The sequence below is a fragment of the Niallia sp. Kr1 genome (assembly GCF_050389805.1).
GTDB lineage: Bacteria > Bacillota > Bacilli > Bacillales > Cytobacillaceae > Bacillus_BD.
In genome coordinates this window covers 2,637,057-3,559,802 of record NZ_CP130945.1, presented here as the reverse complement: position 1 = coordinate 3,559,802, position 922,746 = coordinate 2,637,057, and the positions used below count along the sequence as shown (strand labels likewise).

Sequence of the window (922,746 nt, the reverse complement as noted above, 5' to 3'; positions counted from 1 at the left end):
TTAAGTTTATGGAAAATAAAGAAACTCATTATGTTCAAGTAGTTGAAGACTATGTTAAAGATTTTACGAATGTAGACATTACTGAAACAATTGATGAATCGATTCAATGAGAAATAAACAGCTTAAATGGAACCTCCTGTGGAAAACATGGGAGGTTTCTTTTTTATAGATTCACATCGACTCGGATTAAATTCTCTTCATTCTTATTAATACCAATATAACGTAACGTTTCGGTAGGTGATTGATGATGAAGGATTTTCATAATAATAGAAACGGCAATTCCTTTTCGGTATGCATGATAGCCAAATGTCTTACGGAGTGTATGTGTCCCAATTCTTCCAGAAATACCCGCTAATTTTGCTGCCTGATTAATAATTCGATAGGCTTGTTGACGTGTAATCGGCAAATTATTTTTTTTAGACTTAAATAAATAGTCGGTGTCAATTAATTCAGAAAAAGCTAAGTAGTTTTCTAAAACCTGTTTAACTTGATGATTTAAATAAAATTCTTGTGTTTCTCCATTTCTTTTATTGGTTAAAATTAAAAAGTCTTTCATTTTTCCATCAGACCATACATCTTCTACTTTTAAATAAAGCAAATCATTTAAACTTATGCCTGTATTGATTCCTAAACTAAAAAGGAGTAAATCCCGATACGATTGCTTTTGCAAAATAAGCTTAATGGCATTGATTTGTTCAATATCCTTTATGGGATCTACATATTCCATTTGGAATATCCTCCTTTTCTTTAATGTAACATAAATACATTTTAACAAACTTTATGTAACATGACAACTTACAAGTTTTAATTTTTTTAAAAAATGGCAGAAATTGAACAAGAAATTTTATAAAAAAAATTTTTTTTGTCATACGGAGTTTTTAAAAGTAGGCAATATCTACAAAATCATTTAAAATATTTGTATATTGAAAAAACAAGGGGATAATGTTTATGGTTAAAGTCGATTTGCAACAAAATGCAGCAATCTTGAGGGGACAGATCGCTGCATTATATGAAATGTTCAGCAAGCATGAAAATAGTCAGAGTGCCCAGCGCGTGAAGGATCTTGCTATCAAACTAGAAAAACAGGAATATGCGATTGCCTTTTGTGGGCATTTTTCTGCTGGGAAATCAAGTATGATTAATACGTTAATGGGAGAGAACATTCTGCCATCGAGTCCTATTCCTACAAGTGCAAATTTAGTCAAAATTAAATCTGGGGATGATTATGCTAAGGTCTTTTTTAAGGAAGATACGCCACATGTTTACCCTGCACCATATGATTTTGAAAAAGTAAAATCGTATTGCAAAGATGGTGATCAAATTCAGTCCATTGAAATTAGTTATTCAAAAACAACAATTCCAAAAGATGTTCTCATTATGGATACTCCAGGAATTGACTCAACTGATGATGCCCATCGAATCGCCACGGAGTCGGCCTTACATTTAGCGGATCTTGTTTTTTATGTAATGGATTATAATCACGTCCAAAGTGAATTGAATTTCTTATTTACAAAGGAACTGACAGAGGCGGGTAAAGAGGTTTATTTAGTAATCAATCAAATTGATAAACACCGGGAAGAGGAGTTAAGTTTTAGAGATTTCCAAAATAGTGTTGTAGATTCCTTCGCTTCTTGGGGTGTTACCCCTGCAAGAAACTTCTATACTTCTTTAAAACAAGAGGATCATCCAAGTAATCAATTTTTATCTTTAAAACAATTTATTCAAGAAAAAATTAACCAACGACTTGAAACTTTACCAGATTCAATCTACCAGTCGCTAACCAAGTTATGTGAAGAACATAGCCATTTTCTAGCAGATCAAGATGAAGTTAAATTACAGGAGTTAAGAACGGTATTAGAGGAGCTTTCTGTAGAAGAGAGAAATAGACTCAATGCTAAAGTTGAAGATTTAAATCAAGAGCTTCACGGAATCCAACTGGAAATGCAACAAACTGAAAAGGAATTATATGAAAGAATTGATACATTATTAGATAGTGCTTATTTAATGCCATTTGAAACCCGTGATTTGGCACAAGCCTATTTAGCCTCAAGACAACCGGATTTTAAAGTTGGATTGCTTTTTGCAAAACAAAAAACGGAACAAGAACGTGATAAACGATTGGATCAATTTTTTATTGATTTTCAAGAAAAGGTTACCTCTCAAATTGATTGGCATATTAGAGAGTTATTCCAAACGTTACTAAAGGAAAATGAACTTCAAGATCAGCAATTGATTGCAGAGATTGGCAAGTTTAAGGTGATGTTTGATAAAGATTTACTTGTTTCTGAAGTTAAGTCAGGAGCCCGTTTAACAGGTGATTATGTGCTAAAGTATACAAATGATGTATCAGAAGCCATTAAAAGAAAGACGAAGGAACAAGTAAGATCGATTCAAGATGCTTATTTTGATTTATTTATGCAAAAGCAAAGTAAACGAATGAACACCATTAAAAGCCAGTTATCTTATTACATGAAATTTTTGCAAGCAGCAAAAGAAATAGAAAAGATGAGAGAAAAGCATGAAACGGTTTCAAATGAAATGAAACAATTACTGTTAGGTCAAATTAATTTTGAGTCTTATCAAGAAAAAGCGAGGGAATTAGCGTCTGAAGAAACTGTAGAAGTGCAAATTGTACATCATGATTTGTCAGTAGATGAGCCAGTAGAACCAATAAAGGAGAGAACCACACCTTCTTTTACTCATGAAGAGAATTCATATAAACATGATGTAAACGAGTTAATCTCTACATTGCGTTATAGTGCCCGTCAGGTTGAAAATGTCCCTGGATTTAAAAAGCTTTCGATAGAGCTAATCCAGAAAGCGGAAAGATTGCAAAATCAATCCTTTACGGTTGCGCTATTTGGTGCATTTAGTGCGGGGAAATCATCTTTTGCTAATGCATTAATTGGAGATCGTCTATTACCTGTTTCACCCAATCCGACTACAGCAGCCATCAATAAAATTATGCCTGTGGATGCCAACCACCCTCATGGAATGGTATTAGTGAAGCTGAAATCCTATGATACCTTAATGGTTGATGTAAACCGTTCTTTAGGGGCTTTTGATCGCAGTGCTGATTCGCTCGAACGTGCAAGTGAATCTGCTGTACAAATTTTATCTACAAATGTTCATGTAGATGCATATGAAAAGACTCATTTAGCCTTTTTGCAAGCTTTTGTAAAAGGAATTTCGGTGTATCAAAGTAGGTTAGGGGAAACGATAAAAACGAATTTAGAAGAGTTTTCTAGTTTTGTAGCAAATGAAGAAAAATCATGCTTAGTTGAATGGATTGAAGTCTATTATGATTGCGATTTAACGCGAAAAGGAATCACTCTTGTTGACACTCCTGGAGCTGATTCTATTAATGCCAGACATACAGGTGTAGCTTTTGAATATATTAAAAACTCTGATGCGATTCTTTTTGTCACGTATTATAATCATGCTTTTTCAAAAGCAGATCGTGAATTTTTAATTCAATTAGGAAGGGTTAAAGATACCTTTGCTCTCGACAAAATGTTCTTTATTGTCAATGCGATCGATTTAGCTAATAATGAGGCCGAAATGCATGCAGTCCTTGACTATGTTGAAGAACAATTAATTACGTACGGAATCCGTAAGCCTCATTTATATCCTGTATCAAGTATGATGGCCTTAAAAGAGAAACTTGCGCAAGTAAGCCCTGTTTCATCTAGAATGCAAACGTTTGAAGAATCATTTTATGCATTTATTGATCACGGCTTACGTGAAATTGCGATGAATTCAGCAAAAGCTGAGTTAGAGAGGATGATGAAACAACTGCAGAGCTTTATTGATTCAGCTGCTGCAGACGAGGAAACAAAAGAGAAAAAGAGAAGTCACTTGATGACTGAAAGGGATCTCGTTCTTGAGTTTATTAAAGACCAAAATGATTCAGTCCTCAAACAACGGCTATCTCAAGAATCTCAAGAGTTGGTCTATTATATTAAACAACGTGTATTCTTGCGTTTTGGGGACTTCTTAAAAGAATCCTTTAACCCAAGTTTGTTGAAGGACGATGGCAGGAACTTAAAGAAGGCTCTGCAAACCGCATTAGATAGCTTTCTAGAAGACTTTGGTTATGATTTTGCTCAGGAATTAAGGGCAACCGCATTACGATTAGAAGCTTTTATCGGTAAATTGAAAGTCGAGGCAGAACGTTCGATGGAAAGCAGTCTAAAAGAATGGAACAAGGAGCTGGTTTTAAGCCCATTAGAAATCGGGAGACTTGAGAGCATTGACTTTGATATCGCGTTTACATCTTTAGAATCATCCTATTTTAAAAAGGCAATGTCCTACTTTAAAAACCCTAAATCATTCTTTGAAAAAAATGAGCGTAAATATTTGGGTGATGAATTAGAGGCTATTCTTCAAGAACCAGCCGATCAATATTTAGCAAAGGGAAAAGGGGAGTTAGTTGAACATTATAGCAGTCAATTGGAAATCGTTTTTCGGGAGTTACAAAAGCATATTTTGACCGAAGTGGAAGAATATTACAAAGGTGCATTAGCATCTATTTCAAATGAATTTCCACTCGATGAATTAAAGACGATCCAACAAAATCTATTAGAGTGTAATAGCTAGAAACCATAGATTACCAAAACAACAGGTGATTCCCACTCCTTTACGGAACTATTAATGTTATAATAATGGTTATGTTAATAGTGAACTTGAGGAGTGAAAATATGGAACTTAAAACTAAACCATCGTTAATGTTGGTTGATGGAATGGCATTATTGTTCAGAGCGTTTTATGCTACAGCCGTTACAGGTCAATTCATGATTAATTCTAACGGGGTTCCGACTAATGCAGTGAACGGATTCGTGAAGCACTTTTTTACGGCGATATCTAGCTTTAGACCTACTCATGTTACCGTTTGTTGGGATATGGGCAGCCAAACATTTCGAAATGAATTATTCCCAGATTATAAGGCCAACCGTGGGGAGGCTCCAGTAGAGTTAATTCCACAATTTGATTTAGTCAAAGAGGTTGTTCAATCTTTCGATGTTCCTAATATTGGTGTTAAAGGCTTTGAAGCGGACGATTGTATTGGTACGATTGCTAAACAAGCCCAGAATGCAGCGAATGTATACATTTTAACTGGTGACCAAGATATTCTTCAGCTAATTGATGAACAAATATCTGTTATTCTGATGAAAAAGGGCTTTGGTAATTATCTTGTTCATAATAATGAAAGTTTTTTCCAAGAAAAAGGGATTTTACCAAATCAAATGATCGATCTTAAAGCTTTTATGGGTGATGCTAGTGATAATTATCCGGGTGTAAAAGGGATTGGTGAAAAAACGGCGTTAAAGCTTCTTCAGCAGTATGAACATGTTGATGGAGTAGTAGCTAATTTAAACCAATTGACAAAATCACAAAGAGCAAAAATCGAAGATGACCTTGAAATGCTATATTTAAGCCGTCAATTAGCTGAGATAAAATGCGATGTCCCTCTTCAGTTTGATTTAGATCAAGCAGCTTTTCAAGTAAATCGGAATAAAGTGCTTGAAAAATTTGATGAAGTGGGGATGAAGGGACTTCAACGCTTTATTGAAGTAGAACAAGAACTTGCATAATAATGAAAAAAACCCAATTTCAATGAGAAATTGGGTTTTTTGAGCATTAGGTAAAAAAGACTAACTGAACGATAAACAGAACAGCGAAAACATATAGAATAGGATGTACTTCTTTCGCCTTGCCACCTACAAGCTTGAGAATGGGATACGTTATAAATCCAACGGCAATTCCCGTTGAAATACTCGCTGTTAAAGGCATCGTTAAAATAACTAAGAAAGCTGGCAATGCCTCATCAAACGCCGACCAATTGATTTTGGCCAGTCCTCCCATCATATAACTTCCTACTATGATTAATGCTGGAGCCGTTATCGCTGAAAGGGATGAAATAGCAGCAACTAACGGCGAGAAAAACATCGCCACTAAGAATAGAATGGCTACCGTTAGAGTAGTCAATCCAGAGCGTCCACCAGCGGCTACTCCTGAAGAAGATTCAATATATGCAGTAGAGGGAGTTGTACCAATAGTTGCCCCAACTGTCGTTGCGAGAGCATCTGCAGTAAGTGCGGCTTTGGCTCTTGGTAATTTCCCGTTTTTCATCAAACCTGCCTGCTCTGTGACGCCAATAATGGTTCCGGTCGTATCAAAAAGAGTTACGAGCAAGAAGGCAAATACAACTCCGTATAATCCATTTGAGAAGACTCCGGTGATGTCTAAATCAAAAAATACAGGTTTGGGTGGAGCAGCGATAATTCCCTCAATTTGTAGCATTCCCATAAAATAACCAATAATCGCTGTCAAAAACATACCAATAAATAAGGCTCCGTTTATTTTGCGAGTTGTCAATATTAAGGTGATAAAAAGACCTATGATCGATAAGGTTGTAACAGGGTTACGTAAATCACCGAAAGCCACGTATGTTTCAGGATTTTGCACCACAATTCCAGACATTTTTAACCCTTGAAACGCAATAAAAAGACCGATTCCAGCTGTAATCCCATACTTTAATGGTGCAGGAATCGATTCGATAATCAATTCACGAAGGTTTGTAAAGGTTAATAATAGAAATAAAAGTCCAGCTAAAAAGACGGTGCCAAATACAACTTGATAAGTGACTCCATGCGTTGCTACAACACTTGCAAAGTATGCATTTACACCCATCCCTGGGGCGATTGCAATCGGATAATTAGCGAATAATGCCATAATCAGTGTGCCAATAACAGCTGCAATAATCGTTGCGATAAAAACTTGATTAAAAGGAACACCTGCAGCTGAAAGAATGGCTGGGTTGACAACAATAATATAGGCCATTGTTAAAAACGTTGTGAAACCAGCAATAATCTCTGTTTTTACATTGGTTCCTAATTTGTTTAAATGAAATAATCGTTCCATATTTCCTCCTTGTTTCTAAAAATAAAAAAATCCTAACTACAAATGGGTAAACTTAATTTCCCCATTCGTAGTTAGGAAATACCGGATCCTAGTAGAAACTCTCAGACCATATTACTGAGATATACGAATATCTGATTAATAATTATACTGTGTCCGTTGATAATAGTATATGAAATATAATTGTTCGTCAATCATAATTGTTCGTTTATTTAGTGGATGTTGGTAAGCTGATGATTAAAAAGAAGAAAAAAATACAATAAAGACGAACGAAGACAAAAGGAAACGTCGTTTTAAGAAAGAAATGCTGAGGGTGTATTTATGGAGATAAAAGTCCCCCAACGCTCATGAAATTGGAGGACAGGTAAAGTCATTTTGTATTTTTCTTCTTTGCTGCATTTTCAAGTTTTGTTTTAGGCTCTTCTGCAAATTCAGCATCTTGACCGTATCCTTGAGGATTGACACCAGGGGCTTTTGTACCACGGTTCTTTGAACTCTTATTACCCATCTCTTTCACCTCCACATGTTAGTATTTCCGCTAAGAATAAATTCACTCTTATTTAGATGCATGAATAAAAAGATTTAATTGATATTTTTTGAAAAAAGGATAGAAATTTGTCGATAAATCTAGTAAGATGGAGAAAGTGAAAAAATAGGGAAGGAATGGAAATGCTTTGAAAACAGTAGCACAGTATATCGACTTTCTAGATAGTAAAGGATTTCATTTGAAAGACGATGCGATTGGTTTTATCCATTTTGGAAAGCAATATACAAATGCATCCGATGAATTAACGAACACGGCGATTGAATTAACGATAAAGGCTCAAAAAGAGTTTGATGGAAGTTTCTATCTTTCATTATTAGAAACGTTAGTAAGAGGTAAAGTTAAAACTCGTGGTGCAGCTATACGCTATGTGAAAGACTATGAACTAATAGCGATCTAGTACTACCCTTATTTGCTCTAATAACATAACGACTTAGCTTCATGCATGATTTATAGAAAAAGAAAAGAAGTTGATACCTTTGGGGAGGTTTTCAACTTCTTTTCTTTTACATTGCACTTTTTTTGCTATCTTTTGGATCCTGTTTGAATCGAAATGATAATCTTTTAACTGGCAACTCAGCAAAGATCATACCTGCAAAAATGAGAACGCAGCCTACGATTGCACTATAGGATAATCGATCATTGGCCCCAATATAACCTGTAATGGCAGCAAAAACTGGCTCCATCGCGAATATTAAGGCCACTCTAGTAGAAGTTGTAAATTTTTGTACAGCTGTTTGGGCTAAAAAGGCGAGGGCTGTAGCAAACACAGATGTAATGAATAATGCCACGATCACTTCATTGTCAAAAATGATGCTAGGCTCCAATGCAAGCTGCCAATCTTCAAACAAAAACGCGCCGATTATAGATAAAATAGTGACCGTTGCAATTTGGACAATCGTTAATAATAAGGTAGGGAATTTTGAACTATATTTACCTGTATAGACAATTTGAAGTGCAAATCCAATTGCACAAATAAACACGAGTCCGTCTCCGACGTTTAGGGAAACGGAGTCGGTCATTGTAAGTAAGTACAGTCCAATCGTTGCGATTAAAATGCCAAGCACGGCTCCTTTGCTTGGTTTATACTTAAATAATATAAAAGATAATAACGGCACTAATACAACGCTTAATCCAGTAATAAATCCTGCCTTGGATGAGGTTGTGAATAATAATCCAAGAGTTTGCGTAGCATAACCGACAAATAACCAAAATCCGATTAATATTCCAGCTATAATCAGTTTGTAACTACATGTTTTTAGCTGGTTACGCTGGAAAATAAGCAACCAGCTTAATAATAAGATGGTCGCAATACTAAATCTAACCGCATTAAAGGTGATTGGTTCCAAAAAGGCAATGGCATTTTGAACGACAACGAAAGTAGTTCCCCAAATGAGAGCAACGAATAATAAAGTAATATCTGCTAGTAAAGATGTCTTGCGCAAAATAATCAACCAAACCTTTCAAATTCTGTTATTTTTACTGTGCACGTTGAATAGCCTTCCTTGCTAATTCATCAGCATTTTTATTTTCACTGCTAGGGATCCATTTTAAAAAGAATAAATCAAATTGTTGACTCAAGGTTAAAGCTTTTTCGAGAAGTGGTTTGTACTGATTGTTTTTTACAAATTCCTTTTCAACAGAGCGGTTAACTAATTCAGAATCCGTTCGAAAAGAAACGATTTTAAATTCGTTTTTAAGGCATATTTCCAGGGCGAGGATAAATGCATGAAATTCAGCTTCATGATTGCTCATAGAAGCCAATGGAATCGAAAACCCTTCAGCCTTCCCGTTTCCTTTTATAAAAATACCTGCACCACTTGGTCCAGGATTTCCTGCGCTTGCACCGTCAAAATACACTTCTATCATGAAGGTCCTCCAGAAGAAATAGAATATTTATGATATTACTAGCATTTAGTCAATGAAAAAAGTATAAACTAAATATCATAATCGTGAAAGTCTTAAATACTAAAAATGAGTGTTACATAAGATTTATTCAAGCGTTTGCTTAGATTTACAATGGAAAGGTGTAGATCAAGATGAAATATAAAATAGAATGGGCCTATAAAATAAAAGGGCAAGATTCGATTAATTTCACTTCTGATTGGATTGATCAAGAAAAGGCTATTTTGGTTGGAGACGATATTGAGAAAACAGGGAAATCGACGGGGTTAACATTTTATGATGAAATGGGGCAGACATGGAATTTAAAAGAAATGAAAAAATTGATTGCTGAAGTGGAAGAGGAACCACATGATGTCATGGTCTATTTTGATGGTGGCTTTTACGCTGAAACGAATCAAGCAGGGTTAGGAATTGTTGTCTATTATAGACAGGGTAAAAAGAAATATCGTTTACGTGCAAATGAGTTAATTGACCAAATGGAAACGAATAATGAGGCAGAATATGCTGCTTTACATTATGCTTTAAATATTTTAGAAGAGATTGGGGTCCACCATGTTCCATGTGATATAAAAGGAGATTCCCAAGTAGTATTAAAACAGCTTGAAGGAGAATGGCCTTGCTATGAAGAAAATTTAAACAAGTGGTTAGATCGAATTGAAGAGAAAATCAAAAAATTAGGTTTGAAACCTAGATATCAGCCTATACCAAGAAATGAAAATAAAGAAGCAGATAAACTTGCCGACCAAGCATTGGAAGGGAAAGCCATACATAGTAAAATGCAATTATTGTAAGCAAATAGCGAGCATTAGGGATGGTGAAAGGATGAATCGAAAGGAAATTTTTCAAGAAATGGAAGCAATCATGGATTATTATTGTCAAGATTGCTTCCTTTATAAAAATAATCGTAAAGAAAACGGAAGAAATTATGCACATAAATTTTGTATCACAAAATGTACGGTAGGGGAAAAAATAAAAGATTATGGAAAAAAACTATTACCATAGAAATAAAGAGGCTACCTTTAAAAAGGTAGCCTCGAAAGTTTCATTTATGATTATGAATAATTACAGTTTAACTACGTTGGAAGCTTGTGGTCCGCGGTTTCCTTCAACGATTTCAAAAGAAACTTCTTGGCCTTCTTCTAAAGATTTGAATCCATCGCCTTGGATTGCTGTGAAGTGTACGAATACATCGTCTCCACCTTCAACTTCGATAAAACCAAAGCCTTTTTCATTGTTAAACCATTTTACTTTACCGTTTTGCATGTTTACTTTTCCTCCTAAGCCTTTCAAGACACATGTGCGTCTAAAAAAATAAATATTATCATTGCACAAAATATAAATAGACCAAAGGTAGTGCTAGTGGAAATATATTCTGTTAAATGATGTCTATAATATACATGAAGAAACGCTTTCAGTCAAGGTTCTAAAAGGGAAAAAGCGGTAAGGAAATTAAGACAAAATTCGTCAAAAATTAAAAAAGCCATTTTACAGAGTCGGAATAATCATATAATTTTTATCATCATCTTTTTTGGACTGCTTCGTGTATAATGGAGGTTGGATCAACTAATACAATCAATGAGGAGTACGGCTATGAAGCTTATTATTGCGGAAAAACCTGACCAAGGGATGACGCTCGCTTCCATTTTTAAAATAAAGAAATTCCAAGGATATTTAGAAATTCTACCAAATGATTTATTTCCGGACGGGGCATATGTGACATGGGCAGTTGGACATGTCTGCCAGCTAGTTGCTCCTGAGAAATATGACTCTGCTTGGAAGAGGTGGTCTCTAGATACGCTGCCGATGATTCCTGATCAATTTCAATATGAAATCTCAAAGGATAAGGCTAAACAATTTGCCATCATAAAAAATCTTATATCAAATCCACAAGTTTCAGAAATTATTCATGCGGGCGATGCTGGAAGAGAAGGAGAGTTAATTGTACGGAATATCATTCGACTAACAAAAGCGCGCCAACCTATGAAAAGACTGTGGATTTCCTCCTTAACCCCCAAATCGATTAAAGAAGGTTTTCAATCTCTATTAAATGAATCCGATACAAGAAACCTTTATTTTGAGGCCTATACAAGGGCATGTGCAGATTGGGTAGTGGGCATGAATGCCTCAAGACTCTACAGCCTGTTACTACAACAAAGGGGTTTTTCAGATGTATTCTCCGTTGGCCGTGTTCAAACGCCTACACTTGCCCTTATTGTGAAAAGAGAACGAGAGATACAAAAATTTGTTTCAGAACCTTTTTGGGAAGTACAAGCAGAGTTTAAAATCGAAGGGAAGAAGTATAAAGGGAAATGGGAGCAAGACGGTGAATCTAGAATAAAGCAAAAGGAATTGGCTGAGAAAATTGCTCAATTTTGTGAACAAAAACCAGCCGAAGTGACAGAAGTATCTGCAGAAAAAAAGGACTACTTACCACCATTATTGTACAATCTATCAGCTCTTCAGGCCGATGCAAACCGAATATTTAAATTTCCACCGAAAAAAACGTTAGATGTGCTACAGAAACTCTATCAAAAGGGGATTGTATCCTATCCAAGGTCGGACTCAAGGTATGTGACAGAGGGTGAAGCGGAGATGTTTCCAGAGATTTTACGGAAGATCTCTGCGATTCCACAATATGGAAATTTCTTCCCGTTGCCAATGGATTCTCTTCAAAAGAACAAACGCTACGTCGATGCTAAAAAAGTAACGGATCACTATGCGATAATCCCTACGGAACAAGTTCCTAATGTTGCGTCATTAAGTGCGGATGAGCAAAAACTTTATGATTTAGTGGTGAAAAGTTTAATTGCAGCCCATTATGATAAATCAATCATTGAATATACAACGGTGACTACAATAGTTGATGGCAGAGCTATGTTTCTTTCAAAAGGAAAGGTTGTTCTGCAGGAAGGGTGGAGAAAAGTAATTCCAGCTTCTGAAAAGGACAAAGATGCTGTTTTACCAAATTTAATCACAGGGGAAACAGGAACCGTCCTAAAAACAACCGTTAAAGAAAGTAAAACGCAACCGCCTAAGCGATATACGGAAGGTCAGTTAATTACATTAATGAAGACGGCTGGAAAGCATATAGAAGATAAAGAGTTGGAGAAAGTATTAATGAAAACAGAGGGCCTTGGGACAGAAGCAACCCGGGCCGGCATCCTTACGATGTTAAAGGATCGAAAATATATTGAAATCAAGAAGAACCTTGTGTACGCCACTGCAAAAGCGCATATTTTAATAGATGCAGTTGGGAATGAACTATTGGCATCTGCGGAAATGACGGCAAAATGGGAACAGCGTTTAAAAGAGATCTCAGAGGGAGCTGCATCACCTAAGGCATTTATGGATAATACCAATAAAATGATTTCTCATCTTATTTCAGTAACGGTTCAAGATTCGGACAAATGGGTATTCGATGAGGAAGTACAAGAATCATTTGTCCCAAGAGAATTTAAGAAGAACACACCTACAAAGCTAGGGACTTGTAAATTATGCGGTGGATCTATCGTTGACAAAGGAAATTTCTACGGATGCTCCAATTATCAAAAAACAGGCTGTCGATTTACTATGTCAAAAAAGATTAAAGGGAAGTCGATTACACAGAAACAAATGAAAAAGCTGCTTAAAGAAGGAGAAACAGATATAATTGAGGGATTCCATGGAAAAGAGGATAAAGAATTTGCGGCAAAAATTAAATGGGATGATAAGGAACAACGAATTCAATTTGTGTTTTCATAACTTTAGAGCCGAAATATATGACAAGTTACATGCAATTTAGGTAAAATAAAAGTGAAATTAAATTTCATGAAATATACATTGTTTAATCGTATAAGATTTTCCTGTTGGAGGCTAAATAATGAGTTCGCTGCTATTAAGAATAGAGCAAAATTTACCTAGATTGTCTGAGGCTGAAAAGAAAATAGGAGAGTATGTCCTAAAGCATTCAGAATTAGTTCCAAATATGACAACAAAGGATTTGTCCAAAAATAGTGGTGTTAGCGAGTCTAGTATTGTTCGATTCTGCAAATCGATAGGAATAGGGAGTTATAAATCATTCAAGCTAGAGTTAGTAAAGGATCTAGCATTAACGGATGTAGATTTAACTGACTTTTCCATTCTTCAAAAAAAAGATGAACCCTACGATTTGTTTCAAAAGGTGACTTATGTTAATAAGTCTGCCATTGAAGCGATCCCAGCTTCTTTAGATCGAAAGGAATTCGAAAATGCAGTAGATACCTTAATAAAAGCCAAGAAAATTATATTTTACGGAGTGGGTGGTTCCTCAACGGCGGCATTTGATGGATATTATAAATTTGCCAAATTAGGGTATCAATGCACAAAAGAACATGATTTCCATTTTCTGTTATCGATGCTCCCTTTTTTAAGCACGACCGATGTTTTTGTCGCAATAAGTATGTCTGGAAAAACGAAAGATGTATTAGAATTGGTAAAAGTGGCTAAAAAGCGTGGTATTAACGTTATTGCCATAACGAATATTGATAAGTCCCCTTTATATAAGGAGGCTGATATTCGTTTATGTACACCGATTGTAGAGCACGATTATCGAGTTGGGAGTATCTCTTCAAAAATGACTCAATTAACCATTATTGATGCTTTGTATTTAAGTGTTTTTCATTATAAAGGTGAAACAATTATTAATCAGTTTCATGATGCAAGGGATGAAGTCATGCGATTACGCAGGTAACAGTACAGTGGAAAATGGTTAAAACAAAGTAATGTGTTTTAACCATTTTTTTGATGAATATGAAATTAAATTTCACGTTTTTTATAAAAAATACTTGATTTTATATTTCTCTATTATAAAATAAAGGTGTGAAAGATAATTTCAAAAGAGGGTGAATACATGCTAGAAAAGTTAACTACAGAATTAAGAAACCCAAATAGCACAGATCTAGATACAAAATCAATAAATGAGATTTTGAACGTAATGAATAACGAGGATAAATCAGTTCCATTAGCAGTTGAACAAGAAATTCAACAAATTGAAAGCGCTGTAAAGTACGCCATTGATTCCTTTTTGCAGGGTGGAAGATTAATCTATATTGGTGCTGGTACAAGCGGAAGACTTGGTATTTTAGATGCATCTGAATGCCCTCCTACATTTGGTGTTGATCCAAAAATGGTACAAGGTATTATGGCGGGAGGTTTGAAAGCGATTACAGATGCAGTTGAAGGAGCTGAAGATGATGAACTTCAGGGAGGTAATGATCTAAAATCCATTTCATTAACGGATAAAGATACGGTTGTTGGAATTGCGGCAAGTGGAAGAACTCCATATGTAATTGGTGCATTACGATATGCAAAAAGCATTGGAGCCAAAACAGTTAGCCTTAGCAATAATAAACATTCTGTTATAGGAGAAATCGCGGATGTGGCGATTGAAGTGGTAACAGGAGCAGAAGTGGTAACGGGATCAACTAGATTAAAAGCTGGAACAGCACAAAAACTAGTGTTAAATATGATTTCGACGACATCCATGATTGGGATGGGGAAAGTTTACGAGAACTTAATGGTAGATGTGCAGCCGACAAATGAAAAATTAGTAGAAAGATCGAAAAAAATCATTATGGAGGCAACAGGGGTTCATTACGAAGCTGCTTCCGATTATTTTGAAAAGGCGAACAGAAAAGTAAAAGTAGCCATTGTCATGATTTTAATGAATTGTGATTATGAAAAGGCAATAGAGAGACTAGAGAAATCAAACGGATTTATTCGCAAAACAAATAAGTAATTGGGAGGGAGTACAATGAAAAAAGAGGAAAAATTAGCTAGAGACATATTAGACCAGATTGGTGGCGGAGAAAATATCCGTTCATTTACCCACTGCATGACAAGAGTTCGTTTAAACCTTAAAAATAATGGAAAGGCGGACGTTAAAACCATTAAAGAGATTGATGGTGTTATAGGGGTAATTGAAGATGATACCTTACAAATTGTTGTAGGACCCGGCACTGTAAATAAAGTGTCTGATCACATTACACGAATAACAGGTGTAAAAATGGGTGAGGTGATCGATGAGAATGAAGACAATATAGCCAAATTAACAAAGGATGGAATTAAAAAGAAAAATAACACTCCTTTAAAAAATGTATTAAGAAAGATTGGTAGTATCTTTATTCCGCTCATTCCGGGATTAGTTGCGTCAGGTATTATTAATGGAAGTGCAGGATTCTTGAAAAATGCTGGTGTAGCCCCAGATCTTGTCTGGATGCAGATTCTTACACTTCTTGGCGGCAGTATCTTTGGTTATTTAGCCCTTGTAGTTGGTTGGAATACAGCGAAGGAATTTGGAGGAACACCGGTTTTAGGTGCAATTGCCGGTATTATTACGATGCACCCTGGTCTAGCGGATATCGTGTTATTTGGCAGTAATTTAGTTCCTGGACGCGGTGGATTAATTGGAGCTATGTTTGCTGCTTGGTTAATGGTTGTATTTGAGAAACAATACAGAAAAATTGTACCAAATGTTGTTGATATTATTATTACTCCTTTATTAACGGTTTTAACGGTAGGACTTTTAACGATTGTAGCAGTTCAACCGTTAGCGGGTTTACTTTCTGACGGAATAACATCTGGAATTCATTGGGTTTTAAGTGTTGGTGGCGGTTTTGCAGGAGCAATTCTTGCGGGATTCTTCTTACCACTTGTTATGGTAGGTCTACACCACGGATTAACACCAATCCATATGGAATTAATTAATTCAGTTGGTTCTACTGCCTTGCTTCCAATTTTAGCAATGGCTGGTGCTGGTCAAGTCGGTGCCTCTATTGCCATTCTTGTCAAAACAAAAAACAAACGTCTTCGTAATTTAATTAAAGGTGGGCTTCCAACAGGATTCTTAGGAATTGGCGAACCATTATTATACGGGGTAACATTACCACTGGGCAAACCTTTCGTTACCGCATGTTTAGGTGCTGCAGTAGGTGGAGCTTTTCAAGCGATTATGAAAACAGCTGCAGGCGGTATTGGGGTTTCTGGGATCCCGTTAATTCCACTAATTGTAGACAATAAATACATTGTCTATTTCTTAGGACTTCTCATCACATACGCAGCAGGATTCCTATTTACTTATCTTTTCGGATTTAAAGATGAAATGGCAGAAAACCTATAAAGTGAAACAAAAGGGGGGATGAACAATCTCCCTTTTGTTATCAAAAAGATGAAAGGAGAGATATATATGTTAGGATTTTCTATTTTTCTCACAAATGCTTTAACAGATAAACAAATACAATATATAGACAAGATGAGTAAATGTGGTTTCAAAAGTATTTTCACATCACTTCATATTCCAGAAGAGGATCCGTCTGTTTATAAAGAACGACTTAAAGAGTTAGGCGGGCTGGCTAAAACATACAACCTAGAATTAATGGCTGATATTTCCCCCAAATCATTAGGTCATTTAGGGTTTAACTGGGAAAATGCTGAAGGGTTGCTTCATTGGGGAGTAACAGGGTTAAGGGTTGATTACGGTGTGTCAGAAAGAACAATTGCCCAATTGTCGCACAAGATGAAGATTGCCCTTAATGCAAGTACATTGACGAAAGAGAGTATCATAAATTTAAAGCAATATGGAATAAATACGGAAATGATAGAAGCCTGGCATAATTATTATCCTCGACCTGAAACAGGTCTTGGTCTAGAAAATTTTAACGAAATAAATAGGTGGTTGAAAGAAGAGGGTCTTTCAATCATGGCTTTTATTCCAGGTGATGGTGAAAAAAGAGGTCCTCTTTATCAAGGATTACCGACATTAGAAGATCATCGGGACCAAACTTCTTTCGCAGCTTACTTAGACCTCCAAGACAATCCCTGGGTTGATAAGGTTTTAATTGGCGACCCCTCTCTTAGTCATAAGTCATTAGAACAATTTCTTTCCTATCAAAATGGGATTTTCCAACTTAGATCATTTTGTTTAACAAAGGATCTTTCATTAAAAGAACAATTCTCGGATGTACAAACCAATCGTCAGGATGAGGCACGCGATGTGATTCGCTCAGCAGAATCAAGATTGTATGGATTACCTGGCAATCATTCTATTTGTGCGAATAACACCGTTGAACGATCTATTGGATCCATCACAATTGATAATGAACAATATGGACGCTACCAAGGAGAAATGCAAATTACAAAAGTCTCTTTAAAAGCTGATGAAAAAGTCAATGTCATCGGAAAAGTAATTGATGAAGATCTACCACTCTTAAACTATATAAAAGGTGGGGATAAATTCCAGATTAAATGGGTGGATGTGCAGTAGATCAAAAGTGGGACATAAAAAAGTACTCCTAGAGACTTGAGGAGTACTTTTATTGCTTACATTTAGTTTTTACGTCTCAATTGGATCGCAAATTTATAACGATCAGCTCGGTAAGTAGATTTTACGAGTTCTACAGGCGTGCCATCTTGTAAAAAAGTATTTCTTTGGATTAGCATAATAGGAGCACCTGGTTTAATTTCCAACATTTTTGCCTCTGTTTCATTTGCAACTGACGATTCAATTGTTTGAGTAGCGTGTTCAATCTTTAAACCCAGTTGTTCTTCCATATAAGCATAAATGGATTGATTCACAATATCTTCTGTGAATCCTTTAATCAAATTAGCAGATATGTAGTTCGTTTCTAATGCCATTGGAACATGATCGGCTAGGCGAATTCTTTTTATTTCATATACAGGACCATACTCACTTATACGGAGCATTTTTGCTATTTGCTCGGTAGCTGGAATAATTTCAAAATGTAAAAGGTGACTTCCAGGTTTTAATCCTCTAGCTGTCATATCCTCTGTGAAACTAGTTAATCCCGGCAAGGTTTGTTCAATTTTGTGTTCAGAAATAAAGGTTCCTTTTCCTCGAATTCGATAGATGTAGCCATCATTTTCAAGTTGGGTTAATGCCTGTCTGACAGTCATTCTACTTATATGGTATTTCTCAGCAAATTCTCTTTCAGAAGGAAGGGCATCGCCTGGTTGTAAATCACCATTAGCGATTTGTTTTTGTATACGTTCTACGATTTGATAATAAATCGGAATAGGAGAGTTTTTCTTTATCATCTATATTCACCCGTTTTTATATTTAAAGATAGCCTATTTAATGAGTAGTATCCTATTAATAAACAGTTCCTTTTCATCATGCAGATTCGTCTGCGATGATTGTAACTTATGGATATTTCCTTAATATACTTTGACATGGTTCATCCTATTTCTCCCTTTGCCTAAAAGCTATTTTTCCACGACAAATGGTCATAGTCACCTTATTATGCTCATCCAACAATACAATATCTGCATCTTTACCGGTTGCAATCGTTCCTTTTCGGTCGATTATATTCAATTGTTTGGCAGGATTCACTGAGGCCATTTCAATAATATCTTCGAGCGTGCAGTCTGTGAAATGTAACATATTTTTTATGCCATCTCCTAGTTTAAGGATGCTTCCTGCAAGTGTTCCCCCCTCTAACAAGGCTTTGCCATCTTTAACCGTTACGGACTGCCCTCCAAGATCGTAAATTCCACTTTTTAAACATTTTGCCCTCATTGCATCTGTAATGAGAATGATTCCGTGTTTTCCTTTTTGTTGAAAAGCTAGCTTGACCATTTCAGGTCGAACATGAACTCCATCCACAATCATCTCTGCCTTAATTTCGTTGTGCAATAAGGCAGCTCCAACAACTCCTGGCTCACGATGGTGTAAACCGCGCATTTGATTAAATAAATGGGTTACCTGATTTGCTCCAGCGTTTATCGCTTCAACCATTTCCTCATAAGTCGCATCAGAATGGCCTACAGAGGCTATAATGCCATTTTCTTTCAGATGTTTTACAAACTCTATACCACCAGGTCGTTCTGGAGCCAATGTCACGACTTTGATGGTGTTTTTGGCTAATGTATTCCAACTTTTAAATTGTTCAATATTTGAATCGATAATAAAATCAGCGGGTTGTGCGCCTGCTCTCACTTTATTCACAAAAGGTCCCTCAAGGTGGATACCAAGAATTTCAGCTTGTCCTGGTTGTTGAGGTTGGCTTATATAATCCCCGGCATTGATAATTGCTTTTTCAATCGCATCGAGGCTTTGAGTGATTGTTGTAGCTAAAAAGCTGGTTGTTCCTTCTTTAGGTAGGGCTAGTGCCATTGTATGTAATGAATCGGTTGTAGCATCCATTACATCAGCGCCATTTACACCATGAATATGGTTATCGATAAAACCAGGAACAGCTTTATAGGTAGTAGCACACTCGATAACCTCATAGTCATCTATATGAGTTAAATGGTCTAAATGACCGTATTCAACTATTTTCTGGTTTTTTATTTTTATATACCCGTTTTTTAGTAGGTGATCTTCAGCATAGATTTGCATTCCTTTTAGCAAAATAGGACTAATTGTATTCATTTAAATCCAACCTTTCTGTTGTTAAGCATATAGTAACACGCATAAAGTATAGTTGTCTAGACCAGTTAATTGTGGTCTAATAGTAGATAGAAAGTATTCTTAATAAAATAAATGAGCTAAAATTAATATGTGGTATAGACAACTAGCCTTTGCTAATGATATTTTGTAACCATATACTTAGTTTTGCTCAAAAGGAGATATAATACTATGTTTGGATTTTTTAAAAAGAAAAATAAAAAAGTAAACCAACCGAATAAAAATACTAGTCAAAGTGGTCCGGATTTTGTTATGCCAATAGATGGAGAAATTATTCCGATTACAGATATTGAAGATCCGGTATTCTCTCAGAAAATGATGGGAGATGGTTTTGGGATCATACCCGAAAATGGGTCAGTTGTTTCACCTGTTGATGGGGAAATTGTCAACGTGTTTCAAACTAAACATGCCATTGGAATAAAATCGAATCAAGGAAGCGAGATTCTTATTCATGTTGGTTTAGATACGGTAAATTTAAAGGGGAAAGGTTTTACTGTACTTGTGACAGATGGAGATAAAGTTAGTAAAGGACAAGAAATCTTAAAGTTTGATTTAGAATTTATTAAGGAAAATGCCCCCTCTTCTGTAGTCCCTGTTGTTTTTACTGACAATACAAAAATTAATTTAATAAGGACAGGTCATACAAAGCAGGGGGAGAGTAATATACTATCTTTTGAATCAAATCAATAGATATCTTGTGGCGTAAATCATCTTGTTTCACTTTCTCTTCTATAGTAATATTTATATATATAGAAGAATTTGGACATAATAAAGCGTTTGTAGAAGTGGAGGGAAACAGGTGCCAACACCAAGTATGGAAGATTATATAGAACAAATCTATATTTTAATTGAACAAAAAGGATACGCAAGAGTATCAGATATTGCGGAAAACTTGTCTGTTCATCCCTCTTCAGTAACTAAAATGGTTCAAAAATTAGATAAAGATAAGTACTTAGTTTACGAAAAATATAGAGGACTATCACTGACCCCAAAGGGAAAGAAAATAGGGCAACGTTTAGTTTATCGACATGAACTATTAGAGCAATTCTTAAGAGTAATTGGAGTAAAAGAAGAGCTGATTTATGAAGATGTAGAAGGCATTGAACATCACCTAAGTTGGGATTCAATTGATCGAATTGTTGATTTAGTACAGTTTTTCGAAGAAGATGAAACTCGTATCGATGAATTAAAAAAGATTCAACAGCGAAATATTGAACAACAGTAATTAGAAATGCGATAAAAAAATCCACCTTTCATTTTGTGATAGGTGGATTTTTTTCTTTGGCTATGTTAAAGGGTGTGTTGATTTTTGACCACTATTGATTTTCGTTCCCTGCACGAAGACTCCTGCTGGAGAAGCGAGGCACAGGTCGCCCGCGGAAAGCGAAGTGACGGGAACGAAAATCAACATTCAAGTTTAACAGAGCCTTTTCTTTAAAAAACAGGAAATTCATTAAAGTTAGAGTGTGAGCTGGGTGAAAGGAATGCACCATGATGTCCTTCTTCAAGTGATACCCCTTGAATCATACCTTCTTCTACCTCTTGGATGGCTTTACGATAAGAAATAACTCTTCCGCCGGATGTTTGAAAACTGATAATATCCCCGAAATGATTTCTTTGCACCGCAATTAACTGTTCGACCATTAAACTCCCTCTTTCATTTGTTCTGTTACTATATTTTAGTCAACATTATCTTGGTTCATTCGAAAAAAACTAAAAAGAGGGGAGTAAAATCATTTCATCATTAATAATTGATCTCTGACCATTTTTTATTGATATCCGTCCTTTTTAAATGTTTAATCACTTTTCTTAATTGTTTTAATGAGTAGAGCCAACCGGAATAGGCCGAATAAATTTCCTTTCCATCTGCAGAAACATATAGAATCGAAGAATAAGGAAAAAATTTTTTTTGGCGAAATCTTAAGTCTTTCCAGATAATAAAATACCCTTTTTTTCTTTTTTCTACAAAAGGAAAGGCAAAGTTTGTGCTTGATAGGAAGTCATGAACGAGTGGATGTTTCGTACTCTTTTTAATTAAATCAGGATATTCTAAAATCTTTGATGAAACATGTTCGACTGTAAAGGCGTTAAGAAAATACGATCCAAATAAAAAGTCTTCTTTTGTCTCGATTAAGATACCCCAATGAAGTGGGGATGTTTTTGGAATGAGTTTGATTCTTGTGGCTTGTTGAAAATGGTTTTTCAATTGTTGTTTAATCCATTGTTGATAGCAGAAACGGAATAAGATATAAATACAAATAATAAGATAGACGATTAAAAATACGATTCCGGTATTAAAAAAGATCGTACAAAAAAATCCCCCTAAATGTAAAATCATGATAAAGGTATCGAATAATGGAATGGTGTCAAAAGAAATCCAAGATTTATTGAAAGGTAAAAGGATTTGAGTTCCGTGGACATTCAATAAATCGGTTAAGACATGGACAATCACTGATATAAATGTCCACCAAAATACATGGAAGAAGGAAATGCTAGGGAAAAAGGCGATGATCGTTAATGAGATGAGAATTGCCCATATAGGTAAAATTGGTAATGAATGTGAATAAGAGCGGTGATTCTTAATATAGCTGCTCTGTCCTTTTAATTTATACAAGATATCAAAATCTGGAGCATTTGAACCAATTACTGTACCAAGTAAAACAGCTTGTGTTAAGACAGGATTTTCGCTGATAACAGGATCGATTTGGGCCAAAGAGGCCAAACCAATCCCCATGATAATATGTGTAGAAGTATCCATTTAGTTTCCCCCTTTTGACATCATTGGTTTTAGACTTTGATGTAAAATATGGTCAATAATGATAGTGGAAGCGTTTGGATAATATAGATTACGAAGGTTAAGTTTCATGTTTGTTGCAATGCTTGGTGTTTCAATGATTTGCTTAGTTATTTTAATGGTTTCAGTTGAAGAGTAAGTAATATAAGCAGCCTGATGTTTTTTGAAATAGTGAGCATTTTCCAATTCCTGACCAGGAATAGGTCGATACAGGATCATCGGAATATGTAAGGCACAAGCCTCTGTGAGAGTAATTCCACCCGGTTTTGTAATTAAACAAGATGAAATAGAAAATAATTCATGGATTTTTTCTACATATGAATACAACCGGAGAGTATTCTGATCGTTCTTTGTTAACGAAAATAATTTAGTATATAAATCTTTATTTTTACCGCAGATAATAATGATTTGAATGTTTTCCATTTCTAGAAGTCCGGTTGCTAATTCTTTTACCCCTTTTAAGACGCCATAAGCACCAGCAAAAATGGTAATGATCGGCTTTGATTCGTCAAGATTATATTTTTGATAAAGTGTAAGGTGATTCACGTCTTTTTCAAAATCTCTTCTTATCGGAATTCCACTAACGGTAATTCTCTTTTCATCTACGCCTAATTGCATCACTGCATTTTTAACTTCATCGCTTGCAACAAAGTAATGGTCAATAAGAGAGTTTATCCAGTAAGGATGAACACAGTAGTCTGTAATGACTGTATAGACGGGTATTGAAAGTCTGCCTTTTTTAACAAGTGCTGGTGCAACATGGATTGGAAAGGTTGTTACGATAAATGAAGGCTTGTATTGTTGAATCAGATGAAGCAATCTTTTTTTTCCTAAGTATTGGGAAAATTGTATGAGCCCTTTATGATTTAGTTTGTTTGTACCATAATAAAACCACTTATAAAATGTTTGCCCGTAAATATAGCTTTTAATTAATAATTGCTGGGTCATTTGACTAAAAGAAGGATAGGATTCTTCAAATAAGTCTGAAATGATAATAGAATATCCCCTTTTATTTAGTTCGTTTGCTAATACCTGTGCTGCTTGCATATGACCGCTGCCGTATTTAGCGGTTAAAATCAAAACAGTTGGTTTTTCATTCACAATCGAGAATCCCCCTTGTGTATGCTAAAGATAAGGTAAAAGCAATATAGACGGATGAATATAAACGATGATTACTTCAATCATAACAATGGAATGTTAGGGGAATATGAAGGGACAAGCAAGTTTTGTAAAGATATATTAAATAAATAAAAAAAAGCTTGGTAGTACCAAGCTGTTCTTAATCCCAATCATATGGCGTGGCTTGATATACATAGTAATTAAGCCAGTTTGAAAAAAGTAAGTGGGCATGTGAGCGCCAACGATTAAGAGGTTGATTTTCTGGATTATCATTTGGAAAATAATTTTCTGGAATCTCTATATCTAACCCTTTATTACAATCACGAGCGTATTCTTCAGCTAATGTTTGAGCTTCATATTCTAGATGTCCAGTTATCATAATCTGCTTACCGCCGTCAGCACACATGATAAATGGTCCAGCTTGAGGTGAAACCGATAGAATTTTAATCTCAGGATGTTTCTCTAATTCTTCCATTGCGACATCTGTATTTCTTGAATGTGGTGCAAGGAATACATCATCAAAACCACGTAATAACTTTTCGGAATGGTCGTTGATGATATGTGAGTATATTCCAGAACACTTTTTAGGGAGTTCAAATTTATTAATATCGAAATGATAATACAATGCGGCTTGAGCACCCCAGCAAATGTGTAGTGTTGAAGTCACATTTGTTTTTGTCCAATTCATAATCGAGACTAACTCGTCCCAATACTCAACTTCTTCGAACGCCATCATTTCAACAGGAGCCCCAGTAATAATCATCCCGTCATATTTCCGATGCTTGATCTCAGAAAAAGTTGTATAAAACTGTTCTAAGTGATGCGCACTGGTCGTTTTCGCTTCATATGTCGCTGTTTTTAAGAATGATATATTTACTTGTAGGGGAGTATTTCCCAATAATCTAAGTATGTGAGTCTCCGTTTTTTCCTTCTCAGGCATTAAATTCAGAATGACAATATTTAATGGACGGATGTCCTGCTGGCTGGCACGCTCTTCATCCATGATAAATATATTTTCTTTTTCAAGTATTTCTCGTGCCGGAAGTAATTTGGGTAGTTTAATAGGCAAAAGAACATCCCCCTTTTCCTTTTTTTCAATAAATCCATTATAATAACCTTTATGAGTTGGTGCAAACGTAATAGTAGATATTTTTCATATTAAAAGAACAGAAGACAAGAAGGAGAGGAATCCATGTTTGATCCAACAGCTTTTGAAAACATTAGAGTCGTGTTAGAAGGAACTTTTTATGATATGGATTTAGCCGGAAACCTCATCATTATAGATCGGAATGACCTTATCAATACAGCAAAGTTATCCCGTACATATGATTTTTCTTTTCGATTAACCGCATCCCAACAGGTTATAGAACCTAAAATAACTTGTAAAGTAACCCTATCGGCAAGTTTAGAAAATCTTGCTGCTGAACTATTGTCAAATCCACTGTTAATGAGAGAAGCAGGATGTGTAATGCAGATTGAATATATGTTCGAATATGAAGAAGACGAATTTACTCTTAAACAAATTGAAAAAATCCTAAGAACTTGGAAAAATACAACGTACAAACAAATGATTACTTATGAGCCATTAAAAAAGAGAAGAAAAATAAAACATCATGAGCTGATTAGCTGTGACCATATTCTTAAAGAAGAAGATATGAACGAGCTGCCAGATATTGCAAATCAAATTATGTCAACTTTGTTACAAATAGAAAAAGTTATAAATCGATAAAATAATTATAAAAAACGGCTTGAGAACAATGTTCTCGGCTTTTTTTATGATATTTTTGTCGAAAACTGTAGTATTTGAAATATAATTGTAATATTTCTATTACACTTCTGACAAATTTCGATGCTATACTTTCAGTTGTGATTGGAAAGAATTAGCAAGTTTTATTTTGCCAGAATCTAATCTTACATAACGAAAACAAAAATACATACATAATTTGTCGAATTTCTATATAGAAAAACATACTTTATTTTACATCGATTGGTTCGACCCACAGAAGCAGGGAGGATAACACATTGAAAAAGAAATTTATTACACTTAGTACAACAGTAATGATCGGGATGGGAAGTCTTTTAACTGTTCCAGCTGTAAAGGCTGATAATATTGATACACAGCGTTCGCAAATTCAACAAAGCATCGAGGCTGCACAAAGCCAATTAAGTGATTTACAAGCAGAACGTGCGAAAATTGAAGCTCAAATCAATAACATTGAGAATGCTATTGGAGAAAACACGGGAAAAATAAATGAAACAAATGAGCAAATGAAAGCTGCACAAGCAGAAGTAGATGCTTTAAATGAGGAAATTGATGCAATTCAAAAACGAATCGACATAAGAAATGATATTTTAAAAGAACGCGCTGTTTCATTCCAAGAAAATGGTGGAAAAATTGCCTATATCGATGTTCTTCTAGGATCTTCAAGTTTTAAGGAATTTATTGAACGTGTTGAAGCTGTTGCAACCATCATGGAAGCAGATACGAGCATGATAAAAGAACACGAAGCCGATCAAGAGAGCATTGAGGAAAAGAAACAATCTGTTACAAGTAAATTATCTGATCTAAACGATTTAAAAGTTGAACTTGAAGGTATGAGCATGCATATTCATGAACAAAAAGCTCAGGCTGAAGGATTAAAACAGGAACTAGTTCAGAGAGCAAATGCTAGTGAAGAAGAAATCGCTAATTTACGAAACAAAGATGAGGAGTTAGCGGCAGAAGCTAGAGCAGCACTTGAAGCTGCAGCAAGTAGTACTGAATCAACAACTGCGGCGACAAAGGAAGAAACTTCTAACAACAATACAGTTACTTCAAAGTCAGACAATGAATCAAAAACGATTGTTCAGACTTCAAATTCAGTAGCTCCTACATCTGGAGGTTTAGCTACCGTTATTAAAGCGGGCTATAAATACATTGGAAATTCTACTTATAAATTTGGGGCAGGAAGAACAGCATCTGATATTGCCAATGGGTACTTTGATTGTTCAGGCTTTGTATCATGGGCATTTAGACAAGGTGGATATAGCATTGGTGCTAGCACATCGGTATTAAGAAATACAGGTACAAAAATTTCAATCAATGAAGCTAGACCTGGTGATTTAGTCTTCTTTGATACGTATAAGAAGGACGGACATGTTGGGATTTATTTAGGCGGAGGTAAGTTTATCGGCTCTCAAAGCTCAACAGGTGTAGCGATTGCTAATATGAATAGTGGATATTATAAGGATACCTTTAATGGGCATGTTAGAAGAGTCGTAAATTAATAGAATGACAAAAAGGGCAGAAGCTATTTCTGCCCTTTTGTTATAGACTTCGAGTAAATCATAATCAATGGTATAATAGGTAAATGTGATAACTTTAACTTCCTTCGGCTGAAATCTCTAACGATTATTATAGGCGAGATGAATGAAACGTTTGTCAATTCAATGGGTGTTCAAATCTAAGCTGAATGAAGTCAAAACTTCCGGCGGATATCTCTGATTTTTTTAGGAAATCCAACGGGAGAATTTGAAAGTAATTTTAATGAATGGAATGGTCTTTATGAAAACAATCTCAATTGAACATGTATCAAAAACATATGGTGAAAAGACGCTATTTCAAGATATTTCCTTTACGATCACTGAAAAGGAGCGGGTTGGCTTAATCGGTGTCAACGGTACAGGTAAATCTTCGCTTTTGAAATTAATAGCAGGGATCGATGTTCCTGATGAAGGGGAGTTGGTTTACGCTAAAGATTATAAGATTTCGTACTTAGCTCAACAGCCTGATCTAAATTCAGAATTTACTATTCTGGAACAAATCTTTGCAGGAGATGCGCCAATCTTTCAATTGCTCCGTGACTATGAAAAAACATTAATGATATTAAACGAGGAGCCCGAGAGTGAGAAGATACAAGAAAAGCTTTTCCAATTGCAAAAAGAAATGGATGCCTTAAATGGTTGGGATGTTAGTACAAATGCAAAAACTATCCTTACGAAGTTAGGTATTGAAGATTTTAATAAAAAAATCGGTTCTCTGTCAGGTGGTCAAAAGAAACGTGTTGCTCTTGCCCAAGTTCTCATACAATCTCCTGATTTGTTGATTTTGGATGAACCGACTAACCATTTAGATTTTGAATCTGTTAAATGGCTAGAAGATTACTTAGGTCGGTATCAAGGAGCTATTTTACTAGTGACGCATGATCGTTATTTCCTTGATCGTGTAACCAACCGAATTTTTGAACTACATGGTGGAAAAATTTACACTTATAAGGGTAATTATGGTGCTTTTCTCGAAGCTAAAGCAATCCGCGAGGAAAATGAAGCTGCAACGATCCTAAAGCAAAAGAATTTATTTAGACGGGAGCTCGAATGGATTAGAAGGGGTGCAAAAGCTCGTTCAACCAAACAAAAGGCAAGGATTCAGCGTTTTGACAAATTAGACGAAGAATTGTCTTCTATCACATCAAACGAAAAATTAGATATCTCATTGAAGGGCAGTCGTCTAGGTAAGCAAGTATTCGAATTGAAAGATGCCACCAAACAATTTCCCGATAAAATGATTATGGAGCATTTTGATTTATTAGTGAAACCTGGAGATCGTATTGGCATTATCGGGAAGAATGGGACGGGTAAATCCACCTTATTAAATATATTAGCTGGTAAAATCCCACTTGATTCAGGAGAAAGAATCATTGGACAGACAGTTAAAATCGCTTATTATACCCAGGAAAGTGAAGATATGGATGAGAATAAGCGAATGATTGAATATTTAAAGGAAACGGCGCAAGTGATTGAAACATCAGATGGAAAAACCATTTCTGCAGCACAAATGCTTGAAAGGTTCTTATTCCCACCCCATACACATGGTACGCCGATTCGAAAACTTTCAGGTGGAGAAAAAAGAAGGTTATATTTGCTAAAGATTTTAATGCTAGAACCAAATGTCTTATTATTAGATGAACCAACAAATGATTTGGATACACAGACACTTACGGTTCTTGAGGATTATTTAGAAGAATTTCCTGGAGTCGTAATTACCGTTTCCCACGATCGCTATTTTTTAGATAAAGTCGTTGGGCAGCTACTTGTATTACAAGGTGATGGAGTGATCCATTCTTATTATGGGAATTATTCTGAGTTTCTTGAGCAAGAAACGAAATCACCAGAAATGAAGAAAGAAGAATTGAAAGAAGAAGTACCACTCAAAGAAAAACCAAAGAAAAAACGAATGTCTTACAATGAACAACGAGAATTTTCAACGATTGAAGATGATATTGCAGCAGTAGAGGATAGATTAGAAGAGGTCAAAGAAGAGATGAATCATATTGGAAGCGACTTTGAAAAGGCGCAAAAATTAATGGAGGAAGAAACCCAGTTAAATGAACGGTTAGAGTATTTAATTGATCGTTGGACGTATTTGACAGAGCTTTCAGAGCAGGGATAACATTCATAATGAAGGAATACAGCAAAGAAGTGCCAGACACTACAGTAGTAATAGTGTCTGGCACCTCTTTATCAAAATCACTATGCTTTAATCAATCACGTTCTAACAGTAAAGCACCTGCAATCCCTGGATTAGTCATTTCATAAGGGTTTAAGATTAGATCGAGTTCCTCCTCTGTTAATACATCGTACAATAGACAAAGCTCCCTAACAGAACGTCCATTTACAATCGCTTCCCTCGCGATTCGAGCAGCAACCTCATAACCAATATGGGGATTTACAGCAGTAATGAGACCTACGCTTTTATCGACAAATTCTTTTAAACGCGCTTCATTGGCTTCAATACTAATTAAGCATCGGTCCGTAAAGGTCTTAAAGGCATTGTTCATGATCGTTATCGATTGATGAAGGTTAAAAACAAGGACCGGACCCATCACATTTAACTCTAATTGTCCAGCTTCAGATGCTAGGCTAATCGTATGATCATTTCCAATGACTTGGAAAGCGACTTGATTGATCATTTCAGGCATAACTGGATTTACTTTCCCAGGCATAATCGAAGAACCAGGCTGTCTTGGGACTAGCGAGATTTCTCCTAAGCCAGCACGAGGCCCAGAAGCCATTAATCGTAAGTCATTGGCAATTTTAGACATGTTCACCATACATATTTTTAAAGCTGAGGAAACTTCTGTATACGCGTCCGTATTTTGTGTAGCATCAACTAAATGATTTGCTTTCTTAAGTGGTAGTTCAGTAATCTCTTCCAAGTATTCAACAACGTATTCAATATACTTAGGGTCTGCATTTAACCCAGTTCCAACTGCGGTTGCGCCCATATTAACTTCGTATAGATTTTCTCGAGTATTCTTAATCCTCTTTATATCTCGCTTCAAAACACGTGCATAAGCTTCAAATTCCTGCCCTAAGCGTATCGGAACCGCATCCTGCAAATGAGTTCTTCCCATTTTTATGACGGAGTCGAATTGGGTAGCTTTTTCATGAAAAGCTTTGTGCATTTCATCCATCGTAACCAACAAAGTATTTAATAAATGTAAAGTTGAAATATGAATGGCTGTAGGAACCGCATCATTGGTCGATTGAGACATATTGACATGTGTGTTTGGACTTAATTTCGTGTATTCTCCTTTTTCGTGACCTAAAATTTCAAGTGCGCGATTGGCAATCACTTCATTAGCGTTCATATTAATAGAAGTTCCAGCCCCGCCTTGGATGGGATCCACAATAAATTGATCATGGAATTTTCCTTCGATGATTTCATTTGCTGCTTGTACAATAGCGAGCCCTAATCCTTCATATAGACCTTTCGTTTTCATATTTGCTAATGATGCAGCTTTTTTGACCATTGCCAACGCTCGAATTAACTCTGAATTTAGCGAATAATGAGTAATAGGGAAGTTTTCGGCAGCACGTAACGTTTGAATTCCATAATAAGCATCATGGGGTATTTCTTTTTCACCTAAGAAGTCCTTTTCGATGCGTTTCTTTACTTGTTTATTTAGTGACAACATGGCTCTCTCCTTTAAGTCAGAAAATTTTAAATATTATAATCTTGCTATTATCCTAACGTAAAAATACTTAAATGGAAAGTTAAAACCTTCGATTAGAGTATAAATTATTTTAGATAGAGAAACTTAATGGAAAAAAGAAGGAATGGGTTATGAAAGAGAAAATTAGTAGAGACAATCTCATCCATTTAATTATTATTGTTGTCGGTTCACTCATGATTAGTGCAGGTTTTAATTTATTTTTTATTCCACATAGCATTCTTAGTAGTGGTCTAAGCGGAATTGCCATTCTGCTAGGTTTAATTACTCCTTTTGATACAGGACTATTAAATTTCGTCCTAAATCTTCCATTACTTATTATTGGGATGTTTAAGTTAGGGAAAAGATTTATTATTTTTACGATTATATCGGTTGTGGTCACTTCTATGGCTTTGTATATCATCCCAGTCATCAAGGTTGCTAGTGATCCTTTATTATCCTCCATTTTTGGAGGGGTCATAGGGGGAGTTGGAGTGGGAATTATTCTAAGAGCTTCTGGGTCCTCTGGGGGATTTGATATCGTGGCTGTATTATTAACGTTGAAAAGAGATATTCCGTTAGGAGCCATTCTGTCAGGGTTAAATGCAGTGGTCGTTATTTTTTCTGGGTTTATTTTTGGTTGGGACTCGGCCTTAAATACATTAATTGGAATCTATGCATCCGGAAAGGTGATCGACACGATCCATACTAGACATATCAAATTAACGCTTATGATTATAACGCAAAAGGGAGATGAGATTCAGAAGAGATTACTTGAAAACTTCTATCGTGGTATTACGATTATGGAAGGTTATGGCGCCTATACTGGGGAGAAGAAGAAAATCTTAATGACCGTTATTACAAGGTATCAATTAACAGACATAAAACAATTAATTAACCAATATGACCCAAAAGCCTTTGTCAATATAACTGAAACAAAAGAAGTCATGGGTTTGTTTGAGCGAAATAGATAGAAAGAAAAAAATTAAAGGAAGAATCAAAGGTGTCAGTATGTTTTTTATGTCATTTTCATGGGTACTGAACACCTTTGTATTCGAATGCACTCCATCCATTTATTCCCATTCTTGATAAACAACAACTCCTCCGCTTAAATCAAGCGTACTATTTTCACCTTTATATAAAAGTTTACCGTCTTCTTCAACAATTAAATTTTCGTATGTATAGATGGTTTTACCAGCAGGAAGTGTAACAATTACCTTTTCTCCTAAGTCAGGATTTGGGGTCTTAACTTGGATTAATGCTTGTGAATAGAAATAAAGTCCAATTAACACAGCAAGTAAAGCGACTAAAATATATAAAGATCCAAATTTATATAATGGTTTCACTTCATGATTATTGTGCTGAATTTGTCCCATTGTTTCCTCCTAATAAATAGAAATTATTTCATTATTACCATATGCTCATGTATTTTCTGTCATGACATATTCCAATAAATATTTGACTAATAGGACAAGGGATAGGATATAAACCTATAAAAAGTGCATTTGCCTATCGCACAGGTGGAGGTAAAAATGAATAGGATATATGGAAAACAGAAAAGGAGGTTTTTTAAAATGTCAGCTGGAGCTTACGGCGGAGGTTTCGCTTTACTTGTTGTGTTGTTTATTTTGTTAATCATTATCGGTGCTTCATGGGGATGGGGCTACGGTTACTAATAGAAAACCACTTAGATAACGGAAAGGGGGTATTTTGATGTACGGATACGGACCTGGATGCTGCGGATATGGTTACGGCGGTGGCTTTGGTTACGGTGGTTTTGCGTTAATCGTAGTATTGTTTATCTTGTTAATCATTGTAGGTGCTGCTTGCTTTAAGTGGTAATCTCATCATTAAAATGAAAGGAGACAGAGATTCTGTCTCCTTTCATTTTTAACTGTTTTTAAAGGATTTGTGAATATTTCTTTTCCAATCTAGAAATTCATTAGTTAATAAAATTTCTTCATGTCGTGGTCTCTTAAATGGGAGGATAAATTCATCCATAATACTTGCTGGTCCTGAAGACAAAAGAACGATCCGATCCGACAGAAAAAGGGCTTCATCAATATTATGGGTGACAAATAGAATCGTCTTACGGTACTCATCCCAAATCGAGAGAAGCCATTTTTGCATGTCTAATCTTGTTAGTTCATCCAATGCTGAAAAAGGTTCATCCAGGCATATAACAGGCTGAGGACTGAGTAAGGCACGAATAAATGATACTCTCTGTTTCATTCCTCCTGAAAGCTGTGATGGATAGGAATGGATATATTCCTTTAAGCCTGCTTTTTCAATCATTTGTACAGCCTTTTCCGTATCTTTATGCCCTTGTAACTCTTGCCCAAGTAGTACATTTTGTAAGATGGTTCTCCAAGGGAGTAGTGATGGAGCTTGAGGCATATAACTGATCGAACCTCTTTGACCATTAATTGTCCTTCCGTTTAGTTCAATCCTCCCTTCATCTGGAGAAATAATGCCTCCAATTAAATGGAATAATGTGCTTTTTCCGCTTCCAGAAGGACCGATGATGGATACAAATTCTCCTTCTTCTACAGTTAAGGACAACCCTTCAATGATTTTTTTGTTTGAAAAAGATTTAGACACGTTTTTTATGGATAATAAGGTCACTTCATATCTTCTCCTTGATGATGCCAGCGAACCGTGATTCTTTCTAATCCTTGGATAATGGCAAATAATAATAAACTAAGAATCATAATGGTAAAAATGGCGACAAACACTCGATCCGTGCGAAAAGAAGATGAGGCGAGGGTCATGTAAACGCCGATTCCTTCCTTTGCACCTAACCATTCAGATATGACCGCTCCCATTACACTGTACGTAGCAGAGATTTTAATGCCTGAGAAGATTGCCGGTAATGCATAGGGAAATTCCAATTTCCAAAATAATTGTTGTTTGTTTGCACCAGCCATGGCTAAATAATGTTTAAGTTCAGCAGGAGTTTGTTTAAATCCATCCAAGGCGGCAACCGTTACTGGGAAAAAGCATACTAATGAGATTACAATAATCTTTGGCAATAAACCAAATCCAAACCAAATGACTAAAAGAGGTGCAAGAACAATGGTTGGAATATTTTGAGATAAAATAAGTAAGGGATAAACAGCTTCTTTTACTTTAGGAAGTAAGTATAAAAAAATGGCGGTGATCAACCCTATACATGTGCCAATGGAAAAACCCGTTAGTGTTAACTTCAAAGTGGAAATAAGGTGGACAAGCAAATCATCCCCATTCACTGTAGCTTCTAAAAAGATTTCGTTTGGAGCAGGGAGAAGCCAGTTAGGTATATCCAATATGATTACCGCTGTTTCCCATAAAATGAACAAAAGAAGGAGAACCAAAAGTGGTCTCCAACTTTTTGATAAAAGTGATTTCATTAGCGATACTTCCCTGTTAAATCTTCCATTTGTATTCCTGCTGGTTGATAAAGGATTTTTACTTGTGTAATGACATTAGAGCTGCCAATTTCAATCATTTTTTCATTCATCTTCGTAATTAAATGTAAAATAGTTGATAACTCTCCTTCTATTGTCGTTTCAAGAGGGTGCACTTCAAATTTCAACCCAGACTCCATAATGAGTTTTATTGCTTCATCTACAAATGGAATGGTGTCTTCACCATTTTTAGTTTTTGGAATAATTTGAACGCTAACTAATGAGTTTGCCATCTTTCTTCACTCCTATTCTGGTAAAAATTCATTTGTGAATGCTTTATTTGCATCCAATTGTTTTTCTAATAAGTTATTTTCATACATCCAATTAGAATAGTTCTCCCAGACTTCTAGTTTTTGTTCGCCCCATCTAGCTGCATCGTCTTGATATCGTGGAGATAGCCATTCTTGGCTCTTTTTCACTAGTTCTGGATCAAGGTCAGGTACAGCCTCAATTAAAATATCAGCAGCCTCAGCTGGCTGATCAATGGCAAATTGATAACCTTTTGTTGTTGCCTTTAAAAAGGCTTTCACGGTATCAGGATTATTTTCAATCATGTCCTCATTGGTTGCCAAAACGGGTGTATAATAATCAAGTTTTTCACTATAATCGGTTAAATAAATCATATTGATATCTTTTCCGCGTAATTTCGCCTCTACACCTGTCCAAGCATAATAGATCCACGCAAAGTCAACATCTCGTTCCACAGCCGTAAAAAAGTCAGTATCACCGATATTGATAATATCGACTTCGTCAGGATTTGCATTTTCTTGTTTCATGAGGGAAGAAATGACGGATTCTTCAATAGGTGACCCCCAACCGCCATATTTTTTTCCCTCAAAGTCCTTTGGCGTTTTAATGTTTTTTTCGCTGAGTGATGCAAAACCAGATGTATTATGCTGAATCACAGCTGCAATTGAAACGATTGGAATGTCTTGAATTCTAGCTTGTGTGATACTTTCTTGATAGCTAACCCCAAACTCTGCTTTTCCCGAAGCGACTAACTGGTCAGCGCCTGCTTCACCTGGCATGATAATATCAACATCAAGACCTTCTTCTTCATAAAAACCTTGGTCCTTTGCAACATATAATCCAGTATGGTTTGTATTTGGAGTCCAGTCCAATACAACCGTAATCTTCTCCAGCTCATTGGATGAAGAACTGTTATTTCTTTCATTGGCTTCGTCATTACCGCAAGCTGATAATAATAGTACGGTAAAAAGGGACAAAAGAGCTTTTTTCATCATAATGACCTCCTCAAAAAATTCATAAAACACAAATAAAGCACCTAGTTAATAACTAGGTGCCCGCATATGAAAACAATTGTTTCTTGTTTAGATATGTTTCCTCCGCCGGTATTAACCAGATCAGGTTCAAGGGTCAGTATCTATTACGGATACTTTCTCAACTAGCTTAACCAGTTCCCCTACATTTCTATTTTATATTTTTTTCTACCTTATTATAACAGATTTCGACAAATTGAAAAGGAATACAATTTTAACCATTGGAAAATATTCCTTAACTGTTAACGATATTTTTTATTGCAAACTCGTTTTGATAGAGATATGATTTTACTTATGAATGAAATTGAACTGTTTAAAGTGAGGAATTTGGATGGAAAATACATTTATAGATCAAGTCAAATCCCGTCGGACATTTGCCATTATATCCCACCCAGACGCTGGGAAGACAACATTGACAGAGAAATTGTTGCTCTTTGGTGGTGCGATACGTGATGCTGGAACGGTAAAAGGAAAAAAAACAGGCAAATACGCCACAAGTGACTGGATGGAAATTGAAAAGCAAAGAGGTATCTCGGTAACATCTAGTGTGATGCAATTCGATTATCATGGGTCACGAATTAATATTTTAGATACCCCTGGACACCAAGATTTTAGTGAAGATACTTACCGGACATTAATGGCAGTTGATAGTGCGGTCATGATTATTGATTCTGCAAAAGGAATTGAAGAACAGACCTTAAAGTTATTTAAAGTCTGCCGCATGAGAGGGATTCCGATATTTACGTTTATTAATAAATTAGATCGTGATGGAAGAATGCCACTAGAGCTATTAGCAGAGTTAGAAGAGGTCATGGGGATTGAGTCATACCCGATGAATTGGCCAATTGGAATGGGGAAAGAGTTTCTTGGGATTTATGATCGTTTTCATAACCGAATCGAACAATTTCGAGTTGAGGACTCTGATCGTTTTTTAGAGTTGAATGAAGAGGGAGAATTGGACGGAGATCATCCTATCAAACAAAATGCATTGTATGATCAAACGTTAGAAGAGGTTCTTCTTTTAAATGAGGCTGGAAATGAGTTTTCTAGAGAAAAAATAGCCGATGGATCTTTAACACCCGTATTTTTTGGAAGTGCTCTAACAAATTTTGGAGTACAAACATTTTTAGAAACCTATTTACAATTTGCTCCATCCCCACAACCTCGAGAATCAACGGCAGGGAAAATTGATCCATTATCTGAAAATTTCTCAGGCTTTATCTTTAAAATTCAAGCGAATATGAACCCAGCTCACCGTGACCGGATCGCTTTCTTACGAATTTGTTCTGGGAAATTTGAAAGAGGGATGAGTGTTAATCTTCCTCGGACAGGGAAACAACTAAAGCTTTCCCAATCAACGCAGTTTATGGCCGATGATCGAAGCACAGTAGATGAAGCGGTTAGCGGAGATATTATTGGCTTATATGACACCGGTACTTATCAAATTGGGGATACATTAACAACAGGAAAAGATCAATTTCAATTTGAAAAATTACCACAGTTTACACCAGAATTATTTGTCCGAGTTACAGCAAAGAATGTAATGAAACAAAAACATTTTCACAAAGGTATCGGGCAGTTAGTACAAGAAGGGGCCATTCAATTATATAAAACGGTAAAAACGGAAGAATATTTACTTGGAGCAGTGGGTCAACTACAGTTTGAAGTGTTTGAACATCGCATGAAAAATGAATATAATGTTGATGTTTTGATGGAAGGTCAAGGTTCTAAAATTGCACGTTGGATTGAAGATGATAAGGTGAATGACCAACTATCCAATTCAAGAAGTCTTCTAGTCACAGATCGCTATAATCAAAAGGTCTTTTTATTTGAAAACGATTTTGCTTTAAGATGGTTTCAAGAGAAAAACCCTGAAGTCAAGTTATTTAATCCGATGGATCAATAAAAAAACAGAGGGAAACCTCTGTTTTTTTATCTTTTATTTACCTGAAAGATGTGCTTGTGCTTGTTGTACCAATCTTTTGGTGATTTCTCCACCAACAGATCCATTTGCACGAGAAACGGTATCTGAACCTAACTGTACGCCAAATTCCTGAGCAATTTCATATTTCACTTGATCAAGATATTGTTCAATGCCAGGAACAAGTAGTTTATTACTGCTTCTAGCCATATTTTTCATCTCCTTAAATCATGCAGAGTAAAATTTCTCTGTACTACTAGTATGGATAGTAGAAAACATTTAATGAATGGAAAGTTATGCGAAATACACTAAAGTTATCTTGAATTTCCTTATATTACTTTCAAAATGAGGATATATTCATTAAGATAGAATTAGTTTAAGAATGAAAGGACGCATCATATGTCAAATACATTCAAAAATGTACTCGATCACATTACACCGTCGAGAGCTATTTTTAGTTTCTATTTTATTGCTGTAACGGTTTCAGTATTGTTATTAAGTCTTCCGGGTGTACATAAAGAAGGTGTAGAGATTTCTTTATTGGATACGATCTTTACTGCAATTAGTTCTGTTAGTGTTACAGGACTAACTGTTATCGATATTTCTCAAACCTATAGTACATTTGGACTTTTTGTCCTTATGTTTGTTTTCCAGTTTGGTGGGATTGGCGTTATGTCACTAGGTACATTTATATGGTTGTTAATGGGGAAAAAAATTGGCTTAAGAGGTAGACAATTGATCATGGTGGATCATAATCAAACAAGTCTTTCTGGGTTAGTTGCATTAATGATTGAAATATTAAAATTGATTTTGATCATTGAAGCGATCGGAGCGATCATTTTGGGTTTCCTTTTCATGGACTATTATCCCGACGTACAGGAAGCTTTCCTACACGGTCTCTTTACTTCAATTAGTGCAACTACAAATGCTGGACTTGATATTACAACAGCTTCGATGAAACCTTATGCGAATGATTATGTTATCCAAATCATTATCATTCTTTTATTAACACTTGGAGCGATCGGTTTTCCTGTATTAATTGAATTAAAAGGGTATTTATTCCATCGAAAACAAATGTCGTTACCATTTAGATTTTCACTATTTACGAAAATTACAACGATTACCTTTGCAGCACTATTAGTTTTTGGAACAGTCATTATTATTTTGCTTGAATTCCAGCATAGTTTTAAAGGGATGGAGTGGCATGAGGGGTTTTTCTATGCTTTTTTCCAATCTGCAACAACAAGAAGTGGTGGATTGTCCACGATGGATGTAAATCTTTTCGCCGAGCCAACATTACTTGTGATTAGCTTCCTTATGTTTATTGGAGCCTCCCCGAGTTCGGTCGGAGGGGGAATTAGGACCACTACTTTTGCTCTAAACATTTTGTTTTTGTATCATTTTGCAAAAGGAAGGAAGGATATTAAAGTTTTTAAAAGAGAAATCCATGGGGATGATGTGAGAAAGGCATTTGCGGTCACGATTCTTGCAATGATTATTTGTTTTGTTGCGATTATTCTCCTATCAATTACTGAAAACCAACCATTATTGGCGATTATATTTGAAGTTTGTTCAGCGTTCGGGACGACCGGCCTATCAATGGGAATTACTACAGACTTAACAACTTTTGGTAAATGGGTAATCATGATACTAATGTTTATTGGTCGAATTGGTCTTGTTTCATTCTTTTTATTGCTTCGCGGAAAAGAAACTGAACTGCATTATCATTATCCAAAAGAAAGAATTATTATCGGTTAAAAGGCTGACGCATGTCAGCCTTTTTAATCTGCATCTTTGCCGGTATTTATCGTGGGGTGCATAAAATGTTTTGTAGTCGGTTGTCTTAAATTTTCCAGTAGTTCTTGGTTTTCAGTTGTATTCCAGCCGATGTCATTAGTTGGATGAACCCATTCACTGCCTGCCATAATAGCTGGGTCGGTTTCATCACTCCAATTTTCTAACGGTGATTCTTTTGATGTGTAATAACTATCTCCAATTGTAACACCGAAGGAATTAATAAAAGGGGGCTTCATCTTAATTGATGTCCCTTTAAAGCTAGGTGCATGAATTTGATGTGGGAGGGTTTCATCAATATCCATTCGTTTTTTCTTTTTCAACGAGTAGACCTCCTTTTAACAGTATTTTTTGCAGTTCTCTTTAAGACTATTTGTTGTAAAAAAAGGAAGATCGATAAGAGAATGAAAAACTTATTCACGCGAAAAATACAGTTGAAAGGGAGGAATGCAAAATGGCAAAACGTAAAGCAGAATTCAATGCAGTAGAAAAATATAGCAAAACACCGAAAAAAAATCTCCAAGAAACAGAGTTTTCAGCTGAGTTTAGTGCCGGTGAAAACCCAATGAAAGGTGCTAATCGTAACTCAAAACAAGGGAGAAAAGGAAGAGGTTTATAATGAGTAAAAAAAAGAATGCGAAGATCAAAAACCAACAAAATACAAATGTTGAATTTGGAATGGAATTTGGAGATATGAACGCAAGCAAACTATATGAAATTCCAGCGATGAATCAAGATAAAGCAAAAAGAAATAAGAAATAAAAAAACAGGCTGTGTAAAAAAATACACAGCCTTAAATCCGTTCATTTTAATGGATCAAGGTAATATCCTTTATTGAAAGAAGCGTAGGCTTTTCACTTTTTGGATTATAATATATAAATAGAAGACATGGTTGTTGTACAATTCTGTTATGCTCTAAGTACTGTTCGATATCAATTGACATTGGTTCAAGCAGTGTATGTTTATATAAATCTTTTTCATCAAGCATTAAACCTTCGATTAATTCTGGATTGCTGAGAATCGCTTGATAGTACTTAGAACGTTCGTTTTTGGTCAGGGTTCCTTCCCACCAAGACTTGCGTGGTTTATAACGTTGGCGGGAAAGATAGTCATATTTCATTAAATCAGTGACAATGTCCAATTGTTTTGTCCCGGAATTAAGCAGAAAAGAATGCAGTCTTTTGAATAGATCCTCTAATTGGTGTCCAATCCTAGACCAACCTTTTTCTTCCCAATAGGTCCCGAAGTCTTGGAAAAAATCAAATGGTGTTGAAAAGACTTCTGTAACCAAATACTCAATTGTATAATCCATTCTATGGTCATTCCAATATTTTTCCAAAACATCTTCTACTTGTTTAATCCGAATAATATCATCAAAGGATAAAACGGAATTTCCTAAAATTTCATAGGGTGGATGATCACTATAAATATACTGATGTTCCTCTGCTCTTAAACGTAAGCCTGTGCCACGGAGCATCTTTAGAAAACCGAGTTGTAACTCTTCAGGTCTAAACGCAAAGACATCGTTAAATGTTTTACGGAATGAATGATAATCTTCTTCAGGCAGCCCCGCAATTAAGTCTAAATGCTGATCAATTTTACGACCTTCTTTTACCAGTGTAACGGTTCGGGCTAGCTTTTCAAAGTTTTGTTTTCTCATAACCAACTCATTCGTATAATCATTTGTAGATTGAACACCGATTTCAAAACGGAATAATCCTGGGGGTGCATCCTCGTTTAAAAATTCGATGACTTCTGGACGCATAATGTCCGCAGTAATTTCAAATTGAAATACGGTACCTGGGACATGTTCATCAATAATAAAACGAAACATTTCCATCGCATAGCTTCGACTAATATTAAAAGTACGATCAACAAATTTAATTGTTTTAGCACCGTTAGCCATCAAATAGCGTATATCCTCTTTAATTTTATCTCGATCAAAATACCGAACACCTACCTCGATAGATGACAAACAAAATTGACAGCTAAAGGGACAACCGCGACTCGTTTCTATGTATGTCACTCTTTTACTTAAATGTGAGAGGTCCTCCTCAAAACGATAAGGGGATGGGAGCTGTCGCAAATCTAATTTATGCATCGGATGGTTGATGATGATCTCACCCTCTTTTCGGAAGGAGATTCCAGGGATTGTAGAAAAATCATGATGATCTTTTAATGCTTGAAGTAATCGTTTAAAGGTTTCTTCCCCTTCACCAATAACAATAAAATCAAATTCGTTCACCTTTGTCATCCATTCTTGAACATCATAGGAAACCTCTGGACCTCCTACTACGATCGTAATAGATGGATTAATTTTTTTGATCGTTTCAATTACTTTGATCGTTTCTTCGATATTCCAAATATAACAGCTAAACCCAATAACATCAGGCTTTTTTTGGAATAAGTCGGTCACGATGTTCAGAATTGGATCTTTTATCGTATACTCAGCTAGTTCTACTTGAAATTCTGGACTAGCATAGGCCTTTAAATAACGAATCGCCAAATTCGTATGAATGTATTTTGCATTTAATGTGGCAGCGATAATTTTCATATTTGATACTCCTTAAATCAAGAATTCTTCCTTCATATTGTATATGAAAGCAACAAAAATAAAAACCCGCTTTAACTTTTAGCGAGTTTTTCAAAGAGCTCTGTTAAACTAAGGGTAAAATTACGTATCAGGAACTTCACTTTTCGCTAAGCAACGCCTGAGCCAGCCTAACACTTCGTGTCTACTGTGTCTTGTAACTCACGCAGGGTGTTAGTTCTATCCACTACATTTAACAGTAGCCCCAAATCAACATTTAACTTCTAAGACAGCCTACTTAAAAAACTTTAATTACTTACCCATTTTCTCCAATAGAATTTCATATATACCCAGATCCTTTTAAAAAGCTCCTTCGTTTTCGATATTCTAAGTTCAATTAATGGTTGAGCAAATGAAGTCACAGTCCTACTTGAAAGAACAAAGGTTAAGATTAATGAAATGGCAGCGAGCAATAATATACTTTCTGCATCATGAAAGTAAGTCTTCATTTCACTAACACGGAATATCCGGATGAAAAATCCATGTAATAAATAAACATAGAGCGAATTTCTACCAAGGTTTGAGAAAAAAGTTTGTTCTTTTGGAACAAGCGCAAAAAAGCTAGCCATCATGATTAGACTTAATGGATAAACCCCAAGCCTGATTAACATAGCGAAAAATGGTTCGACCCCCATTTCGTCATAGGATTTGGAGCCTAATAACCATTCATAGTTTAGATTTGGAAAAAAGTAAAATAAACCAAAAACGGTTAAAAAGATTAGGATTGAGATCATTTTTAACTTGTTTGATAATAATCGATAAAAATGCTCTTTCTTTAAAAAATATCCCAGTAAAAATAGTGGAAAGAAGACAAAGGTTCGACTCAAACTCAAATATCCAGAAACAAAGTCGAAAAAGCCAATCACTAAAGCAATGAGAAATGACAGAGTGAGAGCATGTACACTTTTGAAACGAGCAAACATGTATAACATAACATTCCAGAAAAACAAACTGATTAAGAACCATAATGACCAATGTGGATCAAGCGGGTCGATCGTTAATTCTGGTTTTTGGTACAAGAAATAATAAAAGAAAGAATAAATCGTTTGAAAAAGTAAATAAGGTATAATTAATTTTTTTGCCGTTTTTTTAATATAGCCTTTCTTTTTAAAGCCTTTTGCAAAATAACCTGAGATTAAGATAAAGGCGGGCATATGAAAAGTATAGATCACTTTATAAAGGGAATAGATTAGCTCATTATCATGAATAAAGGTCCGCAAAAAATGTCCAAATACTACTAGAAAGATTAAAATAAATTTAGCGTTGTCAAAAAAATAATCGCGTTGTTTCATAATGCCTCCACAAATGTTGATTTTCCTCCATATCCATAATAGTCAATTTTACAAGAAAGTATGTATGGTAATAGTTGGAATGCGATCACTCTTTTAAAAATTAAACTGTTATACACTTTATAAACATACTGTTGCATAATACTTTAATGGTTGAGATCATTTTAACCTGTAAAGCTGATTTTACCAAATAAAGCAATCAATTGCATATTAAAATAAAATATGTATTGATTTTTATCACAGCATAGTCAAAACCTTTGACCTAGAATGTTATTAAAAATACAAAGAAGTTTTAATCTATTAATAACTTTATAAAGTTTATAAGGATACTTCGTTGCATATTTCTAGGAGGGAGAAGGAAATGTCTATATTACCGAAAAAAAATGACCTAGGTTTTTTTGAAATTCGCCTAGAATCAATTGGGGGATTAGGGGCTAATTTAGCAGGAAAAATGCTAGCAGAAGCAGGAGTTCTAGGGTTGGGTTTGAATGGTTCAAATTTTGCTTCATATGGTTCTGAAAAGAAAGGCTCACCAGTCAAAAGTTTCATTCGATTCTGCGACCAAGGTGTAGAGATTCGTGCCCATAGTCCAATTGAAGAACCTCATGTTGTAGGTGTCTTTCATGAAGCTTTATATAAAACGATTGATGTAGTTAGCGGGTTAGACCCTGAAGGAATTGTTCTCGTTAATTCGATAAGAACCTTTGATGATGTTAAAAACGACTTAAAGCTAGAATATGGAACGCTTGCGATTGTAGACGCTTTAGGAATCGCAGTTGAAGAAAAAACAAAAGTAAACACAGCGATGCTTGGTGCTCTATTTAAAATTTGTGATTTCTTAAATCCTGAAGATATGAGAACAGTCATTAGAAAAACATTTGAAAAGAAATACCCTCATCTAGTAGAGCCAAATATACGCACTTTTGATAGAGGCTATAACGAGGTTCAATTTAAGTCAATTGAAACACCAGAAGATGCTACAAATAAAGCATTCACTCGTCCAAAACCAGCGCTTGGGTATTTAACTCAAGAAATTGGCGGAACAATAAGTGCACAAGGGAATAGTATTTTAAAAGATTTAAGTGGCTCTAGACAAGGATTTTTACCACAGTTTACCCAGGAAGAATGTATTAATTGTGCACAATGTGATAGTGTTTGCCCTGATTATTGCTTTGTTTGGGAAGCGGGAGAAGACAAGAGAGGTCGCAAGCAGATGTTCTTACGAGGAATAGATTATCAATACTGTAAAGGCTGTTTAAAATGTGTAGAAGCGTGCCCAACTACTGCGCTTAAGGATATCCGTGAAACCATTGGGTTTGCTGAAGAAAATCAAGTTAAACATAACTTTCCATTAGTTACAGGAGGGGTAATGTAATCATGGCAATCGTAGAAGAAGAATTACAGACGAAACAAAATGTAGACCAAACGACAACATTTGAATCTGGAAATGAAATGGCAGCGATGGCAGCTGCACAAATCAACTACCATATTATGGGGTATTTCCCAATCACTCCTTCAACAGAGGTCGCACAATATTTGGATCAAATGAAGGCTAGAGGCGAGCATGATATTCAATTAATTGCAGCTGACGGTGAGCATGGTTCAGCAGGTATTTGTTATGGTGCAGCGGCAACTGGAGCACGTGTATTTAACGCAACAAGTGCAAATGGTTTTATGTACATGCTTGAGCAACTACCTGTTCAATCAGGTACAAGATTCCCGATGGTGTTAAACCTTGTTACAAGAGCCATTAGTGGTCCACTTGATATTCGTGGAGATCATTCCGATTTATATTTTGCGCTTAATACTGGCTGGGTAATTTTAACAGCGAAAACACCACAGGCTGTATATGATATGAATATTATGGCATTAAAAATTGCTGAGCATTCAAAAGTTAGACTACCGGTTATCGTGGCTTATGATGGATTCTGGACATCTCATCAAAAACGAAAAGTGAATTATTTCACAGACCGAAAAGTTGTCCAAGAGTTTGTTGGGGAATGTCCAAGAGATTATCACTTTGCAAACGATCCAAAAAATCCTGTGACGATTGGTGCCCACATGGACGGTCCGAACTTAATGAACAATCATTATCAACAGTCTGAGGCGATGTATGCAGCAGGAGAAGTATTCAAAGAAGTTGCAGCAGAGTATGCAAAAATTTCTGGACGTGAATACCCAGTACTTGATTTATATGGCATGGAAGATGCAGAAGTAGCTCTTTTCTTATTAAATTCAGCTGAGGAGTCTGCTAAAGATGTTGTCGATAAGTTAAGAGCACAAGGGATTAAAGCAGGGGTTATTAGTCCAAACATTCTCCGACCTTTCCCAGAAAAGGAAATTCGTGCAGCCTTAAAAAATGTTAAAGGATTATTAGTTGGAGAACGTGCAGATTCATACGGCGCACATGGCCCTAACTTAACTCATGAAATCAAATCTGCTCTTCAATCTGATCGTGAGAATAAAACACTAGTTTTAAGCAGAGTATTTGGTTTAGGTGGAACCGATTTTTATGCAGATGATGCAGAAGCATTTTTCAATGTGGTGATGGATGCAGTAGAAAAGGGTTATGCTGAAAAGCCATTTGACTATTACGGAGTTGTACCAGGCGATCTTGAAAAAACACAAAAGCCTGTGATTGAACCACAACATGGTGATGTATTTAATTCTGGATTAATTCAAGTCACTCAAGATGAAGAAACAAAAAAATTAAAGGTGAAAATCTCACCATTACGTGCACTTACTGAAAAGCCAAAGCGGCTAGCATCAGGCCACGGTGCCTGTCCTGGCTGTGGTATTTTTGGCGGATTGGAAATGTTCTTCAAGGGGATTGAAGGGGATGTAGTTGTTCTTTACCAAACAGGATGTGCGTATGTAACAACAACAGCTTATCCTTATACATCCCATAAGCAAACGATGATCCATAACTTGTTTCAAAATGGGGCAGCAACTCTTTCTGGTACTGTTGAGGCGTTTCTTGAGATGAAAAGCAGAGGCGAAATTGAGGTATCAAATGATGCTACATTTGTAATGATCACAGGTGACGGTGGAATGGATATCGGGATGGGTTCTGCGATAGGTACAGCACTTCGCGGTCATAAGCTAATTATGCTTGAATACGATAATGAAGGTTATATGAATACAGGTTCGCAAATGTCTTATTCCACACCATTTGGTCATATGACAAGTACGTCAAATGTTGGAAAAGCCCAAAAAGGAAAAACATTCCATCATAAAGATACTGCTCAAATTATGGCAGCAACAAATATTCCATACGTCTTTACAGGTACAGAAGCATTTCCACAAGACCTTGTGAAAAAGGCTGCAAAGGCACAATGGTATGCACAAAACGTTGGTCCTGTATATGGTAAAATTTTAATTGCTTGTCCATTAAACTGGAAATCAGATGATCGTTACGGTGAAGTAATCGTTGGGGCAGCAGTTAACTCTTGTTTCTTCCCTCTTTATGAAGTAGAGAAAGGAGAAACAACCATAACGTACGATCCTGAAGCGAAAAAGAAACGGATACCAGTATCAGATTGGTTAAAATATATGGGCAAAACAAAACATTTATTAAAAGAAGAAAATAAAGAGTTACTTGCTACTTTTGAAGCTGAGGTAGAAAGAAGATGGCAAATACTTAAAGCCAAACACGAAAATCCATTGCTTTAAGATCAACATAGAAAAGTCGGGATTCCCTTTGCGGATCTCGACTTTTTACTAAACTATAGGTTAAAAGTTTCTAGTGAACCATTTTAATTCGATTATTTGAGGTGTAATAGATAAAGTTTAATTTATTTTTTTGATGATCAACTTTTGTCGGTTTTCGATGAAAAAAAACTTGATACTGATAGAGTAATTGATCTAGCTCCTGACTGCACTTTACTGTATCGTCATTTGTTAACCCTCTTTTTTGGGCTAAATCAATCATCAACTCTCTTTTTTTTTGAATTTCTACTAAAATGGACTCCCGGTGATCCAACAATAACGTTTCCCCCTGACAATGACCCTTTACTTCATATAACTAGGGCCTTCAATTGAACACTCCCCTTGAAGCATTATGACAATATTTCCAAATAAAGTAAATAGTTTCGCAATTTTAGACAAAAAATTCGATTGAAAAATGTTCGACATTTACAACGGGAATTCGACAAACAGTAAAATATTTATTCGTATCTTTGAGATAGTTTTCGGTCAGAAGGGAGTAGAAATCCTAAAGCCCCTAAAATAGGTAAGAAGCCAGTAAAGGTTAGAGTTGTGAACAAGCCTAGATGATCGGCCATCACACCTAAAATAATCGAGCCGATTGCCCCCATTCCAAAGGCAAGCCCAACTGTTAGTCCTGCCATCGTTCCAATTTTTCCAGGGACCAAATCTTGAGCATAAATAACTGTTACGGAAAAGCTAGACATAAGAATGAATCCAGTTAATAGTAATAAAATAAACGAAATAGATGCAGGTACAAACGGAATCAAGATTGATAAAGGAGCAGATCCAAGAATCGAAACAATGATGATATTTCGCTTGCCAAATTTATCTGCAAGTGGACCTCCAAAAAATGTCCCTAATGCTCCAGCAACTAAAAAGGCGAATAAGAAAACCTGAGCTCTTTGAATGCTGAATTGATATTGTTCAATGGCAAAAAAAGCATAATAGTTTGTAATTCCTGCTACATACCAAGAGCGAGCGAATATTAAAAATAAAATTAAAACAAGAGTCAGGATAATCCCTTTAGAAATTTTGCCTGAATCTTGAGAAGCTGTAACCTTTGAAAAAGGGACTTGCGCATTTAACTCTTTTAATCTTCCAGAGTACCAAAAAGCAATATAAGAAAGGAGCATTACCGCAATCCCAGCTACAACTGAAAACCATGCAGCCCCAATTTGACCGAGGGGGACAAGGATTAATGCTGTAATTAAGGGCGCCAAGGCTTGACCTGAATTACCGCCAACTTGGTATATCGATTGTGCTAAACCTTTTCTAGATCCTGCTGCCATATGTGCTACTCTCGAACCTTCAGGGTGAAAGATGGCCGAGCCTAAGCCAATAAAAAGGACTGAAAGAAGGACAAGACTATAGTTGGGTGCTAATGCTAAACCGATTACTCCTAATAAAGTAGATGTCATTCCAATTGGAAGGGCATAGGGCATAGGTTTTTTATCGGAGAGGGCTCCGATAAAGGGCTGCATAACGGAAGAAACCATGTTTAAAGAAAATGCTATAAACCCTAATTGTGTAAAACTCAACCCCATTGATTTTCCTAAAACAGGAAACATGGCTGGGATGACGGATTGAATGGAATCATTTAATAAATGACAGAATCCCATAATAATTAAAATTTTATAGGTAGTTTGGTTTTGATAGGCTACCTGTTTTTCAGTAATGACTGTTTGTGTCAACGTGTTATCCCCCTGTCATAAGCTTTCGTTAAATAAAGTGTAATATATGGTATAGAACTGATCTTCATCTATTTTACACGAGAGTTGATTTAAAATTCAAAAAATAGGATTTGTTTATCTTCTATTTTAACAGTTATGTTAATTTGGGGTTATTGTTGATCGCAGTGGTGGTCATGAAGACTTGTATGGGAGAAGAGAGATAGGCAAGATGCCTTATGAGGTCGAAGTGTCAAGGTAGTCCAGGCGTAACTGAGCGGAAAGCAAATGGTTTGAATCGGAAAACAACAAAAAATATAACAAAATTATAATAAAAAGAAGCTTCAAGTTCGTTTGACAAGGGTATTTCCATTTTTTATAATAAAAATTTGATTGATGAAAATACTATTTTTATTTATGATAAATAATAGAGATAGCGATAAGCAATTATTATTATGTTAAAGGGTTTGGTAAAAATGATGGAATTCGAACAAAATGAACAATCATTAAAATTATTTATTGTTCTATCACGAGCATATCGCGCGGTAAATGAACATGTAAATAAACGAATACAACGCTATGGTTTAAATCCGACAGAATTTGCTGTTCTAGAATTGTTATACCATAAAGGAGATCAACCTCTTCAGCAGATTGGAGGGAAAATTCTCCTGGCGAGCGGGAGTATGACCTATGTGATTGATAAACTAGAAAAGAAGGAATACATAAGACGTGTTCCGTGTCCTGATGACAGAAGGGTGACCTTTGCTCAAATCACAGATAAGGGAATAAAATTAATACAACAGGTTTTTCCGTCCCATCGCAATGAAATTGACAGGATTATGTCCGTTCTAACAGATGAAGAGAAAGAAACCGCGATTGAACTATTGAAAAGAATTGGCTTATCTATTAAGCAATATTAATAAAAGAACCGCTGTGGAAACAGCGGTTCTTTTATCGGATTTATTTTGTCTTAATAACCACTTGATCATCTTCAAGGTCGGCTAATAAGTTTGCAGATGTTCCGTTTTCTAAGATATAGTCGGCAATTTTATCTTCTAATTGCTCTTGGATGACTCTTCGAAGTGGGCGAGCTCCAAATGTTTGATTATAACCTAAATCCACTAGTTTTTCCTTTGCTTCAATTGAAACCGTTAATGTGTAATGTTGTTCTTGCAAACTCTTATTTAATTCATGAAGCATAAGATCGATAATTTCTAGAAGATGCGTTTTTTCTAATGGGTTAAACTCAATAATGCTGTCAAAACGGTTTAAAAACTCAGGCTTAAAATACTGTCCAAGTGATTGAAGGATATTGGATTCTTTCACAGCATTGCTTCTCTCAAACCCAACCTGTATTTTTCGATCCCCCACACCTGCATTACTTGTCATGATGATCACGGATTCTTTAAAACTTACCGTTCTTCCTTGACTATCCGTTAAGCGTCCATCTTCGAGAATTTGTAGGAACATATGCAGGACGTCAGGGTGAGCTTTTTCAATTTCATCAAGTAAGATAATGCAGTAAGGGTTCCGGCGAACTTTTTCGGTCAACTGCCCCGCTTCCTCATGTCCAACATATCCTGGAGGAGAGCCGATAATTTTTGACACACTATGCTTCTCCATATACTCACTCATATCGAGTCTTACCATGGCATCTTTTGTGCCGAACAATTCTTGTGCTAATGTTCTAGCCAATTCTGTTTTCCCAACTCCTGTTGGTCCAACAAATAGAAAAGAACCAATTGGTCGATGTTTTGACTTTAACCCAGCACGACTGCGGCGTATTGCTTTAGCTACTTTTTCAACCGCCTCATTTTGACCAATTACTTTTGCAGCAAGGTTTTGTTGTAACTCTCTCATTTGAATTTTTTCATCTTGATGTAATTGACCAATTGGAATTCCTGTTTTCTTTTCCAGAATTTCATGAATTAGTTCAACTCCTACAATAGGTCGCTCAGAGGTATCTGAATGATTCAAGGCTTGTTCAAGCTGTTTTTCTTCTTCACGAAGTTTTGCTGCTTTTTCATATTCCTCATTTTTTAAGACAGCTTCCTTTTCGCTCGCGATTTCTTTTAATCTTTTCTCAATTTCATCTGTTGATGTATAGCTTGATGATAGATTCATTTTCGAACCTGCTTCATCAAGTAAATCAATCGCTTTATCAGGTAAGAATCGATCTTGAATATAGCGTTGCGATAATTTAACACATGCTTCTATAGCATCATCAGTGTAGCTTACATGATGGAAGGCTTCATACTTTGATTGAAGTCCTTTCAAAATTTTAACTGTTGCCTCCACTGATGGTTCGGAAACTTGAACGGGCTGGAACCTGCGTTCAAGTGCAGCGTCTTTTTCAATTTTTCGATATTCATTTAAGGTGGTTGCTCCGACTAATTGAAGTTCACCACGAGCAAGTGCAGGTTTGAGAATATTCCCTGCGTCCATTGAGCCTTCGGCAGAACCTGCACCTACAAGTAAGTGTATTTCATCAACAAATAAAATAATATTTTTACGACTTTGTAAATTGTTGATTAATTGTTTCATTCGCTCTTCAAATTGACCACGAATTCCTGTGTTCGCAACTAAAGAGGCAACATCTAATAAATAAACCTGTTTATTTTTTAATTTAGTAGGTACACTGCCTTCTTCTATTTTTAAAGCAAGACCCTCAGCAATCGCTGTTTTTCCTACACCAGGTTCACCAATTAAAACTGGATTATTTTTATTGCGACGGTTTAAAATCTCAATAACTCGTGAAATTTCTTTATCTCTTCCGATGACAGGATCAATAAGTCCCGCCTTTGCCATACTATTTAAATTACGTCCAAATTGATCTAAAAATCCTCCACCATTACCTTGGAATTTTAAATTTGGTTGCTGTGAGTTTGTCCCTTGTTGTTGATTCATTTGCTTGAACAAATCATCTATTGGGAATGAATGCATCCCACCAAATCCACCAAGATTCATACTAGGTCCAAACTTATTCTTTAAATTTTGTTTATTCGATTGGTAGCATGTTTGACATAGATGAAATTGTTTTTCTTGACCATTCAATACGAATCTCATCGTTACATTTGCATTTCTTTGTTGGCAATTTTGACAAAGCATATACATTCCCCTTTCCTTTTTTTTGTTTGACTTTGACCTTGACTATATTTGACCTTTTGTACTTTGATTATACTCTGACCATTTTTGACTTTCAAGTGATTTGTAATAGAAATTTGTGGAAAAACGAGAGATTTTTGTATTTCTTGTTCTATATTAAAGATTTTTAAAGGAAAAAAGCTCGTCTACCTTTGTCCTAATGATCATATAGTGAGTTAGGAGGGGAAAGCAGTTGAAATCAAATTGGAGTTCTGCTTTTCAAATAGCTGCAGTCTATGTAGGAACAGTTGTTGGAGCAGGGTTTGCAACGGGAAGAGAGATCGTTGAATTTTTCTCAAGGTTTGGGTTTATCGGGCTAGTCGGGATGTTAATGGCAGGATATATCTTCATTTTTTTAGGAACGAAAATCATGGTCATATCAGCTGACATTAATGCAAGATCCTATGAGGAATTTAATGAGTATTTATTTGGAAAATCAATTGGGAAAATCATTAATATAGTAACTTTACTGATGCTAATTGGAGTTAGTGCCGTCATGCTTGCAGGGGCAGGGGCAGTATTTCAGGAACAATTAGGGTTGTCAAGAATGATAGGGATAATGTTAACTATCGTCCTTTCGTTTATTGTCATGATTGTTGGGACAAGAGCTTTATTTGCTGTAAATACATTTGTAGTGCCCTTAATGATTGGATTTAGCTTTATTTTATTTTTATTATCAATCCGACAGCCCTATTTCTTAGAGCACGTTTTATATATTCCTTATGTGAAGGACGGCTGGTCTTCTGTTGTTTCACCATTTTCCTATACAGCATTTAATTTATCTCTAGCACAAGCTGTTCTTGTTCCAATTGCTTCTGAAATCAAAGATATTAAAACGATTAGAAGGGGAGGAATGATAGGGGGAGCGGTTTTAACGATTATTCTTTTTGCAAGCCATATGACACTTGTTATGCTCCCCAACTTTTCAGCTTATGAAATACCAATGGCTATTATAATGAAAAACCTAGCCCCAGGGTTATTATGGATTTATGTGCTGATCATTTATGGAGAGATCTTCACTTCAATTATTGGCAATGTATATGGACTTGAGAAACAAATCAAACAATATATTAATATTCCAACGATGTTTATTGTAACTGGCATATTTTCGATTTGCCTTTTACTAAGCCAATTTGATTACAGTCAACTTCTTTCATACTTATATCCGCTATTTGGATATATCAGTTTATTATTTATTGTTCTTTTGTGGATGAAACGAGAAAATAAAAAATGAGGTGTTACTGTTTACACCTCATTTTTTATTCGTATTAATCAACTTGTATATGTTTAGCCATTTGGATAAATGCATCCAGGTGATTATCTTGTTCCTTTGTAGATATCATTAATTTAATCAAATGTTTGTCTTGTGGAATTAAATAAGCAGTGACCAATTCGTTATTTAATTTTGTCTGCATAACGGTTGCGTTCTTGTAAAATTCATCTTCTGGAGGATTTAATGTTTGGACATCTTCATTTACTGCTTGTAACTGTGCAAGCGTATTTTCTTTTTGTTCTTCAAAATTTATATCCCCTGTTAAAATACTAATTCTCATATAATGGGAGCCGTCTTCACTAAAATATACTTGGTCCATCCGAGGTTCTTCAGCCGTTAATACATATGATGGCAGTACATAAAGACCAAATGGTTGATTGTCACTTTTCTTCCACATAGCTGTTTCTTCTATAGATTCTCCGTTACGTGAATATTTTAATTTCATTTCTGTTGGAGGCGAAACCTTTTGATCATCATTATTTTTTTGATCAGGAGCAATATTTTCACCTTCTGTATTAGGTTTTGTGTCGTCTTCTTTTTCTTCTTGGGTTTCTTTTGTTTGTTCTTGTTGAAGTTGTTGGGCTTCATTAGCGGTTTCATCAGTGTCAGTGCTTGTCCCACAAGCGACTAGAAATACGGATAAAATCATGAATGTAAAAAGATATTTTAAAAATCTAGGCATAAAAATTCCTCCTTATAATTGATAATTCACATTATCTTAATGGAAATAAAATAAACAGACAGAAATCAAAAACGACATGGGAAATGATGTTAAGTGTAATATTCTTTTTCCATGCATAAAGAATTCCCCAATAGATTCCCCCTACGAGGGCTGCAACCATATGAATGTAGTAGCCTGAGTATAATTGTACAGATGCGTAGGCTAAGGTTGCAAGGGTAATGGAAAGAGGCAGACTAACTTTGCTTGCTAATTTTTTCTGAATAAAACCTCTCCAAAATATTTCTTCACCAGGAACGATGATGAATAACAATGTTAAATAATGCCAAAAATTCGACGGAGAATAATATTTATATAATGCAGTAATCTCCTTTTTAAATGGCATATGAAAGAAATCAATGATATAATCACCTAGCCAAAAGAGGGTAAACAGAAGAAAACCTGAGAGAACACCATAAATGAAATTTTGAATATAGGATGATTGCGAATCTGCTTTTTCATTAAAAATGGAATAGCTAATTAATATTAACATGGAAGCTGTAAACATATGCCAAAAAATATTTTTATCTTGAAAAGTAAAATATATAAGGATATGGGCAATGATGATGCCGATAACGATTCGTAAGTCAAATCTAGTGTTTTTCACTACTATACTCCTCCATTCCTCCTTATTTTACCAAAAAAAGAAGAATCACGGTAGAAATGGCGAGGAATACTAATGGATTTAATTATTATTACTATTTACCAAATTTATTCTTTCTATGTAATCGGATTATAAAAATTAGAAAAATGCACAGGATAAGCAAGAACGACGATTCTTAAAGGAAGGGGGATTTCTGTATGACTAGATCTAAGAGTCAGAAAGAAAGACAGTGGACTGTTCGAAAACAAGACCAAAATCCTCATGGAAAAGTGAAGTCGCTCAAAGAACTAGCTAATGAGGGGAAAGAATAGAAGAACTTATGCGATACTTGTATAGTAAGGCTATGTAAAAGGTTAATGATGATTTTAAACTCCTGTTGATTGTAGCGGAAGGTACGAAGAACCCTACGGAAAAAGCGAAACAAAATCCCTTAAGACACGAAGATTAAGGTGGCGGGCGTAATCGGCAAGCGAAGTGCCTGAAAAGCAACAACAATCAAGTTTAACAGAGCCTACAGAAAAGGAGTTAGACACCACTAGATAAGACTATGTTCTAAAGTGGTGTCTGACTCCTTATTAAAGTACCTCTTTGACAATTTTATAGTTTTTATGATTGACGACTGTTCGAGCTTCTAAATCTAATTTCATGAAATCTTCCATATACGTAAGGTCAACGATTACAGAGTTTTCGTTTACTTTTTCAACGATTCCTTGTAAGCCATTTCTAAATTCAATTACACTGCCTACCTCAGCTATTTTCAAAAGCCCTCTCTCCTCTGTATTTATATTTTTAATATTTTTTATATTAGTAATATTTTGCACTATATTCCTTTATTCGTAAAGAGTTTTTTGAAACTTTACTACTTATCAAACAACCCTTACTATAAATGTATAGTAAGGAGTGATTTTTATGACAGAGGAAATGGCTATTAACATTTTGGAAAAGCTTAGAAATGGAGAAATGGAAGAATATTTAATTGCGAAGGATGAATTTTTATCTTTCCGCCAAGTCCTAATAAAACAAGAGGATTTTAAGCATTTTCGTGGGATTGCCCAAATAGGTGGAGACGTTCTATATCAATATTTTAAAGAACCAATTAGTTAAAAGAAGGGTGAACGAAAATATTCACCCTTTCTTTTTTTATGCGCGTGCCCAGCAAGCCGTTAATTGCTAGTTGGTGAAAGTCCAACCTGAGTAAGTACCAAGACGCTCAGTAGCTGACAGGCAACTGGTGAAGAAATTCTAAGGTTGAAGCCCTGTGACAAAGTAACTCCCTAGCGGAGTGCGAGCAAACTAACAGGTTGTAACATAAAGTGAATCCTGCCGTCTCGTCAAAAGAACCTACCTACGGTAGCCAAAGAGAAGTCGAGCCTTGGGATAATGGGCGAAGACCATGGAAGGTGTGAAGATCTTGGAATAGCAGCACCGATGAATCTCTCGGGGTATGGGGAGCGACATGTTAGTAAAGTAGTTAGCGGAACTGGGGATACCCTCCTTGTCACTTTCTAACGAAAGTAAAGCAGAAACCTATAAGTGCAAACGAAGTGGTGGATGGATGAGAGGGAGTCGGAGGGGGTCATAGTACCATTAATGACAATGACAACACAACATTGTCTAGGGAAGGACGGCGCAAGCCATTACCCTACTTCGTTCATATGTCAGAAGGAGGTAAGAGTCAGTGAATGTCAGGAAAATGACTAACTACACCAATAAAGTAAAAGCTCAAGAACTCTGGAAGACGTTATATCTTTGTGCCAAGGAATGTCCAACTCGAAGATTTCACGCTTTATATGACAAAATCTATCGTCCTGATATTCTATGGGAGGCATGGCAACGTGTGAAGCGAAAGAAAGGAAGTGGAGGTGTCGATGGACAGACGATTGAACAAATCGTCTTGGAGTACGGGGAAAAGAAATTTATGAACGAGCTCTATTTGGAACTAAAGGAGAAGCGTTATCACCCTAGTCCAGTCCTAAGAACCTATATTCCAAAGGATGATGGAAAGAAACGTCCATTAGGAATTCCAACTATTAAAGATCGGGTCGTACAGATGGCAACGAAAATGGTTATTGAACCAATATTCGAGGCTGACTTTCATGACTGTTCGTTTGGTTTTCGTCCAAAGCGAAATGCCCATCAAGCGATGGCAAAGATAAGAAAAGCCAGTAAGAAATGTTTTTGGGTAGTAGACGTCGATATCCAAGGATATTTCGATAATATTAATCAATACAAGTTGATGAAAATATTAGAACAAAGGATTAGTGATCGACGGGTTTTAAAGCTTGTTCGAAAATGGCTAGAGTCAGGCATAATGGAGGAAGGCAAAATAAGAAATCCAATTACTGGTACACCGCAAGGTGGTGTAATTTCACCTCTTTTAGCTAATATCTACCTAAATACAATGGATATGCTTTGGGAGAAGAAGTTCAAAGACTTGGGTGAACTCATAAGGTATGCGGATGACTTCGTCATTATGTGTAAAACCAAACAACAAGCACTTGAAAGTATAAAGGTCATCCAATCAATAATGAGGAAACTTGACCTTACTATTAATAGAAATAAATCGAGACTAGTTAATCTGTGGAATGACATAGATGGTTTCGATTTTCTAGGATTTCATAATCGGAAGTTTCCAATCAGACGAAAAGGTGGAAACACGTTATATGTCATGTCACATATACCTAAGAGGAATGCGATGAAGAAAATGCGTTCTAAGATTAAAGCCTATACAGAACCAAGGAATAAATTATACTTGGATATCAGAGAGTTAGTAAAAGGGCTAAATAGGAAACTGCAAGGTTTCAAGAATTACTATCTTATCTCGGCTCACGCAAAGAAATGGCTAAATAGAATCGACTGGTATGTATTAGAACGACTTACCTTATTTCATAACAAAAAGAGAAATAATCGTAAGAAACATGGAAATTTAAAGGATGTAAGAAAAGAAGTGAAACATATATTAGTGAAAATTAGCTAGTTAGACGCTGTAAAGCCAAGGAAAGAAGAACGTCGGAAAGCCGTATGAAGGAAAACTTCACGTACGGTTTGATGAGGAGGAGCTGAAAGTAAAAGAGATAGCAAAAGCTATCCCTTTGAAATCAGTTTCTTACTCTACGACTAAGTTATGTCAATATAGTAAAACATGTAAATATATTGAGATGTAAACGGATACCTTACTGAAAATTAGAACTTAATTTATTTATGTATATAAGAATTGTCGTACTATAACGAAAATGATATCCTTTTATAGGATACTGTCGAAAAATAGGAGGGTTTTTGGTATGGTTGAAAAGAATTTTAATGTAATCGCGACTACAGGTATACATGCTCGTCCAGCAACCATGTTGGTACAACTGGCAAGTAAATTTAATTCAGAGATAAGTCTTGAATATAAGGGTAAAAAAGTGAACTTAAAGTCAATTATGGGAGTCATGTCTTTAGGTATAGGTCAAGGTGCTGACATCAAAATAATGGTGGATGGTAAAGACGAAGTTGAAGCACTAAATGCTTTAGAGGAAACATTAATTAAAGAAGGGTTGGCAGAATAAATGACAGTACTAAAAGGAATTGCGGCTTCAAGCGGAATTGCTATAGCAAAAGCATATCGATTAGTAGAACCTGATCTTTCATTTACTAAAAAAGAAATAACTGATATTGAACAAGAAATTAAGCGTTTTAATGACGCCTTAGAAATCTCGAAAACAGAATTAGAAGCAATACGTGAAAAAGCGAATATCGAACTTGGTGCAGATAAGGCAGCTATTTTTGAAGCACATCTATTAATTGCGAATGATCCCGAAATGATATCTCCGATTGAGGATAAAATGAAAACGGAAAAGGTTAATGCGGAACAGGCGCTTTCAGAAGTAACTGACATGTTTATTGCAATGTTTGAACAAATGGATAATGAATATATGCGAGAAAGAGCTGCTGATATTCGAGATGTAAGAAAGCGCATTCTTTCTCATCTATTAGGTGTTAAAATTGTCAATCCAAGTATGATTTCGGAAGAGGCCATTATTGTTGCAGAAGATCTAACCCCTTCTGATACAGCTCAATTAAATCGCAACTATGTAAAAGCGTTTACGACTAATATTGGTGGTAGAACTTCGCATTCAGCAATTATGGCTCGTTCTATGGAAATTCCTGCCGTTGTAGGAACAAAAACAGCAACAAAGGAAATTCAAAATGGTGACATTATCATTGTCGATGGATTAAAAGGTGAAGTTCATATAAACCCTACCGAAGAAATCATCCAACAATATAAGCAAGAACATGCTCAATATGAAGCACAAAAAGCAGAGTGGGCAAAACTATTAAACGAAAAAACCATTTCTGCTGATGGGCATCAAGTGGAATTGGTTGCTAATATTGGCACTCCTAATGATTTAGAAGGCGTAATCAACAACGGTGGTGAGGGTGTTGGTTTATACAGAACTGAATTCCTTTACATGGGAAGAAATGAACTTCCATCAGAAGAAGAGCAATTCGAATCATATAAAGCAGTCCTTGAAGGTTTAAACGGCAAGCCAGTCGTTGTTCGGACCCTTGATATTGGTGGAGATAAAGAACTCCCATACTTAGATTTACCGAAGGAAATGAACCCATTTCTTGGATTCCGTGCGATTCGTCTTTGTCTAGAAGAACAAGACATTTTTAGAACACAACTTCGAGCATTACTTCGTGCAAGCTCATATGGTAACTTAAAAATTATGTTCCCAATGATAGCAAATCTTGATGAATTCCGAGCAGCGAAAGCCATCTTAGAGGAAGAAAAGCAAAAGCTGGTCAGTGAAGGAGTTCAAGTTTCTGATTCAATCGAGATCGGAATTATGGTGGAAATTCCTTCAACAGCAGTAATGGCTGACCAATTTGCAAAAGAAGTTGATTTCTTCAGTATTGGGACTAATGATCTTATTCAATATACAATGGCGGCAGATCGTATGAATGAACGCGTTTCATATCTCTATCAACCATACAGCCCAGCTATTTTACGACTTGTAAAAATGGTCATTGATGCAGCTCATAAAGAAGGTAAATGGGCAGGAATGTGTGGGGAAATGGCTGGAGATGAAACGGCTATTCCACTGTTACTAGGTCTAGGTCTTGATGAATTTTCAATGAGTGCTACTTCTATCTTAAAGGCGCGCTCACAAATCTTACGACTTTCTAAAAAGGAAATGGAAGAGCTGGCCGAGAAAGCCTTACAAATGAGTACAACTTCAGAAGTTATTGATGCAGTAAATGCTAGCATTCAAAAATAAGAAATTTAAAAAACCGGCTGATAATTCAGTCGGTTTTTTAAATTTTGACTGTGTTAAAGCTTCTTTTGAAAAGAGATTCCTGCGGCATAAAAGAAATAGTCGATCGTTGAAACGAAGTCTTAAGGCGGATCAGGTATAGAACAGAGGAAAATGAATTACCTGAAACGGAAATCAACAAGCAAGTTTAACTTATGCCTTAATTTTAATCATGCTTCTGTTTAATGATGTTAGTTATTGGCTAAGGTGTTAAAAGAGGAGTGATGAATTTGAGGTTGAGCAAAAAAATTGTAGTGAGTCTTATGATTTTGATTGTATTACTTGTTGGTTGTTCACAAAATGAACCATCAATCATCAATCGTTATGCCGAAGCCCATTTAAACAATAAAAATGAATTACAGTTTCGTTTCAAAGTAAACGATAAAATATTTACGGACGAAAAAATGTATAAAGTAAAAGTGAAGATTCATGATGAAGAATTAGCTATTGCCTTGGGAGATGATGAGATTATTTATGGCTCTAGAGAAGTGCCTAATGGCAAAACGTTAGACGTTTCAGATGGAAACTTTATTTATATGGAGCCGATTCCACTGTTAATGGATCTCCACGTTTATGAAATTGAAAAGATGATAAAGGATGAAAAAGCAATTTCAGTTGAAATCATTAGTAATGATGAAGTCATTGCAAAAGCATTTTTAACGAATTTTACATCTCAAATTTAATAGTCGATAAATTGGTTTTCTCACTGCCAATCTTGTAGTGTTACAATAATGTTGTAGACGGCTCGAGAGGAGAGAAAAATATGTTGAGTAAAGAAGATACTGTTATCGGATTCATTGGTACGGGAGTGATGGGGAAAAGCATGGCTATGCATTTTCTTCAAGCGGGCTTTTCAGTTATCGCTTATAACCGTACAAAGGAAAAAGCCAACGAATTATTTGAAAAAGGTGCATCGTGGGCATCTACTCCGAAAGAAGTTGCACAACAATCAAATGTGATCATTACAATGGTTGGTTTTCCAAAAGATGTGGAAGAGGTCTATTTTGGGGAACAAGGAATTATTGAACATGCAAAACGAGGATCATATGTTATTGATATGACCACATCGAATCCTACTTTAGCCAAAAAAATATATGATGTGGCCAAAAAAAAGGGGATTTATGCGCTTGATGCTCCCGTTTCAGGTGGCGATATTGGAGCAAAAGAAGCTCGTTTATCCATCATGGTCGGTGGTGATGTAGAAGCATTTCAGAAAATAGAGCCACTCTTTCAGATACTAGGAACAAATACTGTGTATCAAGGAAATGCAGGTGCAGGACAGCATACGAAAATGTGTAATCAAATTGCGATTGCCTCCAATATGATCGGTGTTTGTGAAGCGATTGTTTATGCTGAAAAAGCAGGGCTCGATCCAGAAAAAGTGTTGGAGAGTATTTCGTCTGGAGCAGCAGGGAGTTGGTCGTTATCTAATCTCGCTCCAAGAATGTTAGCAGGAAACTTTGAACCTGGTTTTTATATAAAACATTTTATTAAGGATATGAATATTGCACTCCAAGAAGCAGAAGCAATGGGGATGGATACCCCTGGACTAGCACTAGCGAAAAACATGTATGATCGCCTTGCCCAAAGTGGTGAAGAAAATAGCGGTACTCAAGCATTGTATAAATATTGGAAAGATTAAATCTGTATAAAAAAAAGCCTCCGAAACACACTAGCATTAGAGTAAAGGAGGTTTTTTTATGGCTAAACGTAATAAAAAGAATGATCCACAGCAAAAAAATAAAAAAGGTTTTGATTCAAGCGTCATAGACTCCGAATTTGCCCACGAATTGGGAAGTACGGATACTAACAAAATCCACAAAGATAAAGCAAAGAAAGAGAAAGCCCCAAAAAATGATGGGAAATATAAAGGTGGTTTATAAGTAGGAACGTGCAGGTTTTAAACCTGCACGTTTTTGAGATAGTGGTGGATTCGATTCAAACCTTCTTCTAATAATTCCATTGAACAAGAGAATGAGAGTCTAAAATAGCCTTCCCCGAAATTTGAAAAAGCACTACCAGGTACAACAGCCACTTTTTCCTTTTTCGCTAAATCTACACAAAAATCAAAAGAAGGAATTTGATAAGGGATTTTCACGAAGAAATAAAAGGCTCCATCAGGCTTATGTACTTCAAGACCCATTCTTGTTAAACGATGATACACATAGTTCCTTCGTTCTAAATATTCCTTTTTCATCTTCCATGCATCATTTTTACCATTTGTAAGAGCTTCGATAGCTGCCATTTGCGAGATCGAAGTGGCACAAGAAACATTATATTGATGGACTTTTAAGATATGTTTGACAATATTTTCTGGCGCAAATAAAAATCCAATTCTCCATCCAGTCATTGAATGGGATTTAGATAAGCCATTAATGATAATGGTTTTCTCTTTTATAAAGGTTGCAATGGAAGTATGGAACCTGTCAAAAACTAATTCACTGTAAATTTCATCAGCTAAAATAAAAACCTCTTTTTCTTCAACGAGATTTGCAATATCCTTTAATTCTGCTTCTGTTAAGCTGATTCCTGTTGGATTAGATGGATAAGGCAGTACTATACATCTTGTGGATTCATTTATGTATGGCATGATCATCTCGGCTGTAAATCGAAAGTCATTTTCTCTTATGTCAACATAAATCGGTTTTGCGCCACACATTTTTATGAGCGGTTCATAACCCGGATAAACCGGACCTGGCAAAATTACCTCAGAGCCTTCTTCTAATATCGTGCGAAAAGCGATATCAATTGCTTCACTTGCACCTACGGTTACGATAATTTCTGTTTCTGGCTTATAGTTTAATTTGTATTTTTCTTTTACATACTGACTTGCAGCCTGACGGAGTTTGATATCACCTGCATTATGTGTATAAGAGGTCATATTTGCATCAATGGCCCGCTTACCAGCCTCTTTCACGTGTTCCGGTGTAGGAAAGTCGGGTTGACCAATTGTTAGTGATATCATCCCTTCAGTTTCAGAGACCATATTTGAAAATTTTCGGATACCAGAGATCTCAATTTCCCTTACCCTTTTATTAACTAAATGTTCCATTTACCTTCACCACCTAAATGATTACTTATTTTATCATGTGAAACTTTGTAAAAAAACAGCTTGTTGAAAATAATGGTCTAAAAAAATATCCCTAGCATAATGTTAATTTTGTAAGGTTTGCTTTATCTCTGAAAAAAGAATGGGGGCCAATGATGAACACAACTTTAGAAAATCATTCTAATGAAGGGGCAACACGTTTTGCCGGCTTTTGGATTCGGGTAGGAGCCTATTTAATTGATTCTGTTATTTTGTCTATACCAATATGGATCGTGTCGTCTATTATCTTTTTTCTTTTCCTAGGTACATCGGATATCTTTTATTACATGATGTATGATAGTACTTATATGTATAGCGAGATTAGTGATGCAGAAGTTTTTTCATTCATGGCTTCTTATTATACAGCATTAATCATTACCATTATCCTTAATTTTATTATTGCGGTTGCTTACTTTGCCGGGCTTCATGCATCAAAATGGCAGGCAACCATTGGGAAAAAACTATTAGGATTAAAAGTGACGGATCTAAACGGTAGACGTATTTCATTCTGGAGGGGATTCGGTAGATATGCAGCCATGTCATTTTTATCTGGAATCTTTTTTATTGGATATATTATGGTTGCGTTTACAGAAAAGAAACAAGGGTTACATGATATGATTGCTAGTACAATCGTCAGTAAATAGCTATGACAAAAATGTATCTGGAAATGATTTTCAGATACATTTTTTGTATAAAAAAGAAAAAATGGTCTAACTTTCCTACTCGTTCATGGTATAGTTAAAAGTAATAGAGAAGACTAAAAAACAGGCAGGTTGAAGACTATTGGAAAATAATAAAGGGATATTGCTAGAATCTGGAACAAATGAATTAGAGATTGTTGAGTTTGGAATTGGTAAAAATCATTTTGGGATTAATGTGATTAAAGTACGAGAAATTATTAACCCCGTACCTGTTACAATTGTACCGAATTCCCATCCACATGTTGAGGGGATTATCGAGTTAAGAGGTGAAGTACTTCCGGTTGTGGATGTAGCCAAGGCTATTGGATTCCCTGATTCAGAGACACCTGAAAAAGATAAATTTATTGTAACTGAATTTAATCAGCAAAAAATTGTTTTTCATGTACATAGTGTTTCACAAATTCATCGTATCTCTTGGCAACAAATTGAAAAACCATCCCAGATGTATAAAGGCGCAGAAAGTCAAATCATCGGAGTGATTAAATTAAATGGTCAAATGATTTTCTTACTTGATTTTGAAAAAATTGTGGTGGAGATTAATCCAGAATCTGGTATTAATATGGAGCGTGTTCAAAAATTAGGAAAAAGAGAACGTTCAAACAAGCATTTAGTCGTAGCGGAAGACTCTCCACTTTTACGAAAACTGCTTCATGATACGCTAGAAGAAGCGGGTTATCATTATATAGAATTCTTTGAAAATGGGAATGAGGCTTACCAATATTTAGAGAATATGGTCAATAAAGGGAGCAATATTGAACAAGAGGTGCAATTGGTTATTACCGATATTGAAATGCCGCAAATGGATGGCCATCATTTGACGAAAAAAATTAAAGAGAATAACCATTTATCCAAGCTGCCGGTCATTATTTTCTCCTCTCTTATAACAGATGATTTACGACATAAAGGTCAGATGGTTGGAGCCAATGCCCAAGTGAGTAAACCAGAAATTGAGGAGCTCGTGCGCTTAATCGATCAACACGCCTTGTAAAAACATAAAAAACTTCTATTAGTGGTTTAAGGGAACCATTAATAGAAGTTTTTTTATGTCTAGCTTTAGCACTTCCGTTTTTTCTAATAATAACTTTCCCCGAGTCTTTTAAAGACAGGTTTGTTATATTTTTTTCGGGTTGGTTTTGTTGGGACTTTATTTTGTTCAACTTCAGATAAGCCTGTATATGTTAAGAGAATTTTTTTTGCTTGGTTTAACGAAAGGGTTGCTTTAGGATTACGCACATTCTGATCCAATTTACCAAGGTGAGGTAATTCTTCAAAATCGCTTTTAGAAGGAGGAAGATGGAATGTGTATTTCCCACATTGGATCAATACATCCGACTGCTGCTGACTATATTTTGGATTATTTGAAAAATGTAATCCGATTTTTTTTGCTTTTCCTTCACGAATGAGTTTATGAAGAGCCGAAAATTTAAGTTTATATAAGAATTTAGGGTTAGGAGCAGTTTTCGCATGTCTATTAACAATGAAGATCGCTTGTGAGAGGTTTTCAATTGTTGGTTGTATTTGAGGTTTAGATGTGTCGTCACTATATGAGGACAATGTTAGGACTCCTTTCAATATGTTAAGAAAAAATAGGTGAAAATAATATTTATAGTATGAGTAATCATATTCATTATACCCTTTTTGTTTCTAAAAGAAAATAAGTTCTCAAAAATTAACGAACATTTGAATATAAACTTATCCAATCACACTTTTTACGAATGAAAGTTCATTGAATTGTAACAGAGGTTCCATTAGGAACTTGTCTAGAAAGTTCAAGTACATCTAGATTATACATGCGAATACAACCGTGTGATACATCTTTACCAATAGAGGATGGATTGTTAGTGCCGTGTATTCCATAGCCCGCCTTTGAAAGAGAAAGCCACATGGCTCCATATGGACCCCCAGGGTTCGGTTCGCGATTTACGATGACAAATGACCCTACAGGCGTTTGAGTTAACATTTTTCCAACTGCAATTGGATACCTTTTAACTAATGTTTGATTGCGAAGCAGTTGAAGGGTTCGATTTCCTTTTGAAACAACAATTTTATAAGGGATTGTTCTAGGGTCTGGTAAACCAGGAATTAGAATAGACCAGCCAGCTTGTATCATATTGACATTTGTTATATGGGGATTTGCCACAAGTAATGCCGGAATTGAAACTCGATAATCCCTTGAAATTGAATATAAAGTTTCCCCTGTTTTAATGATGTGTTGCAATGTTATCACTCCATCCATTTTTATAGCAAATTTTTTATGATAAAATAGCCTATGAAAAATGAATGTAACTGCTACTCTTTTTTTGATAACTAAATTGCAAAAGAAAAAAGTATTTGTTCACGGGGATACAGGTATTCCTAAAATAAGGAGTGATGAAGTTGGAACAGGATAAATGGGGGGTCATTGACATTGGGTCAAATACCATTCGGCTTGTTATATATGAAAAAAAACGGGGTGGAAGTTATAAAGAAACGGAGAATATAAAGACAGTAGCGCGGCTCCGTCAGTACTTAGATGACGATAAGGTTTTAATAGATGAAGGAATCAAAAAGCTCATACATATTTTACAAGGGTTTAAAGAAGTTATTCTATATCATCATGTTTCAGTTGTTTATTGTGTAGCAACAGCAACGATTAGACAATCTAAGAATCATCAAGATATACTCTCGATTGTAAAAGAAAAAACTGGATTTGATATTGACATCTATTCTGAAAAAGATGAAGCCTTTACAGGATACTATGCTGTAACGCGTTCAACACCAATCGAATCAGGCGTTACCATTGATATGGGTGGAGGAAGTACAGAGGTTACCTATTTTGAAAACAGAAAATTGATTTATTATCATAGTTTTCCTTTTGGGTCGGTTTCACTGAAGGAACAGTTTATGAAGCAGGAGAAAATGACCGATCAGGAAAAAAAAGAACTTAATGCCTATCTGTTAAACGCATTTAATGAGCTTCCATGGTTAAGGCATATTAATAAGCCGATTATTGCAATCGGGGGAAGTGCCAGAAATATTGCTCAAATTGATCAGAACTTAAAAAAGTACCCGATTGCTGGTATTCACCAATATACAATGAGCTCCTCAGATTTAATGTTAGTCCAAACTTATCTGGGGCAATTCTCGGTTCCACAATTAGAAAAAGTGGAAGGCCTTTCAAATGACCGCGCCGATATTATTATTCCAGCACTAGAAGCATTTGTGAAGTTTTTCGAATATACGAAAGCACCTTTTTTTATGTTCAGTAGAAGGGGGCTTCGAGACGGCATTTCAATGAAGAATAATCAACTGTACAGTGATTTTCCAACAACAGATGAAATTATTTCTTATAGTATTAAAGAATTATTAGTAGATTATGATGTTCATTTGGAACATGCTGAGCACAGGGCATATCTAGCCCAAAACCTCTTTGAACAGTTAACACCTTATTATTCGTTTTATCATAAAGATTTTTATCAAAAAATGGTAATCATTGGAGCCAAACTTTATTATTTAGGAATTTATATTGATGATGACTCAAGTAGTCAGCATACTTTTTATCTGCTTGCCAACCAGTCAATCAATGGATTGTTTCATCAAGATCGGGTAAGACTAGCATTTATTGCTTCTTTTAAAAATAACACGTTGTTAAAACAATATTATACTTCATTCACAGACTGGTTCTCGAAAGAGGAAATGGCAACCATTCGCGTAGTAGGCGCGATTGCAAAACTAGCCTCATCACTAGATTCATCAAAACGCTCGATTATAAAAAATATTTCAGTAACGAGAGCATCAAAAGATGCTTTACAGCTAAATGTTAATTATAGTGGTAATGCTTTTGTTGAGAGATATGAATTAGAAAAGCATCTTCGTCAATTAGAAAAAGCTCTTCGAATATCGATTGTCGTACAGTTTTTACAGGTTAGTTATTAAATTTACAATTTCTTAACAATTTATTAAATATTTTTTTGATATGCTATTATTGTCGAATTATGCTGAAAAAAGGTGTGTTAGTTATGGACAATAACAATAGAGAACAGTTTAATCATCCATCCTATTACAATAATCGTGAATTAAGTTGGCTCGCATTTAATGAACGAGTTCTACAGGAAGCTGTGGATATACGGAATCCATTATTAGAAAGACTCAAATTTTTGGCCATTTTTAGTTCTAATTTAGATGAATTTTTTATGGTGAGGGTGGCTGGATTAAAAGATCAAGTAAAAGTTGGGTTTGATAAACCAGAAAATAAAGCGGGCTTAACGCCAAAACAACAATTAAGGAAAATATCTGAAAAAACTCATGCTTTAGTCCATCTTCAAGATCAAACATTTGCAAAACAAATTCTTCCTAGTCTAAAAGAAGAGGATATTTATTTATTAAATGTTGAGGATTTAACAGAGGATCAAAAGGGATATCTTGAATCCTATTTTGATGAACAAATCTTTCCGGTATTAACACCAATGGCAGTTGATGCCTATCGACCTTTTCCGATGCTTTTGAATAAAAGTATTAATTTAGCTGTTTCCATTGAAGTTGCTGCAACGGACCCAAGAGAAAGACATTTGGCAATTGTTCAAGTACCTTCATTATTAGAAAGGTTTGTTGGGGTACCTTCAAATGATGGAACCGTTTGCTATGTTTTATTAGAAGATGTGATTTGCTATTTTGTGTCGAAATTATTTACAGGATATACGATTCGTTCGGTTACCCAATTTAGAATTACGAGAAATGCGGATTTAGAGATTCATGAAGAAGGAGCAAGGGACCTTCTGAAAGTAATTGAAAAAGAATTAAAAAAGCGTAAATGGGGAGCGGCTGTCCGTCTCGAAATTAAATCTGAAAAGTTAGATAAGCAGATTTTACATTATTTACTTAATGAATTAGAGATTCACGAGGACGATACTTATTATATTTCAGGACCTCTTGATAAAACCTTTTTATTTTCATTTTATAAAGTTTTTGCTAAATCTAGAACAGATCTCGTTTATGAGCCGTTCATTCCAAAACCATCTAAAGAAATTAATCCAGACAAGGATATCTTTGAAAATGCGATTGATCATGATATGTTATTTCATCATCCGTACGAATCCTTTCAACCCATTGTTGATTTTATGTCAGAAGCAGCATGCGACCCGAATGTTTTAGCGATTAAACAAACTTTGTACCGCGTGAGTGGTGATTCTCCGATTATCGAATCTTTAAAAAAGGCTGCGGAGAATGGAAAGCAAGTAACCGTGTTAGTTGAATTAAAGGCAAGGTTTGATGAAGAAAATAATGTACAGTGGGCAAAGGAGCTTGAAAAGGCAGGCTGTCATGTTATATATGGAATGACCCACCTAAAAACGCATAGTAAAATAACGCTGGTCGTTCGTCGGAAAAAAGGTGTAATTGAGCGATTTGTTCATCTTGGTACAGGGAATTATAATGATCAAACTGCAAAAGCATATACCGATTATGGATATATTACCACGAAACGAAAGTTTGGTATTGATGCAACCAACTTTTTTAATTATTTAAGCGGGTATACAGAAAAACCTGAATATCATCATCTTGCTGTAGCTCCTCACGACATTAGAGGTGAACTCATTAAATTAATCGATCAAGAAATCCAGTATCACCAACAATATCAAAATGGGCATATCATAGCAAAGATGAATTCCTTAACAGATAAAAAGTTAATCATGAAATTGTACGAAGCTTCAACTGCAGGTGTCAAAATTGAATTAATTGTTCGTGGAATTTGCTGCTTAAAACCAGGAATTGAAAAGGTAAGTGAAAATATTCGGGTTGTTAGCATTGTCGGAAGATTTCTCGAACATAGTCGAATTTACTTTTTTCATCATAACGGGGAAGAGAAAATCTATTTATCGTCAGCAGATTTAATGACGAGAAATATGGAGAAGCGAGTAGAAATTTTATTCCCAATATTTGAAGGACGATTGAAAAAAAAGTTGAAGAATTTCTTAGCGCTAGAGCTTTCTGATAATGTTAAGGGCAGGGAGCAGGATAGGAATGGCGATTATCATTATGTAGAAAGAAGAGAGACTGAACCGGAAATAGATAGTCAAGGTTGTTTAATTTTAGAGTCTAATTATTATATTGAGGAAGTTGAAGAATAAAAGAATGCGGAGAGGATGTCCAAAGGTCAATTTTAATAATCTTTAAGCTTTAAATAAGATCATTAAAGAACCTTTGAGAATGACAGCCTCTCTTTTAATGTTTTCCTGCAGATAGTGTAAACAGTGTTAATTCAGGTTTTGATAAAAATCGAAAAGGTAGTCTAGTTGTACCAATTCCACGATTCACATATAAAGTTAAAGCATTTTGTACATCTTTTAATTCATAGAATCCTTCATAATATCGTTCACTATAAGGTGGTGTTATTAAAGGGCCGATAAATGGAATTTTTACTTGTCCACCATGGCTGTGTCCGCTAATTTGTAGTTGAATTCCAAAAGGAACCGCCGCGGTTGCTAAGTCTGGCTCGTGAGCTAAAAGGACTTTATAGGATTCTTCAGGAATCCCCGAAACAGCCTCTTTTAAATCTGGTTTACCAAGCATTGCATCGTCAAGACCAACAATATAAATCGAACTGCCGTTTAATAATTGTATTTCTTGGCTATTATTCTGCAATAAAGTAAAGCCACTGTTAATCATAATATCATGGTACAAATCTGTCCCATACCCGCCGTGATCATGATTTCCATAAATTGAAAATTTACCAAATCTAGTTTGGATGTTAGAAAGTATCGGTATAATTTCTTCACTATTTTTATATTTGTTAGGCTCATCCATTAAATCACCTGTGAAAAAAACGACATCTGGATTCAGTTTGTTGATCTTATTTACAATCTTGGCTAATTGATCTAAATGATAATGAAAGCCTAGGTGTGTATCACTAAATTGAACCATTTTAAACTGGTCAAATTCAATTGGAATGTTAGGGTGATATATTTCATACTTATTAATTTCTAGTAATCTCGTTTCTATTTCTTTTGCATAGTAATAACCACCAGCTGAAGCAGCCGTCATAGCAAAAATAGAACCAAAAGTTCTTCTAATAAATGTTCTCCTCGATATTTTCTTTGGCATAGCAAAACCAACCTATCATATTTTAAAAGTCCTTATTATACTATCAAAGGATACAAAAAATTAGAAGATAAATATATGAAGTATTAAAAATTACATCATTTTACTTAGTTGAAGAATGAAAGGCCATTTAATCTTTATGGTATAATTGGGCATAGTGAAGGAGGGTCAAAATGGACGCATTGGACATTATGTCTGATTTAGATCATGTAATTCCATATTTTCAACCGATTTTCAGTGCTGATGAACATCGTATCATTGGCTATGAAATATTAGGAAGGTATCAAGATTCAGAGAAGGTTATTAGTCTTGGTCCTTTTTTTCGTGATCGTAGTATCCCTGATGAATTTCGGATAGAAGTTGATAATGTTGTGCTTAAAAAAGCCATGGAAAAGGCTCTAACGTTGGATAATGATGTACTCCTTTTCATAAATAGAAGTGAGGAGTTGCTTATGAATGATAGCGGGGAAGATTTATTGCAGCTACTGCTTAAATACCAAGAAAAGGGTATTTCCTTGAATCGAATTGTATTAGAAATTTCAAATGAAGACCCTCACCATCAGATTGATCATTTATTAAATTATTATCGAACATTTGGGATAAAAATTGCGATTGATAAAATGAAAAATACAAGCAGTTTATTGGATCGTATAGGCGATTTAAAACCTGATATTGTAAAGGTTGACTTAGTTCCATTAAGGTCAATGAATCCTCCGCAAGCCTTTCATGAAATCCTTTATTCACTATCCCTTTTAGCAAGAAAAATTGGTGCCGCATTATTATTTAAAAATATTGAAATGGTTTATCAGCTTCAATTTGCATGGAAAAATGGTGGGCGTTATTATCAAGGTTACTACCTAGAAGGTCCTTCAGGCCAATTTGTCCCTCGAGATTCATTAAAAAATAAACTAAAAACTGAATTCCATGAATTTATTATATATGAAAAGAGAAAACTAGAAGCCATCGTGACTATTACAGATGAGTTTCAATCAAGGCTTCAGGTAATTCTTAATAAAACACGTAAATATAATGAATATGAGGATTTATTAGGAGCTCTTGCAAAAGATTTAGAAGGAATAGCTTTTAGAATATACATTTGTGATGAAGATGGATTTCAAAAGTCACCTAATTTAATAAAAATGGAAAAAGGGTGGGACATCCAACCAGAGTATATTCAAAAGAACTGGAGTTGGCGTCCTTACTTTTTGGAAAATATTGTTAAAATGAGAAAGGAAAAAAAAGGCATTTTATCCGATTTATATCATGATATTGAAACGGGCGATGCAACTAGGACCTTCTCATTTCCTTTAAATGGGTATGACTATTTATTTATCGATCTTTCCTATGATTTCCTGTATAAACATAATCAATTACTGTAATGGTTCAGCTTTTGATGAATACTAAAGGCGCGTATCGCTAATTTTGTAAAAAAAACTCGATTTTTTTCGACTAATACTTGTACAATTACATGTTTTTCTTTATGCTGATTATGTTAGGAAAATTATCTTGAAACGTATTAAATTAGAATTAATTTTCTGGTTTAGAAGGAGAGCATTTGAGAAACCTAAACATAAGCAGCTTTTGTTGAAAGGAGAGGAAATATGTCACAACTTCAGGGTATCTTAACTCGTTTAAAAAATCTTCAAGAGCAATCAGCAAATGGAGAGCCATCACAACGCTTTTTTGAGGTAAATGGTGAGCGAAAGTGTCAGGTAACGTATCAACCTAAGTCATCCACATTTGAATTGGAAGTGTACTTCGATAAAGAGAAACCAAAGCGGTATCAATTTGATAATATTGATATGATTACAATTGAAATTTTTGATCTAATTCAATAAGCTAATCTACTGACATAAACAAAGGAACCCATTAAGGTTCCTTTTTTATGAAGAAATTTCCACATTTTGATGATGAATAGGGCAGAAAATTCTAAACTGTGCTAAAATAATAGGACATAATTTATTTTCTGAGGTGAATTCATCATGTTAAATCCCGAAAATTTCCTCACCATTGATATGCGTCTGTTAATGATCCCATCCGAGAAGGTTGCGCATGTACAAGTGGGAAATAGCCTTGAGCATGCTTTGTTAGTATTGACAAAAAGCGGTTATAGTGCGATCCCTGTACTCGATCCTCTTTATAAACTTCATGGTCTTATATCAACTCCTATTATTATGGAATCCATACTTGGGTTGGAAAGAATTGAGTATGAAAAATTGGAAACCACTCGGGTTGAGGAAGTCATGAATAAACAAATTCCACATGTGAAAATTGATGCGAATGTACAGGACATGATACAGTTGTTAGTAGATTATCCTTTTCTTTGTGTTGAAAATAATGAAGGATACTTTGAAGGAATTCTTACGAGAAGGGCTATTTTGAATTTAATCAATGAAGTTTTTCATACTAAATAGAATAATAGCTTCCCTGTATCTAGGGGGCTTTGTTTTTTTATAGAGGGATTATTAGGATTAGAAAGGATTATATCAAATGGAAAGTGTATTGCATACAAAACAATCAAAACGGAAAACCAATCGCCCTATTGTCCTCGCTTCAATTATGCTTGCCATGTTCATGGGGGCTATTGAGGGAACGATTGTTTCGACAGCCATGCCTGCGATAGTTGGTGAGTTGGGGGATTTTTCATTATACAGCTGGGTTTTTTCATCTTATTTATTAATGAATACTGTAACCGTTTTAATTTATGGGAAACTGTCAGATTTGTTTGGGCGTAAACCAGTCATTAATTTTGGGATTATCATTTTTTTAATTGGTTCCATTTTGTGTGGGCTAGCACAATCGATGACAGAACTAATTATTTTTCGATTTATTCAAGGATTTGGTGCAGGAGCCATTACCCCTATTGCAACGACGATTGTAGGTGATATTTATACAAAAGAGGAAAGAGCAAAAATACAAGGATACTTATCAAGTGTTTGGGGCATCTCTGCTGTTCTTGGACCTGCTATCGGCGGTTTATTTGTTCAATTTGTTAGTTGGAGATTCGTCTTTTGGGTTAATATCCCACTTGGAATTTTAGCCATGATTGGAATTGGATTTTTCTTACATGAAAACATCGAAAAAAACAAAAAGCCAATCGATTATGGAGGAGCTATTTTAACGACCATTTTTACTTCAATATTAATGTTTGTACTTGTGGAAGGTGGGAATCGTTGGGATTGGTTATCCTTTCAAATAATAGGATTGCTCGTAGTGGCCTTAATTGCTTTCTTTTTATTTTATAAACATGAACAAAAAGCAGTTGAACCGATTATGCCATTTTCAATTTGGAAGGATCGTACAATTTTATTGGCGAATTTGACATCTTTAACGACTGGAATTATGTTAATCGGGATTTCAAGCTTTTTGCCGACATTTGTACAAGGGGTAATGGAAAAATCACCGCTTATTGCAGGTTTTACATTAACAACCATGTCTATTGGTTGGCCCATTGCATCAACGGTAGCAGGTACGTTATTGCTAAAAATTGGCGTGCGGACAACTTCTTTTATTGGTGGAATTGCTCTTATTTTAGGTAGCGTTATGTTTGTTATGTTAACACCTGAAGCTGGACCATTATGGGCTGCAATAGGTTCTTTTATTATTGGACTCGGGATGGGGTTAACAACTACGACCTTTATTGTTTCGATACAAAGTGCTGTTAGTTGGGAGCAGAGAGGGATTGCAACCGCATCAAACTCCTTTATGAGAAACCTCGGGAATACAATAGGTGCAGCATTTCTTGGCGGAGTTTTAAATAGCAGATTGATGAGTTATTTTAATCAATATGGTAATGAGCATACCTCTCATTTAAACGTTGACTCAACAAACCTTCTGTTAAATAAGGAGGAGAGAAATCGATTGTCCGAGGATGTTTTACAAATTCTTCAAGACGGATTAACGCACTCCTTACATACCGTTTATTATGTTGTCCTTTTTCTAGCGATTCTTAGTATGATTCTTATTTGGTTTTTACCAAAAGAACCAAAAAATTCAAGATAAATTACCAATTGAAACTTCTCATACTTCTATTAGAGATTAACAAACTAATGGAAGAAAGGAGTTGAAATAGTCTTGAAAAAAATTTTTAGCTGTATACTTGTATTGATCATGAGCGTAAGTTGGTATTTTCCGACTACAACTAATGCTCAAACTATTTCCATGTTCAAAGAACCACCCTTTGAGTTTTATAAAATTTCAAAGGGGGATACGTTCTGGTTTATTGCAAAAAGATATGGATTAGATTACAAAAGATTAATGGAATTGAATCCAACTGTCGATCCGTATAATATGCAGGTTGGCGGTGTGATTCGCTTAAAATCGACAGCAACCAATGTTTCGTCTTTCGAGGAAGAAGTGGCTCGTTTGGTGAATGCTGAACGTGCTAAGAATGGATTACGCCCGCTTACCCATCGAGCAGATGTTAAGAATGTTGCTGAGAAAAAGGCTATGGATATGATCAATAGTAACTATTTTTCCCATACCAGCCCCAATTACGGAAGTCCTTTTGATATGCTAAAAACGTTCGGTATATCTTATCGATCTGCTGGGGAAAATATTGCAAAAGGTCAAAGGTCGCCTCAAGAAGTAATGAATGCATGGATGAATTCTTCAGGACATAAAGCCAATATTCTGAATGGTCGCTATAATGGCATTGGTGTTGGCTATTATAATGGTGCATGGGTACAATTATTTGTTGAGTCTTAAAACTCAAAACCTGCTATCAATAATAGAGATATATTTCATCTATTGTTGATAGCTTTTTTCTTGTTTTCACTGCTTTTGTTTGTTAAAGTATTAAGGAATCTACTGTATTTGACTATCTTTAATGGAGGGGATGGACTCGGATGAATGCAAACGAAATTATTTCATTTATAGCTAACAGTAAAAAGTCAACACCTATTAAACTATACATAAAAGGTCAATTAGATCAAATCAATTTTGGTCCAAATAGTAAATCATTTATAACAGGAAACAATGGGGTAGTTTTCGGAGAGTGGGATGAAATAAAAGTCGCTCTTGAAGAAAATAAAGAAGTGATCGAAGACTATGTCATTGAAAATGACCGAAGAAATTCCGCTATTCCATTACTAGAAATGAAAAATATTAATGCAAGAATTGAACCTGGCGTGATCATTCGTGACGGAGTGGAGATTGGAAATCAAGCCGTGATCATGATGGGGGCCTCTATTAATATTGGAGCTGTTATTGGTGAAAAAACCATGATTGATATGAATGTGGTCCTCGGAGGAAGAGCAACGGTTGGTAAAAATTGCCATATTGGTGCAGGTTCAGTATTAGCAGGGGTAATTGAACCACCTTCAGCAAAACCGGTGATTGTAGAAGATGATGTCGTCATTGGTGCTAATTGCGTGGTATTAGAAGGTATAACCATTGGAAAGGGTTCAGTTGTTGCGGCAGGTGCAGTTGTAACAAAAGATGTACCTCCATATACGGTAGTAGCTGGAATTCCAGCAAAAGTGATTAAAGAAATTGATGCTAAGACGAAATCAAAAACAGAAATTATGCAGGATCTTCGTCATTTATAATAGAAGCGAGCGTGGACGTATTGTCCACGCTTAACTTGTAAAGAGGTTTAAATTGTTTTAGGAGAAAGAGGGGGAAAGTATGAATTCATTTGTACAGATTCGACGTGAACTTCATCAAATTCCAGAACTAGGATTTAAAGAATTTAAAACTCAAGCTTATTTATTATCTTATATTCACTCATTGCCACAAGAAAGAATCCAAATTAAAAAATGGGAAACGGGCATTTTTGTTAAGGTTAATGGATTGCAGCCCACTAAGATGATCGGTTACCGTGCAGATATTGATGGACTACCAATTGTGGAAGAAACAGAATTACCATTTAAATCTCTACACGAAACAGAAATGCATGCATGTGGACATGATTTTCATATGTCCATTGCGTTAGGTGTCCTTACTCATTTTGTTAATCATCCGATTAAAGACGATCTATTATTTATTTTCCAGCCTGCTGAAGAGGCCCCAGGCGGAGCAGAACCCATGTTGAAATCAGCTGTTATGAAAGAATGGTGGCCGGATATGATCATGGCTTTGCATATAGCACCAGAATATCCGGTCGGAACGATTGCTGTCAAAGAAGGACTTCTATTTGCTAATACATCTGAATTATTTATTGATTTTAAAGGTAAAGGTGGACATGCTGCAAGACCTCATTTGGCAAATGATATGACGGTTGCTGCTTGTACATTTGTTACCCAATTACAGTCAATTGTATCGCGAAATATTGATCCATTAGATAGTGTTGTGATTACAGTGGGAAAAATTGCCAGTGGAACCGTTCAAAATATTATTTCAGAAACGGCAAGATTAGAGGGGACGATACGGACATTTTCTGAGGAGACAATGGAACAAGTACAACAGCGTATCTATGATATGGCAAAAGGAATTGAACTGGGATTCCAATGTGAGGTAAAAGTAGATTTTGGTGCGATGTATCATCAAGTTGTGAATGACTCTGTATTAACGAGGGAATTTATGGAATTTGTCGAGCATCATACGGATATAAATGTTATCGAATGCAAAGAAGCGATGACGGGTGAAGATTTTGGTTTTATGTTGAAAGAAATTCGGGGATTTATGTTTTGGTTGGGAGTTGAATCAGATTATGGATTACATCATGCTAAACTATTACCCAACGAAAAGGCAATTGAGGTTGCGATTAAGATGATAACAAAGTATATTGCATATAAAGGGGACTAACTTTTAAAGTTCTCTATGATTGTTGGAGGGTTTGAACGGTGAAGAAGGAATTTGCAGTAATAGGCTTAGGTCGCTTTGGGGGCAGTATATGCCTCACATTAGCAGAGCAAGGAATCGAAGTAATGGGAATTGATATAGATGAGGATCGAGTAAATGAATTCTCATCTATTGCTTCACATGCAGTTGTTGGCGATACAACGGATGAAAAAGTGTTAAAAAGCATTGGAATTCGGAATTTTGATCATGTCATCGTAGCCATCGGGGATGATATTCAAGCAAGCATTCTTACTACGATTATGTTAAAAGAACTCGGAGTAAAAAAAGTAACCGTCAAAGCACAAAATGATTATCATGAAAAAGTATTGGTAAAAATTGGGGCTGATCATGTAGTTCATCCTGAACGAGATATGGGTAGACGGATTGCAAATAATATCACTTCAAATAGTGTCCTTGATTATTTGGAATTATCTGACGAACATAGTATCGTAGAGATTGTTGCAAGTAGGAAAATTGATGGGAATTCTATTATTGACTTAGACGTAAGGGCAAAATATGGAATTAATATTGTTGCAATTAAAAGACGTGATGAGATTATCGTATCTCCACAGGCAAATGAAACCATTTTTGAAAATGACATTCTAATCGTCATTGGAGCAGATGTAGATATTAATCGTTTTGAAAAAAAAGTATTATCATAAAATGTATAAAAAAAGCACCTTTTGGTGCTTTTTTTATGCTTTCAATATCATACTTCCATAATAATCGGCAGGATCATTGGTCGACGTTTTGTTTTTTCATAAAGGTATGGTTGAAGAGTATCCGTAATTTCATTTTTAATTTCTGACCATTGTGTTGTCTTGCGCTCCATCACTTTGTCTAGATGCTTTGCAATTAAACTTTGAGCGTCATTAATCAAATCGCTTGATTCTCTCATATATACAAATCCTCGTGAAATAATATCTGGACCGGCAGCAATTTTGAATTCTTTCATATTAATGCTTACAACGATTACAACAAGTCCTTCTTCAGATAGTATTCGACGATCACGTAAAACGATATTTCCGATATCGCCGATTCCGTTTCCATCGATATAGACGCTTCCGGATGGAATTTTACCAGCGACTCTGGCTTCATCGGAACCAAGTGCAAGAACTTCACCGTTGTCCATAATAAAGCAGTTTTCGTCCTTTACTCCACAGTCTACCGCAAGTTTCGAATGAGTAACGAGCATACGATATTCACCATGGATGGGCATAAAATACTTCGGTTTAATTAATCGTAACATTAATTTTTGTTCTTCTTGCCCACCATGACCAGAAGTGTGTATATCATTAAGTTTTCCATGAATAACATCAGCGCCCGCACGATACAGCATATTAATGATTCGATTCACACTCGTAGTATTCCCTGGAATTGGTGACGATGAAAAGACTACTGTATCTCCAGGAATAATTTGAATTTGTCTATGTGTGCCGTTTGCAATTCTAGACAATGCGGCCATGGGTTCTCCCTGGCTACCTGTACAAAGAATCGTAACTTGATTTGCCGGAAGGCGATTCACCTGTGCTGCATCAATAAACGTATCTTTTGGTGCATGGATATAACCTAAATCTTGTCCAATTTGAATAGCTGCTTCCATACTTCTACCGAAGACAGCAATTTTTCGATCGTTGGCAACGGCAGCCTCCGTAACCTGTTGTAATCGATGGATATTTGAAGCAAAGGTGGCAAATATAATTCTTCCGTCAACTTTTCTAAAAATATCATGGATTGTATCGCCTACACGTCTCTCTGACATCGTAAAATCTGGAATTTCACTATTGGTACTATCTGATAGTAAGCAAAGCACACCTTCTTTCCCGATCTCAGCCATTTTTGTTAAGTTAGCAGGCTCCCCAACAGGTGTAAAATCAAATTTAAAATCACCTGTATGGACAATTTGACCTGGAGGTGTTTTTACAACGATTCCATAGGAATCAGGAATACTATGGGTTGTTCTAAAAAAGGAAACCGAAGTTTTTCGGAACTTTATCACGTCTTCTTCCTTAATTTCGTGAAAGGTCGTCTGTCTAAGTAATCCATGCTCTTCTAATTTATTTCGGATTAACCCAAGTGCTAGCTTTCCTCCATAAATAGGAACATTGATTTGTCGTAGAAGATAAGGAATTCCACCAATATGGTCTTCATGTCCATGAGTGATGAATAACCCTTTAATTTTATCTACATTTTTGACTAAATAAGAGTAATCCGGTATCACATAATCAATCCCTAATAACTCATCTTCAGGGAATTTTATTCCTGCATCAATAAGGATGATTTCATCTTGGAATTGTACTGCATATGTGTTTTTTCCGATTTCGCCGAGTCCACCTAAGGCAAAAACGGCTGTCTGATCATTTTTTACAAATTTCATATTTATATCTCCAATACTTTAAAATCTTCTTTTTGTTTTTCGAATTCTAAAAAGGCACCTTCGATTGGGCTGATGAATTCGATATTATAAGGAAACTGCGCTAATTTTTTTCTTACCTCACGAACAGATTCACCCTCAATGTATAATGACTTAGTCATTTCACGAACGGGTACTTGTGTTTTTGATTCTTGATAAAAAACTTTAAAAACCATTTTGATCTCTCCTCATTTTTATCTTTATGATGGCTCTGTTAAACGTAGTTGTTGATTTTCGTTTAGGCACTTCGCGTTCCTCTTCGCTCTGCATCAGTCACCCTTCATGACTCCGTTGTCTTGCCTGTTTCGCTTCTGTCGCAGGAGTTTGAGTGCCTTTCACTTCCATCAACAGGAGTCCAAAAATCAACATGAACCTTTAAATTTATTAAAAAAACAAAATTTATCTGTTTTTTATATTTTATTGCCTGATAATGAATGAGCCCTTCTTAAGAGTGAAGGGCTCAAAAAATAATTAGGCCATTGATTTTTTTCGCAACATGTCGTTCCACTGTTTTAAAAGCTTCTTTTTTAGCTTCTTTAACATTTGTGGTCATCTCCTTACTCTCTATTTTAATCATTCCTTGTTCAAAGTAAAGTGAATTCAGGATTTTTCTGCCATTTCTCATTCTTTTTGTTTTTATTATTCGTAGGACTGCCACAATTTATTTACTTATTTTTTAAAAATGCTTGGTAACATGACCCACGAATGAATATCACTTTATTATGGAATTATTAGAGAGAGAAGTTGCCAAAAGATAGATGAAAGTAAAGGATATCATCGTCATATGTCCTTTACTTTTTTGACTTTGTATTATATTGCTATTGCGTTTTCTGGCTTTTCCATCGGATTTTCTGTATTAATGTGATCATAAAACATAATTCCATTTAAATGATCAATCTCATGCTGAAAACAAATGGCTGGAAGTCCTTTTAATCGAATTTTTACTTCCTTTCCTTCAGAATCAAATCCTTTGACGGTAATTCTAGCATATCTTGGAACAAACCCAGGATGTGGATCATCTACTGATAAGCAACCTTCTCCAGAAATTAAGTAAGCTTTTTCTACTGAGTGACTGATAATCCTTGGGTTGATTAGAGAATAACTATATAATTTCCCGCTTTCATCCGTTACGTGTACGGCAATCATTCGTTTTGAAACATTAATTTGAGGTGCAGCTAAACCGATACCGGGACGTAATCCATATCTTTCAGCGATTTCTGGATTTTGACTGTTTTGAACATATTCCATTAATTGATGAAGAATTTGTTTATCCTCATCTGAGGGTGGTAAAGCAACCTCAGATGCCACTTTTCTTAGAACCGGATGTCCGTCGCGTACAATATCATCCATTGTTAACATGTTAAGTAACACTTCCTTTAAACATCATGTAGACCAATTTTATCAAAAAGTAGTGAAAAAGTTAATCTAAATCCATTTATATCATTAATATAGAAAAAAACATTTCTAATTTAAGCTAACAAAACCCCTAATGATTATCATTATTATAAAATAGTATTAATTAAAATCTTTCATATAACACAACAAAAAAAGATATTTTTTTATAGTACAGATAAAATTCAGATAATATAACAGGTTTTGTTAATGTGAAGAATTCGTGAACTTTTTTTGAAATAATTGAGTCATTTTCATTGACTGTGGAGATATTAATCGTTAAGATATACATGTGAATGAAAGGTGTTTCACTTTTTTACAAAATAATAATAATACAGTTTAAGGTGAAATGATCATTTGTGATAAAAAGTAAAATAATAGAGTAACTATAGTGTAATAATAAAATGGAAGAGAAAAGATAGAATGAAATTAAGGTTCTTCCTTAAAAAAATTCATGCTTTAGTTATACATTTTTGGATACTCTATTAAAGACTATTCTAATGACTTGAAAGGGTGATTTGTATGGCATCTAACACGCAAAAATTAACAGTCGATGCAAAGGCTCAAGAAAACGTAATAACAGAACAATTTCAAATGTTACAGATATTAAATGAAGAAGGTCAAATTGTTAATGAATCTGCAATGCCTGATTTAAGTAATGAGCAACTACAAGAATTAATGAGACGAATGGTTTATACACGAATTTTAGACCAACGTTCTATTTCATTAAACAGACAAGGGCGTCTAGGCTTCTATGCTCCAACTGCAGGTCAAGAAGCGTCTCAATTAGCTTCACAATTTGCTTTAGAAAAAGAGGATTTTGTTTTACCAGGATATCGTGATGTTCCTCAAATCGTATGGCACGGATTACCACTATATCAAGCTTTCTTATGGTCAAGAGGTCATTTTGAAGGTGGGCAAATTCCTGAAGGTGTAAATGTATATATTCCGCAAATTATTATCGGTGCGCAATATGTTCAAACTGCTGGTGTGGCACTTGGATTAAAGAAACGCGGTCAAAAAGCCGTTGCCATTACATACACAGGTGATGGTGGTACTTCACAAGGTGATTTCTATGAAGGAATGAACTTTGCAGGCGCATATAAAGCTCCAGCGATCTTTGTGGTGCAAAACAACCAATTTGCTATTTCAACACCTCGTGATAAGCAAACCGCTGCACCAACATTAGCCCAAAAAGCAGTCGCTGCAGGTATCCCAGGGATTTTAGTTGACGGAATGGATCCATTAGCTGTTTATGCGGCAACACGTGAAGCTCGTGAACGTGCTGTAAATGGAGAAGGACCTACTCTAATTGAGACGATGACCTACCGTTATGGCCCACATACAATGGCAGGGGATGACCCAACTCGTTACCGTACAGCAGACCTTGATAACGAATGGGAAAAGAAAGATCCACTTGTTCGTTTCCGTAAATTCTTAGAAGCAAAAGGTTTATGGAGTGAAGAAAAAGAAAATGAAGTAATCGAACAAGCGAAAGAAGAAATTAAAGAGGCAATTAAAAAGGCCGATAGTGCTCCAAAACAAAAAGTAACGGACCTTATCAACATTATGTATGAAGAATTACCACAAAACTTAAAAGAACAAAAAGAAATTTATTTAGCAAAGGAGTCGAAATAAGCCATGGCGCAAATGACAATGATTCAGGCAATCACTGATGCGTTACGCGTTGAATTAAAAAATGATCCAAATGTATTAATATTTGGAGAAGACGTAGGCGTTAACGGTGGCGTATTCCGTGCAACTGAAGGATTACAAAAAGAATTTGGGGAAGATCGTGTTTTTGATACACCACTTGCAGAATCAGGAATTGGTGGTTTAGCATTTGGTTTAAGTTTACAAGGATATCGTCCAGTACCTGAAATTCAATTCTTCGGCTTTGTATTTGAAGTTTTTGATCAAATTGCTGGACAAATGGCTCGTCTACGTTATCGTACTGGCGGAAAAATGAATGCACCTGTAACAATTCGTTCTCCTTTTGGCGGAGGTGTACATACACCTGATATGCACGCTGATAGCTTAGAGGGACTAATGGCTCAAACTCCAGGTGTTAAGGTTGTTATCCCTTCAACTCCATATGATGCAAAGGGATTATTAATTTCAGCAATCCGTGATAATGATCCAGTCGTATTCTTAGAGCATATGAAATTATATCGTTCATTCCGTCAGGATGTTCCTGAAGGTGAATATACAATTCCTCTAGGTAAAGCAGATGTAAAACGTGAAGGAACGGATCTATCGATTATTACGTATGGAGCAATGGTTCACGATTCATTGAAAGCAGCTGAAGAATTAGAAAAAGAAGGTTACTCTGTAGAAGTAATTGATTTACGTACAGTAAGTCCACTTGATATTGAAACAATTATTGCTTCTGTTGAAAAAACAGGTCGCGCAATCGTTGTCCAAGAAGCACAAAAACAAGCAGGAGTTGCAGCGCAAGTGGTAGCTGAAATTAATGATCGTGCAATCCTAAGTCTTGATGCACCAGTGTTACGTGTTGCTGCACCAGATACAGTATTTGCATTCCCACAAGCTGAGTCTGTTTGGTTACCAAATCATAAAGACATCATCGAAACAGCTAAAAAGGTATTAACTTTCTAAACCAATAAGTCAGTATGCCCTGCATATAGTTGATTACTTTTTTGAAAAATAAGAAGACTAGTCTATAAGCAGGGCTAAAACAATGTAATAATATAAATGGGTTATTCATGGCAATAATTCTTTATTACATAGGAAAATTAATTAGGAGGGCTCTTAATGTCATTTCAATTTAAAATGCCTGATATCGGTGAAGGTATTCATGAAGGCGAGATTGTAAAATGGTTTGTAAAACCAGGAGATAAAGTTCAAGAAGACGATGTATTATGTGAAGTTCAAAATGATAAAGCAGTTGTTGAAATTCCATCCCCAGTTGAAGGTACGGTAGAAGAAGTGTTAGTTGGGGAAGGCACTGTTGCAACTGTTGGACAAGTATTAATTAAATTTGATGCTCCAGGATACGAGGATTTAGTATTTAAAGGTGACGAAGCTGAAGAAGAGGCACCTGCTGAAGCGAAAGCAGAAACAGCTCAACCAGAAACTGCGAATGCTGCACCGGCAGCTCAAGCTGAAGTGGATCCAAATCGTCGTATTATCGCTATGCCTTCAGTACGTAAATATGCACGTGAAAAAGGTGTGGATATTCGTCAAGTATCTGGATCTGGAGACAATGGTCGTGTATTAAAGACTGATATTGATGCATTCTTAAACGGTGGAGCCGCAGTTGCTTCAGAAGCTCCTCAAGCTCAAGCACAGGAAGCTACACCAGCTGAAACTACAGCAGCACCAACACCAATTCCAGCTGGTCAATATCCAGAAACTCGTGAAAAAATGAGCGGCATTCGTAAAGCTATTTCTAAAGCAATGGTTAACTCAAAACACACAGCACCTCACGTGACATTAATGGATGAAGTGGATGTTACAAAACTTGTTGCACACCGCAAGAAATTCAAAGAAGTGGCAGCAAATAAAGGTATTAAACTAACTTTCTTACCTTATGTAGTTAAGGCTTTAACAAGTGCTTTACGTGAATTCCCAGCACTTAATACATCACTCGATGATGCGACTCAAGAAATCGTTCATAAGCATTATTACAATATCGGTATCGCTGCAGATACAGATAAAGGTTTATTAGTACCTGTAGTAAAAGATGCAGATCGTAAATCCATTTTCAACATTTCTAATGAAATTAATGAATTAGCTGGAAAAGCCCGTGACGGAAAACTAGCTCCAGATGAAATGAAGGGTGCTTCTTGTACGATTTCAAACATCGGATCTGCAGGTGGCCAATGGTTTACTCCTGTTATTAACCATCCAGAGGTAGCGATCCTTGGAATTGGTCGTATTGCCGAAAAGCCAATTGTAAAAGACGGTGAAATTGTTGCAGCGCCTGTTTTAGCATTATCATTAAGTTTCGATCATCGTATGATAGACGGAGCAACAGGTCAAAACGCATTAAATCACATTAAACGTTTATTAAATGATCCTGAACTATTATTAATGGAGGCGTAAAACATGGTAGTAGGTGATTTCCCAATTGATACAGATACAATCGTTATAGGAGCTGGTCCAGGTGGATATGTAGCAGCTATTCGTGCTGCTCAATTAGGGCAAAAAGTAACGATTGTAGAGAAAGAATATGTTGGTGGTGTTTGTCTTAACGTTGGATGTATTCCATCTAAAGCGTTAATCTCTGCTGGTCATCGATATGAAACAGCAAAGCATTCAGATAAATATGGTATTCATGCTGAAAATGTGACAGTTGATTTTTCTAAAGTTCAAGAATTCAAAGCTGGTGTTGTTCAGAAGTTAACTGGCGGTGTTGAAGGACTATTAAAAGGAAACAAAGTTGATATTGTTCGTGGAGAAGCTTTCTTTGTTGATAGTAACTCATTAAAAGTAATGACAGAAACATCTTCTCAAACGTATAATTTCAAAAATGCAATCATTGCAACAGGTTCACGACCAATTGAACTTCCTACATTTAAATTTTCAAAGCGAGTTTTAAGTTCAACTGGTGCTTTGAATTTACAAGAAGTTCCTGAAAAAATTGTCGTAATCGGCGGTGGAGTTATTGGTATTGAATTAGGTACTGCTTATGCTAACTTTGGTTCACAAGTAACGGTTTTAGAAGGTGCTGATGAAATTTTAGGCGTTGGTTTTGAAAAACAAATGTCAGCATTAGTTAAAAGAACTTTAAAGAGCAAAGGTGCTGAAATTTATACAAAAGCACTTGCTAAAGGTGTAGAAGAAACAGAAAATGGTGTAGTTGTTACTGCTGAAATTAAGGGCGAAGAAAAGAAATTTGAAGCTGATTATGTGTTTGTAATGGTTGGACGTCGTCCAAATACAGATGAAATGGGATTGGAACAGGCCGGCGTTAAAATGAACGAACGCGGAATTATTGAAATTGACAAACAGTGCCGTACAAATGTAAGCAATATTTATGCAATCGGTGATGTTGTCCCAGGACCACAATTAGCTCATAAAGCATCTTATGAGGCGAAAATCGCAGCAGAAGCAATTGCAGGGCAAACTTCTGAAATTGATTACATTGGAATCCCAGCAGTGGTATTCTCTGATCCTGAATTGGCAACAGTTGGATATAATGAAGCTGATGCGAAAAAAGAAGGAATTGAAGTTGTAGCTGCTAAATTCCCATACGCTGCAAATGGTCGTGCGTTATCTCTTGATAGTACAGATGGATTTGTAAAACTAATTACTCGTAAAGAAGATGGCGTATTGATTGGAGCACAAATTGCTGGTGCAAACGCATCTGATATTGTCTCTGAATTAGGTCTTGCTATAGAATCTGGTATGACTGCAGAAGATATTGCATTAACGATTCATGCTCATCCAACACTAGGTGAAATGACAATGGAAGCTGCTGAAGTTGCTCTTGGAGCACCAATTCACGTTTTAAAATAAATAATTTTGCTGCCTATTAGCTTATAATAGGCAGCTTTTTTGTTTCAGTTAAAAAAGAAAAATATCTATGATCTTTTGGACATATATATAATAAAAAGCGCAGTGTTGATTTTATTTTCTGTTGAATTGTAGTGGAAGACCGAGGTTCTCCTGCCTCAGAAGCGAGACCAGTAAGTCACTAGACACGAAATGTCACGATGGCTATGGTGTAGTTGAGAAGCAAACATAGTGCCGTGCCCGTAACGGAACCCCAACGAAGTTATATTGAGTCAATAAAAATACTATTATGGAATTATTGGTGATTGTTCATGAGACTCTATACAGTAATCATTATCCAATTGATGATATGGAGTGGTTTTACTCTAGCGGAATGGCTTTCAAAAAAGGATTTGCTTGTCTATAAAGTCATAATGTTTATGATCTTTTTTAATCTGGCGATTTTGATCGGGAATTACTTTATTCGTTCGACTAAGAAAACGTTTTATACAACAATATCCAGCTTAGGGTTATATGGATTTCTTCATTTTATGTTCTTTCATATTGGTTAAGTAAAAAGGGGAATGTTGATTTTTGATTAAAAGTTATCAATAGGTATGTCAGCGTAGACCTTTCTGATTACAAGAATAAATGAAATTTTTTAGCAGCTTTGTAATAAATTATTGACAAATTTTAGAACATTTGTAAAACTCGTTGCATTATAGTAAACTCTTAAAATATAATTATATTCTAGATAGAATGAAAATTTAGTAAAAAGGGGAGGAGAAAACATGGAACTATTTGAAAAATTATATGAAGAAGAAGAAAACGTAAAAGTTCGTTTTATTGGATTTACTACCGATTTGGCTCGATATGATTTTGGTTTAATCTACACGAACTTATTTTTTGGAAAACCTCTAGTTGTCTGTATGCAAACTGGCCGTTCAGCAATCCTCGACCCAGAAGATCTCCATGATATAGAATATTTAATGACCATATTTAAGATTACTGATTATCAACAAGCAGTTGAATTAGCGGAATTTTTCAATGAAGCATTGCCAATGACTACCCTTCAAACTCAGTATGTATAATAGATAGGACGTTAATCTATTAAAATCACAAAAAGCGTTATCCTATTGGAGATGAACCTCCATTTGGGTAATGCTTTTTTTATTTGGTTGTGTTAAAGGTTGCTTTTGATTTTGATTATTGTGAAGTAGAAGAGCCAAATGCTCTTCTGGGGAATGTGAGATGGGCAAGACAACGTTGAACTATAGTATTAAGGGATTATAGACTTACCTGAGCAAAAAACGAAGTGGGAGTGACTGAAAAGGAAATAAACAAATAAGTTTAACTATTAAACACTCAAAATTTAAGCAACAAACCAAATAGGATGAAAAAACAGTTAGCCGTAGTTATTTAGGAGTGATTCTTCAAATTAAATTTTATCAATGATTTATTGTGCTGATGGACTTATTTTGTCCCAGTTGGCTTTAAATAGTCCAACACATTTAATTTAATGTGTTATACTTTAGTACTTGATTTTTTAATAGTGTTATATTATTATATGATTAAAGAAAAAAGAAAAAGCGCTTTCTTATTAAAGGGAATCTAAGATAAGGGGATGGAAAAAATGGGCACAATCGTATGTCAAGAATGCAATGCAACAATTGATTACTTCGAAGATGAAAAGGTGACTGTGCTTTATTCATCTAAATGCAACTGCAAACGCCACGAGCATAAAAAAGAAGAAAATTAATAGTTAAATTGATAAATGTAAAAGCATGCAACGGCATGCTTTTTTTGTTGATAAAAAAAAGAAGCTGTCGCAAATGACAGCTTCTAAGTTATTTAATCGCTCTATGTTCTTTGATAACACGCAACATTCTAAAGTCAAAATCTTCGGGTCCTTGCACAGGAAGTCCTGCATCGCGATTTTTTTTAATATAAACTAAATTATCTTCTGTAATGATTTCACCTGGGATAAAAATCGGGATTCCAGGTGGATATACCATGATAAATTCTGCAATAATCCTTCCTTCAGATTCATCGAATGGTACAAGCTCTGTTTCAGAATAAAAAGCATCTCTTGGTGATACCGCTAGAATAGGTATCTCAGGTAAAATCACTTTAGAATGAATTTTAGCGGCAAGCGCATGTCTTTCATTAGATAAACGTGATAATGCTTGAATAAACGTATTAGCATCCTCTTCTGAGTCGCCAGGAGTGATTATACAGAGAATATTATATAAATCGGACATCTCAACCTCAATGTTATAATTCTCTCTTAACCATATTTCCACATCAAAGCCAGATAACCCTAGATCCTTTACTGAAATGATTAGTTTTGTTGGATCAAAATCAAAAGCGGCATCTCTTTCAAGGATTTCATCGCCAACACAATACATGTGTTCAATTTGATTGATTCTTTTTCGAATCGAGTTAGCGAGTTCGATCGTACGATCAAGCATTTTTTTTCCGGAAATGACCAATTCTTTCCTCGCTACGTCTAATGATGATAATAATAAATAAGATGTTGATGTGGTTGTCAGCATACTTAATACGGATTGGACTCGTTTATAGGAAACACGATTTCCTTTTACATTCAAAATCGAGCTTTGTGTCATGGAACCGCCTAATTTATGTACACTTGTAGCAGCCATGTCAGCTCCAGCCTGCATTGCAGATAAGGGCAATTCATCATGGAAATGAATATGGACTCCGTGGGCTTCATCAACTAGTACAGGAATATCATAAGAATGTACGATTTCTACAATACTTTTTAAGTCAGCCGCAATCCCAAAGTAAGTAGGATTGATAACAAGTACAGCCTTTGCATCAGGATATTCAACAAGAGCCCGCTTCAGTGATTCCGTTGTAATTCCGTGAGAGATTCCAAGGTGTTCATCAACTTCAGGATGGATAAAAATTGGGATAGCACCTGAGAAAATGATCGCAGACATAACGGATTTATGAACATTCCTAGGAACAATAATTTTATCACCGGGACCACAAACAGACATAATCATAGCCATTATTGCACCGCTTGTCCCTTGAACGGAGAAAAATGTATGATCGGCTCCGAATGCTTCTGCAGCTAAATCTTGCGCCTCTTTAATGATTCCTTTTGGCTGGTGCAAGTCATCAAGTGGTCCAATATTAATTAAGTCGATGGAAAGTGCATTATCGCCAACGAATTCTCTAAATTCTGGAGCCATACCTCTGCCTTTTTTATGTCCAGGTATATGAAATTGAATCGGGTTTTTTTGAGCATGTTTAATTACTCCGCTAAATAGTGGTGTATGAGATTGATTCAATGGAATTAACACCTCTTTTATATAGTTATTCGTTTCAATGAAAAATAAAACAAATGAATTATAGCATTATTGTGCCCAGTTGCCTAGAATAATTTGTGAATAATTAATGTTCATGGTTTAATTACAATAACGAGGTATTCGCAGGTAAAGAAAAATGTAAAGGATGTTTGAAGTGGACTATCAATACCCTATCGATCACGATTGGTCAACAGACGAGATTATTGATGTAATTCATTTTTATGAAAGTATTGAACAAGCATACGAAAGGGGAATAGACAGAGATAAACTCTTACATATCTATAATCGTTTTAAAGAAATTGTACCAAGTAAAGCCCAGGAAAAAACGCTATGTAGAGAGTTTGAGGAGGTTAGTGGATATTCCTCATATCGAGCGATAAAAAAGGCAAGAGAGGCTTCTGGTTCAATTATAAGAATGTAATCGACCCTGAATGCATATATTAGAAAACAAGCTAAAACCTCCTAATCCTGTTTAATGATTAGGAGGTTTGTTCCCAAATTTATCATATTATGTTAAAAAGGGAAGTATTCCCATTTTAACCTGTTTTTACTGGCAGAAAACCTACTAGCCGAGACAATGAGGAAAAAACCAAAAGTAGATAGGTAGAGGGTCAACTCCAATAAAGATTCGAAAAAGATGACATGAACTTAATTATGCCTTCGAGAACGTATGTGGGACCAGCATGCTGCTGGTAACAACTAACTATTCGTGAGGCTGCAGCATGTTAATAACGCGACGTCCTGTCACGGAAAGCCTGATTAAACAATTTTTTTAGGGCTGAAGCCCAAAGAAAAACCTTATCTCAACGTGTGCACTAACCCATCTTGTGCATCGAAAAACTACACTTATAGAAGTTTCACTTTATAGCATTTTATAAAGTGAAGATACGGTGTTAAAAACGGTATCGATTTTATCAAGAAGTTGTTGACCAGATAGTTGAACAGCTTGGTTTCTAGGGATTTGGTATCCACATAGAATTTCAGCTTTTTTCACCGTTTGCAAGCGGACAAACATGTTAGTCAAGTCTTCTATAGATAATTCGTTATGTTTTAGAACTTCTGGTTTCATATGATCAAGTGACCATACAAAATCCTCAGGAATATCATCATAAATCGTATTGATATTTTTTTCTAGTGTCTTGCCAAATTCTAATTTATTAGGTGCTTCGTAAATAATGGCGAACCAGATAAACAGATGGGTTCCCCACAGTCCAATTTGAAAATGGGGTAGCATTTTGTAACCTCTAGGATTATTAGCAAAGGCAACCCAAGTGTCATTTGGCGGGTTAATCGTTCTTCTTGCATGCTTGGCAACATGTGGAAAGATTTCTTCACCTAGCATGGTAGCTAATGTTGGGGCAAAGTGATTTCCAAGAAATTCTAGTTTAGGTCGTACATTAGTTTTTAAGGCCTCCATACGCTGTTCTAAACCATCTATTGAAAAAACATCAAAATCATCATTTGTAAAACCATTAAAAGCCACTTTGAAAACCTCCTTATTTTATTAAATATTTTATCACAATCATATTTAAACAAGAAGAATTATGAATGTCGAATAGATTGATGAATAATGATCAATTTCCTTTCATAGAGGGGTAAGGTGAATAGGCAAATGTGCAAATTTGTTGCAAGAATAGCAATTTAAACATAATATATGATTACAACCACAAAATAGTCAGATTATTTAAAAAGTAGAAAGGGTAACTACTTTGGAAGGGGTGTATCAATTATGAAACAGGTGATGAATTCAATTAAAGGGAAATCAATCGAAAACGAAAGAAAAGCGATTTTAAAAATGGAAATGGATTATGAATTGGCCGTTTTATTTGAGGCAATGGGAGAAAATAATGAAATCAAGAAAACCAAAAGTAAAGAAAAACTTGAGGAGATTAGGCAGGAACTACTAACATTAAAAGCTCTGTAATGGATTAAAGGAGAAACATATCAAAATGAAAATGGTGGGATTTGATTAGAAACGAACTCTGTGAATGGAAAGAGTTCGTTTTTTATTTAGTGCCGTTGGTTTAGAATGATAAATAAGATAAAATATCATGTACAATATATTTGATCATGGAGGTAAGGAAATGGCAAACTGGGAACAAATTGATGCGCATGCAAAAGCTTGGATTAAGGCTGCGGGTTCTATGATAAGGGACTCTTTTACAGAAGAATTAGTGATTCAGACTAAATCGAATCAAAATGACTTAGTAACAGAAATCGACCGTAATACAGAAAGGTTCTTTATTAATAAAATTCGAGAAACCTACCCAGACCATAAAATTTTAGGGGAAGAGGGTCTAGGAGATCAGATAACGTCCACAGATGGAATTGTATGGATTATTGACCCAATAGATGGAACGATGAATTTTGTACATATGCAGAGAAATTTTGCTATTTCAATTGGGATTTTTGAAAATGGGGTTGGGAAAATAGGGCTTGTATATGATGTTGTTCATGATGAATTATACCACGCTTTAAAGGGGCACGGTGTATTCATGAATGATACAGCTCTAAAACCATTGCCTCCTGCAACTGTCTCAAAAGCAATCCTTGGAATAAACCCAATATGGATTATTCCAAATAAAAGAATAGACCCTTCCATTTTAACTCCACTTGTCAAGAGTACTCGAGGAACGAGAAACTATGGTAGTGCCGCACTTGAAATTGCTTATGTTGCTGCTGGTCGATTAGATGGTTATATTTCCCTGCGTTTATCTCCATGGGATTATGCAGCGGGGAAAATACTTGTTGAAGAATTGGGAGGACGCGCTACTGATTTAAGAGGCAAACCATTGGATTTATTGAATCAAACCGCCGTATTCATTTCGAAACCGGGATTGCATGATGAAGTAATGAATCAGTATTTACAAAATGGAGACTGGACTTGACATGTATTTAAAATAACAAGGATTATTCAAAAAAGGGAACTGCTTTTAAACTGTAGTTCTGATAATGTGAAGAAGATGTAAGATACATTAGAAATCAAAGTCAAAAATTAATGGAAATGGTAAAGTAAAACACATGGATAACAGTGTATCCATGTGTTTTACTTGTATGAATTAATCCCGCTAATTTTATTAACTATTTCCGGTCGTTGCAACTTATTTAAGGACATTGAGTACGTCGTTATAATCAATCATTCTATTTTGGAGAGCCTTCGATACTGAGTACGTATTTGCCAACCTTTAGATAAATAGCTGAACCTATGTCCGATAAAATGAGAAATCATAGTGATTGTCGGACAACGGAACATGTGTATCCTGTTAATTACTCCAAAAAATAGTTATTGTATTGGTTACTATTTTTAATAGGCTTAAATTCCGTATTTTGAGTAACAAGGATTATAGGAACTGAACTACTTCCCTTTAAACAGTCTCCTTTTCTTGAAATTTTTTTTTTTGAGAAAATCCGAGCCCCATAGTAAAAAGAAGAATAACGATACTCACCAATCCCCCAATTAAGCTGCCTTCTGCGATCGAAATACTTAATCCAGATAAACAAAGCGTTCCCAAAAAGGCTAAAAGCAAAAAGAAACCCTTTGTCTGTTTAACATTTTTTTCCATGAATAAATTTCCCCTTTTTCTAAAGTTTTGCAATTATAAAAATCCTCTTACCTTTATTTTACAAAAAAAAATTATTAGTTTCTACTGCAATTGTGATATAATATCTCAGTTAAGTGAATGACTATCATGTTCGCTTATAGATGATCATGATTTATATATATTTTTTTGATAAACCTTATTATAAGGCAGGAGGACACTTATTTGAAAAGCAGAGAAGATATTAGAAATATTGCAATTATTGCCCACGTTGACCATGGTAAAACGACATTAGTTGATCAATTGTTAAAACAAGCTGGTACATTCCGTTCAAATGAACATGTAGAAGAACGTGCAATGGATTCAGGTGATATCGAAAGAGAACGAGGAATTACGATTTTAGCAAAAAATACTGCTATCCAATATAAGGATAAAAAAATCAATATTCTTGATACGCCAGGACACGCAGACTTTGGCGGTGAAGTAGAACGGATCATGAAAATGGTTGATGGCGTTCTATTAGTTGTTGATGCTTACGAAGGAACAATGCCACAGACAAGATTCGTATTAAAAAAGGCATTAGAGCAAAACTTAACACCGATCGTTGTCGTAAATAAAATTGACCGTGATTTTGCTCGTCCTGCAGAAGTAGTAGATGAAGTGCTTGACTTATTCATTGAACTTGATGCAAATGAAGATCAACTTGATTTTCCAGTAGTATATGCATCTGGAATTAATGGAACTGCTAGTATCAATCCAGAGAAACAAGATGAAAACATGCAAGTTCTTTATGATATGATTATCGACCATATTCCTGCACCTGTTGATAATCGCGAAGAACCACTTCAATTTCAAGTTGCTCTCTTAGATTATAACGAATTTGTTGGAAGAATTGGGATTGGACGTGTATTCCGCGGAACAATTAAGGTCGGTCAGCAAGTCGCATTAATGAAACTTGATGGAAGTGTGAAATCATTTAGGGTTTCGAAGTTAATGGGATTCTCTGGTTTAAAACGATTGGAAATCCAAGAAGCGTATGCAGGTGACTTAATCGCCGTTTCCGGTATGGAAGACATTAATGTTGGGGAAACGGTTTGTCCGATTGAACATCAAGAGGCATTACCAATTTTACGTATTGATGAGCCTACTTTGCAGATGGAATTTGTTGTGAATAATAGTCCATTTGCTGGTCGTGAAGGTAAATATGTCACTTCTAGAAAAATTGAAGAAAGACTTCGCGAACAACTTCATACAGATGTTAGCTTACGAGTAGAAAACACTGACTCACCAGATGCATGGATTGTTTCTGGTCGTGGGGAGCTACATTTATCAATTTTAATTGAAAATATGCGACGTGAAGGCTATGAACTACAGGTTTCTAAACCAAAAGTCATTGTAAGGGAAATTGACGGTGTTCGTTGTGAACCTGTTGAGCGAGTTCAAATTGATGTTCCTGAAGAACATACTGGAGCCGTTATGGAATCGATGGGTTCACGTAAAGGCGAATTATTAGATATGATTAATAACGGAAATGGGCAAGTTCGTCTTATCTTTAATGTACCAGCAAGAGGGTTAATTGGATATTCAACAGAATTCCTAACGCTAACTCATGGATATGGGATTCTCAACCATACCTTTGATAGTTACCAACCGATGCAGCAAGGACAAGTAGGTGGAAGACGTCAAGGTGTACTTGTTTCAATGGAAAGCGGAAAAGCATCAACATATGGAATTATGCAAGTAGAAGATCGTGGTGTCATTTTCGTTGAACCTGGTACTGAGATTTATGAAGGAATGATCGTAGGAGAACATTCAAGAGAAAACGACCTTGCTGTTAATATAACAAAGATGAAACAACAAACAAACGTTAGGTCTGCCACTAAGGATCAAACGTCAACTATTAAAAAACCGCGTATTTTAACATTAGAGGAATCACTAGAGTATCTTAATGAAGATGAGTATTGTGAAGTAACTCCACAATCCATTCGCTTACGGAAAAAGATTCTTAATAAAAATGAGCGGGAAAAAGCAGCGAAGAAGAAGAAAAGTGCGGAAGTGGAAGCGTAATATCGAAAAAGGGAGACATATAAGATGTTTCCCTTTTTTAATTATGAAAGATGAGTTTTTTAGAAGTTAGATTAATGTCTAGCTCAAGTGGCCACCTCGAGGTCATAAAGGTTTTTTTGTACTTCAGCCTCTTAAAAATTGTTAAAAAACTCTGCATAGCAGGCAAATCAGTCAATAAGAAAACTCTTTATGTGCTCGTCTTGTGCTGGGTGTAATGAATAAGTTCGACTATTCCACTTACTTCACCTAAAGGCTTACCAATAGGAGAGAGTGATCTTTATCGGGGGGAGAAAGGCGCTTACGTATTCCGTTTATAATATTTGAAATAATTAGTCTTTTTGTAGTATAGTAGATTCAAAGGAATAGGGGAGGGACATACAGACAATGGATATTACAGACAGGCTATCTTTTTTTGCGGCTTTATATAAGGTGGATGAAAATTCAGACTTAGGTATGTGGTTGTTGTATATTACTATTTTGCTATTATGTATTCTTGTGTTTAAATTAGGCTTTTCACAAAAATTACCATTGCTTAAATCTGTCATTATATATTTATTTCTCATATTTGGCTGTACGTTTTTAAGTTTTTTAGGTATTTTTCTTCCAATTACAGAAGGATTAGTGGTTGCTGCTATGATTTTGATTATTTACAAAATTCGTCTACATCGACATAAAATGCAATAGAGAATGGGGATGCGGTTATGAGTTCGATACATGATAGTCTGTATAATTGGTTGACGATAAAAGTGGTTTGTGATGCAAGACCTGAAGATACAGCAGCTCTAGAAACGGAGGAAATGTTTCGCGATATTTTAAAGGAAGAACATGAAATCGTGGACATTCATATTACGGTGGATGAAGATTTTTATTATCTATCATATGTATTGAATGATAAGGAAAGTCAAACTCGTTTTCCAAGAGAATTAATTGAGGTTATGTTAAATCAAATAAATGAAAGCCCCGATCGATATAAAATATTTCCGAAGTAAACTAAGAAAAACCCTAAAATTTTAGGGTTTTTTATTACGTGTTAATGCCTAGCTCCCGTGTCTACCCTCCACAAGGTCAAAAGTTTGTCTAGTGTTGGATTCTTAGAACTGGTTATTAGCTATACATTGCGTTCAATTTGTCAAAAACAATAAAGTACGACTTTCGTGCCGGTTGTGTTGTGTAGGCTTAAGGGAGAACAGATATTTCCGCTTTTCATCAATCCCAATCATCTGGTTGTATTTTACTTCGGTATAGGTGAAAGTTTCCAGTTGCTATTCTTTCATTTGTTTTTTCTGTAATTCGATCATTACAGGTTTGACACATATAGGTGTAAATCGGTCTGTTTCGTAACCGTTTTGCTTGGAAAGAATCATTTTCGATGTTCTCTATTTTATCGCAAATCACGCATTTTACTCTCATACTAGCACCTCGGTAGAATTTTCAATTATTATTAATACCAATTTAACAGAGAATATATATAATTGACATATCTAAGTATATTTCGCATAATTTGATATCACTTCTATTATAGTATAACTTATTCTCTGTTTCGAATTTTTTTATTACACTTATAATGATTAAAGGTGGTTAACATTGAAAGGGAGGAGTTTTAATTATATGATAATAATGAAAAGGAGGATTTTTAGATGGCTAATCTGATTGAACCTGAACTAACCGAACCGTTACTACATTCCTTACAATCAGAACAATTTGCACTGTTGTCAACGATTGATCATGAAACGGGAAGCCCGATGGTAAATGCGATTTCGTGGGTTTTCGCGAAAGATCCAAATACGATATTTTTGGCTATTAATAATCGTTCCAGAATTGTTCGAAATATTCAAGGGAATGCACAGGTCGTTCTTAACGTAGTGGCTCTTGAATCTACATATTCTATAATTGGTGAGGCAATTATTAGACAGGAATATGTCGAAGGTATTCCATTAAAACTCGCACTTATCGAATTAAACATAAAAGAAGTAAGAGATGTTATGTTTTATGGCGCAAAAATGACGAACGTTCCTACGTACGATAAGACATATGATTTAGAAGCAGCCAAAAGGCTAGACCAACAAGTTATGGAAGCCTTGAAAAAAGCTTAGTCAATGGACTAAGCTTTTTTTAAATATGGTTCTTATTGTTTATGATGGTTTGATTGTTCTTGTTGTTGCTTATCTAAATTTTGTCGATCGGATTTATTTAATGTCTTTTTTATATCTTCAGTTGGTTCGGACTTTTTAGGGTCCTCAAGGTCGGCTGGTATTTCTGGGATTAAACGTCCAGCAACATCAGATAATTCATTCATAATTCCTTCAATAGGCTCTCCTTTTCTAATGTCCTCTGCGATCTCCCTTAAACGAGCGTTAATATCCGGATCTGCAACGACAATTGCTCTAGCTCCATGGGGATCCTTCTTTAAACTTTCAGCTACTGAATATTTAATTGCTCCAACTTCAGAACGATCAAGATCTGCATTTACATCGATTCCAACAATTGCATAATTACCTAGAACCACACTTGTTGCGTCATTAACCTTTGGTAGGCTAGTGGCTAAATCCGTTAAGTGTTTTGAAATTTGTTGTCCTGTTTTTTTATCTACATGCTGAATCGTACTATTTTTCACGTTAATGGCTTGGTTGTTTTCATTTTGAGCGGTTTGATCATCTTTTCCTGCACAGCCAAATAAGACGAATAAACTAATGAAGAGCATTAGATAAATTTTCATGTTAACCATCTCCTTAACTTTTTCTACACCTGTATTGGCACGGAAGTCCAATATTTCCTTGGAAAATAAAATCATTATTAGATATTGTGCGAAATATCTTCTATCTTTATGCGGGAAAACATATATTTTACCAAAGCTCAAACTAACATTAGTTAGTCTATAAATGAAGGGATGTGACATCCTGAAGAAACTAACTTCATTTAGAAAGCTCTAATCGGAATAATAGTACAACTCTGCGTAAGGAAGACAGTTTTGGGTATTTAGGATTATAAAGAATGATCCAAATCCTCGCTGAATTCCGATAGAGAAGTAAGAAAAAACGCAACATAGCAAATAAAACACATAGGAGCAGGAGGCATCTACTTGAGTAAAATATATGTGTTAGATACTAATGTGTTGTTACAAGATCCATACTCCATTTATTCTTTTGAAGATAATGAAGTCATTATCCCAGCTGTTGTGTTAGAGGAAATTGATTCAAAGAAAAGATATATGGATGAAATAGGAAGAAATGCAAGACAAGTTGCCCGAATGATTGATGGAATGAGGGAAACTGGTAGATTACATGAAGGAATTCCCCTTGAAAATGGTGGGGATATTCGAATTGAATTAAATCATCGTTCCTTTCATCAATTACAAGAAATATTTGTTGAAAAAACAAATGATAATCGAATTTTAGCTGTTGCCAAGAACCTTTCATTAGAGGAAGAAACAAAAGAAAATGGAAAACAAGTTATTTTAGTGAGTAAAGATGCCTTAGTTAGAGTTAAGGCAGATGCGATTGGATTATTATCAGAAGATTTTCTGAGTGATCGAGTCATAGAAAATGATCATATTTACACAGGGTTTTTAAATATATTTATCAGTTCAGAATTTTTGAATCGATTTTATGAAAAAGGAGAGCTTTTATTAGCGGATATAGCAAATCATCCTTTTTATCCAAATCAATTTGTCATATTAAGGGATGCTCTCGGATCTTCATCTTCAGCGATCGGAATGGTTGATCAACAAAGCTTAAAATTAAAGAAATTAGTATTTGATCATGATCACATATGGGGGATAAAGCCTAGGAATGTGCAACAAACGATGGCAGTAGAGCTATTATTGAGAAGTGATATTCCACTTGTAACACTTATAGGAAAAGCGGGTACAGGAAAAACATTATTGGCTTTAGCGGCTGGACTAATGCAAACAGAAGATCTTGGAGACTATAAAAAACTACTGGTTGCGCGCCCGATTGTTCCAGTAGGCAAAGATTTAGGGTATCTTCCGGGTGAAAAGCAAGAAAAATTAAGACCTTGGATGCAACCTATATTTGATAACCTTGAATATTTATTTAATACGAAAAAGCCAGGAGAACTTGAAGCCATATTAGCTGGAATGGGTTCAATTGAGGTTGAGGCATTAACGTATATTCGTGGAAGAAGTATACCTGATCAGTATATTATAATAGATGAGGCACAAAATTTAACAAAACATGAAGTGAAAACCATTTTAACGAGAGTTGGAGAGGGAAGTAAAATCGTTTTAATGGGGGATCCTGAACAAATTGATCATCCCTATCTAGACGCCTATAACAACGGCCTTACATACGTGGTCGAGAAGTTTAAGGATCAAAATATTGCAGGGCATGTTAAATTAGTAAAAGGGGAGCGTTCTGGACTGGCTCAACTTGCTGCAGATTTATTATAGGTCTAAGTTAAAGTTATTTTTGACGATTGTTGACTTGAGTGGAAGGCGTAGCTCTTGTGGAGAAGAAATGTCGTAAACATAAAGTGTCTTAGCTACTTATCTGTACTTGTCTGGAAATCGAAGTGTCTGTAGTGGAATTAAACAACCTAGTTTAAACATATACTTATGATAAAGATAAAAGGAGAAAAAGCAAATGCTTTTTCTCCTTTTAAATATGTTACCTATAAATTTCCAGGGCAACGTCTGTGTGACGAGCATGCTTTTGACCTCAACTAACCATTGGTAGGAGATGAAGCCCTCGTTGAGGTAGTTTCATTTTAATATATTCTAAAACCTTGTATATTTTTAATCGGATGATCCATATTGCTGCCATCTCTAAAATAAACATGAACGGGTCCATCTTCGCTTAAAGGTTTGCCTAGATGTGAAAAACAAAGGATCCAATCTGAAGCTTTTTCGATCGAGAAGTCATACTCTCCATCAAAGGTTTCGATAATAATCGATTTAGTATTCTCTAGTGGTTCCGCGTTTTTTAGAAAAGGCTCAAAGGGAATTCCAAACGTTCCATTTAACAATGTTTCTTTCATAAATGATTTTTTTTTAGTTTTTACTGGTTGTGGAATCGTAGCTCCTTCGATGATTTCCCGATCCCAATGTTCTGAAATTGATTTTGTATAGGCGTCGAGATTATGACCAATAATGGTATCTTCTTTAAAAAAAGTATGTAGTTCGGCTTTACGATCATCAAAGATCCATACACTTGGATCTAAAGTAATTTTAAATTTAACTAGGCCTTTTATTTCAACGATATTTTTCATTAGTTCCTCCTTAAATTTTGCATAACAAGACGATGGTATTAAGAAAAATGATACTATTTTTATTATTGTCATTATTATACAACAGTTTGTTAATAGCTGTCATGAAAAGAGATGTAGTTAGTTGTTTAAACTTGCTTTTTTAAAATATAAAGGATAAAATCTATTAGATAGGATATTTGCTCGATACGGGGGGACGGATCTTGACTTCTGAAACGACTCTTGATTATAAGGAAAGAGCAACTTCATTGTTAAAGGCAGATGCAGAGAAAATTCTTCAGCTTATTAAAGTGCAAATGGATAACCTGACCATGCCTCAGTGTCCACTCTATGAAGATGTATTAGATACCCAAATGTTTGGGCTTTCTCGCGAAATTGATTTTGCAGTGCGACTAGGGCTTATGGATGAAGTTGATGGTAAGAAATTATTGGATGATTTGGAAAAGGAATTACTACTGTTACATCAGTCAGTTCTAAAAAAATAATCTAAAGACTCAAACAATCTTATGTTTTGTTTGAGTTTTTTAATCTCGTCCTTTCATTTCACAATTCAGCTTAAATAAAAATTATATATTGCGTGAATTTTTATAAACTAGTATGATATAAAAAATGCCAATTACAGTTTATAGTTGGATTGGTGGTATCCTATTAGTTTTATAGAATAATGTATTGCGCAGTATTTGAGGGATCAGCAGATGTTAAAAAAAATATTAAAGTCATATGATTATACTATAGTCGTTGTCATGGTTATGTTGATCATCTTTGGTCTTATTATGGTGTACAGTGCGAGTATGGTTTCAGCTGTACAGCGATATGATCTTGAAAGTGATTATTTTTATCAAAGGCAAAAGCTTCATATTATTCTATCCATGTTTGTTTTTATTGTTGTAGCGTTAGTACCTTATAAGATTTTACAAAGTAATAAAATTCTAATTCCTATGGTAGTTCTTTCTCTTGTCGGTTTAGGTGGATTATTTGTCTTTGGGCATGTAGCAGGTAATGCTGAAAGTTGGTACAAAATTGGTGCCTCAAGTCTTCAACCATCGGAATTTGTCAAATTATGTGTTATTATATACTTGTCTGCTGTTTACGCAAAGAAACAATCCTATATTAATGAATTTAATAAAGGGGTTGTTCCCCCACTAGTCTATTTAGTTCTCGTATTGGGTTTTGTTGCCATCCAACCAGACGTTGGGACTGCGGCTATTATCTTACTAATAGCAAGCACAATTATCTTTTCTTCTGGAATGAGTTATCGTAATATCTTCAAGCTTGGTGGCATAGGGCTCATTTTCGCTATACCAATCCTTTTTATCATATCGGACTCCTTGTTTTCTGATGTTCGATTAGGTCGTTTTCTAGCCTTTCAGGATCCATTTGCTGATGAACAAGGGTATGGCTGGCAATTAGCTAACTCTTATATTGCTCTTGGGACTGGCGGGATCAAAGGATTAGGGCTAGGACAAGGTGTACAGAAGTTAGGGTATTTACCTGAATCACATACTGACTTTATTATGGCAGTAATTGCCGAGGAATTAGGGCTATTTGGAGTTGCATTTGTCTTACTTTGTCTTGGGTATCTTGTATTAAGAGGGATTTTTATTGGGATAAAATGTAAAGATCCTTTTGGAAGCTTACTAGCCATTGGAATTTCTTCTATGATTGGAATTCAATCTTTTATTAATTTAGGTGGTATCTCTGGTGTTATTCCTTTAACAGGTGTCCCGTTACCGTTTGTAAGTTATGGTGGTTCATCTTTATTACAGCTATGTATCTCCATGGGGATATTATTCAATATTTCTATGTTTGTGAATTATGAGCAAAATTATAAGGGGAAAGCTGTGAAAAAACAGCCAGAGGCAAAGCCGATTAGTAGAAAAAGGTTTTCCTTACATAAATAAGTGCAGGGATTTATTCCCTCACTTTTTAATATAGGTTTCATTAAATGCATTATATTCAACACAGAGATAACAATATAGGAAGAATTATATTATATTCAATATGTTGTGAGAAAATAATGAAGCCAGAATATCAAAATATATAGTAAAGATGGGGTGTTATATGTGGCGAGACGCATCAATAAAGTATTAGTTGCAAATCGTGGTGAAATCGCAATAAGAGTGTTCAGGGCATGTAACGAATTAAATATTCGCACTGTTGCGATTTATTCTAAAGAAGATTCAGGCTCCTTACATCGATATAAAGCTGATGAAGCTTATCTTGTCGGTGAAGGTAAAAAACCGATTGATGCCTACTTAGACATCGAAGGGATTATTGGAATCGCAAAAAATAGTGATGTAGACGCCATTCATCCTGGATATGGTTTCTTATCAGAAAATATTCAGTTTGCTAGAAGATGTGAGGAAGAAGGCATTATCTTTATTGGTCCTAAATCCCAGCATCTCGATATGTTTGGTGACAAGGTAAAAGCGAGAGAACAAGCGATCCAAGCGAATATCCCAGTTATTCCAGGTAGTGATGGTCCTGTTCAAAGTTTAGAAGAGGTTGAAAACTTTGGTGATCAACATGGATATCCAATCATTATCAAGGCATCTCTAGGCGGCGGTGGCCGTGGAATGAGGATTGTCAATAGTGCGAGTGAAGTTTCTGAAGCCTATAATCGTGCAAAATCAGAAGCTAAAGCTGCATTTGGAAATGATGAAGTTTATGTTGAGAAATATATCAATCGACCAAAGCACATTGAAGTACAGATTCTTGGGGATTCCCAAGGAAATATTGTGCATTTATTTGAAAGAGACTGTTCAATCCAAAGACGACATCAAAAAGTAGTTGAAATTGCACCAAGTGTATCGTTATCAGAACAATTAAGAAAAGATATTAACGAGTCAGCTGTTCATTTAATGAAAAATGTTAATTACCTTAATGCTGGGACAGTAGAATTTTTAGTATCAGGTGATTCATTCTATTTTATCGAAGTAAACCCACGTGTTCAGGTAGAACATACGATTACAGAAATGATTACAGGCATTGATATTGTGCAGACACAAATTCTAATTGCTGAAGGTCATGAATTATTCGGGAAAGAAATTGACATACCACAACAAGATGAAATTCGTATAAGTGGATATGCGATTCAATCTCGTGTTACAACAGAAGATCCTTTAAATAATTTTATGCCGGATACTGGTAGAATCAATGCGTACCGTTCAGGTGGTGGTTTCGGCGTTCGTTTAGATGCAGGAAACGCCTTCCAAGGCTCTGTAATCACGTCTTTCTATGATTCATTACTAGTAAAAGTGACAACACATGCACATACATTTGAACAAGCTGCTTCAAAAATGGAGCGTAACTTAAATGAATTCCGTATTCGTGGAATTAAAACAAATATCCCATTTTTGATTAATGTAATTAGACATGAAAAATTCCGTAAAGGGGAGTATGATACATCATTCATTGATGATACTCCAGAACTATTTATATTCCCACAAAGAAAAGACCGTGGAACAAAGCTCTTGAATTATATTGGAAATGTTACCATTAACGGTTTTCCAGGGATCGAAAAGAAGAAAAGACCTGTTTTTGATAAACCAAGAATTCCGAAGGTTCCTGCAAGTGTAGAATTAAAAAATGGAACAAAGCAAATCTTGGATGCTCAAGGTGCGGATGGTCTTGTTGAGTGGGTTAAAAATCAAAAGCAAGTGTTATTAACCGATACGACTTTCCGTGATGCGCACCAATCACTACTTGCAACAAGGGTTAGAACGAACGATTTTACACAAGTTGCCGACCCAACAGCAAAACTTCTACACGATCTTTTCTCGCTTGAAATGTGGGGTGGAGCAACATTTGATGTTGCCTATCGTTTCTTGAAGGAAGATCCATGGGAGCGTTTAATTACATTAAGAAAACAAATTCCAAATGTGATGTTCCAAATGCTGTTAAGATCCGCGAATGCAGTAGGTTATAAAAACTATCCGGATAATGTGATTCGTGAATTTGTTGAAAAATCAGCTCATGCAGGTATTGACGTTTTCCGTATTTTTGACAGTTTGAACTGGGTAAAAGGAATGGAAGTAGCTATTGATGCGGTCAGACAAACAGGAAAAATTGCTGAAGCTGCTGTATGTTACACAGGTGACATTCTAGATCCATCAAGGGCAAAATACGATATTAACTATTATAAAAACGTCGCAAAAGAACTCGAAGCTCAAGGGGCACATATCTTAGGAATTAAGGATATGGCAGGGTTATTAAAACCTGAAGCAGCTTATCGATTAATTTCAGAATTAAAAGAAACGGTAAATATTCCAATTCACCTTCATACTCATGATACTAGTGGAAACGGTATTTATACTTATGCGAGAGCAATTGAAGCAGGTGTAGATATTGTTGATGTAGCTGTAAGTTCAATGGCTGGAAATACTTCTCAACCAAGTGCAAACAGCTTACATTATGCGCTGCAAGGCTCTGAACGTCAGCCAACTGTAAGTATTAAGGGACTGGAAACTCTTTCACATTATTGGGAAGATACCCGTAAATATTATCAAGATTTTGAATCAGGTATGAATGCTCCATTACCAGAAGTTTATCAGCATGAAATGCCAGGAGGACAATATAGCAACCTTCAACAACAAGCAAAGGCTGTTGGACTTGGGGATGAATGGGATCGAGTAAAAGAAATGTACGCAAGAGTAAACCAAATGTTTGGCGACATTGTTAAAGTAACCCCATCTTCTAAAGTAGTGGGTGACATGGCCCTATTTATGGTCCAAAATAATTTAACAGAAGAAGATGTCCTCACAAAAGGTGAATCACTTGACTTCCCTGACTCAGTTGTTGAATTATTAATGGGGTATCTTGGACAACCACAAGGTGGCTGGCCTGAACAGTTACAAAAAGTTGTCTTAAAAGGAAAAGAACCCATTACAGTTCGTCCTGGTGAGTTACTCGAAGAGGTTGATTTTAAAGCTCTAAGAGATGAATTGTATAATGAATTGGGTAGACAAGTAACTGATTTTGATGTCATTGCTTATGCTTTATATCCAAAAGTATTTTTAGAATACAATAACACAGTACAACAATTCGGCGATGTATCTGTATTGGATACGCCAACTTATTTCTATGGACTTCGCTTAGGTGAAGAAATTGAAGTAGAGATTGAAAAAGGTAAAACCTTGATTGTTAAGCTTGTTTCTATTGGACAACCACGAGCAGACGGCAACAGAGTTATTTACTTTGAATTAAATGGACAACCACGTGAAGTTCTAATTAAAGATGAAAGTATCAAATCAACTGTTGCAACTAAAGTAAAAGGTGATCCTAAAAATCCAAATCACATTTCAGCAACAATGCCTGGAACAGTTGTTAAGGTTATCGTTGAAAAGGGTGAAAAGGTTGAAAAAGGTGATCATTTGATGATCACTGAAGCCATGAAGATGGAAACAACCGTACAAGCACCATTCTCTGGAATTGTAAAGGATATTTATGCGCAAAGCGGAGAAGCTATACAAACGGGTGACTTGTTAATCGAATTAACGAATTAATAAAAAAAGAGATACAGTTTCTGTATCTCTTTTTATTTGCGTGCCCAGCAAGCCGTTAATTGCTAGTTGGTGAAAGTCCAACCTGAGTAAGTACCAAGACGCTCAGTAGCTGACAGGCAACTGGTGAAGAAATTCTAAGGTTGAAGCCCTGTGACAAAGTAACTCCCTAGCGGAGTGCGAGCAAACTAACAGGTTGTAACATAAAGTGAATCCTGCCGTCTCGTCAAAAGAACCTACCTACGGTAGCCAAAGAGAAGTCGAGCCTTGGGATAATGGGCGAAGACCATGGAAGGTGTGAAGATCTTGGAATAGCAGCACCGATGAATCTCTCGGGGTATGGGGAGCGACATGTTAGTAAAGTAGTTAGCGGAACTGGGGATACCCTCCTTGTCACTTTCTAACGAAAGTAAAGCAGAAACCTATAAGTGTAAACGAAGTGGTGGATGGATGAGAGGGAGTCGGAGGGGGTCATAGTACCATTAATGACAATGACAACACAACATTGTCTAGGGAAGGACGGCGCAAGCCATTACCCTACTTCGTTCATATGTCAGAAGGAGGTAAGAGTCAGTGAATGTCAGGAAAATGACTAACTACACCAATAAAGTAAAAGCTCAAGAACTCTGGAAGACGTTATATCTTTGTGCCAAGGAATGTCCAACTCGAAGATTTCACGGTTTATATGACAAAATCTATCGTCCTGATATTCTATGGGAGGCATGGCAACGTGTGAAACGAAAGAAAGGAAGTGGAGGTGTCGATGGACAGACGATTGAACAAATCGTCTTGGAGTACGGGGAAAAGAAATTTATGAACGAGCTCTATTTGGAACTAAAGGAGAAGCGTTATCACCCTAGTCCAGTCCTAAGAACCTATATTCCAAAGGATGATGGAAAGAAACGTCCATTAGGAATTCCAACTATTAAAGATCGGGTCGTACAGATGGCAACGAAAATGGTTATTGAACCAATATTCGAGGCTGACTTTCATGACTGTTCGTTTGGTTTTCGTCCAAAGCGAAATGCCCATCAAGCGATGGCAAAGATAAGAAAAGCCAGTAAGAAATGTTTTTGGGTAGTAGACGTCGATATCCAAGGATATTTCGATAATATTAATCAATACAAGTTGATGAAAATATTAGAACAAAGGATTAGTGATCGACGGGTTTTAGAACCAAGGAATAAATTATACTTGGATATCAGAGAGTTAGTAAAAGGGCTAAATAGGAAACTGCAAGGTTTCAAGAATTACTATCTTATCTCGGCTCACGCAAAGAAATGGCTAAATAGAATCGACTGGTATGTATTAGAACGACTTACCTTATTTCATAACAAAAAGAGAAATAATCGTAAGAAACATGGAAATTTAAAGGATGTAAGAAAAGAAGTGAAACATATATTAGTGAAATTAGCTAGTTAGACGCTGTAAAGCCAAGGAAAGAAGAACGTCGGAAAGCCGTATGAAGGAAAACTTCACGTACGGTTTGATGAGGAGGAGCTGAAAGTAAAAGAGATAGCAAAAGCTATCCCTTTGAAATCAGTTTCTTACTCTACATATCTATTGAGGAGTTGTTGTAGTATTCGACGAATTAAGCACACTTGAATGAATGGAACTTCTAAACACAAGTAGAACAAAATAACTTAAAAGTCCAAAAAGGCAAGATATGAGAAAAGCATGTGCTAGGGCGATGAATAAATTTGCTCTTGAATAGATAATAACTGCTCCAGATAAAACTTGTAGGGAAACGAGAGTAAAAGCAATCATCCATCCTCCATATAACACTTTTTGATGACGATAATGTTTAATAACTAAATAGAGGATATAGCCAATCCAGATGAAGATTAACCCTGCTGCTGCTCTATGACCCATTTGGATCCACTCATACATATTTGTAGGAAGTGCTAGTTGATCATTCGAGCAAAGTGGCCAATCTTTACAAACAAGGCTTGCGTTAACATGCCTTACAAGAGCTCCGGTATAAACAACAATAAAACTGTAGATTGTTACGCCAATAATATGTGTTTTTAATCGTTTATCAACAACCAATTTTTCAGCCTCGAATTTTTTATCAACTTCAAAAATTAGCAGTGTTAATAAAAATACGGTTGAAAAGGATATTAACGAAATGCCGAAATGTACGGCCAATACAAAGTCTGATTGAGGCCAAATCACCGCTGCCGCACCAATTAAGGCTTGTAAAACAAGAAAGAATATTGAATTAAAAGCTAAAAATTTTGTTTCGCGTATATGCCCAATTTTTTTCCATGCCCAGACCGATAGGATGACCACCATTATACCAACTGTACCAGAAACGATACGGTGTGCTAGTTCAATCACTAACTCAGATGAAATCTCCTTTGGGATAAGTTGTCCTTCACATAAAGGCCAGGATCGACCACAACCCATACCGGAGTCTGTTTTTGTTACCAGTGCTCCACCTAATAAAATGAAAAGCATACCAATTGTTGTTAATACTGAAAACCATTTGAGAGAGCGACTCAATCCATTCACCTTCTTAAAGTATGTTCTGAAATTTTGTTATCGTAATAGATTAAAACTATTATAAAATGAATATACGAAATAATAATATAATTGAACTATATGGAATTTTCAAGATTTTAGATATATTTTATAATAAATAATGTGTCGAAACAAATAATTACTATCATTACAGTTAAAAAGGTTGAAACTTAAATCAGAGTTTGTTAGAAATATAGTATAGAGTAATTTAGAGAGAGTCTGTAAAGAAATTTTGCAATTTTCTTTATTATGGCACTAAAGCAACTTCTTTAAAAGCGAAATAACTTCATAGACACACTTTTTTCACATTATTTTCGAAAAAAGTTCACAAAAAGAGTGAAAAGTATGATTTAATATACTGAAGAGATACATAATAATCAGATTTCTAAAAATTCTAACTTTAAAATAGGTTTTTGGTTTCGTAGAATATGTGTATTCTACATAATCAGTGCCTTAAAAGAAGTAACTATCAAATCTTAAGGAGGAAATACAATGTCTGGCTCAAGGCCTGTTTCTGATTCGTTAATATCCAATAATGAAAATATAAATGCCAGTTCTCCTTCAAAAACGTTTTGGAAGGATTTCCTTGCCCTGATTAAAGTAGGAATTGTTAATTCAAATTTAATCACAACTTTTACAGGAATTTGGTTAGCTATTTTTCTTTCGAATCAGAGTTTTTTTGCAGCCCTAGATCTTGTATTTTTAACATTAGTAGGATCAGCACTCATAATGGCGGGTTCTTGTACTTTGAATAATTACATAGATCGAGATATTGATCATTTGATGGAGCGAACGAAAAATCGACCAACTGTAACTGGAAAGATGAATCCTTCAAAGGTTGTAGTTATGGGAGTAGTATTGATCAGTATTGGATTAATTCTTTTAGCACTTACGACTATGACAGCCTTCATTATTGGAATCATCGGTGTATTTTCTTATGTAGTTGTTTATTCAATGTGGTCAAAAAGACAGTATGTTTCCAATACGGTTATTGGCAGCATATCCGGGGCTGTTCCGCCTTTAATTGGATGGGCAGCTATTGATCCTAATCTTGATATAATGGCTTGGATGTTATTTTTAATCATGTTTGCGTGGCAACCTCCACATTTTTATGCGTTGGCAATGAGAAGAGTGGAGGAATATCGAATTGCAGGAATACCAATGTTACCTGTTGTAAAAGGTTTTTCGACAACAAAAAAACATATTTATTTATGGGTCATAGGATTAATGCCTCTTCCGTTTTTTATGTCACAACTAGGAACTCCATTTATTGTTTTAGCAACGATCCTAAATATCGGGTGGATTTTTACTGGAATATATGGAAACAAGTTCAAAGATGATATGAAATGGGCAAGATTAATGTTTGTTTACTCACTACAGTATTTAACCATTATCTTTGTGTCTATGGTCATTTTTACACTACTTTAAAGACGTGCTTTTGCTAACAGGACTGACATTAATTAGAGTGTCACTCATAAAAGGGGGTGGGTGACACTTTTAAAAGTATTAGTAGGAGATTTTTCCTTTAGTTAGAAGATTAAGGGGGAAATTATCTATATTTTTTTGTTTTAATAAATAATAAAAATATTTTGAGAAAGAGGGGTATGGATTCAATATGAAGAGACGTTCAAAGTGGCGCCTATATCCACTATTAGTGGCACTAGCGTTAGTTCTCTCTGGTTGTGGTGAACCTCATATATCTGCATTAAGGCCAGCAGGAGAAGTAGCAAAAAAACAGTTAGATCTGATGCTGTTAAGTACTGCTATTATGGTGGGAGTAATTTTAGTAGTTGTCATCATATTCGTGTATGTTCTTTTTAAATTTAGAAGAAAAGATGACAAAATTCCAAAGCAAGTGGAAGGAAGTCATAAGCTTGAAATTATTTGGACAACGATTCCGATTCTATTGCTAGTAATTCTAGCCGTACCTACAGTAGCTGCTACTTTTAATTTAGCTGATACCGCAGAAATGGATAAAGAAGATTCGGATGCACTAGTTGTTAATGTACGAGCCAATCTATACTGGTGGGAGTTTGAATATCCAAATCAGAAAATTGTCACTAGTCAGGATTTAGTAGTTCCAACCGATGAAAAGGTTTACTTTAATTTAATCGCTTCTGATGTAAAACACTCATTTTGGATTCCTTCAGTTGGTGGGAAAATGGATACAAATACAGAAAATACAAATAAATTCTGGTTAGTATTTAACAGTGAAAAGGCTGAGGAAGCAGGAAATGTTTTCTATGGTAAATGTGCTGAACTTTGTGGACCTTCACACGCCTTAATGGATTTTAAAGTAAAAGCTGTACCAAGAGATGACTTTGATGAATGGGTTGCCGATATGCAATCTGTAACAGAGCCCAAAGAAGCAACAACACCCTTAGCTCAACAAGGACAAGAAATTTATAATAACAGCTGTATTGGTTGTCACGCGGTAACACCATCAAACGCGACTCCAGAGGCAGCTAGAATGGCACCAAATTTGAGTAACTTTGCTGAACGAGAAAATATCGCAGGATTTTTAGAACATAATGAGGATAATTTGAAAAAATGGCTGAAAGATCCTGAAGCGATTAAACCAGGGAATAAAATGACTGGAACGTATGGAAATTTAACTGATGATGAATTGGATGCATTAACAGCGTACTTAATGGAATTAAAAGTCCAAGAGTAATGTGTCTATTGTGTAAAGGGGAGGTAGTAACATTGAGTACCTATGCGGAGAAAAGGGGAATAGGAGCATTTTTATGGGACTATTTAACAACAGTTGACCATAAGAAAATTGCTCACCTTTATTTTGTTGCAGGTGCACTGTTTTTTGTTCTGGGTGGAATTGAAGCAATGATGATTCGTATTCAACTTCTTAAACCCAATAGCGATTTTGTCAGTGCAGGATTTTTTAATGAATTATTAACAATGCATGGAACGACAATGATCTTTTTAGCAGCTACGCCACTGTTGTTTGCTTTTATGAATGCAATTATGCCATTACAAATTGGGGCACGTGATGTGGCTTTTCCGTTTCTAAATGCATTAGGATTTTGGTTATTCCTATTCGGGGGTATCTTTTTAAATCTTTCTTGGTTTTTAGGTGGCGCTCCTGATGCAGGATGGACTTCATATGCATCTTTGTCTCTGGAATCACCGGGACATGGTATTGACTTTTATACTTTAGGGTTACAAATAGCTGGGTTTGGAACGTTAATCTCAGGAATTAACTTTTTAGTAACCATTATTAATATGAGGGCTCCAGGTATGACATTCATGAGGATGCCGTTGTTTACTTGGACAACATTTGTTTCCTCAACATTAATACTATTTGCTTTTACACCACTTGCAATTGGCTTGTTTTTATTAACATTTGACCGGCTGTTTGGAGCCAATTTCTTTAATGTAGCAGGCGGGGGTAATACCATTATATATGAACATATCTTTTGGATTTTTGGTCACCCAGAAGTATATATTTTAATCTTGCCAGCATTTGGAACTTTCTCGGAAATTTTCTCAACCTTCTCAAGAAAGAGACTATTCGGTTATTCTTCAATGGTTTTTGCAACGATGCTAATCGGATTCTTCGGTTTCATGGTATGGGCACACCATATGTATACAACTGGTTTGGGTCCTGTAGCGAATGCCATTTTTGCGGTGGCAACAATGGCAATAGCGGTTCCGACTGGAATAAAAATCTTTAACTGGTTATTTACGATGTGGGGTGGGAGTATTAAATTTACCACGCCGATGTTATGGGCAGTTGCGTTTATTCCTTCCTTTGTAATGGGGGGAGTAACAGGGGTCATGCAAGCGGTAGCGCCTGCAGACTATCAATACCATGATAGTTATTTTATTGTCGCTCACTTTCACTATGTAATCGTTGGAGGAGTCGTTTTTTCACTACTTGCAGGAACGCATTTTTATTGGCCGAAAATGTTCGGAACGATGCTTAGTGAAAAATTGGGGAAAGTTACGTTTTGGTTGTTTTTAATTGGCTTCCATTTAACATTCTTTATACAACATTTCCTTGGTTTAATGGGTATGCCAAGACGTGTGTTTACTTACCTACCAAATCAAGGATGGGAATTAGGTAACTTTATAAGCACGATTGGGGCTTTTCTCATGGCCGTAGCGGTGATCGTGCTAGTGATCAATGTCATTATAACCTCTGTTAAAAATGAACGAGTTGGAAATGATCCATGGGGAGATGGACGTACATTGGAATGGGCACTACCTTCGCCACCTCCATTCTACAATTTCAAACAAACTCCTCTTGTACGAGGATTGGATGCTTATTGGATTGAAAAAATGGAAGGGAAGAAAAGTTTAACGCCAGCTGAACCACTTGGTGATATTCATATGCCTAATTCATCATTTACACCGTTTGTCATCTCACTAGGTTTGTTTATTGCGGCATTTGGAGCTATGTATCAAATTGATTTAACTACTGGTGATGTATGGGCAAATAAAGGGGCTCTAGCTGTATTTATTCTTGGCTTGGTCATTACTTTCGGTGCAATGATCTTCCGTTCAGTTAAAGACGATCATGGGTACCATATTCATAAAGAAGATTTAATAGACGACGATGATAAAGGGGTGAAGGCATAATGGAAATACAAGAGAAATTTACTGTAGAAACATGGCCTGAATCACCTGAAAGACAAACGTTAGAAGGTAAAAATAAGTTTCTTGGTTTTTGGTTGTTTTTAGGTGGGGAGACGGCTTTATTTGCAACTTTGTTTGCGACCTACCTTGCTTTAAAAGATAAAGTACCAAGTTCAGAACATGCACTTGCAAAAGATTTATTTGAAATGCCGCTTGTTTTTGCTACAACGATGATTCTCTTAACAAGTTCATTAACAAGCGTATACGCGATGTATCATATGAAAAACTATAACTTCAAAAAAATGATGATCTGGTTAGGTGTTACAGTTCTATTAGGTGGATCGTTCTTAGCGCTTGAAATTTATGAATTTAATCATTATATTCATGAATACGGGCATACATTTACAAGCAGTGCTTTTGGTTCAGCTTTTTATGCCTTGACTGGATTTCATGGTGCTCACGTTGCTTTTGGGCTTGGATGGATTATAACCTTAATGGTAAGGAATGCAAAACGAGGGCTTAATTTATATAATGCTCCAAAGTTTTACGTAGCAAGTCTTTATTGGCACTTTATTGATGTTGTTTGGGTGTTCATATTTACGGTCGTATATTTAATGGGAATGGTGGGATAATCTGATGGGCAATCACAATACAAATTCAGTTAACCCTAGTGCAAAAGTTGAATATCGTCTTAAGAAGAATGCAGAAGAAATGAAACATCAAGTGATTACATTTGGGTTAATGATCTTCTTAACATTGATGTCATTCCTTGCTGTTGCTTATGATGGTTTCAGCAATTGGTTTACCATACCTTTTATTCTTTTATTGGCTTTGATTCAATGTGCCTATCAATTATATTATTTTATGCATATGAGTCATAAAGGGCATGGAATGGTTGCTACTTTTATGTACGGTGGTGTATTCGTTGCTTTTTTAACTGTACTTGCTTTTGTTACAATTATTTGGTGGTAAAAATGGATAGAAGGAAATCAGTTTAAGCTGGTTTCCTTTTTCCAATATATAATCTCGGAAGCAATTCTTGGATGTTAGACATAAAAAGAGGTGAGAAAAAATGCCACTAGAGATATTTGGATTTAGAGCATTATGGAGTCCATATTTATTTATCACAATTGTTTTGGTTACTTTGGGTTACTTTTTCATGACGACAAAATATAGACATCTATTTAAGGATAGTAAACCCCTCACAAAATCACAAATAAGTTTTTTTATTATCGTTATGGCTGTGTATTATTTAGTTAAAGGCGGACCATTAGATTTAATGGGACATTTAATGTTTTATGCTCATATGATTCAAATGTCTATTTTAATATTTATTATCCCGCCACTTTTAATTATTTCGGTTCCTGAATGGATTTGGAGAACCTTACGGTCAAAATCAGTCTTTAAAACAGTATTTGGATTTTTCTCAAAACCGTTTTTCGCATTAGTCCTTTTTACAGCAACACTTTCTTTGTATCATATCCCTTTTGTTTTTGATGTAGTAAAAACAAATTTCCTATTACATGAAGGATATACAGCCATATTAATGCTATTTGCGCTAATCATGTGGTGGCCGATCGTTAATAAAGTTGAAGCATATGGTAGCCTTACGGGTTTAAAAAAGGTAGCGTATATTTTCGCAAGCGGAGCGTTGATTTTACCTGCTTGTGCATTAATCATTTTCAACGATAATCCAATGTATGCTACTTACTCAAATCCGGAACTTTGGGCGAAATCTTTGGCTTTATGTGTACCTGCATCAACTTTATCATCGTTATCAACTTTAGGTATAAGTGGTCCTGAAATGTTTACATCTCTATCTTTAATTCATGATCAGCAGCTAGGTGGTGTTCTCATGAAGATCATACAAGAAATTGTATATGCCTTTGTTTTATCTCGCGTTTTCTTTGAGTGGTATAAAAGTGAGCAGCAAGTATCAGAGGCAAATAAGACGGATCCCTATTATCCTCAAACAGTAGAATAATATTTAACAATAAAGACTGCTCTATATGTGAAGAGTAGTTTTTTTATATTAAGATTGTGTTAAAGGTTAATGTTGTATTTAAAGATCTGTTACTATTAGTATAAGATAAGACTCCTATGGCACAAAAGAGACTGGGTACAGCAAAATTATCGTAAAAACAAAGTGTTGTGTTAAGGAAATCAACTACCAAGTTTAACAGTCCATTTGTTAAAGGGATTCATTCATTTCCATCATAATATTATATCTAATTTGTGAATAAAGTGTGAATATTATTGAAAAATACAAACTATTAAACTAAAATAATAATAAATAGTGACTGTGAGGGAATCAGCGATGGAAAATTCTTTACCTATATTACCAACGATCAGTACAACATTTATTGTTTTAAGTGCCATTATGGTGGCGATTGGATGGAACTTAATTCGAAAAAGAAAGATTGAATCTCATAAAAAAGCAATGATATGGGCTGCATTATTTGCGGTGATCTTTTTTATTATTTATGCTAGTAGAACCGTATTTATAGGGAATACTTCGTTTGGTGGACCAGATAGTATTAAAATTTATTATACGATTTTCCTGATTTTTCATATTACGTTAGCAACAATTGGTGCGGTTATGGGGATTATAACGCTTTATACTGGATGGAAAAATAATTTAGCAAAGCATCGAAAACTAGGACCAATTACGAGTATTATTTGGTTTTTTACAGCTCCAACTGGAGTAATTGTTTACTTGTTATTATATGTTTTCTATCCCGGTGGAGAAACGACATCCGTAATTAAAGCGATTATTGGCTCTTAATCAATTGAAAACAAAAGGCACAGATTAACCTGTGCCTTTTATTTTTGTTATTTTACTGCTGAGAACTCGTTGATTTGGGATTTTATCGCATTTAGAACGGTTTCACATTCTTTTACTAAATGTTCTGGAAAGTGCTCATCGGATCCGTATTCAACTCCGTGAGGATAATAATGCTTTCCGAGTATCGGTTTTAATAATTGAATGGTTGCGTGATTTGCGCCAATATCACCTTCTGTTGCATAACCCTGTACTCTTAAGTAATAGACGTCTTTTTCAATTTCTAATTTTCGATCATAGGTTACGCGATCGTAATCCCAATGTTCCCCTCTTTCTAAACCGTGTACCTTCATAATATCATCCAATACGTTTAAATTAGCAATAACAGTTTCAAGTTCTGTATTTTCAAATTTCAATTTAATTCCCCCTTTAAAAGATTAAATGTCCTAATAATCATATTTTTCTAAAATTAATTATATCAATTTTAATAATAGTAGAAAAATGGAAAAGTTTCAATCTATTACAAACGAGAAATAAAGTTTTGTATAATTTCACTTTTATTGGTAAATCTTATACATTAGTTAGTTTTTTAAAACAAAATGGTTTAGGTTTAGGAGGTAATGACTGTGAAACGTGTGCGTGAAATTATGACAGATGATGTTGAGAGCTGCTCATTACTAGATAATATGTATGAAGTAGCAGTTAAGATGAAGGAATGGAATGTTGGCGCGATTCCAATTGTTGATGAAGACAAAGTGGTTGGTATGATTACGGACCGTGACATTGCTGTTAGAGGTGTTGCTGAAAAAAATCCAGGTTCCACAAAAGTGGAGAAGATTATGAGTGACAAATTAATCACGGGCAATGCTGATATGTCTACTAGTGATGCTTTAAAGTTAATGGCTGAACATCAAATTCGCCGTTTGCCTATTGTTGAAAACGAGAAGCTTATTGGAATGGTTAGTCTAGGTGATTTTGCCGTTGAGGAATTAACGGATGAGCAAGCAGGAAGAGCACTTTCTGAGATTTCAGAACAAGAAAATTATATTCAATAAAAAGGCGCTTAAAAGTGCCTTTTTATTTTGTGAAAATAAAATAAAAAGATTGAAATCAATCCGATTAAATCTAATGTTATAATAATAGATAGTTATCATCATACAATATTCAATTGCTAGACAGGTGAGAGGAGGTAAGCCACTGAAAGCCTTCATTCGAATTTTTACCATCATTTTGATATTATTTGTAATTGGATTATTGGTTAGTATCTTTGAAAAGGGAAATGAAAAAGTACAAAAAAATCAAATTGATTCAAGAAACCAACTATTTAATATGGCTAATGACCAAGAGAAGGATATCAAATTGGAAGGACTTTTTCAATTAATCGGTAAGACTACAAATGATGTAAAGGATGAATTGGGTGATCCTGACCGGATAGACCCCTCATTATATGAATATAATTGGTGGATTTATAATGATCATCATAAAAAATATGTTCAAGTTGGAATTGAAAAAGATCGGGTTGTAACTCTTTATGTTATGGGAGAAAAGCTAAATATTAAGCCCTTTTATATTGGACAACCCATTTTAGATATTCGTAATTCTTATTTTATCCCGTCTATCCTAGAAATAGAGCATCAAGGTCAAGAGTTTCAATTTGAACTTTCAGAAGAGGATATCAACATTCGCCCGATCATTCAAATTGGTCATATATATGTACAATTATATATGGATAAATATACCGGTACCCTTTCAAGTATTCGAATGATGGATGTTCCTACTTTATTGGACCTTAAACCATTTGATTATCGTGAAGAATATATGGAACCTTCTGTGGAAAGGGTTGAAATAAATGATTCAATAGAAAAAGCACTACAAACTCAAATTTTCGATTTAAGCAATATCTTAAGGGAACGTTATCACGTCAAAACGTTAAAATGGAATGATGAACTTGTAAGCGAAGCCTATGTACGTTTTTCTGAATTGTACGATGATGATTCACAAATATCAACAGATAAAGATCTGGCACTTGAACAAGAGAAGGGTAAGGATCAGACGAATGAACGTCAGCATTTATTATATTTTTCTGAAGGGGAGAATGTAGCGGTCCATGCTCTTGACGCTCCAGCAATTGTAGAAGGTTGGTTTAACAGTAAGGTGCATAGAGAAAATATGTTAAATCAAGAGTTTAAAGAAACTGGTATTGTCCTTTATAAGGATTATCTTATCCAAAAATTCTCTCCTGTAAATGAAGAGAAATCACATAGCTCTTTTTGAATCATTCACAAATTTGGTTCTTCAACATATTGTATGGTAGGCAGTACTTGAGGGCTTACGAGGTGATTTCATGTCAAATCAAAAGATTCATCCATCAGTTGAAGAATTTAAAAAGTTTGTAACCAAACATCCGAAAATTTTAGATGAGGTTAGAAATGGAGATGCGACGTTACAAGAATTGTATGAGGATTGGTACTTGTTAGGAGAAGATGACCCGAGATGGGAAAATTTATTATCAGAACAAAGGGCTGACCAAACAGAAAATGCAAAAACTGATTGGACCAGTAGTATTTTAGAATCTATGAAAAAAATGGATCCAGCTCAAATTCAACATTATATAGGGCATATCAGTCAAGCTCTTCAAACAGTTCAAGGAGTACTAGCCCAATTTCAATCAGGTAATCAGAAACCTTCTGCTACGCCTCAGGAGAAACCTAACAATCCCTTTTTCTTTAGAAAAGATTGATAAAATAGGGAGAGTTTTACGTGAGAAAAGATGTGTATCAGTACTTACAAAAGAATAAAGAATTAATAACCTTTTTACATGAGCAACCGATTTGGTATCGGAAATTAGGAAGAGATCCCAGTCAAATTCAAAATTTAGAAATAGCAGCTCTTCATTATTATCAAAAAACAATTCCACATCAGATTCAAAAATTTTCAAATGGAGTGCAAATGGCCACTATGATGGCCAGTATGTTTAAAATCATGAATGAACAATCGTAGAAAGCCTTCTCTAAATCAGAGAAGGTTTTTTCATATCAAAGGCTAAATTTAAGGATTATGTTGTTTATTACTCTTGTTGATAAAAAAGGATCTGTCTGCAAAGAATAAAAGCAAGTCTACATATAGACAATAAAACACTTTCGTTTAAAGTGTAAGGAGCGGTAGTTAATGATAAAACGATGGATTCCAATTTATTTGTTCATGATTTTAATACTTGTATCGTGTCAAAATGATAAACCAAAACCAGAAACTAATCTTCCCTTTTCTTTCCATGACGTAAAAAATGTTCATGCCGCTAGCTTGGATCAGAAGGATCCGTTTTTTGTTAAGCACCACGTTGCGGGTAGGGATGTTTTTATTGAGTGCATTGTTCATGGGGTTTCTTTTCGAGAGAAAGAAGCAAAAATACTCGTTTATATGGATGGTAGAAAGGCGAAAGAGGTTAAAAAAGCTGCTTTTATATTAAAAGGGTTAGAACCGGGAAAACATCATATCAAGCTCGTGCTAAAAAAAGAAACCTCTGCCAATGCTCCAGCAATTGTTGAATTTGATGTTTTAATTAAATAAAGGAAGAGACGACTAGTAGCCCATCTCGTATATTTTTCATTTTATGATTTTCATGATAAAATATAGTACGGAGGTGGGCAGATGCTTGCTACAATTGAAAGAGTGCTTATCTTAGATAGAGCGGAAGAAATTTCAAAGATGGTTTTGCAATCAGAAATTGCGGAAGAATATTTCCGTTGCATATATAAGGTGAAGAATAATCTGGAAACACAACGAAAGATTCGTGAGTTTATAAAAGTAAAGGAACAGTATGAAGAAGTACAGAGGTTTGGAAAATATCATCCAGATTATAGAGTGGTTATGATAAAAGTTCGTGAACTGAAAAGAGAAATGGACTTAGATGAACATGTAGCAAAATTTAGAATAGCGGAGAATGAATTGCAAAGTTTACTTGATGAAATTAGTGTCATCATTGGTCATTCTGTTTCTGAACAAATTAAAGTTCCGACTGGCAATCCATTTTTTGATAGTTCATCAAATTGTGGTGGTGGATGTGGTTCAGGTGGCAGTTGCGGATGCTCCGCATAACTTTTAGGGATTTCTTCTAAGGAGAAATCCCTATTCTTTTATGATTAATGTCTTTCATATATTGAACACATTTTCAATTTTATGGTAAACTAGAAATAGAATTTTAAGAGGGGAAATGTCATGCTAAGTCAACGACAAGGTTTAATTGTTTGGCTAAATTCCATTAAACAAGCAAAAATGTTAAGAAGATTTGGAAATGTCCATTTTGTTTCAAAAAGGCTTAAATATGCTGTACTATATTGTAACCAGGATGATATTGAGGATTTAATTGTTAAGTTAAAAGCCTTTTCATTTGTAAAAAAGGTCGAGCCTTCCTATAAGCCTTTCCTTAAAATTGAGTATGAAAATTCTAAGCCTGATAAGGCAAAAGAATATGATTATAAGATGGGGATTTAAGGACGATTTACAAGAATCTAATCGAGCACAGTATAATATTGAACTCATATTATACTGTGCTCTTTTTGTAAGGATCGCTTAAAAATAAAAAAAACCCTGCTAAAAGCAGGGTCCTTCCATATCCTTTTTGAGGATTGAAGGTAAAGGGAGAGGAGAAACCGGAGGAAGAACTTATGGGGAAACGTAAGTCTTCTCCGCGGTTGGCAACAACATCCTCGAATGATGTTGTTATTTTTATTATGACCATTTCACGACTTTACTATACACAGAAATAAACTTTTTCTAAAAAGTACATCACTTGCTATCGTTGGCGTTTTATAGTGAATATGGTAGGATAAAGTGAAACTTCCATCAGGGGGGTCTTTCCCACTGATGGTTAGTTGAGTCGATCGGATCTTTACTGGTAGTTGCTCCTTACCATTCTGCTATTATACTTTTTATAAGTATCTAGTGGTAGGGAGTTACTGCCAGTTAAGACGAGATAATATTATTAAATAATGATTAGGCAGTGGTGATACAAGTGAGAGTGGTTTCTGGTAACTATAAAGGTAAAGGGTTAAAAGCAGTCCCAGGGAATTCAACACGTCCAACAACAGATAAGGTAAAGGAAGCTATGTTTAACATGATAGGTCCTTATTTTGAAGGAGGAATCGGTCTAGACTTATTTGCTGGAAGTGGTGGACTTGGAATTGAAGCATTGAGTAGAGGGTTGGATAAAGTTATTTTTGTGGATAGAGATGCAAAAGCTATTCAAACTATTCGCGAAAATGTACATAATTGTGAATTGGAAGACAAAGTGGAAATTTATCGAAATGATGCTGTAAGAGCCATAAAAGCGATAATTAAAAGAAATTTGGAATTTAGCTTCATATTTTTGGATCCTCCCTATAAACAACAAAAGCTAGTTAACTTGTTAGAGATGATCCATGAACATCAATTATTACAACCATCAGGTACTGTCGTTTGTGAACATTCCTCGGATATCGAGTTACCGCAAGAAATCAGAGGTTTTATAAAGATAAAAAGTGAAAAATATGGAGTCATTGCAATATCTATATATACTGAAAGGGAGTAGGGAGTTATGGATAGAATAGCAATTTGCCCGGGGAGTTTTGACCCAATAACAAATGGGCATATGGATATTATTTCAAGGGGATCCAAGATTTTTGATACACTTTATGTGGTGGTTTTACAAAATTCAGCGAAAAGTTCATTTTTTTCTGTTGAGGAAAGGGTACAACTTATAAAAGAGGCAACACAAAAGTTTCCAAATGTTAAAGTTGATGCCTATAGTGGCCTTTTAGTCGATTATGCTAGAAAAGTTGGGGCAACAGTAAACTTAAGAGGTTTGAGGGCTGTATCGGATTTTGAGTATGAAATGCAAATTACATCTATGAATAGATTATTAAATCAAGAGTTAGAAACTTTCTTTATTATGACAAGAAATCAATATTCTTTTTTAAGTTCAAGTATTGTAAAGGAAGTTGCTAAATATGGTGCTGACATTTCAGAACTTGTACCACCTGTTGTTGAAAAGGCATTATGGGAAAAGTTTAAGCAAAAATAATATTTATAGATGGAACAGACGGTGCCAGGTAGTCCAAAAAATGATAAGATGTTACGTTCAATGAGTCTTATCATTTTTTGGAAAACTTGACACCGTTTTTTGTTATAACCGATCAGTATTTTTTGTATCGATCATTCTTTTTGCATATAGAAGTACATAGATAGCTAACATCGAAATAGTAATATAACCACCGAATTCAACTAGTTGGTGTGTAATACTTTTAAAAAATGGTCCCTCCACAAAAGAATAGACAGGTATCGAGTTTGAGGTTTGATCGTTTTCAATGATTCGTTCATACAAAGGAACCCAAAATAAAAAAGTGTAAAAGGCTGCAAAAAAACCTTGCATGATTCTAGCGATGAAAAATGGTTTAAATCCAATGTCTGTTTGTGCCAATATACTTGCTACTTGAGCATGTATACTTAAACCGCCAAAGCCGAGAAGAAGACTGACAATAATAGCTTGTTGCATAAGGGTAGATTCTTGTACACCGCTAACAAGTTGGCTGCCAATTGTCATTTCAAATAACCCGGAAAAAATCGGAATACTTAAGTCCAGCGGGAAGCCGATAAGGTTTAATAGGAGGTCAATTCCCTTTGCCAGAAAAGAAGAAATATGTAGATGGTATAATAGTTTATTAATGACTGAAAATAAAATAATAAATCCTCCAATCATTAATAGGGTCTGAATGGAAGACATGACCGCATCTCCTAATAGCTTACCGATTGGTCGTTCGTCTTTTATTCTTGCTTGATGGAGGGCAGAAAAAGCTTTTCTAAGGGATTGGCGTTCTTTTTTTCTTTCTTTTTTATACTTCTCTTTCCCACCATAAAATCTCATAATCACACCAACTGTCATATTGCCGAGATAATGGGAAACCGCAAGAATTATACCGAGTTTTGGGTTGTTAAAAAATCCTACTGAAATCGCCCCAAAGATAAAAAGGGGGTTAGAAGAGTTTGTGAATGCTACAAGTCGTTCAGCTTCCTTTTTACTAACTTGTCCTTCTTGTCTGAGTCTCGATGTTATTTTGGCTCCAGCAGGATTACCAGAAGCCATCCCCATTGCCCAAGCGAAACCTCCAACACCTGGAACTCGAAAAAAAGGTTTCATCAAGGGTTCTAATAATAGACCAATGAATTTCACAACACCAAAGCCAATTAACAGTTCAGACACAATAAAAAAAGGTAAAAGGGATGGAAAAACAATTTCAAGCCATGTATCTAATCCACGGATAGAGGCAGACACTGATTCTTGAGGAAAGGCAATAATCCCCAATGCTAAAAATGAAGCTGAGAAAGCTAATATGATGGTTTTAATTTTTGAACGAAACACATGTGATCCTCCCTCAAGCTGAAAAAATTGTTTAACTTTATCATGTAATGGTAAAATATTGAAGGTAATCTTCAGACTTGTCCTTTAAAATGTTGTAAAAGGGAAATGAGAAACCTCACTTATATCAATATACTCATAGATTGTCAAAATAGACCATAAGATTAAATAAGGTATTTGTAACAATGACTCTTGCTTAGCTTAAGGTTTACTGGAGATTTTTTTATCCTGTCTTAACTGAACGTAAGACTTCTATCTCAAGAATTACTGAATGTAGGTAGGTAAAGGATGAACTGCCAGTAAAGATCCGAAATGAACACAGACTAAAAATGTTTATGAATACGTCTGTGTGACCAGCATGCTTTATCAATTGAAAAACTTTGGGAGGAGATTTTTTGGAACAGCCCAAAATTGGTTTGGCACTTGGTTCGGGCGGGGCACGTGGCTTTGCTCATTTAGGGGTTATCAAGGTGTTAGTTGAGAACGATATTCCGATACATTATATTGCCGGAAGCAGCATGGGTTCATTGGTTGCTTGTTTTTATGCTAGTGGATTAGATTTTAAGCAGTTATATAAAATATCAACCTCTTTTAAACGTAAATATTTTTTAGATTTTACGGTTCCTAAAATGGGCTTTATTGCTGGCAAGAGGATAAAAGATTTAATCCGATTATTTACAAAAGGAAAACGGTTAGAGGAATTAAAACCACCTGTATCTGTTGTTGCAACCGATTTGAAAACAGGGGAAAAGGTTGTGTTTACAGAGGGTCCTATTGCAGAGGCTGTACGATCGAGTATATCCATTCCAGGGGTTTTTGTTCCAGAAAAAAAGGATGGTCGTTTACTTGTAGACGGAGGAGTCGTTGATCGAGTCCCTGTTTCAGTAGTAAAAGAAATGGGAGCTGACATTGTCATTGCAGTTGATGTATCAAGGGTAAAAACAGATGCTGAGATCACAAATATATATGATGTCATTATGCAAAGTTTAGATATTATGCAAATGGAGTTAGTCGAAAATAGACAAATTGCATCAGATATTATGATTCGACCCTCGGTTGAAACATATAGTGCGAGGGCGTTTACCAATATAGAAGAGATTATATTAATGGGAGAAGAAGAAGCTCAAAAACATATAAAACAAATCCAACTAATCATTGAGGAGTGGAAGGAGCTTCATCATAATGAAAAATAAAAAAAGAATAAGAGTACTGATATTGGCTGCTATATTAATAGTGGCTCCCTCCTTTTATTTTTTACCTTATTATATTTCAAAACCTGGAATTGCTAAGGAACTCGCACCTATTATTGAAGTTGAAGATGGATATGATGAGTCGGGAAGTTTTATGTTGACAACGGTAAGAATGGGAAGAGCCAATATTTATTCATACATACTCGCAAGATTCAACCAGTATCACGAAATTTTTCCAATCGAACAAATAAGAGCAGAGGACGAAACGGAAGAAGAGTATTCGGTAAGACAACTTTATTTAATGGACTCGTCAAAATATAACGCCATTGAGGTGGCCTATAAAAAAGCCGGGTATCCTATCAAATATCAGCATAATGGTGTGTATGTATTAAATGTTGTAAAAGGGATGCCCGCAGAGGATAGGTTGAAACCAGGGGATCGGATCTTTAAAGTAGATGGAAACGAATTTCAATCATCTGCCGAGTTTATGGATTATATTAGTCAAAAAACGGCCGGTGAGCAACTGACCCTAACCGTTGAACGAAATCATAAACTCCATGAAACGAGTTTAAAATTGGATGTTTTTAATGATGAAGAAAATAAAGGGAAAATAGGAATTGGAATTGGCTTAGTTGATGATAAAGAATTGATCGTGGAACCCGATGTAACGGTTAATTCTAAGGAAATTGGAGGTCCGTCTGCAGGGTTTATGTTTTCACTCGAAATTTATAACCAATTGGTAGAAGAAGATTTAACAAGAGGCTATCATATCGCTGGAACAGGTACGATTTCGTCAAATGGGGAAGTAGGAGAAATAGGTGGAATCCAACTAAAAGTGATTGCTGCAGATAAAGCGGGTGCAGAAATTTTTCTTGCGCCAAATCAAAATGGTACAAAGGATTCTAACTATCAAGATGCTTTAAAAACAGCTAAAGACATAAATACAGATATGAAAATTGTCCCGATCGACACGTTTGAAGAGGCTGTTAAGTATTTAGAAAGTCTTGAACCAAAAAAATAAAGAGGATGTCCGAAAAAGCAATAATCACCCTTTGAACACCCTCCTGAAAAGCACTGTTATGGAAATTCGGTATAATCAATGAGTTCGTAACGGAGCTTTTCAGGCGTTATCATCGATAAGAAACTTATTGGACAATCTTTTTTTCTTATTCCTCATAAATCATTTTTCGTGTCATACCACCGTCAACAACTAAATTAATACCTGTAACAAAATCATTTTCTTTTGCTGTTAAATAGAGACATGCTCGTGCTATGTCCTTTGGTTTACCTACACGTTTGGAAAAATGTTGTTGGTGATCACGTGTACTTAATTGTGAATAGTCCCCCGTTTCAATCCAACCGGGAGAAATAGAATTGACGGTAATTTTGTCTGGACTTAACGAAGCCGCGAGAGCATGGGTAAGGGACACAATTCCTCCTTTTGTAGCTGCATATGTTTCTGAATTTGGCTCAGACATAATCGCTCTTGTTGAAGCAATATTGACAATAGAGCCGCCATTTTCATTAGTGCGCATATATTTCGCAGCTTCACGTCCTGCTAAAAAACACTTCTTAAATTTGTGTGAATGACTTCATCCCATTCTTCAACTGAAACTTCATAAGGAGATGTAAATAAAGGTTCGCCTGCATTATTAATTAAAATATCAATCCTTCCATATTTTTCGAAGGCTTTTTCCATTAATGTGATGATGTCTTGTTCTTTTCTAACATCCACCTTAACAAAAAAGGTCTCTCCTCCCTTTAATTGAATTTCCTCCACGGTTTTCTTACCAAGATGTTCCTCTATCTCCGCTCAACTACATTCGCTCTATTTTTCGCAAAAAGAGCCGCCACTCCTATTCCAATTCCTCTTCCTGCTCCCGTGACAATCACGGTTTGAGTTGAAAAATCCTCCATTTTATCCTTCCTTTCATTCGTACAACGCACTCATATTTCGTTTTGCTAGATTTACCATCATTCTAATATAGATTTAACATGATTTTATCCTGTATTAATAATGATAAGGGGGTAATAATATTATTCAAAATTATAGCCACAGCATACTAAAATTGGCTGGCATCGCCAGCCGATTTAGAGCAAAATCAAAAGAATACTAAAGGAAATAGATAAAAACAAGTCGGTTTTCACCAATTTCTTTTTATAGCAAGTCGGAAAACTCCTTTATGTCATGTAAAGGGGCTTTTGTGAATACTCTTGGTTAACGGCAAGCTGTCTTGTATCTTGTGGTAATCCCATTGCATAAATATGTGCTGCTCTTGAATCGATTTCTAATTGAGGAAGATGATAATTGGCTCGTTTTGTTACAAGCGGAACCGGGAAATTTTTCTTGCGTTGATTTAAATAGGTTCTTCCATTTTCAGTCATACCAAGTAATCGGAGATAGGCGACACGCTCTTCATTCATTTCCATTTCTTTTTTTGTCGTATTTGTTAGTATATGTGTTAATGTTCTTTGCAGTCGAGTCCAAGTATAGCGTTTCGTTTTAAGTGCTTCCATAAATTGAGCAAAAGATTCATATTTTTTGATGAGTGATAGGATCCGATTTTCCATACCCTCTTCAATTTCGTAGATTTTTTGTAATTCGAAAGGATTGCTTTGTAGTAAACGAAACTGTAATAAATCCCAATAGTTCTCCCACTGATGAAAAGATCCAAATCGATGTTGATAATCTTTTAACAGAGAATAAGTATGCTGGGGTACATAGGACTGGATTGAAGTTGCGTTCTCAGGTGATGTAAAAAGGGCTTTTCGAATACTTGTGGCACTTGCAATTTTAGAGGAAGTAAATTCCTGATCGTGATACTGGGCGTTTTTCCTCTCAATGGTAACCATCTTTAAATTCTGTTTCTGCTCGATAGCAGATCGAACATATTGGTAGCCGAGAATATTGTTTGGCTGTGAAAGATTAATGAGATTTTTAGTCGGGTCTAATTCTTGATAAGCAAGAGCCATAGCCTTTGGATAGCTATAACCTGCTTTAACGTATTTTTGAATGGCTTCATTATATAACTCTTGGTTAGTTATGAGAAAATCATAGGTACGGTAAAAATCCTCAATTCGCCCAGATTCACTGCCAAAACAAATGGTATCACAGCCTGCGAAGCCTAATAATGAAACTGCTCCATTTGCAAATGTATCTGCTTTTTGAACAGCAAAGGAGTATGGTAATTCAAAGACAAGATCAACACCTCCCCGTAAAGCCATTTCGGTTCTTGTCCATTTGGAGACAAGGGCCGGCTCGCCTCTTTGTAAAAAGTTTCCACTCATCGCAGCAATAACAATATCTGCCCCAGTTATTTCTTTTGCTTTCTGGATATGATAGGCATGTCCGTAGTGAAACGGGTTATATTCAACAACCACACCAACAACTTTCATGAACGTGACTCCTTTGTGAATTAGATGGCTGTGTTAAAAGTGATGTTAATATTAAACTCCTGTTGATTTCGTTTCAGGCATAAAGCCTCTTACAGAAAAAGCGCAATGCCTGAAACGAAATCAACAAGTTTAACAGAGCCGAATAGATAAATAATTATTTTTATCTATTAAAAAATATTTTAGCCAAAATCTTGTTAGTTCACAACTGGATCGGTTAGAATAAGTGTTATGATTAAAATAAAAGGACCTAAAAATTGCTTTTCAAAGATGTCAAATTGGTGTAAAGAAAAAATATTGACAATTATTTCTTTGAAAGCTATAATTACTTTTGTTGCCTTGAGGTGATACGGATGAAATGGACCATTAATCAGTTGCAAAAAAATCGAAACAAGGAACTACAAATTGACGAATATGTGAATGCTGAAGAAATTATGAAAGTAGATCAAAGTATTCGCGCGGTTTCACCGATACATGTGACCGGCCATGCGGATATTGATTCTTCAAAGATTTCTTTTCACTTAAATATTAAGGGGCAGCTCACACTTCCTTGTTCACGTACATTAGTTGATGTTCATTATCCGATTAATGTCGACACAATTGAAACATTCCTTTTGAATGGAACCATCTATGAATCAGGTGAAGAAATACATCAAGTAAAAGGTGATGTAATTGATTTATCTCCCATCATTAACGAAATTTTACTCCTGGAGGTTCCGATGCAAGTGATTGCGGAGGATAGCACTGAAAAAGGTGCTCCTCAATCAGGTAATGATTGGGAAGTGATTCATGAGATGGATAAGAAGAACAAAGTAGATCCGCGACTTGCGGGGCTTGCTAAGTTTTTTGATCAAAATGATCAATCTTCAGATACGTAAGGGGAGATTGATAAGACATGAAAATTGAGTTTTTCAATTGTCTTACAACTCTTTAAGGAGGTGGGAAGAATGGCTGTACCTTTTAGAAGAACTTCAAAAACGGCAAAAAGAAAGCGTCGTACGCATTTTAAATTACAGGTGCCTGGTATGACTGAGTGCCCAAACTGTGGTGAAATGAAGCTTGCACATCGTGTATGTAAAGCTTGTGGAACATACAAAGGTAAAGAAGTAATTAACAACTAATGCAAAAAGAAACAGCACAAGAACTCCAAGTTCTTGTGCTGTTTCTTTTTTTGGGCTCTTTTTTCTCGAATTTGGTTGTTTTTGGAAAAATTGATTTTAATTCGGTGAGGAATACATTCTATCTTTTCTAGTAGAAGCATATGTATGAATAAAAAACACTAGGAGGGACTTTGAATGTCAACTACACGTCAAGATGCTTGGACTCAGGATGAGGATTTGCTTCTAGCAGAAGTTGTACTTAGATATATACGAGAAGGCGGTACGCAGCTTCAAGCATTTGAGGAGGTAGGGAAGAAACTATCAAGAACTGCAGCCGCATGTGGATTTAGATGGAATTCGGCGATCCGTAAACAGTACAAAACGGGAATAGAACTAGCAAAGAAACAAAGAAAAGAAGGTAGGAAAAACACTGAATTTGAAATTAAAAACGCGTTGAACGAGCCAGTAACTTCTGATTCTACTATCGAGGTGGAAACCATAATGTCCTCGTCCCCAAACGAACTAGCTTTTGAAGATATCGTAAATTATTTGAACAAACTTCATGAACAAGCACTTGACGCAAATGGTTATAAAGAAAACTTAGAAATATATCAAGAAAAAGTTTCGCAACTTGAACAAAAAATCAGAGAGATTTCAGAAGAAAATATAAGATTACAAAAAGAGTTTTATACGATGGAAAATGATTATAAGGCTTTAGTGGAAATTATGGAAAGAGCAAGAAAAATGGTGGTCTTGAAAGATGAAGAGTATGCGCAAAAAGTAAGATTTCAAATGGATAAAAACGGAAATTTAGAGAAATTAGATAAATAAAAAATAAGCAGACAGCTGTCTGCTTATTTTTTATCTCTTTTCCTTATTTTGTTGAAACGTGATCTGGAGTCCAAATCAAAGGATTTTCTCCTAGGTCTCGTTCTAAATCATAGTTAACAGAATGAAACCCCATTTTCTCCCAGAAACTTCTTGATTTTACACGAGGATTTGTCTTTATGGGCATTCCGAATTCTTTAGCAAAGTTTACAAGGGCTGTGCCATACCCTAACCCTTGATATTCTGGTAGTACTTCTAGCTTCCATATTTCTAAGTAGTCAACGGGAGGTTCAAAATAACGGTTATATTTTCCGCTAACTTGATATACACTCATTCTGGCAACTAACCTGTCCCCAAAGTAAATTCCATAAAAAGGTGATTCGCTATCATTTTCAATAATATTTGCTTGAAGATCATCGCTCATTGACAATTCTTGAATTCCATATTCTTTAAAACTTTTAAAATCCTCAAGAGTTTTAAAGTTTACCTTTAATTTTACAATCTCTTTTTGAAGATCCCTTTTTGTTTTAACCATGTGAATTCCCCCTTTTTACGTAACTTCCAAAATCAAAAGAGTCAAATTGAAAACGTAAGTTTGTAGTCTTTTTAGATATTTAATAAATCTAAAAATTAATAACTGTTTGTATATTATTATATAACATTTTCATTATAAATGCTTTATTTTCGCATTGGTAAACGGTTGCGAAAAAGTTTGCGCATGTTTTTTCGAAATTCTATACGGTCTAAGGTGGAATTCGTTATAATGAATATGAATGCGTAAAGATAAACAATAGAAGGGATCGATATATATGAAGATTGGCGTCATAGGTGGAGGTGCAATTGGCTTACTATTTTCCTACTATTTAAGTGAAATACATTCCGTTTGTTTATATGTACATTCAGAAGAGCAACTGGAAATCATAAAAGAGAAAGGGATTTTATTAGAAAAAGAGGGTCAAATGAAAAGTAAATCGATTCCCGTGAAAATTTTTTCCGAATGGCATGGTGAGGAGGACGTTACACTTATTGCATTGAAGCAATACCACCTACCAGGCATGATTAGCCGGTTTTCATCCTATAGTTCAAAAAAACATGCCTTTTTATTTTTGCAAAATGGTATGGGCCATTTGAAATATTTTGATAAAATGGATGGAGAAATCTATATAGGAACCGTTGAACATGGAGCGATGAAATTGGACGGTAATCATGTCATTCATACAGGATTAGGGGTAACAAAAATAGCCGCTTTTCGAGAAACAACCGTAAAGTTTCATCATTTTATTAAAAAAATCCAAGACGAATCTTTTCCTTTTGTTGTTGAAGATGATTATGAACAGATGCTTATTCAAAAGTTAGTCGTAAATGCTATAATTAATCCATTAACTGCTATTTTGCAAATTAAAAATGGTGAACTCATACATAATCCCTATTATTTCGAATTAGTAAAAAGGATGTTTACAGAAATTCGAGAAAGTCTCAATTTACAAAATGATGACAAGTATTTTAAACATATCATGGCCGTTTGTGAACAAACCGCACAAAATGATTCATCAATGCTACGAGATTTAAAAGAAAATAGACCCACAGAGATAGACGCAATTCTAGGTTATATTTTGGAGAGAGCCGCAGAAAAGGAAATCAGTACTCCTGTCTTGGAAGTGTTCTATCAGGCAGTAAAGGGAAAAGAATGTAGGGTGGAGGACAATACAACGTGTCAGAAGTTATATCTTCAATAATTGCAACTTTCGTGACTATTCCATTGATAGGGTATATAATCGTTTTTGTAATTAGTAAACTCATTACAAGGCAACATCGTAAATCTGTAAAAATCGCTATAGATGTTACAACGTTATTACTTGTGATCGCTGTCCATTACTTCATCTTAGCGATCTGGGATATCTCATTGTTTTGGGTTATTTTATTATTCATGATCGTGGTTGCGATCGTGTTTGTTTTTACCCATTGGAAATTAAAACATGAAATCCACTTTGCCAAAGTGTTCAAGGGAGTTTGGCGGTTTCATTTTTTGTTTTTTGGATTAGTTTATCTTTTATTACTGGTATATGGTCTGGTCATACGCATAAGTATGGCGGTATCGGTTATGTAATGTATCATTCAAGATGATAAAGTTTGTAACAATAGAAATGATCCTTTTGGATTCATTTAGAAAGGAAGTTTTAAATGGAGATGTTGAATCTCTCGCTACCAGCAACGAATCCATTCGCAACAGGTTATCTTGCTGGGGCATCGGAAATACAAAAGTTTTTTCATTATCAATTTAAAAATCAATCTGATTATCAGAAACGGTTGATTGAATTACAAAATCGCAAATTTATGAGAAGAGAGTTATCTCAGTGTATTGAATTGTTTATGGAACCTTTTCCAACATCTGATGAAGTCAAGGATTCTCTCTTGAAACTAACAGATGATCAAAGTGTAGTCGTAATAGGTGGTCAGCAAGCGGGTATTTTAACAGGACCTCTCTATTCTATACATAAGGTGATTTCTATTATTGCTTTTGCGAAACAGAAAGAAGCCGAATTGAATATTCCTGTTGTTCCTGTTTTCTGGATAGCAGGTGAGGATCATGATTTTCAAGAAGTTAATCATATCTATATGGAAAAAGAAGGTAAAATTCAAAAGGTTACCTATCCTGAAAAAGTACTTGAAAAGAAAATGGTAACGGATATCGAGTTGAATCGGGAACAATGCTATAAATGGGTAGAAGAAATTATTGGAGAACTGGGTGAAACCGACTATACGAATGAACTTCTTCAATTTATGAAAGATTCCATTGAAAGATCCAAGACATTTGTTGATTTTTTTGCAAACATCATTATGGAGTTGTTTAAAAAAGAGGGTCTTCTCATTATCGATTCGGGTTTTTCGGGTTTGAGAAGTTTAGAAAAAGAAATTTTTATTTCTCAAATTGAACAAGCTTCAAAAATAACGGATTCTGTTAAGGTCGTTCAAAAGTCATTGAATGACAATGGATATCAACCATCCATTGATATAAGTGATCAGGCTTCAAATTTATTTTATTATGATGAAGCAAACCAGGAACGGATTTTGCTTGAATTCGAGATAGATGAACAAATGTTTTATGGCAAAAATGGGATGGTTCGTTTAACAAAGGAAGAGTTATTACAAATAGCTACTGAATTCCCAACCAAATTAAGTAATAATGTGGTGACTCGTCCCATAACTCAAGAGTTGTTGTTCCCAACATTAGCCTTTATCGCCGGACCTGGAGAAATTGCCTATTGGGCAGAGTTAAAACAGGCTTTTGAACTTTTTTCAATTAAAATGCCGCCCATTATCCCTAGATTAAACATCACAATAGTAGATCGATCTGTTGGAACAGATTTAGAAGAATTGAATTTATCAATTGAAAATGTTTTAGTGAATGGAATAGAAACGTATGAGAAGGAATTTTTAGAACATGTGAAAGATCAAGAACTAGAACAGTTATTCCAATCTGCGAAGGATGAACTCCTCGCACAGTATCAATTAATTGAGGATAAAATAGACAAAGGCTTAGCACCTCTTTTTAATAAAAACCGAGAAATTATTTTAGATCAAATTCATTTTATGGAACAAAAATCAAATGAAGCCATACGCAATAAACATGAAGTCGTATTAAACAAATATAAAAGGGTGGAGAATAAGCTTTTCCCTTTACACTCTCCACAAGAGAGAATTCTAAATCCGTTGCCATTTTTAAATGCCTATGGAAAGACATTTTTTGCTGAATTAATTCACTTACCGTATGAATTTGATGGGTTGCATAAGGTTCTTAAAATTTAAATAAAAGGATCATTTAATCTGAAGACTTTTCTAGGAAAGGTCTTCTTTTTTTTGCATTTTATTTTAATTCCCTCTAGAGAAGTCTCCAACTTCTAAAAGTGGGGTGATAAATCAAGTTTTTTATCGATTAAGTTGGGCTTCAACTCCCGGCTGAATCAAATTAAAGCCTCCGGGGGATGTCTCGGTTTTTTAAAGGGAGTTTCTCGAGCGACCTATTAGATTGTAACCTTACGCAAATTAGAAGGGAGAATTTGATAGATATTTTTAAGATGTTTTGAAGGATTTTTGAAATGTGGGGAGAATTATAAAAATAATGTGGAGGAAAGTGGAGGGATGTGGTAAAGTAATTTTAGAAAGTGGGGGGTAGCAGGTATGTTCATGGGCGAATATCATCATAATGTTGATACAAAAGGTCGCTTGATTGTGCCTGCAAAATTTCGAGATGATTTAGGGGAATCGTTTGTTTTAACACGAGGCCTTGATCAGTGTTTATTTGGATACCCTATGGACGAATGGAAAATAATTGAAGATAAGCTCAGAAATCTTCCGTTAACGAAAAAAGATGCACGCGCATTTACTCGTTTCTTTTTCTCCGGTGCAACTGAATGTGAAATCGATAAACAAGGACGTATTAATATAGCGGGAACGCTGTTAAACTATGCAAAGATTGAAAAGGAATGTGTAGTTTTAGGAGTTTCTAATCGAATTGAGATTTGGAATAAAGAAATATGGGAAGATTATTTTAATGAATCAGCGGATTCTTTTGCTGATATTGCAGAAAATATGATTGGGTTTGATATTTAATTACTAAAACCCAGAGTCGTTGAAATGAAAAGGTGGACAACAATGTTTAATCATAAAACCGTATTATTAGAGGAAGCTGTTGAAGGTTTAAATATTAAGCCTGATGGGATCTATGTGGATTGTACACTCGGAGGAGCAGGGCACAGTCAATTGATCCTTTCAAAGCTATCAGAAAAAGGGAAGTTATATGCTTTTGACCAAGATAGCATTGCTATTGGGAATGCTGAAGAATTGTTATCTCCTTTCGGTAATAGATTCGAAGCAATCAAAAGTAACTTTCTTTTTATTGAGGAAGAACTAGCAAAAAGAAATATATTTAAAGTTGATGGCATTTTATATGATTTAGGTGTATCATCCCCACAGTTAGACACCCCTGAAAGAGGTTTTAGTTATCATCATGATGCCCCTCTTGATATGCGGATGGATAAGGATGCTAATCTTTCTGCTTATCATGTAGTAAATGAGTGGACTTATGAGAAATTAGTCCGGATATTTTTTCAATATGGTGAAGAAAAATTTTCAAAACAAATTGCAAGAAAAATTGAAACGGCAAGAGCTGAGAAACCAATAGAAACAACTGCTCAGTTAGTAGAACTGATTAAAGAGGCTATTCCTGCGCCTGCTAGAAGAAAAGGCGGACATCCTGCGAAAAGAATTTTTCAGGCAATTCGAATTGCTGTTAATGATGAACTAAAGGTATTTGAACAGTCATTAATTAAAGCGATTCAATTATTGAAACCAAGTGGTCGAATTAGTGTCATTACCTTTCATTCATTGGAAGATCGAATTTGCAAAGTTACTTTTAAAAAAGAAAGTGATAATCCAGATTTACCACATGGATTACCTATTATACCTGAGGAATTCAAACCCAAATTAAAATTAATTACAAGAAAGCCGATTACTCCATCAAGTGATGAATTAGAAAATAACAACCGTGCTAGATCGGCTAAATTACGAATAGCAGAGAAGTGCTAGTTATGGATATAAAAATTGAAATTCTATGATATTATTGGAGGGATAGTTGAATGGCCAATTTAGCACGGCAACTTAGGCAAGAACAGCAACAACAAACAGTTGTAGCTCCTAAAAAGAAGGTTTTACAAAAAAGAGGTTTATCACCAGGAGAGAAAATTATAGGTTTATTGTTTGGAGCAATTGTTTGTATTGGCTCGATCCAAATTATCTCCAATCAGTCAGTCATCTATGAAGTGAATAAAGATATCCAGGTTACCCAAAAAGAGATTCAAACACAACAAAAATCAAACAGTGACTTGTCTATTCAAGTGAGTGAACTAAGTCAATATGATAGAATAAAAGAAAAGGCACGTGCACTAGGACTTCAATTAAATGATCAAAACGTTAAGGTTGTGCAAGATTAATGATTAAAAAGCAGAGAAATATTAATTTAGGAGCAGCGATATTATTTGTAATATTTAGCCTGCTCTTTTTTGTCTTATTTCTTCGTTTCCTTATCATTCAAACAACAGGGGAAGTAAAGGGACAGACGCTAGCGGCTAAGGCGGAACAAATGTATTCAGATACAACAAAGATTGATGCGAAGCGTGGGACAATCTATGATAGAAACGGGGAAGTGATTGCCGAGGATCGCAGCTCCTATAGTTTAATTGCGATCTTGAGTGAAAAAATGTCACCAGATCCCGAAAAACCAAATCATGTCGTCGATCTTGAAAAAACGGCAACAGAATTGGCTAAATATATTGATTTGAAAGAGTCTGAGATCTATGAAATATTGAAAACAGGTAAGGAAAATGAGAGGTTTCAAGTCGAGTTCGGTGCTGCTGGGAGGGATATCTCCTTAACCACGAAAGAGAAGATAGAAGATTTAAAACTCCCCGGTATTTCCTTCACTAGAAGTATGAAACGATTCTATCCAAATGGTGTTTTTGCGTCACACGTTATTGGATATGCGGAAAACCAATTGAATGAGAAGAAGGAAAACGAAACAGTAGGTGCCATGGGGATAGAGAAAAGTCTAAATTCCGTATTAACGGGTAAAGATGGGCACTATCAATTTGAAAGTGACATATGGGGCTATTTACTTCCGAATGGGGAAGAGAAGATTAAACCTGCTCAAAATGGGAAAAGTGTGTATTTAACGATTGACCGAAAGATTCAAATTATCTTAGAAGATGCATTGAATAAAGTAGAAGAAGAATTAAATCCGAAAAAAATGATGGCTATTGTAGCGAATGCTAAAACAGGAGAAATATTGGCAATGGGACAACGCCCCACTTTCAACCCTGAAACAAAAGAGGGCTTAAATGAAAGCTGGTATAACGAATCCATCGAATTGCCTTTTGAACAAGGATCGACTATGAAAATTTTCACGCTTGCTGCGGCTGTTGAAGAAGGGGTTTTCAATCCAAATGAAACATTTGAATCAGGGCAGTATAGAGTAGATTCGAAATCAAAGCCTGTATCAGATCATAATCGTGGAGTGGGCTGGGGAACGATTACCTATTTAGAAGGGATTCAAAGATCTTCGAATGTAGCGTTTACTAAGCTTGCAAATGAAAAAATTGGGTTTGATAGATTTGAAGAATATTTAAAGAAATTTAGATTTGATCAACCTACTGGTATTGATCTTCCTAATGAAAAACCAGGGACTTTAGTCTATAAATATCCACTTGAAAAAGCAACAACGGCTTTTGGACAAGGATCAACAGCTACTCCCATTCAGCTTGTTCAGGCTCTTACCGCAGTTACAAATGATGGCAATATGATGCAAACACATGTCGTTGATAAAATTGTCGATCCTGAAACGGGAAAAACGGTGAAGGATCAAAAACCTGAAGTGATTGGAAAACCTATTTCAGCGGAAACAGCCTCAAAAGTTAGAGATTATCTTGGTACAGTCATAACCGGAGAACATGGAACAGGGAAGAAATACGCAATTGAAGGTTATGAAGTTGCTGGGAAAACGGGTACAGCACAAATTCCTGGTAAGGGAGGCTATTTAAAAGGCCCGACAAACTATGTCTTTTCATTTGTTGGGATGGCACCTAAAGATGATCCTGAATTAATTGTCTATGTAGCGGTTCAACAGCCGGACAGTGACAATTATGCTGATGGGTCGAGGGCCGTTTCAATGATTTTTAATCCAGTCATGAAAAATAGTCTTCAATACCTTCACATTGAACCAACTCATAAAGCGGAAATCACAAAGGTGACAAATCCGAATGTTGAAGGTTTCTCGGTTGAAGAGTCAAAACAGATTTTATCACAACAAGGTCTTGAGGCAATCGTAATTGGTAATGGCTCAAAAGTGACAAATCAATTCCCGCTTAAAGATGAGATTTTAATCCCAGGTGAAAAAGTGATCCTAAAAACCGAAGGGGAATTAGTTGCGCCTGATATGACAGGCTGGTCCTTAAGGGATGTTATGAAAGTAGCGAAAGTAGCGAATATGAAGCTTAATAGTGTTGGAAATGGCTTTGTTGTCAAACAAAATTATCAATCTGGTTCAAAAATGAAAGAGGGAGAATATTTAATTGTTGATTTAGATCAACCTGAAGTGAATCGAGAAGAGAAAAAAGAAGACAATGGAGTGAATCAGGATCAAGAGGGTCGTGACGCCGATCCTAGTGAAGAATCAAACAATGATGAAGGGGTAAATGAATCGGCAGATGTAGAGGATGCAACTGAAGAGGTTAGTCAATTAGAAATGACAGATTAATGCTCCCTCTCATCTGTTCTATTAAAAAATGTACAAGCATATATTGGAACGAGCCATATTTTAAGGAGGTTCGTTCTTTTATGCGTGTTTCAAATGTTACGGTAAGGAAAAGGTTGACGATTGTTTTATTAGTTGGGATCTTTGTCTTTTTTATTATTGATATTCGCCTTGGCTATGTACAGTTTCTTTTAGGAGATGATTTAACCGAGAAGGCAAAGGGCCTATGGAGTCGAAATATTCCATTTGAACCGAAAAGGGGAGAAATCGTTGATCGAAATGGTGTAGCTCTTGCCACAAATATTAGTGCGCCAACCGTATATGTGGTTCCAAGACAAATTAAAAACCCTGGAGAGGCGGCTGAACAGTTAGCAACAGTATTAAACATGTCTACAGAAAAAGCATATGAATACCTAACAAAAAAGACAAGCTCTGTAAAAATTCCTGAGGGTAGAAAAATTTCACATGAAAAAGCGAAGGAAGTAAGAGCATTAGGGATTGAAGGGGTGTATATTGGTGAAGATTCTAAACGCCATTATCCCTTTGGGAATTATCTCTCCCATGTCCTAGGGTTTGCTGGTATTGATAATCAAGGATTAATGGGATTAGAGTTATCTTATGACAAAGAATTGAGCGGAGAAGAAGGCTCGGTTAAATTTTATGCAAATGCCAAAGGTGAGCGAATGAATGATATGGCAGATGATTATGAACCTCCTGTAGACGGTTTGGATTTAAAACTGACAGTGGACTCAAAAATTCAAACAATCATGGAACGGGAGTTTGATAATGCAGTAGCTACATATCAACCAGATGGAATGATAGGGATTGCGATGAATCCTAACACGGGAGAAATTCTAGCTATGTCTAGTAGTCCAAGCTTTGATCCAGCTGATTTCAGACATGTTGATCCCGATATTTACAATCGTAACCTTCCAATTTGGAGTTCATATGAGCCGGGTTCAACCTTTAAGATTATCACGTTAGCTGCTGCGCTCGAGGAAGGGAAAGTAGATCTAGAGAAAGAAAACTTTCACGATCCAGGTTTTGTAAAGGTAGGAGGAGCGAAACTACGATGCTGGAAGAGTGGAGGCCATGGAGCTCAAAGTTTCTTAGAAGTTGTGCAAAATTCTTGTAACCCTGGTTTTGTTGAATTAGGTGAAAGACTTGGAAAAGATACATTGTTTAAATATGTAAAAAACTTTGGTTTCGGTGAGAAAACTGGTATTGACCTACAAGGTGAAGCAAAAGGAATTTTATTTAATCTTGACCGGGTGGGTCCTGTTGAACAGGCGACGACTGCTTTCGGTCAGGGTGTTTCCGTTACTCCTATTCAACAAGTAACAGCTGTATCAGCTGCTATTAATGGGGGAACTCTTTACACACCTTACATTGCAAATGAATTGATTGATCCGACCACGGGTGAAGTGGTGATGAAGAAAAAGCCTGTTGCAAAAAGGCAGGTTATTTCAAAGGAAACTTCAGAAAAAATTAGATATGCCCTAGAAAGTGTTGTTGCCCAAGGAAGTGGGGGGAACGCATTTGTGGATGGATACCGTGTTGGTGGTAAAACTGGAACGGCTCAGAAGGCTCAAGGTGGCCGCTATTTGGAAAATAACCATATCGTATCGTTTATAGGGTTCGCACCTGCTGATGATCCGCAAATTGTTGTATATGTTGCTGTCGATAACCCAAAAGGAACGGTTCAATTTGGTGGTGTCGTTGCAGCCCCCATTGTTGGAAATATTATCAGTGACAGTATGCGAGTTTTAGGTGTGGAACCAAGAAAAGGACAATTAGAAAAAGAATTAAAATGGAATGACCCTGTTATGGTTGAAGTTCCTGACCTTGTTGGAATTACAAAAAGAGAAATTCGAGAGTTAATGGTGAATTTAAAAATTGATTCAAGTGGTGAAGGAGAAGTAGTGGTAAAACAAACGCCAAAAGCTGGAGTTAAATTAAAAGAAGGTTCGACGATAAGGTTATACTTTGGAGATTCAGAACCAACAAATAGTGAATAAAAGAGAAATGGCGGAAATAAAATCAAATATAGACATAAGGGCGGCTCGTTTTTTAAACGCTGCCCTTTATTTTTAGAATGACTTATTTTACGACTTTATTACATATAAAAATGAAAATAGATTAATTGCTATTTATCATGTAAAATAATATAGCTGTACATTTTTATCATTTACCAGCGTATGTTTTATTGAGAGGATGAAAAAATTGAAATTACATACTTTAATCCACTATTTATTACCTTTTATGCCAGTTGATCATCTTGATAATCCTGAAATTACGAGCATTGAAGATAACAGTCAAAACGTTAAACCAGGCTCTTTGTTTATTTGTATAAATGGATATACCGTTGATGGTCATGATTATGCTCAATCAGCGGTGAAGGCAGGGGCTGTTGCGATTATTGCAGAAAGAGAACTACCACTTGATGTTCCTGTTGTGGTTGTTAAGGATTCAAAAAGATCAATGGCTCTGCTAGCAGACTTTTATTATTCGCATCCTACACAGAGTCTCCATTTAATTGGAATTACAGGAACAAATGGAAAAACAACAACCAGTCATTTAATCGAAAAAATCTTTTCGGATCATGGAGAAAAGACAGGATTAATCGGGACGATGTATTCCAAAATTGGAGATCAAATATATGATACAAAAAATACTACACCCGAAAGTTTGATGTTACAAAAAACGTTTAAAAACATGATTGATGAAGAGGTTACAACAGCGGTAATGGAAGTGTCTTCCCATGCCTTAGTTGAAGGAAGGGTCCATGGCTGTGACTATGATGTCGCCGTTTTCACAAACTTGTCTCAAGATCATTTGGATTTTCATAAAACGATGGAAGAGTATGAAGCAGCAAAAGGTTTATTATTTGCGCAGCTTGGAAATGTTTACCATGACCAAAAAACAAAATACGCAGTGCTCAATGCTGACGACAAGGCAAGCAAGAAGTACAAAACGATGACTGCTGCAAGAGTTGTGACATATGGAATTGATCACGATGCCGATTTCAAAGCAATTAATATTAGGATGACAGCAAAGGGTACATCCTTCGAGTTGCAAAGTCCGTTAGGAAATGATCATGTTGAAATGAAATTAATTGGTAAATTTAATGTATATAATGTGTTAGCGAGTATCGCAACAGCTTTCGTATCAAATATATCGTTGCGAGATGCCATTAAAGTAATTGAAGAAACCGAAGGAGTATCGGGTCGATTTGAGGCAGTAAATGCTGGCCAAGATTTTTCTGTTATTGTCGATTATGCTCATACACCTGATAGCCTAGAGAATGTATTAAAAACGATTAGACAATTTGCGAAGAAAAGAATATTTGTTGTCGTCGGATGTGGAGGGGACCGAGATAAAACGAAACGCCCATTAATGGCAAAAATTTCTTGTGAATTAGCAACAGATCCTGTTTTTACTTCTGATAATCCTAGAACAGAGGACCCAGAACAAATTCTTCGTGATATGGAATCAGGTGTAGAGGGGAAAGTTTACCAGAGTATTATCGATCGGAAACAAGCGATTCAATATGTGGTGAATGAAGCAAGTACTGGGGACGTGATCCTAATTGCTGGTAAAGGGCATGAAACCTATCAAATAATCGGAAAAGACATCATTGACTTTGATGATCGTCTAGTTGCAAAAACAGCCATTGAGGAGAGATTTAAAAGATGTTAATTTATATAAATTTGAATGACACAATCGTGATGGGGAGGAGGGACTAACGTGTTAGAACAAGTACTTTTCTTTACAATTCTAATGGGATTTCTTATTACAGTATTATTGTCCCCCATTTTTATCCCTTTTCTAAGAAGATTGAAATTTGGACAAAGCATTCGTGACGAAGGTCCAAAGTCACATCAAAAGAAGACAGGGACACCCACGATGGGTGGAATTATGATTCTCTTTTCCATCATTGTTACAACACTTGTGATGACTGAAAAATTTAGTGAACCAACGATGACAACCTATTTGTTGCTTTTTGTAACGATTGGATTTGGATTACTCGGCTTTTTAGATGATTTTATTAAAGTGGTTATGAAAAGGAATCTTGGATTAACGTCCTTGCAAAAGTTGATTGGACAGATTGTCATTTCAGTCGTCTTTTTTATCGCATTGAGACAACTTGAATTTTCTACAGCGATTGAAATACCATTAATCAATTATTCCATTGATCTCGGGTATTTTTATGCCTTGTTTATTATTTTTTGGTTAGTAGGGTTTTCTAATGCGGTCAATTTAACAGATGGATTAGATGGGCTTGTTTCAGGGACAGCAGCTATAGCATTCGGTGCTTTCGCTGTCCTCGCGTGGAGTCTTTCTCAGTTTGAAGTAGCCATCTTTGCTGTAGCGATTGTTGGTGCTGTACTTGGCTTTTTGGTTTTCAACGCTCATCCTGCAAAAGTATTTATGGGAGATACTGGTTCATTAGCGCTTGGTGGGGCAATTGCCGCAATTGCCATTATGATCAAAGCGGAAATCATCCTTCTTGTGATTGGTGGAGTTTTTGTTATTGAAACATTGTCGGTTATTTTACAGGTTCTAAGTTTTAAAACAACCGGAAAACGTATTTTTCGAATGAGTCCATTACATCACCACTATGAATTATTAGGCTGGAGTGAATGGAAAGTAGTCGTTACTTTTTGGACGGTAGGTTTGTTATTTTCAATCATAGGAATTTATATTGAGGTGTGGTTATAGGTGAAACAGGTTGATATGTATCTCCATAAAAAAGTGTTAGTGTTAGGTTTGGCAAAAAGTGGGGTTGGAGCAGCGCTATTATTACATAAATTGGGTGCATTTGTTACGGTTAATGATTATAAACCATTATCCGAAAATCCAGAAGCACGGGACTTACTAGAGCAAGGGGTAACAGTAATTTGTGGCGAACATCCACTAGAATTATTAGAAGAAGGTTTTGAACTTATTGTAAAGAACCCAGGCATACCCTACCATAACCCAATGGTTCAAAAAGCAATGGAATTAAATATTCCGATCATTACAGAGGTAGAACTTGCCTATCAGGTTTCAGAGGCCCCATTTATTGGGATTACTGGAACAAATGGAAAAACGACTACGACAACCCTTGTTTTTGAAATGTTGAAAGTGGGGAATCAATCCCCTCTTATTGCGGGGAATATCGGAACGGTTGCATCTGAGGTCGCACAAGCTGCGAAGGAGTTTAATCAAATTGTGATTGAACTTTCTTCGTTTCAGTTAATGGGGACGCCTACATTTAGACCGAAAATCGCGATTTTAACAAATATCTATGATGCCCACCTTGATTACCATGGGACAAGATTAGAATACGCAAAAGCAAAGGCGAATATTACAAAAAATCAAACCAGTGAAGATTATTTTATCGTGAACAGTGAACAAGAGGAAGTCATGGAAATCGCTGCGAAATCAAAGGCACAAATCGTTCCGTTTTCGGTTAAACGGGAACTCGTCCAAGGGGTATGTGTAAAGGACGGTTGGATACTGTTTAATGGTGAACGGATTATGAAGGTTGCAGATATTGTATTACCTGGTGCACATAATCTTGAAAATGTTTTGTCAGCGATTGCCGCAGCTAAGTTAACAGGTGTTTCTAATGAAGCAATTTATCAGGTTTTAAACACATTTAAAGGAGTCAAGCATAGACTTCAATTTATTGATGAAATAGATGGAAGACTTTTTTATAATGATTCAAAGGCAACCAATATATTAGCAACGAAGAAGGCGTTAATGGCTTTTGAAAAGCCAACCATTTTACTTGCTGGTGGACTCGATCGTGGCAATGAATTTGATGAGCTAATCCCTTCTTTTAAAAATGTAAAAGCAATCATCACATTTGGACAGACTGCGCCAAAATTGGAAAGAGTGGCAAAAGAAGCAGGAATAAAAATAATTCAGCGTGTCGATAATGTTGAAAAAGCAGCAATTTGTGCCTTCCCTTTATCTGTACCTGGTGATGTGATTCTATTATCTCCAGCATGTGCAAGTTGGGATCAATATAAAACTTTTGAAGAGCGAGGGGACATTTTTGTAGAAACGGTGCATAAGCTTAAGTAAGGGCTTGTCTTAGAGAGTTGTAGTTTGTTATAGGTTAGAAATGATAAGCTTTTGGAGTTAGATGGATGTCTAGCTCCAGCGCCTAGCTCTTAGTGAACGACTTACTAATGATTGTGTCAACATGGATTTGTACTTACGTGCTCATCGTGTTTCCTTTATCTTAAGGGGAGAGTTGATGTCAGTACATCCTGTACAAGACAGTTCATCTGGAGTTGGGCAAGGCGCTTCCGCTGTTCTCTTTACAGGTCAAATAACTTGCATTCCGAGGTGTGGTCTTTTGCCGACTAAAAAAACGACTCCTGATATTATTTTAATGTTATTGACTTTTTTCCTTTTAGCAATTGGTCTTGTTATGGTATATAGTGCCAGTGCCGTTTGGGCCGAATATAAATTTGATGATTCGTTTTTTTTCGCTAAACGTCAATTGCTATTTGCCTGTGTTGGAATCATTGGTATGTTTTTTATTATGAATATTGACTACTGGACATGGAGAACTTGGTCTAAAGTATTAGTTATCATTTGCTTTGTTCTTCTGGTATTAGTCTTAATCCCTGGTATAGGGAATGTTCGGAATGGCTCTAGAAGTTGGATTGGGATCGGAGCGTTTTCAATTCAACCATCTGAATTTATGAAATTAGCGATGATTATTTTTTTGGCACGTTTTTTATCTGAAAACCAAAAACATATAACTTCTTTTAAAAAGGGATTAGTTCCTTCTCTTGGTTTGGTCTTTTTGGCATTTGGAATGATCATGCTCCAACCTGACTTAGGTACAGGAACGGTAATGGTTGGAACCAGTGTTGTTATGATTTTTATCGCAGGGGCAAGAATTAGTCATTTTATGATGTTAGGTTTAATGGGGGTTGCCGGTTTTGTTGCGCTCGTATTATCTGCGCCCTATCGGATCAAACGGATTACATCGTTTCTAGATCCTTGGGAGGATCCACTTGGAAGCGGGTTTCAAATTATACAATCTTTATATGCCATCGGTCCTGGTGGACTATTTGGATTAGGACTTGGTGAAAGTAGACAAAAATTCTTTTACCTACCAGAGCCGCAAACCGATTTCATATTCGCTATTTTGGCAGAAGAATTAGGATTCATTGGTGGATCCTTAATTTTATTATTATTTTCACTGTTATTATGGCGTGGGATTCGGATTGCTTTAGGTGCACCAGATTTATATGGCAGCTTTTTAGCAGTCGGAATTATCGCCATGGTTGCCATTCAAGTAATGATTAATATTGGCGTAGTTACAGGTTTAATGCCTGTTACAGGTATTACATTGCCGTTTTTAAGTTATGGAGGTTCATCCCTAACCTTAATGTTGATGGCAATCGGTGTATTATTAAATATTAGTAGGTATTCACGTTATTAAAGAGTACTACCTAAAAGTGCTGACCAAGCAGGTCAGCATTTTTTATGATGAAAGGATTATTACAATCTTCCGATGGTATCTTTTTAAACTTTAGAATATAGTAGAATAGGGAATGTATGATCAACTTATGTAACATGTAAACCAGAGAGAAAAGAACGTTTAAATTTGTTTTATGAGGTGAAACGATGAATATTATAGTTAGCGGTGGAGGAACGGGGGGCCATATATATCCTGCTTTGGCTCTTATCCGAGAGATACAAAAAGAATCTAAAGATGTTAACTTTTTATATATTGGAACAGAAAAGGGACTTGAAAGTAATCTTGTCGTGAGAGAAGGAATCCCCTTTAAGTCTATACATATAACAGGATTTAAACGAAGTCTGTCGTTTGAAAATGTTAAAACCATTTCTAGATTTATTAGGGGTGTCCGTAAAAGTCGTAAGATATTAAAAGAGTTTGAGGCAGATGTTGTAATTGGTACAGGCGGGTATGTATGCGGTCCTGTCGTTTATGCAGCATCAAAGCTTGGAATTCCGACGATCATACACGAACAAAATAGTGTTCCGGGATTAACCAATAAATTCTTGAGTCGTTATGTGGATCGCATTGCTGTTTGTTTTGAGGAGGCAAAAGCATTTTTTCCTGAAAAAAAAGTTGTGTTAACGGGAAATCCACGGGCCTCAGAAGTATTAAATCAGGATGGTAAAAAGGGAAGGGCATCGGTCGGTTTGAGTGAGCGTCAACCAGTTGTTTTGATTGTCGGGGGTAGCCGAGGTGCAAGACCAATCAATGAAGCCGTCTTGAAGTCTCTTTCTATGCTTGGACAAAAACCGTATCAGATTCTTTATGTAACAGGTGATGTTCATTATGATGAGGTTAAAAAAGAAGTGGATTTAATCGGTAATCCGAAAAATGTAGTGATTAAACCGTTTATTCATAATATGCCCGAAATTCTTGCTGGAGTTGACCTTACAGTTGCCCGTGCAGGTGCTACGACCTTAGCGGAGCTAACATCTTTAGGGATTCCAAGTATTCTAATACCAAGTCCTTATGTGACAAATAACCATCAAGAAAAAAATGCGAGGGCCTTAAGTGATCATCATGCCGCAAAAGTTGTACTAGAACAAGATTTAAGCGGACAAAAACTTGTCGAAGAAATCGATCGAATATTAATGGATCAAGATAAACTGTTAGAGATGAAAAAAGCAGCCAAAAACTTAGGAATCCCAGATGCTGCAGGAAGATTATACAAATTGATGAAGGATTTGGTAAATCAACGATAGTAGCCTATTGATTTCTAACTGCATACACTAATGTTAATTACTAGTTCAGGAGGACATTATGGACAATACAATCAATGAGTTAATGCGGGAACTTAATGAAAATAATGTAGGTATGGTCAAACTAAATGAACCATTAGCCCGTCATACCACAATGAAAATCGGGGGTCCAACTGATTTATTTATAGAACCGTCATCCATTGAAGGTTTAGAAAAAACGATGAAGCTCATTTCAAAAGCCCAAGTTAATTGGCGGGCAATCGGCCGTGGTTCAAACCTATTAGTTTCAGATAAAGGGATTGAAGGGGTTGTTATTAAGCTTGGGAATAGTCTCAATCAAATGAACCTTGATGGCACGGTATTGACAGTTGGTGCAGGATATTCACTTGTTGCTTTAGCCATGCTAATCAGTAGAAAAGGTTTATCTGGACTAGAGTTTGCTAGTGGAATACCAGGTTCTGTAGGGGGGGCCGTGTATATGAATGCTGGTGCCCATGGTTCAGATATCTCCAATATTTTAACGGAAGCCCATATTTTATTTAATGATGGTACGCTTGAATGGTTATCGAATGAAGAAATGGAATTCTCTTATCGAACTTCTGTTTTACAAAAAAAACGACCTGGAATTGTGGTAGAGGCGCGGTTTCAGTTAAAAGAGGGCGATAAAGAGCAAATTGTAGACGTTATGCAAAAAAATAAGGATTATCGAAAAGTAACACAGCCATATGATTCACCTTGTGCGGGCAGTATTTTTAGAAATCCGTTACCACAGTACGCTGGTAAATTAATCCAAGATGCTGGTCTAAAAGGACATAGAATAGGTGGGGCACAAATTTCCGATATGCATGGAAACTTTATTGTTAATGCTGGTAATGCTAAAGCAGAGGATGTTCTTCAGTTAATTCAGTATGTAAAAAAGACAATCTTTGAAAAATATAATGTCCATTTAGAAACCGAAGTAGAAATAATAGGTAAAATATAGGAAAACAATCAATAAAATCCTACTATAATATGCTATAATTAAATATTGATATGAAAATTATCATTAAAATAACGGCATGATTCATCGTGCCGTTGTTTTTGGTCATGGATGAACAGATTTGTCCTCATAGGCAAACTTGTCAGGTTAAAGGTGGTGAAGCATATGGATGAAAAGAAGAATGTTGTTTCAATTGAGGATCGAATTCCAAAATTAAAAGAACAGCGTAGAAAAAAGGCAAATCGCAGATTAATTTTTTTATTACTTTTATTTTTCATTCTAATTGCTTGCATATTATATTTTCAATCCCCATTAAGCCACGTGCAAAACATAACGGTCTCAGGAAATGATGTCTACAAAGATGAAGACATTATTTCAAAGGCTAATTTATCAAGTCGTACTAATATTTGGAAAGTAGAAAATGAAGAGATCGAGAAAAAAATTAGACAATTGGATGAAATTAAAACAGTGGAAGTTAAAAAACAGTTCCCGGCAACGATACATATAGATGTTGAAGAATTACAGCGAATTGCCTACATTTCTTTTGAAAATAAGTATTTACCTGTTTTAGAAGATGGGAATACGCTAAATAAAAATCAAAGTACGGAAATTCCATTAGCAGCGCCCATACTTTTCGACTTTACAGAAGATAAGGCGTTAAAAGAAATGATTAATGCTATTGAACAATTACCAAGAGAAGTGCTAAATTCAATTTCAGAAGTTCATTATGATCCGACAGAATCGGATCCATTTCATATAACCTTATATATGAACGACGGCAATCAAGTAAGTGCAACGATTCGAACTTTTGCAGAAAAAATGGTGCATTATCCGGCGATTGTCAGTCAACTAGAGCCCTATCAAAAAGGGGTTATTAATTTAGAAGTAGGTTCATATTTTAAGGCTTTTGAGCCGAAAGGAGATGAACCTGATGAAGAAACTGGAGAATCCGAAGGAACAGAAGGAACCGAAGGTCAAGAAAACGGTTCGGAGTAAATACATCATTCTAACTCTGGTTTCCGTTGTATTCGGATTTATGATTTCATATTCTTATCAATTTACGGCTCAAAGACAAAGTCATCCAAAATTAACGAGCAGTCAATATGAACGTGATATGGAATTACGAGAAGAATTAATAGAGCAGGAGGAAAAAAATCAATCACTGCAAGAGAAATTAAATGATACACAGAGTCTTTTGTTAGAGATTGAACAAGAACTTTCAGAAGAAGCTGTAACTTTTTCAAACCTTGTGGAAGAAACAGAAAAATATCGAATGTTTTTAGGGAAAGTGAAGGTAAAGGGTAGCGGAGTCCAAGTGATCTTGGACGATGCTGACTATAATCCTCAAAGTCAAAATGCCAATCAATATATTGTTCATGAACACCATATTTTTAAAGTGATAAATGAACTTAATATTTCAGGAGCTAGCGCTATTGCTGTAAATGGACAACGATTATCACATGATTCATATATTCTGTGCAATGGACCTGTGATTGAAATTGATGGGAGACAGCACCCAGCACCATTTGTTATTACAGCTATTGGCGACCCTGAAACCATGACGGCAGCGCTCAATATAGATGGCGGAGTCAAAGATATATTGGTGAATGAAAATGTTCGATTTACAGTGGAGAAAAAGAGTGAGATTGTTATCAATACCAATTTAGAAGGTTAGTGATCACTCGGGTATTGCTAGGAGAATTTAATTTAATGAAAAAAAAACAAATCAGTATGACGGTGATTACATTTACGATGGGTTTGATGTTAGCGGTTCAATACCAGAGTGTGAAAGAACCAGTTATCAGAGATACAAGGGATACTTGGGAATTAAGAGAAGACTTGATTATTGAAAAAGATCGGTATTTAGGATTAATTCGAGAAATACAGTCCATTGAGGAAAAAATCAATCAGTATGAGAGTGAAAGGGTACAAGGAAAAGTGAATGTTTTAAAGGAAACATTAAATGAACTAAAAGTAGAAGCAGGATTAACCGAAATCGTTTCTCCAGGGATCACCATTAACATTGAATATGCGAAAGAAACGATCATGTTAGGAGAAACAATTCGTCCCGTTTCTGCGTATCTTTTACAAAGTCTTATGAATGAATTAAATCAATATGGGGCAAAGCATATTTCCATTAATGAAAATAGGCTTATAAGCACTTCTGTCATACGAGAGATCAATGGAGCCACAACGGTGGATGGTCACCCTATTGACAAAATACCTATTTCCATCAAAGTTGGAGTAGAAGATTTACAAGCAGCGGAAGAACTATATAAACACATGCAAGTATCTAAGTCCTCCAAAGAATTCTTTATGGAAAACTATCGTCTATCAATTTCAAATCCTCAACCACAGATAACGATTCCAGCCTTTAAAGATCCCATCAGAATTCAGAACATGGAGTTAGCAGAGAATTATAAAGGAGGGTAGGTATGTGGCTTCCCATTATTGGTTTAATGATCGGTCTATTTCTTGGATTTTTAACAGATATCAGAATCCCTCCAGAGTACTCTAATTACTTATCCATCGCTGTTTTGGCTGCATTGGATTCTTTAGTTGGGGGTATGCGAGCACATTTGCAAAATGTATACGAAGAAAAGATATTTGTTTCTGGATTTTTCTTTAATATCATTTTAGCTGTAAGTTTAGCTTTTCTAGGTGTTCATCTTGGTGTAGACTTATACTTAGCGGCTGTTTTTGCCTTTGGAGTTAGACTTTTCCAAAATATTGCTGTAATACGAAGAATATTACTGGTGAAATGGTCTGCAAATAAGGAAAAAATGTAAAAAAATCATTTTTTAAAAAGGGAATCAATTAAATTTGACGAATAATTTTAGGATATAAGAAAAAAAGACTAATAAAAAGAATCTATTAGAACGATGGAGATTGAAAATTAGTCGCTAATCAGTCAAATATAATTATTGCTTGTTTTTGACATTTGTTGTTCAATTAGGATTAGTAAAGGGAGGTGCCATAGAATGAACAGCAATGAAATATACGTAAGCCTTGACATCGGTACATCCAGTGTGAAAGTAATCATAGGTGAAATGGTAAACGATGCACTTAATATTATCGGAGTTGGAAATGTTCCGTCTGAAGGATTACGCAAAGGTTCAATTGTGGATATAGATGAAACCGTTCATTCTATTAAGAGAGCAATAGAACAGGCTGAAAGAATGATTGGAATGGAAATTAGGAAAGTGATCGTTGGAATTACAGGAAATCATATCATGCTTCAGCCTTCACACGGAGTTGTAGCCGTAGCAAGTGAAAATAGAGAGATAACAGACGATGATATTTCCAGAGTGATTGAAGCGGCTCAAGTTGTTTCAATCCCCCCTGAAAGAGAAATTATTGATGTTATTCCTAAACAATTTATCGTAGATGGTCTTGATGAGATCCATGACCCAAGAGGGATGATTGGTGTTCGTCTTGAAATGGAAGGGTCTATTATAACAGGTTCAAAAACGATACTACATAATATTTTACGCTGTGTAGAAAAAGCTGGTTTAGATATTTTAGAAATCACCCTACAGCCATTAGCAGCAGGAGCATATGCCTTATCTAAAGACGAAAAGAATCTCGGTGTAGCTCTTGTTGATATTGGCGGGGGATCTACCACAATTGCCTTGTTTGATCAAGGTGAATTGATTTCCACTTCTGTTCTACCGGTTGGAGGAGAGCATATCACGAAGGATATTTCGATTGGTCTTCGTACGACATCAGAAGAAGCTGAGAAAATTAAACTTAAATATGGACATGCTTTTTATGATCATGCTTCAGAAGATATTACTTTTGATGTTTCCATGATTGGGAGTGATCAAAAGCAGTCCTTTAACCAAGTAGAATTAAGTGATATTATCGAAGCTAGGATGGAAGAAATATTTGAGTTAATACTAGCAGAACTACATCGCTTAGGGGTTCATGATGTACCTGGAGGATATGTGCTAACAGGCGGTGTTGCTAATACACCAGGTATCTTAGAGATTGCTCAAATTGTATTGCAGAATAGAGTACGAATTGCGAGTCCTGATTATATTGGAGTAAGAGAGCCGCAGTATACTACAGCAGTGGGTCTTATCAAGTTCGCTTATAAAAATGCTAAAATCCAAGGCAGACAAATGAGTAATGCTACTGTTACCCAAGAGATGAATGAAAAACGACCTGTAAAAGCTAAACAAACTCAAAGTAAACAACCAAAACCAGAAAAGCAGTCAGAGGAAAAAGTTTCATCCAAAATGAAAAAGTTTTTCGGTTACTTTTTTGAGTAAAAGCTGTGTTCTGGTAAAATGTAGCAATCAATTTTATGCAGTGCTATCAGGAATTTCGACGAATTAGGAGGATTTGTCATGCTGGAATTTGAAACAAATTTAGACACATTAGCAACAATAAAGGTAATTGGGGTTGGCGGTGGTGGAAACAATGCGGTCAATCGTATGATAGAGCATGGGGTGCAGGGTGTTGAGTTTATTTCAGTAAACACAGATGCACAGGCGTTAAATCTTTCAAAAGCAGAAGTGAAAATGCAGATCGGTGCTAAGTTAACAAGAGGATTAGGGGCAGGGGCAAATCCTGAGGTAGGAAAAAAAGCAGCCGAAGAAAGTAAAGAACAATTAGAAGAGGCTCTAAAGGGTGCGGATATGGTTTTTGTTACCTGCGGTATGGGAGGAGGAACTGGTACTGGTGCTGCTCCTGTGGTCGCCCAAATTGCAAGAGATTTAGGGGCCTTAACAGTGGGTGTTGTAACAAGACCATTCTCCTTTGAGGGTAGAAAAAGAGCGACACAAGCAACAGGTGGAATTGCTGCAATGAAGGAATCTGTCGATACATTGATTGTGATTCCAAATGATCGACTTCTTGAAATCGTTGATAAAAGCACACCAATGCTTGAAGCATTCCGTGAGGCTGATAATGTTCTACGCCAAGGGGTTCAAGGGATTTCTGACTTAATTGCAGTACCTGGTCTAATCAATCTGGATTTTGCCGATGTAAAAACAATCATGTCCAATAAAGGATCAGCCTTAATGGGAATCGGAGTTGCGACTGGAGAAAACCGTGCAGCAGAAGCAGCGAAAAAGGCAATTTCATCGCCACTTCTAGAAACCTCTATTGATGGTGCACAGGGTGTATTGTTAAATATTACGGGTGGTTCTAATTTAAGTTTGTACGAAGTTCAGGAGGCTGCGGATATTGTAGCGACTGCTTCTGATCAAGAGGTGAATATGATCTTTGGGTCTGTCATTAATGATAATCTCAAGGATGAAATTGTGGTTACGGTTATTGCAACAGGGTTCAGCGAAGAGGTATTGCAGCCAAAACCAACAAGACCTGCACTAGGACAACAACATAAACCTACTACAAATGTACCTAAAAGAGAACCTAAACGTGAAGAAGTAGCTCCACAAGAGCAACCAAGGAACACAGGAGGGCAAGGAGATGACTTCTTAGACGTCCCTACCTTCCTTAGAAATCGGAATAGAAGAAGATAAATAAAAAAAAGAAGCGCAGTCATTTAACTGTGCTTCTTTTTTTTATTTATCTTCTATGCTAACAGACTCCCACCATTTATTGGAAGTATGCTTTATTGACAAAATCCGGTGTGAAAGGTGAAAATTATTGATTTTTTGTGAACAGAAAGTGACACACTTCTGCAGTACAGGTAGGGTATACTCTTTCATAAGCGGATTAACTTCAAACAGTAGTGCGAATTTGAATAAATGATCGTGAGGGGAGCTATTTGGCGATATATCTCGATATTATTTGGTTATTAAATCTTTTATTTGATAGCCTCCTTCTTTATTTAACAGCCCTTGTTCTAAAAAGGGATATACGTATTTGGAGAATCTGTGTGGGTGGTTTCATTGGTTCTATCATTATCTTATTAACGATTACACCGTATCATGCAATTTTTAGTCATCCATTCGTGAAGTTGTTATTCTCCATTTTAATGATTTTAACAGTCTTTGGTTATAAACGTTTTAAATATTTTATAACGGGACTGCTGACTTTTTATTTAACAACATTCTTAATAGGAGGGTCGCTGATTGGGATCCATTATTTTGCTAGATTTGATTATGATCTCACGTCGTCCCTATTTTTAGCTAATATCCAAGGTTTTGGAGATCCGATTAGTTGGTTGTTTGTGGTCATAGGCTTTCCGCTAGCTTGGCATTTTTCTAGAAAGAATTTCGATAGAATTGAAGTAACTAAAATTCAATATGATCAACTGGTCGAAGTAGAACTTGTTCTTGACGGGAAAGTATACTTATTTAAGGGGCTAGTTGATAGCGGAAACCAATTATATGACCCGATTACAAAGTGGCCAGTTATGTTTGTTTCTATTAATAGAATCATTGATGATTTGACAGAAGAATTAAGTATGATAGCCAAAGAAGGAGAAGCTGTCATTATGGGAGAAAAGTCAATTGCAGCCCATTGGGAAAATAAAATAAGGGTGATTCCATATAAAGTGATGGGTCAAGAGCATCAATTAATTATAGCGCTACAACCAGATGATATGCGCATTAAACAAAATAATGAAATAAAAAAGATTGAAAAAGGCTTAATTTCGTTAACAACACAACAGCTTTCTTCTGATGATGCATTTCAATGTATCGTACACCCTAAAATGCTTATCGATGGAAAAACAATTAGTTACAAGCAAGAAACAAGCCAATCAATGGAAATGATGGTTTAACCAAAATTTTTAGAATATGAGGAGGAAAACGATGAAAACACTCAAACTTAAATTATCTTATTACTGGTATAAACTTTTAATGAAACTAGGGTTAAAAACAGACGAAGTTTTTTATATCGGTGGAAGTGAAGCATTACCACCTCCTCTTAATAAAGAAGAAGAGGCCATGTTAATCGAGAAACTGCCTAATGGAGATAAAACAGCTCGGTCCATTTTGATTGAACGGAATTTGAGGCTTGTTGTTTATATTGCTAGGAAGTTTGAAAATACAGGGATAAATATAGAAGATCTAATTAGCATCGGTACAATTGGTTTAATAAAAGCAGTGAACACCTTCAATCCTGAAAAGAAAATTAAGTTAGCTACATATGCATCTCGCTGTATTGAAAATGAAATTTTAATGTATTTAAGGCGGAATAATAAAATTCGTTCTGAAGTTTCATTTGATGAGCCACTGAATATTGATTGGGATGGAAATGAATTACTTCTCTCAGATGTTTTAGGGACAGAGGATGATATTATTACGAAGGATCTTGAGGCAAGCGTAGATAAGAAGCTTTTATTAAAAGCTTTACACCAGTTATCAGATCGGGAGAAACAAATTATGGAGCTTAGATTTGGACTAGGGACAGGTGAGGAAAAGACACAAAAAGATGTAGCAGATATGTTAGGCATATCTCAGTCTTATATTTCACGATTAGAAAAAAGAATTATTAAAAGACTAAAAAAAGAGTTCAATAAAATGGTGTAACTCCATTGGGGATATCGTTGACTTAAAAGATATAACAGGTTCAGAAGCTCCACATTTGAGATTAAGGGATTGGGCTTTTGAGTGAGTAGGGTTTAAACTGAGGTAAAACCACCTAAAAGGGTTGCGATTTTTACGGTAATTTTAATATAGCAAGCTCAAAAAAATAAGGGCGCAACTTCGGCGGGTGAGTTCAATAATAAAAATTTTTTTCTTTTAAAAAAGGGGGAGAATTCTACAGTTTGTGAGGAATTCACCCCCTTTTCGTTTTTTTTCTCATTTTTATAAATGCATATTTTTCCTTGCAGGGGAGATACTGTTTTTTGTACAGCAACTCCTGTAAGGAGGGAAATGGATTGACTCGAAATAAAGTTGAAATTTGCGGTGTTGATACATCAAAACTTCCAGTATTAAAGAACGAAGAAATGAGATTGCTTTTCAAAAAAGTACAGCAAGAAGGAGATCTATCCGCACGTGAACAGCTCGTTAACGGAAACTTACGCCTGGTACTAAGTGTCATCCAACGCTTTAATAACAGGGGAGAGTATGTTGATGATCTATTTCAGGTTGGCTGTATTGGACTTATGAAATCAATTGATAATTTTGATTTAAGTCAAAACGTGAAGTTTTCAACCTATGCGGTCCCAATGATCATTGGAGAAATACGGCGTTACTTACGAGATAATAACCCAATTCGTGTTTCTAGGTCATTACGGGATATTGCATACAAAGCATTACAAGTTCGAGAACGATTAATGAGTAAAACATCACGGGAGCCTACAGCTGAAGAAATTGCAAAAGAACTTGATGTACCACATGAGGAAATCGTTTTTGCGCTTGATGCGATTCAAGACCCTGTTTCTCTTTTTGAACCCATCTATAATGATGGAGGTGATCCAATTTTTGTATTGGACCAATTAAGCGATGAAAAGAATAAAGACATTAATTGGATTGAAGAAATTGCTCTTAAAGAAGGTATGCGGAGATTGAATGACCGAGAAAAATTGATTTTAAGAAAGAGATTTTTTCAAGGGAAAACCCAAATGGAAGTTGCTGAAGAAATTGGTATTTCTCAAGCCCAGGTTTCTCGTTTGGAAAAAGCCGCAATCAAGCAAATGAATAAGAACATTCAAAGTTGAAACTGCCGTCATGGCAGTTTTTTTAATTTTATTCGCTAAAAACCTTGTTTTTATAAAAGGGAGCTTTTTAGTGAATAAAGTTAAGAATACGGTGTTTACCTCGGATTTTTAGGCATTTACCGAGATCACTTGACGACGTTCAGGACGTCTAAGTCATGCGGATGTGGCATTTTGAAATGTGGAAAAATCGGGAGAGTAAATTAGCCAATGCAAATTTGATTATATACTCATTTTTACAACGTTGCTCGACTATACATTTAATAAGGTAAATGATTAGGAGTGGATGTATGGTGAGGATATCTGAATTTCAAATAAAAGATGTTGTAAATGTTGCTGATGGGAAAAAACTTGGGAATATAAGCGATATTGATATCAATCTTCAAACAGGTAAAATCGAGGCGATAATTATTTCAGGTACAGGGAAAATTTTGAGTCTTTTTGGAAAAGAGGAAGAAACGGTCATTCCATGGAAAAATATTTTAAAGATCGGGGAAGATGTGATTTTAGTTAGATTTAATGAGAAGAATGAATTTCACATACAAGAAGAGGAATAGATTCCTTTTTTTACTAGGAAGAGGTACGGTTGTATGATAAAATATTAAAATAGAAAATAAAAGAGGTATTGTGATGGAGCCTTTTGTTTTAGAAGAAAAAGAATTTTTTTCCTTGTCTCAGTGGGTCGGTATGTTTCCGGATTTAACGGTTGGCTTTACGACGAAAAATGGCGGGAAAAGTGATCATGAATTTGACAGTTTAAATATGGGTTTTCATGTAAATGATACAAAAAAGAATGTATGTGAGAATCGAGAAATTTTAGCAAAAAAACTAGATTTTCCTATCCAACATTGGGTAGGTGCCGAGCAAACCCATGAAGTTCAGATTAAAACTATTACTCATTCCGATAAGGGAATGGGTGCAAATACTTATGACTCTGCTTTTAGTAGAACTGATGGTTTTTTCACCTTGGATAAAGGGATTTTACTGACATTATGTTTTGCGGACTGTGTTCCTCTTTATTTTTTGCATCCACAATCAAAAACGATTGGAATTGCTCATGCAGGTTGGAAAGGCACGGTAAATGGAATTGCTCGAGATATGATTCAGAATTTTCAAGTTAAAGAGATGAAGGCAAGTGAGATTTTAGTGGCCATCGGACCTTCAATTTGCGAAAATTGTTATATTGTAGATGACAATGTAATAAATTTAGTTCAAAATAGACTAGAAGGTGTCGAAATACTTCCCTATAATGAAATTAGTGACGGACAGTATCGATTAAATTTAAAGGAATGTAATAAGCAAATTCTATTATTAGCTGGAGTTTTACCGGAAAATATATTGGTAACGAAATTATGTACGAGTTGTCATAAAGATCTTTTTTATTCACATCGTAGAGATCAAGGCAAGACTGGACGTATGATTAGTTTTATAGGCTGGAAGGAGACCAAGCAAAAAAAATGAAAGTAGTTGAAAACCTGCAAGTTATTCAAAAAAAGATTATCGAGGCTTGCAAAAAGGTTAATCGAAATCCAAATGAAGTGAAAATTATAGCTGTTACAAAATACGTGTCCAATGAGCGGGCACAGGAAGCCGTTAATGCAGGCATCCTAGATCTTGGTGAGAATTATGATGAGGGCTTAATTAAGAAATGGGAAGTGTTGCAGGACAAGCCGAAATGGCATTTTATTGGTTCACTACAATCACGGAAAGTCAAAAATATCATAGAAAAAGTCGATTATATTCACTCTCTGGATCGCCTTTCGTTAGCAAAGGAAATTAATAAACGCAGCAAAAGCATAGTTAAATGCTTCGTGCAAGTGAATGTTTCTGGTGAAGAAACCAAGCATGGAATTTCTCCAGATGAATTAATAGGTTTTATCCAATCTTTAGAAGAATATCCAAATATAGAAGTGGTTGGATTAATGACAATGGCACCTTTAACAGATGATGAGTCACTTGTAAGGGACTGTTTTAGAGCATTAAAATCTTTACAAATCAAAGTTCAGCAAATGGAACTAGAGTTTGCTCCATGTAAAGAGTTGTCGATGGGAATGTCAAACGACTATGAAATTGCAATAGAAGAAGGAGCAACAATGATACGCATAGGAACAGCTCTTGTCGGGGAAGAAAAATAGGGGGTTCGTTGAAAATGAGTATTAAATCTAAATTTAAAACATTTTTCTTTTTGGATGATGACTATGCAGAAGTGGACGAAGATCAGTACGAGGAAGAATATCAGCCCCAGCCAGAGAGAAAATCCAAACCTGTACAAAAGCAAAATGTTGTCAGCCTGCAAAGTATTCAACAATCATCTAAAGTAATATTAATCGAACCTCGTGTGTATGCAGAAGCTCAAGATATTGCCGATGAATTAAAAAACCGTAAAGCTGTTGTGGTTAATCTTCAACGGATTGAATACGATCAAGCAAAAAGAATTGTAGATTTCTTAAGTGGTACCGTCTATGCCATAGGTGGAGATATTCAAAAAATTGGAACCGATATTTTTCTTTGTACTCCAGACAATATTGAGGTTTCTGGTACTATATCAGAACTCTTATCAGAAAAGGAATTTGAACATTCGAGGTGGTAATTTTTAATGGGTATTATTATTAGCATTTTGTCAGCAGCGATTTATTATTATTCGTGGGCATTAATTATTTATATATTAATGTCATGGTTTCCAAATGCAAGGAGTTCAGCGATTGGACAGTTTTTAGGGAGAATCTGTGAACCCTATTTAGAACCATTTCGAAAAATTATTCCTTCTCTTGGAATGATTGATATTTCACCAATCGTTGCTTTTTTAGTATTAAACCTAGCGACAGCAGGGTTAAATCAATTAGCATTATGGTTTATTTAAAATAAAACGAAAAGAGCAATAAGGGGCTCAAATAGTAGTCCCTTTTTCTGTTGATAGAAAGCATTTTAAAAAAAAGAATTAAGTTTAGCTCCGGCGCCCTACCCCTTCTTTTTGTCACAAGCTTGTCTAGTGGCGGCTCCTAGTGACGGAAGGATAACTCGAGTACTGCTAAAGGCAAAGAACGCCTTAAGAAGTACTTGTCTAGACATAAGTCCCTAGGCAGTTGCCTATGCATTTCTTTCAATCCGTCAAAAAGATTAAAGAACAATCTTCTTGACGGTTCGTCTTGTGCAGACTTAAGGGTGCGCTTGCGCTTTTCAAAAAAGGTGGAAGGTATGTCTATATATCAGCACTTTCGTCCGGAAGAACGCGGGTTTATTGACCAAGTACTAAATTGGAAAGAATATGTAGAAGAAAGATATGCCCCTAAATTGACGGATTTTTTAGATCCACGGGAACAACAAATTGTTAATTCAATTGTAGGTGGGCAAAATACAAGGATTGCCTTTTTCGGTGGTACAGACGATACGGAGCGCAAGCGTGCATTCCTTTATCCCGATTACTATGAATTGACAGAGGATGATTTTCAAATTACTTTATTTGAAGTCAAGTATCCTAGTAAATTTATCACCTTGACACATCCACAAGTTCTGGGGAGTCTCATGTCAATCGGGATTAAAAGAGAAAAATTTGGTGACATATTGTTATCAGAGCAAAAAATTCAATTTTTTTGTGCTGGTGAAATTGCCGATTATGTCAGACTTGAAGTGAAGTCAATGGGAAAAGCAACAATCGAACTAATTGCACAACCATTATCCCAGGCTATCATTCAAAAAGAACAGTGGGATGAGGTATTAATGACAGTATCCTCATTAAGACTAGATGTGATGATTTCAAATATCTATCAAATTTCAAGGCAAAAGTCACAGACCCTTATCCAGTCAGGATTGGTAAAAGTTAATTGGAAAACCATCGAAAATCCTTCGTTTGAATGCGGTGTAGGGGATACTTTATCTGTTCGAAGGTTCGGGCGTAGTAAAATCCTTTCTTTTGATGGACTTTCCAAAAAAGAAAAGTGGAAGATTTTAATTGGAAAACAAAAATAATCAATTTTTATGCAGGAAAATAAAAGATTTTGTCGAAAAAGTAAAGGTGCAAACTAGAGAAAATACTTGGGAGGTGGCAGTATGCCATTAACGCCATTAGATATACATAATAAGGAATTTAGTAAAGGGTTCCGTGGCTATGACGAAGATGAAGTAAATGAGTTTCTTGACCAAGTAATTAAGGATTATGAAATGGTCATCCGTGAAAAAAAAGAATTAGAAGAGCGCTTGAATGAAATGACTGAGCGTATCGGTCATTTTAATTCAATTGAAGAAACGCTTAATAAATCGATTATAGTTGCCCAAGAAGCAGCTGAAGAGGTAAAGCGGAACGCGCAAAAAGAGGCAAAATTAATTATCAAGGAAGCAGAAAAAAACTCAGACCGTATTGTAAATGAATCACTGTCAAAGGCAAGAAAAATTGCTTTAGAAATTGAAGAACTGAAAAAACAATCAAAAGTATTTAGAACACGTTTTAAGATGTTAATTGAGGCTCAACTAGATTTACTGAATAGCGATGATTGGGATCAACTCTTACAATATGAACTAGATTCAACTGAATTACAATCATTAAAAGAAGAAGATTCCTTAGCTTGACGTTTTTTAAGAAAAGGAATATAATTTTTAACAATTAATGAATATAGGTAATAACAAAGATAGGGACAGTACACTTATCCACTTATATATAGCGAACTAGGGACGGTGAAAGCCTAGTAATAAGAATAAGTTTGGAAGATCACCCTTGAGTTCCTTTGCTGAAATATATATTTAACTTCATTCAGGAGAAATCCTCCTTTTATAAGTGGGATGATTGGCAGAAGGTTTTCTGACTCAGATGGGTTTCAAAAGCCAGATGATTGAAGTTAAATTTCCGATGAGTCTTGTGATTTATTACGTATTTTATCGAGAAATTTCGATAAAGATCTGGCGTAAATTCAACGGGCGAACTTAATTAGTAGGCACAGGCGTTTCATTCACGTTAAGAATGGTTTGAGCGGATAGAAATTATTTTTATCTACAAGGGTGGTACCGCGGGAAAACCTTCTCGTCCCTTTTTGGGATGTGGGGTTTTTTTATTTGTCTTTTTTACTTATAGTAAGAACCAATTTCTAGATGGAGGAATTACGATGGAATATAAAGATACTTTATTAATGCCGAAAACGGAATTTCCGATGAGAGGCAACTTACCTAAGAGAGAACCTGATATTCAAGCAAAATGGGAAGAAATGAATATCTATAAAATGGTACAAGATAGAACAAAAGATCGTCCTATATTTGTATTACACGACGGTCCACCATATGCAAATGGTGATATTCATATGGGACACGCATTAAATAAGATTTTAAAAGATTTTATTGTTCGTTTTAAATCAATGAACGGATACAATTCTCCTTACGTTCCTGGCTGGGATACACATGGACTACCAATTGAACAGGCATTAACCAATAAAGGGGTTAATCGCAAAGAAATGTCAGTTGCAGAATTCAGAAAACTATGTGAGCAATATGCCTATGAACAAATAGAAAACCAACGTACACAATTCAAACGACTTGGGGTTCGTGGTGACTGGGAAAATCCGTATATCACGTTAAAACCTGCATATGAGGCACAACAAATCAAAGTATTTGGAGAAATGGCTAAAAAAGGCTATATCTACAAAGGTAAGAAGCCTGTATACTGGTCCCCGACTAGTGAATCTGCATTAGCTGAGGCTGAAATTGAATATAAAGATAAAAAATCACCGTCCATTTATGTTGCATTTAAGGTAAAAGATGGGAAGGGTGTTTTAGATACTGATGTTCAAATCATCATTTGGACGACAACTCCATGGACGATCCCAGCAAACCTTGGGATCTCTGTACATCCTAACTTAAAATACGTCGTTGTTACTGAAAAAGGACAAAAATATCTCGTTGCGGAAGCCTTGTTAGAATCGGTTCAAAATGAACTTGGCTGGGAAGAAGCAGAAGTTGTTAAGACGATTAATGGTGGAGAATTAGATCGTGTTGTTGCTACACATCCAATTTACGGTCGTGATTCCCTTGTCATGTTAGGTGAGCATGTTACAACTGATGCTGGTACTGGATGTGTACACACTGCACCAGGACATGGGGAAGATGACTTTTATATTGGTCAGAAATATGGCTTGGATGTTCTTTGCCCTGTTGATGATAAAGGGGTAATGACGAATGAAGCACCAGGTTTTGAAGGCATGTTCTATGATAAGGCGAACAAAGCCATTACTGAAAAATTAGAAGAAGTGGGAGCTTTATTAAAGCTTCAATTTATTACCCACTCCTACCCACATGACTGGAGAACGAAAAAACCAATCATTTTCCGTGCAACTGCTCAATGGTTTGCATCTATTAAAGATTTTAGAGAAGATTTGTTAGACGCAGTAAAAGAAACGAAATGGGTTCCGGCATGGGGTGAAACGAGATTATATAATATGGTTCGTGACCGTGGTGACTGGTGTATTTCTAGACAACGTGCATGGGGTGTTCCGATCCCTGTTTTCTATGCTGAAAATGGAGAGCCGATTATTACGGATGAAACCATTAACCATGTTTCAGAATTATTCCGTGAACATGGCTCAAATGTTTGGTTTGAACGCGATGCAAAAGACTTGCTACCAGAAGGATTTTCACATCCTAGCAGTCCAAATGGTAACTTTACAAAAGAAACAGATATTATGGATGTTTGGTTTGATTCAGGATCATCACATCAAGCGGTTTTATTAGAACGTAATGACTTGCAGCGACCTGCAGACCTTTATCTAGAGGGATCCGATCAATATCGTGGTTGGTTTAACTCATCCTTATCAACTGCAGTAGCTGTAACAGGAAAGGCTCCATATAAAGGTGTCTTAAGCCACGGATTTGCTTTAGATGGTGAAGGAAGAAAAATGAGTAAGTCACTAGGAAACGTTGTTATTCCTGCAAAAGTGATGAATCAATATGGCGCTGATATTTTAAGACTTTGGGTTGCATCTGTTGATTATCAGGCGGATGTACGTGTATCAGACGCTATTTTAAAACAAGTGGCAGAAGTATACCGAAAAATCCGAAATACTTTCCGTTTCTTGCTAGGAAACATTTCTGACTTTAACCCTGAAAAAGATGCGGTACGATATGAAGATTTACGCGAAGTCGATCAATTTATGTTAGTAAAATTAAATAAATTGATCGCTCAAGTAAAAGACCATTATGAAAACTATGAGTACGCAAGTATTTATCATGAGGTAAATAACTTCTGTACTCTTGATTTGAGCTCGTTCTATCTTGATTTTGCGAAGGATATTCTTTACATTGAAGCAATAGATCAAAAGGATCGCCGTTGTATCCAAACGGTTTTATATGAAAGCTTGCTTGCATTAACGAAATTAGTTTCACCGATTCTTTCCCATACAGCAGACGAGGTTTGGGACTTTATCCCAGGTGTACAAGAAGAAAGCGTGCAGTTAACAGATATGCCAGAAGTGAAAGATCTTCCAAATTCTCAAGAATTATTGGAAAAATGGTCTAAATTCATGGAATTACGAGATGATGTTTTAAAGGCGCTTGAAGAAGCTCGTAATGAAAAAGTAATTGGTAAATCGTTAACAGCAAAGGTTTCACTCTATGTAAAAGATGACACGAAAAAATTATTAGATACGATTCATGAAAATCTACAACAACTTTTCATCGTTTCTGATTTTGAAGTTGCTGGTTCTTATGCACAGGCTCCAGAGCAAGCCTTAAAATTAGAACATGCGGCAATCGTTGTTTCAAAAGCAGAAGGTGAAACGTGTGAAAGATGTTGGACCGTTACTCCTCACGTTGGTGAAGTAGAAGAACATCCAACACTCTGTAAACGTTGTGCCGAAGTAGTTAAAGAAAACTATAGCCATTTAGCTTAATAAAATCTAGATTTAGAAATGCACAAGTCGTTTTAGTAAACGCTTGTGCATTTTTTTGTCTAGTATCAGCGCCTACACCTTTGAGGTCACAAGCCTGTCTAGTGTCGGCTCCTAGGGACGAAAGGATAAGCCGAGTACTTCTGAAGGCAAAAAACGCCTTAAGAAGTACTCGTCTTGTGCTAGTCGGGGGTGGGCAAGGCGCCTACACTTTCCTTTGTAAAATATTCCACCTTCGTCAATTGTTGTTTACCTTGTCAATTGTTTTAATGTTTTATGAAATAAGAGCGGGGCATGATAAAGGGAAACAAATAGAACGGAGGAATTGATATGGATCCACAGTATTTTGAAATCTATTCTGAACTCCGTACAACGAAACAAGAGTTATTAAAAAAAATCGAAACAGGAAGTTCCCCGCTGGTTCAACCATATATTGAAGCTGAATTACAAGATATTGATACTGCTATAACAAAAATTGAAAACGGTACATTTGGGACATGTGAAGTTTCTGGTGAATTAATACCTGATGAACTCTTGTCCATTGTCCCGACATTAAAATCAATAGATGATTGTAAGACTCTTCAATATTTGATTCATAAATCAATTTGATAAACCACTGTCGTTTTTTAAAGCAATATGCTAAAATGCAAAGGAGTCTTTTTCTATTATTGGAGGGTACCTTTGTGTTGTTTTATTATGTTATTGCAATCCTAATGATTGCTATTGATCAAGTGACAAAATGGTTAGTTGTTAAAAATATGGAATTAGGTGAAAGTATTACGATCATTGAAGATTTTCTTTATTTAACATCCCATCGTAATCGTGGAGCTGCATGGGGAATATTGGAAGGGCAAATGTGGTTCTTCTATATAATTACTATCATCGTGATTGTAGGTATTGTCTTTTACATGCAAAAGTCTAAAGGTGAAGGTGCTTTATTTAAGTGGGCACTCTCATTAATGCTTGGCGGAGCTATTGGGAATTTTATTGATCGCGTGTTACATCAAGAGGTCGTTGATTTTATTCACTCATATCCTTTTGGATACAACTTTCCCATTTTTAATGTTGCTGACTCATCCCTTGTGATTGGTGTGGGATTATTAATTATACATATGTTTCGTGAAGAGAAAAAAGAAAAGAGGAAAATAAATGCAGAAAGTGGAACACACGGTTCTTGATCATGAAACATCCCAGCGAATTGATAAGGTGCTTTCAACCTTAAATTCTGAATGGTCAAGAACACAGGTTCAACAATGGATAAAAGAAGGACAGGTGCTTGTAAATCAACAGCCTGTAAAAACAAATTATAAGTGTAATGTAAATGATCAGATTGAAATATCCATTCCAGATCCAGAAGTACTTGATGTGATTCCAGAAGAAATGGATTTAGATATTTACTATGAGGATTCGGATGTCATAGTTGTTAATAAACCGAAGGGAATGGTTGTTCACCCTGCAGCGGGTCACATGACGGGTACGTTAGTAAATGGATTAATGGCCCACTGTAAAGATTTATCAGGGATCAATGGTGTATTAAGACCAGGTATCGTTCACCGAATTGATAAAGATACGTCAGGATTATTAATGGTAGCGAAAAATGATCATGCCCATGAACATCTTGTTAATCAATTAGTTGAAAAAACTGTGACACGAAAGTATAAGGCCCTTGTTCATGGAAATATCGGTCATGATTATGGAACGATTGATGCACCCATTGGGAGAGATCCAAAAGACCGGCAAAGTATGACCGTTGTAGAAAATGGAAAGCATGCAGTGACTCATTTTCATGTACTCGAGCGTTTTAATGAATATACATTTGTTGAGTGCCGTTTAGAAACGGGAAGAACTCATCAAATACGAGTACATATGAAATATATCGGTTTCCCTTTAGTAGGTGATCCTAAATATGGTCCACGAAAAACATTGGATATTAATGGACAGGCCTTGCATGCTGCTGTTTTGGGGTTTACCCATCCAACAACAAATGAATACTTAGAGTTTGAGGCACCATTACCAGAAGAATATGAAAGACTAGTGACAACGATTAGAAAAAGTCATTGACAAACTAGTATAAGTACCTTATGATTACATTAATTAAATAAGTCCTTTAAATCAGTCCCGTGAGGCTGAGAAGGAAACGGATCGTTAACTACAAATACGTGATATTTGTAAATAACATTAGAACATGCATTCGTATGCCCTCTTGCCTACACGGTAAGAGGGTTTTTTATTTCTCGATAAAAAGCATACTAATAATGAGGAACTAATCATATGAAAGGGTGGTACTACATGCCTCAAAAGGCGATTGTTCTTGATGAACCAGCAATTAGAAGAGCATTAACAAGGATTGCTCATGAAATTATCGAAAAAAATAAAGGAATTGACCATTTACTACTTGTAGGAATTCGTACAAGGGGAATTTATATTGCGAACCGTTTAGCGGAAAGAATAAAGCAAATTGAAGGAAATAATGTCCCAGTTGGCGATTTGGATATCACATTGTATCGTGATGATTTATCTGTTAAAACAGTAAATCAGGAGCCGCTAGTGAAAGGACTGAATATAGAACATAATATTCAAGATAAAACGGTCATACTAGTCGATGATGTTCTCTATACCGGTAGAACAGTCCGCGCTGCATTAGATGCGCTTATCGATATCGGACGACCAAGTGCCATTCAACTCGCAGTGTTAGTTGATAGGGGTCATCGAGAATTACCAATTAGAGCTGATTATGTTGGGAAAAATATTCCAACGTCCAGTTCGGAAAAAATCGTTGTAGAGTTAAGTGAAGTTGATCAGACTGATCAAGTCAGCATTCATGAAAAATAAAAAAGAATTTCATTCTAAAACAATTGGAGGAAAAACATCTTGAGTAATCAACAACCCGTTTTAGACGTTAAAGATATCCCATCGCCATTTCAGTGGCTAACCTTAAGTTTGCAGCACTTATTTGCCATGTTTGGTGCAACAGTGCTAGTACCAGTATTAGTAGGATTAAGTCCTGCTGTTGCGCTTATTTCAAGTGGGATTGCCACCATTCTATTTCTCATCTTTACAAAATGGCAAGTACCAGCTTATCTTGGTTCATCTTTTGCTTTCATAGCACCGATTATTGCAGCAAAAGCATCTGAAGGTGTTGGTGGAGCAATGATTGGGTGCTTCATGATTGGAATAGTCTACATGATTGTGGCCTTTATTATTAAAATATCCGGTTATCAATGGATCATGAAGCTATTGCCACCTATCGTAGTGGGCCCAGTTATCATGGTAATTGGACTTGCGTTAGCGCCAACTGCTGTAGGAATGGCTATGAATAATCCAGCGGGCGAATATGAATTCCTATACTTTTCAGCTGGACTTGTAACATTAATTGCTACAATTATCTTCTCAGTATTTGCTAAAGGATTTTTAAGTCAAATCTCAATTCTAGTAGGAATTATCATTGGGTATATTTATTCTGTTATCATTGGGATTGTCGATTTTACTCCGGTACTGCAAGCAGGGTGGTTCGAGTGGCCAGATTTTGTAGTTCCTTTTGTCGATTATGAAGTGGTCATTTCAACAGATATCCTTTTGTTAATGGTACCCATTTCAATCGTGACAATTTCCGAACATATTGGACACCAACTAGTTTTAAGTAAAGTAGTAGGAAGAGATTATATAAAAGAACCTGGTCTACATCGTTCCATACTGGGGGATGGACTAGGAACTATGATTTCATCTGTAATGGGTGGACCACCTAAAACAACTTATGGAGAAAATATTGGCGTTTTAGCGATTACAAAGGTCTACAGTGTATATATCATTTTGGGAGCGGCAATCCTCGCCCTAATCTTAGGGTTTGTTGGTAAGATAACAGCTTTAATTAATACAATCCCACAACCAGTAATGGGTGGTGTATCGATCCTTTTATTCGGAATTATTGCATCTTCTGGATTACGAATGTTAATAGATAATAAAGTGGACTTTGGCAAGAATCGCAATTTAGCGATTGCTTCTGTTATCTTAGTCTTAGGAATTGGTGGAGCGTTCATCCAGGTTTGGAACATTCAACTTCAGGGAATGGCATTTGCTGCAATTGCTGGTGTGGTCCTGAATTTAGTTCTTCCAGGTAAAGAGAGAATTGAAGAGGATATCTTTGAAACTCATGTAGATTAAATAAGAGGGGGATGGGATCGTGAATCATTTATTGTCAACCACTTTATTGTCAACTGCTGAAATTCAGACAATCTTAAAAGACGCAAATGACTTTTTCTCAGGTAAACAATGGAATCTTAATCAACAAATGTTTATCGCAAATCTATTTTTCGAACCAAGCACGCGTACAAAATCAAGTTTTGAAATGGCCGAAAGAAAACTTGGGTTAGATGTTATTCCATTTGAAGTAGGTACATCAAGTGTTTTAAAAGGTGAAACTTTGTATGATACGGTAAGAACGCTTGAATCAATTGGCGTAAATGCAGTAGTCATTAGACATGAAAAGGATCGTTATTTTGATGAATTAGTAGATAGGGTAGGAATACCTGTTATCAATGCAGGGGATGGTTGTGGGCATCATCCCACACAATCCCTGCTCGATCTATTTACGATTCAACAAGAGTTTGGAAGATTCGAGGGGCTGAAAGTAGCGATCATTGGTGACATCAGACATAGTCGAGTAGCCCGTTCAAATGCCGATGTTTTAACAAGGTTAGGAGCAAAAGTAGTATTTTCAGGACCAAAGGTTTGGTTTGATGAATCGCTTCTTGAAAATGGAACATATGAGGAGATTGATACCGCAATCGAAACATCAGATGTTGTCATGTTACTCCGGATACAACATGAAAGACATGAGTCAAGCGATGACGCTGTTGAAATGAATTACCATCAAGAATTTGGTTTAACCGTTGAGAGAGAGAAAAGAATGAAACAAAAGAGTATCATTATGCACCCGGCTCCTGTTAATCGAAATGTCGAAATAGCGGATGAATTAGTCGAATGCAAAAGATCCAGAATCTTTACACAAATGAGAAACGGTGTATTTGTACGAATGGCGGTAATTAAACGCGCTTTGGAAAACCAAGGAGGGGGTATCAACCATGTCAATACTAATCAAAAATGGTCAATTGCTTATTAATGGAGAATGGAAAAAAGGAGATTTGTTTATTGAGGAGGACACAATAAAAGAAATCGGTGAAAATTTATTCTACCAAGCAGATAAGACCATTGATGCCCAAGGACTTATCGTGGCACCCGGTTTTATTGACCTTCATGTCCATCTTCGTGAACCAGGGGGAGAGAAAAAGGAAACCATTGAAACAGGTACACTTGCTGCAGCAAAGGGAGGATTTACGACTGTTGCTGCGATGCCAAATACCAGACCAGTACCAGATAATAAAGAGCAATTACAATGGGTACAAAATCGGATAAAAGAAACTGCACATACGAAAGTATTGCCTTATGCCTCCATTACGGTTAGAGAAGCAGGGCAAGAATTAACGAACTTCTCAGAATTGAAAGAAGCAGGTGCCTTTGCCTTAACAGATGACGGTGTGGGAGTACAGTCTGCTGGAATGATGTTAGAAGCGATGAAAAAGGCAGCGGATGTGGGACTTTCTATTGTAGCGCATTGTGAAGATAATAGCTTAATTAATAAAGGTTCTGTTCATGAAGGGACGTTTTCTGAAAAACATGAAATTAACGGAATACCTTCTGTATGTGAATCGGTTCAAATCGCAAGAGATGTTTTGCTAGCTGAAGCGGCAAATTGCCATTATCATGTTTGTCATATTAGTACAAAAGAATCTGTACGGACGGTTAGAGATGCAAAACGTGCGGGTATTAACGTAACCGCTGAAGTGACGCCACACCATTTATTATTGTGTGATGAAGATATTCCAGGACTTGATCCAAATTATAAAATGAATCCTCCATTACGTAGTTCTTCTGATCGTGATGCATTAATTCAAGGCGTTTTAGATGGAACGATCGATTTTATTGCTACAGACCATGCGCCGCATACTAGCGAAGAAAAGGCAGAAGGAATGGTGCTAGCTCCATTTGGCATTGTTGGTTTAGAAACAGCATTCCCTCTTTTATATACTCATCTTGTTGAAAAAGATATTTTATCTATTGAAGAATTAATTGATCTTTTAACGAAAAAACCTGCAGAGACATTTGGCTTACATACTGGGAAGCTTGAGGTCGGTTGTGCTGCGGATATCGTTTTACTAGACTTAAACAAAGAAATAAAGATTGATCCGGAGACATTTTTGTCAAAAGGGAGAAACACTCCATTTGCAGGTTGGCAATGTAAAGGTTGGCCAGTTACAACTATTGTTGATGGCAAAATAGCTTGGGAGAAGGGTCGTGATTTAGTATGAAGAAAAAGCTGATCTTAGAGGATGGTACGATTTTTATAGGGGAATCATTTGGCAGTGAAACGGTTTCGACCGGAGAAATTGTTTTTAACACAGGGATGACTGGTTACCAAGAGATTCTATCCGATCCGTCATATTGTGGACAGATTGTAACATTAACTTATCCTTTAATTGGTAACTACGGTATTAATCGCGATGATTTTGAATCAATAAATCCTGCCATTAATGGTTTTATTGTTAAAGAACTTGCTGATTATCCATCGAATTGGCGCAGTCAATATTCAATAGATGAATTTTTTAAGATGAAAAACATCCCAGGGATTTCAGGGATTGACACAAGAAAACTGACAAGAATTATTCGTAATCACGGGACGTTAAAAGGTGCCATTTGTCATATAAATGAAGATGATGCTGAGGTTCTTGAAAGATTAAGAGCAACCGAAATTCGTCATGATCAAGTGAAGCAAGTATCAACAAAAACAGCCTACCCAAGTCCAGGACGTGGAAGACGAATTGTCGTAGTGGACTACGGTATGAAACACGGGATCTTAAGAGAATTAAATCAACGTGGATGTGACATCATTGTAGTACCATACAATACAACAGCTCAGGAAATCCTACAGTTAAGTCCAGATGGAATCATGCTAACAAATGGACCGGGGGACCCGAAAGATGTTCCGGAAGCTACCAATATGATTAAAGAAGTGCTAGGAAAAGTTCCTTTATTTGGTATCTGTTTAGGTCATCAATTATTTGCTCTTGCTTGTGGTGCCGATACAGTAAAAATGAAATTTGGACATAGAGGTTCTAATCATCCGGTTAAAGATTTGGTCACAGGGAAAGTAGCTTTAACTTCCCAAAATCACGGGTTTACAGTTGATGAAAAAACGATTAAAGAAACGCGATTAGAAGTTACACACATCGCCTTAAATGACGGGACAATTGAAGGTTTAAAACATAAAGATTATCCTGCTTTTACCGTACAATACCATCCAGAAGCATCACCAGGACCTGAAGATGCAAACTATTTGTTTCAACAATTCCTTGAAATGATTGAAATGGCTAAAGGGGAGGAAACATCATATGCCAAAGCGTAATGATATTAATAGTATTTTAGTGATCGGATCAGGACCCATTGTCATTGGGCAAGCAGCAGAGTTTGATTACGCAGGAACACAAGCCTGTATTGCCCTTAGAGAAGAAGGCTATAAAGTAATCCTTGTGAACTCTAATCCAGCAACCATCATGACAGACACTGAGATTGCGGATGCTGTATATATCGAGCCCCTAACATTGGAATTTGTCGAAAGAATTATCCGAAAAGAAAGACCTGATGCATTGTTGCCAACATTAGGTGGTCAAACAGGCTTGAACCTTGCCGTGGAATTAGCTAATTCTGGAATTTTAGAAGAATGTGGTGTAGAAATATTAGGAACGAAACTGTCTGCCATTCAAAAGGCTGAAGACCGTGATTTATTCCGCTCACTTATGAAGGAATTAAATGAACCAGTCCCAGAAAGTGAAATCATTCATAACCTTGACGAAGCGAAATCGTTTGTTGAGGAAATTGGCTATCCTGTGATCGTTCGTCCTGCTTTCACACTTGGTGGTACTGGCGGGGGGATTTGTCACAATGAAGAAGAATTAATAGAAATTGTTTCGAGTGGTTTAAAGTACAGTCCTGTCACACAATGCTTACTTGAGAAAAGCATTGCTGGATTTAAAGAAATTGAATACGAAGTAATGAGAGATAGTAATGATAACGCAATTGTTGTTTGTAATATGGAGAATATTGATCCAGTTGGTGTTCATACAGGGGATTCAATTGTAGTGGCACCTAGTCAAACATTAAGTGATCGTGAATATCAGCTACTTCGTAATGCATCATTAAAAATCATTCGAGCTTTAGAAATTGAAGGTGGCTGTAATGTTCAATTAGCACTTGATCCATATAGCTATGATTACTATATTATTGAGGTAAATCCACGTGTTAGCCGTTCATCTGCCCTTGCCTCAAAGGCTACAGGGTATCCAATTGCTAAACTTGCAGCAAAAATTGCTGTTGGTTTAACACTAGATGAAATGATGAATCCTGTAACAGGAAAGACATATGCGAGCTTCGAACCTGCGCTAGACTATATTGTAACCAAAATTCCACGTTGGCCATTCGATAAATTTGAATCTGCTAACCGACTTCTTGGAACGCAAATGAAAGCAACAGGAGAGGTTATGGCCATTGGAAGAACTTTTGAAGAATCACTTTTAAAAGCAATTCGTTCACTTGAAAGCAATGTCTATCACTTCGCGTTACCAAATGCTGAAGAATTTAATGATGAAACGATTGAAAAAAGAATTCGTAAAGCTGGTGATGAAAGATTATTTTACATTGCTGAAGCTTTACGACGTGGTGTGACCATCGAAACGATTCATGAATGGAGTCAAATTGATTTATTCTTCTTATATAAGATGGAAGGCATTGTTAAGTTTGAAAAGGAACTTTCAAGATTCCCATTTGAAAAGGAATGGGCTTTAAAGGCAAAGCAAAAAGGTTTTTCAGACCAGGCAATCGCAAATGTTTGGGATTCAACTGAAAAAGCAATTTATGCTTGGCGTTCAGAAGAAGGAGTTATTCCAACTTATAAAATGGTTGATACATGCGCAGCAGAATTTGAATCAGAAACACCGTATTTTTACGGAACCTATGAAGATGAAAATGAGTCAATTGTTACAGAACGTGAAAGTGTCGTTGTCCTTGGATCAGGTCCAATTCGGATTGGTCAAGGAGTTGAATTCGATTATGCAACTGTACACAGTGTTTGGGCAATTAAAGAGGCTGGATATGAAGCTATTATTGTGAATAATAATCCTGAAACAGTTTCAACTGATTTCAGTATTTCAGATAAATTATACTTCGAACCCCTGACGATTGAAGATGTTATGCATATTATTGATTTAGAAAAGCCGTTAGGTGTAGTCGTTCAGTTTGGAGGGCAAACAGCTATTAATTTAGCAGCCGGATTAGTTGAGCGCGGAGTGAAAATTTTGGGAACATCACTAGAAGATTTAGACCGCTCCGAAGACCGTGATAAGTTCGAGCAAGCCCTAGTGGAGTTAGAAATTCCAATGCCTAAAGGTAAAACAGCCCTATCTGTTGATGAAGCATTAAGGATCGCTGAAGAAATTGGTTATCCGGTTTTGGTTCGACCTTCTTATGTACTGGGCGGCCGAGCAATGGAAATTGTTCAAAAACAAGAGGAACTCCTTCATTATATGAAGAATGCTGTCAAAATTAATCCAGAACATCCCGTTTTAATAGACCGTTATTTAACAGGAAAAGAAATAGAAGTAGATGCTATTTGTGATGGGGTTGACGTTGTGATCCCTGGAATCATGGAACATATTGAACGTGCTGGTGTTCACTCAGGAGACTCAATTGCAGTTTATCCTCCACAAAGCTTAACCCATGAAATTAAACAAACATTAATTACCTACACTGAGAAATTAGCAAAAGGATTGAATATAAAAGGTTTACTTAATATTCAATATGTTGTTAGCAACAATGAAGTATTCGTTCTTGAGGTAAATCCTCGTTCAAGTCGTACGGTTCCATTCTTAAGTAAAATTACGAATGTGCCAATGGCTAACATTGCAACAAAAGTGATTCTAGGTCAATCATTAGCACAGCAGGGATTTTCATCAGGGCTTGTTCCAGAAAAATCAGGCGTGTATGTGAAGGTTCCAGTCTTTTCATTTGCTAAACTTCGAAATGTAGATATTACTTTAGGACCAGAAATGAAATCTACTGGTGAAGTAATGGGTAAGGATATAACGCTTGAAAAGGCATTATATAAAGGTTTAGTGGCAGCTGGATTCCAAATTCAAAATTTTGGTACCGTATTATTAACGATTGCAGATAAAGATAAACAAGAAGCATTAAATCTGGCCAAACGTTTTTCTGCTATTGGTTATCGCTTGATGGCAACAAGTGGAACAGCAGAATACTTACAAAAGGCTGGAATAAAAGTTAGTGTTGTTGATAAAATCGGCACAGACGGTCCGAACCTCTTAGATGTGATTCGAAACGGCGAAGCCCAGTTTGTTGTGAATACATTCTCAAAAGGTAAACAACCTGAACGTGATGGATTCAGAATCCGTCGCGAAGCAGTTGAAAATGGAGTAGCTTGTTTAACATCACTTGATACGGCAGAGGCTATTTTACAAGTAATTGAATCGATGAACTTCTCAGCCGAAGCAATGGGGAAATCGTCTGAAACGAAGGAGGTCGTTTTTTCATGACCGGTAAAGAATTTTGTACCGTCGTTTCACAAAAACAAATTGCAGAGTCCATATATGAGCTCACCTTAAAAGGTGAGCTTGTTAAGCAAATGAATGAACCAGGTCAATTTGTTCATATCAAAGTTTCGAATGGAGTAGATCCTTTATTACGGCGCCCAATTTCAATTGCGAAAATTGACAAAGACAACCAACAATTTACGATGATTTATCGGGCAGAAGGACATGGAACGAAAATTCTATCAACAAAAATGGTGGGGGAACAACTCGATATTTTAGGTCCTCTTGGTCACGGATTTCCAATTAATGAAATAGAAAAAGATGAAACTGCACTATTAGTTGGTGGTGGAATAGGGGTACCCCCTCTATATGAATTATCTCGTCAACTTGTCAAAAAAGGGGTTCGAGTGATTCACGTTTTAGGATTTCAATCCGAGTCAGCTGTATTTTATGAAAGAGAGTTTACACAACTAGGAGAAACCTATATAGCTACTGTAGACGGTTCTTATGGTGTTAAAGGTTTTGTGACAGATGTAATTGAAGAACGTCAGATCAATTTTGATACCCTTTATTCTTGTGGTCCAACCCCCATGCTTAAAGCTTTAGAAACCAATTTCGCAGATAAAAAGGTTTTTCTCTCATTAGAAGAAAGAATGGGATGTGGAATTGGTGCTTGTTTTGCGTGTGTTTGCCATACGGTCAATCAAGAATCTGGCCATACTTATAAAAAGGTTTGCAGTGATGGTCCAGTATTCAGGGCTGGGGAGGTTATACTATGAGTATGCTTGATGTGAAATTACCTGGATTACATTTAAAAAATCCAATCATGCCAGCATCAGGTTGTTTTGGGTTTGGTCGTGAATTTAGCGAGTTCTATGATTTGAGTCAATTAGGAGCAATTATGATTAAAGCTACAACGGTAGAACCACGTTTTGGTAACCCAACTCCAAGAGTAGCTGAAACCTCTGCGGGAATGCTAAATGCCATTGGACTGCAAAATCCAGGTTTAAATAAAGTGATATCAGAAGAACTTCCATGGTTGAGTCAATTTGATGTCCCAATTATTGCGAATGTAGCAGGTACAACAGAAGAAGATTATGTAGAGGTAGCGAAAGAAATTTCGAAAGCACCTAATGTCCATGCACTTGAATTAAATATCTCGTGTCCCAATGTAAAAGAAGGTGGAATAACATTTGGAACCGTTCCGGAAATTGCAAAGAAATTAACGGAAAAAGTAAAAGCTGTATCACAAGTTCCCGTTTATGTAAAACTGTCTCCGAATGTAACAGATATAGTGGAGATGGCTAAGGCGGTTGAAGCAGGTGGAGCAGATGGAATTACAATGATTAATACCCTCATTGGGATGAGAATTAATATAAAAAATGCACAGCCGGTTATTGCGAATAAAACAGGAGGATTATCAGGACCTGCGGTAAAACCTGTTGCTATTCGTATGATCTATGAGGTCAGTCAACACGTTAATATTCCAATTATCGGCATGGGCGGGGTTCAAAATGCAGAAGATGTTATTGAATATTTCTATGCCGGAGCCAGTGCGGTTGCTGTCGGTACTGCGAATTTTGTCGATCCATTTGTGTGTCCATCCATTATTAATGAGCTACCAGACTTGTTAAATACACTTGGATATGACCATATTTCACAATGTACAGGAAGGAGCTGGAAGTAAATGCAAAGTCCAGTGATTGTTGCTCTTGATTTTTCTTCCAAGCATGAAGTTGCAGAGTTCTTACGTCAATTTAAGGAAGAGAAGCTGTTTGTGAAAGTCGGAATGGAAATTTTTTATCAAGAAGGACCCGCCATTATTTCTGAGATTAAGGAAAAAGGACATTCCATATTTTTAGATTTAAAACTACACGATATCCCAAATACGGTAAAAAGTGCCATGAAAGGGTTAGCCAAACTAGGTTGCGATCTAGTTAATGTACATGCTGCAGGTGGACAAGAGATGATGGAAAGTGCCCTTGAAGGCCTCGAAGCCGGAACAACAAGTGGGGGAAAAAGACCCCTTTGTATCGCTGTAACGCAATTAACAAGTACATCTGAAGAACAAATGAAACGCGAACAGCTGATTTCAGTTCCTCTTCAAGAATCAGTGTTACATTATGCCAGCTTAACAAAAAAATCAGGACTAGATGGGGTTGTATGTTCTTCTCATGAAGTTTCTGCTATACGTAAACATCTAGGAAATGAATTTGTAACGGTGACTCCTGGCATTCGCTTAAAAAATGATGCAGTTGGAGATCAGAAACGGGTGGCAACTCCTGAGTTTGCAAAAAAAGTGGGTGTTTCTTATATGGTAGTGGGTCGTTCTATTACTCGATCCAATGACCCGGTAGAAAGTTATCGAAAGTTTATTAAGGCTTGGGAAGGTGTTTTATAATGAAAAGAGAAATCGCAGAAAGTTTATTAGAAATAAAAGCTGTTACACTTCGTCCAAATGATCCATTTACATGGGCATCTGGCATCCAATCACCCATATATTGTGATAACCGTTTGACACTTTCATATCCTGAAATCAGAAAAAAAATAGCATCTGGGCTCTCACAATTGATTACAGAGAAATTTCCGGATGCGCAAGTTGTAGCAGGAACAGCAACAGCGGGGATTCCGCATGCTGCTTGGGTAAGTGATGTGCTAAATGTGCCAATGTGCTATGTTCGTTCTAAAGCAAAGGGACATGGAAAAGGAAACCAAATTGAAGGAAAAGCAGAAAACGGTCAAAAGGTAGTGGTAGTAGAGGATTTAATTTCAACTGGTGGCAGTGTCATCACTGCTGTTCAAGCTCTCCGCGCTGCTGGTTGTGAAGTATTAGGGGTTGTATCGATTTTTACATATGAGCTAGAAAATGGTCGAGAGCAACTAAGGGAAAACGACATTACTGCTTATTCTTTATCTGATTTTTCAACACTTGTTGAGGTTGCTAGTGAAAAAGGTTATATTGAAAATATCGATATGGAAAAATTAATGGAATGGAGAAAGAATCCATCCCAGTGGGGTAAATAATAAAGAGAAGTCTAACATATTTCATGGTGTTAGACTTTTTCTTTTTATATACTTATTTTAAAAGGAGGAGTGGTGATGTCGAAAAAACGTTTAGAAGAAGTAGATCTTTCTAAGAAAGAATCAGACATGAATGAATATGAAACCAAGCTGCGCATTTTGCAATGGCATCTATTACATCTGCAAAATATTTTAAGAGAAAATAAAATGGCAACCATTATTGTGATGGAGGGGTGGGATGCAGCTGGAAAAGGAGGAGTCATAAAAAGAATTACAGAGTATTTAGATCCAAGAGGATTTCAAGTATGGGCAATTTCTGATCCAGAACCTCATGAAAAGAGATATCATTATTTACAACGATTTTGGAGGAAAATTCCACAATATGGGCAAATTACGATTTTTGATCGGTCATGGTATGGTCGAGTACTTGTAGAAAGAATTGAGGGTTTTGCTAAGGAAAACGAATGGTCTCGTGCCTATGATGAGATTAATCAATTTGAAAAGCTTTTGACGAAAGATCATTATATTATGGTCAAATTTTGGCTTCATATTAATAAAAAAGAACAATTAAAACGATTTAAAAAGCGTGTAAAACATCCTTTAAAACGCTGGAAATTAACGGATGAAGATTGGCGCAATCGAGAAAAATGGGAGCAATATGAGGAAGCTGCAGAGGAAATGTTTGCTAAAACCGATTTAAATCATGCGCCATGGCATATTATTCCTAGTAATAATAAAAAGTATGCGCGTTTAAAAACGATCACGATCATGATCGAATCTATTGAACATGAATTAGAAAAGAGGCGTATTTCAGTACCGAGTTATAAAGAAAAATAGAAAAGCACAAAATAAAATTGTTTTTGCACTTTTCTACAGGACTCTTTTGTTTATTTAGATTGTTTTAATTTTAATACGATTTCTTCATCTGGTGTAACATAAACCGTTTGTTGGTTTTCATAAATAACAAACCCTGGTTTTGCACCAGAAGGCTTCTTCACATATCGTACTTTTGTATAGTCAACGGGTACAGAACTTGAATGACGAGCTTTACTATTGTATGAGGCTAAAATAGCTGCTTCTAGGATCGTTTGTTCAGAAGGTTCTTTACTGCGTATGACAACATGAGAACCAGGAATATCCTTCGTATGAAGCCATATGTCGTCACGTGCAGCCAGCTTATTGGTTAAATAATCATTTTGTTTATTATTTTTACCGACAATGACTTCTGTCCCATCTGAGCTATAATAATGATCTAAAGTGGGCTTCGTTGTATGACTCTTCTTCGATTGTCTTTTTTGTTTTTTCCTCAAATACCCTTCTTCGATTAATTCCTGACGAATTTCTTCGACATCTTTTGGTGATGCGGTTTCAATCTGCTGGAGAAGTCCTTCAAAATAATGAACTTCATTTTTGGCCTTTTCAATTTGCTCTTGAATAATTTCTAGAGAATTTTTCGCTTTTTGGTATTTTGTAAAAAGGTTCTGTGCATTTTCTGAAGGTGTTTTTAATGGATTAAGTGGTATTATAATGGTTGAACCTTCCTCATCATAATAGTTCACCACCTCGATTTCTGACATCCCCTTATTAACAGCATAAAGGTTCGCTGTTAATAACTCCCCATATAATTGAAATTTAGATGCTTCCTGTGATTCTTTTAACGTTTCTTCAAGTTTTAAAATCTTTTTTTCGTTTTTTTCCTTTTCATTTATAATGAGCCGTTCAATATCATTTGCTTGTTGTTTAACCCGATCACGTTCAGCTTTTCCAAAGAAAAATCGATCTAACATCTCACTTAAGGTAGGAAAACACTTCGCTTTTTGGGAAACAGACTCAAGTGGAAATAAATAATAGCTTTCCTTCGTGTTATTTTCCATGATAGCAGGCTCATAATCATATGCTTCAATTCGCTTGATGATCGCTAAAAAAGCATCAGGTAACGTATTACGATTGACTAACCCAGCACGATAGGTGATCTCTTTAGCCAACAACGGAGAAACGCCTGCATATTGAGTAACGATCTGTTTATCTAATTTACCGCTATTAAAGTCCAGCCTTTGTAAAAGATCATTTTCGTCTGCTTCAAAGGGAGAAGCTTTATGTTGTTGTGGTGGAAAAATATATGGATGTCCAGGCAGTACAGTTCTGTATGTATTAACCGCAGCTGAAACATGTTTCACACTATCTAGTATGATTTGTTTATCTTGATCCACTAAAATAATATTGCTATGTCGCCCCATGATTTCCACAATAAGTTGTTTATAAGAAATATCCCCAATTTCATTTCTTCCTTTGACCGTAAAAATGAGAATTCTTTCTAAATTTGGCTGGCTAATTTCTTCTAATGCATACCCTTCTAAATGTTTCCGTAACAGCATACAGAACATTGGAGCTTCTGCAGGATTCTCATATTCCTCTTTCGTAATTTGAACCCTCGCATGGTTGGGATGAGCAGAAAGTAATAATTTATGATTCTTTCCATTTGCGCGGATGACAAGAATAATTTCATTCTTGTATGGTTGGTGAACTTTATTAATTCTTCCACCTTTTAAAGAAGAGCTTAGTTCTTTACACATAGCCCTTGTAAATAAGCCGTCAAAAGACATATAAAACATTCCTTTACTTATAATCTATCTTAAATTTACAAGTTGTTTCGGACAAGTGCAACTATCTTAGCATTTTTTCGGACAAGGGTGAATAAGATTTCCATAGAGTTATCTGTAATTTAACTTTATTCAGCGGAAGTTCTCCTTATCTAAGTTTATAAGATGACCGCCAAAAGGTTTTCGGTTTTCTATTTTAGTGGGAGTTCATATTAAGCTGAATGAAGTTAAAGCTCCGGCGAATGCCTCGGATTTTCAAAAGTATTTTATCGAGCAAGCTTGAAGCGGACAGGACGTTCTAGTCAAGCTAGACATGCGGATGTGACGCTTTGAAGCGTGATAAAAATCCGGGCGCATATTCGGCGGGTGAATTTGATAAAAAAGGAAGTGATTGGCGGGATGAAGTACCATGAGATGGACAAGAAAGAGGTAGTAGAAGCCTTAAATACAGACCTCTCGTCAGGGTTAGAAGGTTCAGATGTAAAAAAACGTCTGAAGCAATACGGAAAGAATGAATTGGACGAAGGTGAAAAGCAATCGGCTCTGTTATTGTTTTTTAGCCAGTTCAAAGATTTTATGGTACTTGTTTTATTAGCTGCAACCTTACTGTCCGGTTTTTTAGGAGAGTATATGGATGCAATTGCGATTATCGCAATTGTAGTAATTAACGCTTTTCTAGGATTTTACCAAGAAAGAAGAGCAGAAAAGTCACTACAGGCTTTAAAGGAACTCTCAGCACCACAAGTTCAAGTGCTACGAACTGGACAGTGGATCAAAATTCCATCGAAGGAGATTGTTCCTGGTGATGTATTAAAATTTTCAAGTGGTGACAGAATTGGAGCGGATGTAAGATTAGTAGAAGTAAATAGCCTTGAGATAGAAGAATCCGCACTTACAGGGGAGTCATTGCCCGTTTCTAAAATCTCCGGTTCTTTATCAGGAGAAAATCCTGGGATTGGCGATATGGAAAATATGGCTTTTATGGGTACAATGGTAACAAGAGGAAGCGGAATTGGCGTTGTTGTTGGAACGGGGATGAAAACAGCAATGGGGCAAATTGCTGATTTATTGCAAAATGCCGAATCAATGGAGACTCCTCTACAAAGAAGATTAGAGCAGCTTGGGAAAATTTTAATCGTAACTGCTTTGATATTAACAGCGCTTGTTGTTTTAGTAGGAGTATTACAAGGACATGATCTATATACGATGTTTTTAGCTGGTGTATCCCTTGCAGTTGCCGCAATTCCTGAAGGACTTCCTGCGATTGTAACGGTTGCACTATCACTGGGTGTCCAACGGATGATTAAGCAAAAAGCCATTGTTCGAAAATTACCTGCCGTTGAAACGCTTGGTTGTGCATCTGTTATTTGTTCTGATAAAACGGGTACGATGACCCAAAATGAAATGACTGTCACTCATTTATGGAGTGGGGGACAAACTTGGAATGTAAATGGTGTAGGTTATGAGCCTAAAGGTTCTTTTTATAGAGGGGAACAACCGGTAGAGCTTGAAAAGGAAAAAGCATTACAACAAATGCTTATGTTTGGTTTATTATGTAACCATGCTGATTTGATCCAAAAGAAAAGGGAATATGTGATTGATGGCGATCCGACAGAAGGTGCGTTATTAGTTGCGGCAATGAAAGCAGAATATAGCCGTGAGCAACTGTTGAATGAGTTTAAAATCATCAATGAATTTCCATTTGATTCTACAAGAAAAATGATGACTGTTATTATTCAAGATGGAAACGGTAGACAGTTTGTTGTAACAAAAGGAGCACCAGATGTACTTATCGGTAGAAGTGAAGAGATCCTCTGGCATGACAAAAAACGCAGACTTAATAGCGAAACCACACAAACAGTCCAAAGTGCGATTAATGATTTAGCTTCACAAGCACTAAGAACCATTGCCATTGGCTTTAAGGAAATTCCAGCAGGAACGATCATTTTAGATGAAAAAGAGGCTGAAAAAGGGTTAACGTTTATTGGGTTATTTGGGATGATTGACCCTCCACGTCCGGAAGTGAAACAAGCTGTTAAGGAATGTAAGGAAGCCGGTATCAAAACGGTCATGATCACAGGAGACCATGTTATTACAGCAAAAGCAATTGCGAAGCAGCTCGGCATTCTAACGAATCAATCGAAGGTATTAGATGGTGAAGCACTTTCAAAAATGTCCGTTGAGGAATTAGAAGAAGTCGTTGATGATGTATCTGTATTTGCACGTGTGTCGCCTGAACATAAATTAAAAATTGTAAAAGCCTTGCAAAATAATGGTCATATTGTTGCGATGACAGGTGATGGTGTAAATGATGCTCCAGCCATTAAGGCAGCCGATATTGGGATTGCCATGGGGATAACCGGAACAGACGTAGCGAAAGAAGCTTCAGCTTTAGTGCTACTTGATGATAATTTTGCAACGATAAAAGCAGCGATTAAAGAAGGCAGAAATATATATGAAAATATTCGCAAATTTATTCGTTATCTTTTAGCTTCAAATGTCGGTGAAATTCTCGTTATGTTGTTTGCGATGTTACTAGCATTGCCTTTACCACTCGTGCCGATTCAAATTTTATGGGTGAACTTAGTTACCGATGGTCTGCCAGCAATGGCTCTTGGCTTGGATCAGCCAGAGGGTGATGTCATGAAACGGAAACCAAGAAATCCAAAAGAAGGGGTTTTTGCAAGAGGATTGGGTTGGAAGGTTGTTTCAAGAGGATTTTTAATCGGATTGGTCACTTTATTGGCATTTATCTTTGCCTATAAGAGTAATCCAGAACATCTAGAGTATGCACAAACTGTTGCATTTGCCACTCTAGTATTAGCCCAGTTAATTCATGTGTTTGATTGTCGAAGTGAAAAGTCAATTCTTTCACGTAATCCATTTGGAAATAAATATTTAGTTTGGGCTGTTTTATTATCTTTACTAATGGTTCTAGTCGTGATTTATTATCCACCACTGCAACCAATCTTCCATACGACAGCAATTATACCAAGCGATTGGTTAATGATTATCGGTCTCTCTGCAATTCCAACTTTTTTACTAGCAGGATCATTTTTACTAAGAAAACCAAAGTAAAATATGGTATACTTTCTAAGGTAGTAGAATCCATTCTATTACCTTTTCTTTTTTATCATTGGCTGTGATAAGGTTAATGTTAAGTTGGGACTATTGTTGATTGGTGTGGAAGGTATGAAGACTATTGCAATCGCTCGAGGAAAGGGAATTTCTGAAACGGAAATTATCAAAGTTTAACTGAGCCATATCTTTAATCATAAGAACCATTAAATGAAAATAAACATGGAAAATGTTTCTTGTTTATAGTAATATACAGGAGCAGAATGGATGTGTTATAAATGGTTGTAAGTATGACAGGTTTTGGTAGAAGTAAAATCACAGAAGACTCATTTACTGTTTCGGTGGAAGTAAAGACTGTTAATCACCGTTTTACAGAATTTAACATACGAATGCCTCGTCAATTTAATAAAATTGAAGATAAAATAAAAAAGAAATTAACAACATCAATACATAGAGGAAGAATCGAAGTATTTGTAACAATAGAAGGCGAAGGGATCATCAATCGAAAAGTGCATGTGGATTGGGAACTACTTGATCAATATGTACAATCCATTGAGAAAATCAAACAGAAATATGCTTTAGAACATGGGCTCTCTTTACAAGATTTATTAACCAATGAAGAAATTATTCATTTTGAAGAAGCTGAAACAGGTGATGAAGATCTTGAACGCCTACTATTAGAGGCTGTTGAAGAAGCTTCTCAGTCGGTTAAACAAATGCGTGAAATAGAAGGAAAAGCACTTGAAAATGATATAAGAACCCAATTGAATCGTCTTCAACATCTTGTTGATGAAATAACGAAATTCGCACCAACTGTTGTGAATCTTTATCAAGATCGATTAACAAAACGAATCCATGAGTTTGTTGATGGTCAGATCGATGAAGCAAGAATCCTAACAGAAGTTGCTATTTTTGCTGATAAGGCAGATATAAATGAAGAATTAACAAGATTAAAAAGCCATTTGAAACAATATGAACATATTTTAACGTTACAAGAACCAATTGGTCGAAAGCTTGATTTTCTTCTTCAAGAGATGAATCGTGAGGTTAATACAATTGGATCAAAAGCCAATGACTCTCATATTGCTAAAGAAGTTGTTGAGATGAAAAGTATTCTCGAAAAAATGAAGGAACAAGTCCAAAATATAGAGTAAATAAGCGTTTAGAAAAGAAAAGTACAGGAGAAACTATAATTTTAATATGGGAGGGGCAACATGATCAAGCTGATAAACATTGGATTTGGGAACATCGTTTCGGCAAATCGAATTATCTCCATTGTCAGTCCAGAGTCAGCACCCATTAAACGGATTATTCAAGATGCACGTGATCGAGGATCACTAGTGGATGCAACATATGGAAGAAGAACGCGTGCTGTGATTATTATGGACAGCGAGCATGTCATTTTAAGCGCAGTACAGCCTGAAACTGTTGCACACCGGTTAGACGATCGGGATGAAATAATGGATGAAGGGTAGATGCATCATGCAGGAAAAAGGGATATTAATTGTGTTATCCGGACCTTCTGGAGTTGGCAAAGGAACGGTTAGAAAAGCGATATTTTCACAAGAAAATACATCATTTGAATATTCGATCTCAATGACAACTAGGGCTCCTCGTGCCGGTGAAGTCGATGGGGTAGATTATTTTTTTAAGACAAGAGAAGAATTTGAGAGTTTGATAAAGCAAGGAAAGTTATTAGAGTATGCCGAATTCGTTGGAAATTACTATGGTACACCAGTGGATTATGTTCGAGAAACGTTGGATAAGGGGAAAGATGTCTTTCTCGAAATTGAGGTTCAAGGTGCTCGACAAGTCCGTGAGAAATTCCCGGATGGTCTATTTATTTTTTTAGCTCCCCCAAGTCTTTCAGAACTAAAAAATCGAATTGTAACAAGAGGTACTGAATCAGAAGACATCATTAATAATCGCTTAAATGTAGCAAAAGAAGAAATTGAAATGATGCATTTATATGATTATGTAGTTGAAAACGATGAAATTGAGCATGCAGTCGAAAAAATTAATGCGATTGTCATTGCAGAGCATTGTCGCAGAGAAAGAGTACAACCAAAATACTTAAAAATGCTGGAGGTTAATTAATACCATGTTAGATCCTTCAATTGATTCATTAATGACAAAAATTGATAGTAAATATTCTTTAGTATCGGTTGCCGCTAAACGTGCCCGAAAATTACAATTAAGTGAACCTCCTCTATTAAACAAATATGTATCACATAAAAGTGTAGGAAAAGCGCTTGAGGAGATTAATGCGGATAAGCTGTTCTACCGCCTTGCGGAAAGAACAGATGAAAGTTCGAGATACGAGTAAAAGAGCGTAAAGGGCTGACCTATGTCAGACCCTTTTCTTTTTAATAGGATGGATTACATGAAGGAGGTTTCTTGTGGATGCTTGAGAATAAGAAGATTTTGTTATGTGTGACAGGTGGAATTGCGGTGTATAAGGCAGCAGCATTAACAAGTAAGCTTACCCAAGCTGGTGCTGATGTACGGGTGATATTAAGTGAATCTGCAACGAAATTTGTTGCTCCATTAACTTTTCAAGCTTTATCGCGGAATGATGTCTATACAGATACATTTGATGAAAAGGACTCGAAGAAAATCGCTCATATTGACTTAGCTGATTGGGCTGACTTAATTATAGTGGCACCTGCGACAGCTAATATTATTGGCAAGTTAGCGAATGGGATTGCCGATGATATGATTTCAACAACCTTGCTGGCTGCTACTGCACCTGTGTGGATTGCTCCTGCTATGAATGTACATATGTACAATCATCCAGCGGTAGTCCGAAATATGGAAATTCTTTCTGGATTTGGTCATCGTTTTATTGAACCACAAGAAGGTTATTTGGCTTGTGGGTATGTAGGAAAAGGACGTCTAGAGGAGCCTGAAACGATTGTCGCGAAAGTGATTGAGCATTTTAATGAGACGAGCGGTGAATTCAAAGGTAAAACGATTTTAATAACGGCTGGACCAACTAGGGAGAGAATTGACCCAGTCCGTTATATCACGAATTTTTCATCAGGTAAAATGGGCTATGCAATAGCAGAAGAAGCGTTAAAGGCAGGAGCAAAAGTCATCCTGGTATCGGGTCCAGTTTCGCTGACACCACCAAAAGGAGTAGAATTAGTGAATGTGGAAAGCGCACAGGATATGTATGATGCAGTGCTGAATCGTTTTAATCAGACTGATATTGTGATTAAAGCAGCTGCTGTTGCTGATTATCGCCCTAAATCAGTATCCCATCAAAAGATTAAAAAGCAGTCCGGAGATCAAGTAATCGAATTAGAAAGAACATATGATATCTTGTTTGAATTAGGAAAGAGAAAAAATGAACAATTGCTAATCGGCTTTGCAGCAGAAACGAATAATATGGAAGAATATGCTCGAAAAAAATTAGATAGCAAAAATGCAGATATGATTGTTGCAAATAATATTCAAGAAATTGGAGCGGGCTTTGATGTGGATACCAATATCGTGACGTTCTATAAGAAAAATGGTGAGATCAAAAATTGGCCGAAATTAACTAAAAAGGAAGTAGCAAAAAAAATATTAGAAGAAATTCAAATACTATTAAAGGACCAACATTAATGTCAGTTGCGAAAGTGATTGTTGATGTACCGGCACAACAAACAAACAGACCATTTGACTATCGAATTCCAGCACATTTACAAGATGTAATAAAGCCAGGAATGCGTGTGGTTGTTCCATTTGGTCCAAGAAAGGTACAAGGGTTCGTCATTGATATTGTTGAAAATTCACAGTTTCCAAAACTAAGAGAAATTTACGAGCCGATGGATATTGAGCCAATCTTAAATAAAGAACTTCTAGAATTAGCTGATTGGCTCACAGAACAAACATTATGCTATAAAATAACAGCATTTCAGGTAATGCTTCCACCTGCACTAAAGGCTAAGTATGAAAAGAAATTAAAATTAAAAGATCGCCACCTGCTGAAGAAACTCCCCGAATCCCTTCAAGCCTTTTTTAATGATCGTGATACGATTAGCTGGGAGGAGGTAGTAAAATCAGGAGAGCTATCTCACTTTCAAAAACAAGTGGCAAACGATGTTTTAGAGGTTTTATACATTGTAAAAGAACGGGTTAAAAAGAAGAAAATCAAAATGATAGCTCCTGCGATATCGCGTGTAGAATTAATGAGTAGAAAAGAAGAACTATCTAAACGGAGCAGTAAGCAAATAAGTGTAATGGATTATTTTCTTTCTCATCCGGAACCAATCGAAAGAAAAGAGCTTCTCACCAAACTTGGGATCACAAGCTCTGTGATAAAAGGTCTTATTGATAAAGAGATCCTACATGAAACAATGGAGGAAATTTACCGTGATCCATACGGCGATCGTACATTTAAACAGACGATGCCCCTAGATTTAACAGAAGAACAATCCGCCGCGATACGACCTATTTTGCAGACGATTTCAGAGCAAATACATGAAGTATTTCTTTTATATGGGGTTACTGGGAGTGGAAAAACAGAGATCTATCTTCAGTCGATTCAAAAGGTGCTCCAAGAAGGAAAGGAAGGAATTGTCCTTGTCCCAGAAATCTCCCTTACCCCGCAAATGGTCAATCGTTTTAAAAGTCGATTCGGAGATGAAGTTGCAGTTCTACACAGTGGATTATCAGTTGGAGAAAAATATGATGAATGGCGAAAAATTCAACGGAAAGAAGTTCGTGTTGTTGTCGGTGCGCGTTCAGCTATTTTTGCTCCTTTTGAAAACTTAGGTATTATCATTATTGATGAAGAACACGAAACTAGCTATAAACAAGAAGATAATCCAAGATACCATGCACGTGATGTAGCGATTGAGAGGGCGAAGAATTATCGGTGCCCAGTCATACTTGGCAGTGCCACACCTTCTCTAGAAACCTTTGCACGAGCTAAAAAAGGAGTCTATAAACTACTAACGCTATCGAAACGGATGAATGAACATAACTTGCCAACCGTTGATATCGTTGACATGCGTGAGGAATTAAGGGAAGGGAACCGCTCAATGTTTTCGCGGTTGTTATATGATAAAATCCAAGACCGCTTAGAAAAAAAGGAACAAACTGTTTTATTTTTAAATAAACGCGGTCATTCTTCTTTTGTGATGTGCCGTGATTGTGGATATGTCATACAATGTCCAAATTGTGATATCTCGTTAACCTATCACCGTTTTAGTCAGCAAATGAAGTGTCATTATTGTGGTTTTGAAGCAGTTGTCCCAACCATTTGTCCAGAATGTTCTAGTGAGCATATTCGATACTTTGGTACAGGGACCCAAAAAGTCGAGGAAGAATTAGGGAAAAATTTTCCTGAAGCAAAAGTCATTCGGATGGATGTGGATACGACGTCGAGAAAGGGAGCTCATGAGAAATTGTTAAATGCTTTTCAAGAAGGGAAAGCCGACATTCTCCTTGGGACACAAATGATTGCTAAAGGGCTGGATTTTCCCAATATTACGCTAGTAGGAGTATTATCAGCCGATACGATGCTCCATCTTCCTGACTTTCGTTCTTCTGAAAAAACATTTCAATTATTAACGCAAGTCGCAGGTAGAGCTGGACGGCATGAATTAGCAGGTGAGGTTGTCATTCAAACATATACACCTGAACATTATAGTATTATTCTTGCTGGAGAACAGGATTTTGATGGATTTTATCAACAAGAAATGATGATTAGAAAGATTCATCAATATCCTCCGTTTTATTATTTGGCTTTGGTTACCGTCAGTCATGAAGAACTCATGAAGGTGATTGATGTAACTGAAAAGATCTCCAAATTATTGTCTTCAAGGTTATCTCATGGAGCCCGTATTTTGGGACCTGTAGCTTGTCCGATTCCAAGAATCAATAATAAATATCGATATCAATGTATTGTAAAGTATAAAAGGGAGCCCAAATTAACGGAAACATTAAACATGATCCTGGACCATTATCAGCAAGAAAGTACAAATGGGGGCCTGCAAATTACGATTGATAATAATCCATATCTTCTAATGTAGCGGAAAAAATGGCTGTAATCTTTTAAGGTTAAAAATTATTGGAAAAGCTAATATAAATTGATATTTTTAAAAAGAGAGCAGGGGATGAAGTGGCAGTTAAAAAAATAGTGATGTATCCGGCTGAAATTTTGGAAAAGCCGTGTAAGCCTGTCACCGTTTTTAATCAGAAATTAAAAAAATTATTAAATGATATGTACGATACGATGATTGAATTTGATGGAGTCGGTCTAGCGGCGCCACAAATTGGTATAGACGAACAAATAGCGATTGTCGATATTGATAATGGCTCTGGAGTGATTGATCTAATAAATCCAGAAATTCTTGAAACAAAAGGAGAACAAACAGATGTTGAAGGATGTCTTAGTTTTCCAGGACTTTATGGTGAAGTAACACGTCCCTATTATGTGAAAGTAAAGGCAATGAATCGAAAAGGAAAAACGTATATCATAGAAGCTGAAGATTTTCTTGCTCGTGCGATTCAACATGAAATTGATCATTTACATGGGATCTTATTCACGTCAAAAGTATCAAGATACGTTAAAGAAGAAGAATTACAAGAGGTGGATGAAACGTGATGAAAATTATTTTTATGGGGACCCCTGACTTTTCTGTTCCTATTTTAAGAAGATTAATACAAGATGGGTATGATGTGATAGGTGTCGTTACCCAACCAGATCGACCGGTGGGCAGGAAAAGGACTTTAACCGCACCACCTGTGAAAGTAGAAGCTGAAAAACACGGGATTCCTGTGTTTCAACCAGAAAAAATACGTCAATCACAGGAACTTCAAACCATCTTGGAGTTAAATCCAGACTTAATTGTAACCGCAGCTTTTGGTCAAATTCTACCAAAAGAATTGTTAGAGGCTCCCCAGTTTGGATGTATTAATGTCCATGCCTCTTTGCTACCAGAACTCCGTGGTGGTGCACCTATTCATTACGCAATCATTCAAGGCAAGGAGAAAACGGGAGTTACGATTATGTATATGGCTGAGAAATTGGATGCGGGGGATATTTTAACAAAAGTGGAAGTTCCGATTCTTGAAGATGATAATGTCGGTACGATGCATGATAAGTTGAGCGTAGCAGGCGCAAAACTTTTATCAGAAACGATTCCGGCACTATTAAATGGAGAAATTACACCGATTAAGCAAAAGGAGTCAGAGGCAACTTTTGCCTATAATATTCGACGTGAACAAGAAAAAATTGATTGGACAAATTCAGGAGAATCCATCTATAACCATATTCGTGGCTTAAACCCATGGCCGGTTGCGTATTCTCTTTTGCAAGGTAACGTTATAAAAATTTGGCAAGCAGTTAAAGTACCACTGAACCATACAGAAGTACCTGGTACAATTGTTAAAGTTGAAAAGGATGGTATTATTATCGCAACAGGAAATGATACAGGCATAAAAATAATTGAATTACAACCTTCAGGTAAAAAAAGAATGACAGCCGGGCAGTTTTTAAGTGGGGCAGGATCTCATTTGACTGCAGGAATGGTATTAGGGGAATAAAATGAAAAAAAATGTAAGAGAAACAGCGCTTGATATTTTAGAAATGGTTGATAAAAATCAATCTTATAGTAATTTACTTTTGAATCAATCTATAAAGAAGAATCAATTGAATGAAAAGGATATTGGATTGTTAACTGAATTAACCTACGGAACTATCCAGAGAAAAATGACCCTAGATTTTTATTTATCTCCATTTGTTCGGAAAAACAAAAAAATTGAAACTTGGGTGATTCAATTATTAAGACTAACCCTCTATCAAATGGTGTATTTGGATAAAGTTCCCGATCGTGCAGCGATTTTTGAAGCGGTTGAAATCGCTAAAAAAAGGGGACATAAAGGAATTTCTGGTTTGGTTAATGGAATTTTACGCAGTATTCAAAGAGAAGGTCTTCCTTCGTTCGAATCCATAAAGGATCCGATTCATAGATTGTCGATCCGTACAAGCCATCCCGAATGGCTTGTTAAAAGATGGGTAGATCAATTTGGATATGATGAAACGCTAAAGATGTGTGAGTTGAACTTAACAACCCCTGTTTTGACTGCAAGAGTAAATCTTACAAAAACAACTGTGGAGCAATGTATTCAAGCGCTCACAGATGAGGGATATGACGTTGAGAAGAGCTCTGTTATACCTGAGGCTATTTACTGTTTAAAGGGGAATTTAGCCCATTCTAAAGCTTTTAAGAGCGGGCTATTAACGATTCAAGATGAGAGTTCTATGGCAGTTGCTTTAGCACTTGGTGTTGAAGAAGGCCAGCATATTTTAGATGCCTGTGCTGCTCCTGGTGGCAAGACGACCCATATTGCGGAAAAATTAAACAAGACAGGCTGTGTGTATTCATTAGACTTACATGATCATAAAGTAAAATTAATTAAGGAAAATGCTCAGAGATTAGAACTCTCAAATGTTGAAACCATGACAATGGATAGCCGTCTAGTTCAACAGCATTTTGAGAATGACTCTTTTCATCGGATATTATTGGATGCACCTTGTTCTGGCTTAGGTGTAGTCAGAAGAAAGCCAGATATTAAATATACGAAAAAAGAGGAAGATGTCTTCCAACTCCAAAAAATTCAAAAAACGTTACTAGAATCTGTAGCGCCTTTATTAAAAAAAGATGGTATTCTAGTATATAGTACATGTACAATTGATCCAGAAGAAAATCAACAAGTTATTAATGAATTCCTTAAGGATCATTCAGAGTTTGTGCGAGATATCAGTTTAGGAGAACGGATGCCTTCAAAATTACGCTCCTTCGTAAAAAATGGTGAAGTTCAAATCTTACCACAATATTTTAATTCAGATGGATTTTATATTGCTTGTTTAAGAAAAAATTGATCGGTAAAAGAAGGTGATTGATGGTATGAAAGCCATTTTTATGACAGACAAAGGAAAAGTGAGACAGCATAATGAGGATAATGGCGGCGTTTTCTTAAATCTTGCCCATCAGCGTATTGCCATTGTCGCTGATGGCATGGGAGGACATCGTGCAGGTGATGTCGCTAGCCATCTAACGATTCAGAAATTAAAAGAAAAATGGGAAGAAACAGAGAGGATTAAAACCGCTGAAGAGGCTGAAAATTGGTTTCAAGAACAGATTAAGCTTGTAAACTTGACTGTGTACCAACATGCTCAAAATAATCAAGAGTGTGAGGGAATGGGTACTACCATTGTCGCTGGCATTATTACTGAATCCTTTTCAACGATTGCCCATATAGGTGACAGCCGTTGCTATATTTTCAATGAATCGGGTTTTTCGCAAATTACAGAAGATCATTCTCTTGTAAATGAACTTGTAAAAACCGGACAAATCTCAAAGGAAGATGCTGAGCACCATCCACGGAAAAATGTTTTAACAAGGGCTCTAGGCACAGAGGTTGTGGTTGATTATGATATTAAAACAATCGTATTTGAAGAAAATGATATCCTTTTCCTTTGCTCTGACGGATTATCAAACAAGGTGAATGAAGAAGAAATGGCTCGTACGTTAAAGAGTGAAAAATCAATAGAAGAAAAAGCGTCTACACTCATTGATTTAGCTAATGAGTATGGGGGCGAGGATAATATAACCCTAATCATTGTGGAGTTTAATCGCGATGATACAAATGGTGATGAACAATGATGATTGGGAAACGAATAAGCGACCGCTATAAGATATTAGAAATGATAGGCGGGGGTGGAATGGCAAATGTCTATTTAGCTCATGATATGATACTGGACAGAGATGTAGCGGTCAAAGTATTGCGATTAGACTTTGCAAATAGCGAAGAGTTCATTCGTCGATTCCATCGGGAAGCACAATCAGCCACAAGTCTGGCACATCCAAATATTGTCAGTATTTATGATGTGGGTGAAGAGGATTCCATCTACTATATTGTAATGGAACATGTAAAGGGTCAAACCCTTAAACAATACATACAATTACATTCACCAGTACCCATTGAAAATGCGCTTTCGATTATGAGGCAAATTACATCGGCTATTTCACATGCCCATCAAAATCATATCATTCACCGTGATATCAAACCGCAGAATATATTACTAGATGAAAAAAACAATGTTAAAATAACGGATTTTGGTATTGCCATGGCTTTAAGTGCGACAAGTATCACCCAAACCAATTCTGTTCTTGGCTCTGTTCATTATTTATCACCTGAGCAGGCAAGGGGTGGAGTGGCAAACCATAAATCGGATATCTATTCTCTTGGGATTGTGATGTTTGAATTATTAACGGGAAGATTGCCATTTTCAGGAGAATCAGCTGTTTCCATTGCGTTAATGCATTTACAAACAGAAACTCCATCACTACGCAGATGGAATCCGAACATTCCACAAAGTGTAGAAAATATTGTGTTAAGGGCAACGGCAAAGGATCCTTTTCATCGCTATGAAAGTGTAGAGGAGATGGAAGAAGATATCCGAACTGCACTAGATCCAATTCGTGCTGATGAACCAAAATTTATGATTCCGGTTGATGAGGATGCTACAAAGGCAATCCCTATCATAACCGATGATACGTCTTTTTCTAATTTAGATGAAACCATTGTCCATGCTAATGAAACGACGAAAAAGAATGAACAACCTGTACAACCAGTTCAAAAGAATAAGAGTAAAAAGAAAAGTAAAAAATTGCCAATCATTTTAATTTCTATTTTTAGTGCGTTAGTGCTTTTGATGATAGCGATATTTCTATTTCTGCCTGCCTTGCTTTCGCCAAAGGATATAGAGGTACCAGATGTTGCTGGATTGTCTATAGACCAAGCTGTTTTAAAGCTTGTCACTGCTGGATTTATCATTGGTGAAACAAAGGAAATAAGTGATGAAGAAATTAAAGATGGTGATGTTATAAGAACAGATCCGAAAGCAGGTAGAATGGCAAAAGAAGGTACGGAAATTATTATATATAAAAGTACAGGGAAAGCAAAATTCAAACTTTTAGATTATAAAGGTAGGAATTTCAATGATGTTGTAGCCTCGTTAAACGACAAAGAGTTTAAGGATATTAAGAAAATAGAAATTCACGATGATTCTGTTCCTGGAACCATTCTCGGTCAAAATTACCCGCAAGGAAATGAAGTCGTTCCGGAAGAAACTATCTTGGAATTTGAGGTTAGTAAAGGTCCGGAAAAAATTAAAGTAAAGGATTTGAGTGGTTATACAGCCGCAGGGGTTCAGGCATATGCGGATGATGCTGGACTCATTGCAGATGTTTCGCAAGAAGAGTATCATGAAAGCATTTCAAAAGGCAATGTGATTTCACAGGATCCAAAACCCGGTACGATGGTAGAAAAAGATAGTAAAATCACTGTGATTATTTCAAAAGGAGCAAAAGAGCTACCACCTAAATCAGAAAGGGTGGAGGTCCTTATTCCTTATAATGCTGAACTTGCAGGCGCACCACAAATCGTACACATTTTCGTTGAGGATATGGATCATGATATGGACGAACCATATGATACGTTTGCTATTACACAAAATGAAACAAGAACGATTGATTTAATGATAGCACCTGATACTGTTGCAAGTTATCGAATTATGGTGGGTGATCAAGAGATTGCGTCAGATTCCGTAAGTTATCCGAAAGACGAATGAACTTGAAAATAAAATATAAGGGAGCGTTGCTATGCCTGAAGGCAAAATTGTAAAAGCATTGAGCGGCTTTTATTACGTAATATGTGATGGAAAAATCATTCAATGCCGTAGCAGAGGGGTATTTAGGAAAAATAAAATTACCCCTTTAGTTGGAGATGATGTCGTTTTTCAAGCTGAAAATGACTTGGAGGGCTATGTTCTCCAAGTAAAGGAAAGAAAAAATAGCCTTGTACGGCCTCCTATTGCCAATGTGGATCAAGCGATTCTAGTGTTTTCGGCAACAGAGCCAGAATTTAGTACAGCCCTTTTAGACCGTTTTCTTGTATTAATTGAATATAATTCGATCCAACCCATTATCTGCGTCACAAAAGTGGATTTAATCAATGATATACAAAAACAACAAATTGAAACGATTGCTCTTGATTACAAGAAAGCAGGATACACTGTATTGCTAACTTCATCGGAGACAGAAGAAGGAATCGAGAAATTAGTCCCGTATTTAAATGGTGCTATTTCAGTATTTGCTGGACAATCTGGTGTAGGAAAATCGTCATTGTTAAACGCACTTAGACCTGATCTAGATTTAAAAACAAATGATATTTCCAATCATCTTGGAAGAGGGAAGCATACCACAAGACATGTTGAATTAATTCAAATTGGTGAAGGACTTGTTGCAGACACTCCCGGTTTTAGTTCTTTGGAGTTTACGGAATTAGAAGCAGAGGATCTAAATGAGTGTTTTCCAGAATTTCAAAAACTCAGTGAGGATTGTAAGTTTAGAGGGTGTCTTCATATCTCTGAACCCAAATGTGCTGTGAAAAAGGGTTTAGAGAATGGAGATATTCCTTCCTATCGGTACGAACATTATAAGGATTTCTTAGAAGAAATAAAAAGTAGAAAGCCGAGGTATTAACATGGTTAAAATAGCACCGTCTATTCTTTCAGCGGACTTTTCAAAATTAGGCAGTGAGATTAAAGATGTGGAGCAAGGTGGGGCTGAGCTTATTCACGTAGATGTGATGGATGGACATTTTGTTCCCAATATTACAATAGGTCCACTAGTAGTGGAGAGTATCAGACCGATTACAAAACTTCCACTTGATGTTCACTTAATGATCGAAAATCCTGACCGGTATATTGAAGCTTTTGCAAAAGCGGGTGCAGATTATATAACGGTTCATGTAGAAGCATGTCCTCATCTACATCGGACGATTCAACTGATTAAATCGTTTGGAGTAAGAGCAGGCGTTGTATTAAATCCTGCAACACCAGTTCAATGGATTGAACCTATTATTGAAGAACTTGACATGGTGTTATTAATGTCTGTAAATCCAGGTTTCGGTGGTCAGAAGTTTATTCCATCCGTGTTATCGAAAATTAAGCAAGTACGAGAATTAGCTACAGAAAAAGGGATTAACCTAGAAATTGAGGTTGATGGAGGAGTAAATGAACAGACAGCACGCGCATGTGTTGAAGCAGGGGCAACGGTCTTAGTAGCAGGCTCTGCTGTATACGATCAAGAAGATCGTGGAAAAGCGATATCTGCTTTAAAAGGATAAAATCTCAATAAAAAGAAGTCAGCATTTGATGCGGCTTCTTTTATTTTAGGGAAAGAAAGGGAAGAGTATGATCATACATATTTTGGCAGGAGGCCCTATTGATTTGCTCCCTCATTTAGAAACCTATCATAATGACCAAGTCATTTGGGTTGGGGTAGATCGTGGGGTATATACATTATTATCAAAAAAAATCATCCCAAAAATGGCGTTTGGAGACTTTGATTCTGTTTCAGAAGAAGAATTGCAGGAAATTGAAAAAAAGGTGGAGCGAATAGTTCGACATGTTCCTGAAAAGGATGAAACCGATATGGAGCTGGCGTTAAGTTGGGCATTAAATCAAGAGCCGGAAAAAATTCGAATTTTTGGTGCAACGGGTGGGCGTCTTGATCATATGTTTGGAAATATCCAATTACTTATTCAGGCCATTCAAAGTAAGTTTTTTAAAGACATCGAAATCATTGATCGACAAAATATTATCTTTGTAAAAAAGCCAGGGGCTTATGCAATTGAAAAATTAGATGAAAAAAAATATGTTTCTTTTATCCCCATCTCACATGAAGTCCGGGGTCTTACTCTAAAGGGATTTAAGTATCCATTAACAAATCGTCATATCGAAGTAGGCTCCACACTATGTATAAGTAATGAGATTCTTAACGATTTTGGTACTTTTTCTTTTTCAAATGGCATATTAATGATAATAAGAAGCAGTGATTAATTTGCTTTTCATTTAAAAGTACTTATTTTAATTTTTTGAATAAGATAGAGTGGTCTAGGAAATTTTCGTGGTTAATAGTGACATAGACTTTATTTTGTGCTGTTCGAGGAGGGACAAATAATGAGATTTTATACGATTAAATTACCAAAGTTCTTAGGGGGAATTGTCCGCGCAGTATTGGGATCGATGAAAAAAGATAACTAACCTAGGTAAATAAATGTTAAAAATGCACTCAATTGATGAGTGCATTTTTACTATAAGCCCAGTTACCTTGGTTGTTGGTTTCTGATTCAGGCATTTCGCTTTCCGCTCACTCAACCCCGAGCAACCTTAACACTTCGTGACTTAAGGTGTTTGGCCTGTTTCGTTTTTTTCGCAAAGAGCCTTCGTGCCTTGCACTACAATCAACAGTAATCTAAATCAATATGAAACCGAAAAATACAACAAAAATGACGCCCTATAAGAGCGTCATACATGTTATACTCGTTCAACTTTTCCAGAACGTAGTGCTCTTGCAGAAACCCAAACTCGCTTTGGCTTTCCATCAACAAGAATACGAACTTTTTGAAGGTTTGCACCCCAAGTACGTTTATTTGCGTTCATTGCGTGAGATCGTGCGTTACCTGTAGTTGTCTTTCTTCCAGTTACTACACATTTACGTGGCATTTATTTTCCCTCCTTGCTGCAAAAACTGAAAACTTCTTACAGTTCAGTTACAATGTTTATCAACGCTGGTTGAAGTACCACATTGGTGGTCTACAAACACCAGAGTCTGTTATGTTATAATGTGAAAAACGATTTAGATGGCGTTTTTCGTCCATTAAAATATACCTTAATAATTTATCACACAAAAATGATGAATGCAATAAAAATCGGGTATAGATTAAAATTCACTGGAAGATAATTTTATGAATATTAGCGCATAATAAGAATACCTTTCAAAAAAAGATTCATTATAGTAAAATGTGTTTAGTCAAGGAGCAATTTCCAAAAGGGGGAGTAACTCATGTCCATCGAATTAACTACTACATACGGACAAATCGATATTTCAAATGATGTAATCGCTACAATTGCAGGTGGAGCGGCAGTGGATTGTTATGGAATTGTAGGGATGGCATCTAAAAATCAAATAAAAGATGGGTTAACCGATATATTAAGGAAAGAAAATTTTACTCGTGGTGTCATCGTACGTCAAGAAGACGATCAAGTTCACATTGATATGTATATTATCGTTAGTTACGGAACAAAAATTTCTGAGATCGCCCATAATGTTCAATCGAAAGTAAAGTATACATTGGACAAAACAGTTGGACTTGCCGTTGACACAGTAAATATATTCGTACAAGGTGTTCGTGTAACGAATCCGTGATTGAGGGAGGAAGATTTGTGTCAATAACAGTTTTGGATGGTAACCAGTTTGCCCAAATGGTCATTCAAGGTGCCAATCATTTATCTGCTAATGCAAAATACGTAGATGCACTGAATGTTTTTCCGGTTCCAGATGGAGATACTGGAACGAATATGAATTTATCAATGAGTTCAGGTGCAAAAGAAGTAAAACAACAGACAACAGAACATATAGGAAAAGTCGGCTCGGCACTTTCTAAAGGATTATTAATGGGGGCAAGAGGGAACTCTGGAGTAATTTTATCCCAACTATTTCGTGGTTTTTCTAAAGCGATTGAAAAGAAAGAAGTCATAACGAGTCAAGAATTTGCCCAAGCCTTACAATCGGGCGTTGAAACTGCGTATAAAGCGGTAATGAAACCGGTTGAAGGAACCATACTAACTGTTGCCAAAGATTCAGCTAAGGCAGCAGTTAAAGCAGCTGAAAAAAATGAGGATCTTATTCTTGTTATGAGTGAAGTCGTAAAGGAAGCAAAAGCTTCTTTAAAGCGCACTCCTGATCTGTTACCTGTATTGAAGGAAGTGGGGGTAGTAGATAGCGGTGGTCAAGGGCTTGTTTTTGTTTATGAAGGTTTCTTAGCCCAATTAAATGGAGAAACATTGCCCCAATTAGCGCAAGAATTACCTTCTATGGATGAACTTGTAAATGCTGAACATCATATGAGTGTCCAAAGCCATATGAACACAGAAGATATTGTTTTCGGATACTGTACGGAGTTTATGGTGAATTTACAAGATAAAAAGCGTGCAAAAAAGACCTTTTCAGAAGAAACGTTTCGACAGGATTTAAGCGAATATGGTGACTCTTTATTAGTTATTTCGGATGAAGAAGTAGTAAAAGTTCATATCCACTCTGAACAACCTGGTGAAGTGTTAAATTATGGTCAGCAATATGGCAGCTTAATTAATATGAAAATCGAAAACATGCGCCAGCAACATACGAATATTGTTGGAGAATCACCTGCTATCGAGAACAAGCCTAAGCAACAAAAAGAAAAGCAAGAATATGGGGTTGTAACGGTTTCGATGGGTAGCGGTCTTGCCGAGTTATTCAAGAGTATTGGAGCAGGTTCTGTCATTGAAGGCGGACAAACCATGAATCCGAGTACAGAGGACATTGTTAAAGCAATCAAAGAAGTGAATGCTAAAAAGGTCATTATTCTGCCGAATAATAAAAATATTATTCTGGCTGCAGAGCAAGCGGCAGAATTAAGTGATGAAGAAGTAGTTGTGGTTCCGTCTAAAACCGTCCCACAAGGTATGGTAGCTTTACTGGCTTTTAATCCTAATGCTGATTTAAATGCGAATAAGAAGAATATGACTCAGGCTTTTGAATCTATCAAAACAGGTCAAATTACATTTGCTGTTCGTGATACGACTATTGATGGTCTATCCATTGAAAAAGATGATTTTATGGGAATTTTAGATGGAAAAATCATCGTTAAAAACAAAGACAAAAGAGTCACGGCTAGTGAATTGTTAAAAAGTATGATTGATGAAGATTCTGAGATTGTGACTATTTTGCAAGGTGAAGATGCAACAGAAGATGATGTGGCTACATTAATCAAATTAATTGAAGAACAGTATGAGGATGTTGAAGTAGAAGTGCATAACGGAAATCAACCGTTGTATCCTTTTATTATTTCAGTAGAGTAGGACGCTATCCCTTAAGAAATAGAGATGCAAGGAGGGTTGGCAGCAGCGAGAGGTCCCTTTCGCTTGCGAAAATGAAGTGACAAACTTTTTAAAGCAATCAGTTACGGAAATTAGAGGCATCGGTGAAGAAACGGCTCAAAGTCTTGCTGAAATGAATATTTATCATGTAGAAGATTTATTATTTCATTTGCCATACCGTTATGAAGATTATCGCCTGCGTGATTTGGCGGATGTAAAACATGATGAAAAAATCACGATACAAGGGAAGGTTCATAGTGAACCTTCTCTTACCTATTATGGGAGAAAACGATCTCGTTTGATTCTCCGTTTACTTGTTGATCGTTATTTAATAAGTGTTGTCTTATTTAATCAACCGTACTTAAAGAATAAAATAACGATTAACGAAACGGTTACAGTATCTGGAAAATGGGATGCTCATAGACAAACATTAACGGCTAACGAATTAAAGATAGGTGGAACTTCAAACGCTCAGGATTTTGAACCGGTCTATCCTGTAAAAGGCAATATGACTGTGAAGGGAATCAGACGTTGCATATATCTGGCTTTTAAACAATTCGGTCAACATGTAGAAGAAACGATTCCTATATCATTAAGACAGAAATATAAATTAATAAATAGAAAAGATGCTTTAAGGTTTATACATTATCCTAAAAATGGAGAAGAGTTAAAACAAGCCAGAAGGCGCCTTGTCTATGAAGAGTTTCTTTTATTTCAATTAAAAATGCAGGCGCTTAGAAAAATGGAAAGAGAAAATTCTGCTGGAATCCGGCAAGAGTTTTCTTCAGAAAGGGTAACTGGATTTATTAATCATTTACCTTTTCCCTTAACAAACGCACAAAATCGGGTAGTGAATGAAATTCTTTCGGATTTAGAAAGTCCATATCGAATGAATCGTCTTTTACAAGGGGATGTAGGATCGGGAAAAACGGCAGTAGCTGCTATTTGTTTATTCGCCTCTGTTACTGCCGGATATCAGGGGGCTTTGATGGTGCCAACTGAAATTTTGGCCGGACAGCACGCTGAATCTTTGAGAAATTTATTTGAACCTGTTGGGGTTCGCTGTGAACTATTAACCAGTTCAATAAAAGGGAAACGCCGCAAAGAAATTCTTTCACAGCTAAAATCAGGGGAAATTGATATTTTAATTGGAACCCATGCCTTAATTCAAGATGAAGTTGAGTTTAAACAACTTGGATTAGTGATTACAGATGAACAGCATCGTTTTGGTGTGGAACAGCGCCGAATTCTTCGTGAAAAAGGTGAAAGTCCAGATGTTCTATTTATGACAGCGACTCCTATTCCGCGAACATTAGCGATCACAGCTTTTGGAGAAATGGATGTATCCATTATCGATGAAATGCCCGCTGGTAGAAAAACAATTGAAACGTATTGGGTCAAGCCTGAAATGATGGATCGTGTTCTAGGCTTTATTGAAAAAGAACTGCAAAAATGTCATCAAGCCTATGTCATTTGTCCATTAATTGAGGAATCGGACAAACTTGATGTCCAAAATGCCATAGATGTTCACAGTTCTCTTGTTCACTATTTTCAAGATCGCTTTAAAATTGGTCTTATGCACGGTCGACTTCCAGCAGATGAAAAAGACGAGGTCATGGAGGCATTTAGTGAAAATAAATTTCACGTCCTTGTTTCTACTACTGTTGTGGAAGTCGGAGTTAATGTACCAAATGCGACGCTAATGGTCATTTATGATGCCGAACGCTTTGGTCTATCACAGCTCCACCAATTAAGAGGACGTGTGGGTCGTGGCAGTGAGCAATCCTATTGTATTTTATTAGCTGATCCTAAATCTGAAACAGGTAAAGAAAGAATGAAGATAATGACTGAAACAAATGATGGGTTTGTTCTTAGTGAAAGGGATTTAGAACTGCGTGGACCAGGGGATTTCTTTGGGAAAAAACAAAGCGGTATCCCAGAGTTTAAAATCGCTGACATGGTGCATGATTTTGCGGCATTAGAAACAGCGAGACAGGATGCTACTATTTTAGTAGAATCTTCTTATTTTTGGGAAGCAGAAGAATATACGCCGTTAAGAGATTATTTAACGTCTACGGGTGTACTTAAAGGTGAAAAATTAGATTAATATTTCTAAATTAAAGCAGGTTTGCAAGGAGTGAAACTTTTCAATGAAGGGGGAAAGAAAATATCCTCATATGGAAGTTTCACTTTATTTCTTGCAATCTGCTTTTCTTAATTATATACTACTTTTAGTACCTAGTCTTAGTATCATGGATGGTGTCAAAATGAAAAGAAATAAACGGGAAAGACAAAAGAATTTACAGCAGACTATAAAAGAAAATCCGTTTGTAACCGATGAAGAATTAGCAGAGCAGTTTTCTGTTAGTGTACAAACGATTCGTTTGGATCGTCTTGAGTTATCCATTCCTGAGCTAAGAGAACGAATTAAAAATGTAGCAGAAACAAAGTTTGATAACGAAGTCCGATCCCTTCCCATTGAAGAGGTAATTGGTGAAATTATTGATATTGAATTGGATAAAACAGCCATCTCTATTTTTGATGTAAAAAGTGAGCATGTTTTTAAACGAAATGGCATTGCTCGTGGACATCATTTGTTTGCACAGGCCAATTCTCTAGCTGTTGCTCTTATGGACGAGAAAATAGCCTTAACAGCAAAAGCCAATATCCACTTTATTCAATCTGTTAGGGAAAATGAACGTGTGGTAGCTAAAGCGAGAGTTGTAAAGAATGAACGTGAAACAGGTCGGACCACTGTAGAAGTGAATAGTTATGTGAATCAAGAGCTCGTTTTTAAAGGGAATTTTGAGATGTATCGAACGAAAGAATAAAATAGAAGTCTTAACATAGAAATCCTCGCCAAACCATATTCCAAGGCTTAAACGTGGATGGTGGATAAGGAGTTGTGAACAACAATCATGAGAATTGCAATAGACGCAATGGGTGGAGATCACGCCCCTAAAGAAATTGTTTTAGGTGCAGTAAAGGCGGTAGAAGCCTTTTCTGACCTTGAGGTTGTACTCGTTGGAAATGAAACAAAAATAAAGGAATACATAAAGGATTCCAAAAGAATTGAAATTATTCATACAGATGAGGTAATCCTTGGAACTGATGAGCCTGTGAGAGCAGTACGCAGAAAGAAAAATGCTTCCATGGTTTTGGCTGCAAAAGAAGTGAGTGAAGGAAGAGCAGATGCATGTATTTCAGCAGGAAATACAGGTGCCTTAATGGCTGCTGGCTTATTTATTGTTGGCAGAATTGAAGGGATTGAACGTCCAGCTTTAACTCCAACTTTACCAACCATTGGAGGAGAAGGCTTTGTTTTACTTGATGTTGGAGCCAATGCTGATGCAAAACCAGAACATCTAGTTCAGTATGCATTAATGGGTTCGGTATATAGTGAAAAAGTAAGGGGAATCGATAAACCGCGAGTAGGTTTATTAAATATTGGAACAGAAGAAAAAAAGGGAAATGAACTAACAAAACATACATACGAATTTTTACAAAAAGCAGATATTCACTTTATTGGTAATGTAGAAGCTCGAGATCTGCTTAATGGCGTTGCTGATGTAGTAGTAACAGATGGGTTTACTGGAAATATGGTGTTAAAAACGATCGAAGGTACGGCCATGTCCATTATGAAGATGTTAAAAACTTCTCTTATGTCGAGTATGAAGAGCAAATTAGCGGCAGCGGTACTTAAACCAAATCTATACGGATTAAAAACGAAAATGGATTACTCAGAATATGGTGGCGCTGGACTTTTTGGTTTAAAGGCTCCGGTTATTAAGGCGCATGGTTCATCTGACGCTAATGCAATCTACAATGCCATTAGACAAGCGAAAACAATGGTTGATCATAAAGTAATCGAAAAAATTCAAGAAGCTGTACAAAAATAAATAGAAGATCATGTAGGAGGAAAAAATGGGTAAAGTAGCATTTATCTTTCCAGGGCAAGGTTCGCAAACAGTTGGGATGGGGAGGACATTAGCAGAGTCTTATAAACCATCAGAACAATTTTTTAAAGATGCAGATCAAAAATTAGACTTTCCGCTTTCAAACCTCATTTTTGAAGGTCCGCAAAATGAACTCACTTTAACGAAGAATACTCAACCAGCATTGTTAACAACGAGTATGGCAATACTTGAACATTTTAAACAATCTGGGATAACACCAGACTATGTAGCGGGTCATAGTTTAGGAGAGTACTCTGCTCTTGTGGCTGCAGGTGCTTTTTCGTTTGAAGAAGGCGTATATGCAGTTCGTAAAAGAGGAGAATTTATGGAAAATGCTGTACCAAATGGTGAAGGAGCAATGGCGGCTGTACTAGGACTTGATCGTGACAAACTCACAGAAGTAACGAATGAAGTCACAGAAAGTGGAGATCCTGTTCAATTAGCGAATATTAATTGTCCTGGTCAAATCGTGATTTCTGGAAGTACAAGAGGAGTTGAACTTGCTGGAGTCAAAGCTAAAGAAGCAGGTGCTAAGCGTGTGATTCCCCTTGAAGTAAGCGGACCGTTTCATTCGAAGCTAATGGAACCAGCCGCTGAAAAATTAGCAGAGGTACTGGAAGAAATGACGATTCATCAAGCAAAGGTCCCTGTTATAGCTAATGTTACGGCAACACCAATGACAGAACCAACAGAAATTAAAACGAAGCTAATTCAACAACTTTATTCTCCTGTACAATGGGAAAAAACAGTGGAAAATTTAATTGAGTTAGGTGTAGATACATTTATTGAAATAGGTCCAGGGAAAGTTTTATCAGGACTTGTTAAAAAGGTGAGTCGCTCTGTGAAGACCTATGCTGTATCTGATATTGAAACAAGTGAAGCTGTAATGGAAGCACTAAAGGAGGGAACACGATGAAACTAGTTGGAAAGAAAGCATTGGTAACGGGCGCTTCAAGAGGAATCGGTCGAGAAATCGCCCTTGAATTAGCTAGACAGGGCGCGGATATTGCTGTCAATTACGCTGGAAGTGAAGCGAAAGCTAACGAAGTCGTTGATGAAATTAAAGCGCTAGGAAGAGAAGCATTTACTGTTCAGTGTGATGTTTCAAATAGTGATTCAGTGGCAAATATGATTAAGGAAACCATTGAACAATTTGGTGGACTTGATATTTTAGTGAATAATGCAGGGATTACTCGGGATAATCTTCTTATGCGTATGAAGGAAGACGAATGGGATGCTGTAATAGATACAAATCTAAAAGGCGTTTTTCTTTGTACAAAAGCAGTCACAAGACAAATGATGAAACAAAGAAGCGGACGTATTATTAATATTTCATCTGTTGTTGGTGTTAGCGGGAATCCTGGACAAGCTAATTATGTAGCAGCAAAAGCAGGTGTAATTGGGTTAACAAAAACAAGTGCCAAAGAACTTGCATCAAGAGGGATTACGGTTAACGCTGTAGCTCCTGGATTTATTACTACGGAAATGACTGATACTTTATCGAAAGAAATCCAAGATGAAATGCTAAAAATGATTCCATTAGCTCAATTTGGAGAACCGAAAGATATTGCGAATGCTGTCGTATTTTTAGCTTCTGACGACAGTAAGTATATTACAGGTCAAACCATCAATGTAAATGGTGGAATGGTGATGTAAAAAAGGTTTCACTTTTATATAGAAATCCTCTATAATGACCTGAGGGGAGGTGAACAAACAATGGCAGAAGTATTAGAACGCGTAACAAAGATCATTGTAGACCGTTTAGGTGTTGAAGAATCTGAAGTAAAATTAGAGGCTTCATTCAAAGATGATCTTGGTGCAGATTCCCTAGATGTAGTTGAACTTGTTATGGAACTTGAAGATGAATTCGATATGGAAATCTCTGACGATGATGCTGAAAAGATTGCAACAGTCGGTGATGCTGTAACTTACATACAAGCAAAACTATAATCATTAGATTTAAGAAAAAGCTCCGTTTTTTACGGGGCTTTCTTCAATATATAGATAGAAAATGGAAATGTGAATGAATTAATGGATAAAAGCTTTATAAAGCTTTTGCGTTTTTATCTATTATTACGTAAACTTTTATAAGTAAGTGATATAAATAATAAGGTGGAATTTACGTGCGCAAGTATGGAAAAGAGAAAAAAACCACACGTTCAAATGATAAACAATTCATTGAACTCCAGGAGAAGATCGGAATCTCTTATACGAATATTAAACTTTTGAAACAAGCTTTTACTCATTCATCTTATGTTAATGAGCATAGGCGGAAACCATACGAAGATAATGAAAGGCTTGAATTTCTGGGAGACGCCGTACTTGAATTAACGGTATCGAAATTTCTATATCAAAAATATCCGATGATGAGTGAAGGAGAACTGACAAAATTAAGAGCTGCGATTGTCTGTGAGCCTTCTCTTGTTTCCTTTGCCAATGAATTGGATTTCGGTAAGTATATTTTACTTGGCAAAGGAGAGGAATTAACGGGTGGAAGAACAAGACCTGCTTTATTGGCCGATGTTTTCGAGGCTTTTGTCGGCTCATTATTTTTAGATAAAGGAATTGAAATCGTTTATCAATTTTTAGAAAAAATTGTCTTTCCTAAAGTGGATGCAGGCGTATTCTCATATGTAATGGATTTTAAAAGTCAGTTACAGGAATGGGTTCAGCGTGACAATGCAGGACCGCTTGAATATAAGATTTTAGTTGAAAAAGGACCTGCACATAGTCGAGAATTTGTTTCAGTCGTTTTATTAAATGGAATTGAGATTGGCACTGGAGCGGGTCGCTCTAAAAAGTCAGCAGAACAACATGCCGCTCAAATGGCTCTGGAGAAGCTTAAAACACATTTACATAAACCACTTTCAGAAACGCATCCAGAGTAAGGAGGAACTAAGGTGTTTTTAAAACGATTGGATATAGTAGGCTTCAAATCGTTTGCTGAGCGAATAGCAGTGGATTTTGTTCCAGGTGTTACGGCGGTTGTCGGTCCTAACGGTAGTGGAAAGAGCAATATAACCGATGCTATTCGCTGGGTTTTAGGAGAACAATCTGTAAAGTCACTTCGTGGGTCAAAAATGGAAGATATTATCTTTTCAGGAAGTGATTCCAGAAGAGCTCTTAACTTTGCTGAGGTTACTCTCACATTGAATAATGAGGATGGAGCACTGCCAATTGATTATAATGAGATTAGTGTGACCCGTCGAGTTTTTCGCTCAGGTGATAGTGAATTTTTTATTAATAAAAAGGCATGTAGATTAAAAGACATTATTGATCTTTTTATGGATTCTGGACTTGGTCGGGAAGCTTTTTCCATTATCAGTCAGGGGAAAGTTGAAGAAATTCTTAATAGTAAACCAGAAGATAGACGGACCATATTTGAAGAAGCAGCAGGTGTATTAAAGTATAAAACAAGAAAAAAACAAGCTGAGGGTAAATTAAAAGATACGGAAGAAAATCTAAACCGAGTGAGTGATATTCTTTTTGAATTAGAAAGTCAAATTGAACCATTGAGAATTCAAGCTTCGATGGCAAAAGATTATCTAGCGCAAAAAGAAGAATTGCAACAAGTAGAAGTAGCAGTAACGGTTTATGAAATTGAAGAGCTTCATAAAAAATGGGAAAAACTTACCGAAACCGTTGAAGAATATAAACAAATGGAATTAAAGCAAACAACAGCTCTGCAAGCAAAAGAAGCTGGGTTTGAGCAATTAAGAGATCAAATGACCGCTTTAGATGAATCCATTAATGATTTACAGACGGTACTTCTACAAACGAGTGAAGAATTAGAAAAGCTTGAAGGTCGTAAGGAAGTATTAAAAGAAAGAAAGAAAAATGCCTCACAAAATAGAGAGCAGTTAGAAAGTAATGTTGACGAGCTTTCAACAAAAGTTGCACAGTTACAAGAATACAAAGAAACTCTCGAAAATCAACTTAGTGTTCTAACACAAGAGGCGACTTCTTGTAAAAATCAATTAAAAGAAAAACAAACAAAATTAAATCTGTTAAATGAAAATATTGAACAAAAAATTGAAGATTTAAAGAGTGAATATATTGAGGTTCTTAACAAGCAGGCGGCTTCAAAAAATGAATTAACCTTTATCGAAAAACAGTTAGAGCAATTACAAAAAAGAAATGTTAAGCAAGTGGATGATAATGCAAAATATATTGCTGAGAGAGATGCCATCCAATTAAAAATAGCGGAAATAAAAGAGTCGCTAGAAACGGTTAAGCAGGAAATGAATGCTCATATTGCTTTATACCGTGAAGAAAATCAAAAACTTGAAAACTTAAAGAACTCGTATGATAAACAAGAAAAAAACCTGTATCAGGCTTATCAATATGTTCAACAAACGAAATCTCGTAAGGAAATGCTTGAAGAAATGGAAGAGGGTTTCGCTGGATTTTTCCAAGGGGTAAAAGAAGTATTAAAGAAAAGAGGAAGTGTATTAACGGGGATTGAAGGTGCCATCGCTGAGATCATTTCTGTTCCAAAAGAATACGATGTCGCGATTGAAACGGCATTGGGTGCAAGCATGCAACATATTGTCGTACAGGATGAACAACATGCAAGAGCTGCCATTGGATTTTTAAAACAAAATCGTTATGGACGGGCTACATTTCTGCCCTTAAATGTCATTAAGGGTAGAAAGCTTGCTCAAAACCAGTTAAGAATGATTGAAAGTCATCCATCATTTATCGGAATTGGATCTGATCTAATTTCGTATGACACCAAGTATAATGAGGTTATCACGAATCTTCTTGGAACTGTGGTGATAACGAGTGATTTAAAGGGAGCAAATGAAATGGCGAAGCTCCTTCAATACCGCTGTCGGTTTGTTACCCTTGAAGGTGATCTTGTAAATGCAGGGGGATCAATGACAGGCGGTGCCGTTAAGCAGAATTCGACTTCATTATTATCTAGGAAAACAGAATTGGATGAAGTGAAGGTTAAGCTTGCTGACATGGTTGAAAAAACAGCCAAGCTAGAAGACAAAGTTAAAGAGTTGAAGAATGAGGTAAAGAATAAAGAAGTAGATGTGGAGCAAATTCGTAAAACGGGTGAGGGATTAAGATTAAAAGAACAAAGAATTCAATCTCAGCTTAGAGAAACAGAGCTTCAAGAGAAAAATCTAAATGAGAGATTGTCGGTCTATGATTTAAGCAAAAAAGAATATGAGAATGAGTATGGGAAGAATATGGACCGAAAAGAAGTTGTTAAAGCCTTATTGTTAGAGTACCAGAAAAATATTTTACATCTTGATCATGAAATTCAGCAATTAAGCGAACAAAAAGATCAACAAAATTTATCAAAGGACACCTTGTTGGCTGAAATAAGCGAATTAAAAGTATTAGTAGCCTCTAAAAATCAACAATTAAATCATTTGAAAGAGAGAATGATAGAGGTAAGTAATGATTTAAAGGAAAGTGAAAAGAAACTGAAGTTTTATAAGGAAGACTTACAATTACTGACCTCAGAGATGTCTGAGAATTCTTCAGGTGAAATTCAATTAGAAAAAGCAGCACATGAGAAATTACATGATAAAAATGAAACGATCTCCCTAATTGCATCAAGGCGTGAAGAGAGACTACAGTTGCAAGGGAAACATGATGATCTTGATTTAGAGATTAAAGAATTGAAACGTCAAATAAAAGGTTTAACAGGCGTTATGAAGGACGAAGAGGTTCGTTTGAATCGATTAGATGTAGAGTTAGATAACAAACTGGCCCATTTGAGTGAGGAATATTTATTATCCTTTGAGGCAGCAAAAGAAGAATTTCCTCTTAGCCTTCCAATCGATGAGGCAAAGAAAAAAGTGAAATTAATTAAGCTAGCTTTGGATGAATTAGGGAATGTCAACATAGGTGCAATCGATGAGTATGAGCGCGTTTCTGAACGTTACGAATTTTTACTAGAGCAGAAAAATGACTTAGTTGAGGCAAAGGATACTTTGTTCCAAGTAATTGATGAAATGGATGAAGAAATGAAGAAAAGATTCCAGCAAACGTTTGAAGGGGTCCGTTTTCATTTCGAATCTGTGTTTAAAGAATTATTTGGTGGTGGAAGAGCTGATTTACGTTTAACAAATCCAGATGATTTATTAAACACAGGTATTGACATAGTTGCACAGCCACCTGGAAAAAAACTGCAAAATTTAGGCTTATTATCAGGCGGAGAGAGAGCTTTAACTGCCATTGCCCTTTTATTCTCAATTTTAAAAATCCGACCCGTACCATTTTGTATTCTAGACGAAGTCGAGGCAGCGCTTGATGAAGCCAACGTATATCGTTTCAGCCAATATTTGAAAAGTTATAGTAAAGAGACGCAATTTATTGTGATCACCCATAGAAAAGGGACAATGGAGGAAGCGGATGTACTATATGGTGTAACCATGCAGGAATCTGGAGTTTCCAAACTTGTTTCAGTACGCCTTGAGGATACTCATGAATTAATGGCTCAGTAGCCTAAGGGACGAACCATTTATTGATAGGAAGTGATGATATGAGCTTTTTTAAGAAGTTAACAGAAAAATTCACCAAACAAACGGAAAGTGTAACAGAGAAATTTAAAGAGGGTTTAACAAAAACGAGAAATAATTTTTCCGAAAAAGTAAATGACCTCGTTTCTCGGTATCGGAAAGTGGATGAAGAATTCTTCGAGGAACTAGAAGAAATTTTAATTCAGGCTGATGTTGGTTTTGACACAGTCATGAACTTAATAGACGAACTGAAAAAAGAGGTTAAGAGAAAAAATATCCAAGATCCTAAAGATGTTCAAGATACGATTATCGAGAAATTGGTTGAGATTTATCAAAATGGAGAAAATGAGTCAACACAATTAAATATCCAAGAAAATGGACTCACCGTTATTTTATTTGTCGGTGTGAACGGGGTAGGTAAGACGACGACTATCGGGAAATTGGGTCATCAATTTAAATCAGAAGGTAAGAAGGTATTGATGGCAGCAGGTGATACATTTAGAGCAGGTGCTATTGAACAACTTGAGGTTTGGGGAGAAAGAGTTGGAGTAGATGTCATTAAACAATCAGCCGGTTCTGATCCTGCTGCAGTTATGTATGATGCCATTCAGGCTGCTAAATCAAGAAATGCAGATATACTCTTATGTGATACGGCTGGGCGTTTGCAAAATAAGGTTAATTTAATGAAGGAATTAGAAAAAGTGAAGCGTGTCATTGAACGAGAAATCCCTGGTGCTCCTCATGAGGTACTCCTTGTTCTTGATGCGACGACAGGGCAAAATGCGATGATTCAAGCAAAAACCTTTAAAGAAGCTACAAATGTATCAGGTATTGTCTTAACAAAGTTAGATGGAACAGCCAAAGGGGGAATCGTCCTAGCGATTAGAAATGAACTGGACATCCCCGTTAAGTTTGTTGGTCTAGGGGAAAAAATGGATGACTTACAATCCTTTGATGCCGAGAAATACGTTTACGGATTATTTGTTGGAATAGCAGAACCAGAGTAATCCTGTCTAACTAGTGATCCTAGCCACTCGGGGTCATAAGCTGTGACGGTGAGAAGGTAAAGAGCAACCTTCCCGCCATCTCATCTTATGCCTGTGGGACTTGCACAGGATGTGCAGACATCGACGTTCGCCACAGGACGTGGCGGTCTTTAGTCGATGCTCCTTTATTAAGGCGCTTCCGCTTTTCTGTTTGTCTAGCTGCGGTGGCTAGCCCCTCGGGGTCATAAGCTGTGACGGTGAGAATGTAAAGAGCAACCTTCCCCCCATCCCATCTTATGCCTGTCGGACTTGCACAGGATGTGCAGACATCGGCGTTCGCCACAGGACATGGCGGCCTTTAGTCGATGTTCCTTTACTAAGCCACCTACGCTTTTCAATGAGTAAAGTAAATTTTCTTGACAATAATGGGGGCTTTGTGTAGACTATTGGTTGTTAAGGTTTTTTACTTAACATAGGGGGAATGGCGATGCTCGAGAAAACAACGAGAATGAATTATTTATATGATTTTTATCAATCGTTGTTAACACCAAAGCAGCGCAGTTACATGGCACTTTACTATTTAGAAGATTATTCATTAGGTGAGATTGCCGAAGAGTACGATGTAAGTCGCCAAGCTGTATATGATAATATTAAACGGACTGAATCCATGCTTGAAGAATATGAGAAAAAGCTTTTATTATTTGAAAAGTTCCAAGAAAGAAGTAAGCTTGTTGAAGGAATGAAAGAGCTTTTACAAGAAGACTCACCATCTCTTCAAAAAATGTCTGAATTGGTTACAAAGCTTGCTAAATTAGAATATTAGGAGGCGGCATGCATGGCATTTGAAGGTTTAGCCGACCGACTTCAGAGTACAATCCAAAAAATCCGTGGTAAGGGTAAGGTAACGGAAGCTGACGTTAAAGAAATGATGCGTGAAGTTCGCCTTGCTTTACTTGAAGCAGACGTGAATTTCAAAGTTGTTAAAGAATTTGTAAAAAAAGTCAGCGAACGCTCTGTTGGACAAGAAGTGATGAAAAGCTTAACTCCAGGACAGCAAGTCATTAAAGTTGTTAAGGAAGAATTAACGCAATTAATGGGTGGAGAGCAGAGTAAGATTGCTGTAGCCACAAGACCACCAACGGTTATTATGATGGTTGGTCTACAGGGTGCGGGAAAAACAACGACTACTGGAAAACTGGCAAACTTATTACGTAAGAAATATAACCGTAATCCTATGCTTGTAGCAGCTGATATTTATCGTCCAGCGGCCATTAAACAGCTTGAAACATTAGGTAAGCAACTCAGTATGCCTGTATTTTCCCTAGGGGATCAGGTAAGCCCAGTCGAGATTGCCAAACAAGCCATTGAAAAAGCAAAAGAAGATCATCATGATTATGTGTTAATTGATACAGCGGGAAGACTGCATGTTGATGAAGACTTGATGGATGAGCTTAAACAAATAAAAGAGTTAACAAGTCCACATGAGATTTTCTTAGTGGTTGATGCCATGACAGGTCAAGATGCTGTCAATGTGGCTGCATCCTTTAATGAACAGCTTGGTTTGACTGGAGTTGTCTTAACTAAACTTGATGGGGATACCCGTGGTGGAGCAGCCTTATCGATTCGTTCTGTAACGAATACACCAATTAAATTTATTGGTCTTGGGGAGAAAATGGATGCAATTGAACCGTTCCACCCAGAAAGAATGGCATCTCGTATTTTAGGGATGGGAGATGTTCTAACTCTAATTGAAAAAGCACAGGCTAATGTAGATGAAGAAAAGGCACGTGAGCTTGAGCAAAAAATGCGCACTGCTTCGTTTACATTTGATGATTTCCTTGAACAACTTGGACAGGTTCGAAATATGGGACCGCTTGATGAGTTGTTAAAAATGATGCCTGGCGCTAATAAAATTAAGGGCTTAAATAATCTTCAAGTAGATGAAAAACAAATTTCTCATGTCGAAGCGATCATTAAATCCATGACAAAAGAAGAAAAAGTTCGACCTGAAATCATCAATGCAAGCAGGCGCAAACGAATTGCTAAAGGGAGTGGGACTTCTGTACAGGAAGTAAACCGTTTACTAAAGCAGTTTGATGACATGAAAAAAATGATGAAACAAATGACTGGAATGGGTCAAAAAGGTAAGAAAAAAGGTGGGTTTAAGCTACCATTTAATCCATTTTAACTCCCATGAAGGAAGTTAACGTCTTTGGCAGATGCTGTAGATTTTTAAAGATATTAATTGCGCTAGATCGATAAAAATCTAGGTGCAAATTTGCCGAGGAAAACTTGATTTAATGAAGTATTTTACACTGACAAGAAAAAATACTTTACAAACATAAAAACAATTGATAATATAATATCTTGTGTGAAACTATTCGGAGGTGCTGATTAATTATGGCAGTAAAAATTAGATTAAAACGTATGGGAGCAAAAAAAACTCCTTTCTATCGTATTGTAGTAGCAGATTCTCGTTCTGCTCGTGATGGACGCTTTATTGAAACAGTTGGAACTTACAATCCAGTTGCTCAACCGGCAGAAGTTAAAATTGATGAAGAGATCGCTCTAAAATGGTTACAAAATGGTGCAAAACCATCTGATACAGTTCGTAACCTTTTCTCTAATCAAGGAATTATGGAGAAATTCCATAACCTAAAAAACGGTAAGTAATCGTATCAGCTATGAAAGAACTTATTGAAACGATTGTTAAACCTCTTGTTGATTTTCCAGATGATGTACAAGTTACGGTCCAAGAAGAGGAAACCCGAATTACCTATCAACTCTCTGTTAACAAAAGTGATATGGGAAAAGTGATTGGTAAGCAGGGGCGTGTTGCAAAAGCCATTCGTACAGTTGTGTATGCGGCTGCGAGCACATCCCTAAAGAAAAAGGCGTACTTGGAAATTAAGGAGTAGCAAGAATAGAACAAGCGCAAAGCCATTTAAAGGTGTTTGCGCTTTTTCTATATGTTCATACTGAAAGAGCAGGTGATCTTTAAATGAAATTATTACAATCTGTTTCAATTTTGCGCGTATTAACAGAAAAAAGCAAACAGGATCTTCAAGATAAATATCATACCGAAAAAAGTCAATTACATAAAGAATGCGAGCAATTACAATTTCAAATGAAGAAACTTGAAAAAACGAAAAACTTTCAGCAGGAATCTTTGGTAAAATCATTTAATAAAGAAATTGAAACGAGACTTCATAAAATACAACAAATTGAGTTTCAACTGGAACAATTACATATGCTACCTTTAGGTAGTGAAATAAAGGAACAAGAAATGCAGGGTCTAATTGATGTACATGAAGGAGATCACTGGAGTAATATTTCCAATGAACGAGCTATAGTCATCAAAGATGATACCATCATTGAAATTAGATAGGGGTGAACAGATATGGAAAAGTGGTTTAATGTTGGCAAAATTGTTAATACACATGGAATCAAAGGAGAAGTAAGAGTGATTTCACGTACAGACTTTCCACATGAAAGATATAAAAAAGGAAACGTCTTGTACATTTTTCTCCCAAACTCAACTCAACCGTTAGAGGTTAAGGTTCAATCACACCGTACCCATAAAAACTTTGATTTATTGACATTTGAAGGGTATAACAATATTAATCAAGTGGAAGGGTTTAGAGATGGGATTCTAAAGGTCCCTGAAAGTCAATTATCAGATCTTCCAGAGAACGAATTTTATTTCCACGAAATCATTGGTTGTACCGTGATCACGGATCAGGGCGAGGAGATCGGTAAAGTGAAAGAAATATTAACGCCTGGAGCAAATGATGTTTGGGTGGTAAAAGGTAAAGGTGGTAAAGAGCAGCTTATCCCTTATATTGTGGATGTTGTAAAGGATATTAATATTTCCGAGAAAAAAATTATCATTACACCAATTGAGGGATTATTATCATGATGAAAATTGATGTTTTGACTATATTTCCAGAGATGTTCTCGGGTGTATTAGGTCATTCTATTTTAAAAAGAGCAGAAGAAACAGGTGCTGTTGCCTACAATATTGTCAACTTTCGTGATTACGCAGATAACAAACATCAAACAGTTGATGATTATCCATATGGTGGCGGAGCAGGTATGGTATTAAAACCACAACCGATTTTTGATGCAGTGAATGACTTAACGCAAAAATCTTCTTCTAAGCCAAAAGTCGTCTTACTATGTCCTCAAGGGGAACGTTATGATCAGAAAAAAGCAGAGGAGCTATCAAATTCGGAGCATCTTATTTTTATTTGCGGTCATTATGAAGGTTATGATGAACGGATCCGAGAGCATATTGTCACAGAAGAAATCTCGATTGGTGATTTTGTTTTAACAGGTGGAGAATTAGGAGCGATGGTTATCATTGACAGTGTCGTTCGATTGTTACCCGGCGTTTTAGGAAATGAACAGTCACATATAAAAGATTCATTTAGTACAGGTCTATTAGAACATCCCCATTATACCCGTCCAGCTGATTTTAGAGGAATGAAGGTTCCGGAGGTATTAATGTCAGGGAACCATCGTCTTATTGAAGAATGGAGAGGGAAAGAATCCTTAAAAAGAACTTATCTAAGACGCCCGGATTTATTAAAGGATTTTGAGTTAAATGATCAGCAGAAAAAATGGTTAGAGGAAATAAAACAAGAGCTGTGAAATTGTCACCATGTATGTAAAAATATTTTATTCTAGAAGGGTACCAGCTATTGTTTTTCGTTCTAAATTATGCTATTATACATTTTGTGACTTGAACCAGTAGTGGTTTCTGTCCTATAACGATGTTCCGCTGCAGTTTGCAAATTTTTTGCAAGAGCATCTGTTGGAAGGAGTTGAAAACGATGCATAAATTAATAGAAGAAATCACAAAAGAACAACTTCGTACTGATATTCCTCCATTCCGTCCTGGTGACACTGTACGTGTACACGTAAAGGTTGTTGAAGGAACTCGTGAGCGTATTCAGGTATACGAAGGAGTTGTGATTAAGCGTCGTGGTGGTGGAATTAGCGAAACATTTACAGTTCGCAAAATTTCTTACGGTGTAGGCGTTGAGCGTACATTCCCAGTCCACACACCAAAAATTGCGAAGCTTGAAGTTATTCGTCGCGGTAAAGTCCGTCGTGCTAAACTTTATTATCTACGTAATTTACGTGGTAAAAAAGCTCGTATTAAAGAGATCCGATAATCAAAATCATGGAAGTGCTGCTTTAGAAATGTTGACATACTCCTTTTTGGGGAATGTCAACATAGCACATCCTGTAATTGATAAGGACCTTGTGAAAAAAAACATTTCATACATATACGTGATGCGAAATGAAAGGAGCTTGTCTTACAACAAGCTCCTTTCATTATTTTAATTATCTCAAAAATAATGTAAAATAACTTATAGTGTATTTTATTATATATAATTGTTGCGTTTATTTTTGTAATATAATTTACCAGAGAATGGTGGGAGAGTCGTTAATGAAGAAAAAAAATGAACTCTGGGAATGGATCAAAGCACTCGTCGTTGCAGTTGTTCTTGCTGCTGTTATTCGTTATTTCTTTTTTGCACCCATCGTAGTGGATGGTTTGTCGATGTTCCCGACACTTCATGACCAAGATCGAATGATAGTAAATAAATTTAGTTATACGATTGGTGAACCAGACAGATTTGATATTATTGTTTTTCATGCACCCGAAAATAAGGATTATATAAAACGTATTATAGGGTTACCAGGGGATGAAATAGAATATAAAAATGATACGTTATATGTGAATGGCGAGCCCTATGAGGAGCCCTACTTAGAACACCTGAAAAATGATCCAACATTAGATGGTCCATTAACAGAACCCTTTACATTGATGGAAAAAATCGGACAGGCTACGGTTCCAGAAGGAGAACTCTTCGTTATGGGAGACAATCGTCGCTATAGCAAAGACTCGAGACATATTGGCACCGTTCCAATGGAAGAAGTACTTGGCAAAACTAGTATCATATACTGGCCATTGGAAGATGTGGGCTTAGTAAAGTAGAAAGACAGGAGGAATCATTTTGACGATACAATGGTTTCCAGGACATATGGCAAAGGCAAGAAGACAGGTAACTGAAAAGTTAAAGCTAATCGATATTATTTTTGAATTAGTGGATGCGAGAATCCCGCTGTCTTCTCGAAACCCAATGATTGATGAAATTATTCAGCACAAACCAAGAATTATCCTATTAAATAAAGCGGATATGGCTGATAAACAGATTACAAAAGAATGGATTGAATATTTTCAGGAAAAGGGATTAAAAGCATTGGCGATTAATTCTAAGACTGGTTCTGGAATGAGAGAAATTGTTTCAGCAGCACAGGAAATTTTAACAGAAAAATTTGATCGGATGAAAGCGAAAGGGGTTAAACCGAGAGCGATTCGGGCAATGATTGTCGGAATTCCAAATGTTGGTAAATCAACGTTGATCAACAGATTAGCAAAAAAAAATATTGCAAAAACAGGGAATACTCCTGGAGTTACAAAGGCACAGCAATGGATTAAAGTAGGAAAAGAACTAGAGCTCTTAGACACGCCAGGAATTTTATGGCCTAAGTTTGAGGATCAAGAAGTTGGATTAAAGCTTGCGTTAACGGGTGCTATTAAGGATGCTATATTAAATCTTGAAGATGTTGCCATTTACGGTTTAAAGTTTCTTGAACAGAACTATCCAGATCGTTTAAAGGAGCATTACAATGTGGAAGCAGGAAAATCTCAGGAAATTGTAGAAATATTTGATGCGATCGGTAAGAAGAAAGGATGCTTTATTGGTAATAGTGGAGTTGACTATGATAAAGTGACCGATTTAATTATAAGAGAGCTTCGAAATGAAAAATTGGGGCCTATCTCCCTTGAACGGCCAGAATGAATTTTGATAGAAGAGGATAGGAGTTTTAACATTGCGACTGACGATCAAGCAAATTGAAGAACAATTATTGAAAATAGATAATCCGAAACATGAACTTTTTCGAACCTTAATGACGGATAATCGTAAAGGGGTACAAACGATCCTTAAAAGATGGAAGAGCGAACAAGAAAAACAGCAACTGCTACAAGATAAGTTTATGAAAATGCTAAGTTATGAACGACAGTACAGACAAGAAGGATACCAACTTATCGCGGGTATTGATGAAGTTGGTCGAGGTCCTTTAGCAGGACCTGTTGTATCAGCTGCCGTTATTCTTCCTGAGGATGTTTTTTTACCAGGTATCGATGATTCGAAAAAGTTAACAGAAAAAATGCGTGAACTTATGTATAAAGAAATTAAAGATGAGGCTATTTCAATTGGAATTGGAATCATTGATAATGACGAAATTGATCGCGTCAATATCTATAATGCCACGAAGAAAGCAATGTTAATGGCGATCGGGCAATTAAATCCAAAACCGGATTTCCTTTTAATTGATGCAGTTAAACTAGATACTCCTTATCCATCCCAATCAATCATTAAAGGAGATGCTCTTTCGGTATCAATTTCTGCAGCTTCAATCATAGCTAAAGTAACACGGGATCGATTATTAAAAGAATATGATAGAAAATATCCTGGTTACGGGTTTGCAAATAATGCAGGATATGGTACAAAGGAACACCTAGATGGACTTAAGCGACAAGGGATCACCCCCATTCATCGAAAGACATTTGCTCCTATTAAAGAATACATAGATGAATAAGGATGAAAACAAATGATGAATATGATCACTCTGTTAACGGGTTTAAATAGAGAGAATGGTTTACACGCACCTAGAACAACTTTTCAACCAGGGCAAATTCTAAATGGTAAAATAATTAAACTTTTCCCAAATAATATTGCCTCTCTGAATATAGGATCACAAAAAGTAGTAGCCCAATTAGAAGCTTCTTTAGACGTTCAACAACGCTACTGGTTTCAGGTTCAACCTGGAAACGGTCATATAAAACTAAAAGTTATCGCTAGAGGTGTGATGGATGCTCCTAGCTCACAGGCTGAGATTTCAATTCTTTCTTTAATGGAGTCCCTATCAATCCCTAATAAAGGTACAAGGTTAGAAGTGCTGAAGTATTTTTTGAAGGAGCAGCTGCCAATCAATAAAGAAGTGATCGAGAAAAGTGCAGAGTTATTAAAAACTGTAAAGGCACAGCAAAATGGATTTGATGCAATCAAGTTACTTTTGCAAAAACAATTGCCCTTAACATTAGAAACGGTTAACGCGATGGTAGCGGTTTTGGACGAAGCTTCATTAAGTAAAACGATTGAAAATGTAATAGCATTATTACAAAAAGAACCCCCTTCTGATACGAGAGCAAAACTAGCTCTTTTATTAAAAGAATACGTTCATTCTACGCACAAAATCGAGCAAGAAATGTTAGTGTTCAAGGCAGGCAAACAGGACGTAACACCAGGTTTGGTTCAAACTTCATCGATCGCAGAAGGATTGGTCAAATTAATTCATCGTATGGGTTACAGTTATGAAAATAGTCTACTCCAACTTCTCCACAACGATAAAAAAAATCCTGATACCATGAAACCTTTATTAATGAATTTATTGAAAGAAATAGGAGCAGAACCACTGAAAACAGCAGTAGAGAAACTTCTAAATAAATTAACGGGTGTTCAGCTATTAAGCCATGAATTAAGCCCTATGCAACACCAAGTAGTACAAATACCACTGTTCTTCCAAAATCAAAATCTTGATTTAACGGTGCAATGGAGCGGAAAAAAAACGGACAATGATGAGATCGATCCGGACTATTGTAGAATTGTTTTTTTCTTAGAACTAGCTAATCTAGGGGACACCCTAATCGACATGAATGTACAGAATCGAATTGTGTCTTTAACGGTAATGAATAATAATGAAGAATTAAAATCAATTGCCCAGCCTCTTATTCCTCTATTAAAAGAGAGTTTACATTCCGTTCATTATACGTTATCAACTGTACATTTTAATCCCTTCATACATTCACATAAGAAACCTTCCATCAACATGATGGCTGGTAGTGCTTATTCTGGAGTTGATTTGCGAATATGAGTAAGGAAATGAGCCATAAAAGAGCAGCTGTTGCATTGAATTATGATGAACAAGAAATGACTTCTCCAACTGTCATAGCCAAAGGAAAAGGTGAAATAGCCAAAAAAATTGTCGAGCAAGCAAAAGCAAGTGGAATCCCTATACAAGAAGATCCAACACTCGTTGAGTTACTAAGCGAATTGAATATCAATCAACAAATTCCGGAAGATCTTTATAAGGTGGTTGCGGAGGTCTTTGCGTTTATTTATCGCCTTGATCAAAAACAAATGGTAGATAATAAAGAACTGCATAAAAATTAATTCTTCCTTATAATAGCAAGCAACTAATAGAAAAATGCTATATAAGGATATCAACAAAAAATGTAAGCGATTGCAAATAAACTTAATTTTTGAATATTTTAAAAAGAAAGGGATTTTTGAATCATTATAGTGGACAAGTGACTTTTTTATAAGATAAAATGAAAGCGCAGTATATTTCTACTAAAGGTAATAATACCAATTTTCAGAAAAAACTAGTAAACAACTAAATACTGCTATCTTTAAATAGTTTAATAGGAGGATGGGGAATGAATATTCATGAGTACCAAGGTAAAGAGATCCTCAGACAATACGGGGTAACAGTTCCAAAAGGTAAGGTTGCTTTCACAGTTGAAGAAGCTGTTGAAGCGGCAAAAGAATTAGGAACTGAGGTTTGTGTAGTTAAAGCACAAATTCACGCTGGTGGACGAGGAAAAGCAGGTGGTGTTAAAGTAGCTAAAAATTTAGATGAAGTTCGTACATATGCGAGTGAAATTCTTGGCAAGACACTTGTAACACACCAAACAGGACCAGAAGGAAAAGAAGTAAAACGTCTTCTGATTGAAGAAGGCTGTGATATTAAGAAAGAATATTATGTTGGACTTGTATTAGATCGTGCAACTTCTCGCGTAGTCTTAATGGCATCTGAAGAAGGTGGAACAGAAATAGAAGAAGTAGCAGCAGAAACACCTGAGAAAATTTTCAAAGAGGAAATTGATCCAGTTGTTGGGTTAATGCCGTATCAAGCACGTAGAATTGCTTTTAACATTAATATTCCACATGATTTAGTCAATCAAGCGGTTAAATTCATGATGGGACTATATCAAGCTTATATTGAAAAGGATTGTTCCATTGCTGAAATTAACCCACTAGTTGTAACGGGTGATGGGAAAGTAATGGCATTGGATGCTAAGTTAAATTTTGATTCAAATGCTTTATACAGACAAAAGGATGTAGTAGCCTATCGTGACCTTGAGGAAGAGGATCCGAAAGAAATCGAAGCTTCTAAGTATGATTTAAGCTATATTTCCCTTGATGGAAATATCGGTTGTATGGTAAATGGTGCGGGTCTTGCTATGTCTACGATGGACATTATCAAGCATTACGGTGGAGATCCAGCCAACTTCTTAGATGTTGGTGGTGGCGCAACCGCAGAAAAGGTAACAGAAGCATTCAAGATTATCCTTTCTGATGAAAATGTAAAAGGGATTTTTGTGAATATCTTTGGTGGAATTATGAAATGTGACGTGATTGCAGAAGGTGTTATAGAGGCTGCAAAACAAATTGGCTTACAAGTTCCTCTTGTTGTCCGTTTAGAAGGAACGAATGTTGACTTAGGTAAAAAGATCTTAAATGAATCTGGGTTAAATATCGTAGCAGCAGAATCAATGGCTGATGGAGCCCAAAAAATCGTTTCGCTAGTTAAATAGGAAAGGAGAATCATTGTGAGCGTATTTATAAATAAAGACACAAAAGTAATTGTCCAAGGAATCACTGGTTCCACGGCTCTTTTTCATACAAAACAAATGCTTGAATATGGTACAAAAATTGTCGGAGGAACATCTCCTGGAAAAGGCGGTCAAGAGGCAGCGGGAGTACCAGTTTTTAATACCGTAAAGGACGCAGTTGATGCAACGGGTGCAGTTGCTTCTGTTATTTATGTACCTGCTCCATTCGCTGCAGATGCTATTATTGAAGCGGTTGATGCTGAACTGGATTTAGTTATTTGTATTACAGAGCATATACCAGTCTTAGATATGGTAAAAGTGAAGCGTTATATGGAAGGAAAGAAAACTCGTCTCGTTGGTCCAAACTGCCCAGGAGTCATTACTGCGGATGAGTGTAAAATTGGTATTATGCCTGGTTATATTCATAAAAAAGGTCATGTTGGTGTTGTATCCCGTTCTGGAACATTAACTTATGAAGCTGTGCATCAATTAACACAAGCTGGTATCGGTCAAACAACAGCTGTTGGTATTGGTGGAGATCCTGTAAACGGTACAAACTTCATTGATGTTTTGAAAGCATTTAATGAAGATCCTGAAACAGAAGCTGTTATTATGATTGGTGAGATCGGTGGAACAGCTGAAGAGGAAGCTGCACTTTGGGTGAAAGAAAATATGACGAAGCCAGTTGTTGGCTTTATTGGTGGACGCACGGCTCCTCCAGGAAAACGTATGGGTCATGCAGGTGCAATTATTTCTGGTGGAAAAGGCACTGCTGATGAAAAAATTCGTGTGATGAACGAGTGTGGAATTAAAGTAGCAGATACTCCGTCAGTTATGGGCGAAACATTAATTTCTGTACTTAGAGAAAAAGGGTTATACGAAAAGTGTAAAACACATTAATACGGTAATTGACTTGGAAAGCCTCTCTTTCTAGAGAGGCTTATTTCCCATGTTTTTGTGTTAATTCATTATATTAAAATAAGGCTGTATGAAAGGTTTCCTGTTGATTTTGGACTACTATTGACTATAGTGGAAGACGCGAAGCCACCTGAGGAGAAGGTGTGACAGGCAATGCATAGTAAGTTTCAATGTGGTTGGGCATAGCTGAATGGAAAGTAAAATGCCTAAAATGGATCTTAACAATAGTTTAACAGGGTCAAATATAAATGATGTGTGGAAATTGTTAAAACGGAGGAATTAGTATGAAAGATTTTAAAAAAAGGCTCGTACATCTTCATCATTGTAGAGGAGTAGGTTGGAACCAAATCTATACGATTCTCAAAAAAGATCCACAATTAAAGTACCTCTATCAAATGAAACAAATTGACTTTACTTCGTCACAAACTTCCTCAAAAAATACTCTAACCGATTTATATTCACAAAATATCATGAATAATATCCTGCAATATGAACGCTTAGACATTAAGACCACCACTATTTTTGATCCCGATTATCCGCCAATTTTACGGGAAACATATAAGCCACCATGGGTTATTTATTCGCGAGGAAATTTTAATATGTTACATAGGGAAAGATTACTTGCTGTCGTGGGCTCTAGACTTGCAACAAATTATGGGAAAAACGCAATTGAGTTATTATTTCCTTCATTAATAAGGCAAAAGTATGTTATTGTTAGTGGATTAGCAATAGGCGTCGATGCATACGCTCATGCAACGACCATAAAATTAAAAGGTGAAACCATCGGTGTGATAGCTGGGGGATTCAATCATTTATACCCAAAAGAAAATATTCCTTTAGCTCAAGAAATGATGAAGAATCATCTTGTTATATCCGAGTATCCGCCGAATACGAGGCCGGAAAAATGGCATTTTCCTATGCGTAATCGGATTATAGCAGGGATCAGTCATGGGACATTAGTTGTAGAGGCTAAAAAGAGTAGTGGTTCGCTTATTACAGCTAACTATGCCGTACAGGAAGGACGAGATGTTTTTTCTATTCCAGGTCCCATTTCAAGCCCTTTTTCAATTGGAACAAATGAATTGATACAACAAGGTGCAAAATTAGTACAAACTTCTCAAGATATAATTGAGGAGCTTTCATACCCTGAAAAAAGATAACATTCCATGACATGTACTATTTCGCCTAGAAAATCGTTTTTTAACCAATATTTTTTAAGTTATAAAATAAAAAGGTTGAAATTATTTACAAACTGTTATACATTTTGCAACAGAAACAGAATTTATTCTTGGCTATATTTTCCATAGAAATGGGTTGAAAACGTTTGCGAGATATGTAGTTAAAATTGCTACTAAATATTTACGAAAGTATAAGTTTTTTAATTTAGATGGATGTCTAGCTCCAGCGCCTAGCTCCTAGTAGACTTCCTGTTTCTTCCTTAACGATTGTTAACATTGATTCGTATATATGTACTCATAATGTTTCTTGATCTAAAGGGAGAGCATGGACTAAGAGCCACCACAATTTATGGTAAACGACGATGTCTGCACAACCTGTGCAAATCAGTCCAAACGGACTAGGCGAGGCGCTTCCACTTTTCAAATTATTTGACAGATATATTCAAAATAGATAATAATAATGAGTATTTTAAGATAACTGTAAAATAAGAGAATAAATATAAGTGGATAGAATCCCTCTTAGAGGAGGACTTTAGAATGGCAGATTTTCTTGTAATCGTTGAGTCACCTGCAAAGGCGAAAACGATTGAGAAGTATTTAGGAAAAAAATATAAAGTGAAGGCTTCCATGGGGCATATAAGAGATTTACCAAAAAGTCAAATGGGAGTTGATGTAGAAAAACACTTTGAACCCAAATATATTACCATTAGAGGTAAGGGACCTATTTTAAAAGATTTAAAAACAGCAGCAAAAAAAGCTAAAAAAATCTATCTTGCAGCCGACCCCGATCGTGAAGGGGAAGCAATTGCTTGGCATTTGGCAAATAGTTTAAATGTTGACGTTGATTCGGATTGTCGAGTTGTTTTTAACGAAATTACAAAAGACGCGATAAAAGATTCATTTAAGAATCCTCGACCGATTAATATGAATTTGGTCGATGCCCAACAAGCTAGAAGAGTTTTAGATCGTTTGGTTGGGTATAATATTAGCCCTTTATTATGGAAAAAGATAAAAAAAGGGTTAAGTGCTGGGCGTGTACAATCAGTAGCTGTTCGATTAATTATTGATCGAGAAAGAGAAATTGAAAATTTTGTTCCGGAAGAATATTGGACGATCATAGGCGAATTTTTAAGAGGAATGGAAGGATTTGAAGCTTCATTCTTTGAGTTAGATCAGAAAAAAGTTGCACTTTCCAAAAAAGAAGATGTTGATGATGTTTTAAAAAAATTAGACGGAAATTCTTTTGTCGTTGAAACGGTTAGTAAAAAAGAACGCCGTAGAAATCCAGCATTGCCGTTCACAACTTCATCTCTGCAACAAGAAGCGGCCAGAAAATTAAACTTCCGAGCTAAAAAAACAATGATGCTTGCTCAGCAGCTTTATGAAGGTATTGAATTAGGTAAGGAAGGTACGGTTGGTCTAATAACCTATATGAGAACAGATTCAACTCGTATTTCAGATGTGGCAAAGGAAGAGGCGGCTGACTATATAAGAAGTACCTATGGCGCGGAATATTTGCAAAGTAATGACCGGAAGGAAAAGAAAAGTGCAAATGCTCAAGATGCCCACGAAGCCATTAGACCTACAAGTACTATGCGTGAACCAAGTAGTTTAAAAGAATTTTTGTCACGTGACCAATTACGTCTTTATAAATTAATTTGGGAACGTTTTGTTGCCAGCCAAATGGCAGCAGCTGTTATGGATACAATGACGGTTGATCTTAAAAATGGTCCAGTAATATTCAGGGCAAATGGCTCCAAAGTTAAATTTTCTGGGTTTATGAAAGTGTATGTAGAAGGAACAGACGATCCAGTAGAAGAGAAAAAAGACCGTCAATTACCAGACCTAGTAGTGGGAGATAAAGTTATCACAAAGCAAATTGATCCGAAACAACATTTTACGCAGCCACCTCCACGTTATACGGAAGCAAGGCTAGTAAAGACATTGGAAGAACTGGGAATTGGTCGTCCCTCTACCTTTGCTCCAACATTGGATACAATTCAAAAGAGAGGCTATGTGGCTCTTGAAAATAAGCGCTTCATTCCAACAGAACTAGGAGAAATTGTCACTGAAGGAATACGTGAGTTCTTCCCTGAAATACTTGATGTTGAGTTTACTGCGAAAATGGAAGAAGGCTTAGATCATGTAGAAGAAGGTCAAATAAACTGGATTGAAATCATCGATGAATTTTATCAAGGTTTTGAAAAAAGACTTGAAAAAGCGGAAAAAGAAATGCAACATATTGAAATCAAAGATGAGCCAGCGGGTGAAGATTGTGAGCAATGTGGCAGTCCGATGGTATTTAAAATGGGGAGATACGGTAAATTCATGGCATGTAGTAATTTTCCTGATTGTCGGAACACGAAAGCGATTGTAAAAGAAATCGGTGTAAAGTGTCCGAAATGTCAAGAGGGAAATCTAATAGAGCGGAAATCGAAAAAACGCCGAATTTTTTACGGCTGTGATCGCTATCCTGAATGCGACTTTCTGTCTTGGGATAAACCTTTACCTCGTAACTGTCCTAAGTGTGAAGCAATATTGGTTGAAAAGAAACTTAAAAAAGGTGTTCAAGTTCAATGTGTGGAATGCGATTATAAAGAAGAACCGCAGAGTTAACAAAAGGGTGAGTTATGTACTCACCCTTTTGATATTCGGTTTATAACTTTTTTGAAAATTTCGTTAATAATTTGCTTTTACCTATTTTTATATGCTACTCTTAAGTCAATATTGGATTTCATTCATATATAATGTGAATTATTTATGAAATTTATAAAAAAAGTATTTACAAAAACTTATAAATTGTTCACAATATACAATTGGGTTTAAAAATGGCATTGGGCATTTGATTGTTCAAAAATGAACAAGGGATTGGTTGTATGAATACTAGAAAATGAACATTATAAGGTATTAATACATTTTATTTCAGGGAAAATAGTAGGTAAGTCGTTATTATAAATGTTTTTACATTCTATAAAATATTTTTGAATCTTAAACTGATTTCAATCGTAAATTAGAAATGTAAGTATACATAAGAAATTCTTCGTTTTTATTATCATACTTGAAGGAGGCAAACTGATGTCAGGTTTTCATGCAACTACTATATTTGCCATTCAGCATAATGGTCGGTGTGCAATGGCAGGAGATGGTCAAGTTACAATGGGAAATGCAGTTGTGATGAAACACACAGCAAAAAAAGTAAGAAAATTGTTTAATGGTAAAGTGTTGGCGGGATTTGCCGGTTCAGTTGCTGATGCTTTTACATTATTTGAACTGTTCGAAAGTAAACTTGAAGAATATAACGGCAACCTACAACGAGCCTCAGTAGAATTAGCGAAACTATGGCGTAGTGATAAAGTTTTACGAAAATTAGAGGCGATGCTAATTGTGATGAATGACACTGATTTATTACTTGTGTCTGGAACAGGTGAAGTAATTGAACCGGATGATGGCATTTTAGCGATTGGTTCTGGCGGTAACTATGCATTGTCAGCTGGAAGGGCATTGAAAAAACATGCTGGTGAACAATTATCTGCAAAAGAAATTGCGAAGGCATCACTTGAAATAGCAGCTGAAATCTGTGTTTATACAAACCACAATATCATTGTTGAAGAATTATAAAGAAAGGGGAGTTGTCATATATGGGAATGAGTTTAAATTTAACGCCACGTCAAATTGTTGAAAGACTTGATCAATATATTATCGGACAAAAAGAGGCAAAAAAAGCAGTTGCAGTTGCTCTTCGAAATCGTTATCGCCGCAGTTTGTTAGATGAAAATATACGAGATGAAATCAGTCCTAAAAATATCTTGATGATCGGTCCTACTGGAGTAGGTAAAACGGAAATTGCTAGACGTATTGCTAAATTAGTCAATGCCCCATTTGTCAAAGTCGAAGCAACGAAATTTACAGAAGTCGGCTATGTTGGACGGGATGTCGAGTCGATGGTAAGAGATCTAGTTGAAACTTCAATTAGACTTGTAAGAGAAGAGAGAATGCTACAAGTAAAAGATCGTGCTGAGAAAAATGCGAATCAACGTTTAGTTGAATTATTAGTCCCAACAAACAAGAAAAATTCAACGATGAAAAACCCACTTGAAATGTTCTTTGGTGGTAATAATCAAGAAAGTGAAAATAATAATGAAGCTGAAGAACTTAGTATACAAGAGAAAAGAAGAGCAGTTAAGAGACAATTGGATGAAGGTGAACTTGAAAACGAAACCGTTACGGTTGAGGTAGAGGAACAACAACCTTCCATGTTTGATATGTTACAGGGATCTGGTATGGAACAAATGGGGATTAACATGCAAGACGCATTGGGAAGTCTTATTCCAAAGCGACGTAAAAAACGTAAACTATCAGTCCGTGATGCTCGTAAAGTGTTAACTGGGGAAGAAGCACAAAAACTTATTGATATGGATGAAGTAACCCAAGAAGCCATAAATCGTGCAGAGCAAGCTGGAATTATTTTTATTGACGAAATTGATAAAATTGCTAGTAAAAATAATGGCGGTGGATCTTCAGCAGATGTTTCGCGTGAAGGGGTTCAACGCGATATCCTGCCGATTGTGGAAGGATCAACTGTTATGACGAAATACGGCTCAGTTAAAACGGACCATGTTTTATTTATCGCTGCGGGAGCTTTTCATATAGCTAAGCCATCGGATTTAATTCCAGAGTTGCAAGGGCGCTTCCCTATTCGTGTTGAGTTAACGAAGCTAACAACAGAAGATTTCATAAAAATATTGATTGAACCTGATAATGCATTAATTAAACAATATCAAGCATTATTGGCTACAGAAGGTATACAAATTGAATTTTCTGACGAAGCTATAAATAAAATTGCTCAAGTTGCATACGAGGTTAACCAAAATACAGATAATATCGGTGCAAGACGCTTGCATACTATATTAGAAAAATTACTTGAAGATTTATCCTTCGAAGCTCCAGATATAACAATGGAAACCGTATCGATTACACCAACCTATGTTGAGGATAAGTTAGGGGCAATTTCACGTAATAAAGATTTGAGTCGTTTTATACTGTAGGTTTACCCCGATGAAATGGTAGTAATGAAACAAAAAATACAGAAAAGATTACTTTTGTGGTTTTAGTAATAGGAGGAAATAGTAAATGGATTTATTAACGAAATCAAGAAAGATTAATGCGATGCTTCAAAAGGCTGCTGGGAAGTCTGTAAACTTTAAAGAAATGGCAGATACATTATCTGAAGTTATCGAAGCCAATATTTATGTTGTGAGTCGTAGAGGGAAATTATTAGGGTTTTCAGTACAACAACAAATTGAGAATGAACGTATGAAAAAGATGCTTGAGGAACGTCAATTCCCAGAAGAGTATACAAATAGCTTATTTAATATAAGTGAAACAACGGCAAACCTTGATATGGAAAGTCGCTATACTGTTTTTCCAGTTGAAAATAAGGAACTTTTCAAAAATGGATTAACAACAATTGTTCCAATTATTGGTGGAGGTGACCGTTTAGGAACATTGATCTTGTCTAGAATGGAAGAGGAATTCCATGATGATGATCTAATTCTAGCTGAATACGGTGCTACTGTTGTTGGGATGGAAATTCTTCATGAGAAGTCAGGAGAAATTGAAGAAGAAGCACGTAGCAAAGCAGTTGTACAAATGGCGATCAGCTCATTATCGTATAGTGAGTTAGAAGCGATTGAACATATTTTTGAAGAACTAAATGGTACAGAAGGGTTATTAGTTGCTTCTAAAATAGCTGACCGTGTAGGTATTACACGCTCTGTTATTGTTAACGCCCTAAGAAAGTTAGAGAGTGCAGGGGTCATTGAATCTCGTTCGCTTGGTATGAAAGGAACCTATATTAAAGTATTAAATGATAAATTTTTATTAGAATTAGATAAATTAAAAACAAATTAATCTGATGTAAAAATAAGTTTTAAATCGTCCAATAGTATATTGGACGATTTTTTATTATGGGTAAAAAATGTATAAGCCTTTTCCGTTAGAACTGCTCGTGAACTTCCTTGCTTCATCCGCAACGATTACGTCGACACCGATTTGAGCTCTATTTTGCTCAATTGGCTTCTTTAATCTGGAAGGGAAGAACGTCAACGTCAATGTCTGCACAACCTGCGAATGTTAGTCCATACGGAGCTGGCAAGGTGTTTATTCTTTCCTAATTTTGAACAAATTTCGACAATTTTGAAATGTGACCTTTCATACAGGACTTTAATCATTGATATTGTTAAAATATTATTCAAATAAGTTAAATAGCATTAGAAATGAACAGGGTACTGTTTGGGAATATCGGAACTATTACCTAAAATTGGGCCCTTTTTCATAAGAAAATTTACAAGTCTATCATAGACTTATCTTATTAATTTCTTTACAATAAAACATGTATATCGACAAATATCTACATTTTTTAATATTTTCTTTGAAACGAAATAGAGGTGTTAGTATGAGTTTATTTTCAGGTGCGATTTCGACATTGAGTCATGCGTTAAATTATTCAGCAACAAAACAAAAAGTGATCTCACAAAATATTGCGAATGTAGATACCCCGAACTATAAAGCAAAAGAGGTTAGTTTTAGAGCAGCATATGATCAGGCTTTAAACGGATCGTTAGGAATGACTAAAACAGACCCAAAACATATTGATGTAAATCGTAAAACAAATGTATCTTATACTGTTTTACATAAAAACCCATTCAATTATCATGAGTCAGGTAATAGTGTGGATATTGATAAGGAAATGACTTCCTTGGCAACTAATCAAATTTACTATAATGCTTTAATCGAAAGAGTAAGCGGGAAATTTTCCTCCCTGCAAAATGTGATTAGAGGTGGAAAGTAAAATGTCTATGTTTCATAGTATGAATATCACGTCGTCTGCCTTAACAGCACAACGATTAAGAATGGACGTTATTTCTTCTAATATGGCAAACGCAGATACAACTCGTGCCAATTTGGTAGATGGAGAATGGGAGCCGTATAGACGAAAAAGGGTTGTAATGGAACCAAAAGAGAACTCCTTCTCTACTTATCTAGAAAGTGCAATGGGTGGTGATCAAAACAGTGTTGGAAATGGTGTTAAAGTAACGAAAATTGAGGCAGATGACACTCCTTTTCAATTAGTTTATGATCCAGATCATCCTGATGCAGATGATGAAGGTTTTGTGAGAATGCCAAACGTTGATCCGCTTCGGGAAATGGTTGATCTTATGAGTGCTACAAGATCTTATGAAGCAAATGTAACGGTATTAAATGCATCGAAAAATATGTTAATGAAAGCATTGGAAATTGGAAAATAGAGAGGAGTGTAATGGTTGAGCAATATATCGTTTAACCCATCGATCAACCCATTAAATAACCCAAACACGACAGCTACCAAAGCAACACCTTTTGAAGCACAGAAGAGTTTCTCTTCTTTCTTAAAAGATTCGCTAAATAAAGTGAATGAAACGCAAATTAAATCAGACCAATTAACAGAAAAAATGGCGTTAGGTCAAGACGTTGATTTACATCAAGTTATGATCGCTTCTCAAAAAGCCAGTATCACAATGCAATTAACATTAGAAATTAGAAATAAGGCAGTAGAAGCTTATCAAGAAATGATGAGAATGCAAGTTTAATAGGGTGATATACAAAGTTTGGCCAATATACCAGGGGGATCATAAATGAATGAGTCGCTACAAAAATTTATAAATCCGCTTAAAGAGTACTGGTTAAATCGTTCAAAAAAACAACGAATTATCATGATTAGTACGATCGTGCTCATTTTACTAGTTGCTGGGCTTATTACTTTTTCTATGACAAAGACTAATTTGGTCCCTTTATATAGTAATTTAACACCGTCAGAAACCGGTTCTATAAAAGAGAGCCTTGATTCAAGAGGGATAAAATCGGAAATTGCTGATGGTGGAACCACTATTAAGGTTCCTGAAGAGTTAGCTGATACATTAAAAGTAGAGCTTGCAGCAGAAGGACTCCCACAATCGGGCAGTATTGATTATTCATTTTTTAGTCAAAATGCCGGTATGGGGACAACGGAAAATGAGTTTAATGTAATGAAACTTGATGCCATGCAAACCGAGTTGGCAAATTTAATAAAAGGAATAGAAGGAATCAATGATGCAAAGGTGATGATCACGATTCCCGAAACTGGAATATTTGTTTCTGATACTGCAAGTGAGGCATCTGCATCGATTGTTCTTAACACAAAACCAGGATATAAATTTGAACAAAGCCAAATACAGGCCTTGTACCAATTAGTATCAAAAAGTATTCCGAACCTACCTACTGATAATATCGTCATCATGAACCAGAACTTTGAGTATTTTGATTTAAAAAATGAAAATAATTTTTCCGGTTCAGTTTTTGCTAATCAACAGGAGATTAAAAAAGAAATTGAACGTGATTTACAAAGACAAGTTCAAAGTATGTTAGGAACGTTGATCGGTCACGATAAAGTTGTTGTTTCTGTTACAGCTGATGTTGATTTTAGTCAAGAAAATCGCGAAGAAAATCTAGTAACTCCTGTCGATGAGGAAAACATGGAGGGTATTGCGATTAGTGCTCAAAAAATCACAGAGACTTATACGGGTACAGACAATGGGACAGGGGGACCACCGCCAGCAGAAGACCCGGCAGATCCACTTGGCACTCAATATTTAGAAGGCAATACTGGCAACGGAGATTATGAGAAATCGAATGATACGATTAATTATGAAGTTAATAGAATTAGAAAAGAAATAATCGAAAGTCCATATAAAATTAGAGATTTAGGTATTCAAGTGATGGTTGAACCGCCGGATGTGGAAAATATCAATTCATTGCCACAGGAACGAGTGGATGATATTACCAATATGCTGGCAACCATTGTTAGGACATCTATTGATAAGGATGAAAATCCTGCGCTTACGGACGATGCCATCGCACAAAAAATTGCTGTTTCTGTTCAACCTTTTGAAGGAAAAATGACATTTGATGAGCCTGCAACTCCAATAATTCCTTGGTGGATTTATCTCATCGGCGGAATTCTTGTGCTTGCACTTGTTGTGTTGATCTTCTTATTTGTACGAGCTAGACGGAAACAAGATGATGACTTCGAGGACATGGTAGAAGATTATCAGCCGCCTGTTGAAGTTCCTGATGTAAATAACACCGTTGATACAGAAGATACATTAAGAAGAAAACAATTAGAGAAAATGGCAAAAGAAAAGCCTGATGAATTTGCCAAACTATTAAGATCATGGATGGCTGAGGATTAAAGGGGGATCAGTAATGGCCAAGAAGGATCAAAAGGGATTGACCGGAAAACAAAAAGCGGCCATTCTATTAATTTCTTTAGGTCCAGATGTTTCGGCATCTATTTATAAACATCTAAATGAAGAAGAAATTGAAAAACTTACATTGGAAATTTCAGGTGTAAAAAAAGTAGATAGTTCTGCAAAAGAAGAAGTGGTAGAGGAGTTTCACCAAATAGCACTTGCTCAGGACTATATTACTCAGGGCGGGATTGGTTATGCAAAAACAGTCTTAGAAAAGGCGTTAGGAGAAGAGCAAGCTACGGTTATCTTAAATCGTCTTACCTCTTCCCTACAAGTTCGTCCTTTTGATTTCGCTAGAAAAGCGGACCCTGCTCAAATATTAAATTTTATTCAAAATGAGCATCCTCAAACTATTGCTTTAATTTTATCTTATTTAGATTCTCAGCAAGCGGGGCAAATTTTGTCAGAATTGCCCCAGGAGATGCAAGCAGATATTGCAAAAAGAATTGCAATCATGGATCGAACTTCACCAGAAATCATTAATGAAGTAGAACAAATTTTGGAACGTAAATTGTCCACTACAGTTACACAGGATTACACGCAAACTGGTGGAGTTGAAGCGGTTGTTGAAGTATTAAATGGTGTGGATCGTACAACAGAAAGAACGATTTTAGATGCCCTTGAAATACAAGATCCAGAACTTGCTGAGGAAATTAAAAAGAGAATGTTTGTATTTGAAGATATTGTTACACTTGATAACCGATCCATCCAACGGATTATTCGCGAATGTGAAAATGAAGATTTATTACTGTCTTTAAAAGTATCTAGTGATGAAGTGAAAGAAATTGTCTTTAAAAATATGTCCTCTCGTATGGTTGAAACATTTAAAGAAGAAATGGAATATATGGGTCCTGTTCGCTTACGTGATGTGGAAGAAGCTCAATCTCGGATCGTTGCGATAATTCGGCGCTTAGAAGATGCCGGGGAAATTGTGATTGCCCGTGGTGGAGGAGATGATATTATTGTCTAGGCTCATTAAATCTCAAATGACTTATCCAGTCGAAACTGCCAAAAAGGTCATTTCAATAAAAAAGTTTCAGACCTCTTTTGAACCAGAGTGTCAACAAGATGAAATCAATCCCACTCCTATTGAATTAATAGAAGAAGCAAAAATAGAAGCTAAAAAAATCGTTCGCGATGCAAGAATACAACAAGAGAAGGTCTTAGCAGCTATACAACAGGAGAAGGTATTATGGGAACAAGAAAAGGTTGCTTTAATAAACCAAGCGAAGGAAGAAGGCTACCAAGCTGGATGGCAAGAGGGAGAAAGACAGGGGTTTGATCAATATACTTCACAAATTAATGAAGCTAAAAAGGTGATTGACTCAGCGAAAAAAGATTATGTTACTTATTTAGAATCCTCTGAAAAAACGATATTAGAATTATCGCTAGCGATTGCAAGTAAAGTGATAGCAACGAAAATAGAGGGTGATCAAAATTATTTTTTCTCCCTTGTGAAAAAAGCCATTAAAGAAGTAAAACAATTAGCTGATGTGCAAATCCTTGTACACCCTACTAACTATGAATTCATTGTTTCGAGAAAAAATGATCTTTTAGCTCTGTTTACGAATAATACGAATCTATTGATCTATCCTGATAGTGATTTGACAGAAGGTAGTTGTTTAATTGAATCAGCATACGGACGGATTGATGCAAGCATCGATATCCAACTATCAGAAATAAAGAAAGCTTTAACAGAATGTTTAGATGGTGTTTCTTCATGAAAGCTGCCACTTTAATTGAATCGTTAGGAACGCTAGATGCCTTCAAGCGTTATGGTCGTGTTAAACAGGTGGTCGGAATAATGATTGAATCCCAAGGACCTGAAAGTTCTATAGGTGATGTCTGTTTGATTCATGTTCAACAACGAAATAAAAAAGTGATTAAGGCTGAAGTCGTTGGTTTTAAAGGTGAAAATGTAATTCTAATGCCTTATACATCTGTAAATGAAATTGCCCCAGGTAGTTTTGTGGAAGCAACACTGAAACCCTTAGAAATTAAAGTTGGACCCGCTCTTATAGGGAATGTGGTCGATTCGCTAGGAAATTCATTAGATGGTTACTCGTTACCAAAAGGCTTGCAGTCGGTACCAACAGATCAAGATCCACCGAATCCAATGAAACGTCCACCGATTAGAGAACCGATTGAGGTGGGCGTAAGAATGATTGATAGTCTCCTTACAGTGGGGAATGGTCAACGTGTCGGTATTTTTGCAGGAAGTGGTGTTGGAAAAAGTACATTACTAGGAATGATTGCTCGGAATACAACAGCTGATTTGAATGTGATTGCCTTAATTGGTGAACGAGGTCGTGAAGTACGCGAATTTATTGAGAAAGATCTTGGTCCAGAAGGGTTAAAGCGATCGATCGTTGTCGTTGCGACATCCGATCAACCTGCATTAATGAGAATTAAAGGGGCTTTAACAGCCACTTCAATTGCTGAATATTTTCGTGACCAAGGATTAAACGTCATGCTGATGATGGACTCCGTCACACGGGTAGCGATGGCACAACGCGAAATTGGACTTGCAACAGGTGAGCCTCCTACAACGAAAGGATATACACCATCTGTTTTTGCTTTACTTCCTAGATTGTTAGAACGAACAGGAACAAATGAACTTGGATCCATTACCGCTTTTTATACAGTATTAGTTGATGGGGATGATATGAATGAGCCTATCGCAGATACGGTCCGCGGAATATTGGACGGACATTTTGTTTTGGATCGTAATTTAGCGAATAAAGGGCAATATCCTGCCATTAATGTGTTAAAAAGTGTTAGCCGTGTAATGAACAATATATCAGAAATGGAACATATCAAACATGCTGAACGTCTTAGAGAATTATTAAGTACTTATTATCACTCAGAGGATTTGATAAATATTGGTGCTTACAAAAAAGGGTCAAATAAAGACATTGATGAAGCCATTCATAAATATCCTCAAATCATTTCATTTTTAAAGCAAAGAACAAATGAAAAATCGACCATGCAACAAAGTATCAATTCTTTAAAGCAATTAGTCGGAAAAGGTGAATAGGATTATGGTTTATCATTTTAAACTTGAAAAAATAATGAAATTAAAAGAACGAGAAAAAGATGAGGCTCAATCCGTTTACAATGATTCAGTAAAAAAATTTGAAGAGGCAGCTGAAAAATTGTATCAAACCCTTAAAAAGAAAGAAGATTTAGAAATTTATCAAAGTTCGAAACTTGAACAGGGCCTACCTGTACAGGAGATTAGGCACCATCAAAGCTTTATAGTAAATTTACAAAAAACCATTGATCATTATCAAAAAATTGTGATGAACGCAAGAAATCAGATGCTTTTTTACCAAGAAAAACTGATGAATAAAAATATAGAAGTAAAAAAGTATGAGATTTTAAAAGAAAAAGATAAACTTGTTTATTTAGAGGAAATGAAACAAATGGAAGCTAAACAAATGGATGATATTTCGATTCAACAATATATGCATCGTGGAAGTTAGGTGCTCGATATGGAAGAAGAATTATTAAACGAAAATAACGGAAAAAAATATAATAAGTTTCAATGGTTTTTTGGGGTCATCGTTATACCCACTTTTTTTGCTCTCATCGTTGCATCAATTGTAGCCTCGTTTGCTGGTGTGGATGTGTGGGGAAAAGCAATAGAATTGGGTGAAAAACTCCCATTCATCTCTACAAGTGCAGAAAAGTCTGATAAACAAATGATCGAGGATTTGGAAAAAAACATATCAGAGCTTAAGAGTGAAGTTGAATTAAAGGAAGCAACCATCACGGAGTTAGAAACAGAGATTGATCGTAAAGATAAAGAAATTCAATCATTAACTCTTGAAAAGGAGCAATTAGAGTTTCAAATAGATGATCTCTTAAACGCAGAGAATGGTGAATCAAAATCGTTCAAAGAAATAGTCAATACGTTTGAAAGTATGTCAGCAAAAAAGGCTGCTCCGATTATTACCTCGATGGAGGACAGTGAGGCAACAAAGATCTTATCAAGCCTAAAACCGGATACAATTGCTGGATTGCTAGAAAATATGACTCCTGAAGAGGCTGCTAAATATACAGCAAACTTGCTGTTGATTAGTGGTTTGGATTCAATTGAATAGTATTAGAAATTGAAAGGGGGTGAAGCAATGAGAATGGAGGGAATCGATTTTGCGACTCAGACTTTACCAAAACAAAAAATAGAAAATCATGAATCAAAGATACCTTTTTCAACCGTGATTTCTAGTTTATTCTTGAATGGTGAAAACGTGGAAAATAGCAAAGTTGATGCCAAAATATTGAATGACGTATCACTATCTGACGAAGAACTCATGGTGCTACATAAACTATTAAACCATGAGGATGTTGTTAATTTTTTAAATATTGTACTCGAAGGTAATAATGATGGTTCAATTAGGATAGAAGAAGAGTTGAAAATAGAGGATCTGGCTAATTTATTTCAACAAACCCATTCAAATGCGGGAACGAACAATGAAGATCTTCTTTTCATAGTAACTCAATTTTTAACCATCTTTAATCTCTACAATAAGGAAATCGATCAACATTCAAATCCGACAAATACAAAGTTGCTTAATCTACAAGACTTAGATATAGAGCAACCTAAACTGTTAGCTATCGTACAAAAGGTATCTGAAAAAATCGAAATCCTTTTAAAACAAAAGGAACCATTCAATCGAAATGAATATGTGAATCAGGTTTTTTCAGCTGTTGTAAAAGATACAAAAGAACAAAATCCAAGCCTGAATAGAACCTTCGCGATAATATCAAACGATCATGTTATTCAGCAAAAAATCATGTATCCTAATCAAATGACATTGGTTCATGACCAATCTAATAAATCGATATCGACGGAACAACTGATCCGCCAATTTGAGTCAATACTTGCAAAAAGTCAATTTGTAAACCAGAGCCCTGGTGCGCAAAAACTATTTATTAAATTATATCCAGAGCACTTAGGAGCATTAAGAATAGAACTATTACAAAAAGAATCTGGTTTGATAGCGAAATTTATGACAACTACTACGATTGCAAAGGAAATATTAGAATCTCAATTACAAAATTTAAAGCATGCATTTCATTCGCAGAATATTCAAGTTGAAAGGTTAGAGATTTCATCACAATTGAATTTCCAAGAAAGATTCAACTCTAGAGATTCTCAGCAACAACAGGAACAAAGACAACAACAGCAAGAGGAACACCAGCAAGAGAATGAGACTTTCCAGGAGTCCTTTGCTGAAATATTAATAAACGAAGAGATATAGGGGGTGAAAGGTTTGGTAAATTCGATTGATTCCTCATTATTGTTATCCAATTATCAAAAAAAACAATCTCAGACTGGTTCAAATATCCTTGGAAAAGATGATTTTTTAAAGTTATTGATGACACAATTACAAAATCAAGATCCGACAAATCCGATGGAGGATACGGATTTTATTGCACAAATGGCTCAGTTTTCTACATTAGAGCAAACCACCAATATGAATAGTTTATTAGAAAAATTGATTGGGCAACAAGGACAAAATCAATTAATTACCTATCAACAGTTTATTGGTAAAAACGTAACATGGAGCAAGTACAACGACCTTGGAGACGGAAACACTGAAATCCAAGAGGGGAAAAATAAAATCGAGAGCATTCAATTTAAAGACAATACAGTTATATTTACGTTAGACGATGGAACTAAAATAGAACCAGCAAATATCATTCAAGTACATGAGGCATATCCAGAAACGTTTATGATGCAAGCAAGTATGATGATTGGAAAAACAGTTACATATCTCAATGATCGTCAACAAGAATTATCGTCAACCGTTCGCTCGGTATCGTTTAAAAATGGAGCTTCATCTTTTATATTAGAGGATGGAAAAGAACCTATTTCTGCAAATCAAATCATTAAAATTGAATAATGGGGAGAGTTGTGATGACAAATAAGATTTACAGACCGTACAAACACCCTTTCATTCATAATGAAGGACAGAAACCACTAAAGGGACTTCAAAACGGACAAAAAAACTTTGCTCATGAATTACAAACTGCTTTTACATCACACGAAAATCAATTGACTTTATCTAAGCATGCCAAACAGCGATTAGAACAAAGAGGTATTGTTATTAACGAGGAAAAATGGAGTCAAATTGGACAAAAAGTGAATGAGGCAAAAAATATGGGTGTCAATGATTCGCTCGTGATATTGGACGATGCAGCATTAATTATTAGTGCGAAAAATCAAACGGTCATTACAGCAATGGATCGAAATGAAGCAACAGCTCATATTTTTACAAATATTAATGGAACCATTTTAATGGATTAATAAAGCTGGACCGCAAGCGGAGGCTTTGTAGTTGTTGAGTGATTGATACAACTGCTACTGAAAGGGGAGATTAGGGATGTTAAGATCGATGTATTCTGGTATAAGTGGAATGAAAAACTTTCAAACCAAACTAGATGTTATTGGGAATAATATAGCGAATGTAAACACCTATGGCTTTAAAAAGGGACGCGTAACGTTCAAAGACACGATGAATCAAATGCTTTCAGGGGCAACGGCATCTTCGGATAATCGTGGCGGAAAGAATGCGGTACAAGTAGGGTTAGGCTCTTCTTTGGCTACGATTGACAATATTCATACAACAGGTAACATGCAAACAACGGGACGTTCGTTAGACCTTGGAATCGATGGCGACGGATATTTTATCGTAAATCAAGGAAACCAATCCTACTATACTCGTGCAGGGAACTTTTATCTTGATGACAACGGGACATTAGTTAATGCTGACGGTTTAAAAGTTCAAGCTTTTCAATTTGATGCCAATGGTAATCTAACAAATCAACTTGGGGATGTTGCCATCAATGTCAACGGGTTATTGCCTGGAATTGCTTCAACTGGAATCAAATTTTCAGAAAATCTTTCTGCTAATGCCATTAAAAACACCGTATTTTCTCAACAAATCGTTGTAGTCGATGATCGGGGTCTAAAGCAAAATAGTACCATCTACTATAAAAAATTAGGACAAGATCAATGGGGGATTTATGCGAATGAAGCACCTAAACCATCCTCTGTTGTAACCACTGGTGGAATTAAGGTTACGAACCCAGAAGGTTTCACTGGCAATAATTATGAAAATTGGAAGTTAACGTATGAAAATGATGGTGGAAATAAGTACTTTCTAACTCTTGGTGATGGTACAAAAGTTGAAATGGCCTATAACGAAATTACGAAAAAATTACAAGTAGCAAATGCAGGTGATCAGGAAAAACTAAATGGTTTACAACTTGATTTATCGGGATATGTGAAACCCTCCAAGGCTACAATCGATAGTGATTCGATTGGTTCATCGTTAGCTATCAATGTGATTGATGATGATGGGTATACAGGTAATAATGATTTACAATGGAAAGTTGCGTATTTAGATGATCCAGCAATTGTCACTACTCCTGGTTACTATCTACAAGATACCACTAATCCTAGTAATAATCCTATTCACATTACTGGAAACGGACCAATGGATATACCAATAAATGGTGGAGCAGAATTAATTACGATAGATGTATCAGGGTGGAGGTCTATGCCAAAACCAGGAAACAATGCTACTGCTGATGAGGTTGAAGAATATTCAAAGTATATATCCTATATAGGGACGATCGATTTAAAAGCTAAAACACCATTGGATCCTGCTCAAGGTACTCCAATAGAAGTAGGGGAAATCAATATCACGCCAGAAACACAACCTCTTCATATTTTAAATTTCGTAGATGGCAAAATTCCTTATGATGAGTCACTTCGAAATTTTTCATTCGAAATCCCAACGGGACTGATTAATGATGAAGAAACGGTTGCAGATGAAAGTAAGCAAATGGTTAATCTACAGTTTGATTTCTCATCTCTTTCTCAATACGAGGGAGCTACAACAGCCCTAATTAATCCAAACGGAAGCATTGAGGGAGCATTAGAAAGTTTTAGTATTGGTTCTGGAGGAGAAATCACAGGGGTTTATTCGAACGGTGAACTTGTTATTTTAGGACAACTTGCCATTGCAAAGTTTAGTAATTCATCGGGATTAATGAATGCTGGAGGAAACCTATTCCAAGAATCAATCAACTCCGGTAATCCTGATATTGATGTTCCTGGTGTTGGACGAGGTTCACTATCAGCAGGGTCACTTGAAATGTCCAATGTGGACCTGTCTGAAGAATTCACTGAAATGATTACGGCCCAACGGGGATTTCAGGCAAATACAAGAATTATTACCACATCTGATGAAATATTACAGGAATTAGTTAATTTAAAACGCTAACTTCATTTTAAGGGAGGAACAGGGTTAAGGGGCTGCCTTTAACCCTGAAATTAACAGTGATAAAAGTATCGCGATTAAACGGAAAACCATTTATAATAAATGCGTTGTACATAGAAACGATTGAGTCCTTTCCAGACACAACCATTACGTTGACAAACGGACATAAATATATTGTTAAAGAAACCGAAAAAGAAGTTTTGGGTTTAATCCATCAATTCTATAAATCCGTAAATCTTCTTGGTAGGCCGTTAGGAGGGGGAAATAATGAAGAATAAGCTTGTTATGACAATGCTGATAGTCCTTATTGTCATTACCCTTGTAGGAGCTGTGGCTATTGTTATGTTATTAAATGCCAATAATCAAACTGGACAAACTGAACCTACAATTGATGAAGTACTGGAGTCAACGGTCGATATCGAAGAAATTACTACCAATCTTGCAAGTAATGATTTTATACGTATATCTTTCAAAATCCAAACAGACAGTAAAAAGGCAAAGGAAGAATTGGACAAACGAAACTTTCAGGTTCATAACATCATTATTTTAGAACTCTCTGGTCTGAAAGCAGAAGATATCCAAGGAAAAGAAGGACAATTAAAACTTGAAGAAACCCTGAAAACCAAGATCAATGAAATCATGCAAGATGGTGAGATTCGGAAAGTTTATATCACTCAATTTCTCCTCCAGTAGCCGTAAAGAAAGAAAAGTATCGGAGGTGTAATGGATGGCTGGAGATGTACTTTCACAGAGTGAAATAGATGCGCTCTTATCTGCATTGTCAACAGGAGAAATGAATGCTGATGATTTAAAAAAAGAGGAGTCTGAAAAACGGGTAAGGGTATATGACTTCAAACGAGCACTCCGGTTTTCAAAAGACCAGATTAGAAGTTTAACACGAATACACGAAAATTTTGCCCGATTATTAACCACTTTTTTTTCAGCACAATTAAGAACATATGTCCAAATTAGTGTCGCATCGGCCGATCAAATTCCATATGAGGAATTTATCCGTTCCATTCCCAAAATGACGATATTAAATGTATTTGAAGTGCCTCCACTAGAAGGAAGAATTATTATGGAAGTAAATCCAAATATTGCTTATTCAATGTTAGACCGGATAATGGGAGGCAAAGGGACAAGCGTAAATAAAATAGATAATTTAACCGAGATTGAAACGAAAATTATGACTTCCATGTTTGAAAAAGCATGTGACTATTTGCAAGAAGCTTGGGGAAATATCACCGATATTGATCCAGTTCTTTCGGAGTTAGAAATCAATCCACAGTTTTTACAAATGGTTTCTCCAAACGAAACCGTTGTGGTCATTTCATTAGATACGACCATTGCCGAAACGAGTGGGATGATTAATATATGTATCCCCCATATCGTGTTGGAACCCATTATTCCAAAATTGTCTATGCAGTATTGGATGCAGACGGAGAAAAAAGAAAGGGAACCAATTGAAATTGAAAAACTGCAACGAAATATTAAGCAAGCAGAGGTTCCTATTTCTGTTGAACTAGGGAAATCCAATATTTCGATTCAGGACTTTTTAATTCTAGATATTGGGGATGTCATTGAATTAAATCAAATGATAGAAGATCCGTTACTAGTGAAGGTTGGAGAAATTCCTAAATTTATTGGACAGCCTGGCAAAATAAATAAAAAATTAGCGATACAAGTATTAGACACATTGGAAGGAGGGGACGAAGAGCATGAGTAACGAAATGCTCTCACAAGATGAGATAGATGCTCTGTTAAGAGGTAGTGACGATATTTCAGAGGACCTAGCACCCTTAAATATAGAAGATCATTTGAGTGAAATGGAAAAGGATGCATTAGGGGAAATAGGAAATATATCTTTCGGAAGTTCAGCTACTGCTCTTTCGACGTTACTGAATCAAAAAGTAGACATTACAACCCCTACAGTATCTTTAATATTTAGAAGTCAACTAGCTGAAGAGTTTCCACAACCAAACGTGGCTATACAGGTAAATTATACAAAAGGATTTTCTGGTGAAAATCTTTTAGTTATTAAACAATCGGATGCGGCAATTATTGCAGACCTCATGCTTGGTGGCGATGGTATCAATCCGGCTGAAATGTTAGGTGAGATTCAGTTAAGTGCAGTCCAGGAAGCGATGAACCAAATGATGGGATCTTCCGCCACTTCGATGTCAACAATTTTTAATAAGCGAGTAGATATTTCTCCTCCTACAGTTGATCTATTAAATATTCAGCAAGGAGAAGGTACGGAGAAACTACCAAATCAAGAAATGATGGTAAAAGTATCTTTCAGATTAAAAATCGGGTCATTGGTAGATTCTACTATTATGCAATTATTACCACTTGATTTTGCCAAAAGCTTAGTTAACGAATTGTTAAACCCGTCCATGACGCCTGAGCCTGAACAGGCAAAAATGCCTAATTCTGCTATAGAGCCACAGGACATGTTTACACAATCACAGCAAATGGATGTTGGTCAACCATACAATCAAATGGTAAACCAAAACGTTGGAGGAAGTAGCGTACAGAATACGGTTCCATATACACAGCCAACCAATCAATATGCTCCTTCCAATCCAGAGCAACAGACAAAACAATCTTCCGGACCACAACATTTTGGCGCTCCAATTCCACAGGGGATACAGCCCAATGTACAACCAGCGATGTTTTCGAATTTTGAACCTGTACAGTTGCAAGATTCAGAAGCTAAAAACTTAGATATTCTGCTTGATATTCCTTTGCAAGTAACCGTTCAATTAGGGAAAACAACACGAACCGTTAAGGAAATTTTAGAACTATCACCAGGGTCCATTATCGAACTTGATAAATTAGCTGGAGAACCAGTTGATATCCTCATCAATAATCGTCCGATTGCAAAAGGAGAAGTAGTCGTCATAGATGAGAACTTTGGTGTGCGTGTAACAGATATATTGAGTCAATCTGATCGATTAAAAAGATTAAAATAACTAAACAAAAGTGATTAGCGGGGGTAATACGTATGGGAAATAGAATCTTAATAGTAGACGATGCGGCATTTATGAGAATGATGATTAAAGATATATTAACAAAAAATGGATATGAAGTTGTTGGAGAAGCAGCTGACGGAGCACAAGCTGTAGAAAAGTATAAAGAAGTACAACCAGATCTTGTGACTATGGATATTACAATGCCTGAGATGGATGGCATTACAGCTTTAAAAGAAATAAAAAAAATTAATCCTAACGCAAAAATTATTATGTGCTCTGCAATGGGACAACAAGCGATGGTCATTGATGCCATTCAAGCTGGCGCAAAAGACTTTATCGTTAAACCATTCCAAGCAGATCGCGTACTAGAAGCCATTTCAAAAACACTTAGTTAAAGATTTGAACTTAGAAGGTGTAAGATATTGAAACATAAACAACGTTGTTTGATTAGCCTAATTTTGTTTCTGAACCTATTTATGTTTCAATCTCATGCTTTTGCACAGTCAGAAAATCAAAGTGTGAAAGAATATTTGGAACAACCTATTTCTGGGGAAGAACAAAAAAACATAGATGAAAATCAAAGGAATACGAACGAGCAGCCTGAAATAAGTGAGAACACTAACGGAGTAGGGTTAACAGTATGGGATTTTATGAAAATGCTTTTTGCGACTGTGTTTGTAGTGGCTTTACTTTATTTTGTGTTAAAGCTGGTTAATAAAAAGGGCGCTTTTGGGCAAACATCCAATACACTTGTTAATTTAGGGGGATTAACGGTGGGTACTAATCGCTCAGTCCAGATCATTAAAGTCGGGGAGAGAATCCTTGTTGTGGGCGTAGGGGATGATATCCAGTTGTTAACCGAAATTGAAAAAGGGGAAGAGTTTGATCGAATTCTGACAGACTATAATCAAAAGTTGGACAAAATCGCAAAGCCGAATGATGCAATCACAAGGATGTTGGAACTAGTAAAAGGAAAGCGAATCGAAGTCAAACCGGAGTCTTCGTCTTTTCAAAGTCTATTAAAAAAACAACTAGATGAAATGTCAAAAGAACGAAAAAATATATTAGCTGAACTGGAAAGTGAAAAGGATAAGGATCAATCATGAATGAATTTATGGAGTTTTTTAATGGAAGTTCACCAGAAAATGTTTCTACATCGGTCAAACTCATTCTTTTACTTACGGTTCTTTCTTTAGCACCAAGCATCTTAATTCTCATGACGTGCTTTACTCGAATTGTTGTTGTCCTATCGTTTACCCGTACGGCATTAGCCACACAGCAAATGCCTCCTAACCAAGTGTTAATTGGAATATCTTTGTTTATGACATTTTTTATTATGGCACCAACATTTCAAGAAGTTAATGATCAAGCCCTTACACCTCTTTTTAATAATGAAATAAATTTGGAAGAAGCATATGACGCAGCAGCCATTCCTTTTAAAGAATTTATGAGCGCACATACAAGACAAAAGGATTTAGCATTATTTTTAGAATATGGACAGGTCGATCCTCCTGAAACGCTACACGATATTCCCTTAACCGCATTAGTTCCAGCCTTTGCGATTAGTGAATTAAAAACCGCTTTTCAGATCGGCTTTATGATCTTTATTCCTTTTTTAGTGATAGATATGGTAGTAGCAAGTGTTTTGATGTCAATGGGTATGATGATGCTTCCGCCTGTTATGATCTCCTTGCCGTTTAAAATTTTACTCTTTGTACTTGTAGACGGATGGTATTTAGTTGTTAAGTCTCTTTTACAAAGTTTTTAAGTAGGTGAAATATATGACTCCAGAGACGATTATTGCCATTGCAGAGGATGGAATATGGATGGTACTTTTGCTCAGTGGACCTCTGTTAATTATTGCACTTGTGGTTGGTTTGATTGTAAGTATTTTTCAAGCAACCACTCAAATACAAGAACAAACTCTAGCTTTTATTCCTAAAATTGTTGCCGTGTTACTAGGAATCGTCATTTTTGGACCATGGATGCTAAGTCATATGCTATCTTACACAAGTGACATTTTCTCTAATTTAATCAGGTATATAGGGTAACAAAATGGTAGACTTTATCGAAACATTTCCTGTCTTTTTACTAGTACTGGTCAGGGTAACTTCCTTTTTTTTAATGCTCCCACTTTTTTCTTATCGGACCATTCCATCTACTTTTAAAGTTGGATTTGGCTTTTTTTTAGCACTTATCATGTTTTTTTCGATGGAAAAACCAGTACTAGAAATTGATGCGACCTATTATTTACTAATCATGAAAGAGGCAATGGTAGGGATCTTAATCGGTTTTATCGCTTACGTGATCTTGTCAGCAATTCAAACCGCAGGTGGGTTCATTGATTTTCAAATGGGTTTTGGGATGGTTAACGTGATGGATCCTCAAACAGGTGCTCAAAGCCCAATTATGGGTCAGTATTTGTATATTATAAGTTTGTTATTTTTATTATCGACAAATGGTCATCATTTAATTTTAGATGGGATCTATTACAGCTATCAATTTATTCCGTTAGAACAAGCCTGGCTCCCACTAGGACATGAACATGTTGCACAGTATATTATACAGTCCTTTAACTCAATGTTTATGATTGCGCTGCAGATGTCTTTGCCAGTTGTTGCAAGTCTATTTCTAGTTGATGTAGCCCTAGGGATCGCGGCAAGGACTTTCCCCCAATTAAATATATTTGTCGTTGGTATTCCTCTTAAAATTGGGGTTAGTTTCTTTTTATTAATCGTTGTCATGAGTACGATGATGATCGTGGTTTCAAAACTTTTTCAAACGATGCTTATGACGATGAGGGGACTTATGGAGTTACTTGGGGGTTTATAAATATTGAAACTACTAGAGTTGGATTTACAGTATTTTGCTGGAGAAAAAACCGAAAAAGCGACACCGAAAAAACGGAACGATGCACGTAAAAAAGGGCAAGTTGCTAAAAGTCAAGATCTCAATACAGCTATTGCCATTTTAGGAATCTTTTTTTTCTTTTCCATTGCAAGTCCCTTTTTATTAGAAAATATTTTAGTTATTTTTCAACGTTCTTTTCGAGAATATATGGAATTAGCCGTAACTGAAGAAAGTATTTTTATGGTTTTTAATGAAACTTTATTTCAAACAGCAAAGATTATAGGTCCCATCATGCTTGTTGCACTTGTGGTAGGAGTGGTAGCGAACTATTTACAGATTGGTTTTTTATTCTCGACTGAAACCATTCAACCTAAATTAGAGAAAATCGATCCTATCAAAGGATTTAAGAGAATCTTTTCAATGCGATCGATTATAGAGTTTTTAAAATCAATATTAAAAATCATCATTGTTTCAATGATTACTTTTTTTGTTTTATGGAATCGGATCGATGAAATTCTTGTTCTATCACAAAAATCGATTGGTTCAGCCCTCTTAACTCTAGTGGATTTAACCATTCAAATGGGGCTTTATGCAGGTGGGGCATTATTGTTTTTAGCTCTTCTTGACTATCTATATCAGAAATATGATTTTGAAAAAAATATCCGGATGTCTAAACAAGACATTAAGGATGAATATAAAAACATGGAAGGCGATCCATTGATCAAGGGGAAGATTAAACAAAAGCAACGGGAAATGTCTATGAGTCGGATGATGCAGGAAGTCCCTAATGCGGATGTTATTATTACGAATCCTACCCATTATGCTATTGCCTTAAAATATGATGAAACGAAATTTGATGCACCTTATGTTGTGGCAAAGGGTGTTGATTTTATTGCACAAAAAATAAAATATGTTGCTAAAGAGAATGATGTTATCATGGTTGAAAATCGTCCATTAGCACGATCTCTCTATAGCCAGACAGAAATCGGAGATACGATTCCCGAAGATTTATTTAAAGCAGTAGCAGAAATATTAGCGTATGTATATAGGACAAAAAATATGGTCAAATAAATTCCTTTAGCTTAGAAGGTTAGAAACAAATGATACGGGAGGGAATAAATTGAAAGCTAGAGAATTAGTTGTAATAGTAAGTGTCATTATGATAGTTGCTATGCTTATTATTCCACTTCCAACATGGCTGTTAAGCATTCTCTTAATTGTGAACATAACATTGGCCTTGTTAGTACTATTAACATCGATGAATATGACAGAACCACTTCAGTTTTCAGTATTCCCTTCCTTATTATTGTTATTAACATTATTTCGTTTAGGGTTAAATATTTCAACAACACGTGCGATCCTGACTCATGGGGATGCAGGTGGAGTTGTAGAAACTTTTGGTTCATTTGTTGTCGGCGGAAATATCATTGTTGGATTAGTTGTCTTTTTGATCCTTGTTATTATTAACTTTATTGTTATTACAAAAGGATCAGAGCGTGTTTCAGAGGTTGCGGCACGCTTTACTCTAGATGCAATGCCAGGAAAGCAAATGAGTATTGATGCAGATTTAAATGCGGGAATGATTTCGGAACAACAAGCGAGAGAAAGACGAGAAAAAGTGAGTCGTGAAGCCGATTTTTACGGTGCAATGGATGGTGCCAGTAAGTTCGTGAAGGGAGATGCCATTGCTGGGATCATCATTGTTTTAATCAACTTGATTTTTGGAATTATAATAGGAGTGATTCAACAAGGAATGAGCTTTGCCGATGCGGCTTCCCATTTCTCCTTATTAACAGTAGGAGATGGGATTGTTAGTCAAATTCCTGCTTTAATCATATCGACCGCTACTGGTCTTGTTGTAACAAGGTCAACTTCTAATGGGAACTTAGGAGAGGATATAACTTCTCAATTACTTAACTTTCCTAAGATGCTATATGTGACTGGTGGGACCATTTTAGCTTTAGGTTTATTTACACCTATTAATGATATATTAACGATCCCACTTGCAGCACTTTTGATTTTTGGTGGTTATCGCCTAACTCGTGTTCCCAAAATAGGAGAAGAGTCAATAAAAACCATGGAAGAAGAAGAAACTTCTGATGAAATGAAAAGTCCTGAGAGTGTCGTTAGTTTATTAAGTATGGATCCAATTGAATTCGAATTTGGCTATGGGTTAATTCCGCTTGTGGATACCAATCAAGGTGGAGATTTACTAGACCGGATTGTTATGATTAGAAGACAGCTTGCGATTGAACTGGGGATGGTCATTCCTGTTGTACGAATTCGCGATAATATCCAATTGCAACCAAATGAATATCAACTGAAAATAAAAGGGAATATAATGGCCCAGGGTGATCTCTTACTTGATCATTACTTAGCGATGAGTCCGGGTACTGATGATGAATCGATTGTTGGGATTGATACTATTGAACCATCTTTTGGTTTACCAGCTAAATGGATTTCAGAAGATATGAAAGAAGAAGCTGAAATATTAGGGTACACAGTAGTGGACCCACCTTCAGTGGTTTCAACTCATATAACAGAAATCATCAAAAATAATGCACATGACTTATTAGGAAGACAAGAAACGAAGCAATTAATCGACCATTTGAAAGAAAACTATCCAATACTGGTTGATGAAGTAACACCTTCTCCACTCTCTATTGGTGAAGTACAAAAAGTGCTTGCAAAATTATTAAAAGAAGGAATTTCGATTCGAAATCTTCCCGTTATTTTTGAAACATTAGCAGACTTTGGTAAAGTGACTTCAGATACAGATATATTAACTGAATATGTAAGACAAGCGTTAGCACGCCAAATAACAAATCAATTTTTACAATCCAATGATTCACTAAAAGTTGTAACATTATCAGGAAAGGTAGAAAAAATCATTGCAGATGGCGTACAACAAACTGAGCATGGAAACTATTTAGCAATTGATCCTGTTCATTCACAACAAATTTTAGAGGCAATTGCTTCACAGGTTGAACAAATCTCAATGCTTGGGCAACCACCTATTATTTTATGTTCACCTGCTGTTAGAATGTATGTCCGACAATTAACAGAGCGTTATTTTCCGCAAATACCGATTTTGTCTTATAATGAACTCGAAACAAATGTGGAGGTTCAAAGTGTTGGGGTGGTGAATATAGAATGAAGGTAAAAAAAATTAGAGCAGGTTCGATGCCTGAAGCGATGAAGCTTGTTCGCAGTGAACTTGGAAATGATGCCATTATCCTTAATTCTAGAGTGGTTATGACTGGTGGATTTCTTGGTTTTTTTAAAAAAAGAAGAATTGAAGTTGTGGCAGCACTAGATTCTCCCAATATAAATGGAGGTGCCCCCAGTAAGGAAGCCACTCCTACACAAGATAATATGGTGGCTGGGCAAGGAAAACAGGAAGCATTAGAAGTATTGCCAGAGATGAAACCATCAATTAAAACAGTACAATATCTTAATAACCATGTAAATGAAGATGCCATTCCGTTACCAAAACCGATTGCTGAAGCGAAGCAATTATTATTAAAACAGGAATTAAGTGGCTTGGTTATTGATGAAGTACTACAAACAATCATTAAGATTTGGTATAAGCAGGATGAGAATTTGTCCTTTGATGATGTGATGACATTAGTAAAACAGGGACTCATTAAAAAAATTTCCCATTTGCCATTTGGTGGAATTTCATTTTCAAAAAAATTTATTAATGTAGTGGGACCAACAGGGGTTGGAAAAACGACAACCCTTGCCAAAATTGCAGCGTTCAGTATTTTGTCATTTAAGAAAAAAGTTGCATTCATTACAACTGACACCTATCGAATTGCCGCCATTGAACAGCTGAAAACCTATGCAAACATTTTAAATGTGCCTGTAGAGGTTTGTTATAATCTAGACGATTTTCAACAAGCCAAGAATAAATTTGATGAGTATGATCTAGTCTTTATAGACACAGCTGGAAGAAACTTCCGTAATCCCAAATATGTAAGTGATTTAAAAGGCATTATTGATTTCAATCATGAAATGGAAACATTGTTAGTATTATCATTAGCATCCAAACAATCTGATATGGAAGAAATTAATCATCAATTTTCATGTATTGATATCGATCGCTTTATTTTTACGAAAGCAGATGAAACATCAACATATGGAGCTATGTTTAATATGATTCATCAAGAGAATCGTGCGGTAGCATATATAACAAATGGGCAAAATGTACCAGATGATTTGGTTACAGTTACCCCGGAAGATATTGTGGATTATATAGTAGGAGCCGATTAACATGGAAGATCAAGCCCAACGTTTACGAGAAAGATTAAAACGAAATCATAGCAATATGCAAACAAAATCGATTGCAATTATTAGCGGCAAAGGTGGAGTAGGAAAGTCAAATATGGCTTTAAACTTTGCGATTTCATTAAATAAAAAAGGGCATTCTGTTCTTCTTTTTGATATGGATATTGGTATGGGAAATATCGATATCTTAATGGGTCTTTCTTCTTCCTATTCAATCGCAGACTTTTTTAGTGAATCAGTTCCTCTAAAAGAGTTGATTTGTAAAGTTCCTGATAGTATTCACTATATTTCTGGTGGTACTGGTTTGACCCAATTAACCCAAATAAAGAAATCACATTTCAATGATTTCTTTAACCAATTTTCAACTCTTCTAGATGACTACGAATATGTCATTTTGGATATGGGCGCAGGGATGGATGAAAATTCACTGAGCTTTATTTTATCAGTTGATGAAGTAATCGTACTCACAACACCTGAACCTACGTCCATTACAGATGCTTATGCGGCAATGAAATATATTATTTTGAAAAACAATCAAATTCCTTTTTATTTACTTGTAAATCGTGCAACAAGTGAAAAGGAAGGACAGGTTGTTTTTAATCGGATTTCTACCGTATTGGAACATTTTCTTGATCAGAAAATCGACTTGCTAGGAATCGTGCCTGAAGATAAATCAATCCCACAGGCTGTTAAAAGACAAACTCCTTTTATCTTATTCAATAATCGAGCACCGGCGTCAAAAGCCATTATAAAAATTACAGAAACCTATTGCAAACAGAATCACCTTAAACCTGAATTTGATCTTACTCATAAAAGTTTTATCTCTAAACTGAAACGATTCCTGTACGAAAGGTAGTGCTTCTATTGGGTGATACAAAAAATAGAACTTTAGTAGAAAAAAAGACTACTGATTATGATGCTACCTATAGTAAAATAGAACTAAGTAAATCTTATCATATAAAAGATTGGTCTGATGTCAATAAGATTTTATTGATTGGTACTTCAACTGGGGGACCAAATGCACTTCAAACAGTTTTATCGAGGTTTCCTGAAAATATTCCAATACCGATTGTTGTTGTACAACATATGCCACCAGGGTTTACGAAGTCTTTAGCAAACCGATTAAATAGCTTATCCAAGATAAAGGTTAAAGAAGCCGAGAATCAAGAGGTTTTACAAAACGGAACGGCCTATATCGCTCCTGGTGGATATCAATTAACGCTAAAGTCGTCAGGAAAAAATATTATGGCTGTATTAGACAAAAGTCCTAAAGAGTGTATACATTGTCCTTCTGTTGATTTATTATTTTTTTCGGCATCAGAATTGAAGGGGTATGGAAAGATTGTGGTGTTAATGACAGGGATGGGTTCTGATGGCTCTAAAGGTCTTATCGCTCTGAAGAATAATGGATTTGTAAAGACCATTGCAGAATCAAAAGAAACTTGTGTTGTTTTTGGAATGCCAAAAGCAGCCATTGCAACTGGATATATAGATGAAATCATAGCATTAGAAGAAATCTCAGAAACAGTCATGAAATATCTTTAACTTCATTCAGAAAGTGTTTTTGTATTGAAAGCTTGCAACAGGTACAGAAGTCCTCTACTTCAAAAGTGATGGGATTCAAAAAAAGTTTTCTGATTCAGTGGGAGGTTACCCCCCTGGCTGAATAATGTTAAGCCTCCGGCGGATGACTCGGATTTTTAAGGTATTTTATCGAGCGAGCTCGACGATAGACAGGTTGTCGTAGTCAAGCGAGTCATGATGATGTAGCGTTATGAAGCGTGTTAAAAAATCCGGGCGCAAATTCGGAGGACGAATTTGATTTTGGAAGAGGTGTCAGCCAAATGGAAATGAGTCAATATTTAGAGGTCTTTATCGAAGAGAGTAAGGAACATTTGCAATCTTGTAATGATCATTTATTAGAATTAGAGAAAAACCCAAACAATATGGATATTATCAATGAAATATTTCGTTCGGCACATACATTAAAAGGAATGTCGGCGACAATGGGGTTTGATGATTTAGCGAAATTAACCCATCAAATGGAAAATGTACTAGATGGAATCAGACACCAAACAATATCTGTTACACCTGACTTATTAGATATTGTTTTATTAGCTGTAGAAGATTTAGAGGAAATGGTTCAATCCATAGCAAGTGGCGGAGATGGAAAAAGAAACGTACAAGAAATCGTAGAAAAGTTAAAATTGATTGAAAAGGGTCAAAGTCCGAATGAATTCGAAGCTCATAATGAAGTTGCGGCAGCAATTGCCGAGGCTAGTTCGGATATTTTTTATGATGAATTTGAAAGAACCGTTATTCAACAATCTCAAGAACAAGGGTATCGAACGTTTGAGATAACGGTTTCACTTCGAAGCGATTGTTTACTTAAGGCAGCAAGAGTATATATGATTTTTGAAGTATTAGAGAAAATTGGAGAGGTGATCAAATCTACTCCTTCAGTGGAAGAATTGGAAGAAGAAAAATTTGATCAATCATTTACAGTTACGGTTGTTTCGACTGAAGAAGCAGAAGATATTCAAAAGAAGATCGCAAAGGTCTCTGAAGTCGAAAATGTAAAGGTTATAACAGTGATTTTACCTCAATCAGGTTCTACCTATGGTCAAAGAGTGGAAAAAGAAGATACTGAATCAGCCGAATTAGTTGATTCAAAAGTGGATCAATCGAAAATAGAATCAGCAGGAAATAATAAGGAAAAAAGTCAACCTAAACAACAATCAGGTAAAGCAGTTAATAAAACAATACGAGTTAATATAGAACGACTAGATATCTTATTAAACCTTTTTGAAGAATTAGTGATTGATAGAGGAAGATTGGAGCAGATCTCTTCAGAATTAAATAATCAAGAGTTACAAGAAACGGTCGATCGAATGTCTAGAACAACCGGAGACTTGCAAAATATTATTCTAAATATGCGGATGGTTCCGATTGAGACCGTGTTTAATCGTTTTCCAAGAATGGTTCGCCAACTTTCACGTGATTTGCAAAAAAAGATCAATCTAGACATTATTGGTGCAGAAACGGAGCTTGATCGTACTGTTATAGATGAAATTGGTGATCCACTTGTCCATTTAATTCGTAATTCATTGGATCACGGGATTGAAGCGCCAGATGTCCGTAAGTCTTTAGGAAAGCCTGAGGAAGGTACAGTAATTCTTAAAGCCTATCATAGTGGAAATCATGTCTTTATTGAAATAGAAGATGATGGTGCAGGAATTAATCGAGATAAAGTTTTAAAGAAAGCGTTAGGGAATGGCATTATCAATGAACAAATAGCTGAAACTTTATCAGATCAACAAGTATATGAATTAATTTTTGCATCTGGATTTTCAACTGCCGACCAAATTTCAAGTGTTTCTGGACGTGGTGTTGGTTTAGATGTGGTAAAAAATACAATTGAAACGTTAGGTGGTAATGTTTCAGTAGAGTCTGTGGAAGGGAAGGGATCCCGTTTTTTAATCCAACTTCCATTAACCCTATCTATTATTTCGGTTATGCTTGTTGAAATTCAAAAAGAAAAGTACGCCATTCCACTTTCCTCCATTATTGAAACGGCTATTATTAGAAAAGATGAAATATTACACGCGCATAATCAAAAAGTAATTGATTTCCGTGGGAAAATTGTTCCTTTATTATTCCTTAAAGATTTATTTAATGTGCCTGTATATAAGGAAGAGAATGAATATATTTCTCTAGTAATTGTCCGTAAAGGTGAGAAAATGGCTGGTCTGGTCGTAGATTCATTTATTGGACAGCAAGAAATCGTTCTAAAATCCTTTGGTAATTATTTAACGAATATCTTTGCGATCCCAGGTGCTACAATTTTGGGTGATGGACAGGTTGCACTAATCGTTGATTGCAACGCACTAATAAAGTAGAAGAATCAGAGTAATGTAATAAATGATTCTAATAAAGAGGTGTTTAGAATGTCTGAGAATGCGGTTGCCGATACAAAGCTAATCGTTTTTCAATTAAGTGGAAAAGAGTATGGAATATCCGTTCATTTAGTTCATGGAATTGAAAGAGTTCAACATATTACAAGAGTTCCGGGAACAGCACCCTTTGTAAAAGGGGTTATAAATCTTCGAGGTGTTGTTACACCTATTATAGATCTTCGTAAAAGATTTGGGTTAGAAGAAGCGGAATATACGGATTCTACTCGTGTGATCATTGTATCAATAGGTGATATTGAAGTTGGTTTAATTGTCGATGAGGCAAACGATGTGATTGACATTAAAATGGATGATATGGAGCCTTCTCCTGAAATGGTTGGTGTAGAGACCGACGAATTTGTACAAGGTGTAGTGAAAGTAGATAGTCGACTATTAATTCTCCTTGATCTCGCGAAAATTTTAGATCAAGATAAGGTGAAGTCTGACGGTATGGATGATTAATGATGAAATTTATAAATAAAATTTCAAATGAAAATCTGGATATCCTTAAAGAAATTGGGAACATTGGAGCGGGAAATGCAGCGACATCCCTTTCCATTCTTTTAAATAAGAGGATTCAGTTGAGAGTACCAAATGTTCGAATTATGACGTTTAATGAAATGGTGGAGACCGCTGGGGGAGCAGAAAATGTAGTCGCTAGTGTCTTCTTGAGAATTGAAGGGGACGCTCCTAGTAATCTATTCTTTATTTTATCAATTAAACAAGCAAATACGTATATCCAACATTTGATAGGGAATAATCAATCTCCGTTTGAAAAGTCGCCGTATGATGACTTAGCCCTTTCGGCACTGCAAGAATTAGGAAACATTTTAGCAGGATCCTATCTATCTGCATTATCTGATTTTACAGGGCTTAACTTATATCCATCAGTACCGGCTACTAGCATTGATATGCTTGGTGCTATTTTAAGTTATGGATTTTTTGAGTTATCTCAGTTTAGTGACTATGCAATTGTGGTCGATACCGCTTTAATCGATTGTAATGAAAATCATATGGGGGTTGATGGGCACTTTTTTCTCCTGCCAGATCCTGAGTCATTTGATATCATTTTTCATTCGTTAGGAGTTGCACTTGATGAATGATATGCAAGAAGTAGTGAAGGTCGGTATCGCTGATATGCAAATTGTAAAAACACCGCAATTAATAAGGACTTCTGGATTGGGATCATGTGTTGGAGTTGTTGTCTTCGATCCGCTACAAAAGATCGCTGGATTAGCACATGTTATGCTGCCTGATTCTTCTTTAGCAAAAAGTAAATCATTTAATTTAGCTAAATATGCCGATACAGCTGTGAAGGAACTTTCAACTGAGATGATTAAGCTAGGTGCTAGAAGATCCGCATTAAAAGCAAAAATTGCTGGTGGGGCTCAAATGTTTCAATTTTCTTCAGGAAATGAAATGATGAGAATTGGTCCAAGGAACGTAGAAGCTGTTAAAAAACAATTGAATGACTTACACATTTCTTTAGTCGGGGAAGATGTCGGTGGAAATAGTGGCAGAACCATCGAATTTGATCCAGATACCTGTATGTTGGAAATTAGGACGGTTAATAAAGGGGTATCTTATTTGTAAAGAGTTTCTTTCCTTTGCTAATATGATATGTTGATTTAGTAATTTGGAAAAATGTATTAGGGTTCAACCTCTTAGCACTGAGTTTTGATTGAAGGAGTGTCTTAATGGTATATGCTATGAGTAAGGATGAACAGTTAATCTGGGATAAATGGATGACCACTCGAGACGAAGAGGCTGGAAATATTCTAATTAAAAAGTATACATCTCTTGTTCGATACCATGTTCAGCGTATTTCTGTTACCTTACCTAAAAGCGTTTCAAGAGATGACCTTTATAGTCTTGGAATGATCGGGTTACTGGATGCAATCAATAAGTTTGATTTTAAAAGAGATTTAAAATTTGATACATATGCTTCTTTTCGCGTTCGAGGAGCTATTATAGACGGATTAAGAAAAGAAGATTGGTTGCCTAGAGGAACGAGAGAAAAGGCCAAAAAGATAGAAACGATCATTGAGAAATTAGAACAAAAATATATGCGTCATGTAACAGAAGAAGATATTGCTCGCGAATTAAATATCTCCGTTGACGAAGTATACACCATCATGAATGAACAATTTTTTGCCCACGTTTTATCGATCGATGATCAGTCTGACGAAACAGATGAAAAAACAGGACAAAAATATTTGATTAAAGACAAAAACATCGAGCAGCCTGAAGAAGAAATGATAAAACATGAGATTGTTAAAGAAATGATCGACCAGATTTCAAAACTCTCGGAAAAAGAACAGTTGGTCATTAGCTTGTTTTATCAAGAAGAAATGACTTTAACAGAGATTGGACAAATCATGGGGTTATCTACATCTAGGATTTCACAAATTCACTCTAAATGTATATTTAAATTAAAGGGGTTTATGGAAAAATTGATGTAGTTACAAAATTATGGCTTCTTAATTGAAGGATGTTAGTTGTATTGAGTCTTAAATCAATCGAAATGCAAGTAGCGATTCCAAGGACAATAGAGGCATCAAAACTACAGGAACAACTACAACAGCGGGGGCAACTAATAAATAGTTTGGCTAATGATGTTGTTCAAAAAGAAGCTGAAAAAAAGAGAACAAGTGTGATGGAAAACGAAAAATTAACCCAATCAAAGTTAGAACAAAGTAAACAAGAGCAACAAGGGAAGGGTTTTCATGAACATTCTTCCAAAAGGGAAACGAAAAATGACCAGCATCAAACTACGCATCCATACAAAGGTACAATGATTGATTATAGTGGATAGAGGGATTTTATGATTGTATTTTTAGTCATCGTTAGTTTAACTTTAAATATTCTGACCTTTATTGTGATCGCCATTTTATATTTACGTCAAAATAAGCTAATTAAGCTTAAAGAAAACTTAAAAAAATCAATAATTGAAATGGAAGAGCTTATTTCAGGTTATTTATTACAAATGAAAGAAGAGAATGATCAGTTCATTCATCAGTTGATAGACCTAAAGAAAAACAATATTAAGTCCCAACCTACTTCTATTACGGATAAAAAGGGAAATCACTCTGACCAAAATAACCAAAATAACATTCATAACGATCCGTTACATGTACTAGAAGATTTTACTCCTCGGATAGAAAAAACGCTTAGTCACCATGCTTTTAACGCTTATCAAAAGCAAAATCAACAGATAGTTACACATAAGAACAGTGAAAAGACATCTGTCATAGTGGATCTTCAAGAAGAGGTAGGAAACAAATCGACTAAGAGTGAAAATCTAGGGGATCAAATTACTTTTCTAAGAAAACAAGGATATTCCATTGAAGAGATGGCTAAAAAATTAAATAAAGGGAAGACAGAAATTGAATTACTTCTTAAATTTCAAGAAAATATTTATGAATAAAACTTGAATGTCTCCCGAACATATGATATATTTTTAAACGGTGTTAAAACACACGCTTGTTGATCTCCATAAAGGGTGCTGTTCATAACAGTTTTATGTGAGGGATGATATAAGCGGAGGCTATAAACCATATAGGAGGAAAGTTTTATGTCAGTTATTTCAATGAAACAATTATTAGAAGCAGGTGTACATTTCGGACACCAAACACGCCGTTGGAACCCAAAAATGAAAAAATACATTTTTACAGAGCGTAACGGCATCTATATCATCGACCTTCAAAAAACAGTTAAAAAGGTTGAAGAAGCTTACAAATGGGTAAAAGAACTTGCTGCAAATGGTGGTACGATCCTATTTGTCGGTACTAAGAAACAAGCTCAAGATTCTGTTAAAGAAGAAGCAATTCGTTCTGGTATGTACTATGTAAACCATCGTTGGTTAGGTGGAACTTTAACAAACTTTGAAACCATTCAAAAACGTATTGCACGTTTAAAAGAAATTGAAAGAATGGAAGAAGATGGAACATTTGATGTACTTCCTAAGAAAGAAGTTGTTCAATTAAAGAAACAACAAGAACGTCTTGAAAAATTCTTAGGCGGAATTAAAGATATGAAGCAATTACCTGATGCTTTATTTATCATCGATCCTCGCAAAGAGCGTATCGCTGTTGCAGAAGCACATAAATTAAACATCCCTATCGTTGGTATGGTAGATACTAACTGTGATCCAGATGAAATTGATGTAGTAATTCCTGCGAACGATGATGCGATTCGCGCAGTAAAATTATTAACAGGTAAAATGGCAGATGCTATTTTAGAAGCAAAACAAGGTGAAGAAACTGAAGTTGTAGAAACTAACGCTTAAACTTTTTTCTAAACTTGCAAAATGCGTTTCTGTTATTTATATTAATTGAAGAATATTCAAACCGAGTAGGGAAAGGTGATAAGAGGGAAGCTCCCTTTATCACCTTTTTTTAAAGAATGGATAGTACATTTGACTCTCGGCAAACATACATATTTGAAGGAGGAATTATATAATGGCTGCAATTACAGCGCAAATGGTAAAAGAACTTCGTGAAAAAACAGGTGCAGGAATGATGGATTGTAAAAAGGCACTTCAACAAACTGATGGGGATATGGAAAAGGCAATTGATTTCTTACGTGAAAAAGGAATGGCGTCTGCATCGAAAAAAGCGGATCGTATTGCTGCAGAAGGATTAACTTCTGTTGTGGTTGAGGGTAACGATGCTGTCATTCTAGAAGTTAACGCTGAAACAGACTTTGTTGCTAAAAACGATGCATTCCAAACGCTAGTAAAAGAATTAGCACAACATTTATTAAGCAAGAAACCAGCAAATGTAGAGGATGCATTAGCTTCTACGATGGATAATGGATCTACAGTACAAGATCATATTAGTGCAGCAATCGCTAAAATTGGAGAAAAAATGACTCTTCGTCGTTTTGCAGTAGCATCCAAAACAGATAACGATGCATTTGGTGCATACCTTCATATGGGTGGACGTATTTCCGTACTAACTGTATTAGAAGGCACAACGGATGAAAGTGCAGCTAAAGACGTGTCTATGCACATTGCAGCATTAAATCCTAAATATGTTTCTCGTGATCAAGTATCACAAGAAGAAGTGGACCATGAACGTGAAGTATTAAAGCAACAAGCTCTTAATGAAGGAAAACCAGAAAACATTGTAGTTAAAATGGTTGAAGGTCGTTTAAGCAAATATTTTGAAGACATTTGTTTATTAGATCAAGCTTTTGTTAAAGATCCTGACCAAAAAGTACGTAAATTTGTTGAGTCTAAAGGTGCAACTGTTCGTGAATTTGTTCGTTATGAAGTTGGAGAAGGTTTAGAAAAGCGCGAAGAAAACTTTGCCGAAGAAGTAGCGAACCAAATTAAAAAATAATTTGACATGAACAATTCATTTTCAGGGAACACAATGTGTTCCCTGTTTTTCAAACTGTTAAAATAATAGTATAATACATATGGAGGTTTTTATGACCAGTCCAAAATATAAACGCGTTGTTTTGAAATTGAGTGGAGAAGCTTTAGCTGGTGATCAAGGTTTCGGAATCTATCCAGCTGTAATAAAATCTGTTGCAGACCAAGTAAAAGAATTGGCAGATTTAGGTGTAGAAGTAGCTGTGGTTGTTGGCGGCGGTAATATCTGGCGCGGCAAAATTGGAGAAGAAATGGGAATGGATCGAGCGACAGCAGACTACATGGGAATGCTTGCGACGGTTATGAATTCCTTGGCTCTTCAAGATAGCCTAGAGCAAGTTGGATGTGAAACGCGTGTGCAAACGTCCATTGAAATGAGACAAGTTGCTGAACCATATATTCGTAGAAGAGCGATTCGTCATTTAGAAAAGAAGCGCGTGGTTATTTTTGCAGCAGGGACCGGAAATCCATATTTTTCAACAGATACGACAGCGGCGCTTCGTGCTGCTGAAATTGAAGCTGAAGTAATCCTTATGGCAAAAAATAATGTAGACGGAGTATACTCTGCAGACCCTCGGGTTGATAAAAATGCGAAAAAATATGATGAGTTATCCTACTTAGATGTCATTAAGGAAGGGTTAGCGGTTATGGATTCCACAGCATCTTCACTATGCATGGATAATAATATACCACTCATTGTCTTTTCGATTATGGAAAATGGGAATATTAAGCGTGCTGTAATGGGTGAAAAAATTGGAACGATTGTTAGGGGGAAATAAAAATGCCGAAACAAGCAATTGCAAATGCAAAAGACAGAATGGCTAAGGCGATTTCTGCATATTCGCGTGAGTTGGCAAGTATTCGTGCAGGACGTGCTAATGCATCTTTACTAGATCGGATTACAGTAGATTATTATGGGGCGCCAACACCTATTAATCAATTGGCAGGTATTTCCGTACCTGAAGCCAGATTGCTAGTTATTCAACCTTATGATAAGACAGTACTTGGTGAGATTGAAAAGGCAATTCAAAAGTCGGATCTTGGGTTAAATCCGACAAATGACGGGAATCTTATTAGAATTATGATTCCTGCTTTAACAGAGGAACGTCGTAAAGAATTAGTGAAAGTTGTTAAGAAAGAAGCAGAAGAAGCAAAAATTGCAGTCAGAAATGTACGTCGTGATGCAAATGATGATCTGAAAAAACTTGAAAAAGCTGGGGATATCACTGAAGATGAGCTTCGAGGATACTCAGATGATATTCAAAAGGTAACAGATGAGAATATTGCAAAGATCGATGCCATGACAAAGGATAAAGAAAAAGAAATCCTAGAAGTATAATTACAATGGCATAAGAAGGTTGGTTCATGAATGTTTTATGCCATATAATTCAATAAGGAAAAACCCTCTATTGATTAGGGGGTTTTTTTACACGATAAAAGGAAATGATGAAAGTAGCTAATTTTTTTAAAATCCTTTTCGATAATTAAGAGATATATTGAGATATATTTGATATGATAGGAAAGGAAAGAAATGTATACGTATAATGATTGGGGGATCATCTTTTTCGGAGGGTGAGAAAACCTTTCTGGAGGAGTTACATATGTTGTTCGATAAATTAAAAATGAGAAAAAAAACAACTAGTCCTTCTAGTCTCCAAGAACGAATAGAGCAAGTGATGGAAAAGCCTGTGCCCGAACATATTGCCATTATTATGGATGGGAATGGACGTTGGGCAAATAATAGGGCCATGCCACGGATTGCTGGACACCATGAGGGGATGAAAGTTGTTCGTAAAATCACGGTAATGGCCAATCGATTAGGGGTAAAAACATTAACTCTCTATGCTTTTTCAACTGAAAACTGGAAGCGACCTAAATCAGAAGTGGACTTTTTAATGAAACTACCTGAGGAATTTTTGGGTACTTATTTACCAGAATTAGCAACTGAAAATGTTAAAGTACAAACGATAGGATATATGGAACAATTACCTCCTCATACATATCGTGCAGTTGAAAGTGCAAAGGAACGTACGAAGGAAAATACAGGACTCATTCTTAATTTTGCCTTAAACTATGGAAGCAGAGCAGAAATTATTGAGGCTGTTAAATCTGCTATTAATGAAGCCCAAAAAGGCATTCTTAGCCCTGAGGAAATGAATGAAGACATCTTTTCCAATTATTTAATGACAAAAGGTTTACAAGATCCAGATTTATTAATTCGTACAAGTGGTGAGATTCGATTAAGCAATTTTATGCTTTGGCAGCTTGCGTATACTGAATTTTGGTTTACAGATGTCTTATGGCCAGATTTTTCTGAAGAACATTTAATTCAAGCGATAGAAGAATTTCAAAATCGACAACGACGTTTTGGCGGAGTTTAACTTCCTTCAGCAAATGTTTTTGTAGGAAAGTTTGCGACAGGCCCTGAGTTCACCTACTTCTATAAGTTTCGAGTTGTATGCAAATTTTTGAAATTAAGTAGGGAGGTTCAAACCCTGGCTGATATAAAGTTAAAGCTTCCGGCGAGTCTTGCGATTTTTTAAGGGTAATTTCTCGAGCGAGCTCAGAAAGGGTATCCGGACGCGAATTCGACGGGCGAATTTGATTAAAGGTGTTGACAATTTAGATGAAGCAAAGAATTATTACAGCAATTATTTTTGGAGCCACTCTCATCTCTTTAACAATCATAGGGGGGATACCTCTTCTCATATTAACCTACCTTGCGGCTACGGTTGCTCTTCATGAATTATTTAGAATGCGAAAACTTAATTTGTTTTCTATAGCCGGAATGATATCCATTATTTTTCTTTGGCTTATTTTACTTCCATCAAAATATGATTACATATTGACGAATATAAATTTAACAAAAGTTGAAATTACGTTAATGGCTGTATTATTATTTTTAAGTTATACAGTAGCAACAAAAAATCGTTATACTTTCGATGATGTTGCTTTTTCAATTATGTCCATTTTATATGTCGGAATGGGTTTTCATTATTTTCTTGAGACTCGTGAAGAAGGACTCGTTTTTATTTTTTACTCATTATTTATTATTTGGGCAACTGATTCCGGAGCCTATTTTATTGGGAAGGCAATGGGAAAAAGAAAATTATGGCCCGAAATTAGTCCCAATAAAACCATTGAAGGTTCATTAGGTGGAATTATTAGCGCAGTTGTCGTTAGTGTGGTATATGGTTTAATAACTGGTATGGAAATTCAGCTTATTTACTTGAGTTTCATAACAATTATTTTATCTATTTTCGGACAAATCGGTGATTTAGTGGAATCAGCATTAAAACGCCACTACCAGGTGAAGGATTCTGGAAATATCTTACCAGGTCATGGTGGAATTCTCGATCGATTTGATAGTCTATTATTTGTTTGGCCATTAATTCATTTTTTACAATTAATATAGGCTAGTGTATCAACCATAGAGGAATTTATATAGGATATGTGTAATATCTTATGGAATAACAGATTTTTTGTAGTAAAGAGATAAGTTTTGAAGCTGGAAATGTTTAGCTCCGGCGCTTTTCTTTAAGGAGTGAGTAAATGTCGAAAAATATTAGTTTATTGGGTGCAACAGGCTCCATCGGTACTCAAACTGTTGATATTATTACCAAACATAAAGACCAGTTTTCCTTAGTGGCTATGTCTGTAGGACGAAATATTGATTTAGCAAGAAAAACCATTACTGCTTTATCTCCTAAGTTGGTTTCAACCATTGAGAAAAGCGATGCAGAAACTCTACAAGCTGAATTTCCAAGTATCACTTTCTTGTATGGGGACCAAGGGCTAACCGAGGTTGCTGTATATGATAAGGCCGATATATTAGTGAATGGGGTTACTGGAAGTGTAGGTCTACAACCTACTTTACATGCAATTGAAGCTAAGAAAACCATCGCGTTTGCTAACAAAGAGACACTCGTAACTGCAGGTCATCTTGTAATGGATGCGGTGAAAAAACATAATGTATCACTCCTACCAGTTGATAGTGAACATTCAGCTATTTTTCAATGTTTACAAGGTGAAAACACAAGGAATATCGAAAAAATTATATTGACTGCTTCAGGTGGTAGCTTCAGAGATCGGAGTAGAGAAGAATTAATCAATGTGACGGTTGAGGATGCATTAAACCATCCGAATTGGTCGATGGGAGCAAAAATAACGATTGATTCTGCTTCGATGATGAATAAAGGACTTGAAGTAATTGAGGCACATTGGTTGTTTGATCTACCCTATGAAAAAATTGATGTTCTCCTCCATAAAGAAAGTGTGATTCACTCCATGGTTGAATTTCATGATAGTAGTGTGATCGCTCAGCTTGGAAGCCCTGATATGCGTGTCCCGATTTTATATGCTTTAACTTATCCTGAAAGGATGCCTTATCCATCATCAAAAAAGTTAGATTTAACTCAATTTGGTCAATTGCATTTCCAAGAAATGAATTTGGAACGTTTCCGTTGTTTAAAATTTGCTTATGAAGCAGGTAAAGCTGGGGGGTCTTATCCTACTGTTTTAAATGCTGCAAATGAAGAAGCAGTAGCAGCATTTTTAGCAAATAAAATTACATTTTTGCAAATCGAAGATCTTGTTGAACAAGCTCTAGAACGGCATAATATGGTAAAAAATCCATCTCTAGAAGATATTGAGGAAATTAATCAATCAACAAGAAATTGGGTTAAAGCCTTAATATAAGAGTTAATATTGGGATTAACCTATGTTATACAAACTTTAACTTTTGAACAAAGGTGGTAATATATTGACAACCGTTATAGCCTTCATTGTTATTTTTGGAGCATTGGTATTTTTTCATGAACTTGGTCATTTAATTTTTGCAAAAAGAGCAGGGATCTTATGCCGTGAATTTGCGATTGGCTTTGGACCAAAAGTACTTTCATTTACGAGAAATGAAACAGTTTATACCATCCGATTACTTCCAATTGGAGGCTTTGTTCGGATGGCCGGAGAGGATCCAGAAATGGTGGACATTAAGCCTGGCTATCGTGTCGGATTAATGTTAGATCACCAGGATAAAGTCCAAAAAATTATTTTAAATAATAAAGAAAAATATCCAAATGCCATCGTATTAGAAGTAGAATATGCTGATATCGAACATGACCTGATGATTAAGGGATATATGGACGGGGATGAAGAGGAAAAACTTCGCTCTTTTCAAATTTTGGACAATGCTGTTTTAGTTGAAGATGGTATTGAATCCCAAATTGCTCCATACGACCGTCAATTTGCATCAAAAACAGTTGGACAAAGAGCAATGGCTATATTTGCTGGTCCAATGATGAATTTTATATTGGCTTTTGTCGTATTTATTTTAATCGGATTATTACAAGGAATACCAACGGATGATCCAAAGCTTGGTACGATAACGGATGACGGTGCTGCTTATGCAGCTGGTTTAAAAGAAGGGGATCTTGTTCATTCGATTGATGGGGTAGAAATTTCAAGTTGGACCGATGTTGTCGAAGTTATCCAAAAAAACCCTGAAAAGGAATTGATTTTTTCAATTGAAAGAAATGGAGAAGACTTGGAAATCCCGGTTACTCCAAAAGAAAATAAATTGGAGGACGGGAAAGTCATCGGAATTATCGGAGTCTATAGTCCAACTGAAAAATCACCATTATTAGCAGTGAAGTATGGGGCTACAGAAACTTATTTTTGGACGAAAGAGATCTTTATAGCTGTTGGTAAGCTTGTAACGGGTCAATTTTCCATCGATGCCTTGGCAGGACCTGTCGGAATTTATCAATCAACTGATATGGTGGCACAGTCCGGAATTTATTACTTGATGAGATGGGCAGGAATGTTGAGTATCAACCTGGGAATTATGAACCTCCTTCCAATTCCGGCACTAGATGGTGGTAGGCTTTTATTCTTTGCAGTTGAGGCTGTAAGAGGGAAGCCAATCGATCGCCAAAAAGAAGGGATGATCCATTTTCTTGGTTTCGCTCTACTTATGCTATTAATGTTGGTTGTTACATGGAACGACATTCAACGATTCTTTTTGTAAATGATATTCAAAGTTAAGAAGGATAAGATATACAGTTAAATTGATGTCTAGCTTTAGCGCCCGGCTCCTAGAGGATTCTATTTAATCCGACACTAGAAGTTAAGGTGCAATTTCCATCCCATCTCGTCTTGTTTTATGTCTGGGGTGAGCAACGCGTACGCTTTTCTTTCATGGTGAAGGATTTCGTTCCTTCACCATGAACTTATGGCAAAAATTAATCTACATAGAGGTGCTAGTTTATGAAACAAAGTAAGACGCTTATTCCTACATTAAGAGAAGTGCCTGCAGATGCTGAAATAAAAAGTCATCAACTTTTATTAAGAGCTGGCTATATTCGTCAAACAGCTAGCGGGGTTTATAGTTATTTACCTTTAGCTTGGCGAACTTTGCAAAAAATTGAAAATATTATTCGTGAAGAAATGAATGCGATCGATTCGGTAGAGATACTAATGCCTACATTACAGCAAGCGGAGCTTTGGCAAGAATCTGGAAGATGGTATACATACGGTCCAGAGCTCATGCGTATGCATGACCGACACAATCGTGAGTTTGCGTTAGGTCCTACACATGAAGAAGTCATTACAACATTAATAAAAGATGAAGTAAAATCTTACAAGCGATTACCTCTTTCTCTTTATCAAATTCAAACAAAATTTCGTGATGAAAAAAGACCACGTTCTGGTTTATTAAGAGGTAGAGAATTTATCATGAAGGATGCTTACTCATTCCATTCATCACGCGAAAGTCTTGATGAAACCTATGATAAAATGTATCAGGCCTATTCTAATATTTTCACACGTGCCGGTCTTGATTTCCGTGCGGTTATAGCGGATGCAGGAGCCATAGGTGGAAAAGGAACTCATGAATTTATGGCTCTGTCTGATATCGGTGAAGATACCATAGCTTATTCTGATACATCTTCATATGCAGCAAATATTGAAATGGCACCTGTTGTTACTCAATATGAAAAAAGCAATGAAGACGTAAAAGAGTTGGAAAAAGTGTTGACCGAAAACCAAAAAACCATTGCTGATGTTTCCTCATTTTTAAATGTAGATGTGCAACAATGCATTAAATCATTACTGTTCAAAGTTGATGATCAATATGTATTAGTGCTTGTACGTGGGGATCATGAAGTAAATGATATTAAGTTAAAGAATGTATATAATGCCGGAACGGTTGAATTAGCAGAAGCAGACGAAACAATCAAAATTCTTGGCTGTTCTGTAGGTTCGCTTGGACCAGTGGGTGTTTCCAATGTAGATGTGATTGCCGATCATGCGGTTAAAACAATTGTAAATGGAGTATGCGGTGCAAATGAAGAGGATTATCACTATGTTCATGTAAATCCGGAAAGAGACTTTCAAGTGTCTAGATATGAAGATTTACGTTTTATTCAAGAAGGCGACCCTTCACCAGACGGTCAAGGAAGGATTCTTTTTGCGAAGGGAATTGAAGTTGGACATATCTTCAAATTAGGGACTCGTTATAGTGAAGCAATGAATGCGGTGTTTTTAGATGAAAAAGGTAAAGCTCAGCCGTTTATTATGGGCTGTTATGGAATTGGTGTATCAAGAATGATTTCTGCTGTCGCAGAGCAGTTTAATGATGAAAAAGGCTTCATTTGGCCTGTCAGCATTGCACCATACCATGTACATCTAGTTGCTGTGAATATGAAAGATGAAGCACAAACTGAGTTAACAGAGAGGTTATATCGAGAACTATCACAGAAACGATTTGAAGTCCTATATGATGATCGACAAGAACGTGCTGGTGTGAAATTTGCTGATAGTGATTTAATTGGTCTACCAATTAGAATTACTGTGGGGAAAAAAGCAAATGAAGGACTTGTTGAGCTTAAGGTTCGTAAAACAGGAGAAATGAAAGAAGTTCATGTTGACGAATTAGAAACTACGATCTCACAAATTCTTTCAACTCTATAATGTATAAAAGGTGTCATAGATTCCAGATCATATTTTTGGAGTCTGGCACCTTTTTTATTTTCCAGACCTCACGTACGAGTTGATATGATATAATAACTTTTGTCTAATTAAAATCGTTAACAAATTTATAGACGGGAGGAGAGAGATCTTAATGAGTACAGACTCAGAAAGAATTGAGCGATTTCAGCTCTTACTCCAGCAACTACAACTTACTGACCAGACACTAGTTCCATACTTCTCAAATGCTCAGATTGAAAAACTGGTAATTGATAAGAAAACTAGAAAATGGCATTTCCACTTTTTATTCCAACAGATATTGCCTTACAATATATTGATAAAGTTTTTAGATCAACTAGGTAAAACTTTTTCCTACATCGCACAAATTTCCTATTCGATACAGGTAAGAGATACTAAGTTTTCAGATCAATTAATCATTGATTATTGGAGGCATTGCCTTAAAGAGCTCGATGGAATCTCACCTCCATTATTAAAAGTGTTAAATGAGCAGGTACCAAAGATACAAGGGAACAAAATTATCATAAAAGTAAAAAGTGAGATAGAAAGTTTATCGATTAAAAATAAATATACTCATTTGTTATCGGAAGTGTATCAACAATATGGTTTCCCTCCATTGGTATGTGATACTGAAATTGATTTAGAGCAGTCAAATCAAGAATATGAAAAGTTTGTAGAAGCTAAACAAAAGGAAGATCAAGAGAGAGCTTTTCAAGCGCTAGTTGATATGCAGAAGCAGGAAGAAAAATCGGTTGAAGTATCAGAACATACTGGACCTGTAGTCATTGGATTGACCATTAGAGATGATGCGGACTATAAGAGATTAGAAGAAATAACAGATGAAGAACGCCGCGTTTCAATTGAAGGGTATGTGTTTAGTGCTGAAACAAAAGAATTACGCAGTGGAAGAACGTTATTAACCTTCAAAATTACAGATTATACAAGCTCCATTATGGTTAAAATGTTTTCCCGGGATAAAGAGGATGCCGAGCTCTTTACTCATGTTAAAAAGGGAATGTGGTTAAAGGTACGTGGAAGTGTTCAAAATGATACATTTGTCCGTGATCTTGTCATGATCGGAAACGATGTAAACGAAGTAAAGGCACCGACTCGTATGGACAAAGCACCAGAAGATGAAAAACGAGTGGAATTACATTTGCACACCCCAATGAGTCAAATGGATGCTGTTTCTTCAGTAAGCGCATTGGTCGGCCAAGCAAAAAAGTGGGGGCATAAAGCGATTGCGATTACTGATCATGCGGTAGCTCAATCATTTCCTGAAGCGTTTAGTGCTGGTAAAAAGAATGATATTAAAATACTGTATGGTGTTGAAGCCAATTTAGTCGATGACGGTGTTCCGATTGCTTATAATTCAGCACATCGCAAATTAGCTGATGATACGTATGTTGTTTTTGACGTTGAAACAACTGGTCTTTCTGCTGTATACGATACGATTATTGAACTTGCGGCCGTTAAAGTTCGCAATGGAGAAATTATTGATCGGTTTGAATCGTTCGCAAATCCACATGTACCGCTAACAGCAACGATTATTAACTTAACCAGTATTACGGATGATATGCTGCAAGATGCTCCAGAGGTAGAAGCGGTTCTAAAAAGGTTTCATCGCTGGACTGAAGATGCGATTCTTGTAGCCCATAATGCTTCTTTTGATATGGGGTTCTTAAATACTGGATATAAAAAAATTGGCTTAGAAAAAGCGGACAATCCAGTCATCGATACGCTAGAACTTGGTCGATTTTTGTATCCACAATTAAAAAATCATCGTTTAAATACATTAGCAAAAAAACTAGAGGTTGAATTAACTCAACATCACCGTGCCATCTATGATGCTGAAGCAACTGGCTATATTTTATTGAAAATGTTGCGCGACGCAGCCGAAAAGGGAATTGAATATCATGATCAATTGAATGATAATATGGGACAAGGTAATGCTTACCAACGGGCACGCCCGTATCATTGTACATTGCTGGCTCAAAATGATCTTGGTCTTAAAAATCTCTTTAAATTAATCTCATTGTCAAATCTCCATTATTTTTATCGTGTCCCTAGAATCCCACGTTCACAGTTAGAAAAGTATCGAGAGGGAATTATCGTTGGTTCGGCATGTGATAAAGGGGAAGTATTCACAGGGATGATGCAAAAGGGACCAGATGAAGTAGAAAAAATTGCTGGGTTCTATGATTATTTGGAGGTACATCCGAAAGAGGTTTACCAACATTTAATTGAACTTGAAATGGTTAAGAATGAAAATGCGTTAGAGGAAATCATTAGTAATATTGTGAATTTGGGTGAGAAATTAGATATCCCGGTCGTTGCTACTGGAAATGTTCACTACTTAAATCCAAATGATAAGATTTATCGAAAAATCTTAATTCATTCTCAAGGAGGAGCAAATCCGCTTAACCGCCATAATTTGCCCGATGTTCATTTTAGAACGACAGATGAAATGCTCCAAGCTTTTTCGTTTTTAGGTGAAGAAAAAGCGAAGGAAATTGTTGTCGAGAACACGAATAAAATAGCTGATATGATTGATGAAATTAAGCCCATTAAGGATGATTTGTATACACCAAAAATTGAAGGTGCAGAAGATGAAATCCGCAATATGAGTTATAAAATGGCGAAACAAATATATGGTGAACCATTACCAGAAATTGTCGAAGCCAGACTTGAAAAAGAGCTAACGAGTATTATTGGGAATGGGTTCTCTGTTATCTATTTAATCTCTCATAAGTTAGTTAAAAAATCGATTGAGGATGGTTATCTAGTAGGTTCACGTGGTTCAGTTGGTTCATCGTTTGTAGCAACAATGACCGAAATTACGGAAGTAAATCCATTGCCACCACATTATGTTTGTCCACATTGTAAGCACTCAGAATTTTTTAATGACGGATCTGTTGGTTCTGGTTTTGATTTACCTGATAAAAATTGCCCGAACTGTGGAGCTCTATACAGAAAAGAAGGACAGGATATACCTTTTGAAACCTTCTTAGGGTTTAAAGGAGATAAAGTTCCCGATATCGACTTAAACTTTTCCGGTGAATATCAGCCTCGTGCCCATGATTATACAAAAGTTCTGTTTGGTGAGGATTATGTTTATCGTGCAGGGACAATTGGAACAGTAGCCGATAAGACGGCCTTTGGTTATGTAAAGGGATATCAACAGGATCATAATTTACAACTACGCGGTGCTGAAGTGGAAAGACTTGCCTCTGGATGTACAGGAGTAAAGCGAACGACAGGACAGCATCCAGGTGGAATTATCGTTATTCCAGATTATATGGATGTTTACGATTTTAGTCCGATTCAATTCCCTGCGGATGATCGGAATGCGGAATGGAGAACAACACATTTTGATTTCCATTCGATTCATGATAATGTATTGAAACTAGATATCCTTGGGCACGATGATCCAACCGTGATTAGGATGCTTCAAGATTTAAGTGGAATTGATCCAAAAACAATCCCTACGGATGATCCTGAAGTCATGAAAATTTACAGCAGTACAGAGCCATTAGGGGTTACAGAGGAACAAATTATGTGTAAAACTGGAACATACGGGATTCCAGAGTTTGGTACACGTTTTGTTAGACAAATGCTTGAAGATACAAAACCAACCACCTTCTCGGAACTTGTGCAGATTTCAGGTCTTTCACATGGTACGGACGTATGGCTAGGGAATGCCCAAGAATTAATTCATAATAATATTTGTACGTTGCCTGAGGTTATTGGGTGCCGTGATGATATAATGGTTTACTTAATTTATCAAGGGTTAGAACCATCATTAGCGTTTAAGATCATGGAATCTGTTCGTAAAGGGAAAGGCTTAACAGACGATATGGAAGCTGAAATGAGAAAAAATGAAGTACCAGAATGGTATATTGATTCTTGTAAAAAGATAAAATATATGTTCCCAAAAGCGCATGCTGCAGCATATGTATTAATGGGAGTACGCGTTGCTTATTTTAAAGTACATCATCCGATTCTTTATTATGCGGCCTATTTTACGGTACGTGCAGAGGACTTCGATTTGGATAGTATGGTAAAAGGGTCAAATGCTATTCGTGCACGAATAGATGAAATTAACAGTAAAGGTCTTGATGCCTCTACAAAGGAAAAAAACTTATTAACTGTTTTAGAGTTATGTTTAGAAATGTGTGAAAGAGGTTTTTCATTTAAGAATATCGATTTATATCGCTCAAGTGCAACTGAATTTCTTATTGATGGGAATTCATTAATTCCACCTTTTAATGCAATCCCAGGATTAGGGACAAACGCAGCTTTAAACATTGTAAAAGCAAGGGAAAATGGGGAGTTTCTTTCAAAAGAAGACCTCCAAACAAGAGGGAAAGTATCAAAAACGATCATGGAATTCCTAGAACAACAAGGTTGTTTAGGATCACTACCAGATCAAAATCAGTTGTCATTATTCTAATGAATAAAGTCAAGTCCTTTTCTATTTCAATTGTCTAGCTACAGCGGCTAGACCCTCTGGGTCATTAGCTAATCCGTCGAGAAGGTAAAGTACACCTTCACGCCGGCTTATCTTATGCCTGTTGGGTCTGAGCAGCCGCTTCCGCTTTTCACGTTTGCATTAAATATTTGGATATGTTATAGTTTTATTGGAAATACTAAGGATAACTCTAGTAACTAAGAGTGGGGAAACCCACTCTTTCGTATTGTTTGCAACAAATTTTTACCCTTTTTTATTTACAATACGCTTGATTTTGTAACTCCTGTTCCCTCGCTATCTATTTCAAGATTATAGATAGCAAGCAATTTACAGGAGTTTTGTAATTTCTTTAACTTCATTCAGCAGAATTCCTCCATGCCTGGAAGTGGAAAATGAAGGAAAAATATAATAAGATTCAGCGGGGATATAACCCTAGCTGAATGAAGTTAAGCCTCCGGCGGATGCCTCGGATCTTTTAAGGAAATTTATCGAGTAAGCTAGCAAAAATCCGGGCGCAAATTCGACGGAACGAATTTGATATTTTGCCTTTAGCAAAGGAGGGACTCTGTGTGAGTAAGGTCATTGATACTGTAAATCAAATCGTAACGCCAATATTAGATGAAATGCAACTTGAACTTGTAGATGTGGAATATGTGAAAGAGGGAAAAGATTGGTTTCTGCGCGTTTTTATTGATAAACCAGCAGGGATTGATATAGAGGAATGTGGTGTAGTAAGTGAAAGGTTGAGTGAAAAATTAGATGAAATAGATCCCATCACTCATAATTATTTTCTTGAAGTGTCATCACCTGGAGCGGAGCGTCCTTTAAAAAAGAAACAGGATTTTGAAAAGGCGATTGGAAAAAATGTGTTTATTAAAACCTTTGAACCCATAAACGATGAAAAGGAGTTTGAAGGAGTTTTAACTGATTTTGATGGAACAGAAGTATCTATTGAAATCAAAATAAAAACTAGAAAGAAAACGATAACGATTCCTTATGAAAAGATTGCAATTGCGCGTCTTGCAGTCACTTTTTCATAATTTAATTGGATTATCAGATTAGGGGGGGACCATTTTTATGAGCAGTGAATTATTAGATGCTCTTGTTTTACTTGAAAAGGAAAAAGGCATTTCAAGAAACGTTATTATCGAAGCGATTGAGGCGGCACTCATTTCGGCTTATCGCAGAAACTATAATCAGGCACAAAACGTTAGAATCGATATTAACTTAGGTACTGGAACGATGCGGGTTTTTGCGCGTAAAGAGGTTGTTGATGAAGTATTTGATCCAAGACTAGAAATTTCATTGGAGGATGCAAGAAAAATCAATCCTAATTACCACGTAGAAGACATTGTGGAACTTGAGGTAACTCCAAAAGAATTTGGGCGAATTGCTGCTCAAACAGCAAAACAAGTAGTAACACAACGAGTTCGTGAAGCAGAACGCGGCATTATTTATTCTGAATTTATCGATCGTGAAGAAGACATAATGACAGGTATTGTACAAAGACAAGACTCAAAGTTTATTTATGTTAGTCTTGGTAAAATCGAAGCGATTTTACCGACAAATGAACAAATGCCTAATGAACGTTACAAACCACATGACCGTATTAAAGTATTTTTAACAAAAGTGGAAAAAACAACAAAAGGTCCGCAAATCTATGTATCTCGGACACATCCAGGTTTACTAAAGCGATTATTTGAAATTGAAGTGCCTGAAATTTATGATGGAACTGTAGAAATTAAATCGGTTGCTAGGGAAGCAGGAGATCGCTCTAAAATATCGGTTCATTCAGATAATGATGAAGTGGATGCGGTAGGTTCGTGTGTGGGTCCTAAAGGATCTCGTGTACAAGCTATTGTTAATGAACTAAAAGGTGAAAAGATTGATATTGTGAAATGGTCTCCCGATCCAGTTGTGTTTGTTGCAAATGCCTTAAGTCCTTCTAAAGTACTTGATGTTATTGTGAATGAGGAAGAAAAGGCAACAACGGTCATTGTTCCAGATTATCAGCTTTCTTTGGCGATTGGTAAACGTGGACAAAACGCAAGATTGGCAGCTAAATTAACAGGATGGAAAATAGATATTAAATCTGAAAGTGATGCACGTGAAGCAGGAGTTTATCCTCGGAATGAATCACTCTTAAATTATGATGAAGAAGAATTAGATGATTATCATGTTGAAATAGAAGAACATTCTGATGACAATCTTTTAAGTAATTATGATGATTCTAATGATTCTAATGAAAACCTTAAGTAATACCAAGGGGGGATAAAGATGGCAACTCGAAAAAAAGTTCCTTTGCGCAAATGTGTTGTAACAGGTGAAATGAAACCTAAAAAAGAATTGGTACGAATCGTTCGTTCAAAAGAAGGAGAAGTATCGGTTGACTTAACAGGTAAAAAATCTGGTAGGGGCGCATATCTTTCCTTGGATAAAGATACAATTTTAACAGCAAAAAAGAAAAACGTATTAGCTAATCACTTACAAGTTTCAATAGATAACTCGATTTATGAAGAGTTATTGGAACTGGTTGAAGAAAGGAATTCAAACTCCTAATGGATGGACAGAAATGGATATCATTAGTTGGATTAGCGAATCGAGCGGGGAAAATTATATCGGGCGAAGAATTATCCGTTAAAGAAATCAGGAACGGAAAAGCGAAACTAGTTCTGTTATCAGCAGATGCATCTGCTAATACGACTAAGAAAATAACAGATAAATGTAGATCCTATCAGGTTCCAATCAGAATCGTGGAAAATCGTTACGTTTTAGGACATGCGATTGGAAAAGATGCCCGCGTGGTTATTTCGATTTTAGATAGTGGATTTGCAAAAAAAATGTTATCGCTGCTCGATTAATATCAGCGGGGGTGAAAGTATGGTAAAAATGCGCGTGTATGAATACGCAAAAAAACATAATATTTCGAGTAAGGAAGTAATTTCAAAGTTAAAAGAGATGGGGATTGAAGTTTCCAACCATATGACAACTATAGAGGATGATGCAATGAAGAAATTAGATGGAATTTATCAAAAAACTAATGAAACACAGTCGGAAAAAACAGCAAAGACACAACCTCAACAAGCTGTAAAACGTAATGCTAATGAGGGTGGTTCGGTAGATAATAGCAAAGCAAAGGCAGGAGCGAAGAAACCTTCGAATCATTCACCATCACATTCAAATAATCGAAATAAAGGTAAAAGTACTAATCAAAACAGAAATAATCAGGGTAAGAATAAAGGGAAAAATCAAAACCATAAGCAAGCCCAACACCACACTCCACCTGAAAAGAAGAAGGAAAAAGAATTACCTGAAAAAATTACGTTTAGTGATTCACTGACAGTTGCCGAGTTGGCTAAGAAATTGCATCGAGAACCTTCAGAAATTATTAAAAAGCTATTTTTACTTGGTGTTATGGCAACAATCAACCAAGATCTTGATAAAGATGCGATTGAATTAATTGCAGGTGAGTATGGAGTAGAAGTAGAAGAAGAAATAAGAGTAGACACTACAGATCTAGAGGTTTACTTTACAGAAGATAATGAGGAGGACTTAGTCGAAAGACCCTCTGTTGTCACAATCATGGGTCACGTTGACCACGGGAAAACTACTACACTTGATGCAATTCGCCATACTAAAGTAACAGCTGGGGAAGCAGGAGGAATCACTCAACATATTGGTGCCTACCAAGTTGTAGAAAACGGTAAGAAAATAACATTCTTGGATACTCCTGGACATGCTGCTTTTACAACGATGCGTGCGCGAGGAGCTCAAATCACTGATATTACCATTCTAGTTGTTGCAGCAGATGATGGGGTTATGCCACAAACGGTTGAAGCTCTCAATCATGCGAAAGCAGCTGAGGTTCCAATTATTGTAGCGGTCAATAAGATTGATAAACCAACTGCAAACCCTGATCGAGTGATGCAGGAATTAACAGAACATGGTCTTGTCCCAGAGGCATGGGGTGGAGACACAATCTTTGTTCCACTTTCTGCAAAAACAGGTGAGGGAATTGATGACTTACTTGAAATGATCCTTCTTGTTAGTGAAGTAGAAGAATATAAGGCCAATCCAAATCGAAAAGCATTAGGTACAGTTATTGAAGCTCGCTTAGATAAAGGAAAAGGTTCTGTTGCCACATTACTTGTTCAAAACGGTACATTAAAGATTGGGGATCCGATCGTTGTCGGTAATACTTATGGTCGTGTTCGTGCCATGGTAAATGATTTGGGTCGTCGTGTGAAGGAAGCTGGACCATCCACGCCGGTTGAAATCACAGGATTAAATGATGTTCCTTTAGCTGGAGATCGATTTGTTGTATTTGAAGATGAAAAAACAGCTAGACAAGTTGGAGAAGTAAGAGCATCGATGGCACTACAAGCACAACGAAGTGAAAAAACGAAGGTAAGCTTAGAAAACCTATTTGAACATATGAAACAAGGGGAAATGAAGGAGCTTAACCTTATTATTAAAGCAGACGTACAAGGTTCTGCAGAAGCATTAGCTGCATCTTTATATAAAATTGATGTAGAAGGAGTTAAAATCAAAATTATTCACACAGCAGTTGGCGCAATTAATGAATCCGATATAAGTTTGGCTGCAGCTTCAAATGCCATTGTGATTGGGTTCAACGTTCGTCCTGATAATAATGCAAAAAATGCTGCAGAAGCAGAAGGCGTTGATATACGTCTTCACCGAATCATTTATAAAGTAATTGAAGAAATTGAAGCGGCTATGCAAGGGATGCTTGATCCTGAATTTGAAGAAAAAATTATTGGTCAAGCAGAAGTTCGTCAAACCTTCAAAGTATCAAAAGTTGGTACTATTGCGGGTAGTTATGTAACAGATGGTAAAATTACACGAGACAGTGGAGTTCGACTCATTCGCGATGGAGTAGTTATTTTTGAAGGCGAGATTGATGCTCTTAAGCGTTTTAAAGATGATGTAAAAGAAGTTAGTCAAGGTTATGAATGTGGAATTACAATTAAGAATTTTAATGATGTGAAAGAAAGCGACGTCATTGAAGCATATATCATGGAAGAAGTGGGACGTTAATGATAGTTGGCTTATTAGCCTGCGAATGCATCATTTATGATGCCCATTCTTTAAAAGATAAAAGGGCTGTTTTGCAAAGAATCATGTCTAGATTAAAGCAAAAGTTTAATGTATCTGTTTCGGAAGTGGACTTTCAAGATACTTGGCAGAGAAGTAAAATTGCGATTGCCGTTGTGGCTTCTGCACGTAATCCAGCAGAAATTGAATTACAAAATGCCCTCAAATTTATTGATTCGTTTCCCGAAATAGAAAGAACGATCACCGATATAGAATGGCTTTAACTTCATCAAGCTAAAGACCTTCACTTTGTAAGCAGTGAATGTAATAAAGGTCTATCGTTTAAATGATTTAAAATTACGCTGAATGAAGTTAAGCCTCCGGCGGATATCAAGGATTTTTTCACATGCGGATTTGGCGTTGTGAGGCGTGATGAAAATTTAAGGCGCAATTTCGGCGGGCGAATTTAATCAGGTGTGAGGTGAGAATATGAGTGTAAGAGCTAATCGTGTAGGAGAGCAAATGAAAAAAGAACTAGGCGAAATTATCGGTCGGAAAATTAAAGATCCACGTATTGGGTTTGTTACCGTGACAGATGTACAATTGACGGGAGATCTTCAACAAGCAACTGTCTATATCTCAGTACTAGGTGACGAAAATCAACGTGAAAACACTTTGCTTGGTTTAGCTAAAGCAAAGGGCTTTATTCGTTCAGAAATTGGTCAAAGAATTCGTTTGCGAAAAACTCCTGAAATCACCTTTGAATTTGATGAATCCATTGGCTATGGAAATAGAATTGACACTTTATTACATCAGATTCGAAATGAGGAAAAAAATTAATTTGAAATACTAGTAAAAATGGGTAGACACTTTGTCTATCCATTTTTTTAAGAAAGGAATGGAAAAATGGAAGGAATTATCCCGCTTTATAAACCGAAAGGGATGACATCACATGATTGTGTATTTAAGCTTAGAAAAATTTTAAAAACGAAAAAAATTGGTCATACCGGCACATTAGATCCTGATGTAACTGGTGTATTACCGATTTGTGTTGGAAAAGCAACAAAGGTAGCGGAGTATTTAACAGATGCGGGAAAAGCCTATGAAGGGGAGGTAACTCTTGGCTATTCCACAACGACCGAAGATGTTTCTGGAGAAGTTGTCATGGAAAAGAAAGTAGATCGAGTGATTTTAAAAGAAGAGATTATAAATATTTTTCAATCAATGACGGGAGAATTAACTCAGACACCCCCTATGTTCTCGGCAGTGAAAGTGAATGGTAAGAGACTATATGAATATGCGAGACAAGGGATAGAGGTTGAGCGTCCATCAAGAAAGGTTCAAATTTATTCATTAGAATTATTAGATTCTCGCCATGAATTTAATGGAGAACAAATATCCTTTCGATTTCGGGTAGCATGCAGCAAAGGTACTTATGTTCGTACATTAGCTGTCATGATCGGAGAAGCCTTGGGTTATCCTTCTCATATGTCTGATTTATGTAGAGTTCAGTCTGGAACATTCACGTTAGAGGAGTGTGTGACTTTTGAACAGATTGAAGAAAAAATGAATGAAGAATCAATAGAAGAGATTCTATATCCATTGGAAACAGCATTGAGCCATTTGCCGAAATATGCGATAAATGATAAAATAGCGGAGAAAGTTAAAAATGGGGCAGTCCTTCCCGTTCCACCATCACTTGAGGATGAAAAATCTTTAATTGTTATAGAGTCGGAAGAAGGTCATGCGTTAGCGATTTATTTTCATCATCCCCAAAAACCAGGATTGATGAAACCCTCCAAAGTATTACGTACTGCTCTTTAATCGTTTTCGAAGTATAGAAAAAGGTGAGAAATCGTGAAAGTATGTTATCTAGAATATCCGCACCATGTAAAGCGCGAGGAAATCTCTCAGCTCGTAATGGCACTAGGTTTTTTTGACGGCATTCATTTAGGACATCAAAAAGTAATAAAAACCGCCAAAGAAGAAGCTAAAGCAAGAGGCTTAAAAAGTGCAGTCATGTCTTTTGATCCACATCCTTCTGTTGTTCTTGGAAGAAGTGTAAAACATGTTAAATATATTACCCCCCTTGAAGAAAAAATTAGACTCTTAAGCAGTCTCGAAGTAGACTACTTTTTTGTAGTCCGGTTTACTGAAGCATTTGCCAATCTCCTTCCCCAGGAATTTGTTGATCACTACTTAATTGATTTAAATGTAAAACATGTGGTTGCAGGGTTTGACTATACATATGGAAGATTGGGGAAAGGAACAATGGAAACACTCCCCTTTCATTCTAGAAAGCAATTTACTTTTTCAGTGATTGATAAACTCCAATTTGGCGAAGAAAAAATAAGTTCAACCCTAATTCGTTCTCATATTAAGGATGGAGAAATGGATCAATTACTCCCAATACTCGGACGGTATTATCGTACAAGTGGTACAGTCATACATGGTGAGAAGCGGGGAAGAAAAATCGGGTTTCCAACAGCAAATGTAGATATAGAGCCCCAGTATCTCCTTCCACCTACAGGGGTGTATGCGGTAAAGTTCAAGATTGCTGCTACTGGGAAAGTTTATAACGGTGTTTGTAATGTAGGATATAAACCGACATTTCACAAGGAAAAAGCTGACAAACCATCAGTTGAGGTGTATATTTTTGACTTTGAAGGCAGCATATACGAGGAAAAAGTAACCGTCATTTGGTATCGAAGATTAAGAAGTGAAATGAAATTTTCAGGTATCGATGAATTAACAGCACAAATCGAAAGAGATAAGCAGAATACGAAAGAATACTTCGAAAAAAACACTACAGATACTTGCATTTTGTCATAAAAAGTTGTATTCTTATTAACGTATCAAATGAACCTATACTTGGCATCGCGACTCACCAACGCTTGCTCAGTAGCAGGGGATTATTATTAGGAGGTGAACAGGATGGCAATCACACAAGAACGTAAAAATGAACTGATCAATGAGTACAAAGTACATGAAACTGATACTGGTTCTCCAGAAGTTCAAATCGCTGTCCTAACGGAACAGATTAACACTTTGAATGAACATTTACGTACACATAAGAAGGATCACCATTCACGTCGTGGTCTTTTAAAAATGGTTGGTAAACGTCGTAATTTATTAACTTACTTACGTAATAAAGATGTTCAACGTTACCGTGTATTAATCAATAAACTTGGTCTACGTCGATAGTCGATGAAAAGCGGGAATTTTCCCGCTTTTTTGTTAGCCTAAATTTTTTCCATATTAAGGAAAGTTAGGATTTAACATTTGTAACATAAAGGCTTACATACCGTAATTACTCAATAAAAGAATACCATATAAGGACAAGCAATTTTAATGAGTCGCTTATTTTTTTGAAAAATGGTACATAATATAATTAGCTATACAGATTTGAATAACAAAGCAACGATTATGCTTTTTATTATAGATATGAAATGTTCGGGATAATAACCGTGTTATTAAGGTTGAGAGGAGTTTTAAATGCATGGAACAAGATAAGCATGTATATTCAATAGATTGGTCGGGACGCAAATTAACCGTTGAAATTGGCCAATTAGCTAAACAAGCAAATGGGGCAGTTCTTGTCCGATATGGAGATTCAGCTGTATTAAGTACAGCTACAGCTTCAAAAGAAGCAAAAAATGTGGACTTTTTCCCATTAACAGTTAACTACGAGGAAAGACTTTACGCTGTTGGAAAAATTCCAGGAGGCTTTATTAAAAGAGAAGGCCGTCCTAGTGAGAAGGCCATTTTGGCGAGCCGTTTAATCGATCGCCCAATTCGCCCGTTGTTTGCGGATGGTTTTCGTAATGAAGTACAAGTTGTAAGTTTAATTTTAAGTGTTGATCAAGATTGTTCAACTGAAATGGCGGCCATGTTTGGGTCATCCCTTGCACTTAGTGTTTCAGATATTCCATTTGAGGGACCAATTGCTGGAGTTATTGTTGGTCGTATTGATGGTCAGTTTGTCATTAACCCAACAGTTGAACAACTGGAGAAAAGTGATATTCATTTAACAGTAGCAGGAACAAAAGATGCCATTAACATGGTAGAAGCTGGAGCAGATGAAGTCCCAGAAGAAACGATGCTAGAAGCCATCATGTTTGGTCATGATGAAATCAAGCGTTTAATTGCCTTCCAAGAGCAAATCGTTGCTGAAATTGGAAAAGAAAAAATGGAAGTGGTTCTTGCTGAAGTGGATGCTGAACTAGAATCGGAAGTTCGAGACATATGTGAAACTGAAATGATTCAAGCGATTCAGGTGCAGGAAAAACATGCACGTGAAGAAGCTATAAAGAAAGTCAAAGATGAAGTACTGGCAAAGTATCAAGAAAATGAAGCTGAAGATGAAGTAATTAAACAAGTTAACCAAATTTTAGATAAACTTGTAAAAGGTGAAGTTCGTCGTCTGATTACAGAAGAAAAAATCCGTCCAGATGGTCGTAAAGCAGATGAAATTCGTCCATTATCTTCTGAGGTTGGATTATTACCAAGAACACATGGTTCTGGATTATTTACTCGAGGACAAACACAAGCATTAAGCATTTGTACACTAGGTGCTCTAGGAGACGTGCAAATTTTAGATGGTCTTGGTCTTGAAGAAGAAAAAAGATTCATGCACCACTATAACTTCCCTAATTTTAGCGTAGGGGAAACAGGTCCAATGAGAGGACCAGGTCGACGTGAAATTGGACATGGTGCCCTTGGTGAACGAGCCCTATCAGCTGTGATTCCAGATGAAAAAGAATTTCCATATACCATTCGCCTTGTTGCTGAAGTATTAGAATCGAATGGTTCTACTTCACAAGCAAGTATTTGTGCAGGTACACTAGCGATGATGGATGCGGGAGTTCCAATTAAAGCGCCTGTTGCTGGAATTGCAATGGGTCTTGTCAAATCGGGTGAACATTATACGATTTTAACCGATATTCAAGGAATGGAAGACCATCTTGGGGATATGGACTTTAAAGTAGCTGGTACAGCAAAAGGTGTCACAGCTCTTCAAATGGATATTAAAATTGAAGGGTTATCAAGAGAAATCTTAGAAGAGGCATTACAACAAGCGAAAACAGGTCGTATGCAGATTTTGGAATCAATGCTTTCAACGATTCAAAAGCCACGTGAACAACTATCAGCTTTTGCACCTAAAATCTTAACGATGAAGATTAATCCTGATAAAATCCGTGATGTGATTGGACCAAGTGGTAAACAAATTAACAAAATTATTGAAGAAACTGGCGTAAAAATTGATATTGAGCAAGATGGAACTGTCTTTATTTCATCTACAAATGAAGAAATGAATCAGAAGGCAAAACAGATTATTGAAGATATTGTTCGAGAAGTAGTGGTTGGACAACTTTATCTTGGTAAAGTAAAACGAATAGAAAAGTTTGGTGCGTTTGTTGAAATCTTCCAAGGAAAAGATGGTCTTGTCCATATTTCTGAGCTAGCAGAAGAACGTGTTGGAAAAGTTGAAGATGTAGTAAAAATCGGAGACGAAATGCTAGTTAAGGTAATCGAAATTGATAAACAAGGTCGCGTAAATTTATCAAGAAAAGTAGTTTTGAAAGAACAACGTCAACGTGAAGAAAGTGCTCAAAGTTAATGAGATGATTTTCACTAATTTAGCAGTCAGCGGGTTACCACTGATTGCTTATTTTTTGAATAAATACTATTACCGGTTTTAATAGGATTTCACATGTTCTACCTTGTCCTTCCCATTCATATTTTATATGGAGGAGGATGACAAATGAAAAAATGGTTCATGATCGGTTGTATTTTCTTATTGGCTTTTATGATTGTAAATAATCCATTATCCACAGTGTATATTACAAGCATGAAGGAGGATTCTGTTTTAGTCACAAAGTCTTACGATCCTCTTTATGATGAAATAGAATCAAAGGCAAATGATTTCAAAGTAGAGGCTAGTGATGCAAAAATCGATCAAATATGGAAGGCTCTACCTGGATATAACGGTATGGAAGTGGATGTAAAGGCTTCTTATGACAAAATGAAAAAAGATGGAAAGTTTGACGAAAATAAACTTATTTTTAAGCAGATCACACCTAACATTCATTTGGAGGACCTTCCCCCTTCACCTATTTATAAAGGACATCCTGATAAACCAATGGTCAGTTTTATCATAAATGTAGCATGGGGAAATGAATATTTATCAAGTATGCTAGCAACGTTAAAAAAACATCATGTATCAGCTACTTTTTTCCTTGAAGGTAGATGGGCACAAAAGAATCCTGAATTGGCAAAAATGATCTATGATGCTGGTCATGAAATTGGAAATCATTCCTATACACATCCGGATATGAAAAATATTTCAAATGAAAAAACAAGGCAGGAAATCATCAAAACGAATGAAGTCATTAAAGCTACGACAGGATCCCAACCGACATGGTTCGCCCCCCCAAGCGGGAGTTATCGGGATGCTACAGTTGAAATTGCAGCACAAGAAAATCTTAGGACGATCATGTGGAGTGTCGATACGATTGATTGGCAAAAGCCAGCCCCTAGTGTCTTAATTAATCGGGTCATGTCTAAAGTCCATAATGGGGCTATAATTCTTATGCATCCTACTGCTTCTACAGAACAGTCATTAGATCAATTAATTACACAAATAAAGGCTAAAAACTTGGAGATTGGTACAGTTTCAGAACTACTATCTGAAAATAGGGTATTAAATCAACGTTCTTCAAAGGCTCCGGAAAAGATTAAATAAATTAATTAGAATTATTGGTAAAAGTCAAGTTCTTGGAAAAAATAAGGTCAATAGGATATACTTTACTTCACATAAAGTATTATATAGTAAATTTGAAATAGCATCTTTTGGTTCGGAACAGGAGGAGTTTATTTGATCAAGAAATATACATGTCAAAACGGGGTAAGAGTTGTACTAGAAAATATTCCGACCGTACGATCTGTAGCTATCGGAATTTGGATTGGAACAGGCTCCCGTAATGAAACATTAAGCAATAACGGGATCTCTCATTTCTTGGAACATATGTTCTTTAAGGGAACAAAGACTAGATCTGCTTTAGAAATTGCAGAAGCATTTGACAGCATTGGTGGTCAAGTCAATGCATTTACATCAAAAGAGTATACCTGTTATTATGCAAAAGTATTAGATAACCATGCTCCATTTGCATTAGATGTACTTTCGGATATGTTCTTCAATTCAACTTTTGTGGAAGATGAATTGGTAAAAGAAAAAAATGTCGTTTATGAAGAAATTAAAATGTATGAAGATACACCGGATGATATTGTCCATGACCTATTAAGTAAAGCGATTTACGAAAATCATTCGCTGGGTTATCCCATTTTAGGTACAGAAGAAACACTATCAACTTTCACCGGAAATACCCTAAAAGAGTATATGCATAATATGTATACTCCTGAGCGCGTTGTCATTTCAATCGCAGGAAACATCGAAGAATCCTTTATTAAAGAAGTTGAAAAACGCTTTGGATCTTATGAGGGTGGTAAACGAACCAAGGATGAAGAAAAACCTGCTTTTCATATCAATCAAATTGCAAGGAAAAAAGATACAGAACAAGCGCATCTTTGTATAGGATATGAGGGTCTTCCTGTGGGGCATGATGATATTTATAGTTTAATTATCATGAATAATATTTTGGGCGGCAGTATGAGTAGTCGTCTCTTCCAAGAGGTACGGGAAAAAAGAGGTCTGTCCTATTCTGTATTTTCCTATCATTCAGCATTTGAAGATTCGGGAATTGTAACCATTTATGGTGGAACTGGAGCTAAGCAATTAGGTGTTTTATATGAAACAATTCAAGAAACGTTAGGAAACTTAAAGAGAGATGGAATTACGGATAAAGAACTTTCTAATACGAAAGAGCAATTAAAAGGAAGCTTAATGTTAAGCCTTGAAAGTACCAATAGCCGTATGAGTCGAAATGGAAAGAATGAACTGGTTTTAGGAAGACATCGTTCTCTAGATAAAATGGTTGAACAAATTGACGCTGTATCGAAGGACAGTGTGAATGATATGGCTTCAAGAATCTTTACAGATGATTTCTCTGTATCCTTAATAAGTCCTGAAGGTGAACTACCAAAAGGTTTATAAATCATAAAAACAGTCTAAATTATAGGCTGTTTTTTTGTTTTGTCTGTTCTAAAGGAAAAGGAAGGCTAAGGCGTAGCTGAAGGGAAAGTAAATTGCCGGAGGAATCCACAACCAAAATGCACAAGAGACTTGTCTTAAATAATTAGATTTTAAAAGATAAGGTAGTCTAATCCATTCTATGGTTTAGTATGATTAAATATAGAAATGATTGAGGGAGGAAAATATGAGATTAAGTGAGCTAAGCGGAAAAGAAATCGTGGATGTTAATCGCGCCGAGCGATTAGGCGTTTTGGGTCAAACTGATTTAGAAATTAATGAAAAAAACGGTCAAATTGAAACATTAATCATCCCTTCATTAAAATGGTTTGGCATGAGAAAACAAGGAAATGAAATCCGAGTTAGCTGGAATCAGATTAAAAAAGTCGGCAATGATATGATTATTTTAGATATGGAAAACCTTGAAGAACAGTGACCCCTAAAGGGGTTACTGTTTTTTTGATTTATGGGGAATTTGGGATTTATTTTCTAAATGTAATGAATCAGCCGTCACGGATTTTTACAAAATGACATATGATGTTGAAGTAGTCCCGTAATCTGACTTTAAGGACCATGATGTTTACCTGGAAAATACCATTCTAGTCCTAAACAAAAGAAGGTGAAATTTCATGTTGACAGATATGCAAATTGCCATTATAGGTGGCGATGCAAGACAGCTTGAAGTCGTTCGTAAATTAACTGAATTAGATGCAAAGTTATCACTCGTCGGCTTTGAGCAGTTGGATCATGCTTTTACAGGAGCAAGTAAAGAAAAGATAGAGGACCTTGACTTTTCACAATTGGATGCCATCATTTTACCAGTTGCTGGCACTACAGCAGATGGTCATGTAGATACCATTTTTTCAAATGAAAAAATTAAGTTACTAGAAGAGATGGTGGAGAAAACCCCACAACATTGTACAATTTTTTCTGGTATTACAAATCCTTATTTGCAAAATATCATTGATAATACGAAACGCCGTCATGTATTACTGTTTAGCCGTGACGATGTAGCGATCTATAATTCGATTCCTACAGTTGAAGGCACTATCATGATGGCCATCCAACACACGGATATTACCATTCATGGATCGAATGTTACTGTGCTAGGACTTGGAAGAGTGGGAATGAGTGTTGCTCGCACTTTCCATTTACTAGGTGCAAAAGTTAAAGTCGGAGCAAGAAAGCCAGAACATATTGCTCGTGTTACAGAGATGGGATTAACTCCATTTCATTTAGATGATTTAGCCAATATGGTTTCAGATACAGATATTTTAATTAATACGATTCCACATTTAGTCGTAACTGCAAAAGTAATCGCCAAATTGCCTGTAAATACATTAATTATTGACCTTGCTTCGAAGCCAGGTGGAACAGATTTTAGATACGCAGAAAAAAGAGGGGTAAAAGCCTTATTGGCACCAAGTTTGCCAGGTATCGTAGCTCCAAAAACTGCTGGAGCGATTTTAGCCAATGTCCTTTCACAATTACTAGAAGAAGTATATGAAAATCGAAAGGAGCAATCATGATGAATTTAAAAGGAAAACGAATTGGTTTTGGTTTAACGGGTTCTCATTGTACCTATGATGCAGTTTTCCCTGAAATTGAAAGATTGGTAAATGCAGGTGCTGAAGTAGTTCCAGTCGTTACGTTTACGGTAAAAAATACGACAACACGTTTTGGAAAAGGGGAAGACTGGATTCAGCGCATTGAAGAAGTAACGGGTAATAAGATCATTGATTCGATTGTTGCAGCTGAGCCACTAGGACCTAGAATTCCTGTAGATTGTATGGTTATTGCCCCATTAACAGGTGCAAGTATGAGTAAATTTGCAAATGCCTTATCTGATAGCCCGGTCTTAATGGCAGCTAAGGCAACTTTAAGAAATCAAAAACCAGTAGTTTTAGGGATTTCTACTAACGATGCTTTAGGATTAAACGGGATAAATTTAATGAGGCTAATGTCAACAAAAAATATCTATTTTATCCCGTATGGGCAAGATGACCCAGTAAATAAACCAAACTCAATGGTTGCAAGAATGCCGCTGTTATTAGATACGGTAGAAGCTGCATTAGAAGGGAAACAACTTCAACCAGTGCTCGTTGAACGCTTTAAAGATGAAAACTAGTTTTTTTAAATAAAAAGATTTCTTTAAAATTTTATTGTGATAAAATATATGAAAGTGTTACAAAGATAGGCGAAAGTTTCTAACCTCGCCTTCTTTGTATATTTCTTGGAAACAGGATATGAACTTTAGAATTTGTTGTTGAAGATTCAGGTTCGTCACTATATCATATAGTCAGACTATTTCCAGAATATTTTTTTGATTTGAAAGGGGAATAAATGATGGAACAGAAAAAAGGCTTTCATGTAGCAGTAGTTGGAGCAACTGGAGCAGTTGGACAGCAAATAATCAAAACACTGGAAAATAGAAAATTTCCGATTTCACAATTATCATTACTATCTTCAGCTCGTTCTGCAGGTAAAAAGGTAGAAGTGAATGGAATAGAATATACGATTCAGGAAGCAAAACCTGATAGTTTTGAAGGGGTAGACATCGCCTTGTTTAGTGCAGGCGGCAGTGTGTCAAAAGAATTAGCATCCCATGCAGTTAAACACGGTGCAATCGTTGTTGACAACACGAGTGCATATCGAATGGATGAAAAGGTACCGTTAGTTGTACCAGAAGTAAATGAAAAGGATCTTTTAAATCATAACGGGATCATTGCAAATCCTAATTGTTCAACGATTCAAATGGTCGTAGCACTTGAACCAATCAAACAACAATTCGGATTAAAGAAAATCATTGTATCAACATACCAAGCTGTTTCAGGTTCTGGAGCGGTTGCAGTTGATGAATTAACAGAGCAATCAAAAGCCATTTTAAATGATGAGCCATTTGAGCCAGCAATTTTACCAGTTAAAAGTGATAAGAAACACTATCAAATTGCATTTAATGCGATTCCACAAATCGATGTATTCCAAGATAATGGCTTTACCTATGAAGAAATGAAAATGATTAATGAAACGAAAAAAATCATGCATGACCCACAAATTCAAGTGGCGGCAACATGTGTACGTATACCAGTCGCAGTAGGACACTCGGAGTCAGTCTATGTAGAGGTTGAAAAGTCTGGGGTTACTGTTGAAGAACTAAAAGAGTTATTAAAGAATTCACCTGGTGTCGTTCTTCAAGATGACCCAGCTAATCAAGTATATCCAATGCCAGCAGATTCTGTAGGCTCTCAAGATGTTTTTGTTGGTCGAATTCGCAAAGATTTAGATAACGATAAGGGATTCCACCTTTGGGTCGTATCTGATAATTTATTAAAAGGTGCTGCTTGGAACTCTGTCCAAATCGCAGAAAGCCTGATTAAACTTGGATTGGTAAAGTAAAGAAAGACTAGTTTTTGTTTCTTGAACATGGTATATTCATCTACATTGACTCCATGCCTATTATTTCATCAAAGATAATAACAAAATTAGAAATTCATCATAGTATGGATCTTAGAGGTGTAGCAATGAAAATAATTGTCCAAAAGTTCGGTGGAACTTCTGTTCGAGATGAAAACGGAAGAAAACATGCAAAAAAACATATTGAAGCAGCTTTAAAAGAAGGCTACAAAGTTGTGGTTGTTGTATCTGCTATGGGTCGAAAGGGAGATCCATATGCAACAGACACATTGCTTTCACTTATTTCTTCACCAGATCGTTTGATTTCCAACCGTGAAACAGATCTATTAATTTCGTGTGGAGAAATTATTTCAAGTGTGGTTTTTACGGATATGTTATTAAGTGAAGGAATTACAGCGACAGCCTTAACTGGAGCTCAAGCTGGCTTTTTAACCAATAGTGATCATACCAATGCAAGAATTGTTGAAATGAAATGTGAACGACTGTTAAATGAATTAAATCAACATGATGTAGTTGTCGTCGCAGGATTTCAAGGTCAGACCAAAAATGGTGATATGACCACGATTGGAAGGGGAGGCAGTGATACCTCTGCCGCTGCGATTGGTGCAGCGATTAACGCAGATTTTATCGATATTTTTACAGATGTTGATGGAATTATGACTGCAGATCCTCGAATAGCAGAACATGCACGTCCATTATCTGTTGTAACGTATACAGAGGTTTGTAATATGGCTTATCAAGGAGCAAAAGTGATCCATCCCCGTGCAGTTGAAATTGCTGAACAGGCAAAAGTACCGATTCGAATTCGATCGACGTATTCGGATCATAAAGGAACATTGATTACAAATATTTACCATGATCGAGTCATAAAGGATCGTACGGTAACCGGTATAGCCCATTTACCCAACGTAACGCAAATAAAAGTCTTTGCAAAAGAAGGTCAATATGACTTACAAACAAGAGTTTTTAAAGCAATGGCCAATGAGAAAATTAGTGTGGATTTTATCAATATTTCACCTAATCAAGTCGTTTACACGGTTACAGAGGAAATGACGAATAAGGCTGTTTCTATTTTAAATGCTCTAGGCTACGAACTCGAAATAGAGCCGGAATGTGCGAAAGTATCTGTAGTTGGTGCGGGAATGGCAGGTGTTCCTGGAGTAACGTCCAAAATTGTTGAGGCTCTATCCAAAAATGGTATTAGAATTTTACAGTCGGCTGATAGTCATACAACAATTTGGATACTAGTTAAACAGGTAGATTTAGTCGCAGCCATTAATGCCTTGCACAATACTTTCGAATTAGAGAAAGAACATAATGAAGATGAAGATGAGAATTAGATGATATGATCTAATTGGGAAGGAGTGGTTGTATGGTTCGATTTGGTCGAATTGCAACAGCTATGGTGACTCCATTTGATCGCAGGGGACATATCGATTTTTCTAAAACAACTCAACTAGTCAACCATTTAATTGCAAATGGAAGTGAGTCTTTAGTTGTATGTGGTACAACGGGTGAATCACCGACATTATCCAAAGAGGAAAAATTAGCTTTAATCGGTCATGTAGTGAAAGTCGCCGACAAAAGAGTTCCAGTTATCGCAGGAACAGGAAGCTACAATACTTATGAGTCTATTCAATTAACCAAAAAGGCTGAAGAATTAGGTGCAGATGCGGTAATGCTTGTTGCTCCGTATTATAACAAACCGAATCAAGAGGGTCTTTATCAACATTTTAAGACAATCGCGGAAAATACAAATTTACCTATTTTACTTTATAATATTCCAGGTCGATCGGTTATTAATATTGAACCAAAAACGATTATACGTTTGTCGCAAATTAAAAATATCGTAGCTGTTAAAGAAGCGAGCGGCAATTTGAATAATATGACTGAGATACTTGCAAATACACCAGATGATTTTGAATTGTATACAGGGGACGATGGAAATACGCTTCCTGTTTTATCAATTGGTGGCTCAGGTGTAATCTCTGTTTCCTCCCATATCATTGGAAGTGAGATGCAGGAAATGATAACTATGTTTTTGGATGGAAAGATTATGGAAGCCGCAAAGCTTCATCAAAAATTGCTCCCACTCATGGTTGAATTGTTCAAGGCACCAAATCCAGTACCTGTCAAAACTGCTTTACAAATGAAAGGTCTTGACGTCGGGACGGTTCGTCTCCCACTCATCCCTTTAACAGAGCAGGAAAGATTATCATTAAGTAAAATATTATAATTGATTAATCGAGAAAACCCAGTCAGTTTTTATGACTGGGTTTTTCTATTTGAACCCTCTTCTTTCATATTTCATTGTTGTAATGGTTTTCTGAAATCAAGTATAATAGAGGTATCTGATTTCGATCGGCGTATTACAACATAGGAGGAAGCTGGATTTGAAGACAAGAGAAAATGAAAATATTAAGCTTATTGCTTTAGGGGGAGTAGGCGAGATTGGCAAAAATATGTACGTGGTGGAAGTGGATGAAGATATTTTTGTCATTGACGCTGGTTTAATGTTCCCTGAAAATGAAATGCTCGGAATAGATATCGTAATTCCAGATTATAGTTATTTAATTCAAAATGAAAGTAGAGTTAAAGGAGTTTTTCTAACACATGGTCATGAGGACCATATCGGTGGTTTATCCTATCTTCTTAGAAAGATTGACGTACCCGTTTATGCAACGAAACTTACGATTGCTTTTGCCCAAGTTAAAATGAAGGAACAAGAATTTTACCAAAAAGTCCAATTTAACGAAATTACATCTGACTCGGTTATAGAATTTGATTCGGCTAGAATTTCATTCTTTAGAGTTAATCATAATATCCCTGATTCAGTAGCCATTTGCATCCACACGTCAAAAGGGGTTATCGTTCACACAGGTGACTTTAAATTTGACCAATCGGCAAGTGATTTATATAAGCCAGAAATAGGAAAAATGGTAGAGATTGGGGAAAAAGGGGTTCTATGTTTATTATCTGATAGTACAGATGCAGAAAAACCTGGATATACTTTATCTGAGGCTGTTGTTGCAAAGGAAATGAATGATGCTTTTTATAATGCAAAAGGTCGAATTATTGCAGCATGTTTTGCATCAGATTTGTATCGGATTCAGCATATCTTTGATGCCGCATATGAAAGTAGACGTAAAGTGGCAATTGTTGGGAAAAGCCTACAAATGATTTTTGATATTGGCTTAAAATTAGACTATTTACATGTCCATGATGAGATCATCATACCGATTTCTGAAATTAAAAATTATCCTGAAGATGAAATTGTCATCTTAACAACTGGAAAATTGGGCGAGCCGCTAGAAGTCTTACAAAAAATGGCTAAACAAACTCACAAGCAAGTGAATATTCAAAAAGGGGATACAGTTGTTTTTGCTGTTTACGCCATAAGAGGGAATGAATTACTAATTTCTAAAACAGTTGATATGCTGTATCGAGCAGGAGCCATTGTATTAGGTGGTAAAAAATCTTATCACACTTCTAGTCATGGAAGCCAAGAAGAATTAAAATTCATGATCAACCTCATGAAACCGAGATTCTTGGTTCCAGTCCATGGAGATTATAAAGCGTTGAAAGCACATGCGAGTATAGCAAAAGAATGTGGTCTAACTGACGATCGGATTTATATCCCAGAAAAGGGGGAAGTGGTTGAATTTAAAAATGATCGAATTCGCCCAGGTGGTAAAGTCCCTGCCGGCAATGTATTAATTGATGGTAGTGGAGTTGGAGATGTAGGAAATATTGTCCTACGAGATCGAAAATTACTATCACAAGATGGGATTTTAATTGTGGTCGTTACGTTAAATAAAAAGGAAAAGAAAATTTCATCAGGTCCTGAAATTATTTCAAGGGGCTTTGTGTACGTCAGAGAATCTGAAAAACTACTGGAAGAAGCTTCAAGTCGTGTTCGTGCAATTGTTGAACAAAGCATCTTAAGAGATACTTTTGATTGGTCTATGATTAAACAGGATATGCGTGATAGTCTGAATCAATATTTATATGAAAAAACAAAACGTCGTCCTATGATCTTACCTATTATCATGGAAGTTAAATAATTATATTTAAGGCTGACTCCTCTTGTTTCGAGTCAGCCTTGTTTCACACCCTTAAAAATGAATAAAAGTGCTATATTCTAATAGATGGAGGAGGTTATTGGATGGATTTATTACATGTAATCAATAAAATAAAAGAACATAGCCCCAACATACTTGGTCACCAAGAGTTTCAAAAATATGCCGTATTATTGCCGCTTATAACAAAAGAAAATGAGACTCATATTTTGTTTGAAGTTCGATCCATGAATTTAAGAAGACAGCCTGGTGAAATTTGTTTTCCGGGTGGAAGAATTGAAAAGGAAGATTTGAGCCCATGTCAATGTGCCATTCGTGAAACCTCAGAAGAACTAGGTATTAATGAAGACGATATTGAAAATGTATGGCCACTCGATGTTATGGTTAATGCGACAGGTAATATTATTTATCCCTTTGTGGGTACCATTAAAAATCCAGAAAAAATTAAACCAAATGAATGGGAAGTGGGTGAGGTATTTACCGTGCCGTTAACCTATTTTCTAAACAATGACCCAGAAGTATATAAAATCCATTTTAAAGTAGTTCCAGAAGAAGATTTTCCTGTTGACCTATTAGTTGGTGGAGAAAATTATAAATGGCAGATTCGCCATAAAGATGAATATTTTTACAAATATAATGGAAAAGTGATTTGGGGATTAACTGCTAAAATATTAGTCCATTTCTTGTCCATTTTAAAAAACAACGAATGATAACGTGGAACTTCCACCAGTAGTGATTTCCACTGATGGTTAGTTGAGACTAGCAGCAAGCCCTTCACACAGACGTTGAAGACGGTTCCGTAGGCAAAGCTAGTCTGTGCATATCTTTCTCGGATCTTTACTGTCAGTTGGTTCCTACCTATCAACAATAGGTAATTCCTTTGTACGTTGAAGTAGGACCTTACTGCCAGTTAAGAAGGGATAAAAAACTATCTCCTTTGCATGAAAAGGGAAAGTATATCTCATACTAAACTTATATGTCTAAGAAGGGAGATTTTTCGTTTATGGATAAGGAGAAGGTAAGAAGTGAAGGGCAAGAACAACCTAAAGAGGATCAACCACCAAGCTTAATAGAGAAAATACAGCAACTTGGACAAACAAATGTACCACAGATGGCACAAGATTCTAAGATTCATTGTCTTACGATTATTGGTCAGGTTGAAGGTCATCTTGCCTTACCCCCTCAAAATAAAACAACGAAATATGAACATATTATCCCGCAACTTGTTGCGATCGAACAAAATCCTAAAATTGAGGGATTGTTGGTCATATTAAACACGGTTGGTGGTGATGTGGAGGCAGGTCTAGCAATTTCAGAAATGTTAGCCTCTTTGTCAAAACCAACGGTATCCATTGTTTTAGGAGGAGGTCACTCAATTGGCGTTCCTATTGCTGTTTCATGTGATTATAGTTTTATTGCTGAAACAGCAACGATGACCATTCATCCAATTCGATTAACTGGACTTGTGATTAGCGTACCGCAAACCTTTGAATATTTAGATAAAATGCAAGATCGTGTGATCCGATTTGTTACAAAACATTCTGCAATAAGTGAAGAGGATTTTAAAGATCTCATGTTTGCAAAGGGAAATCTAACAAGAGATATTGGAACAAACGTGATTGGGATGGATGCGGTTAACTCAGGTCTCATTGATGCTGTTGGTGGAATTGGAGAAGCTATGAGTAAATTAAATGAGTTAATCGAGCTTAAAAATAAGCAAAATGGACAAGAAAATGAGGGACTTGTACAATGATTTTATATACAACAATGCCTCAGGAACTAATATTTCAGACTGATGAGATGGAATATGGAAAGCAAACGATGATTGATTACGGAGGAGTTCCATTGTTAGTTGAAATGGATGATAACCATGATTATCGTGTTATTCGGATTATGAGCAGTGATCCTTGTGATTATTTAGATGAACGTTATTGTCCTGGCACTATATTATCTAATAAAAAGTTTTAACTTCCCTCAGCAGAAGTCTTTAACGATTCTAGGTGGCCGAGATGAACGCAAGCATTAATCGATTAAGTGGGCGTTAACCCTAAGCTGAATGAAGTTAAAGCCTCCGGGTTATGTCTCGAATTTTTTAAGGGAATTTCTCGAGCGAGCTCAAAGGTTGTATCCGGACCAAAGTTCAACGAGTCAAATTGATCGCACTGAAGAATCTGGCATATATGGAGAATTTTTTCAATAGGGCATGTATGTTCGGTGTTTTGTATGATATAATAGGGTTACTGTTAAGAGAAAGCAGCCAATAGGCTGCTTTCTTCCTTTAAATTATATGTTAAGGTGTGTGTGATTCATGGCCAAAAGAAAAAGGCGGCAATCTAAGAGTAGAGATCATCTTAAGCAAACCATTAAGTATGAATTAGTTGCCTTGTTGCTAGTATCACTAGCTATCATTTCAATGGCGGAATTAGGTGCTGTAGGAAAAACAATTGTACAATTTTTCCGTTTTTTCATTGGTGAATGGTATATGGTTGCTCTGCTCGGGATGATTGTATATGGTGGATATTTAATGTGGAAACGTGAAAGACCCTATTTGTTTTCAAATAAATTAATTGGTATATACATCATTTTCTCCTCGTTATTTCTCTTAAGTCATGTTACCCTTTTTCAACTTCTTTCAAATGGTAATCAATTCGTAAATCCTAGTGTTATTTCAAATACTTGGGATTTATTTTGGATGGAGGTATTCGGGGAGTCGAAGCCAACAGATTTAGGTGGCGGAATGGTAGGAGCGGTTTTATTTGCACTATTCTATTATTTATTTGACGAAGCAGGAACGCAATTAATTGGGTTTGTTTTGATCATAATCGGTATTATTTTATTAACTGGGAAGACATTTGGACAGACCATCCTTGCTTTTATCATGTCCATTTTCAAGTGGCTGAAGAAACATTGGGTTGCCTTTAAGGGTGATTTATCAAATTGGAAGCAGCATTGGAAGATAAATCGTACAGAGAAGAAAGAGACTGAGAAAAAGAAACCATTAATTGTTGAAAAGAAATCAACCGACCCTGACATCATTGAACCTATGCCAGAAGAAGCTAGACCTGAACCGATCATTTCTAGTTTTACGGATAAAGTATATCCTGCAAATGGTGAATCCGAATCTCATGAACCTGAAACGGAGAAAAATACTACTGTAGACCATGAGGAGGAGGAAGAAGCACCACCAATTACTTTTACAGAGGTTGAAAATGTTGATTATGAATTACCTCCAATGAATCTTTTAAAGAAGCCACCGCATACTGACCAAAGCGGAGAGTATAAAATGATTCATGAAAATGCGGCAAAACTAGAGCGAACCTTCCAAAGCTTTGGTGTTAAAGCAAACGTCACGCAAGTTCATCTTGGACCAGCTGTTACCAAATATGAAGTACATCCAAGTGCAGGTGTGAAAGTAAGTAAAATTGTGAGTTTAACAGATGACTTAGCGCTTGCGTTAGCTGCTAAAGACATTCGGATGGAGGCTCCTATTCCAGGAAAGTCTGCGATTGGAATTGAAGTTCCAAATACGGAAGTAGCGATGGTTTCCCTTAGAGAAGTAATTGAGGCAAATCCAAACGATAAGCCAGATTCAAAGTTAATGATTGGATTAGGTCGTGATATAACAGGTGAAGCAGTTCTTGCAGAATTAAATAAGATGCCGCACTTACTTGTTGCAGGAGCGACAGGTAGCGGAAAAAGTGTCTGTATAAACGGGATCATTACAAGTATTCTCATGCGGGCTAAGCCACATGAAGTTAAGCTCATGATGATTGATCCGAAAATGGTGGAATTAAATGTTTATAACGGAATTCCCCATTTACTAGCACCCGTGGTTACAAATGCGAAAAAAGCCTCTCAAGCATTAAAAAAGGTAGTCGAGGAAATGGAAAGAAGATATGATTTGTTTGCGCATTCTGGTACTAGAAATATCGAGGGGTATAACGATCATATAAGAAAACATAATGCTTCAGAAGAAGTACAACAGCCACTTTTGCCATATATCGTCGTTATTGTAGACGAGCTTGCCGATTTAATGATGGTAGCTTCATCTGATGTGGAGGATTCGATTACTCGTTTGGCGCAAATGGCACGTGCTGCAGGGATTCATTTAATTATTGCAACACAACGTCCTTCTGTAGATGTTATTACCGGTGTAATTAAAGCAAACATTCCTTCACGAATTGCTTTTGCTGTTTCATCAGCTGTGGATTCAAGAACCATTTTAGATATGGGAGGAGCAGAAAAGTTATTAGGTAGGGGGGATATGTTATTCCATCCTGTTGGTGCATCAAAACCTGTTCGAATTCAAGGTGCTTTTCTATCAGATGAAGAAGTACAGGAAATCGTTGATTTTGTAATTGACCAACAGAAGGCGCAATATCAAGAAAACATGATCCCTGATGATATTCCTGAAACAAAGGGTGAAGTTGATGACGAGCTCTATGGAGATGCAGTCGATTTAGTGATTGAAATGCAAACGGCTTCTGTATCCATGCTTCAAAGAAGATTTCGAATTGGTTATACAAGAGCGGCCAGATTAATAGATGAGATGGAAGCTAGAGGGATTGTTGGTCCTTACGAAGGTAGTAAGCCGCGAGCTGTACTAGTTGGCAAACAGTCAGAAGATATAAGTTAAATAAGAAAAAGTGCAGATGAATGGTCTGCACTTTTTTTAGTTATATTAGCTAATAGACAAATTATAAGCTACACTTTCTATAAACTTGAACAGTAGAAGTGTATAAAGGTATAGTAAGGTTATGAAGAATCATAAAAATAACTTACATCGTCTATACATAAGCTTAATATAAGTCATTCATTTAAGGAGGAACGTACATGGGAGTTTTTTCAGAAGAGGTTATTAAATTACAGGGAATCAATCTTCATGTCATCCCAACAGATAAATTTAAAACGAACACAATTGTCTTTAAAATGAAGGCACCTTTAAATAGGGAAGATGTAACAAAGCGAGCTTTACTTCCCCATGTTTTACAAAGTAGCTCCAAACAATATCAGACTACTTCAAAATTAAGGTCATATTTAGACGAATTATATGGTGCTTTATTTTATGTCGATCTAGCCAAAAAAGGTGAATACCATGTGATGAGCTTTACAGTAGAAATCGCGAATGAGAAATTTTTATCAAATTCTGAGCCCTTATTAAAAAAAGCATTTGAATTTTTGGCTGAGGTCATAAAAAATCCAAATGCAGAAGGCGACTCTTTTGATCAACCAACCATTGATAATGAAAAACGCTCATTAATACAGCGGATTCAATCGATCTATGATGATAAAATGAAATATTCAAATTATCGCCTTATTCAGGAAATGTGTAAAGAAGAACCGTATGCAATGAATGTTCATGGTCAACTTGAGGATGTGGAAGCGATTACAGCCGCTAATCTTTTCGAGTATTATGAACGGGCAATTGCACAAGACGAACTGGATTTATATGTAGTAGGGGATGTAAATAGTGAAGAAGTCGCGAAAACCGCAGAACAATTAATGGTTTTTGCCGAACGTATTCCGAAAACAATCGATCGAAAATTAGCACAGAATATAACCGGAGTAAAAGAAATAAAAGAAGAGCAGGATGTGAAACAAGGGAAATTAAATATAGGTTGTCGAACGAAAGTCTATTATGGGGATAAGGATTATTATGCTCTGCAAGTGTATAATGGGATATTTGGGGGCTTTTCTCATTCGAAATTATTTATCAATGTACGGGAAAAGGCAAGTCTTGCATACTATGTGGCGAGCCGTTTAGAGAGTCATAAAGGGCTCATGCTTGTCATGTCAGGAATCGATAATAAAAATTATGACCAGGCAGTGTCCATCATAAAAGAGCAAATGAAGGCGATGGCTACTGGGGATTTCTCTGATGAAGAAATAAGTCAAACAAAGGCGGTTATTAAAAATCAATTGTTAGAAACGATTGATACATCAAGGGGGATGGTAGAGATTCTCTATCATAATGTAGTATCCCAGGAAAATATTGCTCTTGATGATTGGATTTTGAAAATGGATGCGGTAACAAAAGACGAAATTATCAAAGTGGCACAAAAAGTTGAATTAGATACGGTCTATTTTTTAACTGAAAGGGGGCAATAAGAAATGGAAAAAATCCAATTCCAACAACTTCAAGAAGAACTGTATCATGAGAAACTAGATAATGGGTTAGAAGTATATATCTTACCAAAACAGGGGTTTAATAAAACATATGCAACGTTTACAACAAAATATGGTTCAATTGATAATCATTTTATGCCGCTCGGTAAAAACAACTATATTAAAGTTCCAGATGGAATCGCACACTTTTTAGAGCATAAGCTTTTTGAAAAAGAAGATGGGGATGTTTTTCAACAATTTAGTAAACAAGGTGCTTCCGCCAACGCATTTACATCCTTTACACGGACAGCCTATTTATTTTCAAGTACTTCTAATGTTGAATTAAATTTAGAAACGTTGATGGATTTTGTCCAAGAACCTTATTTTAGTGAAAAAACCGTTGAAAAAGAAAAAGGAATTATCGGTCAAGAAATCATGATGTATGATGATAATCCAGATTGGCGACTTTACTTCGGAGTCATCGAAAATATGTATCATCATCACCCTGTTCGAATTGATATCGCTGGTACGGTTGAATCCATCTCCGATATAACAAAAGATTTATTATATGAATGCTACGGTACTTTTTATCATCCAAGTAATATGCTATTGTTTGTCGTTGGACCTGTTCATGTCGACAAAATTATGGAACAAATTAAAACCAATCAAAGTAAAAAACAATATGACCAAGTGCCTGATATTCGACGTAAGTTTGAATCGGAGCCTGTTGAAGTAGCTAAAACAAAGCAAGTCCTTGAAATGAACGTTCAGACATCCAAATGCCTAGTTGGAATAAAAGCAAATAAAGTGGAGCAGTCAGGCTCTGAGATGTTAAAAAATGAATTATCATTAAATATTATTTTAGATGTATTATTTGGAAAAAGCTCTGAAAACTATCACCAATTGTATTCCCAAGGATTAATTGATGATACCTTCTCATTTGATTATAGTCAGGAACAAGGTTTTGGTTTTGCAATAATTGGTGGGGACACAAAGGATCCAGACAAGTTAGCAGATACGTTGAAAAATATGCTGCTTACGGCAAAAAATGGAGATCTTTTTACTGCAGAAGGATTAGAACGAACGAAAAAGAAAAAAATTGGTCATTTTCTTCGTGCGATCAATTCACCTGAATATATCGCCAACCAATTTACTCGGTATGCCTTTAATAAGATGAATTTATTCGATATTGTTCCAACTTTAGAATCAATTACATTAGAGGATATTAAGAGTTGCGCCGCCGATTTTATTTCAGATGATCGTTTTACCGTATGTCATGTAGTACCGAAAAAATAACGCCGATACTGTCGGCGTTTTTTGTTTATAGTGGTAAAATATAGGGATAATTCGTATTTCTTAAGGAAGTGACCTAATTGAATAAATATGTATTAATTACTGGGGCAAGTGGCGGTATTGGAAGAGCCATTGCTCTGCAATTAGCGCAGGATGGATACTCGCTTTATTTACACTATAATCAAAATGTATCTTCGATTCGAGAATTACTTGAAATGCTATCTGACTATAAAGGTGAATTTATCCCTATACAAGCAGATTTATCAACTGAAGATGGATATAAAAAAATCGTTCAAAATATCTTTTCAATTGATGCGATTGTTTATAATAGCGGTGCCAGCCTATATGGTTTATTTGTCGATACAGACCCTGATATTCTTGAGAAAATGACGAGAATTCATGTAACTTCACCATTGCTATTAGCAAAAGAAATTCTTCCAAAAATGATAAGACAACAAACTGGACAAATATTACTGATTACATCCATATGGGGACAAACAGGAGCAGCCTGTGAAGTCGTTTATTCGACTGTTAAAGGAGCCCAGATTGCTTTTGTCAAATCATTAAGTAAAGAAATGGCTTTAAATGGAATTCGTGTTAACGGTGTTGCGCCAGGAGCGGTTGAAACATCGATGCTTTCTCAATTTAGTAGTGAAGAACTTGATCTTGTTAAAGGGGAAATTCCTTTGGGAAGACTTGCGCATCCGAAAGAAATTGCAGACAGTGTATCGTTCTTACTATCAGATCGAGCATCTTATATTACAGGTCAGATTTTAGGAGTGAATGGTGGATGGCACACGTAAGCCGATAGTGGAACCATTAAAATTTGGATTGAATTTTAAAAGTTAAGTGCATATTTTATATCTCCCATTAACAAAATAAGAGAGTAATACACAATAGGAGGTAAAAATATGTCTATTTTAGAAAACTGGGAACAATGGAAAGACTTTTTGGGAGATCGTTTACAGCAAGCACAACAGCAAGGAATGCCACAATCAACCATTAATGATATTGCTTATCAAGTTGGTGACTATTTAGCGAAGCAAGTGGATCCAAAGAATCCACAAGAAAGAGTGTTAGCTGATTTATGGTCTGTAGCCACTCCAGAGGAGCAACAAGCGATTGCGAACGTGATGGTAAAGTTAGTTCAAGATTAATTATATAGTGTTTTCAGCATTTTCTATTTTTGATTAATAAATAGTAGAGGATTTATTGTTCAGAATATGAGCAAAAATCCTCTTTTTTATGAAGACAAACTAAACTGTATATGATTAGAAAATTTACTAAATGATGGCAACTATTTTCTTTCATCTTATAGTAAAATCAGCTATGATAGGTATGGACATCCTAGAAAATTATGGCTTGGTTGGAATTTATGATATGATAGTTTAAATACATTCATCATTATGACATTTTAGGGGGAAAGTGAGAAATTTAGGGGGAAATATATGGAGAAACAGGAATGGTATTTAGAATATGAAATTCAAGCCAATCGACCTGGATTGCTAGGGGATATTTCTTCACTGTTAGGGATGATGTCCATTAATATTGTTACGATTAATGGAGTAGAGGCCAATCGACGCGGATTATTAATTTTGGCAAAAGATGAAAAACAAATTGAAAGACTTGAGTCGATTTTAACAACAATGGATACAATAAAATTAATTAAATTAAGAAAGCCGCAGTTACGGGATCGTTTAGCTGTTAGGCATGGAAGATACATACAAAGGGATGCGGATGATAAAAAAACATTTCGTTTTGTACGGGATGATTTAGGAATATTGGTTGATTTTATGGCTGAGATTATTAAACAAAAGGGTCATAAGTTAATCGGGATTAGAGGAATGCCTCGCGTTGGAAAGACCGAATCGATTGTAGCTTCAAGTGTATGTGCAAATAAGAGATGGTTGCTTGTTTCTTCTACTTTGTTAAAACAGACCGTTCGAAATCAGTTGATAGAAGAAGAATATAATGAGGATCATCTTTTTATTATTGACGGAATTGTATCTACGAGGAGAGCCAGTGAAAAACATTGGCAGCTCATTCAAGACGTTATGAAATTGACTGCGGTCAAAGTCATTGAGCATCCAGATGTTTTTGTGCAAAATACAGAGTATACACTAGATGATTTTGATTATATGATTGAACTTCGGCATCATCCAGATGAAGAAATTACATATGATATTGTGGAAAAAAACAATTTGTTTTCTACTGCAGAATTCGGAGAGTTTGATTTTTAAGGTAGTAGGAAGGTGTAACAAATGTCAGAATTAGGTACTGTACTAAAAGAGGCGAGATTAGCCAAAAACTTAAGTTTAGATGATTTACAAGAAATGACAAAAATTCAAAAACGATATTTAATAGGCATCGAGGAAGGAAATTATAGCTTGATGCCAGGGCAATTTTATGTTCGGGCCTTTATTAAACAATATGCGGAAGCGGTTGGCATGGATCCCGAGCAGCTATTTGAGGAATATAAAAGTGAAATTCCTAATACCCACTCGGAGGACATTCCCGGTCAGCTATCAAGAGTAAAGACGAAGCGGTCTCTTGGTGAAAATAGCTCAAAGGTATTAGACTTTTTACCAAAACTACTAATTGTTGCTGTCATTATTGGATTATTTGTTTTTATCTGGTGGTATTTTTCAAAAAATACTGGGACTGAAACCGATCTTTCGGAACAAAATGAGAATAGGCAAGAAGTGACTTATGAGGAGCGGGAAAAGGCTGCAAACAATGACAGCGCAGAACTAGATGAGGAAGAAGAGAGTGATAACAATTCCCCAGTAGAGGAAATAGAAGAGCCTAAAGAAACTGAAGAACCAGAGCCAGCAACTCAAGAATTGACCGTAGTTGAAACAAATGGTTCAAAATCTACTTACGAGCTTAAAAATGCGGAACAGTTCGTCATAAAAGTAGTTTCAACAGGGGAAACTTGGGTAAATATTAAAAATGGCAAAGGACACTCCTTTTTCCAAGGAATGATGAAAAAAGGTGGTCCAGATGAGAGTAAAGAAATGAATCTTTCAGAGGAAACAGAAGTAATCATTACAGCGGGTAGATCAACAGAAACGGAAATTTATGTGAACGATCAAAGATTGGAGTACTCCGTTTCTCCTACTGAAAAGGTTCGTCAAGATATTACTATTCGCTACACAAAAGCGGATCAATAGTCATCAGTTGCTGATGACTATTTTTTCACGGGTTTGAATAGGGAGATTTCAAACCACTGTAAACAGCTATATTCCTGCTGTTTTAGGAATAACAATTGGAGGAGAAATAGATGAATTTACCTAATAAAATCACCATTTCAAGAATATTAATGATCCCTATTTTTGTCATAATCATGCTTGTTCCTTTTTCATGGGGAGACATTACAATACTTGGTACTACAATGCCTGTCACCCATTTTGTTGGAGCGTTGATTTTTATTATTGCTTCAACAACAGATTGGATTGACGGACATTTTGCACGTAAATACAATTTAGTAACCAATATGGGAAAATTTCTCGATCCACTTGCAGACAAGCTTCTTGTTTCTGCGGCTTTAATTGTATTAGTGGAGCTGCAAATGGCACCATCTTGGATTGTTATTATTATCATTAGTAGAGAGTTTGCAGTTACAGGATTACGTCTTGTTTTAGCAGGAGAAGGGGAAGTTGTCGCAGCGAATATGCTTGGTAAAATTAAAACTTGGACCCAAATTATTGCGATTTCGGCACTTCTCTTACATAATATTTTCTTCGAATGGTTTTCTTTTTCCTTTGATATGTTGGCACTTTGGATTGCATTATTTTTCACGGTATGGTCTGGACTGGATTATTTTATTAAAAATAAAGAGCCGTTTATGAGATCTAAATAATTTATTAATAGTTAGCTTTGTAAAAAGGTATATTTGATTTTTAGTGGAAAGTGTGAAGACTCTTGCGGGAGAAGTGAAATTGGCATGCCACCTTAAGACACAAAATGTAAAGGTAGCTCAAGAATAGCTATTCGAAAGGCGAAGTTCCTGAGGCGGAAATCTTCAACCATGCTTAACAGAGTCAAGTTGAAGGAGGGGTTTTTTTTGAATGCAGAAATCATTGCGGTAGGATCAGAATTATTATTAGGACACATTGTCAATACAAATGCCCGTTTTTTATCCAAAAATTTAGCTGACTTAGGTATCAATGTCTTTTATCATACAGTTGTTGGTGATAATCCAGAACGGTTAAAACAAGTCATTGAAATAGCTGAAAGCCGTTCGGATTTGCTAATTTTTACTGGAGGGCTGGGTCCGACAAAGGATGATTTAACAAAAGATACCATCGCGACTCATTTAAATCGCAAACTGGTGATCGACAAAATTGCATTAGATACCATCGAAGATTATTACAAACGTACAGGTCGAACTATGACCGATAATAATAAAAAGCAAGCGTTGGTCATCGAAGGCTCCGAAATCCTTCCAAATGACTATGGAATGGCTCCAGGAATGGTGTATTCAAGCGAAAAACATATCTATATGTTATTTCCAGGAGTACCAAAAGAAATGGAACCGATGTTTTTAACCTATGCACACCCATATTTTATGAATAAGCTTCAATTAAAAGAAAAAATTGTATCTAGGGTACTAAGATTTTATGGGATTGGAGAATCACAGCTTGAAACTGAAATCGAAGATCTAATTGATGGACAATCTAACCCTACGATTGCCCCGCTTGCTGGAGAAAATGAAGTGACATTGCGAATTACGGCAAAACATGAATCTGTTGAAAAGGCTAATGAGATGATTGAAGAGACGGAAAAAATAATTTTGGACCGTGTAGGCGAATATTGTTATGGTTATGATGAAACTTCATTAATGAGTGAGCTATCAAAAATGTTACAAGAAAAACAGCTGACGATTGCTGCTGCGGAAAGTTTAACAGGGGGAATGTTCCAAAAAGAATTAACGGCGATTCCTGGTGCTGGAAATTTACTAAAAGGTGGGGTGGTTTGCTACACACCCGAAGTAAAACAAAATGTTTTAAAGGTAAAAAAAGAAACGATTGAAACCTACGGTGTTGTAAGCAGTCAATGTGCGAAAGAACTTGCCGAAAATGTGGCCCAATTGATGAATGCGGATATTGGAATTAGTTTTACTGGTGTAGCAGGTCCAGATGAATTGGAAGGTAAACCAGTGGGAACTGTGTATGTAGGAATGAGTATTAAAGGGCAACCAACAAGAGTAGAAAAATTAAATCTTGGTGTCAATCGAACGACAAATCGGGTTCGTACGGTAAAATGGGGCTGCCATTATTTGTTAAAGCTTATCAATTAATGACGAGTGGAAGCTGTTAAAATCTTTAACAGCTTCCTTTTTTTGTTGTCCGCGTGCCCAGCAAGCCGTTAATTGCTAGTTGGTGAAAGTCCAACCTGAGTAAGTACCAAGACGCTCAGTAGCTGACAGGCAACTGGTGAAGAAATTCTAAGGTTGAAGCCCTGTGATAAAGTAACTCCCTAGCGGAGTGCGAGCAAACTAACAGGTTGTAACATAAAGTGAATCCTGCCGTCTCGTCAAAAGAACCTACCTACGGTAGCCAAAGAGAAGTCGAGCCTTGGGATAATGGGCGAAGACCATGGAAGGTGTGAAGATCTTGGAATAGCAGCACCGATAAATCTCTCGGGGTATGGGGAGCGACATGTTAGTAAAGTAGTTAGCGGAACTGGGGATACCCTCCTTATCACTTTCTAACGAAAGTAAAGCAGAAACCTATAAGTGCAAACGAAGTGGTGGATGGATGAGAGGGAGTCGGAGGGGGTCATAGTACCATTAATGACAATGACAACACAACATTGTCTAGGGAAGGACGGCGCAAGCCATTACCCTACTTCGTTCATATGTCAGAAGGAGGTAAGAGTCAGTGAATGTCAGGAAAATGACTAACTACACCAATAAAGTAAAAGCTCAAGAACTCTGGAAGACGTTATATCTTTGTGCCAAGGAATGTCCAACTCGAAGATTTCACGCTTTATATGACAAAATCTATCGTCCTGATATTCTATGGGAGGCATGGCAACGTGTGAAACGAAAGAAAGGAAGTGGAGGTGTCGATGGACAGACGATTGAACAAATCGTCTTGGAGTACGGGGAAAAGAAATTTATGAACGAGCTCTATTTGGAACTAAAGGAGAAGCGTTATCACCCTAGTCCAGTCCTAAGAACCTATATTCCAAAGGATGATGGAAAGAAACGTCCATTAGGAATTCCAACTATTAAAGATCGGGTCGTACAGATGGCAACGAAAATGGTTATTGAACCAATATTCGAGGCTGACTTTCATGACTGTTCGTTTGGTTTTCGTCCAAAGCGAAATGCCCATCAAGCGATGGCAAAGATAAGAAAAGCCAGTAAGAAATGTTTTTGGGTAGTAGACGTCGATATCCAAGGATATTTCGATAATATTAATCAATACAAGTTGATGAAAATATTAGAACAAAGGATTAGTGATCGACGGGTTTTAAAGCTTGTTCGAAAATGGCTAGAGTCAGGCATAATGGAGGAAGGCAAAATAAGAAATCCAATTACTGGTACACCGCAAGGTGGTGTAATTTCACCTCTTTTAGCTAATATCTACCTAAATACAATGGATATGCTTTGGGAGAAGAAGTTCAAAGACTTGGGTGAACTCATAAGGTATGCGGATGACTTCGTCATTATGTGTAAAACCAAACAACAAGCACTTGAAAGTATAAAGGTCATCCAATCAATAATGAGGAAACTTGACCTTACTATTAATAGAAATAAATCGAGACTAGTTAATCTGTGGAATGACATAGATGGTTTCGATTTTCTAGGATTTCATAATCGGAAGTTTCCAATCAGACGAAAAGGTGGAAACACGTTATATGTCATGTCACATATACCTAAGAGGAATGCGATGAAGAAAATGCGTTCTAAGATTAAAGCCTATACAGAACCAAGGAATAAATTATACTTGGATATCAGAGAGTTAGTAAAAGGGCTAAATAGGAAACTGCAAGGTTTCAAGAATTACTATCTTATCTCGGCTCACGCAAAGAAATGGCTAAATAGAATCGACTGGTATGTATTAGAACGACTTACCTTATTTCATAACAAAAAGAGAAATAATCGTAAGAAACATGGAAATTTAAAGGATGTAAGAAAAGAAGTGAAACATATATTAGTGAAAATTAGCTAGTTAGACGCTGTAAAGCCAAGGAAAGAAGAACGTCGGAAAGCCGTATGAAGGAAAACTTCACGTACGGTTTGATGAGGAGGAGCTGAAAGTAAAAGAGATAGCAAAAGCTATCCCTTTGAAATCAGTTTCTTACTCTACGAATTATACTTGAGTTTTAATTTTTAATAGCTGAATTTCGTATAAAAATGGTAGAATGGTAGTCTGGTTTTAAACTATTCACATTAAGCAATCATCGAAAAATAACGAATGAATGTTCGATTTTTTAATAGACAAAAAGGTGAAAAAGAGATATATTATAAACAAGGATGGATACTTGAATTAGTAGAAAATCAGTAAGCTGTTTTTATATAAAAGGAGGAAACTTTGTGAGCGATCGTCAAGCAGCCCTTGAACAGGCGTTAAAACAAATAGAGAAACAATTTGGTAAAGGTTCAATTATGAAACTAGGTGAACAATCAGATCGTGTAATATCAACTATATCTACTGGTTCATTAGCGGTAGATGCTGCACTAGGTGTGGGTGGATACCCAAGAGGTCGTATTATCGAAATCTATGGACCAGAGAGTTCAGGTAAAACGACAGTTGCCCTTCATGCCATTGCAGAAGTTCAGAAAACAGGTGGACAGGCTGCATTTATAGATGCAGAACATGCACTTGATCCAACGTATGCTCAAAAACTTGGAGTAGACATAGACGAGCTTCTATTATCTCAACCAGATACGGGTGAACAAGCATTAGAAATCGCTGAAGCTCTTGTTCGAAGCGGTGCTGTAGATATTGTTGTTGTAGACTCTGTTGCAGCATTAGTTCCTAAGGCAGAAATTGAAGGAGAAATGGGAGATTCCCATATGGGATTACAAGCCCGTTTAATGTCACAAGCTCTTCGTAAACTTTCAGGTGCCATTAATAAATCGAATACGATTGCGATCTTTATTAACCAAGTTCGTGAAAAAATTGGAGTTATGTTCGGAAACCCAGAAACCACTCCTGGTGGACGCGCACTTAAGTTCTATTCCTCTGTTCGTTTAGAAGTTCGTCGCGCTGAAGCGATTAAACAAGGGAGTGAGATTGTAGGAAATAGAACGAAGATTAAAGTTGTAAAAAATAAGGTAGCCCCTCCGTTCCGTACAGCTGAGGTAGATATTATGTACGGAGAAGGAATCTCTCAAGAAGGCGAAATTGTTGACATTGGTGCAGAACTTGACATTATCGAGAAGAGTGGATCGTGGTATTCATATAACGGGGAACGAGTTGGTCAAGGAAGAGAGAATGCAAAACAATTCCTTAAGGAAAATCCTGAAATTCGTGCACAAGTTCAACAACAAATTCGTAACCACTTTGGCTTAGATGGTGTTCAAACGGTGTCTTCTGAAAATGAGGAAATTGAGCAGGATGAATTAAATTTAGTCGATTAATTTACAATGGCAAAGTCTAATAAAAGGACTTTGCCATTTTTTGAAAATATTCGTAAAAGGCGTAGGGACAACCACTTGACATTAAAAATACACAGCTTTACAATTAATAATGTATATTTTTACTTTTTATCTGTAATAAAAGCCTAAGAGCTGTATTTTGATTTTGAAAAATGTACAAGTTGAACCTTTAATCAGTAACAAAAAGCGAATAGCAGAAGGAGGTGAAATGATGGACCTACTAATTGCAATCATCTCCATTTTGCTTGCTCTGATCGTCGGTGTAGTTGTTGGCTATTTTGTTCGAAAGTCGATTGCTGAAGCGAAAATTGCTGGAGCACGAGATGCAGCAGAACAAATACTAGAAGATGCCAAACGTGATGCGGAATCTTTAAAAAAGGAAGCCTTACTTGAGGCAAAAGATGAAAATCATAAACTTCGTAATGAAGCAGAACGAGAAATTCGTGAACGTAGAAATGAACTTCAAAAACAAGAAAATCGTTTACTGCAAAAAGAGGAAAATCTTGATCGTAAAGATGAATCGTTAGAAAAACGTGAAAACCTTTTAGAGAAAAGAGATGATTCTCTTAACAAAAGACAACAGCATATTGAAGAGATGGAAAGCAAAGTGGACGAGATCGTGCGTCAACAACAAGCAGAGTTAGAACGTATTTCTGGATTAACTCGCGAAGAAGCAAGGGCCATCATTATCGAGCGCGTTGATCATGAATTAAAGCATGAAACCGCTGTAATGATTAAAGAAAGTGAAATTCGAGCCAAAGAGGAATCGGACAAGAAGGCGAAAGAAATTCTGTCTTTAGCAATTCAACGATGTGCAGCAGACCACGTTGCTGAAACAACGGTATCAGTTGTAAATCTTCCTAATGATGAAATGAAAGGACGCATCATTGGTAGAGAAGGACGTAATATTCGTACACTGGAAACGTTAACGGGTATTGATTTAATTATTGATGATACTCCAGAAGCCGTAATTCTATCAGGTTTTGATCCAGTTAGAAGAGAAACTGCGCGCTTAGCCCTTGAAAAGCTTGTTCAAGACGGAAGAATCCACCCAGCTCGAATTGAAGAGATGGTAGATAAATCTAGACGTGAAGTAGATGAACACATTCGAGAAATAGGTGAACAAACTACTTTTGAAGTTGGTGTTCATGGATTACATCCAGATCTCATTAAGATTCTAGGGCGTTTGAAATTCAGAACAAGCTATGGACAGAATGTTCTTAAACATTCTATAGAAGTTGCTCAGCTTAGTGGATTACTAGCAGCAGAACTTGGTGAAGATGAAACAATGGCACGTCGTGCAGGTTTACTACACGATATTGGTAAAGCCATCGATCACGAAGTAGAAGGAAGCCATGTTGAAATTGGTGTGGAACTTGCTAAGAAATATAAGGAACATCCAATTGTTATTAATAGTATTGCTTCCCACCATGGCGATACGGAGCCAACGTCGATTATTGCTGTTTTAGTTGCAGCGGCAGATGCATTGTCTGCAGCAAGACCTGGAGCAAGAAGGGAAACGCTTGAAAATTATATCCGTCGTCTTGAAAAATTGGAAGAGATTTCCGAATCATATGATGGGGTAGAAAAATCGTTTGCTATTCAGGCTGGTCGTGAAGTTCGAATTTTAGTAAAACCTGAACAAATTGATGATTTGGAAGCTCATCGTCTTGCTCGAGATATTCGTAAAAAGATTGAAGAAGAACTGGATTATCCAGGTCATATAAAAGTCACGGTAATCCGTGAAACAAGAGCGGTTGAATATGCAAAATAAAGCGGTGTTGATACACCGCTTTATTTTAATTAAAATGGGAATATTAATTTAGGATTACTCTTGATTGCAGTGGAAGGCATAAAGCAGTAGGGGAAGCGAGACAGCGAGGAGACCTTTAAAGCATGAAGTGTCTAAGTGGCTCATGCATATCTTTAGAGGAAAGCGAAGTGCCTGAAACGAGAAGCAACAACTAGGTTTAACAGAGCCTAAATTAAAAATAGAAAGGTTCAAATATGAATATATTATTTATTGGTGATGTAGTTAGTTCAATGGGACGTGACATGGTTAAGGAATATTTACCAAAACTAAAAGAAAAGTATCGTCCCCATATAACCATTGTAAATGGAGAAAATGCAGCGGGCGGGAAAGGCATTACAGAAAAAATTTATCGTGGTTTTTTAGAAATAGGCGCACAGGCTGTTACGCTAGGAAATCACACTTGGGATAATCGAGAGATCTTTGAATTTATTGACCATGCAAAATATCTGGTAAGACCAGCTAATTTTCCTGAGAATAATCCAGGTCAAGGTATCGTGTATTTAAAGATGAACAGTGAAGAAATCGCCGTGATCAGTTTACAAGGCAGAACCTTTTTAGCGGCAAATGATTGTCCTTTTCAAAAAGCTGATCAATTGATTGAAGAAGCGAAAGTAAGAACACCGATAATTTTTGTTGATTTTCATGCGGAAGCTACAAGTGAAAAGCAGGCAATGGGTTGGTATCTTGATGGGAGAGTGTCTGCAGTCATTGGGACACATACACATGTTCAAACAGCTGATCATCGAATATTGCCTAAGGGGACAGCGTTTATGTCTGATGTAGGGATGACAGGTCCATATGATGAGATATTAGGGATGGATAAGGAAGTCGTTATAAGAAGATTTTTAACAGGATTACCAGGGCGATTTGAAGTACCTAAAACAGGACGGGCCCAACTTAGTGCAGTATGTATTGAAATTGATAATAAAACAGGCAATGCCAAAAAGATAACTCCTATTTTAATCAATGAAGATCATCCGTTTTATTCATAGGAGAGAGGCACCATCATATTCTGATGGTGCCTTATTATATTTTTATGACCAAGCCGGAATATGTGTAAAGTTTACTGAATATAGTATCAGTGGAATGATATATCTTAATTGTTCCAACCGTGAACAAAAAGGAGGAACCATACAAGGAGGAGCTAGGAATGGAAATATTAAAAGTTTCAGCAAAGTCTAATCCTAATTCTGTAGCTGGTGCGCTTGCTGGAGTTCTGCGAGAAAGAGGTGGAGCAGAAATTCAAGCGATTGGTGCAGGTGCATTAAATCAAGCCGTTAAAGCTGTAGCCATTGCAAGAGGATTTGTTGCACCTAGCGGCGTTGATTTAATTTGCATACCAGCATTCACTGATATTTTAATTGACGGTGAAGAAAGAACGGCTATCAAGCTAATAATTGAACCTAGATAATAAAGAATGTGTTAGCGTAAAAAGATATTACCTTTTAATAGGGAAAAGGTATTTTCTAAAGATCAAGATGAGTGGACCTGCTTAGTGTAAGCAGGTTTTTTATTATAACTGAAACAAAAAACATAAATTTCAACATATTAAAATATAATTGTAGTTATATAAAAATATAGTTTAGTGAAAAGATGAGTATAAGGGTTTCTAGAAAAAGGAACCCGAAATTTCAAAAAAGATATGATAAATAGGATTTTAACTCACTTTTATTTTTGTTTGAATGGTTAATATGAAGGCAAAATTGATGTTTTTTATGAAACTAAAAAAATATTCACATTTTTGTCAAATTTCAATTCGAAATGGTTGCATTTTTTATGATATGGGGATAGAATGAAATCGTTTAGAACTATTCGAATTCCAAATATAAAGAAAATTTCTAGAAATTAAGCAAATTAATTAGAAAAAATTCGAATAGGTGATATACTTGAGCTACATAGGGACATAAACTTTTTTTGTATTTAAAGGGGTGGAAATATGGTTAATCAGCTTTCATGGAAAGTTGGAGGGCAACAAGGAGAAGGAATCGAGAGTACAGGGGAAATATTTTCAATTGCATTAAACCGATTAGGGTATTATTTATACGGGTATCGTCACTTTTCATCACGTATAAAGGGCGGTCATACAAACAATAAAATTCGAGTGAGCACAACTCAAGTACGTACTGTTTCTGATGATCTAGATATATTAGTAGCATTTGATCAAGAAACAATCGAAGTAAACTACAAAGAATTGAATAATAAAGGGATTATCATTGCTGATTCCAAGTTTAATCCAAAAAATCCAGAAGATTCTTCGGGAAGTCTGTATGCGGTTCCATTCACCGAAATCGCAACTAATTTAGGTACATCGTTAATGAAAAATATGGTTGCTGTTGGAGCAACGTGTGCCATACTAAATTTAGATATTAATGTGTTTAAGGATGTCGTACAAGAAATTTTTGGCAAGAAAGGTCAACAAGTTGTTGACAAGAATATGGAAGCAATCAAAGCGGGTTATGATTATTTAAGAGACGAAACAGATGCGGCTTCAAAAGCCATTGTATTAGATAAAGCAGATGGTAAAAATCGCTTATTTATGATTGGAAACGATGCAATCGCATTAGGTGCTCTTGCTGGCGGATGCCGATTCATGGCAGCGTATCCGATCACACCAGCTTCTGAAATTATGGAATATTTAATTAAAAACTTACCGCCTCTTGGTGGAGCCGTTATTCAAACAGAGGATGAGATTGCTGCAGTTACTATGGCAATCGGAGCCAATTACGGAGGGGTTCGTTCTTTAACAGCATCTGCAGGACCTGGATTATCTCTTAAAATGGAAGCGATTGGCTTATCTGGAATAACAGAAACACCGCTTGTGATTGTTGACACTCAACGTGGAGGTCCTTCAACAGGATTACCGACCAAACAGGAACAATCTGATTTAATGGCCATGATCTACGGAACACATGGTGAAATTCCTAAAATTGTTCTAGCACCTAGTACGGTTCAGGAAGCTTTCTATGACACAGCTGAAGCGTTTAATTTAGCAGAGGAATATCAATGTCCAGTTATTATTCTATCTGATTTACAATTATCTCTAGGAAAGCAAACAGTTGAACCACTCGATTATAATAAAGTAGAAATTCGTCGTGGTAAATTAATTACAGAGGATTTACCAGGAACAGAAAATAAAGAGTATTTCAAACGTTATGAGGTAACAGAAGATGGAGTTTCTCCACGTGTCATTCCAGGTGTAAAGAATGGAATCCATCATGTGACAGGTGTTGAACATGATGAGACAGGTAAACCTTCTGAAGCGGCAGTTAACCGTCAGCAACAAATGGATAAGCGTTTAGAAAAATGGAAAATATTCGTTTTGATACACCTGTTTATAAAAACGCACCGCATGAAAAAGCGGATCTATTAATTGTTGGTTTTAACTCGACACGTGGAGCAATTGAAGAAGCAATGGGGCGTTTAGAGAAGGATGGTTTAAAAGTAAACCATGCTCATATCCGTTTAATCCATCCATTCCCAACAGATGAACTATTACCACTAGTCGAGAATGCTAAAGCAGTGGCTGTTGTTGAGAATAATGCTACAGGACAGCTTGCAAATATCATTAAAATGAATGTAGGTCATGCTGCAAAAATTCATAAAGTACTAAAGTATGATGGAAATCCATTCAAACCTAACGAAGTATATGCAAAATGTAAAGATATACACCAAATGCAAGGAGCTGTTCTTAATGGCAACATTTAAAGACTTTCGAAATAATGTAAAACCAAATTGGTGCCCTGGATGTGGAGATTTCTCTGTACAGGCTGCCATTCAACGTGCGGCAGCAAATGTAGGATTAGAGCCTGAAAGTTTAGCTGTTATTTCTGGTATCGGTTGTTCCGGCCGTATATCGGGTTATATTAATTCATATGGTTTACATGGAATTCATGGTCGTTCCCTTCCAATCGCCCAAGGTGTTAAAATGGCGAACCGTGATTTAACCGTTATTGCTTCAGGTGGTGACGGAGATGGATTTGCCATTGGAATGGGTCATACGATTCACGCAATTAGAAGAAATATTGATATTACCTATATTGTCATGGATAATCAGATTTATGGTTTAACGAAGGGACAAACTTCTCCTCGTTCGGCTGCTGGATTTAAAACTAAATCCACACCACAAGGATCCATTGAACAAGCGGTTTCACCAATGGAAATGGCCTTAACCGCTGGAGCTACCTTTGTAGCACAAAGCTTTTCTACTGATTTAAAGGATTTAACAGCCCTTATTGAAGCAGGGATTAACCATAAAGGATTCTCTTTAATCAATGTATTTAGCCCATGTGTAACTTATAATAAGGTAAATACGTATGATTGGTTTAAAGAAAATCTAACAAAGTTAAGTGATATTGAAGGATATGATCCATCAAGTCGAGAAGAGGCTATGCAGACGTTGATGAAACATAATGGTCTCGTCACAGGATTAATCTATCAGAATACTGAGCGTCAATCCTATCAACAATTACTAAAAGGTTATGCAGAAGAACCACTTGTCCAATCGGATTTGAATTTAGATACAGAACATTTCAATCAATTAGTTGCAGAGTTTAAATAATTATATTTATCATAAAAGAAAGCAAGTGATTGTGAATCTATCACTTGCTTTTTTTCTAGTTTTTTATCATCTATAAAATCAATCTTGTAAAAAGACCAATACCTGACTATTGTTTTCATTCATTCAAGGCATTATACTATTATAATGTGCAAAACTCTTATCGTTTATTCGAGGAGTAAGAAAGGAGTACAAAAATTAAATGAATGAGAAACAACGTTTAGAAAGCCAACAAGTAGTAACGAAAGATCCTTCGGACAAAAAATCCGCAAAGGATTATAGTAAGTATTTTGAAACGGTTATTACCGCTCCATCTTTAAAGGAAGCTAAAAAACGGGGGAAAGAAGAAATCTCCTACTTTAAAGACTTTGAAATCCCTGAGGAATTTAAAGGGATGGGAGAAGGTCGTAAGTTTTATATTCGTACGTACGGCTGCCAAATGAATGAACATGATACAGAAGTAATGGCTGGGATTTTTCTTGGTCTTGGTTATGAGCCAACAGATACAGTGGAAGATGCTAATGTCATTTTATTAAATACTTGTGCGATCCGTGAGAATGCAGAAAATAAAGTATTTGGTGAACTCGGTCATCTAAAACATTTAAAGCTAGACAAACCTGATTTATTATTAGGTGTTTGTGGTTGTATGTCTCAAGAAGAATCAGTCGTAAATAAGATTTTAAAAACGTATCAGCATGTCGATATGGTTTTTGGAACCCATAATATTCATCGCCTTCCACATATCTTAAATGAAGCCTACATGTCAAAAGAACAGGTGATTGAGGTTTGGTCTAAAGAAGGGGATATTATTGAGAACCTTCCGAAAGTAAGACGCGGGAATATTAAGGGATGGGTCAATATTATGTATGGTTGTGACAAGTTCTGTACCTATTGTATTGTTCCATTTACAAGAGGGAAAGAAAGAAGTCGAAGACCAGAAGATATTATCCAAGAGGTCCGTCATCTTGCAGCTCAAGGATATCAAGAGATTACATTATTAGGTCAAAATGTAAATGCCTATGGTAAAGACTTTTCAGATATGAAATACGGTCTTGGTGACTTAATGGATGAAATTAGGAAAATTGATATTCCTAGAGTACGGTTTACAACCAGTCACCCTCGTGATTTTGATGATCACTTGATTGAAGTTTTAGCGAAGGGCGGCAATCTAGTAGAACACATTCACTTACCTGTACAATCTGGTTCCACGGATGTGTTAAAAATCATGGCTCGAAAATATAGTCGTGAGCACTACCTTGAATTGGTCCGGAAAATTAAAGCTGCGATCCCAAATGTTGCGTTAACTACGGATATTATAGTTGGTTATCCAAATGAAACCGAAGAGCAGTTTGAAGAAACGCTCTCCTTATATCGTGAAGTTGGATATGAAGCTGCATATACGTTTATATATTCACCTCGTGAAGGGACTCCAGCTGCAAAAATGCAGGATAATGTACCAATGGAAGTCAAAAAAGAGAGATTACAACGATTAAACGCAGTTGTGAATGAATTGTCTGCTGAGGCGATGAAAAAGTATCAAGGCCAAGTTGTTGAAGTACTTGTTGAGGGAGAAAGTAAAAATAACCCTGATGTATTAGCAGGCTATACGCGTAGAAATAAACTCGTTAATTTTACAGCCCCAAAAACGACAATTGGTAAAATCGTTAAAGTGAAAATTACTGAAGCAAAAACATGGTCATTAAATGGAGAAATGGTGGAATAACAAAAAAGATACTTGAGGTGAAACCATGGGGAAATTTACGAAAGATGATATTGTTGAGAAGGCAAGAGAATTAGCTCAAATGATTGCAGAAACGGAAGAAGTTGATTTTTTCAAAAAAGCTGAGGCTAAAATCCATGAAAACGAAAAGGTACGTCAGCATATTTCAACCATTAAAGCACTTCAGAAGCAAGCCGTAAATTTTCAACATTATGGTAAAATAGAAGCCTTTAAGAAAACAGAGGAAAAAATAGCGGCACTTCAACAGGAACTTGATGAAATTCCAGTTGTATATGAGTTTAAGGAATCTCAAGTAGAGGTCAATGATTTACTGCAATTAGTGGCGACAACGATTTCTAATCGTGTGACAGATGAAATCATCATATCAACAGGTGGAAATTTATTAAGTGGAGAAACCGGTGCTGAAATTCAAAATAAAAACTGCTCCCATCATTAATGACGAAAAAGGTTTGGATAAACTCCAAACCTTTTTTATTTTCCATTTCGGAACCTTCTCCTCATATATTCATACAATGCTACATGCCTATATTTTTAAGATATTCGCTAAACTTTATCGCACACTAGCCTACCTTTAAGCATAGGATGAAGTGAAAATAAATGAGGAGGTTTCGCTTGCAATGGGAGAGTACAGAGAGATTATAACTAAAGCAGTAGTGGCGAAGGGACGCAAATTTACAAAGTCTAATCATACGGTTAAGCCACTACACAATCCGTCAAGCATTCTTGGCTGTTGGATTATAAACCATACGTATGAAGCGAAAAAAATAGATAAAAAGGTTGAAATAAACGGAGCTTATGATATTAACATTTGGTATTCCTATAACAATAATACAAGAACAGAAGTCGTAACAAAAACCGTTGAATATTGTGATGTGATCAAGTTAAAATATCGTGATCAAGATTGCCTAGATGAGCATGATGTAATTGCCAAAGTGATACAACAACCAAACTGTTTAGAATGTGTAATTTCAGATGGTAATATGATGGTCGTCCATGTTGAAAGAGAATTTATTGTTGAAGTATTAGGGGATACAAAAGTGATTGTTCATGTTTATCCAGAAAGGGATCATGAAAACGATTATGATTGGGGTTTTGATGTAGACGATGATGACTTTGAGGATCTTGATCCAGACTTCCTAGATAAGAATAAAGATAAATAACCTATGACTAGGAAGGGTGCTTCCTAGTTTTTTTTTTGAAAAACCTCCCAACTAACACCCTTCTATTTTATGATATAATAAGTAAATAAAAGAAATAAAATGGTTTAACTTTGGAGGTAAAAATGGCCGGTTATACGCCAATGATTCAACAATATTTACAAGTAAAGGCAAATTATCAAGATGCCTTTTTATTTTTTCGTCTTGGTGATTTTTATGAAATGTTTTTTGAAGATGCCATTAAAGCATCCCAAGAATTAGAAATTACATTGACAGGCAGAGAGGGTGGGGGAGACGAACGGATTCCAATGTGCGGTATACCTTATCACTCTGCTTCTTCCTATATAGAAAAGTTAGTTGAACGCGGTTTTAAGGTGGCCATATGCGAGCAGGTTGAAAGACCCGAGGAAGCAAAAGGGGTTGTCCGCCGTGAAGTGGTTCAATTGATTACACCAGGAACCATGATGGAAGGAAAGGGTATTACAGATAAGGAGAATAACTACATTGCTTCTATCAATCATTTTGAGGATCAAACTTTTTCTTTAGCCTATACAGATATTTCAACAGGTGAAAGTAAAGTAACCTTATTACATGATTTCGATGATGTTATTAATGAAATTGCTTTAATAGGTGCTAAAGAATTGGTTGTTGCTTCTTCATTTATAGACCAATGGAAGAAGCAAATTAATGATCGTTTTGTCATGACGATTTCAATTGAAGAGGATGTAGAGATAAAAGATGAATATCATTCACTACTAAAAGAAGTTACAGAAAAGAAACTGCAAAATACAAGTGCGAGACTTTTTAATTATCTGCATCGAACGCAAAAACGTAGTCTCGAACACCTACAGCCCGTCAAAACGTATAAAATCTATCATTATATGAAAATCGATTATTTTTCAAAACGCAATCTTGAATTAACGGAAACGATTCGTTCAAAAGGAAAAAAAGGCTCATTACTGTGGTTATTAGATGAAACTAAAACAGCCATGGGAGGGCGTTTATTAAAACAATGGATTGATCGCCCGCTAATTGATCCATCTGCAATCCACGCTCGTCATGATTTAGTCGAAACGCTGATCAAAGCTTATTTTGAGCGTCAAGAAATTAGGGAAATGCTCAAGGAAGTATATGATCTAGAACGACTTGCAGGAAGAGTGGCTTTTGGGAATGTAAATGCACGTGATCTTGTTCAATTGAAACGATCGCTTCAACAAATTCCATACATTCGCCAAATCGTTCAACAATTAGGTCATGAGGAAGCCTTAAAATTAGCTGACGGGATGGATTCCTGTGGTGAAGTAACTGATATACTTGAACGAGCAATTGTCGAGAATCCGCCTATTTCCATTAAGGAAGGCAATATCATTCAAGATGGATATAATGAGGACCTTGACCGTTACCGGGATGCGAGTCGAAATGGAAAGACTTGGATTGCCCAATTAGAAAGGGAAGAGCGTGAGAAAACGGGGATTAAATCGTTAAAGGTCGGGTACAACCGCGTGTTTGGTTACTATATTGAAGTAACTAAAGCCAATTTGCATTTATTAGAAGAAGGAAGATATGAGAGAAAGCAAACTCTTACCAATGCAGAAAGGTTTATAACGCCAGAATTAAAGGAAAAAGAAGCTTTAATTTTACAAGCAGAAGAAAAAAGCATGGATTTAGAATACGAATTGTTTACAGAAATTCGGGAACATGTAAAAGAATATATTCCAAAGCTACAGACGTTAGCTAAGATTGTTAGCCAACTAGATGTATTACAATGTTTTGCAACGATTAGTGAGGAACGTTCATTTGTTAGACCGGTATTTTCGACTGAAAGGCAAATGATCATTAGAGAAGGTCGACATCCGGTTGTCGAAAAAGTAATGAGTTTAGATCGCTATGTCCCGAACGATTGTGTAATGAATAAAGAACGGGAAATTCTGTTGATAACAGGTCCAAATATGTCAGGTAAAAGTACGTATATGAGACAAATTGCCTTAGCTGCCATTCTAGCTCAAATTGGATGCTTTGTTCCAGCTCAAGAAGCGGTATTACCGATCTTTGATCAGGTCTTTACAAGAATCGGTGCAGCTGATGATTTAGTGTCAGGACAAAGTACGTTCATGGTAGAAATGATGGAAGCGAAAAATGCGATAGCCAATGCAACGAAGGACAGTCTCATTCTATTTGATGAAATTGGACGAGGAACGTCAACTTATGATGGGATGGCATTAGCCCAAGCGATTATTGAGTATATTCATAACCATATTGGCGCAAAAACTTTATTTTCGACCCATTATCACGAACTAACCGTATTAGAAAAAGAATTGGAGAATCTCAAGAATGTTCATGTTAGCGCAATGGAGCAAAATGGAAAAGTCGTTTTTCTCCATAAAATAAAAGAAGGACCAACAGATAAAAGCTATGGAATTCATGTTGCCAAATTAGCGGATCTGCCTAGCGAACTCATAAGCCGTGCAAATGAAATTTTAGCTTCATTAGAGAAAGGAAATAAACATCCTAATCAAGATACATCTATTAACGAACAAAGAATTGGACGAGATACTGAAACAACGAATAAAGGAGAGGACCAGTCTGTAATAGAAGAACAGCAACTTTCCTTTTTTGCAGATCAACAGCCAATCGTTAAAAAACAGGATCACCTTACTGTGAAAGAAAAAACAATTATAGAGAAGATAAGAGATTTGGATATTTTAGATATGACGCCTATGGAAGCAATGAATATTCTCTATGAACTCCATAAGAAAAGCAAGCATTAAAGGAATGGAGGTGGAGGAATATGGGGAAAATTATTCAGCTTGATGATTTGCTTTCTAATAAAATTGCAGCAGGTGAAGTGGTTGAACGACCGGCTTCTGTCGTAAAAGAGTTAGTTGAAAATTCCATTGATGCAGGGGCAACGAACATAGATATAGAAGTGGAAGAAGCGGGTTTAGCGAAAATTAGGATTTGTGATAATGGTGAAGGCATGGAAGAAAGTGATGTTCCCCGGGCATTTCAGCGTCATGCCACAAGTAAAATAAAAGATGAGCATGATTTATTTCGGATACGTACCCTTGGTTTTCGTGGCGAGGCATTGCCGAGTATAGCCTCTGTGTCTAAATTAGAACTTATTACTTCAACAGGTGATGCAGGAACACGTATCGTTATGGATGGCGGAAAAATGATGGCACTAGAAAAAGCAGCTAGCCGAAAAGGTACGGACATTATTATTAATGATTTATTTTATAATACACCTGCTCGCCTAAAATATATGAAGACGATTCATACTGAGCTTGGAAATATTACAGATGTAACCAATCGTCTTGCTTTAGCACATCCGGAAATTTCATTTCGTTTGTTTCATAATGAGCGAAAATTACTGCATACAAATGGAAATGGTGATATTAGACAAGTGCTAGCAGCGATATATGGACTGAATACAGTCAAAAAAATGATCCCTATTCAGGCTTCCACCCTTGACTTTAAATTGAGCGGATTTTTGGCCTTGCCAGAATTGACTAGAGCATCTAGAAATTATATCTCTACTATGATTAATGGAAGGTTTATTAAAAACTATCCACTTGTCAAGGCTATTCAAGAGGGCTACCATACATTATTGCCAATCGGAAGATACCCAATTGCCATCTTGAATATTGAAATGGACCCTATTTTAGTGGATGTAAATGTCCATCCATCCAAACTAGAAGTAAGAATCAGTAAAGAACAAGAGTTAAATGAGCTGGTTTCTAGTACAATTAAGCTCGCATTTAAAAAGCAAGAATTAATACCAGAGGGAATTGTTAAGGTAAAAGGAAATAAAGAACAATCCGAACAAACGACTTTAAAGCTTGATCATATTCCGTCTGAGCCGATTAAATTTAAAACGAATAACAATCAATCATCCTCTTCTTCTGTTTTATATCCAACAGAAAAAGAGGAATATCATCCACCTCATGGGAAACATGACTTTGGAGGAGAAACTTTGCTACGCAAGGCTGAAATGGTTAAAGAAATTGGGACAAGGGAATTGGTTCTTGATGATTTGCATAGTCAAAATCAAAACATGGGAGTTCAAGAAAAAGAGAAATTTATAGAACAGAATGACTCCCCCGTACCATCAGAAGACTCAGTTCAACAAGAACAGGCTCCACGTGTACCACCGTTATATCCGATTGGGCAAATGCATGGTACCTATATCTTTGCTCAAAATGAGCGAGGATTGTATATCATTGACCAACATGCTGCTCAAGAAAGAATCAAATATGAATTTTATCGAGAAAAAGTAGGGGAAGTAGCCTCTGAGTTACAAGAATTGCTTGTTCCGATTACATTTGAATATTCATCAGATGAGTACATTAAAATTGAAGAATATCGATCAGAGCTTGAAAAAGTAGGGGTTTTTCTTGAACCCTTTGGGCTTAATAGTTACATTGTAAAGTCGCATCCACAATGGCTTCCAGAAGGGGAAGAAAAAGAAATTATTGAAGAGATGATTGAACAACTTCTTTCAATGAAAAAAGTAGATATTAAAAAGCTGAGAGAAGAAGCTGCGATCATGATGAGTTGTAAAGGATCGATTAAAGCAAATCGGCATTTACGTAACGATGAGATTCAAGCTTTACTAGATGAACTTCGATTGACATCTGATCCGTTTACATGCCCGCATGGTAGACCGATTATTATCCATACATCTGTGTATGAACTTGAGAAAATGTTTAAACGTGTTATGTAATTTATATCATCGAAGAAGCCTTTGCATTTAAGGATTCTTTGGTGATTTTTTTATGGTTTGACTATATTTTGACCACTTTTGTTACTTGGAACTCGTGCTTGTGAAAAGAGGCTTTTGAAAATTAGTAAAGGATAATATGCAATATATTTTTGTAATGGTGACTGAACGAAGGCAACAGAATAGCTTAATTAGCATAAAATAAAGCAAAACTTTTGTTCTGGGGCTGGTAATTGTGGATCATACAGGAAAAAAAGACAAATACAGAAAAGATTCCGATAATAAAAAAATAATAGAACTGGAAAAAGAGGTTGCCTTAGGATTATGGATTCAAGTGATAGGGCAGATTATCGAGTTGAAAGGGTTAACGGAACTTTTAAATATTGAAAATGATATAGATTCAATTGGAGAACGACAAATTTTAACCGGTGTTTGGATTAAGACAATTGGTCAATTATTAGAGGCTGTATCTGTATCAAGTCAAATAGGAGAAGAAGATATAATAAAACTTCTCCAGGAACAAAAGGTCGCTATTACTGGAGATTTTCTAGTGTCCATCGGTTCAGCATATGAAGTATTTGGTGGAATTCGTACACTTAAAGAGGAGGAAGTGGATCAAATTTCTCGAATTATTCCATAAGTCTATTTTGAAAAAACGTCCATTTATGGAACTCCCATAAATGGACGTTTTTTAATTTGCTACTTTTGGCAGTTTTTTTAAATATTGCAATGATTTACCGGTTCCAATTGCTACGCATTGGAGTGGATTTTCAGCAATTTCAACAGGCACATCAATTACTTTTGCTAACCATTCTTTCAGTCCGTTTAGCATTGAGCCACCACCAGTTAAAATAACACCACGGTCGACGATATCTCCGCTAAGTTCTGCAGGACTATCTTCTAGTGTAGCTCTTAATGCTTCTAGTATTTGAGCTAAACTCTCTTTTATGGCATCATAGATTTCAAAAGACGAAAGTGTAACAGTTTTAGGAAGGCCGTCTACTAAATCTCTTCCCCGTACCTCCATATACATTTCCTCATGATCCAAGAAGGCATATCCAATTTCTATCTTGATTTTTTCAGCAGTTTGTTCACCTATTAACATATTATATTTCTTTCTTACATATTGAATAATATCTTCATCAAGACGATCTCCGCCCATTTTGATGGAATGGCAAGCTACCACACCACCAAAGGAAATAATCGCAACTTCAGTGGATCCGCCACCGATATCAACAATCACATTTGCGACCGGTTCATCCACTGGCATTCCAGCACCAATCGCTGCCGCAACCGGTTCCTCAATCGTATATACTTTTTTAGCACCAGCATTTTTGACCGCGTCAATGATCGCTCGTTTATCAACACTGGTAGCTGAAAAGGGAGAACAAACCGCTACACTTGGTTTACGAAGGGATAAACCAAGTGCTTTTGCCATTTGACTAAATACGAGTCGAACCATTTCGGTTGTCGTATCAAAATCAGCAATTACTCCACCTTTTAAAGGACGAATAATCGCAATACTTTCCGGTGTTTTTCCTACCATTTCTTTCGCATCGTTCCCGAAGGCTAAGATTTTTTTTGAGTGAACATCAATTGCCACAATGCTTGGTTCATTCAAAATAATTCCTTTATTTTTACTATATGCTAAAATATTAGCGGTTCCTAAATCAATACCGATTTCTGGATTTGATAACATACATTCACCTAATTTCACTTCAATCTCATTTCTTGATAACTGTATCACGAAAATTGACGAAAGATGGCAATGTTATTAAGTTTTAAATAAAATGTAAAGCAAAAGGGGGTAGTATGACATAACGGTTAAAAAATGGCAAAGTGATAACAAAAATGATAAAAGAATTACGATGTAAAACTTAATTTATGAATAGTACCATTTAAAATGGTCATAATGAATAGATGTTTGATTTTAATTATAGATAAATATGGTATCATGAAAGAAGAAGGGATTAGTTAACTTTATTGTTATGCTAGTTCTGAATTCGAATGGAAAAGGTAGTGGCAAGAGTTGACCTCAAAGGCTAAGCTAGTGGTGTTAATTGGTCCAACAGCAGTTGGCAAAACGAAAATGAGTATTGAGCTTGCAAAAGCATTTAATGGTGAAATCATTAGTGGGGACTCGATGCAAATTTATCGAAAAATGGACATCGGTACCGCAAAAATTAAACCGGAAGAAATGGGGGGAATACCGCATCATCTTATTGATATAAAAGATCCAAACGAATCTTTTTCAGTCGCTGAGTTTCAGGAGTTAGTCCGTAAAAAAATAATAGAAATCAGTCAACGTGGTAAGTTACCTATGATTGTTGGGGGAACAGGATTATATATTCAATCTGTTTTGTATGATTATCAATTTTCTGCAGCTCCATCTGATGAGGAGTTTCGTCTGTATTTAGAACAACAAGCCCAAGATAAAGGAAACTCCTACTTACATAATCAATTAATTAACATCGATCCTGAAAGCGGAAAGCGGATACATCCCAACAATGTTAGACGGGTGATTCGTGCACTAGAGGTATATCATTGCACGGGAAAGACGATAACTGAGTTGCAAGAGACACAACAACCAGAATTGTTATACGATGCTGCGATCATCGGTTTATCAATGGAACGTGAAAAGCTTTATGAGCGAATTAACCATAGAGTTGATTTAATGATTGAAGAAGGTCTTGTACATGAAGTAGAATTTCTTCATGAAAAGGGGTTAAGGAATTGCCAATCGATCCAAGCAATCGGATACAAAGAGCTTTATGATTTTTTAGACGGCATTACAACATTCGAACAAGCGATCGATCAATTAAAACAAAACTCCCGACGTTATGCAAAGAGACAATTAACGTGGTTCCGAAATAAAATGGATGTCAAATGGTTTGACATGTCAGATGCAATTACTTCTGTAATCTTTAATAAAAAATTAGATGAAATTTCTTCATATATTGAAGGAAAGCTAAAAATAAAATCGAATACATATAAGTAGAGATAAAAGAGGAGGAGCTTTATTATGAAGCAATCAGTGAATATACAAGATCAATTTTTAAATCAACTTCGTAAAGATGGAATAAATTGTACGGTATTTTTATTAAATGGATTCCAAATTAGAGGGCAAATCAAAGGTTTTGATAACTTTACAGTTCTTTTAGAATGTGAAGGGAAACAGCAGCTTGTGTATAAGCATGCGATTTCGACCTTTTCTCCACAAAGAAATGTATCCATTGAGTTAGAAGTACCACAACAAACAAAATAAATAAAAAAAGGCATTTACATCAGTTGAATGATGTGAATGCCTTTTATTCTTTAAATTAAAAAAAGACAATTCAGTATTGGAATGCAACTTTGATTAATGAACAGGCATCTTCCTGAATACAAATAGAATATGTGTATATTTTACTGCACATGATTATCGCTACCATTTCGTTTATATATATTTCAAAACATATATGTAAATATATAAACATCTAGAAAAATGGGCATTTGTCACAACTAGCAGGTAAAAAACGTATACTGTTTGTAGAATGAGAGGTGAACAGTTTGGAACAACCGATGCGAATGAAGAACAATGGTCAAATCAGTATTGTTCTAAACAAACAGAAACGAAACCCTGTTACAGAAAATCTCAACATGTCACCCACCACTCCAAAAATGATCCCAACTGAACACGCGGCTTTGAAAGAAATCGAAGAAGAGTTAGCTGTTCTTGTAGGGATGGATGAAATGAAACGTTTAGTGAAAGAAATTTATGCATGGATTTATGTAAATAAGAAAAGAGAAGAAAATGGATTAAAAAGTGGAAAACAAGCACTCCATATGATGTTCAAAGGGAATCCAGGTACTGGAAAAACAACTGTTGCCAGACTGGTTGGAAAGTTATTCCATAAAATGAATGTACTCTCAAAGGGTCATCTCATTGAGGCGGAAAGAGCAGATTTAGTGGGAGAATATATCGGACATACAGCTCAAAAAACGAGAGATCTCATAAAAAAGGCGATTGGTGGCATTCTTTTTATTGATGAGGCGTATTCCCTTGGACGCGGAGGAGAAAAGGATTTTGGGAAAGAAGCTATTGATACTTTGGTAAAACATATGGAAGATAAGCAGCATGAATTTATTTTAATATTAGCAGGATATTCTCGAGAGATGGATCATTTTCTTACATTGAATCCAGGCTTAGAATCACGATTCCCGCTTGTTATTGATTTTCCGGATTATAGTATCGATCAATTGATGGAAATTGCAGAAATTATGTTAAAGGAAAAACAATATACATTAAGTCATGAAGCAGAGAAGAAGCTAAGGGATCATCTTCATTGGATCAAAACTGCTGTAAATCCGACAAGCTTTTCAAATGGTCGCTATATTCGAAATGTAATTGAGAAGTCCATACGGGCTCAAGCAATGAGGTTGTTAATGCAAAATAATTATGATCGTCATGAATTAATGACAATTAGAAGTAATGATATAGTTTTTATACAAGAATGAAAAAGTTGTCTTATAGGGAAGGGTCCGAAAACCGTTCAAACTTCCTTATAAGACAACCTAATTTAAAATATTTTCTTTTGATTATGATCATTAAAATAACTTTGTAGGGCTTGTTGTAAGTCTGATAATGTTTTCACTTCATTGTCAATTTCAATTCCAAGTTCAATCATGGTATCGGCAATTTCAGGACTAATTCCTGTCATGATCGTTGAACAGCCTAATAATTTGATCCCTTTAACAATTTTAAATAAATGGTTAACAACAGCTGTGTCTACATACGGTACCCCAGAAATATCAATAATTAATTGAGTAGCTTTTAATTCTTTAACACGATTAAGGGTTCTTTCACGAATTTTTTTAGCACGGTACGTATCCACATTTCCCACTACAGGTAAGATACAAACCTTATCCGTAATTGGAATAATCGGAACGGACAATTCATCAACCGTTTCACGATGACTTCTTAATAAATCCTCTTTATAGTTTACATAGTAAGCCGTGTATGAATCAATGTATAAATCAATAATGTCATTTACATGTCGTTCTAATGCGAAAAACTCTTCTGTATCTAATTGTATTCCGGATTCCACATAAAAGGTTTTGACCGCATTCCAAACAATTCCTCTTGAAGATTGGAAAAGTTCCCAAGCTAAATGAATCGGGAATTCTGTTTTTGCACTCGAGATTCCTCTTTCCTTAGCCTTGTCCATTAATTCTTCCATTTTCAATTCACTAATATTGGATGCTACAATTTTTATAATTGGATTTCCATGTTCGCTAAAATAATCGATTTCCCCACTATCCCTAAGAAGAGTAGCAATGTAGTCTTTATTTTCTTCCAAATATTTGATCCACTCTTCCGTATAAAAACTCAAATTCTCGTTAAAGAATTTTGCCAATTCTACTCTTGAATTAATCGTTCCTATCATCGTTTGCCCCCCAATTATCGTATCTACATGTTTAATCGTTTTTGGTAAAGTTAATGAGAACGAAGTCCCGCTGCCTTCTTCACTAGTCACACTTATTCTGCCATGATTACTTTGAATCGCATTAAATACTTGTGCTAATCCCATTCCTTTCCCATCTTGTTTCATCGTGAAGAATGGAGTGCCTAATAATCTTAATTTATCCTTCGGGATCCCCACACCAGAGTCGGATATACATATGTTTATATTTTGGACATCTTCTGTTTGGTCAATCATTAATGTACCACCATTGGGCATAGCTTCTATGGCATTCTTTATAATATTAAAAAGTGCCTTTTTAAGTTGATCTCTTCTCCCCACCACAATAGCGTTTTCATTTTCATAATGTTTGATTAGATTAATTGTGTATAACTGATTCTGAAATAGAAGTAAAATAGATTCGATCTCAGCAATGATATTAAAACTAGTTTGCTTTTCTTGTATAAATTCAGGTTTGGACACACTCATTAAATCATTTAAAATGTGGATGGCCCTTTCCAATTCATTTTGAGCGATATGAGAATATTCTTCATTATAGGATTGATCCATTAATTGAAGAAAGCCTTTTACAGCTGTTAATGGATTACGAACTTCATGAGCGATACCTGCGGCCATTTCACCGATCGAAGATAATAATGAATTGTTCCAATTATTTTGTTCGATCGAATGTTGGATATTAAGAATATCAAAAAAGTAAATATAAATGTGTTCAAGCAGGTCACCTTTATAAGATCGATGAAAAAGGAAAAAATAAGGATGAGATTCGATTGAAATGGTAAACTCATTGACTTTCCCCATGAAACATTCATGCAACTTTGTTTTTAGATCTGTATTTTTAATTCGTTGAAAAAGATTTTGTGAACTACTATCATTTGAGAATAATAGTTTTTTTGCTTCAGGATTAGCCTTAACGATCACACCATCTGGATTTAATTCGATTAAACCATAAAGGCGATTGGCTGATGTTGTCATTACCATCTCTTTTTGAACCTCCCTTCCTTGAACCATTTTACAGCTCTAACCTTTGTTCCTTTTTCATTACTAATAATTTCAAATTCATCCATAAGCCGCTTGACACCAGATAAACCAAGCCCAAGACCTGTTTTGGATCGGATATTATTATTTAATACTTGTTCTAAATGAGGGATGCCAGGTCCTTTATCAATTGCCTGTATTTCAATTCCATAGTTAGCTATTGGTTTTATAAAGAGTTCACCTTTTTCAGCATAAAAGACAATATTACGTGTCAGCTCTAATATGGAAACCACAAGCTTGGTTTGTTCACTTTTATTTAGGCCATATTCTTCAGAAACACGTTTTCCTATTGAACTAGCCATGTGAACATCATCTTCTCTTTCAATCACAATTCTGTATAAGTTCTCCACAGAATCCTCCAATTATTTTAATGTATTACAAAACTTGTCAATATTAGTAATATTTTAGCATGTTTTACAGAAAATTTATACTTTTTTACTTGATATATAAAAATTTTTAGAATTAGGAAAACATTATAAAATAACTTTTTCATAAACTCGTTTTATATTACAATAAAAGGGAAGAATAGAAGAAAGGAGAGGTCATACTATGAAAAAACTAACCCGCATCTCCAATGAACTAAAAGAATGGATCATTAAAACTTTACATAGTGGGGTCCAGCCCGAATTACTAGTTGACGCATTAATTAAAAAAGGCTTTGATCCAAAGTTTTCTTATACTCTATTATTTCAGTTAATACGAAATCAATCGATTGATAAGCATGATCAAGAAGAATCACTACCCTATCTATATGAGATTCCTGCATTAGGTAAAAAAGGTAATATCATTCATACTTCTGATCGTGATATAAAAGTAACCATGAGAATAGAAACACCGTTTATCCTTTTTCTTGATAATTTTCTAAGTATACAAGAATGCGATGAATTGATTGCGCTTTCTACTAAACGATTAAAGCGCTCTCAAGTAATCAATTCAGCTACTGGAGAAAGAATAATAGCATCTGGTAGGACGAGTGAGGGGACAGAGTATGCGATCGGAGAGAATCTTCTCATTCAAAAAATTGAAAAAAGAATACAAGAAGTGACAGATTTTCCGGTTGATCATGGAGAAAGTCTTCAAGTCTTACATTATAATCAAGGCGAAGAATATAAATCCCATTATGATTTTTTCCCAGACAATAAAATAGACCCTACTATAGGAGTACAAAGGGTCTGCACACTGTTAATGTATTTAAATGATGTTCATGAAGGTGGAGAAACGATTTTTCCTAAAATCGATCTAAAGGTATCACCAAAAAAAGGAGCGGCACTGTATTTTCATTATGGCAACGAAAAGGGGCAAACCGATCGATTATCCTTACACAGCAGTGTACCTGTACTAACAGGTGAGAAATGGGTTGCAACCAAATGGATCAGACAAGGGAGAATTTATTAGTGGGACAGAGGGACATGTTTCCTCTGTCCCTTTAAGATTCCTCAAAGGTGAGTAATTGCCGTAGATCATCTTTATTTTGTGTTAAATCTTCTAATGTGTATTTTTTTAAAACATGGATAAATGCTTGAAGTGCTTCATGAAGAATATGCTTTAACTTACATGAAGGAGTGATTACACAATAGTTTTTTTCATGATTAAAACATTCAACGATATGAAAATCTTCCTCTGTTTTTGATACGACTTCTCCAATATTAATATCCTTGGGATCCATAGCTAGTTTAATCCCGCCATATCGACCTCTTATCGTTTCAATATAGCCAAGCTTTCCTAAATCATGAATAATTTTCATCAAGTGATTTTTTGAAATTTGATAGTTCTCTGCAATTTCTCTAATAGTACCTAGTTCATTTTGATCTTTTAATGCTAAATATATTAATACTCGTAAGGAATAGTCCGTATAATTTGTTAATCTCATTTTAAATGCTCCTCATTTATATTAAAACTTACCTTATTATATCATCAATGGAAAAAATCTGTAATTGTGACAATTTTATGAAACATGTATTTCAAATATATTTTTATTTACACTGTTGTTATATTATTAAAGATGTAAATATAATATATCTTTAATAAGAACAAAGGTGGATGAGAACATGTTAAGTGAAAAAACAATTGAAATTGTAAAGAGTACGGTTCCTGTTTTGGAAAAATACGGAAAAGACATTACAACACGTTTCTATCAATTAATGTTTAGCAAACACCCAGAACTATTAAATATTTTTAACCATGCGAATCAAAAACAAGGAAGACAACAAACTGCATTGGCTAATACTGTTTATGCGGCAGCAGCAAATATCGATAATCTAGGTGCGATTATCCCGGTTGTCAAACAAATTGGAACAAAACATAGAGCGTTAGGAGTTTTGCCTGAACACTATCCAATTGTTGGTGAAAACTTGTTAGCAGCCATTAAAGACGTTCTAGGTGATGAGGCTACAGATGATATTATTAATGCTTGGGTAGAAGCCTATGGCGTCATTGCGGACGCATTTATCGGAATTGAACAGGAAATGTATAGTGAAGCAAAAGAACAACAGGGTGGATGGGAAGGTTTTAGAAACTTCGTTGTAGTTAAAAAAGTAAAAGAAAGTGAAGTCATTACTTCTTTTTATTTAAAGCCAGAAGATGGTGGTGCCATTGCATCCTATCAAGCCGGTCAATATATTACTTTGAAGGTAAAACCTAAAAACAATGAGTGTACAAGTCTTCGCCACTATAGTTTATCGGATTCCCCAGGGAAAGAATACTATCGTATTAGTGTCAAACGCGAAGACAAGGGAGTTGTTTCAAACTACTTACACAATGTAGTTCAAGAAGGCGATATCATCCCAGTAAGTGCTCCAGCCGGAATATTTGTACTCCAAGAAAAAGATACACCAGTTGTATTACTAAGTGGAGGTGTTGGATTAACACCAATGGTAAGTATGCTAAAAACGATTGCTGAGAAACAACCAGAACGTGAAGTAACGTTTATCCATGGTGCATTAAATAGTGGAGTTCATGCGTTAAAAGATGAAGTCTCACAATTAGCTCGTGAGAATCAAAATGTCACTAGTTATATCGCTTACTCTGCACCAACAGAGAGAGATCGTGAAGTAGGCGAATACGATAAAGAAGGATTCGTTGATTTAGAATGGCTACAATCAATCGTAAAAGATACCTCAGCAGATTTTTATTTCTGTGGACCCGTACCGTTCATGAAATCTATTTACCACATTCTAAAAGAATGGGAAGTAGCAACAGAAAAGATTCATTACGAATTCTTTGGTCCAGCTGGAACATTAGAAGAAGAGACCGTCTCTGCAAGTTAATGAATAGAGTGACAGGCACCTTCCATTTTATGGAAGGTGCCTGTCACTCTATTAAAATATAAAAAGTTGACCCTAATCAATTTATTAATGAAAACTATTCTCGTATAATGATATAAAGGGTACTTTATCATATTATTTTGCTAATCAGATAGGAGTTAAGTATGATCATTTCAAAAAATCGTTTAAAGCAAATTGAGGAAGAAAAAAGAGAATTGCGAGATGAGTTTGAACGTATTTATTCTAAATGTAAAGAAAAAGAATCTTTTTATACTGTTTTTTTAGAAACCTTCCAAAATGAATTATCACAGACCATTGAGCAACATGAAGTGGTAAACAGCCAACATCAAGTGCTGGGGGATTTAGTAGAGAAAATTAAAAGTCATTTTGAAAAGGTCAATTATATTAGCCAAAATTCTTGTGAGAACTCTGTAGTCCTTTTTGAGAAAGGGGAAACCTTAATTGTATCAGCCAAAGATATGGTGAATCGCTCAGAAGAAGGAAGGGCGTCTGTAAATCACGTCGAGAGATTGATTACCCAACTTGGCGAAAAATTAGAAGAAACTTATAATAAGATGAAACAATTAAGCAGTAATTCTAAAGAAATTGAAACGATTGTAAAAACGATAAACGCAATTGCCGATCAAACTAATCTACTCGCATTAAATGCTTCCATCGAAGCTGCAAGAGCAGGGGAGCACGGAAAAGGGTTTGCGGTCGTAGCTGAGGAAGTACGTAGGCTTGCCGAAAGTACTTCTACTAGTACAAGTAATATTAGCGATTTGACGCAAAATATTCAGAAGGATATTGAAGTTACTTTACAATCAACGACAGCAAGTACGGAATTAATTAGAGAAGGAATTGATTTGAGTAAAAGTACATCTAATAAAATGGATTTTATCTCTTCTTTAATCCATCAAGTTGAAATGGACGTTACGAACGTTATGAAAAAAATAGAAATGCAGAAAGAAGATTCTCAAGAAGTGATGAGTGAAATAAGTGATACAGGAATCTTATTTGAAGAAGCAAAAGATTTAATTTTATCGCATATCAATGAGGCGAGTAAAGTTGATGAAAAGTTAGAAGTAACGATTCATCAATTAACCGAACTAGATAAAAAAGTGAACTCCTTATAAAAATCAAGTCAATGAAGGACCGCTCAAAACAAAAGAAAGAGAGGACCTTTTCGCTTGTTTATCCTATGAAAGCTCAAGAGTATAAAAAGGAAAGAGTCCTATCACTAGTAAGTTTCGCTTTTGTGGAGCCACTAATAAAATATCCTATTCAAAAATAGGCTAAATCTCCTAATGATTTAGGTACCTATAATGCCTTCTTTAATAAAGAATATCGAACTTGGGTAGGTAAAAGCAATTATGTGAAACTTAATAGGACATACGTTCCGTTATGTATAACAATAATAGTGAATTCGAATTTTTATCGGACATGCGTTCCACTATTTATCTGAAAAGTTGTCCCCCAAAATGTTTTAACGCATGGAATTGACTGTTATCCATGCGTTTTTGCTATTTCTATTGTTTACTTACATTTCCTCCGCATGATCTAACATACATAGACATATCACGCTTTCCATTTATCATAGATTATTTTTATATTTTCTCCTGCCTAGGCTCACGTTTACGATAAATCACATAGCTTCGGAATAAATAACGTAAAGGTACACTAAAAACATGGACTAAACGCGTGAATGGCCAAACTGGAAAAAGTCCCAATGCAGCTAGCATATGGATTTTAAACCAAATCGGAACACTTTCAAGTAGGCTTGCATCAGGTCGGAAAAATAATATACCCCTTAACCAAGGTCCAATTGTTGTACGGTAATCAAACCCATTGTTTTCTACATTAAATAAAGTGGCAGACATACCCGAAAGGATGACAATCGCTAGGGAAAATATCACAATTTAGACAAAAAGAAAAAAGCTGACGATTTTTTGTCAGCTTTTTTCTATTCGATATTGCAATACACGGCAGGGCAGTTTTCACATCCGATTTCATTTTTTAGATAATCTGAATCATGAATGGTGATTTTTCCTTTTTCATTTGAAATGACCCCTTTGCGTTTTAATTCATTTAAAGTTTTATTCGTACTTTCTCTTGATGTGCCACAGAAATCACCTAGCTTTTGATTCGTTAACGGAAGATCAATCAGAATCCCGTCCTTTTTCTGGATTCCGTAACTATTTGTCATCCGGATTAATGTTGAAAATAAGGCTCCTTTTTTGCCATTTAATACAAGATCACGAAATTTTGTTTGTGTTTTGCGAAAATGATCGCTCATCCATTTCATAAATTCATAGCCAAGCGCACTGTTTTCAAAAATTGCTTTCTCTAACACATCTTTTCGAATGATGGCCATTTCTCCCTCCACAAGTACTTTTGCACTTAGAAGGTATTTGGGATTATCGGTAAAGAGCGTTAATTCTCCACAAATATCATTTTCCCCACAAATTCGTAAAGTTAGTTCACGGCCGTCAGCAGTTACTTTACTGATTTGAACATTACCAGAGACAATCATGTATAATTCTTCTGCAATTTCCCCTTCACGAAAGATAAATTGATCCTTAGAAATAGGGACTGTTCGATCGGCAATCCGTAGTAATTCTGTGATTTGGATAGAATGAGTTGATTTTAATGAATTAGGCATGTGAATTCCACCTTCATAAAGTATTACTATAAATGTGACTAAATCTTGAACAATATAAAAACTGTGAACAACTTCACATCAATAGTTTAACAATATTTCTTACGATAATCACGAAATACTTTTTAAAAATGAAAACGATGACATGGAAAATACTATTCTGGAAAGGGGAAAGAAGATACATGAATAAAAAGGCATTACAACTTCCGGTGCAAACGATAACACTTGTGGTCGGATTCATGGTGTGGGTTATTTTATCTGGATTAATTTCTTATATTAAAACAGATATCGAATTAACGGGGAATCAATTAACACTTGTTACGGCAGTACCCGTTATTTTAGGATCTATTTTACGTGTTCCGATTGGATATTGGACAAATCGATATGGGGCAAGGAAGGTAAGTTTAATTAGTTTTATTGTTTTATTATTTCCTATTTTCTACATTAGTTACGCAGACTCATTATTTGATTTATTGTTTGGCGGTTTATTTATCGGGATTAGCGGTGCGATTTTCTCAGCGGGTGTAACCGCTTTACCTAAATATTTTCCAAAAGAGCGTCATGGTTTTGTCAATGGCGTTTACGGAATGGGGAATATCGGAACCGCGATTACGACTTTTTCCGTGCCAGTGCTTGCAAATATGTTTGGGTGGAGAACAAGTGTCCAGTTATTCGCCATTCTTATTTTAGGGGTATTGATATTAAATTTCTTTTTAGGAGACAAAAAAGAGCCTAAAGTTCTAACTCCCTTAACAGAGCAAATTAAATTGGTCTATAAAAATACAAAACTATGGTTTTTGAGTTTGTTTTATTTCTTAACGTTTGGGTGTTTCGTTGCTTTTACCGTTTATTTACCTAATTTTCTAGTGTCAAATTTTGGATTGGACACGGTTGATGCAGGGGTAAGAACCGCTGGTTTTATTGCCCTTGCTACTTTCTTAAGACCTGTAGGGGGATGTTTAGGGGATAAATTCAATAGCTTTAAAATTTTGATGGTGGTATTTACAGGGTTGACATTGTCAGGAATTGTACTTGCTTTTAATCCATCGTTAATGCTTTATACAGTCGGTTGTTTAAGCATAGCCATATGTGCTGGAATTGGAAATGGTACGATATTTAAATTAGTTCCATTGTATTTTTCTAAAGAAGCAGGAATTGTAAACGGAATTGTGTCAGCAATGGGTGGACTAGGCGGATTTTTCCCACCAATCATATTGTCCATCCTCTATAACGTAACAGGACATTACGCAATCGGGTATATGGCATTGTCCCAAGTAGCCTTAGCAAGTTTAATTATTGTTGTTGGAATGTACTATAGTGAAAAAATAAACAAAATGAATGAATACAAGCGAAATCAATCAAATAAAAAAGTAATTTAAAACAATTTAAAGGGTTTAATGTAAAGGGTGACAATGTAAAGGGTGACAGGCACCTTCCATAAAATGGAAGGTGCCTGTCACCCTTTAAAAGTTAGTTTGTAAATTTTTTGTAAAGATTATATTAAAAATATGAAAAGCTTTGTTTTACCTATGTAAATTTACTGTAAATCTTGTTAAGATATTTAGGGAAATTTGTCGATTTATAAAATTAGGAATGGGGTTAAAATCGGATATGAATTATCAAGAAATGATTTTTCAATTCATTGGTGGATTGGGCATTTTCTTATTTGGGATCAAATATATGGGGGACGGGCTGCAAACTGCGGCTGGCGATCGCTTAAGAGATATATTAGATAAGTTTACGACGAATCCATTTATGGGTGTTTTAACGGGGATTCTAGTGACAGTTCTTATTCAATCCAGCTCAGGGACAACGGCACTAACTGTTGGTTTAGTAAGCGCAGGATTTATGACATTAAGACAGGCGATTGGTGTGATTATGGGTGCCAACATTGGGACCACCGTAACAGCCTTTATTATTGGAATTGATATTGGTGCTTATGCATTACCAATTATTGCAGTGGGTGCGATGCTGATCTTCTTTTTCAAAAATTATAAAATTACATCTTTTGGTCAAGTTGTATTTGGATTTGGTGGATTATTTTTTGGATTAGAATTAATGAGCGCGGGAATGAAGCCACTACGGTCATTAGAGGCGTTCCATGAATTAACAGTCAGTATGAGTAACGAGCCTATTTTAGGTGTTGTGATTGGAACCATTTTTACGCTTATTGTTCAAAGTTCAAGTGCTACAATTGGAATTTTACAGGAGTTATTCGCACAGGGTGCGATCGACTTAAATGCTGCACTACCAGTATTGTTTGGTGATAACATTGGTACAACAATCACAGCTGTAATTGCTAGTATTGGAGCAAGTATCTCTGCAAGAAGAGCGGCTGGAGTACATGTTCTGTTTAATTTATTAGGAACGATTATTTTCTTAATCTTTTTAGTACCATTTACAAGTTTTATTTCTTATTTACAAGGTGCCCTCGATTTAAATCCTGCAATGGCAATTGCCTTTGCGCACGGAACATTTAACGTTTCGAATACGATCATACAATTTCCATTTATTGGTGTGTTAGCTTGGCTTGTTACAAAGATTATTCCAGGTGAAGATGACTTTATTAATACAAAACCACAGCATCTAAATCCAACATTTATTGAACATTCTCCTTCTATTGCACTTGGACAAGCAAAAGAAGAAATGAAAAGAATGACAGAGTTTTCATTAAAGGGAATGAATGAAGCTTTCTCCTATATACAAACAAGTGATAAAAAGCATGCTGACAATGCATTGCAATATGAAGAAGGAATTGACAATCTAGATTGGCATATTACCAATTATTTAGTGGATATCTCATCAAAGCCACTTTCAATAAAGGAAAGAGAATTTTTATCTGATTTAACAGATTGGGTTCGTAATATTGAGCGCATTGGGGATCATATGGAGAATATTGTTGAACTAATCGATTATAAAATTAATAAAAAGGCCATTTTATCAGAAGAAGCGATCAATGATTTAACGGAAATGTTTACTTTTACAATCAAAACGTTAGAAACTTCGTATAAAGCCGTATTCGATAATAATCTTGATTTAGCTCGTACGGTGTTAGACAATGAAAATAAAATTGATTCCATGGAAAGAGTCCTACGCAAAAAGCATATTAGATTCTTAAATGAAGGACAAAGTTCTGGAGATGAAATGATTGTCTTTGTCGACATCATTAGCAATTTAGAGAGAATCGGGGATCATGCGTCAAATATCTCTGAGTCTTTCATCAATTCAGTTACAGAATTAAAGAAAAAAAATAATGGGGAAACGGTTGCGTTGTTTTCTTAAAGCTGGTTATGGAAAAGGAAAATCTAGTAAAAGAGATTAAATGATTAAAAGGTGTCAGGTATCCTCTACTTGGAAGATTCCTGACACCTTTTTTATATTGACCAATCGTAAGCCCTTTTTTTAAACAATGCTTGTAAATAAGTAGCACCTCCAAACTTATGAAGAAAAAAGGAGGTGCTTTTTATACCACAATAAAAACTTACCGTTGACCTCGTTACATTACTATCCGAAAACGAAAATACTACAGCTGCAAACCTAGTAGTTCTATACCCAGATCCAAATGCTTAGATGGGCAAACATTCAAACAGTCATGTTAAAGTATTCATTGAAGAACAAGACTTTTCTGATTATGATTGTAAGTCTGTTAGACAATTGCGGTAGATTAAGAAGATATGCCTTCAATTTTCGAGATCAAAGAGATAAAAGAATGTCCCCTTAACGGATGAAAAAACGAACGGAGCAATAACGGAAGCTTACACCGCGAAATGTTCCTGCCCAGAGTTATGTCATAATGTGAAGGAAGAAAATGAGAAATACAGAGAATTCAAACACCATTGTTAACCTGCTCTGTATTATTCGTATCTGTAGTTAAGTAGTTTGAATGACTTTAAATATTTTAACCAATTATGTAACGCTGAACGTTTCTTTTTCATAGAAAACTCTACATAAAAGTTTTTCAATTTAATGTGACTATTTATACTTTAATTAAAATATTTGAATAATATTCAGGCAATACTGTAGCAAAAATTAGCCATTACTGTGAAGCTGTTCATATAGTAAACTTGCCACATAATATACAATTTTTTATATTGGGAAAAAGTGTATACCACAAAAAAGGCTGGCTCGATGGTCAACCTTTTTTGTGTTTTTTCCTTATCCAAAGTTGAAAGTATTTTGACGATAGAATGTTTAATTAACTTGTCTAAATCTACAAGTTAATTAAAAACCTTCTAACAGCCAATGGATCTTAGCGTCCGAAGTTTCGTCCGCCTCTTTGAGCTAAATCGTCTCCAGCTTTATTCTCTTCGATTCGTCCGCCTCTTTGAGCTAAATCATCTCCGGCTTTATTCTCTTCGATCTCGCCACCTTTTTGAGCGATATCATCGCCAGCTTTGACATTTTCTAGCTCTCCACCTCTAGATACTAGATCTTTGCCAGCAGCCTCTCCACCATTTTGAGCTGCGACTTCGCCAGCTGCAGTAGAGTCATCGTTTGCATTTGTAAGAGTATTATGAATATTGATGGTTATTTTAAGACCATCTTTTTCAACATCAAATTCAACTTTGTCCTTTTTGGAGTTATCATGAAAGTGTTTTTTCTGATCTTCTCTCATCTAAATCACCTCCTTTTGTTAATATAATGTATGCATGAAGTGCTTTATGTGAGCTAGACAAACTATACAAATTTATATAATTTGGGAAAAGTGTATAACACAAAAAAGGCTGACGCGAGGGTCAACCTTTTTTTGTGTTTTTTCATACCCTAAGTTGAAGGTATTTTGGAGATAGAATGTTTTTAATAACTTGTCCAGATCTACAAGTTAATTAAAGGATTGCTAACAGCGATGGACCTTAGAGTTCGAAGTTTCGTCCGCCTCTTTGAGCTAAATCATCTCCGGCTTTGTTCTCTTCGATTCGTCCGCCTCTTTGAGCTAAATCATCTCCGGCTTTATTCTCTTCGATCTCGCCACCTTTTTGAGCGATATCATCTCCAGCTTTAATATTTTCTAGCTCTCCACCTCTAGTTACTAGATCTTTACCAGCAGCTTCGCCACCTCTTTGAGCTGCGACTTCACCAGCGGCAGTAGAGTCATCGTTTGCATTTGTAAGAGTGTTATGAATATTGATGCTTATTTTAAGACCATCTTTTTCAACATCAAATTCAACTTTGTCCTTTTTGGAATTATCATGCCATTTCTTATCATCATCATGACATTTCTTTTTGTCATCATGACATTTCTTCTCATCATGACATTTCTTATCATCATGAAAGTGCTTTCTCTGACCTTCTCTCATCTAAATCACCTCCTTTTGTTAATATAATGTATGCATGAAGTGCTAATGTGAGTAGGACAAATAATACAGTTCAATAACCCATTTTTACCCCTAAAGAAAAAATGGGTATTTTTTATAATCATGTAAATACTTTTTTAGGGTGTATTGTAAGTGAAAGGTGATTGTGTTAACTTGCCGTATTCGACTTCCTTATAAAAAATAGAAAAAGAGGAACTCTACCGTCCAGTAAGGGTGGCTAGGTGATAAACTTAATTGATATAAAAGATAACTTTTAATCCTCCCTTAACCCTTTTATATAATTGGATGTTTAAGTATTGCGATTTGTGAATGAATCTGGAATGGTACCGATTTTAAATTGGTTCCTATGTATTTTTCCAAACAAGCGGGAATCGTCAATGGAATTGATGCTGCAAAAGGTGGTTTAGGTGACTCCTTTCCACCGATGATTCTGTCATTTAATTTAACTTAACTGGTTATTATGCGATAGGGTATATGGCTTTGTCACAGTTGCTTTAGCCAGTTTAATTATTGTTGTTGGATTGTTTTATCAAGAAAGATTAAACATGGCCAATAATATTATTAGTCAGACGGTAGAAGCTATTGTTACTGACTTAGATGGAAATATTAAACGAGTCAATTCTTCGTTTACAAAGATTACGAGTTATGAGGAAACAGAAGTTATTGGGCGGAATACGAGAATACTAGATTCAATAAACATAATAAAGAATTTTACCGTGACATGTGGAAATGTAATAAAGAAGATGGTTTTTGGCAAAGGGAAATATATAATAAGAGGAAAAGTGGTGATCTTTACATGCAATGGCTATCTATTACCCCTGTAAAGAACGACGTAGATGAAATCAAGAGTTATGTTGGAATCTTTAGTGAAATGAAAAAAAGTAAGTAGAATGTTATGTAAAGCATAATACTACATTCTTATCTGTAATTTTAGAACTGATATTATGACCAGTGCCCTAACTGTAGACAATTAGGAATAAACAATGGTTTACTAGTTGATCGTGATGAATTCGAAGAAATACCCGATGAACAAAACTTGATGGGCATTTCAAAATAATTCGTATTTAAAAATACAGAAAAACCAACTCATTTGCAAAGCATTAGTGCTAAAACTCCAGAGCAAGTGAAAATATTCTTAAACATAATGAGGAAGTAGTTTTATAGAGAAATAGAACAAGGCTGACCAACAAAAGGGGATTTTTTGATAGATAGCCTTGTATATGATCTTTCTTCTTTTTTGAAATTATGTATGGTGTAACAAACTATATAACCATGATAGAATCCTACTAAAAGTATTACTACATCTCACTCGCCTTCCCGTAAGTTAATTGCCACTCTATCCCAAATTTATCGATAAGATTTCCACAGCACATACTCCAATATGTTTTCTGAAGTTCCATACGACTTTGCCGCCTTCTTTTAGTTGAATAAACCATAATCAAATATCATTTAAGTCTTCACTAATATACATATTTCCAAATTACCCCTAAAATGTGCATGCGTCCTCGGTCACTTGTCCATGCTAACTTGTCTATTCCAACATATACAATAGTAAGTCAAACAAATAAGGAAAAATTCCTTTGACTAAAAAACTAATAATCAATAGGAGTGATTTTTAATGAAACAAAATACTTCATCTTCATGTGGTTGTAGTAACAGCAGCAACAGCAACCACAACCATCAGCATCAAAACTGCCCGCCAATGCCAGCTTGTGATACAGCAAAAACACATGGTGATTTTTGTAAGGTAGAACACGTAAAAAGTCCTAATGCAGTTGAGCAAGAGAAAGTTATTGCTGTTGTTGCTCTAAATGTTAATACAGAGGCAGATATTTGTCTTCCAAAACCTGCTAGCGATATTAAAAGTATCCGAAAAAATGTGTTTTTAACACAATGCAAGGCAATTCCTGTCCCTCGGGATCACCATCACGATCACCATCACGATCACCATCACGGTGGTCATAAACCAAAACAGGAATTAAACTTATTTATTGAAGGGTTTGTACACAAAAACATTCAATTTTCAACGGGCTGTGACGGTCCTGTCCAAGACTTTAGTATAAATGTTCCGTTTAGATGTTTCCAACGCATTAAAGATGTAAACCTTGTTGATTTTGAGTTTAGCCAAAAGAGTAATCAAGTCAAAGAAATTAGAGAAATGGATAAACACGGAATGGGTTCAGACCGTTGCAGTTTTGGATCGGTTACATTTGAAGAATTTAACGAACCAATTAAGTGTAAACTCCTAAGAGCTGACATTACGGAAATGGACTTTCCACATGACTTTGATAGATGGGGACTTTTCAAACAACTTACTGAAAAAATGTCAATTGATTTAGTTGTTCGTTTAACTCAAACTCAATTAGAATTTGGTCAAGATGATTATTGTTAAAATTTGAAAAAGGGCGTCTCACATATAGTGAGGCACCCTTTTTCAATTTTCCAGGTTAATATATTGCTCTTGTGAAATATCAATAGTTAAATGTGTTGTACCTTGAAAATCAATTTTTTGTTTAGTGTCCATTGTTTCGAGCTCTTGATGCCAAACAAAATTGATTTGTTTTAATTGACTCTTTATCGGTTCTGCAAATTTCTGAAAATCTTCAAAATGAGATCTTTCATCATGTTGGGAGTGAAACATAAATTCATTCTGACGATGTTGTGGTAAGTCAGGAAGAGCTAACCAGTGAATATTGGTAATTTTTGACCATGGAATAGGGACTTTTAATGAATGAATTGTATGGTTTAATCCTTTGTGAATAAATTCAATATCTGCGATAAGGACACCTTTTAAAAAGACTGTGGTAGAAGGGGGTACAACTTTACAATCAAGCGACTGAATAGACCATTCTATTTTTGATATATGATCAATAGGCAGCATTAAATGTAGTGTTTGAACAATGGTAACATCTAGATCCAATTGCCCTAATAAAACGGGCATTTTAACAATAATTGGCTGTTTCTTTTCTACTACATGATGTCTCAATTCCTTTTTAGACACTTTTGGGTGCGGTTTGTCTTCTAATAAAGGTTCCTTTATAAGGTTTTCTACGTGAAAATGCTTTTTCTTCTTAAATTGTTTTTTTCTATTTGCGTGACTTCTTTTGTTACCTACTTCTTCAGGCTTATTGGCACTTTGGTCCTGTAGTAAACAATCTTGTTCAGTATTTGATTTTGAATCTTGGTTATTCTCTGGAGTGATTGGTTTTAATTCTTTTTCTATTTCTATTTCTTTTTCTGTTGCGCTCAATTCGAAATCATTGTGATCTTCAACTATTTCTTGAGGTTGTTCGGAGTAAACATCCTCTAGCATGGATGAATACTTATCTTCTAAGGATTTCTGATCCTTTAAATGGTCATAGAGTTCTTCTTTTATAGGGTTTTCTATGTGAAAATGCTTTTTTTTCTTATATTGTTTTTTTCTTTTTAAGTGAATTTTTTTCTTACCTACTTCTTCAGGCTTTTTGGCACTTTGGTCCTGTAATAAACAATCTTGTTCAGTATTTGATTTTGAATCTTGGTTATTCTCTGGAGTGATCGGTTTTAATTCTTTTTCTATTTCTATTTCTTTTTCTGTTGCGCTCAATTCGAATTCAATGTGATCTTCAACTATTTCTTGAGGTTGTTCGGAGTAAACATCCTCTAGCATGGATGAAAACTTATCTTCTAAGGATTTCTGATCCTTTAAATGGGCATAGAGTTCTTCTTCTAATGAAACAGCAGAATCTTCTTTTGAATTTGACTGCTCTTCGGAAGTATTAAGGTCAAGTTTTTCTTGATGATCTGAATCGGAAGAATGATTATGTTCTAATAATTCCTCAGACTCTTCTTCTGAAAGCATTTGATAAAAAGCGTCCTCTAGAAAGAAATTTTGATCCTCGCTGGACTCTTTAAGATCTTCTTCTGAATGTAGTGCAACTTGGTTTTCATCAAGTAGCTCATGGTTTTCATCAAGTAGCTCATGGTTTTCATCAAGTAGCTCATGGTTTTCATCAAGTAGCTCATGGTTTTCATCAAGTAGCTCATGGTTTTCATCAAGTAGCTCATGGTTTTCATCAAGCAGCTCATGGCTCTCATCAAGCAGCCCATGGTTTTCATCAAGCAGCCCATGGTTTTCATCAAGCAGCCCATGGTTTTCATCAAGCAGCTCATGGTTTTCATCAAGTAGCTCATGGTTTTCATCAAGTAGCTCATGGTTTTCATCAAATAGCTCATGGTTTTCATCAAGCAGCTCATGGCTCTCATCAAGCAGCCCATGGTTTACATCAAGTAGCTCATGGTTTTCATCAAGTAGCTCATGGTTTTCATCAAGTAGCTCATGGTTTTCATCAAGTAGCTCATGGTTTTCATCAAGCGGCTCATGGCTTTCATCAAGCAGCTCTTGACTTTCTTCAAGCAAATCTTGGCTTTCATCAAGCAGCTCTTGACTTTCATCAAGCATAGATAAATAGTCATTTAATAATCGATGATGATTTTCTTCCATTGTAGAGGTTGATTCTTCGATTTCTTCATCCAGGTGTTCTGAAGTTCCAGGTTCTGTTACGTGAATTTCGTCGTCTATAGCCTCTTCATCAGAGGAATTTTCTATATTAGACTCCTCATAAAGTTCATCTAAAAAATCATTCATTAAAGATGAACTTCTCTCTTGTTTTATATCCTCATCTCTTTTGTTTTCCTTAAATGTATGCTCGTTTTTTTCAGTTTCAATCTCAACAGTTTTTTCAAAAAGCTGTATTGAACCAACTTCAGGCGCTGAAAATATAACGGGTCTTGTTCCAGTGATCTTATCAATATGTTCATTCGTATAGATAGTAGGTTTACTTGTTTTATTACGTTCTATACTTTTGCTTTTAGTTTGATTTTCCTCTTTATTCATTCTTACATGATTGAATGGAGAGGAAGAGTAGTTGGGTTGCTGTTTCGGGAGGTTACCATAATATCCATAGGGATTTTTTTGATAAGAGTAGGGATTAGCATACGAATTAAAATTATCCATGGTCGTTTCGAAGGTTTGCCAATAGCATCCTCTCCGATCCCCTCCTAATCATTCAAATTACAAAAACATAGTTTAATATTATGGAAATAAAGTAGTACACCATCAGTAAGCAAAATGATCACTTACTGATGGATTATTCAACTTTAGAATTGTAGTCATTTTGTTTACAAGAATCGTACCTTAATAACATTTATAGTCATCATTGTCATCACTTTCATCATGATGATCACAATCATCGTTAGTTGTTGAACAAACACGAACTTGTTGATTTTGTAATACCTTTAATTTAATATCAAGAACCATTTTTTCTTCAAGTTCAGTAAAATATCCCTCTTCGAGTGGTGCATCAGCAGGAATATGAGTACGATTAATTGCTTCATCCCATTCGATAATTTGACTCGAGATTAGTTCACAAAATGGTAATTCATTATAAAATTGCGTACTTTCTTGGTGGAATTGAGAAAGATCACTTGATTGAAATTCATCTTTTTCTGGAAAACCAGATGGCAATGGCTTTGAAATTAAGAAATCAAACTCTTGACGCTTATTTACTTCAGGCATGACAGGATTAGTTAAGAAGTGTTTAATTTCAGTTACACAATGAAAAGGTACGTCAACGGTTAACGAATGAATATCAGATGAAACAGATTTATGGGTACTTTCATGAATTTCTTTACTTGGACTTGCGTATTGGATGTTTTTGCGTACAAACCCTTTTATAAATAATTTATTTGTTGGTAAAAGTAATCTGCATTGTACTAATTTTACGTGTTTCTTAACATCTTTAATTTCTAAGACAGGCTCTGGAAATTTAATACAAGCATCTAAATTAACTTGCAGAGTAAGCTCAGCTAATACAACTGGAACTTTTGTAACGATTTTTCCAAGGCTGACATTCGGTTTATGAGGTTTATTTTCACATTCATTTATTGTTGTAGGGAAATCACACGTATTTATTTTTTTGTTTTCGGACATTTTTGCCCCTCCTAATTTTTCAAGATAGTGCATCTTATGCGGGTTAAATGTCTATGTATGGGCGGATGCCCAATTTGAGTATGAATTTATAGGTTTATTGCCTAAAAACCCTATTACATCAAGGGAAAATACAATTTTAATTTTTTATCTTGATCTTAAAAACTGAAAATGACCCCAAAATCGAGAACCATTTTTTATAGAAAGAATATGAATAATATGCAATAAAAAAATAGAAATAAAAAAAGACAATATCAACATTTTTAATCATGATATTGCCTTCGAGTTTTTCTATTTTTCTACGCGGTTAAAGGACCTTTTATTTTAGCAACGACGATGATCTTCTGGTGGTAATGCCATTACACGTACTTGTTGATTTTGCAATACTTTAATCGTAAATTCTAGACACATTTTTTCAATTAACTCATGGAAAACACCTTCCTTTAGTGGTGAATCTGGGAAGGAATGTCGGTCAACTGCTTCATCCCATTCGACTATATCACTGCGTAATAGTTCACAGAACGGAAGTTCATTGTAAAATTGAGTACTTACTTGATGAAATTGCGATAAATCACTTGATAGAAATTCATCCTTTTCAGGGAAACCTTTTCCTAATTCTTGTGCTCTAAAAAAGTCAAATTCTGAACGGTTATTATGAAATGGTAGCTGTGGTGGTGTTAGAAAATCTTTTCCTTTTATGGTGGTAACACATTCGAATGGTACTTTTACAGTAAACGATTTTATTTCAGATGAAACACCGCAGTCTTTTGAACGAGGACTTGGTGTTGCGTATTGGATGTTTTTACGGACAAATCCTTTAATAAATAATCTTAATGTGCGTTTTTCAAACGGAAAATCATCATCATAACGATATTCTGGAATACCAGGTAGTAGTAATCGACATTGTACAATTTCTACTCTCTTTTTAATATCTTTAATTTCTAGCACAGGATCTGGAAAACAAATCTTGGCCACTAAATTGGTTTTTACATTCAATTCTGCAAGTGTAACAGGGACTTTAATCGTTGTAGGACCTTCTGGAGTCGTAATAGGTTCAACTGATTCATTTTCACATTCTCCAATATGAGCTGAAACTTCTACATCAACACATTTATTTTCTTTATTCATTTTTTTATCCTCCTAATGTTTATTTCAATGTATCATATGCTTTCATATAGATAGATGTATTGGTGAATTCGTGGATTTTTTGGTCGACCTCTTAGCATAAATTTAAGTTGGTACTTGCACATGTGGGCTTTTGTCCAGCATAGGATTTCAAAGAGGAGTGAGGATAAATGGAAAGATTAAATTTTCTTGCAGTTGACATAGGTAATAGTTGGTATAAAGCATTAACCTCTGATGAAGGATACACTTACGAATATCAAGTTCCTAATGCGATTTCATTGTTTGATGAAGAGTTTTATGAAAGACCATACGATGATGAAGATATCGAATTTGAGGAGAATTTAATTGTTGAAGTCAAAAGTCATGCCATCATTGATAAGAGAGAAATCTATTATATTGGTAAATCTGCTGCAAAACAACGGGATGTAAGCTTAACCGGCTTTAATAATCAGAAAGTAGATGAAGATCGAACGTACATTCTTCTGTTTGGTTTAGCTGGATTTCATGCCATCCGACTAAACCCTGAAGAAACTGAAATACACTATCACATTGATCAATTGGCCGTTTCACTTCCAACGACTCAATATAAAGAAAAAAAAGAGAAGTTTAAAGATCGATTAATCGGAACGCATACCATTATTTTCCATAAGGTACCGGGATTGTCTGAACCAAAGGAATTAACGGTTAAATTACACGTGGAAGATGTCATTATTGGGGCAGAGGGTGCTTGTGCTTACCTTGGATTAACGCGTGATCAAGAAACATTAGGGGTTAAGGATGAAGTTCTAGTAAAGGATTCACAAAAAGGAATTATTATTGGTGATCTTGGTGGAGATTCCGTTGATTTTGTTGGGATTAAATATAATAAACCTGTAGCATCTGTTGAAGGTGAGACATTCGGCATCAATCAATTCCTTGATAATATCATTCAAAAGGTAAGTAAAAACGAATTATATAAATTTGATTCTCGTGCTGAGTTAGAAGAAAAATTATCTGCAGGGCAATCAGAATGGTACGTGGAACCATTTGCAGGTGTAAGAAGAGATATTAGTAAATATATCATTCCACAGTTAAAATCCATGGCAATTAAATATCTTGAATATTTTGATCGTGTAAGAAGTAGTTCAAATGAAATAAAGGGTGCTACTCGTTATATTGCAGTCGGGGGAGCTGCAAAGTTAGCCCAGAAACAGATTCAAGAGGCAGCGATGAGATGGGCTGAAAGAGGTCGCCCAATACAATTAACGTTCCCTGAGGATATGGAAAAATTAAATGTTCTCGGATTAATGGTGCTTGCTAAAATGAAACAAGTAAAAATTGAACAAGAAAAGGAAGCCGACCTTTATACCGTGAGCAATTAAAGGATGATGGAAATGTCTAAAATGTATACAGATTACATCAATAGGACGGCGTTAATGGTTCCAGATCAATTTATTGATGTTAAAACCGGTGAAACACATGTGGTATCATCAAAAATCTTTGAACAGATTGAATACCATGCGGAAAATCAAACGCTTATCCATTTAGTATTATCAGCTCTTAATCAATATTTACATCCTAATCGGATCAATCAGGATAATGAAGAAATTTTATTGAAATTAGACGAAATTAAACAATTACTATATGGTTATCGCCCAGACCCTTCACATGTAGGCTTACAACATAAACCGTCCCAAAAAGAAGTGAAAGATGTGGATATGAAAGATATTGAAGATATCCTCGATGTATATGGGGGCTAACCTTAATAAAAAATAGGTGAACTCAATTTGGGTTCACCTATACATATATTTGATTATTGATTGAATCATCCTATAAACGTACTGCTGGTAAACAAGTAACCCCACAGAAGCAAGATAAGTCAACATTGATGCAGACTCCTGTTGAAACTAAATCTTCTACTTTTTCATGGTCGATTTGATCGCATGGACTGAAGCCTTTTGTATCATCATCTTTTTTTGGTTTAAAAGAAAGAAGTTCAAGTTCAGCACACTGGCCTTTTAAATTCTTAATTTTAAAAATGAAACTTGAAATACAAGCTAATTTCTTATCCTTTGATCCACCTCCAGGATAAGTAGTCACGCCAGTACCTTTAAATGGTTCACAACCACAAAGAAGTATAAACGGAATGGTATTCTTTCTTGGTTTTTTAGGTTCCTTTAAGAGGTCTTCTATTGATTCTTTGCATGAAGAACAAGAACAATTTCTTTTATGATCTTCTTCGACCTTTCTTTGTGCTTTTAAAATTGCTTCTAGTATTTCTTCGACACAAACTTGCTCATCTTTGTCATGTTTTTTGTTTTTTTCCACTCTGTAATCATCTTCCACCGTGTATAAATGCTTTTTATCTATCGGAAATCGTTTGGATTCATAACTTTTATCTTTTTCATTAACATTCATGATCCTCACTCCTTGTATTTTTATATTCAATTTATTGTATGGAAAAAGAGTTATATTGCTTGAACATTTGCCTATTGAATAAAGAAATGTGTGTATTTGTTCGGGATGAGTATGAATAGGTGGCAGCAATCGAAATCTTTTTCATGGAAACTCCTGCGTTGGGAAATGATAAGCTTGTGCTTTAAAGAAAGGTGGCACGAACATGAATTTTATGAGGAGGATTAAAATGGGGATTTTAAGCGGAAATCCGATTGATGAACCTATGCATTATGGGGAAGTATTTGGCACATGGACTTTTCTTCTAACAACGAAAGGTCTTGTAGCTGGGTATCAAACCCATTTAAATCATGCTGGGGATGAAGACTTAAAAAAATTATTAGTTGAAGCAATTGAAGGTGGACAACAGGAAATTAAACAAATTGAAACCCTTTTAAAATCCAATGGAGTGGGATTGCCACCATCACTACCTGAAAGACCAGATGCTTGTTTAACTGATATTCCAATTGGAGCTCGTTTTACAGATCCAGAAATTGCATCCATGTTAGCCGCGAATATTGCAGCAGGTTTAGTAGCGTGCAGTACTTTGATTGGTCAATCGATAAGAGAAGATATTGCAGCGATGTTTGGACAATTTCATCTTCAAAAAGTATCTCTTGGGGCAAAAGTATTAAGAATGAATAAAGAAAAAGGCTGGTTAATCCCACCGCCATTACACCATTTTAAAGCGGAAGATTGCTAAGTATGATGAAAGAAAGAGAACCAGTATTAAGGTTCTCTTTTTTTCGTTTTTATTTGGATTGATTTACTACTTTAAAGTCAACATAATTTTCTAGCTGTAATGGCAAAATCTAAATATCAATATTTCAAATAACAAAAAAGGTGTTGAACTTTGTGAATCTAGAAAATTCTACTTATCAATTAGGTGATATCGTTTATGTTTTCTATCGAAATCCACATACGCAAAATGTAACGAATATACAAGAAGCTGCAGTTGTTCAAAATCCAGAAAATCATGAAGAATTAGCGTTATTTTTATATGAAACGTACTATCCTTTATCTGAGGAAATGGCTGTGTATTCATCACAAGCAGAGGCCGAGGCAGCTTTTGATTATTATTTCGGTGGTTATGGGATTGAGGAGACCTATCAATGAAGCCATTTATGCCAAAACTCGTCTATTTTGAACCAAAAGCATTAGATTATCCACTAGGTGAAGAACTTCATAAAAAGTTTAAAGACATGGATTTGGATATTCGATATACGACATCCCACAATCAAGTTAGAAATTTACCTGGGGATAATGATTTCCAACGGTATCGTGTTGCGAAATCAACATTAGTGGTTGGTTTGAGAAAAACCTTAAAGTTTGATACATCTAAACCATCTGCAGAATATGCAATCCCGTTTGCTACAGGTTGTATGGGTCATTGTCATTACTGTTATTTACAAACAACAATGGGCAGTAAACCATATATTCGAACGTATGTGAATGTAGAGGAAATTTTAGAGCAAGCAGATCAATACATGGAAGAACGAGCTCCAGAAATAACTAGATTTGAAGCCTCTTGTACCTCTGACATTGTTGGAATTGATCATTTAACTCATACATTGAAACGGGCCATTGAACATTTTGGACAATCCGAGTATGGGAAACTACGCTTTGTAACCAAATTTCATCATGTGGACCATCTGTTAGATGCCAATCATAATGGGAAAACAAGGTTTCGATTTAGTATTAATGCGGATTATGTGATTAAAAATTTTGAGCCTGGAACCTCTCCATTAGTAAAGAGATTAGAGGCAGCAGGGAAGGTTGCTAGAGCTGGATATCCACTTGGATTTATTGTGGCTCCTATTTACCTCCATGAAGGATGGGAGGAAGGGTATTACCATATGTTCGAGCGATTGGATGCAGAGCTACCACTTGAAGCCAAAAAAGATTTAACGTTCGAATTCATCCAACACCGATTTACAAAGCCAGCAAAAAGAGTCATTGAAAAAAATTATCCAATGACAAAGCTGGAGTTAGACGAGGAAAAAAGACGATATAAATGGGGAAAATACGGAATTGGAAAGTATATTTATCAGAAAGAAGAAGAGGAAGATATAAAATCTCATTTAAAGGGTTATATGGAAAAGTTTTTTCCAGATGCAAAACTGGAATACTTTACATAATAAAAACTTCCATTAGGGGAAAACAACAACCCTAATGGAAGTTTTTATCGTTTATTTTATTGTAATGATTGATTGAGATCATGAATACATTCTTGTACAAGTGTGACAGCTTGACTCATGGAGGCTCCTCCACCGAAAGCTGCTGTTACTCCAATTGCTTCATAAATCTCTTCTTCTGAACAACCTTCATCAAGGCATCCTTTTACATGATAAATAATACAATATTCATCTTGAGAGTATAGACTAAGACCAAGTGCGATTAATTGTTTGTCTTTCTTGGAGAGAACGCCATCCTTAAAGCATTCTTCAGTAAATGCATTGTATTTACTTGCAAGGGAAGGCATTTTTTTCGTGAACTCCCCGAGTCCAGCCTTGTACTCATATAAAGCAGCTTCTGTAGGATTTCTAAATTCCATTTCCATGTTTTTATTCAACTCCAATATGTATTTATTGATAATGCAATGATAGTTTGAGCAATAAAATTAAAATTCATCCATATGCATAACAAGATTTCTTTTTTTGTAATAATCATTAATCATTATATTTATGGTGGAAATAGGGTAATGAGTGTCTCATGACAAACGTCACTATTAGAGTAAAAAAGGTCATGCTAAGATTCGAATAGTTATTCTAAAATATTAATTAAAGTGGGGGATTACATTGAACTTTCCAACATTAAAAATAGGTCACATGACACCAAAAGTTCCAATTATGCAGGGAGGTATGGGTGTCGGTATTTCTTTAAGTAAGCTGGCGTCTGCTGTAGCGAATGCTGGGGGAATTGGAATTATTTCTGGAACAGGTATTTCAGTTGATGAAATGCGTTTTCATATCCGTCAAGCAAAAAATGCCATAAAAGGAACTGGTAACATCGGGGTAAATGTATTATTTGCCATGAATGATTTTGCCGAGAAAATGCAGGCAGCACTTGAAGAAAAAGTAGACTTTATTATCTCTGGTGCTGGAATTTCTAGAGATATGTACGCGTGGGGCAGGCAAGCAGGAATTCCAGTTCTTTCCATTGTTTCTTCCGCTAAATTAGCAAGAATTTCCGAGAAACTTGGTGCAGCTGCTGTTGTTGTAGAAGGGTTTGAAGCAGGAGGCCATTTAGGAACAGACAGACCCGTGTTTGAGATATTACCAGAAGTCGTAGAAGCTGTTTCAATCCCAGTTATTGCAGCAGGAGGTATCTTAACGGGTGAGGATATTGCAAAGGCATTAAGGATGGGCGCCTCTGGCGTGCAAATGGGCACAAGATTTGTAGCAAGTGAAGAATGCGATGCACCATTAGCCTTTAAACAGAAGTATATTCGTGCTACTAAAGAAGATACTTTACTTGTGAAAACAACGGTTGGGTTACAAGGACGAATTATAAAAAATTCCTTTTCGGAATTGATTACAAATCAGGAAAAAGTAAAAATTACAAAATGTCATGATTGTCTTAAAAACTGCTCATACCGCTTTTGTACATTAGATTCCTTATATAAAGTAATGGAAGGTGATGTAGATAATGGTCTTGTCTTTGCTGGTGCTAGAGTACATGAAATTAATGAAATACTGCCTGTTAAAGATATTATTGATCGTCTGACAGAGGAGTATCAAATGGTGACAAATTAATGAAAAAATGACGCATGAACATTACTTCATGCGTCATTTTTATGTATCGTGGTTTTGCCTATAATCTATTTCGAACACTTGAATACTCACTGTTAGCTGTTTTGCGTTATTTGACTTAAATGATTGTTTTCTTCTTGAACAAAAGTTTTTTTCTCGCGAGGGTGATTACGATGGCAATAACTGCATGACTCTAAATCTTATATACAAACCTATAAAGAATAAAACTGGGTAAAGGGATAGAATGAAAGGTAATGTTATTATTATCGATTGAATGAAAACGTGGTATTAGGAGTATTTCTTTGAAATAGTCCTTGTTTTAAACGGACATAATAGGGAGAAGGCATTAATGATCAAAACTAGGAAAATAATGAGGTGCCCCCATGACAATTGTCCGTCTTGGTTTTGTAGCGATGAGTATGGAATTAAAAAATGCATCACCATCCAAAACGATGACGTTTTCACAATTTCAGAAAATAAGGGATCGGGATGCGGCCATTCGTAAATTAGAAAGGATCGCTCAATCAAATTTACATAATACGTTAAGACTTCTTAGACATTGTGCAGCATATGATATACATTTTTATCGTTTAACTTCACGATTAATTCCTTTGGCAAACCACGAGGAACTTCTTGATTGGAATTATATGAAACCATTAAGAGAAGAGCTAAAGGAGATAGGAGATTTTGCAAAAAAACATAAAATCAGAATTGATTTTCATCCGGACCATTTTGTTCTCATTAATTCAAATAAAAAACAGATTTTAAAAAATTCCATCCAAACCTTAAAACTTCATTATTTATTGTTGAGGGGAATGGGCATTGACTCAACTCATCGATGTGTGATGCATGTAGGTGGTAATTATAAAGAAACGGAACTGTCGCTAGAGCGTTTTATTGATAATTGGATGATTGTCCCTCACTCCATTCAAAAAATGATTATGCTTGAGAATGATGATACTTCCTTTACGGTAGAAGATACCTTATACTTATGTGAAAAGCTGGGCATTCCACTTGTATTTGATTATCATCACCATTTAGCCCATCATTATGATCTAGATTGGATAGGTCATTGGGATCGAGTGGTAAATACTTGGAAAGATTCACCATTACCTATTAAAATACATATATCCAGTCCAAAAAGTGAGCAGGAATTTCGTCATCATTCGGATTTTATAGACTGTGAGATGTTTTTTGATTTTCTTCAAGAAATTAAAGGAAGTGTTACAGAAATTTACTGTATGATCGAAGCAAAAAGAAAAGATGAGGCGCTTTTTCAATTAATGAAAGATATAAAAAATAGAAAGGACATCGATATCATTGATGGATCGTCTTTTTATTTAAAATAATGGCTGTCTATTTCACTTGAAAATGTTGTTGATTGCAGTGGAAAGGTATGAAAGACTCTTACGGGAGCTTGAAAGACCAAGGTTGCTTAAGGCGTAACTGAGCCGAAAGCGAAGTCCACGGAAATCAAAAAAAACGAGTTTAACAGAGCTAAAGCGAAAAGCCCTCTAAATAAAATAAATTTATTAAAAACAATTAAAAAAGGAACTAAATAGTATTAATATATTTAGGTGAAAATAATGATAAAGGAATAAAAAGATAGGGAGTTTCTATGAACAAAATAACAGTTAGACAATTAGTGGAAAAATTAAATCTAGAAATCATTGCTGGCGAACAAGGGCTCGATTATGAAATCACAACTGATGAAATTCATCGTCCTGGATTACCGTTAACCGGGTATATGGTTCATTTCTCCAGTGAACGGATTCAATTATTGGGAAAATCAGAAATTACATATTTACATTCGCTAACAGAAGAAGAACGCAATAAAAGGATTGGTAATGTCATTAAAGAACGGCCACCATGCATTATTATTACTCACAATCAAGAAGGGTTGACCTATCTAATCAAACACTGCAATACACAAGGTGTAGCACTACTCCGGGCAAAGGAACATACGACACGGGTGATCAGTCGTTTAAGTAATTATTTAGAAAAGGAATTAGCTGAAAGTATTGGGATTCATGGGGTTTGTATGAATGTTTTTGGCGTCGGTTTAATCATTAGAGGAGAGAGCGGGATTGGAAAAAGTGAAACAGCCTTATCTTTAATCGAAAAAGGTCATCGACTCATATCAGATGATTTAGTGATTCTTAAAAATATCGATAATGAAACATTAATTGGAACTCATAATGGAACGAATCGTGATTTCTTATCCCTACGTGGTATTGGCATGGTAAATGTTCCTAGACTTTATGGTTCAGGGGCTTTTCAAGAAGAAACCATCATTGAGTTAGATATTGTCTTGTCAGCATGGGATGAACAAAAATATTATGATGCGATGGGACCTAAAAATGAAGCAGTAGAGTACTTAGATGTCGCGGTCCCACATATTGAAATACCCGTCCGACCAGGTAGAGACATTGCTGCCTTAATTGAAGTAGCAGCAAAAAACTGGAGGTTAGAGCAACAAGGGTATACTGCATTTAATGAATTTCAAGAAAGAATCGTCCAAACCATAAAAGAGAGTTCTAATTAAATACAAGGGGAAGCCCGAATATGAAAATTCGATTTGGTTATGTAGCCAATGCACTAGGGTTATGGAATGCCAGCCCTTCAAAAGCTTTAACATTTACTCGATATGCTGCTCTCCCAAAAGGGGAGAGAATGGAAAAGTTAAAAGAAGTAACAGCACAGAATTTATTTCATACGAAAAGAATCTTGCATTATAATATTGCACATGAAATAGAATTGTATCGATTTTCGAGTTCTCTTGTTCCCTTAGCGACTCATCCAGAAGTAGAATGGGATTTTATTACCCCTTTCCAGCAAGAATGGAAAGAGCTAGGAGAGTTGGTCCAAAAGCATTATTTACGAACAAGTTTTCATCCCAATCAATTTACTCTTTTTACAAGCCCGAGAGATGATGTAACAAAAAATGCAATTAAAGACATGGAATATCATTACGCCATGCTAGACGCGATGGGAATAACCGATCACTCCATCATTAATATTCATATTGGTGGTGCATATGGGGATAAAGAAAAAACATTGTATCGATTTCATGAGAATTTTAAAAAATTACCCGAACATATAAAAAAAAGAACGACTCTTGAAAATGATGACAAGACGTATAATATAGAAGAAACACTCCTTACTTGTGAAGAAGAAAAAGTTCCGATGATTCTTGATTATCATCATTATTTAGCGAACCAAGGGGGACATGATTTAAAACATTATCTTAAGCGGATTTTTGCAACATGGGAAGGATCAAATTTAATACCAAAAGTGCATCTTTCATCCCCGAAATCTCAACAAGCTTTTCGTTCACATGCCGATTTTGTATCACTAGATTTCATTCAACCTTTTCTTAACATAGCAAAAGAATCCAATCAGGACTTTGATATTATGATTGAAGCCAAACAAAAAGATCTTGCTATGCAAAAACTAATTGAAGAAATATCCTCCATTAGAGGCGTTAAACGATTAACAAGTGCCTCTTTAGAAATATAAAAATGGGGTGCTTGCTATCATGATCATCAAGTAAAAGGGAAAAAAAGACAGGGAATATTAATTCTCTGTCTTTTTTTATTATGGACTTTAGTCTGTTGCGACTGAATAAGGAGCAACATAAAACCACCTGCTATGCGGGTGGATGACAAAATGTTATACAAATATATAAAAAAAACTCACTTTCAGTTTTATAATAGAGATTGTTCAAGCCTCTAAAATAAGAAAGGAAAGTGAGTATATTGGCCAATAAAGCGAATAGTTTAGCACATACCAAATGGATGTGTAAATACCATATCGTCTTCACTCCAAAGTATAGACGAAAAGTAATTTACAATCAATACAGAAGGAGTATTGGAGAAATTTTGAGAACTCTATGTAATTACAAAGGAGTTGAGATAATAGAAGGTCACCTGATGCCAGATCATGTCCATATGTTGGTAAGTATTCCACCCAAGATGGCTGTATCAAGTTTTATGGGATATTTAAAAGGAAAAAGTGCGCTCATGATTTTTGATAAACATGCAAATTTAAAATATAAATTTGGAAACAGGCATTTTGGGGCAGAAGGATATTATGTGAGTACCGTAGGACTCAATGAAGCAACAATAAAAAATATATTCAGGATCAAGAGAAACATGATATCGCATTAGATAAATTAAGTGTAAGAGAATATACAGACCCTTTTAAGGGTAGCAAGTAATACAAATAGCCCTTCAGGGATGGCAAAGGTGGCAAAGGCAATAGAGGCTTGAATCGATATAAAAGCCAGCGCCTTTAGACGTTGGCCGGTAGTATAGGCTTATAGCCTTTGTGCAAACCACCCTTTGGAAGGGGGGCTATGATTTTATCTAATTGCTCATTCTATTATTTTGACATATTAAATAAACCTATTCTATCTTATTTTACCTTGAGGAAAACTGGCATTCAATATTAATCAATATATTACTAAATAACAATTAGAGTCTGGATTTATTTAGTATCCGAATTAGGTGATTATACGAATTTGTCAATGGGTTCACCGTTTTTCCAATTTGTCCATATACTGGTTATCATTACTTATTCTAAAGGGGATAGATGAATATGGAGAAAAATGATAACGAAAAGGAAAAATTAATCAATGCGATTTCGGGTAATCTCAATGAATCTATCGGGGAAACTCAAATTAGTGAATTATTAAAAGGAAACAAGGTTGAAATCCCAATGACTAACAAAAGTGAATCAACGGAGGAAATTAAAAAGTTAGAGAAGGAGATTGAAAATATTAATCAAGAAATACATGATATAAAATTATTATTAGAAACTTTTAATAATACTTCGGAAAAATTAGTAAACCTTTATACAAATGAAAAAATAGAGAATCCAGTTTTGATCTATAAAAAATTAACTGACATGGAAAAAGAACTAACTGAAATTAAACAAATTGTTTTATGGTTATCGTAAAAAATAACAAAATAACACCAGGAATTGTATAACAATACATTTCCTGGTTGTTATAGAATTAGCAAGTAATGTTTGTAACGAAACTTTCACAATCAAATTCAAAATCTGAATTAGGTAATCGATTTATACAAACTTAAGCTTCTGCAGTAAATTTAATTGTAACGTCGAAAGTAAATATTTCTCTAGCCAAATTAACATCTACACATTCTACATTGCCAATCACATGGAGCGCATGAAGCCGATAAAAGAATTGCAGTGAATCCTTTAGTAACAAAATAAAGAGAAACTCTTAATCTCAAACACAAAGGCATTTATGTGGTAGTACAATGAAAACCAGGAGTTCTTGTACTCTAACATCTTCATTGTTATTTTTAATTTGACTCGTTAATTCTTGTAGATTAATAGTCGCTTTAAACACAATTAATTTTTGTACTTTATTCTGCTAAAGTATGTAGGGGTACTTGTCCCATAATGTTAAAATTTGGTCATTTAAATGACCTTTACAGCCATTTAAGCTTGTTTACTGAATATGAAAAAAGGATAAAATGATCAACCTATTTCAAAACCTGCATGCTGGGCTCAACTAGGACGTGGTTGGGGAAATTTATTTTGGACATTGGCACTCAAAGACACTATTGTTAAGTTTAATTTAAGGTTAATCCATGTATGCACTACTGAGGAAGGTGGATATTTTTCCAACGGTGATAATCATTGAGGCGCCGTATACGATGCACTTAAGTATCTGTAACAGCACATGAGTAAATCATGAGCCTATTCTAATAAATTCAGTTTATTCCGTGTTTTCGACCTAATGAATGCTCGAAAAATCCAACAGCCATTGAGTTGCTTCTTTTTCATGTGTTGGTTTCATACCGGGTAAATCCTCGGGATTAATATCCATTATTGTACGAGTTAGTGAATACCTCAGTCTAGATTGACATCCTGAAGAACCTTGTTAATGATGATATAATTAAAAATCATGGTTCATGTCATATACTCTATTTGATAAAAATTCGACATATCGAGACTCCTTTTAAAATTTGCGATAACAATTGGGTTGAGCCATGCAAAACAATAAACACCCTCCAGAAACTGGAAGGTGCCAGGCGCCCTAATTTATTTGGCTGTATCTTTTTCATCTGGTTTGATTGCCATGAAGGTTAATAGGGCTGATATGATACTAATTCCACCCAAAATATAAAACAATAGTTTTCCTGTATGGCTCATTAGGATGGCTAAAATAGGAGGTCCTGCAGCAACCCCAATAAAACGCATCGAATTATAAATAGACGTAATTGTACCCCTGTGTTCCTTTTCAATTCCTGAAGTAATCAACGCGTCTAAACAAGGAAGTACTGCACCAATCCCAATACCTGCACATAAAAATAAGGCAATTAAAAACCATTGTTTATTTGAAAAACTCAAAACAACAACGGAAAGTGCCAATAAAATACTTCCAGTAAAAATAATCCATTTCATAAGGATTTTATTTTCTTTAATGAATCTTCCTGTAAAAAAAGAGGCTAAACATAATGCTCCAAGTGGAATGGCCAAATATAATCCCTTTTTAACCCCTGTAATGTGATATTGTGTTTCAAGTGTTTCCGTTAAATAAAAAAGAACTCCGAATAAGACGAACATCATAATAGCCCCGATTAAAAAAATCGCATTCAGCCATTTTCCATTATGCGAAAAGGTTTTTTTGACATTTTTAAAAAATGTTTGAAAGGGGATCGGTTCTTCCCTAGATTTTGGTGTTTTGACAAGGAACCACACCAAAATAGTTGATATTAAGCAAAACACAGGAATTGCAAAAAATGGAAGGTACCAAAGTATTCCAGCAATAACTGATCCTAAAATCGGACTTAATACTTTTCCCAATGTATTAGATGTTTCTATAATTCCAAGCGTACTGCTTACTTCCTCTTCATTTTTAAACATATCTCCAACTAAGGGCATAACAATCGGAGCGGCTCCTGCTGCACCTACGCCTTGTAAACCGCGCCCTAATAAAATAATCCAATAGGCATCAGCCATTTTCCATGCAGCCCAACCTGAAATTAAGCCGCCAAGTCCTGTTATAATTAAGCTTGGTATAATTACCTTTTTACGTCCGATATGGTCGGATAAATATCCAGCCACAGGAATCAATATGATCGCAACAATAGAATAAGCGGTAATGATCATACTTGATTGAAAGGATGTAATATTAAGTTGTTTCTTCATTACCGTTAATACGGGGATAAACATGGAATTTCCTAAAGTCATAATAAGCGGAATGGACGCAATCGATAAGACAGCCCATTTTTTATTGTGGGCATTATGATTTTTCTTTTTAACTGCTTTGTTTATTTTAAACGATTGTAATTCCTCAACATGATCCAATTTAACAAACCGCCTTTGCATTACAGTCAGTAACAGTTTTATCTTTTCCAAAATTCGCAGAACTACCATGGTAAAAATTAAGAAAAATCTTATCCCTAAAATAAATTTAATTTTGGGGTTGACGAATAGAAAATTTAATATTATGATAATAATCAAATAAAAGTACGGCAGTGATGAAGAGTAGTACCTTTTCGTGAACACTTAAGAGAGCTGATGGTTGGTGAGAATCAGCGTGGAAAGAAAAGCGAATGGACTTCTGAGCCCCAAACCGAACCTGTTTAAGAAGTAGGCTTTGGCGAATGTCTCATCGTTACAAGAGATAGGTATTAAACATTTGTTTGATACTTATTAAGTGAGCTTTTATAAGCTAATCAAGGTGGCACCACGGGTTTCTCGTCCTTATTTTCGACGGGAAACCCTTTTTGTGTTTTTAGAGTGTCACTTGTGATACTTATTTAAAATTAAATTATGTAAATCGCTTGAGTAAGAGTAGTACACGAAATTTTTTCGTTTCAGAGAGCCGGAGATGGTGTGAACCGGTACGAGAACTTCGTTGGAATGGACTTACGAGAGATAGCCTGAAATAGAAGTAGGGCTATACGGAATTCCACCGTTAAAAGGATAGGGTATAAAGAAAAGTGGAAGTTACTTGGATAGATCAATCTAATTCCTAACTCCAAAGCTTATTATTTGTATCCGAAAAGAGAGAGTTGAACTCAACTCTAAATGAGGTGGCACCGCGGTACATAATCGTCCTCTATTCGCAAATTTTTTTTGTGAATAGAGGACTTTTTTTATTTTTCACGTCATAACGGGAAATAAGAACCTGACTCAAGAGATTAACTTTAAAGTAAAGACAGGTATAGGAACAACTGCCCGTAAGACCTGAAAAAATGAACACAGACTAAAAACACGTCTGCTTTCACGTCTGTATGACCAGTAAACTAACTAACAATTAGTGAAGAAACTCCACAAACGGGGGTTTCACTTTATAGGAGGTAAGGGATGGAATCTTTAAATACGGAAACAAAATTAATTATTGTTGAAATCCAAGGAGATACCTTAACACCTATCTCGATTTTTCAAAGGTTGCAAGGGAAAAAGAAATTTCTTCTGGAAAGTTCTTTAAAGCATGAAAACTCAGGTCGTTTTTCGTTCATTGGAGCTCAGCCATTTAAAGAATTAACCGGTTATGAGGACCGATGTCAACTGGTTGATAAAAATGGCGTGAAAGAAATGGCTGGAAAACCATTGGAAGTTCTTAAAGAAATAATGGCTAAAGACCATCTAGATGTTGAACCATTATTTCCATTTGTTGGAGGGGCAGTCGGTTTTGCTGGTTATGATGCAATCAGACAATATGAAAACATTGGGGCAGTTCCTAAGGATGAAATCAATGTACCCGATATACATTTCCTCTTTTTTGAAGTAATCGTTGTTTTTGATCATTTGGAACAAAAGATTTACTTGGTAGGAGCACCACATGTAAATGGGTCATCGGAAGAAGCATTATTGGAACAAATCAAAGACGTTCAAAAGCAAATCTTAAACCCTGTTCCCCAAACCGAAGAAAAAGAGGCAAAGCTCACTGCTTTTAAGGCATCGATTCCAAAACAGGAATTTATCAAGCATGTTGAGAACGCAAAAAAATATATTGAAGAAGGCGATATTTTTCAAGTCGTTCTTTCACAGAGGTTAAAAGCAAAAATTGAAGGGGACCCGTTTTCCTTATATCGGAAGCTTAGAATCAAAAACCCATCCCCTTATATGTATTACTTTGACTTCTCGGATTACTATATTGCGGGAGTTTCACCCGAAAGTCTTATTAAAGTAAGTGGGAAAAACGTGATAACGAATCCAATTGCAGGTACAAGACCAAGAGGAAAAAATGAAACAGAAGATAAGCAACTTGCACAAGATTTGCTAGCGGATGAGAAAGAATTAGCTGAGCATAAAATGTTGGTTGACTTAGGACGTAATGATCTAGGGCGTGTTTGTAAATTTGGAAGTGTACATCTTTCAAAGTATCTGCAAATTGAGAGGTTTAAACATGTGATTCACTTGGTTTCAGAGGTAGAAGGAGAATTAAAGGATGAATGCAGTCCAATTGATGCTTTAATTTCAACTTTACCAGCAGGGACCGTTTCAGGAGCTCCAAAAATTAGAGCCATGGAAATCATTAATGAAATGGAAAATGTTAAAAGAGGCATTTATTCAGGCGCGATTGGTTATTTTTCATCAAATGGAAATTTAGATTTTGCTCTTGCGATCCGGACAATGGTCATCAAAGGAAATGAGGCATTTATTCAGGCAGGTGCAGGGATTGTTCATGATTCGATTCCGGAGAAGGAATATGAAGAAACGATTCATAAATTAAAAATGTTTTTGGAGGAGAATGTCGATGATTTTATTAATTGATAATTATGACTCCTTTACGTATAACTTATATCAGTATCTTGGAGAAATAGGTGAAAAAATTGTCGTAAAAAGAAATGACGACATAACCATCACAGAAATCCAACAACTTGCTCCTGAGGCGATTGTGATATCTCCTGGACCAGGGAAACCAGAGGATGCCGGTGAATGTATTTCAATCATTCAACAATTGCATTCCGATTATCCAATCTTAGGTATATGTTTAGGACATCAGGCCATTGGTTACAGCTTTGGCGCAACTATTGTCAAAGCAGAAAATATTATGCATGGAAAAGTTTCAAAAATTCAACATAGTGGAACAAGTATTTTTTTAAATTTACCACAGGAAATAGAAGTCATGCGATACCATTCGCTCGTTATAAGAAAAGACACTCTGCCAAACGAATTCGACGTATTAGCCCAGTCAGTTGATGATCATGAAATCATGGCGATAAAACATCGCGAGTTTCCACTGTATGGAATGCAATTTCATCCGGAATCAATTGGAACGGAATCAGGTTTACTGTTATTAAAACAATTTTTACATGAAATAAGAGAGGGAGTGGCGATATGAAGGAAATACTGGCGCGTTTAACCATGGGGGAAGGATTGTCTAAAGAACAAATACAAACGGCGGTAGAAACTCTATTTTCAGAAGATATAACAGATAGTGAAATTTCTGCTTTCTTAATTGGACTAAAGGCAAAGGGTGAAACGGTAGAGGAAATTGCTGCATTAGTGGATGGAATTCGTTCTAATGCACTGTCATTTAAAAAGATTCCTAACGCGATGGATAACTGTGGAACTGGAGGGGATGGTCTAAAAACATTTAATATTAGTACGACTTCAGCTTTTGTAATTGCGGCAGCAGGGATTCCAGTTGCAAAACATGGGAATCGAAGTGTTTCAAGTAAAACAGGAAGTGCAGATGTCCTTGAGAAGTTGGGAATTGAACTTAATTTGTCAGCCGGGAGATTAGAAGAAATTTTAGACGAAGTAGGAATTGCTTTTTTATATGCACCTAATGTACATCCGAATCTTAAACGAATTCAAAAGGTCCGAAAAGATTTAGGGATCCCAACCGTGTTCAACTTATTAGGTCCATTAATGAATCCTGTTAATTTAGAAACTCAATTTTTGGGGATCTATCGTCGTGACTTAACGGCTAAGTTTGCCCGTGTTCTTAATACATTAGGTAGAAAACGTGCTATTGTCTTAAATGGAGCAGGATCCATGGATGAAGCTTCTCTTCAAGGTGAAAATTATTTAGCAATTTTAGAAAACGGGGAGATCACTGAAAAAACGTTGCACCCTGAGGAAGTTGGATTACCCCTATATCCAAATGAAGCAATCGTAGGTGGATATGCAAACGAAAATGCAGAAATCTTACGGAATGTCTTAAAAGGGAAAAAAGGAGCTCACCGCGATACGGTTCTTTTGAATGCTGGAATTGGAATTTTTGTTGGGGGAAAGGCGGACAGCATTAAGGAAGGAATCAACGTTGCAAAAGAGATGATTGACACAGGTGCTGCATATGAAAAACTACAACGTTTAATTGACATAAGTAAAATGAAAAGTGAGGTGATCTAAAATGGCAACCATTTTAGATACGATTATTTCAGAGAAAAAAGTAGAAGTAGAATTATTAAAAAAGAATACATTTTTGTTAAACAAAAAAAGTCCCCATCCCCAATATTCAATTTTATCGATTCTTGAAAAAGCCGAAAGATTAACGATCATTGCAGAATTTAAACGAGCTAGCCCTTCTAAGGGAGAGATTAATTCCAATGTGGATCCGAAAGACCAAACAAAAGCATATATTCAATATGGAGCAGATGCGTGTTCCGTCTTGACGGATAAAAGATTCTTTAAAGGTGATTTTTCCGATTTAGAAGAAGCTCGCGATGCGATCCAAGCTCCGATTTTATGTAAAGATTTTGTCATCGATCCTGTTCAAATTGATATTGCTAAAAACGTAGGGGCTAATATTATTTTATTGATTGTAGCGGCGATGGATGAAGAAAAGTTAAACTCACTTTTCCAATATGCGAAAGCACAAAATTTAGATGTACTAATGGAAGTTCATAATGAAGAAGAGTTGGAATTAGCACTGAAAACAGGGGCCAAAATCATTGGAATTAACAATCGGGATTTAAAAACGTTTAACGTGGATTTAGCTGTTACTGAAAGATTAGCTCCTATTGTTAAGCAAAGTGGTGCTTATTTAATCAGTGAAAGTGGAATTCAATCACTTGATGATGTAAAAAGAGTTGTGGCTGCTGGGGCAGATGGTATTTTAGTTGGTGAGACATTAATGAAAGCTCAAAATATAGAAGAAACTTTACATGGAATGAAATTACCCATTAATGGGGTGTCAAATAGATGAAGGTAAAAATATGTGGTTTACAAAATATGGAATCGGCACAATATGCGGTTAAACAAGGGGTAGATGCAATTGGATTTGTTTTTGCCAAAAGTAAACGAGAAATATCCCTTAATTCCGCTAAGAGCATAATTTCCCAGCTTCCTAAGGGAATAAATAAAGTCGGAGTATTTGTAAATCCAAGCAGAGAAATGATTGACGAAGTCGTTTCCAAAACGGGAATAAATGTTATTCAATTACATGGAGACGAAACTCCCGAATTTTGTGCGACATTGCCATATCCAGTCATTAAAGCTTTTAGTATTGAGTCGGTTAAGGATCTAGAAAGAATCCATCATTATTCATGTGAATATGTCCTTTTAGACGGTCCAAAGGGAAAATACCATGGAGGAAATGGGATTTCTTTTGACTGGGGCCTGTTAACTTCATTTGATTTTAAAAACAAAAAAGTTATCCTTGCTGGTGGATTGAATTCCGAGAATGTTCGATCAGCCATTCATTTGAAAAATATAGATATGGTTGATGTTAGCAGTGGAGTTGAAACAAACGGAGAGAAAGATTTAGGAAAAATAAAAAAGTTTATAGCGACTGTAAAAAGCACAGAACTAATTTTATAAATGAACTATCTATAGAATAAGTCCTCTTTAATGGCGAATAATGATACTAGTTATTTGTAGAATATAGGAGGAAAGATATGGACCGCCAACAGTTTGAGAAACTTGGTGAAGAATTAAGAATGATGGGGCATAAAAGAAGACAACTCGCAGAGCAAATCTTTCAAGAAGTAAACGAAGGGGATAATACCACTTCTAAAGAGCTTTATCAAGAATTAAGTCAAGTTTCTGATCAGGCCATTCATATTATGATGCGCTAAAAAGAGATGTTTGATCAAGAAGTACAAAGATTATAAATAGAAAAAGGGCCAAGGGCCCTTTTTCCTTAGGAATCTGGATGAATAGTCGAATTCCGCAGCTTGAGAAAGCGAATAAAGTTTAAAATAATGGTTTTCGTTACAGCATAAAAAGGTACAGCTAAAATCATTCCTACTAGCCCTGCCAAATTTCCAGCGACAAGAAGAATCACAATAATCGTAGCAGGATGTGTATCCAATTTTTTACCTAAAATAAGAGGAGAAAGAACATTTCCTTCTAATTGTTGTGCAATCGTAATAACTACCACTACCAATATCGCTTTCGTCGGAGAGTCAAATAAAGCAATGAGCACTGCTGGAGCACCGCCTAAAAAAGGACCCACATATGGAATGATATTAGTAACAGCAACAATGAGTGCCATCACAAGTGCATAAGGCAAATCAATGATTAAATAACCAATAAAAGAAAGAGTGCCGACAAATAAAGCAACCGTTACTTGACCATTAATATAAGCAGCAAGGGTTTCACCTGTATCTTTTAATGTTTTTAACCCCTCACTACGATATGAGGCAGGTAAAAACTTTCCGACCATTTCTGGAAACTTATTACCATCCTTAAACATATAGAAGAGTAAAAATGGAACAGTGACAACAGTTATGGCTATATTTGCAACCGTGCTAAAAATTCCTGAAATGCTTTCCGTAATTCGGTTTGGAAGCGTTGCAGCATAGTCATTGAATTCTTTGACAATATTACTAATGGATATGTAATCCTGTGTCATTACCCACTTAAACTGTTCTGTTTCTGACAATTGATTAATAAATTTCATTGTCTGATTATAGTAAAAAGGTACATCATTGGCAAACGCCATAACTTGCTTTGAAATCATTGGAATCAAATTACCTATAATAAGGGTGATTACCCCAATGATTATGACATAGACAACAAGAATAGCTAGAATTCTTGGGAGTTTTAGTTTTTGTAAGAAATTAACAAATGGATTGAGTAGAAAGAACAAAAATCCAGATATTAAAATAGGAAAGAATAGCGTTGAGAAGAAAATTCCAATCGGTTCAAATAAAAATGAAATTTTAGTTGATACATAAATAATACTGACAATAATTAGGATCTGTAATGTCCAATATTGAAAATTTTTCTTTTTTGTCAAACGGTTCACCTTTTTCATTCTAGATAAAACCATTATAACAAAATTATCCATTAATATATAATGTTTACCATAATTATATAAAATTTTTATACTGGCAAAAAAGATGTTTGACCAAACGAAGAAGGACCAAACACCTTTGTATATTTGTTAATTTATTAAAGATTGTAATGGAGCTGGTATTCTGCCACCGCGTTGAATCATCTTTTCGGAACTAAATGGATTGACTCCCATTACAGGTGCACGTCCAAGCAGTCCACCAAATTCAACCAATTCTCCTTCATTTTTTCCAGGAACAGGAATAATACGGACAGCAGTTGTTTTTTTGTTGATCATTCCAATTGCTGCTTCATCTGCAATAATAGCTGATAAGGTTGCAGGTGTTACATTACCTGTTAAAGCAATCATATCTAAACCAACAGAGCAAACACAAGTCATAGCTTCTAGTTTTGATAGGGAAAGCGAATGATCAATAATCCCTTGGATCATCCCGTTATCTTCACTAACTGGAATAAAGGCACCGCTTAATCCCCCCACATATGAACTAGCCATCGCTCCACCTTTTTTAACCGCATCGTTCATTAAAGCCAAGGCTGCAATGGTTCCATGCGTTCCGACTCTTTCTAATCCAATTTCCTCAAGAATTTCGGCTACACTATCATTTAATGCATTTGTTGGTGCAAGGGATAAATCCATAATTCCAAATGGTACATTTAGACGCTCTGCAACAACGCGCCCAATTAATTCACCAGCTCGAGTAATTTTAAAGGCTGTCTTTTAGATGACGTCAGCTACTTCTCCAAGATCAGCATCAGGATATTTTTTTAGTGCATTTAATACGACACCAGGTCCGCTAACCCCTACATTTAACACGACTTCTCCTTCTCCAGCCCCATGAAAAGCACCTGCCATAAAAGGATTGTCTTCAACAGGATTACAAAATACAACAAGTTTGGCGCAGGCTAATCCATTTTGATCCTTTGTATTTTCGGCTGCTTGTTTCATGATGAATCCCATCTGTTTAACGGCGTCCATATTAATACCGGCTCGAGTATTTCCAACAGATACTGAAGCACAAACTCGTTCCGTTTGACTTAGAGCTTCGGGAAGAGCATCTAATAAAACTTGGTCCCCCTTGGAGATTCCTTTATGTACAAGTGCAGAAAAACCACCAATAAAATCTACTCCAAGGGTGACAGCGGCTTTGTCTAATGTTTTTGCCAGTTCAATCGCTTGGTCTTTTGTTGCAGCCCCGAGGATTTCAGCAATAGGCGTAATGGAAATACGTTTATTAATAATCGGAATACCAAACTCTTTTTCAACCTTTTCTGCAACCTCTTTTAAGTTTTTAGCATAGGAAGTAATCTTATCATATACTCGTTGATTCATTACCTCAAAATTCGAATCAGCACAATCGTGGAGATTAATTCCCATTGTAACAGTTCGTATATCCAAATTTTCCATTTGGACCATTTTAATCGTTTCCAACATTTCGTTTATTGCAATATTCATATTTGGTTACACCTCACTTTCTATACTCGATGCATCGCTTGGAAAATTTCTTCAAGTTGAAGATTAATCGTCACACCTAAAGATTGACCAGCTTCGGATAATTGTTTTTGCAATGTTTCTAGATCTTGATCATTTGTAACATCGACGATCATCATCATGGTGAAAAAATCTTGTAAAATTGTTTGGCTAATATCAAGAATATTAACCCCATTTTCAGCAAGAATGGTTGTAACTTTTGCGATAATACCAACTTTATCTTTACCAATTACGCTAACTACTGCTCGTCTTTGTGCCATGTTTTCACCTCGGGTAGATTTAATTGTAATAATAATGATTATAGCGGAAATTGTCGAAAAAAACAAAAATATATGTATTGATAATAATTTTATTATGTTAACTCATCTCAGAAATGATCATCTCAATACACTTGACATAAATTCGTTTCGTAGTCATAATAAATATTATAATCAAAATTGAACGTTTAAAGATGGAATAGTAAAAGATCCTTTATGTGCAAGAGAGTGGGGTTTGTAGCTGGAAGATCCCATCACAATAAAACCTTTGAACCTGCCATCATAGTCCTATGCAAAACCATAGGCGCTTTCAGAGCGTTATCATGCCTAAGTGGGATACAAGTTTATTCGTATCCAATAAAGGTGGTACCACGGAAAAATAAGCTCTTTTCGTCCTTTTTATTGAGGATGGAAGAGCTTTTTTTATCGTCTATCAATTTTGTAGTGAAATAGAAAAAATGAAATTTTCTAATATATTTGATAAAATATAAAATGAGGGTGTAAAATGGAAAAAAAGCGTATTGTTGTAAAAATTGGTAGTAGTTCGTTAACCAATTCAAAGGGAGAGATTGATCAAGAAAAATTTAATGATCATGTCAAAGCGTTAGCAATGCTTAGACAAGAAGGACATGAAGTCCTCTTAGTTTCTTCTGGAGCTGTTGCTGCTGGTTTTTCACGCTTAGGTTACCCCTCAAGACCTGTAACTTTAAAAGGGAAACAAGCAGCAGCTGCTGTTGGTCAGAGCATATTAATTCAATCCTACTTTGAACAATTCAACCAGTTTAAGATCACACCAGCGCAAATTCTGTTAACGAGGAATGATTTTTCAAAAAAAGAACGTTACCGCAATGCTTTCGCAACAATAACGGAATTATTAGAAAGAGGAATTCTTCCCATTATTAATGAAAATGATACCGTTTCTGTAAAAGAATTGACATTTGGTGACAATGATATGTTATCGGCTTTAGTAAGTGGACTTGTGCACGCTGACCAACTCATTATTCTGACAGATATTAATGGATTATATGATTCAAATCCAGCTGAAAACCCAGCTGCTAGAAAATGGAACCATCTCCAGGACATTACAGATGATATCCTTAAAATGGCTGGTGGGTCAGGTTCAAAAGTGGGAACTGGTGGGATGAAGTCCAAATTATTAGCTGCTAAAACAGCACTTGCCTTAGGTGTTAGGGTCTTCATTGGAAAGGGATCTGGAGAAGAAAAACTTCTCCATATTCTTCAAGGAAAAGGGGATGGAACCTATATTGGGAGTGATTTCCTTACAACTGTAAATAATCCAAAACAATGGATTGCCCTGCATTCAGAGTCTTCAGGTAAAATATTTATCGATGAGGGTGCTGAAAGGGCACTCACCTTTAATGGAAGCAGTTTATTGCCGGCTGGAGTGTGTAAGCTTGAAGGCAGTTTTAATAAAGGTGATGTCGTAGAAGTGTTTGGAAAAAAAGGAATGTTAGGAAAGGGAGAAGTCTATTTTTCTTCAAATGAATTACAAAAAATAATGGGGAAAAGTAGTCCTGATGTATCACGAGAATTAGAGATGGAAACCTCTGTAGTCATTCACCGAGATAAATGGGTGCAAACCAATAACATTTAGGAGGAGAAATATGAGTGAAGTAACGATTAAGGCTAAAGCAGCGAAAAGAGTAAGTTTTGAGTTAGTTGGTAAAACAACAGAAGATAAAAATCAAGCATTAGCCCAAATTGCTAAACAATTAATTATCGATAAAGATGAAATTTTAGCAGAAAACGAGAAGGACCTTCAAAAAGGACGAGAAAATGGTCTGTCAGATTCCGTTTTAGATCGAATTATGTTAAATGAAAAAAGAATTATAGATATGTCAGATGCCATCCAACAATTAATCAGATTAGAGGATCCAGTTGGAGAAATATTGGAAACGATCAAAAAAGAAAATGGGTTATCCATTGTAAGTAAAAGGGTGCCAATTGGAGTAATTGGCATGATATATGAAGCAAGACCGAATGTAACCATTGACGCAGCAACATTATCTTTAAAAACAGGTAATGCCATGATTTTAAGAGGAAGTTCGTCTGCTGCTCATTCGAATCAAGTGTTAACAAAAACCATTCATCGTGCACTTGAAAAAACATCGATCCCAGTTGAGGCTGTCCAGTCAATCGAAGATACGAATCGTGAAGCAGTAAAGGAACTATACCATTTAAAAGAGTATTTAGATGTATTAATTCCACGAGGCGGTAAGAAGCTCATTGATACAGTCGTAAATGAATCCTCTGTACCTGTAATCGAAACAGGAGCAGGAAATTGCCATGTTTTTATTGATGAAAGTGCTAATAAGGAAATGGCGATCTCGATTGCCATTAATGGAAAAACACAACGCCCATCTGTTTGTAACGCGATTGAAAATATCCTTGTTCACGAAAACTGGTTCAACCAGCATGGGGTAGAGTTACTAAACGCTTTACGGGAAAAAGGTGTAACCATTCTTGGAGATGAAAAGGTTTGCCAAGTATATCAGGATGCCACATTGGCAACTGAGGAAGATTGGTATACAGAGTTTTTAGGACTAACGGTAAGTGTTAAACTCGTTTCAAATGTGAACGAAGCCATCCAACATATTAACCAATATGGAACGAAGCACTCAGAATCAATTATTACAGAAAATGAAGAACATGTTTCTCTATTCTTAACGTTAGTGGATGCTGCAGCTGTTTATCATAATGCTTCAACAAGGTTTACGGACGGATTCGAATTTGGTTTTGGGGCAGAAATCGGAATCAGTACGCAAAAACTTCATGCGAGAGGTCCTATGGGATTGAGAGCATTAACATCAAGTAAATATTTTATTTACGGTGAGGGTCAAGTGCGAAATTAAATTAACTGAAGGATAGCATATCGCTATCCTTCAATTAATATATTACTAAATATTTGTTGCAAAATCGTCATTTGGAATTTTGCATAATGTAACATATAGACTTACAGGCTCGTTACCTGTATTTTTAAATGAGAACTCCTCGTCACCCTCGGCATATATAACGTCATTAACAGCGATTTCAGTTTCTTGACCGTTTACGACCAATGTTCCTTGTCCATCAATGACGGTTAAAAACAAATCTGAACCGGGATGAGTATGGGTTGGGAATTCTTGCCCAGGTTTAAAATTAAGGACAAATGTTGTATTTTCCCCTTTTTTAAATAAAATTCGTTTTGTAAAACGTTCCTCGCTATATTCAATTGCATCATTGATTGATACTTTTTCCATTGTTCCACCTCATTTTCTACTCTTAAGGAAACAGCAATATTTCTCTAATATGATTTTGCCCAAAATACATAAAATGATCTAACATATTATCTCAATATTTCTCGGGAAAGCGCAAAAGTAGACATTTCCTTTGCAGATGCTGTCATTTTCTGTATATTTATATAGAATATAGTATAATATTGTCAAGTTGTTTGTGATTAATATCATCATTCTAAGAATATGAAATGAGTATTTTACTATTAAACATGAGAATAAAGTGGTAATCTTTAAAATAAAGTAGTACATTCTCCTAAATAGGAAATCGTGGAGGAGTTTTTATGTTAAAAACAACGAAAACATTAATAAATGAAGATAAAATTATTAGGATCTTAACTGATATTGTTGAGAAAACATATGAGGAAATAAAAGACGAGCATGTGTTACTATGTTTGGAGTGTAGTGATGTAGATTTAGAGATTGCAACGGTTAATCATTCTGAGTTCCAAGACGCTATCAAGGAGAACTTTGAATTAGACGAATTTGGAGATGTGATAGATTATGAGGAATATCAGCAATTAATGATGGAACTGTTTGATTTTTTCATCCAATTACATATCAATAGCGGGTTGTTTGACTATTTTCCTGAAGGTGAATATAAGGTAGGAGAAGAACTTTTAATTTCAGACTCTGATATAATCGCCCCTAAAGGGAAATATTATGCTCCTTTTGAAGATGCGATCCTTTAAATCTAAAATGACTAATTCAAAAGGTTCATTATTATGATATTATCATAAGATAATAACTGTTCTTATGATAATGGAGTGTTGAAATGAAAAAGAATGAACAATCACAAAAACCTAATTTATGGGGAATTCTTTGGCATCCAAGAGAACAACTGCTCAAGATCAGACAGAATTCATTGATAGCTTTCCCTTTAATTGTTGTCACGATTCTTTATGTAGTAGCTAGTACTCTAGAAGCCTTGTCAATCCGAACAGAAGACATAAGGTTATCAGGTATGTCCTTACAAGAAGCTGAAATGGTTTCGGCTAATGCAAAAGCTTTCACTGCAATGTCAGGATTTATAACTCCGATTTTTTCAATTACAGCCTTAACCTTTCTATACTATATTATTGTAAAAATAGCGAAAAAAGACGTACCTTTTAAAAATCTATTTTCAATGAATACGTATCTTTTTGTAATAGTAGCCGTTGGGTTATTGTTTAATTCATTATTATGGATGATTCTAGATAATCCTTTATCCGGTAAATTTGTTACGAGTTTAGGTGGTATTTTAAAAAGCGACTTTACACCATTGTATTCAATAGAATTATTTAGTATTTGGCATTATATTGTTACTGGTATTGGGTTATACACGATTGGACAACTTTCTAAGAAAGCCTCTATTTTTTTTGTTATTATCCTATTTATTTTAGAACTTTTCCTTTCATTTTTAGGGACTGAAATATTCAACTTGATAGCTAATCAATAGAACATATTCAACGAAAGAAACAGGCTTAATTAAAGTCTGTTTTTTTATTTTATGCACTGTTAATTTTGGTTGTTGACCTCTGTTTCAGTATTGAAAAATGGAGTAGAAGACATAATTTTGTTAAACGTGATTGTGGCAACATTCAATATCACGTGCGACACATTTAACTGGAGCAGGTGCCTCGGTCGTTTCATTCAAATCAATCGGTATGAACTTTACTATCATAGTGCCTCTCCTTAAAGTTTGGAATGCTAGATAACAGAGATAGAAATGAAAAGAGTGTATTGTCGAAATGCAAGAAAAATATATTGACTAATTTAAGAATTCTATTAAACTAAAAATAGTTCTAACCTCAAACTCTACAGTACAAATTCCCGCATGTCTATATTACCTTTTCTATCTTCAATCGAACCAAACAACCCATTTTTTTACATTAATTTTAAGAAATTCTCCGAAGTTCAACAGAATTAAAAATGGAGATACTTCTTTTGCGTGTCGAATATGTATGCTATTAAATACCTATAGTGTGGACGTTGATTATTACAAAATTTATGTGAAGTACATCTTTTGTATGAGGTAATAAAACAATACATAGATATCCAGATGGACTACAAGGAAAATTTGATAATAGGAGAAATGGATGATACATCGGTTTTAAAATTTGTTATGGTTAGGTAACTAAATTTTGTTTAAAAGATCTGACCATTAAATAGTAGGAGGGATGATATGGGATTTGAAGAAGAATACCAGACCTTTATGAATGATCACTTGCAGGCAAGAACAGGTGAACGGTTGCGGCGCTTACAAGAAGGTCACAACCATGCTGAAAAATTGTTTCTGAGGCAAGTGTGGTGGCCCTTATTTCACCATTTCCGGTATCTTCATCCAGAATATGAGGTCGATGATTACAAGGATGGCCAAAGATACTTGGATTTTGCTTATATTCGGCCTGCCATCCGGATTTGCCTGGAAGTTGACGGGTATGGCCCTCACCTTAAGCAAATAAGCAGATGGCAATTCTCCGACAGCCTGGAACGTCAAAACCAGTTGGTGATTGACGGTTGGACTGTGATCCGTTTTTCTTATGACCAAATTAAAGAGAACCCTCGTCGATGCCAACAGATTGTTCAGCAAGTGATTGGTCGATGGCTGGGGGATAAACTGGACCAGACATCTCTGTCCATTGTCGAAAAGGAAGTGCTTAGGCTAGCAATTCGAAAAGGAGAAGCCATATCCCCTATAGAAGTTGAGAAGTATTTGAAGCTAAGTGACAAAACGGTAAAAAAAATCCTTTCTCAACTAGTCGATAAAAAAATGTTGATTCCCGCATCTGGGGTCATGAGGATCCGCTCTTATCGGCTGGGGACTCAAGTTAAGCACACGATCTGATTCATAGTCGGAAAAATTCCGCTTAATTAGTAAATCCTAATAAAAAATAGCTTAAATAGACGGAGAGATTCCGCTTATTGACTTAAAAACACTAAAAAAGGGGGATTTTAATTTGCATAATCGGAAATTCTCCGCTAATGTACCTTCGAAACGAGCTCTATTCTAGATATAAGCGAAAAATCTCCGCTTATTTTTCTTTTTTACCTTAGAATTTTTCAGCAACCTAGGGAGAGAATACTTACTTAAAGGAATTGCAACGGATCCATACAGCTAATCTTACTTTAAATACTGTAAATGTTAGCGGATAAAATTTTTCCCTGTCTATACTCTTCGATGTTTCCACGATTCAAGTAAATTTATTGGTTTTTGAATGTTAATAGAGAAACAAATCAAGTCCATTCCATACCCTTTCAAAACAGGGGTCTTGCCCGATAAAGATAAGGGAGAAAGGGATAGAGACCTTATAGTTTCGTTTCGCGAGAAGCCACAATATTAAATGGGGGTATTAACCACGCGAGGTAGGAAACAAATTATCCGCTACAATCAACAGTTGTTTCAAGGTACAAACCATACACAGCCTTATCTGTTAAAAAGTGTAACTTAGGTCATTTAGTTTCATTATCAACATAAATATATACAGTCATTTCTCCATTTATTTGCATATAAAAGAATGGAGGTGATTTTTTTGGTAAAAATATTCATTGATCCAGGTCACGGAGGGTCCGATCCAGGTGCCGTAGGAAATGGTTTACAGGAAAAGAACCTTACACTTAGTATTGCAACCCGTGTTCGGGAAATTATAACTTCAGAGTATGAAAATGTATCCATTCAAATGAGTAGGACAGGAGATCAAACAGTCAGTTTAATATCACGAACGAATGCTGCTAACAGATGGGGTGCTGATTTCTATTTATCTATCCACATTAATTCAGGTGGCGGAACTGGTTTTGAAACGTATCGTTATCCGGGATCTGGAAGGTCAACGTCTACTTATCAACAAAAAATTCACGAAAGTATAATGGCAGAGATTAACCTGAGGGACAGGGGGGCAAAACAAGCCAATTTCCATGTTCTCCGTGAAACAACAATGCCATCCGTACTCACAGAAAATGGATTTATTGACAATCGAAATGATGCGGCTCTATTAAGAAATTTAAATTTTATTGAAAGTCTTGCTCGTGGACATGCAAATGGTGTAGCTTCTGCCTTAAATTTAAGGAGAAAACAAGTAAATGTTTCGCCGAACCTACCAAGTCCATCTACCCCAACAGGGCCTTCAACAAATGGTCTATTTAGAGTACAAATCGGTGCCTTTAGAAATAGAGAAAATGCTGAACAGACAGCAACTGCTGCTAAAGCAAGAGGTTTTCAAACGTATGTGAAAGAGGAAGATAATTTATTTAAAGTTCAGATTGGTGCATTTTCAAACAGAGAGAATGCAGAGGCTCTTGTTAGAAGAGCGGAAGAAGCTGGCTTTGACGCAGCGATCATTATAGATTGAAGGATAAGAAAAAGGCGACTAGATCTAGTTGCCTTTTTCTTATCCTTTATATGTGAAAATTATTATTGATGATTTTCATAGGATTGATATAAATAGATAAATTCATCTAACCTTCGACTCAAATGGAGGGTTTTTTCATGATCCAATCCTTCATTCATGCCTGCTGCAATAAGTTGTTCTCTAAGTGATTGAATATGATATAACAAGATTATTTTTAATGGACGATCGGTAAGGGAAAGATTCATACTATTTCCTCCATTATTTAGTAATAAATATGATTATTCTCAATTATAACATTTTATTAACATTAGGAATGTGACTTTAGACACACAAAGACTATTATACCCAAGTTACCCCCAAGTTACCCATTAAATATTTGCCCGAAGATTTTTTTTCCTTCATAATTAAAAATAAGAACGCTACTGATACTTGAAAAGAGGAGGACACAATGAATTTTAATAACTTAGAACGGTTAGAAGATAAAATAAGCTTAATGAAGCAACTTTCTTCACAATTTTTACACCGAGCTGCAAAAGTAGATGAATCCGGTTCGTTTTCTTATGAGAATATCAAAGAATTAAAACAATCTGGCTATACAACTCTGCCAGTACCGAAGGAATATGGAGGGAAAGGCATTACATTACTTGAGCTTGTTGTACTTCAAGAGACATTAGCTCAAGGCGATGGAGCTACGGCGTTAGGTATAGGCTGGCATATGTCGGTTATGAAAAATTTAGCTGAAAACAGAAACTGGTCCCAAACAGTTTTTCGTGAATTATGTAATGCCGTTTTAAACGGGGCATTAATTAACTCAGCGGCATCAGAAGCGCTAACGGGCAGCCCGACTCGTGGCGGAAAACCACAAACGATCGCACGAAAAGACAAGGAAAGCTGGGTGATTAACGGTCGAAAAACGTTCACAACCCTATCACCAGTTCTGGATTACTTTATTGTTAGTGCTTCTATAGAAGGAAGCGACGATGTAGGGAATTTTTTAATTCAACGGAAATGTAATGGAGTTTCTATTGAGGAAACGTGGGATAGTATTGCAATGAGAGGCACTGCTAGTCATGATTTAATACTGTTAAATGTAAAGGTACAAGAAAAAGACTGTGTCGAAATCCTTTCTCAACAGAAAAAGGCGAATGGCTCTCTTTTACATATTCCCGCTTGCTACTTAGGAATTGCTCAAGCTGCACAAAACGAAGCTCTACATTTTGCAAACACATATTCACCAAACAGCATATCTGGTAAGATAATTGATTTACCGAATGTACAGCAAAAAGTCGGTGAAATGGAATATGAGTTGATAAAAGCACGACATTTATTGTATAGCGTTGCACAAAAATGGGACGAAACGGAGGAAAAGGAAACGCTACTTCCTGAATTAGGTGTTGCCAAAATGGCCGTAACCAACAGTGCTATTTCCATTGTTGATTTGGCTATGCGAATAGTAGGGGCAAGAAGTTTATCGAAGAAAAGTCCATTACAACGATATTATCGGGATGTAAGAGCAGGTTTGCATAATCCGCCAATGGATGATATGACCATTAAACTGTTGAGCCAAAAGGCGATTGATAGAATCCAGTGAGAGTTAATTTTTGAAAATGGAGCAGGACTACTAAAGTCTGCTCCATTTTCGATTATTTCAGCATCCTTACCAACGATGGGCTTTTGCATTACTTCTCAAAATAATAACGGATTGGGAAACCTGTGTTTCACCATTAATTTGAGACTTCGTGTGCTTACGCCTTGTGTTTGGGTGGTGAAAAAGCTCCGACTGACGATCTAAATGATCTCTATAACTCATCGAATCACCTCTTCAATAGGATAGCTGAAGCATGTGATAAACCTTTTAGGTATATCAAATATAGCATGTGAAGCTTTGTATAAATTATTCATGGGAATAGATATGAAAGAAGATCCGCAAATTAAATGAAGCGTGTCAATTGTTACAGATTAAATAGATTAGATGGAATATACTTAGTTCATAAACATGTGATTGAAATTATTTTAGCCTCCAAATCATTTTAGGAGGGAGAGTTGCAAATGAACGGGAAAATTTCGGGGGAAAGTAGTATAATGAATTTGGATGTTATGATATATTCAATTATTGATCAAAATGGACCGACTAGTATTCCTTCGATTTGTCAAAAAATAAATAGTTATTTCTTTATAAGAGGAGTTAAAATAAAACCAATCGGACAAGCACAAATCCTATCGGCGATAAGAAGAAAAAAAGATACATTCCAAATGGATAATGGACTAGTTATATTACGTCCAGAACGAATACTTACAACATTCATTGCTGAAATTGGTACTTGTCATAGTCCTTGGTTTAAAGTGAAGGTAGATTTTCTAAGAAAAACATTTATTCTTTTAGAGATGAATTTAGATTTGGATCATCAATTACAATATCAACCACTAAAAGCGGGAAGTACGGACGACTTTAAGTTGGAAATTTATAAGCTAAAATGTTGGGATTGGGAATCCAGTTATGAGAAACAAGAGATTGTTTTAGATGGAATCTGTTGGTCTATACGCTTAAAAACAATCACGAATTCCTATAAAAGCGAAGGGTTAGATTTATTTCCGAAGGAGTGGCCCGCATTTTACGAGGCGTTAACAAGGTTACTCGGAAAAAAACTTTGTTAAATGGAATTTGTTATGGAATGAACCCCATCCAGGGTGTCAAGGATATTAGTGATAACTAATATCCTTTTCAAGGTCAGTTAAGCGAAAAAATATCAGTTTTTTGAAGTTAGATCGATGTCTAGCTCTAGCGCCTTGCTCCTAGTGGACTTGCCGTATCTTACGCAACGAAGGCAATAACAGTGATCTGCATTGTACCTATATCTCAGGATAGGAAGAACATTAATTACGTTTACTGTCCTGTACAAATCAGTCCATGTGGAAGCAAGGTGCTTCTGCTATTCTAGTATTGGAGGAAAAAGATTTTGAAAGACATTACCGTTCAAGAATTAGTAAATATGGATCATGCTGTATTAGTAGATGTGCGTTCACCGTTTGAGTTCTCAGAGGCTCACATACCTGGTGCAATAAATGTCCCGATCTTTACAAATGAGGAAAGACAAGAAGTAGGTACCCTTTACAAACAAGCCGATGCAAATACGGCAAAATGGCGAGCAATGGAAATCGTTTCACCTAAATTGCCAGCTATTTTAGCTGAAATCAAGAATATCACACAAAATGATAAACTACCGATTCTTTACTGTGCAAGAGGGGGGATGAGAAGTGGCTCAATCGCTACATTTGTTGAATTTTCCGGATTACCATCCTTTCGATTGGCCGGAGGATATCGGGCATACCGACAATATATAGTAGAGATGATTCCCAAACTAATCCCAGAACAAGCAATCGTTTTACATGGAATGACGGGTACTGGTAAAACGGAAATCCTACACAACTTAAAGCACAAGGGGTATCCTGTCATTGATTTGGAAGGGATAGCTGCCCATAGAGGATCGCTTTTTGGGACAGTCGGGTATCAACATGAGGGTCATAATCAAAAAGTATTTGATAGCTTGTTATATGAGAGTTTAAGGGAAATCCAAGGTTCTCCTTATTTTATCGTTGAAGCAGAAAGTAAAAGAATAGGGAAGGCTGGACAATCGGATGAATTATACGAGAGTAAATTAAATGGGATTAATATTTATATTACCTCATCCATTGAAACAAGAGTAGAAAGAATTATGAAGGAATATGTAGAACCTAATATTCAAGCCGAATGGTTTGATGAGGACATTTTACGTAAAGTGTTAAAGATGGAAAAACGATTTAAAAATAAAGATGCTTATCAACTATTGTTACAAGAAATTGAAAATAAATCTTATCCAGAAGTGATCCGCTTATTATTGAATGATTATTATGATCCACGTTATGGATTTAAAATTCGTGAATATAAAAATAGTTTTATTACGATTGATGGCAATGACATCGATGATGCGGTTAAAGAGATAGAAGAATATATTGCTAAACTACCTTTTTCGAAAAAGGAATTAACGCCTAATTAAAAAGCAACCTATCCTCAATTTGAGATAGGTTGCTTTTTATTAAAAATGGTTATTTATTGAATTCATATCGATGCATAAATTACCTTAAAACGTTAAAATATCTTGCGTCTGGATGAGCAAAAACCATAGCGGTTACGCTTGCTTCTGGTTCCATCATAAAGCCTTCTGTAAGCTGGACCCCGATATCCTCTGGAGAAATAAGCTTAAATAGTTTGGCTTGATCTTCTAAGTCTGGACATGCTGGATAACCAAAAGAAAAACGTTGTCCTTGGTATTTCGCTGCGAAACGATCTCTCATTGTAAAATCAATCGAGTCAGGGAAGCCCCAACGATCACGAATTTGACGATGAATTAACTCAGCTAAGCCTTCAGCTGTTTCTAATGCTAATGCTTGCAGGGCATGGTTTTCTAGGAAACGACCTTCTTCTTTTAATCTTTCGGCAACTTGTCTAATTCCTTTTCCAGCTGTAACAGCAAAGAATGCTACGTAATCCATTTGTCCGCTATCAACTGATTTTAAATAATCTGCTAGACAAAGAAACGGTTCGGATTCTTGTCTAGGGAAATCAAATGTTTCAATGACCTGGTTATGGTCTTCAGGATGATAAATCAATACCGAGTTCCCTTTTGATTGGGCAGGGAAAAATTGATATACAGCGGTTGGACTAATCCAACCGTTATCGATTGCATCCTGAACTAATGTATTGACCATCTCATTTAACTTTAAAGCTTTTTCGTCTTGTGCTTTTAATAATTTTTCAAGGTTTCCTTTTAATCCTAAATGATGACCTATTAATGTTTGTTTATTAATATAAGGTTCCACATGAGAGAAGGAATAAGATTTAATAATATGTCTTTTTGTATCCTGTGGAATAAACACGGGTGCATTTGGATTAACTGTTTTTCTTTCCTTCACTGCCACTGTACTACTTACTGGTCTAACAAAAGCTGGAAGTGGCTCTTGAGATTCTTTTGCTTTTTTCTCTTCAAGAATTTTTTCGTATCCTTCAGGATCTTGAAGCTGGTTGGCAAGCGATAACCCTACCATAGCATCCTTTGCATAAAGAACAATGCCATCATATTCTTTTGAAATTTTTGAATCGGTAAATTTACGGGATAGGGCTGCACCACCGACTAGAATTGGAACATCAATCCCGGCTTGCTTCATATCATGTGCGGTTAGGACCATTTGCTGTGCAGATTTTACAAGTAACCCTGACAAACCAACCATATCTGGCTTTTCATTTTTTATGGCTTCGACTAATGTTTGCGGAGCTACTTTTATCCCTAGGTCAATGACTTCATAGCCATTATTACTTAAAATAATTTCAACTAGATTTTTCCCGATATCATGGACATCGCCTTTAACTGTAGCGAGAACGATTTTTCCTTTGGAAGAAGATGTATCATCTTTTTCCATATGCGGCTCTAAGAAGGAAACAGATGCTTTCATGACTTCGGCACTTTGCAGAACTTCCGCAACAATCAGTTGATTTTCATTAAATAATCTTCCGACTTCTTTCATCCCATTCATTAACGGTCCATTAATAATATCAAGCGGAGCAGGGTATTGTTCTAAGGCCAATTCAAGGTCAGGAATGAGGCCTTCTTTTGTTCCTTCAATAACGTAATAAGCTAATCGATCTTCTAAGCTCATCTCTTCTAGAAGTCCACTTTTTGATTCTTTTTTCTTATCACGGTAAAATTCAGTGAAAACAGCTAACGATTCATCTGTTGTTTCAAAGAGTAATTTTTCAGCCATCTCTACTTCTTCCTTAGAAATAGAGGCAAAACGTTCTAGTTTTTCTGTATTCACAATTGCATAATCAAGTCCTGCTAGTGTGCAGTGATATAAGTAGACAGAATTTAATATTTCACGTCCAACTGGTGGAAGTCCGAAAGATACATTACTCACACCAAGGATCGTTTGTACTTCTGGAAACTTTTCTTTGATTAAACGGATTCCCTCAACAGTTGCTTTTGCAGAACCAATGTATTGTTCATCACCAGTGCCTACTGGGAACACAAGTGGATCGAAAATAATATCTTGTGGTGCTATTCCATATTTTTCAACTAATAAATGGTATTCTCTTTCTGCAATTTCTAGTTTCTTTTCGGCTGTAACACCCATCCCTGACTCATCAATTGTACCGACAACAACAGCAGCCCCATATTTATGAATGAGCGGAGCGATTGCTTTAAAACGTTCTTCACCATCTTCTAAGTTAATAGAGTTAATAATGGCTTTTCCCTGTGAATAGGATAGCGCTTTTTCAATGACTTTTTCATCAGTCGAATCAATGACAAGAGGGACTTTGACTTTTTTAACAACTTCTTTAATAAAGTTTTCCATATCAGCCATTTCATCGCGATCTGGATCAGCTAAGCAGATATCGATAACGTGAGCACCTTTTTTGACTTGAGCTCGTGCGATTTCTGCAGCCTCTTCAAATTTACCTTCTGCAATGAGCCGTTTGAATTTTCTTGAACCAATGACGTTTGTACGTTCTCCAACCATAATCGGTTTTAATGTTGGATCGTCATAAATAAAGGGTTCAATCCCGGAAACCATATGCATTTGATGTTCTTGTTTGTGTCTTGGTTGATAATTTCTCATCGTTTCTGCGATTACTTTAATATGCTCAGGTGTTGTTCCACAACAACCACCTACAATATTCAGCCAACCTTCCTCTGCAAACCCTGCTAGTTTCTGTGAAAGGGACTCAGGTGTTTCGTGGTAATGACCTTCTTCATCAGGAAGTCCAGCATTCGGATAACAACTTACGGCTGTATGTGATAGGTTTGAAAGTGAGCGAATATGGTCCTGCATAAATTCTGGTCCTGTTGCACAGTTGAGACCTACTGCAATAGGATTCATATGTTCAACAGAAATATAAAATGCCTCAATCGATTGTCCAGCTAGGGTTGTACCCATCGGTTCAATGGTTCCTGAAATCATCAAGGGTAGGGTAGTTCCCGTATTTTTAAACGCTTGTTGAATTCCAAGAAAACCGGCTTTTACGTTTAACAAATCTTGGCTGGTTTCTAATAGTAGGACATCAACTTGACCATCAATAAGTCCTCGTGCTTGTTCCTCATAATTTCGAATTAATTCCTCGAAAGTTGTCCCACCAGTAACACTTAATGTTTTGGTTGTCGGACCCATTGCTCCAGCTACAAACCTTGGCCACTCATTGGTTGAGTAGTCGTCTACAGCCTTTCTAGCAATTTCAGCTGCTATTTTATTAATCTCATAAGCTTGCGCCCCGAGTTCATATTCATCGAGAACCAAAGCAGTTCCACCAAATGTATTTGTTTCAATAATATCTGCACCGGCCTTTAAATACTCACGGTGAATAGAATCGATGACGTCAGGCCTTGTTATATTCAAATATTCATTACAACCATCATATTTATCACCGCCAAAATCTTCAGCTGAAAGATTTGCCCTCTGCAGCATCGTTCCCATGGCACCGTCCATGATGAGGATCTTTTGATTTAGTTGCTCGGTTATGGAAATTTTAGACAAGATGATTCCTCCTTAATTTTTCGGTCTTGCTATGGGCGTATTCAGATAGTTCAACTGACATTTCATAGCGTAAAAATGGAGTAATTAAATATATTCCATTAAATAATTCTGCAGCTGTGTCAATAAGGGATTTCGTGATGTTAATTCCTTCTTGAGCTGACTTGATTGGGTCATTATTCAAAGCAGCCAATGAATTACGAATCGAATCATCAATTTTAATTCCTGGAACTTCATGATGTAAAAATTCTGCGTTTCGACTGCTTGTTAAAGGCATTAGGCCAATATAGATAGGAGTGTCTAGATGTTTCGTTTCTTCATAAACACTAATAATCTTTTCTTCTGAATAAACGGGCTGCGTAATAAAATAATCTGCACCATATTCAATTTTCTTTTCGAGCCTTTTAACTGCTTTATCAATTTGCCTTACGTTTGGATTGAAAGCAGCAGCTACAGAGAAATTTGTCTTTTGACCTAAGTCTTTCCCAGATAGCGAGAGTCCTTCGTTTAATTGTTTAATCATTCTAATTAATTCAAATGACGATACATCATAAACAGAGGATGCACCAGGGAAATCTCCAACCTTTGCTGGATCACCTGTAATCGCAAGAAGGTCATTTAGTCCTAATGTGTGTAAACCCATTAAATGAGATTGTAACCCAATCAGATTTCGGTCCCTACATGTAAGGTGAATAAGCGGGCGTAAGTCTATTTTGTTTTTGACTAAATACCCTAAAGCAGAATTGGATATTCTCGGACTTGCCAGTGAATTGTCCGCAAGAGTGATTGCGTCAATCCCTTGGTCTTTAAGAGCTTTGGCACCTTCGAAAAATTTGGTCGTATCAAGTTTTTTAGGTGGATCTAATTCCACAATAACAGACGGGCGTTGTTTTACAATTTCCTGAAGGGGAGGTAAGTCACGCTCTGTTTCCTTTGTTGCAATCACGACTTTTTCTTTTACCGATAAAACTTTTTCCTGAATTGGGAGAGTCCCTTTTAGAGCCTCAGCGAAAGCGCGAATATGATCAGGTGTTGTTCCACAGCAGCCTCCAAGTAAACGAACACCTTGCTCCCTAAAGCTTTGGGCTGATTTGCGGAAATAATCTGCATCCCCATCATATTGGATCACGCCATCATTATAAGATGGGAGTCCGGAGTTAGGATATGCCGATAGAAAGGCTTTTTTCGGGATTGGAACTTGCTCTAAGGCTTTAATCATATGATGGGGTCCAAGACGACAGTTTAGCCCAACTACATCAGCACCTAATGTTTCTAATCTTGAGAAAGCTTCATCAAGTGGAGTTCCATTTTGAAGTACTCCAACTTCTTGCATGGAAACTTGAGCAATAATAGGTAGGTTAGTTGAATTTCTAGCAATCTTTAAAACCGTTTCTAATTCTTCTAAATCATAAAATGTTTCAAGTAATATCCCGTCAACACCCTCTGATAAAATCGCATGCAATTGCTCACGAAAACTCTGTTTAATATCCTCAAGGTCAATGGATTGTGGATTAATTCCCCGGTTACCACCAATGCTTGCTATTACATAGCCCTTTGAGCCAACCACTTGTTTTGCTAATTTAACAGCAGCCGTATTAATTGATTTTACAGAGTCTTCTAGACCATAGCGTGTTAGTTTTAAAGAGTTTGCAGCGTAGGTATTTGTTTGAATAACATCTGCTCCAGCTTCAAGGTATGCTTGATGAATACTCATGATTTGTTCAGGGTGAGAAAGGTTTAATTCCTCAAGACAAGTATCTTTTCCGTATGAAAAGAGTAGAGTACCCATTGCTCCATCTGCGATTAATATTTCATTCTTCATTCGTTGTAAAAAGTTCATTGTTTTAACCTCTATTTTTGTATTAAGTGGATTTGGTTTGCTTTTTCTAAAGCATCAGAAAAATCCTTCATTAAATCTTCAACATTCTCAAGACCTACAGATAGGCGTAATAAACTATTTGTAATCCCTCTTTGATTCCTATCCTCAACATTCATTGCCGCATGGGACATTTTAGCTGGATAAGAAAGAATCGATTCAACAGCACCAAGGCTTACGGCAAATACAGGAATTTTTACATGCTTTACAAAAGTTCTCATAATGTCTTCATTGAGTAAATCAAATGAAAGAACAGCTCCTGCCGACGATGCTTGCTTTTGTTGAATATCATATTGTGGGTGTTCCGGAAGTCCTGGGTAGTAGACTTTTTTAACTAATGGATGCTCATTCAAAAACGTTGCTAATTTATGTGCTGCCTGAGAAGAATGTTCAAGACGTACATGCAAGGTTTTTAATCCACGAAGAACAAGCCATGAATCCTGAGGTCCGAGAATCGAACCAAATGAATTTTGTAAAAAGTATAGTTTTTGTGCTAGTTCAGGGTCCTTAACAACAGCTAGTCCAGCCACTACATCACTGTGACCTGCCAAAAATTTAGTAGCACTGTGTAAGACAATATCTGCACCAAGTGTTAAAGGTTTTTGATACTGTGGTGTTAGAAAGGTATTATCAACAAAAGTCAATGCACCATGTTCTTTTGCGATATCACAAATGGCCGCAATATCTGTTACCTTTAAAGTTGGATTTGAAGGAGTTTCCACATAAAATAATTTCGTATTTGGTTGAATTGCTTTTTTGACTGCTTCTAAATCTGTCATATCAACAAAGGTATGACTAATCCCTAAACGGACCAATACTTGTGTCACCATACGGAAGGTTCCGCCATAGACGTCCTCCGTTATCACAATATGGTCATCTTTTGACAATAGCATGAAAGCTGTTGAAATAGCAGCCATGCCTGAAGCAAAAGCAAATCCCCTGCAGCCACCCTCGAGTCCTGCAATCACTTCTTCTAATGCTTCTCTAGTTGGATTGCCGCTTCTTGCATAATCATATTGACCAAATGAATCAATATCATATTGATGAAAAGTGGAAGCATGTTGGATGGGAACACTTACTGCACCCGTGGCAGGGTCAATTTTTTGATTGTTGTGTAATAGATTGGTTTGAAATGTATAAGAATCACTCATGGGTCGCATTCTCCTCTTTTACTTTTGCTAGTGTTTGTGCTAGATCTTCAATTAAATCTTCGGAATTCTCAATACCTACTGAAAAGCGTAGCAATGTATTATCGACGCCTGTTTTTTTACGAACTTCTTCAGGAATATCAGCATGGGTTTGTGTGGCTGGATAGGTGATAAAACTTTCAACACCGCCAAGACTTTCAGCAAAACTGATTAATTGTAGGTTTTGTAAAAATGGATTTACCCATGTTTCGTCTATGATTCGAAATGAAATCATTCCGCCATGACCTGGGTAAAGAACTTCGGTGATACATTCATGATTCTTTAAAAACTGAACAATATCTTTCGCATTTTTTTCGTGACGTTCCATTCGAAGCGAGAGTGTCTTCATCCCGCGCATTAATAACCATGAATCAAATGGACTCAATACAGCACCAGCTGCATTATGGAACTTAGCAATATTTTCACAAAGATCTTTTCCCTTAGCAACGATTAAACCTGCTAAAACATCATTATGGCCACCTAAATATTTCGTCGCACTGTGTACAACAATATCGGCCCCTAAAAGAATGGGCTGTTGTAAAATAGGGGTGTAAAAGGTGTTGTCCACAATAAGGAGAATATTATGTTTTTTAGCAATTTTTGCAACTTCTGCAATATCCGTTTGTTCCATCATTGGATTTGTTGGTGTTTCAATGAAAATTGCCTTTGTATTCGTCGTAATTTCTCTCTCAATGTTTTGAACATTCGTTGTATTAACATAGGTACTGTGTAATCCCCATTTCCTAAAACCTTCTTCTAGGATTCGGTATGTGCCACCATATAAATCACTTGAAACAATCCATTCGTCACCAGATTTGAAAAGGGATAAAATCGTTAAAATAGCTGACATACCTGAACTACAGGCGTATCCTTGGTCACCGCCTTCTAAATCTGCAATGGTTTGTTCAAGTACTTGTCTTGTTGGATTCCCAGTACGTGTATAATCAAAGCCAGTAGACTGCCCAATTCCTTCATGTCGATATGCAGTAGATAAATAAATCGGAACATTAACAGTTCCTGTTTGTTGTTCGCTTCGATTTCCTATTTGTGCAAGTTTCGTATCGATTTTATACATTATAACACTCCTTATGCTGCCTTGATAAAATTATGATTTATTTATTATGTTGATTTTTCTTATTAGTGCACTTGGAAAAGACAAAATATAAAAAAGCCTTCTTTAAGAAGAAGACTTTTGTTTGTACACACATGCTTCTTCTTATCTTTCAAGTTAAATAACTTGCTGGAATTAGCACCTTATCAATGTTTGTTGACATTGATGGTTGCTGAGGTGTCGTCGGGCCATACCCTCTTCCTCTCTGGATAAGAAATAAATGATTAATTTCCTAAACTTTACTACAATATAAGATAAGTTTCAATTCTTTTCTACTTTTTTATTGATAATAACGATTTTTAAAAAAATAAGGATTTACCTTTTATCATTTTGTAAGCGGAAATAATGCGTTAAAAAACTGTAACACAATATTCGAATAGTTTTAAAAACTTGTGAATGATTTCGTTTATAATAGATGAAAAGGGGGGCTAAAATTGAAGGAAAAAAGTAGTTATTGTCATCAACGATATTTAAATATAGAGGAAAACCTTGCTTTCATGAAACAAACTGAAATGACAGTTCTTGTTTCAAAAGGGACATTTCAAAAATGGTCTTTATACGGACATTTTGATTATCCTCTTGATCCATTAGACCAGCGCGATAAAACAATGACCGCAAGTAGATGTGTGTTAAACATCTGAATGATAAAAAATATACCAGGGAATCCTGGTTTTTTGTTTTGTTCGCCCAGCATGGGCGAACTCTAACGGGTGAAAGTCCCGAGTACGACCTGGTAGCGGTAAGTACATAGCTAACAGCAAGGGTGTCCATGGTGACGTGGAATCTGAAGGAAGCTCGAGGCAAACCTCCGGTCTGACGTACAGAAATCATATAAGAGGCACCGTATGGGGATAAGACTGCAAAAGAAGTTGAAGTCCAATAGCTACTTTACATGCGTTGTATATATGGCAGATAGATGGAGGGAAAGAGTTCGCACCTTAACTGGGGAGGTCTCACAGTTCTGCACCCAAATCCTGTAGTGATAAAGGACAGGATTGTGAGAAGTCAGCAGAAGCCGTAGTAGTGGAGACGTCTAACGAAAGTTAGAAAGAGTGAAGGGCTGAACAATTTTATTGTTATAGAAATCTCAATTGGGGAAGGAAATAGACCACTGGCAAATCGCGGAAAAGTGGATACCAACCTACGAGAAAGAAAGGAAATAACAGGCATGTACGAAAGAAAGTTAATCGACAAGATACTTGATAAAGATAACCTTGTCCAAGCATACAAGCAAGTAAAGAAAAACAAAGGCTCTGCCGGTGTTGATGGTATGACTGTCGATGAGTTAGCTGGGTATTTGGCTTTGAATAAGAACGAGATTATCGGTCAAATTCGCCAAAGAGAATACAAACCAAAACCAGTACTAAGGGTCGAAATACCAAAACCAAACGGTGGAATACGGCTTTTAGGAATTCCGACAGTCCTAGATAGAGTTATTCAACAAGCAATTGCGCAAGTTCTAACACCAATGTTCGATAAACAGTTCAGTGAATATAGCTATGGTTTCAGACCAAGACGCTATGCCGAGATGGCTATCTTGAATGCCTTAAAGTTCATGAATGATGGATTCGAATGGATTGTAGATATTGACTTAGAGCGTTTCTTCGACACGGTAAACCATGACAGGTTGATGAATCTTATATCGAGGACAGTGGATGATGGTGATGTCATTTCACTCATTCGTAAATTCTTGGTAAGCGGTGTTCAAATGGATGATGAGTATAAAGAAACTATAATCGGTACTCCGCAAGGAGGTAACTTATCTCCGCTACTTAGCAATATCATGCTTAATGAACTGGATAAGGAACTAGAAAGTCGAGGATTACATTTCGTTAGATACGCAGATGACTGTATTATCATGGTTAAAAGTGAGATGTCAGCGAAACGAGTCATGAGGTCTGTGTCGAGATTTATTGAAGAGAAACTAGGTCTAATCGTAAATGTGGAGAAATCAAAAGTAACGAAACCGAATGACCCCGATATGAAGTTCCTAGGCTTTGGATTCTTCAAGGATTATCAAGCTGATTTATACAAAGCGAAACCACATCAAACCTCTTTAGACAGGTTTAAATTCAAACTTAAACAACTAACAAGAAAGAATTGGAGTATTGATACGAAGTATCAGGTTGAGCGAATTAATCAGTTAATAAGAGGATGGGTCAATTACTTTAAGGTCGGTTATATGAAGACAGCACTTGGAAGAATAGACTCCCATACGAGATTTAGACTGCGAATGTGTATCTGGAAGAAATGGAAAACGGCCAAGAATCGTAGGAAAAATCTTATTAAATTAGGTATGGATAGATATAGTGCATACAAAAATAGCCACACAAGTAAGGGTGCAGCTCGCACAGCGTACTCTTGGATACTCACCACAACGATTACCAATAAGAGATTGGCCCAACTTGGTCTAATCTCCTGTGAACAGCACTACATCAAAGTGCGTGCCTAATATAAAATTGAACCGCCGTATACGGAACCGTACGTACGGTGGTGTGAGAGGTCGGATAGTCAATTAATGATTATCCTCCTACTCGATATTTTATAAATAGTTGTGTTATGGAAAATGTGATTTATAACGACCCGTTGACTGTTGGCGGAAGGAGGACGACTCCTGCGGGATAAGTGCTACAAAAGAGAGTCCAAAGACATGAAGTCAGGGTGGCTTAGATTCATAGATTTAACCTAGGCGGACAGTGAAGGATCAGTTACACCGAGTTAAAAAGAGCCAAGTAACTAATAAAAGGAGCAAAGGTTGCTCCCTTGCTCCTTAAGTATTAGCATTTATTAGGGTTTAATCCACGACGTTTAATTTCACCCTGTAAAAAGCGTATCCAATCTTTATCATTACCCGTTTTTAATGCATCACGATAAGAGACGATTAACTGTTCATTACTCATAATCTTCATTGTGCATACCTCCAAGTAAAGAATATTTAATATTATTCTATTTTAAATCTTTTATGACTTTTTGAGTATGTTTTGTTTAAATATTCACTAAAATGTCATAACTTTAAAATCATGTCATATCCTAATTATTTACTTGGTAAAAGTTGCTACTGTTTGAAGTTCCTTATATACTAAAATGAGAAAGAAAAGGGAGTGATTTAAATGATTCATTTAGATTGGACTGAACGAGAAACCATAAAAAAAGTTAAATGTATACATACAAATGCAAATAAGTATATCGTGAATCATGTTCTAACTGCAGGTGAATTCTATGAGGTGAAAAACGAAACCGAGGAATTTTATTTTATTGTCGACAATACAGGAAGAATCGGTGGTTTTTATAAGGATTACTTTGAAGTTCAATAAGCATAATGAGTGAAAACGATTATTTCGTACAATCGTTTTCACTCATTATTTTTGTTTATCTTGCGGTTGGGAATACACGTCGAACCATGTCTCCAAATTCATCAAAAAATCCTTCGACTGAACGACCATTGCGAATATCATTACTATAATTATTCACATTGTTAAAGAAATCAGGATCCTGAGAAACATAAACATTGTCAATATTTCGATCGGTGGATTTAACGATTTGTGAAATTCTTTTTTCTAAATTCTTGGCTATTTCATTGTTTGTTTGATTATTTTCAGTATTAATGGCAACGTAGGCATTGTTATCCGTTACAATAACGTTTGCACGACCTACCTCAGGTAAATCTGCAATTTTATTTGCTGCCTGGTCAGCTACCCGCATTCGATCATTATTCTTATTATCAACTTCCATTCTATTTTCTACCATACCTTGACGATTATCATTTATCGGTGTACGGTAGTTTACATTTTGATAAGTTCCATTTCCATTTCTCGCATTACGATTATTCATTGCTTGATCATCAGTTCCACACGCAGAAAGTAATAGTGCTGACAACGAGATCGTGTAGACTGCGCTTTTCAACTTCATCCTATTCCCTCCTCCAAAAAAATTCATTCTTATTGTTTCTTTAAAGAACAGCTTTATGTATCAGAAGTAGCAATTGACATAGGTGGAAGATACGTTTCAATTTCAATCCTACGCAGAGGAAAAGTATAATTAAACAAAAAAGGTCCAATAGACAAATATTGAATTAAAGCTATAATATTAAGGTAGCATAATAATTAAACATTCTAGATGCATGATAAACATGTGGGGGTTTTACATTTGAACGAATTTTATCAAGATGACAGCTTAACACTACATACAGATTTATATCAAATAAATATGATGGAAACGTATTGGGAAGATGGGTTTCATAATCGTAAAGCGGTTTTCGAAGTATCTTTTCGCCAATTACCATTTGGAAATGGATTTGCTGTTTTTGCTGGTTTAGAAAAAGTCATTCATTATTTAAATAATCTCGAATTTTCAGAAAGTGATATTCGATATTTAAGAGATTTAGGTTATGACGAGGATTTTCTAGCGTATTTAAAAGATCTACGTTTTACAGGGAATGTAAGGTCGATGGCAGAAGGGGAGATTGTGTTCGGATATGAACCATTAGTACGAATTGAAGCTCCGCTAGCACAAGCGCAATTAATCGAAACGGCTATTTTAAATATCGTTAATTATCAAACTCTAATTGCTACGAAAGCAGCAAGGATTAAGTATGTAATTGGGAATAATGAGGCCGCAGCTGAATTTGGAACACGACGTGCTCAAGAGATGGATGCAGCAATTTGGGGTACACGTGCTGCATATATTGGCGGTTTTAGCTCTACTTCTAATGTACGTGCTGGTAAGATGTTTGGTATTCCGGTTTCCGGAACACATGCACATTCCCTGATTCAAGCCTATATTGATGAATACACAGCATTTCATAAGTATGCCCGCAGACATAAAGATTGTGTTTTTCTTGTGGATACATATGACACCTTACGGTCAGGAGTTCCAAATGCTATTAGAGTAGCTAAAGAATTAGGGGATAAAATTAATTTTGTAGGGATTCGTTTAGATAGTGGGGATCTTGCATATCTTTCAAAAGAAGCCCGAAGAATGCTTGATGAAGCAGGGTTTACAAAAGCAAAAATTATTGCCTCTAATGACCTAGATGAATATACAATTATAAACTTAAAACAGCAAGGTGCAAAAATTGATAGTTGGGGGATCGGAACCAAACTCATTACTGGATTTGATCAGCCGGCGCTTGGAGCCGTTTACAAAATTGTATCGATTGAAGATGAAAATGGAAATATGGTCGATACGATCAAAATAAGTGCAAATCCAGAAAAAGTTTCTACTCCAGGTCTTAAAAAAGTATACCGTATTATAAATTTAGCGAATCAAAAATCAGAGGGAGATTATATTACATTAGATCATGAGGACCCAAACTCTGAAAAAAAATTACATATGTTCCATCCAACCCATACTTACTTAAAGAAGGATGTAACTAATTTTGAAGCAAGAGATCTTCATCACGATATTTTTATGAATGGCAACCTAGTTTACGACTTACCAAATATTCATGACATTCAAAAGTTTTGTCATAACAATTTAAATTACCTTTGGGATGAATATAAGAGATCATTAAATCCAGCCGAATATCCAGTAGATTTAAGTCCGTTGTGCTGGGAAAATAAGCGACGTAATATCGAAATGGTTAGTGAAAGAGTCCGTAAAATAACGAGTAAAAAAAATAAGTAAAAGGGGAGAAATAAAGATTTGAACATGCAAAAAAGAATCATGCAAGAGTTACATATTCAACCGGTTATTGATCCCAAAAGTGAAATTCAAAAGAGAGTTCAATTTTTAAAAGAATATCTTTTAAAAACAAATGCAAATGGCTTTGTACTAGGGATTAGTGGAGGTCAGGATTCAACCCTTGCAGGAAGGCTTGCGCAGATAGCTGTCGAGGAATTAAGAAAAGAAGGGCATAAAGTTAAATTTATAGCCGTTCGTCTTCCGTATGGTGTACAGAAAGATGAGGAAGATGCGAGGGTAGCATTAGACTTTATCAAAGCAGACGAGGAGTTTGTCTTTAATATCGAAAAAGCTGTAAATGCTGTAAAAGAAGAATACGATAAGGAAACAAAGGGCGAGCCTTTAAGGGATTACCATAAAGGGAACGTAAAGGCTAGAATGCGTATGATTGCTCAATATGCAATTGGCGGGCAAGAAGGATTACTCGTCATTGGGACAGATCATGCAGCGGAAGCGGTTACTGGATTTTATACGAAATACGGTGATGGGGGAGCTGATATCCTCCCTTTAACGGGTTTAACGAAGCGGCAAGGGAAAGCGTTGCTGAAAGAACTAGGGGCGGATGAAAAATTATATTTAAAAGTTCCTACAGCTGACTTACTTGATGAAAAGCCTGGTCAAGCTGATGAAACAGAGCTTGGCATTTCTTATGATGAGCTTGATGATTATTTAGAAGGAAAAAAGGTAGATAGAGAAGTGGCGGAAAAGATTGAAAAACGTTTTATGGTTTCTCAACATAAACGGGAAATGCCTGCGACAATATTTGATAATTGGTGGAAAAATTAAAAAGGAGGATGCCGGTAATTGAGCTGGCAGCCTCCTTTTACTTTAATTAAGAGAATACGACATTTCTTGATAAAATATCATATGCATGTTCAACCCGTTCTTCATTAGGGGGTTCAATATCGGCTAAAGGATACTCTAATCCAAGAGCTTCCCATTTATAAACGCCTAATTTATGATACGGTAAAATCTCGATTTTTTTAACATTTTGTAAGGTAGCAATAAATTCACCAAGTTCATGCAAGTCTTCGTCAAAATCAGAAATGGTCGGAACGAGAACATGACGAATCCAAACTGGAATTTGTTTTTCAGATAGAAGTTTTGCGAATTGCAGAATATGATCATTCGCCATACCTGTTAGAGAGATATGCTTCTTACGTTTAATATGCTTTAAATCTAGTAAAATTAAATCTGTATATTGAAGTAATTCATGTAATTGTTCTTGGAATTGTGGAGCTGTTGAGTAGCAACCGCCTGAAGAATCAATGGTTGTATGAATTCCTATCTTTTTACATTCTTTGAAAAGGTCAATTAGAAATGGCAATTGTAATAAAGGTTCTCCGCCACTGACTGTGATTCCACCGCCGGATGCTTCAATAAAAGGGAGGTAAGAAATAACGTCTTGCATAATCTCATCCACTGACATTTGCTTTCCTGTTCCAATTTTCCAAGTATCTGCATTATGGCAAAATTGGCAACGAAGAAGACAACCTTGTGTAAAGATGACATATCTAATTCCTGGACCATCAACTGTACCAAATGATTCAATCGAATGAATATTTCCGTTCATAAAAATTCTCCCCCCTAATGGATGTTCGTAAAATTCAAACGCAGTGATGTAAATTATAATGAGTAAAACGAATACCAGGGAGGGGTAGTTCTCCCTGGTATTTATGAGTTTATTATGATAATGAAGGTGCTTTTACTGAACCAGCTACACTTTCATGGAATGTACGATTGATTACATCAATTTGTTGTTCACGTGTAAGTTTAATGAAGTTAACCGCATAACCAGATACACGAATCGTTAATTGTGGATATAATTCAGGATGATCCATAGCATCTAATAAAGTATCACGATTTAACACGTTAACATTGATATGATGTCCACGTTTTGACATATAACCATCAAGCATGGCAACTAGGTTGCTTACTTGACCGTCATCATCACGCCCTAGTGCATTTGGTGTGATCGTAAATGTATTAGAGATACCATCTAATGAAGATTCATAAGGTAATTTCGCAACAGATGTTAAAGAAGCTAAGGCACCCTTTGTATCACGACCATGCATTGGGTTAGCTCCTGGTGCAAATGGTTTACCAGCTTCACGTCCATCAGGAGTAGCACCGGTTTTCTTACCGTAAACAACATTTGAAGTAATCGTTAATACAGATTGTGTATGCATAGCATTGCGATATGTTTTATGCTTTCTAATTTTATTCATAATATCTTCAACAAGCTTAACAGCAATGGAGTCAACGCGCTCATCGTTGTTACCATATTTAGGGTAGTCGCCTTCGATTTCGTAATCAACCGCTAAACCATTTTCATCGCGAATTGTTTTTACTTTTGCATATTTAATAGCACTTAATGAGTCGGCCGCAACAGAAAGGCCTGCAATACCACATGCCATTGTTCTTAAAATTTCACGATCATGTAGGGCCATTTCAATTCTTTCATAAGCATATTTGTCATGCATATAGTGAATAACATTAAGAGTGTTTACATATAATCCGCATAACCAATCTAGCATTTTATCGTATTTAGCAATGACGTCATCATAATTTAAATACTCAGAAGTTATTGGTTGATAAGATGGACCAACTTGTGTTTTTAGTTTTTCATCTACTCCACCGTTGATTGCATACAATAACGCTTTAGCCATGTTCACACGAGCACCAAAGAATTGCATTTGCTTACCAATTCTCATGGCGGACACGCAACATGCAATTCCATAGTCATCTCCCCAAAGTTCTCTCATCATGTCGTCATTTTCGTATTGGATCGCACTAGATTTAATCGACATTTTTGCTGCATATTGTTTGAAGCTTTGAGGAAGCTTTGTAGACCATAGAATCGTTAAGTTTGGTTCTGGAGCAGGGCCTAGGTTGTCCAATGTGTGTAAGAAACGGAAAGAGTTTTTCGTTACTAATGGACGTCCGTCGAGTGCCATACCACCAATGGATTCGGTTACCCAAGTTGGATCTCCACTATATAATTCATTGTATTCAGGTGTTCTTGCGAATTTTACAAGACGAAGTTTCATAACAAAATGGTCAACTAATTCTTGAGCTTCTTTTTCTGTTAAAGTTCCATTTTGTAAATCTCTTTCAATATAAATATCTAGGAAAGTAGACGTACGACCAAGGCTCATTGCTGCGCCGTTTTGTTCTTTAATGGCTGCTAAATAACCAAAGTATAACCATTGAATGGCTTCTTTTGCATTTGATGCAGGCTTAGAAATATCATACCCATAAGTAGCAGCCATTTGCTTAAGCTCTTTTAATGCGCGATATTGTTCACTGTATTCTTCGCGATCACGAATAACATCATCTGACATGTTTCCGTTACCGATATATTGATATTCTCTGAGTTTTTCCTGCATTAAGAAATCAATACCATAAAGAGCCACACGACGATAGTCACCAATAATACGACCGCGACCATATGCATCTGGAAGACCAGTGATAACACCTGCATGACGCGCTGCTCTCATTTCAGGAGTATATACATCAAATACACCTTGGTTATGAGTTTTACGATATTCAGTAAAGATATGTTCCACTTCTTTATCAAGTTCAAAGCCATATGATTCTAATGCTGTTTTAGCCATACGGATTCCACCGAAAGGCATTAATGAACGCTTAAATGGTTTATCTGTTTGGAAACCAACAATTTGTTCAAGCTCTTTATTTAGGTATCCAGGACCATGTGATGAAATTGTTGATACAATTTTCGTATCTGCATCTAAAACGCCACCAGCTTCGCGTTCTTTTTTCGATAATTCCATAACTAGATCCCAAAGGTTAGTAGTAGCCTCTGTGGGACCTTCTAAGAAATCTTCATTCCCAGTATACGGCGTAAAGTTTTTAAGGATAAAGTCGCGAACGTTAATTTCTTTTTCCCAAACACCTTTAGAAAAACCCTTCCACTGTTCCATTTGTTGTCACCTCATATGTTTATTTTAAGTTAAATATTATATAAATAGATGTTAATTGCTTCTACAAGGAAAGTATAACAGATTAATTATGCAGTGAAACACATTAGTATTGAACAATTTGTGAAGTTTTTAGTAATCCTTTTTTATCAAGTTTTAAAGCGTTTTCAAAAATAATAATGTTGTAACAAAATAAAAACTGTACTATAAAATGGTATAAAAAGTGTTTCTGTTATACAAACAGGTAATAAAGAAGGTCATTATTCTAAAATAAGAAAAAGATATAGTGGAAATAGACATCAGTAGGTGGATGACCTGTTTAGGATTATTAATTTGCATGAGCTTGTGGTAAAGTAATAAAACAAGGAAAATATAGGTAAGCTTTAATAAACTGATTTTGTTAAAAATAAATGAGAACTTACTTATCTTTTTACATACAAATTAGGCAGGAGAGGTGTAGTTGTATTGATTCATTTATATACTCATAATGATTTGGATGGTTTAGGCTGTGGAATATTAGCTAAATTAGCCTTGGGTGAAGAAGTAGAGGTACATTATAATTCTGTAGCTAGATTAAATCCTCAAGTTGAGCGGTTTCTAGAATGGACTAAAAATGACGAAGATAAAAAGAATGATGTACTATGGATTACAGATTTAACGGTAAATGAGGCAAACAGTAAAAAGATTGAACAATTTGTAAAAAACGGAGGAAAAGCACAGTTTTTAGATCATCACAAAACAGCGCTTCATCTAAACCAATATAGTTGGGCTAAAGTTTTAGTTTCATACGATGACGGAAAACTAACCTCAGCAACAACGCTCTTTTATGATTATTTATTAGAACAGGAGTTTATTTCAGCAAATGAATCACTAAATGAATTTGTTGAATTAATCCGTCAATATGATACTTGGGATTGGGAAAAAACTGGCTTATTAAAAGCAAAACAATTAAATGATTTATTTTCTTTGCTGTCCTTAGATGAATTTGAAACTAGAATGATCGAGCGTTTGAAAAGTGAAGAAAACTTTACATTTAATGAGTTTGAACAACAAATCTTAAAAATGGAAGAAGATAAAATTAATCGTTATATACGAAAAAAGAATCGTGAACTTATCCAAACCTTTATTGGCGAACATTGTGTGGGGATTGTTCATGCAGAAATGTATCATTCTGAACTCGGAAATGAATTAGGAAAAGAAAATCATCATTTAGATTATATTGCCATTTTAAATATGGGTGGAAGGAAAGTGAGTTTCCGTACCATCCATGATCATACTGATGTTTCAGAAGTGGCAGGTAAGTTTGGTGGTGGGGGACATGTTAAAGCTTCCGGTTGTACAATGACAGACCATGCCTTTGATTTATTTGTAAAAGAGATCTTTCCTCTTGAACCGTCCAAAATTGATGCACCTAAAAATCAGCATAATGTTAAAAATAACCCTAAAGGCTGTTTGTATGAAAATCAAAATAAAGAAAAATGGTTTATTAAACAAAACGAAAATGAAAATTGGATCGTAGAGCATAATCATAAATTATTGCCAACTTCATTTGCTACCTTTAATGAAGCTGAACGTTTTGTAAAAAGACAGTATAATGCAGCTTTATCAAGAGATGATCAATATGCAGAGTATATAAAGGAAATGAAAAAATCTAAATCATAATCACTTTTAAATGCATAATGGAGCGTTTCAATAGAGAATATAAAGGTGGAGGTGTAGATATGTCCAAACGTAAAAAGGATCCATCTAAAATTGGTTTAAATTCTTCGCAAGTTGAGGGACAAGGTACAACGACAACTGAAACTGGATCAGTCCAAGCCCCATCTTCACGAAATAAACAAAAACGGTATTAAAAGATAAGGGAAGGTGCTACCGAATTTTTAAATTCTAGCACCTTCCCTGTATTTTTCTTTAGATTAATACATTTTTGCAATTTCTGCTTGAAGCTCGTGGTTTTCTAGATATTCATCATACATCATTTGTTTATCAACCATGCCGCTTGGAGTAAGTTCAATAATTCGGTTTGCGATGGTTTGGATAAACTGATGGTCATGGGATGAAAAGATGAGTGAACCTTTAAAAGCAATAAGTCCATTATTTAATGCAGTAATGGATTCTAAATCTAAATGGTTTGTCGGTTCATCTAATAATAAAACATTGGCTCCGCTTAACATCATTTTTGATAGCATACAACGAACTTTTTCTCCTCCTGAAAGAACATTTGCTTTTTTCAAAACTTCTTCTCCAGAAAATAACATTCTACCTAAAAATCCTCTTAAGAAGCTTTCGCTATCATCTTTCGGAGAGAATTGACGTAACCAATCAACAAGGCTTAAGTCGCTGTTTTCAAAGTACTCGGAGTTATCTTTTGGAAAATAGGCCTGTGAAGTCGTGATTCCCCATTTGAATGTACCGCTATCAGGTTCCATTTCACCCGTTAAAATTTTAAAAAGAGCGGTTTTGGCTGTTTCATTTGGACCAACAAGTGCAATCTTATCATCTTTATTCATGATAAAGCTGATATTATCTAGAACTTTAACTCCGTCAATTGTTTTTGAAATACCCTCTACTCTCAAAAGATCGTTTCCAATCTCACGTTCAGGTGTAAAATTTACATATGGATAACGCCTTGACGATGGTTTAATATCGTCTAATGTGATTTTATCCAATAACTTTTTTCGAGACGTTGCCTGCTTTGATTTAGAAGCATTCGCACTAAAGCGAGCGATAAAGTTTTGCAGTTCTTTAATTTTTTCTTCTTTCTTTTTATTCGCATCCTGTGCCATTTTTGAAGCAAGTTGACTTGATTCGTACCAAAAATCATAGTTACCAACATAAATTTGAATTCTTCCATAATCTAGGTCAGCAATATGTGTACATACTTTGTTTAAAAAGTGTCTATCGTGAGATACTACGATAACGGTGTTTTCGAAGTTTATTAAAAATTCTTCTAACCATTGAATAGCCTTTATATCTAAGTGGTTTGTAGGCTCGTCCAACAACAGAACATCTGGCTTACCGAATAAAGCTTGTGCTAATAATACTTTTACTTTTTCTGAACCGGTTAGGTCAGCCATTTTCTTCTCGTGTAGTTCCTCTTCAATTCCAAGGCCTTTGAGTAAGATAGCAGCTTCAGATTCGGCTTCCCATCCGTTTAATTCTGCGAATTCTCCTTCTAATTCAGCAGCTTTCATGCCATCCTCATCTGTGAAATCAGCTTTCATATAGATCGCATCTTTTTCTTGCATTACTTCATATAGTCGACTATGTCCCATGATTACAACTTTTAGGACCTGTTCCTCTTCGTATTCGAAGTGATTTTGTTTTAAAATAGCGAGTCGCTCTCCAGGACCCAGTATGACAGAACCAGATTGTGGTTCGATTTCTCCAGATAATATTTTCAAAAATGTTGATTTCCCTGCGCCGTTAGCCCCTATTAGGCCATAGCAATTACCAGGTGTAAATTTAATATTTACATCTTCAAATAATTTTCGATCTCCATAACGAAGACCTACATTGCTTACAGTTATCATTCTTATCTTTTCCTCCAAAACACAATATTGATTCATTATATCATTTTCTATTTGAAAGAGCGAATAATATCTAGAATATGGTTATGCACAAAAGAATTTGTAGAAGTTTGTCAATTTTAATATGTATTAATTAGTAAATAATAAATTTTGTGAAATTTTTAAATTATTGCAGGAAAATAGTGAAGAAAGGTCGTATAATTACAATAAAGAGAATAGAATTTAATATGAGAAAAAAGCTGTATATTACATTGTTTTTATTCATAAGTATATATTAACGAATGTGACAATAGAAGGGGTAGGTATTATGCCTAGCAAACAACTTGTTGACCTTGTAAATAAGTTAAAAAGCTCTGGAATCCAGATAAGTTTTACAAAGCCGCGTTCAAAAATGGTGCTGCACCTTTACAATGATTTGGGGACATCAGATGAATACAAAGATTACTCATGTCAAAATAAAAACAGAGACCGTTCTTTATTTGAGTATATATAGGAAAAGGGCAAGGTGGGGGACATCGTTGCCCTTTGTTTTTTACTGCTTTTGGGATGTTTAACATTATCTTTAAATAATTTAATGATATTTGTCTATACTAGTAATGAACAAAAATTACCATTCATGTTATTTCGTATGTTATGTTAAATGATACATAGGGGTGATAACCATGTTTTTTAACAGAAAAGGGCAGGATGACAAGTTAGAAAATATCATGGAAGATATTGAGGTCTATTCATGTATGGATACAGGATGTAACGGATGGATGCGAAAAGATTTTGCATCAGCGGATCTAAAATGTCCTTTATGCGGAAATGAAATGACAATGGAGATACGAGAACTTCCGAAAATTTAAACTACACTTTAAAAGTGTAGTTTATTTTTGTATGCTAACAATGAAAACTATAATTCACAGAATCTTCACATTTAAAGCGTTTACAAATTAAAAAATGGTGTATAATAAAGGTGTAGAAAAGATACAAACAAAAAAGAAAAACTTAACACTTTTGGAGGCTCAACCATATAGTGTTCGTTTCGTTCAAGAAAAACGAAATATCTATATTTTAATCAATCTTAAGATAAGTTTAAAAGATTGATAAAGGTGAGCTTTAACAACTTAATACAAGGGAGGAATTCAAACGGTCAGAGCAAAATATTAAGTCTATAATGAAGTAACATTTACTTTAAACTCATGTTATAAGTGTAAACAAATTCAACAACACTGAAAAAGTTTATTAGGAAGACATTAAATACGGTAATATAAAAACTTGGAACTAAAGTAACAAGTACCATTGTTATAAAGGTTTATAATTTGAAATCAAAGTAACCAAAGCCAAGATTATAAGAGATTATAATTTGAAGCAAAATGGTACTAAGATCAAGATTATAAAAAGCTGAACTAGCAAGAAAACAGTTCCAGTAAAAATCTTTGTAAGTTTTAAAATGACATGAAGTAAGAAAAATGTTGCAAAATACGCTTAATAAACTAACTCTTGAACCAAAAAATCATTTTACCAAGTTTAGTGAAATATCGTTTCACTAAGGAAAATGGTTGGAATCCTATTCAATACCCTTGATCTAATAAATATCGATAGGGAAATCGATATTTATGAATCAAATTGAATTGCGAAACAAACACACATTAGCTGAAAAGCTAAAAATGAATGAGGTAACTCAGTTCAAAATTTGAAGTGTTCGCAAATCAGCTGATGATGGTTGGGTCTCCAAAAGTGTTAAACATAAAAGTCCTATAGTATAGGGCTTTTTTTTTATTCATTTTCTATTTTTGCTTTTGTTTGAAATAATCCTCTTGAATGATATGTGTTAAAATTAAGGTGAAACTTAAAAGCACTATTTACATATAGGGAGATGAAGGAATCGTTTAATGGAAAAGTTAAAGCCGGTTTTGACATGGATGAAACGATATTGGAATAAATTTAGTCCACCTATTACTCAGTGGTTGCTAAAATTGTTCAATAAACTGAAATATTATTGGAAAAAAGTACATCTCACGCAAATTTTAATATTGGGCGTTTTAACTGTAACTCTTACTACCATTGTGTTTTTTGCGTATACAGCCTCAAAGGCAAATGTTCAATCACTCCAAGAAGGATTATCGCAAACAACCATTATTCATGACAACATGGGAAATGTAGCTGCAAAAGTCGATGCTAACCGAACAGAAGGAGTGAATGTTAAAGATTTGCCCGATCACGTATCAAATGCAGTCATTGCCATTGAGGATTGGCGGTTTAAGGAACATAATGGGTTTGATGTAATGGGTATAACACGGGCTTTTATTAAAAACTTATTGGCTGGAGAAATTACAGGTGGCGGTAGTACGATTACCCAGCAATTAGCCAAAAATGCTCTTCTTTCACATGAACAAACACTCCGAAGGAAAGTGGAAGAATTATTTTTGGCTGTTGAAATTGAAAAACATTATACAAAAGATGAAATTTTAAGCATGTATTTAAATCAAGTTTATTTTGGAAGTGGCGCTTGGGGAATTGACCATGCCTCAATGAAATATTTTAATAAAAATATTAAAGAAGTTTCGATTAGTGAAGCTGCAATGCTCGCTGGTTTATTACAATCGCCTTCTGCATTAGATCCTTATAAACATTATGAACGAGCTATGAATCGACGGGATGTTGTGCTTAATCGTATGAAAGAACTCGAAATGATTACAGAAGAACAATTCATATCTGCGAAAAACGAAAAAATCGTGTTAGAAGATGGTGGAGAAAGTTATATCAAGCGTGAATATCCGTACTATGTAGATGCTGTCATCGATGAAGCCATTTCAAAGTATGGCTTGACACAGGAAGAGATCATCACAAGAGGCTATCATATATACACGGAAATGGATCAAAATCTTCAATCCTCATTAGAGAAGGTATATAACAATAAAGCAAACTTTCCAACGGGAAAAGGGGATACACTTGTTCAAAGTGGAGCCGTTTTGCTTGATCCTAAAACTGGAGGAGTTCGTGCTTTAGTTGGCGGTCGGGGGGATTATGTTTTTCGAGGGTTTAATCGAGCGACACATATGAAAGTCCAGCCTGGCTCAACGTTAAAACCTCTTGCCGTATATACCCCTGCATTAGAGGAAGGTTATGAACCTACATCCGTTTTAAAAGATGAGAAGATGACTTTTGCGGATTATGCACCAACAAATGTCACTGGTACGTACCAAGGTGAGGTACCGATGTATAAGGCCGTAGAGCAATCGATCAATCTGTCAGCTGTTTGGTTATTAAATGAAATCGGCTTAGAGAAAGGGATTGACATGCTTGGGAAATTCGGGATTCCACTTGAACCAGAGGATCATTATTTAGGGATTGCTTTAGGGGGAATGAGTAAAGGTGTGTCCCCATTACAATTAGCGGAAGCCTATTCCACTTTTGCAAATGATGGCAAAAGAGAAGAGGGGCATTTAATAAGCAAAATTGAAGGACCAACTGGGAAGGTAATTGCTGAATATGATCCCGTAACGGTGAGAGTTACGACTAAAAAAGTAGCAAATGAAATGACTTCTATGCTCCTTGGTGTTGTAGAAGAAGGGACAGGAAAAGGAACAAAAATACCTGGCGTACAAATTGCAGGGAAAACAGGTTCTACACAATTACCTTACCAAGATCTTAATGGAACGAAAGATCAGTGGTTTGTCGGGTATACCCCTAATCTAGTCGGAGCTGTATGGCTAGGCTACGATAAAACGGATCGGGAGCATTATCTGCAATCGGGCAGTTCTAAAACGGTAGTGCCGTTATTCAAAACGATCATGGAACAATCGCTTCCATATATTGAAAAAGAAGAATTTGAGGTCAAATCCATCCAGTCTTCTTTAAAAGAAAAAGAATTGAATAAAGATAAGCAAGAGGAGCCACTTAAAGATCAAACGAATAAGCTAAAAGAAAAAATAAAAGAAGAAGCTCCAAAGTGGAAAGAAAAGCTGAAGCATGGTTCGAAAGATCTAGAGGAATTCGGTGAAAAGCTAAAAGAACAATTTGAAGATATCTTAAATAATTAAATATTTACAAAAAATCTTTAAAAATCTATATTTTGTGATAAAGTATTACTATTAGAAATTCAATATATATGAGTTTAGATATTAGATAGGAGAAGAAGATCATGTCAAACGAACAATTAACCATTATTCAAACTGAAAATCACAAACAAAAGCCTGATTTTGAACATCTTGAATTCGGGAAAGAATTTACAGATCATATGTTTGTGATGGATTATACAACAGATTTAGGATGGCATGATGCACGGATCATCCCTTATCAACCCCTTTCACTCGACCCATCTGCTATGGTTTTTCATTACGGACAAACCGTTTTTGAAGGTTTAAAAGCTTATTATACAGAGGACGGGAACATTTTACTGTTTAGACCTGATAAAAACATGCAGAGACTAAATCAATCAAATGATCGTTTATGCATCCCGGAAATTGATGAAGCTTTAGCATTAGATGCATTGAAAGAACTTATTAAAATAGACCATGAATGGGTGCCAAAAGTAAAAGGGACTTCATTATATATTCGTCCATTTATCATTGCGACTCAAGCCTCATTAGGTGTACATCCTTCTGAATCTTACCAATTTATTATCATTATGTCACCAGTTGGTTCTTACTATAAAGAAGGAATTAAGCCAATTAAGATTGCAGTTGAAAGTCGTTATGTACGTGCAGTAGCTGGTGGAACAGGACAAGCAAAAACAGCAGGAAACTATGCATCTAGTTTAAAAGCTCAAGAAGTTGCGGACGAAGAAGGTTATTCTCAAGTTCTATGGCTTGATGGGGTAGAGAGAAAATACGTTGAAGAAGTAGGCAGTATGAATATATTCTTCAAAATCAATGGTGAAGTCATCACCCCTGCACTAAATGGAAGCATCCTCCCGGGTATTACAAGAGATTCGATTTTACATTTGTTAAGACATTGGAATGTACCTGTTGTTGAACGTAAAATTTCAATGGAAGAAATCTATCAAGCCTATAAAGATGGTCTACTAGAAGAAGTATTTGGTACAGGAACAGCGGCTGTCATTTCGCCAGTTGGTGAACTATATTGGGAAGATAAAAAGTTAGATATCAATGATGGAGAAATTGGCGAATTATCTTTAAAATTATATAACACATTAACAGGGATTCAACTTGGAAAAGAAGAGGATATCTTTGATTGGACAGTTGAAGTAAAAAAATAGAAATACGAACTAAATGGGGAGAGGGATTCCTAAATGATTGAAGCGATATTTTTTGATCTTGATGATACACTTCTTTGGGATCAAAAAAGTGTAAAAGAGGCTTTTGTATCTACTTGTCAATTAGCTTCCGAAAAATATAATGTTGATGTAGACAAGCTAGAAAATTCAGTTCGAGAAGAAGCCAGAAAGTTGTATTCAAGTTATGAAACATATCCATTTACGCAAATGATCGGGATCAATCCTTTTGAAGGACTCTGGGGTAATTTTTTAGACGATACAGATGATTTTCGTAAATTAAAAGAAATTGCACCTCAATATCGAAAAGATGCGTGGAGAAATGGATTGTTGGGTTGTGGAATTGATGATGAAAAATATGCGGCATTTTTAGCAGAGAAGTTTCCAGAAGAACGACGCCGCAAACCATTTGTCTATGATGATTGTTTTTCTGTTTTAGATCAACTAAAAGGAAACTATAAACTATTACTTTTAACAAACGGTTCCCCTGATCTTCAAAATACAAAGTTAACGATTACTCCAGAAATAGTGCCGTACTTTGACGAAATCGTTATATCTGGAGCATTTGGAAAGGGGAAACCCGATCCATCCATTTTTGATCACGCACTTTCGCTGCTTAACATTAATAAGGAAGCAGCCATTATGGTCGGTGATAATCTAATGACGGATATCCTTGGAGCAAAACAGGCTGGAATTCGTTCGGTTTGGATTAACCGTCATGGTAAAGAGCGGAATGAGGTAATTCCTGACTATGAAATTAACCATTTAAGTGAATTGTTGAGTTTGTTAGAGCGTTTGTAAAAAATACAGAAATCATTTTGCAAATAAAGAGAGAAAATGAGATTATTTTTGTATTCTGTTTTGATTGGAGATTTTGTAGATGAAATGTAAAATTAACCGTCATGCTGCTAAAGTTCTTAAAGAAATGATTGCAAGAGAAGGGGATACGGGTAAATTACTGCGTGTTTACATTACTCATATGCATGGGGATCATGCTCATTATGATCTTCGCTTCGATGAGCCAACAGAGTTTGATGAAATGGTTAAAACGGACAAAGACATTGACATTCTTCTTGATACGAGAGAAGAGTTTTTAGATGGTGTTTGGATTCAATACTATTATGTTCCGCAAGAGGGATTTGTCATAACAAATCCAGTAAAGGATCGCCTTAATCACGGGCACCACCATTAAGAAGAGCCTCGGTTATAAAACCGAGGTTTATTTTTTACTCATAAGTTTACATATAAAATATTATGTAAATTTAATAGTTAAATCTTTAAATCATTGTGATTAGTTCTATAAAAAAGTGTTGAAATATGTGAAAATAAACATGATCAATAAAAAAGGAGATATAAAATGGGAAACGGATTAGCAGGGAAACATGTGGTGTTAGGGGCGACAAGGAAAACCGATGAGATGATGACGTTAATACAGAAACAAGGTGGAACTGCCAGTGTTCGCTCTTTACAAGGAACAGTTTTTAAAGCTGGAAATGAGATTGAAAAGGATATTAGAGCTTTTGTTGAAAATGGGGCTGATTGGGCAATTATTACAACAGGAATTGGATTAGAAACATTGCTTGAACAAACCGATAAACTTGGATTGCATGAAAAATTTATTGAACAGTTATCAAAGACAAAGATTGCCTCAAGAGGGTATAAAACGACCGCTGCATTAAAAAGGTTAAACTTACAGGCAGTCGTTTCTGATGATGACGGGACGACTCAAAATTTAATCCATAAAATGCAAGATTTATGCTTAGAAAATAAAAAAATAGTCGTACAATTGCACGGGGAAAAGGCTCCATCGTTAATTGAGTTTTTAGAAACAAAGGGTGCTCATGTTACGTATTTGCTTCCTTATATACATGTGGCTCCAGAACAAGAAACATTGGAAAGAGTCTGTGATGAAATTTTAAATAATAAGGTAGATGCTGTTTGTTTTACAACCGCAATACAGGTCCATTGGTTATTAGATTTTGCAAAAAAGAAAGAATTCTATAAAGATATACTATCTGCTTTTAATGAAGGGAAAACCATTGCAACAGCCGTAGGAAAAGTAACCGCTGCAGCTTTGAAAGAAGAAGGGGTTAGACGATTAGTGGTACCAAAACATGAAAGAATGGGAGCGATGATTGTAGAATTAGCTCAATTTTTTGATAGAAGTTAGGACAAATTTTTGTGAAATGAGTTAAATAATGGTATGATTATACGTGTTTTACTAATCATAAAGGAGATGCATAAAATGTCTAAAAAAGGATACATATTAATGCAAAACGGTGAAAAAATTGAATTTGAATTATATCCAAATGAGGCTCCTGGTACAGTAGCAAACTTTGAAAAGCTTGCAAATGAGGGCTTTTATAATGGACTTACATTCCATCGTGTGATTCCAGGCTTTGTAAGTCAAGGAGGTTGTCCACATGGAACAGGAACAGGTGGACCTGGATATACAATTAAATGTGAAACAGAAGGAAATCCTCATACGCATGAAGTAGGTTCTTTATCCATGGCCCATGCAGGAAGAGATACTGGTGGAAGTCAATTTTTTATTGTGCATGAACCACAGCCACATTTAAATGGTGTACATACTGTATTTGGAAAAGTAACTTCCGGAATGGATACAGTATTAGCCATGAAAAATGGTGATGTAATGGAAAAAGTAGAAGTTATCGAAGCATAAATTTTATATTGAAAAGGGTGACAGGCACCTTCCATTTTATGGAAGGTGCCTGTCACCCTTTTTTTAGTAATTTATAATTATACATTTTTATGATTAAATATTGACTTTTTGAGAAAATCGAGTATGATTAAAACAAATTATTGATATTATGGTAAGGTGAGGACGAAATATGGTTGAAATTAGAAGGGCAAAAATTGCTGATGTTGATAGCCTATTTGAATTAATTAATATTTATTCAAATAAAGGGATTGTACTGCCAAGAACTAAAAAGTCTTTGAGCCAAAATATTTTTTCGATCTTTGTGGCAGATGTCGATCATCGTGTAGTTGGAACTGCGAGCTTAGCAATTTTAGATAAAGATTTAGCGGAAATTCGTTCCCTTGTTGTGGATGATTCAATGACAAAATTAGGGATTGGGAAGTTGTTAGTGGAAAAGATAATAGAAGAAACGAAGCGAGTTGGTATTGATAAATTAATATCCCTCACCTATCAAGTTGATTTTTTTAAAAAATGTGGTTTTGAAGTAACTGTAAAGGATACAATGCCGCAAAAAGTATGGCAGGATTGCATTAACTGTCCAAAATTACACAACTGTGATGAAATTGCAATGGTCTATCATGTTAAAGATAAAATATTTGCTTAAAGCTTTTCAAAAAAAAGAGGTTACAGGAATCCGTCCTATAACCTCTTTTTCGATGACTTGCGCGCCAGCGCCTAGTGAACTTTCCGCTTTTTCTTCATCGATTGTGTCAATATCGATTGTCACTGTCGTGCTCATCATGTTTCCTTTATCACAAGCGTTAAATATTTACGAAAAGTTGCAGCGTCCGCTTTTGTTATTATATTGCTTTAATGGTGTCTGTTAATACTGGAACAATTTGTTTTTTACGAGAAACAACACCTTTTAAAATCGCTGTGTTATTATCTAATTCAACATTGAACGCTGATTCAACAGCATTTGTTAGCTTACCAAGCGCTAGTCCAACAGAATCGTTTGTTAAAATATCTGTTACCACGAATAAAAATAGATCAAGGTTTTCATTGGCGATAACTTCTTGAATGGCCTCTTCGATTTCTTTTTGACGAGATAGAACATCTTCTGTATCAACAGCATTGACTTGAGCGATTTTCACTTTGGATTCACCCATCTCAAACCCTTTAGCATCAAGTGTAATTAATTGCTCAATGGTTTTATCGCTTAAATCCGCACCTGCTTTTAACATTTCTAAACCATATTTCTCAGGGTCAACACCAGCAATATCTGCTAATTCACGAGCAGCTGCAATATCTTGTTCTGTACAAGTTGGAGATTTGAATAATAGGGAATCTGAAATAATGGCAGATAACATTAATCCAGCAATTTCCTTTTTCACTTTAATGCCATTTTCTTTATATAATTTGTTTAAAATGGTAGCTGTACATCCCACAGGTTCTGCACGGTAGTACAGCGGATCGCTTGTTTGGAAATTGGCAATACGGTGATGATCAATTACTTCCAAAATACGAACCTCATCAATATCATCTGCACTTTGTTGACGTTCATTATGATCAACTAAAATGACTTGTTTCGCTTCTTGAGCTACCTTTTCAACTAAACGTGGTACATTTACTTGAAAATGCTCTAAAGCATATTTCGTTTCACTGCTAATTTCCCCAAGACGGACAGGCTCTGCATTCACGCCAAGTTCGGACTTTAAGTTTGCATAGGCAATGGCTGAACAGATTGTGTCAGTGTCAGGATTTTTATGTCCAAATACGAGTACTTTTTCCATTTCTGTGCTCCTTATATGTAATTATTACTTTTATCATGATCAATAAAAGCATCATTCAAACAATATCTTACCATATTAAAACTGAATTTTTAACCATATTTTAATAATTTATTGAGAATACGCCCCGTATGTATGGACATGCTAAAGTTTTAAAAATATGATGATAAAAACAAATTAGTTGAATGGATTTCCAATCTAAAGTAGTATAGAAAAAATCACTTCATTATATGGTCTAAAAGGGTCTGGAACGACTTTTTGTAAAAAATATACCTGTTCTAAAGAGTTGGAGGGAAAGTGTATGAGAGATGTAACATTAGTAGATATTTTTAACCATCATATCGCTCAAAAATACGTGAATCGTTCTGGACTTGTCCATGCTATTGCAGTTGCCTATCATGCATTTCAACTTGCAAAAGAACAAGGCATTGATACAGATAGCGCAGCAAAAGCTGGTTTTTTGCATGATATTGGTCATTTTACATGGTATAAAAATGGGAAATGGGATTATGATTTATATCGAAAAAATGATATTCATGCGATTAAAGGAGCGGAAAGAGCTCATAAATTATTAATCCGTCTTGGTGAAAATCCGATAAAGGCAAAAGAAATTGCTTTGGCCATCCTTTTTCATACAGATTCCTATATTCCGGGCGGAGAGATTATTCGAACTCCTCTACAAGAGATTGTGAAAGAAGCGGATGAGAAGGATGAAGAACCAGGAGGCAATCATCATTATCGCCGGATGGATCGTAACCGGGCTCTTCGTTTGTTACAAAGATTAGACAGAAAAATTGATCAATCAGTATAGTAATTTAACTTTAATGAAAGACATATTCATCACTTAATGAGAATAAACCTTTATAATGGGGAAATTCATAAGAGGGGGGATTGAATATGTCTTCACATACATTTCAGACGGTTGTTAAAATACCAAATGAAACTTTATGGATTTTTTTACATTCAAAGGAAAATTGGCATCAGGTAATCCCTGGATATATTTCACATGAATTCATTTCAGACAAAGTTTCAACATGGAAAGTAAAAAGTAATTTTGGATTAATCAAGAAAAAAATTCATTTTAAGGCGCAAATAATCGATTGGAAAGAATTTGAAAAAATTACCTTTCGTATTACGGGGATAAGTGACAAATTTAATGGACATGGACGGATTGAAACCATTAAATTATCTAATCACAAGACAAGTATTGCAGTTGCGTTTCAACTAACAGCAGAGGGTTCGATTGCTAAGTTAATAAAACCCTTTCTAAAAAGTTCTATTCCGGAAATGTCTGAGGAAAGTAAATATGAGTTTGAACAGTTAATAAAGAAAGTCGCAACAAACCATTCATAACAAGCAACATAATTAACTTTTTGAGATAGATATAGCTTAAAATTAGGCTAATAATCTATCTTTTTTGTTATTTAAAAATAATAAATCTATTATTTTATGAAAAAGTGAAAAAATTATCATAAAAAACAGTACACGAATAAAACTAAATGTGTTATTCTATATTCGTAAAAAGTATAACATATTTAAAATACATAGAAATTAATGGAGATGATACACACTAGGATACATTTTATTCACTTTTAATATTTTATTTCCATTGAAGAAAAGGTTGTGAGCGTTATCAAATCTGAAGAGGTTGTTTATGTTGTTTCAGATTCAGTTGGAGAAACGGCTGAATTTGTTGTGAAAGCTGTGGCGGCACAATTTAATGGCGGTAATATTGATATTCGTCGCTATGCCTTCGCAGAGGATATAGAAGATATAGAAGAGATTATTAATATCGCGAGCCATAATCATTCGATCATTGCGTATACACTAGCGATTCCAGAATTAAAAAAATATATGGATCAACGTGCAACAGAAGAAGGAATTATGGCTGTTGATATTATGCAACCACTAATTGAAGTGTTTATGAAAAAATTTAATAAACAGCCGAATCGTCAACCGAAGCTGTTAAGACAACTAGATGATGAGTACTTTAGAAGGGTTGAGGCAATTGAATTTGCGGTGAAATATGATGATGGACGTGATCCGCGTGGAGTTGTACGCGCAGATATCGTATTAATCGGTGTTTCTCGAACATCAAAGACGCCCTTATCGATGTATTTAGCACATCAAGGCTATAAAGTAGCGAATGTTCCATTAGTTCCAGAAGTTTCTCCGCCAGAAGAATTGTTTCAAATTCCACGAAACAAATGTGTTGGACTCATCATCAATCCGGATAAGTTAAATGAAATCCGAAAAGAACGTTTAAAAGCTTTAGGTCTGAGATCCGAGGCAAATTATGCTAGTTTAGAACGAATCCTAGAGGAACTTGAATATGCAGAAAAAATCATGAAGCGTGTAGGTTGCCCTGTTATAAATGTGGCAAACAAAGCGGTTGAAGAAACAGCGGGTCTTGTTATCGACATTTTAAAGAAAAGAGGTTAAAAATAGTGACTAAATTTGTATATTTGTTTAATGAAGGAAATAGTGAAATGAAAAATCTACTAGGTGGAAAAGGAGCCAATTTAGCTGAAATGACGAATATTGGTTTACCTGTTCCATTTGGTTTTACGATTTCAACACAAGCTTGTAATGATTATTATCAAGCAGGAAAACAAATTTCTAAAGAAGTAAAAGAACAAATCGATGTAGCACTAGATGCGTTAGAAGAAAAAGCAGGCAAAAAGCTGGGAGATACTTCTAATCCGTTACTCGTTTCTGTTCGTTCTGGTTCTGTTTTTTCCATGCCTGGAATGATGGATACGGTATTAAATTTAGGTATGAATGATGATACAGTGGAGGCTGTGGCTAGACTTACAAATAACCCACGTTTTGCGTATGATTCCTATCGTCGCTTTATCCAAATGTTTAGTAATGTAGTACTCGAAATTGATGGGTTCTACTTTGAGCAGTACCTTGAAGAAACAAGAGAGAAAAAAGGCTACCATTCTGACCCAGAATTAACTGCAGAAGATTGGAAAGAGGTAATCGCAGGATATAAAGAAATCGTAAAAAAACATAATAAAATAGATTTCCCTCAAGATCCAATTGAGCAATTATATTTAGCAATTAATGCTGTATTTGACTCTTGGAATAACCAACGGGCGATTGTTTACCGTCGTTTGAATAAAATTCCTGATCATTTAGGAACAGCTGTAAATATCCAAAGTATGGTATTTGGTAATATGGGAAATGATTCTGGAACTGGAGTTGCGTTTACACGGGACCCTTCCACTGGAAAAAATGTCCTTTATGGAGAATATTTAATTAACGCACAAGGTGAAGATGTTGTTGCTGGAATTCGGACACCTCAAGAGATTCATGTATTAAAACAAGATATGCCCGAAGTTTATGATAAGTTTGTTGCTACATGCGAATTACTTGAGAAACATTATAAAGATATGATGGATATTGAGTTTACGGTTGAACGTGGTGTCCTGTATATTCTGCAATGCCGTGTAGGAAAAAGGACAGCTCAAGCAGCAATTAAAATTGCCGTTGAGATGGTAAAAGAGGGTCTTATTGATCAAAAAACAGCACTTCTTCGCGTGGATCCAGATCAATTAAATCAATTATTGCATCACCGTATTGATGAATCTTCAGAACGTACTCGTTTGGCCAAAGGTTTACCAGCATCACCAGGAGCAGCAACAGGTGCTGTCGTGTTTGACGCTGATGAGGCTGAAAAGTTAGGAAATGATGGAAAGAAAGTCATTCTTGTACGTCCAGAAACAACTCCTGACGATCTTCATGGGATGATCTATGCACAAGGGATCGTTACGAGTCGAGGTGGAATGACGAGCCATGCCGCTGTAGTGGCACGTGGAATGGGGAAAGCGTGTATTTGTGGCTGTGAAGCATTAAAAATCGATGTAAAAGCTCAACAGATTACAGTTGGTGACTTCGTTGTTAACTATGGCGATATTATTACAATCGATGGTTCAACAGGTGAAATTATGCTGGGTGAAATTCCGATGATCGATCCAGAACTTTCGGAAGAATTCCAACAATTATTATCTTGGGCTGATGAAGCAAGATATTTAGGTGTTCGTGCCAATGCAGATAATCCAGCAGATGCAAAAAAAGCACTAGAATTTGGTGCAGGAGGTATCGGTCTTTGCCGTACAGAGCATATGTTTACAGACCCAACACGAACTCCAATTGTGCAAGAAATGATTTTGGCTGATAATCTAGAAGATCGATTGACTGCTTTAGATAAATTACTACCAATGCAACAAGGTGATTTCGAAGGAATATTTGAAGCCATGCAAGGACATCCAGTGACGATTCGTTTGCTTGATCCGCCAATGCATGAGTTTTTACCTGATAAAGAAGAATTATTAGTTGAGGTAACGAAATTACAGATAACAGCACCAAATTCAGATGAATTGAAAGAAAAAGAATTCTTATTGAAAAAGGTGAAAGAGTTAGCTGAGATAAACCCGATGCTAGGACACCGAGGGTGTCGTTTAGGTGTAATTTTCCCGGAAATCTATGAAATGCAAGCAAAAGCCATTTTCAATGCGGTGATTACCTTAACGGAAAAAGGCATTCCAGTTAAACCAGAAATCATGATTCCGCTAGTTGGTCATGTGAATGAGTTAAAGTTGATGAAACAAGTGGTTGAAGATACGGCTGAAAAGGTAAAAGAAGAAACAGGAATTGGTTTTGATTATTTAGTCGGTACGATGATTGAAATTCCACGGGCGGCTTTAACGGCTGATCAAATTGCCGAAGAAGCTGATTTCTTTTCATTTGGTACAAATGATTTAACGCAAACAACTTTTGGTTATAGCCGTGATGATGCAGAAGGTAAGTTCTTGCAATCTTATATTGAGCAAAAGGTACTACCAGAAAATCCATTTGCAGTTCTAGACCAACAAGGCGTTGGTAAACTAGTAGAAACAGGTGTGAAACTAGGTCGTTCTGTTAAACCAAAATTGAAAACAGGCATTTGTGGCGAGCACGGTGGGGAAAAGAGCTCCATTGAATTCTGTTACAAAGCAGGCTTAGATTATGTAAGCTGTTCTCCATATCGTGTACCTTTAGCTCGCTTAGCTGCAGCACAAGCAACAATTCGTCATGAACAATCAGAAAATAAAGTACCTGAGCTTTCAAAATAAGAAAAATAGAAGATGGAGAAGGGCACCCAATTTTGGGTGCTTTTTTCTCTCTTTTCCATGATACAATAGAAACAGACATTTTTTAAGGAGTGTTCATACATATGAAGGCACAAGTGATTCGTTCGTTTGGTGATGCAAATGTTTTTCAATTAGAAGACCTTCCTGTACCAAGGGTTTTGGCAGGACATGTATTAATTGAAGTAAAAGCAACAAGTGTGAATCCAATCGATACAAAAGTTAGAAGTGGGGCAGTACCTGCTGTATCCCCAGACTTACCAGCTGTCCTCCACGGTGATGTTGCGGGGGTTGTTCGTGAAGTTGCAGAGGATGTAACTAATTTTAAACAAGGTGACGAGGTCTATGGTCTTGCAGGTGGTTTTAAAGGCATGGGCGGTGCGTTAGCACAGTACATGTTAGTAGACGAAAGACTGATCGCACATAAACCGAAGAATATAACAATGGAAGAAGCAGCTGCCATTCCACTCGTTACACTCACAGCGTGGAAAGCTCTATTTCAACGTGCTAAAATTGGAGAACATGATGAAGTTTTAATACATGGTGCAGCAGGAGGAGTGGGTCATATTGCCATTCAATTAGCGAAGTGGATAGGTGCGACCGTCTATACAACTGCCTCTAATCAAGCAAAACTTCAAATTGGAAAAGATCTTGGTGCTGACGTGGCTATTAACTACAAAAAATCTTCAGTTCAAGAATATATCGATCGGTATACAAATGGAAAAGGGTTTTTCACAATTTTTGATACTGTAGGGGGACAAAATCTGGATAACTCTTTTGCAGCTGCGGCAAAACATGGGACAATTGTTACGATTGCAGCAAGATCGACTCATGATTTAACTCCACTACATTCAAAAGGGTTAACTTTCCATGTAGTATTTTTATTATTAGATGTTTTAAATGATACGCATCGAAAAGAGCTTGGGGAAACATTGAAGAAGATAACGAACATCATTGAACAAGGAAAGTTAAAACCACTGATTGATTCAAACGTATTTTCGTTTGACGAGGTTACTGAAGCCCATCAATACTTAGAATCAGGTCAAGCAGTGGGGAAAATTGTTTTAGTTAATAAATGGTAAGGTTTTTAATCATTTATGAACTGCGATAAGGGAAAAATAAGAGATAAAAAAGGATGAAAAAAGAATGAATGTTAAAAAACTCAGTGAAATGCAACGAGTTCTTGATGATCGAATTATTCAAGAGCATGGACTAGAAGGAAAAGACCTTGAAGATAATAAAATTTTGGCATTATTAGTGGAAATTTGTGAATTAGCAAATGAAACTAGATGCTTCAAACATTGGAGCAATAAAGGACCAAGTGAACAAAATATATTACTAGAGGAATACGTAGATTCATTGCATTTCTTCTTAAGTATTGCAAACTACAGACAGTATGATGTGGATCGACTATATGATGCATATATGACGAATTTTGGAGCGGAACAAGCAACCACCTCACTGGTAACTGCCTTTAAAGAAATAATGGGAAAAATCTTAAAGATGGAACAAAACCAAGATTCCTATTATTATATCGATGCATTTGCAACCTATTTAAATATCGGTAAAATGCTCGGCTTTACATGGGAACAAATCCAACAAGGATATATAGAAAAAAATGAAATTAACCATAAACGACAAGATAATGGGTATTAGGCATTAACTTCATTCAGTAAAGGCTTTTGTACCGAAAGCTTGCTACAGGTACAGAAGTCCCTCACTTCAAAGATTAGCATGATGATTATAAAAAACACCTTGATTCAGTTGGATTTCACCCCAACTGAAATGAAGTTAAGTCTCCGGCGGATGCCACGGATTTTTTAAGGGGAATTTATCGTGTGAGCTCGAAAAAATCCGGGCGCAAATTCGACGGGTGAATTTGATCGTAGTAAGGGGAAAGAAATGAAATTAGTATCGTGGAATGTAAATGGCATTCGTGCATGTGTGAAAAAAGGATTTTTAGATTATTTTCAAAAAGTAGACGCTGACATCTTTTCGATTCAAGAAACGAAATTACAAGAAAATCAAATATTACTAGAATTAGATGGATATCATCAATTTTGGAATTATGCGGAGCGGAAGGGTTATTCAGGAACAGCCGTTTTTACAAAGAAAAAGCCATTGGCTGTTCAATATGGAATACAATTAGAAGAACCGGATAATGAAGGTCGAGTTATTACATTAGAATTTGAGGACTTCTATTTAGTAAATGCATATACACCAAATTCAAAGCGTGATTTATCGAGATTAGGATATCGCTTAATTTGGGAAGATGCCATGAAGGCTCATTTATTGAAATTAAATGACCATAAACCCGTTATTTTTTGCGGAGATTTAAATGTTGCCCATAATGAGATAGATTTAAAAAATGCGAAACCAAATATCGGAAACTCTGGTTTTACCGATGAAGAAAGAGGAAAGTTCTCTAGTTTACTAGAAGCTGGATTTATTGATAGTTTTCGCTATTTATATCCAGACCGAACAGACTCCTATACATGGTGGAGCTATATGAATAAAGTTCGTGAGCGGAATATCGGGTGGCGTATTGATTATTTCGTACTTTCAGAAAGTCTGGCATCTTCCATTAAAGACGCAGATATCCATCACGAAGTACTTGGCAGTGATCATTGTCCAATTATATTAGAAATGTAATATTGAAGGAGGAGATCGTTTATGGATCTCCTTTTTTATATGGGATGTATTAAAGGTTCATGTTATTTTGGACTACTGTTGAATAATGAAAGGTACGAAGATTGCTGTAGAAGCGAAATGTCATGAACTTCAATCAACAACCGAGCTTACAGACATACATGTAAAATTCTAATACAAAATGGGATGATATTTAAAAGTAATCCACAGATATTTCAGGATAGAATTTTTTATATAAATAATCAATCATGGTTAAGAAATACTAATAGCATAATCAATCGACGCGGAGGAACAAATGTTCTATAATAAAACAAAGCAAGATAATAAATGAAGAGGGGGGAACAGAATGAAAAAGCTTGAAGTGATCTATCCAGATGCGGTTGAGCATACAAAACAGAAGGTTCATCATGATATTATTCAGTTTTTAAAAACAAAGGAGGAACTGCCCGATTTTCATGAATATTTAATGACGCGTAAACAATATGTAGAACAAATTTGGATAAATGTTTGGGTCAACAAGGCAAATAATGGAACACCCCGTTATGAGAAAAAGCAATATTTAGAACAAAGAGGCTTTGAAGTGGATGGAGTCGATAAAAAAACTATTAATAAGCTATTTAGGCAAGAAATTAAAGGTTATCACCCTTTTCAGATTGAAGATTGGCTGATTCAAATATTTTCTTATCAAGAAACATGGCATGAACTGTACATACAAGCAAGAGAGCTTTATAAACAGGAGCTTGAAAAACAAGCATTTGAAAAAGAGAAACAAAAATTGATTGAAGAAATGGATGATGTTCAAAAGATTTTGAGCAATCATTTTTCCCAAATTTATATACATATTCGAAAAAAAATCGCAGATAAATTAAAACTTGATTTTCAAACCAATCTAAAATATCAACATATGGATCCATGGAGAATCGAAGAAAGGTTAATACCAGAAGGTTCATTTCAGCCCCTTGATTATGAAACAATGGGAGATTTTTTTCAAGAACTTACTGGCAAGATTGTTTTTGATCATGATCAGCAAGAATATGAATACGAGTACTATTTTGACGATTATCAGAAATATATTTTTGATCAAGTTTATAAAACAGCAATTGAAACAGTAAAAAGACAGTTAAAAAACGATGTATTCAATAAATATGACAATAAAATAGTTGATTCAACTCTTTCTGTAATGATTTCAGACGAAAGTATGGAGTTGTGTGACGAGATCATCCCTCTTATTTATGACGAACGGGTTTCAGATTTATTAAAATTAGCGGATATTCCTTTTGAAGAACAAAAGCATGAACAAATTTGGCTTGAGGATATTAGACTGAGAGAACAGCGTAAAGCTGAAGCCAAAGCAGAACTTCAGCGCAAAAAAGAAGAAGAGAGACGAATTATCAATGAAATTTTCGCTGTAGAATATAATCCCTCCCCTAGAAAACAAGTTCGGTATATTTTACATATTGGTGAAACCAATACGGGCAAAACATATCACGCACTACAGAAAATGATGAATGCTGAAAGTGGTATTTATTTGGCCCCTCTAAGATTATTGGCACTTGAAGTGTATGATTATTTAAATGCAAGTGGAGTGCCTTGCTCGTTAAAAACGGGTGAGGAAGAAAAAATTCAAATGGGTGCTCGTCATATTTCTTGTACAGTTGAAATGTTCCATGAGAAAGATCCTTATCAGGTGGTGGTTATTGATGAGGCACAAATGATATCAGATAAAGATCGAGGATTTTCATGGTATAAGGCCATTACAAAAGCACAAGCAGAGGAAGTTCATATAATTGCAAGCCGAAATACGAAAGATATGCTGGTCCAATTATTAGGAGATGTAGATGTCGAAATTCACGAATATAAGAGAGATATCCCTTTAAAAGTAGAAAACAAGGAATTTAAATTGAAGAGCGTCAAAAAAGGAGATGCTTTAATTTGTTTTTCTCGAAAACGAGTCCTTGAAACGGCATCAAGACTGCAGAATAGCGGTCATACAGTAAGTATGATATATGGAAGTATGCCTCCTGAAACCCGAAAAAAACAGGTTGAACGATTTAATAAGGGTGAAGCAAAGATTATCGTTGCGACAGATGCGATTGGGATGGGATTGAATTTACCGATTCAAAGAATTGTTTTTTTAGAAAATCAAAAATTTGATGGGACTTCAAGACGGTTGCTTAAATCACAAGAGGTAAAGCAAATTGCTGGACGTGCAGGTAGAAAAGGAATTTATGATATCGGAAAGGTTGCCTTTACAGAAAGTATTGAATCGATGAAGAGATTGTTACAAGAAGATGATGAGCCTCTCCAAACCTTTACAATCGCCCCAACGAATCAGATTTTTGAACGATTTCAAAAATACTATCGTGATCTTGGAATGTTTTTTGATCTATGGGATAAGTTTAAAAGTCCTAAAGGAACAAAAAAAGCATCTTTAACTGAAGAAAAAGAGTTATATAAAATCATTCGTGGTTCTGAATTAGAAGCAAGACTATCAATTATTGATTTATATGGTTTACTCCATTTGCCTTTTTCAACCAGAGAACCAGAACTCATTAAACAATGGAAGAATACAGTGGAGGCTATTGTAGAGAAAAGAGCTTTGCCCAAACCGAAAATTAAAAAACGAACATTAGAAGACTTGGAGTTGACTTATAAAGCAATTGGGCTTCATTTATTATTTTTATATCGATTAGATGAACGTACACAAAGTATCTATTGGGAAAGGGTTCGAGAGGAAATAAGTGATCTAGTCCATGAGAAATTACAAACAGAAGTTAAGACGATGAAAAAAAGATGTAGAACTTGTAATAAAGTCTTACCATGGGACCATCGCTTTCAAATTTGTGAATCGTGCTATCGACAAAAATATGTGAACGATTATAGGTATTATTAAGAGACTTTGCACAAAACTATAGAAAAATAATGATTTATATCACAATGACGGTTTATTCTATATGGTACATTAAATGAGAAATATTATCATTAAAATTTATTAATGTTATGAATTAACCATTGAGTAGAGGTGAATGGAATGAGTGAAGAATTAGTTAATCGTATTTATGAGGTACTGGAAGAGGTTCTAGATCCAGAGTTAGGGATTGATATAGTTAATTTAGGATTGGTCTATGAAGTCGTTGTTGATGAAGAAAAAAAGGCGTTCATTAAAATGACGATGACATCGATGGGATGTCCGATGGCTGGCCAGATTCTAGCAGATGCAAAAATGAAATTGTCCATGAACATAAAGGAATTAACAGATATACAAATTGATATTGTTTGGAATCCACCATGGGGAAAAGAGCGGATGTCGCGTTATGCAAAAATTGCATTAGGAATTCCAGAATAGAAAGAAGAAAGACACTCAAGGTTGCCTTAAGTGTCTTTTCTTTTGATTATTCTCGATAACCTAAGTTTTCAGAGATCTCTTTACATGCCACTTTTATTTTTTTAGCGATTGAGGGGATTTTATTGCGATGGATCCTTTGAATGGGACCAACGACTGATAAGGCACTTACTACTTTACCTGTGTAATCGTAAATAGGTGCTGCAATCGTGATCACTCCTTCAGAAAACTCCTCAATACTATATGCATAACCGTCTTTGCGAATTTGTTTTAGATGTTCTCGTAATTGGTCAGGATCGGTAATCGTATTTTTTGTATACTGATTTAAACCACCTGCGATAATTTTTTCTACAATGTAATTGCTTGAGTAAGCCATTAATACCTTTCCAGAGCTGGTACAATATGCAGGATTGCGTTTGCCAATATGAGTTAAAAACCTTACTGGGTGCGAACATTCAACTTTTTGTAAATAGACGACATCTAAATGATCAAAAATCGAGATGTGCGCCGTTTCGCCTATTTGTTCTACTAATTTATTTAGTATAGGTTGTGATTCACGATACACATCAATATTACTGTTCAAAACACCGCTTAACGTCAAAATGGATAAACCGAGACGATACTTTTTCGTTTCAGGGTCTTTATCGACAAACCCCTCACTTGCTAATGTAGCCATAGTACGACTAACTGTACTCTTATTTAATTCTAATTCACTAGCGATTTCACTTACTTTTTTTTCTGGTTCTTCCATCGTAAAACTATTTAAAATTCTTAATGCGTTTTTGACAGAAGAAAGATAATTTTCTCCCCTAGTTTTCTGTTCCATAATAACTCCTCCTGAAAACTCTCCCTTAATTTCATATATCTAAACAATGTTTTTCTATATGAAATATATCAGAAATGTTTTAAAAAATAAAGAATCAAAAATTCTCAAAATTTAGTTTTTTGATATATTTATATTTAATGTACTATAATGAATATAGTAAAAAATAAATTTATTAAAAAAATAATTTATAGTTTCACATAGAGCAACAAGGGAGTTGTATATGAAACTCGCAAGCGTTATCATATGATTAGTTAAAGATTTCTATATTGTTTAAATATAAGGAGGAATTCGAAAATGGCAGTTGAAACTAAAAACTCTGTTGTTGAACGTATTGTAGAACCTTTTGATTGTTTACATTTTATTGACGGAAAATTTGTACCATCTGTAGATGGAAAAACTTTTAATAACGTAAACCCAGTAAATGAAGAAGTATATGGTACTGTTGCAGAAGGAAGTGCTGCTGATATCGATCTAGCAGTTGCAGCTGCAAAACGTGCTTTTGAAGAAGGACCATGGGGAAAAATGAGCACACAAGAACGCTCAAAAATCATCCGTAAAATTGGAGATATTCTTGAAGAAAGACAAGAAGAAATCGCACAGCTTGAATCATTAGATACAGGTAAACACCTTAAATTCTCACGTCACGTTGATGCTCCGCGTGCAGCGAAAAACTTCCATTTCTTTGCTGACTATATGATTTCTGTAGGAACAGAAGCATTCCAAGATGAAACTCATGGTGCTATCAACTATGGTTACCGTCGTCCAATCGGAGTAGTTGGATTAATCCAACCTTGGAACCTTCCATTATTCTTATTAACATGGAAATTAGCTCCAGCTCTTGCAGCAGGTTGTACAGTTGTTATTAAACCATCTGAATTAACACCAATGACTGCAACAAAATTAATGGAAATCCTTAAAGAAGCTGGCGTTCCAGACGGAGTTGTTAACTTAGTTCATGGATTTGGGCAAGGTGCTGGTAGTGCCATCAACAAACACCCTGATATCGCAGGTATCGGATTTATCGGTCAAGTATCTACAGGCGCTAAGATCATGGAAGAAGCTTCAAAAACATTGAAAAAACTTTCATTCGAATTAGGCGGTAAAAACCCTAACATCATCTTCGCTGATTCTAATCTTGATGAAGTTGTTGAAACAACGATTAAATCAAGCTTTACAAACCAAGGTGAAGTATGTGTATGCGGAGAAAACATCTTTGTTGAACGTTCCGTCTACGATGAATTCGTTGAAAAATTAGCGGCAAAAACAAGACAATTAAAAGTTGGTAATCCATTTGATATGGAGTATGACCAAGGTGCACTAGTTGCGAAAGTACATTACGATAAAGTAATGAGCTACTTCAAACTTGCTGAAGAAGAAGGAGCTACTTTCGTTACAGGCGGTAAACGTCCTGAAGGATTAGATAAAGGATATTTCGTTGAACCAACAATTATTACTGGCTTAGAATATGGTGCTCGTTGTACTCGTGAAGAAATATTTGGACCAGTTGTATCAATCATTCCATTTGATACAGAAGAAGAAGTAATTGCGATGGCAAACGATTCTCGTGTGGGATTAAGTAACACAATCTGGACAAATGATATCCGTCGTGCACACCGTGTTGCACAATCAATCGAATCAGGATTATCATATATCAACTGCTGGTTCGTTCGTGATTTAAGAACTCCATTCGGCGGTACAAAAGACAGTGGACTTGGCCGTGTTGGCGGTGTTCACAGCTGGGAATTCTACACAGAGATAACTAATATTTGTGTGAAACTATAATCTTTTATTAAATATTAATGTTGCACGGTTTTCGTTTGATGCCGTGCAACATTTGTAAGGATAAATAGCTTACAAGGATTAATGATCATACATAAATAATAGAAAGGGTGTATTTCTTTGACTAGTAAAATTGAAAAGTTTGCAGCTCAACTACTTGAAGCTGAAGCAACTCGTGTTGGAATCGATCCTTTAACTGTAGTAGATTCAGAAATTACAGTTGACGAGGCGTATTATATTCAATTAGAAAATATTAAAAAGAAATTAAATGAAGGGCAAAAAGTTGTTGGAAAGAAAATTGGATTAACTTCTGTTGCTGTTCAAAATCTATTAGGTGTTGATGAACCAGATTACGGACATCTTCTTGATACGATGGTTGTAGAAAATGGCGGAACTATTGACACAAAAAATATGCTTCAGCCAAAAATTGAAGGTGAAATTGCTTTTGTTCTGAAAAAAGATTTAAAGGGTCCTAATGTGACTGCTGTTGATGTCCTTCAAGCAACAGATTATGTATTACCAGCATTAGAAGTCGTTGATAGCCGTGTTCAAGATTGGAAAATTAAACTTCAAGATACAGTTGCAGATAATGCTTCTTCTGGCTACTACGTATTAGGTGGAAAACCAACAAAAGTTGAAGATATTGATCTTGAGCTACTTGGAATGGTTTTATATCAAAATGGTGAAATGGTAAATACGGGTGTGGGCGCTGCTGCATTAGGAAGCCCAGCCACTTGTGTTGCTTGGTTAGCTAATCGTTTAGCAGATTATGATATTACGTTAAAAGCAGGAGAAGTCATTCTATCTGGTGCTCTTTCTGGAATGGTTGTAGCAAATCCTGGCGATTCTTTCACAGCTCGATTTGCTCATTTAGGACAAGTAAGCGTTAATTTTAAATAATTGTTCGTGACTTATTATAGAGTTTAAAGCTTAAGAGGAGGAACTTGAATGTCTAACGAAATTATTAAACAAATAAAAGACTATTTAGTAGCAGCAGAAGTTGAAAAACGTGAAGTAGTAAAAGTAACTTCAACGATTAAACCAGATTTAACAGTTGAAGAAGCTTATCAAGCTCAAGAATTATTAGTTCAAACAAAATTAGATGAAGGTCATAGAATTGTTGGACCTAAAATGGGCTTAACAAGTAAAGCGAAATGGGATCAAATGGGAGTTTCTGAGCCTATTTATGGTTATGTATTTGATTATATGTTAGTTGATAATGGTGGAGTTGTTCCATTCCAAATACACCCAAAAGTAGAAGCTGAAATTGCATTCCTTATCGGTGAAGATATCGAAGGTCCTGGAATTACAGGTGCTCAAGTATTGGCTAAAACTGAGTATGTATTACCAGCAATTGAAGTAATCGACAGCCGTTATGAAAACTTTAACTTTACACATACAGATGTTATTGCTGACAATGCTTCAACTTCAAGAGTAGTATTCGGTAATACTTTAAGAAAACCAAGTGATCTTGAACTTGACTTAGTTGGTGCGACTTTATCTGTGAATGGTCAAATTAAAGACCTTGGGGCAGGTGCTGCGGTATTAGGACATCCAGCTAATGCGATTGCTGTTCTTGCTAATATGCTTGCTAGAAAAGGTCAAAAAATTAAAAAAGGCGATCTGATTCTATCAGGTGCTTTAACAGGTGCTATTTTAGTAAATGTTGGCGACTTTGTTAGCGCGAAATTTGATGGTTTAGGTGAAGTTACATTTACTATTGGCGAAAGAGATTAATTCTTTAAAAGAAAGGAGATATCATTATGCCATTAATTCAAATTAATATCATGGAAGGTAGACCACCTGAGAAAGTTAAAGCATTAATTGAAAATGTAACGGATACGGTTGCTGAAACATTGGATGCACCTAAGCAAAATGTTCGTGTACTCGTAACTGAAATGCCAAAAACTCACTGGGGAATTGCAGGGGTTCCGGCATCTGAAACAAGAAAATAAGTTAAAATGACAAAATACCTGATATGTGACAAATTTTTAATGATGAATTTGTACATATACAGGTATTTTTTTTTGGAAATGTTTGCATTTATAATCATAAACCATCAAAATAGGGATGATTGAGATTTTAATAAAAGGATGAGTTTAATGTTAAAGAATGAATTGAAAAAATACATAGAAAAGCAGCTTACCAATCAAAAACCATTAGATGCAACAGATGCGTTTCAAATCGAACTTTATGAGATGGAAAAAGAATTCTTGGAGCAACATCCTACCATTCTTCAGGAATTGGAGAAAAAGGTAGAGATCGTTGGAAAAGATCCAATGATGAGATTTCAAGAAGTTTATATCGAGAAATGTAATAAAGAAACAGATGAATTGATAGCAGAAGAATCATTCACTTTTCTAGATCAGCATATTGATTATTTTCTCCATCATATAGAAGAGTTTATGTATCTTGAGTCTCCATGGTTTGAGATCATTGGAGTCGATGCAATCAGCTTTGAGGTAGATAGCGTTTTTAAAACATATGATATGATGTTAGGGTTAAAACTGCAAAAGAAACATGAGAAATCCATAAAAATCTTTTTGTCGACAAATTTAGGTGGTGACCATGCAACGTTTGATTTAATGTTCAATAGTAATGAAGGAATTTGGGAGCTGAATTTTTCAATCAATCATCTCCAGGAATTTAACGAAAATTGGACAATTGGAGACGCGTATTTGGCTGCATACCAAATCATATTCCGTTTAAGAGAATATGTCGAAGAAGGAGTCGAATAAATTATTAACTTTCATGTTGTAAGATAATTACATTTTAGAGTTGAGGTCTTAAGAATTTTTGGGCGCTCAACTTTTTTAGGTTGTAGATTTCTATTGGAATTCACTTTAAGCTTAGCCAACATGATATTTCGTGCCGATGGTGTCTCTACTGTATAAGTGTCAATCGTATAAGAGCAAATTGTTTTGATTTTGTAGGCATAAAGACGAACCTTTTTAAAATTTATTAGTGTATAAAACCAACAGCAAATGACTAAATTTATATGGTTTTCAAACAGTTCATGTTATTGAAAAAGAATAATGAAAACGCTATCATTAAAAATAGATATAGAAGTATTTCAAATCTTTTATAAAGAATTGAAAGGAATTAGGGTGAAATATAGGTTATTTAGTAGAGTAGTATATTTGGGAGGATATATTATTTTCTAATAATTATTATATTGTAAATTGCTCTAATGGTTATATCAACGCAATTGGGATTAGAATTCTAGTAAAAATAAGGGGTGTTATTCATGAATGGAAATGGTATTGAAAGAGTTGGGCGTATTCAATTAAGAGCATTCGACTTTGAAAGGTCTGTAGACTACTACACTAATATTTTAGGGTTAGATATTACGGGTAGGGATGAAAGTCGAGTTTATTTAAAAGCTTGGGATGAATGGGATCATCATAGTGTTATACTAGAAAAGTCTGATTCTGCCGGGATGGACCATATTGCATTTAAAGTAACAAATAACGATGCTTTAGATAGATTAGAACGGAAAATAGAACAATTTGGGTGCACAGTAACAAGGGTTTCAAATCGTTCTCGTATCGGGGAGGGAGAAGCGATTCGCTTTATTCTTCCGACAGGTCATAGCTTTGAATTATATTATGATATTGATTATGTAGGAGTACCAACAGGAAGATTAAATCCACATCCATGGCCAGATGGACTAAGAGGGATTTCCCCACATCGACTAGATCACGCGTTATTATCGGGTGACGATGTAAAAACAACAACTAGATTATTTACCGAAGCATTAGGGTTTGTTCAAACTGAGAAAGTAGTAAGTATAGACGGAGAAGAATTAATTGCAAGTTTCTTATCAACATCGATGACAGGTCATGATGTCGCTTTTATAAAAGGACCTGATGCTAAACTACACCATGTAGGTTTCTATTTAAGCAATTGGTATGAAATTTTAAAAGCCTCTGATATTTTATCACGAAATGAAGTCGAAATTGAAGTGACTCCTACCCGTCATGGAATCACTAGGGGAGAAACGATTTATTTCTATGATCCTTCTGGAAATAGAAATGAAGTGTATACCGGAGGATACGCCGTATATTCTGATTTTCCAACGATTACATGGACAGAAGATAAGTTGGGGACCGGAATCTTCTATCATCGACGTCAATTGAATGAGACATTCTCAACCGTATTCTCTTAATAAAGTGCATTTTTCAATATAGATAATAGAATGTATGTAGGAAATAGGCTGTTTGCTCTCGATACAAGCAAAACAGCTTTTTTTCAATTCGTTTTGAAATTTGTCACATTTTAGCGAAAAAATAATAAATTCTATGAATTTATTGAAGGAAGTGAGAAAAATGTTTCGAATAAGTATAGATAATGAGGAAAGTTTTTTATGCTCTGAAAACCAAACATTACTTGAAGCGGCACGTTCGCAAATGGTTAAAGTTCCATATGCATGTACAAGAGGTGGCTGTGGATTTTGTAAGGCAAAAGTAATGGAAGGGGCTTTTAGATTGGACATATATGCAAAGAGTGCTTTATCTGATGAGGAAGTAGAGAAGAAAATTATTCTCTTATGCAAGACATATGCTGAAAGTGATTTACAACTAACAATGAATTTATAAAAATGTTGGAGGTCTAGTGAATGGTCACCACCCCGAGTTTACTTAAAAAGACCTATCAAGGAGATACCAAACATAATGGTCAATGTTCTATTAAAAATGAACAATTATTTACACAAGAAACAACTGCCAGCAATCAAACAGAACGGCCTTATCAACAGTTACTAGACAAATACGAACAGTTATTAATGGTTAATGAGGTAGAACAAAAGCTAATGGAGGAAGTTTTAAGAGGTGTTTCTTTAAAGAATATTGTTACCAAACTATATCAAACGACACAATATCCTTGGGTCATTCATAATGTTCATGGACATCCAATCTTGTCAATTGGAATTGAAACGCTTTCCAAAGGTTTAACATCTGATATTTTATATCAATATATAACGAACCATTCGATTTATTCATCTTCTCAAACGATACAAACAATTAAACGAAACCAAGAACAGTTTTTATTTTTGACAAACCCTTTCTTTTTAAATGAGAAAAGGGTAGGCTATTGTTCCATTATTCTTAAGGACGAGTCCAGTATTGATATGGCTATGTTATTGCTTGAAAAGGTTTCCCTCGTTTGTTCTCTATGCTCTTTATATGAAAAAACAAAGATTGATTCATCAGAACAATTAAAGAGTTTCTTTTTAAGAGATATTATTAATGGGCAAATTATTTCAGAGGGAGAAATGATTACAAAAGCAGGCTTGTTTCACTTTGATTTAAGAAAGCCTTTTTATATTTGTGTTTTAGGATATCATTTTAACCGGAATGATTTTCAAAATGAGATTACATTCGCTAAGGAAATGATCGATTGTATAAAATATTTTAATAAGCAAGAAAAAGTACAGATGCTGATCAATCATGAAGATTACCATATTAATTTATTTGTCAATGAACATTTTCAACAACATCAGGATAAACATTCCTTTTTTACCAAAATGATTCATTATTTGTCTTCGCGTTTTCCAGGTTCACATTTTTATTTAGGTGTAAGTAAAAGGGCTGAATCTATATTAAGTGCTCAAGATGCTTATAATGAGGCTAATATGGCTAAACGAATGATTACTTCTCGCAAACAGGTTGTATATTATGAATCATTAGGAATGATTGGGACTTTAATTAATGAAAAAAATGAACAATCTGTAAGAAAAATGGCAAAAACCATGCTAGGGAATATCGAGGTGAATCATCCTAAAAATATGGATTTAGTGAGAACGTTGTATTTCTTTTTAGTAAACGGTGGAAATTTAGAAAAAACCGCAGAAGACCTATCATTGTCAATTAGCGGTTTACGCTATAGAGTTCATAAAATCGAGGACCTTTTACATGAAGATCTTCGAAATCCTGTTTTTAGCTGTCAACTCTTAATGGCCATACAAGGTTTAATTTTGTTAGGGGATTTAGACATTAACAATATTCTAGATTATTAATAAGAGAAAAGCAGAAGTTCTATGAAGGTAATAGAGCTTCTGCTTTTCTCTTTGTATTGTATTCTATTATTTCATCGTAATATGATAATATTAAAAAGGTATATTTATGCATGGGGATTCTTCTTATGATTATGGAAGGGGGGAGTTTGGATGAGACAGAAGAGTCTTGAGTTGAATCCCAAAATGATCCCAAATGAAGAGGAAAGTTTTTGGCAAGGTGTAAAGGATTGTGTGCCAACCTTATTAGGATACTTAAGCATTGGGTTTGCTGCAGGGGTTGTGGAAAAAACAGCGGGACTAAGCATCATGGAAATTACACTAATGAGCTTACTATTATATGCGGGTTCAGGACAATTTATTGCTGCTGGGATGATAGCGGCGAGTAACCCCGTTTCTGCCATTATATTTACGGTGTTCTTTATTAATTTACGCCATCTCCTAATAAGTGCAGCTATTGCACCATACTTTCACCATCTTTCAGCACGGAAGAATTTCATTGTTGGTTCTTTATTAACCGATGAAACCTTTGGGGTTGCCATTAATCATCTTCAAAATAAAAAACAAGCTAGTTATAAATGGATGCTTGGTTTAAATATAACGGCTTATTTAAACTGGTTTATTGCAAATATTGCAGGAGGATTTTTAGGTCAATGGATCCCAAATCCAGAAGCCTTTGGACTTGATTTTGCCTTGCCTGGGATGTTTATTGGATTATTAGTTATTCAAATACTTAGTCAAAAGAAGTATTTCGTCGATATTATGGTAGCAATAAGTGCTGCGGTGATAGTAGTAATCGTAAGCTACTTTTCTTCAGGCAGTGCTGGTGTTATGATTGCGACGATTTTGGCATCAACGATAGGGATGGTGATTGAAAGATGGAGATAAGATGGAGTATTTTGATCATTATCATTGGTTGTGCACTTGTAACGTTAATTCCTCGAATTTTACCATTAATGGTTTTAAGTCAAATGGAACTACCCAAGTGGCTTATTCGATGGTTAAAACATGTTCCAGTAGCTGTAATGGCAGCTTTATTAGCTCAGGAACTGCTCTTAGCTGATCAAACTTTTTCCATTACAGAAAATATGATTAAAATAGTAGCTGCGATCCCTGCATTTGTCATAGCGATTTTTACAAAAAGTTTACTTGGGACCGTTGTAGTAGGTGTGATTACGATGATGTTTCTAAGATTTGGATTATTTTAAGAGAAATCAAGCAAATCTATCATCATCCATGGTAGATTTGTTTGATAATAACGATACCAACGCTTAGTGAGAAAGGGTTTACAACGTTAATCTAACAAGGTTTATAGATTCATGGATTCATTGACATTTAGAGTTGAACATGTTAAATTTTAATTAACCGTTATGCATCATGTTCGATTTTGCATGCTGCTTATTCCTAAATGTTTTTCAGGTTTGGAAGAGTGATGAAAGAATGCTATTAACAATGTAAATGGTAAAATTTTTAATGACTATCTATAGTCAACAAGTAGGAGGATTTTTACATGAAAACTGGTAAGGTAAAATGGTTTAACGCAGAAAAAGGTTTCGGATTTATCGAAGCTGAAGATGGAAACGATGTATTTGTACATTACTCTGCAATCCAATCTGAAGGTTTCAAAACATTGGAAGAAGGTCAAGAAGTCTCTTTTGAAGTGGTTGAAGGAGCTCGTGGACCACAAGCATCTAACGTTACAAAATTGTAATATTATCAAAGTTTAAAGCCCAACCGAATAGGTTGGGCTTATTTAAGTTAATTACCCTACAAATAAAGCAAAGAGTTAAGCGTAAATGATTATGCTATAATAGGAGCAAAAGAATACAAGCAGGTGATTTAAGTGAACAAACGTTATTTCACAATAGGAATGGCAGGTCATATCGATCATGGAAAAACGACTTTAACAAAAGCGTTAACTAATGTGGATACAGATCGATTGAAAGAAGAAAAAGCTCGGCAAATATCAATTGAACTTGGATTCGCTCCATTATATGAAGATGATGAAATACAAATTTCAGTTATAGATGTTCCCGGACACGAACGATTTATCCGTCAAATGATTGCGGGTGTAGCAGGAATCGACCTCGTAGTCCTTGTTGTAGCAGCAGATGAGGGAGTAATGCCCCAAACAAGGGAGCATCTAGAAATATTAAAATTTCTTGGAGTGAAGAGCGGAATCGTGGCGATCACGAAAATGGATCGAGTGGATGAAGAGTTTATCGAACTAGTAAAGGAAGATATTTTTACTGAATTAAAAGGTTCCGTATTTGAAGCTTCCCCCTATGTATTAGTGGACAGTATTTCGTTAAAAGGAATAGAAGAATTAAAGACATTAATTATAGATACCTTAAAGGCTCAAGAGATGCGTGATGTACATGGTTCCTTCCGGCTTCCAATCGACCAGGTTTTTACAGTGAAAGGACAGGGGACTGTTGTCCGTGGGACGGTATACGAGGGTCATGTGAAAGAAGGTCAATCACTCAAAGTATTACCAAAAGGACTTAATGTCAGGACAAGACAAATACAAGTTCACCATCATAATGAGTCTGAGGCATTTGCAGGGCAAAGAGCAGCTATTAATTTAACAGGTGTTTCAAAGGAAGAATTAGAACGGGGAGATGTTCTTGTTTCATCAGAACATTTTATTGTAACGAAAACGATTGATGTGGCTATTCATGTTGTAAGTGATTTAGATTATATCGTAAAACAAAGGATGCCGATTAAATGCCATATTGGCACAGCTGAGGTAATGGGAAAAATTGTTTTCTTTGATCGGAATGAAATTGAGTCTGAGAATGATGAAATTCTATGTCAACTTCGACTTGATGAAGAAATTGTCACCAAGCGGGGAGATCGCTTTATCGTAAGAAGACCAAGCCCACAAGAAACAATTGGAGGGGGCTGGGTTATTGAACCCCGTGGTGAAAAATATAAATTTGGTTACCGTACCATTGAGGAATTAGAGAAAAAGAAAGTAGGGACTCCAACTGAGCGGGTAACTGCTGCATTAGTGGAAGAAAAAAGCCTTTCTCTATCAGAATTATTAACGATTACAGCACTAGATGAACATATAATTGTAGAGGAACTGTCTAAAGAAGATTTTATTCAATTTAATAAAAATCAATATACGTTACGTTCTCTTCTAGAAACTTTACAAGAAGAATTTACGGATAAAATTTCATTTTTCCATACTCAGAATCCAATGAAATTAGGAATGAATAAAGCGGAACTTTTTCATCACCTCGAAAAAGATTTTCCAAAGAATTTGCTTGAATTCGTACTTCAAACTTCAATAGACGAAGGATTATTAAAGCGAAAAGATCAATTTATCGCCATACCTGCATTTATTCCACATGTACCTGATAATTGGCAAAAGAGAACCGATAATATGCTTGCTAAACTTCGAGCAGACGGACATGATGTTCAACATTTAGTAGATTATTTTAAAGCTGAAGGAATTCCAGAGCATTTACGTAATGATATCAAACATTTTTTGGAAGGTCAGGAGTTCATAATCGCACTAGACGAGCAATTCTATTGGAATGGAGATGTATTTAAACAAGCAGTAGATCAATTACGTGCAGGAACCGATTCGGAATTTGAAATTAAACAAGCAAAAGAAATTTTAGGCTTATCTCGGAAGTTAATGATTCCATTCTTAGAAAAATTAGATAAAGTAGGCTTTACTAAACGTGTAGAAAATAAAAGAATATGGTTATAAGAAATAATATTGAAAATAGAAGCTTATGTAACGTAAGCTTCTATTTTTATATAGAGGAGAACTATTTGATACAATGATCAAAGATCGTTATAATTTGGATAAGTAAAGACAGAAATTTCTAATCAATGGGTAAAGGAGATATTAAAATGAGCAATTGTCAATTAGATCATAGCCACGAAGATGTACTAAAAAAATATCAATCGCAAAAAGAATTTTTACCAAATGAAATGGTACCATTGTTTAATCAGTTTTTTGCCAAAGAACATACTCAATTGGTTTTAAATGAAATGTTTCATTTGCTTAAGAAGTACGATCTATCATCAAAAGATGAAAAAGAACAAAGGAATCAACAGATACTAACATTATTAAATAATATGTAATCATCTTAATAAAAGTGGTTTTACAGGTGGGGTGTTTGTGATCGAAGAACATGAAGAGCGGCATAAAGAACAAAACCGTGTAGATCAAGTTATAGAAGTTATTAAGTTCTGGTTTCAACGTTTGCAAACACAAGGTAGTGGTGTGCAATCAGATACTTTGGAGTTGAGAAAAACGTTTTGGCAGGATGTTACTGTTAATCTTGACGAACCTGATGATGTAATCGAAACATTTACAAGTATTAAGCAACAGGCTGAATTACTATCAGAACGGGAAAGAAGTCAAGAGCAAATTCATAAACGTTTAAAAACACTAGCAAGACTAAAAGACTCTCCTTATTTTGGGCGGATTGATTTTCAAGAAAAAGGTGAGGATCAATCTGAATCAGTTTATTTAGGGATTGCATCTTTAATGGATGAAAAGGAAGAACAATTTTTAATTTATGATTGGAGAGCCCCTATTTCTAGTGCTTATTATGATTTTGCACCAGGTCCTGCTTTCTACGAAACCCCTGAAGGAAAAATTGAAGGGGAAGTTGAACTTAAACGACAATTTATTATCAGAAATGGGAAGATCGTCAGTTTGTTTGATACAGGAATCACGATTGGGGATGAACTTCTTCAAGAGGTTTTAGGTTCGAACGCAAGTACACAGATGAAAAGCATTGTTGCTACGATTCAAAAAGAGCAAAATCAAATTATTCGAAATGAAAATAGCAAATTACTCGTCGTTCAAGGAGTCGCAGGAAGTGGAAAAACTTCTGCTGCCTTGCAGAGGGTTGCATATTTACTTTATCGTTATCGCGATACGTTATCATCAGAAAATATGATGTTATTCTCACCAAATCCTTTATTTAATAGTTATGTATCAACCGTTTTACCTGAATTAGGTGAAGAAAACTTAAAGCAGACGACCTTTCAAGAGTACTTAAATCATCATCTAGGGCATGTATATAAATTAGAGGATTCATTTTCACAGCTGGAATATTTACTTCAGGATAATGGTTCAACCATATATAATATTAGGGTTGAAGCGATTCGCTTTAAAGGGAGTATATTATTTAAAGAATATATCGATCATTTCCTCGACTCGTTACATTTAGGTGGACTTTATTTTAAAGATATTGTTTTTCGGGGGGAAATTATTCTTTCGAAAATGGATATTTTGAATCATTTTTATACTTTAGATGAATCGATGTCAATCCCAAATCGAATGAACATTCTTACAGAATGGATGATTAATAATCTAAGAAAACAGGCAAAAAGGGAACAAAAAAAAGCTTGGGTAGAGGAAGAAATTCAATACTTAGAGAAAGAAGACTATTTAAAGGCGTTTCAATCGATAAAGAAAAACCCTAAAAATGGTGACCTATCATTCGATGATTTTGAACAAGAGGAAAAATACTTAATCAAATATATAATAAATCGTGAAATGAAACCTCTAATGCGAAGTGTAAAAAAACTGCAATTCATTGATATGAAAAAGATTTATAGTCAATTATTTATTGAACCGTCGACCATCATAGGTAAGCTACCATCTGAATGGAAGAAAATTTGTCAATTGACATTAGGGTTTCTGCAAAAAAATATTCTTACGTATGAAGACGCAACGCCATTTTTATATTTGAAGGATAAAATAGAAGGAAAAAAAGTAGATTTAAGCTTACGTCATGTATTCATCGATGAAGCTCAAGATTACTCCCTCTTTCAGTACGCTTATATAAAGGAAACATTTCCATCTAGTAAAATGACATTACTTGGTGATATGAACCAAGCTATTTTTTTACATTCGAAAGAAATGTCTGATATCTTTGACATCAAATCTGATATTGAAAAAGAAACCATTGTTTTAAATAAAAGCTACCGTTCAACAAAACAAATTGTTGAATTTACTAGAGGTTTAGTGAAGAACGGGGAAGACATTATTCCATTTAATCGGAATGGTCGAAAACCAATCGTAACAAAAGTAAATGATGAACAACAGTTAAATCTGGAAATTTATAATCTGGTTAATGAATTAAAAGAAAAAGGTTATAAGACCATTGCTATTATTGGTAAAACAGCAAATGAAACAGAAAAAGCCTATAAAGCATTATTTAAATATCTAGAAGGTTCTCTTATGGAAAAAGGTTCCGTACAATATGAGCAAGGAATTGTTTATATTCCTGCCTATTTGGCAAAGGGAATTGAGTTTGACGCTGTGGTGATGTACAATACATCGCAACAGAATTTTGGAAGAGAGATGGAACGGGAGCTTTTCTATACGGCTTGTACTCGGGCGATGCATGAACTACATCTGTTTTCGATTGGGGAAGAAAGTATATTTATTACAAGTCAACCAAAAGAAACATATGAAGTTATAACACATTAAGAAGAACGGAAAGGGACCTTGTTAAAGCAAGGTCCCTTTATTACCTATTAATGATTCATTTGTTGAGACCATTCTTCAACATTCCAAACCTTCGTAATCCAGCCCTCATAAAATTCAGGCTCATGGCATACAAGTACAACTGTTCCCTTATAGGCTTGTAACGCTCGTTTTAGTTCATCTTTAGCAACAACATCCAAGTGATTGGTTGGTTCGTCAAATAAAAGCCAGTTACTTTCATTCATTAATAATTTACATAGGCGAACCTTTGCTTGCTCACCACCACTTAATTGATTAAGTGGGCGTGAGATATGTTCATTTTTTAATCCGCAGCGAGCAAGTGCTGCACGAACTTGATGTTGATCAAGGCTAGGAAATGCATTCCAAACATCTTCAATGGGAGTAATGTTCTCTGCTTTGATTTCTTGTTCAAAATAAGAAGGATATAAGAAATCCCCACGTTCAATTTTTCCGCTTAACGGTGGAATTTTCCCTAGCATGGTTTTAAGCAAGGTGGATTTTCCAACGCCATTACAGCCGACAATGGCAATTTTTTCGCCGCGTTCAATCGTCATCGACATTTTCGGGAGTAGTGGGTTTGTGTATCCAATTTCAAAATCTTTTCCTTCAAATACATAACGACTGCTGCCTCGAGCTTCTTTAAATTCAAATGTAGGCTTGATCGCCGTCTCTGGTCGATCGATTCGTTCAAGTCGATCAAGTTGTTTTTGACGTGACTTTGCGCGTCCAGTCGTTGAATAGCGAGCTTTATTTTTTGCAATAAAGTCTTCTTGTTTTTTGATGAATTCTTTTTGTTTCTCATAGGCTTGAATATGCTGATTTTTATTAATTTCTGCAAGTTCAAGGAACTTCTCATAGCTTGCTGTGTAGCGAGATAGCTTAGAGAATTCAAGATGAAAGATGACATTTGAGATTTGATTCATAAATTCAGTATCATGGGAAATCAATATAAAAGCATATGGATAATCCTTTAAGTAGGAGGTCAACCAACGAATATGCTCTTCATCTAAATGGTTGGTAGGCTCATCGAGAAGCAGGACTTGAGGTTGTTCAAGTAGTAATTTAGCTAATAACACTTTTGTTCGCTGTCCACCACTCAAAGCCGCAACATCACGATCAAGCCCAATCGCATCAAGACCAAGTCCGCGTGCTGCTTCCTCAATTTTGATATCTAGTGTATAAAATCCACCGGCATCAAGGCGATCTTGAATCTCACCCATTCTTTCAAGTAACTTTTCTAACTCCTCAGGTGTTGCCTCTGCCATTTTAGCTGTCACTTGATTTAATTCATTTTCCTGTTCGTATAAAGGAAGAAATGCATCTTTTAATATATCTCGAATGGTCTTTCCACGTGTTAACACGGTATGTTGATCAAGATATCCATACTTAACATTGGGTGTCCATTCGACCTTACCCGAATCATGTATTAATTGTTTTGTAATGATGTTCATTAAAGTAGATTTTCCGACTCCATTGGCACCAACAAGACCAACGTGATCTTCGGCAAGTAAACGAAATGAAACATCTTTAAATAGTGTTCGATCACCAAATGTATGACTTAAATTTTCAACAGTTAATAAACTCATTCAATAATTCCTCACTTCAATAAAAAATACCCAATGTTTATCATACAAGATTTTAAAAAATTTAACTACAGTAATATTTTAGTAGTTAAATAGTGAATGATCATGCGTTAGAAAGAAAACGCTTTTATTAGTATTTTTTTGGCGATTTTCACATAATCTAAAATTTTTTTTAGATTGTTGTATAATATTCAAAAAATATATAATTAGACAATTTTCATTATTTACGGTAAATTAAAACTATAAGATTAAAATTATTCTAAAATACAAACGTCGGGGAGGATGCAATATGATTCGATACAATAAATTGGGGTATCTTGTTCTAAGCGTTACAGATCTTGAAAAATCTTTAGATTTCTATGTGAACACAGTAGGAATGCAATTTGTAGAACGTGATGATGAAAACGTATACTTAAGAAGTAGTTATGATCATCATAATTTAATCTTACAAGAGGGTCCTGAACCAGGACTAAGAAGAGTTGGTTGGGAACTTGAGAAGTCTTCTCAATTCCAAGATGTTTTTAATTATTTAACGGATAAGGGGTTAAATCCTGTTGAATTAAGTGATAAAGAAGCACAAAAATTAGCACAAGGTAGAACATTACGCTTTAAAGACCCATATGTGGGCGTGACATATGAATTTTATGTTGAAATGATGCAACTTGGTTTACCATACAAACCAACAAATGGTCTGGAAATTGAAGAATTATTACACGTAGTTTATGAGTCTCCTCATTTGGAAGAAATCACAGATTTCTTTGTTAATACGTTAAACTTCAAGGTTTCTGATTTCTCTGGAAGAGAAACAAACTTCGCATGGCTAAGAGCATTTCCAAACAAATGGCACCATACATTTGCCGTTACAAAAGGACCTGAAAATAAGTTAAATCATATCGCGTTTAAAGTTAGCCGGGTAGATGATATCGGTATTCAAGTGAATCGTCTAAATGATCAAGGTGTGCCTATTTACTTTGGACCAGGTAGACATCACCCATCTGGAAGTATTTTCCTATATTATTCAGATCCAGATGGCATTGCAATCGAGTATAGCCAAGGCATGGAAGCATTCCCTGAAGAAGGTGCGAGAGAACCACGTCGCCTAGAGCCAAGCAAGGAAACAATTGATGAGTGGGGCGGAACTCCTCAACCAGAATTTGGTAAAACAGGTAAGTTATTATCTGATGACTCGGTTGAACCAGTTAAAAACTAATTAGTTATAAATAGAAATCATTGCAATAGAGGAGGAAACATCTTGTCAAATGAAAGACCACTTCGTGTAGATTTCCATGCACATATTATTCCAGAAAATTTTCCAAACTTAGAAGAAAAATATGGTGATAATCGCTTTCCCACTTTAAAACACACTTGTGATTGTGGTGCGGAAATTTATAAAGATGGAAAATCATTCCGTAAAATTGAAGATAATGCTTGGGATCCGGAAAAACGTATTGCTCAAATGGATGAAGAAGGAATCGACGTTCAAGTGCTATCTCCAATTCCAGTAACGTTCACTTATTGGGCTGATGCAGAAAAATGCCTTGAATTATCAAAAGCACAGAATGATTTTATTGCATCTGTTGTAGCTCAATATCCAACACGTTTTGTTGGGCTAGGAACGGTTCCGTTACAAGATGCTGACTTGGCTATTGCTGAAATGGAAAGAGCGATCAATGAATTAGGTTTAAAAGGGATTGAGATCGGTAGTAATGCAAACGGCAAAACTTTAGATGATCCTGAAATTCTAAGATTTATAGAGGCCGCTGCAAAAATGGATGTACCGATTTTCGTTCATCCATGGGCTACTGTTGGTGTTGAAAGAATGCCAAGACATAATTTTATGTATTCAATTGGTATGCCATCTGAAACAGCACTAGCTGCAGGGAGTTTAATCTTTAGTGGGATTCTAGAAAAGTATCCAAACTTAAAAATTTGTTTCTCTCACGGTGGAGGATCTTTCCCTTATGTTTTAGCTCGTATTGATCAAGCTTGGGAATCATGGCCGCATATTCGAACTACTGAAGAAAAACCAAGTCATTATGCGCAAAAGCTATATTTTGATACACTTGTCTATGATCCAAAAAATCTTCAGTTTATGATTGATAAATTTGGAACAGATAAATTAATTGCTGGATCTGACTACCCATTTGTTTTACGTGAAATTCCTTCTGGAAAGGTAGTCGATTTAATAGAAGGCGTGTCAGCTGAAGATAAGCAAAAAATGCTCGGTGATAACGCTGTTAAGTTTTTAGGTTTAAAGAAAGAAGACTATGTAAAAGAATTAACGAAATAATAGACTAGTAGTAGAGGACTCCTTAATGGAGTTCTCTTTTTGCGTTCCTGAAAACTCGATCAATCAATTAAACTTTATTTTTTTAAAAAAACAAACTTTTTTTTGGTATTTCTAATAGAAATACAAAAAAACTGTTATTTGTATTTCGTGCCTAAGTAAGTTATATTAAAATTACAAAAATTAAATATTCCCAAAATTCTAAACAAATAAACATTATTGTAAAAATCTATTAAATCAGGAATAGAATTTCCAAATTGGAAATTTTAAATAAGAAAAATTTGAAAGGGTGAGCTGGAAGTATTTCGAATGAAGTATTTATAAATATTTTAATAAAAAATGAGGGGGATTATTTATGAAAAAGACAAGAAAAATTTTAAGTTTAGTAGTCGTCATGTTTTTGATCATCTTGGCTGGGTGTGGAGGTGGAAGTTCAACGACCTCAAATGAAAGCGGTGGTCAAACTTATAACTTTAAGTTAACCCATATTACTCAAGAATCACATGCATGGCATTTATTTGCTGAAAAATTTGGAGAAGAATTAAATCAACGTTCTGATGGACGAATGAATTTAGAAATTTTTCCAGCCGCTCAACTAGGACCTGAAAAAGATATGGTACAACAACTTGAAACAGGTTCTTTAGAATTTGCTATTTTAACGGGTCAATATTTAGCCACAAGAGTCCCAGCTTTTGATGCCTGGAATATGCCATTTTTATTTGAAACATTAGAGGATTCTCTTAAAGCAACAGAAACGGAGCCTGCACAAAAAATGCTAGATGAAATTAGTAATCAAGGAATTAAAGGTTTAGGTTATATGTTTGCTGGAAACCACCATTTATTACTAAAGGGTGAGCCTATAAAATCAATGGAAGATTTAAAAGGTAAAAAGGTTCGGATTGCAGGTGGGAAAGCTGTTATTGACTTCTGGACAAAAACAGGAGCAAGTCCGGTTGCAATGGGATTAAATGAAGTTTATCAAGCCTTACAAACGGGAGTTGTTGAAGGGGTATCTGTAGATCCAAGCGGGTTATACACTGAAAAGTTCCAAGAAGTATCAGATTCATATGTTCTAACAAACCAAATGGCATTCCCTGGAGCAGTCGTGATGAGTTCAACTGTTTATGAGCAATTATCTCCAGAAGATCAACAAATTGTTGAAGAGGCTGTAGCAGCTGCTGAAGAATGGGGTAAAAAAGAATTGCTACGCTTGGATAAAGAAAATCTTGAGCTACTTAGAAATGAATTAGAAGTTGTTGAACTCGAGGATCGTGGAAGTTTTGATAAGTTGAGAAATGAAATCTATGAAGAATACTCTAGCGATCCATTAATTAAAGAATTTATTGAAGAAAATAAGAAGTAAAATTTTTATAAGAATTTCTTTTAGATTTTGATATTGAACTGACCTTTCATTTTGGGTGTAAGAAACCGCTTGCGAGCAATTGGACATTACTAGAAATGTTAGCGGTTTTCTTGCACCTTTATGGGAAGTTGAATACTAGTTTTATAGATTACAAATAAGGTTATTTTTTCCCAAGGGATGGAGGTATTATGAATGTCAGGCAAAATGAGGGGGAAGGTCGTTTTAATAACAGGAGCTGCTGGTGGTCTTGGTTTAGCTACTGCAATCCTCCTATCAAATGAAAAAGCAAAAACAATCATTATGACAGACATCAATGAAGAAGTTCTAAACCAAACAGCAAAAGAAGTTGCACAAATGGGAATGTCTGAAATAATGACGTATAAACTAGATGTTTCAAACGAAGGAGATTGGAAAAAGCTGATTAGTCAACTTGAAGGAAGAATTGATCGTCTTGATGTACTAATTAACAATGCAGGAATTAATAAACGGGACACTATTGAGAACTGTCAGTTAGAGGATTGGAATCGAATTATTGCAGTCAACCAAACAGGTGTATTTTTAGGGATGAAGTATTGTTTGGATTTATTAAAGAGAGCTAAAAAATCCTCAATCATTAATCTATCGTCAATTACTGGTTTAACAGGATATTTTGCTGCAGCTTACACAGCTAGTAAATGGGCTGTAAGAGGAATGACAAAAACAGCTGCTATGGAATTTGGGAAATGGGGAATACGAGTCAATTCAGTTCACCCAGGTTTTGTTTGGACACCATTAAACGAATCGATTAGTAACTTGGTTGTATCTTCACAAAAATTAACAGCATTAGAAAGAGCAGGAGAACCTCTTGAAGTTTCTAATGCAATTTTATTCTTGGCTTCAGATGACTCTTCTTTTGTAACAGGTGCTGAGATTGTTGTTGATGGGGGTTTAACTTCAGGAGGACACGTCAAAACACTGGCAAAAGAATTCGATATATATTGAGAACTAGAAACGTTAGGAGTGTGATGATATGAAAATTATTTCTATAATCAGTGACACCATTTTCAAAGTAGAAAAGGTTCTCGCCAATATAATTTTAGCAATCATGGTTCTATCTTTATTTTTAGGCGTTGTTACCCGCTATATCTTTAATGCACCACTTGTTTGGACAGGTGAGGTGACCCTTTATACACTCGCATGGGTTACTTTTATTGGCGGTAGTATGAGTATTAAAACAAATCAAGCGGTTGCCGTAACTTTATTGACTGATTATTTAAGAGGGATGACAAAAAAGGCAATTGTATCAATTGGGCTATTAATATGTGTTCTTTTTACAGGATTATTATCTTATTATTCTATTCAATGGATTAGCAATCCAACAATCTTATTGCAAAAATCAGATGCATTACAACTACCAATGATTATTCCATACTTAAGTGTCCCCGTTGGGATCGTGTTTATGCTTATTCATAGTATTAATATTTTTGTAACCTATTTAATAACACCAGTAGAGGAGGGAACTAGATGAGCATAATTGTGTTGTTAATATTTATCCTCTTATTATTATTGAGGGTGCCGATTTCATTGGTACTAGGCATAACTAGTTTTGTTTTCTTACTGGTGAGTAATAATACGGGAATGCTCATTAATGCACCGCAACGGTTATATTCTTCCTTAGAAAACTATGGTTTAGTAGCGATCCCGTTATTTATGCTTGCGGGTGAGTTAATGAACTCTGGTGGAATTACGATTCGCTTAGTAAAATTTGCTCAAAGCTTTGTTGGTCATTTCCGTGGCGGACTTGCATATGTAAATATTCTTGCTAATACGTTCTTAGCTGCAATCATTGGTTCTGCCGCAGCACAAATAGCCATGATGAGTAAAATCATGGTTCCAGCAATGGAAAAAGAAGGTTATAAGAGAGAATTTGGTGCAGCAACTACAGCAGCAGCTGGGATGCTAGGTCCGATTATTCCTCCAAGTATGTTGTTTATCATTTATGGGGTAAGCTCTGGTACTTCAATTGGAGATATGTTCATGGCTGGGATTATTCCAGGAATTTTAATCTCTATATCATTTGTTGTATTGATCGCCTACATTGGCTATAAAGAACAATGGCAGTCTTCTGAAAAAATTCTATGGAAAGAACGAGGCGTCTCATTTGTAAAAGTTTTACCGGCATTATTAGTACCAGGAATCATCATTTGGGGTATTGTAACAGGAGCTTTTACTCCAACGGAATCAGCTGGAATTGCCTGTGTTATCGCAATTTTAATCGGATTTTTGTTCTATCGTGAATTAAAATGGAGAGAATTGCCCAAAGTCATGATAAATACAGCAATATCAACTGCGATTGTCACCTTACTAATCTCGATGGCAAATTTATTCGGAATGGTCCTAACATTCGAAAGGATTCCGCAATTGATTGCGGAATGGATGACGTCAGTTACAAGCAGTCCGCTTGTATTCCTCTTGATTGTTAATGTCTTCTTCTTATTGCTTGGAATGTTAATTGAAGGAATAGCGATACTAATCATATTAACACCTATATTTGCACCATTACTTCCACAATTTGGAATTGATCCGATTCATTTTGGTGTCATTATCTGTTTGAACGTAACGATAGGTATTTTAACACCGCCAGTAGGCTCTGGATTATTTTTAGCATCATCATTAGGAAATGTTAAGTTGGAATCCTTAGTAAAAGCCATTTGGCCGTTTGTCGTCGTTTCCATCATTGTTTTATTCTTAATTACGTATATTCCAGAATTGGTTCTATATATTCCGTCATTATTTGCAGCTAATTCATAAATAGTATTATTAGACATTCTCATTCTGAGTTTCGGAAATCTCTTAATTCAAAATGATGGATGTCTTTTTATTCAATGAAATGTTGTGAATGAGAGGTTTAAGTCTTAGATTCAAATTTTTCAGGTAATAATCGATGTAAAGTATCCTTAATAATTCTAAGTGTTTGTTTTAGATTATCCAGTTTAGGTGATTCTTTTTTATATATGGCTGTCACATTATATGTTAATTGATTTGAATCTGCAAAGGGGATTACAGCCAAATCATTGTGAATGGTTTCAAATTCATGACCTAAGGCAAGTTCCGGCATAATCGAAAATCCCCAATTATTTTTCACCATTGACTTTACCATTTCAAAACTTCCCACTTCAATTCGATGTAGATTTTCGACTCCTATTAAAAGCTCATCGATTTGGATGGCAATTGGAGTATGTCTGCGATAACAGACTTGTGTTTGACCAATGAGATCGTCATTTTTAATTTCCTTTCTTTGCGAAAGGGGGTGATCTTTTCCCACCACAAAGATTAGCTTTTCACTAAAAAAGTGATTGAATTCAAGGTTTGAAATGGGGATGATGTCCCGAACTATCCCAATATCAATCTTTCCTTCAAAAATCATACGGGATATTTGGTAGGAGTCTTCTGCTTCAAATAAATCGAATGTCAGGATTGTCCTTTCTTGAAGAATGTCAAGTATTTCTAGGACAATCGAAACTGAAATTCCCGGAGCTATTCCAATTGTGATACTTGGCAACTTTAGTTGGTCAATTGTTTTCTTTGCTTCATTCATATAGTTAACAATTTTTTTTGCAAATGGAAGCAATGCGTTTCCTTCATCAGTCAATAAAATTTTTTTTCCTTCTCTATAAATTAGTTTGCAATCAAGTTCAAGTTCAAGCTTTTGAATACGAGCGGTTATAGCTGGCTGAGTTAAATTTAAGTACTCAGCAGCCTTTGAATAATTGTTAAATTCATTTACGGTAATAAAAGTAAGTAGTTGGTCACTATCCAAATTTCTCCACCCCGATTCAAATAAGCTTAATCATACATTTATGATTGTAGGAAAGTATGATTTAATATAAGTTTAATATTATGATAATATTGAATAGAAAAATTATCAAATGCTAGGATAATAAATGAAAAATGGACTTCTTCTGTTTCGTTATAACGCATCAGAAAAAGTCCTCAGTTTGTATTTATAAATTTCATACACATTGAAATCTAATATGCTCCTTTATTGTGGTATTTAATTTAAACATGACACTATTAAATACCTCATTTTTATACGATTGGAGCAAAGCGTGTTTTAAATTAAAATGCTTGAAAAAATATTCGATTCTACGCTCGACATATCTAACAATCTGTTCTTTATAAATGAACTTTTTCTGTGTGATTTTTTCGTTTAATTCATCTGTTACGGAAAAGATGAATTGTAGGACCGAAAATTCTGTTTTTCCACAATACTCCACTAAATTCAAAGGAAAGACCTCCCTTTTCAATTATGTCAATTATATTTACGAAAAATTTACAATAAATTAATGCAAGTTAATAATCATTTTAATACATTTAAATTTAAAATCAACTGTTCCGACAAAAGTTGTCAAAAAATTCATAAACCAAAAGGTGGTCCGAAAAATAAACTAAAAGCAGTATTAATATATTGCAAATTATAATCATTTTAGATTAAAATGTTTACTATCGGAAACTTTTTAAAAATCATGCATATGTTAATATGAAAAAATTTTTTTACCCAAAAGTTGGTCGAGGGAAACTTTTTATCATGAGGACAAAACACAAAATAAAAATATATGATTGAAGGAGAGGAAAATGGAGTGGAAAATGTTTTATTAGCATTCGGATTAACACTTTTTGCCGGTTTGGCTACTGGTATAGGGAGTATACTTGCTTTTTTTACTTCGCGAACCAATACAAAGTTTCTGTCTCTTGCACTAGGATTTTCAGCAGGGGTCATGATTTACGTTTCGATGATCGAAATTTTTGTAAAGGCAAAAGATTCGCTAGTTGGTGAAATGGGGGAAGTTCAGGGGAATTGGATCACTGTTGTAAGTTTTTTTGCGGGGATGTTATTGATTGCCCTAATCGATAGGTTTATTCCGAAACAAGGGAATCCACATGAATTGAAAACAGTTGAAGAGATGAATACGAATAAGCCAGCACATGATCCAGCTCTTTTGAAAATGGGATCTTTCACAGCATTGGCTATTGCCATTCATAATTTTCCAGAGGGAATTGCTACTTTTACTTCAGCCATTCAAGACCCATCTCTTGGAATTGCGATTGCGATCGCCGTAGCTATTCATAATATTCCAGAGGGAATTGCTGTTTCGGTTCCTATCTATTTTGCTACTGGAAGTAAGAAAAAGGCCTTCAAGCTATCTTTTCTATCCGGTTTATCAGAGCCAGTTGGTGCACTTCTAGCCTTTTTGATCTTAATGCCTTTCTTAAATGAAGTGATGTTCGGGGTTATATTTGCTGCTGTAGCAGGTATCATGGTATTTATCTCACTTGATGAATTATTGCCTGCTGCAAAGAAGTATGATGAAGCACATACTTCCATATATGGGTTAATTGCTGGAATGGCTGTAATGGCGTTAAGCCTGTTATTAATTATTTAACATCTGAAGCTTTACATTTTTTATAAAAATAATGCTGTAAAAACTAGAAGGAGTACATCGTTTAAATATGAGTTATTCCTTCTAGTTTATTTTTTGTACATACTATGCAAAAACATGTACAAAATACTAAGGAAAATTGTTTCCAGAAGGAGGAGAACTACAATGAATTTAAAAACATTTGTAGCTTCATTATTATTAGTTGGTTTATTAGCAGGTTGTGGTGGTAATGATGAAGCAGCAGATGATCAAAATACAGATACAACTACACCAACTGAGGAGCCGGCAGAAGAACCAAATACAAATGCTGGTGAAGGTGAAGAAGCGACAAATGAAGAGGAACAAACAGATGTGAATACTACCGCATCAATTGTGAATGAAGGAGATGCTTTTGTAAAAGCGGTTAGTGAAAATGGAACATGGATCATTGCTATTTTAAATGATATTAATATTGATCAAGATGTAGTAGTGGCTGGAGAATTCCATGATAAGAATGATGCTACTAAGGATGTCTATCGTAAAATAGCTCTATACGAACAAGATCAGGATCGTAATATCACTGCTTCCCATACATTAACTGTACCAAAATTAACAATCCAAAGCCCAAATTTATTGATAAAAGGTGGAACTGTTAAAGGGGACATCTATGTAGAAGAAAAAGGTTTTAAACTTGATGCAGATGCAAAAGTTGAGGGTAACATTTTTTATGCAAATGAAGAGGTTAAAAACTCAGCCATCATTGATGGCGAAGTTTCTGGTAACCAAACAGTTGAATAACTTACATTAGAATAACTTGATTTCTTGCTTTATATAGAAGCAATATAGTGACATTAAAATAGCCCAAGAGGTTAGTTGAATTAAACTAACCTTTTTGGGTTATTTTTTTCTATGGATTAAACTGAAAATCGAAAAGAATGTCACGTTAATAAAGGACAAAAGTAACAATAACTCCGATTACTATTGAAGGGAAATGTCAAAAAATATACAAATTTGTCGGTAAATTATGTATAAAATCTATGATAAAGTAAATACAGAATCAAATATGAAAACTCTTACAGGGAGGAAACATCAATGAAATTTAAAGCATTATTAGTTTCATCTTTATTAGTAGGGACTCTAGCAGCTTGCGGTACAGAGGAAGCAGCGGAAGAACCAAAAGAGGAAGTAAAAACTGAGCAACCAGCCGCTGAGTCTACTGAGGAGAAAACAGATGTAGTAACAACTGCTTCAATTGTTGATAATGCTGAAGATCTAGCAAAAGCAGCAAGTAAAGATGGAAATTGGATTTTTGCCATTACAAATGATGTAACAATGGATAAAGAATTAGTTGTTGAAGGTGAATTCCACGATAAAGGTGATACAACAAAAGATATTTATCGTAAATTTGCTCCATACACACAAGATGCTGACCATAATGTTCTAGAAAGATTTACATTAACCGTTCCTAAAATGACAGTTAAAAGTGAAAACTTCAAAGTTCAAGCTGGTATTGTAAAAGGTGACGTTTATGTAGAAGCAAACGGTTTCACTTTAACTGAAGATGCAACAATTGATGGAAATATTTACTATGCAAGTGAAGATTTAAAAGCATCTGCTAAAGTGGATGGAAAAGTAACTGGAGCTCAAGAAGTTAAAGCAGCAGATGCAGATGTAGTAACGACAGCTTCAATCGTTGATAATGCGGAAGATTTAGCAAAGGCAGCAAGTAAAGATGGAAATTGGATTTTTGCCATTACAAATGATGTAACAATGGATAAAGAACTGGTTGTTGATGGAGAATTCTACGATAAAAACGATAAAACAAAGGATATTTATCGTAAATTTGCACCATATACACAAGATGAAAACCGTAATGTTCTAGAAAGATTTACATTAACCGTTCCTAAAATGACAGTTAAAAGTGAAAACTTCAAAGTACAAGCTGGTATTGTTAAAGGTGACGTTTATGTAGAAGCAAATGGTTTCACTTTAACTGAAGATGCAACAATTGATGGAAATATCTACTTTGCAAGCGAAGATCTAAAATCAACTTCTAAGGTAGATGGTAAAGTAACTGGAGCTCAAGAAGTAAAATAAGTAAAACTTTGATAAAAACAGAAGCAGGTTACCAAAAGTGATGCAAATCTCTTTTAGTGACCTTTTTTTCTTTTCTGGATGTTTTTACACTTTAATAAGTACTTATATTTGTAAAACTTGTCCTTCTTTGAATGTACTCTGCATATATTTATGGATGAAAGTGCATATAGGAGGGATAGGATGTTTCATTTAATTGAAAAAGCGATTTTAGGAATGGCTTTCTTACGTTTTTTTTCTGGGAGTCTTGAAATTTTAGTTGCTTTTCTATTTATAAAATATAATGACATTGAAAAGGCATTAGTTATTAATAGTTCATTGGCACTAGTAGGACCCATTATCTTGTTACTTACAACCACAATTGGTTTAGTTGGAATGGCAGAGAAAATTTCAATAACAAAAATCTTATGGGTTTTTGGTGGGGTTGCATGTATTATCTACGGTGTAAAAAGTAACTAGTTCAAAAAAGTTCTGCGCTGATTCGCGCAGAACCTTTTTTTATATTTTCCTTTATAGGCTATTTCTATCATTATAAACATATGACTTTTGTGGCAATTTAATGATTTTGTTCGAATTATGTCGAAAATCATGTATAATAATTAATTGCAGATGATAAGATTATAGTTAGGGAGGATTATAGAATGATGGAATGGGCGTTAGTTTTACTTTTTGGTGCAGCCGTTTTGCTGCTCATTTTATCGTTTAGTAAAAATAATCAAGCCTCTAAAAAGATAGACAAACAATTAGAGGAGATTACTTTTACTTATATGGAAGAAGTAAATAAGCTACAACAACAAATTCGAAATTTAGAACTAGATACTGAAATAATTGCAGTTCAAGCAGGGTTAGGTCATGAAAATGGTCAAAAACGTATGTTGAATCGTGAAATTCTTGACTTGTATAAACGTGGCTATTCTGTAGAAAGTATTGCACTTAAGAAACGTTTATCAGCTGAAGAAATAGAGGAGCTTCTTTCCCCTTTTAAGCAAAATAGCCAAGAAGGGAGAAATGTAGATCATGACATCTAATTCAATTCGTAGCTTTGCTTCAGGGCTTTTATTAGCAGCTGGAGTATGCGGAGTGGTTTACTTTTTGGAATCCGATGAAGCAAATAGTGGTGAAAAATCGGATACAAAACAGGTAGTTGAAACACCATCAGTCGATGAAATGAAAGATGCCCTTGCTGCAGAAGGATATGTAATCCAAACAGAGGAAGAATGGGATAAGCAGCTTTCAACAGCAAAAGCAGAAGCCAGTCCGGACCAAACACAAGAGCAACCAGCCCAGGAGAAAGTTATTTATCGTACGATGATTTCCGTATCCAGTGGTATGACAAGCATTGATGTTGGAAAAGCCTTAAAGCAAACTAATATTATCGAAGATGCATTTGCTTTCTCAAAAGAAGTTGAAAACAGAGGACTTTCAAATGGCTTACGTCCAGGCATGTATGAAATCAGCAGTGAAATGTCATTAGATGAAATCATTTCAACTATTTTCAAATAATCTTATTATGTAAACTACCCAAAACAAGAGATGTCCGCTTTTACAGCTGGATATCTCTTGTTTTGTAATTCCTTATTAAAAGAACTACATATTTAGTTACTTGTACTATGTGCTAATTACACAATATAGAAAGTTATCCCCGTACAATATTTTATTTGGAACCCTTAATATTTCCGCGACTTGTTGATTAATAAAAAGAAACACAGGTGATGTCGGTTTCAGTTTTTTTCCCTAAATTAGGTTAAATGATCATATAGTTATAAGACATCTAGGGGGATGGCATGAATGGCAAGATTTGAGAAACAAAGGAATTTTTTAAAATCAAATTTTACTGAATTCAAACAAATAAGAACAGATATAATGAAGGGTATCCCAAAACCATCAATTGTAAAGTCATATGACTTTTCCTCAACTATTATTGCACTCCAATCTCCAATAAAAAATAGTGTCAAAGAATCTAATTTTATGAGCTAATCAAAAACAGAAGAAGTACTAGATTTTATTCAGACGAACAATTAAGTCCTTGAGGAATTATCTTACCTGTTATGGGCAAACTCAAGGAATTACAACTATGAAGAAAGCAGGATTAACTCTTAAAACGGTACCGTGTAGTGGAGCAACCCATACATTTGAAACCTTTCTCTTTAAAATGCGGGTCGAAGGATTGCGGACAGGAATTTACAGATATCTCCCAGTTGAGCACCAAATTCTATTTATGTTTGAATTAGATCAAATTGATGAAATTACGTCGGATCAGCCCTTTGTACCTAATTATACTGAAAAAGCTGCAGTCGTATTTGCTTGGAGTACTATCCCTTATCGCTCCGAATGGAAATTGCCAAAATCTTTATCTGTCTAGTGAATTAATTGATGCTGGAGCTTGTGCTATAGGCATCTATGACCAAAAATTAATAGATGAAGTCCTGGAACTAGACGGAAAAGAAGAATTTATTCTTTACCTTGCAGCTGTGGGAAAAAACGAAATTAGGATATATAATAAATAGATTAACCACAACCACGGAACAATTAAAATCTATAAAGAAAATTCCCTTATCATAAGTAAGAAGGGGAATGGTTTATTTGCTATTGTTTAATAACTTTAAATGGTATATTTTCGTTTTTTTCTACTTCTCTCGCCTGAACAAAACTTAAAATGGCTTTATCAAAGTATATTGAATATCAAGTGTATGTGACCATATTAAAATGATCAACCATAACTAGTAACACTTAAAACAACAAAAAAAGTTGATTCAAACCATAACATTACCCAAAATAAAAAAAAGGATAAATGGCTTTAAATCAACTTTCATAGATTTCTCTTACGTCCCAGAAGGGATTCGAACCCCCGACCTACAGTTTAGGAAACTGTTGCTCTATCCTGCTGAGCTACTGGGACTTAATGACAACTATTTATTATAAACTTTTAAACTGGATTGGTCAATAAAAAATGAGGTAAAGAGGGTCTAAAACCCTCTTTACCGATTAACATAAATTAACTTTTCTTGTTTTTCTACAACTTTTCCAATGATCCAAGAATCTTGTCCAGACTCTTTCAATGCTTTTGTATACTTTTCAGCACCTGTTGGATCAATCGCAATTAATAATCCTCCAGATGTAATGGCATCGCAAAGTATTAATTGCTCTTCAGGGGCAATATCATGATAGTGAACATCTTTTTCCAACCAATTAAAATTAGCCTTTGTTCCACCTGGCACGACACCATTTCTTGCTAATTGTAAGGCACCATCTAAGATTGGCACTTTGTTGAAATCAAATACTAAGCTTACATTACTTCCACTTGCCATTTCACTTCCATGCCCAAGGAGTCCAAATCCAGTTACATCTGTCACAGCACTTGGTGAAAAATCACTCAATACTTCTGCTGCAAGTTTATTTAACAAGGCCATAGTCTCTGTAACGATCTTTTCTTGCTCTGGTGAAACAGCACCACGTTTGATACCTGTTGTGATGATTCCGACACCAATCGGCTTTGTTAACACGAGAGCTTGTCCAGGTTTTGCTCCGACATTTCTCCAGAACTTATTTGGATGAACGATTCCAGTCACGGATAAACCATATTTTGGCTCTTGATCATCAATCGAATGCCCACCAATTAGAAGAGCTCCAGCTTCCTTCACTTTATCCGATCCACCACGTAGTATTTCAGCTAGCATCTCTCCGCCTAGCTTTTTAACGGGGTATCCCACCATGTTTAAAGCTGTTTTTGGGGTGCCACCCATAGCATAGACATCACTTAATGCATTTGCTGCAGCAATCTGTCCAAACATATAGGGATCATCTACAACAGGAGTAAAGTAATCTATGGTTTGTATTAATGCGATTGAATCGGTTAATTGATAAACACCAGCATCATCTGACGTTTCACGCCCGACGAGCAATTCTGGTACATCTTCTTGTTGTGGTAATAAACGCAAAACTTGCGCTAGGTCCTCAGGACCAATTTTACATCCTCAACCCGCTTTTGTTGAAAAAGAAGTAAGGCGAACTTTTTCTTGGTCGCTCATAGCAATCACCTCCATATTTTAGTATACAAGTTTTTAAAAATAGATGCATTTAATATTGCAAAAAAACACTTAAAGTATGTCATAATGGATTAGGTTTCCTTCAATATGGGGGATAACTAAATAGAAATGATTCGATTTAATCCGTTTTCAATTCGTTGTTTCGAAATAAAGACTTCTAGGATGCCGTTTTCAAAGGTGGCTTTAACGTCATGATACGAAACGTTAAAAGGAAAAGAAATGCTTCTTTGTTTTTGAACATGATCACCATCAATATCAATTAAAATGGTGTCAACTTCGATTTTTATCAAAATATGGTTTTTATCTATTTCTGGCAATAGAGCTTCAATAATATATTCATCAGCTGTTTCAAACAAATCAATTCTAAAAACCGTTTCATCCAAATATGAGGTCAAGGGATCTAAAAAATAGTTTTCCAGCCATTCTTCAACAACCTTTAGATCTAAAGGCTTATCCTGTTTGTCTAGCATGTTCATTAATCCTCCTTACTATGATTTACAATATGCAGGAGATTATGAAAAGTGAAGAATGTTATAATGAAATAGCAATTATTTTTTTGGAGGGAATTAAGCTTGAAACACTTATTAAGATACATACCACCTGTGCATGAATTACAAAAGAGTAAGCGATTTCAGGTAATGGCGGTTCAATATAATGTTGATCAAATCAATTTAACCGTTCATTTAACAAATGTAATAGAAAAAACAAGAACACTAATTGTAAATGGTACTTGGACAGGTCCTGAACCTGGAAAGCAATTATTTAATGAATATTTATTTGATGAGGTTGAACAAACCGTAAAATCTTATTTCAGCTATACCCTGAAAAGAGTCATCAATGCTACAGGTACCATTTTACATACCAATTTAGGAAGAGCTCGTTTGAGTGAGCAGGCGGCAAGTCATGTAATGGAAACGACCATGCAATATTCAAACCTAGAATATAATGTAGATAAAGGCATCCGAGGCTCTAGACATAGTCATGTGGAGGAGTTGGTAAAGCGAATGACTGGCGCAGAAGCTGCAATGGTTGTTAACAATAATGCAGCAGCTGTTTATATTATTTTACGTGCTCTTGCATCAAATCGAGAAGTCATTGTGTCTAGAGGTCAACTCGTTGAAATTGGAGGTTCATTCAGGATCTCATCAATTATGGAAGAAAGTGGAGCAAAATTAGTAGAAGTGGGTACGACCAATAAAACGCATTTATACGATTATGAACGAGCGTTAAGTGAAGATACAAAAATGATTTTAAAGGTACATACAAGTAATTTTAAAGTTGTCGGTTTTACAGAATCGGTTGAAACAAAAGACCTGGCCCAGTTAGCGAGTCTTCATGATCATGTCATTTTATACGAAGATTTAGGAAGTGGTGTGTTATACGATTTTCGTAAACACGGGATTGGAAGTGAGCCTGTTGTCCATGAGGTATTAAAAATGGGTGCAGATATTGTTTCCTTTAGTGGGGATAAACTATTAGGAGGACCACAAGCTGGTATTATTGCTGGTAAAAAACATTTGATCGAAAAATTAAAAAAACATCAATTAGCTCGCGTTTTACGAGTTGATAAAATGACGCTAGCTGCTTTAGAAGCGACATTAATGCAATATAGTAAAGGCAATGATGAATTGATGAAAATCCCCGTCATACGTGACTTATTGTCAACGGCAGATGAGATTAAAGAACGTACCATTCATTTTATGGAGGAACTGAAGAAGTTGACCGATTCATATGAAATTGCGATAAAGGCTGACGTAAGCCAAGTTGGAGGAGGGACAATGCCAGAGGTTGAGTTGCCTACATATGTTGTTTCATTGCAGCATAAGCAATTTTCTGCTTCAAAGCTAGAACTGCGCCTTAGGACTCAACATACACCTGCCATCATTGTTAGAATTCAAAATGATGTTATCCAAATTGATTTAAGAACTGTTTCAAAGGAAGAAGAGGGAACGCTTCTTCATGGTCTTGCTTCAATTTAATCGTTAAAATCAAGATATTCTATAATTAAATGTATTCGAGAAGGTAAGAATTATTCCCTTCTCGAATTCTGTTACCAATAAAATTATTTAAGTTTACATATCATGATGGGATTTGCCTTTTTGTCTTGTATGGTTACGATTTTTCACTTTTTTAGATCCGCTTAATGGCTCTTGTTGACCAGACTGTTTTGGTTGGTTTCTTCTCATATCTTGACCATCGTTTTTATTCACCATGTTTAATCCCTCCTCCTTTTTAAGATGTGAAAATGAATCGATTTTATACTGAATATTTTCACTTATGGTTGGACAATTTAACGGTACATATTTGTAAAGGGGGCAAGAGAAATGCCATACCATAAAAATAAACAACAAGCATTTCAAGCAGCGCAACAGGGTGTAGAGGATGTAGAAGAGCTTTATTATGAAATTGTTCAAGATTCCGCAAGTTATGGTCATCAACTAAAGCATCTAAAGAATGAAGTAAATGAAGCCTATCAGCAAATTGAAAATGCATTGGAAGTAGCATCTGAAAAACAACGAGCTCAACTAGAACAATTTCAATCCGATTTACAAAGTATTGTCAACGAAGTTAATACGAACCCATAAAAATAGACCCCAAAGAGGGGTCTTTCCTTTTGTTATTGGTTTTTCTTGCGTTTCTTATTATTTAATTTTTGTGCTTCTGTCAGTGGTTCATTTGAAAATTCCTCATTAAAACCTGCGCCCTTTCCTTGGGCACTTGCTGCGTTAGCCCCTGGGATTACATGATTGGCTTTTCTTTTACTCATATGAATCACCTCCGTCATTTTATTATTTCTTATGGATGAAACTTTATTCGATTTGTTAGAGGAACCTATCAATTAATGTCTATAGATTATAATGGTAAGTCATTTTGTGTATCAAAACAGACCATCTTCATATTTACATATTTTAATCCTTATATTAAAATATAAAATAGTTAGAAAAGTTTGTCACAATTCAAACTTTTCGACAAATAAAAGAAAGTTGTATATCATAGTTATAAATAGAATTGAAAATAGGGGGTAATACATAATGTCGACAAACGATGTTTTTCAAGCCCGAAAGTCATTTGAACTAAACGGGAAGCGTTACAATTATTATCAATTAGATGCATTAGAAAAAGCTGGAGTAGGAAAGGTTTCAAAATTACCATATTCCATAAAAGTATTATTAGAATCCGTTCTTCGTCAACAAGATGGAAGAGTCATTACGAAGGAACATGTTGAAAACTTAGCAAAATGGGGTACGGACGAAGTTAAAGAAATTGATGTTCCTTTCAAGCCTTCTCGTGTTATCCTACAAGACTTTACTGGTGTGCCAGCTGTCGTTGATCTTGCATCTTTAAGAAAAGCGATGGCAGATTTAGGCGGCGATCCCGACAAAATTAATCCTCTTAAACCAGTGGATCTTGTTATTGACCACTCCGTTCAAGTAGATAAGTATGGGAACCAAGACGCATTAGGTTTAAATATGAAATTAGAATTTGAACGAAATACAGAGCGTTATCAATTTTTAAGCTGGGCTCAAAAGGCATTTGATAACTACCGTGCTGTTCCGCCAGCAACAGGGATCGTTCACCAAGTTAACCTAGAATACTTAGCGAACGTTGTTCATGCAGTTGAAAATGATAATGGTGAATACGAAGCATTTCCTGATACATTAGTTGGTACAGATTCACATACTACGATGATTAACGGAATTGGTGTTTTAGGTTGGGGTGTAGGAGGTATTGAAGCAGAAGCAGGAATGCTAGGTCAGCCTTCGTATTTCCCTGTACCAGAAGTAATAGGGGTTAAATTAATTGGAGAACTTCCTGATGGAACTACCGCTACAGATCTAGCTCTAAAAGTAACTCAAGTATTACGTCAACATGGTGTTGTTGGTAAATTTGTTGAATTCTTTGGCCCAGGTGTACCTGCATTACCACTAGCAGACCGTGCAACGATTGCAAACATGGCACCTGAGTATGGTGCAACTTGTGGATTCTTCCCAGTTGACGGTGAATCACTAGAGTATATGCGTTTATCAGGTCGTTCTGAAGAACAAATCCAAATTGTTGAAACGTATTGTAAAGAAAATGGGTTATTCTTCGATCCATCTTTAGAACCTGTTTATACAGATGTAGTAGAAATTAATCTTGCTGAAATTGAAGCGAACCTTTCCGGACCAAAACGCCCACAAGATTTAATTCCACTATCAGCAATGAAAGAAGAATTTAATAAATCTCTAACTGCACCACAAGGAAACCAAGGCTTTGGTTTAAATGCTGATGAAATTAATAAATCTGCTGCTGTTCAATTTGAAGAAGGCGACTCAGTTGAAATGAAAACGGGTGCCATTGCGATTGCTGCAATAACAAGTTGTACAAACACTTCAAATCCATATGTTTTAGTCGGTGCAGGATTAGTGGCGAAAAAAGCAGTTGAGTTAGGATTGCAGGTTCCAAAATATGTAAAAACTTCTTTAGCTCCGGGATCTAAAGTAGTAACAGGATATCTTCGTGATTCTGGCTTACTTCCTTATATGGAGCAACTTGGTTTTAACTTAGTTGGATATGGATGTACAACATGTATCGGAAACTCTGGTCCGTTAAGAGACGAAATTGAAAAAGCCATTTCTGAGAGTGACCTATTAGTAACTTCTGTTCTTTCCGGTAACCGTAACTTTGAAGGACGTATCCACCCGCTTGTAAAAGCAAACTACTTAGCTTCACCACCATTAGTTGTGGCGTATGCATTAGCTGGAACTGTGGACATTGATCTTCGTAACGAAGCAATCGGAAAAGATAAAAATGGCAATGATGTATTCTTCAAAGATATTTGGCCAACTTCTGCAGAAATTAATGAAGTGGTTAAGCAAACTGTTACACCAGAATTATTCCGTTCAGAATATGAGAACGTGTTTGGTGATAACGAACTTTGGAATCAAATTCAAACAAGTGATGATGCACTTTATGCATTTGATGAAAAATCAACTTATATTCAAAACCCTCCATTCTTTGAAGGTTTAAAACCAGATCCAGACGAAGTCGAACCGTTAACAGGTTTACGTGTGGTTGGAAAATTTGGTGATTCTGTTACAACAGACCATATTTCACCAGCAGGTGCGATTGGGGTTAATACACCAGCAGGTAAATATTTACGTGAGAACGGAGTAGAACCACGTGACTTTAACTCCTACGGCTCTCGCCGTGGTAACCATGAGGTTATGATGCGTGGAACATTTGCGAATATCCGTATCCGTAACCAAATTGCTCCTGGAACAGAAGGTGGGTATACAACTTACTGGCCAACTGGTGAAGTTACATCCATCTATGATGCTTGTATGAAATATAAAGAAAATGGTACAGGATTAGTCATCTTAGCAGGTAAGGACTATGGAATGGGTTCATCTCGTGACTGGGCTGCTAAAGGAACAAACCTACTTGGTATTAAGACTGTTATTGCTGAGAGCTATGAGCGTATTCACCGTTCTAACCTTGTTTTAATGGGTGTTCTACCACTTCAATTCAAAGAAGGCGAAAGTGCTGAAACTCTTGGATTAACAGGTAAGGAAGTAATTGATGTTGTAATCGATGAAAATGTTCGTCCACGTGATCTTGTAAAAGTAACTGCAACAGATGATGAAGGAAACAAGAAAGAATTCGAAGCTTTAGTTCGTTTCGATTCAGAAGTAGAAATTGATTACTACCGTCATGGTGGTATTTTACAGATGGTTCTTCGTGAGAAATTAAAATAAGATTACTAATTTAAAAGCACCCGTACGTTTTTCGTAGGGTGCTTTTAACTAATAGAATGAATGTTTTTCATAATTTTAGGCTTTTTAGGTAAATCTATGTATAGCAACGAATGAAATGGAGGTATGATTTTGCTAAAAAAAGTGATCGCCGCTGTACTGTTGCTTGGATTAATGACCGTTGTTGTGGTACAAGCAATGGAGCCAGATAAATCGAAGGATAACCTTCCTGGTTTAGCAATTGGCAATCAGGCTCCTGATTTTGAATTAAAGACCTTATCGGGCGATACGGTAAAACTTTCTGATTATCGAGGAAAAAAGGTGATGCTCAATTTTTGGGCAACATGGTGTCCGCCATGTAAGGAAGAAATGCCAGATATGGAGCAATTTTATCAAAAAAATAGTGAAGATATCGTGATTCTTGCGGTAAATATCGATCCACAGTTTAATGTACAAGAATTTGTTACGGATATGGGTCTCACATTTCCTATATTATTAGACGAAAAAGACGTGGTTAATTCGCAATATCAAGTATTAACAGTTCCTACAACTTATTTTATCGACGAGAAGGGAATAATACGACATAAATATTTAACAGCTATGACCCAAGACATTATGAAGAAGTATATAGATGAAATGTAAAACACTGATACTTTTTTATCAGTGTATTTTTTTATTGAAAAATTATTTATAAAAATAATGAAATAAGTGACTTTTCTCACAATAATAAAATGATTTCCTTGTTATAATGTCAATATAAGTTAATAAATGTCGAAATTGGTCGTAAAGAAATCAATTTTCGAAAATTTGTAATAATTATCACGGTTTTTGGTCATAATAACGTTTACAATAGTATGTAAGGTAGGTGAATGAAAATGAGAAAACCAAGAAAACGTTCTTTTACTGAATTGGTTAATGAGAATAAACTTCAACTATTACGTGATCAAAGTGCTATTGAAAAAATTGAAGAGCGCTTAGAGAAAAAACATCTAAGTAAAGCTGAATAACATACATTACCATTTGTAAAAGCCCTATGATAAGGAAACAATTTTACTTGAGGAGTAACCTCTTAGCTTCATTTGGCTGGTAATAACATACTCTTGAATGTTCCATAACAAGGAGGATTACAAATGGGAAACCCAAAGAAAGATAGTAAACACTTTGTTCCAAGTCATATTGGGACAAAGTCACGAAGTTTTGGTGGTAACAAAGGAAAGCAAATGCAAGATAATTCTGGTCAGCATGCACAAGTGATGCAGACAAAAGGTGAATAATAAAGCTAAGAGAAATGTCTATTAAGGCATTTCTCTATTTTTTTTATTAGCCACAAATGATTTACCAATCAAAGTAACTATAATATTAAATGAATACATATAAAACTTAATTAAGGAAAAATTATTGATGGAGGAGGTGTAATCATGCAAAAAATTGCTGTAGAAGATTCATTAACTAATGTTCAACAAGCATTGCGTGAGAAAGGATATGATGTTGTTGAACTGAGTGGAGAAAATGTACAAAACTGTGATTGTTGTGTAGTGTCTGGCTTAGATACTGATGTAATGGGTATGCAAGATGCTTTAACCAAAGGTTCTGTAATTGAGGCAACTGGTCTTTCAGCTGACGAGGTAGTCAAGCGAATTGAAAATAAAATGAATCATTAATCAGTAGTATTCCGTTTAGAATAGAATCTTTTGTTACTGGAACTATACGAAAAACCCCTATCCATTAGGGGTTCTAGTGTAACATAATCAATGTCAAACAAACGATACCTATTTAAATATGGTTTAAAGGAGGATGAATCATGAGCTATAACAACAGACCGAATCCAGACGATAGAAGTGATAATGTTGAAAAGCTACAAGAAATGATTGTGAATACAGATGACAATATTCGTAAAGCGGAACAAACGATGCAAAATCTAAGTGGCGAGGATCGTGCAATGGTCGAGGCAAAGAATGAACGCCGCCGAGAAAGTATCGAGGCTATGCGTGCAGAAATCAAAGATGAAAACCGTGCACACTAATTTACATGAAAAGTTCAACCCACTGGATGCTCTTTCAGTGGGTCTTTAAGCTAATCTCCTTTTTCTATCTTCCCATGAATGAATCTCCAAAGAATATTCCCTTTTAAAAAATATGATAGAATAGATTTTGATATTTAAATAAGGTAAAAGAAGTGGTGCAAAACATGAACAAATTACAAAGACAAAATGAAATAAATGACCAGATACAATATTGGGATCAACAAATAAATGAAGTTGGAGTTATTGAGGATGACAGTGAAATCATCAAGTTACTGCAGAAGATGAATGTAAGTCAAAATGATAACCATGAAATGGCTTCAAAATTACTAACATTCTTAGCCGTATCATCTGCTTCAAAAGGTAAAAACGAATCCATTGTACAAACGTGGTTAGAAAGAGCAATTAAATTAGATCCAACGAATATGAGAGCAAAAGAATATTTAAATCATTATGAATGGAAAAATATCGATGGTTTATTTGAAGATTTACAGTTCCCTCCCATACGGGAAACGGATAATAAACAAGCAAAAAGGGAGGCAGTCCTACAATATATTACAATTTGTCAGGAATTTTTAGATACAATTGAAGATCAAATAGAATCATTATCTAATCTTAAAAAATCAAAAAATGAGCCCGAATATGATCAAGTGGAAGTATTATTAAACTCGGCATTTGAGGAAGTCGCACTTCTATTAAAAGCAGCAACGGATTATGAAGGTTCAATGGTTGGTTCGTTTTATACGTCAGCCTACTATGATGAAATGAAAAAACACTTAATAGCGTTAGAAGATTTAAAGAGACAATGGAATGAAGTATTCACCATTGAATCAGAAGAAGTGGTCGATCAAGAAGGAGCACTCCAGTTATTAAATCATATGATTGGACTCGATTCGATCAAATCGAGAGTAAATAATTTTTATCAATTTTTCAAATACCAAAAAATAAGAAAAGAGAAGGGGTTTCAAACGAAAGATGAAGTTAGTTTGAACATGATCTTGACGGGAAACCCTGGAACGGGAAAAACAACAATTGCTCGGTTATTTGCCCAAATTTATTTTGAACTTGGAGTTCTTCCTAGAAAAGAAGTCATTGAGGTAGATCGTTCACAATTAGTCGGTGCTTTTGTCGGACAAACAGAGGAAAATGTACGAACAGCAGTAGAAAAGGCATTAGGCGGGGTCCTATTTATTGATGAAGCTTATAATTTAAAAAGAGAAGGTCAATCAGGGAATGACTATGGGCAGGTAGCCATTGACACACTTATTTCACTGATGACAGGCATAGAATATGGTGGAAAATTTGCTGTCATTCTTGCTGGATATCCAGATGAGATGAGACAATTTCTCGATTCGAATCCAGGTTTAAGGAGTCGTTTCCCTTTGTCCAATCATTTAACATTGCCTGATTATACAAATGAAGAACTAATCAAGATCGGGGAAAAATTTGCTGCGGATAATGACTATCTTTTAACCGAGGATGCGATCATTGCATTAGAGGATCGAATTGAGAAAGAAAGAGTAGACGATTCTTTTGGAAATGCACGAACCGTTCGGAATATCATGTTAGATGCCATCTTTAATAAGGGGGCTCATCATAAAGCCGATGATGATATTTTGGGTTATTCTTTATTGGATAAGGATGATTTTATACAAACTGAAAGGGAAATTAAAATTGACCCAGAACGGAAATTGAATCAATTAATTGGTTTAGAAAATGTCAAAAATGAAATAAGTTCAATTATTTCATTTGTAAAAATGCAAAAGATTCGCAGGGATCATGGATTACCCCTTGTGCCGATTCAACTGCATACTGTTTTTACTGGAAATCCAGGAACCGGTAAAACAACGGTTGCCAAAATATATGCAGAGCTTTTGAGAGAATGTGGCTTATTGAAGAGGGGGCATTTGATTGTTACAAGTCGTGCTGATTTTGTCGCAGGATATGTGGGACAAACGGCTATAAAGACGAAGCGGAAAATACGAGAGGCCTTAGGGGGGGCTCTTTTTATCGATGAGGCCTATTCCCTGTTGGGGCAGTCCTCTGGAGATTTTGGCAAAGAGGTTATTGACACACTTGTGGATGAAATGACAAAACATAACGAAAACTTAGTTGTCATTTTAGCAGGGTATTCAAATGAAATGAAACTACTTCTTGAAAGTAATCCAGGTTTAAAATCTCGATTTAAAAAGTTTATTGAATTTAAGGATTATCGTCCTGTTGAACTAGTTCAAATTATGAAATCATACGGTGAACAATTTGATTTTCATTTAACCACTGAGGCACAAGATTGGATTATTTCCTATCTGTCAGATAAACCCGTTGCAGGAAATGGTCGATTTGCCACGAATTTAATGAATGAAGCGATACAGGTCCAAGCACAAAGGCTGATGGCAGAAGAGAAGCCTCTCTCTCCTAAGGAAGTAACCATTATTGAGAGAATAGATATTGAGATAGCTTTTAATAAAATAGTAAATAATCCATTCAATATTGTAAAATAATGTATGACAAACAGTAAGTAGATGGGAGAGGGAATCATGTATATTTCAAAAAAAGAAATTCAACTTTTGTATGCTGACACAGATATGATGGGGGTCATGTATCATGCCAATTATTTAAAATGGTTTGAATTAGGCAGGACCCAATTAATTGAAGATATTGGCTTTAGTTATGTTGCAATGGAGGAAAAAGGCTATTTTGCACCTGTATATGATGTTTACTGTGTATATAAAAAACCAGTCAGATATGGAGATACGGCATTTGTAAAAACATGGGTAGATTCTAATGATGGTTTAAAAACAGTCTATGGTTATAAAATCGTAAATGAAGAAGATATGATTTATGCAGAAGGTACAACGACTCATATTGTTGTTAAAAAGGATAATTTTAGGCCTGTCCAATTTAAAAAGAGTTTTCCTGAGTGGTTTCAAAAATACGAAGAGATTAAAAAATAGAGTAGGGATCTTAGTTTTAGATCCTTTACTCTGCTAAAGTGAAGCGGAGGGGTTTAATTTGGCCTTTGGAATCACAAGAAAAGAATTATTGGAGTGGAAAGCAAAAATTGATCAAGGGGAAATTGCTTTTCTAACGCATTACTGGATAGATGAGCGATTTCCCAATTGTAAGACTGTAACTAAGGTCGGATGTAATGATATTACTAAACTGATTAACTGGGGTAAACAGTACGACTTAAAACCAGAATGGATTGATCAACGACAAAATGGTTATTCGCACTTTGATTTACTAGGTCAAAAGCAAATAGATATTCTGAAAAAAGAAGGCTTAACAAGTCATATTTGGGCATAATTCAGTTTTTGTATTATACAGGAACGGATTTTTCGATTTCCTCGTGTTCGTAAACATCAAATTCTTCTAAAAATAAAATCAGTTCGTCAAAATTATGAATGACTCTGATCGGTTCTTCTAAGGGTTCATCTTGAGCTTCGGGTAGATCGTAGAGTTCAATAATGAAATCCTCTGGATTATCAGTTGTATCTAGAGAGGTTATATACAGATAATTCTCTTCATTATTGTTCATACCTATTACCCTCTTTCTATTTTTGATACTTTTATTCTATCTTAAAAACAGTTCATTTTTCCTTGTGATTATGTCGTTTTTTTTACATCCTCATGTCAAAAAGTTGAACAACTAAAATACGCAAGTTACTCATAAACGGTAACTTGCGTAATGAAATATTATTTTTAAAAAAGTTATGCCTGTTAAATAACCTTAGATTATCCTAACCATTTAACCTTTGGCTCTGTTTTATCTATGATTCGTTTAATATTGGATCGGTGTCGGTAAACGACAAAAGACAGTAACAAAAATACAACAAGAATAAGTGGGAGATCTTGTACAATAATTGAATAAATAAGTGCTACAAGCCCAGCAAACATAGAAGATAATGAAACATATTTAGATAGATATAAGCAAATAAAAAAACCACTAATCATAATAATAAACATAAATGGTGCGTAAAACAGTAATACTCCCCCAGAAGTCGCGACAGCTTTCCCTCCGCGGAATCCTGCAAATAATGGATAAGTATGACCAATGACAGCAAAAATTCCTGCTACTAAAGCATGCATATCAGATTGAAAGAAAAAAGGCAATGCAGCAGCCAAAGTTCCTTTTAGAATGTCCGATATGGTAACAGCGAGACCTGCTTTAACTCCTAATACGCGAAACGTATTTGTGCCACCCAAATTTCCGCTGCCATGTTGTCGGATATCTATTCCATAAAATCCTTTTCCAATAATAAGACCAGAAGGAATAGATCCTATCAAATAAGCAAGTAAAATAATAATTCCAATTTCAAGCATTCAAACTCTCCTTCTTTAAACCATTCCTCTAATTTATTTTCATAAATTAGTCATTATTTGGCATCATTGTATCTTTAAGTTACCACCTATTTATGATGTTTTCAATTATATTTTCTTATTCCTTTTATTAAATATAAAGTCCTTCTACTTTAGAAAAGTTTTTTAAGAGGTTGCAAAAAGATACTGATAATTTCTACAATATGTTAGACTTAAGAAAGTGTGGGAAAACTAGTAAAGGTTCAATATTATTATTTTGGAGGGATTACAATGACTGTAGAAAATCCGTCAAGAGATGAAATTCGTGAAATTTTAAATAAGGCAAAAAGAATTGCTGTAGTGGGCTTAAGTGATAATCCTGAAAGAACTTCCTATATGGTTTCCAAAGCAATGCAAGACGCTGGTTATGAAATCATCCCAGTAAACCCAAAAGCGGATGAAATCCTTGGTGTGAAAGCAGTATCCAGCTTAAAAGAAATTGAGGGACATGTTGATATTGTTGATGTATTTCGCCGCTCTGAATTCTTATTAGATGTAGCGAAGGAATTTGCTGAAATTGATGCAGATGTATTTTGGGCACAGCAAGGTCTAGTAAATGAGGAAGCTTATAGCTTTTTAAAAGAAAAGGGTTATACCGTTATTATGGATCGATGTATTAAAGTCGAGCATGCATTAACTAGATGAGTAAAGAAAAAGCATGTACCTAATTATTAGATACATGCTTTTTCATTTCTTCCCCAAATGTTCAAAAATTATCCACAAATATTCTCTGAACAGGGATGTTTTTCCTCATTTTGATAAAAACTCATTTGCCAAAATCAAATAAATCGATACAATAAGACATGGACTCGAAATTATATGATATGATTGAATGAGGAACATTTGTTCTAACGATAAGAGATAAGAAGTATCTGTTTTAATTAAGATTAGTTGGTTTATAAAATAATTTTTAGTCATTTTTGATTATAAAAGAGGATTATACTTTTAAATGAAGCATAACAAGAAATTTATATAGTATTTAACAGACTAACTATATTTAAGAAACTTTTTTCAACACATGCTTTTGTCTTTGTATTGAAATGAAAGGGGTATGTTTATGGCGAAAAATCAACCAGCTTTTGATTATAACGATGATGCCATACAAGTACTAGAAGGTCTTGAGGCTGTCCGTAAGCGACCTGGGATGTACATTGGAAGTACGGATGCAAGAGGTTTACATCACTTAGTATATGAAATAGTAGATAACTCAGTAGATGAAATATTAGCGGGTTACGGTGATCAAATCATTGTGAGGTTACATAAAGATCATTCCGTTAGTGTTCAAGATAAAGGTCGTGGAATGCCTACAGGGATGCATAAAATTGGAAAACCAACACCTGAAGTCATCCTTACGATCCTCCATGCTGGCGGAAAGTTTGGACAAGGTGGATATAAAACAAGTGGTGGTTTACACGGTGTAGGTGCTTCTGTTGTAAACGCCTTGTCAGAATGGCTTGTCGTCACCATTAAGCGCGATGGCATTATATACGAGCAACGTTTCGAAAATGGAGGTAAACCCGTAACAACACTCGAGAAAATCGGAAAAACAAATCAAACGGGAACAACGATTCATTTTAAACCGGATACAACGATTTTTTCTACAACCTCTTACAACTATGAAACGCTATGTGAACGACTTCGGGAATCTGCCTTTTTATTAAAGGGAGTTAAAATTGAAATTATTGATGAGCGAAATGATTTTCATGATGTTTTCCACTATGAAAACGGATTAGAAGCATTTGTAGATTACTTGAACGAAGAAAAAGATGTGCTCCATCCTGTAATCAGTTTCAGTGGTGAACAAAACGGAATTGAAGTCGACTTTGCTTTTCAATTTAATGATGGATATTCAGAAAATGTTCTTTCTTTTGTCAATAACGTTCGTACGAAAGACGGCGGTACCCATGAAGTAGGATTAAAAACGGCTGTGACAAGGGCTTTTAATGAGTATGCACGTAAAGTTTCTTTATTAAAAGAAAAAGATAAAAACCTTGATGGATCTGATATTAGAGAAGGTTTTTCAGCAATTGTTTCAGTACGGATTCCAGAAGAAATCCTTCAATTTGAGGGACAAACAAAGGGAAAACTAGGAACAAGTGAAGCTCGTTCTGCAGTAGATTCGATTGTTTCTGAGAATCTTGCTTATTTTCTTGAGGAAAATCCTGATATTAGTACGTTATTAGTAAAAAAGTCGATCAAAGCCTATCAAGCCCGTGAAGCAGCTCGAAAAGCTAGAGAGGATGCCCGTTCCGGTAAGAAACGTAGACGTGAAACCATTCTTTCGGGAAAATTAACACCTGCTCAATCTCGTAATCCGAAAAAAAATGAATTGTATTTAGTTGAGGGAGATTCTGCCGGTGGCTCTGCAAAACAAGGTCGTGACCGACGTTTTCAGGCTGTTTTACCGTTAAGGGGTAAGGTTATTAATACAGAAAAGGCAAAGTTGGCTGATATCTTTAAAAATGAAGAAATTAATACCATGATCTATACGATTGGAGCGGGTGTAGGACCTGACTTTCAAATAGAAGACGTGAACTATGATAAAGTCATCATTATGACAGATGCTGATACAGACGGTGCCCATATTCAAGTATTGTTATTAACCTTCTTTTTCCGTTATATGAAACCACTAATTGAAGCTGGAAAAGTATATCTTGCCTTACCACCACTTTATAAAGTAAGTAAAGGTTCCGGTAAAAAAGAAATTATTGAATATGCATGGAGCGATGAAGATTTACAAGCTGCAATTAATAAGGTGGGCAAAGGATATATTATCCAGCGCTACAAAGGTCTTGGGGAAATGAATGCAGACCAATTGTGGGAAACCACAATGAATCCAGAAACAAGAACGCTTATTCGAGTTCGAATTGATGATATTGCACGAGTTGAACGAAGGGTTACAACTCTAATGGGTGATAAGGTTGAACCACGTCGTAAATGGATTGAATCAAATGTGGCGTTTGGATTAGAAGAAGATGGAAGTATTTTAGAAAATGAAAATATTTCTATGTCCGAGGAGGTTGATGCTGAATGAGTTCTGAAATATATAGAGACCTCCCGTTAGAAGAAGTCATTGGGGACCGCTTTGGCCGCTATAGTAAGTATATAATTCAAGATCGGGCCATTCCAGATGCTCGTGATGGTTTGAAACCAGTTCAACGCAGGATTTTATATGCGATGCATGTAGAAGGGAACACCCATGAAAAAGGTTTCCGAAAATCTGCGAAAACAGTTGGGAATGTAATTGGCAACTATCATCCCCATGGTGATACCTCTGTATATGAAGCGATGGTTAGAATGAGTCAGGATTGGAAAGTTCGTAACGTTTTAATTGAAATGCATGGAAACAACGGTAGCATTGACGGGGATCCTCCAGCCGCTATGCGTTATACCGAAGCTAGATTATCAGCGATCGCTTCTGAGTTGTTACGAGATATTGATAAACGAACCGTTGATTTTATTCCTAACTTTGATGATACGTCAAATGAACCAACTGTATTACCTGCAACTTTTCCTAATTTATTAGTAAACGGATCAACTGGTATTTCAGCAGGTTATGCGACTGAAATTCCTCCACATAATCTTGGGGAGGTTATTGATGCGGCGATCCATCGTATCGATCATCCGAATTGTTCCGTTAATGATTTAATGGAATTTGTTCAAGGACCCGATTTTCCTACAGGTGGCATAATTCAAGGAATTGATGGAATCCGCAAAGCCTATGAAACAGGTAAGGGTAAAATTATTGTTCGCGGTAAAACAGAAATTGAAACGGTCCGTGGTGGAAAGCAGCAGATCGTTATAACTGAAATTCCGTATGAAGTGAATAAAGCGAATATGGTTAAAAGAATCGATGAGCTACGACTTGATCGTAAAGTCGAAGGCATTGCTGAAGTTCGAGATGAAACCGATCGTACTGGTTTGCGAGTGGTCATTGAACTGAAAAAAGAGAGTGATGCGGAAGGTGTTTTAAATTACTTGTTTAAAAATAGTGATTTGCAAGTAACCTACCATTTTAATATGGTTGCGATTTATAATCGCCGTCCACAATTAATGGGACTTCGCGAATTACTTGATGCATATATTGATCACCGAAAAGATGTCATAACAAAAAGGTCTCAATTTGAATTGCAAAAGGCTAAGGATCGTGCTCACATTATCGATGGTTTAATGAAAGCACTATCGATACTAGATGAAGTAATTGCAACGATTCGAGCCTCAAAAGACAAACGGGATGCTAAAAACAACTTAATGGTTAAATTTGAATTTACAGAGCCGCAAGCAGAAGCAATTGTTTCCTTGCAATTATATCGGTTAACAAATACAGATATTACGGCATTAAGGTTGGAAGCGGAAGAACTGGCAAAGAAAATTGAAGAATTAACGGCTATTTTAAATAACGAGAAAAAGCTTCACTCTGTAATCAAAAAAGAATTAAAAGACATCCAAAAACGAATTGCGGATCCGCGAAGAACGAAAATTGAGGCTGAAATAGAGGAAATAAAGATTAATTTAGAAGTCTTAATTGCTAGTGAAGATGTGATTGTAACAGTAACGAAAGACGGATATGTGAAACGGACAAGTCAACGATCTTATGCAGCATCAAATGGTCAGGATTTTGGAATGAAGGATTCCGACCGAATGCTTGCTAAGCTGGATATGAATACAAAAGATGTTGTATTGCTTTTCACAAACAAGGGAAATTATTTATATTGCCCTGTTCACGAATTACCAGATATTCGATGGAAGGATATGGGACAACATATCGCCAATATTATTCCAATTGATCGTGATGAATCCATCGTATCGGCTATAGCGGTTAATGATTTTGAGCAGGATCAGTTTCTCCTGTTTGTTACAAGAAATGGAATGGTGAAGAAATCAGAGTTAAAGCAGTATAAAGCGCAAAGATATTCGAAACCTTTAGTTGCCATTAACTTAAAGGATCAGGACGAAGTTATTGATGTGCATATTACCGATGGGACAAAAGAAATTTTCCTCACTACCTATATCGGATATGCCCTTTGGTTTAGTGAAGAGGAAGTAACCCCAATTGGTACTCGTGCTGCAGGTGTGAAAGGGATTAATTTAAAAGACGGCGATTTCGTCACTGGTGGGAAAATAAAGGATATTAACGACAACCCCTCAATAGTGATTGTCACACAGAGAGGCTCTGTTAAGAAAATGAAAATAACAGAGTTTGAATTAAGTTCAAGAGCTAAACGTGGAGTGGTTATTTTACGAGAATTAAAAGCAAATCCACACCATGTAGTTGGTTTTGTTTTTGCTAATGAACAAGACACCATCTTTATTGAAACGGAAAAAGGCTTAATCGAAACGGTTCATACCAAAGATTTGCGTTTTAATGATCGATATTCAAATGGATCTTTCTTATTTGATGAAGCTGATAGTGGTGCAGCAAAAACCATATGGAAGGTCGAACAAGAAGAAGTTTTAACGGAAGAAAAATAAGGTGAATCATAAAAACCTTTAAAACATGTTGTCATATTAAACATGTTTTAAAGGTTTTTTACATGTTTTTTCCATTCTTGGACAAAATAGTGAGTAAGGTTCAAGAAGGAGGACATTGGATCAAATGAGAAAGGAATTTGGTTTAATTTTATTAGCGTTATTTTTCTTGTCACTGAATGCTATTACAGGCGCATATGCGGTTGAAAAAAAGGATCATGAAAATAAAAAACAAATGCAAAACCATTTCGAACAGATGATAAACGAAAAAGCTGATATTTCTGGAGATGGGAAAGTCGATGAAATTACCATCATTGGAATTCCATATGAAGATGGAAGCTCGTATTTAAAAGAGCTCTATTTAGAAATTAAAGGATCTAATGGACAGAAGTATAAGATAGAATTAGATGGTGGATATGATCCAATATTAAAGCTAGTAGATTTAAATCAAGATGGTCTTGATGATCTGTTGATAAGCGTCCCCACAGGTGGGAGTGGGGGAATATCAAACTATTTCTTATTTACGTTTAAAGACTTTCAATTAACTGAAATAGCTGTTCCAGAGCCATTGATGATTACAAGTCAGTTCTTAAATGACTATAAAGCAACGATGACGATAGATAATACAGGAGAGACTTATACGTTTGATTTAAATAATCGAAAAAAAGATTATAATCGTTTAGGTTTATATACGAATGGAATATTAAATGAGCCAAGGGAACTTATGGTTGATCCCTATAGTACATTAAAATCGATATCAGTTAAAGAAAAGGGGAATCGTTTCGGATTAAAAGGGATCCAACAGGTAAGTGGGGCCTATCATGCAGACGGTATCGCTTTTGTTGAGTCAACATGGTTTTATGAAAATGGAAAGTGGAATCTGGTTAAAACAAAAGTAATGGATAGAGAAAAAATAAAAGATGAGAAGAAAAAGAAAAAATAATGAGACAAATTGATACACCATTAGGTGTATCAATTTGGTGCGATGAGCAATCACATAGAGTCTTTGTATAGACAAGACTCTTCTTTTTCTTTATTAAGAATTAAGAACGTTGAATTGTGGACCCACTATAACTTTTTACTAATCTTTGTAAATTTTTATGGCTTTCTCTAACTTTAATAGATTCCTCAATGATTTTCTGAAAGCCTTCTAAATCCCGATCAGACGCATTTAAAACTGATTTTGTCACACTCTCGGCCATTTGTTGTAATGTAATATCATTGCTCATTTTATTACCACCTTTCTACAGAAAAAACTAAGTTCTTTCTTCTCTACTATAAATTATCGAAAAGCTTAATTTTTCCTGCAACAAACGTCCAAGAAATTTCAACAAGAACCTACAACAACATAGAGAATTAGAAAAATTTCTACAAATATCTAATATAAGGAAGGTGCCAGGTACCTTCCTTATTCTGGATGGTGCGAGACACCTTTATTGGTTTATAATAAAGGTAAGATATGGAAGGGGGTAATTGGATGAAAGTAGAGATCAATGAGTTAGTTGAACGCTATCCCATTTTACAACAAGTTATGTTGAAGAAGCCGGTATTATGGGAAAACCCTGACTGTAAACGAGAGCAACTTACATTTCCGGTTAAAGGGGTTGATCAAGACATCATCGAGGATGCTACAGAAAGATTGAGGCGGTTTAAGCCCTTATTACAGGAACTTTTCCCTGAACTAAATGAAACCAATGGTGAGATTATTTCACCGCTTACAACCATTCCAAACATGAAAGAAGTTTTGCAAAACTTTTATAATACCAAAATAAATGGGAGCATATTATTAAAAAGGGATGATCTTCTCCCGATTGCAGGTTCAATAAAAGCCCGTGGTGGTTTTCATGAAGTCCTTGCGTTTGCGGAAACATTAGCGCTAGATCATCAACTATTGCAGAGTAAGACAGATGACTACCGACAACTATCCTCGGAAAAATCAAAGGCATTATTTAAGCAGTATCATATTTGTGTTGGGTCTACGGGTAATTTGGGTCTTAGTATCGGAATGATAAGTTCTTCATTAGGATTTAATGTAACCGTTCACATGTCACAAGATGCAAAGAAATGGAAAAAAGAACTGTTACGTCATCATGGAGTGAAAGTTGTTGAATATCAGTCGGATTACAGCGTTGCGGTTGAGAAAGCAAGAAATGAAAGTGAAGGTGATCCGAAAACCTATTTTGTCGATGATGAGAATTCTATTAAATTATTTGCTGGCTACTCAGTAGCAGCACGTGAATTGAAAAATCAACTTGATGAACTAGGGATAAAGGTGGATGATCAACACCATTTATATGTATACTTACCGTGTGGTGTTGGTGGTGGACCTGGCGGAATTACATATGGCTTAAAAAGCATTTTTGGTAAAAATGTTTCCTGTTATTTTGCAGAACCAATTCATTCGCCCTGTATGCTGCTAGGTTTGCTTACAAAATTGCATCATCAAATCTCTGTACAGGATTTCCAGTTAGATAATCTAACAGAGGCAGATGGATTGGCTGTCGGTAAACCATCTAAATTTGTCGGAGAACTAATGGAGGATCTGTTAAATGGAATTTATACGATATCCGATGAGGAACTATTATCTTTAGAATATGCACTTTATGATAATGAAAAAATATTTCTTGAGCCATCTGCACTTGCAGGCATGAAAGGTCCCGTTCATGTAAGTGCTACAAAAGAAAATAGCGGTTCTGCCACCCATATTGTTTGGGCAACAGGTGGAAGTCTTGTTCCAGATTCAATGAAACAAAGCCTTTTAACGAAAGGAAAACTTTGTATAAAAGAAGAAAAGTAGAAATGTAGCACGTACTTTTCAAATATTCCCAACCTTTAGAGCAAATGAATTGACGAAAATTCTCACTTCACCTAGTATAATGAATAAGAAAATACTATTTTGATATTGTTTATTTTTTGGAACGGCATTTCAATAAATATTAAAGGGGATTAATTATGAATACTCAATTAAGTTGTCGGAATGCTAATGACTATTTAGATTTATATCTTCTTGCGGGATCACTAGGGGACAAAGAATGGCAAAATGAAATTATGAATAAATTGCACCAATGTTACGGAGAGATGGTTAAACAAGATATAAAAATGGAAATGGAGAATCTTTGGTCAGAATACCGAAGACTTAATACTATGATTATTGATTACTATCGTATTTTAAAAACGAATCCTAGTAATGAAAAAATTAAAAATCATATCAAAGTATTAAAGCATAAACGTGCTACCATTTACCGTCGTATTTATGTAGAAGAAAAACGGTTAGATTAATCACTTATAACATTTAATAAAACAGTAGTGACCACTTTGTGATCACTGCTGTTTTTTGTTTAAATCTTCTTTTGCCATTTGAATCAGTTCTTTAACCATACTACCACCTAGTCTTCCACCAATTTTACCCGCCTGCTCAGATGTTAGTTTACCATTATAACCTTTATTAAGCTGTACACCTACTTCATTTGCTGCTTCAAATTTGGCATCTTCAGGATTGCTTGAACCCATTATTTTAGATTTTAACTCATCTAAACCTTGTCTAGCTTGAGGAACTAATAGTTTGTTTCGATTTCTACGAGCCAAAAAAATCCCTCCTTAGTAGTAGCATTCTCGATTAACGAAGAAATTAGTCGAGAAATGTCATAAAACGAAAAAAATTAATTACCTAAAATGAATTGAATATTTTCGTGATAGCGTTATAATAATGTTAACTAAATTTTTAGATAGTTTAATTATTTCAGTAAATTACATAATACAATTGTCAAGACAGATCATTCTAGACGATTTGAACGGAATAGTTTGCTATGAATTAAGAAAGGAGAAGTTTTTGTGAAAAAAAAACAATTAAATTTAGAAGTAGATCAACTATTAGACTTATATTTACTAGCGGGTAAATTGAATGATCAGGATTGGCAACAAGAAATTATTGAAAAACTGAAAAATCAGGGAAAAACAAATCATGAAACAGAGGGGGATCATTCTATGAAAATCCATAATTTATGGCTTGAATATAAAAACTTAAATGCTCAAATTCTCGATCTTTATAATCGATTAAAGGATAATACTACAGATGAGGATATATTCGGTAAAATTAATGCTTTAAAAGAAAAGCGTTTATCCCTTACTCATAAAATCCATAAAGAAGAAAGAAAGATGAAACACTCTTATCAATAGTCAATATAGGACAACCTTTTAAATGGGTTGTCCTTTTTCATTTTATCAAAATTTTTCTTAGATAATCTTCAATTTAACACAATCCTCCATTTCTCAAGTATACGTTCCTACATACCACTCATATATTATAAAAACTGAATATTTTTTATATTTTTTCGTTTTCGTTCGGTGGTTATGAGCGCTATAACAATCATGGGGAGGAAGATTAAAATGAAGCCTTATGTAACGGAACCCCTAACAGACTTTTCCGATGAAAGAAATAAAAAGGATTTTGAGAAAGCGTTAACTCATGTTCAATCGCAATTAGGAAAGGATTATCCGTTAATCATCGGTAAGGAAGAACTGGTAACGGATAAAAAATAACAGTTGTGAATCCAGCTAATAAAATGGAGGTCATTGGCAAAGTTTCAACCGCTAACATCGAATTAGCAGAAAAAGCTATGCAAACGGCCCTAACTACATTTGAAACGTGGAAGAAGTGGAAACCGGAACAGCGTATTCATATAGTCTTACGTGCTGCTGCCATGTTACGTCGACGCAAGCATGAGTTTTCGGCATATTTAGTAAAAGAAGCAGGAAAGCCCTGGGCAGAGGCAGATGCGGATACGGCAGAAGCAATTGATTTCCTAGAATACTATGCTCGGCAAATGCATTCTCTAAAAAATGGTTTTCCAATGGAGCAACGTGATGGTGAATATAACCAATTTCATTATATTCCACTTGGTGTCGGAATTATTATTTCACCATTTAACTTCCCATTGGCCATAATGGCAGGAACAACAATTGCAGCCGTAGTGACTGGGAATACCGTTTTACTAAAACCGGCAAATTCAACGCCAGTAGTGGCTGCCAAATTTGTACAGTTGATGAAAGAAGCAGGTCTCCCATATGGAGTCATTAATTATATCCCTGGTAGCGGTGCAGAAATTGGTGATTATTTAGTCGATCACCCACAAACACGCTTTGTGTCCTTTACTGGTTCTCGTGAGGTTGGATGCCGAATATACGAACGTGCTGCAAAAGTTCACAATGGGCAAAAGTGGTTAAAACGTGTAATCGCGGAAATGGGCGGTAAAGATACAGTTGTTGTTGACCGCTTTGCTGATATTGAAACAGCTGTAAACTCCATTGTATATTCGGCGTTTGGCTTTTCAGGTCAAAAATGTTCAGCAGGGTCCCGTGCCGTCATCCATCAAGATCTTTATGATGAAGTATTAGAAAAAGTAGTCGCAAAAACGAAAACATTAACTGTTGGAGATCCAACGGATTCAGAAACTTATATGGGACCTGTGATTGATGAGAAATCCTACATTAAAATTATGGAGTATATCGAGATAGGTAAAAAGGAAGGTAGTTTAATGACTGGAGGAACAGGGGATAACACGAGGGGGTATTTTATAGAACCTACGATTTTCGCTGATGTAGATGAAAATGCTCGTATTATGCAAGAAGAAATTTTCGGACCGATATTAGCGATATGTAAGGCAAGTGATCTTGACCATATGTTAGAAATTGCAAACAATACTGATTATGGATTAACAGGTGCTTTTATTTCTAATAACCGTGAAAATATTGAAAGAGCCCGAGCTGAATTCCATGTTGGAAACCTCTATTTTAATCGTACTTGTACAGGTGCAGTAGTTGGATATCAGCCATTTGGAGGATTCAATATGTCGGGAACAGACTCAAAAGCCGGAGGTCCAGATTATTTAATTCTTCACATGCAAGCAAAGACCACATCTGAAAAACTATAGTTTAAATAGGAAGAAGGAGCCGTAAAAGTTACGGCTCCTTCTTATATAGAACCAACAAGGAGGAAAAAAATGAGTAAAAATAAATATTCCAAATCACAAGAATTAATAGAAAAGACAGAAAGATTTGGCGCAAAAAACTATAACCCATTACCTGTTGTTATAGAGAAAGCGGAAGGAGTTTGGGTAGAAGATTCTGAAGGTAATCGCTACTTGGACATGCTTAGTGCTTATTCGGCACTCAATCAAGGACATCGCCATCCAAGGATTATGGAAGCGTTATTAAATCAAGCAAATAGAGTAACGTTAACCTCGAGAGCTTTCCATCATGACCTATTAGGAACGTGGTATGAAAAGGTTTGTCAACTAACAAAGAAAAACATGGTGCTTCCAATGAACACGGGTGCTGAAGCGGTCGAAACAGCACTCAAAGCGGCTCGACGATGGGGGTATGAGGTAAAGGGGATACAAGAGGGGAAAGTAGAAATTATCGCATGTAGGGGGAACTTTCATGGGCGAACATTAGGGGCTATATCCATGTCTTCTGAAGAAGAGTATAAACGAGGTTTTGGTCCACTTCTTCCTGGAATAAAGTTAGTTCCTTATGGAGATTTAACAGCGGTACAATCTGCGATCACTCCAAATACAGCTGCCTTCATTTTGGAGCCAATCCAAGGTGAAGCGGGGATCATCATACCACCTAAAGGATTCTTAAAATCTGTTTTAAAGGTATGTAAAGAGAACCATGTATTATTGATTGCAGACGAAATTCAAGTAGGACTCGGACGGACAGGGAAAATGTTTGCTTGCGATTGGGAAAAGGTTGAACCAGATTTATATATTTTAGGAAAAGCACTTGGTGGTGGAGTGTTTCCAATCTCATGTGTGGCTGCTAATTCAGATGTTCTTGGTGTTATTAATCCAGGTTCGCATGGATCTACTTTTGGTGGAAATCCACTAGCTTGTGCTGTGTCGATTGCCGCTATAGAGGTGTTGGAAAATGAGAACTTAGTAAAAAGGTCTCTGGAACTAGGAACCTATTTTATAGAGCAATTAAGAACAATTAAGAGTCCAGTTATAAAACAGGTGAGAGGTAGAGGGGTATTTATTGGTGTTGAATTAACAGAGTCTGCAAGATCCTATTGTGAAGCTTTAAAAGAAGAAGGGGTATTATGTATAGAAACTCACGACAACGTGATTCGGTTGGCACCGCCATTGATTATTACGAAAGAAGAATTGGATATGGCACTTGAAAAGATGGATAAAGTATTAGCTTCATAGAACTCTAAATCAAGTAAAAACGGATTTAATCCTATAATAGGAATTAAATCCGTTTTTATTTGATTTAGAAATGAATCGTTTGATCGTTTTGGTCTTCTTTCATTTTTAATTTATAATGATCGAATTCTTCTTGAATTTTAGCAGATGGGGCTTTGTCAATAAGACTTACAACAACAATTGCAATAACGGCGAACAAGAAGCCTGGTGCTAGTTCATAAAGATCAAAAATACCTCCAGATAGGTTAGACCAAACGATAACAGTTAAGGCACCTACAATAATTCCTGTGAGCGCTCCATTTCGAGTCATACGCTTCCAGAATAAACTTAAAATAATCACTGGACCAAAAGCTGCTCCAAATCCAGCCCAAGCATAACTAACAAGCTCTAATACTTTACTTTCTGGGTTATAGCCTAATAGGATTGCAATAATTGCAATTCCAAAAACAGCTATTCTGCCAACAATCATTTCTTCCTTTTGGGAAGCATTTTTTCTGAAAATCGCTTTGTAGAAATCATTTGCTAATGCACTTGAAGAAACGAGTAATTGTGAATCAACCGTACTCATGATTGCTGAAAGAATAGCTGCGAGCAGAAAGCCTGCTATCCAAGGATTAAAGAGAACTTGCGAAAACATAATAAAAACGGTTTCTGAGTTTTCAAGCGGTGAATCAGCAAAATAGGAAATTCCAGCAAATCCTACAAATACTGCACCAAATAGGGATAGAATCATCCAAACCATCCCAATTAAACGAGCTTTAGGAACTTCCCTTGTCGATTTTATTCCCATAAATCGAACAAGAATATGAGGCTGACCGAAGTACCCAAGTCCCCAAGCTAATAGAGAAATGATTCCGATAGCCGTAGCGCCTGAATAAACATCTAAATGGGAAACATCAATACTTCCGACCATCTGAACAGTTTTATTCCAACCACCGAGTTCATAAACGGCGACAATAGGGACAATAATTAATGCGAGAAACATAAGAATCCCTTGAATAAAGTCGGTCCAGCTTGCTGCGAGAAAACCACCAAAAAGGGTGTAAGATAATATGACGGCTGCGCCAACCCACAGAGCTAATTGATAATCTAGTCCAAATGAATTCTCGAGAAGAATGGCACCACCGACAAGACTTGACGAAGTATAGAATGTAAAGAATACTAGGATAACAATCGCTGAAACAACTCTTAAAATTTTAGTACGATCATCAAATCGGTTTTCAAAAAAGTCGGGTACTGTAATGGAGTCATTGGCAACTTCTGTATAGACTCTCAGTGGTTTTGCGACAAATTGCCAATTTAGATAGGCGCCAATTGCCAATCCGATTGGAAGCCAAATTTCACTCATACCACTGACATACATAGCGCCAGGTAGACCAAGTAATAACCAACTACTCATATCCGAAGCGCCAGCACTTAACGCTGCGACACCACCACCAAGGTTTCTACCACCAAGTACATAATCTGTTAAATCCTTTGTTTTTCTTGCTGCATAAATCCCGATAATTAACATTCCAATTAAATAAATAATAATTGAAATTAACGTAGGGATATTAATATCCATTTTGATTCATCCTCTCCTTTTCAACGGTTATTTTTGAGCTTTGACGCTCTGAAAAATAGGTAATAACTGACAACAATATCAATAGTGGCATTGGAATTAATAACCACGCCCAAGTTGCAGTTGTTAATGCAAACTCCATGTTTTCACCTCCCTTCAAGAAGATTTACGATGGTAACCGTATTTAAACAGTAATAAGCACTTCCTGGTTACAGACAAAATCTTTACATTCCATAATGGTCAAATCAAAAGAAGGGTGTGTTACTTTTTTTGTTAATGTTTGTAGCTCCTTAGAAGAGATATTGACTACCCCGCAGCCAATTTCCCTGCCTGAATGATCACGGATTCGAATGACTGAACCTTTTTTAAAAGGACCTTTCACATCATAAACTCCAGACAAGGTTAAATGAGCATTTTCCTCAATCAAACGGTTTTTCGCTTTTTGATGAATGACTATTTCTCCTTCAGGATGGGAATGAAAGGCAATCCATTTTTTCTTTTGATTTAAATAGGTCTGTGATTTTTCAGGATTAAAGTATGTGCCTTTTGCTTTTCCAGTTAAGGCATTGACAACAATTTGGTCTTTACTAGCGTTTCCCAAGAAGGTAGGAATGCCTGAGGCTAAAGCAATTTTAACAGCCTCAATTTTTGATCTCATCCCGCCAGTACCAACAGTACTTTCTGAATCTCCTGCAACTGCTTCAATCTCAGGTGTAATTTGATTCACCTGTTGAATAAGTTTTGCATCTTTGTATTGCCCGGGATGACGATCATATAAACCGTCAATATCTGAAAGTATCATTAATTGATCTGCTTCGACAATGCTGGCTACTTTAGCAGACAGCGTATCGTTATCTCCAAATTTAAGACGATCTACAGTTACCGTGTCATTTTCATTGACAATTGGAATAATGCCTCTTTCTAATAACACATTTAATGTATTACGGACATTTTTATAGCGGTTTTCATCTAAGAAGTCACTTCTGGTAATTAAGATTTGGGATGCCACATAACCATTTGACATGAACAGCTTTGAATAAGTTTCCATTAATAATCCTTGACCAATGGAGGCAGCGGCTTGTTTTTCCGGTAATAATGTTGGTCTATCAAGACATCCGAGCTTCCGATATCCTGCAGCAACCGCTCCAGAAGAAACAAGAACGACTTCGTGACCCGCATCTTTCAAAGAAACAATTTCATCGGATAATTTCTCAAGTTTTCTTTGACTTATTTCGCCGTGTCGGCTCGTTAATGAACTGCTTCCAATTTTAATAACTATTCTTTTTTGCTCAATACCTGAGCTCATGCAATCACTCCTGTTTTATAATATTCCATCAAATTAGACGATTGATTTTTGCCATTGTTCGCTCATACTTTTAGACTTTTCGGCAGCCTGTTGAACAGCTTTTGAAATGGCGATTCCACCGCCATTCGAATCGAGTGCCTCTAAACCAGCTGCGGTGGTGCCGTTTGGAGATGTAACCTTTTTTCTGAGGATAGAGGGGTTTTCACCTTCTTTTTGGACCATTTTGGCAGCTCCCAATATGGTCTGAGCAATAATTTCTCGGATTAATGGTTGTGGTAAACCTGTTTCCGTTGCGGTATTCTCCATATGCTCCATTAAATAATAAAAATAAGCAGGTCCACTTCCGGCAATACCTGTAAAGATATCCATATGAGATTCCTCAATCATGTAGACCTCTCCAATGCATTCTAATAAATTCTTTGCTACGATCATATTTTGCTCCGACGTAAATTTTCCTGAAGAAATGGCGGTGGCTGACTCTCCTATGGCACTTGATGTGTTTGGCATTACCCGAATGACCTGTTGATTATTTTGTAAGTGCTGCTCAATAAATGAGGTGGTGATCCCTGCAATGACTGAGAGTATTAATTGATGTGGTTGTAGGATAGGGTAAATTAGGTTTAAAGCTTCTTCAACATCTTTAGGTTTCATAGCGAGGACAATGATATCAGCATGTTCAATTTTTAATTGAGCTCTTGATACGGTGTGGATTCCATAATTTTCCTTTAATTGTTGTAATCGTTCTTTATTGCTATAATTCGATACGGTTATATGAGTAACTGGTATTTTATCAGCTTTAACGATTCCAGCTATCATTGCTTCCGCCATCGATCCAGCGCCTAAAAATAAAACTTTTTTATTGGTTAACATGCAACCTCTCCTTCTGTTCGTATCATGTTCTATTTTTCATAGTCCCTATACTAACAATGAAAAAAAATTTATTCAAGGAAAATTATGAAATTTATGTGTAATTCGCTCAATTAGTGAGGATAGAGGAAGAGTCTTACGTTTTAATGGGAAATATTAACGTTTAAGCCGAAAAATGCGGTCTAAGCCGGAAATATGGGAAAAAACAAACGTGAAATTTTAAAATAATCTGAACGACCAAAATGTAAGAACGTAGATTCTTAGTTTCCTAGGAATGCACAATTCAATTTATTAATTGTTTGATTTATTTGTTAAAAAAATACACATTATGAGCTTCTAGTGTGATAATTCTCATATTAAAGGTGTTGGCAGTATTTTATACTTTTAAGACATCAAGACTAGAAGAATCTTCTATGTTAGATAGATAATATGAAAAAGTTAGGTGATAAAATGGAACATGGTCTATATCCTCATTCAACAAATATCGATTATAATAAAAATCCGTTTATTGTCATTTGGGAAGTTACAAGGGCCTGCGAATTGAAATGTGTCCATTGCCGAGCGGATGCACAGTTTTTACCAGACCCGAGAGAATTAAGTCATGAAGAAGGAATGAAACTGATTGATGAAATTCATGAAATGAACAATCCAATGCTTGTTTTCACTGGCGGGGATTGTATGTTAAGAAAAGATTTATTCGAGTTAGCGGAATATGCGGTTTCTAAAGGAATGCGAGTATCGATGACGCCAAGCGCTACTCCTCATGTAACAAAAGATAAAATGATAAAGGCTAAAGAGGTAGGTCTATCACGCTGGGCCTTTAGTTTGGATGCACCAAGGGCAGAGATTCATGATGCCTTCCGTGGTACACCAGGGTCTTTTGATTTAACGATTGAAAAAATTAAGGATTTAGTTGAACTTGAAATGCCGTTGCAAATAAATACGGTCATTTCGCGATATAATTATGAATATCTTGATGAAATGGCCCAGCTAGTTGCTGACTTGAAGGTGAAAATGTGGTACATCTTTTTACTCGTACCTACAGGTAGAGGTCAATTAGATGCATGTATTACACCCGCGGAACATGAAAAAGTGTTTAGATGGTTGTACCAATTAAGTAAAACCGCTCCTTTTGATATTAAAACAACAGCAGCACAACATTATCGGCGTGTCGTATTACAAGAAAAAATGCGTGAACATGTAATCGAAAGAGGCGAAATCCATTATCAAGACAGTATAACGTCTGATAATGCCTCGAAAAGAGACGGGATTAAAAGAGCGCCAAAAGGGGTTAATGATGGAAATGGGTTTTGTTTTATCTCGCATACAGGTGATGTCATGCCAAGTGGAATGTTGCCTATTGTTGCAGGAAATGTACGAGAAACTCCACTAGCCGAAATCTACCGTGATTCAGAAGTGTTTAGAAACTTAAGACAGCCACATCTTTATAAAGGGAAATGTGGTGTTTGTGAATTTAATGGTATTTGTGGCGGTTCTAGATCTAGAGCCTATGCCGTAACAGGTGATTACATGGAAAGTGAACCATTCTGTGTATATATCCCAGAAGTGTTGAGAAAGCAAACTGTATAATAGAAAAAAGCGGTTGTCCAAAACGTAAATGTTCAAAATACTGATGGTGGTTATGAACGGTGAATCGGTAAAGATTTTTAGACGCTTTTGGACAACCTTTTACATAAAAATATTAGAAAAATACTATAAAAAATGCGTTACCATTGATATTTTATCATACTTTATAGTATGCTAACGTTACAAAAGAAACCTTAGGAGGTCCTATTATTATGTCAATGGCATATGAAGAATATATGAGACAAATGGTAAAACCGATGCGCGAGGAGCTTGTGCAAACAGGATTTAAAGAACTGCTTTCATCTGATGAGGTAGAGCAATTTATGGAAAATGCAGAAGGTACGACTTTAGTTGTAATTAATTCGGTTTGTGGGTGTGCGGCTGGCTTGGCACGACCTGCTGCAAACCATGCTATTGCAACTGGCGAGAAAAAACCAGACTATCTAGTGACTGTTTTTGCAGGTCAAGATAAAGAAGCTACAGCAAAAATGCGTGAATATTTCGGTGAAATTCCTCCATCATCTCCTTCCATGGCATTATTAAAAGGAAAAGAAGTGGTTCATTTTATCCATCGTCATGACATTGAAGGTCAACCGATGGAGGTCATTGTTGATAATTTACAAAACGCGATTGCAGAAAATTGTTAAAGAAGAAAGTCAAAAGAGTGCACAAAGTGCACTCTTTTGTTATTTCGCGTGCCCAGCAAGCCGTTAATTGCTAGTTGGTGAAAGTCCAACCTGAGTAAGTACCAAGACGCTCAGTAGCTGACAGGCAACTGGTGAAGAAATTCTAAGGTTGAAGCCCTGTGACAAAGTAACTCCCTAGCGGAGTGCGAGCAAACTAACAGGTTGTAACATAAAGTGAATCCTGCCGTCTCGTCAAAAGAACCTACCTACGGTAGCCAAAGAGAAGTCGAGCCTTGGGATAATGGGCGAAGACCATGGAAGGTGTGAAGATCTTGGAATAGCAGCACCGATGAATCTCTCGGGGTATGGGGAGCGACATGTTAGTAAAGTAGTTAGCGGAACTGGGGATACCCTCCTTGTCACTTTCTAACGAAAGTAAAGCAGAAACCTATAAGTGCAAACGAAGTGGTGGATGGATGAGAGGGAGTCGGAGGGGGTCATAGTACCATTAATGACAATGACAACACAACATTGTCTAGGGAAGGACGGCGCAAGCCATTACCCTACTTCGTTCATATGTCAGAAGGAGGTAAGAGTCAGTGAATGTCAGGAAAATGACTAACTACACCAATAAAGTAAAAGCTCAAGAACTCTGGAAGACGTTATATCTTTGTGCCAAGGAATGTCCAACTCGAAGATTTCACGCTTTATATGACAAAATCTATCGTCCTGATATTCTATGGGAGGCATGGCAACGTGTGAAGCGAAAGAAAGGAAGTGGAGGTGTCGATGGACAGACGATTGAACAAATCGTCTTGGAGTACGGGGAAAAGAAATTTATGAACGAGCTCTATTTGGAACTAAAGGAGAAGCGTTATCACCCTAGTCCAGTCCTAAGAACCTATATTCCAAAGGATGATGGAAAGAAACGTCCATTAGGAATTCCAACTATTAAAGATCGGGTCGTACAGATGGCAACGAAAATGGTTATTGAACCAATATTCGAGGCTGACTTTCATGACTGTTCGTTTGGTTTTCGTCCAAAGCGAAATGCCCATCAAGCGATGGCGAAGATAAGAAAAGCCAGTAAGAAATGTTTTTGGGTAGTAGACGTCGATATCCAAGGATATTTCGATAATATTAATCAATACAAGTTGATGAAAATATTAGAACAAAGGATTAGTGATCGACGGGTTTTAAAGCTTGTTCGAAAATGGCTAGAGTCAGGCATAATGGAGGAAGGCAAAATAAGAAATCCAATTACTGGTACACCGCAAGGTGGTGTAATTTCACCTCTTTTAGCTAATATCTACCTAAATACAATGGATATGCTTTGGGAGAAGAAGTTCAAAGACTTGGGTGAACTCATAAGGTATGCGGATGACTTCGTCTTTATGTGTAAAACCAAACAACAAGCACTTGAAAGTATAAAGGTCATCCAATCAATAATGAGGAAACTTGACCTTACTATTAATAGAAATAAATCGAGACTAGTTAATCTGTGGAATGACATAGATGGTTTCGATTTTCTAGGATTTCATAATCGGAAGTTTCCAATCAGACGAAAAGGTGGAAACACGTTATATGTCATGTCACATATACCTAAGAGGAATGCGATGAAGAAAATGCGTTCTAAGATTAAAGCCTATACAGAACCAAGGAATAAATTATACTTGGATATCAGAGAGTTAGTAAAAGGGCTAAATAGGAAACTGCAAGGTTTCAAGAATTACTATCTTATCTCGGCTCACGCAAAGAAATGGCTAAATAGAATCGACTGGTATGTATTAGAACGACTTACCTTATTTCATATTTCATAACAAAAAGAGAAATAATCGTAAGAAACATGGAAATTTAAAGGATGTAAGAAAAGAAGTGAAACATATATTAGTGAAATTAGCTAGTTAGACGCTGTAAAGCCAAGGAAAGAAGAACGTCGGAAAGCCGTATGAAGGAAAACTTCACGTACGGTTTGATGAGGAGGAGCTGAAAGTAAAAGAGATAGCAAAAGCTATCCCTTTGAAATCAGTTTCTTACTCTACAATATAATTAATCTGTTGCAGCCAGCCAAATAAAATATCCAAGCATTAATAATCCTAATAACATGATCAAAAAATCCATCCTCATCCTCCTCGTTATAGAGAAATAAATGATATCTCAGTAAAAAAATATGAAACCATGTCAACTTTTTATTCGTAGAATATTAGTATTCTATAGTACAATAGAGATATACATTATAGTGAATAGGCTTAATTGCAGAAAGAGATGATGAATAATGCCGAAATGGCTCCGTAAGTCATTACTTGTACTCGTATCGGTTGCCACATTTGGTTTAGTAACGCCCCAAGCGTTATTAGCTGAGAATCCTAATGATGATAAACAGCCGAAACGAGACCTCTATCAATCAAACTCGCCGCCTATAGAAGAACCAACCATCTTGGATAATGAACAGATATCTGAACACGATCGATTTATCCAAGAAATGATCAAACAAGCAGAAGAAAATTCTTACATGAAATTTGGCACTAGAATTAGGCCAGTAATCGAAGATGAATTTAAAGAAGTCATTTTACCTAACATCGAAAAAGTGATTGCTGAAGTAGCTCAAAGCTTTCCTGAAGATGATTTGAGTCAGTTAGTTATAAGTGAAATGCCAAGTGGCGGAATATCAGAAAAAATCTTTCATATTCAGAATAGAATAACGAAACAAGATGTGATTCGATTCCATGTGAGGAGAGATCATCCACCACAGGATGCTTATGTTTTTAATTTTCATTATCATTTAGCGAACGACCATTTTCAAAATCACCATGATTTAGGTGTCATTTACTGGGATAAAAACACACCCCCTAAATGGATGACTTAATCGAATTTATTTATGAACGTGAGAAAATCGACTGCTAAGTCGGTTTTTTCTTGTTATTCAAGAAACGATCGAAATGTAAATGGGGGGCTATAGAATGATACAAGGATTTATTGATACATATGCTCAGTTTTTTAACTGGGGTATGTGGGTAGAAGTATTATCAGACCCAGTGAGTTGGGGGTTGATCGGTACATTAGTTATTTTAGAAGGATTGTTATCAGCTGACAATGCGCTTGTGCTCGCAGTGATGGTAAAACATTTACCAGAAAAGCAACGTAAAAAAGCTTTATTCTATGGATTAATCGGTGCATACACTTTCCGCTTTATTGCCATAGGTATCGGAGTTTACCTAATTAAGCTTTGGTGGGTAAAATTACTTGGGGCCGCATATTTAGCTTGGCTGTCAATTAAATTTTTCCATGACCGTCGAAAAGACCAATCAGAACAAGATACCGATGTAAAAGAAATGAACAAAAACAGTATCCTTATAAGGCTGTTTGGGCCTTTTTGGGGAACGGTTGTAGCTGTTGAATTAATGGATGTTGCATTTTCGGTAGACAGTATATTAGCAGCATTTGGTGTAAGTAATCAAGTTTGGGTTCTTCTTGTTGGTGGAATGATTGGAGTATTGATGATGAGGGGAGTTGCCGGTGTATTTTTAAAATTAATCGATCGGATTCCAGAATTAGAAACTTCCGCCTATGTGTTAATTCTCATTATTGCTGCTAAAATGCTATTGAGTGTTTTTGGCATTCATATCAGTCATGAATTATTCTTTGCTCTCATATTAGCTACGTTTGCCGGAACCATTTTAATCCACTATCGAAATAAACGGAAAAGGATTGAAATTTAATTATCTAAACCCAAGTAGAAAAAATTGTTTGTCCTGCTTGAACGAGCATTATATTTGCGAATAAAAAAGATGAGCGTCGGGTCATTTTTCAAAAGGAATGAAAAAGTAGAGAACAGGTTTTTTATTCCTGTTCTCTTTCGGTTGTTATCTTTTTAGTAGAAAAAGAAACCTTAAACAAGGCTCGTAATAATAAAAAAAGGCAAACTCCCATAATATAGTATCCAAAAAAAACGATAATGATCCATTGAATAGAATGATGGACGGGTTTCGTAAAGACGGTTAATAATAATGCCCAAAAAAACAAATCGATGAGCATGAAATAACCAGATTGCAATGTATCTTGAACCGTTTTTAAATCGGTTTGCAATTCTTCTTCCAATCCCCTTTTAAATCTAAATCGCATGTTGCTCACCCTTTACCCGAATACTGGGAAAACTAAACCTAATAGAAACTAAAAAAGTATAAAGGAATTAGCTTATTGTTACTATATGCACCAAAGGCCAGAGGGTGACCTAGAAAATCACTGTTTTTCATTAACATAGACGAGATGAGATGGACAACGGCAATCGGATGAGCCAAATCCTTTGATAGGGAACATTCCATCTTCTTTTTTCCTTATATTCTCAGCAAGAGCACACTCATCTAATCTATCATCATATGTTATAATTTTAGTAATCATTCCATAGGGTCTAAGATAATCAAAATGCCAATGAAGCTTTTTATGAATTTCTTTATGGCGGAGAATTCTTTTCATTATATATTTCTTGGCACTTCCTATATAAATATAAGTTCCTCTTTTAAAGAAACACTCACCGAGTTTTCCAACGGTAATGTTATAATCATGTTCTAACTGCAAATAAATGCTATAAAGTGTATGTTCATGATTCATAGACTCATAGATTGGCTCATTCATTTTATTTCCTCAATTCTCTTGTAAAGGATTAGTACCATGAAAAAATATAACTTTAATTTGCTGCTTCTTATCTTAATGTCGTTAGTACTATTGGGAAATTCTCAAGCGGAAAAAGACGGAATCAAGCTTGCTCATTTTCCAACACACTCCTCATTAAAACAACTACCATTACATTCAATAGAAGCCTTGAACCATATTATCGTGTTACCTAAATCAAACTTTAATGAAATAGAGGCAGGAAAAATTATCTTACGTATTGATCAACTTCCACAGTCATTGTTGGATAAAGTTCGTGAAAATGGAATTGTGATTAAATTATTTACAGGAAAACTTACCGAAAATTCAACGGCTAGGCATCTTGCAGGTACAGTTCCCCGTGGGTACGAACAGAATATTACATGGGATGATATTCCAGGCGTAGGTGGGGGGAAAACCGTACTTGTTAGGATAGGTGCGAGCATGAAAGGGAATGGGCATAGTTCAGTAAATTTAGAATTACACGAATTAGCCCATTCAATTGATCGGCATGTGTTTGGTGAAATCCGAAACCAAGAATCATTTTTAACCATTTGGGATTTAGAAAAGGAAAAGCTTTTTCCTTATCAAAAATATTTTTTGATGTATCCAGAAGAGTACTTTGCTGAAGCATTTGCTTATTTCTATTGTTCTGATTATTATCGTGATATATTAAAAAAATATGCTCCTTTAACATTTGACTATATTCAACACTTGAAGTAAAGACTGTGGTAAAGATTAATGTTGATTATAAACTACAGTTGAATTTAGGGAAAAGGTACGAAAACTTCTGTCGAGAAAGAGAGACAGGCAAGCCGTGTAGACACATAAGTGTCACGTGGGCTCACTGGAAATTGAGCAGAAAGGGTAGTACCTAAAATGGAATTTAAAAATAAGTTTAACAAAGCAAAGGAAAAGAATAACTTAAAAATCAAGTAAGTGTAAATAATGATTCTGTTAAAATCAAAGTAATTTTGCTACAATGATGTCCGACAATGAAAAAATAAGCAAGAGATTTTAAAGGAGTGTAAACTATTGCAGCATCCTGAGTACGAATATTTAAATATGTGCCGTTATGTATTGGATAATGGAAATCAAAAAGGAGACCGCACAGGAACAGGAACTTTATCGGTTTTCGGCTATCAAATGAGGTTTGATCTTCAGAAAGGATTTCCTTTATTAACGACGAAAAGAGTTCCATTTCGACTGATTGCGAGCGAACTATTATGGTTTATTAAGGGAGATACGAACATTCGATATTTATTAAAGCATAATAATAATATATGGAATGAGTGGGCCTTTAAAAATTGGATAGAGAGCGCCGAATATAAGGGACCTGATATGACTGACTTTGGTTTGCGCAGTCAAACAGATCAAGAGTTCCGCAAACAATATGATCTAGAAATGGAAACATTTAAGAAACGAATTTTAGAGGATGATGATTTCGCTAATCGTTTTGGTGAATTAGGGCCAGTATATGGAAAACAATGGCGTGCATGGGAAACAACAAATGGTGAGTCGATTGATCAATTAGCGGATTTAATTCATCAAATTAAAACAAATCCGAATTCAAGAAGATTAATTTTATCATCATGGTCACCCGAATTTACCCCACAGATGGCATTGCCTCCGTGTCATACTTTATTTCAATTTTATGTACATGATGGGGTCTTAAGCTGTCAGCTTTACCAACGCAGCGGCGATATTTTCCTAGGTATTCCATTTAATATAGCTAGTTATGCTCTATTAACGCATCTTATCGCGCATGAGTGTGGGTTAAAGCCAGGAGAGTTTGTTCATACGATTGGGGATGCACATATATATGTCAACCATATCAAGCAGATCGAAACCCAGCTTCAACGAGAGCCACGACCGTTTCCGACTTTACATATTAATGAAAAGGTAAAATCATTATTTGATTTGGATATGGAAGATTTATCGATAGAAGGCTATGATCCACATCCACCTATAAAGGCACCAGTAGCTGTGTAATGGACAGGAGGAAAAATAATGATATCATTTATTGTGGCCATGGATAAAAACAGAGTCATTGGAAAAGAAAATCAATTACCATGGCATTTACCAGAAGACCTGAAGTTTTTTAAAAGAGTAACGATGGGACACCCCATCATAATGGGGAGAAAAACGCACGAATCGATTGGAAAACCCTTGCCAGGAAGAGAAAATATCATTGTGACAAGGAATAAAGATTATAAATCAGAAGGTTGTACTGTGATTCACTCTCTTGAGGATTTGCGTCAATTTGCGAATCAGAAGAATGAGGAAGTGTTTGTAATTGGTGGTGCGCAGCTCTTTATCGAAACCTTCCCGATTGCTGACCGCCTGTATATTACAGAAATTCATCATGAATTTGACGGGGATACGTTTTTTCCGGAATTTAATGAATCAAATTGGACTCTTGTTTCAAAAGAACAAGGGGTTAAAGACGAGAAGAATCCTTATGATTATTTCTATACAATTTATGAGCGCAAGTAAGAAAAACAGCCAGATTATTTCTGGCTGTTTTTTTATCTTTGGATACGTAAGTAAGCCACACCATTTTTTGTGATGTAGGTATGGAGATCATCTAGCACCATGTATTCGACAACTGATTTAGCATTTAATTCTTCCATTTGCTCGATTGTAATCGATGCCATAACCTCAATTAATTTTTCCTTGCTGTATGGTCGAAGTGGATTTTCCTCGGATACGTAGAGCCAATTGAATGCCTCCTCGATGGAATTAAAGTAATCAGCTGAACGGATCACATATTCTGGTTCCAAATCCACCATTTCTGCTACTAATGTTAATTCTTCTACTTTACTACTCATATTGATGTCCTCCCCCGTAAGTATTACTCCTGTAGAACCCTCATTCTACAGGATTTATAAACTAGTGATTTGATAAAAATTTAGTCTATTATAATTATTATCTTACCACAAAATCATCGGAAAATGGCAATTTTTCATTCTATTTATTAGGCCCTATTAAAATTTTTTATCTTTATTAGAGGGTTCATTGAAATTCTATTAATTCGTGATATAATTTAGTGATTAATAATTGAAATGAATTGAAATGAATTGAGGGTGAGGATATGGAACAAGAAGTAACAAAAAAGAAATGGTTGCAAGTGGAGGATATATTAATTGCATACCAACATCTGAAAGATATCGTTACCCACACGCCATTGCAAAAAAATGAACGACTCTCGGAAAAATATGAATGTAACGTTTATTTGAAAAGAGAGGACTTACAAGTTGTTCGCTCTTTTAAATTACGTGGAGCCTTTTATGCAATGAAAATGTTATCAGAAGATAAGTTGAAAAACGGAGTAATTTGTGCAAGTGCTGGTAACCATGCGCAAGGAGTTGCGTATGCATGTCGTAAATTAAAAATTAATGGTAAAATCTTTATGCCTACGACAACACCAAAACAAAAAATTCAATCGGTTGAAATGCATGGCCGTGAATATGTAGAGATTGTATTAAGTGGTGATACCTTTGATGAATCCTATAATCAAGCCGTAATCTGTGCAGAAGAAGAGGGTAGAACATTTATTCATCCATTTAATGATGAGAATGTAATGGCCGGTCAAGGAACCATTGCAGTTGAAATTCTTCAAGACTGTGAAGATAGCATTGACTATGTATTTGGAAGTATTGGTGGCGGGGGACTTATGTCTGGGATGAGCACTTATATGAATAGTGTTTCGCCACATACAAAAATGATCGGTGTTGAACCAGCCGGAGCTCCTTCTATGAAAACTTCTATCGAAAACCATCAAGTTACTGCTCTGGAATCCATTGACGGATTTGTAGATGGAGCTGCAGTTGCTTGTGTTGGAGAAAAAACATTTTCAGTTTTACATGAATTATTAGAAGATATTATTGTTGTTCCAGAGGGCAAGGTATGTTCATCTATCTTAGAATTATATAATGAACATGCAATTGTCGCGGAACCTGCTGGAGCACTTACGGTGGGCGCCCTTGATTTTTATAAAGAGAAAATAAAAGGGAAAACCGTTGTGCTTGTCATAAGTGGTGGAAATAATGATATTGGTCGTATGCAGGATATGAAAGATCGTTCCTTATTATATGAAGGACTACTTCATTATTTTATTGTTGATTTTCCTCAACGTGCTGGTGCCTTACGACAATTTTTGGATGTACTTGGACCGAACGATGATATTACTCGATTTGAGTATACGAAGAAAAATAATAAAGAAAATGGACCAGTATTAATTGGAATTGAATTAAAACATAAAGAAGATTATAGCGATTTAACTGCAAGAATGAGTGAAAATGGTTTTAAATTTACCGAAGTAAATAACGATAGTCAATTATTTAATTTACTTATTTAATGAGTACAAACTGTCTTATTTAAATGATAAATATCACAGTTTGTAAAGAAATGTTTTAATTATGAAGTTTATATGAAGAATCATTGTCTATCTCCCCATAATTATTCTTTTATAATATAATTAAATTAGAAATAAAGACTATTAACTTCAAAGGGGGAAGTTACAATATGCTATCCAATATTGGTATCCCAGGATTAATTTTAATCCTTGTATTAGCTCTTATTATTTTTGGTCCAAAAAAATTACCTGAAATAGGACGTGCATTCGGTCAAACATTAAAGGAATTTAAAAAATCAACACGTGAACTTACAAGTGATGTTATGGACGAAGTAGAGGATGTAAAGAAAGAAGTCAAAGAAGTGACTAAATAAGGTGTAAGGATTCGTCTTACACCTTATTTCTTGATTAGTGAAACGTTGAACTACATTTTACTGTCATGAAGTTCCAATATCGATTTTAAATACGGCAGGGGAAATGAATGGAAGATAAAGAGTTAAATATCATTGATCATTTAGACGAACTAAGAACGAGACTTATTATAACGCTGGCAGCATTTATCATCTTTTTTATTGTTGGCTTTATGTTTGTGGAAGACATTTATAATTGGTTTGTTCGAGATTTAGATGTAAAGCTCATCGTGCTCGGACCGAGCGATATATTGTGGGTTTATTTTATGCTTGCAGCTGTCATCGGTGTTGCTGGCACTATTCCTGTACTAGCTACTCAAGTTTGGCTTTTTATAAAACCAGCTCTCAAACCAATTGAAAGAAAAATTTCATTATCCTATGTACCAGCATTATTTATTCTATTTATTGTAGGTTTATGTTTTGGTTATTTCGTTATTTTTCCGACGGTTATGGGTTTTTTAATAGAACTCGGTGGAGAAATGATGGTTACCAACTTTACAGCTGAAAAATATTTCCGTTTTATTTTTAATACAACGATTCCATTTGGTGTTTTATTTGAATTACCTGTTGTCATGATGTTCTTAACATCATTAGGAATTATTAATCCATATGTATTAACTAAAATTCGAAAATATGCTTACTTTGTTTTGATTATTATTGCAATTTTTATCTCACCACCTGATTTTATGTCAGACTTTTTAGTAGCAGTACCACTCATCTTTTTATATGAAATAAGTGTGAGTCTATCTAAAATTGTGTATAAACGTAAAATGAAAAAGCAAAAAGAATGGGAAGAACAGTACGGAGTAGAAGCTGATACGGTAGAGGAGTAATGTAATAGTGGGAATAGGTTGTTTCAACCTATTCCCATTTTCATTTTTAAAAATAAAAAAGATATGCGTAAAAAAAGTTTCCATTGATTATTGTTAAAAAACATATTATTGTCAAAGTAGTTACAGCTTATTAACTTTAAGGATGTGTGGTATTTGACCAAAATTAAAATTGTTACAGATTCGACATGTGATCTATCTAACGAAGAAATTGAAAGATTTAATATAGAGATTGTGCCTTTAACCATTAACATTGACGGTGAAACCTATAGAGATCGCATTGATATCACCCCATCAGAATTTATGATGAAAATGAAAAAATCGATAGAGTTACCGAAAACATCTCAGCCTTCTTCAGGTCTATTTCTTGAGGTATATGATCGTTTAGGGACAGAAGGGTATGATGTCATTTCCATTCACTTAACAGGTAAAATGAGTGGAACTGTAAATTCAGCAGAAGGTGCTGCGAGTATGACAAATACCAATGTGAAAGTGGTTGATTCAGAGTTTATTTCTAAAGCGCTGTCATTTCAAGTATTAGAGGCAGCTAAAATGGCAATTGCAGGGAAGACAGTCGAATCGATCATGTCAAGACTCGAGGAAATTCGTAAGCAATCACGATTATATATCGTTGTTGATACATTAGAGAATTTGTCAAAAGGGGGGAGGATTGGTAAAGGGGCTGCTATGGTTGGTTCTTTATTGAATATTAAGCCAATTGCCTCTTTAGAAAATGGCGAATACACTCCAGTGGCTAAGGTAAGAAGTCATGCTCAAGCTGCCAAATATATTGCCAAGCATTTTGCAGAGGATGTAAAGGAAAAAGTTATTAAAGAAGTTGCACTTGTTCATGCGGATGGTCATGAATTAGCGATGAAAATTAAAGAAGCGATTAAAGAGAAAACGGGATATGATCAAATGAAACTTGAAGAAACAACACCGGTGATTAGTACTCATACTGGTCCCGGCGCAATTGGGTTTATGTATTTTGTAGAATAAAAGAGATTTATAAAAAGTGTCAGGCATCTGAACGATTTAGTGATAGATTATAACTATAACTAAATCGTTCAGATGCCTGACACTTTTTTTTAGAAGCTTTTTTTACTTTTTGTAAATGTTTTAAGATTATTTTAAAAAAGAAGGAATTCTATCAAAGATTGTCGAAAACAATGATATCAATAAAGGCTATTTTAATTACTATTTAATTGTAATATGGAAAATGCATAATGAATTGGAGATATAAAAATGAAAGGATTTCGATTAAACCCCTCATTAACGAAAAAAGTACTTTCCGTAACATTGTTCATATCCATTTTAACTGTTGTTATAACTGTAATAGCTAGCTATCTATTTATCACAATATTTTTGAACGATCAAATAAGAATAGAATTACTTGTAACAATGAAGAAAGAGTATCTACTGTTTTCCTCTTTATTATTTCTATGTATCAGCACGATACTTTTTCTCTTTTTAAGAAGACTATGTATCTCCATTCATGAACCTATACACCATTTAACATATGGATTTAATGAGATTGCTCGAGGGAATTTTAATGTAAAACTTGAAGTAGGTAACCATCCAGAATTAGGAGAACTATGTCTTCGGTTTAATGATGTTACAGAACATCTGACAACTCTTGTTGATAAGATTATCATTACGAACGAAAAAATGGATGCATATGGTGAACGTGTAGAATTTCAAAATTTGCAGGATGTTTTTAAACAACTGGATATCTTGTTGGAAAAATCAATGGTATTTCGAGAATTGCAACGAGCGGAAAAAATGAATGCAATCGGACAATTAGCAGCCTCGGTTGCCCATGAGATTAGAAATCCGATGACTGTTGTAAAAGGATTTTTACAAATCTTTTTAGCGAAAGAACATATGACTGAAGAAGAACGAATGTATATTCGTTTGATGATTGAGGAAATGGAACGAGCTGAAACGATTATTAATGATTATCTGTCATTGGCCAAACCGGATATGGAAAAAACGGAACGGCTCGATGCAAAGGAATTGGCTGAAAAAGCGTTGGATTTGATGAATTCCTATGCAAAAATGACGAAGAATATTATTTTGATTACACCTATTTTAGAAAACGTAACGATAAAAGGAAATAAGAATGAATTACAACAAGTGTTAATTAATATTTTAAAAAATGGAATTGAAGCATTAAAAGATGGTGGGGAATTATCTTTTAAACTTTATCAAGAAGGCTCGTATGGTGTATTTGAAATTACTGATACTGGTATTGGGATGACACAGGAAGAAGTTAATAGGCTTGGAACCGCTTTTTATAGTTTAAAAGAAAAAGGAACAGGGATGGGGTTAACGGTCTGCTATCAAATAATTGAAAGAATGCGTGGGAAGATTGAAGTGATGAGTGAAAAAGGAGTGGGGACGACGTTTAAAATTTTTGTTCCCGTTTCAAAAGAACCTACATCATTCCGTGGAAAATAATATTCTAGCATTATAAGTGAGAATAATTGAAAGAAAAATGATAGTTCAGTAGAATAATGCTAAGGGGTGAATGTTGTGAAACTTCGAATTGTTTCGTTTCATTTTATTATACTTATACTTATTTTATCTGCATGTGGTAAATCTGAAATTGATAATCCTTTGAATTATACTGTAGAGGATTTCACTCATACCAACCAAAAAGGCGAATCTTTTGGACTAAAAGATTTAGAAGGAAATGTTTGGGTGGCAAACTTTATTTTTACTAATTGTGATGATGTATGTCTACCCATGACCGCAAACATGAAAATTTTGCAAGATAGAGTAAAAGAGGAAGGGATCGAAAATATCGAATTTGTTTCTTTTAGTGTCGATCCGACCATAGATACTCCAGAAATATTAACTGAGTTTGGAAAACAATTTCAAGTTGATGATACGAACTGGAATTTTCTAACGGGTTATTCACAAGAATCCATTGAACAATTTGCCTTAAATTCTTTTAAAGCGATTGTTAAAAAACCACAATCTGGTGATCAAGTTATTCATGGAACCGCTTTTTATTTAATTGATCAAGATGGAAATGTAATGAAGGATTATTCAGGTTTGGGAGATATTCCGATGGATGATATCATTAATGATATTAAGATTCTGCAGTAGGTCTTTGAAAAAAGACCTTTTCCTGTTTATATAGGGGGATAAGTCATTGAAAGTATATCATTATAAGCGATTGTTTTATTTGCTATTAGGATTGAATGTTGTGATCCTCATACTTTTATTTTTGTTTTTTCAACTAATCACAAGTGGTGAAAACGAAACTAGGTCGCCTCGTTCGATTCCAAAAGAGGAAGGGATGTTGTTTACCATTCATACTAACAAGCAGGATCTGAATCAATTGATTCACCATTATATAGAAGAACAACAAACTGGGAATTTTGATTATCACGTAACTTTAACGGATGAAGTAGAGTTTGTAGGGAACATTCCTATTCTTCAAGAAACAATTGATGTAAAATTAACGTTCGAACCTTTTGTTTTGGATAATGGTGATGTAGAATTACACCAAAAAAATATGACAATTGGAAAATTTAGTTTACCAGCCCCGCTTGTCCTTGGGTTTATTCAAAGTAGTGATTCACTTCCTGGATGGATTACGGTCCATCCAAATGAAGAAAAAGTATTTGTCGCTTTACAGGATTTAAAACTAAAAAGTGATTTCAAGATTAAAGTAGAGGAGTTTAATTTAAAGGAAGATGACATACGTTTTTCTTTACAGCTTCCTATGAAGTAGTTAGAAGCATACTAATGGGATTCTCCCGATTAGTATGCTTTTAATTTGCAATGATGATTGAAGATATTTGGATGTTTGTTTTCTTTTTATATTTTGTAGAATTCTTTTTTGAATAAACAAACTTTACTTCGTGGTCTCCCTCGGACAAATTGCTTTCAATATATAAACCTCTGTATTTTTCAATGGGCCAATTAGTTGAGATCGTTCGAATATATTGCTGATCAATGAATACATCAATATCCCCTTGATTTTTACCAACCCAAACTTTAACACCTAGATGTTTGCCGGAAAAGGAATAGGTAATGGATGAGCCTGGTTCGTTTGAAACAAAATCGTTATTTCTTTGTATAAAAGAATGATCCTTCCTTTTGTATGAGGACAATTCCTTAAACGTTAAAGGTTGAATAGATTGGTCGATAGATGGTTTCTGTCCTTTATATGTTTCAGGTTTTATAACTTTAACGAGTTCTTCGGCATATAATTGATATCCTTTTTGATTAGGATGAACGAGATCAATGGTTAATTGCTCTGCTGAATAGTTCGATTGTTGAAAGGGAATTCGCATATCAACATGTTTGGTTTGGTATTGAGCGGAAAGTTGTTTAATTACATCAGCGAAGGATTCGTTGGTTAAACAGCTTTCTGTGATTGTGATGATCTCGGCATTGGGATAGACTTGTTTCGCTTTGCTTAAAAGAGATTCGTAAAATAAGGAAAATTGATGAACATTCATGTATTTTCGATCATTTTCACCAAAAATAAGAAAAATTAAATCTGCCGGACGTTGATTATTTTCGCGATTGAATAAATATAAGCCTTCAAATGTCGTTGCGCCACTCTGTACAATAGAATGGCGAGTTAAATTTAAGTTATAATGATGCTTCATTAACTTTTCCCATTGATTAAACCATGTAAAAGAACGAACTTTAACTCCTGCTCCCCGTCCGATGCTATCGCCTATGATTAAGTAATGAATATCTTTACCTGTATTTATTTTTTCGTATAACGTTAAGTTCTCGCTTTTTACTTCTTTTTCATCGTTTATAAAATAAAAGGTGGTAAACAACAGGGAAATTGATAAAAGTAATAAGGAAATGTTCCTTTTCTTCTTATTCAACCTTCGCATCTCCTCAAAATTTCTTTATTTATTATTTATTGTTAGGATACCGTAACTTCGACGAGATTATAAGGATTTATTTTACGCAATAGGCAAATGCACATACATAGACAAGTATCATGACATATGTTGATAGGGAATTACCTAATAAGAAGGAGTGTATGCACATGTTTGAAAATATGCCGAATATGGCTAATGTGAATATGGCAAATATGGCAAATATGGCAAATATGCCAAATATGCCTCAAATGACGATGACAAGTCCGTATGGTTACGAACCAGAACCATGTTTTCAAGGTTATAGCTACCCAGTATACCCGGTAGTAGGAGGACAACGCTGTTACGGCGGCGGCTTCGCGTTAATCGTCGTATTGTTCATCCTATTAATCATTATTGGCGCAACATGTTACTGCAACTAACAATTAAAAATAAAAGGGTGAGAGGGCCTTCCGAAAGGTGGTGACCTCTTACCCTTTTTTAATTATGTAATATTTTATTACATTAAATTATTAGAAAACATTGACAGTTTAAAATCTATTACATAAAATAAGAAATACACAAAGGTGTTATAAAATATAACATAAATGTGTAATAAAAAGTCAGATAAAAGGGGAGATACAAGATGAATGATCCGGCTTTTTTAATGAACAGTGTATGGGTCATGTTAGGGGCTATTTTGGTGATTTTTATGATTGCTGGTTTTATTTTATTGGAAGCTGGTTCTACTAGGGCTAAAAATGCTGGGCATATTGCTGGTAAGACGGTCTTCACATTTAGCTTAGCGATCCTGGTTTATTGGGCAGTGGGTTATGGTTTTACATTTGGAGATCATGCAAACTTTTTTGTTGGTATGAGTGATTTCTTTTTTTCAGGAGAACAAATTGAAGAGGCGACTCTTTCTACTTCAGTATTTTTCGTGTTCCAAATGGCTTTTGCCGGTATTTCAATCACTATTGCGTTAGGAGGGTTTGCGGAGAGGGCAAAATTCTCAGTATACGTTATCTTTACCATTTTATTTGGAGTTCTAATTTATCCAGTGATTGCTCATTGGATTTGGGGTGGAGGCTGGTTAGCGGATCATGGTAAACAAGATTTTGCAGGTTCAACCGTTGTTCACTTAACCGGTGCAATGGCCGCCATGGCTGCTACTATGCTATTAAAACCGCGTATTGGAAAATATAACGCGGATGGTGCAGCAAACAATTTGGCGGGACACAACCAAGTGTATACGTCATTGGCAGTATTCTTTCTTTGGGTAGGTTGGTTTGGATTTAATGCTGGGAGTACCGTTGCGGTGGATGATGGATTTTTCGGTTTTGTTGCTTTAAACACAGCATTAGCTGCTGGTTCAGGAGCGATAGCTGCTACCTTTATTTCATGGGTAGTTCTTGGCAAACCGGATGTACCTACATTATTAAACGGGGCATTAGCAGGACTTGTTGCCATTACAGCCTCTTGTGCATTTGTCGATACTTGGGGAGCGGTTCTCATTGGATTGACCGCAGGAATCATCGTATTCTATAGTGCTAGATTTTTCGAAAGTAAAAAAATTGATGATCCAATCTTTGCGCTTTCTGTCCATGGAACAGCAGGGGTATGGGGAACCTTATCAACAGGTTTTTTTGCAACACCAGAGTTAGCGACTGTTGGGCAAGCAGGGTTACTCTATGGCGGTGGCTTTCATCAATTATGGGTTCAATTATTAGGGGTTGTCACTTCCGGTTTGTACGCCTTCGTTGTATCATATGTTATATTATATATCATGAAAAAGATCGTCGGAATCCGTGTAACCGAAGAAGAGGAATTGATGGGCTTGGATTTAAGTGAGCATGGCAGCTATGGTTATCCAGAACAATTTTCAACCAATCACACAAAGTTACATTCATAGGATATTATAATCAGGGGCCCTCTTTAACGGGGGCTTTTGTTAGTGTTTTACTACACGACAGTTACATATTTTTATATATACTCAGGAAGTGTTGTCATGTTTAGTTAGGCATAATGTCAAGAGTATTTCTATGAAAGAATTATGATTTTTTCTCATATAATGGTTTTAAGCTCAAATTAATTAGAACTTGACGGAGTGAGAAGATGAATAAATCATATTTAATTAAACCATTGTTAAATGCCTCATATCCGGTTATTGATTATGGAAAAGGAGTCTATCTATATGATATAGAAGGCAAACAATATTTAGATGCCAGTTCTGGTGCCGTTACGGCTAATATTGGTCATGGTGTAGAAGAGGTACTTGTAGCAATGAAAGAACAAGCAGAAAAAGTTTCCTTTGTCTATCGCTCACAATTTACAAGTGAACCAGCAGAAAAGCTTGCTGCAAAAATTGCCGGACTTACCCAAGATCAATTAAAATGGAGTTTTTTTGTCAATAGTGGTTCCGAAGCAACTGAAACAGCAATGAAAGTCGCGATCCAACATTGGCAGGAAAAAGGCATCAAAACAAAAAATAAAATTTTATCCAGATGGTTAAGCTATCATGGAATTACACTTGGAGCCTTATCAATGTCAGGGCACTCGAGCAGAAGAGCGCGTTTTGTCCCGCTATTAGAAGACTTCCCTACCATTCATCCCCCTTATTGTTATCGTTGTCCCTTTAACAAAACAAACGAAAATTGTGGTTTTCCATGCGCCCACGAGTTAGAAACAACCATTCAAAGAATAGGAGCCGATCATATCGCAGCCTTTATTGCTGAACCCGTTATAGGAGCAGCAGGCGCCGCCATCACTCCACCAACAAACTACTTTAAAATCATTAAAGAAATTTGCGAGAAATATGACATCTTATTGATTGCAGATGAGGTAATGACAGGTTTTGGAAGAACGGGAACTTGGTTTGCCTATGAACAATGGGATATTGTCCCAGATATCGTCGCACTTGGAAAAGGAATGGGAGCAGGATATACTGCCATTGCCGCGACGTTAGTAAGTGAACGTGTGATGGAGCCAATATTGAATGGTTCAAATTTGATCATGAGCGGACACACTCTTAGTGCAAATCCCCAAAGCTGTGCTACCTCATTAGCGGTATTAGAATTTCTTGAAAAGAACCAAATTATCCCTTTAGTTTTTCAAAAAAGTCAATATTTGTTTACAGAACTAAAAAAGTTACAAAAACAATTTTCGTTTATCGGTAATATTCGAGGAAAGGGGCTTTTAATTGGAATTGAATTTGTGCAGAATCGACGAACGAAGGAACCTTTTACACAGAAACTTTTTTTAACCCAAAAAGTCATTAAACATGCAGTAGAAAATGGTTTATTATTGTATCCTGCTGGTGCTGGATTAGATGGGGTCCACGGTGACGCCGTCATTGTATCTCCACCTTTAACGATTACAGAAAAAGAAATGGATGATTTGATTAAAAGATTATCCATTACTTTTGAAAACATAAAGGCGAGTCTTAAAGAGGGAGGAGAAACATTTGGATAACCCTTTTGGGAAAATAACAACGATCGAAAAAGGGATGAATTTATTTCATGACGGAATGTCGATTATGTTCGGTGGATTTGGAGGTGTAGGTTCGCCACCGACGATCATCGATGGCATCATCCATAAACATATTCGGCATTTAACTTTAATTGGAAATGATACTGGTTTTCCTATGATTGGAATTGGTAAGGTTGTCAGCAGTGGTCAGGTCGATAAAGTAATCGTCTCCCATATTGGTTCAAATCCCATTGCAGGGCAACTATTGACAACAGGAAAGTTAGAAGTTGAGTTTTGTCCACAAGGTACATTAGTTGAAAGGATTCGTGCAGGAGGAGTAGGCATTCCTGCTATTTTAACTGATATAGGCATTGACAATGAAATGGTGACTGGAAGTAAACCAATCTATGTATTAGATGGAAAAGTCTTTTTGGTTGAAAGCGCTTTAACTGCAGATATCTCCATTGTCTATGCAAAAAAGTCAGATCCCTTTGGGAATTTAGTTTATGACAAAAGCGCTCGTAACACAAATCCGCTTGTTGCCATGGCTGGTGAAATTACGATAGCAGAAGTGGAAGAAATAGTCCCCTTAGGAAGTTTAGATCCGGATGAAATTATCACCCCAGGCGTATTTGTTGATTATGTTATTCCATCTCAAGGAGTGAACTGGAAATGGGTATGGGAGTAGAGATAAGAAAGTTAATCGCAAAAAGGGCAGCAGAAGAAATCAAAGATGGAATGGTCGTTAATTTAGGAATTGGGATCCCTTCACTGGTGCCAAATTTTTTAAAAAACGAGCATATGGTTATGTTCCATACTGAGAATGGAATAGTTGGGATGGGACCTAGTCCCCAAAAAGGAGAAGAGAACGAAAATATTTGTAATGCTGGAGGTCTTCCCGTAACTGTGCTCCCAGGAGCTTCATTTTGTGATAGCACGACGGCTTTTGGCATGATTCGCCGCGGCATCATCGATATTACCATTCTTGGAGCATTGCAGGTGAGCGAAAAAGGAGATTTGGCTAATTGGATTGTTCCAGGAAAGAAAATTCCAGGGATGGGTGGTGCGATGGAGTTAGCTCAAAAAGCAAAAAAGGTTGTAGTCGTGATGAGCCACCTTGATAAAAATCACCAATCTAAAATTGTAAAATATTGTACATTGCCTTTAACCTCCGCAAAATGTGTGGATCTTATCATTACAGATTTAGGCGTTTTTCAAGTAAATCCAGGTGGTCTTACATTACTCGAATATTTTCCAACAACATCCCTTGAAGAAATTAAATGTCGTACGGCGTGTTCTTTTAACATTCATCCTAACCTTAAAATCACAGAAATATAACGAGTTTGATAGAACGAAAAGGGGGAAATAGAGTGGAACAACAAGAAATCGCAATCAAAACGTGGTTAGCCGATAATCACTCTAGAGGTGTAAAGTTATTACAACGACTCGTTCAAGAACGAAGTGTAAGGGGGGAAGAAAGTAAGGCACAAGCGATCATTATTGAAAAGCTAAGAAGACTGGGGCTAAGCTTAGATATTTGGGAAATAGGCAGCCCAGAGCTGCTCAACCATCCTGATTTTTCCTGTGATCGAAAAAACTTTTATGGCAATCCGAATGTGGTAGGGGTATGGAAGGGAACGGGTGTTGGTCGTTCAATTATTCTAAATGGTCATATCGATGTTGTTCCAGAAGGAGATCTTAACGAGTGGGAACATGACCCCTATAGCGGCGTCATTATAGACGGATGTCTTTATGGTCGCGGTTCAACTGATATGAAGGGAGGAACGGTATCACTCCTTTTAGCGATTGAAGCAATCAAAGAAAGTGGGATTAAGCTAAAAGGGGATGTGATTTTTCAAAGTGTGATAGAAGAAGAAAGCGGAGGTGCAGGAAGTCTAGCAGCTGTATTACGTGGTTATCATGGTGACGGCGCCATTATTCCAGAACCTTCTGGAATGAAAATTTTTCCCAAACAACAAGGTTCGATGTGGTTTCGGATCACGGTAAAAGGAAAGTCGGCACATGGTGGAACTCGTTATGAAGGAGTTAGTGCTATTGAAAAGATGAACGTTGTCATAAATGAATTACAACAGTTAGAAAAGGCTCGAAATCAAGGGATAAAGGACCCCTTGTATGAGAATATACCCATCCCGATTCCTATTAATATTGGGAAAATACAAAGTGGTGAATGGCCATCATCCGTGCCTGATTTGGCTGATATTGAAGGGAGGATGGGAGTTGCCCCTAATGAGACACTTACAAAAGCTAGAGCGGAGATGGAAGAATGTTTAAGGGCGTTAGAGAAAAAGGATAAATGGTTTCAACAACATCCTGTTAAAATTGAATGGTTTGGAGGAACGTGGCTCCCAGGGAATTTAGAGGAGGGTCATGAATTAATCCAATTCCTAACGCAAGCCTATCAAAAAGTTAGAGGAAATTTCCCTGTAATTGAAGCTTCACCTTGGGGAACGGACGGGGGGATCTTGTCGAATATTGGTCATACTCCGGTAGTTGTGTTTGGACCAGGAACAACTGAAGTTGCCCATGATTGTAATGAATATATTGTTTTAGATCATGTATTTGAAGCGGCAGAAATGATTGCACTTACGATTCTAAACTGGTGTGGCGTAAGTGATTCATAGGTTGATAGGTGACTGGCTGCAATGGAGTCTGTCTCTCTTATTAAAAAAGGAGTGAATAAATGGAAATGACCAACATAGCATATGTACAGCAAATTAATGGAAATAATTACAAAACGAAAGTTTTTAACGATCCTCTTAATAAACGATTGAGAATTGATGACTATCGCGGGAATGTCTGTGAGGTGATTAAAATAGCTGAAGAAATGGCTGTTAACTCAAAAAGGGAAAAATTGCTTTTCATCTCAAGACAAGAGCACTACGATTTACTATTACAACATGGATTTCATTGTGAGGCAAAGGTGGATGGTTTTTTTCGTGGTTCAGATGCCTATTATTTTACGAAATATTATTACGATAAACGGAGAAATAGTAATAATTGGGTGATGGAGGATGGCATCCTCCAACGTATTATGAACTTACATGGGCACGAAAGCCATAGAGTAATATCAACCCAATATCATTTACTGAAAATGGAAAAGAGCGACGCGATTAAGCTTTCCCAGTTATACCGACAAGTCTTTAAAATTTACCCCACTCCATTACACGACCCCGAATATATCGAGAAAACAATGGAGGGTGGGACGATCTACTATGGAATTACAAATGATGACGAAATCGTTAGTTGTGCGTCAGCAGAAATTAATTTTATGTATGACCATGCTGAACTTACCGATTGTGCCACACTACCTGATCATCGAAAATATGGATTAATGAAAAAAATTCTAGAAAAATTGGAAACTGAGTTGAGAGTGCAAGGGATCTATTGTGTATTTTCCATTGCCAGGGCCCAGTCATATGGAATGAATGCAGTTCTTCATCAAATAGGGTTTAAATACCGGGGGCGATTGCTAAATAACTGCTATATTTTTGATAAGCTAGAGAACATGAATATGTGGGTAAAGGATCTTTCTATTGGGGAAAGCGAAAAATTGACCCCTTGACCTATTTATCGGCATAACGGAACGAGGTGAGCCATTTGTCAAAAGAAGCTATTTCAAATGAGGTGCTAGCCGCCATCTTGCAAAGTATTGATGAAGGGATTCATGCCGTTAATTTGGCAGGGGAAACGATTTTTTATAATGCCATTGCTGCAAAACATGATGGATTAGAAATTGAAGAGGTTCTTGGAAAGTCAATTTTGGACGTTTTCCCCTCCTTAACCAAACAATCTAGTACTTTATTAAAGGTCATTAAAACGAAAAAACCGATTTACCATCAACCACAAACTTATATAAACCTTCATGGGAAAAAAGTAGAAACGATTAATACAACATTGCCCATTTTTATTAACAAAGTATTTGTAGGAGCAGTCGAAATTGCAAAAGATTACTCGCGTTTAAAAACATTATCTGAAAAATTATTGGAGCTGCATGGGGAAATTCAAGACTCTAAGAGAAATCGTGTCTCACTAAAAAAGAGTACGTCCTATCGGTTATCAGATATAAAAACGATGAATCCTCCTTTTATCAAGATTATTAGAAATGCTGAGAAATTGGCGAAATCAGACTCTGCCATGCTCATTTGTGGAGAAAGTGGAACAGGAAAGGAACTGTTTGTACAAGGAATTCATCGTGCTTCCTATAGATCAATGGGTCCATTTATTGCGCAAAATTGTGCAGCGATTCCTGAATCTTTATTAGAGAGTCTGTTATTTGGAACAGCAAAAGGCAGTTACACAGGAGCACTTGATCGACCAGGACTATTTGAATTAGCAGATGGTGGTACCTTATTTTTAGATGAAATTCATGAAATGCCTATTGATCTACAGGCCAAGCTACTTCGAGTCCTAGAAGATGGTATGATACGGAGGGTAGGCAGTTCGAAAACTGTTTTGACCAATGTACGTGTTATCGGGGCTATGAACATTTCTCCTATTGTTGCTCTAGAGGAAAAAAGACTTCGACCGGATCTTTTCTATCGTTTAAATGTTTTAATGTTTGAATTACCTCCACTTAGTAAACGGAAAGAAGATATTTTGTATTTAACGGATTATTTTATAAAGGATTATAATAAAAAATTAAAAAAATCGGTTAGAGGAATTGACTCGGATGTACATGACCTTTTTTTATCCTATTCGTGGCCAGGAAATGTTAGAGAATTAAAACATGCCATTGAGTATATGATGAACGTTTGTGAGGAAGAAATTTTAACACAACAATATGTACCGATTATGTTAAAAAATGTAGGACCACCTAAACATTCCCCTGGGGAGGATTTTTCTTTGCGTGAAAACTTGGCACTTTATGAAAATAGCTTAATCGAAAAGGCTTTAGAACAAACAAACGGGAACATTCAACAAGCAGCAAAACTATTGAAAATCCCCCGTCAAACACTACAGTACAAATTAAAGAAACAAGATGCCGATTAATCGGCGTTACTGGCTACAGGGTTTAATGGACATTGAAGTAAAATGACACTCAACTCATTAAACAACAAATAACTACTTAAAAGCGACGTTTTGCCCCAAATTGTTATAAAGAGTTCGGATACCCACGAGTATCTTCCCAAAAAAAGTAATACAGATCTCAAAAAAAGAGAAGATCTCCCACTTAATAAATGGCACGATACTTGCATCAATCATATAGCATAACATGCCATTTATTAAATAGGAGGAATCACAAATTGAAACCATTTTTATATAAACCTGACAGACACTGGAAGAATATTGAATTATGGAAGGATGTCAAAGAAGAACAGTGGAAAAACTGGGTATGGCAATTAACCAATACGATTCGAACGTTAGAGGATTTGAAAAAGGTTATTCATTTAACTCCGGATGAAGAAGAAGGCGTACGCATTTCAACGAAAACAATTCCGTTAAATATCACCCCTTACTATGCTTCGCTTATGAATCCAGATGATCCACGCTGTCCAATCCGTATGCAATCTGTTCCAATTTCAAAAGAAATATACAAGACGAAATATGATTTGGAGGATCCTCTTCATGAAGATGAGGATTCACCTGTACCAGGACTTACCCACCGTTATCCCGATCGAGTTCTCTTTTTAGTAACCAATCAATGTTCCATGTACTGCCGTTATTGTACAAGAAGGCGTTTTTCCGGTCAGATTGGAATGGGGGTACCCAAAAAACAATTAGATACCGCGATTGACTATATTCGGCAAACTCCTGTTGTACGAGACGTCCTCATTTCGGGAGGGGATGGACTATTAATTAATGACCAAATCCTAGAATATATTTTGAAAAATCTTCGCGCTATCGAACATGTAGAAATCATCCGTATTGGTACAAGAGCTCCTGTAGTTTTTCCGCAGCGAATTACCGAAAGCCTCTGTAACATTCTCAAAAAGTATCACCCCGTTTGGCTAAATACTCATTTTAATACGTCCATTGAAATTACGGAGGATTCAAAACGAGCCTGTGAAATGCTGGCAAATGCAGGGGTACCAGTTGGCAACCAATCTGTTATATTAGCAGGAATCAATGACAGTGTTCCGGTCATGAAAAAGCTAATGCATGATCTCGTTAAAATAAGGGTACGTCCGTATTACATTTATCAGTGCGATTTATCAGAGGGGATTAGTCATTTTCGTGCCCCGTTGTCCAAGGGATTGGAAATTATTGAAGGACTACGAGGTCATACTAGTGGTTATGCTGTACCTACCTTTGTCGTCGATGCACCTGGAGGTGGTGGAAAAATTGCTCTGCAGCCCAACTATCTTATTTCGCAAAGTCCAAAGAAGGTCGTCCTTCGAAATTTTGAAGGGGTGATTACGACTTATCCAGAGCCGGAAAATTATGTGCCAGGAAGGGCCGATGATTATTTTAAACAAGTTTATCCTGACATGGAAGAGAAGAATTCAACTGTCGGAATCGCAGGGTTAATAGATGACCATCAATTTAATCTTGTTCCAGAGGGACTAACTAGAATCGATCGCCGAAAATCCTTCCAACAAAATCCAGAGCATGAAACCTTGAAAAATAAACGCGAAAAAAGAGACCAATTAAAAGAGAAAAAGTTCCAAGCTCAATTGAAAAAAGAATCGTTTCCAAACTCTGATGTATCCAAAACAGATGAAAAGCAGGAGGGAGGGAAATGAGGTGCCAATGGTGTGAAAGTGAAAAAACTAGCATAGGCTCGTCCACAGTGTACTGGGAGTTACCTGATGGTACACGAGCAATTGAAATTAGAGAAACGCCCACCGTTCTCTGCCAAGATTGTCAAATTGCTCACCAGTCTGATTCAATTGTAAAAGAAATTGAGACCCAACTATTATTAATTGATACAAAAAAACTTACAAATTCTATCTCGTATGCAAAACTAATGAAAACGCCGCGCTTATTAAAGAGGAATTACTTTGATTACTTTTCTTAAAAAGAAAAGTAAAAAGTACAACAGGAAGCGGACCGTTTCGTCCGCTTCATTCTAATGACATGTTATTTTTCAAATTTAAAATCAACTTTTGATTTGTTTGTAAATTGTCCACGAAAATCCGCTTTTGTGATATCTGTGACTGGAATTCCAACTACCACTGATACTTGTTCTAAATACTCGTTCAAATTTGTTTCGTTATTTGGAATTAGTCCATTCTTAAAAATTCGATTGATTTCATTTAAGGCATCCAAATCCTTTAATCTTTCTTCGCCATCCTCAGTTTTTTTCTTCACCATTGCTTGGATGTCACCATTTCCTTTTAAATGGTAGTGAATATCATAAAAACTTCCATCATTAGCTTCCAGTTTTACTTGCAATTGACGAAGTTCAAGCTTATCAACGGTTTTAGATTTATTCCCTTGTTTATAGGAGAAAGATATTGTTGCATCATTCGTGAACGTAATATCAGCATCTGCTTTTTCTAACTCTGAAGGGTCTTTACCTATTGCAGCAGATAGACGTTTAACTACTTCTTCCTTACTTAAATTCTTTGTTAAATTAAGGTCCTTTACAAATTTGATGACTCTCTGATGTGCATCTTCACCTGTTATCTTAATCTCTTCTTTCCCTGTGTCCTTCTTAATATCCACTGATACAATGCCGTCTTTATCAAGATAGGTTACATGATATCTTTCATCTTCAAAAACGACTGTAGCTTTAAAACTATAAATGTTTTTCAACGATTCAGATCCTTCTATATTTTTTACTACTGGCGTGGGCTCCTTAACCTCCTGGGCAAAAACTGGAACAGTGAAATTAACGGTTAGAATAGCTGATAAAAGAGCTGATGTTACTTTTTTCATTTACATTCATCCTTTCAATTTAATTTTTTTTATAAAACAGTAAACCAGTCGTAGAGTTTAAAAAGATGAGTAGTTTGTTGGTTTGATACCTTGTATTTCACCTGGTTTAACTGGTTTTCTTCCGATTGACACGTACTCAACTTCATATTTTCTTGCATCTTCCGGCGTATAACAATTTCTGCCGTCAAAGATGATTGGTTTTTTCATAAAAAGCTTAGATTGGTATAATGTTTTTTCTACAATTTCTTCCCATTCTGTTAATATAAACACGATATCTGCCATTTTGATAGCATCTTCAATCTGGTCTACATACTTTACACAATCTGGAAGATATTTTTTAGCATTTTTATTAGCAATGGGATCATAGGCAATAATTTTTGCACCTTCTTCAACTAGTGTTTTAGAAATACTGATGGATGGTGCATCACGCATATCATCAGTATTTGGTTTAAAGGCAAGACCAAGTAGTGCAATATGTTTACCTTCAAGCGAACCGAAACGTTCTTTAGCTTTGTTCACCAATTTTATTTTTTGTTCTTCATTTAGTTGAACGACTGATTTCATTAAGTGAAAATCATGATTAATAGCTTCCGAAATATTAATTAATGCTCTTGTATCCTTAGGAAAACATGAACCTCCAAATCCAATTCCTGCTTTTAGAAACTTAGGTCCGATACGAGAATCCATTCCTATTCCCTTAGATATTTCAACGATATCGGAACCAACTTTTTCAGATATATTTGCAATCTCGTTAATAAAAGAGATTTTCGTTGCCAAAAATGCATTTGCTGCATACTTAATCATCTCAGCACTATAAATACTTGTTTTTAAAATGGGAATACCGAAAGGTTCATTTATTTCTTCTATGATTTGAGAAGCTTCAGGATTATCTGCCCCAATCACAATTCGGTCACCATGAAAAGAATCATGTACCGCTGAACCCTCACGTAAGAATTCTGGATTAGAAACCACTTCAACACGATAGTTTCCTTGGAGATTTAATAATACCAATTCTCTAATTTTGTAATTCGTACCCACCGGGACCGTACTTTTTGTTACGACCACAACATCTCGGGTAATATTTTGACCAATATCTCTTGCTGCTTTATAGATATAAGAGAGATCTGCCGCGCCATCTTCACCTTGAGGAGTACCGACGGCAATATATACAACATCCGCATTCTTTAACCCAATAATGGGGTTTGACGTAAAATGAAGATTGCCCTTCTCTTGATTCTTTATTATCAATTCTTCTAAACCTGGTTCATAAATAGGGGAGATCCCTTGTTTCAGTTTATCGATTTTCTCCATGTTAATATCGAGGCAAGTAACATGCTGACCAATATCAGACAAACAAACACCTGTAACTAACCCCACATAACCGGTTCCGATGATAGAGATTTGCATAAAAACTCCTCCCTTACTAGATGCTTTATAAATGAATAGTGGATTATTGTCTTTTATAAAAAAAGATTAAAAGTATATGTGTTAATCGGTGCAACCATAGCCGAAGAACAATGGAATTACTTTCATGAAGGTATATATTAATTTGTTGTATGACCAATATCATTTAAGTACGATTCAACACTTGCTCTTAAATCTGGTCTATCTAATGCAAAGTCAATCGTTGCTTTAATGAAGCCAAATTTATCTCCAACATCGTACCGTTGCCCTTTGAAGTTAAAAGCTAAAACTGTTTGTGATTCGTTCAGTATTTTTATAGCATCCGTTAATTGAATTTCATTTCCTGCCCCTGGTGGTAATGTTGCTAAAATATCAAATATCTCTGGTGTGAGAATGTAACGTCCCATTATGGCGTATTGGGAAGGGGCCTTTTCTACAGCAGGTTTTTCTACAACTGACGCTAGTGCTAGAACATCTTTTTCAAGAGTAGGATGTTCTGTAGGTTGAATAATTCCATACTTGCTTACTTCTTCTGGATCTACATTCTGAACACCAATAATAGAAGATTGATAGTGATTATACCTATCGATTAATTGTTTGAGGCAAGGAATCTCTGACTTAACAATGTCATCGCCGAGAAGAACTGCAAATGGCTCATTATTGATAAACCGACTAGCACAATGTATAGCATGACCTAAGCCACGAGGTTCCTTTTGACGGATATAATGAATATTAGCGAGATTTGAAATAGATTGAATCTCGTTGAGTTTTTCGTATTTTTCTTTTTTAAATAAAGTTTCTTCCAACTCATAGGATTTATCAAAATGATCTTCAATGGCCCGTTTTCCACGACCGCTTATAACTAAAATATCCTCAATACCAGACTGAACAGCCTCTTCAACAATGTATTGAATGGTTGGTTTGTCTACAATGGGAAGCATTTCTTTTGGCTGGGCCTTTGTTGCTGGAAGAAATCGAGTTCCTAAACCGGCAGCTGGAATAATGGCTTTACGAACTATCATAGTCACAACTCCAATTCAATAAATAATAATAGACTAATTTAAATAACACTTAACCTCTTGTACCCCATGAAGTAGATCGAAGAGTCAGCAATGCCCAGAAACGAAGAGGACAAAGCAAAATTAAAAATAACAAACCATAAAGGGGAGCCATTAAAAAGGTTAGTGGCCTTTTATATGCATAAAAAACATTTCGGGCATAGGCAGAAATAATGACATAGGCGAGATAATAAATAAATATAATCCAAGCCATTGTCGAGGATGCAATATAAACCGCCATAACTAATGAAACACCAAATGCAATCCAAAGAAACATTTCAAGCATAACCCAAATAAATACATTTGGTTTTTTTAAACCGATTTTAAGAGCGATCAGGCTTTCTCTAAAAAACGACTTATTCCAGCGAGATTGTTGCCTGATTAAGATGATTAACTGAGTTGGTGCGTCTGTAATGCAGCGGGCTGTTGATTGATATAATGTCTTACCTTCACGGATGGCATAGTTTGTTAGACAGCGATCATCACCTAATTGCACTTGTTGGCCGAGAAATGTCTGTGAACCATAATGATCAAGGTTTTTCATGACCACTTCTCTACGATAGGCGCTTAACGGACCGCTACAGACGAGAACATTATTGGTAACAGAATGTGCTGCTCTTTCCACTCTAAATGCATTATCATAACGCATATCTATTAATCGAGTCAGAATATTATCTGTACGATTTCGAATATTCACATGTCCAGTAGTAGCAACTACTTCCGGATCATTCATTGGTTTCAATAATTCACCAATGGCATCAGAGAAAACCGTACAATCGGAATCTACTGTTACATAAACATCTCCTGTTGCACGTTCAAATGCCCAGATTTGAGCATGACGTTTTCCTCTATTTTCTGGAAGACGGTGAACGATTAAATTAGGCAACTTATAGCTAAGAGAGTACCGTGAGGATTCATTAGTTCCTTCTGAAAGATGGTATTTAAGCTTTAAAACAGCTTCATAAGCTTCTATATCTTTACTGCCATCATCGACTACAAAAATTTCATGGATCGGATAATCCTGTTTTAAAATACTTTCAATAGTACCAAGGACAGCTTCAGGGGCTTCATTGTAAGACGGAATCACTACAGATACTTTTAAATCAGGTGGAGGTATTGTTACTTCCTTGTATTTAAAGGAAAGCAGCATTTTTCCCAGTAAGTAGGCAACCATAACGGATCCATATAGACCGATTGTTAAGTTTATCTTGTCAGATGCTGACCAGTTAACAAGAAAAAGGGACGTTACAATGATGGTGAACAAGCTGATGACAAATGCTTTCTCCTTTGTTGATAACTTTTTCTGTGTACGAATATTCGGCTGAGTGGATTTTGGTGTTTCCCGGTTTCGGTCTAATTGTGCCATTCAAACCACTCCTTTCAAGAAAAAATTTTAATTTAGTTAATCCCACCACTAGATTAATGAAATTCGATTCCCAAAATCAATGTGTCGTAGTACGCATGACTAAAATCATCCATGTTTAAGGTGTTTTATTAAAAAACCTTATTATATCAACAATGAGAGCGGTATTTTTGGCTAGAAAATAAATGTCATAATTGTAACAATTTCTCCCTTTTTCGTCTCTTATTTAGATTGAAAAATTCTATAAAACCGAGGCATTTAACTTTTTCCTTTATGTTAAAAAGATTACGAGTTACTTTAACAACATAATGAAAAATAGGCGAAAACGGGCGCTATTCAAAGCTTCAAAAACCTAATAAATCAAAAATAAGCATTGATATCTATAATGGTAGATGAAATTCGCTATAAAACGATATATCTCGACAGGGTGGATAGGATTAATAGCTTGGATTATTATCGTAAAATACAATGCATCATTAGGCTAAGGTCTAATTTATTCATCAAACTCATTATAAAATCCCGTTATTTTCTTCCTATAAAAAGAATACGTGACCTTGTCGTTGAGTTTGAAATTCGATCATTCTTGGGTTTTAATTAAGTTAATAAAAATTCATTGATTAGCTATTTTTAAAGGGGATAACCTATTTGAATGAGCTAGAGGGGGGTGAAGGTCTTTTCAATTCGAGGAAGAAAGTGAAAAGAGGTATACAAGTAATCCTTTCTATGGCTGTAAAACAATCGATACTACTAATCATTTTAAAGTTTGCATAACTTTTGATTATTTGAATGACAATAGAGTGTCCGAAGGATGTGGAAAAAATGAAGATATTACTTTTGCCACTTTTCAAAATGGAATCCGGACATCATCGAACTTCAGACGCATTAGTAGAAGCTTTTATAAAACAAGACCCATATGTTCAATGTGAAAAAGTGGAGTTTCTCAGCTATGTAAACGCTGGACTTGAAAAGTTTATTTCCAACTTGTACTTAAATTGGATCACCCAAATTCCTTCGTTATACAGTTTATTTTACAAGAAATTCTTTTACAAGAAGTCATCAGTTCTTCAATCAATCTATTTATCATTCTTTTTAGAAAAAATGGAACAAATGATACAACAAAAACAACCAGATTTAATTATTTGTACTCATAGCTTTCCTTCATTTCTAGTTCATAAACTAAAGGAATATGGAGTGATAAAGGTTATGACGGGAAATGTATATACTGATTTTTTTATCAATGATTTATGGGGAAAAAAACATATTGATTTACACTTTGTTCCGTCCAAAGAAATAAAGGAACAATTAATTAAAGCCTCAGTTCCTGAAGAAAACATCATCATTTCTGGAATGGTAACAGACGATATTTTTTTAAAAAAGAAGAATATAAAGGTAGGTAATAAAAAGTTTCATATTCTTGTGTCAGGTGGGAATCAGGGGTATGGAAAGTCACTAGCTTTTCTCAGGGAAAAGAGGGCAAGTAATTTAATTGAATATCGTGTCCTTTGCGGAATGAATCAGGAGTTATACGAGGAGCTTGTATCATTACAATCAGAATCTATAAAACCACTAACCTATATAAAAAGTACGGAACAAATGAATCATTTATACAATTGGGCAGATGCCCTCATCACAAAGCCAGGTGGAATAACGATTAGTGAAGCCATTAAAAAGAGAATCCCTATTTTCATCCATACAGTCATTCCTGGGCAAGAAGAAATGAATATGAGTTTTCTTGTTCGGAGAAATCTAGTTCACAAATTGAAGAATGAAGAACCTATTGAGGATCAAATCATTTCAGTTCTAAAAAATCCAGCATCTTTGTTTGAAATCAAAAAAGCTATGCACCACTATATAAATGATGTTGAGATTAAAAGTTGTGAAGAAGTAGCTAGTTCTATCATCAATAAAATGATAAATCAAACTTTGAATGAGCACGTTCGATTTATCGATCAGGTTTTTTCTCGGATTTATTCAAATCTATAAGACTTTATTTTTTGAAAAGATGATAATAAATAAAAACACATCCAATGGCTAAAATGAAAATGTGTAACCAAGTAAAGCTAAATTTAAAAAAGTGTATTAATGAATCCATTTGGTTTCCTACTTTCTTTATGTTGACCTCTAATTTTTCGGAACACAAACTTAGATCAGTACAAATGAAGGAATACAAGTATATCCAAACTACTTTAACAGTGTATAATTTTTTTGTAATTTTTAAAACAATATCATTGGAATTTCCTTAAAAAAGGCACTCCATTGTGCAAATACAAATAATCATTCATCAGACCTTTTAAAGACTTTGTCATATTAGTAATACATTTATAAATGGTCAAATTTTATACAAAAGTTAACAAATTTTATGGTATGAGATAATAAATAAGTGGATATAGGAGGTTAACATAAATAGTATATTGTATAAATAATTGTGATTCTGAAAAAGTTTCTAAATTTCACCAAAGCTAGTATTCTTTTTTATTTTAAAAACAGGATTTATTAATTATCTTATTGTTATCAAATATTATATTTTTGAAGAGTAGATGATAAAAGCGAAATTTTACCATTGTATGTCAGTGGACGAATAAGGTATTTTTCCATTATAGTAAGAAAAACATCATGTTATTTGAGGGGAGTATTTTTGTGGCTGAATCTTTTTACCATTTTTTAATGAGATATCGACATCCTAAACCATCAGAAGATATAAGTGAATTTGCCAATGAAGCTTATCTGGATCATAGCTTTCCAAAAACAGCAACGGACTATCATCAAATAAGCAATTATTTGGAATTAAATGTAACTTATTTAAAAAGCATGAGCATCTTTGATGAGGCATGGGAATTATATTTGATCCATAAATCATAAAAACAGAGGGGAGGAAATTGTTCTTCACCTCACTCCTTAGCATATGAATTGAAAACGCTTAAAAAACAATCGCATAAATTTAGAAAAGATATTTCCATATCACCATTAAAGTGCATATACTATTCTAACCACTACTTTACGGTTTGATTTATAAGGAGAGGAATGATATGGGAAGAAGAAGAAAATCAAAATTTCAAGTTGGTGATACAGTAGTGATCACCATTTATGGAACGGTTGGGAAAGTAACAAAAGTACAATGGTTAGATGGGACCTATGTATATGAAATTAATCGTAGTGAGGAATTATATAAGGAAGAAGGATTAAAATTATTGTCAGAGTTTGAAGGGGAAATTTTAGAGAAGGAACATATTGATATTGAGTATAAATTCTTAATCGGTGATATTGTGCAAGTAAAAGGACATAAAAATGACTTCTTCAAAATTATTGGATTTCGCACTGAAATTTGGCGTTATAAGGAAAGCTCCTGGGAAGATATCGTATATGAATTAGCTCGTATTGGGGACGGTGAATGGATGGAGGCGAGTGAAGCAGATTTAATTCTATTAGCCGATGTTGATCATGCTGAAGCGTTTATGCAAAAATTAGGCTTGCTATATTTAATTAAAAATCATGGTCAGGAGCTAAAAGAGCTACCTCTTTCATTAGATAAAAAAGACCCTATTGCGCATGAAGAACAAAAGCAGCAAGAACGAATAAACCGCTTGTTAGATATTTATAATGACTATCGTTTCCTATACGAATGGTTTAAGGATGAGGAATATGTACAGGTTATGAACGCTGTTATTCTAGAGTTGAAGAAATTAACAGAAAACAATAAAAAAACCTCATAAAAATTACCCCAGTGTTTGGGCTGAGATAAGCAAATAAAGCAAAAATGGAATTCCTGCAAGTAGAATGAATTTAAATTTAACTTGTAGCATTTTATCAATGTAAGATAAGAACATACCTTCATCATTGTTTAGATCATCCTTAAACATTTCTATCATATTTGTCATTTTGGTCATTTGTTTTCCCCTCCAAAAGTTTAGATATTTCAATGTATGCTTGTCCTCTAAAAAAATGCCCTTCAACATAAGAATAATTTCGGAATATTGAGAAATGAGCCTTCATACACTCTTTAAAAAGGGGGCGACGCTGTGAAAGAAATTGAGGTCATAATTGATACCGATGAAATCGCTGAGTTTTTCTTTCAAGAGTTGTTAAAGAGAGGCTATATTCCATCAGAAGATGAGATAGATGATCTCGCAGACATCACATTTGATTATTTGTTAGAAAAATGTATTATTGATGAAGAAATAACAGAAGATTAGTAAGAATGAATGCATGAATTTAGGTCGAGAAGCAGCTGTAAAGTGCACTATTTCCCGATCTCTAAAATAAAAAATAAGTTTTCAAAAAAATGACGGAGAATGCCGTCATTTTTAATTTTTTATCATAAATTTTTGAAACGTATTTACCTATCATTCGTATATAAAGTAATTCGTTTTTAGGAGGAACATCATATGTTTAGGAAACTCATTAAATCTTTGTTGAATCAAACATCCCATAAATCACATTATGGAAAAAGAAGTTCTAGTGACTATAGACACTATAGCCACCGTAAGCATTCCCATATGGGTCACGGTTATTATAAAAGAGGGCGTAAAAGTAGCTTTTTCTCAAGCAGAAGTAGCTTTTTCAGTAGTTGATAAGAAATGCGCAACAAAGGCGAATAGATGTTACGCAATTCTTGTGGGAGAAGTGAGAAGATTGCTAGGAGCTATGTGTTGTAACTAGAATCTATCTAATTTCAATACAGTTATACGTTGTAACAAATTAGAAACTTAAAGGTGTTAGCATGAAAGTAATAAGGATCCTACATCCACTCGCAAACCTATTCGAAAGACCTTTTCAGGAGGGGATGTTAATTGACGAACGTTATGAAGTTATTCAATTTTTAGGTCGAGGAAGTTATGGAAACAGCTATCTTGTCTTCGATATAAAAAATCAAGTGAAAGTTGTGCTAAAGAGTTTGCGAATTCATAAACGTATTTTTGAATCAGGAAGAATTGATTTCGAGAAAGAACAACAATTAATGATGGAACTGCAACATGCGTATTTCCCTGTCTTTTTTGAAAAAGGAATACATAACAACATCCCTTATTTTACAATGGAGTATGTGCATGGTAAAACGTTTGAACAGCTTATTTTTGATGAAGAAAAGATCTATTCAGAAAACGAATCTTTTCAAATTGGTAATGAATTACTTAAAATTATTCAATGGCTGCATGAACATGACATTGTTCATCGTGATATTCGAATTCCAAATGTGTTACTCCATCATGATAAAATCCGATTAATTGACTTTGGACTTGCACGTCGATTATCTACTAAACAGGTGGAACCGATCTCTGTTAATCAATTAAAAAGAGCCATTGCTCCTATCAGTGATTACTACGCTTTAGGTCACTTTCTATTGTTTTTATTATATTCTTCTTATGAACCAAAACAATCGGAAAAGGAAAAAAGCTGGGAAGAGGAATTGAGCCTTTCTCCGAAAGCAAATCAAGTTATTCGTAGACTCCTAGCTATTGATGATCCCTATACATCTATTAAAGACATCCAAAAAGATTTTCATATTATTATTTTATAATCAGGGAGGAAATGACATGTCTTTTTTTAATAAGATATTAGCTAGTGTTGGAATTGGAGCTGCAACCGTTGATACAAAACTAGAGAAGGATCAAGTGGTACCAGGGGAAGAAATGAAGGGAATTGTTGAAATTCGTGGTGGAAATACAGATCAACGAATCGATGATATTTATCTCTCCGTTAATACTCAATATATAAAAGAGTCGGATGATAAAAAGTATTATGTAACTGCACCAATTGAGCGTTTTCGTTTAGCAGCGGCTTTTACCATGAGTGCAAACGACACTCGTGAAATTCCTTTCTCAATTAAGTTGCCGCTCGATACACCCATAACGATTGGAAGAACGAAAGTATGGGTTTCAACTGGGTTAGATATTAAAAATGCCATTGATCCATCAGATAAAGATTATTTAAAAGTGTTACCTAACGCTTTATTAAATGGTGTATTGAATAGTCTTTCTTCCCTTGGATTTCGTTTGCGAGAAGTAGAGTGTGAGCAGGCATCTTATCGAATACGTAAACGATTGCCATTTATTCAAGAATTTGAATTTGTACCAATTGCTGGTTATTTCAGAGGCAGACTAGATGAATTGGAACTTGTGTTTATGCCAAATACTCAGACATCAGCCGATCTATGGTTTCAAATCGATCGAAAAGCTAGAGGATTAGGTGGATTTTTATCTGAAGCATTGGAAATGGACGAAACCAATGTCCGCATCTCTATCACCCAAAACGATCTACCAACATTAACAAACCAATTAGAATCTTTAATTAAAAAATACGCATAAATGGATCAGGACGACAGATATCTTCCATAATATGGAAGGTGCCTGTCACCTTGAAATAGTCACCTTGAAATATTTTTCGACAAAAATAGAACAAATTCTTTGAAGGATTCGGGGTGCTTCTTCTCTAATATGTAAACAAGGTCAAATTTTGATGAAATGTTAAGGGAGGAAAGCGAAACGAATGTTGTTGGAATTTATACGAACCCGTAAAAAAGCATATGACGTAACCATTTTTCAGACACCTATTTTTAGACAAAAAAAGGGCTATCAACAAGTATACCGACTACAAGTCGAAGGGATGTCACATAGTGATTGCCTGGATGAAGTGTTCTCCCAATTCAATATAAAAGAACTGATACCAGAAGATTTTAAAGGTCGTTTCATTGGAACAGGAGATATCTTATTTATTGATGAAGGACGAAAAGGACAATATTATTATCAATTAAAACCAGGTGGGTGGGAAAAAATTAATCGAATACATGTGGTTTAAACTTATGTAGGTGCTTGACCTATACAGTCAAACTAGATTAATCTAGTTTTTTGACTATTTGGTCAGGCACCTTTATTAATGTCTAGTATCTAAACTTCCATTTTTAATATTATTATTGGTTATTTTTTCTTCCGCCAGTTGCGCTAAATTCTTTTCCATGTGCTTCTTGTTCCGCAATAATGGCTTCTTTAGGGATGTGATTATTCTTCTTAGGTGAGTTAATTCGATTACGATTCTTTTTACCCATAATGTCCTCCTCGTATTTCCAAATTGAATGCAGATTCAATAAGAACCTGCATTCAATAGTTTTGCCCCATATATAGCTCTTCATGCGACATTAAAAGTACTTTTAAATTTATAGTATATTGATTACATGACATTTAAGGAGGCTATACTATGAGTATCCATATTGGAGCTAAAGAAGGACAAAACGCATAAACTGTGCTTTTACCAGGAGATCACTCTGCGCCAAATATATTGCCGAAACATTGAAATTCGAAATATGTTTGGATTGAAAGGTACATACAAAGGAAAGCGAATTTCCGTTCAAGGGACTGGTATGGGGGTTCCATCTATTCCGATATATATTACCGAATTGATGCAAAGCTATAATGTGCAAAATTTAATTCTTGTGGGTACATGTGGAGCAATCCAAAAAGAAGTCAAGGTCCGTGATGTTATTTTATCTATGAGTGCATCAACAGACTCACAGATAAACAGAAAAACCTTCGGTGGAATGGATTATACTCCAACCGTTAACATTGATTTATTGAAAAATGCCTATGATACTGGTTTAGAAAAGGGATTAAACTTAAAAGTAGGAAATGTTTGAACAGCAGATTTATTTAATAATAACAATCGAGAATTGGAAAAATGGGCACAATATGGGATTTTGGCAATTGAAATGGAGGCTGCAGCCCTATTTACTTTAGCATCAAAATTTAGTCGAAAAGCCTTAGCGTTTTTAACAGTTAGTGACCCTATTTTAACTGGAGAAGTACGTCAGCAGTGGAAATGCAGCTAACCTTTAATGATATGATTCAAGTGGCCCTTGACTCATCAATCAAAGAGTAACAAAATAAAGAGGGCGAAAATGCTCTCTTTTTTTACGAACTTATGTGTATGGCAAATTTAGAATTAATTGGTAGGTGGATCGTTTTTAATGAGGAAAGCAGTAATAGCAGTAAGCACCATGATCTTACTTGCAGGTTGTCAATTTGATTATTTTAATCCTCCAACCGAAATGAATCAAGCAACGCCTAATGAAGAAAGTCGCACATCCGAGAATTTCCATCCTCAAGAGCCAACAGAACCTGAGTTAACATTAGATGCTAGCTATTTTAATGAAATCATTCAAGTCGATGGAAAAAATGTGATTCAAAATCCTGATAATTTACTTATTTTAGTAAATAAAGTGTATACTCTATCAGAGGAATATGAACCAGAGGATTTAGTGCGTCCAAATGTTGCTTTTTCATTTGGGAATCAAGATGTAGAGAAAAGTTATTTGCGGCAAGAAGCTGCTGCCGCCATTGAAAAAATGTTTGAAGCTGCAGCGAACGATGGATTCCAGCTATATGCGATTTCTGGCTATCGCTCATATGATCGTCAAGAGGCTAATTACAATGAACATGTAAACCGGATAGGTGAAGAAGAAACCATAAAAATCGTTGCATATCCTGGTAGAAGCGAACATCAAACGGGTTTAGCTATGGACATTTCAAGTGAAAGTGCAAACTTTCGATTGAATGAACAATTTGGTGAAACAGATGAGGGTAAATGGTTAATGGAAAATGCTCATAAATATGGGTATATCCTCCGTTATCCAAAAGGAATGGAAACTATTACAGGCTATAATTATGAGCCGTGGCATTATCGTTATGTAGGAGTTGACATCGCTTCTGAGATGTACGAGCACCAATTAACATTAGAAGAGTACTTTAATATCGTGAAGAAAATCTAAGCTCTGGACAATCTTTTGTCCAGTTTTTATCTTAGAGAAGCATCACCATGTTATTTTCTTTGTGAAATAATAGTGAAAATGGTATTCTAATCATTAAGAAATGTTTAGTTAACTTCATTTAGCAGAAGTCCTTTCATTCTAATGTTAAGGGATGAAGCCAAAAGATTACAGTTTAAGTATGGGTGCAAAACCCAGCTAAATGAAGTGAAGCAGCCGTCGAGCCTTGCGATTTTTAAAGGTATTTTTATCGAGCGAGCTCGATAAAAATCTGAGCGCAAATTCGGCGGTCGAATTTGATGATTGAAAGTGGTGAAAATGCCTTGGACAATGAACAGGTTAATCATGAAACGGAGGACCAAAAATCCGGTTTTATTCGCATGAAAAAATTTCATTTTATCATGCTATTATTTTTAATGGTCTTTTTATCAGCCGGGATTACAACATTTGCTCTGGCTTTTGGAGATGAACAGGCTGTATCAGTAGGGACAGATAGAAGTGAATTTACTAAGTTATATTCAACCTTTGATACATTAAAAGCGAATTATTATGAAGAGATTGAAGAGGAAGAGCTTATAAACGGCGCCATCAATGGAATGGTACAAGCTCTTAATGATCCGTATTCAGATTATATGGATACAAGGGAAGCTAAGAGCTTTAATGAAAGTATTTCTTCTTCGTTTGAAGGCATTGGGGCCGAAATCCAAGAGCTAGATGGATACATACAAATTGTTTCACCAATTAAAGAGTCACCAGCTGAAAAAGCCGGACTTAGACCCAATGATAAAGTCATAAGTGTCGATGGAAAAAGTATTCAAGGCATGAGCGCAACTGAAGCGGTTTTATTAATTCGTGGGGAGAAAGGAACTACAGTTACGTTAACGATTGAAAGACCAGGCGTTTCTGGCTCGATGGATGTGTCGATCGTTCGGGACACGATTCCAATTGAAACCGTATATGGTGAAATGATCGATGCTGAAAATGGAATTGCAAAGGTACAAGTAACGTCATTCTCTGAAAATACCACAGAAGAATTGGTAGAAGCATTAAATGAATTAAAGAGTCAGGGGATGAAAGGAATGGTCTTGGATTTACGTCAAAATCCAGGTGGATTGCTTGACCGAGCAATTGAAATAGCTAGTCTTTTCTTGCCTAATAACTCAATGATTTTACAAGTTGAAGACCGTGAAGGAAATCGACAAGAAATTAAATCTTCTAATAGTAGTCAAAATCCAGATGTTCCACTGGTGGTTCTGGTAGATCAAGGAAGCGCGAGTGCTTCAGAAATCTTAGCGGGTGCATTTAAGGAATCCGGAAACATTCCTCTTGTTGGTGAAAAGACATTTGGGAAGGGAACCGTCCAAAGGGCACAAAATTTTAAAGATGGCTCTAATTTAAAATTTACAACAGAAAAATGGCTAACCCCTGATGGAAACTGGATTCATGAAAAAGGTATTACCCCAGATGTCCAAGTATCTCTACCTGAGTATGCAACTTTAACAATGATCAATCCAGATACTGAATTAAAACATTCTTCGTCATCTGTCGAGGTTCAAACAGCTCAAAAGATGTTAAAAGCTGTAGGATTTGATCCGGGTCGTGAAGATGGTTTTTACGATGATGGGACAGAACAAGCAGTTAAAGATTTTCAAGCTAGTGTTAATTTAGAAGTTACTGGAATTCTTACCGGTGATTCTACGATGAAATTAATGGAGAGTTTACGGAATTTGATTCAAAGTAATGACACTCAGCTACAAAAAGCCGTTGAAGTATTAAAGGAACAAATGGAAATTGAGAAAGAGTAATGAGTAAAGTGCTAGCACTATTCTCTGAATAGATCCTCTCGAAGGTTCTATTCAGGAAGTGTTTGGCACTTTTCTTTTTAAAGTGATATTTGAATGGAGGGTTCTAGTAATGAAAACTGAGGTGTATCTACTTTCTGGATTTCTTGGAAGCGGGAAAACAACTTTATTAAAGCATTTGTTACAGGAGGAGAAACTTGCCGGTCGAAAAGTGGCCGTACTCATGAATGAACTTGGAAGTGTTTCAATTGATTCAGATGCAGTATCAGAAGATGTTCCATTGAAGGAATTGTTAGACGGCTGTATTTGCTGTAGTATTCAAGATAAATTGGAATCGCAAATACAAGGTTTATTAATGGAATCAAAACCTGATGTAATCTATATTGAGGCAACAGGAGCTGCTCACCCTGTAGAAGTATTAGATGGGGTTGTATCCCCCCTTTTTGCCAATAGATTAAATTTCAAAGGAATTATTACAGTCATTGATGGAAAACAGTGGTTAGAGCGGAGAAATTTAAGTCCGCAAATTCAACAATTGCTCATTGAACAGGTGAAGTATTCCAACCTTATATTAATCAATAAAACGGATCGCTGTTTGGAGGAAGAATTAGCAAAACTGAATGTAGAGATCCAAATGCTGAATCCATATGCAACGATTATTTTAACTATGTATTCAAAGGTACCCATTAAAGAAGTTCGTAATCTTGGTTTTAATGAAGAGTTGACGGCTACATATCAGCATACACACCATGAACTAGATTTGCGGTCATTTGTTTATACGTTTGATCATCATATTGATCAGACGGCTTTTGAAATGTTTTTAAAAAACATGCCTGATACCATCTATCGGATGAAAGGCTATATTAAATTTTCTGAGTCGTCCTATCCATATCTTTTTCAATACACCTATGGGATGCCTATTTATATGAAGGAATATATGAATATGCCCCTTAATCTTGTTATGATTGGGGATGGGATAAATTGGAAGGATATCGAAAATCAACTTTCGAAGTTAGAAGGTAAATCTTAAAAGAAAGGTGCCAAAAGTTGGCACCTTAATCAGGATAAAAAAAGGAAAATGTTTAATCTTTTACGCCATCTCACCAAACTTTATGAACGTTTTTTCATCTTCGATTAATCCACAGGTCCCACATTGTACTTTAAGGTCTGGACCTTTATAGGCCATATGAAAAGGACTTAAGTTATCCTGTGAATATTCCTCAAGTACTGTTCCTGTATTCGGATCTAGTTTTACAGATTGTGGAATTTGTTTAATTAAGTTAAAACGTGATTTATTTGTTTTGCAGTTAGGGCAACGATAAGGTGTTGTCATGCAAATTCCTTCTTTCTATGATTTTGGCTCTGTTAACTGGGTTGTCGATTTTCTTTTTAGGCATTTTGCTTCCCGCTCAACTTCGCCCGAGCCACTATGACACTTCTTGTCTACGGTCTCTTGCCGGTATCCTATTCCTCAGGAGTTTTCGTACCTTCTATTACAATTAACAGTAGTATAAAATCAACATTTCCCTTTAACAAACCCATGATTTTTAAGTATATATTTTGCAACATTGTAAGCCTTTATGTAAGAATAGTAGTAACTTTATTATCTTTTACATTTATCAAGGGGGCATATTTACATGGGGAAAAGGCTAGGGAGAATTTTCATTTTTCTGTTATTTATAGGCATAGGCTTGTTAGCTGCTTGTTCTCAACCAAAAGAAGTCGCTAATGAAGAAACGATGCCAGCTTTTCTAGATGTACAATTAACAGTTGATTTACAGAATGGTCAGAAAAACGAACCAGTACTATTTCAAGCCAAAGTGACATACGGGGAAAAGCCAGTAACGGGTGCAGATGAAGTTGTATTTGAAATCTGGCGTGCTCAAGACGATAACCACGAAAAAATTGAGATCGAACATAAAGAGAATGGGATATATGAATTAGAAAAAAGCTTTGATGAAGAGGGAACGTATTATATTATCGCCCACGTGACAGCCGAAAACATGCACAATATGCCAAAAGAGGAATTTGTTATTGGACAAGCAAGTGTGCCTGAAGAGTAATAGAAAGGGAGAATGGACTTTTATCCATTCTCCCTTATTTTTTAAAATGTCACATCATTTTTTGGTGGTTCAACCGTTTGATTGGAGCTTATTTGCCTAAATAGATTAATTACAAATAAAAAGGTACCGAGAATAAGTACGATTGAGCCAATCACAATGCCGAGTGTTAAAGCTGTGTTCCCCGTTAAGATTTGTAAGAAAAGCGCTCCTTGCATGACTGGCAGTCCGATATTATGCATCCAAAAATGAGCATTGGCTAATTTGGTCTTGCTGGCCATTGGGAAATATAAATAGATAAGTCCAAATAGAGCCATGGAAACCCAGCCAAGTAAATTTAAATGCGCATGTACGGATGTAAAAGCAAAATTATGAGTAATGCCCATAACAAGCCCTAGCATAACTGCAATAGCAAAGTACACCCCAGCAATTTTCAAATAACGTGCACCCATTACATCTCCTGCCTTTCGTTTGAATAGTATGAATTTTACTATCATTATAATAATACAATATACCTATAGTGTATATACCGTTTTATATTAAAATTGTAATTATTTAGTTAAATTGTATTAAATATCGGATGTGATAAATGGTTCTTTTGGATGATTAAATCTTAAGATTTTTATAATGAACACTCTAGATGTTATTTCATGTCGGTAATGTCTATTTCAGAAAACTGAAGATCTATACTTTTTGGAATCTTTATCTCTAACACTCCATCTTTATACCGTGCGGTAGTTCCTTTTTTCTTTACTAGTGCGGGCAATGTAATTTTGTGCGTATCATCATAGTTGGGGATATGTTCAAGAATGAGTAAATGGGAAGTATGAGTAATTCTAAGTACTGTTAGCCATTCCTCTGATTGGATAGCAACTCGAATAAAAATCTCATCATGTGTTTCAAAAACTGAATATTGAAGTTCAGAATCTCGCTTTTCTGTTTCACGGTTTTCTGGCTCATTGGACGTTTGAAATGGATGGAAGTTTGCCATGAACTCTTCTTGATTCATGCCCATTTGTTGGGGAAAAGGAGATTTGAACATGTTACTCATGAGTTTTTGAACAAACTGATTAATTTCATCTGGCTTCATTTGTTGCATCTTTGCTTGAGTTTCCTTCGAAAAAGGAAAGAAGTTCCACGGAAACATTGTATATTCATCCTTTCCTAGAGATTTGTTTCTGACAATGGTCCCTAGCCAAAACATATCATTATTTTTACCTAGTATATGCAAGAAAAGATCGGTCTGGACCATAACATTAAAAAAAGACTAACCATTTAATGGTTAGTCTTTTGCCTCAAGCTTCTAAAGGTTGAGACGTTTCTGCCGAAATACCCGTTCTTAATGTATGCAATGTGTACAAATCCTTTGGAATTTCATAGAGTTTAAACATAGTTCCTTGGGCATTTAATTGATCAAATAGGGATTTTCTTGACGCACTAGCATCAATAATATAAGGAAGTTTTTCAGCAGCTTTTTGAGAACGAATATTTTCTGTGCGGATACGCATAAATACCGTTTCAATTCCAAGTTCATAGAAAATTTCTTGAAAAAAAGCATCTTTTGCCAGCTTATTATATCCTTTTCCATGATAAGGTTTCCCAATCCAGGTTCCTAAAAACCCTGCGTTTTCCTGTATATCGTATAAGCTTATGGTGCCAATGGGTGAACCCCATTCATCTAAAATCGTACGAGAAATTAATTCCCCTCGTTCCTCAGCTTCAATTAATTGCTTCGTGATAAATAAAAACTCTTCGTATGAATTTGTTTTATGACGGACGAAAGGGAAGACGTCCGGGTGCGTCATTAAATCAAATAATTCGTGGCATTCGTTCAAATCCCGCTTTTTAAGCATGGATACAGCCTCCTTATGAGGGCAGTTGTAGCTCATGCGAAAGAGACTATTCCCACCCTCGAAATTTTTTATAAAAGTTACTAAAAAATTTCGGGGTGGGAATCGAACCCACTAGAACCAGATTGACTGGTGGCGCACCATTTGCCTTCCCTATTCCAAAAACAAATATGATATTTTGAAACCCCGCAAATGCGGAGGATATGTTTAGGTTGTCTACTCTTTTGTGGGAAAGATGGAGTGAAATTCACGATCTTTCTATTTACATTTTACAAAAAAAGTACCAATATGAAAATAGGTTTTTTCTTAAAAAAATGTTAATAAATCGTGAATAAATGATGGAAAAAACACTTCAATTTTTAATGCATGCATTTTGTGGATTTTGCTTAAACAATATATGTGTTTAAGAGCAAAACGGTGAAAGTTTCCAAAAATAATGGGGTAAATGAAGTGGTTTTTAAATAAATTCTATTCAATAAAGACAAGAACTATAACAAAATGAAAAATCTTGAATCCTTTTTAATTATAGTACGTAAAATAAAAGGAAAACAAAATGAACGAAAATGTTGCCATTGGAAACATTTAATTATAGAAGGGGAGAGAATTTTATGCCATCTAAAGATGAAAGATTGTTAGCTATGTTGATTTATGTGTCTAGTTTTTTCACAGTTTTTATTGGACCTTTAATTATTTGGTTAATTAAAAGAGAAGATTCACTTTTTGTTGACTATCATGGGAAGGAATATTTCAATTTTTTAATTTCTTATTCAGTGTATTCCATTGCAAGTACCATTTTAATGATTCTTCTTATCGGTTTCCTAACGATTTGGATCGTTGGCATTTTAGCCTTTATCTTTACAATTGTTGCTGCGATTAAATCCTATAACGGGGAGATGTATCGAATTCCATTGGTTTTTCGACTCATTCGATAATTAAGCTAAACTACCTTCGTATACGAAGGTAGTTTTTTACTTTCAATTTTTCTATTAAAAACATATAGGTTGGATTCATTTCATAGAATATTAATAGAAAAGAAATGTTTAATGATTGATTGGGGTGCAATTCTATGAATATTCGTGAATACTACGAACAAAATGCCACAGTATCCATTCATGCTAGTTTAGTCGCTTTAATCCCAGCAAGTGCGTTCATGTCGTATATTGTCTTAATTTCAAATCATAAGAAAATGATCTTGTTAGTCATCCCTTTTTTACTCTATAGCTTTTTCTGTTTTCAAAAATATCGTCTTAATCAAAATCGAGCAAAATTGGTAAAATTAAATGAAGAAGAAGTTCAGTCTGAAATCGATTTACTGACAGTACCCCAATTATTGCTTACATTTTTACCTGCTCCGACACTAAGACTTCAATTATTTGAACCCAATGGATTTAAAGCAGGTGAATTAAGAGATGTATCCTCGGTTTGGTATCGTTGGTTTACACCAGCATTTGTTGAACAATGGATAGAAAAACGGTATGGCTTATATGACCACCATGATAACCCTCTTGCTATATTTTTGCTGAAGCGAGATCGAATTCAAATCATTACACTAGACAATCAAGGTGTAGTGATTCAGGGGAAATGGGATAAAAACAGTTGTACTTTTGGACATCACCGGTATCAAGTCAAGAAAGATGGAATTATGCAAGAGTTTTCGATCTGGGCACAAAATAATAAACAAAAAGTAGGGCAAGTTGAAGTAGGCTGGATCCCACTTAATTGGGGGGAGCGGTTTGTTGATGGGAATACTCCTGTTTTAAAGCATTATAATCTATCAAAAGAGGAAAAATTACATATTTACTGTATTCTTATTTTAAAATATGCGTATCACAATCATTAAAAAGTATTCCAATCCCATCCTTATGAAAAGAATGTGACAAAACAGGGAATTTTTTCTTAAAAAAGATACATCCGTTCAAAAGCGGTGTGTTTCATTCTTGACAACATATGGTTTATCAATGATAATGAACACAAATCAAATAAGAAAAATCTTTCGGGGTAGGGTGAAATTCCCAACCGGCGGTGATGAGGGTTACCTCAAAGTCCGTGACCCGGGTTCATGTTACATGAAAACGGTGGATTTGGTGCAATTCCAAAACCGACAGTAAAAGTCTGGATGGGAGAAAGATATGGATCGCAACGTTAAAAAATTTTCTTTTTATACGTTTATTTCGTATTGCTTTTTTAGCCCCATACTTTCCGTATGGGGCTTATTTAGGTAATAGGTTGTTTTTGACTTGCTCACTTTTTTACAACACCAACTTCCCATCCACATTCACTCGAATTTCCCCATGTTTTGGATATCCTTATCTGACTTTTTTCACACTAATAGAAAAGGAGGTGCCACCACTATATGTTCACCGGTTTAATCGAGGAATTAGGGTCAATGAAAAAAATCAATCATAGAGGAAATACATTGGTTTTAGTTATAGAAGCAGAAAAAATCATGAAAGATTTACACGTTGGTGACAGTATTGCTGTTAATGGTGTTTGTTTAACTGTAACAAAATTTACAAAGGATCATTTTGAAGCCGATGTTATGCCGGAGACGTTTAAAAATACATCTCTTTCATCTTTAAAAGAAGGTTCTAAAGTGAATCTTGAACGTGCAATGGCGGCAAATGGTCGTTTTGGCGGACATTTTGTTACAGGCCATATTGATGGTACGGGTATCATTCGCAAACGGACTCATATTGAAAATGCTATTTTAGTTGAAATTGAGATCCCTACTGAAAATTCTCATTTTGTTTTAGAGAGAGGATCCATTGCGATTGATGGGACATCTTTAACTATTTTTAGAACCAGCCCAAATTCTGTCACGGTTTCACTGATCCCCCACACGGCAAAGGAAGCCGTACTTGGTTTAAAAAAAGAGGGGGAAATCGTGAATTTGGAATTTGACGTGATGGCAAAATATTTTTATTCCTTTATGCAAAAGAGAGAATCGGGACCAAAAACTAGCGGAGTTACCGCTGAATTTTTAAAAGAAAATGGATTCTACTAAATCCGTATTTGTATATAAAGGAGGAAACCCTATGTTCCATTCTATTGAGGAAGCAATTGAGGATTTAAAACAAGGGAAAGTCATTATTGTGGTGGACGATGAGGATCGAGAAAATGAGGGTGACTTCTTAGCACTTGCCCAATATGCTACACCAGAAACGGTTAATTTTATGGCGAAAGAAGGAAGAGGACTTATCTGTACGCCTGTTACAGAGAAAATAGCGGACCGCTTAAATTTACATCCAATGGTTGAACATAATACCGATGCAAAAGGCACCGCCTTTACTGTAACAATCGACCATAAAGATACGACAACAGGGATTAGTGCGTTTGAACGTCATTTAACAATCGCGAAAATGCTTGATCCAGGATGCGTTGCCACAGACTTTAATCGCCCAGGTCATGTATTTCCACTAATTGCTAAAGATGGTGGTGTACTAAGACGTGCTGGACATACAGAAGCAGCAATTGATTTTGCAAGGTTAGCTGGTTCAGAGCCAATTGGAATCATTTGTGAAATAATGAATGATGATGGAACGATGGCTCGTTTGGATAGTCTGGAAAAAGTCGCCGAAAAATTTGATCTTAAACTAGTATCCATTGAACAATTAATTGAATATCGACTCCAACATCATGATTCAAACGTAAAACGTGAGGTTGAAATTCAATTACCTACATCATATGGTGACTTTAAAGCATATGGGTATACAAGTTTAGTGGATGGGAAAGATCATGTCGCTCTAGTAAAAGGAGAAATTAATGAAAATGATCCCGTTCTTTTACGAGTACATTCTGAATGTTTAACTGGAGATGTTTTTGGTTCGAAACGATGTGATTGTGGTCCTCAACTTGCTACAGCACTTTCGCAAATTGAAGAAGAAGGTCAAGGAATTCTTCTCTATATGAAGCAGGAGGGAAGAGGTATCGGGCTCATTAATAAATTAAAAGCCTATAAGCTGCAAGAGCAAGGCTACGATACTGTTGAAGCTAATCATAAACTTGGATTTGGTGCAGATCTTCGTGATTATGGAATTGGAGCGCAAATATTAAGGGACTTAGGGGTTAGAAAAATGCGACTTCTCACCAATAATCCACGGAAAATTGCTGGTTTAAAGGGGTATGGATTGGAAGTTGTTGAGAGAGTTCCAATTCAAATTCCAACTGAAGAGGAAAATAAAAAATATTTACAAACCAAACAAGAAAAACTAGGTCATATGTTATCGCTTTAAAAAGGGATGAAATAAAACTTTAACTTTAAGGAGAGAATGAAATGAAAAAAGTATTTGAAGGACATTTAGTAGGTACAGGACTAAAAGTAGCCATTGTCGTTGCAAGATTTAATGAATTTATTAATGGAAGATTATTAGCTGGTGCAGAAGATGCTTTAAAACGCCATGGAGTGGAAGATGAAAATGTCGAAATTTTCTGGGTCCCAGGTGCATTTGAGATTCCATTAACAGCACAAAAATTAGCAGAAACTAAGAAATATGATGCGGTTATTACACTTGGTTCTGTCATTAGAGGTGCAACACCGCACTTTGACTATGTAAGCAGTGAAGTAGCAAAAGGAGTTGCGGCTGCAGGAATGGATACTGGGTTACCAATAATTTTTGGCGTCTTAACAACCGATACCATCGAACAAGCAATAGAAAGAGCAGGTACAAAAGCTGGAAATAAAGGGTATGACGCAGCAGTTACAGCCATCGAACTTGCAGATTTATACCGTAAAATCTCCAAATAAAACAATAAATTAACAAATAAAAAGGTGTAACTGTAAAATTGTTACACCTTTTTTACTTGTAATAAATATTTCATACAAGTCTACCAATTTTCGACACCTTTATTTACTCTTATAAGGTAAAATAATGTTTGATTGTAAAGGATGATCATGTTTTTTGAAGAGTTGGAGGAGAAAATGAAGGTTTATGTAGCAAAGCAACCAATTTATGATATTTATGAAGATATTGTTGGGTATGAACTTTTATATAGGCAAGATTCAACCAACGTATTTCCAGATATAGATAGAGATCAAGCAACAGCTGAAGTGATTATTAATACCCATTTAAATATAGGTCTTCATCGCCTAACAGAAGGAAAACAGTACTGTATTCAATTTACAGAAAGATTATTGGAAGAGAAACTTCCTACTTTTTTTAATTCAGCAGAAATGGTGGTGAAAATATCCAAAGATGTAATATTAAGTAAAAGATTGGTAGATATCGTCTGCGAATTAAAAGACTTAGGTTATGATATCATCTTGAATGAAGCGTTGATTGATCTTGATTTTCCCTTTTTAGGCGATTTATTAACGAGTATAAAATATTTAATCTTGGATTTTTCAAATGAGATAACGAGAAGACACCAAGAAATGGAAGGTTTGGCAGCAAAGTATGGTTTTCAATTAGTTGCCGAGAAAATTGAGAAACCACATTTGTATGAGCAAGCGAAAAGACGGGGCTATTCCTTATTTCAAGGGTATTTTTTTTCAAAACCAGTAATTGAATCAACCTATGAGATACCATCTGTTTTTCGAACCGATCCAATCTTAACACAATTTCCTCAAGATATATTGAATGAAGATACTTTAGTTGAAATAATTGAAAAAGACTTATCTTTTTCCATACAATTATTACGCTTAATTAATTCTAATTCAATCCAAAATGGAAAGGTATGTTCGATTCAAGATGCCATTTCTTTAATTGGATTAGAAGAGGTGCAAAAATGGGTTCAACTTTTAATGTTTAGATATTCTCTAAATTCTCCAACAAGACTTTCTGAAGAAATGAACCGGTTAACATTAACAAGGGCGAAACTTTGTGAATATATAGGCAAATTAATCGGTTCACCTTATCCTTCCTGTTTTTATTTAATGGGTTTAATTTCTATGATTGAGAAAATAAATCAAGAATCGATGGAAGAAGTATTAGAAGGGTTGCCTATAAAAGATGAGTTATACGAGGCTATAATGGGGAAAGAAAATGAGTACAGGAATGTTTTAGATTTGGTTCAAGCGGTTGAACAAGCGGATTGGAAAATTATGAATAAGCAATGTAAAAAGTTGAATATAACGGAAAGGGATCTATTCCGTTTATATGCAGAATCATTAAATTGGACAAACGATTCCTTTCAAGGAGAAAAAAAACAAGAAACTGTGATCCTTCATTAATGCTAAAGTTTTCTTATCTATGGTAAGATAAACACCAAGCTGAGGCAAGGAGAGGTTGAAATAAAATGAAAATACAAGTATTGAAATGTCATGGATCAGGAAACGATTTTTTACTAATAGATGAAATGGATGGACAGTATACTTTCAATGAACATGATCGAGCAACCCTAGCGAATGTCTTATGTAATCGCAATGCACAACTAGGCGCAGATGGGATATTATTTGTATTACAAAGTGAAAGAGCAACAGCTCGAATGCGTGTATTTAATGCGGATGGGTCTGAAGCATCTATGTGTGGAAATGGTCTCAGGTGTGTGGCTCGCTATGTTTGTGAAAAGTTTAATATAGAAGAGACTGTTATTGAAACGATGAAAGCTGATTTACATGTAAAAAAACAAGACGATCTTTTCCCAAATGTCCCAACTTATATGGTTGAAATTTCACCCGTTTCCTTTCAGATCTCAGATTTACCTTTAAACTTGGAACAGGATACGTTGAAAAATGAAAGAATTCCTTCGCTTTCTCAAATACTGTCATTTACAGCATTGGCGGTGCCGAATCCACATTTGGTTTCAATTGTTGATACTAATATAATCCAATCTGATTTGCAAAAACAATTAAGTGAGTTTGTGAATGGGGACAATCCATTTTTTCCAGATGGGGTCAATGTGAGTTTCGTGAAGCCCCTTGAGAAAGGTGCGATTTATGTCAGAACTTTTGAAAGAGGGGTTGGCTTTACCAATGCCTGTGGAACTGCGATGTCCGCATCAAGTCTTGTGACGTGTTTAGGTGGTTTACATGAAACCGAACAAACGATAGAAGTTTATAACGATGGTGGAAAAGTACGATGTGTTGTTCATCAAGAGAGCGATGGATATTGGATTGAATTAATTGGGAATGCAACATATGTGTATGAGGCAACTGTAGACTATCATAAAGAGCAACCAGACTGTTTTCAGGTATGTGAAAGACGTGTTTTTGAAGAAACACAGCAATATGCCAAACTAGAAAAAGTGGCTCAAGAATTTATAAAAAAATGGATGTAAGGATAGGTGAAATCACCTATCCTTACTTTTTTTGTGTTTTCAAAAATTGTAAGACAGGGTCAAATTTCTGCTCGTTTTTGGCATGGAAAAAATCTGCAAACGGATTTCCTTTTTTCTTTAATCGTTGTAACAAGGAGGGAATTTGAAACTTCTCCATTGTCAATCCTTCTTCTACCTCATTCCAAAAAAGAGGAGTTGCAACGGTCGCTTTGTTCGTACCTCTCGGTGAAAAAGGTGCAATAATGGTTTTTCCTTCAGCATGCTGTACATAATCTACATACAATCTGCCTTTGCGGTTTTTTTTCATTCGTTCAATTGTAAAGGAATCAGGATCTTGAGCAATTAAATAATCAGCAATAAATGAGGTAAACAACCTCGTATCTTCAAAAGAATAACGGTTTTCAGGGAGCGGAATATAAATCTGTAAGCCCTTATTTCCAGATGTTTTTATAAAACTAATCAAATTTAAACGATCTAACACTTCTTTAATCATAAGTGCTGCCTTAATGGCTAATGAAAAAGCATTTTTTGATGGTGGATCCAAATCAAATACAATTTCACTTGGACTCCCATTGCTGTAAATAGTATTAAAAGGAATATGATATTCAACAGCTAGTTGATTTCCTAACCATAGAAACGTTTGTTCATTATTACAAACGATATAGTGTATCCCTTCAGATAGTTTGGAATGTACATAAGATGGGGCGTAATCTGGACAATTTTTCTGATAGAATGGCTCTCCAAACATTCCATGCGGATACCGAATAACCGTTAATAGGCGATCTTTTAAAAATGGAGAAATGTAAGGATAAATTTCTTGTAAAAAGAAGAGATAATCCTTTTTATTTATGGCTGGTTGTTCCCAAAGCAGTTTTTCTGGATGAGATATCTCAAATTCATCCATTTTTGAATCCATTCCTTTTTGTTGATGATCGGACTTCTTTTTAGGTAGTGTACATTCACTCGCAGGAATATTCGTTATAGCATGAAGACTAGGCTGTCTTAATGTCCTCCCTTCAGGCCATTCGATAAATTGGACTTTTACTGTTATTTCAGGCTGGATCCATTGAACTCCTTTCGTTCGATCCGGATCATTATAAAAGGGTTTATCTGGAATTTTCAATGTATCCGTCTGTACCGTAAGTTCTTTCCAATCATTCACGGTCATTTTTCCAGTTCCACAATGTCCAATATACCAGAGTTTCCCTTGGTCATCGTACAGACCGAGAAGGACAGAATTAACGATTCCAGCTCGATAAGTTACTCCAGCAATCACTGCAATTAGATCATGATAATTTTTTATTTTTTGCCATCCCTTATCTTTGCCATCAATGCGATAGGGACTGTTTAGATTTTTACAAACAATTCCCTCTAAATCATATTCCTTTACCACATTCCAGATTGCATTACCGTTGTCTTGAGAAGGTACAATCTGAACATGGGGAGTAGGGTTTACGCAAGTTTCTAGAATAGACAAACGGTCTTGTAGTGGGCTATCGGTCAACCAATTTCCATTAAAAAATACAATATCAAAAATCATATAATAAATTGGAACGTCCTTTTTTACCAATTTGACTTTATCTAAATTTCGCAACCCATCTCTTCGCATCACTTCGTGAAAAGAGGGTTTTCCACTTGAATCAAGGGCCACGACTTCGCCGTCAAAAATTGCCGATTTGCCTTTAAAATATTCGGAAATCTGGTTTGTGATTTCTGGGTAATGGTAGGTTCGCTCATTAAGTTTTCGATTAAATAACGCAATATTCTTACCATCATAGTAGGTTACAATGCGAACACCATCCCATTTAATTTGATAAATCCACTCAGAACCAACCGGGATGGTATCAGATGATATTGGTTCAAAGGGGATGATAGGCTTTAAATCCATAGATGGAACTCCTTTTTTAATAGTAGTGTGAGCTTTATCTTAAAAGATTATTTTTCCGGAAAAAGATTGCAAAATATTTCTTTGTATGATGCTCCATTCTCTACATAAATTAATAACAATCATAAGGATGGGAGAGCAAAAAAACATGCATACAATTTGGAAGGGTAGTATCAGTTTTGGACTTGTTAATATTCCGATCAAGCTTCATGCTGCAACAGAAGATAAAGATGTTAAGTTACGAACACTGCATAAGGAATGTCATTCCCCAATTAAATATGAAAAAGTATGTCCTGTTTGTAATGTGGAAGTGAAGCCTGAAGAAATTGTAAAGGCTTATGAGTATACAAAAGGAAAATTTGTTGTGTTAGAAGCGGAAGAACTTGAAAAATTAAAAAAAGAGAAAGAAGATAAATCAGTTGAAATTGTTGATTTTGTAAAAATGGAAGAAATTGACCCGATCTATTATGATCGAAGTTATTATATTTCACCAGGCGATAATGGTGGGAAGGCTTATTCATTGCTGAGAGTAGCGTTAAAAGAATCAGGTAAAGTTGGTATTGCCCGAATCATGATCCGTTCTAAAGAGCAAATGGCTGTATTACGTGTGTATGAAAATACACTTGTCATGGAAACAATCCATTTTCCGGATGAGGTTCGATCAACGGGGGATGTTCCAAACGTTCCAACTGATGAAAATGTAACAGAAAAAGAACTAGATACGGCCATTTTATTAATTGATCAATTGACAACTGAATTCGATGCTTCAAAGTATAATGATGAATATCGTAGTGCATTATTAGATTTAATTGAGGCTAAACGAACCGGTCAAGAAGTTGTTACCTCGAAAGAAAAAGAAGTAAAAACTAACGTCACTGACTTAATGGCTGCCCTGCAAGCATCGATTGATCAAACAAAACCTAAGCAAGAATCAACAACAAAGAAAAAGAGAGTCACAACGAAAAAATTGAAAAAAGAAGCATAAGTTAAAGGGGTCATCCAAAGGTTGACCCCTTTAAGAAAGGAGTCAAATGGAAGGAATAGTTAATCGATCCAAAAAAAAGTTCACCTACATAAGTTCTGCAATAACGGTCATCATCATATTTATTGTATTATTTATCTATATTTCGAAACTTATATCAAAAAATGCTTTAGTAACTTTCGATCATACCATCATCACAGCAATCCAATCGGCTATCAGTGATCGAAATACTCTATGGATGCTAATGATAACGGAACTCGGTTCTGTTAAATGGATTACGATTTTTGTCATCCTAACAGCAGTATGGTTACTTTATAAGAAAAAATACTCGTTAGCAATATTTATGATGGCAGCAAGTGGTATAGGAGCCCTATTTAATATGTGGTTAAAGTGGTTATTTAAGCGGGAAAGACCTGATATTTTACCACTCCTTAGTGAGGAAAGCTTTAGCTTTCCAAGCGGGCACGCTATGGGTTCATTTATTTTTTATGGTTCTTTAGCCTATTTGATCATTCACTTAGTTCATAAGAAAAGTTGGCAATTGTTCAGTATTGTTGTAAACGCTCTTTTTATTCTCTTTATTGGATTATCCCGTATTTATTTAGGAGTTCATTTTCCAAGTGATATTGTTGGAGGATATCTAGCTGGATCAGCGTGGCTTTTGTCCTGTATCATCTTGTTTCGTTATTATGAATACCGTCATAATCTATAGTGCTATGGTAAAATAGAAAGAAGCTAAGTTAGTTAAAGAGAGGGGAATCTCATGGAAAGTTATATATTAGCTTTAGATCAAGGAACAACTAGTTCACGAGCCATTCTTTTTAATCAAAAAGGGGAAATGGTTCATGTGGCACAGCGGGAATTTACCCAGTATTTTCCCCAACCAGGATGGGTAGAACATAATGCGAATGAAGTTTGGGGATCTATTTTAGCTGTAATTGCTTCTATTCTATCAGAAACTGGCATTAAACCAGACCAAATAGCCGGAATTGGGATTACCAATCAGAGAGAAACAACAGTGGTATGGGATAAAGAAACGGGTTTACCAATTTATAACGCAATCGTTTGGCAATCAAGACAAACCAATGAAATCTGTGAGGAACTAAAAGCGAAAGGTTATGAATCAATCTTTCGACAGAAAACAGGACTTTTAATCGATGCGTACTTTTCAGGAACAAAAATAAAATGGATTTTAGATCATGTGGAAGGGGCTCGGGAAAAGGCTGAAAACGGTAGCTTATTAGTTGGGACTATCGATAGTTGGCTTATTTGGAAGCTTTCAGGTGGTAAAACCCATATAACGGATTACTCAAATGCTTCTAGAACTCTACTTTTTAATATTCATGACTTAAAATGGGACGATGAATTATTAAAGATTTTAGCGATTCCGAAATCGATGTTGCCCGAGGTACGACCTTCATCAGAAATATATGCCCATACCATAGAGGAACATTTTTTTGGAAAGAGAGTGCCGATTGCCGGGGCGGCTGGGGATCAGCAAGCTGCACTGTTTGGTCAAGCCTGTTTTGGAGAAGGAATGGCGAAAAATACATATGGTACAGGTTGTTTTATGTTGATGAATACAGGAGAAAAGGCGGTAGTATCAAAAAACGGCTTATTGACCACTATTGCTTGGGGGATGAATGGGAAAGTTGAATATGCACTAGAAGGAAGTATTTTTGTAGCTGGTTCAGCGATTCAATGGCTCCGTGACGGGTTACGTATGTTATCAGACTCAGCTGATAGTGAAAAGTATGCACAACGAGTAGTGTCTACTGATGGTGTGTATGTAGTTCCTGCTTTTGTAGGATTAGGAACACCCTATTGGGACAGCGATGTAAGGGGGGCTATTTTTGGACTAACAAGAGGAACAACGAAAGAGCATTTTGTTCGTGCCACACTAGAATCATTAGCTTATCAGACGAAAGATGTTTTAAGTGCCATGGAAGCAGATTCAGAGATTAGGCTTCAAACATTACGAGTTGATGGTGGCGCCGTCAAGAATGATTTTCTTATGGAATTTCAAAGTAATATACTGCAAGTACCAGTCCAACGACCTAAACTGAACGAAACAACAGCATTAGGCGCAGCCTATTTAGCAGGTCTTGCTGTTGGTTTTTGGAAAAGTCAAGATGAAATAGCAAAGCAATGGTCCATTGAGAAAACATTTTCACCTACAATGGAGAAGAAAGAGAGCAGACGCTTATATTCAGGTTGGAAAAAAGCGGTTAACGCCGCAATGGTATTTAAATAATTATTTATATTTAACCCGCTATTCTTGAGCGGGTTTTTTTTATGGGAATATTGAAAAATCCCATGCCGTATGAGTTCTAGAAATGTTAACTGATAGTGAAATACCATATAACTGGATCTTTACGCAATCCAGTATGAAGAAATCGACGTATATTTCATGGAAATGTCGCATAAATTTGGAAACCATACTCAGGAACCTTATATGATAAAACAATGAGTGTTTTTAACATAAGAATAATTATTTATCTCATCAGGACAATATTTCCTATAGTTTTCATGTTTTTGATGAAAGCGCATAGTTTAGTAGAAGGAAATAATTAGAAAGGAAGTGATAAAGTGAGATTTTCGAATCAAAACCGTAATAAATATATTGAAGAATTATCTTCTGAAAACTTTGACGTACTCATTATAGGCGGTGGTATTACAGGTGCTGGTATTGCATTTGATGCTGCACTTAGAGGAATGAAAGTTGGATTAGTAGAAATGCAGGATTTTGCTGCAGGAACATCTAGTCGTTCAACCAAACTCATCCATGGAGGTCTAAGATATTTAAAACAATTTGAAATGGGACTAGTCGCGGAAGTAGGCAAAGAACGGGAAATTGTCTATAAAAATGGTCCTCATGTCACGACTCCACAATGGATGTTACTTCCAATATACAAAGATACAGAGTATGGGCTCTACTCGACTTCAATTGGTTTGAAGATATATGACTATTTGGCTCGTGTCAAAATGAATGAAAGAAGAAAAATGTTATCCCGTCAAGAATGCTTGGAAAAGTCCCCGCATTTAAGGCGTCAAGGGCTATTGGGTGGAGGTTATTATGTAGAATATCGAACAGACGACGCAAGGCTAACGATTGAAGTATTAAAGGCTGCACATTCAAACGGGGCAATTCTCTTAAATTATATGAAAGTAGAGAGTTTTCAATACAATGGGAGTGGAAAGATAAATGGAGCAACGGTAATGGATCAATTAACGGGGAAAACATATTTTATTTCCTCTAAAATGGTTGTCAATGCAACTGGTCCATGGGTCGATATTATTTGTGAAAGAGATGGGTCTTCGAAGGAGAAGAATTTACAATTAACAAAAGGAGCCCATCTTGTGTTCGATCAATCCGTTTTCCCATTAGAACAGGCTGTTTATTTTGATACTCCAGACGGAAGAATGGTTTTTGCAATTCCTCGAGAGGGAAAAACATATGTTGGCACAACAGATACATTTTACAATGAAAACCCGATTTCACCTATGGTAACAAGAGAGGACCGTGGTTATTTATTAAAATACATTAATTACATGTTTCCTAATCTAATGCTAACAGATAAAAATATTGAATCCAGTTGGGCAGGAGTAAGACCTCTTCTTTTAGAAGAAGGAAAGGAGCCGTCTGAGATTTCAAGAAGAGATGAAATATGGGAGTCACACACGGGTTTAATTACAATAGCGGGCGGAAAATTAACTGGTTATCGAAAAATGGCTGAGATGGTAGTGGATTTAATCTCTCAAAGACTAAAACACCGTACATTTAAACCTTGTGAGACGGCTAAAACACCGATATCAGGTGGGGATGTTGGAGAAGCTAGTCAGTTTCAAGCCTTTGTATCTCGAAAGTCTTTAGAAGGTGTAAAGGTAGGTTTATCAATGGATGAGGCTAAAGAGTTGGCTTCTACATATGGATCTAATGTGACAAACCTTTTCCAATATATAGAGGATAACAAAGGAAAGAATGCTTCATTACCTGACATTTTAAGAGCAAAATTACAATATGCCCTAGATCACGAAATGATTGTAACTCCACTAGACTTTTTTAATAGACGGACGGGATTTCTTTACTTTAATCTATCCTTAGTGGAAAAATACCAAACCGGCGTGATTCAATATATGGCTGATTATTTTCAATGGAATGAGGATAGAATGCACAGGTATACAGAAGAATTGAATTTAGCGATCAAGAATGCCCAGGTGACAATTCAGAATCAACTCTCGCAGCTTGACAAAAAGGAAGAAATCAATTAGTGTAAAAAAGGACATATTATGCGAATAATTTGTTGAGTTTTTGAAAAACTGTTCTCACGCAGTTTAAGTAAGTACAATAACCTTCCTATTACTACTTCTTATAATCAATGATTCTTCATTGGACCACGCTGTCGATCGACAAAATAACTCTATTCACATTTATTTTATTAAACCTGATTCTATTGGCACGGTCTCGGAACCGTAAAGATAGAAGAGAGGTAGGGCTTCTATTGTTTTAGGTTTATAACGAAAAGTATGTCATTTAATGGATAACTTAGTATACGCTAAGTTATCCTTTTTAATATCCTTTTTAAATTTTGGGTTGCTTTCCGTTTTAGACACTTCGCATTTTAATTAAACTTTACTTGCTTCACCATATCAGATGGAGACTCCCGTTTTGCTTCTCCGATAGGAATCTTCGTGCATTCACTAAACAACCGTGGTCAATAAATCAACATTATTCAATAACACGAGCTTTTTTATATAAAAAACGAACGTTTGGGATTTTTTTTAGTAAATCATTTGTGTTATGATAGAATGACAGTGACTGACGATAGGGTGGAATGGACCACAAGGAAGCTGTAAATATATGCCGGTCGTCTGGGCAGGGAAATAATCCCTTTGATTTATATGGAGGTTTTTGATTTGAAAGACAAAATCATACTTGATGGAACACGTGTCGCCACTGATGTAAAAGAGAAATTAAAAGCTAGAGTCGATCATTTAAAAAATGTTGGGGTGACACCCTGTCTAGCAACCATTCTAGTTGGAAACGATCCTTCTTCAGCGACATATGTTCGGATGAAAGGTAATGCCTGCGAAAAGTTAGGGATTAACTCAAAACGAATTCATCTTCCAGAAGAAACGACAACAGAAGAATTACTAGCAGTTATTAATGAGTTAAATCAGGATTCTGAGGTACATGGGATACTCTTGCAGCATCCGGTGCCAAATCATATAGATGAAAGAAAAGCATTTGAAACCATTGATATTGAAAAAGATGTTGATGGGGTAACAAGCCTGGGATATGGACAAACTGCTCTTGGGTTTGGAATGTATCCATCATGTACACCAGCAGCGATCATTGCCATAATGGATTATTATGGAATTGAGGCTCAAGGAAAACATGCGGTTGTCGTTGGGAGAAGTCCAATCTTAGGGAAGCCAGTGTCCGCTTTACTTTTAAATCGAAATGCAACTGTCACCACTTGTCATTCATATACAGAAAACTTAGCTGATCATATAGGTTCAGCAGACCTTGTTGTCGCGGCCGTTGGAAAACCCAATTTTATTCAAGGGGAATGGTTGAAAGAAGGCGCCGTTGTCTTGGATGCGGGCTATAACAAAGGGAATATTGGTGATGTTGATTATGAAGCATGTTTGGAAAAAGCATCTGCGATTACACCAGTTCCAGGTGGGGTAGGACCTGTAACTATTTCAATGTTACTAAAACATACGGTTGAAGCAGCAGAGAAAAAAGTGAAAGAAATATCTATGAACTAAGTATTGACAAAAGTGATGATTAAATCATATAATGAGAATACGCTATTAAGTTCGGTATATATTTTTCAATGAATAAGTGGTCGTAGCTGCAAGTTTCTGTAGACGATGTTTATTCCTACAGAAAGATTGTAGCTACGATTTTTTTATTAAGTAAAATGGTATATGAAAAACTTAGAGTGAAAACAATTTCGGAGGTAATATCCATGAATACAGGTAAAGTAAAATGGTTTAATGCAGAAAAAGGATTTGGATTCATCGAATCTACAGAAGGAACAGACGTATTTGTACACTTCTCAGCTATTCAAACTGATGGATTCAAAACTTTAGAAGAAGGTCAAGATGTTTCTTTCGATATCGTTGAAGGTAACCGTGGACCACAAGCTGCTAACGTAGTAAAAGCGTAATATTAGTCCAATGAGGTGATGCATGGAACCCATGCATCACTTTTTCATGTCATTATATCATCCTATTTCATACCTCTTAAAGAGCGTTATTAAATACCCTCGTGACGTTATTAGGTGATTAAGCTTTTTTTACCTTCCACTATTGATCACCCACTTTAGTTGATAAATAATTATTTATTTTTATGAAAAAAAGAATGGTTTAATGGCAAACTATAATTGTTATGAAAACCGATTTATTGTAATTTTAAGGAGGAAATACATTTTGACAACATTTTCAGATTTTGGCTTAAGTAAGGAAATTGAAAAGGCCATTTCCAATATGGGTTTTGAGGAACCTTCACCGATTCAAGCGCAGGCCATTCCAATTGCTTTAACAGGTAAAGACGTTATTGGTCAAGCTCAAACAGGTACAGGTAAAACAACTGCTTTTGGTATACCGTTATTAGAATTAATGGATTCTCAAGAAGGTATTCAAGGTCTTGTGGTTTGTCCGACTCGTGAACTAGCTGTACAAGTAGCAGAAGAATTAAATCGAATTGGTCAAGTAAAAGGAATTCGTACTTTACCAATTTATGGTGGTCAGGATATCGGCCGCCAAATTCGAGCTTTAAAAAATAGACCACAAGTGATTGCAGCAACACCAGGAAGATTAATTGATCACATCGAAAGAAAAACAATCCGTCTTAATCAAATTAAAATGGTTGTTTTAGACGAAGCCGATGAAATGTTAAACATGGGCTTTATTGAAGATATCGAAAAAATCCTTGCTCAAACACCAGATGAAAAACAAACAATGTTGTTTTCAGCGACTATGCCGAAACGAATTCAAGCTTTGGCTGAATCCTTTATGGATCATCCAGAAGTGGTTAGAGTTAAGGCGAAAGAAATGACGGTTACCAATATTGAGCAACATTTTATTGAAACTCATGAAAAACAAAAATTTGATGTACTTTGTAGTTTATTGGATATTCAATCACCTGAATTGGCGATTGTGTTTGGTCGAACTAAAAAACGAGTAGATGAAGTTGTAGAAGGACTTATCAAAAGAGGCTATTCGGCAGAAGGAATCCATGGTGATATCCCACAGGCAAAACGAGATCAAGTAATTCGTCGATTCAAAGACCAATCCATCGATATTATGGTGGCAACCGATGTAGCTGCACGTGGGCTGGATATTAGTGGAGTGTCCCATGTTTATAATTTTGATATTCCGCAAGATCCTGAAAGCTATGTTCACCGTATCGGTCGGACAGGACGAGCAGGGAAAAAAGGGTTGGCTGTATCCTTTATAACTCCTAGAGAAATCGATCATTTACGTATAATCGAGAATACGACTAAAAAGAAAATGAGTAAAATGCCGATTCCAACGATTCATGATGTAATGGCAGGAAATCAAAGAGCTGCGATTAATCAGTTAAATGAAACCATTGAAAACAATGAGTATCAAGAATATAAAAGGATTGCAGAGAATTTATTAGAAGACATGGATTCGGTCACACTTTTAGCCGCTGCACTTAAATTGATTACGAAAGAACCCGATGCAACACCAGTTAAATTAACGGCTGTTGAACCATTACGAAGCAAAAAGCCAAAACCGCAATTTGATCGTAAACGAAGAAATGATCGCGGCGGACGAAATGACAGGGGTAGAGCTTTCGCTTCAAGAGATCGCGATAGGGACCGAAGAAGAAATAAAAATCGTTAATATAAAATAATATTTCGTAAAAATATTGGAAACCCCTTATAAAAATGATGAAAAGTAGACATATTAATAGGGACAGAATCACTGATTCTGATTTTGTTTTTACCAGATTTAGGAGGAAAAAGTAATGGCAACAGGAAAAGTAAAATGGTTTAACGCAGAAAAAGGTTTTGGATTTATTGAGCAAGAAGGTGGCGATGATGTTTTCGTACACTATTCTGCGATTCAAAGCGAAGGTTTCAAAACTCTTGACGAAGGCCAAGAAGTAAGTTTTGACATAGAACAAGGTCAACGTGGACCTCAAGCTATTAATGTTCAAAGAATATAATGATTGACAAAGGCCCGCTATCCATTAGCGGGCTTTTTTGAGTGTTTTAGAATCGTACAAAAATTCCAGTTTATAGCTCATAACTACTTAAAAATGACGCAGCATTTACTTGCATTTTTAAGTAAATTTTTCCTAAGAACACCCTTTTACAATATATTCAGAATTTGATTCAACCTTCTAAAGGGCTTTGGCTTAATCTCTTAATGGTTATTAAGAGTAAACATGTAAACAGATTTAAACTATCATCTGTATACGATTTAACCGTTGTTGTTCGAAATATTCAAAATTGATTATCGAACGTAATTCAGTGAATTGTTTTTTTCATTGTAAATTCATTTCAAAAAATGCTTATATGACCCTATTCTTATTTATCCCAAACAAACCATGTATGTCATAAATTTTAAAAAATCCCTTCTTGTACAACTGGATCAAAGCTACTGCGTAATTTAAATTCCTTTAACAGGTATAAAAAGAGGAAATGTTTATTTTTTCCTTTCGATTGACGAAACAGATAGTAATTACCAAGAGTTTGTATTAGAATGGATACCTAGTGTACATACTTTAGGTGACAAGCTATTACGAGGAGAGATAAAATGAAATCATTTACCGTTCAATTCCATCAAGAAGACCAAGTAGATTCGATGACTGTTCAAAAAATAACGGAGGACGATTTTAATCAATTAACTGAAGGTGGAACAAGACATTTATTTGAATTAGACACGAATATCGGTTTTTTCGTATTTTTTGATGCATTTGATGAATCGGGAGCACAATCTCATCTTGTTTTGCAATATGAAGAAGACAATAAAGACCCAATTGGTTGTTATGGTTTTCAAAAAAATGACTTTTATGAATTTATGGCGCTATATTTAAATGATCTTGAATTCCAAGATGAAGAAGAGAGTGATGAAGAGGAACAAGAATATGGCCCGATTCATCATTTGGCCCATTTATTATTTCATATTGTGGAAGAGGGAAAAGAGATAGAGGTGTAAGTAAAAAGGAATGATTCCATTAAGGTATCATTCCTTTTTAAATATCTACTCTGCATCTTGATAATGGCTCCGGCAGAAGTCATCCACTAGCTTTACCTCGTCCTCTTCCAATTCAAAATCCAAATAGTTATTTTCGATACTATTGTAAAAATGATATAGAAGAATTTTAGAGAAGTTTTCTTCAACTCCATATAAGACCTTTAGCTGCAGACCTTGTTCATCGGCTAAATCATCATCTTCAGGAACTTCAATTGTAAGATAAAATTCATAACGATCACCAGATAAAATTCCAGTCGGATCTTTAATTTTTTCAACGGTATATTCAGTAATATTCAATTTTCATGCATCCTCTCGTCATAATTCCATTCGTTATTATACACTATATCTTTTCACGTTGGTAATTTTCTCATTCTTTTTCTAAAAGGTTTATACTAGTAATGGAGGAGTTCAATTGAAGGAGGGGTTCTATTGTACATTTATACGGGTCAACAAATAAAGGAAATTGATATGCTAGCTCAACAAACAGGAATGACTTTATTTGCATTAATGGAAAATGCAGGTAGCGGTTTATATCACCAACTGAAGAAAAAAATCAAACGCACTGATAAAATAGTGATTTTAGCAGGAAAAGGAAATAATGGCGGAGATGGAATTGCCCTTGCCCGTTATTTAAAAAATAACGGATATCATGCAAGTCTACTATTTCCACTAGGGTTACCTAAAACACAAACCGCCCATGAACATTTAACGTATTATCAGGCTTGCGGTTATGAAATCAATCACTTTACGGATAATTTACAATCGGATGTAATTGTTGATTGCTTGCTAGGGGTCGGGAGTCGGCTTCCACTTCATGAAAATTTGACCTCAGTCACTAGATGGATCAATGCACAAGAGGGAAAGGTCATTGCAATTGATGTACCGACAGGTGTTTCATCTGACATAGGAGATGTTGACGAATGGGCTGTAAAAGCTGACTATACATATGCGTTACATGGATATAAACCTTCGACTTTTTTATATCCATCATCGAATTATTTTGGTAGAACTGAGGTTATTGACATTGGTCTTCGTCATACGAGTCAATGGAAAGTTTGGAGCGAGGAGGACGTTCGTAACACATTGTTAAAGCTAACCGGTAACACTCATAAAGGAACATTTGGTACAGGTTTATTAATTGCCGGCAGTGATGAAATGCCTGGGAGTGCGGCATTGGCAGCAATAGGAGCGATTCGGTTTGGCATTGGGAAATTGTCTATTGCGACAACAAGACATGCTTCTGTTTTGATCGGGGGATTTGTCCCTGAAGCAACCTATTTATTTGATCGTTCATCTTTGCAGCAACACGATTTCTCTAGTATTGCGATTGGACCAGGTCTAAATCCTGACGATCAGTTAGAAAGTTTCGTACAAGAAGTATTAAAATTGAGGGTTCCCGTCATTCTTGATGCTGGAGCTTTAAGTCCGAGAAATTACCAAAAACGAGAAACACCTACTATTCTAACCCCACATCCAGGTGAATTTCGTCGTCTTACTGGAAAGACATCCACTGACATTCAAAAAAATCGTATTGAGCTAGCCTCCCTTTATGCTAAGGAACATGGACTGATTGTTGTTCTTAAAGGGGAGTACACCGTCATTGCGTTTCCAGATGGTTCGGGGATCATTAACACGACCGGTAATCGTGCACTTTCAAAAGGAGGAACAGGGGATACTCTCACTGGAATGCTTTTAGCTAGTGTTAATACACACAATGACATCCATGCTGCGGTGGCAAACGCTGTTTATATTCACGGTGTGTGCGCGGATGAATGGATTAAACAAAATGGAAATCAAACCATGACGGCACATGATTTTGACAAGTTGATACCAAAAATAAGCTATAATTTTGATCGTTAAAGAAAAAGAACCTTCTCCAAATTAGGTTTTGAAGAAGGTTTTCCTTATATACGAATAAATAGTAGTAAAGATGGAATTAATGAGTTGACCCAGAAGAGTGAAATCCAAGCGGCAAAAATTAGACCAATCATTGAAAAAGTTGCTTCTTTTTCCCCATATTCCATTGCTGCACTTGTTCCCGATCCATGAGCACCCATACCTAGTGCTAGCCCCCGGGCAATCGGTGACTGAATCGAAAACCATTTAATAATATATGGACCCATGACACCTCCGATGATTCCTGTGATAATCACAAAAATCGTTGTTAACGATGGTAAACCGCCGATTCCTTGAGAAATTTCAATTGCAACAGGTGTTGTTACTGAACGGGGAAGAATACTCATCGTTAGTTCAGGATTTAAATGCACGATTAATGCTATTACAAAGGAAGACAAAATCGAAACTAAGGAACCGCTTGAGATACTGACGACAATATTTGCAAAGTATTTTTTTAACAATGGCATATATTTATAAATCGGAATCGCAAAGGCCACCGTCGCAGGACCGAGCAAATGGGTAATTCCTTTTGCCTGATCAATATACGTATTTGCGGGAACATTTATAAAATAGAGAATGGCGATAATGACAGTAGTACTAAGAAGTAAAGGATTAAAAAAAGGATAAGACCACTTTTTATAAACCTTTTTTGCTAAATAGTAAATGGTCATCGTTCCAATGATCGCGATCATCATACTCATTTTCACATCTCCCTCACTTTCCAACTGTTTAATCTTTCAGCTATAAATGCCGTAGCACTTATGACGATAAAAGTACTGATTCCAACTAGTAGAATAGATTTTAATCCTTGCCAGCTTAACATTTCTTCGTAATTAACAATACCAACTGCAGAAGGGATAAAGAACAACAATAATTCAGCTAATAACCAATTTCCTCCTTGTTCTACCCATTCCAATTTTATAATTCCTAACCATAAAGCCAGAAACAAAAGAAGTAGACCAACCATTGATGCTGGAATGGGTAATGGAACAATTGCCTTAACCGCTGAGCCAAGAAATAAAAAAACATGTATAAATAAAATTTGTAATAAAATCGTGATGATTTTTTTCACGATAATCACTCCTTAATCCTTACCAATCATTTAATATCCTTACTATAAATCGTAAAGGATCAAGGGTAAAATACATTTATTTCATCATTGATATAACTAAAAGTTATGAAAAGGTTTTTTTTTATAAGAAAAGGTTTTCATAACTAAAAAAAACCTCACCAATTTTTTGGTAAGGATTTAGTTCATTATTGCATTTGTTTTAACATAAAATTAATAAATGTTTGTGCGGCGTTAGAAATATATTTATCCTTCTTAGTAATAACAGCAAGATCCCATGGAATCGAGGGAGTGATGTCAAGGTATGTAATCTTGTTATTGTCTATTCGGTTGCAAATGGACTCTGGTAAGATAGTCACGCCTAAATGAGCAGCGACCATTTCGGACATGAAATCCCATTGCATACTTTTAAATAGAATTTTCGGCTGGAAACCAGCTTGGATACAATGATTCCAAATGATATCGTGCAAGGCAAAATCCTCACTAATAAAAATAAACTCTTCGTCCTTCAACTCGTGAAGCGGTACATGCTCCTTTTTAGCCAGAGGGTGATCAATATGAACAAGGAGCTTCATATTCTCATTTACGATCGGATAGGTAATGGTATCCTGTTCATGGATCGGAAGAACCGCAATTCCTAGATCAATTTCTCCATCCAATACTTTTTTTGTAAGTTTTGGTGCAGGAAATTCCGTAATATTAATTTTTATATTTGAAAACGCCGCATGGAATTCCGCAATTACCTTTGGAAAAAATAAACTACCTGCAATCGGGGGGATACCAATATGAATTGAGCCATGTTGTAAGTTGGACATATCAGATAATGTCACATACATTTCGTCCAATAAAGCAATCATTTTCTTCGCATACTCTGTTACAATCAAGCCTGCATCGGTTACTTCACTTGCCTTATTGGATCGAATGATTAACGTCATTCCCAGTTCTTCTTCAAGACCTTTGACCATTTTGCTTAGTGCAGGTTGGGAAACGTGTAAAATCTCTGCTGCTTTCGTCATGTTTTTTTGGCGTGCCACTTCAAGAAAATATTGGAGTTGTCGAATATCCATCTTTTAAACACCATCGTTTCATTGGATCTATTACTATTATTATACTAAAATCATAGAGAAGAATTTAGCCAAATTATAAAAATAATCGTGAGTTATAATTAGTAGAACAATTGTAGGACACATGTACAAAAAGGGGAATCTAAATGATTAAATTAATCGCCATCGATTTAGATGGAACACTCTTGAACGACGAAATAACAATCAGTCAAAGAAATATAGACGCAATAAAGCGTGCAAATGAAAAAGGAGTAGAAATTGTCGTTGCTACAGGACGGGCAGACTTTGATGCCGCCTCGTTTTTTAAAGAACTTGATATAAACCCATGGATTATTGCAACTAATGGGGCTACGATCCACTCACCGGAGGGGAAATTATTTCAATCCTGTCCTCTTGATAAACAACAGGCGATGAACATGCTCATTCAATTAGAGGAAGATCAATTCTATTATGAAGCTTTCATTGAAAATAAAATTTGTGCGCCAGAATATGGAAAAAAAATACTAATAGATGAAATAGAAGCAGGGGTAAGGACAGATGAAGAAAATGCCTTAATTCGTCGAGGGATAGATATTCAATTTAGCCAATCTGCTTTTACATTTATTTCATCTTATAAAGAACTGATGAACCGAGACATGGATATCTATAATATTTTGGTCATTTCATATCTTGAAGACAAACTTAAAAAGGGTTGGGAGAAATATACTGCATTACCCCATTTAACTGTTGTTCAATCGGGTCGATATAATTTTCATTTACAAAATGAACAGGCATCAAAAGGAAATGCGTTAAAACTTTTAACACAAAAGCTAGGGGTCAAATTATCTGAAACTGCTGCAATTGGGGACAATCACAATGACCTTTCCATGTTAGAGATTGTAGGTAAAAGTGCTGCAATGGGAAATGCGGATGAGGTAGTAAAAGAAGTATGTGATGTCATCACATTGAATCATAATGAAGATGGGGTTGCATTGTTTATTGAGTCGATTTTAGAAGAGTGTAGTGGACCGCTATGAGCGGTCCTTTTCTTATTCCGCGTGCCCAGCAAGCCGTTAATTGCTAGTTGGTGAAAGTCCAACCTGAGTAAGTACCAAGACGCTCAGTAGCTGACAGGCAACTGGTGAAGAAATTCTAAGGTTGAAGCCCTGTGACAAAGTAACTCCCTAGCGGAGTGCGAGCAAACTAACAGGTTGTAACATAAAGTGAATCCTGCCGTCTCGTCAAAAGAACCTACCTACGGTAGCCAAAGAGAAGTCGAGCCTTGGGATAATGGGCGAAGACCATGGAAGGTGTGAAGATCTTGGAATAGCAGCACCGATGAATCTCTCGGGGTATGGGGAGCGACATGTTAGTAAAGTAGTTAGCGGAACTGGGGATACCCTCCTTGTCACTTTCTAACGAAAGTAAAGCAGAAACCTATAAGTGCAAACGAAGTGGTGGATGGATGAGAGGGAGTCGGAGGGGGTCATAGTACCATTAATGACAATGACAACACAACATTGTCTAGGGAAGGACGGCGCAAGCCATTACCCTACTTCGTTCATATGTCAGAAGGAGGTAAGAGTCAGTGAATGTCAGGAAAATGACTAACTACACCAATAAAGTAAAAGCTCAAGAACTCTGGAAGACGTTATATCTTTGTGCCAAGGAATGTCCAACTCGAAGATTTCACGCTTTATATGACAAAATCTATCGTCCTGATATTCTATGGGAGGCATGGCAACGTGTGAAACGAAAGAAAGGAAGTGGAGGTGTCGATGGACAGACGATTGAACAAATCGTCTTGGAGTACGGGGAAAAGAAATTTATGAACGAGCTCTATTTGGAACTAAAGGAGAAGCGTTATCACCCTAGTCCAGTCCTAAGAACCTATATTCCAAAGGATGATGGAAAGAAACGTCCATTAGGAATTCCAACTATTAAAGATCGGGTCGTACAGATGGCAACGAAAATGGTTATTGAACCAATATTCGAGGCTGACTTTCATGACTGTTCGTTTGGTTTTCGTCCAAAGCGAAATGCCCATCAAGCGATGGCAAAGATAAGAAAAGCCAGTAAGAAATGTTTTTGGGTAGTAGACGTCGATATCCAAGGATATTTCGATAATATTAATCAATACAAGTTGATGAAAATATTAGAACAAAGGATTAGTGATCGACGGGTTTTAAAGCTTGTTCGAAAATGGCTAGAGTCAGGCATAATGGAGGAAGGCAAAATAAGAAATCCAATTACTGGTACACCGCAAGGTGGTGTAATTTCACCTCTTTTAGCTAATATCTACCTAAATACAATGGATATGCTTTGGGAGAAGAAGTTCAAAGACTTGGGTGAACTCATAAGGTATGCGGATGACTTCGTCATTATGTGTAAAACCAAACAACAAGCACTTGAAAGTATAAAGGTCATCCAATCAATAATGAGGAAACTTGACCTTACTATTAATAGAAATAAATCGAGACTAGTTAATCTGTGGAATGACATAGATGGTTTCGATTTTCTAGGATTTCATAATCGGAAGTTTCCAATCAGACGAAAAGGTGGAAACACGTTATATGTCATGTCACATATACCTAAGAGGAATGCGATGAAGAAAATGCGTTCTAAGATTAAAGCCTATACAGAACCAAGGAATAAATTATACTTGGATATCAGAGAGTTAGTAAAAGGGCTAAATAGGAAACTGCAAGGTTTCAAGAATTACTATCTTATCTCGGCTCACGCAAAGAAATGGCTAAATAGAATCGACTGGTATGTATTAGAACGACTTACCTTATTTCATAACAAAAAGAGAAATAATCGTAAGAAACATGGAAATTTAAAGGATGTAAGAAAAGAAGTGAAACATATATTAGTGAAATTAGCTAGTTAGACGCTGTAAAGCCAAGGAAAGAAGAACGTCGGAAAGCCGTATGAAGGAAAACTTCACGTACGGTTTGATGAGGAGGAGCTGAAAGTAAAAGAGATAGCAAAAGCTATCCCTTTGAAATCAGTTTCTTACTCTACAAAAATAGATAAAAAGTTCACACAATGGAAAAAATAGGGTATAACTTTTACCTTCTTTAATTGATATGTCTATTTAATTTGCTGGTGTAGCTCAGCTAGTAGAGCACTTCACTCGTAATGAAGGGGTCGAAGGTTCAAGTCCTGTCTCCAGCACTAATAAAAAAGCGCATAAAACCCTTAATGGTTTATGCGCTTTTTTGGTCTTCATTCAAAAATAACCAGTGCCTATATTTTACCATTTCATATGAATATAAATTATTCCATTGGATCAGAATGTTCATTTTTCTGTATCATTTCCTGAACTTCTTGTTTTATTTTATTAAATCTTTGATTGGCACGTTTCATGGCTTCATCTTGAATGGAGTGATCGTTTTGTTGATCTGCGTTTTCACGATACTTATTCATTTTGCTATACATCTCCTATAGTATTTAGGGTGTGTACTGAATTAAATAATATTCCAACCAGTTATTACGTATAACTCAAAGCATTTCATGAGTATAATGTGAAAAAACATTCATGAAAAAAAGTTTTCTTCACATTTTAAAGTTTAAGGAAGGCTTTCGCAGGCTAATCCATCTTTATCATTACCATCCAAACGGTGTGGATCTCCTGGTCCTGATGCTTCCATAAAGGCCTGTGCTTCTGCTTGTGTATTAAAATCACTGCAATCTCGGTCAGCACCGTTTGGATCATATAATAGGTTGCTTTTCGATGAGTTTGTTGAATTTGGAGGTGTTTGTTCTTCTGAAGACTTTTGATTTGACGCCATTTTATGCGAATCAAGGTCACCTTTTGTTGTTCCATTTTCACCGAATGCCCATAAGCCGGTATTTTGTTCTCGTGCTTCTCCAGCAAATTTTACAAAATACTCGCTATATTTAACATCTGGTGGATAGGTAGATGGTTCCGCAAAGCCATTTAAAACTAAATCAGCGTTAAACATCTTTGTCCTTATTTCATTTTCATCCATATCATCCGATGGAACTTCAAGCCAGACAATTCTCAAATAACGATCATAACGGTCTGTATCCGAAACATCCTTTTGCAACCAAATTTGTTTTCCTGCTAATTTTGAAGAAGTGTAGTTACTCGCTTCTTTCCCGTATTCTTCATGCCTATTTGTTGATTCAGGTGTGTTGACTCCAATTAATCTGACCCTTCGACCATCCGAAAGCACAAACGTATCGCCATCTACCACTCGTGAAACGGTTGCAGATTCTAAGCCAAGAAGAGATGCACGCTTTTGAAGAGAGTCATCCTTTTTAGGTGTTTCTTCAATGTTAGTTTGTTTGTCCTTTTCAACTGTTTCTACTGCTTCATTTTGTTGTACTTCTCCTTGTGCCGAGTTGTGACTGTCATCCTTTTTTATCGACTCAGTATGAGCTTTGGATTCAATCGTTGAGATTGAATGGTCCTTTTCGGTTGAACAGCCAAATAATAGAGAAGACAAACATATACTTAATAAACAACAAAAAAAGACTTTATTATTTTTAATCATTATTTGTCCACCTTTTGTATAGATTCAATAATCATTAATTTTAACATATTTATTCTCTTACATATAAAAATTGATTTTTGTATTACAGAAAATTTAACTTTTTTGTATATAAATCCCCAGTTTAATATGGAGTAAAATCCCGTCCTATACGTTTTGTGAAAAATAATATATATAACACTATAAAAAAGAGGGAAAGATGAATAATGTCGAAAAGAATCGGAAACTATTTATTGATAGTGTAAGCGCTTACCGTTATAATGAAATTAGGTTGGATGGCACGAGTGGTCATCATCGTATTTAGCGTAGGCGGGGCTAAATACAAGGGGATAGCTTCATGTTTAATGTTTATTGCACATGTGAAAATAAGGAAGTTTAAAAGAAACCTATAAACCTGAATAGGTCATCTTAATGATGTCTAGGATATGATATTCTTAAATCATAAAAGCTGTCCCGAGTATACAGGTCTCTTTATGAGGGACAAATGAAAAAAAAGGCAAATCTATTCGTAAAGCGAATAAATTTGCCTTATTTTTATGTGGATAAGCTTTTAAAGTCTAGCATCTTCATAGAAAGATTTAGTATATTTTTTAGGCTTGTTGTCTTAAAAAATCTTTTCCGTATTGTCCATGATCATGGATCATAGGATTTTCAATTTGGATAGTTGAATGGACAATTTGATATTTACTTGCTAATAATTCATTAATGTTCGCAATGGTTTCGGAAGCTTGACTGTCGTGATAAACAAAAATATGGGCTGTTAATGAATAATGATTGGTTGTAATTGTCCATAAATGCATTTCATGAACGTTTTCAACTCCTTTAATGGAGAGAATGTCTTGTCTAATGAGATCTAGATCAAATTGATCTGGTACAGTTTCCATTAAAATAAGATAGGATTCACGGATAATTTTTGCTCCACCAATAAAGATGACGCCTCCAATAATCATACTAATGATCGGATCAATGATCATAAGACCTGTAAACCAGATTAATAACGCAGAAATGATGACACCAATTGAATTTAATAAATCTCCAATAAAATGCCATAATGCACTTTTAATATTTAAATTTTCTTCATCCCTAGTACTTCTGCTCAATACGATGGTCAAAACAATGTTTACGATTAAACCAATGATTGCTATGGTTAACATTAATGTAAAGTTAATTTCGGAAGGTGTAATCATTCGTTTAATCCCTTCAATAAAAATCACTACGGATATCACCACTAGCGCTAACCCATTAATAAAAGAAGCTAATATTTCAAACCTAAGATAGCCAAATGTATACTTTTTATTTGGATTTCGAGTTGCCATGTAAATGGCTGTCATACTCAGTCCTAAGGCAAGTACATCAGAAAGCATATGGGCAGAATCAGATAAAAGAGCTAAAGAGTTTGAAAGCATCCCTCCAACCACCTCTACCAATGTAAAAAATATCGTTAATAAAAGGGTTATCCATAATGCTCTTTTAGATTTTTGCTGTTTTTTTATATGATCAAGGTGATGATAGTCATAAGTTTTCATATTTTTTCTCCTCCTCTCACTATCATTATATAGCTATTTTACGTAAAAACAATACCTAATTGAGAATTTTTATTTATAATTGAGAATTAAAATCATCAGATTTTCCAATATGATCAACCATTGATAATGGTTATCGTTAGGAATTAAATTAAAATAATTATTATTAATTTGATTTAATGCAGTATACTAGTAGGAGAATATCTATACAATCGCGGTGACGCAAATATGAGATGTGTATAACCTTCCTGAAAATGGTACACTGTTAGCAGGATTAAAGGAGGGACAGAAATGTGGGTTCATATCATGATTGAACTAATCGTCATCGGGTTATTTTTAGTTTTTGGTTGGGCGATTCGTACTAAACAACAATACGGGTTATTATCTGGATTTAATAACCGATCAGAAGAGGAACAAAAAGAGTTAATTGAAAGAGGGTATCCTCAAAAAACGGGTACTTTGCTCATTTTTACCGCAGTCGGAATGCTCCTTCTTTTTCCACTTAACTTTACGACCCTTCCATATGTGATTGAAGTTCAGTATGGCTTTATGATGATCTTTTTATTTGGTGGTATGATCTATCTTTCTAGATATGAGGTGCCGTCTAAACAAAAGAAAAGTTTATGGTTAGGATTAGGTTTTAGCTTTTTGATTTTTGGCTTTATTATTGTTTTATTTTTCATTGGCTATCAGCCCAATGAGTTGGTCGTAAATGAAGATACTTTTGAGATTAATGGAATGTATGGGGATGAATGGAACTTGGCTGATATTGAAAAAATTGAAATATTGCATGACATGCCTGAGATCCATTATAAAGAAAATGGCTTTGGGATGGAAAATTTATCAAAGGGGCATTTTTATGTTGAAAAATATGGAAGCAGTCTTCTGTTTATTCGTCATCAAGCACCTTATTTATTAATTGACTTAAAAAATAAATCAATTTTTATTAATGGGAAGAATACCGAACAAACCAACGGTTGGTATGAACAATTAAAGCAAGAAAAACAGTAAAGTCCGGAGGTATTTTATTTTGGAATTCATCACAATTGATCAATGGGATGAAGACGTATGGGAAAAATGGAAAGTCGTATATCATGAAGCGTTCGGCAGTAGTAATGGAAAACAAAAAATGGTGATTAGAAATATGTTTTTTAAAAAGATGTGCCGTTTTCACTATTTAATGGAAAACGGGGTAATCATTGCTGTGGCATTATCGGGCATTTTAAATGGTTCAAACCTTCTTCTCATTGATTATTTAGCTGTAAGCCAAAAGGTTCAAGGTCGGGGTGTTGGTAAAAAAATGATGTTTGAAATAAAGAAATGGGGAAGTGAGCACGGTTTTACAGGAATTTTAATAGAAGTAGAAGCTGAAGAAACAGTCGAAAATATAAGACGAATTCAATTTTGGAAAAAGTGTGGTTTTACGGAGACCGATTATGTTCACAATTATAAAATCGTTCCTGAAACATATAAAGCGATGTATATGACATTCTATGAGAATGCGGAATTACCAGATAGAGAAGAGGATTTCTTTTTATTATTAAGTAACTTTCATCAAAAGTCGTTTCGAGGTGCTAATCAATCTATATAATCCCTTCCTTTCGATTCTTTAGAATTGACGAATAAATAGTGACCCTCTAAAATGAAGAAAGATAGCAACTAGAAGGGAGGGATAGCAGTTGAACAAGAGATGGGCACCAATCATACTAATCGCAATTCTTTTATTAGTAGCATGTGGACAAAAAGGATTAGCAGAACCAGTAACTTTACTAGATCATGAGAAGAAAGAAGTTACATTCCCACCCGAGAAGCCTACGGTTTTCTTTTTCTTAACGACTTACACCTGAAGTATCTGTCAACAGCAACTCGTTGGGTTGCATCAGAATTTAAAAGAGTTAGAGGAATTAGATATTCCGATGTATATTATCAGCGGAGATACGTCGGACGAACAAGCTTTATTACATGAGGCTTTAATTCAAGAAGTTGGGACAAGTCTTCCTTTTATTTCCGATCCTGAATTAGAATTAATCGACCATATGGGAATGAAAAATGGTGATACTTCATATCGCGGTTACGCTTTAATGGACGAGGAAGGCAATGTTGTATTTAAAACAGTTAATGATCATTATGGTGAAGAAATCGACCAAACGATAAAAGAAATAAAAGAAGAGTATAATCAGATAAAAGATTAAATCATAAACCTCTAAAAGAACTAGCTTTCTTTTGAGGTTTTTTATTTTGATTGTTTATTAGACTCACATAAAACTAGGAAGTTAGTTTTAATAGTATTAGATCGAGTTTTAATAAAGAAAATAAAATCATTTGCTCACAAATCTTTATGATTTCATGATTTCTTCACCTTGTTATTACACTCAATACAAAGTATTTTATGATCTTCTGTTTGAATCCCATTAAAGAAACCATCTAAGCAATAAATGTTCTTTTCACATTGAAAGCAAGTACCAACCAGTTCTTTCATTATTATTCCCCACTTTTATATGGTTTACTTCACAATCATTACAGGGCAGTTGGCTCTTTTGGCAACATTATGACTGACACTGCCTAGAACCATTTCTTGCATAACATTTAGACCACGACTTCCGATAATTACAAGATTGAATTGATTTTCATTGCAATACTTTACAATTGATGGACCTGGTTCACCACGAAGGATTTTGATGACATATCGAACTCCATGTTTTTTAGCTAATTTTTCAATAAACTCAACTTTTTCTCGTCTTTTTTGTTCTATTTGAATGGGATTAGAATAATTAAGAACGTCAGCTTTGGAAGCATTAAGATCAATGACATAAACGATTTCAATATAAGAATGCGGTACAAATTTGGCTAATTCGATCGCTTTTTCGGCAGCTCGATAGGAGTGAAAAGAACCATCTGCTGCCAATAATATATTATTAAACATCCTTTTTCCTCGTTTCTGTCTTTTTGTCACACAAAAATCAGTTCTTTTGTTTATATTACTAACATTTTATAAAATTCTTCTTTTGAATACAATAAAACTAGTAAAACTAAGAAAATAAAAGATTGAACAGAATGTCCTCGCTTACATGCAATTTCCCAAAACCGTCAAATTCAAATATAATTCATTATGTTTAAAACGGTCCCGACTTTCATGAGAGTTGAAAGTCAAAAAATAAATTAAATGAGGTGTTACGGTTTGAACTTAACTAAAATTAAAAATGAATGGTTTGGGAACATCAAGTGCGATGTACTAGCGGGTATTGTTGTGGCTCTGGCGCTTATTCCAGAAGCGATTTCCTTTTCCATAATTGCAGGTGTGGATCCGATGGTTGGATTGTACGCATCGTTTTGTATCGCCGTTACCATTGCCTTTGTTGGTGGTCGTCCTGCTATGATTTCCGCTGCAACAGGTGCAACGGCACTTGTGATGGTAACATTGGTGGCACAACATGGCTTGCAATATTTATTGGCAGCGACAGTCCTGACAGGTGTGATACAAATTATCATGGGAGTCTTAAAACTGGGGAATTTAATTAAATTCGTTCCCCGTTCAGTGATGACAGGATTTGTAAATGCGCTAGCTATCATGATTTTTATGGCGCAATTACCACACTTTGTCGATGAAACGTGGCAAATGTATGCAATGGTAGCAGGTGCCTTAGCGATAATCTATATTTTACCAAGATTTACAAAAGCGGTACCCTCCTCTTTAGTAGCCATTATTGTGATTACAATTATAGCTGTGATGACAGGCAATGGTGTCCGAACAGTAGGAGATATGGGTGAATTAACTCAGACACTTCCGATTTTTTTAATTCCAGATATTCCGTTTAATCTTGAAACATTACAAATTATTTTTCCTTATTCATTATCGATTGCGATTGTCGGCCTTGTTGAATCTTTACTTACTGCTCAAATTGTTGATGATATGACAGATACCGAAAGTGATAAAAATAAGGAAGCGCGTGGTCAAGGGATTGCCAATATAGTTTCTGGATTCTTTGGAGGTATGGCTGGGTGTGCCATGATTGGACAATCAGGTATTAATGTCAAGTCAGGTGGAAGAGGACGACTATCTACATTAGTTGCTGGGGTCTTTTTAATGATCTTAATTGTATTGTTACATGATTATTTAGTTCAAATTCCAATGGCCGCATTGGTGGGAGTTATGATTATGGTATGTATAGCTACTTTTGATTGGTCTTCATTAAAGATGATTTATAAAGCACCTATTACAGACACAATTGTGATGGTTGCAACTGTTGTAACGGTTCTTATGACACATGATTTATCAAAAGGCGTGCTTGTAGGAATTATTTTAAGTGCTATCTTCTTTGCAGCAAAGATCTCAAAAGTGAAAATAACGACTCTTTCTGCAGAGGGAGCAAATAAGAAAATTTATCATGTTTCTGGACAATTATTTTTTGCCTCCGTTACTGATTTTATCCACAATTTTGATTTTAAAGAAAATGTGAAAGAGATCGATTTAGATTTAACAAATGCGCATTTATGGGATGATTCCGCAGTAGGTGCCATTGATAAAATCATCATAAAATATCAACAAAATGGAGTTAAGGTAAACTTAATTGGATTAAATAGAGAGAGCAATAAATTAATTGAACGACTCTCAGTTCACCAAGAAACAGGAGTTTTCGAAAAAGCAGTCAATCATTAAACTTGATTAGGGTGCCTGGTGTCTTCCATAAACTGGAAGGTGCCAGGCACCCTTGTTTTTACATACTAACCAATGATAAATCGATACTAATAGGGTAGTTGTAAAAAAGGGGTGTCATAAGGTGGCGATGTGTCCGATTTGTAATGGGCTTCGAGAACTTGAAAAAATTTGCACGGTATGTGGTACAACGTTAGCTGACTCTGGAAAAGTTTCCGATTTTCTTGATCCTTATGGTCATTATAATGACGAAGAAACAATCAAAATGGGAGATGGCTATCCTCATACAGCAAGAGATCAAATTTGCCCTCATTTAATGATATGTAAGAACTGTAATCATGATCAAGTTGTGTTTATTCAGGAAGTGTAAGTGTATCAAAAAAACACACAGTTATATTTACAACTCTATATGAAAAGAGGAATAGTATGATAAATCCAGATCTTGATCAATTTACTAAAATTGCCGAAAAACATAGTACTTTTAAAGAAAAAGGTAAGCATCCAAATCGTGGCTTGAATGATGATAATTATAATAATCAAAGTGATACTGATAAATCTGTAGGTGCAACAGGGCGTAAAGGATAAAAAAGTCAGTTCAAGTGCTCGATCGAGCATTTGAACTGACTTTTTACTGTACCAATAGTCCGGCTGCAATATACAATAACACTGAAATACCAGCACCTAATGATGCTAATCTCAATTTATATCGGGCATAATTTACCAGATCTAAATCAAGTATCGAAGCGGTTGTTATAGTCGTATCACCTAGTGGTGAGGTTAACGCACCAAAAGCCCCGCTAGCAAAGACAGCTCCAACGGTTAAGGGAATTGACGCGCCCGTAGAATGGGCTAAGGCAATTCCAAGTGGCATGAATAATCCCCAAGTCCCCCATGAAGAACCAATGAAATAACCAACTACCGCTCCAATCAGAAAAATCGTTGCAGGCGTCAAATATGCTGGTAGAAAACCGCCTAATGTCGAACTGATAAATTCTGAAAAACCAAGATCTTCTGCCGATAAAGTTAGTGCCCAAATAAGAATAAGTAAACTGATCGCCTGCATCATTTGATTGCCTCCATCATAAAAGTGATACAGCAGTTCATTTAATGGTTGTTTTCTAATCATATAAAAAATAAAAGTTACCACTAGCACGATGAATACCGCCAACAGCATCACGAATGTCGCATCTGCAATTGAAAATGCTTCAAATAGGGTTTGAGCCCCCAGAGACACACCATTTTGCCATAGAAGATATAAAGTTAATCCAATCAATAGAAAGACCGGAAAGATCAAATTCCATGGTTGGGATTTTACCATTGATAATTCTTTTTTTATTCCTGTACGGTGGAATTCATGTTCAATTTCTTCTAATTGTGGCAAGCCAATATTTTCATTACTATTCATTTTCTTTGACGACCAAAAAGATTGGACAATGCCAATTACTAACATGACAATCGCAAAAAAGTCGAACAAAATACTTAAAAGGAATATTTCATATGAAGACATTCCTATATCCAATCCAGCTATCCCACCTTCAACAAGAGAAACCATAAAACCAACAAAAGCCGTTGCCACTGGTAATAGAACAATGACGGATTCAGTAGAAATATCCAAAGTCATACCCACTTTTCGTCTAGATAAGTTCATTTTTTTAATCAATGATTTAATGATGGGTCCGATCAGCATAATGCGGAACATTGGCATCATAAAAGTAAAAGGTAACGTCATCCAGATTAAACTGAGCACACCTCGTTCTGTGTGAATCTTGTCACCCATCCATTCTGCAAATCCTTTTATTCCCCCTGAAATATTCATCATTCCGACTAAGCCGCCAAACAAATATAAAAAACTAATTATTTTAATATTTGCTTGATCTGAAAGCGTTGTAACAACATATATGACGGATTGTTGTATTCCAATTAACAGTTCTGAAGTGACAAAGTAAGATCCAACCAATAGTCCAACTACAAGTCCTGGTAAAATGTCCTTTAACCAGATAGACATTGCGATCACGATTAAAAAAGGAATAATCGAAAGCCAGGTAAAATCCAATATAATTCCCCCATAACACTTATTCATTCAAAGACTCTTATAAAGTATTACAAAAAAACAGAGGAATTATTTACGAATCGAAAAAAGGAATACAACTTAGAAGTAAATAGTAAAGCTCAGTCAATTGTTAAAGAATGATATCAATTTTGGAGATTTTTGTTAAAATGAGGTATATGATATTTTTGGAGGCTAGTACAATGTTCAATCGGATTTTGGTCGCAGTAGATGGTTCAAAAATGAGTGATAAAGCATTAAAGTCGGCAATCCAATTTGCTAAGGAAAGGTATTCTACAATTGGAGTCATTCATGTTGAAAAAAATATACGTTTCCCTGAATTGATGTCAAATGAATCAGTCGATCAAGTATATATTTCTTTGAGAGAAGAGGGTAGTGAAATCTTAAATAACGCAGTATCATTTGCTGCTGAAGAAGGTATCGAAATTGAGCCTATATATATTATGGGAGACCCAGCTATACAAATTGTGAAAAAGGCAGAAGAGGGGAACTATCAGTTAATTATCATGGGGAGTCGTGGATTAGGAAATATTAAGGGACTCATGCTTGGCAGCGTCAGTCAACGTGTTTCCCAATTATCTCATTGTCCAGTTCTGATTATTAAATAACATTAAGCGTACAGGCTCAAACTCTAAATCCGTTTGAGCCTAATTTCATCGAGATAGTAATAAATTTACTAATACTCCTATTATCATGCGAAATTTAACCTGAAATAATAAACACTTTACTCTATTAACATAGTAAAAACATTATTGGAATAAATTTTTGTAAGTGATAGAATAGAATATAGATTCATTAAACTGGGAGGAATGTTTTTTGAGTAATCGATTATGGACAAAAGATTACATATCTGTCTGCCTGACGACTTTCTTTATGTTTCTAAACTATTATTATTTACTTGTGACAATTCCAATATATTTAATTCAAGATTTGCAAGGGAATACTGCACAGGCTGGATTATTAGTAGCAGCGTTCTATGTAGCTGCGATTTTCATTCGATTCGTTGCAGGAAGATGGATAGAATCCTTTGGTATTAAAAAAGTGTTTATAGTATCTCTGATCATTTATCTAGGTGCAGCATTCATGTATTTTTTAACTACATCCTTATTTAGTTTGTTGATTTTAAGGGTGATTCATGGAATTGGTTTTGGCATGCTCACTACAGCAACGGGAACGATTGTAGCAACGATTATTCCAAATAGTCGAAAAGGAGAAGGAATGGGTTACTACGGTCTCATGATGAATATTTCAATGGCATTAGGACCGTTTGTTGGCTTATTAACTATGAACCAATGGGGTTCATTCGTCATGTTTGCAGTAAGTGCAGTTAGTGTGTTGATCGGTACTTTTACAGCTTTCTTAATCTCACTACCAAAACAAGATAAAAAAGATGAGATGATCATACAACCTAAGAAAAAAGGTGTTAAAATAAACGATCTTATCGAACTGTCTGCACTACGTATTTCACTAGTTAGTTTCTATTTCGCAATTGTCTATTCATCTATAGTTTCGTTTGTGTCTGTGTATGCAGAGGAAAGACAATTGACAGAAGTAGCTAGTTATTTCTTTATTGTTTATGTAATTGCATTGATGATCTCAAGACCCTTTACTGGAAAATGGTTTGATCAACACGGTGCGAATGTGATTATGATCCCTTCCATTATTAGTTTCGCACTCGGAATGTTCTTATTAAGTCAAGCGAGTGGTGCATTTTTATTTTTATTATCTGCAGCCTTTATTGGTCTTGGATGGGGGACGATTTTTCCTACGGCACAGACTGTTGCGATACAGATTGCACCATCTAATAGAAAAGGAACTGCAACGGCCACATATTTGTCAACAATGGACTCGGGTATTGGGATTGGCTCGGTAATTGTTGGAATTCTAGGAGCACAAATTGGATATAGCACTTTATATTTATATAGTTCCATTTTTGTCATTCTTGGTTTACTTGTTTATTACTTCTTACATGGAAAAGAAAGTCATAATATTAGAGAACAGATAAATGAACAAGCATTAGAAGTTAAGTAAAGTTGAATAAGTAATTAATCAAAAGCTGTTCATTAGGGGAAATGCTCCATGAACAGCTTTTTATATAAAAAGGAGGATTCATATGGATTTACAATTGGTAGGCAAAAAAGCACTCATTACAGGGGGAAGTCGCGGAATTGGTAAAGCAATTGCTCGTCAATTAGCGTTAGAGGGAGTGGACTGTACCATTTGCTCGAGAAACGAAGAAGCTTTACAGGAAACCGCAAACGAATTAAGAAAAGAAACAGGAAGAAATATATATGCAATTACAGCAAACATGGGCGATCTTCATTCAATAGAAAATCTTGTGAATAAAGCGGCAGAAGAAATGGGAGGAATTGATATTCTCATCAATAATGGAGCACGTGTAAGCGGAGGAGAACCAGAGGGATTCAATGAAGTTAGCGATGAACTCATTTTAAAAGATTTTGAGGAAAAATTTATGGGCTATTTTCGTTGTACACGTGCTGTAAGTCCTTATATGAAGAAAAGCGGCTGGGGACGAATAGTCAATATAAGTGGAACAGCTGCAAGAACGGGCGGATCCATTAGTGCTGGGGCAAGAAATGTATCGGTTGTTCATCTTACAAAAACGTCTTCAATGGAATTGGGGAAATATGGAATAAATGTCAATGCGGTATATCCAGGTATAACAATGACAGAAACGACGAAAGAACGCATTCCAAAAACAGAAGATTTAGAGAAAATAGCAGAGGGAAATGCGATTAACCGTGTTGTAAAAGCAGAAGATATTGCAAACGTGGTAACCTTTTTAGTTTCTCCATTATCTGTAGCGATTACAGGAGATGTGATCTCAGTAAATGGAGGAGCAGGGAGTTCTGTTTACTATTAAAAAGTAACGGGACAAGGAATCCAAGCTCCTTGTCCCGTTTAACTAGATCAATAAACTCGATCACCATTAAAAATTGAATTTTTTACAACTACATAATCAACGTTTCGAATGGCACTTAATTTGTTTCCGCCCGCATAAGAAATAGAGGACTGAAGGTCTTGTTCCATTTCAGTTAATGTATCTTGAAGAGGTCCTTTGTATTCAACATACATTTTTTTACCTTCAACGTTTTTCTTTTCACCTTTTTGGAATTCAGAAGCGGAACCAAAGTATTCTTTATAACGCTTTCCGTCTTTCGTATAGGTTTCTCCCGGTGATTCTTCATGACCAGCAAATAGTGAACCAATCATCACCATGGTTGCGCCAAAACGTACGGATTTGGCAATATCACCATGTGTACGAATTCCACCATCTGCAATCACAGGCTTACTTGCTGCTTTTGCACACCAGCGAAGTGCTGCTAGTTGCCATCCACCTGTACCGAATCCTGTTTTTATTTTTGTAATACAAACTTTTCCTGGTCCGATTCCGACTTTTGTTGCGTCAGCGCCCGCGTTTTCAAGCTCTCTAACAGCCTCTGGAGTACCAACATTACCAGCAATGACAAAGCTCTCTGGCAAGATGGATTTAATATGTTTAATCATATTAATCACATTTTCTGAATGCCCATGAGCAATATCAATAGTAATATACTCCGGTTTTAGTCCTTCGTGGGCTACCTGTTGAATGAAATCGTATTCTTCGGGCTTTACCCCAACGGAAATGGATGAGTATAATCCGCGCTCATTCATATCTTTAATAAATGAAATTCGTTTCTCTGGCTCGAAACGGTGCATAATATAGAAATAGCCATTCTGGGCTAGATAAAGTGCAATTTTTTCATCAATAATGGTTTGCATATTGGCAGGCACAACTGGAAGTCTGAATGTGCGTCCTCCTAAAGTTACACTTGTATCACATTCTGAACGACTGTTCACAATACATTTTGCCGGTATTAATTGTATATCTTCATAATCGAATACTGTATCCATCATTTATTTTACACTCCTAAAAACGAATATTAAATCATTTGTTACATTAAAACGTTCGTCCAATAGCTAAGATACATGATTATTATTCAAATGTCAAAGGGTATTTATCACGAAAAAATAAAAAAGTAAAAATGCCGCGGTTATAAAATAGAGCAGCATTTTTACTTCTATTATGCGCTTGTTTCAACTTCTTCCTTCTGTTTCTTCTCAGTCTTAGTCCTCAAAGTAAAATGTTCACTTTCAACAAGGAATGATACGAGCAAGCTTCCGATGATTGCCCAAAGAGGAGCACTAATATTGAAAAAGCTTACACCAGACATCCCGATAATCATTGCGAAAAAGGCACCCATTTGAAATTTATTATCAGAAAAGGCGGTTTTTAGTGAATTAATCAACACGCCAAGCATAGCTAAACCTGCAATGACCGTAACAATTACACCTGGCATTGCTACAACAAGTGGAACTACTAATGAAGCAAAGATACCAAAAATCGAGAAGAAAACTCCATTTGCAAAAGAAGCAGCATACCGACTATTCTTTGGGCCAACTTCCTTAGCGGAACAAATAGCAGTCATTGGTCCTGCAATATTAATCGCATGAGCCCCAAAGAAAGAGGCAATTAAACCAATCGAGGAGCCGTATATAGCCATGCTCGAGTTAGGTGGCTGATATCCTTGTGCCATTAATACCCCTGATGCTTGAGCATTTTCAGTACAAATAATAAGCAATGCTAGTGGAATCCCAATTGAAACTATTGCATCCCAACTAAAAGCTGGCATCATGATTTGCGGAAGTACAAATATATCACTTGTACTTTGAAATTGAAATTGACCGGTAACAAACGCTAATATAACCGCAACAACTAATGTTGTTAAAACAGGTGGTACTTTTTTCCAAAGTTTTGAAGAGATTAAGAATACTAAAATGGACACACCAGCTAATAGTGGTGAAACCGTCACAGATGTGATCATTTCCGTAGCAAAACGAATCATAACACCGACAATCATACCCATTACGATCGGAACTGGGATCCATTTCATTACCTTATCAATCAATCCTGATAAGCCGAGCAGAATAACAATGATATGTGCAACTAAGTAAGCCCCTATTGCTTCATTAATGCTGAAATGAGTTAAAGCACCAGCAACTAATACTGCACCTGCTATAGAATGGGCCCCTGAGATAGGTTGACGATATTTTAACGTTAAGATCATCCCAAGAATGCCTGAGAAAAAATAGACAGCAAATAACCAGCTAATCGTTTCTCCATAGGTTAAACCACCATTTGTTGCCCCACCTATAATGATTAATGCTGGACCCGTACAGCCGAAAATGGCTGCCACTAAACCAGCACTAACAGTATTCACGTTTAAATTCCCGCGCAAATCCTTTAAGTTAGTCATAAACTTCAATGATAATGCCTCCCCTTATATGTTCGATTTACCTTTCCATCCAAAAAGTTACATGTTATTCTTTAAGTATTATGATAATTTAAATAAAGGGTATTGTACTCATCCAATTGGATGTAGTCCTGCTAAGCCACTTTTAGAATAAGGCGGTGAACATCTTGGAATGGACGTTGAATCGAAAGGCGGACAATCCGCTTTATCAACAAATCTATGAAATAATTGAAGAAAGGATCTCATACGGGGAGTTTCCGCCAGGGAGCCGGCTTCCGTCAGAACGGAAATTAGCTCAAGAACTAAATGTCAATAGAATGACGATTGCTCATGTCTATGATGAACTTCAGGCATCTGGATTAGTAGAAAGAAAAAAGGGAAGCGGCACACGTGTCAGTACACATAAATGGGGGATTTTACCAAAGGGTGTTACGAATTGGAGAAAATACATAGAAAGTGGTTCTTTTATTCCGACGTACCCTTTAATTAAAAAAATTCGTGATGAAGCCAAACAAATGAAGGGTGGCTATAATTTAGCGAGCGGAGAACTGTCACCTGATTTGTTTCCAACTCATCTATTGCAATCATCTTTCACTGATCTAGGAATATCAGAAGATTTAGGTTCTGTAAATCAACAAGGACATCTCCCGTTTCGAGAAACCATTTCTCAATATGTAAAAGAAGAGCTTAGAATTGGAACAACAAGTGCCTCGGTTTTAGTAACGTCTGGTGCCCAGCAGGCATTATATCTGATCACACAATGCTTATTAAATCCTGGTGATGCTGTTGCGATTGAAGCCCCATCTTATAGCTATTCTCTATCATTGTTTCAATCCGCTGGTTTGAGAATCTATGGCTTACCTGTCGATAAAGATGGCATAGACCCAGATGATATCGTGAATTTGTATGAAAAGCATAAAATACGAATGATTTTTTTAAACCCGACCTTCCAAAGTCCAACGGGATCGGTGCTTTCAGAAAGCAGGCGCAAGAAGGTTCTAGAGATTTCCACTAGATATGGAATTCCGATTGTGGAGGATGATCCAGTTAGTTTGTTATCACTTGAAGGAGATAGACAATTTCCATTGAAATCAATTGACAACAGCGGAAATGTGCTATACATAGGATCTTTTTCGAAAGTGATTGCTTCAAGTTTACGGGTAGGATGGATTATCGGACCCCAATCAGTCATTAATCGTCTTGCTGATGCACGACATCAAATTGACTTTGGTCTAAGTATTTTTCCGCAGTTAATTGCGACGCAAATTTTGCAATCTCCACAGTATCGAATACATTTGGATGATTTACGAGCGGAGTTATTAGAGCGGCGAAATGAAATGGTGTCAGTCTTATCCGAAGTATTAGGGGATCGTATCACCTTTACAATTCCATCTGGTGGTCTGTTCCTTTGGTGCAAAATCAATCGAAAAATCGATGACCATCAATTAGTTGGTGAGGCCCTAAAAAATAAATTCCTATATATGCCTGGTAGTGTCTATGGCGCGCCAAATGGATATGCCCGCTTTACCTATGCCCGCATTAAAAAGGAAAATATGAGAGAGGCAGTTATGCAGTTTGCAGATGCACTGTCACGTGTTCCATAGTGTTTTTGAGTCGGACTGCTCCTGTTATTATTTTGACCAAAGCAGTCCGAAGTTTTAATGTAATAATCTTTTCAATTCATCCGCATGTCTACGACTAGTATTTATAATATCTTCTGCAACTTTCATACTTTCAGGGTCCAAATCACCTCTCACAAGCTTTTCTGAGTACTGTATCCCATATTGTTCAAATCCATTAAGAGCATCTTCAAGTATTTCTTCACGATTGTCATCAAGCATCATTTTATGCATAAAACTGTGCATCGAACCCGAAACACCTTCATCATCGGCAGGAACACCACCTAAGTTCTGAATCCGTTCAGCAAGAATGCCCGCATTTAGTTTCTGATCCTGCTGCATCGATTGGAAGGTTTTCTTCAAATCTGAATCATCCACCTTTTGAATATAATGCTCTAATGATCGAATCCCCATAAAGGTTCCTCGCAAAAGTGTATTCAATTCTTCAATTACCACGTTATTATTCATTTGGTCCACATCCTTTCATTCTATTTTGTTTCTTGGACGTTTACTTATACTCAAACTTACATATGTTAATGGTAAAAAGGAAGGAGTCGTTTTATGCCTAGAAAGTCAGCCGACTCAGAAGAAGAGAATCAACAGATGAGTTCTAAAGAAGAAGTTGAACAGGTAAATTCCATGCTAGCTTCTGTGTTAATGTATTTGTCGGATGAAAGTGTAGAGGAAATCGATCTTGAATATTTGTTAAATAACACAGAGGGTCTAAGGGAATGGTGGGACCAATACCGTGAAAAAAATAGAAAACAAATTGAAGAGGAAATTAAAAATTCATTAGAAAAGCTTCCGCTAGAGGAATTAGAAAATATTAGAGAAAAGATAAAGGAAAATATACAGTAGTCGTGATAATTTTAAAATAATACTCATAACTGTACAATACGACAAATATGGTTAAGTCTACCGATAAAACGAAGAGTTTTGTCGGTTTTCATTTTAATTAAACACAATAAACTTAGAATAGTTTGACTTTAAAAACTATTTTAAAACAACAAAATAGCTTGACTAATGTTAAATATATTGATAGATTTATTTTTATCATATAAAAATGATTGGCTAATAACTTAATAAAGTGCGATGAATGTTATGGATTACACTATAACAGGAGCAGTTTCTGGAGAGACCGATGTATTTCGGCGCCGAAGGGTTCACAATCTCAGGCAAACGGACAGAAGGATAACAAATTTTTTATATTATTTGCTATTCTGTCATTTTGTAGAGGTTGGAGAAGTCCAGTCTCTTTTTTATTTTTTTAAAACAGGAAGATTGGATGTACAGTTAAATATCCGAAACTACTTATTCAACACTTCACAATTAGCCTGATCTCATCAAACGGAGGGGTTACTATTGGCAGAACAGCATGAATTAAAACGAGATCTAAAAAATCGGCATGTGCAGCTGATTGCGATTGGAGGAACGATTGGTACAGGATTGTTTTTAGGTTCAGGGAAAGCCATTTCCTTGGCAGGTCCTTCAATCATCCTTGCTTATCTAATCGTTGGGATTGCTTTATTCTTTGTGATGAGGGCATTAGGAGAACTTTTACTATCTAATGCAGGATATCAGTCATTTACAGACTTCGCAGCAGATTATATCGGACCATGGGCAGGATATGTAACTGGTTGGACCTATTGGTTTTGCTGGATTATGACAGCGATGGCCGATATTATTGCAGTGGGAATGTATACACAATATTGGTTCGATATACCACAATGGATTCCAGCACTTTTAATCTTAATCCTATTATTGGGATTAAATTTATTAACAGTTAAACTATTTGGGGAATTAGAATTCTGGTTTGCTTTGATTAAAGTCATTACGATTTTGGCCCTTATTGCAATTGGTATTTTCATGTTAATAATCGGTTTCAAAACGGATTCAGGTTCTGCAACTGTTAGTAATCTCGTAAACTATGGTGGATTATTTCCAAATGGATTATCCGGTTTTCTGTTATCTTTCCAAATGGTTGTTTTCGCCTTTGTTGGAGTTGAGTTGGTTGGGGTCTCTGCAGCAGAAACCTCAAACCCAAAGAGGAATATTCCATCCGCAATTAATAAAATTCCACTGAGGATTCTATTTTTCTATGTAGGTGCACTATTTATTATTTTAAGCATTAATCCTTGGGAGCAATTAACGCCCTCTAGCAGTCCGTTTGTTCAAGTCTTTAGTTTAGTTGGGATTCCTGTTGCTGCTGGACTTATTAATTTTGTTGTTTTAACTTCAGCGGCTTCAGCTGGTAATAGTGGTTTATTCTCGACGAGTCGAATGTTGTACAATTTAAGCAATCACGATCAAGGACCCAAAGGTTTTTCGAAGTTAAATAAAAATCATGTACCAAGTAATGGATTGTTTGTTTCAACAATTGTTATATCTGTAGGGGCATTACTAAGTAAGTTGCTACCCGGACAAGCCTTTAACATCGTAACGACAATTAGTGCCATTTGTTTCATTTGGGTTTGGAGTATTATTTTAATTTCACATATACGTTATACGAAGACCCGTCCAGATTTGCACAAAAAGTCCATTTTTAAAGCTCCTTTAACACCGTTCATTAATTATGTTGTACTTGCCTTTTTCGCTGGAATTTTGCTAATCATGCTTGTAGCTGAAGAGACGAGAGCCGCATTGTTGCTAACACCGGTTTGGTTTGTTATTTTGTTTGTTCTTTATCGTTTTAGAAAGCGAAGAGTTGTGCATCACGAATTAAATACAGTTGAGAGATAATAAAAAAGCTTTCATTCAAGGGGTTCAAATTAAAATACCCTCGAATGGAAGTTTTTTATTACGTGAGGTTGTGTAGTTTCAAAAGTTATTCCTACATTCATTTCTTTAATGATGTTATTATATATATTAATATCTATAAAATTCAGATTTTTGCTAATCTAATCTACTAATGAAAATTCGAGGTGAAACGTGATGATTATGTATGTTTTAATTATTGCAATTTTAGTAGTTTCCGCTGTTTCCACCCTATTAATTGCAGGAAAAGGGGATGAGAATTATAGTAGCTCAACAAAAAGAAACTATACCAATTTAACTATCATATACACAGTAATCATTATTATAGGGTTAATTGCTTTAGCTGTGTACATAAGGTTCTATACATAAGAATTTACTATTTGCCCTATTATTATTTATAATAATAGGTTTTTTCGTTTTGAATCATTACATAGTATTTCCAGAATTGCTCAAAATATGGGGATTATGGTCAATAAGGGGATATATTTTATGTTTCAGTTTTACATAACGGGAGGTAAAGTGAAAAAACAATTAGACCAACTTTTAGCCCAATCGTAAGAACAGATGATTTCAAGGATCCATTTATCGGAACTAGTCTTTACGTTATTGTGGTGGACGGGAGTACACAAGAATTTCTAGATAGTGATGATGGAATAAGTGGGAGTGCAAAATAAAGTACAGGTAACTGGGAGCTGAATTTATCCCTCTAGAAAAAGGAAGAAAGCATGTCGAAGATCCATGGATTTCAAAAAAATGAAATTGAATCCGATTGGATTTGGTTATTATTTGAAAACACAAACCAGTGGTTTTGATTTTATAAAGTGGGAAGAAACGTTATTTCAAAGCCCTATAGTAAAAATAAGACCTCAAGCAAAATTAATTGAAAAGGGAATTAAACAATAACTGAAAAAAGAATCTCCTTGGCACAAAGGGGATTCTTTTTTCAGTAAAATATCATTTAAACGCCAACTGATACATTTGCTTTTTCCAACGTAGCTTGTAACGTATTGGTTTCCTCTTCATTTAACGAAACCAAAGGAAGTCGCACACCTCCGACAGGGATACCTTTAAGATTTAATGCTGCTTTAACTGGTGTCGGATTTGGTGAAGTAAATAGTCCTTTAAAAACGGGAAGGAGATGACGATGAGCAGAGGCTGCCTCTTGTAGATTCCCTGATTTAAAGTTATTAATCATTTCTTTCATTTCGTTCCCGATAATGTGGGAAGCAACTGAAATAACTCCTGTACCGCCTATTGATAATAATGGTAAAGTACAGCTGTCATCCCCACTATATACCGTGAAATCTTGCGGTGTTCTTTCGATGATTTCAGACATAGCATCCAAATCGGCGCTTGCATCTTTAATGGAAACGATATTTGGAATTTGTGATAGACGAACAATCGTATCAACACTCATATTAATAACACTACGACTAGGAATATTATACAGCACACATGGAAGTGATGTTGACTCCGCAATCGCTTTAAAATGTTGGTATAAGCCTTCTTGAGAAGGTTTGTTATAATAAGGAACGACAAGTAAAACACCGTCGACACCTGTTTTTTCAGCAGCTTGTGTTAGTTCAATAGAGGCTTTTGTATTATAAGAACCAGTACCAGCAATCACCGGGACTCGACCATTGACAACATCTACTACGAACTTAAATAATTCCACTTTTTCTTCTGTTTCAAGTGTAGGAGATTCTCCTGTTGTACCAGCCACAACCAATCCGTCAGATCCATTTTCAATTAAATAATTTACTAGATCCCTTGTGACGTTAAAATCAACTTTTCCGTGCTCATCAAATGGGGTTACCATAGCTGTTAAGATTTCTCCAAAATTCATTACTTCTCCACATCCTTTTATTATTTTTGCTCCATAGAGGGAGAAGGGCAGTATTTCCGGTAACGCAAAAAAGCAACAATGAGGCTCTCACTGTTGCAGTAGAAACATTTTTCTGTTCCTGTGCGTAAGATAGCCCTCCATATAGTTTCCTATATGACAATTCTGTACTTATTCAATAACAGAACCAGCATCAAGAAAAATGAGCTTCTCTCAACTTCGGCAAATACCCCTTTCCAACATGATCATCGGACCTCATTATCCTCAACATGATATACTAATGGCATCTGCGCCTCTATCCTTACTTCAAGTTAATGAAATAAGAAAAAAATTTAATTAGTTTAATAGTAGTACAGATTCAAATTAATTGCAATGAAAATTGTGCCAATTTAACCCTTATTTACTTTTCGTATCATAACAACAGGATTACATTGAATAATATTCATTTTTTTATTATAATCAACATAAGAACAAACGTTCTTTAACTATTGGAACAAATTACACTGTATATAGCTTGAATGTCTTTAAGTATAATAGTTAATATAATAATAGATAACAAAATAGGCTGTGTTATTATGAATGGAGACGCAAAAAAGCGGAACAGACATGACACCATAGACACAAAGTATCAAAGTGGGCTAAACGTAAATCACTTTGATGTTTAACATAACAAAAAACAAACACATTTTCATCTAGGAGGGGTACAAGTGTCCTTTTCATTTATTCATGCAGCAGATATTCATTTGGATAGTCCATTAACGGGTCTACAAAGATATGAAGGTGCACCTGTTGAACAAATACGTAATGCAACTCGAGAGGCTTTTATTCATCTAGTGGAAACGGCTATTGAGAAGAAGGTTGCGTTTGTGATCATAGCCGGTGATTTATATGACGGAGATTGGAAGGACTATAATACCGGTTTGTTTTTTATTAATCAGATGGTTCGGCTGCAAAAAGAAGAGATACAAGTATTCCTCATTCGCGGTAATCATGATGCAGCCAATGTCATCACAAAAGAGTTAAAACTTCCTGACAATGTTATTGAATTTTCAACAAAAGAACCAGAATCGTTCGTGCTTGATGACCTTGGCGTTGCTATTCATGGACAAGGCTTCGCCACGAAATCTGTTGAAGAGAACTTAGTGAAAAATTATCCATCAAAAATAGAGGGATATATAAATATCGGAATCCTGCATACAAGTGCAACAGGTCGAGAAGGGCATGAGAATTATGCACCTTGTACCATTGATGATATGAAAGAAAAGGGTTATGACTACTGGGCACTAGGACATATTCATCTGCGTGAAATTTTACACGAATCCAACCCGGTTATTCTCTTCCCTGGTAATATTCAAGGACGTCATATTAAGGAAACAGGAGATAAAGGCTGTACGATTGTAGAAGTGAAGGATGGACAAATTTATCAATTCGAACACCAATCTTTAGATGTATTAAGATGGGAACTCTGTGAAGTTGATGCTAACGGAATACAGCGCATGGAAGAACTCATGAGCCATATTGAAGAATCCTTACAACAAAAAATTGACGAAGCTGAGGGACGCTTTTTAGCTTTAAGGATCCTGATAAAAGGTTCTACAAAGCTCCATCAAGAATTAATCGTCAATAAAGAACAAATCATGAATGAAATTCGATCCCTATCCTTGCAAGTAGGGAGTGGGGAGATTTGGATAGAAAAAATAAAGATTCTTACAACTCGACAAATCAACTTAACCGAACTGCTATCACAAAACACCCCAGTAGCTACGATTTTAGAATACATCCAACAAAGCGAGAGTGACGAAGATCTCTGGCAAGAACTATCCTCCCAATTTAATGATATTGGGCGTTCCTTACCAACGGAATTAAAAAAAGGAGAAGATGGAATCGACCTTTCAAATCCTTCTTTTCTAAAAAAACATATAAAAGATGTAGAAGATTTAATTTTATATTATCTATCAGAAACTGAGGTGGAAGCATTATGAGATTTGATTACTTAAATTTAAGGGCATTTGGTCATTTTACCGATTACGAGATATCCTTTGACCCTAGTAAAAACTTCCACCTATTATATGGTCCAAACGAAGCGGGAAAAAGTACAACTTTGCGTTCAATTACTGACTTTTTATATGGATTTCCTCAGAAAACAAATGATTCTTTTCTTCATAGTAATAGTAAATTGCGGATTGAAGGACAAATAAAGAATTCAAAAGGAGAGGCTCTCCAGTTTATTCGCCGGAAAGGTCGGAAAGATACCGTACTAGATCTCAACGGAAGTCCTATCAATGAGAAAATCGTTCAAGATTTTATCCAAGGAATGCCCCAATCTCAATTTACCAATATGTTTGCACTTGACCATGTCCGCCTCCGTGAAGGTGGAGAAAGCTTATTACAAAGCAATGGGAGCGCAGGTGAAAGTGTCTTTTCAGCAGCTTCTGGTATCAATCTATTGCGAAACATTCTAGAGAAATTCGATAAAGAAGCTGGGGACCTTTATAAAAAAACAGGCTCAAATCCTGCGTTAAATAAATTACTTTCTCAAGAAAAAGAATTGAATAGTCAATTACAGAAATATCAATTAAATGTAAAAGAATGGAAAGAACTTGAACGGGAGTATTTGGAGAATGGAAAGCAAATTCAAGAGCTAAAAAGGCAAATAAGAGAGCTTCATACTCAACAAGAAAAACTAGAAAGAGTTAAACGGATGCTTCCAAAGTTGGCCAAGCAAAAAGACTTATTGCAAAAACTTCAAGAGTTAGCAAATGTCCCCAATTTACCAGACGATATTAAAGACATTAGAATTTCCGCTGAAAATCAGTTGCATGGGGCAATTATCGATAAAGAAAAGATCGAAAATGATTTGAAGGAAATCCAAGAGCAGTTACAAGATATTTTTATTCCAACAAAAGTGCTAGAGCAGGAAGCTGTCATTGATTCACTTTATCGTGAAGTACAAAGTTACCAAAAGCAATTACAAACCGTACCTGAACTCCAAGGAAAGAAAAAACAACTAGAGGCACTAGTCATTTCGATTATGAAGGAAATTGATGCAGTTCATGCAGGACTTGAAAATATAGATAAATATCGTATCCCTGCTGCAATTAAAGCAAGTATTCGCGAACTTGCTAAGGATAAGCCGTTACTTGATGAAAAGCTAGAAGGGATAAATCGGGAATTTAGTAAATTAGAAAAGGAACTGGAGAAAAAACAATCTGAAGCATCCACCTTACCTGAATTATCAAATGTGAATGAACTTGAGTCCATTATTGACAAAGTTAAGCGTGATGGTTTGGAGCAATCCCTAAAAACATTGAATATAGAAATAAATGATAAAGAGCAACTTATCAATGATGGAGTCCACCAGCTTGATGGCTGGAGTGGATCGTACGAAGAACTTCTAAATTTGCAAGTACCCACTCTACAAGAAACGCTTAAAAGGTTTGAAAAAGAATATAGTGATATTCAGCAGCAACTTCTTAAAGTTCAAGACCAAATTACACAACAAACAGAAGCGATGGAAACTTACCAAGAAAGCATTCGCCAGATTGATTCTCTTGTTGAAATTCCATCTGTGGATGATTTACAACGAGCTCGTTCCTCTCGAGATGATGGTTGGAAATTGATTCGAATAAAGCTGCAAACAGGAAATTGGAGTGAAAAGATAGCGGATTATAGAAATGGACAAGCTATTGAAGAGGTATACGAGGCTTTTGTTCGAGATGCCGATCAAAAGGCAGATACAATGCGGTTAGAAGCAGAAAATGTCAGCTATAAAAGCAGACTAAAATCTGATATTGAAAGCAGCCAAAATAAAATAACAGATTTAAAAGTACAAGAACAAAGCTTAAAAGAGGAATTTGAGAATTGGAAGAAGAATTGGGTTGAATTATGGAAACATGCAAACATTGATCCATTATCACCTAACGAAATGAAAGAATGGTTGCAAAAGTTTCACCAAATTAAAGCACTAGTTATTGAATGGATGAAATTAACAGCGGATAAGAAGGAGAAAGAGGCAAATCAAGAAAATAGTAAACAAACCTTAATTTCTGCTTTATCCAAGTTTACTAAAGTTTCAAATGAACAAACGTTAGATGAATTAATAACTATAGCTGATATGCAGTTAAAACAAATGAGGGAAATTGAAAGTCAAAAAATGAGTTTAATACGTAGTATTCGGGAAACTGAAGAAAAAATGAAACAAGATAAACTGAATAAAGGTGAAATCCTTCAGAAACTAGATATTTGGAAGAACAAATGGAAGGAAGTAATTGCTCAAACAAATCTTCCTGAGGAAATATCAACAACAGTTGCTGAAAAAATGCTAGAAAAATACGACGAGTGTGTTTTCACATACGAACAATTTAAAGTAGTTGAAGAAGAAGAATATCAACTACAACAACAAATTTTATTCTTTGAGGATAGAGTAAGAGATGTTTTTGAACATGTTGGTAATCCATTTGATGGTTCAAATGTTGATTCAGCTGTTACTAAACTATATTCCGAGTTGCAGAAAGGAAAAGGAGATTATTTAAACAAGAGTAATCTACTTAATCAGCAAAAAAGACTTCAGTCTAATTGTAAAGATGCGATTGATAGACAATCTGAAGCGGAACAAATTTTATCAGAGTTATACAAAACCGCAAAATGTGAGACCATCGACGAATTACGAGAAATTGAAAGACTGTATTTATTGAAGAAAGAGTACCGTACAAGGATTAGACAGGTTGAAGAGGATATGTTAGAGCAAGGAAATGGGAAATCACTTCATGAATTAATGGAAGAAGCTAATTCGTTTGATAGTGATAATATTGAGGTTGAACTAGAAGAAGTCATTAAAGAACGGGAAGACCTTGAAAATGAACTCAATCATGTAAATCAAAACTATGGGATTATTAGAAAAGAATACGAAGAAAAAATAAAAGGGAATAATTATGCTTCTATCCATGCTCAGCAAGAAAAGGAAAGCATCCATGCGCAAATTGCTAGTTTAACTGATCAATATATTCAACTCAAACTCGCTTCTATTTTATTGCAAAAGGGGATTGAATACTATCGTAATCAAAATCAAAATCCGATTATAAGACGTGCTAGTGAAATTTTTGCCAGATTAACATTACAATCATTCGTTGGATTAACTGTAGATTATGATGAAAAGGACCAGCCTGTCTTAATGGGGGTTCGAGAAAATAATGAGAAAGTTTCAATTGATGGGATGAGTGACGGAACAACAGATCAGCTTTATCTTTCCCTTAGGATTGCAAGTATAGAAAGATACGTTGATGAAAATGAGCCTATTCCATTTATTGTAGATGATATTCTTGTACATTTTGACGATACACGCTCAAAAGAAACATTATCCATTCTACTGGAGCTTTCTAAACATACGCAAATTATTTTCTTTACTCATCACGCACGACTCATTGATATTATGAATGCAATCAGTCAGGATGAAGAATATCAATCGATACAGATTAATCACAACGATGTGGTTTTGTTTAATTAGTTCGTGAAAAAATTCAATTTGGGCACAAAAATTCAAATTAACGTTATTACACTTATTATTCTAGTAGAATAGAATGATAAGTGTTTTTTTATTGTGGAAAATTAATAGAAATGATCATTAATCGAAAGAAGCTCAAGAAATAAATGTTAATTTTTTGTGACCAGATTAAGTTTTTAATAGATTAAAAATAAATAAAAACGTTGGCATTATTGGATTTTCTTCGAAATGAATCGATAAAATAGATTAATAGCAATCAATATTATCGATAAAATAAATTTATATTAGAATAATATCTGTATATACTTTAAAAGTACGAAAAATACATATTTTAAGAATTACAGAGGCTGAAGGGAAAGAAAATATGGAGAGGCAATTTATACCGGTTATAACTTATGATGCGGGTCCTACAGGATGTGGCGAATTAATCATGAACTTGTTTCTAACCATGAAAAAAATGAATAGTGGGGAAATTATTGAAGTTATCTCTTATGACCCTGGTGCACGTGAAGATATTCCGGCTTGGTGTCGTTTGCAGAAACATGAGCTATTGCAACGAGATGATAACGGAAATATAAATCATTATTTTATTAAAAAAGGCTAGTTTAGCCTTTTACATATTAAAGGATTTTTAGGAGGATATAAAAAATGACAGGAAAATTTCTAGTAAGTTTAACAAATGCAAAAAATGATCCAGATAAAGCAACAGTGGGTTTTGTTGTGGCAAATGCAGCTGTTGCATCTGGTAAAGATACAGTGGTCTTTTTAAATGTTGAAGGAGCTTATCTCGCGTCTAAAGGATATGCAGACGATATTCATGAAGAAGGATTTGCTCCATTAAAACAACTTATGGATCAATTCGTTGAAGCTGGTGGAACACTCTGGGTATGTAGCCCATGTTTCAAAAAACGTGATTTAAAGGAAGAAGAGTTAATTGAAGGAGCTACCATTGTTGGTGGAGCAAAGGTTGTTGAATTCTTAAGTCAAGGCGCTGCTTCGATTACTTATTAAGCATATTATTAGCATAACATGATAACCATATTACTCCTCTTTATCTGTTTAAAGGGGAGTAGTAAATAAAGCTTAACTTATTGAAAGGTGATTTGATGGAGAATCCAAAAGCAGTTTGTGATGGTGGAGATTTAGATTGTGGTTCTGGTCTATTATTAATCATCAAAAAAGCAATGGATCCATTATTAAATGGAGAAGTATTAGAAGTTCGTAGCCGCGAAAGAACAGTTGCTGATGATCTACCTGCTTGGTGTCGGATGGTAAATCATGAATTTCTTGGTTCAGAGCCAGGGGACAATACGACTCGATATTTTATCCGCAAAGGATCCAAGCAAGAAGAGTTAGTAGCTGATCTAGATGCAGCAAAAGGGTATAAATGGAATGTTCGAGTCCAAGGTGAAAACGCTTTATCGGCAAAGGTTCATTCAAGAAATCATACCTTTATAGTCGGACAGCCTGCTGATTTTAGTCCTAAAGTCGAAGCCCCTAGTGCAATGGATTATTTACTTGGAGCTCTTGCTTCTGATTTAGCGGTTGGTTTTAAGGTTCAAGCATCTAGAAGAAATTTTGAAATTGATCAACTAGAAGTTTCCATAAAAGCAGGTTTAGAAAATGTATTATATCATCTGGAAATAGAAAATGATGGAAGCCCAAGAATACAAGAAATTAAAGGCACCTTTTATGTTTCTTCACCGCAGTCAGAACATGATCTAGAAAAGCTATGGAAAAGTACGCTTGAACGGTCTCCAATTTATCAAACTCTAACACAATCAATCAATATCAATATACAGTTTTCCATTGTATATTGAGGAGGGTATAAAAATGACGCTACCAATGTTTCCTACGACTGTCATCGGCAGTTGGCCACGCTTCAAAGATGTACAGAGAGCGATGCGTGATAAACGTGCGGGTCGTATCAGTGATGAAGAATTTCAAGCTGTTGCTGATCAAGCCGTTTTACAAATTTTAAAATGGCAAGAAGAAGTAGGTATTGATATTGTAACCGACGGAGAACAGCGTCGAGATAATTATATTTCCTTTGTAGCTGAGCATTTAAGTAATGTTCGTATTCTAAGTGTATCAGAATTGCTTGATTATGTTGAAGATAAATCAAGCTTTGAAGAGATCTTAGGTACATTGGATGTACCAGCATTCTCTATGTCTAATCCTGCCGCAATTGGTAAAATTAGCCGCAAAAAGCCGCTTGCTTTAAATGACTTTAAATTTTTAAAGCAGCATACGGATAAAGCCGTAAAAGTAACGTTACCTGGACCTTATTTGTTAACGAGATCGATGTGGGTTGAGGGACTATCAGAGCAGGAATATCCTACAAAAGAGGATTTGGCTATTGATATTGTAAGTGTATTGCGTGAGGAATTAGAGGATCTCATTTCTGAAGGCGTTGAATTTGTTCAATTTGACGAACCTGTCTTAACAGAAGTGGTGTTTACGAAAAAGAATGCGAACAGAACTTTCATGTGCGGAGCGTTAACTGCAAAAGCGGATGCAGCAGAAGAATTAGCGTTTGCATTAGAATTAATTAATAAAGTGACAGATAGTATGCTTGGAAGAGGCACAACCATTGGTGTACATATTTGCCGTGGGAACTGGAGTACAGATGATGACATCTTATTACGCGGTCCGTATTTTCCATTAATTTCTTATCTGGAAAACGCAAATGTCGATCAATTAGCCCTAGAATATGCGACACCTCGTGCAGGTGAAATTGATGCCATTAAGAACATTGGAGGCAAATCACTTGGATTTGGCGTCATTAATCCAAGAACTGTTAAAGTAGAATCTGTAGATGATATTATCGCACGTGTAGAAGAAGTAAGAGCAATTTTGCCTGATGAAAAAATCTTGTTAAATCCAGATTGTGGTTTCGGTACTTTTGCACAGCGTCCGATGAACAGTGATGAAATTGCATGTGAAAAATTAAAAGCAATGGTAGATGCTGCAAAAAAACTTCGAGAAACAGTAAGAGTGTAAAGTTGGGGAGGTATGATAAAATGGGACAACAAATGACAGTTAAAGTACAAGGAATTGGAAATGGGATGAGAACGGATTCAGTCGCAGGAAAACATAAAATCGCCATCGATGAACCAGTATCAATGGGTGGTAAAGATTCTGCTATTGATCCCCTTTCAACTTTTTTAGCTTCATTAATCGGTTGTGAAAACGTGATGGCTCAAATCATTGCTAAAGAAATGAACTTTGACCTTCAAGGAATCTCATTTGATGTTGAGGGCGAACTCGATATTAGTGGGTTAATGGGTAATTTGGAAGTAAAACCATACTTTGAAAAAGTGATCGTCAAAGCAATCGTTGAAACATCTGAATCTCAAGTTAGAATTAATGAAATGCAGGCAGCAGTCGACTTACGGTGTCCAGTGTTTAGAACGATTAAAGATGCTGGAATTCAAATTGAAAATCAATGGGTAAAGGCAACAAAATAGAAATGCAACATTAACCGGATCAAATGTATACATTTGGATCCGGTATTTTTTTATAAATCGATTTTTATGCAATCCTTTAGATACTTTAAAATGTGCAATTAATTATGAAAGCTGGAGATAATACATAAGTATACCCTTGGGTATAGGTAGTCAGCATATTAATGGAGGTTGTCATGCACGAGTATTTATTGATCATTATTCGAACGTTCTTTTCGTTTATTATCTTGTTGATGCTTGCAAGAATTCTGGGGAAAAAGCAAATTTCCCAAATGACTTTCTTTGACTATGTTGTTGGAATTGGGATTGGAGACATGGCCTCTTCAATAGCAATAGACACCTCACTGAAAGTTATTGAAGGTGTAATTGGTCTAACCATTTATACACTTTTATCTGTATTCATAGCTTATGGAGCCATTAAGTCCTTTAAATTTAGAGATATAGTAGAAAGCAGTCCTTCGATTTTAATCAAAAATGGAAAAATAATGGAAAAAACTCTAGCAAAGCATAGAATGAACTTTGATGACTTACTAAATGGTTTAAGAGAAAAAGATGCATTTAATGTTTCGGAAGTTGAGTTAGCAGTATTAGAAACAAATGGTCAGATTAGTGTAATGAAAAAACCTAAATACCAAGCATTGACACCAAATGATATTAGTTTAGAAGTAGAAGAAGATCATGCACCATCCCTTGTAATCGTTGATGGAGCTCTTATTGAAAAACACTTAAACTATTTAGGATATACAAAGGAATGGCTTTTGCAAAAAATAAAAGAACAAGGTGCCCATAAATTTGAAGATGTTTTTTTTGCACAAATTAATTCCGATGGCAGTGTTTATGTTGACTTATTTAATGATAAAAAGAATAATGAACAAGCTAAACAGAAGCCAAACCTTGCAGTCAAGTTACGACAAATTCAAGCAAATATTGAAACAATGGCTTCACAGACAAAGAATCAAAACGAAAAAAAGATGTATTATAGCCAATCTATAGAAATTGAAAACATAATAAAAAAGCTTAATCCATATCTTACTAAAGCCTGAAAACAAGGCGACTAAAAGCTAAGTAATTCTGTTAATTTTGAGATACATTCGAGATCTAAGCAAAAAAATCAATGCAAATAGAAAACAAAAACACTTGGATAGTGCGGTCCATGTGTTTTTGTTATCATTCTAAGATTCACATATATTATACGACTTCCATACATTTCAACTTAAAATTTTAGCTTCATTCTTGTTCCTGTTATAATAACGAATGAGGAGCTGATGATTAATGAAAAAAACAATTCTTGAAACATGTACCAATATAATGAAAGAAGCAAAAAATATGGTTGTGTTAACTGGAGCAGGAATTAGTACAGAGTCCGGAATTAAAGATTTTCGTTCCAGTCAAGGTCTATATCAGTTGGCACCCGAATATGTTTTGTCTCTTGATTATTTTTACCAGCATCCGAAAGAGTTTTATGAATTTGCAATTGAAAATTTATATCACCCACAAGCCCAACCGAATCAAGGTCATAAAATTTTGGCAAAATGGGAGCAAGAAGGCAAAGTATCGAGTATTATTACTCAAAATATTGATGGGCTCCATCAAAAAGCCGGAAGTAAAGACGTGATTGAATTTCATGGCACGATTGAATCTGCAAAATGTATAAACTGTGGAAAGAATTACACAACCAATGACCTGATTGAAAGTAGAAATAGGGTGGAGGATTTCTTTATTTGTAACCACTGCCAGACGGAGCAACAACATATGCGATATATTAAACCAGATGTTGTGTTATATGGAGATGCAGGTGAATGGTTTACACCTGAAGGTTTTAGTACGATTGTTCATAGGATTAGTGGAGCTGACTGCATTCTAGTATTAGGAACAAGTTTAAAGGTTACACCGTTTTCTCATTTTCCTACATACCGTTTACTAGGGGTACCGATGATAATTATTAATAAAGGGGATACTCCTTATGACCGAGAAAGAGATACGTATGTCATACAAGATTCAATTGGCAAAACACTTCAAGATATAGCTGAACATATAAAGTAGTCCCGGATAAAAAGGGACTACATTTTTATTTGATTTTTCTTATACAAACGAATATAACGTAATTTCTGATCATGATTGATAAAACTCTATTTGCCGTGCCATTTATCAAAACTAACCTGTTTCGCAAGTTCTTCATATGAACTCAATATATAAATCTCCTTTTGTTGAAAAACTAGGCTATGATTTTATCTAATTTATTATAACGAAAGAATAGGTTGCGGTGAAATGTTTAAAGTGGTCTGCGCACCAGCAACTTCTCTACTTTAACTAAATGAAAGAAATAATACTTCAATAAATAGCAATATAAAAATAACCCAATTTTCTAACATTCCCTTACATCCTTTGGCACAATGTCTATTATTATGAAAAAATGGGTTTTGTTAAACTTAATTGTTGATTTTTGTTCTAGGTATGTTGGTTTCGCTCAATAATACCTGTCCACCTGACATTGCACTTCTTAAGGTTAAAACAGTGTATTAATAATTGGTTTTTTACTAATCTATTATATAACAGATTTTTCATTAAAAACTCCTTTGCATTCAAACGAACTTTGCTAAAGGAGTTCACTCAAAGTAAGTATGTAAATAATTTACCTTTTATCAGCTTGATTATAGCATTGAATGAATAGAAAAAGCGGTGAAGGGTTATTGAACAAAATAGTTAGGATGTGATTTAAGTCAATTCAAACTTCTCTATTAAATGTCTTTTTAATCTAGTACTATGTCAAAATCGTCCCGGTAAAAAAAGCCAAATAGAATTTCGCTAAAAGTTACTTTATACGAAACAGTGCCTGATCGATTTTCAATTATTTCAGTTATCGTTCCTGTTTTATTTTGATAATCTTTAAGGTAATAAAAATCTTCAGGTTCTATTTCTCGATTAGATTCTTGAACCTTCTTAATCCTAACAGTATCACTAATTTTAATGAACAGGTGCAGGTCCTTATTTGACACCGGTTGGTCCTCTAGTTGTATATTCATTCCTATCTAACTCCTAATCAAATTTAAGTTCGGCATTTGTTTTATTCCCAATGTACCTCAAAATATCTATTAGCGTCCCGATTTATCATCCTATTTAAACCATCATTCTCCACTAGAACTGTGCCTTTTGATTAACATCTTGCCATTCTGAGATCCCAAGTTTTCACCTATTTTCTATGGTTACTATACATAAAGGGAATTAAAATGTCAACTTAGTTGACGATTAGTGTTTTTTTGTGTAAAATAATTGTAAACTAAGTTGATGATAAGTGGATGGGGGAACGTAAGATGTTTAAAATTGGTGATACAATTATTTATTCTGCACATGGGTTATGTGAAATAGATGATATATGTGAAAAGACATACTCTGGGGTAACGAGAAAATATTATGTTTTACATCCTCTATCACAGTCAAATCTAACAATTAGTATTCCTGTTGAAAGTGATAAAGTCCTTATGCTGAAAAAAATGGAAAAGAAAGAGGCTGAAGCCATTTTACAATCATTTTCAGAAGAAGGAATACCGTGGGTAGAAGATGTAAAAAAACGTAAACACGTTTATAATCATCTCGTTAATAAGGGAGATCGAAAGGAAATCGCTAAAATTGCTAATACGTTAATGCGGAAAACTCAAGAATATAATGAAGATAAAAAGAGAATGTATGATCAAGACAGGAAAATGTTACATACCATACAAAATTTATTATTTAACGAAATCGCCAACACCTTAAATATATCCTATGAAGAAATTCTTAACCAAATAGAATCAATGGTTCATAAAAGTGTAGATTTAGTTGGAAGTAAAAAATAAATCAACTTAAAAGAAGTGCTATTCAAAGTGGAATAGCACCTTTTATCAATCAAGTTCTTTTTGGTTTCGTATATAATGTTTTATGTAATTCTTTGGCTTCTTGACTAAGTGATTTTAGTAAACTAATGGTCATCAGAATCATAATCACTGAAAAAGGCAGAGCTGCAATAATCATGGTGTTTTGTAAAGCTAAAAGTCCACCAGAATATAATAAGACGATCGCAATAATAGAGAGTAACACTCCCCAAATCATTTTAATGCGATTAGGAGGATTTGCAGTACCATTTAATGACATCATAGCTAATACATAGGTTCCTGAATCTGCAGATGTGATAAAAAAGGACATAACCAGGATCATGGCAACAAATGACATGACGGTTCCAAGAGGATAGTTTGCAAATACTCCAAATAATTGTTCCTCAAGTGCAAGTCCTGAAATATTAGCAATTCCTTTTGCCTCGAGTGAAATGGCTGTACCCCCAAAAGTAGAAAACCAAAAAAATCCAACAATAGATGGAATCAGTAAAACATTAAATACAAATTCTCTTATGGTTCTCCCCTTTGAAATTCGGGCAATAAAAATCCCAACAAACGGAGACCAAGCAATCCACCAAGCCCAATAAAAGATGGTCCACGCATTAATCCATAAACGATTTTCTGCATTTAACGGTGCGATACGAAAACTCATATTCGGCAAATACTGTAAATAGCCACCAATCGTATCGGTAAAAATATTTAAGATGAACATAGTTGGTCCTATCGTAAACATTAAGATAAGAAGGAGAAACGCAAGAATCATATTAGCGTTGCTTAAGATTTTGATTCCTTTACCAAGCCCTGTTAGAGCCGAACCTATAAATAAAAAGGTAAACACAACAATAATGATTAATTGTACCCAATAGTTAGAAGGGATTTTATAGAGATAGGTAAGTCCGCCATTTATTTGTGCAGCTCCAAATCCAAGTGTTGTTGCTACCCCAAATACAGTTGATAGAATGGCTAAAATATCAATCGTCTTACCTAATTTGCCTTGTACACGATCACCAAAAATTGGTTTTAAAGTACCACTTATCGTAACCGGTTGATTTTTTCGGAAACTAAAATAAGCGAGTATTAAAGCGACAATTCCATAAATCGCCCAAGCATGTAATCCCCAATGAAAGAAGGTGAAACGCAGAGAATCTTTAACAGCCTGTGGAGTACCCGTAACACCCATTGGTGAGCTTATCGCATAATGACTAATAGGCTCAGCAGCGCCATAAAACACAAGACCAATCCCCATTCCTGCACTGAATAACATTGCAATCCAAGTCGGTCTAGTAAATTCGGGTTTATCATCTTGTTTACCTAATTTGATTCGACCCACAGGAGAGATCAATAAATATAAACAGGTGATTAGAAATAATGTAACAATAATTAAATAATACCAACCAAATGCAGTCGAGATAAATGATTGTACGTTAGCAGTTACGGATTCAAGGGTTTTTGGGGTCACAATCCCAATGATTACTAATATGGCTAATATACCAACTGAATACATGAAGACGGAAGAATTCTTTTTCATCATAAAAAACTCCAATCCAATATAGCTTTTCGATGTTTGCATCCTTTTTATTATGATGAGAAAGATGGAGGTTTATCCATTTCGATGACCAACTTAATTTGCATGATTAGTTATTCAAAAATTACTGATCTTTAGTCATTGTGATATAATATCCGAAAATAATAAAAGTTGATGGTGATTATGTCATAGAAATTACAAAAATGAGTAGATCTTATTGAATTGATTCATCAATCTTTTTCAAAAATGCTTGGGGAAATCTTTTATATCATTAAATCTGTGAAAGATATTGCCAATCAATCAAAGGTACTTGGGGTAAATCTACCATCGAAGCAGCTAGAGCAGGAGAATCTGGAAGGGGATTTTCGGTAGTTGCAAATGAAATGAGACGAATGGCAGAAGAAAGTAAAGATGCGTTTGAAAACAATTCAGTAGCTTGAAAAAGTAAATGAGTCCATCCAACGAAACAGTGTGTCAATCCAAGAAATTGCAGCCGTAGCTCAAGAGCATTTAATAGTTCAATAGAATAAATTTCTTCAACGGAAGATACATTGTTGGAATCTGCCAAATTGAGGATATAAAAAGGGGATGATGAATACAGTATTCAAACATCCCCCTTACCTGATACTATGATTTATGATCTCGATCTAATTTTTCATCAACAGCCTTCACATCAATGATGGCATCTTCTCCAAACCAAATTTTAATTCTTTCTTTTGCTTGATTTTTTGAACCCTCGTCTATAAACATAGCAACTGTAACGAGAGCACCAAATAAACCAGAAAAATCATCCGTATATCCACCTGGCAATAAATCAGGTAATAGATCTAAAGGAAGTATAAAATAACCTAAAGCACTTAAAATAACGGTTTTTGCCCATGCCGGTGTGGTCGGCTTTTTTAAAGTGTAAAACAGGAGTAAGGAAACATATACAACAGATACTCCTGCCTTTTTACCAAATTTTTTCACCTTTTTCCAAAAGGAATTCTCCGAAAAATGCTTAGAATAATCACGATCAGGAGTTTTTGTTGTCAAATAAAACAGCTCCTTTTTAAAATAAGGCTATGTTAAATGTTCCAGTTGATTTCGGTCTACGAAGACTCCTCAGGGAAAGTAAGACAAGCGAGTCACCATAAGACACGAGTGTCAAGGAGGATCAAGCGTAGCTGAGCGAAAAGTAAAGTGCCTGAAATGGAAATCAACAACCAAGTTTAACAAAGCCAACACAGTAGAACATTCTTATGATATATAACTATTATAACCTAAGCAATCAAACTTTAGTGTTTAGAAAGGTTGGATTTTGTTGAAATATTACTATATCGTATAATAAATACACACTAGCAAAAAATAAAGTTGCTTTACATATAAGTAATTTATAAAGGAGAAAATATGAATAGAGAAAAAACACATTGGAATTTTGATAACAGTTATCAGGTACTTCCTAAAATTTTGTTCAAAAATCAAACCCCAACCCCTGTAAAATCACCAGAATTGATTGTTATGAATGGATCACTGGCGGAGACATTAGGATTATCAGTCGAACACCTTCAATCAGAGGAAGGGATTAATGTGTTTGTTGGAAATCAAATTCCTGAAAATTCTGTTCCAATTGCTCAAGCTTATGCAGGACATCAATTTGGTCATTTTGCGATGTTAGGAGACGGTCGTGCTGTTCTTCTAGGTGAACAAATAACACCTGACAATCGGCGTTATGACATTCAGTTGAAAGGCTCGGGTAGAACTCCTTTTTCCCGTGGAGGTGATGGACGAGCGGCCCTTGGACCTATGCTTAGAGAATATATCATCAGTGAAGCCATGCATGGATTAGGAATTCCGACAACACGAAGTTTAGCGGTTGTAACAACTGGTGAGCCCGTCTATCGTGAAACCATCCTTCCTGGGGCTGTCCTTACTCGTGTTGCTTCAAGCCATATTCGAGTTGGTACTTTCCAATATGCAGCCAATTGGGGAAGCAGGGATGTGCTCCAAAATCTTGCAGATTATACCATTGATCGACATTATCCTGAATTCGAAAATCAGGATAATCGGTACCTAACATTCTTGAGAAGAGTCATCGAACGTCAGGCAAAACTTATTTCGAAATGGCAATTAGTTGGATTTATTCATGGGGTAATGAATACCGATAATATGACGGTCAGCGGAGAAACCATTGATTATGGGCCTTGTGCCTTCATGGACCAATATGATCCGGCAACCGTATTTAGTTCAATTGATCGGGAAGGACGTTATGCATACGGTAATCAACCCTCTATCGGCGCTTGGAATCTTGCTCGCTTTGCTGAAGCGTTATTGCCGCTATTAAATGAAAATCAAGAAAAAGCCATTGAAATAGCAGAAGGTGAAATTGCTCAGTATTTTACGATATATAATCAATACTGGTTAGCAGGAATGAGAGCCAAACTTGGAATAATGAATGAGGAACCTGATGATGAGGCGTTAGTTAATGACCTTTTACAGTTAATGCAAGAATATAAATCTGATTATACGAACACATTTCGGTCTTTTACCTTGGATAAACTTGAGGGAGAGAAAATGTTTAGTAAGGAAGAATTTAAGAAATGGTATAAACGTTGGCAAGAGCGGTTAAGTAGACAAAAGGAACCAAAAGAAGAAGTGTTAAAATCAATGAGAAACCATAACCCAGCCATCATACCACGTAACCATCAGGTCGAAGAGGCACTGAATGCTGCAGTGGAAAAAGGAGATATGAGTGTCATGAATGTATTTCTCGATGCACTTGCCAAGCCATACTCGTATACAAAGGAACAAGAAAAGTACTGTCAACTTCCTACTCCATCGAATCAACCCTATCAAACCTTTTGTGGAACTTAATCCATAACTAGAAATAAGAATGAAGCCATATCAAAAAGTGTCTGCAACGTCTGCTAGACACTTTTTGATGGTAATTAAGCCTTCCTAATATATTGTTCAACGACTGTATTTAATCGATCAATCTGATAAGCATAATTATAAATCGAAGAGCCAATCACGGTAAGCTGTAGTTTTTGCTCCTGTGTATAAGACATCATTACCTTTTCAATGAAGATTTCCGTTTCACGCAAAAAATCATCTTGGAATTGTGGCTCATTCTCTTTTATTTTACCTTCATATTTCATTATAAAGAGTTCATGGTATTTTATTAAATGTTCTAGTTGTCCATCAAATAATATATCGTCTTCTTTAGTTGGCTGACTTCTAAAATAAAAGGAGTCAATATCCTCGAGAACAATAAATCCTTGTTGAAGCGATTTGAACATTTGTTTAAATACTACCATCTCTCGTAAATCCATATTTGTTAATTTGGCTATTTTCCCACGTTCTTCATTAAATAATTTGTAGTGCTCTTCTAATTGCAAAAGTTCATTTTCTAAATGATCCATTTGCTCCCGAAAAAATTTTTCTGTCATTTCATCAGAAATGGCGGTTCTCATTAAAATGGACATATTTTGAAGAACATCTCGAACTTTTGTGACATAATTCTTCTTGTAATTTGGTGGTGCAATCAACATGTTTACTAAAAGCGCAGATAACAATCCAATGAATGTCACAAAAAAACGATGAAGAGCATAAGATAAATCTTCATTCCCAGGAGCGCTCATAACCGCTAATACTGTGACAAGTGTAAGAGAAATCGTATCAGCCATTTTGATTTTCAAACTAAAGCCGATTACAATGATCATAACAAGTCCAATTGAGAAGGGATCGTTTCCCAGAAAATAGACACCTAATAAAGCAATAATCCCACCCAATATATTGGCAATTACTTGATTCCTACCATGCTTCCAAGTACGATAAATAGATGGCTGTACGGTGTGTATTGCTGCAATTCCTGCAAATACTGATTGGTCTAAATTTAAAAGTGAACAGATATATAATGCTAATGCAACTGCAACACCAGTTTTTATAACCCTCGGTCCTAACTTCACAACCCTTGAATCCTCCATTTCCAACCTACAAAGAAAACAGATTAACACCAACCTTAAATTTTGATGTATCAAATTAAATATACTTTTAAACTTTTAGTTTGGCAATCGACATTTTACCAATAAGATAAGAACGCTCATGAACATATTAGATAAATCAACTGGGATATATAATTGAAACAAAAAACGCGAATCCCATTAATGATTCGCGTAAAAGTCATATCTTAATTCAAGAGTTCTTGATTTTGGATACTAAAGTTATGTTGTCTTAAGGTAATAATGATTCTTTCCTTAGATACTTTTGTTTCATCAAACTCAACCTTTACTTCTCCATCTTCTGTATCAATTAATACTCTTTCAACTCCATATAATTCATGAAGGAACTTTTCAATTTGTTGTATAGGTTCAGAGGATGTAGCTTCATTGATAAAAATCGTTGCTTCATTCATCAATAATAACTCCTTCTTATTACTGTTTTACCGCTACTTATTGATTTTTACCCTTATTCTTTTGTATAGATACCTCTTTCGGTAATACTGGATAATTTGCTTTATCAGCGTCTGGTCCAGTTAAGTTATTTCTTTGATCTAGAACTTCTCCGGTAAATTCAACTGGGCGTCCAATGGGATGTTTTAGTGCCACTTATTTCACCTCCACTTATTAGCATGGTTGAAAATAAGATGCAAATAAGTGGTAAATTTTCCTTAGATGGTTGAATAGGAAAAGTGCTTATTTATCATTGATAATAACGGGTTAAAAAATTATAATATTGCTCACATGAAATAGAGGGTTGATTATGGTGAATGACCGCATATTGAAATTTAGTCTGGGAAGGATTAACTCGCATTGGTCGTGAGAACTGGGATAAATAATTAAACGCAGGTCTTGTTATATATTGTGTTTGATAGGCAGATATTGTACTTCCTGGTTTACGATTTTCATTAAGAAATCGGATGATTTCTTTACCCGTTTGGATTCCGACGCCGTGTGCAAAAAATCGACCATCACTTAGGAGCACTGCGTTTTCTCCTCTTAACCAGATTACCCTAGGATTAACATCTGGATTATTAAAATAAACAACATCTCCTGGGATTATATAATCCATATTTTTTGAATGAATCCCTAGATCAGAGTCCGCATGCCAACTATATAAATAAAGATTGCGGAATAGTTGATTAAATAGTGACTGATCAATGCTCTTTAAAACCGCATGATAATAAATAATCATAATCGCAGTTGCGCATTCAAAGCCATATAAAGATCCATTCTTAAAAATATCCTCAATGGCTTCAGAAGGGAACACCCCAGATTTAAGGGAAAAACCTCCATTGCTCGTTAAATGCCAATACTTTGGATTGCAGCGTGATGTTGAAAACACTTCAAATGAAACCGAACTACGACTCATCAAAATGGCACTTGAAATTATATTCTTTCTTAATGATAGTTCAAAAAGCAAGTCATTAATGGACTCATAATAATAAAAATTAGGGTCATTCTTTAGTGCTTGAAAGATGATCTTTTCGACACTGTTTGGAGATGTCAAATTTTCTGGAATCGCACTGATACCGGATACTTGAATCAAGGTAATAACCACCCTTCCCATAGGAAATAATCTAAACAATACGGTTATATTGACCATTCTTAACAAACTATGTGAGGTAGGGGAGGAATATGAGTTAATAAATGAAACCATATCGTTGAAAGGCAGGGACTTCATTCTGCTGTATAAATATCCTTGTATATAATTCGACATATATCCGCGACAATAGAAGCAATGTGTAGGAAACTGTCAAAACATGCGCTTGCCTAGGAAATACCAGGTTTTGGGTTTTCTGGAAATCATAATTGAGGATAAATAGCAAAAATACTGAAACGGAAAAATATATGAACATAGTTAAAAATAAACAATGAACGATTATGAATAATTGATTATGATGGAGAAAAAGTATAGAGTAGGAGCCCATACAAGCAAATGTGTTTAAATAGATCATCATGGTTGATATGATAGAAAAGAAGTACATAAGAAAGGAATGTATAAATGACAAATATTCACATACCTGTTTCGGTTTTAAACTTGGCTCCAGTTCGAGAAGGAGAAGATCCTAAAGATGCAATAAATAGTGTAGTGGACCTTGCGCAGGCGACAGAAAACATGGGCTACAAACGCTATTGGATTGCTGAACATCACAATACATCGACTCTGGTTAGTTCTGCAACGGCTATCTTAATCAAGCATACGCTCGAACATACTCATCATATTTCAGTTGGTTCAGGCGGAATTATGCTGCCTAACCATTCACCTTTAGTAGTTGCTGAGCAATTTGGAACCATGGCTACCATTTATCCAAACCGAGTTGAATTAGGTCTAGGTCGAGCACCAGGGACAGATATGCTTACTGCAAGTGCCTTGAGACGTTCACAAAATGATACGGTTTATTCTTTTCCTAATGATGTCAAACAATTACTGGCATATTTTGGACCAGAAGAAATGCAAAACAAGGTGAGAGCCTATCCTGGAGTCGGGACAGGGGTTCCGATTTATATTCTTGGTTCCTCAACAGATTCGGCTTATTTGGCGGCTAGCCTGGGACTGCCGTATGTTTTTGCTTCTCATTTTGCACCACGGTATATGAATGAGGCAATTAACATTTATCGAGATCGATTCCAGCCGTCTGAATATCTTGAAAAACCGTATATGGTCGTTTGTTTAAATGTTATTGGTGCTGAAACAGATGAAGAAGCTACTTATTTATCAACGACCATGCAGCAATTTTTCCTAAATGTAGTGAGAGGCACGCAGAGTAAGTTACAGCCACCTGTGAAATCGATGGATGGGATCTGGTCGCAGGTGGAAAGAGAAATGACTTCATCTATGACAAGTGTTACCTTATCTGGAAGTAAAGAGTCGATTAGACAACAATTATCTAGATTTCAAGAGAATTATCACGTTGATGAAATCATGGCGGTTTCTTATATCTATGATAAGGAAAAACAAAAACGATCTTATGAAATATTTAAAGAAGTGGTTGAGGGAAAATAGGTTTCTGAGGGGGAAGGAGAAATAACCTGTCCATATCAGCAAAGGGATGATATAGACAGGTTATAACAAGGACTAGAACCATGCATCATCAATCGAACTAGTATCTGCGATTAAATATGCTGCATTGGTAATGGCTTCTGCTAAAGTATCACCTGTAGCACAGAAATCGTCAAAGCAAACCTCAAAATTTTCCTTCTCTGTATAGGAAATCCCATACTCTGTCAATTTTTCAACGAGTAGCATGGCGTGAGTTAGATTATGCTCGGGTTGAAAATCAGACGTAAGGATAAATTGATTTTTTTCGAAATCATACCAGCGATCAAATCGGTTTAACTTCCAGCCTAGAATTTTCCTTGCTACTGTATCTGTTTTGTTCATACCAAATTCCTCCTGCATCCAGATTTTTTTATATTTTAACACGGACCTTATTATTAGCCTATTAAAATGAACTCCTATATGAAACAAGTATGTAAATATCTATGAAAAAGGAAATCGAATAATGACAAGAATAATACAAGTTATCGAAAACATACTCTTAGATTGTATGTTTAATTGATTACTTTTTCATAAAGGGCTGATGGCATTGAATAAGTATCGACAGACGCCGATTGTTTTTGTCGTATGTGCGGTCGTACTGTTTATCTTTTTAGCTATACATGCCATACGACACACAAAAATTTATATTGTCTATAGTTCAGGTATAGGTCCATTTTTATTGATAGGTGCAATCCTATTAGTGTTCGTCTTTTTATTTGTTAGAAAAAGAAAGTAGATCGTGAATAAAAAATGCACACAAGTTCGAATGGGGCGAACAATGGTGTGCATTTTTATTTTATAAATAAACATTCACTATCATGATCAGGATGCTATTCTCATTGTGTTGGTAAGGTCAAACGTAGTCTGTTATACTCCTATTATGGAGAAGGTACGCAAAAGGAGAGGAAATGGTACATGGTTCCAAATCCAACTTATTGAACATTGTACCATAGAAATATAACGTAGATATCAGAAACGGTATTAATAATCCGTTATGATTAAATTTCTTTCTAGGAAGGATTCGATGACTTCACTGATTTGATATGAAACTTGAGGTAGATCAAAGTTTTCGAAATAATGCTCACATTGATTTTTATAATTCATCGTTTCATGGTAGTGATTCATATGTCGTTTAATATCCTCTTCACTTTCTTGTCGAGCTTTTAGTCGATTAAATACTGTATCTTTATCCGCATATATGAAAAATCTGGTCACGCGGTCACCATACATTTGTTTTAACTTTTCAGTTCCTTCTGGGTTTAAAGTTAGATAAACAAGCTGATTATTTTTAAACGCATCCACAATGTCTTGCTCTCGGATACCATAGTGGAAACCATCAATTTCAACACTCTCAAGAAATTCTTTGTTTTGATCCATTTTCTTAAATTGTTCTAGACTTACAAAATGATAATCTTCACCGTCTTTCTCATAATGGCGTGGTGAGCGAGTTGTGTAGGAGAGAACTGTTTCCATATCAAAAGAAGTAGCTACCATCTTTGCAATTGTTTTCCTCCCAGAACCATCTGGCCCCGTGTAAATAAACAGTTGTTCCTTTTCTTTAATCGTATACATTCGAGTTCCTCCTTTTTTTGGACATTTTTCTCTGCTTGATTGAGAATTCATACGTTTGCGTGAATAGTGAGAAGTATGACACCTCCATTATATCATATCGGATTAAATAATGGAAAATTCAGACAAGTATTTTTATAGACAAAATTTTATAAAAAGTGACAAAAGGGAAGATAACAAAAAGGTAATATCATCAATTTTACCTTTTTTTATAATAAATGATCCTGTTAATTAAGAAAGGAAATACTTAAAAAAATATTACAAATATTAGAGTAACGTAAATTTTTAAAAATGATTAAATTAGTCATTGACAGTTGACCTTTCTGTCTCGTATATTAATAGTATAAATTTTAATAATCGATCTCCTAAAGGGGAGTAGCTTTTACAACAAAGTCGTCATTTCGGATGCACAAGCACCCGGCTTTGTTGGCAACTGATATGTTGTTAGCAAGACCTTTACCAGTCGGGTAAAGGTCTTTTTATTTTGAGAGAACCTTTACCTGGAAACGGGTAGAGGTTTTATTTATTTAAAATTGTAAAAAAAGGATAAGGTTCATCTTTAAACAAAATAAAAGTTTCATAGGAGGTAATTCATTGGACATTTCAATCATTTTAGAATACGGCTGGGTTTTACTACTTTTAATTGGATTAGAGGGTTTGTTAGCAGCGGATAATGCACTTGTATTAGCTATTATGGTGAAACATTTACCAGAAGATGAGAGAAAAAAGGCGCTGTTTTACGGGCTTGCTGGAGCATTTGTTTTCCGGTTTGGCTCCTTATTTATCATTTCTTATTTAGTCGACGTTTGGCAAATTCAAGCCATTGGAGCTTTATATCTGTTATTCATTGCTATTAATCATATTGTTCGAAAGCTTTTGCTTAAAAGGAATGGAGAAAGAACCGTGGATAAGGAGAAAAAGCAAAAAAAAGCTGGTTTTTGGGGTACCGTATTTAAAGTAGAGTTAGCCGACATTGCCTTTGCTGTTGATTCAATTTTAGCAGCTGTTGCTCTCGCTATGACTTTACCTAATACGAATTTACCCAATATCGGTGGAATGGATGGAGGAAAATTCTTAGTTGTATTTGCAGGGGGACTCATTGGGCTTATTATTATGCGATTTGCAGCAAATATTTTCGTAAAACTTTTACATTCTAGACCGGGTTTGGAGATTGCTGCTTTTGCGATTGTTGGTTGGGTTGGGGTTAAATTAGCTGTTTTAACGCTAGGTCATGAAGCAATTGGAATCATTCCACATGATTTTGCTCACTCGACAGAATGGAAATTAATCTTTTACGTAGTTTTGCTATTGATCGCTGCAGCTGGTTGGTTTTTTACCGGTGCTAAGAAGAAAAGTGAAAAGGAAACAATGGCTTAATAAGAGTAAAAGGGGCGTTTCGACACGCCCCTTTTACTCTATATTATCTTTTAAAGACATGATCCCCAATGACAACCGTTGTTTCTCTTGTATCTAACCAACGATTAGTGGCAATATCTGGATTATAAAAAAACAAAGAATCACCTGAAATATCTTGTCCATCCGATAAGGCTGCATGAACAGCTTTTACAGACTCCTCGTTTGCTGGCTTGTTGATTTCTCCATTGGACACAGGTTGAAATTGACCTGATTGATAAATCACACCTGAAATGCTATCAGGATATTGTGTACTTTCCATTCGATTCAATACCACTTCGGCTACAGCCACTTTCCCTTCAAAAGGTTCTGTATTGGCTTCTGATCGTACTAATCTAGCAAGCAAATCAATTTCCTCCTCTGTAAGACTTGCTGCAGTTCCAGCAACAGGGGAAGTGGATTCTCTTGAGGTAGTTTCAGTTTTAATAGTTTTAACAGCTTGAACAGATGTCTGCTTTTCTTGGACCGTATGTTCATTTTTTTCATTTGTTCTCTCGTTTGGTTTGACAATATTTACGGTTTGTCCGACATATATCAAATCTAGATTATGAATTTGCGGATTAGCAGTTGTGATTTCATTTAGTGTTAAACTGTTGGCTTTTGCTATTTTTGTTAAAGTGTCTCCTTGTAAAACCGTGTATGCACCAGCAGGGGATGCTACAAGAAATGTTGCGAAAATAATGAGTACTATTGTAATTTTTTTCAAAACAGGTCCTCCTAGTTGATTTTAATTTGCATCTATTAAGCTTGCATCTAAAAATATTTCTATGAGGAGATAATATGTAATAGTATTACAGTTGGTTTACATAAGTATGACAGGTCAGTTATAACGGTTTAATCTTTTATATCAGTGTTTAATGAATTTGATCATAGATTGGCATGCGTTGATAACTAAAAACACTATGTGCTAATTACACAATATAAAAATTCAAAATCCCGTTCAATATTCAAAGAAAAACAGAATATTATTCTCGATCAATAATTTTTGATATTAGGAAAAAGAAATGTCTCCCTCTTAAAACAAGAGAGAAGTGAATATATCGTCAGGTTCAGATCATATTAAGGAATAGTTAGGATGGTAATAATCAAATAGGGGGTTATTCAAATCGTTTCTTATTATGAAGATTTTAATGAACATAAAAGAAGACAATTCGCACAACAAATTTTCAATGAAGCACAGGATGGATATTATCAATCTTCAATGGATTTCTATCAAGCCGTTACGAGTGAAGTAAGAAATATTTCCGATCAAGCCATTACTATTTTAATGAAACAAAAGAGATCGTATGATTAAATGGAAAAGCAGCAAAAGGTCTAAACCAGAGAAGGTCGGGTTAGACCTTTTTTATTATTTTTCTATTATCTGGATAAACTAAAATTCCCGTTACGCAATAGCAAATTTTATTGATTGTAAGTAAATTCTTCCATTTAATTCAGCAATATGATAAAAAGAAATATGAGTTGAAAGCATGTTGATTATGTCTAAAGGAGTCGTATTATGGAAAAAAGAGAATTAACTTGGGTCATAATAAGTGTTACTTTAATTTTACTCGCTTATTTTATCCCCTATACATTCTTGTCAAATGTTGCAAAATGGTACGGAAGCTTTATATTTTGGATTTTACTGGGTTTGGTAATAATCGGGGTTAATTTGATTATCACAAAAGATTGGAGGTCTTAAGTTGGATCAAGGCTATATTTGGTTAGGATTTTCTATTTACATCGCTTTATCATTATATGTGGCCTATTTATCCCGTAGTGGCAAAGAGAATACCATGTCTGGTTATTTTCTTGGGAATAGAAAAATGAACGGTTTTGTTTCTGCTTTAAGTTACAGCGCTACTACATATAGTGCATTTATGATGGTCGGATTGTCAGGCTTGACCTATCGTGGAGGGGTTGGAGCACTTGGGTTTGAAATGGTTTATTTCATGGGAGTTACATTGGTAGCGTTTTTCGGACCTCGATTTTGGATCGTGGGAAAAAAATATGGATACGTTACACCATCTGAAATGTTAGGAGATCGCTATGATCATAAGATGGTGGCAGTAGTAGTTGCCATTTCTAGTTGTGTTTTTCTTATCCCTTATAGCGCCGTACAACTTGCAGGAGTTGGTTATTTAGTAGAAGGGATGACAAATGGCGGTATTTCTTTTACTACAGGTGTTATTATTGCAACCATTTTGGCCATCGTCTTTTCTTTTATTGCGGGAATTCGCTCAGTTATGTGGACAGATTCACTTCAGGCATTGGTCATGATTGTTGCTTCAACCTTAGTTGTTTTATTATTAATTGATGGATTAGGAGGTTTCAGTGAATTTTTTGGCCATTTGGAAAAAAATCACCCTAAATCATTAACGGTACCAGGAAATGGGTTCTGGAGTTTTACAACCTTTTTATCCATGACCATTCCATGGTTATTTTTTAGTCTTTCTAATCCGCAAGTAAGTCAACGTTTATATATGCCATCATCGTTTAAAAGCTTAAGAGGCATGTTAATGGGATTTCTTGTGTTCGGCTTTATTTATACGATTGTTTCTGTATTATGGGGATTTTCAGCGCTAAATTTATTTCCCAATTTGGAAAATCCAGATGTAGCAACACCAAGTTTACTGGCATCAGATCTTGTACCAACTTCCCTTGGTATCATTGTAATGGTGGCAATCATTGCAGCAGCCATTTCAACGATTGACTCGATTCTCTTAACGCTGGCATCGCTTTTTGCACGAGATGTATATGGGAATTTGAAACAAAATACCACAGAAGCAAAGCAATTACAAATTGGAAAATGGGTTATGCCCGTAATTGCCATTTTAGCTTTCGCTTTCGCAGAGATGCAATTAGATTTAATTGCCGTCCTGTCTGTAGCCTCATCAGCAGGATTAACCGTTTCAGTTCCAGCTATTATTGGTGCATTTTTCTGGAAAAGAGGGACTGCAGCAGGTGCTATATCAAGTGTGGTCATCGGAGGATTGCTTGTATTAATTCTAGAATTTACCACTTTAAAACCATTTGGAATAGGTTCTGGCGTATGGGGGCTAATAGTTTCTCTCATCCTTTTTATCTGTGTGAGTCTTATGACCAAACCACCAACTCAAAAAGCAACCGAATTTATGGGTTACATACAGACAGAAATGAAACAAAGTTTATATAAAAAATAAAAACGACAAGGACCTTCCAGTTATTGGAGGGTCCTTGCGTTTTATCGAAATATTTATAGATAACATCTATAAGTTAATGGGTTGCTTTTGTCCCATACTAATAAAGAAGCAAATCATTAACCATAATGAAAAAGGGGATATTATATGAGGAAGAAGCCTATTGAGGTACTCTTCTGGAGTATTGCGTTACCAGGATTTGGGCAATTTTTAAATGGTAAGATTGTAAAAGGAATTGTATTTGTCCTATTGGAAATTATCATTAATGTACAAGCAAGATTTAATGAATTAATTTTGTTAAGCTTTCTCGGTGAAACAGAGAAGGCCTTATCTTTAACTAATTATCAATGGTTAATGTTTTATCCGTGCATTTATTTTTATTCAATTTGGGATGCCTATCGGGATGCCGGTGGCGCTAAACATCGTCTGTCCTTTCTTCCCTATGTTTTTTCTGCCTATTTTGTCACTGTAGGATTGATTTATTCTTCAAAAGTCGTAATATTCGGCCACTTAATTGGACCTGTTTGGCTACCAATGCTTTTTGCTATACCTGGCGTAATTGTTGGAAATATATTAATCCAAATAGGAAAACGATTAGGATTAGCTGTTTGTGAATAATTTCTTATTGTTAGTTTATCTAAATACATATTTATCATGTATACAAAATCCTTCTTTATCAAATAGGATATTACAAAACGCTTTCATGGCGTTTTTTATAATTTACTTTTTCATGTCTGTCCTTATTGATATAGAAATTAAACCTTTTTAAGAAAAGGTGTTTGTATGAATATTCTTTTAGTCAGGTTGAGTGGAATTCTTGGAAGTATTAGTCGCTTCAGCTTTGGCAGCAGTCAACTACATGCACATGAATATCTGGTGCAATTTTAAAGCTTTTACGAAAGCGCAGATCCATGATTTTCTTTCTTTTGGAAAAATCTATTATTTTTCCTGAATATTATATTATTATGGTAACATGTTTAAAGAAATCAGATACAAGAATCTTTCACGGAGGAAAACGATGATTAGAAACGGGAAAAACGATGATTTACCATCGATTATGAGAATGGTGGAAGGTACCATTAAAATAATGAAAGAAGAACAAAACGATCAATGGGATGAAACCTACCCAACTCTTCAAACCTTTGAACAAGACATCCAAAATGGTTCACTTTTTGTACTTGAAGAAAACGGCTATGTCATTGGCTCGATTACGGTTGATTTAAATCTGCCAGACGAGTATAGCAGTCATTCAATCTTATGGAGAAAAAATGGAAAGGCATTTACTTTCCATCGATTGGTAGTACATCCTGCTGGAAGAGGGCAGGGAATTGCATCCAAATTAATTTCCTATGCAGAAGAGGTTGCCATTCAAAACGAAATACCTTATCTAAAGATTGATACATACTCGTTAAATAAAAAAGCCCAAGCATTGTTTGAAAAAAATGGGTTTTGTAAAGCAGGGGAAATGGCTTTCCAAGGGAAAAAAAGTCCTTTTTATTGTTACGATAAAATTCTAGGGTAACATCTAAAAACACATACAAAATAGACTGTCTTTCCCAACAAATATGAAGGACAAAGACAGTCTATCTTCATTAAAAAACATATAAATATTTCTCCACAAATTCATAAACCTCATTTTTATTAAGCGTATTTTGCTTTAAAACATCTTCAGCCTCTTTTATAAAAGGAAGGAAATCTTGATTTGCTTTCAATTCTAGAATGGAGATATCTCCACTTACTAATTGCAATGCAGCTTCTTTTAGTGCTTCATGATCGACTTGAAACAAAAGATAAGCAAGACAACTAATGCGATCCATCTCTTTTCCACCTTTCAAAAACACTTGTTCTTACCTATTTCGCGATGAAGCACCATTATTCCTTCTTCTTTATGTTGAAATTGTTGAAATATCTAAAAATTGGAAAACTACAGTTGGAAGAGTTGATACTAAGAAGCTTCTGATTCGTAGAAAAGATTATAAAAACAATATAGACAGGAGAAGTTTATGAGTCTTTTAAAGGTTGATATCGAATCTGCAGGATATCAAAAAGATTTATCAGTAATCGATAACATTCAATTTTCAGTAGGAAAAGGAGAATTAATTGGATTAATTGGACCCAATGGAGCCGGAAAAAGCACAACCAATTAATGTATTTTAGGTTTACTTGATCATATGAATGGAAACATAGACTTTGAAGATAATCGATATTCATACATCGCGGAACGACCGATTTTTTACACCGCTTAACACTATGGGAACATCTAGACTTCGTTGCAGCAGTCGAGGAATTACCGCAACAAGAATTTCAAAAACATGCAAAACAGTTATTATCTACCTATAAATTAACTGAACATGCTCATTCATACCCAACTACTTTATCAAAAGGGATGCAGCAGAAAGCTATGCTCATTTTAGCAATGATTACAAATTCTGCTGTATATGTAATAGACGAGCCTTTTATGGGCTTAGATCCAAATGCAATGAAGTTATTTCTAGAATCAATCGAGAAGGAACGTGCAAAGGGAGCTGGAATTTTAATGTCTACCCACGTGTTAGACACTGCCGAAAAAGTATGTGCTCGTTTTATCATGATTCACGAGGGAAGGTTACATGTGGCGGGAACGCTAGACGAAATCAGGGATCAATGTCAGCTTCCACTCGGTTCTTTGTATGACTGTTATCATAAAATAGCTGAGGGTACTGGCAATGAATAGTGCAACCATTTTAGGCATCGTATGATTAAAAATTGGAAATATCAAATTAGTATTTTCAAAACAATTGTTGATTGGATCGTAATGCTGTACATCATTCTACCAGCAATTCTGATATTTATATTCAACTATCTTTCTTGGTGGAATGAGATTCCGGTCTGGATTGCAAATATCCCGCTTTTTCTAGTTTTTCAACTTACTATCTGTCTTTATTTGGAATGGGCATATTAGGACATTTATCGAAGAAGTGGACAAAGTATTTTTAATAAAAAAAGGAATTATTTTTGCGGGGTTAAAAAAGTGGGGTTATTTTCATAGTATACTTTTTCAAGGTTTTACGGTTATTTTCATTTTCGGGGTTATGTTACCATTTCTTTTCGTTCATTATAAATTAGATTGGATTGTAATTCTGCTTTTATTTTATTGCATTAAAAACAGGGATTATGATCTTAAAATACCTTTTTGGAAAAATTCAATCTAGATTAAGTAGAGTAATCCTTTACATTCTGTCATTTATCTTTTTGAATTGGATTAGTCAATTCATCTTATTACTTCATGAACATGCTTTGTTATATGATACTGCTCTAATTTGGATATTTTTCAATTTTTATTTCATTAAAGGTACTAACCAAAAAAGGTAATATCGATTATGAGATAGAAAGAGAATAGAAAAGTGTTTCTAAAAATATCGGGCTCATTTTTACTTTTTCTCCTGAACTGGAAAAGATTCATGTTTCTATTCGTACAAAGCCATTTCTCTTTCGACACTCGAAGCAAATCTTTAAAAAACGTACTGTCGTTAACGGTTTTATCGAGTTGTTTATTAAGGCATTTCTAAGAGATCACTCATATATAGCTGGTTATTTTCAAATTATATCTGTAACAATTATGGCAACAATCGTAATCCCGCCACTTTGGTTAAAAGGGATAATAATTGTATCTACTTTAGGAATGCTGTATCTCTGGCTTAATAATGGCTAGAATAAGTTAATGCTAACCAATCCGTTTACCAACAAATACCAAGAGGAAACCGGCTATTTTACTGCGAAAAGTAAAGCAATTAGGCTGTTTTTTATCATAGGGGTCCTATTCATTTGTCTAACTTTGGCTGTAGGATATAGCATTTTGTCACAGCTTCATATACCTATACAGAGGTAAAAAATTCCCCTTTAATACATTCTTCGTTTTAAAGGGGATCATGATTGAAATATTTTGCGGTATATTTGGTCAACATATTGTCTAAACTTCGAGTTACGATGCCACTTTTTTTCCTGTGCTAATTCCTCAAACTGAAGTCTTTTTTGATACATTCCTTTATTTTCACCTTCTGTTGCATAAGTTAATAAGTCTTGCAGCGTGATATCTTCGTGATTGGCTTTCTCTTTTTCTGTGACGTAACCGGCATTTTTTAACACTTTAAAGCTTAGTTTTAATTCTGGGGAAAGACCGGGTAATTCATCTTTGTAATCTAAAGGCTTTCCCATACCGGGAAGATCATTGAATTCTCCGTTATCTACAGCCTTTTTTATTTTTTCCTCAACAAATAAATACATTTTAAACTCCTTCCGTTTCTTTTATTTTAGCAAATAACAAGTAATTGAGAAACAGGTGAGATTCAGAAGTTTCACATGTGTGAATTACTAAAATAAGGGCAAATTAAATGAAGCGTTATCGGATTTCGTGTATATTTTAAGATATGATAATAAAGGGGTGTATTATATGTTAAATCAATATGAATTAGCAACCTTTGCAGGTGGGTGTTTCTGGTGCATGGTGGAACCTTTTGATGAGCAACCAGGAATTATCAAGGTAGTTTCAGGGTATACAGGAGGACATAAAGAAAATCCTACTTACGAAGAAGTTTGTTCCGATACAACGGGACACTATGAAGCTGTGCAAATTACATTCGATCCGGATGTTTTTCCTTATGAAAAGTTATTAACGCTCTTTTGGCAGCAAATAGATCCAACTGATGCGGGCGGTCAATTTCATGACAGGGGTTTATCTTACAGAACAGCTATTTTTTATCATAACGAGCAGCAAAAAGTTCTCGCAGAACAATCAAAAGCAGAGCTAGCGGGAAGCGGGCGTTTTAATAAACCAATTGTTACTGAGATCATTCCTGCTGCGACTTTTTATGAAGCCGAAGAAAAACATCAAGATTATTATAAAAAAATGTCGTTTCACTACAATAGGTACAAAGAAGGTTCCGGTCGCGCAAAATTCATTCGTGATCATTGGAAAACCAAAAAAAGCGAAGAAGAACTAAGAAAAGAATTAACTCCAATTCAATATCAAGTTACTCGTCACAATGGTACCGAACCGCCCTTTCAAAATGAATATTGGAATCATACTGAAGATGGAATTTATGTAGATATTATCTCAGGTGAACCATTGTTTAGTTCAAAGGATAAATTTGATGCAGGTTGTGGTTGGCCAAGTTTTACGAAACCACTAAGACAGAGTGAAATTGAGGAAAAGCTTGATACGTCTCATGGAATGAGAAGAATTGAAGTCCGCTCCAAAACAGCAGATTCACATTTGGGACATGTATTTGACGATGGACCTGCTCCAACTGGTGCTAGGTACTGTATCAATTCAGCAGCGATCCGCTTCGTTCCGAAAGAGAAGTTAAAAGAAGAAGGTTACGAACAATATCTAACGTTATTCCAATAAGTAAGAAAAGCTAGTTGCTCGTTATAGTAACTAGCTTCTTTTTTAGGATTTACGAATAGAGAGCATCTGAAAAGTCAGATGCTCTCTAAGGGGACATTATTGATTATTTTTATTTTTGTTATCCATGTCATTCTTTCTCGGTGTTAACTCTTTTGATGCTTCTGTTTGATAACGTAGGTTTCTTGACTGTTGCTGGTTTTCATTATTTTCATTATTGATTTGATTGGCAACTGACTTATGAAAGAAAGCTTCAAATAAGGCTATGGCTGCAGCGGCAATTAAAGCTGGCATTAATAAGCTATCTCCATAAGTTATATTTTCACCCATTAACCAAATCACTAAGAAGGCAAGTCCAAAATCAGCAAGCGTTGCCATCGTATTATTTGTTCTTGGTAAAATCAGCATATCTCCAATTAAATAAGCAGCTAAAGTTAACACTAACGATATAGCCAAAACATTCCCAAATGACATGTCATAGAACATGCCTAAAATAATGAACAACACAGCGAATGTAGCAATAAATTTGACAAGAAGATTTCGTATATGTCTCATGTAATAATATCAACTCCTTTATGGGTATTATGCTGATGTTCACATCAAACTATACGTGTTACAATAATTGCTAATAAATATGTATGATGCAAAGCATATTGTAAAATAACATGTAAGGAAACCCTCAAAGGGGAGAAAAATAGTGCAGTTAAACAATGTAAAACCACATTTAGAAACCATTGTTCATTATTTCGATTTTCAACATCATTTTTTTACGAAAGTGGAAGTCCATTTCAATCATCATAAGCAACAATTAAGGGCGATCCTGTTGTTTCCATACCAGCAAAGAGGTCAATTTATACTTGATAAAATTGAGGCTTTCTATAATGATCAGTGGATATCGAAAAGAGGAAATTCTGATTTATACGGAATGACGTTAACTAACCACATGGCTATTATTTGGTTAGGGCAACATGTTCACTCAATTGAAAGACAAGCTAAGGAAGAGTTGGACCAACATTTCCATCAAATCGTTCATACATTAGCGAACAGAATAGAAAATGAAATTTCAACTTATTATCCTGTTCACTGTGAAGTCGCTCCTAACTCTTTATCCATCTTGACTACTTTTCAGTTAAATGGTGAGGAGTATGAAGGAATAATTGAAACCAATTTTCACTTTGCAACTAACCTGGACGATGAAAATACAATTCAAGAACAACTAAATCATTATAAAACTCAAATTATAAGTAATATCGAAAAAATTAAGCTGCTTCACACAGATCAAGGCGGATCTCAGAATATGTATTTAACTACCATTCCAGTACCAAACCCTGTTTCAACTGAAAAATATGAGGACTACCTACTAAATGTCTGTGCCAAAGGTTTTTGCGATTATTGTCAACAAAATGTCTTTCAACCAATAAAAACCAATATTAAAATAAACCATTCTCATCTTAATAAACATCAACTAGAACTATTAATAACAGTTCGAGGGGATCAATTTATTTGTGAACACTGTCATAATATGGTGAGTATAGAAAAAATCGTAATCAAGAACAAAATGAATGATAAGATCTTCGCTGAGCGTGCTTTAGAAGAATTAGATTTACTTGGAAATTCCAATAATCAAGAATCACATAAGAAAATGATTTTAGAAGCTATCGAGCATAAAGATTATTTTTACGAACATAGAGAAGCTTTTTGGAATGCTTTCTGTTATATTGCTTCACAACGATGGGAGACTTTTATTAATGAATTAACAAAGGTTGAACTTGAATATGTATTACCACAATTTCTGCCTGATTTACCCCTCCTAGCAACAAAAGAAGAGCTTATCTCTCATGTAAATAAATTAAATGACACTCAAAAAAGCACTTTTTGGAGAATCGTAAATGAGCAATTAATTGATTATTACTTAAATATAACGATTTTTGGTTGGGATGTTAAAAAAGAAAGGGAAATCATTGGGGAGAACAGGGCTGACTTTATTTTTAAATATTTACCGATTCCAGAAAAGTTAAAAAGAATCCATCAAAAAAGAATAAATTTGCTATATGAAAGCAGCGAAAACAACCTACGTGCATTAAAAAAGAAAATAGAAACACAGAAACAGGTTCTTCAACTTGTACAACAACAAAATGGTCGCTTAACCCAAAAATTGGGGGAAGCAAATCTACAAATTATGAATTTAGAACAGACTTCCTATACTCACACAACTGAAAGGAACCCAACCGATATTATAAAGATTCAACAATTAAAAGGATTAATTGAAGAACTAAAAGCAGAAATCACACATTTGTCTTCAAAAGTAGAGGATGATACACGTAAGAAAAAAGAAACAATCATTTTAACTGAGGAATCACCCCAACATCATGACGATCATGCGGAAGTGGATTTATTAAGCGGAAAGAAGATATTTATTATTGGGGGTTATCGTTCAAAACAAACTAGGGCTGAGGAAAGTTTTACATTATGGACACATGAAGCCCGTCATTTAGATCCAGACTTTTATCATTACTTAAATGAAGCTGATATTCTTATTGTCTTAATTCGATATATATCGCATCATGCTATGTGGGAAGCAAAAGAATTTGCGATTTTAAAACAAAAACCGATCTTTTATTCTACCTTTACCAATATCCCAACCATTTTGAAAGAGATTAAAAGAGAATTGTTGAATAAAAAAGAAAAGAAATAAATTTGAAATGCGAGTTACCCTCCATAAAAATGGAAGGTAACTGGCACTTTTTATCTGTAATAAGTTGAAAAATAATGACAAAAACTTTTATAAAAGGTAAAAGGAGTTGTTATAATGGCTGATGAAAAAAAGTTCCTTACAACCGCATCAAATAAAGAACAAATCACGATTGAAAATGGTACAAGATATCCAAATAAGGAAAGTATCGTTGGGCATTCGGTTGATGGACACAAAGAATTAGAAGAAGCGAATATCTTCATAACCGGTGATGAAATAAAGCAACAAAATGAAAATTTATAATTTAAAAAGGAATAAATTGCTGAATGCAATTCTATTCCTTTTTAGTGTAAACAACATGCCGTTACCCAAGGATTACGTAAATGAATTATATTAAGATTTAATACCGAGTTATATACATTAAACCGCCGAGTATTTTGGGTTGTTAGCATAGGGACCGACACCTCATAATAGAAACAGCCTTTAATATTAGAATGCTCGTAAAGTTAAGTTATATGAAAGGATTTTCCAAAAAGAGTCAACTTTCTCATACATAGAAAAATCTATTCCCTCTCAAAATAATGAAGATATTGAAGGGGGTATAGATGAAGAATGAAGGAAAAAAATGCCTCAAAGGAAAACAAAATTGCTTGGTGGCAGCTATCTCTAGTCGGTGTAGGTTGTATTATTGGAACTGGATTTTTCCTAGCGTCCGCATTAGCCATTCGACTTACTGGACCTTCTGCCATTCTAGCCTTTATTGTTGCTGCTATTGGTACCTATATAGTAGGGGAAGCACTGGGAAAAATGGCTGCCAAGGATCCGCAAAAAGGTTCATTCCGTTACTATTCCAAAAAAGCATTTGGAAGATGGGCTGGGTTTGGCTGCGGTTGGGTGTATTGGGCTTCTGAAATATTAATTATAGGTAGCCAATTAACTGCCTTATCTCTTTTTACTAAATTTTGGTTTCAACATACTCCCTTATGGATTTTTGCTTCTATCTACGGGACTTTAGGGATTATTGTTGTTCTATTAGGTTCAGGCGGTTTCGAAAAAGCACAGAATATTTTTGCCGTCATTAAAATATCGGCCATCCTTATGTTTATTATCTTAGCTCTTTTAGGAATAACTGGGTTAATGAAGGGGGGAGGGGGTACCTATTTCGTTCCAAACGCAGCAGATGAATTCTTCAGAAATGGTATGATCGGATTTTGGTCCGCTTTAATTTTTGGTTTTTATGCTTTTGGGGGAATTGAAATCATGGGGATGATGACGCCAAGACTTCGTAAAAAAGAGGATGCCAAAAAAGCAAATACCATTATGCTCATTACTTTAACAATGATTTATTTGTTGGCAGTTGGATTTGCTGTTATTTTAGCTCCGATTCATGCATTTACACCAGATGAAAGTCCGTTTGTTGTAGCCATGGATCGGTATGGACTAGGTTTCTTTCCACATGTATTCAATGGTGCTATTATCATTGCAGGATTTTCAACGATGTCTGCTTCTTTATTTGCAGTGACGAATATTCTCGTCACTTTATCAGAAGATGGGGATGCACCAAAGCTTTTTTCAAAGAAAGGTGAGAAACTAAAAGTAGCACCATTTGCCTTACTATTAACAATAGGAGGGTTGATTTCAAGTATTATTTTTGGTTTGCTTATGCCCGACCGTGTCTATGAGTACATTACAACGGCAGCCAGCTTGATGCTTTTATATAACTGGATGTTTGTGTTGTTTGCTTATCCTAAATTAATCCAATTAACAGGATGGGGAAGAGTAAAACAATGGATTGGGATTATTTTAATTTTGGCAGCCGTTAGTGGAACCTTATTCCATGGAGCAAGTCGACCTGGCTTCTTTATCAGTCTGCTTTTTATTGCGATTATCGCGATTGTATTACTTTTCATGCGGCGTAGGTGGAAAAAACAAGGTAAAAAGAAGAAAAGTTATAGTTGGTTAAGATTAGCTTAAAGGAAAACACATGGAAAAGAAATACGCTCCATGTGTTTTTCATCTTGACTAATAGGCAGAAGGCGGGAGTGTATTGAGTAAAAATCAGTTTGGTACATGATTGAATGGACTGCAATAGGAATATTTGTTTTATTATTGTTTAACTTTGTTCCACGAAAACGATTTCGAGAAGAAAATATTATCTTTTTATTTAAGCAATTAATTACTTTCTTATTTGGTTTACTAGCGGTTGAAAGGAAATTTTTAGAATACCCTTCCCGTGTTTTTTTTAGGCGTACTCTTAGATCTAGTTTTACTTTTGAATATTTTATTTATCCAACAATTTGTACGTTATTCAATTTGTATTATCCAGAAAAAAGGGGTTATTTCGTAAAGTTTTTGTACTATTTTGTTCATACTGCACCTATTGCTGCTTTTGAGGTTTTTGCAAAAAAATATACAAATATTATTCGCTATAAAAATGGGTGGACCTGGTACTGGAGTTTTATTACTCTTTGGATTAGTAATTATATCTCGAGAATTTATCATCAATGGTTTATAAAAGCAATGACTGTTGATTCAATTAAATAAATGTGTACGAGTTTCATCAAACTACAGCAATCATGCTAAAATAAGTCGATAAGATTGTGAAAAGGATGGAGAATATGTACGAATTGAAAACAAAGGAAAACGACCGTAGTGTGATTGAATTTATTGAGAGCGTGGACCATCCCAAAAAACGTGAAGATGCTTATAAACTACTCGATATCTTTACGGATACAACAGGTTATCCCGCGAAAATGTGGGGGACAAGTATTATTGGATTTGGCTCTTATCATTATAAGTATGATAGTGGTCATGAAGGAGATGCTCCTTTAGTAGGATTCTCGCCTCGCAAAGCGAAACACAGTTTATATTTTGCGCCGGGAGATACACAAAGAGAGGATTTGTTAAAGAATTTTGGCAAACATACTACTGGTAAAGCTTGTGTATATATAAACAAAGTAGATGATATTGATATCGAGGTTCTGAAAAAATTAATTCAAGCTGCTGTTTCTTTTTTAAAAGAAACATATCCTGATCATGAATAATTTTAACAAAAGGTCTTCATCTCCGTGGTGAAGCCCTTTTTTTATAATTCATATCTTCAGTACTTCTTTAATTAGTTAAAACCTATTGAAAACTTTCTATATGCATTTTATACTTATAGTACATTACATCAGTAATGCACTACTTGTGAAGGGGGCGATGACCATTCTAAACCCTGAAAGTACGAAGCCCATTTACATGCAAATTGCCGAATGGATTGAATCCGAAATTCTGAATGGTCACTTAATCGAGGATCAAAAAGTATATTCTCAATATCAATTAGCAGATATGTTTACGATTAATCCGGCAACAGCTGCAAAAGGAATTAATATCCTAGTTGATGACCAGATCCTTTATAAAAAGAGAGGTCTTGGTATGTTTGTAACTATAGGAGCACGGGAACGAATCGTAAACAAACGTAAAAATCAGACATTACGGGGCCTTGTAACAGAACTTGTTTTAGAAGCAAAACGGTTAAATTTGAGTAAAAAGGAGCTAATCCAACTATTCGATGAAGTTCATAACGAGGAGGGTGAAAAATGACGGTAATCCAATGTCAGGAATTAACAAAGGTATATAAACGAAAACCCGTTTTAAATGATGTAAGTTTTACGATAGAAGAGAATACGATAACAGGATTGCTCGGCAGAAACGGGGCAGGTAAAACAACATTGTTAAAAATAATTGCTGGATATATTAAAGGAACTTCAGGACAAATAACCGTGTACTCTGAAGTGCCTTTTAATAGCTTAAGTGTTTCTCTTAGCTCCATTTTTGTAGATGACGAAATGAGCTTTCCAGCTGCCTTACAACTCGGGGAAATCTTAGAGGTGGCAGCGAGTTTTTACCCTAACTGGGATACATCTCTAGCACAAAAATTATTTAATTATTTTTCATTTGACCCATCAGATTACCACAATCGGCTTTCAAAAGGGAAGACAAGTACATTTAATTCCATTATTGGCTTAGCTTCTCGATGCCCACTAACGATTTTCGATGAACCCACAACAGGAATGGATGAGGGGGTACGGAAAGATTTTTATCGAGCCCTTTTAAAGGACTACATAGCTTATCCAAGAACGATTATTTTATCAAGTCATCAAATTGATGAAATCGAAGATATCTTAGAAAATGTTTTATTGTTAAAAAACGGTCAAGTGTATTTTCATATTCCCATGTCTGGGTTTAAAGAATGGGGAATTGGGATTAAAGGAAATTCAGAAACCGTTGAACGAATCATCAAAAATCGAGAAATTCTTTATAAAAACAGGATAGGGACTCATACCACATACGCTGTCTTAAAAAACGATTTAACCCAAGAAGATCGTCAAGAAGCCTATCTATCGGGAGTGGAGATAGTACCTGTGAAAGTAAGCGATTTATTCATTTACTTGACCAATGAAAAGAAAGGGGGAATTGACAATGTCTTTACAAACAATTAGTTTGTTGGAAGTTGTCCGAAAACAATTAAGATTCAAATTGAAGGCCAATATAGACTCAATCAGTTCACTGATTTGGATCCAATTGCTTGCCATTCTCTTTTCTTTTGGTGGAGTATCTACAATGTGGTCGTCATCTGGAACTACATCTATTGAAATTCAATATTTTACTGCAGATGTTGTCGTTGTGTTTACGATGATATGGAGTTTGACGACGGCAATCACATTAACAACAAAGCCTTATCGTCATCATGATTTTACCTTTGTTACGAATCGTTTAAGCTCAAGCTTTTCAAATATGCTTTTTATGTTATATGCCAATATTCTAGCTAGCTTAACATCGACTTTATCAGGAAATTTAATCAGCTTAATCAAATATATATTTACTCCTACAAAGCTTTACCATATGGAAACAAACAATTTTGACATCTTTTTGGGTTTCGTTATCACTTTTCTCTATTTATGTCTATTTAGTACTTTAGGTTATTTAATTGGATCACTTACTCAACTTAGTAAAATTTTTGCAGTGATTATTCCTTTATTCATTTTTGGTCTTTTATTTTTGAATACTTCGATGCAAGGCAATCCTTTTATTATCCAATTGTATCAATTTTATGTCGGGGAATCTAACTTCTTTATCTTTTTACTAAAATCAATTTTAACGATGATTTTTTGTCTGATCCCTGCGATAAGCCTTCTAACTAAGCTGGAGGTGAGGAAATGAGCGTTATAGGTGCGTTTCTACCGATTTTAATTCTAATTGTCATGCTTCTCTTTTTTGTTGGGATTGGACGCTATTTCTTTAAGTTAGGAAAAATGTTTTTCACAGTAAAATTTACCCATTGGATGTTAGGGGTCTATTTACTCGTGTTATTGGTAGCCGCTGTATTTGTTCCGTTTATGTCAGACAGCAAAGTGATGAAGGAAAAGATAACACAACATGATCAGGATGAAATGATGAACGAATTGTATAATCATTTAATAAATGGAGAAATAGGACCAATTAAGGAATTTTTAGTTACTCAAGAAACTTTCGAGCATGATCGAAATTACCCATTACACATTAAATCTTCAACTAATGATATTGGATTCTCTGTATATATTGAGAAAAAGCCTGAAAGTAAGGGTGACATTGAGTCCTTTATTTATCGCTCCACCTTAACGATTAATGAATTTGATTTTTCAGGAATTCTAGAACCCTATAAGCTTGAGAAAACAGCCGACACTCTTGCGATACATGCTCCAAATCAAGATATTCACGTATCTATTCTAGGTCCGTCCTTTCCAGTTCGGCAGCTTACCGAGCAAAGTCTTATTTCTCATTCTTCATCAAATAATGAAGGAATCATTTATTTAAGAATTCCTAGCGAGGTTAAGATTACAAAAGACGAAAATGTTTTCTTACATTATGTGAAAAAATAGCATAAAAAACATCTAAACGAACAAACTAACGTATGTTCGGGAGGTGTAAGCCAATGGAAAATAAAGATTTTAATCAAATTTATCAAGATTATGTGCAGCAATCAAAACAAAATGCCGTGGACGAAGCGAGTGCTGGTATTCAAGAAGGGCAAGAAGAAATTGTTGCCGTGCGCAAGAATGATGAGGGAGATTTAATTGCCTTTAAAACGGCATCAGGACGAGAATTGGATTATGTAACCGCCTTAAACGAAGCTAAAGCAGGAAAGATTGCCCATGTTGATGTCTTTCATAAATACGGCAGAGATATTCTTCGCAGCGAACCAGATGGGATAAAAGAAAATAATTTAGATCAATTGCCGGATTTTTAATAGGCAAAAAAATTCCCCCATTTTTTATTTATAAAAATGGGGGATATTTATTTAAGATAAAATGCGTCAAAGATAGTATAATTCGTATTCATTTTCACTTTCTTTTTCAATTTCTTTCAATGCATCTTCCCACCATTTTGGAGTAGCTTTTCTTTCGGCAGTGACGGGAATTTCCTCAATCTTTTTGACTTCTGGTAACACGTTTTCATCCTCAACATGACCGCAGCAAATCTCAAAAACATCATCGAATTGTGCCATGGACATCATGCGCACCTTCTTTCCCTTTAATAAGGAATCAATAATTGCCTCCCTCTTATCTTTATTATAAGACTGTATAAACTATATTATGATGTCTAGCTGTGACATATTTTTGAAATTTCAAATTTTTGAAAATGAAGAATTTCTTAATTAAAAAATAACATTTGAACGGCTTCATAACCGAAATATATACCAAACCCAACTAGAGAAAAACCTGATGCAATCGAAATCCAAGTCAATAATTTAGATGTTAAAAATTTTCTAAACGTACTAGCTAATAAAGCCATTGAAAAATCCCAAATCAAAATACCTGTAAAAATAGCAATACTATAAAGGAGTAATTGACTGGTATCATAAGTAGCAACTGTTTTAGCCAAAACGGAGCCGAAAATTCCGAGCCAAAAAAGAATCGTTAAGGGGTTTGATAACGACATAAAAAAACCAGAGAAAAAAGATTTAGAAACAGGCTCTCTATTATACTTGCCCGATCGAGTGTCGATTTTTCCAGCGCCTACCAAACATTCAATTCCTGTATAGGTTAAAACAAAGAAACCAAACAACCATAAAAAGGATTTAACAATTGGAATTTCTAAAAAATGAACAACTCCCAAATATACAGCTGCCATGTATACCATGTCAGCAAGCATTGCTCCAACACCAACCATCCACGAATGTAGAAAGCCATTTTTAATCCCATGATCCAATTGTGCTGCATTAATTGGACCAATCGGAGCAGCAAGGGATAAGCCCAAAAATATGTAACTAATAAAAATTGCCATATTCACACCTCGTAATAAAATTATGCTTGTAATCATTCTATTCACGGAGAGGAGCTTGTACGACCTTTATTTTAAAATCAATTAACTCAAAAATTCAAAAAAAGAACTTGCTTAAATTTACATTCATATACTATAATCTAAGTAACAAAGTTAATTCCGAGTAATTTTATATAATTTATTGACATACAGTTGATTTGTGGTAAAATTTTTACAAAATTACCTTTTAAAATTAAATAACCAACACCTCGGAATGAAGGTTCAATGTTTTCAGCCTTTCTAAAGTGGAGGTCCCACTTGATCATGAGGGGGGAGATTTATGAGTGAAACAAATAAACATGAAACGATTATTGAACAACTGAAACAAATGCTTCAGGATATGAAATACGGCTCAATTACACTAGTCGTACAAGATGGAAAAGTTATTCAGTTAGAAAAGGTTGAAAAGGTAAGAATTAAATAGCTTGCTGACTAGAGAAACTAGAGGCAGTTTTAACGCTTGATTAGGTTAAGACTGTCTTTTTTGATTTCAAGGCAGTTTGAACCATGTACAAGTAAAAAACATATCATTTGATATGTAGATTTTCAGAATCGAGATTAAAAGTGGGGGTAGAAAGAATGACAGATATGATTACCTATGAAAATATCGAAAATACGCCAACATTAGAATTTTCATATGATGATGAAACCAAGGGAGCACTTGAAGTTTTAAAATGGGCATACTCTCACTACGGTGACAAGCTTGTATACGCATGCAGTTTCGGAATTGAAGGGATTGTCTTAATTGATTTAATTTCAAAAGTAAAAGACAATGCTAAAATCGTGTTTCTAGACACCAATCTTCATTTTAAAGAAACTTATGAACTAATTGATAAAGTGAAGGCTCGTTATCCGTCATTACAAATAGAATTAAAGAAACCTAGTTTAACCCTTGAAGAGCAGGCGAAGCAATTTGGTGATGAACTTTGGAAAACCAATCCCAATAAATGTTGCGAAATACGAAAAATTCTTCCTTTAAATGAAGTGCTTTCTGGGGCAACAGCATGGATATCGGGTTTAAGAAGGGAACAATCTGAAACGAGAAAACATACGCAATTTCTTAATCCCGATCATAAATTCAAATCAGTAAAAGTATGTCCTCTCATTCATTGGACATGGAAAGATGTTTGGCGATATCAACATAAGAACGGTCTTGATTATAATTTGCTGCATGATCAAGGTTATCCAAGTATTGGCTGTCAACCATGTACAGCACCTGCGGTTGATCCAAATGATTTGCGCTCAGGAAGGTGGACAGGGCAAGCAAAAACAGAATGCGGACTCCATCAATAATAAGATAAGAAGGAATTTACTATGATTATAACGTACTTCGCAGGTTTGGTAGCCCTTTTTTTCGCGATGAATATCGGGGCAAGCGGGGCTGCTGCCGCTGTTAGTGTAGCCTATGGGTCAGGAGCAATTAAAACGAGAAGAAGAGCCTTATTTCTATGTGCCATTGCAATCTTTCTTGGGGCCGTTATTGGTGGAAGTGAAGTAGTAGAAACCATTGGGACTGGAATCATTCCACAAACACTCTTAACTGCAAAAGTGGTTCTTATTATTTTAGTTTCAGCTGCCATTTCTTTATTTATTGCCAATCTATTAGGAATTCCACTTTCAACAAGTGAAATTACTGTAGGAGCTGTGGTAGGAGTCGGTATCGCTGAACAGGCCCTTTATGTCAATAACATCTTATGGATCGCATCCTTTTGGGTGATTATTCCAGTAGTCGGATTTACTCTCGCGTTTATTTTTGGAAAACTCATTACACTCCTTAATCATAAATATCCGCAGTTAAAAGAAAAAAAGGCTCAGAGAATACTAGCCGTATTTGTTATTATCGTGGGTTTTTTTGAAGCTTTTTCTGCTGGAATGAATAATGTGGGAAATGCAGTCGGTCCTTTAGTAGGAGCTAATTTAATTTCTATGACAACAGGGACAATTGTAGGTGGCATCTTTATTTCAGCAGGTGTGTTGTTTATGGGAGGTAGAGTTTTGCAGACCAATGCAAAGAAAATTACAAGGTTTAGCTTGCTAGAAGGTGGAACGATTTCATCTATAGGCGCATCACTTGTAATGATTGCCTCCATTTTTGGATTACCCGTCCCCCTAACGCAAGTAACAAGTACAGCTATTATGGGAATCGGAGTATCGAAGAAAGGAAAAAATCAAGTAAACAAAAGAGTCGTTAGTAAAATTGTGAAAGTATGGCTAGTATCACCCGTTTTTTCTTTGGTGATTTCCTATGGCTTAATGAAATTATTTATAGACAGTGACCTCTACACGATCATTGTTCTATTAAGTGTGTGTCTAGCTACCATTGGAATTTTGAGTTTAATTAAAACAATCAGACAAGAAAATCGAGCTTATTATGAAAATGGGGAAGGAATTTAATCCCATTTACTTTATAAATCTTAGGAGGAAATAGATCATGTCATTAAGTACACCGCATGGAGGAACATTAATTAACCGTTGGAATGGAGACTATGATTTTTCACAAATCGAAAAATCAATCGAATTAGATAATATTAGCTTAAGCGATTTAGAGTTAATTGGAACAGGAGCGTACAGTCCAATAGAAGGATTTCTAATAGAAAAGGATTATCTATCTGTTGTTGAGAATATGCGTCTAGCGTCTGGTCATGTTTGGAGCATTCCAATTACCTTGCCAGTCTCGGAACAAAAAACAAATACTCTTCAAGTAGGAGAAGAAGTTCGGCTTGAATTTCAAGGAAAAACATATGGTGTTATTACGATTTCAGATATATTTGTTCCAGACAAAGAAAAGGAAGCAGCAAATGTATATGGAACAACGGATCTCGAGCATCCTGGGGTAAAGAAAATGTTCGAACGTGGCAATGTCTATGTGGGTGGAGAAATTATTCTTGTGAATCGTATCGAAAGAGAGCAATTTAATGAATTCCACTTAGACCCTGTGCAAACAAGAAAGTCATTTGAAGAAAAAGGATGGAATACAGTTGTAGGGTTCCAAACTCGAAATCCTGTACACCGCGCTCATGAATATATTCAAAAAACAGCTCTTGAAATTGTTGATGGGTTATTCTTAAATCCGCTAGTGGGCGAAACAAAATCTGATGACATCCCTGCAGATGTAAGAATGGAAAGCTATCAAATCTTATTAGAGAACTATTACCCATTAGATCGTGTATTTCTAGCTGTATTCCCAGCAGCAATGCGCTATGCTGGACCAAGAGAAGCGATTTTCCATGCGATGGTTCGTAAAAATTACGGATGTACGCATTTTATTGTGGGCCGCGATCATGCCGGAGTAGGTAACTATTACGGTACATATGATGCCCAAAAGATTTTTAGCAATTTTACTCCTGATGAATTAGGTATCACACTGCTATTCTTTGAACACAGTTTTTATTGCACAAAATGCGGAAATATGGCTTCAGCCAAAACATGCCCGCATGATAAAGAAGACCATGTGATTTTATCAGGTACAAAGGTTCGCGAAATGCTACGCAATGGGGAAATTCCACCTAGCACATTCAGTCGAAAAGAAGTGATTGAAGTGTTAATTAAGGGTCTACAACGTCACGCAGTCGAATCAAAATAACTAGAAAGGGTTGTCAAAGTCCCTTTCTAAAAACATACGTACAATACTGAGGAGGATGCGATTTGGGAAAAAGCACAAATATCGTATGGCATGAACAATCGATTTTAAAAGAAGACCGTCGCAAGCAAAATGGTCATAATAGCTTTGTTCTATGGTTTACAGGCTTGTCTGGTTCTGGAAAATCAACACTTGCGAATGCACTAGCCGCACGTCTTTATCACGAGAGTGTAAGAAATTATGTACTTGACGGGGATAATATACGTCACGGATTAAATAAAGATTTAGGATTTTCTGATGAAGATCGTACTGAAAATATTAGAAGAATCGGGGAAGTAGCTAAGCTTTTTGTTGATAGCGGTCAAGTGGTTTTAACTGCATTCATATCTCCATTCAAGGCAGACCGTGAACTTGTTCGAAATTTACTGGAAGACAAAGAGTTTATTGAAGTCTATGTGAAGTGTCCAATTGAAACATGTGAAGAACGTGACCCAAAAGGGTTATATCAAAAGGCTCGACAAGGTGTTATAAAGGAGTTTACGGGGATAAGTTCTCCTTATGAGGAGCCAGAAAATCCGGAAATTATTGTTGAAAGTCATTTGAACTCAATTGAAGAAAGTGTAGAAAAAATTATTTCATATTTAAAAGAACATCAATTAATATAACAAGGGTATAAGGAAAAGAGGGCGATTGAATTAGCTCTCTTTTTCCTTTATATTTTAAAAAGGAAATTCAATGAAAAGAGGCAGAAAAATGAATGCAATCCTATATATATGCCATGGTAGCCGAGTGAAAGAAGCTAGTGACCAGGCTGTTTCTTTTGTTAGAAAAATCATGAAAAAGGTAGACACACCCATACAGGAAGTCGGATTTTTAGAACTCTCTCATCCTACTGTTTCCCAAAGTTTTGAGCACTGTGTCAATCAAGGCGCCACCAATATTATCGTGATACCCATCTTACTTTTAACCGCAGCACATGCAAAAAAGGATATTCCGGATGAAATAGCTCATCAACAAAAACGATTTCCTCATGTTGAGGTAAAGCTAGGAAGACCAATTGGGGTCAATGATCAAATGGTGGACCTTTTATTAGAAAAAATGACAGAAACGGGAAAGTTAATAACACAAGAAGATACGGTTCTACTAATTGGTCGTGGAAGCAGTGACTCAGATGTAAAAAGAGATTTGTCACTTATCGGGGAGAAACTAAAGCAAAAGGCTAAGATTAAGAAAGTAGAAGTCTGCTTTTTAGCAGCTGCTAGACCAACACTTCAAGAAGGTCTTAAAATTGTACAAATGACTGGGGCGAATCAAGTTTTCATCATCCCTTACCTTTTCTTTACGGGTGTTTTAATGAAAAAGGTTCAAGCTGAAATTCAAAAAGTAAAGGATGATCATGGTACAAAGTGGATTTTATGTAATTATTTAGGGTATCATCCGATTATTGAAAACATTATCATGGATCAAATTCAGCAATTATTAGACACTAGGCATTAACACACCATTATTGTTTGCGAAAGATAATCATGCCAATGATCATGGGAATAATCATACTAAGACCGACGGTTAACGTTGGAAGTGGAATTTTTGGTGCGTAAAACGTTCCGAATTCACCAATAAATCCAGCTATGATGAACGGTATTGCTGTTTTTGTCCTATCCGCTCCGGGTTTACTTGTAAACCATGCATCCCATACCGTGTAAACATAAAATCCTGGATAAAATAATAAATACTGAAAATTAGTAATTTCAACTGCTTGTTGATGATAACCATTAAAATCAAGAAAGATGGCCTGATTAATTCGGGCTTGAATATTATCAAAGTGCTCAATTATAAGAAATACCACCCCTTTGATATACTGTTTATTAAACATTTGACCACATCCTGGCATGAGAATCGAAAATAGTCCTGCTAATACTCTCATGTTTAGACCTCACTTTTTTACATAGTATCTATATTGTAGGTTTAATTTCCAAATATATACATCTTGTAGTATAACAGATAAAACATTATGTTTTTTGATATGGTACAGAAAACGACGCTTGACCTCATTCTCAAGTCTTAGATTGAATTCATACTTGAAATTCATTTTTCTCCATACAAGTAGCAAAAATAGCCATTCTACTTTAAAATAAAGATGAAACCAAATGGCAAATTATTCGTAAGTATAGATGCCATTCTATGAAGAGGCTGTTTACAATTTAAAACTCTAATCAGGTGAAACTTCGAGAATGAGTGGGATAGGAGTAGATGATGTATGAAATCTTTTTTTCAATTTATATTACGGTCGGCTGCAGGGATTTCAATAACCCTTTTAGTTTGGGTTTTTAGTTTCTTTACATTTGACACAAGCTTTTTCTCATCGATTTTAATGGGAATAGGGGGAGGAGCAATAGTCTATCTTCTTCTTGGCAGGTTATTTAATCGTCAATTTTTAAAAGAAAATGGAATTACACGTCGTGAATTTAAATATATTAAGCGGAATTTAAAAGAAGCCAAAGAGAAAATTACTCGCTTGCAAAAGGCAATTCTACGTATTCGCAATCTGTCTGATATCAAACAAAATTATGAAGTGATTCGTTTAGTGAACAAAATTTATTCAACAACAAAAAAAGAACCAAAAAGATTTTTCAAGGCAGAACGATTTTATTTTACAAATCTAGATTCGATTGTAGAGTTAACTGAAAAATACGCATTACTACATTCACAACCTGCCAAAACACCAGAGCTGACGATTTCATTAAAAGAAACTAGACTTATGATAGACAAATTAACTGATTCGTTAGAAAATGATTTATATAAAGTATTAGAAGATGATATTGATGATTTGCATTTTGAACTAGATGTTGCAAAGAAAACAATTAATAGACTTCCAGAAGACATAAACAATAGGAGGCAATAACATTGGTGGAACATAAATCAAACACTGAGCTTGATCAATTACTTGATAATCCATTCGGGGAGTTGGATTCTATCGATCCTACCAGTACTTTACAACCCCAACCGCAAAAACAAACAACAACATTAACAGAGGATGCTCGACCGGTGAGGATCATTGATACACTGACTGAAGAAAATAAGCAGAAGGCTGTGAACTTGGCTCAGCAAATTGATCCTCGTAATCACCAGGCTATAACAGTATATGGTACACAAGCTCAATCAAAACTATTAAACTTTTCTCATTCCATGCTCGATCATGTTCAAAATAAGGATACGGGTGAAATTGGGGAAATTTTAACCGATTTAATGAGAAAGTTAGAACAAGTGAATCCAGATGAGTTAAAACCTGAAAAACGAAATTTCATCTCAAAGCTATTTGGAAAATTATCAAGATCTGTGAATGAAATTTTATCAAAATATCAAAAAACAGGTGCACAAATCGATCGTATCACGGTTAAACTAGAACAATGTAAAAAGGCTCTTATGTCTGATAACATGATGCTTGAGCAATTATATGATAAAAATAAGGATTATTTTCAAGCATTAAATATATATATTGCAGCAGGTGAAGTAAAACTAGATGAACTGCATACAAAGATCATTCCTGAACTAAAGCAAAAGGCAGAAAAAACACAAAACCAAATGGATTATCAAGAAGTTAATGATATGCTTCAGTTTGCTGATCGTCTAGAAAAGCGGATGTATGATTTAAAATTAAGCCGTCAAATCACAACGCAAAGTGCACCGCAGATCCGTTTAATTCAAAATACTAATATGGCCTTAGTCGAAAAGATACAATCATCTATCATGACTGCGATTCCGTTATGGAAAAATCAAATTGCGATCGCGTTGACTTTAATTCGTCAACAGCATGCCGTTAATGCACAAAAACAAGTTTCAAAAACGACGAATGATTTACTATTAAAAAATGCTGAAATGCTTAAAACCAATACAATTGAAACAGCAAAAGAAAATGAACGTGGTATTGTCGATATTGAAACCCTCAAGAAAACACAAGAAAGTCTAGTAACAACATTGGAAGAAACCCTCAGAATCCAAGCAGAAGGTCGGACAAAACGCCAACAAGCAGAACAAGAACTCATCTCCATGGAAAACGAACTAAAGAACAAACTTCTCAGTTTGAAAAATCAATAAAACAAAAATAGGTGACAGGTAATTTCCAGAAACTGGAAGGTGCCTGTCGCCTATTTTTATTATTTTCTTATTTTTATAGGTGTAGGATGAGCATAGTCGAAATATAATTCAAAGACTGTTGTTTTAGCCCATGTTTTGAACGACAAGGGAGGGACTTCTATTGAGCAAACGAAAAACATGGAGTTTACTAGTCATGACAGTAATGGCTGTTTTGTTAGCCGGATGTATAGGGAAGCCGATTGCTGTACCCCCATCTTCTTCTGATGGAGATAAAACGTTAGAAACGACACCCAATGAAAAACCTGCAGTATCAAAAATCCCTGCAGATGAGGAACTATTTGCTGTCATTGAAGCAAACGCTCTTGCTTTCAGTAATAATGATCTAGACGGTTACATGGAAACGATTCATTCACAATCACCGATCTACGATATAACTGAAGCAGATGTAGGAGCATTAATGCAAACCTATGTATTCGATGTAAAAATCACGGACATGAAAGTAGTTGAGAAAACCGAACAGCAAGCTATAGTGTCATATAAACAAACGACCATGGGAGTAGAAGGACCTCCAACGCCAAACACTGAATCCACTGGCACACATACACTAAAGCCCGACAATGGCAAATGGAAAATCGTTTCTACAACAGTAGATTCAACAACTAATTTGGATGATAAGAGTTTTCCGTCAGATCCAATTCCAGAAGCTAATGGAACGACAGATTACCAGTATCGGCAAATTATGGAAAGTTTAAATTTCTATGTAGATGAAAGACAGTGGGTAGAAAGTTATTATGAAGAAAGCGAAGGAACTGCACTAGCAGAATTTATGTTAGCAGATGAATCTACGAATAGTTGGACGGAACTTTACACAATTCAATTTTTTGAGAACAGCAATGCCAATGTAGGGGTAGAAACTTATTTAAGTAATTTCGAGCAAAACCTTCCAAGTTTTTTTACAGGAGATTTTACCTTCCAAGTCCTAGAGAGCTCAACAACAGATGCGATTTATGAATATACTGTTACAAATGATCCTGTTCAACCTGATATTCATGAGGTAGCTCGAGTATTTGCCTACGAAAACCATCTATTTGTTCTCCGTTATACAATGAAAGGTCCTCCAATGGATCAAAATTATAAAAATCATTGGATCAGTTTATTAAAAGATGCAGAAATTATATCTAATGCTCTATAACCAGTATAAAAAAACTCAACCTAAATAGGTTGAGTTTTGTGTTTAGAAAATTATTATTATATAGTTTTAATTACGTGTATAGGTAAGGATGATATAATATAATTATAGGATTAATTTTAATGTTTACGATAATTTCAATAATAAAATCTATAAGAATTATTTAAATTACGATATTTTGTTGCGTATAGAGAAACTATAGAATTGCTATAATAATTTCTTGTATTATAATTATTATATAAATAGTAACTCAACATTAGATTTGAAAGCGATTTCCTTAGATTATTTTATATTCAGAAGAAATATAGTTTTAGTTAAAGAGGAGGAATACACAAATGGCAAGAGTACTACGTCTTGGACGAGTAGAATTAAAGGTATTAGACTTAGACAAATCAGTAGATTACTATACTAACATTATTGGTTTGCAAGAAACAGGTAGGTTTGGAAACAGTGTTTATTTAAAAGCCTGGGATGAATTTGACCACCATAGTTTGATTTTAACCAAATCAAATACCGCTGGAATAGCGCATATCGCATTTAAAGTCGAGAGCTTAGATGATCTTGCATACTATGAAAAGAAAGTAGAAGAATTTGGTTGTACAACGACTAGAATCTCAAAAGGAATTAGATTAGCAGAAGGCGAGGCTGTACATTTTATCTTGCCAACAGGACATCATTGTGAGCTATATACAGAAATTGAACTACTCGGAACAGCTGTGGGCACGAGAAATCCGCATCCGTGGCCATTAGGTTGGAAAGGAATTGCTCCACACCGTTTAGATCATATTCTATTAACTGGAGAAGATTTAAAAACGGTTACAAGATTCTTTGTGGAGGCATTAAACTTCAGACAAAGCGAAAGAGTCGTAACTGAAGGCGAAGAGGATTTAGTAGGTAGTTTCTTATTTACGACAAATAAAGCGCATGATATTGCCTTTGTTAAAGGACCTGATGCAAAATTACACCATGCTGCATTTTTTGTTGATTCCTTACATGACGTATTTAAAGCAGCTGATTTATTATCTATGTATGAAGTCCCATTTGATGTAACACCAACTCGTCATGGTATTTCAAGAGGGGAAACGATCTACTTCTTTGATCCATCAGGAAATCGTAACGAAGCATTTGCAAACGGATACATGTCATATGCTGACATGCCTACCATTACTTGGGATGCGGCGAAATTGGAACGGGTATTTTCTATCATGCACGTGAATTAAAAGAATCATTTGCGAAAGCGTTAACTTAATAGAAAAGTGCAAGCGCATTACTCACTCCGATAAAGAAAACTCTCCGACTAGTAAGCCTTTAGGCGGAGAATAGGGCTAGTTGTACTTATCGATACGGCCAAGCTCAAGTCTAGCCGGCTTGAAGATTGTTCTTTAATCTTTTTGACGGATTGAAAGAAATGGAAGGGTGATTGCCTAGAGTCTAGGCGTCTTTGCTTTCAGAAATACTTGGCTTATAGACCCTAGTCCCTAGGAGCCGACACTAGTTAAGCTTGAGAGAAAAGAATAGATAGGTGTTTGGGGGTAGACACTAATCTAACTAAAAATCTAATAAACTTAATTAAATAAAAGGAGGGATCATTTAGTATCAGATCAAATTAAAAGCTAGAAACCAAGAATTCGAATATAGTTGTAGACCAGATCAAACCCCTTTAAGAGCGGCACGTGATGAATTCATCCCATTTCCAACAGGATGTCAGCGTGGAGGCTGTGGCATGTGCAAAGTTAAAGTATTAAATGGAGAGTATGACCAAGAATTAGTTCGTTCTCTTGATGCCTTATCAGAGGAGGAATTAGAAAACAGTTTTGCATTAGCTTGTTGTATGACGCCAAAAAGTAATCTTGAAATCATCACTATTGAAGACTATGAGAAACAATTACAAAAGAAAACTCTAGGAGAGGTGAAGTAAAGATGTTATATCAAAAATATGCTTTAACTCAATCGTTAGCCCTTCGAATGTTAGAGGCTATTACAAATAAGGCTGAAGAGTTACGAATTCAAATTAATGCCGCTATTGTTGATGAAGGAGCAAATTTGAAAGCATTTATTCGAATGGACGAAGCAGCTTTGCTTAGTGGGGAAATCGCTCAAAATAAAGCATATACAGCAGCAGCTTTTGGAAAATCTACCCATGAATGGTATCCTATGATAAAAGACGAGCCAGCTTTACTTACAGGTATTGTTCACACGAACCGTCTCGTAATATTCGGTGGAGGAATACCTTTAATTTATAACGGTGTCATTGTCGGTGGCATTGGTGTTTCTGGCGGAACAGCGGACGAAGATATACAATGTGCTACAGCAGGTTTAGAAGTATTTGAAAAAGAATGTAAGTTGAACGAACAACAATAATATAAATTTATTTTCAGAAGCAATCCTATTGATCCAAGTATTATTTAAAATTCTTGACATCATGACGATTGCTTCTTTTAGTTATAAAGAATCTTTTTATTAATTTGTATTATTAAAAAGATTATCTTGTTACAATCTATTATTTGAACTACAATGAAAGTGTATTAGATATATTAATATAGAAAAATAGCGAATTGGAGGCGGTTAGAAATGGTAGAAGAAGGTAAATATGGTGATGTTCGAGGAATTAATACACATTACCATGAAGATGGTAATGGAGAGCCTATTCTATTAATTCATGGTTCAGGACCAGGAGTATCAGCATGGGCAAATTGGCGTCTGGTCTTTCCGATTCTTTCGAAACATTATCATTTGTATGCACCAGATGTTGTCGGATTTGGTTACACAGAGCGACCTACAGATGCCAAATATTCCATTCACATATGGGCGGATCATATGATTGATTTTATTGAAACCGTTATCAAAAAAGACAAAGTATCTATTATTGGAAATTCTTTTGGCGGAGCAATTGCACTACATATTGCAAAAAAACGCCCTGATTTAGTCAATAAACTAATCCTTATGGGGAGTATGGGAACACCTCATCAAATTGCTGATGGGTTGGATAAAGTTTGGGGTTATACACCTAGCCCTGAATATATGAAGAATCTCATCAAAATATTTGCTTATGATCAGAGTATGTCTGAAAATGGTGACCTAGTTCAAATGCGGTATGAGTCAAGTATCCAGCCAGGATTCCAAGAAGCCTTTTCTTCTATGTTCCCTGAGCCAAGACAACAACATGTTGATGCTATGGCTTTAACAGAAGAAGAGTTAAAAGCAATCGATTTTCCTGTTCTATTAGTTCATGGCAGGGAAGACCTAGTTATACCGTTAGATCATACGAGCTTGGTTTTAGCAAAAGCTTTACCTAATGCTCAATTGCATACATTCCCAAAATGTGGTCACTGGGTCCAAATTGAAAGATATAAAGAATTTGCAGGTCAAGTAATTGAATTTATGAATCAAAAATAATTTTAAACAAAACAAAGTCATAGCTTTCACCCATGCTATGACTTTGTTTTTCTTGGTTATGATGTTTTTTCTTGGTGCTCGTCCATTGGGATCAATGAATTCTTTCGGATCCAATATTGAAAATGATCTAATGGGAAAACGCCTCTACTACCTGAAAGATTCATTTGAACAACTACACTTGCATCTGTTACTTCTAATACTCTTAATGTTTCTGAATTACTAATATTTGGAATGAAACTACTCTTGATTTCAAATTCCATATTACGAATAATATCCAATTTTACATGTACCTCCAATACTAAAACATTAAATAATTATCAACCATTATGACCAAATTTTCACTAAATAACCTTCTGTTTATTTTATTATAATGAACTTTTTCCTTTTTCTAAACATTTCATTCATTCATTATAACATTTATATGTGAATGTTCAAGAATAGCCCTAATATCAATTTGACCATTTTATGCTTTGCGAGTTTTTATAGAATGAGAGAGGTAACTTTGAAAAAATCCTCTTGAGAGAAGATGTTTTGAATATTTGTGAATTTCCCATGTACAGGTTGTCCCGCTCGAAATGAAAGATCAGGTTTTTTTAGAACCTATTTAAAGAACCATAAAAATATTATGTTAAGTTATTTTATAAACATCCTTTTTAACAATTAGACATCTCCACTCCCTTTGTCCCATAGAAATAGTAAAGGGGGGTGTGGAGTTGATACTTTTTCTCTTTATTTTATTAATAGGCCTTTTTATTTTTGGAATGTCTTTGTTAAGAAGTGGACTTTTTCATTTATCAGGAGATTCTTTGAAAACATGGTTATATAACGCGACAAATACACCATGGAAAGGATTTTTAGCAGGCATTCTCATTACTTGTATGTTGCAAAGCAGCTCTGCTGTTATGATTATCACCATTGGACTTATTTCTGCCAAAATGCTTTCATTTCCCCAATCAATTGGAATAATTTTAGGGACCAATATCGGAACAACCGTTACAACTGAACTTATTACATTTGATATTCAATCTTTTTTAATTCCAATGGTTGGACTAGCCATTGTTTTTCTTTTTATTAAAAAGAAAAAGGTACAAAGTATTGGTTTAGTCATTCTTGGGATTTCCTTTGTTTTTATGTCCATGGATGGTTTCGAATATATGGCTTTACCTCTGCGAGAATTTGGAATAGTCGATACGATCATTTCATCTATGGATCGCAGTCTTATCCTTAGCGTGATTGCAGGCGTTGTCATTACAGCGATTATTCAATCAAGTACAGCCACGACAGCCATTATAATGGGATTTTTATCCTCAGGTTTGATTGATTTAAATACTGGAATTGCAATCTTACTTGGTTCTAACATCGGAACCTGCGTTGATGCTTTTTTAGCCTCTATTGGAGGTGGGAGGGAAGCAAGATTAACCGCCTATGCCCATATTTGGCTAAATATTTTAGGGGTGGTTATTTTTTACCCCTTTATTGGAACCTTAGCAAAAATCGGTCCTACTCTTGCTACAAATCCAGAAGTTCAGCTTGCCCATATTAGTGTCATATTTAATGTAATTTGTTCGATCGCTGTATTGCCTATTGCAGAAAAATTTGGCAAACTGATTATGAAAATACATGGACGGTAGTATTTAAAAGGAGGGTATTCAGGATTCATGATTTTGGTTAGCGCTTGCTTGATCGGGCTTAATGTAAAATACGATGGTTCCAATAATTTTCAAGGAACCATCGATCAATGGTTGAAAGACAAAAAAGCTTTGCCCGTTTGTCCCGAGGTTTTGGGTGGGTTATCCATTCCAAGAGATCCTGCAGAAATCGTTGGTGGGGACGGAGAAGACGTTCTAGATGGGAAGGCAAAGGTTATCACAAAATATGGAAGAGATGTGACGGATGCTTTTATTAAGGGTGCACAAGAAAGCTTGAAAACCGCTCTCGATTTAAACGCAACAAGTGTAATACTAAAAGAGCGCAGTCCTTCATGTGGTAGTACAATGATCTATAGCGGTGATTTTAATGGAAATAAAAAAATCGGTCAAGGAGTCACGACAGCCTTATTAAGAAGAAATGGGATAAATGTTTATTCTGAAGAGAACTTCGATGATATAATGGGAGAATTAGGAGATGAAGAAAGGGGAGGGAAGCGATGATTTTATCTTTAAGGGATGTTTCATTAAAAAGAGATGGTACATGGATTTTACAAAAAGTTGATTGGGATGTTAAAAAAGGCGAGCATTGGGTATTATTTGGGTTGAATGGATCGGGGAAAACAGCGATTTTAAAAATGCTTCATGCTGAATATTTTCCTACAGCTGGTAACGTTACTGTACTACATAAAGAATTTGGAAAAAGTTATCTTGGAGAAGAATTACGCTCTAAAATTGGTTTTGTTTCATCCTCGCTGCAGGAAAAGCTATACAATAGTGATAGTGCGTTTGAAATCGTCTTAAGTGGTGCATTTGCTTCGATTGGTTTATATAAAAAGCCAACAAAAGAAATAAGAGAAAAAGCGATCGGTTTACTAAAAGATTTCGATTGTCTAGAATATGCAGATCGCCAATATGAAACCCTTTCTCAAGGTGAAAAACAACGAATTTTAATCGCTAGAGCATTAATGGCAGATCCTTCTATCCTTATTTTTGATGAACCTACAACAGGTTTAGACTTTATCGCACGTGAGCAGTTCCTAGAAACAATCGAACAAATTACGTATAAACCAAACGCTCCTACGATGATTTATGTCACCCATCATGTCGAGGAAATTCTACCAGTCTTTAATAAGGCATTATTATTAAAAAAAGGACAAGTTTTTGATATAGGTAACACTGAAGACATGATTTCAAGCCAGAAGTTAAGTTCTTTTTTGGGCTTACCTGTACAAGTACAATGGGAAAATGGCCGTCCAATGTTGAATAAAGTGGTCTTGCAAAAGTAAAATGGCACTGTACCAACCAGTGCTTATTTTTGTTTATTTCTTCAATGGGGGGATAAATTAAATAGAAAGAACTTTTTTAGACTATAGAAGATTATTGATTGATAGAAAGAGGGATACACATTGGAACAAAACCAAGAACGTGAAAAAGTGATTCTTGTTGGTTGTCAAACAACTGAAGATGATTTACCATTTCAATATTCAATGGATGAATTAGCCTCGTTAACAAAGACAGCTAACGCGCAAGTGTTGACAACATTAACGCAAAAAAGAGAGCGTGTTGATCATTCTACCTATATTGGTAGAGGAAAAGTAGAGGAATTAGTTGCTTTAGTTGATGAACTAGAAGCAAAGCTAGTGATTTTTAATGATGAATTATCACCAAGTCAAGTTAGAAATCTAGCTGCAAAGATGGATGCACGAATTATTGACAGAACCCAATTAATCCTGGATATTTTTGCCCAAAGAGCCCAATCGAAAGAGGGTAAATTACAAGTTGAATTAGCGCAATTACAATATTTATTACCAAGACTCGGCGGCCAAGGTACACAACTTTCAAGACTTGGAGCAGGGATTGGAACAAGAGGACCAGGTGAAACGAAGCTAGAAGCTGATCGCCGACATATTCGAAATCGTATTCATGATATTAAAACTCAGCTTTCTGGAATTGTTGAACACCGTGAACGTTATCGTGAAAGAAGAAAGAAAAACCGGACCTTCCAAGTATCCATTGCAGGGTATACAAATGCTGGGAAATCAACGCTGTTTAATCGGTTAACAGAAGCTACTTCATTTGAAGAAAATCAACTATTTGCAACCCTTGATCCGTTGACCAAAAAATGTATATTACCTAGTGGATTCACCATTTTAATGAGTGATACAGTTGGATTTATTCAAGATTTACCGACGAGTCTGATTGCGGCATTCCGATCCACTCTTGAAGAAGTGAAGGAAGCGGATTTAATTTTACATGTCGTTGATTCATCTAATCCAGATTATTTTCAACACGAAGAAACGGTAAATCGCTTGTTAACTGAGTTGGAAACACAACAAATCCCACAATTAACCGTGTATAATAAAAAAGATGCCCAGCATGATGATTTTGTTCCATCTACAAGAAACGAATCGCTTCAAATAAGCGCGTTAAATGTTAATGACAGTGAGCGGTTAAAATTAACGATAGAAGCAAAAATGATTGAGATGATGCAACCGTATCACGTGATCGTACCTTCAACAGAAGGTAAACTATTATCTCAATTAAAAAATGAAACGATTTTACGGGAATTATTTTTTGATGAAGAAAAACAAATGTATGTTTGTAAAGGCTACACATTTGTCGATCATCCAATTTATGGGCAAATACAACAATTTTTGATAAAGAGATAAGGGGAAAAACATGATTCAAACACTAACTTATGGGGAAGTTTTACAACCGATTGTAATGGAAGTAGAACAACAGATTAAACCTATTCACGAAAAAATTGACCAATTAGTCGACTTAAATCAATACCGTGTATTGAAAGCTTTTCAAGATTTTCAAGTCAGCGATTCTCATTTTATTCCATCAACAGGTTATGGCTATGATGATTTTGGTAGAGATACGCTTGAGAAAATATATGCTCAAGTTTTCGGGGGAGAAGCCGGTTTAGTACGACCACAGATCATCTCGGGAACACATGCAATTTCGATTGCTTTATTTGGTGTACTACGACCGGGAGATGAACTTTTATACATAACGGGAAAACCATATGATACTTTGGAAGAAATTGTAGGCTTAAGAGGAAATGGCTCTGGTTCTTTAAAGGAATTTGGGATTTCCTACGAGAGTGTTAACTTACTCCAATCTGGTAAGATTGATTTTGAAGCTGTCAGCAAAGCGATAAAACCTAACACGAAAATGATTGGTATACAACGGTCGAAAGGTTATGACACAAGACCTTCTTTTACCATTAATGAAATTAAAGAGATGATTTCATTTGTAAAAGAAATTAATCCTAATGTAGTCGTATTTGTAGATAATTGTTATGGTGAATTTGTTGAGGAGTTAGAGCCATGCCACATTGGTGCCGATTTAATGGCTGGTTCATTAATTAAAAATCCAGGGGGAGGACTTGCAAAAACAGGTGGATATATTGTTGGGAAACAAAAATGGGTGGAAGCTTGTTCGTATCGATTAACATCACCTGGTATTGGAAGTGAAGCTGGAGCTTCCCTTTATAGTATGCAGGAAATGTACCAAGGATTTTTCCTAGCTCCACATGTTGTGGGTCAAGCTTTAAAAGGTGCCGTTTTTACAGCTGCGATGCTTGAAAAAGTTGGGATGAATTCAAATCCAAAATGGGATAGTAAACGTACCGATTTAATTCAATCTGTTCAATTTGATGATAGAGATAAAATGGTTGCATTCTGCCAAGCGATACAATTTGCTTCACCAATCAATTCACATGTGACACCATATCCATCCTATATGCCTGGTTATGAAGATGATGTCATCATGGCGGCCGGTACTTTTATACAAGGAGCCAGTATCGAATTAACAGCTGATGGTCCAACAAGACCTCCATATGTGGCATATGTTCAAGGTGGATTAACCTATTCTCATGTAAAAATAGCTATTTGTATTGCACTTAACTCATTACTGGAGAAAAAATTAATGATCATACAAGGCTAATGTTAAAAATCCTCACATTATAAGTTAGAATATAGTATAATAAATACTATATATATAAATTATGATGAATGAGAGGAGTAGAGGACATGAAAGGAAGTCAAATTCGTCGTTCAATGCCGCTTTTTTCTATGGGGACTGTTATGAAGTTGACAGATCTGACGGCACGTCAAATTCGTTATTACGAAGAACATGAATTAATTAAGCCTGAAAGAACAGAAGGGAACCGAAGACTCTTTTCTTTAAATGATATTGACACTCTACTAGAAATAAAAGATTTAATTGACCAAGGAATTAACATGGCAGGAATAAAACAAATTTTTACTGTGAAAGAAGAGCAGTCAATTGAACGGGAATATCAAAAACAAACCCTTAAGCAAAAAAGAGAATTGACGAATGAAGAAATTCGAAAACTATTAAGAAAAGAGATTGTAAATGCTGGACGCTTTAATAATAGAGGAACCGATCCTCAAAGATTTTTTCATTAGTTTTCTTAAATTTTGCGTTGAAAGTGTGTAGCGACAATGATAATATCAAAAAGAATATAGAATATTGGTTCGAAAACCAGATTATGTTCACTCTAGTCATCATATTTTGTATCGAAGAATCGGGGGAATCAGCATGTCAAAGCACACAAAAGAAGACATCCATAGATTGTGTGATGAACAAAATGTTAAATTTATTCGTTTACAATTTACGGATATTTTGGGTGTCATAAAAAACGTAGAAATACCAGTAAGTCAACTTGAGAAAGCATTAGATAATAAGATGATGTTTGATGGATCTTCGATTGAGGGTTTTGTTCGTATCGAGGAATCGGATATGTACCTTTATCCTGACTTGGATACCTTCGTTGTATTTCCATGGACAGCTGAAAAAGGAAAAGTAGCTCGTTTAATATGTGATATTTATAAGTCAGATGGTACACCGTTTGAAGGGGATCCTCGTAACAATTTAAAGAGAATATTAAGAGAAATGGAAGAATTAGGATTTACTGATTTTAATCTTGGACCTGAGCCTGAGTTTTTCTTATTCAAGTTAGATGAAAAAGGCGAACCAACACTCGAATTAAATGATCATGGTGGATATTTTGATTTAGCTCCAACAGATCTAGGGGAAAATTGCCGCCGTGACATCGTGCTTGAACTTGAAGAAATGGGATTTGATGTAGAAGCATCTCACCATGAAACAGCGCCAGGGCAGCATGAAATTGATTTTAAATATGCTGATGCCCTCAGAGCATGTGATGATATACAAACTTTTAAACTAATTGTAAAAACCATCGCTCGTAAACATGGATTACACGCAACATTTATGCCAAAGCCAATTTTTGGTGTAGCAGGTTCTGGAATGCATTGTAATCTTTCGTTATTCAGAAATGGAGAAAATGTATTTTATGATCCAAAATCTGATTTAGAGTTAAGTGATACTGCGCGACAGTTTATTGCGGGGATTGTAAAGCACGCTCCTGCATTTACAGCGATTACAAATCCAACTGTCAACTCATACAAACGTTTAGTGCCAGGATACGAAGCGCCATGTTACGTCGCATGGTCCACGAGTAATCGATCACCATTAGTACGTATCCCAGCTTCACGTGGGTTAAGTACTCGTGTTGAAGTGCGTAGTGTTGATCCTTCGGCAAATCCATATTTGGCTTTAGCTGTATTACTAAAAGCTGGACTTGATGGAATCAAAAATAAGTTAACTCCTCCGCAACCAGTAGATCGGAATATTTATGCGATGGATCATGAAGAGAGATTAGCAGAAGGAATTACAGATTTACCACCGTCTTTGGCAAGAGCTCTTGAAGAATTAAATTCAAATGAAGTGATGGTATCCGCTTTAGGAGCGCATATATATGAACATTTTGTTGAAATGAAAGAAATTGAATGGGATATGTTCCGTACTCAAGTTACTGAGTGGGAAAGAGATCATTATATGAAAGTATATTAATAAAAAAACCTCGATTGAATAGTCGAGGTTTTTTTGTGGTGCAAAACGGTAAATCGCAGACCATGATCATACATATAGCGAATCACATAGACTCCACAATATATTTCGCAGTCAAGTGGGCTTAGAGATGCAATTCTTCTCTAGGTCCTTTTTGAATTCTTTTAGTAAGCCCGGTAAGTTTTACCAGTTCATTAGCCGATAAAGCGAGTTTGATAAGTTTGATAAATAAGCGGAGAAATTTCTCTTAATTAGGAAAAAACACTGAAACAGCTTAAATAGACGGATAAGTTCCGATTCTGTTAAACTTGGGTGATTTAGTTCCAAGCACTTCGCTTCACGTTCATTTACGCTTGATCCCTTTTGGCGCATTCGTGTTATAAGAGGGCTCTCTTGTATCACTTCTCCTGCAGGAGTAACCGTGCCTTCCATTTTGTCAATGGTAGTCCCAAATAACCATTAATATTATACACAGCATTGCTCTAAATTCTTTTTAAAAACATGTTATAAAATATAACATTCAATTGACACATTACCTTACACAGAATATAATAAAAACAAGAAATTAATGGGGAGGAATGTAAATGGCGAGGTTTACGAGAGACGATGTTAGGCAGATGTGTAAGGAACAAAACGTAAAATATATTCGACTTCAATTTACGGATATATTAGGGGTAATTAAAAATGTTGAAATTCCAGTTAGCCAACTTGAAAAAGCGCTTGATAATAAAATGATGTTTGACGGTTCTTCCATTGAAGGGTTTGTTCGAATTGAGGAATCTGATATGTATCTATATCCAGATTTAGATACTTTTGTCGTATTTCCATGGACTGCAGAAAAAGGAAAAGTGGCAAGATTTATTTGTGATATATACAATCCAGATGGAACTCCATTCGAAGGGGATCCACGCAACAACTTAAGAAAAATATTAAAAGAAATGGAAGACTTAGGTTTCTCAAATTTCAATCTAGGACCAGAACCGGAATTTTTCTTGTTTAAATTAGACGAAAAAGGTCAACCAACATTAGAGTTAAATGACTCAGGCGGATATTTTGATTTAGCACCAACAGATTTAGGGGAGAATTGTCGTCGTGACATCGTTCTTGAATTAGAAGAAATGGGATTTGACATTGAAGCTTCTCATCACGAAGTTGCTCCAGGGCAACATGAAATTGACTTTAAATATGCCGATGCCATTACAGCATGTGATCAGATCCAAACTTTTAAATTAGTTGTAAAAACAATCGCACGTAAGCATGGTCTACATGCGACATTCATGCCTAAACCACTATTTGGGGTAAACGGTTCAGGAATGCATTGTAACTTATCCTTATTCAAAGATGGCGATAATGCTTTCTACGATCAAAACGGGGATTTAGAACTAAGTGAAACAGCACGTTATTTTATTGCTGGAATTATCGCTCATGCCGAAGCTTTTACAGCCATTACAAATCCAACTGTGAACTCTTATAAACGTTTAGTTCCAGGTTACGAAGCTCCTTGTTATATAGCATGGTCTGCTCGTAACCGTTCACCCCTAATTCGTATTCCAGCATCTCGTGGATTAAGCACAAGAATTGAAGTTCGTAGTGTTGATCCATCTGCAAATCCATATTTAGCCATGGCTGTTTTATTAAAAGCCGGTTTGGATGGGATTAAAAATAAGCTTACACCGCCTGCTCCAGTTGACCGCAATATCTATGCTATGGATAAAGAAGAACGTTTAGCAGAAGGCATTTCTGATTTACCAGCTACATTAGCTCAAGCATTAACTGTATTATCAAAAAATGAAACCATCGTTTCTGCCTTAGGTAAACATATTTACGAGCATTTTATTGAAGCTAAAGAGATAGAGTGGGATATCTTCCGCACCCAAGTACACCCTTGGGAAAGAGAGCGATATATGAATGTTTATTAAGCAAAAGAAAAATCCTTGATACTTCATCAGTATCAAGGATTTTTCTTTTGCTTAATTTGCTATTTTTAAACGAGAATAGGAATATTTATTTAAAATGTTATTAAAGGTATCTATGTCTTGAAGACCAACTTTTATTTTTATACAGGTGCAGTGCGCTAATCGATAGGAGTTATCCATTTTAACCCAATCGGTTTTTTTAAATTCTTTTTGACATACATGGCAACAAGCTTTCATAGCTACTACCTTCTTTCGTTCTTGTTCACTTATTCACATTGTAGCATATATTTTCTTAAGAATGTTTGAACAATTAGTGGATTTATAATTTTAAAATATTTTTCTGATGGTTATGATTATGAATTCCTGTAATATCAAGCAGAAACCATTCTAAAATGACAAATGTCATATCCGGTACATTACAGCTATATCTTAAAGAACAATTGCTTTTTTCATTATAATGACAATACAAATGGGGAATATAAATATGAATTGAAATTATTAGGAGGCTTTTTATTATTATGTCAAAAGAATTTCAAAGGGAGTTAAGAAAAAAATTAGCGCCATATGAAAAAGCAACGTTATCAAATAGTGTGTGGCAATTAACAAATACTTTAATTCCATTTTTTCTTTTATGGTATCTTACCTATAAAAGCCTTTCGGTGTCCTATATCATTACACTTCTTTTAGCGATCCCAACCGCAGGATTTTTAGTAAGGACATTTATTATTTTTCATGATTGTTGTCATATGTCCTTTTTCAAAAGTAAAAAGGCAAACGAAATAGTTGGAATCCTAACTGGAATTTTAACACTTTTTCCTTATAAACAATGGCGGCATGAACATAATATCCATCACGCAACTAGTGGAAATTTAAATAAACGTGGCGTAGGAGATATCTGGGTTATGACAGTTCGAGAATTTGAAAATGCTACACCTAGAGAAAGATTAGTGTATCGATTTTATCGTAACCCACTAGTTATGTTTATTTTAGGACCTTTTTATTTAATTTTCATTTCAAATCGAATCAATCGAAAAAAAGCTCGTATGAACGAGCGCTTAGATACGTATATGACCAACGTATTGATTGTCCTTTTATATGGAATGATGTGTTGGTTAATTGGGTGGCAAGCATTTTTAATGGTTCAAGGACCTATTGTCTTTATTGCAAGTGCACTTGGAGTTTGGTTATTTTATATTCAACATCATTTTGAGGATAGTTATTTTGAAAGTGATGACAAATGGGATTATGTTAAGGCTGCAGTAGAAGGAAGCTCTTTTTATAAACTCCCAAAATGGGCACAATGGATAACTGGAAATATTGGGTATCACCATGTCCATCATTTAAGTCCAAGAGTACCTAATTATTACTTAGAGGTTGTTCACAACAAGTGTAAGGAATTAAATTCTGTTCCAACTGTAACGGTCTCGAGTAGTTTAAAAGCGCTCAAATATCGTCTATGGGATGAAAGAAGTAAACAATTTATCAGTTTCCGTGAAATCAAAAAACGTTCGGTAAACCAAAAATTATCACAAAAATTAGCCGACTAAGAGGGAATTTAAAGAATTCCCTCTTCATTTTTGTTAAGATAATACTAGAAACTTTTAAGAAAATGGGGAATGAAATGAAAAAAGGACTTCGGATTATCCAAAGTAGTACAGGTGTTTCACCATATATTTGGGCATTGTTTGCTATTTTACCATTTTATTTTATATTTCAATGGTCATCCACCGTTGAAATTGTAACAGGAATCATATTGTCCATTTTTTTCTTTATTTCTTATCGATTTGCTTTTATATCTAAAGGGTGGATAAGGTATTTCTGGACAAGTGTCCTTATTATTATTTCTGTGATTATGACTAGCTTTTTTACTTACGTGTATTTTGCTTTTTTCTTAGCCTATTTGATTGGGAACTTTCAAAATAAAGCAGCATTCATCACGTTTTATATTATTCATTTAGTAAGTACGGCCGTTGCTATTAATATTAACTTCATCACACCTACTGATCTATTTATTCAGCAATTGCCTTTTATTGTCATTATTTTAATTAGTGTGATTTTACTTCCGTTAAGTATTAGAAGTCGAAAAAAAAGAGAACAGCTAGAGGAACAATTAGCTTTTGCGAATAAAAGAATCTCAGATTTAATTGTTCAAGAAGAAAGGCAGAGGATTGCTAGAGACCTACATGATACTTTAGGGCAAAAGCTTTCACTTATTGGATTAAAAAGTGATCTAGCCAGAAAGATTTTAGAAAAAGACCCAGATAAAGCACGTTCAGAATTAAAGGATATCCAACAAACTGCTAGAATGGCCTTAAATGAAGTAAGAAAGATGGTTTCCAACATGAGAGGGATTCGGTTGAAAGAAGAAATAAAACAAGTGAAAGCATTATTAGAAGCGGCAGCAATTCAACTCATCATAGACGGAGATTTTTCACTAACGAAGGTTCCATTATTTGTAGAAAATATAATCAGCATGTGTTTAAAAGAATCGGTTACCAATGTGGTAAAACACAGTCAGGCAACAGAATGTCATATATCGATAAAACAAACGTACAATGAGATTGTTATCACCATTTCAGACAATGGAATCGGTATGAATAATGACGCCGTTAATGATAGAGGAAATGGTCTGTTTGGAATGAAAGAAAGATTAGAATTTGTTAACGGGAATTTAATTATTAATTCGGACAAAGGAACGACTGTTACGCTACAAATACCGAACGTAATTAAACAAGATGAATAAAGGGGGGAGAAGTTTGATACGAATTGTGATTGCAGAAGATCAGCAAATGATGTTAGGTGCATTAGGATCACTATTAAACTTAGAAGACGACTTAGAAGTAGTTGGTAAAGCGAAAAACGGTCAAGAAGCCGTAACGCTTGTACAACAATTACAACCAAATATCTGTATTATGGATATTGAAATGCCTGTTAAGAGTGGTTTAGAAGCAGCAGAGGAGTTAAAAGGTAAGGATTGTAAAGTAATCATTCTAACAACTTTTGCAAGAACAGGCTATTTTCAGAGAGCAGTGAAAGCTGGTGTTAGTGCTTATCTACTAAAAGATAGTCCGAGTGAAGAATTAGCTAGTACAATAAGAAGTGTAATGGATGGAAAACGAATCTATGCCCCTGAATTAATGGATGATCTATATAGTGAAGAAAATCCGCTTACGGAACGGGAAAAAGAAGTCTTGGAGCTTGTTGCGGATGGCAGAAATACGAAGGAAATTGCAGATGAACTAAAATTAAAATCAGGAACCGTACGAAACTATATTTCTACAATCCTCGATAAACTCGAAGTAAAAAACAGAATTGAAGCAATCGCGCGTTCAAAAGAAAAAGGTTGGTTTAAATAGGATAAAATTAAAACATTACAGATTGATTTAATCAGAACTAATCACCAGTAGCCTATTAACATGACTGGTGATTAGTTTTTTTATGAGTGATTATTAATGTATATGTCGGTAAACACCAATGACTTTACCTAAAATACTTACATTTCGAAGAATAATAGGTTCCATTGTGGAGTTTTCAGGCTGCAGACGAAAGAAATCAGACTCTTTAAAGAATCGTTTAACTGTTGCCTCATCATCCTCAGTCATTGCAACTACAATATCCCCATTATTAGCAGAACTTTGTTGTCGAACGATCACATAATCACCATCAAGTATCCCCGCTTCAATCATACTCTCTCCCATAACTTCTAACATGAATACATGCTCATCAGAAGGAGCAATGTTCTCAGGTAATGGAAAATATTCTTCAACATTCTCAATAGCGGTAATAGGTTGACCTGCTGTTACTTTCCCTACAACTGGAACATTAATGACATTAGGTTGTGGAATATCAGATTGTTCATGATCTAAAACCTCTATTGCCCTAGGTTTTGTTGGATCTCTACGGATTAATCCCTTACTTTCAAGTCGAGCTAAGTGTCCATGTACAGTTGAACTTGATGCTAGTCCAACTGCTTCCCCGATTTCACGAACAGAAGGTGGATATCCTTTTAGTCGTACTTCACTTTTTATAAAGTCTAAAATATCTTGTTGTCGTTTTGATAGTTTTGTCATTGGGTTCACCCCTCATCAATTCTATGTTTTTCTATATTATACCATAAAAACACTTAGCATACAAACATAAGTTCGAGTTAACGGTTGACGGAAAACAAATGTTCGTATTATAATACAAATATACAAAACAGAACATACATTCTAAATGAGGTGGAACCATTGAAGAAAATATGGAAAAATTATTCATACACGATTGTCTTAGTTGCACTATCCTTAATTGCTACAATTATTATAAACTATAACTTACCATCTACTGATCAATATATGACAATAACAGTCCAAGACGGAGAATCATTATGGAAAATTAGCAAAAAATATGAAGATCAGCATAATCTTTCAGATAAGCAATTTATCGAATGGGTTGAAAAAAATAATGGGATTGCAAGGGACCATATTATAGCTGGTAAAAACTTAATCATTCCTATTACAAATGAACCCATCGAACTCGAAGAAATTCATAATTTAGCCAGTCAATAATGTTTATGTACCTATATTTGATAAAATTTCCCCTTGCATTTTAAGCTAACTTTTGTATTCTAGAAGAAAGTAATTAAGTTTGTTCGTTTTAATAAGGAGGACACAATGCTTTCAAAAGATAAACTTGCTCGAATTAATGAATTAGCTAAAAAAGCCAAGGAAATGGGATTAACAGAAATAGAGGCTAAAGAACAATCCAAACTTCGTGGAGAATATTTACAAACATTTCGTTCATCTATGCTTAATACATTAAAATCCGTAAAAGTAGTGGATCCAAAAGGAAATGACGTAACTCCAGAGAAATTAAAAAAAGTTCAACAGCAAGATAAGAAATAAACATATAGGAGTAGAGCTTTAATATGATTGTAAAAAATATATTAAAGTCCTACTCCTTTTACATAGAAAAAAGTAACAAGTTAATAATAGATGCAGCTAGGTTGTCGAAAAATACAATAAATTGACCTTATTTGTTGAATTAAAACCCTTTAACATTTAATATTGAAAACGTAACGTAATCCATTACATAATTAAATAAGTTTAACACAGAAAGGATGTTCACAATGTTTAATCAAACCGATTCGTTAGCGATTTCGGCTATAAGGACATTATCAATCGATGCTATTGAAAAGGCTAATTCAGGCCACCCAGGTATGCCTATGGGTGCTGCTCCGATGGCATATACCTTATGGAGCCGATATATGAACCATAATCCTAAAAACCCGAAATGGTTTAATCGTGACCGTTTTGTGCTTTCAGCAGGTCATGGTTCCATGTTGCTTTACAGTCTACTTCATCTCTCAGGTTATGATGTATCCATGGAGGATATTAAAGAATTTAGACAATGGGGAAGCAAGACTCCAGGACATCCTGAATATGGGCACACACCAGGGGTTGATGCCACTTCAGGTCCATTAGGACAAGGGATTGCGATGGCAGTTGGTATGGCAATGGCTGAAAGACACCTTGCTCAAACTTACAATAAAGACAACTACCAATTAATTGACCATTATACATATAGTATTTGTGGAGATGGGGACCTTATGGAAGGGGTTTCTGCAGAAGCAGCATCTTTAGCGGGTCATTTAAAATTAGGTCGTTTAATTGTATTATATGATTCTAACGATATCTCTCTTGATGGAGATTTAAATCAAGCATTCTCTGAAAGTGTTCAAGATCGTTTTAAAGCATATGGCTGGCAGTATTTACGTGTAGAGGATGGAAATGATTTAGCAGAGATTTCAAAAGCCATCGAAGAGGCAAAAAATGATCATACAAAGCCGACTCTAATAGAGGTTCGTACAGTAATCGGGTATGGTTCTCCTAACAAATCAGGTAAGTCTGCATCCCATGGTTCACCACTTGGTGTAGAAGAAACAAAACTAACAAAAGAAGCGTATAAATGGACATTTGAAGAAGATTTCCATGTTCCACAAGAAGTTTATGACCATTTCCAATCTTTAGTGCTTGAAAAAGGCTCGCAAAAAGAACAGAAATGGAATGAATTATTTACAAAATACAAAGTAGAATTCCCAGAATTAGGGTTGGAACTAGAGCAATCGATTAATAATGAATTACCAAAGGATTGGGCAAAAGACATTCCAGTTTATGAAGAAGGAAAAAGTCTTGCTAGTCGTGCATCATCTGGTGAGGTTTTAAACGCAATTGCTAAAAATTTACCATCATTCTTTGGTGGGTCAGCAGACCTTGCAGGATCAAACAAAACAACAATCGAAGGAACAGCTGACTTTTTACCAGGATCGTATGAAGGACGAAATATTTGGTTTGGAGTACGTGAATTTGCAATGGGTGCAGCTCTGAATGGAATGGCACTTCATGGTGGATTAAAAGTTTTTGGTGGAACTTTCTTTGTTTTCTCAGATTATTTAAGACCCGCTATTCGATTAGCTGCATTAATGGGGCTACCTGTTACTTATGTCTTTACACATGACAGTATCGCGGTTGGTGAGGATGGTCCTACTCATGAACCAATCGAACAACTTTCTGCTTTAAGAGGTATGCCAAATCTTTCTATTATGCGTCCTGCTGATGGAAATGAAACAGCTGCGGCTTGGAAACTAGCAATTGAGTCAACAAATAAACCAACAGCTCTTTTATTAACTAGACAAAATTTACCGACTCTTAAAGGGACGGTTCAAAATGCATATGAAAATGTCTCTAAAGGGGCTTACGTAATTTCTCCTTCTACTAAAGGAACAGCAGATGTGTTATTGCTCGCAACTGGTTCTGAAGTCAATCTTGCAGTTGAAGCTCAAAAGGAATTAGAAGGGGAAGGGATTTCTGTATCCGTTGTTTCAATGCCTTCATGGGATCGTTTTGAAGCACAATCACAGGAATATAAAGACTCAGTAATTCCTAAAAATATTAAAGCGCGTTTAGGTATCGAAATGGGATCATCCCTTGGCTGGCATAAATATGTTGGCGATGAAGGCGATGTCCTAGCGATTGATCAATTTGGCGCCTCTGCTCCTGGTGAAAAAGTGATGGCAGAATATGGTTTTACAGTTGAAAATGTAAAGGCTAGAGTCAAAGCACTTTTAAATAAATAAAAAAAGAAGGAGTACGAATTCATTATGGATTCGTACTCCTTCTTTTTAAGCACTAACAGTTTCTGAGTTCGCTAATACCTTCTCATTATGCTTATCAAGTACTAAGGCAAATATTGATGCGATAATTTGTTGAAATAGCATCCCCACTACAACTGGAAACACAACAGTTGATGGAAAATAAGAAATTGCAATTACAGCTCCAGCACTAATATTTCTCATTCCTCCACTAAAAGTAAATGATACTAACATTTCTTGGTTGTATTTCAGTAAATTTCCTAATAAAAAAGCAAATAAATAACCCGTTATAGACACAAATAAAACAATTACTATGATATACAAATAACTTATCTGAAAATCTTGAAAGTGTGCAGCGATAACCGAACCATTTAGACTGACCACTAAGAAAAGGAAAAGTTTAGAAATAGGTGTTAATCTTGGTTTCCACAAGGAGTTTACTTTTCCTTTTGTTAACTCATTTAACAGCATTCCTAAAATCGATGGAAGAACAATCATAAAGAGTAAACCTGTCATCATACTCACCACATCGATTTCTACTTTCTGTCCAACCAAAACAGACAAACTAAATGGAACAACAATTGGTGATAATAAAGAGTCAATTAAGATAATGGCAAGTGTTAATGCTTTATTGCCATTTTTCATTGAAACCCAAATAAAACTTGTTACACCAGTTGGAATAATCATCGCAATAATTATTCCTGTAATCGTTAAGGGGTTATCACTAAAAGTGATATGACCCACCAACCATGCCCAAAGTGGCATGATGATATGAAGAAAAGTAAGAATTAGAAAAACTGGCAGTGGATGTGTGATCACTGATTTAAACGAACGTACGTTCATAGACAAACTTCCTTCAAACGTCATAAAGGCAAAAAGCCAAGGAACTAGAAAGGTAAAATCCTTTAAATATACTGAAAAAGTAATTCCCACCAACACTGCAGTGGGGGTAATAAAAGGCATCAATTGATTCAGTCTTTGATTTATTTTCTGTAACATCAAAAGTATTCTCCTTAATTAAGCTATATTTATTATAAAACGAATTGGATTTATTTGAATAGATTTAGATCATATTCACCTCACATAAATGTTTTATTAGGATTTTTGCAAATTCGACAAAAGAATTCTTCTTTTTTATCATAATGTGACATCCTCCTCAATATATATTTCTTATAATAATTAATAAGCTTGTCTAATAGAGGAGGATATTAGGATGAGAACATATCGGATTTATTTAATTGATGATGAATTTGCCTCCCATTACTTTGGAAAAGAACGATTGATTATAAAACTTTTTAAAGGATATGAAGAGGCTTCGGGAGAGTTAAAATATATTACGAAAAAGCAAATTGACTTTATTACAAAACCGATTAACAGTTTCAAAATTCAACTTTATCTACAGCAAATCTTACAAAAAAATAAGAGTTTTTATAGTAAAAATGACAAATACTATTTAGAAATGGGAAAAAAAAGCAAAGCTGAACTAGTAATAAAAGCACACTACATCACTATAAACGCAAAAGGACAATATGATGCTGAAACGATATTTTTTGAGGTTTTACGAAAAGCGGAATCTTCTTTTATAGCTATTGATCTTCATCACCAACGTTGTGGGTGGTTAAAACCGATTAAGGAAAGAAAATTTGTTTAAAAGATAGAGAAATCGTCCCAAGAATATTGTATAATAACCTTTGGTTTAGTACACTTTATGTTAGACAACTTGAAGGAGGAAATTTTTTATGGGAATGTATATTCTAGTAGGTGCATTGTGCTTAATAGCCGGTGTAGCACTAGGTTTTTTCATCGCTAGAAAATATATGATGAACTACTTAAAGAAAAACCCACCAATTAATGAGCAAATGTTAAAGATGATGATGATGCAAATGGGGATGAAACCATCGCAGAAGAAAATCAATCAAATGATGAACGCCATGAACAAACAACAGGGTAAATAGAAGTAAACCACTTTTTCCATTGACTACTAAACCAATGGGGAGGGTGGTTTTTTGTTATTTAATATTGAAATTATACTGCAGTGACTTCAAAGTTTAACATGATACCTAAAATAAATACATATACATGTTTTTAATTATTTGATAAAGAATAGACTGTAGGATTGATTAATAGGAGGATTCATATGGGTTTTTTAGATGGTTTAATGGGAAATGTATCAGAGGTTGATATTGGTTCAGTTGAGAAAGAATTAGGCGTAATTATCACGGAAGATGAACGAGTTGAAAAAGCCTATAAATTAATTAGAGATTTAATCATATTTACAAATACCCGCTTAATCTTAATTGATAAGCAGGGTGTTACAGGAAAAAAAGTAGAATATCATTCGATTCCATACAAGAGTATTACTCATTTTAGCGTAGAAACAGCAGGAACATTTGATATGGATGCAGAGCTGAAAATTTGGATATCTGGTACAGGCACTCCAGTATCTAAACAATTTAAAAAAGATAAAAGTATATATGATGTACAAAAATCATTAGCATCATACGTTGCAAAATAATCTATGAGATTGTCCTTTAGAAGTTTGGAATCTATTCCAAACTTCTTTTTTGGATTGAATACATTTTTCAAGACTTAAGAGATTTTAATTTTGAAAGATACAAAATCTTAACGAAATTGTTAATGATTTTTCGTATAATATTCACAAATATACACCAATTTCTTATTAATTTTAAAATATACTTAATGTATTAACAATAAAGGGGCTTAAGTCTATGTATAAAATGCAACTTGTTAATATTTTAAATCAAGAAGTCTTAATCGAATATAGCTTAAATGATGATCATTTAATTTCTAAATTTATTGATGCTTGTAAAGAAACGAAAGGAACAGAGTGTTTTATCTTTGATCAGAATCAACGAATTTACAGCAGTCATTATATTTCATATGAAGTGATTCGTAATGAGATGGAAAAAATTTATCAAATCTTTTTTAAAGCTAAAATTGGTCAATTAACCTAACTTATTTTAAACATAAATATATACATGCACCAAGGCACTCAAATTAAGAGTGCTTTTTCCATTACTGACCATTTTAAAAACGCGGAAGAAACATACATAAGTTAATAATTCTTCTCACTAGAAACTATATTTGAAGACAAATAGGCTGTCTTCACAGAATGTTCACAAACTAAAAAATATCTTTTCCTATATATCTTTGGTAGAATTGATGAAGGATTTATAATGGGAGGGGTATAATGACTGATTTAAATTTATTTCTTGCATTAGGTGCAGGCTTTCTAAGTTTTATTTCGCCATGTTGTCTTCCGCTTTATCCGGCATTTTTATCTTACATCACAGGAATGTCTGTAGGTGAATTAAAAACTGATAATGGCATGCTTCAAAAAAGAAGCTTAATACATACAATTTGTTTTTTAATTGGTTTTTCCATCATCTTTATTGCTATTGGATTTGGTACATCCTTTGTTGGGCAATTTTTTATTCATTACCAGGATTTAATACGCCAAATTGGAGCCATTTTTATTATATTCTTTGGATTAATGATTATTGGGTTTATTAACCCTAAATTTTTGATGAGGGATCGGAGAATCGAGTTTAAGAATCGTCCATCTGGTTTTATTGGGTCCATATTCATTGGGATGGCTTTTGCTGCTGGATGGACTCCTTGTACAGGACCTATCCTTATGTCTGTTATCTTACTGGCTGGTTCAAATCCTGAATCAGGGTTAATTTATATGCTAGCCTATTCTTTAGGTTTTTCAATTCCTTTCTTGATTCTTTCCTTTTTTCTTGGAAAAATGGAGTGGATCCGAAAACACAATATAACTATCATGAAAATAGGTGGATATCTCATGATTGTGATGGGAGTATTTCTCTTTTTTGATTGGATGACTGCGATTATTTCAATTTTAACTGCTTTATTTGGTGGATTTACTGGATTTTAATTTTTTACCGTATTTAGGGAGGAATGGACTATGTCCAAAATTTTAATTGTCGATGATGCTAAATTTATGAGAATGACTTTATCAAATATATTAACAAAAGCGGGTCATGAGATAGTAGGAGAAGGGGAAAACGGTAAGGATGCAATTCGCCTATTTCGAGAATTGCAACCTGACTTGATCACTTTGGATATCACGATGCCTGAAATGAGTGGGATTGAAGCTGTAAAGGAAATTAAGAAGGAATTCCCTAGCGCAAAAGTGATTATGTGTTCTGCGATGGGACAACAAAAAATGGTCGTGGAAGCCATTGAATCAGGAGCAAAAGATTTTATTGTGAAACCCTTTGATGAATCTCGTGTGATTGATTCTGTTAATCGTATCCTAGATTAAGAATTAAGCTGACCATATTTGGTAGACTACTCCAAATATGGTCAGCTTTTTTTGTGTTTGGACAGAAGGCTATTTTTGTCCTACTTGTTCGTTTATTGTATAATAGTAGTATTGCATTTACTAGAAAAGGGATGAAGCCGAATGGATTATACCATAATAGCCTCAATAGGTGCTATTTTTATGGCATTTTTTGCAATGTTTGTACGAATGAAAGCATCAAAAAAGCCAGCTTCGGCAAAAAAAATATTGTTGCCGCCTTTATTTATGAGTACTGGAGCATTGATGTATGTATTTCCTGAATTCCGTTTAACCCCTATAGAAATACTAGAATCCATCGTTGTTGGGATGCTATTTTCTATTTTATTGATAAAAACTTCGAAGTTTGAAGTGGAAAATGGGGAAATCTATTTAAAGCGTTCTCGCGCCTTTGCCATCATTTTAATTAGTTTACTAGCCGTTCGACTGGTTGCTAAACTAGTGTTAAGTTTATCTTTCGATTTTGGTGAATTAAGCGGCATGTTTTTCTTATTGGCGTTTAGTATGATTTTACCTTGGAGATTAGCGATGTATCGAGATTTTAAAAGACTGCATTTACAAGTTAAGCCAACTGTCCGATCCAACTCAGTTATATGAATTTAAAAGAAAGGCACCGAAATACTCTTCGGTGCCTCTCTCTATTGAAATAAGCTCTCGTAGGAATCTACATTAATTTGTTTTTCTTCTAATTTTTTGCGAAGAAACTTATAATCTCTTTTTGGTGTGGCCATGATATAGCCTCTTATTACTAAATCCTGATCAATTTTACTGGCATTTTCTTTGAGTGCAAGTTCACCAATTTTTCCAGCTATTTTATGCTTGGCCACATCGCGGAATAATTCTGGAACCGGTAAAACTAAATCAGATAATAATTCTTTTTCTTCTTGATGCCATAAATGAATCGTTTCATTCACATAATATTCTTCCCAATCCATATCTGATTTACCGTCTTCCTTGGGCAACTTCTTAAGGAACTTTCGAAACATGAAAAAACCGCCAATAGCGAAAGAACCTAATAAAATAACGACCCAAAATATGATAAACCAAAGAAACCAGCCTTCTAACATCCTACTCACCTACAATTTTAATATTCAAAAATATTATACAATTTTTAATATATTCAGACAAGTAGGAGGGGGTTTAGGTTTCGATTAAAAAGGATTGGTAGCTAAGATGCTAGCATTTTTAATATAAACTCGTTGGTTTAACTTTAAGTGAGAGACGATTAGTTCAGCAATATCTTCTGGTTGCATATATTTCTCGTCTTGTTCAGGGATTAACTTTAAATCAAGAGCCATATCGGTTGCTACTGTACTTGGAGTTAGTGCCGTTACACGGATGTTATTTCTGCGAACCTCTTGAGCTAATGATTCGGTTAAACCAATAACGCCAAATTTAGATGCGCTATATGCACTCGATGTTGCCGCTCCATTTAACCCGTTCGTTGAGGAAATATTAATAATATCACCCTTATTTTTTTCAATTAATTGAGGCAAAACAGTGCGTGTAACATAATATGTACCCATTAAATTAACATCAATAATTTTCTTCCATTCCTCAGGCTCCATATCCATAAGGGAAGCAAATTTTCCAACTCCCGCACTATTAATAAGAATGTCCGCATGTCCTAGTTCATTCGTGATTTTTTCGATCGCTTGTTGAACTTGATCTAAAGAGGATACATCGACAGCAGCATAAGCGACTTTTACACCGAACTCTTCAACATCTTTTGCTACCGCTTTTAAATTAGATTCCGTTGTTGCGAGTAATCCGAGGTTTACACCTTCGTTTGCTAGCGCTTTGGCTGCAGCTTTTCCAATACCTCTTCCTGCACCAGTTATAAATGCGACTTTTCCTTTTAATGATTGTACCAATTCATACAGCTCCCTTCATGTAGTAGATTCTTCAATCTGTTTTATTATAGTATATGAAAGAAAATTTAACCAAACTTTGCACTGATTTTGTTGGGACATTATTTTAGAAAAAATTCATACATACAAAATATAAATTTAGAGAACTATCATAGTATTTCAACTACGTACACAAAGTATTAATATTTTCGACATTGTTTTACAAAGTTCGGTAGTGTATAATAGAATTTGTCATAAATGGGGCTGAATGGGGTACTGGTGTCCCCCGCGGTCTTCAAAACCGTCCGAGACCTGCGTGCCAGGTTTGCTGGGTTCGATTCCCAGGCGGTCCCGCCAATCGTTCCTACAGTCGCAAGGGTTTGTGGTGATTGTTACCGTTGATTGTAACGGTGATTATTAACGTAAATTAGCGAAATACATACATAGTTTCAGCACAGTCTAAAGGTAGACCGTGTAAGACTGTTATACATAACCGTTTAGAAATGATTAGGAAAACGTTCAACCTCTTACGTATTAATTTACGGAAGGGGTTTTTTGTTGTGCGTAAAATGACGACTCGTAAATTTAAACGAGATAGAATTAATAACGATTAATACTTATCGTCATACGTTGATACGGTTGTACGGATGTTCGATACACACATTTTTAAAGTTAGTTTATCAAATGGAGGGCGAAAGCATGAAAAGACACAAATACCAAACAAAAAGCGCAATAGAAACCGCAGAACTAAGAGAGGAAACATAGCACCAAAGCGCACGACCTACGAACTCCAAGACATTTTACCGGCGGAGGGTGTTAAAAAGTTTTTAACGATCAAAAAGGCAGTGGGTTGACATGAAAAACGTGAGAATAGTCGATAAGGGAGAGCACCCAAAGTATATTGATTGGGATTTATATACGTATTTTAATGATATTACTACGTTCAAATTGTATGAGCGAGATTGGTCGGACTTAGAGGTGGAAGAATTGGTCCGTTACTTCGAGAACGAGGAAGAATTTGAACAACGGAAAATAGAACGGCAACAAGGCGAGGGGGTAAGTTAAGGCGAGCAAAACAGTAGACTTCGGACTAAAAAGAATTTAAGGCAACGGAAGAAAATGAACGGTACTAGCGCATGGGAAATGCGATTACTTGCTAGTCTATCCGAGGAAGAGCCTGAGCAGCCGAAAGCAACCGAACATAACGCAAGATAGACAAGAAAGGCAAGCAAGAAACGGATAAGAGATTGAGCAAGGGCGTCCATGGGCGCCTAATTTTATACTACGTAGGTAACAACTAATGGAAAATATGAAGAAACAAAAGTCGATTACGCAATTTACAAGAACTGTACGCAATACAGACGAATATATAGAGTTACAACGTTGTGCCGATCAAGCAGGCGCAACTATTACGGGGACTAAGGCGTTAACAGGCGCGGAAGGTTTAACCGTATTCCTCGAAAAAGACTCAGTTAAGCGACAATTTTAACGGACGATTCCTTTGGAGTTGTCCCGTTTTTTTGTTATGAGCATACGATAATAAAGGGAGGTTTAAGCGATTATGAGGTATATTAAACAACTTCGACAAAAACAAGCGCGAGAGTTTAACACGTTTTGCGATCAGATTCTTGCATATGACGAGGTCTATTCGAAGCCAGTCAAACGCAAATTAAAATACTATCGGCAATTATTCACGGCATTAGAAGGAAACGATGAGTTTCGGCGGATGGCGAAAGATAACTTGTGTAGATTGACGGTAATAGAAATATTTGTAGATAGTAGAAACGGGGAGACTTCATAAACGGAGTGTCCTCGGTATTTTTTTGTTTATATACATAGTGAGGTAATATCGATATTATTGAACAAATGTCTCCTCCCTTCCAAAAGTAATCGTAACTGCGTAACACGTTCGGCGAATGGATTTGTCATTACGTTTACCTACCGGAGTAAAAGAAGGAGGGAACCTTTATATTAGGAAGTATTACCGATGTTGATACGGGCATTAGAGCAAACGAAATGCTCTTTTCGTTATTATAATCTAAGTTTACATATAGCATTATGTGCTAACTTCACAATGTTATGAATTATTCCCTTACTCCCTTAATATTAATCGTTTCCTTTATTTCGTTCCTATCCTAGCCACCAGGTACAAAGATTTTATTTAAGATTATTAAAAATTGAACAATCTATTTTTCGGAATACGAAATTAATTGAATTCTATGTAAGTAATAATTGTCTCCGATATAGATGAACGCCAATAATTAGACTGTATAGGTTGAACGGAATCCGTTAAGTTGTTTTTGAATAAATTCGTGAAAACGGTTGATGTTTCGCTGATTGTACGTATGATTGAACGGGATTATAACGAATACAAACTTCAAAACCGTCCGAGACCTGCGTGCCAGGTTTGCTGGGTTCGATTCCCGGTCGGTCCCGCTAAATAAGGATATTTAACGTATTAAAATATACATATTCCTCGCAACGGTATAAAGGAATGAATCGGTAAAATCGATGGTGTTCTATTAATGAAACTGTGTAGGGTATTTATCCTTGGCCACCTATAACAATTCGTAGGGGGCTATTTTTATGCAGAAAAATATTCATAAGTACAGAACGTGGTCAAGGATAAGAAAAGTACAGAAAAAGTAACCGAATAGTTATCACTTTTTGAAATGTTTGACCAGTTTAGTCGTTCAAGAAACGGAAGCACTTGCTCCAATAACTTATTAACGAACTTTCGATCTTTACAGAATTTATTGGGGAAGATATTGTTCTGAAGAGGTTACTACAAGGGAATAAAATCTACACGTTCAACAAGTAGTATTACAAATATCCGGCTAAATGCCCGGTGTAATATAGGGACCAAACCAAAGCTAGATTGCACAGGGGTTCCTTTATTGTTAAATGAAATTAATATTTAAATTTTAAGTTTGTTAAGGATGAAATAGAATTCGATTCATCCTTTTTTTATTTTCATTGAAGAAGATTTGTGACAAATTAAATTACGTTTGCAATTTACTTGAAAGATGGTTTCTTTAGCTTCTTTTCAACGATCAGTCATATAATGAAGTAACACCTTAATTATGAGTTGGAAATTAATGTTTAAATATATTTGAGGATATTGTGAAAAATAGTACTAACAAACCGGGCATGGTTTCTATAAAGGAGAGTGTAAAGAAGAAAAAGAAGAGGAGTGAAATACATGAACGAAAATAAAGAAATTGCTAAAGACATCATCGATGCAGTAGGAGGCGAAGAGAACATTGTTTCTGCTGCACACTGCGCAACTAGACTGAGAATTATGGTAAAAGATAAAGAAAAGATTGACCAAGAAAGAGTCGAAAACATCGATAAAGTAAAAGGAGCATTTTTTAACTCAGGTCAGTATCAAGTTATTTTAGGAACAGGAACGGTTAACAAAATTTATGAAGAAGTTACAGGCTTAGGAATTAATAGCTTAAACAAAGGAGACCAAGCGAAGGAAGCAGTGAAAAGCGGAACAAAATTTCAACGAGCAATTCGTACCTTTGGCGATGTTTTTGTGCCGATCATTCCTGCCTTAGTTGCAACTGGTTTGTTTATGGGGTTGCGAGGTCTTATTATGCAAGAACAAATCTTAGCTTTATTTGGAATGACCCCTAATGATATCTCACAAAACTTCCTCTTATTTACGGAGATTTTAACAGATACTGCGTTTGTTTTCCTCCCAGCACTTGTTGCTTGGTCTACATTCCGTGTCTTTGGTGGTTCACCGATCATTGGACTTGTACTTGGGCTTATGCTTGTCAGTCCAGCGTTACCGAATGCCTGGGGCGTTGCCGGCGGAACTGTAGAACCTTTATGTTTTTCGGATTTATTCCGGTTTTAGGCTATCAAGGTTCGGTTCTTCCAGCCTTCATCACTGGAATCATTGGAGCCCTATTGGAAAAGCAAATTCGAAAACGTGTTCCAGATGCATTTGATTTAATTGTTACACCCTTTTTAACGTTATTGGTCATGATCTTTTTAGCATTATTTGTCATTGGACCCATCTTCCATTTTATTGAAGAAGTCATTTTAAATGGAACCATTGCAGTACTTGAATGGCCATTTGGAATTAGTGGTCTTCTAATAGGTGGTCTTAATCAATTAATCGTGATCTCTGGGGTACATCACGTCTTTAATATGCTGGAAATTTCTTTACTTGAAAGTCTTGGATACAACCCTTATAACGCGATTGTCACTTGTGCTGTTGCAGCCCAGGGTGGTTCTGCATTAGCTGTAGGCTTAAAATCAAAATCGAAAAAGTTGAAAGCATTAGCACTTCCATCCTCTTTTTCTGCATTTTTAGGAATTACCGAACCGGCTATTTTCGGGGTAAACCTTCGCTATGGTAAGCCATTTATTATGGGCCTAATTGGTGGTGGTGTCGGAGGATTCTTTGCATCAATCTTTGGGTTGAAAGCAACAGGGATGGCGATTACGGTTATTCCAGGGACACTGCTTTATCTGAATGGACAGATTTTACTTTATTTATTGGTCAACATTATTGCAATTGGTACGGCATTCGCTTTAACTTGGATGTTCGGATTCTCTGACAAAATAGTGAATGATGACTGTTAGTAAATCAAATAAAATGTTAGTCATACATGACTCGCTTACTTTCTATTAGAAAGGAGGAGAAACACTTTATGAATAAAAATGGACTAATCACACTTGGAGAAGCGTTAATTGATTTTATCCCGTTTGATGCAACTAATACCATTTATCAAAAAAGCCCTGGCGGTGCTCCGGCTAACGTTGCAGTTGGAGCCGCCAAATTAGGGATGAACTCTACCTTTATTGGTAAGCTAGGCCATGATTTGTTAGGTGAATTCTTGATTAAGATTTTAAGCGAATATGGTGTCGATGTATCTTCTGTCCCATTAACGGATTCATACCGTACAGGCCTTGTTTTTGTGAACCTTGATTCCAATGGGGAGCGCAGTTTTAGTTTCTTTGTAAAGGATAGCGCAGATTTATTTTTAGAAGAGTCTGAGCTCAAGGAAGAGCTCTTCCAAGTAAATAAAATTTTCCATTTTGGAACCATATCTATGCTTCAAAATCCGGTTAGGCAAACAACGAAAACTGCGATTTCTTATGCGAAACAACAGGGAATGATGATCTCATTCGATCCGAATGTACGTCTTAGCTTGTGGGCGGATCAGACCTTGCTCCGCCAAACCATTTTTTCCGTCCTACAGGATGTCGACGTTTTGAAACTATCCGATGAAGAACTATTGTTTATAACTGGGAAAGAAGATATGGCTGTTATTGAAGAATGGATGAAAAAAAACAACATCTCTCTCGTTTTTCTTACGAAGGGAGCGGAGGGATGCCTTGTTTTTACAAAACACGGATCCACTAAGATAGAGGCGTTGAAGGTGAATACAGTTGTTCAACAGGTGCAGGTGACGCATTTGTTTCAGGATATCTTTATTGCTTAAATAATAGAGATAAAATTCTAGATTCCATTACATTGGAGGAAGCGGCAAAAATCGCAAAGTTTGCCTCGGTGTCTGGCGGACTCGCCGCATCGCAAAAAGGGGCGATGACTGCACTTCCCACCTTGTCAGAAATACACAAAATCATGAATGAAAATGGGAGCTTGGCATGACACAGCAAGATTTACTTCAAAGAGCATTTAAAGAGATCCTTGAAAATGAAACACTTGTATCGAACGACCCCTATCGGCTGCAATATCATCTTATGGCACCAGTTGGTTTAATAAATGACCCGAATGGATTGATTCAATTTAACGGTGTATACCATGTTTTTTATCAGTGGAATCCGTTTGAAACTTCTCATGGTGCCAAATTTTGGGGTCATTATACCTCTAAGGACCTTGTCCATTGGGTATTACAACCACCGGCCCTAGTACCTTGTGAATGGTATGAAAAAAATGGTTGCTATTCAGGAAGTGCAGTTGAAGATGAAGGTAAGTTATACTTGTTTTATACTGGTAATTTAAAAAATGAAGATGGAGAACGAGTATCGCACCAGTGCATCGCGGTTTCAAAAGATGGCATTCATTTTGATAAAAAAGGTCCATTCATCTCCGTACCAAAAGGTTATACCCCCCATTTTCGTGATCCAAAGGTGTGGAAAAGTAACGATATTTGGTATATGGTTATAGGTGCCCAAACGGAAAGGAAAGAAGGTCAAGCGGTATTATTTTCCTCCAAGAATATGATCGATTGGCAATTTAAAGGTCCTATGGCTGGAAGTAATATGAACGGATTAGGGGATTTGGGTTATATGTGGGAATGCCCGGACCTATTTAATCTTGGGAATCGGGATGTTTTATTGGTTTCGCCACAAGGAATCGAAGCCCAGGGATATCACTACCAGAACTTATTTCAATCAGGTTATTTTATTGGAGAATGGAACCCTGAGACGAATGTATATCAGCATGGGGATTTCACCGAGCTGGATAGAGGATTTGACTTTTATGCGCCACAAACCTTCGAAGACGAAAACGGAAGAAGGATTCTATTTGCCTGGATGGGTATTACAGATGAACAAGAAAGCTACCAACCCACTATTGCAAATGGTTGGATCCATGCCCTGACGCTTCCGAGGGAATTACAGCTTATTGGAGATAAACTTTACCAAAAGCCTGCTGCAGAACTGAGGAGACTTAGAAAGTCAAGGGATGTGGATGAACAAGTCTCATTATACGATTCAGAAGAGTCCTGGTTCGAGTTATCTGCCAGTGTGAGTGAAAAAATCAACGTAGAATTTCACCAAATAGACGCTGATGAAGTAGAAATCGCAATAAGGGACAATTTGAAATTACGATATCAGCAAAAAGAACAATTGTTTACGTTAGAAAGAAAATCTTTTATGGATAGAGCACCTGAAAGTCGTTCATGTGAATTAACCTCTCTAGAGAAACTACAAATTTTCCTTGATTCAAGTTCCGTCGAGATATTTCTTAATGAAGGACAGGAAGTATTTACCTCCCGATTTTTTGCCGACCCTTATCATCAAAAAGTGAAGTTTACTGCAAACGGGAAAGTGAATGCAACGATTCAAAAATGGGATCTTTTGTCTTTCTCGCTAGTTACAGAACTTAAAAAGGATTAATTTCCATATTATGTAAGAGGTAATTGAAAAGAATGCAAATGAAAAGTATATCAGCCAAAAAAATTCTTTTTTACAATCCAAAGGTCAGTTTTTGACCAATAACCGTAAAGTATGATTAAACAGATTATTTTATTAACTGCTCGTATTTGCTGGGCAGTTTTTTTCGTATTCGGTAATGCACTAGATGAAATGGTTTTTTAAAGAATACATCATCTGTCTTTGGAACAAAATAATTTAAAGCTTTTATAACTAGAATAAGAGTTAGTAAATAGAAAAAGGTGAGGTTCTTGGATTTTCCAACTATCCATACAAATTTTTGGGATGCAGTTCTTGCGGTGCCAACAGTAATGATTCTTACCCAAGTCATTAAAAAGGGTTTTAAAATAAAGAAGAAGTATATTCCTCTTGTTGCTACCGTTTTGGGGTATGCAATCTCAATTTTCATTAGTCACAAGGGAAACTTGTTAGCAGGCATCGTGATGGGATATTTTTATGGTTATGCAGCAATAGGAAGTTACGCTTCCTTAAAAACAGGATTAATAGCATTGAAGAAGAAAGCATTGTTAAGAAAGCTTCGTAAACAACCAATATAATAAAAATAATTCACTTCTGGGATATCTTATTAAAGAAAATTGTTATTAAGTAGGTGTAATGATGATTTTTATATATCATGATTATGGCGGTACACACTCTACATCATTAGCTGCTGCATATCATTTAAAACTTTTAACTCCATCAAAGAAAAATCTTACTGCAGAAGAAGTTTTATCTGTACCTTATTTTAATGAATTGACGAAGGATGATATTGGAAAACTCATCTTTCATGGTAAGGATGAGGATGGTAATGAAGTGTATACAATTGCTAGGAGAAGATTCAAGCAAATAGTACCATTAATAAATGATTTATATTTAGTATTCCAAAATAAGTTTAACTTTAATGAAAAACTTATACTATCCAATACATCTCCTACAGTTCCACTCGCTATGACATTTGGAGGTATGTTTTCTAGGGGGTTAAAAATAGATTTTATCGGTGTCCCTTTATTGATTAAGGGTGCACAGCAAAGCTGTGAGATCGTATCAAAGCTTGTCGACAACACAAAACATGCGGCAAGAAAAGAAGTAAATACGAATGTAATTATCTTGGACAATAAAGACTTCAAATCACCTATCCGTTAACAATTACTGTTTGTTGAATGGATGGGTATTTTTATCATTACGATCACTTATTTTCAAAAACATGAAGTAACAAATAGGCATTGTATAGCATATGGTGGAGCAAGGATACGACAAGTTTGGGATAAAAGGGTGTAAAAAATGCCATCGGTTGTAATTAATTTACATCATTTAAAAATCAATAGCGTTTCTGGTAATGGATCTATTACAATAGGCGAAGCATCTTATAACAGTCCAACCTTCTATAATAAATCTCAAGGAATTAATTCTTCTTATGGTGATACATCTCCCACTGAAGTTATCATGGAAAATTTATTAAATGATCCTGATGTGAACGATCAAACTGAGATTGGAAATGCGGATAACGCTTATGTCAATTCAAAAATACCGCTGGTACCGCCACCACCGCCAATCTAGATAAAAGGAGTTATAAACAATGCCATATCAAATTAATATTTTAAATATAAAGGTAAATGGGATCAATCACAACGGAAATGTTGATGTCGGTCCTACCGTGCATAACAGTCATACAGCTAATAGTAAATTTATTGGCGCTAATTTTTCATTAGGGGACATTTCACCTTCTTCATCTGTTTTAAATTCTGGGAATGTTGATCCAGATGTTAGTGATCAGGATCAGATCGCAAATCCTTCTATGCCAATTGCTAACCAATTATAAAGGAGTAGGAAGATGGACATAGAAAAAATAAGAAAATGGTTGCAAATCACAAATGAGTATAAAAAAACAGATTTTTGGACTCGTGTACTTGAAGAAAAATATCCTGAAGAAATATCAAAAGTAAATGATTACCAGCCAAAATATGATATTTATCAAAATGACCATTATAACTTTATTATTTTTGAAATACCGGGTGTTCATCGTGAGAGTCTTACCCTTCACTTAATCTCCAATACACAATTAAAAATAAGTGGAATCAACTATCATTTATTGCCATTAGAAAAAGAACTTAAAAGGGAAAGAACATATGGCGTATTTGAAAGAATTATCAACCTTCCAGAAGCAACCAATCCGCAACTCATGCATATTCAAATTAATGATGGATTATTGCAAATATCCTATCCTCGAAATGTTGAACCAATTCATTTTAATTACTAATAAAACATTCAATAAATAATCGAGGGGTATGGTTATTTCGAATATAGATAACCAAATTTATAGATTGAACAATAGTGGGATGACATACTGGGCTTAATGAGAAAAGTCGATTCAATAAATTCTCAATGAGTAGAGTACACGAAGAATAATATTTAGTCTAAATTTTAACTAAATTAAATGAAAAATGAATAAACACATGGTGGAGTCAGTCAAACATGGCACCGCTATGTTTTTTTATTATTCGAATATCACTTTAAGAGGAGAAGAAAGTTGATTTTTTATTACAAATTGTCATTACTTTATTCGCAACAAATTAGCTTGTCAATTAAGTATTAAACTTGGACAGCCCTCAGTATTAGGGAAAATTATTGATGGAATTATATTAAGTCCCACTTTACTTGGATGGATGCATGATTTAGAAATGAAAAAACCAATGTTTACAGCCAAATGGAGTTTTACTTTTAATGTTTTTAACATGTTTAGAAACAGACTTAAATGATATAAATAAAGTCAAAAAAGCAGCTGTACTTGTAACTGTAGGTGGAGTTATTGCTCTATTTTTTTTATCATATGCATGCGCTCAAATTTATGATTCCTCCACAGCAAAATCCATCTTGTCGGGTTATTATTGTCTACAATTTCTGTCAGTACCTCAGTTCATACTTTAAGAGTACTTGGCTGGTTGAATAGTAAAGAAGGTTCTGCATTATTAGATGTAGCCGTATTAGTTCTCCGTAATAGGTTTGGTGAGGTTGATTCTCTCACAAACCTTTATAGTCATATATATTTTTATATAGTTTGTCTTTAAATTACCTGTTGAGATGGATGAATCGCTTTTTTATTTATCTGAGCTACAAAAAGATATGATTTTACAGCCATTTTTTTGTTTCTTAGAAAATATAAGTTATAATCATTAATCTAAATCTAAGTTTGTTGCTCGTTTCGTCTTTAGCTGTTTTACCTATTGGTTACCGGAGGCATTTATATGAAAGAACACATTATTGCAGTCATAAAACAAATAGAAATAGATCATGATATTACCATTTTATTCGCTTGCGATGCTGGAAGCCGATCATGGGGATTGGCTTCGAAAGATAGTGACTATGATATACGGTTTATCTATATACACAACTTAAACTGGTATCTTTCTATCGATCAAAAAAGAGATGTGATTGAAATACCGAATAAGGATCCTATTTCAATACCCCTTCATCCTCTATTGGATGTAAGTGGCTGGGAGTTAACAAAAACACTAAGATTATTTAGAAAGTCAAATCCACCGTTATTAGAATGGCTTAGGTCAAATATAGTTTATTATCAGTCATATTCAACAATTGAAAAAATGAGAGGACTAGAAAAGTCTATATTTTCACCAAAATCATGCTTGTATCATTATTTAAATATGGCCAAGAGAAATTTTCGAGAGTATCTACAAGGGGATGAAGTTATGGTAAAAAAATTTTTTTATGTTCTTCGTCCTATCCTGGCTGCCAAATGGATTGAAAAATATAGCTCTATTCCACCCATAGACTTTCAAATATTGTTGGACAATTTATTACCGTCTGGAGAGTTAAAGGACACTATATTAATTTTAATAAAACGGAAGGTCGCTGGCGAAGGGTTAAACCTTGAACCAAGAATAGATAAGATTAATGAGTATCTAACCAAGGAGATAGGGAATCTTGAAGCTTATACACAAGGGTTAAACATAGATATTTCCGACCCTACGTATGAACTTGACCAACTATTTAGATACACTTTAAATGAAGTGTGGCATAGATAACCAACAAAGTCGTTATCTTAATGTTGCATTTTTCTTCGATAATCGCTTGTTAGCTATGTCCGAGACCATAAAAGAGTGGTCTTTTTATTATAATCATTAGGGAATGTAAACTTTTCAATTAATGTAAAGTAACACATAAGCAATTTTCACTAGGTTATAAAAATAGTTAGGAGACGGTTTTCTATCTAAAAATAAATTGCTTTTCGCAGGATAGATATTGATTACACGAATCAAGGGAAAAATGACAATAGCAGGTAAGCCCTTATTATTCAGTTGAAATGTGAATATAAAAACTTTTCTATTAGAAAAATAAACATGAACTAGTATAATAGAATATGTGTTTCAAGATTAAGATTTGAATGAAGGTGTATTTTTGGTTTGAATCCATCAGAGAACAATATACTTAAACAACCATTTTTTGCGAAATTTTGGGTTTCGCGAATTTTATCTTCAACTTCTTTCCAGATGCTGTCTGTTGCCGTTGGGTGGCAAATGTATGAGTTGACCCAGGATGCGTTTAGTCTGGGAATGGTGGGGCTTGCACAATTTATCCCCATGCTTTTCTTGACATTGTTTGTTGGGCAAATCGCAGATCGTTATGACCGTAGAAAAATCGTATACTTAAGTTTAATTATTGAAGGTCTTACCGCCGGTTTTCTATTAATCGGAAGTATGAATGGCTGGCTTGATCGTGACCTAATTCTCCTAGCAGCAGCCCTGATAGGTGCCTGTCGTGCCTTCGAAGGACCAACTGCTAACGCATTACTTCCACAAATCGTATCACGAAACATTCTACCTCGAGCTGTTTCCATGAGTACAACGGCCATTCAAACGGCCCTAATACTCGGACCAACGATAGGCGGATTGCTTTTAGCGTTTAGTGCCTCTACTGTCTATTTAGTGGCTGCGATCGCTTTAATGATATCAGCACTTCTTACTTATTTAGTTAAAGTAAAAGGAGTAAGGGATAGAAAGGGAGCAACAGTATCTTTGCGATCGTTTTTTCTTGGTTTAGAATATGTGCGAAGTAAGCCGATCATCTTGGGAACTATTTCTCTAGATCTTTTTGTAGTCCTTCTTGGCGGTGCGACCGCTCTCATGCCTATATTTGCTCAGGATATTTTACAAACGGGACCATGGGGGTTAGGCTTGCTTAGGGCAGCACCTGCAGTTGGCGCGATTGTTGTATCGGTCGTTTTAGCCTATTATCCTTTAACGAAGTCTGTTGGGATGACTTTATTTGGTGCCATTGCTGTATATGGACTAGCAACCATGGTATTCGCCTTATCAACGAACTTGGTCTTATCCTTGGTTGCTTTAATGGTCATCGGCGGTTCTGACGTTATTAGTATGGTAATTAGATCCTCTCTCGTTCAGTTGCAAACACCTGATGAATTACGAGGAAGGGTTAACGCGGTAAACTCATTATTTACAGGGACATCCTTTCAACTAGGAGAGTTTGAGTCAGGGATGTTAGCAGGTTTTATCGGTGCTGTTCCAGCGGTATTTATTGGAGGAATCGGATCGATTCTTGTAGCTGGTGTATGGATGTATTTATTTCCTTCGATTAGAAAGCTGGAGTCTTTATCTAAAAATTAGTATGTAGGCTACGGACTACTGTTATCCATAGTGGAAGGACGAGAGCTAATATAAGAGACGAGAGGCAGACAAGTCTTAGTAACACAAAGTGTCATGATACTTTGACGAAGTTGAATGGAAAACAAAATGACGGTAACGGAAAAAATACCAACCTATAGATCTCCTTGCAGTATGAATTTTTTCATATTGCTGGGAGTTTTTTTGTATAATAACATTTTTCGTGATTTATTTTTTACCATTTAATTTATATTAATAATGAATGATATCCTAAGAATTCCATTTCTTTATTACATGAAATTTTAAAATACTACGAGCATATATTTCTAATTTTATTACACAATAAAATTAGAATGAACCTACATTCATTTTATAGATTTCGATAGAGAAAGGTATGAATATAATATGAATAAAAACAGAAACAAAGCTCCAAATGTGTCAGGAAGTTTTCAGTTGATAGAAGATGACCGTAAAGAAACGGTAAAGGAATTACGAAAAGAGAACAAACTAGATGAGGAAACGGAGTATTACGCTCGTATTTTTATGGAAGATTAAACAGTTTAAGTTGCATATTTAAAAAAGCTGGCTATTTTTGCGCCAGTTTTTTTGTTAAAATTAGCATAGGTTTTTATATTATGTTCTTAATTCTTTATTGTTTTATACACGTATATACCGTAATAAGTAGTTTTCTAAAATAATTCAAACTAATTGACAATATACCATTAAGGGTATAATATGCTTATATATTAACATTTTTAGGTGGTGGGTATGAGTATTATTTTTCTAATCTTGATTACTGTATTCTTATATTTTACTTGGATACGCTATTTTCCTGTTAGAAATATTCCATGTATAAAGAATGGTGCCCAAGAATTAAACAATATGAAATTAGATATTCGAGATTACCATGAATCAAGTCATGACCATATTCAAGGAAGTATCCATATTCCTTATGCTTATTTAAAAAGGTTCTACAACGAAATACCAAAAACGCAAATACATGTAATCGCTTCGGATCAATTAGAGTTAAATTTAGGTTTACGATTTTTACGAGGTAAAGGATATAAGGTCATTAGCTATGAACTTATGAAATGTCCTTGTAGTGAGAAAGGAGCATAATCTTGGAATACGATAAGAAAGTAGTCAATCGTTTAAAACGAATTGAAGGCCAAATTAAAGGGGTATTAAATATGATCGAGCAGGGGAAGGACTGCCGAGAGATTGTCACACAATTATCAGCTGCTCGCAGTGCGTTAGACCGTACAATGGGTGTTATTGTAAGCACTAATTTAGAACAGTGTGTTCGTGAAAACATTGAAAAAGGAGAATCAACGGATCATCTTGTCCAAGAGGCTGTTGATTTATTAATTAAAAGTCAATGACTAAAATAAAATTCTTCAACTACTTTTTGATAAAGAGTTGAAGAATTTTTTTATTCAAATTATTTTTCTAGAGACTCGTATGTTTTAGTATTAAAATTTGTTTTAAATTTGTTATACTACTCTTAACCTTATTTTTGAGGATAATTTTAGTTAGAGGAGTTAGATGAGAGATGACGAGTATTGAATTGAACAGCGAAAATAAAGGCTATTTCGGTGATTTTGGAGGAAGTTTCATACCTGAACAGCTCCAAAAAGCTATGGATCATATTGAAGAAGCATTTTTACGTTATAAAAACGATCCTGAATTTCTTAAAGAATATGAGTATTATTTAAAAGAATATGTGGGTCGTGAAAATCCATTGACCTATGCTGAAAATTTAACGAACAAATTAGGTGGAGCAAAAATCTACTTAAAACGTGAAGATTTAAACCATACAGGAGCTCATAAAATTAATAATGTGTTAGGACAAATTTTATTAGCTAAGAAAATGGGAATTAATAGAATTATTGCTGAAACAGGTGCAGGACAACATGGAGTGGCAACCGCTACTGCATGTGCTCTATTTGGTATGGAATGTGTTATTTATATGGGGAAAAAGGATACAGAAAGACAAGCACTAAATGTCTTCCGTATGGAATTGCTTGGAGCTAAAGTGGTTGCAGTTGACAAAGGTGAAGGTCACTTGAAGGAAGCTGTTGATGAGGCGTTAAATGATTTAATGGAAAACTATGAAAATACCTTTTATTTGATCGGATCTGCAGTAGGTCCACATCCATATCCACAGATGATTAAAGAATTCCAAGCCATCATTAGTAAAGAATCGAAAAGACAAATTCTTGAAAAAGAAGGAAAACTACCAACAGCGGTAGTTGCATGTGTAGGGGGCGGAAGTAACGCAATTGGTGCATTCGCTCACTATATCGATGAACCTAATGTTCGTCTAATTGGTGTCGAACCAGCAGAAGCAGCTTCTTTAACCAAAGGCGTACAAGCAGTGCTTCATGGATTTAAAAGCTATGTATTACAAGATGAGGAAGGGAACCCACTCCCAACTCACTCAATTGCTGCGGGTTTAGATTACCAAAGCGTTGGACCAGAACACAGCTATTTAAGAGATAGTGGCAGAGGCGAATATGTACCTCTAACAGGACAAGAAGCATTAGAGGCTTTTCAAACATTATCTCAACTAGAAGGAATTATTCCTGCTCTTGAAAGCTCGCATGCTGTAGCATATGCGATGAAACTTGCAAAGGAATTAACAAAAGACGATATTATTATTGTTAATCTATCTGGACGTGGGGATAAAGATGTACAGCAAGTTTTTGAAATGTTAAAAAGGAAATAAGTTCATTACATTTTAAAGACTCAAATCCTAAGAATATTTGGATTTGAGTCTTTTTGATTTATAATGATGTAATGAGTCTTAGTTGGAAATAAAGGAGTAAAAATGACAACAACGAAAGTGTATATAAAAGAATGGCAGCAGGCTTTACAAAAGGAAATAAACCATTTGAAAAAATTTGGTGGAAATCGCTTTGTCGTAAGTAACGGAAGACAATTATCGACTGAAAATCCCTATCCCTATTATTTTGATACAAGTATGCCCTTGGGTATTCCTGTTGGATCTACCGTTAAATTGGAATGGGGAGGAATGACAACAAACGGACGAGTCCTCTCATCTGAAGGAAACGGGATTATATTAGGCTTGGATGATTCACTTGGTGATCTAATTTCAGAGGCCTTTTTATTTCATGATCCATGGGAGTTATTGCAGCAATTAATCGATCGATTTGATGAAATGAAAAAAAGTAAACGAAAACTAGCTCGTGTTAAACGATTAATGAATCCTACAATGGAAACAAAACATCCAGTTGAAAAAATTAAGGGGAACATTCATGAATTGGTTTTGCGATCCAAATACAATCCTGTGACCTTTGTATGGGGACCACCTGGAACTGGGAAAACTTACACATTGGCAAGAGTAGCGGCCCATAAATACTTTAAAGAAAAACGGGTATTAGTTTTATCACATAGTAATCAGGCTGTGGATGTTTTGATTACAGAAATAACTTCTTTTGTTAAAAGAAAAAATCGCTTTAAAGTGGGCGATATCCTTCGCTATGGAGCTATTACAGGGGAAAGACTCTCTAATGAAAATGGAATTACGACAAGTCAACTCATTGAAAAACAGGATCCACTACTTGCTGATGATAGAAACAAATTATTTGAAGAACGTCGCTTATTAAAACAAGATCTCGCTCGTTCCTTCAGCACAAGGGATTCAAAGGATTTATTAGACCTTGAAAGCAAGATTGCAAAAGTTCTAGCAAAAGTTCGTCAGAAAGAACTGCAATTTTTAAAAGAAGCCTATATCGTAGGAACTACACTTGCAAAGGCAGCAATTGATCCTGCTGTTTTCGAACAGGAATTTGATCTTGTCATCCTTGATGAAGCCAGCATGGCTTATGTTCCTCAGGCAGCCCTTGCAGCTTCTTTAGGGAAAAGGTTGATTATTTGTGGTGATTTCAAACAATTACCTCCGATAGCTTCTAGTCGAGATCCATTAGTCGAGAAGTGGATGAAAGAAGATATTTTTCACAGAACAAGCGTAGTTGATTCATTAAACCCTGACCGTCTTCATCCACACCTTTTTATGTTAAAAGAACAAAGGAGGATGCATCCAGGAATTTCTTCTTTTACCAATCAATATATTTATCAAAATTTAGTGGGAGATCATGAAAGCGTTCGGAAGAGTAGAAATAAAATTGTAGATAAAGCTCCATTTCCAGGACGTGCATCCGTACTGGTTGATACAAGCTTTTCAGGTATGTACTGTATCAATGATAAAAGATCTAATTCAAGATTTAATTTATGGCAGCTATTGCTCTCTTTTCAACTTATCCATGAAGCCTATTCAACAGGAGCAATGTCAATTGGATATGTAACTCCGTATCGAGCACAGGCAAATTTAATGAACATTCTTCTTGAAGACATATACAAGGTGGAAAAAATGGCAGGGGATATAATTGCCGCTACTGTCCACAAATTTCAAGGAAGTGAGCGGGACGTAATGATTTTTGATACAGTTGATAGTGAACCTCAACAGCGTGCTGGGATGTTATTGACTGGTAAAAATAGTGAACGGTTAATTAATGTTGCGATTACAAGAACTAAGGGGAAATTCCTGCATATCAGTAATCTTGAATTTATTCGTCAGAATATTTACCGTGGAAAAACGCTAAGGCAGCTTGTCGAACATCAAGTTAAACATCAACAAAGAATCACAAACCAGGACGTTGGCTCATGGATTCAACATCAACACCCTGATTTACAATGGATTTATGCCAGAAAGTTAGAACCTGTTTTCCACGACATCGAAATAGCCCGAACTTCGATTACGATCTCCTTGCCTTCAGCTATGACGTTATCAGAAGAATGGAATGCAGCGCTATTAAATAGAAGGAATGGGGTAAAATTAACCATCATTTCAGAGGAAAGATGGTCGGATCTACAGGCAACGCAGTGGATCGAGAAAAATTTTCCTTATCCATTTGTCATCATTGATACGCAAATCATTTGGCTAGGTTTGCCGTTAGAAGGTGTAAGAGGGATACAACCTCCATACATTGCCGCTCGATTAAATTCTAGAATGATATGTGAACAAATGTTAGGACAATGCTAATTTGCTCAAGCAAACGAGCATTGTCTTTTATACTGATGTAATTTGCTTCTTTATATTTTCAGGGAAAGCTTGACCCAAGTTATTCGTGTATCCAGCTTTCACTGATTTCTATGAAAGTAGAAACCTCTTCAAGGATTCCTCATCAAGAATATGAATTTTTCGGTAATCTAACTCAATCCAACCTTGTTTCTCAAACTTTTTTAACTCCTTTGTTGTCGTGACCCTAGCAAGTCCTACTAGTTCCGCTAAATCTTGATGAGTATATTCAATTGTATATTTGTCATTTGAACCGATATCCATTACAAAACTACCTAATTGGACTAAAATATGAGCAACTTTTTTTTCAGCCGATAAAAAAGCCATGCTATACATTTGGGTGGAGAGTACGCGGATCGTCTGTGATAAGATATCCAAGAGTTCAGCTATTAAACAAGGATTCTTTGATAATAACGGAAGTAAGTTCTTTAATTCTACGGAAAGGACCTCGATATCGGTTAGTGCAGTAGCAGAAGTTAATCTAGGGCTCTTACTAAAATAGGAAGCATCTCCAAATATGTGATGAGTCCCTAATATCTTGACGGTAAGTTCCATGCCGTTCGCGGATGTTAAGAACAATTTAACCCTGCCTGATTTTAACAAATAAAAATTCTGCGCCTCATCATCCTGTAAATAAATGATCTCATCTTTTCTATATCGTTGAAGGGTACCGATTTCTTTAAAGGCACTATATAATTTGGAATCATTCGACACCTTTTCTAACACGTCCGTTTGACTCATATTTTTCAACTCCTTAATTAGATTGTAACCTAAATTACAATCTTTTCAAAAGGAAAATGTTATACTGAAAAAAATAAATATTATAAAAACATCATGTATCCTTATTATATGGAACATATGACAAACACATTATGAAAAGGGGTATTACAATGCAAAATATTACAGTACTTGGTGCAGGAATTATGGGACACGGGGCTGCACAATTATTTGCCCAAGCAGGTAAAAAGGTAAAAATCCAAGCTAGACGTGAAACATCTTTAGAGCATGCTAGAGAGCTTATTACAAATAGTTTACAAATTATGGTTGAAAAAGAAATGCTCACTCAAGAGAAAATGGATCAAACCTTAGCAAACATTGCCTATACAACAGATTTACGTGAAGCAATTGACGGCGCTGAGTTTATCCTTGAATCCATTCCGGAAGTTCTTGAAACGAAGCTTGAAACTTATGAAATTATTGAAAGCGTTGTATCTGAGAAAACGATTATTGCTTCAAATACTTCTACTTTTCCTTTAGCAGAATTAACTCAAAAGGCAAAACATCCGGAAAGATTTATCATTACTCACTATTTTAATCCACCACAAATTGTGCCAATCGTTGAAATTGTAAAGTTTGAAAAAACGGATGAGAACATTGTTCAACTAACTTATGATTTAATGAAGGAAATTGGAAAATCTCCTGTTGTCTTACAGAAAGAAATCACTGGCTTTATTGTGAACCGTGTTCAAGTTGCCTTTTTACGCGAATGCTTCAACTTAATTGAACAAGGTATTTGTACGGCAGAAGATATTGATATAGCAGTAAGAGGAAGTATGGGCTTTAAATGGGCATTCTGTGGACCGTTAGAAAGCCAAGATTTGGCTGGTCTACATACAACAAAAGCAATGGTTGGAAACATTATGAAAGACTTGTCTAACACAAGAGAAGTTCCATCCTTCTTAAATGAAATGGTTGAAAAAGAAGAATTAGGAATTCGCTCGAACAAAGGATTTTACACTTATGATGATAACGGAGAAGAAGCTATCCGTACAAGAGATGACAATTTCCTAGATCTTCTCAAATTAATGCAACAAAAAGAAGCAAAAGCTGTAACATCTAAATAAAGGAAAATACCAGGTGCCTGTCACCTGGTATTTTTTTGTAATCTAATAATTTACGGTCTTTTTCCTATTTAGCAGGAAAAAACGTTTTGCTTAGTGAAAAGTATTATTATGAAAAATTCAAAATAATGAACGAAGGAGCCTAAAATGCCAAAAAGTAAAATACTTCAGGCAAATGAAGCCACAATAAGTACGGAAGATAAAAGGGTACCGAGAAAGAAACGAAGACGGATTGAAATGAAATGGTCTCAATTATTTCGTTTTTCGATCCTGTTGTTTTTAGTAGGAATGGTTGTGTTTCATTATTATTTAATCACAGAAAATGCATTAATACGTTATTACCAAGCCATATGGAAAGAATATAAACAAATATTGTCGCCCATTTTACTCGTATTTGGTTATACCTTGTTAATCTTTTTGACTGGTGTTTGGATCGGAAAAAGAAGAAAATGAAGATCACGATAATTTTCGATTAAAAATTGGATGAAGTGCTAGGAAGTTTAATATAATGAAGATGTGGATGAAAAGAGATGGAGGTAATAAGTATGAGTCGTTTAGATAGACTCAAAATGGGGAAGGTAGAACCGCATCATTTACACCAGTTCAATCAGTTATTACGATATGTATTTCAAGTAACGAATAAAGAATTGCTAATGGTCGGTTGGAAAGAACGGGAAATCGCTATGGCAAAACTTCCTGTACTCGAACAGGCAGATGTTCTAGGTTGGTTTGATGGGGACAAATTAATATCTCAAGTGGCCGTATATCCTTTTAAAGTAAATATTTTTGGTCGCATTTTTGATATGGGTGGATTAACAGGTGTCGGAACATATCCTGAATATGCAAACATGGGGCTTATGAATAAACTAATGAGACAAGCACTTTGGGAAATGAGAGAAAGAAAACAAACAATTTCCTATTTATATCCTTATTCGTTTCCTTATTATCGTCGCAGAGGCTGGGAGATTATCTCAGATAAAATGACATTTGAGGTCCGGGATTACCAACTACCAAAGCCCAAACAAGTATCAGGTTACGTGGAACGTGTAGATGTAGAGCATCTAGATATTAAATACGTTTATCAAATATTTTCCAGTAAAAAACACGCAGCAATGATTCGAAATGATCTTGCATGGGATGAGTACTGGAGATGGGATTTAGACGATATAACTGCTGCTGTATACTATGACCAAACTCGAGAACCTCAAGGCTACCTCTTATATTGGATTTCTGATGATGTTCTTCATATTAAAGAAATGGTTTACAATAATCAAGAGGCGCGAAATGGACTCTGGAATTTTGTAAGTGCGCATTTTTCCATGGTATCTAAGGTAGTTGGCAGCACGTACATGGATGAACCACTAGCTTTTTGGTTAGATGATGGTGATATTAAGGAAACCATTTCCCCTTATTATATGGCTCGGATTGTAGATGCACAACAATTCATCGCCCAATTTCCTTTTAAAAAATTTGAAGAGGAAACGACAATAACATTGGAACTTAATGATCCCATTTTAGATTGGAATCATGGTGTTTTTACCCTCCAAGTTTCATCAGCAGGTCATGGTGAACTCGTTCATTCTGAAAAAAAGCCAATTGCTTCCCTGGATATTCAAACCTTAACAACCATGTTATTGAGCTATAAAAGACCCTCCTATTTAGCCGACATTGGTCGTCTTAAGGCTGATAAGGAAACTGTCGAACGCTTGGAAAACCTTATTGAACGTCAAACTCCTTACTTCTCAGATTATTTTTAATACAGGCGTATAAGCAATTCGAATTCATATATGTTTTTTCCCCGTTAATTATGCTTACTTAAGAAGCTAAATTTCCATTTTACGGAAATTTAGCTTCTTTTTTTCATAATTTTACGATTCCTTATCATATAATAAATAAAGTTTTTTAATAAAAGTATAATTTTAACATAATTCGACATTGTTCTGCGGTAATTATTTTTGTATAATAACTTTATGACTGTTAGTTGGCAAATTTCGACAAATATCGCGATCTTGTAGACGAAAATCAACCAAAGATAGATTCTCACAAAACCGTATAATTGATTTCTTTTTGGTCAATACCTATAAGAATTAATTAAGACGAAAAGTGGTGAATGCAAATGAAACTAAAGAAAGCGCTTCAGAAACATACGATATTTCAACAATATAAAAACTGGTATGTACTAGACGATGAATTTGAATGGAATGTTCAAGCTCTGTATAAAACCATTTCTAAACATCTTGATATTTTTTATCAAACACCCGTTATTTTTTGTTCTACACTTGATGCAAACAAAATCATAAGCGCGATGGGCGATGAAGAAGATGAGTATTTACGGTTTGAATCAGGGATCTATTGGAGAGAATTAGGGCTTATTTTTATTTTCCGTTATGATGAGTATCTTCCTTTGATTGAAACACTGTTTCATGAATTCCGTCATGTTATGCAAGACCACAATCCGATTTTCCGCCATTATTTTGAAAGTGATAAGAAATTACCCTATAAAGAACGTATCACAGAGATTGATGCTTTTAACTATGCGAAAGAAAAAACGGACGAATTTGTAACAGCCATTTAAATTTTATTTAAAGATGCCACCTAACGGGCATCTTTTCTTTTATGCAAATCATGTTTTTTAAAAAAATCCCTTTATTTAGCACGTTCACCTAAAGATTACTTCTGCTAATCCATTATAAAGGAAGACATAATGCGCAAACTACAATTGATTCATTAGAAAAAAGGGAGATGAATCTATAATGCCTAATGTTGAAGTAAAATGTACGGTTGCTAATTGTGTATTCCATGCAAAAGGCAATGTATGCGGGGCAGATAAAATTACAATTGACATGGACTATACATCAAATTATGATACAGAGTTTTCTGAGGAGTTTGGATTGCAGTCTCGAAAAGAGGAAGCTAATCAATCCTCAGAAACATGTTGTAAAACATTTAAGCAAAAAGATAGATAATCAACGCGATCGCACAATTATGTTCACACAATTGTGCGATTTTTGTGTATTTTTTCCGCAAATCAAGCAATAAATGTACAGGATTTTCCAAAAAGGTTGTCGAAATATTAAAATTAGTAGGAAGACTAATATCATAGGAAAGGAGGAAATTCAAATGAATTTATTCAAACGTTTGTTTAATAAAAACGATGCAACAAAGCATCATAGAAAAACGGAATTTTCTGAGGAGTTAAGGCTAAAAGTGGATGATTATTTTGCCTACTTATTAACCATTTATAATAATTATGTAGAACAATATAATCAAAATAAAGCAATAAGAGATTCCATTAATAAAAATTTAGATGTCGAAGCCTATTTAAGAAATATGGACAATGGAATCCGATTAACGAAGAAAGCTTCTGAACATATCAAAACCTCCCCATATGTTTATGAAATACCTAAATCTGTTGGACAATTTATGTCTGCTTCAAGAACACAATTCCTTCTAAGTTTAGAGAATTATATCGAACGTGACGAATTGATCAAAAGAATACTAACTCAACAAGTAGATGATCGCCTTGCAATGGACGATGCAAATGAATTATTAGCAAAAGCAGATCAACATTTAAATTCAGCCATGAACTACATGGAAAAAACGAGAGACTTAGTTTATTCGATAGAATCTTAATGTCATTGCTACTTATTCTTTTCCTTAGAAAGAATCTTCAGAAAAATGTATAATGAGATTAGGTAATGAAGATGAGGGAGGAAGAGGATGACTAATAGAAAAATCGTAATAACTAAAAATCTACATCCAGACTTAATGAACAAAATAAAAGTGGTTGCACCCGATTGGGAAATAATTGTGGGAAAAGATAAAGAAGTGTGGGGACCTCATATACATGAGGCTGAGATCGTCGGAGGCTTTCAAATTTCTTTCAATCATTACTCCCAACTAAAATGGGTTCAAACCTTTAGTGCAGGGGTCAATCAATATCCGTTAGATCAGTTTACGATAAATCAGATTCTTTTAACGAGCGCAAATGGGGTCCATGCCTATCCGATTTCTGAAACGATTTTCGCTTATTTATTAGGTCTAACCCGAAAGATTCCTACATATGTTAAAAACCAACAGAAAAAAGTATGGAACCATGGTGATATCAAACAAGAAATACACGAGAAAACGATAGGAATTATCGGAGTTGGTGCAATTGGAAAAGAAACGGCAAAAATCGCAAAGGCCTTTGGTATGAAAGTGCTTGGGGTTAGACATTCTGGAGAACCAATTCAGTACGTCGATGAAATGTATACACCTGCTCAATTAAACACCATTTTACCTAAGTGCGATTTTGTTGTTGTTACATTGCCTTTAACAAATGAAACCTATCATTTTTTTGATCGTGATCAATTTAATAGAATGAAACCATCAGCATACTTTATTAACATTGGTCGTGGCTCACTCGTTAATGAAGCAGAGTTAGTAAAAGCCTTAGAAGAGGGAACTATTGCTGGGGCAGGGTTAGATGTGTTTGAACAAGAACCGTTAAATACAGATAGTCCGTTATGGGAAATGGAAAATGTAATCATTACCCCGCATACAGCTGGCTCAACCGAATATTATGATCAACGAGTTGTAGAAGATATCTTTATTCCTAACTTGAAACAATATTTAAAAGGAGAAACACCATCCATTAATATAGTTGATTATTCTAAAGGCTATTAACAACTTATAAAAACCGTACAGCGTATACTGTACGGTTTATTTTTATTTCTGTGTGAGATAAAAGAAGATGAGTTTCAATTAATATCCTTCATTATTAGCTCTCTTATATTTGCCTCTTAACCAATTTCTCCATCACATATGAAAAATCCTTTATTCACACATAATACTTTCCAATTTTATAGTGTTAAAAAAGATTAAATTGACAATATTCGACAAGAAGGAGAAATAACATGCGAAAAGAAGTCTCAGTATTATTAAAGTTGGAAAAACAGAGATTTCTTATTCATAAGATTCAATAGCTTGTTCTAGTGCATTGAAGGCTTGACCAAAGGCTGCTGACGAAGAAACATCTCCAGCTTGCTGTAATTGAACTTTGGCATTTTTCGCCTGGGTTAATGAGGTAATCACGTCCTCAATCATTGTACCTTTATCTCCATCACTTTCTAATGCTTGTTGCAAAATCTCTATACTACGATCTAAATTTGTTGAATCCGGGTGATCATAAGATTTTTCTAATTCTTTTTTTGCTTGTTGTAGTAATTCCTTCATTTTGCCACCTCGATTTTTTTGTTCTATTCCATCAACTATTTTTACCAAAGCTGTAACAGACTATGTAAATTTTAGGTAAGTCGTTCAAAACCATATACGTTAAATAAAAATGCTTTTGTTAACAATTTTTGAAACTCCATAAAATTATTTCAAACACAAAATAGATATGTTATGCTTTATTTGCCTTTACCCGAATTCACTGAAATTCTGCATGAATTCAACCATTGTTTGAATATAATATAAGAAAAAGTTAAAACAAATATCATTAATAGAAACTAGGTGAACGATCATGAAATATAGATCTGCATTTGATATAATCGGCCCCGTAATGATTGGACCTTCTAGTTCACATACAGCAGGCGCTGCTCGAATTGGCCGAGTTGCTCGAACTTTATTTGAAAAACAACCGAAAAAAGCGCTCATTTCTCTTTATGGATCATTTGCTAAAACCTATAAAGGACATGGAACTGATTTAGCACTAGTAGCAGGACTATTGGACTTTGATACATTTGATGAACGTATCCCAAATTCATTAGAAATCGCTAAGCAGTTAGGAATGGAAGTCATTTTTCAAGAGGAAACAGCAGTTCCAGAGCATCCCAATACAGTGAAAATTAATTTGTTTGACGAATATGATCATGAATTAGAACTCATCGGTATCTCCATTGGAGGAGGTTCCATTGAAATAACCGAACTTAATAGCTTTAAGCTTAAATTGTCAGGGGAACGGGCAATTCTTGTGCTGCATAATGATCGATTTGGGATTATTAGTTCAGTAACTAGCGTTTTATCCAAACATAAAATTAATATCGGTCATATGGAAGTTTCTAGAAAAGAAAAAGGAAATACTGCTTTAATGGTCATAGAGGTAGATGAAAAAATCGAGGATCATGTAATAGAGGAAATAACTGGTCTAGAAAATGTAACAAGAGTGATTCGCATGGTCAACTAACAACTAGAATGAATTTAAAATGATGAAATACAACATCAGGAGGAAATAATGATGTTTAAAAGCGTAGCAGAACTTGTTTCATTAGCCCAACAAAATGAAGTGAAAATAGCGGAAATCATGATCCGTCAAGAGATTGAGGTTTCGGGTTTGTCACGTGAAGAAGTGATGAATAAAATGGATCAAAATTTAACGGTCATGGAAAAAGCCGTGGAGCGAGGATTGAAGGGGGTAAAATCACATACGGGTTTAACAGGTGGTGATTCGGTCCTCTTACAAAATTATATGCAAAGTGGAAAGGCTTTATCTGGCAATTTAGTTTTAGATGCGGTGAGTAAGGCTATGGCCACAAATGAAGTCAATGCGGCAATGGGAACCATTTGTGCAACACCAACTGCCGGCTCAGCTGGTGTAGTACCAGGTACTTTATTTGCTGTCAAAGATAAGCTAAATCCCACTCGGCTAGAAATGATTGAATTTTTATTCACGGCTGCTGCATTTGGTTTTGTCATTGCCAATAATGCCTTTATTTCAGGTGCAGCTGGAGGATGTCAAGCAGAAGTCGGCTCTGCAGCGGGAATGGCTGCTGCCTCCATTGTTGAATTAGCGGGTGGAACACCAAAACAAAGTGGAGAAGCATTGGCGATTTCATTAAAAAATATGCTTGGTCTTGTGTGTGACCCTGTAGCTGGATTAGTAGAAGTACCCTGTGTAAAAAGAAATGCCTTAGGTGCCTCTAATGCATTGACAGCAGCTGATATGGCTCTTGCAGGGATTGAGAGCAGGATTCCTCCCGACGAAGTGATTGCTGCGATGTATGCAATTGGTCAAACACTACCAACGACATTAAGGGAAACAGGTGAAGGTGGCTTAGCTGCGACACCGACAGGACGTAGATATGAAGCTGAAATTTTTGGTGAACCGAAAGCCAGCCTGATCGACTATATGAATAAATCATGAAAGAGCGCATTTTTAATACGCTCTTTTTTGAAATTTCGCAGCATCTAAAGAAATGAACTTCATCATGTTTTCGACGTCACTTTTCTAGATGTATAAATTGAGGAAATAAGAAATTTATGGGAACGATTGAGGAAAAATATAGGGATTATTTCGTAAACCGATTCGCATAACTGGAGGCAACAAAAGAGTCGGGTTTAATTTTGGGCTCTAGTCCCATCGATTCAATACGAGAAACCATTTCTTCTACAAATATTCTCGTTTTATTACGATTTCCTGATCCAATATCTAAGTGTCCTTCCATTGTGAAGCTTGCCCCTTTATAAATAAAGGGGAGTACAATATCAATCATTATATTTTTTCGGTTTTCATCGAATAAGCTGACAACTTCTTCTGTTAATGAAGTTTCTTTTGAAATTCTTTCATGTAAGTGCTTCATACGTCTAGGAATTTTGAGCTTTCGAATACACGCCCAAGCGCCTTTTCCTTCATTCAAAATCACAATACCTGTTATAAATACAGTAAATCTGTCATGTACTTGTGAATCTGTTCCAATCATAAGACGAAAGTTTCCATTTCGATACAATTTCATAAAATGTATAATCCGATCAAACACATCTTCAAAATTCATGTTCCGTTCTTTTAAATTATGAAAATAGATATCTTTAGTATGATCATGATTCATAACATCACCCACCATATTTATATAAAATCTATATTTCTTTAAAAGATTCTATATTCATAGATGGTAAAAAAAAATTATATTTTTTATAACCACATTTTATCTTAATAAAGCATTTACAATTAATTTACATTTTACATTATAGAAGGATTGCTAGAATCATGACTTAAATAATTTATTTTAATATAAAAAATGGGACAAACTTTATAAAGCCGATACAGATGTTTCCATCTCCATCAACTTGACATTTTTAACCCATGGAGTATAATTGGATTCTGCTAAAGCAGTGTTAATCTGCATACTAAAATTATGAAGAATTGGAAGAAATTAATTAATAGTTTTAAAGATTGTGATTAAATATTTGAACTGAAGAATGGAAACCATGTATAATAGTTCTTTAGAAGGTGGGACTAAAAATGAAGCAAGAAATGAAGCGAAGAAATATATTTAATAAATTTATTGGTTTTTATTTATTGACTGTATTTTTTCTTTGGATAAAAACATACACAACTCAACTATCACAATTCGATTTAGGGATTGAAAATACCCTTCAACAATTTTTATTATTTTTAAATCCTTTAGGGTCATCACTGCTCTTTCTCGGATTTGCATTTTTATTTAAAGGACGTAGAAAATATACTTGGCTGATGATTATTCATTTTCTAATGTCTTTCTTATTATATGCCAATGTCCTTTATTATCGGTTTTTTAATGACTTTATTACACTACCGACCATATTTCAAACGCAAAACTTTGGAGATGTAAGTAGTAGTATACCGTCACTGTTACAACCATATGATTTATTATTTTTCATCGACACTATTTTGTTAATCTGCTTGCTTTTATCTAAAAAGGTAAAAATTGAAATGAAAGATATGAAGCGCCGTACCGCAACAGCGATAATCTCTTTAGCGTTAGGTATTTCATTTTTAAATCTTGCTTTAGCAGAAACAGATCGTCCTCAATTATTGACAAGAGGATTTGACCGAAATTATATTGTAAAGTATCTAGGAATGTACAATTATACAATTTACGATGCTGTACAAAGCACAAAGGCTTCGGCCCAAAGGGTAACAGCAGATAGTAGTGATATAACTGAAGTAATTAACTTTACACAATCCAATTACGCTGAACCAAATCCAGAGTATTTCGGTATTGGTAAAGATATGAACGTTATTTTCTTCCATTTAGAATCCATTCAGACATTCTTAATGAATTATCAATTGAACGGGGAAGAGGTAACACCATTTTTAAATTCACTAACAAGAGATGAGAACACACTTTATTTTGATAATTTTTATCATCAAACAGCTCAAGGTAAAACAGCTGATGCTGAATTTCTTATTGAAAATTCATTATATGGACTCCCACAAGGTTCTGCTTTTACTACAAAAGGGTTAAATACGTATCAAGCGGCACCGGCTATATTGGGGCAGCAAGGCTATACTTCTGCTGTTTTTCATGGGAACACTGGAACTTTCTGGAACCGAAATGAGATTTATAAATCATTTGGTTATGATCATTTCTTTGATGCGAGTTATTATGAAATGAATCCAGAAGATCTTGCGGATTACGGTTTAATGGATAAGCCATTCTTTGAGCAATCCATCCCGTTATTAGAAACCTTACCACAGCCATTTTATACAAAGTTTATTACCGTAACCAACCATTATCCATATCCACTTGCTGAAGAATTAGCAACGATCGAACCGGCAACAACTGGGGATAAATCTGTAGATACGTATTTTCAGACCGCCCGTTATGCGGATGAAGCATTAGAACAATTCTTTACTTACCTGAAAGAATCTGGATTATATGAAAATTCCATTATTGTTATGTACGGTGACCATTATGGAATTTCTAAAAATCATACGAAAGCAATGGAGCAAATTCTAGGTAAGGAAATTGACACGTTTGAAAATGTTGAGTTACAACGCGTTCCTTTATTTATTCGTGTTCCTGGAATTGAGGGTGGAGTTAATCATGAGGTTACCGGACAAATTGATGTATTACCAACTCTCTTACATTTATTAGGAATTGAATCAAAGAATTATGTCCATTTAGGAACAGATCTATTATCAGAAGATCATGATGAAGTCATTCCATTTAGAAATGGTGATTTTGTAAGTCCGTCGATTATTTTCTCAGATGGTAAATTCCTTGATAGTAATACTGGTCTTGAATTAGACCCAAGTCGTCTTGATGAAGCGAAACAATTGCAAGAAAATGCTGAGCACAAATTAGCACTCTCTGATAAAGTTGTTAATGGTGATTTATTGAGATTTTATACACCAGAAGGCTTTAACCCTGTTGATCGAACTCAGTATAATTATAATAACGTAGAAGATGTAGAATCAGATGAATCTTAGGTAAATAATTTGTTAAAAAAAGCGGCCATTGGTCGCTTTTTTTAACGCTTCTATTTAAATGACTTCTTTTGAATTGAAAAATGAATTGAAAAACAAAAACAGCACTAATCAGTGAGCTGTTTTTGTTAAAAGCCAAATATCGCTCTTATGAAGCTTTTCTTTCTTCTAGGCGCTAATTTTTCCTTTAACTGCTCTGCTTCAATAGAAGACGCAGTTTCCTGTTCCTTAATATGTAATTCCTCTAAATAAGCAATTTTTTCTGTCAGAATTGACATTTGTTGTTTTAGATCTTCTATTTCACGACGATGTTGGATAAGTTGATAAGATACGACTGCATCCGCTTTCTGATTAAGACTTACTTCTAAGTTTGCGATTTTTTCCTCTAGTTGGGTTGTGATGGGGGCAGACTTTTCAGTCTCTCCATTCTTTTCAGACTTCTCGATTTTTACAATACCAGTTCTTGTAGGTTGTTTTAGAGAAATATCCTGTAGTAATACTCCTTCATCTAACTGTTTTTTCACTTGTTTTAATTGTTCAATATTTTCTTCTGTAAAAATAAAATGGCCAAGGTCATTTCTCTCCATATCTAAATTTAATTGTTTCACCCATCTTTGAACTGTTCTAGTTGAAATGCCAAGCAACTCCGCTACAGACTTTGTATTCAATAGAACCCCTCCTTATTATATTGTTTCTCTATTTATTTGCACATTCCTTCTGTGATGACAAAACAAGTATAATTTCGCTATTAATTATTCAGAAAATATACTTTTTGTCGAAAATATCTAATTGTAAACAATTCGTAACAATGATGGAAAGGGTTCTTTCAATAGAAAAATCTCATATGATAAAATAAGGGAGATTGATATTTTAAATGGAGGTCTTATGATACAAGAACTGGCAAGTGCCATTACTAATAAACAGGTGATTTTATTTGTGGGTTCCGGCGTTTCTAATAATCTAGGGCTCCCTGTTTATTCTGAATTGATGGATGAAATGGCGGAAAATCTTGGATATGAGCCAGAACAATTTAAATCATGGGGCAACAATGATTTTTTAATCATGGCTGAATATTATTTTCATCAAAAGGGTACCTTGGGGGCACTTAGAAGTTGGATGGACCGACTCTGGCATCATAAAGATATTGAAATTGGGAAATCAGAGATTTATAGACTTATTATTGAATTGGACTTTCCCATTATATATACAACTAATTTTGATCGATGGCTCGAAAATGCATATGATTATTATCAAAAAGAATACATTAAAATTACCAATGTAGCAGATATTGCTAGAATTGAAATGAATAAAACCCAAATTATTAAATTTCACGGTGATTTCGATGATGACTCATCGCTAGTGTTAACGGAATCAGGTTTTTTCCAAAGACTTGATTTCGAGTCTCCATTAGATATAAAATTACGGTCAGATTCATTAGAAAAATCGATCCTTTTTATTGGTTACAGTTTATCTGATATCAATATCCGTTATATGCTATATAAATTGCATAGACAATGGAAGGATTCTGAACTTGAACATATTCGTCCAAAATCATATATCTTTTTAGTGAAGAAAAACCCCCTTAAGGAACGTCTTTTAAAGGAGAGGGGAATTATCCCAATTGTTAGTCATAACGAAGACCCTGGAAAAGCTTTAACAGAATTTCTTAGAAAAATTTCAAATCAAATTTAAATCTAAAATACTGATCTTGTAATTGATTCAAAAAAAGGGTGTTTCAAAAGATCCCTTTTAAAACACCCAATGAATTATTGTTTATTTAATTGATTTTCAAGAACTTCAATTCTACGCTCTAAGTCACGATATTCTTCTTTTGTAACCAAATCTAAATTGGATAACATTTGGTTCATTCTTGTTTTTACAATGTCATCCATTTCTTGTCTCGCTTGTTCTCCTTTTTCAATCCACTGATTTACAAGTTCTTTGGACTCGCTTGCACTAACTTCACCTTTTTTAACAAGTGTATCGACTGTTTTCTCAACTTGTTCTTTTGTGATGACAGCGGCACCCAAACCTAAAGTGAAAAATTGTTTTAGTAGATCCATTCTTCATTCCTCCATCTTATTTATTTTTTAGTAGCGGGACATTTTCTCTAAATTATTGTGGAGAATAAAGGTATCCACCACATGTAATTTTATATTTATATCATACACCATTTACTCCATTATTGCGTAATCATACCCTATTCGTTTAACCGGGAATCGTGAAATATTTGTGAAAAATGCATTATACACTTAAACTTCGAATAAATATAGATTCTATAAAATATAGTGTTAAATAGCTATTTTGAAAACGCTTAAAGAAGTAAACCATATCAACTAATTACAAATTTAAAAATCAAGGAGAGAGGATTAATGAAAATTTATGTCATTATGAAACGAACCTTTGATACAGAGGAGAAAATCATCATCCAAAATGGAGAAATTCAGGACGACTCTGTTGAATTTATTATTAATCCTTATGATGAATACGCCATTGAAGAAGCCATTAAACTTCGAGAGGCACATGGTGGAGAGGTTACAGTTCTAACTGTTGGTGTACAAGAAAGTGAGAAACAATTAAGAACGGCTCTTGCCATTGGAGCAGATAAGGCTGTTTTAGTTGATATTGAAGAGTTAGATGAAGTAGATGCGAACTCCATCTCGATCATTCTAGCGACATATTTATCGAAGCAAGAGCCAGATATTATCTTAAGTGGAAATGTGGCAGTAGATGGGGGGTCTGGTCAAGTTGGACCACAAGTTGCAGAACGATTAGGGATTCCTCAGGTAACGACAATTACTAAGTTAGATATAAAGGAAGGAGTCGCAACCGTTGTGCGTGATGTTGAAGGTGATCAAGAAATCATCAAGGTATCCTTGCCTTTATTAGTTACCGCACAACAAGGTTTAAATGAACCACGTTATCCATCATTACCGGGAATTATGAAAGCAAAAAAGAAACCATTAGATGTTTTAGAAATAGAAGACCTTGATTTAGACGTGAACGAAATAAGTGCTAAGACAAAAACGATTGACATTTTTTTACCACGAGAAAAACAAGCCGGAAAATTATTAAGTGGGACGGTTAAAGAACAAGCCGCTAATCTATTATCGTTATTAAAATCAGAAGCTAAAGTGATTTAAAGGAGGGATGACAATGACTAAAAAGGTACTTGTGTTAGGGGAGAGCCGAAATGGGGAGGTTCGCCATGTATCTTATGAAGCCCTTGGAGCCGCTAAATTAATGGCTGAAGGGGGAGAGGTAATTGCATGCCTTTTCTCAAATAATATTGGAGAGTCCGCAAATGAGATGATCTACTATGGGGCGAACCGAGTAATAAAAGTTGAGGACTCCTTATTAAAAGCTTACACAACGGACATCTATCAGCAAGCGGTACTACAAATTTTGGATCAAGAAAAACCGGATGCTTTTATTATGGGTCACACGGCACTTGGAAAGGATTTAATGCCAAGAATTGCGGCAAATCTTAATGTAGGATTGGTGTCAGATGTAACAAAAATTGAAATCCTTGATGGGGAAATTGTTTTTACTAGACCGATATATTCTGGCAAAGCATTTGAAAAGAAAATAATCATTGGACCTCTATTAGCAACTATCCGTCCTAATAATATTGAAACAGTAGAAAAGGACGAATCTCAAAATGGAGTTATTGAGGAATTCTCTGTTACATTGACGCCATCTCGAACGGAAATCAAAGAAATTGTAAAAAAAGTTGCAAAAGGAGTCGATCTTTCTGAAGCGAAAATTATCGTATCAGGCGGTCGTGGAATGAAAGGGAAGGAAGGCTTTAAAATACTCGAAGAATTAGCACACTTGCTGGGCGGAGCAGTAGGAGCCTCACGAGGTGCCTGTGATGCAGATTATTGTGATTACTCACTGCAAATTGGTCAAACCGGGAAAGTCGTTACACCTGATTTGTATTTTGCAATTGGAATCTCTGGCGCCATACAGCATCTAGCAGGTATGTCCAATTCAAAAAAGATTGTTGCTATTAATAAAGACCCTGACGCGCCCATCTTTGAAGTAGCCGATTATGGAATTGTAGGAGATTTATTTGAAGTTGTTCCTGCATTGATTGAAGAAATAAAATCGAATACGAAAGGTTAACAGGTAAGGCATTGCCTAGAACCCTAAAGAGGGGGGATTTTCTTTGAATATCTTACTTCTAGCCAATTTAATTCTATTTTTGCTGGTTACGGGTTATGCGATTTATTTATTTGCTTATTTAATCAAAACCCGGTATGAATATATTAAATTAGGAAAACAAGTAGAATTCGATCGGAAGTTTAAGGAGCGTTTTCATAAAATATTGGTAATGGTCTTTGGACAAAAGAAACTATTTAAAGATAAAAAGAGCGGCATGATCCATTTCATGATGTTCTATGGATTTATACTGGTACAATTTGGTGCAATTGACTTTATTTGGAAAGGCCTCGTACCAGGGTCTCATTTACCATTCGGCGCAGTATATCCTGGATTCACCTTTTTCCAAGAAATCATTACTTTCATGATCCTAATTGCTGTATTTATGGCTTTTCATCGCCGCTATATTGAAAAACTCGGGCGACTCAAACGTGACTTTAAAGCAGGGCTTGTTTTAATTTTTATTGGTATCCTTATGCTCACTGTCTTGATTGGTAATAGTATGAATATTATCTGGCATGGTCATGAGCCGTCCATAAGCGAGCCAATTGCCTCCTTAGTTGCTATCCTTTTAAGTGGAATAAATACAAACGTATCAATCGTTATCTTTTATCTAGCTTGGTGGATTCATTTAATTACCCTGCTATCCTTCCTTGTTTATATCCCTCAATCAAAACACGCCCACTTAATTTCAGCTCCAATAAACGTCTTTTATCATCGATTAGATCAGCCAGGGAAACTACGACCTATTAATTTTGAAGATGAAACCCAAGAAGTGTATGGTGTAGGAAAAGTGGAAGATTTTACACAACTTCAGCTGATCGATTTATATGCTTGTGTCGAATGTGGACGTTGTACGAGTATGTGTCCTGCTACGGGTACAGGTAAATTACTTTCTCCAATGGATCTCATCGTAAAAATGCGGGACCATTTAACAAAAAAAGGAGCAGCTATTACCTCTCGTTCACCATGGGTCCCTCGACTTGCTTTTCGTCATACAGAGGGAAATCAGCTTGCGATGAGTTTAATTCAAATGAATGATGATCGAAATTTAATTGGTGACATTATAACAGAAGAGGAAATTTGGGCATGTACGACATGCCGTAATTGTGAAGATCAATGTCCAGTTATGAATGAACATGTTGATAAAATTATCGATTTACGCCGATACCTTGTCTTAACAGAAGGGAAGGTCAGTTCAGATGCCCAACGTGCCATGCAAAATATCGAACGCCAAGGTAATCCATGGGGGATTAGTCGTAAAGAACGTGAAAGTTGGCGGAACCTTCGTGAAGATGTATTGATAAAGACGGTTAAAGAGTGGAAAAAAGAAGGAAAAGAATTTGACTATTTATTTTGGGTAGGTTCAATGGGGTCTTATGATAATCGCAGTCAAAAAATTGCTCTTTCGTTTGCGAAATTACTAAACGAAGCAGGGGTAACGTTTGCCATTTTAGGAAATAGTGAAAAGAATTCCGGGGATACACCGCGAAGACTCGGGAATGAATTTTTATTCCAAGAATTCGTAATTGAAAATATAGCTGAAATTACAAAAAGCGGAGCCAAAAGGATTGTCACCATTGACCCACATGCCTATAATACATTAAAAAATGAATATCCTGATTTTGGCTTAGAAATTGAGGTTTATCACCATTCTCAAATCTTATCACAATTAGTAAAAGAAGGGCGATTAATACCCAAGTATCCAGTACGTGAAAGAATTACATTTCATGATTCTTGCTACTTAGGCCGATATAATGATATTTATGATCCGCCTAGAGAAGTTTTACAGAAGATCTCAGGCATTGAGTTCGTTGAGATGGAACGAAATCGTGAAGATGGAATGTGTTGTGGAGCAGGTGGAGGCTTAATGTGGATGGAAGAAGATTACGGAACGCGCATTAATGTGGCAAGAACGGATCAAGCACTTGAAATAAATCCGACCATTATTTCAAGTGGCTGCCCCTATTGCCTCACGATGTTAAGTGACGGCACTAAATTAAGAGATGTTGAGGATGAGGTTCAAACATTAGATATTGTTGAAATACTTGAAAAAGCGATTTTTAAATAACAGGTCGATATGAACCATCGATTTTTCGGTGGTTTTTTATTAGAATTCTTTAAACATATTTTGCATATTAAAGTAGATAATAATTGTAAAATAGGAGGGGATATGATGGTACAAACATTCACAAAACCGCATAAAATTCAATGTTTTACAGAGTATAACATCTTAAAAAAAGTTATTCTTTGTCAGCCCCAATACATGACGATTAGGGATGTCATAAATGAAACTCAAAAAAAGTTTAAAAATGAAGGCATACATATCGAAAAAGCACTCGAACAACACGAGGAATTCGTAAAAACATTACGTGCTTTTGATATTGAAGTCATTTTGCTACCTTATCATAAAAAATATCCAGAACAAGTCTTTACGCGGGATATTGGGTTTACACTTGGTGAAACGATATTTGTTGCAGATATGGCAAGTAACATCAGGCATGGAGAAGAAAACGTATTAAAACAGTGGTTAGAAGATGAAGAGATCTCCTACTATAACATCATTGGACATCAAATAGAGGGCGGCGATGTCATCATCGACCAAGATACGATTTATATCGGAATAAGTGACCGCACAACAAGCGAAGCAATTGATCATATGCAAAGACTGCTTAACGATCAATTTAACATTGTCCCCATTGATTTTGAATCAAAATACTTACATTTAGATTGCGTTTTTAATGTTGTTTCACCTGAAGTTGCCTTAATCTATCCTGGCGCTTTACACCAGAAAGAAATTGACTTGTTTAAAAGCCGCTTTGAATGTATTGAAGTGTCTAAGGAAGAACAATTTACTTTAGGAACGAATGTATTGTCTATTGGGAATAATAAAATTATTAGTTTGCCGGTCAATCAGCATGTTAATAAAGAATTAAGAAGTCGAGGGTTTGAAGTTATTGAGGTAGATATTACTGAAATTATTAAATCTGGTGGATCCTTCCGTTGTTGTACATTGCCGATTCATAGAGAGCCCATGAAGCCTTAAATTAGAAATAGGAACCTAAATTGGGTTCCTATTTTTTAAACTCACTATTACTTTTATTTCGATTTTTCCTTTAATTTGTTATTCTAATCTTATAGAAAATTAAATGTGGGGTGCTTAACATTGAAAAACATTGAAACTGTGACTTTAGTTGGTTTAGGAGCGATTGGTGCTGCTTACGGTAGCCTTTTACATGATTCCTTAAAGGATGCTTTTCGAGTAGTTGCAAATGAACAACGTATTCAAAAGTATCAAATTAATAGGATTAAAATAAATGATCAATTGTATAAATTTAATTACATAACTCCTGAAACAAAGGTCGAGCCTGTTGACCTTGTTATTTTTGCGGTAAAGAATGCTGAGTTGCCGCAAGCGATAGAAGATGCTAAAAATCATATTGGTCCAAACACTATTATTCTATCTTTATTGAATGGTATTTCAAGCGAGGAAATTATTTTTGAAGCCTATAAAAATGAACATATTTTATACAGCATGAGTGTAGAAATTGATGCTCTCCGTTCTGGTCTTGATGTGCGTTTTACAACTAGAGGTCGAATCGAATATGGGGAAAAGAATAATGAAATGTCTGAAGATGTGTTAGCTGTAAAAGATTTATTTGAACGTGTAGGGATCGATTATAAAATATCAGATAATATTACCCATACGATGTGGTGGAAGTTCATGATTAATGTGGGTGTCAACCAAACCTCTGCTGTGTTAAAGGCTCCATATGGAGTATTCCAATCCCTACCGATCGCTTATGAGTGGGTGGAATCTGCAATGAGAGAAGTCGTTGCATTATCACAAAAAATAGGAACAGGGTTGACGGAAGAAGATGTGAAAAAGTTTTGGCCAATCATTAATAATCTTTCTCCAAAAGGGAAAACCTCTATGTTACAAGATATGGAAGCAGGAAGAAAAACAGAAGTAGAATACTTTGCAGGAACTGTATGTCAACTAGGAAAAAAATACGGAGTCCCAACCCCTATTAATGAACAACTTTATAAAATCATCCGGATAATGGAAGAAATGAACAAATAAAAATAAGGTGATGGGTATCTTCTATAAAATAGAATTACCCAGCACCTTTTTTTTATGATACCCTTTATGCGGTTTTGATCATTTGATAAGCTGATTTATTTTGATCCCATTTAAAAATGCCTTCTTGTAACCTGATCATTGTGTCGAATGGGCATGGAATTGAAATGTTATCATTTGAAGAAGGTGATTCAGTGGTTTTTGACTCTTCTAGAAGTTGTGTTCTTAATTGCTGAAGATCCATTTTCGTTGCCACCCGGAGAACCATGTCTAATTTTACTTCGTTTTCAGAAACACCGTAGCTATCACAAATAGAGGATTGAAAACCTTTATTAAATTGGATCATCATGGATAGATCATGTAAACAGGCTACTCCAAACACATCTTTTATAATATCCTCATATTGTAACTGCGAACCAGTAGCAAACGCTGTTTGAGCCGTTTCTGGATTTCTCAAGTAGTAAATTGTTTCAATTTCGTATTCCAAAAATAATACATCCTTTCTTGAACCAGTATCAAAGTATATATCTTAATTATACCATATTGCTTTTGATTTTGTGCAATCTATAATATAATAGTTAATTACTGGATTTTTTTATTGTTCCGAATCGATTTATTTCATGAACAAGAGCGTTTTTATTTGTATAATATAAATAAGGCTTAGGAAATCCGAAACGGGTGGTAACAATTAAGAATTGGATTAAGTTAGTTTCATTTATTTTAATAATCTTCCTATTCATCTTTTTTGTTTTTCAAACAGAATGGTTTCAAATGATTAAAAGTGGAGATATTGATTCTCTTGTCAAAGAAAATATATGGTTGATTTTAACCATGACTTTAATCGCAATGGTTATTCAAAATACCTTTACGGTCATTCCTTTAATTTTAGTGATTACAATCAATTATGTTTTGTTCGGTTTTGTAAATGGGTTTATATGGAGCTGGTTTACCAGCATTATTGGCTCCGCAATCGTCTTTGTCAGTATTCGTTATCTTTTTCGAGATTGGGTGACAAAGAAAGTGGATCGATCACTATTATTTAAAATAGAACAAAAAGGATTTAGTTTTGTCTTTCAATCAAGAATCATTCCTTTTATTCCAACTAGTTTAATTAATATATTAGGAGGAATAAGTTCAATACATTTTAAATCCTTTATGTCAGCAACCAGTTTAGGGAACTTCCTCTATTTTTTTGTCATGATTTTAATACCCGCGGGATTGATATCTATTCCTTCAAATGAATCTATCGTTATATATGCTATATTATTGTCGATCCTTCTCATTTTCTTTTTTAGATTTATAAAAAGACGAAGAAAAGCGAATAAGAAACTAAGTGGAGAATAATAACTTTAAACTTTTATTATATTAAACTACGGCTTTTGAACGACATGGACATTTCCCATATTTTCCAATACAATTAGATTATATAGATAATAGAAAAAGGGTGAGGATCATGAATTGTCCGTCATGTGGTGAAAAGCTGTATGAACGCTCTACAAAATGTCCTAATTGTGGAAAACAACGTAAAAGCTCTAAAAGGAAGCTGATTTTTGTACTTACCCTTTTAAGTGTATTATTAGGAATAACAGTCTTTAAATTTTTCTCGGAACAAACAAATCTACCAACACAATCTGCTGCTACGAAACCTGAAAGTTATATAAATTTCCAAAATGAGGAGACTAAAAAAACTCCTGACCCTGAACCTGATCCAACACCTGTACCTCAACTTAAAGACGAGGTCAAACCGACAACAGATCCGATGCCAAATGTGGTTGCAAAACCAGTCGAAGAGATAGAAGAAGAGACCATCGATGATATCACCTATTTAATTGCAGATTCACAATCAAAAGTATTCACCATCTTTACTGGTGGTTCACAAGGATCGGGGTTTTTAATGAATCAAAGGGGTGATATCATTACGAATGCTCATGTAATTGAAGGTTTTACTTGGGTTACCATTAAAGATTGGAACGGTGTGGAATATCAAGGTCAGGTAATTGGTTACTCAAATGATACGGATATTGCTCTTATCCGGGTACAGGAGTTAGCAGGAAAAACACCGATGAAGTTAGAAACCGTTTCTGATACGAAAGTCGGAGAAGAAATCATTGCAATAGGAAGTCCTCAAGGTGTTGAAAACACGGCTACATTAGGATTTATTACAGGGATTAATCGTAGCTTTAATATTGGTCAAAGGACTTATGAAAATCTTTATCAAATGTCAGCACCGATTTCAGCGGGAAGTAGTGGGGGACCACTCCTTTCAAAAGAATCTGGTAAGGCTATTGCTATTAATTCTGCTAAGATGCTAGGTGATGAACCGATTGGGTTTAGTATTCCAATAAAAGCGGTGTATTCGATTATATTACAGTGGTCAGAGCAACCTATGGATGAAAAGGAAATTCATTCTTTATTTTATAATGAATTAGGCGATTATTATTTTGAAGACTTATGGGAAACAGAGGAAGAAGGGTATTTTGACGGGGGAGAAATCACCGAAGAAGAAGACATCAATTCGTATTATGAAATACCAGAAGAATGGGTTGAAGAAATTCAAGAGAATGATATTTCAAATTCAGTAGAAGAGAACACAGAAGGTTCTGAAGAAGGGGTTAAACCGAAAACCTCAACAGATTCTAATGATAAACAAATAAGGGAAAAGTCCAGTCCGGTACCTAGTCAAGAAACAACGGACATTCTAGAAGAACCCGCCGCATAAAATAACTATATATAAAAAAACCGTCTAGATCGAATAGACGGTTTTTTTATTGACAAGCTCTTTGTTACCTTGTAACAAAATTTTGTGTAAAAAACGGTTTTTCATTTTCGTCAAAGGCCACCCCAATCCCTAATGCTTCAAAATCTGCTTGAAGAATATTCTCACGGTGTCCAATCGAATTCATCAACCCTTCATGCGCAAAAATGCTGCTTAATTGTCCTGCGGCAAGATTTTCTCCAGCTGCACGAAAGGTAATTTGATCCTCTTCCATGCGATCAAAGGGGGACTCCCCTTCAAGATTTGTATGATCAAAGTATTGATTAACTGCCATATCTAAACTATGGTCACGTGCTGTTATTTTCACATGATCATCCCATGTTAAAGGGAGTAGACCATGCTCCACTCGAGTTGCGTTAGTTAGATCAAATAGTTGGAACTCAAATCCTTCTTTTAACGCTTGGCTGCCTTCGGCGTAATAACCCGGTTTTTGTTTTTCTAAGTCTTCACTAATTAGTTGAATCGCTGTCACACTATTTCCTTCATGTTTATCAAAAAAAATGGTGACATAGCTGTTATCTAATTTATATAAATGAAACTCACCATTGTTCTGTATTTGATAGGAAATCCAATCTTTTTGTATTGCTGTTTCCGGCTGACCTAAAACGGCAACAACTTGCTCCATAGGGGCATTTAACGATATGCCTTGTTTAGATGAAATTAAATCCTGATTTGTATATAATCCAGCAACTTTATTCTTATCATCATACGCAACCATAAAGAAATGATGATACTGATCATGATATGCATCCCAATTAACGCCATATTCATTTAATGTAGAGCGTTTTGGAGGACCCACTTGACTTTCTACATGTTCTCGAGTATCACCAATTTCAATATTATAGATAGAAAACGAATGATCATTCGGTATATTCAATTCAGGCTTTGCTACATCACTCTGCTCTTGACCATTCTGATCATTTCCGATAGTAGTGAACACTTCCCCTAGTTCATCTAAAGTCTGATTTAACCCGATTTCAAAATGTTCAAATGTTGATTGGAACTCGGGTTTTTCTTTCAGAGTCTTTAAATCTGCTGCAACATTTTGATAGATTGAATAAAGTGGGGAATGTTTGATATCTTCTTTGAAAACGAACCACACCATACTAATGATGATTAGAAATAGGATGAGTCTTCGTATACTTCTCAATTCATAACCACCCTTCTCCTATGCTTCTCAATCCCATTTATTTCTTTTCTTTCCATTTTTTAAAACCTACATAAAGAAAATAAAACAAGCAAATTAGCAAAATAATAAAGAGCTGCCATTTCGTATCCATCGTTAGGACATGGGCAATGGAATAAGCTTCTATAAATAAAGCAGGTATCTTTCCTGTTGTACTTGCCAAACTGAATGTAAGAACATGAATTGGACTTAAAGCTGCTGCAAGTGTAACAGCTCCTGAAGGGACAAAAGGAAGGACTCTAAGGAATAAAATAATAAAAACAGCTGTTACTCCATCTGTATTTCTTAATTTCTGTATATATTTATTTTTATTAATCGTTTCCATTTTGGGATATGATAATAACTTCCTTATCCCTTTGCGATAAAGAATAAAGCTAACAATTGCCCCAAGAGCTTCACCAATGATCAAGAGTAATAAAGCATATTTTAAATCAAACAATCCAACGGTAGCAACCGTAATAAACGCACTTGGCAAAATACCGGTTATAGCTACGAATACATTGAGTAGAATACTAATAAGCGAAGCCCAAAATGGGTGTAATGAAATCCAATCAAGTGTCATAAATAAACCCTTTCCCTAATGGTATGAATCAAACTATTACTATTTTACAACAGATAGGATTTTTTCACCTTAAAAAGGGTTTTCATACGCTTATTCTTCATATATTTAGTATGATATGAAATAGATGGATATTTAAGTTAGAACTGACAAGGAGGTATAGGATCGGTGAGTACATATAAAACAAGAAAAGAAGTCCCGCTACAAGAAAAATGGAATTTAACCGATTTATATTCAAATCAAAATGACTGGGATCAGGATTACCAAACGATCGAAAAGATGGCAGAGGAACTTAAAGGCTTTGATGGTCAAATTCATGATGGACATGCCTTATTTCGATACCTTAAACAAAGTGAGGAACTTTCATTTCTATTTAATAAACTATATGCCTATGCGATGCTAAAAGTAGATGAAGACACAAGAGAGACCTCCTCACAGTCCGTTTTAGATCGAGCTAAACAATTAAGCGTAAAGGTTAGTTCATCTACATCATTCTTTATGCCGTATCTATTGAGTCTTTCAGAAGAAACATTAAAAGGATATCTTTCTCAAGAAAAAGGCTTGGACTATTTTGAGAAAGATTTATGGGAATCATTTCGTTATAAATCACATGTTCTAAGTAAGGAACAAGAAGAATTAATTTCTCAATTAGGGGAAGCGTTATCTGTTCCTAGCCAAACCTTTGGAATGATGAATAATGCTGATATAAAATTTGGAGAAGTAACTGATGATGAAGGCAACCATATCGAATTAACAAGAGGGATGTATAGTAAATTAATCGAAGATGAAGATCGTGAAAAACGTAAAGAAGCGTATAAAGCCTATTATCAACCCTATTTGCACTTAAAAAACTCAATTGCATCAACTCTTTCTGGAGCCATTAAAAATAATGTCACCCTTGCAAAGATCCGTAAGTATCCTTCTGCTTTAGAAAAAGGGTTATTTGGTGATAAAGTTCCAAAACTAGTGTATGAAAATCTTATTAAAACAACAAAGGAAAATATAGCACCGCTGCACAAGTATACGAAGATTAGAAGAGAAAAGCTCGGATTGGATGAATTAAGACAATACGATATGAGTGTTCCGTTAGTTAGCGGGGTAAAACCAGAAATTTCTTATAATGAAGCATATGAAACGATGCTCAAAGCGTTAGCGCCCCTTGGTGAAGAATATCTTGAGATATTAAAAGAATTTAGGGAATCTCGTTATATCGATGTTAGAGAAACACCGGGTAAACGATCTGGAGCTTATAATTTAGGAGTATACGGCGTTCATCCATATATTCTTTTAAATCATCAAGATGATTTGGATAGCTTATTTACGCTTGTTCATGAATGTGGGCATGGCGCGCATAGCAAATTAAGCTCCCAGCACCAACCGCAAATTACAGCTCGTTATAGTATTTTTGTTGCGGAAGTCGCTTCAACGGTAAATGAAGTATTATTAATTTACTATTTATTAGAACATGAGAAAGACGAAGCGATGAGAAAACACTTATTAAATCATTTTATTGATCAATATAAAGGTACTTTTTTTACCCAAGTTATGTTTGCTGAATTTGAGAAAAAGACTCATGAAATGGCTGAAAAAGGTTTGCCATTAAATGTAGAGGTCTTTAATCAAACTTATGAGACCTTATTTAGAGAATACAATGGGGATGAAATTGTATTTGATGAAGAGGTAAAATATGGTTGGTCAAGAATTCCGCATTTCTACCGTCCATTTTATGTCTATAAATATGCAACAGGATATGCTTCCGCTATTCATCTAGCGACTAAGATTTTTGAAGGGGACAAACAAACCTTAAGCGGTTATATAGAATTTCTGAAAAGTGGAAGTTCTGATTATCCGTTAGAATTATTGAAAAAGACGGGCGTTGACCTAACAACACCTGACCCAATAGAAAATGCTCTAAAGAAATTTAATGAATTGATAGATCAATTCTCAGCATTATAAAGAAAAACAAGGCAGATATTCTAATGAATATCTGCCTTGTTTTTAACTGCTCATTTCATGGTTAATAATCGAATAGATAATTTGTTTAATTGGTCGATCAATCAAAAGCTTATTGCGATATTGTACATATACTTTATTCGGTAATTGATCGAGAGCTTTAATATTTTTGACTACAAGATTATCATCGGATTCATCAACACCAAGTAATAAGGTAATTCCAACCCCTACGCCGCTACCAATGACCTTTTTTTGCATTTCACTATTGTCCACTTCAATGTGTTTAATGTTAGGAACTCCAATTAATTGTTTTTCAACATTAGCTAAAAGCGCTGTCTTGCGACGGTACCAAATTAATGTTTCATTCTCTAAATCACTGAGTGATAGGTCTTCTTTTTTAGCTAACGGGTGATCTTTCCCAACTATTAAAACAAAGCGATCATTAAAAATAAATTCTGAAACGAGGTCTGACTTGTGAGAAACGATATTTCGGGTAAAAACTAAATCAAATTCACCTGCTAATATTTGTTCATTTAAACTAACGGAATCTTTTCCTTCAACAATTTTTAGATTTAAATTGTCAATTGATTTAACGGATTGAATTAGATTAGAGATAAAGGAATAAGAAAAGCCAGGTGATATACCAATTTTTAAACTAGGCTTACTCGTTGTCATCGTAGCTTCTTTTGAATGATTCATATAAGTTAGAATACTTGTAGCATATTCAACAAATACTTTTCCTTCATCAGTTAATGTTACATTTTTACCATCACGGTTAAAAAGCTTACAATTTAATTCAGTTTCTAAATTTTTGATTCTAGCAGTGACAGTTGGTTGTGTCACATTTAAAGATTCGGCTGCTCTAGAATAGTTACTATATTCTATTATTGCAAGAAATGTTTCGATTTGACTTGTATCCATTTAAAACGCTCCTTATTTTCCAATATGGTATAGAATCATAGCTGTTGATGGAACATTCTGCTTTATTCTGTAAACCTTTTCAAAAAAGTATCCAAAATATTTTTTATCAACTAGTTAAATAATATCGAAAATTTTTATATATGTCTATTAAAATGCATTTCTAACTAGTTAAAATACTATAGAAATATAAGTAATAAAAAAAATATTAAGAAAACATAAATATTCTAAACAAATTTTAATTAGATTACCTGCAAAATTTGACATATAATTTGATTAAGCCTTAATAAATAGAAAATTTGAATTGTTGAACAATTGATGCTGATAACGATTCATAGTCAAGCACAATAGTCAGCGTCACATGAAAGCGGCTACAAGTACTTTAATGTAAGGCTAGTGTTTTAAGGGGGGGTATCTTTACTTAGGAACATGTTTATATGAAACTGTATCAAAGTAAAAGAACGTTTTCACGCGGATGGAGAAAGCGGTTGCAATCAGGTATATGTATCAAAGGGGATTTATACAAACACCTGCCCGATCAGTGATGGTGAAATCACGATCTTATATTGCAAAAAGTTAATAAAATCTTAGGAGGGACCAACATGAGTAAATATATTCGTGAAAGTGAATTATCATTTCAAGTTAATCGTCAAGCATTTATTGACAAAGACATTTTAGAATTAGAAAGAGATGCGATTTTCAGTAAATGCTGGTTATATATCGGTCATGAATCCGAATTAGAAAACAAAGGTGATTTCCATAGAAGAAAAGTAGGTGGACGCAACCTATTATTAACTCGCAGCCAAGATGGCGAAATCAGAGCTTTCTATAATTCTTGTCCACACCGTGGAGCATTAGTTACTCGTGAAAAATGCGGTAACTCAAAAGTATTCCGTTGCTTCTATCATGCATGGAGCTTTAACAACCAAGGTGAACTAGTAGGTATGCCTGATAAAGCTGGATACCACAATGATCATAACTGTGATGGTTCTAAAAACCTAACAACAGTTGAGCGTCTTGAAAGCTACCGTGGTTTTATCTTTGTAAACTTTGACAAAGATGCTATTTCTTTAGAAGAATACTTAGGAAACGCAAGAGAATACTTAGATCTTGTAGCTGATCAAGCAGAAGCTTCAGAAAACCCACAAGGTATGGAAGTTCTTGCTGCTCCACAAAATTACAGTGTACGTGCAAACTGGAAACTTCTTGGTGAGAATAGTGTTGACTTATATCACGGAGTTCCAACTCACAAAACATATTTTGATATTGTTGCTACTCGTGGTGGAACAATGGAAAAAGATAGTCTTGTTGGTGAAGGCCGTGATTTAGGTGGCGGTCACGCGGTTATGGAATATTATTCAGCTTGGCCAAGACCAGTAGGAAAATGGATCGAAGGTTATGGTGAAGAAGCAAAAGAAATCATCGACAATAACATTAAAACATTAGAAGAAAAATTTGGTGCTGAACGTGCACATCGTATTGCGAAAAAGAATCGTAATATCTGGATCTTCCCTAACTTAGTTATTAACGACATTATGGCAATTACAATTAGAACATTCTATCCAGTTGAACCAGGATATATTGAAGTAGATGCATATGCATTAGCACCAAAAGGTGAACCAGCAAACTTTAGAGAAGTTCGTAACGACAGCTTCTTAGAGTTCTTAGGACCAGGCGGTTTCGCAACTCCAGACGATAACGAAGCTCTTGAACTTGCTCAAGAAGGCTTTGCTAATGCAAAAGGTGTTGGCTGGAATGATATTTCTAAAGGTATGAACCGTGAAGTGCCACAAGCAACTGACGAAGCACAAATGCGTGCATTCTGGCGTCAATGGAATAAATTGATTACTGCAGAAGAAGCATTAAAAGAAGAGCAAGAAAAAGAAGAAGTTGGGAGGGCCTAATGATGAATATTACTCGTCAAGAAATCGAAGACTTTTTATATCTTGAAGCTGATCTACTTGATAATTTTAAAATGAAGGAATGGGCTGCATTATTTGCTGAAAATGGTACGTATGAAGTTCCACCACTTGGCGACCCTGATGCTGATTTCAAAAACTCATTATATATTATTCATGATGACCGTCATCGCTTAGAACAAAGAGCTTTGCGTTTATTAAAGAAGGAAGCTCATGTTGAATACCCACATTCTAAAACAGTTCACAATGTAAGTAACGTTAGAATCGTAGGTAATGAAGAGGGCGTAGTTTCTGTAAAAGCTAACTTTGTTACTTTCCGAGCTAAACGGGATCACTTAGATAACTATGTTGGTGTTAATGAGTACAAACTCGTTCAAGAAAATGGAGAATTAAAGATTCTATCTAAGAAAGTTATTCTAAAATTAGAAGCTTTACGTCCGCAAGGTAAAGTAAGTATTATTTTATAATAATAAATAATCAGTACGATCTATTAACAAAAAAACGTTTGGTTTTCCAAACGTTTTTTTGTTGATAGCACTTTTAACATGGTATTCAATTATGTATAATAGAGTTTGTGAAAAAACGTTTCTTTTCTTTGTTTTATTATCGAATGAGGAAAGAAAAGATTAGGCTTAACTTATAATGTTTATAGACTTTTGTTGAAAGAGAGTGGGATTATGGGTCGTAAATGGAACAATATTAAGGAAAAAAAGGCTTCCAAAGACGCGAATACAAGTCGTATTTACGCAAAGTTTGGAAAGGAAATTTATGTTGCTGCCAAACAAGGGGAACCCGATCCTGAGGCAAATCAAGCTTTAAAATTTGTTCTTGAGCGTGCGAAAACTTATAATGTACCAAAACATATTATTGATCGTGCCATTGAAAAGGCTAAGGGTGGCTCAGATGAAAACTATGATGAGCTTCGTTATGAAGGTTTTGGACCAAGTGGATCTATGATCATTGTCGATGCATTAACAAACAATGTAAACAGAACGGCTTCAGAAGTTCGTGCAGCGTTTGGTAAAAATGGCGGTAATATGGGTGTTAGTGGTTCGGTTGCTTATATGTTTGAACCTACTGCCGTAATTGGGACAGAAGGTAAAACTGCAGATGAAGTATTAGAGCTCCTAATGGAAGCTGATGTTGATGTACGTGATATCATCGAGGAAGAAGAGGCTATAATTGTCTATGCTGAACCAGATCAATTCCATGCCGTACAAGAAGCTTTCATAAATGCGGGCATCACAGAATTTACAGTTGCAGAATTAACGATGATGGCTAAGAGTGATGTCACCCTTCCTGAAGATGCACAAGCTCAATTTGAAAAGCTAATTGATGTTCTTGAGGATTTAGAAGATGTTAAACAGGTATATCACAATGTTGATTTAGGCGAATAATGAAGGAAGCAGATCTCTAAGGAGGTCTGCTTTTTGATTTTCATCCGCTTGTTCTTATTAACTATAGAATATATGAAATGCTTTTGAAATAAACCGTAAAAGTTTTGGTTCATAAACCCTAAATTGGTTTTAAATGGAAGTTATAATGAATTGGTATAAATTTCAATATTATACATAAATCCTATATTCTCATAGGTTGCTAGATTCTAATTTTATTTCCCAAAATTTGGAGGAGTGAACGAAAATATTACAACTGATACCCTAGTAATAGAGATATGAGAGATTACTAGGAGGATTGAACATGAAAAAAATTAAAACAGCTCTATTAACATTCGTAACAACCTTAACCTTATTTTCATTCCAATCAACTTCAGAAGCGAGCTCAACCCATGTCGTTAAGGCAGGGGAATCATTATGGAAAATTGGTAATCACTATGGTGTCCCAGTACAGGCAATCAAAAGACTGAATAACCAATCTGCTAATATGGTTTATGCTGGACAAAGCCTAGCAATCCCACAATCTATTTCTACTGCCGAAAAGGACTTATTGGCAAGGTTAGTTTCAGCAGAAGCAAAAGGTGAGTCCTATGCAGGAAAGGTCGCTGTTGCAACGGTTGTGCTTAATCGTGTTGATCACCCAGACTTCCCAGATACTGTAAAAGATGTAATCTATCAAATTGACGGAGGTCATTATGCTTTTACTCCAGTACAAAATGAGGAAATTAACAAAGCAGCTGATACGGCTTCGGTAAAAGCAGTTAATGAAGCATTAGCCTTTAGAGGTCAAGGAAATGGTTCTTTATATTTTTACAATCCAAACACTTCAACTAGTAAATGGATTTTATCAAGACAACCAACCGTGAAAATTGGTAATCACGTATTTGCTAAATAACGATGTCAAAAACATCAATTCTCATTGAATTGGTGTTTTTTCTTATGTGCAATTTACACAATATGGTATAATATATTCAGAAAAGTCAATATAAGGGTGGTTAGGAAAATGGAAAAAAGAAAAAGAGAAAGTACCGGTTTCCTTATAAAGCAACGTGCTTTTCTTAAATTATATATTATAACAAATATTGAAAATGGTAGATGGTATGGATTGCAGCTTTTGGATGAAATGAGAAAAGAATTTCATCCCTATGGTTTTGAACCACAACATTCTGAAATTTATCGAGCGTTACATGATTTATTAGAAGACGGTGTGTTAACAAGGGGAAAAATTAAAAAAGAAGGTTCTAAATATCAAGAAGTTGCCGTCTATGCCATAAAAGATCCGGAGAAAGCGAAGACGTATAAAAAGATGGTTAAAGTCGATTTAGATCGTTCATCTCAGTTATTAAGAAAAGCATTAGAAGATAATTATTCATAAACCACCTTGAGTACTGATTGGGTTGATTCAATCAAGAATCAACCCTTTCTCTGTCATTTTACTTTTTATTTCCTTCTCTATCTTGGTTCTCAGGGGCATGTGTCAACATGTCGCCAACCATATAAGTATCACTTACTTGTTCGTGGGTGGTTGCTAAACCTTTTGAAACCTCATCTTTTTTATTGTAGTCTGAAGAATCGTATATTTTAGTAACAGACTTAAATTCCTTTTTTTCATTTTGGCTCATTGCAAGACCTCCTTTATCTTTCTTTAGTTTCTTAAAATTCAATAGTTACTATTCATGAATATGAGCATTATGTAAAATAATTTTCAAATATCTCAAGAGCGGAAATATTGAAGTGCCACTTAAGAAAAGAGTATGATGAAAGAGATTCCATACTAAAGGTTGTGACGGTTTCATGTGTTTAATTTTATTCGCTTATAACGTACATCCCACGTATAAACTGATTGTTGCTGCCAATCGGGATGAATTTTACAATCGGTCTACTGCAGCTGCCCATTTTTGGGAAGATGTACCTGAAATTTTAGCAGGTCGAGATTTAGAAAAACAAGGGACTTGGATGGGTGTATCAAAAAAGGGTCTTTTTTCAGCATTAACAAATTATCGAAACCCTTTAGAAACGATTGAAGGAAAACGATCACGCGGTGAATTAGTGGCAAACGCTTTAAAATATTCAGGTGAAATAAAGGGATATATGAATTCTTTATCAAGTCAGAGAGAACAATATCCAGGGTATAATTTGCTAGCAGGCGATCTGAATGAACTATTTTATTACTCTAATATAAGTAATCATTTAGAAAAATTAACCCCTGGAATCTATGGCGTTAGTAATCATTTACTCAATACAGATTGGCCAAAGGTTCGAAAGGGGAAAGAGGGTTTAGCCCAGTGTATCAATCGTCGTAATGATGATTATTTGGTAGAGAATTTATTTACTGTATTGAAACACTCGGAGCCATTTCCCGATGAACTGTTACCTAAGACGGGAGTATCATTGGAATGGGAAAGACGATTATCGTCACTATTTATTCATAGTAAAGATTATGGAACAAGAAGTTCTACTGTCTTATTGATGTCTAATCAACATATTCAATACGTAGAAAGAATTTATCTAAATGGGGAAAATCATAAAGAACAAACCTATATGATTGAGTATGAATAAAAGAAACAAATTTCATAAAAAATAACGAACAGACTTTCTGTTCGTTATTTTTTATAATTAAATTGTTACCTCGGAATCTTTTTGTTTAATCGTCTGATTGCCGACCATTTTAAATATTGGTGGTAATACTAATAAAACAACGACTATTCGTAGTACTTGTACGGCAACTACGAAGGTCGAATCCGCTCCAAGTACAATGGCTGTAGCAGCCATTTCGGCAACGCCGCCTGGAGCAAAAGCTAAAACGGATGTTATAAGGGATATTCCAGTTATTTCAGAAACAAAAATAGCACAAAGTAACATCGCTAAAATGAATATAACGGTACTTATACAAGCAACAATCAACAATTTGCCTATGTTTTGGAACATACTTTTTTGAAAGCGAGCACCAATACTTGAAGCCATTAGTACTTGTGCAATTATTAAGATAATCGCAGGCCGCCAAATGACTAATTCAGTACCAAAAATGATTAGATAAAGCCCTTGAACAACAGCCACACCAGCCATTCCTCCAATTAAGACAGGAGAAGGAAATTTTAATATCTTGCCAACATATTTGCCGCCCCACGCCGCCAAGAATAATAATAGGGTGCCTAAAAGATGGCTTAATTTAAAATCCACTACAGAAGTTGATACAGCAGGATAGCTTGCAACAGGTGATGTTACAGTTGCGATCCATGTTGACGCAATCATCGGGATAAGGATTACTACAAGAAAAACACGCAACGTTTGGACGATACTTACTACACCTGTATTCGCCCCAACATCTTGGGCGAGCCCTGGCATTACTACAATTCCGCCTGGTGCGGTCGCAAAAAGACTTGTGATTAAATCGGTTTTACTAAATTTCCAAATTAAAAATCCTGAGAGTAAGGAAAAGACTACAGATATTAGTAGCATAATCGTAATTGGCATCCAATACTCTTGAAAAGTAGAAATAACCGCAAGATTAATTTTTCGACCTAATTCTACTGCTAATATTGTTTGACCAATTCTCAACCAATAGGGAGGCATTCCTTTCTTTTGTTGATTAGGATCTTTTAACCAATTAGGTCCCTTAAAAGACAATAAAGCAGCCGTTATAAGTGTACCGATGATCCAACCAATATCAAGACCTAATAATATAAGGACAAGACCACCCATACTACTAAGGAGAATGAAATATAGATTTCGGATAAAACCATTGCTCATTTTCATTTGTAACCTTCTTTACCATTAAGTTAAATCATAATGTTGAATTATTATACATTTAATTAAGTTAGAAATAAATAAAAAAGCTTCTATTCGTGGAAAACAAAAGAGAAAAGAAGCTTTTTGTAAAATGTAAGTTATGAGTCCTCTTTTTTATTACTTTTATCATCCATGGTTCTGAATATTTGTGTATCCATACTACCTTGAACAATATTTTCAATAAAAAACTCACCAATAATCTCTAAATAATCCTCATCATTAAACATTTTTTTATTCTGTAATTCCATTTCAGCTAGACCGTCATATGTAGCCATTAGACTAAAATTATGATCATGTCCTGTTATAGGTGTTAAGATTTCAACCTTATGATTAAAATTTTCATTACGATATTCTTTTAATTTTTTTATATTTTCAATTCCTTCTTTAAAATTTTCTTGTTTTATTTGAAAAGTTTGATACACAACAACAGTCATAGATTGTACCCTCCAAGATCTTAATTCCATTACTAATTAATTTCTTCATATAAGGGTTTTTTTATTCCTTCATTCTTTGGACTAATCTCTATATCACTTTGCAAGAAAATTTATAACCGATTCGATAATTGTAGTAATAACTGAGAAATTTCCGAAAAGCGTTCAATCTGTTTATTAATTAGTTTTGCTTTTTCAAGTTGTTTAATAACTGTATCATTAATGGATGCCACTTCTTTTGTGATATTTTCCAAGTCTTTATGAAGTTCATTCAATGTTTTTTCAATTTCTATACTTGCATCATTGCTATTCCCGGACAACTTTCTTATTTCATCAGCGACAACTCCAAATCCTCTACCCACATCACCTATTCTTGCAGCTTCAATTGCTGCGTTTAGACCAATCAGTCGAGTTTGCGAGGAGATCGACTTAATGGAATCTAATATTTGATTCGTTTTTTGAAACTTTTTATTAATATCTTCTGCTTTGTTTTGCAACACAACACTATCATCATTTAATTGTGAGGCGACTTCTAAAAACTGATTAATAATTTCACCAACTTCATCACTCGAATTAGAAAGTTCCACGGCACTACTATTTAATCCAGTCCAAGTTTCAATATTTTTGGCGATTCCAACAGACCCAATCACACGATTCATTTCATCTAATAGGGGATAACCATAAATTCTAACAGGGATCCCATATAGGGAAGCATCCATATTCTTAGCAGCTGGTTTTTTTGTACGCATGGCCTCCGCCATAGCAGATTTTGGATTAACTGGATCGCCAGGATTAATATTTAACTTAACAGTTTCACCGTCTGTTTGAACGATAAACTTTTCTTTATCTGTCACCGCAAAACCCAAATCCGTTTGCATAATTTTAGCAATATATGGCGTAATAACGATTAATGCATCCATAAGTTCTTTACTTGTTATTTTTTTTGACGTATGTATCATCAAAACGACCCCTTCCAATAATTAAATATACAAATATGTAAACCCTTCCAATCATTATTATACAATAATGATTGCTTCATTAATATAAAAATTGGCAAAATTAGAATATCCGGTAAGACCGAGCATTCTTTTGGTAATAATATGATGAAGCATGTATATTAAAAGCAGTTTGAAATATATATACAGTAAAAATTGTACTTTTTAAGTACTTGATAGTAGCGAATCGAAGAAAAAAGGTAGGAGTGATATTTTGGAAAAAGAGAACCGCGAAACAACATTTAAAAAAGTGATGGGGAATTATCCAACAGGTGTGACAGTTATAACGACAATAGATAAAGACGGTACACCCGTTGGCTTAACCGTCAATTCATTTGCTTCCGTATCACTTGACCCAACTCTAATTCTATGGTCAATTGATCATAGAGTTTCCACTTTAGAAATATTTAAAAATGCTACTAAATTTGCTGTTCATACGTTGGCAAGCGATCAAGGAGATATCTGCTCTCTTTTTGCTTCAAAAGGGATAGATCGATTTGCTAATTGTAATTGGGAATTATCGGAGCAAGGATTGCCTATTATTTCAGGAGCTTATGGAGTTCTTCAGTGTAAAACCTATAAACAAGTAGAAGCGGGAGATCATACGATCCTAATCGGGGAAGTGATCGATATTCAACACCAAGATAAAAAACCATTGCTATACCATAATAGAAAGTTCGGAGAAATCCCAAACGAATTTTATAATTAATGTAGGAACCCCACCTATTTATTAGTGAGAGGTGGGGTTTTACTTTCTTTCTTATTCAATGATTCGAACAACACGACCATTAAATCGTTCTTTCCAATATCCTGTTGACATATCTGCAATGGCCACACCTGTGGAACTTTGAGAACCAAGAAACTTCTCATTTCCTAAATAAATTCCAACATGTCCATCTTTTTTATAAGTATCAAAAAAAACTAAATCTCCTGGTTGAAGCTCATTTAAAGAAACTTGGCGACCATTATGTTTAATTGCGTCTGTGGTCGTTCCGATTTCTATACCTGCTTGACTGAATGCCCAATGAACAAAACTTGAACAATCAAACCTTCCGCTTATTATATCCTTTTCTGTTCTTCCTCCACCAAAAACATAAACGGAATTACCAATATATTGATAACCAGCCTTGATGATCTTTACTATGTTACTGGATCCAATTGTGTTTGAAACAGGGACCTCCGATTCTTCACCAACAACATCTGATCGATGAGCAATCGTATTAGGATCAGAAAGAGAGAGGCTGTTCTCATAGTGCTTTTCCGTTTCACGTAAATCAGACTGAGTTTGTTCTATTTGTTCTTTTATTTTTGACGATTCTTCTCGTTTTATTTGGATTAGTGTAAGCTTCTTTTCCAACTCTTGTTTTTCATGATATTGCTTTCTCAGTAATTCTTGGTCTGCTTGTACAATTGTAGATACAGAATCTACTCTTTCTATAAAATCACTAAAGTCATTTGATCCAAAAACCACTTGCAAATATGTATTGTTTTCTCCATTTTTCTGATAGTATTGCACTCGTTCGCGTAAAATATCATTTCCTTTTTCTATTCTTTCTTTGATTTCGTTAATTTCACTTTCTAATCCAGTAATTTGTGTTTGGGTGTTATTCAATTGTTTTTCTAACTCATTAACTTGTCTGATATTCTTCTGTAATTCCCGATTGATCTCAATAATCCACTGGTTTAGTTTTTCCACTTCAGTTTGTTTTACATTTATCTTTGAATTCTTTGGCTCAATGGTTTTGGCTTTTACTATCGTTATAGTAGGATCACTCAGTACACCAATTGCTAGAATAGTGATTAACATTAAAAAAAGACCTTTAATAACTGCACACCCGCTTCCCGTATTTTTATATTTTTTCACTTTTCGCAAAACAGGGATAACATGTATATTTCAATTTAATAATAGGCACATGACAATTCCATATCAGATAAATTAGCGTAAACCAAATAAGCTTGGTAAGCATATACTAAAAATAAAAACCTTGAGGTGCAAGATGGAGATTGTTCTGTACACGATAGAAAAAGCAGAAACTAAAATCCAAAATAGAATCAACGAGATTATTAATACTGGTGATCGAGCTAATTTTGATAAACTCCCTGGGCTGATTGAAGCTTTAAAAATCATCATGGAAAACAAAAATTAGAAATGGAATTTAAGACAAACACGTAATCACGTGTTTGTTTTTTTACTAAATTTTTTTAAAAAAAGTAGGTCATTGACAAACACATTTCTTTATTATAATGATTTCTGTGAAATTCATACAAAAATTTTTGTGATTTATTTTTAAAATAACTCGTTATCCATTGAACAAATAAAAGGCTGTAGTACCTTGACATATTCTTGTGAAATGGTAAAATATTTAAATATTTTACCAATAAAAATTGATCGTTTTTTATTTGTTTCATATATATTAATTTACAAGGGAAGAGGAGAGTAGGAATGTATACAATTAAAACATTGAATAACATTGCACAGTGTGGTTTAGATGTATTCCATACAGACCAATTCACAATCGACAATGATAGCAATCAAGCAGACGCCATTGTTCTTCGCAGTTTTAACCTGCATGATGTAGAAATTAATTCTACTGTTAAGGCTGTTGCAAGAGCGGGTGCAGGTGTGAATAATATTCCTGTTCCTGCTTATACAGAACGGGGAATTGTTGTATTTAATACGCCTGGAGCTAATGCAAATGCTGTAAAAGAAATGGTACTTACTACATTAATGGCCTCTTCACGTAACCTGTTTGCTGGTGTAGCTTGGACAAAATCACTACAAGGTAAAGGGAAAGAAATCCCAAAATTAGTGGAAGCAGGGAAGAAGCAATTTGTTGGAAATGAGATTAAAGGAAAAACATTAGGGGTAATAGGACTAGGTGCAGTTGGGGCGCGTGTTGCAAATGATGCTTTGAATCTGGATATGGACGTTATCGGATATGATCCTTTCATTTCTGTTGATACAGCTTGGAATTTGTCACGTAATGTTCAGAGAGCGTTTAACTTAGACCAGCTTTTTGAAAACAGTGACTATATTACTGTACATGTTCCGTTGACTGATGATACAAAAGGGATGTTCAATGATCAAGCGTTCAGAATCATGAAGGATGGCGTACATATTCTAAACTTTTCACGCGGAGAATTAGTGAATGAACTGGATATGGCAATAGCGCTAGAAAGTGGAAAAGTTGGTAAGTACATTACAGATTTTCCAAATGAAAATATTTTAAAAATGAACAACACAGTGGCTATTCCACATCTCGGTGCCTCTACAAAGGAATCAGAGGAAAATTGTGCGATTATGGCTGCAAGACAAATTAAAGATTTTCTTGAAACAGGAAATATCCGAAATTCAGTAAATTTCCCAAATGCATCACTCCCATATACAGGAAAACAGCGAGTCACAGCTTACCATAAAAATGTTCCCAATATGGTAGGGCAAATTACTTCAGTACTGTCAAACTATCATTTAAATATTGCAGACATGGTTAATCGAAGTAGGGGAGATTACGCTTATACGATGATCGATGTAGATAATCAATTTAATGGTGATATTACCACTAAATTAGAGGAAGAAATCCAGCAAATTCCTGGTATGGTTACGGTTCGAATTATTTGATAAAAAGGCTTTAACTAGAATTAATTTAATAAGTCCAATATAAAAAAGACTGGTTGTGTATATCGATCGGTCTTTTTGTATTAATATGATACTGCTTCATTCTAGTCTATTAATATGTTAAGATTATTTGTTGTTATAAATGTATATAGATTAGGAGATGTAAAAATTGAAAAGTATTTTTCAAAATAAATGGGCAGTTATTGGATTTGCTGCTATTTGCGCGTTTCTATGGGGCAGTGCATTTCCAGTATTAAAAATAAGCAATATTGAATTGAAAATAGCGTCAGGTGATCCAATCGCACAAATTGTATTTGCCGGAATGCGATTTCTATTAGCAGGACTTATTCTATTGTTTTTTTTATTTATTACTAAACGTAAGAGTTTAATGATTAGACGTTCTCACATTTTCGTTGTCGTTTTATTTGGGATTATCCAGACTGCCTTACAATATTTCTTTTTTTATATTGGTTTAGCAAAGGTTTCTGGCATGCAAGGTGCTCTTTTAACTTCAAGCGGAACATTTTTAGCTGTCATTTTGGCACATTTTTATTATAAAAATGATCATTTGAACTGGAAAAAATCAATCGGAATTGTAGCAGGATTTGTAGGTATCATTTTAGCTAATTGGGGACAAACATTCCAGTTTCAGTTTAATTTCACTGGTGAAGGCTTTATGATATTGGCTGGATTGACAACCGCTGTGACGACTATCATGGCTAAAGAACTAGCCGTTGATATTCATCCAGTTGCCTTAACAGGATGGCAATTAACAATTGGAGCACTTCTGTTATTGATTATCGGTGTACCACAACTCCAACCAAATGCGATTACGTTTACTCCTTTTGGCTGGGGATTGCTGATTTATGCAGCATTGCTTTCTTCGATTGCCTTTGCTTTATGGACGACCATTTTAAAATATAATAAAGCAGGGAAAGTTAGTATTTATAATTTTTTAACGCCTGTTTTTGGTGCGTTATTATCAGCACTTTTAGTTCCTGGAGAAAGTTTAAATCTACTGATTTTAGCAGCAATCACTTTAGTTGCTTTTGGTATTATTATTATGAACCTGAACGATCATGACAAAGAATTGGATTCATTAAATTCACTTTCTAAAACAAAAGCAAGTTAAAGAAAAAGCTATGAACGTCCCTTTATGTGACTTTAGTTACAACAATTTCTTTATCTCTATGTTAGTTTAATATTATGTATAAGTTAAAGACTTTGGAGGTTTCGATATGAGTTGTGGATGTAGATGTTCGAGCTTAGAAGACGGACAAAAAATTGTAGATCATGTGAAAAATAAAGGGAAGGCGCACTTTACACCTGCTGTTTCCCATAAAATTAAATGTGACTGCGGAGAGATCTTTACTTTAGAGACCGTTATTATGAATTGTCCTAAATGTGAAATGACTTTTGCTGTTACACCTTGTAGTTCAGGGGACATCAATAATATTAAAAAAGCGGGTATAAAGTACGCTTAACACAAAGACAAAAACATCTGTTAAAAACAAACAGATGTTTTTGTTATTTTCATGATTTCTTACTTACAGCATTTGGTATAATTCCCAAAGGTTTATTTAATCTTCATGTTTCCAATATCCTTCATATTACATTTCACTACTACCCAGAGAATTTTTTCAGTTCAATATGGGAAATGTATGATTTAGAAAGGGGGATGAGGAATGAAAGGGGACTCCATTCGAGATCTTATCACAATTGAGAGTGAGAACGGTGAGCAACTTTCATTTGAGGTTGAAGCCCTGTTTGATATGGAAGGAAAGTCTTATGCTTTATTAAGATCAGACGAGCAAACCGTCTTAATGAGGGTTAAAGAAGGTAAGTCAGGTCAGCAACTTATCCAGATTTCTGATCAATCCGAGAAAGAGTCATTACTGGATGCTTATCAAATTGCAGTCGCGGCTTCACCCGCGGAATAAAAAACGAATGGTGGGATATTACAAAAATGGCTGATTGGAATCAACAAGCGGCTCCCAATAATAATCTTACTTCTGGAACCATCGAAACATCCAATCTTGTAATAAATAGAAAACGAGAACACCCATTTACAGAAGAATTATCAGATGGAGGAGAACGAAATCAAATAATAAAAAAACAAGTACAATCAAAGAAATAGGTAAAAGTTAAAAGGAAACTCCCAATGGGGTTTCCTTTTTGTGACTTATCATTAACGCTTTTTCTTTTTTGAATCTACTCCAACAGTTGCTTTCTTGATAATTGGATCATAAAGAACGTCCACATGAAAAACATTGTCAGCAACTTGAACAACATTTATAACTTTTCCTTTTCTGCCTTTAATTTTAATACTTTCATCAACAGAGGGGATTTTTTTTAATAGTTGTGTTAGAACCTTTGTTCTGCTTTCAAAAAAATGTATAAACACCATGTTCGGTCTCTCCTTATCATACAATTTACTGGTAGTAGCGGGCAAAAGGATACTGAAAAAATTTATGACTTTCTATAAAAGTATGAAGAAGAGACCGCTTTAGTGCCCGGTTAATTATGATTCTCTAAACCATGAAATCCCAATTGTACCTTCACCGGCGTGTACTCCAATTGCAGAACCCAAAGGACCAGTTATAATTTCGATTTCCGAGAATAATGAACGGATTTGTTCTTTTACAATCTCAGATTCCGCGGACGCCTTACCCGACAAAATAAAAACGGTCTCCACACGATGCCCATTTTCAATATCATTTTGTAACTTAGAAACCATGGAGAGAAGCGCTTTAGGATTTGTGCGAACCTTTTCACACGGAATAATTTTTCCATCTCTAAATGTTAAAATTGGTTTAATCTTTAACAAACTTCCCATGACCATTTGGATCGTACTAACGCGTCCACCTTTATGCAATTGTTCCAAAGAACCAACCATGACATAGAGCTGATTAGAACGATACATGTTTTCCAGTTTTCTTACTACATCAGAAATAGGAATACCATCACGAACCATATTTTGGGCTTTTCTAATCATATAAAACATAGGGAGAGATATGAGTTTTGAATCAACTATAAACAAAGGGAAATCTGCTATTTCTGCAGCTTGTCTAGCTGTATGAACCGTACCACTTAGCTCAGAGGATACGTGTACTGCAATCCCTAAATCGAATTGACTTTTTAAGTTTTCATAGAGTTCGACCAATTCACCGATTGATGGCTGCGAGGATTTAGGTAGCGAAGGGGAAGATGTTAGCTTTTGGTAAAATGTTTCTTCTGAAATATCAATTCCATCTTTAAACGTTTCATTTTCAAACGAAATATTCATTGGTACGATAAAAATTTGATTGTTTTTTTGAAAAGTAGGATCGATATAACAAGTACTATCTGTAATCCATGCAATTTTTTCCATATTCATTCTCCTTATCTTTAGTAACTATAGAATCTCCAACTTTGTTGATAGAGATTATTCTTAGCACTAATTAAAAATAACTTCATTTGGTTAAAACTCAAAATAATTATGCTAAAAGGGGAGAATAGGTTATATTTTTTGATTCTCCGTTTTATTAACAATTTTATACAAGAATAAGAAAATTGGAAAATCGCATTTACGAAATAGCGAAACTTTTGATATGATGAATAATAGATATCTTTTACCAAAATAATCAAAATCAAAAATGAGGAGGAACTAGTTTTGTTAAATCAACAAGTAAAGAACGATCAATATTTACAGTGTTTAATCGAAAATAAAGTAGCGGTTGTTACGATTAGTCACGAGCCTGGTAATAAATTAAATACAAAAGTATACTTAGAAATCACTAGATTATTTGGAGAGTTGGAAGAAAATAAAGAAGTTCATGCAATTGTTCTGACCGGGGAAGGGGACGAAGCGTTTGTAGCCGGAGCCGATATCAATGAAATGGTAGATTTAGATACAGTGGGAATGATGGATTTAACAAAAATCACTCGCGAAGCGTTTTCAAAAATTGAAAACCTTAACAAACCTGTAATTGCTGCAATTAATGGTGTGGCTCGTGGTGGAGGACTTGAATTAGCGTTATCATGTGATTTACGAATAGCATCCGAGCAAGCTCAATTCGCTTTTCCTGAAATCAATTTGGGAGTCATTCCTGGCGGCGGTGGTACTCAACGAATTCAAAAAGTTGTGGGACAAGGTATCGCGAAAGAATTATTGTATTTCGGGGAATTTATTGATGCTCAGAGAGCTTATGAATTACAAATTGTTAACAAGGTCGTGCCACATAATCAAATTTTAACAGAAGCAAAAGCTTGGGCTGAAAAATTAGCTCAAAAAGCTCCAGTAGCACTTAGAATGATGAAATTAGCTGTAAATACTGGTGCTAATGTCGATCTAGAATCTGCTCTTACAATCGAAGCTACAAGTTATGACGGAGCATTTGCTACACAAGATCGTAAAGAAGCCATGTCAGCATTTTTAGAAGGAAGAAAACCCGTATATAAAGGAAAATAAACTTTCCATGATTTTGTTCAACTTTTGAACCAAACATATTAAGAGAAGAGGCATAAATCTTCTTTTAATATGTTTAAACATAATTACGCAAAATATAAATTTGACGTAATTATGTGGTTGGTTTATAATGGAAGTACCAAAATCTTTACGTTCGAGGTGTTTTCTATCGCTACTGAATCTCAACAATTATATTATAAAAAATTACAATCTATTCTCAAAGAATTGCCCTGGTATGTCAAAGAATATATTGATCACAAACAAAGAAAACTTTCTACTGCATCCTTATTGAATTATTGTCTTGATTATAAAATCTTTTTTAATTGGATCGTTTCCGAACAGTTGTTCTCGGGTCCGATTAAGGATATCCCATTATCTCTTCTTGAAACATTAAAAGCTCAGCAAGTTGAAGGCTTCCTCTACTCTTTGAAATATGAACTGAATAATAAAGACATTACAATCAATCGCAAATTATCAGCATTAAAGTCCCTTTTCAATTATTTACAAAACATAGCTGAAAACAGTGATCTCGAGCCTTATATTCACCGTAATGTCATGGCAAAAATTGAGTTTAATGAATTAAACTTAAACTTAGAAACGATCGCTAATAAAATGGAAGGAAAAATTTTATTAGGCGATGAATATGAGAATTTCCGTAAATTTGTTGCGCAAGATTATGGTGAACTCGTTAAAGATAATAAGAAACTATGGAATTTTTATCAGGTAAATCGTGAACGAGATACAGCTATTATCTCTTTTATTTTAGGATCTGGGTTACGTCTTTCGGAGGTTGTAAATTTAAATATAGATGATATTGATTACGTGAAAAACTCTGCAAGGGTGATCCGTAAAGGAAATAAAGAGCAATATGTTTATTTTAGTAAAATAGCAATGGACGATTTAGAAGAATATTTAAAAATTAGAGAATCTAGATACGAAGTTGAAAAGCAAAATAAAGCATTATTTGTTGCTGCTGCAGTTGGTCCTAAAGGAAAATCCAGACGTTTAACACCTCGTTCAATTGAAAAATTAGTTGAAAAATATGCAAAAGCATTTGGAAAACCATCATTATCTGTCCATAAATTACGCCATTCATTTGCAACAAGATACCACACAGAAATTAATGATGTTCCAAAACTGAGACGACAACTGGGCCATTCCTCCATTCAAACGACGATGATCTACACACATATACGCAATCAAGATTTAAAGATTGCTGTTGATCAAATGGATATTCCAGAACCAGAACCAGAGGGCAAAACTGATGAGTAAATAAATAATAAGAGTAATTGTGAACTCCCTTCTTCAATTACTCTTATTACTTATTTTTTAACTATTTAATGATAAATATATTATGTTAACTAATTAAAATATTTCCTTTATAATAGGATTTACATGGTTCACTAATCTTCTTTAGGTAAAATTAAAGTCTTTCGAGTTTTTTTGTTTCCCGCTTCCATAAAACCAGCCATAAGTTAATCTGTTCGGTCTAATTATTGTTATTTCTTCGTGCGATAACCTACTTACCAATTATAAAAGAGTTTATCCTCAATGTATGTCTGTAGTACACATTCCAGCCTCTATTGGATTATTTGTACATTTACACAGTTTTTTTTACTGTAGTAACTTGATCGTTCACCCACCAATACATCTTGTCCCGGTCTGGTGACATAAGTCGTTTCCCTACCGTTCGCTGGTTGTTATATGGCATTGAGCTACTTAGGTCCTATGAAAACGATTGAGTTCTTCACTCGCTCTTCCACATTTTGGATTATCTTTATATAGACTAGAATCCTGCCTGTTCGGTAAAGTGAAGACTTACGGGGGCAACACGTTTCCCTCTTGGCATGCCTTACACCCTCATGTTATCAGTCACATTTACTCGATTTGACTTCTAAAGAAAATGCTATTTAGTGGATTTCTCACTTTTCGAAGATTCGCTAACATAACCCACGCTGTGTTTTACACTTATGGATCAATATTCTATGGGGTTGCCCGCCTCTTAAAAATTGGTAAAATTCAACAGTTTTTTATTTGTCTATTTTGTTACATTTCTACCTTTTAAGTAAAAATAAGGTAGAATGAATGGAAAGGGACACCAATAGATTATAAAAACTATCTATATTAAAAAATAGTAAAAAACCCATATGTGGAGGACATATATGCTAGGCATTCGTTTGAAACACGCACAACGCTATCAAGAAATAACAAACGCTTTTTTACGGAATGGCTTTAGTTACTTTGTTTATCGAATTGGCTTATCTCATCAAGTTTTTCCGAAAGAACGTAACGCAAAAGAGCATATGAGTAAACAAACGATTGGGATTAAGTTACGAGAAGTGTTGCAAAGCTTAGGTCCCACTTTTATTAAACTAGGACAAATCGCCAGTACAAGGCGAGATTTAGTTCCATCAGAAATTGCACAGGAATTGGAAAAACTACAAGATCAAGTATCAAGCTTTCCCTTTCAACAAGTTAGGGAAATTGTTGAACTAGAATTAGGGGAAAAGCTAGAGGATTTATTTCAAGAGTTTGATGAAGCTCCCATTGCTTCTGCATCAATCGGTCAAGTTCACCGTGCTCGTTTAAAATCGGGTGAACGTGTCGCCATAAAAATACAAAGACCAGACATTCGATCAACTGTCGATACCGATTTAGAGATTCTTGACGATGTTGCACGATTAATGGAAGCAAACCTTTCTTGGGCAAAAACGTATAAAATCCGAAAAATGGTATCCGAGTTTTCGAATTCTCTACGAGCTGAACTAGATTATCAAACTGAAGGAAGAAACGGAGAAAGAATCGCAAATCAATTTACCGATAATCCAGAAGTGTTCATTCCAAGGATTTACTGGAATTGTACAACCAATAAAGTTCTGACAATGGATTACGTTGATGGGATTAAGGTCAGTCATATCCCTACTCTTCAAAAAGAAGGATACAATCTTAAAACCATCGCAAATCGGGTTACCAATTCAATGCTCCATCAAATTCTCATGGAAGGCTTTTTTCACGGGGATCCACACCCAGGCAATATTTATATCCTTCCAGGAAACAGAGTTGCTTATATTGATTTTGGAATGGTCGGTCGTTTAAGCGATGATACAAAATTTAACTTTGCTTCATTAGTCATCCATTTGCAAAATGGGAATACAAAAGGTTTGTTGAAAACCATAACAGCTATGGGATTACACTCTAGTGAAACCGATATGAACAGCTTATATAATGATGTAGATCATTTTGTCATGAAGTATTCAGATATACCATTAAGCAAAATTAGTATTGGAGAAGCCTTAAAAAATCTCCTTGACCTAATCTATCGTCATCAAATTCAAGTTCCTGCTGACTTATCTAATTTAGGAAAAACGCTTTTCCTTGTAGAATCAATTGTTAGCCAACTAGATCCAGAGCTAAGTATTGTGGATACCATTAAACCGTTCGGTGAAAAATTACTGCGTAAGCGTTACGAACCAAAAAGTGTGTTAAAGAATTCGTGGAGTGATATTCTTGATAATATCCATTTTATTGCAAAAATCCCAAAAAACGTGAAGGATCTCACAGATACCGTACAACAAGGAAAATTACATTTTGAAATGAGTATTACCGAGATGAAGGATTTTTTACAAAGAATGGACCGGATCAGCAATCGTCTTGCCTTTAGTATTATTCTTCTTTCCTTTAGCATCTTAATGGTCGGTCTTATAATTGGTACAAGTATTATCGGACAGAAAAACCTATTATGGGAGTTCCCTGCTGTTGAAATCGGATCTATCGTGGCAACTTCGATGTTTTTATTCATATTAATAGCCATTATCAAATCTGGTCGAATGTGAAAAATATATACGTAAAAAAGCCTAGGATTTATAGGGATATCCTAGGCTTTTGAAATTGCTGATTACCAGCCACGACTAGCGCCACCTCCACCAGAAGATCCTCCACCTCCGCCGCGTGGACCACCGTTGCCACCTCCTCTACCGCCTCGAGAAATAATGGAAAGCAAAATATGAGTGAGAAACCCTCCGAAATACTTAAAGTCAAGAAAAAGAACAATAGCAACAATAACCAAAAGTAACCAAGATGGAATTCCAATTCCTTCGTCTGTTGATTCTACAATTGGCTGTTGAATGGGTTGTTGACCTTCTTCAATTCCGTATTCCGCTAAGACCTCATTTGTTAACACTTTATATGTTTCCATGATGGCTAAATTCGCTTCATTATTTTGTAAATAAGGAATGGCGAAGTCATCCAAAATACGCCCTACTTTTCCATCAGGAAGTCTACCTTCTAAACCATATCCAACTTCTACTCTTACCTGTCTTTCATTCATTGCAAATACAAGTAGTACACCATTATTTGATTCTGCACTCCCGATTCCATATTGGCGAAAAGCTTCGAGGGCAAACTCCTCAATACTGCGATCATAGATGGTTTCAACGGTTAGAACGGCAACTTGAGCAGAAGTTTGGTCCTCTAAGCTTCTGCCAATTCCTATAAGCTCCAACCGCTCTGCTTCCGTTAAGGTAGAGGCAAAATCCTGTACATAAATATCACCAACAGGAGCGGGTATTTGAAGGTCTTCAGCAAATGTTAAACTACAAAATAGGAAAAAACTAAGACCTATTAGTAAAAGACTGAAGAACCGCTTCATGACCATTATTCATTGCCTCCAAAGTCAACCTCTGGTGCCTCCTGTGCGCTAGGGTCTGCTTCATAATATTCTTTTGCATCAAATCCAGTTATGTTGGCAACAATCACACCTGGAAATCTCTTTACCTTTCGATTAAAGACAGCCACTTGATCGTTATAATCTTTACGAGCCACCGCTATTCTGTTTTCAGTTCCAGCCAATTCATCCATGAGCTGGGTAAATTGCTTATCTGCCTTTAAATTAGGGTAATTCTCAACAACAACCAATAAGCGGCTTAATGCACCAGTTAATTCTGCATCTGCTGTTGCCGTTTCTTCAGGTGAATCAGCACCCGCTAGTCTTGCCCTGGCATCTGAAATTTCCGTTAAAACCTCTTCTTCATGAGAAGCATAGCCTTTAACAGTATTGACTAGGTTTGGAATTAAATCCAACCTTCTTTGTAACTGTGTTTCAATCTGTGCATACGATTGATCCACATTTTCCTCTGCATCCACAAAACCATTATAGCTCGACATAATCATTACGACAAAAACAACAATGGCTGCTACAACAATCCCAATCCCTAAAGTGCTTTTTTTCAATTTTGGACACACTCCTTCCTGCTTTAGTATATATCTTTTACGATATTACTTTCCAGTTATTACAAAAAAGGGATACAAAAAAACTCCAATTTCTGGAAGTTTTTTTGTTCCCTGCTAAATTAGGCGTTTCCTGGAGTGGTTTGTGTTGCCGTTGTTATGAATGGGTTTAAGGTGATTCAACATGTTGAAATTGATGATCGAAATAGGATGGTTATTGGAATTCCCATTTTACTTACCGTTGGTGCGGTTGTATGACCAAAAGAACTTTTAAATAGTGTACCAGACTTTGCCGACTATATTCTTTCGTCTGGAACTGCTGTTGGAGCGATTGCGGTATTAATTCTTAATTTAATTATCCCTGAAGCAAAGAAAAAACGACTCCTGTTAATCAGGAATCGTTAACTTAAGAAGTATAAAGAGTTGCCCTTTGGTTAGGCGTCTATCACCTAATGGGGCAGCTTTTTTTATCCCATCTTAACTAACTGTCAATAGGGGTTCCCCATTGATGGTTAGTTTTACTTTATTGGGCTTGCGCTGCCTTCAATAAAGTATGAATTTGCCCCGCATGGGTTAATTCATGGTACGCTGTGAAATAAACTAATTCACCATATGTATGATTTCCAAGAACAGGTTCTGGCAATTGATTTTCGAACTGGTCATTTGGTAATTCTTTTATTCGTTCCAATTGACTTTTAAGTTGTTCAACGAGTGTTTCTACACTAGGAACACCTTCATTCCATGCAGATGGTTTTGAACCATAACCGAAATATTGATTATATTGGGCCGGTAGTTGACCATTTTCTCCAAATAAGAATAATTCAGCAGAGCTTAAAATATGCCCTAATTGCCAACGAACTGTATTTGGTAATCCTTTAGGTTGAATATCAAAGACTTCTGGTGACACTCCTTCTAAATCCTTAAAGATGCCTTCCCTAGCAAGTATAAACTGCTTTATGACTAACTTACTCATTTAAGTATCTCCTCCTATCTTTATCTTAAATTATCATTCATAATAAGCAAATTTGCAAACTTTTGATGTTCATTACGAAAATATTTCATTAATTACGATTTCCGTACATGTTCTCTCAAAGGCAAGCATAAGATTTACTGTTGAATATAAGTAAGAGGTGACGAATATGGAACATAGGAGTTTGCTTCGACTGTTTGGCATTTGTTCGTTAATTGGTGGTTTGTTGATTGCACTTTTTCAGGTTTGGTTTTATTTAGACCCTATCTCCTTTGTAGCCACTTACTTTGATCATGTTGGATGGGCATTTATAACGTTTGGATTCATTGGCTTATACCTCGTTCAATATCGCCAAACGGGTGGGTTGGGATTTTTTAGTTTTTTAATTCTTTCTCTTGGTTTGTTTCAATGGCTAGGTTACAAGTGGTTTCTAACATTTGCCGCACCTGATTTAAGACGAAGTGTCCCGGAACTATTGGATTCTGGACTACAATCTGTTTTTTACGGAGTAGAGATGTCAAATTATTTTCTTCAGATTAGTTTTTTTCTATTTGCTGTTATCACCTTGTTTAAAGGGGTTCTATCAAGATTTGGGGCATCCCTTTTATTAATTGGCTCGGCAACTGCCTTTAATGCACAAATGGAAGAAATCATTTTTTACAGTCCTCTTGTTCCACAGGTATTAATTGGTCTTGCTTTTGCGTGGCTCGGCTACTCCCTACTTCGATTAGCGCATGATGAACATACATATGAAAATGATGAGCAAAAGGAAGATATGGCTGATCAGGGACAACAAGAAGTTAATGAAAATTTGGAAGAGGATCCAGTTTCGACTATCGATAAAAATGTAGAAGCTTCAGTAACTCATACTAATGTAGAGGAACCCCTTGAATCAGAAATAGAAACAGATGAGACTCCAAATTTGGAAGAAAAAAGGCAAGAACTGAGTGCTACCTAATAATAGAAAAAGCTGAAATTCTAAATTTGAATTTCAGCTTTTTCTATTATTTAGATTCTACAACTGATGTCGCAATCAACCGTTTCATCGTATGAATTTGTCCGTAATGGAATGACTCGTGATAGGCTGTAAAACTGACTAATTCTCCAAACGTTGAAGCTCCAAATTTAGGTTCTGGTAAAACTTCTTCGAAACGTTCAGTTGGGATTTCTTCTATTCTCTTTAATTGTTCTTTTAATTGATTTAGTAATGTTTCCACACTTGGAACTTCCTTCGACGACCAGTCTGAAGGTTTTGTTCCACCTCCAAAAAACTCTTTATAATTCTCAGGTATTTGTGTTTTCCCTTCGAATAAGAAATTCTCTGAAATAGTCAATATATGACCAATATGCCAATGTATCGTATTATTAAATCCCTTTGGCTGAATATCTAAAATTTCAGGTTCTGTGGCCTCAATGCTTTTAAATAATCTTGAACGAACAAATTCAAACTCGAGTTTTAATGCTTTGCTCATATGTATTCCTCCCCATAAATATTTCTCCTCTACTATTATGTAATATTTCGAATCTTTGAGCAACAAAAAACAACCTATAAATTTAACTACAGGTTGTTTTTTGTCAAATTTAATATTATTTATTCAAAATATCGTCCTTAAGGGTCGCTACTTTTGTTAAAGCTTCATCAATATCCCCTTCTGAAATTCCAAAATGGGCAAGTGCATCATGTAAATGGTGAACAATTGCTTGAAAATGATCTTCTTGTAAGTTCATTCCTTCATGTGCTTTTGCCATTGATTTTCCTGAATATTGGTTTGGACCACCTAATGCAAAACTAATAAACTTCGTCTGATGACTACGTTGTTTCTCCATATCTGTATGTTCAAAAAATTGCCTAACGGTTTCATCCTTTAAGACCAAATCATAAAAATAATCGACCACTTTTGAAATCGATTCTTCTCCACCAAACTTTTCATATAAAGACTGAGACATATATTCATCCTCCTATTAAAAATCCTTCCTATGTATTTTTGCCAAAATAGGGTGACAGGCACCATCCAATATTTAGAAAAGAATATTAAAAAACTTCCTTTAAAATAAAGGAAGTTTTTGTGAGAGTGTTATTCAGTTTTTGAGGCTGCAGCTTCTATTTCATTTAAATGAATACCAAGTGCTTTTGCAACGCCTTCACCATAGGAAGGATCAGCTTTATAGCAGTTATTAATATGTCTTAATTGGACTTCTTTCGTTGTACCTTGCATGTTGCGGGCAGTATTTTCAAATAATCGTCGTTGCTCTTCTGCTGTCATCAATTTAAATAATTTTCCTGGTTGTTCGTAATAATTATCATCATCATCCCGGAAATTATAGAAATCGACTCCTCTTGATACATCTAGAGCTGGCTCCTGATGTTCTTTAGAATCCTGCCATTCACCGTAACTGTTCGGAGAATATGACACTTTTCCTTCTGCAGGGTTGAAAATTCGCATGGCTCCATCACGATGGTAAGGGTGGAAGTTTTTCACTCCTTTAGGATAGTTAACAGGAATTTGCCAATAATTCACACCTAAACGGTAACGTTGTGCATCACCATAGGAGAATAGACGTCCTTGTAACATTCTGTCAGGTGAGAAACCGATTCCAGGAACATGATTTGTCGGCGCAAATGCTGCCTGCTCAACTTCAGCAAAATAGTTTTCAGGATTGCGATTTAATTCAACTTCTCCAACTTCAATAAGTGGGAAATCTTTTTTGTACCATACTTTTGTTAAATCAAATGGATTATATGGGTGTTGTGAAGCTTGTTCTTCGGTCATCACTTGAATATACATTTTCCATTTAGGAAAATTACCCTTTTCAATTGATTCAAGTAAATCCCTTTGATGACTTTCACGGTCTTGACCAATCAACTCAGTTGCTTCTTGATCGGTAAGGTTCTTAATTCCTTGTTGTGTAACAAAATGAAATTTGACCCATACGCGTTCGTTATTATCATTAATTAAGCTATAAGTATGGCTTCCGAACATATGCATATGACGATAGCTTGCAGGAATACCACGGTCACTCATCGTAATGGTAACTTGATGAAGGGCTTCAGGTAAAGACGACCAGAAATCCCAGTTCGCTTGTGGATTGTGCATATTGGTTCTTGGATCCCGTTTTACCACGTGGTTTAAATCTGGGAATCTCTTTGGATCTCTAAAGAAAAATACCGGTGTGTTGTTTCCAACTAGGTCCCAGTTCCCTTCTTCTGTATAGAACTTCATCGCTGTACCACGAATATCTCGCTCTGCATCTGCAGCTCCACGTTCCCCCGCAACGGTTGAAAATCGGATAAACATTTCTGTTTTCTTTCCTACTTCAGAGAAAATCTTTGCTTTCGTATATTTTGTAATATCGTTCGTAACTGTAAATGTTCCATATGCGCCAGAGCCTTTTGCATGCATACGTCTTTCAGGAATCACTTCACGGTCAAAATGAGCTAATTTTTCAAGGAACCAAACGTCCTCCATCACTAAAGGTCCGCGTTTTCCAGCTGTTCTAATATCATCATCGTTTGCTACTGGAGCACCAAAAGCTGTTGTCATTTTTTGTGGTTGAGAATTATTCTCATTCGAATTCGAATTATTTTTTTGATTCATAATCATACCTTCCTCTCTTTTTAAGAAAATATTAATCTATAATAATTACAATATCATAATTACTTTTTTATTACAAAAGAAAAGAACTTATATTTTTATTAAAATATATTCATCAAAATCGTTGTTTATCGTATACCTGTTGATCTTAACGTTAGAAAATTCTGTATTTCATTTGGGTAGGTTATTATCATTTACAACTTATAATTGATAATAACCTATCCGGTATTTAAAGGAGAAATAAGAGTTAATATTTCATTACTGACATCTCCAATCGCATGTATCTGATAGGAGCCAATAAGAATCGTAAATGATAAGCTGGTTTTGCTGGTTTCTTCCCTTGTTTATGAAAGTTGAGCATACAAAGCGGATACTGCTGAAAAGGATAAGCTTTGTTACACCTAAGATCTCCCCATATCACAAAGAACTCTGCAGATTAAAATCTGCTTATTCAAAGTGTATACGATCCTACTCCTGTTAGTAGACTCATTAACAAAATAGATACCTGAAATTGAACAGCGGATTATGAAAATTATATAAAATCAGGAAAATCTGTTACAATGGCCTCAAGGTTATGACTTTTCATATATTCTGCGATGCCACGCTTTTTTACAGTCCAGGAAGCTATTTTCATGTTATAATTATGGATTTTTCGGACTAATTCTTCTGTCAAAAGGTCGTATCTTGGATTAAAATAATCGGCGTAAGTAGAAAATATTTCTAGTGCTTGTTCAGATGTATGTGCTTTATTAGCGGTAAGAATACCTATGGGGATTTTAGGGAGAAGTTTGTTCATTTTTTTCATAGATTCAAAATTAAAGGATTGAATAATGATATTTCCATTTTGATCAAGTCTGCGTTTTTTTAGTATTTTCGCAACAGTCTCTTCAATACCAGGATATAATTCAGGAGATTTTAATTCGATAAAGATTCCTATTTTTTCAGCATAACGATCTAGTACCTCTTCTAACGTAGGGATTTTTATTCCTGTAAAATGTTCACCCTTAAACCGACCAGCATCTAATGAATATAATTCTTCGTACGTTAAATCTTTTACATACCCGACACCATTGGTAGTCCGATTCACGGTCGTATCATGGATCACAACTAATTTTCCATCTTTACTTCTTTGTACATCAATTTCAATATAATCAGCATTCATGGTCACGGCCAAATCAAAGGCAGCTAATGTATTTTCAGGTGCATATCCTGAAGCACCACGATGGGCAACAATTTCAGCAGGACTGTTTGAGTCCGTTGAGTTTGGATGAGTACCTAACAAAAAAAGATAAATCGAGATACACAAACATAAGCAAAATAATCCAAAAAAGGATTTCTTCATTATCTTCATCTCCTTTTCAATTAAGACTCTATAGGAAATGATACATTTTTCATGTTGATACATCTTAACAAGAACTTGTGAATTTTATGAATGAAGTAAAAAAGAAATAAATTATATTAAAAAATGATAAATTGTCTGATTTCAATGCATAAAAAAAGAAACCAGTAAAACACTGATTCCTCATCAAGAAGATAACATTCATTATTAAAGCTACATTCAAATTAGGTTTATCGCCTCTTCCATGTTTGATCAGGTCCTGTATGACCACCTGAACCAGCGGTAAAAACAATCGCATCACTGTCCTTAATGGAGCGGGCAATATTGTCTACAGAAACTTTTAAATCAGCTATGGCTGTTGCGATTCCCATTTTAGCAAAAGTTTCTGCCTGTTCTGCTTTTCTTACCATGGCTCTTCCAGTATGTATAGAACTATTTTGTAGAAGATTCATCAAGATTCTCCCAATTTGACCATTGGCTCCAATAACCTTACTCTCATTTTCTTAGCACTCTCTTTTTTAACTTTCTGCCATTTTCCGAATTATTTCTTCTTTTAAGACTACAGCATGATTATAAACAGGATCCTTTGCCCCATATAACAATGTAATCCTCTTTTTCTCTGCTAATTGGCATAATTGAGATAGCAATCGGGACTTTTGCCCATCATGACGCAATTCTGCTATATACTTTTGTTTAAATTCCTCAAAAAGCTCTGGCTTATGACAAAACCACTTTCTAAGTTCACTGCTTGGAGCAATATCTTTTGCCCACGTTGTTAGTTTTGCATCTTCCTTGCTTATACCCCTAGGCCATAAACGATCAATTAAGATCCGTTCACCATCCATTTCATCATATGGTTCATAAATGCGTTTTAATAACAAACGATCCATCATATCACCTTCTTCTATTATAAAATTTATGTACAATTAAAAAAATGCGTTCCATATTAAGAAATGCACAACTTCATCATTTTTCCAGCGGATTTCTAGGACCAGGTAAATCTAATTGATAAAAGGCCAAATCGAGCCATCTATTAAACTTGTAACCTGCATGTTGAATGGTTCCCTTATGTTGAAACCCTAGTTTTTGGTGTAAATAAATACTGACTTCATTTGCTGCATCTATACCAGCAATCAACACCTTATATTCTCTTTCAGTAGCAATTTTTATTATTTCTTTTAATAGAGCGATTCCAATTCCTTTTCCTTTTGATTCCTTAGACACGTAAACTGAGTGCTCAGCACTATATTTATATGCTGCCCAATCTCTAAACGGACCATAGGTGGCAAAACCTACTACTCTTCCTTCTTCTTCAAAAACCAATACCGGAAAATTCCCTTCCACTTTCTTCTGGTACCAAGCCATTCTATCTTCTATAGTGTGTGGGCTATAATCATAAACAGCCGTTGTATTTACAATCGCATCGTTGTAGATCTCCAATATTTCGCTCATATCTTGAACTGTTGCTTCTCTAATCATTCTGTCTTTTACCTTCCTAAAACTATATTTCGATTCTAATTAACTTTATCAAAAAATGTTAAAATTACAACTGGATTTAAGTATGAGAGAATTTCCATTTAATGTAAATAAAAAACAAGGCGCATCATAACACCTTGTTAAAAGATAGAACCAATAATTTATTTCCTACTTACATGATCAATTAAATAATGCCCTGCCAATGAAGGATCACTTCAGCAATGATAGCAGAACCAAGATAGGTTCCCAACAAGACACACATTCCGACCACGATACTTCTCCAGCCTAGTTTTCTAAAATCTGCCCAAGAACGTCCGATCGCAATCCCTGCATAAGCAAGTATTGGGGTACAAATCGCAAGCATATTCACTTCTGAAGTCCACTCTATCACTTTTTCGGCACCTGGTACTCCTGGAATTGAAACAATAATCGCAATCAATGAAATATATGCAACAGCAGGTATTTGGATTGGGATGATTTTTCCGAGAATTAATCCGACTAATGAGATTAGTATTAAAACGATCATGCCTGGAATGGCCTTAACGGGCATTATATTATACCCAACCCAGTTACCAATCAATGTAATGGCTCCGACGATTGCTAACACCATTATCCATTCTTGTATATGTTTTAACATAATTAGCCCTCCACATCCGCTTTAACATTTGATTTTGATTTTCCCTCTTTTAATCGAATGAGAATGGGATATAGTTTTTCTGTTAATGGTAGCCCGATTAATAAACTGACATATAGCCCGATTCCAGTAGATAACAAATTACTTGCACCCGCTAAGGCAAGTATGTCCGATTCTAATTGTGGAAATGCCGCTACTAAGGAACCACTTGACGCAGCCATCATACTACCGCTACCTACTCCCGAAGCCATTGCAAATGAAAGGGGGTGCAGCGGTGTGACACTAGATAAAATACCGGCAATTAAACCCAAAAATATCGCTCCAAAAACGGTACCAAAAATGTAAATAGACATGACGCCTCGACCTTCAGGAGAATTGAGTCCATATTTGTCCATAATTAAAGCGACGTTTGGTTCACGTGCAATCGAATGAGTCATCCCAATGCTTTCTCGTTTTAAACCTAAAGCAATTGCTACAGGTAAGGCAATTAAAATGGTTCCGAGGTTTCCTAGTTCCTGAAGGATTAATGCCGGTCCGACTTCTATAATTGTTTGGATAGAAGGACCAATCGTTACCCCGAATTTTGCCATTAACAAACTGACAGCTAAAAAGATAAGAGATTCTGCATTTTTTGATTGTTTTTCCTTTACGATCGGTGTGAAGTAAAAACCTAAACCAATGACAATTGCATATAACATTGGTAAAAGCGTGATTACACCGACTCCAATAGATATAGATAAGGACCCAATCCATTCCGTTCCAATTACAATAGCTAATACAAGTAAATGTAAACGAGGATCCTTCCATAATGAATATTGTTTTTCAGACATGTTATTGCTCCTTCTTAGATGAATTAAAAATTTATTAATCTAGTTAACTATGTTTTTTCATATATTCAATGGTAGCGGCACCTAATACTTGTGCAGCGATTAATAAGGCTTTTTCATCAATATCAAATTTTGGATGGTGATGTGGGTAAGAACTTTCTCTATCTGCCTTCTGGGCACCTGTAAAGAAAAAGGTTCCTTTCACATGCTGTAAATAGTAGGAAAAATCTTCTCCACCCATTTGTGGGGGATATTCCTTCACAGAATCAACCGCAGGAGCCATTTTAGCCACTTGTGCTAGAAATTCAGTTTCCTCTTTATGGTTGACTGTTGCTGGGTATCCCCTTGTATAAGTATAGGTATAGTCTGCATCTGAAACCAAGCATGTCCCTTTCGTAACACGATCGATTTCCTTTTCAACAAACTCACGTACATCTTCTTTAAATGTTCTTACCGTACCTGTCATTGAAACTGTATCAGCAATAATGTTATAAGGGTTTTTCGCTTCGATGGAACAAACGGAAACCACGGCTGTATCAAGCGGACTGACTCTTCTGCTTACAATTTGTTGTAAATTATTAATTAATTGACCTGCAATGACAATGCTATCTTTCGTAAATTCAGGTTGAGAGCCATGACCGCCATACCCTTGAATTTTTATATCAAAGCGGTCAGGTGCAGCCATAAATGGACCAGTTCGATAACCAATCTCCCCTAAAGGACATGTCGCCCATAGATGCGTTCCGAAAATCACATCGACTCCATCAAGACACCCGTCTTTAATCATATCGATTGCACCACCAGGCGGTACTTCTTCTGCATGTTGATGAATAAAAACAACGGTGCCTTGCAAGTCCTCTTTCATTCGATTCAATACTTTTGCCAGTCCAAGTAATGTAGCAGTATGTCCGTCATGTCCACAAGCATGCATGATCCCATCGACTTTTGACTTATACGGAACATCATTCTCCTCTTGAATAGGCAGTGCATCAAAGTCTGCTCGTAAGGCCACAGTTGGACCCAGTTTTCCTCCTTTAAGAGTTGCGACAACTCCTCGTCCGCCAACACCCGTACGGACTTCATGACCTAGTTTTTCATGGAACTCGGCTATATATTTTGGAGTTTTGACTTCCTGGAAGGATAATTCTGGATGTTGGTGAAGATATCGTCTAATTTCTACCATTTCCTCATATTCTTCTTCTAATAGTTGATATAATTTTTCCATTATGTCATACCTCCTTAAGTTTTAATTTTGGAAAAATTTTAAACGTCCAATCATACTCATTTCGATATGTCCCTCATTATACGTATAATTTTTATTTTCCGTCAATAACATTTTATCTGGATTTCTATTGGTGACATTTTAAAAAATGTTCATCAGAGTAATACAAATGTGCTTGAAATAAGGAATTTTGCTATTTTGCCAGTATAAATTCAAGAAAATAAAAAAATAATAAATACTTTTCTGAAATAAAAAACACCTTATGAAATCTAACGAAATCATAAGGTGTTTCTTCTTATTTTCTAATCGCCTTCCAAGCAATCCTCGATACTTTGTAGCAATTCTGGCGTTTCTTCAAATTCCATCTTCTGTTGTTTGAACAAAAACCTCTGAAACAAGTCCGCTGCCTGTCAAATAATACCACTCTTATCAGCATTTCCTAGATCTTCTTGGGCAAAAGTTAAAACGTTACACCCATACTCTATGTATCTATATGGAATGAATGTTCATTCAGTTTTACTACTATATTATAAACAGCTAATTAGTAAAATATATTTTGTCAGTTAAATAAAAATGTCCTTTCCACGTGTATTATGAAGAGTTAACTGTAGAAAGGACATCATATACGAATGTTCAAGTTCGTCGTCATTTTCATCGTTTAAATCGCAACCATTTATTCAATAATGAAAAGCGATTTTTATCAATAATTTTCAATTCTTCCATGACTAACTTATCTTGGCGGTCTGTTATCCAGTTTGTTAGCTCTTGCTTATCATCAAATTGGGTATAATAGGTTTCTCCGCCTTTTCCGACAGCATTGACAACATACCTACACTGCTTCGCCATAGTTCGCTTAATCCACCTTTTTTTGTGACTTAACTTCTTACAAATGGATTATAACAGGTTTATAGAAATCGTAAAGACCTTTTTATAAATTATTTTAGTAAAAATTGTTAATTGATTTTTTCAAAGATTTTTCATTCATATTAGCAATTAGAAACGATGCTTTATCAGGCTCTTCTATCATCACTTTAACTAGTAATGTAGTGTTTATTACTATTAAAAATTGGTTTTGTATCATTTGGCAGATACCATCTCTTTTCAATTGAGATTTCATTTTCTTCCATAAGCTTGGTTAGTTCCTCCATAAACACGCCTCTTACTAGATCACATGATGGGCTGCTTTGAATCCCCAATATGCCAGTAATACGATACCCGCAACGATTATATTCTTTAAGTTGTTCGACCATTGGCTGTAAAATCCTTTTACAATGGCTGCGATAACCCTTATGATCATATTCCTCATAGGTCATAGAAGGACGCCCTAATCCAAGAAATGTAAATTCTGGACAAGGGAGCTGGACGACTCCAACCCCTTGCTCATTCATCCATTTCACAGCGGAGGGGATCGCCCCTAATGCTCTAGCCTCCCCTTCAATAACGGTATTTTGGTTTAAAATACAATGAGAAACAAGGATGATTTCCTTTTTACGCTGCATTTTGTTTATTTCCTTTGTACATCTTTGTAAAGCTTGGCAATTTAGAAAGGATAAAGACTACAAATAAACATGTTACGATTTTGTCAACGAAGTTACCGGTAATTCTTGAAATGAAAGTTGAAGCAAATACACTTTCACCTGTAGCTCTTAGCCACAATACGACGATATCCATCCCGCTTCCATCTAAACCCCCAGTTAAAGCAATTCCAATTGGTGTTCCGATAAGTGGTGCAACAATGGATAAAATAAGTCCGGTAATTAAAGCGACATACCACTTAGTGAAATTAAATTTTATTGCAATGAACCCTACAACAAGTGCAACTGCTACATTTACAATCCCAAAGAAAATCGCTGTTGGAGAGGTCATTACTCCTAATACAACGTTCGTTAAAATTCCCACTAGTGCTCCCCACCAAGGTCCAAATAATACAGACATCAATACGGTTCCAATTGTATCCAAAAACAAAAGAGGAATTTTTAATCCTGACACAGCTGTTCCAAGAACCACATTTAAAACTATACAAATGGCTCCATACGTTAAAATTAGTGTTTTACTTGTTTTCATCTTAATGTCTCCTTAATCATATTGAAAATCTATTATAATAGTGTTTGTAACGTTTTCATTATATGAGATTCATATCGTTTTTGAAATTCAATTAATAGATAAAAGGAATATGTACCCATCGTTTCTGTAAATAGAAAAAGTTTTCTTAATACTCTTTATCTTTAATTGTACCTATCAAAATATAATACGTAGGCAAGATTTCCCCTACACATTTTGATTACTTAAAATTACCATCTCCTTACTATCTCCTATTTTGATAAAATGACAATATTATAGACTTTACAAGGAGGAATACATCAATGAAAAAACATAAGCTCCTCCTATCATTCCTTATTTTGATCACTTTTTTTGGAGGGTTTTTCGCTGGGATTTTATTTTCTAATAACAACAAACAGGTAGAACTAGCAGAAGAAAAGAGTGAGACGTCTAAAAAGCCAGGACATCAAAGGGGTAATCCTGAATGGATTGAACGAGAGGAAAAAGAAAAAGTCTTGATCGGCTATGTCCAAGATTTTCGCGATCCAAATACAATGGATTATTCCGATTTAACTCATATTATCTTCTCCTTTGCACATCCGACAAAAGATGGACAACTTTTAATGAATGGGGATTCCGCTCTAAATCACTTGAGAACAACCGTTGAGATTGCTCATAATCAAGGCTCCAAAATAATGTTAGCTGTTGGGGGTTGGTTCCATATTCAAGGTGGTGAATCCTATGAATATTTTAAAGATGCGATTAGCCAACCTGCCTCAAGAACCAATTTAGTGAACAATTTAGTAGATATGGTTGTTCGGGAGAATCTTGATGGAATTGATATTGACTTTGAACATCCTCGAACAAATGAAGACGCGCAAAATCTTGCTGCTTTTACAAAAGAACTAAGTGAGATGTTACATCCGGAAGGCAAAGAACTTTCAATTGCCGTCAACGCCAAAGTCCATAGCGTAGCAGGTACTGAAATCAAACAAGTGGTTTATGAACCAACCATGTTTAACTTCGTAGATCATGTCAACATTATGGCATATGATGGTCAATGGGATGGTGAGTATAACGCTGCCAATTTGTCCCCATATTCACATAATAAAAATATCGTTACCTATTGGTCTCATTTATTTGATAAGCATGAAATTTCTAGAGAGAAACTTGTGTTAGGCGTGCCTTTTTATGCTCAACCTGAAGACCCCAATAGTAAGCAGATTTCTTATAACACCATAATTAATCAGCATCCTGAGAACTCAGCGAAAGATATTGTCCATATAAATGGGATCACCTATCATTATAATGGTGAAGAAACGGTACAGAAGAAAACCAAGCTAGCCCTAGATCATGGATTTGGTGGAATGATGGTATGGGAGATAGGGCATGATTCAAAACAAGATCGTTTAATTACTGCTATATCTCATGCAATTGAATATGATTCCCGGTACACCATAAAACAGGATGGATAACCACTTTGAGAGGAGGTCACAGCCTTCTCTTTTTTTTGGCTCTTTTATAGAAAGAAAATCATAGAATTTCGCTTATTTATTTTTATTTGCTAAAATATCTTTTAAGAAAGGAGTCGATTAAATGGAAGCAAATATTAAATGGGAAGAAAATATGACTTTCTCTGGTATTACAATATCAGGTCAGAAAGTTAAGATGGACGCTGCTGAAGAAGTGGGAGGAAATAATTCTGGTGCCAGACCAACAGAACTCTTGTTATATGGACTTGCTGGCTGTACAGGTATAGATATTATTTCAATTCTAAACAAAATGCGTTTAAACCCTACCTCATTTGAAATGGACGTCAAAGGAGAGCGTGCGGACGAGCATCCGAAACGATTTACTAACATACATATTCATTATGCCCTTCAAGGAGATCTTCCTGAACAGAAGGTAATACGAGCCATTCAATTGTCTAAGGATAAATACTGCTCTGTTTCCCATTCCTTAAATGCAGAAATTACAGCAAGCTATTCCATCAACGGTGTTAAAGGTGAAAATAATCTTTAAAATCGGATGTAAGAAAGGCCGGATTCGTTAAAAAACGATGATCCAGCCTTTCTTTGTTCCTGCTATTTATAATGTACTATGTTAAAAAGAGTGCTCCAAACACCAAACCTCCTACAATCACATAGGCTGGATGTATCTTCCATTTTTCTAATAAGAATAGGGTTAATAATGCAATAAACACCGTTTGCCAAAGTCCATTTAATTGATAGGATTCGTAGAAAAAATCATATGTTAGTGTTGCCATTAATATAGCAATAGCTGGTAAAACGACTTTAGATAATCTTTTTACCTTCGGAGAATTTTTATAATGATAAAGGATACTTAATAAGATCACCATTAACAACAACGATGGAGCAACCGTCGCAATTAAAGCTACAATTACCCCTAATACACCGCCTACTTCAAATCCGATATATCCTGCGATTTTCGTCGCAATTGGACCTGGTAAACTATTCCCTAACGCAAGAATTTCGCTAAATTGACTTGTTGTCATCCAACCATAACGATTGACCACCTCGTGCTCAATTAATGGAATTGAAGCAGGGCCACCACCATATCCAACAATGCCAGGGATTAAAAATGCTAAAAATATGTGAAAATAAATCATAGCCCCTCACTTCTACTGTTATCCTTAATCGGCAATACCATTGCACCTATTAATAAAATACCTATAACCACACCTGGATGGATTTGTAGGATAACGATCGTGATAAAACTAGCTACAAGTAGAAGATTGCAATTTGTCCATCCCAACCAGCTTTTTGCCTTTTTTAAAAACCCCCATGTTAATAATCCCATCATCACCCCTACAATCGGTACGATCGCATGGGTCATACCTTGAACACTCTGATGATCTTTAAATTGATTAAAGGAGGATAATAAAAATAACATAAGAATAACCGTAGGTAAAATGAGGGCTATTAATGCCACAAAAAGACCGCTAATTCCACCAACTCGGTATCCAATATAACCTGCCATTTTGGTATTAATGGGTCCTGGTAATGTATTTCCTAATGCTAAAACATTGCTAAACTGCTCATCATCCATCCATTTATATGTTTTTACTACTTCTTTATGTACAAGAGGAATTGAAGAAGGACCTCCACCAAAGCCTAGCATTCCGGAACGAAAAAAGGCTATAAATATATCCACATAAAGTTTCATTTTATATACCACCTCTAGTTTGCTATAAATCCTTATTTGTAGTATATGTATCTTTTTCGTTTTAAACGATCGCTTTATTTTAAGGAAACTATACTTAAACCGCTCTTCATTTTCGTTTCTTGTAGTGTTTGTCGAAATAAATTATAGATCTAATAATTCTTTAACGCTCTAAAATATTATATAATAAGGATAACTGTCTAGGAGGGAAAGAATGAAAAGTATAGCCGTTTTTTGTGGATCTCGTGCTGGTTCTTCTGATTTATACAAAGAAGGTGCTAAAAAATTAGGTCAAGAGCTTGCAGCTCGTAATATCCAACTGATTTATGGTGGATCTAGTGTAGGTATGATGGGAGCTATTGCAAATGCTGTATTGGAATCAGGTGGAAAAGTAATTGGGGTAATGCCTGATTTTCTTGATAACAAAGAGCGTTCACATCGAAATTTAACTGATTTAATTATCGTTCGTTCTATGCATGAAAGAAAACAAAAAATGAGTGATTTGGCAGATGGATTTGTCGCTTTACCTGGTGGTCCTGGAACGTTAGAAGAGTTTTTCGAAATATTCACATGGGCACAATTAGGACTTCATCAAAAGCCATTAGGTATATTAAATATTAATCATTATTTCGATCCTCTTGTTTCTATATTTAATCATATGGCCAATGAAGCCTTCATGGATGAAAAGTTTCGAGCAATGGCTTTGGTCGATTCAGAGCCGAGAGGGCTACTTGATCAATTTCAAGCGTATCATCCACCTAAAGTGGAAGTCTATTTAAAGAGCAATAATACGTAATCGGAAAAGACCAATAAAAAATTGGTCTTTTTTAAATCTTTTTTGTTAACTAAATTAAAATAATGGTTGACAATAGAACGGACAGTATTTAAAATCAATTTGTAAATATAATTCGATATTTAGTTAACATATGGAGGTATTAATATGACAAAGGAGCAAATTAAACTACGGTCGATGATTATGATTGCATTATTTGCCGCTATTATTGGCGTTTTAGCTCAAGTGACAATTCCACTTCCTCTAGTTCCAATCACTGGACAAACATTGGCGATTGGCTTAGCTGCAACTATCTTAGGAGCTAGAAATGGTACATTATCAGTTATTTTATATTTGATTATTGGATGTGCAGGAGTTCCAGTATTTGCTGAATTCTCAGCTGGAGTTTCAAAATTAGTGGGTCCAACTGGTGGCTTTTTGATTGGTTTTGTTCCACAAGCATTTTTAATGGGATTATATATGGAAAAATTCGGATTTAATCTAAAAAATGCTCTAATTGCTAACATTTTTGGGATGTTTATTACTCTTTTCTTTGGAACAGCATGGTTGAAAATTTCTGCTAATTTATCATGGACAGCTGCTTTTGCAAGTGGTTTTACCCCGTTTATCTTAGTTGGAATTCTTAAAGCGATTATCGCCTCTTGGGTAGGAATTATCGTAAGGAAACGTTTGGTATCTTCTAAATTATTATTCACTGAAAGTACAAATATGGCTAATTAGGGACAGGTTTACCTGTCCCCTTTTACTATCTAGATGAGGAACGCGGTACATCTCGCAAATATTGAATATAATCAGTTGATGTCCCCTTACATCCATTCTGTCTAATCATCGCTGCAATATTTCCACGATGATAGGTCCCATGATTTGCAAGATGATGTATGATGTCATCAAATTCATTTTCAAACGTTGTTCCCTTTTGATTTTGGTACACAATTTTTCCAAGTTCCACATAATGCTCATCGATTGCGTCTATTAAAATCGGATAAAGGTCATTAAAACTATTTTTTGCATGTTCAATGGAGTGAAATTCAGTTACACTCTCATCTAAAGCTAATAGAGGTAAACATCTTTTAAACCAAATTCGATGAGCCCTATAGATATGATAAAATGTTTCGGATATTGTTGGGAAAACACTGTCCAACGTCTTATGGAAAATATCTTCCTGAATTTGATCAATATGTTCTAATAGTTTTACATTAGCCCAATGATCATATTGAAGTAAATGAATACATGGATCTTTCATGATACTCCTCCCCTATTTGTTCAAATGTCCATATTTTTTTATTATAACCTTATCTTCTTGATTTTGTGAATTTTATAATATTTATTAGAAGTCATTTCATTGAGTTAGTTTGTGTAATTTTTGAAATAGTTTACTTTAATTTTTTTATGTAAACTATTGGTGATGAGTCCAACCAATAAATTTTGATTGACCCGCTTCGCTAAAATTAATAGTTCAAATTTATCATCAATACTTCTGAACGACTGCCGATGCGCAATGGCGGTCCCCACGTTCCATATCCGGACGATACAATGGAATGAAGTCTATCTTTTTTCAAATAACCCCAATCATTCTCAAATAATTTTTCAGTAAATAGGTTAGCCGGTGCCAACTGTCCATTATGTGTATGACCTGATAATAATAAGTCTACCCCTGCATTTTCGGTCTGATCTAGTTCTGTAGGTTGATGATCTAGCATGATAATTGGTTTGGTTTCATCTAATCCTTCCGTAAGAGAATCACTACCTTTACGATGATCTTCAGCAAGATCCTTTCTACCAATCAAGTAAAACTGATTATTGATTAGCGTTGCTTCATCACGTAGGAAATGAATGCCAATGCGTTCTAATTCTTGTTGGAGCTCTTCTAGGTCCTCTCCATAAACATCATGATTACCTGAAACCGCATAAATCCCTAATGGAGCCTGTAAGTTTATAAAAATCTCCAGCATATTCTTTTCTATGAATGGTTCAATATGATCATCAATTATATCACCAGCAAAAAGAATCATATCCGGTTTTTCCTCTTTTGCAATCTCCACTAATTTCTGTAAATGAGTGGTACCAACAATCTCTCCTAGATGTAAATCGGAAGCCATCATTATTTTGACAGATGATGATTCGGTTTGGTTCGATAAAGAGATATCGTAATTTCGTATAATTGGGTTCCAAGCATTATAGGAACCTAGTATAAAGATGAAAGTAATGATAGCCAACACTCCGGAACCGATCCAAAAAATTCCTCTTTTTTTTAATAAGTAATATAAAAGATTGGCAATGGGGAATAAAATAATGCTATACCCTATAACCCCCATCCAATATCCGCTCATCCATTGAAAAAATGACCATGATGTTCCAAATTCAATAAAGATAGACATCGCTAACATAACGAAGAATCCAATATAAATCTTCTTCCCTTTTCCTTTTAATGTTGTAGATTTGAGCCAGACCCATCCGTTGTATCCAATATAAAAGCATGTAAGAAAATAAACGAGAATGATGATTGCGGCAAACAATATAAATTTAAAAGACATTAATTCACAAAACCTCGTTTCCACCTTATGTGTATAAATCATAATCTACAATGGTTGTCAGTACTATAATCCCATTTCAATTACTCTTATACTAATAGATGCTAAAATACGTGTCCAATGTTAAGGGTGATTTCAATAGTGTTAGGTCATTTACTTACTTTCTAAGTACCGGTATACTGGGATTTTTCCAAAAGGATAATAAATTTTTTTATTGATTTTGTGCTACTGTTGATTGTAGTGGTAGGCACGAAGACTCTTGCGGGAGAAGCGAAAAAGGTAAGGTGTTGGACCTGAAGTGCCAGGCGGCTCAATTGAAGCTGTGCGGAAAGCGAAGTGCTTGAAAAGGAAATCAACACCCAAGTTTAACAGACCATTTATGAAAGTATTACATTCATCACTAGTAAAAGAAATTGGAAAGGCCTATAATAAGATTTCTTCAAACCAATGCTATCTGATTTGATGCATTAGCATGCTAGAAAGAAGGGAATTACTATGGCGAATACGCATATTTTTTCAAAAGAAGAAGAACTCTCGAACTCAATTACACATGGAATTGGAGTATTATTAAGTATTGCAGCATTGGTCATTTTAATTGTTTTCGCAGCCCTATTTGGAAACGTATGGCATGTTGTTAGCTTTACCTTATTTGGGGTTACGATGTTACTTTTATATACTTCCTCCACTCTTTTGCATTCGTTTAAACCTGGGAAGGCCAAAGACTTTTTTGAAATTATGGATCACTCTTCCATCTATTTCTTTATCGCTGGGTCCTATACCCCGTTTTTATTAGTTGCGGTACAAGGAGCTGTTGGATGGACGCTATTCGGAATTGTTTGGGGACTGGCTATTGGTGGAACTATTTTTAAATCTTTTTTCGTAAAAAGATTCTTGTTTTCTTCAACCATACTATACGTCATCATGGGATGGTTAATTGTTTTTGTTTGGAATGATTTAACTGCAAACGTTCATCCAACTAGTTTACATTTGTTAATCATTGGTGGATTATTATATACAGTTGGAGCTGTATTTTATATTTGGAAATTATTTAAACACCATCACGCAGTATGGCATGTATTTGTACTAGGTGGTACGGTTTGTCACTTTTTCTCTGTGCTTTATTTGCTGCCTTAGCAACAAATTTTCTTGTAAAGAGGTTTAATCATTGATTAACCTCTTTTTTATTGGCATGAATGAAACAAAAATATTGTGAAAAGTTATTTAATATTTTAATATAAATATAAACATAGTGATAAGATTATATTTATTTAGATTTAAATAAGTAATATTTGTAAACGGTTAAATAATGGTTTTGAGGTGATGAGAATGGAAAGACCAACGATTTGGTTTTGTGAAATTAATTTAGAAAACGGAGCACGAAAAGCTAGGGAGACTCTTGAAAAGGACCCAAATTTAAATGTCATTGGTTATGGTTGTCTTAAAAGATGCAAAAAATGCGACCTGAAATTATATGGGGTTGTTAATGGAGACGTAATTGAAGCTGATGACTCTGAAGAATTAGTAAAAAACATTTATGAACACATTGATAAAAATATATTAGTAGGGTGACAGGTTTTCCAAATAATGGAAGGTGCCTGTCACCTTTTTTACTGAACAAGTACAATGATAAATGGTAAAAGGAAAAATGATATCAATGTGGTCCAAAGGATACATTTTGTTACGATTTTTGGTGAAGCATTGAACTTTTCGGCTAATATTCCTGCATTGACGGCTACAGGCATACAAGCAAGTACAAGTAACACCGAGTGTAAAATTCCATCAATAGGTAGAATGGATAAAGTGGCTAAAGCGATTAAGGGAGCTATTAGTAATCTCATCCCCATCCCTGTCCAAAAAGTAGTTCTAGTGCTTCGTTCTAATTTCACCGTTTTCACATTCATCATTTGAATTCCTAATATTGCTAAAACAATTGGTGAGTAGGCATTTGCAATCATGGAAACACCGCTTGCAATTCCACTCGGCAATTCACCGCCTAAACTGCGAAGTAATATCGCAAAAATGGCGGCGTAAATCGCTGGAAGTGAAAACACGGATTTGATTGCACCTTTCATTGTAAAATGAGAACGGGCGGCAAAGTATACTCCAATCGTATTTACGATCACCATTTGAAGGACAACATAAACAGATGCCTTATCAAGCCCTAGTTGTCCAAATGCAAGTAATATCAATGGAATTCCATAGTTTACACTGTTTGTAAAAGCTGATATTAGCGTTAATCCTGCAATGTCATTTGATGGTAACTTCAATAGTTTTCCGATTAGATTAGCCGCTGCCCAAAGCAGCAAAAGATTAGAGATAGAGAAGCTAAAGGTTAAATAAACATCTTGACCCGAAACTTCCGCATTGATTAACGTGTCAAAAATCATAGCTGGTGTTAAATAATATAAAACAAGCGTCAGTAACGGTTTAATTTCTAACTGCTTATAACGGCTCAAAAGCGCCCCAGCAACAACTGGAATGGCTAATGGCACGATAACCCCTAGCAGAGTCGAAAAAAGGCTTTGAATCATATCGGTATTCCCCACTGTCCGAAAGTATTATAAAAATATTTTAAATTATTACTATAAAATAACTTTTTTACATTATACTATAATTTTCCTTTTATTTGTCTAAATAATATACTGAATTACCAAAATCTACCTTCAAGTCCTTTCTGAAAATGAGCAATACTATAGAAGATAAATACTTCAATTAGGAGGATCTTTATGTCAAAAAATAAACAAACTCCCTCATCACAAGTGGATCAAAAAAAATTATTGAACGACAAAGTAAAGAAAAGTAGAGCCAATGGTTTTGAGGATGATCACGTTCGTCGAGTTACTTCAAATGGAGCGGATGGCCAGTAATACACAAGTATAAGAAATACCAAAAGCAGTTGCAGTAATATAATCTGCGGCTGCTTATAGGCGTTCATTCTATTCTAGTAAATACGAGGTGTAGATACGTGTTTCAAATACAACGTTCAATATACTACTTAATATTTTTTATAATCTATTTAATCATGCCAAATGTGGTCAATGCCACCCCTCCCCTTCCTAACGAACAAACCGTTATGAAGCAATCTCTCCCCTTTGCAGCAAAACTAGATTCTATCTTAAAAAGTGAACTGTTGTTTGGGACTTCTAGTTCAATTAGTATTCGAAATTCTGAAACGGGTGAAATTATTTATTCTTCGTCTGGTGATATGCAATTACATCCTGCCTCTAATTTAAAGTTATTGACAGCCTCTACAGCACTTGAAAAATTAGGTGCAGATTACCAATTTTCAACTGAAATATGGACAAACGGAAAAATCAAGGGAAATACTCTCCAAGGAGATTTAATCGTAAAAGGAAAAGGCGATCCAACTTTAATAAAGGAAGATCTTGATCAATTTGCAAAAGACTTGTTAGCTATGGGAATACATAAAGTTAATGGTAATTTAATCGCTGATGATAGCTGGTATGACCAAATTAGACTGTCCCCTGATCTCGTTTGGTCAGATGAAACCGAAGCCTACGGAGCCCAAGTATCTGCATTAACTCTTTCCCCTGATCAAGATTATGATACAGGGACCATAATCATCGAGGTAAAACCAGCAACAAAGTTTGGTGATCCTGCATTACTTACGCTCACACCATCAACTGATTTTGTCAATATTATTAATCAAACCACTACTGTTAAAAAGGATGGAACTACAGGTATCGATTACGAACGTGAGCACGGGACTAACCAAATTAAAGTAACGGGAACAATCGCAATAGGAAGTCAAACTAAGAAAACTTGGATCTCGGTCTGGGATCCTACCTTGTATTCTTTGCATGTATTTAAACATTCCCTTGAGGAGAATGGGATCAAACTAAACCTGGATCTTAAATTTAAAATAGATGATACACCTCATCATGCTGTATTACTTACTCATAAGAAGTCCATGCCTTTGAGGGAACTCATCGTTCCATTTATGAAATTAAGCAATAATGGCATAGGTGAAACACTCACAAAGGAAATGGGGAAAGTGATAAATGGAGAAGGAAGTTGGAATAAAGGAATAAGCGTTATCAAAGAAACCCTTCCCCATTTTGGTGTAAATGCAAACTCGGTCAGTCTTCGAGATGGCTCAGGCATTTCCCATAAAAATTTAATCTCAGCTAATCAACTGACTCAATTGCTATATAATGTTCAGGATAAAAAGTGGTTTCCTGAATTCGAAAATTCCTTACCAGTCTCAGGAATGCCAGAAAAATTAACAGGTGGTACATTACGAAAGCGGTTGACAGAGGAGCCATATAAAGGAATGGTGAAGGCAAAAACAGGAACATTGGACGGAGTTTCCACCCTTTCAGGATATCTTACAACCAAAAACGGGGATATTTGGATCTTTGCTATTATAATTAATAACTTTATGGGGAAATCCGAATATGCAAAATCAATTGAAGATGAGATCGTAAAAACTCTAGTACAGGATGAAGGTCGTTGATTCTTTTAATGGACGATTTATTAATAGAAGATTTCGACTTTTATATAAAACCATGTTATAAATGAATAAAGGTCTATTATTCTATTACAATAGTAATTCAAACCAACACCATGATGAAACGGATACATAGTGCCCAAAATTCACATGTAAAAAGAGGGATTTTTATGAGAAAAAATACTTTAAAAGAAAAATTACTTCAAAAAAAAGCAGTATTCGGTACATGGATTATGACCAATAGTTTGGATAACGCAGAGATAATTTCTCACTCTGGAACTGATTTTATTATGATTGATGCAGAACACGGCTCAATGGATCTCCAATCAGCTGGAAATATGGTATCTATTATACGAGGTACGAAAACAACTCCCCTGATTAGAATTTCAGGTCACGAAATGTCTCAAATTAAAAGAGGATTGGATACGGGCGTTGCAGGTGTCATGATTCCAATGATTAACACAAAGGAAGAAGCCCAACAGGCAGTTAGTTTTTGTAAGTATCCTCCTGTGGGCGTCCGTGGTACAGGTGCAGGTAGGGCCGTTTTATTTGGAGCTGATGCTGAAGAATTTGAGGATTACTATTCACAAGCCAATGAAGAAGTTTTAGTGATTGTTCAAATTGAGCATTATAAAGCTGTAGAAAACATTGAAGAGATCCTTTCCGTTCCTCATATCGACATCGCTTTTGTTGGACCCTATGATCTAAGTACCTCTATGGGACTACAAGGTCAGTTGAATCACCCAGAGATTCAAAAGAGTTGTGAAAAAGTAATAGAGGCTTGCCAAAGACATCAAGTTATACCAGGAATTATGACATGGGAAGATGGAATGCAGCAGCATCTTGACATGGGATTTAAATTTTTGATCGGCGGGATTGATGGGGCTATTCTTTATAACGGAGTTAAAAAACTAGTAAATGACTTTAAGAATTTTAATCAAAAAGAAATAGAAGTCTAAAAATAAATCTTTATTTCTAAAATCTACCTTCAGAACCATTTTCAAAATAAGAAATACTAAACTTATCGAAAATACTTTTTGAAGGAAGGTAAAGAAATGAAAAAGATTATTTTTATATTTACCATTTTTCTGTATTTAATGTTTTTTACCAATTCTATAGACAGGAAAACCGTTAGCGCAAGTAACTTAACACCAATTAGAATAAATGATCATACGGACGGATCCTACATCTCCTCTATTAATTGGTCATATAAGGGAAAGACTGGGCCCATGTATTGGAGTAAACTAGATTCTACTTACAAAGCTTGTTCTAAAGGAATGAGACAATCCCCTATAAATTTTGACTTATCTAAAGTAAAAAAGGTTAAGGGAAGTTCCTTAAATTTACATATTCACTATCAGCCAACAACTGTGAATGTGACGAATACAGGAAGTACCATACAAGCCGAACCCATAACAGACTATAATCGTTTAGTGTTAAATGGACATGAATATTTCCTGCAACAATTTCATTTTCATACACCTAGTGAGCATACATTGAACGGACAACATCAAGAGTTAGAACTCCATCTCGTTCATCAAGACAAGAGTGGAAAATTGGCGGTAGTTGGAGTCTTCATAAACGAAGGCGCTGCAATAAATACATTAAATTCTATTTGGGGTATATTACCAGAAGAAAAAACAAAAGAAGCGAAGGTCGTTAACCATCCCATACATCTTAATCATTTACTACCAGAGGATCCATCTTTTTTTTATTATGAGGGGTCTTTAACCACCCCACCTTGTACCGAAGGAGTTCAGTGGGTTGTATTTAAGAAGCCAATTGAAATGTCTAAATCACAAATTCAATCATTTCAGGAGATCTTCCCATATAACTCTAGACCCATACAACCGATTAATAATCGGGATATATTTATGAAAAAATGAGTAACTGAACGATATAGCATTTCCTCAGTATCTAGGAGTAGCGATATTTATGCCAGTTAAGACGGATGAAGTAAAAGGTATAACCACCTTACGTGGTTATACCTTTTTTCAAACATATTTAACATATAGGTCGATTCTTCTTTTTATTCTACAGTTGTAGCTACTTCTCGATTTGACTTTACGTTTACAGCTTGGGAAGATGTTACTGCTTGAGCGCTATACTTGTCCCCTATTAAGGATAATGCAATAGCGGCAATGATCCCTGCTAGAGCAAAAACCATGAAGTTCACATAGTTTGGAAGTGCCATCGTTAATAAAAATCCTCCCAAGATCGGTCCAAGCATTCCACCCAATCGACCTACGCCTGATGCCACTCCAATTCCAGTCGATCTCATCTCTGCAGGATAGTATCCTGTTACATAGGCTTGAATTAACACTTGCGAACCTGTAGTAGCAGCACCAGCAACCGCAACTAATAGGAAGATAACGATTTCATTTCCACCAAATCCAAGAAGCGTTAATGCAATGGTTCCGGCAATATAAGTTGGTACCAATACTTTCTTAGAACCATATTTTTCACAGAGATTGCTTAGTAACAAAATGCCGATAACAGCTCCACCTTGAAGGGCAATTAAGAACGTTAAGCTAGAATTTAAACCATATCCAGCTTGAATCATTAGCTTTGGTAACCAAGTATTCAAACCATATACCATTAATAATGCACAGAAGAAAGCAACCCAGAACATCACAGTACTTAAAGCACGATTCTCTTTAAAAAGACCAACGACTGGAGCTTTAGTTTGTGCAACCTTCACTTCCTCAATTTCATCGTTCATGTTAAATGTAAATCCAGGATTTACTTTCGCAAGTGTTTTGAATAATTGTTCTTTCTTACCAGTACGAATTAGATAACTAGTTGATTCTGGCAATTGTTTCATCATAAGTGGCAACGCTAATAATGGAAGTCCAGCTATGATAAAGACAGATGACCAGCCAAATGATTCAATTAATAGAACACCAACCGTTGGTGCAAGAGCTCCCCCAACAGCGAAACTTACTAGCGTAAGAGAAACTAATCGGATTTTCATAGAATTTGGAGCATAGTCCATAACCAATGCTGCAATATTTGGCATGATTCCGCCAAGACCCAATCCAGCAATAAAACGATAAATTGAAAAAACTGTGGCCGATTCTGCAAACCCGCATAATAGAGTAAATAAACTAAATAATAATACATTAATTAAAATAACTTTCTTCCGACCGATTCGGTCTGCTAGAATACCAAAAATAATAGCCCCAAACATCATTCCAAACAATCCGTAGCTTCCCATTGTTCCCGCAACAACTGAATCTAATCCCCATTCTTCCATAATAAGCGGAAGCGCTGTCCCATAAACGGATAAATCATAGCCATCAAATAAAATAATCATGAAACTCCAAATAAATAGAAGCAAATGAAACTTATTAAATTTACTTTCCCCTATTACTTTTGTTGGATTTACCTTTGCCATTTTACATCCCCTTAACTCTTTTTTTATTTTTTATAATATTTTGAATTTTTATACCAAACTTTTAAACCTGTTTCATAAAAACCTCCCCTACTATTATTTTTAAATAGTTGTTAAATTTTTTAGAAAGTTTTAAATATTGATTACTTTTAGTATTATAAGCGATTGAATCCTATATTAACAATACTTTTATCGATTGAAATATTTTTTACAAATAATTTGCTTTTCAAAAAAAAATCTATTATAACTCAAAAGGATAGTTCTTTCATTAAGCAGTATCTCTCGCTTTCTGCATGAATAGTAAAAATCTTAATAAAAGTGAAATTTTTTCTATACTATGCTATTCTGTAGGTAATGAAAGGAGTGGAAAAGCATGATTCGTGAAATACCAGAAATTCATTTGAATGATGGATTAACCTTACCTGTTATTGGTTTAGGTACCTATTTATTAAAGGGAAGTAATGGGGTTCAATCTATACTTGGTGCTCTTAATATGGGATATCGCCTCATTGATTCAGCATATAATTATGAAAATGAAGGAACAGTCGGTGAAGCCATACGAAAGAGTTCCGTACCAAGAGAGCAATTAAGAATTACATCTAAATTACCCGGTCGCTATCAAACCTATGATAAGGCTGTAACGACTATACAAGAATCTTTATATCGCGCTAATCTTGATTATTATGATTTATACTTAATTCACTGGCCACTACCTAGACAAGATACATATATTGAAGCTTGGCAAGCATTGATTGATGCAAAAAAATGGGGATTAGTGAGATCCATTGGAGTGTGTAATTTCCTACCTGAACATATCGAGCGACTTGAAAAAGAAACTGATGTAAAACCGAGTGTGAACCAAATTGAATTGCACCCATTCTTTAATCAAGCACAGCAAAGAAAATGGCATGAACAACATAATATTGTAACAGAGTCCTGGAGTCCCTTGGCTCGGGCAAACCAATTATTGCAGAATGATACCATTAAACAAATTGCTGATCGTCATAATAAAACAATAGCGCAGATCATCTTACGTTGGCATTATCAGCTTGGTGCGATTTCAATACCAAAGTCTGCCTCTTTTGCTAGACAAATAGAAAACATCTCCATCTTCGACTTCTTCCTTGACGAAGCTGAAATGAGTCAAATATCTAGCTTAAGCCGTCCAGATGGTCGCATTAATGACCAAGATCCAGCTATTTATGAAGAATTTTAATAGTAAAAGGGTTTCTCCTAATCAAGAGAAACCCACTTAGTAACGTTGATTCATAATAACCAAACTCTATGAAACCACTTCGTTTAATCATAAGAATCAACCATCATTCTTAAGGCTTTTAGCCTCGCGGTGAATATGAATAAATCATTGTCGTTTTGATCAATATATTCTCCAACCTCTTTAATGGCCTTTCTAATTCTATCAACAAGTATCTTCGTATAATCTTTTTCGTATACAAAACGATTAATTCTCATTAATTCATCACTAAGAATAAGAAGTTTGTATTCTTCCACTAATAACTTTAAACGATATAATTTATCAGGATGTGAAAGGTTTCGATTATTTTCCAAATAACTTTTTTGTACATATTGGACAAATCCTTTAATACTTTGAGCCAATAAATTTGCTTTATCCATTTGGTACACGATGCCCTCACCTCTTTGTCCGTTATAGATATTCTTATCATGAGATAGATGCATACTCTTTTTACTTATTATTTGTAACAAATAAATCCTTCGACACTTCATTAAGTTTATGAATAAAACGGTTGAACCCAAATCCTACAAAAAAGGCTACACTAATCGGAGCATATGGTGTGTTATCATATTCAGTAAATTGGATAGATAAAATTCCACTATCGATAATAGTAACAGCCACAATCGCTGTTCCAGTAGCAAATATCGGATAAAAAATATACATAATCCAAACACGATTATTGTCTAATTCATCTTTTACGTAATGAACACAGAATAAATATAGATGCCTCAATGATCCTCCAATGGCTCCAGCAAAAAAGTAATATAAAAATACTTCAATGTCTGAAATAACTGGAAACGTACGTTCCATTACTCCTGTTGATAATGCACCGATCGCAAAAAAACTACCAAAAAACAAAACGGACAGATACATTAAAATGAACAACTTAACCCAAGTTTTCACTTTATCACTCCCGCCCATAGTGTATTTCATCCTATGAACAAGATTAGAATAATGTTCCTTTTTAAATTGTTACCGTTACTTTGCAATGTTTTCTGTTGAATGTCAAAAAGGGACGAATGGTTGTTTTATAAACAGCATTCGTCCCTTCATTCAACTTATAAATGTTCTGCTTGAAAATTGTTCGCCGCTTCTTGTTCTTTTTTAAAAGCTGCCGCTTTTTTTCCATGGACAAGATAATAAAGCGCTATTCCAGCCAATGCAATGGCTGCCATTCCAATATACATGCCTCTGAACCCACTCATTGGTATAATAAACCCAAGGAAAAATGGTCCTATAGCGATGCCAAAATCATAAAACACAAAATAGGTTGATGTGGCTAATCCCATTCGATGACTTGGAGCTAAATTTACGGCAATTGTTTGGGCACTCGATTGAAATGTGCCAAATCCTACACCGATTAATGCCCCAGCAATCAGTAAAATAATTCCATGATGTGCCTGACTTAAAATCAATAATCCAGTGGCAAAAAGAATAAGGGAAGGATAGATTACCCTATTTTCACCTTTTAGATCAAACATTTTTCCTGTAAAAGGTCTTGATAGTAACAGAAAAGCTGCGTACATCACAAAGAAAAAGCTTGCAGCTTCCACCAGATGAATTTCTTCAGCATAACTGCTTAAAAATGAAAGAATACTTGAATAAACAAAACCAAATACAGCCACAAGGATCGCAATTGGAAGTGTGCTCTTTTCAAAGTAATCACTCCATTGAAACCTTTTCTTTGTAGTTGCTTGATCCTTAATAATCTCTAGTTTTGGTACCGTTAAAAATACTGTAGCAACAATGGCAACTACTGACATCATCGTCGTAACACTAAAAATCATCGTATAATCAAAGTGTTGACTAATCCATAGTCCTAAAAATGGTCCAACTGCCATCGCCAAGTTCATACTAGTTGCAAAGTAACCCATCCCTTCCCCTCTGCGTGATGCGGGAATGGTGTCTACCGCAATCGTTCCAGTTGCTGTAGAGGCAATTCCAAAAGCAAAACCATGAATAAATCGGACTAACAATAATAGTGATAAACTGTTAACTGGGAAGTAAAACAGCATGAAAAGAAAGAATAACCCTAGACCAATCAATAACAATTTCTTTTTACCTATCGTGCTAATCATTTTACCTGCAATAGGTCTTACAAGAACAGCTCCTAAAACAAAAATACTTGAGGCAAGACCTGCTTCACTCTGTGAGGCATGGAATTTCTCAATCGAGTAAGCCGCTAACGTTACCATTAAAAGATAAAAAGAAATAAACAATAAAAAATTAGATAACGAAATCATTAAAAAATCCTTCGTCCAAAGCTTTTGTTTATGTTGCATTTAGATGCTCCTTTTTTACTGAAGTTTTCCCTTTAAAATCATAATTGTTTTCAATGCAATCTCTTTTTCAGAGTCTGGTATCCCCTCAATCAATGACTGTTCAAAGACCTCAATGATTTGGATTGCCTTCTCATAGACTTCATTCCCTTTTTCCGTTAAACGAATAATTCGTTCGCGTTTGTCATTACTAGGAATTCTTTCAACAAGTTGGCTTTTTTCTAAGCGGTCTACTGTCCGTGATATCGTCGGTTTTTCAACATTTAAATAACGACTTATTCCAACAAGTGTTGATGATCCATAATGTTTTAAATAATAAACAATTAGCCATTGTGATTGATATAATCCGATTTCCGATAATTGTTCATTTAACTTTTTTGTAAACGACCGTGAAAATTGTAATTGATGGTGAAAAAAGGATAATTCCAATGATAAACCCCCCAAAAAAACAAAAATAGTTATCTAGATAACTATTAGTGAGAAAAAAATTCGCCCATATGACGAATGAAGTTGACAATTAAAAGTATTTTACAACGTTTGAAGTATGGTTAACTAGATAACTAATTATAATGCAAAATTCCTGATTCGTCTATTTTTTAAGGTGTTAGATTCCTTTGTAAGATATAAATATGATTAATTGTTCATATATTAAATAATTATCCACCATTCCTTGTTCATTTAGCAATGTCATTGAAAGCCTTAACATTCATCATAAAAACGCAAACATTTAACAAAAAGACGTTTAAATCGGTGTTTACCGTATTATAAGTCTGTTTTTCTATCCTTTTCATAAACTTATTCAAAATTATTAAAATTGCAGGAAAAAAGGCGACGATTGTAGAATATTATATTGAAAATAATAAAGAGGTGTTATATATATATGGCGAGTTATTGGACGAAACAAGAGCAATCCTATTTAGTGAAAGCGATTCCACTGTATCGTCAGAAGTTAATGCACTCAAAGTCAATTGAAACGGTAACAAAAGAAGTAGCAGAGTATATCCATCAATCAATCCCTGATCTCAAAAACAAGTCAATTACGTCAATTCAAAAATGTCTTCCTTATCTCGACAATTTATTAGCTGGTGTATTCGAAAAATATGATTATGCAAAAAAAGATCAATATCTTTATTCAAGTTTACCAAGGGATCACGGAGTGAAGAAACCGAACCTCTGCAAAACCCGGCATAAATATAACGGTGCTCTCTACAAGTATCTCAATAAAGATAAAAATTTTAATATAGCCAACTAAAAGAACTAATAAAAAAAGCTCGTATAACGAGCTTTTTTTATTAAGGTCCGTAACAACCTAGTGGTTCTACTCCTGCAGAAATTGCTGTTTCAGTACAAACTTCTTCAGTTGTTGTCAAAGTAGATCGTCCATCATCGAAAGCTAAGAACGTTAAACCTGTAGCAATAATAAGGAATAGAACCGTCTTTATAATGTGATTTCCAGTAATATTAATTTCAAAACCCATGACTTCAAATGTCAATGCTATCCCTCCTGTTTATCAATTGTTTTAGTAATATACTAATTATAGTATAAACGTATTTTCACGTGAAGGAAGCCTTTTCACGCATTTGTTCACAGAATTGAAACAATTATATCGATACCTCAAGCTATTTTTAAAAAAACTTGCTTCTATTAAAAACATTATTATAAACTAAACCATTGATTGAACACCTAAGTTAAACTGACTCTTATGCATATTGTGATAATATCCATTTTTCTTAAGCAGTTCCACGTGTGTACCTTTTTCGATGATTTGTCCATTTTGGATGACGAGAATCTGATCCGCATTTTCAATTGTTTTTAATCGATGAGCAATCACAAAACTGGTTCTACCTTCTATCAATTTATTTAACCCTTTTTGAATTTGGATTTCTGTTCTCGTATCAACACTTGAAGTTGCTTCATCAAGGATTAGAATGTCTGACTGTGCAAGGATTGCTCTTGCAATGGCCAGCAGTTGACGTTGTCCCTGACTTAAATTTCCTCCCCCTGATTGGATCGTTGTATCATAACCATTTGGCAAATGTTTAATGAATTGATGGGCGGATGCTAATTTGGCGGCTTCAATCACTTCCTCATCGGTTGCTTCTAAGCGACCGTAGCGAATGTTCTCCATAATGCTGCCTGAAAATAAAAAGGTGTCTTGAAGAACGATTCCAATTTTTTTTCGTAAATCCCGAATCTTATAATCCTTAAGATTGATGCCATCAATTTTAATTTCTCCATTTGTAACATCGTAAAACCTTGATAATAGATTAATAATTGTGGTTTTACCAGAACCTGTGGGACCAACCAGAGCAATCTTTTCACCAGCTTGAACTTTAAAGTCGATGTTTTTCAGAATCGGTGCCCCCTTTTCATAGCCAAACTGAACATTTGAGAATTCAACCTCCCCTGTAAAAGTATCAACAGAAATTGCCTCTTTTTTATCAACGATTTCGGGCGTTTCGTCCATTACCTCAAATACCCTTTCTGCTCCAGCAATCGCGGATTGAAACATATTTAACAGATTTGAAAGCTGGTTAATCGGTCGAAAAAATTGACGGGAGTAGGTTACAAACGCAGCGATAATACCGATTGTTGTCAGCTCTTGAACCGCCATTACGGCACCAACACCTATTACTAATCCAAGACCTAAGTTATTAATAAAGTTATTCGTTGGACCCACAAAACCAGATACAATGTCAGCGTTCATAGCAGAAGAACGTAATCTTTCGTTTACTTCTGAGAACTTCTGATTATTTTGATCTTCTTTTCCAAAAAGTGTAATTACGTCATTTCCAGTAATGGACTCTTCTACAAATCCGTTGAGTTCCCCTAAATCACGCTGCCGTTTAATAAAATAATGACTACTATATTTAATAATTTTTTTGGTTGTAAACGCCATCAGCGGAACGACTAACAATGTCACAATTGCAAGTACCCAATTAAGGGAAAACATTGCAATAATGACCCCTGCCCCCATTAAGACTGTTGAAAAAATTTGAATCACACTTTGACTCAAGGCATTATTTAAACTGTCGATATCATTTGTCACTCGGCTCATTAAGTCACCATGTGTATGCTTATCAAAAAATCCTAATGACAAAGTTTGAAACTTATCATATAAGTCCTGACGTAAATGCTGAATGGTTCGTAAAGAAACCCTCACCATCATGAAGGATTGTAACCATGTAAATAGAGCAATTAATGTATAAATAATACCTAAGACAATGATTAGCTGTAACGCCCCTGGAACATCCTTTGGAATAATATAGTGATCAATAATCACTCCAATTAAGTAAGGACCTACAAGTCCTAGTAAAGTAGAAAACATCACAAAAACGATGGACGCAATAAGGGCTCCCTTTTGATTTCCCATATATTTCCAGATTCGCAATAAAGTTCCTTTACGATCTTTTGCTTTTTCAACCGGACCACTCATCCTTGGTCCACGAGCCCTACTCATAATATTAGGAGCAGATTTACTCATTGGAAGTCACCTTCCTTCCTGTTTGTGAAGAATAAATATCTTGATACAAGTTGCTGCTTCTCATTAATTCTGAGTGCGTTCCTATATCCTCGATTCTTCCGTCATCCATAACCAAAATTTGATCAGCTTTAATAATCGATGATATTTTTGATGAGATGATAAACACCGTTGTATCGGGATAAGATTGTTTTATTGCTTTTTGGACAGATGCCTCGGATATTGCATCAATAGCAGAAGTCGAATCATCGAGAATCAGAATGCTTGGCTTTCTGATAAACGCACGAGCCATTGATAATCGTTGTTTTTGTCCACCTGATAAATTCGTTGCTCCTTGCAACAGAGTATGTGTGAAACCATTATCAAGTTTATCAATAAATTCTCGTGCTGCGGCAGCTTCTGCAGCTGATTCTAATTCATCTATACTTGCATCATCTTTTCCGTAGCGAAGATTTTCTTCAATACTGCCAGAAAATAAGGTTGCTTTTTGTGGAACAAATCCAATCGAGGAACGCAACTTTTGAAGTTCATAGTCTTTTATATTCTTCCCATCTATGATCAAGTTACCAGAGTCCGGATCGTAAAGACGAGGAATAAGTTTCATTAAAGTAGACTTTCCACTACCTGTTGGACCTATGATCCCAATGGTTTCTCCTGCATTCGCCTTGAACGAAATATTTTTTAATACATGTTCTCCATTTTTACTATAGCTAAAATATACGTTTTTAAATTCAATATTGCCGCAAATATCCTGTTGTATCGGGCGCTCTGGGTCTGAAATATCGATTTGCGTTTCAAGTACATCCACAATACGCTGCGAAGCTGGAAAGGAACGTGCGATTTGCATGAGAACATTACTACTTGATATTAGTCCATTCATCATAATGTGTAGATAATTGATAAAAGCTAAAATGACACCGACTTGCAATGTTCCTTCATTTACTTTAATGACCCCCATCCAAAGCCCGACAACAATTCCGGCATTTACTATGAAAAGCATGATGGGCATCAGGGTGAAAATAACCTGTTCCGCAGACAAATTACGTTTTGTTAATTGTTCATTAATGTTTTTAAATTGATTCTTCTCAAAATCTTGGCGATCAAACGCTTTTATAACGCGAATCCCTGATAAGCTTTCTTGGAGTTTTGTATTCATTCCATCTATCGCCTTTTGGACGAATGAAAATAAAATGCTAGTTTTTTTAGAAAACCAGATGATCAGTAGAATTAAAATAGGGATGGATATTAGTAAAATTGGAAACAACTCTCTTGCTGTAAACCACACAATAATGACAGACCCAATAAATAATAGTGGTCCTCGAACAAAAACACGCAAAGTCATAATTAAGGCTGATTGAATGGTTGTAATATCATTTGTTAGAATCGTAATTAATTTTCCTGTCCCGAAGGAATCCGCATTTTGATTAGAAAACTTTTCGATTTTCTTAAACAAATCACGACGAATATCTGAAGAAAAATGAATCCCAGCTTTTGCAGCATATACAGAACTACCTGCCCCGCCAATTAAACCTAAAAAAGAGCATAAAAGCATAAAAAATCCCAATTTGATCACATAAGAATGATCTCCCTTTGCAATTCCTGCATCGATAATTTTTTGCATAATCGTTGGTTGAATTAAATCCATAGCCACTTCAAGACACATAAGGAGCGGGCCAAGAATGGAAAATAATGTATATGGTTTGATATAGTGCAATATTTTTTTCATGGAATTCATGAAATGCTTCCCCTTTTTTATCTATATTTTCTTCTTTAAACGATCTGTTATGTTTTAATTAAGCCTGTCTTCTATCCGATAAAGTCAGAATATCGCTATATTTTAATCGATACGCAAGGAATTGACAATCTAATTAAACGAAAAAATTTTTAAACGTAATTAGCTTTAAACTCCCTTTTTAAATATACAAATTTAAAACATTGTCTACGAAAAGATTAATGTAAATGTAAAAAATTGTAACATTTTGACTAATTTTGCTGAAACTATTTTCTTTTTCTCAAAAATTTATCATAATACCAATATCAAGTCCTATTTTTAAAGGAGGTTGTTTGTAGGGATTTTTCCGATTATTTCGACTAATGTGTTTTGATTCTATGTAGATCAATGGATAACTGAGAATCTTTGGATTTTTAAATATTCAAATTGTTTTACTTTTTAAAATATTGTTGTAATATAAGTGTATAATACAATTTGAAATGATAAAGAGGAGAGAAATTAATTACATGTCAACATTAAGAGAAGAAGCATTGAAAATGCACAAAGAAAATCGTGGAAAATTAGGAGTTTATTCTAAAGTAACTGTTCAAAACTCACAAGATCTAAGTCTAGCCTATTCACCAGGAGTTGCAGAGCCATGTAAAGATATTTATCAAGAAGAGCAAAAAGTCTATGAGTATACAATGAAGGGTAATCTTGTGGCAGTCGTTTCAAATGGAACAGCTGTACTTGGATTAGGAAATATTGGTCCAAAAGCGGCTATGCCTGTCATGGAAGGTAAAGCATTGTTATTCAAGTCATTTGCCGATGTTGATGCATTCCCAATTTGCTTGGACTCAACAGATCCTGAAAAAATAATCGAAACTGTTCGATTACTAGAGCCAACTTTCGGCGGAATAAACTTAGAAGATATCGCAGCACCACAATGTTTTGAAATTGAAGATCGTTTAAAAGAGATTTGTAACATCCCTGTTTTTCATGATGATCAACATGGAACAGCCATTGTAACAGCTGCAGGACTTCTCAATGCTTTAAAAATTGTTGACAAGAAAATTGAGGATACAACCGTTGTTGCCAATGGCGCAGGTTCAGCTGGTGTAGCAATTACAAAGTTATTGCTACGAATGGGTGTAAAAGATGTAATCTTATGTGATACAAAAGGAATTATTTATGAAGGTCGTCCAGAAGGAATGAATCCATTTAAAGAAGAAATGGCAAAAATAACAAACAAAGCACAAAAACAAGGTTCATTAGCAGATGCCTTAATTGATGCTGATGTGTTTGTAGGTGTATCAGCTGCAGGTGCGGTCACTCAAGAAATGGTACGTTCCATGAATCGGGATGCCATTATCTTTGCAATGGCTAATCCCACTCCAGAAATCATGCCGTTAGAAGCAAAAGAAGCTGGCGCAACGGTTATTGGGACGGGGCGTTCTGATTATCCAAACCAGGTAAATAACGTACTAGCCTTTCCTGGCATTTTCCGTGGTGCGTTAGATGTGCATGCAACAGAAATTAATGAAGAAATGAAGTTAGCTGCCGTTCATGCCATAGCGGGATTAATTTCCGAGGATGAATTAAATCCAGATTATGTTATTCCAAATCCATTTGATCCTCGAGTAGCGGCACAGGTAGCGGCAGCAGTAGCAGAAGCAGCAATGGACACAAATGTTGCGCAGACAGTAATTAATCCAAATGAAATAAAAGAAAGACTGCTATCACTTGCAACTGAAAGAGTATAAATATATGAAAATAAAACCTGAACCCCTAATGGTTCAGGTTTTATTTTATCAAAAATACAATCGCTGTAAAGTAGTTTGTTGTGCTATACGAAACAACTGTTCAAATATAGAAATAAACATTAAATAGCCCAGTCACCATTACGGAAGATTGGAACAATCGTACCATCGGCTTTTATGCCATCAATATTCATTTCACTCGAACCAATCATAAAGTCAACATGCACTGTACCTGTGTTCATACCATGTTGTTGTAATTCTTCCTCACTCATTTCGGTACCACCTTGAATGGTAGTTGGATAGCTAGAGCCAATTGCTAAATGATTTGACGCATTTTCATCAAATAATGTATTAAAGAAAATAATTCCTGATTGGGAGATAGGAGATGGGTCTGGAACCAAAGCAACTTCACCTAAGCCTGTTCCTCCCTCATTATCGAACACCAATTTTTTTATGGCCTCGTCTCCTCTTTCAGCCGAAATATCCGTAATTTTTCCATTTTTAAAATGGACTTCAATTCCTTCGATTAGGGTACCTGCATAGCTTAGTGGCTTCGTACTACGTACCACTCCCTCCATACGACGTGTATCAGGTGCAGTAAATACCTCTTCTGTCGGCATATTGGCCACGAACTCTTCTCCTTTTGGATTATGACTTTGAGCTGCTGCCCAAATATGATTCTTCGTTAATCCCAAAGTTAAATCCGTACCTGCTGCCCTATAATGCAAAGCATCAAATTGGATTTCATTCAATTTCGTTGCTTTTTCCTTCAATGTTTGAATATGTTCATCCCACGCCGCTACTGGATCCTCTTCGTAGACACGGCATGTTTTGAAAATTTGATCCCATAAGGCGTCCACTTGTTCCTCAGATGTTTCTAAATGAGGAAATACCGTTGCAGCCCAATCAGCCCCTGCAGCTGCCGCAACTGTCCATTTAATATCATCATTTTGTGTAGCAACACGCTGGGCTTTGAAGGCCTTGCCTGCAACTTTTTGGTAAGCTGCAACCTTTTGTGGATTCACTTCATTTAATAGACCTGGATCACTAGAAATAATGGAAAGACGACTCACCCGATGATTTAAAACGTGATCTTCTGATTCTTGAATTTCGTATTCAGGGATATTCGTTAGTACCTCTTCTGGCTGATGGAGATAATGTAATTTGGTGATTTCATCATCAGACCACTTCACAATCACCTTTTCTGCTCCTAAATTATAGGCTTCCTTTGTGATTAAACGAGCCAATGGTGCTTGATCGACACTTATGGTCATCTTTACCCAATCACCTTTTTGGACATTAATTCCTTTAGCTGTTAAAAGTTTTGCATATTTATGTAAGTTTTTTTCGAAATTTGGTAAGGTCATTTTCCGCATCCTCCTATTTTTTTATTATAAATATACTATCATAATGGAAACATATGTTAAAATGTATAAGTTCTTTTTTGATTTTTTTGTTCACGTATTTCTAGCTAAATATTAGGATTTAGCGAATACTATCTTAATAAAACAAAACAAAGTCAGATAAGGAATCGCTATGACAATGGCTAAAAACACCATTCAAGCCTATCAAATAATAGTAGGAATTATGTGACAAAAAATGTACACGTTTTCCTTTTCATATGTTATCCTATATTCATATAAATTTTTGAGGTGAATTTTAATGTTAAAAACTACAAACCCAGAAAGAAGCAAAAACACTACTGCTTATTCTAGAACAAATCCATTTCGAGCAACTGTTCTAAAAAATATAAATTTAAACGGAACTGGCTCTAACAAAGAAACTAGACATCTTGAATTATCTCTAAAAGATTCTGGTCTTTCCTATATTCCTGGTGATGCTTTAGGCGTCGTTCCTGAAAATAACCCTGAACTAGTAGAAGCAATTTTAGAAGAGATGAATTGGGATGCCCAAACACCAGTCTCTATTAATAAGCAGGGAGAAACACTGCCACTTAAGGAAGCATTAACAAATCATTTTGAAATTACGCTATTAAATAAAAAAATCGTTAAACAAGCAGCAGAATTAACAGACCATACAGAAATCAAAAAGCTTGTTGCGGATGACAATGCTGAGCAATTAAAGGAATACATATATGGTCGCGACTTACTAGATTTATTACGTGATTTTGGTCCATGGAATGCAGGTGCCGAAGAAATTGTTAGCTTGCTTAGAAAAATGCCTCCACGTTTGTATTCCATTGCTAGCAGTATGGCTGCGCATCCTGATGAAGTCCATCTAACAATTGGTGCGGTTCGTTACCATGCTCATGGACGTGACCGTGATGGAGTAGCATCTGTTCAAGTAGCTGAACGCTTAAAAGTGGGAAATACAATTCCTGTATTTATCCAGCCGAATAAGCATTTCCATTTACCAGAATCTACTGATGCAGATATTATTATGGTAGGTCCCGGAACAGGGATTGCTCCTTTCCGTTCTTTTATCGAAGAACGTGCTGTAAATCAAGGTGCAGGGAGAACATGGTTATTTTTCGGCGATCAACATGCTGCAACTGATTTTCTCTATCAAGATGAGCTTGAAAAATACCAAGAGGATGGAGTATTAACAAAATTAGATACAGCATTCTCTCGTGATACAGATCAAAAAGTGTATGTTCAACATAAAATGGCAGAAAACAGCAAAGAAATATTCGAATGGTTATCAAATGGTGCTTATTTCTACGTTTGTGGGGATAAAGAAAGAATGGCTAAAGATGTTCATAATGCGCTTATCGATTTGATTGAAAAAGAAGGCAAAATGAGTCGTGAAGAAGCAGAAGCACATTTAAATGATTTGAAAAAGCAAGGACGTTATTTACGTGACGTATATTAATAGATGTTCCTTTTTATTCCGATGTTTCGTAAATAATAAGAATTAAATAGATATTCTAATTTTTATATGTTATACTTAACTTACCATTTTTACTGATACCGATTTGTTTCATGTTTATTGCCAGAGCCCTGTTCTAGTTGAATAGGGCTCTTTTTATGGTATTTGCTGCGTTAAACTAGGTTGGTGCTTTCTTTTTGAGGCAGTTTGTTTGACTTACGACCTACGATAGCTTGTCTGACTTGCTTCTCCCAATGGAATCTTCGTACGCTCACTACCATCGAGTAATCCAAATCAACCTTTGACATAGCCCTGTATTTTATTTGACAAACAAAAAGACAAACCCTTAAATCAGGTCTGTCTTTTTTGTTAATGTTAACGTTCAATTTTAATTTCCTTGAAGCCTTCACCAATAATACTGGAGTCTCCCCTTTTTACTGCTGATAATAAGGCATGTTTAGATACATTTTCTTTCTGTTCCACCAACGGTTCTCTGCCTCTATATACATATTTTTTCTTTAAAACCCTTTTTTTCTGATTATAGTACAAGACGAAGCGTTTTAAAGGTAATTCTGGATTTGTATTAAACCATCTTAGTTTAAAGGATGGTACTTCCTCCCATTCTTCTACAGAAAGCATTGTTCCTAAAGTGCGTAGTTGTTTAAAATAAAACTCTGGCGTCAACCGTACTTCTCTTTCAAGCAAAAGTGAAGGGTCCTCAATGGTTGGTTCTTGTTTTAATGTGACTCCTTCCTGTCTTATCGTTTCTTCTAATTGAGAAAAACTGATCGTTGTTAGCAATTTTAAAAAACAACTCCTCACCTTATTTGTTCATGCAATTTGTTTGAGATGCCTTCATTCGCTTATCTCAAATATGAGTTAAACGAATACAACCAGACTGACTTTATGACTGCGTCTATTTTTATAATAATGAAATATAAGCATCTATTCAAGGAAGAATGATTTTTTTGTACGATTTAGGTTTCTAGTGTTACTCTCTTTCCTGTTATTAAAGCCTTTGTTTATTTTTCAAAAAATACTTGTGTTTTTATTATTTTAATAAAGTGAATTTTTTATATATTTTGTACCCTTTTTAAGGTAAAATAATTGATAGGATAAGGTCTTTTACTAAATTTGTTATTGGAAATAAAAGTTTAATACCTTTATAATGTTATTAACGATACAGAACTACAAAACTATTTAAATAGTTGTCTGGCTTACTAGTTTTATCAGCAAAGGAGACTAGATGATGAATAAAAACTCGATTTCGTATAATGAACGGGTAAACGGGAATCTATATGTTGAGAATAAGAGAACTTTAAAAACGATGTTAATTGATTTTATCTACCTTTTAAAAGGTTTTGTTTTAGTAGCTAATGTTTTTCCCGTGCTTGTTGGATTTTGGCTTGCTTTAACATTTACCAATACAAGTTTATTGGATCAAATGTCCTTATTCTTAAATACAATGATTGGCAGTACTCTTGTAATTTCAGGTGCATTAGCTTTAAATAACTGGTATGAAGTCGATCTCGATCGTGCCATGGATCGAACTAAAAAACGTCCAACTGTTACAGGGAGCTTTTCATTAGCATCTGTTCTGATGATGGGGATCCTATTCACAATTTTAGGCTTTGTATTTTTATTTCAGACTACAACAGAGGCTGTAATTTACTCCTTCATTGGATGGTTTACTTACGTTGTTCTTTATACGTTTTGGTCAAAGAGGAAATATACAATAAATACAATCATTGGCGCTATTTCAGGAGCAGTTACACCGTTAATTGGTTGGACAGTATTAGCTCCAGGTAATCATATTGTTCCAATTACTGTTGCTGTGATGATTTTTATTTGGCAAATGCCACACACCTACTCAATAGCCATGAGAAGATTTGAGGATTATAAACGTGCAGGTGTTGCAATGCTTCCTGTTCTTTATGGATTTGACGTAACGAAACGACAAATTCTTGTATATGTTGCTTGTTTACTTCCACTTCCATTTTTCCTTTGGTCATTAGGTCCTGCATTTATAATCATTTCTACCATTTTGAATCTTGGATGGTTGGTTCTCTCTATTTGTGGTCTTTACACAAAAAATGACCTGAAATGGGCCAATATCACATTCATTTATTCTGTAAACTATATGATGCTGATCTTAGCATTAATGATGATTGTAACTTGGTAAAAAATAGGTGACAGGCACCTTCCAGAAACTGGAGGGTGCCTGTCACCTATTGTCTATAATGCCCATTGTTTTAGTCTATTGACACGTTTTATACAATCTATTATTCCTTTATAGCTGATTTGATCGTTGGTAAAAAACGGAGTTGATAATAGGAGGACGTTTCGTCCTTTTGATAGATTGATTTGATGTAGACTATATTTCTCGCCGTTCACTTCCCACCAACTCAATTTTTTGACACTATCTGCAAAAAAATTGAGTAGTTTTTCAGTTAAGTCATCGTCATATGTAATTAATAGCTGAACATTTGGATGGGATATAAGATTTTCTTTGATAAGGGCAAACCGTTTCTCTTCTATTTCCTTTTCATAAAATTCCATTGATTCCCAAATAGATTGATAAGGTTCAATACTCCCTTTTCTTTTCTTTGGTAGCGGTCTAAATACTCCTAGAAAATGATCGGAATCCTTTTCTCCTAATTTTCTTTCCTGAAAAACATAGTCTTCAATATTCTTCGTTGTTACCTCTTCTCCTGAAAGTTCCAATAAAAAAGCAGCTACATACTTTAATCGTGTTGAATCGTTAAATGCTTCTAATGGGATTTTGTATAATTCTTCCCAAACTTGAGAAAAACCCATTTTTAAATTAAAACTGGACCGTACCCTCAGACTTTCTTCCAAAGTTTTCGCTTGGTTTCTCCAAATCTCTGTTCCTTCTTCTTCCATCCCCAAAAACCAAACAGGACCATTTAAATTCCCATATCCGATCCAGTTATAAAGACAAGAACGCACTAGGCTTTCGGAGATTGCTTGAACCTCAATCTTAGTAGGTGAATATCTTTCAGTAATGAGTATTTTTTTTCGAACAGTTGGTTTTGAATGATTCATAGAATTCATCGTTAATTGAATGATTTCATGTAATTCACTTTCGGTAAATTCCTTAATATTAATCCATCCGCGAGAATCTAGCTTGTACGCTTTTTTTTCGAGTGCTTGAGGCTCTAAATATTTACCAATTACATATCCATTTCCATTATCATGTAATTGTGTTGCAAGGATTTTACCTCTTTGTTGACTTTTCGGGTACTCATAATTAATCCTTCCATTACTCGTTGGTTTTTCTATTAAATCCTTATATGAACGAAAAATAGACCTTTTTTCCTCAAAACTTAACATGAACTCACCTCCAATGTTCTGAATCATCTATTAATTCCTATTGTAACATACGAAAGGTGCCAGGCACCATCCATAAACTGGAATAACCTGACACCTTGTGATTATATATTTCTCAAATCAACATTTTCTTCAGATACTTTTGGTAGTGAGTAGTAGGTTTTATTTTGTCTAAAGTTTTGTCTCATTCGATACATGAGGAAGCCACCGATGAGCCACCATCCTGCAAAAATAAATCAATTTATATGACCATATTAGTGCCGCTGACAGCCAGCCATCAGTTGTGCGCAAACTAAAAATATAAATGGATAAAAAAAGATGATTCGTGTGGTCAATCCGTTTCAAATCGTCTTTTTTGAAGAAGGTAAACCATTTTATGCCCTACTTACTTCGTTTGCTAAAACAGCTTTAATCGATTCTTCAATAATCGTTAATCCTTCCTCTAATTGCTCATCGCTTATAACTAATGGCATTAACAGACGAATAACATTGCTGTAGACACCTGCACTGAATAGCAATAACCCTCGACTGTTCGCTTCTTTAATGATTTTATTTGTTAAATCTTTTGATGGTTGATTACTGATCTTGTCAGTAACAATTTCCATTGCACACATTGCTCCAAGCCCTCTGATATCGCTAACACAATCGAACTTTTCATACAATTGTTCAAATTTTCCCATTACCTTTTGCCCGATTTTTTCTGCACGTTGATTTAAGTTTTCCTCTTCGATAATATCTAAAACAGCCAATGCTGCCCCACAACCGAGTGGACTTCCACTGTACGTTCCATCTAGTTCTCCTGGCTCGGCTCCATCCATAATTTCTTTACGACCAATAACTCCACTTAATGGAACTCCTGCTGCCAGTGCTTTAGAAACTGTAATTAAATCAGGAACTATATTAAAATGTTCCATCGCAAAATATTTCCCCGTTCTGGCAAACTCAGTTTGGATTTCATCAGCAATAAAAAGGATGCCATTATCTTTACAGAATTTATATACTCCTTGGACAAAGTGTTTGCTTGGTACAATAAAACCACCTTCGCCCTGTACTGGTTCCATCACAACCGCTGCAATCATTTCAGGTGTAATATCAGTAATAAAGAAATTCTTAAATTCATTTAATATATGTTCATTATATTGATGTTCGGTCATTCCTTCTGGTCTACGATACTGGTATGGATATGGTGCACGATAGACTTCAGGAGCAAATGGTCCAAATTCAAATTTATAAGGTTTTATCTTACTCGTCATCGTCATTGTCATTAGCGTTCTACCATGATATCCCCTTGAAAATGATATAATTCCTTGTCTTTTCGTATATTTACGAGTGATTTTAACCGCATTTTCAACAGCTTCTGCTCCACTATTTTGTAGGAGCACCTTTTTTTCATGATTACCAGGGGAAATCGCTGCCAATTTTTCAGCTAATTCAATATAGGATTCATACATCATCACATTAAAACCAGTATGAATAAATTAATCTACTTGTTCGTGTAAGGCTTGTTTGACTTTAGGGTGATTATGTCTAACATTCATTACCCCTATAGCACCAACAAAATCAATAAATGTATTTCCATCCACATCTGTCACTAACGCCCCCTGTGCTGATTGCGCAAAGGCAGGAACTCCGTTACTTACTCCTTTTGGAACGATATATTACGTCTTTCTACTAAATCTTTAGATTTTTCCCCAGGTAATTAAGCATTGATTTTTGCAAATTTCATTTTATTCATCCTTTCTATGCTTTGGAATTTATACCTATATTAAATGCAATTTTTCATGCCAAATTTAAAAATGTATAAAAAAGGCACCTTTCATTTTGTAAGGCGCCTATATAATATTTATTTTTTGATATTCAAAGGAGGTTCCTCTATATTAGGAATCATATGATCTTGTATACGATTGGTTCCTTGTGCTTTTTTAATCCACTGAATAAGAACTACACCTACTAAAAATCACCCACCGATTACGTCTGTCAACATACCTGGGATAATCATTGTAATCGCTCCGATAAAACATAATGTCGATACATACCACCCCTACATCATATTACAGGGAAAAATGCAAAAAAACTCCACTATTCAGAGAATTATTGAATAGTGGAGTCAATATATGTTATAGGGTTTAGGAAATATGATTAAAGGTTAGTTGGTAAATCGATTTTCAATTTGTTAAACTAAATTGTCATTAAAACGACCACGTTGACGTAATAATTCGCGATTTAAGTTTGGATCTTTTTCAAACGCTGCACGACCGTGAACCCAAAAAATATTATTGATGACAACTAGGTCGCCAACTGGAAGTTCAAGTTCAATTACACTTTCGTCATTTTCCATTGATTGGGACAAGTCCCGAAGATATTTCGCTTGTTCAATGGATTCAGGGTAAACAAATTGATCAATGAAACACAAACCTGGCTTATTGTTGTAATTAAAGAATGTAACGCGCTCGACTTCTTGGTCCACATTTTTGCTTTTAGGTGCCTTATAGGTAAATTTATGACTTGCTAACGGATGTTTTGAAAACTTGTCAAGTTCCTTCCAATCGTCAAGGTGTAATAATCTCGACTCTCCGCCACGAGCATTTTGTTCAACCATTTTCATCATTAATAACCAGTCTGTCGGTTCCTCAACAAACGTTCCATCCGTATGGAAAGTAAATAAACGATATGCCTGGCGCAAATATGAATCACTTTCGTCCGTATCTTTAACGGTGAATCTAGCATAATATTTACCTGACATGGCATCATGATTCGGTATTCCAAGGATATGAGAAATAGCTGTCGAGAAAATAACAAATTCATCTGTATTTTCCGTAACTCCTTCTAATCCAAGGGTAAATCCGCCTGATTCACGATCATGAATAATATTTCGAATTAATACCCCAAACTCTTCTCCCAGTTCATCTAATAAATAGGATGCCACAATATGACGAGCATATGGTGTATATTCTAAGGATTGGACAGTCAATCCATCTTGCTCTACTCGATCTAAAAATTTGATTATAGCGTTTTTAGAAATTAGGATATGGTATAAGCGGATTGTTTGCGGATGAGGCTTTACCTCATAACATTCTGTCTTTCTTTCAAATTTCGTTGTTTTCTTTTCAACAATACTCATTTTTCATTCCTCCTGTTTTTTGTGAAATTGGTGAAAATTCAACAGGAAATATAAAAAGCCAATTGCACAATGATCCTAATGAAAAAGGATCTCTATTGTACAACTGGCTTATATTCACTTCACCGCTCTAATGCATTTAGAGTCACAGCGAATAGACAGTCATTAACCTATTTACTTTCCCGTTGCATCCTGATTTATTCGTATTTACGGTTTTGAAAAGGCAAATTTTCAAAAGGTAAACATCGTTAATAAATTGGTTAAGTTTATTATATGACAATGTTTTAATATTTGTCAATTAATTTTTAATATTAAAAATATTTAATTGGTTTTTAAGTGGTTTACCAATTCGCCTGTTTTTAATTGTTTAAAGTGTTGATCTAAATCTTTAAGAGCCGCAACCAGTGCGTTCGTTGCTTTTCCCCGATAATAGGTTTGTACAGCATGAATGGCTTCGTCAATCCCGTCGATCAAACTCATGCCTTTTAACAGCCTTCCAATAAACTCTCGACCATGTTCAGTGGCCAACGTACAAGATGCTTCAAGGATTACTCCATACTTTACATCTACTTCTGCTGTAATGGTTAATGTTTCAAATACACTTTTTGCTGCCATTCCCTGCGGTAAGCGGGCATGACCTGCTATGAAAATCGTTTTTCCGTTTAACATGTTGATCGACCTCTCCAAAGATTTTTAGATAATTAAAGCTGCTTCCTTTAAGTGTGTTTGTTCAGGAATCCGATTCACGATCTCTTTTCCAATCTCAATGGAAGCAGTTGCTGCTGGGGATGGGGCATTACATACATGAATCGTTCTTTTTCCCATGATGATATGAAAATCGTCCACCATACTTCCATCGTTTCGAATCGCTTGTGCTCGAACTCCTGCTGGAGCAGGGATTAAATCATCCTCCTGAATTTCTGGAATCAATTCCTGCAAGCTTTTCGTAAATTGTTTTTTACTAAAAGAGCGAACGTATTCATCTAATCCTTCTTTTGCAAATTTTCCAGCCATTTTCCAAAGACCGCTAAATGTCAATGATTCTGCCAAATCCTTTGCGTTAAAATCTGTTTTTTTATATCCTTCTCGCTTAAAACTTAACACAGCATTTGGACCAGCATCCACTTCACCACTAATCATTCTTGTAAAATGGACACCTAAGAATGGAAATTTAGGATTTGGTACTGGATAAATTAAGTGTTTAACCAAGTAACGTTTTTCAGGTTTTAACTTATAATATTCTCCTCTAAACGGAAGTATTTTCATATCCGTTTTATATCCAGCTGCTGTCGTCACTCGATCGCTATGAAGTCCTGCACAGTTAATGACCAAACGGACTTTCAACGTTCCACGGTTCGTTTCAATCGTAACTTGATCTTGCTCTTCATTGATTTTTTCTACCTTTGTATTTAAGTGAATTTCACCACCATGTTCTTCTATAATACTAGCAAACTTCTCACTTACTTGGCGATAATTAACAATTCCTGCCTGCGGAACTCGGATTGCCCCTAGTCCCTTTACATGGGGTTCGATTTCCTTCAATTCACCTAATTGAATTTTCTGGATATTTAAACCATTCTCTAATCCCCTTTTATATAGATTCTCGAGTAGAGGGATCTCTTCCTGCTTCGTTGCAACAATTACCTTACCGCAAATATCATGATCAATTCCATGTGTTTGACAAAACTCTTTCATAGACTGACTTCCTTGCCTAGCAAATCGGGCTTTAAAACTACCTGGCTTATAATAAATTCCGGAATGAATGACTCCACTATTATGTCCAGTTTGGTGTTGTGCTACCTCGGCTTCCTTTTCGATAACAACGACTTTTGCATTCGGAAAACGTTTATAAATAGCCATTCCAGTTGATAATCCGACAATTCCCCCACCTACAATTGCAAAATCAAACACTGCAAACACTCCTTTTTGTTTTTAGTGATTTAATAGTCCCATATATTGTATTAAATTATTTTTCGTTCGTAAAATATGATATTCCACTGCAGAGCGCAGTTCAGAAGGGTCTCCTCTTAAAACCGCTTCATAAATCATGCGATGCTCCTTCTGAGTTTCGTGATAATAATCTACAAGAAGACTAGGAGCAATTGGAGAAATTCCAAGGGTTTCAACCATTTTTTGTACTCTTGGCCACGGGCAACCGCTTCTCAAGGTTTTATGAAAAGTAGCGTTAAGTTGGATATATAGATCATTTGTCTGATCGGAAATTTCCAATTCTTCCATTTTATTAAGCGTATCTTTCAATTGTTCTTTATCTTCATTAGTTAGAAACGGGAGTGATTTTTCAACTGCCAGACCTTCTAAAAGTGAGCGAGTATGATAGATTTCTTCAATATCTTCACGTGTAATCGGTGTCACAACAGCTCCTTTATGTGGAACTAATTCGACCAAACCCTCACTTTGAAGCTGTGTTAGAGCAGCTCTTATGGGCATTCGACTGACATTTAATTTTTCTGCCCACTCTTCTTGAACTAACCGTTCTCCATTTTTTAAGGTACCATTTAAAATGGCGTTCCTTAAACTTTTCGTCACGGAATGAACAATCGTTGATTTTTCCGTTTTATCATATTCCAATTGTTCACCATCTCCTTTTAATTGGATCCAATTTATTAGAATATAGCACCCTTTCACTCAATTTGCAAAGAAAAATTCTGAAAATTGGATCCATTTTATTTAGACTTGATTATACTCAATCCTTCACAAGCAACAGACTTGCTAAGAAATAATTGTCACGTTAAAATTAAATTTTGGTTGTAAGTTGTAATTTTTTTGGAGGTGCCAGACTTCTAATAACTGGAAGGTGCCTGTCACCCAACTAGGAGGATCCACATGAATGTAATAGAAGTTAGGAATTTGCGCAAGGAATTTAAGTCGTATTCGAGTCGGTCCGGATTGGCTGGTGCGTTTCGAGATTTATTTACGAGGAATTATAAAATTCATGCAGCGGTAGATGATATTTCCTTAACGGTTAAACAGGGAGAAATGATTGGATACATTGGAGAAAATGGAGCAGGAAAATCTACCACAATTAAAATGTTAACAGGGATTTTAACTCCAACCTCTGGAAATATCATTGTCAATGGAATGAATCCACATAAACAGCGGGAAGAGTTCGTTCGCACGATTGGTGTTGTTTTCGGACAGCGTTCCCAGCTTTGGTGGGATATCGCTGTTCAAGAGTCCTTCCGACTATTGAAGAAAGTGTATCGTGTATCCGATGAAGATTATAATCGTCATATGGGCCATGTCATTGAGACGTTGGAAATTGGTCCTTTATTAGACAAGCCTGTTAGAAAGCTTTCATTAGGGCAACGGATGCGTTGCGAATTAGCCGCAGCACTTGTTCATAATCCTCCTCTTTTATTTTTAGATGAACCAACGATCGGTCTTGATGTGTTAGTAAAGTTAAAGATTCGTAACTTTCTAAAGGAAATTAATGAACAATATAAAACAACGATTCTATTAACCACACATGATTTAACCGATATTGAGGCTCTTTGTGAGAGAGTTGTTTTATTAGACGAAGGAAAAATTATTTATGATGGAAAACTCAGTCAACTACAGACGCAGGCTATTGAAGGAAAACAAGTAGAGTTTGAATTTTTAACAGAAGTCCCCTTTGACCAGTTACCAAATACTGAGAGGGTTCAATGGCAACAAAAAGATGGGACCACTTGGCTTGCCACCATACAAGGAGACGAGCGAATGTTGTCCCAGTTTATCAGTGATGTGATACACCGAAACCCCATTCAAAATGTGAGAGTAAATGAAGTATCGACAGAAGAGATCGTTCGTAAAATTTATGAAGAAGGAATGGCTTTTTCATGAGTATGTATTGGGAAATGATTCGAATTCGTTTTTTGATGATGCTGGCTTATCGGACGAACTATTATAGCGGAATTTTAATTTATAGTATTAACATTGGGGCGTATTATTTTTTATGGTCCGCGATTTATGGAAATCAATCAGAAATCCAGGGTTTGTCTGTAATCCAAATGACAACCTATGTTGCGATTGCTTGGATGGCGAGAGCATTTTACTTTAATAATATAGATCGAGAAATTGCTGCAGAAATTCAAGACGGGAAAGTGGCAATTGAAATGATTCGTCCCTACAGCTATTTAGGCATGAAAACCATGCAGGCCTTAGGAGAAGGAGTATTTCGGTTATTGTTCTTCTCTGTTCCTGGTATGATCATTGTCGCTCTAATCTTTCCTATTACGTTTTCTGCTAATCTGATGACATGGTTGTTTTTCTTTGTATCGATTCTGTTTAGCTTTATTGTGAACACACAAATTAACTTGCTTACAGGAATCATGACCTTTTTTTTCTTTAATAATGCAGGATTAATTCGTGCCAAACGAGTGGTAATTGATTTATTTTCTGGTTTGTTGCTGCCGATCTCGTTCTATCCCTTATGGGCTCAAGATCTGATGCAGTTTTTACCTTTTCAAGCGATCAGCTATGTTCCTAGTATGATTTTTACAGAAGGATTTATCGGAAATGAAATATATCAAGCATTGTTTTTACAACTGGTTTGGGCTGTGTTGCTGTTGATACCGATTAAACTGTTATGGATTCTAGCGAAAAAACAATTGATTGTTCAAGGAGGCTAACAGAATGTTTTATTTTACGCTGTTTTTTCAATATGCCTCTCAATATTTAAAAACAAGATTGACCTACCGTGTTGATACAGTCATAGAAATTCTTTCGGATTTTTTATCACAAGCGATCAATTTAATTTTTATATTAGTCGTGTTTGGTCATACCCAGCTCTTAGGTGGCTGGAATCGAGAGGAAATTATATTTATATACGGTTTTTTCCTTATCCCCTATGCTTTATTCTCTGCTTTTTTTAATATTTGGGATTTTAATGAGCGCTATATTGTGAAGGGAGAAATGGATCGAGTATTAACGCGTCCTGTCCATAGTTTGTTTCAGATTATTATGGAACGAATGGAGTTGGAATCTTTATTTGGAGTGGTTACGGGATTTGTGGTTATGGCTTATGCAGGAGCTAAACTTGGATTAACGTTTGAATGGTTTGATGTGTTGATTTTTATTCTCATGGTGATTGGTGGAATGTTGATTTATGGTGGCATCTTTATTTCCATTGCCACGATTGGATTTTGGTCAGATAGTCGTACCGACATTATGCCAACGATGTATAATATTTCAAACTATGGACGTTATCCTGTTGATATTTACCATAAGGTCATTCGCTTTGTCCTAACATGGATCTTACCCTTTGCTTTTGTTGGAGTCTATCCTGCTTCTTATTTTTTACAAAAACAAGAATGGTACGGATATGCCTTCTTAACCCCCATAATGGGAATCGTATTTTTCGGCATATCCATCTTCCTATGGAATACCGGCGTAAAAAAATACCGTGGTGCAGGAAATTAATGAACTTCCAAAAAATGTAAGGTGCCAGGCACCTTACATTTTTTGGAAGTTATAAAACGCTTTCGTATTCCCGTGGATGATTTCTGCCATTTCCATTTTAGAAAGTTGTTTAAGCCTAGCAATGATTTCAATAGATTGACTCATCATTTGAGGATGAGTCATTTTTCCTGTAAAGGGACCTTCAAACGGCCATGGTCCATCCGTTTCAACCATAATCTGTTCTAGAGGGTAATGAGTCACTAACTTTTGAATTTTTTCCTTATATACAATTTCAGGGGTAACGGAAATAAAATAACCATTTTCAGCCATACGTGAAATTGTGATATCATCCCCTTTAAACCAATGGAAGTGGGCTTTTGTAACTGAATGTCTTTCCAAAAGGTCACATACAACAGGAGCATCCTCATAGATTGCGTGTAATACGATTGGTTTATCTACCCTTTTGGCTAATCGGATAAATACCTCGAGCAATTCCATATACTGACGATATTGATCACTAGTTACTTCCCCATCTTGTCTTAAATAATAAGGCAGACCGACTTCTCCAAATGCTACCATATGTTCTTGGTTGTTCCTCATCCATTCTATTAAATCGTTCATCTCTTCATCAGTGGGAAGATTTTGCTCAGGATGAAATCCAAAAGCTGATTTTACCTTCTGATAGATATTTGACAATTGGAGATTCCGTTTACAGGACTGGAGATCGAATGAAACCGTTACCAGTCCTTCGATTTCATCTGAACCTGTTAGCATTTTTTCGATTTCATCATTTTTATACTGATCTAAGTGAATGTGAGCATCGATCATTTTCAATGGGTGACAGGCACCATCCATTTTCTGGAAATCAGCAGCCTCAAATCTTTTCAAATTCTGCCTCCAATCGACTATAAAAGTCTTCTGCAGCACTGTATCCTTGTTGTCTTAAAAACCAATTATTTGCTGCGGCCTCAATTAAACCTGCTACATCACGACCGGGTTGAAGTTGGATTTCCACCGAGGGGATTTTAACTCCAAGGTAGTCCGTATATGTAGGCTCTTGCTCTAATTCATTATTAAGGGCATCTTTCTCCCATTTCGTCAAATGAATTTCTAGCGCAATCCGAGTTTCATTTTGAAAGGCTTTTTGACCATATGAACGAACCACATTTAATAACCCAATACTACGTAAGGCCAAAAATTCTTTTGTTTTCTCATCGTGTGTTCCTAATAGAGTCTGGGAACTAAGCTTTTTTAAGATGACGACATCATCAGCTACTAATCGGTGTCCACGTCCAATAAGCGTGTGTGCGGTTTCACTTTTACCAACACCTGAATCTCCGCGAATTAAGATGCCAATTCCATACACATTAACACAAACTCCATGAACAGCAATTTCAGGAGCTAATTGTTTGACCATATACGCATCTAGTTTTGCCATAAAGTCTGTCGTATTTGTAGGTTCATTAGTCAGCAGCAATGGGATATTGTGTTCTTTACAATGATGTTTTAAATAGGTGAGACCATCTTCACTTGCTGTGACAATAAAACACGGCGGATGATACTGGACGATATTTCCGATCCGGGTTTTTCGTTCCTCATGACTTAATTTATGTAAATACGTGACTTCTTTTATTCCTAATATTTGTACTCGCTCAGTTGGAAAAAAATCAAAATGACCAACAAATTCCAAACCTGGGCGATGAGACCGAGGTTGAGTAATATCTGTTTTAAGTTGGTTTTCCCCTACCAATACTTTTAAAGAAAATCTATTAACCAAGTGTTCTATCGTTAACTTTTTCACTTTTATGTTCTCCATTCCTCAATTTCTTCTATTCCCTATTATACTTAAAAAAGAGGAAATCTACATCTATAAAACGTCCTATTTAGTCAGAAAATTTAAACTTTTATACGAATCAAATTAATAAACAAAAACCCACTTTAGTTTCCAAATTCTTGATGGTGCCTGGCACCTTTATAATTGTACAGAAACCGGTTGATTTAAAATTAGTTCATTATCCCTGACAATGGTATCATAGGCCAAAATCCGTACACCCTGGGCTGAGGCTTGAATTAAGGCATCTGTAAAAAGAGGATCCACTTCTTTGTTAGGGGCAAAAGCAGTACATCCTTTCATCTGAATAACAAATAGGATAGTGCATGAATAGCCGTCTTGAACGGCTTTTGCTAATTCTAGTACATGTTTCGTCCCTCTTGTTGTTGGAGCGTCAGGAAACAAAGCCATGCCATTTCTCTCTAGAGTGACACCTTTAACTTCTATAAAGCCTTTTCCTCGTTCATTTTCATAATAAAGATCAAACCGAGAATCCCCATAAGTTACTTCTCTTTTTACTGATTTAATATGATTGAATTCTGATAGGCTTTCAGTCTTTAACGCTTCAAACACTACTAAATTTGGAGCTTGAGAATCGATATTTACTAAACGCCCTTCCTTTTTCACAGAAATGAGCGAGAACTTTGTCTTTCGGTTTGGATTATTGCTGTACTCCAAAAGAACTTCAGCGCCTGTTCGAAGTAGTTCCGTTAATCGACCTGTATTTTTGATATGAACCTCCTCTTTCACACCCTTAATATACACCTCAGCAATAAACCGATTAACCTTTCGTATGAATTGACCTTGTACCATTTTTCCATATATCATTCCTTCACATCCGATCTCTATTATATTTGAAAAAGGTGCGTGGTAAACATTTATTTTCTGGATGATACCACACATCCACTTTTTATTTCACAGGTTACTACAATTCTTGTAATCCCTTTAATAATGAGGTAAAAGTAGTAGGAAATGAGAATGTAAAAACTTTTAGATCCTTATTTTTTAATTGGTCTATCATAATCACCATACGATATAATGAATGGAGGTAAAAATCCGGATAAAAAAGGAGAGATTCATTTGTTTACTGTTGAAGAAGCATGTCTAATTGTTATAGATGTTCAAGGAAAATTAGCTAATATTGTAAATGAGAGTGAAACGATAATCAGTAATATCGCAAAGCTAGTACAATCCATGAAGGTTCTGAATGTTCCCGTGATTTGGATGGAACAGAATCCATCTCGTTTAGGCGGTACAAAGTCTGAAATTGCCCAATATATGACAGGAAAACCGATTGAGAAAATGGATTTTAATGGTTGCTTAAATGATGATGTACAAGCCGCAATTAAAGAAAGTGGACGAACCAAATTTTTGATAACAGGAATTGAAACACATATATGTATCTACCAAACCGCCCGTGCTTTAAAATCCCAAGGTTATGAAGTCGAAGTTGTGGTTGATGCGGTTTCTTCACGTACAAAGGAAAATAAAGAAATTGGAATAACAAAAATGCAATCTCTCGGCATTTTACCAACCAGTACAGAAATGATTTTATATGAACTCCTCCAAACAGGAGAACATGAAAAATTCAAGGAAATTTTGAAGTTGGTCAAATAAGATGGTGCCAGGCACCTTCCATTTTATGGGAGGTGCCCTGAACACTTTTAAATCTTTATATTCTCTAAAATATTTTCTGTTTTTGCTCGAAATACCGGGTATTTGTGATTATTTAATTTTATGGTTTCTCCTTTCTGTTGCTCGAATCCGATTTTGGGTAATAATTTCTCTCCATCTGCACTAACTGCGAAAGCGCCGACTTCCTTGATCGTTATACCTTTTGTTTTAAGTCGATTTAATTCTCTTGGTATGTCTTTTATCAGTTTACTCGCATACTCTTTTCTATTATCATCGTATATATCCACAATAATTGTAATCAAATAAAGGTATACTTTTTTTGATTGAGAATAGTCTAGAATATAATCTGCTATCTCATTTTCTTCCAAAGTACCTTCTAAGACCGCATGATAATTGGATTCAGTTAAAGGAAAAAAACCGTAAATTCCTTTTATGTCATCTCTCGTTTTATAGATTCGATACACCTCTGGGTTTCGCTTTATAATTTTCTTTAAATATTCAGGAGATACATGCCACTCCTTCGGATAAATCTGATTATTTAATTTAGCCATATTTTCGGCATCTGTTAATATCGCAGTTGTGACGATGTTGTCATTTTGATTCATTGTCTTTACCTCATTCGTAATATTATTTCATTAAAATAAAAATCAAAGTTTCTTTTGAACTATTCCTTTAGAGTATTTCCTATCTGGATGGTGCCTCTCACCTTTCACTTTATTATAATCATTCTAAGGTTTACAATTAATTTTTTCATTATATAATATATATGATAAATCAATAAGAAATAAAAGTTGCGAAGTTTCGTAACAAGTGGATTTTTTAAGTTAATGTTAACTTTTTCGCCACTCACCCTTTTAAAGGGTGAGTGGCTTTAGTTCGTATTAAAGGAGGTATTCTTGTGGGGATTTGGAGATACGCACTCCTTGTCTTTTTAGGAGGCTGTTCGTATGGGGTTGTTTCAACCTTTATAAAAATTGCTTACAGCCTTGGATTTAGCATCAATGATGTAACAGGTTCTCAGTATTTCTTTGGTGCCCTTATGTTGTGGATAGCGACCGTCATGATCCGCAAAAAAAGTGCACTGACCTTTAAACAATGGTTGATTTTACTCGTTAGTGGAATCCCTATGGGGGCTACGGGGATTTTTTATAACCATTCACTTGAAACCATTCATGCTTCTTTAGCTATTATTCTATTATTACAGTTTACTTGGATTGGGATTGTTATCCAATATATTTGTGAAAGAAAAAAACCGACTAAATTGAATATCATTGCAACCATCATTATTTTATTTGGGTCGGTGTTGGCTTCTAATTTATTAGCGAGTTCCATCAGCCTATCGTGGGTGGGGATTGGTTGGGGACTTTTATCCGGACTGTCGTTTGCAACTTTTATCTATGTAAGTGGTAAGGCAACGATTCCCGTACACCCGATCAAAAAAAGTGCTATCATGTGTACGGGAGCATTCTTGTTTATCTCTATATTCTTACCACCTACTTTTTTTGTAAATGGTTCTCTTTTAGAGGGATTATTTCCATACGCTATTTATTTTGCCTTTTTTGGATCCCTACTTCCTCCATTATTATTTAATGTTGGAATGCCCAAAGTTGGAAGTTCTCTAGGAAATATTTTAAGTGCCTCAGAATTACCGACTGCTGTCTTGATGTCGACCCTTGTTCTTAAAGAGTCTGTTACATACTACCAATGGCTTGGCGTTTTTGTCATACTTATCGGGATTGCTTTTCCAATCATAAAAAAACCAGAACGTATGAAATTGAAGAAAAACGTAAGTTAAAGGAAAACCATTTATTGAATTACATGAATTTATTAACATCATGAATGATTGGAAGTTTTTGTTGACGACATCACTTTGACTTGCTATTATTTTTCTATTGTTTTGTTTTATATTCCTTGTATAAGTTCAAGAATACGGCTTGAACGTTTCTACCAGCTACCGTTAATAGCTTGTCTACAAGTTTTGAAAAATAGTCGTTCTATTTTCATTCCATTTGCAGATAAAACTTTGGCATGCTTGTAGCCAAGGTTTTTTTTATGTCTGAAAGCAAAATCATAAAGCAGTGGAAATGTGGAAACTTATTAACAGGACTGATTCCGTATATTATTGATCCCGTTTTAACGGACAGTAAGACTCCCACCCCAAGATTCTAAAGAAATTAATGAGGAGTTCAACTGCTCGTAAAACCCGAAAAGAACAAAACCATCAGTGAAAGTGTGAAGTCACTGATGTAGTTTTCACTATATTTACAGAATGGAGAGTCAAACACCATGAAGAATTTTTTTCATTTTACAGAACGGGGAACCTCCTATAAAAAAGAGATATTAGCAGGAATCACCACTTTTCTATCGATCGCCTATATTTTAGTTGTAAATCCCCTTATTTTAGGCCAATCAGGGATGGATCAAGGAGCCGTATTTACGGCTACAGCTTTGACTGCAATCATTGGTTCAATCCTTATTGGACTACTTGCAAATTATCCGATAGCCATTGCTCCTAGTATGGGATTAAATTCATTTTTTACTTTTTCTGTTTGTATTGGAATGGGGATTCGTTGGGAAGTAGCGTTAACAGGAGTTTTTATTGCTGGGATTATTTTTATGATTTTAAGCTTAATGAAAATCAGGGAAAAAATCATTAATGCCATTCCTAAGGATTTAAAGCACGCTATCGCTGCTGGAATTGGATTTTTCATTGCGTTTATTGGGTTTAAAAATGCTGGTATCATTGTTGGCAATCCAGATACTTTTGTGACAATCGGAGATTTGACTTCTACTGGAACAGCCTTAGCTATTATTGGGTTAATATTTACAATTGCTATGTTAGTACGAGGGATTAACGGTGCTATCTTTTATGGAATGGTCATTACAACCATCATTGGGATGATTATTGGATTTATTCATATTCCTTCTTCCATTATAGGATCTATTCCTAGCTTAGAACCAACTTTTGGTGTAGTGTTCATGAACTTAGATCAAATTTTTAGCCCTGAAGTGTTGGCCGTGATTTTCACCTTCTTATTCGTTGCCTTTTTTGATACAGCGGGTGCACTTATTGCCTTAACAAGTCAAGCTGGGATTATGAAAAACAACGAAATCCCTAAGATAGGAAAAGCCTTACTTGCCGATTCTTCAGCTGGTGCTATTGGGGCTATTTTAGGGACTTCAACTCCAGCGACAAGTGTAGAATCTTCTTCTGGAATTGCTGTTGGGGGTCGAACAGGTTTTACTTCCATTGTCGTTGCGATTTGTTTTGGAATTGCTTTATTCTTTTCTCCTATTCTTTCTGTTATCACAACAGAGGTTACAGCTCCTGCCCTAATCATTGTTGGGGCGTTAATGGCAATGGATATTCGAAATATTGACTGGAGTAAAATTGAAATCGTCATTCCAGCCTTTTTAACCATTATTATGATGCCTCTTACATCCAGCGTCGCTTTTGGATTAGCTTTCGGATTTATTCTTTATCCATTAACACTTATAGCTCAGAAACGTTTTAAAGAAATTCATCCGATCATGTATGTACTCTGCGTATTGTTTATTTTATATTTTATCTTTATTGCCTAACCTAAAAAAAGTGACAGGTACTTCCATTTTATGGATGGTGCCTGTCACCTTTATGTATTACGCATTTTTTTATGCTAGTGGAATTCATTCGTAACTCTAGTCTATAATAAGTTCTGTGCAACAGTCTAAAAGAAATGGAGTAAGAAGTAAAGTGATTTTAGTAATCGATAATTATGACTCATTTACATTCAACTTAGTTCAATATATTAAAAAAATAGGTGAAGATGTCGTCGTTCTTCGAAATAACGAAGTGTCATTAAAAGACATCGAAGCCTTAAAACCAGATCATATTCTTATATCTCCAGGACCCGGAAATCCTAATTCAGCTGGACTCTGCCTAGATATTGTAAAAAAATTCCATGAATATATCCCAATCTTAGGCGTTTGCTTAGGTCATCAAATTATCGCACAGGCTTTCGGCGGGATCGTCAGAAAAGCTCATAAACCCATGCATGGAAAAATTTCCCTTTTATACCACGATGAAAGTCATATTTTCGACTGTATTCCTTCTCCCATTCAGGCGACAAGATATCATTCATTGGTCGTGGATGAATCTACCCTCCCTAACTGTTTAGAAATTAGTGCAAAAAGTGAAGACGGTCAAATCATGGCTATACGCCATAAAACGTTTCGTGTAGAAGGCGTTCAATTCCATCCTGAAGCAATTTTGACTGAACATGGTCTACAATTGATCGAAAACTTTTTCAAAAAATAATCGAAAAGGAGCAAAAATGAAAACAAACCGTAACCAAATAGAGCCCCTCTTATCTTTCGAGTTTGCTACAGCTACTGGAAAGATCAAACCTTTAACATTTTATAACCCTATTCAATTGGTGATCGCTAACACGATCGAAGAGGTATTACCATGTTTTCAACAAATTCAAAATGCCATAGATGATGGTTATTATGCTGCTGGTTTTCTATCTTATGAAAGCGCACCTGCGTTTGATTCATCTTATAAGGTGCGAGATGGACAGTCTATGCCCCTACTGTGGTTTGGTATCTTTTCAGAACCACAACCAGTAACTTTAAATGGTTCAGGCAGCTATCAGATTTCTGATTGGAAACCATCTATTGACATGAATGAGTATGAATCTGCTATTAATTCCATTAAGCAATATATTGAAAGTGGGGATACTTACCAAACAAACTATACTATACGTCTCAACTCCAAATTCCAAGGTGATGGTCTTGCTTTTTTTGAGGATCTAAAAAAAGCACAAACCGCTAATTATAGTGCCTATATCAATACAGGAGATTTTCAGATTCTATCTGCTTCACCGGAATTATTTTTTCATTTAAAGGAAGATACGATAAAAACTCGTCCGATGAAAGGAACAATAAAAAGAGGTAAATCGTTTACTGAAGACGAAACAAATGCAAATTGGCTTTACCATTCTGAAAAAAATCGTGCTGAAAATGTTATGATTGTAGATTTGTTGCGAAATGACTTGGGAATGATTGCTAAACCAGGTACCGTTCAAGTTCCAAAGCTATTTGAAATTGAGCATTACCCAACTGTTCATCAAATGACTTCAACGATTACAGCAAAAATAGCAGTCAACAGCTCCTTGTTCGATATTTTCAAAGCTCTTTTTCCATGTGGATCTATTACAGGGGCACCAAAGATTAGCACAATGGATATCATTGCGAACTTAGAAAATACACCTCGTGAAGTATATTGTGGGACCATTGGCTATATAACACCAAATCATGAAGCCATTTTTAATGTCCCGATCCGAACTGTTATTATTGATCAAAAATCAGGCACTGCAACCTATGGGGTTGGCGGAGGAATTACCTGGGATTCTACTACCGAAGGGGAATATGAGGAAATCCTTACAAAAGCAAGCTTGCTTAAAAGGAAGCAGCCTGATTTCCAATTGTTAGAAAGTCTTTTATTAAAAGATGGGCACTATTTCTTACTTGATGAACATCTTAACCGTCTTAAAAATACGGCGAAGTACTTTCAATTTAAAATCAATTTAGAAGAAATAAACGCAGGTTTGCTGCATTTTGCCCGTCAAAATAATTTAGGAGAATTTAAACTTCGGTTATTGATTAACAAAAATGGTGAAAAAGTGATAGAAGGTCAACCGATTCAACCGCCCAAATCGCCTTTACAATTCAAATTATCAGACGAGCCTATAGATAAAGAAAATCCATTTTTATATCATAAAACCACGAATAGATCAGCCTATTCTTATTTTCAAAAGAAATATCCTCATGTTTTTGATGTGTTGCTTTGGAATCAAAATCATGAGTTGACTGAATTTACAAATGGCAATGTCGTCTTGGAAATAGATGGTGAGTATTGGACACCTCCTATCGCCTGTGGATTATTGGCTGGTACATATCGTGAAAAACTATTGCAAGAAGGTAAAGTTCATGAAAAGATATTAACCATTGAAGATTTAAAGAAAAGTAGTAAAATATGGTTCATCAATAGTGTCCGGAAATGGGTAGAAGTAAAACAAATTTAAAATACGAAAGGCACCTTCCACTTTTTGGAAGGTGCCTTTAATTATTTTTCCGGTATTTCACAGCCATCTTTATCGCAGTTAAGTCCGTCTTCGTTGTTTAGAACAACCAATTTATCTTCTGCAATGACTTTTTGTAAGGCTTGAACAAATGCCTCGGTCGGTTGAGCACCAGTTATGGCATACTTTTTATTAATCAGGAAGAAAGGCACACTAGAAATCCCGTACTGACGCGCGGTTTGTTGGTCGTTACGCACGGCATCGGCCATTTCATCACTAGCAAGCATATTCTGAACCCCTTCACGGTCTAGCCCCACTTCAACTGCTAGTTCGGTTAGTGTGTCATAGTCTCCTATATGTTTGGATTCCGTAAAATAAGCATGTAAAATACGCTCAGTCATTTCTTTCATTAACCCTTTTGTTTTAGCATACATGGTTAAACGATGAGCATCAAAAGTATTTGTTTGAATTAACGTATCCATATGATAATCCAATCCAACTTCTTTTGCCATTTTCGCAACATTATCTGTATTGGCTTTTGCTTGAGCAACACTCATACCATATTTCTTTGCTAGAGTCTCGTACATACTCTCTTTTACATCTTTCCCCATCGTTGGGTCCAATTCAAAGCATCGATAGGTTACTTCAATTTGATGATCTATTTGTTTAATAGCGTCCTCCAGACGCCTTTTGCCAATATAGCAAAATGGTCAAGCAAAGTCAGTCCACATTTCAATATGCATCAATATAGCCTCCTAACATTATTCTTCCCTATTATACGAAATAAGGCTATTTTTTACACATTATTTGCTTTACAACAACTTATTTCGAACATTTCAGCGGTCCTATTTAATAATCGATTGAGTTTCATTTATGATTTTCACTTGACTAATCATTAAGGCCCCGATCATTTGCAAGAGGGTTTTTACTAATACTTGCCCAACAATTGCAGCAGGAACAGCTTCCCATGGCATGAAACCAGCTCCAAGTGGACTTAAGCCAATGATTACGAACACAGCTGAGTCAAGAAAGCCCCCAACAATACCGCTATAGAAAACTCGCCATGCTATTGGTAGTTTTAAACGTGAGTAGATTTCTGTATCTGCCGTTTCAGCAATTAAAAAGGAAACTGCAGAAGCAGCAACAATCATTAACGTATCTCCGAGTAAATAAGACGCGAGTGCAGATAAAATTAATGCTGTAAAAATAAATAAATAGGTCTTGCTTCTGCCATATTTATTTTGAACCATATCTCGAAAGATGAATGTTGCTCCAACAAAAATAGTACCCATTGGAATAATGAATATGCCAAAGTGCATTGGAGCAAACCTTGCTGTAACCACATTTGCAATAACTATAGATAGTAAATAAAATAATATTCTCAATACAGTTCCTCCTCAAATTTAGTAGATTGTTTTTTCAAGGGAGCTTAATTCAAAGAGAACGGCTATCGTTCTTTAAACTTAAATACTCATAAAGTCCTCTTTTCTGCAATTGGCATGCCGGATATTCCCCATAGCCATCTGCTATAATTCCGTTATAACAGGTTAGCGTTCTTTCGCGAATAAAGTCTAATCCTCCAAGCTCATCCGTAAGCTCCCAAGTTTGTGCTTTAGTTAACCACATTAAGGGGGTATGAAGAACAAAGGAGTCATCCATTGATAAATTTAAAGTAACATTTATGATTTCATAAAAATATCCAGGCAATCAGGATAACCACTAAAATCTGTTTCACTCACACCGTTTACAATGTGCTTTGCTTATACCCGTCCCGCCCGCCAATGAATACAACGATGGCTTTTTCCCCTTTCACGAATACAACACACTCCCTTATACAAAAAACAGCATCTAAGAAAGATGCTGTTTTTTCTTAGTTTTTTATAGAGGGTCGCTAAAACCTCTTTTCGTATTCACAAAATACTCTTATCGATTATCGACTTTTTCCGGATTCAAATCATGATTCATCAAACGATGGTTGGCCATTTCTTCATATTTTGTACCTGGCTTTCCATAATTGCACCATGGATCAATCGATATTCCCCCACGCGGAGTAAATTTTCCCCAGACTTCAATATATCTCGGATCTAATAATTTGATTAAGTCATTCATGATAATATTGACACAGTCTTCATGGAAATCCCCATGATTTCGGAAACTAAATAAATAAAGTTTCAGTGACTTGCTCTCAACGATTTTTTGATCTGGAATATAGGAAATATACATCGTTGCAAAATCCGGTTGATGAGTCAACGGGCATAAGCTCGTAAACTCGGGGCAATTAAACTTCACAAAATAATCACGATCTTTATGAAGATTATCGACTGCTTCTAAAACTTCGGGTGCATATTCAAATGCATACTTTGTATGTTGATTACCTAATAGTGTTAAATCTTTTAAACCTTCCTCATGTTTTCGACCAGACATAAAAAAACCTCCTTGAAAATGATTCGATCACTTTTTCAAAAAAGGTTCACACTTTTTCTATAAATAACATACAGGAATAAAACCAAAAAGCCATGTCCTAATATGGACATGGCGTATTGTCATGTATCCATAGTTTTTTATAGAGGGTATCAGCTATGAACCTCTCACGAATGTTTCAGAATCTAACTTTTATATATAATATAGGATATGATGATATACGTCAAATAAATTTTGTTTCCTATTTGTGAACTATGGACAACATAGATATTCCTATAATCCTTTGAATTTATTATACAAGAAATCTTGGATTAATCATAATACTTTACTTTACACTGTAATCTCACCTAATATAAAAATTGATTAGACATTAAAGTATAACAAATAGTGCAGTAAAAATAAGGGGAATTCAAATGGACCAAATTAAAAAGGACTTGGATGATGAGAAATTTGAAGAACCAGCTTTTGAGGATTTTTTCCCTACTGAAAAGGAGCAATTGTTAAAAGAAAAAAGTAGAAAATGGAAAGCATTCTTCACCAAAATAATTGCCGTTTGTGTATCACTTGCTATGTTTATCAGTGCGGTACAATTATGGCCACAACTTTTTAACCTCTCCTCTCTTTCTTTTTTACAAAGGTCTACAGAGTTATCTCAGCAAGAAGATATTCAAACTTATAAAAAAGCGGTTGTCACGATTCAAGATATGAATTCTAAAGGAACTGGGTTTAATATTTCAGAAACAGGAATCATTATCACTAATTATCATGTAATTGATAAAATGAATCCTATAACGGTTATTTTTCCAGATGGTAGAATTTTTCATGCAACCCCCATTATTACAGATGAGCAGATTGATTTGGCTATTCTACAACTGGACGGAGAAGATTTACCTTTTCTCTCACTGATAAAACCTGTGAAATGGAATTCCGGGGACCATGTTTATGTTATCGGCAACCCTATGCTCCATAGTCAAATTGTTATAGAAGGCAAAATTTTAGATGGTTCTCATCCTGATTCAGTACTTATGCTCGCTGCACCTATTTATAAAGGGAATAGTGGCAGTCCAGTTATCAATTCCGCTGGAAACGTTGTCGGTGTCATATATGCCAAACAAACGACAGATCAGCCTATTGGCTACGCTATTCCGATTGAAAAGGTCTTGAAAAAGTTGAATTAAATAGGTGGATTTATTTTAAAGAGAGATCTAAAGCTTAGTTTCAGATCTTTAACATAATTTATTAAAAAAGGTGGCAGAAGCTCCCTAATCTCCAGAGGTTTCTGCCACCTTTTTGAAATCACTTTATTGAAGCTTTATAGCCCCATCGATCGATGTTACCGTAAAAAATTCTCCTTTATTCATGGAGATATGCCCAGATGAATAAGGTTTATTATCTATGGAAAGTAATACCTTCTCAACACCATAATAATGACCAAATGTATTAACTACGCTTTGGAGAATCATCGCTTCTACTCCTGAACCAGCCACCAATTCAGTTAAAAAGGCTTGGTTTAAGTCGATATATAAATTATTATCTTGGTTTAAATACAGACTGTTTATTTTCATATTCTTCGTCAGAACTGAACTCAATTTATCTGGGACATTTTCTTTATAGGCCTTTTCTAACATGATTCTAGTAATATCATTGGTTTGAAATGAGACTTCTCTATTACGATAATACATTTGATCGTCATTAATATTTGGAAAAAAAAATGAAACGGTTTGTATAAATGGAACATCTTCTTCTATTTTACTCAAAGAAGAACTAACTTCTGTTCCCTTTGAATGAAATACGGAATGAACTAAACCAATGCCTTTGACATAATAATCAAGGGTTTTTCCATGAGGACCTTCAGTGCTAACCTCAATGGCTTCGTAATCACCAGCTGGAGTTGAAACTTCCGCAGATAAATTGGTTATCGTTCGAACACTTGAATCATTCAATTTCCAAGTGGTTTCTTCTTTTAACGGTTCCATTAATAATACTTCTTCATCCCCACTACCGGTGTTTAAAAGATTTTCCCGATAATAGGCTTCCTCTCTTGAATAAGTTTCTACCAATTTTCCATCTTTTATTTCAACGATGCGGGCTATCACTGTTCCACCATTATCGATTCTTTGCTGTACTTTCTGATCTGAAATATAGTCGATATGAACAACATATGAAGCATATTCATTACCTTGCCCTTCATACACATAACGAACATTTTCTTTTAGTGGATAATATTCTTCAATCGTTGCTATTTCTGTTTCGGTGTTGGGTTCTTTTTCAGCCTCTTTCAATTTATCCTTATTACTTTGATCTTGCTCCTGTTGCTTATGGTCCTCTTGAACTCTATTCGAGGATTCGACATTAGCATTATTTCCACGTTCTAATAGACATCCAGATAAAAGCAAAACAAGTACGGCCAAACAGGTTCCAACATATTTTTTCATCATCATCCACCTCTTTTCAAGTTAATAGAACGATGTCTTCACCCCCCGTTCCCCTTCAAAAAGTAATGGATGCTTGTTATTTATCAAATTTGTAATCCATTACTTTATTCGCTTTTTGCATAGCTAACTCCTTCGCAGCATTGTACAGATAAAAATCTTTATTGATCGTAGAGTCCAATTGTCATCAAAGAAAATCTCCATCAGTAGAGGGGGACTGCTAGTTAAGACAAGATAAATATAGGGCGACAGTCACCTTCCAAAAATGGGTAGATTCCTGTCGCCCTAATTCATTACTGAGCTGTATATCCTCCATCCACTAACAAGTTTGCTCCTGTTACGAATGAGGATTCGTTACTTGCGAGGAAAAGAACCGCGTATGCTACCTCTTCTGGTTTTCCTAGGCGTCCAATTGGATGTAAGGATATTAAGTGTTCCATCATTTCGTCACTCAAATCATCTAATATATTCGTGGTAATGTAACCTGGACATACTGCGTTGACTCTAATTCCTCTATTTGCATAGGTCACTGCAGCTGTACGAGTCATATTCACTACCCCGCCTTTTGCCGCAGCATAAGCAGAAACGGACATTTGGCCAACATGCCCAAGAATCGATGCACAGTTTATAATGGAACCGCCACCATTTTTCTCCATTTCTGGAATAGCATATTTATTACAAAGGAATACACCTGTAAGGTCAACACTGAGCGTGTAGTTCCAATCATCAAGGCTTATACTATCAAGATCTCCCATGCTGCCAACACCGGCATTAGCAAATAGAACATCTAATTTTCCATAAGTATCAACCGTTGTCCCAACAAGATTTTTGACATCTTCTTCTTTAGATACATCGGTTTTGACAAATAGAGCTTCCCCACCCTGCTCCTTGATTTTATTTACAAGCTTTGCTCCTTTTTCCTCATTCCTTGCAGCGATGACCACTTTTGCTCCTTCTTTTGCAAAGAGTACAGCTGTGCTTTCCCCAATCCCAAATGTTCCTCCAGTAATGATAGCAACCTTTCCCTCTAGACGCATGGTTCATTCCTCCATTTTATGTATATAATGTGAAAAAATGTTAATTTATTCACAAGTTACCGGGGATTTAGAAGATATAACATAAACAAACCACAATCATTTTTAGATGCATAGTTTTTATTTTCTATTTAATAAACATTTGTTCCACTTCTTTGTAAATCTTATCAGCCTTTGTTAATCCAACCTTTTCAATTTCAAACAATTCCGTTTCAATTTTATTTTTCAATTCTTCATCTTTCATGATTTTCGTGTTAATTAATACATTCAATTTAGCTCCCTGTAAGGCAGACTTACAGAAGATTACACCTACGCCTACATCACTAATCGCAATTCGCGTGCCTTTTTTTGCATATTCCTCATGTAAAAGGATCGCTTCTAAGCATAACTTTGCAATTTCTAGTGGAACCTTCGATGCATCAACCAATGCTTCTTGTAGTACCTGGTCTTTTTTTTGCTTTTCTTCTTCCGTTGAAGAAGGTAGACCATAGGCTTGTGATAAAGGATAAAATACTTCCGCATCCTTACTCACTAATTCTTTTAACTTTTCCATAATATCTTCAGATTTTTTTAGTAGTTCAATAATATCCTCTTGTACATCTTGATATTTCTTTTTCCCCAATGTTAAATTCCCTACCATACTACCAAGGGCCATACCAATAGCTCCAACATAGGCAGATGCTCCTCCACCTCCAGGTACGGGGGCTTTAGATGAAAGTTCATCTAAAAATTGATTACTACTTTTATCTAACATATGAATCCCTCCAGTGAGAATAGGAAGGTAAATACTTTATACCTTCCTATTATTAATAAAAGAATGTTATACAGATGTAACGAATTTCTTCACATTCGTTGCCTTTTCGCAAGCCTGAACGACATGCTGTAGTAAAATCGTGGTAGTTATAAGTCCAACTCCACCTGTAGGAGGTGTTAGTGCTTTTACATTTTCAATCACTTCATCGTAATGAACATCTCCACAGATTTTGCCATTCCCATCATCATTAATTCCAACATCAACGACAAATGAATCCTCACTAAAGTATTCCTTCCCCATAAACTTGGCTCTTCCAATCGCTGCCACCACGATATCAGCCTTTTGAGTAACAGAAGGCATATCTTTTGTTCGGGAATGACAAATGGTAACAGATGCATTTTCATCTAGTAGTAACATGGCTAACGGTTTCCCTACTACTAAACTGCGACCAGCTACAACGACATTAGCTCCGTTTAACGGAATTTCATAATAGTTAAGCAATTCAATCACGGCTTTAGGGGTACAAGGAGCAAAACCTGTGCTTCGCCCTTCAAAAACTTTCTCTAAATTAATCGGTGACATACAGTCAATATCCTTTTCAGGATCGATTAAGTTTCGAACGACTTCAGGATCAATATGATCAGGGAGTGGTCGGAAAATCATAATTCCGTGAATATCTTGGTCTCGATTTGCTTTTTCAAAAACACATGTTAATTCTTCCATTGTAACAGTTACAGGAAGTTCCAATACATTACATTTGATCTTTAAGAGGTCGCAATTTTTAAGAATACTTCTTTCGTAAGAGAGATCGTCTTCCCGAGCTCCCACCCTGATTAATAATAGGGTGGGAGTCACGTTATTTTCCTTTAATTTTTCTACTCTTGATAAGATGTTTTCTCTAAGTGATTGTACGACTGGTTTTCCAGCTAATTTTTCACCCATGTTGTAAATCCTCCTTATGAGAGTCCGATAATTTCCCCGTCATCTGTAATATCCATTCCATTTGCAGCAGGAACTTTTGGTAAACCTGGCATCGTCATAATTGAGCCTGTTAAAGCAACGATGAAACCGGCGCCTGCATTCACCCTAATTTCTCTAACGGACAATGTAAATCCAGTAGGTGCTCCTAGTAAGCTTGGGTCATCTGAGAATGAGTATTGCGTTTTTGCCATACAAATTGGCATTTTGTCTAATCCAAGTTTTTCTAGTTCCGCCATTTGTTTCTTAGCTGCTGCTGAAATTTCTACTCTTTCAGCACGATAAATTTCTTTGGCAATACTCTCGATTTTCTCTTGAATGGAAAGGTCCACATCATAAAGTGGTGCAAATTGAGATGGTTTTGTTTCGGTAATTTCAACCACTTTGTTCGCTAGCTCAATGGCCCCTTCTCCACCTTTTGTGAATACTTCGGCGAGAACAACATCGACACCACGTTCCGCACACTTTTCCTTCAACAATTGGATTTCTGCTTCCGTATCCGTTGGGAATTTATTGATTGCCACAACAGCCGGTACGCCAAATTTATTAACATTTTCAATATGTCTCTCAAGGTTTACGATTCCGTCTTGGAGTGCTTGAAGGTTTTCATGAGCAAGTTCTGTTTTAGACACTCCTCCGTTCATTTTCAGTGCTCTAATCGTAGCAACAATCACTGCTGCACTTGGGTTTAAACCTGCAAATCTTGATTTAATATCAAAGAATTTCTCAGCACCGAGATCCGCTCCAAAACCAGCTTCGGTTACAACGTAATCTGCTAATTTAAGACCAATCTTAGTTGCCATTACAGAGTTACAGCCATGTGCGATATTCGCGAATGGACCACCATGAATAAAGGCTGGTGTATTTTCAAGTGTTTGGACAAGGTTCGGTTGGATCGCGTCCTTTAATAATAAAGCCATTGCTCCTGTAGCCTCTAAATCTCCTGCTGTGACGGTTTCACCGTCTCGGTTATAAGCGACAACCATTCTTGACAATCTGTCTTTCAGATCGGAGAGGCTTGTAGCCAGACAGAGAATCGCCATAATTTCAGAAGCAACCGTAATATCAAATCCTGTTTGTCTGATAAAGCCATCTGGTTTTCCACCAAGACCAATCACTACATTTCGAAGAGCACGGTCATTCATATCGAGAACTCGTTTCCAAACGACCTTTTTTGGATCGATGTTTAATGCATTTCCTTGATGTAAATGGTTATCAAGCATCGCTGCTAGTAGATTGTGTGCAGATGTAATCGCATGAAAATCACCAGTAAAGTGGAGATTAATGTCTTCCATTGGGACAACTTGGGCATATCCACCACCAGCTGCTCCACCTTTTATCCCAAATACAGGTCCTAGGGATGGTTCTCTTAATGCCGTTATCGTTTTTTTGCCTATCTTATTTAACCCCATGGACAATCCCACATTCATCGTGGTTTTTCCTTCTCCAGCTGGAGTTGGATTGATTGCTGTAACAAGGATAAGTTTTCCATCTGGTTTATCTTCAAGACGGGATAATACATCTAGGGATACTTTAGCTTTATATTTTCCATAAAGATCCAATTCATCTTCCGTAATCCCAAGAGAATCAGCAATCTCACTAATTGGGATCATCTTTGCTTCTTGTGCAATTTGAACATCTGTTTTAAACGTCATGTCCATTCCTCCTCGGTTGTAACTTTCCTCTTTTAAATAAATAGAATATTATTATTCTTAAATAGTATTGTAACAATAAGAATTTTAATTCGCACTATAATATTGTGGATATTCTATTATTTTTTTTATGCATGAATCGCTAAGTCCTCTACCGCTTGTGCAGCTTCGCCAATTGCTTCAGATAAGGCAGGGTGTGGATGAATCATTTCAGCAATATCTTGTGATGTTGCATTTATCATAGTAGCAAGTGCGGCTTCAGTGATCATATCCGTTGCATGAGGTCCAATTATATGTGCGCCGAGTAGTTTTTTAGATTCTTCTTCTACTACCAATTTGACAAACCCATCAGACTCACCAAATACTATTGCTTTTCCAATGGCACGGAAAGAGAATTTACCTATTTTTACTGTGTAGCCTTTTTCTTTTGCCTCTTCTTCTGTTAATCCCACGCTTGCAATTTCTGGACTACCGTATACACACTTAGATACGAGTAAAGGGTCAAGTGGTGTAGGATTTTTACCTGCTATTTTTTCAATTGCAATGATTCCCTCGTGGGAAGCCACATGAGCTAATTGTAATCCTCCGATAACATCCCCAATGGCATAGATGTTGGGCTCAGTTGTTTGATAGTATTCGTTCGTTTTAATAGAACATCTAATGATTTCGATGGCAGTATTTTCAAGACCAATTCCCTCAACATTTGGAAGTCTCCCAACAGAAACTAAAAGTTTAGCTGCAGAATAAGTTGTTTCTTTTCCTTTTTGTTCAGTAGAAATGGAGACCTCATCTTCTATTACAATTGATTCTGGAAGAACCTTTGCCCCGGTTACAATTTTTATCCCTTTTTTCTTCATTAAGCGTTGAAGTTCCTTCGAAATTTCTTTATCTTCTGTTGGTAAAATTCGATCCGCGTACTCAATCACCGTTACTTTTACTCCAAAATCTGATAGCATAGATGCCCATTCTATTCCAATAACACCGCCGCCAACAATAATGATGGAATCCGGTAATTCTTTCATTTTTAACGCTTCATCTGAAGTCATTACATAATGACCATCTATCTCTAATCCTGGGAGTGTTCTAGGACGGGAGCCTGTGGCAATGATAATACTTTGTGTATGTAAGGTTACATCTTCCCGATTTTTCAGTTGTACAACAACCTCTTTAGAATTTACAATACTGCCAATTCCGTCGTAAACATCAATTTTTCCCTTCTTCATTAAATGTTGAATCCCGTTAAATAATCGCGATATATTTTCGTCTTTACGTTCTTGAACTCTTACAAAATTTAGTCCCACCTCAGGGGCGATCACACCGAATTCCTCAGCTTTTTTTGTATTCACATATATTTCGGCACTTCTTAATAAGGCTTTTGTTGGGATACATCCAGCATGTAGACACGTTCCACCTAATTTTTCTTTTTCTAAAATTGCTGTTTTTAAACCTAATTGTGAGGCCCTAATGGCTGCAACATATCCACCCGGTCCTCCTCCAATAATGACAACATCATAAGACTGTTTCATCTGTTTTCTCCTCCTTAAAAGAACGATCTCTATGTATATAAAGAAGAATTCCCTATCTCTCCGGTAGTATATAGGACGGGTTCATCTATTCCTCACCTTCTTTAATAAATGTTTGATATTCCTTTTCATTCAAAAGTGACTTTAATTCCTCAGGATCAGATAATTCGACTTCAACCAACCAACCTGTATCATATGGATGTTCGTTCACCAATTGTGGCGAATCCTCTAATTCTTCGTTTACCAAAACAACAGAACCTGAAACAGGTGAGTATAAATCAGAAACTGCTTTTACAGATTCGATCGATCCCATTGACTCATTTGCTGTCACTTCATCCCCTTCTTTAGGATTTTCAACAAATACGATATCTCCTAATGACTTTTGGGCATAATCAGAAATCCCAATCCGTACTCGATTACCTTCTAATTGTTGAACCCACTCATGTTCCTTGCTATATAGTAAATTGGTCATTATCTTTTCTCCCCTTCACTAGTGATTAGTTTAAAATCTGGTGGATTGTTTGTATAAAGGAACGTTTTTTATTGTTAGGCTTTATTTTCGTTTCGGGTACTCTACACCTGCCACCTTGACACAATGTGTCTTAAGGTGGCTTTCCCTGTTTCACTTCTCCTGCAATAGACTTCGTGTCTTCCAGTATTAAACTCTTTTGTAGAATGGAGTTTTGACTACAACAGCATCAATTAATTTATTGCGAATTTCTATTTTTAATTCTGTTCCTATTTTTGTTTGTTCTGCTGATAAAAGAGCAAGACCAATACTTTTCTTTAGTGTTGGAGATTGAGTTCCAGAAGTAACAACACCAATTTCTTCATCATCTTCCGAGAAGACTTTATAACCAGTACGAGGAATGCCTCTTCCTGTTACTTCAATTCCTACAATTCTACGTTTGACTCCTTCTTCTTTCTGCTTAGTAAGAGCTTCTTTACCAAGAAAATCACTTTCTTTATTCACTTTAACAGCAAAACCAATTCCTGCTTCAAGTGGACTGATGTCTTTTGAAAGCTCTTGACCATATAGGGCTAGTCGCGCTTCCAAGCGTAGGGTATCACGCGCACCAAGTCCGCATGGTTTTAAACCATCTTCTTTGCCAACTTCCAATAATTTGTCCCATAGTTCAACTACCTGATTAGATGCTAGATACAACTCGAAGCCATCTTCTCCTGTGTAGCCAGTACGAGAAATGAGTACGTCTGTAATCCCAGATACCGTAACTTGCTGAGCAAAACGATAAAACGCAATTTGTGAAAGGTCAATATCTGTTAGTTTTTGCAAGATACTTTCAGCTTTTGGTCCTTGGATGGCAAGCTGTGCCACTTCTCCTGAAATATTACGAAGTGTTACATCTCCTTTTATATGTTCCTTTATCCACGTATAATCTTTTTCAATATTCGCTGCGTTTGGTACAAGCATATATTTTTCATCTGCTAATTTATAGACAATTAAATCATCAACAGTGCCACCATCTTGATAGCACAATACTGTATATTGCGCTTGATTTGTATGTATTGTGGATACATCATTTGTTCCCAGCTTATTAATGATGCTTTCTGCATCTTTCCCCTCAATGATGAATTCTCCCATATGCGATACATCGAATAGACCAGCTGCTTGACGAACAGCCTCATGCTCTTCAATTATGCTAGTGAATTGCACGGGAAGTTCCCATCCACCGAAATCAATAACTTTTGCTCCGTATTTTTTATATGTTTCAAAGAGTGGTGTTCGTTTTAAATTTGTTTCTGTGTTCATCCATATAACCTCCTGTTTTAATAACGCTAAAAAAACTTAATGTTTTAAAAACTTCATTCATTTTTATAGCCAACAGCTACCTTTCTGATATATTTTGACCATCATCCAAACTTTATTTAGTTTTGGACGACTATCCTATTTCTATTTTGCTACTTTGTGGTCCTTCCTATAAAGGATTTGTCAAAATTTTAAGCCTTTACCTAATAGGACGCAAAAAAGGACAGGAAAGGGTAGCCTAAAGCTATCTACCCTTCCCTGTCCTTTTACCTGAGAGATTAACTCTAATTATAGAGTATTCCCCTTTGGTGTCGTAAACTACACACGCGCTCTCCAGAGGTGCGTCCAATTGTGGTTCCATCTACCTGAGAGTTTTGTTCCAAGGGTCTTTTTGAAACTTGCTCCTTCGGTGGCTAAGTCTTTTGCACTCTCCCACAATCCTCATCCGCATATTCTATTATTTTTTTCTATAGAATAAATCATCCATTATAAGGTTGTCAATCATTTTTTTGAAGCGCTTACATTTTTTATGCAGTAGATTCTAATAATACCAAAAGGGCAACGGATACCGCTGCCCTTATTATTCGTTTAAGCATAACTTAGTTCTAATAAATCATTATAGTGGATCAACTGGGAAAGAATTTTAGTTCCTTTATACTTTTCAAATGATTCTCGAGCCTCTTTTTCATCTTCAAATTCATACATCGTAATAGAATCTCCCTGATAGACCGTTAAAATCCACATGTAAAAACAAAACCTCCATCATTTTTTGAATTGATTTTTAAAATTTCGTTTGTCTTTCATGTTAGCGATTATTGGTACTTCACTATTGTAAGACTTTTTATCATAGATGTAAATGATTTTTCAGAAAATTTAATTAATAAAAACAAATTTTTAGAATGAACTGACCTAAAAACAAAACTAAAATAGAGAAATTTTCCCACAAATAATTTGAAGGATTCTTCTAAAGCTATATTCGTATTAACATTAAAGGAGGCAATGGTATGCCACAATCCATAAGAGATATAATGACAGCGGATGTAGTCACGATTAATGAATCACAAACCGTACAGGAAGCGGCTGCATTAATGAGTCAATATAACATCGGAGCCATTCCAGTAATAAATAACAATGGTCAAATGACTGGAATACTCACGGACCGTGATATTACTCTTAGAACTACTGCCCAAGGAGAAAATCCTCAAACACCTGTGTCAGAAGTAATGACAGCACAAACGATTGTACAGGCAACTCCTGACATGGATGTTCATCAAGCCGCAAACCTAATGGCAGAACAGCAAATTCGTCGATTACCAGTCGTAGAAAATGGGCAAGTAGTAGGAATGGTTGCATTAGGTGATTTAGCTGTTCAAAATCAATTTTCTAACGAGGCAGAAGATGCCTTGCAGAGTATCTCAACCCCGTCAGCACCACAGCAATAGTAAAACTACAGTTTATAACTAAAATAGCATAAATGCCTTTATGCTATTTTAGTTAATCAAAGCAACATGCTCTAGGTAATACATCACCATCCCATTTTGGTGAAGCTAACGATTTGAAGCTGTTATAAATGACATCATTACGACTAATAATCCCGACGAGAACCCCATTTCTCTCTACTAAAATTTTTTTCGTTTTTTCCTTTGCAAAAATGGCTGTAATGGTTTCAATATCTTCGTACCAAGACACTTTGTAAACTTTTGTCTGTGCAAATTCCATGACATTTAATTTTTTTATTTTTTGAGCACGTTCTACAAAGTCTTCTTCGTTAATTTGATAATGCTCCATAAAAAATGGTGTCCCAAAAACGAGATCATTAGGCTTTCCAATAAAACGCATGATATCTTCTACACTCACATACCCTACTATTTCATTTCGATCATTTACCACTGGAACCCCGCTAACTCCATAATCGAGAAATTTTTCAATGACACATTGCATTTGATCATGTTCTTTAACTTTAATCACCTGTTTTTTCATAATCGTATGTGCTTTCATATTTATTACCTCCAAGGTCTGCTTGGTGGCACATCATCCCAAATTAATTAAGTTATTTCTACGTTTATCTGATTTATTATATGAAGGTATTCCATGGGACATGGTGCCAATTTCCCCGTCCATTTTATTTTTACTCGCAAAACTATTTACCTGATTCCTCTGTGAATAAATTTTATTATAAAAAAATTCTTTAATTATTGCCTATATTTTAATATTTCTTCAATGATGTTGTTATCTCCTTCTTTTTATTAAATCTTATTAATGCGGTTATTTCTTATGTATATTATTGGAACAAAAGTAAAGCTCCTTTTAATTGTGAAACGTGTTAATCAGCGATATAATGAGATGTCATATAAAAATACAACAGAAAGAGTTATACGGATGAAATTTTCTAAAAAGATTGCAATGTTTATTTTAATTTTTGATATGTTTCTTACTTTTAGTGGAGTTGGCCTAGTCATCCCGATTATGCCGGCATATTTAAAAACGTTTGGGGCCGCTGGGCAAGCTTTGGGCTTTATCATTGCGATTATGGCTTTTGCTCAATTTATTTTTTCTCCTGTTGCTGGCAATTTATCAGACCGTCATGGTCGAAAAAATTTAATCGTGTTTGGTCTTGTCGTTAATGGGCTTTCACAAATTGCTATGGGTTTATCTACCGAACTCTGGATGCTTTATGTTAGTCGTTTTATCACAGGATTCGGGTCAGCCTTTATCGTTCCTCCTGTTATGGCCTATGCTGCCGATATTTCAACAAAAGCCGAACGTGGGAAAGCTATGGGTTGGATTGGTGCAGCCATTTCCTTAGGCTTTATGATAGGTCCTGGGATTGGTGGTTTCTTATCGACTGTGAATGTTCACTTTCCTTTCTACTTTGCAGGTGGCGTGACGATCCTAGCAGGGATCCTATCTTTTATAGTCCTTCCAGTGGTCAAACCAGTCATACAGGAGGTGTCTACGAAAAGAGAGAATTTATGGGAACAAATGGCGCGCTCCTTTAAAACGAGCTATTTTGTTTTATTAATCGTTGTATTTGTATTTTCTTTTGGAATAGCCAATTACCAATCAACCTTAACGATGTACTTAACATATCAATTCGATTACACTCCAAGTGATATTGCCATTATTATGACTGTCGGCGGTTTCGTTGGTGTCATTATACAAGGTTTTGCTATTAATAAATTAATTACCCGATTCGGCGAAATGAATATTATTATGGTTAGTTTAATTGTTGCTGCATTTAGCCTTTACGGCTTATTATTTGTCAGAACATATTCCCTTATTTTGTTTGTTGCAACCCTATTTACCATTGCAACTATCTTAATCCGACCTGCCGTTAATACCATTATTTCAAAAACAGCTGGCAGAGAACAAGGTTATGCAGCTGGGATGAATAATGCCTATATGAGTTTAGGAAATATGATTGGTCCTGCTTTAGCTGGAACGTTATTTGATTGGCATAGGGATATTCCATTTACATTCGGCGCGATTATCTTATTAAGTTGTTTCGTTTTGACTTATGTTTGGACAAAGAAAAATGGGATTAAACAACATCATTTTTCTTAATGCGATTTATAAATGTGCATTTCTGGATATTATAAAAAACCTCTCCAAATTTAGGTGCATTTAAGCCTTGTAACATCGACGAATATCGAGCCCAACTAATGAAACAAAATCAGAGCAAACAACATGCACAGTGTCCGGAAATCATGAAAAATAAGGTTATGATACTACGTACTCAATGTCCGGAGAAATTAGAACCTAAATGTTAAAATGACATTAGACAAAACAAGCAAAATGAAACGCATGGGGATCCCCATGCGTTTCATTTTGCTAAATCTATTCCTTTTTATTGTAATTTCAAATACTATTTTACTTTTCTCCACAGTATTGGGACTGCATATCCAATTTTGCCCTAGTTCTATTTAAAATAAGGAACTTTTTTCAAAGCCACACAAACCGGAAGAGCAACGATCATTCCAATTGCACTCGCAAGTAGATCCCCAGGAATCGATGTTAAAGGAACAATCCAGTTACCGTATAAAATCACTTCTCCAAAGTAATAGATTGCGATCATCACAGGAGTGGAAATAAGTGTAGCCGCAATATTCAAGGCAAGACTACTTCCTTTACGACCTTTTGACCAGGCAATTTTACCAACAATATAGCCTTGTAATCCACGTGCCACAATGGTAATGGGTGCCCATATCACCCAACCTCCAACTAAATCAAATAACCCCATTCCAATTGCACCTGCAAGAGCTCCTTTTTTGGGTCCAAACAAAATCGAAGCAATAAATAGCATAGCCGTCCCTAGATGAACCAATCCCCCATTTACCGAAATGGGTAATTTAATATTTAGGAAAAAAGTTGCTAGAAAAACGAGTGCAACAAGCATGGCCGTCATAATCAAATCATGCGTTTTTTGACCAGCTTTTGGGTAACTTTGTGAATTTTGCATATTTTGCATGTCCATAAACCTTCCTTATTTAATTTTTCTATGATTTTATCACTAGGCTGGTTATAAAAAAAGCGCCATTTTTTTGAAATAAATCAGTCCATATTTTTTTGATACTGACAAGCTTGTTAAATAGTTCGGGTTAAGGTTGGAGAAATCTAGTGAGAAAATCCAAACCCACATATCTCGGTTCATTGGATTATAATTTTCGACCATTCAATTTTATGTTAAGATGTAGTAATAAAGTTAGGTGCATTGATTTTGGAGGTTATGATGAAAAAAGTTGCTGTCATACAAGATTTATCATCTTTTGGAAAATGTTCATTAACTGCTGCTATTCCGGTTTTATCTGTTATGGGAGTACAAGCTTGCCCCCTGCCAACGGCTGTACTTACTGCCCAAACAGGTTATCCAAGTTTTTTTTGTGAAGATTTCACCTCAAAAATGAACCATTTTACGGATGAATGGAGCAAGTTAAATATTACTTTTGATGGAATATCTACTGGCTTTGTTACGGGAGAAGAGCAGATAAAAAATATTTTTCATTTTTTAGATCGGTTTTATACAAAAGAAACTCTATTACTCGTCGATCCCGTAATGGGCGATTCAGGTGAAGTATATAAAATGTTTACAGAAGAATTACCAGTACTAATGGGGGAACTTGTTAACAAAGCGGATGTGATTACGCCGAATGTGACGGAGTGCTGTTTGCTAACTAGAACTTCTTATGAGAAATTACATAGCTATACCAATGAAAAAGATTATTTAAAAGCAGTTGAAGAAGCTGGAAATAGATTACAGCAAGATACAAATGCTGAGGTGATTATTACGGGAATTAACCCACCGACAGAACCTGGTGATACGCAATTGATCGGAAATATGTATTTGAATAAAAATAAAACTTTTCATTATTTGATGCCTTATAATGGAAAAAGTTATTCTGGTACGGGTGATTTATTTGCAGCTGTGATCATGGGGAGTTTGATGCGTGGCCAGAATTTAGAAGAGGCTGTTCAGCTTGCAGTAAAATTCCTTACAGAATCCATTAAGGATTCCGCTTCGGAGAACATTCCTGAAGTTGAAGGTGTTAATTTTGAAAAATATTTAAGCATATTGCTATAAAAAAAATCTCATGTTAGTGAGTTTTTTTTATCCACTGTAGATAAGTAATTGTGGTCTCGGCTTTCTAATCAGCCAGACGTTTCCACAGTCATTTTTAGACTACGTTTCTCTTTAATAGCAGTAAGACCTCTGCCATTACCTTTTGGGATTTTTTCAGTATAATGATAGTTAAAATGAGATAAAACAGCTATCTATATAGCTGTTTTATTCCATTTTAATTCCATTTAATTAGGAACATTAATGCCTTTCACGGCGAATATAATCACTTTCAATTCCCCTTTTCCATGTTCGATCGATATTTTTTTTTCCAATACGAAGATTTGTAACGACTTCATTTACAGCTTCATAATTTAATAGAGTCCCTTCACGGTCTGCATGATAATCCACAGCAAAGTCCTCATGGATACCAAATTGAGATGCAGTTGAAATGGCATCAATATTGGCCCCTAGAAAAATAAACTCCCATCCGTATTTCTGTTTTTGATGCTGGACCATTTTTTTAATTCCTTCTGATGTGAATTCTTTACTCGCATTCTCCATTCCATCGGTTGTGATCACAAATAGAATGTTTTCCGCTTGTTCTTCACCACGAGTACTTTTCTGTACACGAACCATTTTTTGAATAGCGAAACCAATCGCATCTAATAATGCAGTTGACCCTCCTACTTCATAATCCTTTTCGGTCATGAGTGATACTCCTTTAACAGGGATTTGATCGTGTAATAACTCATAATTATGATCAAATAATATCGTCGTTACAAAAGCTTCTCCCACATCTTTTTGTTGTTTCTTTAACATTGCATTAAACCCACCTATGGTATCCTCTTCAAGACCTCCCATTGAACCGCTTTTATCTAATATAAACACTAATTCCGTTTTATTCTTTATCATTCTGATCATCCTCTCGTTTTCTTGTTAAAATAAGAATAACAAGATAATGAAAAGAATAGGTCGCTTTGAAAGCGACATTTATTAAGCGCCGAGTAGCGGTTGATCAAAAGCAAATAAAGCTTCATTGATTTCATGAATATCATACTTTTCTTGTTTGATGAAAAATTCAATAATGACGTCAAATTTATGACTGTGTGACAAAGCATACCCAGCCTTTTCTAATAAATCAATCGTATCTTCAAGATTTAATTGAAGGGCAATCGCTAAAGCAATAACTGTTTTCTTTTTTGGTGAATAATCGACTCCGTTTCGGATTTTCGAGAATAAGCGCCGGTCCATATTTGCTCGTTTATACACATCGACATCTGTCATTCCTTTTTCATCAATGATACGAAACAACCGCTCCGCAAACGATTCATCTAGTTGGTTTAGGACACTTCGTAACGAAGTACTTTCCTCTACATCCTTCACATCCATTTGGACATCTTGAAATGATTCTAGTCTATAGCGTTCTTCTGATCGATTCCGTTGAAATGTACTTTCCATTTCCTCTACATAATTTTCGTTAATATATTGATGAACCGAAGAAAATAATTTTTCACTTAATCCAAAGGAGTTTTTATCAAAAATGACTAAATACACCTTCATATCGTATTGAAATAGAAAGGAACTTATGGTCGAAACAGCAATTTGTAAGGCTTCCTCCTTTGGATAACCATAAATGCCAGTTGAGATTAATGGAAAAGCGATTGATTGACATTGATGTTTTTTTGCCAATTCCAACGAATTTTTATAAGAAGCCTTTAACAATTCTGCTTCTTGATTTAAGCCACCTTGCCATATAGGTCCAGGAGTATGGATAACCCATTTGGCAACTAGCCTAAATCCGGGGGTAATTACGGCTTCACCTACTTTGCATCCCCCCATTTTATCACACACTTCCTGCAACTCCCTTTCGCCAGCTGATCGAAAAATGGCTCCACATACGCCTCCTCCCATTTGTAGTTTCGTATTTGCAGCATTCACAATTGCATCTACTTTCATCTTTGTAATATCATTACGTACAATTTCTAATGGCATTCTATCTTCCTCTTCTCAATCAATTTCACCCGTCGAATTTGCCCCTTGATTTTTATCTAGCACACTCTATCAAATACTTAAAAAATCCGCGGCATCCGCCAGAGTCTCAACTTCATTCAGCTCGGATTTGAACCTCATTAAATCTGAAAGCCTTTTGATATTCATGCCTTAAGTTTAATAGTGGAGGACTTTGACTGAATGAAGTTAAACGTTTCTATATTAATCATACCGATTTAAGCCTCATTAAAAAAGTGGCAGGTTGTTTTATGCACAGATCAATGCTCATTCTGACATTCTATAAGTATCTAAAAAAATTACCTTGATTCTGACGTTACGTTAGGTTTTACAATAGAGTTAAACATGATCGGGAGGAAAATATAATGACTAAAAGCTATTCCATTGGGGAGTTTGCTAAGAAAACAGGAACAACGATTCGAACACTTCATTATTATGATAAAATTGGGCTCCTAACCCCTGCTGAAATTTCAGCATCTGGTCGAAGATACTATGGTGATGACCATATTATACAATTACAAAAAATTGTATCGTTAAAATTTCTTGGGTATTCATTAGAAGAAATTAACGAATTTATTCATTTAAAAGATTGGGATTTAAAAAAATCTCTTTCTTTTCAAAGACAAGAAATGGTTGAAAAGAAAGAACAAATTGAAAGGGTGATTCGTGCACTAGATCATGCTTTAGAAATTTTTGAGGATCACAAGATGATCGATTCTTCTATTTTTATTTCTCTAATCAATAATATACGGATGGAAAAGGAACATAAAGAATGGTTAAAAGAATACCTTCAAGAAGAAGTCATCGAACAAATGTACAACATTTCAGAGGAAAAACAAAGAGAACTGAACAAAGAAGCGGCGGTGGTCTTCGGATTACTTAAACAAGCCTTTGGGCAGGACCCTGCAAGTCAACATGTTCAAACGATTATCGAACAATTCTTTACATTATCTCAGGAAATATACGGCGATATATTATCACTCACCCAGGAGATAATGGACACAGGTATTGAGGTGGAGGACGATCCAAAGTTATTTCCATCCCCTTTTACAAAAGAAGAAGAGGAATGGGTTTCACAAGTTATGGAGATTTATATGTCAAAGAGAGGTGTGAGTTTTAATGAAAATAAAGGATAAAACTTCAACTTTTAACGCGTATCATTTTTGGCAATTATTAAAAGAAACTTCTTTTCCAAAGTGGATTTTGGTGGTGGCTTGTATTTTAAGTTTACTAGAAACAGCCGCTGGTTTATTTGTGCCGATTTTGACAATGTCACTTGTTGACGGGTTAGCGGATGCTTCTCTAGAAGTTTCTATAATTTTACTTCTTGCCTTTACCTTTCTTATCCAAACGATTTCATCTGGCTTTTCCTTCTTTTTTATGGCCTTTATGGGAGAATCGGTTGTAGCCTCCATCAGACAACGGCTATGGAAAAAGATTTTAAGGCTACCTGTTTCTTACTTTGATGAGCACCAATCTGGTGACACGATGAGTCGAATGACACAAGATACCAATACCGTAAAAGATTTGATTACAAGTCATTTCATTACCTTTATTACAGGGATGATCTCAGTCGTTGGTTCTGTTATACTTCTTTTCATGATTGATTGGAAAATGACGTTAATCATGATTATTTCCGTTCCTTTAGCGATTTTGGTTATTTTTCCACTTGGACAAAAAATGTACAAAATTTCTTTAAACACACAAGATGAATTAGCCAACTTTTCGGGTGATTTAGGAAGGGTTCTAACTGACATTCGTCTAGTGAAAGCATATCATGCGGAAGAATCTGAAATGAAGAATGGGAAAAAACGAATACGCCAATTATTTCAATATGGGTTAAAAGAAGCGAAAGTACTCGCTGTTATCTCTCCTTTTATGACATTTGTGATGATGCTTGTGCTTGTTATTCTAATCGGATATGGCGGCGTGCAGGTCGCTTCAGGAGCATTAACAGCAGGCGCTTTGGTTGCGATTATTATTTACATGTTTCAAATCGTTGTCCCTTTTACCCAACTCGCCTCTTTTTTTACGGCTTTTCAAAAAGCGATTGGAGCTACAGAACGAATACAAGGCATTCTTCGTATTGATGAGGAATCCTCTCAAGATCAATTCTGTGTTGTTAACCCTGTACAAAATATTGAGTATCGCCAACTAACTTTTTCCTACCACGATACCCCTATTATTAAAGATGTGAACTTACAAATTCCATACGGGAAAACGACTGCCTTTGTAGGGCCAAGTGGAAGTGGTAAAACTACATTATTTTCACTCCTTGAACGATTTTATCAGCCTGATAAAGGATACATTTTGTTAGGTGATATAAATATTGCACAATTTGATCTCAAATCATGGCGTAGTCAAATTGGTTATGTTTCACAGGAAAGCCCCTTAATGTCAGGAAGTATTAAAGACAACATTATTTATGGAATTGATAGAACCGTAACAGATGAGGAATTAAAACAAGCAGCTATATTTGCTCACGCGTTTGATTTTATTCAAAATCTTCCACAAGGTTTTGATACAGAGGTTGGAGAACGAGGAGTGAAACTATCTGGTGGGCAACGGCAACGGATTGCGATTGCACGGGCGTTGATTCGTGACCCTCATATTCTTTTATTAGATGAAGCGACTTCAAATCTTGATAGTGAATCTGAGTTACTTGTTCAGCTTGCATTAAAAAAGTTAATGGCTGGCAGAACTACGCTTATTATCGCACACCGACTGTCAACGATTATGGATGCGGATCAAATTGTTGTTCTTGAAGCAGGTACGATCACTGGATCTGGAACACATGAAGAATTAGTAGAATCCCACGACTTTTATCAGAAACTGGCAAAAAAATTAAGGGCGGATATTCCCCACCAAATAAACCTTTAAATTATAACAGAAAAAAGCGTATCCAGAAAAAAGATGCGCTTTTCTGTTTCCTGTTTAAATACAACTTATCATCCACTATAAACACTATCGCATGTTCCAGGAGCCGGTTCATAGAAACAATGTTGTTTAAATTGTCCTGTAAAAGGTTGATCATACCATGTTGGAGGACATGGACCATATGGATTAAAATACCAAAGGGCATATTTTGCTGGGTGTTCCCTCCAATAATCCAAATTTTGTTTAGCTAATCTTCTTTCAGATTCTCTTGCTCTTTGATAAAACACATTGCCTTTTTGAACCGCTTCAAAAGAGTAATTTCCTCCTTGTACATGAAAAATGACGTGTTCAACCGTTCTCAATTCATTAAAGTCCGTACAATCTGCAATAACACGGTTGACAATGACATTTCCCACATAAAGCATTCCTTGTTTTCCTTCTCCCTCTGCTTCTGCTCTCATCATCCTTGCCATTAAATCAACATCTGAACTTCGGTATGCGATTCTTGCCATTCTCCCACCCCCAAAATATAGTATGAAATAAAATCAGCATTCATGTTCATATTTGTAAATCCATGAAACTTTTTCCAGTAAAAAAGAAGCCCCAAATTCATTTCTTCAGGACTTCGATTGTTCGTGAGATAGGCGCAATTGGAACAGAAAGTTTTCCTATTTGATATCTAAATGGGTTGTACTGGCGGTGGCTTTATTGGTTTAACATAAGCATTATCTACATTTCCAATATTTGTTTGATCATTCACATCAGGATCATTTAATAAATTTTCCATGATAGCTTCTGTTGGTGATGTATCACCATATGATGCATTCAATCCTTGTGATTTGTTATAGGCTGTTGGACTGTTGTAAGATGCCTCGCCTATTGTAATCGAACCATTCCCTGAGATACTATTAATCTTTAAGTAATGTAAATTAATGACAACTGACGGCATTTTAATAAACACCTTTCTATCATGTATCTTATCTGTACTATATGCGATATGCTGTCTATAGGTTCCTGTACCGGTCTAATAATGGAATGTGAATATAAATGTTGTTATTTTCATACTTAATGAACTCAGTTCTGGTCAGGTCGTTTCTAGTACAAATGAGCGATTATTCATTTCAATAGTCTCTTACCTTTCCCTTCATTTATAAAATCTTTTATATATAATGGGCTAATACCCATCCACGTTGGGAATAGATTCATATATATATATCTAATAAGAAAGGAGGAAGGAAAGTATGTTTGGATATGGTTGTGGTTGCGGAGGATACGGTTATGGTTATGGAGGTTATGGTTTCAGAGGGGGATTTGCACTGATCGTAGTATTATTCATCCTGCTTATCATCATCGGTGCAAGTTTTTATTAATAAACAATAATGTTGAAAAACAATATAGGACTAAATAGCTAAGCTCTTGTCATCTTTTTAGTCCTATTTTTTGCTTGAGCTACTAGTGTATTCATATGGGATATATTTATTAAAGATTCTTAATATCCATCACTCCCATTTTTCACTGAATGCAACGCAACTTTAACTGCATGCTCTATCTCCGTATAGCCCGTACAGCGGCATATATTAGATTCTAGCCATTTCGTAATTTCATCGTTTGAAGGATTTTTACGATTCTTTAATAAGGAATGGCAATTCATAATAAATCCTGGCGTGCAATATCCACACTGAAAAGCAAAATGATCAACGAAAGCACCTTGAATGGGAGAATTAAGCCCTTCTATGGTAAGGATATCTTTACCCACGGCCTCAATTGCCAATGTTAAGCATGATTTTTGTACAATCCCATTGATATTTACTGTACAAGCACCGCAATCACCATTTAAGCAACCGGGCTTGGCACCTGTAAGTCCTAATTGATAACGCAATACATCTAACAGTATATCAGCATAGCGGAAAGAAACTCTCTGTTCTTCTCCATTGACCATCAAGTTCGTCCTTACTCTTAATTTATCAGCCAAGGTCTTACGCCTCCCCTTCTAATTGCTGAAACACTTCATGAAGTATATTTTTTAATACGAATAACCGATATTGGAAGGAGCCTTCTGAATCATCCAAAGGAGGTACCTTTAAAGACTGGACTGCCTCATCAATTCTATGATTCAAAGAATATTCCTTATTATTGAGTTGTTCCTCCATTTGCTTAGAACGAAATGGATATGTAGTCAACCCACTTATTGCTATTCTGATTTCCCCATTAACTTTAAGAGCCGCAACGGTGATAAGTGGGTAGCCTGTATTCCATTGCCTTCTTCTTTTAATACTGACGAATGGCATATCTAAAAATCTTTGTTCCGTTTTAATTCCAACGAGTAACTCCCCAGGCTCTAATAATAGCTTCTCGTTAAAGATTTCATTTATGAAAACGGTCCTGATCCCACTTGAGCCAGCAATCACCATTTGACTATCTGATAATAGAAATGGCAGGACAGCTTCCCGATAGAAAATTTGACCGCAAATGTTCCCACCAGCTGTAATTTTATTTCTAGCGGTCCGATCGGCAATTTCACTAACGGTTTTGCTTAATAAGGGAAATAAATTGGTCTCTTCGATTACCGTCAATGGTATGGCTGCACCCGTAAACAAATTCGACTGTTGAATCTGAAATGTTCTACACTCTGGTATCTGTTTAATATCAATGATAGCCCTGGTCTTTACAACATTCAATCTTCCGAGCGTAATGATTTCTGTTCCACCTGAATAGTAAATAGGTTCTTTTCCTCTCTCATGTAAATCTTTGTATAATTGGACCGCTTCTTTCATTGATAAGGGAAGGTAATATTCAAAATCATATGAAATCAAGCCCACGCCATCTCCTTCTTCTGAAATATGAAAAAAGTAAAAAAAGCTCAGTTTACTTTAACCCTGAGCTTCATTTTTTACTTTATCAATGGTCAATTAAACCTCTATTATGCATAAATAGAACGAACCCATTTTCTCAACCTACATATTTTCGTAAACAAAAATATTATTCGTTAATTTTCATTCACAAACTTTTTATTTTTATTTTCATATTTACCCGTTGATTTTTATTTTTGTCTATAAATCGTAATCGTCGCGCCCTGGTTGTTGCCCATAAGTTTGCTGTGATGGCTGAGTACTAGTTCCGTAACTCGGATAGCCTCCTTGACCTGTGCCATAGCCTTGGTATCCTCCATGTCCCATGCCGTAACCTGGATATCCTCCATGTCCCATGCCATAACCTGGATATCCTCCATGTCCCATGCCATAACCTGGATATCCTCCGTGTCCCATGCCATAACCTGGATATCCTCCGTGTCCCATGCCATAACCTGGATATCCTCCATGTCCCATGCCGTAACCTGGGTATCCTCCATGTCCCATGCCATAACCTGGATATCCTCCGTGTCCCATGCCATAACCTGGATATCCTCCATGTCCCATGCCGTAACCTGGGTATCCTCCATGTCCCATGCCATAACCTGGATATCCCCCGTGTCCCATGCCGTAACCTGGTTGGGTTCCATATCCCATACTTCTTTCATCGAAAAATGGTTGTTCCATTTTGTCGCCTCCTTCAGTCATTTCACCTTTATTGTATGTAGGTGATTTGGAAAGAAGAATCAATATTTTTCTTGTTATGCTTGTTTTGACATTTTACTACTTATCCTGTATATCCCTTTATTTAATATCTTCAGTGTCGGAGAATCGATTTGGTTTCAAATATTTTTCAAGGAAGTCTACTGCACTGCGATAGACAAATAACTTATTTGTTTCTTTTTCTAGCGTATGTCCCTCATCTTCAATTCGGATAAACTCAACGGGATGGTTACGCTTTTTCAATTTTTCAACCATCTGCTCTGATTCTCGAATAGGTACTCGCGGGTCATTAACCCCATGGACGACCAAAAGTGGAGATTCTATATGGTCGGTATAATGTAATGGATCAATCTTATCAAAAAATTCACCATCTTCTTTTACCGTTCCATATTCTTTCTCTCTGTTCTTCTTTCGCCAAGGACTTGTTGTTTTCAGAAACGAACGAAGGCTTGACATCCCTACGATATCAATAGCAGCTGCCCACAGTTTAGGATAGTGGCTGATGGCAGCAAGCACCATAAATCCTCCATAGCTTCCGCCCATTACCGCGATCCTGTCAGGATCAGCATTCGTTTCCCGTTTTATCCAATCTACTGAAAAAATCAAATCCTTCAACGCATCCATCCGATTCCGAACATCATCAAGATGGGTATACGTTTTTCCAAACCCGGTACTACCTCGGACATTGGGTGTTAACACGGCATACCCGATGTTTAGTAAATATTGCATTAGAGGATTAAAAGTAGCACGGCTCTGACTTTCTGGACCTCCATGAAGATAAATCACTACTGGAAATCTCTTTTCTGCATTTTTCGGCTTGTAGAAAAAGGAATGGATGAGTAAATTGTCAAAAGAGCGATAATAAATGGGTACCGGCTCCACTAATTTTTTTTCAAGTGAGGAAACTTTCGAAACGGATAAATGTGTATCAACTGTATGAGTATGAAGGTTCAGTTCCCAAATTTTAGGTGGATGAGCAGGTCCATTTAATAAAAAGAGCAGTCTATCATTATCTGGTGAAAATCTTAGATTTCTAATCACTCCCATGGGTGTCTCCCATGTTTGTAGAGTACTGACCCTTAAATCTAGCAAACAACCTTTGGATATCCCAGCTTCGTTAATCGTAAAAGCTAACAAATTTTTTTGTTTATTCATGGCTAATCCCTCAAAGTCCCAATCGCCCTGTTCTAGCCATGTAAACTGAAAGGTGCGCAAATCGATGCAGGCAAGGCCATAAAATTCTCGGTCTTTATTTGATAATAGATATAAATGATCTCCCTTTTGATTAAAATGGATATTCCTAAAAGCAGCCTCCCCTGAATGTTCTGTTATCCATTTCATTTCACCGGTTAAAAGAGATAAAACACCTAGATCATTATCAAGGGCAGAGTTTGTTCTACTAACCAATAATGATTTCCCGTCAGGAAACCATTTTTCAACCGTATATTGTCCGTCATGAGCAAAAACAAGGTGAGTTTCCAATGTTTCAATATTCTGTAAATAAATATCAAAAAAAGCCGGCTCTCGTCGGTTACTGGACCAGGCAATCCATTTTCCATCCGGAGAACTGCCTCCATATAAATGAACGTGCTGTGGAGAATTGGTTAAAGGAATTAATTTTCCAGTCTTCTTTAGTATGAATAATTGAACCCTTTCATTTCCGGATTCGTCCATCCCTATAATTAAATCTGATGTTTCATCCACGTATTTTATAAACGTTATCCCATCTTGCATAATGGAAGACTGTACCATTCTGCTTCCTATTTCGTATTCCCAAACCTGAGGCGATCCTTTCCAATCAGAAATAAAACTGATTCTTTTTCCATGTGGTTCATATTCAAATGATTGAATTCTACGGGTATTTGCATAAGTACTTAAGTCAACTGAACCCATTTGATAACCACCTTGCTTTTTTATTTTAAAACAAATTAGTGTGCTTACTTCGCTCGGCTTCTTTGCATCAAGTGTTCCAAATAAATCTTACATACCAATCTAATATATTTTTACAGCCATCATCTCATGCCTCCTTTACTCTGCGAATAAGCATAACAATACACATTTCAATTGAAAGAATTGTTTCAAGCATAATGGTCAATGATAACTTTGAATAAATCTTATCGATAAGACTCCTTTTAAGATTAAGGAAGGTGAAGAAAGTGGATCATTTATGGATTCCAATTATACGTACAATCGTTTCTTTTTTAATTTTAATGATTGTTACTTTATGGCTTGGAAAACAAGTGAACGCTAATCTTAATCATTATAATTTTGCCTTAGCCATTACAATTGGTTCCTTTATTGCTAACATGGGATTTGATTATAAACTTAACTTTTTCCCAATGTTAACCGCTTTCCTGTCACTCATATGTATTTATTTTATCTTTTCGTACATTTCTTCCCACAGCAGAATAATAAGAAAGTGGTTATCAGGACGACCTTCCGTTATCATTGAGCAGGGAAGAATTTTAGATTCTAATATGAAAAAAATAAAGTATACATTGGATGATTTGAATCAACATTTAAGAGAGCAGGGAATCTTTGATATTACTGAGGTTGAGTATGCTGTTTTAGAAGTAAGCGGTAAACTATCCGTGCTTAAAAAGGATCAATATCAGCCTATTGTAAAAAAAGATATCTTCCCGGATACTATTCAATCTGGTCAAATCCTCCCAATCGAGCTGATTATGGATGGTGCTGCTATTGAAAAAAATTTAAAGGAGCCATTTACAAAACAATGGCTCGATCAACAATTAAAGCAAAGAAAACTCCAAGTAAAGGAAATCCAATACGCTGTGATTACAACCAATGGTTCCTTGTTTGTGGATCTTTATACTGATAGTTTAACTTCCCCTACAGATATAGAATAGGAATAGAAAAATCTTGCATTTAACATCCAATTATAAAGATTAAGCCTCGCCCACTTTATATCTCCATAATAATTCTGGGGTCAATGGAAGTTGATTCAACTCAACACCAGCCGCGATACTTAAACAATTAGCAAGAGCGGCTGGCATCCCTAATAGTCCATGTTCTCCAACACCTCTGGCACCATACGGCGCATCCATTTGTGGAGTTGTTACAAATTCAACTTGATAATGAGGATTTTCCCCATAATGAATCGGTCGATAAGTACGTAACTGTGGATTTAGCACTCGACCTAAATCATCGAAAACAAAAGTTTCTCTCCCTGCAAAGGCTAACCCCATACTCATGGCACCCATTACCTGCCCGCGTGCAGTCATATCATTTAATACTGCCCCAATATCAACTACTGTAACGGCTTGAAGTAGCTTATAAGTAAAATCTCTTTTGTCATACTCTACCTCTACAGCATGAGCCGCAACCGTCCATTCTGGTCCTGGCTGTCCTGCCCCAGTTTCTGGGTCTAAAGAAGTCATCCGCCTTAGTATATAATTACCATAGCCGACAATTTGACCACCAATTGAATTGCCATTTGGAAATTTATATCCATACACAACCTCTTTAAAATCTAGTCCAATTTTAGGATCATCTCTTAAAAATACCCGTTCGTATGCTACAACTAGATCTTCTGTTGAAACTCTAAGAACGCAGGCCGCGATTGCCTTTATCTGACGTATAACATCATCTGCCGCTTCCAAAACCGCTCTTCCGGCCATAAACGTGCCGCGGCTGGCCACCGTTTTCCAATGTTCAGGTGTCGTTTGCGTGTCAATTTTCATTTTCACATGGACTCTATCAATCCCTATTTGTAAGCGTTGTGCAAGAATTTGTGCAAGTACCGTCTTTGTTCCTGTTCCGATTTCGATCACACCTGAGATTAAGTTAACACTTCCATTTTTATTAAACGTTAGGATCACACCTGAACTTGCATCAGGATCAATGGTAGAAGTTTTCCAGCTACAGGCAATTCCTTTTACTCTTATTCTTCTTTCATCGATCTCCTTAATTTGTCCCTGCTCCCAGTGGATTATTTCTTTTAACCGCTCAATACAAGCGGGTAAATTGCCAACATTACTCTTGTTCAGCAACACTTGTGTGGGCGTTGTATGTCCAGGTAGAATCGCATTCTTTTTTCGTAATTCGAGTCGGTCTATCTCTAATTTGTCTGCCAGCATATCCATCGTCCGTTCAAATGCAAACAAGACCTCTGAATGTCCAAATCCCCGAAAAGGACTGCCATAAGGATGGTTTGTATATACACAGAGTGAGTCACACCAAACATTACCAATATTGTAGGGACCTGTACAATCGACGCCTCCAGCCCGACTTACATCGATGGCCTTATCCGAATAAGCACCACCATCAAATAGGTACAAGATTTCTGCTGCCTGGATCATTCCATCGACAGTACATCCAAGTTTAACGGTCGCTTCTAGTCCAACATGACAAGGAGCGGTCGTTAAGTCTTCTTCTCTTGTATAAACGATTTTTACTCGTCTTCCCCCAACCGCTTGTGACGCAAGATATGCTAAAATTTCCCACTGTATTGGCGCCTTTCCCCCATACGCACCACCAACAAAAGGAGTTTCCACGATAATTTTCCCCATCTCAATTTGAAAGTATATACTAAGCAACCTTTTCACCATAAACGGGGCTTGCGAGGATGTGGTGATATGAATATAACCTTCTGGATCGATTTCTGCTGTCGCGCTTCGCGTTTCCATGGCAGCATGACTAGACGGAGAAAAAGAGTATGTCCCTTCTACAACGACGTCACTCATCGACCACCCTTTCTTTATGTCCCCTTTTCTAATTTTGGTTACATTCGAAATATTTGTGTGAGGTACAGGATAAGCGGTGCCTAATTTTTCATAAGAAGCTAGATTATCATGAAGGAGCGGTGCATCTGATTTAAGAGCTTCTGATGGGGAATTCAGTACTGGTAAAAGCTTATACTCTACATGGATAGCATCCGCTGCTTTTTTCGCTAAGAGAAAGCTATCCGCAACAACAAGAGCGACGGGTTCACCGTGGTATCGAACTCTGTCAACAGCAAGTGGAGGACGATCTCTAATTTCCTCCCCCGTTAAAGGCAAATCACGACTTCCTAAAAGAATGGCTCTGACTCCATGTATTTTTTTTGCTTCTGTTACATCAATGGAAACAATTTTCGCATGTCCATACGGACTTGTGACCATTTTTGCATGAAGCGTCGGTCCCGCTAATTCATCTGATGTGTACTTTGCCCTTCCGGTAACTTTTTCATAGGCATCTTTCCGAATGACGCTTTTCCCAATTATATTCACTAGGTCACCCCCACTTGATATACTATAACAATGTATGAGTAGTTCGGTCGATTAATCATAGATTTATTCATGGCGCTTTTTTATATTTTACTAATTGTTTTATGGGGATAAAAAATAGCCCAGTCTGCACTGAGCTATTTTACGATTTATTTTTTATACAGAAAAAATGGAATATGAGTTTTCATTAATAGTAGATTGGATATCCATATCCATATCCATACGGGTAACCATACCCATATCCATAATACGGATAGCCATAACCATACCCATATCCATACGGGTAACCAAAGCCACCCAACGCACTGCCCAATAATAATCCTCCTGCAAGTCCGCCTAAAAATGGAGCGCCAAAACCAAACGGTCCACCAAAAAATGGTCTTCCGAAAAATGGTCTTCCAAAGAATGGTCTTCCGAATCCGAATGGTCTCCCAAAGCCAAATGGTCTCCCAAATCCGAATGGACGTCTGCCAAAAATTCTTTCCTCACCCTCATGTATTTGAACAGGCTCAAGTTCACTGTACATATTTTAATCCTCCTAGTTATTCTTTTTTATTTATCTCCTTTATTTTTACCCTTTGAACCTAACAACTTTAAATCATTTCACACCTAGTGTATGTGTCTATGCCATAAACTGAATAGATAAGCGCCTAATATAATTAGAATTTTAGGAATATTTTATACCCCTGTTTCCACGATTTGACCGTACAATTCATCCAATGGTTTTGATATGATTTTATTTAATTCCGCCATCAGCAGATTAACTTTGTAATCTGCTTCCATTAAGCGTTTAATCTTTTCATTTTGCTGGGCAGCCGCCTCCAAATTTTGTATTGCGGCCACTTCTTGCTCTCTAATTTCCTGCCCCATCATTTGTTTTTGCTGCAATTGTGAATTTAACAGGCTCACTTGATTAAAAAGCTGTTTGGCTTGTGGATCTTTATTTAATTCTTTACTAACTCTTTGTAAATTTTTATATTCATTGCACTCACGAAAAACCTTTTCAAAATACATTGCAGCTTCCATTAAGTTTGCGGACATACCAACATTTCCTCCCTACCTTCGTTTTGGTGCTTTTTACCCCATTGGTTTCAAGAATAGTGTATGTATCCCCATAAAAAAAGAGCAGGCTTTTGCCTATAGATTTTCGCTCTTAACTGATTTAAAGAAGTTTATATTGGAATCAATCACTGTTTTCCTGCATATATCTTCGATGAAACATTCTTAATCCTTTAACTTTTTAAATTGAGGTGTTGGTATGGAAAGAATAGGAAAAGATGAGTTCACACCGGGGTTTGTGCCTCATCATAATCATGGATCTGTTGACTATACATCTGTAGATGCTGGGCATGTTCATCAGTGTTTGGATGTTACTTCTCCCCCGATCCAAACTCAAGATGGAAATCATATTCATTACACAGAAGGTTATGTCGTATTTGAAAATGGGCACAGCCATTACTATCGAGCCAATTCAGGACCAGCTATTCCAGTGGGGAATGGTATGCATGTTCATTATTATGATTTTTATACTTCAGAAAATGATGGGCATCGGCACCGGGTAAAAGGTGTTGATCAACCTGCTCCCGGTAATAAATAACGGAGAGAATACTAAAAAAGCCACTTTTTTTAAGTGGCTTAAAGTCTTTAAGGTGACTAAGATAATTCCATGCCCCCTCACTCCATATTTTCAAGCTTTTTAACACCCAAACTTTGATTAATTATCTTTCCCTGGATTATAGTAATATGGATCATGGTTATGGTCGACTATTTCATTATTATCGATATATAGCTTTCCATTGTCTAATAAAGTTGCTAACATTACATTTTTTACAGCCTCCCCCATCTTTTCAACCTCATTGATTAACCAGTTCGTTTCTAATTGTAGATATTTTAAATTAGCATCAATAATTTGACCATTCATAATTAATGGAATAGGCAAATATTCTTTGTTCACCTTTAAATTTAAATCATTAGGTTGTACGCTCCGATAGGCAGCCTTAGGAATTACACTTAAATTTCCTGTTTCTTCCATAATAGCCATGGCGATATTTCTAGTGTCTGTAAATCCTTTTACTCTTAAATGTGATAATAATTCATTCATTGGCATACGTACTTTTTTAAGTCCCTTTTTGTCAATATCACCATTACGAATCAATACGGTTGGATTTTCATATAAAATCCATCGAAATTTATTATTCAATGATATACGGACAAATAGTTTATAAAAAAGAACAATGATTCCAGCATAAGCGATTGCTTTACCTATATGATTAACCTCGACTGGGTCACTAATAATATTTGTGAGAACAAAGATGTATAATAAGTCAAAAGAGTGCATTTGAGAAACAGCTTTTTTACCGGTTATTTTTAAAAAGATAAATCCTGCCGCAAATACCAGCAGTGCATTATATAACATATCCATTTTTTTCTCTCCAGCCTTTCGTACAATCTGTTATGAAAGCAATCGATATGGTTAATATGTGGAGTTTCTTCTGAAGCTAAACGTAAAGAGTGATGATAATAGGAAAAACACTGGTGAACGGTATATTTTGAAATTTAAATAAGACTATTTAAAATGGAAAAAAGGAAAGATAATCATGACTCTAAGTCATAAAATTATCTGAAAACATTCATTGTTACATTTATATCTATAATAGTTATTTAAATCGCGAACATTTTTTACTTTTACCGCAATAAACATTCGTGTATAATGTAGAATATAATCGAAATGGAGGTTTTATAGTGGAATTAATTTATACTGGTAAAACGAAAGACGTATACAAATTAGAGGATGGACACTATTTACTAAAATTTAAAGATGATGTTACAGGAGAAAACGGTGTTTTTGATCCGGGTGCAAACACAGTTGGCTTAACGATTGATGGAGCTGGATTAGCTGGGTTACGATTGACTTCCTTTTTCTATTCAAAATTAAACGAACAAGGTGTTCCTACCCATTATGTCGATGCTAACTTTGATGATGCAACGTTGACGGTGAAACCTGCAACTGTATTTGGGAATGGTTTAGAAGTTATTTGCCGCTTTAAAGCTGTCGGAAGTTTCTTGCGTCGCTACGGGGCTTATGTTAAAGAAGGACAAGACTTAGATGCTTTTGTTGAGGTTACAATTAAAGATGACGAACGCCAAGATCCTCCGATTTCAGCAGATGCTCTAGATATGTTAGGGATTTTATCATTAGATGAGTATGAGGTATTAAAGCAGCGCACAATTGAAATTTCTAAATTTGTCGCTTCAGAACTTGCAAAAAAAGGCTTAACTTTATACGACATTAAATTAGAATTTGGTCGTGATGCAAACACAAATGAAATCATCTTAATTGATGAAATTTCTGGTGGAAATATGCGTGCTTATAAAGGCGATACTTACATTGAACCTCTTCAACTTGAGAAGATTATGTTAACGGAATAATAAAGAGTGATAAAAAAACCAAGGATATCGTTCCTTGGTTTTTTTAGTTATGATTCTATCAATCCCACACCTACATAAATAGATGAATGATTAAGTAATTTTTGTTATTTTTGTGTTTAATTTTTCCAAATTCATTGATTATTCCTAGATTAATCTTTATTATATTAAGATATATACTCATTTTGCACAAATTAGGAATAAGAAGGGAAGTTACAATCATGGGACAAAAAAATAAAATTTTAGACTGTACGATACGTGATGGCGGTTTAGTAAATAATTGGGATTTCAGTATCGAATTTGTTCAAGACTTATATAATAGTCTAAACGAATCTGGTGTTGAATATATGGAGATTGGTTATAAAAATTCACCTAAACTTCTAAATGCCTCTGAACCTAATCCTTGGAGATTTCTTGATGATAACTTTCTTAAAGAAATTATTCCTGAGAAAAAATTCACGAAACTATCTGCTCTAGTTGATATCGGACGTGTCGATCCAAATGATATTCTTCCACGCGAGGAAAGTATCCTTGATATGATTCGGGTGGCTTGTTATGCCCGTGAAGTCGATAAAGGATTAGAACTTGTCCAAATGTTCCACGAGCTAGGCTATGAAACGACACTTAACATTATGGCCTTATCAAGTGTTCCGGAGCACCAGCTTATTAAAGCATTTGAAATGGTAAAGGATAGCCCTGTGGATGTCGTCTATATTGTTGACTCTTTCGGAAGTCTTGATCCTTCTGATATTGCGCATCAAGTGAAAAAGTTTAAGGAAATGCTACCGAATAAACAGTTAGGAATTCATACTCATAACAACATGCAATTAGCTTTTGCTAATACACTATCAGCTTTACAAAATGGTGTGACCTTCATGGATTCATCTGTATATGGAATGGGTCGTGCAGCTGGGAACTGTCATACAGAACTTTTGGTGAGCTACATTCAAAAATCAAACTATGAAATCAAACCAGTTCTTGGATTTATCGAAAAACATATGCTGGAAATGCGTCAAAAGTGGGAATGGGGTTACATCATTCCTTACATGATTTCAGGAGTATTAAATGAACATCCTCGTGTAGCCATGGCTTATCGCAAAAGTGATGATCGGGATAAATTCGTTAACTTTTATGATAGTGTTACATCACCTGAATCAAATGTATCTCCTTCAAGTAAATAAGTCAGGGTATCCATGAATTGCATTGAAAAAAGAGCAGCCAAATTAGGTTGCTCTTTTTTGATTGATACGATTAATATAATAAAAAAATAGAAAGACTAGAATTTTCGAAAGGTATGATTTATATCACAATTTTTAAAATTAAATAATATTAAGATGATATATAAAATTATCAAATCAAAAAGGAGAAATAATGATGACAAAAACAACTATACCTCTTGTATATTCTTGTTCTGGCTGCTCCTCTGCTGCTCAAACAGCTAATATGATCTCGATCAGGATGGATCGGCAAAAGGTCGCTGAGATGTCCTGTATTGCGGGTGTTGGCGGGGATGTAAAACCGCTTGTTAAAACAGCTAAATCAGGAAGAGACATCATTGCGATTGATGGCTGTCCATTAGCTTGCTGCAAGCATTCATTGGCTAGACATAATGTAGAACCAAAACATCATTTTCTTCTTCATGAATTTGATGTACCTAAGAAAAAAGGTGAAGATCCAGACCCAGAACTCTTCGAAAAAGCCTATTATCTAGTAATAGATCAGATTAATAGTTAAAATAGGATTCAAATATTCACCAAAAAAGGCCCACGTTCAAGCTGACTGTGGTCTTTTTTATTGATAGAAACTTACCTAAACCCCCCCTTCTCTTTTCGTGAATTTCCATATTCCTACTCTTTTGTGAACATTCGTACTTAATGGCTTGGGCTAATTCATATAATTGAATAATTATTTTTAAAAAAACTACAAATTCAATGGACAGAGGATGAAAAGGCGAGAATAAGATTGGTAGAAATGACTTATACCATTGATTATCTAAAAAAATAGTTGATAATGGGATGGGAATTAGGGGTATATTGTTTATTGCATCCTAAATCGAGATTAGAACAGTGTATGAATTAATAGATATTTATTCGTAGATGCCACCTGTAAACTCGTAGGACCGTATACAAATAATGAGAATGTGAAAGTAAATATTTTCAGTTATTTTAAAATTGACCTTAATAGTTTTTTAAAAAGGAAATTTAATTATAATCCTAAAACAGGCTTCTAACTATGATAGATACAAAGTTATCTTTTTTCGGGTGCAATTAAGCAAATGAACATACAAATTGGGTGCAAGAATCACAATGATTCCTACACCCATTTTTAAAGGTTATCAAAAAGATCCTTCTTCTGTTTTAATAAACTTTTAATGGATTCAAGATGGGCTCAGTATTAGAAAACCTTCTTTGTATCTCGATCTTCTTTCAGTATTTCTACAGCTTCTCTAAAGCGTTGAGAATGAACTACTTCTCGTTCACGTAGGAATTTCAAACTATCATTTAGAAATGGATCATCTGACATATCAATAAGCCACTGGTATGTTGCACGTGCTTTTTCTTCTGCAGCAATGTCTTCATACAAATCAGCAATCGGGTCTCCCTTGGCTTGTATGTAAGTAGCTGTGAATGGGACACCCGCCGCATTATTATAAAAAAGTGCTTTATCGTGATTTGCATAGTGATCTCCAATTCCAGCATCTTTTAATTGCTCTGGAGTCGCGTCTTTTGTTAGTTTATAAATCATTGTTGCAATCATTTCAAGATGAGCAAATTCTTCTGTACCGATATCAGTTAAAAGACCTACAACCTTATCTGGAATCGTATAACGTTGGTTTAAATATCTAAGCGCAGCTGCTAATTCCCCATCGGCACCACCATATTGTTCCATTAAAAATTTTGCTAAGCGTGGATTACACGTGCTTACTTTTACTGGATATTGGAGCTTCTTTTCATAATACCACATCTCTTTATATCCTCCATTCGTTTATCCTATACATAATCTTCTGGCTAAACTTGCCATGGCCATGGAGAATCTTTCCAGTCCCAAGGATAATTCGAGAAGCTTTTTCCAAAGTGCATAAGCGGGCCAAATTTTTCCTCAAAATGAATTTTTAACTCCATGGACTTCTTTGCTACTTCATTAAATTGTTGAATTGCCGAATAATCATTTGGATGCGTATCTAGGTATAAATTTAATTCAACCAGAACAAAGTCATTGGCCTGGATCTCCTCAAGAAGTTTATAATATTCGGGAGGCATTTTCTTACTCAATTTGATCCCTCCCTTTATGAGGATCTGGATAAGGGCTAAATAATTGTGGCCAAAGAGTTCCATGATGCAATGCTTCCTTAGCAGTTGAATATTGAGGTAATCCTGATGGCTGAAACCCTAAATAAAGTTGAGGTGGTGTGGAATAACTTTTGACAAGGATTGGTTGGCATGGGTCAAATGGACTGATATATGGATTCCAATATTTAAACTGAGTAAACACATAACTCCCCCTTTCATGTAATAAAATTCCATTAACCAATATATGTTGCTAATGCTAGACGTATTCATTTGATAATCAAATTTACTCCACGAATTTCAGTACAAAAAATCCGAAGATCAGTCGGAAAAAAGACTGACCTTCGGATTGGCATTTTCATTGATAGAAATTCTGAGTGTGTTTTAGGACAAAGCGAGTAATGACAAGAGATAGAAGTGAACAACAAAAGAGAGGAAGAACTCTATATTCCCCCTCTCATGCTACTATTATCTCGGGTTCTTATTGGAAAATCGGTAATGTTTATTATTGGGCTACAATTTTTTTGTTAACACCGCACAACATTCTACATGGACCGTGTGAGGAAATAAATCTACAGGTTGAACGACTTGTAGTTCGTACCCAAACGGTTCTAGTTCCTTAATATCAGTTGCAAAGGTACTAGGGTTACAAGAAACATAGACAATTCGCTCTGGTTGTGCTCGACCGATTCTTCTCATGACTTTTCCACCTGCACCTGAACGTGGCGGGTCAAGTAATAATAATTCTGGTTTACCAAACTCCTCGATCACTTGATCGAAACCTTTTCTAGCATCTTTAGCTAAAAATGAAGTATTATTAATCCCATTATCGTTTGCATTTCGTTTAGCCGACTCGATAGATGTCTCCACTATTTCGATTCCGACCAGTTCCTTTACTTGATTGGCAAACGGAAGTGAGAATGTACCGACCCCACAGAAAAGATCAATCATTTTTTCCGTTTTCTTCGGTTCACCCATTTCGATCGCTAAATCAACTAATTTCTGCGCTTGGGTTGGATTCGTCTGGAAGAATGTATCAAACCAAACACGGAAACGATAGCCATCCATTTCATCATAAATAAAGTCACGACCAGCTAAAATATGACTTTTTTCTGATTGAGTTCGGTCTGCCCAATCAGTGTTTTCCATCCACAATAAACTTTTTACTTTTGGAAATTTATTCGATATACGTGATATTAAATCAGTCGCAGCCTTTTCAAGCTGATCGACTGGACCTTCTGTCGCAAATAAGGCCAGCATGATTTCTCCAGTAGCAAACGATTGTCTGACCATTAAATGGCGAAGTAATCCTTCATGAGCATCCTTGTTATATCCTGATAATTCATGGTGTTTTGCCCAATCTGCCACTTCCATCGCAGCTTCTACCATTTCTTTCCCAGCAATTAAACACGTTTCAAGTGAAATGATTTTTCGGAAATTTCCTTGTTCATGAAGTCCCATAGATCCATCAGTTGCAAAGGTAAACTCCATTTTATTTCGATAATGCCAAGGCTCGTCCATTCCGATCGTATCGCGAACCAACGTCGGATCGAATCCTTGTGACTCAATCTCATGTTTCACATAGCCAGTCTTATGTTCGAGTTGTCCTTCATAAGACCAATGCTGCCAAACACAGCCACCACATTTATCAAAATGTGGACATGGAGCTTCTATTCTCTGTGGGTTTGCCTCAAGAATTTCTTCTGGTAGGGCTTTCCGTCGTTTTCGATCCGGTTGATCAACCGTTACCTGTACTTTTTCACCAGGCAGGGTTTGCGGAATGATCAGCTTTAATTTCTTGCGATTTCCCTCTTCATTTTCTCTCCAAACAACAGCTTGGCCTGATCCTTTTTCATCTAAACGGTTGATTTCCGCAACCATCGTTTCTCCTCTAGTCATCGTCAAATCAAGTGCCTCCTTATAAAGCCAAAAATTCCTGTATAGCATCAAACGTTTTACGTTTATCACCTGTTTGTTCAAAATCAACACACATTATACTAGTATAAAAGAAAAACGACCTTTTTTAAAGAAAAATCGAGGTACACCCTTAATAAAGGCGGTGGCGTATTTTTTATTTCCTTTATTATAAATAAAAAGCGTCAGGAACCATCCATAAAATGGAAGATACCTGACACTTTGAGTTCTTCTATTGTGACAAAACATTCTCTTTCCCCACAAGTTTATTATTAATCTAGACGTGGGTCCCTTTCCTCTCCAGTTATTAAATCCCTTACTTTTACAGGATTTTCTGGCGTAGGAATAGTCTTGCTTTCTGGAGGTATGGATTTATTTTCGACCCAATCAACTAGTAAATCAAAGGCTTGATGGGCATATGGCAATAAAGGTTGAAGTTCCTTTTCTGGATCTGCCCCAGCATTCCAAACAAGACTGTCTACATGATTCCCGTTTTCAATGGTATAAAGACGGTGCAAGTGTTCTTTACCCGCTTTTTTTACTAGTTTTTGATAGCCTTCCGCATGAATTTCAGGGAAAATTAAAGCATCCAGTGACCCTGTAAAACTAATTAACGGAACATCAATATCTCCAGTATTGGCGATGGCTTTGATTTTTTCTTTAACTTCTTTCGGTCTTGAGACATATTTATAGTTTTCAAAGATGTGGTCATAAGTACGATCCCTTATAGCTCCATTGAAGTTCAAGTAATCCTCCCATGGAATACCTCCTGGAGCACTCGGGTCAAAATGATCGCGGTAAATATTTAGAGTGACAAACCAATACACTTGGTCATGGTAAGGCCATAGCTTTTCGGAACCTTTTGGCAACCCTGCTTTATACAATTTTTTGATTGCTTTTTCTTTTTCCTTCCCAGTTCCATAAATAGCTTGTTCAGCATTATTAACAACCGGAGTAAGGGAACTTATAAGATTTGGTGTTTTTTCAGTCCAAAGTACACCTTCCCAGTCAACTCCTCCATCAAACAGACGGGGTTCTCCTGTTTTTTCCGGTCCATCATGTTCAAGTGCATATCGGACTACATAGCCGCCATTGGAAATCCCCATTGCATAAGTCGGCACTTTATGAGTATCGCTGACTAAATCACTTGCAGGATTTGAAGAATCAGTTGGACTAATAAGTTGATCACTAAAATTTTCTTTTAAGTATCGTTGAGCAGCTTTTGTAACTTGGCGGAAGCGAAGGTTCCATTCTGAAACACTGTCATCGTCATCTACTAGAGCATTTTTGGCTTTTGCAAAAGGATCAGAAGTTGAAGCCTCTCCCTGTGTTCCTTTATCAATTGCAGCAAATGCATAACCTTTTTCAAGGACAAAGTCACTAAATAAAAGGTCCGTAGAGGTTTCGTTTCTTGTTGCTGGAATCCCAGAAACTACAAGTTTTCCATTCCAATTATCAGGAACACGAATCACAAACTGTGCGTCATCGAAAATACCATTAATCTGAGTTCCGGTTATTGGAGCAGGTTTATTCATTTGATGCCATCCTGTACCTAAATCTTTATCCCCCCAGTTAGTAGGTGCCAAACCGCTGTTACCAAAAAGAGTTGCTTGTGTCAATTGTGTAGGGTTAGCTGTTGTCAGCCAATTTTCTTCTTTCCCATTAAAATAGGTTTGCTGGACAGAATGAGCACCAGGAATAAGCGATTCGTTTTCACTTGCTATAGCGGAATTCCCTGCTCCAATTAATCCCCCTCCAAAGAAAATGGAAGTACACAAAGTTAAAGCCAAGACTTTTCGTTTCAGAAAAACCACGCTCCTTTAATCTTGTCCTAGTGGTAGGCTCTTCCATTTTACTCTGAATATTCCAAAAATTCAAGCGCTTGACCATTAATATTCTAAGAACAATATACTAAGCTGACTTTTAATTAGTATCAATTGATTTATAAAATCTAATACCTTACAAATTTTAGTAGCTATGTTGAAGTTAAATACCGGTTATTACGAAAAAAGGACTTCAATTATAACCTTCTAATTGTTATTTTAACTTAATTTATTGCCCTTAAATTTCAAATTTTACGCTGAGTTCATTCCTTTTTTGCTATATATATGTATTTTTTAGAATTCATATAAAGTAAAATAAAATCCCTACATCAAGTAAATAATATCCTTGTCCAACATGAATGATGTTAGACATGAATTGGAGGTGCATTACCATTTATGGAATGTTGATCTTCCTAATTATTTTGTTTTTAGTTGCTTCGTTAAATTTTAATAATATAAAAAATAAAGTAAAACCCATTCCGGCAGGTGCAGTTAAATCAAAATCTTCTCCAGAAAATCAATTCAAGGAGGAAATAGCGATGGAAAAAGATACGGAGTTTAAAGAAAGAGCCAAAGCGGCAGAGAAAGCTAAAATTGAGCGTATGGCTTCTGAGAAAGTGGAAGAAGAAATCGCTACAGAACTAGCACCTTTAAAGGATCAATTAAAAGAAATCCAATCGACTCTAAAGAACTATGGAACCAATGATTTAGAAATGAATAACCAGTTTTCAGAAGTGCTCCAACCTTATCAACTATTACAACAAATGCAGAATTTTAGTTATCAAGCCCAACAGCAACAGCAAAAAACATTCCAACAATTACAACAATCAATTCAACAAACTGCCCAAATGTTGAGCAGTGTTGAACAATCGCTTCAATCCATGAACATGTTAAATCAAATCACAGGTCAATTAAATCAGTCACAACAAGCTCTTCAGCAACAAGTACAAGGTCAACAGTCAGGTAAACAGGATTCATCAAGGCAGTAAAACTGTCCGATTGAAATTGGAAAAGTGCCACCATCCATATAGCAGATAGTGGCACTTTTTCTTCAGAAACTCTATAATAATGTAAAGGTATTATTTCTCAAGCAATGGTCAACCTTGAATACATAATTGAATGGTTAAAGAAGAAAGGATGAAATTTCATTGAATCAATCCATAGAAAATCATGATTTACCACCAAAAACATGCTCCATTGAGCGACTGGTGACAATCGAAAAAGATGTTGAAAAAGTATTAGCAGGTGAAAAAACGGCAACCAGACGAAATGGTAGATATGCAGATCCAGGTGAAATTATGGAATTAAAGGGAAAGAAATTTGTCGTAGAAAAGGTCTATTCCCAATCTTTAGGAGAATTAACGGATGAGGATGCTAAACGAGAAGGCTATGCTTCTGTAGAAGAGTACAAACAATCCATCCTATCCCTTCACCCTGGAATGCCATGGCTTCCACAAATGAGAGTCTGGGTTCATGAATTTAGTTTGATGGATGAATAAATAACCATAAAAGCGTACCTTCGAGTTTCTGAAAGGTACGCTTTTTAAATCCTATTGTTGAATCATGGGACATAAATGCTTGATCACAGCTTGTCCAACATCTTTCGTGGTTGACGTCCCACCCATGTCTGGAGTTAACGTCTCCCCTTCGATTAACACTTGTTGAATCCCTTCTAAGATGAGAGCACCGTACTTTTCATATCCTAAAAAGTCCATCATTTGACTTGCTGACCAAATGGCTGCTAGTGGATTAACGATATTCTTCCCAGCAATATCAGGGGCTGATCCATGAATCGGCTCAAACATAGAAGGATACGTTCTTTCTGGATTAATATTTGCTCCTGCAGCAAGTCCAATACCACCCGCAATCGATGCTCCTAAATCCGTCAAGATATCCCCGAATAAATTAGATGTTACCACGACTTCGAATCGTTTTGGATCTTTTATCATGAGCATCGCCGCTGCATCTACTAAATAAGAAGCCTTTCCAACATCCGGGTATTCCCTGCTTACTTCTTCAAACACTTGATCCCAAAATACCATCGAATAATTTAATGCATTTCCCTTACTGATACTGGTTAGTGTTTTTCCTTCTTTTCGAGCTACCTCAAAGGCATAGCGAATAATCCGTTCTGTTCCTTTTCTTGAAAAAACGCCATTCTGCAGGACAACTTCATTTTCTTGACCTTTAAAAAGCCAGTCCCCTGCACCGGCATATTCTCCTTCACTATTTTCACGGATAAACAGCATATCAATTTCTTCTCGCTCAACGTTAAGTAAGGCAGGTGGAGCTCCTTTTAATAATGTAATGGGTCTAATATTGACGTATTGATCAAAACCTTTACGAATTTTAAGTAGTAAATCCCATAACGAAATATGGTCGGGAACTCCTGGGTATCCAACAGCTCCTAAATATATGGCATCAAAAGACTTCAATTTTTCAAGTCCATCTTCATCCATCATGACACCATGCTTTGTATAATATTCACAACCCCATGGGAATTCTGTCCACTCAAACGTAAACGTTTGATCCAAATCTGCTAAGGTATTTAAGACGTTTACCCCTTCTCTGATGACTTCTGGACCAACACCATCCCCTGGAATAAGCGCTATTTTAAACGTTTTCATTTTTTTCACTCCTAAACAAATGATTTAGCATACATTGACAACAGGCGCAAAAATTTCCTGACAAGAAACGCTCAGATGCGGATCTACATTCGTCAAAATGGTCGGTTCTAAGATTCCTTGTTGTGTACGACCACCCATTACAACAGTTGCCCCCTTTTGCTCAGCTTCTTGGATCCAACTTAGTGCTCGTTCTGTGTCTTTTTTTGAAATAAGAGCTGAAATATACGTTTCTGGATCTAATGGAACCCCGATCCTTAAAAATTTTGCAGCTACTGCTAATTTATCAACTAGCTCATCAAATAGATCTTCGTGTGCATAAGTACGCTGGAGAGAAATACATAACTGACCTTGGTTTGAAAAAGCTCCTGTAATAAGGCGGTCAATGATTTTATTAATTTCCACGCCTTGATCGACAATGACAGCTGCATTGGATCCCAGTTCTAATGTTGTTTTCTTTAAACCTACTTTATTGCGAATTCCTATTCCGACAGCCGGACTTCCTGTAAACGTAATCATTCCAACGCGCTCATCACGAATAATGGTTTCCCCTACCACACTTCCTGATCCAGTTACCACATTAAGTACGGCATATGGAAACCTGCTTCCTGAAAAATCTGTGCAATAAATAAAGCAGAAGGCTATTTCAGCAATTTTTTCTCCTGAATAGGGGGAAAATAAATCTGAATATGTATCTGACTCTAATTGTTTTCCGTTGATAAATAAAAATTGTCCTAAGGAATTAGCCTTATTATTGGACATCTCGCTTATGCCTCCAATACTTGTCATATGTTCATTTGTTTATTTGTAATATTTAGAATATTATACAATCACTAGTCTATCACTTTTTAGTCTATATATAAATGATTAATCTTTGTTCTTTTGAGAATTTTTCTATATGATTTGAGTAATAGAGTGACAGGCACCTTCCAGTTTCTGGAGGGTGCCTGTCACCAATCTAATTTATTGTAGGTGAGATTGGATGAAGATTTATGTTGATGCAGATGCCTGTCCGGTAAAAGATATTATTATTTCAGAAGGAACAAAGGCTAATATCCCCGTTACACTTGTTACGAGTTTTTCCCATTATTCAGCTACGAAAAATCCTGAAGGTGTCGAAACGATTTATGTTGATTCAGGTGCAGATGCTGCTGATTATCGAATTATGAAATTAGCACAAAATGGAGATCTGATTGTAACACAAGATTATGGTCTTGCATCCCTCGGTTTGGCAAAAGGCTGTACGGTTCTTCACCACAAGGGATTTATTTATACCAATGAAAACATTGATCAATTGTTACAATCCCGTTATGTCAGTGCGATGATTCGAAAAAGTGGTAAACGAACCAAAGGTCCAAAACCCTTTACCTCAGAAGATCGAGAAAAGTTTAAAGAAGTGTTTCTCTCCCTCCTCTAATAAACAGATAAGATAAGCACCTTCTAGTGAACTAGAAGGTGCTTATCTTTGAGAAACCTGTTCCGCTTTAATTGAACGGAATGGCAATTTCCAATTATACATAACCGTTAATACTCGTAAAACAACAATTGCAATGAATAGCAGATAGGGCTCCCATGATTGGTTCGTAACTCCAATTCCCACGAAAAGTCCTGCTAGTATTGCCCACACACCATAAATATCCTTTGTTTGCAAAAGCAGTGGTTTTCTTCCCGCAAGAACATCACGAAGGACACCCCCTCCACTTCCTGTTAACAAAGCCGCAACAAGAGTAGCGCTAAGCGGATGATTCATTTCTGTCGCATAGAGAGCGCCTTGGATGGCAAATGCAGAAAGTCCAATCGCATATGTATAAAGTCCCCATTTTTCCCAATGCTTTAACGTCTTCATTGGAAAAATAAATACAATGGTAATAACCGTAATCGCCGATAGAAATAACAAACCTTGATCCCATAAAGCCGAAACCGGAACCCCAATTAATAGATTACGGATCGCTCCCCCACCAAAAGCGGTCACAAGATCTAAAAAGTAAACACCTAAAAGATCATATTCCCCTTCCATGGCAACAATAGTACCACTTATCGCAAACGCAATCGTTCCAATGAAATTTAAAATGTCCCACGTCATTCTTGCACCATCCTTTCATCTTGATGTAGATGGGACTTATAAATAACTTTGATTTGCTATATTGATAGAGATAAAAAGTGGCTGCTAATATATTATGAAGGTTTTTGCGAAAGTTCAATTGATTTGCTTTATAAAAAGTACCTTACAGTGACTAGCAGGCATCTGTCACTCTTTCAATGTAATGGTATAATAATAAAATAATTAAAATCTTGAAATAGCTGAAAGGGGTAGGTTTATGTACAAGATTTTGATCATTGAAGACGATTCTATTATAGCGAAATCGCTGATGAAGCATCTCATATCATGGGGATATGAAGTGGAGTGTGCGGAAGATTTCAAAAATGTGTTGACCCAATTTGTTTCCTTTGACCCTCAGTTGGTCCTTCTAGATATTTCATTGCCCTTTTTCAACGGCTATCATTGGTGTACCGAGATTCGCAAAGTGTCCCAGGTACCGATTATCTTTATCTCTTCTGCCTCTGATAATATGAATATTGTTATGGCTATCAACATGGGCGGGGATGATTTTATTGCCAAACCGTTTGATCTGAATGTCCTTACTTCTAAGGTACAAGCATTATTGCGCCGGACCTACGATTTTACTGGACAATCTCATTTACTGGAACATAAAGGAGCGATCCTGAATACAAGTGACTCTACCTTAACGTTTAATGGAAAGAAATTAGAGTTATCCAAAAACGATTATAAAATCCTCCATATACTTTTTGAAAACAAAGGAAAGACCGTTACTAGAGAGACGATGATGGCACGTCTTTGGGAAACAGATCACTTCATTGATGATAATACACTAACCGTTAATATCAATCGGTTACGAAAAAAATTAACTGAACTAGGGCTCAATGACTTGATCAAGACGAAAAAAGGAATCGGCTATTTGGTAAATTGACCATGAAAAAATTTAGTAAACTGTTACTCACTTATTTAAAGGACCGCATAAGCCTTATACTCCTCTTCAGTTGTTTTGCTGGGATCTTTTTGATTGTCTTTTTCCTATATCAACTCCCATTGGAACCTGTACTCTATGCTTTTACCCTTAGTTTTTATATTGGTTTATTCGTTGGATGCTTTGATTTTATCAAATACATTAAGCAACACCGATTATTAACAGAACTACAAACTAAAATAACCAAAAGTACTGAGGATCTTCCGATGCCAAAAGGGCTAATCGAGGAAAACTATCAAACATTGATCACCCGTCTACACCAAGATCATATGCAAATCGTTTCGAAAGCCGATGAGATTCGTACGGACATGGTTGACTATTTTACTTTATGGGCTCATCAAATTAAAACACCCATTGCCGCCATGAACCTTTTAATCCAGGTTGAGGAAAACGAACAAAAAGATGAGTTGTCATTGGAACTTTTTAAAATCGAACAGTATGTAGAAATGGTCCTGCAATATCTGCGTCTTGACCAAACTTCTACGGATTATGTTCTAACAAAATATCATTTAGATGAAATTGTCAAACAAGCCATCCGTAAGTATGCTAGAATGTTCATTCGAAAAAAAATTAAACTAACTTATACGGACTTAAATGTGGATGTATTAACTGATGAAAAATGGCTTGTTTTTGTTATTGAACAAATTTTATCCAATGCCATCAAATACAGCGATCATGGGACGATTTCCATTTATATGGATCCTTCAAGAGAAAAAACGCTTGTGATCGAAGACACAGGAATTGGAATAGCACCGGAAGATCTGCCTCGTGTTATTGAAAAAGGCTATACCGGGTATAATGGACGCGCTGATAAAAAGTCGACTGGAATCGGCTTATACCTTTGTAAGCAAATTTTAACCAAGTTGTCTCATACGTTAGAAATTGAATCACAGGTAGGAAAAGGAACAAAAGTATCCATTCATTTAGCTACTAAAGAAATGCAAGTTGAGTAACGAAAGCCCAATCTTACAAAAATGTTAGTTTTAGACGAGGAAATGTAAGCCAAAGCGATGTCGGCTACTTTCCTCGTTTTGCTATACTGAGCTTAAAGATGAAAGGCGGTGGTTATTTAAATGCTTATGTTAGATGTGAAAAATTTAAAAAAGATCTATACCTCCCGTTTCGGGGGAAATGAAGTTCAGGCCTTATCTGATGTCACCTTTTCAGTCGAATCAGGTGAGTATGTAGCGATTATGGGAGAATCTGGATCGGGCAAAACAACGTTACTTAATATTTTAGCGGCACTTGATAAACCAACAAGCGGGGAAGTACTTTTAAATGGAAAAAGCATAGTAGCTATAAAGGAAAAAGAAATTTCTATGTTCCGGCGCGAAAATCTAGGTTTTGTGTTTCAGGACTTTAATTTGCTCGATACGTTTTCGATTCAGGATAATATCTTTTTACCGCTTGTTCTCTCGGGCAAGTCTTTTAATGAAATGAATAGTGCTCTTGGGCCTATTGCTAAAAAATTAGGTATTCAAACGATCCTACAAAAATTTCCTTATGAAGTATCAGGTGGTCAAAAGCAGCGGACCGCTGTCGCAAGAGCTCTAATTACAAATCCAAAGCTGATTTTGGCAGATGAACCTACTGGTGCATTAGATTCCCGTACCACTGAAGAATTACTGGATTTATTTACGTCAATTAATCAGGAAGGTCAAACAATTTTGATGGTCACCCACAGTACAAAAGCCGCGAGTCACGCCAGCCGTGTTCTTTTTATCAAAGACGGAGTCGTTTTCCATCAGCTTTATCGAGGTTCGATGTCAAATGCAGACATGTTTCACAAGATCTCTGACACCTTAAATGTGATTGCTACAGGCGGTGCAAGAAATGCGTAAATTCTTTTATGCCAAACTAGCCCTAACGAATATCCATAAAAACAGAAAAACGTACTATCCATATATCCTGACTTGCATAGGCACCGTTGTGATGTACTATATCCTGCATTTTATTTCTGTGAATAATGGATTGGATCAAATGTCTGGCGGAACTTCTATGAAAAACATGTTAGGATTAGGTACATATGTCATTGCCATCTTTTCGGTCATTTTTCTTTTCTACACGAACAGTTTTCTAATCAAGCGTCGAAAAAAAGAGTTTGGTTTATTCAATATACTTGGGATGGAGAAAAAACATATTGCAAGGATTATGATATGGGAAACACTCTTTGTATCTATTATCAGTTTTGTTGTTGGACTAGTGACCGGAATTCTCGGAAGCAAATTAATGTTTTTATTGCTACTAAACATGGTTAAATTCGAAGTTCCTTTTGGTTTTTATATTTCGTGGGAATCCATTCGTGCCACTATCCTCCTTTTTGTGTTCATCTTTATTTTGACCTTATTGAATAATATGAGACAAATTCATCTGTCCAAGCCGATCGAATTAATCAAAGGTGGACAAACAGGTGAAAAAGAACCGAAAACCAAATGGGTCTTAACGATAATCGGAGTCGTTGCGCTTGCAAGTGGATATTATATTGCTTTAACCACTGAGACTCCTTTAGATGCATTAGAAATATTTTTTATCGCCGTTGTTCTCGTCATCATTGGAACTTACTCCTTATTTACAGCAGGAACGATTACCATGTTAAAAATGCTTCGAAAAAACAAGAACTTTTATTATAAAACGAGCTATTTTATCAATATTTCCGGTATGATTTATCGCATGAAGCAAAACGCAGTGGGTTTAGCTAGTATTTGTATTTTATCAACCGCTGTTCTCGTGATGCTTTCAACGACGATTGCCCTATATATTGGTGTAGAAGATCAACTCAGGACCCGCTTTCCAAGAGATATTTCAGTGTCTGCGCAAAATGTATCGGAAGATGAATCGAAAAAAATGAATGAGATGATCGCAGAGGAGGCGGAGAAGCACAATCTGAGAATCGAGAATTCCATCCATTATCGCTACACTGCTTTTCCGGTGATTCAAAACGGTAATACTTTTTCTAAAAGGTCAACGGATAACGTATCCATGAATGAAGTATCCATACTCACGCTCATCCCATTGAATGAATATAATCGGATGGAAAAGAAATCGGTCGTATTAGATAAGAATGAAGTTTTATTATACACCTATCAGGGAGAATCTATTCAGGACACCCTTTCTATTTCTGGACAAGAATTTCGAATTAAAGATCGTTTAGAAACCTTTTTCATTGAAGGAATTGCCTCAAACGTGGTGGTGAACACATACTCCCTTGTGGTTCCGGATATGAGAACGATTGAAGAAATAAATGACTTGATCAACGAAAAACCTGAAAGTTTAATAGACTTATCTTACTATTTTGGTTTTGACACAAATGGAATGGCAGAGGATGAAATTGAGTTAACACATACGATTCAAAATAAAATAAAAGAAATGGATTTAGATTATTCAGTAGAAAGCGCAGAAGAATCTAGAGAGTCCTTTTATTCCTTATATGGGGGTCTATTCTTCTTGGGGATTTTTTTAGGAGCCTTGTTTATTATGGCGACTGTTTTAATCATTTATTACAAACAGATTTCCGAAGGGTTTGATGACCGACATCGTTTTGAAATTATGCAAAAGGTTGGGCTAAGTAAAGCAGAAGTTAAAAAAGCGATCCGCAGTCAGGTATTGATGGTCTTTTACTTGCCTCTCGTTACTGCGATCATCCATATCGCTTTTGCCTTTCCGGTGATTACTGATCTTCTCGCTTTATTCAGTCTAACCGATACGACGCTGTTCGTTTTAACAACATGTGGAACCATTCTTGTCTTTGCCGTCTTCTACGCAATAATCTATTCCCTAACAGCAAAGGAATACTATCGGATAGTGAGTTAACAAAAGTGACAGGCACCTTCCATTAAATGGAAGGTGCCTGCACTATGTTATTCTCGCTTTTTTATTTCTTCCGAGCTTCTGTCATCTGTTTCCACACCGACCCTTTTGCTTCTTCTCCCCCTTCAATTCGTGCAATCGCAAGTTTCACTTGAAGGCTTACTTCAAATTCAGAGTCTTGTTGGGCTGCTTTCAAAGCAGGTAAAGCACTTTCATCTCCTACTTCATATAAAAACATGGCTGCACGCCAGCGGACCAGTTTGCTTTCATCCTTTAAAGCAACCGACATTGCTTCAATGGCTTCAGTGAAGCCTAAGTCAGACAAACAGTCCCCTGCTGTTCTTCTTACTGTAACACTTTTATCTTTTAACGCCTTGTATAAAAGTGGTAGGACCGCCTTTTCTTCAATCATTCCGAGATAGACTGTTGCCAATCTGCGTATAGAAGCTTTTTCATCCTTTAATGCTTTAGATAACAAAGGTAAATCTTCCACAGTAGGATCTGGCATTTGTTCAAGAAGACCATATCGTTTGCGCCAATCAGGATCATTAAATTCATCTAAAGTTACTTTTTTTCGTTCTATTCCAGCTCTTTCCTGTTCTGGACTTTTAGCTGCACTGACAATTGCCTCCAACCGTTGAGGTGGATAAGCAGCCATCAATTCCTCTTGCATTTCTGCACCAATTTGGTCCAACTCTCCATAACGAACGCCATAGTCCTTCCATCTTCTCACCATCACGAGATTATCATTCGGTCCTTGAACCTCTATAGCTGACTTTGCGAAAACATCTGGTAGGGCATAGCGTTTTTCTTCTGTTCCGTCAGTTAACTTAATTTGCACGGGTACTCCCTTGTACATATGAACCTGAGCTTTAATTTCACCGAAATGCTCATTGATACTCTGTCCCTTTTCCCTTTCATTGCCCTCATCTTGTCCAAAAGCTTTTCGTACTAAAGGTAAAATTTCGCGCCAATCAAATTTTGCATTTCGTTCAACCGCCAAAAAGTCTGCGACATGATAGACGCCTTTAATCCCTTCAATTTCAAGAATCTTTTGCACCGCTTCTGGTGCCCCTTCTTTAGCATCTTTTTTATAATTATGGCTTTTTCCCATTGGGAGCTCTTCATCTAGATTAATTTTCATCGTATTCGGACTTGGAGTCGGTTCGATCGATGTAATTTTCATAGTCCCACCCCTTGTTTTATTTAGATAACACTCATTTTAACATGACGTAACGGCATTATCATAACATCTGCTTTTTAGCGTTCTATCACAGAAAAGAGAAATAATTGATAAATTTCAGAAAAATAGCTTTACTTTCTTCTCGTTTAGGTGTAAATTACACATATAGACTTATTTATAAGTTCTATTATTTTCATCAAGAATGAAAGTAAAGCTTCTTGTTTGGTAGAAGTTTTCAATACAGAAGTAGACTTTATCATTATATTTTTAGGAGGAATTTTCATGACACAAAGTACAAAAAATCCAGAAACAACAAAAGGAACTATTGTTGTAACAGAAGTAACAAAAAAACGTGAAGTTGAGCAAAATAATGGAGCAGTTGTAAATCTAAACGAATCGTTATTAAATTCTTGGGAAGAAAACCTAGACAGAGTTTTTGCTGTTCAAACAGAATTAGAAGAAAAATTCTTAGAAGCTTTAGATACAAAAAATAGTACATGGGGATTCTTTAACTTTGATCTTTCACAAATTGAAGAAGAACAAAAAAAGTTTTACGATAATCTTCGTGAATCTACAAAAGCAAATCTTCAATCTCTATATGGTCCTACTGTAGGTAACGTAGTAGATCAATTTTATGCACAAGCTGATACATGGACAAAACAAGTACAAGAATTCGCGTTTAAACCCTATCAAGATGGTTTGAACTATTTAAGCCAATCTCAAGAGCAATTCAAACAAAACGTACAAAGCGGTTTTGAACAACAACAAAAGATTAGAGAAGAATTCAAAAATCAAATTAAATCTACTCAAAAGGCATACTTCAATCTTTACGAAGAAAATTTAAAAGTTTTATTAAGTTTCTTTAAATAAACAGCGATTTATTCGCTGTTTTTTTTATTTGATTTCTTACACGAGAAGTCTTATCACCTCTAACCTATTCCCCCTTCCCTATCTAAAAAAATCTAGGCATTCAACCATTTTCAAAATATTTCTATAATACAGTGGATTTTTATGAATAGCTGTTATATAATAGTTAAAAATATAATAAACATGTTATATATTAATTAAAAAGGGGATGATTTACAAAATGGTATCCATTCAAGAACGTGAAAATATGATTCAATTTTTAGTGAATTATTTTGGTGGGGATCCAATCCAGTTAGAACAAATGAATGATCATACTCTTGAAAACACTTATGAATTTGCTTATAAAAGAATTGAAATGGAAAATGAACTATAATTTAGACCTACTACTAAAATTGAAAGTGGATCTTTTTTATACAAAGCAGCGACTATATTGACGCTGCTTTTTTTATTGCAAAAATCTCAACCTTTTAGACAAGTTCCCCTCCCCTGCTTCATATACTCTACAGACAAGCTATCCTGGGAGGGATTTCCATGAAGGACAGTCTAACTCGTAAACTTGGACTCTTTATTTTACCAGCGATTCCATTTTTATTTTTAGGTACTTGGTATTTGAATCAATCTGAACCGATGCCGACAAGTGGACAATTAACAAATTCAGAAAACACTTATGTTATTAATATGGTAACAGGTGAATTTTCAACTAAGACCGATGACGGTAAAGAAATTGAAGCCTACCGATGGGATCCGGGAACCGTTGTTGTTCCAAAAGGGCAAAATGTGACACTAAAGATTTATGGGGTCAATGGTAAAGAACATCCATTTTACATTGAAGGAACGGACTACAAAGGTGTCATACAGAAGGGAAAAGAATCCGAACTTACCGTCCGTTTTGATAAAGAAGGCACATACCGATTAATTTGCACGGCTCATCAAACTCTTGAACAAAATGGACCTATGATTGGGTATATTGTTGTGGATTAGTTTTATAAAAGTTTAGACGCCATCTAGAAATCTAGATGGTTTTTCTATTTAAATGAAAGAGTTCTAATAAAATAAAAAATTCTTATTTACAAATCAGATATCGTATGATAGATTTAATATAGATTAAATTTCAGAAAATTCTATCATTTAAAATGTTTTTTTCAACCACTACTTAAAATAATAGGTGATGGAATGCTTTGGTCAGTCGGTCAATTTAAACAGGAATTAATTAAGGATTACAATTCGATTAACCTTCGGATGTTTGACACTGGTGTGAAACGTCAAAAGGTCGATATTGTTGGGGATAAAGTGATTATTTTCGCCATACATAAAAGAATTTCCTCATTAAAATTTTTGGACGAGAACAATCGACTTATTACCCGCATGGCAGATATGGCCATTATTGATTCATTTAAATTAGAAATACAAAAGGTTCTAGAAGAAAAATATCAAATGAAAGTCCATTCTGTCTTAAAAGATTATGATCCCGTTACAGAATATTCGGGTACACTGATTTTTTTGGACAAGGATGCCAAGCATTATCTTTCTGGTTTATAAATAATTAAAAATGAGACTGGTAAAATGAACTCTATTTGAGTGCAGGAAAACCGTCAATACTTTCAGACAGTTGCTACATCTGTCCGATTTGTATTGGCGGTTTTTTATATTTTTAAGGCTTAATTCCCCATATGTTTGACATTTCAATAGCTGTATCTGTACATTCAAACTTTTCAATAAACAGATTTAGCTTGTTATTCAACAAGAAACATGGAAAAGCCTATTCTAACAAAAATAGGAGGTAGAATTATGTTTTATGTAAAAGATATTTTACAAGCATTAGATGAGCTAACAGGTGGCAGAGTGATTAAATCACATGCCGATTACTCGTCAGGTAAGCACCCTTTTGTTTTAATGAAATCATCCAATTTACCTGGTAAAAGTATTGTTGAAACACCAGGTCTTGTTTATGGAGATTTAGACAAAGAAATAAAAAAAATCGCAGTTACCATGACCATGACTGAAGGAAGTATTGAAATGGCCGGAGCAACAGGTGTTGATGCGATTGTCGCTCACCATCCCATCGCAGAAGCCGCGAATTCGGGTGGAGTCACACTTAAAAACTATTTAGATTTATATGGAATTGCCGCTTTTGAACTTCATGAAGCTTTCCATGGTCTTCACCCTGGAATTTCATTTTTACATGGACATCGAGCCTATCGTTCTGAAATTTCATATGGTGGCGAACATGGAAATGTGCTATTTGTTGGAAAAACAGTAGCAGATGTCCGCACATTAGGAGATATGCTTCATAGATTGGATCGATTTATGGGATTACATGAAGAAGAATCGCTAGTATTTGTAGAAAAGGAAATACGTGGGGTCTCTTCTCTCATTGAAACTAGCTTAGTCACAAAAGGTAGAATTCTAGTAGGAAATGAAGATAGTTTGGTTGAAAATATTCTCCATATTTTCCCGCATACTGGTTTTACTTCTGATCATTTACGTCAGGCTGTTATAGAGCATCCTGAAGCAGATACCGTCTTGGCTTCAATCAGTCGTGTTTATGAAGGACATGAATTAATCGAAACGGCTAGAGAATTGGGACTCAATTTTGTTGTAGGCAATTGTCATGTTTTAGAAATTCTAGAAAATGGATTACCACTCGCCTATGCTCTTCAATCCCTTTTACCAGGAGTAGAGATAGTGATTTTTCGTGAGAGAATTACTAGTACTAGATTAGATGAAGTCGGCACGCTTGATATGAAGCAATATGCCTATGATATGGCTTCGCAATATCTAATTCAAAAGGTGAAAAATGATATATAATGTTGGGGGCGATATAAATGAGTGAAATGAATACTGAAACTAGACCAAATATTGAAGAAATAGCGATCGACCAGCCTAAATTACGTTCATGGACAAGAATTGAAGTCATTGGACTTGTATTAGTGATAACGTCATTACTCGTGCTGTTCATTTCACCCGCAACACTAGCAGGTGCCTTTAGTGCTATTGTTGATCGTGTATACCCAACCGTGGTCAATGTATTTTTAACAGGAACAGTTGGAGTGGCGATTATTGTCAGTGTGATTATTGGAAGATTGTTAGAAAGACTCGGATTTACTGATGCATTAATGAGGATTTTTATACCGGTTACAAGACGGATGAATATTAATCCAGCAGTCGCCATCCCAAGTATATATAATATTTTAGGTGATATTAATGCAGCAGGTAAAATTGCTGGACCTATTTTAAAAAGAGCTGGTGCAACAAAAGATGAACAAAAGATTGCTGTTATTACAATGGTTCAATCTCAGCAATCTTTTTCGACCTTTATGTTAGGCATAGTGGCTCTAACAGCTGTTGGCGTCGACGCCTTTATTGTTGTGGTTCTTGCTGTTTTTATCCCTGTCATTTTTGTGCCTTTTTTATTATCCAAAACGTTTTATCGAAATACGAAGGCTGTACAACTTGAAAATTTGCCAAAATTTACCCCCGAAACAAAATTCATGCCTACCCTTTTTAATGCAGCAAGAGAAGGCGCCGAATTATTGTTCTTATTAATCATCCCTGCTGTAGCCGTCGTTCTTGCAGCTATTGGAATATTAGATTATGCCGGTGTCTGGACTTATATTGAGTCAGGACTATCCTCGGTTCTTTTAACCTTAAATATAGATCCTGAAACAGGAATTTTATCGATTTTGGCAAGTCCAACCTTGGCGATGGGAAAATTAGCAGAAGTTGCATCTACTATGGACCCACGTTTGGTAATCGGTTCGTTCGTTTTAGCCTCTTCAGGTTTGCCATTGTCTACTGTCTTTGGTCAAATTCCTGTTGTTTGGGCAGCTAATTCAGACTTAAATGAAAGAGAAGCAATAAGTGCAGCAGTATTAGGAATTACGATGCGTTTAATTACGGCATTTATAATCGTACTGATTGTCACTCCATTGGTTGTTTAAATGAACAAATTGATTTAATCATCCTATTGAAGAATAGATAAGACAGATTGTCTTTTCTATTCTTTTTTGCAGATTATGGAAGAGTAACTTCAAAGCGAATCTCTGTGGGAGAAAGAGAATGGACAGAGGTAGGTTCAAAATATAGAGGAACTTGATTAAAGTTCTGATCGACTTGTTTAATAAAATAAATATAGGCTGTTTGTTTAAGTTGACTGGTTATTTTTTCGTTTGGTGTTCTCAGATCTATCCAAATATCTAATGGATTTTCCAATAAAATTTCCATTGGAATACAAGCAATCGTTTCGAGGGAACCATTAAAGAGAGAATTACGTTCTGGTAAATGATGGAGGCGACCTGTTGCAGTAATTCGTTTGTTTGATAATACTAACCCATTACTATGATAGACATCTTTTCCCGTACTTAATAAGGTTTTACCGTCTTTTTGTTTAACACTGATCACAAAAGTATGACCTGGTAACATGGGGATAGCCTGATAGGAAACTAGCTCAAAGCCAATCGCTGTAATGGTCAATGAAATTCCCCCTCTAGTCAAATCTTAGTTGTAATATTACATTATATGTATGGAATACAGAAGGAATACCAAAAACTGCAGTTCAAAGCACCTCCAGAAACTGGAAGGTGCCTGACACCTGTAAAATTATGGAACTAATGTAACTGGACAAGGGGCTAGCTGTAAAACTCCTAAACTAACACTTCCGATAAAGGCGCTTTTTACAGCTCCTAAACCCCGAGTACCCATAATGATACTGGTTGCTTTCCGTTCTTTTGCTAGTTTCGTAATCTCGACTTTCGGAACCCCTGTACATACTACCTTCTCTAGCTCCACATCTAGTTGCTCTACTGCTTTAATCGCTTTTTCTAAAATTTCTTCAGCTGTTTCTTGAATATACAATTCAATATCTGCTTTAGATACAAATCGATGAATATTTGGAAATGTGTCATAGCTTGGTTGGACATTAACAAGCATAATCCGGGCATCCACCTCTTTTGCCACCGTACATGCGTATTGTAAAGCTCGATGAGAATGTGTGGATTCATCAATAGGAACAATTAATTGTCTTGTCATGAGATCACCCCGACTCATTATGATTAGACAGAATTAAAAACTTCTAGTCTATACCATATACTTCGACAAACAACCACTTTTTTCCTTTTAAGGTGACAGGCACCTCCCATTATTTGGAAGGTTTGTAAGTCTTTCATCTTTTCTATAAAATATATCCTTTTATAACAAATATACATTTAGATAACTTTACATGAACCTGGAGGTCTTTTCCTTTTTTTTAATCGGCCACTACTATATCATAACATTTAAAGAATGTTTCATAGTCTGTTAGAATATCTTAAGAATTCATTTTAGATAAGGAGTGCTCTTTTTTTGGCTATCCACGATTTTACAAAAGGTCGAGTAATGCAACAATTACTCCTTTTTTCCGGACCGATTATGCTTACCAATCTATTACAAGTATCTTATCAATTTATTGATAGTTTATGGGTAGGAAACTTACTCGGTGCCGATGCTCTCGGTGCCGTGACCATATCATCCACTGTCGTGTTGACCATTCTTTCATTTATTATTGGGATCAATAATGCTTCATTGACCATCCTTTCTCAGCAAAAAGGTAAGGCAGACATACATGGATTAAAGACGTATTTAAATGCTTTTGTCGTTGTTCTTAGTTTATTATCTGTTCTTGTTGGAATCATTGGCTTTCTATTTTCCAAACAAATATTAGTGATGTTAAATACCCCTCTAGAGATGTTGGAAGAAGCAAATGCTTACTTACAAATTAATTTTCTAGGGATCTTATTTTTAATGGGGTACAACTTTATCGCTACTGTATTAAGGGCTATTGGAGACAGTAAAACCCCCTTAATATTTGTGTTGGTAGCAGCAATTTTAAATAGTATTCTAGATCCCTTATTCATTTCTGTTTTTAATTGGGGAATCCAAGGGGCTGCTCTAGCGACGGTCTTTTCACAAGGAATAGCCTTTATACTGGGATTCTTGTACACATTGCAACTCAAAGTCGTACCATTTACCTACCCTTCACTGCCTAAATGGGAAGAAGTAAAATTGATTCTGCAACTCGGCATCCCGTCTGGTCTTCAAATGGCCGTGATTTATGCTGGGATTACCGCTATCATGACCGTCGTCAATTCCTTTGGTGGGGCTGTCGTGGCTGGATTTGGATCTTCACAACGAATTGACAGCTTGATTACATTACCCGCGATGGCATTAGGAACGGCTGTCAATAGCATGGCGGGTCAAAATATCGGTGCGAATCGCTGGGATCGTGTGCGAGAGATCGCCATTTTCGGGGCATTGATTAATTTTATGATTATGATCGTGATTGCGGTTCTTATCTTTCTTTTTGCTGAACCTTTAACTAGATTGTTTATTAAGGAAACTCAAGCGGTAAACTTTGGAACTGATTACTTAAAAATCATTGCCTTCTTCTATCCTTTTATTGGATTGAATTTTATCTTAAATGGCATTGTTCGAGGATCTGGAGCAATGTATCAAGTGTTGGTGCTGAATATCCTTTCATTTTGGATTCTCCGTTATCCATTAACGTATATTTGCTCCTCCTTTATGGGGCAAAACGGTATTGCCTTTGGAATGGGGATTAGTTTTATCATTAGCAGTATTTTCTCATTTTCCTACTTTAAATGGGGTAACTGGAAAAAGAAACAATTATTTGCGGAAAATGCAGGCTAGTTCGTTCATATGGCAACAATTTGATCATATATTTAGGTGGATTTCATTTTAATGAAGGGATTTGAGTTATGGATGAAAAAAGGAACATGGCTTCTTATTGCCAGTCTCAGTATATTTCTAGCTGCTTGTCAAAGTGAACAGGTGGAAAATAACTTCCCTGCCAATGAACCATTAGTTGAAAATAACCCTCCTGATAGTGAACAAGAATCAGTTACAATTGAAGAGATACCTGCTAAAGATCAAATGAAAGAACCCTATCAATTAAAGAAAAGTACCTATCAAAATGGAGGATTTCTCATTCATTATCCGCAACTTACCCAAATGGAAGATAAATTAAAAGAACAGCAAATCAATGAATTATTAGAAAAAGAAATTCTTGAGTATGTCGCTCAATATGAGGATGTTGATGCAACATTAACGATGGACTATGAAGTCATGTTAAATACTCCATATACGTTAAGTATTCGTTATACAGGCGATTACTATTTTAAAGGCGGCATGTATCCTAGTTATTTACTTTTTACAACGAATCTTGATCTTCCTAATGGTGAAAAATTAAGATTAGATGATTTCGTCCAGGTCAACGAAGAATTTATTAAAAAGTTCAAATCCGTTCCATATATGGATCGAGAAAATCCCCCTAACGAGGAATTAACAAATGCTGTAAAAGATTATGTTGAAAGCATGAATCCATCTGTACTCAAGCAGGCCTTCGATCAAGCGGATCTTCCAAATTTAAATGACAATCAGCATGGAATATTCACTTTCATTCAAGACGATGCGCTTATCATCAGCATTCAAGTCCCCCATGTTATTGGGGACCATGTAGAATTTAAAATGGAATTAGACTAAAAATGGGGTGACAGGCACCTTCCATAAACTGGAAGGTGCCCATAGTTATTCTATATATTTCAATTTTTTTACAAAAGTCTTTTGCTTTTTATTGATGATTTCGGTATTTAATGCCTCTTTTGTGTCAGTCCTAGAAAGTCGATCTTCTCCCTAAAACGACGGAGTGTACCTTTTCCTTTCATGGATCGAAGTAAGATAAACCACCTCTCTTGTTGTCTTGTTTAAATAAGCAAAAAAATTATCTGAGTGAGTCAGCATTCCATCGGTGATATCGATATTTTTACCTTCGTCATCCCTCTTTCCTTATTAAATACAGTCTATTTAACTATAACATTTCATTTGCGATCAATTGGTAGGATTGAATTCGATCTTCTGGTGAATGCGTAATTGTAACAATCATGATTTCATCAGCTTGATACTGTTCCTGTATGGCTTCTAATTTATTTCTTACAACTTGCGGAGTTCCTAGTATCATATTCTGTTTCATTTTTTTAAAAGTCGATTGTTCTTTTGAATCAAGGACATACTGCTTTGTTTCTTGTAAAGATGGTACACCTTGTTGACCTTTCCCTTTTTCTTTTTGTAGTGACCACATGAGTGAACATAAGGCAAGCTCTTCTGCTTTTGTATTCGTTTCCGCACAAATCGCTGAAACTGTTAAAATTACGGTTGGTTGTTGTCCGGGTTCTCTTGGTGTAAAACGTTCGTTATATTCTTGTATGATTGCCTCCCCATCCTGCTCACTCATAAACTGACCAAAAGCATAAGGCAAACCATTTTCTGCAGCGAGTATAGCACTTTTCTTGCTTGTTCCAAGAAGCCATGGCTCTGGTGAAATATCTGGAATTGGAGAAGCTTTCACTTTTGAGAACTCATGTTCTTCTGGGAAGTCATTATGTAAAAAATGAAGTAAATCCTTAACTAAAACAGGCATCTTCCAAACCTGTTGTAAAAAGTTATCAGACAATGCATTTGTAGCTTGAGCTGAACCACCAGGGGAACGTCCTATTCCAATATCAATGCGATTTGGAAATAGCGTAGCCAGCATATGAAAGGTTTCAGCGATTTTATATGGCTTATAATGAGGGAGTAAGACCGCTCCCGAGCCTATTCTAATATTCTTTGTTTTTGCTCCTATATAGCTTAACATCACTTCTGGTGCCGAGCAGGCAAGTCCTGGTAAATCATGATGTTCAGCTATCCAGTAGCGAGTATATCCCAGTTCATCTCCTACCTGAGCCAATTTCACAGATTCTTCAAGAGCCGCTCTTGCACTTTGATTGGACGATATTGGCGACTGATCCAAAATACTTAATTTCATTTGACCCCTTCTTTCTCAATTATGGGTTTCACGCAACGTTAATGAGTAATCTCCAATTTGATCTTTTTCATATAAGTTAGTAATCGATGTGGAATATTGCTGAATCGTTCCTTTAAATTGTAAACCAATCTCAGGTACTACTACCTCAAATGTTTGTTGATATAATAATACAGCTATATCATGGTAGTTCTCACTACTTACCTTAAACTCTACCAATATCTCTTGCAATCCGTTTAATTCTCTTTGTTGGAAACGGTGTACCTCAATGACATTTTCATTTAATAGAATCTTGCTTACCAAAGTATTTCTCTCCTTTCTGGGATGGAAAAACTCAATCTGGGAACCCATCCATCCAAGTATTGTATAATTTATGAACAATAGAATTCCCCAATTATGGATGGTGCCTAGCACCTATCTCATATAAACCAATTGACAAAGTCAATGTTTTATATGATAATAAGTACATAATTAAAATAATTCTAAATAGATATTATTTATAATTATATTGTAGCAAAAGTAACTCAATCTTCACAATCAAGAAGGACACATCATTATTTAAAATAGTATAATGGTGGTATCATATTTAATTTTTTTTAGAAAAAGGAGGACATAAATATGGTGTTAGATACAGAAATTAAATCTCAATTGTCACAATACTTACAATTAATGGAAGGCGAAGTACATATTAAATTAAGTGTCAGTACAGATAAAATCTCAAATGAGATGTCTGATTTAGTAGAGGAATTGGCAGCGATGTCATCCAGCATACAAGTGGAAAAAACCGCTTTAGAGAGAACTCCAAGTTTTAGCATCAATCGCCCTGGTGAAGACACCGGTATTACGTTTGCAGGCATACCTCTCGGTCACGAGTTTACATCACTTGTTCTTGCTTTATTACAAGTTAGTGGACGTGCACCTAAAGTAGATGAAAAAGTGATCACTCAAATTAAAAACCTAAAAGGTGATTATCGTTTTGAAACATACGCTAGTCTTAGCTGTCACAACTGTCCGGATGTTGTACAAGCTTTGAATGTCATGAGTTTGCTCAACCCAAGTATCACACATACGATGATTGATGGTGCTGCTTTTAAAGAAGAAGTGGAAGCGAAAAAAATCATGGCTGTGCCAACGGTATACCTAAATGGAGAATTTTTTGAAAGCGGTCGTATGTCTTTGGAAGAAATCCTTTCTAAACTTGGAAGCGGTCCTGATGCATCAGAGTTTTCTAATAAGGATCCATTTGATGTCCTGATTGTTGGGGGCGGTCCAGCTGGTGCTAGTGCAGCCATATACTCAGCACGTAAAGGAATCCGTACAGGTATTGTTGCTGATCGCTTTGGTGGACAAGTCTTAGATACAGTTGGAATTGAAAATTTAATTACTGTTAATTACACTGAGGGTCCAAAACTTGCCGCTACACTTGAAGAACACGTAAAACAATATGACGTTGATATTATGAACCTGCAACGTGCTAAACATATTGAGAAAAAAGACGATTATATTGAAGTCCAATTAGAAAATGATGCTGTTCTTAAGAGTAAAACGGTGATCCTGTCAACTGGCGCCCGCTGGCGAAATGCCGGAGTGCCAGGAGAAACCGAATTTCGTAACAAAGGCGTTGCCTACTGCGCCCACTGTGATGGTCCATTATTTGCAGGTAAACATGTTGCCGTGATTGGTGGCGGAAATTCAGGTGTCGAAGCAGCCATTGATTTAGCAGGTATCGTTAAGGAAGTCACGCTTTTGGCTCGTTCCGTGATAAAAGCTGATCCGGTTCTTCAAGAACGTCTGACTAAACTACAGAATGTAAATGTCATCCAACATGCACAAATTGAAGAAATTACAGGTACGGACCAAGTAAACGGTATTTCCTACACTAATACAGAAACGGGTGAAAAACACCACATCGAATTAGAAGGGATATTTGTACAAATTGGTACCATTCCGAATACTGAATGGTTGCAAGGGACTGTCGAATTAAACTCACATGGTGAAGTGATCGTCGATTACAGTGGTTCTACAAGCATTCCTGGAGTCTTTGCAGCTGGCGATTGTACGAATACAAAATATAAACAAATTATTATTTCCATGGGATCAGGTGCTACCGCTTCTTTAGGTGCTTTCGATTATTTAATAAGACATTAAAAAATGGAACCTTTCCATTTAATTGGGAAGGTTCCTTTATAGTGAAAAAACTCATTCTTTAGCTATGAACCGGGTTCTTTTCATTTAGACCAAGAATTTGCGTTGCAGACGTTTTAACTTTGGTTAATAATTCTGGGTTTTCCATTAGAGAAAGACCATAAGAAGGGATCATTTCTTTCAATTTCGAATCAAATTCCATCATATATTCAGGGAAGCATTTCGTGATGACTTCTAGCATGACGTGAACAGCGGTTGATGCTCCTGGAGAGGCACCAAGTAATGCCGCAATGGAACCATCTGCAGAGGTAATCACTTCTGTACCAAATTGGAGGGTTCCTTTGCCTCTATCCTCTGTATCTTTAATAACCTGTACCCGTTGACCTGCTACAATCAAATCCCAATCCTCTGCTTTCGCGTTTGGGATAAATTCTCGTAGTTCTTCCATTCGTTGTTCTTTTGATAACATGACTTGCCCAATTAAATATTTTGTCAATCCAAGATTTTTAGCGCCAGCTGAAATCATGGTAAATAGATTATCGGTTTTAACAGAACTCAATAAATCCATATTGGAGCCTGTTTTTAGAAATTTAGGTGAAAAGCCCGCAAACGGTCCAAATAACAATGATTTTTTATTATCAATAAAACGGGTATCTAAATGAGGAACCGACATGGGCGGCGCTCCTACTTTCGCTTTCCCATACACTTTGGCATGGTGTTGTGCAACGATCTCCGGGTTGTTACACACCATGAATATTCCGCTAACAGGAAATCCACCAATATGTTTTCCTTCAGGGATACCAGATTTTTGTAGTAAATGGAGGCTACCTCCCCCTGCTCCAATAAACACAAACTTAGCCGTATGAGTTTCAACATTCCCACTATCAAGGTTTTTGATCTTCAATTCCCATAAACCTTCGCTGTTCTTTTTAACATCCTGTACACAATGCTTGTAGTGAATGTTTACGTCTTTACTCTGTAGGTGATCAAATAACATTCGGGTTAGTGCGCCGAAATTCACATCTGTCCCACTGTCAATTTTTGTAGCTGCTATCGGTTCTTTAGATGTACGGTCTTTCATTACTAGCGGCATCCATTCCTTTAACTTTTCTGGGGCATCCGAAAATTCCATCCCTTTAAATAATGGATTGCTTGATAGCGCTTCAAAACGTTTCTTTAAAAAAGCAACATTTTTTTCTCCCTGAACCATGCTCATATGAGGCAATGGCATGATAAAGTCTTGTGGATTTTGGATCAGCTTGTTTTGAACAAGATAAGACCAAAACTGCATCGAAATCTGGAACTGTTCATTAATTCGGATGGCTTTGCTAATGTCTAAGCTTCCATCCGGTTTTTCAACTGTGTAGTTCAATTCACAAAGTGCTGCATGTCCAGTTCCTGCATTATTCCACTCATTTGAACTCTCTTCCCCTGCTTTCGCTAATTTCTCAAATACGGTAATTTTTCTGTCCGGCAATAATTCTTTCAAAAGTGTCCCAAGGGTGGCACTCATGATTCCGGCTCCAATTAAAATGATATCTGTTTTCTTTTCACTGTTGCTCATCTATACCAACCTTTTCCCCTTAGATTTACAGAAAGGAATGCTTTGAAGTTACGTACCGAGCCAACAAAATACTAGGTAACCACACTCCAATCTGTCTCGTTATAACTATTGTATTACATGTATAGCGTAATATATATCTATTATTATATGACAATTATAAATTATTTAAAAGTTGTAAAGATTAATTGAGTAAAAAATATAAAGCACCTTCCAGAAACTGGAAGGTGCCTGTCACCTTTAGCTTATACAATTAATGTTGTTTTAGGATTTAGCGATATTCCTAACTCTAATTTTCCAAACATTTCGCCTAACATGTCTAAGTTAAAGGCATAGTGCATGGATGATGCTTGTACATCTCTCCAATAGCGGTTTATTTGGTTTCCTTCATAGACGATTCCTGCACCACTATTATCAACAATGGTTTTGACTGTCTGGTTACACATTCTGGCCACATACCCGTAATTTCGGCGAAGTCGTATTTTTTCATACGTTTCAATGGGTTCGCCTGTTTCTAATCTTTCGATCGTTTTTTCTAACAGTGCTTCAGCAGCTGCTAACCCAGCAGATACTTCTGTTAAACGAATTTGAGAATGAGTAAAATCAGCTACTTTTGCATTTCGTGTACTTACTTTACTTTTCATCGTATCTCTCCATAGTTCATAAGCCCCGATACTAGCCCCTAATAAAGCGGATGACAAGCTAACAGGCATTGCAGCAAATAGCGGATGACTATAAAGTCGATTTGTATTCACACTTCTACCAGGACCTTCCCCTTTTTGACACCATCCAATCATATCCAGGGTACGATGTTTTGGAACAAATACATTTTTCAATGAAACATGATTGCTACCAGTTCCTCTAGTTGCAACGGTTTTCCATGTATGTTGAATCTCGTAATCTTCTTTAGGGACCATCATCATTAATATTTCACCCGGGGCGCCATTTTCAGGATTCACATCCACAAATCCCATTACCATTACCCATTCACCATGGTTAATTCCTGAAGAATAGCCCCACTCACCGTTCAAAAGATAACCACCATCAACCGAAACCACGGTATTTCCCGGAGCAGGATTAAATGAAGAGGCTATACTAGCATCCTGGTTGTTTTCCCATACCTCACGTTGTACTTGCTCTGGAAAATAGGCAAACATCCATGAATGAATGACTAAAAGAGTATAACACCAGCCTGCAGACGGATCTGCTTTCCCGATTTCAATAGCAGTTTTAGAAAAAGTATCAAATCCTAATTCATGTCCACCCCATTTTTTTGGTGTCATTAATCGAACTAATCCTGAATCAATAAAATCTTGGATGTTTTCTTCTGGTTGACGAGATAGTTCTTCTGTTAAATGAAACCGTGTTTTAATTCTTTCTGCTACTTCTTTAGCCTTAGCAATTGCCTCTACATGTGTTAGCGTTTTCGTTAATTGATTCATTTCTATTTCCTCCTTATAAACTTTAATAGTATTTACATCTTAATAATGCATTTTCTGTGCCAATTCTAAAATTTCTGATAATTAATATTAATTCCTTATAAAATAGGAATCTTCTACACAAAGAGATGTGTAACAGAAGAAAATTTGTTACAAGTTTTGTCACATTCGTTGTAACATGTTACATAATAAAAAAATACCTCGGCTTATTTTACTGAGGTATCGTCATAAATTACTTTATTACATTTGTTAAATGATATTGCTTTATTTTTCTATACACAGTCATCCTTGAAATATTTAATAATTGAGCCGTTTTCGTCACATTTCCATTACACTGGTGCAGTGTATTCAATAATGTATCTTTATCCGTTTTCAATAGTTCCTTTTTTGGCATTTCCTCTTTTTGCCCTGTTCTTATTTCTTTCGGTAAATCTCCTGGTAGAATGACATTTGAATTTGCATGAAAAACCGCTTGTTCAATACAATTTTTGAGCTGTCGAATATTACCTGGCCAATGATAATCGATTAATACCTTTTTAGCTTCTTCTGACACTTTAAGGCTTTTATTCTCAGTCATTAGAAATTTCTCAATTAATAAAGGAATATCTTCCTTTCTTTCTCTTAAAGGAGGTAGTTCTAGTGAAATGACGTTTAATCGATAAAATAAATCTTCACGAAAATTCCCTTTTCTCACTTCTTCTTCTAAATTTTTATGTGTCGCACAAACCACCCGCACATCAATCGGGACGGATTCATTTCCACCTACTGGTACGATTTCACGTTCTTCCAAGACTCGAAGTAAATAAACCTGAACGTCCAGCGGCAAGTCACCAATTTCATCCAAAAAAATAGTCCCTTTGTCAGCTAATAGAAACTTCCCTTTTTTCCCTTTAGTCTTAGCACCTGTGAATGCACCGCTTTCGTATCCAAATAACTCAGTTGCCATTAACTCTTTCGGAATGGCCCCACAATTCACAGCCACAAAAGGAAATGATTTTCTAGGACCAAATGCGTGTATGGATTGAACAAGCAGTTCCTTTCCAGTACCTGTTTCCCCATGAATAAATAAATTTTTATCTGAAAAAGCTGCCTTTTTGGCTTTTTCAATGAGGTTAGTCATGGTATTCGTATTGGCAACCATTCCATCAAATACGTGTTTCGTTGTTAATTGTTTACGGCTAGATTCTGAATCTGTTTGTGCGCTGTTTTTTTGAAAAATGGCCATTCCACCTAGTAATTGACTACCAATCCGAAACGGGTGAATCGTAATATCCCACGTTTTTCCGTCTATTAAATTGCCATTAATCTGTAGTGTTGGTGAACCAGTGAGAATTTCATCTTGTGGATATCCTAAAAATTGAGACAAAGAAATGCCTTCCGAAACATGTAATAGATAGGTAGACGCGTGATTTCCCCAGATCATTTTACCTGATAGATCAAAAATGATAACCGGATCTTGATTACTACTATAAAGAGATTGAAAAAGGAATCCATGTTCCTTCATCATCGACAAACTGAGAGAATGAGAGATTTTTTTCGATTGATTCTTGACTAATTCGATATCATGTCCAATTACAAAATCCTTTTCACTTGTTAACCCCAGCATCCCTATTACTTGATTAGTAAAAGGATCCCGGATCGGTGCTGATGTACATACCCATGGGTGCCAACCTTGACAAAAATGCTCTCTTGAGAAGACTTGTAGCGGCTTTCTTTCTAATAATCCCGTTCCAATCGCATTCGTACCCGCAACATTCTCAGACCAATCAGATCCTGGTATAAACCCGGATATTTCTATTTTGTCTGCTATCGATTGATGTGCTAAATGATCAATCATAATTCCATTACTATCAAATAAGGAAATGGTTACCATTTCCTGTGAGTAATATTGAAACAGAGAATCGATAATCGGCTTAGCATTATCAAGTAGAATTTGATTTTGTTCCCTTTTCTCCTCCAATGCATTACCATAATAAATGATATTCGCCTTCATTTTTAAGGGATTCACAAAATGCTGTTTACAACGATCCCATGATGCATGAATAACGGATCGCTGATTCTCGGGCAGAACCCCTGTTTTTAGAAAGCGCTGCCAATTTACTTCTAACGTTTTTTCTAGAGTGGAAAGTTCTTCTATATTATTCACATCCAAACAATCATACTTCATCCCTATCATCCCGCTTTTTCTCACAATCTGTTTAAATTTTATAATAATTATGATAACAAATCATTCGATTGATTTCAAATAAATAGAAAAACAAAAAGTTAATTGAGAAATGATTACATTAATTGAAAAATTCCTTTCTACAGAATAACTGAAATATCTTTGAACTAAATCAAACATTTTCGTTGACATATAATAAAATTTATATAATAATAAGTTTGTAATTAGAATAATTCTATTTAAGAAATTATAATAAAAAAACAACTGATAGTTATTTTCTCTTGTTTTTTAAATCAATTTATATACATCTCAGGAGGTACTTACATTATGTCATTAATCGGAAAAGAAATTCTACCATTCAAAGCAATGGCTTATCAAAATGGTGAGTTCATTGAGGTTACAGACGAAACTTTGAAAGGAAAATGGAGTGTTGTTTGCTTCTACCCAGGAGACTTTACATTCGTTTGTCCTACTGAACTAGAAGATCTTCAAGAACAATATCCTTCGCTAAAAGAACTTGGCGTCGAGGTTTACTCTGTTTCAACGGATTCTCATTATGCACATAAAGCTTGGCATGAACAATCAGGAGCTATCGGAAAAATTACGTATACGATGATTGGAGATCCAAACCACGGTATTTCTCGTAACTTTGATGTCCTTGTCGAAGAACAAGGTGTTGCCGATCGCGGCACATTTATCATCGATCCAGATGGTATCGTTCAGGCAATGGAAATTAATGCAGACGGGATTGGTCGTGATGCGAGCACCCTTATTAATAAAATTAAAGCAGCTCAATATGTTCGCCAGCATCCTGGTGAAGTTTGCCCAGCTAAATGGCAAGAAGGATCTGAAACATTAAAACCAAGTCTTGATCTTGTAGGAAAAATTTAAATAAAGGTTCAATAACTAGATCATATAAGGAGGAAAATCAAATGGCTTTAGATGCAACTATCAAAGAACAACTAAATCAATATCTTCAATTAATGGAGGGCGATATCGTCCTTAAAGTTAGCACAGGTGATGATAACTTATCAAAAGACATGGATGAGCTTGTAAATGAACTTGCTTCAATGTCTTCTCATATTAAAGTAGAAAAAACGGAGCTTAAACGAACTCCTAGCTTTAGTGTCAACCGTGTTGGTGAAGATACAGGAATTACATTCTCTGGTCTCCCCCTTGGTCATGAATTCACATCCCTTGTATTAGCTCTATTACAAGTTAGTGGAAGAGCACCTAAGGCTGATGAGAAACTAATCGAGCAGATTAAGAATATTAAAGGTGAATATCATTTCGAAACGTATGTCAGCCTAAGCTGTCAAAACTGCCCAGATGTCGTGCAAGCACTAAACTTAATGAGCCTGTTGAACCCTGGTATTACGCACACAATGATTGATGGGGCAGCATTCAAAGAAGAAGTTGAAAGTAAAAATGTATTGGCTGTACCAGCAGTCTACTTAAATGGAGAATTCTTCGAAAGTGGTCGTATGTCCCTTGAACAGATCCTTACAAAACTTGGCAGCGGTCCTGACGCATCTGTCTTCTCAGAAAAAGAACCATTTGATGTCCTTGTAGTTGGCGGTGGTCCAGCAGGAGCAAGTGCAGCTATTTATGCAGCTCGTAAAGGGATCCGCACAGGTGTTGTTGCTGAACGCTTTGGTGGTCAAATCCTTGATACGGTTGCGATTGAGAACTTTATCTCTGTTAAACATACTGAAGGTGCAAAGCTTGCCGCTAGTCTTGAAGAACATGTTAGAGAATACGATGTTGATGTGATGGATTCTCAACGTGTAGTGAATATTGAAAAGAAAGACTTAGTCGAAGTTGAACTAGAAAACGGTGGAGTTCTAAAAAGTAAGTCCGTTATTCTATCAACGGGTGCTCGCTGGAGAAATGTCAATGTTCCGGGAGAAGCTGAGTTCAAAAATAAAGGAGTTGCCTATTGCCCTCACTGTGATGGACCTCTATTTGAAGGAAAGCGTGTAGCTGTTATTGGTGGTGGAAATTCTGGAATTGAAGCGGCCATTGACTTAGCTGGAATCGTCAAACATGTAACAGTCATCGAATTTGCTCCTGAATTAAAAGCAGATTCTGTCCTTCAAGATCGTCTAAATAGTTTACCAAATGTAACAGTGATCAAAAATGCAGCAACAACTGAAATTACAGGTACAGATAAAGTGAACGGTATTTCTTACAAGGACCGTGCAACTGAAGAAATTCACCACATTGAATTAGAAGGCGTATTCGTTCAAATTGGTCTTGTTCCAAATACTGATTTCTTACGTGACAAACTTGAACTGACAAAAATGGGCGAAATTGTTGTCGATAAACGTGGAGCAACAAGTATTCCAGGCGTATTTGCAGCAGGAGATTGTACAGATACTGCCTATAAACAAATTATCATTTCTATGGGATCTGGTGCTACAGCAGCATTAGGTGCATTTGATTATCTTATCCGAAATTAACAACCATAAATTATACTTTTGTAAATAAATAACGAATACCCCTCTATCTGCATGTTAGCAAATAGAGGGGTATTATTTTTAAAATAAAATAGAGTAATTTTTTTTTACTTCTCAACTGATGATGTAGAACGGAAATGCTTTTCTAATTGATGGCGAATATCTTCATTAGACGCCTCAACCACTTCTAAATATTGTGGTTTATCAAATAAAGCTTGGATTTGTTCAGGATATGTCTGTTCAATATCACATAATTGAATAGCCTCATTGAATTTTGCTGGATGGGCTGTCGAAAGCGTTACACAAACTTGATCTTGTTCATTACATGTTTCATATGCGGCAATCCCACATGCGGTATGAGGATCTAATAAATATTGTGTTTCTTTATGGTATTGGCTAATTGTTTTCAGGCACTCTTCCCCTTGCACCCCTTCTGCCGCAAAATCAGCTTGTACTCGAAGTAATTGCTCCACAGTGACAGTCATTTTCCCTTCAGATTTGAATTGATCCATTAATGCAGAAGTTGCGCTTGGATCTTCCTTCAATAGGTAGTATAGATAACGCTCAAAGTTGCTAGCTACCTGAATGTCCATTGATGGACTATACGTGCTATGGAACTCTCCAGGCTGATAAACACCATCTTTAATAAAGCGTTCCAAAATGTTATTCTCATTAGTCGCTACAATCAGTTTTCCAACAGGCAGCCCCATTCTTTTCGCCAAATAACCAGCAAAAATATCACCGAAGTTACCAGTTGGTACACTGAAGTTAAGGCTCTTAATGTCTTTTTCTTTTGCTACTTGGAAATAGGCATAGAAATAATAGACTGTTTGAGCTAAAATACGGGCAAAATTAATGGAATTAATCGCGCGTAGATGATATTGAGCTTTAAAATCCAAGTCAGCAAAAATTTCCTTAATGATGCGTTGACCATCATCAAATGTTCCTTTAATCGCTAAATTTAATACACTTTCATCATCAACGGTTGTCATCTGTAGTTCTTGCACCTTGCTTACTTTTCCATGCGGATGCAAAATACAAATACGGATTCCTTCTTTTCCTCGCACACCCTCAATTGCAGATGCACCTGTGTCTCCAGAAGTTGCTCCAAGAATATTGATGGTTTCCCCTGTTTTCTTGGCGATATAAGAATATAAATTTCCTAAAAACTGTAGCGCTACGTCTTTAAAGGCAAAAGTAGGGCCATGGAATAATTCGAGAACATACATATTCTCTTTTAATTTAACCACCGGTGTTACTTCAGGAGTACGGAAAGTTTCATAACTTTTCTTGATTAACTCCTTAAGTTCGTTCTCAGGAATTTCTCCATCAACATAATAAGAAATAATTTCATATGCTAATTCCTGATAGGATAGATTGGACATTGCATCTAGCTTATCTTTAGAAATTTGAGGAATCTTTTCTGGTACTAATAATCCTCCATCTGTTGCCAATCCCATTAAAACGGTATCAATAAAGCCAATTTTGTTTACTTTCCCACGTGTACTAATGTATTTCATCAGAGCCTCCAAGGTAAATAGAATATATTTCTATCGTCACCTAAAATAAGTTCTATGTCAATGAGAATTATACTGCAATAACTGAATTTTTTACTTTTTTATGGTCAATCCAGAAAAATAATCAAATAGTGATCAATTTAGTTTAGTACTTACCACTTCTAAACTAAATTGCGTGTTTTTAAAAAACAAACGCCATTTTATTACATAACCAAAGTTACAAGACCAATTAACTCCCTCATAGTTAGTAAAAAGTTTTTCTGTCTATACACCAATTGTTACATAATCATAATATATTGCGGACAACCACCATTAATTTTTATAACAAGGAGAGGTTAAAAATGTATTATGAAAAAAAAACCGAATATTATTCACAATTTAAAATCAATTCAGAACAGCAAACAGAAGCGTTTTTTAAAAAGTTAGGAGAAAAGAGATTTAAAAAAAAATTAATACTTCAAAATGAGTTAGAATCACAAACTGAATCATTAGATAAAATCTTAAAAGAAAACGTCCTAATAAATAATCAATTAAAAAAAATAGGAAATATATTGTGTTCGATGCAAAAAACGAAACCAACTCCCAAAAATCCTTTTAATTTTCTAGAAAAATTCGATTTTGATATAGACAAGTTATTAAATATCCTAATGGCTTTTATTGACCAATATAAAGAAAATCCAAATGTAAATAAAAAAGAAGATTTAAATGTAAATGAAAATGAAAGTGAAAAAATAAATGAAGAAAGGGAATTATTAAATAGAATCTTAAATGAATTAAGCATATTAAATAACAAAATTTCGTTATTTCAAATGCCACCTATGGGACAACCATTGAAAACACTTAATAAATTTGATTTTAATTTTGATAAAATATCAAGTATTTTGAGTCTTTTATTCCAAATTTATAAGGCAAAAAATAATGAGAATGAGAATGAAAGTGAAGAGTTGAATGAAGAAGTATTGTAAGATTCACAGACGATATTAATGCTAAGAAAAGAAGAGAGCTAATTCTTTACGTCAGCTCTCTTCTTTGTAACTAATTATAGGATGATCTTTAATAAAAAGATGCTCCAACAATGATTAACAGGATAAACAATACAACGAGCAACACAAACCCATTTGATCCATATCCGCTTTGTTGTCCAGACATATGGATTCCTCCTTTACATATATTGTAGAAGCTCTTACATCAATACAATATGTAAAGGAGTAAAAGTTTGTATAGGACAAGCATCAACTACATTTACCCCATTTATTTTATTAGGGTATCATTTCATATAAAGTTTTATATCTCATGGGAGTAAATGAACGGTTATTCCTTTTATTAATGTTCCTTAATCATAATTGAAGAAACACTACTGCAACACTTCTTTTCATTTTGAAAAACCTCAGCTGTCAAATAGGCTATACTTTTTCCTTTTCTTTCTACTTTTGCTTCTAATTTGGCTGTTCCAGGTAAAAGTGGTCTATGAAAAGTTGTATGAAGATCAATGGATGCAAAGCTTTGGTCTGGATTTAATATTGATGCAATGGCATAAGCCATTATTGTATCGGTCGCATAGAAATCCACCCATTATCACATCATGTCCATTAAGAAGATTTTCATCAACTTTCCATATGGCTGTTGCATAACCATCATGCGCAAGAGTCGGTTTTATCTGTAACGTTAGATCACAATTCGGAGGTACTCTTTTTATTTTGACGACATTTAGCAAATCAGAAGGACGATATTTCGTTTCCATTTGGACTCCTTTCGTTATTAAAAAATGACGACTATTCCTCAATTGAAATAAAATAGTGATTTTTACGATATGCCAATGCTTCCATCGTTGCCAATAGTTCGCCATTACTTTCGATCTGAATCTTATACCACGAGGTTCGATTGTTTTTCTTTTCTTCTACAGCAATCGCCCTAATTGTAGATCCATTCATTCCAGCAGCCATAAAGTTAACCGTGGTTGATAGGCCTACAGAAGTTTTTCCATAGGAATTACAAGCGGCAGCAAATACATAGTCAGCTATCGCAAACAGGATTGCGCCATGAACGGTGCCATGCGAGTTTAGCATATGATCTTTAATCTCTAATTCGGCCGTTGCTGTGCCTAAACCAAGCTCTTTAAGTTCGATACCGAGAAATTGGGCATATGGTTCATTTTCAAAGGTTTTGTATATATCATTATAATATTTCTCATGAATCTCTTGCTCTGTTAAATTTGTAATCAATTAAACTCCACCTTTATTTTATATTTTACTTTGTTAAACTTGGTTGTTGACTCCGTTCCAGTCACTTCGCATTCAGCGTGCAACAGGAAAGCCACATGATACTTTGTGTCTTAAGTTGTCTTGCCCTTCTCTCTTCTACCGTATGAGTTTTCTTGACTCCCACTACAATCAACATAGTTGCAAATCAAAATTAACACTTAACAAAGCTTTATATTTTAATTATTATTCATGTTACTTTTATTTACTCCATTGTAGCAGTAGAATTTGAGTAACCTTTTCGAGTTGAGTTTTTGCTTCTTCCATCATACTCTCTATAAGTTCTTGGACTGTTGGAATCGCAGAAATCAAACCGGCAATTTGTCCGCTGTTAATATATCCATTTTCTAAATCTCCTAAAACAGCACCCTTAACATGGTAATCCTCTGAAGTGATTTCATTAAATTCTTCTAAACTGATTCCCTCTTTTTCTGCTTGGAATATCTTTTCAACATATTCTGATTGCAAGACCCTTCTCACCCGCCCTACTGTACGACCTACGATTCTAGTATCGGTTCCGCTTGCCTGAAGCAGCCTTTCTTTATAGTTATCATGTAACTGGGCTTCCTTTGTTGCAATAAAACGTGTGCCCATTTGGACACCACTTGCCCCAAGCATCATGGCTGCTGCTAATCCTTTTCCATCGCCAATTCCACCCGCTGCAATAACAGGAATGGATACAGCTTTATGTATTTGAGGAATCAATGTAAATGTTGTTAATTCAAGACTTGAATTAATTCCTGCTGCCTCAAAGCCTTCTGCTACCAATAGATCTGCTCCTGCTGCTTCTGCCTTTTGGGCATGTTTTACTGAGGCAACGACCACAATCACTTTTATTCCATGTTGATGTAGGGTGGGAATGAATGGAGCAGGGTTACCCGCAGACAATGAAATGACTGGAACCTGATGTTTAATAGCTAAATGAACTAATTCCTCAACATAGGGATTTACGGATAAAGCAATATTGATAGCAAATGGTTTACAAGTTAATTCCTTTGTTTCTAAAATAATGTTTTCCACATCATCCGGCTTCATCGTACCACATCCAATCGTACCAAGACCTCCGGCTTCTGAAACCGCAGCGCTCAGCGTCGCATGGCTAATATTTCCCATTCCGCCTTGAACGATCGGGTACTTAATCTTTAATTGTTCACACACTGAGTTCATGACAATCCCTCCTTATCAATTATGTATATTTGTGTTATAATACTATGAAAATTCAAATAATAAAAAAGGAGATTTTATGATGTTAATTCCCTATAAAGACAAAAATCCACTTGTACACGAAACCGTATTTTTAGCTCCTGGTTCACATTTGATTGGTGATGTTCAAGTTGGTAAAGAAACTTCTATTTGGTTTAATGCAGTTTTACGCGGTGATGAAGACGCTATAATCATTGGAGATCGCTGCAGTATTCAGGATAATACATCCATTCATTTATCAGAAGGATCCCCAGTTATTGTTGAAGATGAAGTAACTGTCGGACATAATGTCATTCTTCATGGTTGTACCGTTAAAAAAAGATGTATTATCGGAATGGGTTCAACTATTTTAGATGGCGCAGTTATTGGGGAGGAATGTATCATTGGTGCCAATACACTGATTCCATCTGGTAAGGTCATACCACCACGTTCTCTTGTCATAGGTTCACCAGGAAAAGTGGTTCGAGAACTGACCGATAAAGATTTTGAACTGATCCAACTTTCGATTGATACTTATGTTGAAAAAAGTTACATATATAATGAGATTCTTAAATCATGAAGTAGGAAAATACTAGTTCCCACAATACTAGCCATAGAAATCTAGTATTGTGGAGTTTATTGTTCTGATGATTCTATTCCCCGATCTCACTCATTAAAGGAAATTCTTCTGCATTATAATCTTTATCTTTCTTTCCTAAATCATTTTCTTCCTGAAAAACATTTTCAAAGAAACGGCTAGCTGGCTCTGCTAAAATTTTATAATATTGATCAAATAATAGTGCGGCATGATTTCCGCTCCAACCTTCGGGCAACAATTCTTTAGGAAGAAAAGGATCAATAAATAAAAACTTTCGGTATTCATGAACCAAATTCGCTCTTGCTATAAAACAGTCTTCATCCGTCATTTCTCCGCTACCAATCAAACTTTGATGAATAATGTATTTTTTGCTGTATTCGTCAATAAAATCATCATATTTTTCTTCAATTTCCTGTAGAGGCCAACATTTTTGAACTAAAGTAAAGTCTGGTTGTGGTCCAATATGTTTGGATAGAAATAACTGAACATATTCTTCAATTTGATACTTACTAATTAAAAGATTTATTTCTTTTTCAAAATTATTAGGCGAGATCCAACAGCCATTTGATAGGTTTCCAAAACCGCTCCATTGCAATTCTTTTCTGAGTTCATCTCGAATTTGTCTTTTCTCCTCAGGGATGTTATACATAATGACTCTCCATTTTCCATCCCATTCATGTGGTTCCAATTTATAAATTCTTCTTGCTGCCTCGTTGATTCGACTTACTCCTCTTTCCGTTAGCTCATAAAAACTTTTATTTCCCCTTCTCTCGGATTGGAGTAAGCCTTGCTTCATCATCCGAGAAACAGCGACACGAACCGCTTGCTCATTATGGCCAAAAACTTTCATTAATTGGATCAGGCTGCCAATCCAAATTTTATTTCCATAATGGCTAATGTAATCTCCATAAATTGTTAGGATCATCGACTGTGTCTTACTCATATGAAATCACTCTTTTCTGTGTTCTGTGCGCCCTCCTTGTAAATCGGACAAGTTTTGTCCAAATTAACAATAATATCTCGGAGTATTCTATTATAATAGCCAATTTTCTGATAGTCTTGCAAATTTTATTTTCCTTTAAAAGCAGGTTTTCTCTTTTCACTAAATGCGGTTAAAGCTTCTAACCGGTCTTCTGTAGGAATCGTTAATTCATAGGCTTTCGATTCAATTGCTAGACCTGTTTGAAGATCAACATTCATTCCATTACAAATCGCATACTTTGCTTGTTTTAAAGCAACTGGACCATTTTGTAACATCTCTTTTGCAAATGATATACTGGCTTCAACTACGTTTTCATCATTGATAACTCTTGTTAAAATCCCCCAATCATAAGCTTCCTGTGCTGTTAACTTTTTAGCTGTGAAAATGAGTTCCTTTGCTCTCATTTCTCCAATCAATCGGGGTAGTCGCTGTGTTCCTCCTGCACCTGGTATAATCGCCCAACTAGTTTCTGTTAGACCCACTTTCGCCTCTGGAACAGCAATTGCAAAGTCACAAGCCAAGATCAATTCAAACCCGCCTCCAAATGCATAGCCATTAACTGCTGCAATTGTTGGCTGAGGGAGTTGTGAAATTTGATTAAACACATCACGGATCGCCTTTACATTTCTCCGAACCTCTTTGACAGATAATGTTTTCCTTTCCTTTAAATCGGCACCTGCACTAAATGCCTTTTCACCTGCACCGGTAAAAATAGCAACACGAACATCCTGATCCATTTCGATTTGATTGACCACGTCTGCTAATTGCTCTAATGTTTCATAATCAAAACAATTAAGAACCTCTGGACGATTAATCGTCACGTATGCAATATGATTTTCCACACTATATAACACTTTTGACATCTCTTTTAGACTCCTTTCCAGTTGAACACTTTTTAACGAAATAGAAAAATCCTAATACCTACATATTCTTCAATCAGATAAAAATACCTTTACCGACCACTAGTCAAATAAAGGTATTTTCATAGATTAGTCAGCAATATTTTCAACAATTGCAGCTATGCCTTGACCAACGCCAATACACATAGTTGCAAGACCATATTGAACATCCCGCTTTTTCATTTCATAGATTAAAGTGGTTAAAATTCTAGCACCACTAGCACCTAGCGGATGACCGAATGCAATCGCACCACCATTTACATTAACCTTTGATGGATCAAGCTCTAATTGACGGATACATTCTAATGATTGGGAAGCAAAAGCCTCATTTAATTCAACTAAGCCTAAATCTTGAGAAGATAAATGAGCTCTTTGTAACGCCTTTCTGGATGCATAGATCGGTCCGAGTCCCATGACTCTTGGCTCTAACCCTGCTGTTGCACCGACAACATATTTGACTAACGGCTTCAGGTTCAATTCTTTTGCCTTTTCAGCACTCATAATCAATAATACAGAGGCACCATCATTCACACCTGAAGCATTTCCTGCAGTTACAGATCCTCCTTCAAAAATAGGTCTTAATTTACCTAGCTTTTCTAGAGTCGTGTCTGGGCGTGGATGTTCATCTTTATCTACAACCGTTTCATTGCCTTTGCGATCTTTCACAGTGACTGGCACGATTTCATTTTCAAAGCGATTTTCTTCCATCGCCTTTTTGGCTCGTTGCTGGCTTTCGAAAGCGAATTGATCTTGTGCCTCACGTGAAATGTTATAGTCTTGAGCGACATTTTCAGCGGTTTTTGGCATCGTTTCCGCACCGTACATTTTTTCTAATACAGGATTCGTAAATCTCCAGCCAATCGTCGTGTCTTGTAATTCCATTGAACCTCGAGGATAATCAATTTCAGGTTTCCCCATTACAAATGGAGCACGAGTCATACTTTCTGTGCCACCAGCAATATAAATATCCCCTTCCCCACTCGCAATGGCTCTTGCTGCATACATAACTGCATCCAAACCTGATCCACATAGTCGGTTGATTGTTGTTCCCCCTACTGATATTGGAAGTCCCGCAAGCAATGCTGACATTCTAGCTACATTTCGATTATCTTCTCCTGCTTGATTGGCATTTCCTAGCACGACTTCTTCAATATCCTCGGCTGGAAGATTCGGATTTCGTTCTAATAATGCTTTAATTACAATTGCGCCTAAATCGTCGGGTCGAACACTTTTTAATGCACCTTTATATCTACCAATAGGTGTACGGACTGCATCTACGATTACGACTTCTCTCATTTTGATAGCACCTCTTTTTCTTTTGTATAATCATAAACCCCTTTACCTGATTTACGACCAAGGCGACCTGCTTTCACATATTGTTCTAGTAATGGAGCAGGGCGGTATTTTTCACCTAATTTTTCATGTAAATATTTTAAATTATTTAAGCGTGCATCCAAGCCGACTAAATCAACTAACTCAAATGGACCCATTGGATAATTCAACCCTAATTTAATCGCTTTGTCGATCTCCTCTGGGGTCCCAAGTCCTTCCTGCAACATATAAAATGCTTCATTTCCAACAAGACAAGAAATACGGCTAGTCACAAACCCTGGAAATTCATTGATCACAACGGTTTCTTTTCCCATTTGCTCTGCTACTTGTCGCACCACCTCTGCTGTTTCATCACTTGTTTCAAGTCCGCGAACAATTTCAACAAGTGGCATTTTATGAACAGGATTAAAGAAATGCATCGCAATGGATTTTTCTGGACGTTTTCCATAAGAGCCAATTTCTGTTGGACTCATGGTTGAAGTATTCGTGGCAAATAAACAATGTTCGGGGACATATTGTTCAAGAGACTCAAAAACAGCCTTTTTGATCTCGGTCTTTTCAGGAACTGCTTCAATCACCAAATCAGCCTGTCTTGCTGCTTCTTCTAATTGAGGAACAAACAGAAGATTATTTTTTGCGGTTTCCACTTCTTCTACTGTTATTTTCCCTCGAGCTAACCCTTTATCAAAAATTTTGTATAGTTCTTCTTTAGCATTTTTTAATGCTGCTTCATTTGCATCATATAAGGAGACACGAAATCCTCCTACTGCTGCAACATAAGCAATTCCTCTTCCCATCACACCGGAACCTACAACCATAATTGTTTCTATCATCACTTCTTCCTCTCCCTTTTTCGATTATGTAAAGGAGTACGAAACATCTCTTTAAAATTGATGTAATCGTACTCCATTCATTAATGGACTTAAATCCCCATTGGATTTAATGGACGACTTCCATAGTAAGATACAATACTCTTTGTTTCTGTATAAAGATCCAATGTTTCAATACATAATTCTCTTCCGAAACCTGATTGCTTGTAACCACCAAATGGTGTTCCAGGCATTGCTGAGAATGGGCAGTTTACCATAACGATCCCTGCTTGAATTTGACCTGCAACTCGTTGTGCCCGCGCTCCATCTTTCGTCCAAATAGCAGAACCTAAACCAAACTCGGTATCATTAGCTAGCTTGATCGCCTCTTTTTCATCTTTAAACTTCATAATCACAACTACAGGTCCAAAGATTTCTTCTTTTACGACTTTCATGTCGTGATTCACATTGGCAATAACAGTTGGTTCATACCAGAAGCCGTTCTCGAAACCTTCTATAATCGCCGGCTTTCCACCTGTTAGGATTTCCGAACCATCCTCGATTGCCGATTTTACATATCCATCAATCACTTCAACTTGGTTGCGGTCAATAATGGCACCAACATGGGTTGCTTGATCAAATGGATCACCGAGTTTGATTTTCTTTGTTTTTTCAATAAATTTACTAACAAATTCATCGTATATATCTTCATGTACATATAAACGAGAACGCGCTTCACAAGATTGACCTGTATTATAAAAGATTCCATAAAGTGAACCGTCTACCGCTGCATCAATATCTGCATCTGCAAATACAAGATTAGGAGATTTTCCTCCAAGCTCTAAAGTAACACGCTTTAATGTTTGTGATGCTCTTGCCATTATATCTTTACCAATTGGAGTAGAGCCTGTAAACGCTACTTTATCAACTTGCTCATGTTCCACTAAGTAATTTCCTACTTCAGATCCTGAACCTGGAACAATGTTTACAACACCTTCTGGAACACCTGCTTCTAAGCAAATTTCACCTAAAATAATCGCTGTAAGCGGTGTTAAGGAAGCGGGTTTTACGATTACAGAACAACCTACTGCAATGGCAGGAGCGACTTTCCAAGCTGCCATCATTAACGGGTAATTCCACGGAATAATTTGTGCACATACGCCAACTGGTTCTTTTTCTGTATAGTTATGGAATTGACCTGGCATTGGATTCACACGACCTCCATGTGAAACAATCGCACCCGCGTAAAATTCAAAGTCTTCAATCGCTTGATTTACTTGGCCTTGAGCTGTACTTAAACTTTTACCTGTATCTAGCATTTCTAATTCTACTAATTCATTAAAACGGGAACGCATAATACTAGCAATTTTATTTAGCACTCGTGAGCGTTTGTTTACCGGAAACTTCTTCCACTTCCCGTAATCAAAAGCATTACGTGCTGCTTGAACCGCTTTTTCTGCATCTTCTTTCGTTGCCTTTGCAACTTCTGCAATTAATTCACCTGTTGCTGGATTATACGTTTTGATTGTACCGCCATTACTGCTTTCTACTTTTTGACCATTTATAATTAAATGATAGAAATCACGCTTTATTGATTGGTTTTCTTGAATGGATTGTTGAGTTGTTGTCATTGTTTTTCCTCCTCTTATTTTTCTAATTTAACTACCTATGAAAACTGGTTTTCTTTTTTCGATAAAGGCTTGCACACCTTCTTGGTGATCTTTCGTTAAGCCAGCAATTCTTTGTCCTTGTGCTTCCGCTTCTAAATATTTTTCAAATGAAAGGGAATTCGCTTGTTTTAAATTTCGTTTGATCAAACCAACCGCTTTTGTGGGTATTTTCGCCAAATATTCTGTGAATTCACCTACTTCTTTATCCCATAATTCGCTTTGAATTACCTTTGTCACTAGTCCTAACTGCAATGCTCGATCAGCTGAAATTTTTTCTCCTAATATGGAAATCTCAGCTGCTTTTGAGTAGCCTACTAAGTTTTGCAAGAAATAAAGATTACCAGAGTCTGGAATTAAACCTATATGAATAAAAGCATTTACATAGCTTGATTTTTCGGAAGCCAACCTGAAATCACAGGCTAAAGCAAGACTAAATCCTGCTCCGGCTGCTACACCATTCACAGCTGCTACAACTGGTTTTTCCAGGTTCATAATTTGTTTCATCATTGGACGATATTGCTCTCGTAACACTTCTCCGTGGTCCATTTTTTTATCAACATCCGCCAAGTCTTGACCTGAACAAAATCCGCGACCTTCTCCAGTGAATACAAGACATCGTACTTTTTCATCTCTTGCTGCCTCTTTCACAGCCGCTGTGATTTCGCGGATCATCGTACGATTAAACGCGTTTAATTTATCTGGTCGAGCTAACTTAATCGTTGCTACTCCATCAATTAGAGTGTATTGAATATTTTCATACATGGTGTTCCACCTCCTTATTTCCCTTTAAATTCAGCTTTTCTCTTTTCGATAAAAGCCTGCATTCCTTCTTTTTGATCCTGAGATGAGAACAGCAGATAGAAATTTTTTCGCTCATACTGCATTCCTTCATATAGTGAATAATCTACTGCTTTATTAATAGAGTCTTTAATGAGTCTTAAAGATAAAGGAGGTTGCTTCGCCAATCTCTTGGCCAATTTCATACTTTCTTCCATTAATAATTCTTCGGAAACAATGGTATTTATAATCCCAAATTGTAAAGCCGTTTCGGCAGGAATACGATCCCCTGTCCAAATCCACTCTAACGCTTTTGCTCGCCCAACGACTTTTGTTAGGCGCTGAGTGCCACCCGCTCCAGGCATAACACCGAGTTGGACTTCAGGGAAAGAAAATTGTGTACCTGTAGCAGCTATTAAGATATCTAGACTTAAAGCCAACTCAAATCCGCCACCAAACACAAGCCCTTTCACAGCCCCGATAATCGGTTTTTTGATGAGAGTAATCCGATCCCAGTCTGCGAACTGGTTTAATAATTCCATTTGAATCGAATCATTTTCTGCCATTTCATCAATATCGGCTCCTGCAGAAAACGCTCTTCCATTTCCTGTTACAAGGATCGTAACAACCTCATCATTTTGATCAAACTCTTCTAAAGCCGTAATGATTTCTCGAATCATTTTTCGATTTAATGCATTTAACTGCTTAGGACGATTTAGTTTGATCACTCCTACTCCATCCTCTATCAATCTTTCAATGTATTCAAATCCATTCATTCTACGTCCTCACCAATCATAAATGAAACGATGTCTCCTGCGAAACTCATCACATCCTTGCTTGATGCTTTTCCTTCTGCCGATCTTAAACCTGCATTTAAATCTTCTATGCTGTCATAATACATTTCACATATTAAATAATATTTCGCTTCTCCCCCCATTGGAGATCCGGTTCCTTTTGTCACTTTCATTTTTCGTAAACCAGGGATCTTTTCTGTAATAGGTACATGCACATTGAAATAATGCTCATCAAATGCTTCTTTATTTTCAGGTTGTTTATAAAATGCAATTAGTTTTACCATTATGTCTTCCCTCTTTCATAATGTAGTTGAAATCAGCTTCATCGCTTCAAATGGGTTTTTACAGCTTTTACAATAAAGAATACTTCGACATGCTGTTGGACCAAAAATATTGTCTAAAGTGACATAAGTGGAGCCGCAATATGGACAATCCACATGCCAGGAACCATCTTCCTTCAGATATTTGGGCGGTGGCGCAATCCCAAACTCTTTTAGTCCGTGCATTCCTTTCTCCGTAATTCGATCCGATGTCCACGGAGGAGTATTAACGAATTCAACTGTTGTTTCCTCTACTCCTTCTAAACCAATTACAGCCTTTACTATATTCTCTCGAATCAATTCTAAGGCAGGACATCCGACGAAGGTTGGTAAAATATCAACCTTCACCGAATGATTTTCGATCGTAATTTCTTCAACCATCCCTAAATCGATGATACTTACTGTATCAATTTCAGGATCTTTAACCGTTGATAATACGATTAACACATCATCTTTTAAAATTTGAACCGGTGCTTTCATCTCTTCACACCACACTCTCATATATTTACCAGGAAGCTACGGGATTTAAATTGTACACTTCAGCTAGAATCGCAAGTGCTTCCTCAAGTTCGATTGAATGCTCCCCGTTCCTACCATTTAGACTTCCTGAACTAAAATGGGCAGGTACACTTAATCCAACTGATTCTAATACTGGTCCGATCACAGAAGCCCATTTTTGTTTTAAAACGGCTTCTTCTTCCATTAATCCAGCAGCAGTGATTTGCTCTCCCTCATTCCCAAATGAAAAGACATCAGCAAAATCATTTATTACTTTTTCAAATGCTGCATTCATTCGCTCTTTTGCTTCTACAGTGGAACTTAATAGTTGTACAAACCATGTTTTCCAATGAAGTAAATGGTAATGTAATTCCATATCAACTTTGACAGCTACATCTGCAAGTGGCTGATAAGAGCTTTGTTTTAGTGATTGGATTTTAATTTTTTTAGCACTTGTATAAAGATAGTTTCGAACCACTGCATAAGCCCAATCATATTGTGCGTTCTCCATATAATTACCTGGTCCATTTACTCTTTCTACTAAAATACAATTCTTTCTTTCTCTCCAAGGTCGACCGTGCGCTAAAGCATCGGCATCGCCTTCACCTAGTTCTTCAAGTAGTCGATAAAACATCGCTGCATGCCCCATGCTGTCTTGGCTTATGGAAGAAGAAGCTACATCCTCTTCAATATGCGGAGCAAGTCCGAGCCACTCCGAATTACGATAAGCATAGAGAAAATCATCATCTGCTAATTGATATAATAAATCGATAACCGCTTTTTTATTTTCTGGATTTAAGGTTGCTTCACTCATTGACTTTTCTCCTTTCCCCAAGACAGAATTTCTTTTTCATCAAACATTTTTTGCTCGTAATGACGCCATTTTCTCTTTAAATAGCCATATCCTTTTGTGTTTCGGTAATCTTTGTTATCAAGACGGTTTAAGATCAGTTTCTCTTCTTGACTTAATCCGCGAATATTTGAACGGTTCACTACCCAAATATCATATACCGTTTCTCTTCTCATAAAATTTTCTTGTGCCATAATTAATGCCATTTCTTCATTTGGTGCAAGAAGGCTAAATTGATGTTGAAAGGAAGCAGAAGGTGTACGTTTACTAAATACTTCATATTCTTGATAAAACGTTTTATTATCGTTTCCCATTTTTCTTCATTCTCCTTTTTATTATTAGTTCACCACTGCCGCAAGTGCATCGCGAACCCATGCATTATTTTCATAAGATGTGCGTCGTAAATTCAATCGGGCTTGTGAACGTGGCCCTTTATTTTTAATAATTTGTTTAAATTCGTTCCAATCAGGCTGTTGATAAATCCAAGTCTGTTTTTCTTCATCAAAATGAATCGTTGGATCTGGAATCGTTAAACCTAGAGAAAGAATTCTTGGAACATATTTAGTAAAGAAGTCTTGGCGTAGTTCTTCGTTTGATTTTGTACGAATCTTATATTTAATGGTGACATCTTGTTTAGATGTTCCAGTTGTTTCACTACTTGCCGGGCCAAAGAACATGAGAAGTGCAGGCCACCAACGGTTTAATGCATCTTGGACCATCTCTTTTTGCTCTTGTGTTCCTTCTGCCAGTGCCATTATGATTGCTTCTCCATGGTGAGCATGGAATACTTCTTCGGCACAGATACGGTGTAAAGCTCTTGCATATGGACCATAGGAAGCATTTAGCATATTGGTTTGTGTAATAATCGCAGCTCCATCAACTAACCAACCAATTAAACCAGCATCTCCCCAAGATCTTGTTGCCATATGGAAGACATTGTGGAACTTTAAATCTCCTTTAAATAAATCTTGCATCAAGTCTCCTCTGTTCTTCCCGTATGGTTTTAGAAGGTCTTCTGCGACACGTAGTAATAATTGACCATGACCCATTTCGTCTTGAACTTTTGCCATAATCCCAAGTTTGCGGTGTAAAGATGGTGCTTTTGGAACCCACTCTTTTTCAGGTAGCGCTCCCATAATTTCACTAATTCCATGCATCGAAATTAATTTAATTAACGCCACACGATATTCTTCAGGCATCCAATCATCCGCTTCGATCTTTTCCCCTTTTTCAATCTTTTGGATGAATTGTTCTAACTTTTCTGATTCTTCAATTACCGAGGACATATTAATCATTTTTCATTTGCCTCCTTAAATTTATATAACATGTTTATAACGTTATTATAGTTTATTGTTATATAGATTGCAACCGTTTTCTGATAATTTTTTAAATTTAAAAATAAACATTGTAAAACCTTTATTTTGCAATGTTTATCGCCATTATCATTTAACTAATTCAATATATTTCTATCACTTTCTTTTAATAATATAACAGATAATATAATATTTTTAACTTTTTGTTATATATATCAAGTTGGACATTTTTTTCAACTACTTAAGAGGATCACTATTTACTTCTTGTATATTTGGATTAAAACTAATTTTATTTCTTGTCCGAAAGGTCCTATGTAAGTAGATACATCCTATACTACCTAGACCACAAACAACGGCAGACAAATAAAAGGCAATCGTATAACTAAAGTGTTCGACTAAGGAGCCTGTTATCATCGGAGAGAGCCACTGCCCAATCCCAAAAAAGAGGGTAATATAACCGATTGCCATAGGAGATTTTAGTGGAATCACGATATCACTTACTGCGGCCACGATTACAGTAGGTACAGCCCACAAGGTTAAAGCATAAATAATGGTTTCTATCATCAAGAGTGCTGGATGGCTCGTGATGGCAAAAAGTAGTAAGATAAATGTTTGAGTAAGATATACGAAAAATAGGGTTAGCATTCTACCAATTCGATCTGATAACCTCCCCCATATAAATCCACTCACAACACTAACGATTCCAGCAATGGCAAAAAATGTACCAGCCAAATTCATTTCAAGTTTCGCATCGATCATTAAAAAATCAACAAAAAAGGTGGAAAATATCAAGTAAGAAAAACCCCAAGCAAAATAAGTAAGTCCAATCAAGAGAATACTTTTATTACAGTAAATGCTTTCTATTACACTTGCCTTATTTCCCTTTACTTTATCAGGTGGGATTTCCTTTCCAACCGGTTTAAGACGGATAGTTGAAGGATCATCAATAAGAAAAAAAACATTGATGAGCAGAATCAATAGGACGCAAAGAGCCAAAACCAACCAACTCATTCTCCAACCGTCTATATTCCAAACCATTAAAATCGGTACGATAAACCCACTAAAAATCATTCCAAGTCCTGAACCTGAATTGGTAATTCCTAGAGCTCTGCCTCGATGGGAAACTGCAAACCATTTACCTACCAATCCTACAGATGTTATATTCCCTGCACCTGAACCAAGTCCCATGATGAAACAGGCAATATATGCTAACCAAAAATGGTAGGATATTACACTTAAGAACATCCCTACTGCTGTTAGTAGTAAAGAAAAGATAATTACTTTCTTTTCTTTATAGGCCTGAATAAATCTTCCTACAAAAAAGGCACTTGCTAAGTAACCGAAAAACAATGCGGATGCGATGAGTCCTGCTTCTGAATAGGATAGGGATAATCCCTCTATCATAAATGGAAGGATAACCCCGAAAGAAAATCTTGCCAAACCCAAACATGCAAATCCATTTAAGACTGTTATCACTAAAATGAACCAACCTCTATGAATATGTGAAAACACCATTTCATTGCTCCTTTTTTCACGTATTAAAAAAATCTGAATGAAAAGAAATGGCATAACCTTGTTATCAAAGTTATGCCATACCCCTTTTTAGAAGATTCTGTTTATTTAATCGAGAACTTTCTATTTTTCTAGCAAAGTCCACTTCCCATCTTTAACCGTTGCTATCACCATACTATCGGCACTTAAACCGTTATGATCCTCAGGCGAGAAATTAAAGACACCTGTAGCACCTGTCCAATCCTTAATATCATTTTCTAAATAATCTCTAATCGATTCACGATCTGTGGCCCCAGCACGTAAAGCTTCCACTACTAACATTAAGTTGTCATGACCATAGGAACCAAAGTTTGTTGGCTCACTATTATATTTTTTCTGATATTCACTATGAAAGTTTGAAATTACTTCATATTGAACATCGTCTTGTTGGATTTGTGATGGGAATAATAATTTTCCAGTTGGGATCACTACCCCTTCTGCCGAATCACCTGCTAAATCAATAAACGATTGATTCGCAATTCCATGACTAGAAATCAGTGGCATATCTAAACCTAAGTCTTTTAAGTTCTTAGCAATCACGGCTGGTCCCGGGTTTGTTCCCCAAACAATAACAGCTTCTGCTTTCGCTCTATTGATTTTCGTTAGCTGGGCACTCATATCCGGATCTTGTGTGTTATAGCTTTCTTTTGCAACAATTTTTATCCCAAATTCTTTGGCCTGTGCTTCTAATTGCTCTAATCCACTTGTACCAAATGCATTCGAATCAACTAAAGTTCCCACATTTTTAATACCTTGGTCATTTAAATACTTATAAATTCTTTGTACAGCGTGGATATCAGAATGTGGAGTCTTAAATACCCATTTAGCCTCGCTTGCTGGTTCAACGATATGCATACTTGCCCCACCGGATACTAATGGAACCTGTTGCTGCATCGCAATTCCTTTCATAGCCAAACTTTCACCGCTACCTGAAGAGCCAAGCATCGCAAAGACCTTTTCATCATTAACCAATCGGTTCATTTCTTGAGTAGCTTTTTCTTGCGATGATTCGTCATCCGCTAGAATCACTTTAATTGGAACTCCGTTAATGCCACCTTCCGCATTAATTTTTTCTTCTAATAACTTGGTTGAGTTCCACTCGGGTTCTCCAAGTGGAGCATTTGGACCTGTTTTTGAATAAATAGCCCCGATTTTATACTCCTTTACATTTTCCCCTTCTGATTCGTTTGACGTTTCACTACTTGAACATGCTCCTAAAATCAATAGGGATGACATGATTAAACTGGAAAGAATCGATTTTTTTCTCATAAATTTTCCCCCTCTTATATTAATGAATGGTTTGTCCAAGATAGGCTTCTTTAATTTCTTTATCTTCTAATAAAATGGCAGCATCGCCACTTTTTACTATTTCCCCATGTGAAATAACATAGGCTCTGTCCGAAATCTTCAATGAAGAAACCACATTTTGTTCAATGAGTAAAACCGTTGTTCCAAAAAGATCTTTTAAAGATTTCACTAAACTAAGTACATCTCTCGCTATAATTGGAGCTAAACCTAATGTCGGTTCATCTAATAGTAAAAGGATCGGCTTTGCCATAACTCCTCTGGCAATTGCAAGCATTTGCTGTTGTCCGCCTGATAAGGTTCCTGCTAATTGCTCTTTTCTTTCTCTCAATATTGGGAATAGACTAAAAATCTTTTCGATATCTTCTTCAATCATTTTTTTATTAGATTTTCTACTATGATGAAAAGCTCCCAAGTATAAATTATCCAGAACCGTAAGGGTGGAAAAAACTTGTCTATGCTCTGGAACATGGATTAAATGTGTTTTGACAATTTGTTCAGGGGCCCATCCCGTTATATTTTGATTTTGGAATGCAATTTGTCCGGCATTTGGTTTTAATAAACCTGAGATGGTTTGCAGTAAGGTTGTTTTTCCTGCACCATTGGCACCGAGAATGGCAACAATTTCCCCCTTATTCACCTGAAGGGTAACATTTCTTAAGGCCTGAATGGGACCATATGAGACAGAAAGCCCATCGATCGTTAAAATTTTCTCACTCATATGACCCTCTCCTCTTCTTCCGTTTCAGCACCTAAATAGGCTGTAATTACTTTCTCGTTATTTTGAATTTCCTTTGGTGACCCTTCAGCTATTTTTTCCCCTTGATCCAGGACGATAATTTTCTCACAAATATTCATCACTAAATCCATATCATGCTCAACAACAAAGACCGTCACTCCCATATCTTTAATCTTTTCAATGAGTTGACTCATTTCCAGAGTTTCCTTATGATTTAATCCTGCGGCGATCTCATCAAGCAATAACAATTGTGGCCTGGTGGCTAACGCTCGTGCCAATTCTAGTAATCTTAGCTTTCCTAATGGTAAACTCCCTGCTTTATGGTCAAAAAACGCATCCATTCCGACAATGGCTAGTTGTTCCATTGCTGCTTCATAGACTCTTTTCTCTTCCTTTTTCGCCTTAGGTGAAAGAAGCGCAGCCCTTAATATTCCAGTCTTTGAATGAATATGTTGACCAATCATCACATTTTCTAGCACAGTCATATTCTTAAAAACTTGTAAGTTTTGAAAAGTCCTCGAAATCCCAATAGTTGCCATTTGATATGTTGGAAGCTCATTAATCATCTTCCCATTGAATGAGATCGTTCCAGTTGTGGGAGGAAAAATGGCTGAAATCATATTGAACATCGTACTTTTTCCAGCACCATTGGGGCCAATTAATCCGACAATTTGCCCAACTTCAAATGAAAAAGTTACATTTTTATTTGCCACTACCCCTCCAAATTGCTTTGTTACATTTTTTACTTCTAGCATATCCGATACACCCCCCTATTTACTAAAATTCACACTGGCCGTTTCTGTTTCTTTTATGACTTCTTTTTTAGTTTTCATACGTTTTGAGAATAAAGCTGAAAGTGTTGGAACAAGTCCTCGAGGCATAAAAATAATCACAAGTATTAATAAAAGCCCATATAATACTTGTTCAAAATCACTTGTTATAAAAGTAAAATGTTCTCCTAAAGTCTGCGTAACAATCCCAATTAAGCGTATCAGAATCGCACCAATCACTGCACCCCAAATCGAACTACTTCCACCTAATACAACCATAGCCAGAAAAAGAATCGACGCCTCAAGGGTAAAGGAAGATGGTGAGATACTATAAGACATATGGGCAAATAACCATCCGGCAATTCCTGCAAACATGGAGCTTAACACAAAAATTTGCATTTTATACTTTCCTGTATTTACTCCCATAGAACTTGAAGCAATTTCACTGTCATGAATGGACCTCAGCGCACGCCCCACTCGTGAATGAACAATATTGAAGGCAATAATCATGACAACGATCGCAAAAAACCAAACAAAGTAGTAATAATTGATTCCTTGAGATAAAGTGATTCCGAAAAACGGAATTTGTGGTACTCCGTACAATCCCGTAGCCCCATTTGTCACACCTCTCCATTCAACGAGAACCGAGTGAATAATGAACCCAAATGCGAGTGTTGCCATTGCGAGGTAATATCCACTAAGTCTTGACATCGTATAGCCCAAAATAAAAGCCAGAATGGCAGGCACCAATATGGAAAATAGTAAACTGATCCATGGACTTACACCATACGTTGTGGTCAAAACGGCTGATGTATAAGCACCTAACCCGTAGAAAGCTGCCTGCCCGAGTGAAATTTGACCTGCATACCCCATTAAAAGTCCTAATCCAATTGCAACAATCACATAGATACCAACAAAGGTAATTTGGGTAATATAAAAAGAAGTTGGGATGACAAGAGGAAAGATAAGAACGAGAAGGACGAATATTCCGATACCCATCCAATTCGTTTTTTGTACACCTTGAAGTTTCATTACAGTCCTCCTTTCCCGACACTTTTCTCGCCCATAATCCCACTAGGTCGGATTAATAAAATCGCTAATATGGCTGTGAACGCAATTGCATCTTTTAAACCTGAGCTAATATATCCAGCGCCAAATGATTCAAGTAAACCAATAATAATCCCTCCAAGTACAGCACCTGGAGCACTACCTAATCCTCCCAATATCGCAGCTGAAAACCCCTTAATTCCAAGCATAACCCCCATGTCATAAGCTGGAAACATAATCGGGGCAATAACAAGCCCTGCTAAAGCACCTAAAGCAGCACTTAATGTAAATGAAAAGGATGACATCTTACGTGGACTAATTCCCATTAACCGTGCAGCTAATGGGTTAACCGAACTAGCTTGAAATGCCTTTCCTAAAATCGTTTTATCAATCAAGTAGTATAATCCTATTACCACAATTAGGGAAATGACTAAAACCCATATGCTTTGGGGGGTGATTACGGCACCTCCAATACCAACCGGTTCGTTTAGAGTAAAAGGAGCGATACGAACTTGATCCTTTCCCCAAACCATGCTAGAAATACCTCGAATAAAAATGGCAGCACCAATGGTTAAGATAATTAAACTAATTGCATCTGCCCCTTTTGCTCGGCTTATCATAAACCGTTCTATGATCCAGCCTAAAATCATCACAATGATAATTGTAAAAACAAAACTTACCCAGTATGGTAATCCAGCTGAAATACCCGTGTACATAATCATTCCGCCAAGCATGACAAATTCGCCCTGAGCCATATTAATCACTTTTGTCACACTATAAATTAGGACAAAGCCCAAGCCTACAATGGCATAAATGCTTCCGATGGTTAAACCTGTAATCGAAAATTGAAGCAAATCTCCCATATCCCCAATCCTTCCTTTTCTTTATTCTAAAAATGGGACGGTGTTATAGGAGTACTAGATTTAAAAAAGAACCCCTATAAAATTCACCTATCCCAAATTATGTTACACTAACTATTTTGTTTTATTTGTTGCATAATTATAAATCTTCCGAATATTTATTTCGTATTTTATTAGACACGATTCTTCTCTCATATAATTACAGCTTCATTTCTCCGGTCAATGACACGGACGGCTTTCCCTTCAGATCTAGGAATACTTCTTGGTGGTAATACTTTAACATTCATGCTGATTAAACAATGATTTTTCATCGAATGTTGAACGGTTTTCTTGATGGATGGAATAAATTCATGATCCATATTTCCGTTGACTTGTTGGTAAACATTTTCTGTTATCTCAACATGAAGTTCAACAATATCAAGGTTGTTCTCTCTTTTCAGATGAACTTGGTAGTGTGGTGCTAATTCATCGATTTGAATTAGGTAATGCTCAATTTCAGAAGGAAATACGTTTACTCCACGAATAATTAACATATCATCAATACGTCCTTTGACCCGTGACATTCTTGTTGTTGTTCTACCACATTTACATTTTTCTCTTGTAATGGATGCAATATCGCCTGTCCGATAACGGATAACCGGAAACGCTTCCTTCGTTAAACTAGTGAAAACCAATTCTCCTTCTTCCCCGTCAGGGAGCCTTTCTAACGTATCCGGACCAATCACTTCTACAATGAAATGATCCTCAGCAATATGTAGACCATCTTGTGCTTCATGACATTCCATCGCAACTCCAGGTCCCATCACTTCACTTAAACCATAAATATCGCAGGCTTTTATATCAAATGTTTCCTCTAATAATTTTCTCATTTCTTCAGACCATGGCTCTGCTCCGAAAATACCAAACTTCAATGAGGATTCACGAGGATCATATCCTTGTGCACTTAATTCTTCTCCCACTTTTAAAATGTAAGAAGGAGTTCCAGCGATAACCGTTGGCTTATAGTCTTCAATAATGGTGATTTGACGATCCGTATTTCCTCCTGAAATAGGAACAGTTGCCATTCCTAGTCTTTCGGCACCATAATGAAGCCCTAAACCTCCAGTAAATAAACCATATCCATATGCATTTTGAAAAATGCCCTCTGGCTCACCTCCAGCAATGGCAATAGCACGAGCAACCATATCTGCCCAGTTGTCGATATCATTTTTTGTATAAGCGACAGTTGTTGGTTTCCCGCTTGTTCCAGACGAGGCGTGTATTCGCACGATATCTTTTGTTTCCACAGCAAATAAACCATACGGATAATGATCCCTAAGATCCTTTTTGACAGTAAAAGGAAGTTTCTGTAAGTCATCAAGGTTTTGAATGCTTTCTTGTGTTAAATTTCTTTCTTTAAACTTATTTTGATAGAATGGAACTTTGTTATAAACTCTTTCTACTGTTTTCTTCAATCTTTTCAATTGAAGCGTTTCCATTTCATCACGTGTATAAGTTTCCTCGTTATGAATGATCAATATACTCTCTCTCCTTTTTAAAAAATGTATAACACAAAATTTGATAAATATTTTTTTGTGTTATGTTATTGTAATTATAAGTTATCATATATCATAGCAGTTGTAAATATATTCTGAATCTTTTAAACATAACTAATTTTTGAACAAAATATTATTTCTATATATATGAATTCTATTAAAAGTCTTGCATTATTAATACTTTTAGATTAGATTTGCATTGATAGAATAGTTTTCTGTTGATTTTTACTATAGGAAAGTTTAAAAAAATAAAAAAATATTTTAAAATTAATTTGGTTCTTTAAGACATTTAGGGTTTATAACGCTTTTATCTTCTATCGGTTATAATTCGTAATAAAGAGCCTATCAAAAAAATAACCTCCTATCTGAATCTTGTCAAATAGGAGGTTATTGAATAATAATATACTCTTTTTTTGTTAGATAATCAATGGCTTTATTTGAATTTGATTAATTACGTTTTACCTTTTTCGCCTTTTTATGCTTTTTGTCTTTTAAATCAACTTGAACGAGTACAGGATCATGATCGCTTGCTCGACCAGCCATATCTGTAAAGTCTGCGTTGATGTGGAGAATATCCGTTTTGGTCGTGTCTGCTAAATGATTAGACACTAAAATATGGTCAAGGACTTGTGAATTCCCTTGGAAAAGATAGGTATACCGATCGGCTTTATCCACTGTATTAATCATATTAGTCATATGCTCACCTTCGTGAATTTTCAGTGCCTTTGAAAATTGGAAGTCGTTAAAGTCCCCTACAGAAACAATGTTTGCACCTGGATCTTCAGCAACAATTTCCTCAATAAAATCGTTTACGACATTCGCAATTTTTATGCGTTGCTCTTCACTACCGTAAACTGGGGGTTGAGTGGATCCAAACAATGGAGTATCTCCAGATTTTGAATTCCAATGATTCACAATCACTATCACACTCTCTCCGCGGAAATCAAATTGAGCTGCCAATGGCTTACGACTATTTTCGAAAGCTTCATTTGTTGGATCAATACGGCCTGGGTTATGGGTTAGCTTTCCTTTTTCAAAGCCAACAGCCGTCGTTGCGTCCCCTTGCGGCATCCCTTTTGTTAATTTCACTCGATCTGGATTGTAAAGGAATCCGACACGAATATTGGCATTTGGAGCTCCACCGTCTGAATTGTTTTCAGGATCAATGTTTACATAATCATATTTGACGCCACTTATCTTTTCAATTTCAGCGATAAGTCTTTCATAACTTTCGTTTGCTTGGGAGTCTCCTGGCTTTTGTCCATTGTTATCTTGAACTTCTGTTACCCCAATTATATCTGGATTTTGCATATCTACTGCAAAGGCTCTTGCTAATTTCTGCGCTTTATCTTCAGATGTTTCGCTTTTGTTATTAGAGAAGTTTTCTAGGTTATAAGAAGCAATCGTTACCTTCTGCTTGTCGAATTCAAGCTCTGTTTTTTCAGGCTTTGCTTCACCAACTACGTGTTTTTCTTTCATATTTTCATAGTCTGTGTAAATTTTATAGTTTTGGAATCCGTAATTGACAACACCACTAATGGGTCCTGTAAACTTATCCCCAGTTGCAACTTCAAATTCCCTTGCTTCGTAATTGTCATAAAGCTTAAATTGGATACGATCTGGGTTTGTATTTTCTTCTGTTAATAATACGCCGCCATGAATCGTATCGGTTTTACGATCCTCTAACACGGTAATCAGATCTCCATGTTCCTGTGGAGCAACAGCTTTAACATTGCCCGTTTCTACAAGCATCCCCTCAAGGCTTTCCCAAAAGTCAATCGCATCTTCTTCTGGATCAAATTCAGCAAAACCATCATTATCAATAACATCTTGTGGCAAAATACCATCGATTTTGATTGGTTCCGGTAACGGTTGATCAGTTGCTTCAACCTTTACATTTCCACCTCTATCATCTCTTGCATTAATTTGCGTAACCGGTAAATCCGTTTCTCGTTTTGTATCATAGTATCCATCAATATGGTATTCATCAACCGTTCCATCTACAGATACAAGATCACCAACTTCTACATTGGCTGCTCTATTTCCTGTATACACGACAATTCCTTCAGAGGTTTTTGGATTATCATCCTTTAGCTCATCAGGTGTTTGCATATGAAAATAGTTTCCACTTCCGATTTTGTATTCATAAGTGACAATCCCTTTAATATCTGAAACCGCCTCCCCATTCATCGAACTTTGGTGTGACATTCCTTGTAAATGGTGAATTTGTAGCCCTTTTTCAGGATCATAAACGGTATATTCATATGTTGCGATGTGACTATCCTTCAGTCCTTCTTTAATAGCGATCGCTTTAATTTCCGTATCTTCGTCAATCACAATCGGTTCTTGATAGATCTTGCTTTCTTTCGTTGGTTCACTACCATCTGTTGTAAAATAAATTGTTGCTCCAGGAGTGTTTGTTGTTAAGGATACTTCAGTCCCTTTTGCAATGTTCCCCGCTTTTGCTGATGCAACTACCGGTTGAACCACCGTTGCGTCTTCAATAATATCAGCTTGGGAGCGAGGAATGATTTGGTAGTTTTCATAAAATTGTTGGACAATACCAGAAATCGAATCATAGGATTTTCCCACCTTTAGACCCAATTCGTTTCTTTCATCACGAACAATAAATTGAGTTGTTCCATCGGTTACCGTGTAATTTGCCCATGTACTACCGGAGTCCACGGATAAAATCTGGATATCTTTTGCTGTCACTAGTTGAGATTCATTCTCTTCTGCCACTTGAGATCCTGTGACGATTTTTGGCGCAAGGGCTCCAACGTCTTCCGTTTTTTCTACAATCTCTGCACCATCTAATTGAAGTAAGCCATTATAATCAGATAATTTTCCCTTTAAGGTTACTTCATCCCCTACAGTGGCTTCCAAACTTGCTGGACGAACGGCAATCCCTGCAGTATCATCTTGTACTTGTACGGTGTTTTTTAAGTTTGCCGTCACAATCCCTTTGATGGTTACTGTTTCCCCTATAGATTTTGAACGTGCTTCTTCAATAGAAATGACTTCTACAGGATTTTCAGGATTCTCCGGATTTTCTGTAGTAGTTCCATGAATCCCTAAATTTGAAGAATCATCTTTTGGAAGTGCTGTCCATTCCACAGTGGGGTCAAAGGCGTCATCTGTGATCGAATCGCCGTTAACTATGTTACTGTTTCTGATTAACGTGACATCTTTTAAATTTTCTACTCTTGCCCCAACTTGACCAATTGAATCAATCACAATACCATCTTTCTTTAAAACAATGGGATCGTCTCCGTTAAAATTAATGACGGTAGAATTAGCAAAATCTCCTTTACTTTTTATATCGTCGTTGGCATCTTTATGATATAAAACATATGTATCACCATTTTTTAACTGGTTTGATAGTTTCAATGTTTGTGAGGCTGTTGATGCCCCATTTGAATACAGCTCTAGCGTATAATTCGATAAATCAATATCTGAACCTGTGCCATTGTATAATTCAATGGCTTTATTAAAACTACTTCCCTCGATGTATTCAGAAATCAATAAATCAGAAGTCTGTGTCGCTGCTTGTGCAGGTGACGAAAGTGTGGGTACCACGATACTTACTGCTAATCCTACTGATAGGATCGTATTGATCGGTTTTCTCCATTTTCTTTTACTCATTTAGACGTTCTCCTTTTTTAGAAATGTATGTTCTCAATGTGGTTTCAGAATTAATTTATCACACTATTCTTATAAAAAGGAAAACTTACAAAATCTTAACGAATATTCACGATTTTTTATATGAAAAATAACATTTAAGATTGTTATTTCAATTAAATTAGTAACGAGCGAATTTTCCTTTATATGGAAAAAAGTGCCAAGGCACCTTAAACTTGCAGGCACCTGGCACTTTTATTAATCGTTTGATTTCATAACTAATTGCTTATTCTGCTGGCTTGATTCATTAACTAAATTCCAAATATAGTTTGGCGATAATGGTAAACTGTTTATTTTAATATCGAAAGAGCGAAGAGCATCTTCAACTGCATTAGCTAGAACAGCTGGAGGTGAAATGGTACCACCTTCTCCAACTCCTTTTACTCCTAGAGAGTTTCTCGTACTAGGGGACTCCATATGAATCGATATAATATCAGGAATTTCACTTGCAGTTGGTAATAAATAATCCATATACGTACCTGTTACAATTTGACCGTTATCATCATAAACGATTTCTTCATAGACTGCTCCACCGATTCCTTGGGCCACTCCACCTGCAATTTGTCCTTCTGCAATCATTGGATTAATAATTTTTCCTGAATCATGCGAAACCACATATTTTATGATTTCTATTTTACCTGATTCAATATCTACTTCTACTAAAGCGGCATGGACCCCGTTCGAATAAGTAGCAGTTGATGGGACAAAGTATTCTTCAACTGACAACCCCGGTTCAATATCATGTTTTAAAGGTAGTTTATTAGGCTCAGCCCATTTTGCTAATTCAGCATACGTATACCCAACATCTGGTTTATCAATTAAAAAGACTCGACCATTTCCGATTATCAAATTCTCCTTACTCGTTTCTAAGAGAATGGACGCAATTTTTATGGCTTTTTTCTTAATACTTTTACATGCTTTTACAATTGCGTTACCACCCACAACAGCACTTCTACTTCCATACGTACCACTGCCATATTTTACAGCGGCGGTATCACCCGTTACAATTTGGATTTGCTCCATTGGGACATCTAAATATTCTGCACAAATTTGTGCCCAAGTTGTTTGATGCCCCTGACCTTGTGAAGCTGTACTAACTCCACACAGTATACTTCCAGAAGAATCGATACTGATGCGACACCCATCATGCGGTCCTTGCCCTGTTCCTTCGACATAAGCAGAGAGACCGACTCCGATATACTTCCCCTCTTTTCTGTACTGTTCTTGTTTGGAACGAAACTCATGATAGTCAATCTCCTCTAGTGCTTTATGAAAACAGGTTACGTAATCCCCGCTATCATAAATTAATGGTTCACCATCTTTATACAATCGTCCTGTATCATAAGGCATTTCTTCTTTAGTAATCATATTTTTTATCCGAACATCAGCAGGATCCATATTTAATTGTTTTGCGATTAAATCAATGATTCGATCCATAACAAACACAGCTTCCGGTCTTCCAGCACCACGATACTGTGAACACGGTACTTTATTTGTAGAAATGACTTTTACATTACAAGTATAGTGATCTAAACGATATGGACCTGGTAAATGAGCAGCGGTATTATATGAAGTATTTACCCCGTATAAATTATAAGCTCCTGTGTCTAAGATTAACTCATCCCTTAATCCAATGATCGTACCGTCCTTTTGAAATCCTACTTCTACAAAATGGTGTTGGTCCCTAGAATGGGCAGTACCTTTCATATGTTCTAAACGGTCCTCTATCCACTTCAATGGCTTTTTTAACACTGTCGCAAAGTAAGCTAACGCGATCTCCTCTGAATAGATTAATGCTTTTGGACCAAATCCACCACCTACATCTGGAGCTACTACACGAATATTACTTTTTGGAATACTCAGACATTCAGAAATATAATATTGTAGTCTATGGGGCATTTGAGTTGAACTCCACATCGTTAAGGAATTAGTACGTATATCCCAATTAGTCAAAACACCCCTAGTCTCAATTGGATTTCCACTTTGACGGTTGACTTTAAATTTTTCTCTTATTATAAAGTCTGCATTTTTGAGTACTTTTTCTACATTTCCTGCTTTAACCTCATAAGAAACTGCAATATTATCTCCCCATTCTTCAAATAGAATAGGAGATTCTTTTTTCATTGCTTTATAGGGATCATTTACGACAGTAAGTGGTTCATAATCGATCTGAATTAGTTCCAGAGCATCTTCAGCAACCGCTCTTGATATAGCAACAATCGCAGCAACTGGTTCTCCTACGTAACGGGCTTTTTTATATGCAAGTGCTCTTTGCATTTGTGGCTTTATAATTGGTTTTTCGCGTTCCATAACTCCAGGATAAACATTAGACATTAATGGTAGGTATCCTACTTTATCCACTAAGTCCTCTCCTGTAAAAGCAGCAATAACCCCATCTAACGCTAAAGCCTCTACCGTACGGATGTTGTTTATGTTAGCATGCGCGTAAGGACTTCTTAAAAACGCTACATGATAACAACCATCTAATTTTATGTCATCAACATACATCCCTTTTCCCATGAGTAATCGATCATCTTCCGTTCTTCTTAAGTCCAGACCAATATATTTTCCTTCATTTTTCATCATAAAGCCTCCTACCTACACCTTATTGCTGTAACTCTGACCCTTGAATTACTGTAGAATTTTCCACTATTTCCACTGGTCGTCTCTTTTGAAGTAAATAAATTAAAATCGTTCCGCCAATACCAATAATATCTGATACAACCCCTGGATATATCATCCCTAATCCAAATCCAATAAGAAGTATTCTTTCTAGGAAAGTGGTTCTATTAATAAACCAGCCTATGATTCCAGCTGACAGGGAAACTAAGCCAACTAAAGCAGTTAAGGTCGAGTAGATAATCGCTATAATAGAACCCTCCATGAGTAACGCTGGTTCTAAAACAAAGATAAATGGGATAATAAAACCTGCTAACCCCAATCTCACTGCTTCAAATCCGACTCGATTTGGATTGGCATTAGCTATACCCGCTGCCGCGAATGCAGCTACTGCTACCGGAGGTGTAATTGCAGAAATGATAGAAAAATACACAATAAACAGGTGTGCTGCCATAGGAGAAATTCCCATTGCGATCAACGCAGGCGCTGCAAGCATAGCTGTTAAAATATATGCTGCTGCAACTGGCATCCCCATTCCTAAAATAATACAGATTAACATAACAATAAGGAGAGTAGGGAATAACATCCCTTCTGTAATCCCGAGAATGATACTCGTTAATTTCCCTCCTAAGCCTGTCGACATAATTCCTGCTATAACTAATCCTGCAGCAGCACAGGCAGCTGATACAGCAAGTGACGACTTAGCCCCATCAACCATGGCCTCATAAATTTTCTTTAGTCCCATACGCGTATCTTTTTTAAACCAACTAACGGCAATAACCGCTAAAATTCCATAAAATCCTGTACGGGATGGACTATAGCCTTGCAATAAGAATACGACTAACACGATCAATGGAATAAAATACTGCCAGCCATTTTTAAGGGTTTTACTCACTTTTGGTAGTTGATCTTTATCGATTCTTGGTAAATTACTTCGAACTGCTTCAAAATGAACCATAAAAAATAACGATACATAATACAAAACTGCTGGAAGAAGTGCTGCAATAACAATGGAACCGTATGATAATCCTGTTACAGCCGCCATTAGGAATGCGGATGACCCCATAATAGGTGGTAAAATACTTCCACCAGTTGATGCTACAGATTCAACAGCAGCTGCAAAGGTTGGTTTATACCCTGTCTTCTTAGCCATAGGAATGGTAAAAGCACCTGTCGTCACAACATTTGCAGTCGGGCTTCCTGAGATCGTACCAAAAAAGGCACTAGCAAAAATAGCAATTTTAGCAGCACCACCTCGACTTCTGCCAGCAATTGCTGTTGAAATTTCAAAGAAAAATTCACCTGCACCTGACTTTTGTAAAAACGCCCCAAATAATATGAACATAAAAACAAAAGATGCTGCGACCGCAAGTGAAGAACCCCATAGTCCATTAAAACTAAATGCAAGTTGATCTAATACTTCAGTTAATGACATTTCTCTGTGGGCCCATACACCATTTAATAAGTGCCCCCAAATAGCGTAAGCTAAAAAGATGAATACAACGACTACAATGGGAAAACCGATTGTTCGTCGAGTAATCTCAAGTGATAAAACCACCAAAACAAAGCCAAAGAAGACATCCCAATTTGTGAGTGAGTCAATAGAAGGAATTCTTGTAGCAATTCTTTCAGCATTAACTGTATAGTAAATCCCAGTCCATAAGGCTAAAATTCCTCCTATAATATCTAAGGCGATTAACTTTTTATTACTGTTTATTTTTTTTGAAAAAGTGTAAGCAAAAAAGGAAAGAATTAGAATTAGCGATAAGTGGATGGACATCTGATTAATAGGATCTAATTTTCCCCAGATAACAGACCAAATCTGATAGATAGAGGTAATGCAGGCTAAAACCGCAAAGATTATTTTACTAACACCTTGTAATTCACGCGAACTACCCTCGATAAAAATTCCACCTATTGCATTTCTAATACGGGATAATGGTTTCAAATAAATTCCCTCCTTTAAGGCTTCTTAAAATAAAGGGACCAATGTAGGTCCCTTACAAGCCACTTAGAACTTTTTAAGTTCTTTATACAAATCTCTTATTCTATTACGCCAATCTCTTTAAAAAACTTTTCAGCCCCTGGATGGAGCGGCACTGAACCAACATCAGCCATATTTTCTTTAGTTAACTTTTTGAACTCCTCATGGACAGTGCCTAAGTATTCTAAATTCTCGTAAATCGATTTCACCATTTTATATACTGTCTCATCATCTACGTTTTTGTTTGTAATTAAAATGGCAGGTGTATTAACTGTTTTAATGGCTTCTTTTTGGAAATCATAGGCACTAGCTTCAACGGTTCCCTCTATTAAACCTAAGTCTTTTTCTAATTTATCAATAACATCGTCATTTAAAGAAATCATCTTTAATTTCATCGTAGTTGAAGCCTCAATAATTGAACTATCAGGAACTGGGATTGCGTCCCCTGTTCCATCTGCCCGGTTATCACTCATCATTTCAAATGGTTTTGAACCTCCTAAGTGATCTACTGATCCTCCCCACCCAATAATTTCTTCATAGGAAGTCCCGTAGGCCTCCAGAATCTTTCTGGTAATAATTTCTCCCGGTGAACCTTTATCATCCACCACAATACGGGCAGGATATTGACTTTCCACAATATCATCAAAAGAATCATACGGAGCGTTCTCTACGGCTACAAATTGATATAGATTCCTCGGAATAACAACACTTACGGCTCTTATGTCTTCATATTTTTTATTGTAAGGTTCTGTACCTGTATAAGCAGCATGTGAAGTCATAGAATACGCAATTCCAAATGGAACTGTATTATCTCCAACCAACGGTGGATTTTCGACTAACCCACCAGGTTCAACGGTTACAATTGATCCTTCATGTGTTTTTCTAATTGATTCGGCAATCCCTTCAGAAAATACGGACCATGATCCTCCAACAGAACCACCAACAATATTCGTTATGACAGGAGAACTATTTTTATCTTTTGAGCTATCGTCACTATCTGTGCTACTAGTCTGCCCGCATGCAGATAATAACAATGTAATCCCAATAATTAAACTACCAAATAATTTATAACCCTTTTTCATATAGTTTCCTCCATTTTTGAAATTAAATTGCTGACTGTTTCACCGTATTTGGCGCAAACAATTCCTCAACTCTTACACGTCTTTCTGACAAACCTTGTTCAAAATGATATTGTAGGAAAGTATCTAATACATGATAGTTTTCCTCAATCCCATAAGGCCAAATATTACCATTAAAGATTTTTCTTTCTTCCTCTGCTTCAAAAACACCCCATGGTAGCATCGTTTTTAATGCAGTGAGATCAAACAAGTTTTTCTCTGCAATGTCTTTTGCTTCTTGGAATGCTTTCACAAGCTCAGGTGCCAACCATGGGTTTTGTTCATATATCTCTCGTTTAATCACGACAGTGTGCATAATTGGAAAAATACCCGTTCGTTTGAAATAATCTTGCTCAGCTGCTTTAGAATCTTCCCATAATCGTTTAATACGTGGGTCACCATTATTAAAAGCGGAAGGGAGTCTCGCACATAATAAACCGTCAATCTCACCTTCTAGGAGCATTCCCGTTAAGGTCTTACCTTCTGGAGCTTGTTCAATTGAAATTCCTTCTGGTGGAGTCCAAGGAATTCGTTCATCTCTTCCTGGCTGTTCTTCCCCTCCTGCTACCCATTGAATATCTGAGGGATCTACACCATATTCATCTTTTAAAATTCCTCTTTGCCACACTAGTGCAGTCATTTGATACTCGGGAATCCCGATTCTTTTACCCTTTAAATTTTCTGGACGTGTGATACCAGAATGACTGTTGATTAATATATTCCCATGTCTAAAGGCTCTTGATAGAAATACAGGAATCGCAATAAAAGGGCTATTACCACGAGATACACTTAATACATATGATGATAGAGAAAATTCCGCTATATCAAGGTCTTGATAACGTGCCATTCGGAAAAATAATTCTTCAGCATCTAAAAATAATGGATTTAATTCTACCCCTTGAACTTTCACTCTACCATCTTTAATCGGCATACAACGATCATAATCTCCAGTACCTAAGCTTAGTCTTAACATTTTTACATCTACTCCTTTATTTGTATTTAATTGAATACTTATACTTGAACTTTTTTTAAGTTATCTGATGTTTTTTTAACAGCTTTAATAATATTGGTATATCCTGTACATCTGCATAAATTTCCCGAAAGTGCTTCGCGAATCTCATCTTCATTTGGTTCAGGGTGTTCGATTAAAAATCTCTTCATCGACATTAAAATACCAGGTGTACAAAAACCGCATTGCAATCCATGTTCTTCTTTAAATGCTTGTTGAAGTGGATGGAGGGTTCCGTCTTCATTTGCTAACGATTCCACCGTTTCAACCTCATAACCATCCGCTTGAACTGCCAACATTAAACAAGATCGAGCGGATTCATTATTTACCAAAATCGTACATGCCCCACAAACACCGTGTTCACATCCAACATGAGTTCCTGTTAAATTTAACTCTTCTCTAAGAAAATCAGATAATAGTAATCTTGGCTCAATTTCCTTTTCCGCATCAATACCATTCACCCTCATTTTAACTGTTACTAGGTTCATGCAAGGACACCTCCTCCAGCTTTAGCGACAGCTTTTGTTAACGCTCGTTCTAATAATACTCCTGACAAATTCCGTCTGTATTCCTCTGTTCCATGTATATCTCCTTCTGGTTCTAATTCATCTAGTTGCATGAAAGCTGCTTCCTTAATTAGTGATGAATGAGGGTTCTTTCCTTTTAGGAATTCTTCTGTTTCTTCAGGGATAAATGGGACAGGGTTTGCTCCTCCCATTGCAATCTTGGCGTCTTTTATCATTCCGCTTTTTTCTAGTTCAATAGCAACAGCTACTTCTGCCAAGGCAAAGTCGCCACTTCTTCTAGCTATTTCTTCAAAAGCATAGCCACTTCCCTTTACCATCTTAGGAAAGCGCACTTCTTTAACAATTTGATGAGGCTCAATTGATGTTAAAAGATAACTCAAGAAAAATTCTTCGGGTGTCAAAGTAATTTCCTCATCCTTTGATGCAATCACAATTTCACCTCTTAAAGCAGTTAATATACATGGTAGTTCTGCGGAAGGATCCCCATGTGCAATACTGCCTCCAATTGTACCTCTACTTCGGATTTGAGCATGACCAATCCAACGAATTCCTTCTATTAATAGAGGACATTTATCTTGGACTAGTTTTGATCTTTCTACATCAACATGCCTTGTCATCCCACCAATTACTATGACATCATCTTCTTCACGTATTCCTTGTAGTTCTTTTACTCTACCTATGTCGATTATATAAGCAGGAGTAGATAGCCTCATATTTAATAATGGAATAAGACTCTGACCACCAGACATTATTTTGGCATCATCTCCATATTGTTCTAACAAATCAAGTGTTTCTTCAAAACTATTAGGGCGAAGGTAATTGAACTTGGGTGGTTTCACTTTATCCCTCCTTTTAAGCGAAAGTGATAAAACTTAGTATTTTCCAGATAGTAGACTACCAGCGCTTGGCACCCTTGTATCTAGATTCAATGTCTTAAGAATTCGGTACACAGTTGAAGTTGCAGCCGTAAGTACTGGGAGTCCGAGTTGGTCTTCTACTTTTTGAACAGCAGGTAGAGATGGCATTTGAACGCAAGCAGATAGAACAACTGCATCTGCTCCTTCAATATTCAACCTTTTAACAATATCAGGTAAGTTGTTCGGATCTAATCTACCTACATCAAGATTATTTGGAACTTCTAAACTAATGGCATCAATGACCTCAATTCCACTTTGTTCAATATAATCAACAACCATTTGTGTTAATGGCTTCATATATGGAGTGACAATAGATACCTTTTTAGCACCGATTGCATTAATCCCTTCGATAAGGGCACCTGCACTACTAATGACAGGAGCCTCACCGCCGTTTTCTACCGTTGCTGAATGGAGCCGATCTTCAGAGCGCTTATGGTATCCGGCCCCCATACACATGATGGCTACTAGACAAGCGTATGCAAGAACATCACAACGAGCGTCTGACAGTTCTACTGCGCATCGGTCACTATCAGCATCCATCTTAGCTAACTCTTCTTTTACGACCTGTTTCATTCTCATTCGACTTGAATGGAACGTAAATGAACTCTCTCGATCAACCATCATTTTCTGCTGCAGCATCGCAGGAATTTCAGTTTCCATGGTTGTATTGGAACTAGGAACAATTAGTCCTACACGATAATTTTTTTCCATCTTATCAACCTTCTTTTTTATTTTTTTGTTTATTATAAATTTTGTGAATTTATTTCTTGAAATTTAACATTAACTTGATGTTACTTTGATTTCCTTTTGAATGTCCTTAAAAAACTTTCCAGCTAAAAATTTAGCGACTCCACCTAATACTCGGTTCCCAACACTTGCAATCGTTCCACCTACTGCAGCTTCACAATCCCATTTAAGAACAGAGCCTGTTTCGGTTTCATCAATATAACAATTCATTTTCGCTTCGACATGACCCGGAGAACCACTACCGGAAGCATGTAAGATATAATACTGATGGTGATCGATGTCCTCTAATCGGACTTTCCCAATATATTCACCTTTAACTGAAGCAATCCCTAGCTTTAAAATGACATCATACTCACCTGACTCATTCAAGACGAGTTGTTCACAGCCTGGAATAACCTTCTTTAAAATCTCCTCATCATGTAGAGAATCCCATAATTTTTGTGGACTAATATCAAACTTCGTTTCACCTTGTAGGTTCATTTAACCACTCCTCATTATTTAGTAAGACATTAAATAAGGAAACTAAAGTTACCGATATATTCGTCATTTTCAAGCAAGATTGTCTTCTTTTGTGCAATTTTCCAAGATAGACCTGATTGAATTAATTCATACTCCATTCTTCCAGAGTAAATCGTTTTAACGCTTCTTCGTATTTCAACAACTATAAAATTAGCAGCTACTTTTATACGGTCATTAAGATTATCAAGAATTCGTACATTTGTCAGCAAATGATTCGTTTTTGATTGAGGCTCCTGTCCATAAGCCAAACCACTTTCTAACCGCCATACACGTTCCTTCAAGCGTTCCATGTTATCATAGATGATCGATACATGTACCATGGGGTCATAATCATCTTGATTCGATGGAACCCAATAAATCGCATCCTCTGCAAATAAATGTAACCAATCCTGAAATTGTTTACGATCTAAGTAATCCGCTTCTTGAATTAAGAATGCTTCAATTTCCTTAATATCCACTAAAACAGGATTCATAAAAGTGCCCTCCTTCTTAAGACATTAGTTGTTTCCATTCTTTATAAAACGCCCTTGAAGAGATCTCATCACTAGATGTAGCCGTAATGATTCCATCTTCATCAACGACTTCACGACTTAATCCACGGCTAATTTCTAACCACTCCCCATCTTCATCTCCACTTTTGGCCTTTAATCCTTCCACGACTCGATCAAATGCAACCTCTAAATCATCGACAGTTCCAAACCCTGCTGGTCCGTAAAACCCTTCATGTTTTCGTAACCGTGCTGCGTTTTCCTCTTTTGAAGCTCCTTTTAACATAATTGGATATAACTGTACATTTGTTTTATCAACTGAAACAGGGAACGTTACTCGAACTTGTGACCCGAGAATTCCTAAATTCGGGAAAATGATCAGATTAAATGGTAATTCACCAATTCCGATATCTGCGTCAAGTTCATAAAGGGAATGACCGTTGCCAAGATCGCGAATTTTTTCGGATTTATGCATTCTGGCAAAATTTATTTTCTTACCTGTTTTATTAGCAAGAATATTAAAGAAACTTCGATGGGTCACGCTTAAATGGTATGGATCAATTGTATTTTCGACCTGTTGTTTCCAGTTTCCGTCAAAATGATATTTATGAACACCTGCATTTAAAGCTATCCCTTCTGGTCCCGTTCCAACAACATAGTCTAAATATTTCTTAGCGTGACCTAAGTGTTCATCAAGACTTTTTCCAGCCTTGCTGAGGCTCGCAAAAATAAACCCATTATGAATTCCTATTCTCGCTACTTTTTTGAGTCCCATTGTGCAACGATCAAAATCTTCCCCATAACCGTCCTGAAATGGCATTCCGGTTAGATCTCCATTATTTGAGTAGGTCCAACCATGCAGCGCACATCTAAAATAGTTAGCGTTTCCTTTTTCTTGCTGACAAACCGTTGCCGCACGATGTCTACAGCGGTTGAAAAAGACATTCACCTTTTCTGTATCTGCTTCACGCGTGACAATAACCGGCTGTCTTCCAATGAAGGTCGTTTTATAATCACCTGGGTTGGCAATTTCACTTTCGTGAGCTACATAGACCCATGTTGTTTCAAAAATTTTCTCCATTTCTAATTGAAAGATTTCTTCTTTTAAATAAATATCTCCGTGAACGGCTCCTTCTTGAACAAGATTCGTTACTTTCGTCATCTCCACTCCGAATCACCACTCCTTTTTCAATGATTCATTCACTACAGCTACATGAATACAACCGTCTTTTCCGTATGCATGTGTATGGACGGCTTCACCTGCTTGTTCAATTGGATAACTATGAGTCACCATTTTCTCTAATGGATATCTTCCAGATTCAATGACACGTAAAGCTACACCCACAGCCTTCGTTGGTCTTCCCAATACACCTTTGACGGTTAATAATTTCCATGTAATTTTACTAGACATTAGGTTTTGTGTTAATTTCTCATCCGTTGCAGAATGTACTACAGTTGCCCTTTCACCTGCTAAATCTAGCGATGATACTAATTGTTGTGGCGCTGTTGCCGCATTAATTACGGTATTGGCCATTCTTCCATCAGTTACTGCCGCTACTTCTTTTACAACGTCTTGAGTATCGGCGAAGAAGGTATGTGTGGCTCCAAATTCTTTTGCCATTTCTAGACGATGGGCATCTTTGGACATTCCTGTGACTATAATCGTTTCAGCGCCAGCCTCTTTGGCCCCGATTACGGCCCCTAATCCCATAGGTCCAGGTCCTTGGATGACAACTGTATCTCCCACTTTTGCATTTCCTACTTCTTGGACCCAGTGAATCCCATTTGAGATAGGAATATATAACTGTAATAGCTCTGGTGAAACATCAGGACTCGCTTTATGAATAATCGCATTCGGGTGTAAATACATATATTCCGCAAATCCGCCCCATAATGCAGTCTTAGGATGATCGATTCGAACAGCACCATAACGAAGTTCAAAGCATTGGTGATAATGGCCTGTTAGACAATTACGGCAGGAACCACAAGGGATGTATTCTTCTACAACTACACGGTCCCCTTCTTTCACTCCCCAACGTTTGGCTGCTTCTGGTCCGATTTTTGAAACGCGACCTACAATCTCATGCCCAATCACACATGGCAATTGAAATACACCATTACCTCCATTTAGATACGCTTCGCTATCAAAACCACATACCCCACAAGCTTCCACATGAAGCAGTCCGTCATTCTCTCCGATTTCAGGCATCGGGAATTCCAATATTTCAACTGTTTCTTTTCCTGTTAATACAGCTGCTTTAAACTTTTGTGTTTCCCCTTTTTGATTTTGAAACAATGTCGTATCAATTTGATTTGACATGCTTTGTCACTCCTTATATTTAATTAATTTTTTTGTTTAGGATTCTAAGTCGTCTACTTCATGAATCCATCTCGTTTTCGATGGGTCTAGTAAATCGGTCAGGTCTTTATGCGAGCTCCATACAAGACTCTCTAATTCTAGAGGATCAAAATAGGAAATTTTTCCGGTTCGAATATCTTTAAGCATTAAGCGATCTCCATTGGCAGAGCGGTCTAGTGCAACAGCTACAATAGCAAATTCATTTTTCAAAATCATACTTTCTCGCAATGGTATCACCTACTGTTTGTCTTTTTTAACAGAATATTCAGTTATTTTATTGGAAATTCACCTCTTCTTCACTTGTTCTTTAAGAAATACCGTAGACTAGAATAATCAGGGTTTCTAAAACAACATTTCTACTTCAAAGTCAAAAAAATAAGTAAACAATAGTAATGTTATCTAGCAACAATTTTCCATCTTACATCTTCTGTTTCTGTGTTTTCTAGTACACTTTTGGCTTCTTGCTGATTTTCATAATCACGATCTCCGATTCTTCTTGCTGGTACAGTAGTTTCAAAGTCTTGCGCAAATGGGAAGGGACTTAATTCAACTGTTCCATTACCAAGTGATTTTGCCGTAACCTCGACGGGTTCGCTTGTACGTGTTGGTCTAATGATTCCTAAGGACATCGTCTTTTCTTCTTTAGGATTGTTCAACCCCATGAACAACCCTAAGCGATCCATGACCTGGAAGAATTCATAAGACATCCAAATTTGATCTTCAAACTCACTAAATTTCTGTTGATAGGTCCAGTATTGTTGTTTGATATCGACCCATTCTTTTTGGATGGTAGATAAAGTGTTGTTCATAAAATTCTGTAAATTGTCAGGAACGTTGTACGTAAAAGTCGGATCGTACCCAAACCTACTTGTATAAAGACCAATCCAGTGCATCCCTAGCATCATTCCTGCATATGGATCTTTCTCAAGCGTATTACGGTATCCCGTTTCATAAAATTTTACATGTTGGGGAAGTTGTACATCCATGAAGTTTAACGGTCTTTTCGTATTGGGATTGAATAAAACCTCCGTATCTGGCTCATGCCATCCAGAGTCATGTCGTTCAATTGCTAGACTTACAGATTCATGTTTTAATAGTTTTTGGAAATTCTCATTTCCCCACTTTCTCGCAATATCTCCTACTTGCAGGGCATGATCTTCCTGTCTGATTAACACCAAATTACCATCTTGTCCCGATATAATCATCTTGTGACAACCTCTCCCTTTATTTGGTTCATTTCTTCTATCACTTGTTCCGTACTCAACACATCTCCATATTTTTGTTGAATATCGAATAGATTAAGAGCATGAGTCGTAATTCCGCGGTCAAATACACATTCTTCTGGGACAACTACTTTATAATGGTTAGAAAAAGCATCTACTGCCGTTGCCCGAATACACCCGCTCGTCGTACAACCTGTGATAATGACACTATCTACTCCTTTTGCATTTAAATAGGAAATAATCGGTGTCCCATAAAATGCACTTGCTTTCTTTTTTGAAATGACGATTTCACCCTCAATTGGAGCAATAGCATCGACCACTCTCGTTCCTTTTTCCCCTTCAAGCATGATAGGTAAGTTAAACGCATTTCCTTTTATCACTAAATTCTCATTGTCCATACCTTTATTACCTTCAATAACCGTATATAGTACAGGCACCCCTTTTTCACGTGCCTTATCGAGTACCTTTTTGATATGGGGAATGGCTTCCCAACTTGTTGTTCCACAGCTCGTCGGATATTTTTTGATCGATTCTTCAATACCTTCAGGTCCATCTCCTGTAAAACCATACTGAACATCGATGATTAATAATGCAGGTTTCTTGCCTAGCCCCGTGTTTTTTCCTAAGCCTGCAGAACGATAGATTTTCGCATCCCTTTCATGTAAGAATTTTTCCCAAATTCTTGCCATCAACATTTTCCTCCATTCATCCGTACGTTATCACTTTGTCACATACAGCGGTCATTTCAACTAAAACACTCGGAGAACCGGTTTCTACTTTTTTATGTTTAAGCTCCTCAACTGTAATCCCTCTTGCACCACATGAGACTTGAGATAAAACGATTCGTCCACCTCTTTCAATAATTTCTTCTACTGAATTTCGCAACTCTGTTGCCGTTACGCCAATCCCTAAAACTGAATCAAGATGTTCATCTTTAATCAATTGGACGGCACTCCCTGCTAAAAACATCGATACTTGATGCCCATCCCGTAAAGCAGTTTTTGCAATCAAAAAGGCTCTATCAGCCTGTGTAGGTTTTTCTGGACCGTGTGTTAAATGAATGAATAAATGCATTCTAAATCCTCCTTATATTTTCCTAATTTAATTGTTTACTATATGTTGGTGATAACTGATTCACTAAAACTTGGACACTATCTTTTATTAAAGCTTCCTCCGGTAAGGATGTAATCGTTTCTGCTGTAACCTCTTCACCGGCCACAAATGAGCGCGAAATAAAAATTCCATAATGCAAATATAAGAAATTCATTGCTTTTGCTTCATAGTCGTCTTCAATAATCAGATTTTTATCTCTCATCTCATTAAAATATTGAACGAGTAATTCTTTTAATTGCCTTGGATGTTTATTCACTTGGTCTAGTAGACCCTTCACATTGTTTCCTTCTTGAATGGCAATTTTTATCACATTTTTGTTATTTTTCATTAATTTGTGATATAACTTTGCTACCATCATCAAATCTTTTTCGAGGTCATAGACAATCCTCTCTTTAAATAGTTCCTTGAACTGAATCGTATAATAATAGCGATCGATTGCTTCTTCTAATATTTTCCTCTTTGTTTTAAACTGACGAAATACCGTCATTTCACTCACATTAGCCTTTTCTGCTATTAATTTGGTTGTTGCGCCTTTATATCCTTTGCTGGCCATTAATTCAATAGCTACTTTTAAAATTTTATCCGAAGTCGTCATAGGCCTTCCCTTCAATCGTTATGGTTGTTATTACTCACTAACATATATGTAGGTAATTATAGAGTTATTACTCACTAACATTTATGCGCAAAAAAATTTTTAGTTCATTATGACTCACTATCTTTTTTAATTGTATTTTTTTGGTCATGGAATGGTGTAATTTTGTTTTAATAGATAAGGAAATCTAAGTTTGATTGGAAAAGCAAATAAAAACATTCAGCAAATGAAAAAGTATATATTACTTTCATTTCTTCTTAATTATTTATTCTGCTATGCTTAAAAAAGACTAATAGTGGAGTGATGGAGATGTTCTTTATAGAATATAAACTCATATAGAGAGTTTAACACTACTAAAATGAAATCGCAATACAAATTTTTAGAAAATTTAAATAATTATATAATCTATATAGGGTGGCAGGTACCTTCCATAAAATAGAAGATGCCTGTCACCCATTTTTAGCAGCGATGATATGTTCTTCTCGAAGTAGCATTCCATTTGGTTGAGGTAGTAATACAATACTCTCCGTATAGCAAATTTCTTCGCATAAGGAACAACCGACGCATTTATATGGGGTTAATGTAATGACTTGGCGATCATTCACATACTCCATTTGAATCGCCTCGGTTGGACACAGAATCGTACACGCCCCGCAAAAGGAACAATCCGGTAGTATCTCTGGCAGACGGGTATCCTTCCGATTCTGCAATTCTTCACTTCCTTGTAATTCTGATATGAACAAGGATCTTTTCTGCATATAAGGATAAGCTGATTCTTTTGTGATATTCTCTACCATTTGATGAGATAATGCTTCCCACTCTTTTTTTACTTTTGTTACTGAATCGCTGTCTTTGATTTTTTCCAGATACGACGGAATGGAAGGAGCGCCGCCTGCCATTTCTTTTAAAACCAATTTATTTGTACTCTTCATTTCGTTAAAAAGAGAAGATAGGAACGCTCTTCGGTCCAAATCATAAGACACTTCTTGATCCCCGTTATACACTTGAGTTAGAATCGGAATCGTCTGACCGCACATTTTTTCTCCTACTTCAAGTTCCTTACGCCAAATCTGTTCTCCTGTCGTTATCTCACAACCCTGACAAGCATCAGGATGATAAATGGAAAGATTTTCACATTTATTCATTATTCTAACCCATGCTTCCCTTGGAATCATTCCAAGACATGGGACTGATACAGCTGTAGCCCTTTTTTTGGAAAGAGTTACTTTGTCACAATGCAGATAGACGGTTTCATTTCGCTCGCAAGTAGAAATGAGATCATATGTAATTTGGGAAAGAGAGGGTCGGTTCATCACAATGGAACCTGTAGGGCAAACGGCCGTACAGAGACCGCACTCCACACAATGATCATCGATGACGATTTCCTTATTGTTAAAAGAAATGCTCTTTGTCGGACAAACTTCCACACAGCTTTGACAAGAACTTTTTGGAGATATCCTGCTTGTACAAAGGTTGCTCTCCACACTTAAGGCAGTCACTTTTTTATCAATTACTTTTATCCAGTTTAATAGATTCATTCCCTCTCCTCCTCTCTCTACTTATAAATGAACCGCTGTTTCATAAAATAAATATCTACCTAAAAATTCACTAACTAATAAAATCGTAAATGCTGCAGAAAATACTTTAACATTACGCAACTTACTATATTTATAAGTTACTATTAATAATCCTAATGCTAGCAAGAATGTAACAATACGAGCCCAAAAGAATCCATGTTGGAATGTTAATCTTGCTGTTTCAACTGCCTCTGGCAAACCTGCAAGCAATGATGAAAAATACCCAATGGCTACTACTGCTGTAAGGACTAACCCGCAAATCGAAAGTACTGAAATATTTACATCTAATTCGCCTTTCACTGTTAAAAAGGCTGCTACAAATAAAGGTCCTAATAACAGGGATGTTAAAAAGAAAGTAAACATAGTATTAACACCATCCCATGCCGGAAAGCTTGGGATCATATATATTTTCGCTGATGAAAAAATAGCAATGACACCAATAATAGATGCGAGCCAGCCGGTCATATTTCGCTTTGCCCGATCTTCCTTAAACCAAAACCATGTATAGACTAGAATCAATCCGACAAATGCACCATAAAAAACAATTTCACGGCTTAACCAAGAAACCTTAAAATTTAAAATTGCACGTGGCGCATGTAATGGTTGTCCTAAATGAAGCATAGACACAAGCAGTGAAATGCCTGCAATGGCTAGTAAAGAAATAGAAATCAGTAAACCTGAATTTTTTGAAATCCTGCCTTTTTTCCGATCTAACCACCATAACGTAACAAATCCACCTAATATTAACTGCGACAAGATCGTAAAGACCACAAGAGGAAAATCATGCATCCTTAAGCCCTCCTAAACTGTTTGCCTGGTTTTGGTAAAATAAATTGAGTTGTTGGATGTGTAATCGATGGGTCAGCAAACGTTGGGACGATACTCACAGTTCCTGAAGGCTGAACTTCATTATAATCCACGATTTCAATCGCCTCCATCGGACATTTTGAAACACAAATTGGATCTTCCCCTACATCAAGACGTTCATAACACATGCTGCACTTATCCATTTTTCTCTTAACTGGATTGTATTGAGGAACCCCGAAAGGACAAGCCTTTCCGCACATTTGACAGCCGATACAAAGATCTTGATCATGAACAACAATACCATCATCTTCACGCTTCGTGTATGCTCCTACTGGGCAAGCTTTCGCACATGCCGGTTCATCACAGTGGTTACAAGCAGTTGATACAAAACAACGGGTTGGAGAACCTACTAAATCCTCCGGTAACTCACGAACGGTTCTTCGTCTCATATCAGGCTCAAGCCCATAAAAGCTTTTACAAGATATTTCACAAGCATGACAGCCGATACATCGATCTATATTCACTAAAAATCCTAATTTTTTTGTCATGTGATCCCCACCTCCTTATTATGCTTTTTCGATATTGACAAAATTATCATGGAAAGCTATTCCAAGTTGACCCTTACTATAATTACCCATATCGGAAGGGATTGCCTTAATATTAAAGTTTTCTGTATAATTGATATCCTTCCACCAGCCTTCATACATGACGACTGTATCGGTTGGAACCGTTTTGGTTAATTTAGCTGGAAGTGTAAGATAACCAGCATCATTGATCACCTTTACGATGTCATTTTCTTTAATCCCATGTTCTCTCGCTAAATCTGGATGTAGTTCCAAAACTGGATGACTTGAAATGGACATTAACCAATCGGTATGTTGGAATTGGCTATGAATCCCTAATTTCCAGTGCGGAGAAATCGCACGAAGTGGATATTCTTTCGGTGCTTGATATTTCTCCACATAAACTGGAAGTGGATGATGACCATATTCCACGGCTTTTTCAGAATAAAATTCATACTTTCCAGACGGAGTTCTAAATTTCAAATCCTGCCAAGCAACCGTAACTTTTTCATTCGCCTTCACCGTTCCACCGTTTTTCCGTAATTCTTCCCAACTACTGACACCAAACATATCACGAATATTTTCGTTGAATTCCTTTTCTACCCAATCCTTAGGATCGCCCGAAACAGGGAAGGTACAAGAACCTGGTTCTAGCTCATTTAATTTCTTCGATAATCCCATCGCAATTTCTAAATCACTTTTCGCTTCATAAAGGGGTTTGATGGCCTGCTCATTTGCATTCATCCAATAGTGCCAGTAGCTGACATTTACTCCTACTGATTCAAATGGAGTTGTTACAGGTAATACAATATCTGAGTACTCGACTGTTTGGTTCATATATAGGTCAGCCGTTACGATTAAGTCCATTTGATCAAAGGCCTTTTTCACCACATTCGGTTCAGGATCTTGTGCTAATGGGTTACGACACGCAATCCACATCATTTTTATTGGCGGATCATTGGCTTCTAATACTTGTGCACCAAAATTGTTCATGTTTACATAACGATCTCCGTCGCCAACCGTTCCTTCAGGAGGTCCGAAGCTCATCGTATGATAATTAAATCCCCATGTTTCTCCACCGATATAATTCATGCCGCCGCCTTTTTTCCCAATATTCCCACACATTGCAGCAAGAGCATCGATTGCACGTACCATTGAACCGCCATTTGTATGACGTTGCATCCCAAATCCTACCCAAATATTCGCTGGGTTCGCGGTTGCATATTCACGAGCAATCCGTTCGATAATTTCTTTCGGAACGCCTGTTTTTTCAGCTGCCCATTCAACCGTAATATTCTTTTTCACATATGAAGCAAATTCATTAAATCCGATGGAGTGATTGTTTACCCATTCTGGATCATATAACTCGTGATCGATAATGTAACGAATCATTCCTAGAGCAAATGCTCCATCCGTACTTGTATTTATTTGGATATATTCGTCTGCTTTTGAAGCGGTTTGCGTAATGATTGGATCAATAACCACAAGCTTTGTTCCCTTTTCTTTTGCTTGTTCGATAAAATACATCGAGTGCGCTGAGGTCCAAGCAGGGTTTGCTCCCCAAAGAATAATATATTCTGCATGGACAAAATCTTCAGGGTCACTATTATAAGCAGTCCCCATATCAAAAGCTTGAGCATCCGAACCCGCTGGATCACAAGGTGTTCCTTGTGCGCGTGTGGTATACCCGATACTTGACAGCATTCCTTCTGATGCATAATTTAGTATATTAAAGTTACCGGAATACTTGTTTAAACAGATTGGGAGAGTCGTACTATATTCTTTTTTTATATCAAGAATTTTTTTAGCAATAATCGTATAAGCTTCATCCCAGCTAATTCTTTCCCAATTTCCTGATCCACGACCCTTTTGGCGCATTGGGTATTTAATTCGATCGGGTGAATAAACAACCCGTGGATATGTATTTCCTTTTACACAAAGACGACCTTTCGTGTACAAGTTGTTTTCATTTCCTGTAATAAACGTAATTCTTCCATCTTCAACAGTTGTGACAATCGAACAAGTATCGTAACAATTTCGTGGACATGCATTATAGAATGTTCCCTTTTTGCTAGTTGACTGTGCTGAGGCGGTTGGAACTAATCCTTTTGAAGCTTTCGTTCCAATCGCTCCTAATCCTAATAAACTACTTAATGTTGCAGAACCCTTGATAAAAGTTCGGCGAGAAAATTTTTCAGTTATCATTTGAATTCCCACCTTCCGTGTCTCTTTTTTCTAGTTGTAAAAACTCTTTTAATAAAACACCCATGGCATAGGTAATCGGATGCTGACTGTTTTTCATGACTCTGCTACAATGCTCAAAAATCCATTTAAACAGATGTTGTTCTAAAAACATTTGATAGAGTTGTTGATGCTCTAACAATTGGTCATTTAATAAATGTAGAATCAATTCCAATTCAAATACGATATGATCATCTGGAACCTGTCCTTCATTTTCGACTTGCAGGCCCACATGATGGTAAAAGTTACGAACCTTTAAAGTATCTTGCTGCATAATGGTCCCTTCTAAATTCCGATAACTGGATTCAAAAGGAGAGGATAGTAACCCATTCGGTCCAACAAATAAACGGTTATAGTCATATTCAAAGGTTTCCAAATCGCTCTCATTGACATCTTCTAAAATCTTTAACGCTTGTGAGATATCATGATTAATGACGAAACTTTGTAGATCTCGCAAAATCTGTGCTAACTGTTTCCATTGGATCGGTGTCAATCTATGAAACTCGCCTCGATAATAATGCCAAAACATTTCGTAGATTAGTAGCTTTTCTTCATGACAGACCACATCATTTTGTAGAATCGTCATTTTATTCAACCCCGGTTCTTGATTGAATTTTTTTCTGGAGCACCTCAAACTCTTCCTTTTCTTCATCTGTTAATTTCATTTCTTTCTTTACAGTAGGATGTGGATCCCCAACATATTCTTCATTTGGGACAAAATCAATTTTATCTTTTATATTTTCCTCCGCTTGCTGCCCGCAGCCTAACAGTGAAACAATCAATAATACATTCATCAATAGGAAAAGAAATGATTTCATATCTCTTTCGCTCCTTTCACTTTCTATTAAAATCATATCAGAGAATTAGCTTGATAGATTGTAGAACTATACACAAACTTTTAGCATCGTCGGTGTAAAAAAAGTAACTTTGTACGTTTCTTCACATTTTATACACAATTTCGCAATCATTTTGACAAAAAATTGTTCATAAATTGTTCTTAAAAGGCTATATTAGAAAAACAAAAAAATGGATATGTTTAATGGTTTGTTGGAAACAACCAATTAAAAACACATCCATTGTGGATTAGATTATCTTAGCTTTTCAATATTTACTCCTATACTATTTATTGCATTTCCCTTTCCACCTGTCTTTAATTTCCCCATATCTGCAGGTATAAAATGAATTAACCTGTTGATCAATGGATGATTAGGATAGACCAATAAGGTGTGAGGATGTACATCTTGTAAAAATTTTGCCCGAATGGTGATCTCCCCATTTTCATTAAATATCCTTACTATCGTATCATTTTGAATTGCCTTCTCTTTTGCCAAATTGGGGTGTAAATAAATACAAGGTTCTTGATAAATATCCTTGAAAGAGAGTAAGTTTTGAAATTGTGAATTGATCCGAAAAGGTTCATGATTTAATAATAATATATAGGGGTGACGTGAAGAGGTTTTCGTACTCTTCAAATCCAACCCGAACGGTGATAGTTGATTTTGTTCTGCCTCCGAGGAGTACAATTCTATTTTTCCTGATCGTGTCGGGAACGTTAAATTCTCCCAAGCTGTTTTCGGGATATCCATTCTTTTTGGACCGTTTAATAATTCTCTCCAGTTTGAAATATGGAGCTGCTGATAAAATTCTTCCGTAAATTCTTGATCAATAAACTCCTCATCCGTTAAATCGGTCGGAAATCCACTAAACCCTCTCCTTTTTTCATTTAATGTTCGTGAAAGCAGACGGGCTATTTCTAAATCACTTTTGCTTTCATAATAGGGTTGAACTGCAGGCTGGTTCACACTGATCCAATGATGCCAATAACTCGTAACGATTTCCCATTCTTCGAACAACATTGTTGCAGGCAAAACAATATCGGAATACTGAACCGTTTCGGTTAAAAAATGTTCGACCGTTACAATGAGTTCCATTGATGATAAAGCCTGTTTTAATGCTTCTATATTAGAACTTTGCGTAAGTAAATTCCGACAAGTGATCCATAGAAATTTAATCGGTGGGTCTTGTTGAGCTTGGACATCAACCGCAAAATCATTTATATCGACGGATCGAAATCCAGTTTGTTCAGGGGCAAGAAGTGGAGTATGATTTAAAATTTGATAGGTAAATTGATCTGTTTCTCGTTGACCAAATTGAACTCCACTGCCTTTTTTTCCTATATTTCCTGTTAACGCCGCTAATGCATTAATGGCACGAATGTTTTGACCGCCATTCTTATTTCGTTGCATCCCAAACCCGATCCACATCGTAACTGGTTGATGCTTACTCAATCGTTCCGCCATAAATTGTATCGCTTCAATACTCTGTCCACATTCTGCTAAAGCCGCTTCCATTGATAAACCTTGTAAATGCTCTTTTAATTCTTCCCATCCATTACTATACTTTTTCAAAAATTCCACATCATCCCATTCATAATCGATGATGTATTTTGCAATGGCAACAGCAAGGGTCCCATCACTTCCAGGCTTTACTTGAAGGTACACATCTGATTTCTTTGCTGTTTCCGTATAAACCGGGTCAATTGTAATCACTTTTGCTCCGCGTTTTTGTGCTTCGTATATATAGTTCATCGAGTGAATCGACGTCCAAACGGGATTCACTCCCCAGAGAATAATCGTTTCCGCATGTAGAATATCTTCCATATCGGAGGTTTGATAGCCACCATAGTCATAATATAACGCATCCATTCCTGGAGCCCAACATGGGTTCCCTACCGCTCGGGACGTTTTTCCTAATCCATTAAAAAACCCTTCCATGGCATGATGTAAAACACCCATATTTCCTGAGTACTTATTCAATGCTAATGATAGATGGGATCCATAACGGTCATATAATTCAATGATTTTACCCGTAATAGTGTCAATCGCTTCTGACCATAAAATCCGCTGCCAATTTCCACTACCTCGTGGCACCTGACGCATAGGGTATTTAAGTCGATCTGGATGATAGACTTGATTGATATAATGATATCCTTTGGCACACAGCAATCCTTTCGTATAACCATGTGCGGGATCACCGGTTACCTTTTCTAAATGACCATTTTTCGAATAACCAAGAATACTGCATGAACTATAACAATTTCGGGGACAAACATGTCTAGTCACATCATAGTTTTGATCCATTTTACATCCCCTCCTAAAAAGTTCTAAAATATGTACTATTTTTCACAATAAATATAGTAAATAATCTTATATAATGATTATATAGAAAAAATCGTAAAGAAAATAGAAAGAAGGTGACAACTTTTTGAAGCAATTAGGATTCTTAGTCCATATTGAAAAATGCTTAGGTTGTCGATCTTGTGAATTCTCTTGTAAAAATGAACATGGACAAAAAGACACTTTTCGTCGAAACATTCATAGTTTTCAAGATGACACAGATAAGGCTGGACAACATTTCCATCATTTCTCCATGTCATGTAACCACTGTTCCAACCCCGCTTGTATGGCGGTCTGTCCGGAGATGGCGATTCAAAAGAAAGCAAATGGTGTGGTCGTGATTGATCAAGTCAAATGTTCAGGTTGTTCCCTTTGTGTGTCGGCTTGCCCTTTTGATGCCATTTCTATTAATATGATCACAAGGAAAGCCGATAAATGTGATATGTGTTATGATATGCAAATGCAAGGCGAATCAACGATTTGTGTTTCATCTTGTCCAGTTCAAGCGATTGAAGTCATCGATCTAAATGATCCGAAAAACGCACATTATGATAGAGCCGTATATGGATTTGAAATGAAAAAAATGACAAACCCGTCAATCCGATTTAGTACCCATCATTCAGCCCAATCTCCAGAGAAGACTAAGACGCTTTTCTGGTCTAAATCATTAATGAATGAAACGGAGGTTGATTAATTAATTGCTCACATTTCAAGAACTCATCACTGCTTCTCCTTTCAATCAAGCTAATATTATTGGAGGCTGGAAAGGTAAAGAAAAGAGCTTTTTACATGTACAAGACACGCCTATAGGAAGTGACGTAACACTACTACTGATGCAAAGCGAGCCTGATACGGTTGCACAACTTCAAGACTATCTTTTTCTTCCGCATATACAAGGGATTCTCTTGTTTGGAAAGATGGAGCCTTATCTTACAAACGAAGAAGTGAATGAGATTGATACTCATCACAAGCCTGTATTATTTTTAAAGGAAGAAATAAACCTAGTTAGTTTGAAAAAGAGCATCAGCGATCTTGCACACTTAAAATCAATTGGTTTATATCAATATGTTTTCGAACACTCTACCCGTTATTGGGTTGAACTCATTGATTCACAGGGATTAGCCCCCTTTTTCAAGCGTTTATCGCTTATTTTGGGACAGGAAATCTTTCTTTTAGATGAATATTTCTATCTTCATTCTATACATAGCAACCACCAACAGGAATCATTTAAACATTTGGAGTCCCTTTATCAAAGTCAAAATGCGGGGAGGCAAGAGCCTGAATCCTTGTTGCTTTTACAAGATAGGCAAGAACATTATTTTCTCTTCCCGCTGGTCACGGAAACAAACCAATATGGTTTTGTCGTTTTCAAGGAACAACCAAATATGATGATTGATATTTGTATTGAGCAAGTGATCCATACAATCCCTGCACTTCTCTCATTTTTTAAAAAAGAAGAAGCCGTTTTACGTGCTCATCAATCGTATAAAGACAATTTTCTCTATAACTTACTCTATAATAATATAGAATCGGAACAATTACTGTTTCAACAAGGAAAACAATGGGGTTGGGATTTCGCGAAACAAGCTGAGTTAATGGTCATACGATTTAATCAGAAAATGGACCAAATGAACTCTGGGATTAACATCGAATTGATGCTGAAAAAAATTCAATTGTTTATCTCATCTCGTTCATTACACGGGATCATATTTAAACTTCAAGGAGATATCATTGTTATCATTTTTGAGGATAGCTCTCTTTTACCTAAACAACGAAAAGATTTTACATTGACTTTAGCTCAACAGATCCATGATCAATTAAAGAAAGAGTTAAAGGAATTAGAGTGTGAGATCGGAATTGGTCGCCACTACGCTTCGAATAAAGAGTTATTCCGTAGCTTTTATGAGGCAAAAGTAGCGATTGAATTAGGAAAATATGAAATAAAAAAAGCAGCTGTTCGTCACTTTGAGGATATTGGGATTGGAAGGCTCTTATCAAATATCCATCGTAATACTTTACATGATTATTATGCGGAGGTTTTAAGAGACGTTTTACTTGATCAAGAAAATAAGACTGTCCACCTAGAAACATTAGAATCGTTTTTTTACAACAATGCGGATATCAACTTAACCGCCGAACAACTATACGTTCACCCAAACACACTAAGAAAAAGACTAAAAAAACTAGAGTTAATCTTAAACGCCGATTTCAACCAACTCGAAGACTTACTCGAAATCTACGTAGCCATCAAAATTATGAAAATGATCAAATAATGTCAGTTTGGGTGTCAGGCATCTTCCAGAAACTGGAAGATGCCTGACACCCTTTAATTTTGCAATGTTTCATGATAGAATCATAGAAATATTTATTTACATAATATTATTATATCTTTCGCATCATGGAGGTACATAGGAATGAAAACAAATTTAAGGGAGTGGCAAAAAGGGTTTAGAGATGGGATTCCCGTTGCTCTTGGTTATATGGCTGTATCCTTTACTTTTGGAATTATTGCCAAACAGTTAGGAATTAACCCTTTTGAAGCCGTGTTCATGTCGTTGACGAACTTTACTTCGGCTGGACAATTTGCCGGTATCACTTTAATCGCAACGTCAGCGGCCTTTGTGGAAATTGCAATTACTCAGTTGATAATTAATTCCAGATATTTCTTAATGTCGGCAGCCCTGTCCCAAAAAATTGATCCACACACCCCGATTCTGCAACGGATGCTCATGGCGACAGGAATATCCGATGAGGTATTTGGTTTATCCATGGCTGTTCAAGGCAAATTAAATCCTTATTATACGTATGGTATCATCAGTATTGCCATGCCTGGATGGGTACTAGGTACCTTACTCGGAGTGGTTTCAGGAAATATTTTGCCAACGAGGATGATTAGTGCGTTAAGTATTGCTCTTTATGGAATGCTGTTAGCTGTTATCATTCCTCCTGCCAAAGGGAATAAAATGTTGACAGCACTTATTATCATTTCGATGGCAGCAAGCTGGTTATTCGCAACCTTGCCAATTCTAGATACCATATCATCAGGGGTAAAAATTATCGTGTTGACCATTATCATTGCTGGACTTGCTGCGTTCCTATTTCCTGTAAAGGAGGAGGGATCACGTGAAGGTTGATGTTTTTCTATATATTATGGTAATGGCCATCGTTACGTATCTTGTGAGGGTCCTTCCTTTAACGCTGATTAGAAAAGAAATTAAGAACACATTTATAAAGTCATTTTTATATTATGTACCGTATGTTACATTAGCGGTTATGATTTTTCCTGCTATTTTAGAGGCTACGTCATCCACTTGGTCTGCCTTAATTGGTTTCATCGTTGCTATTGCCCTATCCTATTTTGGTAAAAGCTTATTTATCGTATCGCTAGCTTCGTGTCTAGTGGTATTTGTAGTGGAGTTATTTATTTAGTAGAGCGACTTAGTAGAGTGACAGGCACCCCCCAGAAACTGGAAGGCGCCTTTTTTTATTTTTTTGAGTATTTCTCTAGTAATTCAATGATGACTTTATAGTCAGAAACAGTATCCATATAGGCATAGCGCCCCTTTCCGTTATAGAAGTTTCCTTTTTGAATGACGGGGTATCCTAGTTTTTCAAGCATGGTAATCTTCTCATCCATATCCTTCACGACAAATGAAATATGATGCACGCCTTCCCCTTGTTCTTCTAAATGTTTTTTCCAAGTACTTGGTGCACTGCCTGGTTCAATTAATTCAATTTCGATTAACGGGGTTTTTATAAACATATACTTAGAATCTGCATCTGTTGGTTTACCTTCGAACTCAACTTGGCAAACCTCCCGAGGACCAGAATGAATGACGTTTGGTTTTTCGACGCCTAGTAGAGTGCAATATGCATCTGCAGCTTGATCAAGGTCTTTCACAACAAATGCCAGTTGTTCCACCCTTGTCGTACCCAATAACGGCTCCCCTTCTGGTTCAGGATCGGTAACTGGCTGTGGTTCATCACGCTCAAGAAGTTCAAATAACGTTTTATATCGATCGAAAGCGTCCGCATAGGCATAGCGTCCCTTACTTGAGGTAAATTCACCTGTTTGAAGGATTCCCAACCTATTTTTTGCCAGGATCTCTACACCATCTTTCATTGACTCTACATCTAAAGCAAAATGATGAATTCCTTCGCCCACTTCATTTAAAAATTCACGCATTGTACCTGGGTTGTGGTCAGGCTCAATTAACTCTATTTGAACCCCATCTGTGTTTATAAAAACTAATTTGCTGCGGGACTCTGTAGGCTCCCCACGGAAGACAACCTTTGATACATCACTTGTACCTGTCAAAAACCAATTTGGTTTCTTAATCCCTAATAATGTAGCGAAAGCTTCAGACACCTTTTCAATATCCTTTACAACAAAGGCAATTTGATTGATTTCGTTATTTCCAAGAATCGGTGAGGATTTAATCATATGGTTCCCTCCATTTACTCGTTCTTTCTACAGGCCACGCACAGCTAAGCCGCCATCACTTGAAATGACTTCTCCCGTAATCGCCTTTGCTTCATCAGAGGCAAGCAACACATAAGCCGCAACATGATCTTCAGGCATCTGTGCCAATTGCAATGGATTTCGTTTTCGAATACTCTTTGCTTTCGTATCGTTATCAACGATTTTAACGAATGGTCGCAACGGTGGAATGACCGACAACTCTGTTAATGTTCCGCCAGGGGCTACCGCATTGACCCGAATGTTCGGTGCGAGTTCAAAGGCAAGCTGACGCATGAATCCAAGTTGGCCATGCTTACTAGCTGTATACCAAACTCCACCGCCATCAGGATAAAAACTTGCACCTGACATACTGAAAATAATGTTGCCATTTGTTTTCTGTAGTTCAGGAAGAGCAGCTTTAATACCAAAAAAGGTTCCTTTTAGATTAATATTAAGTAGATAATCATACGCATCGGATACCGCTTCAGGAGTCACTTCAGAGAATTTAGCAAATCCATCAAATACACCAGCATTTGCAATAAATACGTCTAATTTTCCAAATTGTTCAACCGTCGCTTGTACGGCCTTTTCATTATCTTCGTATTTACTCACATCTCCTTGTACGGTTAGGATGAGATCTCCGAACTCATTTTTCATTTTTTCTAATCTTTCTTGTGAGCGGCCGATAATACTGACCTTTGCCCCTTCTTGTATAAAACGCCGTGTTACGGCTTCTCCAATTCCAGAAGCCCCACCTGTGACCAATACGACTTTATCTTTTAACAATTCTGACATGATCAACTTCTCCTATTCCCTATCAAGATCGCCTTATTAACCTAAAAAAGGCTGATTCAACCTTTTATCAGCCTTTTGTTTTTTTACACAAAAATAGCTAGATTTCTTGTGTTGATCGTCGTTTGATCAATGATAAAAAAACGTTTTGCAAGTTTCCATTCTCCATTTTCATATATAAATTCATCTTGACGTTCACCAGAGATAAGATCATGATGAATATCTGTACTGCGGCTTCGATACAGCATTAAATAGCTATTTACTTTAGCCTTTTGGTTTGGCACGTAATCGATCAATTGGACATTATTTACTAAACGCCGTGTACGAGATGGTGGAAGTTCTGCCCATGCATAATCCGTCTTTAAACGATCTACACGGATTTTTAACAACTCATAGTCATCATCAAAAGCAAACATGTCCATCGAATAATCAGGACGTTCAATTCCTTCCTTATTTACACGTACTGGCATTTGATACTGTAGACTTGAATGCATTAAACTAAACCAGCCATCAAAATTAATATCATCGAGAAGTTTCGCTTCACGATATAACCATTGTTCGAACTCGTACGTTGCTAACATCTTATCCAAACTCAACCCATTCACTCCTTCATTATTCGTTTGATCTTGCCCTTTCCATCTGGAAGAAATGAACGTCGTGTTCATTCCTTTCAGCAGGGACTAATTAATTTCTTTTAAGCATTTATTAAATCAAGCCAATATTGATAGAAATTTCGTTGGTTGGCTTCCGAAAACTTATCATCATAGACGGTTCCTGGTCCGACAAAATCCTTCACTGGTTGACGTTTCATCCCCATAGTGTAATTGTACGTAATATTCTTTTGCAGAATCATCGTTCCTGAAGCAGCTGCTGTTATATCTGTAAAAACTTCTGTATCGTCTTGTTCAAAAATGCCAGACGGACTAAAGGTTAAGACAAAAGACTCTCTTGAACGCTTCTTCCAATCTTCAGAAGCATTTTTCTCCACTAAAAACCAGGCGATTACTTCCACTTTATCTGGACCAATTGGCCTCCACTGACGAATGGACGTATTGGAAATCAATTTGCCTTTGATTTTTGTATGAGAGATTAGGAACGATAAATTAGGAAAAATATTTCCAATCATATTTTTTAAATTAGCCATAACATCGAATTGTTCTTTACTTAAATTAGATTGAAATTCAGGAATTAATTCTTCTGGAAAAGCAAAGTCGGGGTTCGGAGTTCCTAGATTTAGTCCGTGCCCATGATCTGTATAGATTTGATATCCCTTTTTCGAATAGGTTGCACTTGGAACCATTCCTAATTTCGCAATAGATCCATGGGTAACCATTGTATGATAGGAATCCCCAACAAAGTTATCAGCACCGATTTTCCAATTTGAATGAATGACAAATCGTTGCGGCGCCCCGATAACTTCCATATCAGCTCTTCCTACTAAAATATCTAAATACCATTTGAACTCTCCTAAAAACTCATCCAATGGCTCAACATTGTCATTCCAGCTTGCAAACATAAGCCCTTTATAGGATTCGAGTTTTACCTGATGCAAAGATAGCTTAGACGTATCTAGAGTGCCACCATAGATATCATTTTTCAACGGAACACCTATAAGTTCACCGTTATTTTTAAAATTAAAGCCATGATATGGACAAACGAACGATGACTTATTCCCCTTATCTGCACGGCATAATTTCATTCCACGGTGAGTACACATATTGTAGAATCCACGGACTTTTCCCTCAAAGTCCCTAGAAATAATAACGGAATAACCAGCTACATCTCGGGTAATAAAATCACCTTTATTTGGAACTTCAGACTCATGCCCAACAAACAACCATGTTTTTAAAAAAACTTTTTCATGCTCAATTTTGTAAACACTTGGATCTGCTAGAACATAAGCAGGAATTGATCCTTCACTTGGCTTAACCGTTTGATTTAAATAATCAATTATTCCGCTATTGGTCATATTTTCAAAAGAAACATCCTCTTTAATCATCTGCTTTTCCCCCTTTACTATTTCTTATCAACTTTTATTTCGCACTTTTTACCATAGTTAAAATATTCTGTTAATAAAAAAATTAACCTATTTGAATCATGGAATCTTTATTTTGTAATGTTGAAATTACACTTAAGGCAGCTAAATAGCTTGTTTTTGGATTATTAGGCATGGGGTCATTCTCCACACTAAGTGTTAACTTTCCAAAGGAACCTGTAGCTACAATGGTATGACTGTTTCGATTCGCCATCGGATCAGCGATAATCGTCACATTTGTTCTAGAAGCCCCAATTCCAGCAAGTGATAGAATGATCGATACATTTATATTTTGAGGGAATTTTTCTATCGCTTCATTTGCAGTTCCTGTAAAAATCACTGATTCTTCATCAAATGGTGCTCCAGGCAGAGCCTGTGGGGGTTTTCTTGTTGTAAGGGAAACGGTTTCCAATTGTCCTGTCGATTTAGCAGCTTTCAAAATATCAAGACCTCCAATTGCTCCTGAAGGAAGCAGAAGCCTTGTTCCTGAATGCTTACAAAGCATTTGGAGATTGTCATAGAAACCTTTATCTACTAGAGCACCTACAGAGATTACTAAAAAATCTTTACCACTTTTTAAAATTTGAGCTGCGTACTTTTTAACAACCCCTACAGTCGCTGCTTCGATAACAAGGTCAACGTCAGATTCTATAAGTTCCCTCATATCTTCTGTATAGTGGATGCCGTATTGGGAAGCAACTTGCTTCCCTATCTCTTGATTACGACCAGAAATTATAGTAATTTTAGCATCTTTAATTAAATGATTTTCATTAATACATTGAAGGAGAAACTTACCAATATTTCCATAACCGATCAAACCTATCTTCATTGCTTGTATCTCCTCTCTTAATTGGCGAATCCATAGGAATCAGAGAAATACTCCATTCCACAATGTCTTGTTTCACGAGATAATCCACTTTCCTTTGCGCCTGGAAAATCAAGATGAAGATCCTGAAAAATAGTATGATTATTATGGAATACAGCCCCTGCATCAAGTTGATCTGCCAATAAAATTGCTAAATCCTCATTTTCAGTCCATACCGATGCACGCAAACCGTATTCTGTATCATTCGCCATTTCTACTACTTCTTCAATTGTTTTAAAAGGCAGAATAGGAATCACAGGACCGAATTGTTCAGCGCGAACAATTTCACTCTGTTGATTCACTCCTGTTACAATAGAAGGAAGCATAAAATAACCTTGATCCCATGTGTCAGGGTCTAATTTAATTCCAACAGTTTTTACATTAGCACCTGAGTCCTTGGCATGTTGTATTAATCCAGTAACGTAATCAAATTGGTTTTTATTATTTAATGGACCCATCATTGAATCTGGTTGGATCCCATTTCCAACATATATGTGTTGAAACTCTTTCGTTAATTTACCTACAACTTCTTCATAACGCGATTCATGAACGTAGATTCGCTTGATCGCAGAACAAACCTGACCCGCTGCTTTCAAAATTCCCATCCTCAATCTTGTAATCGCTTTCTCATCCAAAATAGCATCATCTAAAATAATAGCTGGATCATTACCGCCAAGCTCCATGTATATTTTTTTCACAGTGCTTGCTGATTTGCGAATGATATCCTTACCTGTTTCAGTACTGCCAACAAAAGCTACCGTTCGTACGCGAGGATCTGTACAAAGGACATCGCCAATCATCGCTCCAGAACCCGTAACTACATTAATGACACCAGGAGGAAAATGGGATTCAACTACATGTAAAAATGCCATCAATGCTAACGGACAATTGGTTGCAGGTTTCACCACTACCGTATTCCCTGTAAGAATTGCAGGAACCACTCGTTTGAAGGTTAAAATAAGCGGTGAATTCCAAGGCATGATTATCGCCGCAACACCTCTAGGGCGTTTTCTGACGATCACCTTTTGAGGTCCTTGCAGTGATTCCGCTTTAGACCACTCGAATATTTCGTCTGCTCCTTGGAGCATGATATCAACACATCGTAATAAATCTTTTTTTGCTTCTACTAATACTTTTCCATTTTCACGAACATATAGTGATACATTTTCTTCAATGATCTTTTTTAGCTCTTCCGCAGCCGCTCTCATACATTCTGCTCGCTCTTCAAGTGGAGTTCGTTTCCAACTATGATAGGCTCTTTCGGAAGATTCAATAGCATTTTGAACATCTTGTTCCGAACAAAGAGCAACATGTCCAACGACTTCATTTATATTAGCAGGATTAATTACTGTGGTCTTATCTTTTGCATCAACCCAATTTCCATCGATTAAGTATTTACCTGAAACAAACGGTTCAGCCGAAATCATCCTTATCCCCTCCTTTTTCTAACAGTGGAGGGAAACCCTCCACCTAACCATATTTATAGCTTTTTAGGTTTAAATGCCTCTGCTGCTCCAGGAGGTCCACCAAATGGTTTCGCCATCGGACCGACAACGTTCATATCCACAACAATCATCGAAGGCTTCTTACGTTCAACAGCTATCTCTAATTCAACGGCGAACTCTTCACCGGACCCAATACGAGCCGCTTCAAATCCCATTGATTTGGCTAATAAAACAAAATCAGGACTTAATAAATCAACTGCAACTTGTCTTCCATATGCATTTTGTTGAATATTACGTAATACTCCGTATCCTGCATCGTCAAATAAGACAATAATCATTGGCAGATTTTCTTGAGCGGCGGTTGACATTTCACCTACATTGACCATAAAGCCGCCATCACCAGCCATTAATACAACAGGAGCATCTTTTTTCCCCATTTGTGCTCCAATCGCTGTTGGCAGTCCTTGCCCAATTCCACCGCCAGATGCATGAATGGAAGTCCTTGGTTCATAAATTTCAAACAAACGACTGCCCCATACATTCGCTTGAACGGTTACATCACGAACAAGAATCGTATTTCGAGGTAAAATTCTTCTCATACTATCAAGAATTTGTTCATAAGGACCTAACGTCTTTCTTAATTCTGCACGTAATTCATTTCTCACTGATTCCACTTCATTAAGATAATCAGGATCAGGTGTTAAAGGCTTTACGGACAATCGATTAATCAATCCTGCCAGAACTTGTTTTGCATCTCCCACCAACGAAATGGTTGCTGGATAATTACGATTAACTGCATGATAATCTGCATCAATCGAAATGTGCTCTAAAGGTGCGTTAATTTTCCAATTGGACGTTTCATTCCCGCGGAATCGAATTCCAACTGAGATCAATAAATCCGATTTCTCAATAAGCTCCTTTGTTAACCCATAGGATGCAAAGTGACCAATGCACTGAGGATGATCTTCAGAGATTGAGCCCTTTCCAGCCTGGCTTGTAACGACTGCAGCACCAACCATTTCTGCTAATTGCTTCACTTCATAGGAAGCACCGGATGTGATCACCCCTCCTCCTGCCCAGATGACTGGACGGCTTGCTTGTTGGAGCTTTTCAATCACTTTTTCTGGAAGATGCAATGTGGTATTTGTATTTGGAGATACTTCGATTGGTTCATTAATCGTATTATTTGAGATTATCGCTGATTGATAATCAATGGGGATTTCCAATGTAACTGGACCCGCTGGAGCAGATAGTGCTTCTTTTATCGCGCTCCGAACAACCGCAGATGTTTGCTCTGGATTACGTAGACGAAGAGCCTTTTTGCTTGCCCCTTCCATCATCAATAATTGATCTTTACATTCATGGATATACCCTTTTCCTGTTCCTAAATAAGGAGAGGCCACTTCCCCAGTTAAATGAAGAACGGGCACACCGGCCGCCCATGCTTCCACAAGGGATCCAGCAGCATTACCTGCACCTGTACCGGTACTCGTAATCACAACACCTAATTTTCCAGTTGCCCGCGCATACCCGTCTGCCATGTTGGCAGCTCCACTTTCCCCGCGAGAACAAACTAGGTGAATACTTCCTTCACGAAGAATTGCATCATAGATTGGCATATTATGAATACTAACGATTCCAAAAGCTACTTCAACGCCTGCACGTACAAGTTCTTGTACAACAGCATCGGCTGTTGTATATTCCATTACCGCTTGTTGTGTCATAGTGGACTCCTACCTTTAATTCATATTTTTATAGAAAAATATTACTAGAGTGCCTTTCCTAAAGCACCAGCTGTTTCAATAGTTGTACCTGAAATATAGCTCGCCTGTTTGGATGCTAAAAATAGAATGGCCGCTGATACTTCTTCCGGTTCTCCAACACGCCCTAAGGGAATGTTGCGTTTTTTCGCTAAATCTTCATAATACTCCTCGGCACTTAGCTCTGGAGCATTTTTCAATCTTCTTCTTTCCCACTGATCGGTTCGAATAACACCTAAGCTGACCGAGTTGACTAAAATATTATCTGGAGCAAGTTCTTGGGATAGCGTTTTACTCAGATTCATTAGTCCTGCTCTCGTTGCTGCTGTTGCTACCATATGACGCTCCGGTTCTTTTGATAAAGTAGCATTAATATTGATAATTCTACCGCCTCCGCGATTTTTTAAATGTGGATACGCTCCACGAATCGCATAAATAATGGCAAAGTATTTTAACTGAATTTGTTGTTCCCACTGCTCATCGGTTACATCGAAAAAATACCCCATTACACTTTGGCCTGCAGCATTTACTAATATATCAATACCGCCAAACTTTTTGGCTGTACTATTAATAAATTCATTCACATCTTCTTTATTGATCACATCACATGTCGAAGCAAAAATGGATTCGGAAGAGCCTATTTTTAGAAGCTCCTCGTATGCTTGCTGCATTCGGCTTTCATTTCGTCCACAAATGGCAACCTTTGCCCCTTCCTGCAGGAACATTTCAGCCGTTTTTAAGCCAACCCCAGAGGTCCCTCCCATAATTACTGCGACTTTTCCTTGTAGTCCTAAATCCATCCCTAGTCCCCCTCGCTTTAAAAACTCGTAATCTATTGTTCTATTATTAAGAAGAAACGAATCCGCTCGCCCAACCTGGATCTGCTTCCCCTTGCATTTTCTTTCTTGTTTCCGGCTTTGGTGGACCAGCTATTCCCCATTGATCCATTAAGTGTGGCACACGCTTCCAAACTCTAGCCTTCCATTCGGCCTCATCTTCAATCGTTTCAAGATAACATGTATATTCCATTACAAATCCTGATGGATCTTGGAAATAACAGAAAATATTATCTCCAGGTCCGTGTCTTCCAGGTCCCCAAATTTCCTGGAAACCAGCGGCTCTAACATTTGCGATCCCACGCATCAATTCATCAACTGAATTGACTTCATATGCAATATGATTACAGGAAGCATGAATATCTTGATTAAAGGCTAGTGAATGGTGCTTCTTATTACAGCGTAAGAAGACCATTTGGTG

General features: G+C 35.8%; 917 protein-coding genes, 3 tRNA genes, 17 pseudogenes, 10 riboswitches and 4 other annotated features (2 of these 951 running past the window's edge). Of the genes and pseudogenes, 632 read left to right on the top strand and 305 right to left on the bottom strand.

Annotation, left to right across the window (positions count from 1 at the left end; genetic code table 11):
* A protein-coding gene (locus tag Q5760_RS17385; protein WP_428908876.1) for a universal stress protein crosses the window boundary here: on the top strand, positions 1 to 110 show its 3' end. Its footprint begins 577 nt before the window's first position; 110 of the gene's 687 nt are visible here — the last part of the coding sequence; the start codon falls outside the window, past its left edge; its stop codon occupies positions 108 to 110.
* Between the two features lie 53 nt (positions 111 to 163).
* On the opposite strand, the gene Q5760_RS17380 is transcribed toward Q5760_RS17385, so the two are convergent.
* The gene (locus Q5760_RS17380; protein ID WP_428908875.1) at positions 164 to 727 is read right to left on the bottom strand and encodes a tyrosine-type recombinase/integrase; all 564 of its coding nucleotides are present in this window, start codon (positions 725 to 727) and stop codon (positions 164 to 166) included.
* Between the two features lie 221 nt (positions 728 to 948).
* Here Q5760_RS17380 and Q5760_RS17375 point away from each other — a divergent pair, with 221 nt between their 5' ends.
* Both Q5760_RS17375 and Q5760_RS17370 read left to right on the top strand, forming a co-directional pair.
* Positions 949 to 4,599, top strand: a complete 3,651-nt coding sequence (locus tag Q5760_RS17375; RefSeq protein ID WP_428908874.1) for a dynamin family protein — start codon at positions 949 to 951, stop codon at positions 4,597 to 4,599.
* Positions 4,600 to 4,700: 101 nt separating this feature from the next.
* Positions 4,701 to 5,594 carry a 5'-3' exonuclease gene (locus Q5760_RS17370; protein ID WP_428908873.1) on the top strand — a complete coding sequence of 298 codons (894 nt, stop codon included), beginning with the start codon at positions 4,701 to 4,703 and terminating at the stop codon, positions 5,592 to 5,594.
* A 46-nt stretch (positions 5,595 to 5,640) separates the two neighbouring features.
* Here the strand turns inward: Q5760_RS17370 and Q5760_RS17365 are convergent, their stop codons facing one another.
* Both Q5760_RS17365 and sspL read right to left on the bottom strand, forming a co-directional pair.
* Positions 5,641 to 6,924: an NCS2 family permease gene (locus tag Q5760_RS17365; protein ID WP_428908872.1), complete on the bottom strand. Its 1,284-nt coding sequence runs from the start codon at positions 6,922 to 6,924 to the stop codon at positions 5,641 to 5,643.
* Between the two features lie 48 nt (positions 6,925 to 6,972).
* Positions 6,973 to 7,071, bottom strand: a riboswitch (purine riboswitch).
* A 220-nt stretch (positions 7,072 to 7,291) separates the two neighbouring features.
* Positions 7,292 to 7,429 carry a small, acid-soluble spore protein L gene (sspL, locus tag Q5760_RS17360; RefSeq protein ID WP_428908871.1) on the bottom strand — a complete coding sequence of 46 codons (138 nt, stop codon included), beginning with the start codon at positions 7,427 to 7,429 and terminating at the stop codon, positions 7,292 to 7,294.
* 166 nt (positions 7,430 to 7,595) lie between these two features.
* Here sspL and Q5760_RS17355 point away from each other — a divergent pair, with 166 nt between their 5' ends.
* The gene (locus tag Q5760_RS17355) at positions 7,596 to 7,865 is read left to right on the top strand and encodes a DUF6123 family protein (protein WP_428908870.1); all 270 of its coding nucleotides are present in this window, start codon (positions 7,596 to 7,598) and stop codon (positions 7,863 to 7,865) included.
* A gap of 106 nt (positions 7,866 to 7,971) precedes the next feature.
* Here Q5760_RS17355 and Q5760_RS17350 read toward each other — a convergent pair whose 3' ends face one another.
* Positions 7,972 to 8,910, bottom strand: coding sequence for a DMT family transporter (locus Q5760_RS17350; RefSeq protein ID WP_428908869.1), 939 nt, complete (start codon positions 8,908 to 8,910; stop codon positions 7,972 to 7,974).
* A 34-nt stretch (positions 8,911 to 8,944) separates the two neighbouring features.
* Positions 8,945 to 9,334, bottom strand: coding sequence for a reverse transcriptase-like protein (locus tag Q5760_RS17345; protein WP_428908868.1), 390 nt, complete (start codon positions 9,332 to 9,334; stop codon positions 8,945 to 8,947).
* A 170-nt stretch (positions 9,335 to 9,504) separates the two neighbouring features.
* Between Q5760_RS17345 and Q5760_RS17340 the strand changes: the two genes are divergently transcribed.
* Both Q5760_RS17340 and Q5760_RS17335 read left to right on the top strand, forming a co-directional pair.
* On the top strand, positions 9,505 to 10,161 hold the full coding sequence (locus Q5760_RS17340; protein ID WP_428908867.1) for a ribonuclease H family protein: 657 nt from the start codon (positions 9,505 to 9,507) through the stop codon (positions 10,159 to 10,161).
* 31 nt (positions 10,162 to 10,192) lie between these two features.
* Positions 10,193 to 10,372, top strand: a complete 180-nt coding sequence (locus Q5760_RS17335) for a zinc-finger domain-containing protein (RefSeq protein WP_428908866.1) — start codon at positions 10,193 to 10,195, stop codon at positions 10,370 to 10,372.
* Positions 10,373 to 10,432: 60 nt separating this feature from the next.
* On the opposite strand, the gene cspD is transcribed toward Q5760_RS17335, so the two are convergent.
* Complete coding sequence (cspD, locus tag Q5760_RS17330; protein WP_019155915.1) at positions 10,433 to 10,633, bottom strand: cold-shock protein CspD; 201 nt, start codon at positions 10,631 to 10,633, stop codon at positions 10,433 to 10,435.
* 327 nt (positions 10,634 to 10,960) lie between these two features.
* Between cspD and Q5760_RS17325 the strand changes: the two genes are divergently transcribed.
* From Q5760_RS17325 to Q5760_RS17305, 5 genes are all read left to right on the top strand, one after another.
* On the top strand, positions 10,961 to 13,111 hold the full coding sequence (locus Q5760_RS17325) for a DNA topoisomerase III (protein ID WP_428908865.1): 2,151 nt from the start codon (positions 10,961 to 10,963) through the stop codon (positions 13,109 to 13,111).
* A gap of 118 nt (positions 13,112 to 13,229) precedes the next feature.
* On the top strand, positions 13,230 to 14,078 hold the full coding sequence (locus Q5760_RS17320; RefSeq protein ID WP_428908864.1) for a MurR/RpiR family transcriptional regulator: 849 nt from the start codon (positions 13,230 to 13,232) through the stop codon (positions 14,076 to 14,078).
* Between the two features lie 159 nt (positions 14,079 to 14,237).
* On the top strand, positions 14,238 to 15,125 hold the full coding sequence (gene murQ, locus Q5760_RS17315; RefSeq protein ID WP_428908863.1) for an N-acetylmuramic acid 6-phosphate etherase: 888 nt from the start codon (positions 14,238 to 14,240) through the stop codon (positions 15,123 to 15,125).
* Positions 15,126 to 15,140: 15 nt separating this feature from the next.
* Positions 15,141 to 16,505, top strand: a complete 1,365-nt coding sequence (locus Q5760_RS17310) for a PTS transporter subunit EIIC (protein WP_428908862.1) — start codon at positions 15,141 to 15,143, stop codon at positions 16,503 to 16,505.
* A gap of 66 nt (positions 16,506 to 16,571) precedes the next feature.
* Positions 16,572 to 17,648, top strand: coding sequence for a DUF871 domain-containing protein (locus Q5760_RS17305; protein ID WP_428908861.1), 1,077 nt, complete (start codon positions 16,572 to 16,574; stop codon positions 17,646 to 17,648).
* A gap of 62 nt (positions 17,649 to 17,710) precedes the next feature.
* Here the strand turns inward: Q5760_RS17305 and Q5760_RS17300 are convergent, their stop codons facing one another.
* Positions 17,711 to 18,439 carry a GntR family transcriptional regulator gene (locus tag Q5760_RS17300; RefSeq protein WP_428908860.1) on the bottom strand — a complete coding sequence of 243 codons (729 nt, stop codon included), beginning with the start codon at positions 18,437 to 18,439 and terminating at the stop codon, positions 17,711 to 17,713.
* A gap of 145 nt (positions 18,440 to 18,584) precedes the next feature.
* Positions 18,585 to 19,775 carry an N-acetylglucosamine-6-phosphate deacetylase gene (gene nagA, locus Q5760_RS17295; RefSeq protein WP_428908859.1) on the bottom strand — a complete coding sequence of 397 codons (1,191 nt, stop codon included), beginning with the start codon at positions 19,773 to 19,775 and terminating at the stop codon, positions 18,585 to 18,587.
* A gap of 207 nt (positions 19,776 to 19,982) precedes the next feature.
* On the opposite strand from nagA, the gene Q5760_RS17290 reads away from it, so the two are divergent.
* Together Q5760_RS17290 and mntR are read left to right on the top strand one after the other, a co-directional pair.
* Positions 19,983 to 20,501 carry a PTS sugar transporter subunit IIA gene (locus tag Q5760_RS17290; RefSeq protein WP_428908858.1) on the top strand — a complete coding sequence of 173 codons (519 nt, stop codon included), beginning with the start codon at positions 19,983 to 19,985 and terminating at the stop codon, positions 20,499 to 20,501.
* A 109-nt stretch (positions 20,502 to 20,610) separates the two neighbouring features.
* Complete coding sequence (mntR, locus tag Q5760_RS17285; protein ID WP_428908857.1) at positions 20,611 to 21,036, top strand: transcriptional regulator MntR; 426 nt, start codon at positions 20,611 to 20,613, stop codon at positions 21,034 to 21,036.
* 209 nt (positions 21,037 to 21,245) lie between these two features.
* Here the strand turns inward: mntR and Q5760_RS17280 are convergent, their stop codons facing one another.
* From Q5760_RS17280 to metA, 4 genes are all read right to left on the bottom strand, one after another.
* On the bottom strand, positions 21,246 to 21,455 hold the full coding sequence (locus Q5760_RS17280) for a DUF3892 domain-containing protein (protein ID WP_428908856.1): 210 nt from the start codon (positions 21,453 to 21,455) through the stop codon (positions 21,246 to 21,248).
* 100 nt (positions 21,456 to 21,555) lie between these two features.
* Positions 21,556 to 22,569 carry a metal-dependent hydrolase gene (locus Q5760_RS17275; protein ID WP_428908855.1) on the bottom strand — a complete coding sequence of 338 codons (1,014 nt, stop codon included), beginning with the start codon at positions 22,567 to 22,569 and terminating at the stop codon, positions 21,556 to 21,558.
* Positions 22,570 to 23,706: an MGDG synthase family glycosyltransferase gene (locus tag Q5760_RS17270; RefSeq protein ID WP_428908854.1), complete on the bottom strand. Its 1,137-nt coding sequence runs from the start codon at positions 23,704 to 23,706 to the stop codon at positions 22,570 to 22,572.
* 178 nt (positions 23,707 to 23,884) lie between these two features.
* On the bottom strand, positions 23,885 to 24,793 hold the full coding sequence (metA, locus tag Q5760_RS17265) for a homoserine O-acetyltransferase MetA (RefSeq protein ID WP_428908853.1): 909 nt from the start codon (positions 24,791 to 24,793) through the stop codon (positions 23,885 to 23,887).
* A 123-nt stretch (positions 24,794 to 24,916) separates the two neighbouring features.
* Between metA and Q5760_RS17260 the strand changes: the two genes are divergently transcribed.
* The 3 genes from Q5760_RS17260 to Q5760_RS17250 all read left to right on the top strand — a co-directional run bounded on the left by Q5760_RS17260 (position 24,917) and on the right by Q5760_RS17250 (position 29,152).
* Positions 24,917 to 25,453 (top strand): hypothetical protein, encoded by a 537-nt coding sequence (locus tag Q5760_RS17260; protein ID WP_428908852.1) that lies wholly within the window; start codon positions 24,917 to 24,919, stop codon positions 25,451 to 25,453.
* Positions 25,454 to 25,746: 293 nt separating this feature from the next.
* Positions 25,747 to 26,991, top strand: a complete 1,245-nt coding sequence (locus tag Q5760_RS17255) for a PcsB-like coiled-coil domain-containing protein (protein ID WP_428908851.1) — start codon at positions 25,747 to 25,749, stop codon at positions 26,989 to 26,991.
* A 277-nt stretch (positions 26,992 to 27,268) separates the two neighbouring features.
* Entirely contained in the window at positions 27,269 to 29,152 is a 1,884-nt protein-coding gene (locus Q5760_RS17250) for an ABC-F family ATP-binding cassette domain-containing protein (protein WP_428908850.1), read from the top strand.
* Between the two features lie 91 nt (positions 29,153 to 29,243).
* Here the strand turns inward: Q5760_RS17250 and aspA are convergent, their stop codons facing one another.
* Positions 29,244 to 30,677: an aspartate ammonia-lyase gene (gene aspA, locus Q5760_RS17245; RefSeq protein ID WP_428908849.1), complete on the bottom strand. Its 1,434-nt coding sequence runs from the start codon at positions 30,675 to 30,677 to the stop codon at positions 29,244 to 29,246.
* A 152-nt stretch (positions 30,678 to 30,829) separates the two neighbouring features.
* Between aspA and Q5760_RS17240 the strand changes: the two genes are divergently transcribed.
* Positions 30,830 to 31,669: a YitT family protein gene (locus tag Q5760_RS17240; RefSeq protein WP_428908848.1), complete on the top strand. Its 840-nt coding sequence runs from the start codon at positions 30,830 to 30,832 to the stop codon at positions 31,667 to 31,669.
* A gap of 99 nt (positions 31,670 to 31,768) precedes the next feature.
* On the opposite strand, the gene Q5760_RS17235 is transcribed toward Q5760_RS17240, so the two are convergent.
* The gene (locus Q5760_RS17235) at positions 31,769 to 32,071 is read right to left on the bottom strand and encodes a hypothetical protein (protein WP_428908847.1); all 303 of its coding nucleotides are present in this window, start codon (positions 32,069 to 32,071) and stop codon (positions 31,769 to 31,771) included.
* Between the two features lie 198 nt (positions 32,072 to 32,269).
* On the opposite strand from Q5760_RS17235, the gene Q5760_RS17230 reads away from it, so the two are divergent.
* Together Q5760_RS17230 and Q5760_RS17225 are read left to right on the top strand one after the other, a co-directional pair.
* Positions 32,270 to 32,371, top strand: a complete 102-nt coding sequence (locus Q5760_RS17230) for a YjcZ family sporulation protein (protein WP_428908846.1) — start codon at positions 32,270 to 32,272, stop codon at positions 32,369 to 32,371.
* 37 nt (positions 32,372 to 32,408) lie between these two features.
* On the top strand, positions 32,409 to 32,537 hold the full coding sequence (locus tag Q5760_RS17225; protein ID WP_428908845.1) for a YjcZ family sporulation protein: 129 nt from the start codon (positions 32,409 to 32,411) through the stop codon (positions 32,535 to 32,537).
* A gap of 48 nt (positions 32,538 to 32,585) precedes the next feature.
* Here Q5760_RS17225 and Q5760_RS17220 read toward each other — a convergent pair whose 3' ends face one another.
* The 4 genes from Q5760_RS17220 to Q5760_RS17205 are packed head-to-tail and all read right to left on the bottom strand — an operon-like array spanning position 32,586 to position 35,382.
* Positions 32,586 to 33,320 carry an ABC transporter ATP-binding protein gene (locus Q5760_RS17220; protein ID WP_428908844.1) on the bottom strand — a complete coding sequence of 245 codons (735 nt, stop codon included), beginning with the start codon at positions 33,318 to 33,320 and terminating at the stop codon, positions 32,586 to 32,588.
* On the bottom strand, positions 33,317 to 34,084 hold the full coding sequence (locus Q5760_RS17215) for an ABC transporter permease (protein WP_428908843.1): 768 nt from the start codon (positions 34,082 to 34,084) through the stop codon (positions 33,317 to 33,319). Before Q5760_RS17215 ends, Q5760_RS17220 begins: the two co-directional genes overlap by 4 nt.
* Complete coding sequence (locus Q5760_RS17210) at positions 34,084 to 34,374, bottom strand: thiamine-binding protein (RefSeq protein WP_428908842.1); 291 nt, start codon at positions 34,372 to 34,374, stop codon at positions 34,084 to 34,086. The genes Q5760_RS17215 and Q5760_RS17210 overlap by 1 nt, the downstream gene beginning before the upstream one ends.
* A gap of 12 nt (positions 34,375 to 34,386) precedes the next feature.
* Positions 34,387 to 35,382 carry an ABC transporter substrate-binding protein gene (locus Q5760_RS17205; protein ID WP_428908841.1) on the bottom strand — a complete coding sequence of 332 codons (996 nt, stop codon included), beginning with the start codon at positions 35,380 to 35,382 and terminating at the stop codon, positions 34,387 to 34,389.
* 83 nt (positions 35,383 to 35,465) lie between these two features.
* Positions 35,466 to 35,576, bottom strand: a riboswitch (TPP riboswitch).
* A gap of 176 nt (positions 35,577 to 35,752) precedes the next feature.
* Here Q5760_RS17205 and Q5760_RS17200 point away from each other — a divergent pair.
* Complete coding sequence (locus Q5760_RS17200; protein ID WP_428908840.1) at positions 35,753 to 37,327, top strand: peptide chain release factor 3; 1,575 nt, start codon at positions 35,753 to 35,755, stop codon at positions 37,325 to 37,327.
* Between the two features lie 33 nt (positions 37,328 to 37,360).
* On the opposite strand, the gene Q5760_RS17195 is transcribed toward Q5760_RS17200, so the two are convergent.
* On the bottom strand, positions 37,361 to 37,552 hold the full coding sequence (locus tag Q5760_RS17195; protein WP_428908839.1) for a small, acid-soluble spore protein, alpha/beta type: 192 nt from the start codon (positions 37,550 to 37,552) through the stop codon (positions 37,361 to 37,363).
* 189 nt (positions 37,553 to 37,741) lie between these two features.
* Here Q5760_RS17195 and Q5760_RS17190 point away from each other — a divergent pair, with 189 nt between their 5' ends.
* Positions 37,742 to 39,100 (top strand): TrkH family potassium uptake protein, encoded by a 1,359-nt coding sequence (locus Q5760_RS17190; protein WP_428908838.1) that lies wholly within the window; start codon positions 37,742 to 37,744, stop codon positions 39,098 to 39,100.
* Positions 39,101 to 39,123: 23 nt separating this feature from the next.
* Here the strand turns inward: Q5760_RS17190 and Q5760_RS17185 are convergent, their stop codons facing one another.
* The gene (locus Q5760_RS17185) at positions 39,124 to 39,441 is read right to left on the bottom strand and encodes a DUF3905 domain-containing protein (protein ID WP_428912620.1); all 318 of its coding nucleotides are present in this window, start codon (positions 39,439 to 39,441) and stop codon (positions 39,124 to 39,126) included.
* A 149-nt stretch (positions 39,442 to 39,590) separates the two neighbouring features.
* On the opposite strand from Q5760_RS17185, the gene Q5760_RS17180 reads away from it, so the two are divergent.
* Both Q5760_RS17180 and Q5760_RS17175 read left to right on the top strand, forming a co-directional pair.
* The gene (locus tag Q5760_RS17180; RefSeq protein ID WP_428908837.1) at positions 39,591 to 39,755 is read left to right on the top strand and encodes a hypothetical protein; all 165 of its coding nucleotides are present in this window, start codon (positions 39,591 to 39,593) and stop codon (positions 39,753 to 39,755) included.
* Positions 39,755 to 39,898, top strand: coding sequence for a hypothetical protein (locus Q5760_RS17175; protein ID WP_428908836.1), 144 nt, complete (start codon positions 39,755 to 39,757; stop codon positions 39,896 to 39,898). The genes Q5760_RS17180 and Q5760_RS17175 overlap by 1 nt, the downstream gene beginning before the upstream one ends.
* 46 nt (positions 39,899 to 39,944) lie before the next feature.
* Here Q5760_RS17175 and Q5760_RS17170 read toward each other — a convergent pair whose 3' ends face one another.
* Positions 39,945 to 41,690, bottom strand: coding sequence for a B12-binding domain-containing radical SAM protein (locus Q5760_RS17170; protein WP_428908835.1), 1,746 nt, complete (start codon positions 41,688 to 41,690; stop codon positions 39,945 to 39,947).
* A gap of 284 nt (positions 41,691 to 41,974) precedes the next feature.
* Entirely contained in the window at positions 41,975 to 43,018 is a 1,044-nt protein-coding gene (locus tag Q5760_RS17165; RefSeq protein WP_428908834.1) for an acyltransferase family protein, read from the bottom strand.
* Positions 43,019 to 43,376: 358 nt separating this feature from the next.
* Here Q5760_RS17165 and Q5760_RS17160 point away from each other — a divergent pair, with 358 nt between their 5' ends.
* Both Q5760_RS17160 and Q5760_RS17155 read left to right on the top strand, forming a co-directional pair.
* On the top strand, positions 43,377 to 44,390 hold the full coding sequence (locus Q5760_RS17160; protein WP_428908833.1) for a 2-oxoacid:acceptor oxidoreductase family protein: 1,014 nt from the start codon (positions 43,377 to 43,379) through the stop codon (positions 44,388 to 44,390).
* Between the two features lie 2 nt (positions 44,391 to 44,392).
* Complete coding sequence (locus Q5760_RS17155) at positions 44,393 to 46,687, top strand: thiamine pyrophosphate-dependent enzyme (RefSeq protein WP_428908832.1); 2,295 nt, start codon at positions 44,393 to 44,395, stop codon at positions 46,685 to 46,687.
* 70 nt (positions 46,688 to 46,757) lie between these two features.
* Here the strand turns inward: Q5760_RS17155 and Q5760_RS17150 are convergent, their stop codons facing one another.
* Together Q5760_RS17150 and Q5760_RS17145 are read right to left on the bottom strand one after the other, a co-directional pair.
* Positions 46,758 to 47,000 carry a Spo0E family sporulation regulatory protein-aspartic acid phosphatase gene (locus Q5760_RS17150; RefSeq protein ID WP_428908831.1) on the bottom strand — a complete coding sequence of 81 codons (243 nt, stop codon included), beginning with the start codon at positions 46,998 to 47,000 and terminating at the stop codon, positions 46,758 to 46,760.
* 181 nt (positions 47,001 to 47,181) lie between these two features.
* Positions 47,182 to 48,414: an MFS transporter gene (locus Q5760_RS17145; RefSeq protein ID WP_428908830.1), complete on the bottom strand. Its 1,233-nt coding sequence runs from the start codon at positions 48,412 to 48,414 to the stop codon at positions 47,182 to 47,184.
* A 455-nt stretch (positions 48,415 to 48,869) separates the two neighbouring features.
* On the opposite strand from Q5760_RS17145, the gene Q5760_RS17140 reads away from it, so the two are divergent.
* Positions 48,870 to 49,310: a MarR family winged helix-turn-helix transcriptional regulator gene (locus Q5760_RS17140; protein ID WP_428912619.1), complete on the top strand. Its 441-nt coding sequence runs from the start codon at positions 48,870 to 48,872 to the stop codon at positions 49,308 to 49,310.
* Positions 49,311 to 49,350: 40 nt separating this feature from the next.
* Here Q5760_RS17140 and Q5760_RS17135 read toward each other — a convergent pair whose 3' ends face one another.
* Positions 49,351 to 51,498 (bottom strand): AAA family ATPase, encoded by a 2,148-nt coding sequence (locus Q5760_RS17135; protein WP_428908829.1) that lies wholly within the window; start codon positions 51,496 to 51,498, stop codon positions 49,351 to 49,353.
* A gap of 229 nt (positions 51,499 to 51,727) precedes the next feature.
* Here Q5760_RS17135 and Q5760_RS17130 point away from each other — a divergent pair, with 229 nt between their 5' ends.
* Positions 51,728 to 52,768 (top strand): YkvI family membrane protein, encoded by a 1,041-nt coding sequence (locus Q5760_RS17130; RefSeq protein WP_428908828.1) that lies wholly within the window; start codon positions 51,728 to 51,730, stop codon positions 52,766 to 52,768.
* Positions 52,769 to 52,802: 34 nt separating this feature from the next.
* Here the strand turns inward: Q5760_RS17130 and Q5760_RS17125 are convergent, their stop codons facing one another.
* Both Q5760_RS17125 and Q5760_RS17120 read right to left on the bottom strand, forming a co-directional pair.
* Positions 52,803 to 53,489: a hypothetical protein gene (locus Q5760_RS17125; RefSeq protein WP_428908827.1), complete on the bottom strand. Its 687-nt coding sequence runs from the start codon at positions 53,487 to 53,489 to the stop codon at positions 52,803 to 52,805.
* 31 nt (positions 53,490 to 53,520) lie between these two features.
* Entirely contained in the window at positions 53,521 to 54,132 is a 612-nt protein-coding gene (locus Q5760_RS17120; protein ID WP_428908826.1) for a lysostaphin resistance A-like protein, read from the bottom strand.
* Positions 54,133 to 54,326: 194 nt separating this feature from the next.
* On the opposite strand from Q5760_RS17120, the gene Q5760_RS17115 reads away from it, so the two are divergent.
* The gene (locus Q5760_RS17115; RefSeq protein WP_428908825.1) at positions 54,327 to 54,440 is read left to right on the top strand and encodes a DUF6254 family protein; all 114 of its coding nucleotides are present in this window, start codon (positions 54,327 to 54,329) and stop codon (positions 54,438 to 54,440) included.
* A gap of 264 nt (positions 54,441 to 54,704) precedes the next feature.
* Here the strand turns inward: Q5760_RS17115 and Q5760_RS17110 are convergent, their stop codons facing one another.
* On the bottom strand, positions 54,705 to 54,890 hold the full coding sequence (locus Q5760_RS17110; RefSeq protein WP_428908824.1) for a YkvS family protein: 186 nt from the start codon (positions 54,888 to 54,890) through the stop codon (positions 54,705 to 54,707).
* Positions 54,891 to 55,038: 148 nt separating this feature from the next.
* Here Q5760_RS17110 and Q5760_RS17105 point away from each other — a divergent pair, with 148 nt between their 5' ends.
* The 7 genes from Q5760_RS17105 to Q5760_RS17075 all read left to right on the top strand — a co-directional run bounded on the left by Q5760_RS17105 (position 55,039) and on the right by Q5760_RS17075 (position 61,312).
* On the top strand, positions 55,039 to 55,233 hold the full coding sequence (locus tag Q5760_RS17105; RefSeq protein ID WP_428908823.1) for a hypothetical protein: 195 nt from the start codon (positions 55,039 to 55,041) through the stop codon (positions 55,231 to 55,233).
* Between the two features lie 574 nt (positions 55,234 to 55,807).
* A complete protein-coding gene (ltrA, locus tag Q5760_RS17100) occupies positions 55,808 to 57,106 on the top strand; it encodes a group II intron reverse transcriptase/maturase (protein WP_428908596.1) in 1,299 nt (432 codons plus the stop codon).
* Positions 57,107 to 57,410: 304 nt separating this feature from the next.
* A complete protein-coding gene (locus Q5760_RS17095) occupies positions 57,411 to 57,677 on the top strand; it encodes a phosphocarrier protein HPr (RefSeq protein WP_428908822.1) in 267 nt (88 codons plus the stop codon).
* Positions 57,678 to 59,393 (top strand): phosphoenolpyruvate--protein phosphotransferase, encoded by a 1,716-nt coding sequence (ptsP, locus tag Q5760_RS17090; RefSeq protein WP_428908821.1) that lies wholly within the window; start codon positions 57,678 to 57,680, stop codon positions 59,391 to 59,393. It abuts the gene before it with no gap.
* Between the two features lie 299 nt (positions 59,394 to 59,692).
* Positions 59,693 to 60,112, top strand: coding sequence for a hypothetical protein (locus tag Q5760_RS17085; RefSeq protein ID WP_428912618.1), 420 nt, complete (start codon positions 59,693 to 59,695; stop codon positions 60,110 to 60,112).
* Positions 60,113 to 60,192: 80 nt separating this feature from the next.
* Positions 60,193 to 61,071: an NAD(P)-dependent oxidoreductase gene (locus Q5760_RS17080; RefSeq protein WP_428908820.1), complete on the top strand. Its 879-nt coding sequence runs from the start codon at positions 60,193 to 60,195 to the stop codon at positions 61,069 to 61,071.
* A gap of 58 nt (positions 61,072 to 61,129) precedes the next feature.
* Positions 61,130 to 61,312 (top strand): hypothetical protein, encoded by a 183-nt coding sequence (locus Q5760_RS17075; RefSeq protein ID WP_428908819.1) that lies wholly within the window; start codon positions 61,130 to 61,132, stop codon positions 61,310 to 61,312.
* 17 nt (positions 61,313 to 61,329) lie between these two features.
* On the opposite strand, the gene Q5760_RS17070 is transcribed toward Q5760_RS17075, so the two are convergent.
* Positions 61,330 to 62,481: an aminotransferase A gene (locus Q5760_RS17070; protein WP_428908818.1), complete on the bottom strand. Its 1,152-nt coding sequence runs from the start codon at positions 62,479 to 62,481 to the stop codon at positions 61,330 to 61,332.
* A gap of 152 nt (positions 62,482 to 62,633) precedes the next feature.
* On the opposite strand from Q5760_RS17070, the gene Q5760_RS17065 reads away from it, so the two are divergent.
* Positions 62,634 to 63,161, top strand: coding sequence for an RDD family protein (locus Q5760_RS17065; RefSeq protein WP_428908817.1), 528 nt, complete (start codon positions 62,634 to 62,636; stop codon positions 63,159 to 63,161).
* A gap of 139 nt (positions 63,162 to 63,300) precedes the next feature.
* Positions 63,301 to 64,206 carry a chemotaxis protein gene (locus Q5760_RS17060; protein WP_428908816.1) on the top strand — a complete coding sequence of 302 codons (906 nt, stop codon included), beginning with the start codon at positions 63,301 to 63,303 and terminating at the stop codon, positions 64,204 to 64,206.
* An 83-nt stretch (positions 64,207 to 64,289) separates the two neighbouring features.
* On the opposite strand, the gene Q5760_RS17055 is transcribed toward Q5760_RS17060, so the two are convergent.
* Positions 64,290 to 64,772, bottom strand: coding sequence for a YkyB family protein (locus Q5760_RS17055; RefSeq protein WP_428908815.1), 483 nt, complete (start codon positions 64,770 to 64,772; stop codon positions 64,290 to 64,292).
* A 169-nt stretch (positions 64,773 to 64,941) separates the two neighbouring features.
* Positions 64,942 to 65,436 carry a L,D-transpeptidase family protein gene (locus tag Q5760_RS17050; RefSeq protein WP_428908814.1) on the bottom strand — a complete coding sequence of 165 codons (495 nt, stop codon included), beginning with the start codon at positions 65,434 to 65,436 and terminating at the stop codon, positions 64,942 to 64,944.
* Between the two features lie 158 nt (positions 65,437 to 65,594).
* On the opposite strand from Q5760_RS17050, the gene Q5760_RS17045 reads away from it, so the two are divergent.
* Together Q5760_RS17045 and Q5760_RS17040 are read left to right on the top strand one after the other, a co-directional pair.
* Positions 65,595 to 67,133 carry an exopolyphosphatase gene (locus tag Q5760_RS17045; protein ID WP_428908813.1) on the top strand — a complete coding sequence of 513 codons (1,539 nt, stop codon included), beginning with the start codon at positions 65,595 to 65,597 and terminating at the stop codon, positions 67,131 to 67,133.
* An 83-nt stretch (positions 67,134 to 67,216) separates the two neighbouring features.
* On the top strand, positions 67,217 to 69,322 hold the full coding sequence (locus Q5760_RS17040) for an RNA degradosome polyphosphate kinase (protein ID WP_428908812.1): 2,106 nt from the start codon (positions 67,217 to 67,219) through the stop codon (positions 69,320 to 69,322).
* Between the two features lie 94 nt (positions 69,323 to 69,416).
* Here Q5760_RS17040 and Q5760_RS17035 read toward each other — a convergent pair whose 3' ends face one another.
* A complete protein-coding gene (locus Q5760_RS17035) occupies positions 69,417 to 70,295 on the bottom strand; it encodes a metallophosphoesterase (protein WP_428908811.1) in 879 nt (292 codons plus the stop codon).
* 170 nt (positions 70,296 to 70,465) lie between these two features.
* Between Q5760_RS17035 and Q5760_RS17030 the strand changes: the two genes are divergently transcribed.
* The 8 genes from Q5760_RS17030 to Q5760_RS16995 all read left to right on the top strand — a co-directional run bounded on the left by Q5760_RS17030 (position 70,466) and on the right by Q5760_RS16995 (position 77,737).
* Positions 70,466 to 71,671 (top strand): EAL-associated domain-containing protein, encoded by a 1,206-nt coding sequence (locus Q5760_RS17030; RefSeq protein WP_428908810.1) that lies wholly within the window; start codon positions 70,466 to 70,468, stop codon positions 71,669 to 71,671.
* Positions 71,672 to 71,893: 222 nt separating this feature from the next.
* A complete protein-coding gene (locus Q5760_RS17025) occupies positions 71,894 to 72,130 on the top strand; it encodes a YkuJ family protein (protein WP_428908809.1) in 237 nt (78 codons plus the stop codon).
* 144 nt (positions 72,131 to 72,274) lie between these two features.
* On the top strand, positions 72,275 to 72,706 hold the full coding sequence (gene cbpB / locus Q5760_RS17020; protein ID WP_428908808.1) for a cyclic-di-AMP-binding protein CbpB: 432 nt from the start codon (positions 72,275 to 72,277) through the stop codon (positions 72,704 to 72,706).
* Between the two features lie 76 nt (positions 72,707 to 72,782).
* Entirely contained in the window at positions 72,783 to 74,294 is a 1,512-nt protein-coding gene (locus Q5760_RS17015; protein WP_428908807.1) for an MDR family MFS transporter, read from the top strand.
* 108 nt (positions 74,295 to 74,402) lie between these two features.
* Positions 74,403 to 74,999: a CAP domain-containing protein gene (locus Q5760_RS17010; protein WP_428908806.1), complete on the top strand. Its 597-nt coding sequence runs from the start codon at positions 74,403 to 74,405 to the stop codon at positions 74,997 to 74,999.
* A gap of 140 nt (positions 75,000 to 75,139) precedes the next feature.
* Positions 75,140 to 75,841: a 2,3,4,5-tetrahydropyridine-2,6-dicarboxylate N-acetyltransferase gene (gene dapD / locus Q5760_RS17005; RefSeq protein WP_428908805.1), complete on the top strand. Its 702-nt coding sequence runs from the start codon at positions 75,140 to 75,142 to the stop codon at positions 75,839 to 75,841.
* Between the two features lie 79 nt (positions 75,842 to 75,920).
* Positions 75,921 to 77,039 (top strand): N-acetyldiaminopimelate deacetylase, encoded by a 1,119-nt coding sequence (locus tag Q5760_RS17000; RefSeq protein WP_428908804.1) that lies wholly within the window; start codon positions 75,921 to 75,923, stop codon positions 77,037 to 77,039.
* A gap of 38 nt (positions 77,040 to 77,077) precedes the next feature.
* Positions 77,078 to 77,737 carry a potassium channel family protein gene (locus tag Q5760_RS16995; protein WP_428908803.1) on the top strand — a complete coding sequence of 220 codons (660 nt, stop codon included), beginning with the start codon at positions 77,078 to 77,080 and terminating at the stop codon, positions 77,735 to 77,737.
* Positions 77,738 to 77,784: 47 nt separating this feature from the next.
* Here Q5760_RS16995 and rnjA read toward each other — a convergent pair whose 3' ends face one another.
* From rnjA to def (Q5760_RS16975), 4 genes are all read right to left on the bottom strand, one after another.
* Positions 77,785 to 79,452: a ribonuclease J1 gene (rnjA, locus tag Q5760_RS16990; protein WP_428908802.1), complete on the bottom strand. Its 1,668-nt coding sequence runs from the start codon at positions 79,450 to 79,452 to the stop codon at positions 77,785 to 77,787.
* A 2-nt stretch (positions 79,453 to 79,454) separates the two neighbouring features.
* Entirely contained in the window at positions 79,455 to 79,664 is a 210-nt protein-coding gene (locus Q5760_RS16985) for a DNA-dependent RNA polymerase subunit epsilon (protein ID WP_428908801.1), read from the bottom strand.
* A 284-nt stretch (positions 79,665 to 79,948) separates the two neighbouring features.
* Positions 79,949 to 80,113 carry a hypothetical protein gene (locus tag Q5760_RS16980; protein WP_428908800.1) on the bottom strand — a complete coding sequence of 55 codons (165 nt, stop codon included), beginning with the start codon at positions 80,111 to 80,113 and terminating at the stop codon, positions 79,949 to 79,951.
* Between the two features lie 185 nt (positions 80,114 to 80,298).
* On the bottom strand, positions 80,299 to 80,847 hold the full coding sequence (gene def, locus Q5760_RS16975; protein WP_428908799.1) for a peptide deformylase: 549 nt from the start codon (positions 80,845 to 80,847) through the stop codon (positions 80,299 to 80,301).
* Positions 80,848 to 81,402: 555 nt separating this feature from the next.
* Here def (Q5760_RS16975) and pdhA point away from each other — a divergent pair.
* The 7 genes from pdhA to Q5760_RS16940 all read left to right on the top strand — a co-directional run bounded on the left by pdhA (position 81,403) and on the right by Q5760_RS16940 (position 88,099).
* Positions 81,403 to 82,518, top strand: coding sequence for a pyruvate dehydrogenase (acetyl-transferring) E1 component subunit alpha (gene pdhA / locus Q5760_RS16970; RefSeq protein WP_428908798.1), 1,116 nt, complete (start codon positions 81,403 to 81,405; stop codon positions 82,516 to 82,518).
* Positions 82,519 to 82,521: 3 nt separating this feature from the next.
* A complete protein-coding gene (locus tag Q5760_RS16965) occupies positions 82,522 to 83,499 on the top strand; it encodes an alpha-ketoacid dehydrogenase subunit beta (protein WP_428908797.1) in 978 nt (325 codons plus the stop codon).
* A gap of 156 nt (positions 83,500 to 83,655) precedes the next feature.
* Entirely contained in the window at positions 83,656 to 84,948 is a 1,293-nt protein-coding gene (locus Q5760_RS16960) for a dihydrolipoamide acetyltransferase family protein (protein WP_428908796.1), read from the top strand.
* Between the two features lie 3 nt (positions 84,949 to 84,951).
* On the top strand, positions 84,952 to 86,364 hold the full coding sequence (gene lpdA / locus Q5760_RS16955; protein WP_428908795.1) for a dihydrolipoyl dehydrogenase: 1,413 nt from the start codon (positions 84,952 to 84,954) through the stop codon (positions 86,362 to 86,364).
* Positions 86,365 to 86,672: 308 nt separating this feature from the next.
* On the top strand, positions 86,673 to 86,912 hold the full coding sequence (locus Q5760_RS16950; protein WP_428908794.1) for a hypothetical protein: 240 nt from the start codon (positions 86,673 to 86,675) through the stop codon (positions 86,910 to 86,912).
* A 219-nt stretch (positions 86,913 to 87,131) separates the two neighbouring features.
* Positions 87,132 to 87,431, top strand: coding sequence for a DUF3055 domain-containing protein (locus Q5760_RS16945; RefSeq protein ID WP_428908793.1), 300 nt, complete (start codon positions 87,132 to 87,134; stop codon positions 87,429 to 87,431).
* Between the two features lie 542 nt (positions 87,432 to 87,973).
* Positions 87,974 to 88,099, top strand: coding sequence for a GapA-binding peptide SR1P (locus Q5760_RS16940; protein ID WP_428908792.1), 126 nt, complete (start codon positions 87,974 to 87,976; stop codon positions 88,097 to 88,099).
* Between the two features lie 88 nt (positions 88,100 to 88,187).
* Here the strand turns inward: Q5760_RS16940 and Q5760_RS16935 are convergent, their stop codons facing one another.
* A complete protein-coding gene (locus Q5760_RS16935) occupies positions 88,188 to 89,657 on the bottom strand; it encodes an aminotransferase class I/II-fold pyridoxal phosphate-dependent enzyme (protein WP_428908791.1) in 1,470 nt (489 codons plus the stop codon).
* A gap of 172 nt (positions 89,658 to 89,829) precedes the next feature.
* Between Q5760_RS16935 and Q5760_RS16930 the strand changes: the two genes are divergently transcribed.
* Positions 89,830 to 90,096 (top strand): UPF0223 family protein, encoded by a 267-nt coding sequence (locus tag Q5760_RS16930; protein ID WP_428908790.1) that lies wholly within the window; start codon positions 89,830 to 89,832, stop codon positions 90,094 to 90,096.
* Between the two features lie 441 nt (positions 90,097 to 90,537).
* Here Q5760_RS16930 and Q5760_RS16925 read toward each other — a convergent pair whose 3' ends face one another.
* Positions 90,538 to 91,158 carry a YktB family protein gene (locus tag Q5760_RS16925; RefSeq protein WP_428908789.1) on the bottom strand — a complete coding sequence of 207 codons (621 nt, stop codon included), beginning with the start codon at positions 91,156 to 91,158 and terminating at the stop codon, positions 90,538 to 90,540.
* Positions 91,159 to 91,404: 246 nt separating this feature from the next.
* Here Q5760_RS16925 and Q5760_RS16920 point away from each other — a divergent pair, with 246 nt between their 5' ends.
* Positions 91,405 to 91,599: a hypothetical protein gene (locus Q5760_RS16920; protein WP_428908788.1), complete on the top strand. Its 195-nt coding sequence runs from the start codon at positions 91,405 to 91,407 to the stop codon at positions 91,597 to 91,599.
* A 160-nt stretch (positions 91,600 to 91,759) separates the two neighbouring features.
* Positions 91,760 to 92,563: an inositol monophosphatase family protein gene (locus Q5760_RS16915; RefSeq protein ID WP_428908787.1), complete on the top strand. Its 804-nt coding sequence runs from the start codon at positions 91,760 to 91,762 to the stop codon at positions 92,561 to 92,563.
* A gap of 477 nt (positions 92,564 to 93,040) precedes the next feature.
* Here Q5760_RS16915 and Q5760_RS16910 read toward each other — a convergent pair whose 3' ends face one another.
* The gene (locus tag Q5760_RS16910; RefSeq protein WP_428908786.1) at positions 93,041 to 93,238 is read right to left on the bottom strand and encodes a DUF5325 family protein; all 198 of its coding nucleotides are present in this window, start codon (positions 93,236 to 93,238) and stop codon (positions 93,041 to 93,043) included.
* A 201-nt stretch (positions 93,239 to 93,439) separates the two neighbouring features.
* On the opposite strand from Q5760_RS16910, the gene typA reads away from it, so the two are divergent.
* The 3 genes from typA to Q5760_RS16895 all read left to right on the top strand — a co-directional run bounded on the left by typA (position 93,440) and on the right by Q5760_RS16895 (position 96,270).
* Positions 93,440 to 95,281 carry a translational GTPase TypA gene (typA, locus tag Q5760_RS16905; protein WP_428908785.1) on the top strand — a complete coding sequence of 614 codons (1,842 nt, stop codon included), beginning with the start codon at positions 93,440 to 93,442 and terminating at the stop codon, positions 95,279 to 95,281.
* A 384-nt stretch (positions 95,282 to 95,665) separates the two neighbouring features.
* Positions 95,666 to 95,965, top strand: a complete 300-nt coding sequence (locus Q5760_RS16900; RefSeq protein WP_428908784.1) for a YlaH-like family protein — start codon at positions 95,666 to 95,668, stop codon at positions 95,963 to 95,965.
* A gap of 17 nt (positions 95,966 to 95,982) precedes the next feature.
* Complete coding sequence (locus Q5760_RS16895) at positions 95,983 to 96,270, top strand: hypothetical protein (protein WP_428908783.1); 288 nt, start codon at positions 95,983 to 95,985, stop codon at positions 96,268 to 96,270.
* 217 nt (positions 96,271 to 96,487) lie between these two features.
* On the opposite strand, the gene Q5760_RS16890 is transcribed toward Q5760_RS16895, so the two are convergent.
* On the bottom strand, positions 96,488 to 96,691 hold the full coding sequence (locus tag Q5760_RS16890) for a YlaI family protein (protein ID WP_428908782.1): 204 nt from the start codon (positions 96,689 to 96,691) through the stop codon (positions 96,488 to 96,490).
* 227 nt (positions 96,692 to 96,918) lie between these two features.
* On the opposite strand from Q5760_RS16890, the gene Q5760_RS16885 reads away from it, so the two are divergent.
* A complete protein-coding gene (locus Q5760_RS16885) occupies positions 96,919 to 97,374 on the top strand; it encodes a pyridoxamine 5'-phosphate oxidase family protein (protein WP_428908781.1) in 456 nt (151 codons plus the stop codon).
* 32 nt (positions 97,375 to 97,406) lie between these two features.
* Here the strand turns inward: Q5760_RS16885 and Q5760_RS16880 are convergent, their stop codons facing one another.
* Positions 97,407 to 97,997 carry a YhcN/YlaJ family sporulation lipoprotein gene (locus Q5760_RS16880; RefSeq protein WP_428908780.1) on the bottom strand — a complete coding sequence of 197 codons (591 nt, stop codon included), beginning with the start codon at positions 97,995 to 97,997 and terminating at the stop codon, positions 97,407 to 97,409.
* A gap of 363 nt (positions 97,998 to 98,360) precedes the next feature.
* Between Q5760_RS16880 and Q5760_RS16875 the strand changes: the two genes are divergently transcribed.
* Positions 98,361 to 99,689, top strand: coding sequence for a PhoH family protein (locus Q5760_RS16875; RefSeq protein ID WP_428908779.1), 1,329 nt, complete (start codon positions 98,361 to 98,363; stop codon positions 99,687 to 99,689).
* Between the two features lie 317 nt (positions 99,690 to 100,006).
* Here the strand turns inward: Q5760_RS16875 and Q5760_RS16870 are convergent, their stop codons facing one another.
* Entirely contained in the window at positions 100,007 to 100,507 is a 501-nt protein-coding gene (locus Q5760_RS16870) for a peptidyl-prolyl cis-trans isomerase (protein ID WP_428908778.1), read from the bottom strand.
* 200 nt (positions 100,508 to 100,707) lie between these two features.
* Between Q5760_RS16870 and Q5760_RS16865 the strand changes: the two genes are divergently transcribed.
* The 4 genes from Q5760_RS16865 (at position 100,708) to Q5760_RS16850 (ending at position 107,427) form a co-directional block, all read left to right on the top strand.
* Complete coding sequence (locus tag Q5760_RS16865; protein WP_428908777.1) at positions 100,708 to 100,989, top strand: DUF1507 family protein; 282 nt, start codon at positions 100,708 to 100,710, stop codon at positions 100,987 to 100,989.
* Between the two features lie 210 nt (positions 100,990 to 101,199).
* Positions 101,200 to 102,405 (top strand): FtsW/RodA/SpoVE family cell cycle protein, encoded by a 1,206-nt coding sequence (locus Q5760_RS16860; protein ID WP_428908776.1) that lies wholly within the window; start codon positions 101,200 to 101,202, stop codon positions 102,403 to 102,405.
* Between the two features lie 162 nt (positions 102,406 to 102,567).
* Positions 102,568 to 106,008, top strand: a complete 3,441-nt coding sequence (gene pyc / locus Q5760_RS16855) for a pyruvate carboxylase (protein WP_428908775.1) — start codon at positions 102,568 to 102,570, stop codon at positions 106,006 to 106,008.
* Between the two features lie 570 nt (positions 106,009 to 106,578).
* Positions 106,579 to 107,427 carry a reverse transcriptase domain-containing protein gene (locus Q5760_RS16850; RefSeq protein WP_428908774.1) on the top strand — a complete coding sequence of 283 codons (849 nt, stop codon included), beginning with the start codon at positions 106,579 to 106,581 and terminating at the stop codon, positions 107,425 to 107,427.
* A 138-nt stretch (positions 107,428 to 107,565) separates the two neighbouring features.
* Here Q5760_RS16850 and Q5760_RS16845 read toward each other — a convergent pair whose 3' ends face one another.
* Positions 107,566 to 108,510, bottom strand: coding sequence for a COX15/CtaA family protein (locus tag Q5760_RS16845; protein ID WP_428908773.1), 945 nt, complete (start codon positions 108,508 to 108,510; stop codon positions 107,566 to 107,568).
* Positions 108,511 to 109,020: 510 nt separating this feature from the next.
* Between Q5760_RS16845 and cyoE (Q5760_RS16840) the strand changes: the two genes are divergently transcribed.
* The 7 genes from cyoE (Q5760_RS16840) to Q5760_RS16810 all read left to right on the top strand — a co-directional run bounded on the left by cyoE (Q5760_RS16840) (position 109,021) and on the right by Q5760_RS16810 (position 115,909).
* A complete protein-coding gene (gene cyoE, locus Q5760_RS16840) occupies positions 109,021 to 109,956 on the top strand; it encodes a heme o synthase (protein WP_428908772.1) in 936 nt (311 codons plus the stop codon).
* Between the two features lie 187 nt (positions 109,957 to 110,143).
* Positions 110,144 to 111,202, top strand: coding sequence for a cytochrome c oxidase subunit II (gene coxB, locus Q5760_RS16835; RefSeq protein WP_428908771.1), 1,059 nt, complete (start codon positions 110,144 to 110,146; stop codon positions 111,200 to 111,202).
* A gap of 32 nt (positions 111,203 to 111,234) precedes the next feature.
* On the top strand, positions 111,235 to 113,127 hold the full coding sequence (gene ctaD / locus Q5760_RS16830; RefSeq protein WP_428908770.1) for a cytochrome c oxidase subunit I: 1,893 nt from the start codon (positions 111,235 to 111,237) through the stop codon (positions 113,125 to 113,127).
* Positions 113,127 to 113,756, top strand: coding sequence for a cytochrome (ubi)quinol oxidase subunit III (locus Q5760_RS16825; RefSeq protein WP_428908769.1), 630 nt, complete (start codon positions 113,127 to 113,129; stop codon positions 113,754 to 113,756). Before ctaD ends, Q5760_RS16825 begins: the two co-directional genes overlap by 1 nt.
* Before the next feature lie 4 nt (positions 113,757 to 113,760).
* Entirely contained in the window at positions 113,761 to 114,096 is a 336-nt protein-coding gene (ctaF, locus tag Q5760_RS16820) for a cytochrome c oxidase subunit IVB (RefSeq protein ID WP_428908768.1), read from the top strand.
* Between the two features lie 100 nt (positions 114,097 to 114,196).
* A complete protein-coding gene (gene ctaG / locus Q5760_RS16815) occupies positions 114,197 to 115,108 on the top strand; it encodes a cytochrome c oxidase assembly factor CtaG (protein WP_428908767.1) in 912 nt (303 codons plus the stop codon).
* A gap of 333 nt (positions 115,109 to 115,441) precedes the next feature.
* On the top strand, positions 115,442 to 115,909 hold the full coding sequence (locus tag Q5760_RS16810; protein WP_428908766.1) for a DUF420 domain-containing protein: 468 nt from the start codon (positions 115,442 to 115,444) through the stop codon (positions 115,907 to 115,909).
* Positions 115,910 to 115,956: 47 nt separating this feature from the next.
* Here Q5760_RS16810 and Q5760_RS16805 read toward each other — a convergent pair whose 3' ends face one another.
* Positions 115,957 to 116,322: a YugN family protein gene (locus Q5760_RS16805; RefSeq protein ID WP_428908765.1), complete on the bottom strand. Its 366-nt coding sequence runs from the start codon at positions 116,320 to 116,322 to the stop codon at positions 115,957 to 115,959.
* 210 nt (positions 116,323 to 116,532) lie between these two features.
* On the opposite strand from Q5760_RS16805, the gene Q5760_RS16800 reads away from it, so the two are divergent.
* The 9 genes from Q5760_RS16800 (at position 116,533) to coaD (ending at position 121,964) form a co-directional block, all read left to right on the top strand.
* Positions 116,533 to 116,961, top strand: coding sequence for a CBS domain-containing protein (locus tag Q5760_RS16800; protein WP_428908764.1), 429 nt, complete (start codon positions 116,533 to 116,535; stop codon positions 116,959 to 116,961).
* Positions 116,962 to 117,136: 175 nt separating this feature from the next.
* Complete coding sequence (locus Q5760_RS16795) at positions 117,137 to 118,180, top strand: CAP-associated domain-containing protein (protein WP_428908763.1); 1,044 nt, start codon at positions 117,137 to 117,139, stop codon at positions 118,178 to 118,180.
* Between the two features lie 70 nt (positions 118,181 to 118,250).
* Complete coding sequence (locus Q5760_RS16790; protein ID WP_428908762.1) at positions 118,251 to 118,646, top strand: YlbD family protein; 396 nt, start codon at positions 118,251 to 118,253, stop codon at positions 118,644 to 118,646.
* Between the two features lie 20 nt (positions 118,647 to 118,666).
* Entirely contained in the window at positions 118,667 to 118,906 is a 240-nt protein-coding gene (locus Q5760_RS16785) for a YlbE-like family protein (protein ID WP_428908761.1), read from the top strand.
* Between the two features lie 168 nt (positions 118,907 to 119,074).
* A complete protein-coding gene (locus Q5760_RS16780) occupies positions 119,075 to 119,473 on the top strand; it encodes a hypothetical protein (protein ID WP_428908760.1) in 399 nt (132 codons plus the stop codon).
* A gap of 81 nt (positions 119,474 to 119,554) precedes the next feature.
* A complete protein-coding gene (locus Q5760_RS16775; RefSeq protein WP_428908759.1) occupies positions 119,555 to 120,001 on the top strand; it encodes a YlbF family regulator in 447 nt (148 codons plus the stop codon).
* 120 nt (positions 120,002 to 120,121) lie between these two features.
* Positions 120,122 to 120,397, top strand: a complete 276-nt coding sequence (locus Q5760_RS16770) for a YlbG family protein (protein WP_428908758.1) — start codon at positions 120,122 to 120,124, stop codon at positions 120,395 to 120,397.
* A 520-nt stretch (positions 120,398 to 120,917) separates the two neighbouring features.
* Positions 120,918 to 121,472, top strand: coding sequence for a 16S rRNA (guanine(966)-N(2))-methyltransferase RsmD (gene rsmD, locus Q5760_RS16765; protein ID WP_428912617.1), 555 nt, complete (start codon positions 120,918 to 120,920; stop codon positions 121,470 to 121,472).
* A 6-nt stretch (positions 121,473 to 121,478) separates the two neighbouring features.
* A complete protein-coding gene (gene coaD, locus Q5760_RS16760) occupies positions 121,479 to 121,964 on the top strand; it encodes a pantetheine-phosphate adenylyltransferase (protein WP_428908757.1) in 486 nt (161 codons plus the stop codon).
* A gap of 102 nt (positions 121,965 to 122,066) precedes the next feature.
* On the opposite strand, the gene ylbJ is transcribed toward coaD, so the two are convergent.
* Positions 122,067 to 123,299 (bottom strand): sporulation integral membrane protein YlbJ, encoded by a 1,233-nt coding sequence (gene ylbJ, locus Q5760_RS16755; protein WP_428908756.1) that lies wholly within the window; start codon positions 123,297 to 123,299, stop codon positions 122,067 to 122,069.
* A 392-nt stretch (positions 123,300 to 123,691) separates the two neighbouring features.
* On the opposite strand from ylbJ, the gene Q5760_RS16750 reads away from it, so the two are divergent.
* Together Q5760_RS16750 and Q5760_RS16745 are read left to right on the top strand one after the other, a co-directional pair.
* Positions 123,692 to 124,489, top strand: a complete 798-nt coding sequence (locus Q5760_RS16750; protein WP_428908755.1) for a patatin-like phospholipase family protein — start codon at positions 123,692 to 123,694, stop codon at positions 124,487 to 124,489.
* The gene (locus Q5760_RS16745) at positions 124,479 to 125,507 is read left to right on the top strand and encodes a SepM family pheromone-processing serine protease (protein WP_428908754.1); all 1,029 of its coding nucleotides are present in this window, start codon (positions 124,479 to 124,481) and stop codon (positions 125,505 to 125,507) included. The genes Q5760_RS16750 and Q5760_RS16745 overlap by 11 nt, the downstream gene beginning before the upstream one ends.
* 145 nt (positions 125,508 to 125,652) lie before the next feature.
* Here the strand turns inward: Q5760_RS16745 and Q5760_RS16740 are convergent.
* Together Q5760_RS16740 and Q5760_RS16735 are read right to left on the bottom strand one after the other, a co-directional pair.
* A pseudogene (locus Q5760_RS16740) lies at positions 125,653 to 126,403 on the bottom strand (SDR family NAD(P)-dependent oxidoreductase).
* A 264-nt stretch (positions 126,404 to 126,667) separates the two neighbouring features.
* Complete coding sequence (locus Q5760_RS16735; protein WP_428908753.1) at positions 126,668 to 127,882, bottom strand: nucleotidyltransferase; 1,215 nt, start codon at positions 127,880 to 127,882, stop codon at positions 126,668 to 126,670.
* A gap of 350 nt (positions 127,883 to 128,232) precedes the next feature.
* Between Q5760_RS16735 and Q5760_RS16730 the strand changes: the two genes are divergently transcribed.
* The 3 genes and pseudogenes from Q5760_RS16730 to Q5760_RS16720 all read left to right on the top strand — a co-directional run.
* The gene (locus Q5760_RS16730) at positions 128,233 to 128,757 is read left to right on the top strand and encodes a YceD family protein (RefSeq protein ID WP_428908752.1); all 525 of its coding nucleotides are present in this window, start codon (positions 128,233 to 128,235) and stop codon (positions 128,755 to 128,757) included.
* A gap of 69 nt (positions 128,758 to 128,826) precedes the next feature.
* Positions 128,827 to 129,000: a 50S ribosomal protein L32 gene (gene rpmF, locus Q5760_RS16725; RefSeq protein WP_338469924.1), complete on the top strand. Its 174-nt coding sequence runs from the start codon at positions 128,827 to 128,829 to the stop codon at positions 128,998 to 129,000.
* Positions 129,001 to 129,174: 174 nt separating this feature from the next.
* Positions 129,175 to 129,354: pseudogene (locus tag Q5760_RS16720) on the top strand (RsfA family transcriptional regulator); the annotation flags it as partial.
* Between the two features lie 499 nt (positions 129,355 to 129,853).
* Here Q5760_RS16720 and Q5760_RS16715 read toward each other — a convergent pair.
* Entirely contained in the window at positions 129,854 to 130,342 is a 489-nt protein-coding gene (locus tag Q5760_RS16715; RefSeq protein ID WP_428908751.1) for an N-acetyltransferase, read from the bottom strand.
* A gap of 274 nt (positions 130,343 to 130,616) precedes the next feature.
* On the opposite strand from Q5760_RS16715, the gene Q5760_RS16710 reads away from it, so the two are divergent.
* From Q5760_RS16710 to Q5760_RS16490, 45 genes and pseudogenes are all read left to right on the top strand, one after another.
* Positions 130,617 to 131,543 carry a 2-dehydropantoate 2-reductase gene (locus tag Q5760_RS16710; RefSeq protein WP_428908750.1) on the top strand — a complete coding sequence of 309 codons (927 nt, stop codon included), beginning with the start codon at positions 130,617 to 130,619 and terminating at the stop codon, positions 131,541 to 131,543.
* Positions 131,519 to 131,914 carry a DUF3397 domain-containing protein gene (locus tag Q5760_RS16705; protein ID WP_428908749.1) on the top strand — a complete coding sequence of 132 codons (396 nt, stop codon included), beginning with the start codon at positions 131,519 to 131,521 and terminating at the stop codon, positions 131,912 to 131,914. The genes Q5760_RS16710 and Q5760_RS16705 overlap by 25 nt, the downstream gene beginning before the upstream one ends.
* Positions 131,915 to 131,988: 74 nt before the next feature.
* The gene (bshC, locus tag Q5760_RS16700) at positions 131,989 to 133,614 is read left to right on the top strand and encodes a bacillithiol biosynthesis cysteine-adding enzyme BshC (RefSeq protein ID WP_428908748.1); all 1,626 of its coding nucleotides are present in this window, start codon (positions 131,989 to 131,991) and stop codon (positions 133,612 to 133,614) included.
* Positions 133,615 to 133,986: 372 nt separating this feature from the next.
* Positions 133,987 to 134,418 carry a division/cell wall cluster transcriptional repressor MraZ gene (gene mraZ / locus Q5760_RS16695; protein WP_428908747.1) on the top strand — a complete coding sequence of 144 codons (432 nt, stop codon included), beginning with the start codon at positions 133,987 to 133,989 and terminating at the stop codon, positions 134,416 to 134,418.
* Between the two features lie 42 nt (positions 134,419 to 134,460).
* Positions 134,461 to 135,393 carry a 16S rRNA (cytosine(1402)-N(4))-methyltransferase RsmH gene (gene rsmH, locus Q5760_RS16690; protein WP_428908746.1) on the top strand — a complete coding sequence of 311 codons (933 nt, stop codon included), beginning with the start codon at positions 134,461 to 134,463 and terminating at the stop codon, positions 135,391 to 135,393.
* Positions 135,394 to 135,443: 50 nt separating this feature from the next.
* Positions 135,444 to 135,797 (top strand): cell division protein FtsL, encoded by a 354-nt coding sequence (gene ftsL, locus Q5760_RS16685; RefSeq protein ID WP_428908745.1) that lies wholly within the window; start codon positions 135,444 to 135,446, stop codon positions 135,795 to 135,797.
* Positions 135,797 to 138,115, top strand: coding sequence for a penicillin-binding protein (locus Q5760_RS16680; protein ID WP_428908744.1), 2,319 nt, complete (start codon positions 135,797 to 135,799; stop codon positions 138,113 to 138,115). Before ftsL ends, Q5760_RS16680 begins: the two co-directional genes overlap by 1 nt.
* Before the next feature lie 80 nt (positions 138,116 to 138,195).
* Positions 138,196 to 140,130, top strand: coding sequence for a stage V sporulation protein D (locus tag Q5760_RS16675; RefSeq protein ID WP_428908743.1), 1,935 nt, complete (start codon positions 138,196 to 138,198; stop codon positions 140,128 to 140,130).
* A gap of 205 nt (positions 140,131 to 140,335) precedes the next feature.
* Positions 140,336 to 141,811, top strand: coding sequence for a UDP-N-acetylmuramoyl-L-alanyl-D-glutamate--2,6-diaminopimelate ligase (locus Q5760_RS16670; RefSeq protein WP_428908742.1), 1,476 nt, complete (start codon positions 140,336 to 140,338; stop codon positions 141,809 to 141,811).
* A gap of 48 nt (positions 141,812 to 141,859) precedes the next feature.
* The gene (mraY, locus tag Q5760_RS16665; protein WP_428908741.1) at positions 141,860 to 142,834 is read left to right on the top strand and encodes a phospho-N-acetylmuramoyl-pentapeptide-transferase; all 975 of its coding nucleotides are present in this window, start codon (positions 141,860 to 141,862) and stop codon (positions 142,832 to 142,834) included.
* Complete coding sequence (gene murD / locus Q5760_RS16660) at positions 142,835 to 144,187, top strand: UDP-N-acetylmuramoyl-L-alanine--D-glutamate ligase (protein WP_428908740.1); 1,353 nt, start codon at positions 142,835 to 142,837, stop codon at positions 144,185 to 144,187.
* A gap of 277 nt (positions 144,188 to 144,464) precedes the next feature.
* Entirely contained in the window at positions 144,465 to 145,565 is a 1,101-nt protein-coding gene (spoVE, locus tag Q5760_RS16655) for a stage V sporulation protein E (RefSeq protein ID WP_428912616.1), read from the top strand.
* A gap of 185 nt (positions 145,566 to 145,750) precedes the next feature.
* Positions 145,751 to 146,848 (top strand): undecaprenyldiphospho-muramoylpentapeptide beta-N-acetylglucosaminyltransferase, encoded by a 1,098-nt coding sequence (murG, locus tag Q5760_RS16650; protein WP_428908739.1) that lies wholly within the window; start codon positions 145,751 to 145,753, stop codon positions 146,846 to 146,848.
* A 70-nt stretch (positions 146,849 to 146,918) separates the two neighbouring features.
* Positions 146,919 to 147,827 (top strand): UDP-N-acetylmuramate dehydrogenase, encoded by a 909-nt coding sequence (gene murB, locus Q5760_RS16645; RefSeq protein ID WP_428912615.1) that lies wholly within the window; start codon positions 146,919 to 146,921, stop codon positions 147,825 to 147,827.
* A gap of 162 nt (positions 147,828 to 147,989) precedes the next feature.
* A complete protein-coding gene (locus Q5760_RS16640) occupies positions 147,990 to 148,820 on the top strand; it encodes a cell division protein FtsQ/DivIB (protein WP_428908738.1) in 831 nt (276 codons plus the stop codon).
* Positions 148,756 to 149,499, top strand: coding sequence for a DUF881 domain-containing protein (locus tag Q5760_RS16635; protein WP_428908737.1), 744 nt, complete (start codon positions 148,756 to 148,758; stop codon positions 149,497 to 149,499). Before Q5760_RS16640 ends, Q5760_RS16635 begins: the two co-directional genes overlap by 65 nt.
* A 35-nt stretch (positions 149,500 to 149,534) precedes the next feature.
* Positions 149,535 to 150,257, top strand: a complete 723-nt coding sequence (locus tag Q5760_RS16630) for a DUF881 domain-containing protein (protein WP_428908736.1) — start codon at positions 149,535 to 149,537, stop codon at positions 150,255 to 150,257.
* Positions 150,258 to 150,259: 2 nt separating this feature from the next.
* Positions 150,260 to 150,613, top strand: coding sequence for a small basic family protein (locus Q5760_RS16625; RefSeq protein WP_428908735.1), 354 nt, complete (start codon positions 150,260 to 150,262; stop codon positions 150,611 to 150,613).
* Between the two features lie 192 nt (positions 150,614 to 150,805).
* A complete protein-coding gene (gene ftsA, locus Q5760_RS16620) occupies positions 150,806 to 152,098 on the top strand; it encodes a cell division protein FtsA (RefSeq protein ID WP_428908734.1) in 1,293 nt (430 codons plus the stop codon).
* A gap of 78 nt (positions 152,099 to 152,176) precedes the next feature.
* A complete protein-coding gene (gene ftsZ / locus Q5760_RS16615) occupies positions 152,177 to 153,316 on the top strand; it encodes a cell division protein FtsZ (RefSeq protein WP_428908733.1) in 1,140 nt (379 codons plus the stop codon).
* 248 nt (positions 153,317 to 153,564) lie between these two features.
* On the top strand, positions 153,565 to 154,524 hold the full coding sequence (gene spoIIGA / locus Q5760_RS16610; protein ID WP_428908732.1) for a sigma-E processing peptidase SpoIIGA: 960 nt from the start codon (positions 153,565 to 153,567) through the stop codon (positions 154,522 to 154,524).
* A 31-nt stretch (positions 154,525 to 154,555) separates the two neighbouring features.
* Positions 154,556 to 155,275 carry an RNA polymerase sporulation sigma factor SigE gene (gene sigE, locus Q5760_RS16605; protein WP_428908731.1) on the top strand — a complete coding sequence of 240 codons (720 nt, stop codon included), beginning with the start codon at positions 154,556 to 154,558 and terminating at the stop codon, positions 155,273 to 155,275.
* Positions 155,276 to 155,628: 353 nt separating this feature from the next.
* Positions 155,629 to 156,411, top strand: a complete 783-nt coding sequence (gene sigG, locus Q5760_RS16600) for an RNA polymerase sporulation sigma factor SigG (protein WP_428908730.1) — start codon at positions 155,629 to 155,631, stop codon at positions 156,409 to 156,411.
* A gap of 287 nt (positions 156,412 to 156,698) precedes the next feature.
* Positions 156,699 to 156,965: a YlmC/YmxH family sporulation protein gene (locus Q5760_RS16595; protein WP_428908729.1), complete on the top strand. Its 267-nt coding sequence runs from the start codon at positions 156,699 to 156,701 to the stop codon at positions 156,963 to 156,965.
* A 73-nt stretch (positions 156,966 to 157,038) separates the two neighbouring features.
* On the top strand, positions 157,039 to 157,869 hold the full coding sequence (gene pgeF / locus Q5760_RS16590) for a peptidoglycan editing factor PgeF (RefSeq protein ID WP_428908728.1): 831 nt from the start codon (positions 157,039 to 157,041) through the stop codon (positions 157,867 to 157,869).
* The gene (locus tag Q5760_RS16585; protein ID WP_428908727.1) at positions 157,866 to 158,543 is read left to right on the top strand and encodes a YggS family pyridoxal phosphate-dependent enzyme; all 678 of its coding nucleotides are present in this window, start codon (positions 157,866 to 157,868) and stop codon (positions 158,541 to 158,543) included. The genes pgeF and Q5760_RS16585 overlap by 4 nt, the downstream gene beginning before the upstream one ends.
* Before the next feature lie 14 nt (positions 158,544 to 158,557).
* Complete coding sequence (locus tag Q5760_RS16580) at positions 158,558 to 158,998, top strand: cell division protein SepF (protein ID WP_428908726.1); 441 nt, start codon at positions 158,558 to 158,560, stop codon at positions 158,996 to 158,998.
* Positions 158,999 to 159,004: 6 nt separating this feature from the next.
* Entirely contained in the window at positions 159,005 to 159,268 is a 264-nt protein-coding gene (locus Q5760_RS16575) for a YggT family protein (protein WP_428908725.1), read from the top strand.
* Positions 159,269 to 159,603: 335 nt separating this feature from the next.
* Complete coding sequence (locus Q5760_RS16570) at positions 159,604 to 160,374, top strand: RNA-binding protein (protein WP_428908724.1); 771 nt, start codon at positions 159,604 to 159,606, stop codon at positions 160,372 to 160,374.
* An 81-nt stretch (positions 160,375 to 160,455) separates the two neighbouring features.
* Positions 160,456 to 160,971 (top strand): DivIVA domain-containing protein, encoded by a 516-nt coding sequence (locus Q5760_RS16565; protein WP_428908723.1) that lies wholly within the window; start codon positions 160,456 to 160,458, stop codon positions 160,969 to 160,971.
* Positions 160,972 to 161,018: 47 nt separating this feature from the next.
* Positions 161,019 to 161,430: a binding site (T-box leader), on the top strand.
* A gap of 71 nt (positions 161,431 to 161,501) precedes the next feature.
* Positions 161,502 to 164,273, top strand: a complete 2,772-nt coding sequence (ileS, locus tag Q5760_RS16560; RefSeq protein WP_428908722.1) for an isoleucine--tRNA ligase — start codon at positions 161,502 to 161,504, stop codon at positions 164,271 to 164,273.
* A 327-nt stretch (positions 164,274 to 164,600) separates the two neighbouring features.
* A complete protein-coding gene (locus Q5760_RS16555) occupies positions 164,601 to 164,879 on the top strand; it encodes a TraR/DksA family transcriptional regulator (protein WP_428908721.1) in 279 nt (92 codons plus the stop codon).
* 77 nt (positions 164,880 to 164,956) lie between these two features.
* Positions 164,957 to 165,448, top strand: coding sequence for a signal peptidase II (gene lspA / locus Q5760_RS16550; protein ID WP_428912614.1), 492 nt, complete (start codon positions 164,957 to 164,959; stop codon positions 165,446 to 165,448).
* Positions 165,420 to 166,331, top strand: coding sequence for an RluA family pseudouridine synthase (locus Q5760_RS16545; protein ID WP_428908720.1), 912 nt, complete (start codon positions 165,420 to 165,422; stop codon positions 166,329 to 166,331). The genes lspA and Q5760_RS16545 overlap by 29 nt, the downstream gene beginning before the upstream one ends.
* Before the next feature lie 228 nt (positions 166,332 to 166,559).
* Positions 166,560 to 167,102 (top strand): bifunctional pyr operon transcriptional regulator/uracil phosphoribosyltransferase PyrR, encoded by a 543-nt coding sequence (pyrR, locus tag Q5760_RS16540; protein ID WP_428912613.1) that lies wholly within the window; start codon positions 166,560 to 166,562, stop codon positions 167,100 to 167,102.
* 39 nt (positions 167,103 to 167,141) lie between these two features.
* Positions 167,142 to 168,431: a uracil-xanthine permease family protein gene (locus Q5760_RS16535; RefSeq protein ID WP_428908719.1), complete on the top strand. Its 1,290-nt coding sequence runs from the start codon at positions 167,142 to 167,144 to the stop codon at positions 168,429 to 168,431.
* 19 nt (positions 168,432 to 168,450) lie between these two features.
* Positions 168,451 to 169,389 carry an aspartate carbamoyltransferase catalytic subunit gene (locus Q5760_RS16530; protein WP_428908718.1) on the top strand — a complete coding sequence of 313 codons (939 nt, stop codon included), beginning with the start codon at positions 168,451 to 168,453 and terminating at the stop codon, positions 169,387 to 169,389.
* Positions 169,352 to 170,635: a dihydroorotase gene (locus Q5760_RS16525; RefSeq protein WP_428908717.1), complete on the top strand. Its 1,284-nt coding sequence runs from the start codon at positions 169,352 to 169,354 to the stop codon at positions 170,633 to 170,635. The genes Q5760_RS16530 and Q5760_RS16525 overlap by 38 nt, the downstream gene beginning before the upstream one ends.
* A pseudogene (locus Q5760_RS16520) lies at positions 170,632 to 171,749 on the top strand (carbamoyl phosphate synthase small subunit). Before Q5760_RS16525 ends, Q5760_RS16520 begins: the two are co-directional and overlap by 4 nt.
* Entirely contained in the window at positions 171,716 to 174,928 is a 3,213-nt protein-coding gene (carB, locus tag Q5760_RS16515; protein ID WP_428908716.1) for a carbamoyl-phosphate synthase large subunit, read from the top strand. The pseudogene Q5760_RS16520 and the gene carB overlap by 34 nt, the downstream one beginning before the upstream one ends.
* Positions 174,925 to 175,704 (top strand): dihydroorotate dehydrogenase electron transfer subunit, encoded by a 780-nt coding sequence (locus Q5760_RS16510; RefSeq protein WP_428908715.1) that lies wholly within the window; start codon positions 174,925 to 174,927, stop codon positions 175,702 to 175,704. The genes carB and Q5760_RS16510 overlap by 4 nt, the downstream gene beginning before the upstream one ends.
* Complete coding sequence (locus Q5760_RS16505; protein WP_428908714.1) at positions 175,701 to 176,612, top strand: dihydroorotate dehydrogenase; 912 nt, start codon at positions 175,701 to 175,703, stop codon at positions 176,610 to 176,612. Before Q5760_RS16510 ends, Q5760_RS16505 begins: the two co-directional genes overlap by 4 nt.
* Positions 176,613 to 177,326 (top strand): orotidine-5'-phosphate decarboxylase, encoded by a 714-nt coding sequence (pyrF, locus tag Q5760_RS16500; protein ID WP_428908713.1) that lies wholly within the window; start codon positions 176,613 to 176,615, stop codon positions 177,324 to 177,326.
* The gene (pyrE, locus tag Q5760_RS16495; RefSeq protein WP_428908712.1) at positions 177,326 to 177,949 is read left to right on the top strand and encodes an orotate phosphoribosyltransferase; all 624 of its coding nucleotides are present in this window, start codon (positions 177,326 to 177,328) and stop codon (positions 177,947 to 177,949) included. The genes pyrF and pyrE overlap by 1 nt, the downstream gene beginning before the upstream one ends.
* A 75-nt stretch (positions 177,950 to 178,024) precedes the next feature.
* The gene (locus Q5760_RS16490; protein WP_428908711.1) at positions 178,025 to 178,783 is read left to right on the top strand and encodes a polyphosphate kinase 2 family protein; all 759 of its coding nucleotides are present in this window, start codon (positions 178,025 to 178,027) and stop codon (positions 178,781 to 178,783) included.
* 50 nt (positions 178,784 to 178,833) lie between these two features.
* Here the strand turns inward: Q5760_RS16490 and Q5760_RS16485 are convergent, their stop codons facing one another.
* Positions 178,834 to 180,549 (bottom strand): Rqc2 family fibronectin-binding protein, encoded by a 1,716-nt coding sequence (locus Q5760_RS16485; protein WP_428908710.1) that lies wholly within the window; start codon positions 180,547 to 180,549, stop codon positions 178,834 to 178,836.
* Between the two features lie 396 nt (positions 180,550 to 180,945).
* Between Q5760_RS16485 and Q5760_RS16480 the strand changes: the two genes are divergently transcribed.
* The 16 genes from Q5760_RS16480 to spoVM all read left to right on the top strand — a co-directional run bounded on the left by Q5760_RS16480 (position 180,946) and on the right by spoVM (position 197,734).
* On the top strand, positions 180,946 to 183,624 hold the full coding sequence (locus tag Q5760_RS16480; RefSeq protein ID WP_428912612.1) for a calcium-translocating P-type ATPase, SERCA-type: 2,679 nt from the start codon (positions 180,946 to 180,948) through the stop codon (positions 183,622 to 183,624).
* A gap of 278 nt (positions 183,625 to 183,902) precedes the next feature.
* Positions 183,903 to 184,778: a YicC/YloC family endoribonuclease gene (locus tag Q5760_RS16475; protein ID WP_428908709.1), complete on the top strand. Its 876-nt coding sequence runs from the start codon at positions 183,903 to 183,905 to the stop codon at positions 184,776 to 184,778.
* 60 nt (positions 184,779 to 184,838) lie between these two features.
* Complete coding sequence (remA, locus tag Q5760_RS16470; protein ID WP_428908708.1) at positions 184,839 to 185,099, top strand: extracellular matrix/biofilm regulator RemA; 261 nt, start codon at positions 184,839 to 184,841, stop codon at positions 185,097 to 185,099.
* Positions 185,100 to 185,106: 7 nt separating this feature from the next.
* Positions 185,107 to 185,721, top strand: a complete 615-nt coding sequence (gene gmk, locus Q5760_RS16465) for a guanylate kinase (RefSeq protein WP_428912611.1) — start codon at positions 185,107 to 185,109, stop codon at positions 185,719 to 185,721.
* 4 nt (positions 185,722 to 185,725) lie between these two features.
* Entirely contained in the window at positions 185,726 to 185,950 is a 225-nt protein-coding gene (rpoZ, locus tag Q5760_RS16460) for a DNA-directed RNA polymerase subunit omega (protein WP_428908707.1), read from the top strand.
* Positions 185,951 to 186,027: 77 nt separating this feature from the next.
* A complete protein-coding gene (coaBC, locus tag Q5760_RS16455; RefSeq protein ID WP_428908706.1) occupies positions 186,028 to 187,233 on the top strand; it encodes a bifunctional phosphopantothenoylcysteine decarboxylase/phosphopantothenate--cysteine ligase CoaBC in 1,206 nt (401 codons plus the stop codon).
* Positions 187,233 to 189,647, top strand: coding sequence for a primosomal protein N' (gene priA / locus Q5760_RS16450; protein ID WP_428908705.1), 2,415 nt, complete (start codon positions 187,233 to 187,235; stop codon positions 189,645 to 189,647). Before coaBC ends, priA begins: the two co-directional genes overlap by 1 nt.
* 89 nt (positions 189,648 to 189,736) lie before the next feature.
* Entirely contained in the window at positions 189,737 to 190,222 is a 486-nt protein-coding gene (gene def / locus Q5760_RS16445) for a peptide deformylase (RefSeq protein ID WP_428908704.1), read from the top strand.
* Complete coding sequence (gene fmt / locus Q5760_RS16440) at positions 190,219 to 191,163, top strand: methionyl-tRNA formyltransferase (RefSeq protein ID WP_428908703.1); 945 nt, start codon at positions 190,219 to 190,221, stop codon at positions 191,161 to 191,163. The genes def (Q5760_RS16445) and fmt overlap by 4 nt, the downstream gene beginning before the upstream one ends.
* Before the next feature lies 1 nt (position 191,164).
* Complete coding sequence (gene rsmB / locus Q5760_RS16435; RefSeq protein WP_428908702.1) at positions 191,165 to 192,502, top strand: 16S rRNA (cytosine(967)-C(5))-methyltransferase RsmB; 1,338 nt, start codon at positions 191,165 to 191,167, stop codon at positions 192,500 to 192,502.
* A 25-nt stretch (positions 192,503 to 192,527) separates the two neighbouring features.
* The gene (locus Q5760_RS16430) at positions 192,528 to 193,286 is read left to right on the top strand and encodes a Stp1/IreP family PP2C-type Ser/Thr phosphatase (RefSeq protein ID WP_428908701.1); all 759 of its coding nucleotides are present in this window, start codon (positions 192,528 to 192,530) and stop codon (positions 193,284 to 193,286) included.
* Complete coding sequence (gene pknB, locus Q5760_RS16425) at positions 193,283 to 195,256, top strand: Stk1 family PASTA domain-containing Ser/Thr kinase (protein WP_428908700.1); 1,974 nt, start codon at positions 193,283 to 193,285, stop codon at positions 195,254 to 195,256. The genes Q5760_RS16430 and pknB overlap by 4 nt, the downstream gene beginning before the upstream one ends.
* 31 nt (positions 195,257 to 195,287) lie before the next feature.
* Positions 195,288 to 196,169 carry a ribosome small subunit-dependent GTPase A gene (rsgA, locus tag Q5760_RS16420; protein WP_428908699.1) on the top strand — a complete coding sequence of 294 codons (882 nt, stop codon included), beginning with the start codon at positions 195,288 to 195,290 and terminating at the stop codon, positions 196,167 to 196,169.
* A 1-nt stretch (position 196,170) separates the two neighbouring features.
* Positions 196,171 to 196,815: a ribulose-phosphate 3-epimerase gene (gene rpe, locus Q5760_RS16415; protein WP_428908698.1), complete on the top strand. Its 645-nt coding sequence runs from the start codon at positions 196,171 to 196,173 to the stop codon at positions 196,813 to 196,815.
* Between the two features lie 67 nt (positions 196,816 to 196,882).
* Positions 196,883 to 197,530 (top strand): thiamine diphosphokinase, encoded by a 648-nt coding sequence (locus Q5760_RS16410; RefSeq protein WP_428908697.1) that lies wholly within the window; start codon positions 196,883 to 196,885, stop codon positions 197,528 to 197,530.
* 120 nt (positions 197,531 to 197,650) lie between these two features.
* Positions 197,651 to 197,734 (top strand): stage V sporulation protein SpoVM, encoded by an 84-nt coding sequence (gene spoVM / locus Q5760_RS16405; protein WP_428912610.1) that lies wholly within the window; start codon positions 197,651 to 197,653, stop codon positions 197,732 to 197,734.
* A 273-nt stretch (positions 197,735 to 198,007) separates the two neighbouring features.
* On the opposite strand, the gene rpmB is transcribed toward spoVM, so the two are convergent.
* A complete protein-coding gene (rpmB, locus tag Q5760_RS16400; protein ID WP_053475625.1) occupies positions 198,008 to 198,196 on the bottom strand; it encodes a 50S ribosomal protein L28 in 189 nt (62 codons plus the stop codon).
* A 340-nt stretch (positions 198,197 to 198,536) separates the two neighbouring features.
* On the opposite strand from rpmB, the gene Q5760_RS16395 reads away from it, so the two are divergent.
* From Q5760_RS16395 to Q5760_RS15795, 121 genes and pseudogenes are all read left to right on the top strand, one after another.
* The gene (locus Q5760_RS16395) at positions 198,537 to 198,899 is read left to right on the top strand and encodes an Asp23/Gls24 family envelope stress response protein (RefSeq protein ID WP_428908696.1); all 363 of its coding nucleotides are present in this window, start codon (positions 198,537 to 198,539) and stop codon (positions 198,897 to 198,899) included.
* A gap of 17 nt (positions 198,900 to 198,916) precedes the next feature.
* Positions 198,917 to 200,593: a DAK2 domain-containing protein gene (locus tag Q5760_RS16390; RefSeq protein ID WP_428908695.1), complete on the top strand. Its 1,677-nt coding sequence runs from the start codon at positions 198,917 to 198,919 to the stop codon at positions 200,591 to 200,593.
* A gap of 76 nt (positions 200,594 to 200,669) precedes the next feature.
* A complete protein-coding gene (recG, locus tag Q5760_RS16385) occupies positions 200,670 to 202,718 on the top strand; it encodes an ATP-dependent DNA helicase RecG (RefSeq protein WP_428908694.1) in 2,049 nt (682 codons plus the stop codon).
* A 160-nt stretch (positions 202,719 to 202,878) separates the two neighbouring features.
* Positions 202,879 to 203,442 (top strand): transcription factor FapR, encoded by a 564-nt coding sequence (gene fapR, locus Q5760_RS16380; RefSeq protein ID WP_428912609.1) that lies wholly within the window; start codon positions 202,879 to 202,881, stop codon positions 203,440 to 203,442.
* 87 nt (positions 203,443 to 203,529) lie between these two features.
* Positions 203,530 to 204,510 carry a phosphate acyltransferase PlsX gene (gene plsX / locus Q5760_RS16375; protein ID WP_428908693.1) on the top strand — a complete coding sequence of 327 codons (981 nt, stop codon included), beginning with the start codon at positions 203,530 to 203,532 and terminating at the stop codon, positions 204,508 to 204,510.
* A gap of 25 nt (positions 204,511 to 204,535) precedes the next feature.
* A complete protein-coding gene (gene fabD, locus Q5760_RS16370) occupies positions 204,536 to 205,483 on the top strand; it encodes an ACP S-malonyltransferase (RefSeq protein WP_428908692.1) in 948 nt (315 codons plus the stop codon).
* On the top strand, positions 205,480 to 206,223 hold the full coding sequence (fabG, locus tag Q5760_RS16365; protein ID WP_428908691.1) for a 3-oxoacyl-[acyl-carrier-protein] reductase: 744 nt from the start codon (positions 205,480 to 205,482) through the stop codon (positions 206,221 to 206,223). The genes fabD and fabG overlap by 4 nt, the downstream gene beginning before the upstream one ends.
* A gap of 60 nt (positions 206,224 to 206,283) precedes the next feature.
* Positions 206,284 to 206,517: an acyl carrier protein gene (locus Q5760_RS16360; protein ID WP_338469853.1), complete on the top strand. Its 234-nt coding sequence runs from the start codon at positions 206,284 to 206,286 to the stop codon at positions 206,515 to 206,517.
* Positions 206,518 to 206,690: 173 nt separating this feature from the next.
* Positions 206,691 to 207,455 (top strand): ribonuclease III, encoded by a 765-nt coding sequence (rnc, locus tag Q5760_RS16355; RefSeq protein ID WP_428908690.1) that lies wholly within the window; start codon positions 206,691 to 206,693, stop codon positions 207,453 to 207,455.
* A 12-nt stretch (positions 207,456 to 207,467) separates the two neighbouring features.
* Positions 207,468 to 211,034 carry a chromosome segregation protein SMC gene (gene smc, locus Q5760_RS16350; RefSeq protein ID WP_428908689.1) on the top strand — a complete coding sequence of 1,189 codons (3,567 nt, stop codon included), beginning with the start codon at positions 207,468 to 207,470 and terminating at the stop codon, positions 211,032 to 211,034.
* A 38-nt stretch (positions 211,035 to 211,072) separates the two neighbouring features.
* A complete protein-coding gene (gene ftsY, locus Q5760_RS16345) occupies positions 211,073 to 212,056 on the top strand; it encodes a signal recognition particle-docking protein FtsY (protein WP_428908688.1) in 984 nt (327 codons plus the stop codon).
* 466 nt (positions 212,057 to 212,522) lie between these two features.
* Positions 212,523 to 212,858 carry a putative DNA-binding protein gene (locus tag Q5760_RS16340; RefSeq protein ID WP_428908687.1) on the top strand — a complete coding sequence of 112 codons (336 nt, stop codon included), beginning with the start codon at positions 212,523 to 212,525 and terminating at the stop codon, positions 212,856 to 212,858.
* A gap of 12 nt (positions 212,859 to 212,870) precedes the next feature.
* Positions 212,871 to 214,223 carry a signal recognition particle protein gene (gene ffh / locus Q5760_RS16335; protein WP_428908686.1) on the top strand — a complete coding sequence of 451 codons (1,353 nt, stop codon included), beginning with the start codon at positions 212,871 to 212,873 and terminating at the stop codon, positions 214,221 to 214,223.
* A 212-nt stretch (positions 214,224 to 214,435) separates the two neighbouring features.
* On the top strand, positions 214,436 to 214,708 hold the full coding sequence (gene rpsP, locus Q5760_RS16330; protein ID WP_428908685.1) for a 30S ribosomal protein S16: 273 nt from the start codon (positions 214,436 to 214,438) through the stop codon (positions 214,706 to 214,708).
* Positions 214,709 to 214,719: 11 nt separating this feature from the next.
* Positions 214,720 to 214,953: a KH domain-containing protein gene (locus Q5760_RS16325; protein WP_428908684.1), complete on the top strand. Its 234-nt coding sequence runs from the start codon at positions 214,720 to 214,722 to the stop codon at positions 214,951 to 214,953.
* An 83-nt stretch (positions 214,954 to 215,036) separates the two neighbouring features.
* Positions 215,037 to 215,423, top strand: a complete 387-nt coding sequence (locus Q5760_RS16320) for a YlqD family protein (RefSeq protein WP_428908683.1) — start codon at positions 215,037 to 215,039, stop codon at positions 215,421 to 215,423.
* Between the two features lie 12 nt (positions 215,424 to 215,435).
* The gene (rimM, locus tag Q5760_RS16315) at positions 215,436 to 215,954 is read left to right on the top strand and encodes a ribosome maturation factor RimM (protein ID WP_428908682.1); all 519 of its coding nucleotides are present in this window, start codon (positions 215,436 to 215,438) and stop codon (positions 215,952 to 215,954) included.
* On the top strand, positions 215,954 to 216,688 hold the full coding sequence (trmD, locus tag Q5760_RS16310; RefSeq protein WP_428912608.1) for a tRNA (guanosine(37)-N1)-methyltransferase TrmD: 735 nt from the start codon (positions 215,954 to 215,956) through the stop codon (positions 216,686 to 216,688). The genes rimM and trmD overlap by 1 nt, the downstream gene beginning before the upstream one ends.
* A gap of 182 nt (positions 216,689 to 216,870) precedes the next feature.
* Positions 216,871 to 217,215 (top strand): 50S ribosomal protein L19, encoded by a 345-nt coding sequence (rplS, locus tag Q5760_RS16305; RefSeq protein ID WP_428908681.1) that lies wholly within the window; start codon positions 216,871 to 216,873, stop codon positions 217,213 to 217,215.
* 278 nt (positions 217,216 to 217,493) lie between these two features.
* On the top strand, positions 217,494 to 218,045 hold the full coding sequence (gene lepB, locus Q5760_RS16300; protein WP_428908680.1) for a signal peptidase I: 552 nt from the start codon (positions 217,494 to 217,496) through the stop codon (positions 218,043 to 218,045).
* 19 nt (positions 218,046 to 218,064) lie between these two features.
* Positions 218,065 to 218,913 carry a ribosome biogenesis GTPase YlqF gene (ylqF, locus tag Q5760_RS16295; protein WP_428908679.1) on the top strand — a complete coding sequence of 283 codons (849 nt, stop codon included), beginning with the start codon at positions 218,065 to 218,067 and terminating at the stop codon, positions 218,911 to 218,913.
* 31 nt (positions 218,914 to 218,944) lie between these two features.
* A complete protein-coding gene (locus Q5760_RS16290; protein ID WP_428908678.1) occupies positions 218,945 to 219,715 on the top strand; it encodes a ribonuclease HII in 771 nt (256 codons plus the stop codon).
* 12 nt (positions 219,716 to 219,727) lie between these two features.
* Positions 219,728 to 221,050 (top strand): hypothetical protein, encoded by a 1,323-nt coding sequence (locus tag Q5760_RS16285; protein WP_428908677.1) that lies wholly within the window; start codon positions 219,728 to 219,730, stop codon positions 221,048 to 221,050.
* Positions 221,047 to 221,349 (top strand): EscU/YscU/HrcU family type III secretion system export apparatus switch protein, encoded by a 303-nt coding sequence (locus tag Q5760_RS16280; RefSeq protein ID WP_428908676.1) that lies wholly within the window; start codon positions 221,047 to 221,049, stop codon positions 221,347 to 221,349. The genes Q5760_RS16285 and Q5760_RS16280 overlap by 4 nt, the downstream gene beginning before the upstream one ends.
* A gap of 266 nt (positions 221,350 to 221,615) precedes the next feature.
* A complete protein-coding gene (gene sucC, locus Q5760_RS16275) occupies positions 221,616 to 222,776 on the top strand; it encodes an ADP-forming succinate--CoA ligase subunit beta (RefSeq protein ID WP_428908675.1) in 1,161 nt (386 codons plus the stop codon).
* Positions 222,777 to 222,791: 15 nt separating this feature from the next.
* Positions 222,792 to 223,694: a succinate--CoA ligase subunit alpha gene (gene sucD / locus Q5760_RS16270; protein ID WP_428908674.1), complete on the top strand. Its 903-nt coding sequence runs from the start codon at positions 222,792 to 222,794 to the stop codon at positions 223,692 to 223,694.
* Between the two features lie 302 nt (positions 223,695 to 223,996).
* On the top strand, positions 223,997 to 224,872 hold the full coding sequence (dprA, locus tag Q5760_RS16265) for a DNA-processing protein DprA (protein ID WP_428908673.1): 876 nt from the start codon (positions 223,997 to 223,999) through the stop codon (positions 224,870 to 224,872).
* 555 nt (positions 224,873 to 225,427) lie between these two features.
* Positions 225,428 to 227,506 carry a type I DNA topoisomerase gene (topA, locus tag Q5760_RS16260; RefSeq protein ID WP_428908672.1) on the top strand — a complete coding sequence of 693 codons (2,079 nt, stop codon included), beginning with the start codon at positions 225,428 to 225,430 and terminating at the stop codon, positions 227,504 to 227,506.
* A gap of 459 nt (positions 227,507 to 227,965) precedes the next feature.
* A complete protein-coding gene (gene hslV / locus Q5760_RS16255) occupies positions 227,966 to 228,508 on the top strand; it encodes an ATP-dependent protease subunit HslV (RefSeq protein WP_428908671.1) in 543 nt (180 codons plus the stop codon).
* A 26-nt stretch (positions 228,509 to 228,534) separates the two neighbouring features.
* A complete protein-coding gene (gene hslU / locus Q5760_RS16250; protein ID WP_428908670.1) occupies positions 228,535 to 229,935 on the top strand; it encodes an HslU--HslV peptidase ATPase subunit in 1,401 nt (466 codons plus the stop codon).
* Between the two features lie 85 nt (positions 229,936 to 230,020).
* On the top strand, positions 230,021 to 230,800 hold the full coding sequence (gene codY, locus Q5760_RS16245; protein ID WP_428908669.1) for a GTP-sensing pleiotropic transcriptional regulator CodY: 780 nt from the start codon (positions 230,021 to 230,023) through the stop codon (positions 230,798 to 230,800).
* 544 nt (positions 230,801 to 231,344) lie between these two features.
* Positions 231,345 to 231,740: a flagellar basal body rod protein FlgB gene (flgB, locus tag Q5760_RS16240; protein ID WP_428908668.1), complete on the top strand. Its 396-nt coding sequence runs from the start codon at positions 231,345 to 231,347 to the stop codon at positions 231,738 to 231,740.
* Position 231,741: 1 nt separating this feature from the next.
* On the top strand, positions 231,742 to 232,197 hold the full coding sequence (gene flgC, locus Q5760_RS16235; protein WP_428908667.1) for a flagellar basal body rod protein FlgC: 456 nt from the start codon (positions 231,742 to 231,744) through the stop codon (positions 232,195 to 232,197).
* Between the two features lie 24 nt (positions 232,198 to 232,221).
* Positions 232,222 to 232,518, top strand: a complete 297-nt coding sequence (gene fliE / locus Q5760_RS16230) for a flagellar hook-basal body complex protein FliE (protein ID WP_428912607.1) — start codon at positions 232,222 to 232,224, stop codon at positions 232,516 to 232,518.
* A gap of 45 nt (positions 232,519 to 232,563) precedes the next feature.
* Positions 232,564 to 234,156 (top strand): flagellar basal-body MS-ring/collar protein FliF, encoded by a 1,593-nt coding sequence (fliF, locus tag Q5760_RS16225; RefSeq protein WP_428908666.1) that lies wholly within the window; start codon positions 232,564 to 232,566, stop codon positions 234,154 to 234,156.
* Positions 234,157 to 234,169: 13 nt separating this feature from the next.
* On the top strand, positions 234,170 to 235,186 hold the full coding sequence (gene fliG, locus Q5760_RS16220; RefSeq protein ID WP_428908665.1) for a flagellar motor switch protein FliG: 1,017 nt from the start codon (positions 234,170 to 234,172) through the stop codon (positions 235,184 to 235,186).
* Positions 235,179 to 235,940 (top strand): flagellar assembly protein FliH, encoded by a 762-nt coding sequence (gene fliH / locus Q5760_RS16215; RefSeq protein WP_428908664.1) that lies wholly within the window; start codon positions 235,179 to 235,181, stop codon positions 235,938 to 235,940. Before fliG ends, fliH begins: the two co-directional genes overlap by 8 nt.
* The gene (gene fliI / locus Q5760_RS16210; RefSeq protein ID WP_428908663.1) at positions 235,937 to 237,253 is read left to right on the top strand and encodes a flagellar protein export ATPase FliI; all 1,317 of its coding nucleotides are present in this window, start codon (positions 235,937 to 235,939) and stop codon (positions 237,251 to 237,253) included. Before fliH ends, fliI begins: the two co-directional genes overlap by 4 nt.
* Before the next feature lie 4 nt (positions 237,254 to 237,257).
* Positions 237,258 to 237,701, top strand: a complete 444-nt coding sequence (fliJ, locus tag Q5760_RS16205) for a flagellar export protein FliJ (RefSeq protein ID WP_428908662.1) — start codon at positions 237,258 to 237,260, stop codon at positions 237,699 to 237,701.
* Positions 237,702 to 237,710: 9 nt separating this feature from the next.
* Positions 237,711 to 238,322 carry a MotE family protein gene (locus Q5760_RS16200; RefSeq protein ID WP_428908661.1) on the top strand — a complete coding sequence of 204 codons (612 nt, stop codon included), beginning with the start codon at positions 237,711 to 237,713 and terminating at the stop codon, positions 238,320 to 238,322.
* A gap of 27 nt (positions 238,323 to 238,349) precedes the next feature.
* A complete protein-coding gene (locus Q5760_RS16195; RefSeq protein ID WP_428908660.1) occupies positions 238,350 to 239,483 on the top strand; it encodes a flagellar hook-length control protein FliK in 1,134 nt (377 codons plus the stop codon).
* A gap of 12 nt (positions 239,484 to 239,495) precedes the next feature.
* Positions 239,496 to 240,128: a flagellar hook assembly protein FlgD gene (gene flgD, locus Q5760_RS16190; protein WP_428908659.1), complete on the top strand. Its 633-nt coding sequence runs from the start codon at positions 239,496 to 239,498 to the stop codon at positions 240,126 to 240,128.
* A 14-nt stretch (positions 240,129 to 240,142) separates the two neighbouring features.
* Positions 240,143 to 240,532 carry a TIGR02530 family flagellar biosynthesis protein gene (locus tag Q5760_RS16185; RefSeq protein WP_428908658.1) on the top strand — a complete coding sequence of 130 codons (390 nt, stop codon included), beginning with the start codon at positions 240,143 to 240,145 and terminating at the stop codon, positions 240,530 to 240,532.
* Positions 240,533 to 240,608: 76 nt separating this feature from the next.
* Positions 240,609 to 241,535, top strand: a pseudogene (locus Q5760_RS16180) (flagellar hook-basal body complex protein); the annotation flags it as partial.
* Between the two features lie 540 nt (positions 241,536 to 242,075).
* Positions 242,076 to 242,516 carry a flagellar hook-basal body complex protein gene (locus tag Q5760_RS16175; RefSeq protein ID WP_428912606.1) on the top strand — a complete coding sequence of 147 codons (441 nt, stop codon included), beginning with the start codon at positions 242,076 to 242,078 and terminating at the stop codon, positions 242,514 to 242,516.
* Positions 242,517 to 242,572: 56 nt separating this feature from the next.
* Complete coding sequence (locus tag Q5760_RS16170; RefSeq protein WP_428908657.1) at positions 242,573 to 242,791, top strand: flagellar FlbD family protein; 219 nt, start codon at positions 242,573 to 242,575, stop codon at positions 242,789 to 242,791.
* Positions 242,778 to 243,206 (top strand): flagellar basal body-associated protein FliL, encoded by a 429-nt coding sequence (gene fliL, locus Q5760_RS16165; RefSeq protein ID WP_428912605.1) that lies wholly within the window; start codon positions 242,778 to 242,780, stop codon positions 243,204 to 243,206. Before Q5760_RS16170 ends, fliL begins: the two co-directional genes overlap by 14 nt.
* A gap of 34 nt (positions 243,207 to 243,240) precedes the next feature.
* On the top strand, positions 243,241 to 244,239 hold the full coding sequence (gene fliM / locus Q5760_RS16160; RefSeq protein ID WP_428908656.1) for a flagellar motor switch protein FliM: 999 nt from the start codon (positions 243,241 to 243,243) through the stop codon (positions 244,237 to 244,239).
* Positions 244,232 to 245,488 carry a flagellar motor switch phosphatase FliY gene (gene fliY / locus Q5760_RS16155; RefSeq protein ID WP_428908655.1) on the top strand — a complete coding sequence of 419 codons (1,257 nt, stop codon included), beginning with the start codon at positions 244,232 to 244,234 and terminating at the stop codon, positions 245,486 to 245,488. Before fliM ends, fliY begins: the two co-directional genes overlap by 8 nt.
* Positions 245,489 to 245,520: 32 nt before the next feature.
* Complete coding sequence (locus tag Q5760_RS16150) at positions 245,521 to 245,883, top strand: response regulator (protein WP_428908654.1); 363 nt, start codon at positions 245,521 to 245,523, stop codon at positions 245,881 to 245,883.
* Positions 245,884 to 245,910: 27 nt separating this feature from the next.
* Complete coding sequence (locus tag Q5760_RS16145; protein ID WP_428908653.1) at positions 245,911 to 246,594, top strand: flagellar biosynthetic protein FliO; 684 nt, start codon at positions 245,911 to 245,913, stop codon at positions 246,592 to 246,594.
* Positions 246,591 to 247,256 (top strand): flagellar type III secretion system pore protein FliP, encoded by a 666-nt coding sequence (fliP, locus tag Q5760_RS16140; RefSeq protein ID WP_428908652.1) that lies wholly within the window; start codon positions 246,591 to 246,593, stop codon positions 247,254 to 247,256. The genes Q5760_RS16145 and fliP overlap by 4 nt, the downstream gene beginning before the upstream one ends.
* A 13-nt stretch (positions 247,257 to 247,269) precedes the next feature.
* Entirely contained in the window at positions 247,270 to 247,539 is a 270-nt protein-coding gene (fliQ, locus tag Q5760_RS16135) for a flagellar biosynthesis protein FliQ (RefSeq protein WP_428908651.1), read from the top strand.
* 4 nt (positions 247,540 to 247,543) lie between these two features.
* Positions 247,544 to 248,320, top strand: a complete 777-nt coding sequence (gene fliR, locus Q5760_RS16130; protein WP_428908650.1) for a flagellar biosynthetic protein FliR — start codon at positions 247,544 to 247,546, stop codon at positions 248,318 to 248,320.
* A gap of 3 nt (positions 248,321 to 248,323) precedes the next feature.
* Positions 248,324 to 249,409 (top strand): flagellar biosynthesis protein FlhB, encoded by a 1,086-nt coding sequence (flhB, locus tag Q5760_RS16125; RefSeq protein ID WP_428908649.1) that lies wholly within the window; start codon positions 248,324 to 248,326, stop codon positions 249,407 to 249,409.
* Positions 249,410 to 249,458: 49 nt separating this feature from the next.
* Positions 249,459 to 251,495 (top strand): flagellar biosynthesis protein FlhA, encoded by a 2,037-nt coding sequence (gene flhA, locus Q5760_RS16120; RefSeq protein WP_428908648.1) that lies wholly within the window; start codon positions 249,459 to 249,461, stop codon positions 251,493 to 251,495.
* Positions 251,492 to 252,613, top strand: coding sequence for a flagellar biosynthesis protein FlhF (gene flhF / locus Q5760_RS16115; protein WP_428908647.1), 1,122 nt, complete (start codon positions 251,492 to 251,494; stop codon positions 252,611 to 252,613). Before flhA ends, flhF begins: the two co-directional genes overlap by 4 nt.
* A 1-nt stretch (position 252,614) precedes the next feature.
* Positions 252,615 to 253,484, top strand: coding sequence for a MinD/ParA family protein (locus tag Q5760_RS16110; RefSeq protein WP_428908646.1), 870 nt, complete (start codon positions 252,615 to 252,617; stop codon positions 253,482 to 253,484).
* An 8-nt stretch (positions 253,485 to 253,492) separates the two neighbouring features.
* Positions 253,493 to 254,173 carry a CheB methylesterase domain-containing protein gene (locus Q5760_RS16105; RefSeq protein ID WP_428908645.1) on the top strand — a complete coding sequence of 227 codons (681 nt, stop codon included), beginning with the start codon at positions 253,493 to 253,495 and terminating at the stop codon, positions 254,171 to 254,173.
* Positions 254,174 to 254,472: 299 nt separating this feature from the next.
* Entirely contained in the window at positions 254,473 to 256,527 is a 2,055-nt protein-coding gene (locus Q5760_RS16100) for a chemotaxis protein CheW (protein ID WP_428908644.1), read from the top strand.
* Positions 256,528 to 256,575: 48 nt separating this feature from the next.
* On the top strand, positions 256,576 to 257,043 hold the full coding sequence (locus Q5760_RS16095) for a chemotaxis protein CheW (protein ID WP_428908643.1): 468 nt from the start codon (positions 256,576 to 256,578) through the stop codon (positions 257,041 to 257,043).
* 2 nt (positions 257,044 to 257,045) lie between these two features.
* Positions 257,046 to 257,684: a chemotaxis protein CheC gene (locus tag Q5760_RS16090; protein WP_428908642.1), complete on the top strand. Its 639-nt coding sequence runs from the start codon at positions 257,046 to 257,048 to the stop codon at positions 257,682 to 257,684.
* Entirely contained in the window at positions 257,677 to 258,174 is a 498-nt protein-coding gene (locus Q5760_RS16085) for a chemotaxis protein CheD (protein WP_428908641.1), read from the top strand. Before Q5760_RS16090 ends, Q5760_RS16085 begins: the two co-directional genes overlap by 8 nt.
* A 104-nt stretch (positions 258,175 to 258,278) precedes the next feature.
* The gene (locus tag Q5760_RS16080; protein WP_428908640.1) at positions 258,279 to 259,043 is read left to right on the top strand and encodes a FliA/WhiG family RNA polymerase sigma factor; all 765 of its coding nucleotides are present in this window, start codon (positions 258,279 to 258,281) and stop codon (positions 259,041 to 259,043) included.
* Positions 259,044 to 259,084: 41 nt separating this feature from the next.
* Positions 259,085 to 259,396, top strand: coding sequence for a hypothetical protein (locus Q5760_RS16075; protein WP_428908639.1), 312 nt, complete (start codon positions 259,085 to 259,087; stop codon positions 259,394 to 259,396).
* A gap of 9 nt (positions 259,397 to 259,405) precedes the next feature.
* Positions 259,406 to 260,008: a hypothetical protein gene (locus Q5760_RS16070; RefSeq protein ID WP_428908638.1), complete on the top strand. Its 603-nt coding sequence runs from the start codon at positions 259,406 to 259,408 to the stop codon at positions 260,006 to 260,008.
* 147 nt (positions 260,009 to 260,155) lie between these two features.
* The gene (rpsB, locus tag Q5760_RS16065) at positions 260,156 to 260,869 is read left to right on the top strand and encodes a 30S ribosomal protein S2 (RefSeq protein WP_428908637.1); all 714 of its coding nucleotides are present in this window, start codon (positions 260,156 to 260,158) and stop codon (positions 260,867 to 260,869) included.
* 172 nt (positions 260,870 to 261,041) lie between these two features.
* Complete coding sequence (gene tsf, locus Q5760_RS16060; protein ID WP_428908636.1) at positions 261,042 to 261,926, top strand: translation elongation factor Ts; 885 nt, start codon at positions 261,042 to 261,044, stop codon at positions 261,924 to 261,926.
* A gap of 91 nt (positions 261,927 to 262,017) precedes the next feature.
* Complete coding sequence (pyrH, locus tag Q5760_RS16055; RefSeq protein WP_428908635.1) at positions 262,018 to 262,740, top strand: UMP kinase; 723 nt, start codon at positions 262,018 to 262,020, stop codon at positions 262,738 to 262,740.
* A 2-nt stretch (positions 262,741 to 262,742) separates the two neighbouring features.
* Positions 262,743 to 263,300, top strand: a complete 558-nt coding sequence (frr, locus tag Q5760_RS16050) for a ribosome recycling factor (protein WP_428908634.1) — start codon at positions 262,743 to 262,745, stop codon at positions 263,298 to 263,300.
* 283 nt (positions 263,301 to 263,583) lie between these two features.
* Positions 263,584 to 264,342: an isoprenyl transferase gene (locus Q5760_RS16045; RefSeq protein ID WP_428908633.1), complete on the top strand. Its 759-nt coding sequence runs from the start codon at positions 263,584 to 263,586 to the stop codon at positions 264,340 to 264,342.
* A 245-nt stretch (positions 264,343 to 264,587) separates the two neighbouring features.
* The gene (locus Q5760_RS16040) at positions 264,588 to 265,376 is read left to right on the top strand and encodes a phosphatidate cytidylyltransferase (protein ID WP_428908632.1); all 789 of its coding nucleotides are present in this window, start codon (positions 264,588 to 264,590) and stop codon (positions 265,374 to 265,376) included.
* A gap of 137 nt (positions 265,377 to 265,513) precedes the next feature.
* The gene (dxr, locus tag Q5760_RS16035) at positions 265,514 to 266,659 is read left to right on the top strand and encodes a 1-deoxy-D-xylulose-5-phosphate reductoisomerase (protein WP_428908631.1); all 1,146 of its coding nucleotides are present in this window, start codon (positions 265,514 to 265,516) and stop codon (positions 266,657 to 266,659) included.
* A gap of 64 nt (positions 266,660 to 266,723) precedes the next feature.
* Entirely contained in the window at positions 266,724 to 267,989 is a 1,266-nt protein-coding gene (rseP, locus tag Q5760_RS16030; RefSeq protein ID WP_428908630.1) for an RIP metalloprotease RseP, read from the top strand.
* A 239-nt stretch (positions 267,990 to 268,228) separates the two neighbouring features.
* Entirely contained in the window at positions 268,229 to 269,932 is a 1,704-nt protein-coding gene (locus Q5760_RS16025; protein ID WP_428908629.1) for a proline--tRNA ligase, read from the top strand.
* A 151-nt stretch (positions 269,933 to 270,083) separates the two neighbouring features.
* A complete protein-coding gene (locus Q5760_RS16020) occupies positions 270,084 to 274,400 on the top strand; it encodes a PolC-type DNA polymerase III (RefSeq protein WP_428908628.1) in 4,317 nt (1,438 codons plus the stop codon).
* A gap of 587 nt (positions 274,401 to 274,987) precedes the next feature.
* A complete protein-coding gene (rimP, locus tag Q5760_RS16015) occupies positions 274,988 to 275,458 on the top strand; it encodes a ribosome maturation factor RimP (protein WP_428908627.1) in 471 nt (156 codons plus the stop codon).
* A gap of 37 nt (positions 275,459 to 275,495) precedes the next feature.
* On the top strand, positions 275,496 to 276,677 hold the full coding sequence (gene nusA, locus Q5760_RS16010) for a transcription termination factor NusA (RefSeq protein ID WP_428908626.1): 1,182 nt from the start codon (positions 275,496 to 275,498) through the stop codon (positions 276,675 to 276,677).
* Positions 276,678 to 276,695: 18 nt separating this feature from the next.
* Entirely contained in the window at positions 276,696 to 276,977 is a 282-nt protein-coding gene (gene rnpM / locus Q5760_RS16005; protein ID WP_428908625.1) for an RNase P modulator RnpM, read from the top strand.
* Positions 276,977 to 277,279 carry a YlxQ family RNA-binding protein gene (locus Q5760_RS16000; RefSeq protein WP_428908624.1) on the top strand — a complete coding sequence of 101 codons (303 nt, stop codon included), beginning with the start codon at positions 276,977 to 276,979 and terminating at the stop codon, positions 277,277 to 277,279. Before rnpM ends, Q5760_RS16000 begins: the two co-directional genes overlap by 1 nt.
* A 19-nt stretch (positions 277,280 to 277,298) precedes the next feature.
* Positions 277,299 to 279,476: a translation initiation factor IF-2 gene (infB, locus tag Q5760_RS15995; RefSeq protein ID WP_428908623.1), complete on the top strand. Its 2,178-nt coding sequence runs from the start codon at positions 277,299 to 277,301 to the stop codon at positions 279,474 to 279,476.
* Positions 279,476 to 279,757 (top strand): DUF503 domain-containing protein, encoded by a 282-nt coding sequence (locus Q5760_RS15990; RefSeq protein ID WP_428908622.1) that lies wholly within the window; start codon positions 279,476 to 279,478, stop codon positions 279,755 to 279,757. Before infB ends, Q5760_RS15990 begins: the two co-directional genes overlap by 1 nt.
* Before the next feature lie 205 nt (positions 279,758 to 279,962).
* Positions 279,963 to 280,313 (top strand): 30S ribosome-binding factor RbfA, encoded by a 351-nt coding sequence (gene rbfA, locus Q5760_RS15985; protein WP_428908621.1) that lies wholly within the window; start codon positions 279,963 to 279,965, stop codon positions 280,311 to 280,313.
* Positions 280,314 to 280,379: 66 nt separating this feature from the next.
* A complete protein-coding gene (gene truB / locus Q5760_RS15980) occupies positions 280,380 to 281,297 on the top strand; it encodes a tRNA pseudouridine(55) synthase TruB (protein ID WP_428908620.1) in 918 nt (305 codons plus the stop codon).
* A 33-nt stretch (positions 281,298 to 281,330) separates the two neighbouring features.
* Complete coding sequence (gene ribF / locus Q5760_RS15975) at positions 281,331 to 282,305, top strand: bifunctional riboflavin kinase/FAD synthetase (RefSeq protein WP_428908619.1); 975 nt, start codon at positions 281,331 to 281,333, stop codon at positions 282,303 to 282,305.
* A 102-nt stretch (positions 282,306 to 282,407) separates the two neighbouring features.
* Positions 282,408 to 282,677: a 30S ribosomal protein S15 gene (gene rpsO, locus Q5760_RS15970; protein ID WP_428908618.1), complete on the top strand. Its 270-nt coding sequence runs from the start codon at positions 282,408 to 282,410 to the stop codon at positions 282,675 to 282,677.
* A gap of 295 nt (positions 282,678 to 282,972) precedes the next feature.
* A complete protein-coding gene (gene pnp, locus Q5760_RS15965; RefSeq protein WP_428908617.1) occupies positions 282,973 to 285,093 on the top strand; it encodes a polyribonucleotide nucleotidyltransferase in 2,121 nt (706 codons plus the stop codon).
* 144 nt (positions 285,094 to 285,237) lie between these two features.
* Positions 285,238 to 286,218: a polysaccharide deacetylase family protein gene (locus Q5760_RS15960; protein ID WP_428908616.1), complete on the top strand. Its 981-nt coding sequence runs from the start codon at positions 285,238 to 285,240 to the stop codon at positions 286,216 to 286,218.
* A gap of 132 nt (positions 286,219 to 286,350) precedes the next feature.
* A complete protein-coding gene (locus tag Q5760_RS15955; protein WP_428908615.1) occupies positions 286,351 to 287,586 on the top strand; it encodes a M16 family metallopeptidase in 1,236 nt (411 codons plus the stop codon).
* Positions 287,587 to 287,809: 223 nt separating this feature from the next.
* Positions 287,810 to 288,058 (top strand): YlmC/YmxH family sporulation protein, encoded by a 249-nt coding sequence (locus Q5760_RS15950; protein WP_428908614.1) that lies wholly within the window; start codon positions 287,810 to 287,812, stop codon positions 288,056 to 288,058.
* Positions 288,059 to 288,251: 193 nt separating this feature from the next.
* Positions 288,252 to 289,151, top strand: coding sequence for a dipicolinic acid synthetase subunit A (dpaA, locus tag Q5760_RS15945; RefSeq protein WP_428908613.1), 900 nt, complete (start codon positions 288,252 to 288,254; stop codon positions 289,149 to 289,151).
* Positions 289,151 to 289,750 (top strand): dipicolinate synthase subunit B, encoded by a 600-nt coding sequence (dpaB, locus tag Q5760_RS15940; protein ID WP_428908612.1) that lies wholly within the window; start codon positions 289,151 to 289,153, stop codon positions 289,748 to 289,750. The genes dpaA and dpaB overlap by 1 nt, the downstream gene beginning before the upstream one ends.
* Positions 289,751 to 289,968: 218 nt before the next feature.
* Positions 289,969 to 291,018, top strand: a complete 1,050-nt coding sequence (asd, locus tag Q5760_RS15935; RefSeq protein WP_428908611.1) for an aspartate-semialdehyde dehydrogenase — start codon at positions 289,969 to 289,971, stop codon at positions 291,016 to 291,018.
* Positions 291,019 to 291,143: 125 nt separating this feature from the next.
* Positions 291,144 to 292,376: an aspartate kinase gene (gene dapG / locus Q5760_RS15930; RefSeq protein ID WP_428908610.1), complete on the top strand. Its 1,233-nt coding sequence runs from the start codon at positions 291,144 to 291,146 to the stop codon at positions 292,374 to 292,376.
* Positions 292,377 to 292,408: 32 nt separating this feature from the next.
* The gene (dapA, locus tag Q5760_RS15925; RefSeq protein ID WP_428908609.1) at positions 292,409 to 293,272 is read left to right on the top strand and encodes a 4-hydroxy-tetrahydrodipicolinate synthase; all 864 of its coding nucleotides are present in this window, start codon (positions 292,409 to 292,411) and stop codon (positions 293,270 to 293,272) included.
* 157 nt (positions 293,273 to 293,429) lie between these two features.
* Positions 293,430 to 295,100 carry a ribonuclease J gene (locus tag Q5760_RS15920; protein WP_428908608.1) on the top strand — a complete coding sequence of 557 codons (1,671 nt, stop codon included), beginning with the start codon at positions 293,430 to 293,432 and terminating at the stop codon, positions 295,098 to 295,100.
* Positions 295,101 to 295,201: 101 nt separating this feature from the next.
* Positions 295,202 to 295,825 carry an NUDIX hydrolase gene (locus Q5760_RS15915; protein ID WP_428908607.1) on the top strand — a complete coding sequence of 208 codons (624 nt, stop codon included), beginning with the start codon at positions 295,202 to 295,204 and terminating at the stop codon, positions 295,823 to 295,825.
* 293 nt (positions 295,826 to 296,118) lie between these two features.
* On the top strand, positions 296,119 to 296,868 hold the full coding sequence (locus tag Q5760_RS15910) for a ClpP family protease (protein ID WP_428912604.1): 750 nt from the start codon (positions 296,119 to 296,121) through the stop codon (positions 296,866 to 296,868).
* A gap of 14 nt (positions 296,869 to 296,882) precedes the next feature.
* Positions 296,883 to 297,083, top strand: coding sequence for a YlzJ-like family protein (locus tag Q5760_RS15905; protein ID WP_428908606.1), 201 nt, complete (start codon positions 296,883 to 296,885; stop codon positions 297,081 to 297,083).
* 340 nt (positions 297,084 to 297,423) lie between these two features.
* Complete coding sequence (locus Q5760_RS15900; protein ID WP_428908605.1) at positions 297,424 to 299,751, top strand: DNA translocase FtsK; 2,328 nt, start codon at positions 297,424 to 297,426, stop codon at positions 299,749 to 299,751.
* A gap of 197 nt (positions 299,752 to 299,948) precedes the next feature.
* Positions 299,949 to 301,223: an EF-P 5-aminopentanol modification-associated protein YfmF gene (yfmF, locus tag Q5760_RS15895; protein ID WP_428908604.1), complete on the top strand. Its 1,275-nt coding sequence runs from the start codon at positions 299,949 to 299,951 to the stop codon at positions 301,221 to 301,223.
* Between the two features lie 3 nt (positions 301,224 to 301,226).
* The gene (gene yfmH, locus Q5760_RS15890) at positions 301,227 to 302,516 is read left to right on the top strand and encodes an EF-P 5-aminopentanol modification-associated protein YfmH (RefSeq protein ID WP_428908603.1); all 1,290 of its coding nucleotides are present in this window, start codon (positions 301,227 to 301,229) and stop codon (positions 302,514 to 302,516) included.
* A gap of 77 nt (positions 302,517 to 302,593) precedes the next feature.
* Complete coding sequence (ymfI, locus tag Q5760_RS15885) at positions 302,594 to 303,316, top strand: elongation factor P 5-aminopentanone reductase (RefSeq protein WP_428908602.1); 723 nt, start codon at positions 302,594 to 302,596, stop codon at positions 303,314 to 303,316.
* Positions 303,317 to 303,424: 108 nt separating this feature from the next.
* Positions 303,425 to 303,670, top strand: coding sequence for a DUF3243 domain-containing protein (locus tag Q5760_RS15880; RefSeq protein ID WP_428908601.1), 246 nt, complete (start codon positions 303,425 to 303,427; stop codon positions 303,668 to 303,670).
* 291 nt (positions 303,671 to 303,961) lie between these two features.
* Complete coding sequence (locus tag Q5760_RS15875; RefSeq protein WP_428908600.1) at positions 303,962 to 304,753, top strand: DUF3388 domain-containing protein; 792 nt, start codon at positions 303,962 to 303,964, stop codon at positions 304,751 to 304,753.
* A 21-nt stretch (positions 304,754 to 304,774) separates the two neighbouring features.
* Positions 304,775 to 305,686, top strand: a complete 912-nt coding sequence (locus Q5760_RS15870; RefSeq protein ID WP_428908599.1) for a RodZ domain-containing protein — start codon at positions 304,775 to 304,777, stop codon at positions 305,684 to 305,686.
* 110 nt (positions 305,687 to 305,796) lie between these two features.
* Positions 305,797 to 306,375 carry a CDP-diacylglycerol--glycerol-3-phosphate 3-phosphatidyltransferase gene (gene pgsA, locus Q5760_RS15865; RefSeq protein ID WP_428908598.1) on the top strand — a complete coding sequence of 193 codons (579 nt, stop codon included), beginning with the start codon at positions 305,797 to 305,799 and terminating at the stop codon, positions 306,373 to 306,375.
* A gap of 204 nt (positions 306,376 to 306,579) precedes the next feature.
* The gene (locus Q5760_RS15860) at positions 306,580 to 307,815 is read left to right on the top strand and encodes a competence/damage-inducible protein A (RefSeq protein ID WP_428908597.1); all 1,236 of its coding nucleotides are present in this window, start codon (positions 306,580 to 306,582) and stop codon (positions 307,813 to 307,815) included.
* A 583-nt stretch (positions 307,816 to 308,398) separates the two neighbouring features.
* Positions 308,399 to 309,697, top strand: a complete 1,299-nt coding sequence (gene ltrA / locus Q5760_RS15855) for a group II intron reverse transcriptase/maturase (protein WP_428908596.1) — start codon at positions 308,399 to 308,401, stop codon at positions 309,695 to 309,697.
* Positions 309,698 to 310,062: 365 nt separating this feature from the next.
* The gene (gene recA, locus Q5760_RS15850; RefSeq protein WP_428908595.1) at positions 310,063 to 311,112 is read left to right on the top strand and encodes a recombinase RecA; all 1,050 of its coding nucleotides are present in this window, start codon (positions 310,063 to 310,065) and stop codon (positions 311,110 to 311,112) included.
* Positions 311,113 to 311,341: 229 nt separating this feature from the next.
* The gene (gene rny, locus Q5760_RS15845; RefSeq protein WP_428908594.1) at positions 311,342 to 312,904 is read left to right on the top strand and encodes a ribonuclease Y; all 1,563 of its coding nucleotides are present in this window, start codon (positions 311,342 to 311,344) and stop codon (positions 312,902 to 312,904) included.
* Between the two features lie 233 nt (positions 312,905 to 313,137).
* On the top strand, positions 313,138 to 313,935 hold the full coding sequence (locus tag Q5760_RS15840) for a TIGR00282 family metallophosphoesterase (protein WP_428908593.1): 798 nt from the start codon (positions 313,138 to 313,140) through the stop codon (positions 313,933 to 313,935).
* Positions 313,936 to 314,093: 158 nt separating this feature from the next.
* Positions 314,094 to 314,354, top strand: coding sequence for a stage V sporulation protein SpoVS (gene spoVS / locus Q5760_RS15835; RefSeq protein ID WP_071395267.1), 261 nt, complete (start codon positions 314,094 to 314,096; stop codon positions 314,352 to 314,354).
* Between the two features lie 525 nt (positions 314,355 to 314,879).
* Positions 314,880 to 316,648 (top strand): annotated as a pseudogene (locus tag Q5760_RS15830) (2-oxoacid:acceptor oxidoreductase subunit alpha).
* Positions 316,635 to 317,501: a 2-oxoacid:ferredoxin oxidoreductase subunit beta gene (locus tag Q5760_RS15825; protein WP_428908592.1), complete on the top strand. Its 867-nt coding sequence runs from the start codon at positions 316,635 to 316,637 to the stop codon at positions 317,499 to 317,501. Before Q5760_RS15830 ends, Q5760_RS15825 begins: the two are co-directional and overlap by 14 nt.
* 199 nt (positions 317,502 to 317,700) lie before the next feature.
* Positions 317,701 to 319,221, top strand: coding sequence for a tRNA (N6-isopentenyl adenosine(37)-C2)-methylthiotransferase MiaB (miaB, locus tag Q5760_RS15820; RefSeq protein WP_428908591.1), 1,521 nt, complete (start codon positions 317,701 to 317,703; stop codon positions 319,219 to 319,221).
* 25 nt (positions 319,222 to 319,246) lie between these two features.
* Complete coding sequence (locus Q5760_RS15815; RefSeq protein WP_428908590.1) at positions 319,247 to 319,675, top strand: RicAFT regulatory complex protein RicA family protein; 429 nt, start codon at positions 319,247 to 319,249, stop codon at positions 319,673 to 319,675.
* Positions 319,676 to 319,856: 181 nt separating this feature from the next.
* Positions 319,857 to 320,399: an outer spore coat protein CotE gene (cotE, locus tag Q5760_RS15810; protein ID WP_428908589.1), complete on the top strand. Its 543-nt coding sequence runs from the start codon at positions 319,857 to 319,859 to the stop codon at positions 320,397 to 320,399.
* Positions 320,400 to 320,521: 122 nt separating this feature from the next.
* On the top strand, positions 320,522 to 323,164 hold the full coding sequence (mutS, locus tag Q5760_RS15805) for a DNA mismatch repair protein MutS (RefSeq protein WP_428908588.1): 2,643 nt from the start codon (positions 320,522 to 320,524) through the stop codon (positions 323,162 to 323,164).
* Positions 323,165 to 323,184: 20 nt separating this feature from the next.
* Positions 323,185 to 325,119: a DNA mismatch repair endonuclease MutL gene (gene mutL, locus Q5760_RS15800; RefSeq protein WP_428908587.1), complete on the top strand. Its 1,935-nt coding sequence runs from the start codon at positions 323,185 to 323,187 to the stop codon at positions 325,117 to 325,119.
* A 232-nt stretch (positions 325,120 to 325,351) separates the two neighbouring features.
* On the top strand, positions 325,352 to 325,756 hold the full coding sequence (locus Q5760_RS15795; RefSeq protein ID WP_428908586.1) for a hypothetical protein: 405 nt from the start codon (positions 325,352 to 325,354) through the stop codon (positions 325,754 to 325,756).
* Positions 325,757 to 325,807: 51 nt separating this feature from the next.
* Here Q5760_RS15795 and mreBH read toward each other — a convergent pair whose 3' ends face one another.
* Positions 325,808 to 326,815 carry a rod-share determining protein MreBH gene (gene mreBH / locus Q5760_RS15790; RefSeq protein ID WP_428912603.1) on the bottom strand — a complete coding sequence of 336 codons (1,008 nt, stop codon included), beginning with the start codon at positions 326,813 to 326,815 and terminating at the stop codon, positions 325,808 to 325,810.
* Between the two features lie 330 nt (positions 326,816 to 327,145).
* Here mreBH and miaA point away from each other — a divergent pair, with 330 nt between their 5' ends.
* The 3 genes from miaA (at position 327,146) to spoVK (ending at position 329,613) form a co-directional block, all read left to right on the top strand.
* The gene (miaA, locus tag Q5760_RS15785) at positions 327,146 to 328,114 is read left to right on the top strand and encodes a tRNA (adenosine(37)-N6)-dimethylallyltransferase MiaA (RefSeq protein ID WP_428908585.1); all 969 of its coding nucleotides are present in this window, start codon (positions 327,146 to 327,148) and stop codon (positions 328,112 to 328,114) included.
* Between the two features lie 24 nt (positions 328,115 to 328,138).
* The gene (hfq, locus tag Q5760_RS15780; RefSeq protein WP_428908584.1) at positions 328,139 to 328,381 is read left to right on the top strand and encodes an RNA chaperone Hfq; all 243 of its coding nucleotides are present in this window, start codon (positions 328,139 to 328,141) and stop codon (positions 328,379 to 328,381) included.
* A 284-nt stretch (positions 328,382 to 328,665) separates the two neighbouring features.
* Positions 328,666 to 329,613: a stage V sporulation protein K gene (spoVK, locus tag Q5760_RS15775; RefSeq protein WP_428908583.1), complete on the top strand. Its 948-nt coding sequence runs from the start codon at positions 328,666 to 328,668 to the stop codon at positions 329,611 to 329,613.
* Positions 329,614 to 329,675: 62 nt separating this feature from the next.
* Here spoVK and Q5760_RS15770 read toward each other — a convergent pair whose 3' ends face one another.
* The gene (locus tag Q5760_RS15770; RefSeq protein WP_428908582.1) at positions 329,676 to 331,556 is read right to left on the bottom strand and encodes an ATP-binding protein; all 1,881 of its coding nucleotides are present in this window, start codon (positions 331,554 to 331,556) and stop codon (positions 329,676 to 329,678) included.
* On the bottom strand, positions 331,550 to 331,963 hold the full coding sequence (locus Q5760_RS15765) for an ATP-binding protein (protein ID WP_428908581.1): 414 nt from the start codon (positions 331,961 to 331,963) through the stop codon (positions 331,550 to 331,552). The genes Q5760_RS15770 and Q5760_RS15765 overlap by 7 nt, the downstream gene beginning before the upstream one ends.
* Positions 331,964 to 332,162: 199 nt before the next feature.
* On the opposite strand from Q5760_RS15765, the gene Q5760_RS15760 reads away from it, so the two are divergent.
* Positions 332,163 to 333,008 carry a 2OG-Fe(II) oxygenase gene (locus tag Q5760_RS15760; protein WP_428908580.1) on the top strand — a complete coding sequence of 282 codons (846 nt, stop codon included), beginning with the start codon at positions 332,163 to 332,165 and terminating at the stop codon, positions 333,006 to 333,008.
* A 31-nt stretch (positions 333,009 to 333,039) separates the two neighbouring features.
* Here Q5760_RS15760 and Q5760_RS15755 read toward each other — a convergent pair whose 3' ends face one another.
* The gene (locus Q5760_RS15755; protein ID WP_428908579.1) at positions 333,040 to 333,483 is read right to left on the bottom strand and encodes an RrF2 family transcriptional regulator; all 444 of its coding nucleotides are present in this window, start codon (positions 333,481 to 333,483) and stop codon (positions 333,040 to 333,042) included.
* A 178-nt stretch (positions 333,484 to 333,661) separates the two neighbouring features.
* On the opposite strand from Q5760_RS15755, the gene hmpA reads away from it, so the two are divergent.
* Together hmpA and Q5760_RS15745 are read left to right on the top strand one after the other, a co-directional pair.
* Positions 333,662 to 334,879 (top strand): NO-inducible flavohemoprotein, encoded by a 1,218-nt coding sequence (hmpA, locus tag Q5760_RS15750; RefSeq protein WP_428908578.1) that lies wholly within the window; start codon positions 333,662 to 333,664, stop codon positions 334,877 to 334,879.
* 161 nt (positions 334,880 to 335,040) lie between these two features.
* Positions 335,041 to 336,012, top strand: a complete 972-nt coding sequence (locus Q5760_RS15745; RefSeq protein WP_428908577.1) for a methyl-accepting chemotaxis protein — start codon at positions 335,041 to 335,043, stop codon at positions 336,010 to 336,012.
* A gap of 471 nt (positions 336,013 to 336,483) precedes the next feature.
* Here Q5760_RS15745 and narI read toward each other — a convergent pair.
* Positions 336,484 to 336,780 (bottom strand): annotated as a pseudogene (gene narI / locus Q5760_RS15740) (respiratory nitrate reductase subunit gamma); the annotation flags it as partial.
* A gap of 59 nt (positions 336,781 to 336,839) precedes the next feature.
* Positions 336,840 to 337,538, bottom strand: a complete 699-nt coding sequence (locus Q5760_RS15735; protein WP_428908576.1) for a Crp/Fnr family transcriptional regulator — start codon at positions 337,536 to 337,538, stop codon at positions 336,840 to 336,842.
* A gap of 179 nt (positions 337,539 to 337,717) precedes the next feature.
* Between Q5760_RS15735 and Q5760_RS15730 the strand changes: the two genes are divergently transcribed.
* On the top strand, positions 337,718 to 338,914 hold the full coding sequence (locus Q5760_RS15730; protein ID WP_428908575.1) for an MFS transporter: 1,197 nt from the start codon (positions 337,718 to 337,720) through the stop codon (positions 338,912 to 338,914).
* A gap of 214 nt (positions 338,915 to 339,128) precedes the next feature.
* A complete protein-coding gene (locus Q5760_RS15725) occupies positions 339,129 to 340,817 on the top strand; it encodes a Na/Pi cotransporter family protein (protein WP_428908574.1) in 1,689 nt (562 codons plus the stop codon).
* Positions 340,818 to 341,784: 967 nt separating this feature from the next.
* Here Q5760_RS15725 and Q5760_RS15720 read toward each other — a convergent pair.
* Both Q5760_RS15720 and Q5760_RS15715 read right to left on the bottom strand, forming a co-directional pair.
* Positions 341,785 to 342,150 carry a hypothetical protein gene (locus Q5760_RS15720; protein ID WP_428908573.1) on the bottom strand — a complete coding sequence of 122 codons (366 nt, stop codon included), beginning with the start codon at positions 342,148 to 342,150 and terminating at the stop codon, positions 341,785 to 341,787.
* A 238-nt stretch (positions 342,151 to 342,388) separates the two neighbouring features.
* Positions 342,389 to 342,832: a hypothetical protein gene (locus Q5760_RS15715; protein ID WP_428908572.1), complete on the bottom strand. Its 444-nt coding sequence runs from the start codon at positions 342,830 to 342,832 to the stop codon at positions 342,389 to 342,391.
* A gap of 292 nt (positions 342,833 to 343,124) precedes the next feature.
* On the opposite strand from Q5760_RS15715, the pseudogene Q5760_RS15710 reads away from it, so the two are divergent.
* The 3 genes and pseudogenes from Q5760_RS15710 to Q5760_RS15700 all read left to right on the top strand — a co-directional run.
* Positions 343,125 to 343,392, top strand: a pseudogene (locus tag Q5760_RS15710) (nitrate/nitrite transporter); the annotation flags it as partial.
* Positions 343,393 to 343,395: 3 nt separating this feature from the next.
* Positions 343,396 to 343,674 (top strand): PAS domain S-box protein, encoded by a 279-nt coding sequence (locus Q5760_RS15705; protein WP_428912602.1) that lies wholly within the window; start codon positions 343,396 to 343,398, stop codon positions 343,672 to 343,674.
* Positions 343,675 to 344,468: 794 nt separating this feature from the next.
* Entirely contained in the window at positions 344,469 to 345,242 is a 774-nt protein-coding gene (locus Q5760_RS15700) for a CsxC family protein (protein ID WP_428908571.1), read from the top strand.
* Between the two features lie 42 nt (positions 345,243 to 345,284).
* Here Q5760_RS15700 and Q5760_RS15695 read toward each other — a convergent pair whose 3' ends face one another.
* The 3 genes from Q5760_RS15695 to Q5760_RS15685 all read right to left on the bottom strand — a co-directional run bounded on the left by Q5760_RS15695 (position 345,285) and on the right by Q5760_RS15685 (position 349,946).
* Positions 345,285 to 347,846 carry a hypothetical protein gene (locus Q5760_RS15695; RefSeq protein ID WP_428908570.1) on the bottom strand — a complete coding sequence of 854 codons (2,562 nt, stop codon included), beginning with the start codon at positions 347,844 to 347,846 and terminating at the stop codon, positions 345,285 to 345,287.
* Positions 347,847 to 348,026: 180 nt separating this feature from the next.
* Complete coding sequence (locus tag Q5760_RS15690; RefSeq protein WP_428908569.1) at positions 348,027 to 348,821, bottom strand: CsxC family protein; 795 nt, start codon at positions 348,819 to 348,821, stop codon at positions 348,027 to 348,029.
* Between the two features lie 321 nt (positions 348,822 to 349,142).
* A complete protein-coding gene (locus Q5760_RS15685) occupies positions 349,143 to 349,946 on the bottom strand; it encodes a CsxC family protein (protein WP_428908568.1) in 804 nt (267 codons plus the stop codon).
* Positions 349,947 to 350,113: 167 nt separating this feature from the next.
* Between Q5760_RS15685 and Q5760_RS15680 the strand changes: the two genes are divergently transcribed.
* Positions 350,114 to 351,304, top strand: a complete 1,191-nt coding sequence (locus Q5760_RS15680; RefSeq protein WP_428908567.1) for a ParM/StbA family protein — start codon at positions 350,114 to 350,116, stop codon at positions 351,302 to 351,304.
* Positions 351,305 to 351,316: 12 nt separating this feature from the next.
* Positions 351,317 to 351,682 carry a dehydrogenase gene (locus tag Q5760_RS15675; protein ID WP_428908566.1) on the top strand — a complete coding sequence of 122 codons (366 nt, stop codon included), beginning with the start codon at positions 351,317 to 351,319 and terminating at the stop codon, positions 351,680 to 351,682.
* Positions 351,683 to 351,752: 70 nt separating this feature from the next.
* Here the strand turns inward: Q5760_RS15675 and Q5760_RS15670 are convergent, their stop codons facing one another.
* Entirely contained in the window at positions 351,753 to 352,340 is a 588-nt protein-coding gene (locus Q5760_RS15670) for a CotY/CotZ family spore coat protein (protein ID WP_428908565.1), read from the bottom strand.
* Between the two features lie 226 nt (positions 352,341 to 352,566).
* Between Q5760_RS15670 and Q5760_RS15665 the strand changes: the two genes are divergently transcribed.
* From Q5760_RS15665 to splB, 3 genes are all read left to right on the top strand, one after another.
* Entirely contained in the window at positions 352,567 to 353,079 is a 513-nt protein-coding gene (locus tag Q5760_RS15665) for a DUF3231 family protein (protein WP_428912601.1), read from the top strand.
* Positions 353,080 to 353,222: 143 nt separating this feature from the next.
* Positions 353,223 to 353,492 carry a transcriptional regulator SplA domain-containing protein gene (locus tag Q5760_RS15660; protein WP_428912600.1) on the top strand — a complete coding sequence of 90 codons (270 nt, stop codon included), beginning with the start codon at positions 353,223 to 353,225 and terminating at the stop codon, positions 353,490 to 353,492.
* Positions 353,489 to 354,514 carry a spore photoproduct lyase gene (gene splB, locus Q5760_RS15655; RefSeq protein ID WP_428908564.1) on the top strand — a complete coding sequence of 342 codons (1,026 nt, stop codon included), beginning with the start codon at positions 353,489 to 353,491 and terminating at the stop codon, positions 354,512 to 354,514. Before Q5760_RS15660 ends, splB begins: the two co-directional genes overlap by 4 nt.
* Before the next feature lie 56 nt (positions 354,515 to 354,570).
* On the opposite strand, the gene Q5760_RS15650 is transcribed toward splB, so the two are convergent.
* Entirely contained in the window at positions 354,571 to 354,936 is a 366-nt protein-coding gene (locus tag Q5760_RS15650) for a carboxymuconolactone decarboxylase family protein (RefSeq protein ID WP_428908563.1), read from the bottom strand.
* A 268-nt stretch (positions 354,937 to 355,204) separates the two neighbouring features.
* Between Q5760_RS15650 and Q5760_RS15645 the strand changes: the two genes are divergently transcribed.
* The 6 genes and pseudogenes from Q5760_RS15645 to Q5760_RS15620 all read left to right on the top strand — a co-directional run bounded on the left by Q5760_RS15645 (position 355,205) and on the right by Q5760_RS15620 (position 361,087).
* Positions 355,205 to 356,131, top strand: coding sequence for an NAD(P)H-dependent flavin oxidoreductase (locus Q5760_RS15645; RefSeq protein WP_428912599.1), 927 nt, complete (start codon positions 355,205 to 355,207; stop codon positions 356,129 to 356,131).
* A 380-nt stretch (positions 356,132 to 356,511) separates the two neighbouring features.
* The gene (gene uvsE, locus Q5760_RS15640) at positions 356,512 to 357,477 is read left to right on the top strand and encodes a UV DNA damage repair endonuclease UvsE (RefSeq protein ID WP_428908562.1); all 966 of its coding nucleotides are present in this window, start codon (positions 356,512 to 356,514) and stop codon (positions 357,475 to 357,477) included.
* A gap of 269 nt (positions 357,478 to 357,746) precedes the next feature.
* Complete coding sequence (gene hprK / locus Q5760_RS15635) at positions 357,747 to 358,673, top strand: HPr(Ser) kinase/phosphatase (RefSeq protein ID WP_428908561.1); 927 nt, start codon at positions 357,747 to 357,749, stop codon at positions 358,671 to 358,673.
* Between the two features lie 20 nt (positions 358,674 to 358,693).
* Positions 358,694 to 359,647: a UV DNA damage repair endonuclease UvsE gene (gene uvsE, locus Q5760_RS15630; RefSeq protein ID WP_428908560.1), complete on the top strand. Its 954-nt coding sequence runs from the start codon at positions 358,694 to 358,696 to the stop codon at positions 359,645 to 359,647.
* A 239-nt stretch (positions 359,648 to 359,886) separates the two neighbouring features.
* Positions 359,887 to 360,347 (top strand): annotated as a pseudogene (gene tnpA, locus Q5760_RS15625) (IS200/IS605 family transposase).
* 380 nt (positions 360,348 to 360,727) lie between these two features.
* Complete coding sequence (locus Q5760_RS15620) at positions 360,728 to 361,087, top strand: hypothetical protein (RefSeq protein WP_428908559.1); 360 nt, start codon at positions 360,728 to 360,730, stop codon at positions 361,085 to 361,087.
* A 1,116-nt stretch (positions 361,088 to 362,203) separates the two neighbouring features.
* Here the strand turns inward: Q5760_RS15620 and Q5760_RS15615 are convergent.
* On the bottom strand, positions 362,204 to 363,472 hold the full coding sequence (locus tag Q5760_RS15615; RefSeq protein WP_428912598.1) for an MFS transporter: 1,269 nt from the start codon (positions 363,470 to 363,472) through the stop codon (positions 362,204 to 362,206).
* Between the two features lie 161 nt (positions 363,473 to 363,633).
* Positions 363,634 to 363,876: a binding site (T-box leader), on the top strand.
* Positions 363,877 to 363,941: 65 nt separating this feature from the next.
* Positions 363,942 to 364,233: a binding site (T-box leader), on the top strand.
* Between the two features lie 244 nt (positions 364,234 to 364,477).
* Here Q5760_RS15615 and trpE point away from each other — a divergent pair.
* The 6 genes from trpE to Q5760_RS15585 all read left to right on the top strand — a co-directional run bounded on the left by trpE (position 364,478) and on the right by Q5760_RS15585 (position 369,144).
* A complete protein-coding gene (gene trpE / locus Q5760_RS15610; protein WP_428908558.1) occupies positions 364,478 to 365,890 on the top strand; it encodes an anthranilate synthase component I in 1,413 nt (470 codons plus the stop codon).
* Positions 365,874 to 366,461 (top strand): anthranilate synthase component II, encoded by a 588-nt coding sequence (locus Q5760_RS15605; protein ID WP_428908557.1) that lies wholly within the window; start codon positions 365,874 to 365,876, stop codon positions 366,459 to 366,461. The genes trpE and Q5760_RS15605 overlap by 17 nt, the downstream gene beginning before the upstream one ends.
* Positions 366,458 to 367,477 carry an anthranilate phosphoribosyltransferase gene (gene trpD, locus Q5760_RS15600; RefSeq protein ID WP_428908556.1) on the top strand — a complete coding sequence of 340 codons (1,020 nt, stop codon included), beginning with the start codon at positions 366,458 to 366,460 and terminating at the stop codon, positions 367,475 to 367,477. The genes Q5760_RS15605 and trpD overlap by 4 nt, the downstream gene beginning before the upstream one ends.
* Position 367,478: 1 nt before the next feature.
* Entirely contained in the window at positions 367,479 to 368,273 is a 795-nt protein-coding gene (gene trpC, locus Q5760_RS15595; RefSeq protein WP_428908555.1) for an indole-3-glycerol phosphate synthase TrpC, read from the top strand.
* Positions 368,270 to 368,887, top strand: a complete 618-nt coding sequence (locus Q5760_RS15590) for a phosphoribosylanthranilate isomerase (RefSeq protein WP_428908554.1) — start codon at positions 368,270 to 368,272, stop codon at positions 368,885 to 368,887. The genes trpC and Q5760_RS15590 overlap by 4 nt, the downstream gene beginning before the upstream one ends.
* 77 nt (positions 368,888 to 368,964) lie before the next feature.
* Positions 368,965 to 369,144: a hypothetical protein gene (locus tag Q5760_RS15585; protein ID WP_428908553.1), complete on the top strand. Its 180-nt coding sequence runs from the start codon at positions 368,965 to 368,967 to the stop codon at positions 369,142 to 369,144.
* Between the two features lie 65 nt (positions 369,145 to 369,209).
* On the opposite strand, the gene Q5760_RS15580 is transcribed toward Q5760_RS15585, so the two are convergent.
* The 3 genes and pseudogenes from Q5760_RS15580 to Q5760_RS15570 form a co-directional block, all read right to left on the bottom strand.
* Entirely contained in the window at positions 369,210 to 370,328 is a 1,119-nt protein-coding gene (locus Q5760_RS15580; protein ID WP_428908552.1) for an AI-2E family transporter, read from the bottom strand.
* 129 nt (positions 370,329 to 370,457) lie between these two features.
* A pseudogene (locus tag Q5760_RS15575) lies at positions 370,458 to 371,819 on the bottom strand (PFL family protein).
* 20 nt (positions 371,820 to 371,839) lie between these two features.
* Positions 371,840 to 372,115: an ACT domain-containing protein gene (locus Q5760_RS15570; RefSeq protein WP_428908551.1), complete on the bottom strand. Its 276-nt coding sequence runs from the start codon at positions 372,113 to 372,115 to the stop codon at positions 371,840 to 371,842.
* Positions 372,116 to 372,290: 175 nt separating this feature from the next.
* Positions 372,291 to 372,513 (top strand) — a binding site (T-box leader).
* A gap of 104 nt (positions 372,514 to 372,617) precedes the next feature.
* Here Q5760_RS15570 and proB (Q5760_RS15565) point away from each other — a divergent pair.
* Together proB (Q5760_RS15565) and Q5760_RS15560 are read left to right on the top strand one after the other, a co-directional pair.
* Positions 372,618 to 373,727, top strand: coding sequence for a glutamate 5-kinase (proB, locus tag Q5760_RS15565; RefSeq protein ID WP_428908550.1), 1,110 nt, complete (start codon positions 372,618 to 372,620; stop codon positions 373,725 to 373,727).
* Positions 373,728 to 373,737: 10 nt separating this feature from the next.
* The gene (locus tag Q5760_RS15560; protein WP_428908549.1) at positions 373,738 to 374,985 is read left to right on the top strand and encodes a glutamate-5-semialdehyde dehydrogenase; all 1,248 of its coding nucleotides are present in this window, start codon (positions 373,738 to 373,740) and stop codon (positions 374,983 to 374,985) included.
* Positions 374,986 to 375,030: 45 nt separating this feature from the next.
* Here Q5760_RS15560 and Q5760_RS15555 read toward each other — a convergent pair whose 3' ends face one another.
* On the bottom strand, positions 375,031 to 375,372 hold the full coding sequence (locus Q5760_RS15555; protein ID WP_428908548.1) for a cupin domain-containing protein: 342 nt from the start codon (positions 375,370 to 375,372) through the stop codon (positions 375,031 to 375,033).
* Between the two features lie 317 nt (positions 375,373 to 375,689).
* Between Q5760_RS15555 and Q5760_RS15550 the strand changes: the two genes are divergently transcribed.
* The 4 genes from Q5760_RS15550 to Q5760_RS15535 all read left to right on the top strand — a co-directional run bounded on the left by Q5760_RS15550 (position 375,690) and on the right by Q5760_RS15535 (position 379,733).
* Entirely contained in the window at positions 375,690 to 376,097 is a 408-nt protein-coding gene (locus Q5760_RS15550; protein WP_428908547.1) for a hypothetical protein, read from the top strand.
* An 83-nt stretch (positions 376,098 to 376,180) separates the two neighbouring features.
* Entirely contained in the window at positions 376,181 to 376,843 is a 663-nt protein-coding gene (locus Q5760_RS15545; protein ID WP_428908546.1) for a Yip1 family protein, read from the top strand.
* A 726-nt stretch (positions 376,844 to 377,569) separates the two neighbouring features.
* Complete coding sequence (locus Q5760_RS15540) at positions 377,570 to 378,232, top strand: DUF559 domain-containing protein (RefSeq protein ID WP_428908545.1); 663 nt, start codon at positions 377,570 to 377,572, stop codon at positions 378,230 to 378,232.
* Positions 378,233 to 378,917: 685 nt separating this feature from the next.
* Entirely contained in the window at positions 378,918 to 379,733 is an 816-nt protein-coding gene (locus Q5760_RS15535; RefSeq protein WP_428908544.1) for an N-acetylmuramoyl-L-alanine amidase, read from the top strand.
* 62 nt (positions 379,734 to 379,795) lie between these two features.
* Here the strand turns inward: Q5760_RS15535 and Q5760_RS15530 are convergent, their stop codons facing one another.
* On the bottom strand, positions 379,796 to 379,978 hold the full coding sequence (locus Q5760_RS15530; protein WP_428908543.1) for a Spo0E family sporulation regulatory protein-aspartic acid phosphatase: 183 nt from the start codon (positions 379,976 to 379,978) through the stop codon (positions 379,796 to 379,798).
* Between the two features lie 203 nt (positions 379,979 to 380,181).
* On the opposite strand from Q5760_RS15530, the gene Q5760_RS15525 reads away from it, so the two are divergent.
* Positions 380,182 to 381,324: an acyl-CoA dehydrogenase family protein gene (locus Q5760_RS15525; RefSeq protein ID WP_428908542.1), complete on the top strand. Its 1,143-nt coding sequence runs from the start codon at positions 380,182 to 380,184 to the stop codon at positions 381,322 to 381,324.
* A gap of 66 nt (positions 381,325 to 381,390) precedes the next feature.
* Here the strand turns inward: Q5760_RS15525 and Q5760_RS15520 are convergent, their stop codons facing one another.
* Positions 381,391 to 381,543 carry a YpzG family protein gene (locus Q5760_RS15520; protein ID WP_428908541.1) on the bottom strand — a complete coding sequence of 51 codons (153 nt, stop codon included), beginning with the start codon at positions 381,541 to 381,543 and terminating at the stop codon, positions 381,391 to 381,393.
* 239 nt (positions 381,544 to 381,782) lie between these two features.
* On the opposite strand from Q5760_RS15520, the gene Q5760_RS15515 reads away from it, so the two are divergent.
* Positions 381,783 to 382,388: a hypothetical protein gene (locus Q5760_RS15515; RefSeq protein ID WP_428908540.1), complete on the top strand. Its 606-nt coding sequence runs from the start codon at positions 381,783 to 381,785 to the stop codon at positions 382,386 to 382,388.
* A 302-nt stretch (positions 382,389 to 382,690) separates the two neighbouring features.
* Complete coding sequence (mnmH, locus tag Q5760_RS15510; protein WP_428908539.1) at positions 382,691 to 383,767, top strand: tRNA 2-selenouridine(34) synthase MnmH; 1,077 nt, start codon at positions 382,691 to 382,693, stop codon at positions 383,765 to 383,767.
* 79 nt (positions 383,768 to 383,846) lie between these two features.
* On the opposite strand, the gene metH is transcribed toward mnmH, so the two are convergent.
* The 4 genes from metH to Q5760_RS15490 are packed head-to-tail and all read right to left on the bottom strand — an operon-like array spanning position 383,847 to position 391,431.
* On the bottom strand, positions 383,847 to 387,296 hold the full coding sequence (gene metH / locus Q5760_RS15505; RefSeq protein ID WP_428908538.1) for a methionine synthase: 3,450 nt from the start codon (positions 387,294 to 387,296) through the stop codon (positions 383,847 to 383,849).
* On the bottom strand, positions 387,289 to 389,133 hold the full coding sequence (locus tag Q5760_RS15500; RefSeq protein WP_428908537.1) for a bifunctional homocysteine S-methyltransferase/methylenetetrahydrofolate reductase: 1,845 nt from the start codon (positions 389,131 to 389,133) through the stop codon (positions 387,289 to 387,291). The genes metH and Q5760_RS15500 overlap by 8 nt, the downstream gene beginning before the upstream one ends.
* An 11-nt stretch (positions 389,134 to 389,144) precedes the next feature.
* The gene (gene metC, locus Q5760_RS15495; protein WP_428908536.1) at positions 389,145 to 390,320 is read right to left on the bottom strand and encodes a cystathionine beta-lyase; all 1,176 of its coding nucleotides are present in this window, start codon (positions 390,318 to 390,320) and stop codon (positions 389,145 to 389,147) included.
* Positions 390,313 to 391,431, bottom strand: coding sequence for a methionine biosynthesis PLP-dependent protein (locus Q5760_RS15490; RefSeq protein WP_428908535.1), 1,119 nt, complete (start codon positions 391,429 to 391,431; stop codon positions 390,313 to 390,315). Before Q5760_RS15490 ends, metC begins: the two co-directional genes overlap by 8 nt.
* Before the next feature lie 138 nt (positions 391,432 to 391,569).
* A riboswitch (SAM riboswitch) is annotated at positions 391,570 to 391,683 on the bottom strand.
* A gap of 218 nt (positions 391,684 to 391,901) precedes the next feature.
* Between Q5760_RS15490 and Q5760_RS15485 the strand changes: the two genes are divergently transcribed.
* Positions 391,902 to 392,108, top strand: a complete 207-nt coding sequence (locus tag Q5760_RS15485; protein WP_428908534.1) for a hypothetical protein — start codon at positions 391,902 to 391,904, stop codon at positions 392,106 to 392,108.
* A gap of 527 nt (positions 392,109 to 392,635) precedes the next feature.
* Positions 392,636 to 393,919, top strand: coding sequence for a group II intron reverse transcriptase/maturase (ltrA, locus tag Q5760_RS15480; RefSeq protein ID WP_428908533.1), 1,284 nt, complete (start codon positions 392,636 to 392,638; stop codon positions 393,917 to 393,919).
* Positions 393,920 to 394,244: 325 nt separating this feature from the next.
* On the opposite strand, the gene sda is transcribed toward ltrA (Q5760_RS15480), so the two are convergent.
* Positions 394,245 to 394,376 (bottom strand): sporulation histidine kinase inhibitor Sda, encoded by a 132-nt coding sequence (gene sda / locus Q5760_RS15475; RefSeq protein WP_428908532.1) that lies wholly within the window; start codon positions 394,374 to 394,376, stop codon positions 394,245 to 394,247.
* 201 nt (positions 394,377 to 394,577) lie between these two features.
* Here sda and Q5760_RS15470 point away from each other — a divergent pair, with 201 nt between their 5' ends.
* Complete coding sequence (locus Q5760_RS15470; protein ID WP_428908531.1) at positions 394,578 to 394,781, top strand: DUF6501 family protein; 204 nt, start codon at positions 394,578 to 394,580, stop codon at positions 394,779 to 394,781.
* Positions 394,782 to 394,836: 55 nt separating this feature from the next.
* Here the strand turns inward: Q5760_RS15470 and Q5760_RS15465 are convergent, their stop codons facing one another.
* Complete coding sequence (locus tag Q5760_RS15465; protein ID WP_428908530.1) at positions 394,837 to 395,376, bottom strand: YhcN/YlaJ family sporulation lipoprotein; 540 nt, start codon at positions 395,374 to 395,376, stop codon at positions 394,837 to 394,839.
* Positions 395,377 to 395,613: 237 nt separating this feature from the next.
* Between Q5760_RS15465 and Q5760_RS15460 the strand changes: the two genes are divergently transcribed.
* Complete coding sequence (locus tag Q5760_RS15460; RefSeq protein ID WP_428908529.1) at positions 395,614 to 397,092, top strand: nicotinate phosphoribosyltransferase; 1,479 nt, start codon at positions 395,614 to 395,616, stop codon at positions 397,090 to 397,092.
* A 24-nt stretch (positions 397,093 to 397,116) separates the two neighbouring features.
* Positions 397,117 to 397,935 carry an ammonia-dependent NAD(+) synthetase gene (gene nadE, locus Q5760_RS15455; RefSeq protein WP_428912597.1) on the top strand — a complete coding sequence of 273 codons (819 nt, stop codon included), beginning with the start codon at positions 397,117 to 397,119 and terminating at the stop codon, positions 397,933 to 397,935.
* A 46-nt stretch (positions 397,936 to 397,981) separates the two neighbouring features.
* Here nadE and pflA read toward each other — a convergent pair whose 3' ends face one another.
* Both pflA and pflB read right to left on the bottom strand, forming a co-directional pair.
* Positions 397,982 to 398,722, bottom strand: a complete 741-nt coding sequence (gene pflA, locus Q5760_RS15450) for a pyruvate formate-lyase-activating protein (protein WP_428908528.1) — start codon at positions 398,720 to 398,722, stop codon at positions 397,982 to 397,984.
* 112 nt (positions 398,723 to 398,834) lie between these two features.
* The gene (gene pflB / locus Q5760_RS15445; protein ID WP_428908527.1) at positions 398,835 to 401,093 is read right to left on the bottom strand and encodes a formate C-acetyltransferase; all 2,259 of its coding nucleotides are present in this window, start codon (positions 401,091 to 401,093) and stop codon (positions 398,835 to 398,837) included.
* A 462-nt stretch (positions 401,094 to 401,555) separates the two neighbouring features.
* On the opposite strand from pflB, the gene Q5760_RS15440 reads away from it, so the two are divergent.
* Both Q5760_RS15440 and Q5760_RS15435 read left to right on the top strand, forming a co-directional pair.
* Entirely contained in the window at positions 401,556 to 402,752 is a 1,197-nt protein-coding gene (locus tag Q5760_RS15440; protein ID WP_428908526.1) for a DHH family phosphoesterase, read from the top strand.
* A gap of 59 nt (positions 402,753 to 402,811) precedes the next feature.
* Positions 402,812 to 402,943, top strand: a complete 132-nt coding sequence (locus Q5760_RS15435; protein WP_428908525.1) for a YuzL family protein — start codon at positions 402,812 to 402,814, stop codon at positions 402,941 to 402,943.
* 63 nt (positions 402,944 to 403,006) lie between these two features.
* On the opposite strand, the gene Q5760_RS15430 is transcribed toward Q5760_RS15435, so the two are convergent.
* Positions 403,007 to 404,623 carry an ABC-F family ATP-binding cassette domain-containing protein gene (locus tag Q5760_RS15430; protein WP_428908524.1) on the bottom strand — a complete coding sequence of 539 codons (1,617 nt, stop codon included), beginning with the start codon at positions 404,621 to 404,623 and terminating at the stop codon, positions 403,007 to 403,009.
* A 304-nt stretch (positions 404,624 to 404,927) separates the two neighbouring features.
* Between Q5760_RS15430 and Q5760_RS15425 the strand changes: the two genes are divergently transcribed.
* The 10 genes from Q5760_RS15425 to Q5760_RS15380 all read left to right on the top strand — a co-directional run bounded on the left by Q5760_RS15425 (position 404,928) and on the right by Q5760_RS15380 (position 413,167).
* Positions 404,928 to 405,113 (top strand): hypothetical protein, encoded by a 186-nt coding sequence (locus Q5760_RS15425; protein WP_428908523.1) that lies wholly within the window; start codon positions 404,928 to 404,930, stop codon positions 405,111 to 405,113.
* A gap of 169 nt (positions 405,114 to 405,282) precedes the next feature.
* Complete coding sequence (locus Q5760_RS15420) at positions 405,283 to 405,468, top strand: cold-inducible protein YdjO-related protein (protein ID WP_428908522.1); 186 nt, start codon at positions 405,283 to 405,285, stop codon at positions 405,466 to 405,468.
* Positions 405,469 to 405,562: 94 nt separating this feature from the next.
* Positions 405,563 to 405,709 (top strand): hypothetical protein, encoded by a 147-nt coding sequence (locus tag Q5760_RS15415; protein ID WP_428908521.1) that lies wholly within the window; start codon positions 405,563 to 405,565, stop codon positions 405,707 to 405,709.
* A 788-nt stretch (positions 405,710 to 406,497) separates the two neighbouring features.
* Positions 406,498 to 408,648: a transglycosylase domain-containing protein gene (locus tag Q5760_RS15410; protein ID WP_428908520.1), complete on the top strand. Its 2,151-nt coding sequence runs from the start codon at positions 406,498 to 406,500 to the stop codon at positions 408,646 to 408,648.
* A gap of 101 nt (positions 408,649 to 408,749) precedes the next feature.
* On the top strand, positions 408,750 to 409,826 hold the full coding sequence (locus Q5760_RS15405; RefSeq protein ID WP_428908519.1) for a branched-chain amino acid aminotransferase: 1,077 nt from the start codon (positions 408,750 to 408,752) through the stop codon (positions 409,824 to 409,826).
* A 33-nt stretch (positions 409,827 to 409,859) separates the two neighbouring features.
* Complete coding sequence (locus tag Q5760_RS15400; RefSeq protein WP_428908518.1) at positions 409,860 to 410,642, top strand: HAD family hydrolase; 783 nt, start codon at positions 409,860 to 409,862, stop codon at positions 410,640 to 410,642.
* A gap of 79 nt (positions 410,643 to 410,721) precedes the next feature.
* Positions 410,722 to 411,033, top strand: coding sequence for an iron-sulfur cluster assembly accessory protein (locus Q5760_RS15395; RefSeq protein ID WP_428908517.1), 312 nt, complete (start codon positions 410,722 to 410,724; stop codon positions 411,031 to 411,033).
* Positions 411,034 to 411,198: 165 nt separating this feature from the next.
* Positions 411,199 to 412,011, top strand: coding sequence for a uroporphyrinogen-III synthase (locus Q5760_RS15390; protein ID WP_428908516.1), 813 nt, complete (start codon positions 411,199 to 411,201; stop codon positions 412,009 to 412,011).
* A 75-nt stretch (positions 412,012 to 412,086) separates the two neighbouring features.
* On the top strand, positions 412,087 to 412,524 hold the full coding sequence (locus tag Q5760_RS15385; protein WP_428908515.1) for a peptidylprolyl isomerase: 438 nt from the start codon (positions 412,087 to 412,089) through the stop codon (positions 412,522 to 412,524).
* Positions 412,525 to 412,693: 169 nt separating this feature from the next.
* On the top strand, positions 412,694 to 413,167 hold the full coding sequence (locus tag Q5760_RS15380) for an N-acetyltransferase (RefSeq protein ID WP_428908514.1): 474 nt from the start codon (positions 412,694 to 412,696) through the stop codon (positions 413,165 to 413,167).
* A gap of 6 nt (positions 413,168 to 413,173) precedes the next feature.
* Here the strand turns inward: Q5760_RS15380 and Q5760_RS15375 are convergent, their stop codons facing one another.
* Both Q5760_RS15375 and Q5760_RS15370 read right to left on the bottom strand, forming a co-directional pair.
* Entirely contained in the window at positions 413,174 to 413,302 is a 129-nt protein-coding gene (locus tag Q5760_RS15375; protein ID WP_428908513.1) for a hypothetical protein, read from the bottom strand.
* 61 nt (positions 413,303 to 413,363) lie between these two features.
* Positions 413,364 to 414,296, bottom strand: coding sequence for a manganese-dependent inorganic pyrophosphatase (locus Q5760_RS15370; RefSeq protein ID WP_428908512.1), 933 nt, complete (start codon positions 414,294 to 414,296; stop codon positions 413,364 to 413,366).
* 298 nt (positions 414,297 to 414,594) lie between these two features.
* Here Q5760_RS15370 and Q5760_RS15365 point away from each other — a divergent pair, with 298 nt between their 5' ends.
* The 9 genes from Q5760_RS15365 to Q5760_RS15325 all read left to right on the top strand — a co-directional run bounded on the left by Q5760_RS15365 (position 414,595) and on the right by Q5760_RS15325 (position 425,423).
* The gene (locus Q5760_RS15365; RefSeq protein ID WP_428908511.1) at positions 414,595 to 415,104 is read left to right on the top strand and encodes an HD domain-containing protein; all 510 of its coding nucleotides are present in this window, start codon (positions 414,595 to 414,597) and stop codon (positions 415,102 to 415,104) included.
* Between the two features lie 86 nt (positions 415,105 to 415,190).
* Positions 415,191 to 415,646: a CoxG family protein gene (locus Q5760_RS15360; protein ID WP_428908510.1), complete on the top strand. Its 456-nt coding sequence runs from the start codon at positions 415,191 to 415,193 to the stop codon at positions 415,644 to 415,646.
* A 279-nt stretch (positions 415,647 to 415,925) separates the two neighbouring features.
* A complete protein-coding gene (locus Q5760_RS15355; RefSeq protein ID WP_428912596.1) occupies positions 415,926 to 416,735 on the top strand; it encodes a pyruvate, water dikinase regulatory protein in 810 nt (269 codons plus the stop codon).
* Positions 416,736 to 416,740: 5 nt separating this feature from the next.
* On the top strand, positions 416,741 to 419,413 hold the full coding sequence (ppdK, locus tag Q5760_RS15350) for a pyruvate, phosphate dikinase (protein WP_428908509.1): 2,673 nt from the start codon (positions 416,741 to 416,743) through the stop codon (positions 419,411 to 419,413).
* A 101-nt stretch (positions 419,414 to 419,514) separates the two neighbouring features.
* Entirely contained in the window at positions 419,515 to 420,510 is a 996-nt protein-coding gene (locus tag Q5760_RS15345) for a zinc-dependent alcohol dehydrogenase family protein (RefSeq protein ID WP_428908508.1), read from the top strand.
* Between the two features lie 64 nt (positions 420,511 to 420,574).
* A complete protein-coding gene (locus Q5760_RS15340) occupies positions 420,575 to 421,084 on the top strand; it encodes a dUTP diphosphatase (protein WP_428908507.1) in 510 nt (169 codons plus the stop codon).
* 246 nt (positions 421,085 to 421,330) lie between these two features.
* Positions 421,331 to 422,080 carry an exodeoxyribonuclease III gene (locus Q5760_RS15335; protein ID WP_428908506.1) on the top strand — a complete coding sequence of 250 codons (750 nt, stop codon included), beginning with the start codon at positions 421,331 to 421,333 and terminating at the stop codon, positions 422,078 to 422,080.
* Positions 422,081 to 422,423: 343 nt separating this feature from the next.
* Positions 422,424 to 424,970, top strand: a complete 2,547-nt coding sequence (locus tag Q5760_RS15330; protein WP_428908505.1) for a helicase-related protein — start codon at positions 422,424 to 422,426, stop codon at positions 424,968 to 424,970.
* Between the two features lie 138 nt (positions 424,971 to 425,108).
* Positions 425,109 to 425,423: a metal-sulfur cluster assembly factor gene (locus tag Q5760_RS15325; RefSeq protein WP_428908504.1), complete on the top strand. Its 315-nt coding sequence runs from the start codon at positions 425,109 to 425,111 to the stop codon at positions 425,421 to 425,423.
* A 46-nt stretch (positions 425,424 to 425,469) separates the two neighbouring features.
* Here Q5760_RS15325 and Q5760_RS15320 read toward each other — a convergent pair whose 3' ends face one another.
* The gene (locus Q5760_RS15320) at positions 425,470 to 426,246 is read right to left on the bottom strand and encodes an IclR family transcriptional regulator (RefSeq protein ID WP_428908503.1); all 777 of its coding nucleotides are present in this window, start codon (positions 426,244 to 426,246) and stop codon (positions 425,470 to 425,472) included.
* Between the two features lie 294 nt (positions 426,247 to 426,540).
* Between Q5760_RS15320 and Q5760_RS15315 the strand changes: the two genes are divergently transcribed.
* The 14 genes from Q5760_RS15315 to helD all read left to right on the top strand — a co-directional run bounded on the left by Q5760_RS15315 (position 426,541) and on the right by helD (position 440,510).
* Positions 426,541 to 428,028 carry an aldehyde dehydrogenase gene (locus tag Q5760_RS15315; RefSeq protein ID WP_428908502.1) on the top strand — a complete coding sequence of 496 codons (1,488 nt, stop codon included), beginning with the start codon at positions 426,541 to 426,543 and terminating at the stop codon, positions 428,026 to 428,028.
* Between the two features lie 117 nt (positions 428,029 to 428,145).
* On the top strand, positions 428,146 to 428,925 hold the full coding sequence (locus tag Q5760_RS15310) for a 2-keto-4-pentenoate hydratase (protein ID WP_428908501.1): 780 nt from the start codon (positions 428,146 to 428,148) through the stop codon (positions 428,923 to 428,925).
* Positions 428,926 to 428,973: 48 nt separating this feature from the next.
* Positions 428,974 to 429,762, top strand: coding sequence for a 2-keto-4-pentenoate hydratase (locus tag Q5760_RS15305; RefSeq protein ID WP_428908500.1), 789 nt, complete (start codon positions 428,974 to 428,976; stop codon positions 429,760 to 429,762).
* Between the two features lie 26 nt (positions 429,763 to 429,788).
* Positions 429,789 to 429,980 carry a 4-oxalocrotonate tautomerase gene (locus Q5760_RS15300; RefSeq protein ID WP_428908499.1) on the top strand — a complete coding sequence of 64 codons (192 nt, stop codon included), beginning with the start codon at positions 429,789 to 429,791 and terminating at the stop codon, positions 429,978 to 429,980.
* Positions 429,981 to 430,127: 147 nt separating this feature from the next.
* The gene (locus Q5760_RS15295) at positions 430,128 to 430,763 is read left to right on the top strand and encodes a branched-chain amino acid aminotransferase (RefSeq protein WP_428908498.1); all 636 of its coding nucleotides are present in this window, start codon (positions 430,128 to 430,130) and stop codon (positions 430,761 to 430,763) included.
* Between the two features lie 509 nt (positions 430,764 to 431,272).
* Positions 431,273 to 432,193: a catechol 2,3-dioxygenase gene (locus tag Q5760_RS15290; protein ID WP_428908497.1), complete on the top strand. Its 921-nt coding sequence runs from the start codon at positions 431,273 to 431,275 to the stop codon at positions 432,191 to 432,193.
* Between the two features lie 160 nt (positions 432,194 to 432,353).
* Positions 432,354 to 432,623 carry a 2Fe-2S iron-sulfur cluster-binding protein gene (locus tag Q5760_RS15285; protein ID WP_428908496.1) on the top strand — a complete coding sequence of 90 codons (270 nt, stop codon included), beginning with the start codon at positions 432,354 to 432,356 and terminating at the stop codon, positions 432,621 to 432,623.
* A 20-nt stretch (positions 432,624 to 432,643) separates the two neighbouring features.
* Positions 432,644 to 434,041 carry a PucR family transcriptional regulator gene (locus Q5760_RS15280; protein ID WP_428908495.1) on the top strand — a complete coding sequence of 466 codons (1,398 nt, stop codon included), beginning with the start codon at positions 432,644 to 432,646 and terminating at the stop codon, positions 434,039 to 434,041.
* Between the two features lie 150 nt (positions 434,042 to 434,191).
* On the top strand, positions 434,192 to 434,926 hold the full coding sequence (locus Q5760_RS15275) for an AzlC family ABC transporter permease (RefSeq protein WP_428908494.1): 735 nt from the start codon (positions 434,192 to 434,194) through the stop codon (positions 434,924 to 434,926).
* Positions 434,917 to 435,246 (top strand): AzlD domain-containing protein, encoded by a 330-nt coding sequence (locus Q5760_RS15270; protein ID WP_428908493.1) that lies wholly within the window; start codon positions 434,917 to 434,919, stop codon positions 435,244 to 435,246. The genes Q5760_RS15275 and Q5760_RS15270 overlap by 10 nt, the downstream gene beginning before the upstream one ends.
* 302 nt (positions 435,247 to 435,548) lie before the next feature.
* Positions 435,549 to 435,749, top strand: a complete 201-nt coding sequence (locus Q5760_RS15265) for a cold-shock protein (RefSeq protein ID WP_428908492.1) — start codon at positions 435,549 to 435,551, stop codon at positions 435,747 to 435,749.
* Between the two features lie 132 nt (positions 435,750 to 435,881).
* Positions 435,882 to 437,762 carry a selenocysteine-specific translation elongation factor gene (gene selB, locus Q5760_RS15260; protein ID WP_428908491.1) on the top strand — a complete coding sequence of 627 codons (1,881 nt, stop codon included), beginning with the start codon at positions 435,882 to 435,884 and terminating at the stop codon, positions 437,760 to 437,762.
* Positions 437,763 to 437,908: 146 nt separating this feature from the next.
* Positions 437,909 to 438,142 (top strand): hypothetical protein, encoded by a 234-nt coding sequence (locus Q5760_RS15255; protein WP_428908490.1) that lies wholly within the window; start codon positions 437,909 to 437,911, stop codon positions 438,140 to 438,142.
* A gap of 37 nt (positions 438,143 to 438,179) precedes the next feature.
* Positions 438,180 to 440,510, top strand: a complete 2,331-nt coding sequence (gene helD / locus Q5760_RS15250; RefSeq protein ID WP_428908489.1) for an RNA polymerase recycling motor HelD — start codon at positions 438,180 to 438,182, stop codon at positions 440,508 to 440,510.
* Between the two features lie 47 nt (positions 440,511 to 440,557).
* Here helD and Q5760_RS15245 read toward each other — a convergent pair whose 3' ends face one another.
* On the bottom strand, positions 440,558 to 442,114 hold the full coding sequence (locus Q5760_RS15245) for an ABC-F family ATP-binding cassette domain-containing protein (RefSeq protein WP_428908488.1): 1,557 nt from the start codon (positions 442,112 to 442,114) through the stop codon (positions 440,558 to 440,560).
* A gap of 286 nt (positions 442,115 to 442,400) precedes the next feature.
* Here Q5760_RS15245 and Q5760_RS15240 point away from each other — a divergent pair, with 286 nt between their 5' ends.
* From Q5760_RS15240 to Q5760_RS15215, 6 genes are all read left to right on the top strand, one after another.
* Positions 442,401 to 443,321 (top strand): VOC family protein, encoded by a 921-nt coding sequence (locus Q5760_RS15240; protein ID WP_428908487.1) that lies wholly within the window; start codon positions 442,401 to 442,403, stop codon positions 443,319 to 443,321.
* Positions 443,322 to 443,363: 42 nt separating this feature from the next.
* A complete protein-coding gene (locus tag Q5760_RS15235) occupies positions 443,364 to 444,401 on the top strand; it encodes an amidohydrolase family protein (RefSeq protein WP_428908486.1) in 1,038 nt (345 codons plus the stop codon).
* Between the two features lie 352 nt (positions 444,402 to 444,753).
* Complete coding sequence (locus Q5760_RS15230) at positions 444,754 to 445,761, top strand: TRAP transporter substrate-binding protein (RefSeq protein WP_428908485.1); 1,008 nt, start codon at positions 444,754 to 444,756, stop codon at positions 445,759 to 445,761.
* A 192-nt stretch (positions 445,762 to 445,953) separates the two neighbouring features.
* On the top strand, positions 445,954 to 446,742 hold the full coding sequence (locus Q5760_RS15225) for an SDR family NAD(P)-dependent oxidoreductase (RefSeq protein WP_428908484.1): 789 nt from the start codon (positions 445,954 to 445,956) through the stop codon (positions 446,740 to 446,742).
* A 28-nt stretch (positions 446,743 to 446,770) separates the two neighbouring features.
* Entirely contained in the window at positions 446,771 to 447,268 is a 498-nt protein-coding gene (locus Q5760_RS15220; RefSeq protein WP_428908483.1) for a TRAP transporter small permease, read from the top strand.
* Complete coding sequence (locus Q5760_RS15215; RefSeq protein ID WP_428908482.1) at positions 447,265 to 448,551, top strand: TRAP transporter large permease; 1,287 nt, start codon at positions 447,265 to 447,267, stop codon at positions 448,549 to 448,551. Before Q5760_RS15220 ends, Q5760_RS15215 begins: the two co-directional genes overlap by 4 nt.
* A gap of 97 nt (positions 448,552 to 448,648) precedes the next feature.
* On the opposite strand, the gene Q5760_RS15210 is transcribed toward Q5760_RS15215, so the two are convergent.
* The gene (locus Q5760_RS15210; RefSeq protein ID WP_428908481.1) at positions 448,649 to 449,560 is read right to left on the bottom strand and encodes a LysR family transcriptional regulator; all 912 of its coding nucleotides are present in this window, start codon (positions 449,558 to 449,560) and stop codon (positions 448,649 to 448,651) included.
* A gap of 193 nt (positions 449,561 to 449,753) precedes the next feature.
* Positions 449,754 to 450,026: a hypothetical protein gene (locus Q5760_RS15205; protein WP_428908480.1), complete on the bottom strand. Its 273-nt coding sequence runs from the start codon at positions 450,024 to 450,026 to the stop codon at positions 449,754 to 449,756.
* 330 nt (positions 450,027 to 450,356) lie between these two features.
* Here Q5760_RS15205 and zupT point away from each other — a divergent pair, with 330 nt between their 5' ends.
* The 8 genes from zupT (at position 450,357) to Q5760_RS15165 (ending at position 455,616) form a co-directional block, all read left to right on the top strand.
* Entirely contained in the window at positions 450,357 to 451,184 is an 828-nt protein-coding gene (gene zupT / locus Q5760_RS15200) for a zinc transporter ZupT (protein WP_428908479.1), read from the top strand.
* A 162-nt stretch (positions 451,185 to 451,346) separates the two neighbouring features.
* On the top strand, positions 451,347 to 451,958 hold the full coding sequence (locus Q5760_RS15195; RefSeq protein WP_428908478.1) for a polymer-forming cytoskeletal protein: 612 nt from the start codon (positions 451,347 to 451,349) through the stop codon (positions 451,956 to 451,958).
* A gap of 294 nt (positions 451,959 to 452,252) precedes the next feature.
* Positions 452,253 to 453,257, top strand: a complete 1,005-nt coding sequence (locus tag Q5760_RS15190) for a polymer-forming cytoskeletal protein (protein ID WP_428908477.1) — start codon at positions 452,253 to 452,255, stop codon at positions 453,255 to 453,257.
* 180 nt (positions 453,258 to 453,437) lie between these two features.
* The gene (locus Q5760_RS15185; RefSeq protein ID WP_428908476.1) at positions 453,438 to 453,713 is read left to right on the top strand and encodes a YqhV family protein; all 276 of its coding nucleotides are present in this window, start codon (positions 453,438 to 453,440) and stop codon (positions 453,711 to 453,713) included.
* A gap of 182 nt (positions 453,714 to 453,895) precedes the next feature.
* Positions 453,896 to 454,282, top strand: coding sequence for a hypothetical protein (locus Q5760_RS15180; protein ID WP_428908475.1), 387 nt, complete (start codon positions 453,896 to 453,898; stop codon positions 454,280 to 454,282).
* Positions 454,272 to 454,757 (top strand): hypothetical protein, encoded by a 486-nt coding sequence (locus tag Q5760_RS15175; protein WP_428908474.1) that lies wholly within the window; start codon positions 454,272 to 454,274, stop codon positions 454,755 to 454,757. The genes Q5760_RS15180 and Q5760_RS15175 overlap by 11 nt, the downstream gene beginning before the upstream one ends.
* Positions 454,758 to 455,042: 285 nt before the next feature.
* Positions 455,043 to 455,231, top strand: coding sequence for a hypothetical protein (locus tag Q5760_RS15170; protein WP_428908473.1), 189 nt, complete (start codon positions 455,043 to 455,045; stop codon positions 455,229 to 455,231).
* Between the two features lie 97 nt (positions 455,232 to 455,328).
* A complete protein-coding gene (locus Q5760_RS15165; RefSeq protein WP_428908472.1) occupies positions 455,329 to 455,616 on the top strand; it encodes a hypothetical protein in 288 nt (95 codons plus the stop codon).
* Positions 455,617 to 456,079: 463 nt separating this feature from the next.
* Here the strand turns inward: Q5760_RS15165 and Q5760_RS15160 are convergent.
* The 3 genes from Q5760_RS15160 to Q5760_RS15150 form a co-directional block, all read right to left on the bottom strand.
* A tRNA-Arg gene (locus Q5760_RS15160) sits at positions 456,080 to 456,153 on the bottom strand.
* A 79-nt stretch (positions 456,154 to 456,232) separates the two neighbouring features.
* Positions 456,233 to 457,282, bottom strand: coding sequence for a selenide, water dikinase SelD (gene selD, locus Q5760_RS15155; protein WP_428908471.1), 1,050 nt, complete (start codon positions 457,280 to 457,282; stop codon positions 456,233 to 456,235).
* Between the two features lie 116 nt (positions 457,283 to 457,398).
* On the bottom strand, positions 457,399 to 457,770 hold the full coding sequence (locus Q5760_RS15150) for an Hsp20/alpha crystallin family protein (RefSeq protein WP_428908470.1): 372 nt from the start codon (positions 457,768 to 457,770) through the stop codon (positions 457,399 to 457,401).
* 102 nt (positions 457,771 to 457,872) lie between these two features.
* Between Q5760_RS15150 and selA the strand changes: the two genes are divergently transcribed.
* Positions 457,873 to 459,279: an L-seryl-tRNA(Sec) selenium transferase gene (selA, locus tag Q5760_RS15145; RefSeq protein WP_428908469.1), complete on the top strand. Its 1,407-nt coding sequence runs from the start codon at positions 457,873 to 457,875 to the stop codon at positions 459,277 to 459,279.
* A 93-nt stretch (positions 459,280 to 459,372) separates the two neighbouring features.
* Here selA and Q5760_RS15140 read toward each other — a convergent pair whose 3' ends face one another.
* The gene (locus Q5760_RS15140) at positions 459,373 to 459,513 is read right to left on the bottom strand and encodes a small acid-soluble spore protein P (protein WP_428908468.1); all 141 of its coding nucleotides are present in this window, start codon (positions 459,511 to 459,513) and stop codon (positions 459,373 to 459,375) included.
* A 111-nt stretch (positions 459,514 to 459,624) separates the two neighbouring features.
* On the opposite strand from Q5760_RS15140, the gene Q5760_RS15135 reads away from it, so the two are divergent.
* Positions 459,625 to 459,885 carry a hypothetical protein gene (locus Q5760_RS15135; RefSeq protein WP_428908467.1) on the top strand — a complete coding sequence of 87 codons (261 nt, stop codon included), beginning with the start codon at positions 459,625 to 459,627 and terminating at the stop codon, positions 459,883 to 459,885.
* 32 nt (positions 459,886 to 459,917) lie between these two features.
* Here Q5760_RS15135 and sspO read toward each other — a convergent pair whose 3' ends face one another.
* Positions 459,918 to 460,067, bottom strand: a complete 150-nt coding sequence (sspO, locus tag Q5760_RS15130; RefSeq protein WP_428908466.1) for a small acid-soluble spore protein O — start codon at positions 460,065 to 460,067, stop codon at positions 459,918 to 459,920.
* 265 nt (positions 460,068 to 460,332) lie between these two features.
* Between sspO and acnA the strand changes: the two genes are divergently transcribed.
* From acnA to Q5760_RS15085, 9 genes are all read left to right on the top strand, one after another.
* Positions 460,333 to 463,038 (top strand): aconitate hydratase AcnA, encoded by a 2,706-nt coding sequence (acnA, locus tag Q5760_RS15125; RefSeq protein ID WP_428908465.1) that lies wholly within the window; start codon positions 460,333 to 460,335, stop codon positions 463,036 to 463,038.
* Between the two features lie 129 nt (positions 463,039 to 463,167).
* Positions 463,168 to 463,677, top strand: coding sequence for a peroxiredoxin family protein (locus Q5760_RS15120; protein WP_428908464.1), 510 nt, complete (start codon positions 463,168 to 463,170; stop codon positions 463,675 to 463,677).
* A gap of 233 nt (positions 463,678 to 463,910) precedes the next feature.
* Positions 463,911 to 464,042: an FbpB family small basic protein gene (locus Q5760_RS15115; RefSeq protein WP_428908463.1), complete on the top strand. Its 132-nt coding sequence runs from the start codon at positions 463,911 to 463,913 to the stop codon at positions 464,040 to 464,042.
* 123 nt (positions 464,043 to 464,165) lie between these two features.
* The gene (locus Q5760_RS15110; RefSeq protein ID WP_338469360.1) at positions 464,166 to 464,309 is read left to right on the top strand and encodes an acid-soluble spore protein N; all 144 of its coding nucleotides are present in this window, start codon (positions 464,166 to 464,168) and stop codon (positions 464,307 to 464,309) included.
* 144 nt (positions 464,310 to 464,453) lie between these two features.
* The gene (locus tag Q5760_RS15105; protein WP_428908462.1) at positions 464,454 to 464,696 is read left to right on the top strand and encodes a YkuS family protein; all 243 of its coding nucleotides are present in this window, start codon (positions 464,454 to 464,456) and stop codon (positions 464,694 to 464,696) included.
* A gap of 140 nt (positions 464,697 to 464,836) precedes the next feature.
* Positions 464,837 to 465,058 carry a small acid-soluble spore protein Tlp gene (gene tlp, locus Q5760_RS15100; protein ID WP_428908461.1) on the top strand — a complete coding sequence of 74 codons (222 nt, stop codon included), beginning with the start codon at positions 464,837 to 464,839 and terminating at the stop codon, positions 465,056 to 465,058.
* Positions 465,059 to 465,222: 164 nt separating this feature from the next.
* Positions 465,223 to 467,556, top strand: coding sequence for an AAA family ATPase (locus Q5760_RS15095; RefSeq protein ID WP_428908460.1), 2,334 nt, complete (start codon positions 465,223 to 465,225; stop codon positions 467,554 to 467,556).
* Between the two features lie 36 nt (positions 467,557 to 467,592).
* Positions 467,593 to 468,009 (top strand): acyl-CoA thioesterase, encoded by a 417-nt coding sequence (locus Q5760_RS15090; protein ID WP_428908459.1) that lies wholly within the window; start codon positions 467,593 to 467,595, stop codon positions 468,007 to 468,009.
* A gap of 58 nt (positions 468,010 to 468,067) precedes the next feature.
* Positions 468,068 to 468,361, top strand: a complete 294-nt coding sequence (locus Q5760_RS15085; protein WP_428908458.1) for a hypothetical protein — start codon at positions 468,068 to 468,070, stop codon at positions 468,359 to 468,361.
* 13 nt (positions 468,362 to 468,374) lie between these two features.
* On the opposite strand, the gene Q5760_RS15080 is transcribed toward Q5760_RS15085, so the two are convergent.
* The gene (locus Q5760_RS15080; RefSeq protein ID WP_428908457.1) at positions 468,375 to 468,593 is read right to left on the bottom strand and encodes a hypothetical protein; all 219 of its coding nucleotides are present in this window, start codon (positions 468,591 to 468,593) and stop codon (positions 468,375 to 468,377) included.
* 197 nt (positions 468,594 to 468,790) lie between these two features.
* Entirely contained in the window at positions 468,791 to 469,378 is a 588-nt protein-coding gene (plsY, locus tag Q5760_RS15075) for a glycerol-3-phosphate 1-O-acyltransferase PlsY (protein WP_428908456.1), read from the bottom strand.
* 267 nt (positions 469,379 to 469,645) lie between these two features.
* Here plsY and Q5760_RS15070 point away from each other — a divergent pair, with 267 nt between their 5' ends.
* From Q5760_RS15070 to Q5760_RS15055, 4 genes are all read left to right on the top strand, one after another.
* Positions 469,646 to 470,059: a CoA-binding protein gene (locus tag Q5760_RS15070; protein WP_428908455.1), complete on the top strand. Its 414-nt coding sequence runs from the start codon at positions 469,646 to 469,648 to the stop codon at positions 470,057 to 470,059.
* A 412-nt stretch (positions 470,060 to 470,471) separates the two neighbouring features.
* Positions 470,472 to 472,448 (top strand): DNA topoisomerase IV subunit B, encoded by a 1,977-nt coding sequence (parE, locus tag Q5760_RS15065; protein ID WP_428908454.1) that lies wholly within the window; start codon positions 470,472 to 470,474, stop codon positions 472,446 to 472,448.
* Positions 472,445 to 474,886, top strand: coding sequence for a DNA topoisomerase IV subunit A (gene parC, locus Q5760_RS15060; protein WP_428908453.1), 2,442 nt, complete (start codon positions 472,445 to 472,447; stop codon positions 474,884 to 474,886). The genes parE and parC overlap by 4 nt, the downstream gene beginning before the upstream one ends.
* Before the next feature lie 124 nt (positions 474,887 to 475,010).
* A complete protein-coding gene (locus Q5760_RS15055; protein WP_428908452.1) occupies positions 475,011 to 475,826 on the top strand; it encodes a hypothetical protein in 816 nt (271 codons plus the stop codon).
* Positions 475,827 to 475,926: 100 nt separating this feature from the next.
* On the opposite strand, the gene Q5760_RS15050 is transcribed toward Q5760_RS15055, so the two are convergent.
* Positions 475,927 to 476,112, bottom strand: a complete 186-nt coding sequence (locus Q5760_RS15050; RefSeq protein ID WP_428908451.1) for a hypothetical protein — start codon at positions 476,110 to 476,112, stop codon at positions 475,927 to 475,929.
* A 248-nt stretch (positions 476,113 to 476,360) separates the two neighbouring features.
* Here Q5760_RS15050 and Q5760_RS15045 point away from each other — a divergent pair, with 248 nt between their 5' ends.
* On the top strand, positions 476,361 to 477,680 hold the full coding sequence (locus Q5760_RS15045; RefSeq protein ID WP_428908450.1) for a D-serine ammonia-lyase: 1,320 nt from the start codon (positions 476,361 to 476,363) through the stop codon (positions 477,678 to 477,680).
* Between the two features lie 155 nt (positions 477,681 to 477,835).
* Positions 477,836 to 478,162, top strand: coding sequence for a hypothetical protein (locus Q5760_RS15040; protein ID WP_428908449.1), 327 nt, complete (start codon positions 477,836 to 477,838; stop codon positions 478,160 to 478,162).
* A gap of 42 nt (positions 478,163 to 478,204) precedes the next feature.
* Here Q5760_RS15040 and Q5760_RS15035 read toward each other — a convergent pair whose 3' ends face one another.
* Entirely contained in the window at positions 478,205 to 478,468 is a 264-nt protein-coding gene (locus tag Q5760_RS15035; RefSeq protein ID WP_428908448.1) for a small, acid-soluble spore protein, alpha/beta type, read from the bottom strand.
* A 246-nt stretch (positions 478,469 to 478,714) separates the two neighbouring features.
* Between Q5760_RS15035 and Q5760_RS15030 the strand changes: the two genes are divergently transcribed.
* The 3 genes and pseudogenes from Q5760_RS15030 to Q5760_RS15020 all read left to right on the top strand — a co-directional run bounded on the left by Q5760_RS15030 (position 478,715) and on the right by Q5760_RS15020 (position 482,091).
* Complete coding sequence (locus Q5760_RS15030) at positions 478,715 to 479,059, top strand: hypothetical protein (RefSeq protein WP_428908447.1); 345 nt, start codon at positions 478,715 to 478,717, stop codon at positions 479,057 to 479,059.
* A gap of 210 nt (positions 479,060 to 479,269) precedes the next feature.
* Positions 479,270 to 480,813: pseudogene (gene pruA, locus Q5760_RS15025) on the top strand (L-glutamate gamma-semialdehyde dehydrogenase).
* 69 nt (positions 480,814 to 480,882) lie between these two features.
* The gene (locus Q5760_RS15020) at positions 480,883 to 482,091 is read left to right on the top strand and encodes an ornithine--oxo-acid transaminase (protein WP_428908446.1); all 1,209 of its coding nucleotides are present in this window, start codon (positions 480,883 to 480,885) and stop codon (positions 482,089 to 482,091) included.
* A 64-nt stretch (positions 482,092 to 482,155) separates the two neighbouring features.
* Here Q5760_RS15020 and putP read toward each other — a convergent pair whose 3' ends face one another.
* Genes putP through proC form a run of 4 tightly spaced genes read right to left on the bottom strand, consistent with a single transcriptional unit; the run spans position 482,156 to position 485,825 of the window.
* A complete protein-coding gene (putP, locus tag Q5760_RS15015; RefSeq protein ID WP_428908445.1) occupies positions 482,156 to 483,652 on the bottom strand; it encodes a sodium/proline symporter PutP in 1,497 nt (498 codons plus the stop codon).
* A complete protein-coding gene (locus Q5760_RS15010) occupies positions 483,642 to 483,791 on the bottom strand; it encodes a hypothetical protein (protein WP_428908444.1) in 150 nt (49 codons plus the stop codon). The genes putP and Q5760_RS15010 overlap by 11 nt, the downstream gene beginning before the upstream one ends.
* A gap of 42 nt (positions 483,792 to 483,833) precedes the next feature.
* Positions 483,834 to 484,955 carry a glutamate 5-kinase gene (gene proB, locus Q5760_RS15005; RefSeq protein WP_428908443.1) on the bottom strand — a complete coding sequence of 374 codons (1,122 nt, stop codon included), beginning with the start codon at positions 484,953 to 484,955 and terminating at the stop codon, positions 483,834 to 483,836.
* A 33-nt stretch (positions 484,956 to 484,988) separates the two neighbouring features.
* Entirely contained in the window at positions 484,989 to 485,825 is an 837-nt protein-coding gene (gene proC / locus Q5760_RS15000) for a pyrroline-5-carboxylate reductase (protein ID WP_428908442.1), read from the bottom strand.
* A 426-nt stretch (positions 485,826 to 486,251) separates the two neighbouring features.
* Here proC and Q5760_RS14995 point away from each other — a divergent pair, with 426 nt between their 5' ends.
* The 5 genes from Q5760_RS14995 (at position 486,252) to Q5760_RS14975 (ending at position 491,754) form a co-directional block, all read left to right on the top strand.
* Complete coding sequence (locus Q5760_RS14995; protein ID WP_428908441.1) at positions 486,252 to 487,412, top strand: TIGR04053 family radical SAM/SPASM domain-containing protein; 1,161 nt, start codon at positions 486,252 to 486,254, stop codon at positions 487,410 to 487,412.
* Positions 487,413 to 487,621: 209 nt separating this feature from the next.
* Positions 487,622 to 488,056, top strand: coding sequence for a BrxA/BrxB family bacilliredoxin (locus tag Q5760_RS14990; protein ID WP_428908440.1), 435 nt, complete (start codon positions 487,622 to 487,624; stop codon positions 488,054 to 488,056).
* Between the two features lie 578 nt (positions 488,057 to 488,634).
* Positions 488,635 to 489,855 carry a group II intron reverse transcriptase/maturase gene (gene ltrA / locus Q5760_RS14985; protein WP_428908439.1) on the top strand — a complete coding sequence of 407 codons (1,221 nt, stop codon included), beginning with the start codon at positions 488,635 to 488,637 and terminating at the stop codon, positions 489,853 to 489,855.
* Between the two features lie 455 nt (positions 489,856 to 490,310).
* On the top strand, positions 490,311 to 490,901 hold the full coding sequence (locus Q5760_RS14980; RefSeq protein WP_428908438.1) for a YpjP family protein: 591 nt from the start codon (positions 490,311 to 490,313) through the stop codon (positions 490,899 to 490,901).
* A 94-nt stretch (positions 490,902 to 490,995) separates the two neighbouring features.
* The gene (locus tag Q5760_RS14975; RefSeq protein ID WP_428908437.1) at positions 490,996 to 491,754 is read left to right on the top strand and encodes a TerC family protein; all 759 of its coding nucleotides are present in this window, start codon (positions 490,996 to 490,998) and stop codon (positions 491,752 to 491,754) included.
* 121 nt (positions 491,755 to 491,875) lie between these two features.
* Here the strand turns inward: Q5760_RS14975 and Q5760_RS14970 are convergent, their stop codons facing one another.
* Both Q5760_RS14970 and Q5760_RS14965 read right to left on the bottom strand, forming a co-directional pair.
* The gene (locus Q5760_RS14970; protein WP_428908436.1) at positions 491,876 to 492,157 is read right to left on the bottom strand and encodes a hypothetical protein; all 282 of its coding nucleotides are present in this window, start codon (positions 492,155 to 492,157) and stop codon (positions 491,876 to 491,878) included.
* A 117-nt stretch (positions 492,158 to 492,274) separates the two neighbouring features.
* On the bottom strand, positions 492,275 to 492,667 hold the full coding sequence (locus tag Q5760_RS14965; protein ID WP_428908435.1) for a GIY-YIG nuclease family protein: 393 nt from the start codon (positions 492,665 to 492,667) through the stop codon (positions 492,275 to 492,277).
* 75 nt (positions 492,668 to 492,742) lie between these two features.
* On the opposite strand from Q5760_RS14965, the gene Q5760_RS14960 reads away from it, so the two are divergent.
* The 3 genes from Q5760_RS14960 (at position 492,743) to Q5760_RS14950 (ending at position 495,178) form a co-directional block, all read left to right on the top strand.
* The gene (locus Q5760_RS14960) at positions 492,743 to 493,405 is read left to right on the top strand and encodes an anthrax toxin lethal factor-related metalloendopeptidase (RefSeq protein ID WP_428908434.1); all 663 of its coding nucleotides are present in this window, start codon (positions 492,743 to 492,745) and stop codon (positions 493,403 to 493,405) included.
* 312 nt (positions 493,406 to 493,717) lie between these two features.
* Positions 493,718 to 494,674: a thymidylate synthase gene (locus Q5760_RS14955; RefSeq protein ID WP_428908433.1), complete on the top strand. Its 957-nt coding sequence runs from the start codon at positions 493,718 to 493,720 to the stop codon at positions 494,672 to 494,674.
* Between the two features lie 15 nt (positions 494,675 to 494,689).
* Positions 494,690 to 495,178: a dihydrofolate reductase gene (locus Q5760_RS14950; RefSeq protein WP_428912595.1), complete on the top strand. Its 489-nt coding sequence runs from the start codon at positions 494,690 to 494,692 to the stop codon at positions 495,176 to 495,178.
* Positions 495,179 to 495,210: 32 nt separating this feature from the next.
* On the opposite strand, the gene Q5760_RS14945 is transcribed toward Q5760_RS14950, so the two are convergent.
* Complete coding sequence (locus Q5760_RS14945) at positions 495,211 to 495,513, bottom strand: hypothetical protein (RefSeq protein WP_428908432.1); 303 nt, start codon at positions 495,511 to 495,513, stop codon at positions 495,211 to 495,213.
* A 263-nt stretch (positions 495,514 to 495,776) separates the two neighbouring features.
* Between Q5760_RS14945 and ilvA the strand changes: the two genes are divergently transcribed.
* From ilvA to Q5760_RS14910, 7 genes are all read left to right on the top strand, one after another.
* Positions 495,777 to 497,042 (top strand): threonine ammonia-lyase IlvA, encoded by a 1,266-nt coding sequence (gene ilvA / locus Q5760_RS14940; RefSeq protein WP_428908431.1) that lies wholly within the window; start codon positions 495,777 to 495,779, stop codon positions 497,040 to 497,042.
* Between the two features lie 167 nt (positions 497,043 to 497,209).
* On the top strand, positions 497,210 to 497,413 hold the full coding sequence (tatA, locus tag Q5760_RS14935; RefSeq protein WP_428908430.1) for a twin-arginine translocase TatA/TatE family subunit: 204 nt from the start codon (positions 497,210 to 497,212) through the stop codon (positions 497,411 to 497,413).
* A 107-nt stretch (positions 497,414 to 497,520) separates the two neighbouring features.
* Entirely contained in the window at positions 497,521 to 498,282 is a 762-nt protein-coding gene (gene tatC / locus Q5760_RS14930) for a twin-arginine translocase subunit TatC (protein ID WP_428908429.1), read from the top strand.
* A gap of 153 nt (positions 498,283 to 498,435) precedes the next feature.
* A complete protein-coding gene (locus Q5760_RS14925; protein WP_428908428.1) occupies positions 498,436 to 499,278 on the top strand; it encodes a DegV family protein in 843 nt (280 codons plus the stop codon).
* Positions 499,279 to 499,524: 246 nt separating this feature from the next.
* On the top strand, positions 499,525 to 500,739 hold the full coding sequence (locus Q5760_RS14920; RefSeq protein WP_428908427.1) for an ATP-binding protein: 1,215 nt from the start codon (positions 499,525 to 499,527) through the stop codon (positions 500,737 to 500,739).
* A 75-nt stretch (positions 500,740 to 500,814) separates the two neighbouring features.
* Positions 500,815 to 501,393 carry an SCO family protein gene (locus tag Q5760_RS14915; protein WP_428908426.1) on the top strand — a complete coding sequence of 193 codons (579 nt, stop codon included), beginning with the start codon at positions 500,815 to 500,817 and terminating at the stop codon, positions 501,391 to 501,393.
* Between the two features lie 46 nt (positions 501,394 to 501,439).
* Complete coding sequence (locus Q5760_RS14910; protein WP_428908425.1) at positions 501,440 to 502,024, top strand: YpmS family protein; 585 nt, start codon at positions 501,440 to 501,442, stop codon at positions 502,022 to 502,024.
* Positions 502,025 to 502,064: 40 nt separating this feature from the next.
* On the opposite strand, the gene Q5760_RS14905 is transcribed toward Q5760_RS14910, so the two are convergent.
* Positions 502,065 to 503,141: a GDSL-type esterase/lipase family protein gene (locus Q5760_RS14905; protein WP_428908424.1), complete on the bottom strand. Its 1,077-nt coding sequence runs from the start codon at positions 503,139 to 503,141 to the stop codon at positions 502,065 to 502,067.
* Between the two features lie 254 nt (positions 503,142 to 503,395).
* Between Q5760_RS14905 and Q5760_RS14900 the strand changes: the two genes are divergently transcribed.
* The 10 genes from Q5760_RS14900 (at position 503,396) to Q5760_RS14855 (ending at position 513,564) form a co-directional block, all read left to right on the top strand.
* The gene (locus Q5760_RS14900; RefSeq protein WP_428912594.1) at positions 503,396 to 503,560 is read left to right on the top strand and encodes a YjcZ family sporulation protein; all 165 of its coding nucleotides are present in this window, start codon (positions 503,396 to 503,398) and stop codon (positions 503,558 to 503,560) included.
* Between the two features lie 203 nt (positions 503,561 to 503,763).
* The gene (locus tag Q5760_RS14895) at positions 503,764 to 505,029 is read left to right on the top strand and encodes an ammonium transporter (protein WP_428908423.1); all 1,266 of its coding nucleotides are present in this window, start codon (positions 503,764 to 503,766) and stop codon (positions 505,027 to 505,029) included.
* Between the two features lie 203 nt (positions 505,030 to 505,232).
* Entirely contained in the window at positions 505,233 to 506,588 is a 1,356-nt protein-coding gene (locus tag Q5760_RS14890) for an aspartate aminotransferase family protein (protein ID WP_428908422.1), read from the top strand.
* A complete protein-coding gene (locus Q5760_RS14885) occupies positions 506,581 to 507,273 on the top strand; it encodes a CoA transferase subunit A (protein ID WP_428908421.1) in 693 nt (230 codons plus the stop codon). The genes Q5760_RS14890 and Q5760_RS14885 overlap by 8 nt, the downstream gene beginning before the upstream one ends.
* On the top strand, positions 507,258 to 507,923 hold the full coding sequence (locus Q5760_RS14880) for a 3-oxoacid CoA-transferase subunit B (RefSeq protein ID WP_428908420.1): 666 nt from the start codon (positions 507,258 to 507,260) through the stop codon (positions 507,921 to 507,923). The genes Q5760_RS14885 and Q5760_RS14880 overlap by 16 nt, the downstream gene beginning before the upstream one ends.
* A 32-nt stretch (positions 507,924 to 507,955) precedes the next feature.
* A complete protein-coding gene (locus Q5760_RS14875; protein WP_428908419.1) occupies positions 507,956 to 509,227 on the top strand; it encodes a peptidase in 1,272 nt (423 codons plus the stop codon).
* A gap of 59 nt (positions 509,228 to 509,286) precedes the next feature.
* On the top strand, positions 509,287 to 510,168 hold the full coding sequence (gene ablB, locus Q5760_RS14870) for a putative beta-lysine N-acetyltransferase (RefSeq protein WP_428908418.1): 882 nt from the start codon (positions 509,287 to 509,289) through the stop codon (positions 510,166 to 510,168).
* 35 nt (positions 510,169 to 510,203) lie between these two features.
* A complete protein-coding gene (locus Q5760_RS14865; protein WP_428908417.1) occupies positions 510,204 to 511,595 on the top strand; it encodes a sigma-54 interaction domain-containing protein in 1,392 nt (463 codons plus the stop codon).
* A 254-nt stretch (positions 511,596 to 511,849) separates the two neighbouring features.
* Positions 511,850 to 513,289 (top strand): lysine 2,3-aminomutase, encoded by a 1,440-nt coding sequence (gene ablA / locus Q5760_RS14860; RefSeq protein ID WP_428908416.1) that lies wholly within the window; start codon positions 511,850 to 511,852, stop codon positions 513,287 to 513,289.
* Positions 513,286 to 513,564, top strand: a complete 279-nt coding sequence (locus Q5760_RS14855) for a YokU family protein (RefSeq protein ID WP_428908415.1) — start codon at positions 513,286 to 513,288, stop codon at positions 513,562 to 513,564. Before ablA ends, Q5760_RS14855 begins: the two co-directional genes overlap by 4 nt.
* A 62-nt stretch (positions 513,565 to 513,626) precedes the next feature.
* Here the strand turns inward: Q5760_RS14855 and Q5760_RS14850 are convergent, their stop codons facing one another.
* The 4 genes from Q5760_RS14850 to Q5760_RS14835 form a co-directional block, all read right to left on the bottom strand.
* Positions 513,627 to 514,427, bottom strand: coding sequence for a YusW family protein (locus tag Q5760_RS14850; RefSeq protein WP_428908414.1), 801 nt, complete (start codon positions 514,425 to 514,427; stop codon positions 513,627 to 513,629).
* 57 nt (positions 514,428 to 514,484) lie between these two features.
* Positions 514,485 to 515,834: a UDP-glucose dehydrogenase family protein gene (locus Q5760_RS14845; protein WP_428908413.1), complete on the bottom strand. Its 1,350-nt coding sequence runs from the start codon at positions 515,832 to 515,834 to the stop codon at positions 514,485 to 514,487.
* A gap of 137 nt (positions 515,835 to 515,971) precedes the next feature.
* Entirely contained in the window at positions 515,972 to 516,853 is an 882-nt protein-coding gene (gene galU, locus Q5760_RS14840) for a UTP--glucose-1-phosphate uridylyltransferase GalU (protein ID WP_428908412.1), read from the bottom strand.
* Positions 516,854 to 516,902: 49 nt separating this feature from the next.
* Entirely contained in the window at positions 516,903 to 518,255 is a 1,353-nt protein-coding gene (locus tag Q5760_RS14835) for a glycosyltransferase family 2 protein (protein ID WP_428908411.1), read from the bottom strand.
* Positions 518,256 to 519,071: 816 nt separating this feature from the next.
* Between Q5760_RS14835 and Q5760_RS14830 the strand changes: the two genes are divergently transcribed.
* The 3 genes from Q5760_RS14830 to Q5760_RS14820 all read left to right on the top strand — a co-directional run bounded on the left by Q5760_RS14830 (position 519,072) and on the right by Q5760_RS14820 (position 521,962).
* Positions 519,072 to 520,235, top strand: a complete 1,164-nt coding sequence (locus Q5760_RS14830; RefSeq protein ID WP_428908410.1) for an MGDG synthase family glycosyltransferase — start codon at positions 519,072 to 519,074, stop codon at positions 520,233 to 520,235.
* Positions 520,236 to 520,889: 654 nt separating this feature from the next.
* A complete protein-coding gene (locus Q5760_RS14825) occupies positions 520,890 to 521,111 on the top strand; it encodes a YozE family protein (RefSeq protein ID WP_428908409.1) in 222 nt (73 codons plus the stop codon).
* A gap of 167 nt (positions 521,112 to 521,278) precedes the next feature.
* Entirely contained in the window at positions 521,279 to 521,962 is a 684-nt protein-coding gene (locus Q5760_RS14820; protein WP_428908408.1) for a hypothetical protein, read from the top strand.
* Positions 521,963 to 521,965: 3 nt separating this feature from the next.
* On the opposite strand, the gene Q5760_RS14815 is transcribed toward Q5760_RS14820, so the two are convergent.
* Entirely contained in the window at positions 521,966 to 522,136 is a 171-nt protein-coding gene (locus Q5760_RS14815) for a hypothetical protein (RefSeq protein WP_428908407.1), read from the bottom strand.
* Positions 522,137 to 522,268: 132 nt separating this feature from the next.
* Here Q5760_RS14815 and Q5760_RS14810 point away from each other — a divergent pair, with 132 nt between their 5' ends.
* From Q5760_RS14810 to Q5760_RS14795, 4 genes are all read left to right on the top strand, one after another.
* Positions 522,269 to 522,442: a YozD family protein gene (locus Q5760_RS14810; protein ID WP_428908406.1), complete on the top strand. Its 174-nt coding sequence runs from the start codon at positions 522,269 to 522,271 to the stop codon at positions 522,440 to 522,442.
* Positions 522,443 to 523,032: 590 nt separating this feature from the next.
* Entirely contained in the window at positions 523,033 to 523,764 is a 732-nt protein-coding gene (locus tag Q5760_RS14805; RefSeq protein ID WP_428908405.1) for a serine/threonine protein kinase, read from the top strand.
* 16 nt (positions 523,765 to 523,780) lie between these two features.
* Positions 523,781 to 524,551, top strand: a complete 771-nt coding sequence (locus tag Q5760_RS14800; protein WP_428908404.1) for a sporulation protein — start codon at positions 523,781 to 523,783, stop codon at positions 524,549 to 524,551.
* A gap of 181 nt (positions 524,552 to 524,732) precedes the next feature.
* Complete coding sequence (locus Q5760_RS14795) at positions 524,733 to 525,041, top strand: YodL domain-containing protein (RefSeq protein WP_428908403.1); 309 nt, start codon at positions 524,733 to 524,735, stop codon at positions 525,039 to 525,041.
* 112 nt (positions 525,042 to 525,153) lie between these two features.
* On the opposite strand, the gene Q5760_RS14790 is transcribed toward Q5760_RS14795, so the two are convergent.
* The gene (locus Q5760_RS14790; protein ID WP_428908402.1) at positions 525,154 to 525,288 is read right to left on the bottom strand and encodes a hypothetical protein; all 135 of its coding nucleotides are present in this window, start codon (positions 525,286 to 525,288) and stop codon (positions 525,154 to 525,156) included.
* Positions 525,289 to 525,482: 194 nt separating this feature from the next.
* Here Q5760_RS14790 and deoD point away from each other — a divergent pair.
* From deoD to Q5760_RS14770, 4 genes and pseudogenes are all read left to right on the top strand, one after another.
* A pseudogene (deoD, locus tag Q5760_RS14785) lies at positions 525,483 to 526,115 on the top strand (purine-nucleoside phosphorylase).
* Between the two features lie 88 nt (positions 526,116 to 526,203).
* The gene (locus Q5760_RS14780; protein ID WP_428908401.1) at positions 526,204 to 527,004 is read left to right on the top strand and encodes a M15 family metallopeptidase; all 801 of its coding nucleotides are present in this window, start codon (positions 526,204 to 526,206) and stop codon (positions 527,002 to 527,004) included.
* 296 nt (positions 527,005 to 527,300) lie between these two features.
* A complete protein-coding gene (locus Q5760_RS14775) occupies positions 527,301 to 528,806 on the top strand; it encodes a S41 family peptidase (RefSeq protein WP_428908400.1) in 1,506 nt (501 codons plus the stop codon).
* A 109-nt stretch (positions 528,807 to 528,915) separates the two neighbouring features.
* The gene (locus tag Q5760_RS14770) at positions 528,916 to 529,833 is read left to right on the top strand and encodes a CobW family GTP-binding protein (protein WP_428908399.1); all 918 of its coding nucleotides are present in this window, start codon (positions 528,916 to 528,918) and stop codon (positions 529,831 to 529,833) included.
* 60 nt (positions 529,834 to 529,893) lie between these two features.
* On the opposite strand, the gene Q5760_RS14765 is transcribed toward Q5760_RS14770, so the two are convergent.
* Complete coding sequence (locus Q5760_RS14765) at positions 529,894 to 530,136, bottom strand: DNA alkylation repair protein (protein WP_428908398.1); 243 nt, start codon at positions 530,134 to 530,136, stop codon at positions 529,894 to 529,896.
* Positions 530,137 to 530,440: 304 nt separating this feature from the next.
* Between Q5760_RS14765 and Q5760_RS14760 the strand changes: the two genes are divergently transcribed.
* On the top strand, positions 530,441 to 530,866 hold the full coding sequence (locus Q5760_RS14760) for a FixH family protein (RefSeq protein WP_428908397.1): 426 nt from the start codon (positions 530,441 to 530,443) through the stop codon (positions 530,864 to 530,866).
* A 41-nt stretch (positions 530,867 to 530,907) separates the two neighbouring features.
* Here Q5760_RS14760 and Q5760_RS14755 read toward each other — a convergent pair whose 3' ends face one another.
* The 3 genes from Q5760_RS14755 to Q5760_RS14745 form a co-directional block, all read right to left on the bottom strand.
* Positions 530,908 to 531,360 (bottom strand): cytochrome-c oxidase, encoded by a 453-nt coding sequence (locus Q5760_RS14755; protein WP_428908396.1) that lies wholly within the window; start codon positions 531,358 to 531,360, stop codon positions 530,908 to 530,910.
* Positions 531,361 to 531,506: 146 nt separating this feature from the next.
* Complete coding sequence (locus Q5760_RS14750) at positions 531,507 to 532,010, bottom strand: Hsp20/alpha crystallin family protein (protein WP_428908395.1); 504 nt, start codon at positions 532,008 to 532,010, stop codon at positions 531,507 to 531,509.
* A 148-nt stretch (positions 532,011 to 532,158) separates the two neighbouring features.
* Positions 532,159 to 532,716 (bottom strand): GNAT family N-acetyltransferase, encoded by a 558-nt coding sequence (locus tag Q5760_RS14745; RefSeq protein ID WP_428908394.1) that lies wholly within the window; start codon positions 532,714 to 532,716, stop codon positions 532,159 to 532,161.
* 605 nt (positions 532,717 to 533,321) lie between these two features.
* Here Q5760_RS14745 and Q5760_RS14740 point away from each other — a divergent pair.
* The 7 genes from Q5760_RS14740 to dapF all read left to right on the top strand — a co-directional run bounded on the left by Q5760_RS14740 (position 533,322) and on the right by dapF (position 539,928).
* On the top strand, positions 533,322 to 533,645 hold the full coding sequence (locus Q5760_RS14740; protein WP_428908393.1) for a DUF4870 domain-containing protein: 324 nt from the start codon (positions 533,322 to 533,324) through the stop codon (positions 533,643 to 533,645).
* A gap of 134 nt (positions 533,646 to 533,779) precedes the next feature.
* Entirely contained in the window at positions 533,780 to 534,553 is a 774-nt protein-coding gene (locus Q5760_RS14735; protein WP_428908392.1) for a hypothetical protein, read from the top strand.
* Between the two features lie 145 nt (positions 534,554 to 534,698).
* Positions 534,699 to 534,845: riboswitch (FMN riboswitch) on the top strand.
* Positions 534,846 to 535,066: 221 nt separating this feature from the next.
* Positions 535,067 to 535,717, top strand: coding sequence for a riboflavin synthase (ribE, locus tag Q5760_RS14730; protein WP_428908391.1), 651 nt, complete (start codon positions 535,067 to 535,069; stop codon positions 535,715 to 535,717).
* 31 nt (positions 535,718 to 535,748) lie between these two features.
* Positions 535,749 to 536,945, top strand: coding sequence for a bifunctional 3,4-dihydroxy-2-butanone-4-phosphate synthase/GTP cyclohydrolase II (locus tag Q5760_RS14725; RefSeq protein WP_428908390.1), 1,197 nt, complete (start codon positions 535,749 to 535,751; stop codon positions 536,943 to 536,945).
* A 41-nt stretch (positions 536,946 to 536,986) separates the two neighbouring features.
* Complete coding sequence (gene ribH, locus Q5760_RS14720) at positions 536,987 to 537,457, top strand: 6,7-dimethyl-8-ribityllumazine synthase (protein ID WP_428908389.1); 471 nt, start codon at positions 536,987 to 536,989, stop codon at positions 537,455 to 537,457.
* A gap of 174 nt (positions 537,458 to 537,631) precedes the next feature.
* Entirely contained in the window at positions 537,632 to 538,882 is a 1,251-nt protein-coding gene (locus Q5760_RS14715) for an EAL and HDOD domain-containing protein (protein ID WP_428908388.1), read from the top strand.
* Between the two features lie 65 nt (positions 538,883 to 538,947).
* The gene (gene dapF, locus Q5760_RS14710; RefSeq protein ID WP_428908387.1) at positions 538,948 to 539,928 is read left to right on the top strand and encodes a diaminopimelate epimerase; all 981 of its coding nucleotides are present in this window, start codon (positions 538,948 to 538,950) and stop codon (positions 539,926 to 539,928) included.
* A 22-nt stretch (positions 539,929 to 539,950) separates the two neighbouring features.
* Here the strand turns inward: dapF and ligD are convergent, their stop codons facing one another.
* Complete coding sequence (gene ligD, locus Q5760_RS14705) at positions 539,951 to 541,816, bottom strand: DNA ligase D (protein WP_428908386.1); 1,866 nt, start codon at positions 541,814 to 541,816, stop codon at positions 539,951 to 539,953.
* 145 nt (positions 541,817 to 541,961) lie between these two features.
* Between ligD and Q5760_RS14700 the strand changes: the two genes are divergently transcribed.
* The 9 genes from Q5760_RS14700 (at position 541,962) to Q5760_RS14660 (ending at position 551,999) form a co-directional block, all read left to right on the top strand.
* Complete coding sequence (locus Q5760_RS14700) at positions 541,962 to 542,798, top strand: Ku protein (RefSeq protein WP_428908385.1); 837 nt, start codon at positions 541,962 to 541,964, stop codon at positions 542,796 to 542,798.
* 46 nt (positions 542,799 to 542,844) lie between these two features.
* Positions 542,845 to 543,507, top strand: coding sequence for a phosphatase PAP2 family protein (locus Q5760_RS14695; RefSeq protein ID WP_428908384.1), 663 nt, complete (start codon positions 542,845 to 542,847; stop codon positions 543,505 to 543,507).
* A gap of 51 nt (positions 543,508 to 543,558) precedes the next feature.
* Positions 543,559 to 545,049 carry a glycerol kinase GlpK gene (gene glpK, locus Q5760_RS14690; protein WP_428908383.1) on the top strand — a complete coding sequence of 497 codons (1,491 nt, stop codon included), beginning with the start codon at positions 543,559 to 543,561 and terminating at the stop codon, positions 545,047 to 545,049.
* 335 nt (positions 545,050 to 545,384) lie between these two features.
* Positions 545,385 to 547,067: a glycerol-3-phosphate dehydrogenase/oxidase gene (locus Q5760_RS14685; protein ID WP_428908382.1), complete on the top strand. Its 1,683-nt coding sequence runs from the start codon at positions 545,385 to 545,387 to the stop codon at positions 547,065 to 547,067.
* Between the two features lie 533 nt (positions 547,068 to 547,600).
* A riboswitch (ZMP/ZTP riboswitch) is annotated at positions 547,601 to 547,680 on the top strand.
* A 32-nt stretch (positions 547,681 to 547,712) separates the two neighbouring features.
* Positions 547,713 to 548,570, top strand: a complete 858-nt coding sequence (locus Q5760_RS14680) for a bifunctional 5,10-methylenetetrahydrofolate dehydrogenase/5,10-methenyltetrahydrofolate cyclohydrolase (RefSeq protein WP_428908381.1) — start codon at positions 547,713 to 547,715, stop codon at positions 548,568 to 548,570.
* A gap of 203 nt (positions 548,571 to 548,773) precedes the next feature.
* On the top strand, positions 548,774 to 548,974 hold the full coding sequence (locus tag Q5760_RS14675; protein WP_428908380.1) for a cold-shock protein: 201 nt from the start codon (positions 548,774 to 548,776) through the stop codon (positions 548,972 to 548,974).
* A 262-nt stretch (positions 548,975 to 549,236) separates the two neighbouring features.
* The gene (locus Q5760_RS14670; protein ID WP_428908379.1) at positions 549,237 to 550,679 is read left to right on the top strand and encodes a DEAD/DEAH box helicase; all 1,443 of its coding nucleotides are present in this window, start codon (positions 549,237 to 549,239) and stop codon (positions 550,677 to 550,679) included.
* 124 nt (positions 550,680 to 550,803) lie between these two features.
* Complete coding sequence (locus Q5760_RS14665) at positions 550,804 to 551,004, top strand: cold-shock protein (protein ID WP_428908378.1); 201 nt, start codon at positions 550,804 to 550,806, stop codon at positions 551,002 to 551,004.
* A 593-nt stretch (positions 551,005 to 551,597) separates the two neighbouring features.
* Positions 551,598 to 551,999: a cytosolic protein gene (locus tag Q5760_RS14660; RefSeq protein WP_428908377.1), complete on the top strand. Its 402-nt coding sequence runs from the start codon at positions 551,598 to 551,600 to the stop codon at positions 551,997 to 551,999.
* Positions 552,000 to 552,044: 45 nt separating this feature from the next.
* Here Q5760_RS14660 and Q5760_RS14655 read toward each other — a convergent pair whose 3' ends face one another.
* Entirely contained in the window at positions 552,045 to 552,335 is a 291-nt protein-coding gene (locus Q5760_RS14655) for a DUF6509 family protein (RefSeq protein ID WP_428908376.1), read from the bottom strand.
* 132 nt (positions 552,336 to 552,467) lie between these two features.
* On the opposite strand from Q5760_RS14655, the gene Q5760_RS14650 reads away from it, so the two are divergent.
* On the top strand, positions 552,468 to 553,898 hold the full coding sequence (locus tag Q5760_RS14650; protein WP_428908375.1) for an NAD(P)H-hydrate dehydratase: 1,431 nt from the start codon (positions 552,468 to 552,470) through the stop codon (positions 553,896 to 553,898).
* A gap of 44 nt (positions 553,899 to 553,942) precedes the next feature.
* Here the strand turns inward: Q5760_RS14650 and Q5760_RS14645 are convergent, their stop codons facing one another.
* The 3 genes from Q5760_RS14645 to Q5760_RS14635 form a co-directional block, all read right to left on the bottom strand.
* Positions 553,943 to 554,635, bottom strand: a complete 693-nt coding sequence (locus tag Q5760_RS14645; protein WP_428908374.1) for an LrgB family protein — start codon at positions 554,633 to 554,635, stop codon at positions 553,943 to 553,945.
* A gap of 2 nt (positions 554,636 to 554,637) precedes the next feature.
* Entirely contained in the window at positions 554,638 to 555,006 is a 369-nt protein-coding gene (locus Q5760_RS14640; RefSeq protein ID WP_428908373.1) for a CidA/LrgA family protein, read from the bottom strand.
* Positions 555,007 to 555,191: 185 nt separating this feature from the next.
* A complete protein-coding gene (locus Q5760_RS14635; RefSeq protein WP_428908372.1) occupies positions 555,192 to 556,070 on the bottom strand; it encodes a LysR family transcriptional regulator in 879 nt (292 codons plus the stop codon).
* Positions 556,071 to 556,213: 143 nt separating this feature from the next.
* Here Q5760_RS14635 and Q5760_RS14630 point away from each other — a divergent pair, with 143 nt between their 5' ends.
* The 3 genes from Q5760_RS14630 to Q5760_RS14620 all read left to right on the top strand — a co-directional run bounded on the left by Q5760_RS14630 (position 556,214) and on the right by Q5760_RS14620 (position 559,223).
* Entirely contained in the window at positions 556,214 to 557,083 is an 870-nt protein-coding gene (locus Q5760_RS14630; RefSeq protein WP_428908371.1) for a Cof-type HAD-IIB family hydrolase, read from the top strand.
* 551 nt (positions 557,084 to 557,634) lie between these two features.
* Positions 557,635 to 558,936 (top strand): group II intron reverse transcriptase/maturase, encoded by a 1,302-nt coding sequence (gene ltrA, locus Q5760_RS14625; RefSeq protein WP_428908370.1) that lies wholly within the window; start codon positions 557,635 to 557,637, stop codon positions 558,934 to 558,936.
* Positions 558,937 to 559,150: 214 nt separating this feature from the next.
* Positions 559,151 to 559,223 (top strand) — tRNA-Thr (locus Q5760_RS14620).
* A gap of 102 nt (positions 559,224 to 559,325) precedes the next feature.
* Here the strand turns inward: Q5760_RS14620 and Q5760_RS14615 are convergent.
* The 3 genes from Q5760_RS14615 to Q5760_RS14605 form a co-directional block, all read right to left on the bottom strand.
* A complete protein-coding gene (locus tag Q5760_RS14615; protein ID WP_428908369.1) occupies positions 559,326 to 559,475 on the bottom strand; it encodes a hypothetical protein in 150 nt (49 codons plus the stop codon).
* A gap of 143 nt (positions 559,476 to 559,618) precedes the next feature.
* Positions 559,619 to 560,569: a thermonuclease family protein gene (locus Q5760_RS14610; RefSeq protein ID WP_428908368.1), complete on the bottom strand. Its 951-nt coding sequence runs from the start codon at positions 560,567 to 560,569 to the stop codon at positions 559,619 to 559,621.
* A 587-nt stretch (positions 560,570 to 561,156) separates the two neighbouring features.
* A complete protein-coding gene (locus Q5760_RS14605; protein WP_428908367.1) occupies positions 561,157 to 562,092 on the bottom strand; it encodes a cation diffusion facilitator family transporter in 936 nt (311 codons plus the stop codon).
* A gap of 288 nt (positions 562,093 to 562,380) precedes the next feature.
* On the opposite strand from Q5760_RS14605, the gene Q5760_RS14600 reads away from it, so the two are divergent.
* The 4 genes from Q5760_RS14600 to Q5760_RS14585 all read left to right on the top strand — a co-directional run bounded on the left by Q5760_RS14600 (position 562,381) and on the right by Q5760_RS14585 (position 564,281).
* Positions 562,381 to 563,100: a DUF3784 domain-containing protein gene (locus tag Q5760_RS14600; RefSeq protein WP_428908366.1), complete on the top strand. Its 720-nt coding sequence runs from the start codon at positions 562,381 to 562,383 to the stop codon at positions 563,098 to 563,100.
* Between the two features lie 19 nt (positions 563,101 to 563,119).
* Entirely contained in the window at positions 563,120 to 563,680 is a 561-nt protein-coding gene (locus tag Q5760_RS14595) for a GNAT family N-acetyltransferase (protein WP_428908365.1), read from the top strand.
* A gap of 88 nt (positions 563,681 to 563,768) precedes the next feature.
* The gene (locus Q5760_RS14590; protein ID WP_428908364.1) at positions 563,769 to 563,936 is read left to right on the top strand and encodes a lipoprotein; all 168 of its coding nucleotides are present in this window, start codon (positions 563,769 to 563,771) and stop codon (positions 563,934 to 563,936) included.
* A 3-nt stretch (positions 563,937 to 563,939) separates the two neighbouring features.
* The gene (locus Q5760_RS14585; RefSeq protein WP_428912593.1) at positions 563,940 to 564,281 is read left to right on the top strand and encodes a redoxin domain-containing protein; all 342 of its coding nucleotides are present in this window, start codon (positions 563,940 to 563,942) and stop codon (positions 564,279 to 564,281) included.
* A gap of 311 nt (positions 564,282 to 564,592) precedes the next feature.
* Here Q5760_RS14585 and Q5760_RS14580 read toward each other — a convergent pair whose 3' ends face one another.
* Positions 564,593 to 565,012, bottom strand: a complete 420-nt coding sequence (locus Q5760_RS14580; RefSeq protein ID WP_428908363.1) for a universal stress protein — start codon at positions 565,010 to 565,012, stop codon at positions 564,593 to 564,595.
* Positions 565,013 to 565,267: 255 nt separating this feature from the next.
* Between Q5760_RS14580 and Q5760_RS14575 the strand changes: the two genes are divergently transcribed.
* From Q5760_RS14575 to Q5760_RS14565, 3 genes are all read left to right on the top strand, one after another.
* The gene (locus tag Q5760_RS14575; protein WP_428908362.1) at positions 565,268 to 566,746 is read left to right on the top strand and encodes a SulP family inorganic anion transporter; all 1,479 of its coding nucleotides are present in this window, start codon (positions 565,268 to 565,270) and stop codon (positions 566,744 to 566,746) included.
* Positions 566,747 to 566,873: 127 nt separating this feature from the next.
* Complete coding sequence (locus Q5760_RS14570; RefSeq protein ID WP_428912592.1) at positions 566,874 to 567,113, top strand: hypothetical protein; 240 nt, start codon at positions 566,874 to 566,876, stop codon at positions 567,111 to 567,113.
* A 56-nt stretch (positions 567,114 to 567,169) separates the two neighbouring features.
* On the top strand, positions 567,170 to 567,328 hold the full coding sequence (locus Q5760_RS14565; protein WP_428908361.1) for a hypothetical protein: 159 nt from the start codon (positions 567,170 to 567,172) through the stop codon (positions 567,326 to 567,328).
* A gap of 43 nt (positions 567,329 to 567,371) precedes the next feature.
* On the opposite strand, the gene Q5760_RS14560 is transcribed toward Q5760_RS14565, so the two are convergent.
* Positions 567,372 to 568,796: a Na+/H+ antiporter NhaC family protein gene (locus tag Q5760_RS14560; protein WP_428908360.1), complete on the bottom strand. Its 1,425-nt coding sequence runs from the start codon at positions 568,794 to 568,796 to the stop codon at positions 567,372 to 567,374.
* A 197-nt stretch (positions 568,797 to 568,993) separates the two neighbouring features.
* On the opposite strand from Q5760_RS14560, the gene Q5760_RS14555 reads away from it, so the two are divergent.
* The 3 genes from Q5760_RS14555 to Q5760_RS14545 all read left to right on the top strand — a co-directional run bounded on the left by Q5760_RS14555 (position 568,994) and on the right by Q5760_RS14545 (position 571,695).
* Positions 568,994 to 569,419 (top strand): universal stress protein, encoded by a 426-nt coding sequence (locus Q5760_RS14555; protein WP_428908359.1) that lies wholly within the window; start codon positions 568,994 to 568,996, stop codon positions 569,417 to 569,419.
* Between the two features lie 208 nt (positions 569,420 to 569,627).
* Positions 569,628 to 570,842, top strand: coding sequence for an MFS transporter (locus tag Q5760_RS14550; protein WP_428908358.1), 1,215 nt, complete (start codon positions 569,628 to 569,630; stop codon positions 570,840 to 570,842).
* Positions 570,843 to 570,924: 82 nt separating this feature from the next.
* Positions 570,925 to 571,695, top strand: a complete 771-nt coding sequence (locus Q5760_RS14545) for an SDR family NAD(P)-dependent oxidoreductase (RefSeq protein WP_428908357.1) — start codon at positions 570,925 to 570,927, stop codon at positions 571,693 to 571,695.
* A 47-nt stretch (positions 571,696 to 571,742) separates the two neighbouring features.
* Here the strand turns inward: Q5760_RS14545 and guaC are convergent, their stop codons facing one another.
* Both guaC and Q5760_RS14535 read right to left on the bottom strand, forming a co-directional pair.
* A complete protein-coding gene (guaC, locus tag Q5760_RS14540) occupies positions 571,743 to 572,726 on the bottom strand; it encodes a GMP reductase (protein ID WP_428912591.1) in 984 nt (327 codons plus the stop codon).
* 170 nt (positions 572,727 to 572,896) lie between these two features.
* Positions 572,897 to 574,129 (bottom strand): benzoate/H(+) symporter BenE family transporter, encoded by a 1,233-nt coding sequence (locus tag Q5760_RS14535; protein ID WP_428912590.1) that lies wholly within the window; start codon positions 574,127 to 574,129, stop codon positions 572,897 to 572,899.
* 164 nt (positions 574,130 to 574,293) lie between these two features.
* Here Q5760_RS14535 and Q5760_RS14530 point away from each other — a divergent pair, with 164 nt between their 5' ends.
* Positions 574,294 to 575,730 (top strand): PLP-dependent aminotransferase family protein, encoded by a 1,437-nt coding sequence (locus Q5760_RS14530; protein ID WP_428908356.1) that lies wholly within the window; start codon positions 574,294 to 574,296, stop codon positions 575,728 to 575,730.
* A 54-nt stretch (positions 575,731 to 575,784) separates the two neighbouring features.
* Here Q5760_RS14530 and Q5760_RS14525 read toward each other — a convergent pair whose 3' ends face one another.
* Positions 575,785 to 576,213, bottom strand: coding sequence for a DUF2383 domain-containing protein (locus Q5760_RS14525; RefSeq protein ID WP_428908355.1), 429 nt, complete (start codon positions 576,211 to 576,213; stop codon positions 575,785 to 575,787).
* Between the two features lie 93 nt (positions 576,214 to 576,306).
* On the opposite strand from Q5760_RS14525, the gene Q5760_RS14520 reads away from it, so the two are divergent.
* The 4 genes from Q5760_RS14520 (at position 576,307) to Q5760_RS14505 (ending at position 579,402) form a co-directional block, all read left to right on the top strand.
* Positions 576,307 to 576,603, top strand: coding sequence for a hypothetical protein (locus tag Q5760_RS14520; protein ID WP_428908354.1), 297 nt, complete (start codon positions 576,307 to 576,309; stop codon positions 576,601 to 576,603).
* A 261-nt stretch (positions 576,604 to 576,864) separates the two neighbouring features.
* Positions 576,865 to 576,942, top strand: a riboswitch (glycine riboswitch).
* 165 nt (positions 576,943 to 577,107) lie between these two features.
* Positions 577,108 to 578,484 (top strand): amino acid permease, encoded by a 1,377-nt coding sequence (locus Q5760_RS14515; protein WP_428908353.1) that lies wholly within the window; start codon positions 577,108 to 577,110, stop codon positions 578,482 to 578,484.
* Positions 578,485 to 578,676: 192 nt separating this feature from the next.
* On the top strand, positions 578,677 to 578,868 hold the full coding sequence (locus tag Q5760_RS14510) for a hypothetical protein (RefSeq protein ID WP_428908352.1): 192 nt from the start codon (positions 578,677 to 578,679) through the stop codon (positions 578,866 to 578,868).
* A 384-nt stretch (positions 578,869 to 579,252) separates the two neighbouring features.
* Positions 579,253 to 579,402: a hypothetical protein gene (locus Q5760_RS14505; RefSeq protein WP_428908351.1), complete on the top strand. Its 150-nt coding sequence runs from the start codon at positions 579,253 to 579,255 to the stop codon at positions 579,400 to 579,402.
* A gap of 55 nt (positions 579,403 to 579,457) precedes the next feature.
* Here the strand turns inward: Q5760_RS14505 and dapA (Q5760_RS14500) are convergent, their stop codons facing one another.
* Positions 579,458 to 580,345 (bottom strand): 4-hydroxy-tetrahydrodipicolinate synthase, encoded by an 888-nt coding sequence (dapA, locus tag Q5760_RS14500; RefSeq protein ID WP_428908350.1) that lies wholly within the window; start codon positions 580,343 to 580,345, stop codon positions 579,458 to 579,460.
* Between the two features lie 122 nt (positions 580,346 to 580,467).
* Positions 580,468 to 580,648, bottom strand: a riboswitch (Lysine riboswitch).
* A gap of 401 nt (positions 580,649 to 581,049) precedes the next feature.
* On the opposite strand from dapA (Q5760_RS14500), the gene Q5760_RS14495 reads away from it, so the two are divergent.
* The 9 genes from Q5760_RS14495 to Q5760_RS14455 all read left to right on the top strand — a co-directional run bounded on the left by Q5760_RS14495 (position 581,050) and on the right by Q5760_RS14455 (position 591,352).
* Positions 581,050 to 582,324, top strand: coding sequence for a metallophosphoesterase family protein (locus Q5760_RS14495; protein WP_428908349.1), 1,275 nt, complete (start codon positions 581,050 to 581,052; stop codon positions 582,322 to 582,324).
* On the top strand, positions 582,321 to 585,845 hold the full coding sequence (locus Q5760_RS14490; RefSeq protein WP_428908348.1) for an AAA family ATPase: 3,525 nt from the start codon (positions 582,321 to 582,323) through the stop codon (positions 585,843 to 585,845). Before Q5760_RS14495 ends, Q5760_RS14490 begins: the two co-directional genes overlap by 4 nt.
* Before the next feature lie 361 nt (positions 585,846 to 586,206).
* The gene (locus Q5760_RS14485) at positions 586,207 to 586,446 is read left to right on the top strand and encodes a sulfurtransferase TusA family protein (protein ID WP_428908347.1); all 240 of its coding nucleotides are present in this window, start codon (positions 586,207 to 586,209) and stop codon (positions 586,444 to 586,446) included.
* 44 nt (positions 586,447 to 586,490) lie between these two features.
* The gene (locus Q5760_RS14480) at positions 586,491 to 586,853 is read left to right on the top strand and encodes a DsrE family protein (protein WP_428908346.1); all 363 of its coding nucleotides are present in this window, start codon (positions 586,491 to 586,493) and stop codon (positions 586,851 to 586,853) included.
* 80 nt (positions 586,854 to 586,933) lie between these two features.
* On the top strand, positions 586,934 to 587,662 hold the full coding sequence (locus tag Q5760_RS14475; RefSeq protein ID WP_428908345.1) for a sulfurtransferase TusA family protein: 729 nt from the start codon (positions 586,934 to 586,936) through the stop codon (positions 587,660 to 587,662).
* Between the two features lie 13 nt (positions 587,663 to 587,675).
* Entirely contained in the window at positions 587,676 to 588,845 is a 1,170-nt protein-coding gene (locus Q5760_RS14470) for a vitamin-B12 independent methionine synthase (protein WP_428908344.1), read from the top strand.
* Positions 588,846 to 588,865: 20 nt separating this feature from the next.
* Positions 588,866 to 589,312 (top strand): OsmC family protein, encoded by a 447-nt coding sequence (locus Q5760_RS14465; RefSeq protein ID WP_428908343.1) that lies wholly within the window; start codon positions 588,866 to 588,868, stop codon positions 589,310 to 589,312.
* A 161-nt stretch (positions 589,313 to 589,473) separates the two neighbouring features.
* On the top strand, positions 589,474 to 590,352 hold the full coding sequence (locus Q5760_RS14460) for a DUF421 domain-containing protein (RefSeq protein ID WP_428908342.1): 879 nt from the start codon (positions 589,474 to 589,476) through the stop codon (positions 590,350 to 590,352).
* 229 nt (positions 590,353 to 590,581) lie between these two features.
* Positions 590,582 to 591,352, top strand: a complete 771-nt coding sequence (locus Q5760_RS14455) for an NAD-dependent protein deacylase (RefSeq protein WP_428908341.1) — start codon at positions 590,582 to 590,584, stop codon at positions 591,350 to 591,352.
* A 707-nt stretch (positions 591,353 to 592,059) separates the two neighbouring features.
* Here the strand turns inward: Q5760_RS14455 and Q5760_RS14450 are convergent.
* A complete protein-coding gene (locus tag Q5760_RS14450; protein ID WP_428908340.1) occupies positions 592,060 to 592,332 on the bottom strand; it encodes a hypothetical protein in 273 nt (90 codons plus the stop codon).
* A 288-nt stretch (positions 592,333 to 592,620) separates the two neighbouring features.
* Here Q5760_RS14450 and Q5760_RS14445 point away from each other — a divergent pair, with 288 nt between their 5' ends.
* On the top strand, positions 592,621 to 593,142 hold the full coding sequence (locus tag Q5760_RS14445; RefSeq protein WP_428908339.1) for a CarD family transcriptional regulator: 522 nt from the start codon (positions 592,621 to 592,623) through the stop codon (positions 593,140 to 593,142).
* A 49-nt stretch (positions 593,143 to 593,191) separates the two neighbouring features.
* Here Q5760_RS14445 and Q5760_RS14440 read toward each other — a convergent pair whose 3' ends face one another.
* From Q5760_RS14440 to Q5760_RS14430, 3 genes are all read right to left on the bottom strand, one after another.
* Positions 593,192 to 594,706 (bottom strand): glycine betaine uptake BCCT transporter, encoded by a 1,515-nt coding sequence (locus Q5760_RS14440; RefSeq protein ID WP_428908338.1) that lies wholly within the window; start codon positions 594,704 to 594,706, stop codon positions 593,192 to 593,194.
* 268 nt (positions 594,707 to 594,974) lie between these two features.
* Positions 594,975 to 595,271 carry a hypothetical protein gene (locus Q5760_RS14435; protein ID WP_428908337.1) on the bottom strand — a complete coding sequence of 99 codons (297 nt, stop codon included), beginning with the start codon at positions 595,269 to 595,271 and terminating at the stop codon, positions 594,975 to 594,977.
* A 59-nt stretch (positions 595,272 to 595,330) separates the two neighbouring features.
* The gene (locus tag Q5760_RS14430) at positions 595,331 to 595,738 is read right to left on the bottom strand and encodes a DUF1232 domain-containing protein (RefSeq protein ID WP_428908336.1); all 408 of its coding nucleotides are present in this window, start codon (positions 595,736 to 595,738) and stop codon (positions 595,331 to 595,333) included.
* Positions 595,739 to 596,092: 354 nt separating this feature from the next.
* Here Q5760_RS14430 and Q5760_RS14425 point away from each other — a divergent pair, with 354 nt between their 5' ends.
* A complete protein-coding gene (locus tag Q5760_RS14425; RefSeq protein ID WP_428908335.1) occupies positions 596,093 to 597,556 on the top strand; it encodes a protein adenylyltransferase SelO in 1,464 nt (487 codons plus the stop codon).
* 74 nt (positions 597,557 to 597,630) lie between these two features.
* Here Q5760_RS14425 and Q5760_RS14420 read toward each other — a convergent pair whose 3' ends face one another.
* From Q5760_RS14420 to Q5760_RS14405, 4 genes are all read right to left on the bottom strand, one after another.
* Positions 597,631 to 598,650: an FUSC family protein gene (locus Q5760_RS14420; protein ID WP_428908334.1), complete on the bottom strand. Its 1,020-nt coding sequence runs from the start codon at positions 598,648 to 598,650 to the stop codon at positions 597,631 to 597,633.
* A gap of 221 nt (positions 598,651 to 598,871) precedes the next feature.
* Positions 598,872 to 599,096, bottom strand: a complete 225-nt coding sequence (locus Q5760_RS14415) for a heavy-metal-associated domain-containing protein (RefSeq protein WP_428908333.1) — start codon at positions 599,094 to 599,096, stop codon at positions 598,872 to 598,874.
* 37 nt (positions 599,097 to 599,133) lie between these two features.
* Positions 599,134 to 599,289, bottom strand: a complete 156-nt coding sequence (locus Q5760_RS14410) for a hypothetical protein (RefSeq protein ID WP_428908332.1) — start codon at positions 599,287 to 599,289, stop codon at positions 599,134 to 599,136.
* A 94-nt stretch (positions 599,290 to 599,383) separates the two neighbouring features.
* Positions 599,384 to 600,250 (bottom strand): protein-glutamine gamma-glutamyltransferase, encoded by an 867-nt coding sequence (locus Q5760_RS14405; RefSeq protein WP_428908331.1) that lies wholly within the window; start codon positions 600,248 to 600,250, stop codon positions 599,384 to 599,386.
* Positions 600,251 to 600,685: 435 nt separating this feature from the next.
* Between Q5760_RS14405 and Q5760_RS14400 the strand changes: the two genes are divergently transcribed.
* On the top strand, positions 600,686 to 601,687 hold the full coding sequence (locus Q5760_RS14400; protein ID WP_428908330.1) for an LLM class flavin-dependent oxidoreductase: 1,002 nt from the start codon (positions 600,686 to 600,688) through the stop codon (positions 601,685 to 601,687).
* A 72-nt stretch (positions 601,688 to 601,759) separates the two neighbouring features.
* Here the strand turns inward: Q5760_RS14400 and Q5760_RS14395 are convergent, their stop codons facing one another.
* Positions 601,760 to 602,065, bottom strand: coding sequence for a BC1872 family protein (locus Q5760_RS14395; protein ID WP_428908329.1), 306 nt, complete (start codon positions 602,063 to 602,065; stop codon positions 601,760 to 601,762).
* A gap of 639 nt (positions 602,066 to 602,704) precedes the next feature.
* Entirely contained in the window at positions 602,705 to 603,295 is a 591-nt protein-coding gene (locus Q5760_RS14390) for a guanylate kinase (protein ID WP_428908328.1), read from the bottom strand.
* Positions 603,296 to 603,886: 591 nt separating this feature from the next.
* On the opposite strand from Q5760_RS14390, the gene Q5760_RS14385 reads away from it, so the two are divergent.
* Entirely contained in the window at positions 603,887 to 604,669 is a 783-nt protein-coding gene (locus tag Q5760_RS14385; RefSeq protein ID WP_428908327.1) for a TerC family protein, read from the top strand.
* A 43-nt stretch (positions 604,670 to 604,712) separates the two neighbouring features.
* Here the strand turns inward: Q5760_RS14385 and Q5760_RS14380 are convergent, their stop codons facing one another.
* The gene (locus Q5760_RS14380) at positions 604,713 to 605,411 is read right to left on the bottom strand and encodes a cell wall hydrolase (RefSeq protein WP_428908326.1); all 699 of its coding nucleotides are present in this window, start codon (positions 605,409 to 605,411) and stop codon (positions 604,713 to 604,715) included.
* Positions 605,412 to 606,387: 976 nt separating this feature from the next.
* On the opposite strand from Q5760_RS14380, the gene Q5760_RS14375 reads away from it, so the two are divergent.
* The 3 genes from Q5760_RS14375 to Q5760_RS14365 all read left to right on the top strand — a co-directional run bounded on the left by Q5760_RS14375 (position 606,388) and on the right by Q5760_RS14365 (position 609,385).
* Complete coding sequence (locus tag Q5760_RS14375; RefSeq protein WP_428908325.1) at positions 606,388 to 607,866, top strand: sodium:solute symporter family protein; 1,479 nt, start codon at positions 606,388 to 606,390, stop codon at positions 607,864 to 607,866.
* 144 nt (positions 607,867 to 608,010) lie between these two features.
* On the top strand, positions 608,011 to 608,481 hold the full coding sequence (locus Q5760_RS14370) for a hypothetical protein (RefSeq protein WP_428908324.1): 471 nt from the start codon (positions 608,011 to 608,013) through the stop codon (positions 608,479 to 608,481).
* Between the two features lie 400 nt (positions 608,482 to 608,881).
* Positions 608,882 to 609,385: a GNAT family N-acetyltransferase gene (locus tag Q5760_RS14365; RefSeq protein WP_428908323.1), complete on the top strand. Its 504-nt coding sequence runs from the start codon at positions 608,882 to 608,884 to the stop codon at positions 609,383 to 609,385.
* A gap of 70 nt (positions 609,386 to 609,455) precedes the next feature.
* Here Q5760_RS14365 and Q5760_RS14360 read toward each other — a convergent pair whose 3' ends face one another.
* Positions 609,456 to 609,680 (bottom strand): hypothetical protein, encoded by a 225-nt coding sequence (locus Q5760_RS14360; RefSeq protein WP_428908322.1) that lies wholly within the window; start codon positions 609,678 to 609,680, stop codon positions 609,456 to 609,458.
* A gap of 186 nt (positions 609,681 to 609,866) precedes the next feature.
* Here Q5760_RS14360 and Q5760_RS14355 point away from each other — a divergent pair, with 186 nt between their 5' ends.
* From Q5760_RS14355 to Q5760_RS14335, 5 genes are all read left to right on the top strand, one after another.
* Positions 609,867 to 610,010, top strand: a complete 144-nt coding sequence (locus Q5760_RS14355; RefSeq protein WP_428908321.1) for an ATP-binding cassette domain-containing protein — start codon at positions 609,867 to 609,869, stop codon at positions 610,008 to 610,010.
* A gap of 56 nt (positions 610,011 to 610,066) precedes the next feature.
* Positions 610,067 to 610,576 carry an AAA family ATPase gene (locus tag Q5760_RS14350; RefSeq protein WP_428912589.1) on the top strand — a complete coding sequence of 170 codons (510 nt, stop codon included), beginning with the start codon at positions 610,067 to 610,069 and terminating at the stop codon, positions 610,574 to 610,576.
* Between the two features lie 21 nt (positions 610,577 to 610,597).
* Positions 610,598 to 610,804: a hypothetical protein gene (locus Q5760_RS14345; RefSeq protein WP_428908320.1), complete on the top strand. Its 207-nt coding sequence runs from the start codon at positions 610,598 to 610,600 to the stop codon at positions 610,802 to 610,804.
* Complete coding sequence (locus Q5760_RS14340) at positions 610,785 to 611,054, top strand: ABC transporter permease (RefSeq protein ID WP_428912588.1); 270 nt, start codon at positions 610,785 to 610,787, stop codon at positions 611,052 to 611,054. The genes Q5760_RS14345 and Q5760_RS14340 overlap by 20 nt, the downstream gene beginning before the upstream one ends.
* A gap of 206 nt (positions 611,055 to 611,260) precedes the next feature.
* Positions 611,261 to 611,554: an ABC transporter permease gene (locus Q5760_RS14335; protein ID WP_428912587.1), complete on the top strand. Its 294-nt coding sequence runs from the start codon at positions 611,261 to 611,263 to the stop codon at positions 611,552 to 611,554.
* A 215-nt stretch (positions 611,555 to 611,769) separates the two neighbouring features.
* On the opposite strand, the gene Q5760_RS14330 is transcribed toward Q5760_RS14335, so the two are convergent.
* Positions 611,770 to 612,126, bottom strand: a complete 357-nt coding sequence (locus Q5760_RS14330; RefSeq protein WP_428908319.1) for a DUF1992 domain-containing protein — start codon at positions 612,124 to 612,126, stop codon at positions 611,770 to 611,772.
* A gap of 166 nt (positions 612,127 to 612,292) precedes the next feature.
* Between Q5760_RS14330 and msrB the strand changes: the two genes are divergently transcribed.
* Entirely contained in the window at positions 612,293 to 613,249 is a 957-nt protein-coding gene (gene msrB / locus Q5760_RS14325; protein WP_428908318.1) for a peptide-methionine (R)-S-oxide reductase MsrB, read from the top strand.
* 96 nt (positions 613,250 to 613,345) lie between these two features.
* Here msrB and Q5760_RS14320 read toward each other — a convergent pair whose 3' ends face one another.
* Entirely contained in the window at positions 613,346 to 613,801 is a 456-nt protein-coding gene (locus Q5760_RS14320) for a YndM family protein (RefSeq protein ID WP_428908317.1), read from the bottom strand.
* Between the two features lie 142 nt (positions 613,802 to 613,943).
* Between Q5760_RS14320 and Q5760_RS14315 the strand changes: the two genes are divergently transcribed.
* From Q5760_RS14315 to Q5760_RS14270, 10 genes are all read left to right on the top strand, one after another.
* Complete coding sequence (locus Q5760_RS14315) at positions 613,944 to 615,941, top strand: hypothetical protein (RefSeq protein WP_428908316.1); 1,998 nt, start codon at positions 613,944 to 613,946, stop codon at positions 615,939 to 615,941.
* Positions 615,942 to 616,055: 114 nt separating this feature from the next.
* The gene (locus tag Q5760_RS14310; RefSeq protein WP_428908315.1) at positions 616,056 to 616,241 is read left to right on the top strand and encodes a hypothetical protein; all 186 of its coding nucleotides are present in this window, start codon (positions 616,056 to 616,058) and stop codon (positions 616,239 to 616,241) included.
* Between the two features lie 309 nt (positions 616,242 to 616,550).
* Entirely contained in the window at positions 616,551 to 617,912 is a 1,362-nt protein-coding gene (locus Q5760_RS14305) for an amino acid permease (RefSeq protein WP_428908314.1), read from the top strand.
* A 96-nt stretch (positions 617,913 to 618,008) separates the two neighbouring features.
* Positions 618,009 to 618,482, top strand: coding sequence for a CBO0543 family protein (locus Q5760_RS14300; protein WP_428908313.1), 474 nt, complete (start codon positions 618,009 to 618,011; stop codon positions 618,480 to 618,482).
* A gap of 74 nt (positions 618,483 to 618,556) precedes the next feature.
* On the top strand, positions 618,557 to 618,982 hold the full coding sequence (locus Q5760_RS14295) for a DUF1801 domain-containing protein (protein ID WP_428908312.1): 426 nt from the start codon (positions 618,557 to 618,559) through the stop codon (positions 618,980 to 618,982).
* 157 nt (positions 618,983 to 619,139) lie between these two features.
* Positions 619,140 to 619,523: a GntR family transcriptional regulator gene (locus Q5760_RS14290; protein WP_428908311.1), complete on the top strand. Its 384-nt coding sequence runs from the start codon at positions 619,140 to 619,142 to the stop codon at positions 619,521 to 619,523.
* The gene (locus tag Q5760_RS14285) at positions 619,520 to 620,422 is read left to right on the top strand and encodes an ATP-binding cassette domain-containing protein (protein WP_428908310.1); all 903 of its coding nucleotides are present in this window, start codon (positions 619,520 to 619,522) and stop codon (positions 620,420 to 620,422) included. Before Q5760_RS14290 ends, Q5760_RS14285 begins: the two co-directional genes overlap by 4 nt.
* Positions 620,403 to 621,143, top strand: coding sequence for a hypothetical protein (locus tag Q5760_RS14280; RefSeq protein ID WP_428908309.1), 741 nt, complete (start codon positions 620,403 to 620,405; stop codon positions 621,141 to 621,143). Before Q5760_RS14285 ends, Q5760_RS14280 begins: the two co-directional genes overlap by 20 nt.
* Complete coding sequence (locus tag Q5760_RS14275; RefSeq protein WP_428908308.1) at positions 621,140 to 621,841, top strand: hypothetical protein; 702 nt, start codon at positions 621,140 to 621,142, stop codon at positions 621,839 to 621,841. The genes Q5760_RS14280 and Q5760_RS14275 overlap by 4 nt, the downstream gene beginning before the upstream one ends.
* A gap of 53 nt (positions 621,842 to 621,894) precedes the next feature.
* On the top strand, positions 621,895 to 622,209 hold the full coding sequence (locus tag Q5760_RS14270) for a DUF3892 domain-containing protein (protein WP_428908307.1): 315 nt from the start codon (positions 621,895 to 621,897) through the stop codon (positions 622,207 to 622,209).
* Positions 622,210 to 622,275: 66 nt separating this feature from the next.
* Here Q5760_RS14270 and Q5760_RS14265 read toward each other — a convergent pair whose 3' ends face one another.
* Positions 622,276 to 622,473, bottom strand: coding sequence for a hypothetical protein (locus tag Q5760_RS14265; RefSeq protein ID WP_428908306.1), 198 nt, complete (start codon positions 622,471 to 622,473; stop codon positions 622,276 to 622,278).
* A gap of 140 nt (positions 622,474 to 622,613) precedes the next feature.
* A complete protein-coding gene (locus Q5760_RS14260; RefSeq protein WP_428908305.1) occupies positions 622,614 to 623,246 on the bottom strand; it encodes a LysE family translocator in 633 nt (210 codons plus the stop codon).
* Between the two features lie 316 nt (positions 623,247 to 623,562).
* Here Q5760_RS14260 and Q5760_RS14255 point away from each other — a divergent pair, with 316 nt between their 5' ends.
* The 6 genes from Q5760_RS14255 (at position 623,563) to Q5760_RS14230 (ending at position 628,359) form a co-directional block, all read left to right on the top strand.
* On the top strand, positions 623,563 to 623,706 hold the full coding sequence (locus Q5760_RS14255; protein ID WP_428908304.1) for a YezD family protein: 144 nt from the start codon (positions 623,563 to 623,565) through the stop codon (positions 623,704 to 623,706).
* Positions 623,707 to 623,870: 164 nt separating this feature from the next.
* The gene (locus Q5760_RS14250; protein WP_428912586.1) at positions 623,871 to 624,575 is read left to right on the top strand and encodes a phosphoadenylyl-sulfate reductase; all 705 of its coding nucleotides are present in this window, start codon (positions 623,871 to 623,873) and stop codon (positions 624,573 to 624,575) included.
* Between the two features lie 21 nt (positions 624,576 to 624,596).
* Positions 624,597 to 625,676, top strand: a complete 1,080-nt coding sequence (locus Q5760_RS14245; protein ID WP_428908303.1) for an anion permease — start codon at positions 624,597 to 624,599, stop codon at positions 625,674 to 625,676.
* A gap of 37 nt (positions 625,677 to 625,713) precedes the next feature.
* Positions 625,714 to 626,865: a sulfate adenylyltransferase gene (gene sat, locus Q5760_RS14240; protein WP_428908302.1), complete on the top strand. Its 1,152-nt coding sequence runs from the start codon at positions 625,714 to 625,716 to the stop codon at positions 626,863 to 626,865.
* 62 nt (positions 626,866 to 626,927) lie between these two features.
* On the top strand, positions 626,928 to 627,527 hold the full coding sequence (cysC, locus tag Q5760_RS14235; protein WP_428908301.1) for an adenylyl-sulfate kinase: 600 nt from the start codon (positions 626,928 to 626,930) through the stop codon (positions 627,525 to 627,527).
* Positions 627,528 to 627,597: 70 nt separating this feature from the next.
* Positions 627,598 to 628,359, top strand: a complete 762-nt coding sequence (locus tag Q5760_RS14230) for a sirohydrochlorin chelatase (protein WP_428908300.1) — start codon at positions 627,598 to 627,600, stop codon at positions 628,357 to 628,359.
* Between the two features lie 7 nt (positions 628,360 to 628,366).
* Here the strand turns inward: Q5760_RS14230 and Q5760_RS14225 are convergent, their stop codons facing one another.
* The gene (locus tag Q5760_RS14225; RefSeq protein WP_428908299.1) at positions 628,367 to 628,786 is read right to left on the bottom strand and encodes a hypothetical protein; all 420 of its coding nucleotides are present in this window, start codon (positions 628,784 to 628,786) and stop codon (positions 628,367 to 628,369) included.
* A 333-nt stretch (positions 628,787 to 629,119) separates the two neighbouring features.
* Here Q5760_RS14225 and Q5760_RS14220 point away from each other — a divergent pair, with 333 nt between their 5' ends.
* The 7 genes from Q5760_RS14220 (at position 629,120) to Q5760_RS14190 (ending at position 635,542) form a co-directional block, all read left to right on the top strand.
* Complete coding sequence (locus Q5760_RS14220) at positions 629,120 to 629,764, top strand: 5-bromo-4-chloroindolyl phosphate hydrolysis family protein (protein ID WP_428908298.1); 645 nt, start codon at positions 629,120 to 629,122, stop codon at positions 629,762 to 629,764.
* A 2-nt stretch (positions 629,765 to 629,766) separates the two neighbouring features.
* Complete coding sequence (locus Q5760_RS14215; RefSeq protein WP_428908297.1) at positions 629,767 to 630,957, top strand: toxic anion resistance protein; 1,191 nt, start codon at positions 629,767 to 629,769, stop codon at positions 630,955 to 630,957.
* A gap of 160 nt (positions 630,958 to 631,117) precedes the next feature.
* A complete protein-coding gene (locus tag Q5760_RS14210) occupies positions 631,118 to 632,149 on the top strand; it encodes a hypothetical protein (protein ID WP_428908296.1) in 1,032 nt (343 codons plus the stop codon).
* Positions 632,150 to 632,481: 332 nt separating this feature from the next.
* Entirely contained in the window at positions 632,482 to 633,366 is an 885-nt protein-coding gene (locus Q5760_RS14205; RefSeq protein WP_428908295.1) for a catechol 2,3-dioxygenase, read from the top strand.
* 380 nt (positions 633,367 to 633,746) lie between these two features.
* A complete protein-coding gene (locus Q5760_RS14200) occupies positions 633,747 to 634,064 on the top strand; it encodes a 2Fe-2S iron-sulfur cluster binding domain-containing protein (RefSeq protein WP_428912585.1) in 318 nt (105 codons plus the stop codon).
* Positions 634,065 to 634,066: 2 nt separating this feature from the next.
* The gene (locus Q5760_RS14195; RefSeq protein ID WP_428908294.1) at positions 634,067 to 634,507 is read left to right on the top strand and encodes a GlcG/HbpS family heme-binding protein; all 441 of its coding nucleotides are present in this window, start codon (positions 634,067 to 634,069) and stop codon (positions 634,505 to 634,507) included.
* A gap of 210 nt (positions 634,508 to 634,717) precedes the next feature.
* Positions 634,718 to 635,542, top strand: coding sequence for an alpha/beta fold hydrolase (locus Q5760_RS14190; RefSeq protein WP_428908293.1), 825 nt, complete (start codon positions 634,718 to 634,720; stop codon positions 635,540 to 635,542).
* Between the two features lie 56 nt (positions 635,543 to 635,598).
* Here the strand turns inward: Q5760_RS14190 and Q5760_RS14185 are convergent, their stop codons facing one another.
* Complete coding sequence (locus tag Q5760_RS14185; protein WP_428908292.1) at positions 635,599 to 635,820, bottom strand: hypothetical protein; 222 nt, start codon at positions 635,818 to 635,820, stop codon at positions 635,599 to 635,601.
* A gap of 429 nt (positions 635,821 to 636,249) precedes the next feature.
* On the opposite strand from Q5760_RS14185, the gene Q5760_RS14180 reads away from it, so the two are divergent.
* The 11 genes from Q5760_RS14180 to Q5760_RS14130 all read left to right on the top strand — a co-directional run bounded on the left by Q5760_RS14180 (position 636,250) and on the right by Q5760_RS14130 (position 648,367).
* The gene (locus Q5760_RS14180) at positions 636,250 to 637,173 is read left to right on the top strand and encodes a Na/Pi symporter (RefSeq protein ID WP_428908291.1); all 924 of its coding nucleotides are present in this window, start codon (positions 636,250 to 636,252) and stop codon (positions 637,171 to 637,173) included.
* 27 nt (positions 637,174 to 637,200) lie between these two features.
* Positions 637,201 to 637,692 (top strand): DUF523 domain-containing protein, encoded by a 492-nt coding sequence (locus Q5760_RS14175; protein WP_428908290.1) that lies wholly within the window; start codon positions 637,201 to 637,203, stop codon positions 637,690 to 637,692.
* Positions 637,689 to 638,477 (top strand): ABC transporter ATP-binding protein, encoded by a 789-nt coding sequence (locus Q5760_RS14170; protein WP_428908289.1) that lies wholly within the window; start codon positions 637,689 to 637,691, stop codon positions 638,475 to 638,477. Before Q5760_RS14175 ends, Q5760_RS14170 begins: the two co-directional genes overlap by 4 nt.
* A gap of 120 nt (positions 638,478 to 638,597) precedes the next feature.
* Complete coding sequence (gene hflX, locus Q5760_RS14165) at positions 638,598 to 639,860, top strand: GTPase HflX (RefSeq protein ID WP_428908288.1); 1,263 nt, start codon at positions 638,598 to 638,600, stop codon at positions 639,858 to 639,860.
* Positions 639,861 to 639,870: 10 nt separating this feature from the next.
* Positions 639,871 to 641,145, top strand: coding sequence for an aminotransferase class I/II-fold pyridoxal phosphate-dependent enzyme (locus Q5760_RS14160; protein ID WP_428908287.1), 1,275 nt, complete (start codon positions 639,871 to 639,873; stop codon positions 641,143 to 641,145).
* An 86-nt stretch (positions 641,146 to 641,231) separates the two neighbouring features.
* On the top strand, positions 641,232 to 641,630 hold the full coding sequence (locus Q5760_RS14155; RefSeq protein ID WP_428908286.1) for a MerR family transcriptional regulator: 399 nt from the start codon (positions 641,232 to 641,234) through the stop codon (positions 641,628 to 641,630).
* A 133-nt stretch (positions 641,631 to 641,763) separates the two neighbouring features.
* A complete protein-coding gene (gene glnA / locus Q5760_RS14150; protein ID WP_428908285.1) occupies positions 641,764 to 643,098 on the top strand; it encodes a type I glutamate--ammonia ligase in 1,335 nt (444 codons plus the stop codon).
* 581 nt (positions 643,099 to 643,679) lie between these two features.
* Entirely contained in the window at positions 643,680 to 645,014 is a 1,335-nt protein-coding gene (gene glnA / locus Q5760_RS14145) for a type I glutamate--ammonia ligase (protein ID WP_428908284.1), read from the top strand.
* A gap of 515 nt (positions 645,015 to 645,529) precedes the next feature.
* Entirely contained in the window at positions 645,530 to 646,558 is a 1,029-nt protein-coding gene (locus Q5760_RS14140; protein ID WP_428908283.1) for a fatty acid desaturase, read from the top strand.
* Positions 646,559 to 646,632: 74 nt separating this feature from the next.
* On the top strand, positions 646,633 to 647,754 hold the full coding sequence (locus Q5760_RS14135) for a histidine kinase (RefSeq protein WP_428908282.1): 1,122 nt from the start codon (positions 646,633 to 646,635) through the stop codon (positions 647,752 to 647,754).
* A 13-nt stretch (positions 647,755 to 647,767) separates the two neighbouring features.
* Entirely contained in the window at positions 647,768 to 648,367 is a 600-nt protein-coding gene (locus Q5760_RS14130) for a response regulator (RefSeq protein WP_428908281.1), read from the top strand.
* A 93-nt stretch (positions 648,368 to 648,460) separates the two neighbouring features.
* Here the strand turns inward: Q5760_RS14130 and lexA are convergent, their stop codons facing one another.
* Positions 648,461 to 649,081, bottom strand: coding sequence for a transcriptional repressor LexA (lexA, locus tag Q5760_RS14125; protein ID WP_428908280.1), 621 nt, complete (start codon positions 649,079 to 649,081; stop codon positions 648,461 to 648,463).
* A 159-nt stretch (positions 649,082 to 649,240) separates the two neighbouring features.
* On the opposite strand from lexA, the gene yneA reads away from it, so the two are divergent.
* The 3 genes from yneA (at position 649,241) to tkt (ending at position 652,125) form a co-directional block, all read left to right on the top strand.
* On the top strand, positions 649,241 to 649,558 hold the full coding sequence (gene yneA, locus Q5760_RS14120) for a cell division suppressor protein YneA (RefSeq protein WP_428908279.1): 318 nt from the start codon (positions 649,241 to 649,243) through the stop codon (positions 649,556 to 649,558).
* Positions 649,559 to 649,663: 105 nt separating this feature from the next.
* Positions 649,664 to 649,894 (top strand): DUF896 domain-containing protein, encoded by a 231-nt coding sequence (locus Q5760_RS14115; RefSeq protein ID WP_428908278.1) that lies wholly within the window; start codon positions 649,664 to 649,666, stop codon positions 649,892 to 649,894.
* Positions 649,895 to 650,118: 224 nt separating this feature from the next.
* Positions 650,119 to 652,125 carry a transketolase gene (gene tkt, locus Q5760_RS14110; RefSeq protein WP_428908277.1) on the top strand — a complete coding sequence of 669 codons (2,007 nt, stop codon included), beginning with the start codon at positions 650,119 to 650,121 and terminating at the stop codon, positions 652,123 to 652,125.
* Between the two features lie 45 nt (positions 652,126 to 652,170).
* On the opposite strand, the gene Q5760_RS14105 is transcribed toward tkt, so the two are convergent.
* Positions 652,171 to 653,139 carry a bile acid:sodium symporter family protein gene (locus Q5760_RS14105; RefSeq protein WP_428908276.1) on the bottom strand — a complete coding sequence of 323 codons (969 nt, stop codon included), beginning with the start codon at positions 653,137 to 653,139 and terminating at the stop codon, positions 652,171 to 652,173.
* A 214-nt stretch (positions 653,140 to 653,353) separates the two neighbouring features.
* On the opposite strand from Q5760_RS14105, the gene sirA reads away from it, so the two are divergent.
* The 7 genes from sirA to Q5760_RS14070 all read left to right on the top strand — a co-directional run bounded on the left by sirA (position 653,354) and on the right by Q5760_RS14070 (position 657,082).
* On the top strand, positions 653,354 to 653,791 hold the full coding sequence (gene sirA / locus Q5760_RS14100; protein ID WP_428908275.1) for a sporulation inhibitor of replication protein SirA: 438 nt from the start codon (positions 653,354 to 653,356) through the stop codon (positions 653,789 to 653,791).
* Between the two features lie 88 nt (positions 653,792 to 653,879).
* Complete coding sequence (locus Q5760_RS14095) at positions 653,880 to 654,095, top strand: YneF family protein (protein ID WP_428908274.1); 216 nt, start codon at positions 653,880 to 653,882, stop codon at positions 654,093 to 654,095.
* Between the two features lie 182 nt (positions 654,096 to 654,277).
* On the top strand, positions 654,278 to 654,655 hold the full coding sequence (locus Q5760_RS14090; protein ID WP_428908273.1) for a PH domain-containing protein: 378 nt from the start codon (positions 654,278 to 654,280) through the stop codon (positions 654,653 to 654,655).
* Positions 654,656 to 654,869: 214 nt separating this feature from the next.
* On the top strand, positions 654,870 to 655,115 hold the full coding sequence (locus Q5760_RS14085; RefSeq protein ID WP_428908272.1) for a hypothetical protein: 246 nt from the start codon (positions 654,870 to 654,872) through the stop codon (positions 655,113 to 655,115).
* Between the two features lie 236 nt (positions 655,116 to 655,351).
* Complete coding sequence (locus Q5760_RS14080) at positions 655,352 to 656,059, top strand: cytochrome c biogenesis CcdA family protein (RefSeq protein WP_428908271.1); 708 nt, start codon at positions 655,352 to 655,354, stop codon at positions 656,057 to 656,059.
* Positions 656,060 to 656,089: 30 nt separating this feature from the next.
* On the top strand, positions 656,090 to 656,449 hold the full coding sequence (locus tag Q5760_RS14075; protein WP_428908270.1) for a response regulator: 360 nt from the start codon (positions 656,090 to 656,092) through the stop codon (positions 656,447 to 656,449).
* A gap of 141 nt (positions 656,450 to 656,590) precedes the next feature.
* On the top strand, positions 656,591 to 657,082 hold the full coding sequence (locus Q5760_RS14070; RefSeq protein WP_428908269.1) for a CcdC family protein: 492 nt from the start codon (positions 656,591 to 656,593) through the stop codon (positions 657,080 to 657,082).
* 41 nt (positions 657,083 to 657,123) lie between these two features.
* On the opposite strand, the gene Q5760_RS14065 is transcribed toward Q5760_RS14070, so the two are convergent.
* Together Q5760_RS14065 and Q5760_RS14060 are read right to left on the bottom strand one after the other, a co-directional pair.
* The gene (locus Q5760_RS14065) at positions 657,124 to 657,552 is read right to left on the bottom strand and encodes a DUF2621 domain-containing protein (protein WP_428908268.1); all 429 of its coding nucleotides are present in this window, start codon (positions 657,550 to 657,552) and stop codon (positions 657,124 to 657,126) included.
* A gap of 84 nt (positions 657,553 to 657,636) precedes the next feature.
* Entirely contained in the window at positions 657,637 to 658,359 is a 723-nt protein-coding gene (locus tag Q5760_RS14060) for a 3-ketoacyl-ACP reductase (protein WP_428908267.1), read from the bottom strand.
* Positions 658,360 to 658,595: 236 nt separating this feature from the next.
* Between Q5760_RS14060 and Q5760_RS14055 the strand changes: the two genes are divergently transcribed.
* The 19 genes and pseudogenes from Q5760_RS14055 to Q5760_RS13965 all read left to right on the top strand — a co-directional run bounded on the left by Q5760_RS14055 (position 658,596) and on the right by Q5760_RS13965 (position 676,179).
* Positions 658,596 to 658,692 (top strand) — tRNA-Sec (locus Q5760_RS14055).
* A 498-nt stretch (positions 658,693 to 659,190) separates the two neighbouring features.
* Positions 659,191 to 659,400 carry a hypothetical protein gene (locus tag Q5760_RS14050; protein WP_428908266.1) on the top strand — a complete coding sequence of 70 codons (210 nt, stop codon included), beginning with the start codon at positions 659,191 to 659,193 and terminating at the stop codon, positions 659,398 to 659,400.
* Positions 659,401 to 659,635: 235 nt separating this feature from the next.
* Positions 659,636 to 659,824, top strand: coding sequence for a hypothetical protein (locus Q5760_RS14045; RefSeq protein WP_428908265.1), 189 nt, complete (start codon positions 659,636 to 659,638; stop codon positions 659,822 to 659,824).
* Positions 659,825 to 659,896: 72 nt separating this feature from the next.
* Positions 659,897 to 660,136 carry a hypothetical protein gene (locus Q5760_RS14040; protein ID WP_428908264.1) on the top strand — a complete coding sequence of 80 codons (240 nt, stop codon included), beginning with the start codon at positions 659,897 to 659,899 and terminating at the stop codon, positions 660,134 to 660,136.
* A 1,401-nt stretch (positions 660,137 to 661,537) separates the two neighbouring features.
* Positions 661,538 to 662,937, top strand: a pseudogene (locus Q5760_RS14035) (sucrose-specific PTS transporter subunit IIBC).
* Positions 662,938 to 662,963: 26 nt separating this feature from the next.
* Positions 662,964 to 663,970 (top strand): annotated as a pseudogene (locus Q5760_RS14030) (carbohydrate kinase family protein).
* Positions 663,967 to 665,442 (top strand): glycoside hydrolase family 32 protein, encoded by a 1,476-nt coding sequence (locus Q5760_RS14025; protein WP_428908263.1) that lies wholly within the window; start codon positions 663,967 to 663,969, stop codon positions 665,440 to 665,442. Before Q5760_RS14030 ends, Q5760_RS14025 begins: the two are co-directional and overlap by 4 nt.
* Before the next feature lie 287 nt (positions 665,443 to 665,729).
* Positions 665,730 to 666,035: a hypothetical protein gene (locus tag Q5760_RS14020; protein ID WP_428908262.1), complete on the top strand. Its 306-nt coding sequence runs from the start codon at positions 665,730 to 665,732 to the stop codon at positions 666,033 to 666,035.
* A 61-nt stretch (positions 666,036 to 666,096) separates the two neighbouring features.
* Complete coding sequence (locus Q5760_RS14015; RefSeq protein WP_428908261.1) at positions 666,097 to 666,621, top strand: DUF3189 family protein; 525 nt, start codon at positions 666,097 to 666,099, stop codon at positions 666,619 to 666,621.
* A 138-nt stretch (positions 666,622 to 666,759) separates the two neighbouring features.
* Positions 666,760 to 667,035, top strand: coding sequence for a spore germination protein (locus Q5760_RS14010; RefSeq protein ID WP_428908260.1), 276 nt, complete (start codon positions 666,760 to 666,762; stop codon positions 667,033 to 667,035).
* Positions 667,036 to 667,054: 19 nt separating this feature from the next.
* A complete protein-coding gene (locus tag Q5760_RS14005) occupies positions 667,055 to 667,297 on the top strand; it encodes a spore germination protein (RefSeq protein ID WP_428908259.1) in 243 nt (80 codons plus the stop codon).
* A 12-nt stretch (positions 667,298 to 667,309) separates the two neighbouring features.
* Entirely contained in the window at positions 667,310 to 667,735 is a 426-nt protein-coding gene (locus Q5760_RS14000; RefSeq protein WP_428908258.1) for an Hsp20 family protein, read from the top strand.
* Positions 667,736 to 668,720: 985 nt separating this feature from the next.
* Positions 668,721 to 669,518: a nucleotidyltransferase domain-containing protein gene (locus Q5760_RS13995; RefSeq protein WP_428908257.1), complete on the top strand. Its 798-nt coding sequence runs from the start codon at positions 668,721 to 668,723 to the stop codon at positions 669,516 to 669,518.
* 378 nt (positions 669,519 to 669,896) lie between these two features.
* On the top strand, positions 669,897 to 671,117 hold the full coding sequence (locus Q5760_RS13990; RefSeq protein WP_428908256.1) for an MFS transporter: 1,221 nt from the start codon (positions 669,897 to 669,899) through the stop codon (positions 671,115 to 671,117).
* Positions 671,118 to 671,519: 402 nt separating this feature from the next.
* Positions 671,520 to 671,669, top strand: a complete 150-nt coding sequence (locus Q5760_RS13985; protein ID WP_428908255.1) for a hypothetical protein — start codon at positions 671,520 to 671,522, stop codon at positions 671,667 to 671,669.
* Positions 671,670 to 671,882: 213 nt separating this feature from the next.
* A complete protein-coding gene (locus Q5760_RS13980; protein WP_428908254.1) occupies positions 671,883 to 672,233 on the top strand; it encodes a rhodanese-like domain-containing protein in 351 nt (116 codons plus the stop codon).
* Between the two features lie 2 nt (positions 672,234 to 672,235).
* Entirely contained in the window at positions 672,236 to 672,496 is a 261-nt protein-coding gene (locus Q5760_RS13975; RefSeq protein WP_428908253.1) for a metal-sensitive transcriptional regulator, read from the top strand.
* A 170-nt stretch (positions 672,497 to 672,666) separates the two neighbouring features.
* Positions 672,667 to 673,842, top strand: coding sequence for a tryptophan synthase subunit beta (trpB, locus tag Q5760_RS13970; protein WP_428908252.1), 1,176 nt, complete (start codon positions 672,667 to 672,669; stop codon positions 673,840 to 673,842).
* 102 nt (positions 673,843 to 673,944) lie between these two features.
* Positions 673,945 to 676,179, top strand: a complete 2,235-nt coding sequence (locus Q5760_RS13965) for an AAA domain-containing protein (RefSeq protein WP_428908251.1) — start codon at positions 673,945 to 673,947, stop codon at positions 676,177 to 676,179.
* Positions 676,180 to 676,287: 108 nt separating this feature from the next.
* Here Q5760_RS13965 and Q5760_RS13960 read toward each other — a convergent pair whose 3' ends face one another.
* On the bottom strand, positions 676,288 to 676,956 hold the full coding sequence (locus Q5760_RS13960) for a Crp/Fnr family transcriptional regulator (protein WP_428908250.1): 669 nt from the start codon (positions 676,954 to 676,956) through the stop codon (positions 676,288 to 676,290).
* Between the two features lie 149 nt (positions 676,957 to 677,105).
* Here Q5760_RS13960 and Q5760_RS13955 point away from each other — a divergent pair, with 149 nt between their 5' ends.
* The 7 genes from Q5760_RS13955 to Q5760_RS13925 all read left to right on the top strand — a co-directional run bounded on the left by Q5760_RS13955 (position 677,106) and on the right by Q5760_RS13925 (position 682,724).
* Positions 677,106 to 678,059 carry a 3-hydroxyacyl-CoA dehydrogenase family protein gene (locus Q5760_RS13955; RefSeq protein ID WP_428908249.1) on the top strand — a complete coding sequence of 318 codons (954 nt, stop codon included), beginning with the start codon at positions 677,106 to 677,108 and terminating at the stop codon, positions 678,057 to 678,059.
* Between the two features lie 144 nt (positions 678,060 to 678,203).
* Positions 678,204 to 678,509, top strand: coding sequence for a hypothetical protein (locus Q5760_RS13950; RefSeq protein WP_428908248.1), 306 nt, complete (start codon positions 678,204 to 678,206; stop codon positions 678,507 to 678,509).
* A gap of 92 nt (positions 678,510 to 678,601) precedes the next feature.
* Positions 678,602 to 679,813 (top strand): GNAT family N-acetyltransferase, encoded by a 1,212-nt coding sequence (locus Q5760_RS13945; RefSeq protein WP_428908247.1) that lies wholly within the window; start codon positions 678,602 to 678,604, stop codon positions 679,811 to 679,813.
* A 359-nt stretch (positions 679,814 to 680,172) separates the two neighbouring features.
* Positions 680,173 to 680,631, top strand: a complete 459-nt coding sequence (locus Q5760_RS13940) for a DUF3920 family protein (protein WP_428908246.1) — start codon at positions 680,173 to 680,175, stop codon at positions 680,629 to 680,631.
* A 178-nt stretch (positions 680,632 to 680,809) separates the two neighbouring features.
* Positions 680,810 to 681,022 (top strand): DUF1540 domain-containing protein, encoded by a 213-nt coding sequence (locus Q5760_RS13935; RefSeq protein ID WP_428908245.1) that lies wholly within the window; start codon positions 680,810 to 680,812, stop codon positions 681,020 to 681,022.
* A gap of 154 nt (positions 681,023 to 681,176) precedes the next feature.
* Positions 681,177 to 681,689, top strand: a complete 513-nt coding sequence (locus tag Q5760_RS13930; RefSeq protein ID WP_428908244.1) for a hypothetical protein — start codon at positions 681,177 to 681,179, stop codon at positions 681,687 to 681,689.
* 87 nt (positions 681,690 to 681,776) lie between these two features.
* Positions 681,777 to 682,724 carry a D-2-hydroxyacid dehydrogenase gene (locus Q5760_RS13925; protein WP_428908243.1) on the top strand — a complete coding sequence of 316 codons (948 nt, stop codon included), beginning with the start codon at positions 681,777 to 681,779 and terminating at the stop codon, positions 682,722 to 682,724.
* A 279-nt stretch (positions 682,725 to 683,003) separates the two neighbouring features.
* Here Q5760_RS13925 and Q5760_RS13920 read toward each other — a convergent pair whose 3' ends face one another.
* Positions 683,004 to 683,321 carry a hypothetical protein gene (locus Q5760_RS13920; RefSeq protein ID WP_428908242.1) on the bottom strand — a complete coding sequence of 106 codons (318 nt, stop codon included), beginning with the start codon at positions 683,319 to 683,321 and terminating at the stop codon, positions 683,004 to 683,006.
* A 241-nt stretch (positions 683,322 to 683,562) separates the two neighbouring features.
* On the opposite strand from Q5760_RS13920, the gene sdaAB reads away from it, so the two are divergent.
* The gene (sdaAB, locus tag Q5760_RS13915; protein ID WP_428908241.1) at positions 683,563 to 684,225 is read left to right on the top strand and encodes an L-serine ammonia-lyase, iron-sulfur-dependent subunit beta; all 663 of its coding nucleotides are present in this window, start codon (positions 683,563 to 683,565) and stop codon (positions 684,223 to 684,225) included.
* 51 nt (positions 684,226 to 684,276) lie between these two features.
* Complete coding sequence (gene sdaAA, locus Q5760_RS13910) at positions 684,277 to 685,182, top strand: L-serine ammonia-lyase, iron-sulfur-dependent, subunit alpha (RefSeq protein ID WP_428908240.1); 906 nt, start codon at positions 684,277 to 684,279, stop codon at positions 685,180 to 685,182.
* Between the two features lie 145 nt (positions 685,183 to 685,327).
* Here sdaAA and Q5760_RS13905 read toward each other — a convergent pair whose 3' ends face one another.
* Positions 685,328 to 685,864: a ribonuclease H-like YkuK family protein gene (locus Q5760_RS13905; RefSeq protein ID WP_428908239.1), complete on the bottom strand. Its 537-nt coding sequence runs from the start codon at positions 685,862 to 685,864 to the stop codon at positions 685,328 to 685,330.
* Between the two features lie 413 nt (positions 685,865 to 686,277).
* Between Q5760_RS13905 and Q5760_RS13900 the strand changes: the two genes are divergently transcribed.
* Positions 686,278 to 688,230: an LTA synthase family protein gene (locus Q5760_RS13900; RefSeq protein ID WP_428908238.1), complete on the top strand. Its 1,953-nt coding sequence runs from the start codon at positions 686,278 to 686,280 to the stop codon at positions 688,228 to 688,230.
* 125 nt (positions 688,231 to 688,355) lie between these two features.
* Here the strand turns inward: Q5760_RS13900 and Q5760_RS13895 are convergent, their stop codons facing one another.
* A complete protein-coding gene (locus Q5760_RS13895) occupies positions 688,356 to 688,895 on the bottom strand; it encodes a MerR family transcriptional regulator (protein WP_428908237.1) in 540 nt (179 codons plus the stop codon).
* Between the two features lie 217 nt (positions 688,896 to 689,112).
* Between Q5760_RS13895 and Q5760_RS13890 the strand changes: the two genes are divergently transcribed.
* Positions 689,113 to 689,919, top strand: a complete 807-nt coding sequence (locus Q5760_RS13890) for an SIR2 family protein (protein ID WP_428908236.1) — start codon at positions 689,113 to 689,115, stop codon at positions 689,917 to 689,919.
* A 74-nt stretch (positions 689,920 to 689,993) separates the two neighbouring features.
* Here Q5760_RS13890 and Q5760_RS13885 read toward each other — a convergent pair whose 3' ends face one another.
* Complete coding sequence (locus Q5760_RS13885) at positions 689,994 to 690,290, bottom strand: phasin family protein (protein ID WP_428908235.1); 297 nt, start codon at positions 690,288 to 690,290, stop codon at positions 689,994 to 689,996.
* 309 nt (positions 690,291 to 690,599) lie between these two features.
* On the opposite strand from Q5760_RS13885, the gene Q5760_RS13880 reads away from it, so the two are divergent.
* The 5 genes from Q5760_RS13880 (at position 690,600) to Q5760_RS13860 (ending at position 696,475) form a co-directional block, all read left to right on the top strand.
* A complete protein-coding gene (locus Q5760_RS13880; RefSeq protein WP_428908234.1) occupies positions 690,600 to 691,370 on the top strand; it encodes an electron transfer flavoprotein subunit beta/FixA family protein in 771 nt (256 codons plus the stop codon).
* Positions 691,371 to 691,383: 13 nt separating this feature from the next.
* Positions 691,384 to 692,355, top strand: a complete 972-nt coding sequence (locus tag Q5760_RS13875) for an electron transfer flavoprotein subunit alpha/FixB family protein (RefSeq protein WP_428908233.1) — start codon at positions 691,384 to 691,386, stop codon at positions 692,353 to 692,355.
* A 43-nt stretch (positions 692,356 to 692,398) separates the two neighbouring features.
* Positions 692,399 to 694,462: a heterodisulfide reductase-related iron-sulfur binding cluster gene (locus Q5760_RS13870; RefSeq protein ID WP_428908232.1), complete on the top strand. Its 2,064-nt coding sequence runs from the start codon at positions 692,399 to 692,401 to the stop codon at positions 694,460 to 694,462.
* A gap of 105 nt (positions 694,463 to 694,567) precedes the next feature.
* The gene (locus Q5760_RS13865; protein WP_428912584.1) at positions 694,568 to 695,437 is read left to right on the top strand and encodes a dimethylarginine dimethylaminohydrolase family protein; all 870 of its coding nucleotides are present in this window, start codon (positions 694,568 to 694,570) and stop codon (positions 695,435 to 695,437) included.
* A 120-nt stretch (positions 695,438 to 695,557) separates the two neighbouring features.
* The gene (locus Q5760_RS13860) at positions 695,558 to 696,475 is read left to right on the top strand and encodes a ketopantoate reductase family protein (protein WP_428908231.1); all 918 of its coding nucleotides are present in this window, start codon (positions 695,558 to 695,560) and stop codon (positions 696,473 to 696,475) included.
* A gap of 64 nt (positions 696,476 to 696,539) precedes the next feature.
* Here Q5760_RS13860 and Q5760_RS13855 read toward each other — a convergent pair whose 3' ends face one another.
* Positions 696,540 to 696,959, bottom strand: coding sequence for a hypothetical protein (locus Q5760_RS13855; RefSeq protein ID WP_428908230.1), 420 nt, complete (start codon positions 696,957 to 696,959; stop codon positions 696,540 to 696,542).
* A gap of 284 nt (positions 696,960 to 697,243) precedes the next feature.
* On the opposite strand from Q5760_RS13855, the gene Q5760_RS13850 reads away from it, so the two are divergent.
* On the top strand, positions 697,244 to 697,816 hold the full coding sequence (locus Q5760_RS13850) for a TVP38/TMEM64 family protein (protein WP_428908229.1): 573 nt from the start codon (positions 697,244 to 697,246) through the stop codon (positions 697,814 to 697,816).
* A 109-nt stretch (positions 697,817 to 697,925) separates the two neighbouring features.
* Positions 697,926 to 699,191, top strand: coding sequence for a trypsin-like peptidase domain-containing protein (locus Q5760_RS13845; protein WP_428908228.1), 1,266 nt, complete (start codon positions 697,926 to 697,928; stop codon positions 699,189 to 699,191).
* A 64-nt stretch (positions 699,192 to 699,255) separates the two neighbouring features.
* Here Q5760_RS13845 and Q5760_RS13840 read toward each other — a convergent pair whose 3' ends face one another.
* Both Q5760_RS13840 and Q5760_RS13835 read right to left on the bottom strand, forming a co-directional pair.
* On the bottom strand, positions 699,256 to 700,398 hold the full coding sequence (locus Q5760_RS13840; protein WP_428908227.1) for a CAP domain-containing protein: 1,143 nt from the start codon (positions 700,396 to 700,398) through the stop codon (positions 699,256 to 699,258).
* A 37-nt stretch (positions 700,399 to 700,435) separates the two neighbouring features.
* Entirely contained in the window at positions 700,436 to 700,996 is a 561-nt protein-coding gene (locus tag Q5760_RS13835) for a TVP38/TMEM64 family protein (protein WP_428908226.1), read from the bottom strand.
* 165 nt (positions 700,997 to 701,161) lie between these two features.
* Here Q5760_RS13835 and pepF point away from each other — a divergent pair, with 165 nt between their 5' ends.
* Positions 701,162 to 702,949: an oligoendopeptidase F gene (gene pepF, locus Q5760_RS13830; protein ID WP_428908225.1), complete on the top strand. Its 1,788-nt coding sequence runs from the start codon at positions 701,162 to 701,164 to the stop codon at positions 702,947 to 702,949.
* 42 nt (positions 702,950 to 702,991) lie between these two features.
* Here pepF and Q5760_RS13825 read toward each other — a convergent pair whose 3' ends face one another.
* Positions 702,992 to 703,867, bottom strand: a complete 876-nt coding sequence (locus Q5760_RS13825; RefSeq protein ID WP_428908224.1) for a LysR family transcriptional regulator — start codon at positions 703,865 to 703,867, stop codon at positions 702,992 to 702,994.
* 599 nt (positions 703,868 to 704,466) lie between these two features.
* On the opposite strand from Q5760_RS13825, the gene Q5760_RS13820 reads away from it, so the two are divergent.
* The 5 genes from Q5760_RS13820 to Q5760_RS13800 all read left to right on the top strand — a co-directional run bounded on the left by Q5760_RS13820 (position 704,467) and on the right by Q5760_RS13800 (position 708,552).
* Complete coding sequence (locus Q5760_RS13820; protein WP_428908223.1) at positions 704,467 to 705,768, top strand: aromatic ring-hydroxylating oxygenase subunit alpha; 1,302 nt, start codon at positions 704,467 to 704,469, stop codon at positions 705,766 to 705,768.
* 2 nt (positions 705,769 to 705,770) lie between these two features.
* On the top strand, positions 705,771 to 706,250 hold the full coding sequence (locus tag Q5760_RS13815) for an aromatic-ring-hydroxylating dioxygenase subunit beta (protein ID WP_428908222.1): 480 nt from the start codon (positions 705,771 to 705,773) through the stop codon (positions 706,248 to 706,250).
* Positions 706,251 to 706,460: 210 nt separating this feature from the next.
* Entirely contained in the window at positions 706,461 to 707,180 is a 720-nt protein-coding gene (locus Q5760_RS13810) for a YebC/PmpR family DNA-binding transcriptional regulator (RefSeq protein ID WP_428908221.1), read from the top strand.
* A 301-nt stretch (positions 707,181 to 707,481) separates the two neighbouring features.
* A complete protein-coding gene (locus Q5760_RS13805) occupies positions 707,482 to 708,072 on the top strand; it encodes a cell wall hydrolase (protein ID WP_428908220.1) in 591 nt (196 codons plus the stop codon).
* Positions 708,073 to 708,180: 108 nt separating this feature from the next.
* Positions 708,181 to 708,552 (top strand): Replication termination protein, encoded by a 372-nt coding sequence (locus Q5760_RS13800; protein WP_428908219.1) that lies wholly within the window; start codon positions 708,181 to 708,183, stop codon positions 708,550 to 708,552.
* Positions 708,553 to 708,610: 58 nt separating this feature from the next.
* On the opposite strand, the gene Q5760_RS13795 is transcribed toward Q5760_RS13800, so the two are convergent.
* On the bottom strand, positions 708,611 to 708,799 hold the full coding sequence (locus tag Q5760_RS13795) for a YozQ family protein (protein WP_428908218.1): 189 nt from the start codon (positions 708,797 to 708,799) through the stop codon (positions 708,611 to 708,613).
* A gap of 172 nt (positions 708,800 to 708,971) precedes the next feature.
* Between Q5760_RS13795 and Q5760_RS13790 the strand changes: the two genes are divergently transcribed.
* On the top strand, positions 708,972 to 709,736 hold the full coding sequence (locus Q5760_RS13790; protein ID WP_428908217.1) for an NRDE family protein: 765 nt from the start codon (positions 708,972 to 708,974) through the stop codon (positions 709,734 to 709,736).
* A 57-nt stretch (positions 709,737 to 709,793) separates the two neighbouring features.
* Here Q5760_RS13790 and Q5760_RS13785 read toward each other — a convergent pair whose 3' ends face one another.
* From Q5760_RS13785 to Q5760_RS13775, 3 genes are all read right to left on the bottom strand, one after another.
* Positions 709,794 to 710,933 (bottom strand): AbrB family transcriptional regulator, encoded by a 1,140-nt coding sequence (locus tag Q5760_RS13785; protein WP_428908216.1) that lies wholly within the window; start codon positions 710,931 to 710,933, stop codon positions 709,794 to 709,796.
* A gap of 131 nt (positions 710,934 to 711,064) precedes the next feature.
* Entirely contained in the window at positions 711,065 to 711,400 is a 336-nt protein-coding gene (locus Q5760_RS13780) for a hypothetical protein (protein ID WP_428908215.1), read from the bottom strand.
* A 110-nt stretch (positions 711,401 to 711,510) separates the two neighbouring features.
* Positions 711,511 to 712,356, bottom strand: coding sequence for a methyl-accepting chemotaxis protein (locus tag Q5760_RS13775; RefSeq protein ID WP_428908214.1), 846 nt, complete (start codon positions 712,354 to 712,356; stop codon positions 711,511 to 711,513).
* Positions 712,357 to 712,645: 289 nt separating this feature from the next.
* Here Q5760_RS13775 and Q5760_RS13770 point away from each other — a divergent pair, with 289 nt between their 5' ends.
* The gene (locus tag Q5760_RS13770; RefSeq protein WP_428912583.1) at positions 712,646 to 713,101 is read left to right on the top strand and encodes a flavin reductase family protein; all 456 of its coding nucleotides are present in this window, start codon (positions 712,646 to 712,648) and stop codon (positions 713,099 to 713,101) included.
* A gap of 51 nt (positions 713,102 to 713,152) precedes the next feature.
* Here Q5760_RS13770 and Q5760_RS13765 read toward each other — a convergent pair whose 3' ends face one another.
* A complete protein-coding gene (locus tag Q5760_RS13765) occupies positions 713,153 to 714,256 on the bottom strand; it encodes an NlpC/P60 family protein (RefSeq protein WP_428908213.1) in 1,104 nt (367 codons plus the stop codon).
* 133 nt (positions 714,257 to 714,389) lie between these two features.
* On the opposite strand from Q5760_RS13765, the gene Q5760_RS13760 reads away from it, so the two are divergent.
* From Q5760_RS13760 to Q5760_RS13735, 6 genes are all read left to right on the top strand, one after another.
* Positions 714,390 to 714,539, top strand: a complete 150-nt coding sequence (locus tag Q5760_RS13760) for a hypothetical protein (protein WP_428908212.1) — start codon at positions 714,390 to 714,392, stop codon at positions 714,537 to 714,539.
* A 296-nt stretch (positions 714,540 to 714,835) separates the two neighbouring features.
* A complete protein-coding gene (locus tag Q5760_RS13755) occupies positions 714,836 to 716,011 on the top strand; it encodes a phosphoglycerate dehydrogenase (RefSeq protein WP_428908211.1) in 1,176 nt (391 codons plus the stop codon).
* 166 nt (positions 716,012 to 716,177) lie between these two features.
* Positions 716,178 to 717,140, top strand: coding sequence for a DMT family transporter (locus tag Q5760_RS13750; protein ID WP_428908210.1), 963 nt, complete (start codon positions 716,178 to 716,180; stop codon positions 717,138 to 717,140).
* A gap of 106 nt (positions 717,141 to 717,246) precedes the next feature.
* Entirely contained in the window at positions 717,247 to 717,492 is a 246-nt protein-coding gene (locus tag Q5760_RS13745; protein WP_428908209.1) for a hypothetical protein, read from the top strand.
* A 201-nt stretch (positions 717,493 to 717,693) separates the two neighbouring features.
* A complete protein-coding gene (locus tag Q5760_RS13740) occupies positions 717,694 to 717,948 on the top strand; it encodes a DUF1292 domain-containing protein (protein ID WP_428908208.1) in 255 nt (84 codons plus the stop codon).
* Positions 717,949 to 717,974: 26 nt separating this feature from the next.
* On the top strand, positions 717,975 to 718,145 hold the full coding sequence (locus Q5760_RS13735) for a hypothetical protein (protein ID WP_428908207.1): 171 nt from the start codon (positions 717,975 to 717,977) through the stop codon (positions 718,143 to 718,145).
* Between the two features lie 51 nt (positions 718,146 to 718,196).
* Here Q5760_RS13735 and Q5760_RS13730 read toward each other — a convergent pair whose 3' ends face one another.
* On the bottom strand, positions 718,197 to 718,415 hold the full coding sequence (locus Q5760_RS13730) for a hypothetical protein (protein ID WP_428908206.1): 219 nt from the start codon (positions 718,413 to 718,415) through the stop codon (positions 718,197 to 718,199).
* Positions 718,416 to 718,529: 114 nt separating this feature from the next.
* Entirely contained in the window at positions 718,530 to 719,378 is an 849-nt protein-coding gene (locus tag Q5760_RS13725; protein ID WP_428908205.1) for a DegV family protein, read from the bottom strand.
* Positions 719,379 to 719,660: 282 nt separating this feature from the next.
* Between Q5760_RS13725 and Q5760_RS13720 the strand changes: the two genes are divergently transcribed.
* The 3 genes from Q5760_RS13720 (at position 719,661) to Q5760_RS13710 (ending at position 724,288) form a co-directional block, all read left to right on the top strand.
* A complete protein-coding gene (locus Q5760_RS13720) occupies positions 719,661 to 720,458 on the top strand; it encodes an enoyl-CoA hydratase/isomerase family protein (RefSeq protein ID WP_428908204.1) in 798 nt (265 codons plus the stop codon).
* 165 nt (positions 720,459 to 720,623) lie between these two features.
* Positions 720,624 to 721,727, top strand: a complete 1,104-nt coding sequence (xerS, locus tag Q5760_RS13715) for a tyrosine recombinase XerS (RefSeq protein ID WP_428912582.1) — start codon at positions 720,624 to 720,626, stop codon at positions 721,725 to 721,727.
* Positions 721,728 to 722,617: 890 nt separating this feature from the next.
* On the top strand, positions 722,618 to 724,288 hold the full coding sequence (locus tag Q5760_RS13710) for an ABC1 kinase family protein (protein WP_428908203.1): 1,671 nt from the start codon (positions 722,618 to 722,620) through the stop codon (positions 724,286 to 724,288).
* A gap of 62 nt (positions 724,289 to 724,350) precedes the next feature.
* On the opposite strand, the gene Q5760_RS13705 is transcribed toward Q5760_RS13710, so the two are convergent.
* The 3 genes from Q5760_RS13705 to Q5760_RS13695 form a co-directional block, all read right to left on the bottom strand.
* Complete coding sequence (locus Q5760_RS13705; RefSeq protein WP_428908202.1) at positions 724,351 to 725,109, bottom strand: TPM domain-containing protein; 759 nt, start codon at positions 725,107 to 725,109, stop codon at positions 724,351 to 724,353.
* Positions 725,109 to 725,624, bottom strand: a complete 516-nt coding sequence (locus tag Q5760_RS13700; protein ID WP_428912581.1) for a LemA family protein — start codon at positions 725,622 to 725,624, stop codon at positions 725,109 to 725,111. The genes Q5760_RS13705 and Q5760_RS13700 overlap by 1 nt, the downstream gene beginning before the upstream one ends.
* Positions 725,625 to 726,204: 580 nt before the next feature.
* Entirely contained in the window at positions 726,205 to 726,654 is a 450-nt protein-coding gene (locus Q5760_RS13695; protein ID WP_428908201.1) for a DinB family protein, read from the bottom strand.
* A gap of 166 nt (positions 726,655 to 726,820) precedes the next feature.
* Between Q5760_RS13695 and Q5760_RS13690 the strand changes: the two genes are divergently transcribed.
* A complete protein-coding gene (locus Q5760_RS13690; RefSeq protein ID WP_428908200.1) occupies positions 726,821 to 727,609 on the top strand; it encodes a hypothetical protein in 789 nt (262 codons plus the stop codon).
* Between the two features lie 46 nt (positions 727,610 to 727,655).
* Here the strand turns inward: Q5760_RS13690 and Q5760_RS13685 are convergent, their stop codons facing one another.
* The 13 genes from Q5760_RS13685 to Q5760_RS13625 all read right to left on the bottom strand — a co-directional run bounded on the left by Q5760_RS13685 (position 727,656) and on the right by Q5760_RS13625 (position 737,806).
* Positions 727,656 to 728,123 (bottom strand): DinB family protein, encoded by a 468-nt coding sequence (locus Q5760_RS13685; RefSeq protein ID WP_428908199.1) that lies wholly within the window; start codon positions 728,121 to 728,123, stop codon positions 727,656 to 727,658.
* A gap of 115 nt (positions 728,124 to 728,238) precedes the next feature.
* Positions 728,239 to 728,598: a group I truncated hemoglobin gene (locus tag Q5760_RS13680; RefSeq protein WP_428908198.1), complete on the bottom strand. Its 360-nt coding sequence runs from the start codon at positions 728,596 to 728,598 to the stop codon at positions 728,239 to 728,241.
* 128 nt (positions 728,599 to 728,726) lie between these two features.
* On the bottom strand, positions 728,727 to 730,247 hold the full coding sequence (locus tag Q5760_RS13675; RefSeq protein WP_428908197.1) for a catalase: 1,521 nt from the start codon (positions 730,245 to 730,247) through the stop codon (positions 728,727 to 728,729).
* A gap of 529 nt (positions 730,248 to 730,776) precedes the next feature.
* A complete protein-coding gene (locus Q5760_RS13670) occupies positions 730,777 to 731,586 on the bottom strand; it encodes a glycerophosphodiester phosphodiesterase (protein ID WP_428908196.1) in 810 nt (269 codons plus the stop codon).
* A 227-nt stretch (positions 731,587 to 731,813) separates the two neighbouring features.
* Positions 731,814 to 732,068: an NAD(P)H-binding protein gene (locus Q5760_RS13665; RefSeq protein WP_428912580.1), complete on the bottom strand. Its 255-nt coding sequence runs from the start codon at positions 732,066 to 732,068 to the stop codon at positions 731,814 to 731,816.
* 33 nt (positions 732,069 to 732,101) lie between these two features.
* Positions 732,102 to 732,473 carry a DUF488 domain-containing protein gene (locus tag Q5760_RS13660; RefSeq protein WP_428908195.1) on the bottom strand — a complete coding sequence of 124 codons (372 nt, stop codon included), beginning with the start codon at positions 732,471 to 732,473 and terminating at the stop codon, positions 732,102 to 732,104.
* Positions 732,474 to 732,549: 76 nt separating this feature from the next.
* Positions 732,550 to 733,062 carry an N-acetyltransferase family protein gene (locus tag Q5760_RS13655; protein WP_428908194.1) on the bottom strand — a complete coding sequence of 171 codons (513 nt, stop codon included), beginning with the start codon at positions 733,060 to 733,062 and terminating at the stop codon, positions 732,550 to 732,552.
* Between the two features lie 181 nt (positions 733,063 to 733,243).
* Positions 733,244 to 733,696, bottom strand: a complete 453-nt coding sequence (locus Q5760_RS13650) for a hypothetical protein (RefSeq protein ID WP_428908193.1) — start codon at positions 733,694 to 733,696, stop codon at positions 733,244 to 733,246.
* Between the two features lie 2 nt (positions 733,697 to 733,698).
* Positions 733,699 to 734,523: a DUF3100 domain-containing protein gene (locus Q5760_RS13645; protein WP_428908192.1), complete on the bottom strand. Its 825-nt coding sequence runs from the start codon at positions 734,521 to 734,523 to the stop codon at positions 733,699 to 733,701.
* A 43-nt stretch (positions 734,524 to 734,566) separates the two neighbouring features.
* Entirely contained in the window at positions 734,567 to 735,745 is a 1,179-nt protein-coding gene (locus Q5760_RS13640; RefSeq protein ID WP_428908191.1) for a M20 family metallopeptidase, read from the bottom strand.
* A 648-nt stretch (positions 735,746 to 736,393) separates the two neighbouring features.
* Entirely contained in the window at positions 736,394 to 736,588 is a 195-nt protein-coding gene (locus tag Q5760_RS13635) for a hypothetical protein (RefSeq protein ID WP_428908190.1), read from the bottom strand.
* Between the two features lie 185 nt (positions 736,589 to 736,773).
* Entirely contained in the window at positions 736,774 to 737,241 is a 468-nt protein-coding gene (locus tag Q5760_RS13630) for a CD3072 family TudS-related putative desulfidase (protein WP_428908189.1), read from the bottom strand.
* Positions 737,231 to 737,806 (bottom strand): CD3073 family putative ECF transporter S component, encoded by a 576-nt coding sequence (locus Q5760_RS13625; RefSeq protein ID WP_428908188.1) that lies wholly within the window; start codon positions 737,804 to 737,806, stop codon positions 737,231 to 737,233. Before Q5760_RS13625 ends, Q5760_RS13630 begins: the two co-directional genes overlap by 11 nt.
* 299 nt (positions 737,807 to 738,105) lie before the next feature.
* On the opposite strand from Q5760_RS13625, the gene Q5760_RS13620 reads away from it, so the two are divergent.
* Together Q5760_RS13620 and Q5760_RS13615 are read left to right on the top strand one after the other, a co-directional pair.
* On the top strand, positions 738,106 to 739,257 hold the full coding sequence (locus tag Q5760_RS13620; RefSeq protein ID WP_428908187.1) for a glycosyl hydrolase family 18 protein: 1,152 nt from the start codon (positions 738,106 to 738,108) through the stop codon (positions 739,255 to 739,257).
* 121 nt (positions 739,258 to 739,378) lie between these two features.
* Entirely contained in the window at positions 739,379 to 739,804 is a 426-nt protein-coding gene (locus Q5760_RS13615; RefSeq protein ID WP_428908186.1) for an OsmC family protein, read from the top strand.
* 76 nt (positions 739,805 to 739,880) lie between these two features.
* On the opposite strand, the gene Q5760_RS13610 is transcribed toward Q5760_RS13615, so the two are convergent.
* Both Q5760_RS13610 and Q5760_RS13605 read right to left on the bottom strand, forming a co-directional pair.
* On the bottom strand, positions 739,881 to 740,411 hold the full coding sequence (locus tag Q5760_RS13610; RefSeq protein ID WP_428908185.1) for a chromate transporter: 531 nt from the start codon (positions 740,409 to 740,411) through the stop codon (positions 739,881 to 739,883).
* On the bottom strand, positions 740,408 to 740,968 hold the full coding sequence (locus Q5760_RS13605; RefSeq protein WP_428908184.1) for a chromate transporter: 561 nt from the start codon (positions 740,966 to 740,968) through the stop codon (positions 740,408 to 740,410). The genes Q5760_RS13610 and Q5760_RS13605 overlap by 4 nt, the downstream gene beginning before the upstream one ends.
* A gap of 211 nt (positions 740,969 to 741,179) precedes the next feature.
* Between Q5760_RS13605 and Q5760_RS13600 the strand changes: the two genes are divergently transcribed.
* Positions 741,180 to 741,761: a TIGR00730 family Rossman fold protein gene (locus Q5760_RS13600; RefSeq protein WP_428908183.1), complete on the top strand. Its 582-nt coding sequence runs from the start codon at positions 741,180 to 741,182 to the stop codon at positions 741,759 to 741,761.
* A 144-nt stretch (positions 741,762 to 741,905) separates the two neighbouring features.
* On the top strand, positions 741,906 to 742,478 hold the full coding sequence (locus Q5760_RS13595) for a biotin transporter BioY (RefSeq protein ID WP_428908182.1): 573 nt from the start codon (positions 741,906 to 741,908) through the stop codon (positions 742,476 to 742,478).
* Positions 742,479 to 742,503: 25 nt separating this feature from the next.
* Here Q5760_RS13595 and Q5760_RS13590 read toward each other — a convergent pair whose 3' ends face one another.
* Both Q5760_RS13590 and Q5760_RS13585 read right to left on the bottom strand, forming a co-directional pair.
* On the bottom strand, positions 742,504 to 743,001 hold the full coding sequence (locus Q5760_RS13590) for a DinB family protein (protein ID WP_428908181.1): 498 nt from the start codon (positions 742,999 to 743,001) through the stop codon (positions 742,504 to 742,506).
* 205 nt (positions 743,002 to 743,206) lie between these two features.
* The gene (locus tag Q5760_RS13585) at positions 743,207 to 744,292 is read right to left on the bottom strand and encodes a metallophosphoesterase (protein WP_428908180.1); all 1,086 of its coding nucleotides are present in this window, start codon (positions 744,290 to 744,292) and stop codon (positions 743,207 to 743,209) included.
* 492 nt (positions 744,293 to 744,784) lie between these two features.
* Between Q5760_RS13585 and trhA the strand changes: the two genes are divergently transcribed.
* Together trhA and Q5760_RS13575 are read left to right on the top strand one after the other, a co-directional pair.
* A complete protein-coding gene (gene trhA, locus Q5760_RS13580; protein WP_428908179.1) occupies positions 744,785 to 745,423 on the top strand; it encodes a PAQR family membrane homeostasis protein TrhA in 639 nt (212 codons plus the stop codon).
* Positions 745,424 to 745,615: 192 nt separating this feature from the next.
* Entirely contained in the window at positions 745,616 to 745,858 is a 243-nt protein-coding gene (locus Q5760_RS13575) for a DUF1450 domain-containing protein (protein WP_428908178.1), read from the top strand.
* Between the two features lie 38 nt (positions 745,859 to 745,896).
* On the opposite strand, the gene Q5760_RS13570 is transcribed toward Q5760_RS13575, so the two are convergent.
* On the bottom strand, positions 745,897 to 746,820 hold the full coding sequence (locus tag Q5760_RS13570; protein ID WP_428908177.1) for an AEC family transporter: 924 nt from the start codon (positions 746,818 to 746,820) through the stop codon (positions 745,897 to 745,899).
* 195 nt (positions 746,821 to 747,015) lie between these two features.
* Here Q5760_RS13570 and Q5760_RS13565 point away from each other — a divergent pair, with 195 nt between their 5' ends.
* The 4 genes from Q5760_RS13565 to Q5760_RS13550 all read left to right on the top strand — a co-directional run bounded on the left by Q5760_RS13565 (position 747,016) and on the right by Q5760_RS13550 (position 750,646).
* Entirely contained in the window at positions 747,016 to 747,156 is a 141-nt protein-coding gene (locus tag Q5760_RS13565; RefSeq protein WP_428908176.1) for a hypothetical protein, read from the top strand.
* A gap of 155 nt (positions 747,157 to 747,311) precedes the next feature.
* Positions 747,312 to 748,766 carry a D-alanyl-D-alanine carboxypeptidase/D-alanyl-D-alanine endopeptidase gene (dacB, locus tag Q5760_RS13560; protein WP_428908175.1) on the top strand — a complete coding sequence of 485 codons (1,455 nt, stop codon included), beginning with the start codon at positions 747,312 to 747,314 and terminating at the stop codon, positions 748,764 to 748,766.
* Between the two features lie 164 nt (positions 748,767 to 748,930).
* The gene (locus tag Q5760_RS13555; protein WP_428908174.1) at positions 748,931 to 749,719 is read left to right on the top strand and encodes an HpcH/HpaI aldolase family protein; all 789 of its coding nucleotides are present in this window, start codon (positions 748,931 to 748,933) and stop codon (positions 749,717 to 749,719) included.
* 96 nt (positions 749,720 to 749,815) lie between these two features.
* Entirely contained in the window at positions 749,816 to 750,646 is an 831-nt protein-coding gene (locus tag Q5760_RS13550; RefSeq protein WP_428908173.1) for a carbonic anhydrase, read from the top strand.
* A gap of 143 nt (positions 750,647 to 750,789) precedes the next feature.
* Here the strand turns inward: Q5760_RS13550 and Q5760_RS13545 are convergent, their stop codons facing one another.
* Positions 750,790 to 752,157, bottom strand: coding sequence for an MFS transporter (locus Q5760_RS13545; protein ID WP_428908172.1), 1,368 nt, complete (start codon positions 752,155 to 752,157; stop codon positions 750,790 to 750,792).
* 370 nt (positions 752,158 to 752,527) lie between these two features.
* On the opposite strand from Q5760_RS13545, the gene Q5760_RS13540 reads away from it, so the two are divergent.
* Positions 752,528 to 753,370: an aldo/keto reductase gene (locus Q5760_RS13540; protein WP_428908171.1), complete on the top strand. Its 843-nt coding sequence runs from the start codon at positions 752,528 to 752,530 to the stop codon at positions 753,368 to 753,370.
* 83 nt (positions 753,371 to 753,453) lie between these two features.
* Here Q5760_RS13540 and Q5760_RS13535 read toward each other — a convergent pair whose 3' ends face one another.
* From Q5760_RS13535 to Q5760_RS13520, 4 genes are all read right to left on the bottom strand, one after another.
* Complete coding sequence (locus tag Q5760_RS13535) at positions 753,454 to 753,849, bottom strand: hypothetical protein (protein WP_428908170.1); 396 nt, start codon at positions 753,847 to 753,849, stop codon at positions 753,454 to 753,456.
* 7 nt (positions 753,850 to 753,856) lie between these two features.
* The gene (locus Q5760_RS13530) at positions 753,857 to 754,309 is read right to left on the bottom strand and encodes a hypothetical protein (RefSeq protein ID WP_428908169.1); all 453 of its coding nucleotides are present in this window, start codon (positions 754,307 to 754,309) and stop codon (positions 753,857 to 753,859) included.
* A gap of 155 nt (positions 754,310 to 754,464) precedes the next feature.
* Positions 754,465 to 755,688: an MFS transporter gene (locus Q5760_RS13525; RefSeq protein ID WP_428908168.1), complete on the bottom strand. Its 1,224-nt coding sequence runs from the start codon at positions 755,686 to 755,688 to the stop codon at positions 754,465 to 754,467.
* A gap of 15 nt (positions 755,689 to 755,703) precedes the next feature.
* Complete coding sequence (locus tag Q5760_RS13520) at positions 755,704 to 756,114, bottom strand: MarR family winged helix-turn-helix transcriptional regulator (protein ID WP_428908167.1); 411 nt, start codon at positions 756,112 to 756,114, stop codon at positions 755,704 to 755,706.
* Between the two features lie 451 nt (positions 756,115 to 756,565).
* Between Q5760_RS13520 and Q5760_RS13515 the strand changes: the two genes are divergently transcribed.
* Entirely contained in the window at positions 756,566 to 756,937 is a 372-nt protein-coding gene (locus Q5760_RS13515) for a hypothetical protein (RefSeq protein WP_428908166.1), read from the top strand.
* Between the two features lie 40 nt (positions 756,938 to 756,977).
* Here the strand turns inward: Q5760_RS13515 and Q5760_RS13510 are convergent, their stop codons facing one another.
* The 3 genes from Q5760_RS13510 to Q5760_RS13500 form a co-directional block, all read right to left on the bottom strand.
* Positions 756,978 to 757,178 carry a hypothetical protein gene (locus tag Q5760_RS13510; RefSeq protein ID WP_428908165.1) on the bottom strand — a complete coding sequence of 67 codons (201 nt, stop codon included), beginning with the start codon at positions 757,176 to 757,178 and terminating at the stop codon, positions 756,978 to 756,980.
* Between the two features lie 171 nt (positions 757,179 to 757,349).
* Positions 757,350 to 759,170 carry an ABC transporter ATP-binding protein gene (locus Q5760_RS13505; protein ID WP_428908164.1) on the bottom strand — a complete coding sequence of 607 codons (1,821 nt, stop codon included), beginning with the start codon at positions 759,168 to 759,170 and terminating at the stop codon, positions 757,350 to 757,352.
* Positions 759,163 to 760,902: an ABC transporter ATP-binding protein gene (locus Q5760_RS13500; RefSeq protein ID WP_428908163.1), complete on the bottom strand. Its 1,740-nt coding sequence runs from the start codon at positions 760,900 to 760,902 to the stop codon at positions 759,163 to 759,165. Before Q5760_RS13500 ends, Q5760_RS13505 begins: the two co-directional genes overlap by 8 nt.
* A 503-nt stretch (positions 760,903 to 761,405) precedes the next feature.
* On the opposite strand from Q5760_RS13500, the gene Q5760_RS13495 reads away from it, so the two are divergent.
* Complete coding sequence (locus tag Q5760_RS13495; protein ID WP_428908162.1) at positions 761,406 to 762,641, top strand: NAD(P)-dependent malic enzyme; 1,236 nt, start codon at positions 761,406 to 761,408, stop codon at positions 762,639 to 762,641.
* A 119-nt stretch (positions 762,642 to 762,760) separates the two neighbouring features.
* On the opposite strand, the gene Q5760_RS13490 is transcribed toward Q5760_RS13495, so the two are convergent.
* Positions 762,761 to 764,005, bottom strand: coding sequence for an aminopeptidase (locus Q5760_RS13490; RefSeq protein WP_428908161.1), 1,245 nt, complete (start codon positions 764,003 to 764,005; stop codon positions 762,761 to 762,763).
* Between the two features lie 295 nt (positions 764,006 to 764,300).
* Between Q5760_RS13490 and Q5760_RS13485 the strand changes: the two genes are divergently transcribed.
* On the top strand, positions 764,301 to 765,470 hold the full coding sequence (locus Q5760_RS13485; RefSeq protein WP_428908160.1) for a sulfite reductase subunit alpha: 1,170 nt from the start codon (positions 764,301 to 764,303) through the stop codon (positions 765,468 to 765,470).
* A 372-nt stretch (positions 765,471 to 765,842) separates the two neighbouring features.
* Here Q5760_RS13485 and Q5760_RS13480 read toward each other — a convergent pair whose 3' ends face one another.
* The gene (locus tag Q5760_RS13480; RefSeq protein WP_428908159.1) at positions 765,843 to 766,268 is read right to left on the bottom strand and encodes a hypothetical protein; all 426 of its coding nucleotides are present in this window, start codon (positions 766,266 to 766,268) and stop codon (positions 765,843 to 765,845) included.
* A gap of 448 nt (positions 766,269 to 766,716) precedes the next feature.
* Between Q5760_RS13480 and cyoE (Q5760_RS13475) the strand changes: the two genes are divergently transcribed.
* Positions 766,717 to 767,649, top strand: a complete 933-nt coding sequence (cyoE, locus tag Q5760_RS13475; RefSeq protein WP_428908158.1) for a heme o synthase — start codon at positions 766,717 to 766,719, stop codon at positions 767,647 to 767,649.
* 53 nt (positions 767,650 to 767,702) lie between these two features.
* Here the strand turns inward: cyoE (Q5760_RS13475) and Q5760_RS13470 are convergent, their stop codons facing one another.
* The 6 genes and pseudogenes from Q5760_RS13470 to Q5760_RS13445 form a co-directional block, all read right to left on the bottom strand.
* Positions 767,703 to 768,821, bottom strand: coding sequence for a hypothetical protein (locus Q5760_RS13470; RefSeq protein ID WP_428908157.1), 1,119 nt, complete (start codon positions 768,819 to 768,821; stop codon positions 767,703 to 767,705).
* Positions 768,822 to 769,192: 371 nt separating this feature from the next.
* Positions 769,193 to 770,553: pseudogene (gabT, locus tag Q5760_RS13465) on the bottom strand (4-aminobutyrate--2-oxoglutarate transaminase).
* 438 nt (positions 770,554 to 770,991) lie between these two features.
* Positions 770,992 to 771,939, bottom strand: coding sequence for a glutarate dioxygenase GlaH (gene glaH / locus Q5760_RS13460; protein WP_428908156.1), 948 nt, complete (start codon positions 771,937 to 771,939; stop codon positions 770,992 to 770,994).
* Between the two features lie 318 nt (positions 771,940 to 772,257).
* Positions 772,258 to 772,605: a DUF3870 domain-containing protein gene (locus Q5760_RS13455; RefSeq protein WP_428908155.1), complete on the bottom strand. Its 348-nt coding sequence runs from the start codon at positions 772,603 to 772,605 to the stop codon at positions 772,258 to 772,260.
* A 24-nt stretch (positions 772,606 to 772,629) separates the two neighbouring features.
* Positions 772,630 to 773,847, bottom strand: coding sequence for an L-2-hydroxyglutarate oxidase (gene lhgO / locus Q5760_RS13450; RefSeq protein WP_428908154.1), 1,218 nt, complete (start codon positions 773,845 to 773,847; stop codon positions 772,630 to 772,632).
* 21 nt (positions 773,848 to 773,868) lie between these two features.
* On the bottom strand, positions 773,869 to 774,525 hold the full coding sequence (locus Q5760_RS13445) for a GntR family transcriptional regulator (protein WP_428908153.1): 657 nt from the start codon (positions 774,523 to 774,525) through the stop codon (positions 773,869 to 773,871).
* 255 nt (positions 774,526 to 774,780) lie between these two features.
* Between Q5760_RS13445 and Q5760_RS13440 the strand changes: the two genes are divergently transcribed.
* From Q5760_RS13440 to Q5760_RS13430, 3 genes are read left to right on the top strand one after another with little or no spacing between them, the layout of a single operon-like run.
* A complete protein-coding gene (locus tag Q5760_RS13440; RefSeq protein WP_428908152.1) occupies positions 774,781 to 775,779 on the top strand; it encodes an ABC transporter ATP-binding protein in 999 nt (332 codons plus the stop codon).
* Positions 775,776 to 776,567 (top strand): ABC transporter permease, encoded by a 792-nt coding sequence (locus Q5760_RS13435; protein ID WP_428908151.1) that lies wholly within the window; start codon positions 775,776 to 775,778, stop codon positions 776,565 to 776,567. The genes Q5760_RS13440 and Q5760_RS13435 overlap by 4 nt, the downstream gene beginning before the upstream one ends.
* Before the next feature lie 4 nt (positions 776,568 to 776,571).
* A complete protein-coding gene (locus Q5760_RS13430) occupies positions 776,572 to 777,357 on the top strand; it encodes an ABC transporter permease (RefSeq protein WP_428908150.1) in 786 nt (261 codons plus the stop codon).
* Between the two features lie 33 nt (positions 777,358 to 777,390).
* Here the strand turns inward: Q5760_RS13430 and Q5760_RS13425 are convergent, their stop codons facing one another.
* From Q5760_RS13425 to sfsA, 3 genes are all read right to left on the bottom strand, one after another.
* Entirely contained in the window at positions 777,391 to 778,191 is an 801-nt protein-coding gene (locus tag Q5760_RS13425) for a TatD family hydrolase (RefSeq protein WP_428912579.1), read from the bottom strand.
* Positions 778,192 to 778,210: 19 nt separating this feature from the next.
* Entirely contained in the window at positions 778,211 to 779,137 is a 927-nt protein-coding gene (gene hprK / locus Q5760_RS13420) for an HPr(Ser) kinase/phosphatase (RefSeq protein ID WP_428908149.1), read from the bottom strand.
* Between the two features lie 171 nt (positions 779,138 to 779,308).
* On the bottom strand, positions 779,309 to 779,995 hold the full coding sequence (sfsA, locus tag Q5760_RS13415) for a DNA/RNA nuclease SfsA (protein ID WP_428908148.1): 687 nt from the start codon (positions 779,993 to 779,995) through the stop codon (positions 779,309 to 779,311).
* A gap of 252 nt (positions 779,996 to 780,247) precedes the next feature.
* On the opposite strand from sfsA, the gene Q5760_RS13410 reads away from it, so the two are divergent.
* Positions 780,248 to 780,784 (top strand): hydrolase, encoded by a 537-nt coding sequence (locus Q5760_RS13410; protein ID WP_428908147.1) that lies wholly within the window; start codon positions 780,248 to 780,250, stop codon positions 780,782 to 780,784.
* A gap of 47 nt (positions 780,785 to 780,831) precedes the next feature.
* On the opposite strand, the gene Q5760_RS13405 is transcribed toward Q5760_RS13410, so the two are convergent.
* A complete protein-coding gene (locus Q5760_RS13405; protein ID WP_428908146.1) occupies positions 780,832 to 781,407 on the bottom strand; it encodes a hypothetical protein in 576 nt (191 codons plus the stop codon).
* Between the two features lie 293 nt (positions 781,408 to 781,700).
* Between Q5760_RS13405 and Q5760_RS13400 the strand changes: the two genes are divergently transcribed.
* The 4 genes from Q5760_RS13400 (at position 781,701) to pabB (ending at position 786,867) form a co-directional block, all read left to right on the top strand.
* Positions 781,701 to 782,597: an EamA family transporter gene (locus tag Q5760_RS13400; RefSeq protein ID WP_428908145.1), complete on the top strand. Its 897-nt coding sequence runs from the start codon at positions 781,701 to 781,703 to the stop codon at positions 782,595 to 782,597.
* 96 nt (positions 782,598 to 782,693) lie between these two features.
* A riboswitch (purine riboswitch) is annotated at positions 782,694 to 782,794 on the top strand.
* Between the two features lie 294 nt (positions 782,795 to 783,088).
* Positions 783,089 to 784,384 carry an NCS2 family permease gene (locus Q5760_RS13395; protein ID WP_428908144.1) on the top strand — a complete coding sequence of 432 codons (1,296 nt, stop codon included), beginning with the start codon at positions 783,089 to 783,091 and terminating at the stop codon, positions 784,382 to 784,384.
* Positions 784,385 to 784,535: 151 nt separating this feature from the next.
* A complete protein-coding gene (locus Q5760_RS13390) occupies positions 784,536 to 785,099 on the top strand; it encodes an anthranilate synthase component II (protein ID WP_428912578.1) in 564 nt (187 codons plus the stop codon).
* Between the two features lie 16 nt (positions 785,100 to 785,115).
* Positions 785,116 to 786,867 (top strand): aminodeoxychorismate synthase component I, encoded by a 1,752-nt coding sequence (pabB, locus tag Q5760_RS13385; RefSeq protein ID WP_428908143.1) that lies wholly within the window; start codon positions 785,116 to 785,118, stop codon positions 786,865 to 786,867.
* A gap of 41 nt (positions 786,868 to 786,908) precedes the next feature.
* Here pabB and Q5760_RS13380 read toward each other — a convergent pair whose 3' ends face one another.
* The 4 genes and pseudogenes from Q5760_RS13380 to queF all read right to left on the bottom strand — a co-directional run bounded on the left by Q5760_RS13380 (position 786,909) and on the right by queF (position 789,288).
* Positions 786,909 to 787,562 carry a DsbA family oxidoreductase gene (locus Q5760_RS13380; RefSeq protein ID WP_428912577.1) on the bottom strand — a complete coding sequence of 218 codons (654 nt, stop codon included), beginning with the start codon at positions 787,560 to 787,562 and terminating at the stop codon, positions 786,909 to 786,911.
* 147 nt (positions 787,563 to 787,709) lie between these two features.
* On the bottom strand, positions 787,710 to 788,249 hold the full coding sequence (locus Q5760_RS13375) for a VUT family protein (RefSeq protein ID WP_428908142.1): 540 nt from the start codon (positions 788,247 to 788,249) through the stop codon (positions 787,710 to 787,712).
* 49 nt (positions 788,250 to 788,298) lie between these two features.
* Positions 788,299 to 788,624: pseudogene (locus tag Q5760_RS13370) on the bottom strand (7-cyano-7-deazaguanine synthase); the annotation flags it as partial.
* Positions 788,625 to 788,787: 163 nt separating this feature from the next.
* Positions 788,788 to 789,288: a preQ(1) synthase gene (gene queF / locus Q5760_RS13365; RefSeq protein WP_428908141.1), complete on the bottom strand. Its 501-nt coding sequence runs from the start codon at positions 789,286 to 789,288 to the stop codon at positions 788,788 to 788,790.
* Positions 789,289 to 789,411: 123 nt separating this feature from the next.
* Positions 789,412 to 789,458, bottom strand: a riboswitch (PreQ1 riboswitch).
* Positions 789,459 to 789,698: 240 nt separating this feature from the next.
* Here queF and Q5760_RS13360 point away from each other — a divergent pair.
* Entirely contained in the window at positions 789,699 to 790,463 is a 765-nt protein-coding gene (locus Q5760_RS13360; protein ID WP_428908140.1) for a S1C family serine protease, read from the top strand.
* A 123-nt stretch (positions 790,464 to 790,586) separates the two neighbouring features.
* Here Q5760_RS13360 and Q5760_RS13355 read toward each other — a convergent pair whose 3' ends face one another.
* From Q5760_RS13355 to Q5760_RS13315, 9 genes are all read right to left on the bottom strand, one after another.
* On the bottom strand, positions 790,587 to 791,720 hold the full coding sequence (locus Q5760_RS13355; RefSeq protein ID WP_428908139.1) for a GerMN domain-containing protein: 1,134 nt from the start codon (positions 791,718 to 791,720) through the stop codon (positions 790,587 to 790,589).
* Positions 791,721 to 792,010: 290 nt separating this feature from the next.
* The gene (locus tag Q5760_RS13350) at positions 792,011 to 792,754 is read right to left on the bottom strand and encodes an SDR family NAD(P)-dependent oxidoreductase (RefSeq protein ID WP_428908138.1); all 744 of its coding nucleotides are present in this window, start codon (positions 792,752 to 792,754) and stop codon (positions 792,011 to 792,013) included.
* Positions 792,755 to 792,878: 124 nt separating this feature from the next.
* Positions 792,879 to 793,505, bottom strand: a complete 627-nt coding sequence (locus tag Q5760_RS13345) for a cyclodeaminase/cyclohydrolase family protein (protein WP_428908137.1) — start codon at positions 793,503 to 793,505, stop codon at positions 792,879 to 792,881.
* A gap of 66 nt (positions 793,506 to 793,571) precedes the next feature.
* Positions 793,572 to 794,447, bottom strand: a complete 876-nt coding sequence (locus Q5760_RS13340; RefSeq protein ID WP_428908136.1) for a bifunctional 5,10-methylenetetrahydrofolate dehydrogenase/5,10-methenyltetrahydrofolate cyclohydrolase — start codon at positions 794,445 to 794,447, stop codon at positions 793,572 to 793,574.
* Between the two features lie 14 nt (positions 794,448 to 794,461).
* Complete coding sequence (locus Q5760_RS13335; RefSeq protein WP_428908135.1) at positions 794,462 to 796,138, bottom strand: formate--tetrahydrofolate ligase; 1,677 nt, start codon at positions 796,136 to 796,138, stop codon at positions 794,462 to 794,464.
* Positions 796,139 to 796,263: 125 nt separating this feature from the next.
* Positions 796,264 to 797,661, bottom strand: a complete 1,398-nt coding sequence (lpdA, locus tag Q5760_RS13330; protein ID WP_428908134.1) for a dihydrolipoyl dehydrogenase — start codon at positions 797,659 to 797,661, stop codon at positions 796,264 to 796,266.
* An 85-nt stretch (positions 797,662 to 797,746) separates the two neighbouring features.
* Positions 797,747 to 798,130: a glycine cleavage system protein GcvH gene (gene gcvH, locus Q5760_RS13325; protein ID WP_428908133.1), complete on the bottom strand. Its 384-nt coding sequence runs from the start codon at positions 798,128 to 798,130 to the stop codon at positions 797,747 to 797,749.
* Positions 798,131 to 798,316: 186 nt separating this feature from the next.
* The gene (gene gcvT, locus Q5760_RS13320; protein WP_428908132.1) at positions 798,317 to 799,429 is read right to left on the bottom strand and encodes a glycine cleavage system aminomethyltransferase GcvT; all 1,113 of its coding nucleotides are present in this window, start codon (positions 799,427 to 799,429) and stop codon (positions 798,317 to 798,319) included.
* Between the two features lie 339 nt (positions 799,430 to 799,768).
* Positions 799,769 to 799,871, bottom strand: a riboswitch (glycine riboswitch).
* 143 nt (positions 799,872 to 800,014) lie between these two features.
* Complete coding sequence (locus Q5760_RS13315) at positions 800,015 to 800,170, bottom strand: hypothetical protein (protein WP_428908131.1); 156 nt, start codon at positions 800,168 to 800,170, stop codon at positions 800,015 to 800,017.
* Between the two features lie 260 nt (positions 800,171 to 800,430).
* Here Q5760_RS13315 and Q5760_RS13310 point away from each other — a divergent pair, with 260 nt between their 5' ends.
* The gene (locus Q5760_RS13310) at positions 800,431 to 800,868 is read left to right on the top strand and encodes a CBS domain-containing protein (RefSeq protein WP_428908130.1); all 438 of its coding nucleotides are present in this window, start codon (positions 800,431 to 800,433) and stop codon (positions 800,866 to 800,868) included.
* Between the two features lie 52 nt (positions 800,869 to 800,920).
* Here Q5760_RS13310 and Q5760_RS13305 read toward each other — a convergent pair whose 3' ends face one another.
* Complete coding sequence (locus Q5760_RS13305) at positions 800,921 to 801,424, bottom strand: CBS domain-containing protein (protein ID WP_428908129.1); 504 nt, start codon at positions 801,422 to 801,424, stop codon at positions 800,921 to 800,923.
* Positions 801,425 to 801,685: 261 nt separating this feature from the next.
* Between Q5760_RS13305 and Q5760_RS13300 the strand changes: the two genes are divergently transcribed.
* Complete coding sequence (locus Q5760_RS13300; protein WP_428908128.1) at positions 801,686 to 802,990, top strand: MFS transporter; 1,305 nt, start codon at positions 801,686 to 801,688, stop codon at positions 802,988 to 802,990.
* 355 nt (positions 802,991 to 803,345) lie between these two features.
* Here Q5760_RS13300 and Q5760_RS13295 read toward each other — a convergent pair whose 3' ends face one another.
* Positions 803,346 to 803,885 (bottom strand): ECF transporter S component, encoded by a 540-nt coding sequence (locus Q5760_RS13295; RefSeq protein WP_428908127.1) that lies wholly within the window; start codon positions 803,883 to 803,885, stop codon positions 803,346 to 803,348.
* Between the two features lie 270 nt (positions 803,886 to 804,155).
* Between Q5760_RS13295 and Q5760_RS13290 the strand changes: the two genes are divergently transcribed.
* Positions 804,156 to 805,004 (top strand): pyridoxamine kinase, encoded by an 849-nt coding sequence (locus tag Q5760_RS13290; protein ID WP_428908126.1) that lies wholly within the window; start codon positions 804,156 to 804,158, stop codon positions 805,002 to 805,004.
* 237 nt (positions 805,005 to 805,241) lie between these two features.
* Here Q5760_RS13290 and Q5760_RS13285 read toward each other — a convergent pair whose 3' ends face one another.
* The gene (locus tag Q5760_RS13285; RefSeq protein WP_428908125.1) at positions 805,242 to 805,895 is read right to left on the bottom strand and encodes a vWA domain-containing protein; all 654 of its coding nucleotides are present in this window, start codon (positions 805,893 to 805,895) and stop codon (positions 805,242 to 805,244) included.
* An 81-nt stretch (positions 805,896 to 805,976) separates the two neighbouring features.
* Entirely contained in the window at positions 805,977 to 806,975 is a 999-nt protein-coding gene (locus tag Q5760_RS13280; protein ID WP_428908124.1) for a macro domain-containing protein, read from the bottom strand.
* 380 nt (positions 806,976 to 807,355) lie between these two features.
* Here Q5760_RS13280 and Q5760_RS13275 point away from each other — a divergent pair, with 380 nt between their 5' ends.
* Both Q5760_RS13275 and Q5760_RS13270 read left to right on the top strand, forming a co-directional pair.
* Positions 807,356 to 808,126 carry a MerR family transcriptional regulator gene (locus tag Q5760_RS13275; RefSeq protein WP_428908123.1) on the top strand — a complete coding sequence of 257 codons (771 nt, stop codon included), beginning with the start codon at positions 807,356 to 807,358 and terminating at the stop codon, positions 808,124 to 808,126.
* Positions 808,110 to 809,870, top strand: coding sequence for an ABC transporter ATP-binding protein (locus Q5760_RS13270; protein ID WP_428908122.1), 1,761 nt, complete (start codon positions 808,110 to 808,112; stop codon positions 809,868 to 809,870). The genes Q5760_RS13275 and Q5760_RS13270 overlap by 17 nt, the downstream gene beginning before the upstream one ends.
* Before the next feature lie 68 nt (positions 809,871 to 809,938).
* On the opposite strand, the gene Q5760_RS13265 is transcribed toward Q5760_RS13270, so the two are convergent.
* Both Q5760_RS13265 and Q5760_RS13260 read right to left on the bottom strand, forming a co-directional pair.
* The gene (locus tag Q5760_RS13265; RefSeq protein WP_428908121.1) at positions 809,939 to 810,379 is read right to left on the bottom strand and encodes a cell wall hydrolase; all 441 of its coding nucleotides are present in this window, start codon (positions 810,377 to 810,379) and stop codon (positions 809,939 to 809,941) included.
* Between the two features lie 167 nt (positions 810,380 to 810,546).
* Entirely contained in the window at positions 810,547 to 810,816 is a 270-nt protein-coding gene (locus Q5760_RS13260; protein ID WP_428908120.1) for a spore germination protein, read from the bottom strand.
* Between the two features lie 340 nt (positions 810,817 to 811,156).
* Between Q5760_RS13260 and Q5760_RS13255 the strand changes: the two are divergent.
* Positions 811,157 to 811,237: pseudogene (locus Q5760_RS13255) on the top strand (YjcZ family sporulation protein); the annotation flags it as partial.
* 119 nt (positions 811,238 to 811,356) lie between these two features.
* On the opposite strand, the gene Q5760_RS13250 reads toward Q5760_RS13255, so the two are convergent.
* The 4 genes from Q5760_RS13250 to Q5760_RS13235 form a co-directional block, all read right to left on the bottom strand.
* Positions 811,357 to 811,806 carry a (2Fe-2S)-binding protein gene (locus Q5760_RS13250; RefSeq protein ID WP_428912576.1) on the bottom strand — a complete coding sequence of 150 codons (450 nt, stop codon included), beginning with the start codon at positions 811,804 to 811,806 and terminating at the stop codon, positions 811,357 to 811,359.
* A 37-nt stretch (positions 811,807 to 811,843) separates the two neighbouring features.
* Positions 811,844 to 812,680 carry an FAD binding domain-containing protein gene (locus Q5760_RS13245; protein WP_428912575.1) on the bottom strand — a complete coding sequence of 279 codons (837 nt, stop codon included), beginning with the start codon at positions 812,678 to 812,680 and terminating at the stop codon, positions 811,844 to 811,846.
* Positions 812,681 to 812,917: 237 nt separating this feature from the next.
* Entirely contained in the window at positions 812,918 to 813,403 is a 486-nt protein-coding gene (locus Q5760_RS13240; RefSeq protein ID WP_428908119.1) for a hypothetical protein, read from the bottom strand.
* A gap of 117 nt (positions 813,404 to 813,520) precedes the next feature.
* Positions 813,521 to 815,332, bottom strand: a complete 1,812-nt coding sequence (locus Q5760_RS13235; RefSeq protein ID WP_428908118.1) for a S9 family peptidase — start codon at positions 815,330 to 815,332, stop codon at positions 813,521 to 813,523.
* Positions 815,333 to 815,595: 263 nt separating this feature from the next.
* Between Q5760_RS13235 and Q5760_RS13230 the strand changes: the two genes are divergently transcribed.
* Positions 815,596 to 816,306 carry a DUF421 domain-containing protein gene (locus Q5760_RS13230; protein ID WP_428908117.1) on the top strand — a complete coding sequence of 237 codons (711 nt, stop codon included), beginning with the start codon at positions 815,596 to 815,598 and terminating at the stop codon, positions 816,304 to 816,306.
* Between the two features lie 39 nt (positions 816,307 to 816,345).
* Here the strand turns inward: Q5760_RS13230 and Q5760_RS13225 are convergent, their stop codons facing one another.
* The 3 genes from Q5760_RS13225 to Q5760_RS13215 form a co-directional block, all read right to left on the bottom strand.
* Entirely contained in the window at positions 816,346 to 818,667 is a 2,322-nt protein-coding gene (locus tag Q5760_RS13225) for a xanthine dehydrogenase family protein molybdopterin-binding subunit (protein ID WP_428908116.1), read from the bottom strand.
* Between the two features lie 184 nt (positions 818,668 to 818,851).
* The gene (locus Q5760_RS13220; protein WP_428908115.1) at positions 818,852 to 819,190 is read right to left on the bottom strand and encodes a hypothetical protein; all 339 of its coding nucleotides are present in this window, start codon (positions 819,188 to 819,190) and stop codon (positions 818,852 to 818,854) included.
* A 152-nt stretch (positions 819,191 to 819,342) separates the two neighbouring features.
* Positions 819,343 to 819,690 (bottom strand): YlbF family regulator, encoded by a 348-nt coding sequence (locus Q5760_RS13215; RefSeq protein ID WP_428908114.1) that lies wholly within the window; start codon positions 819,688 to 819,690, stop codon positions 819,343 to 819,345.
* A gap of 232 nt (positions 819,691 to 819,922) precedes the next feature.
* On the opposite strand from Q5760_RS13215, the gene Q5760_RS13210 reads away from it, so the two are divergent.
* Positions 819,923 to 820,261, top strand: a complete 339-nt coding sequence (locus Q5760_RS13210) for a YmaF family protein (protein WP_428908113.1) — start codon at positions 819,923 to 819,925, stop codon at positions 820,259 to 820,261.
* Between the two features lie 117 nt (positions 820,262 to 820,378).
* Here Q5760_RS13210 and Q5760_RS13205 read toward each other — a convergent pair whose 3' ends face one another.
* Positions 820,379 to 821,086, bottom strand: a complete 708-nt coding sequence (locus Q5760_RS13205) for a DUF421 domain-containing protein (protein ID WP_428908112.1) — start codon at positions 821,084 to 821,086, stop codon at positions 820,379 to 820,381.
* Positions 821,087 to 821,406: 320 nt separating this feature from the next.
* Here Q5760_RS13205 and Q5760_RS13200 point away from each other — a divergent pair, with 320 nt between their 5' ends.
* The 3 genes from Q5760_RS13200 to Q5760_RS13190 all read left to right on the top strand — a co-directional run bounded on the left by Q5760_RS13200 (position 821,407) and on the right by Q5760_RS13190 (position 823,824).
* Positions 821,407 to 822,093, top strand: a complete 687-nt coding sequence (locus Q5760_RS13200) for a phosphoribosylaminoimidazolesuccinocarboxamide synthase (protein ID WP_428908111.1) — start codon at positions 821,407 to 821,409, stop codon at positions 822,091 to 822,093.
* 218 nt (positions 822,094 to 822,311) lie between these two features.
* A complete protein-coding gene (locus Q5760_RS13195) occupies positions 822,312 to 823,271 on the top strand; it encodes an aldolase catalytic domain-containing protein (protein WP_428908110.1) in 960 nt (319 codons plus the stop codon).
* Positions 823,272 to 823,464: 193 nt separating this feature from the next.
* Positions 823,465 to 823,824, top strand: coding sequence for a putative zinc-binding protein (locus Q5760_RS13190; RefSeq protein WP_428908109.1), 360 nt, complete (start codon positions 823,465 to 823,467; stop codon positions 823,822 to 823,824).
* A gap of 660 nt (positions 823,825 to 824,484) precedes the next feature.
* Here the strand turns inward: Q5760_RS13190 and Q5760_RS13185 are convergent.
* From Q5760_RS13185 to Q5760_RS13165, 5 genes are all read right to left on the bottom strand, one after another.
* Entirely contained in the window at positions 824,485 to 825,054 is a 570-nt protein-coding gene (locus Q5760_RS13185; protein ID WP_428908108.1) for a manganese catalase family protein, read from the bottom strand.
* A 44-nt stretch (positions 825,055 to 825,098) separates the two neighbouring features.
* Positions 825,099 to 825,350, bottom strand: coding sequence for a spore coat protein CotJB (locus Q5760_RS13180; RefSeq protein ID WP_428912574.1), 252 nt, complete (start codon positions 825,348 to 825,350; stop codon positions 825,099 to 825,101).
* Between the two features lie 4 nt (positions 825,351 to 825,354).
* Positions 825,355 to 825,582, bottom strand: a complete 228-nt coding sequence (locus tag Q5760_RS13175; protein WP_428908107.1) for a spore coat associated protein CotJA — start codon at positions 825,580 to 825,582, stop codon at positions 825,355 to 825,357.
* A 308-nt stretch (positions 825,583 to 825,890) separates the two neighbouring features.
* Positions 825,891 to 827,276, bottom strand: coding sequence for a 23S rRNA (uracil(1939)-C(5))-methyltransferase RlmD (gene rlmD, locus Q5760_RS13170; RefSeq protein ID WP_428912573.1), 1,386 nt, complete (start codon positions 827,274 to 827,276; stop codon positions 825,891 to 825,893).
* Positions 827,277 to 827,563: 287 nt separating this feature from the next.
* The gene (locus Q5760_RS13165; protein ID WP_428912572.1) at positions 827,564 to 829,096 is read right to left on the bottom strand and encodes an alpha/beta hydrolase; all 1,533 of its coding nucleotides are present in this window, start codon (positions 829,094 to 829,096) and stop codon (positions 827,564 to 827,566) included.
* Positions 829,097 to 829,653: 557 nt separating this feature from the next.
* Here Q5760_RS13165 and Q5760_RS13160 point away from each other — a divergent pair.
* Both Q5760_RS13160 and Q5760_RS13155 read left to right on the top strand, forming a co-directional pair.
* Positions 829,654 to 830,103: a hypothetical protein gene (locus Q5760_RS13160; RefSeq protein ID WP_428908106.1), complete on the top strand. Its 450-nt coding sequence runs from the start codon at positions 829,654 to 829,656 to the stop codon at positions 830,101 to 830,103.
* Positions 830,104 to 830,262: 159 nt separating this feature from the next.
* Positions 830,263 to 830,613 (top strand): ASCH domain-containing protein, encoded by a 351-nt coding sequence (locus tag Q5760_RS13155; RefSeq protein WP_428908105.1) that lies wholly within the window; start codon positions 830,263 to 830,265, stop codon positions 830,611 to 830,613.
* A 51-nt stretch (positions 830,614 to 830,664) separates the two neighbouring features.
* On the opposite strand, the gene Q5760_RS13150 is transcribed toward Q5760_RS13155, so the two are convergent.
* Entirely contained in the window at positions 830,665 to 831,741 is a 1,077-nt protein-coding gene (locus Q5760_RS13150; protein ID WP_428908104.1) for a tartrate dehydrogenase, read from the bottom strand.
* Between the two features lie 36 nt (positions 831,742 to 831,777).
* Positions 831,778 to 832,376, bottom strand: a pseudogene (locus tag Q5760_RS13145) (aldehyde dehydrogenase family protein); the annotation flags it as partial.
* Positions 832,377 to 832,720: 344 nt separating this feature from the next.
* Between Q5760_RS13145 and Q5760_RS13140 the strand changes: the two are divergent.
* Positions 832,721 to 833,155, top strand: coding sequence for a YaiI/YqxD family protein (locus tag Q5760_RS13140; protein ID WP_428908103.1), 435 nt, complete (start codon positions 832,721 to 832,723; stop codon positions 833,153 to 833,155).
* Positions 833,156 to 833,197: 42 nt separating this feature from the next.
* Here Q5760_RS13140 and Q5760_RS13135 read toward each other — a convergent pair whose 3' ends face one another.
* Positions 833,198 to 833,821, bottom strand: a complete 624-nt coding sequence (locus tag Q5760_RS13135; protein ID WP_428908102.1) for a trimeric intracellular cation channel family protein — start codon at positions 833,819 to 833,821, stop codon at positions 833,198 to 833,200.
* 235 nt (positions 833,822 to 834,056) lie between these two features.
* Here Q5760_RS13135 and Q5760_RS13130 point away from each other — a divergent pair, with 235 nt between their 5' ends.
* The 4 genes from Q5760_RS13130 to Q5760_RS13115 all read left to right on the top strand — a co-directional run bounded on the left by Q5760_RS13130 (position 834,057) and on the right by Q5760_RS13115 (position 838,595).
* Positions 834,057 to 834,728 carry a response regulator transcription factor gene (locus Q5760_RS13130; RefSeq protein ID WP_428908101.1) on the top strand — a complete coding sequence of 224 codons (672 nt, stop codon included), beginning with the start codon at positions 834,057 to 834,059 and terminating at the stop codon, positions 834,726 to 834,728.
* 119 nt (positions 834,729 to 834,847) lie between these two features.
* Positions 834,848 to 835,738, top strand: coding sequence for a sensor histidine kinase (locus tag Q5760_RS13125; RefSeq protein WP_428908100.1), 891 nt, complete (start codon positions 834,848 to 834,850; stop codon positions 835,736 to 835,738).
* A gap of 120 nt (positions 835,739 to 835,858) precedes the next feature.
* Positions 835,859 to 836,626, top strand: coding sequence for an ABC transporter ATP-binding protein (locus tag Q5760_RS13120; protein WP_428908099.1), 768 nt, complete (start codon positions 835,859 to 835,861; stop codon positions 836,624 to 836,626).
* Complete coding sequence (locus tag Q5760_RS13115) at positions 836,619 to 838,595, top strand: ABC transporter permease (protein WP_428908098.1); 1,977 nt, start codon at positions 836,619 to 836,621, stop codon at positions 838,593 to 838,595. Before Q5760_RS13120 ends, Q5760_RS13115 begins: the two co-directional genes overlap by 8 nt.
* A gap of 61 nt (positions 838,596 to 838,656) precedes the next feature.
* On the opposite strand, the gene Q5760_RS13110 is transcribed toward Q5760_RS13115, so the two are convergent.
* The gene (locus tag Q5760_RS13110) at positions 838,657 to 839,778 is read right to left on the bottom strand and encodes a conserved virulence factor C family protein (RefSeq protein ID WP_428908097.1); all 1,122 of its coding nucleotides are present in this window, start codon (positions 839,776 to 839,778) and stop codon (positions 838,657 to 838,659) included.
* Between the two features lie 279 nt (positions 839,779 to 840,057).
* On the opposite strand from Q5760_RS13110, the gene Q5760_RS13105 reads away from it, so the two are divergent.
* The 6 genes from Q5760_RS13105 to Q5760_RS13080 all read left to right on the top strand — a co-directional run bounded on the left by Q5760_RS13105 (position 840,058) and on the right by Q5760_RS13080 (position 844,583).
* Positions 840,058 to 840,645: a hypothetical protein gene (locus tag Q5760_RS13105; protein ID WP_428908096.1), complete on the top strand. Its 588-nt coding sequence runs from the start codon at positions 840,058 to 840,060 to the stop codon at positions 840,643 to 840,645.
* A 217-nt stretch (positions 840,646 to 840,862) separates the two neighbouring features.
* Entirely contained in the window at positions 840,863 to 841,015 is a 153-nt protein-coding gene (locus Q5760_RS13100; protein ID WP_428908095.1) for a BH0509 family protein, read from the top strand.
* A 158-nt stretch (positions 841,016 to 841,173) separates the two neighbouring features.
* A complete protein-coding gene (locus Q5760_RS13095; protein WP_428908094.1) occupies positions 841,174 to 841,623 on the top strand; it encodes a cupredoxin domain-containing protein in 450 nt (149 codons plus the stop codon).
* Positions 841,624 to 841,815: 192 nt separating this feature from the next.
* The gene (locus tag Q5760_RS13090; RefSeq protein ID WP_428908093.1) at positions 841,816 to 842,181 is read left to right on the top strand and encodes a Na-translocating system protein MpsC family protein; all 366 of its coding nucleotides are present in this window, start codon (positions 841,816 to 841,818) and stop codon (positions 842,179 to 842,181) included.
* A 249-nt stretch (positions 842,182 to 842,430) separates the two neighbouring features.
* Positions 842,431 to 843,450 carry a Nif3-like dinuclear metal center hexameric protein gene (locus tag Q5760_RS13085; protein ID WP_428908092.1) on the top strand — a complete coding sequence of 340 codons (1,020 nt, stop codon included), beginning with the start codon at positions 842,431 to 842,433 and terminating at the stop codon, positions 843,448 to 843,450.
* Between the two features lie 17 nt (positions 843,451 to 843,467).
* Entirely contained in the window at positions 843,468 to 844,583 is a 1,116-nt protein-coding gene (locus tag Q5760_RS13080; protein ID WP_428908091.1) for a hypothetical protein, read from the top strand.
* A 73-nt stretch (positions 844,584 to 844,656) separates the two neighbouring features.
* On the opposite strand, the gene Q5760_RS13075 is transcribed toward Q5760_RS13080, so the two are convergent.
* Positions 844,657 to 845,115, bottom strand: coding sequence for a hypothetical protein (locus Q5760_RS13075; RefSeq protein ID WP_428908090.1), 459 nt, complete (start codon positions 845,113 to 845,115; stop codon positions 844,657 to 844,659).
* A 126-nt stretch (positions 845,116 to 845,241) separates the two neighbouring features.
* Positions 845,242 to 845,688 carry a universal stress protein gene (locus Q5760_RS13070; RefSeq protein ID WP_428908089.1) on the bottom strand — a complete coding sequence of 149 codons (447 nt, stop codon included), beginning with the start codon at positions 845,686 to 845,688 and terminating at the stop codon, positions 845,242 to 845,244.
* 294 nt (positions 845,689 to 845,982) lie between these two features.
* On the opposite strand from Q5760_RS13070, the gene Q5760_RS13065 reads away from it, so the two are divergent.
* Both Q5760_RS13065 and Q5760_RS13060 read left to right on the top strand, forming a co-directional pair.
* On the top strand, positions 845,983 to 847,326 hold the full coding sequence (locus tag Q5760_RS13065; protein ID WP_428908088.1) for an MATE family efflux transporter: 1,344 nt from the start codon (positions 845,983 to 845,985) through the stop codon (positions 847,324 to 847,326).
* A 51-nt stretch (positions 847,327 to 847,377) separates the two neighbouring features.
* Entirely contained in the window at positions 847,378 to 848,178 is an 801-nt protein-coding gene (locus Q5760_RS13060; protein ID WP_428908087.1) for a hypothetical protein, read from the top strand.
* Between the two features lie 325 nt (positions 848,179 to 848,503).
* Here Q5760_RS13060 and Q5760_RS13055 read toward each other — a convergent pair whose 3' ends face one another.
* Both Q5760_RS13055 and Q5760_RS13050 read right to left on the bottom strand, forming a co-directional pair.
* Complete coding sequence (locus tag Q5760_RS13055; RefSeq protein WP_428908086.1) at positions 848,504 to 849,499, bottom strand: LLM class flavin-dependent oxidoreductase; 996 nt, start codon at positions 849,497 to 849,499, stop codon at positions 848,504 to 848,506.
* Between the two features lie 15 nt (positions 849,500 to 849,514).
* On the bottom strand, positions 849,515 to 849,799 hold the full coding sequence (locus Q5760_RS13050; RefSeq protein ID WP_428908085.1) for a DUF3219 family protein: 285 nt from the start codon (positions 849,797 to 849,799) through the stop codon (positions 849,515 to 849,517).
* 315 nt (positions 849,800 to 850,114) lie between these two features.
* On the opposite strand from Q5760_RS13050, the gene ahpF (Q5760_RS13045) reads away from it, so the two are divergent.
* On the top strand, positions 850,115 to 851,644 hold the full coding sequence (gene ahpF, locus Q5760_RS13045; RefSeq protein ID WP_428908084.1) for an alkyl hydroperoxide reductase subunit F: 1,530 nt from the start codon (positions 850,115 to 850,117) through the stop codon (positions 851,642 to 851,644).
* A 58-nt stretch (positions 851,645 to 851,702) separates the two neighbouring features.
* Here ahpF (Q5760_RS13045) and mqo read toward each other — a convergent pair whose 3' ends face one another.
* The 3 genes from mqo to Q5760_RS13030 form a co-directional block, all read right to left on the bottom strand.
* Positions 851,703 to 853,205 (bottom strand): malate dehydrogenase (quinone), encoded by a 1,503-nt coding sequence (mqo, locus tag Q5760_RS13040; RefSeq protein ID WP_428908083.1) that lies wholly within the window; start codon positions 853,203 to 853,205, stop codon positions 851,703 to 851,705.
* 242 nt (positions 853,206 to 853,447) lie between these two features.
* A complete protein-coding gene (locus Q5760_RS13035) occupies positions 853,448 to 854,644 on the bottom strand; it encodes a hypothetical protein (protein ID WP_428908082.1) in 1,197 nt (398 codons plus the stop codon).
* 229 nt (positions 854,645 to 854,873) lie between these two features.
* Complete coding sequence (locus tag Q5760_RS13030) at positions 854,874 to 856,787, bottom strand: sigma-54-dependent Fis family transcriptional regulator (RefSeq protein WP_428908081.1); 1,914 nt, start codon at positions 856,785 to 856,787, stop codon at positions 854,874 to 854,876.
* 345 nt (positions 856,788 to 857,132) lie between these two features.
* Between Q5760_RS13030 and ahpC the strand changes: the two genes are divergently transcribed.
* Both ahpC and ahpF (Q5760_RS13020) read left to right on the top strand, forming a co-directional pair.
* Positions 857,133 to 857,696, top strand: a complete 564-nt coding sequence (gene ahpC / locus Q5760_RS13025) for an alkyl hydroperoxide reductase subunit C (RefSeq protein ID WP_428908080.1) — start codon at positions 857,133 to 857,135, stop codon at positions 857,694 to 857,696.
* 41 nt (positions 857,697 to 857,737) lie between these two features.
* Entirely contained in the window at positions 857,738 to 859,267 is a 1,530-nt protein-coding gene (ahpF, locus tag Q5760_RS13020) for an alkyl hydroperoxide reductase subunit F (RefSeq protein ID WP_428908079.1), read from the top strand.
* Positions 859,268 to 859,371: 104 nt separating this feature from the next.
* Here ahpF (Q5760_RS13020) and thrC read toward each other — a convergent pair whose 3' ends face one another.
* Positions 859,372 to 860,784 (bottom strand): threonine synthase, encoded by a 1,413-nt coding sequence (thrC, locus tag Q5760_RS13015; protein ID WP_428908078.1) that lies wholly within the window; start codon positions 860,782 to 860,784, stop codon positions 859,372 to 859,374.
* Between the two features lie 338 nt (positions 860,785 to 861,122).
* On the opposite strand from thrC, the gene Q5760_RS13010 reads away from it, so the two are divergent.
* The gene (locus tag Q5760_RS13010) at positions 861,123 to 861,746 is read left to right on the top strand and encodes a hypothetical protein (RefSeq protein ID WP_428908077.1); all 624 of its coding nucleotides are present in this window, start codon (positions 861,123 to 861,125) and stop codon (positions 861,744 to 861,746) included.
* An 88-nt stretch (positions 861,747 to 861,834) separates the two neighbouring features.
* Here the strand turns inward: Q5760_RS13010 and Q5760_RS13005 are convergent, their stop codons facing one another.
* The 4 genes from Q5760_RS13005 to Q5760_RS12990 all read right to left on the bottom strand — a co-directional run bounded on the left by Q5760_RS13005 (position 861,835) and on the right by Q5760_RS12990 (position 864,206).
* Positions 861,835 to 861,930 (bottom strand): YjcZ family sporulation protein, encoded by a 96-nt coding sequence (locus Q5760_RS13005; protein WP_428908076.1) that lies wholly within the window; start codon positions 861,928 to 861,930, stop codon positions 861,835 to 861,837.
* Positions 861,931 to 862,104: 174 nt separating this feature from the next.
* Complete coding sequence (locus Q5760_RS13000; RefSeq protein WP_428908075.1) at positions 862,105 to 862,350, bottom strand: PaaI family thioesterase; 246 nt, start codon at positions 862,348 to 862,350, stop codon at positions 862,105 to 862,107.
* Positions 862,351 to 862,553: 203 nt separating this feature from the next.
* Complete coding sequence (locus tag Q5760_RS12995) at positions 862,554 to 863,003, bottom strand: PaaI family thioesterase (protein ID WP_428908074.1); 450 nt, start codon at positions 863,001 to 863,003, stop codon at positions 862,554 to 862,556.
* A 237-nt stretch (positions 863,004 to 863,240) separates the two neighbouring features.
* Positions 863,241 to 864,206 carry an NAD(P)H-dependent flavin oxidoreductase gene (locus Q5760_RS12990; protein WP_428908073.1) on the bottom strand — a complete coding sequence of 322 codons (966 nt, stop codon included), beginning with the start codon at positions 864,204 to 864,206 and terminating at the stop codon, positions 863,241 to 863,243.
* Between the two features lie 79 nt (positions 864,207 to 864,285).
* On the opposite strand from Q5760_RS12990, the gene Q5760_RS12985 reads away from it, so the two are divergent.
* Positions 864,286 to 864,801, top strand: coding sequence for a gamma carbonic anhydrase family protein (locus tag Q5760_RS12985; RefSeq protein WP_428908072.1), 516 nt, complete (start codon positions 864,286 to 864,288; stop codon positions 864,799 to 864,801).
* Positions 864,802 to 864,874: 73 nt separating this feature from the next.
* Here the strand turns inward: Q5760_RS12985 and paaX are convergent, their stop codons facing one another.
* The 43 genes from paaX to Q5760_RS12770 all read right to left on the bottom strand — a co-directional run bounded on the left by paaX (position 864,875) and on the right by Q5760_RS12770 (position 910,094).
* A complete protein-coding gene (gene paaX / locus Q5760_RS12980; protein WP_428908071.1) occupies positions 864,875 to 865,762 on the bottom strand; it encodes a phenylacetic acid degradation operon negative regulatory protein PaaX in 888 nt (295 codons plus the stop codon).
* A 125-nt stretch (positions 865,763 to 865,887) separates the two neighbouring features.
* Positions 865,888 to 866,664 (bottom strand): enoyl-CoA hydratase-related protein, encoded by a 777-nt coding sequence (locus tag Q5760_RS12975; RefSeq protein WP_428908070.1) that lies wholly within the window; start codon positions 866,662 to 866,664, stop codon positions 865,888 to 865,890.
* A 126-nt stretch (positions 866,665 to 866,790) separates the two neighbouring features.
* Complete coding sequence (locus Q5760_RS12970) at positions 866,791 to 867,996, bottom strand: thiolase family protein (RefSeq protein ID WP_428908069.1); 1,206 nt, start codon at positions 867,994 to 867,996, stop codon at positions 866,791 to 866,793.
* A complete protein-coding gene (locus tag Q5760_RS12965; protein WP_428908068.1) occupies positions 867,993 to 868,865 on the bottom strand; it encodes a 3-hydroxyacyl-CoA dehydrogenase in 873 nt (290 codons plus the stop codon). Before Q5760_RS12965 ends, Q5760_RS12970 begins: the two co-directional genes overlap by 4 nt.
* Before the next feature lie 89 nt (positions 868,866 to 868,954).
* On the bottom strand, positions 868,955 to 870,472 hold the full coding sequence (locus Q5760_RS12960; protein ID WP_428908067.1) for an aldehyde dehydrogenase family protein: 1,518 nt from the start codon (positions 870,470 to 870,472) through the stop codon (positions 868,955 to 868,957).
* A 27-nt stretch (positions 870,473 to 870,499) separates the two neighbouring features.
* Entirely contained in the window at positions 870,500 to 871,273 is a 774-nt protein-coding gene (locus tag Q5760_RS12955) for an enoyl-CoA hydratase-related protein (protein ID WP_428908066.1), read from the bottom strand.
* A 14-nt stretch (positions 871,274 to 871,287) separates the two neighbouring features.
* Positions 871,288 to 872,064, bottom strand: coding sequence for an enoyl-CoA hydratase/isomerase family protein (locus tag Q5760_RS12950; protein WP_428908065.1), 777 nt, complete (start codon positions 872,062 to 872,064; stop codon positions 871,288 to 871,290).
* Positions 872,061 to 872,366 (bottom strand): EthD family reductase, encoded by a 306-nt coding sequence (locus Q5760_RS12945; RefSeq protein ID WP_428908064.1) that lies wholly within the window; start codon positions 872,364 to 872,366, stop codon positions 872,061 to 872,063. Before Q5760_RS12945 ends, Q5760_RS12950 begins: the two co-directional genes overlap by 4 nt.
* A gap of 15 nt (positions 872,367 to 872,381) precedes the next feature.
* A complete protein-coding gene (gene paaD / locus Q5760_RS12940) occupies positions 872,382 to 872,882 on the bottom strand; it encodes a 1,2-phenylacetyl-CoA epoxidase subunit PaaD (protein WP_428908063.1) in 501 nt (166 codons plus the stop codon).
* Between the two features lie 25 nt (positions 872,883 to 872,907).
* Positions 872,908 to 873,714: a 1,2-phenylacetyl-CoA epoxidase subunit PaaC gene (gene paaC, locus Q5760_RS12935; RefSeq protein ID WP_428908062.1), complete on the bottom strand. Its 807-nt coding sequence runs from the start codon at positions 873,712 to 873,714 to the stop codon at positions 872,908 to 872,910.
* Positions 873,711 to 874,064, bottom strand: a complete 354-nt coding sequence (gene paaB / locus Q5760_RS12930; protein ID WP_428908061.1) for a 1,2-phenylacetyl-CoA epoxidase subunit PaaB — start codon at positions 874,062 to 874,064, stop codon at positions 873,711 to 873,713. Before paaB ends, paaC begins: the two co-directional genes overlap by 4 nt.
* 24 nt (positions 874,065 to 874,088) lie before the next feature.
* Positions 874,089 to 875,045, bottom strand: coding sequence for a 1,2-phenylacetyl-CoA epoxidase subunit PaaA (gene paaA / locus Q5760_RS12925; protein WP_428908060.1), 957 nt, complete (start codon positions 875,043 to 875,045; stop codon positions 874,089 to 874,091).
* A gap of 255 nt (positions 875,046 to 875,300) precedes the next feature.
* Positions 875,301 to 876,578, bottom strand: a complete 1,278-nt coding sequence (locus tag Q5760_RS12920; protein WP_428908059.1) for an MFS transporter — start codon at positions 876,576 to 876,578, stop codon at positions 875,301 to 875,303.
* Positions 876,579 to 876,698: 120 nt separating this feature from the next.
* Entirely contained in the window at positions 876,699 to 877,883 is a 1,185-nt protein-coding gene (locus Q5760_RS12915; RefSeq protein ID WP_428908058.1) for an ABC transporter substrate-binding protein, read from the bottom strand.
* A 19-nt stretch (positions 877,884 to 877,902) separates the two neighbouring features.
* Complete coding sequence (locus Q5760_RS12910; protein WP_428908057.1) at positions 877,903 to 878,640, bottom strand: ABC transporter ATP-binding protein; 738 nt, start codon at positions 878,638 to 878,640, stop codon at positions 877,903 to 877,905.
* A complete protein-coding gene (locus tag Q5760_RS12905; RefSeq protein ID WP_428908056.1) occupies positions 878,637 to 879,413 on the bottom strand; it encodes an ABC transporter ATP-binding protein in 777 nt (258 codons plus the stop codon). The genes Q5760_RS12910 and Q5760_RS12905 overlap by 4 nt, the downstream gene beginning before the upstream one ends.
* A 15-nt stretch (positions 879,414 to 879,428) precedes the next feature.
* The gene (locus tag Q5760_RS12900; RefSeq protein WP_428908055.1) at positions 879,429 to 880,460 is read right to left on the bottom strand and encodes a branched-chain amino acid ABC transporter permease; all 1,032 of its coding nucleotides are present in this window, start codon (positions 880,458 to 880,460) and stop codon (positions 879,429 to 879,431) included.
* Complete coding sequence (locus Q5760_RS12895) at positions 880,460 to 881,338, bottom strand: branched-chain amino acid ABC transporter permease (RefSeq protein ID WP_428908054.1); 879 nt, start codon at positions 881,336 to 881,338, stop codon at positions 880,460 to 880,462. Before Q5760_RS12895 ends, Q5760_RS12900 begins: the two co-directional genes overlap by 1 nt.
* 188 nt (positions 881,339 to 881,526) lie before the next feature.
* Positions 881,527 to 882,852: a phenylacetate--CoA ligase family protein gene (locus tag Q5760_RS12890; RefSeq protein ID WP_428908053.1), complete on the bottom strand. Its 1,326-nt coding sequence runs from the start codon at positions 882,850 to 882,852 to the stop codon at positions 881,527 to 881,529.
* 465 nt (positions 882,853 to 883,317) lie between these two features.
* Entirely contained in the window at positions 883,318 to 886,515 is a 3,198-nt protein-coding gene (locus Q5760_RS12885) for a chitobiase/beta-hexosaminidase C-terminal domain-containing protein (RefSeq protein WP_428908052.1), read from the bottom strand.
* Positions 886,516 to 886,749: 234 nt separating this feature from the next.
* Positions 886,750 to 889,134, bottom strand: coding sequence for a xanthine dehydrogenase family protein molybdopterin-binding subunit (locus Q5760_RS12880; RefSeq protein ID WP_428908051.1), 2,385 nt, complete (start codon positions 889,132 to 889,134; stop codon positions 886,750 to 886,752).
* Between the two features lie 22 nt (positions 889,135 to 889,156).
* On the bottom strand, positions 889,157 to 891,118 hold the full coding sequence (locus Q5760_RS12875) for a TRAP transporter permease (protein WP_428908050.1): 1,962 nt from the start codon (positions 891,116 to 891,118) through the stop codon (positions 889,157 to 889,159).
* A gap of 95 nt (positions 891,119 to 891,213) precedes the next feature.
* Positions 891,214 to 892,236: a TAXI family TRAP transporter solute-binding subunit gene (locus tag Q5760_RS12870; RefSeq protein WP_428908049.1), complete on the bottom strand. Its 1,023-nt coding sequence runs from the start codon at positions 892,234 to 892,236 to the stop codon at positions 891,214 to 891,216.
* A 22-nt stretch (positions 892,237 to 892,258) separates the two neighbouring features.
* Positions 892,259 to 893,245 carry a PhnD/SsuA/transferrin family substrate-binding protein gene (locus Q5760_RS12865; protein WP_428908048.1) on the bottom strand — a complete coding sequence of 329 codons (987 nt, stop codon included), beginning with the start codon at positions 893,243 to 893,245 and terminating at the stop codon, positions 892,259 to 892,261.
* Positions 893,246 to 893,283: 38 nt separating this feature from the next.
* Positions 893,284 to 893,769, bottom strand: coding sequence for a (2Fe-2S)-binding protein (locus Q5760_RS12860; protein WP_428908047.1), 486 nt, complete (start codon positions 893,767 to 893,769; stop codon positions 893,284 to 893,286).
* Positions 893,766 to 894,647, bottom strand: coding sequence for an FAD binding domain-containing protein (locus Q5760_RS12855; protein WP_428908046.1), 882 nt, complete (start codon positions 894,645 to 894,647; stop codon positions 893,766 to 893,768). The genes Q5760_RS12860 and Q5760_RS12855 overlap by 4 nt, the downstream gene beginning before the upstream one ends.
* Before the next feature lie 33 nt (positions 894,648 to 894,680).
* A complete protein-coding gene (locus tag Q5760_RS12850; RefSeq protein WP_428908045.1) occupies positions 894,681 to 895,436 on the bottom strand; it encodes a maleate cis-trans isomerase family protein in 756 nt (251 codons plus the stop codon).
* Between the two features lie 69 nt (positions 895,437 to 895,505).
* The gene (locus Q5760_RS12845) at positions 895,506 to 895,952 is read right to left on the bottom strand and encodes an SRPBCC family protein (protein WP_428908044.1); all 447 of its coding nucleotides are present in this window, start codon (positions 895,950 to 895,952) and stop codon (positions 895,506 to 895,508) included.
* A 29-nt stretch (positions 895,953 to 895,981) separates the two neighbouring features.
* Complete coding sequence (locus Q5760_RS12840) at positions 895,982 to 896,464, bottom strand: aromatic-ring-hydroxylating dioxygenase subunit beta (RefSeq protein WP_428908043.1); 483 nt, start codon at positions 896,462 to 896,464, stop codon at positions 895,982 to 895,984.
* A gap of 16 nt (positions 896,465 to 896,480) precedes the next feature.
* A complete protein-coding gene (locus Q5760_RS12835) occupies positions 896,481 to 897,641 on the bottom strand; it encodes an aromatic ring-hydroxylating oxygenase subunit alpha (protein ID WP_428912571.1) in 1,161 nt (386 codons plus the stop codon).
* 12 nt (positions 897,642 to 897,653) lie between these two features.
* Positions 897,654 to 898,799 (bottom strand): zinc-dependent alcohol dehydrogenase, encoded by a 1,146-nt coding sequence (locus tag Q5760_RS12830; RefSeq protein ID WP_428908042.1) that lies wholly within the window; start codon positions 898,797 to 898,799, stop codon positions 897,654 to 897,656.
* A 36-nt stretch (positions 898,800 to 898,835) separates the two neighbouring features.
* Complete coding sequence (locus Q5760_RS12825; protein ID WP_428908041.1) at positions 898,836 to 899,075, bottom strand: hypothetical protein; 240 nt, start codon at positions 899,073 to 899,075, stop codon at positions 898,836 to 898,838.
* Positions 899,076 to 899,233: 158 nt separating this feature from the next.
* Positions 899,234 to 900,043: a DUF3891 family protein gene (locus Q5760_RS12820; RefSeq protein WP_428908040.1), complete on the bottom strand. Its 810-nt coding sequence runs from the start codon at positions 900,041 to 900,043 to the stop codon at positions 899,234 to 899,236.
* Positions 900,040 to 900,750 carry an isochorismatase family protein gene (locus Q5760_RS12815; protein WP_428908039.1) on the bottom strand — a complete coding sequence of 237 codons (711 nt, stop codon included), beginning with the start codon at positions 900,748 to 900,750 and terminating at the stop codon, positions 900,040 to 900,042. Before Q5760_RS12815 ends, Q5760_RS12820 begins: the two co-directional genes overlap by 4 nt.
* A 16-nt stretch (positions 900,751 to 900,766) precedes the next feature.
* Entirely contained in the window at positions 900,767 to 901,135 is a 369-nt protein-coding gene (locus Q5760_RS12810; RefSeq protein ID WP_428908038.1) for a DsrE family protein, read from the bottom strand.
* A gap of 22 nt (positions 901,136 to 901,157) precedes the next feature.
* Complete coding sequence (locus tag Q5760_RS12805; protein WP_428908037.1) at positions 901,158 to 901,769, bottom strand: TetR/AcrR family transcriptional regulator; 612 nt, start codon at positions 901,767 to 901,769, stop codon at positions 901,158 to 901,160.
* Positions 901,770 to 902,215: 446 nt separating this feature from the next.
* On the bottom strand, positions 902,216 to 903,304 hold the full coding sequence (locus tag Q5760_RS12800; RefSeq protein ID WP_428908036.1) for a 4Fe-4S binding protein: 1,089 nt from the start codon (positions 903,302 to 903,304) through the stop codon (positions 902,216 to 902,218).
* A 21-nt stretch (positions 903,305 to 903,325) separates the two neighbouring features.
* Positions 903,326 to 904,132, bottom strand: coding sequence for a dimethyl sulfoxide reductase anchor subunit family protein (locus tag Q5760_RS12795; protein WP_428908035.1), 807 nt, complete (start codon positions 904,130 to 904,132; stop codon positions 903,326 to 903,328).
* Between the two features lie 2 nt (positions 904,133 to 904,134).
* Complete coding sequence (locus Q5760_RS12790; RefSeq protein WP_428908034.1) at positions 904,135 to 904,698, bottom strand: 4Fe-4S dicluster domain-containing protein; 564 nt, start codon at positions 904,696 to 904,698, stop codon at positions 904,135 to 904,137.
* An 18-nt stretch (positions 904,699 to 904,716) separates the two neighbouring features.
* On the bottom strand, positions 904,717 to 906,918 hold the full coding sequence (locus Q5760_RS12785; RefSeq protein ID WP_428908033.1) for a molybdopterin-containing oxidoreductase family protein: 2,202 nt from the start codon (positions 906,916 to 906,918) through the stop codon (positions 904,717 to 904,719).
* Entirely contained in the window at positions 906,908 to 907,540 is a 633-nt protein-coding gene (locus tag Q5760_RS12780; RefSeq protein WP_428908032.1) for a TorD/DmsD family molecular chaperone, read from the bottom strand. Before Q5760_RS12780 ends, Q5760_RS12785 begins: the two co-directional genes overlap by 11 nt.
* A 1-nt stretch (position 907,541) precedes the next feature.
* Positions 907,542 to 907,772, bottom strand: a complete 231-nt coding sequence (locus Q5760_RS12775) for a hypothetical protein (protein WP_428908031.1) — start codon at positions 907,770 to 907,772, stop codon at positions 907,542 to 907,544.
* A 270-nt stretch (positions 907,773 to 908,042) separates the two neighbouring features.
* Entirely contained in the window at positions 908,043 to 910,094 is a 2,052-nt protein-coding gene (locus Q5760_RS12770; protein ID WP_428908030.1) for a molybdopterin-dependent oxidoreductase, read from the bottom strand.
* A 124-nt stretch (positions 910,095 to 910,218) separates the two neighbouring features.
* Here Q5760_RS12770 and Q5760_RS12765 point away from each other — a divergent pair, with 124 nt between their 5' ends.
* The 4 genes from Q5760_RS12765 to Q5760_RS12750 all read left to right on the top strand — a co-directional run bounded on the left by Q5760_RS12765 (position 910,219) and on the right by Q5760_RS12750 (position 913,559).
* Positions 910,219 to 910,824 carry a 4Fe-4S dicluster domain-containing protein gene (locus Q5760_RS12765; protein WP_428908029.1) on the top strand — a complete coding sequence of 202 codons (606 nt, stop codon included), beginning with the start codon at positions 910,219 to 910,221 and terminating at the stop codon, positions 910,822 to 910,824.
* A gap of 4 nt (positions 910,825 to 910,828) precedes the next feature.
* Positions 910,829 to 912,403, top strand: coding sequence for a PucR family transcriptional regulator (locus Q5760_RS12760; protein WP_428908028.1), 1,575 nt, complete (start codon positions 910,829 to 910,831; stop codon positions 912,401 to 912,403).
* 141 nt (positions 912,404 to 912,544) lie between these two features.
* Positions 912,545 to 913,264, top strand: a complete 720-nt coding sequence (locus tag Q5760_RS12755) for an AzlC family ABC transporter permease (protein WP_428908027.1) — start codon at positions 912,545 to 912,547, stop codon at positions 913,262 to 913,264.
* Complete coding sequence (locus Q5760_RS12750; RefSeq protein WP_428908026.1) at positions 913,254 to 913,559, top strand: AzlD domain-containing protein; 306 nt, start codon at positions 913,254 to 913,256, stop codon at positions 913,557 to 913,559. Before Q5760_RS12755 ends, Q5760_RS12750 begins: the two co-directional genes overlap by 11 nt.
* Positions 913,560 to 913,614: 55 nt before the next feature.
* On the opposite strand, the gene Q5760_RS12745 is transcribed toward Q5760_RS12750, so the two are convergent.
* From Q5760_RS12745 to Q5760_RS12705, 9 genes are all read right to left on the bottom strand, one after another.
* Positions 913,615 to 914,574 carry a VOC family protein gene (locus Q5760_RS12745; protein ID WP_428908025.1) on the bottom strand — a complete coding sequence of 320 codons (960 nt, stop codon included), beginning with the start codon at positions 914,572 to 914,574 and terminating at the stop codon, positions 913,615 to 913,617.
* A 27-nt stretch (positions 914,575 to 914,601) separates the two neighbouring features.
* Positions 914,602 to 915,387, bottom strand: coding sequence for an SDR family NAD(P)-dependent oxidoreductase (locus tag Q5760_RS12740; RefSeq protein ID WP_428908024.1), 786 nt, complete (start codon positions 915,385 to 915,387; stop codon positions 914,602 to 914,604).
* 83 nt (positions 915,388 to 915,470) lie between these two features.
* Positions 915,471 to 916,049, bottom strand: a complete 579-nt coding sequence (locus Q5760_RS12735) for an aromatic-ring-hydroxylating dioxygenase subunit beta (RefSeq protein WP_428908023.1) — start codon at positions 916,047 to 916,049, stop codon at positions 915,471 to 915,473.
* A gap of 29 nt (positions 916,050 to 916,078) precedes the next feature.
* Positions 916,079 to 917,383 carry an aromatic ring-hydroxylating dioxygenase subunit alpha gene (locus tag Q5760_RS12730; RefSeq protein ID WP_428908022.1) on the bottom strand — a complete coding sequence of 435 codons (1,305 nt, stop codon included), beginning with the start codon at positions 917,381 to 917,383 and terminating at the stop codon, positions 916,079 to 916,081.
* Positions 917,384 to 917,465: 82 nt separating this feature from the next.
* Entirely contained in the window at positions 917,466 to 918,248 is a 783-nt protein-coding gene (nadX, locus tag Q5760_RS12725) for an aspartate dehydrogenase (protein ID WP_428908021.1), read from the bottom strand.
* A gap of 17 nt (positions 918,249 to 918,265) precedes the next feature.
* Positions 918,266 to 919,711 carry an aldehyde dehydrogenase family protein gene (locus Q5760_RS12720; RefSeq protein WP_428908020.1) on the bottom strand — a complete coding sequence of 482 codons (1,446 nt, stop codon included), beginning with the start codon at positions 919,709 to 919,711 and terminating at the stop codon, positions 918,266 to 918,268.
* 53 nt (positions 919,712 to 919,764) lie between these two features.
* Positions 919,765 to 921,453: a thiamine pyrophosphate-binding protein gene (locus Q5760_RS12715; protein WP_428908019.1), complete on the bottom strand. Its 1,689-nt coding sequence runs from the start codon at positions 921,451 to 921,453 to the stop codon at positions 919,765 to 919,767.
* Positions 921,454 to 921,497: 44 nt separating this feature from the next.
* Complete coding sequence (locus Q5760_RS12710; RefSeq protein ID WP_428908018.1) at positions 921,498 to 922,289, bottom strand: SDR family oxidoreductase; 792 nt, start codon at positions 922,287 to 922,289, stop codon at positions 921,498 to 921,500.
* A gap of 46 nt (positions 922,290 to 922,335) precedes the next feature.
* Positions 922,336 to 922,746, bottom strand: partial view of a VOC family protein gene (locus Q5760_RS12705; RefSeq protein ID WP_428908017.1) — the 3' portion only. The gene runs 507 nt beyond the window's last position; 411 of the gene's 918 nt are visible here — the last part of the coding sequence; its start codon lies beyond the right edge, outside the window; it ends in the stop codon at positions 922,336 to 922,338.

Bases quoted from the DNA above. Each gene is read 5' to 3' on its own strand.
- Q5760_RS17380 (WP_428908875.1), bottom strand. From the start codon at position 727: ATGGAATATGTAGATCCCATAAAGGATATTGAACAAATCAATGCCATT.
- Q5760_RS17375 (WP_428908874.1), top strand. From the start codon at position 949: ATGGTTAAAGTCGATTTGCAACAAAATGCAGCAATCTTGAGGGGACAG.
- Q5760_RS17370 (WP_428908873.1), top strand. From the start codon at position 4,701: ATGGAACTTAAAACTAAACCATCGTTAATGTTGGTTGATGGAATGGCA.
- Q5760_RS17365 (WP_428908872.1), bottom strand. From the start codon at position 6,924: ATGGAACGATTATTTCATTTAAACAAATTAGGAACCAATGTAAAAACA.
- sspL (WP_428908871.1), bottom strand. From the start codon at position 7,429: ATGGGTAATAAGAGTTCAAAGAACCGTGGTACAAAAGCCCCTGGTGTC.
- Q5760_RS17345 (WP_428908868.1), bottom strand. From the start codon at position 9,334: ATGATAGAAGTGTATTTTGACGGTGCAAGCGCAGGAAATCCTGGACCA.
- Q5760_RS17340 (WP_428908867.1), top strand. From the start codon at position 9,505: ATGAAATATAAAATAGAATGGGCCTATAAAATAAAAGGGCAAGATTCG.
- Q5760_RS17335 (WP_428908866.1), top strand. From the start codon at position 10,193: ATGAATCGAAAGGAAATTTTTCAAGAAATGGAAGCAATCATGGATTAT.
- cspD (WP_019155915.1), bottom strand. From the start codon at position 10,633: ATGCAAAACGGTAAAGTAAAATGGTTTAACAATGAAAAAGGCTTTGGT.
- Q5760_RS17325 (WP_428908865.1), top strand. From the start codon at position 10,961: ATGAAGCTTATTATTGCGGAAAAACCTGACCAAGGGATGACGCTCGCT.
- Q5760_RS17320 (WP_428908864.1), top strand. From the start codon at position 13,230: ATGAGTTCGCTGCTATTAAGAATAGAGCAAAATTTACCTAGATTGTCT.
- murQ (WP_428908863.1), top strand. From the start codon at position 14,238: ATGCTAGAAAAGTTAACTACAGAATTAAGAAACCCAAATAGCACAGAT.
- Q5760_RS17310 (WP_428908862.1), top strand. From the start codon at position 15,141: ATGAAAAAAGAGGAAAAATTAGCTAGAGACATATTAGACCAGATTGGT.
- Q5760_RS17305 (WP_428908861.1), top strand. From the start codon at position 16,572: ATGTTAGGATTTTCTATTTTTCTCACAAATGCTTTAACAGATAAACAA.
- Q5760_RS17300 (WP_428908860.1), bottom strand. From the start codon at position 18,439: ATGATAAAGAAAAACTCTCCTATTCCGATTTATTATCAAATCGTAGAA.
- nagA (WP_428908859.1), bottom strand. From the start codon at position 19,775: ATGAATACAATTAGTCCTATTTTGCTAAAAGGAATGCAAATCTATGCT.
- Q5760_RS17290 (WP_428908858.1), top strand. From the start codon at position 19,983: ATGTTTGGATTTTTTAAAAAGAAAAATAAAAAAGTAAACCAACCGAAT.
- Q5760_RS17280 (WP_428908856.1), bottom strand. From the start codon at position 21,455: ATGGTCGAACAGTTAATTGCGGTGCAAAGAAATCATTTCGGGGATATT.
- Q5760_RS17275 (WP_428908855.1), bottom strand. From the start codon at position 22,569: ATGGATACTTCTACACATATTATCATGGGGATTGGTTTGGCCTCTTTG.
- Q5760_RS17260 (WP_428908852.1), top strand. From the start codon at position 24,917: ATGTTTGATCCAACAGCTTTTGAAAACATTAGAGTCGTGTTAGAAGGA.
- Q5760_RS17250 (WP_428908850.1), top strand. From the start codon at position 27,269: ATGAAAACAATCTCAATTGAACATGTATCAAAAACATATGGTGAAAAG.
- Q5760_RS17240 (WP_428908848.1), top strand. From the start codon at position 30,830: ATGAAAGAGAAAATTAGTAGAGACAATCTCATCCATTTAATTATTATT.
- Q5760_RS17235 (WP_428908847.1), bottom strand. From the start codon at position 32,071: ATGGGACAAATTCAGCACAATAATCATGAAGTGAAACCATTATATAAA.
- Q5760_RS17230 (WP_428908846.1), top strand. From the start codon at position 32,270: ATGTCAGCTGGAGCTTACGGCGGAGGTTTCGCTTTACTTGTTGTGTTG.
- Q5760_RS17225 (WP_428908845.1), top strand. From the start codon at position 32,409: ATGTACGGATACGGACCTGGATGCTGCGGATATGGTTACGGCGGTGGC.
- Q5760_RS17215 (WP_428908843.1), bottom strand. From the start codon at position 34,084: ATGAAATCACTTTTATCAAAAAGTTGGAGACCACTTTTGGTTCTCCTT.
- Q5760_RS17210 (WP_428908842.1), bottom strand. From the start codon at position 34,374: ATGGCAAACTCATTAGTTAGCGTTCAAATTATTCCAAAAACTAAAAAT.
- Q5760_RS17205 (WP_428908841.1), bottom strand. From the start codon at position 35,382: ATGAAAAAAGCTCTTTTGTCCCTTTTTACCGTACTATTATTATCAGCT.
- Q5760_RS17200 (WP_428908840.1), top strand. From the start codon at position 35,753: ATGGAAAATACATTTATAGATCAAGTCAAATCCCGTCGGACATTTGCC.
- Q5760_RS17195 (WP_428908839.1), bottom strand. From the start codon at position 37,552: ATGGCTAGAAGCAGTAATAAACTACTTGTTCCTGGCATTGAACAATAT.
- Q5760_RS17190 (WP_428908838.1), top strand. From the start codon at position 37,742: ATGTCAAATACATTCAAAAATGTACTCGATCACATTACACCGTCGAGA.
- Q5760_RS17185 (WP_428912620.1), bottom strand. From the start codon at position 39,441: ATGGATATTGATGAAACCCTCCCACATCAAATTCATGCACCTAGCTTT.
- Q5760_RS17180 (WP_428908837.1), top strand. From the start codon at position 39,591: ATGGCAAAACGTAAAGCAGAATTCAATGCAGTAGAAAAATATAGCAAA.
- Q5760_RS17175 (WP_428908836.1), top strand. From the start codon at position 39,755: ATGAGTAAAAAAAAGAATGCGAAGATCAAAAACCAACAAAATACAAAT.
- Q5760_RS17170 (WP_428908835.1), bottom strand. From the start codon at position 41,690: ATGAAAATTATCGCTGCCACATTAAATGCAAAATACATTCATACGAAT.
- Q5760_RS17165 (WP_428908834.1), bottom strand. From the start codon at position 43,018: ATGAAACAACGCGATTATTTTTTTGACAACGCTAAATTTATTTTAATC.
- Q5760_RS17160 (WP_428908833.1), top strand. From the start codon at position 43,377: ATGTCTATATTACCGAAAAAAAATGACCTAGGTTTTTTTGAAATTCGC.
- Q5760_RS17155 (WP_428908832.1), top strand. From the start codon at position 44,393: ATGGCAATCGTAGAAGAAGAATTACAGACGAAACAAAATGTAGACCAA.
- Q5760_RS17140 (WP_428912619.1), top strand. From the start codon at position 48,870: ATGGAATTCGAACAAAATGAACAATCATTAAAATTATTTATTGTTCTA.
- Q5760_RS17135 (WP_428908829.1), bottom strand. From the start codon at position 51,498: ATGCTTTGTCAAAATTGCCAACAAAGAAATGCAAATGTAACGATGAGA.
- Q5760_RS17125 (WP_428908827.1), bottom strand. From the start codon at position 53,489: ATGCCTAGATTTTTAAAATATCTTTTTACATTCATGATTTTATCCGTA.
- Q5760_RS17115 (WP_428908825.1), top strand. From the start codon at position 54,327: ATGACTAGATCTAAGAGTCAGAAAGAAAGACAGTGGACTGTTCGAAAA.
- Q5760_RS17105 (WP_428908823.1), top strand. From the start codon at position 55,039: ATGACAGAGGAAATGGCTATTAACATTTTGGAAAAGCTTAGAAATGGA.
- Q5760_RS17095 (WP_428908822.1), top strand. From the start codon at position 57,411: ATGGTTGAAAAGAATTTTAATGTAATCGCGACTACAGGTATACATGCT.
- ptsP (WP_428908821.1), top strand. From the start codon at position 57,678: ATGACAGTACTAAAAGGAATTGCGGCTTCAAGCGGAATTGCTATAGCA.
- Q5760_RS17085 (WP_428912618.1), top strand. From the start codon at position 59,693: ATGATTTTGATTGTATTACTTGTTGGTTGTTCACAAAATGAACCATCA.
- Q5760_RS17080 (WP_428908820.1), top strand. From the start codon at position 60,193: ATGTTGAGTAAAGAAGATACTGTTATCGGATTCATTGGTACGGGAGTG.
- Q5760_RS17075 (WP_428908819.1), top strand. From the start codon at position 61,130: ATGGCTAAACGTAATAAAAAGAATGATCCACAGCAAAAAAATAAAAAA.
- Q5760_RS17070 (WP_428908818.1), bottom strand. From the start codon at position 62,481: ATGGAACATTTAGTTAATAAAAGGGTAAGGGAAATTGAGATCTCTGGT.
- Q5760_RS17065 (WP_428908817.1), top strand. From the start codon at position 62,634: ATGAACACAACTTTAGAAAATCATTCTAATGAAGGGGCAACACGTTTT.
- Q5760_RS17040 (WP_428908812.1), top strand. From the start codon at position 67,217: ATGGACAATAACAATAGAGAACAGTTTAATCATCCATCCTATTACAAT.
- Q5760_RS17035 (WP_428908811.1), bottom strand. From the start codon at position 70,295: ATGCCAAAGAAAATATCGAGGAGAACATTTATTAGAAGAACTTTTGGT.
- Q5760_RS17030 (WP_428908810.1), top strand. From the start codon at position 70,466: ATGGACGCATTGGACATTATGTCTGATTTAGATCATGTAATTCCATAT.
- Q5760_RS17025 (WP_428908809.1), top strand. From the start codon at position 71,894: ATGTCACAACTTCAGGGTATCTTAACTCGTTTAAAAAATCTTCAAGAG.
- cbpB (WP_428908808.1), top strand. From the start codon at position 72,275: ATGTTAAATCCCGAAAATTTCCTCACCATTGATATGCGTCTGTTAATG.
- Q5760_RS17015 (WP_428908807.1), top strand. From the start codon at position 72,783: ATGGAAAGTGTATTGCATACAAAACAATCAAAACGGAAAACCAATCGC.
- Q5760_RS17010 (WP_428908806.1), top strand. From the start codon at position 74,403: ATGAGCGTAAGTTGGTATTTTCCGACTACAACTAATGCTCAAACTATT.
- dapD (WP_428908805.1), top strand. From the start codon at position 75,140: ATGAATGCAAACGAAATTATTTCATTTATAGCTAACAGTAAAAAGTCA.
- Q5760_RS17000 (WP_428908804.1), top strand. From the start codon at position 75,921: ATGAATTCATTTGTACAGATTCGACGTGAACTTCATCAAATTCCAGAA.
- rnjA (WP_428908802.1), bottom strand. From the start codon at position 79,452: ATGAAATTTGTAAAAAATGATCAGACAGCCGTTTTTGCCTTAGGTGGA.
- Q5760_RS16985 (WP_428908801.1), bottom strand. From the start codon at position 79,664: ATGGTTTTTAAAGTTTTTTATCAAGAATCAAAAACACAAGTACCCGTT.
- Q5760_RS16980 (WP_428908800.1), bottom strand. From the start codon at position 80,113: ATGAGAAATGGCAGAAAAATCCTGAATTCACTTTACTTTGAACAAGGA.
- def (WP_428908799.1), bottom strand. From the start codon at position 80,847: ATGTTAACAATGGATGATATTGTACGCGACGGACATCCGGTTCTAAGA.
- pdhA (WP_428908798.1), top strand. From the start codon at position 81,403: ATGGCATCTAACACGCAAAAATTAACAGTCGATGCAAAGGCTCAAGAA.
- Q5760_RS16965 (WP_428908797.1), top strand. From the start codon at position 82,522: ATGGCGCAAATGACAATGATTCAGGCAATCACTGATGCGTTACGCGTT.
- Q5760_RS16960 (WP_428908796.1), top strand. From the start codon at position 83,656: ATGTCATTTCAATTTAAAATGCCTGATATCGGTGAAGGTATTCATGAA.
- lpdA (WP_428908795.1), top strand. From the start codon at position 84,952: ATGGTAGTAGGTGATTTCCCAATTGATACAGATACAATCGTTATAGGA.
- Q5760_RS16950 (WP_428908794.1), top strand. From the start codon at position 86,673: ATGAGACTCTATACAGTAATCATTATCCAATTGATGATATGGAGTGGT.
- Q5760_RS16945 (WP_428908793.1), top strand. From the start codon at position 87,132: ATGGAACTATTTGAAAAATTATATGAAGAAGAAGAAAACGTAAAAGTT.
- Q5760_RS16940 (WP_428908792.1), top strand. From the start codon at position 87,974: ATGGGCACAATCGTATGTCAAGAATGCAATGCAACAATTGATTACTTC.
- Q5760_RS16920 (WP_428908788.1), top strand. From the start codon at position 91,405: ATGAAACAGGTGATGAATTCAATTAAAGGGAAATCAATCGAAAACGAA.
- Q5760_RS16915 (WP_428908787.1), top strand. From the start codon at position 91,760: ATGGCAAACTGGGAACAAATTGATGCGCATGCAAAAGCTTGGATTAAG.
- Q5760_RS16910 (WP_428908786.1), bottom strand. From the start codon at position 93,238: ATGGAAAAAAATGTTAAACAGACAAAGGGTTTCTTTTTGCTTTTAGCC.
- Q5760_RS16900 (WP_428908784.1), top strand. From the start codon at position 95,666: ATGGATATTACAGACAGGCTATCTTTTTTTGCGGCTTTATATAAGGTG.
- Q5760_RS16895 (WP_428908783.1), top strand. From the start codon at position 95,983: ATGAGTTCGATACATGATAGTCTGTATAATTGGTTGACGATAAAAGTG.
- Q5760_RS16890 (WP_428908782.1), bottom strand. From the start codon at position 96,691: ATGAGAGTAAAATGCGTGATTTGCGATAAAATAGAGAACATCGAAAAT.
- Q5760_RS16885 (WP_428908781.1), top strand. From the start codon at position 96,919: ATGGCTAATCTGATTGAACCTGAACTAACCGAACCGTTACTACATTCC.
- Q5760_RS16880 (WP_428908780.1), bottom strand. From the start codon at position 97,997: ATGAAAATTTATCTAATGCTCTTCATTAGTTTATTCGTCTTATTTGGC.
- Q5760_RS16870 (WP_428908778.1), bottom strand. From the start codon at position 100,507: ATGAAAAATATCGTTGAAATAAAAGGCCTAGTTAAATTTAAAATTACT.
- Q5760_RS16860 (WP_428908776.1), top strand. From the start codon at position 101,200: ATGTTAAAAAAAATATTAAAGTCATATGATTATACTATAGTCGTTGTC.
- cyoE (WP_428908772.1), top strand. From the start codon at position 109,021: ATGTCTGGCTCAAGGCCTGTTTCTGATTCGTTAATATCCAATAATGAA.
- coxB (WP_428908771.1), top strand. From the start codon at position 110,144: ATGAAGAGACGTTCAAAGTGGCGCCTATATCCACTATTAGTGGCACTA.
- Q5760_RS16825 (WP_428908769.1), top strand. From the start codon at position 113,127: ATGGAAATACAAGAGAAATTTACTGTAGAAACATGGCCTGAATCACCT.
- ctaF (WP_428908768.1), top strand. From the start codon at position 113,761: ATGGGCAATCACAATACAAATTCAGTTAACCCTAGTGCAAAAGTTGAA.
- ctaG (WP_428908767.1), top strand. From the start codon at position 114,197: ATGCCACTAGAGATATTTGGATTTAGAGCATTATGGAGTCCATATTTA.
- Q5760_RS16810 (WP_428908766.1), top strand. From the start codon at position 115,442: ATGGAAAATTCTTTACCTATATTACCAACGATCAGTACAACATTTATT.
- Q5760_RS16790 (WP_428908762.1), top strand. From the start codon at position 118,251: ATGTCAAATCAAAAGATTCATCCATCAGTTGAAGAATTTAAAAAGTTT.
- Q5760_RS16780 (WP_428908760.1), top strand. From the start codon at position 119,075: ATGATAAAACGATGGATTCCAATTTATTTGTTCATGATTTTAATACTT.
- Q5760_RS16775 (WP_428908759.1), top strand. From the start codon at position 119,555: ATGCTTGCTACAATTGAAAGAGTGCTTATCTTAGATAGAGCGGAAGAA.
- Q5760_RS16770 (WP_428908758.1), top strand. From the start codon at position 120,122: ATGCTAAGTCAACGACAAGGTTTAATTGTTTGGCTAAATTCCATTAAA.
- coaD (WP_428908757.1), top strand. From the start codon at position 121,479: ATGGATAGAATAGCAATTTGCCCGGGGAGTTTTGACCCAATAACAAAT.
- Q5760_RS16745 (WP_428908754.1), top strand. From the start codon at position 124,479: ATGAAAAATAAAAAAAGAATAAGAGTACTGATATTGGCTGCTATATTA.
- Q5760_RS16735 (WP_428908753.1), bottom strand. From the start codon at position 127,882: ATGAAAGTTGTTGGTGTGGTTGTTGAATATAACCCGTTTCACTACGGA.
- Q5760_RS16730 (WP_428908752.1), top strand. From the start codon at position 128,233: ATGAAATGGACCATTAATCAGTTGCAAAAAAATCGAAACAAGGAACTA.
- rpmF (WP_338469924.1), top strand. From the start codon at position 128,827: ATGGCTGTACCTTTTAGAAGAACTTCAAAAACGGCAAAAAGAAAGCGT.
- Q5760_RS16715 (WP_428908751.1), bottom strand. From the start codon at position 130,342: ATGGTTAAAACAAAAAGGGATCTTCAAAAAGAGATTGTAAAATTAAAG.
- Q5760_RS16710 (WP_428908750.1), top strand. From the start codon at position 130,617: ATGAAGATTGGCGTCATAGGTGGAGGTGCAATTGGCTTACTATTTTCC.
- bshC (WP_428908748.1), top strand. From the start codon at position 131,989: ATGGAGATGTTGAATCTCTCGCTACCAGCAACGAATCCATTCGCAACA.
- mraZ (WP_428908747.1), top strand. From the start codon at position 133,987: ATGTTCATGGGCGAATATCATCATAATGTTGATACAAAAGGTCGCTTG.
- rsmH (WP_428908746.1), top strand. From the start codon at position 134,461: ATGTTTAATCATAAAACCGTATTATTAGAGGAAGCTGTTGAAGGTTTA.
- ftsL (WP_428908745.1), top strand. From the start codon at position 135,444: ATGGCCAATTTAGCACGGCAACTTAGGCAAGAACAGCAACAACAAACA.
- Q5760_RS16680 (WP_428908744.1), top strand. From the start codon at position 135,797: ATGATTAAAAAGCAGAGAAATATTAATTTAGGAGCAGCGATATTATTT.
- Q5760_RS16675 (WP_428908743.1), top strand. From the start codon at position 138,196: ATGCGTGTTTCAAATGTTACGGTAAGGAAAAGGTTGACGATTGTTTTA.
- murG (WP_428908739.1), top strand. From the start codon at position 145,751: ATGAATATTATAGTTAGCGGTGGAGGAACGGGGGGCCATATATATCCT.
- Q5760_RS16640 (WP_428908738.1), top strand. From the start codon at position 147,990: ATGGATGAAAAGAAGAATGTTGTTTCAATTGAGGATCGAATTCCAAAA.
- Q5760_RS16635 (WP_428908737.1), top strand. From the start codon at position 148,756: ATGAAGAAACTGGAGAATCCGAAGGAACAGAAGGAACCGAAGGTCAAG.
- Q5760_RS16630 (WP_428908736.1), top strand. From the start codon at position 149,535: ATGAAAAAAAAACAAATCAGTATGACGGTGATTACATTTACGATGGGT.
- Q5760_RS16625 (WP_428908735.1), top strand. From the start codon at position 150,260: ATGTGGCTTCCCATTATTGGTTTAATGATCGGTCTATTTCTTGGATTT.
- ftsA (WP_428908734.1), top strand. From the start codon at position 150,806: ATGAACAGCAATGAAATATACGTAAGCCTTGACATCGGTACATCCAGT.
- ftsZ (WP_428908733.1), top strand. From the start codon at position 152,177: ATGCTGGAATTTGAAACAAATTTAGACACATTAGCAACAATAAAGGTA.
- sigE (WP_428908731.1), top strand. From the start codon at position 154,556: ATGAAAACACTCAAACTTAAATTATCTTATTACTGGTATAAACTTTTA.
- Q5760_RS16595 (WP_428908729.1), top strand. From the start codon at position 156,699: ATGGTGAGGATATCTGAATTTCAAATAAAAGATGTTGTAAATGTTGCT.
- pgeF (WP_428908728.1), top strand. From the start codon at position 157,039: ATGGAGCCTTTTGTTTTAGAAGAAAAAGAATTTTTTTCCTTGTCTCAG.
- Q5760_RS16585 (WP_428908727.1), top strand. From the start codon at position 157,866: ATGAAAGTAGTTGAAAACCTGCAAGTTATTCAAAAAAAGATTATCGAG.
- Q5760_RS16580 (WP_428908726.1), top strand. From the start codon at position 158,558: ATGAGTATTAAATCTAAATTTAAAACATTTTTCTTTTTGGATGATGAC.
- Q5760_RS16575 (WP_428908725.1), top strand. From the start codon at position 159,005: ATGGGTATTATTATTAGCATTTTGTCAGCAGCGATTTATTATTATTCG.
- Q5760_RS16570 (WP_428908724.1), top strand. From the start codon at position 159,604: ATGTCTATATATCAGCACTTTCGTCCGGAAGAACGCGGGTTTATTGAC.
- Q5760_RS16565 (WP_428908723.1), top strand. From the start codon at position 160,456: ATGCCATTAACGCCATTAGATATACATAATAAGGAATTTAGTAAAGGG.
- ileS (WP_428908722.1), top strand. From the start codon at position 161,502: ATGGAATATAAAGATACTTTATTAATGCCGAAAACGGAATTTCCGATG.
- Q5760_RS16555 (WP_428908721.1), top strand. From the start codon at position 164,601: ATGGATCCACAGTATTTTGAAATCTATTCTGAACTCCGTACAACGAAA.
- Q5760_RS16545 (WP_428908720.1), top strand. From the start codon at position 165,420: ATGCAGAAAGTGGAACACACGGTTCTTGATCATGAAACATCCCAGCGA.
- pyrR (WP_428912613.1), top strand. From the start codon at position 166,560: ATGCCTCAAAAGGCGATTGTTCTTGATGAACCAGCAATTAGAAGAGCA.
- Q5760_RS16525 (WP_428908717.1), top strand. From the start codon at position 169,352: ATGTCAATACTAATCAAAAATGGTCAATTGCTTATTAATGGAGAATGG.
- carB (WP_428908716.1), top strand. From the start codon at position 171,716: ATGCCAAAGCGTAATGATATTAATAGTATTTTAGTGATCGGATCAGGA.
- Q5760_RS16510 (WP_428908715.1), top strand. From the start codon at position 174,925: ATGACCGGTAAAGAATTTTGTACCGTCGTTTCACAAAAACAAATTGCA.
- Q5760_RS16505 (WP_428908714.1), top strand. From the start codon at position 175,701: ATGAGTATGCTTGATGTGAAATTACCTGGATTACATTTAAAAAATCCA.
- pyrF (WP_428908713.1), top strand. From the start codon at position 176,613: ATGCAAAGTCCAGTGATTGTTGCTCTTGATTTTTCTTCCAAGCATGAA.
- pyrE (WP_428908712.1), top strand. From the start codon at position 177,326: ATGAAAAGAGAAATCGCAGAAAGTTTATTAGAAATAAAAGCTGTTACA.
- Q5760_RS16490 (WP_428908711.1), top strand. From the start codon at position 178,025: ATGTCGAAAAAACGTTTAGAAGAAGTAGATCTTTCTAAGAAAGAATCA.
- Q5760_RS16485 (WP_428908710.1), bottom strand. From the start codon at position 180,549: ATGTCTTTTGACGGCTTATTTACAAGGGCTATGTGTAAAGAACTAAGC.
- Q5760_RS16480 (WP_428912612.1), top strand. From the start codon at position 180,946: ATGAAGTACCATGAGATGGACAAGAAAGAGGTAGTAGAAGCCTTAAAT.
- Q5760_RS16475 (WP_428908709.1), top strand. From the start codon at position 183,903: ATGGTTGTAAGTATGACAGGTTTTGGTAGAAGTAAAATCACAGAAGAC.
- remA (WP_428908708.1), top strand. From the start codon at position 184,839: ATGATCAAGCTGATAAACATTGGATTTGGGAACATCGTTTCGGCAAAT.
- gmk (WP_428912611.1), top strand. From the start codon at position 185,107: ATGCAGGAAAAAGGGATATTAATTGTGTTATCCGGACCTTCTGGAGTT.
- rpoZ (WP_428908707.1), top strand. From the start codon at position 185,726: ATGTTAGATCCTTCAATTGATTCATTAATGACAAAAATTGATAGTAAA.
- coaBC (WP_428908706.1), top strand. From the start codon at position 186,028: ATGCTTGAGAATAAGAAGATTTTGTTATGTGTGACAGGTGGAATTGCG.
- priA (WP_428908705.1), top strand. From the start codon at position 187,233: ATGTCAGTTGCGAAAGTGATTGTTGATGTACCGGCACAACAAACAAAC.
- rsmB (WP_428908702.1), top strand. From the start codon at position 191,165: ATGAAAAAAAATGTAAGAGAAACAGCGCTTGATATTTTAGAAATGGTT.
- Q5760_RS16430 (WP_428908701.1), top strand. From the start codon at position 192,528: ATGAAAGCCATTTTTATGACAGACAAAGGAAAAGTGAGACAGCATAAT.
- pknB (WP_428908700.1), top strand. From the start codon at position 193,283: ATGATGATTGGGAAACGAATAAGCGACCGCTATAAGATATTAGAAATG.
- rsgA (WP_428908699.1), top strand. From the start codon at position 195,288: ATGCCTGAAGGCAAAATTGTAAAAGCATTGAGCGGCTTTTATTACGTA.
- rpe (WP_428908698.1), top strand. From the start codon at position 196,171: ATGGTTAAAATAGCACCGTCTATTCTTTCAGCGGACTTTTCAAAATTA.
- Q5760_RS16410 (WP_428908697.1), top strand. From the start codon at position 196,883: ATGATCATACATATTTTGGCAGGAGGCCCTATTGATTTGCTCCCTCAT.
- spoVM (WP_428912610.1), top strand. From the start codon at position 197,651: ATGAGATTTTATACGATTAAATTACCAAAGTTCTTAGGGGGAATTGTC.
- rpmB (WP_053475625.1), bottom strand. From the start codon at position 198,196: ATGCCACGTAAATGTGTAGTAACTGGAAGAAAGACAACTACAGGTAAC.
- Q5760_RS16395 (WP_428908696.1), top strand. From the start codon at position 198,537: ATGTCCATCGAATTAACTACTACATACGGACAAATCGATATTTCAAAT.
- fapR (WP_428912609.1), top strand. From the start codon at position 202,879: ATGAAAAGAAATAAACGGGAAAGACAAAAGAATTTACAGCAGACTATA.
- plsX (WP_428908693.1), top strand. From the start codon at position 203,530: ATGAGAATTGCAATAGACGCAATGGGTGGAGATCACGCCCCTAAAGAA.
- fabD (WP_428908692.1), top strand. From the start codon at position 204,536: ATGGGTAAAGTAGCATTTATCTTTCCAGGGCAAGGTTCGCAAACAGTT.
- fabG (WP_428908691.1), top strand. From the start codon at position 205,480: ATGAAACTAGTTGGAAAGAAAGCATTGGTAACGGGCGCTTCAAGAGGA.
- Q5760_RS16360 (WP_338469853.1), top strand. From the start codon at position 206,284: ATGGCAGAAGTATTAGAACGCGTAACAAAGATCATTGTAGACCGTTTA.
- ftsY (WP_428908688.1), top strand. From the start codon at position 211,073: ATGAGCTTTTTTAAGAAGTTAACAGAAAAATTCACCAAACAAACGGAA.
- Q5760_RS16340 (WP_428908687.1), top strand. From the start codon at position 212,523: ATGCTCGAGAAAACAACGAGAATGAATTATTTATATGATTTTTATCAA.
- ffh (WP_428908686.1), top strand. From the start codon at position 212,871: ATGGCATTTGAAGGTTTAGCCGACCGACTTCAGAGTACAATCCAAAAA.
- rpsP (WP_428908685.1), top strand. From the start codon at position 214,436: ATGGCAGTAAAAATTAGATTAAAACGTATGGGAGCAAAAAAAACTCCT.
- Q5760_RS16325 (WP_428908684.1), top strand. From the start codon at position 214,720: ATGAAAGAACTTATTGAAACGATTGTTAAACCTCTTGTTGATTTTCCA.
- Q5760_RS16320 (WP_428908683.1), top strand. From the start codon at position 215,037: ATGAAATTATTACAATCTGTTTCAATTTTGCGCGTATTAACAGAAAAA.
- rimM (WP_428908682.1), top strand. From the start codon at position 215,436: ATGGAAAAGTGGTTTAATGTTGGCAAAATTGTTAATACACATGGAATC.
- trmD (WP_428912608.1), top strand. From the start codon at position 215,954: ATGAAAATTGATGTTTTGACTATATTTCCAGAGATGTTCTCGGGTGTA.
- rplS (WP_428908681.1), top strand. From the start codon at position 216,871: ATGCATAAATTAATAGAAGAAATCACAAAAGAACAACTTCGTACTGAT.
- lepB (WP_428908680.1), top strand. From the start codon at position 217,494: ATGAAGAAAAAAAATGAACTCTGGGAATGGATCAAAGCACTCGTCGTT.
- Q5760_RS16285 (WP_428908677.1), top strand. From the start codon at position 219,728: ATGATGAATATGATCACTCTGTTAACGGGTTTAAATAGAGAGAATGGT.
- Q5760_RS16280 (WP_428908676.1), top strand. From the start codon at position 221,047: ATGAGTAAGGAAATGAGCCATAAAAGAGCAGCTGTTGCATTGAATTAT.
- sucC (WP_428908675.1), top strand. From the start codon at position 221,616: ATGAATATTCATGAGTACCAAGGTAAAGAGATCCTCAGACAATACGGG.
- dprA (WP_428908673.1), top strand. From the start codon at position 223,997: ATGAAAGATTTTAAAAAAAGGCTCGTACATCTTCATCATTGTAGAGGA.
- topA (WP_428908672.1), top strand. From the start codon at position 225,428: ATGGCAGATTTTCTTGTAATCGTTGAGTCACCTGCAAAGGCGAAAACG.
- hslV (WP_428908671.1), top strand. From the start codon at position 227,966: ATGTCAGGTTTTCATGCAACTACTATATTTGCCATTCAGCATAATGGT.
- hslU (WP_428908670.1), top strand. From the start codon at position 228,535: ATGAGTTTAAATTTAACGCCACGTCAAATTGTTGAAAGACTTGATCAA.
- codY (WP_428908669.1), top strand. From the start codon at position 230,021: ATGGATTTATTAACGAAATCAAGAAAGATTAATGCGATGCTTCAAAAG.
- flgB (WP_428908668.1), top strand. From the start codon at position 231,345: ATGAGTTTATTTTCAGGTGCGATTTCGACATTGAGTCATGCGTTAAAT.
- flgC (WP_428908667.1), top strand. From the start codon at position 231,742: ATGTCTATGTTTCATAGTATGAATATCACGTCGTCTGCCTTAACAGCA.
- fliF (WP_428908666.1), top strand. From the start codon at position 232,564: ATGAATGAGTCGCTACAAAAATTTATAAATCCGCTTAAAGAGTACTGG.
- fliG (WP_428908665.1), top strand. From the start codon at position 234,170: ATGGCCAAGAAGGATCAAAAGGGATTGACCGGAAAACAAAAAGCGGCC.
- fliI (WP_428908663.1), top strand. From the start codon at position 235,937: ATGAAAGCTGCCACTTTAATTGAATCGTTAGGAACGCTAGATGCCTTC.
- fliJ (WP_428908662.1), top strand. From the start codon at position 237,258: ATGGTTTATCATTTTAAACTTGAAAAAATAATGAAATTAAAAGAACGA.
- Q5760_RS16200 (WP_428908661.1), top strand. From the start codon at position 237,711: ATGGAAGAAGAATTATTAAACGAAAATAACGGAAAAAAATATAATAAG.
- Q5760_RS16195 (WP_428908660.1), top strand. From the start codon at position 238,350: ATGAGAATGGAGGGAATCGATTTTGCGACTCAGACTTTACCAAAACAA.
- Q5760_RS16185 (WP_428908658.1), top strand. From the start codon at position 240,143: ATGACAAATAAGATTTACAGACCGTACAAACACCCTTTCATTCATAAT.
- Q5760_RS16175 (WP_428912606.1), top strand. From the start codon at position 242,076: ATGGTTAATCTACAGTTTGATTTCTCATCTCTTTCTCAATACGAGGGA.
- fliM (WP_428908656.1), top strand. From the start codon at position 243,241: ATGGCTGGAGATGTACTTTCACAGAGTGAAATAGATGCGCTCTTATCT.
- fliY (WP_428908655.1), top strand. From the start codon at position 244,232: ATGAGTAACGAAATGCTCTCACAAGATGAGATAGATGCTCTGTTAAGA.
- Q5760_RS16150 (WP_428908654.1), top strand. From the start codon at position 245,521: ATGGGAAATAGAATCTTAATAGTAGACGATGCGGCATTTATGAGAATG.
- fliP (WP_428908652.1), top strand. From the start codon at position 246,591: ATGAATGAATTTATGGAGTTTTTTAATGGAAGTTCACCAGAAAATGTT.
- fliQ (WP_428908651.1), top strand. From the start codon at position 247,270: ATGACTCCAGAGACGATTATTGCCATTGCAGAGGATGGAATATGGATG.
- fliR (WP_428908650.1), top strand. From the start codon at position 247,544: ATGGTAGACTTTATCGAAACATTTCCTGTCTTTTTACTAGTACTGGTC.
- flhF (WP_428908647.1), top strand. From the start codon at position 251,492: ATGAAGGTAAAAAAAATTAGAGCAGGTTCGATGCCTGAAGCGATGAAG.
- Q5760_RS16110 (WP_428908646.1), top strand. From the start codon at position 252,615: ATGGAAGATCAAGCCCAACGTTTACGAGAAAGATTAAAACGAAATCAT.
- Q5760_RS16100 (WP_428908644.1), top strand. From the start codon at position 254,473: ATGGAAATGAGTCAATATTTAGAGGTCTTTATCGAAGAGAGTAAGGAA.
- Q5760_RS16095 (WP_428908643.1), top strand. From the start codon at position 256,576: ATGTCTGAGAATGCGGTTGCCGATACAAAGCTAATCGTTTTTCAATTA.
- Q5760_RS16090 (WP_428908642.1), top strand. From the start codon at position 257,046: ATGAAATTTATAAATAAAATTTCAAATGAAAATCTGGATATCCTTAAA.
- Q5760_RS16085 (WP_428908641.1), top strand. From the start codon at position 257,677: ATGAATGATATGCAAGAAGTAGTGAAGGTCGGTATCGCTGATATGCAA.
- Q5760_RS16080 (WP_428908640.1), top strand. From the start codon at position 258,279: ATGGTATATGCTATGAGTAAGGATGAACAGTTAATCTGGGATAAATGG.
- Q5760_RS16070 (WP_428908638.1), top strand. From the start codon at position 259,406: ATGATTGTATTTTTAGTCATCGTTAGTTTAACTTTAAATATTCTGACC.
- rpsB (WP_428908637.1), top strand. From the start codon at position 260,156: ATGTCAGTTATTTCAATGAAACAATTATTAGAAGCAGGTGTACATTTC.
- tsf (WP_428908636.1), top strand. From the start codon at position 261,042: ATGGCTGCAATTACAGCGCAAATGGTAAAAGAACTTCGTGAAAAAACA.
- pyrH (WP_428908635.1), top strand. From the start codon at position 262,018: ATGACCAGTCCAAAATATAAACGCGTTGTTTTGAAATTGAGTGGAGAA.
- frr (WP_428908634.1), top strand. From the start codon at position 262,743: ATGCCGAAACAAGCAATTGCAAATGCAAAAGACAGAATGGCTAAGGCG.
- Q5760_RS16045 (WP_428908633.1), top strand. From the start codon at position 263,584: ATGAGAAAAAAAACAACTAGTCCTTCTAGTCTCCAAGAACGAATAGAG.
- Q5760_RS16040 (WP_428908632.1), top strand. From the start codon at position 264,588: ATGAAGCAAAGAATTATTACAGCAATTATTTTTGGAGCCACTCTCATC.
- dxr (WP_428908631.1), top strand. From the start codon at position 265,514: ATGTCGAAAAATATTAGTTTATTGGGTGCAACAGGCTCCATCGGTACT.
- Q5760_RS16025 (WP_428908629.1), top strand. From the start codon at position 268,229: ATGAAACAAAGTAAGACGCTTATTCCTACATTAAGAGAAGTGCCTGCA.
- Q5760_RS16020 (WP_428908628.1), top strand. From the start codon at position 270,084: ATGAGTACAGACTCAGAAAGAATTGAGCGATTTCAGCTCTTACTCCAG.
- nusA (WP_428908626.1), top strand. From the start codon at position 275,496: ATGAGCAGTGAATTATTAGATGCTCTTGTTTTACTTGAAAAGGAAAAA.
- rnpM (WP_428908625.1), top strand. From the start codon at position 276,696: ATGGCAACTCGAAAAAAAGTTCCTTTGCGCAAATGTGTTGTAACAGGT.
- Q5760_RS16000 (WP_428908624.1), top strand. From the start codon at position 276,977: ATGGATGGACAGAAATGGATATCATTAGTTGGATTAGCGAATCGAGCG.
- infB (WP_428908623.1), top strand. From the start codon at position 277,299: ATGGTAAAAATGCGCGTGTATGAATACGCAAAAAAACATAATATTTCG.
- Q5760_RS15990 (WP_428908622.1), top strand. From the start codon at position 279,476: ATGATAGTTGGCTTATTAGCCTGCGAATGCATCATTTATGATGCCCAT.
- rbfA (WP_428908621.1), top strand. From the start codon at position 279,963: ATGAGTGTAAGAGCTAATCGTGTAGGAGAGCAAATGAAAAAAGAACTA.
- truB (WP_428908620.1), top strand. From the start codon at position 280,380: ATGGAAGGAATTATCCCGCTTTATAAACCGAAAGGGATGACATCACAT.
- rpsO (WP_428908618.1), top strand. From the start codon at position 282,408: ATGGCAATCACACAAGAACGTAAAAATGAACTGATCAATGAGTACAAA.
- pnp (WP_428908617.1), top strand. From the start codon at position 282,973: ATGGAACAAGATAAGCATGTATATTCAATAGATTGGTCGGGACGCAAA.
- Q5760_RS15960 (WP_428908616.1), top strand. From the start codon at position 285,238: ATGAAAAAATGGTTCATGATCGGTTGTATTTTCTTATTGGCTTTTATG.
- Q5760_RS15950 (WP_428908614.1), top strand. From the start codon at position 287,810: ATGAGATTAAGTGAGCTAAGCGGAAAAGAAATCGTGGATGTTAATCGC.
- dpaA (WP_428908613.1), top strand. From the start codon at position 288,252: ATGTTGACAGATATGCAAATTGCCATTATAGGTGGCGATGCAAGACAG.
- dpaB (WP_428908612.1), top strand. From the start codon at position 289,151: ATGAATTTAAAAGGAAAACGAATTGGTTTTGGTTTAACGGGTTCTCAT.
- asd (WP_428908611.1), top strand. From the start codon at position 289,969: ATGGAACAGAAAAAAGGCTTTCATGTAGCAGTAGTTGGAGCAACTGGA.
- dapG (WP_428908610.1), top strand. From the start codon at position 291,144: ATGAAAATAATTGTCCAAAAGTTCGGTGGAACTTCTGTTCGAGATGAA.
- dapA (WP_428908609.1), top strand. From the start codon at position 292,409: ATGGTTCGATTTGGTCGAATTGCAACAGCTATGGTGACTCCATTTGAT.
- Q5760_RS15915 (WP_428908607.1), top strand. From the start codon at position 295,202: ATGGATTTATTACATGTAATCAATAAAATAAAAGAACATAGCCCCAAC.
- Q5760_RS15910 (WP_428912604.1), top strand. From the start codon at position 296,119: ATGGATAAGGAGAAGGTAAGAAGTGAAGGGCAAGAACAACCTAAAGAG.
- Q5760_RS15905 (WP_428908606.1), top strand. From the start codon at position 296,883: ATGCCTCAGGAACTAATATTTCAGACTGATGAGATGGAATATGGAAAG.
- Q5760_RS15900 (WP_428908605.1), top strand. From the start codon at position 297,424: ATGGCCAAAAGAAAAAGGCGGCAATCTAAGAGTAGAGATCATCTTAAG.
- yfmF (WP_428908604.1), top strand. From the start codon at position 299,949: ATGGGAGTTTTTTCAGAAGAGGTTATTAAATTACAGGGAATCAATCTT.
- yfmH (WP_428908603.1), top strand. From the start codon at position 301,227: ATGGAAAAAATCCAATTCCAACAACTTCAAGAAGAACTGTATCATGAG.
- Q5760_RS15880 (WP_428908601.1), top strand. From the start codon at position 303,425: ATGTCTATTTTAGAAAACTGGGAACAATGGAAAGACTTTTTGGGAGAT.
- Q5760_RS15875 (WP_428908600.1), top strand. From the start codon at position 303,962: ATGGAGAAACAGGAATGGTATTTAGAATATGAAATTCAAGCCAATCGA.
- Q5760_RS15870 (WP_428908599.1), top strand. From the start codon at position 304,775: ATGTCAGAATTAGGTACTGTACTAAAAGAGGCGAGATTAGCCAAAAAC.
- pgsA (WP_428908598.1), top strand. From the start codon at position 305,797: ATGAATTTACCTAATAAAATCACCATTTCAAGAATATTAATGATCCCT.
- rny (WP_428908594.1), top strand. From the start codon at position 311,342: ATGGACCTACTAATTGCAATCATCTCCATTTTGCTTGCTCTGATCGTC.
- Q5760_RS15840 (WP_428908593.1), top strand. From the start codon at position 313,138: ATGAATATATTATTTATTGGTGATGTAGTTAGTTCAATGGGACGTGAC.
- spoVS (WP_071395267.1), top strand. From the start codon at position 314,094: ATGGAAATATTAAAAGTTTCAGCAAAGTCTAATCCTAATTCTGTAGCT.
- Q5760_RS15825 (WP_428908592.1), top strand. From the start codon at position 316,635: ATGGCAACATTTAAAGACTTTCGAAATAATGTAAAACCAAATTGGTGC.
- miaB (WP_428908591.1), top strand. From the start codon at position 317,701: ATGAATGAGAAACAACGTTTAGAAAGCCAACAAGTAGTAACGAAAGAT.
- Q5760_RS15815 (WP_428908590.1), top strand. From the start codon at position 319,247: ATGGGGAAATTTACGAAAGATGATATTGTTGAGAAGGCAAGAGAATTA.
- cotE (WP_428908589.1), top strand. From the start codon at position 319,857: ATGGGAGAGTACAGAGAGATTATAACTAAAGCAGTAGTGGCGAAGGGA.
- mutS (WP_428908588.1), top strand. From the start codon at position 320,522: ATGGCCGGTTATACGCCAATGATTCAACAATATTTACAAGTAAAGGCA.
- mutL (WP_428908587.1), top strand. From the start codon at position 323,185: ATGGGGAAAATTATTCAGCTTGATGATTTGCTTTCTAATAAAATTGCA.
- mreBH (WP_428912603.1), bottom strand. From the start codon at position 326,815: ATGTTATCAAATCCAGAAATCGGTATTGATTTAGGAACCGCTAATATT.
- hfq (WP_428908584.1), top strand. From the start codon at position 328,139: ATGAAGCAATCAGTGAATATACAAGATCAATTTTTAAATCAACTTCGT.
- Q5760_RS15770 (WP_428908582.1), bottom strand. From the start codon at position 331,556: ATGGTAATGACAACATCAGCCAATCGCCTTTATGGTTTAATCGAATTA.
- Q5760_RS15760 (WP_428908580.1), top strand. From the start codon at position 332,163: ATGAAAAAACTAACCCGCATCTCCAATGAACTAAAAGAATGGATCATT.
- Q5760_RS15755 (WP_428908579.1), bottom strand. From the start codon at position 333,483: ATGAGATTAACAAATTATACGGACTATTCCTTACGAGTATTAATATAT.
- hmpA (WP_428908578.1), top strand. From the start codon at position 333,662: ATGTTAAGTGAAAAAACAATTGAAATTGTAAAGAGTACGGTTCCTGTT.
- Q5760_RS15745 (WP_428908577.1), top strand. From the start codon at position 335,041: ATGATCATTTCAAAAAATCGTTTAAAGCAAATTGAGGAAGAAAAAAGA.
- Q5760_RS15735 (WP_428908576.1), bottom strand. From the start codon at position 337,538: ATGCCTAATTCATTAAAATCAACTCATTCTATCCAAATCACAGAATTA.
- Q5760_RS15730 (WP_428908575.1), top strand. From the start codon at position 337,718: ATGAATAAAAAGGCATTACAACTTCCGGTGCAAACGATAACACTTGTG.
- Q5760_RS15725 (WP_428908574.1), top strand. From the start codon at position 339,129: ATGGGGTTAAAATCGGATATGAATTATCAAGAAATGATTTTTCAATTC.
- Q5760_RS15720 (WP_428908573.1), bottom strand. From the start codon at position 342,150: ATGAGAGAAGATCAGAAAAAACACTTTCATGATAACTCCAAAAAGGAC.
- Q5760_RS15715 (WP_428908572.1), bottom strand. From the start codon at position 342,832: ATGAGAGAAGGTCAGAGAAAGCACTTTCATGATGATAAGAAATGTCAT.
- Q5760_RS15705 (WP_428912602.1), top strand. From the start codon at position 343,396: ATGGCCAATAATATTATTAGTCAGACGGTAGAAGCTATTGTTACTGAC.
- Q5760_RS15700 (WP_428908571.1), top strand. From the start codon at position 344,469: ATGAAACAAAATACTTCATCTTCATGTGGTTGTAGTAACAGCAGCAAC.
- Q5760_RS15695 (WP_428908570.1), bottom strand. From the start codon at position 347,846: ATGGATAATTTTAATTCGTATGCTAATCCCTACTCTTATCAAAAAAAT.
- Q5760_RS15690 (WP_428908569.1), bottom strand. From the start codon at position 348,821: ATGTCCGAAAACAAAAAAATAAATACGTGTGATTTCCCTACAACAATA.
- Q5760_RS15685 (WP_428908568.1), bottom strand. From the start codon at position 349,946: ATGAATAAAGAAAATAAATGTGTTGATGTAGAAGTTTCAGCTCATATT.
- Q5760_RS15680 (WP_428908567.1), top strand. From the start codon at position 350,114: ATGGAAAGATTAAATTTTCTTGCAGTTGACATAGGTAATAGTTGGTAT.
- Q5760_RS15675 (WP_428908566.1), top strand. From the start codon at position 351,317: ATGTCTAAAATGTATACAGATTACATCAATAGGACGGCGTTAATGGTT.
- Q5760_RS15670 (WP_428908565.1), bottom strand. From the start codon at position 352,340: ATGAATGTTAATGAAAAAGATAAAAGTTATGAATCCAAACGATTTCCG.
- Q5760_RS15665 (WP_428912601.1), top strand. From the start codon at position 352,567: ATGGGGATTTTAAGCGGAAATCCGATTGATGAACCTATGCATTATGGG.
- splB (WP_428908564.1), top strand. From the start codon at position 353,489: ATGAAGCCATTTATGCCAAAACTCGTCTATTTTGAACCAAAAGCATTA.
- Q5760_RS15650 (WP_428908563.1), bottom strand. From the start codon at position 354,936: ATGGAAATGGAATTTAGAAATCCTACAGAAGCTGCTTTATATGAGTAC.
- Q5760_RS15645 (WP_428912599.1), top strand. From the start codon at position 355,205: ATGACACCAAAAGTTCCAATTATGCAGGGAGGTATGGGTGTCGGTATT.
- uvsE (WP_428908562.1), top strand. From the start codon at position 356,512: ATGACAATTGTCCGTCTTGGTTTTGTAGCGATGAGTATGGAATTAAAA.
- hprK (WP_428908561.1), top strand. From the start codon at position 357,747: ATGAACAAAATAACAGTTAGACAATTAGTGGAAAAATTAAATCTAGAA.
- uvsE (WP_428908560.1), top strand. From the start codon at position 358,694: ATGAAAATTCGATTTGGTTATGTAGCCAATGCACTAGGGTTATGGAAT.
- Q5760_RS15620 (WP_428908559.1), top strand. From the start codon at position 360,728: ATGGAGAAAAATGATAACGAAAAGGAAAAATTAATCAATGCGATTTCG.
- trpE (WP_428908558.1), top strand. From the start codon at position 364,478: ATGGAATCTTTAAATACGGAAACAAAATTAATTATTGTTGAAATCCAA.
- Q5760_RS15605 (WP_428908557.1), top strand. From the start codon at position 365,874: ATGATTTTATTAATTGATAATTATGACTCCTTTACGTATAACTTATAT.
- trpD (WP_428908556.1), top strand. From the start codon at position 366,458: ATGAAGGAAATACTGGCGCGTTTAACCATGGGGGAAGGATTGTCTAAA.
- trpC (WP_428908555.1), top strand. From the start codon at position 367,479: ATGGCAACCATTTTAGATACGATTATTTCAGAGAAAAAAGTAGAAGTA.
- Q5760_RS15590 (WP_428908554.1), top strand. From the start codon at position 368,270: ATGAAGGTAAAAATATGTGGTTTACAAAATATGGAATCGGCACAATAT.
- Q5760_RS15585 (WP_428908553.1), top strand. From the start codon at position 368,965: ATGGACCGCCAACAGTTTGAGAAACTTGGTGAAGAATTAAGAATGATG.
- Q5760_RS15580 (WP_428908552.1), bottom strand. From the start codon at position 370,328: ATGAAAAAGGTGAACCGTTTGACAAAAAAGAAAAATTTTCAATATTGG.
- Q5760_RS15570 (WP_428908551.1), bottom strand. From the start codon at position 372,115: ATGGCACAAAGACGAGCAGTAGTTAGCGTAATTGGTAAAGATAAAGTT.
- proB (WP_428908550.1), top strand. From the start codon at position 372,618: ATGGAAAAAAAGCGTATTGTTGTAAAAATTGGTAGTAGTTCGTTAACC.
- Q5760_RS15560 (WP_428908549.1), top strand. From the start codon at position 373,738: ATGAGTGAAGTAACGATTAAGGCTAAAGCAGCGAAAAGAGTAAGTTTT.
- Q5760_RS15555 (WP_428908548.1), bottom strand. From the start codon at position 375,372: ATGGAAAAAGTATCAATCAATGATGCAATTGAATATAGCGAGGAACGT.
- Q5760_RS15550 (WP_428908547.1), top strand. From the start codon at position 375,690: ATGTTAAAAACAACGAAAACATTAATAAATGAAGATAAAATTATTAGG.
- Q5760_RS15545 (WP_428908546.1), top strand. From the start codon at position 376,181: ATGAAAAAGAATGAACAATCACAAAAACCTAATTTATGGGGAATTCTT.
- Q5760_RS15540 (WP_428908545.1), top strand. From the start codon at position 377,570: ATGGGATTTGAAGAAGAATACCAGACCTTTATGAATGATCACTTGCAG.
- Q5760_RS15530 (WP_428908543.1), bottom strand. From the start codon at position 379,978: ATGAATCTTTCCCTTACCGATCGTCCATTAAAAATAATCTTGTTATAT.
- Q5760_RS15525 (WP_428908542.1), top strand. From the start codon at position 380,182: ATGAATTTTAATAACTTAGAACGGTTAGAAGATAAAATAAGCTTAATG.
- Q5760_RS15520 (WP_428908541.1), bottom strand. From the start codon at position 381,543: ATGAGTTATAGAGATCATTTAGATCGTCAGTCGGAGCTTTTTCACCAC.
- Q5760_RS15515 (WP_428908540.1), top strand. From the start codon at position 381,783: ATGAACGGGAAAATTTCGGGGGAAAGTAGTATAATGAATTTGGATGTT.
- Q5760_RS15500 (WP_428908537.1), bottom strand. From the start codon at position 389,133: ATGAACTTTTTACAACGAATGAAGAATGAAATATTAATCGCAGATGGA.
- metC (WP_428908536.1), bottom strand. From the start codon at position 390,320: ATGAGTGATTCTTATACATTTCAAACCAATCTATTACACAACAATCAA.
- Q5760_RS15490 (WP_428908535.1), bottom strand. From the start codon at position 391,431: ATGTATAAAATCGATACGAAACTTGCACAAATAGGAAATCGAAGCGAA.
- ltrA (WP_428908533.1), top strand. From the start codon at position 392,636: ATGTACGAAAGAAAGTTAATCGACAAGATACTTGATAAAGATAACCTT.
- sda (WP_428908532.1), bottom strand. From the start codon at position 394,376: ATGAAGATTATGAGTAATGAACAGTTAATCGTCTCTTATCGTGATGCA.
- Q5760_RS15470 (WP_428908531.1), top strand. From the start codon at position 394,578: ATGATTCATTTAGATTGGACTGAACGAGAAACCATAAAAAAAGTTAAA.
- Q5760_RS15465 (WP_428908530.1), bottom strand. From the start codon at position 395,376: ATGAAGTTGAAAAGCGCAGTCTACACGATCTCGTTGTCAGCACTATTA.
- nadE (WP_428912597.1), top strand. From the start codon at position 397,117: ATGCAAAAAAGAATCATGCAAGAGTTACATATTCAACCGGTTATTGAT.
- pflA (WP_428908528.1), bottom strand. From the start codon at position 398,722: ATGAACGGAAATATTCATTCGATTGAATCATTTGGTACAGTTGATGGT.
- pflB (WP_428908527.1), bottom strand. From the start codon at position 401,093: ATGGAACAGTGGAAGGGTTTTTCTAAAGGTGTTTGGGAAAAAGAAATT.
- Q5760_RS15435 (WP_428908525.1), top strand. From the start codon at position 402,812: ATGTCCAAACGTAAAAAGGATCCATCTAAAATTGGTTTAAATTCTTCG.
- Q5760_RS15430 (WP_428908524.1), bottom strand. From the start codon at position 404,623: ATGATAACTGTAAGCAATGTAGGTCTTCGTTATGGAGATCGAAAATTA.
- Q5760_RS15425 (WP_428908523.1), top strand. From the start codon at position 404,928: ATGCCTAGCAAACAACTTGTTGACCTTGTAAATAAGTTAAAAAGCTCT.
- Q5760_RS15420 (WP_428908522.1), top strand. From the start codon at position 405,283: ATGTTTTTTAACAGAAAAGGGCAGGATGACAAGTTAGAAAATATCATG.
- Q5760_RS15415 (WP_428908521.1), top strand. From the start codon at position 405,563: ATGGTGTATAATAAAGGTGTAGAAAAGATACAAACAAAAAAGAAAAAC.
- Q5760_RS15410 (WP_428908520.1), top strand. From the start codon at position 406,498: ATGGAAAAGTTAAAGCCGGTTTTGACATGGATGAAACGATATTGGAAT.
- Q5760_RS15405 (WP_428908519.1), top strand. From the start codon at position 408,750: ATGTCAAACGAACAATTAACCATTATTCAAACTGAAAATCACAAACAA.
- Q5760_RS15400 (WP_428908518.1), top strand. From the start codon at position 409,860: ATGATTGAAGCGATATTTTTTGATCTTGATGATACACTTCTTTGGGAT.
- Q5760_RS15395 (WP_428908517.1), top strand. From the start codon at position 410,722: ATGAAATGTAAAATTAACCGTCATGCTGCTAAAGTTCTTAAAGAAATG.
- Q5760_RS15390 (WP_428908516.1), top strand. From the start codon at position 411,199: ATGGGAAACGGATTAGCAGGGAAACATGTGGTGTTAGGGGCGACAAGG.
- Q5760_RS15385 (WP_428908515.1), top strand. From the start codon at position 412,087: ATGTCTAAAAAAGGATACATATTAATGCAAAACGGTGAAAAAATTGAA.
- Q5760_RS15380 (WP_428908514.1), top strand. From the start codon at position 412,694: ATGGTTGAAATTAGAAGGGCAAAAATTGCTGATGTTGATAGCCTATTT.
- Q5760_RS15375 (WP_428908513.1), bottom strand. From the start codon at position 413,302: ATGAGCACGACAGTGACAATCGATATTGACACAATCGATGAAGAAAAA.
- Q5760_RS15370 (WP_428908512.1), bottom strand. From the start codon at position 414,296: ATGGAAAAAGTACTCGTATTTGGACATAAAAATCCTGACACTGACACA.
- Q5760_RS15365 (WP_428908511.1), top strand. From the start codon at position 414,595: ATGAGAGATGTAACATTAGTAGATATTTTTAACCATCATATCGCTCAA.
- Q5760_RS15360 (WP_428908510.1), top strand. From the start codon at position 415,191: ATGTCTTCACATACATTTCAGACGGTTGTTAAAATACCAAATGAAACT.
- Q5760_RS15345 (WP_428908508.1), top strand. From the start codon at position 419,515: ATGAAGGCACAAGTGATTCGTTCGTTTGGTGATGCAAATGTTTTTCAA.
- Q5760_RS15340 (WP_428908507.1), top strand. From the start codon at position 420,575: ATGAATGTTAAAAAACTCAGTGAAATGCAACGAGTTCTTGATGATCGA.
- Q5760_RS15335 (WP_428908506.1), top strand. From the start codon at position 421,331: ATGAAATTAGTATCGTGGAATGTAAATGGCATTCGTGCATGTGTGAAA.
- Q5760_RS15330 (WP_428908505.1), top strand. From the start codon at position 422,424: ATGAAAAAGCTTGAAGTGATCTATCCAGATGCGGTTGAGCATACAAAA.
- Q5760_RS15325 (WP_428908504.1), top strand. From the start codon at position 425,109: ATGAGTGAAGAATTAGTTAATCGTATTTATGAGGTACTGGAAGAGGTT.
- Q5760_RS15320 (WP_428908503.1), bottom strand. From the start codon at position 426,246: ATGGAACAGAAAACTAGGGGAGAAAATTATCTTTCTTCTGTCAAAAAC.
- Q5760_RS15315 (WP_428908502.1), top strand. From the start codon at position 426,541: ATGGCAGTTGAAACTAAAAACTCTGTTGTTGAACGTATTGTAGAACCT.
- Q5760_RS15305 (WP_428908500.1), top strand. From the start codon at position 428,974: ATGTCTAACGAAATTATTAAACAAATAAAAGACTATTTAGTAGCAGCA.
- Q5760_RS15300 (WP_428908499.1), top strand. From the start codon at position 429,789: ATGCCATTAATTCAAATTAATATCATGGAAGGTAGACCACCTGAGAAA.
- Q5760_RS15295 (WP_428908498.1), top strand. From the start codon at position 430,128: ATGTTAAAGAATGAATTGAAAAAATACATAGAAAAGCAGCTTACCAAT.
- Q5760_RS15290 (WP_428908497.1), top strand. From the start codon at position 431,273: ATGAATGGAAATGGTATTGAAAGAGTTGGGCGTATTCAATTAAGAGCA.
- Q5760_RS15285 (WP_428908496.1), top strand. From the start codon at position 432,354: ATGTTTCGAATAAGTATAGATAATGAGGAAAGTTTTTTATGCTCTGAA.
- Q5760_RS15280 (WP_428908495.1), top strand. From the start codon at position 432,644: ATGGTCACCACCCCGAGTTTACTTAAAAAGACCTATCAAGGAGATACC.
- Q5760_RS15275 (WP_428908494.1), top strand. From the start codon at position 434,192: ATGAGACAGAAGAGTCTTGAGTTGAATCCCAAAATGATCCCAAATGAA.
- Q5760_RS15270 (WP_428908493.1), top strand. From the start codon at position 434,917: ATGGAGATAAGATGGAGTATTTTGATCATTATCATTGGTTGTGCACTT.
- Q5760_RS15265 (WP_428908492.1), top strand. From the start codon at position 435,549: ATGAAAACTGGTAAGGTAAAATGGTTTAACGCAGAAAAAGGTTTCGGA.
- Q5760_RS15255 (WP_428908490.1), top strand. From the start codon at position 437,909: ATGAGCAATTGTCAATTAGATCATAGCCACGAAGATGTACTAAAAAAA.
- Q5760_RS15245 (WP_428908488.1), bottom strand. From the start codon at position 442,114: ATGAGTTTATTAACTGTTGAAAATTTAAGTCATACATTTGGTGATCGA.
- Q5760_RS15240 (WP_428908487.1), top strand. From the start codon at position 442,401: ATGATTCGATACAATAAATTGGGGTATCTTGTTCTAAGCGTTACAGAT.
- Q5760_RS15230 (WP_428908485.1), top strand. From the start codon at position 444,754: ATGAAAAAGACAAGAAAAATTTTAAGTTTAGTAGTCGTCATGTTTTTG.
- Q5760_RS15225 (WP_428908484.1), top strand. From the start codon at position 445,954: ATGTCAGGCAAAATGAGGGGGAAGGTCGTTTTAATAACAGGAGCTGCT.
- Q5760_RS15220 (WP_428908483.1), top strand. From the start codon at position 446,771: ATGAAAATTATTTCTATAATCAGTGACACCATTTTCAAAGTAGAAAAG.
- Q5760_RS15215 (WP_428908482.1), top strand. From the start codon at position 447,265: ATGAGCATAATTGTGTTGTTAATATTTATCCTCTTATTATTATTGAGG.
- zupT (WP_428908479.1), top strand. From the start codon at position 450,357: ATGATTGAAGGAGAGGAAAATGGAGTGGAAAATGTTTTATTAGCATTC.
- Q5760_RS15195 (WP_428908478.1), top strand. From the start codon at position 451,347: ATGAATTTAAAAACATTTGTAGCTTCATTATTATTAGTTGGTTTATTA.
- Q5760_RS15190 (WP_428908477.1), top strand. From the start codon at position 452,253: ATGAAATTTAAAGCATTATTAGTTTCATCTTTATTAGTAGGGACTCTA.
- Q5760_RS15185 (WP_428908476.1), top strand. From the start codon at position 453,438: ATGTTTCATTTAATTGAAAAAGCGATTTTAGGAATGGCTTTCTTACGT.
- Q5760_RS15180 (WP_428908475.1), top strand. From the start codon at position 453,896: ATGATGGAATGGGCGTTAGTTTTACTTTTTGGTGCAGCCGTTTTGCTG.
- Q5760_RS15175 (WP_428908474.1), top strand. From the start codon at position 454,272: ATGACATCTAATTCAATTCGTAGCTTTGCTTCAGGGCTTTTATTAGCA.
- Q5760_RS15170 (WP_428908473.1), top strand. From the start codon at position 455,043: ATGGCAAGATTTGAGAAACAAAGGAATTTTTTAAAATCAAATTTTACT.
- Q5760_RS15165 (WP_428908472.1), top strand. From the start codon at position 455,329: ATGAAGAAAGCAGGATTAACTCTTAAAACGGTACCGTGTAGTGGAGCA.
- Q5760_RS15150 (WP_428908470.1), bottom strand. From the start codon at position 457,770: ATGCTAGACAAACAGGATAAGCCTTTAGATCTAAAGGTTGTTGAAGAA.
- Q5760_RS15140 (WP_428908468.1), bottom strand. From the start codon at position 459,513: ATGGTGAATAAAAACGATGGTCAAGATATGAGAAGAAACCAACCAAAA.
- Q5760_RS15135 (WP_428908467.1), top strand. From the start codon at position 459,625: ATGCCATACCATAAAAATAAACAACAAGCATTTCAAGCAGCGCAACAG.
- sspO (WP_428908466.1), bottom strand. From the start codon at position 460,067: ATGAGTAAAAGAAAAGCCAATCATGTAATCCCAGGGGCTAACGCAGCA.
- acnA (WP_428908465.1), top strand. From the start codon at position 460,333: ATGTCGACAAACGATGTTTTTCAAGCCCGAAAGTCATTTGAACTAAAC.
- Q5760_RS15115 (WP_428908463.1), top strand. From the start codon at position 463,911: ATGAGAAAACCAAGAAAACGTTCTTTTACTGAATTGGTTAATGAGAAT.
- Q5760_RS15110 (WP_338469360.1), top strand. From the start codon at position 464,166: ATGGGAAACCCAAAGAAAGATAGTAAACACTTTGTTCCAAGTCATATT.
- Q5760_RS15105 (WP_428908462.1), top strand. From the start codon at position 464,454: ATGCAAAAAATTGCTGTAGAAGATTCATTAACTAATGTTCAACAAGCA.
- tlp (WP_428908461.1), top strand. From the start codon at position 464,837: ATGAGCTATAACAACAGACCGAATCCAGACGATAGAAGTGATAATGTT.
- Q5760_RS15095 (WP_428908460.1), top strand. From the start codon at position 465,223: ATGAACAAATTACAAAGACAAAATGAAATAAATGACCAGATACAATAT.
- Q5760_RS15090 (WP_428908459.1), top strand. From the start codon at position 467,593: ATGTATATTTCAAAAAAAGAAATTCAACTTTTGTATGCTGACACAGAT.
- Q5760_RS15080 (WP_428908457.1), bottom strand. From the start codon at position 468,593: ATGAACAATAATGAAGAGAATTATCTGTATATAACCTCTCTAGATACA.
- plsY (WP_428908456.1), bottom strand. From the start codon at position 469,378: ATGCTTGAAATTGGAATTATTATTTTACTTGCTTATTTGATAGGATCT.
- Q5760_RS15070 (WP_428908455.1), top strand. From the start codon at position 469,646: ATGACTGTAGAAAATCCGTCAAGAGATGAAATTCGTGAAATTTTAAAT.
- parE (WP_428908454.1), top strand. From the start codon at position 470,472: ATGGCGAAAAATCAACCAGCTTTTGATTATAACGATGATGCCATACAA.
- parC (WP_428908453.1), top strand. From the start codon at position 472,445: ATGAGTTCTGAAATATATAGAGACCTCCCGTTAGAAGAAGTCATTGGG.
- Q5760_RS15055 (WP_428908452.1), top strand. From the start codon at position 475,011: ATGAGAAAGGAATTTGGTTTAATTTTATTAGCGTTATTTTTCTTGTCA.
- Q5760_RS15050 (WP_428908451.1), bottom strand. From the start codon at position 476,112: ATGAGCAATGATATTACATTACAACAAATGGCCGAGAGTGTGACAAAA.
- Q5760_RS15045 (WP_428908450.1), top strand. From the start codon at position 476,361: ATGAAAGTAGAGATCAATGAGTTAGTTGAACGCTATCCCATTTTACAA.
- Q5760_RS15040 (WP_428908449.1), top strand. From the start codon at position 477,836: ATGAATACTCAATTAAGTTGTCGGAATGCTAATGACTATTTAGATTTA.
- Q5760_RS15020 (WP_428908446.1), top strand. From the start codon at position 480,883: ATGAGTAAAAATAAATATTCCAAATCACAAGAATTAATAGAAAAGACA.
- putP (WP_428908445.1), bottom strand. From the start codon at position 483,652: ATGGATATTAATATCCCTACGTTAATTTCAATTATTATTTATTTAATT.
- Q5760_RS15010 (WP_428908444.1), bottom strand. From the start codon at position 483,791: ATGGAGTTTGCATTAACAACTGCAACTTGGGCGTGGTTATTAATTCCA.
- proB (WP_428908443.1), bottom strand. From the start codon at position 484,955: ATGAGCTCAGGTATTGAGCAAAAAAGAATAGTTATTAAAATTGGAAGC.
- proC (WP_428908442.1), bottom strand. From the start codon at position 485,825: ATGTTAACCAATAAAAAAGTTTTATTTTTAGGCGCTGGATCGATGGCG.
- Q5760_RS14995 (WP_428908441.1), top strand. From the start codon at position 486,252: ATGAAAAAGTTAGGTGATAAAATGGAACATGGTCTATATCCTCATTCA.
- Q5760_RS14990 (WP_428908440.1), top strand. From the start codon at position 487,622: ATGTCAATGGCATATGAAGAATATATGAGACAAATGGTAAAACCGATG.
- Q5760_RS14980 (WP_428908438.1), top strand. From the start codon at position 490,311: ATGCCGAAATGGCTCCGTAAGTCATTACTTGTACTCGTATCGGTTGCC.
- Q5760_RS14975 (WP_428908437.1), top strand. From the start codon at position 490,996: ATGATACAAGGATTTATTGATACATATGCTCAGTTTTTTAACTGGGGT.
- Q5760_RS14970 (WP_428908436.1), bottom strand. From the start codon at position 492,157: ATGCGATTTAGATTTAAAAGGGGATTGGAAGAAGAATTGCAAACCGAT.
- Q5760_RS14965 (WP_428908435.1), bottom strand. From the start codon at position 492,667: ATGAATGAGCCAATCTATGAGTCTATGAATCATGAACATACACTTTAT.
- Q5760_RS14960 (WP_428908434.1), top strand. From the start codon at position 492,743: ATGTCGTTAGTACTATTGGGAAATTCTCAAGCGGAAAAAGACGGAATC.
- Q5760_RS14945 (WP_428908432.1), bottom strand. From the start codon at position 495,513: ATGAGTAGTAAAGTAGAAGAATTAACATTAGTAGCAGAAATGGTGGAT.
- ilvA (WP_428908431.1), top strand. From the start codon at position 495,777: ATGGAACAAGAAGTAACAAAAAAGAAATGGTTGCAAGTGGAGGATATA.
- tatA (WP_428908430.1), top strand. From the start codon at position 497,210: ATGCTATCCAATATTGGTATCCCAGGATTAATTTTAATCCTTGTATTA.
- tatC (WP_428908429.1), top strand. From the start codon at position 497,521: ATGGAAGATAAAGAGTTAAATATCATTGATCATTTAGACGAACTAAGA.
- Q5760_RS14920 (WP_428908427.1), top strand. From the start codon at position 499,525: ATGAAAGGATTTCGATTAAACCCCTCATTAACGAAAAAAGTACTTTCC.
- Q5760_RS14900 (WP_428912594.1), top strand. From the start codon at position 503,396: ATGACAAGTCCGTATGGTTACGAACCAGAACCATGTTTTCAAGGTTAT.
- Q5760_RS14895 (WP_428908423.1), top strand. From the start codon at position 503,764: ATGAATGATCCGGCTTTTTTAATGAACAGTGTATGGGTCATGTTAGGG.
- Q5760_RS14890 (WP_428908422.1), top strand. From the start codon at position 505,233: ATGAATAAATCATATTTAATTAAACCATTGTTAAATGCCTCATATCCG.
- Q5760_RS14880 (WP_428908420.1), top strand. From the start codon at position 507,258: ATGGGTATGGGAGTAGAGATAAGAAAGTTAATCGCAAAAAGGGCAGCA.
- ablB (WP_428908418.1), top strand. From the start codon at position 509,287: ATGGAAATGACCAACATAGCATATGTACAGCAAATTAATGGAAATAAT.
- Q5760_RS14855 (WP_428908415.1), top strand. From the start codon at position 513,286: ATGAGGTGCCAATGGTGTGAAAGTGAAAAAACTAGCATAGGCTCGTCC.
- Q5760_RS14850 (WP_428908414.1), bottom strand. From the start codon at position 514,427: ATGAAAAAAGTAACATCAGCTCTTTTATCAGCTATTCTAACCGTTAAT.
- Q5760_RS14845 (WP_428908413.1), bottom strand. From the start codon at position 515,834: ATGCAAATCTCTATCATCGGAACCGGTTATGTGGGGTTAGTTACAGGT.
- galU (WP_428908412.1), bottom strand. From the start codon at position 516,853: ATGATAGTTCGTAAAGCCATTATTCCAGCTGCCGGTTTAGGAACTCGA.
- Q5760_RS14835 (WP_428908411.1), bottom strand. From the start codon at position 518,255: ATGGCACAATTAGACCGAAACCGGGAAACACCAAAATCCACTCAGCCG.
- Q5760_RS14830 (WP_428908410.1), top strand. From the start codon at position 519,072: ATGAAGATATTACTTTTGCCACTTTTCAAAATGGAATCCGGACATCAT.
- Q5760_RS14820 (WP_428908408.1), top strand. From the start codon at position 521,279: ATGGGAAGAAGAAGAAAATCAAAATTTCAAGTTGGTGATACAGTAGTG.
- Q5760_RS14815 (WP_428908407.1), bottom strand. From the start codon at position 522,136: ATGACCAAAATGACAAATATGATAGAAATGTTTAAGGATGATCTAAAC.
- Q5760_RS14805 (WP_428908405.1), top strand. From the start codon at position 523,033: ATGTTAATTGACGAACGTTATGAAGTTATTCAATTTTTAGGTCGAGGA.
- Q5760_RS14800 (WP_428908404.1), top strand. From the start codon at position 523,781: ATGTCTTTTTTTAATAAGATATTAGCTAGTGTTGGAATTGGAGCTGCA.
- Q5760_RS14795 (WP_428908403.1), top strand. From the start codon at position 524,733: ATGTTGTTGGAATTTATACGAACCCGTAAAAAAGCATATGACGTAACC.
- Q5760_RS14790 (WP_428908402.1), bottom strand. From the start codon at position 525,288: ATGGGTAAAAAGAATCGTAATCGAATTAACTCACCTAAGAAGAATAAT.
- Q5760_RS14780 (WP_428908401.1), top strand. From the start codon at position 526,204: ATGAGGAAAGCAGTAATAGCAGTAAGCACCATGATCTTACTTGCAGGT.
- Q5760_RS14775 (WP_428908400.1), top strand. From the start codon at position 527,301: ATGATTGAAAGTGGTGAAAATGCCTTGGACAATGAACAGGTTAATCAT.
- Q5760_RS14770 (WP_428908399.1), top strand. From the start codon at position 528,916: ATGAAAACTGAGGTGTATCTACTTTCTGGATTTCTTGGAAGCGGGAAA.
- Q5760_RS14765 (WP_428908398.1), bottom strand. From the start codon at position 530,136: ATGACAACACCTTATCGTTGCCCTAACTGCAAAACAAATAAATCACGT.
- Q5760_RS14760 (WP_428908397.1), top strand. From the start codon at position 530,441: ATGGGGAAAAGGCTAGGGAGAATTTTCATTTTTCTGTTATTTATAGGC.
- Q5760_RS14755 (WP_428908396.1), bottom strand. From the start codon at position 531,360: ATGATAGTAAAATTCATACTATTCAAACGAAAGGCAGGAGATGTAATG.
- Q5760_RS14750 (WP_428908395.1), bottom strand. From the start codon at position 532,010: ATGTTTCCGTGGAACTTCTTTCCTTTTTCGAAGGAAACTCAAGCAAAG.
- Q5760_RS14745 (WP_428908394.1), bottom strand. From the start codon at position 532,716: ATGCTTAAAAAGCGGGATTTGAACGAATGCCACGAATTATTTGATTTA.
- Q5760_RS14740 (WP_428908393.1), top strand. From the start codon at position 533,322: ATGCCATCTAAAGATGAAAGATTGTTAGCTATGTTGATTTATGTGTCT.
- Q5760_RS14735 (WP_428908392.1), top strand. From the start codon at position 533,780: ATGAATATTCGTGAATACTACGAACAAAATGCCACAGTATCCATTCAT.
- ribE (WP_428908391.1), top strand. From the start codon at position 535,067: ATGTTCACCGGTTTAATCGAGGAATTAGGGTCAATGAAAAAAATCAAT.
- Q5760_RS14725 (WP_428908390.1), top strand. From the start codon at position 535,749: ATGTTCCATTCTATTGAGGAAGCAATTGAGGATTTAAAACAAGGGAAA.
- ribH (WP_428908389.1), top strand. From the start codon at position 536,987: ATGAAAAAAGTATTTGAAGGACATTTAGTAGGTACAGGACTAAAAGTA.
- Q5760_RS14715 (WP_428908388.1), top strand. From the start codon at position 537,632: ATGAAGGTTTATGTAGCAAAGCAACCAATTTATGATATTTATGAAGAT.
- dapF (WP_428908387.1), top strand. From the start codon at position 538,948: ATGAAAATACAAGTATTGAAATGTCATGGATCAGGAAACGATTTTTTA.
- ligD (WP_428908386.1), bottom strand. From the start codon at position 541,816: ATGGATTTAAAGCCTATCATCCCCTTTGAACCAATATCATCTGATACC.
- Q5760_RS14700 (WP_428908385.1), top strand. From the start codon at position 541,962: ATGCATACAATTTGGAAGGGTAGTATCAGTTTTGGACTTGTTAATATT.
- Q5760_RS14695 (WP_428908384.1), top strand. From the start codon at position 542,845: ATGGAAGGAATAGTTAATCGATCCAAAAAAAAGTTCACCTACATAAGT.
- glpK (WP_428908383.1), top strand. From the start codon at position 543,559: ATGGAAAGTTATATATTAGCTTTAGATCAAGGAACAACTAGTTCACGA.
- Q5760_RS14675 (WP_428908380.1), top strand. From the start codon at position 548,774: ATGAATACAGGTAAAGTAAAATGGTTTAATGCAGAAAAAGGATTTGGA.
- Q5760_RS14665 (WP_428908378.1), top strand. From the start codon at position 550,804: ATGGCAACAGGAAAAGTAAAATGGTTTAACGCAGAAAAAGGTTTTGGA.
- Q5760_RS14660 (WP_428908377.1), top strand. From the start codon at position 551,598: ATGAAATCATTTACCGTTCAATTCCATCAAGAAGACCAAGTAGATTCG.
- Q5760_RS14645 (WP_428908374.1), bottom strand. From the start codon at position 554,635: ATGAGTATGATGATCGCGATCATTGGAACGATGACCATTTACTATTTA.
- Q5760_RS14635 (WP_428908372.1), bottom strand. From the start codon at position 556,070: ATGGATATTCGACAACTCCAATATTTTCTTGAAGTGGCACGCCAAAAA.
- Q5760_RS14630 (WP_428908371.1), top strand. From the start codon at position 556,214: ATGATTAAATTAATCGCCATCGATTTAGATGGAACACTCTTGAACGAC.
- Q5760_RS14615 (WP_428908369.1), bottom strand. From the start codon at position 559,475: ATGAATAAGTATCGTGAAAACGCAGATCAACAAAACGATCACTCCATT.
- Q5760_RS14610 (WP_428908368.1), bottom strand. From the start codon at position 560,569: ATGATTAAAAATAATAAAGTCTTTTTTTGTTGTTTATTAAGTATATGT.
- Q5760_RS14605 (WP_428908367.1), bottom strand. From the start codon at position 562,092: ATGAAAACTTATGACTATCATCACCTTGATCATATAAAAAAACAGCAA.
- Q5760_RS14600 (WP_428908366.1), top strand. From the start codon at position 562,381: ATGTGGGTTCATATCATGATTGAACTAATCGTCATCGGGTTATTTTTA.
- Q5760_RS14580 (WP_428908363.1), bottom strand. From the start codon at position 565,012: ATGTTTAATAATATATTATTGGCAGCAGATGGTTCTTTTCACTCCTAT.
- Q5760_RS14570 (WP_428912592.1), top strand. From the start codon at position 566,874: ATGTGTCCGATTTGTAATGGGCTTCGAGAACTTGAAAAAATTTGCACG.
- Q5760_RS14565 (WP_428908361.1), top strand. From the start codon at position 567,170: ATGATAAATCCAGATCTTGATCAATTTACTAAAATTGCCGAAAAACAT.
- Q5760_RS14555 (WP_428908359.1), top strand. From the start codon at position 568,994: ATGTTCAATCGGATTTTGGTCGCAGTAGATGGTTCAAAAATGAGTGAT.
- Q5760_RS14545 (WP_428908357.1), top strand. From the start codon at position 570,925: ATGGATTTACAATTGGTAGGCAAAAAAGCACTCATTACAGGGGGAAGT.
- guaC (WP_428912591.1), bottom strand. From the start codon at position 572,726: ATGGATACAGTATTCGATTATGAAGATATACAATTAATACCGGCAAAA.
- Q5760_RS14535 (WP_428912590.1), bottom strand. From the start codon at position 574,129: ATGACTAACTTAAAGGATTTGCGCGGGAATTTAAACGTGAATACTGTT.
- Q5760_RS14525 (WP_428908355.1), bottom strand. From the start codon at position 576,213: ATGAATAATAACGTGGTAATTGAAGAATTGAATACACTTTTGCGAGGA.
- Q5760_RS14520 (WP_428908354.1), top strand. From the start codon at position 576,307: ATGCCTAGAAAGTCAGCCGACTCAGAAGAAGAGAATCAACAGATGAGT.
- Q5760_RS14510 (WP_428908352.1), top strand. From the start codon at position 578,677: ATGATTATGTATGTTTTAATTATTGCAATTTTAGTAGTTTCCGCTGTT.
- Q5760_RS14505 (WP_428908351.1), top strand. From the start codon at position 579,253: ATGAAATTGAATCCGATTGGATTTGGTTATTATTTGAAAACACAAACC.
- dapA (WP_428908350.1), bottom strand. From the start codon at position 580,345: ATGAATTTTGGAGAAATCTTAACAGCTATGGTAACCCCATTTGATGAG.
- Q5760_RS14490 (WP_428908348.1), top strand. From the start codon at position 582,321: ATGAGATTTGATTACTTAAATTTAAGGGCATTTGGTCATTTTACCGAT.
- Q5760_RS14485 (WP_428908347.1), top strand. From the start codon at position 586,207: ATGGAGAGGCAATTTATACCGGTTATAACTTATGATGCGGGTCCTACA.
- Q5760_RS14480 (WP_428908346.1), top strand. From the start codon at position 586,491: ATGACAGGAAAATTTCTAGTAAGTTTAACAAATGCAAAAAATGATCCA.
- Q5760_RS14470 (WP_428908344.1), top strand. From the start codon at position 587,676: ATGACGCTACCAATGTTTCCTACGACTGTCATCGGCAGTTGGCCACGC.
- Q5760_RS14465 (WP_428908343.1), top strand. From the start codon at position 588,866: ATGGGACAACAAATGACAGTTAAAGTACAAGGAATTGGAAATGGGATG.
- Q5760_RS14460 (WP_428908342.1), top strand. From the start codon at position 589,474: ATGGAGGTTGTCATGCACGAGTATTTATTGATCATTATTCGAACGTTC.
- Q5760_RS14455 (WP_428908341.1), top strand. From the start codon at position 590,582: ATGAAAAAAACAATTCTTGAAACATGTACCAATATAATGAAAGAAGCA.
- Q5760_RS14450 (WP_428908340.1), bottom strand. From the start codon at position 592,332: ATGAATATACAACTAGAGGACCAACCGGTGTCAAATAAGGACCTGCAC.
- Q5760_RS14445 (WP_428908339.1), top strand. From the start codon at position 592,621: ATGTTTAAAATTGGTGATACAATTATTTATTCTGCACATGGGTTATGT.
- Q5760_RS14440 (WP_428908338.1), bottom strand. From the start codon at position 594,706: ATGAAAAAGAATTCTTCCGTCTTCATGTATTCAGTTGGTATATTAGCC.
- Q5760_RS14425 (WP_428908335.1), top strand. From the start codon at position 596,093: ATGAATAGAGAAAAAACACATTGGAATTTTGATAACAGTTATCAGGTA.
- Q5760_RS14415 (WP_428908333.1), bottom strand. From the start codon at position 599,096: ATGAATGAAGCAACGATTTTTATCAATGAAGCTACATCCTCTGAACCT.
- Q5760_RS14405 (WP_428908331.1), bottom strand. From the start codon at position 600,250: ATGGGAAGGGTGGTTATTACCTTGATTCAAGTATCCGGTATCAGTGCG.
- Q5760_RS14400 (WP_428908330.1), top strand. From the start codon at position 600,686: ATGACAAATATTCACATACCTGTTTCGGTTTTAAACTTGGCTCCAGTT.
- Q5760_RS14395 (WP_428908329.1), bottom strand. From the start codon at position 602,065: ATGAACAAAACAGATACAGTAGCAAGGAAAATTCTAGGCTGGAAGTTA.
- Q5760_RS14390 (WP_428908328.1), bottom strand. From the start codon at position 603,295: ATGTATACGATTAAAGAAAAGGAACAACTGTTTATTTACACGGGGCCA.
- Q5760_RS14370 (WP_428908324.1), top strand. From the start codon at position 608,011: ATGAGGAAGAAGCCTATTGAGGTACTCTTCTGGAGTATTGCGTTACCA.
- Q5760_RS14365 (WP_428908323.1), top strand. From the start codon at position 608,882: ATGATTAGAAACGGGAAAAACGATGATTTACCATCGATTATGAGAATG.
- Q5760_RS14360 (WP_428908322.1), bottom strand. From the start codon at position 609,680: ATGGATCGCATTAGTTGTCTTGCTTATCTTTTGTTTCAAGTCGATCAT.
- Q5760_RS14355 (WP_428908321.1), top strand. From the start codon at position 609,867: ATGAGTCTTTTAAAGGTTGATATCGAATCTGCAGGATATCAAAAAGAT.
- Q5760_RS14345 (WP_428908320.1), top strand. From the start codon at position 610,598: ATGATTAAAAATTGGAAATATCAAATTAGTATTTTCAAAACAATTGTT.
- Q5760_RS14330 (WP_428908319.1), bottom strand. From the start codon at position 612,126: ATGTATTTATTTGTTGAGGAAAAAATAAAAAAGGCTGTAGATAACGGA.
- msrB (WP_428908318.1), top strand. From the start codon at position 612,293: ATGTTAAATCAATATGAATTAGCAACCTTTGCAGGTGGGTGTTTCTGG.
- Q5760_RS14320 (WP_428908317.1), bottom strand. From the start codon at position 613,801: ATGAGACATATACGAAATCTTCTTGTCAAATTTATTGCTACATTCGCT.
- Q5760_RS14310 (WP_428908315.1), top strand. From the start codon at position 616,056: ATGGCTGATGAAAAAAAGTTCCTTACAACCGCATCAAATAAAGAACAA.
- Q5760_RS14305 (WP_428908314.1), top strand. From the start codon at position 616,551: ATGAAGGAAAAAAATGCCTCAAAGGAAAACAAAATTGCTTGGTGGCAG.
- Q5760_RS14300 (WP_428908313.1), top strand. From the start codon at position 618,009: ATGATTGAATGGACTGCAATAGGAATATTTGTTTTATTATTGTTTAAC.
- Q5760_RS14295 (WP_428908312.1), top strand. From the start codon at position 618,557: ATGTACGAATTGAAAACAAAGGAAAACGACCGTAGTGTGATTGAATTT.
- Q5760_RS14290 (WP_428908311.1), top strand. From the start codon at position 619,140: ATGACCATTCTAAACCCTGAAAGTACGAAGCCCATTTACATGCAAATT.
- Q5760_RS14285 (WP_428908310.1), top strand. From the start codon at position 619,520: ATGACGGTAATCCAATGTCAGGAATTAACAAAGGTATATAAACGAAAA.
- Q5760_RS14280 (WP_428908309.1), top strand. From the start codon at position 620,403: ATGTCTTTACAAACAATTAGTTTGTTGGAAGTTGTCCGAAAACAATTA.
- Q5760_RS14275 (WP_428908308.1), top strand. From the start codon at position 621,140: ATGAGCGTTATAGGTGCGTTTCTACCGATTTTAATTCTAATTGTCATG.
- Q5760_RS14270 (WP_428908307.1), top strand. From the start codon at position 621,895: ATGGAAAATAAAGATTTTAATCAAATTTATCAAGATTATGTGCAGCAA.
- Q5760_RS14265 (WP_428908306.1), bottom strand. From the start codon at position 622,473: ATGTCCATGGCACAATTCGATGATGTTTTTGAGATTTGCTGCGGTCAT.
- Q5760_RS14260 (WP_428908305.1), bottom strand. From the start codon at position 623,246: ATGGCAATTTTTATTAGTTACATATTTTTGGGCTTATCCCTTGCTGCT.
- Q5760_RS14255 (WP_428908304.1), top strand. From the start codon at position 623,563: ATGAGTGAAACAAATAAACATGAAACGATTATTGAACAACTGAAACAA.
- Q5760_RS14250 (WP_428912586.1), top strand. From the start codon at position 623,871: ATGATTACCTATGAAAATATCGAAAATACGCCAACATTAGAATTTTCA.
- Q5760_RS14245 (WP_428908303.1), top strand. From the start codon at position 624,597: ATGATTATAACGTACTTCGCAGGTTTGGTAGCCCTTTTTTTCGCGATG.
- sat (WP_428908302.1), top strand. From the start codon at position 625,714: ATGTCATTAAGTACACCGCATGGAGGAACATTAATTAACCGTTGGAAT.
- Q5760_RS14230 (WP_428908300.1), top strand. From the start codon at position 627,598: ATGAAAAGAGGCAGAAAAATGAATGCAATCCTATATATATGCCATGGT.
- Q5760_RS14225 (WP_428908299.1), bottom strand. From the start codon at position 628,786: ATGAGAGTATTAGCAGGACTATTTTCGATTCTCATGCCAGGATGTGGT.
- Q5760_RS14220 (WP_428908298.1), top strand. From the start codon at position 629,120: ATGAAATCTTTTTTTCAATTTATATTACGGTCGGCTGCAGGGATTTCA.
- Q5760_RS14205 (WP_428908295.1), top strand. From the start codon at position 632,482: ATGGCAAGAGTACTACGTCTTGGACGAGTAGAATTAAAGGTATTAGAC.
- Q5760_RS14195 (WP_428908294.1), top strand. From the start codon at position 634,067: ATGTTATATCAAAAATATGCTTTAACTCAATCGTTAGCCCTTCGAATG.
- Q5760_RS14190 (WP_428908293.1), top strand. From the start codon at position 634,718: ATGGTAGAAGAAGGTAAATATGGTGATGTTCGAGGAATTAATACACAT.
- Q5760_RS14175 (WP_428908290.1), top strand. From the start codon at position 637,201: ATGATTTTGGTTAGCGCTTGCTTGATCGGGCTTAATGTAAAATACGAT.
- Q5760_RS14170 (WP_428908289.1), top strand. From the start codon at position 637,689: ATGATTTTATCTTTAAGGGATGTTTCATTAAAAAGAGATGGTACATGG.
- Q5760_RS14160 (WP_428908287.1), top strand. From the start codon at position 639,871: ATGATTCAAACACTAACTTATGGGGAAGTTTTACAACCGATTGTAATG.
- Q5760_RS14155 (WP_428908286.1), top strand. From the start codon at position 641,232: ATGAAAGGAAGTCAAATTCGTCGTTCAATGCCGCTTTTTTCTATGGGG.
- glnA (WP_428908285.1), top strand. From the start codon at position 641,764: ATGTCAAAGCACACAAAAGAAGACATCCATAGATTGTGTGATGAACAA.
- glnA (WP_428908284.1), top strand. From the start codon at position 643,680: ATGGCGAGGTTTACGAGAGACGATGTTAGGCAGATGTGTAAGGAACAA.
- Q5760_RS14140 (WP_428908283.1), top strand. From the start codon at position 645,530: ATGTCAAAAGAATTTCAAAGGGAGTTAAGAAAAAAATTAGCGCCATAT.
- Q5760_RS14135 (WP_428908282.1), top strand. From the start codon at position 646,633: ATGAAAAAAGGACTTCGGATTATCCAAAGTAGTACAGGTGTTTCACCA.
- lexA (WP_428908280.1), bottom strand. From the start codon at position 649,081: ATGACAAAACTATCAAAACGACAACAAGATATTTTAGACTTTATAAAA.
- Q5760_RS14115 (WP_428908278.1), top strand. From the start codon at position 649,664: ATGCTTTCAAAAGATAAACTTGCTCGAATTAATGAATTAGCTAAAAAA.
- tkt (WP_428908277.1), top strand. From the start codon at position 650,119: ATGTTTAATCAAACCGATTCGTTAGCGATTTCGGCTATAAGGACATTA.
- Q5760_RS14105 (WP_428908276.1), bottom strand. From the start codon at position 653,139: ATGTTACAGAAAATAAATCAAAGACTGAATCAATTGATGCCTTTTATT.
- sirA (WP_428908275.1), top strand. From the start codon at position 653,354: ATGAGAACATATCGGATTTATTTAATTGATGATGAATTTGCCTCCCAT.
- Q5760_RS14095 (WP_428908274.1), top strand. From the start codon at position 653,880: ATGGGAATGTATATTCTAGTAGGTGCATTGTGCTTAATAGCCGGTGTA.
- Q5760_RS14090 (WP_428908273.1), top strand. From the start codon at position 654,278: ATGGGTTTTTTAGATGGTTTAATGGGAAATGTATCAGAGGTTGATATT.
- Q5760_RS14085 (WP_428908272.1), top strand. From the start codon at position 654,870: ATGTATAAAATGCAACTTGTTAATATTTTAAATCAAGAAGTCTTAATC.
- Q5760_RS14080 (WP_428908271.1), top strand. From the start codon at position 655,352: ATGACTGATTTAAATTTATTTCTTGCATTAGGTGCAGGCTTTCTAAGT.
- Q5760_RS14075 (WP_428908270.1), top strand. From the start codon at position 656,090: ATGTCCAAAATTTTAATTGTCGATGATGCTAAATTTATGAGAATGACT.
- Q5760_RS14070 (WP_428908269.1), top strand. From the start codon at position 656,591: ATGGATTATACCATAATAGCCTCAATAGGTGCTATTTTTATGGCATTT.
- Q5760_RS14065 (WP_428908268.1), bottom strand. From the start codon at position 657,552: ATGTTAGAAGGCTGGTTTCTTTGGTTTATCATATTTTGGGTCGTTATT.
- Q5760_RS14050 (WP_428908266.1), top strand. From the start codon at position 659,191: ATGAAAAACGTGAGAATAGTCGATAAGGGAGAGCACCCAAAGTATATT.
- Q5760_RS14045 (WP_428908265.1), top strand. From the start codon at position 659,636: ATGGAAAATATGAAGAAACAAAAGTCGATTACGCAATTTACAAGAACT.
- Q5760_RS14040 (WP_428908264.1), top strand. From the start codon at position 659,897: ATGAGGTATATTAAACAACTTCGACAAAAACAAGCGCGAGAGTTTAAC.
- Q5760_RS14025 (WP_428908263.1), top strand. From the start codon at position 663,967: ATGACACAGCAAGATTTACTTCAAAGAGCATTTAAAGAGATCCTTGAA.
- Q5760_RS14015 (WP_428908261.1), top strand. From the start codon at position 666,097: ATGATTTTTATATATCATGATTATGGCGGTACACACTCTACATCATTA.
- Q5760_RS14010 (WP_428908260.1), top strand. From the start codon at position 666,760: ATGCCATCGGTTGTAATTAATTTACATCATTTAAAAATCAATAGCGTT.
- Q5760_RS14005 (WP_428908259.1), top strand. From the start codon at position 667,055: ATGCCATATCAAATTAATATTTTAAATATAAAGGTAAATGGGATCAAT.
- Q5760_RS14000 (WP_428908258.1), top strand. From the start codon at position 667,310: ATGGACATAGAAAAAATAAGAAAATGGTTGCAAATCACAAATGAGTAT.
- Q5760_RS13995 (WP_428908257.1), top strand. From the start codon at position 668,721: ATGAAAGAACACATTATTGCAGTCATAAAACAAATAGAAATAGATCAT.
- Q5760_RS13985 (WP_428908255.1), top strand. From the start codon at position 671,520: ATGAATAAAAACAGAAACAAAGCTCCAAATGTGTCAGGAAGTTTTCAG.
- Q5760_RS13980 (WP_428908254.1), top strand. From the start codon at position 671,883: ATGAGTATTATTTTTCTAATCTTGATTACTGTATTCTTATATTTTACT.
- trpB (WP_428908252.1), top strand. From the start codon at position 672,667: ATGACGAGTATTGAATTGAACAGCGAAAATAAAGGCTATTTCGGTGAT.
- Q5760_RS13965 (WP_428908251.1), top strand. From the start codon at position 673,945: ATGACAACAACGAAAGTGTATATAAAAGAATGGCAGCAGGCTTTACAA.
- Q5760_RS13960 (WP_428908250.1), bottom strand. From the start codon at position 676,956: ATGAGTCAAACGGACGTGTTAGAAAAGGTGTCGAATGATTCCAAATTA.
- Q5760_RS13955 (WP_428908249.1), top strand. From the start codon at position 677,106: ATGCAAAATATTACAGTACTTGGTGCAGGAATTATGGGACACGGGGCT.
- Q5760_RS13950 (WP_428908248.1), top strand. From the start codon at position 678,204: ATGCCAAAAAGTAAAATACTTCAGGCAAATGAAGCCACAATAAGTACG.
- Q5760_RS13945 (WP_428908247.1), top strand. From the start codon at position 678,602: ATGAGTCGTTTAGATAGACTCAAAATGGGGAAGGTAGAACCGCATCAT.
- Q5760_RS13940 (WP_428908246.1), top strand. From the start codon at position 680,173: ATGAAACTAAAGAAAGCGCTTCAGAAACATACGATATTTCAACAATAT.
- Q5760_RS13935 (WP_428908245.1), top strand. From the start codon at position 680,810: ATGCCTAATGTTGAAGTAAAATGTACGGTTGCTAATTGTGTATTCCAT.
- Q5760_RS13930 (WP_428908244.1), top strand. From the start codon at position 681,177: ATGAATTTATTCAAACGTTTGTTTAATAAAAACGATGCAACAAAGCAT.
- Q5760_RS13925 (WP_428908243.1), top strand. From the start codon at position 681,777: ATGACTAATAGAAAAATCGTAATAACTAAAAATCTACATCCAGACTTA.
- sdaAB (WP_428908241.1), top strand. From the start codon at position 683,563: ATGAAATATAGATCTGCATTTGATATAATCGGCCCCGTAATGATTGGA.
- sdaAA (WP_428908240.1), top strand. From the start codon at position 684,277: ATGTTTAAAAGCGTAGCAGAACTTGTTTCATTAGCCCAACAAAATGAA.
- Q5760_RS13905 (WP_428908239.1), bottom strand. From the start codon at position 685,864: ATGAATCATGATCATACTAAAGATATCTATTTTCATAATTTAAAAGAA.
- Q5760_RS13900 (WP_428908238.1), top strand. From the start codon at position 686,278: ATGAAGCAAGAAATGAAGCGAAGAAATATATTTAATAAATTTATTGGT.
- Q5760_RS13890 (WP_428908236.1), top strand. From the start codon at position 689,113: ATGATACAAGAACTGGCAAGTGCCATTACTAATAAACAGGTGATTTTA.
- Q5760_RS13885 (WP_428908235.1), bottom strand. From the start codon at position 690,290: ATGGATCTACTAAAACAATTTTTCACTTTAGGTTTGGGTGCCGCTGTC.
- Q5760_RS13880 (WP_428908234.1), top strand. From the start codon at position 690,600: ATGAAAATTTATGTCATTATGAAACGAACCTTTGATACAGAGGAGAAA.
- Q5760_RS13875 (WP_428908233.1), top strand. From the start codon at position 691,384: ATGACTAAAAAGGTACTTGTGTTAGGGGAGAGCCGAAATGGGGAGGTT.
- Q5760_RS13865 (WP_428912584.1), top strand. From the start codon at position 694,568: ATGGTACAAACATTCACAAAACCGCATAAAATTCAATGTTTTACAGAG.
- Q5760_RS13850 (WP_428908229.1), top strand. From the start codon at position 697,244: ATGATTAAAAGTGGAGATATTGATTCTCTTGTCAAAGAAAATATATGG.
- Q5760_RS13845 (WP_428908228.1), top strand. From the start codon at position 697,926: ATGAATTGTCCGTCATGTGGTGAAAAGCTGTATGAACGCTCTACAAAA.
- Q5760_RS13835 (WP_428908226.1), bottom strand. From the start codon at position 700,996: ATGACACTTGATTGGATTTCATTACACCCATTTTGGGCTTCGCTTATT.
- Q5760_RS13825 (WP_428908224.1), bottom strand. From the start codon at position 703,867: ATGGATACAAGTCAAATCGAAACATTTCTTGCAATAATAGAATATAGT.
- Q5760_RS13820 (WP_428908223.1), top strand. From the start codon at position 704,467: ATGAGTAAATATATTCGTGAAAGTGAATTATCATTTCAAGTTAATCGT.
- Q5760_RS13815 (WP_428908222.1), top strand. From the start codon at position 705,771: ATGAATATTACTCGTCAAGAAATCGAAGACTTTTTATATCTTGAAGCT.
- Q5760_RS13810 (WP_428908221.1), top strand. From the start codon at position 706,461: ATGGGTCGTAAATGGAACAATATTAAGGAAAAAAAGGCTTCCAAAGAC.
- Q5760_RS13805 (WP_428908220.1), top strand. From the start codon at position 707,482: ATGAAAAAAATTAAAACAGCTCTATTAACATTCGTAACAACCTTAACC.
- Q5760_RS13800 (WP_428908219.1), top strand. From the start codon at position 708,181: ATGGAAAAAAGAAAAAGAGAAAGTACCGGTTTCCTTATAAAGCAACGT.
- Q5760_RS13795 (WP_428908218.1), bottom strand. From the start codon at position 708,799: ATGAGCCAAAATGAAAAAAAGGAATTTAAGTCTGTTACTAAAATATAC.
- Q5760_RS13790 (WP_428908217.1), top strand. From the start codon at position 708,972: ATGTGTTTAATTTTATTCGCTTATAACGTACATCCCACGTATAAACTG.
- Q5760_RS13785 (WP_428908216.1), bottom strand. From the start codon at position 710,933: ATGAAAATGAGCAATGGTTTTATCCGAAATCTATATTTCATTCTCCTT.
- Q5760_RS13780 (WP_428908215.1), bottom strand. From the start codon at position 711,400: ATGACTGTTGTTGTGTATCAAACTTTTCAAATAAAACAAGAAAATTTT.
- Q5760_RS13775 (WP_428908214.1), bottom strand. From the start codon at position 712,356: ATGATACATACGTCAAAAAAAATAACAAGTAAAGAACTTATGGATGCA.
- Q5760_RS13770 (WP_428912583.1), top strand. From the start codon at position 712,646: ATGGGGAATTATCCAACAGGTGTGACAGTTATAACGACAATAGATAAA.
- Q5760_RS13760 (WP_428908212.1), top strand. From the start codon at position 714,390: ATGGAGATTGTTCTGTACACGATAGAAAAAGCAGAAACTAAAATCCAA.
- Q5760_RS13755 (WP_428908211.1), top strand. From the start codon at position 714,836: ATGTATACAATTAAAACATTGAATAACATTGCACAGTGTGGTTTAGAT.
- Q5760_RS13745 (WP_428908209.1), top strand. From the start codon at position 717,247: ATGAGTTGTGGATGTAGATGTTCGAGCTTAGAAGACGGACAAAAAATT.
- Q5760_RS13740 (WP_428908208.1), top strand. From the start codon at position 717,694: ATGAAAGGGGACTCCATTCGAGATCTTATCACAATTGAGAGTGAGAAC.
- Q5760_RS13735 (WP_428908207.1), top strand. From the start codon at position 717,975: ATGGCTGATTGGAATCAACAAGCGGCTCCCAATAATAATCTTACTTCT.
- Q5760_RS13730 (WP_428908206.1), bottom strand. From the start codon at position 718,415: ATGGTGTTTATACATTTTTTTGAAAGCAGAACAAAGGTTCTAACACAA.
- Q5760_RS13725 (WP_428908205.1), bottom strand. From the start codon at position 719,378: ATGGAAAAAATTGCATGGATTACAGATAGTACTTGTTATATCGATCCT.
- Q5760_RS13710 (WP_428908203.1), top strand. From the start codon at position 722,618: ATGCTAGGCATTCGTTTGAAACACGCACAACGCTATCAAGAAATAACA.
- Q5760_RS13705 (WP_428908202.1), bottom strand. From the start codon at position 725,109: ATGGTCATGAAGCGGTTCTTCAGTCTTTTACTAATAGGTCTTAGTTTT.
- Q5760_RS13700 (WP_428912581.1), bottom strand. From the start codon at position 725,624: ATGATTATGTCGAGCTATAATGGTTTTGTGGATGCAGAGGAAAATGTG.
- Q5760_RS13695 (WP_428908201.1), bottom strand. From the start codon at position 726,654: ATGAGTAAGTTAGTCATAAAGCAGTTTATACTTGCTAGGGAAGGCATC.
- Q5760_RS13690 (WP_428908200.1), top strand. From the start codon at position 726,821: ATGGAACATAGGAGTTTGCTTCGACTGTTTGGCATTTGTTCGTTAATT.
- Q5760_RS13685 (WP_428908199.1), bottom strand. From the start codon at position 728,123: ATGAGCAAAGCATTAAAACTCGAGTTTGAATTTGTTCGTTCAAGATTA.
- Q5760_RS13680 (WP_428908198.1), bottom strand. From the start codon at position 728,598: ATGTCTCAGTCTTTATATGAAAAGTTTGGTGGAGAAGAATCGATTTCA.
- Q5760_RS13675 (WP_428908197.1), bottom strand. From the start codon at position 730,247: ATGAATCAAAAAAATAATTCGAATTCGAATGAGAATAATTCTCAACCA.
- Q5760_RS13670 (WP_428908196.1), bottom strand. From the start codon at position 731,586: ATGAAGAAATCCTTTTTTGGATTATTTTGCTTATGTTTGTGTATCTCG.
- Q5760_RS13660 (WP_428908195.1), bottom strand. From the start codon at position 732,473: ATGGATCGTTTGTTATTAAAACGCATTTATGAACCATATGATGAAATG.
- Q5760_RS13655 (WP_428908194.1), bottom strand. From the start codon at position 733,062: ATGATTAGAGAAGCAACAGTTCAAGATATGAGCGAAATATTGGAGATC.
- Q5760_RS13650 (WP_428908193.1), bottom strand. From the start codon at position 733,696: ATGTTAAAACATATACAAGAATGGATAATGGTGTTAGCAATCGTCGGA.
- Q5760_RS13645 (WP_428908192.1), bottom strand. From the start codon at position 734,523: ATGTCTGAAAAACAATATTCATTATGGAAGGATCCTCGTTTACATTTA.
- Q5760_RS13640 (WP_428908191.1), bottom strand. From the start codon at position 735,745: ATGGAAAAATTATATCAACTATTAGAAGAAGAATATGAGGAAATGGTA.
- Q5760_RS13635 (WP_428908190.1), bottom strand. From the start codon at position 736,588: ATGGCGAAGCAGTGTAGGTATGTTGTCAATGCTGTCGGAAAAGGCGGA.
- Q5760_RS13630 (WP_428908189.1), bottom strand. From the start codon at position 737,241: ATGCAGCGTAAAAAGGAAATCATCCTTGTTTCTCATTGTATTTTAAAC.
- Q5760_RS13625 (WP_428908188.1), bottom strand. From the start codon at position 737,806: ATGAAAACAAGTAAAACACTAATTTTAACGTATGGAGCCATTTGTATA.
- Q5760_RS13620 (WP_428908187.1), top strand. From the start codon at position 738,106: ATGAAAAAACATAAGCTCCTCCTATCATTCCTTATTTTGATCACTTTT.
- Q5760_RS13615 (WP_428908186.1), top strand. From the start codon at position 739,379: ATGGAAGCAAATATTAAATGGGAAGAAAATATGACTTTCTCTGGTATT.
- Q5760_RS13610 (WP_428908185.1), bottom strand. From the start codon at position 740,411: ATGATTTATTTTCACATATTTTTAGCATTTTTAATCCCTGGCATTGTT.
- Q5760_RS13605 (WP_428908184.1), bottom strand. From the start codon at position 740,968: ATGAAACTTTATGTGGATATATTTATAGCCTTTTTTCGTTCCGGAATG.
- Q5760_RS13600 (WP_428908183.1), top strand. From the start codon at position 741,180: ATGAAAAGTATAGCCGTTTTTTGTGGATCTCGTGCTGGTTCTTCTGAT.
- Q5760_RS13595 (WP_428908182.1), top strand. From the start codon at position 741,906: ATGACAAAGGAGCAAATTAAACTACGGTCGATGATTATGATTGCATTA.
- Q5760_RS13590 (WP_428908181.1), bottom strand. From the start codon at position 743,001: ATGAAAGATCCATGTATTCATTTACTTCAATATGATCATTGGGCTAAT.
- Q5760_RS13585 (WP_428908180.1), bottom strand. From the start codon at position 744,292: ATGTCTTTTAAATTTATATTGTTTGCCGCAATCATCATTCTCGTTTAT.
- trhA (WP_428908179.1), top strand. From the start codon at position 744,785: ATGGCGAATACGCATATTTTTTCAAAAGAAGAAGAACTCTCGAACTCA.
- Q5760_RS13575 (WP_428908178.1), top strand. From the start codon at position 745,616: ATGGAAAGACCAACGATTTGGTTTTGTGAAATTAATTTAGAAAACGGA.
- Q5760_RS13570 (WP_428908177.1), bottom strand. From the start codon at position 746,820: ATGATTCAAAGCCTTTTTTCGACTCTGCTAGGGGTTATCGTGCCATTA.
- Q5760_RS13565 (WP_428908176.1), top strand. From the start codon at position 747,016: ATGTCAAAAAATAAACAAACTCCCTCATCACAAGTGGATCAAAAAAAA.
- dacB (WP_428908175.1), top strand. From the start codon at position 747,312: ATGCCAAATGTGGTCAATGCCACCCCTCCCCTTCCTAACGAACAAACC.
- Q5760_RS13555 (WP_428908174.1), top strand. From the start codon at position 748,931: ATGAGAAAAAATACTTTAAAAGAAAAATTACTTCAAAAAAAAGCAGTA.
- Q5760_RS13550 (WP_428908173.1), top strand. From the start codon at position 749,816: ATGAAAAAGATTATTTTTATATTTACCATTTTTCTGTATTTAATGTTT.
- Q5760_RS13545 (WP_428908172.1), bottom strand. From the start codon at position 752,157: ATGGCAAAGGTAAATCCAACAAAAGTAATAGGGGAAAGTAAATTTAAT.
- Q5760_RS13540 (WP_428908171.1), top strand. From the start codon at position 752,528: ATGATTCGTGAAATACCAGAAATTCATTTGAATGATGGATTAACCTTA.
- Q5760_RS13535 (WP_428908170.1), bottom strand. From the start codon at position 753,849: ATGCATCTATCTCATGATAAGAATATCTATAACGGACAAAGAGGTGAG.
- Q5760_RS13525 (WP_428908168.1), bottom strand. From the start codon at position 755,688: ATGCAACATAAACAAAAGCTTTGGACGAAGGATTTTTTAATGATTTCG.
- Q5760_RS13515 (WP_428908166.1), top strand. From the start codon at position 756,566: ATGGCGAGTTATTGGACGAAACAAGAGCAATCCTATTTAGTGAAAGCG.
- Q5760_RS13505 (WP_428908164.1), bottom strand. From the start codon at position 759,170: ATGAGTAAATCTGCTCCTAATATTATGAGTAGGGCTCGTGGACCAAGG.
- Q5760_RS13500 (WP_428908163.1), bottom strand. From the start codon at position 760,902: ATGAATTCCATGAAAAAAATATTGCACTATATCAAACCATATACATTA.
- Q5760_RS13495 (WP_428908162.1), top strand. From the start codon at position 761,406: ATGTCAACATTAAGAGAAGAAGCATTGAAAATGCACAAAGAAAATCGT.
- Q5760_RS13490 (WP_428908161.1), bottom strand. From the start codon at position 764,005: ATGACCTTACCAAATTTCGAAAAAAACTTACATAAATATGCAAAACTT.
- Q5760_RS13485 (WP_428908160.1), top strand. From the start codon at position 764,301: ATGTTAAAAACTACAAACCCAGAAAGAAGCAAAAACACTACTGCTTAT.
- cyoE (WP_428908158.1), top strand. From the start codon at position 766,717: ATGAATAAAAACTCGATTTCGTATAATGAACGGGTAAACGGGAATCTA.
- Q5760_RS13470 (WP_428908157.1), bottom strand. From the start codon at position 768,821: ATGTTAAGTTTTGAGGAAAAAAGGTCTATTTTTCGTTCATATAAGGAT.
- glaH (WP_428908156.1), bottom strand. From the start codon at position 771,939: ATGAGTATTGTTGAAAAGAAAACAACGAAATTTGAAAGAAAGACAGAA.
- Q5760_RS13455 (WP_428908155.1), bottom strand. From the start codon at position 772,605: ATGTTAAACGGAAAAACGATTTTCATAGCAGGTCATGCCCGCTTACCG.
- Q5760_RS13440 (WP_428908152.1), top strand. From the start codon at position 774,781: ATGAATGTAATAGAAGTTAGGAATTTGCGCAAGGAATTTAAGTCGTAT.
- Q5760_RS13435 (WP_428908151.1), top strand. From the start codon at position 775,776: ATGAGTATGTATTGGGAAATGATTCGAATTCGTTTTTTGATGATGCTG.
- Q5760_RS13430 (WP_428908150.1), top strand. From the start codon at position 776,572: ATGTTTTATTTTACGCTGTTTTTTCAATATGCCTCTCAATATTTAAAA.
- Q5760_RS13425 (WP_428912579.1), bottom strand. From the start codon at position 778,191: ATGGATGGTGCCTGTCACCCATTGAAAATGATCGATGCTCACATTCAC.
- sfsA (WP_428908148.1), bottom strand. From the start codon at position 779,995: ATGATATATGGAAAAATGGTACAAGGTCAATTCATACGAAAGGTTAAT.
- Q5760_RS13405 (WP_428908146.1), bottom strand. From the start codon at position 781,407: ATGAATCAAAATGACAACATCGTCACAACTGCGATATTAACAGATGCC.
- Q5760_RS13395 (WP_428908144.1), top strand. From the start codon at position 783,089: ATGAAGAATTTTTTTCATTTTACAGAACGGGGAACCTCCTATAAAAAA.
- pabB (WP_428908143.1), top strand. From the start codon at position 785,116: ATGAAAACAAACCGTAACCAAATAGAGCCCCTCTTATCTTTCGAGTTT.
- queF (WP_428908141.1), bottom strand. From the start codon at position 789,288: ATGTCTGGTCGAAAACATGAGGAAGGTTTAAAAGATTTAACACTATTA.
- Q5760_RS13360 (WP_428908140.1), top strand. From the start codon at position 789,699: ATGGACCAAATTAAAAAGGACTTGGATGATGAGAAATTTGAAGAACCA.
- Q5760_RS13355 (WP_428908139.1), bottom strand. From the start codon at position 791,720: ATGAAAAAATATGTTGGAACCTGTTTGGCCGTACTTGTTTTGCTTTTA.
- Q5760_RS13350 (WP_428908138.1), bottom strand. From the start codon at position 792,754: ATGCGTCTAGAGGGAAAGGTTGCTATCATTACTGGAGGAACATTTGGG.
- Q5760_RS13345 (WP_428908137.1), bottom strand. From the start codon at position 793,505: ATGTTAGATAAAAGTAGTAATCAATTTTTAGATGAACTTTCATCTAAA.
- Q5760_RS13340 (WP_428908136.1), bottom strand. From the start codon at position 794,447: ATGGGTGAAAAATTAGCTGGAAAACCAGTCGTACAATCACTTAGAGAA.
- Q5760_RS13335 (WP_428908135.1), bottom strand. From the start codon at position 796,138: ATGACGTTTAAAACAGATGTTCAAATTGCACAAGAAGCAAAGATGATC.
- lpdA (WP_428908134.1), bottom strand. From the start codon at position 797,661: ATGAAACAGTCTTATGATGTTGTCATTATTGGAGGAGGACCGGGTGGA.
- gcvH (WP_428908133.1), bottom strand. From the start codon at position 798,130: ATGACCAATTTACTATATAGCAAGGAACATGAGTGGGTTCAACAATTA.
- gcvT (WP_428908132.1), bottom strand. From the start codon at position 799,429: ATGAACACAGAAACAAATTTAAAACGAACACCACTCTTTGAAACATAT.
- Q5760_RS13315 (WP_428908131.1), bottom strand. From the start codon at position 800,170: ATGTGGATTTTAACGGTCTATCAGGGAGATTCTATTACGATGTATGAA.
- Q5760_RS13310 (WP_428908130.1), top strand. From the start codon at position 800,431: ATGCCACAATCCATAAGAGATATAATGACAGCGGATGTAGTCACGATT.
- Q5760_RS13305 (WP_428908129.1), bottom strand. From the start codon at position 801,424: ATGAAAGCACATACGATTATGAAAAAACAGGTGATTAAAGTTAAAGAA.
- Q5760_RS13300 (WP_428908128.1), top strand. From the start codon at position 801,686: ATGCGGTTATTTCTTATGTATATTATTGGAACAAAAGTAAAGCTCCTT.
- Q5760_RS13295 (WP_428908127.1), bottom strand. From the start codon at position 803,885: ATGCAAAATTCACAAAGTTACCCAAAAGCTGGTCAAAAAACGCATGAT.
- Q5760_RS13290 (WP_428908126.1), top strand. From the start codon at position 804,156: ATGAAAAAAGTTGCTGTCATACAAGATTTATCATCTTTTGGAAAATGT.
- Q5760_RS13285 (WP_428908125.1), bottom strand. From the start codon at position 805,895: ATGATAAAGAATAAAACGGAATTAGTGTTTATATTAGATAAAAGCGGT.
- Q5760_RS13280 (WP_428908124.1), bottom strand. From the start codon at position 806,975: ATGCCATTAGAAATTGTACGTAATGATATTACAAAGATGAAAGTAGAT.
- Q5760_RS13275 (WP_428908123.1), top strand. From the start codon at position 807,356: ATGACTAAAAGCTATTCCATTGGGGAGTTTGCTAAGAAAACAGGAACA.
- Q5760_RS13270 (WP_428908122.1), top strand. From the start codon at position 808,110: ATGAAAATAAAGGATAAAACTTCAACTTTTAACGCGTATCATTTTTGG.
- Q5760_RS13265 (WP_428908121.1), bottom strand. From the start codon at position 810,379: ATGGCAAGAATCGCATACCGAAGTTCAGATGTTGATTTAATGGCAAGG.
- Q5760_RS13260 (WP_428908120.1), bottom strand. From the start codon at position 810,816: ATGCCGTCAGTTGTCATTAATTTACATTACTTAAAGATTAATAGTATC.
- Q5760_RS13250 (WP_428912576.1), bottom strand. From the start codon at position 811,806: ATGGTCAATGGAGAAGAACAGAGAGTTTCTTTCCGCTATGCTGATATA.
- Q5760_RS13240 (WP_428908119.1), bottom strand. From the start codon at position 813,403: ATGGAACAACCATTTTTCGATGAAAGAAGTATGGGATATGGAACCCAA.
- Q5760_RS13235 (WP_428908118.1), bottom strand. From the start codon at position 815,332: ATGGGTTCAGTTGACTTAAGTACTTATGCAAATACCCGTAGAATTCAA.
- Q5760_RS13220 (WP_428908115.1), bottom strand. From the start codon at position 819,190: ATGTACAGTGAACTTGAGCCTGTTCAAATACATGAGGGTGAGGAAAGA.
- Q5760_RS13215 (WP_428908114.1), bottom strand. From the start codon at position 819,690: ATGGAAGCTGCAATGTATTTTGAAAAGGTTTTTCGTGAGTGCAATGAA.
- Q5760_RS13210 (WP_428908113.1), top strand. From the start codon at position 819,923: ATGGAAAGAATAGGAAAAGATGAGTTCACACCGGGGTTTGTGCCTCAT.
- Q5760_RS13205 (WP_428908112.1), bottom strand. From the start codon at position 821,086: ATGGATATGTTATATAATGCACTGCTGGTATTTGCGGCAGGATTTATC.
- Q5760_RS13195 (WP_428908110.1), top strand. From the start codon at position 822,312: ATGGGACAAAAAAATAAAATTTTAGACTGTACGATACGTGATGGCGGT.
- Q5760_RS13190 (WP_428908109.1), top strand. From the start codon at position 823,465: ATGACAAAAACAACTATACCTCTTGTATATTCTTGTTCTGGCTGCTCC.
- Q5760_RS13185 (WP_428908108.1), bottom strand. From the start codon at position 825,054: ATGTGGTATTATGAAAAGAAGCTCCAATATCCAGTAAAAGTAAGCACG.
- Q5760_RS13180 (WP_428912574.1), bottom strand. From the start codon at position 825,350: ATGCCTCCCGAATATTATAAACTTCTTGAGGAGATCCAGGCCAATGAC.
- rlmD (WP_428912573.1), bottom strand. From the start codon at position 827,276: ATGACTAGAGGAGAAACGATGGTTGCGGAAATCAACCGTTTAGATGAA.
- Q5760_RS13160 (WP_428908106.1), top strand. From the start codon at position 829,654: ATGGAAAAAGATACGGAGTTTAAAGAAAGAGCCAAAGCGGCAGAGAAA.
- Q5760_RS13150 (WP_428908104.1), bottom strand. From the start codon at position 831,741: ATGAAAACGTTTAAAATAGCGCTTATTCCAGGGGATGGTGTTGGTCCA.
- Q5760_RS13140 (WP_428908103.1), top strand. From the start codon at position 832,721: ATGAAGATTTATGTTGATGCAGATGCCTGTCCGGTAAAAGATATTATT.
- Q5760_RS13135 (WP_428908102.1), bottom strand. From the start codon at position 833,821: ATGACGTGGGACATTTTAAATTTCATTGGAACGATTGCGTTTGCGATA.
- Q5760_RS13130 (WP_428908101.1), top strand. From the start codon at position 834,057: ATGTACAAGATTTTGATCATTGAAGACGATTCTATTATAGCGAAATCG.
- Q5760_RS13120 (WP_428908099.1), top strand. From the start codon at position 835,859: ATGCTTATGTTAGATGTGAAAAATTTAAAAAAGATCTATACCTCCCGT.
- Q5760_RS13115 (WP_428908098.1), top strand. From the start codon at position 836,619: ATGCGTAAATTCTTTTATGCCAAACTAGCCCTAACGAATATCCATAAA.
- Q5760_RS13110 (WP_428908097.1), bottom strand. From the start codon at position 839,778: ATGAAAATTACATCGATCGAACCGACTCCAAGTCCGAATACGATGAAA.
- Q5760_RS13105 (WP_428908096.1), top strand. From the start codon at position 840,058: ATGACACAAAGTACAAAAAATCCAGAAACAACAAAAGGAACTATTGTT.
- Q5760_RS13100 (WP_428908095.1), top strand. From the start codon at position 840,863: ATGGTATCCATTCAAGAACGTGAAAATATGATTCAATTTTTAGTGAAT.
- Q5760_RS13095 (WP_428908094.1), top strand. From the start codon at position 841,174: ATGAAGGACAGTCTAACTCGTAAACTTGGACTCTTTATTTTACCAGCG.
- Q5760_RS13090 (WP_428908093.1), top strand. From the start codon at position 841,816: ATGCTTTGGTCAGTCGGTCAATTTAAACAGGAATTAATTAAGGATTAC.
- Q5760_RS13085 (WP_428908092.1), top strand. From the start codon at position 842,431: ATGTTTTATGTAAAAGATATTTTACAAGCATTAGATGAGCTAACAGGT.
- Q5760_RS13080 (WP_428908091.1), top strand. From the start codon at position 843,468: ATGAGTGAAATGAATACTGAAACTAGACCAAATATTGAAGAAATAGCG.
- Q5760_RS13070 (WP_428908089.1), bottom strand. From the start codon at position 845,688: ATGAGTCGGGGTGATCTCATGACAAGACAATTAATTGTTCCTATTGAT.
- Q5760_RS13060 (WP_428908087.1), top strand. From the start codon at position 847,378: ATGAAGGGATTTGAGTTATGGATGAAAAAAGGAACATGGCTTCTTATT.
- Q5760_RS13055 (WP_428908086.1), bottom strand. From the start codon at position 849,499: ATGAAATTAAGTATTTTGGATCAGTCGCCAATATCGTCCAATCAAAGT.
- ahpF (WP_428908084.1), top strand. From the start codon at position 850,115: ATGGTGTTAGATACAGAAATTAAATCTCAATTGTCACAATACTTACAA.
- mqo (WP_428908083.1), bottom strand. From the start codon at position 853,205: ATGAGCAACAGTGAAAAGAAAACAGATATCATTTTAATTGGAGCCGGA.
- Q5760_RS13035 (WP_428908082.1), bottom strand. From the start codon at position 854,644: ATGAATCAATTAACGAAAACGCTAACACATGTAGAGGCAATTGCTAAG.
- ahpC (WP_428908080.1), top strand. From the start codon at position 857,133: ATGTCATTAATCGGAAAAGAAATTCTACCATTCAAAGCAATGGCTTAT.
- ahpF (WP_428908079.1), top strand. From the start codon at position 857,738: ATGGCTTTAGATGCAACTATCAAAGAACAACTAAATCAATATCTTCAA.
- thrC (WP_428908078.1), bottom strand. From the start codon at position 860,784: ATGAAATACATTAGTACACGTGGGAAAGTAAACAAAATTGGCTTTATT.
- Q5760_RS13010 (WP_428908077.1), top strand. From the start codon at position 861,123: ATGTATTATGAAAAAAAAACCGAATATTATTCACAATTTAAAATCAAT.
- Q5760_RS13005 (WP_428908076.1), bottom strand. From the start codon at position 861,930: ATGTCTGGACAACAAAGCGGATATGGATCAAATGGGTTTGTGTTGCTC.
- Q5760_RS12990 (WP_428908073.1), bottom strand. From the start codon at position 864,206: ATGAACTCAGTGTGTGAACAATTAAAGATTAAGTACCCGATCGTTCAA.
- Q5760_RS12985 (WP_428908072.1), top strand. From the start codon at position 864,286: ATGTTAATTCCCTATAAAGACAAAAATCCACTTGTACACGAAACCGTA.
- paaX (WP_428908071.1), bottom strand. From the start codon at position 865,762: ATGAGTAAGACACAGTCGATGATCCTAACAATTTATGGAGATTACATT.
- Q5760_RS12975 (WP_428908070.1), bottom strand. From the start codon at position 866,664: ATGTCAAAAGTGTTATATAGTGTGGAAAATCATATTGCATACGTGACG.
- Q5760_RS12970 (WP_428908069.1), bottom strand. From the start codon at position 867,996: ATGAGAGAAGTCGTAATCGTAGATGCAGTCCGTACACCTATTGGTAGA.
- Q5760_RS12965 (WP_428908068.1), bottom strand. From the start codon at position 868,865: ATGATAGAAACAATTATGGTTGTAGGTTCCGGTGTGATGGGAAGAGGA.
- Q5760_RS12960 (WP_428908067.1), bottom strand. From the start codon at position 870,472: ATGACAACAACTCAACAATCCATTCAAGAAAACCAATCAATAAAGCGT.
- Q5760_RS12955 (WP_428908066.1), bottom strand. From the start codon at position 871,273: ATGTATGAAAATATTCAATACACTCTAATTGATGGAGTAGCAACGATT.
- Q5760_RS12950 (WP_428908065.1), bottom strand. From the start codon at position 872,064: ATGAATGGATTTGAATACATTGAAAGATTGATAGAGGATGGAGTAGGA.
- Q5760_RS12945 (WP_428908064.1), bottom strand. From the start codon at position 872,366: ATGGTAAAACTAATTGCATTTTATAAACAACCTGAAAATAAAGAAGCA.
- paaD (WP_428908063.1), bottom strand. From the start codon at position 872,882: ATGAAAGCACCGGTTCAAATTTTAAAAGATGATGTGTTAATCGTATTA.
- paaC (WP_428908062.1), bottom strand. From the start codon at position 873,714: ATGAGTGAAGCAACCTTAAATCCAGAAAATAAAAAAGCGGTTATCGAT.
- paaB (WP_428908061.1), bottom strand. From the start codon at position 874,064: ATGGGAAACGATAATAAAACGTTTTATCAAGAATATGAAGTATTTAGT.
- paaA (WP_428908060.1), bottom strand. From the start codon at position 875,045: ATGATTAATATGTCCTCGGTAATTGAAGAATCAGAAAAGTTAGAACAA.
- Q5760_RS12920 (WP_428908059.1), bottom strand. From the start codon at position 876,578: ATGGTGTTTTCACATATTCATAGAGGTTGGTTCATTTTAGTGATAACA.
- Q5760_RS12915 (WP_428908058.1), bottom strand. From the start codon at position 877,883: ATGAGAAAAAAATCGATTCTTTCCAGTTTAATCATGTCATCCCTATTG.
- Q5760_RS12910 (WP_428908057.1), bottom strand. From the start codon at position 878,640: ATGAGTGAGAAAATTTTAACGATCGATGGGCTTTCTGTCTCATATGGT.
- Q5760_RS12905 (WP_428908056.1), bottom strand. From the start codon at position 879,413: ATGCTAGAAGTAAAAAATGTAACAAAGCAATTTGGAGGGGTAGTGGCA.
- Q5760_RS12900 (WP_428908055.1), bottom strand. From the start codon at position 880,460: ATGAAACTTCAAGGTGTACAAAAAACGAATTGGATGGGTATCGGAATA.
- Q5760_RS12895 (WP_428908054.1), bottom strand. From the start codon at position 881,338: ATGGGAGATTTGCTTCAATTTTCGATTACAGGTTTAACCATCGGAAGC.
- Q5760_RS12885 (WP_428908052.1), bottom strand. From the start codon at position 886,515: ATGAGTAAAAGAAAATGGAGAAAACCGATCAATACGATCCTATCAGTA.
- Q5760_RS12880 (WP_428908051.1), bottom strand. From the start codon at position 889,134: ATGAAAAATGAAGGAAAATATATTGGTCTGGACTTAAGAAGAACGGAA.
- Q5760_RS12870 (WP_428908049.1), bottom strand. From the start codon at position 892,236: ATGAAAAAGGGTTATAAATTATTTGGTAGTTTAATTATTGGGATTACA.
- Q5760_RS12865 (WP_428908048.1), bottom strand. From the start codon at position 893,245: ATGTTAAGACTAAGCTTAGGTACTGGAGATTATGATCGTTGTATGCCG.
- Q5760_RS12860 (WP_428908047.1), bottom strand. From the start codon at position 893,769: ATGAACCTAGTAACAGTTAAAATGAGGGTGAATGGTATTGATGCGGAA.
- Q5760_RS12850 (WP_428908045.1), bottom strand. From the start codon at position 895,436: ATGGAAAAAAATTATCGTGTAGGACTAATTGTTCCTAGTTCCAATACA.
- Q5760_RS12845 (WP_428908044.1), bottom strand. From the start codon at position 895,952: ATGAACCTACAAGGTGAAACGAAGTTTGATATTAGTCCACAAAAATTA.
- Q5760_RS12840 (WP_428908043.1), bottom strand. From the start codon at position 896,464: ATGAATCCTGTTTTAGTGGATATTAAGGAAATTGAAGCATTCTTAATT.
- Q5760_RS12835 (WP_428912571.1), bottom strand. From the start codon at position 897,641: ATGACGAAAGTAACGAATCTTGTTCAAGAAGGAGCCGTTCACGGAGAT.
- Q5760_RS12830 (WP_428908042.1), bottom strand. From the start codon at position 898,799: ATGTCAAATCAAATTGATACGACATTGTTTCAAAATCAAAAAGGGGAA.
- Q5760_RS12820 (WP_428908040.1), bottom strand. From the start codon at position 900,043: ATGATTATATCGGGACAAGATGGTAATTTGGTGTTAATCAGACAGGAA.
- Q5760_RS12815 (WP_428908039.1), bottom strand. From the start codon at position 900,750: ATGGCAAGAATTTGGGAAAAATTCTTACATGAAAGGGATGCGAAAATC.
- Q5760_RS12810 (WP_428908038.1), bottom strand. From the start codon at position 901,135: ATGCATTTATTCATTCATTTAACACACGGTCCAGAAAAACCTACACAG.
- Q5760_RS12805 (WP_428908037.1), bottom strand. From the start codon at position 901,769: ATGACGACTTCGGATAAAATTTTAAAAGTAGCTATTGAATTAATGGCC.
- Q5760_RS12800 (WP_428908036.1), bottom strand. From the start codon at position 903,304: ATGAATCTATTAAACTGGATAAAAGTAATTGATAAAAAAGTGACTGCC.
- Q5760_RS12795 (WP_428908035.1), bottom strand. From the start codon at position 904,132: ATGCATGATTTTCCTCTTGTGGTCTTTACGATCTTGTCGCAGTTAATA.
- Q5760_RS12790 (WP_428908034.1), bottom strand. From the start codon at position 904,698: ATGACAAAAAAATTAGGATTTTTAGTGAATATAGATCGATGTATCGGC.
- Q5760_RS12785 (WP_428908033.1), bottom strand. From the start codon at position 906,918: ATGATAACTGAAAAATTTTCTCGCCGAACTTTTATCAAGGGTTCTGCA.
- Q5760_RS12780 (WP_428908032.1), bottom strand. From the start codon at position 907,540: ATGACGATTCTACAAAATGATGTGGTCTGTCATGAAGAAAAGCTACTA.
- Q5760_RS12775 (WP_428908031.1), bottom strand. From the start codon at position 907,772: ATGAAATCATTTCTTTTCCTATTGATGAATGTATTATTGATTGTTTCA.
- Q5760_RS12770 (WP_428908030.1), bottom strand. From the start codon at position 910,094: ATGGATCAAAACTATGATGTGACTAGACATGTTTGTCCCCGAAATTGT.
- Q5760_RS12755 (WP_428908027.1), top strand. From the start codon at position 912,545: ATGAAAACAAATTTAAGGGAGTGGCAAAAAGGGTTTAGAGATGGGATT.
- Q5760_RS12745 (WP_428908025.1), bottom strand. From the start codon at position 914,574: ATGATTAAATCCTCACCGATTCTTGGAAATAACGAAATCAATCAAATT.
- Q5760_RS12740 (WP_428908024.1), bottom strand. From the start codon at position 915,387: ATGTCAGAATTGTTAAAAGATAAAGTCGTATTGGTCACAGGTGGGGCT.
- Q5760_RS12735 (WP_428908023.1), bottom strand. From the start codon at position 916,049: ATGAACACGACGTTCATTTCTTCCAGATGGAAAGGGCAAGATCAAACG.
- Q5760_RS12730 (WP_428908022.1), bottom strand. From the start codon at position 917,383: ATGATTAAAGAGGATGTTTCTTTTGAAAATATGACCAATAGCGGAATA.
- nadX (WP_428908021.1), bottom strand. From the start codon at position 918,248: ATGAAGATAGGTTTGATCGGTTATGGAAATATTGGTAAGTTTCTCCTT.
- Q5760_RS12720 (WP_428908020.1), bottom strand. From the start codon at position 919,711: ATGATTTCGGCTGAACCGTTTGTTTCAGGTAAATACTTAATCGATGGA.
- Q5760_RS12715 (WP_428908019.1), bottom strand. From the start codon at position 921,453: ATGACACAACAAGCGGTAATGGAATATACAACAGCCGATGCTGTTGTA.
- Q5760_RS12710 (WP_428908018.1), bottom strand. From the start codon at position 922,289: ATGGATTTAGGACTACAAGGAAAAGTCGCAGTAATTATGGGAGGGACC.